The sequence below is a fragment of the Rhizobium laguerreae genome, from assembly GCF_002008165.1.
GTDB classification, from domain to species: domain Bacteria; phylum Pseudomonadota; class Alphaproteobacteria; order Rhizobiales; family Rhizobiaceae; genus Rhizobium; species Rhizobium laguerreae.
Map to the genome: position 1 here is coordinate 839,233 of NZ_MRDM01000014.1, position 655,739 is coordinate 1,494,971.

General features: G+C 60.7%; 604 protein-coding genes, 3 tRNA genes, 1 other RNA gene and 15 pseudogenes (1 of these 623 running past the window's edge). 286 read left to right on the forward strand and 337 right to left on the reverse strand.

Translation table 11 applies throughout. The annotated features are described in order from the left end of the window. Together BS630_RS19980 and BS630_RS19985 are read right to left on the reverse strand one after the other, a co-directional pair. Positions 1–1,599: the 5' portion of a PrkA family serine protein kinase gene (locus tag BS630_RS19980; RefSeq protein WP_027664285.1), read on the reverse strand. Its footprint begins 345 nt before the window's first position; only the first 1,599 of its 1,944 coding nucleotides appear in the window; its start codon is at positions 1,597–1,599; its stop codon lies off the left edge, out of view. 446 nt (positions 1,600–2,045) lie between these two features. Next, positions 2,046–2,522, reverse strand: a complete 477-nt coding sequence (locus BS630_RS19985; protein ID WP_077979243.1) for a VOC family protein — start codon at positions 2,520–2,522, stop codon at positions 2,046–2,048. A gap of 247 nt (positions 2,523–2,769) precedes the next feature. Between BS630_RS19985 and BS630_RS19990 the strand changes: the two genes are divergently transcribed. Continuing rightward, the gene (locus BS630_RS19990) at positions 2,770–5,250 is read left to right on the forward strand and encodes an ATP-dependent helicase (RefSeq protein WP_077978773.1); all 2,481 of its coding nucleotides are present in this window, start codon (positions 2,770–2,772) and stop codon (positions 5,248–5,250) included. A 126-nt stretch (positions 5,251–5,376) separates the two neighbouring features. Here BS630_RS19990 and BS630_RS19995 read toward each other — a convergent pair whose 3' ends face one another. Then, entirely contained in the window at positions 5,377–5,724 is a 348-nt protein-coding gene (locus BS630_RS19995) for a hypothetical protein (RefSeq protein WP_017961272.1), read from the reverse strand. 370 nt (positions 5,725–6,094) lie between these two features. Between BS630_RS19995 and pncA the strand changes: the two genes are divergently transcribed. Beyond that, entirely contained in the window at positions 6,095–6,721 is a 627-nt protein-coding gene (gene pncA, locus BS630_RS20000; protein WP_077978774.1) for a bifunctional nicotinamidase/pyrazinamidase, read from the forward strand. Between the two features lie 95 nt (positions 6,722–6,816). Continuing rightward, complete coding sequence (locus BS630_RS20005; protein WP_077978775.1) at positions 6,817–7,482, forward strand: dihydrofolate reductase family protein; 666 nt, start codon at positions 6,817–6,819, stop codon at positions 7,480–7,482. A gap of 17 nt (positions 7,483–7,499) precedes the next feature. Here the strand turns inward: BS630_RS20005 and BS630_RS20010 are convergent, their stop codons facing one another. Both BS630_RS20010 and BS630_RS20015 read right to left on the reverse strand, forming a co-directional pair. Beyond that, positions 7,500–9,086, reverse strand: coding sequence for a hypothetical protein (locus BS630_RS20010; RefSeq protein WP_077978776.1), 1,587 nt, complete (start codon positions 9,084–9,086; stop codon positions 7,500–7,502). Positions 9,087–9,171: 85 nt separating this feature from the next. Next, positions 9,172–9,426 (reverse strand): DUF2164 domain-containing protein, encoded by a 255-nt coding sequence (locus BS630_RS20015; protein ID WP_017961276.1) that lies wholly within the window; start codon positions 9,424–9,426, stop codon positions 9,172–9,174. Between the two features lie 131 nt (positions 9,427–9,557). Here BS630_RS20015 and BS630_RS20020 point away from each other — a divergent pair, with 131 nt between their 5' ends. Together BS630_RS20020 and BS630_RS20025 are read left to right on the forward strand one after the other, a co-directional pair. Continuing rightward, a complete protein-coding gene (locus BS630_RS20020; protein ID WP_077978777.1) occupies positions 9,558–10,289 on the forward strand; it encodes an AzlC family ABC transporter permease in 732 nt (243 codons plus the stop codon). Between the two features lie 3 nt (positions 10,290–10,292). Beyond that, positions 10,293–10,601, forward strand: a complete 309-nt coding sequence (locus BS630_RS20025) for an AzlD family protein (protein ID WP_017965080.1) — start codon at positions 10,293–10,295, stop codon at positions 10,599–10,601. Positions 10,602–10,647: 46 nt separating this feature from the next. Here BS630_RS20025 and BS630_RS20030 read toward each other — a convergent pair whose 3' ends face one another. After that, complete coding sequence (locus tag BS630_RS20030) at positions 10,648–12,483, reverse strand: aminopeptidase P family protein (protein WP_077979244.1); 1,836 nt, start codon at positions 12,481–12,483, stop codon at positions 10,648–10,650. A gap of 279 nt (positions 12,484–12,762) precedes the next feature. Here BS630_RS20030 and BS630_RS37425 point away from each other — a divergent pair, with 279 nt between their 5' ends. Continuing rightward, positions 12,763–12,936, forward strand: a complete 174-nt coding sequence (locus BS630_RS37425) for a hypothetical protein (protein ID WP_167383832.1) — start codon at positions 12,763–12,765, stop codon at positions 12,934–12,936. 412 nt (positions 12,937–13,348) lie between these two features. Here the strand turns inward: BS630_RS37425 and BS630_RS20035 are convergent, their stop codons facing one another. Then, entirely contained in the window at positions 13,349–14,227 is an 879-nt protein-coding gene (locus BS630_RS20035) for a 50S ribosomal protein L11 methyltransferase (protein WP_077978778.1), read from the reverse strand. Positions 14,228–14,295: 68 nt separating this feature from the next. Beyond that, positions 14,296–14,898, reverse strand: coding sequence for an SCO family protein (locus BS630_RS20040; protein WP_077978779.1), 603 nt, complete (start codon positions 14,896–14,898; stop codon positions 14,296–14,298). Positions 14,899–15,219: 321 nt separating this feature from the next. Between BS630_RS20040 and BS630_RS20045 the strand changes: the two genes are divergently transcribed. Continuing rightward, on the forward strand, positions 15,220–15,690 hold the full coding sequence (locus tag BS630_RS20045; protein WP_003541378.1) for a chemotaxis protein CheW: 471 nt from the start codon (positions 15,220–15,222) through the stop codon (positions 15,688–15,690). A 273-nt stretch (positions 15,691–15,963) separates the two neighbouring features. On the opposite strand, the gene BS630_RS20050 is transcribed toward BS630_RS20045, so the two are convergent. Next, entirely contained in the window at positions 15,964–16,458 is a 495-nt protein-coding gene (locus BS630_RS20050; protein ID WP_077978780.1) for a CreA family protein, read from the reverse strand. A gap of 78 nt (positions 16,459–16,536) precedes the next feature. Continuing rightward, on the reverse strand, positions 16,537–17,127 hold the full coding sequence (locus BS630_RS20055) for a 3'-5' exonuclease (protein ID WP_077978781.1): 591 nt from the start codon (positions 17,125–17,127) through the stop codon (positions 16,537–16,539). A 282-nt stretch (positions 17,128–17,409) separates the two neighbouring features. Between BS630_RS20055 and BS630_RS20060 the strand changes: the two genes are divergently transcribed. Further along, complete coding sequence (locus BS630_RS20060) at positions 17,410–17,946, forward strand: GNAT family N-acetyltransferase (RefSeq protein ID WP_077978782.1); 537 nt, start codon at positions 17,410–17,412, stop codon at positions 17,944–17,946. 32 nt (positions 17,947–17,978) lie between these two features. Here BS630_RS20060 and ligA read toward each other — a convergent pair whose 3' ends face one another. The 10 genes from ligA to aqpZ form a co-directional block, all read right to left on the reverse strand. Next, positions 17,979–20,135 (reverse strand): NAD-dependent DNA ligase LigA, encoded by a 2,157-nt coding sequence (gene ligA, locus BS630_RS20065; RefSeq protein ID WP_077978783.1) that lies wholly within the window; start codon positions 20,133–20,135, stop codon positions 17,979–17,981. Positions 20,136–20,247: 112 nt separating this feature from the next. Beyond that, complete coding sequence (locus BS630_RS20070) at positions 20,248–20,775, reverse strand: DUF6886 family protein (RefSeq protein WP_077978784.1); 528 nt, start codon at positions 20,773–20,775, stop codon at positions 20,248–20,250. A 99-nt stretch (positions 20,776–20,874) separates the two neighbouring features. After that, complete coding sequence (recN, locus tag BS630_RS20075) at positions 20,875–22,548, reverse strand: DNA repair protein RecN (protein WP_077978785.1); 1,674 nt, start codon at positions 22,546–22,548, stop codon at positions 20,875–20,877. Positions 22,549–22,553: 5 nt separating this feature from the next. Further along, the gene (locus tag BS630_RS20080) at positions 22,554–23,423 is read right to left on the reverse strand and encodes an outer membrane protein assembly factor BamD (RefSeq protein WP_020050822.1); all 870 of its coding nucleotides are present in this window, start codon (positions 23,421–23,423) and stop codon (positions 22,554–22,556) included. 258 nt (positions 23,424–23,681) lie between these two features. Continuing rightward, positions 23,682–24,638, reverse strand: coding sequence for a UDP-3-O-acyl-N-acetylglucosamine deacetylase (gene lpxC, locus BS630_RS20085; RefSeq protein WP_020050823.1), 957 nt, complete (start codon positions 24,636–24,638; stop codon positions 23,682–23,684). Between the two features lie 261 nt (positions 24,639–24,899). Further along, positions 24,900–26,627, reverse strand: coding sequence for a cell division protein FtsZ (ftsZ, locus tag BS630_RS20090; RefSeq protein ID WP_077978786.1), 1,728 nt, complete (start codon positions 26,625–26,627; stop codon positions 24,900–24,902). A gap of 55 nt (positions 26,628–26,682) precedes the next feature. Then, positions 26,683–28,014 (reverse strand): cell division protein FtsA, encoded by a 1,332-nt coding sequence (ftsA, locus tag BS630_RS20095; protein ID WP_003565034.1) that lies wholly within the window; start codon positions 28,012–28,014, stop codon positions 26,683–26,685. Further along, the gene (locus tag BS630_RS20100) at positions 28,011–28,943 is read right to left on the reverse strand and encodes a cell division protein FtsQ/DivIB (protein ID WP_077978787.1); all 933 of its coding nucleotides are present in this window, start codon (positions 28,941–28,943) and stop codon (positions 28,011–28,013) included. The genes ftsA and BS630_RS20100 overlap by 4 nt, the downstream gene beginning before the upstream one ends. After that, positions 28,931–29,857, reverse strand: coding sequence for a D-alanine--D-alanine ligase (locus BS630_RS20105; RefSeq protein WP_018242855.1), 927 nt, complete (start codon positions 29,855–29,857; stop codon positions 28,931–28,933). The genes BS630_RS20100 and BS630_RS20105 overlap by 13 nt, the downstream gene beginning before the upstream one ends. 274 nt (positions 29,858–30,131) lie before the next feature. Continuing rightward, entirely contained in the window at positions 30,132–30,818 is a 687-nt protein-coding gene (aqpZ, locus tag BS630_RS20110) for an aquaporin Z (protein ID WP_077978788.1), read from the reverse strand. Positions 30,819–31,087: 269 nt separating this feature from the next. Here aqpZ and BS630_RS20115 point away from each other — a divergent pair, with 269 nt between their 5' ends. Next, positions 31,088–32,401, forward strand: a complete 1,314-nt coding sequence (locus tag BS630_RS20115; protein ID WP_077978789.1) for an MFS transporter — start codon at positions 31,088–31,090, stop codon at positions 32,399–32,401. 154 nt (positions 32,402–32,555) lie between these two features. Further along, complete coding sequence (locus BS630_RS20120; RefSeq protein ID WP_077978790.1) at positions 32,556–33,485, forward strand: UDP-glucose 4-epimerase family protein; 930 nt, start codon at positions 32,556–32,558, stop codon at positions 33,483–33,485. A gap of 4 nt (positions 33,486–33,489) precedes the next feature. On the opposite strand, the gene murB is transcribed toward BS630_RS20120, so the two are convergent. The 17 genes from murB to BS630_RS20205 all read right to left on the reverse strand — a co-directional run bounded on the left by murB (position 33,490) and on the right by BS630_RS20205 (position 51,849). After that, positions 33,490–34,464 carry a UDP-N-acetylmuramate dehydrogenase gene (gene murB, locus BS630_RS20125; RefSeq protein ID WP_077978791.1) on the reverse strand — a complete coding sequence of 325 codons (975 nt, stop codon included), beginning with the start codon at positions 34,462–34,464 and terminating at the stop codon, positions 33,490–33,492. Continuing rightward, entirely contained in the window at positions 34,461–35,876 is a 1,416-nt protein-coding gene (murC, locus tag BS630_RS20130) for a UDP-N-acetylmuramate--L-alanine ligase (protein ID WP_077978792.1), read from the reverse strand. The genes murB and murC overlap by 4 nt, the downstream gene beginning before the upstream one ends. Beyond that, positions 35,873–36,997 (reverse strand): undecaprenyldiphospho-muramoylpentapeptide beta-N-acetylglucosaminyltransferase, encoded by a 1,125-nt coding sequence (murG, locus tag BS630_RS20135; protein WP_077978793.1) that lies wholly within the window; start codon positions 36,995–36,997, stop codon positions 35,873–35,875. The genes murC and murG overlap by 4 nt, the downstream gene beginning before the upstream one ends. 6 nt (positions 36,998–37,003) lie before the next feature. Next, a complete protein-coding gene (gene ftsW / locus BS630_RS20140; RefSeq protein WP_077978794.1) occupies positions 37,004–38,158 on the reverse strand; it encodes a putative lipid II flippase FtsW in 1,155 nt (384 codons plus the stop codon). Between the two features lies 1 nt (position 38,159). Next, positions 38,160–39,572, reverse strand: coding sequence for a UDP-N-acetylmuramoyl-L-alanine--D-glutamate ligase (gene murD / locus BS630_RS20145; protein WP_077978795.1), 1,413 nt, complete (start codon positions 39,570–39,572; stop codon positions 38,160–38,162). Between the two features lie 7 nt (positions 39,573–39,579). Next, positions 39,580–40,680 (reverse strand): phospho-N-acetylmuramoyl-pentapeptide-transferase, encoded by a 1,101-nt coding sequence (mraY, locus tag BS630_RS20150; RefSeq protein WP_003541415.1) that lies wholly within the window; start codon positions 40,678–40,680, stop codon positions 39,580–39,582. A 22-nt stretch (positions 40,681–40,702) separates the two neighbouring features. Further along, positions 40,703–42,136, reverse strand: coding sequence for a UDP-N-acetylmuramoylalanyl-D-glutamyl-2,6-diaminopimelate--D-alanyl-D-alanine ligase (locus BS630_RS20155; protein ID WP_077978796.1), 1,434 nt, complete (start codon positions 42,134–42,136; stop codon positions 40,703–40,705). Then, positions 42,133–43,653, reverse strand: a complete 1,521-nt coding sequence (locus BS630_RS20160) for a UDP-N-acetylmuramoyl-L-alanyl-D-glutamate--2,6-diaminopimelate ligase (RefSeq protein ID WP_077978797.1) — start codon at positions 43,651–43,653, stop codon at positions 42,133–42,135. The genes BS630_RS20155 and BS630_RS20160 overlap by 4 nt, the downstream gene beginning before the upstream one ends. Positions 43,654–43,659: 6 nt before the next feature. After that, positions 43,660–45,420, reverse strand: coding sequence for a peptidoglycan D,D-transpeptidase FtsI family protein (locus tag BS630_RS20165; protein ID WP_025395321.1), 1,761 nt, complete (start codon positions 45,418–45,420; stop codon positions 43,660–43,662). Continuing rightward, positions 45,420–45,896, reverse strand: coding sequence for a cell division protein FtsL (gene ftsL / locus BS630_RS20170; protein ID WP_077978798.1), 477 nt, complete (start codon positions 45,894–45,896; stop codon positions 45,420–45,422). Before ftsL ends, BS630_RS20165 begins: the two co-directional genes overlap by 1 nt. A 1-nt stretch (position 45,897) precedes the next feature. After that, the gene (gene rsmH / locus BS630_RS20175; protein ID WP_077978799.1) at positions 45,898–46,923 is read right to left on the reverse strand and encodes a 16S rRNA (cytosine(1402)-N(4))-methyltransferase RsmH; all 1,026 of its coding nucleotides are present in this window, start codon (positions 46,921–46,923) and stop codon (positions 45,898–45,900) included. A gap of 17 nt (positions 46,924–46,940) precedes the next feature. Then, complete coding sequence (gene mraZ / locus BS630_RS20180) at positions 46,941–47,378, reverse strand: division/cell wall cluster transcriptional repressor MraZ (RefSeq protein WP_026158771.1); 438 nt, start codon at positions 47,376–47,378, stop codon at positions 46,941–46,943. A gap of 414 nt (positions 47,379–47,792) precedes the next feature. Further along, positions 47,793–48,190: RNase P RNA component class A (gene rnpB, locus BS630_RS20185), an RNA gene on the reverse strand. 53 nt (positions 48,191–48,243) lie between these two features. After that, complete coding sequence (locus BS630_RS20190) at positions 48,244–49,419, reverse strand: NAD(P)/FAD-dependent oxidoreductase (protein WP_077978801.1); 1,176 nt, start codon at positions 49,417–49,419, stop codon at positions 48,244–48,246. 81 nt (positions 49,420–49,500) lie between these two features. Next, positions 49,501–50,121, reverse strand: a complete 621-nt coding sequence (locus tag BS630_RS20195; RefSeq protein WP_077978802.1) for a lytic transglycosylase domain-containing protein — start codon at positions 50,119–50,121, stop codon at positions 49,501–49,503. A 262-nt stretch (positions 50,122–50,383) separates the two neighbouring features. Beyond that, entirely contained in the window at positions 50,384–51,145 is a 762-nt protein-coding gene (locus BS630_RS20200) for an N-acetylmuramoyl-L-alanine amidase (RefSeq protein ID WP_077978803.1), read from the reverse strand. Further along, positions 51,142–51,849 carry a J domain-containing protein gene (locus BS630_RS20205; protein WP_017961314.1) on the reverse strand — a complete coding sequence of 236 codons (708 nt, stop codon included), beginning with the start codon at positions 51,847–51,849 and terminating at the stop codon, positions 51,142–51,144. The genes BS630_RS20200 and BS630_RS20205 overlap by 4 nt, the downstream gene beginning before the upstream one ends. A 411-nt stretch (positions 51,850–52,260) precedes the next feature. Here BS630_RS20205 and BS630_RS20210 point away from each other — a divergent pair, with 411 nt between their 5' ends. The 3 genes from BS630_RS20210 (at position 52,261) to BS630_RS20220 (ending at position 55,235) form a co-directional block, all read left to right on the forward strand. Beyond that, positions 52,261–53,472: a pyrophosphate--fructose-6-phosphate 1-phosphotransferase gene (locus tag BS630_RS20210; protein WP_077978804.1), complete on the forward strand. Its 1,212-nt coding sequence runs from the start codon at positions 52,261–52,263 to the stop codon at positions 53,470–53,472. Positions 53,473–53,529: 57 nt separating this feature from the next. Then, positions 53,530–54,165 (forward strand): LysE family translocator, encoded by a 636-nt coding sequence (locus BS630_RS20215; RefSeq protein WP_020050849.1) that lies wholly within the window; start codon positions 53,530–53,532, stop codon positions 54,163–54,165. A gap of 125 nt (positions 54,166–54,290) precedes the next feature. Beyond that, positions 54,291–55,235, forward strand: coding sequence for a lytic transglycosylase domain-containing protein (locus tag BS630_RS20220; RefSeq protein WP_077978805.1), 945 nt, complete (start codon positions 54,291–54,293; stop codon positions 55,233–55,235). A gap of 46 nt (positions 55,236–55,281) precedes the next feature. Here the strand turns inward: BS630_RS20220 and BS630_RS20225 are convergent, their stop codons facing one another. Beyond that, the gene (locus BS630_RS20225; protein WP_077978806.1) at positions 55,282–56,706 is read right to left on the reverse strand and encodes a serine hydrolase domain-containing protein; all 1,425 of its coding nucleotides are present in this window, start codon (positions 56,704–56,706) and stop codon (positions 55,282–55,284) included. Between the two features lie 193 nt (positions 56,707–56,899). Between BS630_RS20225 and BS630_RS20230 the strand changes: the two genes are divergently transcribed. The 5 genes from BS630_RS20230 (at position 56,900) to BS630_RS20250 (ending at position 62,065) form a co-directional block, all read left to right on the forward strand. After that, on the forward strand, positions 56,900–58,144 hold the full coding sequence (locus tag BS630_RS20230; protein WP_077978807.1) for a BtaA family protein: 1,245 nt from the start codon (positions 56,900–56,902) through the stop codon (positions 58,142–58,144). Further along, on the forward strand, positions 58,141–58,815 hold the full coding sequence (locus tag BS630_RS20235; protein WP_077978808.1) for a class I SAM-dependent methyltransferase: 675 nt from the start codon (positions 58,141–58,143) through the stop codon (positions 58,813–58,815). The genes BS630_RS20230 and BS630_RS20235 overlap by 4 nt, the downstream gene beginning before the upstream one ends. Before the next feature lie 125 nt (positions 58,816–58,940). After that, positions 58,941–59,738 (forward strand): glycoside hydrolase family 25 protein, encoded by a 798-nt coding sequence (locus BS630_RS20240; RefSeq protein WP_077978809.1) that lies wholly within the window; start codon positions 58,941–58,943, stop codon positions 59,736–59,738. A gap of 81 nt (positions 59,739–59,819) precedes the next feature. Beyond that, a complete protein-coding gene (locus tag BS630_RS20245) occupies positions 59,820–61,037 on the forward strand; it encodes a lytic murein transglycosylase (RefSeq protein ID WP_077979245.1) in 1,218 nt (405 codons plus the stop codon). A 122-nt stretch (positions 61,038–61,159) separates the two neighbouring features. Next, positions 61,160–62,065, forward strand: a complete 906-nt coding sequence (locus BS630_RS20250) for a DMT family transporter (RefSeq protein ID WP_077979246.1) — start codon at positions 61,160–61,162, stop codon at positions 62,063–62,065. 513 nt (positions 62,066–62,578) lie between these two features. Here the strand turns inward: BS630_RS20250 and metF are convergent. The 4 genes from metF to BS630_RS20270 form a co-directional block, all read right to left on the reverse strand. Further along, positions 62,579–63,484 (reverse strand): methylenetetrahydrofolate reductase [NAD(P)H], encoded by a 906-nt coding sequence (metF, locus tag BS630_RS20255; protein ID WP_077978810.1) that lies wholly within the window; start codon positions 63,482–63,484, stop codon positions 62,579–62,581. A gap of 1 nt (position 63,485) precedes the next feature. Further along, entirely contained in the window at positions 63,486–64,511 is a 1,026-nt protein-coding gene (locus BS630_RS20260; RefSeq protein ID WP_017961326.1) for an ArsR/SmtB family transcription factor, read from the reverse strand. A gap of 162 nt (positions 64,512–64,673) precedes the next feature. After that, the gene (gene ettA / locus BS630_RS20265; protein WP_011652822.1) at positions 64,674–66,323 is read right to left on the reverse strand and encodes an energy-dependent translational throttle protein EttA; all 1,650 of its coding nucleotides are present in this window, start codon (positions 66,321–66,323) and stop codon (positions 64,674–64,676) included. 98 nt (positions 66,324–66,421) lie between these two features. After that, positions 66,422–67,162, reverse strand: a complete 741-nt coding sequence (locus BS630_RS20270; RefSeq protein WP_077978811.1) for a ribonuclease T2 family protein — start codon at positions 67,160–67,162, stop codon at positions 66,422–66,424. A gap of 159 nt (positions 67,163–67,321) precedes the next feature. On the opposite strand from BS630_RS20270, the gene BS630_RS20275 reads away from it, so the two are divergent. The 4 genes from BS630_RS20275 to BS630_RS20290 are packed head-to-tail and all read left to right on the forward strand — an operon-like array spanning position 67,322 to position 72,148. Beyond that, entirely contained in the window at positions 67,322–68,251 is a 930-nt protein-coding gene (locus BS630_RS20275) for an alpha/beta fold hydrolase (protein ID WP_077978812.1), read from the forward strand. A 48-nt stretch (positions 68,252–68,299) separates the two neighbouring features. After that, positions 68,300–69,256, forward strand: a complete 957-nt coding sequence (locus BS630_RS20280; RefSeq protein ID WP_077978813.1) for a DMT family transporter — start codon at positions 68,300–68,302, stop codon at positions 69,254–69,256. Positions 69,257–69,273: 17 nt separating this feature from the next. Then, positions 69,274–70,476 carry a succinate--glutarate CoA-transferase gene (caiB, locus tag BS630_RS20285; protein ID WP_025395340.1) on the forward strand — a complete coding sequence of 401 codons (1,203 nt, stop codon included), beginning with the start codon at positions 69,274–69,276 and terminating at the stop codon, positions 70,474–70,476. Between the two features lie 13 nt (positions 70,477–70,489). Next, a complete protein-coding gene (locus tag BS630_RS20290; protein ID WP_077978814.1) occupies positions 70,490–72,148 on the forward strand; it encodes a thiamine pyrophosphate-binding protein in 1,659 nt (552 codons plus the stop codon). Between the two features lie 45 nt (positions 72,149–72,193). On the opposite strand, the gene BS630_RS20295 is transcribed toward BS630_RS20290, so the two are convergent. The 3 genes from BS630_RS20295 to BS630_RS20305 all read right to left on the reverse strand — a co-directional run bounded on the left by BS630_RS20295 (position 72,194) and on the right by BS630_RS20305 (position 73,861). Next, on the reverse strand, positions 72,194–72,538 hold the full coding sequence (locus BS630_RS20295) for a RidA family protein (RefSeq protein ID WP_025395342.1): 345 nt from the start codon (positions 72,536–72,538) through the stop codon (positions 72,194–72,196). A gap of 73 nt (positions 72,539–72,611) precedes the next feature. Next, positions 72,612–72,950: a protein tyrosine phosphatase family protein gene (locus BS630_RS20300; protein WP_077978815.1), complete on the reverse strand. Its 339-nt coding sequence runs from the start codon at positions 72,948–72,950 to the stop codon at positions 72,612–72,614. A gap of 71 nt (positions 72,951–73,021) precedes the next feature. After that, positions 73,022–73,861 carry an aldose 1-epimerase family protein gene (locus BS630_RS20305; protein ID WP_077978816.1) on the reverse strand — a complete coding sequence of 280 codons (840 nt, stop codon included), beginning with the start codon at positions 73,859–73,861 and terminating at the stop codon, positions 73,022–73,024. Positions 73,862–74,217: 356 nt separating this feature from the next. On the opposite strand from BS630_RS20305, the gene BS630_RS20310 reads away from it, so the two are divergent. Continuing rightward, positions 74,218–75,618, forward strand: coding sequence for a L,D-transpeptidase (locus tag BS630_RS20310; protein WP_077978817.1), 1,401 nt, complete (start codon positions 74,218–74,220; stop codon positions 75,616–75,618). A 71-nt stretch (positions 75,619–75,689) separates the two neighbouring features. On the opposite strand, the gene BS630_RS20315 is transcribed toward BS630_RS20310, so the two are convergent. The 6 genes from BS630_RS20315 to BS630_RS20340 all read right to left on the reverse strand — a co-directional run bounded on the left by BS630_RS20315 (position 75,690) and on the right by BS630_RS20340 (position 83,364). Further along, positions 75,690–76,403 carry a ParA family protein gene (locus tag BS630_RS20315; RefSeq protein ID WP_077978818.1) on the reverse strand — a complete coding sequence of 238 codons (714 nt, stop codon included), beginning with the start codon at positions 76,401–76,403 and terminating at the stop codon, positions 75,690–75,692. A gap of 229 nt (positions 76,404–76,632) precedes the next feature. Continuing rightward, the gene (locus BS630_RS20320) at positions 76,633–77,784 is read right to left on the reverse strand and encodes an iron-containing alcohol dehydrogenase (RefSeq protein ID WP_077978819.1); all 1,152 of its coding nucleotides are present in this window, start codon (positions 77,782–77,784) and stop codon (positions 76,633–76,635) included. Next, positions 77,781–79,166: an aldehyde dehydrogenase family protein gene (locus BS630_RS20325; RefSeq protein ID WP_077978820.1), complete on the reverse strand. Its 1,386-nt coding sequence runs from the start codon at positions 79,164–79,166 to the stop codon at positions 77,781–77,783. The genes BS630_RS20320 and BS630_RS20325 overlap by 4 nt, the downstream gene beginning before the upstream one ends. A 241-nt stretch (positions 79,167–79,407) precedes the next feature. Next, positions 79,408–80,772, reverse strand: coding sequence for a glutamine synthetase family protein (locus BS630_RS20330; protein WP_077978821.1), 1,365 nt, complete (start codon positions 80,770–80,772; stop codon positions 79,408–79,410). A gap of 146 nt (positions 80,773–80,918) precedes the next feature. Next, positions 80,919–82,475 carry an amino acid permease gene (locus tag BS630_RS20335; protein WP_170268462.1) on the reverse strand — a complete coding sequence of 519 codons (1,557 nt, stop codon included), beginning with the start codon at positions 82,473–82,475 and terminating at the stop codon, positions 80,919–80,921. Between the two features lie 118 nt (positions 82,476–82,593). Further along, positions 82,594–83,364: an N-formylglutamate amidohydrolase gene (locus tag BS630_RS20340; protein WP_077978823.1), complete on the reverse strand. Its 771-nt coding sequence runs from the start codon at positions 83,362–83,364 to the stop codon at positions 82,594–82,596. Between the two features lie 177 nt (positions 83,365–83,541). Between BS630_RS20340 and BS630_RS20345 the strand changes: the two genes are divergently transcribed. The 6 genes from BS630_RS20345 (at position 83,542) to BS630_RS20370 (ending at position 89,034) form a co-directional block, all read left to right on the forward strand. Next, positions 83,542–84,414, forward strand: coding sequence for a MurR/RpiR family transcriptional regulator (locus BS630_RS20345; protein WP_017961343.1), 873 nt, complete (start codon positions 83,542–83,544; stop codon positions 84,412–84,414). Positions 84,415–84,605: 191 nt separating this feature from the next. Next, a complete protein-coding gene (locus BS630_RS20350) occupies positions 84,606–85,709 on the forward strand; it encodes an ABC transporter substrate-binding protein (protein ID WP_077978824.1) in 1,104 nt (367 codons plus the stop codon). Between the two features lie 71 nt (positions 85,710–85,780). Next, entirely contained in the window at positions 85,781–86,674 is an 894-nt protein-coding gene (locus tag BS630_RS20355; protein WP_064652265.1) for an ABC transporter permease, read from the forward strand. After that, the gene (locus tag BS630_RS20360; protein WP_077978825.1) at positions 86,671–87,459 is read left to right on the forward strand and encodes an ABC transporter permease; all 789 of its coding nucleotides are present in this window, start codon (positions 86,671–86,673) and stop codon (positions 87,457–87,459) included. Before BS630_RS20355 ends, BS630_RS20360 begins: the two co-directional genes overlap by 4 nt. Before the next feature lie 12 nt (positions 87,460–87,471). Beyond that, entirely contained in the window at positions 87,472–88,533 is a 1,062-nt protein-coding gene (locus BS630_RS20365; RefSeq protein ID WP_025395358.1) for an ABC transporter ATP-binding protein, read from the forward strand. 195 nt (positions 88,534–88,728) lie between these two features. Continuing rightward, a complete protein-coding gene (locus BS630_RS20370; RefSeq protein ID WP_077978826.1) occupies positions 88,729–89,034 on the forward strand; it encodes an NIPSNAP family protein in 306 nt (101 codons plus the stop codon). Positions 89,035–89,102: 68 nt separating this feature from the next. Here the strand turns inward: BS630_RS20370 and BS630_RS20375 are convergent, their stop codons facing one another. The 5 genes from BS630_RS20375 to BS630_RS20400 form a co-directional block, all read right to left on the reverse strand. Then, entirely contained in the window at positions 89,103–90,104 is a 1,002-nt protein-coding gene (locus tag BS630_RS20375; protein WP_025395360.1) for an ABC transporter ATP-binding protein, read from the reverse strand. Positions 90,105–90,114: 10 nt separating this feature from the next. Further along, positions 90,115–91,173 (reverse strand): Gfo/Idh/MocA family protein, encoded by a 1,059-nt coding sequence (locus tag BS630_RS20380; RefSeq protein WP_077978827.1) that lies wholly within the window; start codon positions 91,171–91,173, stop codon positions 90,115–90,117. Further along, positions 91,170–92,009 (reverse strand): carbohydrate ABC transporter permease, encoded by an 840-nt coding sequence (locus BS630_RS20385; protein ID WP_017961350.1) that lies wholly within the window; start codon positions 92,007–92,009, stop codon positions 91,170–91,172. The genes BS630_RS20380 and BS630_RS20385 overlap by 4 nt, the downstream gene beginning before the upstream one ends. A 9-nt stretch (positions 92,010–92,018) precedes the next feature. After that, positions 92,019–92,966, reverse strand: a complete 948-nt coding sequence (locus BS630_RS20390) for a carbohydrate ABC transporter permease (protein ID WP_017961351.1) — start codon at positions 92,964–92,966, stop codon at positions 92,019–92,021. A 220-nt stretch (positions 92,967–93,186) separates the two neighbouring features. Then, positions 93,187–94,446, reverse strand: coding sequence for an ABC transporter substrate-binding protein (locus BS630_RS20400; RefSeq protein ID WP_017961352.1), 1,260 nt, complete (start codon positions 94,444–94,446; stop codon positions 93,187–93,189). Positions 94,447–94,973: 527 nt separating this feature from the next. Between BS630_RS20400 and BS630_RS20405 the strand changes: the two genes are divergently transcribed. The 4 genes from BS630_RS20405 to BS630_RS20420 all read left to right on the forward strand — a co-directional run bounded on the left by BS630_RS20405 (position 94,974) and on the right by BS630_RS20420 (position 97,370). Beyond that, positions 94,974–95,858, forward strand: a complete 885-nt coding sequence (locus BS630_RS20405) for a glucosamine kinase nucleotide-binding domain-containing protein (RefSeq protein ID WP_077978829.1) — start codon at positions 94,974–94,976, stop codon at positions 95,856–95,858. Further along, a complete protein-coding gene (locus BS630_RS20410) occupies positions 95,855–96,619 on the forward strand; it encodes a GntR family transcriptional regulator (RefSeq protein ID WP_020050885.1) in 765 nt (254 codons plus the stop codon). Before BS630_RS20405 ends, BS630_RS20410 begins: the two co-directional genes overlap by 4 nt. Positions 96,620–96,680: 61 nt before the next feature. After that, positions 96,681–96,935 carry a type II toxin-antitoxin system prevent-host-death family antitoxin gene (locus tag BS630_RS20415; protein WP_017961356.1) on the forward strand — a complete coding sequence of 85 codons (255 nt, stop codon included), beginning with the start codon at positions 96,681–96,683 and terminating at the stop codon, positions 96,933–96,935. A 6-nt stretch (positions 96,936–96,941) separates the two neighbouring features. Continuing rightward, entirely contained in the window at positions 96,942–97,370 is a 429-nt protein-coding gene (locus BS630_RS20420) for a hypothetical protein (RefSeq protein ID WP_027664204.1), read from the forward strand. Between the two features lie 224 nt (positions 97,371–97,594). Here the strand turns inward: BS630_RS20420 and metH are convergent, their stop codons facing one another. Next, the gene (metH, locus tag BS630_RS20430) at positions 97,595–101,368 is read right to left on the reverse strand and encodes a methionine synthase (protein ID WP_077978831.1); all 3,774 of its coding nucleotides are present in this window, start codon (positions 101,366–101,368) and stop codon (positions 97,595–97,597) included. A 169-nt stretch (positions 101,369–101,537) separates the two neighbouring features. Between metH and BS630_RS20435 the strand changes: the two genes are divergently transcribed. Beyond that, positions 101,538–102,797 carry an AGE family epimerase/isomerase gene (locus BS630_RS20435; RefSeq protein ID WP_077978832.1) on the forward strand — a complete coding sequence of 420 codons (1,260 nt, stop codon included), beginning with the start codon at positions 101,538–101,540 and terminating at the stop codon, positions 102,795–102,797. Positions 102,798–102,908: 111 nt separating this feature from the next. On the opposite strand, the gene BS630_RS20440 is transcribed toward BS630_RS20435, so the two are convergent. The 8 genes from BS630_RS20440 to BS630_RS20475 form a co-directional block, all read right to left on the reverse strand. Continuing rightward, the gene (locus BS630_RS20440) at positions 102,909–103,295 is read right to left on the reverse strand and encodes a hypothetical protein (protein ID WP_077978833.1); all 387 of its coding nucleotides are present in this window, start codon (positions 103,293–103,295) and stop codon (positions 102,909–102,911) included. A gap of 1 nt (position 103,296) precedes the next feature. Then, positions 103,297–103,785: a heme-degrading domain-containing protein gene (locus tag BS630_RS20445; RefSeq protein ID WP_077978834.1), complete on the reverse strand. Its 489-nt coding sequence runs from the start codon at positions 103,783–103,785 to the stop codon at positions 103,297–103,299. A gap of 191 nt (positions 103,786–103,976) precedes the next feature. Further along, positions 103,977–104,588 carry a flavin reductase family protein gene (locus BS630_RS20450; RefSeq protein ID WP_017961363.1) on the reverse strand — a complete coding sequence of 204 codons (612 nt, stop codon included), beginning with the start codon at positions 104,586–104,588 and terminating at the stop codon, positions 103,977–103,979. Between the two features lie 4 nt (positions 104,589–104,592). Beyond that, a complete protein-coding gene (locus BS630_RS20455; protein WP_017961364.1) occupies positions 104,593–105,336 on the reverse strand; it encodes an aspartate/glutamate racemase family protein in 744 nt (247 codons plus the stop codon). Position 105,337: 1 nt separating this feature from the next. Further along, positions 105,338–106,159: an ABC transporter permease gene (locus tag BS630_RS20460; protein WP_025395369.1), complete on the reverse strand. Its 822-nt coding sequence runs from the start codon at positions 106,157–106,159 to the stop codon at positions 105,338–105,340. Between the two features lies 1 nt (position 106,160). Beyond that, positions 106,161–107,075, reverse strand: coding sequence for an ABC transporter permease (locus BS630_RS20465; RefSeq protein WP_020050894.1), 915 nt, complete (start codon positions 107,073–107,075; stop codon positions 106,161–106,163). Positions 107,076–107,239: 164 nt separating this feature from the next. Beyond that, entirely contained in the window at positions 107,240–108,538 is a 1,299-nt protein-coding gene (locus BS630_RS20470; RefSeq protein WP_077978835.1) for an ABC transporter substrate-binding protein, read from the reverse strand. Between the two features lie 54 nt (positions 108,539–108,592). Beyond that, the gene (locus BS630_RS20475; protein ID WP_077978836.1) at positions 108,593–109,681 is read right to left on the reverse strand and encodes an ABC transporter ATP-binding protein; all 1,089 of its coding nucleotides are present in this window, start codon (positions 109,679–109,681) and stop codon (positions 108,593–108,595) included. Positions 109,682–109,948: 267 nt separating this feature from the next. Between BS630_RS20475 and BS630_RS20480 the strand changes: the two genes are divergently transcribed. After that, complete coding sequence (locus BS630_RS20480; RefSeq protein ID WP_077978837.1) at positions 109,949–110,659, forward strand: GntR family transcriptional regulator; 711 nt, start codon at positions 109,949–109,951, stop codon at positions 110,657–110,659. A gap of 65 nt (positions 110,660–110,724) precedes the next feature. Here the strand turns inward: BS630_RS20480 and BS630_RS20485 are convergent, their stop codons facing one another. Continuing rightward, positions 110,725–111,138 carry a DUF4174 domain-containing protein gene (locus BS630_RS20485; RefSeq protein ID WP_077978838.1) on the reverse strand — a complete coding sequence of 138 codons (414 nt, stop codon included), beginning with the start codon at positions 111,136–111,138 and terminating at the stop codon, positions 110,725–110,727. 220 nt (positions 111,139–111,358) lie between these two features. After that, positions 111,359–111,742 (reverse strand): BRA0787 family protein, encoded by a 384-nt coding sequence (locus tag BS630_RS20490; protein WP_025395374.1) that lies wholly within the window; start codon positions 111,740–111,742, stop codon positions 111,359–111,361. 359 nt (positions 111,743–112,101) lie between these two features. Between BS630_RS20490 and BS630_RS20495 the strand changes: the two genes are divergently transcribed. Both BS630_RS20495 and BS630_RS20500 read left to right on the forward strand, forming a co-directional pair. Next, entirely contained in the window at positions 112,102–112,308 is a 207-nt protein-coding gene (locus tag BS630_RS20495) for a hypothetical protein (protein ID WP_077978839.1), read from the forward strand. 24 nt (positions 112,309–112,332) lie between these two features. After that, complete coding sequence (locus BS630_RS20500; RefSeq protein ID WP_077978840.1) at positions 112,333–112,572, forward strand: DUF2934 domain-containing protein; 240 nt, start codon at positions 112,333–112,335, stop codon at positions 112,570–112,572. 18 nt (positions 112,573–112,590) lie between these two features. On the opposite strand, the gene BS630_RS20505 is transcribed toward BS630_RS20500, so the two are convergent. Together BS630_RS20505 and BS630_RS20510 are read right to left on the reverse strand one after the other, a co-directional pair. Continuing rightward, positions 112,591–114,516, reverse strand: coding sequence for a DUF5054 domain-containing protein (locus BS630_RS20505; RefSeq protein WP_077978841.1), 1,926 nt, complete (start codon positions 114,514–114,516; stop codon positions 112,591–112,593). A 336-nt stretch (positions 114,517–114,852) separates the two neighbouring features. Then, entirely contained in the window at positions 114,853–115,047 is a 195-nt protein-coding gene (locus BS630_RS20510; protein ID WP_017961375.1) for a hypothetical protein, read from the reverse strand. A 123-nt stretch (positions 115,048–115,170) separates the two neighbouring features. On the opposite strand from BS630_RS20510, the gene BS630_RS20515 reads away from it, so the two are divergent. The 3 genes from BS630_RS20515 to BS630_RS20525 all read left to right on the forward strand — a co-directional run bounded on the left by BS630_RS20515 (position 115,171) and on the right by BS630_RS20525 (position 116,907). After that, the gene (locus BS630_RS20515) at positions 115,171–115,896 is read left to right on the forward strand and encodes a LuxR family transcriptional regulator (RefSeq protein ID WP_077978842.1); all 726 of its coding nucleotides are present in this window, start codon (positions 115,171–115,173) and stop codon (positions 115,894–115,896) included. A gap of 145 nt (positions 115,897–116,041) precedes the next feature. Next, positions 116,042–116,707 (forward strand): acyl-homoserine-lactone synthase, encoded by a 666-nt coding sequence (locus tag BS630_RS20520; RefSeq protein ID WP_077978843.1) that lies wholly within the window; start codon positions 116,042–116,044, stop codon positions 116,705–116,707. Then, positions 116,704–116,907, forward strand: coding sequence for a hypothetical protein (locus tag BS630_RS20525; RefSeq protein ID WP_017961378.1), 204 nt, complete (start codon positions 116,704–116,706; stop codon positions 116,905–116,907). The genes BS630_RS20520 and BS630_RS20525 overlap by 4 nt, the downstream gene beginning before the upstream one ends. A 122-nt stretch (positions 116,908–117,029) precedes the next feature. Here the strand turns inward: BS630_RS20525 and BS630_RS20530 are convergent, their stop codons facing one another. After that, on the reverse strand, positions 117,030–117,398 hold the full coding sequence (locus BS630_RS20530) for a response regulator (RefSeq protein WP_025395379.1): 369 nt from the start codon (positions 117,396–117,398) through the stop codon (positions 117,030–117,032). A gap of 200 nt (positions 117,399–117,598) precedes the next feature. Between BS630_RS20530 and BS630_RS20535 the strand changes: the two genes are divergently transcribed. Then, positions 117,599–117,674 (forward strand) — tRNA-Ile (locus BS630_RS20535). A gap of 396 nt (positions 117,675–118,070) precedes the next feature. Continuing rightward, positions 118,071–118,280, forward strand: a complete 210-nt coding sequence (locus BS630_RS20540; RefSeq protein ID WP_012558428.1) for a hypothetical protein — start codon at positions 118,071–118,073, stop codon at positions 118,278–118,280. Positions 118,281–118,429: 149 nt separating this feature from the next. Here the strand turns inward: BS630_RS20540 and BS630_RS20545 are convergent, their stop codons facing one another. Beyond that, positions 118,430–118,621 carry a hypothetical protein gene (locus BS630_RS20545; protein WP_077978844.1) on the reverse strand — a complete coding sequence of 64 codons (192 nt, stop codon included), beginning with the start codon at positions 118,619–118,621 and terminating at the stop codon, positions 118,430–118,432. 253 nt (positions 118,622–118,874) lie between these two features. On the opposite strand from BS630_RS20545, the gene BS630_RS37430 reads away from it, so the two are divergent. Further along, positions 118,875–119,024, forward strand: a complete 150-nt coding sequence (locus tag BS630_RS37430) for a hypothetical protein (protein WP_165940268.1) — start codon at positions 118,875–118,877, stop codon at positions 119,022–119,024. Positions 119,025–119,136: 112 nt separating this feature from the next. Here the strand turns inward: BS630_RS37430 and BS630_RS20550 are convergent. Next, a pseudogene (locus tag BS630_RS20550) lies at positions 119,137–119,568 on the reverse strand (GNAT family N-acetyltransferase); the annotation flags it as partial. Between the two features lie 196 nt (positions 119,569–119,764). Here BS630_RS20550 and BS630_RS20555 point away from each other — a divergent pair. Beyond that, entirely contained in the window at positions 119,765–120,505 is a 741-nt protein-coding gene (locus BS630_RS20555) for an SIMPL domain-containing protein (protein ID WP_077978845.1), read from the forward strand. A 399-nt stretch (positions 120,506–120,904) separates the two neighbouring features. Here BS630_RS20555 and BS630_RS20560 read toward each other — a convergent pair whose 3' ends face one another. The 4 genes from BS630_RS20560 to BS630_RS20575 form a co-directional block, all read right to left on the reverse strand. Further along, complete coding sequence (locus BS630_RS20560) at positions 120,905–121,252, reverse strand: hypothetical protein (RefSeq protein ID WP_011652868.1); 348 nt, start codon at positions 121,250–121,252, stop codon at positions 120,905–120,907. A gap of 177 nt (positions 121,253–121,429) precedes the next feature. After that, the gene (locus BS630_RS20565; RefSeq protein ID WP_077978846.1) at positions 121,430–121,735 is read right to left on the reverse strand and encodes a hypothetical protein; all 306 of its coding nucleotides are present in this window, start codon (positions 121,733–121,735) and stop codon (positions 121,430–121,432) included. 124 nt (positions 121,736–121,859) lie between these two features. Then, positions 121,860–122,282, reverse strand: a complete 423-nt coding sequence (locus tag BS630_RS20570) for a secondary thiamine-phosphate synthase enzyme YjbQ (protein ID WP_077978847.1) — start codon at positions 122,280–122,282, stop codon at positions 121,860–121,862. A 97-nt stretch (positions 122,283–122,379) separates the two neighbouring features. Next, entirely contained in the window at positions 122,380–122,733 is a 354-nt protein-coding gene (locus tag BS630_RS20575) for a DUF1428 domain-containing protein (RefSeq protein ID WP_077978848.1), read from the reverse strand. A 211-nt stretch (positions 122,734–122,944) separates the two neighbouring features. Between BS630_RS20575 and BS630_RS20580 the strand changes: the two genes are divergently transcribed. After that, complete coding sequence (locus tag BS630_RS20580; RefSeq protein ID WP_077978849.1) at positions 122,945–123,661, forward strand: HAD family hydrolase; 717 nt, start codon at positions 122,945–122,947, stop codon at positions 123,659–123,661. A gap of 94 nt (positions 123,662–123,755) precedes the next feature. On the opposite strand, the gene BS630_RS20585 is transcribed toward BS630_RS20580, so the two are convergent. The 3 genes from BS630_RS20585 to BS630_RS20595 all read right to left on the reverse strand — a co-directional run bounded on the left by BS630_RS20585 (position 123,756) and on the right by BS630_RS20595 (position 126,506). Then, on the reverse strand, positions 123,756–124,427 hold the full coding sequence (locus tag BS630_RS20585; RefSeq protein ID WP_077978850.1) for a DUF922 domain-containing Zn-dependent protease: 672 nt from the start codon (positions 124,425–124,427) through the stop codon (positions 123,756–123,758). Positions 124,428–124,430: 3 nt separating this feature from the next. Beyond that, positions 124,431–125,651, reverse strand: coding sequence for an MFS transporter (locus BS630_RS20590; protein WP_077978851.1), 1,221 nt, complete (start codon positions 125,649–125,651; stop codon positions 124,431–124,433). A gap of 135 nt (positions 125,652–125,786) precedes the next feature. Next, positions 125,787–126,506 carry a Crp/Fnr family transcriptional regulator gene (locus BS630_RS20595; protein ID WP_077978852.1) on the reverse strand — a complete coding sequence of 240 codons (720 nt, stop codon included), beginning with the start codon at positions 126,504–126,506 and terminating at the stop codon, positions 125,787–125,789. A gap of 132 nt (positions 126,507–126,638) precedes the next feature. On the opposite strand from BS630_RS20595, the gene BS630_RS20600 reads away from it, so the two are divergent. Then, positions 126,639–126,884: a DUF6894 family protein gene (locus BS630_RS20600; protein WP_020050977.1), complete on the forward strand. Its 246-nt coding sequence runs from the start codon at positions 126,639–126,641 to the stop codon at positions 126,882–126,884. A gap of 170 nt (positions 126,885–127,054) precedes the next feature. Here BS630_RS20600 and BS630_RS20605 read toward each other — a convergent pair whose 3' ends face one another. The 15 genes and pseudogenes from BS630_RS20605 to dnaG all read right to left on the reverse strand — a co-directional run bounded on the left by BS630_RS20605 (position 127,055) and on the right by dnaG (position 142,987). Next, positions 127,055–127,288, reverse strand: a complete 234-nt coding sequence (locus BS630_RS20605; protein ID WP_025395393.1) for a DUF6894 family protein — start codon at positions 127,286–127,288, stop codon at positions 127,055–127,057. 73 nt (positions 127,289–127,361) lie between these two features. Continuing rightward, positions 127,362–127,760 carry a DUF427 domain-containing protein gene (locus BS630_RS20610; RefSeq protein WP_077978853.1) on the reverse strand — a complete coding sequence of 133 codons (399 nt, stop codon included), beginning with the start codon at positions 127,758–127,760 and terminating at the stop codon, positions 127,362–127,364. Positions 127,761–127,885: 125 nt separating this feature from the next. Then, positions 127,886–128,566 (reverse strand): annotated as a pseudogene (locus BS630_RS20615) (B3/B4 domain-containing protein); the annotation flags it as partial. A 3-nt stretch (positions 128,567–128,569) separates the two neighbouring features. Beyond that, on the reverse strand, positions 128,570–129,466 hold the full coding sequence (locus BS630_RS20620) for a DMT family transporter (protein WP_077978854.1): 897 nt from the start codon (positions 129,464–129,466) through the stop codon (positions 128,570–128,572). Positions 129,467–129,548: 82 nt separating this feature from the next. After that, positions 129,549–130,355 carry a helix-turn-helix transcriptional regulator gene (locus tag BS630_RS20625; protein ID WP_077979247.1) on the reverse strand — a complete coding sequence of 269 codons (807 nt, stop codon included), beginning with the start codon at positions 130,353–130,355 and terminating at the stop codon, positions 129,549–129,551. A gap of 79 nt (positions 130,356–130,434) precedes the next feature. Continuing rightward, on the reverse strand, positions 130,435–131,232 hold the full coding sequence (locus BS630_RS20630) for an APH(3') family aminoglycoside O-phosphotransferase (RefSeq protein ID WP_077978855.1): 798 nt from the start codon (positions 131,230–131,232) through the stop codon (positions 130,435–130,437). A 106-nt stretch (positions 131,233–131,338) separates the two neighbouring features. Then, on the reverse strand, positions 131,339–131,539 hold the full coding sequence (locus BS630_RS20635) for a hypothetical protein (protein WP_017961407.1): 201 nt from the start codon (positions 131,537–131,539) through the stop codon (positions 131,339–131,341). A gap of 65 nt (positions 131,540–131,604) precedes the next feature. Then, positions 131,605–132,729, reverse strand: coding sequence for a DUF930 domain-containing protein (locus BS630_RS20640; RefSeq protein WP_077978856.1), 1,125 nt, complete (start codon positions 132,727–132,729; stop codon positions 131,605–131,607). Positions 132,730–132,813: 84 nt separating this feature from the next. Then, positions 132,814–133,107: a GYD domain-containing protein gene (locus BS630_RS20645; RefSeq protein ID WP_017965212.1), complete on the reverse strand. Its 294-nt coding sequence runs from the start codon at positions 133,105–133,107 to the stop codon at positions 132,814–132,816. Between the two features lie 323 nt (positions 133,108–133,430). After that, on the reverse strand, positions 133,431–135,488 hold the full coding sequence (rpoD, locus tag BS630_RS20650) for an RNA polymerase sigma factor RpoD (protein ID WP_017961411.1): 2,058 nt from the start codon (positions 135,486–135,488) through the stop codon (positions 133,431–133,433). A 492-nt stretch (positions 135,489–135,980) separates the two neighbouring features. Then, on the reverse strand, positions 135,981–137,018 hold the full coding sequence (gene tdh, locus BS630_RS20655; protein ID WP_003541611.1) for an L-threonine 3-dehydrogenase: 1,038 nt from the start codon (positions 137,016–137,018) through the stop codon (positions 135,981–135,983). An 88-nt stretch (positions 137,019–137,106) separates the two neighbouring features. Continuing rightward, positions 137,107–138,294, reverse strand: a complete 1,188-nt coding sequence (locus BS630_RS20660) for a glycine C-acetyltransferase (protein WP_077978857.1) — start codon at positions 138,292–138,294, stop codon at positions 137,107–137,109. A 66-nt stretch (positions 138,295–138,360) separates the two neighbouring features. Continuing rightward, positions 138,361–139,089 (reverse strand): class I SAM-dependent methyltransferase, encoded by a 729-nt coding sequence (locus BS630_RS20665; protein ID WP_077978858.1) that lies wholly within the window; start codon positions 139,087–139,089, stop codon positions 138,361–138,363. 20 nt (positions 139,090–139,109) lie between these two features. After that, entirely contained in the window at positions 139,110–140,978 is a 1,869-nt protein-coding gene (recQ, locus tag BS630_RS20670; RefSeq protein ID WP_077978859.1) for a DNA helicase RecQ, read from the reverse strand. Next, positions 140,978–142,987 carry a DNA primase gene (gene dnaG, locus BS630_RS20675; RefSeq protein WP_077979248.1) on the reverse strand — a complete coding sequence of 670 codons (2,010 nt, stop codon included), beginning with the start codon at positions 142,985–142,987 and terminating at the stop codon, positions 140,978–140,980. Before dnaG ends, recQ begins: the two co-directional genes overlap by 1 nt. 669 nt (positions 142,988–143,656) lie before the next feature. Here dnaG and BS630_RS20685 point away from each other — a divergent pair. Beyond that, positions 143,657–144,547, forward strand: coding sequence for a hypothetical protein (locus BS630_RS20685; RefSeq protein WP_077978860.1), 891 nt, complete (start codon positions 143,657–143,659; stop codon positions 144,545–144,547). 2 nt (positions 144,548–144,549) lie between these two features. On the opposite strand, the gene BS630_RS20690 is transcribed toward BS630_RS20685, so the two are convergent. Beyond that, entirely contained in the window at positions 144,550–145,005 is a 456-nt protein-coding gene (locus BS630_RS20690; RefSeq protein ID WP_011652893.1) for a GatB/YqeY domain-containing protein, read from the reverse strand. 273 nt (positions 145,006–145,278) lie between these two features. Here BS630_RS20690 and carA point away from each other — a divergent pair, with 273 nt between their 5' ends. Both carA and BS630_RS20700 read left to right on the forward strand, forming a co-directional pair. Continuing rightward, complete coding sequence (gene carA / locus BS630_RS20695) at positions 145,279–146,484, forward strand: glutamine-hydrolyzing carbamoyl-phosphate synthase small subunit (protein WP_077979249.1); 1,206 nt, start codon at positions 145,279–145,281, stop codon at positions 146,482–146,484. A 280-nt stretch (positions 146,485–146,764) separates the two neighbouring features. Beyond that, the gene (locus BS630_RS20700; RefSeq protein ID WP_025395407.1) at positions 146,765–147,085 is read left to right on the forward strand and encodes a hypothetical protein; all 321 of its coding nucleotides are present in this window, start codon (positions 146,765–146,767) and stop codon (positions 147,083–147,085) included. Between the two features lie 17 nt (positions 147,086–147,102). On the opposite strand, the gene BS630_RS20705 is transcribed toward BS630_RS20700, so the two are convergent. Further along, a complete protein-coding gene (locus tag BS630_RS20705; RefSeq protein WP_025395408.1) occupies positions 147,103–148,506 on the reverse strand; it encodes an MATE family efflux transporter in 1,404 nt (467 codons plus the stop codon). Between the two features lie 142 nt (positions 148,507–148,648). Next, positions 148,649–149,893: a TCR/Tet family MFS transporter gene (locus BS630_RS20710; protein WP_077978861.1), complete on the reverse strand. Its 1,245-nt coding sequence runs from the start codon at positions 149,891–149,893 to the stop codon at positions 148,649–148,651. A gap of 414 nt (positions 149,894–150,307) precedes the next feature. Between BS630_RS20710 and BS630_RS20715 the strand changes: the two genes are divergently transcribed. After that, complete coding sequence (locus BS630_RS20715; RefSeq protein WP_077978862.1) at positions 150,308–151,303, forward strand: aldo/keto reductase; 996 nt, start codon at positions 150,308–150,310, stop codon at positions 151,301–151,303. A gap of 167 nt (positions 151,304–151,470) precedes the next feature. Here BS630_RS20715 and ypfJ read toward each other — a convergent pair whose 3' ends face one another. Together ypfJ and BS630_RS20725 are read right to left on the reverse strand one after the other, a co-directional pair. Further along, complete coding sequence (ypfJ, locus tag BS630_RS20720) at positions 151,471–152,391, reverse strand: KPN_02809 family neutral zinc metallopeptidase (protein WP_077978863.1); 921 nt, start codon at positions 152,389–152,391, stop codon at positions 151,471–151,473. A 76-nt stretch (positions 152,392–152,467) separates the two neighbouring features. Further along, positions 152,468–152,998 (reverse strand): DUF2306 domain-containing protein, encoded by a 531-nt coding sequence (locus tag BS630_RS20725; RefSeq protein WP_077978864.1) that lies wholly within the window; start codon positions 152,996–152,998, stop codon positions 152,468–152,470. Between the two features lie 47 nt (positions 152,999–153,045). On the opposite strand from BS630_RS20725, the pseudogene BS630_RS20730 reads away from it, so the two are divergent. Next, positions 153,046–153,821: pseudogene (locus tag BS630_RS20730) on the forward strand (LytTR family DNA-binding domain-containing protein). A 269-nt stretch (positions 153,822–154,090) separates the two neighbouring features. Then, positions 154,091–157,579 (forward strand): carbamoyl-phosphate synthase large subunit, encoded by a 3,489-nt coding sequence (carB, locus tag BS630_RS20735; RefSeq protein WP_077978865.1) that lies wholly within the window; start codon positions 154,091–154,093, stop codon positions 157,577–157,579. Between the two features lie 71 nt (positions 157,580–157,650). Here the strand turns inward: carB and BS630_RS20740 are convergent, their stop codons facing one another. Both BS630_RS20740 and BS630_RS20745 read right to left on the reverse strand, forming a co-directional pair. Continuing rightward, positions 157,651–159,105: a UdgX family uracil-DNA binding protein gene (locus BS630_RS20740; protein WP_077978866.1), complete on the reverse strand. Its 1,455-nt coding sequence runs from the start codon at positions 159,103–159,105 to the stop codon at positions 157,651–157,653. Beyond that, on the reverse strand, positions 159,105–160,337 hold the full coding sequence (locus BS630_RS20745) for a putative DNA modification/repair radical SAM protein (RefSeq protein ID WP_077978867.1): 1,233 nt from the start codon (positions 160,335–160,337) through the stop codon (positions 159,105–159,107). The genes BS630_RS20740 and BS630_RS20745 overlap by 1 nt, the downstream gene beginning before the upstream one ends. 253 nt (positions 160,338–160,590) lie before the next feature. Here BS630_RS20745 and greA point away from each other — a divergent pair, with 253 nt between their 5' ends. Both greA and BS630_RS20755 read left to right on the forward strand, forming a co-directional pair. After that, on the forward strand, positions 160,591–161,067 hold the full coding sequence (gene greA / locus BS630_RS20750; RefSeq protein WP_003541639.1) for a transcription elongation factor GreA: 477 nt from the start codon (positions 160,591–160,593) through the stop codon (positions 161,065–161,067). Positions 161,068–161,094: 27 nt separating this feature from the next. Next, on the forward strand, positions 161,095–162,153 hold the full coding sequence (locus BS630_RS20755) for a glycosyltransferase family 4 protein (RefSeq protein ID WP_077978868.1): 1,059 nt from the start codon (positions 161,095–161,097) through the stop codon (positions 162,151–162,153). A 74-nt stretch (positions 162,154–162,227) separates the two neighbouring features. On the opposite strand, the gene BS630_RS20760 is transcribed toward BS630_RS20755, so the two are convergent. Further along, the gene (locus BS630_RS20760; protein WP_077978869.1) at positions 162,228–163,562 is read right to left on the reverse strand and encodes a dicarboxylate/amino acid:cation symporter; all 1,335 of its coding nucleotides are present in this window, start codon (positions 163,560–163,562) and stop codon (positions 162,228–162,230) included. A 225-nt stretch (positions 163,563–163,787) separates the two neighbouring features. On the opposite strand from BS630_RS20760, the gene BS630_RS20765 reads away from it, so the two are divergent. Beyond that, positions 163,788–165,656, forward strand: coding sequence for an ATP-binding protein (locus BS630_RS20765; protein WP_077978870.1), 1,869 nt, complete (start codon positions 163,788–163,790; stop codon positions 165,654–165,656). A gap of 4 nt (positions 165,657–165,660) precedes the next feature. Beyond that, positions 165,661–167,007: a sigma-54-dependent transcriptional regulator gene (locus tag BS630_RS20770; RefSeq protein WP_077978871.1), complete on the forward strand. Its 1,347-nt coding sequence runs from the start codon at positions 165,661–165,663 to the stop codon at positions 167,005–167,007. A gap of 32 nt (positions 167,008–167,039) precedes the next feature. Here BS630_RS20770 and BS630_RS20775 read toward each other — a convergent pair whose 3' ends face one another. Then, positions 167,040–167,507, reverse strand: coding sequence for an Lrp/AsnC family transcriptional regulator (locus BS630_RS20775; protein WP_003541645.1), 468 nt, complete (start codon positions 167,505–167,507; stop codon positions 167,040–167,042). A 229-nt stretch (positions 167,508–167,736) separates the two neighbouring features. On the opposite strand from BS630_RS20775, the gene trxB reads away from it, so the two are divergent. The 6 genes from trxB to BS630_RS20805 all read left to right on the forward strand — a co-directional run bounded on the left by trxB (position 167,737) and on the right by BS630_RS20805 (position 173,671). After that, the gene (gene trxB / locus BS630_RS20780) at positions 167,737–168,711 is read left to right on the forward strand and encodes a thioredoxin-disulfide reductase (RefSeq protein ID WP_065280788.1); all 975 of its coding nucleotides are present in this window, start codon (positions 167,737–167,739) and stop codon (positions 168,709–168,711) included. A 22-nt stretch (positions 168,712–168,733) separates the two neighbouring features. Then, positions 168,734–169,630, forward strand: coding sequence for a LysR family transcriptional regulator VtlR (locus BS630_RS20785; RefSeq protein WP_077978872.1), 897 nt, complete (start codon positions 168,734–168,736; stop codon positions 169,628–169,630). 554 nt (positions 169,631–170,184) lie between these two features. Beyond that, the gene (locus BS630_RS20790) at positions 170,185–170,478 is read left to right on the forward strand and encodes an ArsR/SmtB family transcription factor (RefSeq protein ID WP_011652911.1); all 294 of its coding nucleotides are present in this window, start codon (positions 170,185–170,187) and stop codon (positions 170,476–170,478) included. 1 nt (position 170,479) lies between these two features. Further along, positions 170,480–171,646, forward strand: coding sequence for an MFS transporter (locus BS630_RS20795; RefSeq protein ID WP_077978873.1), 1,167 nt, complete (start codon positions 170,480–170,482; stop codon positions 171,644–171,646). 25 nt (positions 171,647–171,671) lie between these two features. Further along, complete coding sequence (locus BS630_RS20800) at positions 171,672–172,796, forward strand: alkene reductase (protein ID WP_077978874.1); 1,125 nt, start codon at positions 171,672–171,674, stop codon at positions 172,794–172,796. A gap of 74 nt (positions 172,797–172,870) precedes the next feature. Continuing rightward, entirely contained in the window at positions 172,871–173,671 is an 801-nt protein-coding gene (locus BS630_RS20805; protein ID WP_077978875.1) for an aminoglycoside phosphotransferase family protein, read from the forward strand. Here the strand turns inward: BS630_RS20805 and BS630_RS20810 are convergent. Continuing rightward, positions 173,668–174,690: an NAD(P)H-binding protein gene (locus BS630_RS20810; RefSeq protein ID WP_077978876.1), complete on the reverse strand. Its 1,023-nt coding sequence runs from the start codon at positions 174,688–174,690 to the stop codon at positions 173,668–173,670. The two genes, BS630_RS20805 and BS630_RS20810, sit on opposite strands and share 4 nt — an antisense overlap. 94 nt (positions 174,691–174,784) lie before the next feature. Here BS630_RS20810 and BS630_RS20815 point away from each other — a divergent pair, with 94 nt between their 5' ends. Together BS630_RS20815 and BS630_RS20820 are read left to right on the forward strand one after the other, a co-directional pair. After that, entirely contained in the window at positions 174,785–175,684 is a 900-nt protein-coding gene (locus BS630_RS20815) for a LysR family transcriptional regulator (RefSeq protein ID WP_077978877.1), read from the forward strand. A gap of 105 nt (positions 175,685–175,789) precedes the next feature. Then, the gene (locus tag BS630_RS20820) at positions 175,790–176,305 is read left to right on the forward strand and encodes a GrpB family protein (RefSeq protein WP_077978878.1); all 516 of its coding nucleotides are present in this window, start codon (positions 175,790–175,792) and stop codon (positions 176,303–176,305) included. On the opposite strand, the gene BS630_RS20825 is transcribed toward BS630_RS20820, so the two are convergent. After that, complete coding sequence (locus BS630_RS20825; protein ID WP_077978879.1) at positions 176,302–176,589, reverse strand: DUF2188 domain-containing protein; 288 nt, start codon at positions 176,587–176,589, stop codon at positions 176,302–176,304. The two genes, BS630_RS20820 and BS630_RS20825, sit on opposite strands and share 4 nt — an antisense overlap. A 231-nt stretch (positions 176,590–176,820) precedes the next feature. On the opposite strand from BS630_RS20825, the gene BS630_RS20830 reads away from it, so the two are divergent. After that, on the forward strand, positions 176,821–177,918 hold the full coding sequence (locus tag BS630_RS20830) for a calcium:cation antiporter (RefSeq protein ID WP_077978880.1): 1,098 nt from the start codon (positions 176,821–176,823) through the stop codon (positions 177,916–177,918). A gap of 106 nt (positions 177,919–178,024) precedes the next feature. Here BS630_RS20830 and BS630_RS20835 read toward each other — a convergent pair whose 3' ends face one another. The 5 genes from BS630_RS20835 to BS630_RS20855 all read right to left on the reverse strand — a co-directional run bounded on the left by BS630_RS20835 (position 178,025) and on the right by BS630_RS20855 (position 181,981). Further along, a complete protein-coding gene (locus tag BS630_RS20835; RefSeq protein WP_077978881.1) occupies positions 178,025–178,894 on the reverse strand; it encodes a 3-deoxy-manno-octulosonate cytidylyltransferase in 870 nt (289 codons plus the stop codon). Between the two features lie 46 nt (positions 178,895–178,940). Further along, a complete protein-coding gene (locus tag BS630_RS20840; protein ID WP_077979250.1) occupies positions 178,941–179,927 on the reverse strand; it encodes a glycosyltransferase family 8 protein in 987 nt (328 codons plus the stop codon). 100 nt (positions 179,928–180,027) lie between these two features. Beyond that, positions 180,028–180,414 carry a type II toxin-antitoxin system VapC family toxin gene (locus tag BS630_RS20845; protein ID WP_077978882.1) on the reverse strand — a complete coding sequence of 129 codons (387 nt, stop codon included), beginning with the start codon at positions 180,412–180,414 and terminating at the stop codon, positions 180,028–180,030. Between the two features lie 2 nt (positions 180,415–180,416). Then, a complete protein-coding gene (locus tag BS630_RS20850; RefSeq protein WP_011652922.1) occupies positions 180,417–180,677 on the reverse strand; it encodes a type II toxin-antitoxin system Phd/YefM family antitoxin in 261 nt (86 codons plus the stop codon). Between the two features lie 101 nt (positions 180,678–180,778). After that, on the reverse strand, positions 180,779–181,981 hold the full coding sequence (locus BS630_RS20855; protein ID WP_077978883.1) for a pyridoxal phosphate-dependent aminotransferase: 1,203 nt from the start codon (positions 181,979–181,981) through the stop codon (positions 180,779–180,781). 384 nt (positions 181,982–182,365) lie between these two features. On the opposite strand from BS630_RS20855, the gene BS630_RS20860 reads away from it, so the two are divergent. From BS630_RS20860 to BS630_RS20870, 3 genes are read left to right on the forward strand one after another with little or no spacing between them, the layout of a single operon-like run. Continuing rightward, positions 182,366–184,753 carry a marine proteobacterial sortase target protein gene (locus BS630_RS20860; RefSeq protein WP_077978884.1) on the forward strand — a complete coding sequence of 796 codons (2,388 nt, stop codon included), beginning with the start codon at positions 182,366–182,368 and terminating at the stop codon, positions 184,751–184,753. After that, positions 184,743–185,516: a class GN sortase gene (locus BS630_RS20865; protein WP_077978885.1), complete on the forward strand. Its 774-nt coding sequence runs from the start codon at positions 184,743–184,745 to the stop codon at positions 185,514–185,516. Before BS630_RS20860 ends, BS630_RS20865 begins: the two co-directional genes overlap by 11 nt. Positions 185,517–185,575: 59 nt before the next feature. Further along, positions 185,576–186,718, forward strand: a complete 1,143-nt coding sequence (locus tag BS630_RS20870; protein WP_077978886.1) for a PQQ-dependent sugar dehydrogenase — start codon at positions 185,576–185,578, stop codon at positions 186,716–186,718. Positions 186,719–186,722: 4 nt separating this feature from the next. Here the strand turns inward: BS630_RS20870 and BS630_RS20875 are convergent. Further along, positions 186,723–187,193, reverse strand: a pseudogene (locus BS630_RS20875) (DUF3052 domain-containing protein). Between the two features lie 98 nt (positions 187,194–187,291). Here BS630_RS20875 and BS630_RS20880 point away from each other — a divergent pair. The 3 genes from BS630_RS20880 to BS630_RS20890 all read left to right on the forward strand — a co-directional run bounded on the left by BS630_RS20880 (position 187,292) and on the right by BS630_RS20890 (position 189,479). Further along, positions 187,292–188,182, forward strand: a complete 891-nt coding sequence (locus tag BS630_RS20880) for a DMT family transporter (protein ID WP_077978887.1) — start codon at positions 187,292–187,294, stop codon at positions 188,180–188,182. 485 nt (positions 188,183–188,667) lie between these two features. Next, positions 188,668–188,883 carry a cold-shock protein gene (locus tag BS630_RS20885; protein WP_003561293.1) on the forward strand — a complete coding sequence of 72 codons (216 nt, stop codon included), beginning with the start codon at positions 188,668–188,670 and terminating at the stop codon, positions 188,881–188,883. Between the two features lie 140 nt (positions 188,884–189,023). After that, a complete protein-coding gene (locus BS630_RS20890) occupies positions 189,024–189,479 on the forward strand; it encodes a BA14K family protein (RefSeq protein WP_170268446.1) in 456 nt (151 codons plus the stop codon). A 60-nt stretch (positions 189,480–189,539) separates the two neighbouring features. On the opposite strand, the gene BS630_RS20895 is transcribed toward BS630_RS20890, so the two are convergent. Continuing rightward, positions 189,540–190,412 carry an oxidoreductase gene (locus BS630_RS20895; protein ID WP_077978889.1) on the reverse strand — a complete coding sequence of 291 codons (873 nt, stop codon included), beginning with the start codon at positions 190,410–190,412 and terminating at the stop codon, positions 189,540–189,542. Positions 190,413–190,446: 34 nt separating this feature from the next. Between BS630_RS20895 and BS630_RS20900 the strand changes: the two genes are divergently transcribed. Next, positions 190,447–190,905 carry a winged helix-turn-helix transcriptional regulator gene (locus BS630_RS20900; protein WP_170268445.1) on the forward strand — a complete coding sequence of 153 codons (459 nt, stop codon included), beginning with the start codon at positions 190,447–190,449 and terminating at the stop codon, positions 190,903–190,905. On the opposite strand, the gene BS630_RS20905 is transcribed toward BS630_RS20900, so the two are convergent. The 3 genes from BS630_RS20905 to BS630_RS20915 are packed head-to-tail and all read right to left on the reverse strand — an operon-like array spanning position 190,902 to position 193,496. Continuing rightward, on the reverse strand, positions 190,902–192,278 hold the full coding sequence (locus tag BS630_RS20905; RefSeq protein ID WP_077978890.1) for an ATP-binding protein: 1,377 nt from the start codon (positions 192,276–192,278) through the stop codon (positions 190,902–190,904). The two genes, BS630_RS20900 and BS630_RS20905, sit on opposite strands and share 4 nt — an antisense overlap. Before the next feature lie 24 nt (positions 192,279–192,302). Further along, on the reverse strand, positions 192,303–193,004 hold the full coding sequence (locus BS630_RS20910) for a response regulator (RefSeq protein WP_011652933.1): 702 nt from the start codon (positions 193,002–193,004) through the stop codon (positions 192,303–192,305). After that, on the reverse strand, positions 193,005–193,496 hold the full coding sequence (locus BS630_RS20915; protein WP_017989072.1) for a MarR family winged helix-turn-helix transcriptional regulator: 492 nt from the start codon (positions 193,494–193,496) through the stop codon (positions 193,005–193,007). A gap of 220 nt (positions 193,497–193,716) precedes the next feature. Here BS630_RS20915 and BS630_RS20920 point away from each other — a divergent pair. Next, a pseudogene (locus BS630_RS20920) lies at positions 193,717–194,000 on the forward strand (aminotransferase class IV); the annotation flags it as partial. A gap of 130 nt (positions 194,001–194,130) precedes the next feature. Here the strand turns inward: BS630_RS20920 and BS630_RS20925 are convergent. Next, positions 194,131–194,400 (reverse strand): hypothetical protein, encoded by a 270-nt coding sequence (locus BS630_RS20925; protein WP_077978891.1) that lies wholly within the window; start codon positions 194,398–194,400, stop codon positions 194,131–194,133. Between the two features lie 182 nt (positions 194,401–194,582). Continuing rightward, positions 194,583–195,200, reverse strand: coding sequence for a DUF1236 domain-containing protein (locus tag BS630_RS20930; RefSeq protein WP_077978892.1), 618 nt, complete (start codon positions 195,198–195,200; stop codon positions 194,583–194,585). Between the two features lie 287 nt (positions 195,201–195,487). On the opposite strand from BS630_RS20930, the gene BS630_RS20935 reads away from it, so the two are divergent. After that, positions 195,488–196,162: an MBL fold metallo-hydrolase gene (locus tag BS630_RS20935; RefSeq protein ID WP_077978893.1), complete on the forward strand. Its 675-nt coding sequence runs from the start codon at positions 195,488–195,490 to the stop codon at positions 196,160–196,162. Between the two features lie 30 nt (positions 196,163–196,192). Here BS630_RS20935 and BS630_RS20940 read toward each other — a convergent pair whose 3' ends face one another. The 4 genes from BS630_RS20940 to BS630_RS20955 form a co-directional block, all read right to left on the reverse strand. Beyond that, a complete protein-coding gene (locus BS630_RS20940) occupies positions 196,193–196,534 on the reverse strand; it encodes a tRNA-binding protein (RefSeq protein ID WP_077978894.1) in 342 nt (113 codons plus the stop codon). A 10-nt stretch (positions 196,535–196,544) separates the two neighbouring features. Next, complete coding sequence (gene proC, locus BS630_RS20945; RefSeq protein ID WP_077978895.1) at positions 196,545–197,372, reverse strand: pyrroline-5-carboxylate reductase; 828 nt, start codon at positions 197,370–197,372, stop codon at positions 196,545–196,547. Position 197,373: 1 nt separating this feature from the next. Next, positions 197,374–197,874, reverse strand: a complete 501-nt coding sequence (locus BS630_RS20950; protein ID WP_003541709.1) for a type III secretion system chaperone family protein — start codon at positions 197,872–197,874, stop codon at positions 197,374–197,376. 389 nt (positions 197,875–198,263) lie between these two features. Beyond that, complete coding sequence (locus tag BS630_RS20955) at positions 198,264–198,524, reverse strand: accessory factor UbiK family protein (RefSeq protein ID WP_003541711.1); 261 nt, start codon at positions 198,522–198,524, stop codon at positions 198,264–198,266. Positions 198,525–198,725: 201 nt separating this feature from the next. Between BS630_RS20955 and lgt the strand changes: the two genes are divergently transcribed. From lgt to BS630_RS20985, 6 genes are all read left to right on the forward strand, one after another. Next, complete coding sequence (gene lgt, locus BS630_RS20960; protein ID WP_077978896.1) at positions 198,726–199,574, forward strand: prolipoprotein diacylglyceryl transferase; 849 nt, start codon at positions 198,726–198,728, stop codon at positions 199,572–199,574. Between the two features lie 18 nt (positions 199,575–199,592). Next, positions 199,593–200,693, forward strand: coding sequence for a class I SAM-dependent methyltransferase (locus BS630_RS20965; protein ID WP_077978897.1), 1,101 nt, complete (start codon positions 199,593–199,595; stop codon positions 200,691–200,693). Positions 200,694–200,804: 111 nt separating this feature from the next. Continuing rightward, positions 200,805–201,599: a peptidoglycan editing factor PgeF gene (pgeF, locus tag BS630_RS20970; protein WP_077978898.1), complete on the forward strand. Its 795-nt coding sequence runs from the start codon at positions 200,805–200,807 to the stop codon at positions 201,597–201,599. Between the two features lie 5 nt (positions 201,600–201,604). Then, the gene (locus tag BS630_RS20975; protein ID WP_017961468.1) at positions 201,605–202,756 is read left to right on the forward strand and encodes a M24 family metallopeptidase; all 1,152 of its coding nucleotides are present in this window, start codon (positions 201,605–201,607) and stop codon (positions 202,754–202,756) included. Positions 202,757–202,847: 91 nt separating this feature from the next. Then, positions 202,848–203,669 carry a hypothetical protein gene (locus BS630_RS20980; RefSeq protein ID WP_077978899.1) on the forward strand — a complete coding sequence of 274 codons (822 nt, stop codon included), beginning with the start codon at positions 202,848–202,850 and terminating at the stop codon, positions 203,667–203,669. 105 nt (positions 203,670–203,774) lie between these two features. Beyond that, positions 203,775–204,707: a ribose-phosphate pyrophosphokinase gene (locus BS630_RS20985; protein WP_011652946.1), complete on the forward strand. Its 933-nt coding sequence runs from the start codon at positions 203,775–203,777 to the stop codon at positions 204,705–204,707. A gap of 217 nt (positions 204,708–204,924) precedes the next feature. Here the strand turns inward: BS630_RS20985 and BS630_RS20990 are convergent, their stop codons facing one another. Next, positions 204,925–206,463: a hypothetical protein gene (locus BS630_RS20990; RefSeq protein WP_077978900.1), complete on the reverse strand. Its 1,539-nt coding sequence runs from the start codon at positions 206,461–206,463 to the stop codon at positions 204,925–204,927. A 349-nt stretch (positions 206,464–206,812) separates the two neighbouring features. Here BS630_RS20990 and BS630_RS20995 point away from each other — a divergent pair, with 349 nt between their 5' ends. The 5 genes from BS630_RS20995 to BS630_RS21015 all read left to right on the forward strand — a co-directional run bounded on the left by BS630_RS20995 (position 206,813) and on the right by BS630_RS21015 (position 212,077). Continuing rightward, a complete protein-coding gene (locus BS630_RS20995) occupies positions 206,813–207,421 on the forward strand; it encodes a 50S ribosomal protein L25/general stress protein Ctc (RefSeq protein WP_077978901.1) in 609 nt (202 codons plus the stop codon). Between the two features lie 185 nt (positions 207,422–207,606). Further along, the gene (locus BS630_RS21000) at positions 207,607–209,958 is read left to right on the forward strand and encodes an EAL domain-containing protein (protein ID WP_077978902.1); all 2,352 of its coding nucleotides are present in this window, start codon (positions 207,607–207,609) and stop codon (positions 209,956–209,958) included. A 25-nt stretch (positions 209,959–209,983) separates the two neighbouring features. After that, a complete protein-coding gene (locus tag BS630_RS21005; RefSeq protein ID WP_077978903.1) occupies positions 209,984–210,697 on the forward strand; it encodes a substrate-binding periplasmic protein in 714 nt (237 codons plus the stop codon). 190 nt (positions 210,698–210,887) lie between these two features. After that, a complete protein-coding gene (pth, locus tag BS630_RS21010; protein WP_077978904.1) occupies positions 210,888–211,619 on the forward strand; it encodes an aminoacyl-tRNA hydrolase in 732 nt (243 codons plus the stop codon). Further along, positions 211,616–212,077 carry a GNAT family N-acetyltransferase gene (locus tag BS630_RS21015; protein WP_077978905.1) on the forward strand — a complete coding sequence of 154 codons (462 nt, stop codon included), beginning with the start codon at positions 211,616–211,618 and terminating at the stop codon, positions 212,075–212,077. The genes pth and BS630_RS21015 overlap by 4 nt, the downstream gene beginning before the upstream one ends. A gap of 31 nt (positions 212,078–212,108) precedes the next feature. On the opposite strand, the gene clpS is transcribed toward BS630_RS21015, so the two are convergent. Beyond that, entirely contained in the window at positions 212,109–212,420 is a 312-nt protein-coding gene (clpS, locus tag BS630_RS21020) for an ATP-dependent Clp protease adapter ClpS (protein ID WP_026265368.1), read from the reverse strand. A 342-nt stretch (positions 212,421–212,762) separates the two neighbouring features. Between clpS and ychF the strand changes: the two genes are divergently transcribed. Next, a complete protein-coding gene (gene ychF / locus BS630_RS21025; protein WP_077978906.1) occupies positions 212,763–213,866 on the forward strand; it encodes a redox-regulated ATPase YchF in 1,104 nt (367 codons plus the stop codon). Positions 213,867–213,938: 72 nt separating this feature from the next. On the opposite strand, the gene BS630_RS21030 is transcribed toward ychF, so the two are convergent. Next, the gene (locus tag BS630_RS21030) at positions 213,939–215,054 is read right to left on the reverse strand and encodes a hypothetical protein (protein ID WP_077978907.1); all 1,116 of its coding nucleotides are present in this window, start codon (positions 215,052–215,054) and stop codon (positions 213,939–213,941) included. Positions 215,055–215,135: 81 nt separating this feature from the next. On the opposite strand from BS630_RS21030, the gene BS630_RS21035 reads away from it, so the two are divergent. Continuing rightward, entirely contained in the window at positions 215,136–215,627 is a 492-nt protein-coding gene (locus BS630_RS21035) for a MaoC family dehydratase (RefSeq protein WP_077978908.1), read from the forward strand. Then, positions 215,624–216,091 carry a MaoC family dehydratase gene (locus tag BS630_RS21040; RefSeq protein WP_077978909.1) on the forward strand — a complete coding sequence of 156 codons (468 nt, stop codon included), beginning with the start codon at positions 215,624–215,626 and terminating at the stop codon, positions 216,089–216,091. Before BS630_RS21035 ends, BS630_RS21040 begins: the two co-directional genes overlap by 4 nt. 127 nt (positions 216,092–216,218) lie before the next feature. On the opposite strand, the gene BS630_RS21045 is transcribed toward BS630_RS21040, so the two are convergent. From BS630_RS21045 to petA, 4 genes are all read right to left on the reverse strand, one after another. Further along, positions 216,219–216,761, reverse strand: coding sequence for an adenine phosphoribosyltransferase (locus BS630_RS21045; protein WP_077978910.1), 543 nt, complete (start codon positions 216,759–216,761; stop codon positions 216,219–216,221). Between the two features lie 114 nt (positions 216,762–216,875). Beyond that, entirely contained in the window at positions 216,876–217,757 is an 882-nt protein-coding gene (locus BS630_RS21050) for a cytochrome c1 (protein ID WP_017961480.1), read from the reverse strand. Between the two features lie 25 nt (positions 217,758–217,782). Then, entirely contained in the window at positions 217,783–219,063 is a 1,281-nt protein-coding gene (locus tag BS630_RS21055) for a cytochrome b (protein ID WP_017961481.1), read from the reverse strand. A gap of 14 nt (positions 219,064–219,077) precedes the next feature. Continuing rightward, positions 219,078–219,656 carry a ubiquinol-cytochrome c reductase iron-sulfur subunit gene (gene petA, locus BS630_RS21060; RefSeq protein ID WP_026158794.1) on the reverse strand — a complete coding sequence of 193 codons (579 nt, stop codon included), beginning with the start codon at positions 219,654–219,656 and terminating at the stop codon, positions 219,078–219,080. Positions 219,657–219,940: 284 nt separating this feature from the next. Here petA and BS630_RS21065 point away from each other — a divergent pair, with 284 nt between their 5' ends. Next, positions 219,941–220,873 carry an endonuclease/exonuclease/phosphatase family protein gene (locus tag BS630_RS21065; RefSeq protein WP_077978911.1) on the forward strand — a complete coding sequence of 311 codons (933 nt, stop codon included), beginning with the start codon at positions 219,941–219,943 and terminating at the stop codon, positions 220,871–220,873. Here BS630_RS21065 and BS630_RS21070 read toward each other — a convergent pair. Then, on the reverse strand, positions 220,829–222,742 hold the full coding sequence (locus BS630_RS21070; RefSeq protein ID WP_077978912.1) for an ABC transporter ATP-binding protein: 1,914 nt from the start codon (positions 222,740–222,742) through the stop codon (positions 220,829–220,831). The genes BS630_RS21065 and BS630_RS21070 overlap by 45 nt on opposite strands. Positions 222,743–222,904: 162 nt before the next feature. On the opposite strand from BS630_RS21070, the gene BS630_RS21075 reads away from it, so the two are divergent. Continuing rightward, the gene (locus tag BS630_RS21075) at positions 222,905–223,135 is read left to right on the forward strand and encodes a CopG family ribbon-helix-helix protein (RefSeq protein ID WP_025395472.1); all 231 of its coding nucleotides are present in this window, start codon (positions 222,905–222,907) and stop codon (positions 223,133–223,135) included. Between the two features lie 97 nt (positions 223,136–223,232). On the opposite strand, the gene BS630_RS21080 is transcribed toward BS630_RS21075, so the two are convergent. Then, complete coding sequence (locus tag BS630_RS21080; RefSeq protein ID WP_077979252.1) at positions 223,233–225,089, reverse strand: ABC transporter ATP-binding protein; 1,857 nt, start codon at positions 225,087–225,089, stop codon at positions 223,233–223,235. 386 nt (positions 225,090–225,475) lie between these two features. Here BS630_RS21080 and BS630_RS21085 point away from each other — a divergent pair, with 386 nt between their 5' ends. Further along, on the forward strand, positions 225,476–225,937 hold the full coding sequence (locus tag BS630_RS21085) for a tRNA (cytidine(34)-2'-O)-methyltransferase (RefSeq protein WP_077978913.1): 462 nt from the start codon (positions 225,476–225,478) through the stop codon (positions 225,935–225,937). Between the two features lie 215 nt (positions 225,938–226,152). Next, complete coding sequence (locus BS630_RS21090) at positions 226,153–227,799, forward strand: Na/Pi cotransporter family protein (protein ID WP_077978914.1); 1,647 nt, start codon at positions 226,153–226,155, stop codon at positions 227,797–227,799. Positions 227,800–227,802: 3 nt separating this feature from the next. Here the strand turns inward: BS630_RS21090 and BS630_RS21095 are convergent, their stop codons facing one another. Beyond that, a complete protein-coding gene (locus tag BS630_RS21095) occupies positions 227,803–228,063 on the reverse strand; it encodes a hypothetical protein (protein WP_003541775.1) in 261 nt (86 codons plus the stop codon). Between the two features lie 175 nt (positions 228,064–228,238). On the opposite strand from BS630_RS21095, the gene hemF reads away from it, so the two are divergent. From hemF to BS630_RS21110, 3 genes are all read left to right on the forward strand, one after another. After that, a complete protein-coding gene (hemF, locus tag BS630_RS21100) occupies positions 228,239–229,150 on the forward strand; it encodes an oxygen-dependent coproporphyrinogen oxidase (RefSeq protein WP_027664105.1) in 912 nt (303 codons plus the stop codon). Positions 229,151–229,253: 103 nt separating this feature from the next. Then, positions 229,254–229,523 (forward strand): hypothetical protein, encoded by a 270-nt coding sequence (locus BS630_RS21105; protein ID WP_077978915.1) that lies wholly within the window; start codon positions 229,254–229,256, stop codon positions 229,521–229,523. A gap of 114 nt (positions 229,524–229,637) precedes the next feature. Beyond that, complete coding sequence (locus BS630_RS21110; RefSeq protein WP_003565542.1) at positions 229,638–229,823, forward strand: DUF1059 domain-containing protein; 186 nt, start codon at positions 229,638–229,640, stop codon at positions 229,821–229,823. Here BS630_RS21110 and BS630_RS21115 read toward each other — a convergent pair whose 3' ends face one another. From BS630_RS21115 to BS630_RS21125, 3 genes are read right to left on the reverse strand one after another with little or no spacing between them, the layout of a single operon-like run. Then, entirely contained in the window at positions 229,824–231,077 is a 1,254-nt protein-coding gene (locus BS630_RS21115; protein ID WP_077978916.1) for a CCA tRNA nucleotidyltransferase, read from the reverse strand. It abuts the gene before it with no gap. Next, positions 231,074–231,724 (reverse strand): CoA pyrophosphatase, encoded by a 651-nt coding sequence (locus tag BS630_RS21120; protein WP_077978917.1) that lies wholly within the window; start codon positions 231,722–231,724, stop codon positions 231,074–231,076. The genes BS630_RS21115 and BS630_RS21120 overlap by 4 nt, the downstream gene beginning before the upstream one ends. Then, positions 231,721–232,344: a DUF1285 domain-containing protein gene (locus tag BS630_RS21125; RefSeq protein ID WP_077978918.1), complete on the reverse strand. Its 624-nt coding sequence runs from the start codon at positions 232,342–232,344 to the stop codon at positions 231,721–231,723. Before BS630_RS21125 ends, BS630_RS21120 begins: the two co-directional genes overlap by 4 nt. A gap of 158 nt (positions 232,345–232,502) precedes the next feature. On the opposite strand from BS630_RS21125, the gene BS630_RS21130 reads away from it, so the two are divergent. From BS630_RS21130 to BS630_RS21150, 5 genes and pseudogenes are all read left to right on the forward strand, one after another. Continuing rightward, positions 232,503–233,513 carry an AAA family ATPase gene (locus tag BS630_RS21130; protein ID WP_017961495.1) on the forward strand — a complete coding sequence of 337 codons (1,011 nt, stop codon included), beginning with the start codon at positions 232,503–232,505 and terminating at the stop codon, positions 233,511–233,513. Positions 233,514–233,526: 13 nt separating this feature from the next. Beyond that, positions 233,527–234,447 (forward strand): DUF58 domain-containing protein, encoded by a 921-nt coding sequence (locus tag BS630_RS21135; RefSeq protein ID WP_077978919.1) that lies wholly within the window; start codon positions 233,527–233,529, stop codon positions 234,445–234,447. Further along, entirely contained in the window at positions 234,444–237,257 is a 2,814-nt protein-coding gene (locus BS630_RS21140) for a DUF4159 domain-containing protein (RefSeq protein WP_077978920.1), read from the forward strand. Before BS630_RS21135 ends, BS630_RS21140 begins: the two co-directional genes overlap by 4 nt. Before the next feature lies 1 nt (position 237,258). Continuing rightward, positions 237,259–239,328 (forward strand): hypothetical protein, encoded by a 2,070-nt coding sequence (locus BS630_RS21145; RefSeq protein WP_077978921.1) that lies wholly within the window; start codon positions 237,259–237,261, stop codon positions 239,326–239,328. Positions 239,329–239,332: 4 nt separating this feature from the next. Then, positions 239,333–239,476: pseudogene (locus tag BS630_RS21150) on the forward strand (GNAT family N-acetyltransferase); the annotation flags it as partial. A 60-nt stretch (positions 239,477–239,536) separates the two neighbouring features. Here BS630_RS21150 and BS630_RS21155 read toward each other — a convergent pair. After that, positions 239,537–240,100 (reverse strand): GNAT family N-acetyltransferase, encoded by a 564-nt coding sequence (locus tag BS630_RS21155; protein ID WP_003541792.1) that lies wholly within the window; start codon positions 240,098–240,100, stop codon positions 239,537–239,539. 266 nt (positions 240,101–240,366) lie between these two features. Here BS630_RS21155 and BS630_RS21160 point away from each other — a divergent pair, with 266 nt between their 5' ends. Continuing rightward, positions 240,367–241,377 carry a glutathione S-transferase family protein gene (locus BS630_RS21160; protein WP_077979253.1) on the forward strand — a complete coding sequence of 337 codons (1,011 nt, stop codon included), beginning with the start codon at positions 240,367–240,369 and terminating at the stop codon, positions 241,375–241,377. Between the two features lie 81 nt (positions 241,378–241,458). On the opposite strand, the gene BS630_RS21165 is transcribed toward BS630_RS21160, so the two are convergent. Beyond that, a complete protein-coding gene (locus BS630_RS21165) occupies positions 241,459–241,938 on the reverse strand; it encodes an NUDIX domain-containing protein (RefSeq protein ID WP_017961501.1) in 480 nt (159 codons plus the stop codon). A gap of 70 nt (positions 241,939–242,008) precedes the next feature. Here BS630_RS21165 and BS630_RS21170 point away from each other — a divergent pair, with 70 nt between their 5' ends. From BS630_RS21170 to BS630_RS21185, 4 genes are all read left to right on the forward strand, one after another. Beyond that, complete coding sequence (locus BS630_RS21170; RefSeq protein ID WP_077978922.1) at positions 242,009–242,917, forward strand: metallophosphoesterase family protein; 909 nt, start codon at positions 242,009–242,011, stop codon at positions 242,915–242,917. A 159-nt stretch (positions 242,918–243,076) separates the two neighbouring features. Next, positions 243,077–243,637 carry a tetratricopeptide repeat protein gene (locus tag BS630_RS21175; protein ID WP_077978923.1) on the forward strand — a complete coding sequence of 187 codons (561 nt, stop codon included), beginning with the start codon at positions 243,077–243,079 and terminating at the stop codon, positions 243,635–243,637. Between the two features lie 187 nt (positions 243,638–243,824). Further along, the gene (locus BS630_RS21180; protein ID WP_017961504.1) at positions 243,825–244,334 is read left to right on the forward strand and encodes an RNA polymerase sigma factor; all 510 of its coding nucleotides are present in this window, start codon (positions 243,825–243,827) and stop codon (positions 244,332–244,334) included. Positions 244,335–244,336: 2 nt separating this feature from the next. Then, positions 244,337–245,182 carry an anti-sigma factor family protein gene (locus BS630_RS21185; protein ID WP_077978924.1) on the forward strand — a complete coding sequence of 282 codons (846 nt, stop codon included), beginning with the start codon at positions 244,337–244,339 and terminating at the stop codon, positions 245,180–245,182. Positions 245,183–245,239: 57 nt separating this feature from the next. Here BS630_RS21185 and BS630_RS21190 read toward each other — a convergent pair whose 3' ends face one another. Beyond that, on the reverse strand, positions 245,240–246,220 hold the full coding sequence (locus tag BS630_RS21190; RefSeq protein ID WP_077978925.1) for a quinone oxidoreductase family protein: 981 nt from the start codon (positions 246,218–246,220) through the stop codon (positions 245,240–245,242). A gap of 5 nt (positions 246,221–246,225) precedes the next feature. Between BS630_RS21190 and BS630_RS21195 the strand changes: the two genes are divergently transcribed. Beyond that, positions 246,226–246,735 carry a winged helix-turn-helix transcriptional regulator gene (locus BS630_RS21195; protein ID WP_183594426.1) on the forward strand — a complete coding sequence of 170 codons (510 nt, stop codon included), beginning with the start codon at positions 246,226–246,228 and terminating at the stop codon, positions 246,733–246,735. Between the two features lie 61 nt (positions 246,736–246,796). Here the strand turns inward: BS630_RS21195 and leuA are convergent, their stop codons facing one another. The 3 genes from leuA to BS630_RS21210 all read right to left on the reverse strand — a co-directional run bounded on the left by leuA (position 246,797) and on the right by BS630_RS21210 (position 250,953). After that, on the reverse strand, positions 246,797–248,548 hold the full coding sequence (gene leuA, locus BS630_RS21200) for a 2-isopropylmalate synthase (protein ID WP_077978927.1): 1,752 nt from the start codon (positions 248,546–248,548) through the stop codon (positions 246,797–246,799). A gap of 429 nt (positions 248,549–248,977) precedes the next feature. Next, complete coding sequence (locus BS630_RS21205; RefSeq protein ID WP_077978928.1) at positions 248,978–250,207, reverse strand: benzoate/H(+) symporter BenE family transporter; 1,230 nt, start codon at positions 250,205–250,207, stop codon at positions 248,978–248,980. 161 nt (positions 250,208–250,368) lie between these two features. Then, positions 250,369–250,953: an ATP-dependent Clp protease proteolytic subunit gene (locus tag BS630_RS21210; RefSeq protein ID WP_077978929.1), complete on the reverse strand. Its 585-nt coding sequence runs from the start codon at positions 250,951–250,953 to the stop codon at positions 250,369–250,371. A 231-nt stretch (positions 250,954–251,184) separates the two neighbouring features. Here BS630_RS21210 and BS630_RS21215 point away from each other — a divergent pair, with 231 nt between their 5' ends. After that, positions 251,185–251,973 carry a DUF2076 domain-containing protein gene (locus tag BS630_RS21215; RefSeq protein WP_077978930.1) on the forward strand — a complete coding sequence of 263 codons (789 nt, stop codon included), beginning with the start codon at positions 251,185–251,187 and terminating at the stop codon, positions 251,971–251,973. 126 nt (positions 251,974–252,099) lie between these two features. Here the strand turns inward: BS630_RS21215 and queF are convergent, their stop codons facing one another. From queF to BS630_RS21245, 6 genes are all read right to left on the reverse strand, one after another. Further along, a complete protein-coding gene (queF, locus tag BS630_RS21220) occupies positions 252,100–252,564 on the reverse strand; it encodes a preQ(1) synthase (protein WP_077978931.1) in 465 nt (154 codons plus the stop codon). Next, complete coding sequence (gene emfA, locus BS630_RS21225; RefSeq protein ID WP_077978932.1) at positions 252,564–253,478, reverse strand: CDF family cation efflux transporter EmfA; 915 nt, start codon at positions 253,476–253,478, stop codon at positions 252,564–252,566. Before emfA ends, queF begins: the two co-directional genes overlap by 1 nt. A gap of 154 nt (positions 253,479–253,632) precedes the next feature. After that, entirely contained in the window at positions 253,633–254,304 is a 672-nt protein-coding gene (locus BS630_RS21230) for a DUF2161 domain-containing phosphodiesterase (RefSeq protein WP_077978933.1), read from the reverse strand. A gap of 15 nt (positions 254,305–254,319) precedes the next feature. Further along, a complete protein-coding gene (locus tag BS630_RS21235; RefSeq protein WP_017961519.1) occupies positions 254,320–254,559 on the reverse strand; it encodes a hypothetical protein in 240 nt (79 codons plus the stop codon). Between the two features lie 127 nt (positions 254,560–254,686). After that, positions 254,687–256,876, reverse strand: coding sequence for an anthranilate synthase (locus BS630_RS21240; RefSeq protein ID WP_077978934.1), 2,190 nt, complete (start codon positions 256,874–256,876; stop codon positions 254,687–254,689). A gap of 265 nt (positions 256,877–257,141) precedes the next feature. Next, entirely contained in the window at positions 257,142–259,400 is a 2,259-nt protein-coding gene (locus BS630_RS21245) for a TonB-dependent hemoglobin/transferrin/lactoferrin family receptor (protein WP_077978935.1), read from the reverse strand. A 209-nt stretch (positions 259,401–259,609) separates the two neighbouring features. Between BS630_RS21245 and BS630_RS21250 the strand changes: the two genes are divergently transcribed. Both BS630_RS21250 and BS630_RS21255 read left to right on the forward strand, forming a co-directional pair. Further along, on the forward strand, positions 259,610–260,623 hold the full coding sequence (locus BS630_RS21250; protein ID WP_077979255.1) for an extensin-like domain-containing protein: 1,014 nt from the start codon (positions 259,610–259,612) through the stop codon (positions 260,621–260,623). A gap of 286 nt (positions 260,624–260,909) precedes the next feature. Beyond that, positions 260,910–261,389, forward strand: coding sequence for a GNAT family N-acetyltransferase (locus tag BS630_RS21255; protein ID WP_077978936.1), 480 nt, complete (start codon positions 260,910–260,912; stop codon positions 261,387–261,389). A gap of 90 nt (positions 261,390–261,479) precedes the next feature. Here BS630_RS21255 and BS630_RS21260 read toward each other — a convergent pair whose 3' ends face one another. Further along, positions 261,480–263,159 (reverse strand): formate--tetrahydrofolate ligase, encoded by a 1,680-nt coding sequence (locus tag BS630_RS21260; RefSeq protein ID WP_077978937.1) that lies wholly within the window; start codon positions 263,157–263,159, stop codon positions 261,480–261,482. Positions 263,160–263,357: 198 nt separating this feature from the next. Between BS630_RS21260 and BS630_RS21265 the strand changes: the two genes are divergently transcribed. The 3 genes from BS630_RS21265 to BS630_RS21275 all read left to right on the forward strand — a co-directional run bounded on the left by BS630_RS21265 (position 263,358) and on the right by BS630_RS21275 (position 266,391). Continuing rightward, the gene (locus BS630_RS21265) at positions 263,358–264,905 is read left to right on the forward strand and encodes a DUF2235 domain-containing protein (protein ID WP_077978938.1); all 1,548 of its coding nucleotides are present in this window, start codon (positions 263,358–263,360) and stop codon (positions 264,903–264,905) included. A 252-nt stretch (positions 264,906–265,157) separates the two neighbouring features. Further along, a complete protein-coding gene (locus BS630_RS21270) occupies positions 265,158–265,883 on the forward strand; it encodes a helix-turn-helix transcriptional regulator (protein WP_077978939.1) in 726 nt (241 codons plus the stop codon). Between the two features lie 46 nt (positions 265,884–265,929). Continuing rightward, positions 265,930–266,391: a PAS domain-containing protein gene (locus BS630_RS21275; RefSeq protein WP_077978940.1), complete on the forward strand. Its 462-nt coding sequence runs from the start codon at positions 265,930–265,932 to the stop codon at positions 266,389–266,391. 11 nt (positions 266,392–266,402) lie between these two features. Here BS630_RS21275 and BS630_RS21280 read toward each other — a convergent pair whose 3' ends face one another. The 3 genes from BS630_RS21280 to BS630_RS21290 form a co-directional block, all read right to left on the reverse strand. Then, positions 266,403–267,533, reverse strand: coding sequence for a DUF2333 family protein (locus BS630_RS21280; RefSeq protein WP_077978941.1), 1,131 nt, complete (start codon positions 267,531–267,533; stop codon positions 266,403–266,405). 140 nt (positions 267,534–267,673) lie between these two features. After that, complete coding sequence (locus tag BS630_RS21285) at positions 267,674–268,747, reverse strand: hypothetical protein (protein ID WP_077978942.1); 1,074 nt, start codon at positions 268,745–268,747, stop codon at positions 267,674–267,676. Between the two features lie 76 nt (positions 268,748–268,823). Next, complete coding sequence (locus BS630_RS21290; RefSeq protein ID WP_020051152.1) at positions 268,824–269,426, reverse strand: thymidine kinase; 603 nt, start codon at positions 269,424–269,426, stop codon at positions 268,824–268,826. A gap of 236 nt (positions 269,427–269,662) precedes the next feature. Here BS630_RS21290 and BS630_RS21295 point away from each other — a divergent pair, with 236 nt between their 5' ends. The 5 genes from BS630_RS21295 to BS630_RS21315 all read left to right on the forward strand — a co-directional run bounded on the left by BS630_RS21295 (position 269,663) and on the right by BS630_RS21315 (position 273,800). Further along, entirely contained in the window at positions 269,663–270,619 is a 957-nt protein-coding gene (locus BS630_RS21295) for a choline ABC transporter substrate-binding protein (RefSeq protein ID WP_020051153.1), read from the forward strand. A 72-nt stretch (positions 270,620–270,691) separates the two neighbouring features. Continuing rightward, the gene (gene choW / locus BS630_RS21300; protein WP_017961531.1) at positions 270,692–271,537 is read left to right on the forward strand and encodes a choline ABC transporter permease subunit; all 846 of its coding nucleotides are present in this window, start codon (positions 270,692–270,694) and stop codon (positions 271,535–271,537) included. Continuing rightward, complete coding sequence (choV, locus tag BS630_RS21305) at positions 271,534–272,586, forward strand: choline ABC transporter ATP-binding protein (RefSeq protein WP_077978943.1); 1,053 nt, start codon at positions 271,534–271,536, stop codon at positions 272,584–272,586. The genes choW and choV overlap by 4 nt, the downstream gene beginning before the upstream one ends. 31 nt (positions 272,587–272,617) lie before the next feature. Beyond that, entirely contained in the window at positions 272,618–273,367 is a 750-nt protein-coding gene (locus BS630_RS21310) for a HugZ family pyridoxamine 5'-phosphate oxidase (protein WP_077979256.1), read from the forward strand. A 115-nt stretch (positions 273,368–273,482) separates the two neighbouring features. Next, on the forward strand, positions 273,483–273,800 hold the full coding sequence (locus tag BS630_RS21315) for an ArsR/SmtB family transcription factor (RefSeq protein WP_003561417.1): 318 nt from the start codon (positions 273,483–273,485) through the stop codon (positions 273,798–273,800). A 231-nt stretch (positions 273,801–274,031) separates the two neighbouring features. On the opposite strand, the gene BS630_RS21320 is transcribed toward BS630_RS21315, so the two are convergent. After that, on the reverse strand, positions 274,032–276,005 hold the full coding sequence (locus tag BS630_RS21320) for a PhoX family protein (protein WP_077978944.1): 1,974 nt from the start codon (positions 276,003–276,005) through the stop codon (positions 274,032–274,034). A gap of 288 nt (positions 276,006–276,293) precedes the next feature. Here BS630_RS21320 and aptA point away from each other — a divergent pair, with 288 nt between their 5' ends. Then, positions 276,294–277,619 (forward strand): omega-aminotransferase AptA, encoded by a 1,326-nt coding sequence (aptA, locus tag BS630_RS21325; protein WP_018243099.1) that lies wholly within the window; start codon positions 276,294–276,296, stop codon positions 277,617–277,619. 166 nt (positions 277,620–277,785) lie between these two features. On the opposite strand, the gene BS630_RS21330 is transcribed toward aptA, so the two are convergent. After that, entirely contained in the window at positions 277,786–278,700 is a 915-nt protein-coding gene (locus BS630_RS21330) for an HD-GYP domain-containing protein (protein ID WP_077978945.1), read from the reverse strand. A 481-nt stretch (positions 278,701–279,181) separates the two neighbouring features. Here BS630_RS21330 and BS630_RS21335 point away from each other — a divergent pair, with 481 nt between their 5' ends. The 4 genes from BS630_RS21335 to BS630_RS38060 all read left to right on the forward strand — a co-directional run bounded on the left by BS630_RS21335 (position 279,182) and on the right by BS630_RS38060 (position 282,613). Next, entirely contained in the window at positions 279,182–280,285 is a 1,104-nt protein-coding gene (locus BS630_RS21335) for a branched-chain amino acid ABC transporter substrate-binding protein (protein ID WP_025395513.1), read from the forward strand. A gap of 120 nt (positions 280,286–280,405) precedes the next feature. After that, positions 280,406–282,103, forward strand: a complete 1,698-nt coding sequence (gene ade / locus BS630_RS21340) for an adenine deaminase (protein WP_077978946.1) — start codon at positions 280,406–280,408, stop codon at positions 282,101–282,103. Between the two features lie 58 nt (positions 282,104–282,161). Beyond that, complete coding sequence (locus BS630_RS21345; protein WP_077978947.1) at positions 282,162–282,362, forward strand: hypothetical protein; 201 nt, start codon at positions 282,162–282,164, stop codon at positions 282,360–282,362. Continuing rightward, a complete protein-coding gene (locus BS630_RS38060) occupies positions 282,359–282,613 on the forward strand; it encodes a type II toxin-antitoxin system RelE family toxin (protein ID WP_077978948.1) in 255 nt (84 codons plus the stop codon). Before BS630_RS21345 ends, BS630_RS38060 begins: the two co-directional genes overlap by 4 nt. Before the next feature lie 3 nt (positions 282,614–282,616). Here the strand turns inward: BS630_RS38060 and bglA are convergent, their stop codons facing one another. Continuing rightward, positions 282,617–284,263: a beta-galactosidase BglA gene (gene bglA, locus BS630_RS21355; protein ID WP_077978949.1), complete on the reverse strand. Its 1,647-nt coding sequence runs from the start codon at positions 284,261–284,263 to the stop codon at positions 282,617–282,619. 286 nt (positions 284,264–284,549) lie between these two features. Between bglA and BS630_RS21360 the strand changes: the two genes are divergently transcribed. The 6 genes from BS630_RS21360 (at position 284,550) to BS630_RS21385 (ending at position 291,156) form a co-directional block, all read left to right on the forward strand. After that, the gene (locus BS630_RS21360; protein WP_077978950.1) at positions 284,550–286,130 is read left to right on the forward strand and encodes a peptide ABC transporter substrate-binding protein; all 1,581 of its coding nucleotides are present in this window, start codon (positions 284,550–284,552) and stop codon (positions 286,128–286,130) included. 48 nt (positions 286,131–286,178) lie between these two features. Beyond that, entirely contained in the window at positions 286,179–287,102 is a 924-nt protein-coding gene (locus tag BS630_RS21365) for an ABC transporter permease subunit (protein ID WP_017961542.1), read from the forward strand. Continuing rightward, positions 287,099–288,016: an ABC transporter permease gene (locus tag BS630_RS21370; protein WP_077978951.1), complete on the forward strand. Its 918-nt coding sequence runs from the start codon at positions 287,099–287,101 to the stop codon at positions 288,014–288,016. Before BS630_RS21365 ends, BS630_RS21370 begins: the two co-directional genes overlap by 4 nt. 2 nt (positions 288,017–288,018) lie before the next feature. Further along, positions 288,019–289,026, forward strand: a complete 1,008-nt coding sequence (locus BS630_RS21375) for an ABC transporter ATP-binding protein (RefSeq protein ID WP_017961544.1) — start codon at positions 288,019–288,021, stop codon at positions 289,024–289,026. Further along, entirely contained in the window at positions 289,019–290,005 is a 987-nt protein-coding gene (locus tag BS630_RS21380) for an ABC transporter ATP-binding protein (RefSeq protein ID WP_077978952.1), read from the forward strand. Before BS630_RS21375 ends, BS630_RS21380 begins: the two co-directional genes overlap by 8 nt. Before the next feature lie 230 nt (positions 290,006–290,235). Next, positions 290,236–291,156, forward strand: a complete 921-nt coding sequence (locus tag BS630_RS21385) for a sugar kinase (RefSeq protein WP_077978953.1) — start codon at positions 290,236–290,238, stop codon at positions 291,154–291,156. 124 nt (positions 291,157–291,280) lie between these two features. Here the strand turns inward: BS630_RS21385 and gstI are convergent, their stop codons facing one another. After that, complete coding sequence (gstI, locus tag BS630_RS21390; protein ID WP_077978954.1) at positions 291,281–291,472, reverse strand: glutamine synthetase translation inhibitor GstI; 192 nt, start codon at positions 291,470–291,472, stop codon at positions 291,281–291,283. A gap of 432 nt (positions 291,473–291,904) precedes the next feature. Here gstI and BS630_RS21395 point away from each other — a divergent pair, with 432 nt between their 5' ends. Both BS630_RS21395 and BS630_RS21400 read left to right on the forward strand, forming a co-directional pair. After that, a complete protein-coding gene (locus BS630_RS21395; RefSeq protein ID WP_077978955.1) occupies positions 291,905–292,945 on the forward strand; it encodes a glutamine synthetase beta-grasp domain-containing protein in 1,041 nt (346 codons plus the stop codon). 243 nt (positions 292,946–293,188) lie between these two features. Continuing rightward, entirely contained in the window at positions 293,189–294,373 is a 1,185-nt protein-coding gene (locus BS630_RS21400; protein ID WP_077978956.1) for a glycosyltransferase family 4 protein, read from the forward strand. Between the two features lie 6 nt (positions 294,374–294,379). Here the strand turns inward: BS630_RS21400 and BS630_RS21405 are convergent. Further along, positions 294,380–294,614 (reverse strand): annotated as a pseudogene (locus BS630_RS21405) (alpha/beta hydrolase fold domain-containing protein); the annotation flags it as partial. A gap of 47 nt (positions 294,615–294,661) precedes the next feature. Here BS630_RS21405 and BS630_RS21410 point away from each other — a divergent pair. Further along, a complete protein-coding gene (locus BS630_RS21410) occupies positions 294,662–295,099 on the forward strand; it encodes a MarR family winged helix-turn-helix transcriptional regulator (protein ID WP_077979257.1) in 438 nt (145 codons plus the stop codon). A 95-nt stretch (positions 295,100–295,194) separates the two neighbouring features. On the opposite strand, the gene der is transcribed toward BS630_RS21410, so the two are convergent. The 3 genes from der to BS630_RS21425 form a co-directional block, all read right to left on the reverse strand. Next, complete coding sequence (der, locus tag BS630_RS21415) at positions 295,195–296,616, reverse strand: ribosome biogenesis GTPase Der (RefSeq protein WP_077978957.1); 1,422 nt, start codon at positions 296,614–296,616, stop codon at positions 295,195–295,197. 18 nt (positions 296,617–296,634) lie between these two features. After that, positions 296,635–297,318 carry a tetratricopeptide repeat protein gene (locus BS630_RS21420; protein WP_077978958.1) on the reverse strand — a complete coding sequence of 228 codons (684 nt, stop codon included), beginning with the start codon at positions 297,316–297,318 and terminating at the stop codon, positions 296,635–296,637. 103 nt (positions 297,319–297,421) lie between these two features. After that, the gene (locus BS630_RS21425; protein WP_017961554.1) at positions 297,422–298,006 is read right to left on the reverse strand and encodes an NnrU family protein; all 585 of its coding nucleotides are present in this window, start codon (positions 298,004–298,006) and stop codon (positions 297,422–297,424) included. Positions 298,007–298,127: 121 nt separating this feature from the next. Here BS630_RS21425 and BS630_RS21430 point away from each other — a divergent pair, with 121 nt between their 5' ends. Continuing rightward, positions 298,128–299,114, forward strand: a complete 987-nt coding sequence (locus tag BS630_RS21430; RefSeq protein WP_077979258.1) for a polysaccharide deacetylase family protein — start codon at positions 298,128–298,130, stop codon at positions 299,112–299,114. A gap of 206 nt (positions 299,115–299,320) precedes the next feature. On the opposite strand, the gene sbmA is transcribed toward BS630_RS21430, so the two are convergent. After that, a complete protein-coding gene (sbmA, locus tag BS630_RS21435; RefSeq protein WP_077978959.1) occupies positions 299,321–300,586 on the reverse strand; it encodes a peptide antibiotic transporter SbmA in 1,266 nt (421 codons plus the stop codon). Between the two features lie 123 nt (positions 300,587–300,709). After that, on the reverse strand, positions 300,710–301,894 hold the full coding sequence (locus tag BS630_RS21440; RefSeq protein WP_077978960.1) for a YbfB/YjiJ family MFS transporter: 1,185 nt from the start codon (positions 301,892–301,894) through the stop codon (positions 300,710–300,712). 166 nt (positions 301,895–302,060) lie between these two features. Between BS630_RS21440 and BS630_RS21445 the strand changes: the two genes are divergently transcribed. Beyond that, on the forward strand, positions 302,061–302,636 hold the full coding sequence (locus BS630_RS21445; protein ID WP_077978961.1) for a PadR family transcriptional regulator: 576 nt from the start codon (positions 302,061–302,063) through the stop codon (positions 302,634–302,636). Positions 302,637–302,704: 68 nt separating this feature from the next. Here the strand turns inward: BS630_RS21445 and map are convergent, their stop codons facing one another. From map to glpK, 6 genes are all read right to left on the reverse strand, one after another. Further along, positions 302,705–303,463 carry a type I methionyl aminopeptidase gene (gene map, locus BS630_RS21450; protein ID WP_003541915.1) on the reverse strand — a complete coding sequence of 253 codons (759 nt, stop codon included), beginning with the start codon at positions 303,461–303,463 and terminating at the stop codon, positions 302,705–302,707. Positions 303,464–303,609: 146 nt separating this feature from the next. Further along, the gene (locus tag BS630_RS21455; RefSeq protein ID WP_077979259.1) at positions 303,610–304,671 is read right to left on the reverse strand and encodes an LLM class flavin-dependent oxidoreductase; all 1,062 of its coding nucleotides are present in this window, start codon (positions 304,669–304,671) and stop codon (positions 303,610–303,612) included. A gap of 242 nt (positions 304,672–304,913) precedes the next feature. Next, on the reverse strand, positions 304,914–305,381 hold the full coding sequence (locus BS630_RS21460; RefSeq protein WP_077978962.1) for an SRPBCC family protein: 468 nt from the start codon (positions 305,379–305,381) through the stop codon (positions 304,914–304,916). Between the two features lie 100 nt (positions 305,382–305,481). Beyond that, the gene (locus BS630_RS21465) at positions 305,482–306,741 is read right to left on the reverse strand and encodes an RNA polymerase sigma factor (RefSeq protein WP_077978963.1); all 1,260 of its coding nucleotides are present in this window, start codon (positions 306,739–306,741) and stop codon (positions 305,482–305,484) included. Then, positions 306,738–307,112: a YciI family protein gene (locus BS630_RS21470; RefSeq protein WP_077978964.1), complete on the reverse strand. Its 375-nt coding sequence runs from the start codon at positions 307,110–307,112 to the stop codon at positions 306,738–306,740. The genes BS630_RS21465 and BS630_RS21470 overlap by 4 nt, the downstream gene beginning before the upstream one ends. 173 nt (positions 307,113–307,285) lie before the next feature. Then, on the reverse strand, positions 307,286–308,779 hold the full coding sequence (gene glpK / locus BS630_RS21475; RefSeq protein ID WP_077978965.1) for a glycerol kinase GlpK: 1,494 nt from the start codon (positions 308,777–308,779) through the stop codon (positions 307,286–307,288). 158 nt (positions 308,780–308,937) lie between these two features. On the opposite strand from glpK, the gene BS630_RS21480 reads away from it, so the two are divergent. From BS630_RS21480 to xdhC, 4 genes are all read left to right on the forward strand, one after another. Then, on the forward strand, positions 308,938–309,714 hold the full coding sequence (locus BS630_RS21480; protein WP_077978966.1) for a 3-hydroxybutyrate dehydrogenase: 777 nt from the start codon (positions 308,938–308,940) through the stop codon (positions 309,712–309,714). 27 nt (positions 309,715–309,741) lie between these two features. Next, positions 309,742–311,208: a xanthine dehydrogenase small subunit gene (gene xdhA / locus BS630_RS21485; protein WP_077978967.1), complete on the forward strand. Its 1,467-nt coding sequence runs from the start codon at positions 309,742–309,744 to the stop codon at positions 311,206–311,208. A 181-nt stretch (positions 311,209–311,389) separates the two neighbouring features. Further along, positions 311,390–313,729, forward strand: coding sequence for a xanthine dehydrogenase molybdopterin binding subunit (gene xdhB / locus BS630_RS21490; protein WP_077978968.1), 2,340 nt, complete (start codon positions 311,390–311,392; stop codon positions 313,727–313,729). Positions 313,730–314,031: 302 nt separating this feature from the next. After that, positions 314,032–314,847, forward strand: coding sequence for a xanthine dehydrogenase accessory protein XdhC (gene xdhC / locus BS630_RS21495; protein WP_025395540.1), 816 nt, complete (start codon positions 314,032–314,034; stop codon positions 314,845–314,847). On the opposite strand, the gene BS630_RS21500 is transcribed toward xdhC, so the two are convergent. Further along, complete coding sequence (locus tag BS630_RS21500) at positions 314,823–315,014, reverse strand: hypothetical protein (RefSeq protein WP_077978969.1); 192 nt, start codon at positions 315,012–315,014, stop codon at positions 314,823–314,825. The genes xdhC and BS630_RS21500 overlap by 25 nt on opposite strands. 101 nt (positions 315,015–315,115) lie before the next feature. Between BS630_RS21500 and BS630_RS21505 the strand changes: the two genes are divergently transcribed. Then, on the forward strand, positions 315,116–316,012 hold the full coding sequence (locus BS630_RS21505; protein ID WP_077978970.1) for a LysR substrate-binding domain-containing protein: 897 nt from the start codon (positions 315,116–315,118) through the stop codon (positions 316,010–316,012). A 54-nt stretch (positions 316,013–316,066) separates the two neighbouring features. On the opposite strand, the gene BS630_RS21510 is transcribed toward BS630_RS21505, so the two are convergent. Together BS630_RS21510 and BS630_RS21515 are read right to left on the reverse strand one after the other, a co-directional pair. Continuing rightward, positions 316,067–316,399 (reverse strand): hypothetical protein, encoded by a 333-nt coding sequence (locus tag BS630_RS21510; RefSeq protein WP_077978971.1) that lies wholly within the window; start codon positions 316,397–316,399, stop codon positions 316,067–316,069. Between the two features lie 163 nt (positions 316,400–316,562). Continuing rightward, complete coding sequence (locus BS630_RS21515; protein ID WP_077978972.1) at positions 316,563–317,249, reverse strand: Type 1 glutamine amidotransferase-like domain-containing protein; 687 nt, start codon at positions 317,247–317,249, stop codon at positions 316,563–316,565. Between the two features lie 113 nt (positions 317,250–317,362). Here BS630_RS21515 and BS630_RS21520 point away from each other — a divergent pair, with 113 nt between their 5' ends. The 3 genes from BS630_RS21520 (at position 317,363) to BS630_RS21530 (ending at position 321,172) form a co-directional block, all read left to right on the forward strand. Beyond that, entirely contained in the window at positions 317,363–318,601 is a 1,239-nt protein-coding gene (locus BS630_RS21520) for a urate hydroxylase PuuD (RefSeq protein WP_077978973.1), read from the forward strand. Then, entirely contained in the window at positions 318,598–319,908 is a 1,311-nt protein-coding gene (gene guaD, locus BS630_RS21525) for a guanine deaminase (protein WP_077978974.1), read from the forward strand. The genes BS630_RS21520 and guaD overlap by 4 nt, the downstream gene beginning before the upstream one ends. Positions 319,909–320,029: 121 nt before the next feature. Beyond that, a complete protein-coding gene (locus tag BS630_RS21530; RefSeq protein ID WP_077978975.1) occupies positions 320,030–321,172 on the forward strand; it encodes an alpha-hydroxy acid oxidase in 1,143 nt (380 codons plus the stop codon). Between the two features lie 53 nt (positions 321,173–321,225). Here the strand turns inward: BS630_RS21530 and BS630_RS21535 are convergent, their stop codons facing one another. From BS630_RS21535 to BS630_RS21545, 3 genes are read right to left on the reverse strand one after another with little or no spacing between them, the layout of a single operon-like run. Beyond that, positions 321,226–321,666: a hypothetical protein gene (locus BS630_RS21535; protein WP_077978976.1), complete on the reverse strand. Its 441-nt coding sequence runs from the start codon at positions 321,664–321,666 to the stop codon at positions 321,226–321,228. Further along, positions 321,663–322,991 (reverse strand): phosphatase PAP2/dual specificity phosphatase family protein, encoded by a 1,329-nt coding sequence (locus tag BS630_RS21540; RefSeq protein ID WP_077978977.1) that lies wholly within the window; start codon positions 322,989–322,991, stop codon positions 321,663–321,665. The genes BS630_RS21535 and BS630_RS21540 overlap by 4 nt, the downstream gene beginning before the upstream one ends. Positions 322,992–323,000: 9 nt before the next feature. Further along, complete coding sequence (locus BS630_RS21545) at positions 323,001–324,785, reverse strand: bifunctional alpha/beta hydrolase/class I SAM-dependent methyltransferase (RefSeq protein ID WP_077978978.1); 1,785 nt, start codon at positions 324,783–324,785, stop codon at positions 323,001–323,003. Between the two features lie 200 nt (positions 324,786–324,985). On the opposite strand from BS630_RS21545, the gene BS630_RS21550 reads away from it, so the two are divergent. The 4 genes from BS630_RS21550 to BS630_RS21565 all read left to right on the forward strand — a co-directional run bounded on the left by BS630_RS21550 (position 324,986) and on the right by BS630_RS21565 (position 329,287). Next, positions 324,986–325,597, forward strand: coding sequence for a CDP-alcohol phosphatidyltransferase family protein (locus tag BS630_RS21550; protein ID WP_077978979.1), 612 nt, complete (start codon positions 324,986–324,988; stop codon positions 325,595–325,597). A gap of 132 nt (positions 325,598–325,729) precedes the next feature. Further along, entirely contained in the window at positions 325,730–326,887 is a 1,158-nt protein-coding gene (locus BS630_RS21555; RefSeq protein WP_077978980.1) for a PspA/IM30 family protein, read from the forward strand. Between the two features lie 4 nt (positions 326,888–326,891). Next, entirely contained in the window at positions 326,892–327,539 is a 648-nt protein-coding gene (locus tag BS630_RS21560; protein WP_062943620.1) for an OB-fold-containig protein, read from the forward strand. Then, complete coding sequence (locus BS630_RS21565; protein WP_077978981.1) at positions 327,536–329,287, forward strand: flotillin family protein; 1,752 nt, start codon at positions 327,536–327,538, stop codon at positions 329,285–329,287. Before BS630_RS21560 ends, BS630_RS21565 begins: the two co-directional genes overlap by 4 nt. A 135-nt stretch (positions 329,288–329,422) precedes the next feature. Here BS630_RS21565 and BS630_RS21570 read toward each other — a convergent pair whose 3' ends face one another. The 8 genes from BS630_RS21570 to BS630_RS21605 all read right to left on the reverse strand — a co-directional run bounded on the left by BS630_RS21570 (position 329,423) and on the right by BS630_RS21605 (position 334,918). Next, positions 329,423–330,163: a metallophosphoesterase family protein gene (locus BS630_RS21570; RefSeq protein WP_077978982.1), complete on the reverse strand. Its 741-nt coding sequence runs from the start codon at positions 330,161–330,163 to the stop codon at positions 329,423–329,425. Between the two features lie 2 nt (positions 330,164–330,165). Beyond that, a complete protein-coding gene (uraH, locus tag BS630_RS21575) occupies positions 330,166–330,522 on the reverse strand; it encodes a hydroxyisourate hydrolase (protein ID WP_025395554.1) in 357 nt (118 codons plus the stop codon). Further along, positions 330,519–331,040: an ureidoglycolate lyase gene (locus BS630_RS21580; protein ID WP_183594428.1), complete on the reverse strand. Its 522-nt coding sequence runs from the start codon at positions 331,038–331,040 to the stop codon at positions 330,519–330,521. The genes uraH and BS630_RS21580 overlap by 4 nt, the downstream gene beginning before the upstream one ends. Beyond that, entirely contained in the window at positions 331,024–331,386 is a 363-nt protein-coding gene (locus BS630_RS21585) for a HepT-like ribonuclease domain-containing protein (protein ID WP_003541963.1), read from the reverse strand. Before BS630_RS21585 ends, BS630_RS21580 begins: the two co-directional genes overlap by 17 nt. Then, positions 331,383–331,883 carry a 2-oxo-4-hydroxy-4-carboxy-5-ureidoimidazoline decarboxylase gene (uraD, locus tag BS630_RS21590; protein ID WP_077978983.1) on the reverse strand — a complete coding sequence of 167 codons (501 nt, stop codon included), beginning with the start codon at positions 331,881–331,883 and terminating at the stop codon, positions 331,383–331,385. The genes BS630_RS21585 and uraD overlap by 4 nt, the downstream gene beginning before the upstream one ends. Further along, positions 331,883–332,806, reverse strand: coding sequence for an allantoinase PuuE (gene puuE / locus BS630_RS21595; RefSeq protein ID WP_020051205.1), 924 nt, complete (start codon positions 332,804–332,806; stop codon positions 331,883–331,885). Before puuE ends, uraD begins: the two co-directional genes overlap by 1 nt. 111 nt (positions 332,807–332,917) lie before the next feature. Continuing rightward, positions 332,918–333,625, reverse strand: a complete 708-nt coding sequence (locus tag BS630_RS21600) for a DUF1045 domain-containing protein (RefSeq protein WP_077978984.1) — start codon at positions 333,623–333,625, stop codon at positions 332,918–332,920. A 114-nt stretch (positions 333,626–333,739) separates the two neighbouring features. Then, positions 333,740–334,918, reverse strand: a complete 1,179-nt coding sequence (locus tag BS630_RS21605; RefSeq protein WP_077978985.1) for an NAD(P)/FAD-dependent oxidoreductase — start codon at positions 334,916–334,918, stop codon at positions 333,740–333,742. Between BS630_RS21605 and mnmC2 the strand changes: the two genes are divergently transcribed. Then, positions 334,917–335,660 (forward strand): tRNA (5-methylaminomethyl-2-thiouridine)(34)-methyltransferase MnmC2, encoded by a 744-nt coding sequence (gene mnmC2, locus BS630_RS21610; protein ID WP_077978986.1) that lies wholly within the window; start codon positions 334,917–334,919, stop codon positions 335,658–335,660. The two genes, BS630_RS21605 and mnmC2, sit on opposite strands and share 2 nt — an antisense overlap. Here mnmC2 and BS630_RS21615 read toward each other — a convergent pair. After that, complete coding sequence (locus BS630_RS21615) at positions 335,654–339,031, reverse strand: PAS domain-containing hybrid sensor histidine kinase/response regulator (protein WP_077978987.1); 3,378 nt, start codon at positions 339,029–339,031, stop codon at positions 335,654–335,656. The two genes, mnmC2 and BS630_RS21615, sit on opposite strands and share 7 nt — an antisense overlap. Positions 339,032–339,350: 319 nt before the next feature. Here BS630_RS21615 and BS630_RS21620 point away from each other — a divergent pair, with 319 nt between their 5' ends. After that, entirely contained in the window at positions 339,351–339,650 is a 300-nt protein-coding gene (locus BS630_RS21620; RefSeq protein WP_077978988.1) for a hypothetical protein, read from the forward strand. Positions 339,651–339,776: 126 nt separating this feature from the next. On the opposite strand, the gene BS630_RS21625 is transcribed toward BS630_RS21620, so the two are convergent. Beyond that, on the reverse strand, positions 339,777–341,162 hold the full coding sequence (locus tag BS630_RS21625; RefSeq protein WP_077978989.1) for an MFS transporter: 1,386 nt from the start codon (positions 341,160–341,162) through the stop codon (positions 339,777–339,779). A 197-nt stretch (positions 341,163–341,359) separates the two neighbouring features. After that, a complete protein-coding gene (locus BS630_RS21630; protein WP_077978990.1) occupies positions 341,360–342,307 on the reverse strand; it encodes a dihydrodipicolinate synthase family protein in 948 nt (315 codons plus the stop codon). A gap of 161 nt (positions 342,308–342,468) precedes the next feature. Here BS630_RS21630 and BS630_RS21635 point away from each other — a divergent pair, with 161 nt between their 5' ends. The 3 genes from BS630_RS21635 (at position 342,469) to BS630_RS21645 (ending at position 346,744) form a co-directional block, all read left to right on the forward strand. Further along, positions 342,469–343,497, forward strand: coding sequence for a LacI family DNA-binding transcriptional regulator (locus BS630_RS21635; protein ID WP_077978991.1), 1,029 nt, complete (start codon positions 342,469–342,471; stop codon positions 343,495–343,497). Positions 343,498–343,648: 151 nt separating this feature from the next. Then, the gene (locus BS630_RS21640; RefSeq protein WP_077978992.1) at positions 343,649–344,764 is read left to right on the forward strand and encodes a DNA alkylation repair protein; all 1,116 of its coding nucleotides are present in this window, start codon (positions 343,649–343,651) and stop codon (positions 344,762–344,764) included. A 246-nt stretch (positions 344,765–345,010) separates the two neighbouring features. Next, positions 345,011–346,744 carry a DEAD/DEAH box helicase gene (locus BS630_RS21645; RefSeq protein ID WP_077978993.1) on the forward strand — a complete coding sequence of 578 codons (1,734 nt, stop codon included), beginning with the start codon at positions 345,011–345,013 and terminating at the stop codon, positions 346,742–346,744. A gap of 54 nt (positions 346,745–346,798) precedes the next feature. On the opposite strand, the gene BS630_RS21650 is transcribed toward BS630_RS21645, so the two are convergent. Continuing rightward, positions 346,799–347,698, reverse strand: a complete 900-nt coding sequence (locus BS630_RS21650) for a DMT family transporter (protein WP_077978994.1) — start codon at positions 347,696–347,698, stop codon at positions 346,799–346,801. Between the two features lie 354 nt (positions 347,699–348,052). On the opposite strand from BS630_RS21650, the gene BS630_RS21655 reads away from it, so the two are divergent. The 3 genes from BS630_RS21655 to BS630_RS21665 are packed head-to-tail and all read left to right on the forward strand — an operon-like array spanning position 348,053 to position 351,240. Beyond that, on the forward strand, positions 348,053–349,462 hold the full coding sequence (locus BS630_RS21655) for a circularly permuted type 2 ATP-grasp protein (protein WP_077978995.1): 1,410 nt from the start codon (positions 348,053–348,055) through the stop codon (positions 349,460–349,462). Continuing rightward, entirely contained in the window at positions 349,462–350,403 is a 942-nt protein-coding gene (locus tag BS630_RS21660) for an alpha-E domain-containing protein (protein ID WP_077978996.1), read from the forward strand. The genes BS630_RS21655 and BS630_RS21660 overlap by 1 nt, the downstream gene beginning before the upstream one ends. Positions 350,404–350,415: 12 nt before the next feature. Continuing rightward, a complete protein-coding gene (locus BS630_RS21665) occupies positions 350,416–351,240 on the forward strand; it encodes a transglutaminase family protein (RefSeq protein ID WP_020051220.1) in 825 nt (274 codons plus the stop codon). Between the two features lie 152 nt (positions 351,241–351,392). Here BS630_RS21665 and BS630_RS21670 read toward each other — a convergent pair. From BS630_RS21670 to chvE, 8 genes and pseudogenes are all read right to left on the reverse strand, one after another. Then, positions 351,393–351,765 (reverse strand): annotated as a pseudogene (locus tag BS630_RS21670) (type II toxin-antitoxin system VapC family toxin). Further along, on the reverse strand, positions 351,762–352,004 hold the full coding sequence (locus tag BS630_RS21675; protein ID WP_077978997.1) for a type II toxin-antitoxin system Phd/YefM family antitoxin: 243 nt from the start codon (positions 352,002–352,004) through the stop codon (positions 351,762–351,764). The pseudogene BS630_RS21670 and the gene BS630_RS21675 overlap by 4 nt, the downstream one beginning before the upstream one ends. Before the next feature lie 113 nt (positions 352,005–352,117). Continuing rightward, positions 352,118–353,857, reverse strand: coding sequence for an L-arabinonate dehydratase (araD, locus tag BS630_RS21680; RefSeq protein ID WP_020051223.1), 1,740 nt, complete (start codon positions 353,855–353,857; stop codon positions 352,118–352,120). Between the two features lie 61 nt (positions 353,858–353,918). After that, a complete protein-coding gene (locus tag BS630_RS21685) occupies positions 353,919–355,352 on the reverse strand; it encodes an aldehyde dehydrogenase family protein (RefSeq protein ID WP_077978998.1) in 1,434 nt (477 codons plus the stop codon). A gap of 69 nt (positions 355,353–355,421) precedes the next feature. Beyond that, positions 355,422–356,417: an AraD1 family protein gene (araD1, locus tag BS630_RS21690; RefSeq protein ID WP_077978999.1), complete on the reverse strand. Its 996-nt coding sequence runs from the start codon at positions 356,415–356,417 to the stop codon at positions 355,422–355,424. A gap of 119 nt (positions 356,418–356,536) precedes the next feature. After that, complete coding sequence (mmsB, locus tag BS630_RS21695) at positions 356,537–357,742, reverse strand: multiple monosaccharide ABC transporter permease (protein ID WP_077979000.1); 1,206 nt, start codon at positions 357,740–357,742, stop codon at positions 356,537–356,539. Further along, positions 357,739–359,277, reverse strand: coding sequence for a multiple monosaccharide ABC transporter ATP-binding protein (gene mmsA, locus BS630_RS21700; RefSeq protein WP_077979001.1), 1,539 nt, complete (start codon positions 359,275–359,277; stop codon positions 357,739–357,741). The genes mmsB and mmsA overlap by 4 nt, the downstream gene beginning before the upstream one ends. 92 nt (positions 359,278–359,369) lie before the next feature. Continuing rightward, positions 359,370–360,434, reverse strand: coding sequence for a multiple monosaccharide ABC transporter substrate-binding protein (chvE, locus tag BS630_RS21705; protein WP_020051228.1), 1,065 nt, complete (start codon positions 360,432–360,434; stop codon positions 359,370–359,372). A gap of 270 nt (positions 360,435–360,704) precedes the next feature. Here chvE and BS630_RS21710 point away from each other — a divergent pair, with 270 nt between their 5' ends. From BS630_RS21710 to BS630_RS21725, 4 genes are all read left to right on the forward strand, one after another. Further along, positions 360,705–361,709 (forward strand): LysR family transcriptional regulator, encoded by a 1,005-nt coding sequence (locus BS630_RS21710; RefSeq protein ID WP_077979002.1) that lies wholly within the window; start codon positions 360,705–360,707, stop codon positions 361,707–361,709. 61 nt (positions 361,710–361,770) lie between these two features. Further along, entirely contained in the window at positions 361,771–362,274 is a 504-nt protein-coding gene (locus BS630_RS21715; RefSeq protein WP_077979003.1) for a hypothetical protein, read from the forward strand. Between the two features lie 309 nt (positions 362,275–362,583). After that, on the forward strand, positions 362,584–363,459 hold the full coding sequence (locus BS630_RS21720) for a Hint domain-containing protein (RefSeq protein ID WP_077979004.1): 876 nt from the start codon (positions 362,584–362,586) through the stop codon (positions 363,457–363,459). Positions 363,460–363,544: 85 nt separating this feature from the next. After that, the gene (locus BS630_RS21725) at positions 363,545–363,757 is read left to right on the forward strand and encodes a hypothetical protein (RefSeq protein WP_077979005.1); all 213 of its coding nucleotides are present in this window, start codon (positions 363,545–363,547) and stop codon (positions 363,755–363,757) included. Here the strand turns inward: BS630_RS21725 and BS630_RS21730 are convergent, their stop codons facing one another. Beyond that, positions 363,758–364,039, reverse strand: coding sequence for a hypothetical protein (locus BS630_RS21730; RefSeq protein ID WP_065280928.1), 282 nt, complete (start codon positions 364,037–364,039; stop codon positions 363,758–363,760). A gap of 281 nt (positions 364,040–364,320) precedes the next feature. Here BS630_RS21730 and iolG point away from each other — a divergent pair, with 281 nt between their 5' ends. Further along, positions 364,321–365,313, forward strand: a complete 993-nt coding sequence (gene iolG / locus BS630_RS21735; RefSeq protein ID WP_077979006.1) for an inositol 2-dehydrogenase — start codon at positions 364,321–364,323, stop codon at positions 365,311–365,313. 351 nt (positions 365,314–365,664) lie between these two features. On the opposite strand, the gene BS630_RS21745 is transcribed toward iolG, so the two are convergent. Then, positions 365,665–366,915, reverse strand: coding sequence for an ROK family transcriptional regulator (locus BS630_RS21745; RefSeq protein WP_077979007.1), 1,251 nt, complete (start codon positions 366,913–366,915; stop codon positions 365,665–365,667). Between the two features lie 227 nt (positions 366,916–367,142). Between BS630_RS21745 and xylF the strand changes: the two genes are divergently transcribed. The 4 genes from xylF (at position 367,143) to BS630_RS21765 (ending at position 370,838) form a co-directional block, all read left to right on the forward strand. Beyond that, entirely contained in the window at positions 367,143–368,183 is a 1,041-nt protein-coding gene (xylF, locus tag BS630_RS21750) for a D-xylose ABC transporter substrate-binding protein (protein WP_077979008.1), read from the forward strand. 261 nt (positions 368,184–368,444) lie between these two features. Then, positions 368,445–369,758 (forward strand): sugar ABC transporter permease, encoded by a 1,314-nt coding sequence (locus BS630_RS21755; RefSeq protein ID WP_077979009.1) that lies wholly within the window; start codon positions 368,445–368,447, stop codon positions 369,756–369,758. A 14-nt stretch (positions 369,759–369,772) separates the two neighbouring features. Further along, positions 369,773–370,555 carry an ATP-binding cassette domain-containing protein gene (locus BS630_RS21760; RefSeq protein WP_003542059.1) on the forward strand — a complete coding sequence of 261 codons (783 nt, stop codon included), beginning with the start codon at positions 369,773–369,775 and terminating at the stop codon, positions 370,553–370,555. A gap of 206 nt (positions 370,556–370,761) precedes the next feature. Further along, positions 370,762–370,838, forward strand: a tRNA-Arg gene (locus BS630_RS21765). A 212-nt stretch (positions 370,839–371,050) separates the two neighbouring features. Here BS630_RS21765 and BS630_RS38065 read toward each other — a convergent pair. The 5 genes and pseudogenes from BS630_RS38065 to BS630_RS21790 all read right to left on the reverse strand — a co-directional run. Continuing rightward, positions 371,051–371,200 (reverse strand): annotated as a pseudogene (locus BS630_RS38065) (IS481 family transposase); the annotation flags it as partial. Positions 371,201–371,238: 38 nt separating this feature from the next. Continuing rightward, on the reverse strand, positions 371,239–371,964 hold the full coding sequence (locus BS630_RS21775; protein ID WP_077979011.1) for an LssY C-terminal domain-containing protein: 726 nt from the start codon (positions 371,962–371,964) through the stop codon (positions 371,239–371,241). 21 nt (positions 371,965–371,985) lie between these two features. Beyond that, a complete protein-coding gene (locus BS630_RS21780) occupies positions 371,986–372,627 on the reverse strand; it encodes a hypothetical protein (RefSeq protein WP_077979012.1) in 642 nt (213 codons plus the stop codon). 62 nt (positions 372,628–372,689) lie between these two features. Continuing rightward, complete coding sequence (locus BS630_RS21785; protein WP_077979261.1) at positions 372,690–373,259, reverse strand: OmpA family protein; 570 nt, start codon at positions 373,257–373,259, stop codon at positions 372,690–372,692. 25 nt (positions 373,260–373,284) lie between these two features. Further along, positions 373,285–373,707, reverse strand: a complete 423-nt coding sequence (locus BS630_RS21790) for a cysteine rich repeat-containing protein (protein ID WP_077979013.1) — start codon at positions 373,705–373,707, stop codon at positions 373,285–373,287. Positions 373,708–373,851: 144 nt separating this feature from the next. On the opposite strand from BS630_RS21790, the pseudogene BS630_RS21795 reads away from it, so the two are divergent. Next, positions 373,852–374,169, forward strand: a pseudogene (locus BS630_RS21795) (formylglycine-generating enzyme family protein); the annotation flags it as partial. On the opposite strand, the pseudogene BS630_RS21800 reads toward BS630_RS21795, so the two are convergent. From BS630_RS21800 to BS630_RS21810, 3 genes and pseudogenes are all read right to left on the reverse strand, one after another. Beyond that, positions 374,136–374,612 (reverse strand): annotated as a pseudogene (locus BS630_RS21800) (helix-turn-helix domain-containing protein); the annotation flags it as partial. The pseudogenes BS630_RS21795 and BS630_RS21800 sit on opposite strands and share 34 nt — an antisense overlap. Positions 374,613–374,718: 106 nt before the next feature. Continuing rightward, positions 374,719–375,132 carry a hypothetical protein gene (locus BS630_RS21805; protein ID WP_077979014.1) on the reverse strand — a complete coding sequence of 138 codons (414 nt, stop codon included), beginning with the start codon at positions 375,130–375,132 and terminating at the stop codon, positions 374,719–374,721. Continuing rightward, positions 375,129–375,638, reverse strand: a complete 510-nt coding sequence (locus BS630_RS21810) for a hypothetical protein (RefSeq protein ID WP_131639679.1) — start codon at positions 375,636–375,638, stop codon at positions 375,129–375,131. The genes BS630_RS21805 and BS630_RS21810 overlap by 4 nt, the downstream gene beginning before the upstream one ends. Positions 375,639–376,076: 438 nt before the next feature. Between BS630_RS21810 and BS630_RS21815 the strand changes: the two genes are divergently transcribed. Next, positions 376,077–377,447, forward strand: a complete 1,371-nt coding sequence (locus tag BS630_RS21815; protein ID WP_077979016.1) for a peptidoglycan L,D-endopeptidase MepK — start codon at positions 376,077–376,079, stop codon at positions 377,445–377,447. 8 nt (positions 377,448–377,455) lie between these two features. Here the strand turns inward: BS630_RS21815 and BS630_RS37075 are convergent, their stop codons facing one another. Then, positions 377,456–377,611 (reverse strand): hypothetical protein, encoded by a 156-nt coding sequence (locus BS630_RS37075; protein ID WP_158081422.1) that lies wholly within the window; start codon positions 377,609–377,611, stop codon positions 377,456–377,458. An 806-nt stretch (positions 377,612–378,417) separates the two neighbouring features. Between BS630_RS37075 and BS630_RS21820 the strand changes: the two genes are divergently transcribed. The 7 genes from BS630_RS21820 to BS630_RS21850 all read left to right on the forward strand — a co-directional run bounded on the left by BS630_RS21820 (position 378,418) and on the right by BS630_RS21850 (position 389,094). After that, entirely contained in the window at positions 378,418–379,371 is a 954-nt protein-coding gene (locus BS630_RS21820; RefSeq protein WP_077979017.1) for an NAD-dependent epimerase/dehydratase family protein, read from the forward strand. 69 nt (positions 379,372–379,440) lie between these two features. Further along, the gene (locus tag BS630_RS21825; RefSeq protein WP_077979018.1) at positions 379,441–380,622 is read left to right on the forward strand and encodes a glycosyltransferase family 2 protein; all 1,182 of its coding nucleotides are present in this window, start codon (positions 379,441–379,443) and stop codon (positions 380,620–380,622) included. After that, positions 380,616–383,618 (forward strand): trifunctional glycosyltransferase/class I SAM-dependent methyltransferase/polysaccharide deacetylase, encoded by a 3,003-nt coding sequence (locus BS630_RS21830; RefSeq protein ID WP_077979262.1) that lies wholly within the window; start codon positions 380,616–380,618, stop codon positions 383,616–383,618. Before BS630_RS21825 ends, BS630_RS21830 begins: the two co-directional genes overlap by 7 nt. Before the next feature lie 7 nt (positions 383,619–383,625). Further along, positions 383,626–384,702, forward strand: a complete 1,077-nt coding sequence (locus BS630_RS21835; RefSeq protein ID WP_077979019.1) for a glycosyltransferase family 2 protein — start codon at positions 383,626–383,628, stop codon at positions 384,700–384,702. Continuing rightward, on the forward strand, positions 384,695–386,449 hold the full coding sequence (locus tag BS630_RS21840; protein ID WP_077979020.1) for an ABC transporter ATP-binding protein: 1,755 nt from the start codon (positions 384,695–384,697) through the stop codon (positions 386,447–386,449). The genes BS630_RS21835 and BS630_RS21840 overlap by 8 nt, the downstream gene beginning before the upstream one ends. Beyond that, positions 386,446–387,570, forward strand: a complete 1,125-nt coding sequence (locus tag BS630_RS21845) for a glycosyltransferase family 2 protein (RefSeq protein ID WP_017961645.1) — start codon at positions 386,446–386,448, stop codon at positions 387,568–387,570. Before BS630_RS21840 ends, BS630_RS21845 begins: the two co-directional genes overlap by 4 nt. A gap of 1,317 nt (positions 387,571–388,887) precedes the next feature. After that, positions 388,888–389,094 (forward strand): hypothetical protein, encoded by a 207-nt coding sequence (locus BS630_RS21850; protein WP_003542083.1) that lies wholly within the window; start codon positions 388,888–388,890, stop codon positions 389,092–389,094. A gap of 270 nt (positions 389,095–389,364) precedes the next feature. Here BS630_RS21850 and BS630_RS21855 read toward each other — a convergent pair whose 3' ends face one another. From BS630_RS21855 to BS630_RS38565, 7 genes and pseudogenes are all read right to left on the reverse strand, one after another. Beyond that, on the reverse strand, positions 389,365–389,613 hold the full coding sequence (locus tag BS630_RS21855; protein ID WP_003542090.1) for a hypothetical protein: 249 nt from the start codon (positions 389,611–389,613) through the stop codon (positions 389,365–389,367). Positions 389,614–389,716: 103 nt separating this feature from the next. Next, positions 389,717–390,424: a TfuA-like protein gene (locus tag BS630_RS21860; protein WP_077979021.1), complete on the reverse strand. Its 708-nt coding sequence runs from the start codon at positions 390,422–390,424 to the stop codon at positions 389,717–389,719. Then, positions 390,421–391,614 (reverse strand): YcaO-like family protein, encoded by a 1,194-nt coding sequence (locus BS630_RS21865; RefSeq protein WP_077979022.1) that lies wholly within the window; start codon positions 391,612–391,614, stop codon positions 390,421–390,423. The genes BS630_RS21860 and BS630_RS21865 overlap by 4 nt, the downstream gene beginning before the upstream one ends. A 42-nt stretch (positions 391,615–391,656) precedes the next feature. Then, positions 391,657–391,869: a hypothetical protein gene (locus tag BS630_RS21870; protein WP_077979023.1), complete on the reverse strand. Its 213-nt coding sequence runs from the start codon at positions 391,867–391,869 to the stop codon at positions 391,657–391,659. A 20-nt stretch (positions 391,870–391,889) separates the two neighbouring features. Next, entirely contained in the window at positions 391,890–393,737 is a 1,848-nt protein-coding gene (locus tag BS630_RS21875; RefSeq protein ID WP_017961649.1) for a peptide antibiotic resistance protein, read from the reverse strand. Between the two features lie 9 nt (positions 393,738–393,746). Further along, complete coding sequence (locus BS630_RS21880) at positions 393,747–394,172, reverse strand: helix-turn-helix domain-containing protein (RefSeq protein ID WP_017961650.1); 426 nt, start codon at positions 394,170–394,172, stop codon at positions 393,747–393,749. 171 nt (positions 394,173–394,343) lie between these two features. After that, positions 394,344–394,543, reverse strand: a pseudogene (locus BS630_RS38565) (class I SAM-dependent methyltransferase); the annotation flags it as partial. A 124-nt stretch (positions 394,544–394,667) separates the two neighbouring features. Between BS630_RS38565 and BS630_RS21890 the strand changes: the two are divergent. Then, positions 394,668–395,558, forward strand: coding sequence for a DUF6030 family protein (locus BS630_RS21890; protein WP_077979024.1), 891 nt, complete (start codon positions 394,668–394,670; stop codon positions 395,556–395,558). Between the two features lie 30 nt (positions 395,559–395,588). Here BS630_RS21890 and BS630_RS21895 read toward each other — a convergent pair whose 3' ends face one another. Beyond that, positions 395,589–395,963 (reverse strand): hypothetical protein, encoded by a 375-nt coding sequence (locus BS630_RS21895; RefSeq protein WP_077979025.1) that lies wholly within the window; start codon positions 395,961–395,963, stop codon positions 395,589–395,591. 205 nt (positions 395,964–396,168) lie between these two features. On the opposite strand from BS630_RS21895, the gene BS630_RS21900 reads away from it, so the two are divergent. The 14 genes from BS630_RS21900 (at position 396,169) to BS630_RS21965 (ending at position 409,609) form a co-directional block, all read left to right on the forward strand. Beyond that, positions 396,169–397,242 carry an endo-1,4-beta-xylanase gene (locus tag BS630_RS21900; protein WP_077979026.1) on the forward strand — a complete coding sequence of 358 codons (1,074 nt, stop codon included), beginning with the start codon at positions 396,169–396,171 and terminating at the stop codon, positions 397,240–397,242. A gap of 31 nt (positions 397,243–397,273) precedes the next feature. Then, the gene (locus BS630_RS21905; RefSeq protein WP_003542111.1) at positions 397,274–398,425 is read left to right on the forward strand and encodes a glycosyltransferase; all 1,152 of its coding nucleotides are present in this window, start codon (positions 397,274–397,276) and stop codon (positions 398,423–398,425) included. Then, a complete protein-coding gene (locus BS630_RS21910; RefSeq protein WP_003542119.1) occupies positions 398,425–398,931 on the forward strand; it encodes an acyltransferase in 507 nt (168 codons plus the stop codon). The genes BS630_RS21905 and BS630_RS21910 overlap by 1 nt, the downstream gene beginning before the upstream one ends. Continuing rightward, positions 398,928–399,830: an exopolysaccharide glucosyl ketal-pyruvate-transferase gene (pssM, locus tag BS630_RS21915; RefSeq protein ID WP_077979027.1), complete on the forward strand. Its 903-nt coding sequence runs from the start codon at positions 398,928–398,930 to the stop codon at positions 399,828–399,830. The genes BS630_RS21910 and pssM overlap by 4 nt, the downstream gene beginning before the upstream one ends. 151 nt (positions 399,831–399,981) lie before the next feature. After that, the gene (locus BS630_RS21920; protein WP_077979028.1) at positions 399,982–401,484 is read left to right on the forward strand and encodes a lipopolysaccharide biosynthesis protein; all 1,503 of its coding nucleotides are present in this window, start codon (positions 399,982–399,984) and stop codon (positions 401,482–401,484) included. Between the two features lie 30 nt (positions 401,485–401,514). After that, the gene (locus BS630_RS21925; RefSeq protein ID WP_003561855.1) at positions 401,515–402,519 is read left to right on the forward strand and encodes a polysaccharide pyruvyl transferase family protein; all 1,005 of its coding nucleotides are present in this window, start codon (positions 401,515–401,517) and stop codon (positions 402,517–402,519) included. A gap of 39 nt (positions 402,520–402,558) precedes the next feature. Continuing rightward, positions 402,559–403,380, forward strand: coding sequence for a galactosyl transferase (locus tag BS630_RS21930; protein WP_077979029.1), 822 nt, complete (start codon positions 402,559–402,561; stop codon positions 403,378–403,380). An 83-nt stretch (positions 403,381–403,463) separates the two neighbouring features. Then, positions 403,464–404,408, forward strand: coding sequence for a glycosyltransferase family 2 protein (locus BS630_RS21935; RefSeq protein WP_077979030.1), 945 nt, complete (start codon positions 403,464–403,466; stop codon positions 404,406–404,408). Positions 404,409–404,575: 167 nt separating this feature from the next. Then, a complete protein-coding gene (locus BS630_RS21940) occupies positions 404,576–405,544 on the forward strand; it encodes a glycosyltransferase (protein WP_077979031.1) in 969 nt (322 codons plus the stop codon). A 91-nt stretch (positions 405,545–405,635) separates the two neighbouring features. Beyond that, complete coding sequence (locus BS630_RS21945; RefSeq protein WP_077979032.1) at positions 405,636–406,610, forward strand: glycosyltransferase family 2 protein; 975 nt, start codon at positions 405,636–405,638, stop codon at positions 406,608–406,610. Further along, the gene (locus BS630_RS21950; protein WP_025395608.1) at positions 406,607–407,491 is read left to right on the forward strand and encodes a glycosyltransferase family 2 protein; all 885 of its coding nucleotides are present in this window, start codon (positions 406,607–406,609) and stop codon (positions 407,489–407,491) included. Before BS630_RS21945 ends, BS630_RS21950 begins: the two co-directional genes overlap by 4 nt. After that, positions 407,488–408,468 carry a glycosyltransferase family A protein gene (locus BS630_RS21955; RefSeq protein ID WP_077979033.1) on the forward strand — a complete coding sequence of 327 codons (981 nt, stop codon included), beginning with the start codon at positions 407,488–407,490 and terminating at the stop codon, positions 408,466–408,468. The genes BS630_RS21950 and BS630_RS21955 overlap by 4 nt, the downstream gene beginning before the upstream one ends. Before the next feature lie 209 nt (positions 408,469–408,677). Further along, on the forward strand, positions 408,678–409,136 hold the full coding sequence (locus BS630_RS21960; RefSeq protein WP_011653119.1) for a glycosyltransferase family protein: 459 nt from the start codon (positions 408,678–408,680) through the stop codon (positions 409,134–409,136). Then, a complete protein-coding gene (locus tag BS630_RS21965; protein ID WP_017961662.1) occupies positions 409,133–409,609 on the forward strand; it encodes a glycosyltransferase in 477 nt (158 codons plus the stop codon). The genes BS630_RS21960 and BS630_RS21965 overlap by 4 nt, the downstream gene beginning before the upstream one ends. A gap of 42 nt (positions 409,610–409,651) precedes the next feature. Here the strand turns inward: BS630_RS21965 and BS630_RS21970 are convergent, their stop codons facing one another. The 4 genes from BS630_RS21970 to BS630_RS21985 all read right to left on the reverse strand — a co-directional run bounded on the left by BS630_RS21970 (position 409,652) and on the right by BS630_RS21985 (position 415,664). Further along, entirely contained in the window at positions 409,652–410,347 is a 696-nt protein-coding gene (locus BS630_RS21970; protein ID WP_077979034.1) for an SGNH/GDSL hydrolase family protein, read from the reverse strand. Between the two features lie 150 nt (positions 410,348–410,497). Beyond that, entirely contained in the window at positions 410,498–411,805 is a 1,308-nt protein-coding gene (locus BS630_RS21975) for an HlyD family type I secretion periplasmic adaptor subunit (protein WP_027663929.1), read from the reverse strand. A gap of 15 nt (positions 411,806–411,820) precedes the next feature. After that, the gene (locus tag BS630_RS21980; protein WP_077979035.1) at positions 411,821–413,587 is read right to left on the reverse strand and encodes a type I secretion system permease/ATPase; all 1,767 of its coding nucleotides are present in this window, start codon (positions 413,585–413,587) and stop codon (positions 411,821–411,823) included. 466 nt (positions 413,588–414,053) lie between these two features. Then, positions 414,054–415,664: a right-handed parallel beta-helix repeat-containing protein gene (locus tag BS630_RS21985; RefSeq protein ID WP_077979036.1), complete on the reverse strand. Its 1,611-nt coding sequence runs from the start codon at positions 415,662–415,664 to the stop codon at positions 414,054–414,056. 691 nt (positions 415,665–416,355) lie between these two features. Between BS630_RS21985 and rapA2 the strand changes: the two genes are divergently transcribed. Then, the gene (gene rapA2 / locus BS630_RS21990; protein WP_077979037.1) at positions 416,356–417,051 is read left to right on the forward strand and encodes a calcium-binding lectin RapA2; all 696 of its coding nucleotides are present in this window, start codon (positions 416,356–416,358) and stop codon (positions 417,049–417,051) included. Between the two features lie 148 nt (positions 417,052–417,199). On the opposite strand, the gene BS630_RS21995 is transcribed toward rapA2, so the two are convergent. The 5 genes from BS630_RS21995 to BS630_RS22015 form a co-directional block, all read right to left on the reverse strand. Then, positions 417,200–417,904 (reverse strand): hypothetical protein, encoded by a 705-nt coding sequence (locus BS630_RS21995; protein ID WP_077979038.1) that lies wholly within the window; start codon positions 417,902–417,904, stop codon positions 417,200–417,202. Then, positions 417,904–420,180, reverse strand: a complete 2,277-nt coding sequence (locus BS630_RS22000; protein ID WP_077979039.1) for a polysaccharide biosynthesis tyrosine autokinase — start codon at positions 420,178–420,180, stop codon at positions 417,904–417,906. The genes BS630_RS21995 and BS630_RS22000 overlap by 1 nt, the downstream gene beginning before the upstream one ends. Before the next feature lie 54 nt (positions 420,181–420,234). Then, positions 420,235–420,885, reverse strand: coding sequence for a sugar transporter (locus BS630_RS22005; protein WP_170268492.1), 651 nt, complete (start codon positions 420,883–420,885; stop codon positions 420,235–420,237). Between the two features lie 79 nt (positions 420,886–420,964). After that, the gene (locus BS630_RS22010) at positions 420,965–422,176 is read right to left on the reverse strand and encodes a polysaccharide biosynthesis/export family protein (RefSeq protein WP_077979040.1); all 1,212 of its coding nucleotides are present in this window, start codon (positions 422,174–422,176) and stop codon (positions 420,965–420,967) included. 287 nt (positions 422,177–422,463) lie between these two features. Beyond that, a complete protein-coding gene (locus tag BS630_RS22015) occupies positions 422,464–423,888 on the reverse strand; it encodes an O-antigen ligase family protein (protein ID WP_077979041.1) in 1,425 nt (474 codons plus the stop codon). Between the two features lie 307 nt (positions 423,889–424,195). Between BS630_RS22015 and BS630_RS22020 the strand changes: the two genes are divergently transcribed. Beyond that, positions 424,196–424,795: a transglutaminase-like cysteine peptidase gene (locus BS630_RS22020; protein ID WP_077979042.1), complete on the forward strand. Its 600-nt coding sequence runs from the start codon at positions 424,196–424,198 to the stop codon at positions 424,793–424,795. Between the two features lie 269 nt (positions 424,796–425,064). Beyond that, positions 425,065–426,393 (forward strand): UDP-glucose dehydrogenase family protein, encoded by a 1,329-nt coding sequence (locus BS630_RS22025; protein ID WP_077979043.1) that lies wholly within the window; start codon positions 425,065–425,067, stop codon positions 426,391–426,393. Positions 426,394–426,509: 116 nt separating this feature from the next. On the opposite strand, the gene BS630_RS22030 is transcribed toward BS630_RS22025, so the two are convergent. Together BS630_RS22030 and BS630_RS38070 are read right to left on the reverse strand one after the other, a co-directional pair. Beyond that, entirely contained in the window at positions 426,510–427,301 is a 792-nt protein-coding gene (locus tag BS630_RS22030; protein ID WP_077979044.1) for a metallophosphoesterase, read from the reverse strand. A gap of 125 nt (positions 427,302–427,426) precedes the next feature. Continuing rightward, a pseudogene (locus tag BS630_RS38070) lies at positions 427,427–427,614 on the reverse strand (TolC family protein); the annotation flags it as partial. Positions 427,615–427,972: 358 nt separating this feature from the next. Here BS630_RS38070 and BS630_RS22040 point away from each other — a divergent pair. Next, the gene (locus BS630_RS22040) at positions 427,973–428,215 is read left to right on the forward strand and encodes a KTSC domain-containing protein (protein WP_077979045.1); all 243 of its coding nucleotides are present in this window, start codon (positions 427,973–427,975) and stop codon (positions 428,213–428,215) included. Between the two features lie 104 nt (positions 428,216–428,319). Here BS630_RS22040 and BS630_RS22045 read toward each other — a convergent pair whose 3' ends face one another. The 3 genes from BS630_RS22045 to ung form a co-directional block, all read right to left on the reverse strand. Beyond that, on the reverse strand, positions 428,320–428,925 hold the full coding sequence (locus BS630_RS22045; protein WP_077979046.1) for an alpha/beta hydrolase: 606 nt from the start codon (positions 428,923–428,925) through the stop codon (positions 428,320–428,322). Positions 428,926–428,936: 11 nt separating this feature from the next. Next, positions 428,937–429,869: a VOC family protein gene (locus tag BS630_RS22050; protein WP_077979047.1), complete on the reverse strand. Its 933-nt coding sequence runs from the start codon at positions 429,867–429,869 to the stop codon at positions 428,937–428,939. A gap of 135 nt (positions 429,870–430,004) precedes the next feature. Further along, positions 430,005–430,706, reverse strand: a complete 702-nt coding sequence (ung, locus tag BS630_RS22055; protein WP_077979048.1) for a uracil-DNA glycosylase — start codon at positions 430,704–430,706, stop codon at positions 430,005–430,007. Positions 430,707–430,945: 239 nt separating this feature from the next. Between ung and BS630_RS22060 the strand changes: the two genes are divergently transcribed. The 3 genes from BS630_RS22060 to BS630_RS22070 all read left to right on the forward strand — a co-directional run bounded on the left by BS630_RS22060 (position 430,946) and on the right by BS630_RS22070 (position 434,262). After that, a complete protein-coding gene (locus BS630_RS22060) occupies positions 430,946–432,370 on the forward strand; it encodes a phosphomannomutase (RefSeq protein ID WP_077979049.1) in 1,425 nt (474 codons plus the stop codon). Positions 432,371–432,410: 40 nt separating this feature from the next. Next, a complete protein-coding gene (locus BS630_RS22065) occupies positions 432,411–433,838 on the forward strand; it encodes a mannose-1-phosphate guanylyltransferase/mannose-6-phosphate isomerase (RefSeq protein ID WP_017961681.1) in 1,428 nt (475 codons plus the stop codon). A 118-nt stretch (positions 433,839–433,956) separates the two neighbouring features. Next, positions 433,957–434,262: a hypothetical protein gene (locus tag BS630_RS22070; protein ID WP_026158824.1), complete on the forward strand. Its 306-nt coding sequence runs from the start codon at positions 433,957–433,959 to the stop codon at positions 434,260–434,262. 37 nt (positions 434,263–434,299) lie between these two features. On the opposite strand, the gene BS630_RS22075 is transcribed toward BS630_RS22070, so the two are convergent. Then, entirely contained in the window at positions 434,300–435,256 is a 957-nt protein-coding gene (locus BS630_RS22075; protein WP_077979050.1) for an endonuclease/exonuclease/phosphatase family protein, read from the reverse strand. A gap of 281 nt (positions 435,257–435,537) precedes the next feature. Here BS630_RS22075 and BS630_RS22080 point away from each other — a divergent pair, with 281 nt between their 5' ends. Beyond that, positions 435,538–436,554 (forward strand): NAD-dependent epimerase/dehydratase family protein, encoded by a 1,017-nt coding sequence (locus BS630_RS22080; protein WP_077979051.1) that lies wholly within the window; start codon positions 435,538–435,540, stop codon positions 436,552–436,554. A 45-nt stretch (positions 436,555–436,599) separates the two neighbouring features. On the opposite strand, the gene BS630_RS22085 is transcribed toward BS630_RS22080, so the two are convergent. Beyond that, entirely contained in the window at positions 436,600–436,914 is a 315-nt protein-coding gene (locus BS630_RS22085) for a hypothetical protein (protein ID WP_077979052.1), read from the reverse strand. A gap of 830 nt (positions 436,915–437,744) precedes the next feature. Here BS630_RS22085 and BS630_RS22090 point away from each other — a divergent pair. The 6 genes from BS630_RS22090 (at position 437,745) to BS630_RS22115 (ending at position 443,962) form a co-directional block, all read left to right on the forward strand. After that, a complete protein-coding gene (locus BS630_RS22090) occupies positions 437,745–438,446 on the forward strand; it encodes a CerR family C-terminal domain-containing protein (RefSeq protein ID WP_077979053.1) in 702 nt (233 codons plus the stop codon). Then, positions 438,443–439,456 carry a secretion protein HlyD gene (gene hlyD / locus BS630_RS22095; RefSeq protein WP_077979054.1) on the forward strand — a complete coding sequence of 338 codons (1,014 nt, stop codon included), beginning with the start codon at positions 438,443–438,445 and terminating at the stop codon, positions 439,454–439,456. The genes BS630_RS22090 and hlyD overlap by 4 nt, the downstream gene beginning before the upstream one ends. Further along, the gene (locus BS630_RS22100) at positions 439,453–441,198 is read left to right on the forward strand and encodes an ATP-binding cassette domain-containing protein (RefSeq protein ID WP_077979055.1); all 1,746 of its coding nucleotides are present in this window, start codon (positions 439,453–439,455) and stop codon (positions 441,196–441,198) included. The genes hlyD and BS630_RS22100 overlap by 4 nt, the downstream gene beginning before the upstream one ends. Then, positions 441,195–442,322 (forward strand): ABC transporter permease, encoded by a 1,128-nt coding sequence (locus BS630_RS22105; RefSeq protein ID WP_077979056.1) that lies wholly within the window; start codon positions 441,195–441,197, stop codon positions 442,320–442,322. The genes BS630_RS22100 and BS630_RS22105 overlap by 4 nt, the downstream gene beginning before the upstream one ends. A 1-nt stretch (position 442,323) precedes the next feature. Further along, positions 442,324–443,436 carry an ABC transporter permease gene (locus BS630_RS22110; RefSeq protein WP_077979057.1) on the forward strand — a complete coding sequence of 371 codons (1,113 nt, stop codon included), beginning with the start codon at positions 442,324–442,326 and terminating at the stop codon, positions 443,434–443,436. Positions 443,437–443,566: 130 nt separating this feature from the next. Next, entirely contained in the window at positions 443,567–443,962 is a 396-nt protein-coding gene (locus BS630_RS22115) for a DUF1236 domain-containing protein (protein ID WP_077979058.1), read from the forward strand. 93 nt (positions 443,963–444,055) lie between these two features. Here the strand turns inward: BS630_RS22115 and BS630_RS22120 are convergent, their stop codons facing one another. From BS630_RS22120 to BS630_RS22140, 5 genes and pseudogenes are all read right to left on the reverse strand, one after another. Continuing rightward, positions 444,056–445,099, reverse strand: a complete 1,044-nt coding sequence (locus tag BS630_RS22120) for a Gfo/Idh/MocA family protein (RefSeq protein ID WP_077979059.1) — start codon at positions 445,097–445,099, stop codon at positions 444,056–444,058. Between the two features lie 9 nt (positions 445,100–445,108). After that, the gene (locus tag BS630_RS22125) at positions 445,109–445,837 is read right to left on the reverse strand and encodes a ThuA domain-containing protein (protein ID WP_077979060.1); all 729 of its coding nucleotides are present in this window, start codon (positions 445,835–445,837) and stop codon (positions 445,109–445,111) included. An 81-nt stretch (positions 445,838–445,918) separates the two neighbouring features. After that, positions 445,919–446,040 (reverse strand): annotated as a pseudogene (locus BS630_RS38695) (ThuA domain-containing protein); the annotation flags it as partial. Between the two features lie 191 nt (positions 446,041–446,231). Then, positions 446,232–446,573 carry an SMR family transporter gene (locus BS630_RS22135; RefSeq protein ID WP_077979061.1) on the reverse strand — a complete coding sequence of 114 codons (342 nt, stop codon included), beginning with the start codon at positions 446,571–446,573 and terminating at the stop codon, positions 446,232–446,234. A gap of 18 nt (positions 446,574–446,591) precedes the next feature. Beyond that, the gene (locus BS630_RS22140) at positions 446,592–447,155 is read right to left on the reverse strand and encodes a TetR/AcrR family transcriptional regulator (protein WP_003542198.1); all 564 of its coding nucleotides are present in this window, start codon (positions 447,153–447,155) and stop codon (positions 446,592–446,594) included. A gap of 167 nt (positions 447,156–447,322) precedes the next feature. On the opposite strand from BS630_RS22140, the gene BS630_RS22145 reads away from it, so the two are divergent. Together BS630_RS22145 and BS630_RS22150 are read left to right on the forward strand one after the other, a co-directional pair. Continuing rightward, the gene (locus tag BS630_RS22145) at positions 447,323–447,733 is read left to right on the forward strand and encodes a group II truncated hemoglobin (protein WP_077979062.1); all 411 of its coding nucleotides are present in this window, start codon (positions 447,323–447,325) and stop codon (positions 447,731–447,733) included. Next, positions 447,730–448,101, forward strand: coding sequence for a DUF423 domain-containing protein (locus BS630_RS22150; protein WP_077979063.1), 372 nt, complete (start codon positions 447,730–447,732; stop codon positions 448,099–448,101). Before BS630_RS22145 ends, BS630_RS22150 begins: the two co-directional genes overlap by 4 nt. Positions 448,102–448,195: 94 nt before the next feature. On the opposite strand, the gene BS630_RS22155 is transcribed toward BS630_RS22150, so the two are convergent. The 6 genes from BS630_RS22155 to BS630_RS22180 all read right to left on the reverse strand — a co-directional run bounded on the left by BS630_RS22155 (position 448,196) and on the right by BS630_RS22180 (position 451,582). Continuing rightward, positions 448,196–448,567 (reverse strand): bleomycin resistance protein, encoded by a 372-nt coding sequence (locus tag BS630_RS22155; RefSeq protein WP_077979064.1) that lies wholly within the window; start codon positions 448,565–448,567, stop codon positions 448,196–448,198. Continuing rightward, the gene (gene hmuQ / locus BS630_RS22160) at positions 448,564–448,878 is read right to left on the reverse strand and encodes a heme-degrading protein HmuQ (RefSeq protein WP_077979065.1); all 315 of its coding nucleotides are present in this window, start codon (positions 448,876–448,878) and stop codon (positions 448,564–448,566) included. The genes BS630_RS22155 and hmuQ overlap by 4 nt, the downstream gene beginning before the upstream one ends. Positions 448,879–448,887: 9 nt before the next feature. Next, positions 448,888–449,160, reverse strand: a complete 273-nt coding sequence (locus BS630_RS22165; RefSeq protein WP_003542206.1) for a hypothetical protein — start codon at positions 449,158–449,160, stop codon at positions 448,888–448,890. Beyond that, on the reverse strand, positions 449,157–449,564 hold the full coding sequence (locus tag BS630_RS22170) for a DUF2325 domain-containing protein (RefSeq protein WP_077979066.1): 408 nt from the start codon (positions 449,562–449,564) through the stop codon (positions 449,157–449,159). The genes BS630_RS22165 and BS630_RS22170 overlap by 4 nt, the downstream gene beginning before the upstream one ends. A 109-nt stretch (positions 449,565–449,673) precedes the next feature. Next, positions 449,674–451,005, reverse strand: coding sequence for a TonB family protein (locus BS630_RS22175; protein ID WP_077979067.1), 1,332 nt, complete (start codon positions 451,003–451,005; stop codon positions 449,674–449,676). Positions 451,006–451,159: 154 nt separating this feature from the next. Continuing rightward, entirely contained in the window at positions 451,160–451,582 is a 423-nt protein-coding gene (locus BS630_RS22180) for a hypothetical protein (protein ID WP_077979264.1), read from the reverse strand. A gap of 177 nt (positions 451,583–451,759) precedes the next feature. Between BS630_RS22180 and hemP the strand changes: the two genes are divergently transcribed. The 7 genes from hemP (at position 451,760) to BS630_RS22215 (ending at position 456,779) form a co-directional block, all read left to right on the forward strand. Further along, positions 451,760–451,942: a hemin uptake protein HemP gene (gene hemP / locus BS630_RS22185; RefSeq protein WP_012758649.1), complete on the forward strand. Its 183-nt coding sequence runs from the start codon at positions 451,760–451,762 to the stop codon at positions 451,940–451,942. Positions 451,943–451,950: 8 nt separating this feature from the next. Next, complete coding sequence (locus BS630_RS22190; protein ID WP_077979068.1) at positions 451,951–453,000, forward strand: hemin-degrading factor; 1,050 nt, start codon at positions 451,951–451,953, stop codon at positions 452,998–453,000. A gap of 11 nt (positions 453,001–453,011) precedes the next feature. After that, complete coding sequence (locus BS630_RS22195; RefSeq protein ID WP_077979069.1) at positions 453,012–453,941, forward strand: heme/hemin ABC transporter substrate-binding protein; 930 nt, start codon at positions 453,012–453,014, stop codon at positions 453,939–453,941. 2 nt (positions 453,942–453,943) lie between these two features. Then, entirely contained in the window at positions 453,944–455,056 is a 1,113-nt protein-coding gene (locus tag BS630_RS22200) for a FecCD family ABC transporter permease (RefSeq protein ID WP_025395652.1), read from the forward strand. Between the two features lie 24 nt (positions 455,057–455,080). Continuing rightward, positions 455,081–455,875 carry a heme ABC transporter ATP-binding protein gene (locus tag BS630_RS22205; protein WP_077979070.1) on the forward strand — a complete coding sequence of 265 codons (795 nt, stop codon included), beginning with the start codon at positions 455,081–455,083 and terminating at the stop codon, positions 455,873–455,875. A gap of 148 nt (positions 455,876–456,023) precedes the next feature. Then, entirely contained in the window at positions 456,024–456,368 is a 345-nt protein-coding gene (locus BS630_RS22210) for an ElaB/YgaM/YqjD family protein (protein ID WP_077979071.1), read from the forward strand. Between the two features lie 9 nt (positions 456,369–456,377). Further along, the gene (locus tag BS630_RS22215; protein ID WP_027663891.1) at positions 456,378–456,779 is read left to right on the forward strand and encodes a hypothetical protein; all 402 of its coding nucleotides are present in this window, start codon (positions 456,378–456,380) and stop codon (positions 456,777–456,779) included. Positions 456,780–456,999: 220 nt separating this feature from the next. Here the strand turns inward: BS630_RS22215 and BS630_RS22220 are convergent, their stop codons facing one another. Then, positions 457,000–457,557 carry an RNA polymerase sigma factor gene (locus BS630_RS22220; RefSeq protein ID WP_003542247.1) on the reverse strand — a complete coding sequence of 186 codons (558 nt, stop codon included), beginning with the start codon at positions 457,555–457,557 and terminating at the stop codon, positions 457,000–457,002. Positions 457,558–457,566: 9 nt separating this feature from the next. After that, positions 457,567–457,773: a NepR family anti-sigma factor gene (locus tag BS630_RS22225; protein ID WP_077979072.1), complete on the reverse strand. Its 207-nt coding sequence runs from the start codon at positions 457,771–457,773 to the stop codon at positions 457,567–457,569. Between the two features lie 269 nt (positions 457,774–458,042). On the opposite strand from BS630_RS22225, the gene BS630_RS22230 reads away from it, so the two are divergent. The 5 genes from BS630_RS22230 to treZ all read left to right on the forward strand — a co-directional run bounded on the left by BS630_RS22230 (position 458,043) and on the right by treZ (position 465,269). Next, positions 458,043–458,837: a response regulator gene (locus BS630_RS22230; RefSeq protein ID WP_017961711.1), complete on the forward strand. Its 795-nt coding sequence runs from the start codon at positions 458,043–458,045 to the stop codon at positions 458,835–458,837. 192 nt (positions 458,838–459,029) lie between these two features. Beyond that, positions 459,030–460,025, forward strand: a complete 996-nt coding sequence (locus BS630_RS22235; protein ID WP_170268491.1) for a sensor histidine kinase — start codon at positions 459,030–459,032, stop codon at positions 460,023–460,025. Between the two features lie 408 nt (positions 460,026–460,433). Further along, positions 460,434–461,795 carry an NAD(P)-dependent oxidoreductase gene (locus BS630_RS22240; protein ID WP_077979073.1) on the forward strand — a complete coding sequence of 454 codons (1,362 nt, stop codon included), beginning with the start codon at positions 460,434–460,436 and terminating at the stop codon, positions 461,793–461,795. 15 nt (positions 461,796–461,810) lie between these two features. Then, complete coding sequence (gene preA, locus BS630_RS22245; RefSeq protein ID WP_025395657.1) at positions 461,811–463,124, forward strand: NAD-dependent dihydropyrimidine dehydrogenase subunit PreA; 1,314 nt, start codon at positions 461,811–461,813, stop codon at positions 463,122–463,124. Positions 463,125–463,280: 156 nt separating this feature from the next. Continuing rightward, positions 463,281–465,269, forward strand: coding sequence for a malto-oligosyltrehalose trehalohydrolase (treZ, locus tag BS630_RS22250; protein WP_077979074.1), 1,989 nt, complete (start codon positions 463,281–463,283; stop codon positions 465,267–465,269). On the opposite strand, the gene BS630_RS22255 is transcribed toward treZ, so the two are convergent. The 4 genes from BS630_RS22255 to BS630_RS22270 all read right to left on the reverse strand — a co-directional run bounded on the left by BS630_RS22255 (position 465,266) and on the right by BS630_RS22270 (position 469,613). Beyond that, positions 465,266–466,102, reverse strand: coding sequence for an SIR2 family protein (locus tag BS630_RS22255; RefSeq protein WP_143529463.1), 837 nt, complete (start codon positions 466,100–466,102; stop codon positions 465,266–465,268). The two genes, treZ and BS630_RS22255, sit on opposite strands and share 4 nt — an antisense overlap. Before the next feature lie 336 nt (positions 466,103–466,438). Beyond that, positions 466,439–466,873 (reverse strand): DUF6766 family protein, encoded by a 435-nt coding sequence (locus BS630_RS22260; protein WP_077979075.1) that lies wholly within the window; start codon positions 466,871–466,873, stop codon positions 466,439–466,441. Positions 466,874–466,965: 92 nt separating this feature from the next. Next, complete coding sequence (locus BS630_RS22265; protein ID WP_077979076.1) at positions 466,966–467,973, reverse strand: TIGR03885 family FMN-dependent LLM class oxidoreductase; 1,008 nt, start codon at positions 467,971–467,973, stop codon at positions 466,966–466,968. Continuing rightward, positions 467,970–469,613: an alpha-amylase family protein gene (locus BS630_RS22270; RefSeq protein WP_077979077.1), complete on the reverse strand. Its 1,644-nt coding sequence runs from the start codon at positions 469,611–469,613 to the stop codon at positions 467,970–467,972. Before BS630_RS22270 ends, BS630_RS22265 begins: the two co-directional genes overlap by 4 nt. Positions 469,614–469,793: 180 nt before the next feature. On the opposite strand from BS630_RS22270, the gene BS630_RS22275 reads away from it, so the two are divergent. After that, positions 469,794–471,479, forward strand: a complete 1,686-nt coding sequence (locus tag BS630_RS22275) for a glycoside hydrolase family 13 protein (protein WP_077979078.1) — start codon at positions 469,794–469,796, stop codon at positions 471,477–471,479. Positions 471,480–471,646: 167 nt separating this feature from the next. Here the strand turns inward: BS630_RS22275 and BS630_RS22280 are convergent, their stop codons facing one another. Further along, positions 471,647–472,657, reverse strand: coding sequence for an SDR family oxidoreductase (locus tag BS630_RS22280; RefSeq protein ID WP_077979079.1), 1,011 nt, complete (start codon positions 472,655–472,657; stop codon positions 471,647–471,649). A 470-nt stretch (positions 472,658–473,127) separates the two neighbouring features. After that, positions 473,128–474,129, reverse strand: a complete 1,002-nt coding sequence (gene ftrA, locus BS630_RS22295; protein WP_077979080.1) for a transcriptional regulator FtrA — start codon at positions 474,127–474,129, stop codon at positions 473,128–473,130. 67 nt (positions 474,130–474,196) lie between these two features. Between ftrA and BS630_RS22300 the strand changes: the two genes are divergently transcribed. Beyond that, positions 474,197–474,607: a rhodanese-like domain-containing protein gene (locus BS630_RS22300; protein WP_025395666.1), complete on the forward strand. Its 411-nt coding sequence runs from the start codon at positions 474,197–474,199 to the stop codon at positions 474,605–474,607. A gap of 56 nt (positions 474,608–474,663) precedes the next feature. On the opposite strand, the gene BS630_RS22305 is transcribed toward BS630_RS22300, so the two are convergent. Continuing rightward, positions 474,664–475,686 (reverse strand): zinc-dependent alcohol dehydrogenase family protein, encoded by a 1,023-nt coding sequence (locus BS630_RS22305; RefSeq protein WP_025395667.1) that lies wholly within the window; start codon positions 475,684–475,686, stop codon positions 474,664–474,666. A 102-nt stretch (positions 475,687–475,788) separates the two neighbouring features. Here BS630_RS22305 and BS630_RS22310 point away from each other — a divergent pair, with 102 nt between their 5' ends. The 3 genes from BS630_RS22310 to BS630_RS22320 all read left to right on the forward strand — a co-directional run bounded on the left by BS630_RS22310 (position 475,789) and on the right by BS630_RS22320 (position 479,930). Next, positions 475,789–476,688, forward strand: coding sequence for a LysR family transcriptional regulator (locus BS630_RS22310; RefSeq protein ID WP_077979081.1), 900 nt, complete (start codon positions 475,789–475,791; stop codon positions 476,686–476,688). A gap of 141 nt (positions 476,689–476,829) precedes the next feature. Next, complete coding sequence (locus tag BS630_RS22315; RefSeq protein WP_077979082.1) at positions 476,830–477,366, forward strand: biliverdin-producing heme oxygenase; 537 nt, start codon at positions 476,830–476,832, stop codon at positions 477,364–477,366. Further along, positions 477,363–479,930 (forward strand): HWE histidine kinase domain-containing protein, encoded by a 2,568-nt coding sequence (locus BS630_RS22320; RefSeq protein WP_077979083.1) that lies wholly within the window; start codon positions 477,363–477,365, stop codon positions 479,928–479,930. The genes BS630_RS22315 and BS630_RS22320 overlap by 4 nt, the downstream gene beginning before the upstream one ends. A 4-nt stretch (positions 479,931–479,934) precedes the next feature. Here BS630_RS22320 and BS630_RS22325 read toward each other — a convergent pair whose 3' ends face one another. Beyond that, positions 479,935–480,585 carry a TetR family transcriptional regulator C-terminal domain-containing protein gene (locus BS630_RS22325; RefSeq protein WP_077979084.1) on the reverse strand — a complete coding sequence of 217 codons (651 nt, stop codon included), beginning with the start codon at positions 480,583–480,585 and terminating at the stop codon, positions 479,935–479,937. A gap of 302 nt (positions 480,586–480,887) precedes the next feature. Here BS630_RS22325 and BS630_RS22330 point away from each other — a divergent pair, with 302 nt between their 5' ends. Genes BS630_RS22330 through hydA form a run of 3 tightly spaced genes read left to right on the forward strand, consistent with a single transcriptional unit; the run spans position 480,888 to position 484,182 of the window. Beyond that, positions 480,888–482,141: a Zn-dependent hydrolase gene (locus BS630_RS22330; RefSeq protein ID WP_077979085.1), complete on the forward strand. Its 1,254-nt coding sequence runs from the start codon at positions 480,888–480,890 to the stop codon at positions 482,139–482,141. Further along, entirely contained in the window at positions 482,141–482,725 is a 585-nt protein-coding gene (locus BS630_RS22335; RefSeq protein ID WP_077979086.1) for an endonuclease domain-containing protein, read from the forward strand. Before BS630_RS22330 ends, BS630_RS22335 begins: the two co-directional genes overlap by 1 nt. Before the next feature lie 2 nt (positions 482,726–482,727). Continuing rightward, a complete protein-coding gene (gene hydA / locus BS630_RS22340; protein ID WP_077979267.1) occupies positions 482,728–484,182 on the forward strand; it encodes a dihydropyrimidinase in 1,455 nt (484 codons plus the stop codon). A gap of 58 nt (positions 484,183–484,240) precedes the next feature. Here hydA and BS630_RS22345 read toward each other — a convergent pair whose 3' ends face one another. Further along, positions 484,241–484,654 carry a cupin domain-containing protein gene (locus BS630_RS22345; protein ID WP_003542280.1) on the reverse strand — a complete coding sequence of 138 codons (414 nt, stop codon included), beginning with the start codon at positions 484,652–484,654 and terminating at the stop codon, positions 484,241–484,243. A gap of 94 nt (positions 484,655–484,748) precedes the next feature. Here BS630_RS22345 and BS630_RS22350 point away from each other — a divergent pair, with 94 nt between their 5' ends. From BS630_RS22350 to BS630_RS22385, 7 genes are all read left to right on the forward strand, one after another. Further along, complete coding sequence (locus tag BS630_RS22350; protein WP_077979087.1) at positions 484,749–485,525, forward strand: ABC transporter ATP-binding protein; 777 nt, start codon at positions 484,749–484,751, stop codon at positions 485,523–485,525. A 241-nt stretch (positions 485,526–485,766) separates the two neighbouring features. Next, positions 485,767–486,696 (forward strand): ABC transporter permease, encoded by a 930-nt coding sequence (locus BS630_RS22360; protein WP_077979089.1) that lies wholly within the window; start codon positions 485,767–485,769, stop codon positions 486,694–486,696. Continuing rightward, complete coding sequence (locus BS630_RS22365; RefSeq protein ID WP_077979090.1) at positions 486,693–487,820, forward strand: ABC transporter permease; 1,128 nt, start codon at positions 486,693–486,695, stop codon at positions 487,818–487,820. The genes BS630_RS22360 and BS630_RS22365 overlap by 4 nt, the downstream gene beginning before the upstream one ends. Before the next feature lie 58 nt (positions 487,821–487,878). Further along, the gene (locus BS630_RS22370) at positions 487,879–488,850 is read left to right on the forward strand and encodes an ABC transporter substrate-binding protein (protein WP_077979091.1); all 972 of its coding nucleotides are present in this window, start codon (positions 487,879–487,881) and stop codon (positions 488,848–488,850) included. A 398-nt stretch (positions 488,851–489,248) separates the two neighbouring features. After that, positions 489,249–490,439: an efflux RND transporter periplasmic adaptor subunit gene (locus tag BS630_RS22375; RefSeq protein ID WP_077979092.1), complete on the forward strand. Its 1,191-nt coding sequence runs from the start codon at positions 489,249–489,251 to the stop codon at positions 490,437–490,439. Between the two features lie 12 nt (positions 490,440–490,451). Next, positions 490,452–493,778 carry an efflux RND transporter permease subunit gene (locus tag BS630_RS22380; RefSeq protein ID WP_077979093.1) on the forward strand — a complete coding sequence of 1,109 codons (3,327 nt, stop codon included), beginning with the start codon at positions 490,452–490,454 and terminating at the stop codon, positions 493,776–493,778. Between the two features lie 167 nt (positions 493,779–493,945). Beyond that, entirely contained in the window at positions 493,946–494,629 is a 684-nt protein-coding gene (locus BS630_RS22385) for a Crp/Fnr family transcriptional regulator (protein ID WP_077979094.1), read from the forward strand. 19 nt (positions 494,630–494,648) lie between these two features. On the opposite strand, the gene ureG is transcribed toward BS630_RS22385, so the two are convergent. The 20 genes from ureG to BS630_RS22485 all read right to left on the reverse strand — a co-directional run bounded on the left by ureG (position 494,649) and on the right by BS630_RS22485 (position 511,921). Continuing rightward, positions 494,649–495,260 carry an urease accessory protein UreG gene (gene ureG, locus BS630_RS22390; RefSeq protein WP_003542294.1) on the reverse strand — a complete coding sequence of 204 codons (612 nt, stop codon included), beginning with the start codon at positions 495,258–495,260 and terminating at the stop codon, positions 494,649–494,651. 90 nt (positions 495,261–495,350) lie between these two features. Beyond that, entirely contained in the window at positions 495,351–496,022 is a 672-nt protein-coding gene (locus BS630_RS22395) for an urease accessory protein UreF (protein ID WP_017961736.1), read from the reverse strand. Between the two features lie 6 nt (positions 496,023–496,028). Beyond that, positions 496,029–496,607: an urease accessory protein UreE gene (ureE, locus tag BS630_RS22400; protein ID WP_077979095.1), complete on the reverse strand. Its 579-nt coding sequence runs from the start codon at positions 496,605–496,607 to the stop codon at positions 496,029–496,031. Positions 496,608–496,693: 86 nt separating this feature from the next. Then, positions 496,694–497,557: a GGDEF domain-containing protein gene (locus BS630_RS22405; RefSeq protein WP_077979096.1), complete on the reverse strand. Its 864-nt coding sequence runs from the start codon at positions 497,555–497,557 to the stop codon at positions 496,694–496,696. 331 nt (positions 497,558–497,888) lie between these two features. Continuing rightward, positions 497,889–498,560: a TIGR02117 family protein gene (locus BS630_RS22410; RefSeq protein WP_077979097.1), complete on the reverse strand. Its 672-nt coding sequence runs from the start codon at positions 498,558–498,560 to the stop codon at positions 497,889–497,891. A 31-nt stretch (positions 498,561–498,591) separates the two neighbouring features. Beyond that, a complete protein-coding gene (gene ureC, locus BS630_RS22415) occupies positions 498,592–500,304 on the reverse strand; it encodes an urease subunit alpha (RefSeq protein ID WP_077979098.1) in 1,713 nt (570 codons plus the stop codon). A 9-nt stretch (positions 500,305–500,313) separates the two neighbouring features. After that, positions 500,314–500,724, reverse strand: a complete 411-nt coding sequence (locus BS630_RS22420) for a type II toxin-antitoxin system VapC family toxin (protein WP_077979099.1) — start codon at positions 500,722–500,724, stop codon at positions 500,314–500,316. Further along, positions 500,711–500,977 (reverse strand): AbrB/MazE/SpoVT family DNA-binding domain-containing protein, encoded by a 267-nt coding sequence (locus BS630_RS22425; protein ID WP_077979100.1) that lies wholly within the window; start codon positions 500,975–500,977, stop codon positions 500,711–500,713. Before BS630_RS22425 ends, BS630_RS22420 begins: the two co-directional genes overlap by 14 nt. Positions 500,978–500,988: 11 nt before the next feature. Beyond that, complete coding sequence (locus BS630_RS22430) at positions 500,989–501,627, reverse strand: Urease operon accessory protein (RefSeq protein ID WP_077979268.1); 639 nt, start codon at positions 501,625–501,627, stop codon at positions 500,989–500,991. A 16-nt stretch (positions 501,628–501,643) separates the two neighbouring features. Further along, complete coding sequence (locus tag BS630_RS22435) at positions 501,644–502,051, reverse strand: lysozyme inhibitor LprI family protein (RefSeq protein WP_077979101.1); 408 nt, start codon at positions 502,049–502,051, stop codon at positions 501,644–501,646. Between the two features lie 22 nt (positions 502,052–502,073). Continuing rightward, on the reverse strand, positions 502,074–502,379 hold the full coding sequence (locus BS630_RS22440) for an urease subunit beta (RefSeq protein ID WP_003542314.1): 306 nt from the start codon (positions 502,377–502,379) through the stop codon (positions 502,074–502,076). A 10-nt stretch (positions 502,380–502,389) separates the two neighbouring features. Further along, positions 502,390–502,641 carry a DUF1272 domain-containing protein gene (locus BS630_RS22445; RefSeq protein ID WP_077979102.1) on the reverse strand — a complete coding sequence of 84 codons (252 nt, stop codon included), beginning with the start codon at positions 502,639–502,641 and terminating at the stop codon, positions 502,390–502,392. 10 nt (positions 502,642–502,651) lie between these two features. Next, positions 502,652–502,954 carry an urease subunit gamma gene (locus tag BS630_RS22450; protein ID WP_003542318.1) on the reverse strand — a complete coding sequence of 101 codons (303 nt, stop codon included), beginning with the start codon at positions 502,952–502,954 and terminating at the stop codon, positions 502,652–502,654. A gap of 33 nt (positions 502,955–502,987) precedes the next feature. Then, positions 502,988–503,809, reverse strand: coding sequence for an urease accessory protein UreD (locus BS630_RS22455; protein ID WP_077979269.1), 822 nt, complete (start codon positions 503,807–503,809; stop codon positions 502,988–502,990). A gap of 151 nt (positions 503,810–503,960) precedes the next feature. Continuing rightward, positions 503,961–504,656, reverse strand: a complete 696-nt coding sequence (urtE, locus tag BS630_RS22460; protein WP_003542323.1) for an urea ABC transporter ATP-binding subunit UrtE — start codon at positions 504,654–504,656, stop codon at positions 503,961–503,963. A 197-nt stretch (positions 504,657–504,853) separates the two neighbouring features. Next, positions 504,854–505,609, reverse strand: coding sequence for an urea ABC transporter ATP-binding protein UrtD (gene urtD, locus BS630_RS22465; RefSeq protein ID WP_077979103.1), 756 nt, complete (start codon positions 505,607–505,609; stop codon positions 504,854–504,856). A gap of 5 nt (positions 505,610–505,614) precedes the next feature. After that, positions 505,615–506,778, reverse strand: coding sequence for an urea ABC transporter permease subunit UrtC (urtC, locus tag BS630_RS22470; RefSeq protein WP_027663861.1), 1,164 nt, complete (start codon positions 506,776–506,778; stop codon positions 505,615–505,617). Beyond that, a complete protein-coding gene (gene urtB, locus BS630_RS22475) occupies positions 506,775–508,412 on the reverse strand; it encodes an urea ABC transporter permease subunit UrtB (RefSeq protein WP_077979104.1) in 1,638 nt (545 codons plus the stop codon). The genes urtC and urtB overlap by 4 nt, the downstream gene beginning before the upstream one ends. 115 nt (positions 508,413–508,527) lie before the next feature. Next, positions 508,528–509,820: an urea ABC transporter substrate-binding protein gene (gene urtA / locus BS630_RS22480; protein ID WP_077979105.1), complete on the reverse strand. Its 1,293-nt coding sequence runs from the start codon at positions 509,818–509,820 to the stop codon at positions 508,528–508,530. Positions 509,821–510,016: 196 nt separating this feature from the next. Then, entirely contained in the window at positions 510,017–511,921 is a 1,905-nt protein-coding gene (locus BS630_RS22485; protein ID WP_077979106.1) for an acid phosphatase, read from the reverse strand. A gap of 179 nt (positions 511,922–512,100) precedes the next feature. Between BS630_RS22485 and BS630_RS22490 the strand changes: the two genes are divergently transcribed. Both BS630_RS22490 and BS630_RS22495 read left to right on the forward strand, forming a co-directional pair. After that, positions 512,101–515,487: a hybrid sensor histidine kinase/response regulator gene (locus BS630_RS22490; protein WP_077979107.1), complete on the forward strand. Its 3,387-nt coding sequence runs from the start codon at positions 512,101–512,103 to the stop codon at positions 515,485–515,487. Then, positions 515,480–516,397, forward strand: a complete 918-nt coding sequence (locus BS630_RS22495) for a response regulator transcription factor (protein WP_017961753.1) — start codon at positions 515,480–515,482, stop codon at positions 516,395–516,397. The genes BS630_RS22490 and BS630_RS22495 overlap by 8 nt, the downstream gene beginning before the upstream one ends. A gap of 272 nt (positions 516,398–516,669) precedes the next feature. On the opposite strand, the gene BS630_RS22500 is transcribed toward BS630_RS22495, so the two are convergent. The 6 genes from BS630_RS22500 to BS630_RS22525 form a co-directional block, all read right to left on the reverse strand. Then, complete coding sequence (locus BS630_RS22500; protein WP_077979108.1) at positions 516,670–517,791, reverse strand: branched-chain amino acid ABC transporter substrate-binding protein; 1,122 nt, start codon at positions 517,789–517,791, stop codon at positions 516,670–516,672. 120 nt (positions 517,792–517,911) lie between these two features. Continuing rightward, positions 517,912–518,265 carry a DUF6867 family protein gene (locus BS630_RS22505; protein ID WP_017961754.1) on the reverse strand — a complete coding sequence of 118 codons (354 nt, stop codon included), beginning with the start codon at positions 518,263–518,265 and terminating at the stop codon, positions 517,912–517,914. Positions 518,266–518,284: 19 nt separating this feature from the next. Continuing rightward, complete coding sequence (locus BS630_RS22510; RefSeq protein WP_003542336.1) at positions 518,285–519,028, reverse strand: ABC transporter ATP-binding protein; 744 nt, start codon at positions 519,026–519,028, stop codon at positions 518,285–518,287. Next, entirely contained in the window at positions 519,028–519,906 is an 879-nt protein-coding gene (locus BS630_RS22515) for an ABC transporter ATP-binding protein (RefSeq protein ID WP_003542337.1), read from the reverse strand. Before BS630_RS22515 ends, BS630_RS22510 begins: the two co-directional genes overlap by 1 nt. Then, complete coding sequence (gene livM / locus BS630_RS22520; protein WP_025395697.1) at positions 519,906–521,297, reverse strand: high-affinity branched-chain amino acid ABC transporter permease LivM; 1,392 nt, start codon at positions 521,295–521,297, stop codon at positions 519,906–519,908. Before livM ends, BS630_RS22515 begins: the two co-directional genes overlap by 1 nt. Positions 521,298–521,301: 4 nt before the next feature. Beyond that, on the reverse strand, positions 521,302–522,204 hold the full coding sequence (locus tag BS630_RS22525; protein ID WP_003542342.1) for a branched-chain amino acid ABC transporter permease: 903 nt from the start codon (positions 522,202–522,204) through the stop codon (positions 521,302–521,304). Between the two features lie 543 nt (positions 522,205–522,747). Here BS630_RS22525 and cysQ point away from each other — a divergent pair. Together cysQ and BS630_RS22540 are read left to right on the forward strand one after the other, a co-directional pair. Further along, positions 522,748–523,545, forward strand: a complete 798-nt coding sequence (gene cysQ / locus BS630_RS22535) for a 3'(2'),5'-bisphosphate nucleotidase CysQ (protein ID WP_025395698.1) — start codon at positions 522,748–522,750, stop codon at positions 523,543–523,545. 639 nt (positions 523,546–524,184) lie between these two features. After that, on the forward strand, positions 524,185–524,910 hold the full coding sequence (locus tag BS630_RS22540; protein WP_026265403.1) for a sugar transferase: 726 nt from the start codon (positions 524,185–524,187) through the stop codon (positions 524,908–524,910). 130 nt (positions 524,911–525,040) lie between these two features. On the opposite strand, the pseudogene BS630_RS22545 reads toward BS630_RS22540, so the two are convergent. After that, positions 525,041–525,193: pseudogene (locus BS630_RS22545) on the reverse strand (LuxR C-terminal-related transcriptional regulator); the annotation flags it as partial. A gap of 498 nt (positions 525,194–525,691) precedes the next feature. On the opposite strand from BS630_RS22545, the gene BS630_RS38075 reads away from it, so the two are divergent. Continuing rightward, positions 525,692–526,462, forward strand: coding sequence for a hypothetical protein (locus BS630_RS38075; protein WP_221969826.1), 771 nt, complete (start codon positions 525,692–525,694; stop codon positions 526,460–526,462). Between the two features lie 37 nt (positions 526,463–526,499). After that, entirely contained in the window at positions 526,500–526,775 is a 276-nt protein-coding gene (sciP, locus tag BS630_RS22565) for a CtrA inhibitor SciP (protein ID WP_007533628.1), read from the forward strand. A 23-nt stretch (positions 526,776–526,798) separates the two neighbouring features. Here sciP and BS630_RS22570 read toward each other — a convergent pair whose 3' ends face one another. Further along, the gene (locus BS630_RS22570; RefSeq protein WP_183594430.1) at positions 526,799–527,365 is read right to left on the reverse strand and encodes a paraquat-inducible protein A; all 567 of its coding nucleotides are present in this window, start codon (positions 527,363–527,365) and stop codon (positions 526,799–526,801) included. A 55-nt stretch (positions 527,366–527,420) separates the two neighbouring features. Here BS630_RS22570 and BS630_RS22575 point away from each other — a divergent pair, with 55 nt between their 5' ends. Continuing rightward, a complete protein-coding gene (locus BS630_RS22575; protein WP_077979110.1) occupies positions 527,421–527,699 on the forward strand; it encodes a GNAT family N-acetyltransferase in 279 nt (92 codons plus the stop codon). A gap of 205 nt (positions 527,700–527,904) precedes the next feature. Here BS630_RS22575 and BS630_RS22580 read toward each other — a convergent pair whose 3' ends face one another. Next, positions 527,905–528,255: a hypothetical protein gene (locus BS630_RS22580; RefSeq protein ID WP_003542353.1), complete on the reverse strand. Its 351-nt coding sequence runs from the start codon at positions 528,253–528,255 to the stop codon at positions 527,905–527,907. Between the two features lie 436 nt (positions 528,256–528,691). On the opposite strand from BS630_RS22580, the gene ctrA reads away from it, so the two are divergent. After that, positions 528,692–529,393 carry a response regulator transcription factor CtrA gene (ctrA, locus tag BS630_RS22585; RefSeq protein WP_003542362.1) on the forward strand — a complete coding sequence of 234 codons (702 nt, stop codon included), beginning with the start codon at positions 528,692–528,694 and terminating at the stop codon, positions 529,391–529,393. 218 nt (positions 529,394–529,611) lie between these two features. Here the strand turns inward: ctrA and BS630_RS22590 are convergent, their stop codons facing one another. After that, positions 529,612–529,974, reverse strand: coding sequence for a response regulator (locus tag BS630_RS22590; RefSeq protein WP_003542364.1), 363 nt, complete (start codon positions 529,972–529,974; stop codon positions 529,612–529,614). A gap of 121 nt (positions 529,975–530,095) precedes the next feature. Further along, positions 530,096–530,743: a histidine phosphotransferase ChpT gene (gene chpT, locus BS630_RS22595; protein ID WP_003542366.1), complete on the reverse strand. Its 648-nt coding sequence runs from the start codon at positions 530,741–530,743 to the stop codon at positions 530,096–530,098. Positions 530,744–530,937: 194 nt separating this feature from the next. Between chpT and BS630_RS22600 the strand changes: the two genes are divergently transcribed. After that, positions 530,938–531,525: a DUF1134 domain-containing protein gene (locus BS630_RS22600; protein WP_012758704.1), complete on the forward strand. Its 588-nt coding sequence runs from the start codon at positions 530,938–530,940 to the stop codon at positions 531,523–531,525. A gap of 116 nt (positions 531,526–531,641) precedes the next feature. Next, positions 531,642–532,808 carry a coiled-coil domain-containing protein gene (locus tag BS630_RS22605; RefSeq protein ID WP_077979111.1) on the forward strand — a complete coding sequence of 389 codons (1,167 nt, stop codon included), beginning with the start codon at positions 531,642–531,644 and terminating at the stop codon, positions 532,806–532,808. An 83-nt stretch (positions 532,809–532,891) separates the two neighbouring features. Here BS630_RS22605 and BS630_RS22610 read toward each other — a convergent pair whose 3' ends face one another. Then, positions 532,892–533,716 (reverse strand): TrmH family RNA methyltransferase, encoded by an 825-nt coding sequence (locus tag BS630_RS22610; RefSeq protein WP_077979112.1) that lies wholly within the window; start codon positions 533,714–533,716, stop codon positions 532,892–532,894. A gap of 7 nt (positions 533,717–533,723) precedes the next feature. Then, positions 533,724–534,110, reverse strand: a complete 387-nt coding sequence (locus tag BS630_RS22615; protein ID WP_003542374.1) for a hypothetical protein — start codon at positions 534,108–534,110, stop codon at positions 533,724–533,726. Between the two features lie 42 nt (positions 534,111–534,152). On the opposite strand from BS630_RS22615, the gene BS630_RS22620 reads away from it, so the two are divergent. Then, positions 534,153–535,178: an RluA family pseudouridine synthase gene (locus BS630_RS22620; RefSeq protein ID WP_077979113.1), complete on the forward strand. Its 1,026-nt coding sequence runs from the start codon at positions 534,153–534,155 to the stop codon at positions 535,176–535,178. A 190-nt stretch (positions 535,179–535,368) separates the two neighbouring features. Next, positions 535,369–536,277, forward strand: a complete 909-nt coding sequence (gene rpoH / locus BS630_RS22625) for an RNA polymerase sigma factor RpoH (RefSeq protein WP_003561986.1) — start codon at positions 535,369–535,371, stop codon at positions 536,275–536,277. Between the two features lie 106 nt (positions 536,278–536,383). Here rpoH and BS630_RS22630 read toward each other — a convergent pair whose 3' ends face one another. After that, positions 536,384–538,900, reverse strand: a complete 2,517-nt coding sequence (locus BS630_RS22630) for a hypothetical protein (RefSeq protein ID WP_077979114.1) — start codon at positions 538,898–538,900, stop codon at positions 536,384–536,386. 60 nt (positions 538,901–538,960) lie between these two features. Continuing rightward, entirely contained in the window at positions 538,961–540,259 is a 1,299-nt protein-coding gene (locus BS630_RS22635; protein ID WP_011653210.1) for an adenylosuccinate synthase, read from the reverse strand. A gap of 191 nt (positions 540,260–540,450) precedes the next feature. On the opposite strand from BS630_RS22635, the gene BS630_RS22640 reads away from it, so the two are divergent. Then, positions 540,451–541,368, forward strand: a complete 918-nt coding sequence (locus BS630_RS22640) for a DMT family transporter (RefSeq protein WP_077979115.1) — start codon at positions 540,451–540,453, stop codon at positions 541,366–541,368. A 25-nt stretch (positions 541,369–541,393) separates the two neighbouring features. Here BS630_RS22640 and BS630_RS22645 read toward each other — a convergent pair whose 3' ends face one another. The 7 genes from BS630_RS22645 to BS630_RS22675 form a co-directional block, all read right to left on the reverse strand. Then, positions 541,394–542,242: a GNAT family N-acetyltransferase gene (locus BS630_RS22645; RefSeq protein WP_077979116.1), complete on the reverse strand. Its 849-nt coding sequence runs from the start codon at positions 542,240–542,242 to the stop codon at positions 541,394–541,396. Between the two features lie 274 nt (positions 542,243–542,516). Continuing rightward, complete coding sequence (locus BS630_RS22650; protein WP_077979117.1) at positions 542,517–544,340, reverse strand: putative bifunctional diguanylate cyclase/phosphodiesterase; 1,824 nt, start codon at positions 544,338–544,340, stop codon at positions 542,517–542,519. Positions 544,341–544,471: 131 nt separating this feature from the next. Further along, the gene (locus BS630_RS22655) at positions 544,472–546,256 is read right to left on the reverse strand and encodes an IlvD/Edd family dehydratase (RefSeq protein WP_077979118.1); all 1,785 of its coding nucleotides are present in this window, start codon (positions 546,254–546,256) and stop codon (positions 544,472–544,474) included. After that, a complete protein-coding gene (locus tag BS630_RS22660; RefSeq protein ID WP_077979119.1) occupies positions 546,253–547,164 on the reverse strand; it encodes an NAD(P)-dependent oxidoreductase in 912 nt (303 codons plus the stop codon). The genes BS630_RS22655 and BS630_RS22660 overlap by 4 nt, the downstream gene beginning before the upstream one ends. 195 nt (positions 547,165–547,359) lie before the next feature. Next, positions 547,360–550,560, reverse strand: coding sequence for an efflux RND transporter permease subunit (locus BS630_RS22665; protein WP_077979120.1), 3,201 nt, complete (start codon positions 550,558–550,560; stop codon positions 547,360–547,362). Between the two features lie 118 nt (positions 550,561–550,678). Further along, complete coding sequence (locus BS630_RS22670) at positions 550,679–551,869, reverse strand: efflux RND transporter periplasmic adaptor subunit (RefSeq protein ID WP_077979121.1); 1,191 nt, start codon at positions 551,867–551,869, stop codon at positions 550,679–550,681. A 46-nt stretch (positions 551,870–551,915) separates the two neighbouring features. Then, on the reverse strand, positions 551,916–552,728 hold the full coding sequence (locus BS630_RS22675) for an alpha/beta hydrolase fold domain-containing protein (protein ID WP_077979122.1): 813 nt from the start codon (positions 552,726–552,728) through the stop codon (positions 551,916–551,918). Positions 552,729–552,892: 164 nt separating this feature from the next. Between BS630_RS22675 and BS630_RS22680 the strand changes: the two genes are divergently transcribed. Next, a complete protein-coding gene (locus tag BS630_RS22680) occupies positions 552,893–553,804 on the forward strand; it encodes a LysR family transcriptional regulator (protein WP_077979123.1) in 912 nt (303 codons plus the stop codon). Positions 553,805–554,085: 281 nt separating this feature from the next. Here the strand turns inward: BS630_RS22680 and BS630_RS22685 are convergent, their stop codons facing one another. After that, positions 554,086–554,988, reverse strand: coding sequence for an SDR family oxidoreductase (locus BS630_RS22685; RefSeq protein WP_077979124.1), 903 nt, complete (start codon positions 554,986–554,988; stop codon positions 554,086–554,088). A gap of 80 nt (positions 554,989–555,068) precedes the next feature. After that, positions 555,069–555,809, reverse strand: coding sequence for an SDR family oxidoreductase (locus BS630_RS22690; protein WP_077979125.1), 741 nt, complete (start codon positions 555,807–555,809; stop codon positions 555,069–555,071). 119 nt (positions 555,810–555,928) lie between these two features. On the opposite strand from BS630_RS22690, the gene BS630_RS22695 reads away from it, so the two are divergent. Genes BS630_RS22695 through BS630_RS22705 form a run of 3 tightly spaced genes read left to right on the forward strand, consistent with a single transcriptional unit; the run spans position 555,929 to position 557,877 of the window. Further along, positions 555,929–556,837, forward strand: coding sequence for a LysR family transcriptional regulator (locus BS630_RS22695; protein WP_077979270.1), 909 nt, complete (start codon positions 555,929–555,931; stop codon positions 556,835–556,837). A 54-nt stretch (positions 556,838–556,891) separates the two neighbouring features. Next, complete coding sequence (locus tag BS630_RS22700) at positions 556,892–557,206, forward strand: hypothetical protein (protein WP_077979126.1); 315 nt, start codon at positions 556,892–556,894, stop codon at positions 557,204–557,206. Positions 557,207–557,259: 53 nt separating this feature from the next. Further along, positions 557,260–557,877, forward strand: a complete 618-nt coding sequence (locus BS630_RS22705) for a DNA-3-methyladenine glycosylase (RefSeq protein WP_077979127.1) — start codon at positions 557,260–557,262, stop codon at positions 557,875–557,877. A gap of 59 nt (positions 557,878–557,936) precedes the next feature. On the opposite strand, the gene BS630_RS22710 is transcribed toward BS630_RS22705, so the two are convergent. The 3 genes from BS630_RS22710 to BS630_RS22720 are packed head-to-tail and all read right to left on the reverse strand — an operon-like array spanning position 557,937 to position 561,157. After that, on the reverse strand, positions 557,937–559,478 hold the full coding sequence (locus BS630_RS22710; RefSeq protein WP_077979128.1) for a DHA2 family efflux MFS transporter permease subunit: 1,542 nt from the start codon (positions 559,476–559,478) through the stop codon (positions 557,937–557,939). Next, complete coding sequence (locus BS630_RS22715) at positions 559,471–560,700, reverse strand: HlyD family secretion protein (RefSeq protein ID WP_077979129.1); 1,230 nt, start codon at positions 560,698–560,700, stop codon at positions 559,471–559,473. Before BS630_RS22715 ends, BS630_RS22710 begins: the two co-directional genes overlap by 8 nt. Then, positions 560,693–561,157, reverse strand: coding sequence for a MarR family winged helix-turn-helix transcriptional regulator (locus BS630_RS22720; protein WP_020051379.1), 465 nt, complete (start codon positions 561,155–561,157; stop codon positions 560,693–560,695). Before BS630_RS22720 ends, BS630_RS22715 begins: the two co-directional genes overlap by 8 nt. 244 nt (positions 561,158–561,401) lie before the next feature. On the opposite strand from BS630_RS22720, the gene BS630_RS22725 reads away from it, so the two are divergent. From BS630_RS22725 to BS630_RS22735, 3 genes are all read left to right on the forward strand, one after another. Continuing rightward, entirely contained in the window at positions 561,402–562,946 is a 1,545-nt protein-coding gene (locus tag BS630_RS22725) for a cation:proton antiporter (RefSeq protein WP_017961786.1), read from the forward strand. A 262-nt stretch (positions 562,947–563,208) separates the two neighbouring features. Beyond that, complete coding sequence (locus BS630_RS22730) at positions 563,209–564,384, forward strand: efflux RND transporter periplasmic adaptor subunit (protein ID WP_077979130.1); 1,176 nt, start codon at positions 563,209–563,211, stop codon at positions 564,382–564,384. Next, positions 564,381–567,569, forward strand: a complete 3,189-nt coding sequence (locus BS630_RS22735; protein WP_077979131.1) for an efflux RND transporter permease subunit — start codon at positions 564,381–564,383, stop codon at positions 567,567–567,569. Before BS630_RS22730 ends, BS630_RS22735 begins: the two co-directional genes overlap by 4 nt. Positions 567,570–567,761: 192 nt before the next feature. Here the strand turns inward: BS630_RS22735 and BS630_RS22740 are convergent, their stop codons facing one another. Then, positions 567,762–568,538, reverse strand: coding sequence for a metallophosphoesterase family protein (locus BS630_RS22740; RefSeq protein ID WP_183594433.1), 777 nt, complete (start codon positions 568,536–568,538; stop codon positions 567,762–567,764). Positions 568,539–568,695: 157 nt separating this feature from the next. Here BS630_RS22740 and BS630_RS22745 point away from each other — a divergent pair, with 157 nt between their 5' ends. Continuing rightward, on the forward strand, positions 568,696–569,823 hold the full coding sequence (locus tag BS630_RS22745) for a monooxygenase (RefSeq protein ID WP_077979132.1): 1,128 nt from the start codon (positions 568,696–568,698) through the stop codon (positions 569,821–569,823). Position 569,824: 1 nt separating this feature from the next. Here the strand turns inward: BS630_RS22745 and BS630_RS22750 are convergent, their stop codons facing one another. Then, positions 569,825–570,289 carry an RrF2 family transcriptional regulator gene (locus BS630_RS22750; protein ID WP_077979272.1) on the reverse strand — a complete coding sequence of 155 codons (465 nt, stop codon included), beginning with the start codon at positions 570,287–570,289 and terminating at the stop codon, positions 569,825–569,827. Between the two features lie 173 nt (positions 570,290–570,462). Then, positions 570,463–571,251, reverse strand: a complete 789-nt coding sequence (locus BS630_RS22755; RefSeq protein ID WP_077979133.1) for an SDR family NAD(P)-dependent oxidoreductase — start codon at positions 571,249–571,251, stop codon at positions 570,463–570,465. Between the two features lie 143 nt (positions 571,252–571,394). On the opposite strand from BS630_RS22755, the gene BS630_RS22760 reads away from it, so the two are divergent. Beyond that, entirely contained in the window at positions 571,395–572,165 is a 771-nt protein-coding gene (locus tag BS630_RS22760) for a TIM barrel protein (protein ID WP_077979134.1), read from the forward strand. Here the strand turns inward: BS630_RS22760 and BS630_RS22765 are convergent. Then, the gene (locus BS630_RS22765) at positions 572,162–573,181 is read right to left on the reverse strand and encodes a LacI family DNA-binding transcriptional regulator (RefSeq protein ID WP_077979135.1); all 1,020 of its coding nucleotides are present in this window, start codon (positions 573,179–573,181) and stop codon (positions 572,162–572,164) included. The genes BS630_RS22760 and BS630_RS22765 overlap by 4 nt on opposite strands. A 180-nt stretch (positions 573,182–573,361) precedes the next feature. Here BS630_RS22765 and BS630_RS22770 point away from each other — a divergent pair, with 180 nt between their 5' ends. The 8 genes from BS630_RS22770 to BS630_RS22805 all read left to right on the forward strand — a co-directional run bounded on the left by BS630_RS22770 (position 573,362) and on the right by BS630_RS22805 (position 585,397). Continuing rightward, positions 573,362–575,287, forward strand: coding sequence for an ABC transporter substrate-binding protein (locus BS630_RS22770; protein WP_077979136.1), 1,926 nt, complete (start codon positions 573,362–573,364; stop codon positions 575,285–575,287). Positions 575,288–575,372: 85 nt separating this feature from the next. Next, positions 575,373–577,481 carry a family 10 glycosylhydrolase gene (locus BS630_RS22775; protein ID WP_077979273.1) on the forward strand — a complete coding sequence of 703 codons (2,109 nt, stop codon included), beginning with the start codon at positions 575,373–575,375 and terminating at the stop codon, positions 577,479–577,481. A gap of 102 nt (positions 577,482–577,583) precedes the next feature. Beyond that, a complete protein-coding gene (locus tag BS630_RS22780; protein WP_011653237.1) occupies positions 577,584–578,570 on the forward strand; it encodes an ABC transporter permease in 987 nt (328 codons plus the stop codon). A 10-nt stretch (positions 578,571–578,580) separates the two neighbouring features. After that, positions 578,581–579,771 (forward strand): ABC transporter permease, encoded by a 1,191-nt coding sequence (locus BS630_RS22785; RefSeq protein ID WP_027663820.1) that lies wholly within the window; start codon positions 578,581–578,583, stop codon positions 579,769–579,771. A 10-nt stretch (positions 579,772–579,781) separates the two neighbouring features. Next, entirely contained in the window at positions 579,782–581,509 is a 1,728-nt protein-coding gene (locus BS630_RS22790; RefSeq protein ID WP_077979137.1) for an ABC transporter ATP-binding protein, read from the forward strand. Positions 581,510–581,519: 10 nt separating this feature from the next. Beyond that, positions 581,520–582,314 (forward strand): 2-oxo-tetronate isomerase, encoded by a 795-nt coding sequence (gene otnI / locus BS630_RS22795; protein ID WP_077979138.1) that lies wholly within the window; start codon positions 581,520–581,522, stop codon positions 582,312–582,314. Then, on the forward strand, positions 582,311–583,186 hold the full coding sequence (locus tag BS630_RS22800) for a 2-hydroxy-3-oxopropionate reductase (protein ID WP_077979139.1): 876 nt from the start codon (positions 582,311–582,313) through the stop codon (positions 583,184–583,186). Before otnI ends, BS630_RS22800 begins: the two co-directional genes overlap by 4 nt. 108 nt (positions 583,187–583,294) lie before the next feature. Then, positions 583,295–585,397, forward strand: a complete 2,103-nt coding sequence (locus BS630_RS22805) for a beta-galactosidase (RefSeq protein ID WP_077979140.1) — start codon at positions 583,295–583,297, stop codon at positions 585,395–585,397. Between the two features lie 4 nt (positions 585,398–585,401). Here BS630_RS22805 and BS630_RS22810 read toward each other — a convergent pair whose 3' ends face one another. Next, positions 585,402–585,944 (reverse strand): carboxymuconolactone decarboxylase family protein, encoded by a 543-nt coding sequence (locus BS630_RS22810; RefSeq protein WP_077979141.1) that lies wholly within the window; start codon positions 585,942–585,944, stop codon positions 585,402–585,404. Positions 585,945–586,073: 129 nt separating this feature from the next. Between BS630_RS22810 and BS630_RS22815 the strand changes: the two genes are divergently transcribed. Then, complete coding sequence (locus tag BS630_RS22815; protein WP_077979142.1) at positions 586,074–586,547, forward strand: cupin domain-containing protein; 474 nt, start codon at positions 586,074–586,076, stop codon at positions 586,545–586,547. A 73-nt stretch (positions 586,548–586,620) separates the two neighbouring features. Here BS630_RS22815 and BS630_RS22820 read toward each other — a convergent pair whose 3' ends face one another. The 5 genes from BS630_RS22820 to BS630_RS22840 form a co-directional block, all read right to left on the reverse strand. Further along, on the reverse strand, positions 586,621–587,730 hold the full coding sequence (locus BS630_RS22820) for a sn-glycerol-3-phosphate import ATP-binding protein UgpC (RefSeq protein WP_077979143.1): 1,110 nt from the start codon (positions 587,728–587,730) through the stop codon (positions 586,621–586,623). Positions 587,731–587,742: 12 nt separating this feature from the next. Next, positions 587,743–588,657, reverse strand: a complete 915-nt coding sequence (locus tag BS630_RS22825) for an ABC transporter permease subunit (RefSeq protein ID WP_077979144.1) — start codon at positions 588,655–588,657, stop codon at positions 587,743–587,745. Between the two features lie 10 nt (positions 588,658–588,667). Continuing rightward, positions 588,668–589,552: a carbohydrate ABC transporter permease gene (locus tag BS630_RS22830; RefSeq protein WP_003542466.1), complete on the reverse strand. Its 885-nt coding sequence runs from the start codon at positions 589,550–589,552 to the stop codon at positions 588,668–588,670. Positions 589,553–589,784: 232 nt separating this feature from the next. Continuing rightward, entirely contained in the window at positions 589,785–591,140 is a 1,356-nt protein-coding gene (locus BS630_RS22835; protein ID WP_077979145.1) for an extracellular solute-binding protein, read from the reverse strand. Positions 591,141–591,490: 350 nt separating this feature from the next. Further along, positions 591,491–592,708, reverse strand: coding sequence for an ROK family transcriptional regulator (locus tag BS630_RS22840; protein WP_077979146.1), 1,218 nt, complete (start codon positions 592,706–592,708; stop codon positions 591,491–591,493). A gap of 223 nt (positions 592,709–592,931) precedes the next feature. Between BS630_RS22840 and BS630_RS22845 the strand changes: the two genes are divergently transcribed. From BS630_RS22845 to BS630_RS22870, 6 genes are all read left to right on the forward strand, one after another. Further along, entirely contained in the window at positions 592,932–594,170 is a 1,239-nt protein-coding gene (locus tag BS630_RS22845) for an extracellular solute-binding protein (RefSeq protein ID WP_077979147.1), read from the forward strand. Between the two features lie 73 nt (positions 594,171–594,243). Then, positions 594,244–595,128, forward strand: a complete 885-nt coding sequence (locus tag BS630_RS22850) for a carbohydrate ABC transporter permease (protein WP_077979274.1) — start codon at positions 594,244–594,246, stop codon at positions 595,126–595,128. After that, a complete protein-coding gene (locus BS630_RS22855; protein WP_077979148.1) occupies positions 595,128–595,973 on the forward strand; it encodes a carbohydrate ABC transporter permease in 846 nt (281 codons plus the stop codon). Before BS630_RS22850 ends, BS630_RS22855 begins: the two co-directional genes overlap by 1 nt. Next, positions 595,970–596,992, forward strand: coding sequence for an SIS domain-containing protein (locus BS630_RS22860; protein WP_077979149.1), 1,023 nt, complete (start codon positions 595,970–595,972; stop codon positions 596,990–596,992). Before BS630_RS22855 ends, BS630_RS22860 begins: the two co-directional genes overlap by 4 nt. Then, positions 596,993–597,922, forward strand: coding sequence for a PfkB family carbohydrate kinase (locus BS630_RS22865; protein WP_077979150.1), 930 nt, complete (start codon positions 596,993–596,995; stop codon positions 597,920–597,922). After that, a complete protein-coding gene (locus BS630_RS22870) occupies positions 597,919–598,995 on the forward strand; it encodes an ABC transporter ATP-binding protein (RefSeq protein ID WP_077979151.1) in 1,077 nt (358 codons plus the stop codon). Before BS630_RS22865 ends, BS630_RS22870 begins: the two co-directional genes overlap by 4 nt. A gap of 21 nt (positions 598,996–599,016) precedes the next feature. Here the strand turns inward: BS630_RS22870 and BS630_RS22875 are convergent, their stop codons facing one another. The 5 genes from BS630_RS22875 to BS630_RS22895 all read right to left on the reverse strand — a co-directional run bounded on the left by BS630_RS22875 (position 599,017) and on the right by BS630_RS22895 (position 604,768). After that, positions 599,017–599,844 (reverse strand): glycoside hydrolase family 16 protein, encoded by an 828-nt coding sequence (locus BS630_RS22875; protein ID WP_025395754.1) that lies wholly within the window; start codon positions 599,842–599,844, stop codon positions 599,017–599,019. A 48-nt stretch (positions 599,845–599,892) separates the two neighbouring features. Further along, on the reverse strand, positions 599,893–601,374 hold the full coding sequence (locus tag BS630_RS22880) for a lipopolysaccharide biosynthesis protein (RefSeq protein WP_025395755.1): 1,482 nt from the start codon (positions 601,372–601,374) through the stop codon (positions 599,893–599,895). A gap of 69 nt (positions 601,375–601,443) precedes the next feature. Next, a complete protein-coding gene (locus tag BS630_RS22885; protein WP_077979152.1) occupies positions 601,444–602,688 on the reverse strand; it encodes a glycosyltransferase family 4 protein in 1,245 nt (414 codons plus the stop codon). After that, positions 602,685–604,034 (reverse strand): glycosyltransferase family 4 protein, encoded by a 1,350-nt coding sequence (locus BS630_RS22890; RefSeq protein WP_183594435.1) that lies wholly within the window; start codon positions 604,032–604,034, stop codon positions 602,685–602,687. Before BS630_RS22890 ends, BS630_RS22885 begins: the two co-directional genes overlap by 4 nt. Continuing rightward, positions 604,031–604,768, reverse strand: coding sequence for a Crp/Fnr family transcriptional regulator (locus tag BS630_RS22895; RefSeq protein ID WP_077979154.1), 738 nt, complete (start codon positions 604,766–604,768; stop codon positions 604,031–604,033). Before BS630_RS22895 ends, BS630_RS22890 begins: the two co-directional genes overlap by 4 nt. A 467-nt stretch (positions 604,769–605,235) precedes the next feature. Here BS630_RS22895 and BS630_RS22900 point away from each other — a divergent pair, with 467 nt between their 5' ends. From BS630_RS22900 to BS630_RS22920, 5 genes are all read left to right on the forward strand, one after another. Next, complete coding sequence (locus BS630_RS22900; protein WP_077979155.1) at positions 605,236–605,937, forward strand: sugar transferase; 702 nt, start codon at positions 605,236–605,238, stop codon at positions 605,935–605,937. A gap of 118 nt (positions 605,938–606,055) precedes the next feature. Next, positions 606,056–607,819 carry a GumC family protein gene (locus BS630_RS22905; protein ID WP_077979156.1) on the forward strand — a complete coding sequence of 588 codons (1,764 nt, stop codon included), beginning with the start codon at positions 606,056–606,058 and terminating at the stop codon, positions 607,817–607,819. After that, entirely contained in the window at positions 607,816–608,835 is a 1,020-nt protein-coding gene (locus BS630_RS22910; protein WP_170269710.1) for a glycosyltransferase family 2 protein, read from the forward strand. The genes BS630_RS22905 and BS630_RS22910 overlap by 4 nt, the downstream gene beginning before the upstream one ends. A gap of 6 nt (positions 608,836–608,841) precedes the next feature. After that, complete coding sequence (locus BS630_RS22915) at positions 608,842–610,227, forward strand: polysaccharide biosynthesis/export family protein (RefSeq protein ID WP_077979158.1); 1,386 nt, start codon at positions 608,842–608,844, stop codon at positions 610,225–610,227. A 114-nt stretch (positions 610,228–610,341) separates the two neighbouring features. After that, a complete protein-coding gene (locus BS630_RS22920) occupies positions 610,342–611,808 on the forward strand; it encodes a hypothetical protein (protein WP_077979159.1) in 1,467 nt (488 codons plus the stop codon). A 185-nt stretch (positions 611,809–611,993) separates the two neighbouring features. On the opposite strand, the gene BS630_RS22925 is transcribed toward BS630_RS22920, so the two are convergent. Continuing rightward, the gene (locus tag BS630_RS22925) at positions 611,994–612,293 is read right to left on the reverse strand and encodes a hypothetical protein (RefSeq protein ID WP_077979160.1); all 300 of its coding nucleotides are present in this window, start codon (positions 612,291–612,293) and stop codon (positions 611,994–611,996) included. 308 nt (positions 612,294–612,601) lie between these two features. Between BS630_RS22925 and BS630_RS22930 the strand changes: the two genes are divergently transcribed. Both BS630_RS22930 and BS630_RS22935 read left to right on the forward strand, forming a co-directional pair. Further along, a complete protein-coding gene (locus BS630_RS22930; protein ID WP_077979161.1) occupies positions 612,602–613,513 on the forward strand; it encodes a glycosyltransferase family 8 protein in 912 nt (303 codons plus the stop codon). A 133-nt stretch (positions 613,514–613,646) separates the two neighbouring features. Next, on the forward strand, positions 613,647–614,669 hold the full coding sequence (locus BS630_RS22935) for a glycosyltransferase family 2 protein (RefSeq protein WP_077979162.1): 1,023 nt from the start codon (positions 613,647–613,649) through the stop codon (positions 614,667–614,669). A 186-nt stretch (positions 614,670–614,855) separates the two neighbouring features. Here the strand turns inward: BS630_RS22935 and BS630_RS22940 are convergent, their stop codons facing one another. Further along, entirely contained in the window at positions 614,856–615,605 is a 750-nt protein-coding gene (locus BS630_RS22940; RefSeq protein WP_077979163.1) for a Crp/Fnr family transcriptional regulator, read from the reverse strand. A 452-nt stretch (positions 615,606–616,057) separates the two neighbouring features. Here BS630_RS22940 and BS630_RS22945 point away from each other — a divergent pair, with 452 nt between their 5' ends. Then, positions 616,058–616,714 (forward strand): sugar transferase, encoded by a 657-nt coding sequence (locus tag BS630_RS22945; protein ID WP_077979164.1) that lies wholly within the window; start codon positions 616,058–616,060, stop codon positions 616,712–616,714. A 152-nt stretch (positions 616,715–616,866) separates the two neighbouring features. Here BS630_RS22945 and BS630_RS22950 read toward each other — a convergent pair whose 3' ends face one another. Then, a complete protein-coding gene (locus BS630_RS22950; RefSeq protein WP_077979165.1) occupies positions 616,867–617,163 on the reverse strand; it encodes a hypothetical protein in 297 nt (98 codons plus the stop codon). 583 nt (positions 617,164–617,746) lie between these two features. Then, a complete protein-coding gene (locus tag BS630_RS22955; RefSeq protein ID WP_077979275.1) occupies positions 617,747–618,856 on the reverse strand; it encodes an acyltransferase family protein in 1,110 nt (369 codons plus the stop codon). 252 nt (positions 618,857–619,108) lie between these two features. On the opposite strand from BS630_RS22955, the gene BS630_RS22960 reads away from it, so the two are divergent. The 3 genes from BS630_RS22960 to BS630_RS22970 all read left to right on the forward strand — a co-directional run bounded on the left by BS630_RS22960 (position 619,109) and on the right by BS630_RS22970 (position 625,727). Continuing rightward, positions 619,109–621,427 (forward strand): membrane-bound PQQ-dependent dehydrogenase, glucose/quinate/shikimate family, encoded by a 2,319-nt coding sequence (locus tag BS630_RS22960; protein WP_077979166.1) that lies wholly within the window; start codon positions 619,109–619,111, stop codon positions 621,425–621,427. 146 nt (positions 621,428–621,573) lie between these two features. After that, a complete protein-coding gene (locus tag BS630_RS22965) occupies positions 621,574–623,361 on the forward strand; it encodes an adenylate/guanylate cyclase domain-containing protein (protein ID WP_077979167.1) in 1,788 nt (595 codons plus the stop codon). 194 nt (positions 623,362–623,555) lie between these two features. Then, positions 623,556–625,727, forward strand: coding sequence for an adenylate/guanylate cyclase domain-containing protein (locus tag BS630_RS22970; RefSeq protein WP_077979168.1), 2,172 nt, complete (start codon positions 623,556–623,558; stop codon positions 625,725–625,727). 14 nt (positions 625,728–625,741) lie between these two features. Here BS630_RS22970 and BS630_RS22975 read toward each other — a convergent pair whose 3' ends face one another. The 5 genes from BS630_RS22975 to BS630_RS22995 form a co-directional block, all read right to left on the reverse strand. Beyond that, complete coding sequence (locus tag BS630_RS22975) at positions 625,742–626,242, reverse strand: YHS domain-containing (seleno)protein (RefSeq protein WP_131642815.1); 501 nt, start codon at positions 626,240–626,242, stop codon at positions 625,742–625,744. Positions 626,243–626,255: 13 nt separating this feature from the next. Beyond that, complete coding sequence (locus BS630_RS22980; RefSeq protein ID WP_077979170.1) at positions 626,256–626,849, reverse strand: ankyrin repeat domain-containing protein; 594 nt, start codon at positions 626,847–626,849, stop codon at positions 626,256–626,258. A gap of 134 nt (positions 626,850–626,983) precedes the next feature. Continuing rightward, positions 626,984–627,766 carry a FadR/GntR family transcriptional regulator gene (locus BS630_RS22985; protein WP_077979171.1) on the reverse strand — a complete coding sequence of 261 codons (783 nt, stop codon included), beginning with the start codon at positions 627,764–627,766 and terminating at the stop codon, positions 626,984–626,986. 193 nt (positions 627,767–627,959) lie between these two features. Further along, positions 627,960–628,946 (reverse strand): substrate-binding domain-containing protein, encoded by a 987-nt coding sequence (locus BS630_RS22990; RefSeq protein ID WP_077979172.1) that lies wholly within the window; start codon positions 628,944–628,946, stop codon positions 627,960–627,962. Positions 628,947–628,994: 48 nt separating this feature from the next. Then, positions 628,995–629,975 carry an NAD-dependent epimerase/dehydratase family protein gene (locus BS630_RS22995; protein WP_077979173.1) on the reverse strand — a complete coding sequence of 327 codons (981 nt, stop codon included), beginning with the start codon at positions 629,973–629,975 and terminating at the stop codon, positions 628,995–628,997. A 259-nt stretch (positions 629,976–630,234) separates the two neighbouring features. Between BS630_RS22995 and BS630_RS23000 the strand changes: the two genes are divergently transcribed. Both BS630_RS23000 and BS630_RS23005 read left to right on the forward strand, forming a co-directional pair. Next, entirely contained in the window at positions 630,235–630,975 is a 741-nt protein-coding gene (locus tag BS630_RS23000) for an ATP-binding cassette domain-containing protein (protein WP_025395777.1), read from the forward strand. Between the two features lie 40 nt (positions 630,976–631,015). Beyond that, positions 631,016–632,014 (forward strand): ABC transporter permease, encoded by a 999-nt coding sequence (locus tag BS630_RS23005; RefSeq protein WP_029872506.1) that lies wholly within the window; start codon positions 631,016–631,018, stop codon positions 632,012–632,014. A gap of 60 nt (positions 632,015–632,074) precedes the next feature. Here the strand turns inward: BS630_RS23005 and BS630_RS23010 are convergent, their stop codons facing one another. From BS630_RS23010 to BS630_RS23035, 6 genes are all read right to left on the reverse strand, one after another. Further along, a complete protein-coding gene (locus tag BS630_RS23010) occupies positions 632,075–633,124 on the reverse strand; it encodes an ABC transporter ATP-binding protein (protein ID WP_077979174.1) in 1,050 nt (349 codons plus the stop codon). A gap of 13 nt (positions 633,125–633,137) precedes the next feature. Then, entirely contained in the window at positions 633,138–633,980 is an 843-nt protein-coding gene (locus BS630_RS23015) for a carbohydrate ABC transporter permease (RefSeq protein WP_077979175.1), read from the reverse strand. Next, complete coding sequence (locus tag BS630_RS23020; protein ID WP_077979276.1) at positions 633,977–634,900, reverse strand: carbohydrate ABC transporter permease; 924 nt, start codon at positions 634,898–634,900, stop codon at positions 633,977–633,979. The genes BS630_RS23015 and BS630_RS23020 overlap by 4 nt, the downstream gene beginning before the upstream one ends. 11 nt (positions 634,901–634,911) lie before the next feature. Continuing rightward, entirely contained in the window at positions 634,912–636,159 is a 1,248-nt protein-coding gene (locus BS630_RS23025) for an ABC transporter substrate-binding protein (RefSeq protein WP_077979176.1), read from the reverse strand. A 132-nt stretch (positions 636,160–636,291) separates the two neighbouring features. Then, on the reverse strand, positions 636,292–637,083 hold the full coding sequence (locus tag BS630_RS23030) for an SDR family NAD(P)-dependent oxidoreductase (RefSeq protein WP_077979177.1): 792 nt from the start codon (positions 637,081–637,083) through the stop codon (positions 636,292–636,294). Further along, a complete protein-coding gene (locus BS630_RS23035) occupies positions 637,080–637,838 on the reverse strand; it encodes a FadR/GntR family transcriptional regulator (RefSeq protein ID WP_077979277.1) in 759 nt (252 codons plus the stop codon). The genes BS630_RS23030 and BS630_RS23035 overlap by 4 nt, the downstream gene beginning before the upstream one ends. Before the next feature lie 160 nt (positions 637,839–637,998). On the opposite strand from BS630_RS23035, the gene BS630_RS23040 reads away from it, so the two are divergent. From BS630_RS23040 to BS630_RS23050, 3 genes are read left to right on the forward strand one after another with little or no spacing between them, the layout of a single operon-like run. Further along, the gene (locus BS630_RS23040) at positions 637,999–639,144 is read left to right on the forward strand and encodes a mandelate racemase/muconate lactonizing enzyme family protein (RefSeq protein WP_077979178.1); all 1,146 of its coding nucleotides are present in this window, start codon (positions 637,999–638,001) and stop codon (positions 639,142–639,144) included. Between the two features lie 58 nt (positions 639,145–639,202). Next, positions 639,203–640,069 (forward strand): DUF6772 family protein, encoded by an 867-nt coding sequence (locus BS630_RS23045; protein WP_026265415.1) that lies wholly within the window; start codon positions 639,203–639,205, stop codon positions 640,067–640,069. After that, positions 640,069–640,404 (forward strand): hypothetical protein, encoded by a 336-nt coding sequence (locus BS630_RS23050; protein WP_077979179.1) that lies wholly within the window; start codon positions 640,069–640,071, stop codon positions 640,402–640,404. Before BS630_RS23045 ends, BS630_RS23050 begins: the two co-directional genes overlap by 1 nt. Before the next feature lie 41 nt (positions 640,405–640,445). Here BS630_RS23050 and BS630_RS23055 read toward each other — a convergent pair whose 3' ends face one another. From BS630_RS23055 to BS630_RS23100, 10 genes are all read right to left on the reverse strand, one after another. Continuing rightward, on the reverse strand, positions 640,446–641,840 hold the full coding sequence (locus tag BS630_RS23055; protein WP_077979180.1) for an FAD-dependent oxidoreductase: 1,395 nt from the start codon (positions 641,838–641,840) through the stop codon (positions 640,446–640,448). Positions 641,841–641,859: 19 nt separating this feature from the next. Further along, on the reverse strand, positions 641,860–642,663 hold the full coding sequence (locus tag BS630_RS23060) for an SDR family NAD(P)-dependent oxidoreductase (RefSeq protein ID WP_077979181.1): 804 nt from the start codon (positions 642,661–642,663) through the stop codon (positions 641,860–641,862). Positions 642,664–642,979: 316 nt separating this feature from the next. Continuing rightward, on the reverse strand, positions 642,980–643,537 hold the full coding sequence (locus BS630_RS23065; RefSeq protein ID WP_077979182.1) for a c-type cytochrome: 558 nt from the start codon (positions 643,535–643,537) through the stop codon (positions 642,980–642,982). A 125-nt stretch (positions 643,538–643,662) separates the two neighbouring features. Beyond that, on the reverse strand, positions 643,663–644,064 hold the full coding sequence (locus tag BS630_RS23070) for a methyltransferase (protein WP_312875954.1): 402 nt from the start codon (positions 644,062–644,064) through the stop codon (positions 643,663–643,665). Positions 644,065–644,104: 40 nt separating this feature from the next. Beyond that, positions 644,105–644,854 carry a ribonuclease activity regulator RraA gene (locus tag BS630_RS23075; protein ID WP_077979183.1) on the reverse strand — a complete coding sequence of 250 codons (750 nt, stop codon included), beginning with the start codon at positions 644,852–644,854 and terminating at the stop codon, positions 644,105–644,107. Positions 644,855–644,875: 21 nt separating this feature from the next. Next, positions 644,876–646,039 (reverse strand): mandelate racemase/muconate lactonizing enzyme family protein, encoded by a 1,164-nt coding sequence (locus BS630_RS23080; protein WP_077979184.1) that lies wholly within the window; start codon positions 646,037–646,039, stop codon positions 644,876–644,878. Between the two features lie 32 nt (positions 646,040–646,071). Next, positions 646,072–647,169, reverse strand: a complete 1,098-nt coding sequence (locus BS630_RS23085; RefSeq protein ID WP_077979185.1) for an ABC transporter ATP-binding protein — start codon at positions 647,167–647,169, stop codon at positions 646,072–646,074. Positions 647,170–647,179: 10 nt separating this feature from the next. Next, entirely contained in the window at positions 647,180–648,067 is an 888-nt protein-coding gene (locus BS630_RS23090; protein ID WP_077979186.1) for a carbohydrate ABC transporter permease, read from the reverse strand. Then, positions 648,064–649,023 (reverse strand): carbohydrate ABC transporter permease, encoded by a 960-nt coding sequence (locus BS630_RS23095; RefSeq protein ID WP_027663776.1) that lies wholly within the window; start codon positions 649,021–649,023, stop codon positions 648,064–648,066. Before BS630_RS23095 ends, BS630_RS23090 begins: the two co-directional genes overlap by 4 nt. A 72-nt stretch (positions 649,024–649,095) precedes the next feature. Further along, a complete protein-coding gene (locus BS630_RS23100) occupies positions 649,096–650,574 on the reverse strand; it encodes an ABC transporter substrate-binding protein (protein WP_017961866.1) in 1,479 nt (492 codons plus the stop codon). Between the two features lie 208 nt (positions 650,575–650,782). Here BS630_RS23100 and BS630_RS23105 point away from each other — a divergent pair, with 208 nt between their 5' ends. From BS630_RS23105 to BS630_RS23120, 4 genes are all read left to right on the forward strand, one after another. Further along, on the forward strand, positions 650,783–651,493 hold the full coding sequence (locus BS630_RS23105) for a GntR family transcriptional regulator (protein ID WP_077979278.1): 711 nt from the start codon (positions 650,783–650,785) through the stop codon (positions 651,491–651,493). A gap of 32 nt (positions 651,494–651,525) precedes the next feature. Further along, positions 651,526–652,713 carry a mandelate racemase/muconate lactonizing enzyme family protein gene (locus tag BS630_RS23110; protein WP_342588088.1) on the forward strand — a complete coding sequence of 396 codons (1,188 nt, stop codon included), beginning with the start codon at positions 651,526–651,528 and terminating at the stop codon, positions 652,711–652,713. A 62-nt stretch (positions 652,714–652,775) separates the two neighbouring features. Continuing rightward, entirely contained in the window at positions 652,776–654,137 is a 1,362-nt protein-coding gene (locus BS630_RS23115) for a mandelate racemase/muconate lactonizing enzyme family protein (RefSeq protein ID WP_077979188.1), read from the forward strand. 17 nt (positions 654,138–654,154) lie between these two features. Then, entirely contained in the window at positions 654,155–655,354 is a 1,200-nt protein-coding gene (locus BS630_RS23120) for a mandelate racemase/muconate lactonizing enzyme family protein (protein ID WP_077979189.1), read from the forward strand. Positions 655,355–655,658: 304 nt separating this feature from the next. Here BS630_RS23120 and BS630_RS23125 read toward each other — a convergent pair. Beyond that, positions 655,659–655,735 (reverse strand) — tRNA-Met (locus BS630_RS23125). Positions 655,736–655,739: the final 4 nt, after the last annotated feature.

Below are 655,739 nucleotides of genomic sequence, written 5' to 3' on the forward strand. Positions count from 1 at the left end.
GCGATCGAGAAGCTGGCCGGTATCGGGATCCTTGAAGTCCACGTCTTCGATCCAAGCATCGGCATAATCCACGTAGCGGTCGAACAGATTCTGTCCGTAATCCGCATAGGACTCAAGATAGGCCTTCTGGATTTCATTTCCAATGAACTCTGCGTAACGCGGCGCAAGATCGGCCTTGATGAATTCCAGATATCGCTTCTCGACATCGTCGGAAAACTGCTCGCGGCGGATCGACTGCTCCAGCACATACATCAGATGAACCGGATCGGCGCCGATATCCGTGGTGTCGTGATTGAAAGTGGAGGCGAGCACCTTGAAGGCGAAGCGGGTCGATATGCCGTCCATGCCCTCGTCGATGCCGGCGGCATCCCGATATTCCTGGACACTGCGGGCACGCGGATCCGTCTCCTTCAGGCTTTCGCCGTCATAGGTGCGCATCTTCGAGAAGTATGTCGAATTCTCATGCTTGCGCAGGCGGGAAAGCACGGAGAAGCGGGCCAGCATTTCGAGCGTTGCCGGGGCGCATGGCGCATCGGCGAGTTCCGATCCCTCGATCAGCTTCTCGTAGATCTTCTGCTCTTCCGTCACGCGCAGGCAATAGGGCACCTTGATCACGCAAATACGGTCGATGAACGCTTCGTTGTTCTTGTTGGCCTTGAAGGTCTGCCATTCCGCCTCGTTCGAATGCGCAAGGACGATGCCGGAGAAGGGTATGGCGCCGATATTCTCGGAGCCGATATAGTTCCCTTCCTGCGTCGCCGTCAGCAGCGGATGCAGCATCTTGATCGGCGCCTTGAACATCTCGACGAATTCGAGCACGCCCTGATTGGCGCGGTTGAGGCCGCCCGAATAGCTGTAGGCATCCGGATCATTCTGGGAATAGGTCTCCAGCTTTCGGATATCGACCTTGCCGACTAAGGACGAGATATCCTGATTGTTCTCGTCTCCAGGCTCGGTCTTGGCGATGGCGATCTGGCGCAACCGCGAAGGCTGTACTCTGACGACGCGGAAGCGGGAAATATCGCCTCCGAAGTCGTCGAGCCGCTTCAGGCACCACGGGCTCATCAGTCCGCTCAGGCGCCGCAGGGGAATGCCGTATTGCTCCTGCAGGAGCGATCCCATCGTGTCCGGGTCGAAGAGGTTGAGCGGACTTTCGAAAACGGGGCTGATCTCGTCACCGGCCTTCAGCACGTAGATCGGATGAACCTCCATCAGCAGCTTCAGCCGCTCCGCCAGCGATGACTTGCCGCCGCCGACCGGGCCGAGCAGATAGAGGATCTGCTTGCGCTCCTCGAGCCCCTGCGCCGCGTGCCGGAAGAAGGAAACGATGCGTTCGATTGTCTCTTCCATGCCGTGGAAGCCGGCAAAGGCCGGATAGATCCGGATGGTCCGGTTCATGAATATCCGGCCGAGGCGGGTGTCCCTGGCGGTGTCGACCATCTGCGGCTCGCCTATCGCGGCGAGCAGACGCTCGGTCGCATTGGCATAGGCAAGCGGTTCCTTTTTGCAAAGATCGAGATACTCCGAGATCGACATATCGGTCTCGCGACGCGCATCATAACTGCGGGTGAACGCATCAAATACGGATTCGCTCAGCATGGGCCCTCCATTCAAGGTTAATGCCACAGGCTTCAGGTGTCCTTATAACCATCGAGATGGCCATGACGTTCCTGAGAATCAATAGTTTCGTCGGTTATTCCACGCTCACCGGCCATTTCTAGCAATGCACGAAATTGTGCATCCACCGGTTCTTTAATTACTGTACGAAACTGTTGGTCAGTATAGTTCAGAAAGACGCCATCGCGGTATCAGCACATTTCACGACGTGACAGAAAGATGAAAAAGGTGTGCAATACCGCCCGTGATTCGAGATCCCGAAAATCAGCGATCGGCAGGCGGCGAGCCCGTTCGATTGGTGAACATCGATGTGCGACGGGCCATATGACGCTGGAAAGTTCGGGATATTCTTAGAAACGGAATATTCTTAGAGAAATGGGCGCATGACGATCATGCGCCGGATATTGCGATCATGTCTCCGCAGGCCTTCAGCCGTTGAACGCATCCTCGAGCGCGGCGACGTCGATCTTGACCATGCCGAGCATCACTTCGGTTACCCGCCTCGCCCGCTCGCGATCGCTGTCGGCGACCATCTCGGAGAGCACGCGCGGGACGATCTGCCAGGAAAGGCCCCAGCGGTCCTTCAGCCAGCCGCACGCTTCCGGCGTGCCACCATTGGCGAGGAATGCCTCCCATATCCGATCGATCTCGGCCTGGCTTTCCACGAGAATCGCGATCGAGAAGGAATGGTTGAAACTATCGAGCGGGCCGGCCTTCATCGCCAGAAAGGCCTGGCCCGCAAGCGTGAACTCGATCAGCTCGACGCTGCCGGGAGGCCCGCTCGGCGTTTCCGCCGGCAATATGGTGGTGCGGCCGATCCGGGAATCCGGGATAACAGACACATAGAATTCGACGGCTTCGCGCGCTTCCTCGGCGAACCAGAGATTTGAAACGACCTTCGGCATGAAAACGGCCTCCTTGTTGACAGCTGGTGATTCGGACTGCTGTCCGATGATCCAAGGACGCCCCACCAGCGCCGGTTCCGACACGCCGCGATCGAAATTATAGCTCCGCCCGCCCGCATGGCGACCACAGCCGGGCTCGGCCGCGGCATTACCGCCCGCAACATACCGCTTGGAATAGCGCCGACTCGGGAATGAAAGCAGAACATCTTTTCTGGTCTTTCCTTCCCGAATCACTACATTACGCGCCATGAGCAATAGTTTCGACGATATGCCCTTCTTCGACGAAGAGCCGGGCGAGATGGCGCGCAAGCCGCAGCCGCCTGCCGCGCCCGCCGAAAGGGCGCCCACCGCCGGTGGCGGCATCGCGGCGCGCGCCATGGCGGCTCGCGACGGCGGCAAGCGGCCGGATTATCTCGCCGGGCTGAACCCCGAACAGACCGAAGCCGTCGAAACGCTGGAGGGCCCGGTCCTCGTGCTCGCCGGCGCCGGCACCGGCAAGACCCGCGTACTGACGACCCGCATAGCCCATATCCTCAATACCGGCCGCGCCTTCCCCTCGCAGATCCTCGCCGTCACCTTCACCAACAAGGCGGCCCGCGAGATGAAGGAGCGTATCGCGTTGCTGGTCGGTGGCGCCGTCGAAGGCATGCCCTGGCTCGGCACCTTCCATTCGATCGGCGTCAAACTTCTGCGCCGCCACGGCGAGCTTGTCGGCCTGCGCTCCGATTTCACCATTCTCGATACTGACGACGTCGTCCGCCTGATCAAGCAGATCATCCAGGCCGAAGGCCTCGACGATAAACGCTGGCCGGCCAAGCAGTTCGCCGGCATGATCGACACCTGGAAGAACAAGGGTCTCGGCCCTGCCGATATCCCCGAGGGCGACGCCCGCGCCTTTGCCAATGGCCGCGGCCGCGATCTCTATTTTGCCTATCAGAACCGCCTGACGACGCTGAACGCCTGCGACTTCGGCGACCTGCTGATGCATCCGATCGCGATCTTCCGCAAGAACCCGGATCTCTTGAAGGAATATCATGGTCGCTTCCGCTATATCCTCGTCGACGAGTACCAGGACACCAACACCGCCCAGTACATGTGGCTCAGGCTTCTCGCCCAGCGCCCCAAGGGCGAGCCGCAGAACGTCTGCTGCGTCGGCGACGACGATCAGTCGATCTATGGCTGGCGCGGCGCGGAGGTCGACAATATCCTGCGCTTCGAAAAGGATTTCCCTGGCGCCAAGGTGATCAAGCTCGAGCGCAACTACCGCTCGACCGAACATATCCTCGGGGCCGCCGCCCATCTGATCGCCCATAATGAAGGCCGCCTCGGCAAGACGCTGTTCACCGACCGCTCCGATCCGGACGACGTCAAGGTGCAGGTCCATGCCTCCTGGGATTCGGAGGAGGAAGCCCGCGCCATCGGCGAGGAGATCGAGCAGCTCCAGCGCGGCAAGCATCTCTTGAACGACATGGCGATCCTCGTGCGCGCCTCCTTCCAGATGCGCGAATTCGAAGACCGCTTCGTCACCCTCGGCCTCAACTATCGCGTCATCGGCGGCCCGCGCTTCTACGAGCGCCTCGAGATCCGCGACGCCATGGCCTATTTCCGCCTGGTTGCTCAAGCCTCCGACGACCTCGCTTTCGAACGCATCATCAACACCCCGAAGCGCGGCCTCGGCGATACGACGGTGCGGGCGCTGCACGACTATGCCCGTGCCCGGGATATCCCGATGCTTGCGGCAGCAGTCGACATCATCGAGACGGACGAGCTGAAGCCGAAGGCGCGAAAGGCGCTCTTCGACGTGATTCAATCTTTCCGCCGATGGCAGGAACTGCTTGAAAACACGCCGCATACCGAACTTGCCGAGCAGATCCTCGAAGAGTCCGGCTATACCGACATGTGGAAGAACGACAAGAGCGCTGAAGCCCCCGGCCGCCTCGAAAACCTCAAGGAACTGATCCGCTCGATGGAAAGCTTCGAGTCGATGCGCGGCTTCCTCGAACACGTCTCCCTGGTGATGGATGCCGAGACCAACGAGAACCTCGACGCCGTCTCGATCATGACGCTGCACTCGGCCAAGGGCCTGGAATTCGACACCGTCTTCCTGCCGGGCTGGGAGGAAGGCCTCTTCCCGCACCAGCGCTCGCTGGATGAGAGCGGCCGCGCCGGTCTGGAGGAGGAACGCCGCCTCGCCTATGTCGGCATCACCCGCGCCAAGCACCGCTGCCACATCTGGTTCGTCTCCAACCGCCGCATCCATGGCCTCTGGCAATCGACCCTGCCCTCGCGCTTCCTCGACGAACTGCCGGAAACCCATGTCGAGGTCGCCGCAATGGAGCAGAGCTACGGCGGGTATGGCCGCGGCGGCTACGGCCAGTCCCGCTTCGACAAGGCCGAACCCTTCGCCAACTCGTATTCCACTCCTGGCTGGAAACGCGCCCAGGCCAACAAGACCGACGCTACGCGCGACAACTGGGGCACCCGCTCCGGCCACGCCGTCGAACGCATCGGCTACGGCGAAAGCGGCCCGAAGGGGCGTACCATCGAAGGCGAGTTGGTGGCGAAATCGACCTCGTCGGAACCGTCGAGATTCACGCTTGGCGACCGCGTGTTCCACCTCAAATTCGGCAACGGCAACATCACTGGCATCGAAGGCAACAAGCTGACGATCGAGTTCGACCGGGCTGGACAGAAACGGGTGCTGGACGGATTTGTCGATCGCGTGTGACTCAGAGCAATTCCAGGAAAAGTGCGAAGCGGTTTTCCGCCCGGAATTGCGTAAAACAAAAGACTGGAGCGGTTCTGCGCCCCCATGAAAGCTGAACTGATCCAAGTCAGGACGACGCGAAAACGCTCACCCGAGCATCCGCATCCTTCCAAGTCCGAGAATATCGTTGACGAGCGCAATGCCCATGCCCGCGGCGACGATTCCCAACCCGATCAGAAAGAGCCGGCGCGACCGATCATAATTGGCGGCGAAGAGGGAGTCCCGCGCCAGCAGATCGGCAAAGACCTTCACCTGGACGGCGATGCCCACGGTCAGGAACAGCATCGGCAGAATATCGATGCGGCTCCAGTCATTGGGATTGGAAACCCAGACACTGATGAAATTGAGCGAGAAGCCAAGGATGATCCCAGCCGCCGTCAGCGACCCGTTGCGAAACGTCGCATCGATCTTTTCGTCGGGATCCGGCTCTGACATGGTTTCGCTTCCGGCTTGCTTCCAAGGGTAAGAAAGGCAGAAATCATGACCCGGAGCAAGGTCGGTTGACGTCGCCTCTCGCGGAAAGCAGACGAAATGTCGCAGCCGCGCAAACCCGGGCACTCCGCCCATAGCTCTTCCGCACTGCGTTACGGCATTTCGGGCCAACACCGGCATGGATTTAATCGCGCTCAGACACCGATCGCCCCGTCAACTCTCGCAATGATGGTATTAGAGCATTCTGTTTCGACGACTTACGACCGCTAGTGCCAGAATTAACACTTGCGCGTCCGCGCCTGGAAATCCACTAGTTGATCCATTCAGTGCGCTTGGCGTCTTGCACTGCAATAGAGCGAAGGAATTGGCCTTGATGAAAGCGCTGCTGCTCGTCGATATTCAGAACGGCTTCTGTCCGGGCGGCAATCTGCCGGTGCCGGAGGGCGACAAGGTCGTTCCCGTCGCAAACAGACTGATCGACAGCGGCAAATACGATCTGATCGTCGCTTCGCAGGACTGGCATCCGCCGGGCCACGGCAGCTTCGCCTCCGCCCATCCCGGTGCCGCCCCCTTCGACATGGGAGAACTGTCGGGCAAGCCGCAGATGATGTGGCCCGATCACTGCATTCAGGGTACGCTCGATGCCGAACTGCACCCCGAGCTCAAATCCGAAGAGATCGACCTGATCCAGCAGAAGGGCGAGGATCCTGCTATCGACAGCTATTCGGCCTTCCGCGACAATGACCGCGATGCCTTGACCGGCCTTTCCGATTTCCTCGAGGATCAGGGCGTCACCGACCTCGACGTCTGCGGGCTGGCGACCGATTATTGCGTCAAGTTCTCCGCGCTCGATGCACTGGAGATGATGCCTGACGTTCGCGTGCGCTTCATCGAGGATGCAAGCCGCGGCATCACGCCCGAAGGCGTCACCGCCGCCATCGAAGAAATGCGGACACATGGCATCGCGATCATCGACAGCGCCAAGGTCCTGGCCGGCTGATTGAGATCAGCGACAAAAGACAGTGTGGCGGATGTCGGATCGGCACCCGCCCATCCGTCCTTGGCTCTGAACGCACCAATCATGGGAGCTGAGAGATGAGAAAGCTTGTTACCGCAGCCTTCGTGAGCTTGGATGGCGTCATGCAGGCGCCGGGCGCGCCGCAGGAGGATCCGACCGGCGGCTTCACCCTTGGCGGCTGGACCGTCAATTACTGGGACGAGCCGATGGGCGGTTTCATGGACGGGATTTTTACCGAACCCTTCGCGCTACTGCTCGGCCGCAAGACCTACGAGATCTTTGCGGCGCACTGGCCCTTCGTCGGCAAAGACGATCCCATCGGAAAAGCCTTCAATGCCGCGACCAAATATGTCGCGACCACTTCCGCCGAGCCGCTCACCTGGGAAAATACCGTTGCGCTGCGCGGCGATGCCGCCGCCGAGATCGCCCGCTTGAAGCAGGAGGACGGTCCGGACCTCCTGACGCAGGGCAGCAGCGGCCTGCTGCAAACCCTGCTGGTGCACGACCTGATCGACGAACTCCGGCTCCTGACCTTCCCGCTCATCCTTGGCCCCGGGAAGCGCTTGTTCGGCAAGGGCGCCAGGCCGGAAGCGCTGAAGCTCACGGCCAACTCGGTATCGACAACCGGCGTCGTCATGAGCGTCTACGAGCGCGCCGGCGCGGTCGAAACCGGCAGCCTCGGAATGCCCGAGCCTTCGCAAGCCGAAATCGCACGCAGAGAACGGATGAAGCGCGAGGGCTGAGACGCGCCGGCGCGCTCCTATTTCAGAACGTAGGCGTCGAACGTCTCATCGCTTCCGGCAACCGGGCCGAAGCGCTTGACGAGGCTTGTCGCGATTTGGAAAGCAGAAATGTCTTCCGGCGTCAGAGACAACCGCCAAACGTAGCTTTCACGCAGGGAGACGGGCGCAGTAATCCGATCAAGCCGCTGCGAAAGAAGAATGACGACAGGCACATGTTCACTCTGCTGCAATCGACGTGCCGTTTGCAGAATATCGGCAAGGCTGAGCGAAAGCCGCGCGTTCCGGGTATATCGCACGATGGCGCCGAACCGCTCCTCCCGCAGGAGATAGGTACGATTGGAGACGTAATAGGGCAAGGCTTCCACGAGATAATCGGGATCCGCCATGATGACCGCGTCCCTGAGATCAGGGCGCGATTGCATGAACGCACCGAAATCCTTGCTTCGGCTCAGGGGTATTTCGGCTATGAAGGCCTGATTGACCTTTTCGATACCGGACACGACCTGTAGCGCCAGCAATATCAGGAAGCACAGACGCCCGAACTTTACGATGCCGCCAGCAGCCTCGATGCCGCCCGCTCCCTCGTGCTGAGTACGTCCGGTCAAAGCGGTGATCGCGATCATGAAAACCAGCCAGAGCGCCTGATGTCTGTATCCGCCCGGATAGACAAGCGTAAAAAGCAGCGAAAGCCCTAACAGAACCAGTCCGGCTGCGATCATCGCCGGCCGCCGGTTCGCCAGCGCCAACAGGCTGGCGTAGATGAGCACGGACATCAACGCTGCGAAAATATGGGAGGCCAACGGATATGCCACGACCAATTCAAGGACGCGGTTGGGATAGAATTCCATAAAATGAGAACTGGGCACGGCAAGCGCATCGAGGGCAAGCAAAGCGAAATTCTTGCCGCTGAGATCGTTCTGCCCCGTATCATTGAAGGTCGGATAGACCGTTACGAAACATAGAACGACTCCGACCGCGGCAATGACAGCGGCTGTCGCAAAGGCCCGATATTCGTTCAGAGGACGCTTTGGTCGCGCCAGAAGCAAAGTAAAAAACCAATAGGCGAGGAAGCCGCCGACGAGCACGACCGAATGGACGTTGGTATTTGCCAGCAAGGCAAACAACAGGCCGAGCAATAGCCCGTTGCGTGCTCCTCTCTCCCAACTCAGGACGATAAGGAAAATCACCAGCATGCTGATGCCGTAATTTCGCGACATCGCGGCATACTCGAAAATCGAAAAGCTGCTGAACAACGACAGCAGCATGATGGAAAGCGGCAATTTCAGCCTGAAAATGAGCAGATAGACCGCCGCCGCCGCAATCGTCAGGGCGACGACCTTCAGGACGACAGGTGAGCCGACCACGACATAGGCGGCGCGCAGTAGAATATACCAAAGAGCAGGATGACCCTCGCCATGCATCTGGCGAAGCATATCGATGAAATTATCCCCCTGGAGGGCGAGTGACAATGCACGAACCTCGTCACGCCAGACCGTTTCGGACCAGCAAAGCGCAGATGCCAGCGTAAGCCAGACCGTAAACATCAACGCCTTGCCGAGCTTGGCGGATCGAGGTTCATCGATAGCAGAAACAATCACGGCCAAAAAACACGCAACCCGGTGAACGAAAGCGTCACGACCATATCGGCGCAGAAATAATTTGGCGTTAAGTGAAGGCTCTGGTTTGATTCTAAGGCGCTAAAATTTTTTCCTCCCTCTCAAGCAGATGGATATCTTCGGCCATGTCTTCCATTCGCTTCAACAGGGCGGCTTGGGCATCTCTCAGCCCTCGATTGTAGACGTACGGGCCGATCTCCTCGACGAAGAAGTCAAGCAGGAATTCAGCCGGCAAAGCGCCGATGGGATCCAGCTCCCGATCGAAATAAGCGCGGATGCGCGAAACGATCTCAGCCTTTTCTTCCTTCGAAAATTCGATCTTCTTCATGGTTGCCTCTTTATCGAATGTGATCGGGAGTTTGATGGTTCAGCGAAATCGATTGGTCAATCAATGAAATTCAATTGCCGTTGCAAGCCGCAGACCATAAGGGAAACCTGAATTCCAACAGGAAAGATCCCATGAATCGCGCCGACTTTGTTGAAGGTTTGCGGGGCGGCTCCGCCGTTGCGCTGGCATCGGCGCCCTTTGGCGCCCTCTTCGGAGCGCTTGCGGTCGAAAACGGCATGTCGCTCTCCGAAGCCGCCTTCATGAGCGCCACCGTCTACGCCGGCGCCAGCCAGATGGTCGGCATCGAACTCTTCGGTCACAATGTCCATGCCTGGCTGATCGTGCTGTCGATCCTCGCCGTCAATTTCCGCCACGTGCTCTATTCGGCGGCGCTGGCGCGTTATATCGGCCATTTCACGCCGGTGCAGAAATTCTTCACCTTTTTCCTGCTTGTCGATCCGCAATTCGCCGAGGCGGTAAAGCGCGGCGAGGCCGGCCGACAACTCACCTTCGCCTGGTATTTCGGCTTCGCCATCATCATCTACATTCCCTGGGTGCTGATCAGCGTCGCCGGCGGCATGCTCGGCGGCTTCATTGGCGATCCCAAGGCCATCGGCCTCGACATCCTGCTGCCGGCCTACTTCCTCGGCATCGTCCTCGGCTTCCGCAAGCGAGACAATTTCCTGCCCGTGGCGCTCGTCAGCGCGGTGGCTTCCGTACTCGCCTACCGCTATGTCGGCTCGCCCTGGCATGTCAGCCTCGGTGCTGCCGTCGGCATCCTACTCGCCGCCGTGCTGCCTTTGCCGCCGCAAGAGGCTGATCTCGAGGCCGACGCCCTTAAATCCGAAGTGCACGAGGTCTAAGCCATGGAATTTGATCTTCACATGGCGCTCGTCATCCTCGCGGCAGCCGCCGCCACCTTCGCCACCCGCATCGGCGGCTATATCCTCATCACCCGAATGAAGAGCATTCCCCCGCGCATGGAGGCGGCGCTGAATGCCGTGCCGGCCGCCGTGCTGACGACGCTGGTCGCACCCGCATTCTTCATCGGCGGCTGGGAATCGAAGCTGGCGCTGATCGCCGCCCTCTTCATCGGCCTGCGCTTCACCCATACATGGATGCTGGTCGCCGCCTGGATCGTCGTCATGACCTGGCGCCACACGATCGGCGCCTGAGCACCGGCCCGACAGCCGGCGCAGAAATTCAAGGCATGCCGTTTTCTCAATATTCCAGCGGCAGCGTCGCGTTTTCGAGCCACGCCCTGACATCGTGATCATGGATGAGCGGCATCAGCGCCTCGCATGTGCGGCGATGATAGTCGTTGAACCAGTGCAACTCGTCATGGGTCAGAAGCTCCGGAATGACGAGGCTGCGGTCGATCGGGCAGAAAGTCAGCGTCTCGAATCCGAGCATCGGCGCATCGCCGCCCTCGATCTCTTCGGCCCCGCGCACATAGATCAGGTTCTCGATGCGGATGCCGAAGCTGCCGGGCCGGTAATAGCCAGGCTCGTTCGAAAGGATCATGCCGGGCAGCAGTTCCTGCGTCGACAGCCTGGAGATGCGCTGCGGCCCCTCATGCACCGAGAGATAGGAGCCGACGCCGTGGCCTGTGCCGTGAGCGAAATCGGCGCCGGCCCGCCACAGCGCGATGCGCGCCAGCGGATCGAGGTCGCAGCCGCGCGTGCCCTTCGGAAAACGCGCCGTGCTGATCCCGATCATCCCCTTCAGCACCAGCGTGAAGAAGCGCCGGTGCTCTTCTGAGACCGCGCCGATGCCGACGGTGCGGGTGATGTCGGTCGTGCCGTTGATATATTGCGCGCCCGAATCGATCAGGAAGAGTTCGCCGGCCTCGATCATCCGGTTCGTCTCGGTCGTCACGCGGTAATGCATGATCGCCGCATGTTCGCCGGCGCCCGAAATCGTGTCGAAGGAAATATCCTTCAGCGGGTTCTGCATACTCTGGCCGACGCGGGCGCGCGCCGCTTCAAGATGCTCGGCAGCAGCGATCTCGCTCACAGTGCCGGGCTTCGTCTGCGACAGCCAATAGAGAAATTCCACCATCGCCGCCCCGTCCTGCAGATGCGCGGCGGCCGAGCCGTTGATCTCGACGTCGTTCTTCACTGCGCGCGACAACTTGGCGGGATCGGCTCCCTCCACCACTTCGCCGCCCGCCTTGCGGATTATCTCCGCCAGCGCATAGGCGGCAATGTCAGGGTCGATCAGCACGCGGCCGCCATCCCTGGAGACCGCGGCGAGCTTTTCTTCCAGCGCCGATGGCGGCAGCTGCGTGCAAATCTGCGCGAGATAGGCCTCCGGCTCGATGCCGGTCTTGCGCTTGTCGAGGAAGATCTCGGCGCGGCCGTCGGCATGGATGATGGCGCGCGCCAGCGGATGCGGCGTGTGCGGCACGTCGGCGCCGCGGATATTGAAGGTCCAGGCGACCGAAGAGGGATCGGCGATCAGCACCGCCGCAAGGTTCATCTTCGAAAGATCGGCGGCGATCGTCGCGATCTTCTCCCTCGCCAGCACGCCGGCCTGCGCGACGTTCTGGATGCTGACCGCGCCAAGCGGCTCGGCCGGCCGGTCGGCCCAAAGCCTGTCGAGCGGATTGTGCGGCAGGAAGACCAGCGTGCCGCCGATCTCCGACAGCGCCCTTTCCAGACGGCGCACCTCGGCCCCGGCATGCAGCCAGGGGTCGATGCCGAGCCGCAGGCCCTTGGCTCCGTTTGCGGCGAGCCAGACATGCGGCGGCGCGTTGACGAGATCACCACCCGAAAAGACCGAACCGTCGACCTGTTCGGCAAGTTGCGTCACATAGCGCCCATCGACGAAGACGATCGCCTGCGTGCGCAGGATCAGCGCAATGCCGGCCGAGCCGGTAAAGCCCGTCAGCCATGCCAAGCGCTCCGAACATGCGGGAACATATTCGCCGTTGAATTCATCGGCGCGCGGCACGAGGAAGGCGTCGATGCCAAGCGAATCGAAACTGGCGCGCAGTGCGGAAACCCGATCCCTGCCGAATTGCGGCGTGGAAGTGACTTCGAAAGACTGGAACATGCTGGAAACCCGAATGATTGAGACGAATCCGGTTAATGGGATGCCGGCCATGTTAGCGAAATTTCAATCGATGGGGAGAAAAAGCGACAAAACGAGTCGAAACCCCTGGGACCGCTCAACAATTTGACAGAACTGTGACGCCAAAAGTTAATTTGGCACGCTTTATGCATTGGCCGCATGGCTCCCATGAGCAAAACCCTCTGCCTCCGCATTTCAGAATAGCTATATAGGCGTCATCGAACGGTTCGCGATGAACCTGCAAACAAAGGAATTCTTGAAATGACCGCCTCTCTCTCGCGCTTCGCATATAGCAGCCCGGTGCAGGCTGGCGAACGCAAGACCGTGCGTCACGTGATCGGCGCCCGCCGCCCGCAGAATGAGGACAGCCTCAAGCTGCTCGGCGCCGGCCAGCGGGCCACGCGCCACAAGGGCGCCCCCAGCTACGCGTTCTAAGCCTGAAAGCCAGTCCGTCTCCTCCCTCCCGGACCGGCCTATTGGAATGCAGTAGAGTCCGCTTGAGCGCTCCTCCCCTTGAGCTCGCGGGCATTGACCGGATAGACCGGTCGAAGGCGGTGCCATCGGCACCGCCTTTTTCTTATCTTCAACAAGGCTCAGAGCGGTTCCGTTTCGATAAGGCGGTGCGGCCCCGCCACCGCCCTCATCCCTGTGCTTGTCACAGGGATCCAGTGCGCCCAAGTCCTTGGGCGCGGAAAACTCTCTTCAAGCTCTTATGGAGTCATTCACCGCGCAGACGCGCGGTGGCTGGATTCCTGTGACAGGCACAGGAATGAGGTGAGGAGGAGACGCGTTGCCTCAAGCAAGGCCTGCGTTGCAGGACAAGTCACCTACTCACAACCTTGAAAAATCAAGGACGATCGAGGTGAATAGTCACCCAGCCGTTGCGCCAGATGGTTCTGACATGGCGAAGCCTCGCGCCACTATAGGCGGCAATCACCTTCCAGCGCTGGCCGGCCAGGATGCCCGAGAGAATGACCGATCCGCCAGGCGCAAGATGCGTCGCAAGCTTCGGCGCCATGCGGATCAGCGGCCGGGCCAGAATGTTGGCGATGATGAGATCGAAGGGACCATGTTCGGAAAAGGCCGTCGAATGAAAGCCCGGCGCGGTCCTGGTGACGATGCCCGCGGCGATGCCGTTACGGCGCACGTTCTCGGCCGCCACCTTCGTCGCGATCGGATCGATGTCGGTCGCCAGCACCGGTATGTTCCTGAGCTTGCGCACCGCAATCGCCAGTACGCCGCTGCCGGTGCCGAGATCGAGCGCGTTGCGGACCGGGCGCGAGCGCACCACGGCATCGATCACCTCGAGGCAACCGGCCGTCGTGCCGTGATGGCCGGTGCCGAAGGCCTGGCCTGCATCGATCTCGATGGCGATGTCGCCGGGGCGGATCTTGTCGCGGTCATGCGAGCCATGCACCAGGAAACGCCCTGCCCGGACAGGCTTCAGCCCCTCCAGCGATTTCACCACCCAGTCGATCTCTGGGATGACTTCCCGCTCCAGCCGGGCATCAGGGAAAGAGGCCTTCAATGCGTCCTCGACACGGGATTGCACCTCAGCCTCGTCCTCGGCCATCATGTAGATTGAGGCTTCCCAGATATCCTTCTTCTCATCGATCTCGGTGGTGCCGATGGCAAAGTCTTCTTCACCGAAGACTGCGCTCAGAAGGTCGAGGATCTCCTCGGCTTTGGCTTCGGTCGTCGTCACGTAAAGGCGGATTTCACTCACGATAGGCGGTCTTTCCCGTTTCCGTTGCCCGCCGCCGATCGAGCCAACGCCCCATCACGCTGAAGCTGTCACCCCTTGCTGACGAGATTCTCCAGCTTCTTTACCGCCGTGTCCGGGTTTTCGCCATAGGCGATCGTTCCGGAAAACCGCCCGGCCGAATCGAGCAGGAAGACCGAGGCGGTGTGATCCATCGTATAGTCGCCATTCGGATCCTTCTCGTCGACCGGCACTTTCTTGGCGTAGACGCGGAACCCCTTGACCACCTCGGCGATCTTGTCGGGCGCGCCTGAAATGCCGGTGATGCGCTTGGAAACATTGGAGACGTATTCGTTCATGATCTCGGGCGTGTCGCGCTCCGGATCGACGGTCACGAAATAGGCCTGCAGCTTATCGCCCTTCGGATCGACCTTCTCCATCCAGCCGTTCAGCTCGAAAAGCGTCGTCGGGCAGACTTCCGGGCAATGGGTGAAGCCGAAGAACAGCGCCGTCGGCTTGCCGCGCAGCGCCTCCTCGGTGATCGGCTGTCCGTTCTGGGAGACCAGGGTGAAGGGTACGCCGAAGGGAGGTTCCGCCACCACATCCTTCGACTTCGTCAGGTTGAGCGTGACCGCTCCGAGAAACCCGGCAAGTATCAGGACACCGACCCAGACGGCGATGCGGAATGTCTTCATTGGCATGATCCTCAATCCGGGCGGAGACGCGTGGCCCGCCCCTGCTGGCGTGATTATAGCCTCGAGCGGAGGCGCGCAATTCAAGAATATGTTTTCGAACCCGTGTTGAATTGTCTCACCGGTGGAAACTGCCACGGCAACGAAATCCGCCCTCAGGAATCTGCGCGGATCAAAATTGCATGTGGTTGAATAACTTACCTCTAGAGCGACGGCCAACCCGAAAATATATATCGTTAGGAAAGACTTAAGCCGTCACATCTATATTTAACGGCGGTTCTACATCGCCTCTCCCGCTGGGGACAACTGGGAAGATTTCTGACTATGAACAACAATAACGCCATCAAGCAGTCGGGCGCTTATCTCGAAATCGTTTCATTCCACCTGGGCGATCAGGAATTCTGCATCGACATCATGGCCATCCGCGAAATTCGCGGCTGGGCGCCGGTGACGCCGATGCCGCACACCCCGCCCTACGTCTTGGGTCTCATCAACCTGCGCGGTGCGGTGATCCCCGTCATCGACATGGCCTGCCGCCTCGGCATGAAGATGACCGAGCCCTCCGAGCGCTCGGCGATCATCGTCACCGACATCGCCGGCAAGCTGGTCGGCCTGCTGGTCGAGCAGGTTTCCGACATGATGACCATCAAGAGCGAAGACCTGCAGCCGCCGCCGGAAATCATCCCGGAGGCCCAACGCGCCTTCTGCCGCGGCATCGTCGCGCTCGAAAAGACCATGGTCTGCTTCTTGAACCTCGACACGGTCATTGCCGACGAGCTGACACAGGCCGCCTGAGGAATACTCATATCTGGAATTCGAAGGCCTGGCTCGTCCGGGCCTTTTTGATTTTGGGGTGGAGAGCAGAGCGGACATGGTTTCCAACTTGTAAAACCCCTCCCCAACCCCTCCCCACAAGGGGAGGGGCTATGCTCAGCCCTTGCCTCGCTCATCCCGAAACGTCGAAAATCAGGAAAGCGGGTGCGGCGAATTAAGCCCCTCCCCTTGTGGGGAGGGGTTTGGGGCGGGGTCTTTAATCTCGATACCGAAAGACGCGGGAATCTCCCAGACTTATTGCGGCTTCCCATTCTTCCAGACGACGTTCTGTCCGTAGAGCGGAATGGTCGAGATCGACATCTTCGCCGAACCGTCGGTCAGTTCGCGCGAATGGGCGAGATAGATCAGCGTGTCGTTGGTCTTGTCGTAGATACGGTTGACGACCAACGTCTTCCAGATTAGCGACATGCCCTGGCGGAACACCTCGCTGCCATCCTTGGACAAGTCGACATTGCCGATCTCGATCGGCCCCGTCTGCCGGCAGGCAATGGAATTGTTGGACGGATCCTCGAACCAGTTGCCGTTCTTGAACCGGTCGATCAGGCTGCGGTCGAAATAGGTGACGTGGCAGGTAACGCCCTTGACGTCAGGGTCGGAGACCGCCTCGACGATGATGTCGTTGCCGATCCAGTCGACCCCGACCTTGCCGACGACTTCGGCCGAGGCAGCACCTGTAGAAAGGGCGGCGAAAGAGAAGGCGGCGAGGAGAAGATTGCGCAGGCTGGACATGGCGGCTCCCTGAATAATCCGCATTCTAGATAAGCATGCACCCATGCTTTGCAAGAAAACGAAGTTTGCAGAAAGGGATCAGCCTTTTCGGCAGGTGCAGGGCTCGTATGCCCGCGCCGTCAGCCGGCCGGGTCTCATGCCGATCAATGCCGGTATGGCGTGGACGGCATGGGCCTTGACCGCCCTTGCCATCTCGATTGCGGCCGCTGCGCAGACGGCGGCATCTTCGGCGGCATTGTGGTGCACGAAACGCAGGCCGAGATGCTCGGCGATCAGGTTCAGCCGGTGCGAAAGGAAATGCGGCCAGATCCGCTGCGCCATCTTCAGGCTGCAGAGATAGGTAAGCTCCGGATAGGATTGCCGGTAGAGATCGAGGCTCGCCCGCCAGACGCTGAAATCGAAGGCGGCATTGTGCGCGATCATCGTCGCGCCGCGAAAATCCTCCTCGAACTCGTCCATTACCTCGGGAAACTCGGGCGCGTCCTCGACATGCTCCGGACGGATGCCGTGGATCGCGATGTTCATCCCGGAAAAGCGCATGTCCCGCGGCCGGATCAGCCGCTCCTCAACGCGCGTCACCCTGCCGTCCTCGATCCAGGCAAGGCCAACGGAACAGGCGCTGCCGCGCTGTTCGTTCGCCGTCTCGAAGTCAATCGCGATGGTTTTCAATGCCGCAGTCCGAATCGTTTCTTCGCGAACAGGAATACCGCCCCGCTTCCTGCCACGCAAATTCGACACGACGCCCGGTTGACTTTTTAACCCGCATATCGAAACTTGTTGGCATGATCGGTTCCGTAACCATGGCAGCACTTATCCATCACACCACGACCCTTGAAGGGTACGCGGGAGCGTTGGTGCGTTAGCAGCGATCCGATCATCCCGAAAACCCTGCCGAGGCGAGCAGGGTTTTCGTAAAGCCGGCTCTCCTCCTGAAACAAACGGAGAGCATGAATGTCCGAAAACAAAGAGAACGAACCTCGCGGCCGAGCGCGCCTGCCGGATGGCGTACTCGTGCGCGCCGTTCGCCTGTCAGATGCGGAGGAGATCACCGATCTCATAAATCTGCCCGGCTACCGGGCCGGCACCTTGCGGCCGCCATACCAGAGGGTCGAGGAAGTTCGCAAGTACATGGAAAACCCGTCGCCGGGCGCACTCAACCTCGTCGTCACCCAGGACGGCAAAATCGTTGGCAATGGCGGCCTCAACCGTCTTTCCGGCCGCAGGCAGCACGTCGCCAGCATCGGCATGGGCGTGCATGACGATTTCATCGGCCGCGGCTTCGGACGGATCCTGCTCGGAGCAATGGTCGATGCTGCCGACGACTGGCTCGATATCAAGCGGCTGGAACTGACTGTCTACACCGACAACGATGTTGCCATCGGCCTCTACCGGAAATTCGGCTTCGAGCAAGAAGGCCTGCTGAAGGCCTTCGGATATCGCGCCGGTCAATACGTCGATGCCTATACGATGGCGCGCCTCAGGCTATGAGAAAACGCGGCTGCCGACTTGCCGTCAGCCCCTCACCCGCTGATCAGTGCCAGCCATTCGTCCTCGTCCATCGTCTGCACACCGAGTTCGCGCGCCTTGTCGAGCTTGGAGCCGGCGCCGGGGCCGGCGACGACGATGTCGGTCTTCTTCGAGACCGATCCCGCCACCTTGGCGCCAAGACTTTCCGCCCTCGCCTTTGCCTCGTCGCGGGTAAACTTTTCCAGCGAGCCGGTGAAAACCACGGTCTTACCGGCAACCGGGCTGCCTGCCGTCTTCGGTTGTTCGGCCTCCTCGGGCGTCACTTCCTCAAGCAGTCGGGTGATCACCTCGACATTGCGCGGCTCCTTGTAGAATTCGACGATGGCCCGCGCCACAACTTCGCCGATACCCTCGATGGCGTTGAGATCGTTCCAGGCGTCGCCGGCAAGCGCCTCGGCCTCGCGCATTGCGGTTTCAAAGGCCGCATAGGTGCCGTAAGAACGCGCCAAGAGCTTCGCCGTGGTCTCGCCGACATGACGGATGCCGAGCGCGTAAATGAAGCGGTGGAGCGCAATGCTGCGCCGCTCGGTGATCGCCGCATAGAGCTTGCCGACGCTGACCTTGCCGAAGCCGTCAATATTCTCCAGCTTGGTCAGCGATTGCTGCTGACGCTTCTCCAGCGTGAAGATATCCGGCGCGGTGCGGATCTGCAGCGACGCGTCCTCGTTTTCGAAGAAGAAATCGATCTGCTTCGAACCGAGCCCTTCGATATCGAAGGCGTTTCGCGAAACGAAATGCTTCAGATGCTCCGTCGCCTGTGCCCTGCAAATGAAGCCGCCGGTGCAGCGGGTGACCGAATCGAGTTTGCCGGTCTTCTCATGTCTTTCACGCACGGCATGCGAACCGCAGACCGGGCAGGTCTTCGGAAATTCATAGGGCCTGGCCCCGGCCGGCCGCTTCTCCATGACAACGTCGAGCACCTGCGGGATCACATCACCTGCCCGCTGTACGATGACGGTATCGCCGATGCGGATATCGTGCTCGTCGTCGCGGATGCGCTCGCCGCTATTGCCGATGCCCCGGATGTAATCCGCGTTGTGCAGCGTCGCATTGGTGACGACCACGCCGCCGACGGTGATCGGCGTCAATCGCGCGACGGGTGTCAGGGCGCCGGTGCGGCCGACTTGAATGTCGATATTCTCGACGATCGTGAAAGCTTGCTCGGCAGGAAACTTGTGCGCCGTCGCCCAGCGTGGGCTGCGTGAGCGGAAGCCGAGCCGGGCCTGCAGCTCGAGACTGTCGACCTTGTAAACGACGCCGTCGATGTCGTAGTCGAGATCCGGACGTTTGAGGCCGATCTCATCATAATGCGATAGGATGTCGGCGACCGAGTTCAGCCGTTTCATCAGCGGATTGACGGGAAAACCCCAGTCCTTGAAGGTCTGCACCATCCCAAATTGCGTATCTTCAGGCATCTCCGACATCTCGCCCCAGGCATAGGCGAAGAATTTCAGCTTGCGGCTCGCCGTCACCTTGGCGTCGAGCTGGCGCAGCGACCCGGCAGCGGTGTTGCGCGGATTGACATAGGTCTGCTTGCCCTCCGCCTCCATCTGCCGGTTCAGCGCCAGGAAGTCGCTCTTGGCCATATAGACTTCACCGCGGATCTCAACGACCGCGGGAACACCTTTCGGCAGCTCGTTAGGGATTTCGGCGATGGTGCGGATATTGGCGGTGACATTCTCCCCAGTCGTGCCGTCGCCGCGCGTCGCAGCCGTCGTGAGCCTGCCGTTCTCGTAACGGACAGACATCGACAGGCCGTCGATCTTCGGTTCGGCGGTAAAGGCGATCGACTGGTCCGGCAGCCGGCCGAGGAAGCGATAGACGCCGGCGACGAAATCCTGCACGTCCTCCTGCGAGAAGGTGTTGTCGAGCGACAGCATCGGCCGGGCATGGACGACAGGCGAGAAGGTGACGGAAGGCGCTGCACCGACATGCCGCGACGGGCTGTCCTCGCGGATCAGCTCGGGAAACCGCACTTCCAGCGCATCGTTGCGGCGCTTCAGCGCGTCGTAATCGGCATCCGAAATCTCCGGTTGGTCCTTGCCGTGATAGAGCGCATCATGATGCGCGATCTCCTTTGCCAGCCGCTCGAGCTCGGCGGCAGCCTCTTCGATCGTCAACGTGTCGACGGTGAAACCTTCGGTGGACATGGAACATCACTCCAGAGAATCTGGCCAGAAAATCTGGATTGTTTTTAGAGCAAAATTTCCGGATGAAAAGAGAGGCTGGATATCCTGCATCGGGAAGATCGGTCTACCCCGCCTATTCCCAATCCCTGGCATTGCGCAGCCGGATGCCGCTGACATGCAGGCTGGTGTTCCAAAGGTTCTTCAACGGCCGCAGGCTATCGACTAGCCGAAGCTCCACCCTGCGCGGCGCAAACTCCTGGTCGAGCCGCGAGATGGCGGTCCTCTCCAGGGGAATGACGCGTCTGCGGGCCACCCACATGCCAGCATCCTGAAGATCTTCGAAGCCCCCGGCCGGCATCTCGTAACGGTGGATCGTCTCCGCTTCGAGCCTTTCCAGCCAATGGCGCTCGACGTAGGCGACGGCCCGCCAGTCGCCGAACCAGTGCCGCCGTTCGGCCTCCGGCGTATCGGCTGTCGCCCAGAGCAGGATGCGGGGGCAATCGCGCGGAAAGAGATACATGAAATCATGATCGGCATCGATTGCCCAGACGAGCGGACCGTTCAACCATTCTCGGCCGGGCGCACGGGCAGATGGGACGCGAACCGGGCGCGGCTCGAACGCCGCAATACCGGAATCGTCGCTGAAATGGAAAAGCCGCATGGCATGAGCTCGTCGCCGATCGGGAAGCTTCAGCCCATATCGCGCCGCAGGATGATTGTCATCCCGCCGGCCCGGGCGGGAAGAGCATCGCAAGAAAAATCAGCCGTTGCCGGCCAGCAGCCGCTTTGCCGCCGCCCTCGCCTCTTCGGTGACCGAAGCCCCAGCCAGCATACGGGCGATCTCCTCGGTGCGGTCCTTCTGCGCCATCGTCGCGACGCGCGTGGCGATCTTTTCCGAACCGTCGGCCGACGGTCCCTTGGAAATCAAGAGATGCGTCGCCGCCCGCGCCGCGACCTGCGGCGCATGCGTGACCGACAGCACCTGCACCCGCTCCGACAGCCGCTTCAGCCGCTGGCCGATCGCATCGGCCACCGCACCGCCGACGCCGGTATCGATTTCGTCGAAGACGAGCGTCGGGGCCGATCCGCGATCGGCGAGCGCCACTTTCAGCGCCAGCAGGAAACGCGACAGCTCGCCGCCCGAGGCGACCTTCATGATCGAGCCCGGTCGCGTGCCGGGATTGGTCTGGACATGGAACTCGACGACGTCGATGCCTTCGGCCAGCGCCTCGCCCGCATCCGTGGTGATCTCGACCATGAAACGGGCGCGTTCGAGTTTCAGCGCCGGCAGCTCGGCCATGACGGCCCCGGCCAGTGCGGTTCCGGCATGATGGCGCTTGTCTGACAGCGAGCGCGCCGCCGCATCGTAATTTTCCCGCGCCAGGCCGACCTCGGCATCAAGCCGCGCAAGCCGCTCCTCGCCCGCGTCGAGATCGGCAAGATCTGCGATCATACGGACGGCAAGCGCCGGCAGTTCGGTGACGGGAACGGAATATTTGCGCGAGGCGGCCCTGAGCGCGAAAAGCCGTTCCTCCACCCGCTCCAGCTCCCTGGGATCGTATTCGGTCTTGCGCAGTGCCGCCTCAACCTCCATCTGCGCGTTGGAAAGCTGGTCCAGCGCGGCATCGAGCAGCGTCACTGTGTCTTCGAGCAATCCCGGCGCCTCATGGCTCTTGCGCTCCAGCCGGCGCACCAGCGAGGCGATATGGGGCACCGGCGAGGCATTGCCGTTCAGGAATTCGGACGCCTCGGCGATATCGCCGGCGATTCGCTCGGCCTTCATCATCTTCTGCCTGTTATCGGCGAGCTCTTCCTCCTCGCCGTCCTGCGGCGAGAGCTTCTCGAGTTCTTCGACGGAAGAGCGCAGGTAGTCGGCTTCGCGCGCCGCACTTTCCACCTTCTCGCGGTGCTTCTTCAGCGTCCGCTCGCTGTCGCGCCACAGGCGATAGAGCCGGGCGACCTCCGAAACCTCGTCGGTGAGGCCCGCGAAGGCGTCGAGCAGGGTGCGGTGAGCGTTGGTGTCGACAAGGGCGCGATCGTCGTGCTGTCCGTGGATTTCGACCAGCAGCTGACCGGCCTGGCGCATCAGCTGCACGCTAACCGGCTGGTCGTTGACATAAGCCTTGGTGCGCCCGTCCGCCGATTGCTGGCGGCGGAAGATCAGATCGCCCTCGTCATCGATGCCGTTTTCACGCAGGAGGGTGCGGGCGCCGTGTTCCATGCCCACGTCGAACACCGCCGTCACCTGGCCCTTATCCTCGCCATGGCGCACCAGATCGCCGTCGCCGCGCCCACCGAGCGCCAGCGACAGGCTGTCGAGCAGGATGGATTTGCCCGCCCCGGTCTCGCCCGTCAGCACGGAGAGGCCTATCTCGAAGGCAAGATCCAGCCGCTCGATCAGGACGATATCGCGGATCGAAAGCTGGATCAGCATTGGCCTCAGGAACCGAGAAGAAGTTTCTTGCCCGCAGCCGCGATCCACGAGCCCTTGTTTTCACGCGGCTCGGCACCGCCGCTCTGCAGCAGCTTGTAGGAATCAGCATACCACTGGCTGTCGGGGTAATTGTGACCGAGAACGGCAGCGGCTGTCTGCGCCTCGTCGACGATGCCCATGGAGTAATAAGCTTCGACGAGACGCGCTAAGGCCTCTTCGATCTGGTTCGTATTCGGATATTTCTCGACAACGATGCGGAAGCGCGAGATCGCGGCGAGATATTCCTTCCGCTCCATGTAATACCGGCCGATCTGCATTTCCTTGCCGGCGAGCTGGTCGCGCGCAAAGCGGATCTTGGCCTGTGCGTCGTCGACGTATTCGGAGTTCGGATAATTGTCGACGACAGCCTGCATCGCCTCGATCGTCTTGGCCGAGGCGCGCTGGTCCTGCGTCACGTCGACGATCTGCTTGGAATAGGTGAGACCGATCAGATACTGCACATAGGCGGCATCCTGGGACTTCGGATATTGCGACATGTAGCGGTTGCCGGAAGCAAGCGCATCGTCCAAGCGGCCTTGGCGGTATTTGACGAAGGTGCTCATCACAAGCGCCTTGCGCGCCCATTCGGAGAACGGGTTCTCGCGGTCGATCGCGTCGAACTTGCGCCCCGCTTCCGCCATGTTGCCGGCCTTCATATTGGCAAGGCCCTGGGTGTAGAGCACGTCGGGCGGATCGGTTTCGAGGCCGAGCTTGGTGATGTCGATATCGGGGTCCGACTGGCAACCGGAGATCAAGGCGCCTGCGCTGAGCACCAGAAGCGATGCGAACAAAGCACGCGCTGTCTTCATCATACCTTCAGATCCTGCATAACCCATTCGAAAGAACCCCACTGCTGCCGCTCTCTCCACGGCAGCCACGCCTCGCTGGCGTTTCTAGCCACAAATGTGCATCAAGAGCAACGCAATGATAAGGCATTAACGCATTTTTGTGGCAGCAGCTGCAGAAATGACCGGCTTTTCAACTTCTTCCCGACCTGTGGCGGCCAAGCATCGGCCTATTGCCGCAGACGTGCCCGGACATAAAAAAACCGCCTCCGGGAAAGAGGCGGCCTGGTCTTGAGACTATGCTGGAGGTCATGCCGACCAGGGAGCGAATTCCGAAGCGCTGACTGCGATCAGTTCGCGGGCAGCGACACGCTGGCGCGGCGTCGACGTCTCCACAACCTCGTAGGCGGAGGGATCGGCGAGCAGCGCCTTCAGCGCATTGGCGTTCATCTTGTGACCACCGCGATAAGAACGGTAGCAGCCGATGAACTGGGCGCCGGCAAGCGACAGATCGCCGACGGCATCGAGCGTCTTGTGGCGGACGAATTCGTCCTTGGCGTAACGCAGTCCTTCGACGTTGATGACGGTGTTGTCGTCCGAAATGACGACGGAATTTTCGAGTGAAGAGCCGAGCGCGTGGCCCGACGCCCAGAGACGCTCGACATCGCGCATGAACCCGAAGGTGCGGGCGCGGGAAAGCTCGGCCTTGAAGACGGCGGCAGTCATGTCGCCGGCCCACTTCTGCCGGCCGATCAGCGGGCAATCGAAATCGATCTCGACTTCGAAGCGCGTGCCGTCATAGGGGCGGAATTCGCTCCAGGAGCCGCCATGCTCGATTCGCACCGGCTTGGTGATCCGGATATAGCGGCGCTTGACGCCGAGCGAAACGAGACCGACCTGCTCGATCGCTTCGACGAAGGGCAGCGAGCTGCCGTCCATGATCGGCATTTCGGAACCCTGCACCTCGATCACCACATTGTCGAGGCCGAGCGCATAGACGGCGGCCATGACATGCTCGATCGTCGCAACCGAATGGGCGGGCGAGAAGCCGAGCACGGTGCAGAGGTCGGTGTTGCCGACCTGCGAGGAAACGGCCTTGAGTTCGGTGATATCGCCATTGTCATGCAGGCGCTGGAAAACGACGCCGGTGCCCGATTCGGCCGGGTTCAGGGTGATCGAAACGTCGGCGCCCGAATGGACCCCGATGCCCGAAAGCGTCACGGGACGCGATACCGTCGTTTGAAAACCCAGCAAGCCAATCGCCATAAATTCTGCCTTTATTCTTCCGCACCGGCGGTCTGTCCGATCGGCGCGGTCATCGTTTATTCTGCAGCCGGAGCCTGTCAAAAGGTCTCCTGGGGCAGTTTCGTTGCACCATACTTACGTGCGCCGGCGCTCCAATCCAAATCACTGTTTCTTTCGCTTTGTTACGAAGTCACGCGATTGAAATCATTTGCGAATCACGGGCGAAAAAACAGCAATGCCCGGGACCTTGATCCCGGGCATGAGAGGTGCCGAAGCACGGCCTCAGTTCGACTGGCGACGCAGGAATGCCGGGATTTCCAGCTGGTCGTCTTCCTGCATCATCCGGGCCTGCGGAACCGCGCGACCCTGGTCGTCGAGGTTGCCGCGACGCGGTGCGTAGAGGCTTGCCTCCGGCGACAGCGGACGGCGCTGCTGCGAAGCGGCCGGCGGTGCTGCGGTCATATCGGCGGCAACGGCGTCGTCGTCGCGGCGGCCAAGCGAATTGGTGATTCGCTTGAGCAGACCCATCGGACCGCGCTCTTCGGCCGCATGCGCGGAAGCCGGCTGCGCACGGTGATCGAGTTCGGCCTGAACGACCGGCGGGAAATCCTCGACCTTCGGCATGCGCATCGGTTCGGGCGCCTGACGGATGGTCGGCTCCTGCCGGACGGGCTGCTGGTGCACCGGCTGCTGCTGGACGGGCTGCTGGATCGGCTGGCTCATCACCGGCGCCGGAGCCTGCTGCTGCACCTGAGGACGCATTGCCGGAGCTTCCGGTGCAGGCGCGAAGATCTTGCTCTGCGGACGGAAGGTTTCCTGCTGTGCCGCCGGCTGCTGCAGCGGTGCGGCAGCACGCGGGGCCGGAATTTCGAGCTCGCGTTCCATCTCGGCTTCGCGGATGGTCTGCGCGATCGGATCCATGGCCTTCGGTGCCTGCATCACGGGGGCAGGCTGAACTGCGGCCGCTGCCGGAGCAACAGCCGCCGAGGGACGGATAACCGGCCTTGCTGCCGGCTGGAGGTTCCGTTCGGCGGCTTCGTTCATCGCCCGGTCGATGCCGGTTGCGACGACCGAGACGCGAATGATGCCTTCGAGCGATTCATCGAAAGTGGCGCCGAGGATGATGTTGGCGTCCGGATCGACTTCCTCGCGGATGCGGGTCGCGGCTTCGTCGACTTCGAAGAGGGTGAGGTCGCGACCGCCGGTGATGGAGATCAGCAGACCCTGGGCGCCCTTCATCGAGGTTTCGTCGAGCAGCGGGTTGGCGATCGCAGCCTCTGCGGCCTGCAGCGCGCGGCCGGAGCCGGAAGCTTCGCCGGTGCCCATCATCGCGCGGCCCATCTCGCGCATCACCGAGCGGACGTCGGCGAAGTCGAGGTTGATGAGGCCTTCCTTGACCATCAGGTCGGTAATGCAGGCAACGCCCGAATAGAGAACCTGGTCAGCCATGGCGAAGGCATCGGCGAAGGTCGTCTTGTCGTTGGCAATGCGGAAGAGGTTCTGGTTCGGAATGACGATCAGCGTATCGACAGACTTCTGCAGTTCCTGGATGCCCATCTCGGCCAGGCGCATGCGGCGCCCGCCTTCGAAATGGAACGGCTTGGTGACGACGCCGACCGTCAGGATGCCCTTGTTGCGGGCCGCCTGTGCGACAACCGGGGCAGCACCTGTGCCGGTGCCGCCGCCCATGCCGGCGGTGACGAAGCACATATGCGTGCCGTTCAGGTGATCGACGATCTCGTCGATGCACTCCTCGGCGGCCGCGCGGCCGACTTCCGGCTGCGAGCCGGCACCGAGGCCTTCGGTGACGTTGACGCCGAGCTGAATGATGCGCTCAGCCTTCGTCATCGTCAGCGCCTGCGCATCCGTGTTGGCGACGACGAAGTCGACGCCCTGGAGGCCGGCGGTAATCATGTTGTTGACGGCATTGCCGCCACCGCCGCCAACGCCGAACACGGTGATGCGCGGCTTCAGCTCTGTGATGTCAGGCTTTTGCAGCTTGATGGTCATGGTACCTGTTCCTTCTCTCTCTGGCCGCATCGCCACGCCGGCCAATTACGCAATTTCAGAAGCTTTCCTTCAGCCACTGACCCATGCGGGCTATGCGGCTGTTATTTCCCCCAAGCGACATGAGCAGACCGCTCTGTGACGCATGTGTCTCCATGTCCGCGACCTGCGGATAGATCATCAGGCCGACGGCCGTCGAAAAGGCCGGGCCCTTGGCCGCCGTCGGCAGTCCCGAAACACCCATCGGACGGCCGATGCGGACGTTGCGGGCAAGAATGCGCCGCGCCACGTCGGCAAGGCCGGTCAGCTGGCTCGCTCCGCCGGTCAGCACAACACGCTTGCCGACAATCGGGCTGAACCCGGAGCGCTGGATGCGGTCGCGAATCAATTCCATCGTTTCCTCGATCCGGGCCGACACGATGCGCGAGACCAGCGCTCGCGGCACCTGTGACGGCTGGTCGCGATCGTCTTCGCCGATCGGCGGGATCGAGATCAGCTCGCGCTCATCGGAGGAATTCGAAAGTGCCGTGGCATGCACGACCTTCAGCCGCTCGGCATCCTCGATGCGGGTCGAAAGGCCGCGCGCCAGGTCTGTGGTGACGTGATGACCGCCGAGACCGACGGCATCCGTATGAACGAGCTTGCCTTCGGCAAAGACCGAGATCGTCGTCGTACCGCCGCCCATGTCGATCGCCGCGCAGCCGAGCTCGACCTCGTCGTCGACGAGAGCTGCAAGGCCCGATGCGTAAGGCGTCGCAACGATGCCCTCGACCGACAGATGCGCACGATTGACGCTAAGTTCGAGGTTCTTCAGCGCCGAGCGCTCCGCCGTGACGACATGCATGTCGACGCCGAGCGCATCGCCATACATCGCCAGCGGATCGCGAATGCCGCGCTCGCCGTCGAGCGAGAAGCCGGTCGCCAGCGAATGCAGCACTGAACGGTCCTGGCGCAGCGACTGCTGGCAAGCGGCCGACAGCACCTTCTTCAGATCGTTGAGCTCGACTTCCTGGCCGCCAAGATCGATCGTCGCGGTGTAGATATCGCTACCGAGACGGCCGGCCGTCAGGTTGACGATCAGGCTTTCGACGGTCAGCCCGGCCATGCGCTCGGCCGCGTCGACGGCAAGGCGGATGACGCCTTCCAGCGCGTCGAGATCGGCGATGACGCCGGTCTTGATGCCACGGGAACGCTGGTGGCCGATGCCGATGATCTCGATATTGTGCGTGCGGCCCGGCAGGATCTGGCTTTCCTCGCGCGGCGTCAACCGGCCGATCATGCAGACGACCTTGGTCGAACCGATGTCGAGCACCGAAACGACATGTGACCGCTTCGACGAAAGCGGCTTCAGGCGCGGCAATCCGAAATGGGATGAACCGAACAAGCTCATATATTCTGCCCCGCCTTCTTCAATTCTTTCGTACGCTCCGTCACTGCCGTCTGCCTGCGGATCGCCGCCTCCGGCGTCAGCTGGATCGCGGTTCTGTCGGCCAGCCTGAGATCGACTGCGGCAATGTCCCGCTCCAGGAGCTGATGCTCCTTGTCGAACTTCGAAAGCGTCGCTAGTGCCTGGTCGATATCGTCTTCCGGCAGCTTGACGACGACGCCGTTGTCCATGTGCAGGTCCCAGCGACGGCCTGATATCCAGACATAGGCCTTCACGCGGGCCTTCACGTCGGGCCACTTCGAGAAGGCTTCGTCGAGCGAAGCCGCCGCAGTTTCGGCATCGCGGCCGACGACGAGCGGCAGCGCCGAAAACTTGTTGTCGCGCAGCGGCGCAATGACGCTGCCGTTCTTCTCGATCAGGGAAAGCTCCTGCCCGTGCTGCCAGATCGCATAGGCCTGGCGCTCCTTGAGCTTCACTTCGATCGTCTTCGGATAAATCTTGCGGACCTCGACATTTTCGACCCAGGGAAGATGCGCGATCTTCCTGCGGGCGGCATCGACGTCGAGGGCGACCAGCGAGGTCGTGCCGTCAAGGCCGATCAACTGCAGTATCTCGATTTCGGAGGTCTCCGAATTGCCGGAGACCTTGACGTCCTCGATCGCAAAACCCGCCGCCGTCGTCGTCGCCTGCGCCACGGCTTCCGTGTGGCCGCCGAGCGACATGCCGTAAAGCCCCGTCGCACCTAGGAAAGCGAGCGCCGAGACCGTGCCCGTATGAACGGGAATGTAGATTCGGCCACTGCAGAGGCTGATCAGGAAACGCGTGACCCGGCGCAGCGGGCGCGGCAGCACGAACCGCTCTTCGGCTTCCACGATCGGAAGCACGGCATGATGGCTGGGGCGCCCAATCCTCTTGACCGTCAACGCAAACAAGACGCGTCCTCCACCATCCACCGGAGAAACTGACCAAATGAATAGCCGGCATGACCGGCCATTTCGGGCACGAGCGAGGTTGGAGTCATGCCTGGCTGGGTATTGACCTCCAGCCAGATGATTTCGCCGTCTTCGGAGAAACGATCGTCGTAACGAAAGTCGGACCGACTGACGCCGCGACAACCGATTGCCTGATGCGCCCTTAGGGACAATGTTTGTATTTTTTGGTAAATATTCGGTGAAATTTTCGCGGGGATGACGTGTTTTGAACCGCCCGCCGCATACTTGGAGTCGTAATCATAAAAATTGTGTCCCTGCGGCACCACTTCCGTGACGCCGAGCGGAGTTTCACCCATGACACCGCAGGTGAGTTCGCGACCGTAAACATAGCGCTCGACGATCACCTCCTCGCCGTAACGCCACTCGGGCGAGCTAACGATCTGCGGCGGATGCGCCTGATCTTCCGTGACGATGACGACGCCGAAGCTCGACCCCTCGCGGACGGGCTTCACCACATAGGGCGGCTTCATCGGATGCGTCGAGGGAAAGGCGAAACGGTTAACCACCTGGGATTCGGCGACCGGAATGCCGGCGGCGGCAGCGACACGCTTCGCCTTGGCCTTGTCCATCGCCAGCGCCGAGGCAAGCACTCCAGAATGGGTATATGGGATTTCGAGATATTCGAGGATGCCCTGAATAGTGCCGTCCTCGCCGAACGGGCCATGAAGCGCATTGAAGACGACATCGGGCTTCAGCGCGGCGAGTTTCTCGGAAACGTCGCGCGCAACGTCGATGCGCGTCACGTCGAAACCCTCCGCTTCGAGAGCTTCTGCGCAAGCCTTTCCCGAGGAAAGGCTGACCGGCCTTTCCGAGGAAAATCCGCCCATCAGGACAGCGACATGCTTGCGACTCATCAACACCCCCAAAAAATAACTTCCATTTTCGAAATCGACGCTTGCGCGAAGCTGTCTGCGCCGTTTCGGGCCTTTGTCCGACCTGGGTGCATTAGAGCATCATTATGGTTAATGAAGTGTTTACTTTCGTTAACTTCGTCTTGCCGCGCCCCGGATTTTTTAACCTTCTCTTCTTCGCGATTGCCAGATCGAAGATGTCACCGATCCGCGAAATAGAAAAACCCGCACGGAAAAAACCGCGCAGGCTCAATGGGATAGATTAGTTTTCTTGCGGTCAGTCGGCGTCGTCGACGAACTTCCACACGAGCCCGCCGAGCGCCCCACCCGCAAGCGGCGCAATCCAGAACAGCCAGAGCTGCTGCAGCGCCCAGCCGCCGACGAAAAGCGCCTGGCCGGTGGAACGCGCCGGATTGACCGAGGTATTCGTCACGGGGATAGAAACGAGATGGATCAGCGTCAGCCCGAGGCCGATCGCAAGCGGCGCGAAGCCCGCAGGCACCCGACTGCTGGTCGACCCCAAGATGATGATCAGGAAGAACATGGTCAGCAGCACTTCGATCAGCAGCGCCGAAAGCAGTGAATAACCGCCCGGAGAATGATCGCCATATCCGTTGGCGGCAAATCCGCCGAGTTCGAAACCCGCCTTGCCGCTGGCGATGAGATAAAGCAGCGCCGCCGCGGCGATGGCGCCGACAATCTGCACGACGATATAGGGAACGAGACGTGCCGCCGGAAACCGTCCTGCAACCGTAAGGCCAAGCGAGACGGCGGGGTTGAAATGACCGCCCGAAATGCCGCCCACGGCATAGGCCATGGTGAGCACGGTCAGACCGAACGCAAAGGCCACGCCAACAAAACCAATTCCAAGCTCGGGATAGGCCGCGGCCAGCACGGCACTGCCGCATCCGCCGAAGACCAGCCAGAACGTGCCGAGAAATTCGGCAACAAGACTCTTTTGCATGGATATCTCCTCTGCCCTCAACCAGAGGGTTAGCAATGAATCTGTTACAATTCGATTCCGGTCAAGCATGTGAGCAACGCCACGGCAAGCCTCGCGCAAGGAAGGAAAACCCAAGGATTTAAGATGACGTCGGGGGACGCGAGCCGGTAATGCATGCGGGCCACGTCCCCAGTACCGACTGCATGTTTTGACATTTTCTCGGATCTGAAATTGGGTTAAGACCCGCGAGCCTCCCAAGGCGCTCCATAAAAATACTGATTGGAATGAAAATGACTGACGCGATCTCCGCATCGCCGACCCCTGCCTCGAACAGCACGCAAGTTAATTCTCCGGCTCGCGTCCTTATCGCCAGCCTTGTCGGCACCACCATCGAATTCTTCGACTTCTACGTCTACGCGACGGCAGCCGTCCTCGTCTTCCCACACCTCTTCTTCCCGGCAAGCGATTCGAACGCCGCAACGCTGCAATCGCTGGTCACCTTCTCGATCGCCTTTTTCGCCCGCCCCATCGGCGCCGTGATTTTCGGTCATTTCGGCGACCGCATCGGCCGCAAGGCGACGCTCGTCGCCGCGCTGATGACGATGGGCCTTTCGACCGTGCTGATCGGCATGCTGCCCGGCTATGATGCGATCGGCATCGCAGCACCCTTGTTGCTGGCGCTTTGCCGTTTCGGCCAGGGCCTCGGCCTCGGCGGCGAATGGGGTGGCGCCGTTCTGCTTGCCACCGAAAACGCTCCTCCCGGCAAGCGCAGCTGGTACGCCATGTTCCCGCAGCTCGGCGCACCGATCGGCTTCATCCTCTCCTCCGGCTTCTTCCTCATCCTGACGGAAACGATGAGCAACGAGGATTTCCTCGACTACGGATGGCGCATTCCCTTCATCGCCAGCCTCGCCCTCGTCGCCGTCGGCCTCTATGTCCGCCTGAAGATTGCCGAGACGCCGGAATTCCGCAAAGCCGTCGAAAAGCACGAACGCGTCGCTGTGCCGATCGAGGTCGTCTTCCGTAATCATCTGCGCAGCCTGATCCTCGGCACCTTCATCGCCGTCGCGACCTTCGTGCTGTTCTACCTGATGACGGTCTTCACGCTCTCCTGGGGTACGACACCTCTGGAAAAGGGTGGGCTCGGTTATACGAGAGAGCAGTTCCTGGTAGTCCAGCTTGTCGGCGTCGTCTTCTTCGGCCTGACGATCCCGCTCTCCGGCTGGCTCTCCGATCTCTATTCGCGCCGCATCATCCTGACGCTGACGACGATTGCAATCACCATCTTCGGCTTCTTCTACGCGACGCTGTTGACCAGCGGTCTCACAGGCGCTTTCCTGTGCTCTATCATCGGCCTCGCCTTGATGGGCTTCACCTATGGTCCGATCGGCGCTGCCCTTGCCGCCCCCTTTCCGACCACGGTGCGCTATACCGGCGCCTCGATGACCTTCAACCTCGGCGGCATCTTCGGCGCTTCGCTCGCCCCTTATATCGCAACCTGGCTCGCCACCCATTATAGTCTGGACTATGTCGGCTACTACCTCGCCGCCTCGGCAGTGATCTCGCTGGTCTGCATCCAGCTGTCGGGCCGCGAGGAAGTCTGAGCCTCGAGCAGTACGTAAATGCGAGGATTGAAAGTGTTAGAGCGTCCTTTGTGCGTCCGGAAGGACGCGCGGCGCTCTAACGTCGCGGCTTTTTATTGATGCCGTGGGCACTTCCGGTTAACCGGAACACTGACGGCAAAACGGGGAACAGATCATGCGATGCCTCATTACCGGCGCAGCCGGCTTTGTCGGTGGGCCTCTCGTCGAAAGACTGCATGCAGAGCGGATATCCGAGCTTGCGGTGACGACGCGATCTGCAGCCGCCAGCTTCCCGACATCTGTGCGGCATTTCCCCATCGAGATAACAAGCGAAACCGATTGGACGGCAGTTCTCGAGGGTATCGATGTCATCGTCCATCTCGCCGCTCGTGTTCACATCATGAACGACCGCGCAGCCGATCCGCTTGCGGAATTTCGCCGGATCAACACCGCCGCCACGTTGAACCTCGCCGCACAGGCCGCCCGCGCAGGCGTAAAAAGGTTCGTCTTCATCAGCAGTATCAAGGTCAATGGCGAGGAGAACGATCGGCCCTTCCGGCATGACGATACGCCAATGCCGATCGATCCCTATGGCATCTCGAAGCTGGAAACTGAAACCGGGCTGCATGAAATCGCCGCCCGAACAGGCATGGAAGTCGTGGTCATTCGCCCGCCGCTCGTTTATGGACCCGGCGCGCGGGGCAATTTCGCCCTGCTCGTCGGACTTGTCCGGAAGAAAATGCCGCTCCCTTTCGCGTCGCTGAAGAACCGCCGGACACTGGTCGCGCTTCCAAATCTCGTCGATCTGATCATCGCCGGGATGAAGCATCCCAGCGCAGCCGGCCAGACCTTTCTCGCAGGCGATGGAGAAGATCTTTCGACTCCCGGGCTTATCGAAGGGATTGCCGCAGGGCTAGGTGTCAAACCGATGCTGCTCCCCTTCCCCCCAACGCTGTTGCAGATGGGCGCGAGAGTCACGGGAAAGAGCGCAGTCTACCAGCGTCTTTGCGGTTCCCTGCAGGTCGATATATCCCATGCCCGCGACGTGCTCGGCTGGTCGCCTCTCGTCACGCCGCGCGAAGGCCTGAAGCTTGCAGTGACGTAAACCGTTATTCGCTCGTCACACCGTGGAACGGACGCACCTCACGGCCGGGCATGAAGACGCCGAGGCGTTTGATTTCCCATTCGAGTTTAATGCCGTCTTTTTCGAAGACCTCGCGACGCACCTGTTCGCCGAGATATTCGAGATCATAGCCGGTTGCCTGCCCCATGTTGATCATGAAGTTGCAGTGAAGCGACGACATCTGCGCTCCGCCGATGACGAGACCGCGGCAGCCTGCCTCATCAATCAGTTTCCAGGCCGAATGACCAGCCGGGTTCTTGAAGGTCGAGCCGCCGGTCTTTTCGCGTACCGGCTGCACCGTCTCGCGATGGTTGCGCACGGCGTCCATCTCGGCGCGGATCTGCGCGCGCTCTTCCGGATAGCCATCGAACAGCACGGAGGTAAAGATTAGATCTGTGGATGCGGTCGAATGGCGATAGGAATAGCCCATCTCGGCATTGGAAAGCACATGCTTGTCGCCCTTGCGGTCGACCGCATGGACCTCGATCAGCCGCTCCCGCGTCTCCACACCGTTGGCGCCGGCATTCATGCGCGCCGCGCCACCGATGCCGCCGGGAATACCGTATAAGAAATGGAAGCCGCCGATGCCATTGTCCATCGCCATCGCCGCTACATGTTTATCAGGGCAGATGGCGCCGGCGAGAATCCGGTTTTCGCCGGCAAGCTCGACGAAGCCGAACCCCTTGGCCGACAGGCGCAGCACGACGCCGGGAATGCCGCCGTCGCGCACCAGGATGTTGGAGCCGACGCCGACCACCGTCAGCGGCACCTCTTCCGGCAATATCTTCAGGAAGGCGACGAGATCGTCGATGTCATGCGGCTGGAACATCAGCTCGGCCAGGCCACCGGCCCTGAACCAGGTGACGCGGTCCATCGGGGCATCCGGCGTGATACGGCCGCGGATATCCTTTACACCGTCTCCGAGAGACGCGAGAAGCTTTTCCCCATTCACCTGTTTCATACGGACTTTCCCGATAGGCCTTCCAGTTGCTTGGGCAGTGCCGCTGCCCAGGATGTAATGCTCCCAGCCCCCAACAGAACCACGAAATCGCCAGGCTTTGCAACCTCCGCAACCATCTGCGGCAGAAGCTCCGCCGAAGTTAGAAAGCGGGCGTCGCGATGGCCGCCGGATTTTATGCGCGAGACTAGCGATACGGAATCGATACCCTCGATCGGATCCTCCCCCGCCGCATAGACCGGTGCCAGGAAGATGCTGTCGGCATCGTTGAAGCAGGCGGCGAATTCCTCGAACAGGCTCGCAAGACGGCTAAAGCGGTGCGGCTGGTGGACCGCGATGACGCGGCCCTTGCAGGATTCTCGGGCGGCGCGCAGCACCGCCTTGATCTCGACCGGATGATGGCCGTAATCGTCGAAGATCTGCACGCCATTCCACTCGCCGGTCAGCGTGAAGCGGCGCTTGACGCCGCCGAAGGAAGCAAGCCCCTTGGCGATATCGGCGCTCGATATGCCGAGCCGGTTGGCAACAGCAATCGCCGCCGTCGCGTTGGAGATATTATGCCGTCCGGGCATCGGCATGACCAGCCCCTTGAGTTCGATCACCTGGCCGGTGCGGCGGCGGCGGATTTCGACGTCGAAGATCGAGCGCGTGCCGTCGATGCGCACATTCTTGAAGCGCACGTCGGCCTGCGGGTTCTCGCCATAGGTGATGATCTTGCGATCTTCGATGCGGCCGACCAGCGACTGCACCTCGGGATGGTCGAGGCACATGACGCCGAAGCCGTAGAACGGCACGTTCTCGACGAACTGCCGGAAGGCGGCGCGCACGGCGTCGAAATTGCCGTAATGGTCGAGATGTTCCGGGTCGATATTGGTGATGACGGCGACATCGGCCGGAAGCTTCAGGAATGTGCCGTCCGATTCGTCGGCCTCGACCACCATCCACTCGCCCTCGCCCATGCGGGCATTGGTGCCGTAGGCATTGATGATGCCGCCATTGATGACGGTCGGGTCGAGCCCACCGGCTTCGAGCAGCGCGGCGACCAGCGAGGTGGTCGTCGTTTTGCCATGCGTGCCGCCGATGGCGATCGCATTGCGGAAGCGCATCAGCTCGGCGAGCATTTCGGCGCGGCGCACCACCGGCAGCAGCTTTTCGCGCGCGGCGATGAGCTCCGGATTGCTCTTCTTGATCGCCGTCGAGACGACGACGACTTCGGCCTCACCCAGGTTTTCAGCTCGGTGACCGACGAACACCTCGATGCCCTTGTCACGCAGGCGTTGGACATTGGCGCTGTCGGCCTGGTCCGATCCCTGCACCTTGTGGCCGAGATTGTGCAGCACCTCGGCAATGCCGCTCATGCCGATGCCGCCGATGCCGATGAAATGGACGAGACCGATCGTCTTCGGCAGTTTCATGCGCGTGTCCTCTTGAATTCCGCTATTGTCCGTCTGGCGGCAATAGCCTCAACCATGTCGGCAAGCAAGTTCGCTGCATCGGGTTTCCCGGCGAGTTTCGCCGCCGCCGCCATATGCGCAAGCTTTTCCGGATCGTTCATAACAGCCGTCAGGATCGCCGCAAACTTCTCCGGCGAAAGCTCCGACTGGGCGATCACCTTCGCCCCACCGGCCGCAGCGAGTGCCGCCGCATTCGCCGCCTGGTCGTGATCGAGAGCGTGCGGGTAAGGCACAAGGATGGCAGGCCGGCCGATGACGGAGATTTCCGAAACCGTCGAGGCGCCCGAACGGCAGATAACGAGATGCGCCCTCGCCAACCTCTCGGCCATGTCGGTGAAGAAGGGGGCGATATCGGCATCCATCTCCAGCTTGGCGACGCAGCCGCTGACCATCTCCATGTCCTCGGGACGCACCTGCTGAGTGATGCGCAGACGCACGCGAAACGCGTCGTCGAGCAGACTGATCGCCGTCGGCAGCGCCTTGGAGAAATATTGCGCACCCTGGCTGCCGCCGAAGACGACGAGATTGAAAGCCTCGCCCGTATGCGGGGGCGTGTAAGGCACCTCGGCTGCGGCGATGATCGCCGGGCGGACTGGATTGCCTGTCGTCACCGTCTTGTCTGGAAAGGCACCGCCCCCCTCCGGCAGGAAACCGCCGGCAATGGCCTGCACGCGGGTTGCCAACGCCTTGTTGGCGCGCCCCATCACCGCATTCTGCTCGTGGATCATCGAGGGCACGCCGAGCCGGGTGGCGGCAAGCAGCGGCGGCACGGTGGGATAACCGCCGAAACCGACGACGATGACCGGTTGCAGCCGCTGGATCAGCTTCTTTGCCGCCCGCATGCCGCTCCAGAGCGTCCATAGCGAGCGGGCGACGGCGATCGGGTTCTTCGAGCCGATCGTCGCCGAGGGCACGACATGGATCTCCTCGGCCGGGAACTTGCCCGCATAACGCTCGGCCCGGCTGTCCGTGACGAGATGCACCGAATAGCCGCGCTCCTTCAGCTTGAAGGCCAGCGCCTCCGCCGGGAACACATGGCCGCCGGTTCCCCCGGCGGCAAGCAGCACGATGCCTTTGCTCATGGTCTTCTACTCCGCCGGCATCCCGTGCGGGACGCGGAAGAGGCTCCGGTCCTGCGCGCGTTTTTCCGGTCGATGGCGCGTCAGCGCCAGAATGAAGCCGGCGGTGACGCAGATCGCCACCATAGACGAGCCGCCATATGAAATCAGCGGCAGCGTCATGCCCTTTGCCGGTAGCAGTTCGAGATTGACGCCGATATTGATGATCGACTGGATGCCCATCTGCAACACCAGTCCGGCGACGGCGAAACGGTTAAAATCGTTCCGCTCGCGATAGGCATGCGAGAGGCCACGCAGTACCAGCACGGTAAACAGCGCGACGAGCGCCATGCAGAAGACGATGCCGAACTCCTCGGCCGCGACCGAGAAGATGAAGTCGGTATGCGCATCCGGGATGATGCGCTTGACGATGCCTTCGCCCGGTCCCTGGCCGAACCAGCTGCCGCGGATGATCGCCTCGCGCGCGGTATCGATCTGGAAAGTATCACCCTCGCCTGTCATGAATTTGTCTATTCGGCCGGCGACGTGCGGAAAGACGTAATAGGCGCTGAGCAGGCCGCCGGCGCCTCCGATACCGAGCAGCACGATCCAGATCCATGGCATGCCGGCCATGAAGAACATCCCGCCCCAGACGGCCGTGGTCAGGATGGTCTGGCCGAGGTCCGGTTGCGCGACGAGAAGGGCCGCGACGATGCCGAACAGAATGATGGCAAAGAGATTGCCCGGGATCTCCGGCTGGCGCGCATGTTCGGCGAAAAGCCAGGCACAAACCACGACGAAGGCAGGCTTCATGAATTCCGACGGCTGGACGGAAAGCCCGGCGATCCAGATCCAGCGTCTGCCACCCTTGACCTCCTGCCCGACGAACAGCACCAGCACCATCATCGCGATCGAGACGATCAGGATCAGGATCGCAGTGCGCCGAACCTGGCGCGGCGTCAGGAACGACAGCCCGAGCATGACAGCGATCGAGGGGATCATGAAGGCCGCATGGCGCTTGACGAAATGGAAGGGCTCGAGCCCGATGCGCTCGGCAACCGCAGGCGATGCCGCAAACGACAGCATGAAGCCGATGCCCATCAGGAAGATGAACATCGCCAGGAAGAAGCGGTCGATGGTCCAGAACCAATCGGCCAGAGGCCCACGTTCCGCGCGGCTTACCATGTCATTTCTCTCCTGTTGCCGGACCGATCAGCATCGCAATACCGTCAAGCGCTGCCACGTGGGCGACGAAGGCTTCGCCCCTGACTTCGAAGTTCTTATACTGGTCGAAGCTTGCGCAAGCCGGGGATAACATCACGGCCGAAGCAGCGCTCTCGTCGCGTTCGGCATCGGCGGCCGCATGCGCGACGGCGCGCTCCAGCGTGCCCGAGATCTCGTAAGGCACGGCCTCGCCGAGCGTCGCGGCGAATTCCGCCGCCGCCTCGCCGATCAGATAGGCCTTGGCGATGCGCGGAAAATAGGGAGCAAGAGTCGTGATCCCGCCAGCCTTCGGCAAGCCGCCGGCGATCCAATAGATGCGATCATAGCTCGAAAGAGCCGGCGCTGCGGCATCGGCATTGGTCGCCTTGGAATCGTTGACGAAAACGACGCGGCCACGCTGCCCGACCGGCTGCATACGGTGCTTCAGTCCGGGAAACGAGGCAAGACCGGTGCGGATGTCGTCGGCGGAAACCCCGACCGCGAGGCAGGAGGCGACGGCAGCGGCGGCGTTCTGCGCATTATGGCTGCCGCGCAGCGTCTGGATGCCGTCGAGATCGGCGAAGGGCAGCATGGCGCCGCCGGCGGCCTGGATGAGTTTGGTGCCCTCGGCATAGATGCCGTCGGCCAGCACGTTGCGGCGCGAAATACGGACCACCTTGACGCTTGCCCGCTCAACACGGTCGGCAATCAGCGCCGAATGGCTGTCGTCGACGCCGACGATCGCGACATCGCTGCCGGCGACCAGCCTTTCCTTGATATCGGCATAATGCTGCATGGTGCCGTGACGGTCGAGATGATCGGGCGTCAGGTTGAGCAGGATGCCGGCAGACGGGTCCAGTGTCGGCGCCAGATCGATCTGGTAGGAGGAGCATTCGACGACGTAATAACGCTCGGCCTTCGGCGGATCGAGCGTCAGCACCGCCGTGCCGATATTGCCGCCGAGCTGCGTGTCGTAGCCTGATGATTTCAGGATATGGGCGATCAGCGCCGTCGTGGTCGACTTGCCGTTGGTGCCGGTTATGGCGATGAAAGGGCAATCCGGCGCATGGGCGCGGCGCTCGCGCACGAAGAGTTCGACGTCGCCGACGATATCGACGCCGGCCGCGCGGGCAAGATCGACGGTCCAGTGCGGCTTCGGATGGGTGAGCGGCACGCCGGGCGACAGCACGAACAGCGCCTGCTGGCTCCAGTCGATGTTGTGCAGGTCTTCCGTCCTGATGCCTTCGGCAGCGGCCTTGGCGACACTGTCGGGATTGTCATCCCAGGCGGTCACATCGGCACCGCCTGATATCAGCGCCCGGGCGGTGGCAAAGCCGGAGCCGCCGAGCCCGAAGAGCGCGACCTTCCTGTCCTTGAGCGTCGTGACCGGGATCATCGCTGCCTCACCGGAGCTTCAGTGTCGAAAGGCCGAGCATCGCAAGGCCGACGGCGACGATCCAGAAGCGGATCACCACCTGGCTCTCGGTCCAGCCCTTCTTCTCGAAGTGATGATGGATCGGCGCCATCAGGAAGACGCGCCGGCCGGTCATCTTGAAGAAACCGACCTGGATGATGACCGACAGCGTCTCGATGACGAAGAGGCCGCCGATGATTGCCATGACGATCTCGTGCTTTGTGGCGACGGCGACGGTGCCGATCGTGCCGCCGAGTGCCAGCGACCCTGTGTCGCCCATGAAGATGGCGGCCGGCGGCGCGTTGAACCAGAGAAAGCCGAGGCCGGCGCCGATGACGGCGCCAAGCACGACGGCGAGTTCGCCGGTGCCGGGCACGAAATTGATCTGCAGGTAGTTCGCAAACACCACGTTGCCGGCGAGATAGGCGATGACCCCGAAGGAGGCGGCGGCGATCATCACCGGCACGATGGCAAGCCCGTCGAGACCGTCGGTCAGGTTGACGGCATTGCCGGCGCCGACGATGACGAAGCCGCCGAAGACGACGAACATGATGCCGATATTGATCATGAAGTCCTTGAAGAAGGGAAAGGCGATCGAGGAGCCGAAGGTCGAGCCGGCAATCCCCGAGGCAAGGGCGGTGCGCATCATGAAATAGACGGCGATGCCGGCGATGACGAATTCGATGCCGAGCCGCGCCTTGCCGGAAAAGCCCATGTGGCTCTGCTTCGTGACCTTGAGATAATCGTCATAGAAGCCGATCGCGCCGAAGCCCAGCGTCACTAACAGCGTCGCGACGACATAGACGTTGGAAAGATCGGCCCAAAGAAGCGACGCGCCGACGATGCCGGCGAGGATCATCAGCCCGCCCATGGTCGGCGTGCCGGCCTTCTTGAAATGCGTCTGCGGCCCGTCGGCGCGGATCGGCTGGCCCTTGCCCTGCCGGATGCGCAGCGAATTGATGATCGTCGGCCCGAACAGGAAGACGATCAGTGCTGAGGTGAAGAGAGCAGCCCCCGTGCGGAAGGTAATATATCTGAACAGGTTCAGAAATTTGAAATATTCCGACAGTTCGACAAGCCAGATCAGCATTCAGGGCCCCTTGTTTACCCGATCAAAATTCGCGTTGCGTGTCGGCAAATGGCGGGAACTTGTCAAGGAGCGCGGCGACGATCTTGCCGAAACCGATGCCCAGAGACGATTTCACCATCAACACGTCGCCTGGCGCGACCGAGTTCAATACATAATCCGTCAATTCGCTAGTGTTCTCGCGATATTCGACATGGACGCTTTCCGGCAACGATTCCTTGAGCACAGCCATCTCGGCTCCTGCCAGCCAGACATGCTCGATGCCGGCGGCAAGCAGCGGCACGGCAAGGTCGGTATGGACCTTCTGCGCATACTCGCCCATCTCCAGCATGTCGCCGAGCACGGCGATACGGCGTCCGCGGCCGGTCGGCAAGGAGGCCGCCAGCAGCGCGATTGCCGCGCGCATCGAGGCCGGATTGGCATTGTAGCTCTCGTCGATCAGCGTGAAGCTGCCGCCGCCGATGACAAGCCGGTGGCGCTTGCCCCTGCCCTTTTCCGGCCTCAGCGCCGCAAGCGCTTCGATCGCCTTCTGCATATCGGCGCCGACGATCCTGACGACTCCGAGCGCAGCGAGTGCATTCTCGGCGATATGGCGGCCTGGAGCGCCGAGCGCGACCTCCAGCGTCTCGCCGCCGATCGTCAGCCACAGCGTTGAATTCTCGTCGGAACCATTGAATTCTGCGAGCCGGAATTCGGCCTTGGCATGCTGGCCGAAGGAATGAATATGCTCGATGCCGTGCGACTGCGCCGTGCGGTCGAGGAAATTGAACTGGTCGTTGTCGCGGTTGAGCACGACATGGCCGCCGGGTTCGAGCCCCTCGAAGATCTCGGCCTTGGCGGCGGCGATTTCCTTGATGTTCTTGAAATTGCCGAGATGCGCCGGCGCGATCGTCGTGATGATGGCGACATCGGGACGGATCATCGCCACCAGCGGCCGAATCTCGCCGGGATGGTTCATTCCGACTTCGAAGACGCCGTAATCCGTATCCTCAGGCATGCGCGCCAGCGTCAGCGGCACGCCCCAATGATTGTTGAAGGAGGCGACGGAGGCGTGCACCTTGCCGGAGGGCGACAGCACATGCCGCAGCATTTCCTTGGTCGTCGTCTTTCCCACAGATCCCGTCACGGCGATGATCCGGGCCCGCGAGCGCTCGCGCGAGGCAAGGCCGAGCCGGCCAAGTGCAGCGAGCACGTCTTCCACGACGATCATCGGCACCGTCAGCCGACCCATGGCGGGAAGCCTCGCCTCGCTGACGACGAGAAGGGAGGCGCCGTTCGCCATCGCCATCGAGGCGTAGTCGTGGCCGTCGACGCGGTCGCCCTTGATCGCGAAGAAGGCTTCGCCCGGGGCAATCGAGCGGCTGTCGATGGAAATGCCGGTGATGCCTTCGGGCAGCGTGCCGAAAGGGCGCCCCGCCATCGCTGCGATCATGTCTTCCGTCGTCCAGAGCCAGCTCAAGATTTCAACTCCTCCAAGGCCTTGCGCACCTCTGCAAGATCGGAAAATGGCAGGGTGACGCTGCCGATTGTCTGCCCTTCCTCATGCCCCTTGCCGGCGACGATCAGCGTATCGCCGGATCTCAGCATGCCGACAGCCTCGCGGATCGCCATGGCGCGATCGGCGATTTCCGAGGCGCAAGGCGCGGCCGTCATGATCTCTGCCCGGATCGAGGCCGGTTCCTCAGAACGTGGATTATCGTCGGTGACGATAACGACGTCGGCAAGACGGCAGGCGATTTCGCCCATGATCGGCCGTTTGCCGCGGTCACGGTCGCCGCCGCAACCGAAGACGACGATGACGCGGCCGGTGGTGAAGGGTCTGACCGAGCCCAGAACGTTTTCCAGCGCATCCGGCTTGTGGGCGTAGTCGACATAGGCAAGAGCGCCGTCTCTCGCATGGCCGACGAGTTCGAGACGGCCGGACGCGCCAACGAGCTTCTCGAGCGCGGCCATCGCAACCTTCGCGTCAACGCTGGTCGACATGGCAAGCCCCGCGGCGACCAGCGCGTTGGCCACCTGAAAATCGCCGGCCAGCGGAATGTCCACCTCGAAGATCTCGCCGCCGATATGGATCTCGGCCATCTGCTTGTGGCGGAAGTGCTCGACGCGCTTCAACGAGAGATAATCGCCCCTCCGCCCGACGGTACGGATGTCGTGACCGGCATCGGTCGCGGCCTTGATCGCCTGCGCCGACCACGGATCGTCGGCAAAGATCACCGCCGGCGATCCCTTCGGCAGCAGCGTATCGAAAAGCCGCATCTTGGCGGCCATGTAGGCCTCGACGGTCGGATGATAATCCATGTGATCGCGGCCGAGATTGGTGAAGGCGGCAGCCGCAAGCCTGACGCCATCGAGCCGGCACTGGTCGAGACCGTGGCTGGAGGCCTCCATCGCGGCATGCGTCACGCCCTCTCCGGCGAGTTCGGCCAGCAGCTCATGAAGAGACACCGGATCGGGCGTCGTCAGCGAGCCATATTCGTTGCGCGTCGGCGAGACGACGCCCGTCGTGCCGATCATCGCGGCCGCGTGGCCCGCATGCGCCCAGATCTGCCGGGTGAAAGAAGCGACGGAGGTTTTGCCTGCGGTGCCGGTGACGGCGACCATGGTGTCGGGCTGCCTGCCGTGGAAACGCGCGGCGGCGATGGAAAGAAAACGGCGCGGCTCCTTGACCGCAAGCACGGGGATCGAAGCATCGACGGCTTGGGAGGCGATCGCGACGGCGGCGCCGCGGCCGGCGGCATCCACGATGAAGCCCGCGCCGTCCGCCTTGGAGCCGGCGACCGCGACGAAGAGATTGCCCGGCGCCACCTTGCGGCTATCCGAAGACAGGCCTGAAATATCAAGCAGGCCTGCCGGGCCTTCGAGCTGTGCTTCAAGTTCCGGAAACTGATCTCCGGCCAGGTCTCGCAATTTCATCGAATGCACTTTTCTCTCTTGAAGCCGGTTCACCCCTCGCGAATCGGCGTCGATATTCATTCACACTCAATAAGACACCAGCAAGGCCGATCCGCCCTCCCCGAATTTCGGTTCGATGCCGAGAATAGGGGCCGCACGCCTGATGATCTCCCGGGCGATCGGGCCGGCGGTACCGGCGGAGATCGTTCCGCCATAGGCTTTCTCGCCGGTCTTCGGCTCGTCGCAGAAAGTGATCACGGCATATTTGGGATCGTTCATGGGGAATGCGGCGATGAAGGAATTGAAATTCAGGGTTGACGAATAACGACCGTTCACCACCTTGTCGGCCGTGCCAGTCTTACTGCCGACGGAAAAGCCCGGCACGCGGGCGACACGCCCAGATCCCTTGTAGCCGTTGAAGTCAAGGAGATAGCGGATCTCGTCGCTGGTGGTCTTCTTGATGACCTGCGTGGCGATCTCATCGGCCTGTTCGCGTGTGCGCGGCAGGAATGTCGGCTCGATCAGTTTGCCGCCGTTGACGAGAGCGGCAGCCGCCACCCCTGTCTGCAGCGCCGTCGTCGAGACGCCATGGCCGAAGGAAATCGTGATCGAATTGATCTTCTTCCAGACGCGCGGCTGGCTCGGCATCTTCACTTCAGGCAACTCGGTCTGCATCTTCGTCAAGAGGCCGAACTTGGTGAGATAGTCCTTCTGCGCATCGATGCCGACCATATCGATGACCCGCGCCGTACCGATATTCGAAGAATACTGGAAAATCTCAGGCACGGTCAGCCAGCGGCGCTGCCCATGAAAATCGTGGATGGTGAAGCCGCCGATATAGATCGATTTGCTGGCATCGAAACTGTCGGTCATCTTCACCTTGCCGCTGTCGAGCGCCATGGCAAGCGAAAAGGTCTTGAAGGTCGAGCCCATTTCGAAGGTGCCGTTGGTCATCCGGTTGAGCCAACCCTCCTTGGCGCCTTCCTGCGGATCGTTCGGATCGAAATCCGGCGCCGATGCCATCGCCAGCACTTCCCCGGTATGCACGTCGATGACCGCAGCACCGGCGCCCTTGGCCTGGAAGTTGCTGACGGCGTTGACGACCGCGTCCCGGACGATGTTCTGCACGCGCAGGTCGATCGATAGCCGCACCGGCTCGAGCGGCTGGTCGCTGGTCATGCCGACGGAAGCGAGATCGGCAAGTCCCTGGTCGTCGATGAATTTCTCCATGCCGGCGACACCGCGGTTGTCGATGTTGACGTAACCGAGGATGTGCGCGGCGGTCGCCCCGCCCGGATAGAAGCGGCGCTTCTCCGGCCTGAAGCCGATGCCGGGAATGCCGAGCGCCAGGATCTGGCTCTGCTGCTTCGGCGTCAGTTGCCGGCGCAGCCAGGCGAAATGCGAGGTCTTGACCGAGAGCTTCTTATAAGTGTCCCTAACGTCGAGCTCGGGCAGCACCGTTGCAAGCTTCTCGACCGCCTCGTCGGCATCGACGATCTTGTTCGGTTCGGCAAACAGCGAGACGGTGCGGATGTCGGTGGCCAGCACCTCGCCGTTGCGGTCGAGAATGTCCGGGCGCGAGGCCATCAGCCGGTCGGGCGGCAGGATGCTGGAGACGACCTCCTGGTCCTTCATCGCATATTCGACGAGACGGCCGCCGATGACGGCGTAAACACCCATGAAGCCGAGGATCAGCAGGCCGACGCGGCTTTTTGCCTGCCCTGATTTCTTCTTGCGCGATCCCTCGATCGCCAGGCCGGCGGGGGAAGGACCGCCGAACCGGTTATAGACGCCGGCGGAGAAATGCGCCTGGCTCTTCAAAACCATGATGCGGGAAAGAAACGACATTATTCCTCCACCGATCCGGTTTCGATCTGGTCTGCATCCTCTGCCTCGCCGCGTGGCGCAGGCATCGGAATGGGCTGTGCCTTGGCGGTGGCTTGCGCGCCCTTGGTGTCTGGTGCGCCTTTGGCGCTGGCCACGGTCGCGCCCTTGGCGCTGACCTTTGCCTCCGTCACGTCAGGGACGGGAACCTCGGATTTCAGCATCGGCAATTCCTTGGCATGCACCAGCGCCGTCGATTCCGTCGGCTGCAGCTTCAATTCTTCATTATAGGCCTTGACCAGACGCTCCAGCCGGTTCGGCTGCGATTGCAGCGCCCAGTCGGCCTTGAGAAGGTCAATCGTGTCCTTCTCAAGCTTGATCTCTGCTTCGAGGCGATGAACCTCCTCGACCTTCAATTCGGCGCGGTGCTTGATCGTGTAGGTCACGGTGGCGGTGGCCGTCATGACGCCGATGAGCACGAGATCGAACGTTTTCAGCATATCAACCTCCAAGCTTTCCGAGACTGGCAAGATTGGGAAACCCGAAGAGCGACATATCCGCGGCTTCGGCGGCGGCGTCCGTCCTCAGGCCGGCGCGCAGCTTGGCGGAACGGGCGCGTGGATTGACCTCGGCCTCCGCCTCGCTTGCCGAAACCATTGGCTTGCCGATCGCCGCAAAGGTTGCCGCCCGCTCATGCGCGACCGGCAGATGCCGCGAACCCGAAGCCTTGCCGGCGCGATCGGAGAAGAACTTCTTGACGATGCGGTCTTCGAGCGAATGAAAGGTGACGACGACAAGCCGCCCGCCGGGCTTCAGTACCGTTTCCGCCGCGAACAGCGCCTGCGCCAGTTCGCCGAGCTCGTCGTTGACGAAGACACGCAAGGCCTGGAAGACGCGCGTTGCAGGATGGATCTTGTCTTTCATCTTGCGCGGCGTTACGAGCTCGATGAGACCGGCGAGATCGCGTGTCGTTTCGAACGGTTTTTCCTCGCGTCGCTTCTCGATCGCATGGGCGATGCGCGGCGCCTGGCTTTCCTCGCCGAGAAAATGGAAGATGCGGATGAGATCGGCGACTTTGGCGCGGTTGACGACATCGGCGGCCGAAACGCCTTCGGCCGACATGCGCATATCGAGCGGTCCGTTTTTCTGGAAGGAGAAGCCGCGTTCAGCTTCGTCGATCTGCATGGAGGAGACGCCGATATCGAGCACAACGCCGTCGAGCCCGCCTTGCGGCGCATGATCGGCAAGATGCGAGAATTGCGAATGAACGAGCCTGAGGCGACCGCCATGGGCGGCAACCATCGCTTGGCCGGCCGTAATCGCAGTCGGATCGCGATCGAGCGCGATCACCTCGGCGCCGGCAGCAAGGATGGCCGAGCTGTAACCGCCTGCACCGAACGTACCGTCGAGGATAAGTTTGCCGGGCGCGGGCGCCAATGCCGCAAGGACTTCATCGAGAAGAACCGGAATGTGACGAACCGGTCCGCCACCGGCATCAGTTGAACCTCCGCCAGGATTCGCCACCATTCCGTTCCCTCGTTCTTTCAGGAACGCTTGCCCGCCAGCTTGCGCTCCCCTCGTGCCTGCGCCTGCGCTGCCACAAAAGCCTGCGGCTGCCAGAGCTGAAAATGATCCGCCCGACCGACGAAGGTCACTTCGTCCGAGATGCCGGTGAAGCCACGAATGAAATCCGTGATCATCAGCCGCCCCTCGGCGTCGAGCTTCATGAAGACCCCGCCTCCATGAATGAGAAGCGACATCTCGTTCGCATCCGGCGAAAACGGATCCTCCGCAGCAATCTGCCGTTCGAATCTTTCGAGAAGATCCGGACCGCCGATGCTGATCGCCGGAAACACAAAGTCCTGGAAGCAGTAAAGCTCCTGGACGTTGCGCTGCGCCAGCACGGAACGGAAAGCCGAAGGCACGGAAACCCGGCCCTTGGCGTCGATCCTGTTGGTCGCATTCGAAAGGAAGCGGCTCATGACACGAAACATCCGTTCCCGCAGGGATCCGGACGATCAAAAGACGCCCGAAACTCCCGATATCAGGCACAGCTTCGCAAGCCGGATGAGCAAAAACCCCTCCGACGCTTCCGGAGAGGAAGACGCCTTTGCTTTGCGATAAATGGGCAGATAATTGCCCTGGTGCAGTGCGCATTTGGGATAGCATGGGACCATATGGGCGTCAATGGGATACGCCTATTTGCAATAGACGCATGATCAAAAATTTATAAGCCGTTAAGTTTAACAAAGGGTTAGCGGCGTCATCTTACACATGACACGCATTGGTATCGCTTCAGGAAAAATCCATCCAATGGATGCATAAACATCTGCTTGAAAACAGCCGGTTTCAGCGACTTACGCTGAAAATCCGGCTGCCGCGCCGTTAAGATGATAATCGCCAGTTGGCCTGTAAGCCGGGTTCTGTATGGCTCCGGCGTGAACCGGAACGTGGCAGCCATTCCTCTGGGACAGCGTTCGCACGCTGCCTCACGCAACCCACCCGGATGACTGGCCTGGAAACCAGCCGGAAGGCCTTTCGGCCTACCGCGTCATCCCTATTCGGTCTTGCTCCCGGTGGGGTTTACCGTGCCATTTCCGTTGCCGGAGATGCGGTGGGCTCTTACCCCACCCTTTCACCCTTACCTGTCATGACAGGCGGTTTGCTTTCTGTGGCACTTTCCCTGAGGTCGCCCTCGCCGGACGTTATCCGGCACCGTGTTTCCGTGGAGCCCGGACTTTCCTCACCCTACCGCCTTTCGGCATTGGTAAAGCGCGGCTGCCCAGCCAACTGGCAGGGCTCCCATAAACGAGAGAGATCGCAATTGCTATCGAAAACAAAATTTACTTACCGAAATTGCGGTGTGAAATCCGTGGAGTAGCCCTGTTCGCTGATTCCGCCTGACAAAAGCAGCTCGGCCCCAAGCCGACCGATTTCGTCCGAGCTCTTGGCCGACGTCCCGGCGCAGCCCGTCAACACCGCGATCTCGGGCGATGAGCTATAGCCAATCATCGGATAGCCGCTTTCCGTATGCGACACGACGCAGGCGGCCGTCGAAATCGAAAGCGGCACCATATCGGGCACAAGACCTTCAACGATGCGTTTGAGGTGCGCGCGCACCATATCGCGCCCCTCGGTCTTGAACCAAGCGCGCATTTCCGTGTCGTCGCGGAGCGCCAGATCGTCAGGATCGCCGCCGATCTTCAGGTAGAATTTGCCGTCAGGATAGCGGATCGGCGGCAGCAGGTAGATATCGATGCCGGGCGCCCGGAGAATGAGCGACGGCATCGCGGCCAGGCGCGCCGCGTCGGCATCGCTTACCTCGAAAAGCGTCACTGTCCGCGCATAAACAGTCATAGCAACAGGCTGCGGCAACAGATTCTCCGCAATGGAAAATCCGCCAGCTGCCAGCAGCACCTTTTCAGCACGATGGCTCAGGCCACCTGATGTCTCGACGACAGCCGACCCACCTTCGCTGCGGATCGAAACGACATGATCGCGGATGACCGTGGCGCCTGCCTTTTCCGCCAGCAACGATTGGGCTTTCACAAGCTTACGCGGACTGATGTGGCCGGCCCCTCTCGCTTCGAAGACGCCCGCGCCCCCATCGGGAAAGGCGAGGAAGGGAAAGGCAGCCTTCAGCCCTTCCTCGTCGAGCAGGCTGGTCTCGACGCCGAGCGAAACGGCGGCCTGTCGGGTTTTCTCGAGATAATCGCCCCCGGTCGGCGCGACGACGACACAACCGACCTCGCGATAGAAATCGATGCCGCTGTCGCCGGCGATCTCGCCATAGCGGTCGATCGAGCGGTTGGCGAGCAGTGCCCAATTGCGGTCGGGATCGATGGTGCGAGTGATGCGCCCCTCATCATAATGGCTGGCGAAGACACCCTGATGCGTCTTGCGGTCATCAGGCTCGTCCGGGCCGATGACGGCGACGCCATCCGTCTGGCGTGCCAGATATTTTGCGGCCGCGGCACCCATCATGCCGCGGCCGATAACGATGAACCTGAAATCGACCGCCATATCCCACCTCGCTAAATTCCAGCGATACCATAGCAATCATCTTGAATCATCCGCTCTTGTCAGGGATATGCGCTTCAGCGCTCAGAGCATTGCCAGAACCTTGCCGCAATAGGACTTGGACACCGGGTTCATGCGCGTGGCGCCATGGCCGGCATTGTATTTGAGGATGGTGTTGCAGGTCTCGCCACCACCGAGATCATGGGCGGCAGCCAGATATTTCATGCCGTACTTGATGTTGGTTTCCGGATCGAACAGGCCCTTGGCGCTGCCGGAATAGCCCATCATGCGGGCAGTTGCAGGCTTTATCTGCATCAGGCCGATTTCACCGTGGCTGCCGCGCGCATTCGGATTGAAATTGCTTTCGATGCGGATGACCGCGGTCGCAAGCGTAACCGGTACATCATATTGGTTCGCATATTTGCTGATCAGTACGGAATAGGAATTGCCGGAAACATTGGCGGCGGGATAACCGCTCTGGCGCTCTACCGTCTTCAGCGGGCGTTCCGCCGTCTTGAGCGGACGCTTCGCCGGTTTGACCGAACGCTCCGCTTTCTTCACCGGACGCTCTGCCTTCTTCGAAGGACGCTCGACTTTCTTCACCGGCGCATCGGCTCGCACGCCCCAATCATTCGCAAAGGCAAAGCTATTTCCCGCCAGCACCATGCCAACGCATGTTGCAGCAACAACAATCAGTTTTCTCATGTAGTCTTGAACACTCCGACCCAAAGAATTTCCGGACTGCGCGCCTCGCCGTCATAATGAATACCAGATCAAGGATCGATCGGGATTCACGGTAATTCTTATCGTTTCACATAACGCCCGTGGTTTAACTCGAAAACAACCCCGAGCACCGCTTGGCGGACGTTCTTAGACCATCGCAATGAGGAGATAATAGGGAAATGATGTGGCAGGCGGAATTTCGCGCTGCAGTGCGAAATTCGGCGTTTCAGTAATTGCCGAGGAATCAGGAATAATGCGGCAGTGCCGACAGCAGCCGGTGCAACGTGTCGATCGTCGAGAAATCGGCGATACCATCCACCCGTTCGGGCCGAAAATGGCGCTGGAAAGCTTCGACGTCGCCCGCCGTTTTTTCCGAGAATTCACCCGTAATTTCAGCGCTGTAACCATAGAGAGACAGCATCGACTGCAGCGCTTCCACAGGTTGACCGGTATCGCCGCGTTGGAAGAAGCGGCCACCGGTGATCGTTGCCGGCTCGACCCAGTGTCCAATGCCCGCTTGGTGGAGCGCGGCCCAGGGGAATTTCTCGCCCGGATCGACCTTGCGGATCGGAGCGACATCGGAATGCCCGAGGACCCGTTCAGGTGTGATCGACCAACGTTTGACACAGTCGCGACACAATTCGATCACCGCGGCGATCTGCTCTTTCGGATAATCAGGAAGCCCGCCGGGATGGCCGGCATTGGCGATCTCGATGCCGATCGACAGCGAATTGATATCGGTCTCGCCGTGCCAGCTGCTTTTTCCCGCATGCCAGGCACGCCGCATTTCCGGCACGAGCTGCACGACCTCGCCATTCTCATGCACGAAATAATGGCTGGAAACCTGGCTTTCGGCGCGACAGAGCCAGTCGAGCGCACCATCTGCCGTCGGCATGCCGGTATAGTGCAGCAGGATCATATCGGGACGGCGCCCGTCCGCCCGTTCGCCATGGTTCGGCGAAGGTTGCACGCGGGCGCTTCTGCAGTCGGCCTCGAAAGAGGTCATGCGGCGCGGCGTTCCTTCTCGATCGCCTCATAGGCCGCGTTCAGCGCCGCCATGCGCTCATTGGCGATCACATGGAATTCCTTCGGCACGCCCCGCGAAATCAGCCGGTCGGGATGATGTTCGCTGACGAGGCCGTGGTAACGGCGGCGGATGGTCGGGAAATCATCGGAAGGTGAGACGCCGAGCACCTTGTAGGGATCGCCGCCGGACGACACGTGGCGGGCGGCGATCTGCTCGAAGCGGATCTCGCTCATCTGGAAGATCTCGCCGATATGGCGCAGGAAATTCAGTTCCTTCTCATGGATCAGCCCGTCGGCCTTGGCGATGTGGAAGAGGCCGTCGAGCACGTCTTCCAGCACCGGGCAATTGGCCGCACAGGTTACGCAGAGCGTGGAGAGCCGTTCGGCATAGGCTTCGTAGCCGGCGACGTCCTGGCGCGCGAGATTGTAGAGCCTGGCGACATTCTTCGCCTGATCCTGCGGAAACTCGAAGATTTCGCGAAAGGCTTCGACCTCCTTCTCGCTGACGATGCCGTCGGCCTTGGCCATCTTGGCCGACAGCGCGATGATCGCCACCGAGAAAGCCACCTTACGCCGGGTCTCGGGATCGCCTTCAAAAACCGTGCGGATAGCCTCGACCACCGCAGACAGCGCATTGCCTGCAGTATTGCCAATGGCATTCAACAGTTTTTCCCAGAAGGACATCGAAAATCTCACACACGTGTCAACTTATAGAGAAACAGCTTGACCAAAGAATCGCAGCCTTTGCAAGGCGACTATTCGTCGTAGGGCCGAACACAGTTTTCACGATTTGGTAATTGTCGCACCGCAGCAAACGATTCATCACGCCCGCTTTCATCTCGCGTGAGGGCATGGACGACGGTCGCAGGCATTGCCCGGGCACGTGGATTCCGGAACGCGCGGCGGAAATTTCCACGGGCAGTTCTCGACAAGCAGACCGGGTTGAAACGATTATATCAGCACTTCGCGTCGCCTTTGCGGTCCAACACGGCAGAAACGCGCATTTTTCGTAAATTCTTTACTTTACAGGGCCCTTTCCCTGCCGCATCCATGCGCTAGCTAACGCTGCCGCACCGAAACACCGCAGGAGGGATTATGGCCAAACAGAAAGTCGCAATGCTGACCGCCGGAGGCCTGGCGCCCTGTCTTTCGTCCGCCGTCGGCGGCCTTATCGAACGCTATAGCGACGTCGCGCCCGAACTCGAAATCGTCGCTTACAAGTCGGGCTACCAGGGTGTGCTCCTCGGCGACAGCTTCGAGATCAGCCGCGCGATGCGCGAAAAGGCGCCGCTGCTGCACCGCTACGGTGGCTCGCCGATCGGCAACAGCCGCGTCAAGCTCACCAATGCCGCCGACTGCGTCAAGCGCGGCCTGGTCAAGGAAGGCGAGAATCCGCTGCGAGTCGCCGCCGAACGCCTCGCCAATGACGGCATCACCATTCTCCATACGATCGGCGGCGACGACACCAACACCACGGCCGCCGACCTTGCCGCCTACCTCGCCGCCAACGGCTACGATCTCACCGTCGTCGGCCTGCCGAAGACTGTCGACAACGACGTCGTGCCGATCCGCCAGTCGCTCGGCGCCTGGACGGCCGCTGACGTCGGCGCGCACTTCTTCGACAATGTCGGCAACGAGCAGACCGCCGCCCCCCGCACCCTCGTCATCCATGAAGTCATGGGCCGCCATTGCGGTTGGCTGACGGCCGCCACCGCCCGCGCCTATCTGCAGCGCACCAGCCGCAACCAGTATGTCGACGGCCTGATGATGGACGCGCACCTGAAGAGTATCGACGCCGTCTACCTGCCTGAGATGGCCTTCGACCTCGACGCCGAGGCCGCCCGGTTGAAGGAAAGCATGGACCGCAACGGCCACGCCACGGTTTTCGTCTCGGAAGGCGCCTGCCTCGACGCCATCGTCGCCGAGCGCGAAGCCGCCGGCGAAACCGTCAAGCGCGATGCTTTCGGCCATGTGAAAATCGACACGATCAATGTCGGCGCCTGGTTCCAGAAGCAGTTCGCCAATCTGCTCGACGCCGAGCGTTCCCTGGTGCAGAAATCAGGTTATTTCGCCCGCTCGGCGCCCGCCAACGGCGATGACCTCAGGCTGATCCAGAGCATGGTCGATCTCGCCGTCGAAAGCGCGCTCAATAAAGTCTCCGGCGTCACCGGCCATGATGAAGGCCAGAACGGTAAATTGCGCACTATAGAATTCCCGCGCATCAAGGGCGGCAAGGCTTTTGACCTTTCGACGGCATGGTTTGCCGAAGTCATGGACAATATAGGCCAGAAATACAAAGAAGCGTGATTGACGGATGGTTAATATGATGTCTTTGCTTGTTCCTGAGGAATAGGAGGAGACACCATGTCACTTGAAGCTTGGCTCGCCTTTGCGGCCGCATCCGCCATCATGCTGGCCATACCGGGGCCGACGATACTGCTCGTCGTTTCCTATGCGCTCGGTCATGGGCGCCGGACGGCGTTCGCGACGGTGGGCGGCGTGGCGCTTGGTGACTTCACGGCGATGACGGCCTCTCTCTTCGGTCTCGGCGCCGTCCTGGCCGCCTCCGCGACCCTCTTCACCGTCTTGAAGTGGATCGGCGGCGCCTACCTGATCTGGCTGGGAATCAAGCTCTGGCGGGCTCCCATCATCGGCGAACCGATTGCCGACAACGACAACCTGCCGGAGGAGAAGTCGCTCAAGATTTTCCTCCACGCCTATGTCGTCACAGCCCTCAATCCGAAGAGCATCATCTTCTTCGTCGCCTTCGTGCCGCAGTTCCTCAATCCGGCCCTGCCCTTCGTCGGGCAGATGGCGATCATGGAAGCCACCTTCCTCGTGCTGGCGATCCTCAACGCCTCCACCTATGCCTTTCTCGCCCATAGCGCACGCGGCCTGATTCGCAAGGCGAGCATCCAGCGCGCCGTAAACCGAACCGGAGGCACTCTGCTGATCGCTGCAGGCGCCGTAACGGCCGGGTATCGCCGTATTGCAGCGTAGAAATATTCCGAAATATTCCGTGGTTGCCGGAATGTCACGAATAGGTTAATGGGGTCACCAGGGCTTAAGGCTTTTGGTAACTTTTATACGCTGCCGGGGCGGCGCGATTTCACGAAAGTGGCGGAATGGTAGCGATCGGATTATCCGGCCTGAAACGCAGTCTTGTCGTCTCGACGATCCTCTGCGGCTTGATGACGGGATGTACGAGCGTCGAATACACGTCCCAGGCCGAATTGACAGCCGCCCAGACCGTCGTGCCGATGCCGAAACCCGGCGAAGATGCAACACTCGCCGCGATCCCGACAGCCGAAGGCGCAGCCGGTCAGACGATTGCAGGCGCCACCATTCCCCAGACATCATCCCCCTCCCTGACCGCAACGGCGATGCCGGCCGTGACAGCTTCCCAGCCTGGCGATCTTGCCATGCAGGCAGGTATGCAGCCGGCAGCCTATGCGCAGATCCCGCTGACGCCCGAGATGACGGCGATCCAGTCCGTCGTGCCGACGCCGCGTCCGGGAACGCCGGCACAGCCGACGACGCAGCTTGCCTTTGCCGCGACACCGCAAAACAGCGCGCTTGCAGCGCTTGCTGCAGTCGACACCACGCCACGTGCCAGCATGGATTACGGTTTCGACGAATCCGGGCCGATCGATCCGCCGACCGCACCCCCGATGTTCAGCGACGACGACAAAGACGATGCGCCGACCGTCGAGAAGAGCTTTGTCACCAAGCTCATCCAGAAATATTCGAAGGTTTACGAAATTCCCGAGACCCTGCTCCATCGCGTCGTCCATCGCGAGAGCCGCTATAATGCGAAGGCCTACAACAAGCGCGGCTATTTCGGCCTCATGCAGATCAAGTATAACACGGCCAAGTCCATGGGCTATGACGGTGCCCCGGGCGGCCTCTTCGATGCCGAAACCAACATCAAATATGCCGCGAAATATCTGCGCGGCGCTTGGCTCGTCTCCGACAGCAAGGAAGACGATGCCGTTCGCCTCTACGCCCGCGGTTATTATTACGACGCCAAGCGCAAGGGCATGACCGACATCGCCCATGGTAACTACTGAAACCCGGCAATTACTGAAAAGAGATGACTGGAGCGGCGCTCGAAGCCTATGGCTGCGGCTGGGCTTGCCGTTGCGATCCGGCCTGCTGTTCCTGCGCCCCCGATTGCGGCAGGGCCGCCAGGATCGCCTTCAGCATCGTCCGCGGCTGGTAGCCGAACCAACTCGGCGTCAGTCCGAGCCGGACGACGACCAGATTTGCAGACGGCACGATCGCCATGCTCTGCCCGTCATGCCCCGTCAGCCAGAACGTATCCTCCGGCAGCCCAAACGCGGCGCTCGAGCCGCCGCCGGGGGCGAGCCAGGCCTGGCCCTGCGTGTACCGGCCGTTCGAAGCAGCCGTCGGGGTGCGCATGGCGCCGACGAAACCCTCCGGCAGTAGCCGCCGACCGTTCCACACGCCATCCTGCAGCAGAAACTGCCCGAAGCGCGCCCAGTCACGCGCCGTCGCATAAAGATAGGAGCTTCCGGCGAACGTGCCGCGCGCATCGAGTTCGAACACGGCGCTCGTCATGCCGAGTGGCGAAAACAACGCGTCGTGCGGATAAGAAAAAGCCGCCTGAGCATTGCCGACCCTATCCATCCAGATGCGCGAGAGCAGTACGGCCGTGCCGCTCGAATAGCGGAATCGCTGACCGGGGGCCGCCTCCATCGGCGCATTGGCCGGCAGCGATACCATGTCGGGATCGAGATAGAGCATGCGCGTCACATCGGCGACGTCGCCGTAGTTCTCGTTGAAGGCAAGGCCGCTCTCCATGCCGAGCAGATCGGAAACCTTTATTTTGGCGCGAGCATCGTCCTTCCACTGCGCCAGCAGATGATTGTCGTCGAAGGAGATCTTGCCGTCGAGCATCAGGCGACCGAGGATCGCCGCATTCACGGTCTTCGTCATCGACCAGCCGATCAGCGGCGTCTTCGCCGAGAATCCGGGGGCATAGGCTTCCGCGACGATGCGACCATCCCGCACCACCACGACCGCTCGCATGGCCGGGCCGGCAAGCCCGGCATCGGCCAGCACAGCGGCAACCTTCGTGTCGGGATCGCCGACGCCCTCGCCCTGCGGCCATAACGCAGGGTTCGTTTCCATCTTGGCCGGCGCGTCGAAGGGGACGGCATTCGCCGCCGCCTCGAAATCGCCATCCGGCACACTCGTGCAGCCGAGCCCACCGCGATAGAGCGCATAACTCGATGCAAACAGCCCCATGAAGCGAGCCGTCACTCGACCATTGTCACGGTCGACACTCACGCGCACAAGCCGCAGCAGCGGGTTTCCCGGCGCCTGCACATCGTCCTCCAGCACGTCCTCGGCGTTGCGCCCGGCGATGAAGACGTTGGAACAGACAATCTTGGCGGCATAGCCGTCGCCGACACGCAGGAGCTCCGGCGGACTGACGAACAACCAGGCGGCGCCGGCAACGACGAAGAGAACGAGAAGGAGAGCAAGCGTCTTCAAGACACGCAGGACAAATCGCATGGCATTCCTCCGAATGCCCGGAGAGAAGCAGGAATTGCGTCTGCCGGAAAGGGGGCGGCGCGAAGAAGATCCGTCGCCTCGATCACTTTCCGAGGAGCTTGATGTTTTCGAACGGCGCGCGCCCACAGCCCACGTCATCAAACTGTAGCAGTGGCGCGCTACACGCCCTGAACGCTAAAAAGGTGACAGACTCATGTCAGAATTTGCACCGGATGCCGGCTTCCGCAAGAACCGGAAACTCAAGGACGCCCTTCTCCGCCATAAGGCTTTTTCGAAGGATGGCTTTTCCGAGCGTCTCTTCGGCCTTCTCTTCTCCGGCCTCGTCTATCCGCAGATCTGGGAGGATCCGGATCTCGACATGCAGGCGATGGAGCTGAAGCCAAACCATCGCATCGTTACCATTGGCTCCGGCGGCTGCAACATGCTCGCCTATCTCTCCAAAGCGCCGGCCTCGATCGACGTCGTCGATCTCAACCCGCACCACATCGCGCTGAACCGCCTGAAGCTTGCCGCCTTCAAGCACCTTCCCGGCCATGCCGATCTCGTCCGCTTCCTGGCAATGCCGAACGAGAAGTCGAACAGCCGCGCCTACGACCAGCATCTCGCCGCCCGTCTCGATGAGGCGACCCGCAGCTACTGGAACGGCCGTAAGTTCGGCCGTCGCCGCGTCACAGTCTTCGACCGCAACATTTACGAAACGGGCCTGCTCGGTCGCTTCATCGGCGCCGCCCACCTTCTTGCCCGCCTGCATGGCGTCAAGCTGCACGAGATGACCAAGACCCGCTCGATCCGCGAGCAACGCCAGTTCTTCGACGAGCAGATCGCGCCGCTCTTCGAAAAGCCGGTCGTGCGCTGGATCACCGGCCGCAAGAGCTCGCTCTTCGGCCTCGGCATTCCGCCGCAGCAATATGACGAACTTGCAAGCCTTGCCGCCGATCATTCGATCGCGCCAGTGCTGAAGCACCGCTTGGAAAAGCTCGCTTGTCATTTCCCGATGAGCGACAACTATTTTGCCTGGCAGGCCTTCGGCCGCCGCTACGGCACCGAAGAGGAAGGCCCGCTGCCGACCTATCTGAAGTCGGACCACTATCAGGTAATCCGCGCCAATGTCGATCGCGTCAACGTTCACCACGCAAGCTTCACCGAGCTTCTGGCCCGCGAGCCGGCCGCCTCACGCGACCGCTACATCTTGCTCGACGCGCAGGACTGGATGACGGACGAGCAGTTGAACGACGTCTGGACCGAAATCACCCGCACGGCGCGCGAAGGCGCCCGCGTGATCTTCCGCACCGCCGCCGAAAAAAGCATCATCGAAGGCCGCCTGGCTCCGGCGATCCGCGACCAATGGGATTATTTCGAAGAGAAGTCGCGTGAACTGACTGCGCTCGATCGCTCGGCAATCTACGGCGGCTTCCACATTTACGGGAAGAAGGCGTGAGTAAGGTCGGCACCGAGACGGCAGGACAGAGCGATGAACATGCCAGCCTCATGGATGGCATGTACCGCTATCAGCGCCATATCTACGACCTGACCCGCAAATATTATCTTCTCGGCCGCGACAGCACGATCCGCAATCTCGACGTGCCCGAAGGCGGCACGCTGCTTGAAGTCGGCTGCGGCACGGGGCGCAACATGGCTTTCGCCCACAGACATTTCCCGACCGCCAAGCTGTTCGGCCTCGACATTTCCCAGGAAATGCTGATTTCGGCGCGCAAGACCTTTGCCACCAAGGCGACGATCCCGGAGTTCCGCGTCGCCGACGCCACGGCGTTCACACCGCGCGAATTCGGCGTCAGCGGCTTCGATCGCATCCTGATTTCCTATGCCCTGTCGATGATCCCGGACTGGCAGCGCGCCGTTGATGCATCGATTGCCGCCCTCAATCCCGGCGGCCAGCTGCACATCGTCGATTTCGGCCAGCAGGAAGGCTTGCCGGGCTGGTTCCGGCGCATGCTGCAGTCCTGGCTTGCAAAATTCCACGTCACCCCGCGCCCCGATTTGCGCGAGGTCCTGGAAGCGCAAGCCCATGAAAACAACGCGACATTGTTGTTCGATACCGTCGGCGGCGGTTATGCCTGGCGGGCAGCTATTATCAGCAAGCGCTCATAATTCGCTTGAAACTAACCGATTTTTTACGTTGATATGGCGAATAGAGGGTTATCCTCGGCTGACTCGTCTTTTTCGAAGGTCAGGTTGTGGGGCAAAGAGATCATTCGAGCTACGACGGGACGCCCATGCGCCGGCTATTGTTATGCGTTTTGCCCTTGGCCGTCCTTTTGGCCGGCTGCAGTTCCTCGGGTTATGACTATCTCGAAACGGCGTCGATCAAGCCGAAGACGCGCTTCAAGGACACCGATCCCCAGGATTTCGGAGCAAAGCATCCGCAGCAGCATCCGGTGCACGGCATCGATATTTCCAAATGGCAGGGCGATATCGACTGGGGCACGGTGAAGAATTCCGGCGTCTCCTTCGCCTTTATCAAAGCCACCGAAGGCAAGGACAGGGTCGATCCGCGCTTCGACGAATACTGGCGAGAGGCTGGCGCCGCCGGCATCCCGCACGCTCCCTATCATTTCTACTATTTCTGCTCATCCGCCGATCAGCAGGCCGACTGGTTCATCCGCAACGTGCCGAAGGCGGCCATGCGGCTGCCGCCGGTGCTCGACGTCGAATGGAACGGCGAATCGAAGACCTGCCGCTACCGTCCCGACGCTGAAACGGTGCGCGCCGAAATGCAGCGTTTCATGGACCGGCTGGAGGCCTATTACGGCAAGCGCCCGATCATCTACACCTCGGTCGATTTCCACCGCGAAAATCTCGCCGGCTACTTCCAGGATTATCATTTCTGGGTCCGTTCGGTGGCAAAACACCCCGAGGTGACCTATTCCGACCGCCGCTGGGCCTTCTGGCAATATACCTCGACCGGTGTTATTCCCGGCATTAGTGGGCCGACCGACATCAATGTCTTTGGCGGCAGCACAAAGAACTGGAACAATTGGGTCGCCGCCGTTTCCAAGGATAGAAATTCTTAGTAACGTCTTGCGATGTTTCTTGCTTCCGTCACATTCGTCTGTGAAAGCGACGGAAATCTGTTTGATATAAGGACCGCATCCATGCACCGCTCGCTCGCAAGCCGCTCTGCACTCGCCCTTCTGTTTGGCTTCGCCCTCGCAGGCGGCGCGGCCGCCCAGCAGGCGCCGGGCGCAGCCCCGGCAGCGCCCTGTGGCGGCGATCTGTCCGCCTTCCTCGAAGGCGTCAAGAAAGATGCTGTCGCAGCCGGCGCCAGTGCGGCAGCCGCCGACGAGGCCTTCGCCGGCGCCGATATCGACCCCAAGGTCCTGAGCCGGGATCGCGCCCAAGGCGTCTTCAAGCAGACCTTCCTCGAATTCTCCCAACGCACCGTCAGCCAGGCCCGCCTCGATATCGGCCGCCAGAAGATGAAGCAATATGCCGACGTCTTTGCCCGCGCCGAGCAGGAATTCGGCGTGCCCCCGGGCGTCATCACCGCCTTCTGGGCGATGGAGACTGATTTCGGCGCCGTCCAGGGTGATTTCAACACCCGCAACGCCCTGGTGACGCTGTCGCATGATTGCCGCCGCCCGGAACTCTTCCGTCCGCAGCTGATCGCCCTCATCGAGATGGTCGAGCACGGCGACCTCGACCCCGCCACCAATACCGGCGCCTGGGCCGGAGAAATCGGCCAGGTACAGATGCTGCCGCGCGACATCATCGCCTATGGCATGGACGGCGACGGCGACGGTCATGTCCGCCTGAAACAGAGCAGCCCGGACGCCATCCTGACGGCGGCGAAATTCATCCAGCATCTCGGCTTCGAGCGCGGCCAACCCTGGCTGCAGGAGGTGACCCTGCCTGATAACCTGCCTTTTGAGAAATCCGGTCTTGGCGGCACGATGAAGGCCGCCGAATGGTTTGCACTCGGCGTCAAGCCGCGCGACGGCAATACCGCCTTCGGCAACCTAGAAGGAGACCTCGTGCTACCGCAGGGCCGCATGGGACCGGCCTTCATCGCCTATCCCAATTTCAAGATTTATCTCGAATGGAACAAGTCGTTCATCTACACGACCTCGGCCGCCTATTTCGGAACGCGCCTTTCGGGCGCCGAGCCGTACCTCAAGGGTGTGCCGGAACAGGGGCTTGCCAGCGACCAGATGAAGGCGCTGCAGACCAAGCTGCAGTCGCTCGGCCATGATGTCGGCGAGATCGACGGCATCCTCGGCTCCGGCACGCGAGTCGCGATCCAGAAGGAACAGAAGCGCCTCGGCATGCCGGCCGACGGTTGGGCAACGCCTGCCCTTCTTAACGCCCTTTGATCCCTGCTAACATTGCACCACCATCCGCTTCGCAAGAAACGGGTGGCGCGATCCGCCGCCTGCGCTAAAGCATGAAACCGAAAACCGTTTTCGGCAAAACGGCTTGCGGTGGAGGAATCGGCATGGACAGCAGAATGAATGCCTGGACCTGGGCTCTGCTGGTCCTGCTCGGCCTGATCTGGGGCGGCTCCTTCTTCTTTGCCCGCATTGCCGTCCAGCACGTGCCGCCGCTGACCCTGGTCTTCTTCAGGCTGCTGCTCGCGGCGCTGGCACTGCATATCTATATCGCCGGCCGTTTCGATTTCTATGCGATCTTCAAGGCCCGCTGGCGTGAGTTCCTGATCCTCGGCCTCATCAACAATGCCCTGCCGCATGCGCTGATCTTCTTCGGCCAGACCCGCATCGGCGCCGGTCTTGCGGCGATCCTGAATGCGACGACACCGATCTGGACCGTGCTGATCGCCAACTACTTCACCTCAGATGAAAAGCTGTCGCCGGCAAAGATCGCCGGCTGCCTCGTCGGCCTGGCCGGAACGATCGTGCTGATCGGCCCAGGTATTTCGGCCGGTCGCGAAGCCCCGCTCTGGGCGCTGCTTCTTCCCGTGCTTGCTGCCATCTCCTATGGTTTCGCCGCCACTTACGGAAAACGCTTCAAGAATGTTCCCGCCCCTGTTACCGCAGCCGGCCAGTTGACCGCCTCTTCGCTGATTGCACTGCCGCTGTCGCTGCTGGCCGATCGTCCTTGGGCGCTTGCCGCACCGCCGCTCGATGCCCTCCTCGCCATCCTGGCATTGGCGCTGCTGTCGACCGCCTTCGGCTACATCCTCTATTTCCGGATCATGGCGACGGCCGGCGCCACCAATGCCTCGCTCGTCACCCTGCTGGTGCCGCCGAGCGCCATCCTTCTCGGCGTGCTCTTCCTCGGAGAAAGGCTGGCACTGAGCGAGTTTGCCGGCATGGCGCTGATCGGTTTCGGCCTCGTCATTCTCGATGGCCGCGCCTATCGCCTGCTGGCCAAGGCCGCCTGAAACTGGTTGCGAATTCCACATGTTTTCAACCGGTTGCGATCCCGCCATGTTTTGGGCGCATAGGTAAATGCGCAATCGCCCGATTTAACGGCATGTTAAAATCTGTGAACAAAAATTTGTTGAAAATTAACAAATAATTTCAAACGCTTGCCGAAACGCTGTTCGACTTATCCACTGAACCCTTCTGCAGCGCAGCATAAGATCTGCTTCCCAACCGACATATTTCAGACATATTATTGGCCGGTTAACGCGAGGAGACAGACATGGGACTCACGCAATCCTTGAATGTTCTGTTGGTCAGTGCAGCGTTTGCTTTCGTCTTGTCCATGCTCTTCATCTGAGCTGGCCGACGAAAGTTTAATGACTGATAGTGCCTAAACTCCTGAATAGCTGATCAATCCGCCGACGAAAAAGCGCATGTCCCGCCCGACATGCGCTTTTCACTTTTGCAGCGCCGCGCGTCTTTTCGAGAGCCGCAAAGGGCGCTGTAGACGCGTTGATTGGCTGAAAGGATCAGGCGGCCGCGCCCGCACTTTTTGCCGCCCGGCGAGAGAAGCCGAGATTGTCGAGCACGGCGGAAACCAGCGGCGCACGGTTCATTGTATAGAGATGGAAGTCGTGGATACCGCGCCGGACGAGATCTTCGATCTGTTCGGCGGCGACTTCGGCGGCGACCTTCGCCCGCTCCTCGGGCTTGTCGTCGAAGCCTGCGAAGCGCTCATCGAGGAAGGCGGGGATAACAGTGCCGCAGGCCCCGGCGAAACGCTTCAGTTGCGTCAGGTTCTGGATCGGCATGATACCGGGCACGACGGGGATCGAGATGCCGGCGCCGCGCACCCGCTCCAGGTAGCGCTCGAAATTATCGTTGTCGAAGAAGAACTGCGTCAGTGCCCGGTCGGCGCCATTGTCGGCTTTGCGCTTCAGCATATCGATATCGGCCGCAGTATCGCGGCTTTCCGGGTGTTTTTCCGGATAGGCGGAAACCGAAATCTCGAAATCGCCGATTTCCTTCATGCCGGCCACCAGCTCCGCCGCATTGGCATAACCGCCGGGATGCGGCTGGTAGGGCGCGCCAGCGCCGCCGGGCGCATCGCCGCGCAGCGCAACGAAATGCGTCACGCCGGCCTTGCGGAAGGTGTCGACCACCTGATGCGTCTCTTCCTTCGTCGCGCCGACGCAGGTGAGATGCGAAGCGGTGGCAAGCGGCGTCTGCGAAAGGAAGCGCGTGACGGTGGAGAGTGTCGGCGCCCTGGTGGTGCCGCCGGCGCCATAGGTCACCGAGACGAAATCCGGATCCCAGTCCTGCAACTGGCTAACGGCGTGCCAAAGCTGGCCTTCCATTTCCTCCGATTTAGGCGGGAAGAATTCGAAAGAGACTCTAATGTCGTTGCGGCCGCGTGCTTCGTTTTTCAAAGCCATGTCATACCCTCCCGGCAAATGTAGGTTCGGCGCCTTCGCTTGTCTGCGAAGCCATGAGGCGCCTCGGATCGCGCGCGAGCCAGACGGTGACCGTCAATCCCTGCCCGCTTTGCTGACCCGGATGAAGATCGACGACCTGCTCGACGTCGAGCCCGGCCTTGCGCAACCAATCGGACATCGCCTGGTGCGAAAAGCCGAGGCGGACATGTGCATGCTCGTCGCGGAGATATTCGAGCGTGTGCGGCGCAAGGTCGATGACCACGAGCCGGCCGCCCGGCCGGAGCATGCGCGCCGCTTCCGCGATCGCAATCTCTGGCTGATCGAAGAAATGCAGCACCTGATGGATCGTCACCAGATCGAAATCCTGCCCCTCGAAAGGCAGGTTCAGGATATCGGCGTGGCGCACGGTGGCCTTGGTGATGCGGGACTTGTCGAGATTGGCGCGGGCCACGCTCAGCATGTCGCGGCTGGCATCGACGCCGGTCGCCCGGCGGTAGAGCCCGGACAAGAGTTCGAGGATGCGGCCGGTGCCGGTACCGAGGTCGAGCAGCGAATCGATCGGCTGGTTGCCGAGCAGCCGGATGACGGCGGCGTCGACTTCCTCGTCGGCGGCATGCAGGCGGCGAAGCTCGTCCCATTCAGCCGCATTGCGGCTGAAATAGGCCTGCGCCCGCTCGGCGCGCTGGCGCTTGACCTGCGAAAGCCGCTCGCCGTCGCGAAGGATGGTCGGATCGTTCTCGGAGACATGCTTCAGCAGCGCCCGCACCAGCAGGGCCGCCTTGCCGTCCTGCTTGAGGCGGAAATAGGCCCAGGCCCCTTCCTGGTAGCGTTCGATCAGTTCGGCCTCGCCAAGCAGCTTCAGGTGGCGGGAGATGCGCGGTTGGGATTGGCCGAGGATTTCGGTAAGATCGGTCACCGTCAGGTCGCCGCCGTCAAGAAGCGCCAGAAGACGCAGGCGCGTGGGCTCGCCGGCCGCCTTCAAGACGTCCACCAGCGCATCCAGTCCAAGCTTCAAGGGTTCGCTCATCTTCGATCCAATCAAGATATAAAGATATCTTTATGTGAATTGAAAAGCGGTGGCAAGCGAGAATTCGCACTCTCCGCGAAATTGGCTGCTCAGATTGCGACAAGGCGCGACATGAAAAAGCCCCGGCCGAACCGGGGCTTCCGCAAGCAAAAATGAGTGAAATCAGCGTGTCAGGCGCTTGTGAGCCTGGCTGCCCGGGTTGAGGGCGTCGGGGCCGAGACGGCGAACCTTGTCCTGTTCATAGTCCTCGAAGTTGCCTTCAAACCATTCGACGTGGCCGTCACCTTCGAAAGCGAGGATATGCGTCGCCAACCGGTCGAGGAACATGCGATCGTGGCTGATGATGATGGCGCAGCCGGCGAAGTTTTCCAGCGCGTTTTCCAGGGCACCCAGCGTTTCCGTATCGAGGTCGTTGGTCGGTTCGTCGAGCAGCAGAACGTTGCCGCCGGCCTTCAGCATCTTGGCAAGGTGAACACGGTTGCGCTGACCACCGGAGAGATTGCCGACCTTCTGCTGCTGGTCGCCGCCCTTGAAGTTGAAGGCGCCGCAATAGGCACGGGAGTTCATGTCGAACTTGCCGAGCTTGATGATTTCCGCACCGCCGGAGATTTCCTCCCAGACCGTCTTGTCGGCCGCAAGGGTGTCACGGCTCTGGTCGACATAACCGAGATGCACGGTCTCGCCGATGCGGATCGAACCGCCATCCGGCGTTTCCTGGCCGGTGATCATCCTGAATAGCGTCGTCTTGCCGGCGCCGTTCGGGCCGATGATGCCGACGATGCCGCCTGGCGGCAGCTTGATCGACAGGTCGTTGATCAGCGTGCGGCCCTCGAAACCCTTGGTGATGCCGTCCATCTCGATGACCACCTGGCCGAGGCGCTCGCTGACCGGAATGATGATCTGGGCGTCGCCGGGACGCTGCTTTTCGGCGGCATCCACCAGTTGCTCGTAGGACTTGATACGCGCCTTGGACTTGGCCTGACGAGCCTTCGGACTGGACGCGATCCATTCCTGTTCGCGGCTGATCGCCTTCTGGCGCGATGCGTCTTCGCGGCTTTCCTGCAGCATCCGCTTGGCTTTCGCCTGCAGGTAGGCCGAGTAGTTGCCTTCGTAGGGGATGCCACGGCCGCGGTCGAGTTCGAGGATCCATCCGGTGACGTTGTCCAGGAAGTAGCGATCGTGGGTAATCATCATCACGGCGCCCGGATAGTCGCGCAGATGTTTTTCGAGCCAGGCAATGGTTTCGGCGTCCAGGTGGTTGGTCGGTTCGTCGAGCAGCAGCAGATCCGGCTGCGAAAGCAGCAGGCGGCAGAGCGCGACACGGCGGCGCTCACCGCCGGAAAGGCTGGTGACTTCGGCGTCGCGCGGCGGGCAGCGCAGGGCTTCCATAGCCATCTCGACCTGGCTTTCCAGATCCCAAAGATTCTGGCTGTCGATGACATCCTGAAGCTTGGCGCCCTCTTCCGCCGTCTCGTCGGAATAGTTCATCATCAATTCATTGTAGCGATCGAGGACGGCCGTCTTCGAGGCAACGCCTTCCATGACATTCTCGAACACCGTCTTGTTGGGATCGAGATGCGGCTCCTGCTCCAGATAGCCGACCGTCGCACCTTCGGCGAGCCAGGCTTCGCCGGTATACTCCTTGTCCTGGCCTGCGATGATGCGCAGCACGGTGGATTTACCCGCGCCGTTCGGACCAAGGATACCGATCTTGGCATCCGGGTAGAACGAAAGGTGGATATTCTCCAGGATCTTCTTGTTGCCATAGGCCTTGTTGAGGCCGGACATATGATAGATGAACTGACGTGCCATGCTGCGCTGCTCCGGGCGGGAAACTTCGATTGTGCCGCTATGTAGGCGAAACAGCGCCTGCGGGCAACGCCGAAACCCGGTTTACTCAGGATTTCCGGTCAAAAGCCCGCAGCGTCGACGACGCCCTCGTCACAGCCGAACGATGTTTTTCCAGCGCCCTGGATCAGATCGGCGAGGCCGGCACTTTTCGCCGATGCCGCCCCCGCGGCTTCCGAAAGCCCGATAGTCAGTTCGCTGATCATCCTGACATTGCCGGCCCGCCGGCAGCTCATCTTGACGCGGTCGCCGGCACCCAGCCCGAAGCTCTTGTCGAAAGCCGCCTTGATCGCATCGGCCTTGACCGGCTTGCCGATATTGGCAGCGAAGAGATCGCGCACGGCCGACGCGTTGAGTGCGCCCACGAGATGCATGCCGACGCCGAAATAGTCGTCGGCGCTCATCTTCGTGCAGGTGCCATGCTTCACCCATTCATGCCGTTCCAGGCCGGATTGCGTGCCGGGCATCGCCTTTGCCAGCGCCGTCTTCGTCTCGGCCGCAAGCGTGACCTCCGGCAGCTTGTTCCAGTCGCCATCCTTGTCGGCGGCCTTCTGCTCGGCGCTCACGCCGCAATAATCCTGCCGCATCGGCCAAAGTCCGTGCAACGAAAAGTTCGTCGCGTCGGGGCGCTCGCCGGTCTGGCTCGCACACTCGGCCTTCTTCTGGTTCGTCTGACAAAAGGCCGGCTGCCAGCTTGCCGCAAGAATGAAGCGGGTGCGCCCGCCAGCCTCCTGCGCCACGGCGGCGCCGGCAACAATCATCGACACGGCAAACGTCAAGGTACGCAACTGCATGCTGCTCATTTCAACCCCCAAAAAAAGAACAATACAGGAACAAATAAGCATCAAAATCAAAAGGCCGCAACCCTGAATCGCAACAAGGCCGCAAATTGTTATCAGATAATCAAATGCCGATGTTGCAATTACCCGGCGATCTGGTCTGTTGTCGCCGGGAGGACCCACATGTTTTCTGAAACGCAAAGGCTGGCCGTGCCAGGGGCGTCGCTGGCCTATCACCATGCTGAGGCCATCACCCCTCCGCGCGGCATCCTGTTGATATCCCATGGCTTGGCCGAACATTCGAAACGATACCACTCCTTTGCCGAGTCCATGGCGGCGCGCGGCTATCATGTCTATGCTCATGATCACCGAGGCCACGGCGAGACGACGGCGCCCGATGCGCCGATCGGCCGCTTCGCCCGACGCAGTGGCGCCGAAAGGGTAATCGGCGACGTCGTCGCCATGCGCGGCCATGCGGCCTCCCGCCATCCCGGCCTGCCGGTGATCCTTTTCGGCCATTCGATGGGCGGCCTCATCGCTCTCAACGCTGCCGTCACGGCTCCGGCCGACTTCGACGCCGTCGCCGTCTGGAATTCGAATTTCGCCGTCGGCCTTGCCGGCCGCGCCGCCCAGGCGATCCTGCTTGCCGAGCGCATGTTGAAGGGCTCCGACGTGCCGAGCGGCTTGCTGCCGAAGCTCACCTTCGGCACCTGGGGCAAATCCATTTCCGGCCGCCGCACCGAGTTCGACTGGTTGACGCGCAGACCTGATGAAGTCGACAAATATGTCGCCGATCCGCTCTGCGGCTTTGCCGCCTCGGTCTCTCTCTGGCTCGATCTTTTCGAACTGACCTTCCGGGCGCCGCAGAAAACCCACCTCGACCGGCTGCCCCGGAACATGCCGATCCATCTCGTCGGCGGCGGAGAAGACCCGGCGACGGAGCGTGGAAAAGCCGTGCTCTGGCTGTCAAACCATTTGAAAGGCCGAGGCTTCTCCCGTATCAGCACTGAGATATATCAGGACGTGCGGCACGAAACACTGAATGAGATCGGCGCGGATGCGGCGATCGCAGCCTTTGCGGACTGGTGCGACAGGGCCGTCGCAAGATCCTGAGCGATCAATATCCTGAGTGACCAATATCCTGAGTACAGGGATTTCATCATGAACAGCACCTCCGCCCGCCCCGTTTCGTCCGCCTCCGACGTGACGATGGGGCTTGTGCTGATGTTTATCTCGGTGATGTTCTCGCCGCTCATCGATATTTTCGCCAAGCTTGCCATCGTCACCGTCCCATCCGCGGAGATCACCGCCGGCCGCTTCGCCGTACAGGCGCTCTGCATGCTGCCGATTGTGATATGGCGGCGCAGCTTTGCCGATTTTTCCTGGCACCAAAACATGTTCCATGCCATCCGCGGCGCGATCATCACGATCTCGATGATCTCCTTCGTCACCACGCTGAAATACATGGCGGTCGCCGACGCGATTGCGATCTTCTTCGTCGAACCGATCATGCTGACGATCCTCAGCGGTATCTTCCTGAAGGAGACGATCGGCTGGCGGCGTTACACTGCCTGCGGCGTCGGCTTCTTCGGAGCGATGCTGATCATCCAGCCGAGTTTCGAAGAGGTCGGCTACATCGCGCTCCTGCCTGTCGTCAGCGCACTCTGTATTGCGATCTTCGTGCTGATGACCCGCGTCCTCTCGCACAGAGAAGACCCCTGGGCGATGCAGTTCCAAATGGGCATGTGGGGCCTGCTCTTCTGTGCCGTCCTGCTTTTCCTGGGCCAGGGAACCGGCTCCGATCTCTTCGACCCCGTCATGCCGGAAGGCCGCGCCTGGTTCTTTGTCGCCGGCGTCGGCGCCATGGCCGCGATATCGGGCATCATCGGCGTCTATGCCTATCGCGCAGCGCCGGCATCGACGCTGGCACCGCTGCAATATTTCGAGATCGTCTCGGCGACGATCTTCGCCTGGCTGGTCTTCGGCGACTTTCCGGATGGCGTGAAATGGCTCGGCATTGCCATTATCGTGGCATCGGGCTTCTACATCCTCTGGCGCGAGCGCCGCTTTGCTTCAAAGCCTGTATCCGATACATCTGAGGTGACGCTGGCGCCGTAGATATTGCCGGGAGGAATATGACAGAGACCGTGACCAAAAAGCCGCCGCTTGCCGGCATCCGGGTGGTCGAGCTTGCCCGTGTGCTCGCCGGCCCTTGGGCGGGACAGATGCTCGCCGATCTCGGTGCCGACGTCATCAAGGTCGAAAATCCCGACGGCGGCGACGATACGCGCCAATGGGGGCCACCCTTCGTAGAGGGCGCCGACGGCGAGAATCTCTCGGCTGCCTATTATCACGCCGCCAATCGAGGCAAGCGCTCCGTCACCGCCGACCTGAAGAGTACCGAAGGCCAGGATCTCGTCCGCCGCCTCGTCTCCACCGCCGACGTGGTCATAGAGAATTTCAAGCTCGGCGGCCTCGTCAAATACGGGCTCGATTATGACAGCCTGCGCAAGATCAATCCGAAGCTCGTCTATTGCTCGATCACCGGCTTCGGCCAGAACGGCCCTTATGCCAGCCTCGCCGGCTACGATTATATCGTCCAGGGCATGTCCGGCTTCATGTCGATCACCGGTGAGCCGGACGGCCAGCCGATGAAGGCAGGCGTCGCCATCGCCGATATATTCACCGGCATCTATGCCGTCTCGGCGATCGAAGCCGCTCTGATCCATGCCCTGAAGACCGGTGAAGGCCAGTTGGTCGACATGGCTCTTCTTGACGTGCAATCGGCCGTGCTCGCCAATCAGAACATGAATTACCTGGTCTCCGGCGAGGCGCCGACCCGCCTCGGCAATGCCCATCCCAATATCTCGCCCTATGAGGTCGTGCCGACGGCGGACGGGTACCTCATTCTCGCAGTTGGAAACGACGGCCAGTTCCGTCGCCTCTGCACCCTCCTCGGCCTGGAGGCGATCGCCGGCGACGAGCGTTTCGCCACCAACAAGGCCCGCGTCGGCAATCGCGGCGAAGTGCGGCGCCTCGTCTCCACCGAAACGTTGAAATGGCAGAAGGCGGATCTGCTGAAGGCCTGTGAAGAAAACGCGGTTCCATCAGGCGCAATCAATACAATCGAGGAAATGTTCGCCCATCCGCAGGTACAGGCTCGCGGCCTGCGCATCGACCTTGCGGATGCCGCCGGCACCGTGATCCCCGGTGTCAGGACGCCTGTGGTGCTGTCGGAGACGCCGCTGCGTTATATCAGGCCGAGCCCGCGTCTCGGTGAACACCAGGCAGAAATTCTGGCGGAACTCGCCGAGCGCGAGAGGAAGGCATCGTCATGAAGAAGGCATCGTCATGAAGAAGACTGGCGGGGAACTGATCGTCGAGGCGCTGAAGGCGAACGGCGTCAAGCGTCTCTCCTGCGTGCCCGGCGAGAGCTTCCTTGCGGTGCTCGACGCGTTGCGCGACAGCGATATCGACGTCCTCGTCTGCCGCCAGGAGGGCGGAGCGGCGATGATGGCGGATTGTTGGGGCAGGCTGACCGGCGAACCCGGCATTTGCATGGTGACCCGTGGCCCCGGCGCCACCAACGCCTCCGCCGGCCTGCATATCGCCAAGCAGGACTCGATCCCGATGATCCTGTTCATCGGCCAGGTACAGCGGGAAGCGCGTGAGCGCGAGGCCTTCCAGGAGGTCGAGTTCCGCCGCGCCTTCACCGAATTCGCCAAATGGGTGGGCGAGATCGACGATGCCGCCCGTATTCCCGAGTTCGTCACCCGCGCCTTTGCGGTCGCAACCTCCGGCCGTCCCGGCCCTGTCGTGCTGACGCTGCCTGAGGACATGCTGCGCGATGAGGTCGAGGCCCCCCGCGCCAGGCACTATGCCAATGTCGAGGCCCATCCCGGCCGCCGCCAGATCGACGATTTCTATCTCCGCCTGCTGAAAGCCGAGCGGCCGATGGTAATCCTTGGCGGCACACGCTGGGATGCTGATGCCGTCGCCGATTTTCAGAGCTTCGCCGAGCGTTTCCAACTGCCCATCGGCTGCTCCTTCCGCCGGCAGATGCTGTTCGATCATCTCCATCCCTGCTATGCCGGCGATGTCGGCATCGGCATCAATCCGGTGCTGGCAAAGGAGATCAAGGAGAGCGACCTGCTGATCCTGCTTGGCAGCCGCATGTCGGAAATGCCGTCCTCGTCCTATACGCTGATCGACATCCCCTACCCCCAGCAATCGCTGGTGCATATCTATCCCGACCCTTCGGAGCTCGGCCGCATCTACCGTCCGGATCTTGCCATCTGCGCAGCACCTGCCGAATTCGTGGCCGCCCTCGCCGATCTGGAAGCGCCGGCCGAACCGCATTGGACCGAGCGCACCGCCCGCCTGCACCAGGCCTATCTCGCCTGGTCGACGCCACCATCGACAGGTCCGGGCGCCGTCCATATGGGGCCGATCATGGAATGGCTGGAGGCCAATACCGGACCGCAGACGATCTTCACCAATGGTGCGGGCAACTACGCCACCTGGGTGCACCGCTTCCATCGTTTCCGCCGCTTCAACACCCAAGCCGCCCCCACCTCAGGCTCGATGGGTTACGGCCTGCCGGCCGCCGTCGCCGCCAAGCGGCTCTTTCCCGAGCGCGAGGTCATCTGCTTTGCCGGCGACGGCTGCTTCCTGATGCACGGCCAGGAATTCGCCACCGCCATCCGCTACGGCCTGCCGATCATCGTAGTCGTCGTCAACAACGGCATCTACGGCACGATCCGCATGCATCAGGAGCGCGAGTATCCCGGCCGCGTCAGCAGCACCGATTTGACCAATCCCGACTTCGCAGCCCTTGCCCGCGCCTATGGCGGCCATGGCGAGACGGTGGAGACGACGGCGGATTTCGCCCCGGCCTTCGAGCGGGCGCGCGCCAGTGGTAAACCCGCGATTATCGAAATCAAGCTCGATCCCGAAGCGATCACGCCGACGCGCACGCTCTCCGAAATTGCGCAAACAAAAAGCCGGTGAGCACGCGCAGTGCTCACCGGCTTCAGGTAATCGGAATGGTGCGACTTAGTCGAGTGCGGCCGTGACGATGAACTCGACCTTGTATTTGGGCGCTGCGAGCTTGGCTTCGCTGGTGGCGCGGGCCGGCGGATTGGCCGGATCGATCCAGCCTTCCCAGACGGCGTTCATCTCGGCGAAATCGGCGATGTCGGCGAGGTAGATGATCGTCTGCAGGATCTTCGACTTGCTGCTGCCGGATGCAGCCAGCAGGCGGTCGACTTCGGCAAGCGAGGACTTGCACTGATCGGTGACGCTTTCGCCCTCGCCGACTTGGCCTGCGAGATAGACTGTATTGCCGTGGATGACGGCGCCGCTCATGCGCGCGCCGACGTCGATACGCTTGATGCTCATCATAGTCTCCTGAGTGAATGGAAGGTGGCGGCGCTGAGGTTTAGCGCCGGAAAATTTGCACCTGGAACGGGGCTCAATTGCGGATGTGGTGTGTCTTCTGGTAGATCGCCGTCGAGCGTGCGCCGGAACGGCAATAGCCAAGCATCGGCCGCGGAAATTCGTTGAGCGCGTCGACCATGCCCTGCACGGCTTCCTCGGTCACGCCCATCGGCCCAACAGGCACATGGGCAATTTCGAGACCTAGCTCCCTCGCGCGCGCCTCGATGACGGAGAACGACGTCTGGTCGGGACTTTCGTGGTCGGGACGGTGGCAGACGATCGATTTGAAGCCCAGCGCCTTGATCTCGTCGAGCTCCTCAAGCGTGATCTGGCCCGAAACCGAATATTCATCGTCGATCTGGCGAATATCCATCGTCTTGTCTCCTCAAAAATCTTGGGCTGAAGGTCTACGACGGAGGTCTGCCAGCGTCAACAACACTTCGCTCACAGGAAGGCAAAGGTCAGCGCATAGCGGCGGCTCTCGCCAGGCGCCAGCATTTTGAATTCACCGGCTGCCTCAAGCTCGTCACGCGATATCCAGCGATGCGAAACCGGCTCGATGCCGATGATATGGGCCGGCGCCTTCTGGTTCCGCCAGACCTGCAGATAGGGTAGCGTGTCGGCGCGGAAGCGCACGCGCAGCGTCCTGCCGCCGATTGCGGCGATCGGTCCGAGGCGGACCTCCGCGAAACCCGCCTCCGTCGCCGGCGCCGCGACGCAGAAGATGCCGCCAGGCTCTTCGCCGAAGGCCCAGGGGAAACCGCCATTTTCCAGCATCCGGCCTTCGAGCCGTGTGCCGTCGTCCAGCCATTTGCCGCCGGTGTTCATGTGATACATGAGGAAGGTCGGCACCGTCCGATCGCTCATATTGACGACCCGGTCCTCGAGCCGCACTTCGCCGGTCGCACCATCGATCCGCCACAGCCGCTCGAGGCGCTGCGGCAGTCCCTCGACGGTAGTGATGTCGATATCGGCCCGGCATTCGGCATTGCCGTTCTCGAACTTCGTCCACAGCACCTTTGCCGCATGACCGGAGGCCGATCCGTGCAGCGGATAGACGTTGCCGTCGTCCCGGCCGGGGATCGGCTGGCGGTGGCGGATATGGTCTGGCCCACAGGTGAACAGGAAACCCTCGAGCGAGTGATCGATTCGCGGGTCGCCGTCATCGGGAATGGCGCGTTTCGGGGCAATGTCAACGCCTTCGACGATGCATCCGCCGATATCCAGCACCGATGTTTCGTCCAGCATCAGGCGCGGCCCGCTTGCGGCGGCAAATTCTATCATCACGGTCTCCTCAGGGATTATCGACTCTTTAGCGCCGTGCGTCCTTCCGGACGCCACAAAGGACGCTCTAACTCTTTGAATCCTCCCATCGTCCTTTCCGAAATCGGTTCCGATTTCGGAAAGGACGATGCGCTAGCGTTAGGTTTCACGCCGCCATTCGTCAATCAGTGCGGCTCCTATCTTGTGTTTTTGCAGCAACCGTGAATTTTGCGGAACTGACACAAGGACGCAAACGTTTATGAGTAAAAGGAAATCTTAGTGATTTTCATATTTTGTTCAGCACGCTTTCATAAATTCCACACTAGCGTCAAAATTCGCAGGTGTGTGTCTGCCAGTCACTGATCGAGGTATGATACGTGGATCGCTTTTTGAAGTCGGCATTTTGTCTCGCGGCCGTCCTGGCTGCTCTTGCGGCTACAGCGCCGCAGGCAGGCGCGCAGCAGTTCCGCGATCGCCGCCAGAGCGATATCGTGCTTGTGACGCCGAGCGGCGAAATCCTCGACTATGTTCCAGCCGGCTATATCTACGCCCGCGACCGTAGCGGCAATCGCGTCTTGATCGACGACTATGGCAACGTCGTCGCCACCGAGATGCGCGCCCGCGGCTATTATCCGCCGCGGCCCGGCCCGCGCGAAGTCTATAACGACCAATACGGCAACGACCCCTATTATTCCGACAACAATCCCTATGGCGATACGCGTTATTCCGAGCGCGGCGCCGTCACCGGCGGCATACCGCGCGATGCCGCGATCGAGCGCCAGCCGCTCGGCGACCAGCCCTATCCCGAGGATAACAGCATCGGCAATCCGCAGCCCGGCGACGATTATGCCTCGATCGATCCCGACCAGCAGATCCCGCCCGCCGATCAGCCGATGGCCCCACCCGATGAACCTGTCATCACGCTGAACAACAAATCGAAGCCGGAGATCGTCGCATTGCAGGTCTTCCTCGACCGCGCCGGCGTCTCCCCCGGCGTCATCGACGGCCATATGGGTTCGAACGTCACCAAGGCGATCTTAGCCTACGATCAGATGACCGGCTCGAAGCTCGATCCGAACAACACCGACGCCATTCTGGAAGAGCTGCGCATGACCGGCGGGCTGCCCGTCGTCAGCTATACGATCACGCCGGCCGATGCGGCCGGCCCCTTCGTCGCCGCGATTCCGGAAGACTATTCGCATAAGGCGCTGCTGCCGTCGCTGGCTTACACCTCGACCACCGAGATGCTCGCCGAGCGTTTCCACATGGATGAGGCTTTCCTTAAGGAGATGAACCCCGGCGCCGACTTCACCGTTCCCGGCACCGTCATCAAGGTCGTCAATCCAGGCGAGCCGAAGAGCGGCGCGGTCGCCCGCATCATCGCCGACAAGGGCCGTAAGCAGGTCTTCGCTTATGACGGCGCCGGCAATCTGCTTGCCGCCTATCCGGCGTCGATCGGCTCCACCGATACCCCCTCTCCGTCAGGCACGGTCAACGTCGAGCGCGTCGCATTCAATCCCGGCTACACCTACAATCCGAAGATCAATTTCCAGCAGGGCGCCAATGACAAGATCCTCAATATTCCGCCCGGCCCGAACGGTCCCGTCGGCACCGTCTGGATGGCGCTTTCCAGGCCGACCTACGGCATCCATGGCACGCCCGAGCCCTCGAAGATCGGCCGCACCCAGAGCCACGGCTGCATCCGTCTGACCAACTGGGATGCCACCGAGCTTGCCAAGATGGTCAAGCCGGGAGTGACGGTCGAATTCGTCGACTGAAGTCATTCTCGCGATAACAACGACAAGGCCGCCGAATCGCTCCGGCGGCCTTGTCGTTTCATACGGAATATTCAGGCGGCGGAGCGGACCATCGGGCTTGTCACGCGGGCGGATGCCGTCAGCCTCACCGGCAGCTTGCGCATCATTTCCTCGGCAAAACAGGTAGCGTTTTCCCGGGCCTTGTCGAGATTGCTGACGCGTGTGGGATCGATCGTGTGCAGCGTACCGCCACAGTCGAAGATGTCGCGGAAGGCGGAGCGTTCGATAATAGCGGTATCGAGCACCGGCACATGCCGCTCGCTGAGTAGTGACTTGACGACTTGCAGCGCCCGCGTCGTTACCATCGAATTGACGCGGGTGAGCACCACCGAATGGCCGATCTTGATGCCAGCCTTCTCGTCCAGATACTGCAGCAGTTCGAGTACCTGCGCGCCGCCGCGCGCATCCATCGCGCAGCCCTGAATGGGAATCAGCACATGGTCGGAAAGGCCGACGGCGGTAGCAAGCAGCGGATTGCGCGCACCCGGCAGGTCGACGATGAAGTAGTCGGTATTGTGCTTGTTCTCGCTGATATGCAGCGGCAGAGACGCAGTCGTCACGAAATCGATCACCGAAACATTGGGCACATGACCTGATATTTCGTGCCAGCGCGAAATCCAGTGCTGCGGGTCGGCGTCGAGAATGGTGACGCGATAACCTTTGCGGGCAAGCTCGGTCGCGAGCAGCAGAACAGCGGTCGTTTTGCCGGCGCCGCCCTTGGTATTTGCGAATGTGATGACAGGCATGTTCGGTCCTCAGAAGGGATGGTGCGAGCTGGAATCGCTCTTTTACGCACCGTCGGAGCATCGTGCGGTTAATGCATCCTTTCTAATCATGGTTAACAAATTCGAAACACGCGCGGCGAAATTGCAGCCGGTATTTTTCACATCCCTAAAAATAGGGATGCCACCGAAACGTAAAAAGCCCGGAAAACCATGGTTTTCCGGGCCAGTCTGTAGGTCCGCTCTTATGTTGTCAGAAACAATCCCTGAACAGGGCCTTGGTATTTTCGAGTGTCATTGCAACCGGGTTGCCGCCGGCGCTCGGATCTTCGATCGCCATGGCCGACAATTCGTCGATGCGGTCGTCAGCGATTCCCATCGCCGACAGCGTCTCCGGCACGCCGAGTTCGGAGCGGAGCTTCAGCACATAATCGTAGAACCCGTCAAAACCGCCCGAAATGCCGAGATAGGCCGCGGCACGGCCGATCTTCTCCTCGATCGCCTTCCGGTTAAAACGCAGCACCGCCGGCATCACCACCGCATTGGTCATGCCGTGATGGGTGTTGTAGACCGCGCCGATCGGGTGCGACAGCGCGTGAATGGCGCCGAGCCCCTTCTGGAAGGCGACCGCGCCCATGGCAGCCGCCGCCATCATGTTGGCCCGGGCTTCGAGATCTGTGCCTTCCCGATAGGCGCGCGGCAGGAATTCCTTCACGAGCCGCATGCCTTCCAGCGCGATGCCGGCTGACATCGGGTGATAGAAGGGCGAGGAATAGGCCTCCAGGCAATGGGCGAAGGCATCCATGCCGGTGCCGGCGGTGATGATCTTCGGCATGCCGACCGTCAGTTCCGGATCTGAAATGACGACACCAGGCAGGAACCTCGGATGGAAGATGATCTTCTTCACATGCGTTTCGGAATTGGTGATGACGCTGGCGCGCCCGACTTCCGAACCGGTGCCTGCCGTTGTCGGCACCGCCACGATCGGGGCGATGCCCTCAAGGCTCGCACGTGTCCACCAGTCGCCGATATCTTCGAAGTCCCAGACCGGCCGCGTCTGGCCGGCCATGAAGGCGACGCACTTGCCGAGATCGAGGCCGGAGCCGCCGCCGAAGGCGACGACGCCGTCATGGCCGCCGTCCTTGAAGGCCCTGACGCCGGCTTCGAGGTTCTTCTCGTTCGGGTTCGGATCGACATCGGCAAAGATTGCGCGGCCGAGACCGGCATCTTCGAGGATATCGAGCGCAGTCTTGGTGATCGCCATCGAGGCAAGGCCACGGTCGGTGACGAGCAGCGGCTTCTTGATGCCGAGGCTTTTGCAGGCGTCGGCCACTTCCGCGATGCGGCCCCGACCGAGCTTGACCGATGTCGGATAGCTCCAGTTTGCGGTGATGTTGCTGCTCATGCTGTGACTTTCTTCAGATGGAAGGATTTCGGACGCGTCAGATTGTGGAAGCCGATGATCGACAGCGAGCCACCGCGGCCGGTTTCCTTGACACCGGTCCAGCACAGCGCCGGGTCGAGATAGTCGGCGCGGTTCATGAAAACGGTGCCGGTTTCGATCTCGCGGCCGAGCCGCCCTGCCCGCTCGGCATCCCTGGTCCATAGCGAGGCCGTCAGCCCGTACTGGCTGTCGTTCATCAAAGCGAGTGCCTCCTCGTCGCTCTTCACCTTCATGATGCCGACCGCCGGACCGAAAGTCTCTTCGCGCATGAAGGCCATGGAATGGTCGACATCGACAAGAATCTGCGGTGCGAGATAGGCGCCGCCGTCATCCTGGGGGAAAAGTTTGGGATCGACAAGCGCTTTGGCGCCCTTCGAAATCGCATCGGCGATCTGCTCGCGCACCACCTTCGCGAAGCGCTTATGCGCCATCGGCCCGAGCGAGGTTTCCGGATCGAGCGGATTGCCGAGCTTGTAGTTCGACACCCAGGCAACCGATTTTTCGACGAAGGCGTCATAGAGCGATTCATGCACGTAGATGCGCTCGATGCCGCAGCAGCACTGGCCGGAATTATAGGTCGCGCCGTCCATCAGCGTGTCGACGGCCGCCTCGAGATCGGCGTCCTCCATGACATAACCCGGATCCTTGCCGCCAAGTTCGAGGCCGAGGCCGGTGAAGGTGCCGGCAGCCGCCCGCTCCATCGAGCGCCCGCCCTCGACCGATCCGGTGAAGTTGACGAAATTGAAGCTGCCGGCGGCAATCAGCGCCGATGTCGTTTCATGATCGAGGAAGACGTTCTGGAACACATCCTCGGGAACGCCGGCCTCGGTGAAGGCCTGCACCAGCCGCTCGCCGACCAGCAGCGTCTGCGAGGCATGTTTCAGCACCACCGTATTGCCGGCCATCAGTGCCGGCGCGATCGTATTGATCGCCGTCATATACGGATAGTTCCACGGCGCGACGACGAAGACGACGCCATGCGCTTCGCGCTCGATGCGCCGCTCGAAACGATCGCTCTCCTCGACGACAACAGGCGCCAGCGCATCCGCCGCGATCGAAGCGACATAGTTGGAACGCTCGTTGAAGCCCTTGTATTCGCCGCCATACTTGACCGGCCGGCCCATCTGCCAGCCAAGCTCCGGCACGACGACGTCGGACATTTCGTTCAGCCGCGCAGCACCCTTCAGCACCAGCTGCACACGCTCTTCGAGCGGCCGTTTCGCCCAGGCCTTCTGCGCCTTGCGGGCGCGCGCCACGACATCCTTGGCGGCATCGAGAGAAAGGGCTGCGCGCTCGGCATAGACCGACCCGTCAACCGGTGAAATGCATTGGATCATTGCCATGATCTGTTCCTGTCCTCGTATCTTCAAAATTTGAGTGAGGCCGTGGCCCCTCATCCGCCTGCCGGCACCTTCTCCCCGTAAACGGGGCGAAGGGGATATGCCGCACCGGCTTTCCCAACATCGACGCTGCGTTTGGCACGTCCCCTCTCCCCGTTTTTACGGGGGTCCGTAGGACGGGTCGAGACCAGTGGCTCGACCCCGGCAAGGTTAGGGTGAGGGGCAAGCAAATCGCAAATGCCTATTAAGCTCTTTCGAAACCGCGCGCCACTTCCCAGTCGGTGATGCGGCGGTCGTATTCTTCCTGCTCCCATTCGGCAGCGCGGGTGTAATGGTCGATCACGTCGTCGCCGAAGGCTTTGCGCAGCATTGCCGATTCCGTCATTTCAGTAGAGGCCGCGCGCAGCGTGCGCGGGATCTCGCGGACGCCCTTGCCGCCATAGGCGTCGCCGACGAAGGGCGCTTCGAGTTCGAGCTTGTTCTCGATGCCGTCAATGCCGGCGGCAAGCAGCGCGGCGAAGGCGAGATAGGGATTGAGATCGGAGCCGCCGACGCGGCACTCGATACGGATTCCCTTGGTCTCCTCGCCGCAGAGCCGGTAGCCGGCAGTGCGGTTGTCCTTGCTCCAGATCGCCTTGGTCGGCGCAAACGTGCCGGCCATGAAGCGCTTGTAGGAGTTGATGTAGGGCGCCAGGAAATAGGTGATCTCGCTCGCATGGGCGAGAAGTCCGGCGACATAATTGTGCATCAGCGGCGACATGCCGTATTTGCCGGTATGGTCGAAGAACAGCGGCTTTTCCTCCAGGCTCCAGAGCGACTGGTGGATATGCGAGGAACTGCCGGCGGCATTGTAATTCCACTTGGCGAGGAATGTGATGGCCTTGCCCTTCGACCAGGCGATCTCCTTGCAGCCGTTCTTGATGATCGCATGCCGGTCGGCCATGGCGAGCGCATCGGCGTAGCGCACGTTGATCTCCTCCTGGCCGGCCGACGCCTCGCCCTTGGAGTTCTCGACCGGAATGCCGGCGCCCTGCAGCCCGGTGCGGATCGCCCGCATCACCTCTTCCTCCTTGGTGGTCTGGAAGATGTGGTAGTCCTCGTTATAGGCGCTGGCGAGCTTAAGATTGCGGTAGCCAGAAGCCTGCGCCGACTCGTAGGTCTGGTCGAACAGGAAGAATTCGAGCTCGGAGGCCATATAGGCCTTCATGCCCATATCCTCGAGGCGCTTCACCTGCTTCTTCAGGATCGCGCGTGGAGAATGGGCGACCTCCTCATGCGTGTGATGATCGAGCATGTCGCACAGCACCAGCGCCGTGCCTTCGAGCCAGGGAATGCGACGCAACGTTGCAAGATCCGGCTTCATCGTGTAGTCGCCGTAACCCTTCTCCCAGCTCGTCGCCTTATAGCCGGAAACGGTCTCCATTTCCATGTCGGTGGCGATCAGGTAGTTGCAGCTGTGCGTTTCCTTCCACGCACTCTCGACGAAATATTCCGCCTGGAAACGCTTGCCCATCAGCCGGCCCTGCATATCCACCTGGCAGGCCAGAACCGTGTCGATGCGCCCTTCGGCAACATCCTTTCTGAGATCGTCGATTGTGTAGCTGCTCATGATTGATCCGCCTGAACTGGGATTGAAAAATCGGGCCAACGAAATCGCATGCGCTCGGCCGGACTTTGCGGCCCGATGCCTTTTCGTTGAACCGGTGATGGGGCCGCAGGATGCGGCCCCGCCATTTGAGAGGGAAGCCTCGAGACTTACTTTTCGCCGCTCTCGCCGACTGCTGCTTCGGCGGCCGCGATCTCGGCTTGGCGCTTCGCCACTTCGGCGCCGATCGGCGGTCCCTTGAAGCGCCGGCTCTCGAAGCCGAACCAGACGATGCCGGTGACCACGAGGAAACCGACGGTGATATAGAGCGCCCATTCGTTCGGCGGCTGGATGCCGAGAATGAAGATCAGGATCATCGCCAGGATCGACAAGCCTGCAAACAGCTTGAACATGCCTTCACCGAGGTTCCACGGGCCCATCTTATCCCACTTCGACGTACCCCAGGCGAAGAGGCCGAGGGCGATCGGGATTGCGAAGGAGAAGAACAGGAAGATGACGGTGCACGAGACGACGATCGTATAGACCGGCGTGTCGCCGATCGAAACCAGCGACGAACCCCAGACGAACAGGACCGACAGGATCGAGCCGGTCCATATCGCAGCTACCGGCGTGCGGTACTGCGGGCTGACCTTCGACAGTGCTTTCGATGCCGGCAGACCACCGTCACGCGAGAAGGCGAAGATCATGCGCGAGACCGAGGTGACGGTCGCAAGGCCGCAGAGCCACTGGCAGACAAGGATGGCAAGATAGAGAATGTCCTTGACGATCGGGTTCACCTGGCTGTCCATCGCCCAGAAAAACACGTTCCAGCCCTGCTTCGCCGCATCGTCCATATTCGGCAGCATCAGGACGAAAGAGCACAGCATGATGTAGCCGAAAAGCGCCGACCAGAGCACCGAGGCGACCATGCCGCGCGGAACCGAATGGGCGGCCTTGACCGTCTCTTCCGACGTATGCGCCGAGGCATCATAGCCGGTGATGGTGTAGATCGGCAGCAGCAGGCCGAGAAGGAAGACCCAGGCGCCTGAGGTGGTCGGCCAGACATTGCCGCCGACTTCGCCGGAATAGTTGGCGAAGGTGAAGAGGCGGCCGATCTCGTAGGAGGGCGCCGCGGCGAGGCAGACGACTGCCAGCGCGATCGAGGTCGCGAAGATGAGATAACCCGAGAAATCGGTCAGCTTCGCGGTCAGTCCGATGCCCATGTGATTTACGAGCGCCTGCGCACCGGTGATGATTACGAGGAAGATGATGCGCACCGTCGTCGAGTCGGTCAGCCCCAGATAGGTCGTGCCCAACGAACCCATGAAGAAATAGTAGGTGCCGACATTGATGGCGCCAAGTACGGTGACGAGACCGAGCAGGTTGAACCAGGCGGTCAGCCAGCCGGTGAAGCGGTTGCCGAGGATCGAACCCCAGTGATAGAGACCGCCGGCCGTCGGGTAGGCCGAGCTAATCTGCGCCATGGCGACGGCGAAGACGAGCGAGATGAAGCAGCCGAGCGGCCAGCCGATGCCGATTGCCGCCCCGCCGGCGCCGGAGGTCGCTTGCGCCAGTGAATTGATGCCGCCGGAAAGGATGCAAATAATGGAGAATGAGACGGCGAAATTCGAGAATGAACTCATTCGCCGTTCGAGTTCCTGGGCGTAGCCCATGGAATGCAGGATGTGCACATCCTGCTTCTTGTCCAGTTCGGTATAGTCCGACATGACTTCCCCCTGTTCACGATCGGCCGCGGGATTGCGGGCCGATTCAGTGCCAATTGCCCGCGGCATTTGCGCCATGCAGACGTTCGCAGTTAGACTGCTCCCTCGGGTCTTCTTTTTATCAGGCGTCCAGACTTTGCTGGAGCAGCCCTTTTAGATAGTCAGCCATGACCCCTTGGCCGCTATCGTCTGCGATGAGGTCGTTGCGGACCTCGATCATCACATTGCGCAAGCCGTTCGAAAGCCCGTGCAGGATCAGCGTGTGGGTCACGCCGTCCTCGGGTCCGTAGGGCTCGTTGCGTTCCGTCCTGTAAAGCGGCGCCTCGGCCGCTGCCCTCAGCATAAGGTCGGCGAGCCGGCTATCCTCATCGTGCAATATGCCGAGTTCGACGGCGCGTTCGCGGCCGTGATAGACCGGCGTGAAGCTGTGCATCGTCACGATGATGCTGTCCTGCCCCCTAGCCCGGCGATCACGGATCAGCCCGCGGATGGCGTCGTGGAAAGGCACGTAAAGCGAGTCGGTGCGCGCAAGCCGTTCTTCCGGGCTCAACTCCCTGTTGCCGGGAATGGCGTAGATCTCGCTGGTCTCCGGCATCGCGCCGGGTGAACTGGGCGGCCGGTTGCAGTCATAGATAAGCCGCGAGAACCGCTGGTAAACGACCGTCGCGTCGAGCGCTTCCGATATGCTGCGGGCGACCGCAAGCGCGCCTGGATCCCAGGCAATGTGACTGGAGAGCGCTTCGCTGGGCAGGCCGAGATCGCCGTAAACGACTGGAAGCGCATTCGAAGCGTGCTCGCAGATCAGAAGCACCGGGCTCCGGCCGTGGATACGTTCGATCCCGACGCAGTCACCGTCCGCTTCACTGAGGATTTTCGGCCGGGCCAGCACCAAAGGCGCCACTCCTATCCCTTAACAAATTCTTGATGAAGAAAAGAATTCTTCAGGTTTCAGCCTGTGTCAAGCGTCGACTGAAAATTTCTTTTCATGACAGTGGTTGACATGGATTATGACAGCGTTGTTAACTTTGAGTGGGAAAGTGGCGCCAGACCATCCCGGGGAGCATATTAAGTGACAGTTGCGTCGAAGACGGTTTCGGACGTCATACACTCGCATTTGGGGGTGTTAACGCGTGCCGAGAAGCAGCTGGCTGAAAGCCTGCTCGACAATTATCCGGTCTCCGGCCTCGGCAGCATCACCACGATCGCCGAGAACGCCGGCGTCTCGACGCCGACCGTCGTGCGCATGGTGCAGAAGCTTGGCTTTAAGGGCTATCCGGACTTTCAGGCGCATCTGCATCAGGAAGTCGAGGCGACGATCTCGAACCCGATCGCCAAGCACGACCGCTGGGCGCAGAACGCACCAGGCACCCATATTCTCAACCGTTTCGCCGATGCCATCATGGGCAACCTGCGCCAGACGCTGACCGATCTCGACACCGCGACGTTCGACAGCGTCGCCGCGTTGCTCTCCGACCGCAAGCGCGGCCTTTATTTCGTCGGCGGCCGCATCACCGGCGCGCTTGCCGAGTATTTCTTCACCCATATGCAGGTGATCCGGCCGGCAACGACGCTGCTATCGTCGAATTCCAGCAGCTGGCCGCAATATGTCCTCAACATGAATGCCGGCGACATCCTGATCATCTTCGACATCCGCCGCTATGAGCAGGAGATGGTGAGCCTTGCGACCGCCGCCCGCAAACGCGGTGCCGAAATCATCGTCTTCACCGACCAGTGGGGTTCGCCGGCCGCCAAGCTCGCCAGGCATGCCTTCCGCGTCCGGATCGAGGCGCCGTCGGCCTGGGATTCCTCCGTCGTCACCCTTTTCATCGTCGAAGCGCTGATCGAGGCCGTTCAGAATTCGACCTGGGACGAGACGAAAGAGCGCATGAAGACACTGGAAGGCCTGTTCGAGCAGACCAGGCTTTTCCGTAAACCGGGTTAGGAGGACAAGACTAAAACAGAAGAAAAACAATGGCGGACTTTTCGCGGAAACAGACGGCGTTGTCGCAAATAAAACATTTGTCGCAACCCCCGCTATTCACAGCAGAATTAACGTCATCGAACCGTCACACAAGCTTCATGTAATCTCATTAACAGCATCGCCAGACACTGAAAACCCGAAGGAGAACAACAGTGATCTCTAACATTTCTCGACTTCTGTCGCTTTCTACTGCGATGATCGTGGCCTCGACCGCGATTGCCGCCGCCGAGCCGAGCGCTGAACTTATCGCCGCCGCCAAAAAAGAAGGAAGCCTGACGACGATCGCTCTGCCGCACAGCTGGTGCGGCTATGGCGACGTCATTGCCGGCTTCAAGGCCAAGTACGGCCTCGAGGTCAACGAACTGAACCCGGATGCAAGTTCGGGCGACGAAATCGAAGCCATCAAGGCCAACAAGGGCAACACCGGCCCGCAGGCTCCCGACGTCATCGACGTCGGCCTCTCTTTCGGCCCGTCTGCCAAGAAAGACGGCCTGATCCAGCCTTATAAGGTCTCCACCTGGGATTCCATTCCGGATACCGCCAAGGATGCTGAAGGCTACTGGTACGGCGACTATTACGGCGTTCTCGCGCTCCTGGTGAACAAGGATCTCGTCAAGGAATCGCCGACTGACTGGGCCGACCTGAAGAAGAGCGACTATGCAAACAGCGTCGCCCTCGCAGGCGATCCGCGCAGCGCCAACCAGGCTGTCCAGGGCGTCTACGCCGCTGGTCTTTCCGCATCCGGCGGCGACGCTGCCAAGGCAGCCGAGGAAGGCCTGAAGTACTTCGCCGAACTGAACAAGAGCGGCAATTTCGTGCCGGTCGTCGGCAAGGCTGCTCCCTTCGCGCAGGGCTCCACGCCGATCGTCATCGCGTGGGACTACAACGCCCTCTCGTGGGGAGAAGGCCTGAAGGGCAATCCTCCGTTCGAGGTCGTCGTTCCGAAGACCGGCGTCGTAGCCGGCGTCTACGTTCAGGCGATCTCCGCCTTCGCTCCGCATCCGAACGCTGCCAAGCTATGGATGGAATATCTCTATTCCGACGAAGGTCAGCTCGGCTGGCTGAAGGGCTATTGCCATCCGATCCGCTTCAACGATCTTGCCAAGAACAACAAGATCCCGAAGGAACTGCTCGACAAGCTGCCGCCGGCAGCAGCCTATGAAAAGGCTGTCTTCCCGACGCTGGAAGAGCAGGCCGCCGGCAAGGAAACAATCACCAAGAACTGGGATTCCGTCGTCGGCGCCAACGTTCAGTAAACTTTGATCCTGCCTCCCCGCCGCAAGGCGGGGAGGTTTTCTCACTCCGACGCCCCAGGATGAGCTTTTCCATGAGCACCGTTTCAACGCCGATGGCGAGCAGTGCCCCCTTGATCAACAAAGACCGCGTGATCGACTGGCTGGGCATCGCACCCTTCATTATTTTCTCGCTGCTATTCCTGATCATCCCCACGCTTTATCTCGTGGTGGGCGCGTTCCTGACGCCCGAGGGCGATTTCACGCTGAAGAATATCGGCGATCTTTTTACGCCATCGATCATGAGCGCTTACTGGATCAGTATCCGCGTCTCGGTCGCCTCCGCCCTCGGCGGCGCGCTGATCGGATTTTTCCTTGCCTGGGCCGTCGTGCTCGGTGGCCTGCCCGCCTCCGTGCGCTCGACACTGCTCACCTTCTCCGGCGTCGCCTCGAATTTTGCCGGCGTGCCGCTCGCCTTCGCCTTCCTCGCAACGCTGGGCCGCACCGGCCTTGTGACGATCTTCCTGCGCGAATGGTTCGGTTTCAATCTCTATGGCACCGGCTTCAACCTGCTGTCCTTCTTCGGCCTCACCATCACCTACATGTATTTTCAGATTCCGCTGATGGTGCTGATCCTGACGCCGGCCCTCGACGGCATGAAGAAGGAATGGCGCGAAGCATCCCAGATTCTCGGCGCCACCAACCGCCAATACTGGACGATGGTCGCGCTGCCGATCCTCTGGCCGAGCCTGCTCGGTACGACGCTGCTGCTTTTCGCCAATGCCTTCGGCGCCATCGCCACAGCCTTTGCGCTGACCGGCAGCTCGCTGAACATCGTGCCGATCCTGCTTTATGCGCAGATCCGCGGCGATGTTCTGCATAATGCCAACCTCGGTTACGCCATCGCGCTCGGCATGATCGTCATCACCGGCGTCTCCAACGTCCTTTACCTCCTGCTGCGCATGCGCGCCGAACGGTGGCAGAAATGAAAGCTCAACGTCTCGGAGCCTGGATCGCCATCATTCTCGGCGCGTCCTACTTCATCATCCCGCTGATCGGCACAATCGAGTTTTCGCTGCGCATGCGCCGCGGCGAATACAGCCTCGACGCCTATCAATCGGTCTTCTCGGACATTCAGTTCCGCGAGACCTTCGGCTATTCCATGCTGATGGCGCTGCTGACCATCGTCTTCGGCATGCTGCTCGTCGTGCCAACGGCCTATTGGGTGCGGCTGCGCCTGCCGCAGATGCGCCCCGTCGTCGAATTCATCACGCTGCTGCCGCTTGTGATTCCGGCGATCGTCATCGTCTTCGGTTACCTCAGGATGTACAATTCGTCGTCCTACCTGCCGCTGACGGGTTCAACGACGGGCACCAACATCCTGCTGGTCTTTTCCTATATCACCCTGTCCCTCCCCTACATGTACCGCGCCGTCGATACCGCCATGCGCGCCATCGACGTCCGCACGCTGACGGAGGCGGCCGAAAGCCTCGGCGCCCGCTGGACGACCATCATGTTCAAGTGCATTTTCCCGAACGTCATGAGCGGCGTGCTCTCAGGCGCCTTTATCACGCTCGCGATCGTCATGGGCGAATTCACCTTTGCCGCACTGCTCAACCGTCCGGCCTTCGGTCCCTACCTGCAGCTCGTCGGCGCCAACAAGGCCTATGAGCCTTCGGCGCTTGCCGTCATCGCCTTCTCGATCACCTGGCTCAGCATGGGCCTGCTCAACCTCGTTTCCCGCGTCGGCAAAGCCCGCCCGGCAAAGGCTTAAGGTATCTGGCTCATGTCCTTTCTCACACTGACCAACATTCAGAAATCCTTCGGCCCAGTGCAGGTCGTCAAGAACTTCAACATGACGATCGAAAAGGGTGAGTTCGTCTCCTTCCTCGGACCGTCGGGCTGCGGCAAGACGACCGTCCTGCGCATGATCGCCGGCTTCGAAACGCCGACCGGCGGCACGCTGACCATCAACGGCAAGGATCAGAGCTCGCTGAAGCCGAACCAGCGCAATATCGGCATGGTCTTCCAGGCCTACGCGCTGTTCCCCAATATGACCGTGCATGACAACGTCGCCTTCGGCCTCAAGGTCGCCGGCGCCCCGAAGCCTCAGATCGACGCCCGCGTCAAGGAAATGCTTGGCCTGATCAAGCTCGATCATCTGGCCGACCGCTTCCCCTATCAACTATCGGGCGGCCAGCAGCAGCGTGTCGCCCTTGCGCGCGCGCTTGCCGTCAAGCCGCAGGTGCTGTTGCTCGACGAGCCGCTCTCCGCGCTCGACGCCAAGATCCGCGTCTCGCTGCGCGAGGAAATTCGCCAGATCCAGCAGCAGCTCGGCATCACCACGGTCTTCGTCACCCATGATCAGGAAGAAGCCCTGTCGATCTCCGACCGCATCGTCGTCATGAATGCCGGCAAGGCCGACCAGATCGGTTCGCCCTTCGAGATCTACAACACGCCGGCGACGCGCTTCGTCGCCTCCTTCGTCGGCACGCTGAACCTCATCGAAGCCAAGGTCGTCGATCCCGACAGCAACCGCATCCAGATCGGTGATCAGGGCATAACGCTGAAGCAGTCGGTGGCCGCTCACAAGACTGGCGAAACCATCTCGCTGGCCCTGCGCCCGGAAGCCGGCTCGCTCTCCGACAGCGTCAAGAGCGACACGGCGCTCACCGGCCAGGTCGTTTCGGCCCACTTCCTGGGGTCGGTCATCCGCACGCGCATGAATGTCGGCGGCAACGTCATCTCCTTCGACATGTTCAACAGCCCGGGCACCACCCCGCCGAAGGCCGGCGAAACGGTGACGCTGCGCTTCATGGCGGCCGACCTGCTGATCATCCGCGACTGACTTCGCCAATCCCACTCATGCAAAAGGCGCCGCGAAAACGGCGCCCTTTTCATTTCAGCTCTTCCGACCCGTCAGTAATCGTGATGCAGCCATCACCTTAAGGCGCTTGAACTCTCCGAGGCGGTGCCGGAAGTTGAACAAACGAAATGGCCCGGGTAGGCCTCCGCCTGGCATTTTACGAAATGGAATATTTCAATGATTAGCTGCCACCTGCGCTATGTGATCGATCCGTGCAAGCTTGCCGAATTCGAGCAATATGCCCGGCTCTGGATTCCGATCGTCAACAGGATGGGCGGCACCCATCACGGTTATTTCCTGCCATCCGAAGGCGCCAACAACATTGCCGTTGCATTGTTTTCCTTTCCGAGCCTTGCCGCCTACGAGGACTATCGCACACGCATGGCAAGCGATCCGGAATGTCAGGCGGCTTTCGAACTCGACAAACGCAACCGCAGTATCGTCAGCTATGAACGCAGCTTCATGCGGCCTCTGCTCGGCTGATCAAACCCGCGCACGCCGACTGTAAATGAAAAGTCCTGCCGCTGGGGCTTTTCCGTTCTGTCATGCGCTTAACGGATCGCCTGGTCGTCGACATCGAAACGATGCACGTGCGCCTGGTCCGGCGTCGCATAGACGATCTCGTCCGGCTCGTACTGATGCTCGCCAAACAGACGTGCGGTCAGCAGGCCGCACTGGTCGGATTCCAGATAGATGATCGTGTCGGCGCCGAGATGCTCGACATGCACGACCTTCGCAGCCCAGGTCCCCTGGTCGCGCGACAACGTCAGGTGTTCGGGACGCACGCCGATCGTCTTGGCGCTGTGGTCGCCGACCTTCTCGGCCGCGATGAAATTCATCTGCGGAGAGCCGATGAAGCCGGCGACGAAGACATTGGCCGGTCGTTTGTAGAGTTCCATCGGCGAACCGATCTGCTCGATCGCGCCGGCATTCAGCACCACGATCTTGTCGGCAAGCGTCATCGCCTCGACCTGGTCATGGGTGACATAGATCATCGTTGCCTTCAGGCTGCGGTGCAGCCGGGCGATTTCGAGGCGGGTCTGGACGCGCAGCGCCGCATCGAGGTTCGACAGCGGCTCGTCGAACAGGAAGAGTTCCGGTTCGCGCACGATGGCGCGGCCGATGGCGACGCGCTGGCGCTGGCCGCCAGAGAGCTCGGCCGGCCGGCGCGCCAGATAGGGTTGCAGCGAAAGCATGCCGGATGCCTTGCCGACACGCTTGTCGATCTCATCCTTGGCGGTACCGGCCTGCTTGAGCCCGAGCCCCATATTGTCCTTGACCGTCAGATGCGGATAGAGCGCGTAGGACTGGAACACCATGGCGATGCCGCGCTTGGCCGGCGGCGTCAGAGTCTCATCGCGACCATTGATGACGACGGCGCCCGATGTGACGTCTTCGAGGCCTGCAATGCTGCGCAGCAGCGTCGATTTCCCGCAGCCCGACGGCCCGACGAAGATGACGAATTCGCCGTCCTTGACCTCAAGGTCGATGCCTTTCAGCACCTCATGCGTGCCATAGGTCTTGCGGATGGATTTGAGTTGAAGCGATCCCACGGCTCTTTCCTTATAATCTGACCGGCTGGCCGGTGCGCACGCTCTCGTCGGCGGCAAGGCAGATGCGCAGCGACGCCACCGCATCCGCCATATGGCGGTCGAGGTCCAGATCCTCGCGGATCGCCCTCAGCATGAAGGCCTGTTCCAGGTCGCAGAGCGCCTGATGACCGGGCTCGCCCGTCATCGTCATATCCTGGTCAGGCCGGATGAACTTGCCGTCAGGCCCAGTCTCGGCCGTGTGCAGGCGGATCACCGAGGTCTTGGTGTGCGTGTCGATATCGTCGGACCTCGCGTTCGGATCCTTGACGATCGACACCGCCCCCTTCGGCGACATCACATCTTTCACGAAGAAGGCTGTTTCCGAGATCATCGGGCCCCAGCCGGCCTCGTACCAGCCGACGGAACCGTCCTCGAACAGCACCTGCAGGTGACCGTAATTATACATGTCGGCAGCGATCTCGTCGGACATGCGCAGTCCCATGCCGCGTACCTCGACGGCCCTCGCATCGGTGATCTGGCACATGACGTCGACATAATGCACGCCGCAATCGACGATCGGCGAGGTCGTGCGCATCAGCGACTTGTGCGTCGCCCAGGTCGGGCCGCTGGACTGCTGGTTGAGGTTCATGCGGAAGACGTAAGGCGGGCCGAGCTTGCGCGCCTCCTCGATCAGCTTCATCCAGGAAGGATGATGGCGAAGGATATAACCGATCACCAGCTTGCGCCCCGCCTTCCTGGCTGCCGCGACGACGCGCTCGGCGTCGGCGACGGTGGTCGCCAGCGGCTTTTCCACGAAGACATCACAGCCCGCCTCGAAGGCGGCGACCGCATAATCGGCATGGCTGTCGGAATAGGTGTTGATCGAGCAGAGGTCCGGCTTCAGCTCGGCGAGCGCCGTCGTGAAGTCGGGATGGATCGTATAGCCCTGCAGCTCGGCGGCCAGCTCCGGCGTCGAGCGGTTGACGAGACCGACGATCTCGAAGCCTGGATTGTTATGATAGGCGAGCGCATGGCTGCGGCCCATATTGCCGAGGCCGGCAACGAGCACGCGGATCGGCTTTTCGGTCACTTGACGGCTCCTGACGTGATGCCGCGGATCAGCTGCCGCGAGAAGATGACATAGAGGACGAGGATCGGCAGGATCGCCAGCGACAGCGCCGCCAGCACCGCATTCCAGTTGGTGACGAACTGGCCGATGAAGATCTGCGAGCCGAGCGTCACCGTCTTGGTGGCCTCGGAAGGTGCGAGGATCAGTGGGAACCACAGATCGTTCCAGATCGGGATCATCGTGAACACCGCGACCGTCGCCATGGCCGGGCGCACCAGCGGCAGCACCAGCCGGAAGAAGATCGCATATTCGGACAGCCCATCGATGCGGCCGGCATTCTTCAGATCGTCCGAAACCGTGCGCATGAATTCCGACAGGATGAAGATCGCCAGCGGTATGCCCTGCGCGGTATAGACGAGGATCAGCGCCGTCAGCGTATTGACGAGGCCGGCCGCCACCATGCCCTGCAGGATCGCCACCGTGCCGAGACGGATCGGGATCATGATGCCGATCGCCATGTAGAGCCCGAGCAGCATATTGCCGCGGAAACGGTATTCGGAAAGCGCAAAGGCGGCCATGGCGCCGAAGAGCAGCACCAGCAGGATCGAGACGATCGTGACGATGAAGCTGTTCTGGAAATAGGTGGCGAAATCGCCCTGCCCCAGCACCGTCTGATAGCCGACCAGACTGAAGGTCGACGGCGTCGGGATCATCAGCGGCTCGCGGAAGATCGAAGCGCGATCCTTGAACGAGTTGACGATGGTCAGGAACACCGGAAACAACGCGACCAGCGTATAGGCGCTCAGCGCCAGATGTACGAGGCCGGTGCGGATGGGAGATGTGCGTGCCTTGGACATGCGCGCTCCTCAGAACTGGTAGCGACGCATGCGCCGCTGGATGACGAAGAGATAAAGCGAGACGCCGGCGAGGATGATGAGGAACATCACCGTGGCAATCGTCGCGCCCATCGAGCGGTCGCCGAGCTGAAGCTGGAAACCGAAGAAGGTGCGGTAGAGCAGCGTGCCGAGAATGTCGGTCGACATGTCAGGCCCGGCCAGCGCCCCCTGCACAGTATAGATCAGGTCGAAGGCGTTGAAATTGCCGACGAAGGTCAGGATCGAGATGATGCCGATCGCCGGCAGAATGAGCGGCAGCTTGATTTTCCAGAACTGGGCCCAACCGGTAATGCCGTCGCATTCGGCCGCCTCGATCACCTCTTCGGGGATGCTGAGCAGTGCGGCATAGATCAGCATCATCGGAATGCCGATATATTGCCAATTCGAGATCAGCGACACCGCGATCAGCGCCGAACCGGCCTTGCCGAGCCAGGGCGCGAACAGGAATTTCAAGCCGATGAGATCGAGCATCCAGGGCGCCACGCCCCAGATCGGCGAAAGGATGAGCTTCCAGATGAAGCCGACGATGACGAAGGAGAGTAGCGTCGGCAGGAACATCGCCGTGCGGTAGAAGGCGACGCCGCGGAGCTTCGGCACCGAAAGCAGGGCGGCAAGCGCCACACCGATCGGGTTCTGCACGCACATGTGGATGGCAAAGAAGATCAGGTTGTTGACCAGCGCATTCCAGAAATCGCGCGCCCAGCGCGCATCGCCGAACAGCACCTTGAAATTCGCCAGTCCGACGAAGGCCGGCTGCCCGTCGACCGTATTGTAGAGCGAAAGCCTGAGCGTTTCGATGAGCGGCAGCACCATGACGGCAGAATAGACGATCAGGGCTGGCAGCATGAAGACGAAGATATGCCAGCGCACCGGGCGCCTGATCGGGACGATATCGACCGTGTTGTCGGTTTCGCTCATGGCTTTTGCCTGTTCTTGTCGACTGGCCGCAAGGTGCAGCGCAGATGGAAACATTGCGCCTCACCCCTGACCGTCTCTCCGGCTGCCGGGAGAAGGAACGTGCCCTGCTTTGATGCCAAGTCGGGCTGGGAGGTCGCTGCGAGTCTCCTTCTCCTCTGAAGTGGGAGAAGATGGCCGGCAGGCCGGATGAGGGGCGGCAAACGCCGCCCTCCACACGCTATCACTTGGCCGGCTTGTACCAGCTGTCGAGGCCGTCCTGCAGCTTCTTGGCGGCAACCGCAGGCGTATCCGTGCCGTTGATCACGTTGGCCGATTCGACCCAGGTCTCGTTTTCGAGGTTCGGCGTGCCACGCGACAGGATCTGGTAGGTCGAGCGCACCGTCGACTTGTACGGGCCGCGCCAGGAAACGAATTCCTGAGCGAGCGGATCGGACATCTTGACCGGGGTGGAGTTCAGGCTGAAGAAGCCCGGCAACGAGTTGGCGTAGATATCAGCGAACTCCGGCGAAGCGACCCAGCTGAGGAACTTCTTGGCTTCCTCGGCATGGGTGCTCTTTGCGTTCAGGGCAACACCGATATCCGGATGGTCGGAGATGTAGCCCGTGTCGCCTGCCTTCGGAACCGGCGGCGGGAAGGCGCCCATCTTGAACTGGGCCTGGCTGTTGAACAGCGCGATTTCCCACGAACCGGCAGGATAGATCGCCGCGCGGCCGAGCGTGAACAGGTTCTGGCTGTCGGAGTAGGTCTGGGCCTCGAAGCCGTCGCCGAGATAGGGCTTCCACTTGGCAAGCTCTTCATAGGGCTTGACCCATTCGGCATCGGTCAGCTTCTGCTTGCCGGCGATCAGAGCGGCGCGGCCGTCCTCACCCTTCCAGTAGTTCGGGCCGATGTTCTGATAGCCCATGGTAGCGGCTTCCCAGAGGTCCTTCGTGCCCATGGCGAGCGGAATGTAGGTGCCGTCGGCCTTGATCTTGTCGAGCGCTGCGTAGAACTCGTCCTGCGTCTTCGGCACGGAAATGCCGAGCTTGTCGAAGGCATCCTTGTTGTAGATGAAGCCGTGAATGACCGAAGCCATCGGCACGCAGAAGGTGGACTTGCCGTCGTCGGTGCTCCAGGCGGCCTTGGCGACCGGCGAGAAGTTCTCCATGCCAGGCAGGCTGGTGATGTCGGCGAGCTGCTTCTTGTTGAAGAGTTCGAGCGAGGCATCGAACGGACGGCAGGTGATGATATCGCCTGCGGAGCCGGCATCAAGCTTGGCGTTCAGCGAGGCGTTGTATTCGGTCGGCGCGGTCGGCGAGAAGACGATCTTGATGCCCGGGTTCTTCGCTTCGAAGGCCGGGATGATCTTTTCCTGCCAGATCTGCAGATCGTCGTTACGCCAGCTTTCCACCGTCAGCGTGACGTCGGCGGCATGGACGAGGCCCGCTGAAGTCAGCAGACTGGAGGCAAGCAGCAAGCTTTTCAGAGCAGTGTTTTTCATTTCCCTCTCCTGTTTTAAAGCGCCGCTAGGCGCTGTCTTCGATCTGAAACAAGCAATTGGCGTGTTTGAGGTAACACCCAATGCCCCCTTGGAGGACCGCCAGCAATGCCGGTCCCGAAAGCTCAACGGACACGAAGGCGGACGCCTGCGGCCGAACTGCGCGCCTTCCCGGCGACTGCACCAGGTGGCGAAATGATGGGGAAAGCCGATGGATGCCTGACCTTCACCACCAGCTTGACGGGCCGGCGGGTTGTCATCTCGATCATCCTCGAAGCGGTTCCGGCTTGGTTTAACTGCCGGTTTTCGTGGGCTTCGAAGTGCTGTTCCCTTTTGCCGAATTAATGCCAAAAAAATACCAATTGTCCAGTCGAAATTAACTTTTCGGCCTGATAAAACTCATTAAAAAATTTAATCAAGCAAAATCAATATGATAAAAAGATCGATTTTCCGTGTCATTCCCACTTGGTAAATGGTATTTTTTTGGTATTGTACTAAAAACCATGGGGAACGCATATTCGGAGGGCCCGATGACGGAGCTTGCAATCGGCATAGACGGCGGCGGAACGAGCTGCCGGGCCGCAGTCGCGGACAGGAACGGCAATGTCATCGGCCGCGGCAAATCAGGCCCTGCCAATATCCTGTCGGATCTGGAAAACTCTCTTCTCAACATCGTCGAATCCGCCCGGCAGGCGCTAAGCGATGCCGGGCTTGCCGCTGAAACTCTTTCCTCTGTCGCAGCGGTCGTCGGCGTCGCCGGCGCCAATGTCGGCGATTACGGCAGGCGAATCGAAAAGGCCCTGCCCTTCGCCGAAGGCCGTGTCGTCACCGATGCGCTGATCGCCCTACAGGGTGCGCTCGGCGATGCCGACGGCATCGTTGGCGCCTTCGGCACAGGCTCGGTCTATAATGCCCGCAAGGATGGCCGGTTGAACGGCATCGGCGGCTGGGGTTTCGTTGTCGGCGACCAGGCAAGCGGTGCCCGCCTCGGCCGCGACCTACTGGAACGATCACTGCTTGCCCATGACGGGGTGCGCCCGGCATCGCCGATCACCGACGCGGTCATGACCGAATACGGCAATGATCCCGAGCGCATCGTCGAATTCGCCCATTCCGCAAGACCGAAGGATTTTGCCCGTTACGCCCCCACCGTCTTCCAACATGCCGCCAAGGACGATGCCGTCGCGGACGGCATCGTCACGGATGCGGCAACGGCGATCGGCGAAAGTCTCGAAGCGCTACTCTGGCCCGAATGCCCATCGATCTGCCTGCTCGGCGGTCTTGCCGAAGCTTATGAGCCGTGGCTTTCCGAACGCTACCGGTCGCTGCTTGCCAGCCCGAAGGGCGATGCCCTGCAGGGCGCGGTGGAACTTGCGGTCAAGCTCTTAAACGACAGGCAGAGAGGTGCGGCATGACCGACGACCTCGCTACCCTCCTTTCCCTGGAGCGCCTGCAGGCAGCCGGCACAGGTCCGCTCTACGTCAAGCTGCGCCGCACGCTCGAAGGAGCCGTGCGCACCGGCACGCTCGGGCACGGCGATGCGCTGCCGCCGGAACGCGACATCGCCGAATTCGCCGCCGTCAGTCGAGTCACCGTGCGCAAGGCGATCGACGAACTCGTCGCCGATGGCCTGTTGGTGCGCCGTCACGGTTCAGGCACCTTCGTCGCCAAGCCGGTCTCCAAGGTTGAGCAGCGCCTGTCGCAGCTCACTTCCTTCACCGAAGACATGGCGCGCCGCGGCATGTCCTCCCGCTCCGAATGGCTGCATAAAGGCGTCCACACCCCCTCGCCCGACGAGATGATGATCCTTGGCCTCGGTACCGACGTCAAGGTTTCGCGCCTTTCCCGCCTGCGCATCGCCGACGACCAGCCGCTGGCGATCGAGAATGCCAGTGTCTCCGGCGAATTCCTGCCCGATCCCTCGGCCGTCACCAATTCGCTCTATGCCGAACTCGAACGCCTTCAGGTCCGCCCGGTGCGCGCCGTGCAGCGCATCTCCGCGACCAATATGAAGGAAGCCGACGCCCAGCTTCTCGGCGTCTCCGCGGGTGCGGCCGGCCTGTCGATCGAGCGTATCTCTTATCTCGGCTCCGGCCGCGCCGTCGAATTCACCCGCTCGCTCTATCGCGGCGATGCCTATGACTTTGTCGCGGAGCTGACGATCGCGGTGACGTGAGAGGCTTGAATTTATCCGAATTATACGTATAATTCGGATATCGTAAGTTGGAACGGGTAAGATGGCTCAGACCACGGCTCTGGAATTTCAGCGTAAATTCGGCGAATTCCAGCATCAGGCGCAACGTGAACCTGTCGAGATCACCCGGCATGGCCGTCGTGAATTCATCCTCATGTCCGCGGAACACTATGATTGGCTGAAGGCCGCCGCGCAACGGACGCACAAAACCGCCGATGCCCTCTCTGTCGTCATCGATGCCATTGAGCGCGCAGAGATGGATCCTGTCCACGCTCCTCTCGATGAATTGCTGAAATAACATCGCATGGCGTCGCTTCCCGAACCGAGGCCGGGCTTGGTCGTGCGCTACGATTACCTCTGGTCGCGCGAAGCATTGGCGGGTCGCGACCAGGGCAAGGACAGACCAGCCTGTCTCGTCGCGGCAAGCGATAGCCTCGCCAATCCTCGCTACGTCGTCCTGTTGCCGATCACGCACACCCCGCCTTCAGGCGAAACGGTCGGAATCGAAATCCCGCCGAAGGTGAAGCAGGCAATCGGTCTGGATGATGAGCCGAGTTGGGTTATCATCTCGGAATACAATATCGATGAATGGCCGAATGGCGGACTTTCGCCAGTGCCCGGCAGCGGAGGAATACTCGCTTATGGCTTCATTCCGCCTGGACTTTTTGCAACGATTAAGGCGAGATTTCTTGACCTCGCCAAGGCAAAGAAAACTGAGCCCGTTCGCCGCTAAAGCGTGTCGCAACCCTTCAGATTCGCTCCTCGCCCTTTAGGTCTCTGTTTTTATGCATGTCGTTACCGCGAAACCGCAGCAATTTTTTGTGAGACCTGCTCCAGATTAAGTTCGGCGATATGATTTTCACATTCATTTTCAAAAACATGAAGCCGGAAAGTGAATCACTTTCCGGCTTCCTCATTTCTTGAATCACTTTGTCAGCGGACGATGCCAACGGCTGATTACGCCGCATCCTCGATCTCGGTTTCGGCCTTGCGCGGCACGTAGTTCAGCACCGGCCCGAGCCAGCGCTCGACTTCAGACACCGCCATCTGCTTGCGCGCCGCATAATCCTCGACTTGATCGCGCTCCACCTTGGCGACGCCGAAATAATAGGAGTCGGGGTGGCCGATATAGAGGCCGGAGACCGAGGAACCGGGCCACATCGCATAACTCTCCGTCAGCTTCACGCCGGCCGCTTTTTCAGCGTCGAGCAACTTGAACAGCGTTGCCTTTTCGGTGTGGTCGGGCTGGGCGGGATAACCGGGCGCAGGACGGATGCCGGCATAGGCTTCGGTAATGAGATCCTCTTTGCTGAGCGTCTCGTCCTTGGCATAGCCCCAGTATTCGCGTCGCACCTGCTCATGCATACGCTCGGCAAAAGCTTCGGCGAAGCGGTCGGCCAGCGCCTTGACGAGGATCGACGAATAATCGTCGTTCGCCCGCTCGAAACGCTCGGCGATGGCGATTTCCTCGATGCCGGCCGTCACCACGAAGCCGCCAACATAATCCTCAACGCCGCTTGAAACCGGCGCCACGAAATCGGAAAGTGCCACGTTCGGCCGCCCGTCCCGCTTCGAAAGCTGCTGACGCAACGTGTAGAAAGTAGCCAGTTCTTGGCTGCGGCCCTCGTCCGTGAACAGCCGGATATCGTCGCCGACCGCGCCGGCCGGCCAGAAGCCGATGACGGCGCGCGGGCGGAACCACTTCTCGTCGATGATCTTCTTCAGCATCGCCTGCGCATCGGCCCAGAGCGCGCGCGCCGCCTCGCCCTGCTTCTCGTCTTCGAGAATGGCAGGATAACGGCCGCGCAATTCCCAGGTCTGGAAGAACGGCGTCCAGTCGATATATTTGGCAAGCTCGGCCAGATCGTAATCCTCGAACACCCGCGTGCCGAAGAATTGCGGCTTCTTCGGCTGGTAGGCAGACCAGTCGACCTTGTGGGCATTCTCGCGGGCTCGCGGCAACGGCAGCCGCACCTTCTCTGCCTCGCTACGCGCATGGGCAGCCGCCACCTTGGCATATTCGGCGCGGATATCGTCGACATAGCCCTGGCGGCTATCCGGCGACAGCAGAGCCGAGACAACGCCGACGGCGCGGCTCGCATCGGTCACGTAAACCGTCTGCCCCTTGTTGTAGCCGGGATGGATCTTCACGGCCGTATGCACGCGGCTGGTCGTCGCCCCGCCGATCAATAGCGGGATCTCGAAGCCCTGCCGCTCCATCTCGGCAGCAACATGCACCATCTCGTCGAGCGACGGCGTGATCAGGCCGGAGAGGCCGATGACGTCGACCTTCTCGGCAATGGCCGTCTCGAGAATCTTCGTCGCCGGCACCATGACGCCGAGGTCGACGATCTCGTAATTGTTGCAGGCAAGCACGACGCCGACGATGTTCTTGCCGATATCGTGCACGTCGCCCTTGACCGTCGCCATCAGGATCTTGCCGGCCGACCGTCGCTGGTCGCCGCCGTTGAGGCGCTTTTCCTCTTCCATATAGGGCAGCAGCACGGCAACCGCCTGCTTCATCACGCGTGCCGACTTGACCACCTGCGGCAGGAACATTTTGCCCGAGCCGAAGAGGTCACCGACGACGTTCATGCCGGCCATCAGCGGCCCTTCGATGACGTGCAGTGGCCGGGCGGCCTGCAGGCGCGCCTCCTCGGTATCGGTCTCGATATATTCGGTGATGCCGTTGACCAGCGCATGCTCGAGACGCTTCTCGACGCTCCATTCGCGCCAGGAAAGATCCTGGACGCGGCCTTCGCGTGCCGCGCCGCCACGGAATTTCTCCGCCACTTCGAGCAGCCGCTCGGTACCATCAGGACGACGGTTCAGCACCACGTCCTCGCAGGCTTCGCGCAGCTCGGGATCGATATTGTCGTAGACGGCAAGCTGGCCGGCATTGACGATGCCCATGTCCATGCCCGCCTGGATGGCGTGGTAGAGGAACACGGCATGCATCGCCTCGCGCACCGGCTCGTTGCCGCGGAACGAGAAGGAAAGGTTCGACACGCCGCCCGAAATATGCACCAGCGGCATGCGCTCGCGGATCGTGCGCGTCGCCTCGATGAAGTCGACACCGTAATTATTGTGCTCTTCGATGCCGGTCGCGACCGCGAAGATGTTCGGGTCGAAGATGATATCCTCGGGCGGGTAGCCGATCTTCTCGGTCAGCAGCTTGTAGGCACGCGTGCAGATATCCACCTTGCGCTCGTAGCTGTCCGCCTGCCCCGTCTCGTCGAAGGCCATGACGACGACGGCGGCACCATAATTGTGCAGCAGCCGCGCCTGGGCGAGGAAATTCTCCTCGCCTTCCTTCAGCGAGATCGAGTTGACGATCGGCTTGCCCTGGACGCGCTTCAGGCCGGATTCGATGATCGAGAACTTCGACGAGTCGATCATCACGGGCACGCGGGCGATGTCAGGCTCGGCGGCGATGAGGTTGAGGAACTCGACCATCGCCTTTTCGGAATCGATTAGGCCTTCGTCCATGTTGATGTCAATCACCTGCGCGCCGTTCTCGACCTGGTCGCGGGCGACATCGAGCGCTGCGGTGAAATCGGCGTTGGTGATCAGTTTGCGGAAGCGGGCCGAGCCGGTGACGTTGGTGCGCTCGCCGACATTGACGAAGGGAATGTCCTTGGTCAGTTCGAAGGGTTCGAGACCCGACAGCGACATGAAGGGGCGATGCTCGGGAATCGGCCGTGGCTTGTACTTGGAAACGGTCTCGGCGATCGCCTTGATATGCTCGGGCGTCGACCCGCAGCAGCCGCCGACGATATTGACGAGGCCCTCGCGGGCGAAGCCGTCGATCTGCGCCGCCATCAGCTCCGGCGTTTCGTCATACTGGCCGAACTCGTTCGGCAGGCCGGCATTCGGATAGGCGCAGATGAAGGTGTCGGCAACACCCGAAAGCTCCTGCAGGTGCGGGCGCATCGCATTGGCACCGAGCGCGCAGTTGAGCCCGATCGTGAAGGGATTGGCATGGCGCACCGAGTTCCAGAAGGCCGACGGCGTCTGGCCGGACAGCGTGCGGCCTGAAAGATCGGTGATCGTGCCGGAGATCATCACCGGCAGGCGCACGCCCTTGGCCTCGAAGCGCTCCTCGCAGGCGAAGATCGCAGCCTTGGCGTTCAGCGTGTCGAAGATCGTCTCGATGAGGATGATGTCGGCACCGCCGTCGATCAGCCCGTCGATCTGCTCGCCATAGGCGGAACGCAGATCGTCGAAAGTCACGGCCCGGAAGCCAGGATTGTTGACGTCGGGCGAGATCGAGGCGGTACGGTTGGTCGGCCCGATGGCGCCGGCGACGAAGCGGCGGCGGCCATCCTCACGCTCGGCGCGCTGCGCCGCGCGGCGCACGATTTCGGCACCTTCCTTGTTGAGGTCATAGACCGCACTTTCCATCTCATAATCGGCCTGCGCGATGCGGGTCGAGGAGAAAGTATTGGTCTCCAGAATATCGGCGCCGGCCTTGGCGTATCTGTAATGGATCTCTTCGATCGCGTCCGGCTGGGTCAGGATCAGAAGGTCGTTATTGCCCTTCTGGTGACAGGCGCAGCCGAAGAAGCGCGTCCCGCGGAACTGGTCTTCATCATAGCCAAGCCCCTGGATCTGCGTGCCCATGGCGCCGTCCAGAACAAGGATGCGTTCGCTCGCGGCTTGTCTCAAAGCTGCGAAAACTTCACTGCCGTCACGTTTGCCCGTTTCCGGACCAAAGAGATTGTCAAACACGGGAGGGCTCCTTGACGTCGTAAGACCAGACTTCCAAATCACATAAAGATATCTTTATGTCAATATATGCCTGTCGATTTCGTGCTTTGCAAATCTCGCCGGATGACAGACTCGCACGACGCCTATATAGGCGTTTACCACGCTTTGTGCACGAAATCGGAGGAGCATCATGGCACCCGCAATCGGAAACGCCGTGCTTGGAAACTGGACGACCCGCGCCTATCACCGCGGCTGGCTGCTGACCCAGGCGAACGGTCTCTTCGATTTCTTCCAGCACAATTCGGTCAACCCAAAGGGCGGCTTCTACGATCTCGACGACGAAGGTAGGCCTCTCGACGCCGATGGCCAGGTCCGCGGCATCCATATCGCGGCGCGCGCGGTGCATTGCTTCTCGATCGGTGCTCTGCTCGGCCGCCCCGGAGCCTCCCACGTCGTCGACCACGGCATGGACTATATCTGGAACCATCATCGCGACCGGAAAAACGGCGGCTATTTCTGGTCGCTCAACAATGACGGTCCGGTCGATTCCAACAAGCAGGGCTATGGCCATGCTTTCGTGCTGCTCGCCGCCTCAGCGGCAAAGACGATCGGCCATCCGCTTGCCGACGGCATGCTCGCCGATATCACCGAGATCCTCAACACAAAATTCTGGGAAGCGAAGCACGGCGCGATCGCCGAGGAATTCACCGCCGACTGGCAGCCGCTCGACGGCGGCGCCTATCGCGGCCAGAACTCCAACATGCACCTGACCGAAGCGCTGATGGCGGCCTTCGAAGCCACCGGCGACAGGGAATACCTGACCAAGGCCGAAAGCATCGCCGATCTCGTTATCCGCCGCGCGGCGGGTTCGGTCGACTGGCGCGTCGCCGAGCATTTCGATGCCGAATGGAATCTCGACAAGGCTTACTATCATTCGAATGAAATGTTCCGCCCGGCCGGCACAACGCCCGGTCATTGGCTGGAATGGGCCCGCCTCATCCTGCAGCTCTGGGCGCTCGGCGGCAAACGGATCGAATGGATGCCGGATGCGGCGAAGGCCCTCTTTGCGCAATCCATGGCGCTCGGCTGGGACAACGACAAGGGCGGCTTCTTCTATACGCTCGATTGGGACGACAAGCCCGCCAAGCGCAACAAGCTCTGGTGGCCAGCCTGCGAAGGTGCGGCTGCCGCACATTTCCTCAACGAGCACCTGCCGAGCGATTTCCATGAAGAGAGCTACCGCAAGATCTGGAACGTGATCGAGCGCGCCTTCATCGACCACAAGAACGGCGGCTGGCATGAGGAGCTGACGGAGGATCTCGTTCCCTCTCACTCTCTCTTCCCCGGTAAGGGCGATATCTACCACGCGCTGCAGGCCTGTCTCATCCCGCTTTTCCCGGCGACGGGCAGCCTGACGAAGGGCATCACTGAGGCTGGCAGCAAGCTCTGAGGCGAACGGCCTCACCGGCAAGAGACGTCATTCTCAGCCTTGTGCCGAGGATCTACGGATAGCGCGGCAGATGCTCGGCACAAGGCCGAGCATGACGAGCGAAAAGCATTGTCAGCGCTCCTGCGCCAGATCCAGACGAATACAATGTTGCAAACGAATATTGTGCTGGCGGTTCACGGCCTCGATCATCCGCTCCACGTCGTCGATCGGCGAATGCAATATCTCCGACAAGAGCGCACGAAAATCGGCTTGCGATATCTCCACGGCCATGCCGGTGATCGTGCGCTGAAGCTTGGTGTGAAGAACCCAATGCAGGACCGCCCGGCGATAGGCGTCATCGAGCAGCACAGCCAGATCGCCGGCCTCGATCTCATATTCGAACGACAGGCTGACATGGCCGGAATCGACGGGAAGCGAATAGATCAGCCTTCCATCGATATCATCGACATGCGGCTCGTAGCCATCACCCATGCGGCGATTGCCGGAAATTGCAGCCATCTCAGGCGAGCCGCAGCGAATCCAGATCCTTGGCCAGCATCAGTGCCAGCGCCTCGACCGCGAGATTGTGGTCGTCGCGCTGCGGCAGGCCGGAGACGGTGACGGCGCCGATGCAGCCGGTGCCTTTGACGTTGATCGGGAAACTGCCGCCATGCGGCGCATAGTCGGCGCCGGAAAGCCCGTTATCCTCCACCGTCTTGCCGTCCCTCTGCAACTTCAGGCCGGAGGCATAGCTGCTGCGGAAATAACGCAGCACCATGTTGCGCTTGCGGCGGACCCAATTGACGTTATCGGGCGTCACACCCGGGAGGGCAGCATAGAAAACGGGCATCGAATGCAGGGTCACGTCGATCGCGATACCGAGGCCGCGTTCGGTGGCGAGTTCCTGCAGGAGTTTGCCGAGCTGCCATGCCGTCGTCAGGTCGAAGGCGTCGAAGCTCAGCACTTTCTCCTGCTCCACGATCCGGCTGAGATCGTCCTCGATTGTCATGATAAGCGTTCCTCTTGCGCGATGATCCGTGCAGACCATTCTCGCGGGGAGCAAAAAAGTAAAGCAAAAACTTGGGCCTACCGCTGGAGCAATTCCAGCAAAACTGCGCGGCGGTTTTGCGTCCGGAATTGCGCGAATACAAAGAGATAGGGAATTTTCGTCACTCGAAGAAAACGGAAATGCTCTCTATGTCAGTGCTTTGGCGTCAGCATCTCGAAGCGGTCGCGGATGGTGGCGCAGGTATCGCCGCCGAGCCGCGCGATGGCATCGACCGCGGCCGGATCGACATGCAGCCGTTCAGGATCGACGACCCCGTCGCGATAATGCGCGTAGACGATCTCGCCCATGACGATCTGCCGCGAGCGGCCGAGCTCCAGCGTCACATGCCGCTTGCATTCGAAGGCGGCCGGCGCCTCGGCGATAAAGGGCGAGGCCACCTTCTCGCCCGGCATCGCCGTGAGGCCCGCCTCCTTCAACTCGTCGACGCCGCGCGGATATCTGGCACCGCAGACATGCATCGCCTCGGCGATGGCGAAGGAGACGATATTGACCGTGAACACCTCGGTCATGCGGATATTGTGGCCGGTGTCCTTGAACGACATGTCGGCATTGTTCTCGACTCCGATCGCAAGGATCGGCGGATCGGCCGAAAGGCAGTTGAAGAAACTGAAGGGCGCCGCATTGATCCGGCCGTTCTCGTCGACCGTCGTCACCAACGCGATCGGCCGCGGAATGATCGTGCCGATCATCAGCTTGTAGCGTTCTCGCTCGCTGAGCTGCTTGAAATCGAAGGAAACGGACATCGATTCAGCCGACCTTCAGGATCGGCGAGAAGCCGCTCATCGCCCCGGTAAAAGGTTTCGGCAGTGGCGAGGCGTAGGAGCCGCGCTTGCTGGTGGAAAGTCCGAGCGACACCAGCGTTTCGGCCTGCTTGACGGCGGCCGCGACGCCATCGACGACCGGCACGCCGTAGATTTCCTGCAGTTCTCGCGCCAGATCGGTCATGCCGGCACAGCCGAGCACGATCGCCTCGGCGCCGTCTTCCAAAAGCGCCCGCTCGATCTCGGCTCTGAGCTTGCCGATCGCGCCCGAGCCTGCATCTTCCAGCTCCAGCACGGGGATGTCGGAAGCGCGCACCTTGGCACGGTCGCCCATGCCGTAGCGGCGCACCAGATTGTCGATCAGCACCCGCGAGCGCTCCAGCGTCGTCACCACGGTGAAGCGCTGCGCCAGGAAGCCCGCCGTCACCACGGCGGATTCGCAAAGCCCGAGGATCGGCACATCGGCAAAGGTTCGCGCCGCTTCGAGCCCGGTATCGTCGAAACAGGCGATAACAGCCGCGTCATAGCCCGCCGTCTGCCGCTCCTTGAGTTCGGCGAGCAGGCCGGGGATCGCTAAGGCCCCGTCGTAGTGTCCCTCGATGGAAACCGGCCCCATGCGCGAAGTGGCCGCGATGATCTCCGTGCCGGATGCCGCCACAGCACGCGCGGCGGTGGCGGCCTTCTCGGTCATGGAGGCCGTGGTGTTCGGATTGACGATGAGGATGCGCATGTCAGTTAATCTTTGCCTGCCGCCGGCTGAGCATCGTCATGATGCCGAGCGCTACGAGAATGATGGTGAAGGAAAACAGCGTCGTCACCGTGCCGAGCGCATAGAGCACCGGCGTCGTGACATTGGTCGTCATGCCGTAGATTTCGAGCGGCAGCGTATTGTAGGTGCCTGATGTCATCAGCGTGCGGGCGAATTCGTCATAGGAGAGCGTGAAGCCGAACAGGCCGACGCCGACCAGGCTCGGGGCGATCATCGGCAGCACGACGTGGCGGAACGTCTGCCAGGAGCTGGCGCCGAGGTCGCGCGCCGCCTCCTCATAGGCCGGCGAGAAACGGTTGAAGACGGCAAACATGATTAGCACGCCGAAGGGCAGCGTCCAGGTCAGATGGGCGCCGAAGGCCGAAGAATACCAGGCGGGTTTGAGCCCTCCTTCCTGGAAGACGACACCGATGCCGAGCGAGATGATGATCGACGGCACGACGAGACTTGCGACCGTGGCGTAGAAGAGCGCCGTCGAACCGCGGAAACGGCGGCGGAAGGCAAGGCCGGCGAGCAGCGAGACGACGACGGTCACCACCATCACCATTAGCCCGAGGGTGAAGGAGCGGCGGAACGAGGCGCCGAAATCGCCGACCGCCTGCTTCTCGAACAGGTTGAAGAACCAGTGCGTGGAAACGCCGTTCATCGGGAAGGTCAGACCGCCGTCCGGACCCTGGAAGGAGAGGATCAGAATCGCCGAAAGCGGCCCGTAGAGGAACAGCACGAAGATGATGAAGAAGAGCGCCAGCAGATAGAATTCCAGGCCGCGTTTTTCGTGGCTCATCTCAAAGCTCCTTGCGGATATCGACGACGCGCAGGATGGCCGCGACCATCAACAGCACGACGGCGAGCAGCACCACGGCATTGGCGGCAGCGGCCGGATATTGCAGCAGCGACATCTGGTTCTTCATCATCAGCGCCACCGACGCGCTCTGGCCGCCGGACATCACCTGCACTGTCGAAAAGTCAGCCATCACAAGCGTCACGACGAAGATCGTACCGATCGCCATGCCGGGTTTGGCGAGCGGGAAGACGACATTCCACAACACCTGCCAGCCCGACGCGCCGGCATCGCGCGCCGCCTCGAACAGCGACCGGTCGATGCGCATCAGCGTATTGAAGATCGGCGTCACCATGAACAGCGTATAGAGATGCACCATGGCGAGCACGACGGCGAAATCGGAATAGAGCAGCCATTCGATCGGCTGCGGGATGATGCCCATCTTGATCAGCGTCGAATTGACGAGGCCGTTGCGCCCGAGCACCGGGATCCACGAAATCATGCGGATGATGTTCGACGTCATGAACGGCACGGTGCAGACGAGGAAGAGGATCATCTGCGTCGAGGTCTTGCGGATGTGGAAGGCCAGGAAATAGGCGACCCAGAAACCGATGACGAGCGTCAGCGCCCAGACGATCGCAGTGAATTTCAGCGTGTTGAGATAGATCTTCCACGTCACCCACGAACCGAGCGTGTCGGTGTAGTTCATCGTCAGGAAATCGGGATAGAGACCGGCAAAGTCGTAGTCCCAGAAGCTGACGACCGCGATCATCGCGATCGGCAGCAGGAAGAACAAGCCGAGAATGACAAACAGCGGCGTCGCCTGGAGATAGGATATCGCCGATGGGGAAAGCTTCAGCCCGCGCCCGCCGCGCGCACCCTGGCCATCCTCCTCCGTTTCCGCTGCGATGGTCGCCATCCCTTACCCTTTCGGAAGCTCGTCATTCGTCCGGTCGTTAAAAGAGGGATCGAGAAGACCCCTCCCCAACCCTCCCCACAAGGGGGAGGGAGTATCTTTGCCGCGCCGCCTCCAGACTCCCTCCCCCTTGTGGGGAGGGTTGGGGAGGGGAAAACGACAATCGCTTAGGCAGCGATGAACTCGTTCCAGCGGCGGACCATGTAGCGGTCTTCGTCCATCACCGAGTTCCAGCAGGCGACAGCACCCATGCGGGCTTCGAAGGAGCCGCCGTCGCGAACGGCGCCGGCCTTCTCCATGACCTTGCCCTCAGGCGACATGATGTCGCCGGTTGCCGGCTTGCCCTCGATCCAGTAGCCCCACTCGTCCGCCGTCATGAAGTTCTTGGCGGTGTCCATGCAAGCGGAATAGTAACCCTGGCGGTTGAGATAGCCGCCGACCCAGCCCGATGTGTACCAGTTGATGTATTCATAGGCGGCGTCGAGCTGCGCGCCCTTGAGGTGCGAAGCAAGGCCGAGACCGCCGCCCCAGGCGCGATAGCCTTCCTTGAGCGGCTGATACTTGCAGGCGATGCCCTTGGAGCGGACGGCGGCAACGGCCGGCGACCACATGGACTGGATGACGACTTCGCCCGACGCCATCAGGTTCACCGACTCGTCGAAGCTCTTCCAGAAGGCGCGGAACTGGCCGTCGCCCTTGGCCTTGATCAGGAATTCGATCGTCTTGTCGATCTCTTCCTTGGTCATGTTGCCCTTGTCGGCATATTTGATGTTGCCCATGGCTTCCATGATCATCGCGGCATCCATGATGCCGATCGACGGAATGTTGAGGATCGAGGTCTTGCCCTTGAACTTCGGATCCATGATGTCGGCCCAGCTGGTGATGTCGCGGCCCACGAGATCGGGGCGAATACCGAGCGTGTCGGCATTGTAGATGGTCGGAACCATCGTCATCCACTGCGTCGCCTCCTTGGCGAACTTCTTGGAATCCTGCGCTTCGACGAAGCCGACCGTGTGCGGCGCCGTGCCTTGGGCGATGACGCTGTCCGCCTTCAGCTTGCCGTTGATGAACAGCGGTACGATCTTGTCGTAATATTTCAGCTTCTTGACATCCATCGGCTGCATGACGCCGGTCGGGAACACCTTCTTGGCGATCCAGTATTCGATGTCGGCAATGTCGTAGCTGTCAGGCTGGGTGACGGCGCGCTGAGCGGCGGCGTCGGAATCAGTCGCCGTCATCTCCAGCGTGATGCCGAGATCGGCCTTGCACTTCTCGGCGATGGCATTGATGTTCGAAACGCCGGTGCCGAACTGGCGAAGCGTGATGTTCGTCTGCGCCCAGATGGTGGGAAAGCCGGTGATGGCGCCGGAACCTGCGATGGCGCCGACGGCGGCAGCCCCCGTCTTCAGCAGCGCGCGGCGGGAAAGACCCTTCTCCGCCTTGGTCGATGTCGTTTCAGTCGTCATGTCAGTTCCCCTTTTCTTGGATATGGAAGGTTCAGTGTTCTTGATGGTGATGGCTCATGCGGAAGAGCGGCCGAGAAGCACGGCATCCTCGAGCGCCCAACTGAGCGAGACGGTGTCGCCAACGGCGACCGGCCGGGCGAAATATTCGCCGTCGTCGGCAATGACGGTGAAGTCGTCGCTGCCGGCGCCGATAACGGTGATCTTCACGGAAGAGCCGCGATATTCGATGTTGGAGACGATGCCGTCGAAGCCGAGCGTCCATTCGGTCGCCACCTGCAGCCGCACACGGTCGGTGCGGATACCGATATCGACAGGCTCGCCGACTTCCCTGCCCGTCCCGCGCACGGAAAAGCTCTGGCCTTCCGGCACGGTCATGACGAGCATGCCGTTCTCGCTCGAGGTCACCCGGCCGGACAGCACGTTGTGATCGCCCATGAACCGCGCGACGAAGGCCGTCGCCGGCCGCTCGAAGACCTCGCGCGGAGCTGCCGCCTGCTCGATCCGGCCGTCATTCATGATGACGATGACGTCGGCGAGCGCCATTGCCTCTTCCTGGCTATGGGTGACGTGCACGAAGGTGATGCCGAGCGACTTCTGAAGCTTCTTGAGTTCGGCGCGCATGCGGATCTTCAGGAACGGATCGAGCGCCGACAGCGGCTCGTCGAGCAGCAGCGCTTCCGGATCGGTGATCAGCGCGCGCGCTAGCGCCACGCGCTGTTGCTGGCCGCCGGAAAGCTGGGCCGGACGCCTGGTGGCATAGGCCTCCATCTGCATCAGCTTCAGCATCTCGAGCGCTTTGGCCCGCCGCTCTTGCTTGTCGACGCCCTTCATCTTCAGGCTGAAGGCGACATTGTCGATCAGGTCGAGATGCGGGAACAACGCGTAGGACTGGAACATCATCGCCGTGCCACGCCTGGCCGGCGGAAAATCGGTGACGACGGCATTGCCGAGCCTGATGTCGCCCGACGAGATGCTCTCGTGGCCGGCGATCATACGCAGCGTCGAAGTCTTGCCGCAGCCCGACGGGCCGAGGAAGCAGCAATAGGAGCCGGCTGGAATTTTCAGGCTGATCGCATGGACCGCAGTCGTCGCGCCATAGACCTTCGAAACGGATACTATATCGATCTCTGCCGCTTTCGACATCATGCCTTCCCCTGTTTGGAAAAGACGATGCATCTGCCGTGCCAGACTCCGTTGCTTGCAGGAAGCCATTGCGAAATAAGGATTTTATCAAAACCGCGATTGAGAGAGCAAATTAGAGGCGCAACGCTATCTGCACATGATTTAGGCTATCGTGCGCAATTTGTGCAAAACATCGTATACAATCTTGCCACCATTTCGGGCACAAATTTTGTTTAACTTTTGCCGCGGAGCCGGGTATGGTTTGCCGACCATCAGGAAATAAATTTCATGAAATCCGCCGCCAAGGCTCAGCAGGCCGAAGACTCCGCCGAAACAGGCGCGCAACAGATCCGCGATGCCATTCGCGAAGCGATCGTCGAGCGCAGGCTCTCGCCCGGCACCAAGCTTTCGGAAAGCGATGTCGGCAATCTCTTCAACGTTAGCCGCACGCTTGCCCGCGCCGCCCTGCAGGCGCTGTCCTATGAGGGTCTTGTCAGCGTCGAGAAGAACCGCGGCGCCTTCGTCGCCTACCCCTCGCCTGATGAGGCTCGCCAGATCTTTTCCGCCCGCCGCTTGGTCGAACCAGGCATTTTGCGCGAGGCAGCGGCGCGGATCACGCCTGATGACATTACCCATCTGCGACAGCTTCTGCTGGAAGAAGGCCGCCTGATGAGCGAGCGTGGCCAGACGGCGCGCCGCGCCGAAATCAAGGCATCGGGCGATTTTCATTTGATGCTGGCGGCCATATCGGGAAACTCAATCATGCAGCGTTTCATGGAAGAGCTTGTCGCCCGCTCGTCTCTGGTAATTGCGCTCTACGGGCAGTCGACCGCATCGAGCTGCGGCCATTCCGAACATGGTGACATCATCTCGGCGATCGAAGCCGACGAACTCGACCGCGCCTGCCAGCTGATGCTGGATCACATCGCCCATATCGAGGCAGATCTCGACCTGCGCGAACGCAAGAGCCTGGGCCTCAAGGAAGCCTTCGAACTCTGAACATGCAAAAGACACGGGGACGCAGATGATCCACCGCGCCCTGCTTCAAGCGAACTCTCGAAACGCTACCAAGGCGTCTTCTTCGGCAACATCTCAAAGGCAGCGAAGATATCCTCGGCGTTCATCGGCTCGCTGGAGCGCAGCTTAACGGTTCCGTCGCGTCCGATCAGGATCAGCCCGAACTCGCCGGACGGCGGTCCCTGCAGCCGATCGCGAATATCGTCGGCATCGAGTTCCCAGTCATCGTCGAACAGCGCAAACGCGCCGCCGCCGGCTATGCTGAACACCTCGACGTCTTCCTCGATCAAGCGCATATGCGCCTTGCGCAGCCATTCGTCCTGGATGAGCGCGCGGTCATCTTGCGCATCTGCAAAGATGATCAGCACCCGTTTCCTGTCGCGAAACTGCTCGAGCGATTGCGGAAGCTCAGGCTCACGCCTGGGTGTACCGATGATTTCATGAACAATAGATTTTAGCATGGTGCTTCATTCCTCGCTCGTCACCACTGCATAATTCTTAAATCGGAATCGATCTAAGGATAGATTATGCAGCAATTCGAAGTGCTACAGCGCCCTTTGCGACTCTCGAAAAGGGCGCTGCAGTGGCGGGCTGTGCCTGCCGAATTAAACGGCTGGGAATAAGCGAGGTTCCGCCAAAAGGCGGAAAAGGATCGCAGCCATGGCCGCGATCCTCACTTTGTCAGTCGCGACCCTGGTCTTCGGACGCGTGGGCCGAAACGGCGACGAGATCCGCAGCCCCAGTGACGTGAAGGCGCTTGCGCACCAAAACGCGCATGACACGCGCCGCCGTCGAGAAGGTCATCTGGTCGAGCGGGCCTTCGCCCTCCCACGGCTTGGTCAGCCGTTCGGTGACGGCGCCGACGATGTTCATCGGCACGATGTCGGTGCATTCGCGCATGGCTTCGAAAACGAAGCTGATGGGGATGACCCGTCCTTCGTGGGTCACGATCGGTTCGGTCAATTCGCTGTCCCATTCCTCGAAGGCATAGAGCGCTTCGCGAAACAGCTGCTGGAGGTTGAACGGCGCGTGGCCGTCATGAAGTGGCGGCAGTGCATTCATCATGTCTGTCTCCTCTTGATGGGTTGAAGCCAAAGTCCTCCGGTTTCGGTCGCGCTAACGCGGGGAACGGAACGTTTTGCTGCCCCTGCGAACCGAATAACACTATTGATTCTATAGAGTAACGCGCCGGGGTAAAGCCCATTTATCAGCGCGCCTGGAAGCGAATTCCATAACGCCATGATATTCTTGCATGTTTTAGTGGAAATTTTCTCGGCATGCGCCATTCGTCAAATATTTTTGCCTCCCGCCTGCCATCGGTCCGGAATGGCACAAAGGGCAGAAATCGCTGCGAAATCACGGAACTTTTGGCGCTGTAATCTGTTTTGTTCTCACATTCGCCAAACCGACTGGGGTTACCACCAATGACGCAAATCCGTGAACCGGAGCGCCGGAGCAGAATTCTGCGCGGCCGTGCCTATAGCCTTGATGAATTCGCCTCCAAATACGGCCTCCGAAACGAGCAGGCCGAAAGTCTGTTCAACCGTTTCGGGCCCTCCTCGATTGAGCTCGACCTGCTGATGGCAGCCAAGCGCCGGCTACCGGTTCTGCAGGACAGAATTGCCGAATAACACTTTGTCGAACGGAACGGATAGATGAGCGACAGACGCCACGAATGGATTAGCAAAAGAGCTTACGCGATCTGGGAGGAACAGGGCCGCCCTGATGGCCGCGACGCCGAGCACTGGCGCCAGGCAGTTGCCGAACGCGATGCGCTCGAACGCACGCAGGCCTCCGTCGATGGCCGCGAGGTGCTAGTGAAGTTTCGTCCGAAACCGCAGCGGCCCGAAATGCCGCGTCAGGACTGGGTCAATCCTTCGACAAAGGCTGGCTGACCCTTCCCTCTTGCCGGCTCAGCTCAGGCCGAGCCGGAAGCGCGCCTGAAAATCTCCCTGCCACCACATTGGGAAATTGGTTCCCCACTTATTGTTGTGCAGATTGAAGCGGATGCCGGCGGTAAAATCCGGCAGCGTCTTGCAAAATGTCATGAAATCCGAGCTTTGCGGCGCAACCAGCGGCGCATCGAAGGTTTCGATCGTCAGCGGGCCATCGGCAAGATCACCACGTGCTGATGTCACCGCCTGCAATTGCCCGCCGCCGCTTGTCGCAATATTCCCGGATCGGTGCCAGAGGCCCATCTTGCGGAAATTCCAGTCCCCGGCACCATCAGGCGTGAAGGAGAGGAAGCTTGCCTCCGGCATGCGGTTGGCCGGCTTGTCAAGCAACGTCAGGCTAAGGTCGAGGTGATCGCCCTCGGCGGTGAAATGCAGCATCACATGCGGCGGCGCGCCGTATTTCTGCACGGCCTCGGCCGGCATCGACAGAAGGATGCCCGCCTCTTGGGTCGCTTCCATCCTCGGAAGAAAAACCTTCGAAAGTGCTGCCCCCGACCGGGCAAGCCCCGGCTTGTCATGGTCGAGCACCGCCCATTCCTGGCGATGGGTCAGGTAGGTCTCCATGTGCCTGGTAACGTCGCCGGCATCGTAGCTCTCATATCGATAGGCGATCAGCGGGCCGTTGCGGCCGGAGATCGTCCGGCCGGAGGGCGAGGTGATTTCGGCCACATCGCCGCTCGCACCGTCGAGCGCGATCGACCAGCCACCGGTCTGCAGGCGGAGCTCCCGTCCACTACCCTCCATGACGGCGGGCGTGGCGAATTCGGCAAGCACCGCCTGGGCCGCCTTCCGGTCTGTCTCGTCGAGTTCCGAGACCGCCTGGTCGAGATAGGCGCGCTGCTCGTCCCATGAGGCTTCGGTATAGGCGAAGCGGTAATCGGATCGGCGTGCGGCCTCGAAATCGGCCCGCGACCATGCCTTGTCGTCGCGCAGATAGGATTTGATATCGACGCCGCAGGTATGTTCGGCCACCATCGCCAGTCCGCGCCCGAAGGCGAGGCGACGCGCGTCGAGCCCATCCGCTGCGAAACGGTCGTAGAGCCGCTGCAGCGCGAGGAACCGCGCCGTCTTCACCGGATCGCTGCCGCTGCCATGGATCCAGCTGTCGCCGAGTTCCAACTCAACAACAGGAAAACGCTCGCGCTCGCTCCAGAGAATGGCGCCGTAATCCTCGAGCGTCGCCGCACGGATGATCGCATCCGGCTCACGGGCGCGCAATTCGCGATAGGCCTCGGCCGTCTGCGGCACACTCTGCGGCCCCATATTGTCGTTGGTATGGGCAAAGCTCAGCCCGTCCTCGAAACCGTCGGGGAAACAGGTCTCGCCATAGGAGCGTTGGTACATGACGACCACCTCCTCGCCGCCGGGCGCCCGCCAGCGGAAGATGTCGGGCACATCGGGCGGTGATGAGGCCGTATTGACGCCGAGATGCAGGAAGCGGATGCCCGCTTCGGAAAGCAGCGGCACCATGCCGAGCGTATGGCCGGGCACATCGGTCATCTTCGCCGCGATCGTCGTCTTGCCGAAGCGCCGGTCGAGCTCCTGCGAATAGGAAAGCCCGGCCCGGAAAAGGTCGGGCGACATCAGCTCCGTATGGGTGGTGAACGGCAGGCCGTGCCAGCGGATCAGCCCGCGCTCGATCGCCTGTTCCAGCGCTGCCACCTCTCCCGCCGAGCGCGAATTCAGATGGTCCCAGATCAGCCAGGCGCCCGTCGTCCAGATGAATTTTGGCTCGTCGGGATTTTCGGCATGAAAATGCTTACCCGTTTCGATCGCCTGCGGAATGAAGCGCTCGTGATAGTGCCGGCGGACTTTCTCGGCATGGTCGGTAAAGCCGATATCGAGATGGGTCTTGAAGACCAGATGCACGCGCTTTTCAGTCATTCCATTCCACGCATCAGTGATGACAGTCTAAACATTCTGCAGCCAGTGGCGGCACAGGTGAGGAGTGTAACCGTTTCCACAAACACCATTGCTCCTGCCGCAAATTCTTCGTCAACCCATTTTGGCACAAATCGATGAAATAGTGCGGGTTTATTAACCATATATCCGAAAACGCTATCGTCCGACGCTTTCATCGTAGAATCGAATCGCGACAAGAATGAAGACGTGTTCATCGATAATTACATAGAAAGGCGGCGGGACTTCCTTGCTGCCGCGCCCGGGTGGTGCGCTGTTTAGCCAAGGAGAAAAGCCTGAGCCTTTCGGGAAAGCCGATTATCAGAAGGCGTTGGTTTCCTGGCAGAGCGCCCGGTGAACCTCGGTCCAGAACAGCGCCAGCGGCGTGTCGCCGTTGCGTTCGGCAACGAGGGCGCGGATCAGCGCTTCGGAGCCTGCCATGTCCTGCCAGCTGGATTTCAGGCCCTTGGCGGCCTGTTGGCATTCGGCAATCGCGAATGGTCTCTTGCTGTCCATATGAGGTCTCCTCATGAAAGGCGCTAGCAGATGGGGCCCGGATTGTCATTCCCCGCATATGTGGGGATGCCTTGTATTTATGACAGCGCTCGCGGTAGGATTGAGGGGATTGGGGCAGTGGAAATGATTGAGAATACCTACAGCGAAAAGTTCGAGTCCGCTTTCGAACAGATCAAGGCTGCGGCCAATGTGGATGCCGCCATCCGCATTCTCCAGGCGGAATATGGCCTCGATTTCGTCACCTACCATCTCGCCCAGACGATCGCGGCCAAGATCGATTCGCCCTTCGTGCGCACCACCTACCCGGATGCCTGGGTCTCCCGCTACCTCCTGAACAGCTATGTGAAGGTCGATCCGATCGTCAAGCAGGGCTTCGAACGCCAGCTGCCCTTCGATTGGAGCGAGGTCGAGCCGACGCCGGAGGCCTATGCCATGCTGGTCGATGCCCAGAAGCACGGTATCGGCGGCAACGGCTACTCCATTCCCGTTGCCGACAAGGCGCAGCGCCGCGCGCTCTTGTCGCTGAATGCCCGCAAACCGGCGGAAGAATGGGCCGAACTCGTCCGCCGCTGCCGCAACGAATGGATCGAGATCGCCCATCTCATCCACCGCAAGGCCGTCTACGAGCTGCATGGTGAAAACGATCCGGTGCCGGCATTGTCGCCGCGCGAGATCGAATGTCTGCACTGGACGGCGCTGGGCAAGGATTACAAGGATATTTCGGTGATCCTCGGCATATCGGAGCACACCACGCGCGATTATCTGAAGACCGCCCGCTTCAAACTCGGCTGCGCCACGATCTCGGCCGCCGCTTCGCGGGCCGTGCAATTGCGCATCATCAATCCCTAGCGCATGTCGTTGTCGCAAAACCGCTGCACACTTTTGCGCGATATGCGCCCCCCCCTCATCTGAGGGGGCCCATCTGAGGGAATTTCCGAACCGGCCCGCTTGAACCATTCTGCTTTCCACGAACTTGAAAACGCTGGAGGGCAAAATGTTCGTTATCATTCAGGCACATGAGTATCAGAAATACGCTGCCGTACTCGACCAAATGTTTCGCCTGCGCAAGAAGGTCTTCGCCGATACGCTCGGCTGGGACGTTCCCGTCATCGGCCCTTACGAACGCGACAGCTACGATTCGCTCGCCCCAGCTTACCTCGTCTGGTGCAACGATAGCCGCACCCGCCTCTATGGCGGCATGCGCCTGATGCCGACGACCGGCCCGACCCTTCTCTACGACGTCTTCCGCGAGACGTTTCCCGATGCCGCCAATCTGATTGCCCCCGGCATCTGGGAAGGCACGCGCATGTGCATCGACGAGGAGGCGATCGCCGAGGATTTCTCCAATGTCGATGCCGGCCGCGCCTTCTCCATGATGCTGCTTGCGCTTTGCGAATGCGCGCTCGATCACGGCATCCATACGATGATTTCCAACTACGAGCCCTACCTCAAGCGCGTCTACAAGCGCGCCGGCGCCGAAGTGGAAGAACTCGGCCGTGCAGACGGCTACGGCAAATACCCCGTCTGCTGCGGCGCCTTCGAAGTATCGGACCGGGTGCTGCGCAAGATGCGCGCCGCCCTCGGCCTCACCCTACCCCTTTATGTCAGGCACGTGCCGGCCCGCTCGGTCGTGACCCAATTCCTGGAGATGGCAGCATGAATCGCCTCGCTGAAACCACCACGCAGACCGCAATACAGAAGGATATCGGCGCTCTCGAGCGCCATGTTCTCGCATCCCGCGACATCGCCACGCAGATAGGGGATCCCTTCCTCTCCTATCTCCTTTCGATGGCGCTGTTCACGATCTACGAGAAGAAGGCCCATCACGAGAACGAGGCGCTGAAGAGCAGCTTCAGCTGAGGGTGTGGTTCCCCTCCGCCCCGCCTGAAGACGAGCATGTCTCCCGGCGCCTCGCGCGCAGCCGCAAAAACAGTCCCCGTTTTGCGGCTGCGCGCCCCTGTCCAGTCATCAGGGTATTGCCGTTACGTCATCAGGGAATCGATGGTCGAAATCAGCGTGTCGTGCATGTAGGGCTTCGGCAGGAAGGCGGTATTGGCGGGCAGCGCCATCGGATCGAGCCGCACCATGCCCGAGGTGATGATGATGCCGATGTTCGGCCGCATCGCCCTCACCCGATTGGCAAGCTGGAGACCGTCCATCGAACCCGCCATATTGACGTCGGTGAACAGGATATCGACATCCTGCCTGCCCTTCAGCACCACCAGAGCCTCGTCGGCATTCGCCGCCTCCAGCGCCACATGACCGACCTCTTCCAGCACATCGAGGATATTGAACCGGATCAGCGGCTCGTCCTCCACGATGAGCACCACGGCACTGTTCGAAGCCACCATCTGCGATCGCCCTCTTCATGCGGAATGTGACTTGGATAAGTGTAGCCCGCGCGAGAAGGTTCCAGTGGCTGCCCACGAAATATGCATCGTCCACAGATGCTTGCGCTCACCGCTTGTGGCTCCCCCGGATTTGCGTTAGAGCGGAAACCGTGCTGCGGGAACCATTGCCCCGGCACCCAAGCGCCGGACACCCGACGCCAGGGCCTGTAGCTCAATGGTTAGAGCCGGCGGCTCATAACCGCTTGGTTGGGGGTTCGAGTCCCTCCGGGCCCACCACTTTTTGCATTAGTGGTTTAAATCGAAGCTCCTGTAGCCGGACGCGAATTTCCGAAATTTTGACACGAGTTCCGGAGTTTTCGGAAATCTTTCGAAGATCCTTTAAGGCCGCTTCGAAGCACGCTCGATCTCTTTGCAAAGCAGGAGCGCTCGAGATCATCCTGATCGGGTCGACAGCAGATCGTCGGCTGAGACTCCGGCACGGAAGCATGCACCACGGTTGCCAACTATCGGCTGGTCGAGACTTACTGAGAATGATTGGAAACTTCGCGTTCGTGCAGCGCTTTGCGGATTGATACGCTTATGATCAGCCTGATCGTCGAGCCACCTGCCTTTCGATAGAAGTTATGGTACTTTATGGATGGACGTCGTTGTTCTCGGGAGGGGTAGCAATTCATGGTCGTGCACAGGGATATGACTAGCGACGAATGGAAGTGGCTTGTGCGCCTTTGCCAACACGAAGCGGATAGCATTCCTAAGGAAATTGAAGCGCGGTTTACCGAACTTGGTCTGCTCGGGCCGAATGGTCTTTCGGACAATGCCAGGAATTTGGTTCAAAATGAACTGCTGGCAGAGCGGCGAAACAGACTGCAAGGGCTTCACTGAATGATGACCTTGGACCCCAAGCAGGAGTTCAAGGTGGTGATGTTCACTGCGGCACGGCCCAAACGGGTAACAGACTATCTCGGCGGCGGGCGTTTCCTGATCGTCCGTGCAGCTATTAGCACGGCATCACGCCCGACCGGTGCACATTTCTAATAGCTACAAGAACGCCCGTCGCTAGGTCTAAACCCACCCCCACACGCGGGATTAAGCGGCTGACGCTCATAATAACCGCCGCCGATCGACGACGTCTGGTCGACGCTTCCGGACGAAGTGCAACCCGAAATGATCGTAGCAAGGCTGATCAGCGTTCCGGTCGCGACAAATGCGAAAAATCGGTTCATCTGAGCTTCTCCTTCGGAGGGGTATGGTTTTACCCAAGCGGGCAATCTACCACCCACGGCGAATACCGACGAGGATTTATAGCAGCCGACCGCCCTCGACGAGCGTTTCTAACGCCAATGTGATCACCTTTTAGGCCAGCCACCCTCAAGCCATGCACTGTCACATAACTGTCATGCAAAATTGCCCATTGTTATGGCAGCCTGGGCAAAATATATGCTGCCGGCTAACAAAAAAAAGAATGAGTGAACTACCATGAGTGCCATACATAAACTTTTCAACCGCAATCTCCTGACCCGCTTCGTCGCTGGTCTCGGTGCGGTTCCCCAGCGTATTCGCGACGCACGCCAAGAGCGCAAGCCCGCTATCCATCCATCCTTCATGGACGATTTCGGGGCCCAGTAGGACAATTGGCGAGTCAACAGACTCGTCTGCCCCCCGCCATTACGTCCTCCAATGTCATTTCAGTTGATATCAGATGGGAAGCCGCCATCGGCTTCTGATCAAGTTGCGGCGGAAATTCCTTCCGGAACCAGATCCGGTCGACGGGCCGGCCTCCCGCATGCCCGCTGACCCTGCCGAATTCGACATATCCGAGCTTCGGGTAAAAGTCCGGGGCCCGGGTCGAGAGTGTGTCGACACAGGCCGTGACGGCGGCGCGGCGTCGCCCTTCTTCTTCCGCCGCCGCCATCAGCTTCCGGCCGATGCCGCTCAGGCGCAGCGATTTTTCGACCCACAGATTGCCGATGAAAAGAACCGAGAAGGAAACGGACGCCGTTATTCCGGCGATAAGCCTTCCGTTTTCCCGCCAGACGATGGCGAAGGCCTCGCGTATGATCTCAGCGCTCTCGTTGAAGGCGTTCAGGCCATCGGAAATCGCGGTGGCGATCTCGGAGGGGACGGGATCGAGCGTTTCGAACATTGCTTCCTCGTCGTTGATGGTCGCCATATGATAGCGAGCCGTCGGTTCCGGTCCAGCCGTTTCGGCTTTTAACGGGCGGCGGACGCCCCCTGATTCAAGCTCCAATGCATGCACCCCGCAGATTTTTCTCTCGCTACGCATGCGCCTGTCTTTTCCGCCGTAATAGCTTCACAATCAACCGACAGAAAGCTCATCCGGGAAACGACAACCAAGGAATGAAAACATGGCGCCGATCTATACCAAAACTGTCCTGATGACCGCCCTTCTGGCGCTGCCGCTCGCCGCCGCAGCGCCCGCCTTCGCGCAGGAGGCAAAGCCGCGCGAACCGGTGATTTCGGTGACCGGCGATGGCGAATCGTCCGTCGCTCCCGATATGGCCGTCGTCAATCTCGCCGTCGTCAAGCAGGCGAAAACCGCCCGCGAAGCACTCGATGAGAACAACAAGGCGATGAACGACGTGCTTGCCGCGCTGAAGAGCGGCGGCATCGCCGAGCGCGATCTGCAGACCTCCGGCTTTTCCATCCAGCCGCAATACAACTATCCGCAGCCGGTCGACGGCCAGCAGCAGCAGCCGCAGCTAATCGGCTACCAGACCATCAATTCCGTCACCGTCAGGCTGCGCGATCTCGCCAAGCTCGGCCAGGTGATCGACCAGTCCGTCACCCTCGGCATCAACCAGGGCGGCGAAATCCAGTTCACCAACGACAAGCCGGACGCTGCGATCGAAGAGGCACGCAAGGCCGCGGTCGCCGATGCCGTCAAAAGGGCAAAGACGCTGAGCGAAGCCGCCGGCGTCAAGCTCGGCCGCATTCTCGAGATCAACGAGAATGTGCCGCGCGCAATGCCGCAGCCAGTCTATCGCGCCACGATGATGAAAGAGGCTTCCGACGCTGCCGTTCCAGTCCAGGGCGGCGAGAACAATTACAATGTCAGCGTCACCGTGACCTTCGCGATCGAGCAATAAACATTGTAGCGCCGCGCGTCTTTTCAGGCGCACAGCGCTCGTTTCAATGTCATCTTCTGCTCCTCGGCCCAAGAGAACGCCGATGCCAGCCCCTCATCCGGCTGCCGCCACCTTCTCCCCGTAAACGGGGCGAAGGGACAATGCCGCGCCCTCTCCGTTCCCCGCTCGCTCTCGCAGGGCACGTCCCCTCGCCCCGTTTTTACGGGGAGAGGGTTAGGGTGAGGGGCAGCCATTGGCGCCAACCGGACAGCCGTGGCACAGGACCCACAATGATGCCGGAGGAAAGAGCGCAGTCAAACTGAGCGCAAAAGAAAACCGCCCTTGCCGATCCGGGGAGACTGGCAAAGGCGGTTCTTAGCCGCCGCATCGGGGAGACGGGGCGGCGTTTTCTTCCATTGATTAGCGGCGGCGCAGGGCGGGGCAGCCGCGCACATTGCCGAAGCTCATTTCATCGGGACCGCGACGCGTCCAGCCCTGGACGATCACGCGGCGTGGCGTGATGTCGACGACCCGAGCGCGACGAAAGCCGTAATCCCGGGCGAGGTTTTCGGCGAGCTGCGGATTGCAGCCGCGCGACGGCCGGCCGTAGCCCGGGCCCGGAGGCGGACGGCGGTAATCCTGCGGCGGACCACGGTCCGGCTCGCCAATAATGATATTCAACTGGGCGGCGGCCGGGGCCACCGTACCGGCCAGGGTGCCGGCTGTCAGCATGACGGCAAGACCCGCCTTTGCCAGAAACTGCATCATCGAAAAACCTTTTCCTTTGAAAGTCGGTGCGGCGAGCCGCCCTCCCCATTAGTTCGCATTACGCCGAAGCGTCATTTGGGAATCACTCATACAGGTCAGAGAAGAGACGGCTGAAAGTGTCAGCGTCAAGGCAAAAGCGGGCCGGAAGCGCCACATCGGCGCCTCCGGCCGCAGTCCTCAGCGCCGGATCAGCGGGCAGCCGCGGACATTCGCGAAAGTCATCCTGTCCCAGCCGCGGCGGTCGCGCCCTGCGACAACGACGACCCGCGGCGACATGCGGGTGATATGGGCTCTCCGCAGGCCGAAATCACGCGCCTTGCGCACCGCATGCATCGGTGAGCAGCCGCGGATCGGACGATGATATTGCGCCTCGACGACGAAGTTCGTCTGCGGTCCGGCGGCGGCCGCCGTGGAAACAGTGGCCGGAATGGTGCAGAGGGCGAGCAGAGCGGCAAGCGAAGCCTTGGTCAGGAAATGCGTCATGGGATGTCTCCGTCGATTGGTATTATCTAAGCTCTCCCTTCAGGGATTGTCTCGACAGTAGACCCAGCAAACTGAATGGCGTTGGAACCGGGCATTCAGTTTGCATTCACAACGATTAACTCTTTCAATCGCTGAGATGCAGCACGATTTCGCGCCGGTGCGGCCGGTCTCGATGTTCAAAGAGATAGAGCCCCTGCCAGGTGCCGAGCATCAACCGCCCCCTGGCGACGGGAATGCCAATCGAGACCTGCGTCAGCGCCGCCTTGATATGCGCCGGCATGTCGTCCGGCCCCTCGGCCCTGTGCACGATCCAGCCCATGTCAGGATCGGAGGCCGGCGGCACGAGGCGGCGGAAGAAGGCGAGAAGATCGGTGCGCACATCGGGATCGGCATTTTCCTGGATCAACAGCGAACAGGAGGTGTGGCGCACGAAGACCGTAAGAAGCCCCTCCTCCCGCCCCGACGCGCTGACGAAGGCCTCCGCCTGGGGGGTGAACTCGTAAAGGCCCTGTCCGCGTGTGGACAGAGTGAGGATCGTCTGGGGCAAGGCGCTCTCCCGCTTCGAGATGACATCTCTCGCGAGTTGGCGCGCTGCTCGGCGCAAGTCAAGCTTGCCCGGGCAAAGTCAAGCTTGACTGGGGCGATCAAAGCCTGAGCAGCGTCTCGAAGCCGCCGTAGATCATCCGCTTGCCATCGAACGGCATCTGCCACTGGTCGCCCTTGAGCCTGGGATCGGCCATCACCTTGGCATTGATATCGTCGCGCTCCTCGCGCGAGCCATAGACGATCCAGGAAAACACCACCACCTCGTCCTCCTTCGCCTGCACGGCGCGGGGAAAGGAGGTCAACTCGCCATAGGGCACGTCGTCGCCGATACATTCGACATATTCGAGCGCGCCATATTCCTTCCAGATCGAGCCGGCGAAGGTCGAGAATCCCTTGTAGGTCTCGATATTCCCCTTCGGAACCGCCACGATGAAACCATCGACATAGGACATCTCGCTCCTCCTTTGCGTATCTGCGCATTATGGCGGAGGAGATAGGACGGCGGCCAGGCAGGTCCAGTGACGAAGCGTTCAACCGCCTTTTCATCTCTGATTTGCGCCGCTGTCGATCGTTCACTCGATTTATGAGGTTTGACCCCGATCCGGTTTTCCGCTTTACCGGCTTTGCAGAACAATCCTTCGAGTGAGCATCGGGCAGGACACCATGATTAGAGCGGTCCTTTTTGATCTTGACGAGACACTCATCGACAAGACCGCTGCCGTCCTCACCTTCCTGCCGCTCCAATACCAGCGATTTCGTCTTGGCGAGCACGGTGTCGAGGAACAGCGCTACATTGCTGAATTCCTGCAGCTGGAGAAGGCCGGCCTGGTTAAAAAGCGCGATCTTTATCCGCGCCTGACGGAGACATTCGGTCTTCCAGGCGACCTTGCTGCAGCCCTCTTCCATGACTTCGAGACAGTGTATCCCGGCATGGCTGTTCCCATGTCAGGGGCAAAACAGACCATTTCCACGCTGAAGCAATACGGCGTTCTAATCGGCGTCGTCAGCAATGGCGAAGCCAATGTTCAGCGACCGAAAATCGCGGCGGCGGGACTGAACGAAGTGCTCGACCTGGTGGTCATTTCAGGAGATATCGGCCTTCGTAAACCGGCACGGGAAATTTTCGAACTGGCTGCTGGCCGTCTCGACCTGCCCGTCGACAACTGTCTCTTCGTCGGTGACAATCCCGAGGCCGATATTCTTGGAGCAGACAACGCCGGCATGCATGCCGTCTATTTCGGCCCGAAAAACGCCTGGCCCGCTTCGCTGCCCTCGCCGCGGTATCGAATAGAGTTGCTGCCGCAGCTGATAGCCCTTGTCCGCGATCTGAACGCACTCACCGAGGGCTTGATGGCGACGAAGCGCCCGCGCCGAAGGTGACGCCCATGCATTTGGCTGCGGCCTGATAGCCGCACCCGAGGCTTACCAGGCCGCCCCGCCCCGAGAAGGTCGCCCGTTATCCGCTTCGGCCCCCTCAGGGGCCATTCACCAGCTTGAGGATGAGCTGCTGGATATTGCCGCCGTCACCCATTTCGATCTTGTCGAAGTCGCGGCCGCGCTGGCGCTGTCTTTGGGAGATCTCGCCGAGCCGGCGGGTCAGCTCGATCCTGATCTTCTTGCAATCGGGATCGTCGGCAACGGTGAGGCCGATGCTCATCGCCTCGATCTCCTTGACCATCTCCTTGATAGTCTCGCCATGCACCCGCTCATGCGCCTGCACCCCTGATATGAAGCCCTCCCAGCTGCTCTTCACGGCGGCTGGCAGCTCGGCAGATGGTTTCGGCAGCGTATAGGTGATGATGAGCTTCGGCCGGTTGGTCACGATAACGCAGGCATTTCCCTGCGGTTCGTATTTCCTGGTCCAGGTCAGCTTGAACGTCGTATGCGCGATCGCCCGGCCGAAGCCGCCCGCCTTCGGCCCAAGCTCGCCGATCGATGCATAGAGCCCGGCCCCCGACGTGCCTGATATCGAATAGGGCCGTACCTCTTCGACCGCCTGCCAATCGGCCAGGGCCACGGCCGGTACCGACGTGAAAACTGCCGCAATCATGTAGAACAGAAAATTTGTCGTCACGCGCGGCTCCGCCGAATGATGTGTCGGGCCGAACCTAACGGGAGCGGTCGCCGCTTTCAACGCGTCATGCATATGCTAGCCCTGCAGCGTCTTGACCTTGGTGAGATCGGGGAAGAGCCGCATCCACAGGAGCACGACGACGATCGTGCCGAAGCCGCCGACAACGCCGGTGGCGACGGGGCCGAGGGCTGCCGCCATCATGCCGGATTCGAATTCGCCGAGCTGGTTGGAGGTGCCGATGAACAGCGAGTTGACGGCGCTGACGCGGCCACGCATCTCGTCCGGCGTCAGAAGCTGCACCAGCGAGCTGCGCACGACGACGCTCACCGTATCGGACGCGCCGACCACGAACAGCGCGACCACGGAAAGCGCGATATTGGTCGAAAGCGAGAAGACGATGGTGGCGACGCCGAACACGGCGACGGCGGCAAGCATCTTGCGCCCGACATTGCTGCTCAGTGGCCGGCGGGCAAGCACGATCGACATGGCGAGCGCACCGACCGCCGGGGCCGCGCGCAGAAAACCGAGGCCCCAGGGACCGGCATGCAGGATATCGCTAGCGAATATCGGCAGCAGCGCCGTCGCGCCGCCTAGCAGCACCGCGAAGAGATCGAGCGAGATCGTCCCGAGCATCACCGGCCGGCTGCGGATGAAGGAGACGCCGGCAAAGACCGAGGCGAGCGTCACCGGCTCACGCTTGGCTGGGCTCCATTGCATGCGGATCGAGATGACGTTGAAGCTTGCGACGGCAAAGAGCAGCGCGGAGATAGCAAAAGGCGCGACGGGGTGGAGGCCATAAAGCAGGCCGCCGAGCGAGGGGCCGATGATCATCGCCGTCTGCATCATCGATGTGGAGGTTGCGACCGCCTTCTGCAGCATCGAGGCCGGCACGATGTTCGGCAGCAGGGCCGCCATGGTCGGGCGCTCGAAGGCGACGACGGCGCCGAGCACGGTGACGGCGGCAAGGATGCCGGCCGGTGTCAGCCATTGCTGCCAGGTGGCGACGGCCAGCACCAGCGCCGTCACCGCCTCGATCAACTGGCAGACAAGTCCGATGCGCCGCCGATCGAACCGGTCGGCGACATGGCCGACGACGAAGGTCAGCACCGCCATCGGGAGAAACTGGCACAAGCCGACGAGGCCGAGCGCAAAGGCGCTGTGCGTCTGATCGTAGATCATCCACCCCATGGCGATGCCAATGGACTGGAAGGAAAGCGAGGAAAAGACGCGGGAGGCGGCGAAGTTCAGATAGCCGGGGTGGCGAAGAACGCTCCCCGGGCCTTGGGATATGTCCATTGCGATGTCACCGGCCGGCAGCGCGGGTCCGCCAGCCTTTATAAGAGTTTTCAAGGTCGGAGCGGTGTTCTGCCCGAATGGACGAATTGTCAATCGCAATGAGCTGGTGTCACCGGATTGTGTGACGCCTCGGTTTTAGCGCGGTTCCCTGGAGATGCTGAGATAGCCGGGATCGAATTCGGCGATTTCCTGCAGGCGTTCCCAGTCGACGATGGTGATCGTCCGGTTCTCCCAGGTGAACACGCCCTCGCGCCTCAGCGCCTGCAGCGTCTTGTTGAGGTGGACGACGGAGACGCCGAGCACGTCGGCCATCTCGATCTGCGTCAACGGAAACTGGAAACTTGCGCCGCGCGTCCGCTTCACCACCTGCAGCCGCACGAAGAGTTCGCAGACGAGATGGGCGATATGGGCGCGCTTGGAGCGGCGGCCCATGGCGACAATCCACTCGCGGTGGATGGCGCCATCCACCAGCGTATCGAGCCAGAGCAGCCGGGTCAGATGCGGCATGCCCTCGGTGATCGCCTTGAGATCGGCGTGATCGGCGAACGCAACATGACAGGACGACAGCGCGACGATGCCGTGATCCATCTTCTTGATCGGGAAAGCATGCAGATCGACGAAATCGCCGGCGACATGTAGCGCGGTGATCTGGCGGCTGCCATCGGCCATCACCTTATAGCGCGCCGCAAAACCATCGAGCAGCAGCGTGCTGTAGCCCGGTCGGCTCCCTTCGGAGACAAGATCTTCTCCGGCGGCAAAATACCTGTCTTTGACGATGATCGCTCTGAGATGGGTTTCCTCCTCGGCCGATAGCACATCGCGGCTTCCAAGATTCAGGAGCAGAGATTCAATCACGGGTTTGTCCGCCGATAGCGCAAAAGTTCCTGACCATTTCGATGCGACCTGTATTTTCTATAAGAATCAATGCCTAGCCTCGGGAACAATTGTCTTCATCTGTGATTTCTCCTGTGACGCGCAGGAAAAAACATGGCTCGCTACTATTTCGATCTACACAACGGCGAAGGTCCCACGCGCGACGAGCACGGCACCGAGCTCAGATCTCGTGAAGACATTCCAAAAGAGGTGACCCGCATCCTGCTGGATGTGGCCCGTGACGAACTGCCTGCGGGTGATCGCATGACGATCGCCGTCACCGTTCGCAACGAGAAGGGCGATCCGGTCACAGTTGCCAGTCTCGTCTTCAGCAATGAATGGCTCGACGTCTTACGATAGCGGTCCCCGTTAACGGCTGCCGCCGGTCACACACATACGCATCAATCCGACTCGGTCGATCGTGACGCGACGCTAAGACCCGCCCTCATAGCCGGCAATTAAATTTGACATAGTCTTTCGATTGCTTCGCCTCGATCGACAGCTATTCAAGGCAGGCAAGCCGATCACGGCTATTTCGAAATTTCTTCGAGAATCAGCCGGATTTCTGCCAGCGGCCGCCGGCTTTCATCGAACAGTTCCACCGACAGCATATTCAAAGGTGCGGCCGGCAAGCCTTCGGCGGCCATTTCCGCGAGAACGCGCCGCGCCTCCGCTTTCGCAGCCTCGACAGAGTCGAAATCATATCCCGTCTCGGTCGCCCCGACGCCATCCCGATCGAAAAGCTGAAAGTAGAATTTCGGCACGACACATCCCCGACTAGATAACGCTAACGGTTCCGCGGCGAACATGTTCCGCCGGAACGGCTTCGATGCAGCGTCAGAAGGCGCCGGCTTCCGGAGAGGCCATTTCCTCGATGCCGTCGACACGGTCGGGATAGAAGGCAAGATGGTCCTTGATGCTGCTGACCGCCGCATTCGGCGCCTCGTAGGTCCAGACGGCATTCTTCGAGCGCTCGCCGCCCGGAATGATGCTGTAGTAGGAAGCGTCGCCCTTATAGGGGCAATGGGTGGCGTGGTCGGTGCGTTGAAGCAGCGACATGTCGACATCCTTGCGCGGAATATATTGCACCGGCGGATAGGAGGCCTCGCGCAGCGTCAGCGCATTGCGGGTATCGGCAATCGTCTTGCCGCCGAGCGTGACGACGACGCGGGAGGGATTGTGCTCGACGCTGATCGGATGATCCGGCCCCGGAATCTTGATCGACTTATCTGACATCTTTTCTGACATGGGGATTCGTCTCCAGGAGGTATCGATCCCACTGAGATAGGGCGGACATGTCGCCGGCCCAAGGCCTCGAACCTACTGATCTGACGACACCTGAGATCAACCTCAGAATTCGAACGCGGTGATACCGAACTGAATATCGCCGTTTTCGCCACCACCGGCCAGTGACGTGCAAGCGCATCCGCAGCTGTTTCGACCAGGCGGGCGATGTCGTCGCCGGCAGAGACGTGCAAGGCCTCGACAACGATCAGCACCGAGCGCGTCGTCTCCCGCACCGCCGAAAGCCCGCTCTGCCGGTTCGTCCAGCGCCGCGCATGAGTCCTGTGTTCATCGTCTGCGAAGATCACTTCGTTCGCCTCCGGATGCTCGATTTCGCCGGCGAAGGTCAGATAGGTCTCGTCACCCCTCGCCCGCCGGACCTGGAGATCGCCAGCGATCCTTTCGACGTCGAAGACGGCGATCGGAATGGCGAAGGCGAGCGAAATCGCGTTGCAGAGATCGATAAGCGGATGTAGGCGCGGCAGCGCATGCTCCTGGCGGAAGCGGCGCAGCAGCGCCTCGGACGCGCAGCGATATTGTGTCGGCTTCAGCCCCATGCGGGAAAAGCCGCGCCGCCAAGCCTGGATCTCGGGAAATTCGCCTTCCTGCGCTTTGGCTAGCCGGGCCTCGGCGAGCGCGTTGAAGCCCGCGATCGCCGCCTCGACATCGGCATCCCCATGGATCCCTCCCGCATGGAGCGCGCCGGCGCGAAGCTCCGGAAAGGCCTGCCATATGGCATCGGAATGGCTGAACTGCATGGTCTATCTTCCCCCGGCAAGTTTCATTCTACGACTCTCGGCAAAGGCAAGCCCGAGCACGGCCGCAAGCACGCAGGCGATACCCGCGATCTGGCTGAGCCCGACCGGCTCGCCAAGAATGATAAAGGCAAGCATGACGGCGGAAACCGGCGCCAGCGCCGTGAAGAGCGCGGCCTCCGTGCCACTCACCCTTTCTGCCCCCGCATACCACAGCAGAAATCCGCCGACGGTCGGCACCAGCGCATAATAGACGACGGCGGCGACAGCGCTTGCCGAAATACCATCTGCGAAAGGCACTTCGAAAACAGCCGGGATGGCGGCAACGATAAAGCCGATGCCGGCCATCAACGTCGACAGGGCAAGCGACGCAATCTCCGTCTTCAGTCTTTTGTTCAGCAGGATGAACAGCCCCTCGCAGACGACGGCGCAGAAGATCAACGCATTGCCGGCCAATGATCCGCCGGCCGCATCCGGCCTGAAGGCGATCGACAGCACGCCTGATGTCGCAAGCGCCACGGCAAGAAGCAGGGCACGCTGCGGCCGTTCGCGCAGCAGCAGGATGGAGATTGCGGCCGACACCACCGGTAGCGTGCCGATGATGACGCCGGCATCGGCCGCCGAGGTCAGGGTGAGGCCGGAGATCAGCAGCGTCGTATAACCGACGCTGCCGGCCCCGGCCTGAATGACAAGGATGAGCCGGTCATGCCGGGAAAATCTCGGCAGCCGCGCGCCGGTCGCCCACATCAGCAGCAGAAAGACGGGAAAGGCGATGGCGAAGCGCAACGCAGTGGCGCTGAACGGCGGCAGGCTTGAGGCGATGAGTTTGCTGGCGACGACCGTGCTTCCTACCGTCAGCATCGCAAGCGCCAGATAGACATAACCTTGAACCTGCCTCGACATTCAGCCTCTCCTGTTGAATGGCCGAGAAAACAGCAGGAGCCTCTCGAGGTCTTGAACAAAATTGCAGGTGCAAAGCAGTTGCTCAGAGAAAGGCGCCGGCATAGAGACGCGGCGACAGGCCGTATTTACGCACGAAGACGCGCGTCATGTGGCTCTGGTCGGCAAAGCCGCTGGCAAAAGCCGCCTCCGCAAGCGGCATGCCCTGAGCGATCAGCCGCCGGGCGATATGGATGCGCGCCTGGACGAGATAGGCATGCGGGGTCAATCCTGTCGCCTTGGCAAAACCGCGCAGCACCTGGAAGCGGCTGAGCCCGCTTTCCCTGGAGAGATCGGCGAGCGAGACGGCGGCAAGCGGATCGTCGTCGATCAGATCTCGGGCCGCGCGGATCGGCGCCGGCACCGGTGGCCGCTCTTCGGTATCACAGCGCTCCCGCATGACATCGGCGACGAGCTGCAGAAGCAGTTCCTCGCGGAGCAACTCCGGCGCCGCCCTAGCGCCGGTCACCGCGCCAAACAGCGTTTCGAAGCGGGCGGCGATCGCCGCATTGCGAATGACGGGATGCGGGATTTCCGACCGCGCCGCGCCGCTTTCGCTGATCTCTCGCGACAGACCGGTGACGATGGCGGGATCGAAATAGAGGATACGCCACGACCGCCCCTCTCCGATCGGCGCCCCGTCGTGCACCTCGTTTGGATTGACCGTGATGATGTCGCCGGCCTCAGCCTCCACCATGCCGCGGCCACTGAGCGACGACTGCGCCCCGGCGGACATCAAACCGATGCCGAACTGCTCATGCGTATGACGCGCAAAGCTGTGATGCGTTTCCGCCTCCACCGCTTCGACGCCTAATAGCGCCGAGCGCAGCATCCTGAACTGGTTTTTGGCCATCATCTACCCGCAGGTCTAATCGCCGGCCACTCTGCCAGCCACCTTGAGATGACGCAATCGTGGCGGCTAAGATGCCTGCCTAGAAGAATTCGTCGAGCAGCTGGTAATAGTCGAGTCTGGTCGGATCCGTGGCCGGCATGCCGTAGCGATCAAGGAAGGCCTGCACCAGCGCCTCGCCGAAATTGTGGGCGATGCTCCGGCAGGCGAGCGCGATATCCTGATAGCGGTCGGCGACGCCGAGACGACTGCAGTCGATATAACCCGAAAATCCCTCTTCCGACGCGATGAAATTCGGGAGGCAGGCGTCGCCGTGGGTGACGACGAGATCCTCGCGGCCAGGCCTCCCGCTTTCGAGTTCGGCAAACAGTGCCTCAGCACTCTTTCCAAGCCGCGTCTCATCGAAATCGGTCTCGTCGACGATGCCGGCCTGCATCCGCGCTTTTGCCGCCGCGATAGGCGCCTCCAGCCGATGGTCGAACGGGCAGGATGCGATCGGCAGGCGATGCAGGTCAAGAAGTGCCGCTGCCAGCAGTTCAACCGGCGCAAGCGGCGTCAGCACTGATGCACTGGCGAGATCACTCCCGAGCAGCGCGTTGATCAGCAACCGGTTGCGCACACCGTCGCTGTCCTCAGCAATGACATCGGGACAGGGCAGACCGGAAGCCTTGAGCCAGCGAAGCTTGGCCGCCTCGTTGGCGAGTTCGCCGAAAGGACCGACCTCTTCGATCTTCAGATAAAGCGTCGGCAATCCGCGAGCTTCCAGCCGGAAGACATTTGCGGCGGAGCGGCCGAGCGCATCGCGTTCGAACCGGTAACCGGCCAGACGGGCATCAAGCGCGCCCGCCGAGGGTGGTTGATCCTCTTGGGAAGTCGACATGATATCTGGGCCATTGATGCTGGCGCATTATCCCGACCGGTCGGGAGACCGCAAGCGGCGCGATCGGTCAGCACACATTGGCAGACAGAGCGAGCTCTCTGCAACCTCAATGAACGGTTTCGGCGGGCGCAGCTTCGAGAAGGATTTCGAAAGCCTCTTCCAGAGCAGCCACCAAAATATCGGTCAGCTCGTCGCCCTTGTTTTCCAGGAACAGCGCACTGACGGCTTCGTCCTGATGCTCAAAGAAACGCTCGATCTCGTTCGACATATCATCTGTCCTTTTCTTCACCGGAATCATCACGGCCATGAAAAGAGGCTAGGTGCGGTTCCTTGCGCGTGGCTTGTTGCAGTGGTCGAACTCTTTCCCGATCGTTAGTCTTCAGGAAAGCGACGGTTTTTCCATTCGCTGCGCGGAACCGAATTTCCGACATCATACTCGAAGGATATGACCTTCGTCGCATCATTATCCACTTCGCACCTGAATCTGACCTCAAACCATTCACTGCGGCTCTTGAAGGCCCCGCGCCGTGCATCAAGTACACTTCCGCTCAGAAGTGAATAGGAAGGTAGCCAACGCGGTTGATATTGCGCAGCCGAATGGATCAGTTGCTGCCTGAGTTCAGTCTGGCAAAGCTGGTTGATACGCTCACCTCGCGGCAGATTGCTGATCGCGGTCTTGATCATCGGACTGGCCATGGCCTTTTCGGAAAACAGCGTCTTCGCCTTGATCATTTCGTCCGCCTCCTTGGCCTCGGCTTTCGGCGGCGTCGAAGGCGCCGACATCGTTGTGTCCTCGGGTGGCTTCGCCTGCGCGAAATTCGTCTTTGCCTCATCCTGTCCTGTGGCAGCCGGCCCGTTCTTTTCCGGATTAGCCTCAACAGCCGCCACCTGTGGAAGCACAATATCCTGAGGCACCGGATTCGCCGCGGCCATTGTCTCCGAAACTCGAGGCTTTTCGGGCTGCGGCGGCTCGACCGGTGCCTCCTCCGGTTTTACATTAGCAATTGGTGGCTTTGGTGCTTCCGCCCGTTGCGGCTCTCCCTCTGCCTTTTCTTTCGGCGCTGAATCCTTGTCGGCAAATTCAAGCACCGGACGAAAAGTGCGCGACCTTGGAGGTTCTGCCTGAGGCTTTGCAGCTTCCGAAGGCGCCGGTGGTGGCGGAGGCGGCGGAGGCGGTGGAGGCGGTGGTGGTTCCTTCTTGGCCTCTTCCGGCGGCTTCGGCTCCGGTGGCTTTGGCTTGGGCTCCGGCTTCTTCTCCTCCGGCGGCGGGACGAGTTCCACTTTCACACTCTCGTCTTCGGCAGGTTTCGGCTCAATCTTCGGCAGCCCGAAAATGAGAACAGCAAGGATAGGAATATGGGCAACAACAGACGCGACGACGCCCCAGCGGATTTCAGGCCGCTGCTTTCCCGTTTCGTGCTGCGCTTCCGCCGGTTCTACGTCTTCTTCTGTCACAGCAGCGATGTGGCCTCTAAAGCCGGCAGCATCAAGCCACAAAAGAAAAAAACCGCGTGATCGAGCAGCACGAGAGTTATTAGCTAACGCTCCGCAACCTTCAAGATAGACGATCTCCGGCTCCGGCTAACCGAGCGAGCCGATGAGATCCCGATAGGCGGCTTCCGGAAATGCCTTCAGCGTCTCCGTGCGGACATTGCCGCCCATCGCCAGCGAGAGGGTAAAATGCGCCATGACGGCGTCATCGGGCGCCTCGCAGACGGCGACCATGTCGTGCCCGCCCATCGTCAGAAAGAACTGATTGAAGGAGCCGCCGACGCCGGCGAGCAATTTCTTCGCGGCGTCGAGCCGCTTTGCCGAGTCGCGGACATTGCGGATGCCCTGATCGGTCCAATTGATCAAAAGAATGTAAGTGGTCATGTCGCACCTCCCAGAACATGGTGCCGAAAAGTCTCAGCGGTTTTCGTACGGCGTCATGCTCTATTTCTTCGATGTGGAGCCGGATTCAGATTTCAGGCCCGTCAGGCGTTAAATTATCCGGATCTAGCGGAGGATTGGTTCACACAAGCGCACGTCTGCCCTCGCTCATGCGTCGCGATCGATGCCTTCCCCCGTGGCCGGATTATAGGCTTGTCACCATGGAGGGACAAGAAAGACACCGGGATCATTGGTATTAATCACAAAAGCAAAAGCCGGGCATGAAGCCCGGCTTTTCAAATAGTCAGAACGGCGTCGCCGAAACCCTAGCTGTCGAGGAAGCTTCTCAGCTTTCTGGAGCGGCTCGGATGCTTCAGCTTGCGCAGCGCCTTCGCCTCGATCTGGCGGATACGTTCGCGGGTGACCGAGAACTGCTGGCCGACTTCTTCAAGCGTGTGGTCGGTGTTCATGCCGATGCCAAAGCGCATGCGCAGAACACGTTCTTCGCGCGGCGTCAGCGAGGCGAGAACGCGGGTCGTCGTCTCGCGCAGGTTCGCCTGGATGGCGGCGTCGATCGGCAGCAGCGCGTTCTTGTCCTCGATGAAATCGCCGAGATGCGAATCCTCTTCGTCGCCCACCGGGGTTTCGAGCGAGATCGGCTCCTTGGCAATCTTCAGGACTTTGCGGACCTTTTCGAGCGGCATGGCGAGCTTTTCGGCCAGTTCTTCCGGCGTCGGCTCGCGACCGATCTCATGCAGCATCTGGCGCGACGTACGGACGATCTTGTTGATCGTCTCGATCATGTGCACCGGAATGCGGATCGTGCGGGCCTGGTCGGCGATCGAACGGGTGATCGCCTGACGGATCCACCATGTCGCATAGGTCGAGAACTTGTAACCGCGGCGGTATTCGAACTTGTCGACCGCTTTCATCAGGCCGATATTGCCTTCCTGAATGAGGTCGAGGAACTGCAGGCCGCGGTTCGTGTACTTTTTGGCGATGGAGATGACGAGGCGAAGGTTCGCTTCGACCATTTCCTTCTTGGCAATACGCGCTTCGCGCTCACCCTTCTGCACCATATGGACGATGCGGCGGAATTCCGAGATCGAGATGCCGGTCTCGGTCGCCAGATTCTGGATTTCCTGGCGAATGTCGCGGATCGTCGTGTTTTCGCCCCTGGCGAATTCCTTCCAGCCGCGGGCGGCCAGATTGCCGATCGACTTCATCCAGTTCGGATCGAGCTCGGCGCCCTGGTACTGTTCCAGGAAGGAGTCACGCTTGACGCCATAGGATTCGGCCAGGCGCAGCAGGCGACCCTCATTGGAAACGAGGCGCTTGTTGATGTCATAGAGCTGCTCGACGAGGGCGTCGATGCGGTTCTGGTTCAAGGACAGAGATTTGACGGCCTTGATGAGCTCATCTTTGAGTTCCTTGTAGCGGCGCTCCTGGGCAGTAGACAGCGTGCCGGAAGCCGACAGCCGCTGCTCGACCTGCTGGTCCTGCAGCTTGCGCAGCTTCTTGTAGGTCTCGGCGATCGTATCGAGCGTCTCCATCACCTGCGGGCGAAGCTCGGCTTCCATCGCCGCCAGCGAAAGGTTGGACTCGTCCTCGTCCTCTTCCTCCTCCTCGGGAGGCAGGCCTTCGCCGCCGACATCGGTGATGTCGTCGTCGCCGGAGCGGGCGCGACGGGTCTTTTCCTTCTCTTCTGCGAGCTTGCGATCAGCTTCGATCTTCTCCGGGCTCTGGAACTGCGGCGCAGCCTTGGCTTCAGGGCCGGAATAGGTCGTTTCGAGATCGATGATCTCGCGCAGCAGCGTCGTGCCTTCGTTGAGTTCGTCGCGCCAGATGATCAGCGCCTGGAAGGTCAGCGGGCTCTCGCAGAGACCCGCAATCATCGTCTCGCGGCCGGCCTCGATGCGCTTGGCGATCGCGATTTCACCCTCGCGTGACAGAAGCTCCACCGAGCCCATCTCACGCAGGTACATGCGAACCGGATCGTCGGTACGGTCCGTCGGTTCTTTTTTCTTGGCGGTCGCCAGCGCCGTGCCGCTCGAAGGCGCGAGTTCGCCGCCTTCGCTCTCCTCGTCGCCGCCGGCGTCGTCGTCATCGCTGCCGCCGGAAGCACCGGCTTCCTCGGCTTCCTCGTCCTCGATGACGTTGATGCCCATGTCCGACAGCATCGACATCGTGTCTTCGATCTGCTCGGACGTCACTTCTTCGGACGGCAGGACCGCGTTGAGCTCGTCCATGGTCACATAGCCGCGCTTCTTGGCGGCTTTGATCATCTTCTTGACCGCGTCGTCGGAAAGATCGAGAAGAGGGCCGTCGCTTGCGCTGTCGCGTTCGACTTCCGCGTCTTCGTTCTCTTTGACCTTGGTTGCCATTTATATCGTCGCCTTCCTGACGCTATCCAATCTCGCTACGGTGAACGGGCTGTCTCAGGGCCTGACGCGCCGCACGCGCCGCCCTCGAATCACCTTTGCCCACCTAACGGGATGACATTTAAAGCCTGATTAACCACGATTACCGGCACCGGACAGCAAAGCTTTCTTGCTTTTGGATTTCCGGCCATGGTTGCGCGATCCGCCTTGACCCAGTTCACCATTCAACAAGTCGAACGGTGATTCCCACATTTTTTGTTCTCGTCAAGCTTTTCCAGAAAAAAAGCCCACAAAAATTCGGAAAAAGCCTTATCCACAGGCTTTGAACCGCGGCAGCGATTGCGAACCCTTATTTAAGATGCTGCGAACAAAAGACAAGGGCAGTAAAGTTTTTGCACGCCACGCAGCCTTATACGCAGGATTTTCTACCGATTTTGCCGTCAAGCCGGCGGCATACCTGCCGGCCGGCACGACGGCGCAAAGCATTCACCCTTCTCACATCCAGTCCATGACCACTTTGCCCGAGTTACCCGACCGCATCGCCTCGAAGCCGTCGCGAAAATCGTCGATACCGATCCGGTGGGTGATGATGGGTGCGAGATCGAGGCCGCCCTGGACGAAAGCGATCATCTTGTACCAGGTCTCGAACATCTCGCGGCCGTAGATGCCCTTGAGATTGAGCATCTTGAAGATCACCTTGTTCCAGTCGATTTCGAAGCCGGCCGGCGCGATGCCGAGAATGGCAATCTTGCCGCCATTGTTCATCTTGTCGATCATGTCGCGGAAGGCAGGTGCGGCCCCCGACATTTCCAGCCCGACGTCGAATCCTTCCGTCATACCGATCGCCTTCATCACGTCGGCGAGGTTTTCCTTCGATGCGTCGACAACATGATCGATGCCGAGCTTGCGCGCCAACTCCAGCCGGTGCGGATTGATATCGGTGATGACGACCTTGCGGGCGCCGGATCGCTTGGCGACGAGCGCGCCCATGATGCCGATCGGCCCGGCACCGGTGACGAGCACGTCCTCGCCGACGAGATCGAAGGAGAGCGCCGTGTGCACGGCATTGCCGAACGGATCGAAGATGGCGGCGATCTCGTCGGAAATATCATCCGGGATCGGCACGACATTGCTTTCGGGAATGCAGACGAACTCGCCGAACGAACCCGGCCGGTTGACGCCGACGCCGAGCGTGTTGCGGCAGAGATGCCCCCTGCCCGCCCGGCAGTTGCGGCACTTGCCGCAGACGATATGCCCTTCGCCGGAGACCCGCTCGCCGATATGATAGCGGGTGACCGCCGAGCCGATCTCGGCGATCTCGCCGGAGAATTCATGGCCGACCACCATCGGCACCGGAATGGTCTTCTGCGCCCACTGATCCCAGTTCCAGATATGCACGTCGGTGCCGCAGATTGCCGATTTCTTCACCCGGATCAGCACATCGTTCGGCCCGACCTCGGGCACCGGCACATTCTCCATCCAGAGCCCGACCTCCGGTTTTGCTTTGACCAGCGCCTTCATCATGTTCGACATCAACGATATCCTGCCCTTGTTCTGGTGCCTGACTTTGCGACTCCCTCTCTCCCCACTTGGGAGAAGAGGGAGATGGCAACGCCTATTGTCAAATCACACCCAATTCCCGCCCTGCCTCGGCAAAGGCCGCGATTGCCCGCTCCACATCCGCCCGCGAATGCGCCGCCGACATTTGCGTGCGGATGCGGGCCTGGCCTTTTGGGACGACGGGGAAGGAGAAGCCGATCACATAGATCCCCTTCTTCAGCATCAGGCTTGCCATATCCTGGGCGAGTTTGGCGTCGCCCAGCATGACGGGAATGATCGGATGGCCTTCGCCAGCAAGCGTGAAGCCGAGCTTGGTCATTTCAGTGCGGAACAGATCGGCATTGTCGGAAAGGCGCTTGCGCAAGGCATCGCCGTTTTCGATGAGGTCGAACACTTTGAGCGAGGCGGCGGCGATAACGGGCGCCAGCGTGTTCGAAAACAGATAGGGCCGCGAGCGCTGCCGCAGCCATTCGACGACCTCTGCCTTGGCGGAGGTATAGCCGCCCGAGGCGCCGCCAAGCGCCTTTCCGAGCGTGCCGGTGATGATGTCGATCCGGCCCTCGACGCCGCAATATTCCGGCGAACCGCGGCCATTCTTACCGACGAAGCCGACGGCATGGCTGTCATCGACCATGACCATCGCGCCGTATTTCTCGGCGAGGTCGCAGACGCCGCCCAAATTGGCGATGATCCCGTCCATCGAGAAGACACCGTCGGTGGCGACCAGCTTGAAGCGGCTGCCTTCGGCCTTCTTCAGCTCCTCTTCGAGCGCTGTCATATCGTTGTTGGCGTAGCGGAAGCGCTTGGCCTTCGAGAGCCTGACGCCGTCGATGATCGAGGCGTGGTTCAATGCGTCGGAGATGATCGCGTCCTCTTCCGACAGCAGCGTTTCGAAGAGACCGCCATTGGCGTCGAAGCAGGAGGAATAGAGTATCGTGTCTTCCATGCCGAGGAAGGAGGAGATGCGCGCTTCGAGGTGTTTATGCTCTTCCTGTGTGCCGCAGATGAAGCGCACCGAGGCCATGCCGTAGCCGTATCGATCGAGCGCCTGCTTGCCGGCCTCGGCCAGTTCCTCGTTGTCGGCAAGGCCGAGATAGTTGTTGGCGCAGAAATTCAGCACCCGCTCGCCGGTGGAAATCGCGATCTCGCCCGCCTGCTTGGAGCTGATGACGCGCTCGGATTTGTAGAGGCCGGCATCCTTCAGCGCTGAGATCTCGTTGCTGAGATGGGAGAGAAATTGCGAGGTCATGGATGGCTTTTCCCAGAGATTTCCATTTGCCCGCCGGGTTAGCATATTGCCGCCGGCTTGTCTTCTTCAGCGCTGGACCGCAATCAGCAGGAACATCGGCCGGTCCATCTCCTCCGCCCAATCTGGATTGTCGTGGAGCTCATCTTCGTTCGGGCTCCACTCCTCGACATGGCGAATGGCAAAACCGGCCGCGATCAAGGTGTTGAGCGTGGTGCCGAGCTTGCGGTGCTGCTTGACCACACCCTTGGCGAGCCAGTCGGTGGTGCGCGGACCTTCGACGGAATAACGGTCGAGCGGCCAGATGCGCCGCCCCTCGGCATCCGCTGCCCAGGCGGGATTGGTCGGCGCCATGAAGATCGGATGCTCGATGGTGAAGACGAATTGCGATCCCGGCAAAAGCGCGCGATAGACCGTCGCGGCGAGACCGGCAAAATCCTCGATATAATGAAGCGCCAGCGAGCTATAGGCGAAATCGAAGGAAGCTTGAGCAAGCGTGAGATGCTCGAGATCGGCGATCTCGTAGGTGATCGCTGCTTCCGCCGTATCGGCCCTCGCTCTGGCGATCATCTTTTCCGAGATGTCGAGCGCAAGCACGCCTGCAGCACCCTGGCTCACGGCAAAACGCGAAAACCAGCCGAAGCCGCAGCCGAGATCGACAACATGCTTGCCGGCAAGATTGGGCAGCAGCGCGCGCACCGCCGGCCACTCGGATGCTCCGTCGAGCCCGTGCAAGGATCGTCTCATGCCGCTATATCCAGCGAAGAATTCCGGTCGGTCGTAAATATTCTGGGCCATCGGCGCTCCTCCCTTGCCGCTCAGCCGTTGTCCTGTGCCAGGATGATCTCCAGGAAGGCATCGCCGTAACGTTCGAGCTTCGCCTGCCCGACGCCTGATATGGCGAGCAATTCCTTGCGGCTGCGAGGCCGCTCCGTGGCGAAGGCGATCAGCGTCGTATCGGGAAAGACGACATAGGGCGGCACGCCGAGCGATTTGGCGATCGCCATGCGCTCGGCCCGCAGTGCTTCGAAGAGACTTCCGTCGGCGCCCGATAGTCCCGATTTGCGCTCGCTGCGCTCCGCCTTCTTCGTACGCCGTTCCGAGGCCGGCCGGTCCTTGCGAAAGAACACCTGCCGCTCGTGCTTGAAGACGGAGCGCGCCTCCGGCTCCAGCTTCAGCGCCCCGAAGGCCTCGTGGTCGACGCGGATCAATCCCATGGCGAGCAGCTGGCGGAAGACCGACTGCCAGACGCGTGCCGGAATATCCTTGCCGGCGCCGAAGACCGGCATTTCGGCATGGCCGAAACGTTCGGTCTTTTCGTTGACGTTGCCGAGGAGCACGTCGACGACATGGCCAGCGCCGAAACGTTCGCCGGTGCGATAGACGGCGGCCAGCGCCTTGATCGCCGCCTCCGTGCCCTCCCAGGTCTCGACCGGCTTCAGGCAGGTGTCGCAATTGCCGCATTGTCCGGCATGCGCCTCGCCGAAATGGGCAAGGATTGCCTGGCGGCGGCAGGAGGCGGTCTCGCAGATCGCGAGCAACGCATTGAGCTTGGCGCGTTCGACCCGTTTGATCTCCGCGGCAGCATTGCCCTCGTCGATCATCCGGCCGCGCTGGATCACGTCGGCCATGCCATAGGCCATCCAGACATCGGACGGCAGACCGTCGCGGCCGGCGCGCCCTGTCTCCTGATAATAGGCTTCCACCGAACCCGGCAGATCGAGATGGGCGACATAACGCACGTTCGGTTTGTCGATGCCCATGCCGAAGGCGACGGTGGCGACCAGGCAAAGGTTTTCTTCTTTCAGGAAGGCATCCTGATTGGCGTCACGAACCGCCCTGTCCATGCCGGCATGGTAGGCACGGGCGCGAATGCCCTGCCCGTTCAACCATTCGGCCGTATCTTCGACCTTGGCGCGCGACAGGCAATAGACGATTCCGCTGTCGCCCTTGTGGCCGGACAGGAACCGCAGCAGCTGCTGGCGTGGCTGATCACGCTCGACGATCTCGTAGGCGATGTTCGGGCGGTCGAAGCTGGTGGTGAAGATTTCGGCAGAATCCAAACCCAGCCGCTCGATCATGTCGTCGCGCGTATGCGGATCGGCAGTCGCCGTCAGCGCCACTCTGGGCACACCAGGATATTGCTCGCCGAGCCGCCCGAGTTCGCGATATTCCGGCCGGAAATCATGGCCCCACTGCGAGACGCAATGGGCCTCGTCAATCGCAAATAGCGCGATCTTCTCGTTGGCGATCAGCTCGCGGAAACCATCGGTCAAAATGCGCTCGGGCGTGACGTAGAGAAGGTCGAGCTGGCCCGCCGAAAGCGCGCGGCGAACCTCGACGAACTCCTCGCGCGACAGCGACGAGTTGAGTGCTGCGGCGCGGATGCCGAGCTGCTTCATCGCCTCCACCTGATCGCGCATCAGCGCAATCAGCGGCGAAACGACGATGCCGACGCCATCGCGGCAGAGCGCCGGGATCTGGAAGCACAGCGACTTGCCGGCGCCTGTGGGAAAGAGCACGACCGCGTCGCCGCCGGAAACCACATGCTCGACCACATGCTGCTGCTTGCCGCGGAAGGAGGAATAGCCGTAGACCTGCTTGAGGATATCGAGCGGCGAGCGGCCGGAAGAAAACAGCGCGCCGGAAGCGGAAAAGCCCGGTTCGTTTCGTTCGGTCAGCGACATCAGTGGTTCGCCGCCCCTTTGACGCGGCCGGAAAGCACGCCGAAGCCATCGATGATCGCCTCCTGGTTCTCAAGGCGCACCCCTTCGAAATGCACTTCCTGCTGCGCTCGCATCAGCTGAACGATCGCCTCGCCGTCGCCGGCTTCGGTCGCCAGCGCGATCTCGCGCTCGAGTTCGATCTTCTGCCGGCGCAGCGCCTTCGCCCGCTTGTGGGAGGCCAGCGCCTGGCGGTATCCCTCACGCGCATCCTCCATCGCCGCCTCCTCGGTCGCGATCCACAGCCGGGCATTGCGCACCTGCTGGTCGAGGCTCTTGATGAGCGGGCCGAAGCCTTCGAATTCCAGCCTTTCGGTCAGATATTCGCGCGTCAGATGCGGGCCGGCAACGGCCGCGGCTGCCCCCAGCATCGCCGACCAGAGCCGCTGCAGCTCGCGGCTGTCATATTCGATCGCGGCGATCTCGTCATAATCGTCGATCATCAGCGAGGGGTGATTGACGACGGTCAACGCCAGCACGCTTTCGCGCAGCGCCGTATTGTTCTGGTGACCGCGCACGGGACCCGAGCGGGCGAGCCTTTCGGAAATGACGCTGGGGCTTTTCGGCCCGGCCTTGCCCGCATTGTCGCGGCCCGTCCGGTAATTGCCGTTGCCGTTGAAGCCGCCGCGGCGATCGCCATTGTTGCGGTTCTGGAACTGCGGCTGGAAGAAGACGTTCAGCCGATCGCGAATATCCTGCTGGTAGTGACGGCGGACGTTCTCGTCGGCGATGACGGCGACCAGTTGCTTCAGCCGCGCCTCGAGTTCGGCGCGCGCCTCCGGCGTGTCGAACTTGCCGGTATTGATCTCCCGGCTCCAAAGCATCTCGGAGAGCGGCTTTGCCTGGCTCATCACCTTGTCGAAAGGCGGGCGCCCGTCATCGCGCACCAGATCGTCGGGATCCTTGCCATCGGGCAGAAGCGCGAAGCGAACGGAACGGCCGGGCTTCAGATGCGGCAGCGCCAGTTCGGCGGCGCGATTGGCGGCGCGGATGCCGGCGCTGTCGCCGTCGAAGCAGAGCACCGGCTGCGGCACCATCTTCCAGAGCAACTCGAGCTGGTTTTCGGTGAGCGCCGTGCCAAGCGGCGCAACGGCATTCTCGATGCCCGCCTGATGTAGCGCGATCACGTCCATATAGCCTTCAACGGCGATGATGGTGCCGGTCGCATTGTCGTCTTGAGGATCGCCGCGGCCCGGTCCCTGGATCGCCCGCCGCGCACGGGCAAAATTGTAAAGGACATTGCCCTTGTGGAAGAGCTCCGTCTCGTTGGAGTTCAGATATTTCGCCGGCGCATCGGCAGACATGGCACGGCCGCCGAAAGCGATCACCTTTTCCCGCGACGAAAGGATCGGGAACATGATGCGGTCGCGAAAACGATCGTAGGAAACCGGCACGTTTTCATGCACGACCAGACCGCAGGCCTCGATCTGCTCCTTGGAGACACCCTTGCCGGCGAGGAATTCCTTGAGCGCATTGCGGCTGTCGGGCGCATAGCCGAGGCGGAAGGTCTCGATGGTGCGTCCCGTCAATCCGCGGTCGCGCAGATAGGCGCGCGCCCTCGCCCCATTCGCCGTCTGCAGCTGATCCTGGAAAAACTGGGTCGCCATTTCCATGACGTCGATCAGCGAGCCGCGCTCCTTCTCGCGCTTCTCCATCACAGGATCGGCAAGCGGCATCGGCACGCCGGCCATATCGGCGATCTGCTGCACCGCCTCGGGGAAACTCAGACCTTCAAGTTCCGTCAGGAAGCGGAAATGGTCTCCGGTGACGCCGCAGCCGAAGCAATGATAACGGCCCTTGCGGTCCTCGCAGTGAAAGCTCGGCGATTTCTCGCCGTGGAACGGGCAGCAGGCCCAGTAATCGCCGCGCGACACATTGGTCTTGCGTTTGTCCCAGCTCACGCGGCGCGCAATCACGTTCGAAATCGGAACGCGGTCGCGAATATCATCGAGAAAGGTGTTGGAAAAGCGCATCGATACCTCTTGGCCAACCTCCATATAAGCTGCTTTGCCGCTCCATGCCACGAAACTTGTCACGAAAACCCGCTATTCACAGGCTATGTGGCGGTCATCAGCGGCGCCGGTTATCCAATCAACAACGCGTTATCGCCCCCTGCGACAGGGTGCGACATTATTGTCCTTTCAGAGCCGGAATTCCGCCGTCGGGAAAGCTTCGGCAAGAGCGGAGACCTCCAACAAAGATGATAAAAAATCTTTGTGCAACAATGGATTATTCATTCATGTGATTACGCCTCACTAAGCTGCCCGCCACCTCCCGACAGTCCGCCTCGAGGCATCTCAAACCGCCGATTCCGGCAATTATTATTTTTTTGTAATTTGAATAAGCCGCCGCACCGCAATAGGTTCGATCTCAACAAAGCGATCCCCGAGCGAAGCACCATCCCTACCCCCGGCGCCGCTTCGCAAGGGTGCCTTTGCAAATACCCTCCGGCTTGGGCTTCGGCCCTGCGTGCCGGTGGAAGCAAAGAGCAAGAAGGCAGGAGCGCCCCCAGCTCCTGCCTTCTTAAATTTTTGGCTCCTTGCGACAACTCTCCCTTTGAGATTAACCGCTTATTGACAAAACCGTTGACAGGCGGCGCCTGCATGAAAGATGTATGCGCCGAACTCCCTGGACCTCTCCAAATGGCTTTTACCGCGGATAATCTTGCAGCAGACGATCGCTTTCTCGCTGCGATCCTGCATTGCGCCGATCAGATGCTCGCCATCTATCGCGAGAGCCCGCGCATCGCCTCGATCTTCGCCGCGCAGCAGCGCTGGCTGATGGCCCATGCCGGCTTCGCGCTTCATTACGGTTATTCCGACGATGGGAAGAGCGGCGGCCTCTATTCTGGGCGCTTCATCGATTTTGCGGTCAGGAACGACATCGCCAGCCGCAACACAGCCGCGGCCTTCATGCAGGAAATGCTGGCCTATCGCTTCCTGCGACCGGTCCCCGGCCCCGACAAGCGCACACGTTACCTGGAGCCCACCGAAATCGCCGAGCAGCATTTCACCCGATGGCTCGTCGCCCATATGATGATCCTCGACAGCCTCGACGGCGGCGAGCGCGCCGATCAGATCACCGCCGACCCCTCGGCGATGATGGCAGCGATCCAGCCGCTGATCGCAAGGGCGATCATAGGAAGTGAAGCAGTCCGCAATCCGGGCGCCACCTTCAACCTCTTCAACTGGGCGAATTCCGGCGGGCTGGTGATGGACTACCTGATCTCGCGCCTTCCCGAATTTCCAAGAACGGCCGACCGCGTCGTGCTCGGCCCTCTATCGCTCAGGGAAATCCGCGAACAGTTCATGATCTCCAATACCCATCTGAAGCGGCTTCTGATGCAGGCAGCGACCATGGAGAGCATTGGCTGGACGGAACCCTCCCGCAAGGGCGACTTCTGGCTGTCGGGCCACTTCATCCGCGAATATTGGAATTATCAGGCGGCGAAATTCGCCATCATCGATGCCGCCGCCGAAGCGGTGCTCGGGCCTGCGGTCCGTGACGAACCGCAGGCAAGACGTGTTATCTGAGGTTATCCGTTCAACAGTTCCTTGACGGTCGCCGACGCCTTGGCGAAATCCATCTGGCCGGCATAACGCTCCTTGAGCGCCGCCATCACCTTGCCCATGTCCTTGGCGCCCGCGGCACCCGTTTCAGTGATGATCGCCGAGACGTTGGCGCGCACTTCACTGTCCGAAAGCTGCTTCGGCATGAAATCCTGGATGACGATGATTTCGGCGCGCTCCTTGGCGGCAAGCTCCGGGCGGGAATTCTCCTCGTAGATCTTGGCCGATTCGTCGCGCTGCTTCACCATCTTGGCGAGAATCTGCAGGATCTCGTCGTCGCTCGCCTGCTCCTTGCCGGTGCCGCGATTGGCGATATCGCGGTCCTTGACCGCGGCCTGAATCAGCCGGACGGTGGAAAGCCGCTCCGCATTCTTGGCCTTCATCGCCTCTTTCAGCTGGGTGGCGAGTTGATCGCGCAGCATGGTCTTCACTCCTGTTTTGATGCCGCTTCATAAACCACGCTGATGCGGGGGATCAAATAAATTGCGCTGTCAGTGCGATAAAGCGCAGGAAAACGGCAGCAATCTCGGCTACAAAGATTGACCGCAAGCGATTGCGTGGCTATTTACCGCCACCTGCACCAAAATTCGTGATCAGGCCTGAAGCGCGCGGCATTGCCGCGTCCACACGCCTGCGAGATCAAAAGGCGGCCAGCCGCGGCAACGCGCGCACCGATCGCCGGAAACGGGATGAAGATGACCGCGACAGCACCCTGGACAATCGAAAAGCCGACCGCCCTGCTCGTTCTTGCCGACGGCACGGTCATCGAAGGCAAGGGCATCGGCGCCACCGGCAAGGTGCCGGCCGAAGTGGTCTTCAACACAGCGCTCACTGGCTATGAGGAGATCCTGACGGACCCCTCCTATCTGGGCCAGATCGTCACCTTCACCTTCCCGCATATCGGCAATATCGGCACCAATGATGAAGACATCGAGGACCTGACGCCTGCCGCCCGCCATGGCGCTGTCGGCGTCATCTTCAAGGCCGACATCACTGAGCCCTCGAACTACCGCGCCGCCAAGCACCTCGACCAATGGCTGAAGGCCCGCGGCGTCATCGGTCTCTGCGGCATCGACACGCGCGCGCTGACCGCCTGGATCCGTGAGAACGGCGCTCCGAACGCGGTGATCGCCCACGATCCGAACGGCGTCTTCGACATCGAGACGCTGAAGGCCGAAGCCAAAGCCTGGAGCGGCCTCGAAGGTCTCGACCTTGCCAAGATCGCCTCGTCGGGCCAGTCCTCGCAATGGACCGAAACGCCGTGGGTCTGGAACGAAGGTTACGGTGAGCTCAAGGCGGCGGACGCGAAATACCACGTCGTCTGCCTCGATTACGGCGTCAAGCGCAATATCCTGCGCCTGTTTGCCGGCCTCGACTGCAAGGTGACCGTCGTGCCGGCCGCAACGAGCGCCGAAGACGTGCTCGCCATGCAGCCGGACGGCATCTTCCTGTCGAACGGCCCGGGCGATCCGGCGGCAACCGGCGAATATGCCGTCCCTGTGATCAAGACGCTTGTTAAGACCGATATCCCGGTCTTCGGCATCTGCCTCGGCCACCAGATGCTGGGCCTGGCACTTGGCGCGAAGACCGAGAAGATGCATCAGGGCCATCACGGCGCCAACCACCCCGTCAAGGACCACACGACCGGCAAGGTCGAGATCGTCTCGATGAACCACGGCTTCGCGGTCGACTCGAAGTCGCTGCCGGATGGCGTTGAAGAGACTCATATTTCGCTTTTCGACGGCACCAATTGCGGCCTGCGCGTCCTCGGCAAGCAGGTCTTCTCGGTCCAGCACCATCCGGAAGCCTCTCCCGGCCCGCAGGACAGCCACTATCTCTTCCGCCGCTTCATCAACATGGTGCGCGAGAAGAAGGGCGAACCGGCGCTCGCCGAACGCTGATTTCAAGCCATAGCGATTTCCGACCGCCAAGGTCGGCCATTAACTTGTTGACAAACCTCACTCTTCGTCATCCTCGGCCCCGTGCCGAGGATCTGCCACATATCGACCGAAGGCAGATGCTCGGGACAAGCCCGAGCATGACGAAAGAGGAGTTGGCCCGCTTTGTCGGTAGCCCAAAGGTTCGCTCAGGCGGGCCTTTTTCTTTATCCGCCTATTGACCTCAGCTTAACTTGAGGAATTACAGATCTGCCTGCAGACATCTGATGCAGGAGAAAACTGGATGAGCGGAGCTTTCTTTCGAGTCGACAAGTTCATCGTGCCGGCGGCGGCACGCGAGGAATTTCTCGTCAAAGTGATGATGACCCACAAGGTGTTGGAGGTGCAGGACGGTTTCATCGATCACAGGGTGCTGGAGCAGGTCGCTGGTCCAGGCGAATTCAATTTCGTCACCATTGCCGAATGGGAAAATACCGAGGTCGTCGAGCGCGCGCGGGCAGCCGTGGCGGCCGCCCATAAGGGTGCGAATTTCGATCCGCAGGAAATGTTTGCGCGTCTCGGTATTCGCGCCGACATCGCCGGCTACAAACCTGTCGCGGCCTGATCGCAGCGCCGGCCGGCTCAGGCGCCGGCCATTGCGCCCTCCCGGCGAAGGAGAAGATAGAACCGTCCGCAGAGCATGACGGCGGCGGCTGCCAGCCCGACGAGGAAGCCGAACCAGATGCCGATACCGCCGAAACCGAGCGGGAAAGCAAAGGCCCAGGCGAGGAAGAAGCCGATCGGCCAATAAGCGATCAGTGCCATGATCATCGGCACGCGCGCGTCCTTGAGACCGCGCAGCAATCCATTGGCAACCACCTGCAGCCCGTCGACCAGCTGGAAAAGCCCGGCAACGACGATCAGCGGCCCGGCATAGGCAAGCACTTCGGACGCCTCGGGCGAGTTGACGTCAAGGAACCAGCTGCCGAGGAATTGCGGCATGGTGGCAAAGAGCACCGAGCCGACTGCCGAGATGGCGCAAGCGATGATAACAACCATGATCGAAGCGCGCACCAGCCCCCGATGGTCGCCCTGCCCGTGCGCGACGCCGATGCGCACCGTCGCCGCCTGGCTGAGGCCGAGCGGGATCATGAAGGCGATCGAGGCCCATTGCAGGGCAATGCCGTGGGCGGCAAGCTCGATCGTACCGATATAGCCCATCAGCAGTGAGGCTACCGTGAACAGGCTGACCTCGGCAAGGAGGGTAACGCTGATCGGGAAACCGAGCCGGATGACCTCCAGCAGCGCGTGCCAGTCGGGTTTCCAGAACCGCACGAAGATCTCGTAGCGCCGCGTCTCTTCCCGCCGCTGCACGAAAGCAAGGATGAAGAGGAAGCCGGCCGTCTGCACGACGACCGAAACGATCGCCGCGCCCTCAAGCCCCATCGCCGGAAAACCGAAATGGCCGAGCACGAGCATATAGGCGAAGATCGCGTTCATCACCAGCGTGGCGATGGTGACGTTGAGGATGATGCCTGCCTTGCCGATGGCGCTGACGAGCGAGCGCATGACGTTGAAGAGCAGGCCCGGCAGCACGCCGAACTGGCCGATCATGATATAACCATGGGCGAGCTTGGCCACCTCGGGCTTCTGCTGCGCAAAGAGCAGGATCTGTTCCGCATTGAAGAAGGCCGGCTGCATGATGATCCAAAATCCGATCACCACCCAGAGACCCATGCGCAGCGATCGGCGCACCGAGACGACGTCGCCGCGGCCATAGGCCTGCGCCACCATCGGAATGACGGCGATGGCAAAGCCCGAACCGAAGATGAGGATCGTGAACAGGAACTGCGCCGACAGCACCATCGCCGCCAGCTGTTCGGCGCCGAGACGTCCGACGATCATCACATCGGTGGTGTGGATACCGAGCTGGGCAAGCTGCGCGCCGATCAGCGGAATGCCGAGCGCCAACGTCGCACGGAAATGTGCGCCCCAACGATTATCGTTTGTCGGCGCAAGCCTGCGCGCGTCGATCGGCGTGTCCATGACACCAGTCCTGTGATTGAAATATGCGTCGCCACAGCTTGCGGCGAAATATCATCCGGGCTTAGAGCAAAGCCCCGCAAAGAACTACCCCAGATAAGGCAGATGATGAAAAATTCATCATCGCATCACTATTTCTGATCAATCAGCCCGTGGCTTCCAGCGCCTCGGCCGGCTCCCTCACCGGAACCCTTGTGAGGAATACCCCGGCGGCCAGAAGGATGAGCACGGCGGCCGTGAGATACGGCGCGCCGGCAAAAGTGACAGGCGCCTCAGGCTGCGTGAAGTAGGAAAACATCTGCGTGAAGATCAGCGGCCCGACAATGGTGGTGATGCTGCTGAGGCTGGTAAGCGCGCCCTGCAGCTCGCCCTGCGCCGAAGGCGGAACCATGCCGGCGGCGATGCTGCGCAGCGGCGGGTCGGCGACGTTTTCGATGACGGTCGCGACGATGACGACGTAAACCACCCAGCCCTCCCAGGCGAAGGCATAGCCGGTCAGTCCTGCAGCTGAAAAGCAGAGGCCGAGAAGCGCCGTTTTCCATTCGCCGAGCAGAGGCACGACGCGCGGCAGGACCAGCCCCATGACGAGCGCAGCACCAATCCCGTAAATGCCGAGCGATAGGCCGATCTGTCCCTCGCTCCAACCGTATCGATAGGTCGAGACGAACGCCCAGACCGAGGGATAGACGGCATGCGCCAGGAAGAACAGGAACATGACGAGGCTGACCCAGCCGATGCCGGGATAATGGCGCATCTGGCGCAACGCGCCAAGTGGATTGGCGCGTTTCCACTCGAACCGGCGGCGGTTCTTCGCCTCCAGCGTTTCCGGCAGCAGGAAGCAGGCGGCGATGAAATTGACAAGCGACAGCGCAGCCGCGCCGAGGAACGGCACACGGGGGCCGAATTCGCCGAGGACACCGCCAACGACGGGGCCGATGGTGAAGCCGACGCCGAAGGCGATGCCTATCAGCCCGAAATTCTTCGCCCGGTTCTCCTCCGTGCTGATATCGGCGATATACGCCGAGCAGGTGGCAAAGCTGCCGCCGCTGATGCCGGCAAGCACGCGGCCGACGAACAGCATCCAGAAGCTGGTGGCGATGCCGCAAATGAAATTGTCGATCGCGAAGGTCAGCACCGAAAGCAACAGGATCGGCCGGCGGCCAAAGCGGTCGGACAGGTTTCCGAGCAGCGGCGCGAACAGGAATTGCATGCCGGCATAGACCAGCATCAGCCAGCCGCCGTCGATCGCCGCATCGCTGACGCTGCCGCCGGTCAGTTGCTCCAGATAGGCGGGCAGCACCGGCATGATGATGGCGATGCCGATAATGTCGAGGAAGAGGATGATGAAGACCAGGAAAAGGCCGCGGCGAACGAATTTCGGGTCAAGCATGAGGCATCTCTACAGCGGTTGGTTCTGAAAAGACGATCTCGTCGCCGAGAAAGTGACATAGCTCAGAAAAGAAACCGAAACAATCCGTGAACATCTCATAGTTTTTGATAATGCTCAACGGGAAATTTATAACAGGCCTCAACCGGTGGGCGCGCGTTGTAGTTCCAGTTTCAGATAATCGCCAGCCGCCCAGCGATCGCCGGGCGATGCGTTCCCTTGCAATCGCCGCGACGGCATCCAGATCACCGGAGAAGATCGGTCCAAAAACTGGTCATTGTGCATTTCCCCGCACAGCCTGTTCGATACCCTCCGATTATCGCCCGAATGCGAAAGCGGTAGAACGGCAGCATCGATGACGACGCCCGGCGCAAAAGCCCGATTGCGCCGCTTCGGCGCAGAAGGAAGGAGAAGACAATGCAGACCTATCGTTTGGGAAGGACCGGACCCGATGTCTCGGCCGTCGGCCTCGGCTGCATGGGCATGTCGGGCATGTACGGCCCCTCCGATCGCGCAGAAAGCATCGCGACGATCCATGGCGCGCTCGATGCCGGCGTCAATCTGCTCGACACCGGCGATTTCTACGGCATGGGCCATAATGAAATGCTGATCGGCGAGGCATTGAAGGGCCGCAAGCGCGAGGGCGCCGTCATCAGCGTCAAGTTCGGCGGCCTGCGCGATCCCGTCGGCGGCTGGAACGGCTTCGACGGCCGTCCGGTCGCGGTGAAGAACTTCCTCAGCTATACGCTGCAGCGCCTTGGCGTCGATTATATCGACATCTACCGCCCCGCCCGTCTCGATCCGAACGTACCGATCGAGGACACGGTCGGCGCCATCGCCGACATGGTCAAGGCGGGTTATGTCAGGCATATCGGCCTGTCGGAAGTCGGCGCCGACACGATCCGCCGCGCCGCCGCTGTGGCCCCGATCGTCGACCTGCAGATCGAATATTCGCTGATCTCGCGCGGCATCGAGGAAAAGATCCTGCCGACAACCCGCGAACTCGGCATCTCGATCACCGCCTACGGCGTGCTCTCGCGCGGCCTGATCAGCGGCCATTGGCAGAAGGGCCGGAGTGCGACGGCCGGCGATTTCCGCGCCTACAGCCCGCGCTTCCAGGAGGGCAATATCGAGCAGAACCTTGTTCTGGTGGAGAAACTGCGCGAGATCGCCGAGGCAAAGAGCGTCTCTGTCGCCCAGATCGCCATCGCCTGGGTCGCCGCCAAGGGCAAGGACATCGTCCCGATCATCGGCGCCCGCCGCCGCGACCGGCTGACCGAGGCGCTCGGCTCACGCGCGGTCAACCTGTCGCCGGAAGATTTCGAAGCTATCGAACGTGCCGTGCCGAAGGATGCGGCTGCAGGCGGGCGTTATCCCGAGCATATGCTGCAGCATATGGACAGTGAGAAGTAGGCACAGGGACAGATTACGCTTCGTCCTACGGCTCAGCTGGAGATGAGGAAGAACGCGGCGCGGCTACACGTCTCTTCTCCCCAGCGGGGAGAAGAGGGAGAAAGCCGCCCGCCCTCGTTTCCATCACAAGTGTTTCAGGAGAGCGCCGGGAAGAAAAGGCATACTCCTCAAATCGGCCCCGAAAACGTGTCACAAGCCGAGAGCTGGCCGCTATCAAAACCGCGCTTGAACCATCTGACCCGCTGCTCCGAGGTACCGTGGTTGAAGCTTTCCGGCACGACGTAACCCTGTGACCGCTTCTGCAGCGAATCGTCGCCGATCTGCTGGGCGGCGTTCAGCGCTTCCTCCAGATCGCCTGACTCGAGCAGGCCCTTCTGCTGGGTATATTTGCCCCAGATGCCGGCAAAGCAATCGGCCTGCAGCTCGACGCGCACCGACATCTTGTTGGCGTCGGCCTCGCTCATGCGCTGACGGGCCTGGTTGAACTTCGGCAGGATGCCCAGCAGGTTCTGCACGTGATGGCCGACCTCATGGGCAACGACATAGGCCTCGGCGAAATCGCCCGACGCACCGAACCGGTTGGAAAGCTCCTGAAAGAATTCGGTGTCGAGATAGAGCTTGTGGTCGCCGGGGCAGTAGAACGGGCCGGTGGCGGACGATGCCGAGCCGCAGGCCGATGCGGTCGAGCCCGAGAACAACACGAGGCGGGGCTCTTCGTAGTTCTGGCCCTGCGCCTGGAAGATGCCCTGCCAGGTATCCTCAGTTTCGGCAAGCACGGTGCGCATGAAGGCGGTCATCTCGTCATTGGCAGGCGCGCGTGTGCCTCCGGACTGGCTCTGCTCGTAGCCCGGCCCGCTCGACATGCCGCCGCCTTCGAGCACCTGCAGCAGATCGATGCCCATCATCTTGAAGATGAAATAGATGACGACAAGGAAAATGATCGTACCGATGCTCAAGCCCCCGCCGGCGCGGCGAACGCCGCCGCCGGAGGGAAAATTGAAGCCACCGCCGCGGCCGAAACCGCCGCCGGTCGGACCGCCGCGGCGATCTTCAACATTGTCGGACTGACGCCGGCCTCTCCATTCCATCTTCGCTCTCCCCGGCAATGCCTGTGCTTGCGCTCAAGGAGTTATATATCCGTCGGCGGCCGGAATTCCAGCGACTTCATCGGGCAATCAGGCGCCCGCGTCGGCGACGCAGCACGATTGCGACCAGGATCGAGCCGATCGCCGCCGCGGCAAGGACCGCCGGCCATTCCGCGCCGATGAAGATGACCGCGTGCATGATCCGGCCGGGTAGGAAAGTGAACAGGCCGGCAAGGACGATGGCGCCGAAATAGAGGCCGGCGACGATGCGCTGGTGCAGACGGACATCGCCGCGGCGAGCCGCCGCGATCGCATTCCAGCTGCCGAACAATGTTGCAATCGACAGAAGATGGATCGGGCTGAACCCGTAGAAGAGATCGAGCTCATGAATGAAGAAGCTCGATACCGCCGTGACAACCATCAGCGCCATCCAGATCCTGCCGAGCAGCCGGTGCAGCGGCGTGCCCTTGGGGCGCAGCAGGATATAGGCGCCGAGAAGTGCCGGCGGCGTAACAGCAGTGACATGGATATGAACGGCGAGCGGAGCGCCGAGGAGCGGTTCGAGGATCATGAGCGACATCCGATTGAATTCGATCCCTGTTTCCGCCAAGACTTCATCCGCCTCAATCCGAACCGCGCGAACGGCAGGAAAACTTCGTGAATCACCTCTTCTTGCAATCCACGCTTCGCGAATTGCAGGTCTTTCTCCACTCCCGGCGCTTCTGGGGAACCTTTGCCGCGATCGTCCTGCTCTTTGCCGTCACCGGTCCCTACGGCACGATGGAAAGCATGGCCTTCGGCGAACGCCTCGCCTACTGGCTGACCCTGCATGCCGTTGCCTGGACGATCGCCATTCTCTGCGCAGTCACGGCCGAAAGACTGCTGCAGGGGGTGATCGTTTCCATGTTCGCCCGCATGATGGCGGGCTCGCTCGTAGCCGCCCTGCCGATCGGTTTTGCCATCGGCCTCGTCGACTATGCCTTCGCCGGCGAAGCGACCACGCTCGACAGCGGCCTGCAACGCGCGCTTTTTGCGGCGCCGCTTGCGCCCTCTTCTGCCTTTTGACCTATATGGCGATGAGCCAGAAAATCGCCGAAGCCGCAGTTCCTCAGGAAACCAGCCCCGTAGCCTCGATCCTCGACCGGCTGAAGCCTGAGAATCGTGGCTCGCTGCTGCGCCTTTCCGTCCAGGACCACTATACCGAGGTGGTGACCAGCCGCGGGCGCGAACTGGTGCTCTTGCGTTTCGCCGATGCGCTGAAAGAAACCGCCGCGACGCCGGGCTTTCGCGTCCATCGCTCGCACTGGGTGGCCGACGCCCATGTCGAAAGCCTGAAACGCGGCAATGGCAGGCTGCTGATCCTCACCCGCGACGGCACGGAAATCCCGGTCAGCCACAGCTATGCCGAGGATGTGCGCCGGCGTTTCACGTAAAGAAGACGCGCCAAGCGCTTGATGTGACTCCCGCTTTCGCACTTCCGGAAGCAAGGCGGCGGCGAAATCCGGCTGGTGGTCGTGCCTGACGGGAAATAGTCTCTGGCGCCGTGTTGGATTCCTGTCGATTCCGCGATTTATGGGGTTCCGTTTGCAAATACATTTGCCTATAAGCCGCTTCTAGCCTGAAAAGACCCAGCATGCGCGACCCGACCCGGTGATCTCCCACCCTGGCCGGCTTTCTGCGCAGCCAGAAAACGGAAGCACTCATGCCGAAGCGCCAAGATATCAAATCGATCCTCATCATCGGCGCGGGACCGATCGTTATCGGCCAGGCTTGCGAATTCGACTATTCCGGCACCCAGGCCTGCAAGGCGCTGAAGGAGGAAGGCTACCGCGTCATCCTCGTCAACTCCAACCCTGCGACGATCATGACCGATCCGGGCCTTGCCGACGCCACCTATGTCGAGCCCATCACCCCCGAAGTCGTCGCCAAGATCATCGCCAAGGAACGCCCGGATGCGCTGCTGCCGACCATGGGCGGCCAGACGGCTTTGAATACCGCGCTTTCGCTGAAGCGCATGGGCGTGCTCGACCGCTACAATGTCGAGATGATCGGAGCCAAGCCCGCCGCCATCGACATGGCCGAGGACCGCGCGCTGTTCCGCGAAGCAATGGCCCGTATCGGGCTGGAAACTCCGCGCTCGATGCTGGCGAACGCCACCGACATCAAGGACCTCGACCGCAAGACGCACGAGGCCGAGCGCATCAAGCTGCGTGAAAGCCTCTCGGGATCCGACCTCGACAAGGCGCTGGATGAGCTGGAAAACCAGTGGAACCTCGGCGAGAGCGACCGCAAGCAGCGTTACATGAGCCATGCCATGGCGATTGCCGCCCAGGCGATCGACCATGTCGGCCTGCCCGCCATCATCCGCCCCTCCTTCACGCTCGGCGGCACCGGCGGCGGCATCGCCTACAACCGCTCGGAATTTTTCGAGATCGTCGGCGGCGGCCTCGACGCCTCGCCGACCACCGAAGTGCTGGTCGAAGAATCGGTGCTCGGCTGGAAGGAATATGAAATGGAGGTCGTCCGCGACAAGGCGGACAACTGCATCATCATCTGCTCGATCGAGAACATCGATCCGATGGGCGTCCACACCGGAGATTCGATCACCGTCGCGCCGGCGCTGACGCTGACCGACAAGGAATACCAGATCATGCGCAACGCCTCAATCGCGGTGCTGCGCGAGATCGGGGTCGAGACCGGCGGCTCGAACGTCCAGTTCGCCGTCAATCCGAAAGACGGCCGCCTCGTCGTCATCGAAATGAACCCGCGCGTCTCGAGATCGTCGGCCCTCGCCTCGAAGGCCACCGGCTTCCCGATCGCCAAGATCGCCGCCAAGCTCGCGATCGGCTATACGCTTGACGAACTGGATAACGACATCACCGGCGGCGCAACGCCTGCCTCCTTCGAACCGTCGATCGACTACGTCGTCACCAAGATCCCGCGTTTCGCCTTCGAGAAATTCCCCGGCGCCTCACCGGTGCTGACGACCGCCATGAAATCGGTCGGCGAAGTCATGGCGATCGGCCGCACCTTCGCCGAATCGCTGCAGAAGGCGCTGCGCGGCTTGGAAACCGGCCTGACCGGCCTCGACGAGATCGAGATCCCCGGCTTTGAAGAGGGCGAATCCAGCCAGAACGCCATCCGCGCTGCAATCGGCACACCGACGCCCGATCGCCTGCGCATGGTCGCCCAGGCGCTGCGCCAGGGCATGAGCGAGGCCGAAGTCCACGAAGGCTGCAAGATCGACCCCTGGTTCATCGCCGAACTGAAGGCGATCGTCGAGATGGAGGCCCGCATCCGCGAGCACGGCCTGCCGGATGATGCCGCCAATCTGCGCATGCTGAAGGCCATGGGCTTTTCCGACGCGCGCCTGGCGACGCTGACCGGCAAGCGCCCGAAGGAAGTCGCCGAATTCCGCAACAGCCTGAACGTCCGCCCCGTCTTCAAGCGCATCGATACCTGTGCGGCCGAATTCGCGTCGCCGACCGCCTATATGTATTCGACCTATGAGACGCCTTTTGTCGGCGCCGCCCGCTCGGAGGCTGAAGTGTCGGACCGCAAGAAGGTCGTCATCCTCGGCGGCGGCCCGAACCGCATCGGCCAGGGCATCGAGTTCGACTATTGCTGCTGCCACGCCGCCTTCGCGCTGAAGGATGCGGGTTATGAAGCGATCATGATCAACTGCAACCCTGAAACCGTCTCGACTGACTACGATACGTCGGACCGCCTATATTTCGAGCCGCTGACCGCCGAGGACGTGATCGAGATCCTGCGGGCAGAACAGGAAAAGGGCGAAGTCGTCGGCGTCATCGTCCAGTTCGGCGGCCAGACGCCGTTGAAGCTTGCCGAGGCGCTGGAAAAGAACGGCATCCCGATCCTCGGCACCGCGCCTGACATGATCGACCTTGCCGAGGACCGCGACCGCTTCCAGAAGCTGTTGATGAAGCTCGACCTCAACCAGCCGAACAACGGCATCGCCTATTCGGTCGAGCAAGCCCGCATGGTCGCAACCGAAATCGGCTTCCCGCTGGTCGTTCGCCCCTCTTACGTGCTTGGCGGCCGCGCCATGCAGATCCTGCATTCGGAAGGCCAGCTGCAGAGCTACCTGCTCGATACCGTGCCGGAACTGGTGCCGGAGGATATCAAGCAGCGTTATCCCAACGACAAGACCGGCCAGATCAACACCCTGCTCGGCAAGAACCCGCTGCTCTTCGACAGCTATCTTAGCCACGCCATCGAAGTCGACGTCGACTGCCTCTCGGACGGCACCGACGTCTATGTCGCCGGCATCATGGAGCATATCGAGGAAGCCGGCATCCATTCCGGCGATAGCGCCTGCTCGCTGCCGCCGCGCACGCTCTCCAACGAGATGCTCGACGAGCTGGAGCGCCAGGCCAAGGCCATGGCCAAGGCGCTCAATGTCGGCGGCTTGATGAACGTGCAGTTCGCCATCAAGGACGGCACCGTCTACGTTCTCGAAGTCAATCCGCGCGCCTCACGCACCGTGCCCTTCGTCGCAAAGACCATCGGCGCGCCGATCGCCAAGATCGCCGCCCGCGTCATGGCTGGCGAGAAGCTCGATGCGACCTTCGCCGCCTACGGCGAAAAGCCCGATCCGCGCAAGCTCAAGCACATCGCCGTCAAGGAAGCCGTCTTCCCCTTCGCCCGCTTCCCCGGCGTCGACACCCTGCTCGGCCCAGAAATGCGCTCGACGGGTGAAGTCATCGGCCTCGATACCGATTTTGCGCTGGCCTTCGCCAAGTCGCAGCTCGGCGCCGGCGTCGAGCTGCCGCGTGACGGGACGGTCTTCGTCTCCGTCCGCGACGCCGACAAGCTGCGCGTGCTGCCGGCGATCCGCATCCTCGTCGAACAGGGCTTCAAAGTGCTGGCAACCGGCGGCACCGCCCGCTTCCTCGCCGAAAACGGCATCATCGCCACCAAGATCAACAAGGTGCTCGAGGGCCGTCCGCATATCGAGGACGCAATCCGCAACCGCCAGGTCCAGCTCGTCATCAACACCACCGATGGCAACAAGGCGATCTCGGACTCCAAATCGCTGCGCCGTGCGACGCTGATGCAGAAGGTGCCTTATTACACGACGATGGCAGGCGCCGAAGCCGCCGCCCAGGCGATCAAGGCGCTGAAGGCCGGCAATCTGGAAGTGCGGCCGCTGCAAAGCTACTTCGCCTGAGATATAGCAACGCCGTCGCTCAATGAGCGGTGGCTCACCCCCTTTCGGTCATTCCTTACATCGGAATCAATTTATCCGGTCGCCGTCATAAGCCGCTGGATATTCAGCATATCTTCGCGAAATCGCGCCAGTTCTTCCGCTTTCAGTCGCTCGTCGGGAATACGCAGCAGATAGGATGGATGCACCGTCACGAAGAGCGTTCGCCTCTCGTCGATCGCGATCGCCTTCCCCCTGACATCCTGCAGCCGCTGTTTCGTATCGGTCAGCGCCGCGAGCGCCGTCGCCCCCATCGCAACGACCAGCTTCGGCTTGATCAGCGCCATCTCCAGATCGAGCCACCAGCGGCAATGCTTCACCTCGCCCATATTGGGCTTCTGATGGATGCGACGCTTGCCGCGCGGCTCATATTTGAAATGCTTGACGGCATTGGTGACGTAAAGCGTCGAGCGGTCGATGCCCGCTTCAGTGATCACTTGGTCCAGCAGCCTGCCGGCGGGACCGACGAAGGGGCGCCCTGATATATCCTCCTGGTCGCCCGGCTGCTCGCCGACGAACATCACCTCTGCATCGCGCGGCCCCTCCCCGAATACGGTTTGCGTCGCCTTCGCGTGAAGCGGACAGCGGGTGCAGCCGGCAGCTTCCGCGCGCAGTGCTTCCAGCGTGCCCGCCGGCGCTTCGGGTTCAGCTGGGATGCTGCGCGCGGCCTCCTGCAGGCGATCGTGAAAGGGCAATGACTGGGTCGCCTCCCGGGCGGCCATGGCCCGCACCTTGCTCTCCGCCGATGCGATCAGCCCAGGAATGAGATCGGCTTCCGGCAGGTTCTTCCAGTATTTTTTTGGCATCTCCGCCTGCATCGCCTTCAGCTTCAACCGCGCCGGATTGAAAATGCTGGCGTAGTAGGTGCGCCAGAGGTCATCGGTAGCATCGGTAAGATTGGGTTTTTCACACGGTTCGTCGCTCATCGTCAGCCGCTCGCCGTCCCAGGCGGCTGATCCCTTGGGTGTGGCGATCAGCCAGTCCATGTCGGTGAAGCGCCGTTGGAAGAAGGGCGCTGTACGCCTGACGATATGGTGATCCGGCTCGAACCAGGCGAGGAATTTTCGACGATCCGCCGATACCGCACCAACCTCCTTGAAGCGGACGAAGGCCGTCATCTTGTGCGCGTCGCGCCGAACGTTTTTCGCCATCAACCTGGCACGGGCGACGTCCTCGTCGGAGGCCACTTCAAGCAATTGCCGGTCCATCTGCAGCCGCCAGAGCAGACGGTAAAGCAGGGAAAAGCGCGTGGGATCGGAATGGCAGAGAACCGTTTCCGCAAGCTCGATAAAGGCGGGTGGCACCGTCATCGGCCTTCGTGCAGCAGCAGGTGCCGGCGGCATCGCGTCGTGTTGAAACGCAAACCCGGACTCAGCACGTTTTTCGCGCCACTCTATCCCCTCCGGCGATATGCCGGCGGCCGCGAAGGCGCGTGCGGCATCACGCCATTCGGCAAGCTCCCCGCGTCCTGCCAGCACGACCCGGCGCATCACAGCAACGACAATTGTTCAGGCTGCGGTTCGAACATGGCGCGAAGGTCTGGGCGCTCAATCAATCGGCGCGGCGACCAGCCTTCCGCCGAAATGAAGGACTGGACCTTCTTGATCGAAATGCCGAGCCGCTGGAGATCGTCGAGCCGCAGCCGGCGAAAACGGCGGGCCGAAACGATCGCTTTGACTGTCTTGGTGCCGAGGCCGGGCACGCGCAGCAACCGCTCGCGCTCGGCTCTGTTGATATCGACGGGAAATTCGGCCCGGTTGGCGAGCGCCCAGGCAAGCTTGGGATCGAGGGTGAGATCGAGCATGCCGCCCGCCTGGTTTGCGGTGATCTCGTCGATGCCGAAACCGTAGAATCGATAGAGCCAGTCGGCCTGATAGAGCCGGTGTTCGCGCATCAACGGCGGTTTGATCAGCGGCAGGTTTTTTGACGAGTCCGGGATCGAGCTGAAGGCGGAATAATAGACGCGCTTCAGCCCGTAGCTGCTGTAAAGCCGGCCGCTGGTCGCAAGGATCGTCGCATCGTTCGCGCCATCAGCGCCGACGATCATCTGCGTGCTCTGACCGGCCGGCACGAAACGCTGACGCTTCTTCGTCTGTAACGTCGGTTCGCCGGCGGCCTCGATCTTCAACCTCAGATCTCCCATCGATCGCCGGATATTGGCGGGCTTCTTTTCCGGCGCAAAGCGGGTGATGCCGTTATCCGTCGGCAACTCGATATTGAGCGACAGCCTGTCTGCATGAAGCCCCGCCTCTTCGATCAGACGCGGCGACGCCTCGGGGATCGACTTCAGATGGATATAGCCGCGGAAATTATGGGTCACGCGCAGTTCGCGAACGATGCGGACCATCTCTTCCATCGTGTAATCGGAGGAACGAATGATGCCGGAGGAAAGGAACAGGCCTTCGATATAGTTGCGGCGGTAAAATTCCAGCGTCAGCCAGATGACCTCCTCGGGCGTAAAACGCGCCCGTTCGACATTGCTCGACGAGCGATTGACGCAATAGGCGCAGTCGTAAATGCAGAAATTGGTCAGCAGTATTTTCAGAAGTGAAATGCACCGCCCGTCCGGGGCATAGGCATGACAGATGCCGGATCCCTCGGTCGAACCGAGCCCGCCGCTTGCCCGGGAATCACGTTTCACCGTGCCGCTGGAAGCGCAGGAAGCGTCATATTTCGCGGCATCGGAAAGGATGGCCAAGCGTTCTGTTAGCGACTTCTTCATTAGTATGTTCACTATATGTTCCTGCGCCTGAAGTCAATCGGAACGATCCGATTTCCGCCCATTTTCAAGCTGCATCACCGGATGTTGGAGCAGGCCGCGTTTCTTTCATGCGAATTTTCTGGAAATCGGGCTTGGCGATCTGCTATAAGCGTCCGACTAAGATTGTGGCACGGTTCCGAAGCTCCCCTTCGGGACCTGTTTTCTTTTGTGTTCGCCGCTGATTATGCGGATACAAGGATTGAAGGACAGAAAAATGGTTGAAAAGGTACCGATGACACCGGGCGGTTTCGTCAAGCTGCAGGAAGAACTGCGCTGGCGTCAGCAGGAGGAGCGTCCCCGAATCATCGAGGCGATCGCCGAAGCCCGTGCCCATGGCGACCTTTCCGAAAACGCCGAATACCACGCCGCCAAGGAAGCTCAGAGCCATAATGAAGGCCGCATCAGCGAGCTGGAAGACCTGACGGCGCGCGCCGAGGTCATCGACCTCACCAAGATGTCGGGCGACAAGATCAAGTTCGGCGCCAAGGTGAAGCTCATCGACGAGGACACCGAGGAAGAAAAGACCTACCAGATCGTCGGCGACCAGGAAGCCGACGTCAAGGCCGGCCGCATCTCCATCTCCTCGCCGATCGCCCGCGCGCTGATCGGCAAGGAAGTCGGCGATTCCATCGAGGTCAATGCGCCGGGCGGCTCCAAGGCCTACGAAATCCTCCAGGTTTCCTGGGGCTGATCGCCCGCCAGCCGCGAGACCCCTCCCTTGCCGGATATTCGTGACGTCGAGATCATCGCGCCCAATTTCAAGCGCCGGCTCTCCGGCGTCACGTCGACCATCGTCCAGCTCATCCCGTGCCAGATCCGGCTCGGCATGAAGATCGCGACACTCGGCCCCGGCCTGCCGGAGGACCTGCCGAAACTTAAGGGGCGGCAGCTCCTCGGCCTCTGGCGCCCGCCGGCGCGCCGGCGCCAGCGTGTCTGGCACGCTCGCCGCAACAACGAGATGGCCGTCGGCATCCTGCTGCGCCATCTGTTGCGCATGCCGCTGAAGCTTCTCTTCACCTCGGCCGCGCAACGCCGCCACACCGCCTATACGAAATGGCTGATCCGCCGCATGGACGCCGTCATCGCGACCAGCGATCGATCCGGCTCGTTCCTCGACGTGCCGCACACGGTGATCCAGCACGGCGTCGACCTTGCCCTCTTCCACCCACCGGAAGCCGCGGAGGACGGCATCGCCGCCACCGGCCTGCCGGGCCGCCATCTCATCGGCTGCTTCGGCCGCGTGCGCCATCAAAAGGGCACTGATCTTTTCGTCCAGGCGATGATCGAACTGCTGCCGCAGCACCCCGAGTGGACGGCGGTCGTCTCCGGCCGGGTGACGGCCGAGCACACGGCATTTGGCGACAAACTCAAGGCGGATGTCGCGACCGCCGGGCTCAGCGACCGTATCCTCTTCCTCGGCGAAGTGCCTGACATCAAGGTCTGGTATCGTCGCCTGACGCTTTACGTCGCCCCCTCCCGCAACGAGGGCTTCGGCCTGACGCCGCTCGAAGCCATGGCCTCGCGCACGGCGGTGGTGGCATCGGACGCCGGCGCCTATGCCGAGCTCATCGTGACGGGTGAGACGGGCTCGGTCGTCGCTGGCGGCGATGGCGAGGCGCTGACGCGGGCAATCGCGCCCTATATCGCAGATCCCGCTCTGGCGATCGCCCATGGCGAGAATGCGCTGCGACATGTAAGGGCGAATTTTGCGCTGGAGAAGGAAGCAAGTGCGATCGGCGCCGTTTACAACAGCCTTCTCGGCGGCAACCGCGGCTAAAGCGGAAAAGAAAAACGGCCCGCCGGATAGCGGGCCGTTTCAGGAATTTTAGGACTGCGGGACAGTGCGGTCAGTTATTCAGCCGGCTGAAGCCCGGCGGCGGGAGCACTCTCGCCGGTCTGGCCGCCCAGTGCGGCGGCGAGCTGCACCGTATCCAGCTCGTTTTCCCAACGTGCCACGACGATCGTCGCAACCGCATTGCCGACGAGGTTGGTCAGTGCCCGGCATTCCGACATGAAGCGGTCGATGCCGAGGATGAGCGCCATGCCGGCGACAGGCACGGATGGCACGACGGAGAGCGTCGCGGCAAGCGTGATGAAACCGGCGCCGGTGATGCCTGCGGCACCCTTGGAGCTCAGCATCGCCACCAGCAGCAGCAGGATCTGGTCACCCCAGGAAAGCTGAATGCCGGTTGCCTGGGCAATGAACAGCGCTGCCAGCGTCATGTAGATATTGGTGCCGTCAAGATTGAAGGAATAACCTGTGGGGATGACGAGGCCGACGACCGAGCGCTTGCAGCCGGCCTTTTCCATCTTGTTCATCAGTCCCGGAAGTGCTGCCTCCGAAGACGAGGTACCGAGGACCAGCAGCAGCTCTTCCTTGATGTAGCGCAGCAGCGCCACGATCGAGAAGCCGTTGTAGCGGGCGACTGCGCCGAGAACGATGAAGACGAAGAGCAGAGACGTGACGTAGAAGGTGCCGATCAGCATGGCGAGGTTGGCGATCGACCCGACGCCGTACTTGCCGATGGTGAATGCCATGGCGCCGAAGGCGCCGATCGGGGCAGCCTTCATGAGGATGGCGACGAGCTTGAACACGGGCGCCGTCAGGGCATTGAGGAAGTTGACGACCGGTTCGCTCTTTTCGCCGACCACGGCGAGTGCGATGCCGAAGAGCACCGAGAAGAACAACACCTGCAGAATGTCGCCATCGGCAAAAGCGCCGACAATCGTCGTCGGAATGATGTTGGTCAGGAAGCCAACGATGCTCTGCTCATGCGCTTTCGCGGCAAAAGTGGCAACGGCGGCCGGATCCAGCGAGGCCGGATCGATGTTCATGCCGGCGCCGGGCTGAACGACATTGGCGACGATCAGGCCAATGATGAGCGCCAATGTCGAGAATGTCAGGAAATAGAGCATTGCCTTGCCAGCGACGCGGCCAACCTTCTGCAGATCGCTCATGCCGGCAATGCCGGTCGCAACCGTGAGAAAGATGACCGGCGCGATGATCATCTTGACGAGCTTGATGAAGGCATCGCCGAGCGGCTTCAGCTGGGTGCCGAATTCGGGATAGAAATGCCCGAGCAGGATACCGGCGGCGATGGCGGCGAGAACCTGAACATATAGATGGGTATAAAAGGGCTTCTTGCCCTTGCTGCCTGCGACTGCGTCGAGTGATGCTGCGATCATGATGTCCTCCTAATGGCTCGTCCGGAACGAACTCCGGCCTCCCGAGCCGTTCGCTTAAAGTCCAACAGCTCAGCCGTTGTTGCCACGTTCTTCGCAATCGCCGTGCCAGTTTTGCACCGACAAAGTAACATATTGAATTCATTATAAAAAAAATTACGGAGCTTCTGATGCCTCATTAAGCAATGCGGAAATCCGCACAAATCCATTTGCGTTTCGTGCAGAAAAATGCACAAATCCGCCATGTCCGTGTCGCAGAAATTGTGGCCTTCCCTGCCCCTGAAGCACCGCATCCGGCGGATGTGGTGGGTCTATGCCGTGCTCGCCCTCCTCGCTGTCGTCGCAAGCCTTTGGGCCAGCGGCGAGATCGGTCGGCTCCGGGCGGAGGCTGCTCTCGAGGAACAGGCCCGCATGGATGCGAGGCTGAATGCTGCATTGCTGCGCACGGTTCTCGAAAAATATCGGGCGCTTCCCTTCGTGCTGTCGCAGGACGCGGCACTCGCCGCCGCACTAGCAGGAAACGATGCCGGCGCGTTCGAGCGGCTCAGTCAGAAGCTGGAAAATTTGGCGGCGGGCACGAAGGCCGCCGTCATCTATGTCATCGACAAGGACGGCATGGCGGTTTCGGCCAGCAACTGGCGCGAGCCGACGAGTTTCGTCGGCAACGACTATCGTTTCCGCGAGTATTTTCAGGGGGCGGTGGAACGAGGACAGGCCGAGCACTTCGCGCTCGGCACGGTCAGCAAGAAACCGGGCCTCTATATCTCCCAGCGGATTTCGGGCAGCAATGGCCTGCTGGGCGTCGTCGTGGTCAAGGTCGAATTCGACGACGTCGAGGCGGATTGGAATGCCTCCAACACCCCGTCCTACGTCGTTGACGAGCGCGGCATTGTCCTCATCACCAGTATTCCGTCATGGCGGTTCATGACGATCGGCCGGGTCGCCGAGGACCGGCTGACGGCGATCCGCGAAAGCCTTCAATTCGGCGATGCGCCGCTTCAACCCCTGCCGCTCGACATGGTTCGAGACCTCGGTGACGGGCTCGATGTCGTCGGGATCGTCATGCCCGGCGATGCCGGGAAAACCAGGTTTCTCGATGTCGCAACGTCGGTGCCGGCGACCGGTTGGCATTTGCAGCATCTCGTCGCACTCGGACCATCCGTCGATGCGGGGATTCGTGAAGCCCGCATGCTGGCATTGCTGATACTCCTGCCGCTGCTGGCCGGAGCAGCCTTCCTGTTGCGCCGTCGCCATGTGATCAGCCTGCGAATCTCCAGCGAACAGCGGGCTCGGGAGGAACTGGAACGGCGCGTCGCCGAGCGGACGCTGGATCTGAGCCAGGCGCGGGACCGGCTGCAGGCTGAAATCGTCGGCCACAAGAGCACTGAGCAGAAATTGCAGGCGGTGCAGCAGGATCTGGTGCAGGCCAACCGACTGGCCATCCTGGGTCAGGTGGCAGCCGGCGTCGCCCATGAGATCAACCAGCCGGTGGCAACCATTCGTGCCTATGCGGATAACGCCCGCACCTTCCTCAATCGCGGCCAGACGGCGCCCGCCGGCGAAAACCTCGAAAGCATCGCGGCGCTGACGGAGCGCATAGGTTCGATCACCGAGGAGCTGAAGACCTTTGCCCGCAAAGGCCGAGGCAGCGCCGAACCAACCGGATTGAAGGACGTCATCGAGGGCGCGGTGATGCTGTTGCGCAGCCGGTTTGCCGGCCGCATGGATACGCTCGACATCGACCTGCCGCCCGACGAACTGCAGGTGATGGGAAACCGGATTCGTCTCGAGCAGGTGCTCATCAACCTGCTTCAAAACGCCCTCGAGGCGGTGGCGCCGAAGGCCGGAGAGGGTCGCGTCGAGGTCAGAACATCCACCGATGCAGGGATGATAACGGTGACGGTCGCCGACAACGGTCCCGGCATCCCGCCGGAAATCCGCAAGGGCTTGTTCACGCCGTTCAACACCTCGAAGGAAAGCGGCCTCGGCCTCGGCCTGGTGATCTCCAAGGATATCATCGGCGACTATGGCGGCCGGATGGAGGTTTTAAGCGACAGCGGCGGTACCCGGTTCATCGTTCAGCTGAGGAAGGCTTGAGGTCATGAACACACTGATGCCTGTTGCGCTGATCGACGACGACAAGGACCTTCGCCGCGCCACCGCCCAGACGCTCGAACTCGCCGGATTTTCCGTTTCCGCCTATGACGGTGCAAAAGCCGCGCTGGCGGATCTGCCGGCGGACTTTGCCGGCCCCGTCGTCACCGATATCCGCATGCCGGAGATCGACGGACTGCAGCTCTTCGCCACGCTTCAGGGCATGGATGTCGACCTGCCGGTGATCTTGATGACCGGCCACGGCGACATTCCCATGGCCGTTCAGGCGATCCAGGACGGCGCCTATGATTTCATCGCCAAGCCCTTCGCAGCCGATCGGCTGGTCCAGAGCGTGCGTCGCGCAAGCGAGAAGCGGCGGCTTGTTCTGGAGAACCGCATGCTGCGGAAGGCAGCCGAAGATGCGCAGGAGAATTTGCCGCTGATCGGCCAGACGCCTGTCATGGAAAACCTCAGAAAGATTCTTCGCCATATCGCCGATACCGATGTGGACGTGCTCGTCGCCGGCGAAACGGGCAGCGGCAAGGAAGTGGTTGCCCAGCTCTTGCATCAGTGGAGCCACCGCAGGAAGGGCAATTTCGTGGCGCTAAACTGTGGCGCCCTGCCCGAAACGGTCATCGAAAGCGAACTGTTCGGCCACGAGGCCGGCGCCTTTACCGGCGCCCAGAAGCGCCGCACGGGCCGCATCGAACATGCAAGCGGCGGCACGCTTTTCCTCGACGAGATCGAAAGCATGCCGGCCGCCACCCAGGTCAAGATGCTGAGGGTGCTGGAGATGCGTGAGATCACGCCGCTTGGCACCAATGAGGTGCGTCCGGTCGATCTTCGCGTCGTCGCGGCGGCCAAGATCGACCTTGGGGATCCCGCGGTGCGCGGCGATTTTCGTGAGGATCTCTACTACAGGCTGAATGTCGTGACGATCTCCATTCCGCCGCTGAGAGAACGCCGCGACGATATTCCGCTGCTGTTTTCCCACTTCGCCGCTCGCGCCGCCGAGCGCTTCCGTCGCGATGTCCCGCCGCTTTCACCGGATGTGCGGCGGCATCTCGCCTCGCACCCATGGCCGGGCAATGTCCGCGAACTCTCGCATTATGCCGAACGCGTGGTGCTTGGCGTGGAAGGCGGAGGAACGGCAGCGGTCGCTCCGCAGCCGACGGATGCGACGCTTCCCGAACGGCTGGAGCGCTACGAGGCGGAGATCATTCGCGACGCGCTGTCGGCCAATGGCGGCGACGTCCGCCGCACCATCGAGGCGCTCGGCATTCCGAGAAAGACGTTTTACGACAAACTCCAGCGCCACGGAATAAATCGGGGAGGCTATATATCACGCAAGTAATTGGCGATGGCGTTTGCTCTACCGAGGTGGTGTTAGACCTCCACCAGTCCCAGCTTCTTCACCTGCCGGATCGTCAACATGGTGCGCACGGTATCGACATGTTCGTTCGCCGTCAGTACCTCAATGACGAAATCCTGGAAACGTGTGAGGTTCTCCGCCACGCAATGCAGCAGGAAATCGCTGTCGCCGGAGACCATCCAGGCTTGGCGCACCAGCGGCCATTCGGCGGTGGCGGCGGCGAAGGCCTTGAGATTGCCTTCCGACTGGTGCTTGAGGCCGACCATGCAGAAAGCGACGAGGTCGAAGCCGAGCTTCGGGCTGTTCAGCATCGCGTGATAGCCCTCGATGATGCCGGCTTCCTCGAGCTTGCGCACCCGGCGCAGGCAAGGCGGCGCCGAGATGCCGACCCGATCGGCAAGCTCCACATTGGTCATGCGGCCATCGGCCTGCAGCTCCCGGAGGATCTTTATATCGATGACGTCGAGTTCCGCACGACCCACATCATTGCCTTTCTTTAATTCTCCGCGGGGAGCTTCTATATAAAGCCGCGGAATACGCAAGAAAGTTTCACGCCGATGACGGATTCTTGCACATCGGGCGATTTGCCTTGTTGGTAACGCAAGGCTGCCCTTGAATAAAAGCATTGGACGTTCATAAATGGCGCAGGGACGCGAAACGGCCGCAATCGCTATCTAGCCGCCGCCCTCCTGCCAGTCGAAAGGAAATGACATGCCCGCCCGCCATACCAAGGTGCTCATCATCGGTTCCGGACCTGCAGGCTATACTGCCGCGGTCTATGCCGCGCGCGCCATGCTGAAACCGGTTTTGATCGCCGGTCTCGAACAGGGCGGCCAGTTGATGATCACCACCGATGTCGAGAACTATCCGGGCTTTGCCGATCCGATCCAGGGTCCCTGGTTGATGGAACAGATGCTGCAGCAGGCAAAACATGTCGGCGCTGAGATCGTCAACGACCTCGTGACCGAAGTCGACATGAACCAGCGCCCCTTCGTCGCCCGCACCGACAGCGGCCAGGTCTGGACCGCCGATACGCTGATCATTGCCACCGGCGCCAAGGCCAAATGGCTCGGCATCGAGAGCGAGCAGCATTTCCAGGGCTTCGGCGTTTCGGCCTGCGCCACTTGCGACGGTTTCTTCTATCGCAACAAGGATGTGATCGTGGTTGGCGGCGGCAACAGCGCCGTCGAGGAGGCGCTCTATCTCTCCAACATCGCCAAGTCGGTCACATTAGTGCACCGCCGCGACTTCTTCCGAGCCGAGAAGATCCTGCAGGAACGCCTGTTCTCCAAGGACAATATCAAGGTTCTATGGAATACCGAAGTGGCTGAGATTACCGGCACGCCGGCCAAGCCGCCGATGCCGCAATCCGTATCCGGGGCGCGCCTGCGCGACGTCAGAACCGGCACGATCACCGAGATGGTGATCGATGGCGTCTTCGTCGCTATCGGCCATGCGCCCGCCACCGAGCTCTTCAAGGACAAGCTGAAGCTGAAGGACAATGGTTATCTCTGGACCGCGCCGGATTCGACTGCGACCAGCCTGGACGGCGTCTATGCCGCGGGCGACGTGACGGATGATACGTTCCGCCAGGCGATCACTGCCGCCGGCCTGGGGTGCATGGCTGCACTTGAAGCCGAGCGATATCTGACGGGCCACATGCCCGTCGCCGTGGCCGCGGAGTAAGATCGGCATGAGGGGTGGGGGAATGCCATTGGATTGGGACAAGCTGCGTATTTTTCACGCAGCTGCCGAGGCGGGTTCGTTCACGCATGCGGCGGATAAACTGCATCTGTCCCAATCCGCCATCAGCCGCCAGGTCAGCGCGCTGGAGCAGGATGTCGGCACCAAGCTGTTTCACCGCCATGCGCGTGGCCTGATTCTGACGGAACAGGGCGAGCTGCTTTACCGCACCGCCCATGACGTGCTGCTGAAGCTCGAAACCGTGAAGATGCAGCTCACCGAAACGACCGAGACGCCATCCGGCAAGCTGCGCGTCACCACGACGGTCGGCCTCGGCCAGGGCTGGCTGACCGACAAGATCCAGGAATTCCTGCAGCTCTATCCCGATGTGCAGATCCAGCTGATCCTCGACAATGAGGAAGTGGATGTGAACATGCGTCATGCCGACTGCGCGATCCGCCTGCGCCAGCCGCAGCAATCCGACCTCATCCAGCGCAAGCTCTTCACCGTGCATATGCACGTCTATGCGGCTCCGTCCTACATCAACCGCCACGGCGAGCCGCAGAAGGTCGAGGATCTCGACAATCACCGCATCATCACCTTCGGCGAGCCGGCGCCAAGCTACCTGCTCGATGTCAACTGGCTTGAGGTCGCCGGCCGCTCGTCCGACAACAAGCGTGTTCCGCATCTCCAGATCAACAGCCAGACCTCGATCAAGCGCGCCGCCCTGCTCGGCATCGGCGTCGCCTGCCTGCCGGATTACATCGTCGGCCGCGACCCAGGCCTGATTCAGCTGGCAATCAATGCCGACGTCCCCTCCTTCGACACCTATTTCTGCTATCCCGACGAGATCAAGAACGCCGCCAAGCTGAAAGCCTTTCGCGATTTCATCGTCAGCAAAGCCAGAAACTGGAACTTTTGAGCCTGGTTTTATTGATAAATCGGCTACTATGCAGTACACGCATGACTGGCATGCGCAAATGAGGGTTGCCGTTTGCCCAATAAACCACCATATCGCTCATAGCTGATGCACATGGTGGCTTTTCCTCCCAGTTCCACCGCATTAGCTGTTCCCCTCTGGAGGTTTTTGACCTTCACACTTATAAGGGCCCTGGTTTTCCAGTGGCCCTCTTTTTTTGCCTTTCTTCCTCAGCGAAATGCCGCACCGCAAAAAATTTGTGCGGCGCATAGCAGACATGCACAAAAAAGCATTGAAACCTGCTCAAGGAAGCACCATATCCCTCTCAGCTGATGCATCTTGTGGTTTCTCTCCCAGTACCACCGCATTAGCTGTTCCCCTCTGGAGGTTTTTTGACCTTCACAATTATAAGGGCCCTGGTTTTCCGGTGGCCCTCTTTTTTTGCCCAAAATTTGCTCATTCAATAAAATCCATCGCCTCACGCCTCCGTGATTTGCATATCGAAGTCTGACGATCGATATATCGGCCAGACACGATTTACAGTTCGGCGAAAGACGATGGACAAAGACGAAATTATCAAGGCGCTCGCCCATCCCACCCGGATGGACATTCTGAACTGGCTGAAAAATCCCGAGGAGCATTTCCCCTCGCAGGAACATCCTTTCGAAATGGGCGTCTGCGCCAGCCAGTTCGAGCGCTGCGGCCTGTCGCAGTCGACGGTCTCGGCCCACCTCGGCACGCTGCATCGTGCAGGCCTGGTTACCACCAAACGCGTCGGCCAGTGGATCTTTTACAAGCGCAACGAAGAAACCATCGCCGCCTTCCTCAAGCAACTGACGCAGGACCTTTAGAATGCCCCTCGCCCTCGTCGTTCTAGCCTTGAGCTCGTTTGCGATAGGCACCACCGAATTCGTCATCATGGGTCTGTTGCCGGAGGTCGCCGCCGATCTCTCAGTCAGCATCCCGCAGGCCGGGTGGCTGGTGACCGGTTACGCCCTGGCGGTCGCCATCGGCGCCCCTGTGATGGCGATTTCGACTGCGAAGCTGAAGCGCCGCACCGCCCTGATTGCGCTGATGGCCTTCTTCATCGCCGGCAACCTGCTTTGCGCTCTGGCGAGCGACTACTGGGTGCTGATGATTGCTCGCGTCGTGACTGCACTTTGCCATGGCGCATTCTTCGGCATCGGCTCCGTGGTCGCCGCCGGCCTCGTTGCCGAAGACCGCAAGGCCCGCGCCGTCGCGTTGATGTTTACCGGCCTGACACTTGCCAATGTTCTCGGCGTGCCGATCGGCACTGCGATCGGCCAGGCCTATGGCTGGCGCGCCACCTTCGGCGTCGTCACCGTCATCGGTTTCGTCACCATTCTCGGCCTGATCGCCATCCTACCCAGGGACAAGCAGCAAGAAAACGGCAGCATCCTGCGCGAGATCGCAGCACTCAGGAATGGCGGCCTGTGGCTGGCACTCTCCACCACCGTCTTCTTCGCCGCCTCGATGTTCGCCCTCTTCACCTATATCGCGCCGCTGCTGCGCGACGTCACCGGCGTGTCACCGGAAGGCGTCACCTGGACGCTGTTCCTGATCGGCATCGGGCTGACCATCGGCAACCTCGTCGGCGGCAAGCTTGCCGACTGGCGGCTCGGCGCAACGCTTGCCGGCGTCTTCGCCGCGATCGCCATCACTTCGATCGCCTTCAGCTATACGAGCCGCTTCTTCATCCCGGCCGAAATCACCCTCTTCCTTTGGGCAATGGCAAGCTTTGCCGCCGTACCGGCGCTTCAGGTCGGCGTCGTCGGCTTCGGCAAGGACGCACCAAACCTGGTCTCGACGATCAACATTGGCGCCTTCAACACCGGCAATGCGCTCGGCGCCTGGGTGGGCGGCCTGGTCATCGACGCCGGCTTCGATCTCACCCGCGTTCCGCTCGCCGCGGCCTTGATGGCCCTGATCGGCCTCGGGGCCACTGCACTCACCTATCTCTCCGCCAGGGGCCGGGCCGCCCTCGCCCCTGCCGAGTGATCCTCCCGCAAAAGAAAGGACCATCATGGCCAAGCTTTTCCAACCCACGAAAGTCGGCGACATTTCAGTCAAGAACCGCATCGTCATGGCACCGCTCACCCGCAACCGCTCGCCGGGCGCAATCCCCAACGACCTCAACGTCGAATATTACCGTCAGCGCGCTACCGCTGGCCTGATCATCACCGAAGCAACCGCGATTACCCATCAGGGCCAGGGTTATGCCAACGTGCCGGGCCTGTATAGCAAAGAGGCTTTAGACGGCTGGAAGCGCGTCACCGACGCCGTTCACGCGGCCGGTGGCAAGATCGTCGTCCAGATGTGGCATGTCGGCCGTATCTCGCACACGACGCTACAGCCGAACGACGGCAAGCCGGTTTCCTCGACCAACCGCATCGCCAAGGCCAAGACCTATCTGGTCAATGCCGACGGCACCGGCAGCTTTGCCGACACCTCCGAGCCGCGCGCGCTCGAAACCGCCGAAATCCCCGGCATCATCGAGGATTACCGCAAGGCTGCCCGTGCGGCGATCGATGCCGGCTTCGACGGTGTCGAGATCCACGGCGCCAACGGCTACCTGCTCGACCAGTTCATCCGCGACGGTATCAACGACCGCACCGACCAATATGGCGGCTCGATCGAAAACCGCACCCGTCTGACCTTTGAAGTCGTCGATGCCGTGGTCAAGGAAATCGGCGCCGGCCGCACCGCGATCCGCATCTCGCCAGTGACGCCATCAGGCGAAAGCTACGATTCCAATCCGCAGGCGACCTTCAGCCATGTCGTCGAAGGACTGGCCAAATACGAGCTGGCCTATATCCATGTCATCGAAGGGCAGACTGGCGGCGACCGCGACTACAAGCAGGGCGACAATCCCTCCTTCGATTACAAGGCGCTGTGCCAGACTTATGAAAAGGCCGGCGGCAAGGCCGACTGGATGGTCAACAATGGTTACGATCGCGCTCTGGCGATCGACGCTGTCGAAAGCGGCCGCGCCGATCTCGTCGCCTTCGGCAAGCCCTTCATCGCCAATCCCGATCTCGTCGAGCGCCTGGAACACAACCTGCCACTCAACACGCCCGACCAGTCGACCTTCTATGGTGGCACCGGCAAGGGCTATATCGACTATCCCATTCTCGAAAAGGTCGCCTGACCTTTCACACGCGAATGCGAATCCCGCCGAAAGGCGGGATTTCCATCTTCGGCGGGTTTTTGTAGGATGCCGCCATGTTTGCTCCCTATCTTGATCGCTGGTCGCTCATAGCAGACGGCGAGCCCATCATCACCCACTCCAGTCGCCTGCTGCCGGTCCTCTGGCAGGATAGGCCTGCCATGCTGAAAGTGGCGGCCGATATCGACGAACGATACGGCGCGCTTCTGATGCAGTGGTGGGAGGGGGACGGGGCCGCCTATGTGTATGCCCATGAGGGCAATGCCGTGCTGCTCGAAAGGGCGACGGGAAAACGCTCGCTGCTTGCCATGGCCATGAACGGCGAGGACGATGAGGCAAGCCGCATCCTCTGCCGCACCGCGGCCCGGCTGCATGCGCCGCGCGATAAACCGCTTCCCGATCCCATCTCCCTTACCCGCTGGTTCCGTGATCTGGAGCCGGCGGCAGGCAAGCATGGCGGCACGCTTGCCGATTGCTCGGCGATCGCAAACGTTCTCCTTGCCGATCAGTGTGATCTCACCATCCTCCATGGCGACATCCACCACGACAATATCCTCGATTTCGAGGCGCGCGGCTGGCTGGCCATCGATCCGAAGCGGCTGTACGGCGAGCGCGGCTTCGATTTCGCCAACATCTTCGCCAACGAAGAACTGCCTGTCATCACCGATCCCGCCCGTTTCCGCCGCCAGTTGGCCATCGTCTCCGCGGAGGCGAAGCTGGAGCCGAAGCGGCTGCTGCAGTGGATCGTAGCCTATTCCGGTCTTTCCGCCGCCTGGTTCCTCGGCGATCCGAATATTCAGCAGGCAGAAACGGCCCTGACGGTCGCCCGGATCGCGCTGGCCGAACTCGAGAGCTAACCCCCGTTCCGCGACAAGTGCCCGATCAGGGCGTCCGCCGTGTCACGATGCGGTCCGGGCAGGCAGCCAAGCGCCACGAGCGAAGCCCTTACCGCCTCGTCGATCGGTGTCTGCGGCTCTTTGCCGAGTTCGGCCGTAAGCTTGTCGTTCCTCATCCGCACCGGCACCTTCCAGAGATAGCGCATCTCCTTGATCTCCCGCATCACGGGTACGAAGAGTGCAGCAAGCGGCAAGAACCACCAGGGGAAGTTGCCGATCTTTGCCTTACCGCCGGCAACGCGCTTGATCGCTTCGGCCATCTGCATGCCATCAGCATCCCAGAAGCCCTCCATGTGATAGACAGCGAAGTCCGGCAGCCGTTCGGCCCGCTCGATGAGTTGGGCGATGGTTTCCGCCATGTCTGGAAGGTAGGTCCATTGATGACCGACACCGCGTCGACCCGGGTTCCTGATCGTGCCGACCGGCTTGCCTGGGGTTACGAGACCAGACGAAAACCAGCTATTGGCAGTCGTGCCTGGGCCGAAGAAATCCCCCGCCCTGACGATGATGACGCCGGCGCCGGACTGCGACGCGGCCTTCAGCCGCCTCTCCATTTCGACCCGGATCGTCCCCTTCTTCGTCACCGGATGCTGCGGGCTTTCTTCCGTCGGCGCCCGTAGGGCGTCGGGTCCGAAATTATAAACGTTGCCCGGTAGCACGATGCGCACGCCGACAGCGCGAGCAGCGGCGATGGTATTGTCGAGCATCGGCAGCACCAGCGTTTCCCAGTCGCGATAGCCGGGCGGATTGACGGCATGGACGATCAGGCCGACCCCTTCGGCCGCCCTCAGGACGTCGCCCGCATTCATCGCATCGCCCTGCACCCATTCGAAAGCCGGCTCGCTCCTCGACGCCTTGGCGGCGTCACGGTTGAGTGCCCGGACACGCCAGCCGCGCGCAAGCAGCTTGCGGGCAACCGCGCCGCCGATACCGCCTGTCGCGCCGAGAATAAGGGCCGTCATCTTCATTTCGCTGCTCATGACAATCATCTCCTTCGATCGGATGAGAGGATCATGCCATCAGCGTGGCATAAACAAAATTGACGAAAGAAATACGTCTGTTATACAAAAATGCATGAGGACGGAGCCGAGCTGGGATTTCTACCGTAGTTTTCTTACCGTGCTTCAGCAGGGGTCGCTTTCGGCGGCCGCCCGCGAACTGGGGCTAACCCAGCCAACCATCGGCCGCCATGTCGACGCGCTGGAACTGGCAATCGGCGCCGAACTTTTCACCCGCTCGCCGAACGGCCTGCTGCCGACCGACGCCGCACTTGCGTTGAAGCCCTATGCCGAAACGCTGGCGGCAACCACCGCCGCCCTTTTGCGCACCGCATCCGGTGAGCGCGAGCGCGTGGCGGGAACGGTCAGGGTTAGCGCCAGCGAAGTCATCGCCGTCGAAGTGCTGCCGGGGATTCTCGGACCGCTGCAGGAGACCTATACCGAACTGCAGATCGAGCTCTCGGCTTCCGATGCGATCGAGGACCTCGTCAACCGCGAGGCCGATATCGCCGTGCGCATGGCCGAGCCGCAGCAGGCTGCACTCGTCGTGCGCCGCATCGGCGATATCCCCCTCGGCTTTCATGCCCATCGCCGCTATCTCGAACGGTACGGCATGCCGCAAACCCTGGCCGACCTCGCAGACCACCGCCTCATCGGCTTCGACCGGCAGACGGCCTATGTCCGCATGGTGATGAAACGCTATGCGGTGCCCGGCATCGAATTCTCCTACAGAACCGACAGCAATCTTGCCCAGCTTGCGGCAATCCGTGCCGGCGTTGGCATCGGCATCTGCCAGACAGGACTCGCGCGTGAAAATCCCGACCTTGTTCACATCCTGCCTGATGCTTTCAGCATACCGCTCGGCACATGGGTGGCGATGCATGAGAACTTGAAGTCTTCGCCGCGCTACCGCGCAACCTTTGACGTATTGGTCAAGGGGCTTCAGGACTATCACCGATATTCGACAAGCGCATAATCCAGAAAATCAGAATCGATTTTCGGGAGGAATCATGCGCAAATTTCGAACCGATAGAGCCTCCTTAACGCGTCCTTTCGGACGAGCATCCCAGCGGAACTGGAAATGAGAACGCACAGCCCGGTCGAACTCGTGCCCTGCGATCCGCAATGGCCGCAAGCCTTCCAGCGGATCCGCGGCAGGCTGCTGGCCTTGCTGCCGCAGGCGCTCTCCATCGATCACATCGGCAGCACGTCCATACCGGGCATGACAGCCAAGCCGCTTATCGATATCGACATCGTTCTTCCCGGCCTCGGGCATATCGAGGGCGCCACACGTGTGCTCCTGGCAGAAGGCTACGAGCCGCGCGGCAACCGCTATGACGACGATGTCTGGGCTTTTCTATCGAAAGGTTCGGTGCCGGCAGAACGGGTCTACCTTTGCCCTGAAGGTAACGGCACGCATCGAAACAGGCTGGCTTTCCGGGATTATCTCATCGCGCATCCGCAAGCATCGGCCGATTATGCCGCGCTCAAACGCAGGCTGGCTGCCGAATACAGGATGGACGGAGACCGCTATACTGCGCATAAGCGCGAATTCGTCGATGCGATCGTCGCGCGGGCATTGGCGGGAGATGGTTAGCTGCCGATGCCTCGCGAGGCCTCGGCCGTGCGATCCTTCCACTGGCCGTCCACCACCTCGGTTTCCGGCCGGTCGCCGCCCTCGGCATATTCCTCATGCCATTTGCCGTTCTCGTCCTGCCAACTGATCTCGGCGGAATCGCCGCCGACCTGCTGTTCGGCCGCGACGATGCGCGCAGCTTCGAGCGCCTCGGCATGGGTCGGGAATGCCTCGGAATAGACACCCCCCAGCCTGTAGGCCCAGCCGCCGTCATGCGGCACGACTTCGTAGACCACCTTGATCATGCATCCGTCTCCTCATCTTCTTGTTGCGCATTCGCACGCTTCCGGAAAAGATCCGGATCATCGCGGCCGCTTGACGAGAATTCGAGGACGCCGCGATCTGCTTTCCGGCCCCGATGACGTTCAGTATTCCATTAAACGCCGAAGACTGCAAATGGCACTCGACCGGAGCTTGCTTGATATACGAAATCAGTGACTTAGATAGAACGCATCAATCGGGGCAGGAGCTGAGGCTTGGGGATCGCGTCACGCTTTAAAGAGGAAAAGTTTCTGGTCGCCGCACTTGTCGTTGCAGCGATCGCTTATTTCTCGGAACATGCGGTGATCGAGATGGGGCGCGGCGTCGCGCTCATTGCCGCCGCTGCCCTGGTCGGCACCATCGTGCTCGCCTCGATCCGCGTTGCCCATCATGCCGAGCTGCTCGCCGTCAAGGTCGGCGATCCCTATGGCACGATGATCTTGACGCTCTCGGCCGTCGCCGTCGAAGTCATTATCCTCGCCATCATGATGAGCAGCGAGAGCTCGCCGACGCTGGTGCGCGATACGATCTATTCGGCGCTGATGCTGGATATCAATGGCATTCTCGGCCTCGCCGCCCTGCTCGGCGGCCTCAAGCACGGCGAACAGCCCTACAACGACAATTCCGGCAAGACCTACGGCGTGATGATCCTCACCGCCATGGGCATCTCGATGATCGTGCCGGAATTCGTGCCGAGCGACAAATGTCACTATTATTCCGCCTTCACCATCGTCGCGATGATCGCGCTTTATGGCCTCTTCCTGCGCATGCAGGTTGGCCAGCACAGCTATTTCTTCAGCTACAGCTATCCGCGCTCCGAACGGAAGAAAGAAAGTCCGCATGAGCATGACCACGACGCACCGGCCGCGATCTCGATTGCCACCATTCTCGCCGGCGTCGTCATTATCGGCCTGCTCGCGGAATTCATGGCGGCCTTCATGACCGAAGGCCTGCGCGACAGCGGCGCTCCGATCGCCGTAACCGCCGTCGTCGTCGCGGCGATTTCGGCCGCCCCCGAGATTCTGACCGCGTTGAGGGCAGCACTCAGGAACCGCATGCAGGCGACGGTCAACATCGCCATGGGCGCCTCGCTGTCGACGGTCATCCTGACGGTGCCCGTCATGGAGGCGATCGCGCTCTATACCGGCCAGCCCTTCATCATGGCGATGACCTCGGTACAGACGGTGATGGTGGCGATCACGCTGATTGCCGCCGCGATCAACCTCAACGACGGCGAGACCAACGCCATCGAGGGCATGACGCATTTCATCCTCTTCGCCACCTTCGTCATGCTGACGGCGCTGGGGCTTTGAAGGCTGCGTCTCCCCCGAAAGGGGGAACGGAGAGCAGTTATCCGCACGGTAACGTCAACTTACGGAGCGGCCTGACAGCCCGCCTTTTGAGGAGAGCTTTCGACAGTCATTCCTTCGACTTTTCGAGGAAACGCTGCTTGCGGGTTTTCGGCTTGAAGCGCCGGAAGAAACCCTCGATGGCGCGGATGGATTTGGTGACGGACATGAGCCTGTCGATCTGGCTATTTGCGTTGTGGAGCCGTTCCGACAGGACTTCGGCCGCCGTCATCGCGATCTCGATCGGCGGCACCTGTGGAAACCGTCTGGCAATTGCCGCATAGGGGCTGGCATCCACACCGCCCATCATTGAGATCGTTCCCATCCGTGCAAAGAGACGCAGGAAGATCTGCTCGAACGTCCAGTCGTGCACGTCGAAGACCTTCCACTTCTCGCTCCTCTTCGCCGAAAAACCGGCAAGCAGGACCTTGCCCGGCAGTTGCAGTTCGGCGAGCCACAGCGCCACCGCAAAACCACTCGTCGCGATCTTGCCCACCGGATAGAGGTCGACGAGCATTTTCGTCAGATCAAGGTGACGGGTTTCAGCGCCTTCGAAGCGGCCCTCCTCGCTGAAGTTTTCCTCCGGAGAGACTCGAATGTTGACGACGCCCAAAAAATCGTCGCCGGCAAAGAAGCGCAGGACACCCGCCGCCTCGCGCCGGTGGACGATATTGGCGCCCATCACGCCGCTGCGGGCAAACAGCACCGCATGGCCGGCGAAGGGTTCGTCGAGCACCTTGTAGACATTGTTGAAAAAGACGTAGAGCGCCGTCTCCGGCAATTCGCTTCGCAGCCGTTCGAAATCGACGGCTTCGCTGTTTGCCACCAGCACGACGTGGGAATAGCGCGACAACAGCGCCTTCCACGCCTCCGGCGTCAGGAAAGTGAAGCCACTATCCGGGGCGGGCATGGTCTGGGTGTCGCTAGGGATTGCTTCCATATCGGCTCACATGCACTTTCCAAGGACGATGCGCTCGGCCGTCCCACTAGCTGTTGCTGAAATAAGCGCGTGTCCGCGCCAGCCGCGCCAGCCCGCCGATCCGCTTTCCCAAATGCGAAAGGAACCCCGTAATCCGGCCCGTCATCGACGGCTGCCTGCAGAAGGAAGCCCATGGCGTATTGGCGAGGTCCTCGGCATAACGCTTGGCCATCCGGCGATGCACCCACGGCACAGTCGCCTGCCACGGCTTTTTCCGGCCGGTGAAATGGATGATCGCCGGCCGGCCAACGAAAGGCAGGAGGCCCGTCTGCGTGTTCCAGCGCGGATCGAGCACCAGCCAGTCGCCGTCGAAAGTGACGTTCAGCGCATCCTGGTCGTTATTCTCGAAAAGATGCGACCGCTCCTCGAAAATCTCCCGTGTCCTGGCAAAAAGCCCCCTCGCCTGGGAGGCCGACCAGTCGAACAGCAACACGCCGGCATTGAAATACCGGCCGCCCTCGCGCATGCCGATCTTCCGCTGCCGTGCGCCGGCCTTCTCGGGAAAGGCCATGACATAATCGTCTATGGCGGCAAGCGCCTTGCCTTGCAAATCCACGGCGAAGAGGTCGTCGACCGGCGCAACCGCAAGCACATCGGCATCGAGATAAAGCAGCCGCTCAACATGATCGGGAATGTGCAGATCCATGTAGAGCCGCGCCAGCGTCGCGCCCGACCAGCGACCCCGCGCCTGCAGCGCCGTATCCGGCGTATGGTAGGGCAACACCTTGATTGCCATGCCGTGCAGCCGCGCGAAATTTCCGACCTCGGCGATCTCGTTCGGCTTGAGGTCGATGCCGAGAAGCAGGAACTCCACAGTGGAATTTGAGAGATTGCGCTTGACGGAAAGCAGGGTGCAGCAGGCGGCCGGCAGCATGTTGACATCCGAACAGACGATCACGGCACTCTGCTGCAAAATCCCGGCCTCCCGAAGCGGCGACTTAAACTGATGCCGGATATCTAGTTGGTTTGATGCCAACCCGCAACCGCAGATCACCCGCCAGACCGTCACTCTGCGTCACGTTTTGAATCGGATTTCAACGACTTGCGAGGCGAAGCGGATTCAGATGAGGAGCATATTGAATCGGAACGTGAACTTAGAGCCGCAGCGCCAATGGATGATCAACGAGCAGCCGGTCGACTGTCGCAAGCTGCAGCCCCTCGACCTTGCATTGCGCAAGCAGCAAGCGATCGAAGGGATCGCGCGCCTCCGGCTCGGGGTCAGCGGCGGTGATGACGTGCGCGATATCGATGGGCAGGATCGTCAGCCCGATCTCCCCGAGATAAAAGGGAATGGTCTCGAGGGGCAATCCGGGCTGCAATTTTCCAAGCCTGGTCTTGATGGCAATTTCCCAGAGGCTGGCGACGCTGACGAAACCGATGGCGGCACCGTCCGAAAGCACCTGCTCGACACGCGGAAAACGCTCCGCCAGTTTCTTCTGAGCAATTGCAATCACCATGTGCGTGTCAAGCAGCAGACGCATGATCACGGCAGCGGCTTGAGAAGAAAATCTTCCGGCAAAGGATCGTCGAAGTCGTCGGCGATATACATCTCCGTGCGCGTGATACCCTTGGAACGAAGATAGGCTTCGCCGGCTTCCAGGTTCAAACCGCCGCGTTTTTGATGCGGCACGAGATCGAACACCGGCCGGCCGTTGCGTGTCACGACAATGGTTTCACCTTCCTCGACCTCACGGGCGAGTTCGGTCAGGCGGTTCTTCGCATCACGGATCGAAACGGTCTTCATGAGGGTAAATGTAGCTACATGCAGCTACATCGTCAACGTCGCCGCAAACAAAAAGGCCCGCCGTCGCCAGCAGGCCTTCGATTTGTGTTTTTGAGAACCGCTTACTTGCAGGCGCCGCAGAAGCGCTGGATGCGGCGGCAAGCTTCCTCGAGCAGCTCTTCCGAAGTCGCGTAGGAGATGCGGAAGTTCGGGCCGAGGCCGAAGGCCGAACCGTGAACGACGGCGACGCCTTCCGTTTCCAGAAGCTCGGAAACGAAATCCTCGTCCGTCTCGATCACCTTGCCCGACGGAGCCGTCTTGCCGATCAGGCCGGCGCAGGACGGATAGACATAGAAGGCGCCCTCCGGAACCGGGCAGACAATGCCCTTGGCCTGGTTCAGCATCGAAACGACGAGATCGCGACGACCTTCGAAGATCTTCTTGTTCGCAGGGATGAAGTCCTGCGTGCCGTTCAGCGCTTCGACGGCCGCCCACTGGGCGATCGAGGTCGCACCCGAGGTCTGCTGACCCTGGATCATGTCCATCGCCTTGATGAGCTGGATCGGACCGGCTGCATAGCCGATACGCCAGCCGGTCATCGCATAGGCCTTGGAGACGCCGTTCATCGTCAGCGTGCGGTCGTAGAGCTTCGGCTCGACTTCCACAGGCGTGACGAACTTGAAGTCGCCATAGGTCAGGTGCTCGTACATGTCGTCGGTCAGCACCCAGACCTGCGGATACTTCATCAGCACATCGGTCAGCGCCTTCAGCTCATCCTGCGTATAGGCCGCCCCTGTCGGATTAGACGGCGAGTTGAAGATGAACCACTTGGTCTTCGGCGTGATCGCCTTTTCGAGATCGGCCGCCTGGAGCTTGAAGTTATGCTCCTGGGTGGCCGAAACGAAAACTGGCGTGCCGCCGCACAGCGCCACCATCTCAGGATAGGAAACCCAGTAAGGCGCCGGGATGACGACTTCGTCGCCGGGGTTCAGCGTCGCCATGAAAGCGTTGAAAAGGATCTGCTTGCCGCCGGTGCCGACGATCGTCTGCTCCCAGGAATAGTCGAGGCCGTTCTCGCGCTTGAACTTGGCGGCGATCGCTTTGCGCAGTTCCGGGATACCGGAAACCGGCGTGTACTTCGTCTCGCCGCGGTTGATCGCGTCGATGGCGGCCGTCTTAATATTATCGGGCGTATCGAAATCCGGCTCACCCGCGCCAAGGCCGATGACGTCACGTCCTTTTGCTTTCAGCTCGCGCGCTTTCTGGGAGACGGCGATGGTGGCTGAAGGCTTCACACGGGAAAGAGCATCGGCAAGGAAAGCCATGATAACGGTCCTAATGGTTGAAACGGGCAGAAAGCCGGGACCGGAGTTCTGCGGTTAGCTCTATGTCCAATGTATGACGGCATTTCAAGCGGAAAGGCGTCATGGTGGCATGATTCTTATTGATCGGTTCGCCGCGCCACCAGCCCGGCATGCCATCCCCTTCGGAGAGGCTTGCGTCACGCGATCGAATCGCCATGCGAAGATCTTGAGTCAATCTCTGAAGTCACCCGGATTTATCCCCTAAAATCAGTAGCATCGTCGAATTCGGCCATTGCCACGAATAAGCCGCAACAAATGCCGCGCCACGCCGCAATTCCGTCGCGAGCGCGCCGAGATCGAAGCCGCATCATCCGGCATCCGAAATTGGTTATTGAGGGTATGCCAATGTTTCTGGAAGATGAGTTTGCCATAGGGCGCATTCGTGCGCGCCGAATATCCGTTTCAGTCCTTGTTGCCGTCACCGCCTTTGCCGCCTGCATCGCCGCGATACTGGGGCTTGCCTCTGCCGCCCGCGCTGCCGAGACGCCGCAGGCATCCGCCCAGCTCGCAGCGCTTGTCCGACCGAACGACGTCAATAGCGGCTCGCTGCTCTTTCCTTCGAAGGAGCCGGGCTTCTATGTCGAAGCGCCGCGGCTGAAAACCGATGTCGCCATCGATGTCTCCGGCCCGATCGCCGGGGTGAAGGTGACGCAGCGCTTCCAAAATCCGAGCCAGGGTTGGGTCGAAGGCACCTATGTCTTTCCGCTGCCGGACAATTCCGCCGTCGACGCGCTGAAAATGCAGATCGGCGAACGCTTCATCGAAGGCCAGATCAAGCCGCGCCAGGAAGCCCGCGAGATCTACGAGCAGGCCAAGGCCGAGGGCAAGAAGACGGCGTTGCTCGAACAGCAGCGGCCGAACATCTTCACCAACCAGGTCGCCAATATCGGTCCCGGCGAAACCATCGTCGTCCAGATCGAATACCAGCAAATCATCCACCAGTCGGGCGACGAGTTCTCGCTGCGCTTCCCGATGGTCGTCGCTCCGCGCTACAATCCGACGCCGATCGTACAGACTGTCGAGTTCAACAACGGTGCCGGTTTCGCCACGCCGCGCGACCCGGTGGAAAACCGCGACAAGATCGAAGCCCCTGTGCTCGATCCGCGTGAGAACGCCAGGATCAATCCGGTTTCGCTAACCGTCGACCTCAAGGCCGGTTTCCCGCTCGGCGACGTCAAATCGTCCTTCCACGCGGTCGATATCAGCCAGGATGGCGACCAGGCGAGGACAATTAGCCTGAAGGCGGACGCCGTTCCTGCCGACAAGGATTTCGAGCTCACCTGGAAGGCCGCTCCCGGAAAGATGCCGAGTGCCGGCCTCTTCCGCGAAGTGATTGATGGTAAGACCTATCTGCTCGCCTTCGTCACCCCGCCCACGACCCCGGATACGGCAACGCCGCCGGCAAAACGCGAGGTGGTCTTCGTCATCGACAATTCCGGCTCCATGTCCGGCCCGTCGATCGAGCAGGCGAGGCAGAGCCTGGCGCTTGCCATCTCCAAGCTGAACCCCGACGACCGCTTCAACGTCATCCGTTTCGACGATACGATGACTGACTATTTCAAGGGTCTCGTTGCTGCGACGCCTGACAATCGCGAAAAGGCGATCGCCTATGTCAGAGGCCTCACCGCTGACGGCGGCACGGAAATGCTGCCTGCCTTGCAGGCTGCGCTGCGCAACCAGGGACCGGTCGCAACCGGCGCGCTGCGTCAGGTCGTCTTCCTGACGGATGGCGCGATCGGCAACGAACGGCAGCTCTTCCAGGAAATCACCACAAATCGCGGCGATGCCCGTGTCTTGACCGTCGGCATCGGCTCGGCGCCGAACACCTATTTCATGACCAAGGCTGCCGAGATCGGCCGCGGCACCTTCACGGCGATCGGCTCGACCGACCAGGTGGCAAGCCGCATGGGCGAGCTTTTCGCCAAGCTGCAGAACCCAGCCATGACCGATATCGCCGCGACATTCGAAGGCATCGAAGCCGAAAATATCACGCCGAACCCGATGCCGGACCTCTACAGCGGCGAGCCCGTCGTGCTGACCGCGGAGCTGCCTGAGGCGAAGCCCGCCGGCAAGCTGCAGATCATCGGCAAGACAGGCGACCAGCCCTGGCGCGTCGAGATGGATATCGCCAATGCCGCCGACGGCAGCGGCATTTCCAAGCTCTGGGCACGCCGCAAGATCGACGATTTCGAGGCCCGTGCCTATGAGCGTCAGGATCCGGCCGCGCTCGACAAGGATATCGAGACCGTGGCGCTCGCCCACCATCTCGTCTCCCGCGTCACCAGCCTGGTTGCCGTCGATGTCACCCCGTCGCGCCCGGCCGATCAGCCACTCGGCTCGGCCAAGCTGCCGCTCAACCTGCCGGATGGTTGGGATTTCGATAAAGTCTTCGGGGAAAACGCTGCCCCTCTTGGCGGCGCAGAACGCCATGGCTCGGCTACGCCGGCAGAAAACGCCGGACCGGAGCAGGCTGCAGCCGAAACACAGGATCTCGCCGCATCCCCTGAGATCGCAAACATGATGGCCGCAGCCCCGACCGCCAAGGCGGCCACCATGATCGCGCAGAAGAGCTCGACCGTGAACCTGCCGCAGACGGCGACGCGTGCTGACGAGCAGATCATCCGCGGGCTGACCATGCTGCTCCTGGCGCTGACGGCGGCAAGCGGTTTGGCCGTCTGGCGGCGGCGCGTCAAGCGCATTATCGCGGTCGGAGCCAAGCGAAATGGTCTCTAGGCTCTCCGCAAGCCAGAACGAGGAAGCGGCCGAATTCGAGCCGCTTCCGACCTATCTGGAACTCGCCATGGCCGCGGCTACGGCCCACGACATGCCGAAGCCGCGCCAGCGGAAGGGTTTCTTCCTCTGGCGTCTTTCCTCGATCGAAAAGGCGATCGCCTTTGCCATTGCCGGCCTTGCCTTCTATGGCTTGGCGCTGATCGGCGACGGCTTCCTGCTCAAGGCGAAAGCGGAACTCTCCCAGATCCTGCTGAAACGCGCATTCGCCGCCGAATTGCGAGGCGAAGAGACAAAACCCTGGCCCTGGGCGGATTTCACCACGGAGGCCAAGGTGCGCGCCCCGCGCCTCGGCAAGGAGGCGATCGTGCTCTCCGGCGCCTCTGGCGAGGCTCTGGCCTTCGGTCCGGCCTGGCTCGCCAACACGCCGCAACCGGGCGAGGAAGGCACCTCCGTCATCGCCGCCCATCGAGACACGCATTTCCGCTGGCTGCAATATATAAGGCCCGGCGATACGATCGAGGTCACTCGCCGCGACGGCAAACTATTGACCTTCAAGGCCGGCGAGGGCCGCATCGCCCCGTGGGATGCCAACGGCATCGATCCCTCCTCCGATGGCCACCGCCTGGTGCTGACCACCTGCTGGCCCTTCAATGCAACCGAACGCGGGCCGCTGCGCTACATCCTTGAGGCAGAACTGGTCGACGACCAGGCAACGGGCTCGGTTCAGCCGCCGAACACAAAGCCGTTATTGCAGACCGAATAAGGTTGAAGCTCTCCCCTGCCCGCTCCACGTTCAGCCTGGATAGACGACGGGGATGCAAGATGAAGAGAATGTCCGCCTTCCATTTCGCCGCAGCGCTGGTCCTGCTCGGCACCGTATCGGCGGATGCAGCCGATACCATCAACACGCAGGATCTCGCCGTCCGTGTCGACAAGCTCGCCGACGGCCTCGAACATCCCTGGGCGGTCGAGGTGTTGCCCGATAGCGCCTATCTCGTCACCGAGCGGCCTGGCCGCATGCGCATCGTCCGCGACGGCAAAGTCTCCGAGCCGATCGGCGGCGTGCCCAAAGTCAGCGCCCGCGGCCAGGGCGGCCTGATGGACGTGGCGCTCGCTCCGGACTTTGCGACATCTCGCAAACTCTATTTCACCGCCGCCATCGCCAACAGCCAGGGCTCCGGCACCGAAGCCTTCAGCGCCACGCTTTCCACTGACGAGAAGACACTCGATGCCGTGACGCCTATCTTCAGCATGCGGCGTTTCACGTCAGGCAATATCCAGTACGGCTCGCGCATCGCGATATCAGGTGACGGAACGCTGTTCATCAGCGTCGGCGATCGCGGCAACCGCGACCGCTCGCAGAACTGGCAGGACGATGCTGGCTCGATCATCCACATCAATGCCGATGGCAGTATCCCTGCCGGCAATCTCTTCAAGGACGGCGGCAAGGCGCTGCCGGAAATCTGGTCGAAAGGCCACCGCAACCCGCAGGGCATCACCTTCGACGCAAAGGATGGCAAGCTCTATACCGTCGAACACGGCGCACGTGGCGGCGACGAGATCAACCAGCCCGAGGCCGGCAAGAATTACGGCTGGCCGATCATCAGTTATGGCCGCAATTATTCAGGCTCTGAGATCGGCGAAGGGACGGCCAAGAAAGGACTGGAACAGCCGCTGCATTATTGGGATCCGTCGATCGCGCCTGGCGCCCTCGTCGTCTATCGTGGCGCCATGTTCCCGGAATGGGACGGCAATTTCCTCGTCGCGGCGCTGAAGTTCCAGTTGCTCTCGCGCATGCAGCGTGACGAAACCGGCGCCTTCGTCGCCGAGGAGCGCCTGTTCAAAGGCGAATACGGCCGCATCCGCGACGTCGTCGTCGCCCCCGACGGCGCGCTGCTGATGGTGACGGACGAGAACAACGGCGCGCTGCTCAGGATCTCGAGAGCCCAAGCCCGTAACGGCTGAGACGTCACAACGCGCCGCGCAGTTCCTTGCGGATGACGAATTTCAACCCGCACCAGATCTCGCCGACGGCGCAGACCTTGACGTCGACCAGACCGGTTGGGAGCAGGACATCCCGCAGCACGTCCTCGGTGATATCGGTCGAAACCCGTGAACTCTTCTTCGGCCAGCAGATCCAGACCATACCGTCCGGTCTCAGGACACAAAAAAGCGCGGGCGCGATGGCCTCCAGCGCCGCACGTTCCGTCGTAAACAGATGCACATAGTCGAATGCACGCTGAGGCGTCTCGGGAAGCGTGTGGACGACCTAAGCAAAACCGTCGAAACCATTGATGTCGCCGATCGATTCGGGAATGCCGAGAAGAGCGGCTGCTTGCGCCTGTGCGAGGCCGAGTTTCCTGACGAGCGGCGTGCCGGAATAGCCTGCTGTCCCAGCTACCGCCGCATCGCCGGCCGGCTTCCGTTCCTCGCGTCGCATGTCTTCACCTCCGTCAACCGGCACGAAGTCTTCACCCTTGCCGAAAGCAAACGCAACTGCTAACCGCTCGGGCACATCTCCTTCCCATCGAGGATGACATGACGCGCGTTCAGGCGAACCTCCTCCTATTGCTTGCAGCTGCCATCTGGGGCGGCGGCTTCGTCGCACAGTCGACGGCGATGAAGGCGATCGGCCCCTTCTGGTTCATCGGCCTGCGTTTTGCCGTCGCCACCCTGGCCGTGCTGCCTTTTGTCCTTTTTGAAGCGCGCAAGGCAACGGAGAAGACCAGTGCACGCCATGCCAAGCTATTCATCCTGACCGGCCTTGCCCTTTTCGGCGGCGCAGCCACGCAGCAGGTCGGACTGCAGACGACGACGGTGACGAATTCCAGCTTCATCACCGGCCTCTACGTTGTTTTCGTGCCGCTGATCGCCGTGTTCTTTCTGCGCCGTGCCCCGCATTGGATCATCTGGCCGGGCGCGCTGATGGCGGTCACCGGCATCTATCTCCTCTCCGGCGGCCATCTCTCGGCGCTGACACCTGGCGATCTGCTGACCGTCGTCTGTGCCGTCTTCTGGGCGATTCAGATCACCCTTGCCGGCACGACCGTTTCCGAGACCGGAAGACCGCTCGCACTCTCCGCCACGCAATTTGCCGTCACCGCAGTCTGTGCGCTGGCCGTTGCCGCAGCCGTCGAACCAGTCAGCCTTTCGGCAATACAGGCCGCGGCGCCGGAGATCCTTTATGTCGGCATCTTCTCCTCGGGCGTGGCTTTTGTGCTGCAGGTGATCGGCCAGCGCTACACGACGCCCTCGCAGGCCGCGATCTTTCTTTCTTCCGAAGCGCTCTTCGGCGCCTCGCTTGCAGCCCTGCTGCTCGGCGAAACGATGCCGGTAACAGGTTATGCAGGTTGCGCGCTAATGTTTATCGCTATGCTTGTGGTCGAACTCGTGCCGGGATTGACCCGCCGACGCCTGCCAGCTACGTGAACACGCGTCCAAATATGGGTGAGTCACCCATCGGAAAAAAAATTATCAGATGCGGGAGACGCGTTCACGTTGCATTTTTGGGAAAATCTGCTCGGAACTTATATTGCAGACGATATAAAACGTTAATCATTCCCTATCGGCGAAGGGAATTTTGCGTTTTTGCGCAAATTGGAGATCGAGAGGAGTGTGCCCCGAACGACACGTTAGAAAACTTTTGCTTGCCAAAATCCTTTAATCGCAGCACTCTCAGCGCGTTCGGGCATTTTGCGAGCATGGGAAGTCCTTAAGTATTTGCGCGCCGGGAACGCTAATATTCCGGTCAGCCGGTTCCAAAAATGGCGGGCGAAAGTCCTGCCTGGAACAGGCCGAGGTAGAGGGGACCTTTTTCTCAAATTTCAAGAATTGCCTGCCAACACCTCCTGCAAGGAGGCAATGCTATGATGCTGCCCGTGTGGATGGCGGGCAGAGAGAAAAGGACCTGAGGCATGGCAGAGACTGGCACTGTAAAATTCTTCAATACCGACAAAGGCTTCGGCTTCATCAAGCCGGACCGGGGCGGCGCCGATATCTTCGTTCACATTTCTGCCGTTCAGGCCTCCGGCCTGGCCGGTCTGACGGAAAACCAGAAGGTAAGCTTCGACACGGAGCCGGATCGCCGCGGCAAGGGGCCGAAGGCCGTCAATCTGCAGATTGCGGGCTGAACCCTTAACAAGGCTGGAGAATTCGAGTTGAAGCCCGGCAGCAATGCCGGGTTTTGTCGTTCAGCCTTCGTTCAGCTACAGGTCTGTACGACTGTGACCATCGAGAAAGGGACCGGCGTTCGGTTCCCGGGATTAGGATTATGCTTATGAACAGGCTCGCCAAGACCCTTTTGCTGACGGCAACCGCTGCCGCACTCACGCTTTCCGCCATCGGTGAAGCGTCGGCCCGCGACCGCCACTGGCGCCATGGCAATCACGGCAACAACGATGCGTGGGTCGGCGGCGCCGTCGGCCTTGCGACCGGCTTGATCGTCGGCTCTGCCATCGCCAATGCCAATAACGGTCCGGTTTACGAAGAGCGGCGCTACATCGACCCGGCCTACGAGCCGGATTACTCCGAGCCCGCTCCGGTCTATCGCGCGCCCCGCCGCGTCTATGTCGACCAGCCGCAATATTACGCGCCGGTTCGCACGGCGGTTGAGCCCTGGTCGCCGCAATGGCAGCGCTACTGCTCCTACCGTTACCGCTCCTTCGATCCGCGCAGCGGCACCTACATCGGCTATGACGGCCGCAGCCACTTCTGCACCGCCGGCTGATTTCACAACAATCCCTGCTACAAAGCGCCGCTTCTCAGCGGCGCTTTTGTTTTTGCCTCGTCAACCGGCCTTCTTTTCCCAAGGCATCGGTCCTGCCTCGGCATCCGGCTCAAAATCGGTCGAGACGCTGACGGCGCGCCATTCACGATCGGCCTCGATACGCGCCGCATCCGCCTTTTCGACATTGCGTAGCGCATCGCTGCCGAGCAGCAGCCGGAACGGCGGCTCTTCGAGACCGGCGATGTGGATGACGACCGCAGCCGCTTTGGCAGGATCGCCAGGCTGGCGACCATCGTATTCACGCTGGAAGCGCACGGTGGCGCCGACCGTCTCCGCATAGTCCTGCCGCCCTTCGGCAAGAACCGTCGAGAGGCCGGCGAAATCGGTCCTGAAGCCGCCGGGCTCGATCACCGTCACCTTGATCCCGAATGGCGCGACCTCCTTCGCCAGCACCTCGGAAAAACCCTCGACACCGAATTTCGCCGCCGAATAGGCGCCGCGCCCGGCAGGTCCGATCCGGCCGCCGACGGATGAGAACTGGATGATGTGCCCCGCTCCCTGCCCGCGCATCAGGGCGATGACTGCCTTGGTCATGATGATCGTGCCGAAGAGGTTGGTCTCGATCTGGGCCCGGAAATCGGCAAGGCTGGTATCCTCGATCGAGCCGACATTGCCGTAGCCGGCATTGTTAACAAGCACGTCGATGCGCCCGAACCGCTTCACACCCGCCTCGACTGCCGCCGCTGCCGCCGCCTCGTCGGTCACGTCAAGCGCCAGCGTCAGCACCTGATCGCCATACCGCTCGGAAAGATCGGCAAGCCGGCCGGGATCGCGCGCTGTCGCCACCAGATTGTCGCCGGAGGCCAAAACCGCCTCCGCCAGCGCCCGGCCGAGACCGCGCGAACTCCCCGTTATCAACCAGACCCTGGACATCGGAAACCCTCCTTCTTTGGTTCCCTGCTCATGTATGGTCTATTGTATCCAATCGAAAGAAGGTACCCAGACGATCTATACACACCTTGAGGTAACTGACGTGAGCAGCGACATGTTCGATTTCTGCAGCAGCATGACGGACGAACAGGATGCGCGGGCCCGCGAACTGATCGAGCGGGCGGCAGCGAAATGGCCACTGCGCATCCTGCATGTGCTCTCTGATGCCGGCGCACCCCTGCGCTTCTCGCGCCTTATGGAGAGGGTCGAGGGCATCAGCCAGAAAGTGCTGACGCAGACGCTACGCACCCTCGAAGGAGATGGCCTCGTCATCCGCACACTCTATCCCGAAGTGCCGCCGCGCGTCGAATATGAGTTGACGCCGCTCGGACGCGACCTCCTCATGCAGGTCGCCGCGCTCTGGCGCTGGATCGTCGAACACCTGGACGATTTCGATGCACGCAAAGCCGTGAAGCTGACGGCCGCCCGTGCCTAAGCGGGGATGCGGATCGTGGCCCTCAGCCCGCCGAGCGGGCTGTCACTGAGCGTGACGTTGCCGCCGTGGCTGCGGGCGATGTCGCGGGCAATCGCCAGGCCGAGGCCGGTGCCTGATGCATCGAGGTTGCGCGCCGTATCCAGCCGGAAGAACGGCTTGAACACGTCCTCACGGTTCTTTTCGGGAATGCCAGGCCCGTCATCGTCGAAGATGACAGTAAGCCATTTGGCATTGTGCTTGGCCTCGATGTCGAGCCTATCGGCATATCGGCGCGCGTTCGAGGCAAGGTTGGTGACGAGACGCATGAAAGCGTTCGGCCTGACGGAGATATCGTCATCGCCTTCGATCGAATAGCTGAGTTTTTTGCCGTGCAGGGCGAAATCGGATTCCAGCTTGGCGAAGATCTCACTGAGTCTCAACTCGCCGACATCCTCTTCGACCTCGCCGCGTGCGAAGGCCATATAGGCCTCCAGCATAGTCTGCATGTCGTTGACGTCATCGTTGAGGCCATGCAGGTCGGGATTGTCGCCGGCCAGCGCCAGCTGCAGCTTGAAGCGGGTGAGGATGGTGCGCAGATCATGGCTGACGCCGGAGAGCATCGCGGTGCGCTGCTCGATCTGCCGTTCGATTCGTTCGCGCATCAAAATGAAGGCAAGGCCGGCGCGCCTCACCTCGTCGGCGCCCCGCGGATAGAAATTATCGGGCTTCTGCCCCTTGCCGAAGCTTTCGGCCGCGCGCGCCAAGGTCAGGATCGGCCGGATCTGGCCGCGCAGGAAGAGGATCGAGATGCCGATCAGCACCAGCGAGGTGCCGACCATCCAGACGATGAAGATGTGCGTGTTCGAGGCATAGGTCTGGCTGCGCTTGGTCAGCACCCGCAGGATCTTGTTGTCGAGTTTGATGCGGATCTCGACGAGGTTCGAGTTGCCGACCGTGTCGATCCAGAAAGGCCGATGGATCTCGTCGGTGATCTCGTCGCTGAGGATGCCGTCGAGGATCGAGAAGAACGGCTTGACGCGCGGTGGCGGCAGGTCGCCGTCCGGCTCGATCGAGATCTGCAGGCTGAGCTGGTCGCGGGCGATGCGGATGATTTCGCTATAGTCCGAATTTTGCGGATAGGTCTCGATGATCTCGATGATCGCGGCGATGTCGCGGGTAACCGCAAGCGACAGCCGCTCCGTTACCATTTGCCAGTGGCGCTCCATGAAAACGGCGGCGACGACGGATTGCAGGAGTACCATCGGAATGATGATGATCAGCAGCGAGCGCGCGTAAAGTCCGGTCGGCAGCCGCCGGCGCAGCCAGCGGACGATCGAGCGCCAGCCCGGCGCAGAAGTGCGGTCTTCCCGCCGCAAGCTGTCGATCGTCACCATCAGCGCCGGTCCCGAACCTTGAGTTTAGTCGATGCTCAGCCTGTATCCGATGCCGCGCACGGTCTGCAGCCAGACGGGATTGGCGGGATCGTCCTCGATCTTACGCCTCAGCCGGTTGATCTGCACGTCGATCGTCCGCTCGCCGACTTCGGTATCGTTGCCGATCAGCTCATGGCGGGGGATCGTGTCGCCGGCGCGCCGCGCAAAGAGCAGCATGATCTCCTGCTCGCGGTCGGTGAGCCGGATCACCTCGCTGGCTTTCTTCAGCTCTTTGCGGGTCAGCGAGAAAGTGTAGGGGCCGAACATCACCTGTTCGATCTTCGGTCCCTCGCCGCCGGCGTTGCGGCGCAGGATATTATTGATGCGCAGCACCAGTTCGCGCGGGTCGAAGGGCTTGGAAAGATAGTCGTCGGCGCCCGCCTCAAGGCCTTCGATGCGGTTGCCCGATTCTGCCAGCGCCGTCAGCATGATGATCGGGACGTTCTTGATGGCGCGAAGCCCGCGGGTAACCTCGATGCCGGATTCGCCGGGCATCATCACATCCATGATGATCAGGTCGAAGTCGAGACCCGCAAGCTTGCGCTGCGCCTCGGCGCCGTCGGCGGCGACGGTGACGCGGAAGCCGTTCTCGGCGAGATAACGATTGAGCAGCGCACGGATGCGGGAGTCGTCATCGACCACCAGCAAGTGCGCCGCATCATCGGAAATATCTGTCTTGACCGCCATTCAATCCGCCTTCTGTCTGTCCCGCATGCCGCTGAGGAAAGCTTTTACGCCCTCCCGCACCTCCGCAGAAGCCCCTTCGAATGCCCGCTCAATGCGGCGCGATTGCGGCTCGGCAAGGGCAAGCGCCAGCTCTCGTCCCGATTTCGTCGGATAGAGCTTGCGCTGCCGCCGGTCTTCAGGACCTGCCACCTGGCGAATATAGCCTGAGTCGATCAGCTGTTTCAGCACCCTTGCAAGGCTCTGCTTGGTGATCTTCAGCGTTTCGAGAAGATCGGCTACCGTCATGCCGGGATTGCGGTTGACGAAATGTACGACGCGGTGATGCGCCCGGCCGAAGCCGCTCTTTTCGAGGATAGCGTCAGGATCGGAAACGAAGTCGCGATAGGCGAAGAAGAACAGCTCGATGATCTCGAAATCGATGATATCAGTATCTTCCATCGGCGTGGCTAGCGGCTCCGGCTTGCCTGCTTTCGGGCCGGTCTGTCGTGACACTCGGCATTTCCTTTCTTTTCCGCGCGCTGCCGGAAGCTTTCGCGAAGATATGTCAGCCTTATTGACATAAATTTGCGTCGCTATCAGCTTCCACGAACTCTGCGGGAGCCCGCACGGCCTCTCATTTCCCTGGCATTTCCCCGGAAAACAAGGCCCGTCCGGCACTCCGACGCAATACGCGATTTCCCCTTGCGTCTGTGGATAAAACGTAATGGGGATAACAATCAACAGGCATGGGGCGTGAAGCGCCGGAGGAGTCTGGGGAGATGATGCTCGATTATCTCGGTCAGGTCACTGATGCGACCGGCGCCAACATCTTCTTCATCAAGGATGGCGTCATTCACACGCCGACCCCGGGTTGCTTTCTGAACGGTATCACCCGCCAGACGTCATCAACCCGGTTTCCGAAATCGGCCCGTATCGCTTCACGCCGTCGATGATCTCGAAACACGGATGAACGACCACATGAAGGAAGTCTATCCGGCGGCGGTCGCCGCCGAATAAGCCCCTCACGCAATCGGTCCGGCTACCGCATAATTCCTTAAATCGGAATCGATTTAAGGATGCAGCTACGGCGTCCTTTGCGGCTCTCGAAAAGACGTGCGGCGCTGTAGATACAGACCCGTCGGGCCTTTTATCTATGCGCCCGTGCCATGACCAGTCCGGCGAGCGTCGAGAGAATGCCGCCGCCGATCAAGCCGCCGATGCCGTCGGCGATCAGGCCGGTCATAGCCGCTTCCCCACCGACCATGCTGAGCAGCATACCGCCGGCAACGCCGCCGATCGCACCCGCGATCGTACGGGCGACGACATTGGTCGCCTGCTGCTTCAAAGCGGCGCTCGCGGCGTTGCCGCCGATTGCACCGGCAATCAACTGGGTGATGAGCGGAAGTAGCGCTTCCATGATTTCCTCCTCTGGCGATCTCCCCGACCGCCGATCCATGCCGAACCTTCGGCATATTAGTATATTATCATATTTCGGAGGAAAGCGTTAAGAAAAATCAACCGATGCGGGATTAAGGCAGGGAGAACCGCCCCGGAACGAGGCGGTCCGACGTCCGCCTCGCTTCGTTTCTGTCGATCACGTCACTGATAGACGTAGACGATCCGGCGTGTACCGGGATCGACCAGCACCGGCCGGTCGTTGATCCTGGTATAGCGATACTCGTAATCCGGGATCGACTGGAAGGTGACATCGGCAGGCACTTCCGCGCCGACGACGACGTCACCGCCGAGCTGCACCGTCTCACCCGGATTGGTCTCAATGTAGGTGCGGACTGTCTCCGGTGGGGTGATGGTCTCGACCGCACCGACGGGGCCGAGCAACTCGTCGCCCGGTGCCGGCTGCGGATCGGCCGGAACGACACTCGCGGTCGACTCGTAAGTCACGCTGGGAACGCCGATCTCGGCGCGGTGCTGTTCGACGATAACAGACGTGCCGCCATGATCGACCTGCAGATAATCAGCATAGACCCAGCCGCGCATGCCGTTGACGTCGACGCGGCACCAGCGGCTGCCTTCGATGCAGCCGTCGAGGACCGCGGTCGAGCCGCGGGTGGCAAGGCCGACCGAGGGATATTGCGGGCCCGGGCCGGCGCGAACGTTGAGATCATTGACCGTTGTCGCCATCATCTCCGCCTGCGCAAGACCGCCGCTCGCCAGGAGCGCGGCTCCAGCCAACAGAATGTTTCTCTTCAACGTCATGTGAGCGTCTCCTTGGTTTCGATGCGCTGACAACGCGCGGGGTTCCCCGATGTTCCCCGGCACTCCGCCCAGCGAAACGCCGCTTGTCGGAGATTTCATCCAAGTACCTTGAAGAATTAAACAAAATTCGATTTTTCCGCTCTACGGCAGTGGCGAAGAGAGGCATAAACTCTTGTTTCAGTCCGTCTTTTTGCCGTGAGGCAGGCCGCAATGGCGGAAGATTCCGGCTGTCCTTGCCGTGGTTTCGGACTATACCCGAAGCAATAGAGACACGAAGCGAGGCACATATGGGCATGCTCCAGGCCGGCATCATTCCGGTGACACCCTTCCAGCAGAACTGCACGATCTTCTTCGATCCCGATACCAAGGAAGGCGTCGTCGTCGATCCCGGCGGCGACGTGCCGCTCATCCTGCAGGCGATCGCCCAGAACGGCCTGACCATCAATGAAATCTGGCTGACACACGGCCATCTCGACCATGCGGGCGGCGCCAGTGAATTGAAGGAGGCCCTCGGCGTCGACGTGGTCGGCCCGCAGCAGGACGATCTGCCGCTGCTGCAACGGATCGAAACCCAGGCTGAAAAATACGGCATATCAGGATTGCGCGACGTCGTGCCCGACCGCTGGCTGAAGGACGGCGACAAGATCTCTTTCGGCGCCCATGAATTCGAAGTCTATCACACGCCCGGCCATGCCCCCGGCCACGTCATCTATTTCAACCGTGCGCAGAATTTCGCCCATCTCGGCGACGTGCTTTTCAACGGCTCGATCGGCCGCACCGACCTGCCGGGCGGCAATCATCAGCAGCTTCTCGATTCGATCCGCGACAAGGTATTGCCGCTCGGCGACGACGTCGGCTTCATCTGCGGCCACGGCCCCGGCAGCCGCATCGGCGACGAGCGGCGAAGCAATCCATTCCTGCAGGAGATCAAACCTCGTGGAGGATCCGATCCTGCCACGTGAAGCCCGGAACAAATAGCTGTAAGCTCGCGCTCACATCATTCTTCTGCCGTTCGGCACCGGCTGTTCGACCGCAGCAAGCACGATCGCGCCGTTCTCATCCTCGAATCCCAGCGTCAGCACTTCCGAGCGGAACGGCCCGATCTGGCGCGGCGGGAAGTTGACGACGCCGAGCACCTGCCGGCCGATCAGGCTTTCCGTCGTATAATGCACGGTGATCTGCGCTGAGGACTTTTTGATGCCGATGTCAGGACCAAAATCGATCAGGAGTTTGAACGCCGGCTTGCGCGCCTCCGGAAAGGGGCCGGCTTCGATGATCGTGCCGACGCGGATATCGACACGCTCGAAATCGGCGTAGGTGATCTCTTCTGCCATATGGTCTCCGTCAGCCAGCCAGTTCCTCGGCTCGCTTGCGCGCCGCCGCAAGGGCTGCGTCGAACAAGGGCTGCATGCCGTCTTCGGCCATCAGCACGGCGAGCGCCGCCGCCGTCGTGCCGCCGGGAGAGGTCACATTTTCCCGCAGCCGCGAAGCGTCGTCGGGGGACTGGTGCATGAGTTCACCAGCCCCCGCGACTGTTTCCCGCGCAAGACGCATGGCGAGGTCCGCCTGCAGGCCGAGTTTACGGCCTGCCTCCGCCATACATTCGACGAGATAGAATACATAAGCCGGACCGCTGCCCGAAAGCGCCGTCACGGCATCGATATCGGCTTCCGCCGGCACCCATTCGACCGGCCCCGAGACGTGCAGAAGGGCATGGACGCGTTCGCGCTGCGGATCGCTGACCCCTGAATTCGCAAAAGCACCGGTGACGCCGCGCCCGACCATGGCTGGCGTGTTCGGCATGGCCCGCACCATGGCGGCCTTGCCGAGATGTTTCTCGAGGAAACCGAGCGTCTTGCCGGCCGCGACCGAGACGACGACCGTGTCCGGCCCGATGGCACTCTTCACCGCCGGCAGCACCGTCTCCATCACCTGCGGCTTGACTGCCAGAAACAGCACGCTTGCCTTCAAATCCGTAGGAAGCGCAGTCAGATGGGTCGCGCCAGCCTCGCTGATCGTCGAAAGCATCGCCGGCGACGGGCCCGGATCGACAACGATGACGGCCGAGCCCGGAACGCCGCTTTTCAGCCAGCCGGAGAGCATCGCCCCGCCCATGTTTCCGGCACCGATCAGAACGACGGGATGTGTCGAGGAGAAAGCCTTCGTCGGCATCTTATGCCTCGCCGACCGTTTCAAACAGCACGGCTTCCATCGCCTTCGTCGCTTCCATGCCGGACCAGACGACGAACTGGAATGCCTGGAAATAGGCCTCGCAGGTGTCAAGCGCGCTGGAAAGCAGCACCTCCACCTGGCGATTGGTAGGCTCCGCACCGCCGGCAAGCAGCAGCGATTGGCGGAAAATGACGACATCTTCCTGGCGCCAGAGGTCGAAATGACCCATCAGCACCTGCCCGTTGATCGCCGAGAGCAGCTTGACCACCTCGTTGACCCTGATGTCGGGAACTTTGATATCGAAGGCGCAGCCAAGGTGCAGCGCCTCGAATTCCTCCATCCAGGAGAAGGAGACGTGGTAGTCCGTCCAGCGGCCCTCGACCGTCATCGCGATCTCGTCCTCGCCGGACCGTTCGAACGACCAGTCGTTGTTGGAGGCAACGTACTCGATCATATCGACCGGGTTCGACTGACGCTCGACTTCCAATTCCATCAGGTTCATGCAGCACCTTCTTGACCGGAACGAATGCGACCTAACTTGGTGTACGAACACAAGAAAGACACACGCAAAATACCGGAACCACCACTCGGATGATCGTTGAACCGCTGCCAGACTTAACGCAGATAACCTGCCCGGAGCTTACCACGTCGCTTCGAATCATCATTTAAAATCAGTGTATAGCGCCCCTGGTCCCCTGCCAGCCCCCCGAACCGAAAATAGGACCGACCACTGTGGAAAGGCTCTTCGAAATTCAATTCAGAAGGGAGAATAAGCGACTCTGCGAATTGGCTTTTTTGGCAGTGTCCACAGGTGGAAAACTCACCTGGTTTTTTTAAGGAAGATGCGGCGTGTGGCATGAAGGCAACGCCGCATCTGTGTCGTATCGGGACTTAAGCGCCCTCGCCGGCAAGCTTCGCCTCGAGTGCTGCGATGCGGGCGGCAAGCGCCTCGTTCTCGTCGCGTGCCTTGATCGCCATCTCGCGCACGGCCTCGAACTCCTCGCGCTTGACGATGTCCATGCTGTTCAGCCAACGCTCGGCTTGGGCGTTGAAGGCGGTTTCGATCTCCTTGCGGACGCCTTGGGCGGCACCGGCCGCATCGGTCATCAGCTTGGCGAATTCGTCCATGATGCGGTTCGTTCCGGTCGTCATGGCGTTTTTCTCCCTTCGCATGAGGTGAATTCAGCCCTTCAGGGCCTCGAGGATTGAGGTAGGGCTTCGCCATCGACGATGCAAGCGTTTTACACGGGATAAGCTTGCCGGAACCGGCCGGGAACGGGCCATCACGAACAATGGACTTGACCGTCCGGGATCGCAGCGGCATGTTCCGCGCAACTCAACAGGTGGAAAACCTTGCCGACAGCAGCCAATCTCCTTGCCATCATGCCTTTCCCGGATATCGATCCGATCGCCTTTTCGATCGGCCCGCTGGCGATTCATTGGTACGGTCTCGCCTATGTCGCCGGCATCCTGCTCGGCTGGGCCTATGCGCGTCGCATCGCCGCCAATGACAGTCTCTGGCCCGGCAACGTCTCGCCGATATCAAAGACGCAGCTCGATGATTTCATCGTCTGGGCAGCGCTTGGCGTCGTCCTCGGCGGTCGTCTCGGCTATATTTTCTTCTATGATCTCCCCGCCGTCCTGCGCACTCCCGTCCGTGCGCTCGAGATCTGGAACGGCGGCATGTCCTTCCATGGCGGTCTGACCGGCACGACGATCGCCATGATCCTCTTTGCCCGCCGTAACGCCATCCCGGTCTGGAGCCTGTTCGACATTGTCGCCGCCGTCGTTCCCTTCGGTCTGTTCTTCGGCCGCATCGCCAATTTCATCAATGGCGAGCTGTGGGGCCGGTTGACCGACGTGCCCTGGGCCGTTGTCTTCCCGACCGGCGGTCCCTTCGCCCGCCATCCGAGCCAGCTTTACGAAGCCGGTCTCGAAGGCATCGTTCTGCTCCTGGTGCTGGCCGCCTTCGTCTATGGCATGCGCGCGCTGAAAAGCCCCGGCTTCATTACAGGCGTCTTCGTCTGCGGTTATGCGCTGTCGCGCATCTTCGTCGAATTCTTCCGCGAGCCTGATGCCCAGCTCGGTTACCTGCTCGGCACGAACTGGCTGACCATGGGCATGGTGCTCTCCTTCCCGATGATCCTGCTTGGCCTCTGGGCGATGCTGCGGGCCCGCCGCCAGGCTGCGCTGCAGCTCTGAAACGGCAGGACGCGCGACATGACCACCGCTCTAGGCGAAAAGATCAAGGCGATTATCCAGGCCAACGGCCCGATCAGCGTCACCGATTATTTCTCGCTCTGCCTCGCAGACCCCGAACACGGCTATTACCGCACCCGCGAGCCCTTCGGCCGTTCCGGTGATTTCGTCACCGCGCCCGAAGTCAGCCAGATCTTCGGCGAGATGATCGGCGTCTTCATCGTCCATGCGTGGCAGCGCCATGGCACACCGACAGACGTCCGCCTCGTCGAGATCGGCCCCGGCCGCGGCACCATGATGGCCGACATGCTGCGCGTCATTTCCCGCATCGCTCCACCGCTTTTCGACGCGATGACCGTGCATCTCGTCGAAACCAGCGAGCGCCTGCGCGACGTTCAGAGCCAGACGCTCGAACCCCACGGCGACAAGATCACCTGGCACGATGGCTTCGACGAAGTACCGCCCGGCTTCACGCTGATTGCCGCCAACGAACTCTTCGACGCCATCCCGATCCGCCAGTTCGTCCGCATGCCAACGGGGTTCCGTGAGCGCATGGTCGGTATCGACGCCGATGGCGAGCTGACTTTCGCCGCCGGCGTCGCCGGCCTCGATCCCACCTTGCTGCCCGAACCGGTGCAGAACGTGCCGGTCGGCACGCTCTTCGAGATCTCGCCTGCTCGCCAGGCGGTGATGATGGCGATCTGCGAGCGGCTGCGCGCCTTCGGCGGCACGGCGCTTACGATCGACTACGGCCATCTCGTCACCGGTTTCGGAGATACGCTGCAGGCCGTGCGCATGCATGAATTCGACCCGCCGCTCGCCCATCCCGGCGAAGCCGATCTGACGAGCCATGTCGACTTCCAGCAGCTCGCCGAAACGGCACTTGCGGCCGGCCTCCATCTGAACGGCGCCCTGCATCAGGGTGATTTCCTGACCGGCCTCGGCATCATCGAGCGCGCAACCGCGCTCGGCCGCGATCGCGAACCGCAAACCCAGCAGGTCATCCAGGCGGCGGTCGAAAGGCTCGCCGGCGCCGGTGAAGGCCGGATGGGCGAACTGTTCAAGGTGATGGCGGTCTCCTATCCCCCCCTCGATCTCATGCCCTTTCGTCCGGTGGATTGACAGGGCGCACGCGGCTGGTTCAACATCGGCCCGAAACAAGAACTTAAAGCGCGCCGCATATGCGATGCGCTTGGAATAATAACAAACCCCTCGAAAACCCCGGAATCACAGATGCAGGACGCGGCCTCTCCCGCACCGATCGAAAGCGCGCTGCTGAACGAAGCGACGGGCGCCACGATCCGGCACGGATATTTCACTCGGGCCGGCGGCGTTTCGGAGGGGCTGTATCGTGGCCTTAACGTCGGCCTCGGCTCCAGCGACGAACGCGACAAGGTCCTGGAAAACCGCCGTCGCGTCGCCGCCTGGTTCGGCTTGCCGGTCGAGCGGCTGGCAACCACGCATCAGGTCCATTCCGCCGATGTCGTGACGATCGGCGCCGATTACGACGGCGCCCGCCCCGACGCGGATGCGATGGTGACCCGCACCCCTGGCATTGCGCTTGGCGTGCTCGCCGCCGATTGCGGACCCATCCTGTTTGCCGACCCCGACAATCGCGTCATCGGCGCCGCCCATGCCGGCTGGAAGGGCGCGCTGACGGGCGTGCTCGAAAATACCATCGCCGCCATGGAGGCGCTCGGTGCGGACCGCGCTCGCATCGTCGCTTGCCTCGGCCCCTCGATCAGCCAGGCGAGCTATGAGGTCGGCCCTGAGTTCGTCGAGCGTTTCGTCGCCGAAAACCCGGAGGACGAGCGCTATTTCGTGCCTTCCGCAACGCCCGGCCACGCTATGTTCGACCTGCCGGCGCTGACCGTCGACCGGCTGACGAAAGCCGGCGTGCGTGCCGAAAGCCTCGGCCTCTGCACCTATGTGGACAACGAGCGCTTCTTTTCCTACCGCAGGACGACACATCGCAAGGAGCCGGATTACGGCCGCCAGATTTCCGCGATATCAATTAGGGAGACTTGAGCAGAATGGCACTGCACTTCGAAAAGGCCGAATTCGCAAGCCGGCTTGCGCGCCTCACCGAGAAGATGAAGGAAGAAAAGCTCGACGCCTTGCTGCTCTTCGCCCAGGAAAGCATGTATTGGCTGACGGGCTACGACACCTTCGGCTACTGCTTCTTCCAGACGCTGGTCGTCAAGAGCGACGGCACCATGGCGCTGATCACCCGCTCAGCCGATCTTCGCCAGGCCAGGCATACCTCGATCCTCGAGGACATCCATATCTGGGTCGACCGGGTCAATGCCGACCCGACGCTCGACCTGAAGAACCTGCTGGTCGAGATGGACCTGCTCGGCGCCCGCATCGGCATCGAATATGATACGCACGGCATGACCGGCCGCGTCGCCCGGCTGCTCGACGCGCAATTGACCACCTTCGGCCAGATCGTCGACGCCTCCTACCTCGTCAGCCGCCTGCGCCTGATCAAGAGCCCGACGGAGGTCGCCTATGTCGAGCGTGCCGCCGTTCTCGCCGACGATGCGCTCGATGCCGCGATCCGGCTGACAAAACCCGGCGCCGACGAGGCCGATATCCTCGCCGCCATGCAGGGCGCGATCTTTTCCGGCGGCGGCGACTACCCCGCCAACGAGTTCATCATCGGCTCCGGCGCCGACGCCCTGCTTTGCCGCTACAAGGCCGGCCGCCGCAAGCTCGACGCCAACGACCAACTGACGCTCGAATGGGCCGGCGCCTATGCGCATTACCATGCCGCCATGATGCGCACGATCGTCATCGGCGAGCCGACGCATCGCCACCGCGAGCTTTACAACGCCTGCCGCGAAACAATCGAAGCGATCGAGACCGTGCTCAAGCCCGGCCAGACCTTCGGCGATGTCTTCGACATGCATGCCAGGATCATCGACGAGCGCGGCCTGGCCCGCCACCGGCTGAATGCCTGTGGTTATTCGCTCGGCGCCCGCTTCTCGCCCTCCTGGATGGAGCATCAGATGTTCCATGTCGGCAATCCGCAGCCGATCGAGCCGAACATGTCGCTCTTCGTGCACATGATCATCGCCGATTCCGATACGGGCACGGCGATGACGCTCGGCCAGACCTATCTGACGACTGCGGATGCGCCGCGCGCGCTATCCCGCCATCCGCTCGATTTCATCGGGCTCTGACCGGTGAGAATCCGGAATTGACAGACGACCGTCCCCACCCGCATAAATTCGGGTGGGGCTGATTGCGATTGCGGGAAGGACGGACCAAGGGATGACGCGAGCTGCGATTGTGCCCACGCTCCTGTTCGTCATGGCTCTACTGACAGCCTGCAACACGACCGATGCGCTGACGCCGCAGGTCGACATCGGCAATTCCTCCGGGGGCGCCCCGTCGAGCCCGGTGACGCAGAGCGAGGCCGAGCGCTTGGCAGGCACCCGCCAGCCGAGTTTCTCGGGAAGCTCGCAGCAGGGCGGCTACCATCCAGCCTATGATCAGTCGCAGCGGGCCTATCGACCCGGCACCGGCGCGGCGCCGACGACGATGCAGGAACAGGCAGACGCCCTGTCGAGAAGCGGCTCCTCACCGGCCGCCTCTGCCCCGATCGACAGACAATCGCTGCCCCCGCCGGCGGCCAGTGGTGAGCTTGCCGCACAGCCGGCTCCGCCGGCCGAGGCGCAACAGCCGCAGCAGAGCGCCGCCCTCCCCCCCAGTTCCTCCTCCGCCCGCGGCAATACCGTGCGCTTCCTACCGATCATCGGCGCGCCGGTGCAGGCCGTGACACCGCTCTCGCGCCAGCTCGGTGCCGAAGCGCGCGCGCACGGCCTTTCCATCAAGAGTTCGAACGACGCGAGCAGCGACTACATCCTCAAGGGCTACCTCTCCGCCTTCAGCGACGACGGCAAGGTCACCGTGGTCTATGTCTGGGACATTCTCGACAGCGGCGGGGGCCGCCTGCACCGCATCCAGGGACAAGAAAGCGTGCCGACGGCCGCGGCCGATCCATGGGCGGGCGTTCCGGCCTCGGTGATGCAGCAGATCGCCTCGAAAACCATCGCAGAATTCTCTTCCTGGCGGCAGGCTCAGGGCGGTTAGTCACAAACTTTTTGCAAATATGGAAGCCTGTGGCGCCTTTGCCCTTGCATTCACGGGGAAGCTGACTAAAAAGCGCGGCTATCAGCGCGTAACAGGCGGACCAAAATGAAGGTTTTCGCGGGCAATTCGAACCGGCAACTCGCCGAAGCGATCTGCAACTATCTCAATGTTCCCTTGGGGAAAGCCAGTGTTCGAAGGTTTGCCGATCAGGAAATCTTCGTGGAAATCCAGGAAAATGTGCGCGGCGAGGACGTTTTCCTCGTGCAGCCGACCGCTTTTCCCGCAAACGACCACCTGATGGAACTGCTGATCATGATCGACGCCATGCGTCGTTCGTCAGCCCGCCGCATCACCGCCGTCCTTCCCTATTTCGGCTATGCGCGTCAGGACCGCCGCGCCTCCGGCCGCACGCCGATCTCCGCCAAGCTGGTCGCGAACCTCATTACAGAAGCCGGCGCCGACCGTGTCATGACGCTCGATCTCCATGCCGGGCAGATCCAGGGCTTCTTCGATATTCCGACCGACAATCTCTTCGCCATGCCCGTGCTGACGCGCGACATCAAGAGCCATTATGACCTCAGCAACGTCGTGGTCGTCTCGCCTGACGTCGGTGGTGTGGTTCGCGCCCGCGCGCTTGCCAAGCGGCTGGACTGTCTTCTGGCCATCGTCGACAAGCGTCGCGAGCGGCCGGGTGAATCCGAAGTCATGAACATCATCGGCGACATCACCGGCAAGGACTGCCTGCTGATCGACGACATCGTTGATTCCGGCGGCACGCTCTGCAACGCGGCCGACGCGATGCTGGCCAAGGGCGCATCCAGCGTCACCGCCTATATCACCCACGGCGTTCTCTCGGGCGGCGCAGTCACCCGCGTCACTTCCTCGAAGCTTCGCGAGCTCGTCATCACGGATTCGATCCAGCCGACCACGGCGGTTCTCTCGGCGCACAATATCCGCATCGTGACCACGGCCCCTCTGATCGGCGAAGCCATCAGCCGAACAGCTCAGGAAGAGTCCGTCTCCAGCCTCTTCGATTAAAAAGAGCCGGCATTCGATCGGCTCTTTCAATTTCTACATCAGGTGGACCAAGCTATTACAGCTCTTCGGACCGCATGAATTGCTGACCGTTGATTGTCGCAGAGCCGCGTTCGTGACAGCCGTCCCGATCGTTGGTCTCGGCGAAGCTTGCGACGTAAGACGCAAAAAGCCGGCACAAGGCCGGCTTCTTTCACTTCTGATTCCCCATTGATAACGCTCAAGGCTGCTGCGGTGGCGCAGGTGCCGCATCCTGCCCCTGATCCGGTTCCTGCTCAGTCTGCAGCCCCTGATCCTGATCCAGACCATCCGGCCCCTTGATCTGCTGGCCGTTGACGGCGACTGCACCATCCCGGCTGACACTGATGTCCCAGCGCGAGCGGCCATCTGCATCGGTCTTGGCGAAACCTTTCACCATCATGATGCCGAAGGAGACCTGGTTGAGATCAGGATCCGTCTTGGCAAGCTCCTGAACCGCGGCAATCGTTTTGTCGAGATCGCGGGCAAGGATCGTCGCCTCCATCGAATAGTCCTTCTCGGTGTCGATCCGCCCCTCGATCTTGCCCGTCATGTCGAGGTCGTAGACCTCAGACTTGGCACTGACCTTCGGAAACTCCACCATAAGCAGGCCGTCGCGGAAGAGTTTCTTCGCCATCTCCTCGCCGGTCTTCTCGGGTGCCTTGTCATTGAAATCCACCGCCATGAGGGCGTCGCCGAAGCTTGCGAAATCCAGGTTCGGAACAGCGAGCTGAAAATCGAAATTGGTCGGCATGAATGGCGCATAATTTGCCGGCATTAGCGGCGTGTCGAGGCTGATCTCCTGGGCGTTCATGCCGAAGCCGAAACGCATGGCGTCGCTCGGCCCTTCGATGGCGAGGTTGTAGCCGAATGCCTTGGCACCGCCCTTGCCCATCTCGTTTATGACGGCCAGGTCGTTGATCCCGATCGTCTCGCTGAACGAGGTCAGAAGCGGAAAAGCTTCCTTCACTATTGCCTTTATCTTGTCGGTATTTTCCGCGCTCAATTCCTTCTCATCGAGATGCTCGAGCGCGAAGAAGACCATCTCGCGAATCTGCTTCGCCGGCAGGCCGTTCACCTTGGCATCGACATTGATTGAGCCGGCACGAAGTTCGATGGGCGGCATTTGCAGACTGGAAACCTGCTCGACAAAACCAGACATCGAGGCGCTGCCGACAAAATCGATACGTCCGTTGCCGCCTGAACTGTCCGTCGAACTCAGCTTGTGGTCCATGCTGGCGATTCTGGCGCTGACTTCTGCAATCTCAGACTTGCTGGCGACCTTGACGTCCTTGATCGCGAAGGTGCCTGAGCGCAGATAGCTGATTGCTGGGTCGAAAACACCGCTGTAGACGATCGAAGCGATGGAATAGGTGAAATTCGTTGTTTTCTGATCCGGGTCTTTAAAATGGCCAGAGACGTTGAGCTTGTTGTCACCCTCGATATTCCAGAGCCCGCTGTCGAGGGGCGTGGCGAACGTCGAGAACGGCGTCAGCCCACTGATCGCGAATTTCGCCGGATCGACCTTGGTCAGCAGCTTCGCCAGATCATAGATGATCTCGTAGCGCGTGCCGGCCGGATTGACGCTGATGAAGCCGCTCTTTGCCATATCCTCGGGAAGCAGCTTCGTCAGAGTGTCCTTGACCGCATTGGCGCCGTCCTGGTTGATCTCGGCGCTCTGGGCCGTGGTGACAAGGCAAAGTGCCAGCAAGCTCGTTGCCGTGACAAGTTTGAGACGCATAGTACGATTTCTCCTCAGCCGCTTTTTGAATGCGGCATCCAAAAAGGGGAAGCGCGCCGATGTCAACCTCGACCGGAGCGGGAATTGCTGAATCTTGTTGCTTGCGGAGCCGTGAGATAGAAGCGCCTCGATTCCGACTGCGCTTTCGGCTTGCCGGAGCGCTTGTATAGCCGGAAAACGGCCTGAATCCGCAACTTGCGTTTCCGATCGACTTATAATATAGGCCACCGGTCCGTGTAGACACCCTTGGAGGCAACGCGGATGAGGTCGGGTCATACCGCCTCCGGTTCGTCGGAACAAGGCTTTTGCCCGCCGCCGAACTCTCCAAATAACCTCGAAAGGAATAGCCATGAGCCAGGAAACTTACGAGCTCAAGGCCGAGGCGCGCGAACGGGTTGGTAAGGGGTCCGCCCGTGAACTTCGCCGCAACGGTTTGATTCCCGCTGTCATCTATGGTGACAAGCAGGCCCCCATTTCCATCGCTCTCAACACCAATGAGGTGACGAAGCGCATTCACGCCGGTAGTTTCATGACCACCGTGGCGACGATCGACGTCGACGGCAAGAAGCACAAGGTTCTGCCGAAGGACTACCAGCTCGATCCGGTCCGTGACTTCACCATGCATGTCGATTTCCTGCGCGTCTCCGGCAACACCCAGGTGACCGTCGAAATCCCCGTTCACTTCATCAACGAAGAGAAATCCCCGGGCCTCAAAGTCGGCGGCGTTCTGAACATCGTTCGCCATGAAGTCGAAGTTCATTGCCCGGCCGATGCGATCCCTGAGTTCTTCAACATTGACCTCAGCGGCAAGAAGATCGGCGACAGCATCCATATCGCGGAAGTCACCTTGCCGAAGGGCGTCACCCCGGTCATCGACCGCGACTTCACGATCGCGACGATTATCGCTCCGGCTGCCGGCATCGACGAGAGCGCCGCGGAAGGCGAAGCCGAAGCCTGATCGCTTCGACCAATTTGTAAAGCATATGGCCCGCTTTCCCCTGGAAAGCGGGCTTTTCATTGCCCGGAAACGCCCCCGTTTCAGCAACATTTAACAAATTCGTGAAAGCATGCTCCGTCAGCTGCGAAGAAGCCTGCCTCAACGCGCGACAGCAAATACGGCCGGCCCGGGGAGTAGACGGAACCATGAACAATTCCGTTGAGAACAGATTTTTTGCGATAGTTTGCGGAGCGCTGCTTGTTTTTGTCGCTCCCCTCTTTGTTCTCTTCCTTTTTCTTTCCTCGGAACGGGCCGACAAGGAAATACGCGACCATATCTCCGTTCTTCTTGTCGCCAATGCCCAGGCGCTGGCCAAACCCTTATGGGATCTTGATGAGGACAGCGTCACCCAGATCAGCGCGACGGTCGTTTCCCAGGGCGCCATCGTCAAGGTCGAAGTGCGTGACCAGTCGGGCCAGCTCGACGTCAGCCAATCCACCATTCCGCGCTCCTTCGACGGCAAGCTGGTGCAGGTGTCGCGCGCCATCATCTATAACACCATCGACGGTCCGAAGAATCTCGGTAGCATCAGCGTCTATTATCCTGCGCTCGGCCTGTTTTCCGGCCTGAAGCAGGAAGAGGTCGTCTTCATCTCGATCTTCATCTTCGCGGTGCTGACCGTTTTCGGCACAGCGCTGATCGGCAACCGCTTCTTCGTCATCCAGCCGCTGATGCGGCTGACGGCGGCAATCGAGGCCACCCGCCAGTTGGGCTCCCGCCATCATGTCGACTGGCAGTCGAACGACGAGATGGGACGGCTCGCCCATAGCTTCAACGAGATGCAGACCAAGCTCGAAAGCGAGGAAAAGGAGCTGAAGCTCGCCCACCGCCGCGCCACCGATATCTACAATCTGACCCCCGCCATGCTCTTCTCGCTCGATGAGGAAGACCGCATCACCGCCGTCAGCGATTATTGGCTGCTCGCCACAGGTTATAACCGCGCCGCCGTCATCGGCCGCAACTTCGCCAATCTCGTCACTCCCGCGACCCGCGACAAATTCGTCAAGCGCCGCCAAGCCGAAAGCGGCATGACCGTCACCGTCAAGTTCGTTTGCCTGGATGGCCGCACCATGGACGTCCTCATCATGGAATCGGAGGCGGGAGCTGGCGCTCAGGACCGCCTCTCGCTATCGGTCATGACCGATGTGACCGAACTCAAGGCCTCCGAGGACCGCAACCACCGCCAGGCAATCACCGATCACCTGACCGGGCTTCTCAACCGCCAGGGCTTCGAAGCCGTCCTCGACAACAAGATCGCCGCCGCCGATGCCGCCGGCCAGGAACTCGCCTGTCTCTTCGTCGATCTCGACCGTTTCAAGTGGATCAACGACAATATGGGCCATGCCGCCGGTGACACGGCGCTGGTCGAGCTCGTCGAGCGCCTGAAGATCCATCTTGCCCCCTCCGACGAGGCGGCCCGTCTCGGCGGCGACGAATTTGCCATCCTGCTGCCGGCCAAGGACGCCGAAACCCGCGCCAAGGTGATGTGCGAGCAGATCGCCTCGATCTTCGAAACGCCATTCGCCCCCGACATGCATCTGAGCGCTTCCGTCGGCATCGCCATCTATCCGCATCATGCTGCAACCGCGGCCGAGCTGCTGCAAAAATCCGACATGGCGATGTATGCCAAGAAACGCGACGGCAAGAACGGCGCGCAGCTCTTCGACAATGCCATGCTCGACCGTGCCCGCAGCCGGGCCGAAATCGAGGCCAATATCGAAGCCGGCCTCATCGACAACTGGTTCGAAGCCTTCCTGCAACCGATCGTCACCCTGAACGGCCGCGGCATATCAGGTTTCGAGGCGCTGATGCGCCTCAACCATCCGCAGAAAGGCTTGATGCCTCCGGCCGAGATCATCAGCGTCGCCGAGGAAACGGCAAAGATCGTCCGCGTCGGCAACGTCATCATGGAAAAGGCGGTCGCCAACCTCGCCAAGATTTCCCGCATACCAGGCATGCAGGATACCTATCTCGCCATCAACTTCTCGCCGTTGCAGTTCGAGCCGGCGCTGCCGGCCCGTCTTGCCGCCATCGTCGGTCGCCACGGCATCCGTCCCGAGCGCATCGTCGTCGAGATCACCGAAGCCGTGCTGATGCACGACAACCCACAGATCCGCTTGATCGTCACGGAACTTCGTCGCTTCGGCTGCCGCATCGCGCTTGACGATTTCGGCACGGGCTATTCGTCGCTGAGCTACCTCAACCGCTTCCCTGTCGACATCATCAAGATCGACCAGTCCTTCACCCGCGCGATCAACGACGGCGACGACGACGTGCGCCAGAAGAGCCGCATGCTGATCGAGGGCATCACCACACTTTCCCACAAGATGAACTGCACCGTCATTGCCGAGGGTATCGAGACCGAAGAGGAATGCCGCACGCTCCATCAGATGGGGCTTGACTATGGCCAGGGCTATCTCTTCCATCGTCCGCAGCACGCCACCACGCTGATCGAGGAACTGACGGCCTCGCAATCGGCCATCGCACGCGCCTCGTGAACGAAGAACCAAGGAGATGATACGGATGAAAAAGCTCCTGCTTCTCGCATGCCTGGCGCTGCCCTGCACCGCCCATGCGCAAACGGTGACGTTCACGACCGAGGACTATGCACCCTTCAACTATCGCGAAGGCAAGGAGATCAAGGGCGCCACCGTCGAGCAGGTCGAAAAGGTGATGGCCGCGATCGGCGTCGACTACACGATCGAGGTCATGCCCTGGGCGCGCGCCTATGGCCTTGCTCGCACGGCGCCGATGACCTGCGTCTTCGCGACTGCCCACAACAGCACGCGCGATCCATTGTTCAAATGGGTCGAACCGCTGCTCATCGACCGCAATATCCTGATCACGCGAAAGGGCTCGGGCGTCACCGCCGGCAATCTGGACGAAGCGAAGAAATATACGATCGGTACCCAGCGCGAGGATTACACCGAGACGATCCTGAAGGAGAAGGGCTTCACCAAGCTCGATGTCGCCAGCGACTTCAATGCGACGCTGCGCAAACTGCTTGGCGGGCGCATCGACATGATGCCGATCTCCGAACTCTATTTCGAAAAACTGAAGGCCGACCAGCCGGTGGAATTGGTGACCGTGCTCTCCGCCCAGCCAATGGGCATCGCCTGTGAGAAGAACTTTCCGGACGATCTGCTCGCCAGCATGCAGGCTGCTCTCGACAAGCTGATCGCCGATGGCGACCAGAAGCAGATCTTCCTGAAATACGGCATGAACCTGTCGGAATGACTCCGGAGACAGCTGCCCTTTCCGCTTGACTTTGCTTTCATTTCGCGGTGGTGAACGGCGGGAAGTTCTAAAGCGCGTCGCGATCTTTCAGATTTGCTCCTCGCGCTTTAGGTCTTTGTTTTTACGCATGTGATTGTCGCAAAACCGCTGCACACTTTGCGCGACATGCTTTAGCGAGGAAAGACAGGCCATGCTGATCATCGCGGGTCTCGGCAATCCCGGCAGCAAATACGCCGGCAACCGCCACAATATCGGCTTCATGGCCGTCGACGCCATCCATCGGCGCCACGGCTTTTCGCCCTGGTCGAAGAAGTTCAGGGCCGAGATCGCCGAGGGCGAGGTCGGCGGCGAGAAAGTGCTGCTGATGAAGCCGCAGACCTTCATGAACCTTTCCGGCGAGTCCGTCGGCGAAGCGATGCGTTTCTACAAGCTCCAGCCGGCCGATCTCGTGGCCATTTACGACGAACTCGACCTTCCCCAGGGCAAGGCGCGGCTGAAGACCGGCGGCGGCCACAACGGCCACAACGGCATCAGGTCGCTCGACGCCCATTGCGGCAGGGAATACCGGCGGCTACGCCTCGGTATCGGCCATCCCGGCATCAAGGAAATGGTGCAGAACCATGTGCTCGGCGATTTCGCCAAGGCCGACAAGGCCTGGCTGGAGCCGCTTCTCGACACGCTCGCCGACAATGCCGACATGCTGGTGCGAAACGAAGATTCGCAGCTGATGAACAAGATCGCGCTGGCGCTCGGCGGAAAGGCCGAGGAGGAGAAACCGGCGAAAGAAAAGAAGGATGTCGAGAAGAAGCCGGCCGGCCAGTCGCATATCCGTCAGGCCCGCAACCACAATCAGCCGAAGTTGCCGGCCACCGGCCCGATGGCCGACATGCTGAAAAAGATGTTCGGCAAAAAGGGCGATTGAGACCGATGCCGGATCAAGACGTCATCATCCGCCCGGCTGCCCGCGGCGATCTCGCCGGTCTCATGACGCTTTACCGTCACCTGAGCCCCACCGATCCGGTTCTTGACGAGGCCATTGCCGAAGAACGCTTTTCCGCCATCCTGGCCCAGCCAGGCATGACCGTCTTCATCGGTTTTGCGGGTGAGGTCGCCGTCGCCACCGTCACAAGCGTCGTCGTGCCGAACCTGACACGAAACGGCGCGCCCTATGCGCTCATCGAAAACGTCGTCACCCATGCCGATCATCGCAAGCGCGGTTATGCCCGCACCGTCATCGGCCACGCGGTCGCCGAGGCCTGGAACGACGGATGCTACAAGGTGATGCTGCTTACCGGCTCCAAGAATCCGGCAACGTTGCGCTTCTATGAGAATTGCGGTTTCGTGCAGGTAAAGACCGGCTATCAGATCCGCCGGCCCTGACTCCTTATTCGAGGCGGCCCTCGGAAAGCGCCTATTCCTCCGGTTCGGTGGTGAACATCAGCGGAAAGCCCATGCCCTTGGCAAGGTCGATGCCTTCCTTGGCCTTGGTCTCGGCGATGTCCCTGACGCAGACCACGACCACGCAGGAACCGAGCTTGTGCGCCGTCATCATCACCCGATAGCCGGTCTCCTCGCTCATGCGGAAGACGGCCTTCAGGATCATGATCACCAGTTCGCGCGGCGTATAATCGTCATTGACGAGAATGACCTTGTAGAGCTTCGGCTTGTCCAGCTTGAGCTTCACTTTGGTCTTCGGTTTCAGGGCAATGTCATTGTCACTCATCGGAAAAACCCACCCGTTGATGACATGGGGTCAGGAATCTTCAAAACCATCTAATCATTGTCGATGACGAGTTTTTGACAGTTAGCCGGTGGAGCCCCCGACCTCAAACGGGCAAGGGCTTGTCGCCGGCTTCGACACCGAGAAGGCCAACTGCGTCTATACGAGCCGCGACCGGCATTCTGGTGAAATCCGCAATACGTCGAAATCTCCGTCGCTTTCAAGAATAGGCCAGCACCGATCCATCGGCAAGTGAGCGACACTAAAAGCTCTCTAAGACTTGACCATATTGCTCCTTTATCCCATAGGCACCAGCAAGGAATTCAAGAACAGCAGGTTTTAGCCATGGGCTTCAAATGCGGTATCGTCGGGCTGCCGAATGTCGGCAAATCGACCCTCTTCAACGCCCTCACCAAGACGGCGGCGGCACAGGCGGCGAACTACCCCTTCTGCACCATCGAGCCGAACACCGGCGAAGTCGCCGTTCCCGATCCGCGCATGCGCAAGCTTGCCGACATCGCCAAATCGAAGGAACTGATCCCGACCCGCATCTCCTTCGTCGATATCGCCGGCCTGGTGCGCGGCGCCTCGAAGGGTGAAGGCCTCGGCAACCAGTTCCTCGCCAATATCCGCGAGGTCGATGCCATCGTCCATGTACTCCGCTGCTTCGAAGACAGCGACATCACTCATGTCGAGGGCCGCATCAACCCGGTCGCCGATGCCGAGACGATCGAGACCGAGCTGATGCTTGCCGACCTCGAAAGCCTGGAGCGCCGCACCGAGCAGACACGCAAGCGCGCCACCGGCAAGGACAAGGATTCGGTGGCGATGCTGCCGATCATGGAAGCCTCGCTGAAGCTGCTCAACGAAGGCAAGCCGGTGCGCGCGCTGCTGTCGACGCTCGATGCGGAAGAAATCGTCATCCTCAAGAGCCTCAACCTTCTGACCTCGCATCCGGTGCTCTACGTCTGCAACGTCGCCGAAGGCGATGCCTCGACCGGCAATGAATTCACCGAAACCGTTGCCGTCATGGCGAAGGAACAGGGTGCCGAAACCGTCGTCATCTCGGCGGCGATCGAGTCTGAGGTCGCCCAGCTTCCTGAGGAGGAAGCCAAGGAATTCCTCTCCGCCCTCGACCTTGACGAGGCAGGCCTCGACCGGCTGATCCGCGCCGGCTACAAGCTGCTCCACCTCATTACCTATTTTACCGTCGGCCCGAAGGAAACGCGCGCCTGGACGATCGAACGCGGCACCAAGGCGCCACAGGCCGCCGGCGTCATCCATTCGGATTTCGAGCGCGGCTTCATCCGCGCCAACACCATCGCCTATGAGGACTACATCAAATACAACGGCGAAGTCGGCGCCAAGGATGCCGGCAAGGCGCGCGACGAAGGCAAGGAATACGTCGTCCAGGACGGCGACGTCATCCACTTCCGCTTCAACACCTGAACGGAAATTGCCGCTATCCCGATCAATTCATTTCGCCCAAATCGCTCAGCGGTTTGGGCGAAATCGTAAGATTTACGGGGTTGCTCCTAAGACGGCCGGCGGCAGTCTTTGCGAAATGGCGGCAGGCAGCGCCCGCAGCACAATGCGGCGCAGCGGCATCCAGCCGGTACCGATGATGAGCACGATCGCTCCGACGACGATCAGCGTCGTGAAGATATAGGTGTCAACCGTCGCACTCCCCTGCCGGAAAATGCCGTAGATCGCAAAACCGAGCGACAGCAGGCCTGACGTGACGAAGGCGCGCCGATCGATGACAAGGCCGATCAGTATCAACACCACCACGCTGATAACGATGATCGGCGTCTTGATCGACACCGCCTGGGCAACATCGAGCAAATTGCCGTCGAACGACATCAGCAGCCTTATGCTGAAGAGCAGAGCCGGTGCCGCGCCGAGGTGAAGCCAGAAGGCGATATCGGAGCGTGTCGTCCGGCGCAACCGGTCGCCGAGGTCGAAATAGAGCGCCGTTGCAAACAGCCCGATCGCGCAAACGAGGAAGACCACCGCCAGCAGCAGGGGATGGGTTGCAAAGAATTGCGGATCGCCGCTCGCCCATTGCATGAGGCGCAATAGCAGGGTGAGCACCAGCGCAAGGGCCGAGGTGATGCAGAGCGCCAGCGACAGCGGCACGCGGTACCGGGCATAATAGAGGCCGAGAATGATCGGGAAGCCGGCGACGAACTGCGTCGCCTCCGCCCCGATATCATTGAAGACTGATGTTCCCGGCTTGAAGAAGAAGGACATCAGCAGGAATGTCCAGCAGAGCAGCGCAATCGTCAGGCTGACGGCCGGCAAAGCGAGCCGCTGGCGGCGCACCAGGATTTCCGAAAGCACGATGATCGCAGGCAGCACGGCATAAAGTGCGGCAAGCCCCCAGAGGCCGCCGAGCGCCACCACGACGCCAATGGTGATCAGCACGTCGTGGAAGCCGCGCACGAAGCGCGGCGTCTCGGTATCCGACCAGGAGGCCTGCCCCTCCGCTTCCATTGCCGGCTGTGCCTCAGCGACCCCACCCTCGATGACGGCGACCCCGCGCTCTGTCAGGAACGGCAGAAGACGCCCGCCCGCCTCCGGCGAAATCAGCTCCTGGCGCACGGCCTCGTCGAGTATCGACCTTAGTTCAGTCATGCCGGTTTATCTCCCCGGAATCATTGAGCCCGCGCGGATGCTATTGTAAGCATTGTGCGCTGCATATGGCGGGAGGAGCGAATGTCGGCAGAAAAGCTTTCCTTCGAGGATTTCCAGCCCGGCCGCCGCTTCGCGCTTGGCCCGAAGCCGGTGACCACCGAGGAAATCATTGAGTTCGCAAGCGAATTCGACCCGCAACCGATGCATCTCGATGAGGCTGCCGGCCGCGCCAGCATTCTCGGCGGCCTTGCCGCCTCCGGCTGGCATACCTCTTCGATGTTCATGCGCATGATGGCCGACAGTTATGTGCTGCATTCGCTCTGCGAGGGTGCGCCCGGCGTCGATCTGATGGAATGGCGAAAGCCGGTGCTTGCCGGCGACACGCTGTCCGGCCACTCGATCGTGCTTGAAGCCCGGCCGATGCGATCGCGCCCCGGCATCGGCATCGTCAAGTTTCGCCACGAGGTGGAAAACCAGCGCGGCGAACTCGTCTGCGTCTCGGAGAATTCGGTCATGTTCGGCATGCGCGCCCGGCCAGCCGATATCGGCATAAACCCGGAGACATCAGCATGAGGATGTCCGAGCTTTACGCGGTTGGCGAGAAGGCCGAGATCGGCAGCTATACTTTTACCGAGGAAAACGTCATACGTTTCGCGACACGCTTTGACCCACAGCGTTTCCACGTCGATAAGGAAGTCGCCAAGGACACCCTCTTCGGCGGTCTCTGCGCCTCGGGCTGGCACACCACCGCCGCCTGGATGCGAACCTTCCTTGCCTTTTGGGAAAGACAGAGCGCCGCACTCGCGCAAAACGGCCTGGCGTCGCCGAACCTCGGCCCCTCACCCGGTTTCCAGAAACTGCAATGGCTGCGGCCGGTCTTCGCAGGCGACGTCGTGACCTATTCCGTCGCCTTCCTCTCCAGCCGAGCGCTCGCGTCGCGGCCGGGATGGCACCTCAACACCATCCTCTGCGAGGGCGTCAATCAAAACGGAGATGCCGTCATCCGCTTCGAAAGCAGCGTGCTCGAATTCGACTGACGCCGCAGGCAGGAGGACTGGAGCAATTCCAGGAAAAGTGCGAAGCGGTTTTCCGTCCGGAATTGCGTAAAAAGCAAAAGCCTAGAGCGGTCCTGCACTTCCGTTAAAGGCTGAACCGCTCTAGGGCTCAGTGGCCGGAGAATTCGACCAGCGTATGCACGACGACGCCGAGCTCTTCCAGCTTCCTGCGGCCGCCAAGATCCGGCAGGTCGATGACGAAACAGGCGCCGACCACTTCCGCACCGATCTGGCGTAATAGCTTCGTCGCGCCGACCGCGGTACCGCCGGTGGCGATCAGGTCGTCGACCAGGATCACCTTCTCGCCGGGCTGGACAGCATCGCGATGCATCTCCATCTCGTCGACGCCATATTCCAGGCTGTAGGCGAGGCGCACGGTCTCGTGCGGCAGCTTGCCCTTCTTGCGGATCGGTACGAAGCCTGAGGAAAGCTGGTGCGCCACCGCGCCGCCGAGGATGAAGCCCCGCGCCTCCATGCCGGCGATCTTGTCGATCTTCGTGCCGGCATAGGGCTGCACGAGTTCGTCGACCGTCCGGCGGAAAGCCCGAGGGTTGCCGAGCAACGTTGTAATGTCGCGGAAGATTATGCCGGGCTTGGGATAGTCAGGAATGGAGCGGATGCTGGCTGCGAGCTCCGAAGTCGTATTGTTCATGGAAAATCCATATCTGCGAACGCATGAAACTGGCCGCACCCTAGCAATTGCCAGGGGCGGAACCAACAAAAAAGGCGGCCCGTAGGCCGCCTTTCGAAATCCGGCGGGAACCGCTCAATGTTCCTTATTAGCGTAGATCGAGCGCTTCGTCAGGTAGATCAGCACCGTGAAGATCGCCAGGAAGATCATGACCATGAAGCCCGTGCGCTTGCGCTCCTCGAGATGCGGCTCCGCTGCCCACATCAGGAAGGCGGTGACGTCCTTCGAATACTGGTCGACTGTCGCCGGCGCACCGTCGTCATAGGTCACCTGGCCGTCAGAGAGCGGCTTTGGCATGGCAAGGACGGCGGCAGCATTGAAGTAAGGGTTATAATGCCCCCCCTGCGGCACCTGGAAACCGGCCGGCGGCTCTTCATAGCCGGTCAGCAGTGCGTGGATATAGTCCGGGCCGCTTTCCTGATATTGCGTGAAAATGTCGAAAACGAACTGCGGAAAGCCGCGCTCGACTGAGCGGGCCTTGGCAATCAGCGAAAAATCGGGCGGAGCCGCGCCATTGTTGGAAGCAGCCGCGGCTTCAGCATTGGGGAAAGGCGACGGGAAATAATCGGAAGGAACCGCCTTGCGGGTAAACATCTCGCCGCTGGCGTCGGGACCATCCTGGACCTCGTAGTTCGCGGCGAAGGCCTTCACCTGCGCCTCGGAATAGCCGAGCTCGTGGAGCGTGCGGAAAGGCACGAGCTTCATCGAATGACAGGCTGCACAGACTTCCGTGTAGACCTTGAGGCCGCGCTGGAGCTGGCCCTTGTCGTAATGGCCGAACGGACCGGCGAAAGACCATTCCTCCTCCTTCGGATGCTTCAGCGGATAATGCGGCGTCTCACCTTCCGCGTGATGGGCCGGAGCCGCACCGTTGGCGGGCGCCTCCTCGGCCAGAGCCGCGCCGCTGAGACCGGCAACGACAGCGAGCGAGAGAATGCTTGCAACAAGCGTTTTCATGTTTCTGTTCCCTTCCGTCGCGCGCTTACGCATTGGCCGCTGCACTGGCGGCAGCTGTCTTGTTGCGCTTCTCGAGCACCGCTTCGGTGATCGAGTTCGGGATGCGGCGCGGTGTCTCGAGGAGGCCGAGCACCGGCATGGCAACCAGGAAGAATGCGAAGTAGAGGAGCGTGCAGACCTGAGAGATCCAGACGAAGTCACCTTCCGCCGGCTGCGATCCGAGCCAGCCGAGGATGATCGCGTTGATCACGAACAGCCAGTAGAACACCTTGTACCAGGGACGATAGACCGCGGAGCGAACCTTGGAAGTGTCGAGCCAGGGCAGGAAGAACAGCACGATGATCGCACCGAACATCACCAGCACGCCCCCGAGCTTGGAATCGATCGGGCCGACGTTGAAGGTGATCGAACGCAACATCGCGTAGAACGGCAGGAAGTACCATTCCGGAACGATGTGGGCCGGCGTCTTCAACGGGTCGGCCGGGATGTAGTTGTCGGCATGGCCGAGGAAGTTCGGCATGTAGAAGACGAAATAGGCATAGACCAGCAGGAAGACCGATACACCGAGAGCATCCTTCATCGTCGCATAGGGCGTGAAACGCACTGTGTCCGTCTTCGTCTTAACCTCGACGCCCGTCGGGTTCGTCTGGCCGACGACATGCAGCGCCCAGATGTGCAGGACGACGACGCCGGCGATCATGAAGGGCAGCAGGTAATGCAGCGAGAAGAAGCGGTTCAGCGTCGGCTGTTCGACGGCAAAGCCGCCGAGTAGGAACTGCTGCAACCATTCGCCAATCAGGGGAAAGGCCGAGAAGAAGCCGGTGATGACGGTCGCACCCCAGAAGGACATCTGGCCCCAGGGCAAAACGTAACCCATGAAGCCGGTCGCCATCATCAGGAGATAAATGACCACGCCGAGAATCCAGAGAATTTCTCGCGGCGCCTTGTAGGAGCCGTAGTAGAGGCCGCGGGCAATGTGCAGGTAGACCGCGACGAAGAAGAAAGACGCGCCGTTGGCATGCATGTAGCGCAGCAGCCAGCCATGATTGACGTCGCGCATGATCTTTTCAACGGAGTTGAAGGCAATCGTCGTCTCGGCGGCATAGTGCATGGCGAGAACCACACCAGTCAATATCTGCAGGATCAGCATGACGGAGAGCATTGCGCCAAAAGTATAGGCATAGTTCAGGTTACGCGGAACCGGATAGGCGACGAAACTATCATAGACCATGCGCGGCAGCGGAAGGCGCGCATCGACCCATTTCTCGAGGCCGGTTGATGGCTCGTAGCTGGAATGGCCACTCATATATCAGTCTCCCCTCAACCGATCTTGATTTTGGTATCGGACACAAATGAAAAGGTCGGGATCGCCAGGTTCTCGGACGCAGGACCTTTGCGAATGCGGCCGGCCGTGTCGTAGACCGAGCCATGGCAGGGACAGAACCAACCATTGTATTCGCCGGCCTGGCCGAGCGGTACGCAGCCGAGATGCGTGCAGGTGCCGATCATGACGATCCAGTTTTCCTTGTCCTTGCCGCCCGAACGGTCAACACCCGTTGCCTGAGCGTCGGCGGGAAGGTTTGCATTGCGCGCAATCGGGTCCTTGAGATCCGACAGCGGAACATCGGCTGCGGCCGTCACTTCTTCCGGGGTGCGATTGCGGATGAAGATCGGCTTGCCGCGCCATTTGACCGTCAGCGACATGCCGGGTTCCAGGCTGGCAACGTCAACTTCGATCGAGGCGAGAGCGAGCGTCGAAGCGTCAGGACGCATCTGATCGATGAACGGCCAAGCGACCGCGACGGCGCCAACGGCGCCCGCCATACCAGTGGTGAGATAAAGGAAATCACGGCGAGTGGGTTCGCCCGTGCCCTCGCTTGTCGTTTCGTGTTCGCTCACGGCTAACATCCTCTGCGCAATTTTCGCGGAATTCCGCCCTGCCCCCTCTACCGGCGAATCTCTCTAGACACAATTCGGCCATAGATTCCCCAGCAATCCGGCGCGTTCTATGCTTGATCGCAAATTATGTCCAGCCTTGGCAAGGGGATGAGGGCACAATGTCGCGGGAAATTTCGGATGAATTTTTTAAGGCAAACACGCGCTTGCCGTTATGTTGCATTGCAACAAAAATGCCCTCGTGATAGGCGCAGTCCAAGCCACGCCAGCGAGCCGGACCGGAGCGGATGAGAGACACGATTTTTTGCGTATTCAGCGTCCTTACGACGCTTGTTCTCGCCATCATCTCCCTGCGATACGTCACCGATTTTTATCTGCTGTCCTTTTTTTACAGCTTCCAGGTCCATCTGGCGGTTGCCGGCGCGGTGGCTTCGGTCGCAGCCCTTCTCGTCAAGCGACACTGGTATGGCCTGCTGACGCTCGCGGTATCGGCGGTCCTTGCAGTCCATGGCATTGCGATGATGCGCGAATTCGTCGAACCCTCAGTCGAAGAGAGCCGCCCGGCCCTCTTCAGGCTGATGTCCTTCAACATCGAGAACGATAATTTCGCAAACGGCCCTCACATCGCCGACATGGTCATCGCCTCAGGCGCCGACGTCGTCAACATCCTGGAGGCCGAACCGCTGCTGTCGGAACTGCCGCGGTTGTTGAAGACCTATCCCTATTATATCGGCTGCGGCATCGGCATGGAGCAATGCGATACGCTGGTGCTGTCGAAGCGTCCGCTGATCGAACCCCGCATCCGCAATCTCGGCCTGCTCTGGCGCAACCGGTTGACGATCTCGACGATCGATTTCGATGGCCAGAAGGTCAATTTCCTCGCCGCGCACCTGACCAAACCTTATTACGACGAGTTCCACGGCCTGGAAGTCTGGGATCTCGCGGAGGTCATCCCTACCCTTTCGGGACCGCTCGTTCTGGCCGGTGATTTCAATACGTCGATTCTCGCGCCCGACATGCAGTATCTCATGCGCACTCAAGGCTTGGGCACGGCATCGCTGGAGCCCGCGACATGGCCGATCCGCGCCGGCGCCTTCGGTATCCCGATCGATCATATCTTTACCCGCGCGCCGCTGCGGCTTAAATCGGTCCGCCGCATCGAGAACGGCTTCGGATCAAATCATTTTGGCCTCATGGCGGAATTCGTCGTCGACCCTTGAGCCTGCATTCTCATCCGTAGCAAGGAAGCCGCCGGACTGGCGCGCCCAAAGTTCGGCATAGAGCCCGCCGTGGCGAAGCAGTGCGTCATGGCTGCCTTCCTCGATGATCCGTCCGAGATCGACGACGATCAGCCGATCGAGCGCGGCGATCGTCGACAGCCGATGGGCGATCGCAAGCACCGTCTTGCCTTCCATGATCCGGTGGAGATTGGACTGGATCGCTTCCTCCACTTCCGAATCGAGCGCCGACGTCGCTTCGTCGAGAACGAGGATCGGCGCGTCCTTCAGCATGACGCGGGCAATGGCGATACGCTGCCGCTGCCCGCCGGACAGTTTGACCCCGCGTTCGCCGACATGCGCATCCAAACCTCTGCGGCCCTGCTGATCCTGCAGGCGTTCGATGAACTCGATGGCTTCGGCGCGCCTGGCCGCCTCGACCAGCCCCTCCTCGCCGGCATCCGGCCGTCCGAACAGGATATTGTCGCGCACCGAACGATGCAGCAGCGAGGTGTCCTGGCTGACGAGGCCGATCTGCATCCTGAGGGATTCCTGCGTCACGGCTGATATATTCTGACCGTCGACGAGAATGCGGCCGTCCTGAATATCGTAGAGGCGCAATAGCAGGTTCATCAGGGTCGATTTCCCGGCGCCCGAACGGCCGACGATCCCGACCTTTTCGCCCGGGCGGATGGTCAGCGAGAAATTCTCGACGACCGGCTGGTGGCCCTTGCCGTAGCGGAAGGAAACATTGTCGAAACGGATGCCGGGCTGCCGGATCACCAAGGTCTTCGCATCGGTCCGGTCGACGAGCCCCAGAGGTTGGGAGATCAGCTCGGCGGCGTTCTGGATGGTGCCGAGGTTGCGCATGATACCGTTGAATTGCGTCATCAACCGTCCGAGCAGGAAATTCAGCCTGAGCACCAGCGCCAGCGAAAACGCCACCGCACCCGAGCTGATGAGGCCGCGCAGCCAGAGATCGACGCTCAGGCCCGCCATCGTCACGATCATCAGGCCGGAAAGCAGCGCCATCGAGGCCCTGACGCCGGTGATGAACCGCGTGAAGCGCAGCACCGTATCCTGATAGATATCGAAACCCTGCCGCATGTAGCGGTCGCTCTCCTCGTCGCGTGCAAACAGCTTCAGCGTCTGCATGTTGCTGTAGGAGTCGACCATCCTGCCGTTTAACATCGATCCGGCTTCCGCCGTTTCGCGGGAATGATGGCGGATCCGCGGGACAAAGTGGCGCGCCAGCAGGCTGAAGGCGCCAAGCCAGAACAGCACGACGGCGGCAAGGGAAAAGTCCAACCGGGCGACGAGCACGAGCGTCGTTACGGCATAGATGCCGACGAACCAGACGCTTTCCATCAGCGAGGTGACGAGATCGCCGGTGGCCTGCCCGGCCGACCAAACCTTGGTGACAATGCGTCCGGAAAAATCGCTCTGGAAAAACGACAATGACTGCCTGGAGACGTGGAGATAGGATTGCCAGCGCGCGAGATTGTAGAAGCCCGGCGTGATCACCTGCTGGTCGACGAGCGCGATCAGGAAGGCGATGACGAAGCGCACGAGCCCGATGAGGGCGAGCATGCCGAACAGCTCACCGCCATGGGCAGCCAGAAGGCCGCTCCAGCCGGCCCCCGGCGTGATGCTGCCGAGGATATCGACGAGCCGCCCGACGAACCAGAAGAGCGCTGCCTCGATCGCCGCCGACGCGCCGCCGAGAACAAGCATGGCGATGAACGGCGTCCTCGCCTGGCCGATATAGAACCAGATGAATCCGAGCGTCGAGCGCGGCGGCTGGAGATTGGCGCGTGGGCGGAACGGATCGATCCAGGTTTCGAACCGGCGGAGGATGGGGCTTAAGAACATAGAAGCGATATAGGCGGAATAACCGGACCGGCAAAGGGAATGAAAAGCGACCGAAACCTTATATTTTGGTAATTAATGGTAACATCGGCGGCATACCCATTGAATGCCCCCGAACCGGTCACAATCTCACGTTACGATCGCGCTTTACCGGAGACCACTTCCATGGAAACGAAAATGCTCGATGTGCATGTTCCGCTTCCGCTTGCAGAAAGGCTGGATGCCCTGGCATTCGCCCTAGGGTTGCCGCGCGACGAGATCGTCGCCGAGGCCATTACCGCCTGGCTGGACCAGGAAGAGCAGCGTCGTCTCGTCGCACTGCGCACGATCGCAGCCGCCAACACCATGATCGTCGTCGAACATCACCGCGTGATCGATTGGGCCGACAGCCTTTGAGCGGATAGAACGCAAACGCGCTCAGCCCCAGCAGCTGGAAACCACCCTCAGTATTCAAGAGGCCCTCTCCGCTTTCGCCGAGAGGGCCTCATTTATGTTATTCCGCCGCCACTTCCGCTTCGTCGGCGTGATCGGAGAGGAAGCCGCCTGACTGGCGGTTCCAGAGGTCGGCATAGATACCGCCTGCTTCGATCAGTTCGCTGTGCGAGCCGGCCTCGATGATCCGGCCCTTGTCGAGCACGATCAGCCGGTCCATCTCCGTCAGCGTCGAAAGCCGGTGGGCGATGGCGATCACCGTCTTGCCCTCCATCAAGGCGAAGAGGTTTTCCTGGATCGCCGCCTCGACTTCCGAATCGAGCGCCGAGGTCGCCTCGTCGAGCACCAGGATCGGCGCGTCCTTCAGGAAGACGCGGGCGATCGCGACGCGCTGCCGCTGGCCGCCTGACAGTTTGACGCCGCGTTCGCCGACCTGCGCGTCGAGCCCCGCGCGGCCCTGCATGTCGACGAGGCCTTCGATGAACTCCCAGGCATTGGCGCGTTTGGCGGCCTCGATCACCTCGTCGTCCGTTGCTTCGGGACGACCATAGGCGATGTTGTCGCGGATCGAGCGATGCAACAGCGAGGTGTCCTGCGTCACCACGCCGATCAGCGAACGCAGGCTTTCCTGCGAGACGCCGGCGATATCCTGCCCGTCGATGGTGATGCGGCCGGTCTCCAGATCGTAAAAGCGCAGCAGCAGGTTCATCAGCGTCGTCTTGCCGGCACCGGAACGGCCGACCAGACCGACCTTCTCGCCTGCCTTGATGTCGAGCGACAGGTTGTCGATGACGCCCTTGCTCTTGCCGTAGTGGAAGCGGATGCGGTCGTAGTGGATCGCGCCCTTCTTCGCCGTCAGGGTGGGTGCGCCCGGCTTGTCGACGATATCGTGCTGTTTGCTCATCATCTCCATGCCGTCATAGACCGTACCGATATTCTCGAACAGCGCCGAGACTTCCCACATGATCCATTGCGACATGCCGTTGACGCGCATGGCAAGACCGATCGCGATGGCGATGGCACCGACTGAGATCGCCCCGTTCAGCCAGAACCAGATCGACAGGCCCGAGATGACGAAGAGCGCAACGCAGTTGTTCACATAGACGCTGATGTGGAAGAGCGTCACCTTGCGCATCTGCTTGTGCACGGTCTGCAGGAACTCGTCCATGCCCTCCTTGGCATAGACCTCCTCGCGGCCCGCATGCGAAAACAGCTTGACCGTCGCGATATTCGTATAGCTGTCGACCACGCGGCCCGTCATCATCGAACGCGCATCCGCCTGCGCCGCCGCGATCTTGCGAAGCCGCGGCACGAAATAGGCGACGATGCTGATATAGACCGCGAGCCAGACGAGGATCGGGATCATCAGCCGCCAGTCCGACGCCGCAATCACGATGATCATCGTCAGGAAATAGGTGACGACATAGACGAAGACGTCGAGGATCTTCATCACCGTTTCACGTACGGCAAGCGAGGTCTGCATCACCTTGGTGGCGACACGCCCGGCAAACTCGTTGGCAAAGAACGACATGCTGTGGCGCAGCAGGAAGCGGTGCATCTGCCAGCGTGCGATCATCGGATAATTGCCGAGCATCATCTGATGCATGATGAGCGAATCGAGCCCGGCTACCACAGGCAGGCCGATCAGCACCAGCGCCGCCATCCAGAAAAGCTTGTGGCCTTCTCTCTCCAGGAATGTGGCGCGGTCGGCATTGGTCAGCCAGTCGACGATATCGCCGAGGAACTGGAAGAGCGCCACTTCGCCGATAGCGATCAGCGCGGTCAGCACGGCCATCAGGCCGAGCCAGGGCGCAGCCGGCTTGCTGTAATGCCAGCAAAAGGCAAAGAGACCTTTCGGCGGGGCGACAGGGTCCTCGCTGGGAAAGGGATTGAGTCGCTGTTCGAACCAGCCAAACATGAAATTGCTCCGAAACGTCAGCGTTCCGGCTCCCGGCTTCGCGCCATCCCAGCGCCATGCAAGCACATATGGGAACCGAACGTTCAAGGGGCGAGGCTGAGACAGCCGCACAATGGATCAAAAAAGGAAATTCAGGGAAGAAACCCGCACTATCGGCGGAAAATCGCACCGCTTGGCATCACGGCCGGGAGGCGCACATACAGCAAAATATTCATTCTGGCGCTCCTTGCTGGCGATTGAAGATATGCACCGATAACGCGAAAACGAGGAATTTTCCAGCCCTGTTGTGCCAAAAATTTCATCTCTTCAGGTCAAAACGCGCCCTGTTGCGCCGAAATCACAGTTGCATTAGGCCTTGAGCGGCGAAAGCAGGAAAACGGCGCATCATGACTTCACTCAGACTGGCACTCTATCAGCCGGATATAGCAGGCAATACCGGCACCATCCTGCGTCTTGCCGCCTGCCTTGGCTTAGCGGTCGATCTGATCGAACCCGCCGGCTTCGACATCTCCGACCGCAACCTGAAACGGGCCGGCATGGACTATATCGCCGCCGCCGCCCTCACCCGCCATGTCAACTGGGACCGCTTCGAGGCGTGGCGTCTGAGCACCGGCCGCCGCCTGATCCTCGCCTCGACAAAGGCTGCGGAGCGCTACACCGATCTTGCTTTCCGCCCGGACGATGTCCTGCTCTTCGGTCGCGAAAGCGCCGGCGTGCCGGACCAGGTGCATGAGAGGGCCGACGCCCGCATCCTGATCCCGATGATCGAAGGCCAGCGGTCGATCAACGTCGCCGTCTCGGCCGCGATGATCGTCGGCGAGGCGATGCGCCAAACCGTCTGGGCCTGACGGACACCGGCGCTGGCGGAGAAAAGCCCGCGAATTGCCGATCCGCTCCTGAATATGTCGCAAAATAACGTTGTCTATCCGTTAAACCGGCGTATATTTATTAGCCGGGCAATCAAAAATTCAGTATTGGCCTCCATGATTCCAACAAGTTGGAATGGCCATGTCAGGAAAACCGCACTTCTCCAGATCCGTGAAAGAAGAATAAAAACAATAAAATGGACTCTACAATCATCATGATCAACCTGTTCGGCGCCGTGGCTCTGCTGCTGTTCGGCCTCGCGCAGGTAAAGGATGGCGTATCCAGAGCCTTCGGCGCCCGCCTGAGAACAGGTCTGGCGACCGGCACACGCGACAGTCTTCGTTCTTTCCTGTCAGGCCTCGTCGCGACCATCGCGCTGCAAAGCTCCACGGCGACGGCGCTGATGACGGCCTCCTTCGTCGAGCGGGACCTGATCAAGCCGCGCATGGCGCAGATCGTGTTGCTCGGCGCCAATGTCGGCACGGCAATCACCGCCTGGATCGTGGCAACGGGCATCGAATGGCTCTCTCCGCTTCTGATCCTTGCCGGGATCGTGCTTTGCCGCGGCCGGTCCAGCACCAGCCAGGGCGGCGGCACGGCGCTGATCGGCATCGGGCTGATGCTGTTGTCGCTGCACCTCCTCGGCCTTGCGACGGAACCGATGCGCGCCTCTCCCGCCCTTGCTGCCTTCATCGGCCTGCTGGACGGCGCCCTGCCCGTGGCAATGATCGTCTCGGCAGCACTTGCCTTCGCGTCCTCGTCGAGCCTTGCGGTGGTGGTGCTCATCCTGTCGCTCGCCTCGGCCGGCGTGGTCTCCGCCGAACTCGTCATCGTGCTCGTGCTCGGCGCCAATCTCGGCGGCGCAATACCGCCTGTCGTCGCGACATTGTCCGGCCCGGTTTCGGCTCGGCGCGTCACTCTCGGCAATCTCGCCGTCCGCACGCTCGGCTGCCTCATCGCCCTGCCCCTGGCGGGATATGGCGCGGAACTCATCCGAATGCTGCCCTTTGGTCCCGCCAAGCTACCGGTCGACGCGCATCTTGCCTTCAACCTTCTGCTGGCGGCGCTGGCCTGGCCATTCTCCCGCCCGCTTGCCGCCCTGATGGCCAGGCTGGTGCCGGATCAGGCCGAGCCCGACAGCGCCCCGAAATATCTGGATGCGCAGGAGCTTTCAACGCCGGTCGTTGCCCTTGCCAGCGCCACCCGCGAAGTGCTCGGCGTCGGCGACCTGATCGAGCGCATGCTGATCCGGGTCTCCGAAGCCTTCGAGCGTAACGACGCATCGAAGCTTGCCGAGATATCCGCCCTCGAAGAGCGCGTCGACCGGCTGCAGCAGGCGGTGAAGGTCTATCTCTCGAAGCTCGGCCGCGAGGGTCTCAGCGACGAGAACGCCCGCCGCTCGATCGTCGTCATCGATTACGCGATCAATCTCGAACATATGGGCGACATCATCGAAAAGGGCCTGGCGGAGCAGGTGGCGAAGAAAATCTCTCTCGGTTTAAAATTTTCCGAGGACGGTCATCAGGAACTGCGCAAGCTGTTCGATCTGACGATCGACAATCTGCGCGTCGCCCAGACGATCTTCGTCACCCGCGATTTCAATCTCGCGCGTCAGATGATGGAGGTAAAAGTCGAGGTGCGCCGGATGGAAAAACAATCGGCCGAGCGCCACCTCGAACGCCTGCGTGACGGCCGCGCCGACAGCCTTCAGACGAGTTCGCTGCATCTCGACATGTTGCGCGACCTGAAGCGCCTCAACGCCCACATCGTGTCCGTGGCGCATCCGATCATGGATGAAAGCGGCCTGCTGATCGAAAGCCGCGTGCGCACCACTGCGAAGTGACGGTCAATCGGCCGAAGGCAGGCGGCGCATGGTGAATTCGATCTGGTCGCCGTCGAGCTGGCGCCAGCTTTCCACTTCGGTCCAGTAAGCAGCTTTCGGATATTCGTCGAACCATTCGCGCGCCTTGGCGCGTGCGTCCATGAGGCCGAGGCAATATGTCTCACGCACGAAATGGTCCTTCTTGCTCGGGGGATTTTCCGCCCGATGTCTCGCTATCCTGCGCTTCAGGCCGTCGAAAGACGGAGGCCCTGGAACTTTTTTCATCACACCTACCTCCTCGGAAAAGGTAATATCGAAATTCTCGATTTGCGAGTCGAATCTTGGAAGCGCCCAGTGCCTGCCTTGGCTTGGCGAGATGCAGCACCAACTGCTAATCATGGCGGGCAATCAAGAATGAGCGAGTCGCCTCCGAAGGAGATGTCGACCGTCGGAGGCGTAAATGGAAAGACCGGAACTGCCGATCGGCTTGCCTGACGATATCGAACAGAAGAAGGCTGCAGCCCGCAATTGGTTCGAGGGGTTGCGCGATACGATCTGCGCCTCCTTCGAGGCCATCGAGGATGAGTTGGAAGGGCCGCTCTCCGATCAGGAGCCCGGTCGCTTCGTCGCCAAGGACTGGTCGCGCGAAAACGGCGCCGGCGGCGGTGGTCGGATGTCGATGATGGAAGGCCGCGTCTTCGAAAAGGTCGGCGTCCATACCTCCACCGTGTACGGCGAATTCGCCTCTGATTTCCGCGCCCAGATACCCGGCGCCAAGGATGATCCGCGTTTCTGGGCCTCCGGCATCTCGCTGATTGCCCATCCTGTCAACCCCAACGTTCCGGCGGTGCACATGAATACCCGCATGGTCGTCACCACCAGCCGCTGGTTCGGCGGCGGGGCCGACTTGACGCCGGTGTTGTCGCGCCGCCGCACGCAGGAGGACGAGGACAGTCAGCTCTTCCACAAGGCCATGGAGATCGCCTGCCGCAATCACGCCGTCGCCGATTATGATGCCTATAAGGCCTGGTGCGACGAATATTTCTTCCTGAAGCACCGCAACGAGGCTCGTGGCATCGGCGGCATCTTCTACGACTGGCTGCATTCAAGCGAGGAAGTTGGCGGCTGGGACGCCGATTTCGCCTTCACCCGTGATGTCGGCCGGGCCTTCGCCATGGTTTATCCGAAAATCGTCCGCTCCAACTTCGATAAATTGTGGACAGAGGCCGATCGCGACGAACAATTGATCCGCCGAGGCCGCTACGTCGAATTTAATCTGCTGTATGATCGCGGCACAATCTTCGGCTTGAAGACCGGCGGCAACGTTGAATCCATTCTCTCATCGCTGCCCCCCGTCGTCCGCTGGCCATGAAACTGTGATATCTCATCGATAAATTCGAGGTGATAGACCTTCACGAAAACTCAGTGCGTCCTAACTTTATATGTATGTGCGTAACAATCGGAGGAGGATTGTCATGACGATACAAGGTGGCTCGCCTGCGTCCACGGATGTCCAGGAAACATCCCGCACGATCGACACGCCTGAGTTTCTGACGCGCATCGCCGAGAAACTGCGGGCCAAGAGCGGCTCGGATCTGCCGCTGTCCTGCTTCATCGAGCAGGTCAAGCTACAACTGGCCGGCGGAAAGACGCCGGAACAGCTGCAGAATGAAGCGGCCGCCGCCAACAGCAACATGCCCGGCCACCTCTTGGATACCTACAAAGCCTGGGCGATGCCCGACTGACACGGCCTTTACCGGCCGGCATGTCGATGCCGGCCGGAACCTTCCCTCCCCCCGCACATTCATAAATCGCGTAAGATCGCGATCGTCGTTGTGTTTCGAACAGAGGAGAAGACCATGCGACTTTTCGAATGCGGCACTCTCGTTCCGGGCTGCGCCTGGCATACACGGGCAGATAGCGACGCCGAGGTGGTCCGCCGTGCCGTCGAGCACCTGAAAAATGCTCACGGCGAAACCACGATCCGCGAGAACATGGTGGATAATATCAAGGCTCGCATTCGCGACGAGGTGAACGCAGCCTGATTATTGCACGCGTTCCTGCAGCCGGGCGAGCAGCGCCGCCCGGTCGGCAACGAAATTTTCCTCCACCCATTGGCTTTCCAGACCGGCAAGCAGTTCGCCGACGCGCGGGCCGGAGGCGATTCCTGCCGAAATCACGTCGCCGCCGTTCAGCGGAAATTGTGGCTTCTTCCAGTGCATTGCCCTGTCCAGCAGCTTGATAAGCCGCGCCGACCGCGCCATTTCGTCGAAATCACCTTCAGCCTTGCCGCGCGCAACCGCAAGCGCCAGCTTCAGCCGCGTCGTGATGCCGTCGGCACCGTTGCGGTAAAGCAGCCGTTCGAAGGCGGCCGACGACATGTCGTCATTAACAGGCGCTGCCGTTGACCAGGCCTTGAGAGTGGCCGCTTCCGCATTCGAGAGCTTGAGCCGGGCTGCGAGCGCCTCCATGCGCGCCGCATCGGGCGGCACGATCGCCGCAAGGCGCAGCAACGGATCGGGCGTCCAGCGGAGCGCCTTTTCGGTGGCGATCAGCGAAGGGATCGCATCGATCCCCCATCGTTCCGATTCCGGCAGGATTTCCGTCAGCACCGCCACCTGCCGCATCCAGAGCAGCGCCCGGCCAGGATCGGCAGCACCTAGCAACTTTCGCAGTTCAGACCAGACGCGTTCTGCCGAAAGCGTCGTCAGTTTCGAACGCGCGACGGAACACGCCTTCAGCCCCTCGGCGTCCGGCCGCCCGGAACCGTAATAGGCAAAGAAGCGAAAGAAACGCAGGATGCGCAGATGGTCCTCGGCGATGCGCCTTGCAGGATCGCCGATAAAGCGGATGTTGCGCGTCTCGATATCGGCAAGCCCGCCGACGAGGTCAACGATCTCGCCCTCGGCATCGGCATAAAGCGCGTTGATCGTCAGATCCCGCCGCTCGGCATCTGCCGTCCAGTCGGTGCTGAAGGCAACCTTGGCATGGCGTCCGTCGGTCTCGACGTCGGTGCGAAGGGTCGTCACCTCGAAGGGCTTGCCGTCAATGACCAGCGTCACCGTGCCGTGCTCCAGGCCGGTTGGGACCGCTTTGATGCCGGCCGCCGCCGCGCGCTCCATCACAGCCTCCGGTCTAAGTGTGGTGGCTATGTCGACATCATTGACCGGCAGGCCCATCAGGCTGTTGCGCACCGCACCGCCGACCACTCGCCCTTCCCCGCCATCGGCGTTGAGAAGTGCCAAGATCCGGCCGAGGGCCGGGTCGCGAAACCATGCTTGGTCGGCGATGCCGGTCATGCATAAAGCCTTTCGTAAAGCGTGCGGACGATGCCGGCGGTGATGCCCCAGATCATTCTGCTTTCATAGGGCACGCGATAGAAATGCCGGTCGATGCCGTCGATGACACGTTTGTCGCGGGTGTGATTGGCAGGATCCATCAGGAAGGAAAGCGGCACCTCGAACACGTCGTCCACCTCGGTCGGGTTCAGCGTCAGCGCAAAGCCCGGCGAGACGACGCCGAGCACCGGCGTAATGCGGAAGCCCGTCGAGGCAAGGTAATTCGGCAGCCGCCCGACGGTTTCGACGAAGGAGCCGGCCAGGCCGATCTCCTCTTCCGTTTCTCGGATCGCCGCCATTTCGGGCGAAATATCGGCGGGATCGATCGAGCCGCCGGGAAAGGCGATCTGCCCGGAATGTTTGCGCAGCGTCGCCGTGCGCTTGGTGAAGATCACATGCGCTTCCTCGCCGTCGTCGACGACGGGCACTAGCACGGCGGCGTCGCGCAGCTCGAAGGTCTCGACCTCGGCGACGATATCGGGATTGAGGATGTGGTCCCCGTGATCGCGCCAGGCATGATCGACCGGCCCACCATTCTGGTTGAGCGCGCGGCGGCGGAATTCGGCTGCGGAAAACAGCGGATAACGTTGGGTAATCGCATCATTCATCGGGAAAGCGCATCCAGTTCATCGGCCGGCATCATCGCAAAGACTTCTCCGGCGGAGCGGACAGCGAACATCGCCTGTCCCTCGACCTCGAGCGGCTCGCCGAGCGCCACCAGTTCATACATCACCGCACGCGACACCAGCGCCTCCAGCCGCCCGCGCACATGCAGATAGGGTTTCAATTCGGCATTCTCGCCCGCAATGGCAAAGCGCAGTCGATGCTCTCCTCCCGCCTCCACGACATCGCCGACATTGGTGCGGAAGGTCAGTACCTGTTGGCCTTGCCGCTCCGTCACGCTCATCTCCACGGCGATGAAAGGCGCGTCGATGACCCTAATACCGACCTTTTCCACAGGAGTTACGAGATAGGTCTTCTGGTCGTCGTCTTTTCTTAAAACCGTCGAGAACAGCCGCACCAGCGCCGGTCGGCCAATCGGCGTGCCCATGTAGAACCAGGTACCGTCCGCCCGGATTTCCATGTCGATATCGCCGCAGAAAGGCGGATTCCACCGCTCGACCGGCGGTAATCCTCGTTTTTTGCCGGCATTTTCCTGAGACGCGCGCGAAATCAGTGCGGCAAGTCCCGCCGCATCCGCCTGTCCGCTGATTTCCTCGGCTGCCATTCTTCCGTCCCGGTTTGTCCTTAACGAAGTAAAGTCACGAGATAGTCATTCGCAACGAACTTGTCAGCCCGTCACATCTCCATAACTCTATCGGGCATGAGGCACATGTATAAGTCCGCCGATTCGCTGCCGAATGATTTCAGCCGTTGGAGATACGCATGGGTATGATGAAGACCGAAGCCAGCCTCGATGAAAAGGCGATCGTCGCCGCCGCCGAAAAGGCGCTCTCCGATATCGCCGCCATCCGCGGTGAAGTCTCGAAAGTAATCTTCGGCCAGGAAAGCGTCGTCGAGAACACCATTCTCGCCGTGCTGTCAGGCGGCCATGCCCTGCTCGTCGGCGTTCCCGGCCTTGCCAAGACCAGACTGGTGACGACGCTCGGCGAGGTGCTCGGCCTTGCCGCCAACCGCATCCAGTTCACACCTGATCTGATGCCCTCGGATATTCTCGGCTCCGAGGTGATGGACCAGGACGACAGTGGACGCCGCTCCTTCCGTTTCGTCAAGGGCCCGGTCTTCGCCCAGCTCCTGATGGCCGACGAGATCAACCGTGCCTCGCCGCGTACCCAGTCGGCCCTCCTGCAATCCATGCAGGAATACCATATCACGATCGCCGGCCAGCGTTATGACCTGCCGGCGCCCTTCCATGTGCTTGCCACCCAGAACCCGCTCGAGCAGGAAGGCACCTATCCCCTGCCCGAAGCCCAGCTCGACCGCTTCCTGCTGCAGGTCGACGTCAATTACCCTGAACTCGCCGCTGAGCGCCAGATCCTGCTTGAGACGACGGGCCTGGGCGAAACCCGGCCGGAAGCCATCATCGATGCACAGAGGCTGCTCGAGATCCAGACCCTGGTGCGCCAGATGCCGGTGAGCGACACGGTCGTCGATGCCATCCTGGCGCTGGTGCGTTCCGCCCGTCCAGGACAGGGCAATGCCTCGACCGACAAGAATGTCGCCTGGGGCCCCGGCCCGCGCGCCGGCCAGGCGATGATGCTCTGCGCGCGTGCCCGCGCGCTCTACGAAGGCCGTCTCGCCCCGTCTCTGGACGATATCTTCGCGCTCGCCGAACCCATTCTTCAGCACCGCATGGCGCTGACTTTCGCCGCCCGCGCCGAAGGCATGTCGGTGCGTGATGTCATCGCCGGACTGGTCAAGCAGGCAAAGGGATAAGGAAGCCGGACGCGTGGCATCTATCGGACAGATCGTCAATCCGACACCCGGCAGCGATGCCCTTTCCCGCGCCAGGCAGCGGGCCGCCCTGGTGCCGGACTGCCTGGTGGAAGCCAAGCGGATCGCCAACACGGTGATCGCCGGCTGGCATGGCCGCCGCAAGCGCGGCATCGGCGAGAATTTCTGGCAGTTCCGTCCCTATGCCGAGGGCGAGAGCCTGTCGCGCATCGATTGGCGCCGCTCCGCCCGCGACGACCATACCTATGTGCGCGAGCGCGAATGGGAGGCAGCGCACACGATCTGGCTCTGGTGCGACATGTCGCCCTCGATGATGTACAAGTCGAGCTATGGCAGCGTCTCCAAGGAAAGCCGCGCGCTGGTCATCATGCTGGCGCTTGCCGAAATCCTCGCCCGCTCCGGCGAGCGCATCGGCTGCCCCGGCATCATGGAGCCCGCCTCCTCCCGTAACGCCGCCGAACGCCTCGCAGCCGCTCTCACGCACACGCCGCTGACCGGCGGCCTGCCGGAAACGGCGATGATCCGCGGCTGGAGCGACCTCGTCCTTATCGGCGATTTCCTCGACGATGCGCCGGCTATCATGGAACGGCTCGGCCCGCTTGCCCGCCGCGGCCTACGCGGCCACGTGGTCGAGATATCAGATCCCGCCGAGGAGATATTCCCCTATAGCGGCCGCACCGAATTCACCGATCCGGAGAGCGGCGCCAAGCTTATCTCCGGCCGCGCCGAACATATCCGCGAGGCCTATCGCACCGCCTATCTCGCCCGCCGGGACAGCCTCGGCCAGTCGCTGCGCCATCTCGGCTGGACCTTCGCGAGCCACCGCACCGATCACCTTGCGTCGGAGGCGCTGGTCGCGGTGCACATGTACCTGTCCGGCATGCCGGCCAAGGCTACGCATGGAGGGCAGCTATGAACGCCCTTCCCTTCGCTTTCGCCTATCCCGCCATTCTGGGCGCGCTCCTTGCCTTGCCCGTCATCTGGTGGCTGCTGCGGCTGACGCCGCCACGTCCGAAGACCGAAGTCTTTCCGCCGCTGAAAATTCTAGCCTCGGTGCTGAAGCGCGAGGAGACGCCGGCGCAAAGCCCGTGGTGGCTGACGCTGCTGCGCATGCTGCTTGCTGCCGCCATCATCCTTGCGATCGCCGATCCGGTTTTCAATCCGCGCACCAGTTCACTCGCATCAGGTGGCCCACTCGTCCTCTTCGTCGACAATAGCTGGGCCGCCGCAACCGACTGGGAGCGCCGCATCCAGACCGCCGACGCGTTGATAGACGACGCCGAATCCGCCGGCACGCCTGTGTCGATCGCCTTTACCGCCGACCCGACCAACGACGCCGTGCCCGGCACCGCCGCTGCCGCCCGCGACAAGCTGCGCGCCGCCGAGCCACGACCGCTTGTGCCGGACCGCGAACGCGCCTTCCAGGCGCTGCGCGCCGCGCTGAACGGCATCAAGCCCGGTACCCTCGCCTTCTTGACCGACGGCGCCGCCGCCAAGCCCGACGACGCCACGGTGCGCAGGCTCGCCGAACTCCAACCCGCCGACCTGCGCCTGATCGAGGGCGATGCCGCGCGGACAGTCGCGATCACGGCGGCCAACAATGCGGCGGATGCCATGACCGTCAAGGTCACGCGGCTCAACAGTGCGCAGGCCGCATCGGTCGCGCTGAACGCCGTCGATACCCAGGGGCGCTCGATCGCCAATGGCAGGGCGGACTTCCGCCCCGGCCAGAGCGTCGCGACGAGTTCGATCACCGCCCCCTTCGAGATGCGCAACGATTTCGCGCGCGTCAGCGTCGACAATGGCGCGACGGCAGGCGCCGTCCACCTTCTCGACGACGCATTCAAGCGCCGCCGCGTCGTCTTGCTGTCAGGTGAAGGAGGGGACGAGTTCCAGCCATTGCTCTCACCGCTCTATTATATCCAGCGGGCGCTGCAACCCTATGCGGATCTGATCCAACCTGCCGATTCCGATCTTTCTGTCGCGATACCAAAACTTCTCGCCAGCAATCCCTCGATCATTATCATGGCCGATATCGGCCGGCTGCCGGAGGAGACCTACGAGCCTTTGACGCGCTGGATATCGAATGGCGGCATGCTCCTGCGTTTTGCCGGCCCGCGCATGGCGGCAGCCCCTGCGGACGATCCGCTGATCCCTGTCATCCTGCGTCAGGGAGAACGGGCGCTGGGCGGCACCTTGTCTTGGAGCGAGCCGCAGTCGCTGGCCGAATTTCCGAATATTGGGCCTTTCGCCGGCATAGCGCGTCCCGCCGATGTCGTCGTCAAGCGGCAGGTGCTTGCCGAACCGACGCCCGATCTTGCCGAACGCACCTGGGCAAGCCTGGCTGACGGCACGCCGCTCGTCACGATGAAGCAGCTCGCCTCCGGCCAGATCGTCCTGTTTCACGTCACCGCGGAAGCAACCTGGTCCGATCTGCCGATCTCAGGCACTTTCGTCGACATGCTGCGCCACCTCCTGCAGATATCGCGCTCGGGCGGCGTGACATCGGAGGCGCGCGGCAATGCGCGTGTCTCCGAAACTCTGCCGCCATTCCGCATGCTGACGGCCAAGGGCACGCTCGTCTCCGAGACGGGATCGGCGCGGCCGCTCATTCCACAGGCCGGAGTCGAACCGACGGCAAATTTCGACAACCCTCCGGGGCTCTACGGTTCGGAGGATGGTTTCACTTCGCTCAACGTACTGCCGGAGAACGCCGAACTGACGCCGCTCGACACAACAGGGACCAATGCCGTGCGCGAAGGCCTGATCGGCGGCGAAAGCTGGTCGGCAAAACCCGCGCTCTTTCTCGCAGCCTTCCTGTTGCTCTTGGCCGATAGCCTGATCGTCCTCTTCATGAATGGCGCGTTCTCGCGATTGCGCCCGACTGTCCGCACCGCCGCGATGATCGCGGTCGCCGTCGGCGCCGGCTTCCTCATGCAACCAGGCACGCTTCACGCCGACGACTCCAAGCCCGGCGACGACATCATCCTGCAGAGGCTTGACAACACCCATCTCGCCTATGTCGTCACCGGCGAACAGGATGTGGACAATATTTCCGAGCGTGGCCTCGAGGGCCTGACCCAGTTCCTGACCTTTCGCACGACGCTGGAGCCGGCGCCGCCCGTCGGCATCGACCTCACCAAAGACGAGCTCTCCTTCTATCCGATCATCTACTGGCCGGTTTCGGCAACGGCGCCCATGCCATCGTCGGCGGCAGTTAGCCGTATCGATGCCTATATGCGCAATGGGGGCACCGTGCTCTTCGATACGCGCGATCAGATCAGCGCATTGGACAATGGCGGCAATGTCAGCGCCAACGGTGAGAGGCTGCAGGCAATCCTCGCCAATCTGGACATTCCGGCGCTGGAGCCCGTACCGTCCGATCACGTGCTGACGAAATCCTTCTATCTCCTGTCGAGCTTTCCCGGTCGTTATGCCGGCAGCCCTCTCTGGATTGAGGCCCGGCAAGGCGGTCAGGGGCCGAGCGAAAAATCGGCGGCGACGGCCGACGGCGTTTCGCCGATCCTGATCACCGGCAATGATTTCGCCGGCGCCTGGGCGATCGACGAGAACGGCGTACCGATACTGCCGACCGTGCCGTCGGATGAATCGCAGCGCGAATATGCCTACCGTTCCGGCGTCAACATCATGATGTACATGCTGACCGGCAACTACAAGACCGATCAGGTCCATGTTCCCGACCTCCTCGAACGGTTAGGACAATGAGATGACATTCGACTTTTCGCCCTTCCTGCCCTGGTCGGTTCTGGCTGCATTGGCTGTCGTCAGCGCGATCATCGCCGTCCTCGCGATCTGGCGCGGCATTCGCGGCGCCTGGATCAGAACGCTGGCAGCACTCGCCATGCTGACCGCGCTTGCCAATCCTGTGCTGCTGCAGGAAGATCGGGATCAGTTGTCGACGATCGTTCCCGTTCTTGTCGATCGAAGCCAGAGTCAGCAGACGCCCGATCGCGTCAAGATGACCGACGATGCGCTTGCGGCCTTGAAGGGACAGCTCGCCCGTTTCCCCCAGATAGAGCCCCGCTTCGTCGATGTCGAAGGCGACGTTAATTCCGACGTGCCGTCCACGCGCTTGTTCGACGCGCTGTCGGCCAACATTGCCGATGTCCCGCCCGCCCGTATCGGCGGCGCCATCATGCTGACCGACGGTGAAGTCCATGATGTTCCGGGCGCCAATCAGGCGCTCGGCTTCGACGCGCCGATTCATGGCCTCGTCACCGGCAAGGCCAACGAATTCGATCGCCGCATCGAAGTCATCAAGGGACCGCGCTTTGGCATCGTCAACGAAGAACAGCAGGTGATCTTGCGCGTCTTCGACGACGGCCCAAGCCCCGGCGGCACGGCCGATGTCACGGTAAAGCTGAATGGTGACGAGATCGCCACCCTGCAGGCGACACCCGGGCAGGATACACCGTTTTCCTTCAAGGTGCCGGGCGGGGGCAGCAATGTGCTGGAATTCTCCGTCGCGGCACTTCCCGGCGAAGTCACCACCGCCAACAACCGCGCCGTCCACGTGATCGACGGCATCCGCCAGAATCTCCGCGTCCTGCTCGTCTCCGGCGAGCCGCATGCCGGCGAGCGCGCCTGGCGCAACCTGCTGAAATCCGATGCCTCGGTCGATCTCGTCCATTTCACCATCCTGCGTCCACCGGAAAAGCAGGATGGCACGCCGATCAACGAGCTGTCGCTGATCGCCTTCCCGACCCGCGAGCTCTTCGTCGACAAGATCAAGGATTTCGACCTGATCATCTTCGATCGCTACCAGCACCGCGGCGTGCTGCCGCTGCTCTATTACGATTACATCGCGCAATATGTCGACAATGGCGGCGCGCTGCTGATTGCCGCCGGTCCCGAGCATGCCGGCCCAGATTCGATTGCGCTGACGCCGCTTTCCACGGTCCTGCCGGCGACGCCCACCGGAGAGATGATCGAGAAGGCCTTTTATCCCCGCCTTTCCGAGGAAGGCCGCAAACACCCCGTCACGCGCGGTCTGGACGGTTCGGGCGAGGATCCGCCGCATTGGGGCCGCTGGTTCCGCAGCGTCGATGTCGACCGGCCGCAGGGCGAGACGATCATGCTCGGTGCCGACAATCATCCGCTGCTGGTGCTGAACCGTGCCGGCCAAGGCCGCGTCGCCATGCTGCTTTCCGATCAGGGCTGGCTCTGGGCGCGCGGCTTCGAAGGCGGCGGTCCGAACGTTTCGCTCTATCGCCGTATCGCCCATTGGCTGATGAAGGAGCCGGCGCTCGAGGAAGAAGCACTGACGGCGCGCGCCTCCGGCCGGACCCTTGAAGTCACCCGCCAGACGATCGGCGACAATCCCGGCAATGCCACGGTGCGCTATCCCTCCGGCAAGACCGAAACCCTGCCGCTCACCCAGTCCGAACCGGGGCTCTACAAGGCCGAGAAGAGGATGGACGAAATCGGCCTCTTCGAAATCCGCAACGGCAGGCTGTCGACGCTTGTCCATATCGGCGCTGTCGACGCGCCGGAATTCAAGGCGATGATCTCGACGACCGATGTACTGCAGCCGGTCGCCGACAGAAGCAAGGGTCTCGTCACCCGCGTCTCCAATGCTAATGGCGCGATCTCGGTGCCGCCGATCCTACCGGTGCGCGGCCAGGTCCGCGTCTCCGACAACGATCGCATGATGATCCGCATGACCAACGAGACGGTCTTGAAGGGCATTAACACGCTGCCGCTCTTTGCCGGTTTCGCCGGCGTCGGCATCCTGCTGCTCGCCTTCGGCGCCATGTGGTGGCGAGAAGGGCGCTAATCTCATGCCGGAATTCGAGCTCACCGCCTCGCCCTTGCCGGAGGAACTGGCGGTGATCATCGATGCGCTCTCGGCCTTCAATAACGCCGATGTCGGCCCATCGGATCGTCGGTCGCTCGCGGTCCTCATCCGCAATACGACGGCAAGGTGACCCGGAAAGCCGCACGCACAGCTTCCTCCGGAAAAGCCTGTAGCGGCTGTTGCAAGATCATTCGCGCCAGGCGATCGTACCCTTCAGCCGCGCGTGTACGCCCTCGGCGATCGGAACGACGAGCACACGGCCCGGATCGACCGGGCCTGGAAAAGACAGCGCGTTATAGGCAACCTTCTCGAAGCCGAGCGGGCCGTAATAGGGTGGATCGCCGACGAGGATGACGGCTTCCGAGCCTTTGCGTCTTGCCGCCTCCACCGCAATCCGCACCAGTTCCCGGCCGATGCCCTTGTTCTTGTGGGAGGGGCGGACGGCGAGCGGACCGAGCAGATGGCCCTTCACCGTGCCGGCCAGCACCGGCGTCATGCGCACGGAGGCGATCGTCTCACCATTATCGGTGCAGATGAAGGAAAGCGACAGATCATGAGGCCCCTGCTCACGGATGCGCGCGGCAGCGCGGGTGAAGCGGCCGGGACCGAAGGCTTCTTCGTTGATGTGTTCGATGGCGGCGTCATGAGACGCGTCTTCAGTGAGGTAGACGAGATCGTGCTTGTACATGATGACAGAAACCGGATGGACAGATTGATGGGTCTCGAACACGCCTTGGGCGTTCGGGAGCATCAGCGTCGTCGCGGGTTTCTGGAAATGAACATCAGGGCAGGGGTCCGAAAATCGTGAAAAGCCCGATAGCAGGAAAAATTTCCGTCGTCCAACGCAAAATGCACGACCACAGCGCCGCGCATCCTTTCGAGAGTTACAAAGGACGCTGCAACACTGCATTATGCGGTGCCCGAACGATGTGACGCACTGTTCAATCTTTGCCGCCTGTAAAGCCCTGCCATCTGCGATATCTTCCGTTCCAACACGCAATCAAGGGAATGAAGATCATGGGAATGTTGGTGGACGGCGTCTGGCACGACGCCTGGTACGACACGAAGGAGAGCAAGGGCCATTTCAAGCGGCAGCCCTCGCAGTTCCGCAACTGGGTGACACCGGACGGCGGGGCCGGCCCTTCCGGCAGCGGCGGCTTCAAGGCCGAGGCCGGGCGTTACCATCTCTATGTCTCGCTCGCCTGCCCCTGGGCGCACCGCACGCTGATCTTCCGCAAGCTGAAGAAGCTCGAAGAGCTGATCTCGGTTTCCGTCGTCGATCCACTGATGCTCGAGAACGGCTGGGAGTTCAAGGTCGGCGACGGCGCCACCGGCGACCACCTCTTCGGCGCGTCCGCGCTTTGGCAGGTTTATGTCAAGGCTGATCCGCACTATTCCGGCCGCGTCACCGTTCCTGTGCTCTGGGACAAGAAGACCGGCACGATCGTCAACAACGAATCCGGCGAGATCATTCGCATGTTCAACGGCGCCTTCGACGGGCTGACCGGCTCGACAGCCGATTTCTATCCCGAGGACCTTCGCGCCGAAATCGATGCGCTGAACACCACCGTCTACGACACCGTCAACAACGGCGTCTACAAGGCAGGCTTTGCCACCACCCAGGAAGCCTATGCCGAAAACGTCGTCACGCTGTTCGAAACACTCGACATACTCGACGAACGCCTCGGCAAGGGCCGCTACCTCTTCGGTAACCGTCAGACCGAGGCCGACTGGCGCCTGTTCACCACGCTGGTGCGCTTCGATGCCGTCTATGTCGGCCATTTCAAGTGCAACATCCGCCGCATCGCCGACTACCGCAACCTGCCTGACTATCTTCGCGACCTCTACCAGACGGCGGGCGTTGCCGAGACGGTGAACCTCAACCACATCAAGCAGCACTATTACCGTAGCCACAAGACGATCAATCCGACCGGCATCGTTCCCGTCGGCCCGGCGCTCGATCTCGACAGTCCGCACGGCCGTGCCACAGCGCCGCGCGTCTTTTCAGACGCACATCGGACTCTGTAACAATTTGAACGGCTGAATAATTTTATCCTTAAATCGATTCCGATTTAAGGAATCATGTAGCGGACTTGCCGGGGCATGAACTTACCAGCGATGGTCGGGCTCCTGCTCGCCCCGAAGCTCGGCAAGACGGCGATGGGTGGCATCGGTCGTGCCCTCGGGCAGGCTGTCGAGGGAGAAGAAGCCGCTGTCGGAGATCTCCCAGTCCGGCGGCCGCGGCGCGGTCTGCTCGACTGTCGCCCGGTAGAACACGACATGGTCACGCTTTGTGGTCGTGGTGTTGAAATAGACCTGAACCAACTCCGGTTTGCCGATGATCCTGAGGTTGCCCTCCTCGCGCAGCTCCTTGACCAGCGCTTCTTCGGCCGTCTCGTTGCGCTCCAGTCCGCCGCCGGGCATATGCCAGCCGCCGATATAGCTGTGGCGCACCAGGAAAATACGACCGTCAGCATCGAAGCAGGCGGCCCTGACACCCACGGTCATGCCGCGGGCAAAGGAGAAATAGACATGCAGGAGGCGCAACGCCAGCCTGATGTGAGGGGGCCGCTTCTCTTTATCCACCATCGTTCCGTTTCGGCTCTTCATCGCGCCGGATGTGTTTGATTTGTCAATAAGCTGGTCTATGTCTCGTAGAATGTTCAAGCTCGCGCATATTTCCGACATCCACCTCGGGCCGTTGCCCAGTCTTTCCATTCAAGAGCTGTTTTCAAAACGCATAACAGGCTTTGTGAACTGGCATCGAAATCGACGCAAGCACCTTTTCGGCAGCACGCTGGATCTGCTGCTCGACGACATCCGCGCCCATCAGGCCGATCACCTGGCCGTCACCGGGGACCTCGTCAATCTGGCGAGCGGCATCGAGATCCGCTCGGCCGCCGCCTGGCTGCGCGCGCTCGGCGATCCTGCAGACACGTCGGTCGTTCCCGGCAACCACGATGCCTATGTACCCGGCTCCTACGAGAAGTCGATGCGCGCCTGGTACGATTATGTCCGCGGCGATCTCGCTCCACCGCAATGGCAGGACGACCGCCATATCTTTCCTTATCTGCGCGTTCGCGGCAAAGTCGCGATTGTCGGCTGTTCGACGGCAGTCGCCACCCCTCCCTTCGCCGCCTCTGGCTTTTTCGGCGCGCGACAGGCCCGCGATACTGTCAACATACTGCGTGCGGCTGGCGAAGCCGGCCTCTTCCGCGTCGTCATGATCCATCACCCGCCGATCCGCGGCGCCACGGCCTTCTATAAACGGATGATCGGCATCCGCCGCTTCGCCGCCGTGATTTCGACGGGCGGCGCCGAACTCGTGCTGCACGGACATACGCACCTGAACACGCTAAATTGGCTGCGCGGCCAGATGCAGCCGGTGCCAGTTGTCGGTATCGCCTCTGCCTCGCAGGGACCGGGCAGCATCAAGCCGCCCGCAGCCTACAACCTCTTCTCCATCGATGGCTCTCCCGGTGCCTGGGAGCTCAGCGGCGAGCGCTTCAGCCTCAACAGGGCTGGCGACGCGGTGATGCCGGAAAGCGCCGATATTTTCGCGTCTTAGCTCCAGTTCCGGACTCTTTTTGTGCAGCACTTGAATCGATCTGCGAGGACGTCCTGCCGCCGCCGCAACATTTGCCGCAGAGGTTGCTTACCCTCTTGGTATTTTTAGTGGTAAGCGTACAATCCGAGCAACTGCATTGCCTGAGAACGGAGCGCGCCGATGACTTTTTCTTTCCGCCACCTGTCCAGACTTTCGCTCGCCGCCGGCTTTGCCTTCGGCATCGCCACGGCCGCTTTCGCGGCCGGCGACAGCAACGATGAGAACAATCCGCCGCCGAAGACCCAGACGACCAAGACCTGCACCGGCGGCAAGGTCTGGGACAAGGCCAAGAAGGAATGTGTCACCCCGAAGAAGAGCAGCTTCAACGACGACGATCTCTATCAGTTCGCCCGCGAGTTTGCCTATGCCGGCCAGTATGACAACGCCATCACCGTGCTCAATCTCGCTCGCAACCAGAACGACCCGCGCGTCCTGAACTATCTCGGCTACGCCAACCGCAAGGCCGGCCGCATGGAACTCGGCATGTCCTACTACCGCAAGGCGCTGCAGGCGGATGAGAATTATATCCTCGCCCGCTCCTATATGGGCATGGCGCTGGTGGAACAGGGAGACATCCAGGGTGCTCGCGTCCAGCTTGTCGAAATCCGTGATCGCGGCGGCGAAGGCACCTGGGCCTATCGCTCCCTGCTGCAAAGCTTGAACGGCTACAAGACATATTGACGCAAGCTTTGCAGGCCACAATACGAAAATCCCTTGGGAAAGAGGGATGAAGATGACCGGATGCTTGCGAAGTGCAGGAGACTTGTTTCATAAAGCGCATGCATCGACGGCGTCGATAAAGTCGGTTTCGCGCCCGACGGCGAACCCTTCGTCCGCGAAACCATTGTGAATGCTTCTTGGATAGACAATGCGTCAGCCCGCAACGACCATCGATCTCCGGCGTGATCTCGTCGGCCTCCTGCCCCGCCTTCGCCGCTTCGCGATCACGCTCGCGGGCGAGGTTGCCGTGGCCGATGAACTCGTTCAGGCCGTCTGTCAGCGCGCCGTCTCCAAAGGTCATCAATGGAGCGGCGAAGGCCGGCTGGAAAGCTGGATCTACACGCTTGCCCGCCAGCAATGGACCGACGACAACCGCAAGCGCAAGCCGAAGGCTTCCGTCCGCGGCAACGTCACCGATATTCGCGAGGCCGCGCGCGATCGCTCGGCCGCGGTCGATCCCGACACCATCCATCACATGATTTCCGATATGCCGGATGGCGTTTCCAGCATGTTCCTGCTGGTCGACGTCGAAGGCCACAGCTACCAGCAGGCAGCCGACATCATGGGCATTCCGGTGGCAAACGTCGTCTCGCAGCTCGCGACCGCGAGGCTGCATTTCGCCGGGCTTGCCGGCACCCACCCGATCCACAGGTTTTGAATTTGCTCGATCTTAGGAAATTGCCGCTCGAAGCCCAGCTCACCGCTCTTCTCGACGGCGAAGTCTCGCCCGAACAGCGGCAAGAACTGGAGCAGCGTCTGGCAAGCGACGAGAATGCACGCCGACTGCATGAGAAGCTGCGTCACGGGGCTGATTTCGGCCGCCGCCGCCTCGACGATATCCTGAAGGAGCCTGTGCCGCTCGCCCTCGTCCGCTCGATCAAGAGCACGCAGCCGCCGAAAACGCCGATCGCCCAGCGCGCCACGCGCCCGCAAGTGAAACTGGCGCCGAGCGGCCCGCAGGCACTGGCCGCCGCGCTCATCCTCTTTGTCGTCGGTTGCGGTATCGGCTATTTCGTCGGCACCGCGCCGGATGCCGACGAGATTGCCAGCACGGCTACCACCAATGCGGCACCGGCCAATACCAGCGACTGGCTGGGCGACGTCACCGCCTTTCAACGCCTGCTGATCCGCCAGCCCCGTCATCTCGTCGAAGTGCCCGCCTCGCAGGCCGAGGAAATCTCCAGCTGGCTGACGACGGCGATCGGCGTGCCCTTCCGCGTGCCGGATCTGAGCGCCGAAGCCTGGACCTTCCAGGGCGCACGCGTCATCCTTGGCGATAGCCGCCCTGTCGGACAGCTCGTCTATTCTAATTCCGATGGCGACATCATCTCCATTTGCTTCCGCAAGGACGCACAGCCGCCGGAGACCGACGACTTCAAGGAAACGATCAAGGACGAGATCGGCCTCGTGACCTGGCACAATGCCGGCACCTCCTATGTGCTTGCCGGCCCCTCCGCCGAAGCAACGCTCGGCCAGCTCGCCATGGAGATCGCCACCGCGATCTGATTGCCGGAGCATGATGCCGAGCGGTATCCCACGACATCGTGCGTCGCCTTCTTTGATTTAAGGCACCAGCACCACCTTGCCGACCGCCCGCCGTCCTTCGATGGCGCGATGCGCTTCCGCCGCTTGATGCAGTGGGAAACGACCGCCGTCGATAACCGTCAGGGCACCCGCCGCGGCAAGCTCGAAGAGCGCGGCAAGATCCTCCTGCACCCCCTGAGGCGTCAGCAGCGGCAATAGCGAAAATCCCTTGATTGACTGATTGTCATCAAGCATGTGCTCGACATCGGCCTCCTCAAGCCCGAACCGCCCCATCGCCGCCAGCACCAGCTCGCCGCAAGGCGCCAGCGCATCGAGTGCCGCCCTTGAAAACGCGCCGCCGACGGTTTCATAGATGATATCCGCGCCGAGCCCTCCGGTCAGCCTTCTGACGTCCTCCTGCCAGCCAGACGCCGTATAATCGACCGCATGATCGGCGCCGAGAGACAGGGAAAGCGCCCTCTTCTCGTCACTGCTCGCCGCCGCGATCACCATCCTCGCCCCGTCACGTCTCGCGAGCTGCACCAGCAGCGACCCGACACCGCCCGCTGCCGCACTCACGAGAACATTCTTGCCTTTCGCGGGACTGCGGCGCAGGAGATGCGACGCGGTCAGCCCTTGCACCATCAAACCGGCAGCCGCCGCGAAAGAAACCGCATCCGGCAGCTGCATCACCGCCCTGCCGTCGACCGCGACGAATTCGGCATAGCCGCCAGAACCGCGCCCGGTCGCAAAGAGAGGAACGGCAACCCGCATGCCAATGAGCGAGCGGTCGGCACCAGGCTCTGCTCGCTCGATCGTACCCGCGACCTCGACACCGGGAAACATCGGCAGATCGGGCGTTGCGGCATAACGGTCGGCCCGCATCAGCACCTCAAAGAAGTTGACACCCGCCGCATGGACGCGGATGAGAACCTCACCCGGCCCCAGCTCGGGAACCGGCAGTTCTACGACCTCGAGGACATCGGGAGGACCGAAGCGAGTGAATTGGACGGCTTTCATGACAGATGAACCTCACGTCTGATTGGCGTGGGGCAGGTTTAGCAATAGACTATCAGATAAAAATACACACTCTTTCGTGCCATACCCACCAGGAGGTGACCATGGCTGAGCCGATGAAAAGACTCCCCGAGCTGCCAGTCGAGCGTGCGCTGAAGGTGATCTCAGGACGCTGGAAACCCATCATCCTCTATTACGTCTTCTCCGGTCCGAAGCGTCTTTCGGAACTGAAGCGGATGATGCCCGCCATTACCCAGAAGGTGCTGATCCAGCAGCTGCGCGAGATGGAGGAGCACGGGCTGGTCGCCCGCCAAGTCTTTGCCGAGGTCCCCGCCCGTGTCAAATACAGCGCGACTGAACTCGGCCTTGGTCTCGAACCGGTGCTGCTGGCGCTCTGCCAATGGGGCAAGCGCCACGCAGAGGCGCGAAATGAAGCCGGCGAGATTGCCGACTGCATCGTCAGACCGCGCCGCGCTACAGCGCCGCGCGTCTTTTCAGACGCGCATAGGACGCTGTAACTCTTTGAATTTCTACATAATTTAATGCAGTATTGCGGCCGAGGCCTGAGGCTTTCCGAAATCAGGCCTTGCCGGCCTTCACGTCGAGCACGCGGTTTGCCGCCGAGACGATCGCTTCCAGCGATGCCGCGACGATGTTGGTATTGATGCCGGCGCCGAAGAGTTTGCCGCCGGGATAGGAGGTCTCGACATAGGAGATCGCCGCCGCGTTCGAGCCATGCTGGAGCGAATGCTCGGAATAGTCCTCGACCGACATCTCGATGCCGAGATAATGCGACAGCGCATTGATGAAGCCATCGATCGGACCGTTGCCGCGCCCTTCGATGCGCTTGATCTCCCCATTGTCGGTAATCTCGGCTGCGACGATCCGCTGACCCTTGTGCTCAGTGTCGGGATAGGTGTGATGGTCGACGAAGCGCAGGCGCCCTTCCGGCTGCGTCACGTAGCGCTCGATGAAGCGGTCGTAGATGCGCCGGGACGGAAGCTCCTTGCCCTCTACGTCGGTGATGCGCTGGATATCCTCGCGGAATTCCACCTGCAGGTTGCGCGGCAGGTTCAGCCCGTAATCCTGCTGCAGGATATAGGCGATGCCGCCCTTGCCAGACTGAGAGTTGATGCGGATGATCGCCTCGTAGGAACGACCGACATCGCGCGGATCAATCGGCAGGTACGGAACTTCCCACACGGGATGATTGGCGACCTGTGCTGCCTTCATACCCTTGTTGATCGCGTCCTGATGCGAGCCGGAGAAGGCCGTATAGACCAGCTCGCCGACGTAAGGATGACGCTCGCCGATCACCATCTGGTTCGAATATTCGAACACTTCCTTGATGCGCTCGATATTCGAGCAATCGATCTCGGGATCGACGCCTTGCGTGAACATGTTCAGCGCCATCGTCACCATGTCGACATTGCCGGTGCGCTCGCCATTGCCGAACAGCGTGCCTTCGACGCGGTCGGCACCTGCCAGCAGTGCCAGTTCGGCAGCGGCAATGCCGGTGCCGCGATCGTTATGCGGATGCAGCGAAACGATCAGATTCTCGCGATTGTCGAGGTTGCGGCACATCCATTCGATCTGGTCGGCATAGACGTTCGGCGTCGCCATCTCGACGGTGGACGGCAGGTTGATGATCAGCTTGTTATCGGGCGTCGGCTTGACGACCTCGATGACGGCATTGCAGATCTCCAGCGCCACATCGAGTTCGGTGCCGGTAAAGCTCTCCGGAGAATATTCAAAACGGTAACCGCCGCCGGCCTTCGTGGCCATATCGGTGATCATCTTGGCGGCATCGACGGCGATCTGCTTGATGCCCTGCACATCCTTGGCAAAGACGACGCGGCGCTGCAGCTCGCTGGTGGAGTTGTAGAAGTGCACGATCGGCCGGTTTGCGCCTTCAAGCGCCTCGAAGGTGCGTGTGATGAGTTCCGGGCGGCACTGCACCAACACCTGCAGGGAGACGTCGTCGGGCACATTGCCCTCCTCCACACACCAGCGGGCAAAGTCGAAATCGGTCTGCGAAGCCGAGGGGAAACCGATCTCGATTTCCTTGAAGCCCATCTCGATCAGCAAATGGAACATGCGCGCCTTGCGATCGTGGCCCATCGGGTCGACGAGCGCCTGGTTACCGTCGCGCAGGTCGACAGAGCACCAGACCGGTGCCTTGGTAATGGTCTTCGTCGGCCATGTGCGGTCGGGAATATTCACCTGCGGATAGGCCCGGTATTTCACCGCGGCGTCGGGCATGCCTTTAGCGGAGCTCATCTCGCACTTGGAGGCCATCTTATCTCGGGGGGATTGCGTCTTCGCATCCATCGTATCGTCTCCTCGTCCCGGCATTTGCCCGCTCTTAGCCGATCACGTAAGGCTTGGCGATAAACAAATGCGGACCTTGTCGGTCGTTAGGTCAATTTTGAAAGTGAGTCGCGAGGAGCGATGGCCGGGCGGGCTTTCGGCCGCCGGGCGCTCCTCAAAGGACCCGGCAACCGCGCGTAAGGCCGAGGAGAAGAAGCGAGGTCAGGGCGCGCGTATTGTCACGCAGGGCGATGCGGCCGCGTGCAATCGTGTCAGAAATTCTGGCGCCAGTGGTCTTCATGACCGCGCTTATAACCTCGGGCGGTGACGCTGGCAAGTCCTTGCCCGGCTTTTGGTCGTCGCCAACGGTCGACGAACTGCCCGCCTATTGCCGGCGGAGTTGCCTGAAAGCGCCAGGATCCGGCATTTGCAGAGCAGAACGACCTTCCGCTACCTCGACTGAGCTCGGTCTTTCCAAATCTTCACCAGCCGCGACAGCGCGAGCATCAGCCCACCGGCGATCAGGCCCCAGAAGGCGCCGGAAATACCGCCGAAGGAAACGCCGGATGCGGTGACGAGGAAGGTGATTGCCGCCGCCTCGCGCGAGTCCGGCGCCTGGAAGGCCGACATCGCCGAGGACGAGAAGGCGCCGACCAGCGCCAGCCCCGCCACCGCCTCGATCAGGATCGAAGGGGCGAGCGCGACGAAGGCCGTCACCGCGCCGGCGAGCAACCCGAGGATGATATAACCGACGCCGGCGATCAGTGACGCCCAATAGCGCCGCTTCGGATCGGCATGGGCATCCTGTCCGGCGCACATCGCCGCGGTGATGGCCGCCAGATTGACGGCGTGGCCGCCGAACGGCGCCGAGAGCAGCGAAAAGAAGCCGGTGACGGCAAAGAGCGGACCAGGCTTCGGATCGTAGTGGTTGACCTTCAGCACCGCAATACCCGGAATGTTCTGCGAGGCCATGGTGACGATGAAGAGCGGCAACGCGATCGAGATGAGGCCGGCAAGATTGAACACCGGCCGGACGATCTCCGCCGTCGGCACCAATGATCGTTCCAGCGAGACTAGCGCACCGTCAGCGATATCGACGCCGAAGGCGAGCACCAGCACGAAAGCCGCGAGTGCTGCCGGCACCGCCCAGAGCCGCTTGAAGGCGCCGACGACGATCCAGGCGACGACGATCGGCAGGCCGAACAGCGGATTGAAGCCGATCGCCTTAACCGGCGCGAAGCAGAGGCCGATCAGCACGCCGGCGAGCATCGCATTGGCGAGTGGTGCCGGAATGGCGGCAACCGCTCGCCCGAGCGGCTTGAACAGTCCCGCAACGATAATCAGCGCAGCACAGATCAGGAATGCCCCGACCGCCGCATTGAAGCCGCCCTCGATCGTCCCGGTGCTTGCCAGCAGCGCGGCGCCCGGCGTCGACCAGGCGATGCTGACCGGCAATCTGGTTACCGCACTCAGCACGATCGCGCAGACGCCCATGGAAATCGACAATGCCATCAGCCCGGAAGCCGCCTGTACATCCGTAGCGCCGACCGCCTGCAACCCGTGCAGCACAACGGCGAAGGAACTGGCGGAACCGACGAAGGCGGTCAGCAGCCCCATGAACAGGGCTTGGACGGAAAAATCTTTGAGCATGGCGGGACTCGAGCTGCGCGAATGGCGCATGGAGCATGATGGTTGTCCCAGGCGCAAGTCCGGATTCATTGCTTTCCGTTCGGACCTTGCCGCTGGAAGATCATCTCCGTTCAGCACTATCCGAAAACAGAACGCCCTCACTTGCGATCGGCAGGCAAGGGCGGGTTCTTGGCAGCTTTGGCTGAGAAAACTTAGATCTCGGCTTGCGACGTCACGATCCGTGAAACGAGGCCATACTCCTTCGCCTCTTCGGCCGAAAGCCAGTAGTCGCGATCCGTATCCTTGTCGATCTTGTCGAGCGGCTGGCCGGTGGCCTCCGCCATGATCCTGTTCAGGCGCTCGTTCATCTTGATGATCTCGCGCGCCTGGATTTCGATGTCGGATGCCATGCCACGCGTGCCGCCGGAGGGCTGATGCAGCAGGAAGCGCGTGTTCGGCAGGCACAGTCGCCGCTCCTTCGGAGTGGCGACATAGATCAGCGCGCCGGCCGAGGCAACCCAACCGGTACCGATCATCCAGACCTTCGGCTTGATGAACTTGATCATGTCATGGATGGAATCGCCGGATTCGACGTGGCCGCCGGGCGAATTGACATAGATACGGATGTCCTCGTCGCTGGCCGCGGCAAGCGCCACGAGCTGCGAGCAGACCTTCTGCGCCAATTCCTGATTGATCGGTCCGTAGATGAAGATCGAACGCGACTTGAAAAGATTCGCCTCCGTTTCCTTGCCGAGCGGCAGTTCCTTCGTCTTGTCGTCCTGGTCTTCGTCGTTCATTCGAACCTCTTGGAGATGAATTCGGGTTCCTCGCACATAGTGCGACTCAATGCCTAAAACAATGCGGGAAAAACACAAGGCACCGAAGCGATGGAGATATCCTTAAGAAGCCGCGCGCCGTTCTGCAAGCCTTACTGAATTGTAACGGCGAAAGGCTTTGAAAAGCCCAAATCGGTTCCTACCTCAGCCTCACGCGGCAAACGCCGCATCAGATCACTAGGAGGCAGGACAATGTCACCCGAAGAACGCCAATTGCTGACCGCCCTCTTCGACCGCGTACGCACCGCTGCGGCCACGCCGCGCGACCGCGATGCCGAAGCCCTGATCGACCAGGCGACGCGCGAACAGCCCTCCGCCACCTATTATCTCGCCCAGGCCGTCATCGTTCAGGAAAAGGGGCTGGAGGCGGCTGCCAACCACATCAAGCAACTCGAAGAGCATGTCCGCCAGCTGGAAGCCGGCGAGAGCGAACACCGCCAGGCCGAACAGGGCGGCGGCTTCTTGAGCTCGATCTTCGGCAACACCCAGACGCAGCAGCCGGCCCCAGTTCCCTCCAATCCCGGCCCCTCCAATCCTGGTCCCTGGGGCCAGCAATCCCGCGACTATGACGATCCCCGCGGCGACGGCAATGTCCGCCAGCCCCAGCCCCAGCAGCAGCCGACCGGCCCCTGGAGCCAGCAGGCCTCTGCGCCGTCGGCGGGCGGCAGCTTCCTGCACGGCGCGCTCGGCACGGCAGCGGGCGTGGCCGGCGGCATGCTGCTTGCCAATTCGCTGAGCGGCATCTTCGGCAACCACATGTCCTCGCTCGGCTTGGGTTCGCCGTTCGGCGCCAATCCCCTCGGCAATGCCAGCGCACCGACCGAGGAAACCGTCATCAACAACTATTACGGCAATGACGACACCCGTCAGGCCTCCGACAACACAGGCGATGATAACAATGCCAACCTGCAGCAGGCCGATTACGAAGGCGGCAGCGATTCCACCGACGACTCGTCCGGCGACGATGTTACGGATGTGTGAGATCTAGCGGGGTAGAGATGGGCAGCGGTTGCCGCACCGTTGCCCGGCCCTTCGCTCTAAGCTCAGGGCGTTCGCCGCTGCAATCGATTCACTGGATCGATTGCTCGGGCTGCGCCCGACCGCGGCTCACCCACGGCCGCGGTAGGTGGCAACGCCCTGTTCCGGCAGCCACACGCCTTCCGGCGGCTTGTCCGTTTGCCAGAAGACGTCGATCGGGATGCCGCCGCGTGGATACCAGTAGGCGCCGATCCTGAGCCACCTGGGATCGAGCAGCTCGACGATGCGCTTGGCGATGTAGATCGAGCAATCCTCGTGGAAAGCGCCGTGATTGCGGAAGGAATGCAGGAAGAGCTTCAGCGACTTCGATTCCACCAGCCATTCGCCCGGAATGTAGTCAATGACGATATGAGCGAAATCCGGCTGCCCGGTCATCGGGCAGAGCGAGGTGAATTCCGGCGCGGTGAAGCGCACGACGTAATCGGTGCCGGCATGATTGGACGGCACTTTTTCAAGCACCGCCTCCTCTGGCGATTGCGCGGTTTCGGTTTGCTGACCCAGCATCGACAGGCTGGAAACATCGGTACTCGGCATTATACCTCCTTCACGACTTTGACGCGGATGCCATGGGCCTTTTCGCCCTCCGGCTCCACATGAATGGCGATTGTGGCGCCCTCGTGCACCGCCCTGATGGCATCCTCAAGGCGGTCGCATATATCATGCGCCTGCCGCACCGACATCCCGCCGGGCACCACCATGTGGAAATCGATGAAGGTGACGGTGCCCGCCCGCCTCGTTTTCAGATCATGCACGCCGATCGAACCCTCCGCGTGGGTGGCAATCGCCTGTTTGATCGCTTCCTCCTCCTGCGGTTCGACCGCCTGGTCCATCAGCCCGCCAATCGATTGCGAGATTACCCTCCAGCCCTGATAGAGGATGTTGACGGCAACGAGAATGGCAAGCACCGGGTCGAAGATCGCATATCCCGTTGCCAGCGCCAGCAGCAGGCCGACGAGCACCCCAACGGAGGTCACGACATCGGACATGATATGCTGTCCATCCGCCGAGAGCGCTGCCGAGCGATGTCTGCGTCCAGTCCGGATCAGCAACCGCGCCCAGATCGCATTGATGACACCGGCCGCGAAGTTGATCGCAAGGCCGAGCACAGGTGCATCCAGCATGCGTGGCTCGGCGAGATAACCAACAGCTTCGTTGACGATTAGCAGGGCAGCGACGACGATCAGCACGCCCTCGGTGACGGCAGACAGATATTCCGCCTTGTGATGACCGAAGGGATGGTCGTGGTCAGCCGGCTTCTGCGCATAGCGGATGACAAAGAAGGCGATGAAGGCGGCAACGACGTTGACCGACGATTCGAGCCCGTCCGACAGCAGCGCCACCGACCCGGTGACCCACCACGCCACCATCTTCAGCCCCATGACGCCGAGCGACAGCGGAATCCCCCACATCGCCAGCTTCCGAACCGTAAGATCGCCGTTGTCACTCATATCGTTCCCCTGCGGTTGCGAATGAATTGCAGCTTTCAAGCCGTTGAAACGCAAAACCGCCCACGCGAATGTCGCGCAGGCGGTTCAGTTGAAGGTGATATGGGGGAAGACGGCGGATTTGTCAAAGGGCAATGAGGTTCCCCTGCCGCGTAGCTCAAGGAGCAGGCTCTGAGAGAATAGTCTGCGGCCAGCGCAAGAGCGCGGCCTGCCCTGCAGGCGTCAGGGCGTAGACGCCCTTGTCCTTGCGTTCGAACCATCCGTAGACGTTATCGAGCAGGATTCGGCCGGCATTGGGCACCTGAGCCTTCATATCCCGCGGCCGCCCGACCCCACGCTCGATTGCGGCGGCGCAGAGCAGCACCTGCTGACGATAGGCGGTCATGATTGGCGCCCGCGTGCTGCCGCCGACGGCGGGATCGCCGTGGCGGCGCTGATGCTCCTTGACGAGGCGCGTGCGCCGCTTGGGATTGGTTCGCGGCATCGGCGAGACGGAACTGACGATGATGCTGACCTCGCCGGCATCGGAGACGCCGAGCATGCCGATGCCAAGCCTGCGGCAGAGATCGCGATAGCGTTTGTCGGTCTCCCGCCCCCGACCCTTGGCGGAGACGCGGGCCGCGATCCAGACCTCATCGCTCATCGCCGCGCGGTCGACCGCCTGGAGAAGCAGTTCGAGGTTGAAGGAGAGCTTGAGTTCGCAGACCACCACAACCAGCGGCTCGGCATCGCTGAGGCCCACGAGATCGCACCCGCCGACCTCACCCTTTACGACATAACCCGCCGCCTCCAGGAAAGCTTTAACCGGCAAGTAGAGCGACGTCTCCATAGTGAAAACTGCGCCTCAGGCGGCGTTGAGATCGGCAATCTCACCGTATTTTGCAAGCAGCCGCGGCGAGGACATATCCCCGGTTTCCTCATCGACGATCACGGCATAAGCCGCCACGCCGACGAAACGCTCCGACATCGCCGAGGCGATTTTCTCCGCGCTGACGGAGTTCGATGCCTGGCGCATTTCACCGGGGACGAGATTGCCGCGGTTCTTGCGATAGGGAAGAACGATGAACTTTTCAGCATTGGCCACGTCGAATATCCCGATTGATCGTTCCTGAAATGTTCTGATTTGCCTGAAGAAGTCAACCGGCCTTTCGAAAACGGCCTGCCCCTCCCCGCAGTCGGGGAAAGGGCAGGCCAAATAACCGGCGAAATCCTTAGGCAGCCTTCGTCTTCACCTTGCGCGCCAGATGCGCCACGACATTTTCGATCATCCGCATCCCGGCATCGCCGCCGAGCGTCATGATCGACTCCGGATGGAACTGCACCGCGGCGATCGGTTCCTTGGCGTGTTCGATGCCCATGATCGTGCCGTCGTCGCTTTCCGCCGTGATGATGAACTCGCGCGGCAGCGTCGAGGGGTCGGCGAAGATCGAGTGGTAGCGGCCGACCGTCACCTCCTTGGCAAGGCCGGAGAAGACGATGCCCGGCTCCAGCACGCGGATGCGCGAGGGCTTGCCGTGCATCGGCAGCGCCAGATGGCGCAGTTCCCCGCCATAGGCTTCCGCCAGAGCCTGCAGACCGAGGCAGACGCCGAAGATCGGCAGGTTGCGCGCCCGCGCCTTCTTGATCGTCGCCTTGCAGTCGAAATCCTTGGGCGTTCCGGGTCCGGGCGACAGCACGACGAGGTCCGGGTTCAGCCGGTCGAAGATTTCCTCCGGCACCGGCGTACGCACGGTCGAAACCGTCGCGCCCGTCTGGCGGAAGTAATTGGCGAGCGTGTGGACGAAGCTGTCTTCGTGATCGACGAGCAGGATGCTGACGCCCTTGCCGACGCTCGCAACGTCGCGCTGGATCCTGCCGGAATTGCCCGTCTTGGCGTCTCGTATGGCGGAAAGCATGGCAGAGGCCTTCAGTTCTGTTTCGGCTTCTTCTTCGTCAGGAATGGAATCGTTGAGCAGCGTCGCACCGGCGCGCACTTCGGCGATACCATCCTTGATGCGCACGGTGCGCAGCGTCAGGCCGGTATTCATGTCGCCGTTGAAGCCGACCATGCCGATCGCCCCGCCATACCAGGCGCGCGGGCTTTTTTCATGGCTCTCGATGAAGCGCATCGCCCAGAGCTTGGGGGCGCCGGTGACGGTGACGGCCCAGGCGTGGCTGAGGAAACCGTCGAAAGCGTCCATGTCGTCGCGCAGCCGCCCTTCGATATGGTCGACCGTGTGGATAAGGCGCGAATACATCTCGATCTGCCGGCGGCCGATCACCTTGACCGAGCCCGGCTCGCAGACACGGCTTTTGTCGTTGCGGTCGACATCCGAGCACATGGTGAGCTCGGACTCGTCCTTCTTGGAATTCAGGAGCTTCAGGATCTGCTCGCTGTCGGCGATTGGGTCGTCGCCGCGCTTGATCGTGCCCGAAATCGGGCAGGTCTCGATGCGACGGCCGGAAACGCGCACGAACATTTCGGGCGAGGCGCCGACCAGATATTCCTGATGGCCGAGATTGATGAAGAAGGAATAAGGCGAGGGATTGATCGCCTTCAGCCGCTTTGAAATGTCGGACGGCTTGCTGTCGCAGCGCTCCATGAATTTCTGCCCGGGCACGACTTCGAAAAGGTCGCCCTTGCGGAAACTTTCCTTCGCCTTGGTGACGAGCTCGGCATATTCGCCCGGCCGGTGATCGCTCTTCGGCGGAATGGCATCCGTGTGTTTGAAGGGCTCCGCTGCGATATCTTGGGCCTTGCCCTCGGTCGTCACGCCGTCTTTTTCGAAGTCGTAACGGTCGACCCAGGCCTTGGCGGCGTAGTTGTCGACGACGAGGATCTCGTCCGGCAGGTAGAGCACCATGTCGCGCTGGTCGGAGGGTCGCGTCAGCTTCAGATCGATCGCGTCGAACTGGAAGGCGATGTCGTATCCGAAGGCGCCGTAGAACCCGAGGCTCGCATCCGCCTGCGAATAAAACAGGTCGGTGACGGCGCGCAGCACGGTGAAGACCGTCGGCATCTTCGAACGTTCTTCCTCGGTGAACACCCGGTCCGGCGTCTTGACGGTGAGGTCGAGGCGGCGGGCCGAGGAAGCGCCGAGCACGATGTCGGACACGGTCTTCAGCCGCTCGCTCACGAAGCCGAGGATCACCTCGCCGCGTTCATTATAGGCCTCGATCCAGACGTCGCGCCCGAAGGAAGAGATGCCGAGCGGCGGATCGACGACGGCGGTATCCCAGCGCGTATAGCGGCCGGGATATTCGTAGTTCGACGAAAACACCGCGCCGCGGCGCTCGTCGAGCTTGTCGACATAGGAAGAGACCGCATCGCCGTAGGGGATCGCCCGCCGCTGCCGCGTGACTGATATGCCGCCCTTGGTCTCGTAGATTTCCGCACCATCATCCCGCAGGATCGTTACCATTGTTCCACTCCGTTATCGGGGCCCGGACGACAGGCGGCCATAAACAAAAAAAGCCGCCTCGAAGTTTCGGGCGGCTCACTCGTCGTCTTTGGACACGATTGGTCGAGGCCGCCTTAGCGAACCCACCACCAAACAGCAATGTTCAAGGACTTGATCATGGGAAAATTGTTAGCTTGAGATCCGCCGTCGCGCAAGAGGCGATTGCAGGATTGAAATAGGGCGGCCCGAAAGCCGCCCCACCCCAGCCTTGAAGGTGTGATCGCGATCAGAAAGTCTTGGTGATCGAGACCTTGAACGTACGGCCCGGCTCCGAATACCACTCCCGCGGCTGGGACGCCGTCGCCGAGCTCAGATTGACCTCGCGCACGGCGAGCGCGTTGTAATGTTCCTGATCAAAGATGTTGTAGACGCCTGCCTGCACGCGCAGGCCCGGCACCTGTTCCGGCGTCCACCAGCCAGTCAGGTCGACGATTGCGTAACCGGGCGCATCGAAGGTCGTGTCGTTGGTGTTGCTGAGGGGCGTATCGAGATGGTCGGTGAGCATGCCGGCCGACAGCGTCGAAGAAAGATCGAAGCCGAAATTCTCGTTGCTCCAGCCGCCGCCGACGATCGCCTTGAACGGTGCCACCGAGCGTAGGCGCTGAGTGGTTTCATCATTTCTGCCATAGGCATAGGCAAGTGACGCATGCAGATTTATGCCGTTATTGAATGTCTTGGCGGCGCTGGCTTCAATACCGGAGATCGTGGCCGCAGACACGTTCGTGTAGTTGAATTCCGTAAAGCCGGTCGCGTCGACGCTTGGCACCGTCTCGATAAAGTTCTGGTAGCGGGTGTGGAAGGCCGCGACCCGGCCGGTGAAATCGCCCGTGTCAAAATTGGCGCCGATTTCGACGCCGCGGCCGATTTCGGGTTCCAGATCAGGATTGCCGAGCTGGGCGTAGCGGCCCGTCGGGTTGTAGAATCGGCTGTAGAGTTCGTCCACGGTGGGTGCGCGGAAGCCGACTGCCAGCTGCATGTAGAGCTGCACGTCAGGGGTCAGGTCGTATGTGGCAAGAATCTTCGGCGACAGACCGGCTTCAGTTCGGTCGTTCACGTCCCCGAAACGGGTAAGCCCGGTATTGCTTGCGAAACTCCCGCCGGTCGAGGGATTGTAGTTGAACCAGTCGAAGCGGAAGCCGGGTGTCAGCGCGAAGCCGGTATTGCCGACTTCGATCTTGTCTTCGACCACAAGCCCAAAATTCTGGCTGTCGACATTGGGCACTTCCGCCTGATTGTTCAGCGACGGGCAGGTCGTCGGTGTGGGGCAAAGGGCCCAGCTATACTGGCTCCAGCTGGAAACGCCGACGTCGAGGCCAATGCGAAGAGAGTGGCTGAGACCGGAATATTCGAAATCCTTCGTTGCCGTGCCACTGAAGCCCCAGGTTTCGTTTTCAATCTCGTTGTTACGTCCATAGGCCACATTGGCGGTCGTACGGCCCCTGCTGCCGGCTTCCTTCTTCAAATCCAGCCAATAGAGCGTGGCACGCGCACTGCTGAAGAACGCGTCGGAGGACTGGGCTTCATAATCATAATCGAGCGATACGCGATCGCGGTCACGCAGTTCGCGACCGTCATAATTGTCGATCATGAAGTTGCGAGGACTCGTGCCTCCCTGGAGTTGGCGTAGGTCGGTCTTAAGATCGCGGCGGAATCGTTCCGCCGTCAAGCCGATGCGATGGCCGCCTTCCAGCTCCTGGCGCAGTTTGAAGAGCAGGTTGTTCTGATCGAAATCAGCCGGATTCGCCTCGGTGCGAAGAGCACCGTAGCTGTCGTTGTCGCCCATATTGTCGCGTTCACGGCCCTTGCGGTAGCCGCCCTGAAAGAGGACCGACGTGTTGCCGATCTTCTTGGCAGCGGCGGCCGAGCCGGAAATGCTGCGGTCTTCGCTGTCATAGGTCGACTTGACGATCGCACCCCAATCGCGGCCTTCGGGAATAAGATCCTCCGGCTCCAGCGTATTGAGAACGATGGCGCCGCCGAGCATGCCGGAACCGCCCTTGCTCGAATCCGCGCCGCGCACGATATCGAGCGAGGACAGTGAATCGAAATCGAAGGTGTCGCCGCCGCCGTTGGCGTTGGCCGGCGCAAAGGCCCCCTGGCGCGAGCTGTTCGAAATATAAGGTATCGGAATGCCGTCGATGGTGGTCAGGATGCGAGCGCCGGAAAGGCCGCGCAGGTTGAAGCCTGCGTCACCACGCGAATAATTTACGCCTGCATCGACGCTGCGGCCGATATCGTCAAAATTGGTAACCTGCTTTTCTTCGAGCTGCTTGGCAGTGATCTCGGTCGCCAGCGGCGTGTCGGCGACGCTGCCAGGCGCCACACGTTTGCCCTTGACGACGATCTTCTCCAGGACGGTGCTGTCCTCCGTCGCGGCTTGCGGCGTGGCTGCCGTAGCGCTTTGCGCGAAAGACTGCGAAACAGGAAGAACAATTGTGGCTGCCGTGCAGACCAATAGAACCGAGCGCCAATGCCGGACGATCATAACCTACCCTCTCATGATGATTACCGGGCTGGCTGGTCGTGGCGTGTCGCACGCTCGAGGGGCTGGCTGGGCTTTTACGGATGGAGGCGGAGCAGAATTCCGCCTTCTTTTTGCCGCATAAAAAACATGAGGAGGATTGTCAACATAAGTCGTCGTTTTATGTTGAATATACCAATCAAGTTTTAGCGACGTTCAAGGACGTTGCACAATTGCAACGAAAGACGCCCTCATGCGTTGTCTTTGGCCACGGATACGAGGATTCGGACGCGTTGAGAAAACTTTCGACATTGGCGATCCTTCTCGCCGCTACCGCCTTTCTTGCCGGCGCCCGCCTGCCCCCGCAAGGCCCGATGCCCGAACCTCGGCCAGATGCCGGACAGGCGACCAACCCCGGCTCCCCGTCCTCGGAAAAGGCGGAACCGCCCGCGCCCGAAGAGGTCCCGGCCCCTCAGCCGAAACCCGATCCAAAAGATCCGGAGGCACCGGTACCGAGCCAGCCGCCAGTGCCGCAGGCCGCACCGTCAAAGCCCGGGCCGGCAGAGCCGATGCAAGGTCCGCCACGACCGCCGGGCAGCCCTGAAAGCTCGCAGCCGCCGACGGAAGAAGGTAAGCCGCCCGGCGAGCAGACACTGGAAGAGCAACACCTGACGATAGAACCCGAAAGCGATGCCGAGCATGCCGAATGCACGGCCGCACTCCAGTCCCTGGGCGTCGTCTTCAAAGAAGCGCCGCGCATCGACGATGGTAACGGCTGCGGCATCGACAAGCCGATCATCGTCTCCGAAGCCCTTCCCGGCATCAAGCTGAAACCGGAGGCGACGATCCGCTGCCCGGCGGCACTCGCCCTTGCCCGCTGGATGAAGGACAGCGTCATCCCGGCGGCTTCCGCCGCCCTGCCGGAGCAGGGCCGCATCACCACCGTCAACCAGGCAACGTCCTATATGTGCCGCCTGCGCAACGGCGCCGGAACCGGCAAGATCTCCGAACATGCCCGCGGCAACGCTATCGATGTTGCAAGCTTCCATTTCGAAAAGGGCAAGGATGTCGCCGTCCGTTCCCGTCGCGAGGATCCGACGCTGACCGGCGCCTTCCAGCGCACCGTCAGCGCCGCCGGCTGCCTCTACTTCACCACCGTCCTCGACCCCGAAAGCGACGCCGCCCACGAGACCCACTTCCACCTCGACGTGATCGAGAGGAAGGGCGGCTATCGCTACTGTCACTAATCATTTCAATGGTTTGCGATTCCCGCTTGAATCAGGCCATCCAACCACTAGACTTGAATGCGAAGAACCGGCGGAGCGCCCATCATGACTCGCTAACTCCGGATCTCCTTCTTCACATGGCTCGGCAATTGCTTGGGTCTAGATCAACGGAATCAAAAGATTCCGTCGCTCGCCGATCTCGCCGCCGCGCTTCCTGAGATTTGACACTGCTAGCAATTATCTCGATTGGGAAATCTCTTTTTACCTAGCATGCAGCTGGGACTTAGGCTCACAACCAGGAAGTACGATGATCTCATTCAGACCCATGCGTGATAGCGAATATCCGGCTTACCTCGATTATTTCATCACTGATTATGCGACCGAGATTTCGGCCAACTACGGTCTTTCAGGCCCTCAGGCCTTGGCACGGGCCAAACAGGAAATCGCGAACGACCTGCCACATGGCATCAATACTCCCGGCGAGGTCATGTTCTGTGTCGTAAACCAAACGCCGGAAGCTGAGAGCGTCGTGGGTTATCTTTGGTACCGACCGGATTTGGCAAGCCGCTCTGCATTCATCAAAGATTTCTATATCTTCGCTGCACATCAGGGAAAAGGGTTCGGTAAACAGGCATTGCATGCGTTGGAAACTGAACTGGCGCGGACGGGGTTCGAGCAGATAAGGTTGCGTGTTGCCGAGGATAACAAGCGCGCAAAACATGTCTACGAGGGAACCGGCTTTCGCGTCACCGGCGTCAACATGAGCAAGACAATCAAAACGGGATAATTCATTACGGCTCTTGCGACCTGCCGCCAATTTGCTCCGCGTACTAGATTAAGTTCCAAACACTCCCCACCTCGGCAAGCGCTCCCAAGATCAGAACAACCCCTCGATATAGCCTTGGTCGTTCAGGAAAATCCGCTCCGCCGACGGCGATTTCGGCAAGCCCGGCATCGTCATGATCTCGCCGGTGATGGCGACGACGAAGCCCGCCCCGGCCGAAAGCCTGACTTCGCGCACGGAGACGATATGCCCTTCCGGCGCGCCCCGCAGGTTCGGATCGGTCGAGAAGGAATATTGCGTCTTCGCCATGCAGACCGGCAGCTTGCCGTAGCCCTGCTCCTCCCATGTCTGCAGTTGGTCGCGCACCGCCTTGTCGGCCGTCACCTCGCCGGCATGGTAGATCTTCGAGGCGACGATCTCGATCTTCTCGAACAGTGAAATGTCGTCCCCATAGAGCGGCTGGAATTTCGCCTGCCCGGATTCGGCGAGTTCCACCACCTTGTGGGCCAGTTCCTCGATGCCGGCCGATCCTTTTGCCCAATGCCGGCAGAGGATCGCTTCTGCGCCGAGCCTCGAGACAAATTCCTTGACCGCCGCGATCTCGGCGTCGGTATCCGAGACGAAATGGTTGATCGCCACGACGACGGGCACCCCGAAACGGCGCACGTTGGCGACGTGCCGGCCAAGATTGGCGCAGCCCTTCTTCAGCGCCGCGACATCCTCCGTGCCGAGATCTTCCTTCTTCACCCCGCCATTCATCTTCAGCGCCCGGACGGTCGCGACGATCACCGCCGCATCCGGCTTCAGCCCCGCCTTGCGGCACTTGATGTCGAAGAATTTTTCCGCTCCGAGATCGGCGCCGAAGCCTGCTTCCGTCACCACATAGTCGCCGAGCTTCAGCGCCGTCTTCGTCGCCGTCACCGAATTGCAGCCATGGGCGATATTGGCGAAAGGCCCGCCATGCACGAAGGCCGGATTGCTCTCCAGTGTCTGCACCAGGTTCGGCTGCATCGCATCTTTCAACAGCACCGCCATGGCGCCGTCGGCCTTCAGGTCGCGCGCATGCACTGCTGTCCTGTCGAAACGATAGCCGATGATGATGTCGCCGAGCCGCTGCTCCAGATCCCTGAGGTCGGTGGCGAGGCAGAGGATCGCCATCACCTCGGAGGCGACGGTGATGTCGAACCCGCCCTGGCGCGGGAAACCGTTGGCGACCCCGCCGAGCGATGAGACCATGCTTCTGAGCGCCCGGTCGTTCATGTCCATGACCCGCCGCCAGGTGATGCGGCGGATGTCGATATTCTCTTCGTTGCCCCAGTAGATGTGGTTGTCGACCATCGCCGCCAGCAGATTGTGCGCCGATGTGATCGCATGGAAATCGCCGGTGAAATGCAGGTTGATGTCTTCCATCGGCACGACCTGCGCATAACCGCCGCCGGCCGCCCCGCCCTTGACACCGAAGCAGGGACCGAGCGAGGCCTCGCGGATGCAGACAATGGCCTTCTTGCCGATCCGGTTCAACCCGTCGCCGAGCCCGACGGTGGTGGTCGTCTTGCCCTCGCCCGCCGGTGTCGGATTGATCGCCGTGACGAGGATCAGCTTGCCGTCCTTCTTGCCCGCTTGTGCGGCGATGAACTCGGCGCTGACCTTCGCCTTGTCGTGACCATAGGGAACGAGCTGCTCGGCCGGAATGCCGAGCTTCGCCCCGATCTCGAAAATCGGCTTCTTGGTGGCGGCACGCGCGATTTCGATATCGGATTTGATGTCTGACATGGATGTTCCCCGAATACAGCCGGTATTTCGCCGAACCATGCCCTTATCTTTCCACAGCGGACAAGTCCAAAAGCCGGCTTCGTTCTTCATTCCACTACAATCCCGTCAATATCCACCATCGCATCTTAAAGGTGTATTTCATATTGACTTTCCCTTAACGATGCAGATCCTCCTTCCAGACAACCGGGAGGATGGAAAATGAACCTCGTCATATGCTGCGACGGCACCTGGAACACGCCGAACGAAACCGAAGGCGGCCTTCCGAGCCCCACCAATGTCGTCAAGCTTTACAACGCCCTGGCCCCAGCCGATCCATCCGGTACAGAACAGAAGGCCTACTATCATCCAGGTGTCGGCACCGATGGCACGTGGTGGGACAAGTTCCTGGGCGGCGGCACGGGCAAGGGCCTCGACCAGAACATCATGAGTGCCTACCGGTGGCTTGCCCTGAATTACACGCCTGGCGACCCCATCTGGCTCTTCGGCTTCAGCCGGGGCGCCTACACGGTTCGCAGCCTCGGCGGCATGATCTCGAAATGCGGCCTCGTCGACCTTGCCCGGTTCGCATCCAAAGATGATGCGCTGTGGAAAGTGGTCCAGAAGATCTTCGATGCCTATCGCGATCCGAAGCCGAGCCCGCTGCGCGCGACGAAAGCCATGCCCTTCTTCAACGCCGCGACCGGGGAAAACCCGTCAAGGCAGACGCCGATCCACTTCATCGGCGTCTGGGATACGGTCGGCTCCCTTGGCATTCCCGACGATATGGGCTTCCTCAACCTGCTCGACGATCCGGACGATCACCGCTTCCACGATACCACGCTCAGCCCCATCGTCGGCCACGCCCGCCATGCGGTCGGGCTGGACGAGAAGCGGCAGAGTTTCATCCCGACGCTTTGGACCTCGAGCGGGCCGCAGACCGACATGAAGCAACTCTGGTTTCCCGGTGTCCACGGCGACGTCGGCGGCGGCTACAGCCAGTCCGGCCTATCGGATGGCGCGCTTTACTGGATGATGAAGGAAGCCGCGGCAGAGGGACTGGCATTCCGTCAAGACGCCCTCCTGCAGCTTAAGCCCAATCCCCGCGGCCTGCTGCACGATTCCGTCCAGGGTCTATTCAAGGCCTTGAAGACACGGCCCCGCGCGGCACCCTTGGTTGCCGGCCAGTCGCTCCTGCTCCATGCCTCCGCGATCGATCGCCACGCCAATCCGCCGCTTGATCAGGGCGCCTATTGGCCGCTCAAGGCAAATCTGCCGGTAACCGTCGATATCTTCGCTCGCGATCGCTGGAACTACACCGGCGTCTACCTGAAAAAAGACCTTACCTATAAGCTGGCGGCGACCGGCCAGTGGCTGGATGCTTCGATCCGTTCCGGGCCGGAGGGCACCGACGACGGTTCCTTCCAGATCGGCGAAGTCGTCCAGATCGCCTCTTCGATTTTGGGAGGCCTCGAAACACTGACGCAAAAGCTGACCAAGAACGAGCAGATCGATTTCTGGTGGACCCGCCGCGAGGAGAAAATGCCCTGGTTCGCCCTTGTCGGTCTCCTCGCCAATGACATTCCGCCGCCGAAAAGGACGCAGGTAAACAAATCGGCTATCGAGAGATTACCGCACGAGGTCTTCCTGATCGGCGACGGCGCCCCCTTCACGCCGCAGGCCGACGGTTATCTCTACTGCTTCGCCAACGATGCCTGGCAGGCTTACGACAACAATAAGGGCAGTGTGCAACTAACGATCGCCTCGTAGAGGGCACATTGCCGTTGCAGTCTTCTCTTTCGCATCACGACATCAATTTACCGGGGCTCCTATGCCGCAGTGAAAGAACTCAGAGATACCGCAACGCTATTTTTGCAACTCGAAACTCAACCGGCGCGCGCACTACCGTGGCTAATTATTCACAATTCGAATGAATCGGCTTGCGTTACGTCAATTGGGGCTAGCATCCCGCCGATTTTCTGTATTTGATAGCGGTAACATCAGGCTGCCGGGGGCGTACAAATGTCTTACATGACTACCTCTGAAAGACAGTCATTGCTTTCGGCAGAACTTGCGACCGCACGAACGCGCGGCCTGTTTGCGCAGGCGCTTGGCAGGGTCTCCACAGCCTTCGGATTGTCGCATGCAATATTGATGCACGCCCCCTCCCCGGAAGACCTTCTCTTGAAACCCCTGCTGATCGAGAGCTCGCTTCCGGCTGCCTATGTCAGAGATTTCGACCGTGCCCACATGATGCGCGACTGCCCTTTCGGCGTAAGGCTGAGGAAGTCTGCCGTGCCGCCGGCCTGGCACCTCAACGACGCCTCCAATGGTCAGGCTTTCTCCGCCGAACTGCGTGCCCTGATGCTGCGCCATGCCATACCGGCAGGCGTTGCCATGCCGAACATTGCAGCCGACGGCCAGCGCCTGGTCTTCTGGTTCTGCGGCGAGCGCGCCGCACTCGGCCAGACCGAAATCAACGAGCTGGCAATGATCATTCTCCATGCACTGGATGCATACAATGCAGTCAAACGCAACGAGGAATGCGCGCATAACGCGCTGTCGACTCGCGAACTAGAAGTTGTGCGCTGGACTGCCCAAGGTAAGACCTCGATCGAAATCGGTCAGATCTTGACGCTCTCGGACCATACTGTGAACGCCTATATGACGAACGCGATCAAAAAACTCGATTGCGTCAACCGGACCCAGTTGGTAGCTAAGGCAATTCGATTGAAGCTGATCAACTGAGGCATCAGAAGAGAGTCGGCACGTCGTCCCGTGATCTGGGGGAATCGTGCCTCTTCACTTCGAACAGCCCGTTATTGACAAGACAGAACAATCCCGCGCCCACATCGGCATCACCGATGCGGAAGTCGTCCAGATGTTTGCTGCCTATCGTCTTTTCGGCTTCTGGCGCATCGACATCGAGACAGGACATTTCTTTGCAAGCGAGGATGTCCACGCAATCTTCGGCCTCTCCTACAGCGACGGCCCTGTCAACCTGACAGAGCTGATGTCGCGCATCCACGAGGAGGACCGCAGCCTGATCGCCCAAACCTTCGAAGAGGCGAGCCTTCACGGCGTCGGCTTCCATTTTGTTTATCGTGTCGACAACCGGCTTGGCGGCTACAAGCTGGTGCGCAGCGTCGGCCGCTTCCGCAACGATGAAAGCGGCGGCGGCATCGTCGGCATCACCTATGAATTCGTCGAGAAGCTGCGCGTCGTCGGCTTCGAGGACAACACGATACCCCGCTGACTCCAGATGTTTTAGCGGTCAAGCACCGCGCGGATCTCGACGAGGTTCGAGCGCACCCTCAGAATATAGAAGCCCATGGTGGCGAGATGGCTCGGCATGATCCAGCCGTCCTCGCGGCCGTTCGAGATGATCGCGGGCTGGATGCGCAGTGCGGCCTGGAACTGCCGCGTCGTGCTGCCCCAGATCGCGCCGAGATTGCGTTCCTGCACCACCTGCGAGAAATCCGCCTGCGCGGCGGCAAGGATGGCGTAGTAGGCATAGAGCTGGCCATAGGCGAACCAGAACCGGTCGTCGGCACGAGTATCGAACCAGCCGCGATTGTGGTTTTCCGAGCGCTCGGCGAGCATGTCGGAGGTGCCGCCGAGATCGTTGGCGATGCGGTCGATGAACTGCATCAGATTGTCGGCGCGGCCGTCGAAAACGACGTTGCAGAGGGCGAGATCGGTGTTGAATTTGCGCAGGCTGCCTATCGCCGAGCGGTAATAGGAGGGCGTCGGCGTCTTCGGCCCGAAGGGGTTGAGGCCGAAATACCAGCTGTTTTCGTCGAACTGCAGATTGCCGCGCGCGCTCTGCAGGTCGTTGTTAATGCCCGAGGTGCCGCGCACACGCCCGAGCGTATCGACAAGCTCCGCCGAAGTCCGCCGGACCGCCTGGTTGATACCGCGCTGGAAAGAGGCCTTGTTGTCGAGGAAGGGCGTATGATCCCAGTCGATGCCGAAAAAGCCCATCTTGTAGAGCAGCATGGAGGAGATCCATGCGTTCTGGTTGACATTGAAATCGGTCAGATCGGCCGCGACATCGACGATCGCCGAGCGCTGGCAGGTCTTCGGTGCCGTCGCAGCGGCGCCGTCGGCCGCCGGCACGTCCTGTCCGGCCGCAACCTTGCGCTCCGAAAGCCGGTACTGGTCGACGAATGCGGTGTTGAAATTCGACCAGACCTGCGTCTGCCAGAAGAAATAACCGTAGAGCACGGCCAACAGCGCCACGAAAGCGATGACCGGCAGCCGGATCATCCAGCTCCGGCGCTGATACCAGCCGTGCGCGGCAAGAAAGGGCCAAAAGGCCCAGGCGGAAAACAGGCGGGCCCAGCGGCCGATCGTCTGGCCGATCAGCCTGAAAAAACCGGCTATCCGGTCAAGCATCGTCGTCTCCTGTCAGGCGAGGCGAACATCGGGACATTGCCGCCCGCTGCATCCCACATATGCGCTCGATGGGCCGAGCACAACACGAGCCCTCCGATTTTTCGGAATGAAAGCATTGCGCAAGAGGGGTGCCCTGCTGGTCAAGAGCGCAAGAAAGGCAGGCTGAAACGGAAAGACCTGCGCGCCGTGTCGATCAGGGGCGCTCCCGATGTTTCCGGCGGCGATTCGGCATAGGTCGGAAACCTTCTGGCGAGTTCGAGATCGGCGCGGCTCTTGCGCCGCTCCAGATCCTGGGCGACCAGCATGCCCTTCTCAAACAGCCTGATCGGCGCGGCGATATCGGGAAAGAGTTCCGGCTTGATCCTCACCTTCATGCCCGGTCGGTCGGTATCGACCTGCGCCTGGTAGATGATCAGCCGTTCTTCCACGTCGATCAGCAGCTTGCGCAGCAGCACGTTGCCGGCGGCGATCCGGCCGTTCAGCGAATCGACAAAGGCCTGGAACAGGCCGATGAAGCGCTCACGCCTCTGGCTGTCGTCGCGCATCTCGTGCTCCCCGGCGGAAATCCGCTCGGCCTCCGCCTTCAGCGCCCGCCGCTCCGCCTCCATCTGCTCCCAATGCGCCCTGTTGCCATAGACGCCGATACGGCCCTGCGTCGTCAGCGCCTTGGCATTGAGCTCCTTCATCTTGAGGCGGGCGATATCGATGGAAACAACCAGCCGGCGCCGCTGCTCGACGATATCGACAAGGCTGAGCTCGGCGGCCTTGTGCCGTTCGGTGAGCGCGGCGCGCTGGCCGGCAATCAGTCCCGCGAGCGCATCCGATTTCGTCAAAAGGTCGAGCAGCCTCTCGATGACGGGCGCTTCGCGCACACGTTCGGTATACATGCGCCACATCCGTTGGCGCGACACCCAGCCGGCCATCTTCTCACGCAGCGTCAACCCCCGGAAACTGTCGAGATCGGCTGAAACCTCGGCCGTCAGCCGATCTAGGCAAAAGACCAGCTCGGCCAGTTGGGCGTCGAGCGCCGCAGCATCGGCGATATGGGCCTGGAAGTGGGTATTCTGCTCGAGGAAGACCTCGTCGGCCGATCGTGTTTCGTCGCCGCTGAAGGCGCCGATCGCGGCCACGCAACAGGCTCCCTCGGCCGCAATCCTTTCGGCAAGGCTGCCTGCGGCTTCATACTGGCTGTCGAATGGCGGGGGTTTGCGCACCAAGCCTCTCCAGGGAATCTCCTGCCCCCAAGCTAGCCGCTTGCGACGCCAAAGAAAACAGGCAGCGTCGCCGGCTTCAGACCGGCTCGGCGATCCAGGTACCGTTCATCGCGTCGTCCCAGTGCCTGCGGCAGAGCGAGACATATTTCTCGTTGCCGCCGACATCGATCTGGGCGCCTTCGTGCAATACCTTTCCTTCCGCGTCGAGCCGCACAACCATCGTCGCCTTGCGTCCGCAATGGCAGATCGTGCGCACCTCGCGCATTTCGTCGGCGATCGCCAGCAGTTCCTGCGAGGCCGGAAACAGCTTGCCCTGGAAATCGGTTCTTAGCCCGTAGACCATCACAGGGATGCCGAGCCTGTCGACGATGCGGGCAAGCTGCCAGACATGGACAGGCGTCATAAAATGCGCCTCGTCGACGAAGATGCAGGAAATCGGCGCCCCTTCGCCGCTCAGCGTCGCGACCAACCGGAACAGATCCTCCTGCGGCTCGAAGGGAATGGCGCTCGCCTCCAAGCCGATCCGCGAGCCGATGACGCCTCGGCCCGCGCGCTCATCGAAGGCGGCGATCAGCTGCACCGTGCGCATGCCGCGCTCCTGGTAATTATAGGAGGCCTGCAGCAGCATCGTCGACTTGCCGGCGTTCATCGTCGAGTAGTTGAAATAGAGTTTTGCCATCCGATTTCTCCTTGATCGGCTTATTGAAAGCTCGGAATGGCAAAGAAAAGCCCTGGGTGAGCGATAATCACAGGAATCCGGCTCGAAAGCCGCGGAAAGCCCCGAAAACAAGGCACTGCCAAAAAAACCGTGGACGTCGCAATCGCATGGGTCGATACGGCGCAAACGCACTGAGGTCGCTTGTCAAACTCGGTTAATGATGGTTGGCTTGGGAACTTAAAGACTGGGAGTCTAAAATGAAAACAACAAGCACGTTCAAACTCGTTACCGCAACTGCTGTCGCCGCCCTCTCCGTTGCGACCGCCGCCTTCGCTGCCGATCCCGACAGCTGCTCCACCGTTCGTTTCTCGGATGTCGGCTGGACGGATATCACCGCCACCACCGCCACCGCATCCGTCGTCCTGAAGAGCATCGGCTATCAGACCGACGTCAAGGTTCTCTCGGTGCCGGTCACCTATACCTCGCTGAAGAACAAGGACATCGATGTCTTCCTCGGCAACTGGATGGAGACGCAGGAGAAGGACGTCCGTCCCTATCTCGACGACAAGTCGGTCGAATCCTTCGGCCCAAACCTCGTCGGCGCCAAGTACACGCTCGCAACCAACGCCAAGGGTGCTGAACTCGGCATCAAGGACTTCAAGGATATCGCCGCTCACAAGGACGATCTCGACGGCAAGATCTACGGCATCGAGCCCGGCAATGACGGCAACCGCCTCGTCATGGACATGATCGAGAAGGACGAGTTCGGCCTGAAGGATATGGAAGTCGTCGAGTCCTCCGAACAGGGCATGCTCGCCCAGGTCGCCCGTGCCGACAAATCGGGCAAGCCCGTTGTCTTCCTCGGCTGGGCACCCCATCCGATGAACACCAACTTCAAGCTGACCTACCTCACGGGCGGCGACAACGTCTTCGGTCCTGACTTCGGCGGCGCCAAGGTCTTCACCAATGTCCGTGCCGGTTATCTCGAAGAATGCCCGAATGTCGGCATGATGTTGAAGAACCTGAAGTTCTCCCTCGACATGGAAAACCAGATCATGGGCAAGATCCTCAACGACGGCAAGGAGCCGGAAGCTGCGGCTTCTGAATGGCTGAAGGCGAACCCCGCAGCGCTCGAGCCCTGGCTTGCGGGCGTCAAGACTCGCGACGGCAGCGGCGAAGCCCTCGCGGCCGCCAAGACCGGCCTCGGCCTCTGATGATACGAACGGGGCGGCTCGCCGCCCCGTTTCATTTTTGTCCGATTGTTGTTTTTCTGGATAGGCGCGCCCTTGAATTGGATCACCGAATTTAAGATTCCCGTTGGCCCCTGGGCCAAATCCTTTGTGGATTGGCTGACCTCGAACGGCGAATGGTTCTTCAACCAGATCGCCTTCCTGCTGTCGAGCGCCATTGACGGCCTGCTCTTCGTGCTGCAGAAGCCTCATCCCCTGATCGTCATCGCTGCCATCACCGCCATCGCCTTTTGGCTGCGCCGGTCGATCGCGGTTGCCGTCTTCACCTGTCTCGGGCTGCTGCTGATCGTGAACCAGGACTATTGGAAGGAAACGACGGAGACGCTCGCTCTCGTGCTCGCCGCCACCTTCGTCTGTATGGTGATCGGTATTCCGCTCGGCATTGCCGCCGCCCGCCGCCCTTGGGTCTATGCTGCCATGCGCCCGGTACTCGATCTCATGCAGACCATACCGACTTTCGTCTATCTGATCCCGGCGCTCATCCTGTTCGGCCTCGGCATGGTGCCAGGCCTGATCGCGACCGTCATCTTCGCAATCCCCGCCCCGATCCGGCTGACGCGCCTCGGCATCATCTCAACGCCGCCGTCCCTCGTCGAAGCCGCCGTGGCTTTCGGCGCGACGCCGATACAGGTGCTGCGCAAGATCGAGCTTCCCTTCGCCACGCCGCAGATCATGGCGGGTCTCACCCAGACCATCATGCTGTCGCTGTCGATGGTCGTCATCGCCGCCCTTGTCGGCGCTCCAGGGCTTGGCGTGCCCGTCGTCCGCGCGCTGAACACCGTCAATATCGCCAAGGGCTTCGAGGCGGGCTTCTGCATCGTCATCCTGGCAATCATTCTCGACCGGATGTTCCGCACCGCGGGTGAAGGAGGCGCTGCATGACCGCGGTAAGCTTTAACAATGTCAGCATCGTCTTTGGCGATCGGCCGGAAACCGCGCTTGCCATGGTCGACCAGGGCAAAACGCGCGACGAGATCGGCGCCGCCACCGGTCTGGTGCTCGGCGTGGCCAACGCCTCGCTGACGATCGAGGAAGGCGAGATCCTGGTGCTGATGGGTCTTTCCGGCTCCGGCAAGTCGACGCTGCTGCGCGCCGTCAACGGGCTCGCTCCCGTGGTGCGTGGCGATGTCGCGGTCTCGGCGGCCACCGGCCCCGTCAACCCCTATAGATGCAATGCCAAGGCCTTGCGCGACCTGCGCACCCACACCGTCTCCATGGTGTTCCAGCAATTCGCCCTCCTGCCCTGGCGCACAGTCGCCGACAATGTCGGCTTCGGTCTCGAGCTCGCCGGCATGCCGGAAGCCGAACGCAAGCTCCGCGTCGGCGAACAGCTTGAACTCGTCAACCTGACGAAATGGGCCGATCGCAAGGTCAACGAGCTTTCCGGCGGCATGCAGCAGCGTGTCGGGCTCGCCCGCGCCTTTGCCACCGGCGCCCCGATTCTGCTCATGGACGAGCCGTTCTCGGCGCTCGACCCATTGATCCGCACCCGCCTGCAGGATGAACTCCTGGAGTTCCAGCGGCGGCTGAAGAAGACCATCCTCTTCGTCAGCCACGATCTCGACGAGGCCTTCCGCATCGGCAATCGCATTGCCATCATGGAGAGCGGCCGCATCATCCAGTGCGGGACGCCGCACGATATCGTCAAGAACCCCGCCGACCAGTATGTCGCTGATTTCGTGCAGAACCTCAATCCGATCAACATGCTGACGGCCGCCGACGTCATGCAGCCAGGCCTCGGCCAGACTGCCGCCGGCATGAGCGTCAGCGCCACGGCCCGCGCCGCGACCCCGCTTATCGATATTCTCGATGCCCTTGCCCGCCAGCCGGGCAGTATCGGCATCGTCGAGAACGGCGCGATCGTCGGCACCATCTCGGCTCAGGATATCGTTGCCGGCCTCACCCGCCATCGCCGCAAGGAGGAAGCTTGATGTTTTCCATCCGCTTTGCCACAAAGCGGATATGAAAGATCAGCCCTCCCCTTTACGCGAAACCGACGACGAAGCCCGCAAGCTCGCTCGCGTGTTGTTGCGCTCCGCCCGCTATGCTGCGATCGCCGTTCTCGACCCCGAGACCGGCTTTCCCTTCGCCAGCCGCGTGCTGGTTGCTACCGACATCGACGGAACGCCCGTGATCCTCGTTTCGAAGCTGTCGGCCCACACCAAAGCGCTCGCCAAGGACCCGCGCGCTTCGCTCCTGACCGGTGAACCCGGCAAGGGCGACCCCCTCGCCTATCCCCGTTTGACGACCCAATGCCTGGCAGAACCCGTCGAGCCTGGCAATGCAATCCATGAGCGTATCCGCACGCGTTTTCTCGATCGCCACAGCAAAGCAGCGCTTTATATCGACTTTCCTGATTTCCTGTTCTTCCGTCTCAAGCCGAAGCAGGCCAGCCTCAATGGCGGATTCGGCCGCGCCTACCTGCTTGATGGGAATGATCTCGTAATCGAGTCGGCCGCGAATGAGGCGATCGCCGCCGAGGCGGCAGAGACAGTGCGAGATTTAGTAGAACGCCATCCCGATATCGCCGATGCCCTCGCTATCAGGCTAAAGGCGCCAGAGTCAGGTCCTTGGCGCATTTGTGGTATCGATTCCTCAGGTTTCGACATGATTTCCGGCGACTTCCTTCTGCGATACGAATTCGAAACCCTCGCTGTGGATGCCGATCACATTTGTTCAAACATGTCTAAAGTAGCATACTCGATACCTTAAATTTAGGTATATACAATCTTCGAGCCTAGTTGGTAGCTTTTGGTGTCAGTCAAAATCCCCGCTGGCGCTCTGCGTCAACCCACTTGATGTACGTTTCGCATTAGGAAGATAACATATGGAAACCTCTGATTTGGCCGATCACACGAATGTGGCGGCAGCTTTATTGTCGGCCATGGCCAACCCGAAAAGATTGCTGATTCTGTGCAGCCTCGTGAAGGGCGAAGTGGCCGTCGGCGTGCTTGCGACGCAGGTCGGGCTCAGCCAGTCGGCTCTTTCTCAGCACCTTTCGAAACTGCGCGCTCAAAAGCTGGTCAAGACCCGCCGGGACGCACAAACCATCTACTATTCGAGCACCTCCGAGCCGGTCATGAAAATCCTGGCAACGCTCGAAGACATCTACCTCGTGCAGAACAGAAATAGATCCGCCGCCTGATGATAGCGCTGACATGATGTCGGCCGATGTCGTGCTGCAAGGGGATGTTCCCGGAGGCTTGGCAACGATATTTCAGCACCTGAACCTTATGGCACGACCGGCAAATTTGCGATTTGCCGGTCGTGCTTTTAGAGAGACAGTCGGTCGCGCAGGAGCACCCGTCTCGCTATCGGTTTTTTGTTTTGGTGCAATTCCAGACGTAAAACTGCCGCGCACTTTGCCGGAGTTGCTTTAACTGCCGACCACATCGTTGTTGACGCGGCTCAGCACCACCAGCGACGGACGGGCGGGCATGCCGGGTTTGAAATCCGGCCAGTCGGTGCCGGCATCCTCCATCGAGGTCGCATCCTCGTTGTCGGCCATCCGCAATTCGCCCGGATGCTGGATCGAAAGAAAGACGCTGCTGCCGTCCGGAGTGAAAGTCGGCGAACAAGTTTCCGAGCCGACGGGCGCAATATAGAACAGCTTCGGCAGCGCCCGGCCCGGGCCTTCGGTATCCATCACATAGACGGAATCGGCTATGCCTTCCGGCGGCGGGCCATCGGTAGTGACCCAGAGGCGTCCCGCCGGATCGACCGCGAGATTGTCGGGGTCTGTGAACCAGCCGGCCGAGGTCGTCGCCGGATGGAACATCGCCTGATCCTCGGCCTTGGCAGGGTCTCCGCAGAGAATGAAGACGTCCCACTTGAAGCTTTCCGCTGCATAATCCGGCTTTTCGGGACCGCCGGGTGCTGCGAGTTCCAGCAGATGGCCATGCGGATTGGGGCTGCGCGGATTAGCGATGTTGACCATCTCCTTCTCGTCATCGCCCTCCCCCTTCGGCAGCCGGTCTTCGTTCTCCGTCATGGCGACATAGAGTTTGCCAGTGCCGAGATGCGGGATGAAGCCTTCCGGCCCGTCCATCGGCGTAGCGCCGACGAGATCGGCGGCGGCGCGCGTCGCCAGCACGACGTCAGCCTGGCTCTCGAAGCCAGCTTCCGCGCTCAGTGGCCCCTCGCCGGCAATGAGCGGGATCCAGCGCATCGTGCCGTCGCTTTCGAACTTGGCGACATCAAGCGTGCCGTGGTCGAGCAGGTCCTTGTTGGCGGCGCGGTCGTTCGGGTTCCAGGGATCGCGGGTCACGAAGCGGTAGATATATTCGAAGTCGTCGTCGTCGCCCATGAAGACCACCACGCGGCCGTCAGGGGCGACGCAACACTGCGCGCCCTCATGCGTCATGCGGCCGAGCGAGGTGCGCTTGACCGGCTTTGCCGTCGGATCGAACGGATCGACCTCGACGACCCAATCGAAACGCATCCATTCGTTCGGCTCTTCCTCGAACTTGAAGCGCGGCTCGACGCGGCTGACGGAATAGATGTCGTTCTCGTCCTCGTCCCAGCCCTGGCGCTCGACCAGCTCCTGGTTCGGCAATTTCTTGTAGTCGCCGGCGAAGACGTCCATAGCGCCTTCCTCGCCCGAAAGCATCGTGCCCCAGGGAGTGATGCCGCCATTGCAGTTCGAGATCGTCCCAAAGACGATCGTGCCGGTCGGATCGGCCTTGGTCTTAAGACGGTCGTCGCCGGCAGCCGGACCGGAGATGCCGATCTCGGTGCTCATATGGATGCGGCGATTATATTTCCCGTCCTTGACGATCGCCCACTTGCCGTCCGTCTTCCTCACTTCGAAGATCGAGACGCCGAGGGCGGCCATGATGGCGCGGATCTGGTTATCCGTCAGCTTCTCGCGATAGTTTTCGTCGGTCAGACCGGGAAACATCAGGAAAGGCGTTGCATATTCATGGCTGACGACCATCAGCCCATGGTCGGAGCTCTTCTCGCCCCAGGGTAGCGGCAGAAACTGCGTGAAGTCGTTGTTGTAGCCGAATTGACGCTCGGCAGCCTTGCCGTCCAGTGTCGCAATGTCGAATTCCGGGCTGTCGGAGAAAAGCGCATCGCCCCAGCGCGCCAGGATCTGGCGCTCATAGCCCTCCGGCCAGTGATCGGCGGTATCGCGCACGCGTTTGAGTTCCGGAAATGTCAGGCTGGAGCCGGCAGCCTCGGCATGCGCGATTCCGAGCGCCGGCGAAAGTGCCGCAGCGCCCATCGCTGCGAGAAAGCCCTTGAGCACGCTGCGGCGGCGAACGCCCTCTTCGAGGATGACACCGTAACTTGGTGCGAATGCATGGCGCCGCGTGGGGCGCGCCCTTGTCTTCTGGCGGTCAGACATCAGTATCTCCGATCGAAATATCGTTTGATTTCAGTTAATTGATGAAATGCAATTGCGCCCTGCGAGCCATCGGTTTTCTAACAAGCCGAGGCAATGGATTGATGACGGGCAGCTTGCGGTGCCTGACCCTGCATATTTCCAGATGAGCGAAGCAAGTTGAGCCTCCTGTCAGGAGAGCTCTGGGGACTTTTCCCGTTGACGCCTTGGGAAGCCCTGATAATTTGACCGGGCAGTAAAAATATGGGCGTGAAGCCCCGGGAAAGGGCCGTCGGAGGCCAGGAGAACAGCATGTCCAATCGCCTCAATGCACCGAACGATCTTCGCGCCTTCTGGATGCCGTTTACGGCAAATCGCCAGTTCAAGAAGGAGCCGCGTTTGTTCGTCGGCGCCAAGGACATGTATTATACGACCCATGACGGCCGTCAGGTGCTGGACGGCACGGCTGGCCTCTGGTGCGTCAATGCCGGCCACTGCCGCCCGAAGATCACTGAGGCGATCCGCGAGCAGGCCGGCGAACTCGATTACGCGCCGGCCTTCCAGCTCGGCCATCCGAAGGCCTTCGAACTGGCGAACCGCCTGGTCGACATTGCCCCTGAAGGCCTGAACCACGTTCTCTACACCAACTCCGGTTCCGAATCCGTCGAGACCGCGCTCAAGGTGGCGCTCGCCTATCACCGTGTGAAGGGCAATGGATCACGCTTCCGCCTGATCGGCCGCGAGCGTGGCTATCACGGCGTCAATTTCGGCGGCATCTCCGTCGGCGGCATCGTCACCAACCGCAAGATGTTCGGCACGCTTCTGACCGGCGTCGATCACATGCCGCACACCCACCAGCCCGGCAAGAACAACTTTACCCGCGGCGAGCCCGAGCATGGCGGCGACATCGCCACCGAGCTCGAGCGTATCGTCACCCTGCATGACGCCTCCACCGTCGCCGCCGTCATCGTCGAGCCGGTGGCGGGCTCCACCGGCGTCTTGATCCCACCGAAGGGCTACCTGCAGAAGCTGCGCGAGATTTGCACCAAACACGGCATCCTTCTGATCTTCGACGAGGTCATCACCGGCTTCGGCCGCCTCGGCGCCCCCTTTGCCGCGCAATATTACGACGTCAAGCCCGACATGATCACCGCCGCCAAGGGACTGACCAACGGCGTCATTCCGATGGGCGCCGTCTTTGTCACCTCCGAGATTCATGATGCCTTCATGAACGGCCCGGAACACATGATCGAATTCTTCCACGGCTACACCTATTCCGGCAACCCGATCGCCTCCGCCGCCGCACTCGCCACGCTCGACACCTACAAGGAAGAGGGCCTGCTGACACGCGCCGCCGAGCTTTCCGACTACTGGGCCGACGCGCTGCATTCGCTGAAGGATTGCCCCAATGTCATCGACATCAGGAACACCGGCCTGATTGGCGCGATCGAACTCGACCCGATCGCCGGCGAGCCCACCAAGCGCGCCTTCACCGCTTTCCTGAAAGCCTATGAAAGCGGCCTGCTGATCCGCACCACCGGCGATATCATCGCACTCTCCCCGCCGCTGATCATCGAGAAGCACCACATCGACGAGCTCTTCGGCAAGCTGCGTACGATCCTCCAGAACAACATTTGAGAAATCTCTGAAGACTTCCGGCATCAGGGCCTGCGGCGGATGATTCCTTAAATCGGATTCGATTTAAGGATAGAATTATGCAGCAATTCAAAGTGTTACAGCGCCGCGCATCTGAATAGATGCGCGGCGCTGTAAATCCGCGCAGGCCTTTTTTGTTGGATAGGCCTCAGGTCACGGCGGCGACCGAAAGGCAGAGGGCGAACTTCTTCAGGAGCCGGCGATCGAATTGCCCCTCATTGCCAAGCATCCATTTCAGGGCTTGGCTCGCACTCCATGGCGCCTTATACGGCCGCACGGAGGTCATGGCGTCATAGACGTCGCAAATCGCAGCAAGACGCGCATGGAAGCTGACCTGCGCTTCGGAAAGCCTGCGGGGATATCCCTTGCCGTCGATACGCTCATGATGGTTGAGGCAGACGTCGAGAACGATCTCCGGCATGCCTTCCTGGCGTGACAGGATTGCGTGCCCCTTTTCCGGATGATCGCGGATCATCTTGATCTCGTCCTCGTCCAGGCGCCCTTCCTTGTTGAGTATCTTGAGTGGAATTTCGAGCTTGCCGACGTCGTGCAGCAATCCTGCCGTGCCAAGCATCTGCACGGTCGTCTCGTCAAGTCCGAGATGACGGCCGAAAAGGATCATCAGCGCACTCACCGAAAGCGAATGCAGAAACGTCACTTCGTCCTTGGATTTCAGACGCGTAACGCTCAAAAAGACAGTGGGATTGTCATCCATCGACTTGGAGACCGAGGAAATCACCGGCGCCACCTGATCGAAGCTGATGCCATCACCATGCTGGAGCCGGCCGAAAACGCTTTCCAGGACCTGCACGGATTTCTGGATGGTCTCGCGTGCCGCCTTGGTGTCGATCTCGATATTGCCGCCTGGCAGACCGTCGATGTCGAGGCCTCTGCTGGTGTTGATGATAACACCTTCAATGCCGCTCTTACGAAGCTTCAGGGCATCGACTTCACGGCGCAACAGAAATCTCCGCTTGGACAGAAGAGGGTCCTGCCATGCACCCTCGATCGCCTCCACAAACATTCCGTTGCGCACCTGTCTGGCTTCGATACGCTTGAGCATCCAGATCTCTGTTCCTGAAATATCTCTCTGTTTATTATCGACCGTTCTTTTGCATCGCAGCAATATATGCACGAACAATGATTCTACTCTAATTGGTACAATCAAGCGTTAATCTCGAAACCGAATTCGGCTATTCAGAAAGACGAAGAGTTTCGCGAAATTCGGCAGGTTCATCGGCACCGCGCAGATGCGGGTAAAACACCCTCCGGAGCTCTGCAGACGACGCCACGATCGACGATTTTGGTTATTTCGCGCCGGATCGGCTCGATTTTCGTTTCATTTTGTTATCAACTTGCGAAATCTCACCAAAATTCTTAGAAATCTTGCCGTTGCACCCATTTGAGCCAAATATGGCCGGAGGGCGCATCGATCGCGCCGATATCGATCGTCCTTGGCACGGCCTGGGGGCCGTTGAACGATCCGGAAAATCCGGCGCGGCACCTCATCGCGGGTCGAAAGACCCCATCCAAGGAGACAGACAATGACCCTCAAGACATTGACGGCGACCCTCGTCGCGTCGCTCGCCTTTGCGCCGCTTGCCCATGCCGATATCACCATCGGCCTGATCGCGCCGCTGACCGGCCCTGTCGCCGCCTACGGCGACCAAGTGAAGAACGGCGCTCAGACCGCCGTCGACGAGATCAACAAGAAGGGCGGAATTCTTGGCGAGAAGGTCGTCCTCGAACTGGCCGACGATGCCGGCGAACCGAAACAGGGCGTTTCCGCCGCCAACAAGGTCGTCGGCGACGGCATCCGCTTCGTCGTCGGCCCGGTGACATCGGGCGTCGCCATTCCCGTTTCGGACGTGCTTGCTGAAAACGGCGTGCTGATGGTTACTCCGACCGCGACGGCCCCCGACTTGACCAAGCGCGGCCTGACCAACGTGTTGCGCACCTGCGGCCGGGACGATCAGCAGGCCGAAGTCGCCGCCAAATATGTGCTGAAGAATTTCAAGGACAAGCGCGTCGCCATCGTCAACGACAAGGGCGCCTACGGTAAGGGCCTCGCCGATGCCTTCAAGGCGACGCTGAACGCCGGCGGCATCACCGAAGTCATCAACGACGCGATCACGCCTGGTGACAAGGATTTCAGCGCGCTCACCACCCGCATCAAGTCCGAGAAGGTCGACGTGGTCTATTTCGGCGGCTACCACCCGGAAGGCGGCCTGCTCGCGCGCCAGCTGCATGACCTCGCCGCCAACACGACGATCATCGGCGGCGACGGACTCTCCAACACCGAATTCTGGGCAATCGGCACGGATGCGGCAGGAGGCACGATCTTCACCAACGCTTCCGACGCCACCAAGAGCCCGGATTCCAAAGCCGCAGCCGACGCGCTCGCCGCCAAGAACATCCCCGCCGAAGCCTTCACGCTAAACGCCTATGCCGCCGTCGAGGTACTGAAAGCCGGCATCGAGAAGGCCGGCAGCGCCGAGGATGCGGAAGCCGTCGCGACCGCGTTGAAGGACGGCAAGGAGATCCCGACCGCCATCGGCAAGGTCACCTACGGCGAGACCGGCGACCTGACCTCGCAGAGCTTCTCGCTCTACAAGTGGGAAGCCGGCAAGATCGTCGCCGCCGAGTAAACCATCGCTGACCGTCACCGACCGGGCGCCCCTGTGGCGCCCGGTTTCGTTTTTGCGGCACTCGCTTGTCGCGGCAGATCGGCTATAAGTTTCGGAATCGGTTGTAATGTGAGCAATGCCATGACCAGCAGACTCGAACGTCTCATCGACCAGGGCGTCGGCCGCGTGCCGGCCGATATCGTGCTGAAGGGCGGCTGCTTCTTCGATCTCGTCACCGGCGAACTCGTCCAGTCGGACATCGCCATCGGCGCCGATCGCATCGTCGGCACCTCAGGCAATTATGAGGGCGAGACCGAGATCGACATCTCGGGCAGGATCGTCGTTCCCGGCTTCATCGACACGCATCTGCATATCGAATCTTCGCTGGTGACTCCGCATGAATTCGACCGCTGCGTTCTGCCCTATGGCGTCACCACCGTCATCTGCGATCCGCACGAGATCGCCAATGTCCTCGGAGCCGCCGGCATCGAATTCTTTCTTGAATCCGCGCTGGAGACGATCATGGACATCCGCGTCCAGCTCTCTTCCTGCGTTCCGGCCACGCATCTCGAAACCTCCGGCGCCGACCTGCCGATCGAAAGCCTCCTGCCCTACCGCCACCATCCGAAGGTCATCGGCCTTGCCGAATTCATGAATTTCCCCGGCGTGATCCACAAGGATCCCGTCTGCATGGCCAAGCTCGATGCCTTCCAGGGCGGCCATATCGACGGTCACGCGCCGCTGCTCTCAGGCAACGACCTCAACGGTTACCTCTCGTCCGGCGTCCGCACCGAGCACGAATGCACGACCTCCGCCGAAGCGCTGGAAAAGATCCGCAAGGGCATGCATATCCTCGTGCGCGAGGGTTCGGTATCCAAGGATCTCGTTGCGCTGATACCCATTATCACCGAGCGGCTTTCACCCTTCCTCGCGCTTTGCACCGACGACCGCAATCCGCTCGATATCGCCGAACAGGGCCATCTTGATCATATGATCCGCACAGCGATCGCGAGCGGCGTCGAGCCCCTGGCGATCTACCGCGCCGCCTCGATTTCGGCCGCCCGCGCCTTCGGTCTGAGGGACCGCGGCCTGGTCGCGCCCGGCTGGCGCGCCGATCTGGTGGTGCTCGACAGCCTGGAAAACTGCCGCGCCGACATGGTCTTTTCCGCCGGCCGCCGCGTCACCGATGCGCTCTTTTCCTCGCGCAGGCCGGTTGCCCCGATCGGCCTCGACAGCGTCAAGGCCCGTCCCGTCAACGCCGCCCATTTCGGCGTCCCGGTCGCCGAAGGCGAGACGCCTGTCATCGGCGTCATGCCGGGCAAGATCATCACCGAGCATCGCCGCTACCGCCTGCCCGTCAGGGGCAACGAGACGACCGTCGATCTTGCCAATGATATCATCAAGGTCGCCGTCATCGAGCGCCACGGCAAGAACGGCAACCATGCCAACGGCTTCGTCCAGGGTTTTGGCCTGAAGAAGGGTGCGATCGCCTCGACCGTCGGCCATGACAGCCACAATATCTGCGTGGTCGGTGTCAACGAGGACGACATGGCACGCGCCGCAAACCGCCTCGGCCAGATCAAGGGCGGCTTCGTCGTCGTCGAAGACGGCAAGGTCACCGGCGAAATCGCCCTGCCCATCGCCGGCTTGATGAGCCTCGAGCCCTATGAGACGGTCCGCGATACGCTCCACCAACTGCGCAAAGCCGCCTTGGCGCTGGGCGCCACGCTGGAGGAACCCTTTCTCCAACTCGCCTTCCTACCGCTGCCGGTCATCCCGCACCTGAAGATATCCGACCGCGGCATGGTGGATGTGGACAAGTTCGCGCTGATCGGGTGACGGAATCCTTGGCAAATTCCGCGGCAGCGCTTATTTTGCGGTAACGTTGGAGCCGATTATGACGAAGCTGGAACAGATTGAAAAGATCGTTACCGAACTCGATAAGTACGAGTTCGAAGCCTTTTCGGCGTGGTTTGAAGCCCTTCAAGCCGAACGCTGGGACAGGCAGATGGAAGCAGATGCTGCTAGTGGCAAACTCGATCATCTCGCCGAGAAGGCCTTTGCCGATTTTCGTGCCGGAAAGACAAGACGGCTTTGAAACACCACGCAACTCCCGCCTTCTGGGAGGCGTATGACCGCTTGCCTGAACAGATACGCAAGTTGGCTGACGGAAACTTCGATCTGCTCAAACAAGATCCCAGACATCCCTCCTTGCATTTCAAACGCGTCGGCCGGTTTTGGTCGGCGCGCGTCGGTGCATCCTGGAGAGCTTTAGCCGTCAGTGACGGAGATGACATCATCTGGTTTTGGATCGGCTCGCACGCAGATTACGATAAGCTTCTGAAATAACCGTCAAACCCGCGCACAAAACCCATCCAGCGCCGCAAGCTTCACTGACCCCGTGCCCGCTACCGCCTCGAAGCCCGGAATCTCAAGCGGTTCCCCGAGCACCATACCATCAGGCAGACGGAATTCCGTCGGTTTGCGCGTCAGGTTGAAGACGAAGAGCAGTTTTTCGCCGTCCTTTTCGCGGGTGAAGGCGAGCAGGTCCTGGTTGGTGCCGATGAAGATCATGTCGCCGTCGATCAGCGCCGGGTGGCTCTTCCGGAATGCGAGCGTCCTGCGGTAGTGATGCAGCACCGAGTTGTCGCCCGCCTCCTGCGTATCCACGGAAAGCGCTGCCTGCTCGTAAGGCACCGGCAGCCAACTCTTTTCCGCGGAGGTGAAGCCCGCATGCGCCTTGCCGGCTTCCCAGGGCATCGGCGTGCGGCATCCATCGCGGCCCTTGAAGGCCGGCCAGAAGCGGATGCCGTAGGGATCGCGAAGGTCTTCGAAGGCGAGCTCCGCCTCGGGCAGACCGAGCTCCTCGCCCTGATAGAGGCAGATCGAGCCGCGCAGCGCCGCAAGCACCGAGATCGCCAGCTTGGCGATGGCGGGGCGCTCTTCCTCCGTCAGCGCAAACCGGCTGACATGGCGCATGACGTCGTGGTTGGAAAAAGCCCAGCAGACCCAGCCGTCCGTGACCGCCTTCTGGAAAGCTTCGACGCAGCCGCGGATATGCTCGGCGGTGAAATCCGGTCCGAGCAGATCGAATGTGTAGCACATGTGCAGCTTGTCGCCGCCGCTCGTATAGGCGCCAACCGTCTTCAGCGAACGCGCTCCATCGCCGACCTCGCCGACAGTCGTGCGATCCTCGTACTGATCGAGCAGCACCCGGAAGCGTTTGAGGAAATCGACATTTTCCGGCTGCGTCTTGTCATAAAGATGGTTCTGCATGCCGTAGGGATTGGTATCGGGCGCATCGAGGCCTGCATCATCCTCGTCGGGCTCGTGCGGCGGATTGCTCCTGAGCAGCTTGTCGCAGAAATAATAGTTGACCGTGTCCAGGCGGAAGCCGTCGACGCCGCGGTCGAGCCAGAACTTCACTGTCTCCAGCACCGCATCCTGCACCGCCTTGCTGTGGAAGTTGAGGTCCGGCTGCGAGGTCAGGAAATTGTGCTGGTAATATTGCCGGCGCACGCCATCCCACTCCCAGCCCGGCCCGCCGAAGATCGACAGCCAGTTATTCGGCGCCGTGCCGTCAGGCTTCGGGTCGGCCCAGACATACCAGTCCGCCTTAGGATTGGTCCGGCTCGACCGGCTCTCGACGAACCAGGGATGCCGGTCGGAGGTATGCGAGATCACCTGGTCGATGACGACCTTGATGCCGAGCCGGTGGGCTTCGGCCATCATCTCGTCGAAATCGGCGAGCGTGCCGAAGATCGGATCGACGTCGCAATAATCGGAAACGTCGTAGCCCATGTCGGCCATCGGCGACTTGAAGAAGGGCGAGAGCCAGATCGCGTCGACGCCGAGGCTGGCAATATGCGGCAGCCGGCGGGTGATTCCCCTGAGATCGCCGAGACCATCGCTGTTGGTGTCCTGAAACGAGCGCGGATAGACCTGATAGATCACCGCACCGCGCCACCAGTCCGCACTCCCGCCTGCCTGCAATGCCATCGGCTACATCTCCTGCCTCGTTTGCGCTCGCCACACTAAAGCGGACGAAACAAAAGACAACCATGTGAAGCGGTTATGAAGGTGTTGCGAAACGCCGCGACGCATCGTCGCGAACCGACAAGGGGGAGACGTACATAGGCTTGTCCACAACCCGGTTCCACCCTCCGGATTTGGGGTTGCAACGCAAAGCCTTTGCGATAATGTGCGCGCTGACCTGCACGTAAGAGGTCAAACACCGGGAACAAATGTCTAATAAAGGCGAAAAGCCTAGAAAGGTGGACCCACCATGAACCATTTCGCGAAAAAATTTCTCGCCTCTGCAATGCTTGGCACATTGCTGGCGTTTTCGGCCCATGCGGCCACGCTCAACATTCACAATGGTGGCGACCCGCAGTCGCTCGATCCGCAGAAGCTTTCCGGCGACTGGGAGAACCGTATCGCCGGCGACATTTTCGAAGGCCTCGTCACCGAGGACGCCAAGGATAATCCGATCCCCGGCCAGGCTGAAAGCTGGACGATTTCGCCTGATGGCAAGGTCTACACCTTCAAGCTTCGCGACGGCATCAAGTGGTCCGATGGCCAGCCGGTCACGGCAGGAGACTTCGTCTTCGCCTTCCAGCGCCTCGTCGACCCGAAGAATGCCGCCGATTATGCCTATCTGCAATTCACCATCAAGAATGCGGAAAAGATCAACAAGGGTGAGATAACCGATCTCAACCAGCTCGGCGTCAAGGCGATCGACGACAAGACGCTGGAGATCACACTTGAAAACTCCACCCCCTATTTCATCAATGCGCTGATGCACTACACCGCCTACCCGCTGCCGAAGCATGTCGTCGAGGCGAAGGGTCAGGATTGGGTCAAGATCGGCAACATCGTCACCAACGGCCCCTACAAACCCGTCGAATGGGTTCCGGGCTCGCATGTCACCACGGTCAAGAACGACCAGTGGTACGACACCAAGGACCTGAAGATCGATGGCGCGAAGTTCTTCGTGCTCGAGGATCAGGAAGCCGCGCTGAAGCGCTACCGCGCAGGCGAGTTCGACATTCTCACCGACTTCCCGACCGACCAGTACGAGTGGATGAAGAAGAACCTGCCGGGCCAGGCGCATGTCGCCCCCTTCTCCGGCCTCTACTATTACGTCGTCAACTCGCAGAAGCCGCCCTTCAGCGACAAGCGCGTCCGCCAGGCTCTCTCCATGGCGATCAACCGTGAAGTGATCGGCCCACAGATCCTCGGCACCGGCGAACTGCCGGCCTATTCCTGGGTGCCGCCGGGCACGGCAAATTACGGCGAGCCGGCCTATGTCAGCTGGAAGGACCTGCCCTATAACGAGAAGGTCGCCGAAGCCAAGAAGCTTCTGACCGAAGCCGGCTTCGGCCCGGACAAGCCGCTGCACGCCGTGCTCAGCTACAACACCAACGACAACCATAAGCGCATCGCCGTCGCGATCGCCTCCATGTGGAAGCCGCTCGGCGTCAATGTCGAGCTTGTCAACGCCGAAACCAAGGTGCATTACGACCAGATGCAGCGTGGCCAGGTCGAAATCGGCCGCGCCGGCTGGCTCGCCGACTACAACGACCCGGACAACTTCCTGAACCTCCTGGTGACAGGCGTGCAGATGAACTACGGCCGCTGGTCCAATCCCGAGTACGACAAGATGATCAAGGAAGGCAACGCGGAGACGGATCTCGCCAAGCGTGCCGCGATCTTCAAAAAGGCCGAGCAGCTGGCGCTCGATGAATCCGCCGCCCTGCCGATCTATTACTACGTCTCGAAGAATGTCGTCTCGCCGAAGATCGAAGGCTTCGTCGACAATATCCAGGACATCCACCGCACCCGCTGGCTGTCGATGAAAGAGTAAGGGAAAACGGTCCTTTCCGCGCACTGCGGAAAGGACCGGCCCACGATCATGATCAAATACGCACTCCGTCGCCTCCTGTCGACGATCCCCGTTCTGTGGATCGCCGTCACAGCCTGCTTTTTTGTTTTGCGCCTTGCCCCCGGCGGCCCTTTCGATGGCGAAAGGCCATTGCCGCCGGTGATCCTGAAAAACCTTGCGGCTCACTACAACCTCGACAAGCCGCTCATCCAGCAATACCTGATCTATGTCGGTGACCTGCTCCGGGGCGATCTCGGCCCCTCCTTCGCCAGCGAAGATTTCACCGTCGCCCAGCAGATCATGATCGGTCTGCCCTACACTTTCACGATCGGCACCGCAGCCTTTCTGCTCGCCATCATCGTCGGCGTCGCCGTCGGCTGTTTTGGGGCGCTCTATCAGAACAAGACGCCGGATTACATTCTCGGCGCCCTCATCCTGATTGGCGTCGTCCTGCCGAACTTCCTGATCGCCCCCATACTGCAGCTCGTCTTCGGCATCCATCTCGCCTGGCTTCCGGTCGGCGGCTGGGGTGACGGATCGATCAAGTTCCTGATCCTGCCGATCGTCGTTCTGGCTCTGCCGCATGCAGGGCGCATTTCGCGCATCACCCGCGGCTCGATGATCGAGGTGATGAACCAGAACTTCATCCGCACCGCCAAGGCCAAGGGCATTGGCCCGCGGCTGACCGTGATGCGCCATGCGCTGAAACCCGCACTAATGCCTGTGGTCTCCTATCTCGGACCGGCGGCTAGTTACCTTCTCACCGGCTCGCTTGTTGTCGAGAGCATCTTCGGATTGCCCGGCATCGGCCGCTACTTCATCAACGCGGCGCTCAACCGCGATTACGGCATGGTTCTCGGCACGGTCATCTTCTACATGGTGCTGATCGTCGTTCTGAACCTTCTCGTCGATATCGCCTATGCGTGGCTCGATCCGAAAGTGAGAAACCGATGATCCTCAACCCCGCAAAACGCGAGCTGCTCGCCCAGGAACTTCTGGAGGCGGAGGGTCTTGCGCCCGAAAGCCGCTCGCTCACTAGGGATGCCTTGCGCCGCCTTGGGCGCAACAAGGCCGCGGTCCTGTCGATCGTCGTCCTGACGCTGCTGATCCTCGCCGCCTTCCTCGGCCCCTGGTTCATTCCCTTCAACTACGAGGATCCGGATTGGGCGGCCTTCCGCATACCGCCCTCGATCGAAACCGGCCACTATTTCGGCACCGACCCGAACGGCCGCGACCTTCTCGCTCGCGTCCTTTACGGCACCCGCGTCTCGCTTGCCGTGGCGTTGACGGCGACCGTCGTCTCCGTCTTCATCGGCGTGCTTTACGGCGCGGTCTCGGGCTATATCGGCGGCAGGCTGGATGCGATCATGATGCGCTTCGTCGATATCATGTACGCGCTTCCCTATATCCTCTTCGTCATCCTGCTGATGGTGATCTTCGGTCGCAACGTCTATCTGCTCTTTGCCGCCATCGGCGCGCTGGAATGGCTGACCATGGCCCGCATCGTGCGCGGCCAGACGCTGTCGATCAAGCATCGCGAATTCATCGAAGCGGCCCGCGCATCCGGGCAGCGGCCGTTCAAGATCATCATCAAACACATCATCCCGAACCTCGTCGGACCGGTGGTCATCTTCGCAGCCTTGACGGTGCCTGAAATCATCGCCACCGAAAGCTTCCTTTCCTATCTCGGCTTCGGCGTGCAGGAACCGCTGACCTCGCTCGGCACACTGATCGCCGAGGGAACCGATGCCATGGAAAGCATGCCGTGGCTGCTGGTCTCCCCGGCAAGCTTCCTCGTCGCCCTGCTGCTCAGCCTGCTCTTCATCGGCGACGGCCTGCGCGACGCGTTCGACCCGAAGGATCGCTAAGAATGTCCCAGGAAACACAAAAAGACACCCTTCTCGAACTCAAAGACTACTCGATCACCTTCAAGACACCGGATGGAGAGGTGAAGGCGGTCTCGAACATGAACCTGACGGTCAAGCGCGGCGAGCGCATCGCTATCGTCGGCGAGTCCGGTTCCGGCAAGAGCCAGACCTTCCTCGGCATCATGGGGCTGCTCGCCAAGAACGGCAAAACGACGGGACAGGCGCTGCTCGAAGGCAAGGACGTGCTGGCGCTGAAACCGCGCGAACTCGACCAGATCCGCGGCAAGGACATGGCCATGGTCTTCCAGGATCCGATGACAGCCCTCAATCCATCGCTGAAGATTTCCCGGCAGTTGACGGAACAGCTCGAGGTGCACGGCGGGCTGACGGCGCGCGCCGCATCCACTGCTGCCCTCGACATGCTGAAACGCGTCGGCATCCCCGACCCGACACGGCGCTTTCATCTCTATCCGCACGAGCTCTCCGGCGGCATGCGCCAGCGCATCGTCATCGCCATGGCGCTGCTCACCCGGCCGAAGCTGTTGATCGCCGACGAGCCGACGACGGCGCTCGACGTCACCATCCAGGCGCAGATCCTCGATCTTTTCAACGATCTGACGGCAGAGATGAACACAGCGCTTATCATGATCACCCACGATCTCGGCGTCGTCGCCGGCCTCGCCGATCGCGTCGCCGTCATGTATGCCGGCCGCATCGTCGAGGAAGCGCCCGTCGACGAGCTCTTCGACAATCCGGCGCATCCCTATACGGCGGCGCTGCATGCCTCGATCCCGCGCCCGGACCAGGATGTCGACGACCTCGTCGTCATTCCGGGCCGCCCGCCGAACCTGCAGCACCTGCCGAAGGGCTGCAATTTCTCGCCGCGCTGTTCCCAGGTCCAGGACGACTGCATCGACCGCCCGCCGCTGCTCGAAACGCTGGCGCCGCATCACTGCGCCGCCTGCTACCACCCCTTCCCGCGTCGCGAGGAGCTGCTGAACCATGGCTGAACGATCGCTTCTAAGGGTCGAGAACCTGACGACCCAATTCGAACTGCCGGCGAAAGGCCTCTTCAAGCCGCCGATTTTTCTCACCGCCGTCAACAATGTCAGCTTCGACCTCAGTGAAGGCCGCACGCTCGGCATTGTCGGTGAATCCGGCTGCGGCAAGTCCACACTTGGGCGTTCCATCCTACGGCTGTTGAAATCGCAGAAGGGCCGTATCCTCTGGCAGGGCCGCAACCTGCTCGACCTGTCGGACGAGGAAATGCGGGCCGCCCGCCGCGACATGCAGATCATCTTCCAGGATCCGATCGCCTCGCTCGACCCGCGCATGACGGTCGGCGACATCATCGCCGAGCCGCTCACCGTCTTCGAGCCGAAGCTATCAAGAGCCGAGCGCACCGAACGCGTCCGCGAGATCATGACCGCCGTCGGACTGGTGCCGGAGATGATCAACCGCTATCCGCACGAATTCTCCGGCGGCCAGGCGCAACGCATCGGCATCGCCCGCGCGGTCGTTACCAAACCGAAGCTCATCATCTGCGATGAGCCGGTTTCGGCCCTCGACGTCTCAATCCAGGGCCAGGTCATCACGCTTCTGCGCAAGCTCCGCAAGGAATTCGGCCTGACGCTGATCTTCATCAGCCACGACCTCTCCGTCGTGCGGCTGATCTCCGACGATGTGCTGGTGCTCTATCTCGGCAGGGTGGTGGAAGCAGGCAGTTGTGCCACCGTCTTCGATCATCCCGCTCATCCCTATACGCAGGCGCTCTTTTCCGCCGCGCCGATCCCGGATCCGAAGCTTGCGCGCCTGCGCACCCGCATCCGTCTGCAGGGTGACCCGCCTTCGCCGCTTAACCCGCCGAAAGGCTGCGTCTTCTCACCGCGCTGCTGGAAGGCGACTGACATCTGTCGCACCGAAATGCCGCCGACCGAGGAGGTCCGCCCCGGCCAGAAGGCCGCCTGTTATCACATGGACAGGCCATGAGCAGAACGAGGGCCGCGCAAGCGGCCTTCATCTCGCCCATGAAAGTGAGGGTTCCATCTTCCTTATTATCGGCGCTTGCCACCTTCATGCTCTCCGCGTATCAGCGAATGAGGACCAGCGCCTAACCCCGAAAATCGGAATCGATTTTCGGGGTTAGGCGCCAATTCAAAGTGATAGAGCGTCCTTAGCGCGTCCTTGGACGCGCGGCGCTCTAGTGCCGGGAGGACAAGGTGAGCAGACGGTTTCTATCGATTGGTGAATGCATGGTGGAACTCTCGCAGGCAGGCGATGGTCTGCTGCGCAAGGGCTTTGCCGGCGATACCTTCAACACCGCCTGGTACGCCCGTGCCTGCCTTGCCGCCGACTGGTCGGTCGACTACTTCACCGCCCTCGGTGACGACGCCATGTCGGATGAGATGCTAGCCTTCATCGACAAGGCGGGCATCGGCACCAGCCTCATCCGCCGCATCAGGGGCAGGACGCCCGGCCTCTACATGATCAACCTGAAGAATGGCGAACGCTCCTTCAGCTACTGGCGCGACAGCGCCGCCGCCCGCAGCCTGGCAGCCGATCCCGACCGCCTGCGCGAGGCGGTGGAGAGCGCTGACGTCGTCTATTTCTCCGGTATCACCCTTGCCATCCTGCCGCATGAGGATGCCGAGACCTTGCTTGCCGAAGTCCGTCGCGCCAAGGCCGCCGGCAAGCTCGTCGTCTTCGATCCGAACATCCGCCCGCGGCTCTGGTCCAGCTACGACGTCATGCACACGACGATCAGCGAAGGCGCTCGCTCCTCCGTGCTTGTCATGCCGAGCTTCGACGACGAGGCGGCCCATTTCGGCGATGATTCCATCGAGGCAACGATCCACCGCTATCGCGCACTCGGCGCCATTCATATCGTCGTCAAGAACGGCTCTGACGGTGTCACGCTGAATTTTGCCGGCGAGCAAACCTTCGTTCCGGCTGAAAAAGTGGAGAAGGTGATCGACACGACCAGCGCCGGCGACAGCTTTAATGGCGCCTTTCTCGCACGATATCTCGAAGCTGGCGATGCACCAGCCGCCGCCCGCTTCGCAACAAAGGTCGCTGCCCGCGTCGTCAGCGAACATGGTGCGTTGGTCCCAAGGGAAAAGCTTGGATTGGATGGCGGCTAGAGCGGCGCGATCTTTCAGATTCGCTTAGCGAGACATGCCTTTAGGCCGCACATGCTGACGCAGTATGAACGCCATGTGCGAGCGCTCCCCGCTTTCGGCATCGGTTGCCCGCTGCCAGGGGAAATCAGGACTTCGTCGGCCGATCGGAATCGCGAACTGCCTCGTCATGGTACCAGCAGCTGTCGAGCGCAGCATCGCAGACGTCTGCGGCCTCGCGCTCCATCAGCCTGGCGCGTTCGAACCGGTTGGCGTTTCGAATCGCCTTAACGGGAAACTGGTAGATCGTTGCGGATTCACGATGGAAATCGGTGGGCATGAGATCGCCTCCATTCAGTTCGGCGCATCAACATTTCAGGACCATCTACATAGCATAATGCACATAGTTTATGCAAATTGCATAAAATAAGGGCAATGTTGCAATTGTAATCGGTCGGCATGCTGTCTCGGCTAAAAGCTTCCGATAATTTGTTTAACACTTCATCATTTCAGCCTAACGCCGCAATTTTCATCCGGTTCCACATGGAAAAAGTGCGATTTGATGGGCGATACCGCCAGTGAGCGTTAAAAACAGCCCGATTTTCCAAAACGGAAAAAATCGGACGACACGCTGGTTCGCGATTTTTCTTTCGCGTGGCGCCAAAACTGGCACGCTACGTGCTTTTAAAGCGTCATCCCTGGCGGTCGGATGCGCTCGCGCGCCGAGATCACCTCCGGATTTGCTCACCTTCGTAGCATTGAGAGAGTCGCGATGACAAAATTTAAGCTCGAGTACATTTGGCTCGATGGGTACACACCAGTACCGAACCTGCGTGGCAAGACGCAGATCAAGGAATTCGATGAATTCCCGACGCTGGAACAGCTTCCGCTGTGGGGCTTCGACGGTTCGTCGACCATGCAGGCCGAGGGCCGCAGCTCTGACTGCGTGCTGAAGCCCGTCGCCATTTATCCCGATCCGGCCCGCACCAACGGCGCTCTCGTCATGTGCGAAGTCATGATGCCGGATGGCGTCACGCCGCATTCGAGCAACGCTCGTGCAACCATCCTCGACGACGAAGATGCCTGGTTCGGCTTCGAGCAGGAATATTTCTTCTACCAGAACGGCCGTCCGCTCGGCTTCCCTGAGCAGGGCTACCCCGCTCCGCAGGGCCCCTACTACACCGGCGTCGGCTATTCGAACGTCGGCGACGTTGCCCGCGAAATCGTCGAAGAGCATCTCGACCTTTGCCTCGCTGCCGGCATTAACCACGAAGGCATCAATGCCGAAGTGGCCAAGGGCCAGTGGGAGTTCCAGATTTTCGGCAAGGGCTCCAAGAAGGCCGCCGACCAGATCTGGATGGCACGCTACCTCCTGCAGCGCCTGACCGAAAAGTACGGCATCGACATCGAGTATCACTGCAAGCCGCTCGGCGACACCGACTGGAACGGCTCGGGCATGCATTGCAACTTCTCGACCAAGTACATGCGCGAAGTCGGCGGCAAGGCCTATTTCGAAGCGCTGATGGCGCAGTTCGAAAAGAACCTGATGGACCACATCAACGTCTACGGTCCTGACAACGACAAGCGCCTGACCGGCAAGCACGAGACGGCTCCGTGGAACAAGTTCTCCTACGGCGTTGCCGACCGTGGTGCCTCGATCCGCGTGCCGCACTCGTTCGTGAAAAACGACTACAAGGGCTATCTGGAAGATCGCCGCCCGAACTCGCAGGGCTGCCCCTACCAGATCGCTTCGCAGGTTCTGAAGACGATCTCGGAAGTTCCGACCGCAAGCTCGGCTTCCGCTGCAGCTTGACCTCCCAGGCGGCGCCGGTCCACGACCGGCGCCGTGACTTTCTTCTTTTCGAATGAACCGCCGCCAGCCGCCGACATAATCGGGGCGGTCAGGCCGGCGAAAGCCCTGCAATCCTTGCAATATGGGCTGTAATATTTCCATCATGGTCATGCCTCAAAATATAGAAGCGGGAATCGCCGTTCCGGAACCCCGCTGAGGGGTTGAGCGTTGGCATATCACTGCGACGCGGATGGAAATCGTGACATGCTGCAACGTCCGGCAAACACTTATAGCGGCGAGAGCTGGGCCAATGCCGCAGCCGCCGGAAACCTGCCTGAGAGGCTAGTGATCGTCACCGATGCCTGGCACCCGCAGGTCAACGGCGTCGTGCGCTCGATCGAGAACACCAACCGCGAACTGGCGAAGATGGGCGTCGAGGTTTCGATGGTGACGCCGGAGCGCTTCAACAGCATCCCCTGCCCGACCTATCCCGAGATCCGCCTGTCGATCGCCAATTACCGCCGCATCGCCCGCGAGATCGAAAAGCACAATCCCTCCTACGTGCATATCGCCACCGAAGGCCCGTTGGGGCTGACCGCCCGCCGCTGGTGCCTGCGCAAGCGCATGCCCTTCTCGACCAGCTATCACACCCGTTTTCCGGAGTATGTTTCCGCCCGCTTGCCCATCCCGCAGAGCTGGCTCTACGCCTTCGTGCGCTGGTTCCACAATGGCGGCGCCGGCTGTATGGTGGCGACACCGAGCCTTGCCCGCGAGCTATCGGCGCGCGGCATCAAGAATCTGATGCCCTGGACCCGCGGCATTGATGCCACGCAGTTCCACCCCATGCCGCTTGAAGACGAGCCCTTCGGCCTCCCTCGTCCGATCTTCATGACGGTCGGTCGCGTGGCGTTGGAAAAGAACTTGCCGGCCTTTCTCGATCTCGACCTACCCGGTTCGAAGGTCGTCGTCGGCGACGGCCCGGCGCGCGCCGAGCTTGAAAAGCAATATCCCGACGTCTTCTTCACCGGCGTGCAGTTCGGCGAGGATCTGGCGAAAACCTATGCTCAGGCCGACGTCTTCGTCTTTCCCTCGCTCACCGACACCTTCGGCAACACCATCCTCGAAGCGCTGGCATCAGGCGTGCCGGTCGCAGCCTATCCGGTCACCGGCCCGCTCGACATCATCGGCGAGGATAGCGAAGTCGGGGCGCTCGACCAGAATCTGCAGGCCGCATGCCTTGCCGCCCTTTCCGCCTCCCGAGACAAGGCGCGCGAGCTCGCCATGCAATATTCCTGGGAAGCGGCGACGCTGCAGTTCATCAACAATATTCGCGCCGCCAACGGCGTCATCACACCGAAATGGAAGAGGGCCTGGCAATTTGCCACCAAGTCGCTTCCAAGAAGCAGAAAGCCCGGCGAAACCGCCGGGCCTGTCCCATCCGCAGACTGATTGGTTTTACTTGTGAAGAGCGCTGCGAAGCGTCTCATTGGCGACCGCAATCGCGCTGCGCGTGGCAGGCGTTTCGGCAATGGCGTTCAGCAGCACGAAATCGTGGATCGTGCCATTGTAGCGCATTGACGTGACGCGGACACCGGCCTGGGCTGAGCTTGCGGGCATAGGCCTCGCCTTCGTCACGCAGCACGTCGTTCTCGTCGACGATGACCAGCGCCGGCGCCGACGGCGGAAGCTGCCAGGAGTGCTGCTGCGGAAACTGCGGTCTTGATGGTCGACATTGTCTTGCAGGACCAGCTGAAGCTCGACAATTTCATCTGCTTCGCCGTCTATACGGTAAGGCACGCGTTAAATCGCGTCTACAAGCCGCTTCTCGACACGCTCGGCCTCACTTATCCGCAATATCTCGCCATGGTCGCGCTGTGGGAGCGGGATGGCCAGACCGTCGGCGGCCTCGGCGAAAAGCTCTTCCTGGAATCGAGCACGCTGATCCCCTTGCTCAAACGCCTGGAAACCGCCGGTTATGTCAGCCGCGAACGCAGCAAGGACGACGAACGTGTCGTGGTGCTTCGGCTGACGGACGAAGGCAAGCGCCTCAAGGAAAAGGCGATCGGCATCCCCGGCTGCATCGCCGCCGCCAGTGGTCGCGACGCAGTCGACCTCACCCGCCTCCAGGCGGAAATAGTGGCGCTGCGTGAGGCGCTGAACCGAAGCGTGGCTTAGATTGCCGGATAGCTATCACAGTGCCAGTGATACTGCCGGGCAGAGGGGTGACCGCACGACGTGCGTCAGAACTCTCCAATCACAGTAAGCCCAACCTACGTCCGCCTCTTCTTGCCTTCGAACGGATTGTCAGGCGAGCGGAAATGGATGCGGATCGGCACGCTCGGCATGTCGAAATCCGCGCGCAAGCCATTGATCAGATAGCGCGTATAGGATTCCGGCAGCGCATCCGACCGGGTGCAGGAGATCATGAAGGCCGGCGGGCGGGCCTTGACCTGCGTCATGTATTTCAGCTTGATGCGGCGGCCGGAAACGGCCGGTGGCGGATGCTGGATCTGCTGCGTCTCCAGCCAGCGGTTGAGCCGCGCCGTCGAAATGCGCTTGTTCCAGACCTTGTCGGTATCGATGATCGCCTGCATCAGCTTGTCGAGCCCCCAGCCGGTCTGGCCGGAGATCGGCACGGCGCGGATGCCGCGCGCCTGCGGCAGCAGCCGGTCAGTCTTTTCGCGCAGATCCGCAAGCACCGCCTGCCGATCTTCGATCATGTCCCACTTGTTGAAGGCGAGCACGGCGGCGCGGCCCTCGCGCAGCACGAGGTCGACGATCTGCAGGTCCTGCTTCTCGAAGGGGATCGTGGCATCGAACACGATGACGACGGTTTCGGCGAAGCGGATGGCGCGCAATGCGTCGGCAACCGAAAGCTTCTCCAGCTTCTCGATCACCCGTGCCTTGCGGCGCATGCCGGCCGTGTCGAACATCTTGATGATGCGGCCGCGCCAGTCCCATTCGACCGAGATGGAATCGCGAGTGATACCCGCTTCCGGTCCCGTCAGCAGCCGATCCTCGCCGAGGAAGCGGTTAATCAGCGTCGACTTGCCGGCATTCGGCCGCCCGACGATCGCCACGCGCAACGGCTTCGTATCATCATAGGTCGGCTCTTCGTCCTCGTCGCCCTCGTCTGATGATTGCGGAATGTCGACGTCGGTAACCGCCACATCCTCTTTCTCGGGATAGGCACGGTCCTCGCCGATCGCCGCGACGATCGCATCGCGCAGGTCGAGCATGCCCTGCCCATGCTCTGCCGAAATCGGCGTCGGCTCGCCGAGCCCGAGCGTATAGGCGTCGTAGAAACCGCTGTCGGAACCGCGCGCTTCGGATTTGTTGGCGACGAGCACCACCGGCTTGCCACGCCGGCGCAGCATTTCGGCAAGGTCGGTATCGACGGGCGTCAATCCGCTCTTGGCGTCGACGACGAAAAGCGAAAGATCCGCCTCGTCGATCGCCGCTTCGGTCTGCGCCCGCATCCGGCCCTGCAGGCTTTCCGCGTCGGCCTCTTCCAGACCAGCCGTGTCGATGATCGTGAAGGTCAAGCCCATCAGCCGCGCATCGCCCGGCCGGCGGTCGCGGGTAACACCCGGCGTGTCATCGACAAGCGCCAGCTTCTTGCCTACCAGCCGGTTGAAAAGTGTCGACTTGCCGACATTCGGACGACCGACGATCGCGACCGTGAAACTCATATCTTGTCCTTAACGCGATCAGCCCTGAGCGGCGGGCGCCTTGCCGGATGCGGTAATCAGATCAAGCATCATATGGGCGCGATTGGCAACATTGCGTGGGCTGTCGGCATCGTCGACGATCGACTGGAACCACTGCCGCGCCTGCGCCATGTTGCCGGCTTTGTAAGCGGCAAGGCCGAGTGCCTCGCGCGCCGAATGACGGAAGGCGTTGCCCGGAACGGCCATTTCCTCGATCGCCGCCGAAACCTGTTCGTAAGTGCCGTTCTCGATGAGCAGCCAGCCGGCGCGCATCTTGGCGGCATCGCGCACGGCAGCCGGAATGGCATTGTCCTTGCCGATCTCGTTGAAGGCGGCGATTGCCGCGGCGGTATCACCCTTCTGCACCTGAACGGTCGCGGCCCGCATGCGCGCCAGCACCGGGTAGGCACCATGGCCTTCCTTCTCAAGCTTGTCGAGCGCGGCCAGCGCCTCGTCGTTCTTGTTCTCGTCGGCTAGCTTCATTGCCGCCAGAAACTGGTCGCCGGTGCCGGAGGAGCGGTTGTCGTCCCAATAGTCGTAGAGAACCTTGCCGGCGGTACCGACGACGATCAGGATGGCGACGACGACGATATAGCGGCCGAACCGGCGCCAGACGCCCTTCATCTGGTCAGACCGCAATTCCTCATTGACTTCACGGATGAAGCTGTCGTCGTTGAATGCCATTCTCGTCTCCGGCCGCGGAAATACCCATACACCATGCAAAACGCATATTGTCGGGCCTTCTACTCCATTTTGCAGCCGTTGTAAGGGGGATGTGAAAGATTCGTCAGATGACGAGCGGCGAAACGCCGATCAACCATTCGTGCAGCTTCCAGATGATCAGCGCCCAGACGACGATGCCGATGATGATGGCATAGAGGTCGTACTTGGCCGAGACGAACGGTCGGAGCGTGATCTCGCCCGCCCGCTGCCGCCGCTTCAAGGAAATGCGCAGGATAACGCCCCAGGCGAGAAAGGCGGCAAACAGCAGAACCGACGACGTCTCGCCATTGGCGAGCAGGTGCGCCAGTGCCCAGATCTTCACCGACAGCACCATCGGATGTTTTGTCTTGGTCGCGATATGCCCCGCCGGCAGCAGCGAGGCGACGAGACAGATCATCGCGATCAGCATCAGCGTGATTGCGATATGCGCCATCCAGACCGGTGGATTGTAAAGCGTTCCGGTCACCTGCCGCGCCTGCCCAAAGCCGTAGATCAATAGGATCAGTGTGGCTATGCTGGCAATCGAATAGGCCGCCCGCCAGCCCTTCTCGCCGAGGCTTGCGATCATCGAACGGCGAAAGTCCGGCACCAGCACCCGCACCAGATGCACCCCGAGGAAAAGTATGATGCCGACGATAAGCAATGTCATTGCGGATCCCTTCCGTGCCGTTTGTCATGGCTTACCGGCTGGCGCGAAAAAATGCCAGCGCGACCGCAGCTTCGCCGCAATTCTATCGGAGGGAAACCGCGAACAAATTGTCGCGGTGCCCATGTCTCGTTCCCTCCTCTCCGCCTGCCTTTCTGTTTCGCTCCTCGTTCCGGCAATTGCAGAGGCGGCCGACCGGCCGAAACAGCTCGTCATCATTTCCTTCGACGGCGCCCACGACAACGCGCTGTGGCTGAAGAGCCGCGAGATGGCAGCGAAAAACGGCGCCCATTTCACCTATTTCCTCTCCTGCACTTTCCTGATGAACGAGGCGGCGAAAAAGGCCTATCAGGCGCCGCACCAAAAACGCGGAAAATCCAATGTCGGCTTCGCCCAGAGCGACGACGAGATCCGCGAGCGCCTCGGCAATATCTGGCACGCCCATCTCGAAGGACATGACATATCGAGCCATGCCTGCGGCCACTTCGACGGCCGCCTCTGGAGCGAGGCCGACTGGTCGGCCGAGTACGCCACCTTTCATGCGACATTGAAAAACGCCTGGAAGAGCGTCGATCTCAAGGCACCGGCCGGCTGGCAGGATCTGGTCGATCACGGCATTAAGGGCTTTCGCGCGCCCTACCTCTCCGCGACGGCTGGCGCCGATATGATCACCGCCGAAAAGAAGGCGGGCTTCACCTATGATGCGAGCCTCGTCACCAAGGGACCGGCAATGCCTGTCGAGGAAGACGGCATCATCCGCTTCGGCCTGCCGCTGATCCCCGAAGGCCCGAATGACAAGCCGATCATCGGCATGGACTACAATCTCTTCGTCCGCCATTCCAAGGGTGAGGAGGATACGGCCGATTCCGCGGAATTCGAGGAGCGCGCCTATGCCGCCTTCAAGGAGGCTTTCGACAAGCAATATGCCGGCGCCCGCATCCCGCTGCAGCTCGGCTTCCACTTCGTCGAAATGAACGGCGGCGCCTACTGGCGCGCCCTCGACCGACTGGTCAGCGACGTCTGCAACCGGGTTGACGTCGCCTGCGTCAGCTATTCGGAAGCGATCCCGATGATCGAGGCGCGCGGGAAATTGCAGACGTCGGGTCTCTGAAGAGCCAATTATCTGGACGAACCGACGTGCCGTGCGGCCCCCTCATCCGCCTGCCGGCACCTTCTCCCCGCTGGGGAGAAGAGATTCGTTGCGACGCTGCGATTCCCCCTTCTACCCGGCGGGGAGAAGGTGCCCGATGGGGCGGATGAGGGGCCCCCCAAAGCGCAAACGTTCCGATTGCTCGCATATCCCCTACCCCTCAGCCATCAACCGTCAGCGTGCACGACGCCCGTCTCACGCTCCAGGTAGCGCTGGTCAATCTCCGGCAACGGCTCGTCGTCGATTGCCGCCTCGAAGGCCTTGAGGCGTTTGTGGATCGAGAGCAGTTCGATGATCGTCGTCCAGGAGTTGACGAGATATTGGAACGAATTGCTGACCTGTCCGAAGGCGGTCGAGATCTGCTGGAAGATACCATAGGTGATCGTGCCCGCCACGATCGTCGGCACCAGCATGAAGACCACGAAGAGCGCGTCGGCCTGGATATAGAAATAACGGGCGACATTGAAATACATGTAGTGGAAATACATGCGGTAATAGTTCCGGCGAACATTGCCGAAGAGCTCTCTGACGGTCAGCGGCTCAGCCCGTTCCGCATGGTCCTCGCCATAGACCAGCTCCTTGCGATATGCCGCTTCGACGCGCTGGTTGCGAAAATTCAGCCCCGGCAGCTTGACGCCGGCGATCGCCAGCAGGAGCGTCCCGAACGCCGACCAGAACAGCGCCAGCCAGAAGAGCGAATTCGCCACCGGCCCGATGAACGGCAGTTCGGTCACGTAATGCGACAGCGCCAGAAGGATTGGGAGGAATACCACGAGCGTCATCACCGAGTTGATGAGGCTGATACCAAGACCTTCGAGCGTGCTCGAAAAGCGCATCGTATCTTCCTGAACACGCTGGGAGGCACCTTCGATGTGACGAAGCTTTTCCCACTTCGACATATAGAAATTGTTCATCGCCGTTCGCCAGCGGAAGATGTAATGGCTGGTGAAGAAGTCAGTCATGATCGATACGAACATGCTGAGGAATGCGATCTGGCAGAAGACCCACATCAGGCTGTAAAAATTGTCGACGGAAATGCCTGGCTGTTTGGACAATGCGTTCTGCAGGAGGTCGCCAAAGGGCCGGCGCCAGTTGTTGATCACAACGCTGATCTGGACGCCGAAGTAGGTCACGAAGATGATCAGTGCCGAACCCCAGATCGACCAAATCTTCCAGGGGTGGTTCCGCGCCTTCAGATGCCATGCGCCGCAGAAGATCACCGCCGACAGAAGGAAATAGCCGTAGAACCAGACATTTTCGGGCAGCAGGAAGAAGGAGAGATCGATCGGCTGCTGCTCTTCAGGAACTGATGCAAAACCGAGAGAAGCACCAAGACCAGCGGCGAAGAAATACCAGCCAAAAATCGCAGCCAGCGTCCAGATTACGAGCGAAGTAAAGAACGCTTTTGGCTGAGGGAAGAAGGAATGAAACACGGGGAGCTTGCTTTCCTGAACTGTGAGTCTCGGGAGTTCGTCGAACACTGATTGTGCCGGAAACTAAGGCAGTTCGAAGGACGCAGCAATGGGTTCAGCCGATTGTTACGGAGTTGTAACCGGTTAAGCAATTTTCTTGATCACCGGCATCACCAGCGCTGCGCAGGCGACAAGTGCCACGGCGGCGATCATCGTGGGCACGGTGAAGCTGCCCGTGCGCTCAGCGATCCAGCCGGCAACAACAGGCCCGACGATCTGGCCGACACCGAAGGCGGCCGTCATCATCGCCAGGATCCGCCGCGGACTGTCAGGCGAAAGCTTGCGGCCGATCTGCAGCCCAAAAGCAGTAATCGCCAGGAACGTCGCCCCGAACAGCGCCCCGCCGATCAGCGGTGCGGCAGAAGGCGGTAGCGCCACCGTCGCAAGCACCCCGGCGGCCTCGACCAGAAGGGCTGCGACGTAGACGCCCCCAAGCCCGAGCGGCTTGACCAGCGGCTTCCAGGCAAACAGCGCCACCGCAGCCGTCAGGCCGGCGATGAACCAGCAGAGGAATTCGACGAAGGGTCCCGTTGCAGAAAGACGTGCGATGGTCACGAGGAAGGTCGCGGTGATGACGTAGCCGAAGCCGAACAGGCCGTAGGACAGCGTCAGCAGCACCATCGGCCGGTTCCAGACCAGCGCCGGCTCCTTGCCCGTCTGCGCCGATTGCGCCGGCGCCGACGGCAATAGCAGGAAGACGACGACGAGGCTTGCCGCGCAGTAGAGCGCCCCGCCAATCCAGTCGGCGCGCCAACCGCCCGGCCCGTCGTGAAAGGCAAGTCCGATCAGCAGCACCATGACCGAAGAAAGCGCAATACCTGCCCCCGGCCCGCCGAAATGTGCCGCCTGCACATGGTCGTTGCCGGCAGCAGCCCCGTGGCTGAGCACGATCGACGAGGTGAAGACCATCGCAAAAGCGCTGGCGATGCCGGCCAGGAAGCGAATGATGGCAAAGACGGCGACAGAATCGGTGGCGGCCATGGCGGCAAGCAGTATCGCGGTTGCCAGCAGCGACAGCAGCGCCACCAGCCGTTCACGTCCGGTCGCCCAGCCATAGGCGGCAAGCACAGCACCGACGAGATAACCGACAAAATTCGCCGATGCGATGAAGCCGGCATCTGCCGCCGAAAGCGGCACACCGGTGATCATACCGGGCAGGATCGGCGTGTAGGAGAAGCGCCCGAAGCCCATGGCAGCAGCCATGGCAACGGCACCGGCAGCGGCGGTGGAGACGAGGTTCGGTGGGGAGTTTCGGGTGCGGGCGAGCATGCCCGTGTTTATCGCGCTGCAGCACCGGCATCACAATCAAGTAATTCTGATCGATCGATCAATTTCCCGAAACGTCGGAAAATTTCTCCCCTCTTAAAAAGAATTATCTTACGATATATGTTTTACGACATAGTCAACGATACATCTAACGATGAAAGGAAAAGTCATGAGAGGTTTTAAAGGCGGCATGTTCGGCGGAGATTTCCGCATGGGCCGCAAATTTGCGGCTGGCGATCTCCAGCTCGTCATCCTGGCCCTGCTCGCTGAGCAGCCGCGCCACGGCTATGAATTGATAAAGTTGCTGGAGGAGCGGTCCGGCGGCTTCTACGTGCCGAGCCCCGGCGTCATCTATCCCGCCCTGACCTATCTCGAGGAAACTGGCCTTGCGGAGGTCGAGGTGGAGGGCGCCAAGAAGCTCTACCGTATCACCGAGGCCGGCCGCGGTCGCGTCGAGGAAAACCGCGACATGATCCTGCACACGCTCGCCAAGCTCGAGCGCATCGGTGAGAAGATGGCCCATGTGAAGCGTGTCTTCGAAACCGACCGTCACGGCGCCGACGAAGGCGATGACGGCGATTTCATGCAGGACGGTGGTGATATCCGCGCCGCCCGCATGCTGCTGCGCTCGGCCATGCGGATGCGCTATCCCTGGTCGAAACCCGAAGCCGCCCGCATCGCCGGCATCCTCGAACGCGCCGCCACCGAAATCCTGCAAGGCGGCAGGCCGGGAACGCGGGGCTGAGGCGAAGACTGTGTGGCGGGATGCGAAACGGAGTCAGCTCCCGCCATCTTCATTGTCCAGCGTCGGTCTTACGCCCGCTCATCCGGCAAGGTCAAAATCACCGGCCCGTTGCGCGTCGCGACCACCGTGTGTTCGTATTGCACGGTCGGCGCCTTCGGATCGGCATAGAGCGTCCAGGCATCGTCGCCGCCTTCGGCCCATGTCGCGCCGAGCGAGAGAAACGGCTCGACGGTGAAGACGAGACCTTCGGTCATCATCCGTTTTTCGGAAGGGTCCGGCCAGGTCGAGAGCTCGGCCGGCTCCTCATGCAGCGAGCGGCCGACGCCGTGGCTCGCCAGATTGGCGACCAGCGTATAGCGGTTCTTCTGCGCAAAGGCGCCGACGGCGGTGCCGATCTTTGCCAGCGGCTCGCCCGATTTGACCTGGTTGAGCCCGACCCAGAGCGCCCGCTTGCCGTCGCGGCAAAGCCGCTCGATCTTCGGCTTGACCGGCGGCATCGTGAAGGAGGCGCCGGTATCGGCGAAGAAGCCGTCCTTTTCCGCCGAGACGTCGATATTGATGAGATCGCCGGCGCGGATGACGCGCGGGCCGGGAATGCCGTGGGCGATTTCCTCATTGATGCTGATGCAAGTGGCGCCGGGAAACTGATAGCAGAACTCCGGCGCCGAACGCGCGCCCGAATCCTCGAGCACCTTGCGGCCGATCCGGTCGAGCTCCAGCGTCGTCATGCCGGGCTCCATCGCCGCCGCCATCACCTGAATGGCGTTGGCGCAGATGCGGCCGATCTCCTTGAGCTTTACCAGTTCGTCGTCGTTTGCGATAACCATTCGTCTGTTCCGGCCTTGCGCAGGGCGGCAGCGGCCGCCTTAGAGCGCCGCGCCTCCAACAGGAAGCCCTAAGGACGCTCTGTCACTTCGAATCTGCGCATACTCCGTTGCGAAAATCGATTCCGATTTTCGGCATTATGCGCTCGTCAAGCCGTGGCTTTCGCCTCTTCGCTGCTATCAGTCAACGCCTTTCTGACGATCGGCGCGACTTTCGTGCCGTAAAGCTCGATGCCACGCATGATCTCGGCATGCGGCATCAGGCCGATCGCCATCTGCAGCAGGAAGCGGTCGTTCTTGAAGAGTGCATGATGGGCGATGATCTTTTCGGCGACCACCTCGGGATCACCGACGAAGAGCGCACCGTTCGGCCCGCGCGACATGTCGAAATGCGCCCGGTTCGTGGGCCCCCAGCCACGCTCGCGGCCGATGCGGTTCATCACCTCGGCCTGAGGTCCGTAAAATTGGTCGGCGGCGGCGGCCGTCGTATCGGCGATGAAGCCGTGGACATTGATGCTGGTCTTCAGCTTCGACTGATCCTGCCCTGCCCGGCGCGCGGCCTCGCGGTAGAGATCGAAGAGCGGCGCAAAACGGCGCGGCTCGCCGCCGATGATCGCCAGCGCCACCGGCAGGCCCAGCGCGCCGGCGCGCGCCGCCGACTGCGGCGTACCGCCGACCGCGACCCAGAGCGGCAACGTATCCTGCAGCGGCCTGGGATAGACGCCGCGCCCGTTGATCGGCGCGCGAAGTTCACCCTTCCACTCCACAAGCTCGCTGTCGCGCAGCGCCAGCAGCAGATCGAGCTTCTCCTCGAAAAGCTGGTCGTAATCTTCGAGATTATAGCCGAACAGCGGGAAGGACTCGATGAAGGAGCCGCGCCCCGCCATGATTTCGGCGCGGCCGTTGGAGATCAGATCGAGCGTGGAAAACTGCTGGAAGACACGCACCGGATCATCGGAGGAGAGCACGGTGACCGCACTGGTCAGCCGGATATTCCTGGTCTTGACGGCAGCCGCCGCCAGCACGACCGCCGGAGCAGACGCCGCATAATCGGGTCGGTGATGCTCGCCGAGGCCGAAGACGTCGAGCCCCACCTGATCGGCAAGCTCGATCTCCTCGATAAGATGCTTCAGCCGTTCGGCCGCTTCCGCTCCTTTGCTGCGGGAGGGGTTCGGATTGGCGTCGGCGAATGTGTAAAGCCCCAGTTCCATCATCGGCATCCTGTTGAATTCTCGGCTGAGATAAGGATGCCGGGGATGCAGCGCAAATACAAATTCTGGAACGGAATGTTCGAGAATCTCGATAGCGGCATGATATCTCTGACGATCTGGAAGATCTATCGAAGACCAATTCGAATCTGAATTCAACGACTTCGAAGCACCGGCGGAATCATCTTTCGAACCGCCTCAAACCTTGCTTGAAGCGTCAGGACGACGCGGTCTCGCCGCGCCGCTCACATCTTCGCCAGCAGCTCCGCCAGCTGGTCCGCGGCCTTGCCCCACCCTTCGTGGAAGCCCATCTTCTCGTGTGCTTCCTTGTCCTCGGCGCGCCAGTGGAGCGCCTTGGCCGTATATTTCGTGCGACCTTTGCCGAGATCTTCGAGCAGGATGAGGCCCGTGAAGAAAGGTTTCTCGGAAGGCACCCAGGCGCTGGTATAGGCATCGGTGAAGACGATCTTCTCGTTCTCGACGATCTCGAGATAGACGCCACGGTTCGGGTATTGATTGCCCTCGGGATCCTGCATGACGACGACGCTGGAACCGCCGGGACGGACGTCGAGCGTTGCCTCCGTCACACCCCAGGGACGCGGCACGAACCACTGCTTCAGCAGATCGGGATCGGTCCATGCCTTGTAGATCTTCTCGCGCGGCGCGTCGAATTCGCGAACGAGGACGAGTTCATGTTGTGTGCTGGCGGTCATCTCGACATCTCTCCATTTGAATGAAACCTGTTCCCTGGCAGGTTGTTACAAGGACGTGTCAGAGTTCGCCGTTCCGACACCGCGCCGGCCTTTTCGCATTTTATTTTGCGATCGGCTGCGTGGCCTCTTCCTGCATCTTGTCGATCTGCCGGCGGATATGGGCTGCCTCAGCCGCCGAATGGGCGAGCGCAATGGCGCGGTCGAAGGCTTCGCGCGCCTGGCTGGTCAAGCCAAGCTGCTTCAGCAGTCCGCCTCGTAAGCCGTGATAGTAGAAATAGCCGCCGAGTTTTTCGCCAAGAGGATCGATGAGATCGAGCGCATCCTGCGCACCCTGGAGCTTGGAGACGACGACGGCCCGGTTCAGCGTTATGACAGGCGATGGCTGGAGACGCTCCAACGCGCGATAGAGCAGATCGATCTCCACCCAGTCGGTATCCTCGGCGCGCTTTGCGCGGGAGTGAACGGCGGCGATGGCTGCCTGAATCTGATAGGGAGCGGGCCGGCGATGGCGCAGCGCCTTGTCGAGCAGCGCCAAGGCCTCGTTGATGAAGGGCTGGTTCCATAGCGACCGGTCCTGATCTTCGAGCAGCACGATCTCGTCCTCGGCGCTGAAGCGCGCCGGCCGGCGCGAGATCTGCAGGAGCATGAGCGCAAGCAGCCCCATCAGCTCCGGTTCGGATGGGAAGATATGCAGCATCAATCGCGCCAGCCGGATCGCCTCGTCGCTGAAGGCGGCCGCCTCATGCCTGGGATCGGCCTGGCTGTAGCCCTCGTTGAAGATCAGGTAAATCATCGTGCTGACGATCGAGAGCCGCTCCGCTCTTTCCTGCGGGCTCGGCGTTTCGAAAGGTACCCCAGCCTTGGCGACGCGCGCCTTGGCCCGGGTGATGCGCTGTTCCATGGCGCTTTCGGAAACCAGGAAGGCACGCGCGATCTGCGACACCGAAAGGCCGGAGACGATGCGCAGCGCCAGCGCGATCTGCTGGGTTGCCGGCAGATCGGGATGGCAGCAGATGAACAGCAGCCGCAGAATATCGTCGCGATAATTGGAATCATCCAGCCGCTCGGCGATATCGCTTTCGGCATCCTCGGTATCGGAAATGACGTCTTCATCCGGCAGAGCCTGGATCTTCGCCCGCTTGCGCACCGCATCGATGCCGCTGTTGCGGCCGACGAAGATGAGCCAGGCTGTGGGATCACGCGGCGGCCCTTTCTCCGGCCATGTCCGGATCGCCCTCAGGCACGCCTCCTGAAACGCCTCTTCCGCTGTATCGAGATTGCGGAAATAGCGCAGCAGTGCGCCGAGCGCCTTCGGGCGGGCCGAGGCAAGTGCGTGGTCGATCCAGGCAATGTCTGTCATGATGAAGCATCTCCCGGCCTGAAGACGTAGAAAGGCCGAATTTCGTAAGAGGTGGAACCTGGATTGACGGATGAAAGCTGCTTCGAGAAGGCGATCGCCTCGTCGAGCGTTTCGAAGTCGACCACATAGAAGCCGAGAAGCGCCTCTTTCGTTTCCGCAAAAGGCCCATCGATGACCAAGGGCTCGTCCTTGCCCTTGCGCACGGTGGTCGCAGCCGTCGTCGGCATCAGCCGGCCGACAGGACCGAGCCTGCCGGATGCGGCAAGCGGCTCCTGTACGGCGTAGAGTTTCTCCATGACGGCAGCCTCCTCCTCCTTGCTCCAGGCGAAGACGGTTTCCTCATGGGCGTAACAAAGGATTGCATAAAGCATCGCTCACTCCTCTTTTTGAATGACGAAGGAGTAACCGCTTACCCGACAGGCCGCATCAAAAAATTATTGACCGGAAATTCGTGATCTTCTCGAGCAGGCAACGCCGTGGCTACAGAAATAGCCGAGTATCTCGTAGAAACGAGCGGAGTTATATCGCGGCTCCATCCGCCCCCTTACCCCTCACTCAGCGTCCGCTTGACCGCATTCTTCCAACCCTTGAGCTTTGCCGCCCGCACCTTCTCGTCCATCTCGGGCTCGAACCGCCGATCGCGTTTCCACGTCGCCGAAAAACCGTCCCGGTCCGGCCACACCCCTGCCCGGCTGCCGGCGAGCCAGGCAGCCCCCAGCGCCGTCGTCTCCAGGATCACCGGGCGGTCGACCGGGGCATCGAGCAAATCGGCAAGGCGCTGCATCGTCCAGTTAGAGGCGACCATGCCGCCGTCGACGCGCAGCACGGTGTCGTCGGTGCCGTTCTTCCAGTCCTTCTGCATGGCGTCGAGCAGGTCGCGGGTCTGGTAGCAGACGGCTTCCAGTGCCGCCCGGGAGAGTTCCGCCGGCCCGCTATTGCGCGTCAGCCCGAAGATCGCGCCGCGCGCCTTGGCATCCCAGTGCGGTGCGCCAAGCCCGGTAAAGGCGGGCACGAGATAGACCTCCTGGGTCGGATCGGCCCTTTCGGCAAGGGCATTGGTCTCGGCGGCGCTGCCGATGATGCCGAGCCCGTCCCGCAGCCATTGCACCGCGGCGCCGGCGATGAAGATCGAACCTTCCAACGCATAGGTCGTCTCGCCGTTCAGGCGGTAGGCGATGGTGGTCAACAGCCGGTTTTTGGACCGCACCATATCGGCGCCGGTATTGAGCAGCGCGAAACAGCCGGTGCCGTAGGTTGATTTCATCATGCCCGGCGCAAAACACGCCTGGCCAATGGTCGCTGCCTGCTGATCGCCGGCCACGCCGAGGATCGGGATAGCAGCACCGAAAATATCAGGATCGACCGTGCCGAAATCGGCGGCGCAATCCTTGACCTCCGGCAGCATGGCGGCGGGGACTCTCAGAATCTCAAGCAGATCCTCGTCCCACGTGTTTTCGGCAATGTTGTACATCAGCGTGCGCGAGGCGTTGGTGGCATCGGTGACGAAGCTCTTGCCACCCGTCAGCCGCCAGATCAGGAAGGTGTCGATCGTGCCGAAGCAGAGATCGCCCCTGGCGGCGCGCGCCCGCGCGCCCTTCACGTTAGCCAGCATCCATGAGAGCTTGGTGCCGGAAAAATAGGGATCGAGGATCAGCCCGGTCTTCTTCGTGAACAGCCGCTCGAGATCCTGCCGTTTCAGATTGTCGCAATAGCTTGCCGTACGCCGGTCCTGCCAGACGATGGCATTCTGGATCGGCCGGCCCGTCTCGCGCTCCCAGACGACGACGGTCTCGCGCTGGTTGGTGATGCCGAGCGCTGCAAGATCCCTAGCCTCGATCCCGGCATCGCGCAGCGCCATGTGGACGGTGGAGACGACCGAATCCCAGATCTCCTCGGGATCGTGCTCGACCCAGCCGGAGCGCGGATAGATCTGGGTAAATTCCTTCTGGCCCTTGCCGGCGACATGCATGTCGCCATCGAAGACGATCGCCCGCGTCGACGTCGTTCCCTGATCGATCGCCAGAACATATCCGCTCATGAAATTCCTCCCTTAACATGTGGATTATCGTGACAAATCAATAGGCCACGGATGCGGGCGAGAAAAGCGAATAAAGCGGAATTGCCAGCCCGCCGGCTTTAGGCATAACCTCGCAGTCAACGCTGCAACGCAGCATCGCGATTTTCAGGGAGAACAGCATGAGCAGAACAGTTGTCGTCACCGGTTCCACCAGCGGCATCGGCCTTGCGATCGCCACTGCCTTCGCCGAAACGGGCGACAACGTCGTCATCAATGGTTTCGGAAAGGCTGATGAAATCAATGCGATCGTCGAACGGCTTGAATCATTGTCCAAAGGCCGGGCGCTCTATCATCCGGCCGACATGACGAAGCCGGCCGAGATCGCCGACCTGATCGAAACGGCTGCCAAGACCTTCGGCGGCGTCGATGTCCTGGTCAACAATGCCGGCATCCAGCACGTCGAGAAGATCGAGGATTTCCCGATCGAGAAATGGGATCAGATCATCGCGATCAATCTGTCGAGTTCCTTTCATACCATGCGCGCCGCAATCCCGCTGATGAAGACGAAGAAGCATGGCCGCATTATCAACATTGCCTCGGCCCACGGCCTCGTCGCCTCTCCCTTCAAATCCGCCTATGTCGCGGCAAAACATGGTATATTAGGCCTGACGAAGACGGCAGCACTCGAGCTTGCCGAGTTCGGCGTAACCGTGAACGCCATTTGCCCCGGCTACGTGCTGACCCCGCTCGTCGAGAAGCAGATCCCGGACACCGCCAAGGCCCGCGGCATGACCGAGGAGCAGGTAAAGAGCGAAGTCATCCTCAAGGCGCAGCCGACGCACGAATTCGTCAAGGCCGAGGAGATCGGCGCACTGTCGCTCTACCTCGCCAGCGACGCCGCCCGCCAGGTGACCGGAACGCATATCTCGATTGACGGGGGCTGGACGGCGGCTTAACCATTTGGAAAAACAACCGGGAACATCATGAACGACAGCATCCGCTTCATCCTCAATGGCGAGGACATCACGCTTACCGATGTCGCGCCGACCGAGACGCTTCTCGATTTTCTGCGGTTGAAGCGACGGCTGACGGGCACCAAGGAAGGATGCGCCGAGGGCGATTGCGGCGCCTGCACCGTGCTCGTCGGCCGGCTGGCCGACGGCAAGCTCGCCTATGAATCCGTCAATGCCTGCATCCGTTTCATCGGCTCGCTGCACGCCACCCATGTGGTAACGGTCGAGCATCTGGCCGGCAGGGACGGCGCCCTGCATCCCGTCCAGCAGGCATTGGTCGATTGTCATGGCTCGCAATGCGGCTTCTGCACCCCAGGCTTCGTCATGTCGCTTTACGGTCTCTGGCTCGCCAAGGAAAAGCCGAGCCGCCAGGAAATCGAAAAGGCGCTGCAAGGCAATCTCTGTCGCTGCACGGGCTATGAGCCGATCGTCAAGGCCGCCGAGCAGGTGAGCCTGATGCGGCCGAGCACGCTCTTCGATCCGCTGGAACGGACGCGCTCTGAAATCGTCTCGCGGCTTTGGGCAATGCAGGCGAGCGGTACGATCAGGATTGCGAATGGCGAGGACCGGCTGATCGTGCCGGCTTCGGTCCAGGCGCTGGCCGAGGTCCTCTCGCAGGAACCCGACGCAATTATCGTCGCCGGCGCGACGGACGTCGGCCTCTGGGTGACGAAGCAGATGCGCAGGCTGAGCCCGGTTGTCTTCATCAATCATTTGAGCGAATTGCAATCGGTCACGGAAGGCGAGGACGGCGTTACCATCGGCGCCGGCGTCAGCTACACCAAGGCCTTCGAAGCAACCTCTCAGAAAATCCTGGCGCTCGGCCGGTTGATCGATCGCGTCGGCGGCGAGCAGGTGCGCAACATGGGCACGATTGGCGGCAACATCGCCAACGGCTCGCCGATCGGCGACAGCCCGCCGCCGCTGATCGCGCTCGGCGCGACGCTGACGCTGCGGTCCCTGGAAGGTCAGCGCAGAATGCCGCTCGAGGATTTCTTCATCGCCTATGGCAAGCAGGACCGAAAGCCCGGCGAATTCGTCGAGAGCATCTTTGTACCCTATCCGGCAGCAGCCAGCCGCTTTGCCGCCTACAAGATCACCAAGCGCCGCGACGAGGACATCACAGCCGTGCTCGGCGCCTTCCTGCTGACGCTCGACGAGGCCGAAATCGTTTCCGACATCCGCATCGCCTTCGGCGGCATGGCGGCAACGCCGAAACGCGCCCGCACGGTGGAGGCCGAGTTGATCGGCAAACCATGGACGGAAGTGACGATCGAGGCAGCCCGCCCCGCATTCGACGCCGACTACCAGCCGCTAACCGACTGGCGCGCCACGGCGGAATACCGACAACTGACGGCGAAGAACCTGTTGACGCGGTTCTATCTCGAGACCGTGGGCGCGCCGGCGGAGCTGAAGCGGTTCGAGGAGGTGGCGTAATGAAGATGATACATGTCAGCGCAAGCCACCCACCTCATCCGGCAGCCGCCACCTTCTCCCCGCTGGGGAGAAGGGACTGCCGCGCCGTCTCTTTTCCACCTTCTCCCCTCGGGGAGAAGGTGCCCGAAGGGCGGATGAGGGGGCCGCACGGCACCACACGTTCTCGCGAAGGAGGTATCTAATGGACAAATCCACCTTCGAAGACCGCAAAGCCATCATCAACGGCCCGATGCACGGCTCGCTGCGGCATGATTCAGCGCATAAGCATGTCACCGGAACCGCTGATTATATCGACGATATTCCCGAACCCGCAGATCTGCTGCATGGCGCCGTCGGCCTCTCAGATCGGGCGCATGCCGAAATCCTCAGCATCGACCTTTCCGCGGTCGCCGCGCATCCCGGCGTCGTCTGGGTTTTCACCGGCAAGGACGTGCCCGGTATCAACGACGTCAGCTCCAACGGCAGCCATGACGAGCCGCTGCTGGCCGAAACTCTAGTTCAGTTTCATGGCCAACCGATCTTTGCCGTCATCGCCGAGACGCGTGATGCCGCCCGCCGCGCCGCGCAGCTGGCAAAGATCGACTATCGCGACCTGCCGCACTGGAGCGATATCGACGGCGCGCTCGCCAATGGCAGCCCGCTCGTCATCACCCCGATGACGCTGCACCGCGGCGAGCCGGAAACGGAAATGACCAATGCTGCCATGCGTCTGAAAGGTCAGATGCGCATCGGCGGACAGGAGCATTTCTACCTCGAAGGCCATATCGCCGTGGCGATCCCCGGCGAGGACGACGAGGTCACCGTCTGGTCCTCGACGCAGCATCCAAGCGAGATCCAGCACATCGTCGGCCACGTACTCGACATCCCTTCGAACGCAGTGACAGTCAACGTGCGCCGCATGGGCGGCGGCTTCGGTGGCAAGGAAACGCAGGGCAATCAGTTCGCAGCACTTGCGGCGATCGCCGCCAAGAAGCTCGGCCGCGCAATCAAATTCCGCCCTGATCGCGACGAGGATATGAGCGCCACCGGCAAGCGCCACGATTTCCTCGTCGATTACGAACTCGGCTTCGACGCTGAAGGCCGCATCCATGCGGTCGACGCCACTTATGCGGCGCGCTGCGGTTTCTCCTCCGACCTCTCAGGGCCGGTGACCGACCGTGCCCTCTTCCATGCCGATTCCAGCTATTTTTATCCGCATGTGCATCTGACCTCGAAGCCGCTGAAGACGCACACCGTCTCTAACACCGCCTTCCGCGGTTTCGGCGGGCCGCAGGGCATGCTCGGCGCCGAACGCTTCATCGAGGAGATCGCCTATGCCGTCGGCAAAGACCCGCTTGATGTCCGCAAGCTGAATTTCTATGGTCAGCCGGGCTCCGGGCGTACGCTCACCCCCTACCATCAGGAGGTCGAGGACAACATCATCGCCCGCATCGTCGAGGAGTTGGAGGAAACGGCCGAATACCGGGCGCGGCGCAACGCCATCATCGCCTTCAACCGCGACAGCCGCTACATAAGAAAGGGCATCGCGCTGACGCCGGTGAAATTCGGCATTTCCTTCACCATGACCGCCTTCAACCAGGCAGGCGCCCTCGTCCACATCTACCAGGACGGCTCGATCCACCTGAACCATGGCGGCACCGAAATGGGCCAGGGCCTCTATACCAAGGTGGCGCAGGTGCTGGCCGACAGCTTCCAGGTCGATATCGACAGGGTAAAGATCACCGCGACGACGACGGCCAAGGTGCCGAACACCTCGGCCACCGCCGCCTCCTCCGGCTCGGACTTGAACGGCATGGCCGCCTATGACGCTGCCCGCCAGATCAAGGAACGGCTTGTCGCCTTTGCCGCCGAGAAATGGGATGTTGGTGCCGCCGACGTCGTCTTCCTGCCGAACCGCGTGCGCGTCGGCGAGATCGAGATCCCCTTCCCCGATTTCATCAAGCAGGCCTATCTCGCCCGCGTCCAGCTTTCCGCCGCCGGCTTCTACAAGACGCCGAAGATTCACTGGGACCGCAAGGCCGGCCGCGGCACGCCCTTCTATTATTTCGCCTACGGCGCCTCCTGCACCGAGGTGTCGATCGACACGCTGACCGGCGAATATCTGATCGATCGCACCGACATCCTCCACGATGTCGGCCGCTCGCTGAACCCGGCGATCGACATGGGCCAAGTCGAAGGCGCCTTCGTCCAGGGCCTGGGCTGGCTGACGACGGAAGAGCTCTGGTGGGACGACAAGGGCCGGCTGCGCACCCATGCTCCCTCGACCTACAAGATCCCGCTCGCCTCCGACCGCCCGAAGATCTTCAACGTGCGCCTTGCCGAATGGTCCGAGAACACTGAGGCCACCATCGGCCGCTCCAAGGCCGTCGGCGAACCACCCTTGATGCTGGCGATCTCGGTGCTGGAAGCGCTGTCGATGGCGGTAGCAAGTGTGGCCAACTACAAGGTCTGCCCGAGGCTCGACGCCCCGGCGACGCCGGAACGGGTGCTGATGGCGGTCGAGCGGATGAAGCGGGTATAGCAGATGGAAACGCGTCCGGCTGGTTTGTTGCCCCCGACGGTTGAGCAGGACGGGCAGAGAGCTTGGAGTGAGCGAGACCCCCCTCTGTCCTGCCGGACATCTCCCCCACAAGGGGGGAGATCAGCAAGAAGGAACGCTCTGCGCCTTACTACCTTGCCGCTACATCACCAAAGTCCGACTCTGCGCTACGACTTCTCTGTTCCGGGAAGCCGCTGCCTCATACCGATCTCCCCCCTTGTGGGGGAGATGTCCGGCAGGACAGAGGGGGGTGACACACCCGCGAACCCATCGGTCAGCCATCCATGACCGGCATCCACCCCTTCCTCGCCGCCCACCCAGACTGCATCCTCGTCGATATCACCAGCACGCAGGGCTCGACCCCGCGTGAGGCCGGCACCTTCATGCTCGTCTCGGCTGAGGCCCTGTGGGGCACGATCGGCGGCGGGCAGTTCGAATTCATGGCGATCGCGAATGCGCGGGACATGTTGGCGGGAACCGGCGGGATGGCGGAGATGGATATCCCGCTCGGGCCCGACATCGGTCAGTGCTGCGGTGGCCGCACGCAATTGCGGTTTCGCCGGGTGGCGCAGGCGGTTGCCGAAGAAATCGAGGCCAGGTTAACCAGCGAGATCAAGCGCCTGCCCGAGGTCTATCTCTTCGGCGCCGGCCATGTCGGCCGGGCGCTGGCAACGGCCCTTGCGCCGCTGCCGCTGTCGGTGACGGTTGTCGAGACGCGGCAGGAGGAACTCGCCAACCTGCCTCCCGAGACGAAGACGCGGCTCATGCCGATGCCGGAAGCGCTAGTGAAGGATATTCCGGCTGGCGGCGCGATCGTCATCCTGACGCACGACCACGCGCTGGATTTCCTCATCGCCCGCGAAGCGCTGGAAAGAACGGATCTCGCCTATGCCGGCATGATCGGCTCGGCCACCAAGCGCGCCACCTTCGCCAGCTGGCTTTCCCGGGAAGGCGGCGGTGAGCGTGGCTGGCTCGAGCGGTTGACGCTGCCGATCGGCGGCGCCGCGGTCAGGGACAAGCGCCCTGAGGTGATCGCCGCCTTGACCGCCGCCGAGATCCTGACGGCGCTCGCTGCCTACCGCATGCGCTCGTCCTCGTAATAGGGATCGCGCCCGTCGAGGAAACCGAGATCGCGCTTGACGCGATCCGGCACCGTCTCGAGATCGAGGCTGGGCATGCGCCAGATCCGCGCCAGCCGGCCGCCGATGCGCCGGAAAATTCCGATGGTCGGCTGCGGCGGGCTCTGTTCGATAGCATAGCAATCCATGACATCACCTCGATGGTTTGATGGTATGAGTTGCAGTTTGCGGCCAAAAATGCTGCAATTCCAATCGAACAACCGTCTGCCTGCATCAAGAGAATTTATCCATGAAGCTGTCGAAACAATTCCCGCTGAATGCGTTGCGCGTCTTCGAGGCCGCTGCCCGGCTCGGAAGTTTCACCAAGGCGGGCAACGAACTCGGCATGACGCAGACGGCCGTCAGCTATCAGATCAAGCTGCTGGAGGAGAATGTCGGCGAGCCGCTCTTCCTGCGCCGTCCTCGCCAGATCGCACTGACAGACACCGGTGAGCGGCTGGCGCCGAAGGTGACGGAAGCTTTCGCCATGCTGCACGACGCGATGGCGACGGCGCGCGACAGCGTCGAAGGCACGCTCGCCATCAGTTCGACCCATACCTTCGCCTCGAAGTGGCTGGCGCCGCGCCTCGGCTCCTTCCATTTGAAACATCCGGCCATCGCGGTGCGCTTTCAGGCGAGTTCGGATATCATCGACTTCGCCCGCGAGCAGATCGATGTCGGCATCCGCTGGGGCGACGGCAACTGGCCGGGGCTGGCGCTGCACCGGCTGATGGGCCTGGAGTTCACGCCGATGCTAAGCCCGAAGTTGGCGGAGGCGGCAGGCGGCATCAGGGAGCCGCGCGATCTCCTGAACTTCGATCTCTTCGACGCCGGTGACATCTGGTGGAAACAATGGTTCGAGGCTGCCGGCGTCACAGACACGGATCTCGATCGGCGCCCGCGCAACCAGCTCGGCTCTCAGGCAGTGGAAGCCGATGCCGCGATCGCCGGCCATGGCGTCGCCATTCTTCATCCTGCCTTCTATGCGGCCGAGATCGCGCTCGGCCGGCTCTATCAGCCCTTCGAACTGACCCGCAGCGACGGCAAGGCCTACTGGCTCGTCTACCCCGAAAACCGTCGTAACGTGCCCAAGATCAAGGCCTTCCGCAACTGGATTCTCGAGGAGATGAAGGCAGCCGGAAATTAGCCCATTTCACACCAAGTCCGGTTCGTGAGCCGGGTGCGATCCTGTGGTCCGGCTTCAAAATCCCATTTCCGGCGCATAGAAACAGCGCGGCGTATCCTCGTTCGGGAACAGGCAGAGATGATAGTCGTTATCGCCGGATTGCATCGCCTTCGTCATCGGCAGCAGGAAGACATGAGCATGCGTGACCATCCGGTGGTCACCCGGCATCAGCGTCACACGATATCCGCCTGGCGTCACCGCCACGCTTTTCGATGGGATCATCTGGCAATCGCCGCTATGACTGTCGCCGTTGCAACAATAGGGGTCATAACTCCACCCCGAGGGTGCGTCGTGAGCCATCGCCAACGACGCATACGCAATCATCACACACGTCAGAATGCTGCGCATGGGCATCTTCTCCGTCGATGAATGCGCCGCCGATGATCTAACGGTTCTTATTTTATTCCGGCGGCCTGCAAAATAACTGTAATCGAGTCGTCGTAGTTCAAGGTCTGCTGAATTAGCAGATCAAGCATAAGCCAGAGATAATGCACAGCCTTCTCGGCAGCTTTTAGGCACGCGACAGCAGATCGGCGATGCGGCCGCCATCGGAAGCTTCGGCAAAACCGTCGGAAATCGTCAGCGGAGCGCCGAAGATCTCGACGAGCCCGTTGCCGAGGATGAGACCTTCGCCGTCCCGGCATGCGAGAATGGGGGTTGCCGTCGTCTCGCTGTAGCGCAGCAGCGCGGAGAGATAACCGGGATCGTCGTTCAGATGCGGGAAGAATTCGAAGGGCAGGAGATCAAGAGCCGCGCCGTCCTGCACCGCATCAGGCGAACCGCCGGAAAAGAGCGCATCGACGGCGATTGTCGGCGTCATCAAAATCGCCCCGGCGCTGGTTCCGACGAGAATGCCGTCGTCCAATGCCCATGAGCGCAGCTTGTCCAGCATGCCGCTTTGGCGCAGCCGTCTCAGAAAATCGCCGGTGTGCCCACCGGAAAGATGGATGGCGTCGCAGGAGAACAGCCGGTTGATCTCCTCGTCACCGGAAAGCGCGTCGAGATCGACGAAGAGATCGAGAACAAGCCCGTATTTCGCATAGTAACGCTGTTTCTCATCGAAAAACCCGCGCTGCGTGTCCGGACCGGATGCAATATAGCCGATGCGGTTTCCGCGCGAGAGGACGAGCGCGGCAAGCCGGCGGTCCATCGGCGCGTTTTCGGCGATGACCTGATCGCTGTAGAGTGCGGTGATCATTCCATTGCTCCTTTGGCCGCGTCAGCGATTGAGCGTGTGGTCCTTCAATCTCCTCTTCCCTCCCCGCCAAAATTTCCGCAATGTCACGAGTCGGAGGAAGATAGGGGAACTCGATGTATGAATATGCCATAGCATGGGAATGGCTCGCCTTCGCGGCGCGTTGGTTCCATGTCATTACCGCGATCGCCTGGATCGGATCGTCGTTTTATTTCATCGCGCTCGATCTCGGACTGGTGAAACGCCCGCATCTGCCACCCGGCGCCTATGGCGAGGAATGGCAGGTCCATGGCGGCGGCTTCTATCATATCCAGAAATATCTGGTGGCGCCCGCCCAGATGCCGGAGCACCTGACCTGGTTCAAATATGAGAGCTATTTCACCTGGATATCCGGCTTCCTGATGCTATGCATCGTCTATTACGGCGGCGCCGATCTCTTCCTGATCGACCGGCATGTGCTGGATATCAGTCCGTCGGTCGCGATCCTGATCTCGCTAGGGTCGCTTGCCCTCGGCTGGGTCGTCTACGATCTGCTCTGCAAGTCGCCGCTCGGGCGGAACACCTGGGGACTGATGGCGGTGCTCTATATCGTGCTCGTCTTCATGGCCTGGGGCTATACGCAGCTTTTCACCGGCCGCGCCGCCTTCCTGCATCTCGGCGCCTTCACCGCGACGATCATGTCGGCCAACGTCTTCATGATCATCATTCCGAACCAGAAGATCGTCGTCGCCGACCTCATCGCCGGACGGGTTCCCGATCCTAAATATGGGCAGGTCGCCAAGCAGCGTTCGCTGCACAATAACTACCTGACGCTGCCCGTCATCTTCTTCATGCTGTCGAACCATTATCCGCTGTCTTTCGGTACGCAGTTCAGCTGGGTGATCGCGGCTCTGGTCTTCCTGATGGGCGTCACCATCCGCCACTGGTTCAACACGACGCATGCCAGGAAGGGCCGGCCGACCTGGACCTGGATCGTCACCGTCATTCTCTTCACCCTGATCATGTGGCTTTCGACCGTGCCGAAGCTGCTGACCGGCGAAACGGATGCGGCGGCGGTCGCGCCCGCCTTCCAGCAATTCGCCGGCGATCCGCATTTCCCCGCCGTCAAGCAACTGGTCTCGACGCGCTGTTCCATGTGCCACGCGGCCGAGCCGGTCTATGAGGGTATCGTGCGGCCACCCAATGGCGTGATGCTCGAAAACGACGCGGAAATCGCCGCCCATGCCCGCGAGATCTATATACAGGCGGGCCGCAGCCATGCCATGCCGCCCGGCAACATCACCGACATCACGCCGGACGAACGCAAGCTGCTGGTCGCCTGGTTCGAGAGCGCAGTCGAAGGCAAGAAACAATGACGACGACACTCCTGCGCGGCCGCCTGCTTTCCTTTCACCGCGCGCCGCTAAGCCTCGCCGACAGCCAAAGTTATCTCTACGAGGAGGACGGCGGCCTGCTGATCGAGAATGGGCTGATCACGGCAATCGGGCCCTATACCGACGTCAAGGCAAAAGCAGCCGCAGACACGGTAGAGATCGACCACCGCCCGTATCTGATCATGCCGGGCTTCATCGACATGCACCTGCATTTTCCGCAGATGCAGGTGATTGCCTCCTACGCCGCCAACCTGCTCGAATGGCTGAATACCTATACCTTTCCCGAGGAATGCCGTTTCGTCGAAAGCGCGCATGCCGAAAGGATCGCCACGCATTTCTACGACGAGTTGATCCGCCACGGCACGACGACGGCGGTCGCCTATTGCTCCGTGCATAAGACCTCGGCCGACGCCTTCTTCGCCGAGGCGATGAGGCGCAATATGCGCATGGTCGGCGGCAAGGTGATGATGGACCGCAATGCCCCGCAGGGCCTGCTCGACACGCCCGAGATGGGTTATGACGAGACCCGCCAGGTGATAGCGGACTGGCATGGCAAGGGCCGCAACCACGTTGCCATCACCCCGCGCTTCGCCATCACCTCGACACCGGCTCAGATGGAAGCGACATCAGTCCTTGCCCGCGAATTTCCCGATCTGCACATCCAGACGCATCTTTCGGAAAATCACGACGAAATCAGATTCACCTGCGAACTCTATCCCGACGCGATCGACTATACCGACATCTATGCCCGCTACGGCCTGCTCGGGCCGAAGAGCCTCTTCGGCCATTGCATACACCTGTCCGAGCGCGAGGCCGACGCGATGAGCGAGGCGGGTGCCGTCGCCGTCCACTGCCCGACCTCGAACCTCTTCCTCGGCTCCGGCCTGTTTCCGCTGAAGGCGCTGACGCGGCGGGAAAAGCCGGTTCGCATCGGCGTGGCGACCGATATCGGCGGCGGCTCCAGCTATTCGATGCTGCGGACGATGGACGAGGCCTACAAGATCCAGCAGTTGCTCGGCGAACGGCTGAACCCGCTGGAAAGCTACTATCTGATGACCCGTGGCAATGCCGAAGCCCTGTCGCTGGCGGACCGGATCGGCACGCTGGAACCCGGCACCGAGGCCGATCTCGTCGTTCTCGATGCAACGGCGACACCGGCCATGGCGCTGAAGATGGAAGTGGTGAAGACGCTGCCCGAGGAGCTTTTCCTGCTGCAGACGATGGGCGACGACCGCGCGATCGCCGAGACCTATGTGGCCGGCATTGCGTTGAAGAAGGAGCTTCAATGACACGCCCTGTTACGCTCGAATTCGGACCGTGAAAGCAGCCCGGCACGGCCAGTTTCCCGTAACGCTCCTGCCAAATTCATGTTATGGCCGATGGCCGCATTCAGATGTGAAGGTTCAATTCATGGCCACTCCGCTCACCATCGCCGACCTGAAAAAGCTGGCACGGCGACGTGTGCCGAAGATGTTTTTCGACTATGCGGATTCGGGCGCCTGGACGGAATCGACCTACGCGGCCAACGAGAGCGATTTCAGCCAGATCAAGCTGCGCCAGCGAGTGATGGTCGACATGACCGACCGCACACTGGCAACGACGATGATCGGCCAGAAAGTGTCGATGCCGGTGGCCCTGGCGCCGACCGGCCTGACCGGCATGCAGCATGCCGATGGCGAGATGCTGGCGGCACGCGCCGCCGAGGAGTTCGGCGTCCCCTTCACGCTTTCGACGATGAGCATCTGCTCGATCGAGGACGTGGCATCAGCGACGACGCGCCCCTTCTGGTTCCAGCTCTACGTGATGAGGGACAAGGATTTCGTCCTCAACCTCATCAACCGCGCCAAGGCCGCCGGATGCTCGGCGCTGGTGCTGACCGCCGATCTGCAGATCCTCGGCCAGCGGCATAAGGACCTGCGCAACGGCCTGTCGGCGCCGCCGAAATTCACCCCGAAACATGTCTGGCAGATGGCGACCCGGCCCTTCTGGTGCCTGGACATGCTGCAGACCAAGCGCCGCAACTTCGGCAATATCGTTGGCCATGCGAAAAATGTCACCAGTATCGCCTCGCTCTCCGCATGGACGCACGAGCAGTTCGACCCCCGGCTGTCCTGGGCCGATGTCGCCTGGATCAAGGAACAATGGGGCGGCCCGCTGATCATCAAGGGCATTCTCGATACGGAGGATGCCAAGGCGGCCGCCGATACCGGCGCCGATGCGATCGTCGTCTCCAATCATGGCGGGCGTCAGCTTGACGGCGCCCCCTCCTCGATCAGCATGCTGCCGAAGATCGTCGACGCCGTCGGCGACCGTATCGAGGTCCATCTCGATGGTGGCATCCGCTCCGGCCAAGACGTGCTGAAGGCCGTGGCGCTCGGCGCCAAGGGCACCTATATCGGCCGCCCCTTCCTCTACGGCCTCGGCGCCATGGGCAAGGAAGGCGTATCGCTGGCGCTCGGCATCATCCGCAAGGAGTTGGACATCACCATGGCGCTTTGCGGCAAGCGCGACATCAACGACGTGAGTTCGGCGATTATCGCCGGGCGGCAGTGACCTGCTTGAGAAGCCTAGAAGAGTCACGAGCCAGCCGATCGACGGCATGCGATTCAGCATAGCGGCAGGCTGTCGCTTGCATTGAGCAGAAGGATCGCGAAAATCACGAGACAGGTGGCGAGCGCAAAACGCTGCCGCCAGACGATACGGCGCGATCCGGCAATCCGCTTCTCCAGGCCAGTCGGCGTCTTCTCAGGCTTGCGAAGCTGCATCCTGGACAGCAGGTCGTCGACGGCGGCAAGACCGGCGGCCTCGGTCTCGTGGCTCGACGCGAGACGAAACAGCAGCGCATCGAAGAGAAGATGGACCGCCAGCGCAAGGACAATCACGCAGAAAACGAGTATCGAAATCCAGCCGAGCGATGGAACGAAGCCTCGATATCCCGCGATAATTGGGCCGACAATCAGTGGCAGCAGCGCTGTCAGCCCGCAGAAGATCGAATTGCGACCGAGATTTCGCGCTGCCGCCGAGGCCGCGGCATTCCACTGCGTCATTGCAAGCCCTCCGTCACGGCGTGGATACTTTCTGCGCGCAGATGAACACGCCGCCCCGCCCGTTCGATCAGCCGCACTGCTTCGGCTGGATCTTCGCAACGTCGGCTAATGAGCAGCCAACGCACGATGACGCAGGCGCTCCGCTGGAAGCCCAACGCACAGCAGACGAGAACCGGTCCCTGCTGGCGCGCAATCTCGATGAGGTTTGCCGCGGCGAGCGCCTGGATCTTGTCGATGGCTGTAAGATCAAGGGTCGGAAAGCTGCACCAGCGCGCGAGCGTCCCGCTCGGGCGCTGAAGTTCGCCGGTCATATCGATCACCGTGGCAAAACGGTTCGCCTCGTGGCGACGCGGAAAACGACCGAGATGGACGCCGTCGGCGATCGCCACAGAAGCCGGCATTCTCCGGGTCCAGAGCCGAATATTGATGAGAGCGCCGAGCCGGTAGGGTGCCAGCAGCCAGCGGCCGGCAAGCGTGGCCCGGCCATCGACGCGTTTCTGGAATATCTGCGGGCCGGCGCCGAAATATCCGAGCGCGACGATCGCCAGCGCAACAGCGGGCCAGAGCAACAACAGCGCTGCCGCCGATAGAGGAGTGAAGAGAGCTGCAAGGCCGAGAAATGCGACAGCACCACATAGATAATAGATGCCGAGACGGCGCGACTTTGGATCGCCGCTCATCGCAAAATTCGCAAGAGGCGAACCGGCATCGCGCGGAAAAAGCCAGGCGGCAAAAAAGCCGAGCAGCATGCCGGTCGGTATGTCAATGACTTGATGCTGCCACGTAGTCAGCACGGAGGCACCGATGAGGAAGCACCAGACGTGCCAGAGGAGCCGTGCCCTGCGCGGCAACCGGCCGCGCAGATGGTCCCAGATCACCACCAGGAGCGCGATATGCAGCGACGGCGCCTGGTTGAACGGCTTATCGAAGCCGCCGAGCACGGCAAACATGAAACCAGGCAGGCCGCTCGTTGCCGGCCGCACGAAGGTCGCTTCGAGCGGAAACGCGATAAAGCAGGCGACGGCTATTATCTGGATCGTCAGATAACGTCTCGCCAGCCTATCGACATCACGCGGCGTCGTGTTGATGAACAGGCTGAGTGCATAGAACAGATTGATCGACCAATAGGGAATGATCGTCCACCCGAGGAAAGGAATGGCGCTTTCCCATGCGAAGGCGACGTTCGGCACATCAGCGCGTTGCGATGCCAGCCAATTGGCGCCGCCATAGCTCAGATAGAAGAACGGCGCCAGGAAGACGAGCCAGAGCGCCGCCCGCTTCGGGACCGGTGCTCCCTGGGAAAAAGTAGAACGTGCCTTCTCCACGCTTTGCCCTCAGACTCTCTCGGCCAGCGAGACCGTGAAAATGCCCCACTGGTCAATGCGCTGTTCGATCTTGCGGAAACCGGCTGTCGCGACCAACTGGTCCATTTCCTCTTGCGTCCGCCGCCGCATCACCCATGCCTCGCCGCCGCGATGAGAGGTCAGGGCGCGGGCGATCATCTCCAGTTGTGGATGCCATGGCTGGTTGGTGTAGACCAGCAGGCCACCGGGTCGCATCGCGCGGGCGATCCCATCGAGCGAAGCGGCGATCAGCGCATTGTCGGAAAACAGCTCGTAAAGGCCGGAGACGATCGCGAGATCCGGAGCCGGCGTGATTGCAGCCAGCCCTTCGCCGTCAAAGGCATCCTGCTGGCGGAAACTGACGAAATCACCCAGTCCCCGCGCGGCGATGCTGTTGCGGCCGGCATCGACGTTGACGGGGGAATAGTCCTGCAACCGCACACTGTCGGGACGCGCGGCAGCGGTCTCGATCGCATCAAGGACATAGCGGCCGTGCCCGGCCGCTATGTCGAGCATATGAGTACTGCGGCCGGCTGCTTTCAGGCGCAGCAGCCCGCGGTCGATCAGTTCCTGCAAATGCAGCTTGCGCTGCCTGATGCCGCGCCAGCCGATCGCCTCGAGGAACATCTTGTCGATCAACCGCCCGCCGGGACCGAGCCCGCGCGGCCTGTTCTCGTAGACGTAATCGAGCGTCGAGCCGGAATCAAAACCGGTCTTGACCCCGGTCTTTATGCCTTCGGACACCAGCGCGCCGAGCCTGATGTTGAGACGGTTGAGCGCCCAGTAGATACTGCGTGGGGATGTGGCATCCAGAGGGCTCGCAAGCCGGTCGGCCTCATCCTTGGTATAGCCCCGGATATGGGCGGTGCGAAGGTCGGCAGGCGCTCGAGGCTCGGCGAAACGCGCATCGATAAAACGGCGGATCTCGGCGAGCGCAATTGCGCGGTCCTTTTCGCCAAGCGTGTCATGGTAGAAGCCGGCAAACACATGCCGTTCCTTGATTCGGCTGCCGAGGTTTTCGTAGAACCGGTGCTGCGGTGCGTGTCGCACCACCCAGTCGCTCCCCGAGATCAGTATTTGGGTTGGAACCGTAATGGCGCGGGCGTCGCCGACGACGCGGGCCGCCGCCTCATAGAGTTGCAATAGGATGTTGGAGGCAATCGGCCGGGTGATCAATGCGTCGGATTCGTACGAGGCGATCCGCTCGGGGTCATGCGTTAAGAACTTCGCCTTGACATAAGAATTGACGAAGAACGTTCCCTTGAGCTTTTCCCAGAACGCAATGCCCTCTTTGGCAAAAGGCACGTAGAGCTTGACGCTGAAGGCCGGTGAGGCCAGCACCAGCGCGCGGATCGGCGGCGCATAGTCGTGCACCCAGGTGGCGGCCAGCACTGCGCCGACGCTCTGCGCAATGACGGCGATGTCTTCGACGGCAATACCACTTGTCTCGCTGACATGGCGGACGAAGCAATCGAGATCACGCGCAGAGGCTGCAAAGGATGGCGAATAGCCGCGCTCTCCCGGCGAACGCCCGTGGCCGCGTGCGTCCCAGGCGTAGAAGGCAAAATCATCGAGGCCGAGCTCGGTGGCGAGATGGGCGACGCGGCCGCTATGCTCGTGGCCGCGATGGAGAAGAATGACTGCGCCCTTCGGGGAAGCACCGGTCGCGGGCCACATCCGGTAAAACAGTCGAGTGCCATCATGCGATGCGAATTCGGATTCACGCATTGGTCTGGCCGTCGAGGACGGCTGCTCGCTATCGGCAGTTTGCAGCACGGTCTTCTCCAATTCTGATCGGTGGATAGGTCGCATCCATTGGCGGCACAGTGAGTTGCTTTCATTGCAAAAGTCTAGTTGCAAATGTAAGTCCTTTGCATGAACCGATATGAAGTTCGGCCTTTCCCACAGGTACGACGATCTGTACTGCCCGAGCCGGGATAGACTGATCAAACGCCACGATATTCCACTGAGGTCGCATGTCTGTTTATCAATTGAAGTCCCGGTTTCAGAATATTCTTCGCCCTCTGGTGCGCGCACTCGCGGCACGGGGCGTCACCGCCAATCAGGTGACTTCAGTTGCTGCCGCCTTCTCGGTGGCACTTGGCCTTTTTCTGAGCGTCGCCCCGCTTCCGCATTGGTTCCTGCTGGTGCCTATATGGTTTCTCCTGCGCATGGGCCTCAACGCCATTGACGGCATGCTCGCGCGCGAACATGGGCAGAAGAGCATTTTAGGTGCGTATCTGAACGAGATCGGTGATGTCGTGTCGGATGTCGCCCTGTATTTGCCGTTTGCGCTCATCGATCCGAATGGCTTGATGCCGGCGATGGCCGTCATATTCCTCTCGGTATTAACGGAATTTACCGGCGTTCTGGGTCAAACGGTCGGGGCAAGCCGGCGTTACGACGGGCCGCTGGGCAAAAGCGACCGTGCGGTGCTTTTCGGTGCGCTCGGCATCTTTGTCGCGATCGGTGGGACGTTTGCAGCATGGACATCGTGGCTTTGGGCGCTGGTGGCTCTACTTCTCATATGGACGATCATCAACCGCATCAGCGCCGGTATTCGCGAGGCACACGCGGCCGCCCGATAGGAGCGACCGCCGATCCGCTGCCGGGTCTTCCATCGGCAAATGTGATCCGAAAACTGTGTCGATTCTCTCCTTCTAACCGAACGTTAAGCTTAGGTTGTATTTTTAGCGCAGCATCTTGAAAGCACGAAAGCGGTGCTTTATGTTTTGCCTATGGCTACCACAGGCAAGACACCGCATCCATCGCTGCTGCGCTACACGCTGGCGCCTGACGACAGTGCCCGGCAGGCGCTGGACGACACCATTGCCGCCTATCTCAGGATGATCGAAATCCTGACCGGCCTCGTCTCTGACAGGACGGGCGCCAATCTCGTCGTGTTGCATGACCTTGCCTATGAAACTGTCCGCGAGCAGACGGGCCTGCCGGCAAGGCTGGTCACGCTCGGCCTTCGCGATTTCGCTGCCAATCGCGGCGTCACCGCCGATCCGCCGCATCTGCCGCTCGACGATAAGCTCTTCGCCATCAAAGGCCCCTCGGACCTAACGATCGCCACGGTGCACGGACGCGTTGCCGTGCCCTTCGATGTCGCGGGTTATTCACGGGGATGGGAGAGTATTTTTCCGGCCTACCTCGTTGCGGGCCAGGACCGTTACGAGATTCACATCGGCGTTACGCCGAATTCCGCTCGGATGGAGGAAAACATGACGAACGAAGGCATTCTCTCACGCATGGGTCGCCTGATCGCGGGCATCGCGAATGCGGCCATCGACAAGGCGGAAGGCGTAAACAAGATCGCCGTCATTGAACAAGCGGTCCGCGAGATCGATGCGGCGGCTGATGAGGCACGCACCGATCTCGGCAAGGCGCGTGCGGAGGAATACCGCATCCAGAGTCGCAAAGACGAAATCGTCGAAGACATGAACGCGCTCGACCAGAAGATCCGCCTCGCCGTCTCCTCCGGGCGGGATGACCTGGCAAAGGCCGGCGTCGCCCGTCAGATCGATCTCGAATCCCAGATCGCAGCGCTCGATAAGGCACTGGCCGATGCCAGAGAGCAGGTTGACGAAGGGCAGAAAGCCTTGCAGGCCGTGCTCGCCACGCGCCGTGAGGCGGACGCTCGCCTTGCCGATTTCAAGCGCAGTATCGCCCGACATCCCGAACAAGCAGCGACCGGTCACAGCCAGCCCGCACCGGGTGCAGATGCTGCGCGCGCAGCTGCGGCAGTTTCGCGGCTGACCGGAGTTCCCGCTGGCGAGCATAGCCACAGTTCCGAATTGGACGAACTCGACCGACTGCACCGCGAGCAGGCAATCGAAGCCCGGCTCGCACGCTTCAAGGCGAATAATCGATAACACGATGGCACTCCTTTTCTCCCCTGAATGTGCGCCCTTTGCCATCGCCGCAGCGATCCTTGTCGGCCTGACCGCGATCGAGATGCTCGCGATGGTCATGGGTTTTTCGATGACGGAATTTCTGGGAAAGCCTGAGGTTCATGGCCATGACGGCATCCTGGCTTACCTTTCCTGGCTCAATCTCGGCGGTGTTCCGCTGCTGATTCTCATGATGCTGACGCTCGGCTTCTTCGCGATGACGGGCTTTGCGTTGCAGGCCGTCGCCAACGCCGTCTGGGCGCCGCTGCCAAGCTTGATAGCCGTCATACCTGCCGCGCTCGCAACCATCCCCATGGTCAGGGCATCGAGCAGAACCGTGGCGCGGATCGTACCGCACGACGAAACCTACGCGGTCGATCTCGACGCCTTGCTCGGCCGGACAGCCGAGGTGTCGATCGGCCCGCTCGATCAGGGACTGCCGGGCCGCGTCCGCGTCAAGGATCAGCATGGAAACTGGCACGTGCTTCGAGCCCGAGCTGCCAAGGGCGAAGGTCCGCTCGCGATCGGCGCTTCGGTTCTTCTCGTCGATCACAAGGCAAATGTGTTTATCGCCATTCCCGCGCCGGTCGACCCCGCCGATGCGGACAATCAATCTTTGAGGGAGCAGCAATGATATACGACGTTATTCTACCAGCTGGCATTGGGATTGTTCTGATCTTCGGCATCGGTTTTGTCCTCGCCTCTCTTTACACGCGCTCCAGCCGCGATGAGGCCTATGTGCGCACCGGTCTCGGCGGCCAGAAGGTCGTGCTCGACGGCGGTTCGGTCGTCCTGCCAATCTTCCATTCGACTGCCCGGGTGAACCTGAAGACGCTGCGCCTCGAGGTTCGCCGCGGCGAAGGCGATGCACTGATCACCAAGGACCGCATGCGCGTCGATATCGGCGCTGAATTCTATGTGCGCGTGAAACCCGATGCCTCCTCGATTGCGCTTGCAGCTCAGACACTCGGCAACCGCACCAACGATGCCGAGGCTCTCCGCATCCTGATCGAGGCGAAATTCGTCGACGGCCTTCGCTCGGTGGCCGCGACGATGAATCTCGACGCGCTGCAGGAACAGCGCATGGATTTCGTCAAGGCCGTGCAGGAAGCTGTCGGCGCCGATCTCCAGTCGAACGGCCTCGAACTCGAATCCGTGTCGCTGACACGCCTCGACCAGACCGATATCAAGCATTTCAACGCCAACAACTTCTTCGACGCGCAGGGCCTCGCGGCATTGACCCGCATCACCGAGGGACGCAAGAAAGAGCGAAACGAGATCGTCCGCGACACCGAGGTCGCCATTGCCCAGAAGGATCTCGAGGCCCGTCAGCAATCGCTGACCATCGAGCGAACCAAGCGGGAAGCCGAACTCAGCCAGGAACGGGACATCGCCAACAAATCTGCGGCGACACGCGCCGAAACCGCGCAGCAGGAGCAGGCCGCAAAACGCGCCGAGGAGGAAGCCCGCATCGCTTCCGAACAGGCGATCGCCGAACGTGAGGCATCTGCCAAACAGGCTCGCGAAAGCGCCAACATCGACGCCGCCCGCGCCGTCCAGCAACGCGAAACCGAAGCCAAGCGTGACCTCCAGATCGTGGCACAGGAAAGCGCCATCGCCGTTGCCAACAAGAGCCGTGAAGAATCCGAGGCGAAGGCGGCTGCGGAAACGGCCCGCGCGCTGGCGATAGCGGCAGAAGAAAAGGTCGGCACCGCCAAGGCGATCGAGATTGCCGAACGCGAAAAGCAGATTGCCGTCATCGACGCACGCAAGAAAGCCGAGACGGAAGCGACCGCCGTTACCGTCGGCGCCGAAGCCGAAAAACAGGCGGCAAGCGACCAGGCCGAGGCCATCAAGACGCTCGCCACCGCCGAGGCGGATGCGGCGATCATCAAGGCCAAGGGCATTCTCGAAACCGGCAAGGCCGCGGCCGAGAGCGAGGCATTGCTCAACGACGCCCGCAACAAGCTGAGCTCAGCCATCATCGAGTTCGAGATCACCCGCGAACGGATCCGCATCATTCCGCAGGCGCTCGCCGAAGCGGTCAAGCCGATCGAGAAGATCTCGGATATCAGGATATTCGACACCGGCGGCATGCTTGGCCGTGGAAACGGAGCGGGCGGCGGAAACGGCATCGGGCTCGGTGAAGGACTGGCTAGCCAGCTCCTCTCCTACCAGGCCAACAAACCGATCCTCGACAAATTGTTGAAGGAAGCCGGCTTCGAAGGCGACGATGCCATCTCATCCCTCCTTGGAAATCTCGATGGTGCAAAACCGGCAAGACCGGCGACGCACGCCGCGGCAAAGCCGGCAATACCGGCCGCAGTGCCGACACAAACGATCATCCCTCCGGCGCCGAAGCCGGCCCCAAAGAAGGACTGATCGCCGCGCAAGCGGGTCTGGACTAGCGCAGGATGATTTTACTCCGGTTCGGCCTAAAATCTGAATCCTGTTCTAAATTAAATAGTTAGAGCATGATGTCGCCCGAAAACCGCACACACTTTTCGGCATCATGCTCTATCTCACCCAGCCCGTTGCCAGCGCGTGGGCCCAGTCGGCACGGCCCCTTTTAGCGGCCAGTGCCGACATCGCCATATGGTCATAGGCGACGGTCCGGAACTGCCATGTCCATCCGCCCGCCGCCTTTTCCAGAATGGCATAACTCGCCAGCGGATGGCCGGCTTCCACCTTGTGATAATAAGGCAGTTCGTCGTCATAGGCCGGGCATCCGACGCTGCCGGGATTGACGATCAGGCGGCCATCGGAGAGGCGCACAGCACGGGGAATGTGGCTGTGGCCGCAGAGGATCAGCGGCAGGTCGATGCCTTCGGCCAATGCCTCGATCGCCTCGAACGGCTGCAGGAGGACGAAGCCCTCCGGCGAGACCGATTCCAGCCAGTAGAGATTGTCGTCCTTCGGCGTCGCGTGGCAGAGATAGACCTCGCCGCGATAGACGATATCGAATGGCAGGCCGCGCAGCCAGTCGAGATGGGATGGCGTCAATTGCCGATAGGCGGCGGCATCCGAAGCATGCATGGAGGCGGGATCCTGCTCGATCAGATAGCGGTCGTGATTGCCGCGGACCGACGTCAGGCTAAGCGGCTTCAGCAAGTCTGCCGTCTTGCCGGCATCGAGCGGGCCGCTGAAGAAATCGCCGAGATTGACGATCTCCTCGATCTCCTGCGCACGAATATCAGCAAGCACGGCCTCGAGCGCTAGATGGTTGCCGTGGATATCGGCAATTGCCGCAAAACGCATCTCTAGCTGCCTCGGTAGGTGGAATAGCCATAGGGCGATATCAGCAGCGGCACATGGTAATGCGCTGTGACGTCGGCAACGCCGAAGCGAATCGGCACGAGATCGAGGAAGGCGGGATGCGGCAGCGGCGTGCCGCTGGCCCTCAGATAATCGCCGGCGTGGAAGACCAGTTCATAGGTGCCGGCCCGAAAATTTTCGCCGATGAGGATGGGGCCGCCATCAACCCGGCCGTCGGCATTGGTCTCCACCGTCTTCAGATGCCTGCGGATCTCGCCGTCAAGCTGGAAAAGATCGATCCTCAAGCCCTCGGCAGGCTTGCCGAGAGCGGTGTCGAGAACATGTGTGGTCAGTCCGGTCATGGGGCTGGCTCTTTGATGATATAAGGGGTTTCGAAGAAGTATTCTTCCAGATTATTGCCCGGCCCGTCACGGTCGACGACCAGGAAATCTGCGGCTTGGCCGAGCGCCATCAGCGGATGGTGCCAGACGTTGCGGCGATAGTTCACGCCCTGGTCGCCGCGCGCCAGAAACACCTGCGGCCTGCCCGGGCGACCGTGCTCATCCTCGGAGACGACGACGAGAAAAGGACGGCCCGAGACCGGCGAGAAACTCTGGCTGCCGAAAGGATGGCGCTCCATCATGGTGACTTCATAGGGGAAGTTGCGCGGCTGGCCACGAAAGAGGTTGATGATGACGCGCGCACCCTCGCCCGTCGCCTCGGCGGCGGCGAGCGCATGGAAACGCTCCGTCGTACCGCCATTGATAAGCCGCATCGAGGCGGGATCGGCTTCGATCACCTCGCCGAAGGGAGCAAAGGCGGATCTCGTAAGCGGACGGATGTCGAGATGTGGGGGCAATCGTTCACTCACCTTCGGCATGCCAGTGACGGATGGCATCGATCGCGGAAAGAAGCTCCGGCAGCGTGCGATACGTCGCCTCCCAGATGTCGGAAGGATCGAGATCGAAGACGCCGTCGAGGATACGGTTGCCCGTGCCGCAGATTTTCGTCCACGGCAGATCGGGATGCTCGGTCGCAAATTCCGGATGAGTCACCAGCAAGCGGGATGCCGCGGCACCGATGGTGAAGTGGCAAAAGGTGACCGCCTTGAAAGTGAGCTTGTCCCCGGCGAACGCCGCCCCATCCATTCCGCCGACGAAAGACAGCGCTTCGGATGCCGCCTCATACATCTCATTGAGATAGTCGATCGCGCGCCGCTCGTTCATTCAGCCTCCGGCAGCATCGTCGTCAGGCGCAGCAGCGCGATCCGCTCGACTTGCGCCGTCGCGGTCGCAAATTCTTCGTCCCTGCTGTTGCCGATCCGTGTTTCGAAGGCCGACAGGATATCGTCCTTGCCGAGCCCTTTGACGGCGATGATGAAGGGAAAGCCGAATTTTTCGACATAGGCCGAATTGAGTTCGGTGAAGCGGGCATGTTCGGCCGGGCTCAGACGGTCCAGACCGGCGCCGGACTGCTCCTTCCGGCTGTCTTCGGTGAGTTCACCTGCTATCGCGAGGCGCCCGGCAAGGTCGGGATGGGCGCTGAGCACGCCGAAGCGCTCCTCCGGGCTTGCCGCCCGGAAGACAGCGGTTAGCGACGCATGCACGCCGGCCGCCGTCAGCGGCTCTCTCAAGTGGCCGCCGTCATAGGCGCGCTCGGCGATGAAAGGCGAATGTTCAAAGACGCCGCCGAAGCGGGAGACGAAATCCTCGCGCGACATCATCAGAGCGCTTCCGGCTGATGATGCTTGTGCCAGTGCTCGGCGATCTCGATGCGGCGAGGAATCCAGACCTTGTCGTGCTTCAGCACATATTCGATAAAGCGCTTCAGCGCCGCCGCCCGGCCGGGACGTCCGACGAGGCGGCAATGCAATCCGACCGACATCATCTTCGGGCTGCCCGCCTTGCCTTCCTCATAAAGCGTGTCGAAGGCGTCCTTCAGATAGGTGAAGAACTGATCGCCGGCATTGAATCCCTGCGGCGTCGCAAAACGCATGTCGTTGGTTTCGAGCGTATAGGGGATGATCAGGAAGGGTTTCCCGTCGACGCCCTTCACCCAATAGGGCAGGTCGTCGGCATAGGAATCGGAGGAATAGAGGAAACCGCCCTCCTCCTGCACCAGTCGAAGCGTATTGTCGGAAGGCTTGCCCTGGTACATGCCATAGGGCCGCTCGCCAGTGAGTTCGGTGTGCAGTCGCACGGCTTCGAGGATATGCTTGCGCTCCAGATCCTCGGGAAAATCCTTGTATTCCAACCAGCGGTAACCGTGGCTGGCGATCTCCCAACCGGCCTCCTTCATCGCGGCGACGGCCTCGGGATTGCGGGCCATCGCCAGTGTCACACCGTAGACGGTCGCCTGCACCTTGAGATCGGTGAACATTCGCCAGAGCCGCCAAAAGCCGGCACGCGAACCATATTCGTAGATCGATTCCATGTTGAGGTTGCGCTGCCCTGGCCAGGCGGCCGCACCGACGATCTCCGACAACAGGTTTTCCGAAGCCGGATCGCCGTCGAGGATCGAGCTTTCGCCGCCCTCCTCGTAGTTGATGACGAACTGCACGGCGACGCGTGCCTCGTCCGGCCATTTCGGATCGGGCGTCAGACGCCCATAACCGACGAGATTGCGCGGATAAGTCTCGGATACCATCAAATCACCTTCTGAAAAGACGGGGAACGGTAGCATCCGCAGCCGGAATGTCGAGACGGAAACTGCGCAACGGAATTTTACCGTTACGGAACAAATCCTTAGAGCGGATACTCAGGCGATCTTGCGCGCACTGACCTTGCCCATCGGATGCAGCGAATGAACGCGGAAAGGACCGCCAGTGCCCTCCTCGATCATCAGCGCCACGTTCGAAACCGTGACAGGTTCGCAGAGGACAGGTTCGAAGATCGTCCGCAATACCGGCTCGATGCGCGGCATGTCGATCGCGTTGACCGGGCCCGTCACAGGCATATGGAAGCGGAACTCCTCCATCACATAGGGATTGCCCCAGCGATGCAGATTGGAAAATTGCGTCGCCGACAGCCCGTCCGGATCGCTACGTTCGATCTCGGCCTCGCTGAGCGGTGCGCGAAAACGATCGAATTCCTGCACGATCGCCGAGGCGAGATACTGGATCTGCTCACAGGGCGTGCTCGGCAGCAGGCTGTAGAAATTGCCGAGCCGGGCGACTTCGATACGAGGAATCTGGAAGGGAACGAAGGTCCCGGAAAAACGCATGAGATCGCGCAGGAGTTGCGATTCGAGCATGTCGCGGGACAAGTGGAACGGCGCCTTCAAAACACCGTGAAAGCCGTAGCGCCGCGGCACGGCGGTATGGAAGGCGATCTCGTGAATACCGAGGCCACGAACTGCCGGAGGCTCCATCATATCGCCCGAAAACACGTTTCGGCCAAGCCAATTGGCGGCCACGAGCGACAATGGGTCGCTCGCCGGAGGTGTGAAGCAAATGGCATAGCGCATGCAATTTCCTCCATTAAGGAAGTGAGCGCCGTTCAGATCCGGCGCTGTCGATGCGCAAGCAGATAGGTGATTTGCATGACAGAATAACGAAAGGCAGCGGCGTCTAATTCACGTTTAACGTGAAGCCACCGCGATGTGGCTTGAAATTGCGAAGCTTTCCGGCAGCAAAAATCCGCAGTCTGTATCGCCTGCGATACATATCGCCGCCTCCGCCAGCCGGTGGGCGAGGCCGAAACTGACCTTAAAGCCGCCGGTCAGCGCGATCAGGCGCCGGTGGTCGGGATGGCGACCGATCATCGGATCCCGATCGATCGCCTTCGGGCGAAGTCCGGCCCAGCGCTCGACAATAGAGGCGTCGCGAAGCGTCGGTACGATGCCCCGCGCCGCCTCGATCAGCACGTCGAGCTGGACGTCGGTGGATGTAGGATCATCAAAACGGTTCTCACTGGTGCTGCCGATCGCCGCGTGCGCGCCCTCATGCGCGACGACATAGAGCCCGTCGAGGAAGATCGTCGGCAGCGCCGGGTCGATATCGGCTTTCAACAATGCCGCCTGCCCCTTCACTGGCTGGCCGAGCGGTTGTTTCAGCCCCGGCGTCAGGCCCTGCAACAACGGAAAGGACTGATGGCCAGCGGCCAGGATGCAGTGACTGAAAACGATGGTTTCGCCGTTGACTTCGGCCGTACCGCGATCGGGATCGAGGCCGGCAACCGTCGCATGCTCCAGGATGCGAACATGCTTTGCCCGCCGCAGGAAGGCGATGAGCGCTGCGACCAGCAAGCGAGGCGCAACGCGGGCGGCGAGCGTGTCATGCACGAAGCCGCTCTCGCCGGCAGACGCCTCGATCCAGCCGTTGACCGGCGGCCCGTCGAGCACATGCCAGTGAAAGCGGCGGCCGCCCGCCCGCCAATGGCGTTCGGCGTCCTCGGAGTGGCCACGCGCTATTGTATTGAGATGCGGTTTCGGCAGCGGGATAAGCCGTCCGGAACGGCGGTAACCGGCAGAAAGTTCGGTGTCGGCTTCGAGCGCGGCGATCTCGGTTTCGAGCGAGACCAGCGCATCGAACTGGAACTGCTTCTTCTCCGACCACCGGTCCGGCATATGCGGCATCAGCGCGCCGAGCAGGCCGCCGCTTGCACCTTCGCCCAATCGGCCGGCGTCACTGATAACAGTCCGGATGCCCCGGCGCTCGGCATGGACGGCCGCCCAGAGCCCCATGATGCCGCCGCCGACGATCAGCAATTCTGAGGACGATTGACGTGAGACCGGCGCAGGATTATCGGCTTTTTCCATGACAGACGTGAACCCCGATCAGATTGGCGCAGGCGCCCCGCAGCCGCTCGAATGGCGCGACGGCGATATGCCCTATTCCACCGCCTTTGGCGATCATTTTTATTGCCAGACCGACGGGCGGCTGGAATGCGGCCATGTTTTTCTCGCCGGCAACGGCCTGCCGGAGCGCTGGAACGAGCGGCAGACATTCCTGATCGGAGAACTCGGCTTCGGCACCGGGCTGAACTTCGCCGAGACCTGGCGGCAGTGGAAACTCCACCGTGCAGATGGCCAGCACCTGCATTTCATCTCCTTCGAACTCCACCCGATGCGCGGCGAAGAAATCGGCCGGGCGCTGTCGCACTGGCCGGAGATCGATGCAGAACGCGAGGCCCTGACGTCGGCGTGGCCGCAAGCGCCCGATGGCATCGTTGAGCTCGATCTCGATGCCCAGACGACGCTCAGCGTGGTCTGCGGCCATGCCTTGGAGGGCGTGGCCGCAGCCCCGCCCGGCTTCGACGCCTGGTATCTCGACGGCTTCGCCCCGTCGCGCAACAGCGATATGTGGTCGGAGCAACTGATGCGGCTCGTCTGCGAGAAAAGCGCAGCCGGTGGCACCTTCGCCACCTATGCGGCGGCTGGCTTCGTGCGCCGCAACCTCATCGCCGCAGGCTTTGCCGTCGAGCGCCGCAAGGGCTTTGCCGGCAAGCGCGAAATGCTCTGCGGCGCCAAGGCGTCACCCGATCAGCGTACAGATCAGTAGCTGGTGCGCTCCGGCTGCTGCTCGCTCGTTCCGAGCCACTGGCGGATTTTTTCCTCGAGCAGCTCGGGGCTGATCGGCTTCGACATGTAGTCGTCCATGCCGGCATCGAGGCAGAGTTCGCGGTCGCTTTCGAGCGCGTGAGCGGTAACGCCGATGATCGGCACCCGGTGGCCCGGCCCCTTTTCCCTTTCGCGGATCGCCCGGGTCGCCTGATGGCCGTTCATGACCGGCATCGAGACGTCCATCATGATGATGCGCGGGGTATGCCTCTCCCAGGCGGCGACCGCCTCCTCGCCATTCTCGACGACGAGAAAGGAAAGACCCGTGCCTTGCAGGATCTGTGTGAAGACGATCTGGTTGACCTCGTTGTCCTCGGCGACGAGCACGTCGACGAATTCAGCAGCCCGTTTCTGCGGCAGAGGCGCCGGCGCGAGCACGACCGCTTCCGTCTGCAGGCGGGCAAACTCAGCCTCGGATGCCTGCTTGACGCGGCTGGCGCGCACCACCTCGACCACGGTGTTGCGTAGCACGTTGGCGCGCGCCGGCTTCATCAGATGCGCGTGCCCGTTCAACGCCGCAAATTCTTTTTCCGTGCCCGAAATATCCATCGACGTCAGGAAGATGATCGGCAGTTCGACGAAGCGGGGATCGGCGCGCAGCCGGCGTGCGACATCGGCGCCGTTCATATCGGGCATGTGATAATCGAGCACGACGGCATCGACGGTAACGCCGAGACCGGCCGCCGCCTCCAGGATCGCAAGCCCGGTCCCGCCGCCCTCGGCGGCCACGCCGTCGAAGCCCCAGAGAGACAGCTGCTCGGTCAGGATTCGCCGATTCACTTCATTGTCGTCGACGACGAGGATGCGCGCACCCTGCACGTTGATCGGCAATGGCTTCGGCTCAAGGCGGGCGGCCGCCACCGCAAACGGCAGGTTGATGGTGAAGACGGAACCCTTGCCCCCTTCGCTTTCGACGTTGAGATAACCGCCGAAAAGGTCGACGAGCCCGGCGGTGATCGCAAGACCGAGGCCGGTTCCTTCATGCCGCCGGGTCGACGAGGCGTCCACCTGCGAGAATTTATCAAACACCGATTCGAGCTTCTCCGGCGGGATACCGATGCCGGTATCCTCGATGCGGATGCACGCCATGATCTCGCCGCCGGCAGCAGCCTCGAAGCCGACATCGACGAAGACATGTCCGCGCTCGGTGAACTTGACGGCGTTGCCGACGAGATTGGTGACGATCTGGCGGAAACGCCCGGCGTCGCCGATCACGGCGGCGGGCAGGTCGGGTGCGGCCCGCACCAGGAGTTCGATGTTCTTCTCGGCCGCATGCGAGGACAAGAGTGTCGCCACGTCCTCCACCGCTTCGGTGATATCGAAGGCGGCTTTACGCAGTTTCATCTGCCCGGCGTCGATCTTCGAGAAGTCGAGGATATCGTTGATGATCGTCAGCAGCGCATTGCCCGACTTGACGATGATATCGACGAAGGTCTTCTGGCGCGTATCGAGATTGGTCTTGGCGAGCAGCTCCGCCATGCCGAGCACGCCGTTCATCGGCGTGCGGATCTCATGGCTCATATTGGCAAGGAATTCGGATTTGGCGCGATCGGCGGCTTCGGCGCGCGACAGCAGCAGGCGCAGCTCCTCCTCGCGGCTCTTTAGGTCGGTGACGTCGGTAAAAAGCGCCACCCAGTACTGCCCCTTGCTGACCGTCGCATCCATGTTCACCCAGCGCTCGCCGCCGACATGGAAGGCCGTGGAGATCGGCAACCTCGCCGCGATATTGTCGCGCCAACCCTGTAGAATCTCGGCCGCGTCCTCGTGGAAATCGCCGCGCGCCGCGCAGAATTCGAACATGCCGAGCCAACCCTGCCCGGTCTCGATATAGGTGGCGGGAATCTCCAGGATATGAGCCAGCGCCTCATTAGACATCTTGATAATGCCATCCTGGACGATGGCGAGGCCCTGCGGCATGGCGTGTGTCGCGTCGCGCATCATCTCGCCGAGATGTTCCAGCGCGGCACGGGCCTCGTGGACTTCATTTTCCCGCTCACGCACGGCCGTAATGTCGGCATAGGTGAGCAGTATCCGGTCGTTCGAGATACGGCGGCTATCGAAGATGACGGATTTGCCGCCCGCCCAGCCGAGCTCGATCGGCTCGGGCTCCTCGGTCTCGAACAGGTGCTTGCGGAAATCGTAGATTTCCTCGGGCGTCTGCGTGCCATCGTAACGACCGAGCTCATAATTGCGGCGGATGACGTCGATGAAGGGGCGGCCGTCAAAGCGGTCGTCGAGCGGCAGCTCCCAGATGCTGTAGAATTCGTCGTTGACGTAGAGGATCTGGTGGTCGTTATCCAGGATCAGCACGCCGACCGGCAGCGAGCGCAGGATATTCTCGATATCCCGGTGCAGCACTTCTTCCTGCTTCCGCGCTTCGATCAGTGCCTTCTCCCGCTCCTTGAGCGGTGAAATGTCAGAAAAGGAGCCGACGACATAGGCTCGCCCGTCCGCCGTCACGACACGCTTGACTCGCGAGATCACGGGATGGATGCGGCCATCCTTGCTCGGCATTACGCCTTCCAGCTCCTGCGACAGGTCTTGTTCCAGCGACAGCCGGTTTTCCCGGTAGATCGCCTCGCCGCCCTCCGGGCCGAACATTTCATATTCGGTCATTCCCAGCACCCGCGAGCGCTCATGGCCGCTGAAAGTCTCATAATACTGGTTGGCATAGACGAGGCGATGTTTCTCGTCGCGCACGAAAACCGCGACCGGCAGATCCTCCATGATGGTGCGCAGCAGGTCGCGTTCGTCGACGCTCGCGTGCCAGCTCGAATCGCTAGGGGCTACCGTTTTCTCGCCGTTGCGATAGGCGGCGTTGACGACCAGAGGCCGGCCGTCTTCGGCGAAGATGCCGATCGGTTGGTCGAGCTTTTCCAGCGCCTCGCGCACGCGGGCGAAATCGCCGGCAAGGCCATGATCACCGGCGCCCTTCCCGTCTCCAAGGGCGCGGCGTGGCGTCTCGCGCACTTCGAAGATGCCGAGCACATAGGCTCGCTCCGGCGATGGCGAAAAGCTTTCGATCTGGATGCGTTCATGACTGAGGCCCGCCGCATCGAAGCAGATGGCATTTTCCTCTGTGCCGAACACCAGCGCGCGGCGTTCCTTGTCCTCGCGTTCCTCTTCCTCGGCACGGTCGAGGAGTTCGCGGCTGCGCCTGCCGATGAAATCGGAGATCTCGCGGCCTAGAAAGCGGGCATAGGCCTCGTTGACGGCGATATAACGCAGCTCGCTGTTCTTGACATAGGCCGGGGTATCCAGATCAGCGATCCGGCGGCAAGCCAACTCCAGAAGTTCCCCGGCTGATTTCAAAAAATATCGCTCCCGCAACAAATGAAATATCGACTACAAAAACTATAACGCCAAGGCTTTTAACAAGGTTTTAACCATAAATTTCGACAGCCGAATTTTACGAGCCGGCTTACCAAGCTGAAGACATTGCGGGATTACCAGCCCGGCTTGCACGAGACTGAAAGGTCGTCCGCGATAAATCATTTCGACATCGGGGATCCGTTGAAATCATGACGAAAATTTAATGCCGAAACTGCTTGCGCGGCCATTGCGCCGCCGCGATCCGGGCCGAGTCTGCGGCATGGCTTTATGGAAGCCATGCCCATGAAAGGAAAATACCATGTCCGCTCTTCATAAGACCATGGCGACGGGCCTGATTGCGCTGACCTTTGCCGGCGCCTCGCTCGCCACCGCCACCACCGCCGATGCCCGTCCACGCGATGCCTTCTGGGGCGGCCTTGCTGCCGGCGTCGTCGGCGGCGCCCTGCTGTCGGAGGCCGCCCGTCCCGCCTACCCGGCCTATCCCGCTTACCGCCCCTACCCCGTTTACCGGACCTATTACCGGCCGGACTATTGCCACTTCGAATGGTTGCACGACGATTGGGGCAATCCCTATCGCGTCAAAGTCTGCCAGCGATAACAGAAACCGCATCCGGCGCCGCTTGACCTCCCGGCGGCGCCGACCCAGTGCCCTCAGCGACGACCAAATGAAACTGGCGGATTTTCATCCGCCAGATCAAAGCCGATCAGACCGTATTTTCAACCGTTACGGAGAAAGTTCCTCCAGTACGCGGTCCTTGGTTTCTATCGCAAACAACATCGTGATGATTGCACCAACGATCAGAATGGCTGCGAAGCTCGCAAAGACATACTGGATGCCCATGGAAGACATCACCGTACCGACGAGGATCGGGCCGGCCGATGATCCCAGGCGAAGCCAGGCGCTGCCGGTTCCGGTTCCCAATGCCCTGAGGCGTGTCGGGTAGATCTCGGCAGAGTACAGGTAGAGGGAGAATGTGACGGTCTGGACGATCGCATAAGCGAGGCCGGCTAGAACCAAAACCTGGATGGGAGAGGTCGCGCCGAGCCATGCGAGAACCAGCAGCGGCAGGGGAGCGAGAAGCAGCGCCCCCGTGTACCAGCGCTTGCGTCCCACTTTGTCGATGAGCAGCGCGCAGATCACAGCGGCGATCACGCCGCCGACCGACGTCAGGAAACCATAGAAGATGCTGGTTTGAAGCGGCAGGTTAAAGACCTGTCGATACAGGGTCGGCAGCCAGGTGATCGTACCGTTGGCAACCGTATAGGCGGTAAACCACATGGCCCAGATGGAAAGCGTCCGCTTCAAGTAGACGCCCTGGAAGAGTTCGCGCCAGTCCGACTTGCGGTGGACCGGCGCCTGGATGAGCTTCGGTTCGGGCAATTCCTTGCCGGCCGCACGAGCACTTTCTTCCATGCGGGTGACGATAGCGTTTGCTTCGCCATAGCGGCCGTTGGCAGCCAACCAACGCGGTGATTCCTTCAGGAACCAGCGCAGAGGAACCATGATGATTGCGGGAACGAGACCGACGACGAACATCGCCTTCCAGCCGTAAACCGGTACCATGAAGTAGCCGATCAGCCCGGCGCCGACGAGGCCAAGCAGGAACATGACCTCATAGAGGAGGAAGAACTTGCCGCGCCCCTTCGACCCGATCAACTCATTGATATAGGCGCTGGCGACCGGAACCTCGCCGCCGGTGCCGATCCCCTGGACGAAACGGAAGGCCATCATCATGCCGGCCCCGGCAGCAAACAGGCATGCGACATCCATGCTGACGAAGAGCAGGATGGTGAATAGGAGAACTTTCAGCCGGCCGATCTTCTCGGCGAGCCAGCCAAACAGGATCGCACCGATCAACTGTCCCAGATAGCCCATCGACAGGATCATGCCGGTCTGTGAGGGCGTCAGGCCCCACTCGCGAACAAGGACGGGCATGGCATAAGCGATGGCGATGACCGTGTAGCCGTCGAAGAACGTTGCGGCGCCGACGATATTGCGAGCCCAGAATACCTCGCGGGTGATGGGAAGGCGCTCCAGACGAGCGCTGATTTCGGCCTGATGATCAGCGACATTCGCCGTCTCAGCCGGCATAGGCTGCATGACATTCATTGGTTCCTCCTACTCGCCCCGTGGCCTACCACTCTCCCGGCCAGGGGCGCTCCTGCTTGATGGTTGCTACTGCGCGTCAGTTCGTCCTGTCAGAGCAATGGCCTTCAAAGACGTTCAAGTCTGCCTCGGCGGGTTTCCATGGTTTCCTCCTCCCTTCGGAATGCGCCCCTGCAACATGCGCAGGGGCGTCAAAGAGGTCACTCGGCAGCCAAGAGCTGGTCAACGCGGCCAATACCGGCGGCGTCGAAGGCAGCAAAGATCTCTGCTTCGGCCTTTTCGCCAAGGTTCTTCAGCGGCTCGCGGATCGTGGCGTGATCAAGGATACCACGGTGGACAAGGCCGAGTTTCAGGGCCACGGTGCCTTCCATGTGAGAGCCGCGGTGATAGACGCCACGCGTCACCGGAAGAAGGCGTTCGAAGATCTTGCGCGCTTCCGGATAGTCCTGTGCCTTTCCGGCTTTGATCAGGTCGATCAGCAGCTCCGGCGCGATATTGCCATAACCGACGAGCAGACCGTCGACATCGAACATGGTTGGCAGCAGCCATTCATCGTGGCAGCTCAGAACCTGCAGCTTTGGATTGGCCTTCTTCAGCTCCGGAATTTCGACATACCAGCGCTTCATATTGCGCACGCCGTTCTTGGTAGCGACGACGCCTTCCTGGGTAGCAATCGCAAGCTGTGTATCCAGATCGTATGATGCCTTGGTGGCGTCGGGATACTGGAAAAGGATGCACTGCAGGCCAGATTCTTGCCAGATTGCCTTGTAGCGATCCTGAGGCGCTCCCTTCTGAAAGCCGAAACGCAGCCAGCCGTGGTTCGGATAGACGAGCGCGCCGGTGGCACCAGCGGCCTTGCATTTCCTGGCCTCTTCAGCGGCGACCCTCGTGCCTTCACCGGTAATCCCGGCAATGATCGGAACGGCACCGTCGACCGCTTCAACATAAGTGTGGATGAGAGCAAGGCGCTCATCTTCCGTGAGGAAGGTGCCTTCGCCGGCATGGCCGAGGATGACGAGGCTTTTGACGCCTTCCATCGAGACCAGCCATTTGGCGATTTTGGCGTTGGCTTTGTGATCAATTTCACCGTCGCGGGTGAAAGCGGTAACGGGGGCCGGGCTCAGCCCGCGCATATCCATCGGTTGCATATTGGTCTCCTCCTTCGTGCAATCGCGGTTCGCTCGCAACTGGCATAGGATCGTTTACGGGAACGTTCCCACTATCGTTCTCGAATTCTCTGGAGTCAATATCTTTTTTGAGGCATGCTGGAGAGCGGCGGCTCAATGCTGACTCGAATGGAAAAGACTCAATGAATTCAAAGACGGATGAAGTTCCGGGACAGACCCGCGTCACTATTCACGGCGTCGCTGCCGCAGCCGGTGTCTCCAAGTCCACCGTGTCCCGCATTCTCGACGAAAGGCTTCCGCGATCCGACAGCGAGACCGCGCGTCGCGTGCGCAAGGTTGCCGAAGAGCTGGGATACGTTCGGGACGTTTCCGCAGCGAGCCTTAGGCGCGGCAACACAATGGCAATCGGGGTGATCGTGCCCAGGCTGACGGATACGGTCATGGCCATGCTTTACGAAGCACTGGCCAAGGCCTGCAGCCGTAGTGGCCGCTTTGCGATTGTCGCAACGACCGACGACAAGCCAAAGGCAGACCGGCTTGCGGCCGAGTCTCTGCTGAAGCGCGGTGTCGATGGACTGATTCTTTCGACGGCGCGGGAAGACGATGACTTTCCGGACGAGCTGGCAAAACGCGGTATCCCTTATGTCCTGGCACTCCGGACGGATGGCCACAGCCTCTCGTCGGTCGGCGATGACAGGCTCGGTGGTTACCTCGCGGCCCGCCACCTCCTCGATCTCGGCCATCGCAAAATTGGTGTCATTGCCGGTCCATCCTATGCCTCCAGTTCGCGAGGCCGCGTGGAGGGTTTCCGCCACGCCCTGGAAGAGGCTGGATTGAATGCAGATCCCTCATACATCATTCCCTCGACATTCGGCATCGAGTCCGGTGCGGTAGCCGTCGAAACCCTAATGCATCTTAGTCCGCGCCCAACCGCTATTTTCGCGGTCAACGACAATACCGCCATCGGCGCCTTGTCGGGACTGACGAAACTTGGCCTTTCCGTGCCGCAGGACATCTCGATCGTAGGCTATAACGACATTCCGATTGTCAGCCACCTCCCCACGCCGCTGACGACGTTGCGGGTGCCGTTTGAGCAAATAGCATCAAACGCCCTTGATCTTCTTGCCGGTGACAACAGTCCTGCCGACGAGCGTATTCGGATCTCGGCCCCAACCCTCATCCCAAGGAAATCGACGGCACCGATACGCTAAAGCTCGCGCCACACGCACCTCACTATCAGCACACGATTGCTCGAGTGGGTGCGATCACTCTATTCTCCGATAGCAAATCGCCAGATGTTTCGCAGACCATGCTGCCCTTATGCGGCTGGCATGCGGTGGTCGCATAAGAGGAAGGACCAGCATGCCGGAACCGCTCAAGAACTTGCTGCATGAAATATTGGTCGGCGATATGGCCGATCGCATTGCCCGCAACACGCCGACTTTCGATAAAAGCCGCTTCATGATGCTGGCGACCGATGGCCTCGGAGCGCTGGAGCTGATGGAGCGCTCGGCCCTGATCCGCGACGCGCTGTTTGCAACACTCCCTGGCGATTTCCGAGAGGCCGCAGCCATTCTGACGGCAAGCCTGCCCACTGCCGGCAGGCCGGGGCTCTCCGGCTGGATGCTGCTGCCGGTCAATCAGTTCATCGCCGCACGCGGTCTTGATCATTTCGATCTCGGCCTCGATCTCTTGAAGGCGCTGACGCCGCATTTCACCGCCGAATTCGGCATCCGACCCTTTATCCACCGCGACCAGCAGCGCGCGCTGGCGATCATTTCCGGCTGGGTCGACGATCCCGACCAGCATGTGCGCCGGCTGGCGAGCGAGGGAACCCGGCCGCGCCTGCCCTGGGCGATGCGCCTGCCGCAGCTCGTCAAGGATCCGGCGCCAATCCTGCCCATCTTGATCGCACTGATGGATGATCCGGAGGATTATGTGCGCCGATCCGTGGCCAACAGCCTGAACGACGTCGCCAAGGATCACCCGGATCTGGTCGCCGCCTTCATCGCCGGCCATATCGACGGCGCCTCTCCCGAACGCCGTTGGCTGCTGAAACATGCCTCGCGCACGCTTCTGAAGAAAGGCCATGCGCAGGCACTCGCCAATTTCGGCTTCGCCGCGGCCGCTTCGCTCGAATGCGAACTGCGGCTCCGGAATGCTGAGGTGATGTTCGGCGAAGGGCTGGATTTCGAAATCCGGGTGACGAATGCCGGCGAGCTCACGCAGTCGCTGATGATCGACTACGCCATTCACCATGTGAAGGGCGACGGTTCGCTCTCACCCAAGGTCTTCAAATGCAAGGCGATAATGCTCGCTCCGGGGCAATGCCATACCATTGGGCGCCGCCACGCCATGCGGCCGATCACCACGCGACGCTATTATCCAGGCGAACATCGCATTGCCATCCTCGTCAACGGGGCGGAGACCGCATCGGAAAGTTTCGTCCTCGTCATGCCCTCGCCTGACCCAGCTTGAGGCTTTCTTGTGCACCGCACTTGACTTTCAGCACGAACTAGCCCAAATGCGGGTCAGCTTTCACCCTTCCGGCCGCCGCGTGAGCGTGCCCCTGCTGAAAAATACAGATGCAGGAAGAAGGGACAAAAGCGCATTTCGATAGAGCGCCGCACTCTCATGAGCGGCCAGAAGCGCTGGAAAGCTTTTTCCAACTCACAAGTTCCCACTTCACGCGGGGTTCTTGACGCCAGAATGAAACCGGATCGCATGGTGCGTTCCGTCGATAGTCATTGTGGCGCCCCGAAAGGTTATACCTTGACTAATTTTGAATCGCTTGGTGTCTCCAAGCCGATCGTCGCTACTTTGTTCCAGCTCGGCATCGAAACGCCGACGCCGATCCAGGAACATGCCATTCCTCTCCTCCTCGAAGGCCGCGACCTTATCGGCCTTGCCCAGACCGGCACCGGCAAGACGGCCGCTTTCGGTCTGCCGCTGATCGAAAAGCTGCTGGCCGACGAACGGCGCCCCGACAACCGCACGACGCGCACGCTGATCCTTGCGCCGACCCGCGAACTGGTGAACCAGATCGCCGAGAGCCTGAAGAAGTTCATCCGCAAGTCGTCGCTGCGCATCAATGTCGTGGTCGGCGGCGTCTCGATCAACAAGCAGCAGCTTCAGCTTGAAAAGGGCACCGACATTCTCGTCGCCACGCCCGGCCGACTGCTCGACCTCATCAATCGCCGCGCGATCACGCTGACTGCGGTTCGCTATCTCGTGCTCGACGAAGCCGATCAGATGCTTGACCTCGGTTTCGTGCATGATCTTCGCAAGATCGCCAAGATGGTGCCGAAAAAGCGCCAGACCATGCTCTTCTCGGCCACCATGCCGAAGGCGATTGCCGATCTCGCCGGCGAATATCTCGTCGATCCCGTCAAGGTCGAAGTCACGCCTCCAGGTAAGGCTGCAGACAAGGTCGAGCAGTACGTTCATTTCGTCGCCGGCAAGAACGACAAGACGGAGCTGCTCCGCAAGTCGCTGACCGAAAACCCCGATGGCCGCGCCATGGTCTTCCTGCGCACCAAGCACGGTGCCGAGAAGCTGATGAAGCATCTCGAAAACATCGGCTATTCCGTCGCCTCGATCCACGGCAACAAGAGCCAGGGTCAGCGCGAGCGGGCGCTGAAAGCCTTCCGCGACGGTAGCATCAAGACGCTGATCGCCACCGACGTCGCCGCCCGCGGCATCGACATTCCGGCCGTCAGCCACGTCTACAACTACGACCTGCCTGAAGTGCCTGACGCCTATGTCCATCGCATCGGCCGTACGGCGCGTGCCGGCCGCGACGGTATCGCCATCGCCTTCTGCGCCCCTGACGAAGCCAAACTGCTGCGTGATATCGAACGCCTGATGGGCATCGACATCACTGTCGCAAGCGGCGAAGCGCCGGCAATCGTCAGCGGCGGACCCCGTCGCGCCAACGGCAACGGCAACAACCGCAATCGCAATGGCGGCCAGGGTCGCGAAGGTCAGGGTCGTGGCGAAGGCCGTGGCGACCAGAACCGCTCCGAGCATCGCGGCAGCCGTCAGGAACGCCGCCCGCGTCGCGAAGGTGAAGGCAGCGAAGTCCGCGCCGGCGGCGAAGAGCGTCGTCCGCGTCCGGAGCGCCCGACCAGCCGCAACGAGGACTTCCGCGGTCAGCGCCGCGGTGAAACGACCCCGGCTCTCGGCCCCGACAATGATCTGGCCTCGACCTCCGATTTCCGCGCCTCTGCAAAGCCGCAGCGTCCGGCCCATCACGGCGCCCATGCCAATGGTGAGCCGAGCGGTCATCACCGCGGCAACAGCCGCCATGCCCACGGCCGCCCGGCCCGCAAGCATGGCGAGGACCGCGGCCCGCAGCAGGCCCAGGCCGGCGAACCGCGCCGGGACGGCAACAGTGGCAACCGTCGCGGTGGCTCCGGCTCCCGCAACGGCGGCGGGCAGCGCCGCGAACGCGCCTGATCGTCGAACGATTGAAAATCAGAAAGGCCGGGGATATCTCCGGCCTTTTTATTATCACGCCTCCGCGGACCTATGCTCGCTGAAGGCCTTGCGGTTCGTGAGATAGACGCCTGTCACGACCACCACGGTGCCGACGATCAGCGGCAGGGTCAGCGGTTCCCCGAAGGCGATGAAGGCTTCGAGAGCAACCGCTGGCGGCATCAGGTAGATCAGCGAGGCGGCGCGTGACACCTGACCCCGGCGGATCAGATAGAGCAGCAGTCCGACGCCGCCCATCGACAGGCCGAAGACCGACCAGGCCAGCGCGCCATAGGCCTGCGCGGCGCCGTCGAAATGCTGATGCTCGAAGATCAGCGAAAGCGGCAGGGTGAGGATCAGCGCGCCGATATATTGCAAAGTCGCGATGGTTCTGAGGTCGCCGGATTGCAGGTGTTTCTTCTGATAGAGCGTGCCGTAGGTGACGGACGCCATGGCGACGAGGTTGATCGCCAGCGGCAGGGCGGCATGCGTGAGATCGGCGGTCGCCGGATCGAGCAGCTTCGGCGAAATGGCGATGGCAATGCCGATGAATCCGAGGGCAAGGCCGAGCTTCTGCGCCTGCTGCAGCCGCTCGCCGATAAGGAAGGGAGCTGCCATTGCCGTCAGCAGCGGCTGCAGCGCCGCGATGATGCCCGATATGCCGGCCGGCACGCCATTGGCGATCGCCCACCAGAGACCGGCGAGATAGAAACCATGCAGGAAGAAGCCGGAATAGACGGCGCGCAGCGCCGCCGCCCGGCTCGGCCATTGCGCCCGCACCACAATGCAGAGCGCCAGGAATGCCGCCGCCGACAGCGCATAGCGTATCGAAAGAAAGGTGAAGGGCTCGGAATGCAGCGAGGCATATTTCGCCACCACCCAGCCCGTAGACCAGAGCAGGACGAAAACGGCGGGGGCAAGGCGATCGAGGGACATGGCGCGCGCGGCTCGACAGAGGAGGGTTCGCCGTGCTGATAGCCCCACCCGGCGGCTGTAGTCAAAAGCGAAGCTTTGATGCTTATTTGAAATTTCACTGATGCAGAGACCCGATGGCGGCCAGGGGCGGGCCTCGCACGCATGACCATATCGCCTTGGCAGAACGAAAAACGGTCACATGCTCAGATTTTGCGCAGACACCTCGGATGAATATCCGCCATGCCGCAGCGCATCACTTTAAATGCCCGATTTTCACCCGTTTCCCGCAGCGCAAAATCTTTTCCCCGAACTGCGCATGGTTCTTGCATTGCCATTTGCATTGTATTCAAATGAACAAAAAGGGGAGCCGCGCTTTTGGCATTTGATGAAATGATTACCGGGGACGAAAGCCCTCGCCCGCCTTACGACAAATACTTCGAGTGGTACAACAGCCAAGACCGGGCGCATCTGATTGCCAAATCCCGCGATGCGGAAAACATCTTCCGGAAGACCGGCATCACCTTCGCGGTCTACGGCCATGCCGACAGTTCCGAAAAGCTCATCCCCTTCGACATCATTCCCCGCATCATCTCCGCCCGCGAATGGCGCAAGCTCGCCCAAGGCATCGAGCAGCGGGTGATCGCGCTCAACGCCTTTCTCGACGATATCTACCATAAGCAGGAGATCATCCGCGCCGGCCGCATCCCGCGTGAGCTGATCGAGAACAACGTCACCTTCATCCCCGAAATGATCGGCTTCCGGCCACCCGGCGGCGTCTATACCCACATCGTCGGCACCGACATCGTGCGCACCGGCGAAGACCAGTTTTACGTGCTGGAGGATAATGCCCGCACGCCCTCCGGGGTCAGCTACATGCTGGAAAACCGGGAAACCATGATGCAGATGTTCCCTGAGCTCTTTCACGAGAACAAGGTGCAGCGTGTCGAGGATTATCCCTATCTGCTGCGCCAGAGCCTCGCCTCGCTGGCGCCTCCCGGCTGCAAGGGCAAGCCTCGTGTCGCTGTGCTGACGCCGGGCATTTACAATTCCGCCTATTACGAGCATTCCTTCCTCGCCGACATGATGGGCGTCGAGCTGGTCGAGGGCGCGGATCTGCGCGTCATCGACGGCAAGGTGAAAATGAGAACGACACGCGGTTACGAAGCGATCGACGTCCTCTACCGCCGCGTCGACGACGACTTCCTCGATCCGCTGACCTTCCGCTCCGATTCCGCGCTCGGCATTCCCGGCATCATGGATGTTTACCGCTCCGGCAACATCACCATCGCCAATGCACCGGGTACCGGCATTTGCGACGACAAGGCGATCTATTCCTATATGCCCGAGATCGTCGAATTCTATACCGGCCGTAAGGCGCTGCTCGAAAACGTGCCGACCTGGCGCTGTTCGGAAGCCGACAGCCTGAAATATGTGCTGGAACACCTGGAAGACCTCGTCGTCAAGGAGGTGCACGGCTCCGGCGGCTACGGCATGCTGGTCGGCCCGACTGCATCGAAGAAGGAGCGTGCCGATTTCGCTGAGAAGCTGAAAGCCAAGCCGAACAATTACATTGCCCAGCCGACGCTGTCGCTCTCCACCGTGCCGATCCTCGTCAACAAGGGCATCGCGCCGCGCCATGTCGACCTTCGCCCCTATGTGCTTGTATCCGACAAGGTACAGATCATTCCGGGCGGGCTCACCCGCGTGGCGCTGAAGCAGGGCTCGCTGGTGGTCAATTCCAGCCAGGGCGGCGGCACCAAAGACACTTGGGTATTGGAGGACTGATGCTCGGAAGAACAGCAAACGGCCTCTACTGGATGTTTCGCTACATCGAGCGCGCCGAAAATATAGCCCGCCTGATCGATGCCGGGCTGCGCATGTCGCTGACCCGCAGCAGCACCGGCGATGACAATTGGGATGGCGTGCTGCAAAGTGCGGGCGTGCGCGAGGCTTATGACGAAGGCCACAACAAGCTGACCAACGCCGACGCGATCGATTATCTCCTGCGCGATCGCACCAATCCGTCGAGCGTCATGTCTTGCATCGATTCCGGCCGCAACAATGCCCGCATGGTGCGCACGGCGCTGACGCGGGAGACCTGGGAAGCGACCAACGAATGCTGGATCGACTTGAAGTCGCTGCTCGAAAAGCGCGTCAAGGCGGCCGAAATGCCAGAGGTGATCGACGTCATCAAGCGCCGCGCCGGCCTCATCCGCGGCGCCTTCCATGGCTCGACACTGCGCAACGAGCTCTATAATTTTGCCCGCATCGGTACCTTCATCGAGCGGGCCGACAATACCAGCCGCATCCTCGACGTGAAATATTACGTGCTGCTGCCCTCGGTTTCATCAGTCGGCTCCTCCCTCGACAACGTGCAGTGGGAATCGATCCTGCGCTCGGTCTCCGCGCACCGCGCCTATAGCTGGGCCTATGACGGCGAATACCGGGCGATGAACATCGCCGACTTCCTGACCCTCAATGTCCAGATGCCGCGCTCGCTTGCCTATTGCTACGAGAAGATCGTCAGCAATCTCGGCTATCTCGCCCAGGATTACGAGGAGCGGCTCCCTGCCCACGATACCGCGGATTCAATCCGCACCACGCTGCAGACGAGGGCGATCCGGGATATCATGGATCAGGGCCTGCACGAGTTCCTGGAGGATTTCGTCTCGCGCAACAACAAGCTGGGCGCGGAAATTTCCGACGGCTACCGGTTCTATGCATAAGCGGATAACAATATGAGATTGAAGATCAGCCACCTCACCGAATACCGCTACGACGGACCGACGCAGTTCTCGCTGCAACGGCTGCGGCTGACGCCGCCGACCAGCCCCGCACAGAAAGTGCTCGGCTGGGCCTTGAACGTCGAGGGTGCCACGCCGGAAGTAGAATATGACGACCAGTACGGCAATCACGTCAACCTCGTCTCGCTGGAAGGCGAGCAGGAGGTGACGCGCATCCTGGCCGAAGGCGAAGTCGAGACCGAGGACAATAACGGCGTCACCGGCCCGCATACCGGTTTCTGCCCGCTTTGGCTCTTTCTGCGCGACACGCCGCTAACCAAGGGCGGCAAGCTGGTAAAGGAACTCATCAAGGGCGTCAGCGGTGACAATGAGCTTGCCCGCATGCATGCGCTGATGGCGGCGATCCACGAGACGGTCGATTATAAGCCCGGCACCAGCAACACCGAGACGACGGCCGAACAGGCGCTGGAGAGGAAGAGCGGCGTCTGCCAGGATCATGCGCACATCTTCATTGCCGCTGCCCGCGCCCTGCAGGTGCCGGCGCGTTACATCTCCGGTTATTTGATGATGGAAGAAAAGATCGAACAGGCTGCGACCCATGCATGGGCCGAGGCCCATATTCCCGGCCTCGGCTGGGTCGGCTTCGATCCCGCCAATGAGATCTGCCCGGATGCGCGCTACATTCGTGTCGCCTCCGGTCTCTGCTATCGCGACGCCGCGCCGATTTCAGGCATGCGCATCGGCACGCCGGGCGAAACGCTGTCGGTCACCGTGAAGGTCGAGGATGGCGGACAGATGCAAAGCCAGAGCCAGAGCTGAGCCTACAGACAGCTTTACCGCACCCTACGATGGTGCCGATAGAGTAGCTGCCGAGTTCGTCGCGACTTCTGGTGCGCGGGCCACGCTTGGTGTATTTCGGCCCCATCCAAACGCTATTCCGCCGCAAGAACCTGAAGGTGACCGCGCACACCCTAGCTGAGGATCGCCTGGTCGGCCGTCAGCAACGGTACGCGATGAAAACGGGCCGTAGCGGCGATGACGCGGTCCGCGGGGTCGGCATGAAACTCGCCGGGTAGCCGGACACTGTCTATCGTGATCGAGGGCTCAATCGGTGCAAGCTGGATTCCGGGCAGAGACAGCGCGCTGTCGATCCATCGCCCCACATCGTCGCCGAGCGCCAGGCGTCCCTTCTGTACAAGCATCGCGATTTCCCAAGGCGTAATCGCCGAAATCAGGATCCGGCTTCTCTCCGTCATCTCGTCGATAATGCGCCGGAGCCTGTGAACCGAGGTGTGCATCGTCCTGCATTGCCCAAACGAGGATATGCGTATCGATGACGATCAACGAACGGCGTCCCAATCCGAGGGTTCAACTGCCGGAGACAGCGGATCGTCATAGTGCAATACGCTGCCCTTCATCGCGCCGATGATACTTCTGCGTCTGCTGGGGCCAGGTGCCGGCGAAAGCACGGCAACTGGCCTGCCGCGTTTGGTGATGACGATAGATTCATCGTCCTTCCCTATCTGGTCGATAAGGTTCAGGCATTTCGCCTTGAACTCCGCCTTACCGACCGTCTTGGACATGACTGTATCTCCTGTACATCTGTACGGAATAGAGAGCCATTTCCACATTGAACAAGTGCAAAGAAAAAGACGGGGTCGTGCCCCGCCTTTTTCTCGTTATGGATTGAACCGCGCTAGTGGCTGTCCTTGCCGACAGCGTTTCCGCGACATCCCTTGAGGAAGTCGAGGTCGGCGCCGGTATCGGCCCCTTCGACATGCTGCTGATGCAGGAAGGCATAGCCGGATGTAGGCAGATCATGGTTCGGCTGCCATTCAGCCAGCCGCCTCGCCAGTTCTTCCTCGGAAATGTCGAGGTGCAGACGACGGTTCGGCACATCCAGCTCGATCATGTCGCCGTTTTTCACGACCGCCAGCGGCCCGCCGACCGCCGCTTCCGGAGAGGTGTGCAGCACGACGGTGCCATAGGCCGTTCCGGACATGCGGGCGTCGGAAATGCGCACCATATCGAGGATGCCCTTCTTCAGCACCTTCGGCGGCAGCCCCATATTGCCGACCTCGGCCATCCCGGGATAGCCCTTCGGCCCACAGTTTTTCATGACCATGATGCAGGTTTCGTCGATGTCGAGGTTGTCGTCGTTGATCTTGGCCTTGTAGTCGTCGATGTCTTCGAAGACAACAGCCCTGCCCTTGTGCACCAGCAGATGCGGCGAAGCCGCCGAAGGCTTCAACACCGCGCCCTTCGGCGCCAGGTTGCCGCGCAGCACGACGATGCCGCCCGAAGCTGTCAGCGCCTTTTCGGCCGGCAAGATAACGTCTTCATTCCAGTTGACAACGTCCTTGACCTCGTCCCAGACGGTTTCGCCGGATACCGTCAGCGCATCCTTGTGCAGGAGGCCCGCCTCGCCGAGGCGCTTCAGCACCACCGGCAGGCCGCCGGCATAGAAGAACTCCTCCATCAGGTATTTGCCCGACGGCATCAGGTTGACGATGGTCGGGACGTCGCGGCCGCAGCGGTCCCAGTCGTCAAGCGAAAGATCGATGCCGACACGGCCGGCGATGGCGAGCAGGTGGATGACGGCATTGGTCGATCCACCGATGGCCGCGTTGGTGCGGATGGCATTCTCGAAGGCCTGCTTCGTCATGATCTCGGAGGGCTTCAGGTCGTCCTTGACCATCTGCACGATACGCCGGCCGGTCAGCTGCGCCATGACCTTGCGACGGGAATCGACGCCCGGGATCGCGGCGTTGCCGGAGAGCGCCATGCCGAGCGCCTCGGCCATGGAAGCCATGGTGGAGGCGGTGCCCATGGTATTGCAGGTGCCCGACGAACGGCTCATCGAGGCTTCCGCCTCGAGGAATTCGGCCTGCGTCATCTCGCCGGCCTTCACCATTTCGGAAAACTTCCACAGATGCGTGCCCGAGCCGACGCGTTCACCGCGGAAATAGCCGTTCAGCATCGGTCCGCCTGTGACGACGATCGAGGGCAGGTCGCAGGAAGCCGCCCCCATGATCAGCGACGGCGTGGTCTTGTCGCAGCCGACCAGCAATACGCAGCCATCCATCGGCTGACCGCGGATCGCCTCTTCCACCGCGAGCGCGGCAAGGTTGCGGTACATCATCGCGGTCGGGCGGAAGGTGTTTTCGGATGCCGAGAACACCGGCACCTCAAGCGGGAAGCCGCCGGCCTCCCATACGCCCGCCTTCACCTTCTCGGCGAGTTCTCTGAGATGGCCGTTGCACGGGGTCATATCCGACCAGGTGTTGAGGATGCCGATCACCGGCCGGCCGTCGAACAGGTCGTGCGGATAACCCTGGTTCTTAAGCCAGCCGCGGTGATAAATCACGTCGCGGCTCGTACCGCCGTACCATTCCTGCGACCTCAGCCTGCGCGGCCATTCCGCTTTCTTTTTCATCGTCTCTATCCTTCAGGATATCGCCGGACCGCCCCGTACGGCCCAGGTTATCGCACTTGTCTCAAGCCAGGGTGTAGGCGGTCTTGACGGTTGTGTAGAATTCGGCGGCGTACTTGCCCTGCTCGCGCGGGCCGTAGGACGAGCCCTTGCGGCCGCCGAACGGCACATGGAAATCGACGCCTGCCGTCGGCAGGTTGACCATCACCATGCCGGCCTCGGAATTGCGCTTGAAGTGCGTGGCATGCTTCAGGCTGGTCGTAGCGATGCCGGCAGAAAGGCCGAACGGCGTATCGTTGGCGATGGCAAGCGCTTCGTCGTAATCCTTCGCCCGGATTACCGAGACCACAGGCCCGAAGATCTCCTCGCGCGAAATGCGCATCTGGTTGGTCGCTTCGGTAAACAAGGTCGGCTGCAGGTAGAAGCCGGGCGTGTCGCGCGAGATCACCTCGCCGCCGAAGGCGAGCTTGGCGCCTTCCGACTTGCCGATCTCGATATAGTCGGTATCGGTCTTCAACTGCCGCTCATCGACGACGGGGCCGATATGGGTGCCGGCCCTCAGCGCGTTGTCGACGACGAGCGTCTTCAGCTTATCGGTGAGTGCTGCGACGAACTTGTCGTGAATGCCTTCGGTGACGATCAGCCGCGACGACGCCGTGCAGCGCTGGCCTGTGGAGAAGAAGCCGGAATTGGCGGCGGCCTCGACGGCGACGTTGAGATCGGCATCGTCAAGCACGACCATCGGGTTCTTGCCCCCCATTTCCAGCTGGAACTTGCGGTTATGCTCGATCGAGGCGGCGGCGACACGCCTGCCGGTGCCGGTGGAACCGGTAAACGTGATGCCGTGAACGTCGGGGCTTTCGAGCATGGCCTGGCCGACGACCGAGCCTTTGCCCATGACGAGGTTCAGCACGCCCTTCGGCAGGCCGGCGCGGTTGAGAATATCGACGATCGCCCAGGAACAGCCAGGCACCAGTTCGGCCGGCTTGAAGACGATGGTGTTGCCGTAGCAGAGCGCCGGCGCGATCTTCCAGGCGGGAATGGCGATCGGGAAGTTCCACGGCGTGATGATGCCGATGACGCCGAGCGCCTCGCGGGTGATCTCGACGCCGATATTCGGGCGAACCGACGGGAGAACCTCACCGGCCAGCCGCAGTGCCTCGCCGGCGAAGAATTCGAATATCTGCGACGCGCGGATCACCTCACCAGTGGCTTCCGGCAGCGTCTTGCCCTCTTCGCGGGCAAGCAGCGCACCGAGTTCATCCTTGCGCGCCATGATCTCGTCGCCTGTCTTCTTCAGGATGACGTGGCGCTCCCAGATGCCGGAGCGCGACCAGGCTGGGAAGGCGGCCTTGGCGGCGGCAATGGCGTTTCTCGTGTCATCAGCGCTGCCGTCGGCATAAAGGCCGACGACTTCATTCGTATCCGACGGGTTGATGTTCTTCGTCGCGTTCGAGCCGACCCATTCGCCGGCGATCAGATTTTGATAAATGGTCATGGGCTTAACAAGCCTCCTTTACCGTTTACGAGCAAAGAGCCGGCCGCTGAATGCGGCCAGGTCTTGAATTCAGAGCTGCCTGACGGCGATCTCTTCCTCGGCGGCCACCTTCAGCGGGTTGCGGAGCGCCAGGCCGAATTCGGCAACTTCGATCTCGAAGATATCGCCCTCTTCAGTCTTGACGCCGTCGGCAAAGGAAAGGGTCGCCGTGCCGAACATATGGACATGCACATCGCCTGGAGCACGGAAGAGGCCATATTTGAAATGGTGATATTCCAGATTGGCAAAGGTGTGCGACATGTTCGCCTCACCAGACAGGAACGGCTTTTCGAAGATCACCTTGTCGCCGCGCTTGATGCGCGAGGTGCCGCGAATATCCTCTGGGGCCGCGCCGATGCGGATCTCCGGGCCGAAGCTGGCCGGGCGCAGCTTCGAATGGGCGAGATAGAGATAGTTGATCCGCTCGGTGACGTGATCGGAAAATTCGTTCGACAGCGCAAAACCGATACGGAAGGGCGAGCCGTCCTTGGCGATCACGTAGATGCCGGCCATCTCCGGTTCCTCGCCGCCGTCGAGCGCGAAGGAAGGCGAGATGAGCGGGGCGCCGGGGGCTGCGGCGCCATGGCCGTTGCCCTTGTAGAACCATTCGGGCTGGACGCCCTTTTCGCCGGCCTTCGGCTTGCCGTTCTCAAGGCCCATCTTGAACATCTTCATCGAGTCCGTGAGGGTTTCCTCGGCGGCTTCGGTGGTCTTCTTGTGCATGGAATCGCGCGTTGCCGCCGAGCCCAAATGCGTCAGGCCGGTGCCGGTCAGATGCAGATGCGCGGCATCTGGATGGGTGATCGGCGGAAGGAAGCGGCCTTCCGCATAGGCCTTTTCAAGATCGACGGCATCGCCGTAGCCATGGGCTTCGATGACCGAGGCAAGAGACTTGCCGCCGTCTGCGGCTTCCATCGCCAGTGCGTAGACGCTGACGGCGTTCTTGACCAACCTTGCAGCGCCGCCCTGCTCACGCACGGCGACGATGATCTCTCCGTTTGCACCCTTGATCTGTGAAATAAGCACGTCTTCGATCCTTCTCGTTTCGGCGAAGACAGGAAAAAGCTCCGCCTGTCCGGCTCCATCAGGAGCCGGAATCCATCATTCATAGGCTGCGAATGCCTGGCTGGCGCGCCTTGAGGCGCTCAGCCCTTGTTCTTGTTGTAAACGTCGAAGAACACTGCGGCGAGAAGCACGAGGCCCTTCACCATCTGCTGGAAGTCAATGCCGAGCCCGACGATCGACATACCGTTATTCATGACGCCCATGATGAACGCGCCGATGACCGCACCGGTGATCTTGCCGACGCCGCCGGACGCCGAGGCGCCGCCGATGAAGCAGGCCGCAATGACGTCGAGTTCGAAACCGACGCCGGCCTTCGGTGTTGCCGAGTTCAGGCGAAGCGCGATGATCATGCCGGCAAGGCCTGCTAGCACGCCCATATTGACGAAGGTGTAGAAGCTCAGCCGCTCGGTATTGATGCCTGAAAGCTTGGTCGCCTTCGAATTGCCGCCCATGGCATAGATGCGACGGCCGATCGTGGTCCGGCGGGTGATGAAGGCATAGATCGCAATCAGCACCAGCATGACGACGAGAACGTTCGGCAGGCCCTTATAGGTGGAGAGCAGATAGCCGATCCACAGGATGGCAAGCGAAACGACCATGTTCTGGACGATGAAGAAGCCCATCGGCTCGACGTCGATCCCGTGGTCTTCGTTCACCTTGCGGCGGCGCCAGGCGAGGTAAAAGAGGATGACAGGCAGGATCACGGTCAGGATCAGCGAGGTCGACTGCACGGGTGTGCCGGCAATATCGATCATGCCGCCCGGCAGGAAGCCGGTGCTGATAACCTGGAACTCCCTCGGGAACGGACCGATGTTCTTGCCGTTCAGAACCGTCAGCGTCAGGCCGCGGAAAACAAGCATGCCGGCAAGCGTCACGATGAACGATGGGATGCGGTGATAGGCGATGAAATAGCCCTGCGCCGCGCCGATGATGCCGCCCACGATCAGGCAGATCAGGCCGGCAAGCCAGAAGTTCATGCCCCATGACACGGTGAAGATCGCCGCGAGCGCGCCGACGAAGGCGACGATCGAGCCCACCGACAGGTCAATATGGCCGGCGACGATGACGAGCAGCATGCCGAGCGCCATGATGACGATGAAGGAGTTCTGCAGAACAAGGTTCGTCAGGTTTACCGGCTTGAAGAGAATGCCGCCGGTATAGAACTGGAAGAACACCATGATCGCGACTAGTGCGATGAGCATGCCGTATTCACGAATATTGCCGCGGATATAATCGGCAACGGAAACGACGTTGCTGTGCTCGGTTGTCGGGTTGACCGGAGTCATTGTCTCTTCTCCCCTGAGCGCATGATAGCGCGCATGATAGTTTCCTGGCTTGCTTCTCCCTTCGGCAATTCGGCGACGATGCGTCCTTCGTTCATCACGTAGATGCGGTCACATGTGCCAAGCAGTTCGGGCATTTCCGATGAGATCATCAGAACGCCCTTTCCATCGGCGGCAAGCTGGTTGATGATAGTATAGATTTCGTACTTTGCGCCAACGTCGATGCCGCGGGTCGGCTCGTCGAGGATCAAGATATCGGGGTCGGAAAACAGCCACTTCGACAGCACGACCTTCTGCTGGTTGCCGCCCGAAAGGTTGACCGTTTCCTGGAAGACGCCAGAGGAGCGGATGCGCAGCTTCGACCGGTAATCGGTCGCGACCCTCATCTCCTTGATGTCGTCGATGACGCTATTGCTCGAAATCCCATTGAGGTTGGCAAGCGTCGTATTGTGCAGGATGCTGTCGCTGAGCACGAGACCGAGTTGCTTGCGGTCCTCAGTGACATAGGCAAGACCGGCGTCGATCGCCTTGCGCACGGTGCTGACATCGACAGCCTTGCCATTGACGAAGACCTCGCCGCTGACTTTATGGCCATAGGATTTGCCGAAAACGCTCATGGCGAATTCGGTGCGGCCAGCCCCCATGAGACCGGCAATGCCGACAACCTCGCCCTTGCGGACATTGACGTTGATGTCGTGCAGCACCTGGCGGTCGCGGTGCTGCTGGTGATAGGCGTTCCAGTTCTTCACTTCGAAGATCGTCTCGCCGATCGGCACGGAACGCGGCGGATAACGGTCGGCCAGATCTCGGCCCACCATGTTCTTGATGATGATGTCTTCGCTGATCTCGTCCGTGTGACAGTCGAGCGTCTTGACTGTCATGCCGTCGCGCAGGACCGTGATCTGGTCGGCAACCTTACGGATCTCGTTCAGCTTGTGGGAAATGATGATCGAAGTGATGCCCTGATTGCGGAACTCGATCAGCAGATTGAGCAGCGCGTCCGAGTCCTTCTCGTTGAGCGAAGCGGTGGGCTCGTCGAGGATGAGCAGCTTGACGCTCTTCGACAGCGCCTTGGCGATCTCGACGAGCTGCTGCTTGCCGACGCCGATGTCGGTGACCAGCGTGTTCGGAGATTCCCGCAGGCCCACCTTGGTGAGCAGCTTCTTCGTTCGGTTGAACGTCTCTTCCCAGCTGATGACGCCGTTCTTGGCATTCTCGTTGCCGAGGAAGATGTTTTCGCCGATCGACAGCAGCGGCACGAGCGCCAGCTCCTGGTGGATGATGACGATGCCGATTTCTTCGGAGTCCTTCAGGACCTTGAAGTTGCGCGTCTCGCCTTCGTAGACGATCTCGCCTTCATAGCTTCCTGTCGGATAGACGCCCGATAGCACTTTCATCAGGGTCGATTTACCGGCCCCGTTTTCGCCTACCAACGCGTGGATCTCACCCTGGCGAACCTTGAGGTTCACATTCTCCAGCGCCTTGACGCCCGGGAACGTCTTGGTGATGCTCCGCATTTCGAGGATGGTATTGTCCATAGTCAAAGTTCCAGCGCCTCCGGCCGTCGAGCGGCCGGGCGATCATAAAATCGAAGACCGGAACCCGCAAGCGCGGGTTCCGGTCCCTCTCATTACTTCAGCTTGTCTTCGGTGTAGTAACCGCCGTCGACGAGGATCTGCTTGTAGTTGGTCTTGTCGACAGCAACCGGCTTCAGCAGATAGGACGGAACGATCTTGACGCCGTTGTCGTAGGTCTTCGTATCGTTGACCTCGGGCTCCTTGCCGGACATGACTGCATCGACCATGGCAACGGTGACCTTGGCGAGTTCGCGGGTGTCCTTGAAGACCGTCGAGTGCTGCTCGCCAGCAATGATCGACTTGACCGACGGAACTTCGGCGTCCTGACCGGAAACAACCGGGAGCGGCTGGTCCGGAGTGCCGTAGCCAACGCCCTTCAGCGACGAGATGATGCCGATCGACAGACCGTCATAGGGAGACAGGACCGCATCGACCTTGGCGTCGGTGTAGTTGGCCGAGAGCAGGTTGTCCATGCGGGCTTGGGCCGTTGCAGCGTCCCAACGCAGCGTGCCGACCTTGTCCATGCCGGTCTGGCCGGACTTCACGACGAGCTTGCCGCTGTCGATGTAGGGCTGCAGGACGGACATTGCGCCATCATAGAAGAAGAAGGCGTTGTTGTCGTCCGGCGAGCCGCCGAACAGTTCGATGTTGAACGGACCCTTGCCATCCTTGAGGCCGAGGGCGTCAACGATGGAACCAGCCTGCAGAACGCCGACCTGGAAATTGTCGAAGGTGGCGTAGTAGTCGACGTTGGCCGAGTCGCGGATCAGACGGTCATAGGCGATGACCTTGATGTTGGCGTCATGAGCCTTCTGGAGAACGTCGGAAAGCGTCGTTCCGTCGATCGAAGCGATGACGAGAACCTTGGCACCCTTGGTGACCATGTTTTCGATCTGCGAAAGCTGGTTCGGAATATCGTCGTCAGCATACTGCAGGTCGGTCTTGTAGCCGGCGGCCTCGAGCTGCTTGACGATGTTGTTGCCGTCGTCGATCCAGCGAGCCGAAGACTTCGTCGGCATTGCGATGCCCACGAGCCCCTTGTCCTGCGCCATGGCAGGCATAACGAACGAAGCGACGCCGAAGGCGGCCGCAGCCATCAATGAGATAATGGATTTCATTTCTCTCTCCCTTGTTAATAGACGGCGGACGAAAAATCGCCCGCCCCGAAACTGTGGCAGGTTCCGTATTGGATAGTTACTTCAGATGGTGAGAAACGAAGTAGGTCTCCTCCACGATCTCACACGTGTTGAGTGCCAACCAGCACACGGCGGCAAACTGGTATGGATTCCTATAACTGTCAAATAGAATAAGTGGTAATATGCATAACAATTTTGGTATATCGCTAAAAAGTATTACTTTTGATGGAGCGCAGTGAGGAGGCTGCAACCATGACGATTGTTTCCGAGCCATTTTCGATGGATCACATCGATATCCACAGCGATAATTTCGGCGATGACAGCCTTTTACGTGCAGGACTTAAGCTGAATCACCTGCGCATGATCGTCGCAATCGAAGATAGCGGACAGATTTCCGCCGCAGCCGACGTTCTGAACATTTCGCAGCCCGCCGCATCGCGGATGTTGTCCGAAATGGAATCGATTACCAAGACGTCGCTCTATGAGCGGGTGGCCCGCGGCGTGGTGCTGACAACCTTCGGCGCAGCGCTTGCCCGAAGGGCTCGCAAGATCCTCCTGGAGCTGCGCGAGGCGAGCCGCGAGATCGGTGAATTGAAAAGTGGCAAGGGCGGGTCGGTCTTCATCGGCGCGGTGACGGCGCCGGCCATGAGCCTCGTCGTTCCGGCAATCAACAAGGTGCGCAAGGCCTATCCGGGCATCGAGATCAACATCCAGGTGGAGACGAGCAACGTGCTTGCCCGCGAGCTGCTCGCCGCCCGCCATGACTTCATCATCGGCCGCATTCCCGATGATCTCAATCCGCGCCTGTTCGAGGTGACGGAGATCGGCATCGAGCGGGCTTGCCTGATCGTGCGCAGCAGCCACCCGCTTATGAAGCAGAAGACGAGCAGCCTTTCAGAGGTCAGGGATTACGACTGGGTGTTCCAGCCGCCGGGCACGCTGCTGCGCCGCACGATCGAGGACGTTTTCCTGTCGCGCGGCGTGGCGCTGCCCGAAAACATCGTCAACACCTCCTCGCTGTTGCTCACCTGCGCCATCGTCTGCGAAACCGATGCGATCGCTCCCGTTGCCGTCGACGTCGCCCAGTTCCTGGCCAGCCAGGGCTCGAATGCCTCCGATGTGCGCATGCTGCCGATCGATTTCGACATCAACGTCAAGCCCTACAGCATGATCACGGCGAGGGAACGGGCGCTGCCGCCGAGTGCAAGGCTGCTCTACGACATCATCCTCGAGGAGAGCCGCAAGCAGGCCGGCTGACGACACCCGCAAGCCCTGCGCCATCTTGCCCGCCTTTAATGCACGCGTCGAAAGGGAGCGCATGCTGTTCGGACAGTCGGTATTTCAATCAGTCCTCGAGCGGCTGAAGGCGGAGGGCGAGACGGACGAAGACGCCGGGGCGCCGGCCGTCCATCGCGTCTCCGGCCTCGGCACCGGGCTTGCCTTCGATGTCATGGCCTTCGATGTCATGGCCTTCGATGTCATGGAAGATGTCTCGACCGCCTCGCAACGGGTCGGCCAGGCCTATTTCGACAATCTGGATCTTGATGCTGCCGCCGCGATCGCGGAGGCACCGGCGGCTGCGCCTCCACCCGAGCCCGTCATGCCGGACCATCTCGCCCGCATCGCTCCGGAAGAGATTGCTGCGGAACTGGCGATCGCTGCCGCCGATACCCAACAGACGCTGAACGAGAAGCGGCGCGCCTTTGCCAAGGCCAATCATCCTGATGGAGTCCCAGAGCTTTTCCGCGACAATGCCAACAGGCGCATGATGATCGCCAACCTGCTGATCGACGAGGCGATGCGCCGCCTGCCGCACAGCTGAAGCTTTCTCGCGAACGCAGGCAAAGGTTCCGAGGCTTTGGAAGAGCCGCCGTTTCCGACTCGATTCGCGAACTCTATATGGGCTGTTTTTCCCGCGATTCAACAAGTGCCCATGGCACGCAGTTTGATTCTTTCGCGCTCGGGTAGCAGAGAAATGTGCCGCTTTTTGCGACCGGCAATAGCATATTTCGGGACCCCAGTAGACCATGCCTACTCCCTTTTCGGTAGGCCGTAGCTGTTTAGCGAAATTGAATGCGATACAACCTGTTGTAACATAGCGTGGTGCAAATGTTCTCAGGAGACCGCCAACATGTCATCTACGGGAGATCCGAAGCTGCCGCGCAACAATGCGCGCAGACATTTTCTAGGCGTAGCCGCAGCCGCTGGTGCTCGTCTTGCCGGCGTGGCAGCCTTGGCCACGGCAATTTCCACCTCTCCGGCCAACGCGCTGGGGCGGCTTTGGGGACGGGGCGGCTCCGGTGGACACGGAGGCTCTGGCGGGAGCGGTGGCTCAGGTGGAGGTGGTGGTGGTGGCGGCAGCGGGAGCGGCCCAAATTGCTTCCTGCGGGGAACGGCGATCCTCACGGATTGCGGTGAGAAGCCTGTCGAGAATCTCAGCATCGGCGATCGCGTTGCCCTTCCTGACGGCAGCACCCGCCCGGTAAAGTGGGTCGGCCGCCAAAGCTTCAAGAAGAGCGGCGCGCGCTGGCCCAACGACGTCGTGCCGATCCGGGTTTCCCGCCACGCACTGGACGGGCAAACACCCCACTCGGATCTCTATCTGTCGCCTGGCCATGCGCTGTACCTGAACGGCATTCTGATCCAGGTGAAGGACCTCGTGAACGGTAAAACGATTGCATCGGTCACTCCCGCCGCTGACGTATCGATCGAGTACTATGCCGTCATGCTCGATACGCACGAAGTTATCCTTGCCGAAGGTGCTGAGGCCGAGTCCTTCCATCTGAAGAACAGCAATCACGAGAACTTCTGCAATTTTCCAGAGTACGAGCGTCTCTATGGCAAGGAACGCATCGTGATGACATCCTTTGCGCCGTTGCTGGGAGGTGGCTGGTCACATTTGAAAGCGCTTCTCCTGCTCGGCGTTTCGCCGCTGGTACCGCTGCACGATCCATTCGGGAATGCCTGCGAAAAGATCGAGGCGCAAGCCAAGGAACTGTCACTCTGACAGGACGGGAATGCGCAGGGATCGTGCTGGCTGCACGTGAAGCCGTGCGTCGGTTTTGCGATCGTATCAAACAAAGACCTCAAGCGTGGCGCGCATCAGAAAGATCGCGGCACGCTTCGACTATTCGGCCTTCTTCTCAAAGGCGCCGGTAAGCTGCCGACACTCCCTGAGAAGGGCCGCGTCCTCACCCGCGCCATTATCCGACGGTGTTACCCTGCCCTTCCGCGACAATGCGACGAAGCGGATGATGCTCGCCAATATGCTGATCGACGAAGCGCTGCGGCGAATCGCCCGCTGATTATTCCGCCTGCCCGTCCTTGGAAGGCTTTTCAGCGGTCGCCGCAGGCCCTTCTTCTTCTTCGGCGTCAGGCTGCACGACCGGCTCGGTGGCTGGTGGCTGCGGCTTGAAGGTCCAGAACAATATGTAGAAGGAATAGGCGCCCGCCCCGCCCGCGAGCACGCCCCAGAACGGATCGCCGGTGACGAACTCGACCACGGCCCAGCCGAAGCAGACGGCAACGATGGCAACTCGCACCCAGAGGCGCCGGTATGCCGGATGGTTCGGATCGATCAGCTGCATCTTTACCCCGCGGTCGGATATGTCGCACTGCCCTCGGCCTGTGCCGCGCTTGTCTCTAAAGCCTTTCCTGGCCAGATTAAAGTATTCTGTTGGCTCAAACGGTATCGAATGTTCGACAAGCCGGCTCCAGCAGAACGCTTAAATCCGAGCCGGAAATGCTCCGGGTCGAATCTTGCAAATGTGAAAGATCCGAGGCCTTGACGCGACGCAGAGAAGGTGGAATGAAAATTCCAGAAATTTGACAATTCGGTTTATTTGTTCTGAATTCAAGGGAGGTTGGAATGACAGTAAGATTTGGTCTTCTTGGCGCCGGCCGCATCGGCAAGGTTCATGCGAAGGCTGTCAGCGGCGACGCCAATGCAAAGCTCGTCGCGGTCGCCGACGCCTTTCCGCAGGCAGCCGAAGCCATCGCCTCCGCCTATGGCTGCGAGGTCCGCACCATCGAGGCGATCGAGGCAGCCAAGGACATCGACGCCGTCGTCATCTGCACGCCGACGGATACCCATGCCGATCTGATCGAGCGCTTCGCCCGCGCCGGCAAGGCGATCTTCTGCGAAAAGCCGATCGACCTCGACGTCGCCCGCGTCAAGGCCTGCATCAAGGTGGTGGAAGAGACCGGCGCCAAGCTGATGGTCGGCTTCAACCGCCGCTTCGATCCGCATTTCATGGCTGTCCGCAAGGTCATCGACGAAGGCAAGATCGGCGATGTCGAGATGGTGACGATCACCTCGCGCGATCCCGGCGCCCCGCCGGTCGATTATATCAAGCGCTCGGGCGGCATCTTCCGCGACATGACGATCCACGATTTCGACATGGCTCGCTTCCTGCTCGGCGAAGAACCGGTGTCGGTTTTCGCGACCGCCGCCGTGCTCGTCGACAAGGCAATCGGCGAAGCCGGCGACTATGACAGCGTCTCGGTGATCCTGCAGACGAAATCCGGCAAGCAGACCGTCATCTCCAACTCCCGCCGCGCCACCTACGGCTATGACCAGCGCATCGAGGTGCATGGTTCCAAGGGCCTCGTCTCGGCCGAGAACCAGCGGCCGGTCTCCATCGAAGTCGCAAACGGCGAAGGCTACACCCGCCCGCCGCTGCATGACTTCTTCATGACCCGTTACACCGAAGCCTATGCCAACGAGATTGCCGGCTTCATCGCCGCGATCGAGAGGGGCACCAAGATCTCTCCATCGGGCGCCGATGGTCTCGCAGCGCTGGCACTCGCCGATGCCGCGGTCCTGTCCGTCAAGGAAGGCAAGCTCATCAAGATCGGCTGACGGCTCTCTCCCGACCGGAAGCCATGCATGAGATGGCCGGGCGCCCGCCCGGCCATTTCGCGTTTCAGAGATCTTTTGATGAACGGCGTGCCGCGGTCGCCCCCTCTGCCCTGCCGGGCATCTCCCCCACAGGTGGGGAGATTGGCTGGCTGCACTGGCTTCCCCAAGCGATGGACGTTCCAAGCAGCGTACCGTCAAAGAGGCAGGAAGGCCCAGTCACTTGTTATCTCCCCACCTGCGGGGGAGATGGCCGGCAGGCCAGAGGGGGGCTGGCACGGCAAACCCCTCAAAGTCGCATACTACCGACTGGCCGGTTGCTGCTGCAATCACCACACGTCGTGAAAGAAACCCTCAACCCGATTCCTGAATAGTCGCCGATGCCTGGATTCCCTGAACGCCCGAGAGAACAATATCCTCGTCGATGACGGATAGCGCCCGGTTCAGATGTCCTTCGAAGACGAGGATCTGCTCGTCGGCCACCACCCTAATCTCGGGCATGCCTTCCATGCGCACGATATGCGACTGCCCCAGACCCTCTTCGATCCCTTGCCGGAGAAGGTCGTAATAACGCGTGCCCGGGCCGGTGATGGCGATCGGCATGCGCTCCGTCAGGCTCAGCATGCGCGACAGCCCGTTGCCGAGCGCCAGCCCCGCCTGGCGGAAGGCGAAGGCGGGGACCCGGTGACCCTGTCGCGCCTTTGCGGCGATCTTGTCCAGTTCCGCCACCGGCACGAACTTTGCCGGGATCGTATCGAGCGGCACCTCGAAGGCGCTGCGCAGGATCGCATAGAAACCGGCATAGGCCTCGATGCAGCCACGCGTGCCGCAGCGACAGAGCCCGCCATTGGCCATGTGCAGCATGTGCCCGAAATTGGGCGCCGATATCTCCTGGCCTGCCTGGTTCCCACGCCTGACGATGCCGAGCCCGACGCTATGGCCGAGCGAAAGGGCGGCGAGCGAGCGGAAATCGGCGCCCTTCACCATCTCCTCACGCGCGCCGAGCGCGGCTGCGACCAGCAGCGTCTCGTTGTCGAGGATCACCTTGGCCTGCCATTCCGGCCGGAGTGCCGATTCGAAATCGATCTGATCGCTGCCGAAGATCGGCGACCAGACGAGAACCGGCTCGGTGGAATCGACCAGCCCCTTGCTGCTGATCGAGATCAGCAGCACCTTTTCTTGGCTGATCTTCGAGCGATCGAGAATGCGCGAAAGCCCGGCCCGCACCGCCGCAACGAAGCGGGCCGCACCTGCCGGATCGTGCGAACGTTCCTCGCTGAAGCGGTCGATCAGCTTGCCGGCATAATCGACCAGCGAATATTGCACCGCATCCGAGGAGATGATGACGACGATGAGATAACCGCAATCGCGCCGCTGGCGCAGCAGCACGCGCGGCCGGCCGCGGCCGCTTGCCGGCTGCTGTTCCGATTTTTCGATGATCTGGGCTTTTTCCAGCTCAGTGGTGATCGCCGAAATGGTGGCCGACGAAAGCCGGGTGAAATCGGATATTTCGGTATGCGCGAGCGCACCGTGGCGGCGCAGCACAGACAGCACGAGCACGCTGTTTCGCTGCCGGACCAGCTCCGTGCTCGACTTGGTCAGCATGAATGCCGCCCTCTCCCCTGCTTACTCCGCCCTCGGCTTTCCACTGCATCTCCAGCCGGTGTTTCGCAAGGAAATTAAGCCGGCAGTGCCGTGTTGACAGTTGAAAAAATCTCTGACACTAAATTTCTCGACTGTCGAGAAAAAAATCCAAACCTTTCTCGACAGCTTTTCGCGGTGGCCGGAGGAAGCATGGGCTGGGCCGGTCGCAATCCACTCGGGAGGACATTATGAAGTCTATTTTGAAATTGATGGCCGGTGCTGCCATCCTCGTTTCCGTGCATACCGCTGCCATGGCTGCCGATCTCGTCGTCGGTGTTTCCTGGTCGAATTTCCAGGAAGAGCGCTGGAAGACGGACGAAGCCGCCATCAAGAAGGCTCTCGAAGCCAAGGGTGCCAAATATATTTCCGCTGACGCGCAGTCTTCTGCCGCAAAGCAGCTTACCGACGTCGAATCGTTGATCTCGCAGGGCGCCAACGCGCTGATCATTCTCGCCCAGGACTCCGATGCGATCGGCCCGGCCATCGAAAAGGCCGCCGCTGAAGGTATCCCCGTCGTCGGCTATGACCGCCTGATCGAAAACCCGGCTGCTTTCTACATTACCTTCGATAACAAGGAAGTCGGCCGCCTGCAGGCTGAAGGCGTTTTCAAGGCCAAGCCGGAAGGCAACTACGTTTTCATCAAGGGCTCGTCTTCCGATCCGAACGCAGATTTCCTGTTTTCGGGCCAGCAGGAAGTCCTGAAGGCCGCCATCGATGCCGGCAAGATCAAGAATGTTGGCGAGGCCTATACCGACGGCTGGCTGCCGGAGAACGCTCAGCGCAACATGGAGCAGTTCCTGACCGCCAACAACAACAAGGTTGACGCCGTTGTTGCTTCGAACGACGGCACCGCCGGTGGCGCCATCGCTGCTCTCGACGCACAGGGCCTCGCCGGCTCCGTTCCGGTTTCCGGCCAGGACGGTGACAAGGCAGCGCTCAACCGCATCGCTCTCGGCACGCAGACGGTTTCCGTCTGGAAGGACAGCCGCGAACTCGGCCAACGCGCCGCTGAAATCGCTCTCGACCTCGCCGGCGGCAAGGACATGAGCAAGATCGACGGCGCCCAGGCTTTCAAGGGCGGCCCCAAGGGCGTCGAAATGCAGTCGGTCTTCCTGAAGCCGCTTGCGATCACCAAGGAAAACCTGAACGTCGTCATCGACGCTGGCTGGATTTCCAAGGCTGAAGCCTGCCAGGGCGTGAAGGCTGACACCGTCGCTGCCTGCAAGTAAGCAAGCTCTGCACTGAAATTGCCGGCGCCGCAGCGGAACACCGTTGCGGCGCCGGATGCGGATGAGAATTCGATCGACGAAGTTTCTCCGCCTCGCCGCACCATCGCGGGTTTTCATTCCCTGCCGGAAGGGTGTCGCAACGCCACGCGACCGGCTTCCGGAAGCATCGCGATGGTGAGTTGAAGTACAGACGCATGACGCCGATGGCAGCCTCTAGCACGACGGCGCATCCGTCCAAACAAGTGGGGGAACGGCAAACCCATGGCCGAAATGGTAAAATCCACAACATCAAGCGGACCGCGAGCGGCGGAAGCCAATCTGGTGACCCGCTTCTTCCGCGCCACCGAGATCGACACGCGTCTGCTCGGCATGATCGGCGCGCTGATCATCATCTGGATCGGTTTCCACATCATCACCGGCGGCCTCTTCCTGACCCCGCGCAATCTCTGGAACCTCTCGGTCCAGACGACCGACATCGCCGTCATGACGACGGGCATGGTGCTGATCATCGTCACCCGCAACATCGACCTGTCGGTCGGTTCCGTGCTCGGCCTCTGCGGCATGATCATGGGCGTGACGCAGGCCAAGATCCTGCCGGAATATATCGGCTTCGACAGCCCCTTCACCTGGGCGATCACGCTGCTGGTCGGATTGGCGGCAGGCTGCCTGATCGGCGCCTTCCAGGGCATCATCATCGCCTTCCTCAACGTTCCCTCCTTCATCGTCACGCTCGGCGGCCTGCTCGTCTGGCGCGGCGCCACCTGGCTCGTCACCAGCGGCCAGACGGTTGCCCCGATGGACCAGACCTTCCGCATCATGGGCGGTGGTGCTGAGGGCTCGATCGGCGCCACCTGGAGCTGGATCGTCGGCATTGCAGCCTGTCTCTTCGTCATCGTCAGCATCATCGGCTCGCGCAGCCAGCGCCGCCGCTTCGGCTTTCCGCGCCGGCCGATGTGGGCGGAATATTTCCTCGCCATCCTCAGCTGCGTCCTCATCCTCGGCGCGGTCTGGATCGCCAACAGCTATTACTGGCCGATCAACATCGCCAAGAAATATGCCGAGACCAACAATATTCCCTGGCCCGAAACCGGCCTGGATATCCCCTACGGCATCGCCGTGCCGGTGCTGATCGCGATCGTCGTCGGCATCATCATGACCTTCATCGCGACAAGGCTGCGCTTCGGCCGCTACGTCTTCGCGATTGGCGGCAACCCCGAAGCGGCCGAGCTCGCCGGCATCAAGACCCGCTGGGTCACCGTGCGCATTTTCGCGCTGATGGGCATTCTCGCAGCCATCGCGGCGGCGATCTCCACCGCCCGCCTCAACGCCGCAACGAACTCGCAGGGTACGCTCGACGAGCTCTACACCATCGCCGCCGCCGTCATCGGCGGAACGTCGCTGGCAGGCGGCACCGGCACCATCGCCGGCGCCATGCTCGGCGCGCTCGTCATGCAGTCGTTGCAATCGGGCATGGTGCTGGCGCATGTCGACACGCCGCTGCAGAGCGTCGTCGTCGGCACCGTCCTCGTCGTAGCGGTTTGGCTCGACACCGTCTATCGCTCCCGTGCCAAGTGAGAGGAGCCCAAAACATGGCTGATCAACGCACTCCCCTCGTGGAACTGAAAAACATCTCGATCTCCTTCGGCGGCATTCACGCCGTGGACAACGCCTCTGTGGATCTCTACCCCGGCGAAGTCGTGGCATTGCTCGGCCATAACGGCGCCGGCAAGTCGACGCTCATCAAGATCCTCTCCGGCGCCTACAAGCGCGATGGCGGCGAGATCCTGATCAACGGCGAGCCTGCCGACATCCGCAATCCGCGCGATGCCAAGAAATACGGCATCGAGACGATCTACCAGACGCTCGCCGTCGCCGACAATGTCGACGCCGCCGCCAACCTCTATCTCGGCCGCGAGCTGAAGACCCGCTGGGGTACGCTCGACGACGTCGCGATGGAAGCCTCGGCCCGCGAGGTGATGGGGCGGCTTAACCCCAACTTCAAGCGCTTCAAGGAGCCAGTGAAGGCGCTTTCGGGCGGCCAGCGGCAATCGGTGGCGATCGCGCGTGCGATCCTCTTCAACGCCCGCATCCTGATCATGGACGAGCCGACGGCGGCCCTCGGCCCCCAGGAGACGGCGCAGGTCGGCGAACTGATCAAGCAGCTGAAGAAGGAAGGCATCGGCATCTTCCTCATTAGCCACGACATCCACGACGTCTTCGACCTCGCCGACCGCGTCTCGGTGATGAAGAACGGCCAGGTCGTCGGCCACGCCCGCACCGAGGACGTGACCAAGGACGAAGTCCTCGGCATGATCATCCTCGGCAAGGTGCCGCCAAAGGCGATCCCCGGCCCCGGCGCCATGCAGATCTGACCGCCGCCAGACGATCCGACTCGCCAACCACGCTCCGCCGCCCGCAAGGCCGGCGGAGTTTTCATGCAACGTTCCTCGGGTCTGACGGATAAAAACACCCGCCAAACCGCAAGCACCCGTATTTCTGAGAATTTCGCGATTGAAGCCAGCCGCAAGCTAGGCTAAGAACCACCCATCGGACAGGCGATTCAGACCGCCTTAGGCATGCACCCGTAGCTCAGCTGGATAGAGTGTTGGATTCCGATTCCAAAGGTCACAGGTTCGAATCCTGTCGGGTGCGCCACTTCCCCTTTGGTCCGTGCTGGACACATAGGATACGGTTTATTCCTGAGACATAGGTAACACTTTTGAGCCGAAAGGGTTCGGCAGTGGTTCCAGTCTGCATGTCTCGTCATCGAAGTATCCCAGGTCGTAATCCATGAAGCTTGCGATCCATATGTGGTCTTCGACCTGTTTGATTCCAACGGACTGCCCGGTGACCGTCAATGGATATCAGTAGCGCTTGTCGGCGAGCATGAACTCGCTCTTGTAATCGGCGCACCACAGGTCGTTGGGTTGGCGAGGTTGGGAGAGTGGCGTTCCGACAGCTCTGTTGCGCCGTCGCTTGCGGTGCTGGACCAGCCCGTTGCGGTCGAGCACCGCATGCGGTCGCTCCCCTCGCCCTTGTCCCGCTGTCGCCAATCCTATCGCTTTTCGGCCGATCGCAGCACCCCTACAAGGATTCGACCATCGGTGAAGTACGGATCCCCACCGCCGTTCCGACCATCTCTTGTCGCACCGACGCCTGCGCGCTCGTAGGTCATGGAGATCTGCCCGGCGGCCTTGAGGTCGCCGATCACCAGTTCGCGCTCGGCGTCAAGATCGGGCCTGATATGGTGGGTGATCTGCCCGGTGTCGTGGCTGACGCCGACGCCGCGGTCGAAGCTCGCGGAGCCCAGCCACAGCGGCTGGCCGTCGGCGCCGACGGTCGCCGTTTGCCAGAGGCGTATGTGGTGGCGCTCGTCAGCGCTACGCCCGACAGACTTTTCGAAAGCCAGATCCTGCTTCCGGCCGTCGAAGAACAGCGGGCTGACGGGTGCATCGAGATCCGGACGATCAAGCGCCACGCTCAGGCCGATTTCAACCGAGGAGAGCAACGTTATCCTGTCGGCGGGATCCCAGCCCGAGGCGGCGAAGGCCTTGATCACCTGCTGCTTCGGGCCGACGACGCCGACGTTGATCGGGTCGCCCGGAATGTCGTCGCCGGTCGTGGTGACCATCCGGCTGAGATCGGCAACAGTGCTCCGGTCGCGGAAGATCCAAAGCTCCGGCATGACCAGGTAGCAGACGAGCAGATAGGCCACGAAGACGGCGGCAAGAACGCCCACAGCCGACTTCCATCTGCCTCGACTGCTTCTCCCCTGTTCCATTGCAATGTGCCGCTCCCGACTTCAGTAACAGGGCGGATACGGATAGTAGCCGCACGGGGGGTGATAGTAGTATGGCGCGGAGGCCGCCGCAGCACCGATGGCCGCGCCCGTCGCGACCGCGGCGCCGTAGCGGGCCGCCGGGTGCGCATACCAGCCGCCATGAAAGCCGACCGCACCCACGCCGACCACGCCGACGCGCCCCATTCCGGCGCGCGCCACGAACATGTCGATGAAAAGCGAAGCCGGGCCATTGACCTTTGCGAGTTCGCCCTCGAGAACCTGGACGTCAAAGGTCAGCGTGCCGCCATCCAGCTTTGGCTTGGTCAGGACCACGACCGCGTCTTCGACAGCGGTGCCATCACTGCTCATGACGGAGATCGTCGCGTTCGGCGGGTCGACCGCGAAGCTATCCTTGCCCTCGTCCCATTCCTTGATGAACTCGGTCGTGAGAACATGTCCGGCCGATCGTACCGGACGGTCGGCGAACACGATGGAGTTCGGGGTGACGCCCGTCATCGTCAGCTTGCCATCGACCAGCGTCGCCCCGCCGGAATTGAGGACGGCGAGCGACGGCACCATCTTCGTGGCCGTGGTCGCTCCAATGGTCTTGGCGGCGGGGGCCGTGATCGCGTCTTCGGCCTGCGCCGCTCCCGCGAACGACACGAGGCAGGCTACGCGAGAGTGCCAATCCGTATATGGCGTTTCATGGAGAATTCTCCTTTTTGCTACTTCACGAGACCAAGGTTCACGAGCTGGACGCGACGATTATCGGCGGCCTGCGGGTTCGACGGATCCACGAGCCACTCCTCGCCGACGCCGATCGCGAACAGACGGTCCGGGGCGATGGCGAAGGTCGTCGACAACGCCTCCGTGATTGCGTTCGCCCGCTTCTGGCTGAGGTCCAGATTGTGCTTGGCGTCACCCGTCGAGCTCGTGTGTCCGACGACAAGGAACTTGTAGCGCCGCAGGTTCGGATGATGCAGGGCGTCGGCGATCATGCCGACGGTGCGATAGGATTTAGGTTCGATGGCAATGGAGTCGTTCTCGAAGTCGATCTCGACGATGAGCTGCGACAGCTTCGAAAGTTTCTGCCAGTCGGGAAGCGCGGCGACGCCCTTGCCTGCACTCGCCGCCGCTTCTTCCATAAGCAACGCGAGGTCAATGGCCGGAGCCCCGCCCTGCAATCTGCCGAGCGTGCGCACCACCTGCGGGCCGCTCAGTTCCTGTGCGAACGGATGGCCGGGTGCCAGCAGCAGTCCGGCGGCAAGCATCGTTGCAAGTCGAAAGCCCTTCATGATCCTGTATCCCTTCAACATCGTTTCACCGCCAGCCGGCGTCGATGATGGCCTGGCCGCACTGGCCTTCGTTCACGCGCGTCGCCTTGTTCAGGCAGGAAAGAATGTTTCCCTCGCCCACTACGCCGCTGCAGAACTGCGCGACATAGTGCTTGCACATCGCGGTGAACGACGATTGGGCGGCAAGGCGCTGCTCGATCGAGGCGGTGACGCTCGCCAGTGTCGAGGTGCAAGTCGGCGAGACTTTTGCGGCATGGGCCTCGAGACAGTTCTGGATGCGGCCGCTTCCGAGGTTCAGGCCCTTGCAGAACTTCTTGATGTCGGATCCGCAGTCGTTGGCGAGCGTGCTCACCGCGTCGGCGAAGCTGATGGTATCGGCACGGGCCGCCCCGGTGAGCGCCAGGAACGCGACCAGCGCCCCTCCTAACAGTCTGGTTCTCGTCGACATGCTACCCCCATCGTGAACGATTGATCGTCGGAGAAACTCTCCGCACGCATTTGGTGCGCTTTCGGGGGTGAGAAGGGAAGTATGTTACGGTTACACGGACCGTAGGAGACGGCGTTCAACGCGTCGCCGCAGCGATGGATGTGGAACGGCTACGGCCTTTACGACATGATCGGCAACGTCTGGGAGTGGATGAGCGACTACTGGTCGATGCGTCATCCGGAACCGGCGAAGCACTCCTGCTGCATCCCTAGCAATTCGCGCGGCGGCGGTGTCGAAGCGAGCTACGACCCTAGCCAGCCTGCGATCCGCATCGCTAGGCGAGTGCTGAAGGGCGGATCGCATCTCTGCGCACCGAACTACTGCCGGCGCTATCGACCCGCTGTGCGCCATGCGGAAGGCGAGGACACCTCCACCAGCAATGTCGGCTTTCGCTTGTCGGCAAGCATGAACTCGCCTTTGTAATCAGCGCACCATAAGTCGTTGGGTTGGCGAGGTTGGGAGCGTGGCGTTCCCTGTGCCCTGTTGCGCCGTCGCTTGCGGTGCTGAACCAGCCCGTTGCGGTCGAGCACCGCATGCACGGTCGAGATCGCCGGCGTTTGCACGTCCGGGTAAAGCCGCGCCTGTCGTTCTCTGATCTTCGGTGCGCCCCAGTTCGGCTTCTCCTGCTTGGCACGCACAATCAGCTTCTCGTTTTGGAAAGGAAGCTGATTGGCGTGCCGGTAGGGACGCCGCGAGCGATCCGTCAGTCCTTCCAGCCCGCAGGCATTATAGCGGCTGATGATCTTGTGGCCGGTCTTGCGCGAGATGCCGAACTCGCGGCACAGCACCGCTATCTTCTCGCCATCACGAACCCGCGCAACGAATTTGAGACGCTCGTCCATACGGTTGCACTCCTGCCAAGGCACCTTCGCTCCCCTCGCAAAGGCAAAAGTGTAACCCATGTCTCCGGTATGAACTGTCACCCTTCTCTCGGGAAAGACACACTGTGGCTGCGATATCTACACCGTAGGATCAGAACCCGGTGGTAGCCGGGTCGCCAAGTTCGCTATCGCCCCCAATTTCGTTTTTCTTCTTCAACCACGCGTCGCGCTCATCGTGATATTTAATCGCCCTCTCGCCCTTCGCCGTTAGGCGCCATTTTATTTTGCGGAAAAGTTTGATGAAGCCATTTTCGCTCAACGTCTTGAGCGCCTGCTTGTCGAGCTTCTCCACTATACCGTTTGCTATCCGCCGGAGTGTCACGACCGCTCGGTCGGATAGCCTTTCAGGGTCGTACCAATCATAGCCATGCTCTTGTCGATATTTCCATGAGTCGTATTCTGCGCGCCGATAGGCTTCGAACTGGCCAATCATGCCATTGTTGAGATCTGAATCGCGGCGATCTGCGATCGTGCATTTAAGCTGTTCAATGACGGCATGCTTCATGCCACACTTGGCTGCCAACTTACCATTAGTACCGTCATGAGCCCATCGTTCAGGGTCTTCGGAAAAAATGACAGCTCGATGCGAGGCTTGGCGGATCGATCCTGTTCAAGGCGCGATCGAATTTGCGCGAGGTCTAAGGTTTGCCAATTGGAGAGTTGCGCAAAGGCCTTGCCTGGGTGGTCGCTTAGCCAGTCGATCAGGTCGGAAAGAACAGTCTCCCTGTTTGGCGGCCTGGAACGGCTCTCGATGTCATCGATATTCAGGCCGAGGCGTCCGAGTTCCATTAGCATATGGGAAACGTACTCACCGACGGATCTAGCGGTTATCCCGTCGTACCAGCTAATCGGGCGGAACAGTTTTATTCGAGGCGGCAGCTTGGATTGAGAAGCACGCTTTGAACCCCTGTGACCTAGTATTTTGGCCATCGCCTCGTCCCAAATACCCTTTCGTTCAAGAATATCCATTTGGATCATTGGCGCAACCACGAATTGTTTACGCAGCGCCAAGAGATTGGGTTACCGGAAATCCGCCTAAGGCCGATGTGGAATACAAGGCGAGCTTCAACATCCGAAGCTGACCTCAGAAATGCGTAGGCATAGTAATGACAAAGCAGTTCCTAGTTTCATTCCCTCCGGCGCGCCATTTTCTGAGCAGCCTTCATAGGAAGTTCGTCGTCAGAGGAGACCTTGCGCCTCAACCGTTCGTGACGAACGCCCATAAGACCCCCCCCGCACCATGCAAGGTACTCGATCTCCTTGGCGCGCCTTTTGCTAGACGGAAGAGACTGAAGGCCGGGTGCGATTGTGCCTCAAATGACCCACACCCTCAACTCACCGAGCCTCCACATCCGCTCGTTAGGAATTTATTGACCATAAGCTGGCTTTACTGAACGTGATGGATGCGGAGATTCCCGCACACCGTCGAGTGTTTGGTGTAGGACGGAATTGTTCGTGTTGAAGTATCCAGTGCAAGGATTATCGGGCAGAGCCTTGGGCGGAATTGCCACGCTCCTGTCGCGTGCAAAACGCTTCGCAGCGCAGACCATTCTCCCGGCTGTGTTTGCGCTGCCGGCACTTGTCGGCTCCGCATCATTTGCCTCGGCGGAAGATCGGGCCCTGAAGCTGTTCTTTACCCATACGGGCGAGAGGGCCACGATTACCTACAAGCGGGACGGAAAATTCGATCCAAAGGGCCTCGCCCAGATCAATCGCTTTCTGCGCGACTGGCGAAGGAACGAGCCGACCCGGATGGATCCCCGGCTGCTCGACCTGGTCTGGGAAGTATACAAGCGCAGCGGCGGCAAGGACTACATCCACATCGTCTCCGCCTATCGTTCGCCCACCACCAACAACATGCTCCGCAACCGCTCGCGCAGTACGGGCGTCGCCAAGAAGAGCCAGCACATGCTGGGCAAGGCGATGGATTTCTACGTTCCCGGCGTGAAGCTTTCGACGCTGCGGGCACTTGCAATGCAGATGCAGGTCGGCGGGGTTGGATATTATCCGACCTCGGGATCGCCCTTCGTGCATCTCGATGTCGGCAATGTCAGAGCCTGGCCCCGCATGTCCCGGCAAGAACTCGCTCGAATATTCCCGAATGGGCAAACGATGCATCTGCCGGCCGATGGCCGACCGCTGCCGGGATACAATCAGGCGGTTGCGAACCACAGGAAGCGCGGCAGCACTACCTCGATCCAGATTGCCAGCACCGCGGGAGAAGACGAAGACGTGAGCGCGTCGACCAGGTCGAACGACGATACCACAGACAATAAACTGGTGACGGCGCTTCTGCCCACGCCGAAAAGCCGAGCATTGAACGCGCTCGCGCTGCAGACCGGCGCAGCCCCGCGGGATGACAAACGGTCCGCTGGGGATGTTCCATCTTTCCCGATTCCGATACCGGCGATGCGCCCGCCCACCCTGGAGCACGACGCTGATATGGATGACAAACTGGAGACTGCGTCGATCGGCCCAATTGATGTCCTTCCGGATAGGCCGGCACCGGCGTTGCCAATCTACGCCCGCTTCGAACCCCGCCTTGTTGCACAGCAGGCCTCCAAGCAGGGCACGAACATGATCGCCTCCCTGCCCATGACCGCTTCCTGGGAAGAAGCAAGTTTCCTTGGATCGACGTCCGAAGCGGCGCTGATGAAATGGGCGCTGCATTCTCCTGGCGAGATGATGGGATTGAGCGCGCCTCGCATTTCCCCGCGCACGGTTCATCGTGAGGTCAATGTCGCGACGTCAGGTGAGGATATTATTCCGGTCGCCGCCCAGTTCGATGCCAACCGGCTTGTCTCGTCCCCGGAGGGCTGACCTCATCGTCAAGGCTTGATGCGCAGCACGAAGCCGTTCAGAAGCGCCAGAACGGCCATGGTGGAACCGGGCTGGCGGTCCCGAGAAACCAGGTGCCGCCGCCCAGTGCCAGAAGCCTGTGCGGTCACCAGCAACAGCCGAGCGGCACCACGAAGGCGTGACATTCCATGTATCTGCGTATGGCCGACTAGATTTTTTAGGATCTCCTAAACAATTGCCACACCTTATGGGCGATGCGCGCGTATCGGCCCGAAAATCGGAATCTATGCTCGGGAAAAATGAGGTAGATCCAATGTGTTAAAGCGTTGTCCAGGCGCTTGAAAAGACGACGACGATCGTTTCTGCGCGCGGAAAATTCAGACCAAAGTCCGATCCAACCCCGGACTTCGTGCCCATACCAAACGTTCAATCGCTGTAATAACAATAATATATCTTGAAGTAATGAGGCGCGTTGATGTGAGAAGCGTATCAATTTCTGGCAGAGCTGGCTTCATTGGATCGACTGTGACCGACTTCTACTTAGGAAGCGATGTCCGGAAACTGGTTGTTGTTGACGATGTTTACACTGGACCTTTCGAAAATATAGCACACATCAAGGATCCCCGTTGCCGCCGAGCGACATGCTTGTCGATGAGCAACCTCAGCTCTGGATCCGGAACGCGTCGGAGAGGTTCTCGAAACCATCCGGATTCCTTCGATCGTGCCCGCAGATGGGGCGGACTTCTCATGGCACGGATAGTCGAGATAGGGCAGGTCGTGATGATCGCGCAACGCTCATCTGTAGTATCCGGTCCGGCGCGGTCGCTCGTTATCGAGCGCGGTATCGGCAGCGACAATCACCTTAAAGTAGGTACATTTAACGATTAACATTAATGAGTGAGTATTTCTTAGAACTCCTCTAAATAATTGCCATGCATTACAGGCGATGCTAATAAACAGGCACATTTCTCAAGTCACGAGGCGCAATGCAATGAAAAGCGTATTGATTTCTGGCGGGGCTGGCTTCATCGGATCCCACTTGTGTGATCGACTTTTGCTGAGGACGGACATTCAGAAGCTGGTCGTTGTCGACAACCTCTGGACCGGGCTTTTCGAAAATATCGCGCACATCAGAGACCCCCGTTTCCACTTCGTGAAGTCCGACGTCGAGACGCTGCAGACGTCGGAGAAATTCGACGAAATCTATCACCTTGCATCCCCCGCATCGCCGCCGTGGTACATGAAGGAGCCGAAGAGGACGATCTCCGCCAATCTTCTCGGGGCGTTCCGGTTGCTCGACTTACTGAAGAAGGGTGGACGTTTCGGTTTCACCTCTTCTTCCGAAGTCTATGGCGATCCTCTGGTGTCGCCGCAGCCGGAATCCTATAAGGGCCAGGTCGACTGCACCGGACCTCGCTCATCCTACGACGAGAGCAAACGATGCACGGAGTCGCTGCTGTTCGAGATGCAGCGTACCCAGGGGCTCGACGTCAAGATCGTTCGCCCCTTCAACATCTATGGCCCGCGGACACGGTCCGACGATGGCCGCGCAGTCTCCAACTTCATCACCCAGGCGCTTTCGGGCCGGCCGATTACCGTGTTCGGCGACGGCCTTCAGTCTCGCAGCTGGGGCTATGTCGATGACGTTGTCGATGGTTTCGCGCGATATTTCTGGATGAATGAAACCGACTATAAGGGGCCTCTGAACGTCGGCAACGATCGCGAGATTTCGGTTCTCGAAGTCGCGCAATATGTCTCCAGACTTGTCGGCGGCGTGCCGATCGTCTTCGAACCGTCACCGCCGCAGGATCCCACGAACAGACGGCCGGACTTGACCAATGCCCACTATGTCATGCCCGAGTGGTCGTGCAAAATCACCTACGAACAGGGCGTGGCGATGACTCTCGACTGGTTCAGGGACCAAATGAGGCACGCCGCGGAATAAACCATGTCGGCTTTCGAGACTCGCGTCTTGGATGCGCGCGGCGTATGTTCACGGTGCGATTGAGAGAGTATGATGCGAGAACCAATTCCGTCCGATCTGAAGGATATGAGTTTTCCCGTACCGATTCACTATCTCGATCTCGCCTCCTCTCGTCTCGATGCCGTTTCGCCCCCGATCTCCGATGGGCTCGTGGTCTTTCTGTCGGATGGTCTTCCCGTCGGACAGACCTATATAGAAATGCCCGAGACAGCTACCGCCCTCGCCGAGCGTATCGTGCGGCCCGAGACCCTCGAGCATGCGCGTCATGTCGCGCAAACGCCGGTGCGCAACCGAGACGTCAGCATTCTGATTTGCACCAAGGACCGGCCGGAGGAGCTACGTCGGTGCTTGGCCTCGATCCCGAAACAGTCGCTCGGCCCCATCGAGATCATCGTGGTGGATAATGCCTCCGCCGGTGATGCGACACGTCGTGTGGTGGAGGAATCGGGCGCAACCTATGTCCGCGAAGACCGGGTCGGGCTGGATTATGCGCGCAACGCGGCGGTTCGTGCGGCGAGAACCGAATTCGTCGCGTTTACGGACGATGACGTCGTCCTCCACGAGCGCTGGCTGGAAAACCTGATGAAGGGGTTCGACCTGCCGGAGATCGCCTGCGTAACCGGGTTGGTTCTTCCCGGAGAACTTGCAACGCCCGCACAATTTATATTCGAAAAGCATTGGGGTTTTGGCAGGGGCTATCTGCGGCAGGATTTCAATCAGGACTTCTATCGTCGGGATACACGTTACGGCGCTCCGGTCTGGACGATCGGGGCCGGCGCAAGTCAGGCCTTCCGTCGCAAGGTCTTCGAGGAGATCGGCCTGTTCGATGTCCGCCTGGATATGGGCGCTGCCGGATGCTCGGGCGATTCCGAATACTGGAACCGGCTCCTCCATCATGGCCATGTCTGCCGCTACGAGCCGACGGCGGTAGCCTGGCACTTTCATCGCAAGGATATGAAGGGGCTCGCCAAACAGATTTACCAATATATGAGTGGCCATGTCGCAGCACTGCTGGTCCAGTATCAGAACACAGGCAATAACGCCAATCTGCGGCGCATCCTGCTCTCGTTTCCGAAATATTACGCGGGAAGGCTCCGAAGACGGCTTCGCAAAGGCACGACATCGCACGACTTCTTCCTGAAGCAGGAGATGCTCGGAAGCGTAAACGGCGCGCTATACGTTCTGCGGCGATGGAAGAGGCCCGCATGGTGATCGCTGCCGCGCCTGATATTTCATTCCTCATCCCCGCCTATAATGCAGCCGATACGCTTGCCGAATGTCTTGCCAGCCTGCAGCAGCAGACGCGATCGAACTGGCAAGCGGTCGTGGTCGATGACGGTTCGACCGACCGCACCTGGGAGGTGCTTGAGGGCATCGCAAGAACTGATAGCCGCATTCGCCTCGCCCGCCAGCCGAATGCCGGCGCAGCGGCGGCGCGAAACCACGCTGCAAGACTGGCATCCGCACCCCTGCTCTGTATGCTGGATGCCGACGACTGGCTGGATCCGACTTTCATCGAAAACATGCGGCCGGTGGCAGAGGATGCATCTCCACCCGTTCTCGCCTATTGCAATTATCGTCGCGTTGCTCCGGGCGGCCAGTTGCTGCGGGTAGAACAGGCTCCCATTCTGACGGGAGATGCCGCCAAGCGCGAATTCTCCTCCTTCTGCGCCCTTGCCATCCATACGGTCGTCTTTCCCAAAAGCCTTTTCGAGCTTTTGGAAGGCATGGATGAAACCTTGCAGACCGGCGAGGAATGGGATCTCTGGCTCCGCATGGCCTTTGCAGGCGCCGAATTTTGCCATGTGGACAAGTGCCTCGCATTCTATCGCATGAAGGCCGGCTCGCTGTCCGGCGATCCGGTCAAACTGGTGCGCGACGCGGTTCGCGTGACGACGAAAGCGCAGGCGCTGCAGATGCAGCAGGGCTTGTCGGCCGGGGGGCCGGAGACAGGTTGGATCACGCCCCCCGTCAGCCAACTGCGCATGCTTGCCTGGGTCGTCGCGGCCAAGCTCGATCCGACTTTGGATATTGCAGCTCTTGCAGCGCTTCTGCCTGACATGCCGGACGCCGCGGGCTACGAAAACCTTTTTGCCGGCGTCATCCTCCATGGCCTGCAGACAGGGCTCTTTATCGATCGGGCAGACGGTCTCATCGATGTTCTCGATAAATGGCGACCCACGTTCCTTTCGCTCATCCAGCTGATTCAGAATCATTCCATGCCTGGCGCTGGGCGCAAGATCATTGACGCCGTTTCCTGGCACATATCCGTCGCAAACCCTTTGCGGTCATTCACGCTTGGCAATGTCCAGGTGGTCAGTGTCTCGCTCGAAACGCTTTCGCGAATCCCCAAGGCCGAACCATCAGACACGCTCGTCATGCACGCCATGTCCGGCGGACAACATGTCGGCTCCTTTGTCGGGCCATTCTGGGGCGATCTTTCGATCCGGGCGCAGATCAGGCTGATCATGCATGAGATGCAGGCAGACGAGCATCTGCAAACGCCCCACGCACTCGCCTATGCCAGCTCCTGGACAATGGAGGCATTGCGCGGCTACAGGACCTTCGGCGGACTGATCATCAAAAGCGGCCGGCGGCGAGGGCGTCTCGAAAGGTTTTTGGTGCGTGTCGGACGCAATGCCCTCCTTGCCACAGCGCCCGGCGACAAACAGGACAATGACGCCCGGATTTCCGAAATCCTGCGGGATTTCGAACATCGACTGGCACCGCCGTTTCGAAATTCTCCCGGGCCAAGGTCGGAGAAAAGAAAAGAGACTGCTTCCACTCAATCGGAAGAGGAATACTGGGAGCATATGTTCGAACGCCCGGATCCGTGGAATTACATCTCGGTCTACGAGCAAGTCAAATATGCGCAGACGTTGAGCCTGATCCCGGAAGGGATCGAAAAGGCCCTCGAACTCGCCTGCGCCGAAGGAATCTTTACCGAGAAGCTGGCGCCAAGGGTCGGTCGGCTGACGGCCACCGATATTTCCCAGCGCGCGATCGACAGGGCGATCAAGCGGTGCCGCGACCATGGTAACGTCGAGCTTCGTGTTCTCGATTTCGTCAAAAGCGATGTTCCGCCCGAGCAGGATCTCGTTATCTGTTCCGAAGTCCTCTACTATATGAAGGATGAGGAGATGCTTGCGGCCGTCTGCCGGAAGATGGCCGCAGCAGTGAAGCCGGACGGCTACCTAATCACTGCCCACGCGCATATCCGCCAGGACGAACCCGGCCGAACCGGTTTCGATTGGGGCCATCCTTTCGGTGTCGAGACGATAAAACGGGTTTTTGCCGCGCAGGCCGGCCTCGCCCTGGAAGAGACGATCGACACCGAGCTTTACGCCATCCACCGATTCAGGAAAGGTGCCGTGGCCAATCCCGCCCTGCGGATCGAAGCGCACGGAGCCCCATTGGATACGGATGTGGCAAAGCACATTATCTGCGGACCGGCGGGCATCGCGCGCGAGGCGGCATGGAAGACGGAGGTGACCACCTCGGTTCCCATTCTGATGTATCACAGGATCGCAGAAGACGGCCCCGCTGCACTCCGGCGCTTCCGCACGCCGCCGGAGATTTTCCGCAAGCAGATGCAGTTCCTGAGGCGACAGGGCTATTACAGCGTGACCGCGCAGAACCTGGCAAATCTTCTGCGCAGCGGCAAGCCGATCCAGGGCCGGCCTGTGATGCTGAGTTTCGACGACGCCTATCTGGATTTCCAGACGAACGCCTACCCGATCCTTGCCGAGAATGATTTCAGCGCCGACGTGTTCGTCGTGACCGATAAGGTCGGCGGTCGGTCAGATTGGGATTCCGCCCATGGAGAACCTGCACCGCTGATGTCGTGGTCGCAAATTCAGGAATTGCACCAAAAGGGCATCAGCTTCGGCTCCCACCTCGCATCCCACACACCAGCCAGTGCGATTGATAACGAAGCCCTGCTGGCCGAAGCCATATTATCGCGCGACGCGCTGCAGAGCCGGCTGGGCGCCCCGGTGGAATCGATCGCACTTCCTTATGGCGGGACAGACTTCAGGGTCCCGGGCATTCTGGCGCTTGCCGGCTATAGCGTCGGCTTCACGACCCGGCCGGCAAAGGCTACCTTCTCCGATAATTTCTTCGCTCTGCCGCGCTTCGAAGTGCGCGGGGATCGCCCGCTTGAAGCCTTCCCTGAACTCATCGGCCTGCCCGGAGCCTTTATCGGATGACAAAGCCATGACTGCCGCAGCATCCCCCTTGGTCACCATCGTCATACCGGCTTACAATGCCGAGAAGACGCTTGTCGAAACATTGCGAAGCGTCTCTGCCCAGTCTTACGACAAGCTCGAAATCCTGGTGGTCGACGACGGGTCGCGGGACGGCACCTTCGATCTTGCGCGCGACTACAGCCTGACCGATCGCCGTGTCCGTGTTCTCCGCCAGGACAATGGTGGGGTTGCGCGGGCGCGCAACCACGGCATCAAAGAGGCGCGCGGCTTCTATATAGCCCCTGTCGATGCCGATGACGTGTGGCATCCCAGCAAGATCGAGCTCCAGCTTGAGGCGGTGCTGAAATTTCCCCACGGAAACGGAGTTGCCTACAATTGGTATGCGGCGATTGACGAAAACGGCATCATTTTCGGCCATTCGCGCCCGGTCCTGCATCAAGGAAACATCTTCGAACCGCTGTTGCGGGAAAATTTCATCGGCAATGGCAGCACGCCCTTGATGCCGCGGGCGGAGATTCTTCGCTGCGGCGGCTATGACGCCGGCCTGCGCGACAACGGCGCCGAGGGGTGTGAGGATCTGAAACTTTATCTGGCGCTCGCCGAAACGCTGCCCTTCGCGCTGGTACCCGATTTTCTGACCGGCTATCGTTTCACGAAGGGCAACATGTCCAGCAATGCCTATCGGATGCTGAAGTCCCACGCCTTGGTGATGGCGCCGATCATCGCCCGCTATCCACATTTTGAGCGTGATATCCGGACCGCCGAATTCAACACCGCCTCCTGGTATTTCAAAAAGGCGTTTCTCGACGACGATTATGCGCAGCTCAAAAAGCTGGCGCCGATGATGGTGAGCAAATACCCCTCACGCCTTGTCATCCATGGCATGCAGCAGGGATGGCGGCAGGTAAAACGCCACGGCATACGCATAGCGAGGCGCGCCCTGGGCAAGCCTCCGGCCCGACCCAAAACCCGCTTCGTCGCGGTCATCCCGCAAGCCGGAACAGCTTTCCGCGATCGATACGCCGGCATGCCGGCCAGGGAAGCGCCCAGCCCCATCGCCCAGCGGGTGGCCGACAATGAATAGGTTTCGAAAACCTGCATCCGCCAAGCCGGCCACCGCCTACAACCTGATCGTGGCAGCTCGGTTCCGCGAGCTTCGGCAACTCGTGCCGGCGCTGCGGTTCAAGATGACGGTGATGATCGTCCTCGGAATTCTCACCGGCCTTTCGGAAATGATCGGGATAACCCTTCTGGTCAGCCTGGTCTTTCTTCTCGGGCAGCAAGGCCCGGTTTCCGGCTCCGCCATTGCATGGCTCCCGGCGTTTTTCGGCAACATCGACCTCAGCCTTTCCAAGCCTGTCCTGATCGGCATTCTCATCGGCTCCATCCTCCTGCGGATTTTTCTGGGATGCGCCAACTCGCTCATCTCGAGCGCGATCAATCATCGGATTAGCGACAGGATGCGGGATCGCCTCTACGCTAAGGTCCTGGCCATTCCTTTCCAGCGATTTCAGGACTATGAGCGTAGCGACCTGATCAACGTCATCGCCACGGAATCCTATGCGGTCTCCTCGGCGCATGCCAGCCTGGTGCGGTTGGGGGTCAATTTCGGCACGATCGTGATCTTCGGCGTCGGCATGGTGGTGATGGCCTGGCCGATCGCTTTACTCGGGCTCATCTTCGGCGTCCTCCATAATTTCGCATTAGGCTTCTTTGCCGGCGCCTACCGGCGCGTGGGAGCCTCGGCGGTGGCGGCAGTGGAGGCATTGACGCAACTGAGCTGGACAACGCTCCAAACTGCCAAGGCCGTCAAAAGCTTCGGCCTCGAGAAGCGCCACCAGCAGCTCTTCGCGGCGCTTTCCAGGGAGGTCGGCCAGACTTGGCGCCGGTCGGACTGGATGGGCGCGACGACCTCGCTTGTGAGCGAAATCCTGACGTTCGGTGTCATCCTGACGATCATTCTATCCTCGGAATTCCTGCCGGTGGATTTCAAGGCGGCGCTCTCGGCCACGATCCTTCTCTACAGGCTGCAGCCGCATATCAAAGGATTCGATTCCCAGATTCTGAGTCTTTACGAGATGGAAGCGTCCCTGCAAAACGTCCTGGCGCTGCTTGCGGAGAAGGATGACATCAAACTGACCTCGCAAGGAGAGCCGGTCACCCGCCTGGCGGAGGCGATTGTCTTCCACAACGTCTCGTTCGCCTATGAGCGGTCGAACGCCCCGGCTGTTGACGATCTCAGCTTCTCCATCAGGGCAGGCGAAACGACGGCTCTGACGGGGCCGAGCGGCTCCGGCAAAACCACAATCCTCAACATGATTCTCGATCTCAACCCGCCGAGCCAAGGCGTGATCACCATTGACGGAAGGGACCTCGCAACCATTGACCGTTCCAGTTGGCTGGAGCTGCTCTCCGTGTCGGGTCAGGACGTTGAACTGATGGAGGGCACAGTCCTCGACAACATCCGGTTTCGTCGCGATATATCGGAGCAGGATATCCGCTGGGCGGCCGATGTGGCCTGCGCAACGGAGTTCATCAACGATCTGCCGTATGGCTTCGATGAATGGCTGGGCGACGAGGCGATCCGGCTTTCGGGCGGACAAAGGCAACGCATAGGCCTGGCGCGCGCGCTCGCCGGCCGGCCTCAGATCCTGCTGTTGGACGAAGCGACGAGCGCGCTCGACGAAGATACCGAGATGCGGGTGTTTTCGGCGATGAAAGAAGACGCCGGCAGAACGCTCATCGTCGTTAGCCATCGGCCCGCTGTGGCCAGGCTGATGAAGAATCGGATCAATCTCCGCCCCCCCGCTCCCACGTCGAAGCTCGGGTGACGGAGATGGATATGTCAACGATGTCCGGGATTTGGGTGGCCGTCGTGATCCCCGCCTATAACGCCAGAGACTACCTTGCCCAGACGCTCCAGTCCGTCATCGACCAGACCCACAAGGCGCTGGAGATCGTCATCGTCGACGACGGCTCGACGGACGACACAGCCTCGATCTGTCGCCATTTTGCCGCAAGTGATCCAAGGATCCGGATTGTCTCGACTGAAAACCGTGGCGTCGCCGCGGCCCGCAACGCTGGGATTGAAGCATCGAAATCCGACTACATCGCCTTCCTCGATGCCGACGATCTGTGGCATCCGACCTATATCGAAAGAATGCTTTCGGCTCTCCATCCCCTGCCGAACACCTGGGGCGCGGTCTATGCTCTTCACCGTCTCATCGATCCCGAGGGATATTGCATGAGATCCGGTTCGTCACTGAACGCCAGGGACACCATTTTCACCCGTCATCTCGTATTCCGCTTCGTCGGCAATGGCAGCGGCTTCATGGTTCGCCGCGCAGTCATTGAGAAGATCGGTGGCTACGATCCAAGTTATGCCAGGCAGGGTATCGGAGGATGCGAGGATTTCGACTTCGAACTTCGTACAGCTGAGCATTTCAAGATCGAGACGGTGCCGTTGGGTCTAGTGGGATATCGTGTTCATTCAGCAGCCATGTCTTCCGACAGGTCGCAAATGGCGCTATCGCTTCTGGCTGTGACGGAGCAATGTATCGCCCGCAATCCACAGCTTCCAACTTTTGTCGTCAATTGCGCCCGCGCCTCGGCGAATCTTTATGCATTTTCAAAATTTGCCGCATTGAAAGATTGGCGCCGCGCCGCGACCTCGCTCAAGCACATTTATCATCATAGCCCAATGCTTGCTTCCGGCATCCTGTTCAAATTGATCCTTTCAAAAGCCGACAGAGCCGCACGCAGGACATTGTCCAAAGCCTGGCCAGCCAAGGAACAAAAGGGAAAGAATTTCAGGAAATTCGAAGAGATAGACCCACTTGTCCCATTGGTTGGCGGTTGGACACGCTTCAGGACGAAGGCATTGTTAAGGCACTTGTCGGAGATCGATCGATCCGGCGAGTGCTCTGCGGCGGCCTCGTCGCAGGAGGCTTGATGCTTGCCGACTACACATCTGTTGGTGGCGCCAGCGCCGGCGGCAGTTTTTCGCCCGGCTGCTCAAAAATCTGAAGGTTTAACAACCCATCACTTCAATCGGCGTGGCGACTACCTCGCTACCTTCTATTACGAATTTGATAATTAATCAGAATAGTAAGAGCAAATAAGAGAACAAGATATAAAAAAAGCAATTACCCCAATAATGATCTGTGACAATACAGAGTTTTACTGTAATCATCCTTATGCACGTGCAAACATTCTTAGCAGAGGACCCGTCACCCACCCCGGCGGGTCCTCGACTTTGCCTTTTTGGCTGATTGCAACAAATGCGACAGCCGTTATCGCTGCATCGGCATAAATAGATTTCACCGCGGATGGCGATACTATCGCTGTTGAGTTCGGTTTGATCAGAAAATCCCCCGTCATCGGCAAGTGAAGAGCAAAATTCGGGTTCTATTCCGTCAATATTTCGACCATCGCCTCAATTCACCTCGGTGATGCTTCCGGATCTGCAATGAAATTGCGGAGACAGAAAGATCATCATCAATTCGAGACTACCATCCGATAGAATTTCATAAGCATCACTGCCGCAATTTAGAACAACAAATCAATTGATTACCATCATGTATAAACTTAATCGTCTTACAATTGATTTTTAAACACAACCATTGTCTGAAATTAACAATTTTACCTTTTGATAAATTTTATCCCGATGAACTCAATTATCAATTTCATATATTGTGCATACATTTTCAAGGAGCATCAGCATTACCCTCGACTTGGGAACAGAGGATCTACCGAAAGCTACTTCTCCCGCCGGGCTCTCAACGACCCCGGCAAATGCCTGCATCATCGGTGATGATTGGTCACCGCGGATGGCCCAACAATCCTGGGACGGTCGCGAGGAGAAAAGTTGCCGATGCAAAACACGACCGCTGGGCTGAAGTGTAATATATTGATAAATAAAGGGTATCTCTTATCTGCCTGCGACCTGCACCGAACAGGTCGGCCAACAGCATTCGGTCTGCCTTTTCAAAAGTCGGCATATAAGCCTGGACTCGCAATTGAAATACCGGCACAAAACTCAACGACCTAAGACATTCCTGTCCTCTTTGACGAGCCTCCCGATACGACACAAGCGATTGCTCGCGGCGCAGTTGACATGTCCTGATTCAACACGCGTGCGGCCTGTAAGATGGCTGACCTGTGTCGAAATGGTCGCACTTCCCAAACGAATTAACCCTTCATAAAGCATTTGCTTGCTCAACTTATAATCTGTGTCATGGTCACTGTAAGTAGTGAGGGAGCCGACCTGATGAGTGATATAGCATCGCAGATTCCGGAATTTGGTTACGATGAGCGCGTGATGATCTGCCGGAAGCAGATCGAGAAGGCGGTCTATCAGTTCATTGCAAATACGAAGGTCGAGGGATGCGATCCGGCGGAAGTCGCAATGGCCATCGCAGACATTGCCGACGATTACATTCTGTTGCTGGCCCAGAAGCGCAACCTGACCCATTGAGATGAAGGGTCGGTCGTTGATCGGCTTGTCGTGCAGAAGACATTGAGTGCGAAATCGCGCCGCCTCCCTGCCCGGAGGCAACGTCAGCGAAGCCGCTTACCCCTCGCTTGAAACCATCCGTGCTTGAAACAAACGGCCCCGTTCGATTGACGACTGCGCGGTTGCGCCCAACCACACGCAATAACCCCGAAGATCGAAGCTCACTTTCGGGGTTATGCGCGGGTTTGAAGTGATGAAGCGTTCTCGGCGCGCCCTATCGGACGCGTCGTACTAATGACTTCTCACACTCACTTGCGGAACCGGGGAGCTCAATTCGGCCAATTCCCTGGTCAAGCCCTCCCCGACTTCCTGCTTCACTGCCTCGAGCGCAAGGTCGAGGCAATTCGTCGCGAACGGGAGTTTGACATCCTGAGCGACCTGTCGCGCATAGGCGATCATCCGCGCCAACGCGACGAGCTCTTCCAGACCGTCTTCCGCCCCTTGGTCTGCATCTATCTTGACAACCGATGTCACGCCCATGCCCCATTCCTCCAATGAATTGAAGAAATGATACGCGTGTGGAGGTGATCCAGCCCGTGAAAAAAGCGTGACACAACCCTCGGTGACTATTGCCGATTTCAGTTCACAATGCAGGGCGCGTGGGGAATGAGGTGTTGTGCAGTTTCCAGGGCTGATCGGCAGTCGAGCGAATGTCGCGGACGTCCTGCACCACTTTCAATAATCCCAAGGCATCGATGCGTTTTTGATCGACGGCGTTCGACAGAAGTGTCGCCAGCAGTCGCTGACGATCCGGCTCGGCCAGCCCTGCACACTGCTCGACGACCGCCCGCCACGTTCGCTTCTTGAAGAATATCGCGCTTGCGGTATCGTCGAGCTGTTGGCGCAACCGACTTTCCAGCAGCCCGCGATCCTCCATCGCATCGAGCGTTGCGCTGACATTGACGAGCGGTACCGTCAGCGGCTTGCTGCCCAGCGCGCTCGGCGCGTGCGTGAGCGCGACGGCGGCATCGTCGACCAGCCGGCCGGTGCGATAGTCTTCGAAAATGCGGCCGATTCCGATCATGCCGAACGGATGACATTCGGCAGCGCGCAACGCGCCCATGCTTGCCGCCCCGAGAACCGCGACACCCAGCGACAGAGCATGGAGAATTTCCTTGTGCCAGACCGGTGCGGCATATTCGAAGCCGCCGTCGATCAGGCCGATGACATTGGCACCCTGCTCCACCGCGGCTAGGACATCGCCTTGCGTGGCAGGCGGCAAGACGCGTATCCCCTCGCCGGCAAGCGACGCCGCATCGGGAAGACTGGGACCTGCGAAAATGAGCTTCAAAACCCTATTGCCCTGGCAAGCGCCCTCGTTCCAAACCGCCGGGCGCGCTCCCCCTCCGGATTTTCGAGTTCGGGAATGACAATCTTGACAACACTGAACGGAAGCGTGTTCTCGCTGAGGCGCACGGCGATCACCGAAACGATCCGCCTGTTTCTGAGCGCGTCGAGCACATGCTGCAGCAACTGCGCCAGATCCTGCTGGTGATACCCTGCCGCCTCGTCACGGCCCATGGCAGCGGCGGGCGGTGCGGCAACCGCATCGAAGGCCTGTCGCATCAGCGGCGGCAGCCATCTTGAGAACGTTGCGGGAGAAATATCGTCCCTGGCTCCGCTGATATAGGTCAGCCGGGACTGCACGGCTTCCGTCACCGCCCGAATGGCCGCGCGGACGGGAGACGGATGGGCCCCGGTACCGCCGGTCACCTCGACGAGGCGAATGTCCCTATTGCCGTGAAAATCCCGGGGGCCCAGAAGGGAATCCCCAGGACCCAGCATGGCGGTGAAACAGGGGATCCCGATGTCGCTGGTGATATCGAAGAGCCTGAGCGCCAATCCCGAGGTTTCGATCTTGTCGATCAACCCGTCCAGGGCGCCGTCCTGAAAGCCGCGGGGATCGGTGCAGCCGGCATAACGATCCGCTTCCGCGCCCACCTGCCACAACACATGGGCATCACGCTCGATACGCTCCAGGACGCCGTGCAAGATCGCCTCCTCGACATTGTTTCCCGAGGCCAGGCCATCCGATGACATCCAGTATCGCGCGTCACGCGTGCGGTCGAGCACCACCGCTTCAAAGGGGATATAGACCGCCTCGCCGGTGAGAATATTGACGCCGGCAACCCATTCCGTCTCCTCGTCGGGTCCGAGATCGGGTTTATGGACAGCGGTCAGGCAGTTCAGCGCGTCGGTCTTGTGCCCCATTGCCTGCAGACGGGAAGAGGTGCCGCGGACGAGATCGACGGTGGGTTCGCCGGCGACCGCCCGTTCGAGGGCTTCCATGACGGTGGATACTTTGGCATCAAGATCGGTCAGACCCTTTCCCTGGGCAATCACGATCGAGCGGGAATTCGGAGTGTATGCGCACCAGACGGGGATTCCGATATCATCCAGTCCGGTATGTCGCGCAACCCTGGTGATGCCGAACCCGGCCAAAAGAGGTTCGACGCGGGAAAGGGTTTCCCGCGGCGACATAACCCTGTCGGAATATATGGACCGGTGTGTCAGAATACCGGCTCAGCCGTCGACGTGACCGGAAAGGGCAACCTGCGCCGAGGAAACCGCGACGGCGAGGTCGACGCTCTTCACGAACGTGCCGCCGGCCTTGCGCAGGCCGTTTGCAGTCGCCAATTCCCCCGTCGGATTGAGAGGCTTGACCGTACCCGCGTCGAGATCGGCAAGCCAGAGACCCGCCTCACCCGGTATACCTATAATGACAGCTTTCGCCATGTAATGCCCCTCAGCTATTGTTAAAAACCAGCCCTCAACAGGCCCTCACGATAAAGCTTTTTTTGCCAATCTTCCTTGAAGGGAACGATGGCGAGCCACTTCTCGACGTCGAAGACCGGGTTGATACTTTCGGCCCGTTGCCGATGGAAGAGCGCCCGTTTTCGATCGCCGATCATTGCGCAACTGGCCGCGGCGATGCGATGGGCCGGCGCTTTGTCTTTCATCGCCTCAACATAGGCGATGGCCTCCTCGTACTGTTCAAGGAAGAAGCTCGCTCCCGCAGCACACCAGAGATAGGCATCAGGCGCGATCGGATTGAGCGAAATCGCTCTTCTGATCTTGGCGAGCGCGTCGCCGGGGCGGGATGCATGCACGAGCGTGTCGGCATGGCTGTAGATGACATCGGCAAAATGCGGGCTGAGTTGTTCGGCCAGATCAAGTGCGGCGACACTGGCATCGACATCGCCGAGATAGAGTTTGGTGACACCAAGCTCGCGATGGCCCGCCGCCGATGCCGGATCCCGCTCGATGGCCCGAAGCGCGTTCTGCTCCGCCAGATGCAGCAGCTCATTGTTTCCCTGCGCCGTCACGAGCCACTCGCTGGTGAAGGTCCTCGCCAGCCCGGTAAATGACGGAGAGAAATCCGCCTTATGCGACAGCGACTGCTTGAAAGCTTTTCGGGCCCGGCGGATATGCGGCAATGTCAACTTGCTCATAAGGCTCGAGCCGACCAGATAGGCGTGATAGGCCTCAGGATTGGCTTCGAAGCGTAAGCGCTCTTCCTCGTTTTCAGCCAGCTCGCGGGCGACAGACATGGTCAACTGCTGCGCAATCAGTCGTCTCTGACGCGGCAATATATCGGGCGTCATCGTAAAGCGATTAGCCCAGATGATCTCGTCCGTGGGAAAATAAACCAGCTGGGCGAACAATCCCTCTTCGGAAAGCCGTGTATCCAGAAGATAGGCGATCGAGTGACGGGCGACCACGGCAGCCTTCTCGGAGTCGCGCCGGATCTGGCCGGCCGTATGGGGCGCTACGATGGAAATGTTTCTGAGCGCGCAGAGTTCGATCGTGACGTCTTCGATCAGGGCGTTGGCAAGCGCAAGCCCGGCATCGGCATGTTTCGATGTCGGGGGAAGCAGCACCAGCCGAGGTAGGATCAGCGGCGCCTGCGATACGCGTTCGATGTCGGCGGTTGTCTCACCGCCGGCCTCCGAACGCTTAACCTGCACCCTGGCATGGCCGTCGCCGTTCGGCAATCTCTCGCTGAGGGACGAACCGCCGGATAGCCGGTGCAGCAGGGCTCTGACCTGCTCGTCGTTCGGATCCCGTTCGAGGATCTGCAGGGCGGCGCCGGAAATGGAGCGCGCAGCGCCGGGCTTTTGCGCATCCGGCAACGCATCCAGCAGTGCCTGCCGCAATTGCAGCGCCTGAGCGTCCCGTTGCGCTCTGATCCAGGCGTCTATCAGCTTTGTCGCTGGTTTGATATTTCCGATGAACCCACGCTGGGTCAGTTCGGCGATCGCGTTCAGCCGCTCCAGCGGCGAACCGCCGGCGCGAAAAATATCCAGATCGCTGGAAACCGCCTGCGTGTTGAGACGAACCGTGGTGGCGGTGAAATCGAAGGGAATTTCGGCGCGTCCGCCGTCCGTCTCGCGGATGCGGGAAAGCAGTTTGCGCAGATTGAGCCGCGCCAGCTCGGATTCGACGTCATTCCATAGAAACTGAGCCAATTCATAACGGCTGAGTTCATGGCTCGCGCCGGCATAGAGATGGGCCATCATCAACAGGCCCTTGATCGGATAGCGAACCGGGTCGCCATTCGTCTCGATCAACCGCAGATCGCCGAATGTCTGCAGGTGGAGCACGATCCGTCCTTAGCTGTTCACAACCGAATCCTGCAGCTCACTGTCGCTGTCAGGCAATCCCGCGACTGCCAGGCTTTTGGCCAACGCCACCAGCTTTTGCCTGATATTCGGATCCTCGATGGCGATGAATGCCTTGTTGAGCGCCAGCCCCTCCTTCGAGGACAAAAATGTGTTCAATTCATTCGTCGCGCCGTCGACCGGTCCGGAGCCGCCGTTCTCGAAGAAAAAGCCGACGGGCACGCGAAGAATCTCGGATATGCGCTGAAGACGGCTAGCGCCTATTCTATTCGTTCCCTTTTCGTATTTCTGGATCTGCTGGAAGGTAATGCCCAGAAGTTCGGCCAAGCCGTTCTGGGTCATCCCGAGCGTCTTTCGCCGAACGCGCACGCGGTTGCCAACATAGACGTCAATCGAATTCGGCGATTTAGCCTTCATGTGAATAAGTCTCCCGCTTGATCAGCACGCCCGACTGTATAATGGAGAGTTTAAGCAAGAATGCAACTAAAAGTAAATATTTCGTGAGGATTTTTTTCAGCAGCGCACACAGTAAAAACAACCTGTGGATTATCGCAGCAGCACCATTTGGCGCGGGTGCACCCGCGCTCTCTATCGCGCACTTCGCAGCCGACGAATGCTATCCGAAATCACGGCCGCTCCAACACCTCTCTGAGAGGTTTTTGCGCAACGGCGATCATCGACTTGGCGAAAACGGGAATTCTTCCGACATACTCAAAACGAACATTGTCGAAGCCGGCATCCAGCAGCAGCGTGCTCAGCGTGTTTTTCGACCAGAACTTGATATGCCCAATGACGAGGCACAAAGGTGCCCAATTGCCGACAAGAAGCCAAAGATATTTAACGGATAAATGTATACTGCTGGATTTAGACAGCCCGATCGAAACCCCTTCTCGCGCGCCGGAGAAGACAAGCTTGCCCGATAATTCGCCGTCCGCATATGCAAAACAGCCGGTGGGGAAACCGCGGGTTCCCGTGGTCTTCTGGTTGCTGCTGACGATTTCCCTCTCGCTGGTCATGGGAACGGTCCTGCTTTCCAACAACATGAAACACTTAAAGACGGTTAGCCACTATTTTGGCTTCGATTTCTTTCCCCAGGAGGTCAGTCCGCCTCCCCCCAAAGCCCTTCCCCGCCCCATACCACCGGCCACCTTCATGCTTCCATTGCATGTCATCGAACCGCCGGTGGTACAGACCGCCTCGACTTTCCTGCGAACATGGCGGATATCCGGCGCCGCAATGTGTGCGGCGCTGCGCAATGCCGGCATCGAAACCAGCGATTGGGCGGCGGCGAGTTTCAACGCCGATACATTTGAATGCTTTTTCGAGCAGAGCGGCAAGCGGGAGAAGGATCAGCTCCCGAGCTCCATCTTCGTCATCGTTCGCGGCGACGCCACCGGCACGATCAACAATATGCGCGTGAAAATCATCAATCCGGAGACCGATGAAAATGGCCAGCTCGATCCCGCCATTCTGCGAATTTTCGAAATCATGCTGCGGCAACCGCAATGGCTCGATTTTCACGAGACCCTGAACGCGATCAAGAATCTGAAGGACATCAAGGAAGACGGCTTCGGAGCCAGTATCGGCTTCACCCGCGAGGTGCTCAATCCCGGGAATTACAACTTCACGCTCTCGCTGGATGCAACTTCAGGACCTCAGAAAAGTACAAGAAATTATTTTTCCGGCAGAAGATGGCTGCCGTTGCCGGACCCCGCAGTCGAGATCGACAGCGCGCAACCGCAGTCAGTCTCCGAGACTCCCCATACCGAAGCGCCGGCTGAAAGTCAGGAACATCGGCATTAGGTCCTCGGCTTCATCCCATGCACGGACTGATCACGCCATGTGACGTGCATCGTCGTGATGTCTGGCCATTATCTTGTAGAGCTCTTTCAAACTGTCCGCACTCGGCCGTTCGGTGCTGTCCCCACCCGCCAGACGCCAGACACGCTCGACATTGAGGTCCTGCGTGACTTGCGCAAGCTCTTCGTTCAGCGAGCGAATGACGATTTCCGATCGGCGCAACCGCCACGACATTCTGACCAGCGCTGCGAACGGGAGGGAAATGATGCCGATGATGCCGAGAACAAGGACCGCGAACTGCCAGTCATCGAGAGCAGAGAGACCGTTTCGAATGGTCGCCATAAAAAAAACGGCATTTTGAAATGCCATATGAAAATAGCTCATTAGATAGCTGGACCAATCTTCCATCGCGCGCGCCCTCCCCGAGCGGTTTATATCTTGGGTTATGCTGAAGAGTCTAGCAGACACCAATAATATCCCCTGCCGGGAAAGTATATTTGAGGTTGTATTACCCTGCTGAATTGAACGCGAATCTCGTGATGGATCGGTGCCGACGGGCCCGGCCTTTCAAATTCCACCACGGACATGAAAAAAGCTAACAGTGAGAGATAGAATGAATAGAAGACGTTTCCTCGCCTCGGTTCCGCTCGCTCTGTTGTATGTCCGTACGGGCCAGGCCCTGGCACAGGCGCCTGCCGCTGCAGGCCTGCGCGTCCTTGCCGACAGGAGGTCGTTCCGATTCGGATCGGCAATCGATTTGCAAAACATCAAAGATCCAATCGCTGCCGAGATCTACATCGACAACGTCAATTCAATAACGCCGCGAAACGAACTGAAGTGGAGTGCGACGGAAAAGAGACCGGGTGTTTTCAGCTTCGGCAGCGCCGACCGTATGGTTGCATTTGCGCGCAAAAACAACATGAGGGTTTATGGCCATACGCTGATCTGGTATCGCGTCCCGGGCTGGGTGTCTGATATCACCGACGCAAAGACCATTCAGGCGACGATGAACCGTCATATAAAACAGGTTGTCACTCGCTATAAGAACTCGATCGATGCTTGGGATGTGGTAAACGAACCGTTGGAGTATGATGCACCGGATCTGCGGGATTGTGTTTTCCGACGCCTTCTTGGCGACGATTATATCCGTATGAGTTTCGACATGGCGCACCAGGCCAATCCCGGCGCGACGCTGGTGCTCAACGAAACGCATCTGGAGAAAAAATCCGACGTGTTCGAACAGAAGCGCGCGCGCACCCTGAAAATCGTCGAGGATCTCGTCGCCAAAAAAACGCCGATCAATGCAGTGGGCCTGCAGGCGCATTTCCGCCCCGGCCTCGACCGGGTCGATCCGGAAGGAATGGGGCGCTTCTGCGCGGCGCTGAAGGACATGGGTGTCGGCGTTTTCATCACCGAGTTGGATGCGTCCTGTCACTTCCTGAACCGCGACAAAGCCTTCACGCCGGCATCCTACGCCGCTATTTTCAGCGAGGTGATCACTGTCGCCGCCGAACATGGTGACTTGAAAGGCGTGACGGTATGGGGCATGTCGGAAAAATACGGCGAGCCCGATGAGAAAGCGACCGATCCCGCTGCGGCTTGCACGAAGCGCGTTAATCTTTACGACGAAAACAATGCGCCGAGAAGTGCGGTTGATGGGATCCGGCGGGCAATAGAGGCGATGTGATGCGCAAGACAACGGAGACGCAAACAGATTCATGAAAAAAGCCGTTATTTATGTGGAAAAATTTTTGCCTGCCAGCCAGGCATTTGTTCTCAATCAGGCGGTAGCGTTTCGTTCTTTCGAAGCTGAAATTCTTGCTGGCTCGCGAATTTCTTCGGCCCATACAAAAAAATCCACTGTTCCGGTTCATGACATCCGTCGGTCGCCCGTTGCACGGGCCGGTGAACTGCTTCTGAAAATCCCGCAGATCGGTCTCCCCTTCCTCTTTCCCGCGATCGGAAAAGCCGATCTCGTTCATGCCCATTTTGGCAAGAACGGGTATGTCATCGGCCCATTGGCGCGCGCCGCCGGCAAGCCGCTGGTCACGACGTTCCACGGCTTCGATGCCACCTATCGCGGTGATCCGAAAAAGCCGGGCGGCTTCAATCAGGTGCGCTTCTTCGCCAAGGGCCGGAGCGAGATGGCCGGCTGGAACAGCTGGAACATCGCCGTTTCCGATTTCATCCGCGACCGGCTGCTGGCGCTCGGCTTTCGTGCCGAACGCGTCTATCGCCATCATATCGGCATCGATCTCGATCTCTTCAAAATGGAGCCTCGTCCGCGAAAAAAAGGGCTCGTGGTTTCAATTGCCCGCTTCGTCGACTATAAGGGCCATCGTTTCATGATCGATGCGCTTTCACGGGTGGCCGCCGCCGGCACCCCGGTCGAATTCGTCATGGTTGGCCAGGGCCCGTTGAAGGAGGAAATCGAAGCACTGGCGCGTCGTTCCTTGCCAAGCGTCACGATCCATGAAAATCTGTCGCAGACTGAGATAAGAGATCTGCTCGCCAGTGCGGAGCTTTATCTTCATGGAAGCGTGACCCTCGACAATGGTCACGCCGAAGCTTTCGGCCTCGCCAATCTAGAGGCGGAAGCCGTCGGTACTCCGGTCGTCGCATTTCGCTCGGGAGGCGTGGGCGAAGCGATCGAAGAGGGGAAAACTGGTTATCTCGTGGAGGAGCGGGATGTCGCGGGAATGGCGGAGGCGGTCGGAAGGCTGCTCAACGACCAGGCTCTGTGGACAGCCTTTAGCGCGCGGGCACCGCTTCTGGTGGCCGAGCGTTTCGACTTACGTCGCCAAACGGGTATGCTCGAGGACTATTACAGTTCCGTGCTAGACGAATTTTCCAGCCGGGGTCGGACTTGATGGTGCAGACAGGAAAAAAGCCGAAGTGGGGACTGAATGTATTTCGGCCGCTGCGGAACAGCATTGTGACGGCCAAATGGCTCTACTATACGAAATTCTGGGGAATGGACATCGATCCGACGGCAAGCTTTTCCTTGAGCGTTCGTTTCGACAAGACCAATCCGAAGGGATTGCATATCGGCGCGGAAACTTACGTCGCCTTTGAGGCTGCGATTCTCACCCACGATCTCACACGCGGGCTCTACCTCCACACGAGGATCGGCAAGCGCTGCTTCATCGGCGCCCGCAGCATCATTCTGCCCGGCGTCGAAATCGGCGACGAATGTGTCATCGGCTCGGGCTCGGTGGTGACCAAGAACGTGCCGCCGCGCTCGCTCGTGGCGGGCAATCCGGCAAAGATTATCCGCAGCGACATCAAGATCATTTCGCGTTACGGACGCATGGCACGCGAAGACGAGACGGTCTCGCAGATCGTGACGCACTTGCCGACTGGAGAAGCACGATGAAGATGTTTGCCTACCGGGGGAAACACGAGAATTTTGGCGACGAACTGAACCATTGGCTCTGGGAGCGTCTGCTGCCCAGCTTCTTCGATGAGGACGAAAGCCAGCTCTTTCTCGGCATCGGCTCGATCCTCTACGACAATTTCGACCCGAACATACAGAAGATCGTCTTCGGCTCGGGTTACGGCGGCTACACCAACCCGCCGAAAGTCGACGGCAACTGGACCTTCTATTTCGTGCGTGGAAAGAAGACCGCCGAGGTCCTCGGCATCGATCCGAGCTACGCCATCGGCGATTCGGGCATCCTCACGCGCAGCTGCTGGGATGCAAAAAGCATCGAAAAGAGTTACCCGGTCTCCTTCATGCCGCACTACGAAAGCGCCATGTACGGCAGCTGGGACAAGGTCTGCGATCTCGCCGGCATTCACTATATCGATCCCCGCTGGTCGGTGGAAAAGGTTCTGACCGAAATCAGCGCATCGCATAAGGTGGTCTCCGAAGCGATGCATGGCTGCATTATATCAGATGCGCTACGCGTTCCCTGGCGGGCGATCCGGCCGATTGCGCCGGGCAATCGCGCCAAGTGGTATGATTGGGCTAGTGCGCTCGATCTGGAGATCGATTTCGATCCGATCGGCCCGTCCAACCTCGTTGAAGCAGGCGCGTCGCTGGTGCGGAAAAACACATACCTGTTGAAGAACATAACGTTCCGTCACCGCCGCATCCGGCAGCTGACCGGCAACTATGTCTTCGGCTCGACGATCAAAACTTTGCAGCGGGTGGCTGAAAAGCCGGGACAGCTCAGCTCCGACGAGGCTATCGTAAGCGCGCACGAGAAAATGCTGGTCGAGCTGGATCGGCTGAAGCAAGATTTTTCCAAGAAGGCGGTAAGCGCCCTGTGATGTCGCAAACCGGGTTTCCGACGAGGCAAGAAGGCATGATGCTTTCCGACGCTACCAACGCTCTTTGCTTCCGCAAGGGTAAGAGGCACTCTGGAGGGGCCTGCGCGCCCCTCAAATCGTCAATATCCCAGACCTCAGGAGTCGTTCGCCCATGAGCAGCGTTACCGACCGATTGATTCGGGGTAGCATGTGGCTGAGTCTGTCTCGCGCCATCGTTAACGGGCTTTCGGCACTCAGCACCTTTGTGCTCGCCTGGTATCTCCTGCCGGCAGATTTTGGTCTCGTCGCCATTGCAACGACGATCCAGATCATCTTGAGTTCGGTGACCGAACTCTCGCTCAATCAGGCACTTATTCGCCACGAGTCGCCCAGCGAAACTCACTTCAGCGCGGTCTGGACCTTGAGCGTGACCAGAAGCGCGATATTGGCACTGTTGTTTGCCGCCGCGTCCTATCCGATCGCCGAATTCTATAACGAGCCTCGGCTGACGAGCGTCATGCTTGCCTTGAGTTTCAGCCTGCTCTTGAGCGGTCTGGCCAATCCGCGCCGTATCATGCTCCAGCGCGATCTGATCTTCTGGCAGGAGTTCGTACTCAACGTCTCGCAAAAGCTAGTCGGCTTCGTGGTGACGGTGGCAATTGCCGCGATCTACCAGAGCTATTGGGCTCTCGTTATCGGCACCCTCGCCTATCAAGTGACCAATATCATCGTTTCCTACACTGTTCTGCCGTTCTGGCCGCGCATAACCTTCCGGCATGCGCGGGAATTGTTTTCCTTCTCGCTCTGGCTGACGGCAGGGCAGATTGTCAACACGCTGAACTGGCGGATCGAATATCTGCTGATCGGCAAGATGCTGGGCGCTACGCAGCTTGGCCACTATACTGTCGGCAACACCCTTTCGACGCTGCCGACCCGTGAGGCCACAGCGCCGTTGAACCAGACGATTTATCCGGGCTTTTCCAAAGTCCGCAACGACCCGGTCCGGCTGATCGCGGCATATCAGCGCGCACAGGCGCTCCTGGCGGCGGTGGCGCTTCCGGCGGGAATCGGCATGGCTGTCGTGGCTGATCCGATGATGCGGCTTGCCTTGGGAGAGAAGTGGGTTCCTGCGATCTTCATCGTCCAGGCGCTCGCATCGGTCTTTGCCCTGCAGACGCTGGGTTCGCTTGTCCAGCCGCTGGGCATGGCAAAGGGTCATACCAAAATGCTGTTTATCCGCGACTCGCAGATGCTGGTGGTTCGCGTTCCCATCATCATCGCTGGTCTCATGATGGCCGGGCTCCCGGGCGTCGTTTATGCACGCGTGTTGACGGGCCTGATTTCCACCGTGGTCAACATGCTTCTCGTCAAGCGCTTGATCAACCTGCCATTCTTCCAGCAGCTCGCGGCCAACTTCCGTGCGCTTGCCAGCGTCGCCTTGATGGCCGCCGGCGTCTGGGGATTGTCCAATATTCTCAGCATGCCCACCGACAAGCTGCACTTAGCCCTTCATCTCGCCGTTCTGGTTATCACCGGCGGCATCATCTATGTCGGATCGAGCTTTGTTCTTTGGCTTGCGATGAAGAAGCCGGACGGCCCGGAAACTGAAGTTCACCGCATCATTGTCAAGTTCCTGTCAAAAGCAAAACGTATTGCCGTACCCAAGTCGGCCTGAAGCTAAACGAACATCAACAAGAGAGGCAGAATGACCAGCCAATCCAGAACGGAGCTGATCGCAAAACTTAATGGTATGATCCATGATTGCCTGAAAGACTATGTCTCACGCGATGAACCGCTTGCAATCCTTGATTTCCCCGACATCCGCAATTGCGGCGACTCCGCAATCTGGCTGGGCGAAATGGCCTATCTGAAGGATCGCTTCGGCAAACGCCCGGACTATGTTTCGAGAACGGCGGACTTCTCCGCAGATGAGCTGAAAAAGCGCGTGCCGACCGGTCCGATTTTCATTCATGGCGGCGGCAATTTCGGCGACATCTGGGTTTCCCATCAGGATTTCCGCGAAGCCATCATGGAGCGTTTCCCGGATCGGCAGATCGTCCAGTTCCCGCAGTCTATCCACTACAGTTCACCTGAGCGCATCGAGCAATCCGCACGCGCAATCGCGCGTCATAAGAATTTCGTCCTGCTCGTGCGCGATGAAGAATCGAAGGAATTTTCCGAGAAGCACTTCGACTGCACCGTCCGGCTATGCCCCGACATGGCCTTCGCCATCGGGCCGCTGCCGGACAGGGCTACGCAAATTTCTGTCCTCGCCATGCTGCGAGAGGATGCGGAACGGGTTGGCGGCACCGATCGCAAGATCCCTTCCGATATTCCCGTGGAAGATTGGATCACCGAGTCGAAACGCAAGGTTGATATCGCCAAGAAGTTGGGGGCAGCTTCGGCTTTCCTGGCACTGAAGCCGAGCGAAGTGGCATTGCGCAAGCTGGACGCCGCAGCGCACAACCGCTTCGAGCGCGGCATCAGCCAGATTTCACGCGCTCGCGCCATCGTTACTGATCGCCTGCATGTCCATATCTGCTCGCTGCTGCTTGGCCGGCCGCATGCCGTATTGGACAACAGCTACGGAAAGATCCGCCGCTTCATGAATGCCTTCTCCGGCGGGACCGACCTTTCATACAAGGCAACATCGCTTGAAGATGGAATCGAGTGGGCGCGTCACCAGGCCGGGCAAGGAGCGCGCGGATGACAGAGACGCTGCCCGCTTGCAGGATCAGGAGGTAATCCGATGACACTTGTCACCTTCATTATCCCGGTCCGACATCAGGACAATGCCCGCGACTGGAGCAGGCTGAAGGCAAATCTGACCCAGACCGTGGCTTCCATTTCCAACCAGACCAATGGGGACTGGCGCGGCATCATCGTGGCAAACGAAGGCGCCGATCTGCCTGACCTGCCGGAAAAATTCTCCGCCGTGCGTGTCACCTTTCCGCCGAACGACCTGCATGAGCTTGGAAGGGGCAGCAAGGAAGACTTCCTTGATGCCTTCCGGGCAGACAAAGGCCGTCGCGTTCTGAGCGGCATGTTGAACGCCATCGACAGTCGCTTCTTCATGATTGTCGATGACGACGATTTCGTCAGTTCGCGAATCGTTCAACACGTGTCCGATCATCGGGACGCCAACGGATGGACGATCGACCATGGTTATATCTGGGACGATGGCGGCAACTTCCTGTTTGGCCACGACGACTTCAGCCATCTCTGCGGTACCTCATTGATCATTCGTGCAGATCTCTACGAACTGCCGGAACGCTTTGAGGATGCTTCGCTCGATTGGATCAAGTCGATGCTGGGCAGCCATGTCCGAATAGCGGATATTCTTGCGCAACGGGGAGCGCCGCTCACGAAGCTTCCCTTTCGCGGGGCGGTCTATCGAGTCGCCCACGGCGGATCGCATAGTCAGGCACCGAGCCTGCTGCGACAGTATTTCCTGAACCGCGGCGTACTCACCAAACCGCGGCGGTGGTTGCGCAATCTTCGTAGGCTGAGGATACTCGGCGAGGGTCACAGGCGCGAGTTTTTCGGTAAAACGCGGTCGAACCCCGCGTAAGCGTCGATCCCTTTCGAACATCGCACAGGCGGTCAAAATATGAAGCTCTTCTCTTTCGACTTCACCAAGAGGGTTGTTAACTGATGTCGGATCTATTGGTCAGCGTGCTCTTTTCATCCTACAATGGCGCCAGCCGCCGGCTGCGCCATACTTTGGATTCCTTGGTGCGCCAAGAGCTTCCCCATGATCGGTGGGAACTGATAGCCGTCGACAACAATAGCAATGACGGCACGTTTGATCTTTTGGAAACCTATAGCGACAAGCTTCCCATCACCATCCTGCAGCAGCGCAAGCCGGGAAAGTCCGGCGCGCTGAATATGGCCCTGGATCGGGTGAAGGGGGATCTCGTCGTCTTTACGGACGACGATGTTCGTGCCGAACCGAACTGGCTGAAAGCGATCGTCGACTGCGCCGCAGCCCATCCGAGTTATGGCGTCTTCGGCGGCAGAATCATTCCTGAATGGGAGAAAGAGCCAAAAGACAGGTTTATCGAATGGATTCCGATGGGATCCACCTTTGCGATAGTCGATGACACCCAAAGCGGACCGTGTGACCCGACGAAAGTCTGGGGCCCGAATACGATCGTCCGGCGAGAGCTGCTCGGAACAAGCGTGCGCTACCGCGAAGATATCGGTCCTCTTCCCGGAAAGATTTTTGCCATGGGTGAAGATGCGGAAATCATCATTCGCCTGGCAGCCAGTGGCGCCAAGTCCTATCGATGCGCAGAAGCCGTGGTCCATCATTGGATCCCGGCATCGAGCGTGACGGAGGATTGGGTACAGAAAAGAGGCGAGCGGCTTGGCTACGGCATGCCGGCGCTCTTTCCCGACGAGGTGCCTGGAGGGGTGAGGTTAAGCGGAGTTCCGCTTCCGACTTGGATCGAAAGCGCACAATGGGCTTGCCGGGCAGCAATGCTTTATCTCATGCCGCGATCGAAGAAACGTTTTTGGGCGATCTGGAAATATTACTACATGCGCGGCTATCGCGCCGGAATTCGCCGATACGTTTCTCAGACGATGACACAGTAATTCATTGCCGAGGAGGCAGTAATTTAAAATCTACGGTGCCCATCGGCAATTTATGGCAGTATGCGGCCACGCAGCGACAGCGTTCTATGGCAGGCCAAGTCATCGGTAAGGCGTGACCCAATCCGCACTGGGGAGCGATCAGACCAAAATGAGGTCCGGAGCATCAAATGAGCAAAGTCAAGGTCACAATACTGTTCTCAACTTATAACGGCGAGAAAACCCTGCCAACGATGCTTGACGCACTATGCGCTTCGACCCTACCGAAGGAAGAATGGAAAATCGTCGCGGTCGACAACAACAGCAGCGACAACACTGCATCAGTCTTGAATTCCTTTAAGGCGCGGCTTCCACTGGAAGTTTATTGTGAGCTAAAACAAGGCAAACAACACGCATTGACTTCGGGCTTCCGCCATCTGGAGGGTGAACTCGTCATTTTAACCGATGACGACGTCATTCCCGCGCCGGATTGGATCGAGCAGTTTCTCACCTTGGCGGATCAGCAGCCACAGTTTGCCATATTCGGCGGCCTAATAACGCCCGAATGGGAGGAAAGGCCGGCATCGTGGCTCATCAAATACGGGCATCTGGGGATTCTTTATGCGCTAAATGACGGTTTACCCGAGGGGCCGATTTCAGCGGCATTGATATCTGGGCCGAATTCGGCCTTCCGTCGTTCCATTTTAGGATCCGGTTATATCGTTCACGACGGCCTCGGCCCGGATGCCACTGTCGCTCAGTTCCCCATGGGTGAGGATACTGCTTTCGCTCTCAGGTTGGAGAAGAATGGAGCCAAGGCTTTTCACTCGCGACGTCCCAGGGTTCGGCACATTGTCAGGAAGGGCTATGTGAACGAAGGCTGGGTTTTGCGGCGCGGCGAGCGTTATGGCATGGGCTTGGTTATCGTTCGGCCGGACCTCTTCGACAGCAAAACGAAAATTGGCGGTCTGCCCATCGCTAGCGCATTGAGATGGCTTCTGATGGTGCCGGCCAGCGTTGTCGTCAAGAGATTTCCGCCAAGCGGCGTTCGCTTCAAATTGCTCTGGGCGCAGTCGGTGAGACACGGGATCCTGCGCCAATTTCTCAAGCAGCGATCTACGATGAATAAAACGATCTACTCTCAGGTCGGTGCCAAATGACGAAAGTACTAAACCGCGGCATCGACAGGAAGTGCTCCAACTGCGGAGGCAGCGGGCAGGATTTTCGCGCGTTAGGAGGCGAGTGGGTTTGATGACGGATCCGAGAATTAGTGTCATCTTTTCGTCCTTCAACGGCGCCAGCAGACGGCTTCAACAGATGCTGGATTCGATGTTGGGGCAAACCCTTCCAGTCGAACAATGGGAACTGATTGCCGTCAACAACGCCAGTAAAGACGAAACACAGGAGCTTCTCGATCAATATGCAAAGAAGCTTCCAATTGTTGTTGTTAATCATACCCGCCCAGGCAAATCAGGCGCTATGAACGCAGCTCTGGCGATCGCTCGAGGAGCGCTGATCGTTTTTACGGACGACGACGTCGAGGCAGATGCGAACTGGTTGAGTTCGATCGCTGCATGCGCGGAGGCGAACCCGGATTTCGGCGTTATCGGCGGCCGAATTCTTCCAAATTGGGAGCATTATCCCCATGGGGATCCGCTGTTGGACTGGATTCCTATGGGATCAACCTTCGCCATAGCCGACCAGGAATCCAGTGGCCCATGCGACCCGACAAAAATTTGGGGTCCGAACACGACTGTGCGTCGCGAATTGCTTGGCAGCAATATTCGATTCCGCGAAGATATCGGGCCGCTTCCAGGAGGTCTTTTCGCAATGGGAGAGGATACGGAAATCGTCAGCCGCCTATCCCGAAGCGGCGTGAAAACCTGTCGGTGCGCTGAGGCCATTGTTCATCACTGGATTCCAGCCTCTAGCGTGACAGAGGCTTGGGTACAGAAGCGTGGGGAACGTCTTGGCTATGGAATGCCAGCGCTCTTCGCCGAGGATATTCCAAAAGGTATAAGGATCGGGGGAATCCCCTTAAGAACCTGGATCGAGAGCGCCAACTGGGCGGTTCGGGCAGCCCTCCTTTATCCGTTGCCGCGATCAAAGAAGCGGTTCTGGGCCATCTGGAAGTACTATTACATGCGTGGCTACCGCGCCGGACTTCGCCGATACGCACCGGCAGTAAATCATTCTGGTCGACTAGCGCAGGAGGTGGTGCATTGAAATTATCGGTGCTTATCAACAATTTCAATTACGGCCAGTATTTGCGCCCATGCATCGACAGTGTTCTGTCGCAGGTCTATCCCGATTTCGAAGTGATCGCGGTCGACGATGGCTCCACCGATGATTCCCATGAGATTCTTGCTTCCTATGGCGAGCGGATCCTGACCGTCTTGAAGGAAAATGGCGGCCAGGCCTCGAGCTTCAATGCGGGTTTTGCGGCCGCAAGCGGCGATATCCTCTTTCTCCTCGATGCCGATGATGCGTTTTTGCCGGGCAAACTCGCGCGCATCGCCGAGATCTACGATCGCAACGAGATCGACTGGTGCTTCGACCGCGTGACGACCAATGAAGACGACCAGCCTCCCGCGGAGCTGCAGGTGACGCTGTTCGACAAGCGGGACACGCTGCGCAAAGGCGGCTTTCCCTCGCTTCCGGTGCCGACCTCCGGCTTGAGCTTCCGCCGCGAGCTGCTGTCCCAGATCCTGCCAATGTCTGTCGCGAAAGACGTCGTCCTCAGCGACAATTACATCAAATTTGCAGCCGCCTATCTGGGTCGCGGCGCCATCGTCGAAACACCGCTGACCTTTCAACGCATTCATGCCTCGAACCGCTATACGGGCACAAGCAGGGCAAAAACACTGCGCCCGCGGATCATGATCGCGACAGGATTGGAACTGGCACGCCGCTATGACGGCCTCCAGGCACTCGGCAAGAGCCTCGTGGCCGGCGGAATTGCCGAAACGACATCGCTTCTGAAGCTCCCGAGCGAAGCTCGCAACACAGTGGCCGGCGGTCCGTTCGGCGATGCTGCCGCGACCGAAGTGGCCTTGATGGCGGCGCGCAAGCGTTTGGGAAATATGCTGCGGAGAGGACAGTCATGAATCAGCAAGAGACTTTTCCGCGTTCATCCGTCGGCGCAGAAGCAGGCGCCGCACCGCTGAAGATTGCCGTCGGTGTGCTGACCTATCGGCGCCTCGACGGGATCGCCAAGCTGCTTGACGTCATGACCCGCCAAATCCGGCATCCGGACCGTCCCTATCATCTCACCATGGTGATCGTGGATAATGACGCGGCCGGCAGCGCGAGGACCACGGTAGAGAGCTTTGGCCAAACAGGTGCCTACGACCTGATCTACGTCATTGAACAAAACCAAGGCATACCCTTTGCACGCAATCGTGCACTGGACTCGGCACCTCCAGGCACTGACCTCTTCTGCTTTCTCGACGATGACGAATGGCCCGTCGACAGCTGGCTGGATGCGATGCTGGAGACACGGGAGAAAAACCGCGCCGATTGCGTCTATGGCCCCGTCCAACCGGTCTATCCAGAAAACCCGCCGGAATATTTCATCAAGGCAAGGGTGTTCGAGCGTAAAAAGAACAAGGACGGTCAACGCATTTCTTATGCGGCATCGAACAACGTCATGTTCGACTATCCCCTGATCCGTTCATGGAATCTGCGTTTTGAAGAGAAGATGCGCTTCACCGGGGGCACGGATTACCTTTTCTTCAACCAAGCCATCCGCCGTGGCATGCAGGTCTTCTGGGCTGACAAGGCGCTTGTCCATGATATCGTTCCGGCCAGCCGGATGACCTGGAAATGGGTATTGCAAAGACAATACCGGCTCGGCAATACCTTCGCAGTCAGCGAGGTCCTGCACGGCAACCTGAAGCGCCGGATCTACCGAGCGGCCTATGGCGCCACGAGAGTCATGCTTGGGCTGGCCATGCTGCCGGCGATCCTGATTTCACCCTATTGGGGCATGCGTGCCCTCACCCATGTTCTGCGCGGCGCGGGCATGGTTAACGGGATTCTCGGACATGCATATCAGGAGTACAAACCCAATGCCGCTCACTGATCATTTGCGCGGGCGCGCTCGGATGAGATTTGGCCGTTATGCTGTTTCAGACGAAAACATCATGCATAATTGCCGGTTTATCAACTTCGTGGCTTCAACCAACCGGGCCAGAAATGGTACACTTCCACTGAACTATCGTGACGCAAACGCTGTTCGAACAGAACGGTTTTCGCCCTTATCCATCGGTCAAATATAGGAGATGCCTGTTTATGACTGAGAAAAAATTGAAGGTTCTCGCTGCCTCGTCAGGAGGCGGCCACTGGGAACAGCTGATGGCCATGCGCGGCGCATTCGAGGGCTGCGATATCGTCTTTGCAACGACCATCCCGGGACTGCTTGCAAAATACGACATTCGCGGCGGACTAGTCCTTCCCGATTGCAGCCGCGACTCGATTACCATGTCGATCCGGTGCTTTTTTACCGCCTTCTCCATCGTCATCAAGCACAGGCCCGACGTCATCATCTCGACCGGTGCCGCACCCGGGCTTTTTTGCCTGCTGGCCGGCAAATTGACGGGCAAGCGGACGATCTGGATCGACAGCGTCGCCAATGTCGAGAAGCTGTCCCTATCGGGTAAACTGGCCGGCCATATTGCTACGCTCTGGCTCACGCAATGGCAACATCTGTCGAGGCCGGATGGCCCCCATTACGCAGGAGCTGTCCTTTGATCCTTGTCACCGTCGGAACGCAACTGCCGTTTGATCGCCTCGTCAAGGCTGTCGACACCTTCGCAAACGAACTGTCGAAACCGGTTCTGGCGCAGATCGGCAAGGGCACCTACACGCCACAGAATATGAAATGGATCAAGAATATCGAGCCCAAAGACTTTGATAACGTCTTTCGCGATGCAAGTGTCATCGTTTCTCATGCGGGAATTGGCACCGTGCTTACGGCCAAGCGTTTTGGAAAGCCGATCATTCTCGTTCCCCGACAGGCGGCTCTCGGCGAGCACCGAAACGATCATCAGCTCGCCACGGTGAGCCAGCTCGTCGGCCGGCCGGGCATCTATGTCGCACACACCGATGACGATCTCCGGAACTATCTGCTCGAAGAGCTGGATAGCCCATCTCACGAAGATTCGTCGGAAGCCGGTCGGGCTTCACTGGTCACCTACCTGAAAAACTATATTACGGCAGTCTGACCCCGAGAGCCGTCATAGCCTCTGACGCTTACGAGCGAATTTTCATTCTCCGCAATTGTTACCGGCGATACGTTTGACAAGCTCAGGCGCAATGATTTTGGAGGCTATGTCGGGCAGAGGATGCACGCCATCAGGAATTGCCGTGGCCAGATCATCCGGCGTCAGGCGCTCCCAATTGGGCCGGTGGTCGACAAACTCCAGACCACGTTTTTGCGCCTCCGCCTCATGTGCGGAGACATAACTGTCGACAAAGGGACGGATCAGCCCACGCAATCCTGAAAACGGATTCATGGCCATGACGATGATCCGCGCTTGCGGCAGGCGCTGCTGGAGTTGGTCGAGGATGTCGCCAATATTCTTTCGGCTTTGCGCAAGCGACACGAACCGATGCAATGTCGCATCATTGGCGTAGAGCTCAATCAGGATGATATCCGGCTGCTCGGCAACGACGCGATCGATCTGGGTCAGAGCCCACAGTGACGTTTCACCGCTTTTTGCAACGCTCTCGATCTTCACCGGCTTCTGCAAGCAGGTTGCAAGCTCCGTCTCTAGGGCAGGCTGCCATCCCCCTCGCGCCGTCAAGGATGTTCCGAAGGCCACTATTTTCAGCGGCACAGGACGATCGGCATAACCGTTCCTGACCGCCGAAAGCATCAACAGACACGCCAGAAACAGAACCAGTCCATAGACCGGTCGCCTCTCAATCAGCACCGCTCGCCAAAACTCCAAACAAATCATGAGGAGACCTTGCAGCAGGCTTGAGACAATTTCGTGAAATGGCCGCGCATGCCTGTTCGAGCAATGCGAAACCGTCCAATCCCCCTCCTGGTAGATGACAACGGCAGCTTTGAAACGTCGGAGCTCTTAACGGCGTGAAACAGCCGCCAATCACTCCTGGCGAAATACGTGCTGCATCTGATCGGTCAGCGGCTTCGTCAGATAGGATATCACGGTCCGATCGCCGATCTTGATGAAGACCTCCGCCGGCATGCCGGGATAGAGTTTTATCGTCTTCAATTTGGCAATGCTTTCAGCTTTCGGCTTGACGCGCAGGGGATAGTAGCTGATGCCCGTGCGCTCATCCTTGACGATATCGGGCGCGATCGAGGTAATCTCACCGGCCACATCAGGCGTCGTGCGCTGATCGAAAGCGCTGAAACGCACATCGACTGACTGGCCGACATGAACCTGATCAATATCGCGGGTGGCGACTTTCGCCTGGACCGTAAGCTCGTTATTTTCGGGAACGACAAGCATCAACGTCTGACCGGGATCGATGACACCATTGACGGTGTGAACCGAAAGTTCGTGAACTCGCCCAGTCAACGGTGCGGTAATGTCGAGACGGTGCAGCTGATCGACTGCGGTTCCGCGGCGTTCTTCATATTCGGCGATCTGCGCCTCGACGTCGGTCAGGTCCTTTGCAATCTCCGAACGACGATCCTCATCCAGCTGGATCGACTGGCGATCGATCTCGATTGCCTTACCCTCGGCCTCCGCCTTAGCTGCGATTTCCTGGCCGCTGTTGCCCTGGAGATCGGCGCGGGCGCGCTTGAGCGTATTCAAACGCTGAAGCGTGACGAGGCCCTTCTTGTAGAGCGTGTCAATGCCCTCGAGCTCCTGTTCGATCAAGCCCAAGGCATCGTTGGTGGCATTGATCTGAACGACCAACCCCTTTACCTGCTCGCCCAGTTGGTCCTTGCGCGATGCCAACTGGCTCTTCATTCCGATAAGCGCCGTCCTGCGACTGTCGAACAACTTCTGCTCGCCATCGAGAAGCTTCTCTGCGGAGGTGCTGGATGTCAGATCCCTGATGTTTTCCTCGACCTCGAACGAATCGGCACCGATTCGTTCCGCCTTCAGACGGGCGCGGCGCGCATAAAGCTGAGCAAGCGTGCTTTCGACAATCGAGAGATTCGCTCTCGTCGTCGTCCCATCGAGCCGTATCAGCACCTGCCCTGCCGTCACATGGTCGTTTTCGGAAACCAGCAATTCCGACACGATACCACCTGTCAGGTGCTGGACCTTCTTGACATCGCCGTCGACGACGATCACGCCCTCGCCGATGACGGCGCTCGAAAGCTCTGTCGTCGCCGCCCAACCGCCAATGCCGCAAACGAGGGCTATCGACAGTACGCCGACAACGGCAACATGCCGATTGAGGGAGCGTTTCGATTCACTGATATCTTTATTCACAATCTTCCCTCTGGCCTATTCGGCCGCATTCATGCCGTCGACCACGACTTTAAGCTGGGCCACGCGCTCGGCAATCGGCGTGCGCGCCGCCTCCGGCCGGCTGACCCTTGCCAGAACTTCCTCTTTGGGACCGAAGGCGATCATGCGGCCGTCCTGCATCATCAGCACGAAGTCGCAGACCGCCAGAACGCCGGATCGATGTGCGATGACGACCACAATGCCGCCCCGCGCCCGCACGCTCATGATCGCGGCACTCAGCGCCCGCTCGCCTTCTTCATCGAGATTGGAGTTTGGCTCGTCGAGCACGACGAGGAATGGCTCGCCGTAAAGCGCTCTTGCAAGCGCGATACGCTGTCTCTGGCCAGCCGAAAGCGCAGCACCGCCTTCGCCGATTTCGGTTTCGTAGCCGTTCGGCAGACGAAGGATGAGATCGTGAACACGCGCCGCCCTCGCCGCGGCAACCACCCTCTCAGGCGACATTTCCTTCGCAAAACGGCAGATATTCTGGGCAACAGTTCCCGAGAAAAGCTCTACATCCTGCGGGAGATAACCGATATGCCGGCCAAGTGCGTCGCCGTCCCACTGGTCGAGTGCTGCGCCATCGAGGCGAATGGATCCTCTGACGGTCGGCCAGATACCCATCATCGCCCGCGCCAACGACGACTTACCCGAGGCACTGTACCCAATGACCCCAAGCGCGCTCCCTGCCCGTAAGCCGAAGCTGACATCCGAAATGACCAGGCGCTGACCCGCCGGTGGCCCGCTCGCCAGTCCTTCGACAGTGACTTGCTTGGTAGGAGCCGCGAGTGCAAGGGGGGCCGGAATGTCGGGAATGGTTTTCAGCAGGCTCGAAAGCCGCGCCCAGCTCTGCTGAGCAGAAACGAAACCACGCCAATTCCCGATCGCCGCTTCGACAGGCGCCAGGGCGCGAGAGGTCAATATCGAGCCGGCGATGATAATGCCCGAAGAAGCCTGCCCCTGAATGACCAGGATTGCGCCGGTCGCGAGCGTTCCCGATTGCAAAGCAATACGGAAAATTTTCGACAAGGTCGCATATCCATTGCCGATATCCGATGCCTGCCGGGTGATCGTCCGGTATTCACTGTTCTTGCGGTCCCAGATTTCGGCCATCGTGCCTGCCATGCCCATGGCGTGGATGACCTCGGAGTTGCGGATCGAGGTCTGCGCGAAGGCATTTCGCATATTGGCGGAGTCAGATTGTTTTTTTGAGAGCGTACGCGTTCCCTGATTGGTCATGAACGTCAGGATGGCGAGAACCAGCGATCCACCAATCGCGATATATCCGATCGCCGGATGAAAGAGGAAGCAGATCACGATATAGAACGGCAACCATGGCAGGTCGAACATCGCTGTCGGGCCTTGGCCGGACAGGAAGGTTCTGATCTGGTCGAAGTCGCGCAACGGCTGAAGCCCGTCGCCGCCGATTTTGACCTTCAACGGAGCCTTGATCAGCGCCCGGAACACGCGCCCGTTCACCATCTCGTCAAGCGCTCCGGCAACACGCACCAGCATCCTGCTTCGCAGAACCTCGAACGCTCCTTGAAACGTGTAAAGCATCAACGCAAGTATTGCCAGAACAGCCAGCGAAGGTATGCTTTTGCTGGGAATGACCCGGTCATACACCTCAAGCATAAAAAATGAACTTGTAAGGTATAGGACATTGATAAGCGCGCTTGCTATTCCAATGAAAACAAGCCCCCCTTTGCATTTCTTTAATGCTTTGGATGGCTCGCTGACATCAGCTGCTGAACTCTGAAACACGAAGTAATCCCTCTCTTACCGCATCGCACGAAAGCAAATATGCTAGCGCACACTCCAGCTCCGGGTCCATCACGCCCGATCAATGACACGACTGCCTTGGACCCCCGACACCGGCGCCGGACCCGCTTGCAAGCCCACGACCTATTACATGAATCCAACCAAAAAGTGACCAAAAATTCCAATTTATAACGAGTGGCTTCAGGGATTCTGACTTGACGCTACGCTAAATATACCAACCTAAGCAAGTGAAAATCGCAAATTGCCCAACAACGGCGCAGATAGATGAACGTACCGCGCGCATATTAGCGACGTTTACTGGGGAGTTAACTATAAATTCAATCTATAGTTCATTTTTCCTATGAACGGCGGAACTATTTTTTTATCCGCGCCTTCGACCGCCGACACCTCCTTCATCACAAGCTTTCAAGTGTTGAACACCGGGCCGGCGCTCTCTATTTTGGCGTGTTCAAACCAGCAGGTGCGACGCTTGGCTGCTATGGAACGCGTCCACATTGATATACACGCCGAGCGAGTCGGTATCGATGTGAGAAGCGCCGTCAGAAATCTTGTATTGGAAGGATTCGCTGACCTTTCCGCTGAGACCGGCGATTTTCACCGCATCGACCGTATAGGTGTAATCACCATCGCTCTCCACATGGATGACGCCGTATTTCCCGGTCAGCGTCAGGCCATACTTATCCACTGCACTGTCACCGAAGCGACGAAGCAGCACGGTTCCATTGAATGCGCTATCGTTTTCGAGGAGGTTGCCATGGTAGGCACCGCCCGTATCCGTGGAGATTTTCAGGCTGTCATGGGCTGCGACAATCCTGGGAACGGCGACGGTGGGTGCGGTCGGAACCTGCACTTCGTCCGCGGGCGGAGGAGTGCTTGTCTGCGTCGGAGTTGACGGTTCGACAGGCGGCTCCACAACCGGCGTGGTGGGCGTCTCACTGTTGGACGGGGTGTCGCCACTCGTGGCGTCGAGTTCGGCCTGCGCTTGCTCCAGGGTCTTATTGTCGTTGATCAAGAAGCTGCTCTGGAGGGCAATTGCGACGGGCATCGTCAACGTCGACACCGCGCTGTCGATGATATTTTCATGGAAAGAGCCTGATGCAGGCCTGTCCACCTTCAGCGCCGAGGACGACAGGTCGTCAAAGACATTACCATATATATCGATATCGGTGCGGGCATAACTTGGGTAACCTGCAGCGCTGATCGACACGCCCCAGACGCCGTCATGAATATAGTTTCCACTGATATCGTAATTTGTCGCATTGCCCTGATCGCCAAGACCGATACCGTAGGACCAGCTATAGCCGCCGTATCCCGAGATGTCGTTGTCGTGGATGGCGATATTCGTGCCCGCGTTGGCACCTATCCCGAAACCGCCGCCGATCACGGTGTTGTCCTCGACTGCTGCATTTACAGCCCGAACAAGCACCAGGACGCCCTTTGCGCTATTGGTCTCCGTCTGCTCTAGGTGGTTACCCTTGATCAGGATATTGCTGCTGTCGTTCAACTGAACGGCGTCTGCCGCAGCGCCCTGGCTGTTGATGACCAGATTATTAACGATGGTAACGCCAATCACTTTATCCATCCAGATGCCGTCTCCATTTACCCCGGAAATCTTGCTGTTCTCGATGGTAATGTTCTGGCTGCTCTGGAAATTGACGGAACCGGGCTTGCCGGCAAGGCCGGTATTTTCGACCTCGACGTTGCGGACGGTCCAGTTGGAGACATTTCCCGCATATATCGCCGCACCGCCGGTACCAGCAATCTTGATGTTCTCCACGATGATGTTTGAAGCCTTCGAGCCGTGGATGCCGTCATTGCTACTGTGAATAACCGGCGCATCGCCAATGCCGTAACTGCCAATTGTAATCGGAGAGCTGACAGTGCCGGAGTATTTCAGGTCGAATTGCTCGTTAAACACGCTTCCGGCGGCAAGCAGCACGCTGTCTCCCGGCTTTAGCCTCAAGGATTCGACAGCGGAAAGTGTCGCGAAAGCCGACTGCTCGCTCACTCCACTGTTCTGATTGGATCCTGTTGCGGAATTTACATAGTATACGGTCACGCCCGTGATCTCCCAAAGATACTGGAAAATCTTTTACCCGCGGACCTCTCTCTGCCTGCTAAAATGGAACACTAAAATGCGTTCTATCTCGCGATAATTCTTACGCTCCCACAAAACATCTTCGTTTCTCGAATATCTTGCATTGCAACAAAAATTGCGTCGCACAGTTATGTTCGATGTTACCCGATATCTCTAGTGTAAATAATATTATTCTCCACGCACCGCATATTATTTTACGCCGATTGCGCTTTGAGATAAACATTACTTGTCAAACAAATGTTACAAAATCAGGACATCAGTTACTTCGTCGAAAAGCAGACGCCGGCACGGGAACCGAAGCAAGATTGAGATTTCAAGCTGTAGCCCGTATTGATTATATCAACATCTCATCTGCGCATAAGCACCTCCGCGTATTCTTATAAATTGCACCTGAATAAACATTCTTCTCCTCCGAAGAAACAGAGATCCGAATCTGCCATTTCGTATTTTCACTTATTATTAACGTAATAATTACCATACGTTTCATCGCCTTATGCGTGTTACAGGTGTGTCATTATTGCACAATACACCCGAAAATGTTCACTTGCTGTTAATTGCACCCTTGACTCTCTGTATTAAGATATCCTTAATCGACCAGCTCGCTAAAGGTCAAAATTGACCTAGCAAAGAAACAATTCGAGGAGAGACAGTAATGGCTATCCATGCAACAGATGATAGTGCAACATTCCTGGAAACCGACGCTATTTCCGGAAATCTGCTGGCGAACGATACATCCGATGGGAATTTGTTCCTTCGTTTCTTCGATCAGCAGGGCGTTGGCTCCAAGCAAGGCAACAGCCAGGTCACCGAGATCCAGGGCGATTACGGCACCTTCTTCGTCAAGCCGGACGGCAGCTATACCTATGTTCTGAGCGACGCTGCTAAAGTCGGCTTCACCAATGGTGAATTGCTCCAGGAGAAGGTCTCGTACAAGATCTCTGATGGTGCCGGTCACACCGATGTCGGTCTATTCACCCTGAATATTCAGGGCGTAAGCCAGGTAAAGCCGATCGCTGTCGACGACAACTACAGCTTCACCGAAGGCGACGCCATCAGCGGCAACGCCCTGGACAACGACATTGCCGGCGACAATGGCCACCTCTTCCTCCGCCTATTCGGCACCACGACCGTAAACGGCGACCCGAGCGCAACAACCGACGTCGCCGGCACGTATGGTACGTTCCATGTAAAAGCGGATGGATCATTCACCTATGATCTGACAGCAGATATCGCTCCGGGGGACCAGGTCACAGAGACCATCCAGTTCTACAAGATCTCCGACGGCGAAGGCCACACCGACGCCGGTATTCTGACACTCAACATCACTGGCGCGGACGCAGAAGTCTGATCATCAATAGCCAATCAAAAAGCAACGCCCGCCGCGCAGACTGCGGGCGTTGTTTTATGGAAATTGAATTCGGCCAAGTGAAAGAGCCGTAGCCGCTCAGCCTGTCGGCCAAAAGCTTGGAACTTTCTATAAGAACCAGCCTCGATGATTACTTGCTGCAGCGCTGTCGGAACCGCGCCGTCGCGACCTCTCCGACGTTTGTCCAGCTGCGATCGAAGATCGGGCGGAGCTGTGGGCTGATCTCTCTTATCGTGGCATTGACCCTGCAACGATCGCCCCGTTTCAGCATGGTCATGAGATCGCTATCGAGCGCGCGCTCTGCCGCGGCGAGTGTTGCATCGGTGAGATCGTTCCAGAAATAAAATCGCGTCAGGATCATCACCTGGTCGTACGGCGCAAGCGCAACCGAACGCTTCATCATTGCTGCGATCGAGGACGGCTCTTCCGCAATGGTCGATTGCACCGCAGCAAGACGAAGCCAAAAATTGCTGTTCGTCGGCATGCACGAAAGCGCATGCCGCAGATACTGGCGCGCACTCGAGGCCGCAGCGGCCCAGCCGTCGTAATTGACATTGACATTCTGCCGATCGAGTTGCGCCAGAACGAGGGTTACGCCAGCAGCCACGATGTCGGATCGACAATAGTGTCCGTCAACGACCTCGACACTGCGCGACGCATATTTGGTCACGACATCATCCGCAACGGTCTCGCCACGCTCGATCCTTTCGGCGACGATCGAGATGCTGGCCGTTCTTATCGAAGCGTAGAGCTCTCGACCGGCCAGCACCACCAAGACGACGGTGACGATAACGAAGGCGATCCTGGTAATCGAAACGGACTGACTGCGGAACATCAGCTTTCGGTATAGTATCGCGAATAACGCTTATAATAATATTCGCTCGAACCGAATGTCCGGTAGAGTTTCATCTGCGACGGGTCGACCTTGGTCAAGATAGTACCGACGCATTTCGCATAGAGTTCCGGCTCGGACAGCAGGGTCGACTGCACGACCTTGCGCGATGTTTTTCCCCACTCGATAACGAAAACCACCGCATCGAGCTTCGAATTGATAGCGCGCGCATCCACAACCGGCGCTAGGGGTGGCAGGTCGACGATAATATAGTCGAAGCTTTGACGCGCCGTTTCAAGAAGCTGATCCATCCCGCGTGACGCGAGTAGCTCCGACGAATGCGGAACACGATATCTTGCCACCGTCGGCAAAAATGCGAGCTTTGTTTTTGGATCGAGAAGGATCAGATCCTTGAGCGGACGGCTGTCGACGATCGCCTCGAGCAAGCCGGCCTCGGCATGGCGGCCGATCGCCCGGGTGGCGCCGGGATTGCGCATATCGCCATCGATAAGCAGGCAACGCGCACCCTGCATTGCCAGGAGCTTGGCAAAATTGATGGATGTCGTCGACTTCCCCTCGCCGGGCAAGCTCGACACGACACCGATGACCTTACAGCGCTGATCGGCAGCACTGAGGTCGATGGCAATCTTGGCGCTTCGAAGCGTCTCGGCAAATGCCGAGAGCGGATGCTCCTCGACATAGGTCGTCGTCTTTCCACCCCTGGCGATGCTTCGCGGATTGCTGGGATCAACGAGCGTCGAATCGTCGACGTTGTTTTCAATCAGCGGCATGACACCGAGAGACTCGACATCGAGCACGTCCCGAACATCATCGCCGGTGCGGAAGAACCGATCCCGGAATTCGCGGAAGGCAGCTATACCACTTCCAAATGCACATCCCACGAACATAGCGAAAGCAACCACGAGAGCTCTCTTCGGAGCGCTCGGCTTCGTCGGCGTCTCCGCCGTCGTGATGATGCGCGCAGCGGTAATCGGAAAGCTCTGCTGCTGAATTGCTTCCTGGTAGCGCGTCAAGAAGCTCTGATAAAGATTCTTATAGGTATCGCGCGTACGCTCGAGCTCGCGAAGCTGCACCTGCGTTTCGCCAGCCGTTGCGGCAACGCCCGTCGCCTGCGTGACACTGTCGCGCAAAGAATTTTCCCGCGACTTTGCGACCTGCAGCTCGCTCTGGTAGCTCTCGGCGATGCGGTTCAACTCATCGAACATGAGCCTTTTATATTCTTCCATTTCCGCACGAAGCCGAACCGCCTGGACGTGATCGGGACCGAGCCGCGCCTCAATTTCGGTCTCGAGCTTGGAAGCCTCCAGATATTTCTTGCGCAGGTCGTTCGAAATGGAGCTATCGAGCACATCCGTGACGATCGCATCGGTCTGCTTGGCGTCGATGATCGACTTGACGCGCGCATATCTTGCCTCGGCCTTCGCCGTCTCGGCCTGCGCATTGATCAATTGGGTATTGATCTCGGAAAGCTGCTGCTCGCTGATCAGCGTACCGGATCCGGCCTCGACAAGCCCATGCTCGCCGCGGAATTTCTGAACCGCAAGGTCGGTGTCCAGCGCCTGCTGCCGGAGCTCTTCGATACGCTCCTGCAGCCACTGGCCGGCCCGGCGTGTCGCCTCGTATTTCGAATTGAGCTTGTCGACGAGATAGACGTCGGCGATCGCAGCCGCGATATCACGCGCCAGATCGGGCGACTGCGCGGTATAGCTGACATCGAGTACATAGGAGCGACCGACGCGTTCGACGTCGATGTTGCCCGCGACGGTCTCCGCAGCGCTTCGCCGTTTCCTTTCCGGATCGGGTGCGACGGCTGCGTCATCGGCAAACCATGACCGAAAATTCACGAAGGATTTCAACGTTGAAACAGAAAAAAGCGAGCTTTTCGGTGCCGTGAACACCGGATTGTCGACGAGTTTCAGTTTATCGACAACAGCATAGGCGATGGTGTCGGACTTCAAAAGCTCGACCTGACTGAGGACAGTACCTTCGTCATCGTCCATCTGGCCGAAAGCCGCCAGCTGATTGATCACCTGACTATCGCTGCGGTCGATCAGCACGCTGGTGTCGGCGGTGTAGACAGGCACCGAAGTCAACACATACACAATGCCGAGAATGGCAAAGGCGAAACCGCACGCCGCAACCATCCGCCACTGTCGGCGGGCGATTGCGATGAGCTTGTCGAAATCGATGAAATCAGCATCATTTCCGGTATCGCGGGAGGGGTCGATACGCGGCGTAAGTTTATCTGGCGATAGCAATTTCGATCTCCAACAAATGCGTCAAGCGCTAAGATCTAAGGGCAATTCCAGCTATTATATGACCGGGATACTAACACTAGTCGATTCCGCCGAGTCAGACGACTGCCCTGCCCCAGCATTCGAAACCTTCAGCGTACCGGCAGTTGTCTCGCTGCCGTCAAACGGCGTACCGTCGTCCGCTCCCGGCCCCGTCCGGCCAATCGATCCATTGTTGCCGATGCCGGATGCGGCGGCTGCAGAACTTCCACCCGGGCCGAGCGCCGCGGTTCCGCCTTCGGCGAGAACCTTCGCAAAGGCGGCAAGGAGCGGTGCAAGATTCGGATCGGCGCTCGCCGCCTCGGCGACGGCTTTTTCGATGGCCAGCTTGAATAGCGGATCCGTTACCTGGCAGCTGTTTGCGGCCCGTCCAAGACCGGAACCGATAGCAGCCATCTGTGCGGCATCGGCTTTCTTGGCCTGCTCGATTACCGGCGACAGCGCGTCATTGCTGCTCCCAACCAGCGCTCGGACGCTCGATGACAAAACCAGCGGATCGGAGATATCAAGCAGAACGGCTGGGTTGGCCGTAAATCCACTGATATCGACGGAAGTCAGATTTGAAAGCCTCACGCAAGCTGCCGCAAAAGCGCTTGAATTCATGCCGGTAAACATCGCGACGGCAATTCCGCTATATGCAAGCTTACGATAAACACCAGACCTTGCCATAACCACGCCCTTCATCAAATCCGCTATATAGGCCGCCGTCATTGATCACTCGCGATCGATGACAGCCCGCCTATTTCAATCAATTTCCAAGATCCTGTACCGCGTTACTGGTATCGTTCGCATCGTCGGCTACTCCGGAAACAGTGGATGATACCGAGTTCACGATGTCAAGGAACTTGACCAGTTCGACAGAGTCCGAATTGGAAATATAGATAATATCCTTGTCTTCCATCTTGAATTGCTGAACAGCAAACAGGGTTGCCGGGTCGCGCATATTCGCACGAATGATCACCGGAACCATTTCACCAGAAAATCTCGTCGTGTCCACATGCATCGCTTGAACCGTTTTCTTCGGGACAAGACGATAGAGCAGGACCTGAGCCGGGTCGGCGCGGTCGTCGCGTAGGCCGCCCGCCTTGGCGATTGCCTCTCCAAGGGTCAGGTTGGACTCTTCGAAATCGAAGCGACCGCTGACGCCTGCGGCACCGAGCGCAAGATAGGTGCGGCGCTCATGATCGATCGAGATCGTATCATCCGGCGCAACATAGATATTTTCGGCCGGGTTCTTCAACAGCGTAGTGTAGGCGACGGTTGCCGTCTTGCCGCGGCGCTGCAGCGTCACATTCGTTTCGATATTGTTGGTCGTCAAACCGCCCGCGGCGGAAATGATATCGAGAACACGCTCACCGGCCGGGCTGATCTCGACGCGCTGGGGATTGTTGACATCACCGAGCACAGCAACCTGACTGGAGCGGCTTGTCGTTGTCGTGATAACCACCTGCGGTTCGATCGCGCGGCTCGCCAGGCGATCCTCGACGTCCTGCTCCACGGTCTCCTTCAGGCGACCGGCAGCCGGAACCCGACCCGCATAGGGAATTGTGATCGTTCCGTTTCTATCGATGGTCTGCTCCGGCAGCGAAATGTAATTGCCGGGTCGGCTACCTGCATCGGACGGAATGAAGAGGCCGCCCGACTGAGCTTCGAAGATGGCGACCTGGACGACGTCGCCGTAACCGAGCGGAATTTCAGGCGCCCCGCCTCGACCTCCACCAAACCCTTTGAACGATGTCGGCTGGGGAGCGGTAAAATACGACAGGACGTTCTTGCTGAGATCAACCAGGGCGTAGTCAATACCGACGCGACGTTCCTTGGTTGTCACTTTGACCGCCGCATCTCGATCAACGTCTTTGTGATCGGGACCGGATCTTGGCAACGAGGTGCAGCTTGCCAATATAGTCGTTAGCGCTACAACAATGGCGACGCGTGTACTACCGATACGAGAACAACCCATAGAATACCCTGCGTTTACGCCCCTGAAGCTACTGCCCCGCAATCTGACAAAATACAAGACAATCCCCGATCAATAACACTTAAAGCCGATTAACATTCCCCTAACTGTGGCAGGCTGGCAACGCCGAGCCCCTTAGGAAGCGAAAAACGACTTCGGTCCGACTTTTTGCGTCGCAACAATCCGAAGGCTGCACCCGCTATAAAATTTCTGGGGTTTCAGAGTCAACCGTTCGCACCTGCACAATCGATCTTTTCCGAAAATCTTATTAAAATCCATCCATTTAAACTTTACGTGGTTAACGGCCGCTCATATGCCATGTCCGCCTCTCCGTTGCTGCGTCCCAGACATATCGCGACAACAGCACTCAGGAAGGCGGAGTAAAACACCGCAAAACCCGGTATCTGCAGCGAAAAATCGACCGCCGCATGAAGGGCGACCAAAACGGTCGCCGCCAGGCCAAGAAGCACATAGTGCCTGAGACGCCGTCTTTGGGCGAACCCGCGCAGGAACACTCTGGCAAGCACCGAGAAGGCAAAGACCGTCGCAATCGGGAACAATATTCCGAGGCCTAGAAATCCTTCGAGATAGAAATTATGCGCGCGGTCGAAGACTCCGAAAATTCCGCAGGCCGGATCGCGGTAGGCGGAAAACACGGTCCGGAAAGTTCCGAGCCCCGTTCCTGTCAACCAATGATCCGAAATGGCACGCCATATGCCAGGCAGAATGCAAAACCGATCATCATCCTCGAGTCGCCGCTCTTGCGCGCGCAATATCGCCTGGCCCGCAAACACCGTCAGCAGCAGTACGACGAAACCAATCGCCGAGAGGAGTATCAGCAACGAACGCCATCTTGGCGCCGGTCTCAGATGACGCCTCGAGCCGTTCCAATTGAGGACAAGCCATGGAAAATAGATGAGAGCGGCAACAAAGGTCGCAAATATCCCGGCGCGCGAGCGGCTTAGCATCAGCGCGGTGAAGCATGCGCACAAGAGCAGGATATAGATCCACGATCTCAAGAGAAGCGCGTTTCGGCCCGGTTCGCCCGGCGGATAGTTTGAATAGGAACGAGCTATGTCCCTGACCAGGGTCAGCATCAGCAGCGTTCCAAGCCCGAGGAAGGTCGCGGCGGTATTGCGGTTGACGAAGACCGCAGTCAGGCTGTCGAGGTAGGCGCGTTTCTCCACGACAATCAGGATGTTGGGAAACAGCAAAAACTGCAGAAGGCCGAAAACAGCGACAATGCCCGCCGTAAGCCCGAGCCCCGTCAGCACTTTCCGCGCGCGCTGATCGGTATCGCATAAGAGCAGCCCGGTCAGAAATGTGACGAAAGGCAGGGCGATCCACAGGATCGACGCAAGCGTGTCGGCCGGTTCGACCGAGATCGCTGCGTACTGGACACCTGCCAGATCACGCGCAGCACTCCAGGCAGGATTGGCCAACCAATTGGAAGGCAGTTCGATGGTCTGGATGAACGTCCAGCCTGTCAGCACGACGAGTAGAAACAAAGCGATGCTGAAAACCGATCTGGTCTGCCTCGGCTCCCCGAACAACAGCGCGGAAATAATCGCCAGCACAAACATTCCGATTGCAGCGAAGGCGAAGGGAAAGGGCGTGACGCTTCCGAACGGAATAAAAGTCAATATCACCAGGCAAATGAAGACAACGAGGATCACCTCCCGCATGATCTGCCTGTTGATGAGGTTGGATAACATTTGAATTCGCTCACCGGCAGCAGCGGGAATGAGGGGCCTACAACCAGTACGGTCAATATTCCCGTACTAACATAAGTTGCATATCAAGCGCCTGCGTGTTAAAGTGCAACAGAATTCCACATCATTTAAAATTGTCGCGAAACGTTTAAATCAATCGAGACAAGCCCTGGCTATGCTCCTTGAAGCAGCAGGAACGGGACAGACGTTCTGCAGCCAATACTTGGCAGATCACTAAGTCGCCATGCCATTGACTGAGACAAAAGGCAAGCCTGATCTCAATCGGTTGCCCGTAACGGGGATTTAAGAGATGAAGAAAACAGTCGTTACACTTCTGGCACTGGCCTTTACAGCAGGCAATGCATGCTCGGCATTTGCCGCCGGTCCCGCAAGTTTTGCCCGCGGTCTGACCGGTAGTTCGGCGGTCAGTTATATCTCTGAAAAAGGCACGATCATTCCACCTTTCGCCCAGGTGCTGTTCTGCGCCCAGAACCCGACTGAATGCCGCGATAACAATGGTTTGGCGGTCGTTGCGATGACTGACAAGCAAATGCTGCAACTGAAGGACGTCAACACCGCCGTCAATCGTACGATGATCGGCCGGAACGACCCCCGCAACGAACTGAATGGCGACGTCTGGAAGGTGAATGTGCGCAGCGGCGACTGCGAAGATTTCGCATTGACCAAACGCAGCCGGCTGATCGCGATGGGCTGGTCGTCGCGCGCTTTGCGGATCGCGACGGCATATACGCCCTCCGGTGAAGGACACGCGGTCCTCGTCGTCAGAACCGACAAGGGCGATCTCGTGCTCGACAACAGGAAAAGCAGCATCAAGAACTGGCGCGATACCGATCTGCGCTGGGACAAGATCCAATCGGGAACAGACCCCTATGTCTGGTACCGGCTATAACAGCCGAGACAGCGACATAGACTGATTGATCCTGTTTCCGGATTGAAGTCGAGCCTGCTCTGACGAGCCGCTCGACTTGTCATATCGCCCACACAAACCTATGTTTGGGCTGTCGACGGGGCAGCGCGCGGCAAGTTGCGGTGCCCGGAGTTCGATTTCCGATGTGGGTTTCAGGCGATCTTCGGTATTGTCTTTTCGTCCAGATTAACTATGACGAACGTCATGCTGCGACGCAGCATGACGTTCTACTCTAATGATTTGAGGGAAATATGCGCATCACGATGATTGGATCAGGCTATGTCGGCCTCGTTTCAGGCGTTTGCTTTGCGGATTTCGGCCACGACGTCATCTGCGTGGACAAGGATCTGAGTAAGATCGAAGCCCTTCGCGAAGGCCGCATTCCGATCTACGAGCCGGGCCTGGAGCAATTGGTCGCGGAAAATACCAGCACCGGCCGGCTATCGTTTTCGACGGATGTCGGCGAAAGCGTCCGCAGCGCCGATGTCGTGTTCATCGCAGTCGGCACGCCGTCCAGGCGCGGCGACGGCCACGCAGACCTTTCCTATGTCTACGCCGCGGCACGCGAGATTGCCACCTATGTGGAAGGCTTCACCGTTATCGTCACCAAGTCGACGGTGCCGGTCGGCACCGGAGACGAGGTCGAGCGCATCATGCGCGAAACCAATCCTGCGGCGGATGTCGCCGTCGTTTCCAATCCGGAATTCCTGCGTGAAGGTGCGGCGATCGAAGACTTCAAGCGTCCCGACCGTATCGTCGTCGGCCTGAACGACGACCGGGCTCGCGAAACCATGACCGAGGTCTACCGCCCGCTCTATCTCAACCAGGCCCCCTTGGTCTTCACCACCCGCCGCACCTCGGAACTGATCAAATATGCGGCCAATGCCTTTCTCGCGATGAAGATCACCTTCATCAACGAGATTGCCGATCTCTGCGAACGGGTCGACGCTAACGTCCAGGACGTTTCGCGCGGAATCGGTCTCGACGGCCGTATCGGCTCCAAGTTCCTGCATGCCGGCCCGGGTTACGGCGGTTCGTGCTTCCCCAAGGATACGCTTGCCCTTGCCAAGACGGCGCAGGATTACGACGCGCCGATGCGTCTCATCGAGACGACGATCTCGATCAATGACAACCGCAAGCGGGCGATGGGACGCAAAGTCATTTCGGCCGTCGGTGGAGACATTCGCGGCAAGAAGATCGCGATCCTCGGCCTGACCTTCAAGCCGAACACCGACGATATGCGCGACAGCCCGGCGATCGCAGTCATCCAGACCCTGCAGGACAACGGCGCGCAAGTGGTCGGCTACGATCCCGAGGGCATGGAAAACGCCCGCAAGGTGATCGAGAACATCGAATATGCGAGCGGTCCCTATGAAGCGGCCGCTGGTGCGGATGCGCTTGTCATCGTCACCGAATGGAACCAGTTCCGCGCGCTCGATTTCAATCGCCTGAAGCAGTCGATGCGCGCTCCGATCCTGGTCGATCTGCGCAATATCTACCGCAGCGACGAGGTTCGCAAACACGGCTTTACCTATACCGGCATCGGCACCAACTTTTATCAGGAAGCGACCGGCGCCTGAGATAGCCTCCTGAACATCTGATCGTCCTGACGCCGCGGAGCATAATCCGCGGCGTTTGGTTTTGAGCATGACGCCGAAAATTGTAGGCGTTTTCGGACGACACCATGCTCGCCGATTTAAAGAATTCCGACCCGCGTCCCCTTTATCGTCAGCACGGTCAGCCGGCCCGTCGCCGAAACTGCGGTGTCGATACCGATGCGCTGCGGACCGAATGTCGGGATTCGCGCCGGGGTGTGCCCATGAATCACCAGGACAGGAAGCTGCGGCCCTTCATCCAGAAAGGGCTGACGGATCCACATAAGGTCGCTGTCTTTCTGCCTCTTGAGCTCGACGCCCGGCTGGATGCCCGCATGAACAAAGAGGATCCTTCCCATCCGCAGCATGACCGGCAGCGATTCCAGAAATTGGATATGCCGCTCGGGTATCATGTTGCGAATGACGCGGGCGATTGTTTCGCTTCCAGCCGCCGACTGCAGCAGATGCTCGATATCGATACCGTAAGAGTGCAGCGTCTCCGTTCCGGCAAAGCCGAGCCATTCGAGAATGCGCGCCGGTTTGCGATAGAGCTTCACCAGCTCCGCGTCATGATTGCCGCACAGGACGAAACGTTGAAACCCCGGCGGCGGGGTCTTGCTCAGGAACTCCAACACCGCGCTCGAATCCGGCCCGCGATCGACATAATCGCCGAGCATGACGATGAGTTTCGGCCCCGGAATGCGGGCGGCATCCTCCTCGATGCGGCGATGTGCCTCGACGAGTTCTTTATAACATCCGTGAACATCGCTCATCGCGTAGACCGCAGCGAATTCGCCTTCGGCAAATGTCAGCCGAGCGCGTCTTTTACGGTTGCCAGCCAGTATCGGTATCTGTTGTCGCCACGGCGCTAGATAGTTAAACATGGAACCCATTTATGAGACCCGACCGAATGGCGGTTTGCGGAAATAATCCATCTCTTATCCATCGCTGAAACGGCATGAGGCTCAGTGTTCATAAGAATTTGGCCTGATCGCGGCCCCACCGAAGTTGTAACCGAACCAATTGCCACATTCAGAGTGACATAGTCCTTCGCCATTTGCTGCACCGCCTGCGCCAGGTTGGCCTGACTGGTCGCGGCCGAACGCTCGCATCCAGCACATCAAGCAAGGATGATTGTCCATCCTTGTAGCTCCCGATTGAAAGCGCAAGAGTCTCCTGCGTGGTCTTCACCTGAGCACGCAGCGCCTGCGACTCGGCAACGCCGATATCGGCCGTTGCAGCGGCGAGGTCACGCTCCGCCTTGCGGATGTAATCATTCATACTTCGGAGGGTGCTGCGGTTAATAATACGCTATAGTTTGCGATATGATGGTTAATCCGGCGTTAAGCCGGCGATTATTGTGTTTCTCGCGACATTCTCGGCTAATATTCCCCAAATGGAGAAGCCACAGGTATCGGATTTCCACAGGCCACACCTTCGAAAAAGCTGCAAAAATCAACTATAACGAGAGCCATCAGGAAAAAATGAACGTTAAAGAAGATGACGCTTGACGCCCCCGCAGCGCAGCATAATGATGGCACGTTGCGAGTGTGAATGACATTTCTTGATCAGGAATCTCAGATCCAAAATTGCGGGGTGCAAAGTGGAAACTGCGGTTGATTCGAAACTTATCGAGGCGATTGCCTACGACGAAGACAGCCGGCATCTACGGGTCTATCTGACCAACGGTCAAAGGCGAGAATATGAAGGCGTCCCCAAGGGCGTCGTCGTCGGGTTGACGATGGCGGAATCACCGGGAAATTTCTACATGAAGGCAATCAGGGGCAAATATCCTCCTCGCCCCTAATGTCCTATCGATCACGACGATAGGCTCCTTGTTTCAGCAAAGATGCGGGACCGGCATTCGCCGGTCCCGCAAACCAGTCTCCCGCCGACCGATGGTGCGCGCCGTCAATAACCGCCGAGAAAATCGCGGACCGCATTGATCTCGAGCGGCGCAATCTCGTGACCGCCGGGATGCCAGACCACCCTGATCTCCGCCCCTCGGTTTTTCAGATGTTCGGACAGCGCCTCGGTCATGGAGATGGGCGCGATAGGATCCCGTTGCCCGGCCGTCATCAGCACCTTTCTTCCCGCCAGCGTCGACTGGGCTTCGGGTTGAAACGGAATGAGCGGGTGCATCAGAACCGCGGCATCGAAGATACCCTTCTCGATCAGGACATTGGCAAGAATATTTGCGCCGTTCGAAAAACCCAGGCCGAGAATATGGGAAGCCCGGTACTCGTCAGCGAATGCCTTGATGTAGGCGGCCATCTTCTCCGTCGCGCGTGAGAGATCGGGCATGTCGTAGACCCCCTCCCCGGTGCGGCGAAAGAACCGCGCCGCGCCAAGTTCGGAAACATCGCCGCGCGGCGAGAGAATCGTTGCTTCAGGCAGCAGGCGCCGACCGAAGTCGAAGAACTGGTTCTCGTCGCCGCCGGTGCCGTGCAGCACCAGCAGGATGGGTTTATCAGGTGCACCGGCATGCAGCCGGTGCACATATCCGGTTTCGGTCATATCGCCTCTCCTCACACTTCGAGCGGCTGCAGATGCTGCTCGAGCAGCGCGCGAAGATGGGCGTGCTGCTGCGGCAGTTTCAGGGCTTCGCCAAGATGAGCCGTGTCCTCGTCGCGGTCGAAGCCGGGCTCATTGGTCGCGACCTCGAACAGCACGCCCCCCGGCGTGCGGAAATAGATCGCCGAGAAATAATCGCGGTCGATCACCGGCGTGACCTGATAGCCGGTGTCCATCAGCGCCTTGCGCACTTCGAGTTGCTTCTCGCGGTTTTCGACGGCGAAGGCGACATGGTGGACGGAGCCGGCACCCGGAAGGGCACGGGCAATGTTCGGCATGGTCTCGAGATCGATGAGATGCGCGCCATTGCCGGAGGGCTTGATCAGCCGCTTGACGCCGTCCCTTTCCTCGGCGACCTCGTAACCCATGAACTTCAAGAGTTCGGCCGTAGCGCCTTCGTCCCTCAGCCGCATGGCGACGGAGTGGAAGCCGTAAATGGCATGGTCTTCGCTGACGCCGCCATGTGTCCAGGCCTGGCGGGCGTCATCCTTGACCTCGACGAGCGCGAAGCCATCGCCATCCGGGCCGGAGAAGTTCAGCCGTTTTTCGCCGAAACTTTCCTCGGCCTTCAGGCCACCGACACCAAGCGCGGCAAAGCGATCGCTCCAGAAGCCGAGCGAGCCCTGTGGAACGGAAAATACCGTCGTGCCGACTTCGCCGGTACCGGGACGGCCCTGCGCCATCTTCGGGAACGGGAAATAGGTCATGACCGTGCCGGGCGCACCAGTCTCGTCACCATAATAGAGGTGATAGACATCGGGCGCGTCGAAATTCACCGTCTTCTTGACGCGTCGCAGGCCGAGCGCAGTAGTGAAAAACTGGTTGTTGGTGCGGGCATCCTGCGCCATCGACGTGACGTGGTGCAGACCCTTGATCTGATCGAGCATGTCAAACCCCTTTCATGCCCGCCGTTGCGGGCTTTCGATGAGGCTAAGATGCGCGCTGAAACTCCCGTAGAACAGACCCGTAGACCAAAACGCATTGTCTTCTTTTAGTGAACGAACGCCAAAGTCCGTTCACATCTACGCCCCATGGGGATCGGCCGGCAATTGCCAGTCGATCGGCGCACGTCCGCGCGACTGCAGGAACGTATTCGCCTTCGAAAAATGCCCGCAGCCAAAAAAACCGTTATGGGCCGAAAGCGGCGAGGGATGCGGCGCCCGGAGCACGAGATGCCGCGTCGTATCGACAAAGGCGGCCTTGCGTTGGGCATAGGAACCCCACAGCATGAAGACCACGGATTCGCATTCATCGTTGACCTTGCGGATGACGGCGTCGGTGAAGCGTTCCCACCCCTTGCCCTGATGAGCAGCCGCCTGCCCTTCCTCGACGGTCAGCACGCTGTTTAGTAGGAGTACGCCCTGCTTTGCCCAATGTTCGAGAAAACCGTGACGTGCCGGCGCGATGCCAAGATCCGTCTCCATCTCCTTGTAGATATTGACCAGGGAGGGCGGTATGCGCACGCCGGGCCGGACACTGAAACACAGTCCATGGGCTTGCCCGAGTCCATGATACGGGTCCTGGCCGAGGATGACGGCCTTGACGTTGGAGATCGGCGTCAGATCGAGGGCGCGGAAATATTCGCTGCCCTTGGGGAAAATCCGCTTGCCGACCTGCTTCTGCGCGACGAGGAAGGATTTGAGCTGTTGCATATAGGGGCTTGAAAACTCCCCCTCCAGCGCGGCTTTCCAGCTCTCCTCGAGACTGACGGATGTATCGCTCATCTAGGAAAATCCTTCGCATATGACGAAACAACGGACACACGGTTCTAACAAGATCGATCTACGCTGCAATGCCTGCCGGCGCGGCAATGGGTCTACACCTCCAGAATTCGGTGAGATAAGATTGCAAGAGGCTATCCGAGGCACCGTCGTCCGTATTTAACTATATGATGGCTTTGGTATTTACGCCGGCAGGCGGCCTGAGTAGAACTTTGATCGTGAAATCGGAGCCATGTCTTCCCATGAAATTCGGCACGAGCGGCCTTCGCGGACTTTCAGTCGACCTCAAGGGACGCGCCTCCGCCCTCTACGCCACCGCATTCGGCAAATATCTGCTGCAGACCGGCAAGGCGCGGGCCGGCGACGTCATTCTAATCGGCCGCGATTTTCGCGATTCAAGCCCTGAAATCTCCGGGAATTGTGCCGGTGCGCTTGCCGCGCTCGGCTTCCGGATATTCGACTGCGGCACCGTCCCCACACCCGCCCTTGCCCTCTATGGCCTCGAGAGCAACGCCGCCTGCCTGATGGTTACCGGCTCGCATATTCCGGCGGACCGCAACGGCATCAAATTCTATCGCCCGGATGGTGAGATCGACAAATCGGACGAGGCTGCTATCACCGCATTGGCGGCCGAGATCGAGCGAACCGGTGAAGCGGTGACGCAGGCGCCAGCCGGGACGGAGGAGCATGAAGCGATCTGCCGGCAGCTCTTTTTCGAACGCAATGCAGCCCTGCTTCCGCAGGGCGCGCTGTCCGGCATGAAGATCGGTGTCTACCAGCACAGCAGCGTCGCCCGCGATCTGTTGGTTGATGTTCTCGCCCATTACGGCGCCGAGATCACCGCTCTTGGACGTTCGGAGAGTTTCATTCCCGTCGACACCGAAGCCGTTTCCGACGAGACGATCACGCTGATGAAGCGCTGGGTGTCCGAGCACAAGTTCGATGCGATCGTCTCGACCGATGGCGACGGCGACCGCCCGCTGGTCGCAGACGAAACCGGCACGCCGTTGCGCGGTGACCTTCTCGGCCTTGTGGCAGCCAATTTCCTCGGTGCCGGCACGGTGGTGACACCGGTTACCTCCAATTCCGGCATCGAGGCCGCGGGCTCTTTCGCCGTCCGGCGCACCCGCGTCGGCTCACCCTTCGTCATTTCAGGCATGGAAGAGGCCGTGGCGGCCGGCGAAGATCATGTCATGGGCTTTGAAGCCAATGGCGGCCTGCTGACTGCAACCCCTTTCAATATCAACGACAGAGCCGTGCGCGCCTTGCCGACGCGCGATTGTTTTATCCCGATGCTCGCGATCCTGTCGCTCGCCGCCACCCGCAAGCAGCCGCTTTCGGCCGTAGCCGCCTCCTATCGCCTGCCCTTTGCCGCCGCCGACCGCCTGGAGAATTTTCCACTGGAGACGAGTGCCGCGCTGATGGAGCATCTGCGCGCTTCGGACGAAAATCTCTCGGCTTTCCTGCAGCCGATCGGCGAGGTAGCGACGAAATCCGACATCGACGGACTTCGGGTGACGCTGAGGGATGGCGGCATCATTCATTTCCGCCCGTCCGGCAATGCGCCGGAAATGCGTTGCTACACGGAGGCCGGCAGCGAAGCTGCAGCCCTGGAGCTGCTGAATACAGGGCTCAATCGAATAACAGACTGGGCAGGCGCCCGCTAACATGCGACGAACAAGCCGTTTATTTTCAAGGAACCCGCCTATGACGCAGAAAATCGTTCCCGTGATCATGGCCGGCGGCAAAGGCACGCGGCTCTGGCCGCTTTCCCGTGCCACCGCACCGAAACAATTCATCCAATTCGTCGGCGACAAGACGCTGTTTCAGGAAACCCTCGAACGCGTTTCCAATCCGGAGCTCTATGAAGCCCCGATCGTTGTCACCAATGAGGAATTCCGCTTCCTGGTCGCCGAGCAGGCCCGTGCGCTCGCCGTCCCACTCGCTGCCGTGCTGCTCGAACCGGTCGCCCGCAACACTGCCGCGGCAGTGGCCGCCGCTGCAACGCTCGCTGGCGAGCTGTTCGGCAAGGGCACTATTATCCAGATGCTCGCCTCGGATCACGAGATCCTTGCCGATGAGAGCTATTTCGATTGCATCCGCATCGCCCGCGATGCCGCTGCCGAAGGCAGCCTCGTCACTTTCGGCATCAACCCCACGGAGCCGGCGACAGGCTACGGCTATATCGAGATCGGCGACGCGCTCAAAAACGGTGCGCACAAGGTCAAGCGCTTTATCGAAAAGCCGGCACTCGAGAAGGCCGAGCAGATGCTCGCCGACGGCGGCTTCTACTGGAACTCGGGCATCTTCATGTTCCCGGTGACGGAACTCATCGCCGAACTGCAGGAATATGCGCCCGATGTGCTGAAGGCGGCCAGCAAGGCCGTTTCGAAGGCAAGCCGCGACCTTGATTTTACCCGCCTCGACGCCGACCATTTCGCCAAGAGCCCCGATATCTCCATCGACTATGCGATCATGGAAAAGACCTCCAAGGCCGCCGTCGTCCCCTCGCCGTTCAAATGGTCGGACATGGGAAGCTGGGATGCCGTCTGGAAATCAGGCGCACGCGACAACAACGGCAATGTCGCCGCTGCAAACACCACCGTCGTCAATACCCGCAACTCGCTCGTCATGACCCATGGCGTGCATCTTGCCGTCCAGGGCATGGAGGATGTCGCCGTCATCGCCAGCGAGGACGCCGTCTATGTCGGGCCGCTTAAAGACAGCCAGAATGTTGGACAATTGGTTAAAATGCTGGCCTCGTCTTCCACTACTGCGAAATTCGCCGAAACCCATCCGACATCCTATCGCCCGTGGGGCGGCTATACCTCCATCTTCAACGGCGATCGCTTCCAGGTGAAGCGCATCTTCGTCACGCCGGGCAAGAAGCTTTCGCTGCAAAAACACCACCATCGCTCCGAACACTGGATCGTCGTCAAGGGAACGGCTGAGGTGACGGTCGGCGAGAACGTGCGTATGCTGCGCGAGAACGAAAGCGTCTACATTCCGCTGGGCGAAGTCCACCGCCTCGCCAACCCCGGCAAGATTCTTCTCGAGCTCATCGAGGTTCAGACGGGCTCCTACCTCGGCGAGGACGACATCATTCGTATCGTCGATGAGTTTGGAAGGACGTAAAATCGCAGCCGGAGCGATGGTCGGGCCTTTTCGGCGCGACCATCCTCGCTGTTGAATTTCCTCTTGGGGTTCTCGTAGAATGGATGTACCGACAGACATGACCGGAGATATCCCCCTGATGCGTACCTTGCCCGTCCTCGCCGGATTTCTTGCAATTATGGTGCCAGGAATGGCGTTTGCCGAAACGGCAAGCATGCGAACCGCAAGCGAGTCGGAAATTCGCCAGCACCTGCCCGGTACGTCCGAACTGAAAGAAAGCAAGAACGGCTACGAATATCGCGACGGCAATAAGAATGGCTACAAGATAACCAATGGCCAGGTGTGCGTCCTGTTTCCCAGCAAGAAGACCGATTGCGTCAACGTGAAGACCGACGGCAAGAGGTTTCAAATGATCGACAAAAAAGGCGGCCGAACCAGATTCTGATCTGTAGCCCCGGCAGGATTTTCTTGCGCAGGTAAAGTCATTTTGCCGTTGAAGTTCCGCCGTCCTTGTCGAGAGCGAAGTCGGCGATCAAGCCCGAATGGTTCGAGCCGAGATTGTCGTCGAGACGTTTCAGCGATGTCAGATGAAGCGGCGCGCGTGCAAATACGTGGTCGATGGCGATCCCCAGCGCGCCGGCGCCGATCGGCCATGTTGCCGGTTCTGGCGTGATCGTTTTCAGCTTCTGCTCGCGCAGGAAAGCTTGGATGCTCGGGGCGATCGCCGAGGAGTTGAAATCGCCTGACAGCACCAGCGGGCCGTCGATCGAGCCAAGCGCGTTGCCGAGATCTTCCAATTCAGCCATCTGGAAATCGTCGAAATATGGTTTGGTCAGGTGCGCCGAAACGAGATTGATAGTTTCGCCGCCGAAGTCGACGCTTGCTACGACCAGCCTGTTTTTTCGAAGACTGCCCATGCTCGCGACCTGCCGGCTGACAAAGGGGCGTTTGGACAGCACCAGCGTATCGCATGTATCCTTCCCGGCATCGCAGCCGATATGGTAGGGATAGGTCTTGAACAATTGCTGCAGGTGAAACGTCAGCGGCTTGGCTTCGAGCAGATTAACGACGTCGGCATTCGACGCGATCACCATGTCGGTGATTTCAGTCGAGTTTTTCCAGTTGTCGATCGCGATGTTGAACGACATCAGACGAAAAAGCGGCGGCCTGTCGGCGCCTCTGTCGTCCTGCGAGAACTCGCGCAGCATGATGACGCCGTGAGCGATGAGAAGAAGCGAGGCAAGCAGAAGGATAAAGCCGTAAATCTGCCTTTTGATAGTCAGAACGACGAGACTGGCGGCGACGAACACGACGCCGAGGTGAAATTGAAAGCTGTAGACGAAGGACAGAAGCCAGAAGTTCGTGACATAGCGTAACGACACGATGGCGATGGCAACGGTCAGAAACGCGCAGAGAATCCAATAAATTATATCTCTCATCGATCCTGACCTGCTTGCAGACGACCGGCCGGCCATAACATGCAAGCCACCATGTTGCAATGCAGCATAACGGCCGGGGAGTTGCGGCTGACCGACAGACGATATCGATGGTCCCGCCCTCATCCGGCAAGGCAACAGCGGACAGTCCGCCGCGGTAGAGACGGTGCTGTGGCCTTCTCGTTCAAAGACCTATCGACTCGGCCTATTTTTATCTTGTAAGTGGGGTCACTTGATACGGAATCGGCTCTTTGCCGTCGGCAGGAAGTCGAGAAAAGGTGGGAATGCGCTACTTCATTACAGGGACTGCCGGCTTTATCGGTTTTCATCTGGCCAGGCGCCTGCTGCAAGAGGGGCATGACGTCACAGGCTTCGACGGCCTGACTCCCTATTACAACGTCAAGCTCAAGGAGATGCGCCATGCGGCACTCTCCCAGTTTCCGGCCTTCAAACCCGTCATATCAATGCTCGAGGACCGGCCGGCGCTGGAAGCGGCTGTTCTGGCGGCCAAGCCCGACATCCTGATTCACCTCGCCGCACAGGCCGGCGTGCGCTACAGCCTGGAAAATCCCGAAGCCTATCTTCGTTCGAACGTCGAAGGCTCGTGGAACATCATGGAAATCGCGCGGCGCGTCGAAATCCGCCATCTGATGCTGGCCTCGACATCATCGATCTATGGCGCCAATGCGACCGTCCCTTTTCGCGAGACCGATCGCGCCGACGAGCCGCTGACCATCTATGCGGCGACGAAGAAATCGATGGAACTGATGGCGCACAGCTATGCCCATCTTCACAAAATTCCGACCACGGCTTTTCGTTTTTTCACCGTTTATGGCCCGTGGGGCCGGCCCGACATGGCGCTGTTCAAATTTACCAAGAACATGCTTGAAGGCCAGCCGATAGAAATCTATGGCGAAGGCAATATGAGCCGTGACTTCACGTATATAGACGATCTCATCGAGGCGATCGTCAGGCTATCGGCGGTCGTCCCGTCCGAGGAAAATCGCCTCGAAAACACGGCTGTCGAAACGCTCTCGCGCCAAGCGCCCTTCCGTGTGGTCAATATTGGCGGAGGCCAGCCGGTCAGCCTGATGGATTTCGTCGAAACGGTGGAAAAGGCGCTCGGCCGTCCTGCCATTCGCAAGATGCTGGCAATGCAGAAGGGTGACGTGCCGCGCACCTTCGCAGCTCCCGATCTGTTGGTCGCGCTGACCGGATACAAGCCGGATACGACCCTGGATGTCGGCGTCAAGGCCTTCGTCGACTGGTATCTCGACGTACGCAGCGAACTCGGCGCATAGATCAGCATAATTCTAGGTCGGATCGACCTAGAATCTAGTCAGGTGTCAGCGCAGAAACGCAACCGCTTGTACGGCATCGACCGCCGTCGAAAACACATAGTCGACGACAACGGTGAGGCTCCGCGAATAGGTCTTGAGCCGGTAGCCCTCGCCCTCGATCGCAGCGGGGCTGCGCAGGACGAACGGAACGCCAGGGCGCACGAAACCGGCGCGGGTCGTCAACGGAACCTCGGGCGAATGGCCGATGGCGGAGGTGTACATCAGGTCGCGGGCAAGGCTGGCGGGGCCGACGGCGAATGCCGGGTCGGCAGCGGCAGTGATGGTCAGGGTCAAGGCGATGGCGGCAAGAGGTCTGTGCATGTTGAAGTCCCCGTTTGCGGATCAGCGGGCGTTCGGTTTGCCCGGCTCCAAACGATCGACGCGTCTGTCCACGCTTCGGTCGCTTTCATGAGACCACTCTACACATCAGTATTTTCAGGGCTTTTAAGCAGATCGGTCAAATTTTACGAAATTTGACTTTCTGTCCGGAAGGCTCGCGAGCGCATAAGGAAATACGTCCCGGCCGCGGGCGGGAATGCAACATCGGCAATGACCTGGACGCTGTATCGCAGTCTACAAAATACGATCCAGCTTCTTGTTGATATGCAGGTTCGGCATCACTCCCGCGCTTTGCGCGGCATGATAGGATTCGCGGGCCGCATCGAACGAGATCGACCACATGATGGCGCTAAGCAGCAGCGCGATAATATAAATCTGAATACGCATCGAACCGGAGATACGGAAAGAGCAAGGCAGTTTTGTGTCAAAACAGTGCCGCAAGGATCACGAAAAAGTGGCGGGCTTTTTGTTTCGCAGCCGGTCGGCACAAGACATATTAGTGCCGTGAAAATTAGCGATATTGTATCGCTACCTGTTGGCAGCCGACCCCGAGGCTTGGTACCCTGAGAGACCCGTTCCCACGGGTCTCTTTGCCTTGTTTCCGAACGTTTTCCAGAACAGCTGAGATCGCCCTGATCCGAATTGACGCTGAACCGCTGAACGGCATATCTCATCCCTAATCAGATCACGCGTCAAGCCATGAGCGATGCCACGTTCTTGCCTTTGCCTCAGCAAAGGCATCGGCCGATAACATCGCTTCCAAAATATATCATTCGATTGACTTATTTTTGTATCGGCGTTATAAAACTGGCATGACCCAAGAACACGACAACCAGTCACCGGCTTCCGCCCGTGCCGAGATCGCGCGTCAGAAGATGCTGTCCGCCGCCCTCGACGTCTTCGGCCGTTATGGCTTCGACGGCGCTTCGACGCGCCAGCTCACGGAAGCGGCCGGCGTCAACCTGCAGGCAATCCCCTATTATTTCGGCAGTAAGGAAGGTCTCTACATCGCCACCGCCGAATATCTGATGATGCGGATCAATACGCATGTCGGTGACATGAGGGCGCGCGTCGGCGCGCATCTGCTGGCGCTCGATGCTGCAGGCAAACCGCTTGGTGAAGCGGAGGCTCGCCATTTCCTGACCGAGATTTTGCAGACCATGGTGACGCTGTTCGTCGGCAAGGAGTCCGAATCCTGGGCGCGCTTCCTCATCCGCGAGCAGATGGAGCCGACAGAAGCCTTCACACGGGTCTATCAGGGACTCATGCGGCCGATGATCGAGATGGGCCGACGGCTGATCGGCGCCATCCTTCATGAGGATCCCGCTTCGGAACATGTGCGCCTTCGCACCTTCGCCCTTCTCGGCAGCATTCTCGTCTTTCGCGTCGCCCATGCAGCCGTGCTCGCCCAGATGGAGTGGGACGGCGTCGGCCCGGAACAGGTGGAAACCGTGCGCGGCCTCGCCGCAGAGCTGGTCGATGCCATCGGTGCATCGAAAGGAAGTGCAGCATGAAACGCATCCTTCCCATCGCCATCCTTCTCCTCGTTGCGGCGGGTGCCGCCGCCTGGTGGTACGCCCTGCCCCAAAAGCTCGGCTGGTTGCCTGAGCCCAGCCGCGAATTCGTCCTTTACGGCAATGTCGATATCCGCCAGGTCTCGCTCGGGTTCCGTGTCAGCGGCCGTCTCGCCGAACTCCACGCCGACGAAGGTGACGTCGTCAAAACGGGAACGGTTCTGGCAAAGCTCGATGCAGCACCCTATGAATTCGCGGTCCGCTCGGGCGAAGCCAATGTCGCAGCCCTCCAGGCAACGCTCGACAAGCTGAAGGCCGGTCCGCGGCCGACAGAGATCGCCCAGGCGCGCGCCGCCTATGACGAAAGTATCGCCGATCTCCGCAATGCCAATCTCGCCTATGACCGCGCCCGCCAGTTGCGCCCGCAGGGCACGATCTCCGAGGCCAGCCTTGATCAGGCGACCGCTGCAAGGGCCATGGCCGCCGCACGCTCCGACTCCGCCAACGAGGCGTTGAAACTCCTGCTGGAAGGCTCCCGTGTCGAGGATATCACCGCCGCCGACGCCCAGTTGAAGGCGGCGCAGGCAACGCTTGCCTCGGCCCGCACCTCGCTTGATGATACCGAACTGCGCGCGCCGAACGACGGCGTCATGCTCTCCCGCGTCCGGGAAAATGGCGCGATCGTTTCCCCCGCCGACACCGTCTTCGTGTTGTCGCTGACAGAACCCGTCTGGGTACGCACCTATGTCGCCGAGCCCGATCTCGGCCGCATCCATCCCGGCATGAAGGTTGCGGTCACCTCCGATACGGCGCCCGACAAACCCTATGAAGGCACGATAGGCTTCATCTCGCCGGTTGCCGAATTCACCCCGAAATCGGTGGAAACGCCGGAACTTAGGACCGACCTCGTCTATCGCCTGCGTGTTGTCATCGACAAGCCCGGCCCGGATCTGCGCCAGGGCATGCCGGTCACCGTGCGTTTTCCCACGCCGACGGCGGGCGGACAATGACCGCCGCCGAGACCGGCCGGGGCGACAAGCCGCTCGTCCGGATCGACGGTGTCACCAAGCGCTTCGGCGATGCGCCAGCCGCTCTTGACGCCGTCTCCGGCATGATCGGCGGCGGCGCAATCACCGGTCTCGTCGGCCCTGACGGCGCCGGCAAAACGACGCTGATCCGCCTGATGACTGGCCTGATGCTGCCCGACACGGGAACGATGGAGGTTCTCGGCTTCGACACGCGCAAGAACCCCGCCGGCATCCAGGCGGCGATCGGCTACATGCCGCAGCGCTTCGGTCTCTATGAGGACCTTTCGGTGCAGGAAAACCTCGATCTCTATGCCGATCTGCGGGGCCTGCCGAAGAGCGAACGCGCAAGCGCCTTCGACGAGCTGCTCACTTTTACCGACCTCAAGCGTTTCACCGGTAGGCTCGCCGGAAAGCTCTCCGGCGGCATGAAGCAGAAGCTCGGCCTTGCCTGCGCGCTTCTGAAGAAGCCGCGCCTGCTGCTGCTCGACGAGCCGGGCGTCGGCGTCGACCCGATCTCGCGCCGCGACCTCTGGAAGATGGTCGAGAACCTGACGAAGGAAGGCATCGGCGTCCTTTGGTCGACCGCCTATCTCGACGAAGCTGAAGCCTGCGACCATGTGCTGCTCTTGAACCAGGGAAAGCTGCTCTTTTCGGGAAAACCTGATGACATGACCGGTCGCGTCAACGACCGGGTTTTCCGCGTCTCGGGCATGACAGGGCGCCGCCGGCAGGTGCTCGCCGGGCTTCTGCAGGCCGATGGCGTCATCGACGGCGTGATCCAGGGCGAAGCGATCCGCCTCGTCGCCGCCAGGGACAAGAAACCGGATATCGGCTCGGCCGGCGATGGCGCAACGCTCACCCCTGCCCCGCCGCGCTTCGAGGATGCTTTCATCGACATGCTGGGCGGTGGTCCTGGCGGCCGTTCGAGGCTGGCCGAGGCGCAAGAGCCGACGAAGGGCGATGACGACCGGCCGGTGATCGAGGCCAAGGGGCTGACCAAGCGCTTCGGCGATTTCACCGCTGCCGACAATATCAGCTTCGATATCCGCCGCGGCGAAATCTTCGGCCTGCTCGGCCCGAACGGCGCCGGCAAATCCACCACCTTCAAGATGCTCTGCGGCCTGTTGAAGCCGACCGGCGGAGAAGGCCGCGTTGCCGGTTTCGACCTTCGCCGCGATGCCGCCGAGGCCCGCAACCAGCTTGGCTATATGGCGCAGAAATTCTCGCTCTACGGCGATCTGACCGTCATGCAGAACCTCGAATTCTTCTCCGGCGTCTATGGCCTTCGCGGAAGACACCGGCGCGAGCGCATCGAGCTGATGGCCGGCATCTTCGATTTCGGGCGCCATGTCAGCCAGCCGGCCAAGGACCTGCCGCTTGGCCTGAAACAGCGGTTGGCGCTTGCCTGCGCCGTCATGCACGAGCCACGCGCCCTCTTCCTCGACGAACCGACCTCCGGCGTCGATCCGATCACCCGGCGCGAATTCTGGACGCATATCAACGCCCTGGTCGAAAAGGGCGTCACGGTGCTCGTCACCACCCATTTCATGGACGAGGCCGAATATTGCGACCGCATCTCGCTGATCTATCGCGGCCGCTCGATCGCGCTCGGCTCGCCCGATGAATTGAAGGCCCGCGTCGCGACCAAGGAGCTGCCCGACCCGACAATGGAGGATGCCTTCATCGCCCTGGTACAGCAATCCGAGAAGGAGAATGCAGCATGAGCACCTCTTCCGGCTGGATGCGGCGTCTCTTGGCCCTCGTGCGCAAGGAAAGCTTTCAGGCGATCCGCGATCCGAGCAGCATCCTCATCGCTTTCGTGCTGCCGCTGATTCTGCTTTTTCTTTTCGGCTACGGCGTCTCGCTCGATACCACCCGCACCCGCATCGGCCTCGTGACCGAGGAGATGACGCCGCTGACGCAGGATCTGTCGGCCAGTTTCCAGGCCTCCCGCTATTTCGATGTGGCCATCAGCCGCGACCGGCGTCTGTTCGAGGAAGATCTCGTGCTCGGCAAGCTGCGCGGCATCGTCGTCATCCCCGCCGATTTCACCACGCGCTACACCGCCGGCAACCGGCCGGATATCCAGGTGATCGTCGATGGCTCCGAACCGAACACGGCGAATTTCGTGCAGAATTATGCCCAAGGCACTGTTGCCAACTGGGAGCGGCAGAGGCAGGCGGACGTCGCCTCCCACAGTCCCGCCATTTCGGTCGAGCAGCGCTTCTGGTTCAATCCTGAACTGACCAGCCGCAATTTCCTCGTGCCCGGCTCGATCGCCATCGTCATGACGCTGGTCGGCACGCTTCTGACCTCGCTCGTCGTCGCCCGCGAATGGGAGCGGGGCACGATGGAGGCGATGATGGCGACACCAGTGACGGCGGTCGAACTGCTCGCCGGCAAGATCCTGCCCTATTTCCTGCTCGGCCTCACCTCGATGACGCTCTGCGTGCTGCTTGCGGTCTTTCTCTTCGGCGTGCCGTTCCGCGGCTCCGTCGCTGCTCTTTATGCGCTGTCGGCCGCTTTCCTGATCCCGGCGCTTGGCCAGGGCCTATTGATATCGACGGCCACGAAGAACCAGTTCCTTGCCTCGCAGCTGGCGTTGATCTCTGCCTTTCTCCCTGCTTTCCTGCTGTCTGGCTTCCTCTTCGAGATCAATTCCATGCCGACCGTGATCCAGTGGATCACCTTCATCGTGCCGGCGCGCTACCTGATCCCCAGCCTGCAGACGGTGTTCCTGGCCGGCGACATCTGGCCGATGTTTCTGCAGGCGATCGGCGTGATGCTGACGATCGGCGCCATCATGTTCGTGCTGGCGGCCCGCAGCACCAGAAAGAGGATCGGCTGAGATGGGTTGGACAAGGCTCTACGCCCTGATCGTCAAGGAACTGCTCGCCGTGCTGCGCGATCCCAAGGGCCGCGCCATTCTGATCGGCCCGCCGATCGTCCAGCTTCTCGTCTTCTCCTATGCGGCGACGCTCGAAGTCCGCAATGTCGACGTGATGATCCTCAACCGCGACAGCGGTCACTGGGGCCAGGAACTGATCGAGCGCATCGATGGCTCGCCGACCTTCCGGAAGATCGAGATTGCAGGAAGCCAACCAGATGTCCGGGTGGCGATCGACAACCAAACTGCCATTGCCGTCGTTCAGATCGGGCCGGACTTTTCGCGCAATATTGAGGCGGGAGCGCCGGCCGACCTGCAGGTGGTGCTCGACGGCCGCCGCTCCAACGCCTCGCAGATCGTCGCGGGCTATCTCTCGCAGATCGGCGCCGCCCTCGCCGCCGAGACGCCGGCCGGCAAACGTGCCGGCGCCGACATCGTCTCGACAGTGCCGCGCAACTGGTTCAACCCGAACCTCACCTATCAATGGTTCATGGTGCCGAACCTGATCGCCAGCATCGCGCTGCTGATCGGCCTCATCGTCACGGCGCTGTCGATCGCCCGCGAGCGCGAGCTCGGCACCTTCGACCAGTTGATGGTCTCGCCGCTGCGCATCCACGAGATCCTGATCGGCAAACTGATCCCGCCTATGATGATCGGCCTCTTCCACATCACCGTCTATATCCTGGCCGCCGTCTTCCTCTTCGAGGTGCCGCTGCGCGGCTCGCTCTTCCTGCTTTACGGCAGCGCAATCTTCTATCTCGGTTCGGTCGCCGGCCTCGGCCTGTTCATTTCGGCGCTGTCGATGACACAGCAGCAGGCGATCCTCGGCGCTTTCCTGTTCATGGTCCCCGCCATGCTCCTCTCCGGCTTCGCGACGCCGATCGAGAACATGCCGGGGTGGCTGCAGCCGGTGACACTGATCAATCCGCTGCGCTATTTCCTGGTGATCGTCAAAGGCGTCTTCCTCAAGGATATTCCGCTGAGCGAGGTGGTGAACCAGACAATCCCACTAGCGCTGATCGCCACTGTTACGCTCAGCGCCGCCGCCTGGCTTTTCCGCCGGCGGCTGGAATAATGCCTTCGGACCCATGCTTCAGCTGCCTCACATTATGTGAACCGGCCGCCCAAAGCGTGACTCTCTCCTGCCGGAACCTCGGATTGGCGCGGTCGTTACCCAAGCGCAACCCCAGCAAAGGAGAAGCAAAATGTACAAGATCCTACTTGTCTCCAGCGCCCTTGCGCTGTCGTCGCTCGCCACCAATGCGCTCGCTGACGGAGCCGTCACCGGTGCAGCCGGCGGCGCCATCACCGGCGCAATCGTCGGCGGCCCTGTGGGTGCTGCCGTTGGCGGCGTGGCCGGCGGTGTCGCCGGCGCAGTGATCGATCCGCCGCCGCGCGAGGTCGTCACCTATGTCCAGCAGCAGCCGACCCCAACCGCTTCTGTGGTCGTCCAGGAACCCATTGTCGTCGGCAAGCCGCTTCCGGCGGATGTCGTCGTGACGCCGGTGCCTGACAATCCGAAATATGCTTACACGGTCATCAACGATCGCCGTGTGATCGTCGAACCCCGCACCCACCGCGTGGTGCAGGTGATTGAATAAATAGGAAGAAAGGGTACGGCTCCCACGGACCCTTTCTTCTAGCGAAAACCGCCGCCCCGAAAGGACGGCGGTCGTGCTTTTTGATCGAGCGGATCAAACCTTCAGCTCGCGCCGCTCGCGCTCGGTCACCATCGCAAGGTCGAGCACCTTCTGCAGGTTGGCGGCGTGGCGGAAGTTCGGATCCGGCTGGATGCCGCTTGCCACGGCCTCGGCAAAACGCTGGTAGTTGGTCGCCACCGGTTCAACCTCGATCTTCGTCCAGGTGGCGGTTTCGACATCCTCGCCGAGGCAGCCATGCAGCTCGGAACCGCTGGGACGATGGATGACCTCGAGACTGCCCCTCTCGCCATAAATGCGCAGCTTCAACTCGTTCAGATGCCCTGTCGCCCAACGGCTGGCATGGATGACGCCGAGCGCGCCGTTGGCGAAATCGACAGACATGGTGAAGCTGTCATTGGCATCGAGCAGATATTCGCCGATCTGGCCGCCCGGCGCCTTGTTGAAGGTCTTCAGCCGGGCGAAGACGTGGTCGATGTCGGTCGCCGCGCCATAGGCGGCGAAATCGAGAATATGGATGCCGACGTCGCCGAGCACGCCGTTCGAACCGTGGCCGGTGGAAAGCCGCCACAGCCAGGTCGATTCCGTGCGCCAGTCGCCCCAGGCACGCGACACCAGCCAGCTCTGGAGATAGGATGCTTCCACGTGTCTGATCGTGCCGAGCTCGCCGGCGAGCACCATCTCGCGGGCGCGCTGCAGCGGAGCGACGTTGCGATAGGTGAGATTGACCATGTTGATGACGCCGGCCTTTTCGGCCGCTTCCGTCATCTCCAGCGCCTTCGCATAGTTCTCCGCCAGCGGCTTTTCGCAGAAGACGTGCTTGCCCGCGGCAATCAGCGCCATCGTCGTCGGGTGATGGATGCGGTCGGGCGTGACATTTGTCGCCGCGTCGAATTCACCCCAGGCGATCGCCTCATCCAGCGAAAGAAACCGTTTTTCGATGTTGAACTTGTCGGCGAAGGCCGAAAGCCGCTCGGGATCGGTGTCGACGGCGCCGACCACCGTCACGCCGTCGATGAGGGGGAAGCGGGCGAGCTGGTTTTTCGCCATCACCCCCGTGCCAAGAACGAGTAGTCGCATGGATGCTCCTCAGCGGTAACCGGCTTCGCCGGCCTGGTGCAGTCTCGGGCCGCGTTCGACGATCGGCTCCAGTGCTGTTTCTACCGGCACATTTGGGGCATCGGTAATGCTCTTCAATGCACCCTCGGGGTTATAGGCCCACTTCACGCCGTTGATCAGCACCTTCTGGACATTGACGTCGTGATAGGTTGGATAGGTCTCGTGGCCCGGGCGGAAATAGAAGATGTTGCCGGCGCCGCGGCGCCAGGTCAGGCCCGAGCGGAACACTTCGCCGCCCTGGAACCAGGAGATGAACACCGTTTCGAGCGGTTCCGGCACCGAAAACTGCTCACCGTACATTTCCTCGTTCTCAAGCTCGAAATGTTCGCCGATGCCGGCGGCGATCGGATGGCGCTGGTTGATCGTCCACAGACGCTCGCGTTCACCCGCCTCGCGCCATTTCAGCGCGCAGGGCGTGCCCATCAGCCGCTTGAAGATCTTGGAGAAATGGCCGGAATGCAGCACCAGCAGGCCCATGCCTTCCCAGACGCGCTTGGCGACACGCTCGACAACGACGTCGGAAACCGCGCCGTGATCCTTGTGGCCCCACCAGGTCAAGACGTCGGTCTCGGTAAGGCGGGCTTCGCTGAGGCCGTGTTCCGGCTCCTGCAGCGTCGCCGTCGTCGCCGAGATACTTGGATCGGTGTTCAGCGCATTGGCGNGTCGGAAACCGCGCCGTGATCCTTGTGGCCCCACCAGGTCAAGACGTCGGTCTCGGTAAGGCGGGCTTCGCTGAGGCCGTGTTCCGGCTCCTGCAGCGTCGCCGTCGTCGCCGAGATACTTGGATCGGTGTTCAGCGCATTGGCGATCGTCGTGTGCATGCCTTCGGGATAGATCCCCCGGACGATCTCATTGGTATTCTCGTGGATGTTCTCTCCCCAGACGACGGTGCGAATGGCCATGATGTGCTCCTGTAGAACCTGGCAGTATCGATAGGCGGGAAGGCAGGATTCAAAGCGCTTTGGAAAACGGCGCCGGCTGCGCCTCGTCTCCTCCACGTCCAAGGAACACATAGACCTTTGTCAGTATTTTGACAAAGGGGAAAATTTACCGGCCGAAGACGGAAAAACTGTCTGGTAATATCACAGCAATATCAATGTGAAACCGATTTCGAAAATAGATTGACGACCAAAACGCCGGCTATGATCAGCCCGAGCCCGACGATTGCCGGCAGGTCGAGGCGCTGCTTGAAGAACACCAGGCCGACCGAGGAAATCAGCACGATTCCCAAAGCGCTCCAAATCGCATAGGCGATACCGACGGGGATGCTTTTCAGCGTCAACGACAGGCAATAGAAGGCAGCCGCATAACAGGCGACGACGAGTGCCGTCGGCCCGATGCGGGTGAACTGCTGCGACAGTTGCAGCGCGGTCGTGCCGATGACCTCGAGCACGATGGCTGCAAACAGCAGCCCGTAGACGGCGGCCTGGCTCATGGCGGGTTCCTTTTCGAATTACCTGCCGGTCAGTTCGACAAGGCGATCGATGAGATCCCGCCTCAGAACGCCGTTGATATCATGGCTTTCCAACGTATCTGCGAACCAAAGTCCATCGGCGGCGAAACGCACGACTTGTGCGTCGAGGGAGGAATCGGTGCCGATATATTCCTCGGCCCGCGCCTGCACCCATTGGCGCCAGCGAAGACGTAGCCGGGGTTCGGCAAGAAGCGCGATCGTCACCTGCGTCCAACTCCTGGAATCGTCGGGACGCTCCTTGAGACCGGATACCGCCCTGAGATAGGCGCGGGTGAAGCGCCCCTGTGGCAGCGGATCGCCGCGCATCAGTTCCTCTATATCGGCGTCGAACTTTTCGAGCAGGCTCTCGAACAGGGCATCGAGCAGCGCATTTTTCGTCGGGAAGTGATGCAGCAGCCCGCCCTTGCTGACGCTGGACGCGGCGGAAACCGCATCGAGCGTGACTGCCGCCATGCCGTCGCTGGCAGCAAGGCGCGCGGCGACCTCCAGCAACTGCTGGCGCACAAGCACGGGCTGCTTCTTGCGATGATGAGCGTTCGACATGCAGATAAAAGATACCGTCCGGACGGTTTTGTCAAGGAGAATCGGCCGCCACGCTGCCGTCCCGGCATTATGCGCGAAATGCCGCGGCACCTTGATGACAGTTGCGATCATTTTCCGCCCGGTGCATGAAGAGGCCGGGGAATGGTTGAGGCAATTGGGATGGTTTCGTGACGGAGAAGGTCATCACCTTATATCAGGCGATCGGCGGCGATCCTGTCGTGCGGGCGCTGACGCACCGTTTCTACGAACTGATGGACAGCTTGCCGGAGGCGAGAAACGTGCGCGCCGTACACCCGTCGAGCCTTGTGGGCAGCGAAGAGAAATTTTACGAATATATGACCGGTTATCTCGGCGGCCCGCCGCTTTATACCGATAAGCGCGGCCATCCGCGTCTGCGCAGCCGCCATTTCGTCGCCGAGATCGGCCCTGTGGAGCGAGACGAATGGCTGCTCTGCTTCCGCCGCGCCCTGGACGAGACGATATCAAGCCAGGCGCTGCGCGATCTCATCTGGGCGCCGGTGGAGCGGCTCGCCTATCACATGCAAAACAAGGCTACCGACAACAAGGAACAATCATGAGCTTGAACGCGTGTCTGGAGCCGGTGCTTTATCTCTTTGCCGGCCTGTTTGGCGTAGCCGGCGTGGCGCTTGCCGCCCTTGCTGCCCATGGCGGCGGCGAGGCCAATCTTGCGGCATCCGCATCTGCCATGTGCCTTGCCCACGCCCCTGCGCTGCTGGCATTGGCTCTCGGCAACGTCAGGCTCAGAACCGCCTGGCTGGCCGGTTTGCTGATGATTGTCGGAACGCTGCTTTTTGCGGGCGATCTCGTCACGCTGCGCTTTACCGGCTCCGGCCTCTTCCCCTATGCCGCGCCGACCGGCGGCTGGGCAATGATGCTTGGCTGGCTTGCCGTTGCGGCAGGCGCTGTCTTCCGCGTCAGGGCATAGAGCACTTCGTTTTCTCCGAGTCCCGGAATTGCTCAATGTTTTGTTTTGGCGCAATTCCGGATGCAAAACCGCTGAGCACTTTGCCGGAGTTGCTCTAATCACGCGGCTGCGGCACACGGCCGAAGCGCAGGAGATTGCCGTGAGGATCATGGATGTAGAATTCCTCCATGTTCCACGGCCGCACCTCCATATCGCTCAGGCGCTCGACGCCTCTTTCGCGATATTCCGCATGAAGAGCGCCGATGCCCCCGCCACGGAGATAGACGGAACTGTTTTGGCAAAGCGTGGCATCTTGCGTCCGCCAGAAATGCAGCTCCATGTCGTCGCGCCGCAGGATGAGATAATCCGCCGCCTGATAGACGATCTCGGTAAAACCGAGCGCATCGCGGTAGAAGGCAAGCGTCTTATCGATATCGAGCGACGGCAGGACCGGCAGAACCTCGATGCGGTCATGTCCTTCGTTCATATGCCATCAACCACGTTGAAGCCCTCGAAGATCGGCGGTCCCTTGTAGATCGCCTTGTGATCGCCGGCATTGCGGTGCGCCGCACGAAAGCTCTCGGACTTCGTCCAGTTCTGAAAATCCGCTTCGCTTTTCCAGACCGTGTGTGAGGAATAGAGCGTATAGCCCTCCTCTTCGTTGACCTTGCCGCGCAGCAGGCGGAATTCGACGAAACCGGGCACCTCGGGCAGGCTGGAATCGCGATTGCGCCAGACCGTCTCGAAATCGCCTTCGCTCCCGGTTGCAACCTTGAAGCGGTTCATTGCGATATACATGGAATCTCCCTACGCCTTCCTCTTGCCCGCCCTTGCAGAACGCAAGGGAAAGGCGAGAACATTATCGCCGTTTGCCGCTGCTGGGCCAAGCGGTCTTGTTGTCGCTTCCCCGGGCATGCGCGCTTCCCAGGTCGGGAACAGCGTCACATTCTGGTAGATCTGCTGGCGTTCAGCATGCTGCTGGAAAAGTTCGTAAAGTTCGGGCACGAGGCCCTCGCCTGTCTGCGCGGCGAGCTTATGCAGGCCGATCATGGTGAAGCCGTCGGGGCGCTGGTCGTTCATCGGGAATTGTCTCGTTCGTTCATCGTCTGCAGCGCACGCTCCAGGCTGGACTTGCTGCCGTTGCGAAGCGGGATGAAGGTCTTGCTGAACTTCTTGCAGCCGGTCTTCACACGCAGGCAGGCATCGTGGCTGATACAGTCGATCGGGCAGAAGACGCAGTCGACCGAGGGAAGCAGAGTATCGATGCGGGAAACCGCTTCGCGCAGACCGCCATCATGGTGGATGAGCTCAGCGCCGAAATTGCTGCAGATCTGGCGAAGATGCGCCACCTGGCAGTCGCGGCCACCGACATAGAGGAAACTGCGGCCATCCAGTTTGGATCGCCCGGAGGGCGCCTGACCAGCGTCCTCGCCCGCGCTGTCGCGGACCTCCCGGTTCGAACCCTTCTTGCCCTTGCGAGCCATATGCCACCCGTTCGTTCGTTGATCGTCACACGATTCCTGCGTGTGCGGGCGGACCTTATTAAACTTGATTTTTAGAGTAAAGTATAAAGTTGATTGTTTTTATCATATTTTATCGAGCGGTGACTTGGACAGGAAAGCTGTACGAGCGCGAGGATCTGGACCAGTCATCCGGCATAGCAGGAAGATTACAGGAAGCGATCCGGGACAAAACGGCGCTATCCACCTCGGCCAAGCCCGAACCTCGGACAAGGCCTGATGCGGTGACATCTCCGTTGCGATTGATCGTAATGCGGACATTCAAGGATGCAGAATTGCGACGATATCGCGATTCAATTCGGTCAACGCAACGGAACAGTCGCGAGACGATCTTGCCCTTGTAATTGGCTTCGGATGCACCGCCCGATCCACTCCGTCCGCCCGACGTGCGTGAATTATTGTCTGAATTGGCGTCTACCTGCCCGTCCGCGGCGCCCCTGCGTGACTCCTGTTTGGCCTCTCCCTCAGAACCCTGTGCCTTCTTCGGGGGCTGCTTTCTTTCAACCGGCTTCTTTTCTGCCGGCTTTTCCAACTTCGGTTTCGGCTGTGGCGTGACGATCTCTGCCGGCGGTTCCGGCTCGGGAGAAATCGCGGCCGTTTCGACAGGCTTGATCTCTTCCGGCTCGGATTGCAACGCGGTTGCGACGGGTGGTTCGGCGGATGTTGCCGGTATCTCTGGAGACTGCTCCGGCACCACTGTCGACATTGGCTGCGCAACTGAAGTTTCCGCAGGGGTTTCCGACACGAGCACCTCTGGTTCCGCAGTCGTCACCGTCTCCGCTGACTGGCGCGTCACCTCCTGCGTGGGCTGGACGGCCTCGACCGGCTCTGCATCAGTAGGCTGGACAGTTTCCGGTTGGACGGTCTCCGGCTGCATTTCCGCTGTTTCTACTGGCTTGACCGTGTCGGGCTCGACAGCTTCCGGAACAATTTCTTGCTGGATGGTCACCTCGGTCTCGCCAGCGGCGCTCTGATCGGCGTCAGAACTGCCGAGCATGACGACGCTGATCGCTTCGCCCGCCTCCATCAGCGTTTCTTCTGAAGGCTTAGGTATGACTAGGAGCAGCGTGACGGCTAGCGCAGTATGAAAAAAAAGAGACCCGACACAAGTCAGCGCCACCCGTCGCCGCACCGGTGCCTTCTCGTCTTTCTGCTTTTCCACCGCCGCATCCATCGGCGGCGCGGCGGCGACAACATCCGACGCGGCTTCCGGATGATCGGGAAAGGAGGGTATCTGCGCGAAACGCGCATAGTGGACCACCGCCTCGCCGGCCGCCGGCCGCTGCACATTGCGCAGGTCGGAAAGCTCGTGGCCGGGGTGAATGTGGTTGTCGTTCAGACTGCCGTCAGCGTCCGGCTCCCCGATGAGCACCTGTCTCGATCTGGTCTTCGCTGAAATTGCCATCTTATGCCTCGGACAGTCTGACCATGCCCGCCGGGATTCATTCCCGGCGTATTCTCAAAGCAATTCCAGGAAAAGTGCGAAGCGGTTTTCCGTCCGGAACTGCGTAAACAAAAGGTTAGAGCGGTTCTGCGCTTTCGTGAAAAGCTGAACCGCTCTAGCCCTCGAAGGGAACCGAAATCTGAGAGCGGGTGACGAGACCCTTCATGCATTCGCCGGCGGCCGGACCGTCGCAGACCGGCGTGTCGTTGATGATGATGCGGGTGACCGTCTCGCACTTCACATTCGGCATATCGAACTGGCGCACGCGCTTCTTGCCCTGCGGCAGATCGCGGAAGTCGAGCACGGTGATGCGGTCGACGGCATTCTTGTCGTTGAAAAAGGCGAGTTCGAAGGAGATCTTGTTGATCGGGTTCTGGAGATTGTTCTCGGCAACGAAAGTCATCATGCAGCCCTTTTGCGATGGCGCCAGAGCGTTGAGTTCGACATCCAGTTTGGCGGTTGCCGCGTCCTGCGCCTGGCATATGCTTGAAACCGCCATCACCATGCCGGCTGCAACAGCCGCAAACCTAACCGTCATCATCTTCTCCGCCATTGTCGCGAACCGCCGCCAGGCGGCCTCATATCAGCAATCTCAAAAACTTGACTGCAATAGTCTCCTATTGCGTCTTTAAAAAACTATGAGTATGAAAGTCAAGATAATTGTCATCACAACCGGGGATCCCTGATCACCGGCCTCATGGAATTGCCAACCGAAATGATGGTTGAAAAGCCAGATAACTTTAAGCATGTGCCGCTGCAGAGCGAGCCTGCGGCGCAGCACCGGATCGTCGAAAGCGCGGATCTTTTCCGCGGCACGAACGAGATCATGATAAGACATGACGGCCTGGTCTATCGCCTGAAGATCACCCGTCAGGGCAAGCTCATTCTCAATAAGTAGGGTAGGACATGACCGAACAGACAAGACCGGCGCCAGCCGAAATCCGTGCGTTTCGCGCCGAGAATCCGAAAATGCGCGAGCGTGATATCGCCGCCCAGCTGAAGATTTCCGAGGCAGCCCTCGTCGCCGCCGAAACCGGCATCAGCGTGACGCGAATCGATGGCAGTGCGCTGAAGCTTCTTGAGCACGTGGCCGGCCTCGGCGAAGTAATGGCGCTGTCGCGCAACGAAAGTGCCGTTCACGAGAAGATCGGTGTCTTCGAAAACATCAAGAGCGGCGCGCAGGCCGCGATCGTTCTCGGCGAGAATATCGATCTGCGCATCTTCCCGAGCCGCTGGGAGCATGGTTTCGCCGTATCCAAGAAGGATGGCGATCAAGAGCGCCTCAGCCTGCAATATTTCGACAAGGCCGGCAACGCCGTGCACAAGGTGCACCTGCGCCCGAGCTCGAATGTCGAGGCCTATCACGCGATCGTCGCCGAGTTGAAGCTGGAAGACCAGTCGCAGGAATTTGTCGAGGCTGAGACCTCAAATGCCGTCGATGAGACCGCCGACGTCAACCGCGACGAGCTGCGCGACAACTGGAGCAAGCTCACCGATACGCATGAGTTCTTCGGCATGCTGAAGCGCCTGAAGATCGGCCGCCAGGCGGCCGTGCGCACCGTCGGCGACGACTATGCCTGGAAGCTCGACAACAGCGCGACGGCAGACATGATGCATGCCTCGGTGAAATCCGGCCTGCCGATCATGTGCTTCGTCGCCAATAACGGCATCGTCCAGATCCATTCCGGCCCGATCTTCAACGTGCAGCCGATGGGGCCGTGGATCAATATCATGGACCCGACCTTTCACCTGCATCTGCGCCAGGATCACATCGCCGAGACGTGGGCCGTACGCAAGCCGACCACGGACGGCCACGTCACCTCGCTGGAGGCTTACAATGCCGAAGGCGAGATGATCATCCAGTTCTTCGGCAAGCGGAAGGAAGGTTCCGACGAACGGGCCGAGTGGCGCGAGATCATGGAAAACCTGCCGCGGGCAGCAAGTGTGGCCGCATAAGGATCGCTACGATGACGATGCGTAACAATCTGCGCCGGATCCGTCCTTGGGAACTGGCCCTGACGGCGGCCATCATGGCGCTGCCGCTGATCCCGACGGCGCCGACGGTCGAAGGCTTCGCCTTCATCCGCGCCGCCCACGCCGAGGAAAAGAAGCTCGACACGTCGCGCCTGGTTTCGGTCGGCGGCGACATCACCGAGATCGTCTATGCGCTCGGCGAGGAAAGCCGGCTCATCGCCCGGGACACGACGAGCATCTATCCGGAGGCGGCGCTGAAGCTGCCGAACGTCGGTTACATGCGCGCGCTCTCACCGGAAGGCATCCTCGCCATGAACCCGACGGCGATCATCGCCGTCGAAGGTTCAGGCCCGCAGGAAGCGCTGGCTGTGCTGAAGAATGCCAGCGTGCCCTTCGAGACCGTGCCGAGCGCCTTTACCCGCGACGGCATCATCGCCAAGATCGACCGTGTCGGCACGCTGCTGGGCGTGCCCGACAAGGCGAAGGCGCTTGAAGAAAAGGTCGCGGCTGACCTCGACGCGGCGATCGCCGATGCCGAGAAGCGCCCGGAGGCCGAGCGCAAGCGCGTTCTCTTCATCCTCAGCGCCCAGAACGGCCGGATCATGGCATCGGGCACCGGCACGGCCGCCGATGGCATCGTCAAGCTCGCCGGCGCCATCAACGCCGTCGGCGCATTCCCCGGCTACAAGCCGTTGACGGACGAGGCGATCATCGAAGCCAAGCCCGACATCATCCTGATGATGAATCGCGGCGACGGCGCCGGCACCAAGAACGAGGACCTGCTGGCTCAGCCGGCGATCGCACTGACGCCGGCAGGCGAGAAAAAAGCGATCATCCGAATGGATGGCATCTACCTGCTCGGCTTCGGCCCGCGCACCGCAGCCGCCGCGCGTGAGCTCAACACGGCGATCTACGGGGGCTGATCATGGCCCTGCCGCAAGCCATGGTGGAACGAAGGCGACGATTCCCGATGGCGGACATCCGCGAAATCAGGCAGGCGGGCGACAGGACGCGGCTCGCCTTGCTGGCGATCGCGCTGCTCGTCGTCGGCTCGGTCTTTTCGATGCTGTTTTCGGTGACAACAGGCGCCTCGGATGCCTCGATCCTCGACGTCATCAGCAACATGGCCGGCTCCGAGGCGGCGCTCAGCACGCGTGACCGGATCATCATCTTCGATATCCGCCTGCCCAGGGCGATCCTCGGTTTCCTGATCGGCGCTTCACTGGCCGTTTCCGGCACGGTGATGCAGGGCCTGTTCCGCAATCCGCTGGCCGATCCCGGCCTCGTCGGCGTCTCCTCCGGCGCAAGCCTCGGCGCGGTCGCGATGATCGTGCTCGGCGGCGGCCTCGCAGCTCCGCTCGAGGCGCTTCTCGGTATCTACGCTCTGCCGACGGCGGCCTTCGGCGGTGGCCTCGTCACGACGCTGCTGCTCTACAGGATCGCCACCCGTCACGGACAGACCTCGGTGGCGACGATGCTGCTTGCCGGCATCGCGCTTGGCGCGCTCGCCCTCGCCATCACGGGACTGCTGATCTACATGGCCAACGACCAGCAGTTGCGCGACCTGACCTTCTGGAGCATGGGCTCGCTTGCCGGCGCCACATGGACGAAGATCGCCGCCGCCAGCCCGATCATCCTCTTGTCCTTCACCGCTCTGCCCTTCATGGCCCGCGGCCTCAATGCCATCACGCTCGGCGAGGCGGCCGCCTTTCATATGGGCGTTCCGGTGCAGCGGCTGAAGAATGTCGCGATCGTCGGCGTCGCTGCGGCGACCGGCGCGTCCGTCGCGGTCAGCGGCGGCATCGGTTTCGTCGGGATCGTCGTGCCGCATATCCTGCGCATGGCGATCGGCCCCGACCATCGTTTCCTGCTGCCGGCCGCAGCTCTTCTCGGCGGCTCTCTGCTGATCTTCGCGGATGTCCTGGCCCGCACCCTGGTTGCCCCGGCCGAGCTGCCGATCGGCATCATCACCGCGGCGGTCGGCGGGCCGTTCTTCCTGTGGATCCTGCTGCGGCAGCGTTCGCGCCTTGCCCTGTGAGTGACCCCTGTGAGTGATATTGCGATGATCGAAGTTTCCGGCGTCTCCGTGCGCCTTTCCGGCAAAACCATCATCAGCGACGTCTCCTTCACAGCAAGAGCCGGCGAGCTGACGGCGATTGCCGGGCCGAACGGCTCCGGCAAGACGACGACGATGAAAGCCATCTCCGGCGAACTTGCCTATGGCGGCTCGGTGCGCATCGGCGGCGACGAGGTGAAGGGGCTGAAACCCTGGCAGCTTGCCGCCATTCGTGGCGTGCTGCCGCAGGCAAGCACGATCTCCTTTCCCTTTACCGTGCGCGAGATCGTCCGCATGGGCCTGACGTCAGGTCTCAACCTGCATCCCGACAAGGCCGAGCAGACGGCGGCGGCAGCGCTTGCCTCCGTCGACTTGACCGGCTTCGAAGGCCGTTTCTATCAGGAACTCTCCGGCGGCGAGCAGCAGCGTGTGCAGCTTGCCCGCGTGCTTTGCCAGATCGCCGAGCCCGTCGTCGACGGCAAGCCCTGCTGGCTGCTGCTCGACGAGCCGGTCTCGAGCCTCGACATCAGCCACCAGCTGACCATCATGACGCTCGCCCGCGATTTCTGCGAACGCGGCGGCGGCGTCATCGCCGTCATGCACGATCTCAACCTGACGGCGCTCTTTGCCGACCGCATCATGCTGATGAAATCCGGCCGGCTCGCGGCCGCCGGCAGCATCGCTGAAGTGCTGACGAACGAAACGATGCTCTCGGTGTTCGGTTGCGCGCTGCGCATCAACCAGGTACCATCAGACGGCACGCCCTTCGTGCTCGCCCATAGCGCCGTTTCCCGCCCCTGAGCGCTGCGCGAGCGGAACTTTTGATCGCCCGGCACGTTGTCGGCAGTGATCTGGGTCAATGCCGGGCGATATCATTCATGCAACGGACGGTGGTGACCCTCGTGCGAAACAGGCGGGCTTGCGCGCGCCCCAGCCAATGGAGACAGCCATGAGCTATTCTATCTTCCAGTCCGGCCGCAGCCGCCGCAACGGCACCTTCCACAATTTGGAATCCGGCATCGAGGAGCAGATCGAGGCGCTGCGCAACGAACTCGCGGAACTGACGCGCCTCGTCGGCAAGAGCTCACGCCATCAGGGCGAAAAAATCCGCAGCCAGGCCGGTGCCGGTTATGAGGAACTGCTCGGCCGCAGCGAGGATCTGCTGCGCGAATTGCAGCACGGCTATGAGCGTGGAACGACGGAAATGCGCGAGACCGTGCGCAAGCATCCCTTAGCGACCATCGGCGCCGCGGCCGGTTTCGGCCTTGCCATCGCCTTCCTAGCCCGGCGCTGAGGAAGCGCGATGCTCTTACCGATCCTCAGCCTGCTGACGGGCGCAAGCGTGCACCGGACCGTTGCGCGCGCCAAGCGCAATGGCATCTTCATTGCGCTTGCCGTGCTCTTCCTTCTCACCGCCTACGCGCTGGCTGTCACCGCCGGCGCCATCTGGCTCGCCGGCATCTACGGCCCGGTCGGCGCTGCCCTCTTCCTGGCCGCCTGCGCGCTGCTGATCGCCATCATCGCCCTGGTGGCCATGTCGATCATTAACGCCCGGGAAGCACGCCGCACCCGCGAACGCCGTGCGGCGCTCGAATCTCTGGCAACGGTCGGGCTTGGTCTTATCCGCGCCCAGCCGCTCCTGACCGCCGGTGTTCTGGCAGCAATCGTCGCGGCCAATCTGGTAGGGTCAAAGCGCGAGGATTGAAGTGGCATTGGCTCTCCTGATCGTTCTGAGAACGACGAGGAGAAGCGGATTTGCGTATCAGCAGGATTGGGGTAGACGCCGACCCCTCCCTCATTCCTGTGCCCGTCACAGGAATCCAGCCACGGCGCGTCCGCGCCGTGAAGGACTCTCATACGAGAAAGGAAGTCTCCCGCGCCCCGCCCCGAGGGGCGGCCGGCTTTCCTCCCAAATCCAACTCCTGTCAGAACGCGAAAGCCTTCGATGTCAGCGGCGCCGAGGTGGCGTCGGGGCCGAAATCAGCCTCGCCTGAGATCTGCAGCAACTCCTGCAGCCGCTGGCGGGCCCGGTTGACGCGGCTCTTGATGGTGCCCACGGCGCAGCCGCAGATTTCGGCCGCCTCCTCGTAGGAAAAACCCGAGGCGCCGACGAGGATGATCGCCTCGCGTTGATCCGGCGGCAGCTGGTCGAGGGCCTTCTTGAAGTCCTGCAGATCGAGCGCGCCATATTGCGAGGGGTGCATCGCCATCGATTCGGTGAACAGCCCGTCGCTGTCCTGCACTTCGCGGCCGCTCTTGCGCATCTGGCTGTAGAGTTCGTTGCGCAGGATCGTAAAGAGCCAGGCCTTCATATTGGTGCCCATCTCGAAATGATCCTGTTTGGCCCAGGCTTTCATGATGGTGTCCTGGACGAGATCGTCGGCACGATCGTGCCGCCCGATGAGCGAGATCGCGAAGGCGCGAAGACTTGGGAGTGCCGCCAGCAGTTCCCGCTTGAAGCTGGGTTGCGATTTGTCTTCCATGCGAAGATCCTATTCGGCCATCTTGGCAGAAGCCATCATTTCAGCATGGTCGAGCTTTTCGAGAAGGTCGAGAAAACGATCGGGAATCGCCTCATCCTGTGCAGCCGCATAGAGCGACCGCAGCCTGACGCCTATCTGATTGTTCGGGTCCAGGATGTCGCTTGCCCGCAGCTCCAGCTTTCGCTGATCGGCTGCTTCTTTCTTGCGTGGAGTCATCAATTCGTCTTCTCGCCGGTTGTCTGTTCGAGGGGCGTGTCGAGGGGCGTGGATGGGTTCAAAAACGATTTCAACCATCGACATCGAACGTTTGATTGTCGATGTCGCTGGCATTTGCTGTTGCATGGGTCAAAACGCTACGCCCTTTCTTCGTCGGCTGGAATAATGCGGCGCAACGAAAAAAGTTCCTGCCGTTCCGGAACTTTTTTATCAAGGCGGCGTTAACCGCTCATTGAAGCCAATGCCGGCCTGTATGCAGGAGCCCATTAATGACACTTTCTACTCGGATTGCGCCGCACCTTCCTTATCTGCGTCGCTATTCCCGCGCCCTTACCGGCACTCAGACTTCGGGCGACGCCTATGTCGCCGCCGTTCTCGAAGCCATTATCGCCGATCTGTCGATTTTCCCGGATACGGCGAATGACCGGGTCGCACTCTACAAACTGTTCACGCAACTGTTTGGTTCCACCGCCGTCCAGATTCCAGAGCCGACCTCGCCCTATGCCTGGGAGCAACGCGCCACGCTGAACCTTTCCAAGGTTTCCCCACGCGCCCGGCAGGCCTTCCTGCTCGCCTCCGTGGAGAATTTCCGCGTCGCAGAAATCGCCGAAATCCTGGAAACTGAAGAACAGGATGTCATGAAGCTGCTCGACGTCGCGTCGCAGGAGATTTCCCGTCAGGTCGCAACCGATATCATGATCATCGAGGACGAACCGCTGATCGCCATGGATATCGAGCAGATGGTCGAGAGCCTCGGCCATCGCGTCACCGGCATTGCCCGTACGCATGCCGAGGCCGTGGCGCTCTACAATAAGACCAAGCCGAGCATGGTGTTGGCCGACATCCAGCTTGCCGACGGCAGCTCCGGTATCGACGCAGTCAACGACATCCTCAAGACGTCGAGCGTGCCGGTGATCTTCATCACCGCCTTCCCGGAACGGCTTCTGACCGGCGAGCGCCCGGAACCGACTTTCCTTGTCACCAAGCCGTTCAATCCCGACATGGTCAAGGCATTGATCAGCCAAGCTCTTTTTTTCAATGAATCGACCAGAGTAGCCGCCTGAGACGCAATTTTCCGGCCTTCGGAACCAAATCGCCAAAGCAGGCGTTCCGGTGCTACCGGGACGCTCCGGTGGCTTTAACGGTTTTTGCAGCGCTTTGTTCTAGAGTTGGCAGGCGGTGTCTGGAAGGGCGCTCCCTTCAGCGACGTTCAAGATGTCACAAGGAAAGGCGGCCGAGTGAATACGACTGAACCATTGTCCGGCATGCCTTTTACCTTCGAAGGCAAAGCCGCAATGATGGAACGCGCGCTCGGCAGCGCCGGGATTTCGATCCTCTGCCAGGACGCCCGACTTTCGATTTTCTACGCCGAAAATCTGCCTCCGCATTTTGCAGCACTCTTTGCGCCCGGCAGCAGCGATGCTGTCCTCTTTGGCGATGCGCACGGCCGATATCTGACGGCGCTGAAGCAGAAGGTGCTGGAAACCGGCATCCCCAACAATGCCGAAGTCGAGGTCGACGTCGACGGCGAACGGCGCACTTATGAACTGAAGATCCAGCGCACCGGCGGACGCGGCGAACATGGACTTCTGTCCGTCATGGCTGAAGTCACCGAAAGCCGGCATCGCGAAAAAGTTCTGAAATCGCTGCTCCGCGAACTCTCACACCGCTCGAAGAACCTTCTCGCCATAATTCAGGGCATTGCCACCCAGACGGCCCGCAACACGCTCTCTCTCGACAGCTTCCTCCTCAAATTCCGCGGACGGCTGCAATCGCTTTCCAACTCGCAGGACCTGATTACGGATTCGAGCTGGCGCGGCGCCTATCTCTTTGAACTCGCCGAAAAGCAGTTTGCTCCTTATTGGCCGGAGACGGCCGGCTCCATGCCGATCTATGGCATCAACGCTCACCTGACGCCGAATGCCGCCGTGCATCTCGGGCTTGCCCTCCACGAACTCATCGTCAACTCTGCCTCCTTCGGCGCGATATCAGGCGGCGCCGCCTCCATCACGCTGAATTGCCGCGAAGCCATGATCAACGACCGGAAGGCGATCGAAGTCGCCTGGGCGGAAGTTCTGCATGATCAGGCAGAAGTCCACGAATTCAGCGACAACAGCTTCGGCCGCACAGTGCTGGAGCGTGTCGTGCCTTCGTCGGTCAACGGCAAGGCGGAGTTGAACCTCGTTCCCGGCCGCATCGAGTACCGTCTGACCATTCCGGAAACCGAATTCGAGATCTTCAAGCGAGTGTGAAAGCCCTGGAGACGGCCTTAAACGGAAAAACAGCCGGTGCGAGGGCGGCGCACCGGCTGTCTTCACTCACCGGGAGGGGACCGTGAGTACGTCCGGATAGTGGGTTGGGGGCGCGCATGTTGGGTCGATGCGATCACCATCCGGATATCGCAATAACGGCGACATCAAACTTTGGTTCCCTGCCATCCAAAAAAAATTCGGCTTTTTTGAATCTTTTTTCGGATGCCCTTCCCTCGTCGCGCGCTCGGCCGTTTCACCGATGCAGACGGATTAAATTCTTCCAGCAAAAACAGTGGATTGCTTGCGGGATTACACGCAAAAATCGTCAAAATTTTACCGTTTGATAAATTTTTAAACCTGAGTTACGCTTTCCCTCACAGGCCGTTTACCAATAATGAGGGAACTTCAATGGAACGACTGGAAACCGGGATTCATCCCGGCCGGCTTTCGCCCGCCGAGTATGAGGCTAATTTTTCCGATCTTCATCCGCGCCTCGATAATCATGAGGCGCTGGTCGCCGCTGACCGCTGTTATTTCTGTTATGACGCGCCATGCATGACGGCCTGTCCCACCTCGATCGACATTCCGCTGTTCATCCGCCAGATTTCGACCGGCAATCCAATCGGCTCGGCAAAGACGATCTTCGACCAGAACATCCTCGGCGGCATGTGCGCCCGCGTCTGTCCCACCGAAGAACTCTGTGAACAGGCCTGTGTGCGCAACACAGCTGAAGAGCGGCCGGTCGAAATCGGCCGCCTGCAGCGTTATGCGACCGATGCCGCCATGCAGGCGGGCCGGCAGTTCTATGCCAGAGCCGAACCGAGCGGAAAGACGATCGCCGTCGTCGGCGCAGGCCCGGCCGGCCTTGCCGCCGCCCATCGCCTGGCAGTGAACGGCCATTCCGTCGTCATCTATGATGCCAGGGAAAAATCCGGCGGTCTCAACGAATACGGGATCGCCACTTACAAGACCGTCGACGACTTCGCCCAGAAGGAAGTCGATTACGTCCTTTCGATCGGCGGCATCGAGGTTCGGCATGCGCAGCGTATCGGCCGCGATTTCTCGCTTTCCGATCTGCAGGCGCAATATGACGGCGTCTTCCTCGGTATCGGGCTTGCCGGCGTCAACGCGCTGCGCATCGAGGGCGAAAACCTTGCAGGCGTCGACGACGCCGTCGATTTCATCGCCGCACTCCGCCAGGCCGAAGACAGAAGCGACATCGCCATCGGCCGCCGCGTCGTCGTCCTTGGCGGCGGCATGACAGCGATCGACGCTGCCGTGCAGGCAAAGCTGCTCGGCGCCGAGGAGGTGACGATCTGTTACCGTCGTGGCAAGGAGCACATGAACGCCTCCGAATTCGAACAGGATCTGGCAAGCTCCAAGGGCGTCATCATCCGCCACTGGCTGGCGCCGAAATCGATCCTGTCGCAGGACGGCAAAGTCGCCGCGATCGAAGTGGAATATACCAAAATCCTCGATGGCCGCCTCGTCGGCACCGGCGAAACCGGTGTGATTGCCGCCGACCAGATCTTCAAGGCGATCGGCCAGAGCTTTGACGCCTCCGGTCTCGGTTCGCTGCGCATGGAATCCGGCCGCATCGCTGTCGATGGCGAAGGCCATACCTCGCTCGACGGCGTCTGGGCAGGCGGCGACTGCGTCTTCGGCGGTGACGATCTCACGGTTTCGGCGGTCGCCCACGGTCGCGACGCGGCTGAATCCATCCATCGTGCCCTCACTGCAGCAGCCGCTCCGGCTGTCGCCGTCGCTTGAAGGGGAGAATGAACAATGGCTGATCTCCGTAATAATTTCGTCGGCATCAAATCCCCGAACCCCTTCTGGCTGGCGTCTGCGCCACCGACCGATAAGGCCTACAATGTCGAGCGCGCCTTCAAGGCCGGCTGGGGCGGTGTGGTCTGGAAAACGCTGGGCGAGGAAGGCCCGCCCGTCGTCAACGTCAACGGCCCACGCTACGGTGCGATCTGGGGCGCCGACCGCCGCCTGCTCGGTTTGAACAATATCGAACTCATCACCGACCGCGACCTCTATACCAACCTGCGGGAAATGAAGCAGGTGAAGATGAACTGGCCGGACCGGGCGCTGATCGCCTCGATCATGGTGCCCTGTGAGGAAGAGGCCTGGAAGGCAATCCTGCCCTTGGTTGAAGAGACCGGCGCCGACGGCATCGAGCTCAATTTCGGCTGTCCCCACGGCATGTCCGAACGTGGCATGGGTTCGGCGGTCGGCCAGGTGCCTGAGTATATCGAGATGGTCGTGCGCTGGTGCAAGCAGTACACCCGCATGCCGGTCATCACCAAGCTGACGCCCAACATTAGCGATATTCGCCGCCCGGCCCGCGCCGCCAAGGCCGGCGGCACCGATGCCGTGTCGCTGATCAACACGATCAATTCGATCGTCTCCGTCGATCTCGATAACTTCGCCCCCAACCCGACGGTCGGCGGCAAGGGCAGCCATGGTGGTTATTGCGGCCCGGCGGTAAAGCCGATCGCGCTCAACATGGTGGCCGAGATCGCCCGCGATCCGGAAACCTACGGCCTGCCCATCTCGGGCATCGGCGGCATCACCACCTGGCGGGACGCTGCCGAATTCCTCGTGCTCGGCGCCGGCAACGTCCAGGTCTGCACGGCGGCGATGACCTACGGTTTCAAGATCGTCCAGGAGATGATCACTGGCCTCTCCGACTGGATGGACGAGAAGGGCCACCGCGACCTCGACGACATTACCGGCCGCGCCGTCCCAAATGTCACCGACTGGCAGTATCTAAATCTCAACTACATCGCCAAGGCGAAGATCGATCAGGACGCCTGCATCAAATGCGGCCGTTGCTACATCGCCTGCGAGGACACCTCGCACCAGGCGATCACCAACTTCGTCGATGGCGCTCGCCATTTCGAGGTGATGGACGAGGAATGCGTCGGCTGCAATCTCTGTGTCAGCGTCTGCCCGGTCGAGAACTGCATCACCATGGAACAGCTTCCCGCCGGCACCCTCGACAAACGCACCGGCCGGGTCGTCGACCCGAACTATGCCAACTGGACTACGCACCCGAACAACCCGATGGCGCGTCAGGCGGCGGAGTGAGGACTTGCAATGCCGCGGACAAGCTCGGTTCGCGGTATTGCCCTGTACCGCAATGCAAGTTTCGGGCTTGATGGGCGGCTCCAAAGGTGGCGAAAGGCGATTACGGGAACATCATAAGGCTGCCGAAGTTAGCGCAGGCGATTCCACGAGAGAGCCATGCACGACCACTCAAGCAGCGAAAAGTCGGAAACGATGCGTCCCCGTTCGCGCCGACGCCTCCCGATCGGAGCGGAGGTTGATGCCGGCGGCGTTTCGTTCAGGCTATGGGCCCCTGCCAGAGAACGCTGTTTCCTCGTGATCGAGGGAAATTCCCAACATCAGATGACGGCGGAGGACGGCGGCTACTTCTGCCTCCATCTGCCCGGCCTGGATGCAGGGACGCGATATCAATTTCACTTTGGAGATGCGGATGATCTTCTTGCCGATCCTGCCTCGCGTTTTCAGCCGGATGGCCCATCGGGGCCATCAGTCGTCGTGGACCCGGCGCGGTACCAGTGGAGTGATCACGATTGGCAAGGAATGCCCGCCTTCGGAGCTGCTCTCTATGAGATGCACATCGGCACCTTCACAAGGGAAGGTACCTTTGCGGCAGCCCGGGAAAAGCTGGAAAGACTTCGCGCTATCGGCATCAACTGCCTCGAAGTAATGCCGATAAATGAGTTTGAAGGCGAATTCGGCTGGGGTTACGACGGCACCTTGCTCTACGCTCCGACCCGGCTCTATGGAACACCGGATGATGTGCGCGGTTTCGTCGACGAAGCCCACCGGATCGGCATTGGGGTGATCCTGGACGTCGTCTACAATCACTTCGGTAAGGGTGAGCGTTTTTGCGAATTCACGCCAGACTATTTCACAGAGCGTTACTCGAACGAATGGGGCAAGTCGATCAACTTCGACGGTCCGAACAGCCGTGGCGTTCGCGAATATGTCGCGAAGAATGCGGCCTACTGGATCGATGAATTCCACTTTGATGGACTGCGTATCGACGCCACGCAGGCCTTGTTCGATTCGAGCCACGAACACATCATCACCGTCATTGCGAGGGAGGCTCGGGCAGCAGCGGGACAGCGGCAGATCTACCTCGTGAGCGAAAATGAGCCGCAACAAACCAACATGGTGCGGCCGGCTGATGTGGGAGGGCATGGGCTGGACGCCTTATGGAATGACGATTTCCACCGCTCCGCGACGGTGGCGCTAACCGGCCGCAGCGAAGCCTATTATCATGATCACCGCGGTACGGCCCAGGAGCTCGTTTCTGCCGCCAAATATGGCTGCCTGTTTCAGGGGCAGCGATATGATTGGCAGGATAAACCGCGTGGAACGGCTGGGCTCGACCTCAAGCCGTGGAATTTCGTACACTTCCTCCAGAATCACGACCAGGTCGCCAATTCCGGCACAGGCGCCAGGATCGGCCAGATAACATCGCCAGCCCGCCTTCGGGCTCTGACGGCGCTCCAACTGCTGGGGCCGCAAACGCCCATGCTTTTTCAGGGGCAAGAATTTGGTTCCTCTTCTCCGTTCTATTATTTCGCAGATCACCAAGGGGAAATCGCCGACATCGTCCGGCAGGGGCGGCGCAGTTTCATCAGCCAATTCCCGAACCTGAGGGATGAAGAGCTCATTAGACAGTTGGCGGATCCGTGTGCTCGCACGACGTTTGAGAAGGTGAAGCTCGATTGGGCTGAATGGGAGAGGAACGCGGCGCTCGTGCTGCTTCATCGCGACCTGCTGAATCTACGTCAGACAAACAAGGCATTTTCTCGCCAAGCCTGCGCTCGTGACGGCCAAATGGACGGTAATATTTTGTCCAGCTCCGCCTTCCTCCTGAGGTTCTTCGCGGGGAAACCGTCGGACGAAAGAATATTGTTGATCAACTTCGGCAATGACCTCGTGATCGATAGTCTGCCGGATCCGCTTTTCGCTCCACCAGAAGCTCACCAATGGCATCTCTCTTGGTCGAGTGAAGATGCCGCCTACGGTGGCAGCGGACGCCGCCCGTGTGATTTTCGGAAGCGTTGGGTATTGAACGGGGATATTGCCCTGGTCCTCGCCCCACTAAAACTCCAGAATCGGCAAAACGCCTCAGCAATGCCTATAGAGGACTGGCAAGCCGGCATCTTGCGAGCCGGGGACCCCGGCACCTAACTGCGGGCCTTTGCGTTTCGTCGTTGAAGCAGACGTTCGAGAAAATGAGAGAGGGAGTCGCCTGTACTCTCGCCATCGCCGCTGAGGACAGTAACGCCCCACCTCTTCAGAACATGCACCTGAACTTCGGTCGGCTCGTGCATGAAGAGAAACAGCGGCGGCCGGTGTCGGTCTAGTCCGGTTCGCCGCCATGTCGACCACAGGTGATGGAGCAAAAAGCGAATGTTCAGATCGGACATGCTGTAGCCGATAAACAGCAATGTCGAGGCGAAGGCATCGCTCCTGAATTTAATGTCCAAAGGAGCATCAAAGGACAGGCGATCGAAGTAATCCGACTCTGTCAGCACCAGTGTGTCCGGATCGGAGAAATCGCCGTGGTATTTGACGATTTGAGTTTTGCCGACCGGCGCGGTCGCCATGTCTTTCGCGCTTGTGATCCGCGTGAATGGCCGCCCGAACGTCTCATAGGACATTTCGAGATTTGCATCGTAATTAGTGGTGTAAACGAGAGGAAAATCCAATTCGACGATGAGCCGATGCAACTCCGATGTCCTCAGTTGCTCCGGCAAAATCTGCCACTCGCATTTCATCCATTCGACCAATAGAGACAATGAACCGTGCTTCAACCGGTAATATTCGGCAATTTCCTGGTAGGTCGTGCCGTGGGCGGCGGCGAACGAGGAAGGCAGGCCGAGGTCCGTCAACATGTGGTCGATGAGGCAGGTCCATGACGGCAAACCGACGCTCATCGATATTCCTGCCCCAACGAACAAAATGGCCTGCCGGCGTTCAAGCGCGCTGGCGATCGCCAATATCTGTTCATCGTGTGGCACGAATCCTCCTGACTGCCGTAGATCGAACGTGGTCCGGAGAGAGTTGTTTCCGTGCGCTAGCGTACCTCCGTGAGGTGCTTTAAAGACTTTGCGCAGGAAGAGCCGTGGCCGCTTTCGTTTCCTTGGGGCGCATGACTGCTGTCCTCCGCAATCCGTCACCACGCAGCACGCTTCGCGCCTTTCTCGGCGGGTCCGGCTGCAAGGATGCGGCAGCTTCGTGGTCCGCCTGAGCCTGCCCAGAGCAATTCCAGGAAAAGTGCGAAGCGGTTTTCTGTCCGGAATTGCGCGAAAACAAAAGGTTAGAGCGGTCCTGCGCTTCCATGAAAAGCTGAACCGCTAAGTGGCGTCGCCGATCCTCTGTGGGCCTCTGCGCGTTTCCAAGTCGTGGGCGTACGGTCCCGCATGTCCGCCGGTTCTCATGAAGTGCTTGTCGATTTCGGCAATGATCGCATCAGCCTTCTCTCCGGCATTTAATCTGATCAGAGCGTCCAGCTTCGCTTCGGTACGGTCATCGTTTTCCTTCGAAGACGGAGATCCGATATAGAGAAAGTAGGCAAGACCGACGACCTGCCAGAGCAATTGCAGGAATTCGGACTGCCAATTTTCAAAGGTGTCTCTGCCCATCTCCATGAGATAGGCATTAACATCAGGCACCTGACCGTGGTTCTGCTGCTCGCCGACAAAAGCAAACCAACCAAATAACCAATGGCCGGTGAGCGAAAATAGAAAGAAGCCGACGGTGATCCAGGCGTAGGCGTATTTCTTGAACATGATACCTCCTTTGGACAACTGGGGCGGCGAGTGCGAAATCAGCCGCATTTGTTGAGATCCTCATCAGCTAATCCCCTGGCCGGCCCTTCAAGTTATTCCCCTAGGGAGCTCGATGCCGCAACCGGTGTGCCAGTCCTGAAGGCGGGCAGGACCTCGCGTCCGAAGGCTTCGATGAACTCGCGCTGATTGCGCCCCACATTGTGAATGTAGATTTCTTCAAATCCCATCTCGACATCGGCTTTTAGCCACTCGACATGCTGTTGCGGATCGGCCGAGATGCGCACATGCTCATCCATATCTTCCGGCCGCACCTTCAGACACGCCTCATCGAACTCCTCCGGCAAACGAAGGGTTTCCGAGATCGCAGCAGAAATTGCGTTGCTTCGCCACTGCTCGAAAGCGCTTGCTCTGGCTTCCTCTTCGGAGCCGGCATAGGAAATATGCGTTTGTAAGTAGAGCGGCTTTTGCTGCCCGCCGCCACGCCGGAAGGCGTCGACGACTTTGCCGAGCTTGTCGGGCGGCTGATTGATGGTGATAAGCGCATCCGCCCAGCCTCCCGCCCACTCGGCCGTTTCTGGCGAAAGAGCGCCGGCAACAATGCGCGGGACCTCATCAGGGAGAGTATGGACGCGGGCTTGATCGACTTTGATGGGCTCTGCCCGACTGACAAGCTTCCCCAACCACAAGTCCCGCATGATCTCTACCGCCGCCTGCAGCCGTTCATTTCTTTCGGCCTTGGAAGGCCAGCGTTCACCGATGACGTGTTCATTCATGGCCTGCCCGCTGCCCACCGCTATCCACGGCAACCGTCCCGAAAACATTTCCGCGATCGTCGCGCCGGCCTGTGCGGTAATCGCTGGATGATAACGCCAGCCCATAGGGACTGTTATGATACCGAAGGGAATAGATCGCGTGGCCTGGAGCGCCGCCCCTAACCAAGCCCAAGCGAAGCCCGACTGACCCTGCCTCTCACTCCACGGCGTCAGGTGATCGGACGACATCACGGCACCGAAACCCGCAGCTTCCGCAGCCTGCGCATATCCGAGAAGCTCGCTTGGCGAAAATTGTTCATGGGACGCGTGATAACCGATGAGCGTCATGATCCGTTACCCTCGGAAATAAACCAGTGATAGGCATAGGGCTCGAGTTCCAGGCGTGGCTGGATGGCGCCAGCGTACTCCACCTCGCCGATCAGATCTCGAAACTTCCCAGGCTGCATTCCGCCAAAATTGATTTCCGTCTTAATACGCCGGCCAGCAAGGTTGTGAACGAGCAACAGAAGCGACCCGGCGTCTTCAAAGCCGTGGACTAAAACAGCCGGATCCTCGGCGCTCAATCTCACCAGCCGCCCCTTCGTGAAGATCGGTTGGTTCCTGCGAAGAGAAATAAAGCGCCTGATCCCGTTCAACAGGGAATTTGGATCGTTGGATTGGTCGGCAACATTGACTTTTTTGTAGGAAAACGGCCCCTCCGCGACGATCGGCTGACACAGTTTTCCGGCGTTGGCACCGGAGAAACCGGCATTCCTTTCCGCCGACCATTGCATCGGTACCCTCACTGCATTGCGTCCGGGCTGGGAAAGGTCCTCGCCGATACCGATCTCGTCGCCGTAGACGATAAGCGGCGGCCCGCTCAGCGAAAAGATGATGCTGAAGGCGAGTTCGGTTCGTCGTTGGTCGCCGTTCAACATGGGCGCAACGCGACGGCGGATGCCGCGGCCGAATGCCTGCATCTCTTCCTTCGGCGCGAAGGCGTCGAAGACGTTCTTCTTCAAATCCGCAGGAACCCGGGAAAAATCGAGCTCGTCGAGATTGCGCAGGAAATTGACCCACGCGCAACCGGGCGGTGGCTCCGGAAGCAGGCTCAGTCCCTGATTGATCGAGGCCGCGTCTTCCCCAGCAAAGCCTGCGAAGAGATAGCAGGCGAGCATGAAGTTGAGCAGAAGCTGGAGTTGGTCTCCTTCCCCAAAATAGGCATCGGAAGCCTCCGGCGGAAGATTGACTTCACCAAGGAGCACACCACCCGGCCGCCTGCTTTGTAGATAGCTGCCGATCTCCCTTAGGATACCATGTGGATCACGAGGATTGGCATGCTCAAGTCCTTTATCGGCAATGATAAGCGGCGCGGCGTCAAGTCTGAACCCGCTGACCCCGAACGCGATCCAGTAGTCGACGATGCGCAAGATCTCTTCGCGAACCCGCGGATTAGCAGCGTTCAGTTCAGGCTGAAACTCATAGAAACTATGGAAATAATAGGCCCTCGCCACTTCGTCATAGGTCCAGAGGCTGTCCACTTCGCCCGGAAAAATCGACTTGGCCCCGGAAGCGACAGGCGGAGGATCGGCGCTCCAGACATAATAACTGCGGTAGCGCGTCTCGTCGTCCCGCCTGGCGGCCTGGAACCAGGGATGCTGATCGGATGTATGATTGACGACAAGATCGATGATCACCCGAATCCCATGCTCACCGGCGCAGTGCAGAAATGTCAGGAAGTCGTCAAGCGTTCCGACCTTTGGGTTGATCGAATAGAAATCGCTGACGTCATAACCATTATCGCGATCCGGACTGCGATAAAACGGCAGGAGCCAGATGCATGTGATTCCGAGTTCTGAAAGGTAGCTCAGCTTTTCAGTCAGGCCCACGAAGTCGCCAATGCCGTCGCCATTTCCATCGGCGAATTTCTCGACATCGATGCTGTAGATCACTGCCTCCTCATACCAGCTGCTGCTTCGGTTCGGCACCGCGACGGTCTCCCGATAATCTCTGTTGCCACCCCTTCTAACGGTTCCGGAACGAGGGGGTTCCTCGGATTGCGCCAAGTCCACGGGTGCCGGGGGAAGCGGAAGGAAGGTCTGCGCCGGTGGAACCTGCAGACATCACCGGTGTTTTCACAATATCCCGAACAGATAGGAAAGCCTCCGATGGATCACTCCACGACACCGCTGGCAAGTCCCGAGCGATCACCTCTCCAACCGAAATGGTGGCATACCGCAACTGTCTACCAGGTCTATCCGCGCAGCTTCTGCGACTCGAACGGCGATGGCATCGGCGATCTCCCCGGCATCACCTCAAAGCTCGATTATCTCAAAAAGCTCGGGATCGACATCATCTGGCTGTCGCCGATCTACAAGTCGCCGATGGACGACAATGGTTACGACATATCCGACTATCGGGACATCGCCTCCGAGTTTGGCACGCTCGCAGATTTCGACCAGTTGGTGGCGGAGGCAAAAGATCGAGGAATCGGCATCATGCTCGACCTCGTCGTGAACCACACCTCCGATGAGCATCCGTGGTTTCTTCAATCCCGTCAGGGTTCGGACAATCCATTCCGCGACTTCTACATCTGGCGAAAGCCTGCGCCGGGCGGAGGACCGCCGAACGGCTTGAAATCCTCCTTCGGCGGGCCGGCGTGGACGCTGGACCCCGCAACAGGCGAATATTACCTGCATATGTTTTCCCGCCGTCAGCCGGACCTCAATTGGGAGAACGAGAGGGTACGGGCGGAAATCTATGACATGATGAACTGGTGGCTCGAGCGCGGCATTGCCGGCTTCCGTATGGATGTCATTGATTACATCGGCAAGCAGGTGGACCGGGAGCTCATCAAGGACGGACCGCATCTGCACGACTATTTGCAGGAGATGAATGCCAGGACGTTTGGCAGCCGCGACATTCTTACGGTTGGTGAAGCCTGGAGCGCCACTCCCGGCGCGGCCCTCCTCTATTCCGGGCGTGACCGCCAAGAACTGTCGATGGTCTTCCAGTTCGAGCACGTCACCCAGCAATGGGACACGGTCTATGGGAAATGGCGCCCGAAACCGCTCGACCTTGTCAATCTCAAGACGGTCCTCAGCAAGTGGCAGCTTGCCTTGTCCGAAGATGGGTGGAATTCGCTCTTCTGGGGCAATCACGATCTGCCACGCGCCGTCTCGCGCTACGGCGATGTCACCGGCTATCACGTGGAGTCCGCCAAGATGCTGGCGACCGTGCTGCATCTCCTGAAAGGCACGCCTTTCATCTATCAGGGTGAGGAGATCGGCATGACGAACGTCCCGTTCACCTCCATCGAACAGTACCGGGACATCGAAACCCTCAACATGCACAGGCTGCACGTGGAGGCCGGCCTTTCCCCAGAAGAGTTTATTCGCGGAGCAAACGAGAACGGCCGCGATAACGCCCGCACACCGATGCAATGGAGCGCGGCCCCTTATGGCGGTTTCTCGACCGGCGTGCCCTGGATCGAAGTCAATCCCAATTATCCGAAGGTCAACGCTGAAGCGGCCATTAGGGACGAGAGCTCGATCTGGAACCACTATCGCAAATTGATCGCTCTCCGGAAGACGTGCCCTGTCATCGTATACGGGGAATACCGATCCTGGCTCGACCAACACCCTGATGTCTTCGTCTATACCCGTACATTCGACAGGACTCGGATGATCGTCGTCGCCAACTTCACCCCACGGCACATTGCGCTGAGTTTGCCATCGGAGCTCGGCATGAACGGAGAATGTCTCATCTACAATTATGAACCGGTGAACATGATCAACGAGACCATTGAACTCAGCCCATACGAGGCCTTCGCCATAGCGTCTAGAACAGGATGACTTTAGGCCGGGTCGGCCTAAAATCTGAATCCTGTTCTCAATTCAAGAGTTAGAGCATGATGTCGCCCGAAAACCGCTCATAGTTTTCGGCATCATGCTCTAGGTGAAGCTGGTATCCGATCACAGTTGCTTGGCTTTTGCTGTGCTCGAGGCTGGGATCTTCTCGGCTATCGCAAGCGCCGGGGCAGAGAAAGAGGCTGGCGCCGGCTGCCCCTCGATGCTATGGCCGCGCCGATCGCGAAGGAAGCAAGGGCTGCAAGGCCCAGCATCAGAGGCGCCGGCAGCGATGACCGCGAGCGCGAACGTAAACCGCCATCGATATGTGCCGTGTCCTGGGAAGGCCGATAGAGATTACCGTCACTTTTCGCGACAGGTGATGCGCGGTTGAAATAGGCCGCCATGAAGCGGCCGAGCAAACGCGCCGCCAGGTTTGGCGCCAGCAAGTGAGCGAGACGTGTTGCGTTAGTTACGGCGCCAACGGTGGTCGTTGCTCGCGGATGTTTTGCCACCTGGACTATGGCTTCGGCAACGCGCCGAGCATCGATCAGCGGCGGCGGCGCGGAGACCTTCCGGCCGACATAGTTGGCGCCATGCATCAGGCCGGGCGTATCGACGAAGGCGGGGTAAATATCACAGATATGAATGCGAGGCTTATCCGCCACCTCCGCCCGTAAGGCCTCGGAAAATCCGCGAAGCCCGAACTTGCTGGCGCTGTAGGCTGTGGCGAACGGCGCCGCTGCAAAACCGCCGAGCGAAATCATATTGATGAAGACGCCTCTCCCCTGGCGCAGAAACACCGGCAGAACCGCGTGTGCGTCGTTGATATGTCCCAGCAAGTTCGCGCGGATGACCTGCTCATGCGCTTCAATGGGCGTCTCCTCGAACCGACCAACCGCGCCGACTCCGACATTGCTGACCCAGACATCTATCTTGCCGAACGAGGCAGCTTTCGAGGCAAGAGCCTTGACGGCATCGGGGTCGGTGACATCCGCAACAACTGAAGTGGCCTCGCCGCCAAGGAGGCGGCAGCCCTCTGCCACTTTTTCCAGCGCGGCACCGTTGCGCGACGCGAGCACCAGCCTGCTCCCCTGCCTGGCGAATGCCTCGGCTGCGGCTTGGCCGATACCACTCGATGCGCCGGTAATGACGACGACAGCATCCTTGAGATTGGTTGTCATAGTCGAAGCGTCCTTCCGATTTACCACTTTCTGCGCAAACAACCCGGCGCCATTGAAGTTCCCGGCCAGCGAACATCGCGCCTTTTCAGGCAACTCTTGCTGTCTCGGAGCGTGCTGAGATGTCGCTCATCACCACGCGCCCTCTCGAGATGCGATCGAGAGCGGCCATTTAGAGCCTTTCCGGGTTAGATTGCAGCATTCTGCCGGAGCAGGTTTTCGTCAGGGCAGAGACGATTGGCGAAGGGCATACCCCTAGGTACGTCCGAGCCGATCGCCTTTGCCCTGGCGGAAAGATGCCCGGCCCTTCGGGTTGGCTGAAACGGGCCGGCTGATCGATCGGCCGGCTTGGCCGTAGAACTTGGCTACGACGCGCGCCGGCCGGTCGACCATCCGACTCCGTTTGAGCCAACAGAATGCTTCAATCTAACCCGGAAAGGCTCTAGCTAGGTTAAATGCAGGCAAAGGATGCCTTAGCCACCGAATGATTTTCGATAGGCATGAGGGCTTGTCCCGAGCCGCCTGCGAAAATGATGCCGCATGGTTGCCAGTGTTCCAAAGCCGCTGGCAGCGGCGATGTCATCGAGCGAAACGGCAAGTTCCTTCTCCATCAGATCGCGGGCATGACGCAGCCGCTCCTTCAGCAGCCATTCGCCGACGCTGAGGCCCGTCGTCGCTTCGAAGCGCCGCTGGAAGGTGCGCATGCTCATGCCCGCTCTTTTCGCAAGCAGGCTGATTGGCTGGTCCTCGGAAAGGCTTTCGCGCATCCATTCGATCAGCGGCCCCAAGCGGATACCCTCGCGTTCCTCGGGAACTGGCGCGTGAATGAACTGCGCCTGTCCGCCTTCGCGGTGTGGCGGCACGACCAGACGGCGGGCGACGCTGTTTGCGGCCTCCGAACCGAAATCGCCGCGCACCACATGCAGGCAGAGATCGATGCCGGCAGCACTGCCCGCCGCCGTCAGCAGGCTGCCTTCGTCCATGTAGAGAACGTCGGCGTCGAGTGCGATGTCGGGATAACGCGCGGCGATCGAGGCGACATAACGCCAATGCGTCGTCGCCCTGCGGTTCGTTAGCAGACCCGACCCGGCAAGAACGGCAACACCTGAGCAAAGTGACATGATCCTTGCGCCGCGTTCATGCGCGGCCTTGAGCGCTGAAACCAGCGGCTCAGGAACGGCGGCATCGATCGACCGCCAACCCGGCACGACGATCAGGTCCGCTTCGTCAAGCACTTCCAGTCCCTTGTCGACTGCCACCGTCAGCCCTCCCGCAGCGCGAAGCGGACCCGGTTCGATGCCGCAAACCGAGAAGCGATACCAGCCTTCGCCCATTTCCGGCCGTGGCAGGCCGAAGACCTCGTAGGCGATGCCGAATTCGAAGGTGCAGAGCCCGTCATAGGCAAGTGCGGCGACCAGCGGTCCTTTCGTCTGCGGCGGCAATGAATTTGGCATGATCTTTACGCTGTCGGTCATGATGGCCAATTTCGCAAAGCTTTAGCATCGGCAATACCAGGCGGCAACTTCAGAAAAAGGAAAACCGATGCCAAGCCCCATTTCCCAAATACCTGCTGCAGCTCCGCATGCCGCCGTCGCTCACTTTGCCGCCAAGCTCGCTTTCGAAACCGATTGCTCCGACGTGCATGCCGCCTTTGCGGCCGGCAAAGTCGATTTCGTTCTCCTCGACGTGCGCTCGCCGCAGCTCTTCGCAGAGTCCCACATTCCCGGAGCCATCAACCTGCCGCACGGCAAGATGACGGCGCACCGCATGTCGACATGGGCAAGCGATACACTCTTCGTCGTCTATTGCGCCGGCCCGCACTGCAACGGCGCCGACAAGGCTGCCTTCCGCCTCGCCAATCTCGGGCTTCAGACCAAGCTGATGATCGGCGGAATGACCGGCTGGGCCGATGAAGGCTTCGCCTTCGAACAGGGCGTCCCTGCTGCCGCATGAGGGCCTCCCGTCTCCCCTGCAATTATTGCAGCGGGGAGACGGGAAAATCGCGGCCGTCAGAACTCGACGACCACCTTGCCGAAAGGCCCGCGATAGAGGTGATCGAGCGCCTCAGGGAATTCGTCGAAGGCATAACGCTTGTCGATCACAGGCTTCAGCCCGGTCTGGTCGATTGCCCGCACCAGATTTTCAAGCGCACGGCGATGGCCGACCGAAATGCCCTGCACGACTGGCGCCTTGAGCAGGAATGGGCCGGCCGGGCCGGAAACCTCGAATCCCTCGAACACGCCGATAACGGAAATGCGGCCATTGATCGCCACCGCCTTCAGCGCCTGGCCGAGATGTGGGCCGCCGACGATCTCAAGCACGTGATCGGCGCCATAGCCGCCGGTCAACTGATAAAGTTGTTCCACCCAGTCGCCCTCATGGCGGTTGATCGTATGATCGGCGCCGAGAGCAACGGCGCGCTCGAGCTTCTCGGCGCTGCCTGATGTGATGAAGACCTCCGCGCCATGCGCCTTGGCGATCTGCAGACCGAAGAGCGCCACCCCGCCGGTGCCTTGTACTAGCACCTTGTCGCCGGCTTTCAGACCGCCGCGTTCGATCAGGGCGAACCAGGCAGTCAGTCCGGCGCAGGGCAAGGTGCTCGCCTGCGCCGCATCGAGCGTATCAGGCGCGCGTGAATACCATTCCTCCGATAGCACGGTGTATTGCGAGAGGACGCCGGGATAGAAGCCGCCGCGCGTCTTGTAAGGTGGCGTGCGCGCATCGCCCAAGCCGCGTCCGTCAATCCAGTCGGGCGAAAACGTCGAGATGACCCGATCGCCCGGCTTGAAACGGCTGACATCGGGTCCGACTGCCTCGACGACCCCTGCCATGTCCGAAGCTGGCACGAAGGGAAATTGCAGCGGCAACCCCATGCCGCTCTCCATCAGCAACCGATCGCGGAAATTGAGCGAGACGGCTTCCGTCCGGACCAGAACCCTGTTTCCCGAAACCGGTTCGAGCCTCCGCTCCCCGATCGTCAGCTGGCGCTCCGGCCCTACCGCGTCGATCTGCCATTGCCGTGTTGTCTGCATTGTCTTGCTCCTTGTCCATTGCAGGGAGCGCAAAACATATCGTTGAATATTTCGCACCAGTTGCGATATTTATTCTCCAGAATGGTTCCAAAGAGGAAACAAATGGAACAGCTGAAGGGTATCTCGATCTTTGTCGAAGCCGTCGAGGCAGGTGGCTTTTCGGCCGCCGCCGAGCGGCTTCACCTCACGCGTTCGGCGGTCGGCAAGACGATCGCACGTCTGGAACAGCGTCTCGGCGTGCGGCTTTTCAACCGTACGACACGCATGCAGAGCCTCACCGAGGAAGGCCGCTTCTTCTACGAGCGCTGCCTGCGGGCGGTCGAGGAAATCCGCCTCAGGGAAGCGATGCTGGAATCCGGCCGGCGTGATGTGCGCGGCCGCCTGCGCATCTCGATGCCGGTGCTTTTCGGCCGCCATTGCATCGCGCCGGTCCTCGCACGCCTGCTCGATGAACATCCGAACCTCGAACTCGACCTTTCCTTCAACGACCGTATCGTCGACCTGCTCGAGGACGGCTTCGATCTTGTCATCCGCAACGGGCCGCTGAAGGACAATCCGGATCTGATGGCCCGGGCGATCGCCCGCCAGCGCATGACCGTCTGCGCATCGCCCGCCTATCTGGAAAAACATGGTTCGCCGCAGACCGTCTTCGATATTCCCCGGCATGAGGGCATCGTCTATAGGCGGGGCGATGATGACAAGGGCTGGATCTTTCCGACTGCAGCCGATCCCGGGCGGCGGATGCCGCCAAAGGCGCGGCTGCGGCTCGACGACCTTGCTTCGATTTCCGATGCGGCCGTCGCCGGGCGCGGACTTGCCTGGCTCCCCTGCTGGCTGGTCCGCGAGGAGGTGCTGGCAGGCCGGCTCATTCAGGTGTTGAAGCAGGAACCGGCCAATGTCTTCGATGCCCATGCCGTTTGGCTGCGCTCTCCGGTCATGCTGCCGAAGGTGCGGCTCGCGATCGATACGCTCGCCGCAGGACTGCCGGCAATGATGGGCTGAAGCGCTCGCCACGCGTCTGCGAGCGACGAGAAACCCATGTAATTCCTATACGTTTCCCTGGAAATCACCCGATGCAGCAGTATATCCGATAGTTCACCGTCCGTTGTGGACGACCGCCATATCACTCGGAACACGGTCAGCATGTCACTTCGCAGCGCTCTCCGCGCACAAACTGCAGATTGCCACGCCGCGGTCGACGCTCTCTTCGGCAGTTTCAATCTCTCACGCACCCAGGATTACAAGGCATTCCTGCGCGCGCATGCCCAGGTCGTACCATCAGTCGAACATGCGCTTGAGGAAGCCGGGATCGCTCGCCTGCTGCCCAACTGGTCGGAACGAAGGCGCGCTCACCTGCTCGCTGCCGACATTAGGGAACTCGGCGATCGATTGCCCGCGCCCCTTCCTCAACCCGCCTTGCATTGCGAAGCAGCGGTCTGGGGTGCTGCCTATGTCCTGGAAGGCTCCAAGCTCGGCGGCGCGCTGCTCGCCAAGGCCGTGCCTGATCATTTGCCCAGCAGCTACCTGACCCCCCAAGGCCCGAAGGGCGCCATGCGGCTCTTCATGGATCGTCTTGACGCGAGCAAGGTGGACGATCCCGGCGCTGCCGTCACGGCCGCTCGCAATGTCTTCGATCTCTTCCTAAAAGCGGGGCAACTCACGCTGGAAACCGTGCCATGAGCGGCACGCACGAACCTGTCGATCTCACCAACTGCGACCGTGAACCGATCCACCAGCTTGGATCGGTTCAACCTTTCGGCTTTCTCCTGGCGATATCCTCAGACTGGATTGTCACCCGCGCCTCCGCAAATCTGGTGGAGTTTCTCGATGTTGCGCAGGCCGACGCGATCGGCCGTCCCGTTGTTTCGCTGATCACACCCGAAGCACTCCACGCCGTCCGCAACAAGCTTACCACGCTGCGCGGTCCCGACGTCGCCGAGCGCATTTTCGGCATTGCCCTGATGCCCGATCAAAACAGGTTCGACATTGCCCTGCACCTGAACGGAGGTGAGGTCATCATCGAAGGCGAGCGCTGCCAGGATGACCGGCGCGACGCCGCTTCGCTCTCCATGCGCAGCATGATGTCCCGCCTCGACCACACGGAAACACTGGAGGCTTTCTTCCGCGAAGGTGCAAGACAGGCGCGCGCCTTGACTGGCTTCGATCGGGTCATGGTTTATCGTTTCGACGAAGGCGGTTCCGGCGAAGTGGTGGCGGAAGCCGCCCGGGCCGGCATCGGCTCGTTTCTCGGGCTGCACTATCCGGCTTCCGACATTCCGGTGCAGGCGCGCGCGCTTTATCTGCGCAACCTGTTCCGCATCATTGCCGATGTCGACGCCGTCCCGGTCCCGATCCTGCCGCAACGCGACGAGCACGGCCAGCCGCTCGACCTCTCCATGTCGGTATTGCGTTCTGTTTCGCCGATCCACATCGAATATCTGAAAAACATGGGCGTCGGCGCTTCGCTCTCCATATCGATCGTCGTGGACGGTAAGCTCTGGGGCCTATTTGCCTGCCATCATTACGGCCCGCGTCTGCCTTCGGCCCAAAGCCGCTCCACTGCCGAACTCTTCGGTCAGATGTTTGCGTCGCGTCTTGAAAGCCGCGAACGGCGGCTGGCTCTCGACTACGAGACCAAGGCGCGCCGCATCGCCGACCGGCTTCTCACCTCCGTGGCAGACAATGCGAGCCTGCTCGACGATCCGGCCTGGCTGATTGAGGCGCTCGCCGATGCCATTCCTGCTGACGGGATCGGCGTCTGGATCAACGGCCGGCTGGCACTCGCCGGCATCGGGCCGAATGAGAGAAGTTTCGCAGCCCTCGTCCGCCACCTCAACCGTAGCGCTGCCGGCCGAATCTATGCCGTGGACAGGCTCTCAGAAACCTATCCGGACCTTGAGGTCGACGATGCGGTGGCAGGCATGCTCGCCATCCCGATCTCGCGGTCGCCGCGCGATTATGTCGTGCTTTTCCGTCAGGAATTGGTGCGCACCGTCCGCTGGGGCGGCGACCCACACAAGCCGGTGGAATACGGGCCGAACGGCCCGAGGCTGACGCCGCGCAAGAGTTTCGAAGCCTGGTCGGAACTGGTGCGCGGCCGCTCCCTTCCTTTCACGGACGCCGAGCGCCGTGTCGCCGAAACCATCCGCGTCACACTGATCGAAGTGGTGTTGCGCCTCACCGACGAGGTCAGCATGGCGCGCCAGACGGCAAACGAGCGCCAGGAACTGCTGATTGCCGAGCTGAACCACCGCGTCCGCAACATATTGAGCCTCATCACCGGCATTATCCGGCAGTCGCAGGCAACGTCGGTCGGCCTTGGCGACTACATTCGCCAGCTCGAGGGCCGCATCCAGTCACTCGCCCGCGCCCATGACCAGATCACCCGCGATCACTGGGCGCCCGCTTCGCTTCGGCAATTGCTGCTCGCAGAGACCGCCGCCTATCTCGGGAAAAACGCGCAACGCATCCAGATGAGCGGCGAGGATGTGCTGCTGGAACCGCAGGCCTTTTCCACCGCCGCCCTTGTTTTCCATGAGCTGATGACCAATAGCGCCAAATATGGCAGCCTTTCCGGAATTGGCAGCGGCACCGTCCAACTCGGCTGGCATCGCGACGACGAGGGCAATCTGCGCATTAGCTGGCGCGAAAAGAATGGTCCACCCGTCGTCGAACCCAAACGCCATGGCTTCGGTTCGACGATCATCCGCCGCTCGATCCCCTATGACCTTGGCGGCAAAGCCGAGGTCCGCTACGCCAAGGATGGGCTCGAGGCCGATTTCTCCATCCCCGCGCGACATGTCGTCGGCCCCACGAGCGAACGATCAAATCCGGCTCCGCTCGGAACGACCGAACCCAAGACCAATCCCGACGATCAGCCGCTTTTCGGCCTGAACGTACTGCTGGTGGAAAACAATCTGATCATCGCCATGGATGGCGAGGACATCCTGCGCCGCCTGGGCGCCGACGTGGCTACGGCGCCAAGTGTCACTGAGGCGATGGAAATTCTGGCAGGCCAGTCCTTCGATCTGGCGCTTCTCGATGTCAATCTTGGCGATGAGACGAGTTTCGGAATTGCCGACCGGCTGGCTGCCGAAGGCGTGCCCTTCGTTTTTGCCACGGGCTATGGGGAGGGCATCGCCCAGGCCAACAGCCACTCGGACGCGCCCGTGCTACAGAAGCCTTATACGATGGAAGGCATGACGGATATTCTTGCTCGGGTGCCGCTTCCAAGAAGAGGGTAAACCCTCACGCCTCCAGGGGATCCGGTCGCAGGCCGCCGATGAAGAGCTGTTCCAGAAACCGCGCCGCATCCTCGAAGCGCCCTTCGCCCGAATGTTCCTGCCCCAGCACGGCACGCACCTGAACGTCGAAATCCGCGTAATGCTGCGTTGTCGACCAGATGGAGAAGATCAGGTGATAGGGATCGCATTTGACGATCTTGCCTGATTTCGCCCAGGCGCGGATGACCTCCGCCTTCTCGTCGACCAATTCCTTCAGCGGTCCCTTCAGCTCGTCCTCGATATGCGGCGCGCCCTGCAGCACCTCGTTGGCGAAAAGCCGGCTCTCGCGCGGAAAATCGCGGGCCATCTCCAGCTTGCGGCGGATGTAGCTGCGGATTTCCGCCTCCGGATTGCCTTCGGCGTCGAAGGCCCGCAACGGCTCCAGCCAGGTGTAGAGCACCCGGTCGATCAGCGCCCGGTGCATGGCTTCCTTGGTGCGGAAATAATAGAGCAGGTTGGGTTTCGACATGCCCGCCACTTCGGCGATCTGGTCAATGGTCGAGCCGCGAAAGCCGCTTGCCGAAAACACGTCGAGGGCCGCTTCCAGGATCTGCTCTTCCTTCTCCTCCTGGATTCGCGTCCGCCTCAGGGTTTTCGCTGCTCTCGGTATGGTCACAGGCTGTTATTTCCCCTTGAAATTCAACTTCTTCGCTCAAGTTTAGACCGGAAACGTTCCCCGCCGCTTTCTTGAGCAACTGCCCGTATTTTTATCGGTAATTTTCGTGATTTTCGTCTTGAGCCCGGCGGTGGAAGTTGTAATGTTTACCAATCGGTCAAATTATCCGCCAGATGCAAAGCAAAGGCAACTGACGATTTTCCGGCGCTCGACAAAACCAATAAGGGAGCGCAGGAAAGGACCACGGGAACAGGCGGGCATGACCTTTGCATGACTGCCGCAAACAGGTGAGGGCATACAAAATGGTGGCAGCACCAGGCGAGAACATGCGCGTCAATGGCGACCGTCTCTGGGACAGTCTCATGGACATGGCAAAAATCGGCCCCGGCATAGCCGGCGGCAACAACCGCCAGACACTGACGGATGCCGATGCGCAAGGCCGCAGCCTTTTCAAAAAATGGTGCGACGATGCCGGTTTGACGATGGGTGTCGACCGGATGGGCACGATGTTCGCCACCCGCCCCGGTACCGATCCCGATGCCTTGCCGGTCTATGTCGGCTCGCATCTCGACACCCAGCCGACCGGCGGCAAATATGACGGTGTGCTCGGCGTGCTCGCAGCCCTCGAAGTCGTGCGCACCATGAACGATCTCGGCATCAAGACCAAACATCCGATCGTCGTCACCAACTGGACCAACGAGGAAGGCGCGCGTTTTGCCCCTGCGATGCTGGCGTCAGGCGTCTTCGCCGGCGTGCACAGCCTGGATTTTGCCTATAATCGCAGGGATCCCGAGGGCAATCTGTTCGGCGACGAACTGAAGCGCATCGGCTGGGTTGGCGACGAAGAGGTCGGCGCCCGCAAGATGCACGCCTATTTCGAATATCACATCGAGCAGGGACCGATCCTCGAAGCCGAGGAAAAGCAGATCGGCGTCGTCACCCATTGCCAGGGCCTCTGGTGGCTGGAATTCACGCTGACCGGCAAGGAAGCCCATACCGGCTCGACGCCGATGAACCTGCGCGTCAATGCCGGTCTCGCCATGGCCCGCATTCTGGAAATGGTCCAGGACGTGGCGATGGGTGAACAGCCAGGCGCCGTCGGCGGTGTCGGCCAAGTCTTCTTCTCTCCGAATTCCCGTAACGTACTACCCGGCAAGGTCGTCTTCACCGTCGACATCCGCTCTCCCGACAAGGAGAAGCTCGACCGCATGCGGGCAAAGATCGAGGCGAAGGCGCCTGAGATCACCGACGCACTCGGTGTCGGCTGTTCCATCGAGGCGATCGGCCATTTCGAGCCGATCACCTTCGATCCGAAACTGGTCACGTCGGTGCGCGACGCCGCCGAGCGGCTCGGCTACAGCCACATGAACATCATCTCCGGCGCCGGCCACGACGCCTGCTGGGCCGCCAAGGTCGCGCCGGCAACGATGGTCATGTGCCCATGCGTCGGCGGCCTCTCGCACAATGAGGCGGAAGAGATCTCAAAGGAATGGGCGATGGCGGGAGCCGATGTGCTGTTCCATGCGGTGGTCGAGACGGCGGAGATCGTGGTGTGATGACTAATGTCGCGCCCGGAGCCCCCTCATCCGACCCTTCGGGCCACCTTCTCCCCGCTGGGGAGAAGGGATCGGTAGACGTCGCGGTCTTCCCCTTCTCCCCTCGGGGAGAAGGTGCCCGAAAGGCGGATGAGGGGGCTCCGGGCGCGACGAAAATTATCAAGCAGGATATCCGGAAGCATCGCACCAACAAGACCGACCAGGCGAGAACGCTTCGCCGCAACGAAACTGAAGAGGAATACCACCTCTGGAGCGACCTGCGCGCCCGCCGCTTGAACGGCTATAAGTTTGCAAGGCAAGTTCCCCTCGGCCCATTCATCGTCGATTTCCTCTGTCGTGAACAACGACTGATCGTCGAAGTCGACGGCTTCCAGCATGCCGATAGCGCGTCCGATCAGCGCCGAACTGAATGGCGCAATGTGAATGGCTATTCCATCCTGCGCTTCTGGAATCGGGAAATCTCGCGCGAACGCCGCTCAGTTCTCGAAACGATTCTGGCGGCTTTGCAGGGCCGGATCGAGGCCAGCTCAGACCTGCTCGGCTTCTATTCGCCAGCCAAATCTACAGACAAGAACGGGGAATGATCATGACCACAGTCATCAAGAACGGCACCATCGTCACCGCCGACCTGACCTATAAGGCTGACGTGAAAATCGACGGCGGCAAGATCGTCGAGATTGGCCCGAACCTCTCGGGCGACGAGACGCTGGATGCGACCGGCTGTTATGTCATGCCCGGCGGCATCGATCCGCACACCCACCTCGAAATGCCCTTCATGGGCACCTATTCCTCCGACGATTTCGAGAGCGGCACGCGCGCCGCCCTGTCCGGCGGCACAACGATGGTAGTCGATTTCGCCCTGCCCGCCCCCGGCCAGTCGCTGCTCGAGGCGCTGACCATGTGGGACAACAAATCGACCCGCGCCAACTGCGATTATTCCTTTCATATGGCAGTCACCTGGTGGAGCGAGCAGGTCTTCAAGGAGATGGAGGCCATCGTCCGCGACAAGGGCATCAACACCTTCAAGCACTTCATGGCCTATAAGGGCGCGCTGATGGTCGACGATGATGAGATGTTCGCCTCCTTCCAGCGCTGCGCCGAACTCGGCGCCCTGCCGCTGGTGCACGCCGAAAACGGCGACGTCGTCGCCTCGATGTCGGCAAAGCTGCTCGCCGAGGGCAATAACGGCCCCGAGGCGCATGCTTATTCCCGGCCCGCCGAAGTGGAAGGTGAGGCCACCAACCGCGCCATCATGATCGCCGACATGGCCGGCTGCCCGGTCTATATCGTCCACACCTCCTGCGAACAGGCGCACGAGGCGATCCGCCGCGCCCGTGCCAAAGGCATGCGCGTCTATGGCGAACCGCTGATCCAGCACCTGACGCTCGACGAGAGCGAATATTCCAATCCCGACTGGGATCACGCGGCCCGCCGGGTGATGTCGCCGCCATTCCGCAACAAGCAGCATCAGGACTCGCTTTGGGCAGGGCTTGCCTCCGGTTCGCTGCAGGTGGTCGCCACCGACCATTGCGCCTTCACCACGGCGCAGAAGCGCTTCGGGCTCGGCGACTTCACCAAGATCCCGAACGGCACGGGCGGCCTCGAAGACCGCATGCCGATGCTCTGGACCCATGGCGTCAACACTGGCCGGCTGACGATGAACGAATTCGTCGCCGTCACCTCGACCAACATAGCCAAGATCCTCAACATCTATCCGAAGAAGGGCGCGATCCTTGTCGGCGCCGATGCCGACATCGTCGTGTGGGACGCGCAACGTTCCAAGACCATCTCGTCCAAGGCCCAGCAGTCGGCGATCGACTACAACGTCTTCGAAGGCAAGGAAGTGACCGGCCTGCCGCGCTATACGCTGACGCGCGGCGTTGTCGCAATCGAGGAAAACACCATCAAGACCCGCGAGGGCCACGGCGAATTCGTCAGGCGCGAGCCGGTCACGGCTGTCAGCAAGGCGCTTTCACAGTGGAAGGACATCACCGCGCCGCGCAAGGTGACGCGTAGCGGCATTCCGGCAAGCGGCGTATGACGATGGCGCATGACGATACGGCCATCAACCGGGGACCGCTGCCTCTATGCCAATGACCTCACGCCGGCACCAAAGCGTCCAACTCCGGCAGAAGCACGACGCTTTCCTGCTCGTTCGGATCGGTGCGGGCGATGATCGCCGTGCACGGCGTGCTGCTGAGGTTTGCCGGCAGGTGCGGCACGCCGGCCGGGATATAGAAAAGTTCGCCGGCATGGACGATGACGTGATGCTCGAGCCGGTCTCCGTACCATGTATGGGCCTCGCCGGAGAGCATGTAGATCGCCGTCTCGTGCGCCTCGTGCAGATGCGCCTTAGCGCGTACGCCCGGCGGGATCGTCAGGAGGTGCATACAGATGCCCTTGGCGCCGACCGTCTCGGCCGCGACCCCTTGGAAATAGCTGAGCCCCTGCTTGCCGTCATAGGCATGATTGGGGCGAACGATGTGGCAGGTGGGCTTTGATGTCACGTCCATCCTCATCCTCCATGGAGTGTGTCGTCGATAAAACCGGCGGTAATGATAGCACGCAAACCGCGTTCCCGCGGCGAAAACAAGACTGGTCGCATTGATGCAAGCACCCTCCGTCGTATCCGCCAAGGATCTCTGTCTCACCTACCAGGCGAATGACGGCCCGGTGAGTGCACTGAGCAATGTCAATCTCGATGTCCGCAAGGGCGATTTCGTCTCTTTCATCGGCCCGTCGGGCTGCGGCAAGACCACTTTCCTGCGTGTCATCGCCGATCTCGAGAAGAGCACCTCAGGCGAGATCGCGATCAATGGCATGACACCGGAAGAGGCTCGCAAGGCCCGCGCCTACGGCTATGTCTTCCAGGCGCCGGCGCTCTATCCCTGGCGCACCATCGAAAACAACATCGCCCTGCCCTTGGAGATCATGGGCTATTCCGGTGCCGAGCGGACGCGGCGCATCGCCGAAGCGCTCGATCTGGTCAGTCTTTCGGGCTTCGAGAAGAAATTCCCCTGGCAGCTTTCCGGCGGCATGCAGCAGCGCGCCTCGATCGCCCGTGCGCTCGCCTTCGACGCCGACCTGCTGCTGATGGATGAGCCCTTCGGCGCCCTGGACGAGATCGTCCGCGACCATCTGAACGAAGAGCTGCTGAAACTCTGGACCCGCACCAACAAGACGATCTGCTTCGTCACCCACTCCATCCCCGAGGCGGTCTACCTCTCGACCAAGATCGTGGTGATGTCTCCGCGCCCGGGCCGAGTGACCGATGTGATCGACTCGACCCTGCCGGCCGAACGCCCGCTCGACATCCGCGAAACCCCCGAGTTCCTGGAAATCGCTCATCGCGTCCGCGAAGGGCTGAGGACGGGGCACGCATGAGGAGCGGGAGCGTGCACCCTGGGGCCACCCCCCTCTGCCCTGCCGGGCATCTCCCCCACAAGGGGGGAGATCGATATGCCGCGCCGGCTTCCCCAAACAAAGATCGCCGTTCCGTTCGCTATAGAGCCGACTGGGAGCGACGCGCTATCCTCCTGCCGATCTCCCCCCTTGTGGGGGAGATGTCCGGCAGGACAGAGGGGGGTGGCAGCACACTCCATGCCAATACATGGGGGCGCCTCTTTTGAAACCCGACACCTTCAAGGACAAGATCGTCCCCGTCACCACAATCCTGCTCGCCCTCGTCGTCATCTGGTATGTCGCCGCCATCCTGATGAACGCGCCGTTCCAGCGCGACATGGACGGCCGCGCCGGCGCCACGCCTTCGACCCTCGAATTCATCGGCAAGACGCTGGCGCAGCCAAAGCCGATCCTGCCGGCGCCGCATCAGGTGGCGCAGAACGTCTACGAGAACACCTTTCTGCGCAGCCTTTCGAGCAACCGCAGCCTCGTCTATCACAGCTGGGTAACTCTCTCCTCCACCCTGCTCGGCTTCGGCTTCGGCATGCTGCTCGGCATCCTTCTCGCCGTGCTGATCGTCCACAACCGCGCCATGGACCGCTCGCTAATGCCCTGGCTGGTGGCGAGCCAGACCATACCGATCCTCGCCATCGCGCCGATGATCGTTATCATCTCCTACAATGTACTGACCGGCGACAATGCCGTTGCGCATCTGTTGAACCTCGATTCCGACGCCTCCCGCCTCGTCTCGAAAGCGCTGATCTCCACCTACCTCTCCTTCTTTCCGGTCGCCGTCGGCATGGTGAAGGGATTACGTTCGCCTGAGATCATGCATCTCGACCTGATGCGCACCTACTATGCCAGCCCGATGCAGACTTTCTGGAAGCTGCGCGTTCCAGCCTCGATCCCATTCCTCTTCACCTCGATGAAGGTGGCGATCGCCGCCAGCCTCGTCGGCGCCATCGTCGGAGAGCTACCGACGGGTGCCGTCGCCGGCATCGGTTCGAAGCTGCTGGCCGGCTCCTATTACAGCCAGACCATCGATATCTGGGCTGCCCTCGTCGCCGGATCGCTGCTGGCGGGCATCCTGGTTGCGATTGTCGGCGTTGCAGCGAAGGTCGTCGACCGCGCCATGGGCGGGAGGCCGGCATGAGACATATGACCTTCTCCTGGCAGGCCGTGGTCGCGCTCCTCCTCTGCGTCGGGGCGCTGACGGCCCTGCCGCTCCTGGCCGAGGGCGCAGCGCGATCCCTTACCGACGGCACGGCAAGCCTCATTTTCACCATCGTCATCGCGGCTGCCCTGCTGTCATTCGCGCCGCAGCCGCCGGCCTATCGGGCCACCGTGCTGTTTATCGGCGCGCATGGCGCCGCCTGGATGCTGCTTTCGGCTCTTTCCGGCAACGAGGGAACGGCGACGCGGGCTTTCTTCCTGCTGCTCTTTGCCTGCTGGCTGCTTGCCTGGCGATGCGTCACCGAACTGTCGAAACTGCAGCCCGTCACCACTTTCGGCAAGTCGGCGCTCCAGCTCCTGATCCCGGCGATCTTCGGCGCCTGGATCCTCATTCTCTGGGAAGCGGTCACGCGTGGCGCTGGCGTCCCCTTCATCCTGCTGCCGCCGCCGAGCGCCATCGGCGCGCGCTTCATGGCGTCGCTGCCCATCCTCGGCGCCGACGTCAGGCAGACGATCTTCAAGGCGGTGCTGATCGGTTATATCGTCGGCTGCCTCAGTGGCTTCGTCGTCGCGGTGCTCGCCGACCGCATCGCCTTCCTGCGCCGCGGCCTTCTGCCGATCGGCAACATGGTTTCGGCCCTGCCGATCATCGGTGTCGCCCCTGTCATGGTCATGTGGTTCGGCTTCGACTGGCCGTCGAAAGCCGCGGTCGTCATCATCATGACCTTCTTCCCGATGCTGGTGAATACCGTCGCCGGCCTTGCCGCCTCCGGCAGCATGGAGCGCGAGCTGATGCGCACCTATGCCTCCGGATATTGGCAGACGCTGCTGAAACTCAGGCTTCCGGCAGCAATGCCCTTCATTTTCAACGCACTGAAGATCAACTCGACGCTGGCGCTGATTGGTGCCATCGTTGCGGAATTCTTCGGGACGCCGATCGTCGGCATGGGCTTCCGCATCTCCACCGAGATCGGCCGCATGAATGTCGACATGGTCTGGGCGGAAATCGCCGTCGCGGCGCTGGCCGGCTCGATCTTCTATGGCATCATCGCCCTGACCGAACGGGCGGTGACGTTCTGGCATCCGTCTATCCGTGGTGGCTAGGCGCGCGCGGACTCCAGAAACGGGTCCGGGCATAACTTCAGAGGGTAAGGATAAGAAAATGAGAAAGTTGATGGTTGCAATGATGGCGAGCGCGATGTCGCTTGCAGCAGCCCATGCGATGGCCGCCGACAAGGTGGTGCTGCAGCTGAAATGGGTCACGCAGAGCCAGTTCGGCGGCTATTACGTCGCTAAGGACAAGGGCTTCTACAAGGAAGAAGGCCTCGACGTCGACATTAAGCCGGGCGGCCCCGATATCGCCCCCGAGCAGGTGATCGCCGGCGGCGGGGCCGATGTTATCGTCGACTGGATGGGCGGCGCTCTGGTTGCCCGCGAAAAGGGTGTTCCGCTCGTCAACATCGCCCAGCCCTTTCAGAAGTCGGGTCTGGAAATGGTCTGCCGCAAGGACGGCCCGGTCAAGACCGAAGCCGACTTCAAGGGCCACACGCTCGGCGTCTGGTTCTTCGGCAACGAGTATCCCTTCTTCGCCTGGATGAACAAGCTCGGCCTGTCGACCGAAGGCGGGCCGAACGGCGTCACAGTGCTGAAGCAGAGCTTCGATGTGCAGCCGCTCGTCCAGAAGCAGGCCGACTGCATCTCCGTCATGACCTATAACGAATACTGGCAGGCGATCGATGCCGGCTTCAAGCCGGAAGAACTGACGGTCTTCAACTACACTGAAATGGGCAACGACCTTCTCGAAGACGGCCTCTATGCGATGGAAGACAAGCTGAAAGACCCGGCCTTCAAGGAGAAGATGGTCAAGTTCGTCCGCGCTTCGATGAAGGGCTGGAAATATGCCACCGAGAATCCCGACGAAGCCGCCGAGATCGTCACGGACAATGGCGGCCAGGACGAGAACCATCAGAAGCGCATGATGGGCGAAGTCGCCAAGCTGGTCGGCGACAGCTCCGGCAAGCTGGACGAGGCGCTCTATGCCCGCACGGCAAAGGCGCTGCTCGATCAGAAGATCATCAGCAAGGAGCCGTCGGGCGCCTGGACGCACGACATCACCGACGCCGCTTCCAAATAATTCGGCGAGATTGCGAAGCAAAACGCGCGGGAGATTTCCCGCGCGTTTTGTCTATTTCGGCCCAACCGAGAAAAATGCCTTGCAACTGTCGCATTTATCGGGCGTCAAACGTCTTAGAGATAAGACGCGATCAATCTTCGTAATGTTGACATAACCTTGCGGTGATTGATTGACGTCGGAATGGTAATTATTATCGCCAAATGGGGAATTGTTTTCTGCCGGACTTGTAGATCGAGCAAATCGATACCACCTACAAGCCGAATTTGCCGGCGAGGGATGAAGACGGCAAAGGATCGGCGGATACCTCTGAGAATGCAGGAAGGGCAGTGGCCTGATCGCGCGCTGAGTGGCAGACGCTCGAGTTCGGCCAACCTTATCATAAGATTGGACGAAGACGCATGGCACGCAAGCCAATTGGAATTCTAGGCGCCTCTACTCTTTTTGCAGCGGCACTTGCTGCATCCACCGCTTTTTCGCAGGAAACGCCGGTCGCAAAGCCGCAGCAGAACCTGCCGGCGATCGTCGTCACCACGGCGGTGAACCGCACCCTCGTCGACCGTGTCATCGGCACAGGAACGGTCAAGCCCGTCGAGGAAGTCTATATCCAGCCGCAGGTCGAAGGCCTCTCGATCCGAACATTGAAAGCCGATGTCGGCGACAAGGTTCAGGCCGAAAGCACGCTGGCGACGCTCAACGATGACGCGCTGGTGCTGGAGAAGAGCCAGATGATGGCGACGAGGGCCAAAGGCGAGGCAAGCCTCGCCCAACTGCGCGCCCAACTCATTGAGGCACAGGCCAATGCCGAACAGGCGAGGCAGCAGCAGGCTCGCGCTCAGGAAATGGTCAAGAAGGGTACCGTTTCCACCGCCCAGGTCGAACAGGCCGATGCGACTGCCGCCGCCGCCAACGCCCGTGTCGTCTCTGCCGAACAGGCGATCGAGGTCGCCGAAGCCGATCTCAAGGTCTTCGACAGCCAGATCGCAGATGCGGATTTGAAGCTGGCGCGCACCGATGTGAAGACGCCGGTCGCCGGCACGATCTCGGCAAAGAACGCCAAGGTCGGCGCCATTGCTGCCGGCACCAGCGACCCGATGTTCACGCTTATCCGCAACGGCGATATCGAGCTTGTCGCCGAAATCGCCGAAAGCGATATCGTCAGGGTGATGGCTGGCCAGAAGGCGACGATTTCGCTTTCCGGTAGCCGCGAGAGACTTTCCGGCGCCGTGCGTCTGGTTTCGCCGACCGTCGATCCCGTCACCCGCCTCGGCCTCGTTCATATCTCCATCGACGATGACAGCAAGGCGCGTTCCGGCATGTACGGCAGCGCCGAGATCATCGTCCGCGAGACTGAAGGCGTAGCGCTTCCTTTGACCGCAGTGCTCACCGGCAATGAAGGCTCCTCCGCCCGCAAGGTCGAGGATGGTGTGGTGAAATTCGCCAAGGTCGAGACCGGCATCCAGGACGGTGCTTATGTCGAGATCGTCGAAGGATTGAAGACCGGCGACGAGGTCGTGGCCAAGGCGGGCGCCTACGTCCGCGACGGCGACCACATCACACCGGTGCGTGAACAGCCCCCGACTTCCAACTAAAGAGACCATCCGATGAATTTTTCAGCCTGGTCCATTCGAAATCCGATCGCGCCGCTCCTGACGTTCTGCCTGTTGATGTTCATCGGCATGCAGTCCTTCAATACGCTGCCGATCACGCGCTTTCCAAACATCGACGTGCCCCTCGTTTCGATCAGCGTGACGCAGAGCGGCGCTTCGCCGGCTGAGCTCGAAATGCAGGTTACAAAGGAGATCGAAGACGCGGTCGCCTCCATCACCGGCATCGACGAAATCCAGTCGACGGTGACCGACGGCAGCTCGCAGACCAACGTCATGTTCCGGATGGAAGTGCCGACGGAGCAGGCTGTCCAGGACACCAAGGATGCGATCGACCGCATTCGCAGCGATCTGCCGGCAACGGCCGAAGCACCGATCGTCTCCAAGGTCGATGTCGAGGGACAGGCGATCCAGACCTTCGCCGTTTCCTCGCCTGCCATGTCGCTGGAAGAACTTTCCTGGTTCGTCGACGACACGATCAAGCGTTCGCTGCAAGGACAGGCCGGCATCGGCCGTGTCGACCGTTACGGCGGCGCAGATCGCGAAGTGCGTATCGAACTCACCCCTGACAAGCTCAATGCATACGGCATCACTGCCGCGAGCGTGAACCAGCAGCTGCGCGGCACCAACATCGACCTCGGTTCGGGCCGCGGCCAGGTGGCGGGCAGCGAACAGGCGATCCGTGTTCTCGGCGACGCCCGCAACGTCGCTGACCTCGCCAATACGACCATTGGCCTGCCGAACGGCCGCTTCGTCAAACTATCCGATCTCGGCGTTATCAAGGACACCTATGAGGAGCCGAAATCCTTCTCGAGATTCAACGCTACGCCGGTCGTTACCTTCGGCGTTTTCCGCTCGAAGGGCGCCAGCGAAGTCAGCGTCGCCGAAACCGTGGCGCAGAATCTCGACAAGGTGCGAGCCGAAAATCCGAATGTGAAGATCGAACTGATCGATGATTCGGTCTATTTCACCTACGGCAACTACGAAGCCGCCATTCATACGCTGCTCGAAGGTGCGCTGCTCGCCGTCATCGTCGTCTTCCTGTTCCTCAGGAACTGGCGTGCGACGCTGATTTCGGCAATCGCCCTACCCTTGTCTGCGATCCCGACCTTCTGGGTCATGGACATGATGGGCTTCTCGCTGAACCTCGTCAGCTTCCTCGCGCTGACGCTTGCGACCGGCATTCTTGTCGACGATGCGATCGTCGAAATCGAAAACATCGCCCGCCACATCAAGATGGGCAAGACGCCCTATCGGGCGGCGATCGAAGCGGCCGATGAAATCGGCCTTGCCGTCATCGCCACCACCTTCACGATCATCGCCGTCTTCGTGCCCGTTTCCTTCATGCCGGGTATTCCGGGCCAATACTTCATCCAGTTCGGCCTGACCGTCGCCTTCTCGGTCTTCTTCTCGCTGATGGTCGCGCGCCTCATCACCCCGATGATGGCCGCCTATCTGATGCGCGCCGAAGACGGCATGGAAGACCATCACGACAATGATGGCCTGCTGATGCGGGGATACACGCGTCTCATACGTGGCACGACCGGCCGCTGGTACACGCGTTATGCCACGCTGATTGTCGCGTTCGCTTTCCTGGTCGGCTCTGTTCTGCTGCTGATGCAGGTTCCCGGCAGCTTCCTGCCGCCGGAAGATGCCTCACGCATCGTTCTCTCCGTCGAGCTGCCGCCCAATGCACGGCTCGACGATACCGAGAAGACGACGGATGCGATCTATGACAGGGTCAAGGACATCAACGGCGTCGAAAGCGTCTTCGTCCTCGGCGGCGCGTCGCCGAAGGGCGATCTCGAACTGCGCCGTGCGACCATCACGCTCGCGCTTCACAAGCTCGATCAATCGCTCGTCAAGAAGGTGGTCAACGACGTGCTCGGCGACATACCGGTCGTCGGCCCAATGCTGCCGAAAGTGGAAGTCCACGGCCGTGAACGCCCGCAATGGGATATTGAAAAGGAAGTCTTCGCCAAGCTGCGCGACATTCCCGACGTCCGTATCCTGAAGCTCAATGACCGCGGCGAACGCGACCTCTCCTTCAACTTCCTCTCCAAGAACGACAAGGACCTGAACGACGCCGTCGGCATTCTGGAATCCAAGCTCCGCGCCGATCCGCTGCTTGCCAATGTCAGCGCCGACGGCTCGCTGCCCCGTCCGGAACTGCAGGTTCATCCGCGCATGGATGAGGCCGCCCGCCTCGGAATCACGCCGCAGCAGATCTCCGAGACGATCCGCGTCGCCACCATCGGCGATGTCGATGCCGCCCTTGCCAAGATCTCGCTCGACGATCGGCAGATCCCGATCCGGGTCCAGGCCGCAGTCGACATGCGTCGCGATCTCGCGGCCATCCGGACGTTGAAGATCCAGACCGCCAGCGGCGGCACAGTTCCGCTCGCGAGCGTCGCCAATATCGACTATTCGGAAGGCGTAAGCTCGATCAAGCGCAACAACCGCTACCGCGTCGTCTCGATCGGTTCGGATCTGCCCCAGGGCGTCGCACTCGACACAGCCTCCGCCCGCTTCCGCGAGATAGTCAATGGGGCCAATATTCCGGCTTCCGTGCGTCTTGCAGAAAGCGGCGACACCAAGGTGCAGACCGAGATGCAGCAGAGTTTTGTCAACGCCATGTTGATGGGCCTGCTGCTGGTGCTGACGGTGCTGATCCTGCTCTTCAAGGACGTGATCCAGCCCTTCACCATCCTGTTCTCGCTGCCGCTCGCCATCGGCGGTGTCGCGGCCGGCCTGATCCTCACCAGCAATCCGCTGTCGATGCCCGTGATGATCGGCATCCTGATGCTGATGGGTATCGTTACCAAGAACGCCATCCTGCTCGTCGATTTCGCAATCGAGATGCGCCACCAGGGCATGTCGCGCGTCGAGGCCATGGTAGAAGCCGGCCGCAAACGCGCCCGGCCGATCATCATGACCTCGATCGCCATGTCGGCAGGCATGCTGCCTTCCGCTCTCGGTGTCGGCGAAGGCGGCTCATTCCGCGCGCCGATGGCGATCGCGGTGATCGGCGGCATCATCGTTTCGACAGTGCTCTCGCTCGTCGTCGTGCCCTCCTTCTTCCTGATCATGGACGACCTCTCCCGCCTGCTCGGCTGGGCTTTCGGCCGCCTGGTCGGCAGGAAGGACGACGAGGAACTGCCGCTGTCGCGCGAGGATCTCACCCGCGTCACCCGGGAGAACCGCGGCGACATCGACTCGCTGGAGGAGCGCCTGACCGCGATCGAAAAGCCGGAAAGCAAACGCAAGACCGCCAATGGCAACGACACCAACGTGCTGCGCCTGCCGCCCTTCGCGGCTGAATAAGCAAAGCCGAGGAATTGAACGGGCCGGGAGCGATCTCCCGGCCCGTTTCGCTTTTTTTCATTCATCTCTGACGGTTGACCAAAATCAATTCCATCGCCGTCTCCTTCCCGTATTTTGCCCGGCAGGCATAAGGAATTGAAAAGACCGCCATATCAGGGGACCGGGAGATGAACAGAACGCCGACATTCGACGGCCATGAGGCCGCTGTGCTCGCCAAGGCTGACTTCATGGCCGGGCTCGACCACGACGAGGCTGAAGCCCTGCGCGCCTGCGCCACCGTTCTCCTCTGCGACCCGCACGCCGTTCTCTTCGAGGAGGGCGACAAGGCGGCCTATTTCTATTGCATGCTCAGCGGTTATGTCAGGCTCTATCGTCACAAGGGCGACGGCAGGCAGGCCGATATCCGCATCTGCGAGCCCGGCGACAGTTTCGCCGAATGCCTGATCCACGCCGACGAAACCTATCGTTACGGCGCGCAGGCGATGGATCATGCCGTGCTGGCGTGCTTTCATATCGCCAAGGTCCGGCTGTTGCTCGATGAGCAGCCGCGGATCGGCAAGGCGATCATGCGCAGCCTGTCGCTGCATCTGATCTCGACGATGGAATGCCTGGCAAGCGACCGCATGCAGACCGCGCCGCAGCGCGTGGCTAACTATCTGCTGACCCATTGCATCGAGAACGGTGCGACCGCTTCGCTGCGGCTGCCCTTTCCGAAAAATCTGCTTGCCCGCAAACTCGGCCTCGCACCGGAGGCGCTTTCGCGCGCCTTCTCGGCGCTGAAGACGAAGGGTGTCACGGTGCGCGGCCGGGCAATCGCCGTCCGCGACGTCACAGTGCTGCGGCAGATCTGATCGCCAAAACCATCCCGCTTTAAAGCCCGCCCTGCTCCCTGAGGAAGCTGACGATCGAGCTGACGCCGTCGCCGCGCTTCATGTCGGAGAAGACGAAGGGGCGGCTCGCACGCATGCGGGTTGCATCCCGGTCCATGACCTCGAGATCGGCGCCGACATAAGGCGCCAGATCCTTCTTGTTGATGACGAGCAGGTCCGACCGGGTGATGCCGGGGCCTCCCTTGCGCGGGATTTCCTCGCCTTGGCAGACGGAGATGACATAGATGGTGATATCGGCAAGATCGGGCGAAAAGGTCGCAGCCAGATTGTCGCCGCCGGATTCGATGAAGACGACGTCCAGATCGGGGATCCGCTGGTTGAGGCCGGCGATCGCCTGCAAATTGATTGTCGCATCCTCGCGGATGGCGGTATGCGGGCAGCCGCCCGTCTCGACACCGACGATGCGGTCCGAAGTCAATGCCTGCATCCGCACCAGCGCCTCGGCATCCTCGGTCGTGTAGATATCGTTGGTGACGACGGCGACGGAATAATCGTCGCGCATCGCCTTGCAGAGCTTTTCGGTCAGCGCCGTCTTGCCCGAGCCGACCGGCCCGCCAATGCCGACACGCAAAGGACCGTTTCTCGATTTCATGTGCCTTACTCCAATCGAACCCCGATGATAACGAAGCCGCCCGCCCGCGCCACCGTCAAATGACGCAGCCGCAGCGATAATTTCGGACAATCACGAACGGAACAGCCGTGTCGCCTGCGTCTCGTGGCGCAGGCTGGCAATATCGGCCTGCACTGTCGCCGAACCCAGATCGTCGAGCGTCGAGGCTGCCGCCCGCCGGGCGACCTCCGCGATACGGTCTTCCAGACCGGCAAGAACGGCGAGGCCATCCCGTTGCCCGGCGACACCGAGGCGGATACCTGATGAAACCGCTTGTGAGACATAGGCATGCAGGAAGGCGGCGAGCGCCTTCTCGGGCCCTATGCCATGGGCGCCCGTCACCGCCCCGACCGCAATGGGATACGCGACCCTGTCAGGTAGCCGCTCGAACACCCCGTCGGGCCAGGCCCGCGCCGCTGCGAGGAAAGCCTCACCGAGCAACATCGTTTCCTGATGCCGCTCGCGTGATCCGGCCAGCGCCTCGGCGAGTGCAGCGACTTCGGCAAGGCGTGCGGGTTCTGCCTGTTGCCTGTGGCTTTCGGCCAGAAGCACCGCATCGTTCCAGGCCGACCCATTCCCGACCAGCGTGCCGATCCAGGCCGCAAGCGAGGTCGCATCCGTAACGAGCCCGTCGGCCACCGCCCGCTCCAGCCCGCCCGAATAGGCAAAGCTGCCGATCGGAAAGGCCGGCGAGAGCCATGCCGTCAGGCGCAGCAATGCCTGCAGCTCGCGATCCCTGGTCATCAAGACTCAGTCGTGCTTGTGGTCATGATCATGACCGCGATCGTGGCGGTGCTCATGCTCATGCTCGTAGCCATGTTCGTGATCGTGGTCATGGCCGTGATCATGCCCGTGGTCATGATTGTGATCGTGGTCATGCCCATGCGAATGCCCGCCTTGGGAATGATAGGCGCCGCGCGCCGGCTGGAACGGCTCGTCGATCTCGAGGACGACGGCGCCGAGGCCCTGCAGCATGGCGCGGATGACATGATCGCGGAGGATGACGATGCGGTCCTCCTCGATCTGCGCGGCAAGATGCCGGTTGCCGAGATGCCAGGCGAGCTCGACCAGATGGGTGCGGTCGCGACCGCGGATTTCGAAGAGTTTCTGGTCGGCGGCGAGGATCTCGATCAGTTCGCCGTCGTCGCGCACCAGCAGGTCGCCATTGGCGAAAAGCACCGGATCCTTGAGATCGAGCATGACCATCTCACCATTTTCCAGATGCAGCAGCTTGCGGCGCAGATGGCGCAGATCATGCGGCAGCTTGACCTGGGCGATTGGGTGGGAGGAAGGGGTTCCGGCGGGAAGATAGGAGATGACGCGCTGCATGACATGTCCGTTTTTCTGAGAGGACGACCATGCAAAATAGCTCTTCCCGATGCAAGCACCAATGGCCTTTCGTCCGTCTTCGGCTTTTATATTCCGTAAGCCTGCATCACATTGTCGCTCTCCGGGCCTCTGTTCTCGCCGTCGACGCCGTTCTCGACGAGCCCGTGCCAGGCGTGATGAAGACCTTCCCGTTCATGTACGACGCGATTGCGCCCGAGCGCCTTGGCGAGATAGAGCGCCCGGTCGGCGGAGGCATAAACCGCCTGCTTGTTGCGCCCGGCGACGAGATCGGCAATGCCGCCGGAAACGGTGATGCGGATATCGTGCCCCTCGGCCTTGATGGCGCCGCCGGCGATCCGGGCCCGGACACCTTCAATACGCTCCATCCGTGCCTCCAGCGGCTCGCCGGATAGGATCACACCAAACTCCTCCCCACCCAGCCGTGCGACGACGGACACCTCATCGAAGGCGGATGTGAGCATGCCCGAAACGGCGACGATAACGGCATCGCCGCAGCCATGGCCGAAGCGGTCATTGATCGTCTTGAAACGATCGACGTCAAAAATCACTAGGGACGCGTTGCCATCGATATTCTCAAGCGCCTCGGCAAAGGCGCGCCGGTTGAGCAGTCCGGAAAGCGTATCCGTGCGGCTGAGCTTTTCGAATTCCGCCCGCGAGAGCGCGAGATCGCGCATGGCAAAGCCGGCAAACAGCGACAGCATGCCGGAAACAGTACCGCCGATCAGCCAGGAAAAGATCGCGCTGAAGCCGATTGCATGGGCGAGCGTCACCGGTAGAAGCCCGAGAAGATCGAGCGACGGCATCGTCAATGCGATAATGATTCCTGAGAGAATAACGGCAAGAAAAGCCATCTTCAGGGCGAAGACATAGACGTTCCTGCGGTATTGAAGATCGCCGAAATCGGCCTGCAGCGAAATCCAGTTTCTCATGAGAATCAACCTTCCTGCTCGGCGTTTCCAGGCATTGATAAGAGCCCAATTGCTGCGGGTGTCTTAATTGACTCGTTAAAATTCGAACGGTTTTGGACGTTTTGGTGGACAGAATTTTTCTAGCAAAGGATGCAGCTTTCCAATCCCTGAATCGAACAGCGCAGAGAGACAGTTAAATAATTGATATAAAAGGGATTTATAGAGCTTCCAGACGCGGTTGCTCCAGAATGGTTTAGCTGAAGAAAATACCGGTTTTTTCACCGATTTTTACAACCAGATGGAGAGCGCTATTCACAATTCACTTTAAGAGCGGACCGGCTCGACGGCTGCTTCAATTGTAGACAGAAACAGACAATCGCAATGCTTGTGGAAGCGGGTTCCATATGCCTGTTCGAAGCCCAGCCGAGCGCAGGGCAGCGGCAGTCCAGGTGTTGCAGCCGAAGAGGGCGTTGAAGTATCCCCTGGCCTCGAAGAACCGGTCGATCTCGCCGTAACCCACACCCGGAATCGGCACCACCGCGCCCGCGTCGCGGACGAAGCTCTCGGAGATAAAGTCGCGCAGCTGCGCTAATTGATCCTCACTGACATTGAATGCCGTAACGGTGGGCTGCGGCTCGGTGATAGGGCCAGCAAGGTCCACATGCAGCACTGAACGGTCGATCGTCAGCGCGCGCAACACCGGCAGCGGCTTCAGCTCCGCCCATGTGGGCGTTTCCAGATAGAAGGCACGACCGCCCCAGCCGATAATGAGCCACTCCGCGCTCGGATGGCCGAGCGGAAAATCGGTATCGTCGAGGAAGGAAAAGGCAGCCCGCGTTTCCGCGTCGAGCGGAATGGCAATATCGGTATGGATCGGGCCTGACAGCAGCAGAACCCGATGCGTCACTGCGGCAGATGACGCCTTGACCGGCGCAATCAGCGGCCGGGGAATAAGGGTCCCGCAGACCGCCGAAAGGACGAGCAGGAATACGATCCGCAACAACCAGCGGATACCTGTCCTCATCGCAGCCGTCCATCACACATCGGACGTGGGCCTAGAACAGGAAATAGCGCTGCGCCATCGGCAGCACCGTCGCCGGCTCGCAAGTCAGCAGCTCACCGTTCGCCCTGACCTCGTAGGTCTCCGGATCGACCTCGATCTCGGGTGTCAGGTCGTTGTGGATCATCGATGCCTTGGAGATGCCGCCGCGCGTATTCTTCACCGCGACCAGTTCCTTGGCGACGCCGAGCCGGCCTTTCAGGCCGCCGTCGAGCGCGGCCTGGCTGACGAAGGTGACGGAGGAATTGGTGAGGCTCTTGCCATAGGAGGCAAACATCGGCCGGTAATGTACTGGCTGCGGCGTCGGGATCGAGGCGTTCGGATCGCCCATCGGGGCGGCCGCGATCGAGCCTCCGAGCAGCACCATATCGGGCTTCACGCCGAAGAAGGCCGGATTCCACAGCACGAGGTCGGCGCGCTTGCCGACTTCGACCGAGCCGATCTCACGGCTGAGACCATGGGCAATCGCCGGGTTGATCGTATATTTGGCGATATAGCGGCGGACGCGGAAATTGTCGTTGTCGCCTTTTTCCTCCTTCAGCCGGCCGCGCTGGCGCTTCATCTTGTCGGCCGTCTGCCAGGTGCGGATCGCCACCTCGCCGACGCGGCCCATGGCCTGGCTATCGGACGAGATGATCGAGAAGGCGCCGATATCGTGCAGGATGTCTTCGGCGGCGATCGTCTCCTTGCGGATCCGGCTTTCGGCAAAGGCGATATCTTCGGGGATCGACGGCGACAGATGGTGGCAGACCATCAGCATGTCGAGATGCTCGGCGATGGTATTGACCGTATAGGGACGCGTCGGATTGGTCGACGACGGGATGACGTTCGGCTGGCCGCAGATCTTGATGATATCAGGCGCATGCCCGCCGCCTGCTCCTTCCGTGTGGAAGGCATGGATGGTGCGGCCCTTGATGGCGCCGATCGTATCCTCGACGAAGCCGCTTTCGTTCAGCGTATCGGTGTGGATCATCACCTGCACGTCGTATTCGTCGGCAACCGACAGGCAGCAGTCGATGGCGCCTGGTGTCGTGCCCCAATCCTCGTGCAGCTTCAGCGAGGTGGCGCCCGCCAGCACCATCTCGGTCAGCGCCCCCGGCAGCGAGGCATTGCCCTTGCCGGCAAAGGCGAGGTTCATCGGGAAGGCGTCGGCCGCTTCGATCATGCGCGCGAGATGCCAGGGACCGGGCGTGCAGGTGGTGGCGAGCGTGCCGTGTGCCGGACCGGTGCCGCCGCCAAGCATGCAGGTCATGCCGCTCATCAGCGCTTCCTCGATCTGCTGCGGTGCGATGAAATGGATATGGCTGTCCATGCCGCCAGCGGTGACGATCTTGCCTTCGGCGGCGATCGCCTCCGTGCCCGGGCCGACGATGATGTTGACACCCGGCTGCATGTCGGGATTACCCGCCTTGCCGATCGCGACGATGCGCCCATCCTTGAGGCCGATATCGGCTTTGTAGATGCCCGAATGATCGACGATCACCGCATTGGTGATGACCGTATCGACCGCGCCATCCGCCCGCGTCACCTGGCTCTGTCCCATGCCGTCGCGGATCACCTTGCCGCCGCCGAACTTCACCTCCTCGCCATAGATGGTGAAATCCTTCTCGATCTCGATGAAAAGCTCCGTATCGGCAAGGCGTACCTTGTCGCCGGTGGTCGGTCCGAACATGCCGGCATAGGCGGCGCGCGAGATCTTGTAGGGCATATTCTGGTTCTACCTCTGGAGTTCCGAAAAATTGGGAGATTTCGATGCGGCCCGGTCGAAAGTCAGGGTCGTGCGGCAGCCGTTTCGCTTGTTGATTTCGCCGATGAGATGGTCGGAAAAATCGCCCGGAAATGCGATGAAGCTGCTCAACGATGCCTCTACGGTCGCAGCGTCCTGGACCATTACATTTGACATGTGCAGCAGCCTTGTCATGACCCCGGCAATGACCTCCTTGCTGTATTTCAGCTTCTGCCGAAGCACCCAGATCGTCTCGACAACGACCACATGGTTGACGAAGAACGGTTCGCGGCTCCCCACAACGGCAGCGCGAACCAGGGCGAACTGGTCCGGCGTGTGGTCCCCCTCGGAAAGATCGGTGAGAAAGATCCTGAGCAGGATATTCGTATCAATCCCCAGCATTCCATGATCCCGTCGCCATTGCACCGCGCGCCTCGGCGATCCATTTTTCAATGTCATCGCCCGAAACCGGTTCGTCGCTCTTCAGAACTCCTATCAAGTCGGCAAGACTTTCTCTCAGCACACGAACTTCGAAAACGCCGTAGGAATTCGCGACGAAATCGATCCGGTCGCCGGCATGAATGTCCAACGACTTGCGCAACCCTGCAGGCAGCGTGATCTGATTTTTCGATGTGACCTTTGCCGATGTCGCCATAACAAGTCTCCTTACCTTTTGTTCAAAATGTAAGGCGTTTTGCCGGATGCCGCAATGTTTGTCCCAAGCCGCCGAAGCCGCCCCTCGTCGACATACCGGTCCACCAGCCGCCGCTCGGCGGCGAACGGATGCCATTCCCAGCCGACATGGCCGAAGCCAGCGAGCGTCACCTCGGCCTCGTCACGTCTCTCCAGCACCTCGCCGATCACGATCATGCCGCTGCTCGGCACCACGTATGGCTGAGGATCAAAAGCCGAAATCGCTGCATCGACGGCATCGTGAATCGACTTGTCGATGATGACGTGCGTCTTGCCGGTGTCTGCGCAGAAGGCGCTGAACTCAGCGGTATAGTCGTCGCAGAAATCGTCGAGTTCCGGATGCGAGACGGCAAGCGGCGCCCGCATCGCGGCGAATTTTTCCGGGTCGCGCACGCTCCAGATTTCGCCGGCCGACACGACGCCCGGATGGGCGCGCCACTCACGCGAACCAAGCATCGCCTTTGCCGGCCTGCCGGTGTTGCAGACCGCAACGGCATCCGTGCGGCTGCCGCCGGCCCCATAGGAGCGGCAGTCATTGAAGCGGATGACGAAATCGGCGGCATCGATGACACCAGCCTCTGCCTCTCCGATGTCGCCATTGCCGACGATCATGATCTTCCTGATCACCCTAGTTGCTCATCATATCTTCGAGCTCTTTCAGCTCTTTCGTGCGTTTATCCGTAATGTTGGCGAGGCATCCGGCAACCAGCATCGGCTCCATCGTGCCGCCGCGGGCCTGAAAGCCGAAGGCGTCGCATTCGGCATCGCGATAATCGATCCAGGCGCGCTGCGCCTTGACCAGCACCTGCTCCGCGCCCTTCATGTCGCCATCCAGGTCCTTGTCGATCGCTGCCAAGACGGCGCGGGTCTTCTTGTATTGCGCATTCAAAGCCTTGTCGGCGGCCTCATGACGCGCCGCCTCGCAAGACGTCATGTCCGATTGCGTCTTGGGACTGTTGCATTCGATATCCTCAGCAGAGGCAGCACCTGCCGTCAGCAGCATCGCCGCCCCGACGAGGCAGATATTCAAGCGCATGCATTCCTCCAGATTATTGTTCTTAAAGCTTGCCCATCACCAGCTGCCGGAAGCCGTAAACCTCGCGCTTGCCGGAAAGCGGGATCAGCGTCACCGAGCGCGTCTGCCCCGGCTCGAAGCGCACCGCCGTCCCTGCCGGAATATCGAGCCGCTTGCCATGCGCCGCCGCGCGATCGAAGGAAAGTCCCGCATTGGTCTCGGCGAAATGATAGTGGCTGCCGACCTGCACCGGCCGATCGCCTGTATTGGAAACCTCCAGCGTCACCGTCGGCGCGCCGGCATTCAGTTCGATGTCGCCGCTTGCGGCAATGATTTCGCCTGGAATCATCTCGTCCTCCTTAAGCCGCCTTGGGCGCGCAACCCTCGGCTTTCAGCACACGCTTCGTCGACGCTGGATTTTTGACAAGCATCGCCGCCGGCCGAATAGGCCTCGCGACGAGATTGCCGCCGCAGTTCGGGCAGACACCCTTCAACACGCCGTCCACGCAATCGGCACAGAAGGTACATTCATAGGTGCAGATCCGTGCCTCAGTGCTATCAGGCGGCAGATCCTTGTCGCAGCATTCGCAATTGGGCCTGAGCTCGAGCATCCCTATCTCCTCACCGGATCGGCTCGTGCACGGTGACGAGCTTGGTTCCATCCGGGAACGTTGCCTCCACCTGCACGTCGTGGATCATCTCGGCAATGCCCTCCATCACCTGGGAGCGGCCGATCACATGGGCGCCAGCTTCCATCAGCTCGGCAACCGGGCGGCCATCGCGGGCGCCTTCGACGACGAAGTCGCTGATCAGCGCGATCGCTTCGGGGTAATTCAACTTGACGCCACGCTCCAGTCGCCGCCGCGCCACCATCGCCGCCATCGAAATCAACAGCTTGTCTTTTTCTCTCGGAGTGAGGTTCATCGCTTGTCCATCTGCTTGACCGAATGCTTACGTTCATAGATTCCAGACTTTCGGCACAGGCGCACCATTGCGCAAGGCGGAAATGACCGGGATCAGGATTTTTCTGAGCGAGAAGCCGTCGGCCGCTGCTAGGCGAACGACGAGCTTGCCATTCCAAGCGCTCGCACCGCCCATCGATCCTTCGACCAGCGGCCGGACTTTGCTAAGATAGGCTTCTGAAAGCGGCCCGGCATAAAGCAACGTCGCAAAGGCCACCTGTCCGCCGAGCACGGCCTGCCGCGCCGCCAGTGCCGCCACACCTTCGGAAAGCCTGAGTTCTTCGGCGTGGATCAGTTGACCCGAGCGGCGGATCCGCCAGCGATCGCGGAACAGCCCCGATACCACCGCCTCACCCATCGCCTTGCGGCCGAGCAGCACGGCTTCGACGGCCAGAAATTCGGCGCTCTCGTCAAGATCGACATCCAGCCGGCGGAAAAGTGCGGCCCGGTCGAAGAGGATCGTTTCCTGCGGCAGCCAGTCGACGCGGGCTTGGGCTCCGACCTTGATGCTGGTCGCCACCTCGGCGATGCCGGCCGATGCCTTGTAGATCTTCTCGCAAGCCTGAGTGGTGACGTCGATGCGCGTGCCGGGGCCGGCATCCACGCTCCAATCCATCCGATCGCCGCCCGTCAAACCGCCAGCAGTATTGATGATGACGGCTTCCATGGAGGCGTCGAAGGTATCGGGCAGGCGGATTTTCGCCGCCCCCTCCTGATAGAGTTCACGGATGCGCGTGCGGCCATCGAACAGCTTTGCCGCCAGATGCCCGCGCCCTTCCGCTCTTTGCGGTCTCGTGCCTGCCGCCGCGATCGTCATATCGTCCCTTTCGGCCGCGCCCCTGGTTTTCATTCAAGCGCGCGGATAGCAGAAAGCAAGCAATTCCTATGCCGCCCCGAGCAGACCTTTGCCGGCGGCGGAAGGTTTCCCAGGCGCCGCGCCCTCTGCTGCAAAATGCGGCATCTGCCGGTCAGACAGTCAGGTGGCGGCGGGCCTCCGGCGTATCCAACGTCTCGGCAAGCCCTTCATGCACGATTTCGCCGCGATCCATGATGTAGACATAGTCGGCAAGCTCGCGGCAGAAATCGAGATATTGCTCGACGAGCAGGATCGCCATGCCTGTAGAGTCGCGCAGATAGCGGATCGCCCGGCCGATATCCTTGATGATCGATGGCTGAATGCCCTCGGTCGGCTCGTCGAGCACGAGAATCCTCGGCCGTGTCACCATGGCGCGCCCGATCGCCAGCTGCTGCTGCTGCCCGCCAGAAAGATCGCCGCCGCGACGTGACAACATCGACTTCAGCACCGGGAAGAGACTGAAGATGTCATCGGGGATGTTGCGGTCGCGGCGGCCAAGCGGAGCAAAGCCGGTTTCGAGATTTTCCTTGACGGTGAGCAGCGGGAAGATTTCGCGCCCCTGCGGCACATAGCCGATGCCCTGCTTGGCGCGGGCAAAGGGCGGCAAGCCGTTGAGCTTGGTATCGTTGAAGGTGACGGTACCGGCCGACAGCGGATGCTGGCCGGTAACGGCGCGCAGAAGAGAACTCTTCCCCACGCCGTTACGCCCCAGCACGCAGGTGATCTTGCCCATCTCCGCTTTGATCGAGATGCCGCGCAGCGCCTGAGCGGCGCCGTAGTGGAGGTTTGCGTTTTCGACTGTCAGCATCGGTTTCCCTTTAAATCAAACTGCTGTCGGAGCAGGCCGCTGCCCCTCATCCGGCTGCCGCCACCTTCTCCCCGCTTGCGGGGAGAAGGGAATATGCCGCGACCTGTCCGTCCCTCGTCCACCTCTCGCATGGCACGTCCCCTCGCCCCGTTTACGGGGAAAGGGTGAGGGTGAGGGGCATCCGGCAAACGCGACGCTCACCGCCCCAAATAGTTCTCGATGACCTTCGGATCCGAACTCACAAAATCGATCGACCCTTCGGCCAGCACCGATCCCTCAGCAAGGCAGGTCACCTTGACGCCGAGGTCTCGGATGAAGCCCATGTCATGTTCGACGACGACGACAGACCGGGTTTTGGCGATATCCTTGAGCAGGATCGCAGTTTCCGCCGTCTCCGCATCCGTCATGCCGGCCACCGGCTCGTCGACGAGCAGGAGCTTCGGCTCCTGCGCCAGCAGCATGCCGATCTCCAGCCATTGCTTCTGCCCGTGCGAGAGATTGGCGGCGAATTCGTCGCGGCGATGCGTCAGCCGCACCGTTTCGAGGATCTCGTCGATGCGCGTCTTGTCCTCGCCCGAAAGCCGGTAGAACAGTGTCGAGAACACGCTACGACGGCGGTTCAGCGCCAGCTCCAGATTGTCCCACACCGTATGGCTTTCGAAGACTGTCGGCTTCTGGAACTTGCGGCCGATGCCGAGCTGGGCGATATCGGCCTCGTCCTTCTTGGTAAGATCGATCGTGCCGTTGAAGAACACCTCACCCTCATCGGGCCTGGTCTTGCCGGTGATGATATCCATCATCGTCGTCTTGCCGGCGCCGTTCGGGCCGATGATGGCGCGAAGCTCGCCGGGTTCGATGACGATCGACAGCGAATTCAGCGCCTTGAAGCCGTCGAAGGAAACCGAGACGCCGTTGAGATAAAGCACGCTGGTGGGTTTGACGTCGGGGATCATGGCGCTCACTCCGCTGCCTGGATTTTCGGCTCGATACCGTCTTCCTCAGCCGCCGGTGGTGCCGCCTTGGAGACGACCTTCCGCTTGCCGAGATATTGCGCAATCGTGCCGACGACACCCTTGGGCAGAAACAGCGTGACGGCAACGAAGAGGCCACCGAGCGCAAACAGCCAGAACTCCGGGAAGAGGCCGGTGAAGATCGTCTTGCCGCCGTTGACGAGGATCGCGCCGATGATCGGTCCGATCAGCGTCGCCCGCCCGCCCACCGCCGTCCAGATGACGACTTCAATCGAATTGGCAGGCGCGAATTCGCCGGGATTGATAATGCCGACCTGCGGCACGTAGAGCGCACCGGCAATACCAGCCATCATCGCCGAGACGACGAAGGTGAAGAGCTTGAAGTGCTCGACGCGGTAACCGAGGAAGCGCGTGCGGCTTTCGGCATCGCGCACGCCGACCAGCACCTTGCCGAACTTCGAGCGCACGATCGCCGAGGCGAGCAGCAGCGACAGCGCCAGGAAGATCGCAGTTGCGGCAAAAAGGACTGCACGCGTGCCGTCCGCCTGGACGTTGAAACCGATAATGTCCTTGAAATCGGTAAGGCCGTTATTGCCGCCGAAGCCCATGTCGTTGCGGAAGAAGGCCAGCAGCAGCGCGTAGGTCATCGCCTGGGTGATGATCGAGAGATAGACGCCGTTGACGCGTGAGCGGAAGGCAAACCAGCCGAAGACGAAGGCGAGCAGCCCGGGCACGACGAGCACCATCAGCGCCGCAAACCAGAACTGGTTGAAGCCGTACCAGAACCAGGGCAGATCCTTCCAGTTCAGGAACACCATGAAGTCGGGCAGAACAGGGTCTCCATAGCTGCCGCGCGTGCCGATCTGGCGCATCAGATACATGCCCATCGCATAGCCGCCGAGCGCAAAGAAAGCACCGTGGCCGAGCGAGAGGATGCCGCAGAAGCCCCAGACGAGATCAAGCGCCAGCGCCAGCAGCGCGTAGGTCAGATACTTGCCGAACAGCGACATGATATAAGTCGGCACGTGCAGCGGATTGCTCGGCCCGGTCATCAGGTTCAGGACCGGCACAAGGACGGCGACCAGAAGCAGGAGGGCGATGGCAATGACGATCTTGCGATCGAGTGATCGGAGAAGGAAGGCCGTTATCATGCTTCCACCGCCCTTCCTTTGAGTGCGAAGAGCCCGCGGGGACGCTTCTGGATGAAGAGAATGATGAGGACGAGCACCAGGATCTTGCCGAGCACGGCGCCGGCGAAGGGCTCGAGGAACTTGTTGACGACGCCGAGCGAGAGTGCACCGACCAGCGTGCCCCAGAGATTGCCGACACCGCCGAAGACGACGACCATGAAGCTGTCGATGATGTAGGATTGACCGAGGTTCGGCGAGACATTGTCGATCTGGCTGAGCGCCACGCCGGCAATGCCGGCAATGCCCGAGCCGAGCGCGAAGGTGAAGGCATCGACCCAGCCGGTGCGGATGCCCATCGACGACGCCATGCGCCGGTTCTGCGTAACGGCACGCATCTGCAGGCCGAAGGCGGACCGTTTGAGCAGCAGGAGCAGCGCCACAAAGACCACCATCGAAAAGACGATGATCCACAGTCGGTTCCAGGTGATGGAGAGCCCGCCGAGATCGAAGACGCCGGACATCCAGGTCGGATTGCGGACCTCGCGGTTGGTCGGGCCGAAGCTGCTGCGCACCGCCTGCTGCAGGATGAGCGACACGCCCCAGGTGGCGAGCAGCGTTTCGAGCGGCCGGCCATAGAGATAGCGGATGACGGCGCGCTCGATCACCAGACCGACGAAGCCGGTAAAGACGAAGGCCGCAGGCACGGCAAAGGCCAGCGAATAATCGGCAAGTTCAGGAAAGGCGGAGGTAATGTATTCCTGCACCACATAGGTGGTGTAGGCGCCGATCATCACCATTTCGCCATGCGCCATGTTGATGACGCCCATGACGCCGAAGGTGATGGCAAGGCCGATCGCGGCAAGCAGCAGTACCGAGCCGAGAGACAATCCGTACCAGATGTTCTGGACGATATCCCACAGCGCCAGGCTGCGATTGATGGAGCTGATATCAGCCTGGATCGCCGGCTTCAGGTCGTCAGGCGCGGTTTGGAGTGTGGTGGTGAGGATGGTCAGAGCATCACGATTGCCGCGCGCCGCGATCGTATCGATCGCAGCCTTCTTGTCTTCCACGCTCGCATCCGTCTTGAGCAGCAGCACTGCGCGCGCCGCTTCCATCGTATTCCTGATCTCAGCGTCTTTTTCGGCCGCAAGCGCCGTGTTCAGCAGGTCGAGATTGGCGGGATCGGCATCTTTCAGGAGGCCCTGCGCCGCGGCAAGCCGCGCGGAACGATCCGGGCTCATCAGCGTCAACTGGCTGGTGGCGGCGCCGATGACGCCGCGAAGCGCGTTGTTGATCTTGACCTTCGTCATCAGGTCCGGATCGACATCGGCAGCGGCTTCGCCGGTGATCGGATCGGAATAGGTCGGTTCGTCATCGGTACCGCCCTGGAGGAGAACCGGGCCGCCATCGGAATTGACGTAGAGAAGACCGTCGCTCAACTGCTGCAGGATCTGGCTGACATGCGGATTCTTGGAAGCAACCAGCGCCTTGATGGCCACTTCGCGTTCCGGGAAATCGCCGATGCCGAGCGCGTCGATGAGCACGTGGATATCGTCCTGAGCCTGGACTTCGCTCGAGATCATCACGCCCGAAAATGTCAGGCCCGAAAATGCCAGGCAAACCGTGATGAGGAAAATCTTTATGGCGCGATACATCGGCTTTCTCGCCCTTGATAGTGTTGGCCTCGCGGCGCAATCGCTGGGACGGAGCTTCCGCCCGGGATCAACCCCGGACGGAATCCTTCAGGCAATCATCGGATCGGAGTCGTACTCAGGAGCCCTTGCCACCGCACTTGCCCGTAGCGACGTTGAAGTTGCCGCAGGACATCGGCTTGCGCCAATCGGAGATCAGATCCTTGGAGTCAGGCAGGAAATCTGACCATTCGTCGCCGACGACGGCAGGTGTCTGCTGGACGATTTCGAACTGGCCGTCGGCCTGGATTTCACCGATCAGCACCGGCTTGGTGATGTGGTGGTTCGGCATGACGGTCGCATAGCCGCCCGAGAGGTTCGGAACGCTGACGCCGATAATGGTGTCGAGAACCTTGTCGGTATCGGTCGTGCCGGCAGCCTGGACGGCCTTAACCCATGCGTTGAAGCCGATATACGCAGCTTCCATCGGGTCGTTCGTCACGCGCTTGTCGTTCTTGGTGAAAGCGTGCCAGTCCTTGATGAACTTCTTGTTGGCCGAGCTTTCGACCGATTCGAAGTAGTTCCAGGCAGCGAGATGGCCGACGAGCGGCTTGGTGTCGAGGCCGGCAAGCTCTTCTTCGCCGACCGAGAAGGCGACGACGGGGATGTCGGTTGCCTTGATGCCCTTGTTGCCCAGTTCCTTGTAGAACGGAACGTTGGCATCGCCGTTGATCGTAGAGACGACGGCGGTCTTCTTGCCGGCCGAACCGAATTCCTTGATCTTGGAAACTTCGGTCTGCCAGTCGGAGAAGCCGAACGGCGTGTAGTTGGTCATGATGTCTTCTTTCGGAATACCCTTCGAAATCAGGTATGCCTCGAGAATCTTGTTGGTCGTGCGCGGATAGACGTAGTCCGTACCTTCGAGAACGAAGCGCTTGACGCCTTCTTTTTCCATCAGGTAGTCGACAGCAGGAATGGCCTGCTGGTTCGGAGCAGCGCCGGTGTAGAAGATGTTGCGCGAGGACTCTTCGCCTTCATACTGGACCGGGTAGAAGAGGATCGAGTTGGTCTCTTCGAAAACCGGCAGAACGGACTTGCGCGACGAGGACGTCCAGCAACCGAAGACGGCGGCAACCTTGTCCTTCTGGATCAGCTCACGTGCCTTTTCGGCAAACAGCGGCCAGTCGGAAGCCGGGTCGACGACGACGGCCTCAAGCTTCTTGCCGAGAAGGCCGCCCTTCTTGTTCTGCTGGTCGATGAGCATCAGCATGGCGTCCTTGAGCGTGGTCTCGGAGATGGCCATGGTGCCGGAGAGCGAGTGCAGAATGCCGACCTTGATCGTGTCATCGGCGGCAACTGCACCGCCGAAGGCGGCCGACGCCGCCATGACGGCGCCGAGCGCTGCGCCCGTAATAGTGGATTTGAGCTTCATCTGGTTGAACTCCCCTCTTCTTGTTCCGCAACAGACCGGAAACGGAGATTAACTGTTGCTTAAAGAACTATCGGGTGCTGCAGCGCGAAAACACATACGTCGATTGACGTAGGCGCGGGGGTCAAACAGGCAGCAGACCGGAAGAGAGGTGGCATCCCCTACCGCGGGAGATGCCCTGTCGATTCTCTCGGAGGAATTATCCGTCGATCGTCAAGGTGACTGATGTCGGGCCGTAGGAGAGGCTCGCCTTGTGGCCGGAGACGGTGAACTTGCCGAAGGTGCCGGTCACGGCGCTCGCCCTCAGGATTTCGATCTTGGTTCCGGGCGTCAGGACATAGCCATCGACAACCGTCACGTTAAGGTCGCCGGCCAGCGCCGCCTTGCCCTCGACCACCAGCGTGCCTCCGCCGTTCGCGCCGAGCGCCGGCTTCGCCGCGGCATTGGCGAGCTGCTGATAATCGCCGCTCACGGTCAGCGGCCTGTCGGTCGCCAGAACGAGCGAACCACCGTTAACCGTCAGCCCGCCAAGACCGAAGGCCGACGGCGACAGGGCCACCAGCGCGCCCTCTTCCAGCACGGTGCCGCCGGCATAGCTGTTCGCGCCCGATAGCCCGAGGATGCCTTCGCCGCGCTTTACCAGCCCGCCCTTGCCGGTGATGTCGTTCCGCCAGGTATCGATCGCATTGAAACCGCCCTTTGCCGCATCCATCGTCACGGTCACGTCCTGGTCGAATGCGCCGTAGCCATCGGCGGCGGCAAACAGGTTGAGACGGCCGTAACCTTCCACGTCGTCAAGCAGCGGATAGCCGGAGGCGATCTCCGTCGTCTTCAGCACGTCGCGGCGCTGCTCGCCGTCCAGATAGGGCAGACGCGTTTCGAGAAGCGCTTCGGCGCCCTGCGGCACACGCGCCGGCTGATCGGTCGCATGGATCGTCGGCAGGCCATAGCTCAGGCGCTGCAGCACGTAAGCGCGATTGGCGTCATGATCGGCGAAACGATCTGCAGCCAGCGGTGCCGCATGGGCGGCAACGTCGAGCGCGCCCGCATCCGCAACGCCTGATTTGGCGATAAGCCATGCCTGCGCTTGGGCGTAAGCATCGCTCTTCAGCGCCGCATTCTCGGCCTTGTTCAGGTTGTAGACGACCGTAGCCGTGCCGAGCATGCGGCCAGCCATCACGTCCAGAGGAGAATGCATACCGGCGAGGATGCGGTCTTCACCCAGCTCGCTGGCGCGCGTGATCATTTCCTGAAAGCGCTGCGGCACGAGATAGGCCATGGCGAGCCCATCCCGCCAGGCTTCCGCCGTATGTCCGCTCGGGAAACCGCCGTCCTCGACCGGCTTGCCGCTCTTGGCCGGCTCCAGCGTCGGGACGACCGATACGTCCTGGCTCCAGCGGTAGGGACGGGCATATTTGAAGTAGCGCTTGGCAGGCTCCGTCGAGCCGTCACCGCTTACAGCAATGATGAAGTCGATTGCAAAGCCCATGTCGGGGTTGGCATCGGTCTTGTTTTCCGTATCCGGCTTGCTGCCGGCACCGCGATTGTTGCCCTTGTCGTCGTATTTGACCGTCGTCGCGTCGGCCGCCACCTCGGTGATCGTGGTGGTCTGCTTCGAGCCGGCCTTCCAGGCATCCGTCAGCGGACCGAGGCCATCGACGATGCTGGCATTCTTGCCGCGCCGATCATCGAGATAGGCGGCCACCGCCTGATCGGCCGTCCGCGCCCGCGTCGCATTGACGACATAGGCAATGTTGGCGTCATGGACGGCCTGGTTGACGATATGGCCGTCGGTCTTGCTGGCGGGAATACCATCCCAATCCGTCCTGGCGACCGCCGGGCAATTGTCCTTGGCCGGGGCTTCGACACCCGCATCGACGAAAGGCGTGCGCGGGGTCCAGATTTCGAGGAAGCCGGAGAGAAGGTGAACGGCCGCGTTGGTGTCCGCCGTCGAGAAGCAGGCGTCACCGCGTTTGTTGGTGTTTCCGGCCTGCGCATAAGGCGCTTTCGCCGCCGTGGACTGCTCGGCGCTGGCAAGCGATGGCACGATCGAAAGGAGGCAGACGAGGGCGGTGCCCAGGCGGCAAAGGCTTAAAACAGACATGGTGATACCCGAAATGGTTGAACGAACGCCGGGAGAGTTAGAGCTCTCATGTGACAGATCAATTGCAAAAATATTGCCATTCTGTGAACCAGTCGGTGCCTGCCTCTTGCCTTTCCCAACCATCCCGCCAAAACTGCCGGAGAGACGATGAGCCCAACCGGAATGCCGGAAAGGAAGACATGGCAGCGCGCCAACGCATCATTCCGGTAAGACGCGAATACAATCGCTGGGTCGCCAACCAGACGCTGGAAGATTACGCGCTGCGCTTCACTGCCAAGAGCGCTCGCCATTTCTCCTCGCAGCGCATCTCACAGACGGCGATCGGCGCAATCTCCTTCCTGGCGCTGGAGGCGATCGGCGGCGCAATCACCCTCTCCTACGGCACCACCAACGCCTTTTACGCCATTATCGTCGCCTCGATCGCCATGCTGGCGATCGGCCTGCCGATCAGCCGCTACGCCATTCGCCACGGCGTCGACATCGATCTGCTGACGCGCGGCGCGGGCTTCGGCTATATCGGCTCGACCATCACCTCGCTGATTTATGCGAGCTTCACCTTCATGCTGTTTGCCATCGAGGCTTCGATCATGTCCGGGGCGCTGGAGCTCACCCTCGGCATCCCGCTCTGGATTGGCTACATCATCAGCGCCGTCATGGTGATCCCCCTGGTAACGCACGGCGTACGGCTGATCAGCAAGTTCCAGCTGATAACCCAGCCCTTCTGGATCGTGCTGAATATCCTGCCCTTCATCTTCATCGCCCTGCTGGACTGGGAAAAATTCGATCTCTGGCGCGCTTTTGCCGGCATCCGCCATGCCTCCGGCCCGCCCGGCACCATCGCCGAATTCGATTTGATGGAGTTCGGCGCGGCCTCCGCCGTCATCCTGGCGCTGATGTCGCAGATCGGCGAACAGGCCGACTTCCTGCGCTTCCTGCCGCCGGACCCGCAGCGCAAGTGGCGCCACCGCCTGGCAATCTTTCTCGCCGGGCCCGGCTGGGTCATCATCGGCGCGCCGAAGTTGCTTGCTGGTTCATTTCTGGTCGTGCTGACCTTCACCTCGGGCGTCCCCCTCGATCGCGCCGCCGACCCGGCGCAGATGTATCTGACCGCCTTCGGCTACATGGTCCCCTGGCATAATGGCGCGTTGCTGTTGATGGCCGCCTTCGTCGTCGTCTCGCAGCTGAAGATCAACGTGATGAACGCCTATGCCGGTTCGCTCGCCTGGTCGAACTTCTTCTCGCGGCTGACCCACAGCCATCCCGGCCGCGTCATCTGGCTGGTGTTCAACGTGGCGATCGCCCTGCTTTTGATGGAACTCGGCATCTACCGGCTGCTGGAGGAGACGCTCGGCATCTTCTCGATCATCGCCATGGCCTGGCTCTGCACGATCTCCGCCGATCTCTTCATCAACAAGCCGCTGGGGCTGGCTCCCCCCGGCATCGAGTTCAAGCGCGCCCACCTCTACGACATCAACCCGGTCGGCCTTGGCGCCATGACGCTGTCGGCGACGGTGTCGCTGATTGCCCATTTCGGCGCCTTTGGCGAGATCGCCGCCTCGCTCGCGCCCTATATCACCCTCGTCATCGCGCTGGTCGCCTCGCCTGTCATCGCCTGGGCAACGAAAGGCAAGTTCTATCTCGCCCGCAAGCCGCGCCAGAGCTGGAAGAACCTGACGAACATCACCTGCTCGGTCTGCGAGCATCCCTTCGAGCCGGAGGATATGGCCTGGTGCCCGGCCTACGCCGCGCCGATCTGCTCGCTCTGCTGCTCGCTCGACAGCCGCTGCCACGACATGTGCAAGCCGGCCGCCCGTTTCAACGCGCAGGTCGGCACCGTCGCCAAGGCGCTGCTGCCGGAAGCCATTCTGGGGAAGCTGACGACGCGCCTTGGCCGCTACGGCATCGCCGTCGTGCTGGCATTGACCGCCATCGGTGCAATCCTGGCGATGATCGCCCATCAGGTCGCCTCTGCCTCGCCCGAGACGGGTGAGGTCGTCAATCGCACCATCCTCATCGTCTTCTTCGTCTTCTCGGTGATCTCAGGCGTCGTCTGCTGGTTCTATGTGCTCGCCCATGACAGCCGCGTCGTTGCCGAGGAGGAATCATCACGCCAGAACACGCTGCTGCTCAAGGAAATCGCCGCCCACAAAAAGACCGACGCCGCCTTGCAGAACGCCAAGGAAACAGCCGAGGCCGCCAACCGCGCCAAGAGCCGCTACGTCGTCGGGCTCAGCCATGAATTACGCACGCCGCTGAACGCCGTGCTCGGCTACGCCCAGATCCTCGAACGCGACGAGACCATCCCGGCGCCGCGCCAATCCTCGATCAAGGTCATCCGCCGCAGCGCCGAACACCTCTCCGGGCTGATCGACGGCCTGCTCGATATTTCCAAGATCGAGGCCGGCCGCCTGCAGGTCTATTCCAACGAGATCAACATCCAGGATTTCCTCGACCAGATCGTCGATATGTTCCGCCCGCAGGCGCAGGCAAAGGGGCTTGCCTTCATCCATGAGCGCGCGCCGGCCTTGCCGCAATTCGTCCGCACCGACGAAAAGCGCCTGCGCCAGATCCTGGTCAACCTGCTCTCCAATGCCATCAAGTTCACCGACGAAGGCAGCGTCACCTTCGACGTCGGCTATCGCAGCCAGGTCGCGACCTTCGCCGTTGCCGATACCGGCCGCGGCATCACGGAGAAAGACCTGCCCCGTATTTACGAACCCTTCCAGCGCGGCGAGGCCGAAAGCGTGCGGCCGATGCCGGGGCTCGGCCTCGGCCTCACCATCACCCGGCTTCTGACCAATACGCTTGGAGGCGAGATCTCGGTTGCAAGCGTGAAGGACGAAGGCTCGACCTTCCGCGTCCGGCTGATGCTGTCCGCCGTCATGCGCGCCGTGGCCACAGCGCCGCAGGAGAAGCGCATTGTCGGTTATGACGGCCCGCGCCGCACGGTCGTCGTCGTCGACGATAACGAGGACCACCGCGAGATGATGCGCGAGATCCTGGCGCCGCTCGATTTCATCGTGCTGACGGCGGCAGGCGGCGGCGAATGCCTGACGCTGATCGAGGGCATCATGCCGGACCTCTTCCTCGTCGATATCCTGATGCCCGGCATGAACGGCTGGCAGCTCGTCTCGCGTCTGCGTGAGGCCGGCCAGACGGCGCCGGTGCTGATGCTGTCGGCCAATATCGGTGATGCGGCCGTTCTCAGCGACAGCGACGACAGCCACAATGATGCGATCGGCAAGCCGGTCGACATCCGCCAACTGCGCGACAAGCTCGCCCTGCATCTCGGCCTGACATGGATCTATGCCGATGCCACGCCAGCCGTTCCTGTCAAGATCGAAGCGCCGATGCTGAGCCCAGGTGCTGCCCATGTGCAGGAATTGCTGCGGCTCGGCGAGATCGGCTATATCAGAGGCATTGAAGCCAAGCTTTCAGACCTTGCCAAGGTGGAGGCAAATCAGCCATTCACGGAGGAACTTCGCGCCTATGTCGCCGCCTTCGATCTCGCCGGCTTCATGACCTTCCTGCACGACTTCGACGAAAAGGTGGAATCCATTGGCTGAGCCGGCCCTCCCCCGCGACATCGTTCTGCTCGTCGACGACTCCGCCGAAGCCCTCGGCTTCATGACCGACGCGCTCGAACAATCCGGCTTCTCCGTGCTGATCGCCACATCAGGCACGGCGGCACTTGGTATCGTCGAGCGCATCACGCCCGATCTTATCCTGCTCGACGCGGTGATGCCGGGTATGGATGGCTTCGAGACCTGCCGCCGGCTGAAGGCGAATGCTGCTGTAGCGCAGGTGCCTGTCGTCTTCATGACCGGCCTGACCGAGACCGAGCATGTCGTGCACGCGCTGGAATCCGGCGGCGTCGATTATCTCAGCAAACCGATCAACATCGATGAACTGCGCGCCCGCATCCGCGTCCATCTGCGCAACGCTCGCTCGGCCCAAAGCGCCCGCATCGCCCTGGACGCAGCCGGCCGTCATCTGCTGGCAGTCAAGGGCGACGGCGCCATCCACTGGTCAACGCCGCAAGCGACACGGCTGGTCAATGCCGCCATGGGCAGCGACGACGGCATGGAAATCGTCGTCCGCCATATCGCCGGCTGGATGCGCGACCGCGTCGCCGCAGTGCGCGACGGCATCATCTCGATCGCCCATGCCGGCCAGGCAGCGTTGCAGCTCGCCTTCCTCGGCGCAATCGGCCCTGACGAATATCTCTTCCGCCTCACCGCCGCCAGTCAGCGCAGCGACGACGAGGTGCTGCGCCAGCGCTTCTCGCTCACCCAGCGCGAATCCGAAGTGCTGCTCTGGATCGCCAAGGGCAAGGCCAACCGCGACATCGGCGAAATATTGGGACTGTCGGCGCGGACGGTGAACAAACACCTCGAACAGATTTACGTGAAGCTCGGCGTCGAGAACCGCGCCTCGGCCGCCGTGAAAGCCACGCACGTGCTGTACGAGATGTAAGAGGGTGATGGAGGCTAGCTCCGTGGCGCTGCCGAGATGCCGCGGGACCATGACGGTCTCCATTCGCCGAAGCGCCGGATCGTACCATTTTTCGCCGTCAGCATCCCCTTCACCGAAGCGAGCTGCCGGGCGCCGTAACGCGCCGTCTTCGTGGATCGATCGATGAGCGACTGCGGCACGGTAGCCAAGCCGGAATTGAAACACCCGCAAAAAGAAAGAAGCCCGGTCGGAACCGGGCTTCGATAATCATGTCCCAAAATGGGAAGCGAGGCTTACATGCCCTGCGGGAAGTAGCTGTACTTGCCGTCCGGACCCTTCTTCCATTCATACATGATGTAGCCAGGAATCTTCGGGTCGCCCTTTTCGTCGAACGAAATGTCGCCGAGAACGGTCGGGAACGGGCCCTTCTCCTTCATGGCCTTGGCAACGGCCTCAGGATCCAGCGAACCGGCAGCCTTGGCGGCCCCGGCGATCGCCTGCATCGCAGCGTAGGAATAGAGCGTGTAGGCTTCCGGATTGAAACCAGCGGCCTTGAACTTCTCGACGAGTTCCTTGTTCGCAGGGTTCGCCGTCGGATCGGGGCCGAAGGTGTTCAGCGTACCGGCGACGGCGTCACCAGCGATCGAGGCCAGTTCGTTCGAAACGATACCGTCGCCCGAAACCAGCGTGGCCTTCAGGCCCTGGTCGGCCGCCTGGCGGATGATGAGACCGGCTTCGGTGTGCAGGCCACCCCAATAGATGATCGAGACGCCGGCTTCCTTCATCTTGGCGATGAGGGCCGAAAAGTCCTTGTCGCCGACGTTGATGCCTTCGTATATGACTTCCGTGACGCCAGCGGCATTCATAGCCTTCTTGGTTTCGTCGGCAAGGCCCTGACCGTAGGGGGTCTTGTCGTGAACGACAGCGATCTTGGCGTCCTTGAAGTGATCTGCAAGATATTTGCCGGCGATGGCACCCTGCTGGTCGTCACGGCCGCAGGTGCGGAACGTGTTCCAGAGGCCCCGCTCCGTGAAGGTCGGGTTCGTCGCGGCCGGGGTGATTTCGAGGATGCCGTTTTCGGCATAGACTTCCGAAGCCGGGATCGAAACGCCCGAGTTGAAGTGGCCGATGACAAACTTGACGCCGTCAGCAGCGAACTTGTTGGCGACCGAAATGCCCTGCTTCGGGTCGGAGACGTCGTCGCCGAGCTCGATCTTGATCTGCTCGCCGTTGATGCCGCCAGCCGCATTGATGTCGGCGGCTGCCTGTTCAGCACCCTTCTGGAGCTGAGCGCCGAACGCGGCGTTCGGGCCAGTCAGCGGACCAGCGACAGCGATGAGAACGTCGGCCCACGCGTTGCCGCTGAAGGCGACCATCGCCGTCAGAGCCACCGCCGACAGAAGAGACTTTTTCATATTATTACTCCCAATTTTTGGGCGGGTTCCGGTCTAAGGCCCAGCGCACTACCCACCATTGACTGCGCCAGGAAAGCTGTTCCACTCGGAAGGCAATTCATGCCTAGTTTCAACGGACTGTCAATGTTTGTCCTTCCACGAAAACGCGGAAGTTTTCTCGTACAGCCAGTAATAGTTGTTAACCATCTGATTGGTGCGGCGGTAGCGGAAGCCGGCCGTCGAGAACACCAGCAGCGTCACGAAGTCGAGGATATAGTAGAAGGCGTTGAGCATCGGCCCATTGAACAGGGCATGATGCAGGAACTGCATCGCCCAGGCGAGCAGAAATGTATAGACGATGACCAGCGGATAGTCGCTCCAGCCCTCGGCAACCGCTTTGCCGGCGCGCCAGGCCGTCCAGAAGCCTAAGAGCAAGACGATGACACGGATCGCCACAAGGGGGCCGGCATCCGCTTCGAAGAAAAGTCCCTGCATGTCAAACTCTCCTTTCGAGCTAGTGTCTTCCGCCTTCGAGATAGGCGGCGCGGACCTCGGGATTGGCAAGAAGCTCCTTGCCGGAGCCGCTCATCGTCACCTTGCCGTTCACCATCACGTAGGCGCGGTGAGAAAGCCTGAGGGCGGCGAACGCGTTCTGCTCGACGAGGAAAACGGTCAGCCCCTCCGCCTCGTTGAGCTTCCTGATCGCCTCGAAGATGCCCTTGACGATCAGCGGCGCAAGACCGAGCGAGGGTTCGTCGAGAAGCAGCAGTTTCGGGCGCGCCATCAGCGCGCGGCCGATCGACAGCATCTGCTGCTCGCCGCCCGAAAGTGTTCCACCCCGCTGGGCGTGACGTTCCTTGAGACGCGGGAAGAGCGTGAAGATCTTCTCGACGTCTTCGGCGAAGTGTTTCAGATTATCGAGGCCAGCGCCCATCTGAAGATTTTCCAGAACCGTCATGCGCGGGAAGATGCGGCGGCCTTCCGGCGACTGTGCAATGCGCAGACGGGCGATTTCATGCGTCGGCATGCGGGTGATGTCGCGGCCCTCAAAGACCACCGAACCGGTGCGGGCCTGCGGGCTGCCGCAGATCGTCATCATCAGTGTCGACTTGCCGGCGCCGTTGGCGCCGATCAGGCTGACGATCTCGCCCTTGTTGACGTGGACATCGACGCCGGCCAGCGCCCGGATATTGCCGTAATAGGTTTCGACGCCATTCACCTGAAGGAGCGGTTGACCCGTCATTACTTCATCGCCCATCAGTTTGCGCCTCCTTCGAGCTGCTCGACGGCTGCGATCACCTCTTCCACTTCCTCATCCTCGACACCGAGATAGGCCGCGATGACCCGCGGATCGTTCTTCACGTGATCCGGTGTGCCATCGGAAATCTTCTGACCATATTCGAGGACGACGACGTGGTCGGAGATTTCCATGACCACAGACATGTCGTGCTCGATCAGCAGGATCGACGTCCCGGTTTCGGCGCGAATGCTCTTCAGCAGAGCGTTGAGCGTTGCCGATTCCCGTGGGTTGAGGCCGGCAGCCGGTTCATCCAGGCAAAGCAGCTCCGGGCCGGTGCACATGGCGCGGGCGATTTCGAGACGCCGCTGGGCGCCGTAGGGCAAATCGCCGGCGGGGTCGTCGGCGCGGTCGATAAGGTCGGCCTTCTCAAGCCAGAAACGGGCAAGCTCGATCGCCTCGGCCGCTTCCCGCCTATAGGGGCCGACACCGATAAGGCCGAGGATTGTATAACCCGATGCCTTCATCAGCTTGTTGTGCTGGGCAACCAGCAGGTTTTCCAGAACGGTCAGGCCGGAGAACAGCCGGATGTTCTGGAAGGTACGCGCGACCTTGGCTTCCCTGGTGATGCGAAAGTCCGGCAGGCGCTCCAGCAGGTATTGCTTGCCGCTCTTCTGGTTGAACGTGATCATGCCCATCGTCGGCTTGTAGAAGCCGGTGATGCAGTTGAAGACGGTGGTCTTGCCGGCGCCGTTCGGCCCGATCAGCGCGGTGATATCGCCACGCTTGGCTTCGAAGGAGAAGTCGTTGATGGCCATCAGGCCGCCGAACTTCATCGACAGGTGTTCGACCTTGAGAAGAGTGTCGTCAGACATCGTATTCGTCGTCACGGGGCTCATCAACCATGGCCCTCCTTGATGAAGCTTCCGGATATCGCCTTGCGCTCTCTGAGGAAGGCTGTCGGCTCACGCGAGCCGACGAAGCCGCGCGGCTTGAACAGCATGACGACGACCATGGCGAGGCCGAAGATCAACATGCGGTAAAGTTCCGGCGTAAAATCTGGTCCGAAGATGAGTTTTAGGAAGCTCATCTCGCGCAGCAACTCGGTGCCGCCGACCATGACGATGGCGGCGATCGCGATGCCGGTCAACGACCCCATGCCGCCAAGGACAACAATGGCGAGAATGACGGCCGATTCCAGGAAGACGAAGGATTCCGGCGAGACGAAGCCCTGGCGGGCGGCGAAGAACGAGCCGGCGAAACCGGCAAACATCGCGCCCGTCGCAAAGGCGGTGAGCTTGGTCGTCACCGTGTTGATGCCGAGCGAACGGCAGGCGATCTCGTCTTCACGCAAAGCTTCCCAGGCGCGTCCGATCGGCATGCGGCGCAGCCGGATGGTGACATAGGCCGTCAGCATGCAGAGCGCCAGGATCAAATAGAACAGGAAGATTTTGTAATAGGCCGAGGAGATCGGCAGGTTAAAGAGTTTGGCAAAGCCGCCGGCCGTCGCATCGAAGGGAATGCCGAAGAGTGTTGCCTTCGGGATACTTGAGATACCGAAGGTGCCCTTCGTCACTTCAGTCCAGTTGATGAGGACGAGACGAATGATTTCACCGAAGGCAAGCGTCACGATGGCAAGGTAATCGCCGCGCAGGCGCAGCACCGGGAAGCCGAGAATGACGCCCCAGAGTGCGGCGAAAATGCCCGAAAGCGGCAGCAGCACCCAGAAGGACAGGCCGAAATAGCTCGAAAGCAGTGCGTAGGAATAGGCGCCGACGGCATAGAAGGCGACATAGCCAAGGTCGAGCAGGCCGGCAAGGCCGACGACGATGTTCAGCCCCCAGGCGAGCATCACATAGATCAGGATCTGAATGCCGAAATTGTCGACATATGTCAGCGAGCCCTGAGGGCCTTTGATCGCCACCACCACCATGGGATAAAGCAGCAGCGCGATCAGCGCGATCTTCAGGAAATGCCGGTGGAAGAAGCTCTTCTCTGTCGAGATATCGAGTTCGCCCTCGCGCGCCTTGCTGAGCTTGCGGCGGTCGATATTCGGCCTGATGAAAACGACCATGGCGAAGCGGCCGATGGCAGCGACCGCGACGAAGATCGCAAGCAGGCCCCAGCGCTGGACGATGATCAACTCATTGCTGATGTTCTGGTCGGTCTTGAGGCCGACATAGAGAACGAACATGCCGAACGACAGGACGGCGGCGAAAAGAGCTTCGGTAAGGCCTTTGCGGACAAGTCCGGCATCGGGCTTGCCTGCAGAATTTTCGGTGTTTGCCATGACGTTATACCTTCTCGACTTCCGGCCGCCCGAGGATGCCGGTCGGCTTGAAGATCAACACGAAAGCCAGGATCGCAAAGGTCGCGACGTCCTTGTAGGCGATGGTGAAGTATGCCGACCACAGCGACTCGATAAGGCCGATAAGGAGGCCGCCGAAGACGGCGCCGGGCAACGAACCGATACCGCCGAGAACGGCTGCCGTGAAGGCCTTCACACCAGGCGTGAAGCCGTCGTTAAACGAGGCAACGCCATAATACATCAGGTACATCGTGCCGGCGACCGCTGCGAGTGCCGCACCCATAACGAAAGTGATGGAGATCGTCTGGTCGACGTTGACGCCGAGCAGCGCGGCCATCTTGCGATCCTGCTCAGTGGCGCGCTGGGCACGGCCGAGTGCCGTACGATTGACGATGTACCAGAAGATCGTCAGCAGCACTGCGGTGATCACGATGATGATGATCTGCTTCAGCGACACCGAGATGTTGCCGAACTGGTAGACCGAGCTCACCATCGGCGGGATCGGCTTGTTGCGTGGACCCTGCGTCACCTGGATGAAGTTGGACAGCGTGATCGACATGCCGATCGCAGTAATCAGCGGCGCCAGGCGGAAGGACCCGCGCAGGGGCCGGTATGCCACGCGCTCGATCGTCCAATTCCACAAACTCGTCATCAGCATCGCAACGACAAGCATCACCAGCAGCAGAACGGCCACCGGGAGACCTGCGAAGATGGATGTGAGGACGAGGAAGACGATAAGAGCGGCGAAGCCACCGAGCATGAAGATGTCGCCATGGGCGAAATTGATCATGCCGATAATGCCGTAAACCATCGTATAGCCAATAGCCACAAGGCCATAGATGGATCCGAGCGTCAGCCCGTTTAAGAGCTGCTGGACGAAATACTCCATATGTCGTTTTCCCCTGGATGCGAGCGAAACATGCTGCATCTCTTTTTGGTTCTTTGGTTCCCCGTTTCAGGGAACCTCATAGGCCGAATGCATAGCGGTTTCGTTGGAAATGTGAAGACAAAAAGGATTTACTCCGACAGATTCTTGTCAGAACAGGCCTAAATGGCGCGTTTTGAACCAAAATTCACAGAAAAACGGCAGAGCGGGGCCTATTTTTAGCCAGAAACTACAACTGGGTTAACCATCCGGAGATATCGCCGTCGATTTCCTGCACTGCTTGCTGCGTAAGCTATTCCACAGAATTGGAAGATGGAGCAAATTCAGACCCCAAGGCAGCCCCTTTGACGAATGCCATTTCACCAGCGATGCCGCATCTTCGTCTGACAAGGCTGAAAACTTATGGTAGCATCATCAGGCTGCGTATTGAGGGATGCGGAGCACGACGGGGAACACCATATTAACTTGCGTATCTGGTTGTGACAGGGATGGTTTGCGGACGAGCGACAGCGGGGTGCTCGCCGCGTGGCGAACGGCAAAAGGACAATGCTGAGGACATTTGAAAAGGCGGCGCTCGAAGCCGGCAAGGCCATCATCACGGTCTTGCGCGAAGGCTTCCCTGTCGCCATGAAGGCGGATGCAAGTCCGGTCACGGTCGCCGACGAGGAGGCCGAACGCATCATCCTCGCTCATCTCGCCAGAGATTATCCCGAAATACCAGTCGTGGCGGAAGAATCGGTCGCCGCCGGAAAAGTGCCTGACATTGCCGGGCGAGGCTTCTTCTTGGTCGACCCTCTCGACGGCACCCGTGAATTCGTCGACGGACGGCAGGAATTCACCGTCAACATCGCCTATATCGAGAACGGCGCCCCGGTGGCCGGCATCGTCTATGCGCCGGCGCTGGGGCTTGCTTTCTCTGGAGAACGCGGCCACGCCGAAAGGCTCGTCGTCATGGACGATTTCACGGTTGGCGCACGCAGCGCAATCACGGTGCGCGAACAGCCGGACGACAGGCTGGCGCTTGCAAGCCTTCGCCACAACAGCCCGGAGACCGGGAGCTTCCTCGCCGACCACGCGATCTTCAAATGCACCAATATCGGTTCCTCTCTGAAGTTCTGCCTGCTCGCCGAAGGCAAGGCCGACGTCTATCCGCGTTTCACCCGCACGATGGAATGGGACACCGCGGCCGGTGATGCGGTGCTGCGTGCCGCCGGCGGTTCGACAGTGACGCTGGACGGAATGCCGCTGACCTACGGCAAGACGGGAACGGCGGCCGATTTCGACTTCGCCAACCCGAACTTCATCTCCTGGGGTGGCAGGAAACGCGTCCTCGAACCGGCGTGATCACCCGCGGATATCGCTGAATACCGGCAGGCCGCGCAATCCTTTGCCTCGCCGCCAATCCGCGATCTCCGACAAACGCCCCCCTGAGCGGGCCGTCTCTTTGCCCGCCAAATAACCTCCCCCCCTGCGTGTCTGGAAGCATGTCCATTTCGAGCTGTGGAGTGATTCGCGCGATCGGGTCTCACCAACTGATTCTGGCCGTAAACTCGTCGTCTGCATCTTTTCCAGACGCTATCGCTTCACCAAGCCTGCCTTGATTCTGTCACATTTTGACACGGCTTCTAGGATGATCGATATCTTCATCAGAGAAATTTCGCCTCGTGTTCCCTTAAGAAATACAGTTAAGAGACCTGGGTCACGTGCCGAAACGGCGCGTCGCCAGCCCGCGCAAACCCTCGCCAAAGTCCTAAAAACCTTGACGAAATTCCAATTATTAACGAAATATCATGAGTTTGCCTCAACTTAACGCAGATGCGAAAGATTTGTTGCGATGCGATATTTCTCTGGACACCATTACACAATTGTCGCATTTTTCCGTTTTAGTAGGGTTACCAAGACCTAAGTGCAGCCCTGGTGACAGGGTTAACCATTGATCGCCTATTGCCGCCGCGCCCCCTCGAAGACAACAGAGTACGATCCTTGAGCATCACGGAATTAAACAACAGCATTTCGACAGAGTCCTTCCGGCCGAGCCGCCGCCAGCAGCCGAGCCTGAAGATTCAGACCCCTGTTATCCACAGCGATGCGCCGCAGGCGCCGTTGGTGGATTTGGTCCTGAAGCGGGCGTTCGACATTGTTTCGTCGTTGAGCGCCCTCCTCGTCCTCGCCCCTTTCCTTCTGTTCGTCGCCCTGCTGATCAAGATCGACAGCCCAGGGCCGGTGCTCTTCAAGCAGACCCGCTGGGGCAAGAACTGCAAGGCCATCAAGGTCTACAAGTTCCGTTCCATGCGCACCGACCTCTGCGACGTCTCCGGCGTTGCCCAGACGGTGATGAACGATCCGCGCGTCACTCGCGTCGGTGCCATTCTGCGCCGCACGAATGTCGATGAGTTGCCGCAACTGCTGAACGTACTGCTGGGCCACATGTCGGTCGTCGGCCCGCGCTGCCATGCGATCGGCATGCGCGCCGGCGGCGTGCTCTACGAAGAGCTCGTACCGGAATACCATCAGCGCCATGCGATGCGCCCCGGCATGACGGGTCTTGCCCAGATGCGCGGCCTGCGCGGTCCGACCGATCGTCCGGCCAAGGCGCGCGCCCGTATCGCCAGCGATCTCTACTACGTCGGGAATTTTTCGATCTTGATGGACATGCGCATCATTTTCGGAACCATCGTGTCGGAGCTGACCCGCGGAAAAGGCTTCTAAAGCGCGTCGCGATCTTTCAGATTCGCTGCTCGCGCTTTAGTCTTTGTTTTTGCGCATGTCGCACAAAAAACGATGCACATTTTGCGCTACATGCTTCCCAGCTTTAGCTTTGTGAGAAGGGCCGGCTGCCTCAGAGCAGCCGGTACCGGAATGCTCCGGCGACCGCCTGCATGCGGCTGACCGAATCGAGCTTGCGCATCGCGCCCTTCAGATAACCCACCACCGTATGTGCCGAGAGATCGAGAATGATCGCGATCTCGTCGCTGCTCTTGCCGGCCGCCGACTACAGCGCTGCGCGTCTTTTTAGACGCGCAAAGGACGCTGTAGCACCTTGAATTGCTGCCTGATTCCTTAGAGCCTTTCCGGGTTAGATTGAAGCATTCTGCCGGAGCAGGTTTTCGTCAGGGCAAAGGCGATTGGCGAAGGGCATACCTCTTGGTACGTCCGAGCCGATCGCCTTTGTCCTGGCGGAAAGATGCCCGGCCCTTCGGGTTGGCTGAAACGGGCCGGCTGATCGACCGGCCGGCTTGGCCGTAGAGCTTGGCTACGACGCGCGCCGGCCGGTCGACCATCCGACTCCGTTTGAGCCAACAGAATGCTTCAAGCTGACCAGGAAAGGCTCTAAATCGATTCCGATTTAAGGAATCAGGCAGCGTCGCAGGCATTCGATTTCGCGCCGGGTGAGCGTCTCTAACGGGCCATCCTCCATGGAGCCGTAGAGCAGCGCCATCGCCTGCTCTCGCGTGGGCATAGGACAGCCGCCTGAGAAGGCGAAGATGTATTGTTTCAGGTCAGCGTCGTGCAGCGTGAAGGCGAAGGTATTCTTCAGCCCATGCATCTGAAAGAGCACAATGAGTTTGCGGTTTTCCTGATTGGCGGCGCTGCCCGCAAACGACCCCTCCTCGCAGAAGATCGGCACGATTATCCGCTTCATCGCGGTCACCAGTCTGCTGCAATAGAAGAGATCGGCAGCCTCGTAAAAGCCGACAAGGCTTCGCGGCCAATTGCTGATCAACCGGTTTTCGGTGAAAGCTGTGCGATCGCCCCGCGGGAAAGCCGAGAGCAGACAGAAACGAAGCCCACAAGCTTCGCCATCGCGTCGAGCCGTTCCTTGCCGTCGTCGGCCGAAACCCCGGCGCGATCGGCCTGCGAAGGCGAAAATGCAGCATCCTCAGCGCAGTCGCCGACTGCGCGTTCACGTCTTTTCAACTTCATATCCTCGAATGGCCAGCTTCGGCTCGGCCTTGCTGTCACCGGGACATCAGCAAAGACGGTTTCTGCCCGCATCCCGAGGATACGAAGCATCAAAAACGCGAACTGGACTGATACAGCGGGAAGAACGGAGACGAAGTCTTGCGCTCATCCTTATGTTGCCGCCCTTATAAGATCGTCCCGGGAAATCAGCAAATATTTATTCCGCATGGCTCCCATGCAGGCGCTACAAATTGATGTGGCGGCAGACAGCGGCCCCATCGCCGGCCAGGGCGGGCGTCTAAATTTGTTATCAAAGTCTTACGATGGGTTTAGGCAATTTTTAAATGTGGCAGGCTAGAGTGGGGCTCGTGGTCTTGCGTTGTGTAGAGAGTCCAATGACCGAAATGATACGTCCCCGAGTAAAATATGTCATCGGCCCCGATGGCAGCCCCCTGACGATCGCGGATCTTCCGCCGCCCAATACGCGGCGCTGGGTGATTCGCCGGAAGGCAGAGGTTGTCGCGGCTGTCCGCGGTGGCTTGTTGAGCTTGGAAGAGGCCTGCGAGCGTTACACGCTCACGGTCGAAGAATTCCTGTCCTGGCAGTCGTCGATCAACAGCCACGGTCTTGCCGGCCTGCGCACCACGCGCATTCAGCAATATCGTCACTGATCACACCCCAGTATCGACGACATTTATTTCGGGCCGGACGCATCTCCCATGAGGGAATGAAGAAGGCCCGAAATCACTGACGAGGCCGCGTAGCACCAGAGGCCGGGCTGCGTGAAGGCATCCGCCAGCCCCGTCGTCTTCGCCGCCGCAATGACGATCGCGACGAGCAGCACATCCATCATCGACCACTTGGACAGATGCGGTACGACGCGACGATAGAACAGGCTGCCGGCCCCACCCCCGGAGGCCGTCGCTTCTGCGGTGATCCCCATCGCCTCCACGGTGATGCCGATCATCTTCAGAAACGGGAGCAGGATCGAAACCAGGGCGACGATTGCCGCCAGCAGCTCGTCCCCGCCTTGCCAGAGCGAGACGATGATTTCGATGAGCGACGGCGTTTCGTCGAAGAAATACAGCGTCTCGAAACGGACCAGCGGCAAGACGAGGCCCAGCGCCAGGAAGAACGGCGCAGCCACGAGAAGCACGGGGCGAGCCATCGAAAGCGCACTCATTGCCCTGAACCTCTCATCGATCCGACATTTTGCATGAACACTCTGTCTCCTGCCTGTATTGCCTCCACGGCTTGGCACGACCGCGCCGCCATGTCACGGTCCGCTACGACAATATCGGTTATGAGGAAAGACAATGGACATTCGAAGTGAGGAAGGCGTCTCCGGCGGCCGCTATGCGGCCGAGGTCGAAGGGCACGAGGCGGAGATGACCTATTCACGCACATCGCCTAAGCTGGTCATCATCGATCACACGGGCGTTCCCGATTCGCTGCGCGGTAAAGGTGTCGGCCAGGCGCTGGCGCTCCACGCCGTGGAGGCAGCCCGCAGCGGCGGCTGGAAGATCATCCCGCTCTGCCCATTCTTCAAGGCGCAGGCGCAACGCCATCCGGAATGGAAGGATGTCGTGAATTAATGCATGTCGCCCAAAAACGCACAGCGGGTTTGGGACAAGGACACGCATAAAATAAATCGTCCCTGCGGGGGACGAATCTCGTTTCCGGTGGGAGCGACGCCATAAGGCAAACACCAAAAGCCATGTATAACGGACAGCGCGCCCATCATACATGGCTTCTCAGTGGCGATCCCAGGGCGCCGAAGCCGGCACCCAGCCGTTTCTCTTACGCCCTTGCTCTGGCGCCGCCGTCACGCTCTTCCAGCGCTGTGGCCCTTGCATATTCCGCTTGCATCTCCTCGAGCGCCATTTCCAGCGTCTCTTCCTGCATCTTCAGTTCCTTGATCGAAACCTGCAGGTTGTCGGCCCGCTGACGCGCGGCCTTGGCGAAGGTCGGATAAGCAAAGTGATTCGGGTCGGAAATACCGGACTTCTTTTCCTCGACGACGATCTGGCTCTCCAGATCCTTCGTCATCCGTTCGAATTCGGACATCATCATCTGCAACTGCTGCAACTGACGTCGTTTTTCGTTCACCTGAAATTCCTTCAGGCGAACGAGACTTTCTCGCGACTTCATACGCATTACTCCCGTGATGCGAGACCCCGGCTCAACTTGAAACCGCCCTGCGCGCCGCTTTGACACGGTTTGCTAAAAAATTTCCCGCGATATTAACAAATACCTACCGCTGGTAACCTTTCGTTTACGGGCATCGTTAATGATAGGCCCGATGATTTAAGGGTCGGTAAATGCCGAGGCATGAAATTCGAACCTTTTCATTGGCGAGTCGGATGAATCACTTAGCGTCGTTTCCTAATGTTAAAGTTGAGGAGCACCTTTTTGAGATTCCTATTGGAAAACAGAGAAATGGAAAAATTGCTTAATAAATTCGATACTCCTTGCCAGAGTGAATTAGAATTTGTTAACCATTTCGTGGCAGCTTTCAAATCACGTAGCGTGTTCGGTATCGTGTAGGGGGCCAGACCACCTTTCGGCGGCGGTAAAGGGGATAATTATGCGGGTACTTCTAATCGAGGATGACAGCGCGACAGCGCAGAGCATCGAGTTGATGCTTAAATCAGAGAGTTTTAATGTTTATACCACCGATCTCGGTGAAGAAGGCGTCGATCTGGGCAAGCTGTATGATTATGATATCATCCTTCTCGATCTGAACCTGCCCGACATGTCCGGATATGAAGTGCTTCGCACTCTCCGGCTGTCCAAGGTCAAGACGCCCATCCTTATTCTGTCGGGCATGGCCGGCATCGAAGACAAGGTTCGCGGCCTCGGTTTCGGCGCTGACGACTACATGACCAAGCCGTTCCACAAGGACGAGCTCGTCGCCCGCATCCACGCCATCGTCCGTCGCTCCAAGGGCCACGCCCAGTCGGTCATCATGACGGGCGAGCTGATCGTCAACCTCGATGCCAAGACGGTCGAAGTCGGCGGCCAGCGCGTCCACCTGACGGGCAAGGAATATCAGATGCTGGAGCTGCTTTCGCTCCGCAAGGGCACCACCCTCACCAAGGAAATGTTCCTGAACCACCTCTACGGCGGCATGGACGAGCCGGAACTGAAGATCATCGACGTCTTCATCTGCAAGCTCCGCAAGAAACTTGCCAACGCCGCCGGCGGCGCCAACTACATCGAGACTGTCTGGGGCCGTGGTTACGTTCTTCGCGAGCCGGATGGTGCCGAATACGCCGAAACCGCCTGATATTTTTTCCGATCCCCCTTATCGGATAAACGAAGATCCCGCCTTTTCGGCGGGATTTTCGTTTCTGCCTGCGCAATAAGAATCCGCCCTCACCTCAGGCCGGATCGGCCTGAAATCCTCTGTTCTTTCGATCTAGGAAATAACCTGGGGCGGCCGAGACCGCTTGCACGCGGCATCATGCTCCGGTGGTGCCGATATCGGCGGAAGAGATCTGCCCGTCAGGCGGCGATCGCGCGGTTTCCGAAAACGGCGGTCAGGATCTTGCGATCGAACGGCTTCAGCAGGAAGTCGGTGGCTCCGGCCCGTTTGCCCGCCATGAGTTTCTTCAGATCCGCCTCGACGACGCAGTAATAGATCTTGACCTCTTTGCCGCCCTCCATGGCACGGATGGCGGCGATGAGGTCGAGGGCGCCTTCCATGCCGGAATCGACGATCAGATATTCCGGCAGCTCCGCCTGGCAGCGCTGCAGCGCCTCGCCGGCGTTGGAGGCCTCGCTGACCAGAAAGTCGAGTTCGGAGAGAATGCGCTTGCCGACCTTGCGGACGATGTCCGAATTATCGGTGATCATGAACCTTTGCATGGCCGCTCCTTTGCCCCCGCATTCGTCGCAGCAAGAGGCCTCTTACAACCCTGGAGAATAGGTCCATCAGGCTAACGAATCGTTACCGGACGGGGCGCCGACACGGGTCCGCGCCCCGAAATCAGGCTGCCGCAGCCACTGCCGTGAACACCAGTTCGTCGGCGCTGGCGCTGTGATCAAGCGTCATTCCGCACTCCTGCGCCAGAAGCACGGTGTAATAGGGCTGGATCGAATGGGCATCGATCGCTTCCTCGATAGTGCCGGTCGATATCTCGACGAACTTCGGCGGCAGGCGCATCAGTTTGCCTTTGGACGTGAGCTTGAACTTCGCATCGAACTCGGGATTTTCGAGCGTTACCTCGAGCACGCCGCCGCGCGGAATGGCGGAATAGGCAACGAGGAAGAGGTTGAGCAGCAGCTTGACACGGTTCTTGGCGACGATGGCGCGCGGTCCGTTCCAGATCACCTCGGTCTTCTTCTCGGCGACGGCGAAATCCTTGGCTGCACGCTCGGCCTCGCCGGTGTCGATCGAGGCGCCGACGGAGCCCGACGCGCCGAAGGCGAGACGTGCGAATTTCAGGCGGACGGAAGCATTGAGCGCGCTGGTGCGGATCAGGTCCATCGCATCGGCATCGGCGCCGCCTTCATCCAGGAGCTCCAGCCCGTTATTGATCGCGCCGACCGGCGAGATGACATCGTGGCAAACGCGGCTGCAAAGAAGCGCGGCCAGATCCGGGCCGGACAGGGTGAGATTGGGGTTCTTGGACATCATTGTCTCCTGATGGGCGGCAATTTCATTGCGCCCGGAATATGCTTCATCAAAATTGCGCGAAGTTTGCGATCGTACTCGATGCCATAATGACACCATATTTGGTAAACCGATTGTTAAGATCATCGGCGCAAAATGCACCAATCGCCGCGAGCGGTTGCCCGCTCTCAGCCAAACGACGAACGGATGACACCATGCGCCCTCGATTTCCGCACAGATTCATCGGCTTCTGCAGGTTACTTTCGGCCCTCATCTTCTCCTCGCTGATGGTTGCCGGGCCGGCCGCCGCCCAAGACAACGGTCAGTACACGATGCAGGAAATCGTCGACGCCGGCCACTCCTTCTTCGGTTCCGCCAGCGGCGGGCTTGCCAAGGTCGTCGAGAGTGCCTTCCAGAAATACGGCCTGCCGAACGGCTATATCCTCGGACAGGAAGGCGGCGGCGCCTTCATCGCCGGCCTTACCTATGGCGAAGGCCAGCTGAACACCAAGAACGCCGGCGAACATAATCTCTACTGGCAAGGCCCCTCGCTCGGCCTCGATTACGGCGGCCAGGGCTCACGCGTAATGATGCTGGTCTACGACCTGCCCTCCGTCAACGGCATCTATGCCCGCTTCGGCGGCGTCAGCGGCTCGGCCTATGTGATCGCCGGCTTCGGCATGACGCTGCTCAAGAACAACGACGTGCTGGTCGTGCCGATCCGCACCGGCGTCGGTGCTCGCCTCGGCGTCAATGTCGGCTATCTCAAGATCACCCAGGCGCCGACCTGGAACCCCTTCTGAGGCCTCAAAGCCGCTGGAATCTGCCGCCGTCCCCACCGGCGGCCTTGCCATGCGCGTCACGCGTGCTTAATCATCGCGGCTGACCTCGTATCAACCTTCTTACCGATGGCCGCGCCGTGATCGAATATGCTCTCTTGTTCGGATTGGGCTTCCTGACCGCGGCCTTCCTCGTCTTTCTGGTCTCGCCCGCCGTTCACCGCCGCATCGTCTGGTATACGGAGAACAGGCTGAAAGCGACGATGCCGCTGAGCCCGCAGGAGGTCCGCGCCCAGAAAGACATGGTGCGCGCGCTCTATGCCGCCGAAAACGCCCGCACCACCCAGGACCTTCTGCGTGAGCGCGAGAAATCCCTGTCGTTCCAGCTTCGCCACGACGCCCTCGCCGTCGATGCCGGCAGGCTTGCCGCCGAGATCGGCGAATTGCAGGCCCAGATCGGCGAGATGCATGTCGAGGCGGCCGACCAGCGCTCGCATCTGCGCAAGGACGAGAACTATATCAGTCAGTTGAAGACCAATCTGCATATTGCCGAGCAGTCCGCTGCCAACAAGGAGAGCGAACTGGCGACGATGAGGACGCGGCTGAGCAAACTCGGTGAACAGGCCGATGGGCTGCGAATAGACCTGGCCGCGCGCGAGACCGAGGCGGAGAGCCTGAAATTCCGCGTCAACGCGCTGCGTGACGAACGGGACACGCTGCGCCAGGACGTCAGCTTGCTGCAAAAGCGCGCCAAGGATGCCGAACAGAAACTGACGCAGCAGCAGCATATGGTGATCCGCCTGGAGGATAAGGCCGCGCGCGAGAGCGCTTCCGCCATCGAAAAGGAAACCCTGGTCGCTCGCCGCCAGCAGGAGATCGCCAGGTTGAAGGAGCAGTTGAAGACCGCCAACGCCGAGATCCGCAAGGTCAACCGGGTGCTGCGCGACGCCGGCCTTGCCGGGATGGTCGCGGAGCTGCCGGCGGAAATGACGACCGAAGACACGACCACATCGACGCTCGACACCGCTGTCGTCACGGCTGAGATGGGCGAGGATGTCCGTAAACGCAGCGCCGCCCTGGCCGAGCGCCTGCAAAAGGCAAAGGCCGTAGCCGGACGCGATGGTGCGATCCGCGAGGAGATCGCCTCGATCGCCGCCAATATGGTGGCGTTGACTGCCCTGAACGAGGGTCCCTCCTCGCCGATCCGCGCGCTGCTCGTCGAAGGTGCGGAAAAGAGTCCCAACGATCGTGTCAATCTTGCCGACAGGGCAGCCGCGATCCTCGCCGATCTCCCGAGCGTCCGATAGGACGCGCGGCGCGCATGTTTGACCATCATGTTTGAATTGACGCAGAACCCTGAAAATCGATTCCGATTTGAGAGGGATATGCGTTAGACCCGGCCCATCGCCGAGGCCATCGAAAACAACGCAATCCCCGTCGCCGTCGCGGCATTGAGGCTGTCGAGTTCCTCCGACTGTGGAATGCGCGCGCTCTGGAACCGCGCAAGCAGCGCCTCCGGCAACCCCTCGCCCTCGGTGCCGACGACGAGCGCCATGCGCGTCGAGGCCGGAATGGCGCGGATATCGGTCTTGCCGTGCGGTGAAAGCGTCCAGATGGCAAAGCCCTGTTCGGCAAGCGCCACGAGTACATCCAGCGCCTTGCCGCCGCGGCGGTGTGGAACGCTCAGCACCGAACCGACCGAGACACGCAGCGCCTTGCGGTAGAGTGGATCACAGGAGGTTTCGTCGAGCAGCACCGCATCCGCCCGGAAGGCCGCCGCATTGCGGAACATCGAGCCGGCATTGTCGTGATTGGAAATACCGCAGCCGACGAGCACCAGCGCCCGTTCCGGCAGCGCGTCGAGAATTGCCGCCTCGCCGCGGTCCTGTCGCCGGCCGAGCGCGAGAACGCCGCGATGCAGATGGAAACCGACGACGCCGTCGAGCACATCCGCCCCGGCGACATAGACCGGCACATCGACCGGAAACCGCTCCAGGATGGGCAGCACGCCCTCGACGCGGTTGCGCAGCAGCAGGATCTTCTCGGCGAAAAAGCCGCGGCCTGCCGCATGCGCCTCGGCGAGCATGCGCAGCACGACCGTGCCTTCGGCGATGAAGCGGTTCTCTCGGCCCGTCAGGTCACGCTCGCGGATCTCGCGGAATTCAGCGACGTGCGGATCGTCGGCGCTGTCGATGTCGATCGGGACGGCGGCCATGCCGGCCTCAATTGCCCGTAACTGTGACGTCGGCGACGGTGCGGCCGGTCCTGAGATCGTAGACCAGCGCCTTGTTCTTGCCCTCGACCGTTTCGCCGTAGAACAGAAGCTGCCCTGCCGAAAACGAGGTGGACTGCACCTTGAAGCCGAGTGGCAGGGAAACGGTTGCCGCAAGCGGCGCATCCGAGGGCACGCCGGAGGCGGTAACAGCCGACGCCGTCTCCTTCGGCTCGCTGTGCATCACCTTGTAGACAACCGCGCCGAAGACCGCCATAAGGCTCACGAACATGATGGCGCCGGAAACGATCTGCAGGCGGACCATCTTGCGCCGGACACTTTCCATCGCCGGATCAAGGGGCTTCTCTTCCTGGTCGTCTGGCTCGATTGCTGTCATCTGTGCGTCCCGTTCTAAAAAATACGTCGGAGAAGAAGCGTCTTGAGCGACCCCTTTAAACAAGCAGCCGGCAATAGAAAAGTCCTGACCGCCGATGAAACTGCCGAAGGCCGGTTGGACGCCTGGCTGACGGCGCAGGTCGGCGAGGAATTTTCGCGCAGCCGCATCAAGGCGCTGATCAAGGACGGCCAGGTTTTTCTGCGCGGCGAACCCGTCACCGACCCGCAGCGCAAGGTGCGCACCGGCGACAGTTTCGAACTCACGCTGCCCGAGCCGGAAGACCCGACGCCGCAGGGCGAGGACATCCCGCTCGATATCCTCCATGAGGACGACGACGTCATCGTCATCTCCAAACCTTCCGGTCTCGTCGTCCATCCCGGCGCCGGCAACTGGACGGGGACGCTGGTCAACGCGCTGATCCACCATTGCAGCGATACGCTCTCCGGCATCGGCGGCGTGCGCCGCCCCGGCATCGTCCACCGTCTCGACAAGGATACGACAGGCGTCATGGTCGTCGCCAAGAACGACATTGCCCATCGCCACCTGTCGCTGCAATTTGCCGACCATGGCCGCACCATGCCGCTGGAGCGAGCCTATCAGGCAATCGTCTGGGGCAGGCCCCGCTCACTGTCGGGCACGGTCGACGCGCCGCTCGGGCGCGCCACCGGCGACCGCACGCGCCGCGCCGTCAAACGCCCCGACAGTCAGGACGCCGACGAGGCGATCACGCATTACCAAGTGATCGAGCGCTTCCATGAGAAGCCGGACGCGACCGCGTTCGCCTCGCTGGTCGAGTGCCACCTCGAAACCGGGCGCACCCACCAGATCCGTGTCCACATGGCCCATGTCGGCCATCCGCTGCTCGGCGACACGGTTTACGGTGCCGGCTTCAAGACCAAGGCCAATCTCCTGCCCGAAGAGATCCGCAAGGTCGTCAACGGCTTCGGCCGCCAGGCGCTGCATGCCTTCATGCTGCAGTTCGAGCATCCCCGCACCGGTGAAATCATGCATTTCGAGGTGCCGCTGCCGGATGATATGGTCGAACTGGTCGACGCGCTGCGGCGATAAAGCCGGGCTCCGAATGCCGCCTGCCCAACTCACACCTGCGTGAGCGGCACCTTGAACCGCCGTTTCGCCACACTTATCTGTATATTGACTTAGTGCGGGCTCGCAGTAGAGCCGCACGTCCCGGTTTGCCTTTTTTAACGCGAGGATGCGTTTCCATCGGGAACCGGAATTCACTTTAGGAGGGTGCACTATGGCCCGAAATACCTTGCCGTCCATTACCGCCGGTGAAGCCGGTCTCAATCGTTACCTCGACGAAATCCGCAAGTTCCCGATGCTGGAGCCGCAGCAGGAATACATGCTCGCCAAGCGTTATGCCGAGCATGGTGACCGCGATGCCGCCCACAAGCTCGTCACCAGCCACCTGCGCCTCGTTGCGAAGATCGCGATGGGTTATCGCGGTTACGGCCTGCCGATCGGCGAAGTCGTCTCCGAAGGCAATGTCGGCCTGATGCAGGCCGTCAAGAAGTTCGATGCCGAGCGCGGCTTCCGCCTCGCCACCTATGCTATGTGGTGGATCAAGGCCTCGATCCAGGAATATATCCTGCGTTCGTGGTCGCTGGTGAAGATGGGCACGACCGCCAACCAGAAGCGCCTGTTCTTCAACCTGCGCCGGCTGAAAGGCCGCATCCAGGCAATCGATGACGGCGACCTGAAGCCGGAGCACGTCTCGGAGATCGCCACCAAGCTGAAGGTCTCGGAGGAGGAGGTCATTTCGATGAACCGCCGCCTCTCCGGCGACGCCTCGCTGAACGCGCCGATCAAGGCAGCCGAAGGTGACGGCGGCCAATGGCAGGATTGGCTGGTGGATGACCACGACAGCCAGGAAGACGTGCTGATCGAACAGGATGAGCTCGACACGCGCCGGCGCATGCTGGCGAAAGCGATGAGCGTGCTGAACGAGCGCGAACGCCGCATCTTCGAGGCTCGCCGCCTCGCCGAGGATCCAGTGACCCTGGAAGACCTTTCGACTGAATTCGATATCAGTCGCGAGCGCGTTCGCCAGATCGAGGTCCGCGCCTTCGAAAAGGTGCAGGACGCCGTCCGAAAGGAAGCCCTGGAACGCGCCAAGGCCGTCCGGGTTGTCGAAGCCACGGCATAAACCTGTCGCGTGATACAATTGAAGAAGGCGGGTCCTTGCGGCCCGCCTTTTCTTTTTCATTCATCCTTGTCCGCAGCCTCGGCACCGCGCCAAGATCGGGAAACCGTCACTGGCTCGTCGACACATCTCCGAGCGCAGTCCACTCCTTGATCGCGGTGTTGAAGGCGTCCGTTCCCGTACCGCCCTTTTCCATCGTCAGCAGCGCGCGGCGGCCATTGCGGTAGGTGATCGGTATATCGATCCAGTTGCGGGTCGACATCAGGTCGAGATTGGCCTTGCGCGCATCAGGGTAGTCGTTGAGCGCGATCATGTGGAAATCGTCGGTGATCTTGGCCGGAACCGCGATCAGCGCGTCACCGCGGTCCTGCTCCGTGCGCTTCATCGAGATGCGCTGGACGCTGTCGATGCTGCCACCTTCGAAATTCGGCGGCACCGAGAAGACGATCTCGACGAGATGGCTTGCCGGCAGCGACGGATCGGAATTGCGCTTGAAGGTGACGAGAGCCGAGAGATTGCGCTCCGGAACCGTGACATTGCCCTGCACCGTCGCCTCCTGCCGGCCATCCTGGCCGGCCTCGTGCTGCACGCTCCAGACGACCGATCCCTCGATCGCCGTCGGCGAGCTCTGGCCGATGCGCTCCTCATAGAGGAACATCTTTTGCGACGAACCGACGGGCGCGGTCTGCGGCGGCGATGTCACCGGGCCATTCGGCGTCCGCGTGTCGGCGGGTGCCGCATCGCCCTGCGCGCTGGCAGGCGGCGTATCGGCTGCCGCGACATTCTGTTCGGCGACCGACTTTCCTTCCGCGGTCGGCGTTCCCGGCACCGTCGCCGGGCCACTGTCGACCTCGGTTCCATCGGTCAGCAGCCGCTGGGTGAATTTCGAATTGGCCGCAGCGCCGTCATTGTTCACTGACGCTACCTGCGGGTTCGGCAGCGCCGGCGCCGCTGGAGTATTTTGCGCTCCTGGTGTGGTTGGCTGGGCTGGCGTCACCGCGCTCGGCTGGGCAGGTGTCGTTGAGCTATCCGGCGGCGTTGCCGCATCGTTCCTAGTCGCCTGCGACGGTGCCGAGCTGACGAGCCCGTCGACCATCGCCACCAGCGCCTCTCTGTTCGTCCAGCCGGCATAGGCGCCGCCACCGATCAGGATGAGTGCGAAGATGAGCGTGATCACGGTGCCGATGCCGAAGCGGCGGCGCTTCGGCTCCATACGGAAGCTCTTGCCCTGCAGCTTGGAGGCAACAATCTGATCGATATCCATCGACGGATTGGCGTCATCGTCATCAGCGGCGACAGAGCCGCGGCGGTCGTAGCCGCGCAGCGCCTTCGCCTCTCGCCAGTCCTCGCTCGGCGCGCCGCTAGCAGGCGCCGGCTTGCCGTTGTGCACTTCGGCGAAGATATCGACATCGTCGAAATGAGAGGCAACCGGCGTCTTCTTATTATTGCCGGCCTCGATCGGCGGCAGATCGTCGAAGGCGGCCGTCTCCCAGGAAAAACTTTCCTTGGCGGCCGGCATGACGGCGGCGGGTGCCACTTTTTCGAGGCTCGATATCACCTCCTCGAAGGCGCGCGCCGAGGCATCGGCGGTAATCGGCGCCGGCGCCGTCTCCGAATATTGCCGCAGTTCCTCTTCCGCCCATTCGGTCTCTGCATCCTTGGGCGCCGGAGCCGGCGTTTCGGCAACGGGCTCGGTCCAGACGGGGTCGAAATGCGCCGCAGCTTCGGCCTGTAATGGTTCCTCGCGGCTATGCTCGACGAATTCCTGCGGACGATCGAAATCGGCGACCGGCTCCACCAGGCGGTTGGATGCGTGGTCTATGCCGCGAGTGATCGGCTGCAGCGGCTCGTCGGGCTCGTAAGCCTCCTCGGCCTCCGGCTCCTCGCTTTCCACCGCCGCAGGTTCGTCCGCGATCTCGTCGGCTTCCAGGGGATGCTGCTCGTCGGCACGGTCTTCGCCGGCTTGCTCGTCGCGATGCTCGGAGGCTGGCGCTTCCCAGCCATCATGTTCGGCCGGCACGTCTTCAGAAGCGACGTCGCGCGCCTCGCTGGCATGCCATTCCTCGGCCGGCGCTTCCTCCTCCTGAGAGGGATGCCAGTATGTTTCGGCCGGACCGGATGTTTCCGGCGAAACCGGTGTTTCCGCGGGAACGGATGTTTCAGGGGAAACGAGCGTTTCCTGGGAAAGAGGCCCCTCGGCAGCGACCTCTTCCTCAGCCTCCTCCGGTGCGCCGGCCTCCACGTGATCGGGCTCGTCTACGGCCTCGGCCGCCTGCGGTTCCACATAGGCTTCGTAGACCGGTTCCTCGGCAGCCGTCTCCGGCGCCGACGCCGGTTCGCTTTCGTCGGGAACCGCTTGTTCTTCGAAGGATTCCGCCGCGGTGACGGCCGCAACCGGCTCATTGAGCGGCATCGCCTCGGAGTGTTCGCCTTCCACTTCGCGGATGGCAGCCTCGAGCTTTTCGAGCTGGCGTTGCAGCATGGCTTCCGGCGGACGCGGCTTCATGTTCTCGAGCTGCCGCTGCACTGCGCCGCGGGCACGTTCGTAGACTTTCACCCGCATCTCGGGGGTATTTTCAGCCAGGCCGTCGACGGCCCGCCGAATGACTGCAATAAAATCCGCCATCAGTACTTTCTCAAGAAGTCCGGCACTCTACCGAACCATCCTCCACAGTGACCCGTGAGCTTAATCCTCAAACGGATCGGTCACAAGTATCGTGTCATCCCGCTCCGGGCTGGTGGAAAGGAGCGCAACGGGTGCCCCGATCAGCTCTTCGACCTGGCGAACATATTTGATCGCCTGTGCCGGCAGATCCGCCCAACTGCGGGCGCCGACGGTCGATTCCTTCCATCCCTCCAGGGTGATGTAGATCGGTTCGACTCTAGCTTGCGCTCCCTGGCTTGCGGGAAGATGATCAATCTGTTCGCCGTCGAGCATATAGCCGACGCAGATTTTCAATTCCTCAAGCCCGTCGAGCACGTCGAGCTTGGTGAGCGCGATGCCCGTGATGCCGTTGGTGGCGATCGATTGGCGCACGAGTGCGGCGTCGAACCAGCCGCAGCGCCGCTTGCGTCCGGTCACCACGCCGAACTCATGACCTTTTTCGCCAAGGAACTCACCGATCGCGTCCTTCAGCTCGGTCGGGAACGGGCCTTCGCCGACGCGCGTCGTATAGGCCTTGGTGATACCGAGGATATAGCCGAGCGAGCCGGGTCCCATGCCGGAACCGGCAGCGGCCTGACCGGCCACCGTGTTCGACGAGGTCACGAAAGGATAGGTGCCGTGATCGATGTCGAGCAGAGTGCCTTGCGCGCCTTCGAACAGGATACGGGAGCCCTTGCGACGCTCCTTGTCGAGGAAGAGCCAGACCGTATCACGGAAGGGCAGCACCCGATCGGCGACCGAGGTCAGTTCGTCCATGATCGCCTGGTGGCTGACTTCGGCAACGCCGAGGCCGCGGCGAAGCGCATTGTGATGCGTCAGAATACGGTCGACCTTGCCGGAAAGACTATCGAGATCGGCAAGATCCATGACGCGGATGGCGCGGCGGCCGACCTTGTCTTCATAGGCCGGGCCGATGCCGCGACGGGTCGTTCCGATCTTGGTGCCGCTGTTCGACGCCGCATCCTCGCGCATGGCGTCGAGCTCGCGATGCAGCGAAAGAATGAGCGTCGCATTGTCTGCAATGCGCAGATTGTCAGGCGTGACCGTCACGCCCTGTGCCTCCAGCCGGCCGATCTCGGCGATCAGCGCATGCGGATCGACGACGACGCCGTTGCCGATGACGGCCATCTTGCCCGGGCGCACGACGCCGGACGGCAGCAGCGAGAGCTTATAGCTGGTGCCGTCGATGACGAGCGTATGGCCGGCATTGTGTCCGCCCTGATAGCGCACAACGATATCCGCACGCTCCGAAAGCCAGTCGACAATCTTGCCCTTGCCTTCGTCACCCCATTGCGAACCGACCACGACTACGTTCGTCATCCAACTCTTCCTGTTACCGGCGCGGAACCGCGCACCTGCTCAAACCCGCGCATCTATAAAGCTTTGTTTTTTGGAAAGCGACCCTGTTGTCACAGTAGATTGGGCTTTTTACGTGACAAATCAGCAGCCGACAGGCTATTTCCCGTCACAAAACGCCGCTCGGCGATCGCGGAAAGACGGGAAGAACGCTCTTGCAAGCCACGGCCTATATCTGTCTCGTTATCGCCACCCTCTGCTGGGGCGGCAACTCCGTCGCCGGCAAACTCGCGCTCGGGCATATCAGCCCGATGATGCTGACCTTCCTGCGCTGGTTCCTCGCCGTCGCAATGATCGCCGCAATTTCAGTACCGCAACTGCGGAAGGACTGGCCGGTGGTGAGGAAGAACCTGCCGCTGCTCCTCTTCTACGGCGTCATCGGCTACACCCTTTTCAACGCTATGCTTTATTCGGCCGTGCAATATACGACGGCGATCAACGTCGCCATCGAGCAGGCCGGCATCCCGATGCTGATCTTCCTGCTGAATTTCATGTTCTTCCGTACCGGCATCTCGCTGGCGCAATGTCTCGGTTTCGGCATGACGCTGATCGGCGTCGCTCTGACCGCCGCGCATGGCGACCTCGCAACGCTGCTGCAACTCAGCCTCAACCGCGGCGACGGGCTCATGCTGATCGCCATTGCCGCCTATTCGGTCTACACGATCTTCCTGCGCTGGAAGCCGCCGCTCGACTGGCGCACGCTGATGGCGGTCCCGGCGCTCGGCGCCATGCTGACCTCGCTGCCGCTACTCCTCTGGGAGGCCGGCCGGGGTGCCGCCCAGTGGCCGGACCAGGCCGGCTGGGTCATCACTCTCTACACGGCGATCTTCCCCTCGCTGGTGGCGCAGATCCTCTATATCAAGGGCGTCGTGGCAATCGGCGCCAACCGCGCCGGCCTCTTCATCAATCTCGTGCCGGTGTTCGGAACGCTGCTCTCCGTCGCCCTGATCGGCGAGCAGCTGCAGTCCTTCCATGTGATCGCACTGGTGCTGACCTTGGGCGGCATCGCGATCGCCGAAAAGGGCCGTCCGAAAGCTTCGTCGCCGACCGTGCCCGCCTCACCCTTGGATTAAAACCTTTTTCTGGTCAGGAAAGGCTTTAACCAAGCTCCAGCGTCGTCACGCCGAAGACGTGCTTCAGCGGGATGGTCGGTGCCGGTCCGCGATACATGCGTGTCGCCTCGAATACCGGTTGAAGGCCGATGCCTTCGGCAAGCGCGACCGCCTCGCGGTTCTCTGCGGGAATGTCGATGAAGACCGCGGCTCCCTTCGCCTCGGGGATCAATTCGGCAAGCAGCGCCGCGGCGCTGTCGGCATCGTTGGCAAAGAGCGGGCCGATCTTGTAGCCCTCGTAGCAGCGGCGGATCGTGCCGTAACCGCGGATTTTGTGGCTCTTGCGCACCACCGCCGAACGACGGCCCTTGCGGGCGGTGCACCAGGCAGCGAGAAAGGCATCCCGCGGCTGCGGAAAGATCGCCGAATCATACCGCTGCAGGCCTTCGAGGCGTGAATCCAGCACCGGCTGCGCGACAAGCGTCGATACCGGCAAGGAAGTAGCGACACCGCCGTAACGAATGGTGGAATAGGCGGGTTCGAAGCCGGCCTTGCGGTAGTTGTCCTGCTGTGCGGCGACGCCATCGAGACCAATCGTGCGATCTCCCGCGCTGGCGATGCCCGCCGCCCAGATCGCCTTGCCGTAACCCTTGCCGCGAAAATCGGGATGGACGATGTAGAGGCCCAGGAAGGCGAAGCTATCGCCATATTTGACGACCGAGATCGAGCCGACGGGGACTTCACCGATGGCGCCGACGAAAAATCCCGACGGATCGGCCTCGTTGAATGCAAGCGAATCGTCGAGGCCAGGGTTCCAGCCTTCCTGACGCGCCCATTCGAGCACGAGTTCCAGTTCGCCGGGCCGCATCGAACGAACGGCAAATTCCGAATTCATGCAACTTTCCCAGATTGAATGTCCCGCAAGTCCATCCCGGCAACGGCAAAGCAATTGTCAGGCCCCAGCCCCCGATTGCACCTGCGAACGATGGAGAGCCGCGCTCATGGACTTGACGACGCGTATAATCATTTTTCGATGCAATACAGAAAGCTTCGTTTCCGCATTACCATGAAACAATGCCGTTGCAAGCTCAAGAAAATTACTTGCGCGCCAATTATCTTCCTAACGATGCGAATAAAACGCCGCGCCCGAAAAGTCGCCCGCGGACAGATCACCGGCCGTTTAGCACTGCGGTCTTCTGCTTTTCGATCCCGCTCGTGGTCGATGAGAAAAGACGCTCTGTCTCGGTCGCCGGTGCGGGATAACCGAACGCATAACCCTGCAGGCCGTCGCAGCCGAGCTGCGCCAGCACGACGGCATGCGCCTCGGTCTCGATGCCCTCGGCGATCACCTCGACATCGAGTGCCTTGGCGATTTCCACGATAGAACCCACCACGCGCCGCTGCTCGGCGGAGCTGACGACCTCGGTGACGAGCTGCCGGTCGATCTTCAGCCGCTTCGGCCGCAGCTTGACGAGACCGATGAGCGAAGCATGGCCCGATCCAAAGTCGTCGATCTCGATGTCGATGCCCATCTGTTTGATATCGCCGATATGAGCGAGCAGTTTTTCGTCGCTGTCGTCGAGGAAAATCGTCTCGACAAGTTCGAAGACGATCACGCCGGGCGGGATATCGAGTTTCCTCAGCTTGTCGAGCAACGCCGGATCGGCAAGGCGCGACGCCGAGATATTGACGGCGATGCGCGGAACTGCAAGGCCGCGCAACAGCCAGAACAGCCGGTCTTCGAGAACGCTTTTGAGGATCGCCGCGTCGATCTCCGCCGCAAGCCCGTGCTCGTCGGCGATCTTCAGGAATACCCCCGGGGCGAGCACGCCCTTTTCGGGATGTTTCCAGCGCGCCAGCGCCTCGAAGCCGATGACCTCCCGCGTCCGGGCGTCGAGCTGCACCTGATAATAGGGAAGGATCTCGCCGCGCTCCAGCCCGCGCTTCAGCTCTTCAGCGAGGCGACGCTTGGAGCGCAGATCCTCCTGCAATTGCCGTGTGAAGAATTCGACGCGGTTGCGCCCGAGCTTCTTGGCCTGGTAGAGCGCCAGGTCGGATTCGGCAAGCAGGTTGCGCGCCCGCCGATCGCCGCTCCAGGAAACGCCGATCGAGGCGCCGGATTGCAGCATCTCCTGGCCCCAGCGGATCTTCTTCCGCAGCCGACGCTGGACGTCTTCAGTGATCAGCTTCAGCTCGGTGAGATCGGTGAAATTGACCAGCACGATGACGAATTCATCGCCGCCGACACGGGCGACCATGCCATTCGCAGGAATGGCAGCGGTGATGCGAAGAGCCGCGGCCCTGAGCACAGCGTCGCCTGCCGCATGACCGTGGCTGTCGTTGATCTGCTTGAACTGGTCGAGGTCGAGATGCAGCACGCCAAGCGTCGTGATGCTCTTGTCGGCCGGCAGCTCCGCCAGCCGCTTGTCGAGAAGGCGCCGGTTCGGCAGGCCGGTGAGATAGTCGTGATCGGCGACATGCTCGATGCGGGCATTGCTTTCTTCCAGCGCCAGCGCCCTCGCTTCGGCCACCACCTTCTGCCGCGCGAGTTCCGCGTTGAGCATTACGTCGGCCGTCACATCCCATTCGGCGCCGATGAAGGAGGGAAGACCTTCCGCATCGACATAGAAATGCGCGCGCGAACGCAGATGGCGGATTTCGCCGCTCGGCAGCACGATCCGGAATTGTGAGTTATAGGCGCCGCGCGTCGCGATCGCCTGCTCGAAGTCGCGTTCGGCCCGCTCTCGATCATCGGGATGGATGGCATTCGACCAAAGCGATGCCGTCACCAGCCGGCAGGTCTCGCCGGTCTCGTAGAGACGATGCATCTGCGCATCCCACAAGATCCCGTCCTGCTCGATGCTGTGCTCCCAGACACCGATCCTGGATGCATCGAGAGCGAGTTCGAGCCGACGCAGAAGATCCTGAAACTCGTGTTCGGATCGTGTGGCTTTTTTCTCTGGCAACGCGGTCCCAGCCTTAGAAGCTTGCATAACGGCAATATGGTCTCAATCCGGCATTAATGAAGCCTTGTCCTGATGACCGAACTAGTGACTAGGTGAACTGTTCGTTACGACTTTCCCCTTTTGGATCAAAGGACTTGCAGTCTGCGGCACCATCAAGATCAGTGGTTGTGCCGCGGCGGGTTTTTTGCGATCTGGCGGAATTCGGTCGCTCCCTCCAGCACCGCGCCGTCCGACAACTGCGTAACCGAGCGGCGGTAGATCTGCTGCCATGGCGTCGCATCCGCCGGCACTGGCGGGATGCCATCGCCCTTGCGTCGGTCGATCTCGGCGTCCTCGACCAACATGTCGCAGCGCCCGTTGTTGAAGTCGATGCGGATGATATCGCCGGTACGAAGCCAGGCAAGGCCGCCGCCGGCGGCGCTTTCCGGCGAGGCGTTGAGGATCGAGGGACTGTCCGCCGTGCCCGATTGGCGGCCGTCGCCGATCGTCGGCAGGCTTCGGATGCCGCGCTTCAGGAGATGATCCGGCGGCTGCATGTTGACGACCTCAGCCGAACCCGGCCAGCCGATCGGCCCGGCGCCGCGGATGACGAGGATGGTATTTTCGTCAATGCCGAGTTCGGGATCGTTGATGCGCTTATGATAGTCCTCGGAACCGTCGAAGACCACCGCCTTGCCCTCGAAGACGCCTTCTCGCCCGGGTTCCTCAAGATAGCGCCGGCGGAAGTCCTCCGAGACCACGCTCATCTTCATGATCGCGAAATCGAAGAGATTGCCCTTGAGAACGAGGAAGCCCGCCCGCTCCTTCAGCGGCTCAGCGAACGGCGTGATGACCTCGCGGTCGCGCGCTTCCTTGCCCTCCAGGTTCTCGGCCATCGTCCTGCCCGTCACCGTGCGACAGTTGCCATCGAGCTTTCCGGCCTGCAACAGCTCCCACATGATCGCCGGCGTACCGCCGGCACGATGAAAGCGCTCGCCGAGATAGGCGCCCGCCGGCTGGACATTGGCCAGCAGCGGGATATCGAAGCCATGCACCTGCCAGTCGTCGGGATAGAGTTCGACGCCGGCGTGCTTCGCCATCGCGGCCAGATGCGGCTGCGCGTTGGTCGAACCGCCGATCGCCGAATTGGTGCGGATCGCATTCAGGAAAGCCTCGCGCGTCAGGATATCCGACGGCTTCAGGTCCTCGAACACGATTTCGACGGCGCGTCGCCCGGTGCGGTAGGCCATCTGGCCGCGTTCGCGGTAAGCGGCCGGAATGGCGCCACAGCCGGTCAGCGACAAGCCGAGCGCCTCGGCCAGCGCATTCATCGTCGAAGCGGTGCCCATCGTATTGCAGTGGCCGACGGAAGGCGCAGAATCGAGCGCCGCCTGAAGAAATTCTTCCCGATCGATCTCGCCTGCCGCATATTTCCGCCGCATCCGCCAGATCACCGTGCCGGAGCCCGCCAGCTCCCCCTCGTGCCAGCCGTCGAGCATCGGGCCGCCGGAGAGCACGATCGCCGGGATATCGACCGTCGAAGCCGCCATGATCGCCGAAGGCGTGGTCTTGTCGCAGCCGGTGGTCAGCACGACACCGTCGAGCGGATAGCCGTAGAGGATTTCGACGAGGCCGAGATAGGCGAGATTGCGGTCGAGTGCGGCTGTCGGGCGCTTGCAATTCTCGAAGATCGGATGTGTCGGAAACTCGATCGGAATGCCGCCGGCATCGCGAATGCCGTCGCGCACGCGTTTGGCAAGCTCGACATGCACCCTGTTGCAGGGCGTAAGATCACTGCCGCTCTGGGCAATCCCGATGACCGGTTTGCCGGAGCGCAGTTCTTCCGGCGTGATGCCGTAATTCATGAAGCGCTCGAGATAGAGCGCTGCCATGTCGATATGATCGGGATTATCGAACCAGTCCTGCGAACGTAGGCGCCGCTTCGGCGAATGGCTGTCCGTCACTTCTTTCCTCCCGGCCGGGCATTCTTCTCTTCGAGATGGAGGAGCAGGCCGCTGTGATCCTTTTCGCCATTGCCATTGGCGACGAATTCGCTGAATTCGGCATATACCGCCGCAGTCAGCGGCAGCGTCAACGACAGGGACTTGGCCGTCTCCATGGCGGCGTTCAGATCCTTCAGCTGGTTGCTGGACGAACCGCCTGGCGTAAACTGCCGCTCGACCATGCGCTTGCCGTGCAGTTCCAGGATACGGCTCTCGGCAAAGCCGCCGCGAATGGCGTCCCGGAAGGCCGCCTGCGAGCCGCCGCCCGCTTCGATCAGCATCATCGCTTCGGCGACGGCGCCGATCGTCACCGCGACGATCTGCTGGTTGGCAAGCTTGGCAAGCTGACCCGCCCCGCTTGGACCGACGCGGGTCACCCGCCCCATCGGCGCAAAGACATCCGCAAGCCCGTCGACCACGTCCTTGTCGCCGCCCGCCATGATCGCAAGCGTACCCGCTTCTGCGCCGACGACACCGCCTGATACCGGCGCATCGACATGATGGATGTCGCGGTCGGCAAGCCTCGCCGAATGGTCGCGGGCGAAATGCGGGGCAATCGAACTCATGTCGATGACGGTTGTGCCAGGCGTCATCGCATCGGCCGCTCCGCGGTCGAACAACACGTCCTTCACCGCCTCGGCGTTGGTGAGCATGGTGATGACGACGTCGGCGCCCGAGACGGCATCATCAGGTGTTTTCGCGCAGATCGCGCCGTCTCCCGCAAGCGGCTCGGCCTTGCCGGGATCACGATTCCAGACGGTGACGGCAAAGCCCGCGCCAAGCAGCCGGCGAGCCATCGGCGCGCCCATCAGGCCGGTGCCGAGAAAGGCGATCCGCCTGCCGTCATGACCTTCTCTCGAACTCGTCATTCAGTCCTCCCAACTGTTGTCCGTCTTTGATAGTCCCCTCGCCCATCGTTGCAAACCGTTTTGACGGACGTAACGCATTTTTGTCACATGCCCTGGAGGGCGTTGTCGGAAGGCCGCGCGCACTCCCTGAAAACGATACGGGCGAGAACCGAAGTTCCCGCCCGATTTACTCGACAAAGGAAGGTTGAATTCCGTTTATTCCGCCGCGAGCCGGATGACCTCCGCCTCTTCTTCCTTGTGTTCGTCCGGCTTGTGCTGGATGAGCGGACGGTTGCCCGTCAGCCGCCGCAGCAGCACATAGAACACCGGCGTCATGAAGATGCCGAAGAAGGTCACGCCGATCATGCCCGAGAAGACCGCGACACCCATGGCGGCGCGCATTTCCGCGCCGGCGCCTGTAGAGACGACGAGCGGCACGACACCCATGATGAAGGCGAGCGAGGTCATGAGGATCGGGCGAAGGCGAAGGCGGCTGGCCTCGATCGCGGCCTCCCGCGGTGTCCTTCCCTCGAATTCCAGTTCGCGGGCGAATTCCACGATCAGGATCGCGTTCTTCGCCGATAGACCGACAAGCACGACAAGACCGATCTGGGTGAAGATGTTGTTGTCTCCACCGGTGAGCCAGACGCCGGTCAGCGCAGCCAGCACGCCCATCGGCACGATCATGATGATCGCAAGCGGCAGCGTCAGGCTTTCATACTGGGCGGCCAGCACCAGGAAGACGAGCAACAGTGCCAAGGGGAAGACGACGATGCTCGAATTGCCGGCCAGGATCTGCTGATAGGTCAGATCCGTCCATTCGAAGTCGATGCCCGCAGGCAGGGTCTCGTGAAGAATCTTCTCGATTGCCGCCTGCGCCTGCCCCGACGAGAAGCCCGGTGCCGGACCGCCGTTGATATCGGCGGCAAGGAAGCCGTTGTAGCGGTTTGCACGCTCAGGACCGGTGCTTGGCTCCACCTTCAAGAGGGCCGAAAGCGGGATCATCTCACCCGATGCCGACCGGACCTTCAACTGGCCGATATCTTCCGGCTGGGCGCGGAATTTCGCATCGGCCTGCACACGGACGCTGTAGGTGCGGCCGAAGGCGTTGAAGTCGTTCACATAGAGCGAACCGAGATAGATCTGCAGCGTCTGGAAGACGTCGGTGACGGAAACCCCGAGCTGCTCGGCCTTGGCACGGTCGAGATCGGCATAGAGCTGCGGCACGTTGATCTGGAAGCTGGAGAACAGCCCGGCGAGCTCAGGCGTCTGGTAGGCTTTTGCAAGCACGGCCTTGGTCGCTTCGTCGAGCGCCTGGTTGCCGAGGCCGGCACGATCCTCGATCTGCAGCTTGAAACCGCCCGTCGTGCCGAGACCGTTGACCGGCGGCGGCGGGAACATGGCGATGAAGGCATCCTGGATGACGCCGAACTTCTGGTTCAGCGCCATGGCGATTGCGCCGCCCGAGAGATCAGGCGTCTTGCGCTCTTCGAAGTCCTTCAGCGTCACGAAGACGATGCCGGCATTCGAGGAGTTGGTGAAGCCGTTGATCGACAGGCCCGGGAAGGCAATTGCATTGGCAACGCCCGGCTGCGCCAGCGCGATGTCGGTCATGCGCTTGATGACGTCTTCCGTGCGGTCGAGGCTTGCGGCATCCGGCAACTGGGCAAAGCCGATCAGATACTGTTTGTCCTGCGATGGCACGAAGCCGCCGGGGACCGTGCTGAACAGGCTGTAGGTCGCACCGACCAGCGCCAGATAGATCACCATGACGATGCTCTTGCGCGACAACAGCCCGCCAACGCCCTTGCCGTAGGCATTCGAGCCCGCGCCGAAGACACGATTGAAGCCGCGGAAGAACCAGCCGAAGATAGCGTCCATGAACCGCGTCAGCCAGTCCTTCGGCTGATCATGGCTCTTCAGGAGAAGGGCTGCCAGCGCCGGAGACAGGGTGAGCGAGTTGAAGGCCGAGATGACGGTCGAAATCGCGATCGTCAGTGCGAACTGGCGGTAGAACTGACCCGACAGACCGGAGATGAAAGCAAGCGGCACGAAGACCGCGACGAGCACCAGCGCGATTGCGACGATCGGACCGGAGACTTCCCTCATCGCCTTGTAGGTGGCAGCCCGCGGCGACAGGCCTTCCTCGATATTGCGCTCAACGTTTTCGACCACCACGATCGCGTCGTCGACGACGATGCCGATCGCAAGCACCAGCCCGAACAGACTGAGCGCGTTGATCGAGAAGCCGAAGACATACATGACCGCGAAAGTGCCGACGATCGAGACAGGAACGGCGATCAGCGGGATGATCGAGGCGCGCCACGTCTGCAGGAACAGGATGACGACGAGGACGACGAGCGCGATGGCTTCGAGCAGCGTGTCGATGACCTTCTCGATCGAGGCCCGCACGAATTTCGTCGTATCGTAGACGATCTCGTATTTGACGCCCTCAGGCATGGCGAGCTGCAGCTGATCCATGGTCGCGTTCACATTGTCCGCGATCTCGATCGCATTCGAACCCGGCGCCTGAAGAACGGCGACGGCGACGGCCGGCTTGCCGTCGAGCAGCGAACGCAGCGTGTAGTCCGCAGCACCGAGCTCGATGCGGGCGACATCGCGAAGGCGGGTGATCTCGCCATTGGCGCCTGTCTTGACGATGATGTTGCCGAACTCCTCGGGCGTGCGCAGGCGGCCCTGGGCATTGACGTTGAGCTGCAGGTCCACACCGGGCTGGCTCGGCGATGCGCCGATGATACCGGCGGCGGCCTGGATGTTCTGGGAACTGATCGCGCTGCTGATGTCGCTGGCGGCAAGATTGTGCTCGGCGGCCTTCTGCGGGTCAATCCAGACACGCATGGAATAGTCGCCGGCGCCGAAGACCTGCACCTGACCGACGCCTGCGATGCGGGCGAGCCGATCCTTGACGTTCAGGGTCGCGTAATTGCGAAGATAGGTGATGTCGTGATTGTTCCCGTCGGAGACGAGGTTGACGACCATGATGAAGTTGGGTGAGCTCTTGACTGTCGTGATGCCGAGCGAACGGACTTCCGCCGGCAGGCGCGGTTCGGCCTGTGAAACGCGGTTCTGTACGAGCTGCTGCGCCTTGTCGGGGTCGGTGCCGAGCTTGAAGGTAACGGTGACGTTGAGCACGCCGTCCGATGTCGCCTGGCTGGCCATATAGAGCATGCCTTCGACGCCGTTGATCTGCTCTTCGAGCGGCGTCGCCACCGTTTCGGCGATGACGCTTGGGTTGGCGCCGGGATAGGTAGCGCGCACGACGATCGACGGCGGCACGACCTCCGGATATTCGGAAATCGGCAGCGCGCGCAGGCCGATCAGGCCGGCAACCAGGATGAGGACCGAAAGAACGCCGGCAAAGACCGGGCGGTCGACAAAGAATCTGGAGATGTTCATATCAAAGCCCTCTCCGGGGTGAACATGGATGCAAAGTCCCTCTCCGGCGGTTTGGGAGCCGCCGGCGGGTCGTATCATTTCGAGTATTGGCCCTCCCCCTCAGGGAAGGCGAAAGTCTTTACTGCGCGGTCGCGACCTTCTCTTCCATCTGAGGCGCGACGACTGCGCCCGGACGGATGCGCTGCAGACCGTTGACGACGATCTTCTCGCCGACGTTCAGGCCGCCTTCGACCACCCGCTGACCGTCAGCCACTGTGCCGAGCTGGACCTGCCGATAGGCGACCTTGTTCTCGCCATCGACGACGAAGACGAACTTCTTGTCCTGGTCCGTGCCGACGGCGCGGTCACTGATGACGATCTTGTTCTCGGCCTTCGGCTGGCCCATGCGCACCCGCACGAACTGGCCGGGGATGAGACGCCCGCCCGGATTATCGAAGACGGCGCGAACGCCGATCGTGCCGCTTGATGCATCGACCTCGTTGTCGATTAGTTGCAGCTTGCCCTTGATCGGCGTGCCGCTGTCGGTCAGCGTGCCGACTTCGACCGGGATCTGCTCGACGGGAGGCAGGGCGCTTTCCGTCTGCGGAAGCTGGGCAAGCGCGCGCGTCACCATCTCTTCGCTGGCATTGAAGCTTGCATAGATCGGATCGACCGAAACGAGCGTCGTCAGCGCCGGCGAGGTCGAACCGGCCGCGACGAGGTTACCGGCAGTCACCTCGATCTTGCCGATGCGGCCGGAAACCGGAGCCCGCACTTGAGTGTAATCGAGATCGAGCTGAGCTGACTGCAGGGCAGCCTGCGCCGAACGCAGCCCCGCCTGAGCCTCAGCCAGCGAACTCTGGCGCTGATCGAGATCGCTCTGGGAGATGGTGCGGTTGTCGGAAAGCCTGCGGCCGCGATCGAGTTCGGTCTGCGCCAGGCTGACCTTGGCCTCGGCCGAAGCGACCTGGCCCTGCGCCTGCGCCACGCTCGCCTGGTAGGGAGCCGGGTCGATGGTGAAGAGCAGGTCGCCCTGCTTGACCAGCGCCCCTTCGCGGAAGGCCACCGAAAGGATGGCGCCGGCGACACGGGAACGCACCTGCACCCGGTCGACCGCTTCGAGACGGCCGGAGAAACTTTCCCAGGCCGTCACGTCGCGCGCCGCGACGACGGCAACCGTCACCGGCACAGCGGGAGCCTGCGCGGGGGCGGAAGCGGCCGTGGCGGTCGTGCTCATCGGCAATTCGAAAAACAATGCAGCGCCGGAAATGGACGCAATAAGGGCTATGCCGGCGCCCATCAGGGCCCAGCGCTTACTTCTGGACGTCATTAGTACTCTCCTTGCGGCTCTAAGCCGCCGAAATATCAGGTCTTCTTCAATGCAATTGCGGTTGGACGCTTACCTCCCGAAGGAAGCTTCCGAAATGGCGGCTGACGTTTTCCTGCCAGTCCGGCACTCCCTCGGATTTCCCACCATAAATCGAGGGCCAGCCCGTCCCGGCGGGAAGGACATGCTGGCGCACACCGACGCCAGCCTGTTTCAGGCGGACACCGTAACCAATCGTTTCGTCGTGCAGAGGATCATCCTCGGCGGTAAATATCAGCGCCGGCGCGACGCCTGAAATACGCGAACAGAGGCAAGGCGCCGCATAAGGGTGGCAACCGCCGCCGCTCAGATAGTGGCTCCAACCTTCCGTCCAGCGCTGGCGCATGCCGATGGCTTCAGCCTTGCGGATCGAGGACGTACCCATGAAAGGATCGAGCAGCGGCGAAATCAGAACCTGGCCGTCGAGCGCGTCCGGCATCTGGTCGCGCGCCTTCAGCGCCACGCCGGCGGCAACATTGCCGCCCGCCTCCTCGCCGGCGACGAAGAGCAGCGACTTGCGGTCGCCGAGACCGGCGCGTTTGTTGGCGAGATAGGTGAAAACGGAGAAAGAGACTTCCAGCGCCTTTGGAAACAGATTGCCGGAAAGGCTGCTGTAATCGGCGGCAACGACGATGGCACCGGCCATGGCAAGGCTCATCGCCACCGGCCGGTCGACGTGTTTGTCGCTATCCAGAAAGGCGCCGCCATGCAGGTAAAGCACGATCGGCGGACCCTTGCCGTAATCGGCGCCCTGGTAGATGCGTGCGGAAACGGGGCCGATGGCCACCTTATCCAGCATCATATCTTTCCATTCCACCGTCATACTTCCGGTCTCTTCTGTATCGGCGACAAGCAGACAACGTCCGCCGCTTGCATTTTGCACAAAAAAGATATTGTTATTCCAACCAAGGAATAAGAAGCTATAACGCGATAACACTGTTCCAGATCTCGAACAATGGTGCAACGCAAACTGCGGATTTGAAACCGATGGATCAGCTCTCGGCAATGCGCGTCTTCATTCGTGTTGTGGAGACGGGCAATTTCACCCGCGCCGCCGACATGCTCGCCATGCCCAAGGCGACGGTGACCAATCTCATCCAGGGCCTGGAAGCGCATCTGCGTACCAAGCTTTTGAATCGGACCACGCGCCGGGTCATGGTGACCACAGACGGCGCGCTTTATTACGAACGCGCCGCCCAGATCATTTCGGAACTGGAGGAGCTTGACGGCAGCCTCTCCAATTCGCAGAGCTTGCCGAGCGGACGGCTGCGTGTCGAGATGGCCGGCGCTTTCGCCGATTGGATCGTCGTTCCGGCACTTTGCGATTTCTATCAGCGTTATCCGGACATCCGCATCGACCTCGGCGTCGGCGACCGCACGGTCGATTACCTTGCAGAAAATGTCGATTGCGCGCTACGCGCCGGCACGCCGACCGACCAGTCGCTGATTGCGCGGCGCGTCTCCGAAGTCGAGATGATCACCTGCGCTTCTCCGGACTACATCCAGAAATTCGGCATGCCCGAGCGGCCCGAGGATCTGGAGGCGGATCATTACACCGTCAACTATTTTCGCGCCCAGAACAACCGGACGCTGCCTTTCGAATTCCGCCGGCACAACGAGGTGATCGAGACCAGTCCGCGTTACATCGCCTCGGTCAACGATAGCCGCACCTATCTAACGGCGGCGCTGACCGGCCTCGGCATCGCGCAGGTGCCGATCTTCATGGCACGCGAGCCGATGGCAAGGGGCGAACTCATTCGCGTGCTGCCGGATTGGCGTCGCGATCCGCTGCCGCTCTATGTCGTCTATCCGCCGAACCGCCACCTCAGCAACAAGGTCCGCGTCTTCGTCGACTGGCTGGTGAAACTTCTGGTCGAGGCGAAACTGAACGACGTCTGAGCGCCAAGACAAATACGGCCCGGAAGGCGGGGGAAACCTTCGACGGGCCGCAATCTGCAACTTTGAACATCAAGCCTGTCGCACCGTAGCAAGGGCGCGGCAGGCGCTGGAGGTTCGCAAAGAGAGCGGCAGGGAATTCCGCTCTCTCGCGATAGAGCAGATATACGCACTCTCCGCAGGATTATAAGGGAAAATTCCGCAATCGCGTTCACATATTTGCGATGACGGCTCGGCTCCCATGTTCCCGCGCGGTCGCCCCGCGCGCGGTGGCGGACCGGATTTCAATTCCCGACAGCCGGCTTCAGCAAGTCCTCAAGGCCGATGCGGCGGAACAATTCCGCGCGGACACGGTCGGCGACGCCGTTGACGATCTCGGCGCCGTCCTCGGACGGATCAATATGGACGCGGAATGGCCGGGTGCCAAACGGCTTGCCGACGACATTGACGATGGCCGCGGCAACCGCGCCGGCATCGGCGTCCGCAGGTTCGAGCGCTGCCAGGCCTTGCAGCGCCTGTTCCGGCACGCCCTTGTAGGGTCCTTCATTGTATTCGGCGGCGCGGGCCGTATCATCAGGCGAGCCGGAATGGGCGAAATGGTTGGTGCCCTTGGTGAAGGCGCCGGGCACGATGATCGAGGTCTCGATGCCCCAGCGGGTAAGCTCGCCCGCATAGGAGACGGCAAGTGAATCCATCGCCGCCTTGGCGGCAAAGTAGGGCGAGAGATAGGGAGGCGTGCCACCGCGGCTGCTCGACGACGATACCCAGACCACCAGGCCCCTGCCCTGCTTGCGGAGATGCGGAAGTGCTGCTCGGTTCACGCGCTGGGTGGAGAGCACGTTGATGTCGAAAAGCTCGGCGAACTGTTCCGGCGTGAAGGCTTCGGCCGGGCCGAAGGACATATGGCCGGCATTGTGAATGATGACATCGAGGCGGCCTGCCTCGACGATGATCTTGGCGATGCCTGATACAACCGACGCGTCGGAGGCGACGTCGAGTTCGACCGAGTGCAGATCGACGCTGTTGTCCCTGGCGAATTCAGCCGCATCGGCGACGGCGTGAGCGTTGCGGCCTTCGGTGGCACGCATGCCGGCATAGACGGTGTGGCCGGCCTTGGCGAGCGCGCGGGCGGTGAGAGCGCCGAAACCGCTGGAAGCGCCGGTGATGACGATGACTTGCTTGCTCATGATCCTATTCCTTCTGGATTCGGTTGGCTGATTGAGGAATTAAAATTCGGATGAGCGGCGGCCGGAAGCCGCCGGTCTCGTCAGATCACGCCGCCATTGGCGCGCAGCGTCTGACCGTTGATCCAGCCGCCGTCCGGGCCGGCGAGGAAGGCAACCGCAGAAGCGATATCTTCCGGTGTGCCGAGGCGCTCCAGCGGGTTCATTTTCGCCGTGCGGGCGATGAGTTCGTCCGACTTGCCGTTGAGAAAAAGCTCGGTGGCCACCGGCCCAGGCGCGATGGCGTTGACCGTGATGTTGCGGCCACGCATCTCCTTGGCCATGATCGCCGTCAGCGTTTCCACGGCAGCCTTGGTAGCGGCATAGACGCCGTAGGTTTCGAGTTTCAGGCCGACGACCGATGTCGAGAAGTTGATGACCCGGCCGCCATCGCGCAGACGCTTGGCGGCCTCGCGCAGCGTATTGAACGTGCCCTTGAGGTTGACGCCGATCTGGCGGTCGAAATTGGCGTCATCGGCCTCGGCAAGCGCAGAAAGCATCATGATGCCGGCATTGTTGACGAGCACATCGACGCCGCCGAAAGCCGTTTCCGCGGCATCGAACATGCGGCGGACGGCTTCGGCATCGCTGACATCGGCTTTCGCCGTCAGCGCCTTGCCGTCGGCCTGCTCGATCTTCTTTGCCAGTTCCTCGGCCGGAGCGGCATTGCCGGAGTAATTGATGACGATGGTGAAACCGTCCTTGGCGAGACGCTCGGCGACCGCTGCGCCGATGCTGCGGGACGAGCCGGTCACCAATGCAACCTTGTTTTCGTTGGAAGCCATTGTCCTTCTCCTTCATTCTGCGCCGCAGCGCGTTTTCGATGAGGAGAAGATGCGCCTTTTCCTTTTGCGGATAATCGGGCATTATTCCGCATCACTATCCGGGAATGACGAACAACCAGATGGACAGATTTGACGCCATGCGCGTGTTTTGCCGTGTCGTGGAACGCCGCAGCTTCACGCTTGCCGCCGAGGACACCGGCCTGCCGCGCTCGACCGTCACCGATGCGGTCAAGCGGCTGGAAGCCCGTCTCGGCGTGCGCCTGCTCCAGCGTACGACGCGCCACGTCAGTCCGACGCTTGATGGCGAAGCCTATTACCAACGCTGCCTGTCGATCCTTGCCGATATCGAGGAAGCCGAAGGCGCCTTCGCCGGCGCCAAGCCGAAGGGCATGTTGCGTGTCGACGTGCACGGCACGCTCGCCCGCCATTTCGTGCTGCCGAGCCTGTCGTCCTTCCTGGAGACCTATCCGGAGATCGAACTCTACATGAGCGAGGGCGATCGGCTGGTCGATCTCGTGCGTGAAGGCATTGATTGCGTGCTGCGCGTCGGCACGCCTGGAGATAGCGACATGGTCGCCCGGCACGTCGCCATGCTCGATGAGGTGACGCTCGCCTCACCTGCCTACATTGCCCACCACGGCCTGCCGCAGCATCCCGACCGGCTTGCCGGCCATCGCATGGTCGGCTTCCACTCCAGCGGAACCGGCAGCCTGCTGCCGCTCGAATTCACCGTCCGCGGCACGGTGCGTGACATCACCATTCCCGCCACCGTCGCCGTCAACGCCGCCGAAAGCTATATTTCAGCGGCGAGGATGGGCCTCGGCATGATCCAGATCCCGCGCTATCACGCCGAAGAAGACCTTGCCGCGGGAACGCTGGTCCAGATACTGCAGGATTTTCCGCTGACCCCGACACCGGTTTCCCTGCTCTACCCCCGCAACCGCCAGCTTTCGCCCCGCGTGCGCGTCTTCATCGACTGGCTGGTGAAGGTCTTCGCTCGACAAAATTCCGAAAACGCGCTTCACTAAAATGCATCTCACTAAAATGCATATTGCTAATGTGAGCGCCCTCGGAGAACGGTCATGGCACTCAGTGATATCACCGTCTACCAGACGGAAGACGGCTTCGTCGTCGAATTCGGCGGCGAAGGCGAAGATAGCATTGCCGTGACGCTGCGGAGCACGCCTGAGTTGACCTCGGAAAATGCCGTCTTGCGGGCCAAAGCCCTGCTTGCCGCCGCAATCGAACCTGCCCATAGCGACGGCGCGCGCCGCAAGGATCCCGCTTTGCTCGAAGAAGAGTTGGAGGAGGGGCTGGAAGATTCCTTCCCGGCGAGCGACCCGGTCTCGGTCACATCACCCTCCATCCCGATGCGCGATCCGAATGCCGGCCGCTGATGTCCGTGGCCGAAAAACATGAAGCGGTTTCGGGATGACGGCGAGCGCGCTGAATGTTATCTGCGTCGGCCATGACCGATGGTGGAACGATATCAGGTGCGATCGGCACCGGCACGCTCACCGGCGAAAGCCTCAGGACGTTTTTTGAGCGCGATGCGATCGTCGTCTCACGCGACCTGCTCGGCTGCCATCTGACCGTGGACGGCGTCGGCGGACGCATCACCGAGACCGAAGCCTATTTCCCCGATGACGAGGCCTCGCACAGCTACCGCGGCCCGACCAAGCGCAACGGCGCCATGTACGGCAAACCGGGCAACGTCTATATCTACCGCATCTACGGCATGTACTGGTGCCTGAATTTCGTCTGCCATCCGGGCTCGGCTGTACTCATCCGCGCCCTGGAGCCGGAAACGGGAATCCCTCAGATGATGGAGCGGCGCGGCACCGATACGCTGACGTCGCTCTGCAGCGGTCCCGGCAAGCTCTGCCAGGCGCTCGGCATCGACATCGCGATCAATGACAGGCTGCTCGATCACCCGCCCTATGCGATCGCGCCATCAGCATCCGTGCCGATCGTCTCGGGAAAACGCATCGGCATCACGAAAAATGCCGAAGCACCGTGGCGCTTCGGCATTCAGGGATCGCGTTATCTCAGCAAGCCGTTCCGCTAGCGCATGATGCCGAAAAGTGTGAGCGGTTTTTCGTCCGGAATTGCGGCAACGCCTAAAGTTCATTCCATTACCGCGCTGTGGTCGACGGCGGGTGCTGCCTTCGGCTTGCGCAGCAGCAGCACCAGCGGGATGACCGCAAGCGACATCAGCATCAGCAGCTTGAAATCGTCCATATAGGCGATGATCGTCGCTTGCAGCGTGATGATCTCATTGAGCGAGGCGCGGCCGGCCGCCGTCACCGGGCTGAGCCCCTGCGCAGCCACCGCATTGAAGGCGTGGTTGAACGGCGTCACATAGGCCGCGATCGATTCATGATTGCTCTGCGTGTTCTCGACGATCAGCGCCGAGACGATCGAGATGCCGACCGCCGAGCCGATGTTTCGCGAGAGGTTATAGAGACCGGTACCGTCGCCGCGCATATGGGCGGGCAGTGTGGAAAAGGCGATCGTCGTCAGCGGCACGAACAGAAAGCCGAGACCGGCGCCCTGGATGAAGCCGACCGAGACGATCGTCCATTGCGAGACGTCGGGTGTCCAGCCGGTCATGTCGTACATCGCCCATGCAGTGAGCCCCAAGCCGAGCGCCAGCAGCGCGCGCGTATCGACCTTGCCGACAAGCCGCCCGACGATGAACATGCAGAGCATGGTGCCGAGCCCACGCGGCCCCATGACGATGCCCGCTGTGATGACGGGATAGCCCATCAGCGTCTGCAGATAGGGCGTCATCAGCGCCAGTGAGGCGAGATAGGTAATGCCGACCACGAAGATGAAGATCATGCTGATCGAGAAGTTCTGGTCGAGGAACAACTTCGGGTTCACGAAGGATTTCTCGGCCGTCAGCGTATGCACGATCAGCAGATAAAAGGCTGAGGCGCAGATCAACGCCTCGAGCATGATCTCACCGGAAGAGAACCAGTCGAGCTGCTCGCCGCGGTCGAGGAACAGCTGCAGCGCGGCGATGCCGAGGCTCATCATCCCGAAACCGAACCAGTCCAGTTTGGCCAGCAGATCCCTCTTGGTCTCGGTGACGAAGACGACGATGCCCATGAAGGCCAGCGCGCCGATCGGCACGTTGATATAAAACACCCAGCGCCAGCTGATATTGTCGGTCAGCCAGCCGCCGATGACAGGCCCAAGCACCGGCCCGACCATGACCGAGACGCCGAAAAGGGCCATGGCCGAGCCGCGCTCCTCGACCGTATAGATGTCGAGGAGGATGCCCTGGGAAAGCGGCACCAGCGATGCCCCGAACAGGCCTTGCAGCAGACGGAAGGCGACGATCTGGTTCAGCGATTGCGCCAGGCCGCAGAGAACGGAGGCCGCCACGAAGCCGGCAATGGCGACGAGCAGCACGCGTTTGCGGCCGAACTTGGCGGCGAGAAAGCCCGACGGCGGCGTCATGATTGCCGCCGCGACGATATAGGAGGTCAGCACCCAGTTGATCTGGTCGGCAGAGGCCGACACGCTGCCCTGGATATAGGGCAGCGCCACATTAGCGATCGTCGTGTCCAGCGCCTGCATGATAACGGCAAGAATGACGCAGGCCGTGATCGCACCGCGATTGGCAATCGGCGTCGCCAGAGAAGCGGGAGCGTTACTCATGATCCTTGCCCTGAGGCCGCCCCAGAAGCTTGTTGACGAAATCAGGCAGGCCGCGGGCATGACCGGTCTCGACATCGACCACCGTGCTCATGCCGACGCGCAGCGGCGGCTTGCCGTCGGCGTCCTCGATGCTGACGCGCATCGGAATGCGCTGCACGACCTTCACCCAGTTGCCCGTGGTGTTCTGCGCCGGCAGCAGCGAGAAGCTGGAACCGGAGGCCGGGCTGATGCTCTCGATCTTGCCCTTCCATGTCACGCCGGGATAGGTGTCGACATAGATCTCGGCCGTCTGGCCGGGCTTGACGTAGGTAAGCTCGGTTTCCTTCGGACTGGCGGCGATCCAGAGAGGGTTGGTGGCAACAAGCGAGAAGGCCTGCTGCGAAGCCTGCAGGTAGGAGCCCACCTGCAGCGCGTTGACATTGGTGACGATGCCGTCGAACGGCGCCTTGACGACGCTGTGGTCGAGTTCGCGCTGAGCATTGTCGACCTGCGACTTGGCCTGCAGGTAGAGCGGGTTTTCCTCGATCGGCTGATCGGCATTGCCGCCGAGCTGCGCGAGCGTCGTTGCGGCTTCCGCCTTGGCGACGGCAACCTTCTGCTGCGCGGCTTCAAGATTGTGCTTGGCTTCGTCATAGGCCGACTGCGTCGCGCTGCCGTTGTTGACGAGGTTCTGCTGCCGGTCAAACTGATCCTGATAATAGGGCAGATCGGCTTGCGCCTGGGTGATCTCGGCAAGCGACTGCTGATAGCTGGCCTTGAGATTCATGATCTGGTTGCGCTGCGCGCCGAGCTGCGCCTTGGCGCCATCAAGCGCGATCTTGAAAGAATCCGACCGCAGGCTGAAGAGCACCTGTCCCGCCTTGACCGCCTCGTTCTCTTGGACGTTGATCTGGTCGACGATACCCGAAACATCGGTGGTGAGCCCTACCATGTCGGCCTGGATATAAGCATTGTCGGTCGACATCACCTGGCCGCCATTGACGTAATAATAACCGCCGACGACGAGCGCCACCGGCAGCAGGGCAAACAGGATCGGCCGCGTGAGACTGCGCCGGCGGCGGACCTTGTTGCCGCCAGGCGCAGCCACGGCGGCAGCCGGCGCTGAATTGGATGAAGGCGCTTCGGCTACCGTTTCCTGCTGTTTCGCTTCGTTTTCTTCGACAGGGGTCTCGGTCTTGGCATTGGCGTCGGCAACGACGCGGAGGGGAGATTGATCAGCCATCGTTCGTCTCATTCTCGTCAACCGGGCTCCGGCATGCCTGAACCAGGTTCGTCTTCATTACGGATAGGATGTGGAAAAGCTGCTCGCGCTGTTCGGCCGGAACACCTTGCAGCGCTTCCGCGCGGGTGGTGTCGCCGAGCTCGCGCATTTCGGCAAGCAGCGGGTGCGCTTCGTCGCGCATATAAAGCATCCAGATACGCCGGTCGGTCGGGTGCTGGCGGCGCTCGATCAGCCCGCGCTCGGCGAGCTTGTCGAGAATGCGCACCAGCGTGATCGGCTCGACTTCGAGGATTTCGGCAAGGCCACCCTGATGGATACCTTCGTTATTCGAGAGATAGGCAAGCGTCTGCCATTGCGACCGGGTCAGCCCAAGGCACTTCGCGCGCTGCTCGAACCGCTTGCGCAGCAGCCGTGCGACGTCGTGGAGAAGGAAACCGAGGGTCGGAGTGGCGTTCATGAAAACCTGTGACCGTTATTTATAAGCACCCTTATAATATCGGTAGATATATTGAGCATGTACACTGCACAAGGGCATGGACGGCGGATTCAGCAATGGCGGCTAAAATGCCGCAGACCGGGTCAAGCATATCCGCAGTTTCTCCTTTCGCCGTTTACGAGCACCAGTCGGTAGCCGCAGCCCAGCTCCGCCCTAATTCTGTGGCAGGAACAGCCTCCGCCGGAGGCGCGCATTGGGGAGCTCGATGGCGTTCTTCGAAAGCATGCTGACGCTGCTGCTGGTGGCGATCGTCTTTCTGCAATTCTCCAGGAAGTTCCGGATTCCCTATCCGACAATGCTGGCGATCGCTGGCGTCATCGTTGCGGCCGTGCCCTGGGCGCCCGAAGTCGCGATCGATCCCGAACTTGCGCTGGCGCTGCTGATCGCGCCCGTGCTCTTCGACGCCGCCTATGATTTGCCGCCGAGGACATTGAGACGCAACTGGCTGCCGCTGTTCTCGCTCGCCGCCATCGCCGTGATCGTGACGGCCGCAGCCGTCGCTACCGTCAGCGTGACGATGGCCGGCCTGCCGCTTGCCGCAGCCGTCGCACTCGGCGCCATCGTCGCGCCGCCGGATGCGGCGGCCGCCACCGCCATGCTCGACCGCTTCACCCTGCCGCGCCAGACCTATGTGATCCTGAAGGGTGAAAGCCTCCTGAACGACGCCGTCGCGCTGCTGATCTTCAGCGCCGCGGTGGCAGCCGCCGCAAGCCCCACCTTCTTCGCCGGCGCCCTGGCGGAGCTGGCGCTCGCCGTGCCTGGCGGCCTCATCCTCGGTTATCTCCTGGGCCGTCTCTACATGGTCGTCGGCCTGAGGCTCGCCGGCACGCTCGGCGGCACTTTGCTCGAATTCGTCGCCACTTTCGGCACGTGGATCATCGCCGAGCGGCTGCATCTTTCGGCAATTCTGGCGATCGTCGTCTATGCGATGGTGATCGCCCGTTACATGCCCGAGCGGCAGACGGCCCGCCACCGCATTCATTCCTATTCGGTCTGGGAAGCCGCGGTCTTTCTGCTCAACGTCCTCGCTTTCCTGCTGATGGGCCTGCAGGCCCGCCAGATCGTCCTCGACCTCGATCCCGGCCGCCTGAATTTCGCGATCACCTTCGCCGCCATGGTCTTCGTCACCGTCATCGTCGTCCGCCTGGCCTGGGTGCTCTTCTATAACCGCGTCATCAACTTTCTCGCCGCGCGCGGACGCACGACACAAGCCGTTCCGACCTTCGCCACCAGCCTGCTTGCCGGCTGGTGCGGCATGCGCGGCCTCGTCACGCTGGCAACTGCGCTCGCTTTGCCGATCGATTTTCCCGATCGCGATATCATCCTGCTCAGCGCGCTCGCCGTCGTTCTCGGCACGCTCATCGTCCAGGGCCTGACGCTCGGGCCACTGATCCGTTACCTGAAATTCGACCCGGACACCTCCCTGGACCGCGACCTCGCCAGAGCCCGCGTCACGTTGATCGATGCGGCCCTTGCCGAACTCGCCGGCGGCGAGGACAAATCCACCCGCATCCTGCGCGACGTCTACACCTCCGAGCGCCAAATCGCCGCTGACGGAAAACACCCGCGCGAGGTCAGCAGGCTCGACAAGCAGCGCCGCAACGTCATCGTCGCGAAACGCCGAAGATTGGCAGCGATGCGCCGCGCCGACGAGATTGACGATGATGTCTTTCACATGCTGGAACAGGAACTCGACTGGGCCGAACTCGCCGCTCTGCAACCCGGCAGAGACGAGATCGTCGAGAGCTGATGCCCTCTGTGACGTTTTGATGGATTCCGGAATCGTTACCAATTGGCATTTGCAATTTTTCGCCGCTGCCGTTTATAGTCCAATTCCATAGGGTTACGATTTTTCTGATGTGCATTGCGTGCCGGCCTTCCTTTTCCAAGGGATTGAACGCCGGGGAAATCACGGGGGCAGAGACCCTCGGTCAAAGCAGCAGGACATGAATAACATCACTTCATCTTGAGGTTGGCGGCAGTGAATCGGCCGTCGAGATTGGAGGACCGGTATGACTTACGCGCTTCGACAGATGGTGGTGCTTGGCTGTATCGCCGCATTCATGCCCCTCCCCGCGCTGGCCCAGAGCGCCCCGCCGCCCCCACCCGTCACCGTCGCCAAGCCGGTCGTTCGCGATGTCATCGATAGCGACGAGTTCATCGGCCGGTTCGAGCCGGTCGACGAAGTCTCCGTTCGTTCGCGCGTCGGTGGTTACCTGCAGGAAATCCATTTTCAGGACGGCGCATTGGTCAAGCAGGGCGACCTGCTCTTCGTCATCGATCAGCGGCCGTTCGTAACCGCGCTCAATCAGGCAAAGGCGACACTCGAATCGGCGCAATCCACCCTGGTCTTTGCCGATGCGCAGTATAAGCGCACGCAATCTCTTGCTTCGAGCGGCAGCCAGTCGGCGCAGACGCTGGATGATCGCCGCCGCGAATTCGATTCGGCTGAGGCCAATGTCCGCGGCGCACAGGCCGCAGCCGATCGCGCGTCTCTCGACATGGAATATACCGAGATCAAGGCGCCACTCAGCGGCCGCATCGACCGCCGGCTGATCTCGGCCGGCAACCTGGTGCAGACCGATCAGACTGTGCTGACGACTATTGTTTCGCTCGACCCGATCGATTTCTATTTCGACGTCGATGAGCGCCGCCTGCTGAATTTCGCCGACACGGCGCGCAAACTGGGCAAGGATCTTCAGCAGGGTGGCGGCGGCCTGGATGTATCCGTCACGATCTCGGATCCCACTGCCAAACCATTCAAGGGAAGGCTCGATTTCGCTGAGAACCGGGTCGACAATGAGAGCGGCACCATTCGTCTGCGTGCCCGCTTCCCCAACCCCGATCTCGTCCTTCAGCCCGGCCTCTTCGGTCGCATACAGGTCGAAGCCTCCAACACCTACCAGGCCATTCTCGTCCCCGACGAGGCCATCGGCTCGGACCAGAATGAGCGCGTCGTCTATGTCGTCGCCGAAGACGGCACGGTGTCGACCAAGCCCGTAAGGCCCGGACCGCGGCTCTATGGCTACCGCGTCATACGCGAGGGCCTCGACGGCACCGAGACGATCATCGTCAACGGCCTGATGCGCGCCCGGCCGGGTGCAAAGATCACGCCTCAGATGACCGAACTGCCGCCGGAACGGCAGGACACTGCGCCCGAAACCGCCGGCGCGGAGAACGGACAATGAGATTTGCTCATTTTTTCGTAGACCGGCCGATCTTTGCGGCGGTCATCTCGATCCTTTTTCTCGTCGTCGGCAGCATTGCCTATACGCAATTGCCGGTATCGCAGTATCCCGAGATCGCACCCCCGACCATCGTCGTGCGCACCTCTTATCCGGGTGCCGACCCGCAGACGATCGCCGATACCGTTTCGACGCCGCTTGAACAACAGATCAACGGCGTCGAAGACATGCTTTACATGTCATCCTACTCCAGCGCCGACGGCGCCATGTCGCTGACGATCACCTTCAAGCTCGGCACCGATCTCGACAAGGTCCAGGTGCTTGTCCAGAACCGCGTTTCCATCGCCCTTCCCCGTCTTCCCGAGGAAGTCCAGCGGCTTGGCGTCACCACCGACAAAAGCTCGCCTGATCTGATGATGGTGGTGCACCTGCTGTCGCCGTCGCATCGCTATGACCAGCTTTACGTCTCGAACTATGCCCGCAACCGCATTCGCGACGTTCTCGTTCGCCTTGACGGCGTCGGCGACGTGCAGCTCTTCGGCGAGCGCCAGTATTCGATGCGAATCTGGCTGGACCCGGAAAAGCTCTCCGCCTACGGGATGACATCCGACGACGTCGTCGCTGCGCTGAGAGATCAGAATGTCCAGGTTTCAGGCGGCAAGATCGGGGCCCCACCCGTCACCGGCAAGAATGCGTTCGAATATACGGTGCGAACGGACGGACGCTTCTCCGACGTGCGCGAATTCCGATATGTCATTGTGAAATCGACGACATCGGGCCGGCTCGTGCAATTGCAGGATGTCGCCCGCATCGAGCTCGGTGCACAGGATTACGTCACCAACAGCTATCTCAACAACGATCCCGCGGTTGCTCTCGGCATCTTCGCCCGGCCGGGAACCAACGCCCTGGACACCGCCCATCAGGTCCAGACGATCATGAAGGACATATCCCAGAATTTCCCGCAGGGCCTGGAATATCGCATCGTCTATGACACGACCGAATTCATCTCGGATTCGATCACCGAGGTCTACAGAACCATCGCCGAAGCCGCAATCCTCGTGGCGATTGTCGTTCTCGTTTTCCTGCAATCCTGGCGAACCGCGATCATTCCCATCATTGCCATCCCGGTATCGCTGATCGGCACCTTCGCCGTTCTGCTGGCCTTCGGCTTCTCGCTCAACATGCTCACCCTGTTCGGCCTCGTGCTGGCAATCGGTATCGTCGTCGACGACGCGATCGTGGTGGTCGAAAACGTCGAGCGCAATCTGGCGCGCGGGATGACGCCGAAGCAGGCGTCCCATGTCACGATGGACGAAGTCGGAACCGCCGTCGTCGCCATCTCGCTGGTGCTGATCGCCGTGTTCGTGCCGACAGCCTTCATTCCAGGCATCTCAGGACAGTTCTACAGGCAGTTCGCGGTCACGATCTCCGTCACCACTGCAATTTCCGCATTGAATTCGCTCACCTTGTCGCCCGCGCTTGCAGGCATATTGCTGAAAACCCATGACCATGAAACCAAGCGCACGAATGTCGCATCCCGTCTGGGAAGAGGGCTGGCAGACGGCTTCAATCATGGATTCGATCGGCTGAGTTCCGGCTATTCATGGACCGTTCGGCATCTGGTCAGCAGCTGGATTGGGTTGACAGCCGCGATGGTCACGTTCGTCTGCCTGCTCGGAGCAACCTGGTATATGGGCACGAAAGTTCCCGCGGGCTTTATCCCGACCATGGACCAGGGTTACGCCATCATCGTCATACAGCTGCCTGATGGAGCCTCGCTTGCGCGTACCGACGCCGTCGTCAAACAGGTGGGCGATATCGCCCGCACTGTCCCCGGCGTCGGCAATGCCGTGCAATTTGCCGGCTTCAGCGGGGCGACATTCACCAATGCCTCAAATGCCGGCGTCGTCTTCGTCCCGTTCAAATCCTTTGCCGAACGTGAAGAAGGCGGAGAGAACGCCAACAAGATCATCGGCGAGCTTTACGGCAAACTGCAAAGCATCCAGGAAGCCTTCATCATCGCCATCCCACCGCCATCCGTGCGCGGCGTCGGCAATTCCGGCGGCTTCAAGATGCAGATTTCCGATCTCGAAAACGCCGACATGACGCGCGTCCTCGGCCTCGCCCGGCAGATGATGGGTGCGGCGGCAACGACCGAGGGGCTGACCGGCGTCTTTACGACATTTTCGGATGCCAGCCCGCAATACTTCCTGGCGATCGACCGCGACAAGGCGCGCTTCCTGAATGTGCCGATCCCCAACATCTTCAACGCCCTTTCCATCAATCTCGGCGTCGCTTACGTTAACGATTTCAATGCTTTCGGCCGCGTCTACCAGGTTCGCGCCCAGGCCGACCGGCAATATCGCATGGACCGGGAAGACATCCTTGCCCTGAAGGTCCGCTCGGCGACCGGCGCGTTGGTTCCGCTTGGAACCTTGATGGACATCCAGGATGCCAGCGGCCCGGCGCTTGTCCAGCGCTACAACATGTACGTCTCGGTGCCGCTTCAGGGCAATCCGACGCCGGGCACGTCGACGGGCGATGCCATCGCCAAGATGGAGGCGCTGGCGACCAAGATCCTGCCGCAGGGGACGACCTTCGAATGGACGGAACTCGCCTATCAGGAAACCCACACCGGCAACACCGCCATCTACATCTTCGCCCTGTCCGTCGTCTTCGTCTTCCTGGCGCTGGCGGCACAATATGAAAGCTGGGTTCTGCCGCTCGCGATCATTCTCATCGTCCCGCTTGCGGTGCTTGCGGCGCTGATCGGGGTCTCGCTGAGGGGAATGGACAACAACGTCCTGACCCAGATCGGCCTGATCGTCCTGATCGGCCTTGCGGCCAAGAACGCCATTCTGATCGTCGAGTTCGCCAGGCAGGCGGAAGACGAGGGCAAGTCACCGGTGGAGGCGGCCATCGAGGCCAGCCATCTTCGCCTGCGCCCGATCCTGATGACGGCATTCGCCTTCATCTTCGGTGTTCTGCCGCTTGCCATCGCCACCGGCCCCGGCGCCGAAATGCGCCAGTCGCTTGGCACCGCCGTCTTCTCGGGCATGCTCGGCGTGACGATCTTCGGCCTGTTCCTGACGCCGGTCTTCTACGTCGTGCTACGCGGCTGGCGCCGTAACCGGCCGGCCACTGTAGAACCAGCGAAGACAGAACCGGTCGAGGAAGGGGTCGTCTGAGACGATCCTAGAGCCTTTCCGGGTTAGATTGCAGCATTCTGCCGGAGCAGGTTTTCGTCAGGGCAGAGGCGATTGGCGACGGGCATACCCCTAGGTACGTCCGAGCCGATCGCCTTTGATCCTGGCGCAAAGATGCCCGGCAGAATGCTGCAATCTAACCCGGAAAGGCTCTAGCGGCTGAGGAAACGGAAGTCAGGTCGAAAACAGATGCACTCGGCCTTGCCACAAGCGGGCGACGGTGAGTTTGCCGCTGCGATAGGCGCGCGTATCGATGTTGAGCCGCCTCGGCCGTATGTCGGGTTCATCATTCGGCGTATGACCGTGAACGACGAGTTTGGGCAACGGCACCCGGCTTTCGAGAAACCGCTGGCGGATGAGGACCAGATCCTCGTCCGTCTGCTTGCCGAGCGGCAACTTCGGATTGATGCCGGCATGCACGAAAATCACGCTAGGCGTCTCCAGCATGACCGGCATTGCCCGCATGAAATCGATATGCGTCCGCGGCAACGAATGACGAATGAAGGCATCGAGCTTCGCGCCGGAGGGGAAGATCAGTGGCAGATGCTCCGGATCGAGGCCATAGGATTTGAGCAGCTCCGCCGACCCCATCTGCATCCAATCATCATAGGAGGCCCAGCCGTCGATATAGTCGAGCATGGCGATTTCGTGATTGCCGGCAAGGCAGATGCGATCGAATCCGTCCGGCGGCGGCTCCATCAGATGGGCAATGACCTGTGCCGATTCCGGGCCGCGGTCGATATAGTCGCCGAGCGTGACGAGCAGCTTTCGCCCGGGCAGCCGCGCGCCGTCACGCAGGATCGCCTCCTCGGCTTTCACAAGCAGGTCGTACCGGCCGTGAATATCGCCGATCGCATAGGTTGGGATAGCGGCAATATCCAGCGTCAGACGCGGTCTCGGCTGGCGTGCCATTTTCGAAACCTCGCTGTTGCGAGCACGAGAGTCGCTCATCATATTTCCCAAGGAAGCCCCACACCCTAAGTAGAGTAAAGGACAAGGCAATCAAGCTGGTAAGAAAATCCAAACCATTCGGGTTTTGTAGAAAAACCGGCCTTATCATTCGAGGGGCAATCCCTCACTCCTGTATCCGTCGAGAAAAGAGTGACCGATGGGAACGGTATCGCAGTTTCATCAGAGCCTCAGGCCTCCCGCGCATCGCATCGAAAGCGAAGAGGAGGCGATATCCACGGCCCGCGACCTCGCCGCCGCATTCCGGCATCAGGCGAGCGAGCGTGATATCAACCGCATCCTGCCCTTTGCCGAGCTTGATGCGCTGTCTGTATCGGGGCTGACGGCAATCACTGTTCCGCCAGACCATGAAGGGCTCGACGTGTCGAACGCCCTGCTCGCCGAAATCGTTGCGATCATCGCCGAGGGCGATGCCTCGATCGGCGAGGCGCTGGAAAGTCATTTTTCTGCGCTGGAAACGCTCCGCATTCAAGCTTCCGAGGATTTGAAGGCATCGCTGTTTGCCCGTGTGCTGCTCGGCGACAGCTTCGCGGGCGCCGCCTTCACCGACGGGACCGAACTGACTGCCGAAGGTCCAGGCTACCGCCTGAGCGGGCGCACGTGGCAGGCGCCCGGTATTCTATTCGCCGACTGGATCGCCGCTGCCGCCACCGCTCCTCCCAGCCGCCCGGTGACGCTCTACCTCGCACGCGGTGAAGAAGGCGTGCAGGTGGTCGATGATTGGGACGGCTTCGGCCAGCGCACCAATGGATCGGCGACGGCGATCGTCGGAACGCTTAATGTCAATGCCGATGCGATTGCGCCTGCTTCCTCCTCCGGACATTCGACCGGCATCTCGCTCGGCCTGCTGCTCAAGGCGGGCGTCAGCCTGGGCATCGCCCGGGCCGCATGGAGCGACCTGATGACCGCAATTGGCGATCGCAGCACGACCGTCCTTCCCCAGATCGGCGAACGCGCCATCCGCATCGAAATGGCGGCGGCAGCCTTGGAACGGGCTGGCCGCAAACTCGACATTGCCCAGGTCAATCCTGTGGAGGCCGCGATGGCGGACGCACATTTCTCCGCCTCGGCGGCCGTAATTCTTGCCGGGGAAACGGTGCTCGACACCGCAAATGCGCTGTTCGAACTTGCAGGGGAAACATCCGCGGGCATCGGCCTCAATCTCGACCGCCATTGGCGCAATGCCCGCATTCACGCGCTATCGCTGGCGCGGGATAAGTTGCTGCACATCGCAGGCGAATATATGTCAGAGCCTGGGAGGACCTAATTCAACTGGCGGCGGAGATCGGGAATTGTTCCTTGGTGCCGTCGATGCGGCCGCCGTCGGCGACGAACTGCTCGAGGGTCATATTGTCGAGAATGGCGGCGATCGCGTCCCGAACCTCGGTCATCGAGCGCCGCACCTGACAGGTCTCCGGATCGGCACAGTCATCGCAGGCCTCGTAAGCCGTACGGCTGGCGCAGCGGATCGGCGCTAAGGGCCCGTCGAGCGTGCGGATGACATGGCCGATGCGGATTTCGGTTGCCGGCCGCGACAGGGAATAGCCGCCGCCCGGTCCCTTCTTCGAGCGCAGGATGCCGACATTGCGCAGTTCGAGCAGGATCGTGTCGAGAAACTTCTTCGGGATATTGTTGCGGGCCGCGATGTCGTTGATGAAGGCGGTCTCACCCGGCGCCAGCCGCGCCAGGTCGACCAGCGCCTTCAGCCCATATTTTCCCTTTTTCGTCAGCATCGTCGTCGCCTTGTAGAAATCGCAGTATTTATCCTGCCAATAGCAGGCAAATAGCGTCAAAAGCGTGAACATACAATAAAATAGCTATTATTTATAGCTTGTATCGGCAACGTCACGGGCCGGCCCGGCAGTCTTGAGAAGGACTGTTTGCCGAGCCTCGTCAGCCGCCTCGATTAGATCGTCTTCAGCATGCCGCCATCGACGAAATAGGTCGAGCCGATGCAATAGCTCGCACGCCCCGAACTCAGGAAGACGAAGACGTTGGCCAGTTCCTCCGGCGTGCCGAAGCGTTTGGAGGCGGCGTGCTCGTTGGCGACGCTCTGCAGATAGCCTTCCCAGTTGCCGCCGGTTTCCGCCGTCAATTGCTTGGCGGTCTTGATCCAGTCGGGCGTCAGGATCAGGCCGGCATTGACGCAGTTGACGCGGATATTGTCCTTGATGAGCTCGGTCGAAAGCGTCTTCGAAAACATCATCAGCGCCGACTTGCTGACATTGTAGATCGGCTCGTACCAGAGTGGCTGGACGGCGCAGATCGAGGCATTGTGCAGGATCACTCCGCCGCCGCGTTGCTTCATCTGCGGCGCGATGCCGCGCGCCAGCCGCACGGCGGCCATCACATGCAGGTCCCAATAGTCCTGCCACTTCTCGTCGGGCGCCTCCATCACCGTCTCGTTCGATCCGGTGCCGGCATTGTTGATGAGGATATCGGCGCCACCTTTTTCGGCCGCCGCCGCGATGATCGCCTCGGTTCCCGCAACCGTCGCCACATCGGCCGCGACAGCGGCGGCGCTGACGCCGTACTTCTCGGCGATACGGGCGGCTTCCGCCTCGATCCGTTCGGCGCCACGGGCTGCCAGCACGAGGTCGACGCCCTCAGCCGCCAGCCCCTCGGCGATCGCCAGCCCGATGCCGACCGACGCACCTGTTATGACGGCAGTCTTTCCCTTCAATCCGAGATCCATGTCTTCCTCCGCAAACGGCCGGAGATCCCGGCCTGATGTGCTGAGTGTTCCGCCAATGAACACCGGGCGTCAAGCGCCTGCACTCCTCTTGCGGCAGGCGCCGATCTGTCGCATGCCTGCATCAACAGATGGGAGGAGTTTTCATGCGACGTTATTCAGCCTGCATAGAGTGGCTGTTTGCCGAAGAGGGCGACAGCTTTCCCGATCGCATCCGCCGCGCCCATGCGGCCGGCCTGACGGCGATCGAATTCTGGCGCTGGACCGACAAGGATCTGGATGCGATCGAGGCGGCGCTGAAGGAAACCAGCCTTGCCGTCTCCAGCCTCGTCGCCGAACCGATGATCGCGCTGACCGACGCCGCCAACCGGCAGGCCTGGCTGAAAGGCCTTGCCGAATCCGTCGCTGTCGCCAAGCGTCTCGGCGCGCCGGTGCTGATTGCCCAAGCGGGCGACGATCTCTCAGGCTTGACCCGCGAAGAACAGCGCCGGGCGCTCACCGAAACGCTGAGCGCCGGCGCCGATATCCTCAAAGGCAGCGGTGTCCGTCTCGGCGTCGAGCCGCTCAACATCCGCATCGACCATGTCGGCTATTTCCTCGATTCGACTCGCGAAGGTCTCGACATCATCGATGACGTCGCCCGCCCCGAGATCGGGATCGTTTACGACATCTACCATTCCGCCGTGATGGACGAGCGCACCGAGGAGGTGCTGAACGGCCGTCTCGACCGTATCATACACGTCCATGTCGCCGATCACCCTGGCCGCAACGAACCGGGCTCCGGCAATATTGACCTTGCTCGACGCCTCGGCTGGATCTTTGCCAACGGTTACGACGGCGCCGTCGGTCTGGAATACCGGCCGACCAGGCCCGGCGCGGACGCAGTCAAGGCTGCGATTGTTTCGCTCGGCGGTTAAACCTCGGCGGCATCGACGCTCGCCGCCGCCTTGCAGGGTCCGGCCGAGCGGCGCTCGATAATGCGCGAGGCAATCATGATACGCCGCGCCGGCATGCCCGGCAGGCGTGGATTCTCGATGCGCTCGAGCAAAAGCCGCAGCCCGACCGCCCCGCATTCCTGCCCCTCCATCCTCACCGTCGTCAGCGCCGGCGAGATCTGCGTTGCCGGCGAGTAGTCGCCGAAGCCGACGACCGAAATATCGTCGGGAATGCGATATCCTTGACCGAGCAGCTCGGAAACCACGGTCAGTGCCAGCCCGTCATGGGCGCAGAAAAAAGCCGTCGGCCGGATGCCTTTTTCCACGAGCGCTCGGAAGGCCGCGCTGAAGCCATTCTCTTCGTCGAACTGCATAACATGAAGCGCAACGTCAGGATAACGTTCGGCGATTTCGCGGGCACCGTAGTGCCGCTCTTGGCGCCCCCGCAGGCCTGGCATGCCATAGACGTAAACAATGGACCGATGGCCGAGCCCGACCAGATACTCCACCACCGCCTGCCCTGCCTCATGGTCGGTGCCGCCGACATGGTCGATCTGTTCGAGCGCATCGACCCAGCCGAAACGCACGACCGGAACGCCGGTGGCACTTGCCGCCGCCACGGCCTCACGGGCATGCGGACCGACGAGCATCAGCCCATCGCAAGTGCGCGCCAGCTCCTCCAACTGGCCGGAATCATGGGTCCAGCGTACGCGCAACGTCATGCCAAGCCGATGAGCCTCGCGCTGCACACCGTTCTGCACCTGCATATAGAGCTCACTGTTGACGGCATCGAGATCGTGAAAGACAACCGCGACCTCGCCGGTAGAGCCCTGCCCGGCGGGCTTGGTATAGCCGAGGCGCTGCGCCGTCTCGCGGATCAGCGCGCGCGTTTCCTCGCTGACGCCGCTCTTGCCGGCAAGCGAGCGCGAGACCGCATATTTCGACAGGCCGACCTCCCGCGCGATCGTCTGCAATGTAACCCGGCCCCTGCTTCCCACGTGGCACCTCAGCGTTCGATTGATGCGCGCTGGCTATAGCAATCGCGCCGGTAAAGCAAATTTATACACTAACGTAAACATAACGCTTTACCTAACAATATCCAAATGTAATCTTTTCCCCATCCAAACCCCACAGCAAAAAAAATGATAAGGGCACGGATTTTTTGGAGGAGATCCCCTATGATCAAGTTGAAACGACGTGCGTTTCTGGCCGGGACATCGGCCGCCCTGATATTGCCGGCCTTGCCGGTTTTCGCCGCTGACTTCAGGGAAGCGGATATCCTGAAAACGAAGGTGTCGAGCGGCGCCCTGCCGGGCCTGAAGGACCGGCTTCCTGAAAATCCGCTCGTCGTCAAACCGGTCGAAAGCGTCGGCAAGTACGGTGGCGACTGGAACATGGCGCTGGTCGGCGGCGGGTCGTTGTCGATGCTGTTTCGCTACCAGGCTTATGAACCGCTGTTGCGCTACACACCCGACTGGTCAGGCGTGACGCTGAATGTCGCCGAGTTCTTTGAGGGCGACGCCGACTCCAAGGTCTATACGATCCGCCTGCGCAAGGGCATGAAATGGTCGGACGGCCATCCCTACACTACCGCCGACATCAAGTTCTGGTACGACACCGTTTTCACCGACAAGCGCGTCGCCTTTGTCGGTCAGGATCACTGGAAATCCGGCGGCAAGCCGGCCAAGCTGGAGATCGTCGACGAACAGACCTTCAAGGTCACCTTCGACAAGCCGAACGGCCTGTTCCCGCTACAAGTCGCCTGGGCAAACAACGACCAGACGACGCGCACGCCGAAACATTATCTCGAGCAGTTCCACATCGACTATAATCCGAAGGCCGATGAACTCGCCAAGCAACGCGGCTTTGAAAGCTGGATCGCCTCCTTCCAGGCGGCCGCCGGTTTCCAGGACGACAACGCCTTTTTCCTGAACTCCTCGAAGAAGCCCTGCGTGCATGCCTGGATGTTCACGATAGCGCCCGGCGAAAACACCGAACGCGCCGTTGCCGAACGCAATCCCTACTATTGGAAGGTCGACACCGAGGGCAACCAGCTGCCCTATATGGACCGCATCGTCTACCAGATGGTCGCCGACCCACAGGTTCTGCTGCTGAAGGCCATGCAGGGCGAAGTCGACCTGATGGACCAGTATATCGCCACGCCGAACAACAAGTCGGTTCTCTACGATGCGCGTGAACAGGGCGGCTATGATTTCTACACGCTGACTTCGACTGAAGCCAATGTGATGAATTTCATCTTCAACCTGAACCACAATGACGAGACCAAGCGGAAGCTCTTCCGGAACAAGGATTTCCGTGCGGCACTCTCGATCGCCCTCGACCGGCAGTCGCTGATCGATGCGGTGCTCGTCGGCCAGGGGGCACCTGCCCAGGCATCGATCAAGAAGGAAGACCCGCTTTACAACGAGCAGCTCGCCACGCAGTTCACGGCCTATGACGTCGACAAGGCGAATGCCATGCTCGACCAGCTCGTGCCGAAGCGCGACGACCAGAACTTCCGCCTCGACGAAAAGGGCCGCCGCCTGACGATCATCTTCGAGATCGACCAGGCGCGCGCTGTCTTCCTCGATCTCTTCCAGCTGGTGATCCCGATGTTCCAGGCGGTCGGCATCGATGCGCAGATGCGCTCGATGGACCGTTCGCTCTGGGAGACGCGCGTCCGCCAGGGTCGCGATTTCGATGCGACCGCCCACCAGTTCGGCGCAAATGGCGGCGTCGCCGCCATGCTCGACCCGCGCTATTACGTGCCCACCGATGCCAACGCCATGTATGCCCCGGCCTGGCAACTCTGGTATCGCGACCGCGCCAATGCCAATGCCGAGGAACCGCCGGAAAGCACGAAGAACCAGCTTGCGCTCTACGACAAGCTGAAGGCGACTTCCGACGCATCAGGCCAGCGCGAGGTCATGAAGCAGATCCTGCAAGGCGCCGCCGACAATTTCTATGTCTTCGGCATCTCGCTGCCGCCCGACGGCTACGGCATCGTCAAGAACACCATGAAGAACATCACGAAGATCATGCCGAACTCCTTCGGCTGGCCGACGCCCGCTCCGACCATGCCGGAGCAGTTCTACAAGGCCTGATGGCCATTTCTCCATGATGCATGCCAGGTGCCGGCCCTCCGGTTGGCGCCGAGGCTCTTCTTTTGCCACTGATTGGATGAAGACGATGCTCGATGCCAGAAAACAGAACACCAATACGCTGAGGACGCCGGATTGGTTCAAGACGGCGACCCGCTGGACCCAGCTGACCTTCGTGGAAGACGATCCGGAGAAATACGACCCGGCCTTCTGGATAGATGTCTTCAAACGCACGAAATCGAACGCGATCTGCCTCAGTGCCGGCGGCTATATCGCCTATTATCCGAGCGAAGTCCCTTACCACTATGTGAGCAAGTATCTCGGCGACAAGGATATCTTCGGCGCGCTCGTCGATGCCGCCCGCAAGCTCGACATGCATGTCATGGCCCGCGTCGACCCGCATGCGATCCATGACGATGCCGCAAAAGCCCATCCCGAATGGGTGATGATCAATGCCGACGGCACGCCGCGCCGCCACTGGGCCTATCCCGATGTCTGGGTGACCAATGCCTATGGCGACTACAACACCGCCTTCATGCCTGAGGTGGTCAAGGAGATCGTCCGCAAATACGATATCGACGCAGTCTTCGCCAATCGCTGGCAGGGCCACGGCGTCGATTATAGCGAAGACAGCGCCCGCCGCTTCAAGGATATTGCCGGCCACGCCCTGCCTGTAAAACCCGATGCCGAGGATCCGGCCTGGCAGGCCTGGGTGCAGTGGCGCCGCCGCGTGCTCACCGACATGATCGCGCAATGGGACGATGCTGTAAAAGCGATCCGCCCACATGCGAGCTTCATTCCGAACATGGGCGGCGCGTCGCTGATGGAATTCGACCTCTCGGTCATCGCCAGGCATTGCCCCTTCCTCGTCGTCGACCATCAGGGCCGCAAGGGGCTCGAGCTCGGCTGGTCGGCTGGCCGCAACGGCAAGCGCATCCGCGCCACCTTCCCCGACCGCCCGGTCGTGCTGATCACCTCGATCGGCCCGGAGGAGGAATATCGCTGGAAGGATGCAGTCACCTCGGGCGAGGAGATGCAGCTCTGGATCAACGACGGCACTGCCCACGGCCTCTATGCCTGGTTCACCAAATTCAACGGTGTCGTGCCCGACAAACGCTGGGTCGAGCCGGTGGCCGACGCATTCGGCCTGCAGGCAGCCGTCGAGCCGGTGCTGGAAAGCATGAAGCCGACCGCCGAAATCGCCGTGGTCGATCCCTCGACGACACTGCGCCACTGGGCGCCGGAAGAGCGGCATTCCGCCGAGAAACACGATCTCGGTCTCTATCACGCCCTCGTCGAAGCCCGGCTGCCCTTCGAGCTGCTCTCGGACCAGGTGCTGACCGAGGAAAACCTCAACCGCTTCAAACTGATCATTCTCGCCAACGCTTCCTGCCTTTCGGATGCGCAGAACGCGGCGATCCGCGCCTATGTCGATCGCGGCGGCAGCGTCATCGCCTCTTACGAGACGTCGCTGCGTGACGAATTCGGCAAGAAGCGTGACGAATTCGGTCTGGCCGACGTGCTCGGCGCCAGATACGTCTCTGGCCCGCGCGGCATCGTCAAGAACACCTATGTCGCCCTTTCCGGCGATCACCCGATCAATCGGGGCTTCGACGGCGCCGAACGCATCATGGGCGGCACCCGCCTGATCCACGCCGAACCGGCGGCCGATGCGAAGACGCCCTTCCTCTATGTCCCCGATTTTCCCGATCTGCCGATGGAAGAGGTCTATCCGCGCGAGGCCCCGAAAGATGCTGCCGTAATCGCCCGCGAGACCGGCAAGGGCGGACGCACGATTTACATCCCCTGGAACATCGGCGAGATCTTCTGGGAGGTCTTTGCCGTCGACCACGCCCGTCTCATCGCCAACGCCGTCCATTGGGCACTCGGCAAGACGCCGCGCGTCACCGTCAAGGGCAAGGGCGTCGTCGATCTGGCGCTGCGCGAAAACGATGAGGGTCTGGCGCTCAGCCTATTCAACCTCACCAACCCGATGATGATGAAAGGCCCGATCCGCGACAATTACCCTTTGGCAGCGCAGACCGTTTCGGTGGAGATTCCGGAGGGCCGATCGGTGGCGAAGGCTTGGCTCGTCGTTGCCGACCGCGCCGCAAGCTTCAGTGTGAAGGATGGACGCGCGCAGGTGGAGGTGCCTGGCATCGATCGGCTGGAGGTCCTGCATCTCACCTGGAAATGAGGTGACGCGCGACGGAGGAGCGCTTTCGGCCTAGGGCCGAAAGCGGGTGGATATCCGGGGGAAGCGCGTCACAGCGTTCCCGACGGGAGGAGAAACATTCCGATGCTTGGCTATATCTTCAAGCGCGTGCTCTACATGATCCCGACCTTGTTCGGCATGTCGCTGATCTCGTTCCTGATCATCCAGCTGCCGCCGGGTGACTATCTGACGTCGATGATCGCCACGATGAGCGACAGCGGCCAGACCGTCGATCCCGCGCAGATCGAGCGGCTGAAGGAAATTTACGGCTTCGACGACCCCTTCTACGTCCAATATCTGAAATGGATCTGGGGCATCGTCAGCCGCGGCGACTTCGGCTACTCCTTCGAGTGGGGCCAGCCCGTCTCCGGGCTGATATGGGCGCGTATGGGCTCGACGCTGGTAATCTCGCTCTTGAGCTTGCTCTTCGTCTGGATCGTGGCTTTGCCGATCGGCATCTATTCCGCCGTCCGCCGCCACTCCATCGGCGATCACGTTTTCACCTTTCTCGGCTTCATCGGCCTTGCGGTGCCGAACTTCATCCTGGCGCTGACGCTGATGTACGTCGCCTATAAATATCTCGGCCAGAGCGTCGGCGGGTTGATCTCGCCTGAGTATGCCGAGGCGCCCTGGAGCCTCGCCAAGGTCGGCGATTTCCTCGCCCATCTCTGGATCCCGATCATCATCATCGGCGCATCCGGAACGGCAGCGATGATCCGCATCCTGCGCGCCAACCTGACCGACGAACTGCACAAGCCCTATGTCGTCACCGCCCGCGCCAAGGGACTGCCGGAATACAAGGTGATCCTCAAATATCCGGTCAGAATCGCGCTCAATCCCTTCGTCTCGGCGATCGGCTGGGTGCTGCCGCATCTCGTCTCCGGCGTGACCATCACCGCCATCGTGCTGAATCTTCCGACCGCAGGTCCCCTGCTTTTCCGCGCGCTGATCTCGCAGGACATGTACCTCGCCGGCAGTTTCATCCTGCTTTTGAGCGCGCTGACCCTTGTCGGCATGCTGCTGTCGGATCTGCTGCTGGCGCTGCTCGATCCGCGCATCCGGTTCAATTGAGGGGAATGCGATGAGCACGCACGAAACCTTCGGAGCCCATGCTGGTCCGCTTCACACTGTTGCCGATGGTCCCTCGATCAGCCCGCTGAAACAGGGCAAGACCGTCTCGACCGCTGCCATCGGCCCCTGGCGGCTGGTCGCCGGCAAATTGATCCGCCAGAAGGTGGCGATGGTGGCCGGCGCCATCATCCTCTTCCTCTATCTGGTCGGCCTCTTCGCCGAATTCCTGGCGCCGGCTTTGCCGATGACCTCGCGGCCGCAATATACCTATGCCCCGCCGCAGGGCTTCAGCTTCTTCGTCGAAAAACCGGACGGCAGCTCGGAGTTCAATTTCCACGTGAAGGGCTACAAGGTCGAGATCGACAAGGTGGCGCTGCGCCGCACCTTCGTCGTCGACGACACCAAGGTCGTCCCGATCGGCTTCTTCGTCAAAGGCGCGGCCTACGATCTCTGGGGCCTGATCCCGATGAACCGCCACCTGATCGGCCCCCTCAACCAGAACGATCCGATGTACCTGCTCGGCGCCGACCGGCTCGGCCGCGACGTCTTCTCGCGCCTCGTCTACGGCACCCGCGTATCCATGTCGATCGGCCTCGTCGGCGTCGCCATGTCGCTGATCCTGGGCGTCGTGCTCGGCTCGATCTCCGGCTTCTACGGCGGCTGGGTCGATACGCTGATCCAGCGCGTCATTGAGGTCGTCAGCGCCATGCCGACCATTCCGCTATGGCTCGGCCTGGCGGCGGCGATCCCGCTGACATGGTCGCCGGTCAATGTCTATTTCGTCATAACAATCATTGTCTCGCTGCTCGGTTGGACCAGCCTCGCGCGTGAGGTGCGCGGCCGCTTCCTGGCGCTGCGCAGCGAGGATTTCGTCGTTGCCGCCAGGCTCGACGGATCAAGCGAGGCCCGGCTGATCTTCCGCCACATCCTGCCGTCGCTGACGAGCCACATCCTTGCGGTCGTTACACTGGCCGTCCCGACCATGATCGTCGCCGAGACCTCGCTTTCCTTCCTTGGCATCGGCCTCAAGCCGCCGGTCGTCAGTTGGGGCGTGCTGCTGCAGGACGCCCAGAACATCCGCACCGTCGCCACCGCGCCGTGGCTCTTGATCTGGCCGTCACTCGCCGTCGTCGTCGCAGTCCTGTCCTTCAATTTCTTCGGCGACGGCCTGCGCGATGCCGCCGACCCTTATGACAATTGAGGAGGAAGCCATGACCGATCTTTCAGACGACGTCGTTCTCTCCGTCGAAAATCTCTCGATCGATTTCCGGCTGCGCACCCACATCCTGCACGCCGTCGAAAATGTCAGCTTCGAGCTGAAACGCGGCCAGACGCTGTGCCTCGTCGGCGAAAGCGGCTCCGGTAAAAGCGTTACCGCCCGCTCGCTGCTGCAGATCGTCGACAGCCCCGGCAGCATCGTTTCCGGCCGCATCCTGCTCAGCAATGGCGACGGGGTCACCGGAGGTAACGGGGTCATCGACATTGCCGCCTTGAAGCCGTCCGACCGGGCGATGCGCGCCATCCGCGGCCGCCGCATCGGCCTGATCTTCCAGGAGCCGATGAGTTCACTGTCACCGGTCCACACCATCGGCTCGCAGATCATCGAAGCAGTGCGCCTGCACAGCAATCTCGATCATCGCGCCGCCCGCGAAAGGACCGTCGAACTGCTGCGCCAGGTCGAGATCCCGAACCCGGACAAGATGGCCGACCGCTACACCTTCGAGTTCTCCGGCGGCATGCGCCAGCGCGCCATGATCGCCATGGCGCTTGCCGGCAACCCCGATATTCTCATCGCCGACGAACCAACGACGGCGCTCGACGTCACCACCCAGGCCGAAATCCTCGACCTGATCAAGCGGCTCCAGGTCGAGCGCGGCATGGCCATGCTGCTCATCACCCATGACATGGGGATCGTCGCGGAAGTGGCCGATGATGTCGCCGTCATGCGCTTCGGCCGCATCGTCGAACGCGGCCCGGTGGATGCGATCTATCACGCCGCCGAGCATCCCTATACGCGCCAGCTGCTCGCCTCGACGGTCAAGCTCACCCACCATGTTGAAGGCAGGCTGCCGGCCGTGGCCCTATCGCCGGAGGCGCCGCAGCCGATCCTGTCCGTCCGCAATCTCGGCAAGATCTACGGCTGGCACGGCAAATCAAACACGCTGCGCGCCGTCGACGACGCCAGCTTCGATCTTTATCCCGGCGAAAACCTCGGCATCGTCGGCGAAAGCGGCTCCGGCAAGACGACGCTCGGCCGGCTCATCCTGCGCACCGTCGAGCCGACATCGGGCAGCATCAGCTATCGCGGCAGGGACGGTAGCGAGATCGACGTCACGAAACTCACCAAGCGCGAACTGCGCACTTTTCACCGCGAAGTCCGCCTGGTTTTCCAGGATCCTTTCGCCTCGCTCAATCCGCGCATGACCGTCAAGGAGGTGATCGGCGATCCGCTTGTTGTCAACGGGCTGGCCAAGGGCAAGGCGCTGGAGGACCGCGTCGCCGAATTGATGCGCCTGGTCGGCCTCGACCCGATGGGCATGGAGCGTTATCCGCATGCCTTCTCCGGCGGCCAGCGCCAGCGCATCGGCATCGCCCGCGCCCTTGCGCTCGATCCGCGCATCATCATCGCCGACGAGGCAACGTCCGCACTCGACGTCTCGATCCGCAGCCAGATCCTCGACCTGCTGCTCGATATCCGCCAGCGGTTGAACCTGAGCTTCATCTTCATCTCCCACGACATTTCGGTCGTGCGCTATTTCTGCGATCGCGTCGCTGTCATGCATCGCGGCAAAATCGTCGAACTCGGCGCGGCCGAGCAAATCTGCACCGCTCCCGAGGAGGCCTATACGAAGAGCCTCATCTCCGCCGTTCCCAATCCCGACCCTCGCGACAAGCGCATGCTGCACCGGCATCGTTTCGTCGCGCCTGCCAATATCTAAGGACGATCCCGTGCCGAAATTTTCCGCCAATCTTTCCTTCCTTTATCAGGACCTGCCCTTTCTCGACCGCTTCACGGCAGCCGCAAAAGACGGCTTCGGCGCCCTCGAATATCTCGGCCCCTATGCCGAACCCAAGGAGAAAGTCGCCGAGGCGCTGAAGGCGAGCGGCCTGAAACAGGCGCTCTTCGACGTGCCATCAGGCGACTGGGCCGGCGGCGAACGCGGCATCGCCTGCCTGCCGGACCGCGTAGAGGAATTCCGCAACGGGGTCGCGCAGGCGCTCGATTATGCCGCAGCGCTCGATTGCCCACAGGTGAATGTCATTTCCGGCCTGGTGCCGAAGGGTGCGGACCTTCAAACGCTGGAAACGGTGCTGGTCGACAATCTGAAATATGCAGCAAAGCGTTGTGCCGACGTCGGCGTCAAGCTGCTGGTCGAGCCGATCAACCTGCGCGATATTCCCTGCTTCTTCCTGTCGACCACTGCTGATGCCGAACGCATTCTCGACCGGGTCGGCTCGGACAATCTCTACATCCAGTATGATTTCTACCACATGCAGATCATGCAGGGCGACCTGATCCCCACCTTCATCCGGCTGAAGGAGAAGATCGCCCATGTGCAGATTGCCGACAATCCCGGCCGCAACGAACCCGGCACCGGCGAGATCAATTACGGCTTCATCCTCTCCGAACTCGATCGCCTCGGCTACGACGGCTGGGTGGGCTGCGAGTACAAGCCGAAATCCGGCACCAGCGAAGGCCTCGGCTGGATGAAACCCTATCTGACGTCAGCGAGGACAGCATGAACATCGGATTTATCGGACTGGGCGTCATGGGCCGCCCGATGGCGGAACACCTGATCGACGCCGGCCACACGCTGCATCTGAGCCGGGTGAAGGAAATCTCGCAACATCTTGTCGACAAGGGCGGCAAAGCCGTAGCCAGCGCCAGGGCGGTAGCGCACGCTTCCGACATCGTCATCCTGATGCTGCCGGATACACCAGATGTCGAGGCGGTGCTGTTCGGCGAAGATGGCGTCGCCGCCGGCCTTTCCCGGGGCAAGCTTGTTATCGACATGAGTTCGATCTCGCCGGTCGTCACCAAGACTTTCGCCAAACGCATCGAGGCGCTCGGCTGCGATTATCTCGATGCCCCGGTTTCCGGCGGTGAGGTCGGCGCCAAGGCCGCCTCGCTGACGATCATGGTCGGCGGCAAGGAGCAAGCCTTCGAACGCGCCAAGGCGCTTTTCGAGAAGATGGGCAAGAACATCACTCATGTCGGCGGCAGCGGCGACGGCCAGACGGCCAAGGTCGCCAACCAGATCATCGTCGGCCTGACGATCGAGGCGGTTGCCGAAGCGCTGCTCTTTGCCAGGAAGGCCGGCGCCGATCCGGAAAAGGTCCGCTCCGCGCTGATGGGCGGCTTTGCCTCCTCGCGCATCCTCGAAGTGCATGGCGAGCGCATGGTCAAGGAGACCTTCGAGCCCGGCTTCCGCATCCGCTTGCACCGCAAGGACATGACGCTTGCCGTCGATGCCGCCCGCGCACTCGATCTGTCGCTGCCGAACACGGCCGCCACGCAGCAGTTGATGAATGCCGCGATCGCCAATGGCGACGGCGAACGCGACCATTCCGCCCTCATCCGCACCCTGGAACTCCTCGCCGGAGGGCCGCGCTAGATCAACGCTTTTTAGAACAACCGGACGACATCTTCGATTGCCGACTGCCGGAGCCTTCTTTCCGGACGGCGAAGCCATGTCCGGTCATCGATAGAGAAGGATAGGAAAATGCTCAACAAAGATATCCAGCTGCCCTACGGCGCCGTCTATTTCCGCAAGTCCAACCCGCCCCGCGAAGATTGGGAACGCGACTACGCCACCGCCGGGCAAGACGGCCTCAACATCTTCCGCCACTGGTTCATGTGGAGCGCGATCGAAACCGCCCCCGGCGTCTACGATTGGGAGGACTACGACCGTCAGATGGACCTTGCCGCTGCAAACGGCATCAAGACCGTCATCGCCGAATTGATCCATGCCGTGCCGGACTGGGCAGTGCGCAAATATGCTCATGCGCTGCAGGTCAATGCCGACGGCACCAAACTCGGTTCCTATATGGGCGTCTCGTCGGCGACCGGCGGCTTCTCCAACAACGGTGGCGGCGCCGGCGCCCTGACGCTGAACTGCCCCGAAGTGAAGGAAGCCGCCGGCAAGTTTCTGACCGCGCTCGCCACCCGCTACAAGGATCATCCGGCGATCTATGGCTACGACGTCTGGAACGAGTGCAACTATTCCGCCGATGTCGATTACAGCCCCTATGCCAAATCAGCCTTTCGCAAATGGCTGGAGACGAAGTACGGCAGCCTGAAGATCCTGGCGAAAGCCTGGTACCGCCACAGCTATGCCGGATGGGACGATATCGAGCCGCCGGTGCACATGGCGCCCTACCCCGAATGCATCGACTGGCTGCAGTTCAAGCGCGACAATTTCTACGACCAGATGCAATGGCGCATCGACACGATCCGCGCCGTCGACGGCAAGAACGTGATCGCCGCCCATGGTATCTCCGGCGCGATTCCCAACATGGCCGCCAACGGCTGCGACGACTGGCTCGCCGCCTCCAAGGTCGAGGTCTACGGCTTCACCTGGATCCAGGCCCGCAAGGGGTCGGAAGCCTGGAAGAACTGGTACGGCGTCGACATCAACCGCGCCGCCGCCCGCGGCAAGCCGTTCTGGCATGCCGAACGCCAGGGCGGGCCGCTCTGGCTGCAGCCGCAGGTGATCGGCCGCGACAAGGCGGATGGCCGCGTCGCCGAGCCCGAGGATATCCGCCTCTGGAGCATGACCTCGCTTGCCGGCGGCGCTCGCGGCGTGATCAATCTGCGCTGGCGCCCGCTGCTCGACGGTCCGCTCTTCGGCGCTTTCGGCTCCTATGGCATGGACGGCTCGCGCACGCCGCGCTCCGACATGGCAAGCGCCATGGCGAAATGGGCCAACGACACGGCACAGGCTCCCCTCTGGGAGGCAAAGCCGGTGCGCGGCGAAGTCGGCATCCTCGTCGTTCGCGAAACACAGGAATTCGATTACCTCCTGAACCACGACCGCAAGGAGAAACCCTATCCCGAAGCCATGTGGGGCGCCTATCGCGCCTTTCTCGAAAACGGCGTGCAGCCGGACTGGGTGCATATCGACGACATCGCGGCCTATGATTTCCTCTATTTCCCCTATCCGATCATGTTCACCGCTGAACAGGCGAAACGCCTGAAAGCCTGGGTCGAAAATGGCGGCATGCTGATTGCCGAAGCATGCCCCGGCTATTTCGGCGATCGTGGTCATGTCGGCACCGTGCAGCCGAACATGGGCCTCGACGAGGTCTTCGGCGCGCGCGAGGAGGAAGTCGAATTCATGCCCGATATCGGCGACCGCATCCGTTTCGATCTCAACGGCGCGGCGGTCGATGGTGGCGGCTTCCTGCAGTCTTATCGGTTGACCGGCGGAACGGGACGCGGCCACTTCACCGACGGCCGTCTTGCCGTCGTCGAAAATGCCTATGGCAGGGGCCGCACGCTGCTGATCGGCACCAATCCTTCCGTGGCCTATTACCGCACGCAGGGGAAGGCAAACGGCGCTTTCTTCGCTGAGCTATTGAGATGGAGCGGGAAGAAGCGCCACGTGACGTTGTCGAATGCCGCACTCTTCGCCCGTATCCACGAGGGAGAAAAGGGCAGCTTCCTCTGGCTCGTCAATCCGACGAGAACGGCGCAGAAGACCGAGGTGACGCTAGCCGAAGGAGCGCTTGCGCAAAGCCAGGCAGTCTGGCCGATCGACCATATCGGCAATAGTGGCATCGAGGTGCCGCCGCGCGATGTGCTGATCCTGCCGCTCGATAGCTGAAACTTCAGGATGCGGATGAACTGGCGCCTTCGGCAAAGGCTTCAAGCTCGGGATCGAAATCGACCTCGACGACATTGTTGAAGACGGCGGTCGCCAGCATGATGCCGGCAAAGGCGACGAGATCGACGAGCACCTTGGTCTCGTAGCGCTGTTTCAGCTTCGCCCAGAGTTCGGCGGGAACAGCGTTGGAATCGGCGACGATCGCCTTGCCGAAAGCGTCGAGCAGCGCTTCCTCGTCGGAAAGCTCCAGAGAATCGGGATTGAAACCCTTGTTGATCAGTGCCCGGCGAAAGAAGGTGACGGCAATCTTCGATCTGGCCGCCTTCGATATCGCATGCGAGAAAATCCAGATCGCCCGGTCGTTGATCGCAGGATCGAGTTCGGCGCGTAGCGTGAACCACTCGGCATAGATGCGGTGGGCGGCCGGCGAATGCAGCAGCGTCCGCTTCATGTTGGTCATGCGTCCGCGCAGCCTGACTTCTTCATCATGCGCCGCACGAACCTCTTGCGAAGCGGTGTCGTAGTCGATCTGCGGGAGATGGCTCATCGGGTTCGTTCTTTCGTTGCTGCGCAGAAGCCGCCGGGCGCGAGAAATTGTGGGCTGCGCAGCGGCAAATCTGCTTGGCCGCTGCCGACCTGACGCCTAGACTGACCAAATCGAAGCTGGAGGCAAGGCATGAGCGACGATCACGAGCATCATCATGTCGACTGGCGTGAACATGGCGTCAAGGTCATTCCCGGCAATTCGCTCGATCCGAACACCGCACAGACGCCGGGCATGAACCGTGCGACCGCGATCAACAATGCACGCGCCGGCGCCGAAAAGATCTGGGCCGGCACGGTGACGATCCATGCCAACGCCAAGACTGGCGCCCATCATCACGGCGAGCTCGAAAGCATCATCTACGTGGTCAAGGGCAAAGCCCGCATGCGCTGGGGCGAGCAGCTGGAATATACCGCCGAGGCCGGCCCCGGCGACTTCATCTATGTTCCGCCCTATGTGCCGCACCAGGAGATCAACGCCAGCCGTGATGAGACGCTGGAATGCGTTCTGGTCCGCTCAGGCCAGGAACCGGTCGTCGTCAACCTCGACATCGAGCCGGTCGAAAAGCCGGAAGACGTCGCGTGGATCGACCCGATCCACCGTTAGAGCAATTCGCCTTCGAGCAAGCGGCTGACACCCTCAGCCGCCGAACGCTCTGCAAGGCCCATCGAAGACTGCTTTAGGCGTGAACGGCACCTGCACCTGCTATAACCGGGTTCTCGATGATCCGGCCGGTATCGGCGGCATAGAGGTGGATCTGGTTGTAATCGATCGCGATGCCGATCGGATCGCCCGACTTAACCTTCACCGCTTCGGTCAGCGCCACGGCAAAGGGCAGCCCGTCGAAATCGGCGTGGACGACGCGGCTTGCGCCAAGCTCTTCGATGAAATCGGCCGTTGCGGTGAGGGCTCCGGGCGCATCAGGGGCCACCAGCCGGGCAGCCTCGGCGCGCATGCCGAGCACGACGCGTTTGCCTTTCAGCGATGCGGCGCGCTCGCGCGGCAGCGCAACCTTGCGGCTTTGATCGTAGACGAAGACGCCCTCGTCATTGATCGTGCCCTCGAGCAGGTTCATCGCCGGCGTGCCGACGAAGCCCGCGACGAAGCGCGAGACCGGATGATGATAGACCTCCTCCGGCGTGCCGACCTGCTCCACCCTGCCGCCGTTCATCACCACCAGCCGGTCGGCCAGCGTCATCGCCTCGGTCTGGTCATGCGTGACGAAGATCGACGTGGCGCCGAGGCGGCGGTGCAGGCGGCGGATTTCGGCGCGCATGGCGATGCGCAGCTTGGCGTCGAGGTTCGACAGCGGCTCATCGAAGAGAAACACCTTCGGTTCGCGGATCATCGCGCGGCCCATGGCGACGCGCTGCCGCTGACCGCCGGAAAGAGCGGCGGGCCGACGGTCGAGGAAGGGTTCGAGGCTGAGCGCCTTGGCGACCTCGCCGATGCGCCGCTGACGCTCCGCCTTCGAGACGCCGGCCACCTTCAATGCATAGCCGATATTCTCGGCAACACTCATATGCGGATAAAGCGCATAGTTCTGGAACACCATGGCGCAACCGCGCTCGCGCGGCTCCAACTGGTTGACGACGCGGCCGTCAATAGCGATTTCACCGCCGGTGATTTCCTCGAGGCCGGCGATCATGCGCAGCAGCGTGGACTTGCCGCAGCCGGACGGGCCGAGGATGACGATGAACTCGCCCGACTGGATGTCGAGATCAACGCCGTGAACGACGGGGGTCTTGCCGTAGTTTTTCTTCACGCCACGAATGGAGATCGGTGCCAAGGGAGTACTCCTTCACTTCTCGGTGGAGATAAGGCCGCGTACGAACCAGCGCTGCATCAGAATGACGAGGATCAATGGCGGCGACATGATGATCAGGGTTCCGGCCATGGCGACATTCCAGTCGGGCAGGCCGAATTCGGACGGGATGAGGGTCTTGAGCTGCGTCACGGCGATGCCGAAATTCGGATCGGTGGTGATCAGCAGCGGCCAGAGATACTGGTTCCAGGCCCAGACGAACATGATGGTGAAGAGCGCGATCATATTTGGGCGGGAGAGCGGCAGCAGAATGTCCCAGAAGAACCGGACCGGGCCTGATCCGTCCATCTTCGAGGCCTCGGCAAGTTCGTCCGGAACCGTCAGGTAGAACTGCCGGTAGAGGAAGGTACCGGTCGCGGTTGCGACCAGCGGCAGAACGAGACCGGGATAGGAATTCAGCAGACCCCATTCGAGCTTGATCTGGATGCCGGTGATCTGCGCAACGAGCCAGCTTATGCCGGTGACGTCGAGGATCGTCTGGAAAGGCTGCAGCGCGTTGGCCGCAATCGAATAGGTCGGCACGATGCGGACTTCCAGCGGCAGCATCAGGGTGATGAAGATGATCCAGAAAATCACATACCGGCCGCGGAAGCGGAAGTAGACGATCGAGAAGGCTGCCATGGAAGACAGCATGACCTTACCGGCGCCGACGGTTGCGGCGAAGATGATGCTGTGGAACAGCTTGTTGCCGAGATCGGCGCGAACCCAGGCGGTCTCAGCGTTTTCCCGGAAATGCGAGCCCGGCATCAGCGGCAGCGGCACACGATTGACCGTCTCCAGATCAAGCGTCGAGGCGATGATGACGATGGCGAAAGGCAGAAGCGCGATCACCATGCCGAGCGCGAGAAGCGTATAACAGATGAAGTTGAATATCGGCGTGCGTTCGATCATGTCCGCGACCTCACTTGTAGTGCACGCGCCGCTCGATGAAGCGGAACTGGAAGATGGTGAGCAGGACAACGAGCACCATCAGGATGATGGACTGCGCTGCAGCGCCCGAATAGTCGAGACCTCTGAAGCCGTCGAAATAGATCTTGTAGACCATGAGCTCGGTGGCACGCGCCGGGCCGCCCTGCGTCATGACGTCGACGATACCGAAGGAATCCTGGAAACTCTCGGTGATGTTGATGACGAGCAGGAAGAACAGCGTCGGCGTCAGCAGGGGCAGCTGGATATCCCAGATCCGGCGCATCGGCCCCGAACCGTCCATTGCGGCGGCCTCGATCAGCGAGCGCGGAATGCCTTGCAGCGCCGAGAGGAAGAAGATGAAGTTGTAGCCGATATACTTCCAGGAGAAGGCCACGACGACCGCGATCATCGCGTCCTTGCCGTCGAGCGCGGGGTTCCAGAGGCCGGGCCAGACGTGGTTGATAACAGACAGAAGGCCGGCCTCCGGCGCCAGGATGAAGCGGAAGGCGAGGCCGAGAGCGGGAGCGGCAATTGCATAAGGCCAGATGAAGACTGACCGGTAGACTTTGTGGCCGCGCAGTTCACGATCCGTCAAAAGCGCCAGGATCAGCGCCAGCCCCATAGCGATGGCCGTCGAACTGAAGCCGAAGATCATGCTGCGGGTGATCGAGTCCCAATAAACAGGATCGGTGAGCAACTGTCTGAAATTGTCGAAACCGACCCAGGCATTACCGCCGCCCCATGGCTGCTCGAGCGTGAACGCCCAATACAGCGCCTGCGCGCTCGGCCAGTAGAAGAAGACGAAGATCAGCAACAGCATCGGAAATGCGAAGAGCAGTCCGATCGTCGTCGAGGAGAAAGTGACGCGCTTTTCCATGAGTGGCCGTTTTCGTCCTGGTTTGGTTTAAAGCATGTCGCGCAAAACTGTGCAGCAGTTTTGCTGTAGCGACATGCGTAAAAATATAGATCTAAAGCGCCAGGAGCGAACCTGAAAGATTGCGGCGCGCTTCAGGCGCGGGCGGCGAGCTCGCATCCGCGGCCGACTAAAGAACTTACAAAGACGCACCCGGCGCGCAAAACGCGGGCCGGGTGCGGCTCATATCAGCCGATCAGGGGAGCTGAACGTTCTTGTAGGTCTGCTGGAAGCGACGCAGGAGCGTATTGCCGCGTTCGGCAGCACTGTCGAGCGAAGCCTGGACGTCGGCATTGTTGACGAAGATTGCCTGCAGACCATTGGCGATTTCGGTGCGGACCTGCAGCAGGCCACCGAGGCGGATGCCCTGCGGAGCCGCATCGTCAGCAGGTGATGCGGTCAAGCTCTGAATGGCGAGTTCGCGGCCGGCATAAGGAGCCTTGTCGTAGAAGCCCTGCTTCTTCAGATATTCGAAACCGGAGTTACGAACCGGGATGTAGCCGGTAACGGTCGACCAGGTAAGGGCTTCTTCCGGCTTTGCGATGAAGTTGAAGAAGGCAGCGGCAGCCTTGTATTCAGCGTCGGAATGGCCCTTCAGAACCCAGAGCGAAGCGCCGCCAACATAAGAGCTGTGCCGGCTTGCGTCGCCGTAGGTCGGGAGCATGGCAACGTCCCAGTTCATGCCTTGCTTGGCGGTGCGGCCGACGTTGCCGTGGTCGCCGACCGACGTTAGGATGACCTGGCAATCACCGGCGGCAAAGGCTTCGACGAAGGTCTGGCCGACAGCCTTGTTCTTGATGACGGCAAGCTTGTTGTCGTACCAGGACTTGAGGTCATTGACATAGCTGACGAGAAGCGGGTTCTTGTTGAACACCAGCTCTGCGTCGAGACCTTCAAAACCGTTCTTCTTCGTGGCGATCGCTTCGCCGTTGACGGCTTCGAACTGCTCGATGTACTGCCAGACTTCGTTGTTGGAAATGTCAAAGCCGAGCGGGCAAGCATAGCCTGCATCCTTCAGAGCCTTGAGGTCCTCGCCTGCTTCCTTCCAGGTCGCCGGAGCATGATCCTTGCCGATCTTGGCGAAGGCGTCCTTGTTCCAGTAGAGAAGAGCGGTCGAGGAGTTGAAGGGGAAGGAGTACATCTCGCCCTTCGATGTCGCGTAGTAGCCGGAGATACCGGAGAAGTAGTCCTTCCAATCGACGGTATAGCCCATGTCGCTCATCAGCTTGTTGGCCGGGTAGTAGGCGCCGGAGAGCATGATGTCGAGGGTGCCGGCGTCGGAGACCTGGGCGATGGTCGGCTGCTTGCCGGCGCGGAAGGCAGCGATAGTGTTCTGCAGGGACGCGTCGTAGCTGCCCTGGCTGGTGCAGACGAGTTCGTAGTCGGCCTGCGACTGGTTGAAGCGATCGCACTGCTCCTGGACACGCTTTGCGATGTCACCGGAATTGCCGAACCAGAAGTCAATCTTGGTCTTATCGGCGGCGGCAGCGGGACCAGCAAGAAACGCTGTAGCGAGAAGGGCGCCAACGGCGCCGAGAAGCTTGGCTTGCATGAGAACCTCGAACGTAAAAGGGACGCGCACTTTCAGCGCACGCCCTATTAGCTGGTTCAAATTGCGCCTACCAATGAAGATTACATGACATGAAATGATCGAAACCAAGTTGTCATAAAACCTTCATACAATTGTATTCGCCAATCTCGGGGAAATATTTATAAAGATTTCGCCTATTGCTTCAGCATGCCGTCAATAGATTAGGTTTATATTCGAAACAATGGATTCTTTTGGGATATTTAATATTTATTTATATTACGACGGGGTGCGGTTATTCGCCTACTCCGCTGCAACGAAACTTGCAAAACCACTGACATTTTTGCCGTTGCACTGGTGTGCAACCTGAGGATCTAAGCCTCAGAATTGAAGGAATCCTTCAGGATCGCCGCAAAACGCGGATCGAATGCACGGCTGATCGGTCCGGCGGCAGCACCAAGCGCCACCGACCAGGGATCGGCCATGCCGGGCTGCAGGCGCGGCAGCGTCCGGCCGCGACGTTCGGCGATCGAGGGCAGCAACGGGCCGATTGCCGCAATCAACCTGTTCACCAGCGCCTCCGGCGCGCTGCCGCAGAGGATCACCGTCTGCGGATCGAACAGCGTCTCAAGGAGATGGATGCTCCAGCGCAGATCCACTGCGGCCGCCTCGACCCAGGCGTGGATGCTTTGATCGCCCCTCAAGGCAAGATCGTTGATCCTTGCATAAAGGCCGGGATCGGCGGGATCGATCGACAGATGCTGGTAGAGCGAGGCGAGCGAAGCACGATGCTCGAGCGGCGTCGATTTGCCGTCGGCAAACAGCAGCGCCATGCCGATCTCGCCGGCATTGCCGTTGGTGCCGCGGTAGAGCTCGCCATTCAGAATGAGGCCGGCGCCGATGCCATAACCGACGAAGAGGCAGACGGCATGGTCGATGCCGTGGGCAGCTCCCACCATGCGCTCGGCGGTCGCCGCCGCCGCCGCATCGTTCTGCAAACCGACATCGAGCCCGGTGCCGGCGGTCAGCGTTTCCAACAACGGAAATTTTTGCCAGGCCTCCATCATCCACGGATCATCGCCGCTGCCGGCGACTCCGAAAGGCCCGGGCATGGCGGCGCCGAGGCCGACCAGCCGCTTTTCCGACTGCTGGACGATCCCGGCAAGCTTTGAGCGTATGCCGGCGACGAGATCGAGGATGACCTTCGTCCCGTTCGACGGACCTCCGGGTGGTAGTCCTGCCTCATCACGCACGAGAACGCTGCCGACAAGATCGACGGCGACCGCCCGCGTCACATGCCGATCGATCTGCAGGCCGATTGCAAAGGCGCCTTCGGGCACGAGACGATAGGGTGTCGACGGCTGCCCTCTGCCCCCCCTCACCGCCTCTTGCGAACTGACGAGACCGTCGCGCTCGAGCTCCTCGATGATATTCGACACCGTCTGCTTGGTCAGCCGCGTCGCCCGTGCCAGATCGGCGCGTGAAAGCGCGCCGTTGATCCTCAGGGCATCGATCATCACGCGCCGGTTATGCGCGCTGGTGCCTTCGTGATTGGTGCCGCTCTTGGCCCGGATCGGGCGGCTGTCATTCATGTGCAATTCCCTCTTGACTCCAATAGAATGTTAAAGAAGTAATAAGTCAAGACACTTGACTTAATGAGGAACCGGAGAGTTCCAGGGAACGCAGGAGCCGGGCAACGGCTCCGACGACGCTCCGAGGCGACGAACCGGCACGCTTTCCGCGCGTGCCTTCTCGAACACCGATGGCGGAGGACCGCCCTCGGCAATGCGTAAATGTCAAAAACTGGAGGCTGCAATGCTGAAATCCTTTAACAAGACGCTTCTGGGTGCGGCCTTGATCGGCGCATCCCTTGCGCCGCATGCTTTCGCCGAAACGACGCTGAACGCGCTTTTCATGGCGCAGGCCGCCTATAGCGAGGCCGATGTGCGCGCCATGACCGACGCCTTCGCCAAGGCGAACCCCGATATCAAGGTCAATCTCGAATTCGTTCCCTATGAAGGCCTGCACGACAAGACGGTGCTGGCGCAGGGTTCCGGCGGCGGCTACGACGTCGTCCTCTTCGATGTCATCTGGCCGGCCGAATACGCCACCAACAAGGTGCTGGTCGACGTCTCCTCGCGCCTCACCGACGAGATGAAGAAGGGTGTGCTGCCGGGCGCCTGGACCACCGTGCAATATGACGGCAAATATTACGGCATGCCGTGGATCCTCGACACCAAATACCTGTTCTACAACAAGGAAATCCTCGAAAAGGCCGGCATCAAGGCGCCGCCGAAAACCTGGGACGAACTGACCGAGCAGGCAAAGACGATCAAGGACAAGGGCCTGCTCGCCACGCCGATCGCCTGGAGCTGGCCGCAGGCAGAAGCCGCGATCTGCGACTACACCACGCTCGTCAGCGCCTATGGCGGCGATTTCCTTAAGGACGGCAAGCCGGCCTTCCAGACCGGCGGCGGCCTCGATGCGCTGAAATACATGGTTTCCAGCTATTCCTCGGGCCTCACCAATCCGAACTCCAAGGAATTCCTCGAAGAGGACGTCCGCAAGGTCTTCGAAAACGGCGATGCCGCCTTCGCGCTGAACTGGACCTACATGTACAACATGGCCAACAACCCGAAGGACAGCAAGGTCGCGGGCAAGGTTGGCGTCGTGCCGGCGCCGGGTATTGCCGGCAAGAGCGAGGCTTCGGCCGTCAACGGCTCGATGGGTCTCGGCATCACCTCAGCCAGCCAGCATCCTGAAGAGGCCTGGAAATACATTACCTTCATGACCTCGCAGGCAACGCAGAATGCCTATGCCAAGCTCAGCCTGCCGATCTGGGCCTCCTCCTATGAGGATCCTGATGTCACCAAGGGCCAGGAAGAGTTGATCTCCGCCGCCAAGATCGGCCTTGCCGCAATGTATCCGCGTCCGACGACGCCGAAATATCAGGAGCTCTCGACCGCGCTGCAGCAGGCGATCCAGGAAGCGCTGCTTGGCCAGTCCTCGCCCGAGGACGCGCTGAAGTCGGCCGCCGACAATAGCGGCCTCTGATCAAGCATGAAATCCCGGGCGGCGCCTGCCGTCGCCCGGTCTCCAGAACCTATGAAGAATAAGGGTGGCCTCGATGTCGAGCACTTGGCTGACAACGCGCGCGTGGCTTTTGATGCTACCGCTTCTCGTGGTCATGATTTCAGTCATCGGCTGGCCTCTGATCGATACCGTCGGCCTTTCCTTCACCGACGCCAGGCTGGTCGGCACGGAAGGCAGCTTCGTCGGCATCGACAATTACGTGAAGATGATCTCCGGTTCGAATTTCCAGCGCACGCTCGTCACGACCGCATGGTTCGCAATCGTCTCGGTCGCCGCCGAAATGGTGATCGGCGTGCTCGCCGCCCTGCTGCTGAACCAGCAATTCCGCGGCCGGACCGCGCTTCGTGCCCTGATGATCCTACCCTGGGCGCTGCCGACCGTCGTCAACGCCACGCTCTGGCGGCTGATCTACAATCCGGAATATGGCGCGCTGAATGCCGCCTTGACACAGCTCGGCCTGTTAGAAGCCTACCGCTCCTGGCTCGGCGAGCCGGGCACGGCGCTGGCGGCCCTGATCGTCGCCGACTGCTGGAAGAATTTCCCGCTGGTGGCGCTGATCGCGCTGGCTGCACTCCAGGCCGTGCCGCGCGACATCACCGCCGCCTCGCTGGTCGACGGCGCCGGCGCTTTCGCCCGCTTCCGTTTCGTCATCCTGCCCTATCTCGCCGGCCCGCTGATGGTGGCCCTGGTGTTGCGCACGATTGAAGCCTTCAAGGTCTTCGACATCATCTGGGTCATGACCCGCGGCGGCCCGGCCAACAGCACCCGCACGCTGTCGATCCTCGTCTATCAGGAAGCCTTCTCTTTCCAACGGGCAGGCTCCGGCGCCTCCTTGGCGTTGATCGTCACGCTGCTGGTGACGCTGCTTGCTGCCGGCTACGCCGCCCTGGTGCGCAAGACCGCGGGGAGTGCAGCCTGATGGAACGCCAGAGCCCACTTTTTTCCGCCTTCATTCACCTCTGCGCGCTGCTGCTTGCCGCCGTCATCCTGGCGCCGATCCTATGGCTGTTCATCATGAGCATCTCGCCGGCCGCCGACCTTGCGGCAAAGCCGCTGCGCTGGTGGCCGCAGACGGCGGATTTCTCTCGCTACGGCGTGCTGCTCTCGACGCTCGAAAACAGCGCCGGCGCCGCCTTCACCTCGTCGCTGCGCAACAGCATAGAGGTGGCGGGCATGGCGACGATCGCCGCCATCGCGCTCGCCATACCGGCCGGATGGGCCGTGTCGCGTACGCCTGCTGTGGGATGGTCGCTGTCGATGGTCATCGCCACCTATATGCTGCCGCCGGTGGCGCTCGCCGTGCCGCTTTACATGGGCCTTTCCCATCTCGGCATGCTGAACAACGTCTTCGGCCTCGCCCTCGTCTATCTCACCATCCTTGCGCCCTTCACCACTTGGCTGATGAAGTCGGGTTTCGATTCCATCCCGCGCGAGATCGAATCCGCCGCGATGATCGACGGCGCCGGCCTGTTTCAGACGCTGCGCATCATCACGCTGCCGCTCGCCGCCCCCGTGGTGGCGACGTCAAGCCTCTTTGCCTTCCTACTTGCCTGGGATGAATTCTTCTATGCGCTGCTCTTCACTTCCGACCAGCGCGCCAAGACGCTGACCGTCGCCATTGCCGATCTCGCCGGCGGCCGCGTTTCCGATTACGGACTGATCGCGACGGCAGGTGTGCTCGCCGCCCTGCCCCCGGTGCTGATTGGTCTTCTCATGCAACGCGCCCTGATTTCGGGGCTCACCAGCGGCGGCGTCAAGGGATGAACATGACAGAAGAAAGAACCCGGCCGGCCGGACTTGCGGCGATCGATCGCGAAATGGCGCGCCCGCATGCCGATGCGATCACCTCCTATGAAGCGGCCCAGCCGATGGCGGCAAGGGCTGCGGCTTCGCTGAAAAAGACCGGCAGGCTGCTGCTCATCGGCATGGGCGGCTCGCATGCCGTCAACCGCGCCGTCGAACCGCTCTACCGGGCGCTCGGCATCGATGCCGTCGCCTTGCCCCTGTCTGAACAGCTCGGCCAGCCGTTGCCGATCGCCGGCAGGACGATCTTTGTCACCTCGCAGTCCGGCGAAAGCGCCGAGGTCGTGCGTTGGTTCAGCGAGACCGGCGGCACGGAGGAGACTTTCGGCCTGACACTCGAAGGTAATTCCTTCCTCGCAAGAACCGCTCCGTCGCTGGTGGGCAGCGGCGGCACCGAGCTTGCCTTCGCCGCGACCCGCAGCCTAACGGTGACTTTCGCCCTGCATCTGGCAATCCTTTCCGCCCTCGGCGAAGATCCTGACACCGCCCTTGCCGCCCTCAGGGCGCCGGAAGATCATGACATCGCCGCCGCACTCTCGGCGCTGGAAAACGTCGCGACCATTGTCACGTCAGGCCGCCGGTTGCAGGGTATCGCCGAGGCGCTCGCACTCGGCTTGACCGAGCTGTCGCGCCGTCCCTGCTTCTCGCTCGAAGGCGGCCAGCTGCGCCACGGGCCGATGGAGATGCTGGGGCCGGAAATCGGCGTCGTGCTGTTCCGCGGCTTGGACGAGACGGCTGGCCTGGTGACGGCAATGGCGACATCCGCCGTCGAGACCGGCGCCCCGGTCATCCTGTTCGACGCCTCGGGCGAAGCGCCGGTCGCCGGTGCGGTGACGATCCGCTTTGCCCCGGCCACCGGTCTTGCCGCGATTTTCGCCATGCTGCCGGTCGCCCAGCGGCTGATGATCGCCTTTGCCGACGCCCGCGTGGATAATGCGGGAACGCCGGTTCGATCGACCAAAATCACCCGGAGCGAATGAATGCGGCCGCTTGCAGTCATCGGCAATGTCAACGTCGACCTGATCCTTGGACCGACTGCCCCTTGGCCGAAGGCCGGGACGGAAATCATCGTCGATCATGACGAGTTGCGCGTCGGCGGGGCCGCCGGCAACAGCGCGCTCGCCTGGCAAGCGCTCGGCGTCGAATTCGAGATCGCCGCCAATATCGGCAGTGATCAGTTCGGCCGCTGGCTGAGCGAAGCCTTCGGCCACCGTTCCGACAAGTGGCCCGTACGTCCTGAGAAAACGACGCTCTCCGTCGGCATCACCCATCCTGACGGCGAGCGCACCTTCTTCACGACGAGGGGCCACCTGCCGCGTTTCAGCCTGGCAGACGTTTTCGCCGTCATCGAGGGCGCAAGACTGCAGGGCGGCTACGCGCTTCTCTGCGGCTCGTTCCTGACCGACGATCTGACAGAAGAATACGGCAAGTTCTTCGATTGGGCCGACAGCCATGGCATCACCGTTGCGCTCGATACCGGCTGGCCACTCGACGGCTGGACAGACGAGAATTGCGCAGCGACACGCGCCTGGCTTTCGCGCAGCGGTGTCGCGCTGCTGAACGAGGTCGAATCGACGACACTTGCCGGCATCGCCGATCCGATCGAGGCCGCGCGTCAGATCAAATCGCATATGCCGGCGGGTGCGATCGTCGTCGTCAAACGCGGCCCGGACGGGGCTCTCACGATCGGGCCTGACGGCAGCTTGGTTTCGGTGGCAGCACCCGTTGTCGATGTCGTCGATACGATCGGCGCCGGCGATGTCTTCAACGCCGCCTTTCTCGCCGCGCTCGCAAGCGGTGAGCCGCTGGTTTCCTGCCTGATGGCGGGAACCGAGGTTGCCTCGCGCGCCATCTCCACTCTTCCCCGCAACTATGGCCGCCCGACATCTCTTCAGGAGCCCTTGCGATGAGCGCGCTCGACATTCAGAACATCCGCAAGGCCTACGGCGACATCGAGACGCTGAAAGGCATCGACATCTCGCTGGAAAGCGGCGAATTCCTGGTGCTGCTCGGCTCCTCCGGCTGCGGCAAATCCACCCTGCTGAACATCATCGCCGGCCTTGCCGAGGCAACGAGCGGCGATGTCAGGATCGGCGGCCGCTCGTTGCTCGGCGTGCATCCGAAGGACCGTGACATCGCCATGGTCTTTCAATCCTACGCGCTCTATCCCAATCTGACGGTGCACCGGAACATCGGTTTCGGCCTGGAAATGCGCAAGGTGGCAGCACCCGAGCGCGACAGAGCCGTGCGTGATGCCGCCAAGCTCCTGCAGATCGAAAACCTCCTCGAGCGCAAGCCGAGCCAGCTTTCCGGCGGCCAGCGCCAGCGGGTCGCGATCGGTCGCGCGCTGGTGCGCAAACCTGAGGTATTCCTCTTCGACGAGCCGCTCTCTAATCTTGACGCCAAGCTGCGCATGGAGATGCGCACCGAGATCAAGCGGCTGCATCAGATGCTGAAGACCACGGTCGTCTACGTCACCCATGACCAGATCGAGGCTATGACCCTTGCAAGCCGCATCGCCGTCATGCGCGACGGCCGCATCGAGCAGCTGGGTACGCCGGAGGAGATCTACAACCATCCGGCAACGCTCTATGTCGCGACCTTCGTCGGCGCGCCGCCGATGAACCTGCTGAAGGCGACGGCGGCGCGCGACGGTGGCCTGGCGCTTTCAGGCACCGATGCGATCCTGCCCCTGCCCACCCGTTTCCGCGAGGCGGTCGGCAATGGCCGCGACCTTATCCTCGGCATCCGTCCCGAGGCGCTTCGCACGGACGGCGCCGGCCCGTCGATCGAGGCAACCCTTGAGGTCGCAGAGCTGACCGGCCCGGAACTCGTCGTCACCGCCCTTGCCGGAAATCAGCGCCTGATGGCCTGCCTGCCGCCACGCACGCCGATCCGCAACAACGAAAAGCTCACCCTCTTTTTCGACGAGGAGGCGATGCATCTCTTCGATCCGCAAACCGGCCTCAGCTGCAGCCGTTAGCGACGGCTGTCCGTCAGCTGTTCAATTCGCTGCGTCAGTAGGCTTCCGCTGGTACACGTGAATATAGTCGACGAGTAGAATGGAAGGATTCGGCGTTTCATCGATCGGCCAGCCCGAGCCGAGTGCCAGGTTCACCAGCGGATAGAACGGCATGTGGAATTCCTTCGGCGTGTCGAAGCTCCAGATGAACTTACGGTCGAAGTAGAAGCTCGTCTTGTCGGCTTGGATATCGACGCCGTAGGTGTGATAGTCGCTGTTCAAAATTCCGTCCTGGACCTTTTGCCAATAGCCGCCGGTGCTGTTCTGACCGCCCTGGCTCTGACGCCAGATATGAAAGCCCATGCTGAATTCGTAGGGCGCGCGTCCATAATATTCCAGGACGTCAATCTCGGCGGTGTATTTCGACCGGTCGAGCCCGATCAGCCAGAATGCCGGCCAGACGCCCTTGCCAGGCGGCAGCTTCATCCTTGCTTCGAAATAGCCGAACTGCTGCGAGAACCCTTCGCCTTTCGGGTTCACCGACGACAGCAGGCCTGAGCGCCAGGTTCCATCGGCCTCCTTGCGCGCTTCGATCTTTAGAATTCCCTGATCGGTGGTAAACGGAAAGCCGGGGGCCGGATCTGTGAAACGGGCGTCGCCGAAATCGCCGTTCCAGGGCGTATGGGCGATCCAACGGGAACTTCTCTCCCCCCAGGCCGAGACGTCGAGACTGTCGAAACTCTCCTCGAACGTCAGCTGGTACGCAGCGATGTTGAGCGGTTCCTGGGCCACGCTGGGCTGGCCGGGCAACGCCCCCAGACCGAGAACGATAAGCAAACCCAGAGCCTTAGAAGATATTCCGTAACGCATTCTGTTCCTCCGAAAACACCAAACATCGTTGGACTGCACTTGTCTCGATCATGAAGTGAGGACCCTGTTTCGTCGCGGCATGAGCCTGTGGACGACGATGGTCTCGATGCCGTCGGGCTTCCCGGCGATCTGCCACACGAGCAGCGCGAAGATCCAGAAGATTGCCGCGGACACCCCGCCGCAAAGCGCCAGGCCGACGATAAGGTGAAAGCCGACAGGCATGGCAACAAGCATCGGCTCTGCCCAGAGCAGGAAAGCCATCATCGGCACGCTCGCGACCAGAGGCCGTAAAAAAGCGTTCAACTGCGCGGCAAATGTCGCGCCGATCAGCTGCCGCGTGATGACGAGCGATGCTGCATAGGCGACAAGCACCGCCACGATCCGCGCGCCCAGTGCTCCCGCCACTTGAAAATAGACAATGCCCAGGATGGTGACCGGAACCCTGACGGCGAACTCGGCAAACATCCGGAGAGCGAGATAACGGGTTTTGTTGAGCACCATAGCCAATGGCGGCATCATGTTCGTCGGAAGACCGAGCAGACTGCCGATGCACAGCCACTGCAGAATCGGCGCGGCGGATGCCCATTTCTCACCGACGATGATCCGCACGGCCGGCTCGGCAAGCAAGGCGAGCGCGATGAGGATGGGCGCTGCCACGAAGGTGATCGCGTTCGTCGCCTTCAGATAGGCAGCGATCAGGTTACGACGGTCATCGACGGTCGAGAATGCCGCCATCAGCGGACGCAACAATGGCCCGACGAAGGTCTGGTATGGAATAGCGGCGATATTGTCGGCGACGCTGAAGGCGCCGAAAGTCGACAGGCCCGTGAAGCGCGGCAAAAGTAGCCGGTCCAGTTGCCAGTTGATCGAACTCAGCACCTGCGAGACGGTGTTCCAGCTGATCATGTCCTGAAAGTGCTTCCACTCGGAAAGGCTGAATCTCGGTCGCATCGGCGCGAAGATATAGGAGGTGATCACCGCGGCGGTCGGGCCCGCAACCGCGCCGATCGCCAGTCCCCAATAGCTGCCGGTCGCGACCGCCACCCCGACACCGAACAGCAGTGTCGACCCCTTGGTAATAAGATCGAGTGCGAATTCGCGTTTGAAATCGAACTGCTGCATGAACAGAACCATGCGCGGGCTGATCACGCTGCGCATGGCAGGCGCAATCGAGAGCACGGCGACAAGGGAGAAAAGCCGGGGATCGTCATAGATCAGAGCCATCGGCCAGGAGATGGTCATCATCAGCACGCTGATGGCCACGCCTCGAAGAAGGCTGAGGGTAAGGGCGGTAGCAAACATATCGTCCGAAGGCGACGGCTGGCGCATCAGGGCCTGCGTCAGCGGCAGATCCAGGATTGTCTCGACGATGACCAGAACCGATGTCGCGATGGCGACAAGGCCGAAATCCGCCGGGCTCAAAAGCCTAGCGAGGATCAGGAGGCTGACGAAATCGAGCAGTCGCGCCAGGAACTTTCCGCTGATAGTCCAGATGCTTGCCGTCGCCGTCCTCTGAGATACGCTTGACATGATCTATTTTCTATTCCTCGTCGACGGTTTCGGTCGCAGCGGCAAGACAGGCAGCTCCGTTCCTTGCCCTCAGCCCGCCCGTCTTCTGAAAACCTCGGCGGATCGGTCGCCATCGTCGGCCAGTTGCTGCTCGATCAGGCGGGAGAGGCGGTCGCGGAACACGGCGGAAGAAAATTTCAGCGAGTGCGCGCGGATGGCATGCGGATCGATATCGTCCTCCACCTCTTCGAACGCCGCCATTGTTTCCAATAGAGCTTCCGTGGTCTGCTCAGCGAAGCGAAAGCCGACCTGCGGCGAGCAAACGGTTTCCCTGGCGCCGCCGGCATCGAAAGCTAGGACCGGCCGCCCGGATGCCATGGCTTCCACCGGCAGGATGCCGAAATCCTCCGTGCCCGGAAACAAGAGGGCGCGGCATCGCGACAGATGGTCGCGCAGAACGTTGAAGGGCTGATGGCCGAGAAACTGCACGGTCGGTCCGGCAATCGACTTCAGATAGGCCAGTTGTTCTCCCTCGCCGATCACAACCAGCTTTCGGCCGGCCTCGGTACAGGCGCGAACGGCGATGTCCGGCCGCTTGTACGTGGTCAGCTGTCCCGCATAGAGATAGAATTCGCCTTTCCCCTTCCCCACCGCAAAATCGTCGGTCGCAACCGGCGGATGGATGACGATGGATTCCCGGTCGTAGAAGCGGCGGATACGGCTTGCGACATAATCGGAATTGGCAACGAACACATCGACCCGCGAGGAGGTCGTCACGTCCCAGGCGCGCAGCATGGGTGCGGTGATCGACATCAAGGCGCGACCCACCCAGGGCAGACCATGGCGGTAGACATGGAACTGATCCCAGATGTAGCGCATCGGCGAATGGCAGTAGCAGACATGCAGGGCGTCGGCGCGCGTGATGATGCCCTTGGCGGGTCCGGATTCGCTCGACAGCACCAGATCGTAATCCTGCAGATCGAACTGCTCGAGCGCGAAAGGCATCAGCGGCAACATCTTGGTATAATGCCGCTTTGCACCGGGGATCTTCTGCAGGAAGGATGTGCGGATGTTCCGCGTCTTCAGAAAATCGCTGATGCGATCCCGGTTGCAGACGAGGGTGAAGATGTCGGCCTGCGGAAACATGCGGCACAACTCTTCGACGACCTTCTCGCCGCCGCGCATCGAAACGAGCCAATAATGCACGATGGCGACACGAAGCTGCTTGGTATCGCTCGCGCTTCCGGCATCAGTGACACGTCTTTTCGCCATGACAGGCGCATCGCCGAGAAATGCCCTCGCGTCGGGAAGAGAGGTTGTTGCCTTAAGGGTCAACTCAATACTCCTTGTATCGCCACACCGTCTGTCAGGTCGGGAACCGCATTCGTCGAAATCAGGCTGTGGTATTCGCAAAGAAGCGCGTCGCGCCATTCCTCGTGAGTCGACGCAAGATCCGGCGACATCAGGAAAGCCCGCTCGCTCATGGCGCGGACCTCGTGCCTCGGCATTTGGCTAAATCGCGTCAAAGTATCGGCAAAGGCGCTTTCGTCAGCCGTATCGCAGGCGATCGCCATGCCGGCTCTTTGCATTTCCTCGGCAAGAAAGGCGCTACGCGACATGATGACCGGTAGCCCGCTCCTGGCCGCTTCGATAGCGACGAGGCCGAATGGCTCGGGATAGCGAGACGGCATCAACAGTGCACGCGCCTTGCGGATGGTCGGGCCGATCTCCGCATGCGACTGCCAGCCGACGGCCCTGACGTGATCTCCTGAAGCCGCAACCAGCGGCATCAGCGGCCCGTCCCCGATCACGCAGAGCCTGACGCCGGCTTTGCGTGTGGCGGCCACGGCGTCCTCTATGCCCTTCTCCTCGTCCAGCCGCCCGATAAAGACGAACTCCTCGTTGGCCTCCGCCTCGATGCGTTTGATGGAGAGCGGAGCGACGGGATTGCGGATTGTCGTCAGTCGTTCGGACCGATATCCGGCGCCGACGAGGAAGCTTGCCATCTTCTCGTGCAGCAGGATGATCCGGCCGAAATCGGCCTGATCCTTCAGCCGCCGGAGGATATTGGAGCCGCGGGCAACCCGCCACAATTTGTGCGAATAACTTCTCTTGTCGCAGGCCGTCGCAATGCAGCTTCCGCCGAGCGGGCGTCGAAGGCAGACTTCCTGAGCCTGATAGTCGAAGAAGGCGCCGTTGGGGCAGGCCGTGAAGAAATCATGCGCGTGCACCACGCATCGTCTGGCGACCGGCATCAACGCCCTGAAAATCGCCGGAGACAGGATCTGGTGCCAGCCATGCACATGGTAGACGGTATTGGCGGTGTCGTTTGCGGCAACCCAGTTCCCGACCATACGGACGGCGGCGCCATTGTGAATGCCGGTCACGAAAGCCTTCGCACGCTCGGCACTGAGCAGATCGCGGCTATTCAGCCCGACCATCAAGACCCCGAGTGCGACGAGTTCCGCATTGGCGGCGTCATCTCCGCAAATATAGGTCACAGGGATGTCGAGGCCCCGAAAAAGCTTGGCGGACAGCACCGCCAGCGCCGTCGCACCGCCTCTGGCCACCGAATAATCGTCGATGATGACCACGCGATCGATCTTTGTCGTGCTGGGGCCGGGAAACCGGCCAGCGTTTGCGGCGGATCGGAGGACATCGGGAAGCGACGGGCGCATCACTTCACCGAAACTGCGCCGTTGGCACAGGCCTCCAGCGCCTTGCGGTTGAGGATACGGATCTTGCCCTGGCCCCCGTCGATGATCTTGGCTTCCCGCAGGCGCCGCAGGCATTGATTGACCTTCTCGCGGGACGCCGGCAGCGTCGCGGCCAGATCATTTTGCGAGATGATCAGTTCGTCGCCGCTGTTTGCCGGATCTTTTCCATAAACAGTGGAGAGCCGCAGCAGCGTGCTGGCCAGCCTCGATTGCAGGCTCGACGCCGCATTCGCAATGATCCGGAGTTCGAGCTCCGAAATACGCGCCAGCGCCCTGGAGAAGACTTTTTCGCGAAAGGAGGGATCGCTGGCGTACATGTCGCGCAGCAGCCGGCCTTCGAAGAAATGCAGTTCGCAGGCGGAACCGGCACGGTATTCGAGGTTCAACGTCTGCCTGCGCAGAACCTCGAGCTCGCCGATGAGGCCGGATTTCGGAATGATCTCGACGATGAATTCCCGGCCGTCGGGCAGCATCGTGCTGGCGCTGACCACCCCCGAATGAACGCGCGCGAACGTATCGACGAGGACGGCGGCCCCGGCGATGATCTCGCCGCGCCGGAAACGCCGGACGCTCGACCGGCAGGAAAGGAATTCGTCGTCGATGACGATGCGGCTGTTCAGATGAATGCCGCTGTTAGCCGATATCGCCGCCTTGCCGATGCCGGCCCTGCGATCTGATGCGTGTGTCGCCCCATCCATGCGCATAACTCCACTCGATAACCATAGGCAATGCTGCACTGCATCATTTATATTGCCTTAATATGAGAGTCAAATAACATCACGGCGATATGACGTAAAGATAAAGTATATATTTAACTTCAAAGCAAATATACACCGAAAAATGGACAAAAAATCTCAAAGAAGTCAAAAACCCGCCACGAGATCGAAGCTCACTGCCTATTAAAATGGCTTACTGAATAAAAAACGGCAATAATCAAAGTGATGACATCAAAACTGATAAATAAGCGTCAGTGGATAATCACCACGAATTAGATTAGATTGTCGTTTTAAATGAAAACAAGGCCATCAAGGTGTAATCCGAATTCTCGATTGCCCGTTAGTAGCATAAAGAATTTGTTAAGGATTATGACCTTGGTAACAGACAACCAGAGTGCGGCGCAGCAAACTTTGAACGGTTCTTAATCGGAATGTTTTGGAGACCACCGATGACATGGGAAGCACATAGTTTCGAGGCTTGGTCGCGCGTCGGACGGACCGCGAAAGGCGGCGATCTCCATTCGTCCCGGCCTCGTGCGGCAGGCAGATCGTCGAAGCGCGCGCTAGACCTTGTCATCGCAGTTACGGCGCTGATCCTGCTTTCCCCACTTCTGTTGATCGTCGCAATGATCGTGAAGATGAGCGACCGCGGCCCGGTCTTCTATTCCCATACGCGCATCGGCGTCGGCGGAGCGCCGTTCGGATGCCTCAAGTTTCGCACGATGAAGACCGATGCGAGTGCTCAGCTTGCCGAATTGCTGCAAAACAACCCGGCTGCGCGAAGCGAATGGGAAGAGACACGCAAGCTGAAGGACGATCCGAGGATCACGGCCGTCGGTGATATCCTCAGGCGGTCGAGCATCGACGAGCTTCCCCAACTGATCAATATCGTGCGTGGCGACATGAGCCTGGTCGGCCCCCGGCCGATCACGGCCGAGGAATTGCCGCGCTACGGCGAGCATGTATGGGCCTACATGGCCGTCCGCCCGGGCCTGACCGGTCACTGGCAGACCAGCGGGCGCAATGATGTCAGCTACGAGTACCGGGTTTCCCTCGACGTTCATTATCTCAACAACTGGTCGCTCGGCCGGGACTTCATCATCATTGCCAAGACCATTCCCGCTCTGTTTTCGCAGCGCGGCTCGTATTGAGCATTCATGGGAAGAGCCGCCGATCATGCCTGGAGTCGGAAGACACGCTACTTCCCCGTCCCTCCAAGCTGCCATTACCTGGTTACTTCGTGAGCTCGCCATTTTGGATTAGGACGACATGACCTCAAGCACGATCTTCAGCGGTGTTTCTCCGATATCTCTGCCTGCCGCAGCCACCGGTGGGAATTCGCCGCTCACCTTGCGGGATATGCTCTTCTTTCTCAGAATGCGCTGGCTGTGGATTGCGGCGACGACTTTCGCTTTCCTCGTAATGGCAGGGAGCTACGTGCTGACCGCCGAACCGACGTTCGTTGCCAACACGCAACTTGTGATCGTCCCCCAGGTCAGCGGCTCCGAAGCACAGAGGGCTTTCGCGGAAGACGCGTTCATCGAGGGACAGTTGGAGATCGCCAAATCCAGCGATGTCGTCGGTGGAACGGTAACGGCACTTGGTCTCGATACCGACCCTGACTTTGTCGATCAGACGCCTTCGCTGCAGGATCGGGCAAAGAACTGGTTGATGGGCGCTTCTTCCGAACCGGATACGGCATCGCAGGAAGCGGCGGGCGCAGGGCCGCGTGACAGACAGCCGCAACAGCAGATCGAGGACGGGCGGATCCATGATCGGGCGGTCGCCACGCTGCTGAACATGATGGGAGTACGCCGGATCGGGAGTTCGACGATCATCGAGATATCGGCTGCAGCGTCGACCCCGCAGCAGGCCGTCGACATCGCCGACACGCTGGCCAGGCAGTATATCCAGAAGAATATCGCAATGAAGGCCAATGCGTCCCGGCAATACAGCGAGTGGCTGACCAGATTCGTAAGCGAGCAGCAGCGCGGACTGGCCGAAGCTGCCAGTGCCCTGGCCAGCTTCACGAGCAATCCGCGCGATCAGTTCAAGCTTGCGGAGCTGCAGAGCGCGACTGACGCCCGCCGCACCCTTTATGAAAATACCTTGAATCAGCTGACCGAAGCCAGGCAGCGCATCACCTACCCGGTGTCGGATGCCACGATCGTCTCTCGGGCCACCCTGCCTCTTTCGAAAGCCAGACCACGCAGCACGCTCATCATCGCCTTTGCTGCGGCGGTTGGTCTTGGCGTCGGCTTCGCACTCGCCATGATAAGGCACGCTGGCGATCGCCGGATCGTCCGGCCCCATCAGATCTCGGAAGCCGGTGGGCTGCCCTTTGTCACTTTGCTGGCGACATCGAGGACCCGCAATGGTCACTCTGCGCGTTTCCCCGCCGGTACCGGCAGCAGCGGCACCGGAGCCGCCTATCCTGCTATTCCAGGCATGGCGGAGCTGAGCGCGACGGTCGTTGGTCTTCGGCGCAAACGTCGGGTCGTCATTGGAATCGTCGCCGTTAATCCCGGCAGCGGGGCATCGACCATCGCATGCGAACTTGCGGTGCTCTCGTCGATATCAGGAGCGCAGACGCTGCTGATAGATGCGGCTGCGCAGAAATCGTCGCTCAGCAAATCGATCGCGCCCCATAGTTCCACAGGCCTCGTCGACGTTCTCGACAATGGCGAACTGATCCGGACGGCGGCATTGCCCCTCACCCCGACGCTGAAATTCCTACCCCTCGGCAAAGTCGAAGCGGTAACGCCGGCCATTCGCCTCAGTTCCCGCCGCACGCAGTTGAGCTTCGCCGACTTGAAAAAGGAGTTCGACGCCATATTCGTCGACATTTCCGCATTCTCTGCTTCGTCGGATGTCAATGCGATCGCGCCGGAACTGGACGGTGTCCTCGTGGTCACCTCGCACGGGCACACCTCCATCGACGACACCATGCACGTCATCGAGACCCTGCGGAATGTCGGCGCGGAGATCCTCGGCGCGATCATCAACCATGCACCGAAAAGAATAGAGTCATGACTTCACCTTCGGCAGAAGCAACAAGGCAGGACAGCCCGATCGGACCGGCGCCTGTTCCTTGCGGCGCTAAAGCCATGGCGGGCCGCGCGCGCCGCCCATTGCGACTGGCTGTGGGGATTGCTTCGGCAGGCCGCCCCTCGATACTCAAGGAGACCGTCGATTATCTCACGGCCCTGCCGGACCAGGCCGAGCGGCTGATCGTCTGCGTGCCCGTGATCGACGACGCCGCCGGCCTCGCAGACCGCCTCGATGTGGAAGTCATCGTCGGCAGCCGTGGCCTGACCTCCCAGCGCAACAGGATCATCCAGGCCGCCGCCGACACGGATATTCTGATCTTCCTGGATGACGACTTCATTCCCGCCGCGACCTTCCTGTCGCGGATGGCGGCTGTCTTTGCAGCAAACCCCGACGTGACGATCGCCACTGGCGAAGTCCTGGCCGACGGCATCCTCGATGGCGGCCTCAGCATGCCAAAGGCCCTGCAGGTTCTTGAAACAGCCGGTGAAGGGGCCGAGCAGGTGACGGAGGTCTATAACGCCTACGGATGCAACATGGCGGTTCGCCTTTCACCCGTTCTCCAGCACGCGCTGGCCTTCGATGAACAGCTACCGCTCTACGGCTGGCTCGAAGATGTCGATTTCAGCCGGTCCATCGCCCGCTACGGCAGGTCCGTGCGTGTCGAAGGCGCTCGCGGCGTGCATCTCGGCGTCAGATCCGGGCGCCAGCCCGGCCGAAGGCTCGGCTATTCGCAGGTTGCCAATCCTGTCTACCTGATCCGGAAGGGCACGATGTCGAAGGGCCGTGCTGTCGCACAGATCGGCCGCAACATCCTGGCGAATACGCGGGGTCTATTATTCAATGACCGCCTGATCGACCGATGGGGACGCTTGAACGGCAATTTGCTGGCGCTTTCCGACCTTCTTGTCGGCCGCCTCTCTCCGTCCCGCATCCTGGAATTCGGCAATCCCGCGCCGCGCGAAATGCCTTCGCCGTCGATCGCAACGAAACGGAGATAGCAGACAATGCAGCGCACATCCTTGTCCGGTCGCCTCATCTCCATCGCCCTTGCCTTGCTGGTACTCTCCGGCGTGACCGGCTGGAGTGTCGCGCATGCGGAAAACTATACCCTCGTGCCGGAAGATCAGGTGAGACTGCGTGTCGTCGAATGGCGATCGTCGGATTCCCGGTATGCCAGCTGGGAGGCCCTCGGCGGAACATATACAGTCGACGATGCCGGTAATCTGGCGATTCCGATCGCCGGCCAGGTGCAGGCGATCGGCAAGACGACGGAGCAGGTTTCCGATGCGATCGCCACCGCGCTCTCCGAAAAGGCGGAACTGCCGGGAAAGCCGTTCATCGCCGTGGAAATTGCCCAGCATGCGCCGATCTTCGTAACCGGGACCGTGCAGACCCCCGGGCGCTATGCTTTTGAGGCCGATATGACGGTCATGAAGGCCGTCAGCATCGCCGGCGGCTTCCTTCGGGAGCGCGAAGAGAATACCGTCTTCGAGCGCGACCGGATCGAGGCTGCCGGCGCCTACCGAACGGCCATTCTCAACCGGCGTGATCTTCTGATGCGCCAGGCGCGGTTGCGCGCCGAGATCGCCGGCGAACAGAGTTTCGAGATCCCTGCAGAACTCGCCGGAACACCCGATGTGGACAAGCTGAAGGCGCAGGAATTGAACCTGATGCGGCTGCGACGCGTCGATATCGAAAGCCAGATCGAAGCGGCGAGCGACCTCGCCCGTCTCTACGGCCAGCAGGTCCAATCACTCGAGGCCAAGATCAATTCGCAAAAGCGGCAGATCGACCTTGCGCAAAAGGAACTGGATAATGTCAACAGCCTGGTGAGCAAGGGTCTGGTCAGCAATTCCCGGCAGGTCACGGTCGACCGCGGCGTTGCGGACGCACAAGGCACCCTGATCGATCTCGAGGTCGCCCTGACTACGGCTCGCCAGGGGCTCAGCGAAGCCGATCGCTCGAAGATTAATATCGTCAACCGGCAGAACAGCGAAAACCAGGAGCTGCTCAACCAGGTCAATCTCGCGATCGGCAGGGCTGCGATCGACATCCAGGTGGCCCAGCTTCTGGGCGAACAGGCTGGCTACAGCGCGCAACTCGCCCAGATGAATACGGACGTGCCGGGTCTTGGCAGAGCGCAAAAGAACTACAGGATCGTGCGTCGCAACGACGATGGCACCTATCGCAACATCGAGGCGGACGAGACGACCAGCTTGCGGCCGCATGATGTCGTCGAAATCGGCATCGACACGGATCTCCAGACGCCGTCGCCTCCGCTGCAGCTGCAGTCCGCGCCACAGCAGCAAAGCTCGGCAGTCCCGCTGTCTGATGTAGCAGGCGACAATCACGCGGCTCCCGGCTGGGTATCCCAGACGGGATCGAATTAGGGGGCGGTCGTGACCATGAACGACAGCTGGCGGCTTTCGCCTCGGGCATTGCGCCGGAAGGCGGATCGACAAACCCGATGCCTCCGCCGCTCCGTCCGGATCGGGATCTGAAGCATGTCGATAGAACCGATCGGCTTCATCGTTCTGCTGCTTGGCCTGCTCAGCATGGTCAACGGCGCGCGTTTTGCGATCACGACCCTTTGCCTGTCGACGCTGCTCGGAGCGGCCGCGGCTCTGCAATTGCCCGCGCTCGGCGGCAGCAGCATCCAGCCAAGCCATCTTCTCGTGCTTTTTCTCGTGGTAGCCGCCCTGCTGCGCCCGGCTCAAACACAGGCGACGCTCGCCAGCATGGCCTATCCGGGTCCCGGTTTCTGGTTTGCCGCCTACATCTTGTTTTCCGTGGCATCATCTTTCTTTTTGCCGCGCATCTTTGCAGGCGCGACCCTCGTCTACTCCTCTGCACGAGACACCACGGGCATGATGTCGACGGTGGCCGCTCCCCTGTCGCCGGGTTCGTCCAATCTCAGCCAGTCTGTCTATCTGCTCGGCGACCTCGCCTGCTTTGCCGTCGTCTCGGGGCTTGCCAGGCTCGGCTATGCCCGTTTCATCGCACTGCAGTTAATCGTCGCCTCGATCGCATGTTTTACCCTGGCATTGATTGATATCGGAACATTCCTGACCGACCAGTCCTACCTGCTCGATGTCATCAGAAACGCGAACTATACGATGCATACGGCCGAGACGATCAGCGGCTTCAAACGCATCGTCGGCCCGTTCCCCGAAGCAAGCACTTATGGCGCAGTCGCATTAGCCTATTTTTCCTTCACGCTTCTGCTCTGGCTGGAGCGCGTCCAAAGCCGTATGGCAGGACTTGCAACGCTTTTCATCGGCCCGACGATCGTCCTCTGCACATCGACAACCGCTTATATTGCCGGCATTTTCGTTGTCTGCATGTTCGTTCTGTTTTGCCTGAAACGACTGATTGGCGGCCCCGCCAAGACCCCGCATGTGACTTTCCTGGTGATCACGCTGTTTTTGATTCCCTGCGCCATCGTCGCACTCAGCCTTGTCCCCGATGCGTGGAATTCCATCGCCGGCCTGATGAGCACCACCTTGTCGGACAAGCTCCAATCGCAATCCGGTGAAGAGCGCACCGCCTGGAATACACTGGCATTGATCGCATTCGTCGATACCGCCACCTTCGGCGCCGGGCTCGGCACGGTTCGGGCCTCGAGTTTTATCGCTGCGTTGCTCTCCAATGTCGGATTGACCGGCACTCTTCTCTTCGCCGCCTTCCTGTACAGCCTTGCAAGGGCCTCCGGCCGGCACATGTCAGGCGATCGGGAGACGCAAGCGATCGGAAACGCTGCGGTTATGGCATCCATCGCGCAGGTCGCCTCCGCGGCGATCTCGGGGAGCGGCACGGATCTCGGCTTGCTGTTCAGCACCACGGCAGGTCTGGCGGCCGGCTGCCTGGCAACCAATACCTCTCCCCGGCGCGCGACCCGATCGCTCGCTAATCGAACCCCGCTGGAGGCATCGACATCTCTGATGAGAGCGCCGATGTTTTCAACACGATGACGCCGGCTTTGGAACTCCGCCAGGGCGCGGGATGGCAATCTCGTCGAGCCATCGGCGTGCCCGCATTGGGCCGAAGCCGGCCGGCCGCACCGCATCTTTCAAGGATCGCCTGTAAAAGCAGTCCATCGAATAAACGCCGTCGGAGGTCAGTCGCGGAAGGCCATGCTGCAGGCTTTATGTCGACGTCAGCCTTGCGGGTGTTCGCTGGTGGTCGCGACGCTATCTGCAACGGAATTGTTTTCGCGCAGCTTGGCACTGCGCCGCAAAAGCCCCGACAGGAACACGCCTGCCAGATAGCCGATTTCCATGAGCACGAGGATGGCGATACCGGAGAGCATGGCCGCGATCACGGAAGACCCGCCGGCAAAAGCCACGCCGCCGAAGCCGATTGCCACCAGGATTGCAAAAATCGCGAAAGCCCAGGCGCGGATGGAAGCCCCGGCAGCGATCGAAATCACCGCTGCCCCGAGTGTGGTGATCAACATGACAATCCCCCTTCCCTCCGCATTCCGACAAGGGTCCCGGCACCAATCGCCGTACCGCGAAACAACATGTCGAAACATAGCCTTATGACAGGCAAGGCACTCTTCATGGTGAATATCTCAACAATGAAACATACAAAAACCGCCGACAGCCAGACACCGATTCAGCACCAGCGCACTGGATGCTGGCCTATATATACCGAACAGGGCCTTCATATGACAGACCCGTCGGCTCAATTCACAAATGGTCCCTCGCCTCGCAAAGACAATACCGATTCACTTGTATTGCGCCCAATCGGAAAGGTGATGACATGAACAACCAGTGCGTCGTCTACGTCACGGATGTCGAGTATTCATTTCCGACCATTCTCTCGGCGCTTCAAGCTCGCAAATTCGCAACCCCTGCGACCGACGTCTGCGTTCTGATGTCGGAACATCTCGACAATTTCGAAGAGCTGAAAGCCCTGCTCGCAAGGAGTGGGGTCATATTGACCGATGCGACCGAAGCGCTGCAGGACTCGCTCGGCAAGCTCGACAATTCGCATTTCCAAGGACGCATCAGCGTCAGCACAATGGCCAAGCTGGTCCTTTGCGAGATCCTGCCTTCCAACTATACCCAGATCATCTACCTCGATGGGGATACCCAGATCGTTAGCGATCTCGGCGCGTTCGAAAGTGCCACTGTGCCCGAGGGCAGGTTTTTCGCGGCGCGCGATTACACGGCGATCCATGACTTCCTCGACACCGGAAGGGACAGCCACTATTTCAACGCAGGCGTCCTGAAATTCCATCGAAACGGCTGGATCGGGCAGGAGGCGCTCGAGCTTTTCGCTAGAAATCCCGAGGCCTGCGAGGGCAAACATGATCAGGGTGCATTGAATTACGTCTGCGGTTCATCGCTGATCCTGGTATCGAACCGCTGGAACTTTCCCAAACAATTCCTTCATCTGGTGAACATCTCCTCCTTGTCGATCGTCCACTATATGGCGCATCCGAAGCCATGGCATGGAACTTTCTTTCCGTGGACCGATAAGGAAAGCCAAGTATACGTCGACCTGCGCAAAGCACATCCGATTTACAACTCGCTGTATCGCGGGATAACCTTCGATCGGAAGATGCTGTATAAATACCGGTCTATACGGGCGCGCATCGAGAACGCAATTGAGAAACAAGGACCCAACCCCAGGGTCCAGAGCCTGCTGGTTGGCGACTACGCCGTATGATGATGTATTGTTGGTCCGACTTGAATGTCCGCGTGATTGAACTCAGCGTCGCCGGTCGAGCCGTGGATTTGCAGACGGAAGCGCAAAGTATTCATCCATTCATTCCAGGAATGGATAATCTTCAGGACAGAATATGAGTTATCGGGCTTCCGCCGTCAGTATCTCGCATTACGTGAAAGCCCGTCTGCGCCGGTCGCTCAAGGCTCGGCAGGTTCGCTATGACCTGCTGCGCAACGGGCTCAAGCAGGCGCGCCACGTCGTCATCTGCGTCATCCGTGACGAGGGGCACCGGTTGGCCTTCTTCCTTCAGTATTATCGCGATCTCGGCTTCGAGCACTTCATCTGTATCGACAACGGCTCGACCGACGGCACGGCCGAGTTGCTGTCCGGCTTCGACGATGTCTCCCTTCTTTCGGCCCATGGTTCCTACAAGGCGGCGAGGTTCGGAAACGACTGGATCAACGAAGTCATTAACCGCCACTGCCGGGAGAAGTGGGTCCTGTATGTCGATGCAGACGAGTTCCTGGTCTATCCGCATTGCGACACACGGCCGATCGATCAATTGACTTCCTATATCGCTTCCATGGGCGGCCATTCCCTCCGCTCGGTGATGATCGACATGTACAGCCCGCATCCCGTTCTCGAAAACATATGCGAACCCGGTCGCAACCCGCTCGAGGTCTGCAATCTCTTCGACCGCTCCGGCTATGTGGCGCATTTCGACAAACGCAACTGGACAATATGGATCAAGGGCGGCGTTCGCGGGCGCGTCTATTTCCACGACCGGCTCTGGGACGGCCCCGCGCTCAACAAGATACCCCTCGTCTATGTGGCGGGTGAACGTCTGTTTCTCAAATCATCGCACCAGGTCTGGCCGCTCTCCCTGAATTTGGGCGACATGCGCGGAGCACTCAGCGTATCCGGCGCCCTTCTGCATTTCAAGTTCCTGTCGACCTTCGTGCACAAGGTCGCCGATGCGGCACACCGGTCCCAACATACGGAAGAATATACCGTATACTCCTCAGGCAAGGACATGGATGACTTCGTCTACGACGATACAGGCACCTACAGAAGCTGGAAGGACCTGTCCGATCACGGGCTCATCCAAGGTGAAGGCTGGAAATACTGGAGGAATGCTTCCGAGAGCGAAGTCTAAGTATGCACGTCGTCCCAAAATGCGCAGCGATTTTGGGACGACGTGCATGAAGACAAGTGCTAACACGCCAACCTGATCTTTCCGCCTGCTTCGTCTGACTATCAACTCGCACTGTCATTACAAAACCCGCCGGCGGCGGGTTCTGTCGAGGCTTTCTGCCGTTCCGTTTTTTATCGCGGCAACGCCTCAGGCGAGACCCGCCCCCTCGGCATAAGCCTCCAGCGCCTTCCGATTGAGAATGCGGATTTTGCCCTGTGTCCCGTCGACCACTTTGCTCTCGCGCAGGCGCCGCAGGCATTGGTTGACCTTTTCACGCGACGCCGGAAGTGTCGCGGCCAGCTCATGCTGGGAGATGATCAGCTCGTCGCCGCTATTTTGCGCATCCATTCTGTACAGGGCAGAAAGACGCAGCAGCGTCCGGGCCAGTCTCTGTCTTAGGCTCGATCCGGCATTGGAAATGATCCGCAGTTCCAGTTCGGAAACACGCGCCAGCGCCTTCGACAGGATCTTCACCTGAAATTGCGGATCGTTCGCACACAGGTCCCGCAGCAACCGACCGTCGAAGTAATGCAGTTCGCAATCCGACGAGGCCCGATATTCCAGGCTGAGAGACTGCTTGCGGAGCACCTCCAATTCGCCGATCAAGCCGCCTTTCGGAACGATTTCCACGATGAACTCTCGTCCATCGGCAAGCGGGGTGCTTGCGCTTACCATTCCGCGCTGTACGCGGGCGAACACGTCGAGGACGACGCCGGCGCCGGCAATAATCTCACCGCGGCGAAACTTTCGAACACTCGAGCGGCAAAACGGGAACTCGTGATCCAAATCCGCCCGGCCACCGTAAACAATAGCTGCAGACCCGCAAGTAACCGCTTCGCTTATTCGCACCGCGTTTCCTCTAGCTCTGTTGTCCCTGGTACTGATCACCCCGTCCATACGCACAACTCCACACAGACTAAACAACTTATTATCTGGAGCGACATTCCTAATAGATTAAATTAGAAAGTCAAACAATAATAAAATAAAAAATTCGTGCTCAAACTATACATTATTATGAATAATCCTCATATTTATATAGCATAAAATTCATATTGAATTCTATCGCAGACAAGTCTTAGGGGCGGCATGACGATTTTTATACAATTTATGACAATTGTCCGCCTGCAGAATACATCTGGCAAATATAATAACAACGCCGAATTTTAAAATAAATCTAAATAGATCTCTGCTATACAGTCAAAAGAAAAGGTAATGCTTTTAATATTCGCAAGAATTTCTTAAGAGAATAAAGAATTTATTCATGATTATGACCTCGGTCACAGACATCAAACTTGCATTAAAACAAAGCTTTGGATGTGATTTCTGGAATTCGTCTAACGGAGACGCGGGTGGCGGGAAAAAATCAGGGCATCAACCCAACCGGACCTTGGCGGGATTTCGCCAGGGCTCGACAGGAAAGGCGTCCATTCAATTCCTCACAACCCCGTCTGATCAGCAGAATTCTGAAGCGCGCATTGGACATCATCATTGCGGCAAGTTTCTTATTCTTTCTGTCACCGCTCCTTCTGTCGGCGGCAGTCATCGTCACGCTAAGTGATTGGGGCCCTGTTTTCAATTCTCATCGCAGGATCGGTTATAAGGGAAAAGAGTTTGGTTGCCTCAGGTTTCGGACGACAGGATCCGACGCAACGACCGACGCGCACGTTACGGTCGTCGGCGATATTTTGAGGCGATCGAGCCTCGACAAGCTGCCGCAATTGATCAACGTGTTGCTGGGTCAAATGAGCCTCGTCGGGCCTCGCGCCATTACCAAAGAAGAGCTGCCGCATTACGGTGAACATGCCTATGCCTACATGGCCGTCCGTCCCGGCCTCACTGGCCATTGGCAAGCCAGCGGGCACAACGACGTCAGCTATCGGAACGGAATTTCCCTCGACGTCGAATATTTATCCAAATGGACGCTCAGGCTGGATTTCCTGATCATGGCAAAAACGCTGTCGGCGCTGCTTTCCCGGCACGCGTTGCTGCCCAAAGTCGATTCCTAAAGCATGTCGCGTAAAACTGTGTTGCAGTTTTGCGATAGAGACATGCGCAAAACCAGAGACTAAAGCGCGGGCCAAGCGAACCTAAAAGATCGCGCCGCGCTTTAGCACCCTGACATAGCGCAGCCGAGCATTCTGCCGCCTCGGTCATATCATTACCCGTGAGGACGCTTGCCGGTAACATGGGAGCGCTCAGTAATGGAGTTCTTTTTGCGGCGCTTTTGAATATGCCACAAGGAGAAAGCGAATAGACCCACCAGATAGCATATCTCCATCAATACAAGCACTTCGACGCAAGAAACGACCGCCTCCGTCAAGGAGGAACCTTTGAGCAGGATCACGCCGCCCAAGGCCGTGACCACCAGAAATGCAAAGATTGCAAAGGCCGAGGCCCGAATGGTCGCTCCGGCGGCGATAGAGACGGCAACCACGACGAGCGTGCTCTTCATCATTATTCTGATCCTTTCTTCACACCTCCTTCAAGTCACCGTCAGCCCTCGATGACATGACAAAACCCAAAGTCGAAACGAAGTCCGATCAAAGTATTTTACCTATTGTGGTTAAAATATTGCTAACAGCAGCCTAGCAAATCGACGGAACAACGCCGGAGAATATTCGACTATTCATCCAGCGGGGCCGCTCTACCGATTAAACCCAAGAAATCCTTGAATATTGCGGTCAGATAGATTTAGGTATCTGAGGCTTATACAGGAGCCGATAATGCAGCTGCGGCGTTCTCTCGAACTGAACGCTAAATTGATATCCCTGAAAAGATGAATTTGGCCATAGGCTTACGCTCGAGCGCATATGCGCTGGCAACGAACAGCTCGTCCGGCAAGCGTGACATCGACCGCATCAAGGTTTGCGCAGCAGCCTAGGGAAAACTCGGCCCCTACGATGGACCCGGATATTTATCTGAGGCGATCGGTCAGGCAACAACGAAACAGGGCCGCCGCTATGGCGAGCCCTGCTGATGTTCTTGCCGGTTGAGCACCTGCGATGGAATTGCCAGCCTCGAGGCCGATATCGACAAACCTATTTCGAGACCGCGCCGGCCAGTTGCCGTTTTACGCTGCGTTGGAGACTGAGGTTTTCGAGCCAGGTGACTTGTTTCCGCAATTTCAACGCCGGCTTTTCGATGAATCTCCACGAGAAGGCGGCAAAGCAAGCGGCAACAATGCTGCAGACGATGCCGTTCAACCACCAGTTATGCGCCCAGGGGCCGAGCGCTACGAACGCCTGTTGGATCGGATAGCCATAGAGGAAGACGCCGTAGGAGTAGTCGGCCCCACGCAGGACGCCGAGCTTGCGGGGCGAGGTGAGACCAAGGAAGACCGTGACGTATCCCATGGCCGGAATGGCAATGAAGTCCCCAAAGGAGGTAAACCAGTAGGCCCACAAAATCATTGCCACAGAGGCGAGGAAAATTCGGATATCCCAAAGAACCTTGTCCTTGTAGAGATAGAAGGTCACCCCCACAAGAAAAGCACAAATGAGCAGATTGCCGGACGCGGTCGTCGGCATAGTTGCCCAATCGCTTCCATGTTTCCAATATCTTGCAATACCGAAGGCCATGATCAACGCCGGCGTGGCGATAAGAGCAATCACCCGCCGCCTGACTACGCCGAGCAGGAAGAGCGCGGCGATCACGGCATAGCACTCAAGCTCGAAGGGCACCGTCCAGAGCTGCCCGTTCACCATTGCGGCGTCAGGATTATCAAGGAATACCCCGGGTAGATTGAAGTGAATGTGCCCTGTGACATTCATCAGATATGTAAAGAATTGAGGATCGGTGAAATAGTCACGCAGGTCATACTCTGTATAGATCGCTCCGAGTATAAAGGCAGCCAGCAACACCTCTACCGCGAGAGCGGGATAGATCCGGATAAATCGATTGCCGAGAAAAGAGACCAATGTCTTCGATCGTTCGAGACTGCCGGCCACCAGAAACCCGCTCAGGACAAAGAACATGGGCAGAACTGACTTGATGACAGGGCGGAAGGGCGACTCCCAGAGAAACAGGTCGTCGCCATAGGTGACACGGGCCGTGTGTATCCAAAGCACTGAAAAGGCTAACAGTAATCGCATATAGTCGAATCCTGTCGGTCGCCCGTTCGCTAGATCAAGCTTTTCGCCGAGAACCATCTGTGCCCCTTTCAGAAGTATTGACTCGATTTGGAATGGCAAGCCGTTGCCGCAGAGCGGCAGCGGCATCATTGCCGGGTCGGGGCCGCGTGTCAGTGACCACAGGTACATCAGGTAAAATTGAACGAGAGAGCAGCCCTCTCCCGAAGACGCGTCTCTGACCATCAACCCATGGCCCTGTGCTTCCCGAGGGCCATGCGACGGTCGGAGTTGGAATCCAGGTGATCGGGCGGCGGATTGGATGAGGAGACTATGAAATTTCTGGCCACCCTGTTCTGTATTGTTCTTGCCCTTATCGGACTGGCACTGATCGGAGGCGGCGCCTGGCTGCTGCGCCTTGGCGGCTCGCCCTATTACGCAATCGTCGGGCTGGCCTATCTGGTTGCCGCCCTTCTGCTGTGGCGCCGGAAGACGCCAGGCGGGCTCATCGTCCTGCTCGTCGCCGTTTTCACCCTTCCCTGGGCGCTATGGGAGTCGGGTCTCAATTTCTGGGCGCTGTTTGCCCGCTTGATGTCCCCCATCGCGCTGGCGGGCTTTGCCCTTCTCTTTGCACCGTCGCTTTCCCCGGCCGCCAACCGGAAGCTCTTTTATGGCGGCGCCTTGGTGACCGCTCTCATCTTTGTCGCGGGTTTCGGTCTCAGCTTCGTGCCGCATGGGATCATCCAGCCCTCCGCCGACATTACCGCCTATAAGGTCGTCAAGGGCGACAACTCTCCCTCCGACTGGACATCCTATGGCCGCACCACGGCAGGAGATCGTTATTCCCCATTCGATCAGATCAACCGCGGAAATGTTTCCAAGCTCGATCTCGCCTGGACATATCGCACCGGAAAAGGCGATGGCGCCGATCAGAACACGCCTCTGCAGATCGGCGATACCGTCTACACCTGCACGCCGACAGATGTGATCGCAGCGCTCGATGCAGATACCGGCAAACCCCGCTGGACCTTCGATCCCAAGGCGACGGCGCCTTACTGGCAGCGCTGCCGCGGCCTCGGTTACTACAAGATGCCGACGGAAACCCAGTCCGCCGATGGTCTTTGCAATGAGCGCCTTGTGCAGACGACGATCGATGCCCGTCTCCTGGCGATCGACAGCAAGACCGGCGCGCCCTGCAAGGACTTCGGAGACAATGGCACCGTGCAGCTTTCCCAGGGCATGGGCGAAGTCAAGACGGGCTATTATTTCCAGACATCGGCGCCACTGATTGCCCGCAACCTGATCGTCGTCGGAGGCTGGGTCACGGACAATCAGGAGGTCGGCGAACCCTCTGGCGTCATCCGTGCGTTCAACGTCGTCACCGGCGAGCTCGAATGGGCATGGGATCTCGGCAACCCGCAGATCACCAAACTCCCGCCGGAGGGCCAGACTTATACGCGGGCCACGCCCAACATGTGGACGACGGCCGCATTCGACGACAAGCTCGGCCTCATCTATGCACCGCTCGGCAATACCACGCCGGATTATTACGGCGTCAATCGCCCTGCCTTCGCCGATCAATACAACGCGACATTGGTGGCACTCGATGTGACGACGGGTCGAGAGAAATGGAAGTTCCAGACCGTCCATCACGATATCTGGGACTATGATCTGCCGGCTCAACCGGTCCTGGTCGATCTGCCTGACGGCAATGGCGCCACCGTGCCTGCTCTGCTGCAGACCACCAAACGCGGGCAGCTTTTTCTCCTCGACCGCCGAACCGGCACACCGCTTGCCGAAGTTCAGGAGAAGCCGGTGCCGCAGCAAGGCGGCGTGCCCGAAGAGAAACTCTCCCCGACGCAGCCCTACTCCGTCGGCATGCCGACAATCGGTGCGGAGCGCGTGACGGAGCAGACGGCCTGGGGCCTGACGATGTTCGATCAGTTGGCATGCCGCATCGCTTTCCGTAAAATGCGCTATGACGGCGATTTCACCCCGATCGGCACGCAATATGCAATCCAGCAGCCGGGAAATCTGGGTGGTCTCAACTGGGGAAGCGTATCGGTCGATCTGCCCAACAACAGGGTCTTCATGAACGATATCCGCGTGCCCAGTCTCTTCGCACTCATCCCACGCGAGGAGTATGTCGACTTTGCCCTCACCACGACCGCCCACGGCCCCTCCGCCCCGCAGCGCGGTACGCCTTACGCCATGGCCACCGAGATGTGGACATCGAGGCTCCGCGTTCCCTGCACCCAACCGCCCTTCGGCACCGTCACTGCAGTCGATCTGAAGACGCGCAAGATCGCGTGGCAGGTTCCGGCCGGCACAGCCGAAGAACTTGGGCCGTTCAAGATCAAAACCAAGCTGCCTATGCCGATGGGCCTGCCGAGCTATGCCGGCACCTCGGCGACCGCCGGCGGCGTCGTCTTCTTCGCCGGCTTCCAGGACTATTATATCCGTGCCTATGACGCCGAGAACGGTACCGAGCTCTGGAAATACCCACTGCCGGTCGGCTCGAGCGCGACGCCCATGACCTACGTCTCGCCGAAAACAGGCAAGCAATATGTCCTGATATCGGTTGGCGGCGCACCCTATTCGAAGGATGTCGGCGACTACGTCCTTGCCTTCTCTCTGAAAGACGGAGCTTAGCCGCGGATATCGCTTAGGCTTCACCGACCATCTTCAAGTCCAAGCAACCCGCCACGGACCGCTTCTTAGCGAACGCAATCGGATTTGGCGGCGTTGCCGATCACACTGTGTTATTTTGATCCGACGAGGAATTGGGACTTACGAGCGTGACGCGAAAACTGGCGGCGATCCTGGTCGCGGATGTGGTCGGCTACAGCCGCCTCGCCGGTGCGGACGAGGATCGCATCCTGGCGCGGCTGAGAACGTTGCGCAGCGACCTGGTCGATCCGACCATTGCCGTGCACAATGGCCGGGTCGTCAAGCGTACCGGTGACGGAAGCCTCATCGAGTTTCGCAGCGTCGTGGACGCCGTGCGCTGCGCGATCGAAGTGCAGACTGCCATGGTTGAGCGCAATATCGGCGTGTCGCCTGAACATCGCATCGAGTTCCGGGTCGGAATCCATCTGGGAGATGTGGTCGAGGAGAACGACGGCGACTTGATGGGCGACGGCGTCAATATCGCTGCGCGGTTGGAGGGAATTGCCAAGCCCGGTGCCATCTGTCTTTCCGAAGACGCCTACCGCCAGGTGAAATCGCGGCTCGATCTTGCCGTGACCGATCTCGGCAAAATTGAGCTCAAGAATATTGCTGAACCGATGCAGGTCTATTCGCTTCAGATCGGAACTCCGCAGCCGACCGCGGCACGACAGGTGCGGCCCGCAATCGAAATGCCGTCAGTTCCGGCCGTTCCCGACAAGCCGTCCATCGCCGTATTGGCGTTCAACAACATGAGCGGCGACGCCGAACAGGAATACTTCTCCGACGGTATCAGCGAGGACATCATCACCGACCTCTCGAAGCTGTCCGAGTTGCACGTGATCGCCCGCAACTCATCCTTCGTCTACAAGAATGTAATAGCCTCAGTGCCTGAGATGGCCAAGGCGCTCGGCGTCCGCTATGTCCTCGAGGGCAGCGTGCGCAAGGCCGGCAACCGCGTGCGTGTCACCGCCCAATTGATCGACGCCAGCAATGGCGGACATATCTGGGCCAGCCGGTTTGATCGCGACCTCACCGACATTTTCGCGGTTCAGGATGAGCTCACGCAGGAGATCGTGGCCGCGCTCAGACTGAACCTCACGCATGGCGACCAGGATCGATTGGCCAAAGGACGCGCACTCGACGTCGACGCTTACGAGTTGTTATTGCGTGGCCGCGAGCAGGCGTCGGCTCATACCCGAACCGGAAACAGAGCGGCCCGCAGCCTGGCGGCCGACGCCCTCGCAATCGATCCGCAATATGCGGCCGCCCAAGCACTCATCTCCTTCACCCACGTACTCGACTACGTCAACGCCTGGAGCAACGATCCGGAAGGCTCGCTGCGGATCGGGATGGATCTCGCGCAGCAGGCCGTGGAGATTGCCGAGGAACAGCCCAACGGCCACTTTGCACTGGGCATGGCTTGCATGTGGAACCGGGAACTGGACCGGGCGCGGGCAGAAGTGCAGCAGGGCCTCGCGCTGCAGCCCAACTCCGCCGAGCTTCTGCTACTGCTGGCCCATACCCAGATATTCTCCGGCGATCCCGCCGGCTCCCTGGAAACACTCGATGCATCGATGCGGCTCGACCCGCACCATCCGGAAATTCTCTTCCAATTTCGCGCCGATGCGTACTTTTCTCTCGGCGAGTATGAACAAGCGATTGCAGCCATCGAGCAGCGGCTCCAGCAAAACTCCCAATCGGAGACCGCCTACGCCCTGCTTGCCTCATGTTACGGCCACCTCGGTCGGTCGGAGGAGAGCCGTCAGGCCTGGGAGAAGGCACTCCGGATCAATCCTGATTTTTCTGTCGAGCGCCGCCGGCGGATCCTTCCATTTCGAAACCCCGAGGACTTTAACCGCCGTGTAGAAGGACTCCGTAAGGCAGGACTTACAGGTCCGAATCTTGGTCAATGCTGAAGGAAACTGCTGTCGACCCGATATCGCGGGCTGCTCGTTCTATGGGCGGACGTGCGAGCAGCCTTCCAGATTGCGCCCTCTCCACGGAGCATTTGGCCGGCGAACGTGATGCCAGTTCGGGCGACTCTGATAGCAACGGCACGGCACCTGCTGTAAGATAACGGCAAGGGATCGGACACCCGGAAAGAGCTGGTATGGAGCGCCGCCTTGCAGCAGTCCTGATTGCGGATGTGGTCGGTTACAGCCGCCTGAGCGAGATCGACGAAGAGGGAACGCGTATCCGCTTCCACACCGACCTTCACGAACTCTTCGAACCGAAGATCGCCACGCATCACGGCCGCCTGATCAAGACGATGGGTGACGGGATCCTCGTTGAGTTCCATAGCGTGGTGGATGCCTTGCGATGCGCCGTCAAAATCCAGCAACAGAAGGCTGAACGCAATGCGGCGCTGCGGCCCGAGCAGCGGATGTTTTTCCGCATCGGCGTCAATCTCGGCGATGTCATCGTCGAAGGAGAGGACATTCATGGAGACGGCGTCAACATAGCGGCGCGGCTGGAGAGCCTTGCCCAACCCGGCGGGATTTGCATATCCGGCACCGCTTTCGATCACACGGTACACAGGGCTGAGGTCGGTTTTTCCTCTCTCGGTGAGCAGCAACTGAAGAACATAGCCGATCCGGTTCGCGTCTATCGTGTTCTGTTAGACCCCTCCGAGGCAGGCAAGGTCGTCGCCTACCGTCGGCCGCGCCGCCGGGCGATCATCGTGGCCACACTTGCAGCGCTGTTGATTGCGGCCGCTGCGATTGTCTTCGCATGGCAATGGCCGTTTGTGCCCCAACGTCCATCGGTAGCGGTGCTTCCCTTCGCCAATTTGAGCAGCGACGCCGGCCAGGATTATTTCACGGATGGCATTACCGACAGCCTGATTGCCGATCTGACCATGCTTTCGGACCTTGACGTCATCGGCCGTAATTCGGTGTTTGCGTACAAAGGCAAGCCTCTCATTTTGGCCGACATCGGACGCGATCTCGGCGTGCGTTTTGTCGTTGCGGGCAGCGTGCAACGGATAGGCGATCAGATCCGCGTCAATGCGCAATTGAGCGATGCCGCAAGCGGCGACCACCTGTGGGCCAACAGATTTAACCGCGCCGCGGCGGATGTCATGGCTGTGCAGGATGAGCTCAGTCGGCAGATCGCCGAAGCGCTCGGCCTGAAACTCACTCAATCTGAGACGGAACGGATTACCCATCCGCCGACCGCCAATCTCGAGGCATACGACTACTACCTTCGTGCCGAGCAGGCGACGCGTACCGGCCGCCGTTCTCGGCTGCTCGAGGCACTGGCGCTCTTTGACAAGGCGGAGGCGCTCGACCCCAGTTTTGCAGAGGCCTTCGCGGCCGACGCGCACGCGACCGCCTATGTCTGGCGAAGCGCGTACGACGACGTTCTCCAGAGCGCGCTGGCGCGGAAAAGGGCCTACGAGAAGGCAAGTCGCGCGCTGGCGCTCGACTCGGCTCTTTCATCGCCATACGCCGTTCTTGCCGTCATGCAAGTCGTGGACCGCCGCTACGAGCAGGCGGTCACCTCGGCGCAGCAGGCAGTTTCGCTCGGGTCTGCCGATGCCGAAGCTCATATGGCGTTGGCATACGTTCAATTGTTCTCCGGCAATCATGCCGAGGCCGGCGCGGCCGTGGACACGGCGCTCAGGCACGATCCGAACCTCTCCGCCATCAACCGATATACTGCTGGCCTGGTATTTTATTTGCAGCGCGACTACACGAAGGCCATCGACAGCTTCGAACGCGCGCGCGATGGTTCTCCGGGAAATGGCGATTTCGTTACCCCACTCGCTATGGCCTATGTCCGTGCCGGTCGCCTCGACGACGCCCGTGCGACTGTCGCCGAAGGACTCCGCTTACTGGCTGGGCGCGATTCTCTGGCGGACTGGCGTCTCAGCAATGCCCATTTCCGCAACGAGCAGGATTTGGCGTTTATCCTCGATGCTCTGCGCGAGGCCGGCCTGCCGGAGTGGCCGTTCGGTTTCAAGGGCAACGAGCACGAACGCCTGCACGGTGAAGAAATCGCAAGTATCGTCATGGGCAAACTCCTCCGGGGCAAGACCGAGCCCTCAGGAAGCGCTGCACTCATGCAAATCGAACGCGACGGCAAGGCGGCCTTCCGCTCGACGACGCAGATGGTCACCGGAACGGTTTTCGTCAATGGCGACATGCTTTGCGAGCAGAGTGAAAACGCATTTGGACGAGCCGATTGCGGCCCGATCTACAGACCTGCAAACTCGCCCGCTGAAACCAGCTATGCTTACGTGAACTCCACGAAGGTCTTCTATTTTTCGCCAGTCAAATAGCCGCGCTCCACCGGTCAGTGATACTGATCCCGTTCGAGATCGGCTGCGACCTTCGGCCAGTTTCTATCGGCTTTCGGCGCTGCTTCGGCCACATGAGCGGCAAACCCTTCTGCCGATCCCTTGTCGTAGATCAGGTAAAGCTTGCCCTCGATGATCTTGAATGCTTCCGGATCGACGTTGATCGTCACCGATCCGAGAGCCACCTCGCCCGCGCAGTAGCCGCCATATTGAGGCGCATATTTGATCGGCTCGCTGATGAACATTTCACGGTGTTTGGCATTGGCAAAAAGCCACGGCGTCCCCAGCCATTCGTGGGAGAATTCCTCGGAGCCTTTCACCGCTTTGCCTTCGGTGAAATAGGCTACGGGGTCGTATCCCATGATCGCCACGCCGCCGAAGTAGCCCGTGTTTACCGCGTCGTCGGCAAAAGCCCGCGATCCACCGACAGCTGCCAAAGCCAGAAGGAACACCGCCATAGCAATTCCTCGCACACCGCTTCTGGTCCCCGCATACATCTGTGCCTCCTATTCAATCATGGATTTCCATGCACTTCGCGTATTCTTCTTCGCCGATGCGGCTGGCCGGAGGGCAAGGCGCACCATGCCGCTTGAAAAGCCGCACGATGTCCGAGTTGCCCTTCCAGATTGCTCGCGTAATTGGCGTGTAGCCGTGAACCTCCGCATGACCGACGTCAGCCCCCTCAGCGAGAAGAAACGTGGCGAGAGCGACGTGGTTTTCCTCACCGGCGACCATCAGCGGTGTCACACCTGCTTTATTGACCGCATCGTCGAGCGTCGCGCCATGGTGGAGAAGCAGTTTGCTGATCGGCACGCTGCCGGAAAAGGCCGCGGCATGAAGCGGCGTAAAGCCGCCCGAGTTCCGAGCCATGACGTCGGCCCCTTTGCCGATCAGCAATTCGGCTATGGCAAGCTGGGCTCCGAGCGCAGCGTTGATAAGAGGTGTTGCCTGATCGCGTGCCCGGCTGTCGACATCGGCACCGGTAGCCAGAACCTGCTCGACGACGGCGGTGTTCCCAGTGGCAACGGCATCGAACAAAGGGCTCTCCGCAGCGGCCACCGTCGCTGTGAAAATCAACGCCACCGATGCAAGCAGCCCACGCATGGCTCAGCCCCCGAAGGTTGCCAAGGAAAGTAGCACAAGCCGCGGGTTTTGGGTAGGCATCGAGGACTGTAGGAGGTTGAATTCCCCTGCATCAAGCTATCGGCAACGCGCCGGTCGGACACGATGCAAAAAATCTATCGTGACCACCGTGCGATGATGTCGTCGGTATTTGCCAACGCCTTGCGGACTGCGTTGCGCGCCATGTTCGGCCGCTGCAGTCGAATGTTTTTCTCAATATTTTCATGAAGTTTCAGCGCATATCGCAAATTGTCTTCCTCCCGCGTCACATGGGCGAAGAGGTGGTTTAGCGCCGATTCGATCAAGACGCCGAGCGGCACCAGCAGATCATTTCCGGAGGCGCGCAAGATCGCGATGTGAAATCGCGTATCGGATTCTGTTCGCTGCTGGAGCGATGTCGCCTGATCCATGTCATGCAAGGCCTGGCTGATCGCGGTCATTTGCTCGTCAGTTCGGCGCTCCGCAGCAAGCGCAGTCGCTTCCGGCTCGATCATATGCCTGAGTTCTTGCACGGCCCTCAGAAAGGATTCGCGATCAGGAGATGCCGCATACCAGCCCAAGACATCTCGATCCAGCAGGTTCCAACGTTCCTTGGGTTCGACCCAGCTGCCGATTTTCGGGCGGGAAGAAAGCAGGCCCTTGGCCATCAACATCTTGATCGCTTCGCGCACCGCCGATCGGCTGACTTCAAAGACTTCCGACCATTTTGCTTCATTTGGCAGGATCGTGCCCGGCGGATAGTCGCCGCGCACGATTCGCAGACCGATCTCGCCTGCCAAGGACACATGAACACTCGCCCCAGTCATGCGGGGAGAATTTGGGCGCCTTGTGGTGGCCGAGCGGTCAACCATCACCACCTCGAGCGCAGCCGTTGGCTTTCCCGATTTTTTGTCAGGCATTTATTTCTACTGCCTCAGCATTCTTCGACTGTCTGCACGTGTGATCAAAACAATCGTAATAACGAGGAAGTCGCCTGCGATTGACGCCAGCACAAAGCGTGGAATTCAGGGCGCGTCAAGCCCAGCGGATCTCTCGATCCGTCTCGTAACGACAGATGGCGCACCCTTTGAACCGGGTGCGCCAACCGTGAACCTACTTTTGAATGCAGGTGTCGACTGTATCCTTCGTGCACTCATCGAGCCCGGTGAAGACCGGATCTTCAACCGGCTTGCCGGCAATCAGATCCATCATCACCGACGGTGCCTTGTAGCCCATCTCGAACGGCCGTTGGCCGACGAGCGCTGTCACCAGCCCTTCCTTCGCAATGGCGACCTCGTCGCCGATCGTGTCGGCGGCACCAATGACGAAATCGTTGCTGGCGATCTTGTCGGCCAGCGGCTTGAACAGGTCGCGATAGGGTTGCGGTGCGCCGAACAATGGCCAGCCACCCATAATGCCGAATGCGTCCAAGTCGGGATTGGCCGCGAGGATATCGGTCATTGCCTGAACGCCCTTGGCACCGTCGTCATTGGTGAACACCGGGCAACCGGCGACCTCGGTCCAGCCACCCTCGCCTTTCAGCTCGGTCAAGCCTTTCTGGCCAGTAAGTGTGTCGCGCATCCCTTGTGCGCGGCGTAGAATATTGTCTGCTCCCGGATTGCCTTCGATCGTGCAGATCTTGCCGCCCTTCGGCTTGCCCTTCTTGATGTATTCGCCGATGCGTGCGCCCATCAGATAGTTGTCGGTGCCGAGATAGGTCTTGCGCAAGGCTGCGTCCTCGGCGGCAAGATCGGCATCAAGCGTCATCACCGGAACCGTCGGATTGGCGGTCTTCAGGGTCTGGGCAATGAGCTTTGCATTTGACGGCGAGATTGCGATTGCCGCCGTGTCTGCCTTGCCCAACATATCCTGAACGATCTGCGCTTCGCCGGCTTCATCGGATGTCGATGCCGGACCGGTGTAGAAGCATTCGTATTCCGAAGTGGGGTTCTCCTTGTTCCATTTCTGGCAACCTTGATTGATTGCTTCGAAGAACGGATTGTCGAGGCCCTTGACGACGATGACGAGTTGCTTCTTGGCCAAGGCCTGCCCGGCGGTCAGTGCTAAAACTGCGGCTGTAAGTAGTAATGCCTTCCTCATAGTTTCCTCCCTTGAAACAGACGGACACCGCGTGCCCGCCACACCAAATCAACCCGGATACCAGACGATGCGAGGCTCCTCCTTTGAACGCTCGTATTGCCAGGCCGAGTTGATAAGCATTTCGAGATCGTAGTTTGGCTGCCAATCCAGCAGGTATTTGGCCTTGCTGTTGTCCATCCAATTGGAATGGAAGCGGCTCGGTATGTCGACAGAGCCGAGATTGCGCGTGCGCAAGAGATAGGCGGCGACTTCAGCATAGTCGACGGGGCGATCCATGCAGATATTGAAGAGCTGCCGCTCCGCCCGCGGGTTGTCGATCGCTGCCAGTATTGCCGAAACAAGGTCGTCGACATGAACGAAGTTGCGTTTCAGCGGACGACCGTCAGCATCGAGCAGCAGCGGCACCGTACCCATCGCCGCATAACGCCGCGCCGCGTCTTCCGGAACGAGCGTCTTCCAGTCCGGACCGCCAAAGACGTCATCTCCAAAAGACAGCGAATACTTGAAATCGTCCTTTTCCATGATCCAGGGCGCGCGCAGACAACAGCCATTGAGGCCATACTGAATGCCAAACTGCTCCAGCATGACCTCTTCCAGGACTTTGGAGAGCGCATAGCTTCCCGGATAGGCACAATGGCGGGCGTTCTCGGTGATCGGGCCGTCGTGGCGATAGTGGAAATGTCCCACACCCGCATCACCACCGATCAGGATGAACTGGCGTGCGGTGACGCTCGTACGGAACTCCTCGAGCAGCCAAAAGAGACCTTTGACCGTGACATCCATGATGTCTTCAGGCGTTTCCTTGCATGTGGCGAGATGCACGACATGGGTAACATCATCCAGCGCCTTTGCCACGACATCGCGATCGGCGATCGAGCCTTGGAAGACATCGACACGGTCGGTCGCCTCGTACAAACGATTATGACAAAGCGCACGAATACGGGCTTTGGAAAATCTCGGATCGTCAAGCAGCCCAGCAATGAAGCGCCGCCCGACCTTGCCCGTCGCACCGGTCACAAGGATCAGCATGCTTTTTCTCCCCCATTGATAGCTAATATCCGGGCGCCACTTTCGTCAAATGATATTTGTCTGACAAAACAGATTTTTGCGACAATAAGGTCAATGGCCGGGACAATGAGTTGACGCTGTCGCAGGGTTTTGCGTAAATGCTCCCAATCGCTTTTCCTGGGAGGGTATTGGAAAAGCGAATTCGCCGGAGCCTTGCATCGAAGACATGCAGGGTTCGGTGCGATGGATAGCCCGCAGGTTTTGGGAGGCGAGGAGGCTGGTGGCGGTTCTTGAGCTCAGCAATATTTCCAAACATTTCGGTGCCATCCAGGCAGTCAACGATGTTTCGTTTTCGCTCGAAGCCGGGCAGGTTGTCGGCCTGATGGGCGATAACGGCGCTGGCAAGTCCACATTGGTGAAGATGATCGCCGGCAACTTTCGGCCGAGCCATGGAACCATGCGGCTCGACGGCGCCGATCTCGTGCTTCATCGGCCGAAGGAAGCACGCCAGCATGGCATCGAGATCGTTCACCAGGATTTGGCGCTCTGCAACAATCTGACGGCGGCAGCGAACGTGTTCCTCGGTCGGGAATTGCGCCGCGGCGTATGGCCTCTTCGCATCCTCGACCACAAGGCCATGTACAAGCGCGCCGGCGAGATATTTCGCGAGCTCAAATCCGAGACGCGGGCGCGCGATCTCGTCAAGCAAATGTCAGGTGGCCAGCGCCAAGCGGTCGCGATCGGCCGCACGATGCTGTCGGAAGCGAAAATCGTATTGATGGACGAGCCGACCGCAGCCATTTCCGTGCGCCAGGTGGCTGAGGTTCTGAATCTGATCCGCCAATTGCGGGATCAGGGCATTGTCGTTGTCCTGATCAGCCACCGCATGCCCGACGTCTTCTCGGTCGCCGACCGTGTGATCGTGATGCGGCGAGGCAGAAAGGTAGCCGACAAGCAGATTGCGGCAAGTTCGCCGGAGGAAGTGACGGGACTGATTACCGGCGCCATCGAACAGGTGTGATCGATGCTATCCGTTGCAACAAGAAGGAAGAAGGTCGACGATGGCGATTACACTTGACCAAACGATCGGACAGAAGCAACGGAGCTGGCTTGCAACGATCATGAGCGGCCAGACATTCTGGGTGCTGATTGCAGTCATTCTAGCCTGCATTTTTCTGTCGATGGCAACGGACTCCTTTGCGACGGCGAAGAACATCTACAACATCACCCGCAACGTCACCTTCGTCGCCATTATCGCGCTGGGCATGACGCTGGTCATCATCACCGGCGGCATCGATTTGTCCGTTGGCTCCGTACTTTGTCTGTGCAGCATGGTGCTGGCTGTGGTTATGCACGCGGGCTATAGTATTGAAGTCGGCATCGCCGCCTCGATCGGTACGGCTCTTCTGGTCGGAGCTTTCAACGGCGTCTTGATTGCCTATCTCGGCTTCCCGCCTTTCGTCGTCACGCTCGGCATGCTGTCGATTGCGCGCAGCCTTGCGATGGTTGCATCCAACAACACTGTGGTTTTTGAATTCGGACCTGATCACGACAAACTATTGGCTCTCGGTGGCGGCGCCTGGTTTTTCGGCATCGCCAATCCAGTGCTTTACATGGTCGTGCTGGCACTCATTACCGGTTTCGTGCTGCGCTGGACCAAGTTCGGCCGCTATGTATTTGCCATCGGCGGCAATGAGCACGCCGCGACACTGACAGGCGTTCCGGTGCCGAGGATCAAGGTCATCGTCTATATGATTTCTGCCCTGTCGGCGGGGGTTGCCGGCATCATTCAGACCGGCTGGCTCGGCGCCGTCACCACAAACATCGGCGCCGGGATGGAACTTCAGGTCATTGCCGCCGCGGTTATCGGCGGCGCCAATCTGGCGGGCGGCGTCGGCACCGCCTTTGGAGCCTTGGTCGGCGCCGCACTCATCGAGGTCATCCGTAACAGTCTTGGTTTGCTCGGTATCAACGCGTTCTGGCAGGGTTGCTTTATCGGTGGCGCAATCGTGCTCGCCGTCCTTTTCGACCGACTTCGCAACTTGCGACAGGGCGAGTAGACGAACCCCGCTCTTCAGAGATTTCTGCGGCTCGCGCCCGCGCCAGGAGCTGCCATACGTTCAAGCAGTCCAGCCTTGTTCAGTCCGCTTTATTGTCTGCCCGTTGCCATTGAAAAAGTGCACCTTCGAGACATCGGCGGTGAGCCCTAGTTGGTTTCCCGCCTTCATATCACCACCGTCGTGCAGGACGAGGCAATCATGCCCGTCCGGCAGCTTGACGTGAAGCAGTGTTACCGCCCCGGTATATTCACAAAGCCCGACGGTTCCGCGCAGCGTCCCGTCTCGAGGTTCCACGACCGTCAGATGTTCCGGCCTTATCCCGATGGTCTCGGCCGTGGTATCCGCTGCCCTTGCACCTGTCAGCAAAGGCGCGATATCTGCCGGGAGCAGGTTCATTTTTGGGCTTCCGATGAATTGCGCCACGAAGATATTTGCCGGCCGCTCATATAATTCCCGGGGGGAACCGACCTGCTCGACACGGCCGTCGCGCAGAACGACGATCTTGTCGGCGAGCGTCATCGCTTCGATTTGGTCGTGCGTTACATAGATCATCGTCGTGGAGAGCCGCTTGTGTAGTGCGGCGATTTCAGAGCGCATGTGCACGCGCAACTCTGCATCGAGGTTCGACAGCGGTTCGTCGAACAGGAAGACATCAGGATTTCCGACGATGGCCCGGCCGATCGCGACGCGCTGCCGCTGACCGCCGGAAAGCTCACGGGGGTAGCGATCGAGCAATGCTTCGAGCTTCAGCGTGGCGCTTGCTTCATCGACACGCTTCTGACGCTCCTGTGCCGGAACTTTGCGAACCTTCAGCCCGAAACCCATATTGTCCCGGACGGTCAGATGTGGATAGAGGGCATAGGATTGGAAGACCATGGCAACACCGCGTTTCGAAGCCGGCACTTCGTTGACCACCCGGCCGCCAATCGCAAGTTCACCGCCGCTGAGATATTCCAGTCCCGAAATCAGCCGCAGCAAGGTGGACTTGCCGCAGCCTGACGGACCGACGAATACGACGAACTCGCCCGGATCGATCCTGAGATCGACGCCGCGGATGACCTCGACGGCGCCGAAGCGTTTTTCGATGCCTTTAAGCGATACACTGCTCATGAACGAAAAATCCTCATCCCTTCACGCCTGATAGCGCAAAACTTTCGATGATCTGCCGCTGGGCGATCAGATAGACGATCAGGATCGGCACCACAGCAAGACTGGTAGCGGCAAGTTGCAGGTTCCACAGCGGTAAGCCGTAGCTGTCGTTGAAGTTGGACAAGGCCAAGGGCAGCGTGAACATGTCGAGCGAGCTCAGAAAGATCAACGGCTCCAGGAACAGGTTCCACGAGAACAGAAACGTGATGATGGAAACCGCAGCCAGGGCCGGACGCGCCGTCGGCAGCGCTATCTTCCACCAAACGCCGAAGCGTGAAAGGCCGTCCATTTTGCCGGCTTCTTCCAGTTCCTTGGGCAAGGCCAGGAAATACTGGCGCATCAGGAACGTTGCCATCACTCCATGGGGGCCGAAAGTCGGCAGCAGGATTAGCGGCCAGTGAGTATCCACCAGGCCCAGCCAACGCATCAGGAAGAAGTTCGGAATGATCGTCACTTCCTCCGGCACCATGAGCGCCGAGATCAGAAAAAGCATCAGCAGCCCGGCACCGGCAAACCGCATGCGCGCCAGCGCATAGCCGGCCAGGGACGAGATGGCGAGGGTGAGCGCCGTCACCACGATCGCGATGTAAAGCGAGTTGAAATACTGCCGCGCGAACGGCTGGTAGGTGAACACTTCGACGAAATTCTGCCAGCGCCAGACGCGGGGAATAAGCGTCGGCGCACCGAATATCTCGGTCACGCTCTTGAAGCCGGCAGACACCATCCAAACGAATGGGAAAACAAAAGGTATGGCGGCGATCAGGAGCGCGATCGTCCAGCAGGTGCGGTAGAGGATCTGGATTTGGCGCTGGGTCATTCCGATCCCTTTCTCCGCAGCATCACCTGTACCAGGGTCAGCGCCATGATCATCACGAACATGATCATCGCGAGCGCCGAGGCATAGCCGACATTGAAGAACTTGAAGCCCTGCTGGTAGATGTAGAAGGCAAGCACCAGCGTGCCGTTTTCCGGGCCGCCACCGGTCATCTGATATATGTGATCGAAGACCTTGAAAGAACCGATCGTCGTGATGACCATGATGACGAGCGTGGTCGGCGCCAGCAACGGCCAGGTGATCATGCTGAAGATCTGCCGGCGCGAGGCGCCTTCCAGGCGCGCTGCCTCTTCATAGTCCCGCGGGATCGCCTGCAGCGCCGCAATGTAGAGGATCATGTTGAGGCCGACCATCTTGATGACGCGGGTGACGATGACCGCCGCCATGGCCCAGTTCGGTTCACGCAGCCAGTTTGGACCAGTGATCCCGACCAGCGCCAGTACCTGGTTGATGAAACCACCTTCTCCCTGCAGCAGAAATTTCCAGACGATCGCCCAGGCGATGGCCGAGGTGATGACGGGAGCGAAAAACACCGTGCGAAAGAACACGACCCCGAAGAACGGCCGGGAAAGGGAGAGCGCCAAGGCGAGCGCGAGCGCCATGTTGAGCGGCACGAGACCGATCGCGAAAATAACCGAATTGCGTACCACAAGCCAAAAGTCAGGGTTTTCGAGGAGCGCATTCTGAAAATTGGCAAGGCCTACGAAGGTGGCCTGCTGGCTGAGCAGGTTCCATTCGGTCATTGAATAATAGACTACTGCGCAGAGCGGACCGAGGAAGAAGATGAGGAAGCCGATGAAGGTGGGGCTGACAAACAGCCACGCCTCCATCATCTCTCTCATCTTCAACGTCAGCCAGGTCTTTTGGCCGGTTCGAATGGAGTTATGAACGGTATCGGCCATCTTCGTTCTGATCAAAGCAGCGGCTGGATTGCCGCGCAGATGCCCTTGATGGCGGCATCGACATCGGCATCCGGCTTCCACAGGGCATCGACGCGAGGCGCCATGGCGGCAAGGATCTGGGGCGCTTTTTCGTTAGCCGAGACCACCCGGCCCTTTTCTATCGCGGCAGCCACATTCTTCATCATCTCGGGCGGCACGAGCTTGTTGCCGTTGATGAATGCATCGGCCTGCAGAACGCTCTTGCGGGCCGGCGGGAAGAACTGCGCCATCGTGGCGACGTTCTCCTTATTGGTCATATGCGCCACGAATTCTGCGGCGATTTCGGTATTCTTGCCTTGGGCGAACACAACAAGACCGGCCTGGCCAATAACGGGTGACTCACCACCTGGGCCGGTGGGCAACGGTGCGATGCCCCACTTGAAGCCGGCTTCCGCCATCTTCGAAGCACGGGAAATCTGGTTGACCGTCATCGCCGAATTGCCGGAGAAGTAATCACCCTGTTCGCCCGGCGGAACGATGGACTTGTCCTTGAAGACCATGTCATGCAGCTGCTTGACCGCCTTGACGGCTTCTGGCTTATCGAAGCCGCATTCCTTGTTCGACCAGATGTCGCCGCCATAGGCGCGGATTGGCGGCAGAAGGGCGTGGGTCATGCGAGAGGCATAGCCTTCGCCATCCTTGAACTCGAAGCCCCATTTGCCGGGATTGGTTTGCGCGAGCTTCTTGGAGACTTCCTGGAACTTGTCCATGTTCCATTCGCCCTTGGCGGCGAGCGTCAGCGGATCTTCGAGCCCGGCTTTGTCGAACATGTCCTTGTTGTAGTAGATCATGAAAGGCGAGGTGGAGAACGGAATGCCGTAGACCGTTTCATCCTTCTGCCAGAGGCCCATGGCCGGCTTCGAAAAATCGTCGAAATCATAGCCTTCCGCCGCCTTGAGCGTCGGGCCGATATCCATCAGAAGATTGGCGTTTTCGAAAGCCGGAGCGGCATCCTCCATCATCCAGGCTATGTCGGGAGCATTGCCGCCGGCGATCTGGAAGGTCAGTTTCTGGGTGTAGTCGCTGACCGGCACGGTCTCGAACTTCACGTTCACGTCGGGATGCGTGGCTTTGAAGCTCTCCGCAATGCCATTCAGCATCTTCAGATGAGCCTCGCTCCCGGTCCAGACCGTCATGCGGAGATCCGTCGCGAAGACGGCGGACGTCGATATGCACAATGTCAACGCGGATGCTGCGATACCTGCTATTGCGGCCTTCATGGTTTCCTCCCTTTTTAGTCGTCGGCGATCAGCCTTCACCGAATGAATGCAAACGGCATTCGTCCGGCGTTTGGCTGCAAGCTGCGGCGGGTGGTGCCGCCGCGTGATCTCGAAAACCTTGCCACACGCCGCTCACCCGGCGGCGTGCGGAAGGCTCCCGGGCGCGTCTCCGATCGACCATCCTCCGTCGACCGGGATATTTGCACCCGTAATGTAGCTGGCAGCATCGCTGCACAAAAAAACAAACGCCCCAACCAGGTCCTGCGGCTGGCCCGGCCTGCCCACAGGGATCTTGGCGGCAACCGCTTTGCGGAACGCCGGGTCGCCGTAGCGCGCGGCACTGGCTTCGATCTCGATCGCACCCGGCGAAACCACATTCAGCGTGACGCCGCGATGGCCGGTTTCGCGCGCAATCGACCTGATCGCAGTCAACTGCGCCGCCTTGAGCGACGCATAAACAACCGTTTCCGCCCGCGGCCGCACCGCCATGATACTGCCTGTGGCGACGACCCTGCCCCAGCCCCGCTCGGCCATCGGCGGAACCAGCTTTGCCGTCAGCGTCAGCAGCGCCGAGAAATTCGATGCCACATGGGCGTTGACATGCGCCTCATCCAACTCCTGCCAGGGCCGCCGATGTTCGATGGCGGCATTGGCAATGAGGATATCGATCGGGCCGTGTGTTTTGAGCACCTCATCGGCAAAAGCCTGCGTCGCACGCCCGTCGGTGAAGTCTGCTTCCAGTACCGGCGCTGTGCCGCCGGTCGCCCGGGCCACCTCACGCGCGCCCGTCTCATTACCGAAATGATGCAGGATCAGTTCCGCTCCATGCTCCGCAAGGCCAAGCGCAACAGCCCGGCCGATGCCGGAACTGGCACCGGTTACCAGCACGCGTCGGCCTTTCAGTGAAAAGCGCGCGGCGCTCATCGCTCGGCATCTTTCAACTTGTCGGCCACCTCGAGCGAGGCAATGTCGGCAGCTTCGAAATGCTCCCGGATTTTTTGCTCGGCGAGGTCGGCATCACCAACTGCAATTGCGTCGTAGATTGCCTGATGCCGGCCAATCGTTGCCCGCCAGTCAGCGTCGCTGCGATTGGCGCGACGTGAAAACAATTCCGACACCTCGCGCTGCACGGAACGCATGCTCTCCATGTGCACGCGGATCATGTAATTACCCGTCGTCACGGCGAGGCCGAGGTGAAACAGGATGTCGGCGGCGGTAAAGCCGGAGGGCTCCTGGACGGAAGCCAGCATGCCCGCCAGGCCCTGCCGCATAATATCCAGACCTTCCGGATCGCGACGTTCGGCGGCGAGTCGGGCAATTCCGGTCTCGACGACGCGGCGCATTTCATTGGCTTCGCGCAGCCGCTTGAGACTGGAGCGGACCGCGTAGCCGTAGATTTTGTCCATCGATTCGCCGCTCAGCGCCTTGGCCCGGGCAACCTTGCCTTGTTGGGTGAAGATCAGCCCGGCTGCCGTCAGCTGGCGAAGCGCCTCGCGGGCGATAGGCTTCGAGACGCCGAACTCCCTGGCGATCTCCCCTTCGGGCGGCAACGGCTCGCCAGGCGAGATGCGCCCATCAAAGAGCGCGGCGGCAATCGCATCGGAAACCCCATCCGCCAACCGCGAAGGGTTGGGCGGCTTGGCGGTGAAAACGGGTTTCCTTTCGGGAATTTCACTCATCTCGATCCTCATATTCACAAAGCTAACACGCAGTTTCCAACTTAGCAACTAGGTTTATCAGTTGCCAAGTCACCAACATCTAGCTAGGAATAACAGACACGCCCCAAAGCAGCGAGCAAAACCAAGAGCAACGAGCAAAACATTGGGAACGAAAGAGCCGATGGATTCTGTGCAACCTTCGACCGGACCGGCGATCATTATTTCAGATGTCATCGCCCATCCGCTCAGCCAGACGCTGCCCAAACCGACCGTCACGTCCTGGGGTACCTATCACAAAGTCTCGATGGTTCTTGTCGAGTTGCGCACAGATGCCGGCATCGTCGGCGTCGGTGAGGTTCTGGCCCGGTTTTCGCCTAAGGCCTATGCGGAACTGATCGAAACCTCGTTAAAGCCACGGCTGATCGGACAGGACGCGCGTAACATCGGCGCGCTCTGGCAATCCATGCGGCGCTCGCTGTCAGGCCGCGCCGGCGGCATGCTGATCGAGGCGATCGCAGGCGCCGACATTGCGCTGTGGGACATCATGGGCAAGGCCGCGGGCATGCCGATCGCCAAGCTGCTTGGCGGCATCGGCCGGGAAACGATCGAGGTCTATGCCGCCGCCGTAAACTGGGTCGACGATGCTGAGGCGGATCGGGAACTGGAGCGCTATATCGGCGAGCGATTCCCGCGCATCAAAGTCAAGATGGCCAATCCGGTCAGAGAAGCCTGCCGGCGCATCGAACGGCTGCGCAAGCGCGCCGGCGACGATATCGAACTCTGTGTCGACGCCAACTGGGCCTATGATCTGGACCAGGCGATCGAGGTCGGCAGGGCACTTTCGACCAATGGCTACTTCTGGTTCGAGGAGCCGCTGGCGCCGGAAAACGAGCAAGGCTACGAGGAACTGCGCAAGCGCTGCGACGTGCCGCTCGCAGCCGGAGAGAGCAACTTTACCGCCGATCAGGCGCAGCGTCTCGTCGCCAACCGCACCCTTTCAATCCTGCAGCCGGATGTCGCCCGTGCCGGCGGCATATCCGAAACACGGCGCATGGCAGACTATGCCGCCCTGCACGATGTGGGCTACGCCCCGCATATCGGCATGTCCGGCATTATCTGCGAGACGGCCAGCACGCATCTGGCAGCCGCCCTTCCGAATTTCCGGGTGATGGAATGCGAATGCGATCTTAGCCCCTTCAAGCGCGACCTGGCCGATCTGGCGCCCGGCTGCCTGCGCCAGAAGAATGGCCGGCTCGACGTGCCGACACGGCCGGGTCTCGGCATCGAAATCGATTGGGACGCCGTCAAACGGCTCCGCGTACAGTGAGGTCAACACCATAATGACGACATCAGCGCCCTCTTCTACAGCCGACATGATGGAAGCCATGAGGCTCGCAATGCTTCGCGCAGATCCGGCGCTCAGTCGTTTCGATCCTCTGCCGCGCATCCTGTCGTTTGACGATTTTTCGCGCGGGCATTGCGGCTGGTCGCAGTTGGTCGGCAATTACGAGGACAGCCTCGACGTCATGCTGCCGGGCTTTGCCCAGCACTCGAGCGCCATGCTCTCAACTCTCGGGCATTGGGATGCAGGATCCCACGGCGGCATGGATTCGTCCTATGCGCTAAAGATCGCCACAAAGGCAAAACCGGGCGCCCAGAACGTTGCAATCAAGCGCCATACCTTCCGCAAGCGCGGCCCGATCCGCTTCGAGATTTTCTTCACGTTCAAGCCGGAGGCGACGGAGCTGAAACTATCGGAAACCGACGTGCGATCGATCGGCTTCCTGTTCGATCTGCAATGCGGCGATCGGGACGGAGACGGCGAGCGGGTTATGCCGCATCTGCGCTTTCTCAATGCACTTGACGGCAAGCACTTGCAGAAATGGCAGTACAAACGCGAGACCACGCCCTTCACCGCCATCGGCCGGGAAGACAAGACCGTAAGCCACTATCACCTGGCGCCCGAAGGCTGGCTGGACTTGCCGGATGGTGAACAACGGCTCTGCTACAACGAGATCCCGACGAAGGTGAACTGGAGCTATATGCGCTTCGATTTCGACCTCGCCTCCATGAAGGCGACCGGCTTGCAATGCAACGACCGGAATTTCGATGTATCCGGCTTCGAGTCGATCCGGATTCCGGCGATGAAAAACCTCTGGTGCATGCTGAACTTCTGCCTGTTCGCCGAGACGGATGTCGCCAAGCGTGCCTTTCTCTATGTCGATTCCATTTGCATTTCAGGGGATTTTTGATGCTTCCCGAAAACATCACGGCGGTGATAACCCGCAATGAGCGCTGGAGCGGTGACGCCGCGAGCGAACCCTATGAGGCCGGTTGGGCGCATGAAGCCGTATTCTTCATTCGGGCATTGAAGCCTCCCGTCGGCACTGCACCCAAGGGCTGGGTGGAAATCTCGCCTGACGGCATGCACTGGGTCCGGGAAGGAACGGAATTCGCCATGCCGGCCGAACAGGACGGCGTTGCCGTGGCCCGGCTCAACGCCTTCGGCAATTGGCTGCGCGTTGCAACCCGATTTGCCGATGGCGCTGAATGCACCGTGCTGGTGACCCTTCATCTGAAGGCCTGACTTGAGAAACCGCGGGTATCGCTCCCCGCTTTCTCCTTCCGTCAGCCAAGATAGGCGCCCTGGGCCAGAAGTTCCCTGCGCAAGTCCGCGTAGTCGACATGCCGGGGACTGGCCCTGTTGCCGACCGAAAGTGCCGCGGCAACACCGGCCGCCTGGCCGAGCGCAAAACAGGGCGGCATGACGCGAATGGCGCTGAGCGCCTCATGCGTCGCCGAGACCGCGCGGCCGGACACCAGCAGGCCCTCATGAACGCGCGGCAGCATGACCCGGTAAGGTATCTGGTAGATATTCGCCGCATCAAGCCCCTCGCCACCGGTCCCACCGCCCGAGCCTGTGGGGTCGTGAATATCGAGCGGATAGCCGCACAACGCCACGACATCGTCGAAGGCGCGGCCGGAATGCAAATCTTGCAGCGTCAGTTCGTAGGCTCCATCGATCCGTCGGGTTTCCCGTACGCCGATCTGGGTTGCCGTGTCCCGCAGTTCCACCTGTTCGAAGCCGGGCAGATTGTTGCGGAAGAAATCGAGCAGCGCCACGGTCTGCTCCCGGCCTTCGACCTCGGCAAGCGAGAGCTCAAGGGCATCAGCCCCATTGCGGCGCAACACGCGGCCGGTATTGATGCGCCAGACGCCCGGTTCCATGGTTTTGTAAAGGCCGATGCCGCGGCGAGGCGCGGGAAAGCGGCCCTCGGCCGTCGCCTTGGCGACGATCGAGGCGAAAGGCCGAAAATCCTGCGGATGCGCGCGGATGTAATCCTCCACAGCTTGGTCATCGACGTTCTGCACGCGGAAGAACAATGTTTGCGGCTGGGAAAGGCCGTCGCTTTCCCGCCCCTGACGGGTATGGACACCGGCATAATGGGCGACATCGCCGTCGGCCGAGCAATCGACGACGACCTTGGCACGAACGCTCCTCAACCCGCCTTTGCCGGCGCAAACGACCCCGAGCACCCGGGGATTGTCCGCGTCATGGTCATCGACAATGGCATCGACGACCATGGTGTGCAGCAACAATTCCACTCCCGCCTCGACGCACATGCGCTGCGCCGCGACCTTCGCCGCCTCAGGCTGGAAAGGTGTCACCTTGTCGTGGCCGTAGACGATGAAGCCGCAATAGGCCGAACCTGCCGGGATCGTACTCGGATGCAGCGCGCCGCCGAGCGCCATCATCCGCAGAACGAATTCTTCGTAGATGCCCCGGATCAGTTGCTGGCTGCCGTCGAGCGAATAGGAGGTCATGCAGGGGCCGACGAGGCCCGCCGTAAGGTTGCCGCCGAGGAAGCCGTAGCGCTCCACAAGGCGTACCCGCACGCCAAGACGTGCCGCCGCGACCGCGGCCGATAATCCCGATGGTCCGCCCCCGATGACGAGCACATCGACACCATCGAGTTCGGGAATATCGGCCGAATAGGCGTAACGGCGGGCTGTCTGCTGCATACTTCTATCCCCTCCCCATCTAGCGGAACATCGATCCGCCATCGACATCGAGCGCGGCGCCGTAGGTAAAGCTGGCTGCATCCGAGCACAGGAACATGATTGCCGCCGCCATGTCCTCGGGCCGTCCCATGCGCCGCATCGGCAGATTGCCGGCGATGCGGTCCTTCAGCGACTGGTCGATATGGGAGTGCATCGGGGAATCCGTCGGCCCGGGGTTCAGCGCGTTGATGCGGATCTTCTTGCTCGCAAGTTCCCGCGCCACCGATTTGACCATCGACAAGATCCCGGCTTTCGATGCCGCATAAGCGGTATCGGCGATCAGCCCGCCGCCGCCATGCACGCCGGCATCCGAGGCGATACAGACGATGTTGCCGCCATCGGCGTTGTCGAGCATGCGTTTGACCGCCGCCTGCACGACGAAGAAGCTGCCGAGCAGATTGACATCGAGCACGCGATGCCAATGCGCCCGATCCTGCTCGAATATACGCTTGGCTGTGATGATCGCTGCACATGTCACGACGTTATCGAGACGCGCCAGATTTGCGTCACAAAAATCGAAGGCCTTGTCGATGCTTTCCTGATCGCTGACATCCACCGTCACGGTGTGAATAGCCGCGCCGCCATTGCGCAGTTCCGCACCGTAGCGCTTCAGCCCCGCCTCGTCACGATCCGCCATGACGACTTCCGCGCCCTTGCTGGCGAAGGCCCTTGCCGTTTCAAGACCCATTCCGCTCGCTGCGCCCGTGATAAGGACGCTTCGGCCCGCAAAACTATCGTCGGAAAAGGTAGCATAGGTCCCAGACATCGTCGCAGCGTCCTTCATCAAGGGCAGCCCAACACCAGTCAGCAGGCTCGCCTCACCATTGCTAGTAACGTAGCAACTATGTTATATAGTTGTAAAGCGCAATGTGGAGGCGATACGCAGACTGGAAACAGAGTTTCGCGTGGGCAAAATACTCAGGACGGAGGGGCAACTGTTGGTCGCGCTGATCTCAAAAAGCGCGGCAGGCGGCGAAAATACGGGCTCGGGAAGGGCGATGTTCTCTTCCCGAACTGAACTCCGGCGCGATCATCCGGGGCGACTCCGCGCGAGTCGTGAGCCGGAAATGGGATGGGCGCCGCCCTGCAATGCGCCGCCCCTATTTCTCCGCCGGCGCCACGATCTTCATCACGAACGAAGTTGGCGCCTCGCCCGGCCCGAACGGTCCGGGCACCTTGTTGCTCACCGGCGGCAGGCTCTTGAGATAGGCCGCAATCGCCGCGGCGTCAGAGTCGGTGAGCTTCGCCAATGCGGGCCACGGCATGACCGGAGCGAGTATGCGTCCGTCGGGGCGCCTGCCTGTCCGGATCGCAGTGACGATATCACGCTCGCTCCAACGCCCGAGACCCGTCTCCTCATCGGGCGTGAGGTTGGGGCCGTAGAACACCCCGACATCAGGGATCTCGAAACCGACCTCGGAGCCGCCGAGGTGACGCGTCATGTCCGGCTTGCCGAGGAAATGTCCCGGCGTGTGGCAATCGGTGCAGCTCGTGATGGTCACCAGGTATTTCCCCCATTCGACCAGCTCGCTGTCGGCCGCGCCGGCAGGCGACGATCCAATCGCCGCCGCCAGCGCTGCGAATGCTGCGGGCAACACCCGCCTGGCCGCCCGCGACGCCACGCGCGTGACAGCAGTTCCGAAATCGTGAATGCTCATGCTTCCCTCCGTCCCGTTGCTCTGGAGCATGATGCCGAAAAGTGTGCGCGGTTTTCAGACGACATCATGCTCTGATTTAGATCAGGTTTCATATTTTAGGCCGATTGGGCCCAAATCATCCTGATCTAGGGCTTGCGGCCGATCACCGCGCCGTTCGCGGCGGGTGCGTCGAACCAGACCGTCTCGATGTGCCGGAAGCCGGCTTCCTCGAGCCACGCCGAATATTCGGCCGGCGTGTAGTTTCGCCCTTCCGTCTCGATCAGCATGTTGAGGCTCATCAGCGCGGCCGGCGCCGGCCCGGTCTTTTCGTCATTGACGAGAAGCTCGCTGATGATCACTGCGCCGCCGCTCGGCAAAGCCTCGAAGGACCGGCGCAGCAGGGCGCGGTTCTTGGCCTCGTCCCAATCGTGCGGGATCATCGACAGGAGATGCACCTCGTGATCCCCGGGAAGCTGTTCGGAGAAGTTGCCGCCGGCGGTCTCGCACGGCGAAATTCGACTCCCTATTTTTGCATAGACGTCGGCGATACCTCAGAAGGTTCGCGGCCCGCCGAGGGTAATCAATAGGCTAACTTCGGTTCTCCAAGCGGTTTGTTTTGCGCCACTCTTCGTACTCTCCGCGGGCATCGTCATGCAGCGGATAGTAGCGCTGCAACGACCCGCCCTCCATAAGCTTCACTCGCGAGAACTCCTCCCAATCGTGATGCTTTTGCGACTCTTCGATTACCTTCGCGGCCATTGCGACTGGAAGCACCACCACCCCGTCGTCATCGGCGACGATGATGTCGCCGGGGATCACCGTGACACCGCCGCAGGCAATCGGAACATTGACGGCATTGGGATAGATGCTGGTCTGCACATGGTAGTTGGGAGTCCAGCCACGCAGCCATAAAGGGAGATCCAGCTTCTCGACATTGGGCCGATCGCGCATGCACCCGTCGATTACGATGCCAGCGCCGCCTCTGCCTTTGAAATAGGTCGACATCATATCGCCAAAGACGCCCGAGCTCATGTCGCCGCGCGCGTCGACCACGACCACATCGCCCTCCTGCGCGTGATAGAGCACGTGCCGGTGCAACTGCGTCTCCGGATCGGCATATTCTCCCTCGGTGAAGAGGTCCGGCCGCTGCGGCATGAACTGGAGCGTCAGCGCCGGCCCGACGATCGACTTCCCGCGGTTCTGCGGCACGGGACCGACCATGTGCGGATTGCGGAAACCCATGTGGCCAAGCGTGCCGGAAACCGTCGCGGCGCCGATTTGCTTCAGTGCGTCGATCAGCTCTTTGGTGGGTCGCGTTATGTCGGGTGCATGCGTCATTTTAGGCTCCGGTGGATGAAACTACCAGTTCGTGACAGAACCGTCGCGGCGCTTCAGGTGAGGCGCTTCCCAGAAACGAAAGCTCTCCGCCTTGACCGCCTCTTCGTTGACCTCGACGCCGAGCCCCGGCAGATCGCTGACCGGATAGTCGGGTCCGTCGAGCCGTGGTTGCACGGGGAAGAAGTCGGAATTATCGAAGCCCAGCTTTGCTTCGGGAGCCCTGGTCTCGAGCCAAGCGAAATTCGGCACCGCGGCGGCGAGATGGATGGTCGCGGCCGTGCAGACCGGGCCGAGGGGATTGTGCGGCATCAGGTCCACATAGTGCGCCTCGCTCCAACCGGCGACCTTCATCGCTTCGGTGAGCCCGCCAACATTGCAAACATCGAGCCGGTTGAACTGATGGATGCCACGCTCGATGTAGGGCAGGAATTGCCACTTGCTGGCAAATTCCTCGCCGATGGCGAACGGGATGTCGGTCATCGTGCGCAGAGATTCGTAGGCCTCGGGTGTCTCGTCCCGTATCGGCTCCTCGAGGAAATCAATCACGCCACGGCCGAGCTTGTTACAGAAGCTCGCTGCCTCTGCCACCGACAGCCGATGATGATAGTCTATGCCGAGGACGACGTCGTCGCCCAGCGCCTCGCGCGCCTTGTTCAGCATAGTTGCGGTAGCGCCGATCGACTCCCGCGGTTCAAAGATGTCCTTGCTGTTTTGCCCGACGGGGAAGAAGCGGATCGCCTTCCATCCTTGTGCGCGTAGTTCGCGGGCTCGTTCGATGGCAACATCGCCCTCGGCCTCGTCGCCGGTCGAGGCGAAGGTAGGAATGCGGTCGCGCTGCTTACCGCCCAGCAGTTCGTAGGCCGGCACGCCCAGCGCCTTGCCCTTGATGTCGTGAAGCGCAATGTCGATGGCGGAAATCGCCGCCTGCAGAACGCGCCCGCCCTCGAAGTATTGGCTGCGATAAACTTCTTGCCAGATCCGACTAATCTGCATCGGATCGCGGCCGATGAGAAACTCGCGATAGTGCTCGATCGCGCCGGCAACGGCCTTCTCGCGACCGCTCAAGCCGCTCTCGCCCCAGCCGAAGATGCCGTTGTCGGTCTCGACCTTGACCAGCATCTGGTTGCGCGTTCCCACCCATACTGGATAGGGCTTGATTGCCGTGATTTTAAGCTTCGTAGTCATTCACGCCCTCGTTCGCACGCATCGGCTCTGTCTCAGTGGGCCTTGAGGGCCATTTCTGTTTCGCCGTCGAACAGATGCATCCGCTCCTGATCGAACTCGAGCCAAATCTGTTCGTCGGGCGCGACGGCAATGGTCGGCGGCACGCTGACGTTGACGATGGCGCCAGACAGAAACGCCTGAACGAAGGTGACGTCTCCGGTCGGCTCCACCGTGTAGGCCTTGGCAGGAATGCTGCCTGGCACCGCACTCTTGTGCAGCTTGATCGTCGAGTGACGTGCGCCGAGCACGACTTTCTTGGTTGTTGCCCTTGAGACCTTCTGAGCGTTTTCTGGCGAAAGCTGGAGGCGCCAGCCCTCCGCGCTGGTCAACACGGTGTTGCCGCTTGCCGTTGATGCCTCCAGCGGAACAAGGCTCATTGCCGGGCTGCCGACGAAGCTGGCGACGAACATGTTCACCGGATGGGCAAAGACCTGCGCCGGTGAATCGTATTGCTGCAGGTAGCCGCCGTTCATCACCGCCATCCTGTCGGCCATGGTTACCGCTTCGAGCTGGTCGTGCGTCACGTAGATGATCGTCGCCTTGAGGTCCTGGTGGAAACGCTTGATCTCCGACCGCATCTGCACGCGCAGCTTTGCATCGAGGTTGGAGAGTGGTTCATCCATCAGGAATACCGCCGGATCGCGAACGAGGGCACGGCCGAGCGCCACGCGCTGCTGTTGACCGCCGGAAAGTTCGCGCGGCTTGCGCTCGAGCAACTGCGTCATGTCGAGCACGCGCGCTGCTTCCTTGACCTTCTTGTCGATCTCGTCCCTTGGCAGTTTGCGCATCTGCAGCGGGAAAGCCAGATTTTTATAGACAGATTTCTGCGGATAGAGCGCGTAGTTCTGGAACACCATTGCGATGTCGCGGTCCTTGGGGTCGAGGTCGTTGACCACCCGGTCGCCGATGACGATGTCGCCAGATGTGATGGGGATGAGCCCCGCCACAAGATTGAGCGTGGTTGTCTTGCCGCAGCCTGAAGGACCGACGAGCGCAACAAATTCGCCGTCGTTGACCGTCAGCGAAACATCGTTGACAGCTTTGAAGCTGCCATAGGTCTTGACAAGATCTTTGAGGACCACGTGGGCCACCGGCAACTCCCTAGTGCTTGACTGCGCCCTCTGTGAGGGCGCGTACGAAGTATCGTTGCAGGACGAGGAACAGGACCACGACAGGCACGCTCATCATAAAGCTGGCCGCCATCAGGCCGGGAAAGTCCGTCGTATTTTCTGAGAAGAAGCGCTGAATGCCGACCGGCAGTGTCAGCTGCTCGTTCTTGGAGAGGAAGGTGTAGGCGTAGATGTACTCGTTCCACGCGCCGATGAAGGAATAGATCGCCGTGGCAATGATTCCTGGCGCCGAGAGCGGCATCACGATCAGGACAAAGGCCTGGAACCGCGTTGCCCCATCGATGCGCGCCGCCTGCTCGAGTTGCACCGGGATGTTGTCGTAGAAGCCCTTGAGGAGCCAGATTGCCAGCGGCAGTCCGAATGTGAGGTAAGTGAGGATGAGCGAGCTATGCGTGTTCACCAGCCCGATTGCGCGCATCAGGATGAAGAGCGGCACGAGAAAGATCACCGCCGGGAACATGTTGCGAAGCAAGACGGCGAAGAACAGAAAGTTCCGGCCTGGGAAGGTGAAGCGCGAAAACGCGTAGGCCGCAGGAACCGCCACGATCACCGAAAGGATGGTCGTGGCAGTGGAGACGAAAAGGCTGTTCCAGAAGAAACGAAGGAAGTCCTGACCGACGCTGTTTTGCGGATCGAGCAGCTTCTGGTAGCTGGCAAGAGTAGGTTGGTCCGGCCACCATTGCGGCGGGAATTGCATGGCCGCGAAGCCGGACTTGATCGAGGTGATCAGCATCCAAATCATCGGTAATGCGGTGTAAAGCAGCATGAACACAAGGAAGATGCGTCCGCCCCACCGCCATCCATCGACGCGCATACGGCGACGCGCCTGGCCTTGAGCAGTCTCGACAATCGTGCTCATTCGCTCCCGTCTTTCTGGTCGTTGCCGCTCAGCGCACGAACGTAGAAGTAGCCGAGCGACATCAGGATCAGGAACAGCAGCACCGAATAGGCCGATGCCACCCCCCAGCGCTGGCGGCCGAAGGCGAGTTCGTAAATGTGAGTGATCCAGATATGCGATGCATTCGACGGCCCGCCGCCGGTCATGATCCAGGGGATGATGAAAGAATTGAAGTTGGCTACTGCCAGCAGAAGGATCGTCACCGTCGAGACGTTTCTCAAGTGCGGAAAGGTGACGTGCCAGAACCGCTGCCATGCATTGGCTCCGTCGACTTTTGCGGCGCGCAGCAATTGGTCGGGAACCGTTTGCAGGCCAGCCATCATCATGATCATGGCGAACGGAAATTCTCGCCAGATATTCACGACGATCAGCGAGGGTAACACCGTACTGACGCTGTCGATGAAATTCGGCGGCCGGTCGCTCAATCCCAGGCCAACCAGCACTGAGCCAATGATCCCAAAGTCCGAATGGTAGATCCATTTCCAGATATATGACGCGGCAACCGCGCTGATGACCCAGGGAATGATCAGGATGGCGCGCAGGATGGCGCGGCCGGCGAAGTCACGATGAAGTGCGAGGGCGCAAGCGAACCCCAGGACAAATGCGATGAAAGTCGATCCCGCTGTCCAGATAAGAGTGTTCGAGGTAACCGTCCAGAACACCGGGCTTTTGAGGATGGCGGTGTAGTTGTCGAGGCCAACGAAAATCTTGTCCCGAAGCTGCAGACCAGGCGGTGTGTTGAAGAACGACAGCTCGATCGTGTAATAGATGGGGTAGGCTATGACGATGAGCATCACGGCGATCGCAGGAAGCACGTACGCGTAGTCAGCGCGATGCTCCCAGACCTTTCGCAGCACTCCGGACCTATGAGGTCGTAGTCGTCGGGAAACCTCGGCCTTCCCAGTCAAGATCGTCACCGTGCAGAGCCCTCATCCTTGGGAACAAAACCGGCTGCGACCGATGTGCAGCCGGTCAACGTTGGACTTGGACTAGAGCCCACCGTCCATCAGGTCTTTGACCTTCTTGGCTGCGTCATCTGCTGCCTGGTCGACGGTCATGGCCCCAGTCAGAGCATTCTGGAGCATGTCCGGGACGATGATGTTCATGATCTCGGGGGACTGTGGCAGTGCCGGGAACGGGATGCCGTAAGGCAGCATCGAGGTCGTGACATCAAGAAACTTGATGCTGTCCAGGCGTTCCTTCATCCATTTTGTCTTGAAGCCGTTGAGGTTTCCCGGGTTCGAGCCGGCATAAGCCATCTTCAGTGACCATTCGGGGCTTGTCCACATGCAGATGATAGCTTTTGCCGCCGGCTCGTCTACCTTGCCGCCTTCGACATATTCGGGCTTCAGGATGTGAATGTTGGAGCCGCCAAACACGACGGCACGCTTGCCGTCGGGGCCAGTCGGAATTAGGCCATAGCGCATGTTGTCGATCACGGTCTGCGCCTTGTCCTTGTCGGTGGCCGTCGCCTTTTTCTGCAGGTCGAGCATGACGTTGTAGTCGGACGGGTGCGAGATCATCATGCCGAGCTGGCCAGCGAGGAAGAGGGGCTGGTTGTCGGCCTGCTGGTTGGTGAGCGCCGAAACCGGAACCGACTTGTCGCGAACATACATATCGTAGGAGGCTTGCAATGCCGCTTTGCTCTGCGGGCTATCGAGCTCGACCTTCTTATAGGTCGGGTCGGCGGTGGCCTCGTCGAAGACGCCGCCGCCATAGGCCCACAGCTGCGGCATGAAGCGGTACGGCGTATTGCCGGCATTCTTGCGAGCCACGAGCCCGTAACCGGCAATGCCGAGCTTGTCGTGGATCTGCTTGGAATACTTGACGACGTCGTCCCAGGTTGCGGGAGCCTTGTCCGGATCGAGGCCTGCACGCTTGAAGATGTCGGCGTTCCAGATGAACGCCATCGTCTCGTTGTTGGTTGGAATGCCGTAGGTGACGTCCTCCCAGGTTACAGCCTTCATTGCGCCGGGCCAGAAATCCTCGGTCGAATACCCTACATCCTCAGGTTTGAGCGGCTCCAAATATCCCTTTGAGGCGAACTCGGTGCCGCCCAGGATTTGCAGGCGGACCGCCATGGGCGCTGCATTGCCCAAGAGCGCGGTCCGGAACTTGTCCAAGAGGTCGTTATAGGTGAGGGCTTGTTCCTCAAGCTGGATGTTTGGATAGGTTTTGCGGAAGGTCTCGAAGAACTCCTTGTAATACTGGCGCAGGAGGTCGGGGTCGCCCTCGAACACGCCCTGATACCAGAAAGTCAGCCGCCCCTTGTAGTCGAGAGGGGTGACCTTGCCGCAATCAGCTGCCGTGTCAAAATTCTGTGTGCCGGCAATGGAGCGCACATATTGCGGCGACCACTTGCTCAAGTCGACCGGCGCGCCGAGCGCCGACGCCGACATCAGTGATACCATCAAAGCAGTCGAGACAGTGCCGCGCAGGACGGCGCCGCCGAGTGAAATCCTCGTCATAGGGTATCCTCCAGGTTCTCCTATGCCGCTCTGCGTCGAAGCGAGCGGTCTTTGTTCCCCGGCCGCGGGACTCTCCACCCAATGTATCCCTTTGGCCTAATCATACGTTTTCAGATTGTAGATTGTCTGTCAATTGAATAAATCGTACATTGTTTACAGAAGGCTGGCGTGATATCCGAGCAATGTGTGTATTGATTTGGGGACAGCCTTGGCCGAAACAAGCGATTTTAAAGCAAAGCCACCCGAAGGCATCGACGCTATCGGGGCCTCCAGCGAGGGCGCCTCGCTTTATCAACTGATCAGGGACGACATCATCGAAGGGCGGCTCGCTGCCAACGAGCGGCTTGTAGTCACCGATCTCGCCCGGCGCCACGGCACCTCGACCAACCCCGTGCGCGAGGCTTTGCAACTGTTGCGCGGGGAGGGCTTTGTCACCCTCATTCCCAACCGCGGAGCGCGCGTCCGGCCCATAGATCAGGATTTTGTTCGGGACATCTACGAGATAGGAGTCTTGATCGAGCCGGCACTAACGCGATGGTTCGTGAACATGGCCACCGTCGAGGACATTGCTGAACTCGAACGCATCCAAGGCCTCATTGAAGAGAACAACTTCGCCGACACGTTAAGGCACAGCGAGCTGGACACCGCCTTTCACACCGTAATGTACCAAAAGCACTACAACCGCCATGCCGCCGAGCTTTGGTGGAAGCATCGCGAAGTGCTTCGAGCCGTGAGCCGGCGTTTCAACTTCACGCTCGCCCGGCGTGCCGCGATCCTTAGCGAGCATCGCGAGCTCATCGCGCACGTAAAAGCGGGAAATGCGAACGAGGCAGGCGAACTCATTGCACGCCATGTCGAGGGCTCCGGCCGGCACATCCTCGAACACATGCGCGCGCGTAACGCCGCTCGGGCAGGATAGAATACATAGCCTGGATTATCGCTATCCCGAACATTTCAGTAAAGGCAGTTGAGATGAAAATCACCAGCGTTCGGCCGTGGCTCATCAAGTCCGATGCTTCTTATTGGGGAGAGTTTCTGTTCGTCGAAGTAACGACCGATGAGGGGGTGAGCGGCTGGGGAGAGATCACCACCACGACGAGGCTCGCCAATCGCGCCCTCTGCACGATCCTGAGGCAGATCGGTGCCGCTGTGACAGGCGAGGACCCGGCGCGTATCGAATATCTGTGGCACAAGATATTCCGCAGCTTCACCTACATGGGCAGTCGCGGCGCCGCGGTCGAATGCGTGAGCGCCATTGACATAGCTCTCTGGGATATCCAAGGCAAAGTCTTGGGTAAGCCGATTTACGAGCTGTTGGGCGGGCCGGTACGCGATGAAATTGCTCTCTACACCCACCCCAACCAGGCTAAATTTACCAGCAATGAGGCTGTTGTCCGCGAAATTCGAGACATCGTCGAGTCCGGCCACACTGCGCTCAAGTTCGATCCTTTCCCCCAACAAGGCCGCACCGCCGACGGACAGCCTCGCGAACAGCGGGACGGCTACCTCGATGGCAGCATGACCCGCAAGGATGAGCGCGAAGCCGCCGAACTCACGGCTCTGATCCGCGAAACGGCGGGCTCTGATGTCGACATCCTCATCGATGCGCATGGCCGCTTCGACGTTCCCACCGCCATTCGCCTTTGTCGGAGCCTTGAGGAAGCCGGTCAGATCGACTGGTTCGAGGAGCCCTGCCCACCGGAGAGCCTCAATGCGCTTAGACAGGTCCGTGAGAAGGTCAGCGCCGCTATCTCGTGGGGCGAGCGCGGCCATACGAAATGGGATTTCGTGGCGGTGCTCGAAAACAGACTGGCTGATTACATTATGCCTGATGTCACATGGACCGGCGGCATTACCGAACTCAAGAAGATTTCTGCCCTATGCGAAGCCTACTACATTCCCGTCTCGCCGCATGACGCGGCAGGGCCGATCAACGTGGTTGCGGGAGCGCAGGTGATGATGACCGTTCCCAATTTCTACAAACTCGAAACGTCGGAGTGGAACCTGGGCAAATACGATCACCTCATCGACAGGCCACTCGATGTCTCGAACGGCAGCCTCAAGCTTACGCCCAAGCCTGGTCTCGGCGTTGAAATGAACCGCGACTACCTTCAAAGCCACGAGATAGAGCTGGACTAGCAACCCCTACACCGCCCCAGCGTGGGCGGCGGCAGCCCCGCGGACTAAAACGAGGATAAACCATGCTAGAGGCAGATGGAGCCGACGAGGCGCTCAATCGTGTGAACACGCATTCCAAGCCGTCCGACCTTCGCATCACCGACTTGCGGGTAGCCGAAATCACCGGCGCTCCGTTCGCCTCAGTGCTGCTTAAGATTTACACCAATCAGGGCATCGTCGGGCTTGGCGAGGTGCGCGACGGTGCCAGCGCCACCTACGCGCTGATGCTGAAGAGCCGGCTACTTGGCGAGAACCCTTGCAATATCGATCGACTGTTTCGCCGGATCAAGCAATTCGGCGGGCACGGCCGGCAAGGCGGCGGCGTATCGGCGGTGGAAATCGCGTTGTGGGATCTTGCCGGCAAGGCCTATGGCGTCCCCGTCTACCAGATGCTCGGCGGCCGTTTTCGGGAGAAAGTGCGGGTCTATTGCGATACCGACGCCACCGTGCCGAGTGGCACCGAAACCGGCAAGCGCCTCAAGCAGCGCATGGAGCTCGGCTTCACCTTCCTCAAGATGGATCTGGGGCTGATGCAGATCGCGGATGTGCCCGGGGCGGTCGTGTCTCCTGCCGGCTCACTTGAAGGCTACCGGGACCACCCCGGCCGCGGTCCGCTGAAGACCATTGAAGAGCGGCGCGTGTGCAACGCTGCATACGATTTGCATAACGTCCCACACCCATTTACCGGCCTCCACTTTTCCGACAAGGGCCTCGACTTCCTTGAGCAATACATTGCCGAGGTTCGCGAGGTCATCGGCATGGATGTGCCGCTCGCAATCGACCATATCGGCCATATCTCGATGCAGAGCGGCATCCGCCTTGCCAGGCGAATTGAAAAATACGTGCCAGCCTGGCTCGAGGATGTGATCCCGTGGCAGTATACCGATCAATACCGACAACTGCAGGACGCCACCACAGTGCCGATCTGCACTGGCGAGGACATATACCTCAAGGAAGGCTTCGAGCCTCTGCTCAAGAGCGGCGGCGTCTCCGTTATCCACCCGGACCTGCTCACCAGCGGGGGCATCCTCGAGACCAAGAAGATCGGCGACATGGCACAGGACCGGGGTGTCGCCATGGTCATCCACATGGCAGAAAGTCCGATCGCAGCAATGGCCGCGGCACATGTCGCGACCGCGACTGAAAACTTCATGGCGCTCGAATACCACTCTGTCGATGTCGACTGGTGGGACGATATCGTCACCGGCCTTCCCAAGCCACTGGTGAAGAACGGCTTTGTCACTGTTCCAGACAAGCCGGGCCTGGGGATTGATGACGTCGTCGACGAGGTGATCTCGCAGCATCTGCAGCCGGGTGTCACCGGCATCTGGCTGCCTACGGATCACTGGGACGATGAGTATTCCTGGGACCGCACCTGGAGCTGAGGCGAAAAGGAACAAAGATGAAGATCACCGATCTCCGCTGCGCCGTCATCGGCAGACATCCAATCGTCCGCATCGTCACGGACGAGGGCTTCTATGGCTTGGGCGAAGTCGAATTCACCAAGACCTACCTCAAGCCCTGGGTACTGCATTTCCGCGAGGCGCTGATCGGCGAGGACCCGACCGATGTCGAAAGAGTAATGTTGAAGATCCGTCAACGCGGCTCTTTCAAGCCGTACGGCGCGGCGGTAAGCGCTATTGAGCATGCCCTGTGGGACATTGCCGGCAAGGCCGCGGGCGTGCCCGTCTATAAACTGCTCGGCGGCAAGGTGCGGGACAAGGTGCGCGTCTACAATGGTTCGATTCGCCAGGAACGCAGGGGCGACCGGCCGGAGGATTACGCCGCCGACGTCAAATGGATGATGGAGCAGCCGCAGAACTTCTTCATGGTCAAGCAAGGAATCTCCTTCCACTCCAACATGAAGGACACTTTCGAGTACTTCCACTACGGCGTGACGCAGAAGAAGGCAGGCTATCACGGTGCCATGGATCAGGGCATGATCAGCGAGCGCGGCTTCAATCACATGCTCGACTGCGTGATCGCGATGAAGGAAGTGCTGGGCGACAAAGTCAGCCTAGCGCTCGACTGCGGCCCGGGCTGGATGCTGCCTGATGCGATTAAGTTCGCTCGCGCGGTCGAGAAGTACAATTTGATGTGGCTCGAGGACATGCTGACTGGCGACTACGTGCCGTGGGTCAATCCGCAGGCCTATCGGGAACTGACAACCTCCACCTCGACGCCAATCCACACTGGTGAGCAGATCTACCTGCGGCACAATTTCAAGGAACTGATTGAGACGCAGGCGGTACGCGTCATCGGCCCCGATCCAGCCGATGTTGGCGGCATTGCCGAGCTCAAATGGGTCGCCGAGCACGCCTACATGCACTCGATCCTGATGGCACCGCACGGCATCGCTAACGGCCTGCTTGGCCTCGGCGCGTTGATCAATGTCTGCGCCACCTTGCCGGCAAATTACATCGCCTTCGAATATCCGACCGCCTCCGATCCCTGGTGGCAGGATCTGGTAATCGGCTTGCCGCCGCAGATCGTTAAGGACAGCATGGTGGACCTACTGGAAGCGCCGGGGCTTGGCCTTGATATCGACGCCGAAGCGGCCAGGAGATATCTTAGCGAAGAGGATGCGGGCTTCTTCGACTGAACCTCCCTCCCCTCTATATCGTCGGCGATCGCAGCCGCTGGGAAACCTTGCCTTACTTCAGGGAGGCAGCGAGTGAAAGATCCGGATTACCGCATCCTGGATGCCTGCCTTGACTCACTTTTGGAACGCAAAAAGCCCGCACGGGGCGGGCTTTTGAGTATGTGTATGTTGGAATTTGGTTGCGGGGGCAGGATTTGAACCTGCGGCCTTCAGGTTATGGTCCGCAGGACGACGAGCTACCATCGCCAGCGAAGATGAAGTCTTCGCGCCAGCGATATTGCTCATGAGTGTATCTGGTAGGATTTGGTTGCGGGGGCAGGATTTGAACCTGCGGCCTTCAGGTTATGAGCCTGACGAGCTACCGGGCTGCTCCACCCCGCGCCTA

What these genes read in the sequence shown, in the direction of transcription:
- BS630_RS19985 (WP_077979243.1), bottom strand. Translation starts at nt 2,522, where the DNA reads ATGCCGAAGGTCGTTTCAAATCTCTGGTTCGCCGAGGAAGCGCGCGAA.
- BS630_RS19990 (WP_077978773.1), top strand. Translation starts at nt 2,770, where the DNA reads ATGAGCAATAGTTTCGACGATATGCCCTTCTTCGACGAAGAGCCGGGC.
- BS630_RS19995 (WP_017961272.1), bottom strand. Translation starts at nt 5,724, where the DNA reads ATGTCAGAGCCGGATCCCGACGAAAAGATCGATGCGACGTTTCGCAAC.
- pncA (WP_077978774.1), top strand. Translation starts at nt 6,095, where the DNA reads ATGAAAGCGCTGCTGCTCGTCGATATTCAGAACGGCTTCTGTCCGGGC.
- BS630_RS20005 (WP_077978775.1), top strand. Translation starts at nt 6,817, where the DNA reads ATGAGAAAGCTTGTTACCGCAGCCTTCGTGAGCTTGGATGGCGTCATG.
- BS630_RS20015 (WP_017961276.1), bottom strand. Translation starts at nt 9,426, where the DNA reads ATGAAGAAGATCGAATTTTCGAAGGAAGAAAAGGCTGAGATCGTTTCG.
- BS630_RS20020 (WP_077978777.1), top strand. Translation starts at nt 9,558, where the DNA reads ATGAATCGCGCCGACTTTGTTGAAGGTTTGCGGGGCGGCTCCGCCGTT.
- BS630_RS20025 (WP_017965080.1), top strand. Translation starts at nt 10,293, where the DNA reads ATGGAATTTGATCTTCACATGGCGCTCGTCATCCTCGCGGCAGCCGCC.
- BS630_RS20030 (WP_077979244.1), bottom strand. Translation starts at nt 12,483, where the DNA reads ATGTTCCAGTCTTTCGAAGTCACTTCCACGCCGCAATTCGGCAGGGAT.
- BS630_RS37425 (WP_167383832.1), top strand. Translation starts at nt 12,763, where the DNA reads ATGACCGCCTCTCTCTCGCGCTTCGCATATAGCAGCCCGGTGCAGGCT.
- BS630_RS20040 (WP_077978779.1), bottom strand. Translation starts at nt 14,898, where the DNA reads ATGAAGACATTCCGCATCGCCGTCTGGGTCGGTGTCCTGATACTTGCC.
- BS630_RS20045 (WP_003541378.1), top strand. Translation starts at nt 15,220, where the DNA reads ATGAACAACAATAACGCCATCAAGCAGTCGGGCGCTTATCTCGAAATC.
- BS630_RS20050 (WP_077978780.1), bottom strand. Translation starts at nt 16,458, where the DNA reads ATGTCCAGCCTGCGCAATCTTCTCCTCGCCGCCTTCTCTTTCGCCGCC.
- BS630_RS20060 (WP_077978782.1), top strand. Translation starts at nt 17,410, where the DNA reads ATGTCCGAAAACAAAGAGAACGAACCTCGCGGCCGAGCGCGCCTGCCG.
- ligA (WP_077978783.1), bottom strand. Translation starts at nt 20,135, where the DNA reads ATGTCCACCGAAGGTTTCACCGTCGACACGTTGACGATCGAAGAGGCT.
- BS630_RS20070 (WP_077978784.1), bottom strand. Translation starts at nt 20,775, where the DNA reads ATGCGGCTTTTCCATTTCAGCGACGATTCCGGTATTGCGGCGTTCGAG.
- recN (WP_077978785.1), bottom strand. Translation starts at nt 22,548, where the DNA reads ATGCTGATCCAGCTTTCGATCCGCGATATCGTCCTGATCGAGCGGCTG.
- BS630_RS20080 (WP_020050822.1), bottom strand. Translation starts at nt 23,423, where the DNA reads ATGGGTTATGCAGGATCTGAAGGTATGATGAAGACAGCGCGTGCTTTG.
- lpxC (WP_020050823.1), bottom strand. Translation starts at nt 24,638, where the DNA reads ATGGCGATTGGCTTGCTGGGTTTTCAAACGACGGTATCGCGTCCCGTG.
- ftsZ (WP_077978786.1), bottom strand. Translation starts at nt 26,627, where the DNA reads ATGACCATCAAGCTGCAAAAGCCTGACATCACAGAGCTGAAGCCGCGC.
- ftsA (WP_003565034.1), bottom strand. Translation starts at nt 28,014, where the DNA reads ATGAGCTTGTTCGGTTCATCCCATTTCGGATTGCCGCGCCTGAAGCCG.
- BS630_RS20105 (WP_018242855.1), bottom strand. Translation starts at nt 29,857, where the DNA reads ATGAGTCGCAAGCATGTCGCTGTCCTGATGGGCGGATTTTCCTCGGAA.
- aqpZ (WP_077978788.1), bottom strand. Translation starts at nt 30,818, where the DNA reads ATGCAAAAGAGTCTTGTTGCCGAATTTCTCGGCACGTTCTGGCTGGTC.
- BS630_RS20115 (WP_077978789.1), top strand. Translation starts at nt 31,088, where the DNA reads ATGACTGACGCGATCTCCGCATCGCCGACCCCTGCCTCGAACAGCACG.
- BS630_RS20120 (WP_077978790.1), top strand. Translation starts at nt 32,556, where the DNA reads ATGCGATGCCTCATTACCGGCGCAGCCGGCTTTGTCGGTGGGCCTCTC.
- murB (WP_077978791.1), bottom strand. Translation starts at nt 34,464, where the DNA reads ATGAAACAGGTGAATGGGGAAAAGCTTCTCGCGTCTCTCGGAGACGGT.
- murC (WP_077978792.1), bottom strand. Translation starts at nt 35,876, where the DNA reads ATGAAACTGCCGAAGACGATCGGTCTCGTCCATTTCATCGGCATCGGC.
- murG (WP_077978793.1), bottom strand. Translation starts at nt 36,997, where the DNA reads ATGAGCAAAGGCATCGTGCTGCTTGCCGCCGGGGGAACCGGCGGCCAT.
- ftsW (WP_077978794.1), bottom strand. Translation starts at nt 38,158, where the DNA reads ATGGTAAGCCGCGCGGAACGTGGGCCTCTGGCCGATTGGTTCTGGACC.
- murD (WP_077978795.1), bottom strand. Translation starts at nt 39,572, where the DNA reads ATGATCCCGGTCACGACGCTCAAGGACAGGAAGGTCGCGCTCTTCGGG.
- mraY (WP_003541415.1), bottom strand. Translation starts at nt 40,680, where the DNA reads ATGCTGATCTGGCTTGTCGAACTGTCGGAATATTTCAAATTTCTGAAC.
- BS630_RS20160 (WP_077978797.1), bottom strand. Translation starts at nt 43,653, where the DNA reads ATGAATATCGACGCCGATTCGCGAGGGGTGAACCGGCTTCAAGAGAGA.
- BS630_RS20165 (WP_025395321.1), bottom strand. Translation starts at nt 45,420, where the DNA reads ATGTCGTTTCTTTCCCGCATCATGGTTTTGAAGAGCCAGGCGCATTTC.
- ftsL (WP_077978798.1), bottom strand. Translation starts at nt 45,896, where the DNA reads ATGCTGAAAACGTTCGATCTCGTGCTCATCGGCGTCATGACGGCCACC.
- rsmH (WP_077978799.1), bottom strand. Translation starts at nt 46,923, where the DNA reads ATGGTGGCGAATCCTGGCGGAGGTTCAACTGATGCCGGTGGCGGACCG.
- mraZ (WP_026158771.1), bottom strand. Translation starts at nt 47,378, where the DNA reads ATGAGCCGCTTCCTTTCGAATGCGACCAACAGGATCGACGCCAAGGGC.
- BS630_RS20190 (WP_077978801.1), bottom strand. Translation starts at nt 49,419, where the DNA reads ATGGCGGTCGATTTCAGGTTCATCGTTATCGGCCGCGGCATGATGGGT.
- BS630_RS20195 (WP_077978802.1), bottom strand. Translation starts at nt 50,121, where the DNA reads ATGAGAAAACTGATTGTTGTTGCTGCAACATGCGTTGGCATGGTGCTG.
- BS630_RS20200 (WP_077978803.1), bottom strand. Translation starts at nt 51,145, where the DNA reads ATGACCTCTTTCGAGGCCGACTGCAGAAGCGCCCGCGTGCAACCTTCG.
- BS630_RS20205 (WP_017961314.1), bottom strand. Translation starts at nt 51,849, where the DNA reads ATGTCCTTCTGGGAAAAACTGTTGAATGCCATTGGCAATACTGCAGGC.
- BS630_RS20210 (WP_077978804.1), top strand. Translation starts at nt 52,261, where the DNA reads ATGGCCAAACAGAAAGTCGCAATGCTGACCGCCGGAGGCCTGGCGCCC.
- BS630_RS20215 (WP_020050849.1), top strand. Translation starts at nt 53,530, where the DNA reads ATGTCACTTGAAGCTTGGCTCGCCTTTGCGGCCGCATCCGCCATCATG.
- BS630_RS20220 (WP_077978805.1), top strand. Translation starts at nt 54,291, where the DNA reads ATGGTAGCGATCGGATTATCCGGCCTGAAACGCAGTCTTGTCGTCTCG.
- BS630_RS20225 (WP_077978806.1), bottom strand. Translation starts at nt 56,706, where the DNA reads ATGCGATTTGTCCTGCGTGTCTTGAAGACGCTTGCTCTCCTTCTCGTT.
- BS630_RS20230 (WP_077978807.1), top strand. Translation starts at nt 56,900, where the DNA reads ATGTCAGAATTTGCACCGGATGCCGGCTTCCGCAAGAACCGGAAACTC.
- BS630_RS20240 (WP_077978809.1), top strand. Translation starts at nt 58,941, where the DNA reads ATGCGCCGGCTATTGTTATGCGTTTTGCCCTTGGCCGTCCTTTTGGCC.
- BS630_RS20245 (WP_077979245.1), top strand. Translation starts at nt 59,820, where the DNA reads ATGCACCGCTCGCTCGCAAGCCGCTCTGCACTCGCCCTTCTGTTTGGC.
- BS630_RS20250 (WP_077979246.1), top strand. Translation starts at nt 61,160, where the DNA reads ATGGACAGCAGAATGAATGCCTGGACCTGGGCTCTGCTGGTCCTGCTC.
- metF (WP_077978810.1), bottom strand. Translation starts at nt 63,484, where the DNA reads ATGGCTTTGAAAAACGAAGCACGCGGCCGCAACGACATTAGAGTCTCT.
- BS630_RS20260 (WP_017961326.1), bottom strand. Translation starts at nt 64,511, where the DNA reads ATGAGCGAACCCTTGAAGCTTGGACTGGATGCGCTGGTGGACGTCTTG.
- ettA (WP_011652822.1), bottom strand. Translation starts at nt 66,323, where the DNA reads ATGGCACGTCAGTTCATCTATCATATGTCCGGCCTCAACAAGGCCTAT.
- BS630_RS20270 (WP_077978811.1), bottom strand. Translation starts at nt 67,162, where the DNA reads ATGAGCAGCATGCAGTTGCGTACCTTGACGTTTGCCGTGTCGATGATT.
- BS630_RS20275 (WP_077978812.1), top strand. Translation starts at nt 67,322, where the DNA reads ATGTTTTCTGAAACGCAAAGGCTGGCCGTGCCAGGGGCGTCGCTGGCC.
- BS630_RS20280 (WP_077978813.1), top strand. Translation starts at nt 68,300, where the DNA reads ATGAACAGCACCTCCGCCCGCCCCGTTTCGTCCGCCTCCGACGTGACG.
- caiB (WP_025395340.1), top strand. Translation starts at nt 69,274, where the DNA reads ATGACAGAGACCGTGACCAAAAAGCCGCCGCTTGCCGGCATCCGGGTG.
- BS630_RS20290 (WP_077978814.1), top strand. Translation starts at nt 70,490, where the DNA reads ATGAAGAAGACTGGCGGGGAACTGATCGTCGAGGCGCTGAAGGCGAAC.
- BS630_RS20295 (WP_025395342.1), bottom strand. Translation starts at nt 72,538, where the DNA reads ATGAGCATCAAGCGTATCGACGTCGGCGCGCGCATGAGCGGCGCCGTC.
- BS630_RS20300 (WP_077978815.1), bottom strand. Translation starts at nt 72,950, where the DNA reads ATGGATATTCGCCAGATCGACGATGAATATTCGGTTTCGGGCCAGATC.
- BS630_RS20305 (WP_077978816.1), bottom strand. Translation starts at nt 73,861, where the DNA reads ATGATAGAATTTGCCGCCGCAAGCGGGCCGCGCCTGATGCTGGACGAA.
- BS630_RS20315 (WP_077978818.1), bottom strand. Translation starts at nt 76,403, where the DNA reads ATGCCTGTCATCACATTCGCAAATACCAAGGGCGGCGCCGGCAAAACG.
- BS630_RS20320 (WP_077978819.1), bottom strand. Translation starts at nt 77,784, where the DNA reads ATGAGCAGCAACATCACCGCAAACTGGAGCTATCCGACATCGGTCAAG.
- BS630_RS20325 (WP_077978820.1), bottom strand. Translation starts at nt 79,166, where the DNA reads ATGGCAATGATCCAATGCATTTCACCGGTTGACGGGTCGGTCTATGCC.
- BS630_RS20330 (WP_077978821.1), bottom strand. Translation starts at nt 80,772, where the DNA reads ATGAGCAGCTACACAATCGACGATCTCAGAAAGGATGTTGCCGAAGGG.
- BS630_RS20335 (WP_170268462.1), bottom strand. Translation starts at nt 82,475, where the DNA reads ATGTCGGACTATACCGAACTGGACAAGAAGCAGGATGTGCACATCCTG.
- BS630_RS20355 (WP_064652265.1), top strand. Translation starts at nt 85,781, where the DNA reads ATGAGCACCGTTTCAACGCCGATGGCGAGCAGTGCCCCCTTGATCAAC.
- BS630_RS20360 (WP_077978825.1), top strand. Translation starts at nt 86,671, where the DNA reads ATGAAAGCTCAACGTCTCGGAGCCTGGATCGCCATCATTCTCGGCGCG.
- BS630_RS20365 (WP_025395358.1), top strand. Translation starts at nt 87,472, where the DNA reads ATGTCCTTTCTCACACTGACCAACATTCAGAAATCCTTCGGCCCAGTG.
- BS630_RS20370 (WP_077978826.1), top strand. Translation starts at nt 88,729, where the DNA reads ATGATTAGCTGCCACCTGCGCTATGTGATCGATCCGTGCAAGCTTGCC.
- BS630_RS20385 (WP_017961350.1), bottom strand. Translation starts at nt 92,009, where the DNA reads ATGTCCAAGGCACGCACATCTCCCATCCGCACCGGCCTCGTACATCTG.
- BS630_RS20390 (WP_017961351.1), bottom strand. Translation starts at nt 92,966, where the DNA reads ATGAGCGAAACCGACAACACGGTCGATATCGTCCCGATCAGGCGCCCG.
- BS630_RS20400 (WP_017961352.1), bottom strand. Translation starts at nt 94,446, where the DNA reads ATGAAAAACACTGCTCTGAAAAGCTTGCTGCTTGCCTCCAGTCTGCTG.
- BS630_RS20405 (WP_077978829.1), top strand. Translation starts at nt 94,974, where the DNA reads ATGACGGAGCTTGCAATCGGCATAGACGGCGGCGGAACGAGCTGCCGG.
- BS630_RS20410 (WP_020050885.1), top strand. Translation starts at nt 95,855, where the DNA reads ATGACCGACGACCTCGCTACCCTCCTTTCCCTGGAGCGCCTGCAGGCA.
- BS630_RS20415 (WP_017961356.1), top strand. Translation starts at nt 96,681, where the DNA reads ATGGCTCAGACCACGGCTCTGGAATTTCAGCGTAAATTCGGCGAATTC.
- BS630_RS20420 (WP_027664204.1), top strand. Translation starts at nt 96,942, where the DNA reads ATGGCGTCGCTTCCCGAACCGAGGCCGGGCTTGGTCGTGCGCTACGAT.
- BS630_RS20435 (WP_077978832.1), top strand. Translation starts at nt 101,538, where the DNA reads ATGGCACCCGCAATCGGAAACGCCGTGCTTGGAAACTGGACGACCCGC.
- BS630_RS20440 (WP_077978833.1), bottom strand. Translation starts at nt 103,295, where the DNA reads ATGGCTGCAATTTCCGGCAATCGCCGCATGGGTGATGGCTACGAGCCG.
- BS630_RS20445 (WP_077978834.1), bottom strand. Translation starts at nt 103,785, where the DNA reads ATGACAATCGAGGACGATCTCAGCCGGATCGTGGAGCAGGAGAAAGTG.
- BS630_RS20450 (WP_017961363.1), bottom strand. Translation starts at nt 104,588, where the DNA reads ATGTCCGTTTCCTTCGATTTCAAGCAGCTCAGCGAGCGAGAACGCTAC.
- BS630_RS20455 (WP_017961364.1), bottom strand. Translation starts at nt 105,336, where the DNA reads ATGCGCATCCTCATCGTCAATCCGAACACCACGGCCTCCATGACCGAG.
- BS630_RS20460 (WP_025395369.1), bottom strand. Translation starts at nt 106,159, where the DNA reads ATGAGCCACGAAAAACGCGGCCTGGAATTCTATCTGCTGGCGCTCTTC.
- BS630_RS20465 (WP_020050894.1), bottom strand. Translation starts at nt 107,075, where the DNA reads ATGGCGACCATCGCAGCGGAAACGGAGGAGGATGGCCAGGGTGCGCGC.
- BS630_RS20470 (WP_077978835.1), bottom strand. Translation starts at nt 108,538, where the DNA reads ATGACGACTGAAACGACATCGACCAAGGCGGAGAAGGGTCTTTCCCGC.
- BS630_RS20475 (WP_077978836.1), bottom strand. Translation starts at nt 109,681, where the DNA reads ATGTCGAAAGCGGCAGAGATCGATATAGTATCCGTTTCGAAGGTCTAT.
- BS630_RS20480 (WP_077978837.1), top strand. Translation starts at nt 109,949, where the DNA reads ATGAAATCCGCCGCCAAGGCTCAGCAGGCCGAAGACTCCGCCGAAACA.
- BS630_RS20485 (WP_077978838.1), bottom strand. Translation starts at nt 111,138, where the DNA reads ATGCTAAAATCTATTGTTCATGAAATCATCGGTACACCCAGGCGTGAG.
- BS630_RS20490 (WP_025395374.1), bottom strand. Translation starts at nt 111,742, where the DNA reads ATGATGAATGCACTGCCGCCACTTCATGACGGCCACGCGCCGTTCAAC.
- BS630_RS20495 (WP_077978839.1), top strand. Translation starts at nt 112,102, where the DNA reads ATGACGCAAATCCGTGAACCGGAGCGCCGGAGCAGAATTCTGCGCGGC.
- BS630_RS20500 (WP_077978840.1), top strand. Translation starts at nt 112,333, where the DNA reads ATGAGCGACAGACGCCACGAATGGATTAGCAAAAGAGCTTACGCGATC.
- BS630_RS20505 (WP_077978841.1), bottom strand. Translation starts at nt 114,516, where the DNA reads ATGACTGAAAAGCGCGTGCATCTGGTCTTCAAGACCCATCTCGATATC.
- BS630_RS20510 (WP_017961375.1), bottom strand. Translation starts at nt 115,047, where the DNA reads ATGGACAGCAAGAGACCATTCGCGATTGCCGAATGCCAACAGGCCGCC.
- BS630_RS20515 (WP_077978842.1), top strand. Translation starts at nt 115,171, where the DNA reads ATGATTGAGAATACCTACAGCGAAAAGTTCGAGTCCGCTTTCGAACAG.
- BS630_RS20520 (WP_077978843.1), top strand. Translation starts at nt 116,042, where the DNA reads ATGTTCGTTATCATTCAGGCACATGAGTATCAGAAATACGCTGCCGTA.
- BS630_RS20525 (WP_017961378.1), top strand. Translation starts at nt 116,704, where the DNA reads ATGAATCGCCTCGCTGAAACCACCACGCAGACCGCAATACAGAAGGAT.
- BS630_RS20530 (WP_025395379.1), bottom strand. Translation starts at nt 117,398, where the DNA reads ATGGTGGCTTCGAACAGTGCCGTGGTGCTCATCGTGGAGGACGAGCCG.
- BS630_RS20540 (WP_012558428.1), top strand. Translation starts at nt 118,071, where the DNA reads ATGGTCGTGCACAGGGATATGACTAGCGACGAATGGAAGTGGCTTGTG.
- BS630_RS20545 (WP_077978844.1), bottom strand. Translation starts at nt 118,621, where the DNA reads ATGAACCGATTTTTCGCATTTGTCGCGACCGGAACGCTGATCAGCCTT.
- BS630_RS37430 (WP_165940268.1), top strand. Translation starts at nt 118,875, where the DNA reads ATGAGTGCCATACATAAACTTTTCAACCGCAATCTCCTGACCCGCTTC.
- BS630_RS20555 (WP_077978845.1), top strand. Translation starts at nt 119,765, where the DNA reads ATGGCGCCGATCTATACCAAAACTGTCCTGATGACCGCCCTTCTGGCG.
- BS630_RS20560 (WP_011652868.1), bottom strand. Translation starts at nt 121,252, where the DNA reads ATGATGCAGTTTCTGGCAAAGGCGGGTCTTGCCGTCATGCTGACAGCC.
- BS630_RS20565 (WP_077978846.1), bottom strand. Translation starts at nt 121,735, where the DNA reads ATGACGCATTTCCTGACCAAGGCTTCGCTTGCCGCTCTGCTCGCCCTC.
- BS630_RS20575 (WP_077978848.1), bottom strand. Translation starts at nt 122,733, where the DNA reads ATGTCCTATGTCGATGGTTTCATCGTGGCGGTTCCGAAGGGGAATATC.
- BS630_RS20580 (WP_077978849.1), top strand. Translation starts at nt 122,945, where the DNA reads ATGATTAGAGCGGTCCTTTTTGATCTTGACGAGACACTCATCGACAAG.
- BS630_RS20585 (WP_077978850.1), bottom strand. Translation starts at nt 124,427, where the DNA reads ATGCATGACGCGTTGAAAGCGGCGACCGCTCCCGTTAGGTTCGGCCCG.
- BS630_RS20590 (WP_077978851.1), bottom strand. Translation starts at nt 125,651, where the DNA reads ATGGACATATCCCAAGGCCCGGGGAGCGTTCTTCGCCACCCCGGCTAT.
- BS630_RS20600 (WP_020050977.1), top strand. Translation starts at nt 126,639, where the DNA reads ATGGCTCGCTACTATTTCGATCTACACAACGGCGAAGGTCCCACGCGC.
- BS630_RS20610 (WP_077978853.1), bottom strand. Translation starts at nt 127,760, where the DNA reads ATGTCAGATAAGTCGATCAAGATTCCGGGGCCGGATCATCCGATCAGC.
- BS630_RS20620 (WP_077978854.1), bottom strand. Translation starts at nt 129,466, where the DNA reads ATGTCGAGGCAGGTTCAAGGTTATGTCTATCTGGCGCTTGCGATGCTG.
- BS630_RS20625 (WP_077979247.1), bottom strand. Translation starts at nt 130,355, where the DNA reads ATGGCCAAAAACCAGTTCAGGATGCTGCGCTCGGCGCTATTAGGCGTC.
- BS630_RS20630 (WP_077978855.1), bottom strand. Translation starts at nt 131,232, where the DNA reads ATGTCGACTTCCCAAGAGGATCAACCACCCTCGGCGGGCGCGCTTGAT.
- BS630_RS20635 (WP_017961407.1), bottom strand. Translation starts at nt 131,539, where the DNA reads ATGGCCGTGATGATTCCGGTGAAGAAAAGGACAGATGATATGTCGAAC.
- BS630_RS20645 (WP_017965212.1), bottom strand. Translation starts at nt 133,107, where the DNA reads ATGACCACTTACATTCTTTTGATCAATTGGACCGATCAGGGCATCCGC.
- rpoD (WP_017961411.1), bottom strand. Translation starts at nt 135,488, where the DNA reads ATGGCAACCAAGGTCAAAGAGAACGAAGACGCGGAAGTCGAACGCGAC.
- tdh (WP_003541611.1), bottom strand. Translation starts at nt 137,018, where the DNA reads ATGTCGAACATGATGAAGGCGCTGGTCAAAGCAAAACCGGAGGTCGGG.
- BS630_RS20660 (WP_077978857.1), bottom strand. Translation starts at nt 138,294, where the DNA reads ATGACCTCGCAATTTCTCTCCCATCTCAGCAACGAGATCTCAGCGCTG.
- BS630_RS20665 (WP_077978858.1), bottom strand. Translation starts at nt 139,089, where the DNA reads ATGGCCCAGAATATTTACGACCGACCGGAATTCTTCGCTGGATATAGC.
- recQ (WP_077978859.1), bottom strand. Translation starts at nt 140,978, where the DNA reads ATGTCGCTGACCGAACGAAACGAACCGGGCTTTTCCGCTTCCGGCGCG.
- dnaG (WP_077979248.1), bottom strand. Translation starts at nt 142,987, where the DNA reads ATGCGCTTTTCCAACACCTTTCTCGATGATATTCGCGACCGCGTTCCG.
- BS630_RS20685 (WP_077978860.1), top strand. Translation starts at nt 143,657, where the DNA reads ATGGCTTTTACCGCGGATAATCTTGCAGCAGACGATCGCTTTCTCGCT.
- BS630_RS20690 (WP_011652893.1), bottom strand. Translation starts at nt 145,005, where the DNA reads ATGCTGCGCGATCAACTCGCCACCCAGCTGAAAGAGGCGATGAAGGCC.
- carA (WP_077979249.1), top strand. Translation starts at nt 145,279, where the DNA reads ATGACCGCGACAGCACCCTGGACAATCGAAAAGCCGACCGCCCTGCTC.
- BS630_RS20700 (WP_025395407.1), top strand. Translation starts at nt 146,765, where the DNA reads ATGAGCGGAGCTTTCTTTCGAGTCGACAAGTTCATCGTGCCGGCGGCG.
- BS630_RS20705 (WP_025395408.1), bottom strand. Translation starts at nt 148,506, where the DNA reads ATGGACACGCCGATCGACGCGCGCAGGCTTGCGCCGACAAACGATAAT.
- BS630_RS20710 (WP_077978861.1), bottom strand. Translation starts at nt 149,893, where the DNA reads ATGCTTGACCCGAAATTCGTTCGCCGCGGCCTTTTCCTGGTCTTCATC.
- BS630_RS20715 (WP_077978862.1), top strand. Translation starts at nt 150,308, where the DNA reads ATGCAGACCTATCGTTTGGGAAGGACCGGACCCGATGTCTCGGCCGTC.
- ypfJ (WP_077978863.1), bottom strand. Translation starts at nt 152,391, where the DNA reads ATGGAATGGAGAGGCCGGCGTCAGTCCGACAATGTTGAAGATCGCCGC.
- carB (WP_077978865.1), top strand. Translation starts at nt 154,091, where the DNA reads ATGCCGAAGCGCCAAGATATCAAATCGATCCTCATCATCGGCGCGGGA.
- BS630_RS20740 (WP_077978866.1), bottom strand. Translation starts at nt 159,105, where the DNA reads ATGCGCCGGGTCGTGCTGGCAGGACGCGGGGAGCTTGCCGAATGGCGT.
- BS630_RS20745 (WP_077978867.1), bottom strand. Translation starts at nt 160,337, where the DNA reads ATGAAGAAGTCGCTAACAGAACGCTTGGCCATCCTTTCCGATGCCGCG.
- greA (WP_003541639.1), top strand. Translation starts at nt 160,591, where the DNA reads ATGGTTGAAAAGGTACCGATGACACCGGGCGGTTTCGTCAAGCTGCAG.
- BS630_RS20760 (WP_077978869.1), bottom strand. Translation starts at nt 163,562, where the DNA reads ATGATCGCAGCATCACTCGACGCAGTCGCAGGCAGCAAGGGCAAGAAG.
- BS630_RS20765 (WP_077978870.1), top strand. Translation starts at nt 163,788, where the DNA reads ATGCACAAATCCGCCATGTCCGTGTCGCAGAAATTGTGGCCTTCCCTG.
- BS630_RS20770 (WP_077978871.1), top strand. Translation starts at nt 165,661, where the DNA reads ATGAACACACTGATGCCTGTTGCGCTGATCGACGACGACAAGGACCTT.
- trxB (WP_065280788.1), top strand. Translation starts at nt 167,737, where the DNA reads ATGCCCGCCCGCCATACCAAGGTGCTCATCATCGGTTCCGGACCTGCA.
- BS630_RS20785 (WP_077978872.1), top strand. Translation starts at nt 168,734, where the DNA reads ATGCCATTGGATTGGGACAAGCTGCGTATTTTTCACGCAGCTGCCGAG.
- BS630_RS20790 (WP_011652911.1), top strand. Translation starts at nt 170,185, where the DNA reads ATGGACAAAGACGAAATTATCAAGGCGCTCGCCCATCCCACCCGGATG.
- BS630_RS20795 (WP_077978873.1), top strand. Translation starts at nt 170,480, where the DNA reads ATGCCCCTCGCCCTCGTCGTTCTAGCCTTGAGCTCGTTTGCGATAGGC.
- BS630_RS20800 (WP_077978874.1), top strand. Translation starts at nt 171,672, where the DNA reads ATGGCCAAGCTTTTCCAACCCACGAAAGTCGGCGACATTTCAGTCAAG.
- BS630_RS20805 (WP_077978875.1), top strand. Translation starts at nt 172,871, where the DNA reads ATGTTTGCTCCCTATCTTGATCGCTGGTCGCTCATAGCAGACGGCGAG.
- BS630_RS20810 (WP_077978876.1), bottom strand. Translation starts at nt 174,690, where the DNA reads ATGAGCAGCGAAATGAAGATGACGGCCCTTATTCTCGGCGCGACAGGC.
- BS630_RS20815 (WP_077978877.1), top strand. Translation starts at nt 174,785, where the DNA reads ATGAGGACGGAGCCGAGCTGGGATTTCTACCGTAGTTTTCTTACCGTG.
- BS630_RS20820 (WP_077978878.1), top strand. Translation starts at nt 175,790, where the DNA reads ATGAGAACGCACAGCCCGGTCGAACTCGTGCCCTGCGATCCGCAATGG.
- BS630_RS20825 (WP_077978879.1), bottom strand. Translation starts at nt 176,589, where the DNA reads ATGATCAAGGTGGTCTACGAAGTCGTGCCGCATGACGGCGGCTGGGCC.
- BS630_RS20835 (WP_077978881.1), bottom strand. Translation starts at nt 178,894, where the DNA reads ATGGAAGCAATCCCTAGCGACACCCAGACCATGCCCGCCCCGGATAGT.
- BS630_RS20845 (WP_077978882.1), bottom strand. Translation starts at nt 180,414, where the DNA reads ATGCGTCTGCTGCTTGACACGCACATGGTGATTGCAATTGCTCAGAAG.
- BS630_RS20850 (WP_011652922.1), bottom strand. Translation starts at nt 180,677, where the DNA reads ATGAAGACCGTTTCGATCCGTGATGCGAAGAACCGCCTGACCGAACTC.
- BS630_RS20855 (WP_077978883.1), bottom strand. Translation starts at nt 181,981, where the DNA reads ATGGCTTTCCTTGCCGATGCTCTTTCCCGTGTGAAGCCTTCAGCCACC.
- BS630_RS20860 (WP_077978884.1), top strand. Translation starts at nt 182,366, where the DNA reads ATGTTTCTGGAAGATGAGTTTGCCATAGGGCGCATTCGTGCGCGCCGA.
- BS630_RS20865 (WP_077978885.1), top strand. Translation starts at nt 184,743, where the DNA reads ATGGTCTCTAGGCTCTCCGCAAGCCAGAACGAGGAAGCGGCCGAATTC.
- BS630_RS20870 (WP_077978886.1), top strand. Translation starts at nt 185,576, where the DNA reads ATGAAGAGAATGTCCGCCTTCCATTTCGCCGCAGCGCTGGTCCTGCTC.
- BS630_RS20880 (WP_077978887.1), top strand. Translation starts at nt 187,292, where the DNA reads ATGACGCGCGTTCAGGCGAACCTCCTCCTATTGCTTGCAGCTGCCATC.
- BS630_RS20885 (WP_003561293.1), top strand. Translation starts at nt 188,668, where the DNA reads ATGGCAGAGACTGGCACTGTAAAATTCTTCAATACCGACAAAGGCTTC.
- BS630_RS20890 (WP_170268446.1), top strand. Translation starts at nt 189,024, where the DNA reads ATGCTTATGAACAGGCTCGCCAAGACCCTTTTGCTGACGGCAACCGCT.
- BS630_RS20895 (WP_077978889.1), bottom strand. Translation starts at nt 190,412, where the DNA reads ATGTCCAGGGTCTGGTTGATAACGGGGAGTTCGCGCGGTCTCGGCCGG.
- BS630_RS20900 (WP_170268445.1), top strand. Translation starts at nt 190,447, where the DNA reads ATGGTCTATTGTATCCAATCGAAAGAAGGTACCCAGACGATCTATACA.
- BS630_RS20905 (WP_077978890.1), bottom strand. Translation starts at nt 192,278, where the DNA reads ATGGTGACGATCGACAGCTTGCGGCGGGAAGACCGCACTTCTGCGCCG.
- BS630_RS20910 (WP_011652933.1), bottom strand. Translation starts at nt 193,004, where the DNA reads ATGGCGGTCAAGACAGATATTTCCGATGATGCGGCGCACTTGCTGGTG.
- BS630_RS20925 (WP_077978891.1), bottom strand. Translation starts at nt 194,400, where the DNA reads ATGGAAGCGCTACTTCCGCTCATCACCCAGTTGATTGCCGGTGCAATC.
- BS630_RS20930 (WP_077978892.1), bottom strand. Translation starts at nt 195,200, where the DNA reads ATGACGTTGAAGAGAAACATTCTGTTGGCTGGAGCCGCGCTCCTGGCG.
- BS630_RS20935 (WP_077978893.1), top strand. Translation starts at nt 195,488, where the DNA reads ATGGGCATGCTCCAGGCCGGCATCATTCCGGTGACACCCTTCCAGCAG.
- BS630_RS20940 (WP_077978894.1), bottom strand. Translation starts at nt 196,534, where the DNA reads ATGGCAGAAGAGATCACCTACGCCGATTTCGAGCGTGTCGATATCCGC.
- proC (WP_077978895.1), bottom strand. Translation starts at nt 197,372, where the DNA reads ATGCCGACGAAGGCTTTCTCCTCGACACATCCCGTCGTTCTGATCGGT.
- BS630_RS20950 (WP_003541709.1), bottom strand. Translation starts at nt 197,874, where the DNA reads ATGAACCTGATGGAATTGGAAGTCGAGCGTCAGTCGAACCCGGTCGAT.
- BS630_RS20955 (WP_003541711.1), bottom strand. Translation starts at nt 198,524, where the DNA reads ATGACGACCGGAACGAACCGCATCATGGACGAATTCGCCAAGCTGATG.
- BS630_RS20965 (WP_077978897.1), top strand. Translation starts at nt 199,593, where the DNA reads ATGACCACCGCTCTAGGCGAAAAGATCAAGGCGATTATCCAGGCCAAC.
- pgeF (WP_077978898.1), top strand. Translation starts at nt 200,805, where the DNA reads ATGCAGGACGCGGCCTCTCCCGCACCGATCGAAAGCGCGCTGCTGAAC.
- BS630_RS20975 (WP_017961468.1), top strand. Translation starts at nt 201,605, where the DNA reads ATGGCACTGCACTTCGAAAAGGCCGAATTCGCAAGCCGGCTTGCGCGC.
- BS630_RS20980 (WP_077978899.1), top strand. Translation starts at nt 202,848, where the DNA reads ATGACGCGAGCTGCGATTGTGCCCACGCTCCTGTTCGTCATGGCTCTA.
- BS630_RS20985 (WP_011652946.1), top strand. Translation starts at nt 203,775, where the DNA reads ATGAAGGTTTTCGCGGGCAATTCGAACCGGCAACTCGCCGAAGCGATC.
- BS630_RS20990 (WP_077978900.1), bottom strand. Translation starts at nt 206,463, where the DNA reads ATGCGTCTCAAACTTGTCACGGCAACGAGCTTGCTGGCACTTTGCCTT.
- BS630_RS20995 (WP_077978901.1), top strand. Translation starts at nt 206,813, where the DNA reads ATGAGCCAGGAAACTTACGAGCTCAAGGCCGAGGCGCGCGAACGGGTT.
- BS630_RS21000 (WP_077978902.1), top strand. Translation starts at nt 207,607, where the DNA reads ATGAACAATTCCGTTGAGAACAGATTTTTTGCGATAGTTTGCGGAGCG.
- BS630_RS21005 (WP_077978903.1), top strand. Translation starts at nt 209,984, where the DNA reads ATGAAAAAGCTCCTGCTTCTCGCATGCCTGGCGCTGCCCTGCACCGCC.
- pth (WP_077978904.1), top strand. Translation starts at nt 210,888, where the DNA reads ATGCTGATCATCGCGGGTCTCGGCAATCCCGGCAGCAAATACGCCGGC.
- clpS (WP_026265368.1), bottom strand. Translation starts at nt 212,420, where the DNA reads ATGAGTGACAATGACATTGCCCTGAAACCGAAGACCAAAGTGAAGCTC.
- ychF (WP_077978906.1), top strand. Translation starts at nt 212,763, where the DNA reads ATGGGCTTCAAATGCGGTATCGTCGGGCTGCCGAATGTCGGCAAATCG.
- BS630_RS21030 (WP_077978907.1), bottom strand. Translation starts at nt 215,054, where the DNA reads ATGACTGAACTAAGGTCGATACTCGACGAGGCCGTGCGCCAGGAGCTG.
- BS630_RS21035 (WP_077978908.1), top strand. Translation starts at nt 215,136, where the DNA reads ATGTCGGCAGAAAAGCTTTCCTTCGAGGATTTCCAGCCCGGCCGCCGC.
- BS630_RS21040 (WP_077978909.1), top strand. Translation starts at nt 215,624, where the DNA reads ATGAGGATGTCCGAGCTTTACGCGGTTGGCGAGAAGGCCGAGATCGGC.
- BS630_RS21045 (WP_077978910.1), bottom strand. Translation starts at nt 216,761, where the DNA reads ATGAACAATACGACTTCGGAGCTCGCAGCCAGCATCCGCTCCATTCCT.
- BS630_RS21050 (WP_017961480.1), bottom strand. Translation starts at nt 217,757, where the DNA reads ATGAAAACGCTTGTTGCAAGCATTCTCTCGCTCGCTGTCGTTGCCGGT.
- BS630_RS21055 (WP_017961481.1), bottom strand. Translation starts at nt 219,063, where the DNA reads ATGAGTGGCCATTCCAGCTACGAGCCATCAACCGGCCTCGAGAAATGG.
- BS630_RS21065 (WP_077978911.1), top strand. Translation starts at nt 219,941, where the DNA reads ATGAGAGACACGATTTTTTGCGTATTCAGCGTCCTTACGACGCTTGTT.
- BS630_RS21070 (WP_077978912.1), bottom strand. Translation starts at nt 222,742, where the DNA reads ATGTTCTTAAGCCCCATCCTCCGCCGGTTCGAAACCTGGATCGATCCG.
- BS630_RS21075 (WP_025395472.1), top strand. Translation starts at nt 222,905, where the DNA reads ATGGAAACGAAAATGCTCGATGTGCATGTTCCGCTTCCGCTTGCAGAA.
- BS630_RS21080 (WP_077979252.1), bottom strand. Translation starts at nt 225,089, where the DNA reads ATGTTTGGCTGGTTCGAACAGCGACTCAATCCCTTTCCCAGCGAGGAC.
- BS630_RS21085 (WP_077978913.1), top strand. Translation starts at nt 225,476, where the DNA reads ATGACTTCACTCAGACTGGCACTCTATCAGCCGGATATAGCAGGCAAT.
- BS630_RS21090 (WP_077978914.1), top strand. Translation starts at nt 226,153, where the DNA reads ATGGACTCTACAATCATCATGATCAACCTGTTCGGCGCCGTGGCTCTG.
- BS630_RS21095 (WP_003541775.1), bottom strand. Translation starts at nt 228,063, where the DNA reads ATGAAAAAAGTTCCAGGGCCTCCGTCTTTCGACGGCCTGAAGCGCAGG.
- hemF (WP_027664105.1), top strand. Translation starts at nt 228,239, where the DNA reads ATGGAAAGACCGGAACTGCCGATCGGCTTGCCTGACGATATCGAACAG.
- BS630_RS21105 (WP_077978915.1), top strand. Translation starts at nt 229,254, where the DNA reads ATGACGATACAAGGTGGCTCGCCTGCGTCCACGGATGTCCAGGAAACA.
- BS630_RS21110 (WP_003565542.1), top strand. Translation starts at nt 229,638, where the DNA reads ATGCGACTTTTCGAATGCGGCACTCTCGTTCCGGGCTGCGCCTGGCAT.
- BS630_RS21115 (WP_077978916.1), bottom strand. Translation starts at nt 231,077, where the DNA reads ATGACCGGCATCGCCGACCAAGCATGGTTTCGCGACCCGGCCCTCGGC.
- BS630_RS21120 (WP_077978917.1), bottom strand. Translation starts at nt 231,724, where the DNA reads ATGAATGATGCGATTACCCAACGTTATCCGCTGTTTTCCGCAGCCGAA.
- BS630_RS21125 (WP_077978918.1), bottom strand. Translation starts at nt 232,344, where the DNA reads ATGGCAGCCGAGGAAATCAGCGGACAGGCGGATGCGGCGGGACTTGCC.
- BS630_RS21130 (WP_017961495.1), top strand. Translation starts at nt 232,503, where the DNA reads ATGGGTATGATGAAGACCGAAGCCAGCCTCGATGAAAAGGCGATCGTC.
- BS630_RS21140 (WP_077978920.1), top strand. Translation starts at nt 234,444, where the DNA reads ATGAACGCCCTTCCCTTCGCTTTCGCCTATCCCGCCATTCTGGGCGCG.
- BS630_RS21145 (WP_077978921.1), top strand. Translation starts at nt 237,259, where the DNA reads ATGACATTCGACTTTTCGCCCTTCCTGCCCTGGTCGGTTCTGGCTGCA.
- BS630_RS21155 (WP_003541792.1), bottom strand. Translation starts at nt 240,100, where the DNA reads ATGCTCCCGAACGCCCAAGGCGTGTTCGAGACCCATCAATCTGTCCAT.
- BS630_RS21160 (WP_077979253.1), top strand. Translation starts at nt 240,367, where the DNA reads ATGGGAATGTTGGTGGACGGCGTCTGGCACGACGCCTGGTACGACACG.
- BS630_RS21165 (WP_017961501.1), bottom strand. Translation starts at nt 241,938, where the DNA reads ATGGTGGATAAAGAGAAGCGGCCCCCTCACATCAGGCTGGCGTTGCGC.
- BS630_RS21170 (WP_077978922.1), top strand. Translation starts at nt 242,009, where the DNA reads ATGTTCAAGCTCGCGCATATTTCCGACATCCACCTCGGGCCGTTGCCC.
- BS630_RS21175 (WP_077978923.1), top strand. Translation starts at nt 243,077, where the DNA reads ATGACTTTTTCTTTCCGCCACCTGTCCAGACTTTCGCTCGCCGCCGGC.
- BS630_RS21180 (WP_017961504.1), top strand. Translation starts at nt 243,825, where the DNA reads ATGCGTCAGCCCGCAACGACCATCGATCTCCGGCGTGATCTCGTCGGC.
- BS630_RS21190 (WP_077978925.1), bottom strand. Translation starts at nt 246,220, where the DNA reads ATGAAAGCCGTCCAATTCACTCGCTTCGGTCCTCCCGATGTCCTCGAG.
- BS630_RS21195 (WP_183594426.1), top strand. Translation starts at nt 246,226, where the DNA reads ATGAACCTCACGTCTGATTGGCGTGGGGCAGGTTTAGCAATAGACTAT.
- leuA (WP_077978927.1), bottom strand. Translation starts at nt 248,548, where the DNA reads ATGGATGCGAAGACGCAATCCCCCCGAGATAAGATGGCCTCCAAGTGC.
- BS630_RS21205 (WP_077978928.1), bottom strand. Translation starts at nt 250,207, where the DNA reads ATGCGCCATTCGCGCAGCTCGAGTCCCGCCATGCTCAAAGATTTTTCC.
- BS630_RS21210 (WP_077978929.1), bottom strand. Translation starts at nt 250,953, where the DNA reads ATGAACGACGAAGACCAGGACGACAAGACGAAGGAACTGCCGCTCGGC.
- BS630_RS21215 (WP_077978930.1), top strand. Translation starts at nt 251,185, where the DNA reads ATGTCACCCGAAGAACGCCAATTGCTGACCGCCCTCTTCGACCGCGTA.
- queF (WP_077978931.1), bottom strand. Translation starts at nt 252,564, where the DNA reads ATGCCGAGTACCGATGTTTCCAGCCTGTCGATGCTGGGTCAGCAAACC.
- emfA (WP_077978932.1), bottom strand. Translation starts at nt 253,478, where the DNA reads ATGAGTGACAACGGCGATCTTACGGTTCGGAAGCTGGCGATGTGGGGG.
- BS630_RS21230 (WP_077978933.1), bottom strand. Translation starts at nt 254,304, where the DNA reads ATGGAGACGTCGCTCTACTTGCCGGTTAAAGCTTTCCTGGAGGCGGCG.
- BS630_RS21240 (WP_077978934.1), bottom strand. Translation starts at nt 256,876, where the DNA reads ATGGTAACGATCCTGCGGGATGATGGTGCGGAAATCTACGAGACCAAG.
- BS630_RS21245 (WP_077978935.1), bottom strand. Translation starts at nt 259,400, where the DNA reads ATGATCGTCCGGCATTGGCGCTCGGTTCTATTGGTCTGCACGGCAGCC.
- BS630_RS21255 (WP_077978936.1), top strand. Translation starts at nt 260,910, where the DNA reads ATGATCTCATTCAGACCCATGCGTGATAGCGAATATCCGGCTTACCTC.
- BS630_RS21260 (WP_077978937.1), bottom strand. Translation starts at nt 263,159, where the DNA reads ATGTCAGACATCAAATCCGATATCGAAATCGCGCGTGCCGCCACCAAG.
- BS630_RS21265 (WP_077978938.1), top strand. Translation starts at nt 263,358, where the DNA reads ATGAACCTCGTCATATGCTGCGACGGCACCTGGAACACGCCGAACGAA.
- BS630_RS21270 (WP_077978939.1), top strand. Translation starts at nt 265,158, where the DNA reads ATGTCTTACATGACTACCTCTGAAAGACAGTCATTGCTTTCGGCAGAA.
- BS630_RS21280 (WP_077978941.1), bottom strand. Translation starts at nt 267,533, where the DNA reads ATGCTTGACCGGATAGCCGGTTTTTTCAGGCTGATCGGCCAGACGATC.
- BS630_RS21290 (WP_020051152.1), bottom strand. Translation starts at nt 269,426, where the DNA reads ATGGCAAAACTCTATTTCAACTACTCGACGATGAACGCCGGCAAGTCG.
- BS630_RS21295 (WP_020051153.1), top strand. Translation starts at nt 269,663, where the DNA reads ATGAAAACAACAAGCACGTTCAAACTCGTTACCGCAACTGCTGTCGCC.
- choV (WP_077978943.1), top strand. Translation starts at nt 271,534, where the DNA reads ATGACCGCGGTAAGCTTTAACAATGTCAGCATCGTCTTTGGCGATCGG.
- BS630_RS21310 (WP_077979256.1), top strand. Translation starts at nt 272,618, where the DNA reads ATGAAAGATCAGCCCTCCCCTTTACGCGAAACCGACGACGAAGCCCGC.
- BS630_RS21315 (WP_003561417.1), top strand. Translation starts at nt 273,483, where the DNA reads ATGGAAACCTCTGATTTGGCCGATCACACGAATGTGGCGGCAGCTTTA.
- BS630_RS21320 (WP_077978944.1), bottom strand. Translation starts at nt 276,005, where the DNA reads ATGTCTGACCGCCAGAAGACAAGGGCGCGCCCCACGCGGCGCCATGCA.
- aptA (WP_018243099.1), top strand. Translation starts at nt 276,294, where the DNA reads ATGTCCAATCGCCTCAATGCACCGAACGATCTTCGCGCCTTCTGGATG.
- BS630_RS21330 (WP_077978945.1), bottom strand. Translation starts at nt 278,700, where the DNA reads ATGCTCAAGCGTATCGAAGCCAGACAGGTGCGCAACGGAATGTTTGTG.
- BS630_RS21335 (WP_025395513.1), top strand. Translation starts at nt 279,182, where the DNA reads ATGACCCTCAAGACATTGACGGCGACCCTCGTCGCGTCGCTCGCCTTT.
- ade (WP_077978946.1), top strand. Translation starts at nt 280,406, where the DNA reads ATGACCAGCAGACTCGAACGTCTCATCGACCAGGGCGTCGGCCGCGTG.
- BS630_RS21345 (WP_077978947.1), top strand. Translation starts at nt 282,162, where the DNA reads ATGACGAAGCTGGAACAGATTGAAAAGATCGTTACCGAACTCGATAAG.
- bglA (WP_077978949.1), bottom strand. Translation starts at nt 284,263, where the DNA reads ATGGCATTGCAGGCAGGCGGGAGTGCGGACTGGTGGCGCGGTGCGGTG.
- BS630_RS21360 (WP_077978950.1), top strand. Translation starts at nt 284,550, where the DNA reads ATGAACCATTTCGCGAAAAAATTTCTCGCCTCTGCAATGCTTGGCACA.
- BS630_RS21365 (WP_017961542.1), top strand. Translation starts at nt 286,179, where the DNA reads ATGATCAAATACGCACTCCGTCGCCTCCTGTCGACGATCCCCGTTCTG.
- BS630_RS21370 (WP_077978951.1), top strand. Translation starts at nt 287,099, where the DNA reads ATGATCCTCAACCCCGCAAAACGCGAGCTGCTCGCCCAGGAACTTCTG.
- BS630_RS21375 (WP_017961544.1), top strand. Translation starts at nt 288,019, where the DNA reads ATGTCCCAGGAAACACAAAAAGACACCCTTCTCGAACTCAAAGACTAC.
- BS630_RS21380 (WP_077978952.1), top strand. Translation starts at nt 289,019, where the DNA reads ATGGCTGAACGATCGCTTCTAAGGGTCGAGAACCTGACGACCCAATTC.
- gstI (WP_077978954.1), bottom strand. Translation starts at nt 291,472, where the DNA reads ATGCCCACCGATTTCCATCGTGAATCCGCAACGATCTACCAGTTTCCC.
- BS630_RS21395 (WP_077978955.1), top strand. Translation starts at nt 291,905, where the DNA reads ATGACAAAATTTAAGCTCGAGTACATTTGGCTCGATGGGTACACACCA.
- BS630_RS21400 (WP_077978956.1), top strand. Translation starts at nt 293,189, where the DNA reads ATGCTGCAACGTCCGGCAAACACTTATAGCGGCGAGAGCTGGGCCAAT.
- der (WP_077978957.1), bottom strand. Translation starts at nt 296,616, where the DNA reads ATGAGTTTCACGGTCGCGATCGTCGGTCGTCCGAATGTCGGCAAGTCG.
- BS630_RS21420 (WP_077978958.1), bottom strand. Translation starts at nt 297,318, where the DNA reads ATGGCATTCAACGACGACAGCTTCATCCGTGAAGTCAATGAGGAATTG.
- BS630_RS21425 (WP_017961554.1), bottom strand. Translation starts at nt 298,006, where the DNA reads ATGACATTGCTTATCGTCGGCATCATACTTTTCCTCGGGGTGCATCTG.
- BS630_RS21430 (WP_077979258.1), top strand. Translation starts at nt 298,128, where the DNA reads ATGTCTCGTTCCCTCCTCTCCGCCTGCCTTTCTGTTTCGCTCCTCGTT.
- BS630_RS21440 (WP_077978960.1), bottom strand. Translation starts at nt 301,894, where the DNA reads ATGCTCGCCCGCACCCGAAACTCCCCACCGAACCTCGTCTCCACCGCC.
- BS630_RS21445 (WP_077978961.1), top strand. Translation starts at nt 302,061, where the DNA reads ATGAGAGGTTTTAAAGGCGGCATGTTCGGCGGAGATTTCCGCATGGGC.
- map (WP_003541915.1), bottom strand. Translation starts at nt 303,463, where the DNA reads ATGGTTATCGCAAACGACGACGAACTGGTAAAGCTCAAGGAGATCGGC.
- BS630_RS21455 (WP_077979259.1), bottom strand. Translation starts at nt 304,671, where the DNA reads ATGGAACTGGGGCTTTACACATTCGCCGACGCCAATCCGAACCCCTCC.
- BS630_RS21460 (WP_077978962.1), bottom strand. Translation starts at nt 305,381, where the DNA reads ATGACCGCCAGCACACAACATGAACTCGTCCTCGTTCGCGAATTCGAC.
- BS630_RS21465 (WP_077978963.1), bottom strand. Translation starts at nt 306,741, where the DNA reads ATGACAGACATTGCCTGGATCGACCACGCACTTGCCTCGGCCCGCCCG.
- BS630_RS21470 (WP_077978964.1), bottom strand. Translation starts at nt 307,112, where the DNA reads ATGCTTTATGCAATCCTTTGTTACGCCCATGAGGAAACCGTCTTCGCC.
- glpK (WP_077978965.1), bottom strand. Translation starts at nt 308,779, where the DNA reads ATGAGCGGATATGTTCTGGCGATCGATCAGGGAACGACGTCGACGCGG.
- BS630_RS21480 (WP_077978966.1), top strand. Translation starts at nt 308,938, where the DNA reads ATGAGCAGAACAGTTGTCGTCACCGGTTCCACCAGCGGCATCGGCCTT.
- xdhA (WP_077978967.1), top strand. Translation starts at nt 309,742, where the DNA reads ATGAACGACAGCATCCGCTTCATCCTCAATGGCGAGGACATCACGCTT.
- xdhB (WP_077978968.1), top strand. Translation starts at nt 311,390, where the DNA reads ATGGACAAATCCACCTTCGAAGACCGCAAAGCCATCATCAACGGCCCG.
- xdhC (WP_025395540.1), top strand. Translation starts at nt 314,032, where the DNA reads ATGACCGGCATCCACCCCTTCCTCGCCGCCCACCCAGACTGCATCCTC.
- BS630_RS21500 (WP_077978969.1), bottom strand. Translation starts at nt 315,014, where the DNA reads ATGGATTGCTATGCTATCGAACAGAGCCCGCCGCAGCCGACCATCGGA.
- BS630_RS21505 (WP_077978970.1), top strand. Translation starts at nt 315,116, where the DNA reads ATGAAGCTGTCGAAACAATTCCCGCTGAATGCGTTGCGCGTCTTCGAG.
- BS630_RS21510 (WP_077978971.1), bottom strand. Translation starts at nt 316,399, where the DNA reads ATGCGCAGCATTCTGACGTGTGTGATGATTGCGTATGCGTCGTTGGCG.
- BS630_RS21515 (WP_077978972.1), bottom strand. Translation starts at nt 317,249, where the DNA reads ATGATCACCGCACTCTACAGCGATCAGGTCATCGCCGAAAACGCGCCG.
- BS630_RS21520 (WP_077978973.1), top strand. Translation starts at nt 317,363, where the DNA reads ATGTATGAATATGCCATAGCATGGGAATGGCTCGCCTTCGCGGCGCGT.
- guaD (WP_077978974.1), top strand. Translation starts at nt 318,598, where the DNA reads ATGACGACGACACTCCTGCGCGGCCGCCTGCTTTCCTTTCACCGCGCG.
- BS630_RS21530 (WP_077978975.1), top strand. Translation starts at nt 320,030, where the DNA reads ATGGCCACTCCGCTCACCATCGCCGACCTGAAAAAGCTGGCACGGCGA.
- BS630_RS21535 (WP_077978976.1), bottom strand. Translation starts at nt 321,666, where the DNA reads ATGACGCAGTGGAATGCCGCGGCCTCGGCGGCAGCGCGAAATCTCGGT.
- BS630_RS21550 (WP_077978979.1), top strand. Translation starts at nt 324,986, where the DNA reads ATGTCTGTTTATCAATTGAAGTCCCGGTTTCAGAATATTCTTCGCCCT.
- BS630_RS21560 (WP_062943620.1), top strand. Translation starts at nt 326,892, where the DNA reads ATGGCACTCCTTTTCTCCCCTGAATGTGCGCCCTTTGCCATCGCCGCA.
- BS630_RS21565 (WP_077978981.1), top strand. Translation starts at nt 327,536, where the DNA reads ATGATATACGACGTTATTCTACCAGCTGGCATTGGGATTGTTCTGATC.
- BS630_RS21570 (WP_077978982.1), bottom strand. Translation starts at nt 330,163, where the DNA reads ATGCGTTTTGCGGCAATTGCCGATATCCACGGCAACCATCTAGCGCTC.
- uraH (WP_025395554.1), bottom strand. Translation starts at nt 330,522, where the DNA reads ATGACCGGACTGACCACACATGTTCTCGACACCGCTCTCGGCAAGCCT.
- BS630_RS21580 (WP_183594428.1), bottom strand. Translation starts at nt 331,040, where the DNA reads ATGCCGAAGGTGAGTGAACGATTGCCCCCACATCTCGACATCCGTCCG.
- BS630_RS21585 (WP_003541963.1), bottom strand. Translation starts at nt 331,386, where the DNA reads ATGAACGAGCGGCGCGCGATCGACTATCTCAATGAGATGTATGAGGCG.
- uraD (WP_077978983.1), bottom strand. Translation starts at nt 331,883, where the DNA reads ATGATGTCGCGCGAGGATTTCGTCTCCCGCTTCGGCGGCGTCTTTGAA.
- puuE (WP_020051205.1), bottom strand. Translation starts at nt 332,806, where the DNA reads ATGGTATCCGAGACTTATCCGCGCAATCTCGTCGGTTATGGGCGTCTG.
- BS630_RS21600 (WP_077978984.1), bottom strand. Translation starts at nt 333,625, where the DNA reads ATGCGCTATGCCATTTGCTTCACACCTCCGGCGAGCGACCCATTGTCG.
- mnmC2 (WP_077978986.1), top strand. Translation starts at nt 334,917, where the DNA reads ATGACAGACGTGAACCCCGATCAGATTGGCGCAGGCGCCCCGCAGCCG.
- BS630_RS21605 (WP_077978985.1), bottom strand. Translation starts at nt 334,918, where the DNA reads ATGGAAAAAGCCGATAATCCTGCGCCGGTCTCACGTCAATCGTCCTCA.
- BS630_RS21620 (WP_077978988.1), top strand. Translation starts at nt 339,351, where the DNA reads ATGTCCGCTCTTCATAAGACCATGGCGACGGGCCTGATTGCGCTGACC.
- BS630_RS21625 (WP_077978989.1), bottom strand. Translation starts at nt 341,162, where the DNA reads ATGAATGTCATGCAGCCTATGCCGGCTGAGACGGCGAATGTCGCTGAT.
- BS630_RS21630 (WP_077978990.1), bottom strand. Translation starts at nt 342,307, where the DNA reads ATGCAACCGATGGATATGCGCGGGCTGAGCCCGGCCCCCGTTACCGCT.
- BS630_RS21635 (WP_077978991.1), top strand. Translation starts at nt 342,469, where the DNA reads ATGAATTCAAAGACGGATGAAGTTCCGGGACAGACCCGCGTCACTATT.
- BS630_RS21640 (WP_077978992.1), top strand. Translation starts at nt 343,649, where the DNA reads ATGCCGGAACCGCTCAAGAACTTGCTGCATGAAATATTGGTCGGCGAT.
- BS630_RS21645 (WP_077978993.1), top strand. Translation starts at nt 345,011, where the DNA reads ATGGTGCGTTCCGTCGATAGTCATTGTGGCGCCCCGAAAGGTTATACC.
- BS630_RS21650 (WP_077978994.1), bottom strand. Translation starts at nt 347,698, where the DNA reads ATGTCCCTCGATCGCCTTGCCCCCGCCGTTTTCGTCCTGCTCTGGTCT.
- BS630_RS21660 (WP_077978996.1), top strand. Translation starts at nt 349,462, where the DNA reads ATGCTCGGAAGAACAGCAAACGGCCTCTACTGGATGTTTCGCTACATC.
- BS630_RS21665 (WP_020051220.1), top strand. Translation starts at nt 350,416, where the DNA reads ATGAGATTGAAGATCAGCCACCTCACCGAATACCGCTACGACGGACCG.
- BS630_RS21675 (WP_077978997.1), bottom strand. Translation starts at nt 352,004, where the DNA reads ATGTCCAAGACGGTCGGTAAGGCGGAGTTCAAGGCGAAATGCCTGAAC.
- araD (WP_020051223.1), bottom strand. Translation starts at nt 353,857, where the DNA reads ATGAAAAAGAAAGCGGAATGGCCGCGCAGGCTGAGGTCGCAGGAATGG.
- BS630_RS21685 (WP_077978998.1), bottom strand. Translation starts at nt 355,352, where the DNA reads ATGACCATTTATCAAAATCTGATCGCCGGCGAATGGGTCGGCTCGAAC.
- mmsB (WP_077979000.1), bottom strand. Translation starts at nt 357,742, where the DNA reads ATGACTCCGGTCAACCCGACAACCGAGCACAGCAACGTCGTTTCCGTT.
- mmsA (WP_077979001.1), bottom strand. Translation starts at nt 359,277, where the DNA reads ATGGACAATACCATCCTCGAAATGCGGAGCATCACCAAGACGTTCCCG.
- chvE (WP_020051228.1), bottom strand. Translation starts at nt 360,434, where the DNA reads ATGAAATCCATTATCTCATTGATGGCTGCGGCCGCCTTCGGCGTCGCT.
- BS630_RS21710 (WP_077979002.1), top strand. Translation starts at nt 360,705, where the DNA reads ATGACGATTGTTTCCGAGCCATTTTCGATGGATCACATCGATATCCAC.
- BS630_RS21715 (WP_077979003.1), top strand. Translation starts at nt 361,771, where the DNA reads ATGCTGTTCGGACAGTCGGTATTTCAATCAGTCCTCGAGCGGCTGAAG.
- BS630_RS21720 (WP_077979004.1), top strand. Translation starts at nt 362,584, where the DNA reads ATGTCATCTACGGGAGATCCGAAGCTGCCGCGCAACAATGCGCGCAGA.
- BS630_RS21730 (WP_065280928.1), bottom strand. Translation starts at nt 364,039, where the DNA reads ATGCAGCTGATCGATCCGAACCATCCGGCATACCGGCGCCTCTGGGTG.
- iolG (WP_077979006.1), top strand. Translation starts at nt 364,321, where the DNA reads ATGACAGTAAGATTTGGTCTTCTTGGCGCCGGCCGCATCGGCAAGGTT.
- BS630_RS21745 (WP_077979007.1), bottom strand. Translation starts at nt 366,915, where the DNA reads ATGCTGACCAAGTCGAGCACGGAGCTGGTCCGGCAGCGAAACAGCGTG.
- xylF (WP_077979008.1), top strand. Translation starts at nt 367,143, where the DNA reads ATGAAGTCTATTTTGAAATTGATGGCCGGTGCTGCCATCCTCGTTTCC.
- BS630_RS21755 (WP_077979009.1), top strand. Translation starts at nt 368,445, where the DNA reads ATGGCCGAAATGGTAAAATCCACAACATCAAGCGGACCGCGAGCGGCG.
- BS630_RS21760 (WP_003542059.1), top strand. Translation starts at nt 369,773, where the DNA reads ATGGCTGATCAACGCACTCCCCTCGTGGAACTGAAAAACATCTCGATC.
- BS630_RS21775 (WP_077979011.1), bottom strand. Translation starts at nt 371,964, where the DNA reads ATGGAACAGGGGAGAAGCAGTCGAGGCAGATGGAAGTCGGCTGTGGGC.
- BS630_RS21785 (WP_077979261.1), bottom strand. Translation starts at nt 373,259, where the DNA reads ATGAAGGGCTTTCGACTTGCAACGATGCTTGCCGCCGGACTGCTGCTG.
- BS630_RS21790 (WP_077979013.1), bottom strand. Translation starts at nt 373,707, where the DNA reads ATGTCGACGAGAACCAGACTGTTAGGAGGGGCGCTGGTCGCGTTCCTG.
- BS630_RS21805 (WP_077979014.1), bottom strand. Translation starts at nt 375,132, where the DNA reads ATGAAGCATGCCGTCATTGAACAGCTTAAATGCACGATCGCAGATCGC.
- BS630_RS37075 (WP_158081422.1), bottom strand. Translation starts at nt 377,611, where the DNA reads ATGTCACGCCTTCGTGGTGCCGCTCGGCTGTTGCTGGTGACCGCACAG.
- BS630_RS21820 (WP_077979017.1), top strand. Translation starts at nt 378,418, where the DNA reads ATGAAAAGCGTATTGATTTCTGGCGGGGCTGGCTTCATCGGATCCCAC.
- BS630_RS21825 (WP_077979018.1), top strand. Translation starts at nt 379,441, where the DNA reads ATGATGCGAGAACCAATTCCGTCCGATCTGAAGGATATGAGTTTTCCC.
- BS630_RS21830 (WP_077979262.1), top strand. Translation starts at nt 380,616, where the DNA reads ATGGTGATCGCTGCCGCGCCTGATATTTCATTCCTCATCCCCGCCTAT.
- BS630_RS21835 (WP_077979019.1), top strand. Translation starts at nt 383,626, where the DNA reads ATGACTGCCGCAGCATCCCCCTTGGTCACCATCGTCATACCGGCTTAC.
- BS630_RS21840 (WP_077979020.1), top strand. Translation starts at nt 384,695, where the DNA reads ATGAATAGGTTTCGAAAACCTGCATCCGCCAAGCCGGCCACCGCCTAC.
- BS630_RS21850 (WP_003542083.1), top strand. Translation starts at nt 388,888, where the DNA reads ATGAGTGATATAGCATCGCAGATTCCGGAATTTGGTTACGATGAGCGC.
- BS630_RS21855 (WP_003542090.1), bottom strand. Translation starts at nt 389,613, where the DNA reads ATGGGCGTGACATCGGTTGTCAAGATAGATGCAGACCAAGGGGCGGAA.
- BS630_RS21865 (WP_077979022.1), bottom strand. Translation starts at nt 391,614, where the DNA reads ATGTCGCCGCGGGAAACCCTTTCCCGCGTCGAACCTCTTTTGGCCGGG.
- BS630_RS21870 (WP_077979023.1), bottom strand. Translation starts at nt 391,869, where the DNA reads ATGGCGAAAGCTGTCATTATAGGTATACCGGGTGAGGCGGGTCTCTGG.
- BS630_RS21880 (WP_017961650.1), bottom strand. Translation starts at nt 394,172, where the DNA reads ATGAAGGCTAAATCGCCGAATTCGATTGACGTCTATGTTGGCAACCGC.
- BS630_RS21895 (WP_077979025.1), bottom strand. Translation starts at nt 395,963, where the DNA reads ATGGAAGATTGGTCCAGCTATCTAATGAGCTATTTTCATATGGCATTT.
- BS630_RS21900 (WP_077979026.1), top strand. Translation starts at nt 396,169, where the DNA reads ATGAATAGAAGACGTTTCCTCGCCTCGGTTCCGCTCGCTCTGTTGTAT.
- BS630_RS21905 (WP_003542111.1), top strand. Translation starts at nt 397,274, where the DNA reads ATGAAAAAAGCCGTTATTTATGTGGAAAAATTTTTGCCTGCCAGCCAG.
- BS630_RS21910 (WP_003542119.1), top strand. Translation starts at nt 398,425, where the DNA reads ATGGTGCAGACAGGAAAAAAGCCGAAGTGGGGACTGAATGTATTTCGG.
- pssM (WP_077979027.1), top strand. Translation starts at nt 398,928, where the DNA reads ATGAAGATGTTTGCCTACCGGGGGAAACACGAGAATTTTGGCGACGAA.
- BS630_RS21920 (WP_077979028.1), top strand. Translation starts at nt 399,982, where the DNA reads ATGAGCAGCGTTACCGACCGATTGATTCGGGGTAGCATGTGGCTGAGT.
- BS630_RS21925 (WP_003561855.1), top strand. Translation starts at nt 401,515, where the DNA reads ATGACCAGCCAATCCAGAACGGAGCTGATCGCAAAACTTAATGGTATG.
- BS630_RS21930 (WP_077979029.1), top strand. Translation starts at nt 402,559, where the DNA reads ATGACACTTGTCACCTTCATTATCCCGGTCCGACATCAGGACAATGCC.
- BS630_RS21935 (WP_077979030.1), top strand. Translation starts at nt 403,464, where the DNA reads ATGTCGGATCTATTGGTCAGCGTGCTCTTTTCATCCTACAATGGCGCC.
- BS630_RS21940 (WP_077979031.1), top strand. Translation starts at nt 404,576, where the DNA reads ATGAGCAAAGTCAAGGTCACAATACTGTTCTCAACTTATAACGGCGAG.
- BS630_RS21945 (WP_077979032.1), top strand. Translation starts at nt 405,636, where the DNA reads ATGACGGATCCGAGAATTAGTGTCATCTTTTCGTCCTTCAACGGCGCC.
- BS630_RS21955 (WP_077979033.1), top strand. Translation starts at nt 407,488, where the DNA reads ATGAATCAGCAAGAGACTTTTCCGCGTTCATCCGTCGGCGCAGAAGCA.
- BS630_RS21960 (WP_011653119.1), top strand. Translation starts at nt 408,678, where the DNA reads ATGACTGAGAAAAAATTGAAGGTTCTCGCTGCCTCGTCAGGAGGCGGC.
- BS630_RS21970 (WP_077979034.1), bottom strand. Translation starts at nt 410,347, where the DNA reads ATGATTTGTTTGGAGTTTTGGCGAGCGGTGCTGATTGAGAGGCGACCG.
- rapA2 (WP_077979037.1), top strand. Translation starts at nt 416,356, where the DNA reads ATGGCTATCCATGCAACAGATGATAGTGCAACATTCCTGGAAACCGAC.
- BS630_RS21995 (WP_077979038.1), bottom strand. Translation starts at nt 417,904, where the DNA reads ATGTTCCGCAGTCAGTCCGTTTCGATTACCAGGATCGCCTTCGTTATC.
- BS630_RS22005 (WP_170268492.1), bottom strand. Translation starts at nt 420,885, where the DNA reads ATGGCAAGGTCTGGTGTTTATCGTAAGCTTGCATATAGCGGAATTGCC.
- BS630_RS22010 (WP_077979040.1), bottom strand. Translation starts at nt 422,176, where the DNA reads ATGGGTTGTTCTCGTATCGGTAGTACACGCGTCGCCATTGTTGTAGCG.
- BS630_RS22015 (WP_077979041.1), bottom strand. Translation starts at nt 423,888, where the DNA reads ATGTTATCCAACCTCATCAACAGGCAGATCATGCGGGAGGTGATCCTC.
- BS630_RS22020 (WP_077979042.1), top strand. Translation starts at nt 424,196, where the DNA reads ATGAAGAAAACAGTCGTTACACTTCTGGCACTGGCCTTTACAGCAGGC.
- BS630_RS22025 (WP_077979043.1), top strand. Translation starts at nt 425,065, where the DNA reads ATGCGCATCACGATGATTGGATCAGGCTATGTCGGCCTCGTTTCAGGC.
- BS630_RS22030 (WP_077979044.1), bottom strand. Translation starts at nt 427,301, where the DNA reads ATGGGTTCCATGTTTAACTATCTAGCGCCGTGGCGACAACAGATACCG.
- BS630_RS22045 (WP_077979046.1), bottom strand. Translation starts at nt 428,925, where the DNA reads ATGACCGAAACCGGATATGTGCACCGGCTGCATGCCGGTGCACCTGAT.
- BS630_RS22050 (WP_077979047.1), bottom strand. Translation starts at nt 429,869, where the DNA reads ATGCTCGATCAGATCAAGGGTCTGCACCACGTCACGTCGATGGCGCAG.
- ung (WP_077979048.1), bottom strand. Translation starts at nt 430,706, where the DNA reads ATGAGCGATACATCCGTCAGTCTCGAGGAGAGCTGGAAAGCCGCGCTG.
- BS630_RS22060 (WP_077979049.1), top strand. Translation starts at nt 430,946, where the DNA reads ATGAAATTCGGCACGAGCGGCCTTCGCGGACTTTCAGTCGACCTCAAG.
- BS630_RS22065 (WP_017961681.1), top strand. Translation starts at nt 432,411, where the DNA reads ATGACGCAGAAAATCGTTCCCGTGATCATGGCCGGCGGCAAAGGCACG.
- BS630_RS22070 (WP_026158824.1), top strand. Translation starts at nt 433,957, where the DNA reads ATGCGTACCTTGCCCGTCCTCGCCGGATTTCTTGCAATTATGGTGCCA.
- BS630_RS22075 (WP_077979050.1), bottom strand. Translation starts at nt 435,256, where the DNA reads ATGAGAGATATAATTTATTGGATTCTCTGCGCGTTTCTGACCGTTGCC.
- BS630_RS22080 (WP_077979051.1), top strand. Translation starts at nt 435,538, where the DNA reads ATGCGCTACTTCATTACAGGGACTGCCGGCTTTATCGGTTTTCATCTG.
- BS630_RS22085 (WP_077979052.1), bottom strand. Translation starts at nt 436,914, where the DNA reads ATGCACAGACCTCTTGCCGCCATCGCCTTGACCCTGACCATCACTGCC.
- BS630_RS22090 (WP_077979053.1), top strand. Translation starts at nt 437,745, where the DNA reads ATGACCCAAGAACACGACAACCAGTCACCGGCTTCCGCCCGTGCCGAG.
- hlyD (WP_077979054.1), top strand. Translation starts at nt 438,443, where the DNA reads ATGAAACGCATCCTTCCCATCGCCATCCTTCTCCTCGTTGCGGCGGGT.
- BS630_RS22100 (WP_077979055.1), top strand. Translation starts at nt 439,453, where the DNA reads ATGACCGCCGCCGAGACCGGCCGGGGCGACAAGCCGCTCGTCCGGATC.
- BS630_RS22105 (WP_077979056.1), top strand. Translation starts at nt 441,195, where the DNA reads ATGAGCACCTCTTCCGGCTGGATGCGGCGTCTCTTGGCCCTCGTGCGC.
- BS630_RS22110 (WP_077979057.1), top strand. Translation starts at nt 442,324, where the DNA reads ATGGGTTGGACAAGGCTCTACGCCCTGATCGTCAAGGAACTGCTCGCC.
- BS630_RS22115 (WP_077979058.1), top strand. Translation starts at nt 443,567, where the DNA reads ATGTACAAGATCCTACTTGTCTCCAGCGCCCTTGCGCTGTCGTCGCTC.
- BS630_RS22120 (WP_077979059.1), bottom strand. Translation starts at nt 445,099, where the DNA reads ATGCGACTACTCGTTCTTGGCACGGGGGTGATGGCGAAAAACCAGCTC.
- BS630_RS22135 (WP_077979061.1), bottom strand. Translation starts at nt 446,573, where the DNA reads ATGAGCCAGGCCGCCGTCTACGGGCTGCTGTTTGCAGCCATCGTGCTC.
- BS630_RS22140 (WP_003542198.1), bottom strand. Translation starts at nt 447,155, where the DNA reads ATGTCGAACGCTCATCATCGCAAGAAGCAGCCCGTGCTTGTGCGCCAG.
- BS630_RS22150 (WP_077979063.1), top strand. Translation starts at nt 447,730, where the DNA reads ATGAGCTTGAACGCGTGTCTGGAGCCGGTGCTTTATCTCTTTGCCGGC.
- BS630_RS22155 (WP_077979064.1), bottom strand. Translation starts at nt 448,567, where the DNA reads ATGAACGAAGGACATGACCGCATCGAGGTTCTGCCGGTCCTGCCGTCG.
- hmuQ (WP_077979065.1), bottom strand. Translation starts at nt 448,878, where the DNA reads ATGTATATCGCAATGAACCGCTTCAAGGTTGCAACCGGGAGCGAAGGC.
- BS630_RS22165 (WP_003542206.1), bottom strand. Translation starts at nt 449,160, where the DNA reads ATGAACGACCAGCGCCCCGACGGCTTCACCATGATCGGCCTGCATAAG.
- BS630_RS22170 (WP_077979066.1), bottom strand. Translation starts at nt 449,564, where the DNA reads ATGGCTCGCAAGGGCAAGAAGGGTTCGAACCGGGAGGTCCGCGACAGC.
- BS630_RS22175 (WP_077979067.1), bottom strand. Translation starts at nt 451,005, where the DNA reads ATGGCAATTTCAGCGAAGACCAGATCGAGACAGGTGCTCATCGGGGAG.
- BS630_RS22180 (WP_077979264.1), bottom strand. Translation starts at nt 451,582, where the DNA reads ATGACGGTTAGGTTTGCGGCTGTTGCAGCCGGCATGGTGATGGCGGTT.
- hemP (WP_012758649.1), top strand. Translation starts at nt 451,760, where the DNA reads ATGATGGTTGAAAAGCCAGATAACTTTAAGCATGTGCCGCTGCAGAGC.
- BS630_RS22190 (WP_077979068.1), top strand. Translation starts at nt 451,951, where the DNA reads ATGACCGAACAGACAAGACCGGCGCCAGCCGAAATCCGTGCGTTTCGC.
- BS630_RS22195 (WP_077979069.1), top strand. Translation starts at nt 453,012, where the DNA reads ATGACGATGCGTAACAATCTGCGCCGGATCCGTCCTTGGGAACTGGCC.
- BS630_RS22200 (WP_025395652.1), top strand. Translation starts at nt 453,944, where the DNA reads ATGGCCCTGCCGCAAGCCATGGTGGAACGAAGGCGACGATTCCCGATG.
- BS630_RS22205 (WP_077979070.1), top strand. Translation starts at nt 455,081, where the DNA reads ATGATCGAAGTTTCCGGCGTCTCCGTGCGCCTTTCCGGCAAAACCATC.
- BS630_RS22210 (WP_077979071.1), top strand. Translation starts at nt 456,024, where the DNA reads ATGAGCTATTCTATCTTCCAGTCCGGCCGCAGCCGCCGCAACGGCACC.
- BS630_RS22215 (WP_027663891.1), top strand. Translation starts at nt 456,378, where the DNA reads ATGCTCTTACCGATCCTCAGCCTGCTGACGGGCGCAAGCGTGCACCGG.
- BS630_RS22220 (WP_003542247.1), bottom strand. Translation starts at nt 457,557, where the DNA reads ATGGAAGACAAATCGCAACCCAGCTTCAAGCGGGAACTGCTGGCGGCA.
- BS630_RS22225 (WP_077979072.1), bottom strand. Translation starts at nt 457,773, where the DNA reads ATGACTCCACGCAAGAAAGAAGCAGCCGATCAGCGAAAGCTGGAGCTG.
- BS630_RS22230 (WP_017961711.1), top strand. Translation starts at nt 458,043, where the DNA reads ATGACACTTTCTACTCGGATTGCGCCGCACCTTCCTTATCTGCGTCGC.
- BS630_RS22240 (WP_077979073.1), top strand. Translation starts at nt 460,434, where the DNA reads ATGGAACGACTGGAAACCGGGATTCATCCCGGCCGGCTTTCGCCCGCC.
- preA (WP_025395657.1), top strand. Translation starts at nt 461,811, where the DNA reads ATGGCTGATCTCCGTAATAATTTCGTCGGCATCAAATCCCCGAACCCC.
- treZ (WP_077979074.1), top strand. Translation starts at nt 463,281, where the DNA reads ATGCACGACCACTCAAGCAGCGAAAAGTCGGAAACGATGCGTCCCCGT.
- BS630_RS22260 (WP_077979075.1), bottom strand. Translation starts at nt 466,873, where the DNA reads ATGTTCAAGAAATACGCCTACGCCTGGATCACCGTCGGCTTCTTTCTA.
- BS630_RS22265 (WP_077979076.1), bottom strand. Translation starts at nt 467,973, where the DNA reads ATGACGCTCATCGGTTATCACGCGTCCCATGAACAATTTTCGCCAAGC.
- BS630_RS22275 (WP_077979078.1), top strand. Translation starts at nt 469,794, where the DNA reads ATGGATCACTCCACGACACCGCTGGCAAGTCCCGAGCGATCACCTCTC.
- BS630_RS22280 (WP_077979079.1), bottom strand. Translation starts at nt 472,657, where the DNA reads ATGACAACCAATCTCAAGGATGCTGTCGTCGTCATTACCGGCGCATCG.
- ftrA (WP_077979080.1), bottom strand. Translation starts at nt 474,129, where the DNA reads ATGACCGACAGCGTAAAGATCATGCCAAATTCATTGCCGCCGCAGACG.
- BS630_RS22300 (WP_025395666.1), top strand. Translation starts at nt 474,197, where the DNA reads ATGCCAAGCCCCATTTCCCAAATACCTGCTGCAGCTCCGCATGCCGCC.
- BS630_RS22305 (WP_025395667.1), bottom strand. Translation starts at nt 475,686, where the DNA reads ATGCAGACAACACGGCAATGGCAGATCGACGCGGTAGGGCCGGAGCGC.
- BS630_RS22310 (WP_077979081.1), top strand. Translation starts at nt 475,789, where the DNA reads ATGGAACAGCTGAAGGGTATCTCGATCTTTGTCGAAGCCGTCGAGGCA.
- BS630_RS22315 (WP_077979082.1), top strand. Translation starts at nt 476,830, where the DNA reads ATGTCACTTCGCAGCGCTCTCCGCGCACAAACTGCAGATTGCCACGCC.
- BS630_RS22320 (WP_077979083.1), top strand. Translation starts at nt 477,363, where the DNA reads ATGAGCGGCACGCACGAACCTGTCGATCTCACCAACTGCGACCGTGAA.
- BS630_RS22330 (WP_077979085.1), top strand. Translation starts at nt 480,888, where the DNA reads ATGGTGGCAGCACCAGGCGAGAACATGCGCGTCAATGGCGACCGTCTC.
- BS630_RS22335 (WP_077979086.1), top strand. Translation starts at nt 482,141, where the DNA reads ATGACTAATGTCGCGCCCGGAGCCCCCTCATCCGACCCTTCGGGCCAC.
- hydA (WP_077979267.1), top strand. Translation starts at nt 482,728, where the DNA reads ATGACCACAGTCATCAAGAACGGCACCATCGTCACCGCCGACCTGACC.
- BS630_RS22345 (WP_003542280.1), bottom strand. Translation starts at nt 484,654, where the DNA reads ATGGACGTGACATCAAAGCCCACCTGCCACATCGTTCGCCCCAATCAT.
- BS630_RS22350 (WP_077979087.1), top strand. Translation starts at nt 484,749, where the DNA reads ATGCAAGCACCCTCCGTCGTATCCGCCAAGGATCTCTGTCTCACCTAC.
- BS630_RS22365 (WP_077979090.1), top strand. Translation starts at nt 486,693, where the DNA reads ATGAGACATATGACCTTCTCCTGGCAGGCCGTGGTCGCGCTCCTCCTC.
- BS630_RS22370 (WP_077979091.1), top strand. Translation starts at nt 487,879, where the DNA reads ATGAGAAAGTTGATGGTTGCAATGATGGCGAGCGCGATGTCGCTTGCA.
- BS630_RS22375 (WP_077979092.1), top strand. Translation starts at nt 489,249, where the DNA reads ATGGCACGCAAGCCAATTGGAATTCTAGGCGCCTCTACTCTTTTTGCA.
- BS630_RS22380 (WP_077979093.1), top strand. Translation starts at nt 490,452, where the DNA reads ATGAATTTTTCAGCCTGGTCCATTCGAAATCCGATCGCGCCGCTCCTG.
- BS630_RS22385 (WP_077979094.1), top strand. Translation starts at nt 493,946, where the DNA reads ATGAACAGAACGCCGACATTCGACGGCCATGAGGCCGCTGTGCTCGCC.
- ureG (WP_003542294.1), bottom strand. Translation starts at nt 495,260, where the DNA reads ATGAAATCGAGAAACGGTCCTTTGCGTGTCGGCATTGGCGGGCCGGTC.
- BS630_RS22395 (WP_017961736.1), bottom strand. Translation starts at nt 496,022, where the DNA reads ATGACCAGGGATCGCGAGCTGCAGGCATTGCTGCGCCTGACGGCATGG.
- ureE (WP_077979095.1), bottom strand. Translation starts at nt 496,607, where the DNA reads ATGCAGCGCGTCATCTCCTATCTTCCCGCCGGAACCCCTTCCTCCCAC.
- BS630_RS22405 (WP_077979096.1), bottom strand. Translation starts at nt 497,557, where the DNA reads ATGAGAAACTGGATTTCGCTGCAGGCCGATTTCGGCGATCTTCAATAC.
- BS630_RS22410 (WP_077979097.1), bottom strand. Translation starts at nt 498,560, where the DNA reads ATGAGGACAGGTATCCGCTGGTTGTTGCGGATCGTATTCCTGCTCGTC.
- ureC (WP_077979098.1), bottom strand. Translation starts at nt 500,304, where the DNA reads ATGCCCTACAAGATCTCGCGCGCCGCCTATGCCGGCATGTTCGGACCG.
- BS630_RS22420 (WP_077979099.1), bottom strand. Translation starts at nt 500,724, where the DNA reads ATGCTGGGGATTGATACGAATATCCTGCTCAGGATCTTTCTCACCGAT.
- BS630_RS22425 (WP_077979100.1), bottom strand. Translation starts at nt 500,977, where the DNA reads ATGGCGACATCGGCAAAGGTCACATCGAAAAATCAGATCACGCTGCCT.
- BS630_RS22430 (WP_077979268.1), bottom strand. Translation starts at nt 501,627, where the DNA reads ATGATCGTCGGCAATGGCGACATCGGAGAGGCAGAGGCTGGTGTCATC.
- BS630_RS22435 (WP_077979101.1), bottom strand. Translation starts at nt 502,051, where the DNA reads ATGCGCTTGAATATCTGCCTCGTCGGGGCGGCGATGCTGCTGACGGCA.
- BS630_RS22440 (WP_003542314.1), bottom strand. Translation starts at nt 502,379, where the DNA reads ATGATTCCAGGCGAAATCATTGCCGCAAGCGGCGACATCGAACTGAAT.
- BS630_RS22445 (WP_077979102.1), bottom strand. Translation starts at nt 502,641, where the DNA reads ATGCTCGAGCTCAGGCCCAATTGCGAATGCTGCGACAAGGATCTGCCG.
- BS630_RS22450 (WP_003542318.1), bottom strand. Translation starts at nt 502,954, where the DNA reads ATGAACCTCACTCCGAGAGAAAAAGACAAGCTGTTGATTTCGATGGCG.
- BS630_RS22455 (WP_077979269.1), bottom strand. Translation starts at nt 503,809, where the DNA reads ATGACGATCGCGGCGGCAGGCACGAGACCGCAAAGAGCGGAAGGGCGC.
- urtE (WP_003542323.1), bottom strand. Translation starts at nt 504,656, where the DNA reads ATGCTGACAGTCGAAAACGCAAACCTCCACTACGGCGCCGCTCAGGCG.
- urtD (WP_077979103.1), bottom strand. Translation starts at nt 505,609, where the DNA reads ATGATCCCCGACGTCAAACCCACCAGCGTGCTTTATCTCAACGGCGTC.
- urtC (WP_027663861.1), bottom strand. Translation starts at nt 506,778, where the DNA reads ATGATAACGGCCTTCCTTCTCCGATCACTCGATCGCAAGATCGTCATT.
- urtB (WP_077979104.1), bottom strand. Translation starts at nt 508,412, where the DNA reads ATGTATCGCGCCATAAAGATTTTCCTCATCACGGTTTGCCTGGCATTT.
- urtA (WP_077979105.1), bottom strand. Translation starts at nt 509,820, where the DNA reads ATGAAGCTCAAATCCACTATTACGGGCGCAGCGCTCGGCGCCGTCATG.
- BS630_RS22485 (WP_077979106.1), bottom strand. Translation starts at nt 511,921, where the DNA reads ATGTCTGTTTTAAGCCTTTGCCGCCTGGGCACCGCCCTCGTCTGCCTC.
- BS630_RS22490 (WP_077979107.1), top strand. Translation starts at nt 512,101, where the DNA reads ATGGCAGCGCGCCAACGCATCATTCCGGTAAGACGCGAATACAATCGC.
- BS630_RS22500 (WP_077979108.1), bottom strand. Translation starts at nt 517,791, where the DNA reads ATGAAAAAGTCTCTTCTGTCGGCGGTGGCTCTGACGGCGATGGTCGCC.
- BS630_RS22505 (WP_017961754.1), bottom strand. Translation starts at nt 518,265, where the DNA reads ATGCAGGGACTTTTCTTCGAAGCGGATGCCGGCCCCCTTGTGGCGATC.
- BS630_RS22510 (WP_003542336.1), bottom strand. Translation starts at nt 519,028, where the DNA reads ATGGGCGATGAAGTAATGACGGGTCAACCGCTCCTTCAGGTGAATGGC.
- BS630_RS22515 (WP_003542337.1), bottom strand. Translation starts at nt 519,906, where the DNA reads ATGAGCCCCGTGACGACGAATACGATGTCTGACGACACTCTTCTCAAG.
- livM (WP_025395697.1), bottom strand. Translation starts at nt 521,297, where the DNA reads ATGGCAAACACCGAAAATTCTGCAGGCAAGCCCGATGCCGGACTTGTC.
- BS630_RS22525 (WP_003542342.1), bottom strand. Translation starts at nt 522,204, where the DNA reads ATGGAGTATTTCGTCCAGCAGCTCTTAAACGGGCTGACGCTCGGATCC.
- cysQ (WP_025395698.1), top strand. Translation starts at nt 522,748, where the DNA reads ATGCTGAGGACATTTGAAAAGGCGGCGCTCGAAGCCGGCAAGGCCATC.
- sciP (WP_007533628.1), top strand. Translation starts at nt 526,500, where the DNA reads ATGACCGAAATGATACGTCCCCGAGTAAAATATGTCATCGGCCCCGAT.
- BS630_RS22575 (WP_077979110.1), top strand. Translation starts at nt 527,421, where the DNA reads ATGGACATTCGAAGTGAGGAAGGCGTCTCCGGCGGCCGCTATGCGGCC.
- BS630_RS22580 (WP_003542353.1), bottom strand. Translation starts at nt 528,255, where the DNA reads ATGAAGTCGCGAGAAAGTCTCGTTCGCCTGAAGGAATTTCAGGTGAAC.
- ctrA (WP_003542362.1), top strand. Translation starts at nt 528,692, where the DNA reads ATGCGGGTACTTCTAATCGAGGATGACAGCGCGACAGCGCAGAGCATC.
- BS630_RS22590 (WP_003542364.1), bottom strand. Translation starts at nt 529,974, where the DNA reads ATGCAAAGGTTCATGATCACCGATAATTCGGACATCGTCCGCAAGGTC.
- chpT (WP_003542366.1), bottom strand. Translation starts at nt 530,743, where the DNA reads ATGTCCAAGAACCCCAATCTCACCCTGTCCGGCCCGGATCTGGCCGCG.
- BS630_RS22600 (WP_012758704.1), top strand. Translation starts at nt 530,938, where the DNA reads ATGCGCCCTCGATTTCCGCACAGATTCATCGGCTTCTGCAGGTTACTT.
- BS630_RS22610 (WP_077979112.1), bottom strand. Translation starts at nt 533,716, where the DNA reads ATGGCCGCCGTCCCGATCGACATCGACAGCGCCGACGATCCGCACGTC.
- BS630_RS22615 (WP_003542374.1), bottom strand. Translation starts at nt 534,110, where the DNA reads ATGACAGCAATCGAGCCAGACGACCAGGAAGAGAAGCCCCTTGATCCG.
- rpoH (WP_003561986.1), top strand. Translation starts at nt 535,369, where the DNA reads ATGGCCCGAAATACCTTGCCGTCCATTACCGCCGGTGAAGCCGGTCTC.
- BS630_RS22630 (WP_077979114.1), bottom strand. Translation starts at nt 538,900, where the DNA reads ATGGCGGATTTTATTGCAGTCATTCGGCGGGCCGTCGACGGCCTGGCT.
- BS630_RS22635 (WP_011653210.1), bottom strand. Translation starts at nt 540,259, where the DNA reads ATGACGAACGTAGTCGTGGTCGGTTCGCAATGGGGTGACGAAGGCAAG.
- BS630_RS22645 (WP_077979116.1), bottom strand. Translation starts at nt 542,242, where the DNA reads ATGAATTCGGAATTTGCCGTTCGTTCGATGCGGCCCGGCGAACTGGAA.
- BS630_RS22650 (WP_077979117.1), bottom strand. Translation starts at nt 544,340, where the DNA reads ATGCAAGCTTCTAAGGCTGGGACCGCGTTGCCAGAGAAAAAAGCCACA.
- BS630_RS22660 (WP_077979119.1), bottom strand. Translation starts at nt 547,164, where the DNA reads ATGACGAGTTCGAGAGAAGGTCATGACGGCAGGCGGATCGCCTTTCTC.
- BS630_RS22665 (WP_077979120.1), bottom strand. Translation starts at nt 550,560, where the DNA reads ATGAACATCTCCAGATTCTTTGTCGACCGCCCGGTCTTTGCCGGCGTT.
- BS630_RS22670 (WP_077979121.1), bottom strand. Translation starts at nt 551,869, where the DNA reads ATGACGTCCAGAAGTAAGCGCTGGGCCCTGATGGGCGCCGGCATAGCC.
- BS630_RS22675 (WP_077979122.1), bottom strand. Translation starts at nt 552,728, where the DNA reads ATGACGGTGGAATGGAAAGATATGATGCTGGATAAGGTGGCCATCGGC.
- BS630_RS22680 (WP_077979123.1), top strand. Translation starts at nt 552,893, where the DNA reads ATGGATCAGCTCTCGGCAATGCGCGTCTTCATTCGTGTTGTGGAGACG.
- BS630_RS22685 (WP_077979124.1), bottom strand. Translation starts at nt 554,988, where the DNA reads ATGAGCAAGCAAGTCATCGTCATCACCGGCGCTTCCAGCGGTTTCGGC.
- BS630_RS22690 (WP_077979125.1), bottom strand. Translation starts at nt 555,809, where the DNA reads ATGGCTTCCAACGAAAACAAGGTTGCATTGGTGACCGGCTCGTCCCGC.
- BS630_RS22695 (WP_077979270.1), top strand. Translation starts at nt 555,929, where the DNA reads ATGGACAGATTTGACGCCATGCGCGTGTTTTGCCGTGTCGTGGAACGC.
- BS630_RS22700 (WP_077979126.1), top strand. Translation starts at nt 556,892, where the DNA reads ATGGCACTCAGTGATATCACCGTCTACCAGACGGAAGACGGCTTCGTC.
- BS630_RS22705 (WP_077979127.1), top strand. Translation starts at nt 557,260, where the DNA reads ATGTTATCTGCGTCGGCCATGACCGATGGTGGAACGATATCAGGTGCG.
- BS630_RS22710 (WP_077979128.1), bottom strand. Translation starts at nt 559,478, where the DNA reads ATGAGTAACGCTCCCGCTTCTCTGGCGACGCCGATTGCCAATCGCGGT.
- BS630_RS22715 (WP_077979129.1), bottom strand. Translation starts at nt 560,700, where the DNA reads ATGGCTGATCAATCTCCCCTCCGCGTCGTTGCCGACGCCAATGCCAAG.
- BS630_RS22720 (WP_020051379.1), bottom strand. Translation starts at nt 561,157, where the DNA reads ATGAACGCCACTCCGACCCTCGGTTTCCTTCTCCACGACGTCGCACGG.
- BS630_RS22725 (WP_017961786.1), top strand. Translation starts at nt 561,402, where the DNA reads ATGGCGTTCTTCGAAAGCATGCTGACGCTGCTGCTGGTGGCGATCGTC.
- BS630_RS22730 (WP_077979130.1), top strand. Translation starts at nt 563,209, where the DNA reads ATGACTTACGCGCTTCGACAGATGGTGGTGCTTGGCTGTATCGCCGCA.
- BS630_RS22735 (WP_077979131.1), top strand. Translation starts at nt 564,381, where the DNA reads ATGAGATTTGCTCATTTTTTCGTAGACCGGCCGATCTTTGCGGCGGTC.
- BS630_RS22740 (WP_183594433.1), bottom strand. Translation starts at nt 568,538, where the DNA reads ATGAGCGACTCTCGTGCTCGCAACAGCGAGGTTTCGAAAATGGCACGC.
- BS630_RS22745 (WP_077979132.1), top strand. Translation starts at nt 568,696, where the DNA reads ATGGGAACGGTATCGCAGTTTCATCAGAGCCTCAGGCCTCCCGCGCAT.
- BS630_RS22750 (WP_077979272.1), bottom strand. Translation starts at nt 570,289, where the DNA reads ATGCTGACGAAAAAGGGAAAATATGGGCTGAAGGCGCTGGTCGACCTG.
- BS630_RS22755 (WP_077979133.1), bottom strand. Translation starts at nt 571,251, where the DNA reads ATGGATCTCGGATTGAAGGGAAAGACTGCCGTCATAACAGGTGCGTCG.
- BS630_RS22760 (WP_077979134.1), top strand. Translation starts at nt 571,395, where the DNA reads ATGCGACGTTATTCAGCCTGCATAGAGTGGCTGTTTGCCGAAGAGGGC.
- BS630_RS22770 (WP_077979136.1), top strand. Translation starts at nt 573,362, where the DNA reads ATGATCAAGTTGAAACGACGTGCGTTTCTGGCCGGGACATCGGCCGCC.
- BS630_RS22775 (WP_077979273.1), top strand. Translation starts at nt 575,373, where the DNA reads ATGCTCGATGCCAGAAAACAGAACACCAATACGCTGAGGACGCCGGAT.
- BS630_RS22780 (WP_011653237.1), top strand. Translation starts at nt 577,584, where the DNA reads ATGCTTGGCTATATCTTCAAGCGCGTGCTCTACATGATCCCGACCTTG.
- BS630_RS22785 (WP_027663820.1), top strand. Translation starts at nt 578,581, where the DNA reads ATGAGCACGCACGAAACCTTCGGAGCCCATGCTGGTCCGCTTCACACT.
- BS630_RS22790 (WP_077979137.1), top strand. Translation starts at nt 579,782, where the DNA reads ATGACCGATCTTTCAGACGACGTCGTTCTCTCCGTCGAAAATCTCTCG.
- BS630_RS22800 (WP_077979139.1), top strand. Translation starts at nt 582,311, where the DNA reads ATGAACATCGGATTTATCGGACTGGGCGTCATGGGCCGCCCGATGGCG.
- BS630_RS22805 (WP_077979140.1), top strand. Translation starts at nt 583,295, where the DNA reads ATGCTCAACAAAGATATCCAGCTGCCCTACGGCGCCGTCTATTTCCGC.
- BS630_RS22810 (WP_077979141.1), bottom strand. Translation starts at nt 585,944, where the DNA reads ATGAGCCATCTCCCGCAGATCGACTACGACACCGCTTCGCAAGAGGTT.
- BS630_RS22815 (WP_077979142.1), top strand. Translation starts at nt 586,074, where the DNA reads ATGAGCGACGATCACGAGCATCATCATGTCGACTGGCGTGAACATGGC.
- BS630_RS22825 (WP_077979144.1), bottom strand. Translation starts at nt 588,657, where the DNA reads ATGATCGAACGCACGCCGATATTCAACTTCATCTGTTATACGCTTCTC.
- BS630_RS22830 (WP_003542466.1), bottom strand. Translation starts at nt 589,552, where the DNA reads ATGGAAAAGCGCGTCACTTTCTCCTCGACGACGATCGGACTGCTCTTC.
- BS630_RS22835 (WP_077979145.1), bottom strand. Translation starts at nt 591,140, where the DNA reads ATGCAAGCCAAGCTTCTCGGCGCCGTTGGCGCCCTTCTCGCTACAGCG.
- BS630_RS22840 (WP_077979146.1), bottom strand. Translation starts at nt 592,708, where the DNA reads ATGAATGACAGCCGCCCGATCCGGGCCAAGAGCGGCACCAATCACGAA.
- BS630_RS22845 (WP_077979147.1), top strand. Translation starts at nt 592,932, where the DNA reads ATGCTGAAATCCTTTAACAAGACGCTTCTGGGTGCGGCCTTGATCGGC.
- BS630_RS22850 (WP_077979274.1), top strand. Translation starts at nt 594,244, where the DNA reads ATGTCGAGCACTTGGCTGACAACGCGCGCGTGGCTTTTGATGCTACCG.
- BS630_RS22855 (WP_077979148.1), top strand. Translation starts at nt 595,128, where the DNA reads ATGGAACGCCAGAGCCCACTTTTTTCCGCCTTCATTCACCTCTGCGCG.
- BS630_RS22860 (WP_077979149.1), top strand. Translation starts at nt 595,970, where the DNA reads ATGAACATGACAGAAGAAAGAACCCGGCCGGCCGGACTTGCGGCGATC.
- BS630_RS22865 (WP_077979150.1), top strand. Translation starts at nt 596,993, where the DNA reads ATGCGGCCGCTTGCAGTCATCGGCAATGTCAACGTCGACCTGATCCTT.
- BS630_RS22870 (WP_077979151.1), top strand. Translation starts at nt 597,919, where the DNA reads ATGAGCGCGCTCGACATTCAGAACATCCGCAAGGCCTACGGCGACATC.
- BS630_RS22875 (WP_025395754.1), bottom strand. Translation starts at nt 599,844, where the DNA reads ATGCGTTACGGAATATCTTCTAAGGCTCTGGGTTTGCTTATCGTTCTC.
- BS630_RS22880 (WP_025395755.1), bottom strand. Translation starts at nt 601,374, where the DNA reads ATGTCAAGCGTATCTCAGAGGACGGCGACGGCAAGCATCTGGACTATC.
- BS630_RS22895 (WP_077979154.1), bottom strand. Translation starts at nt 604,768, where the DNA reads ATGGATGGGGCGACACACGCATCAGATCGCAGGGCCGGCATCGGCAAG.
- BS630_RS22900 (WP_077979155.1), top strand. Translation starts at nt 605,236, where the DNA reads ATGACATGGGAAGCACATAGTTTCGAGGCTTGGTCGCGCGTCGGACGG.
- BS630_RS22905 (WP_077979156.1), top strand. Translation starts at nt 606,056, where the DNA reads ATGACCTCAAGCACGATCTTCAGCGGTGTTTCTCCGATATCTCTGCCT.
- BS630_RS22910 (WP_170269710.1), top strand. Translation starts at nt 607,816, where the DNA reads ATGACTTCACCTTCGGCAGAAGCAACAAGGCAGGACAGCCCGATCGGA.
- BS630_RS22915 (WP_077979158.1), top strand. Translation starts at nt 608,842, where the DNA reads ATGCAGCGCACATCCTTGTCCGGTCGCCTCATCTCCATCGCCCTTGCC.
- BS630_RS22920 (WP_077979159.1), top strand. Translation starts at nt 610,342, where the DNA reads ATGTCGATAGAACCGATCGGCTTCATCGTTCTGCTGCTTGGCCTGCTC.
- BS630_RS22925 (WP_077979160.1), bottom strand. Translation starts at nt 612,293, where the DNA reads ATGTTGATCACCACACTCGGGGCAGCGGTGATTTCGATCGCTGCCGGG.
- BS630_RS22930 (WP_077979161.1), top strand. Translation starts at nt 612,602, where the DNA reads ATGAACAACCAGTGCGTCGTCTACGTCACGGATGTCGAGTATTCATTT.
- BS630_RS22935 (WP_077979162.1), top strand. Translation starts at nt 613,647, where the DNA reads ATGAGTTATCGGGCTTCCGCCGTCAGTATCTCGCATTACGTGAAAGCC.
- BS630_RS22940 (WP_077979163.1), bottom strand. Translation starts at nt 615,605, where the DNA reads ATGGACGGGGTGATCAGTACCAGGGACAACAGAGCTAGAGGAAACGCG.
- BS630_RS22950 (WP_077979165.1), bottom strand. Translation starts at nt 617,163, where the DNA reads ATGATGAAGAGCACGCTCGTCGTGGTTGCCGTCTCTATCGCCGCCGGA.
- BS630_RS22955 (WP_077979275.1), bottom strand. Translation starts at nt 618,856, where the DNA reads ATGGTTCTCGGCGAAAAGCTTGATCTAGCGAACGGGCGACCGACAGGA.
- BS630_RS22960 (WP_077979166.1), top strand. Translation starts at nt 619,109, where the DNA reads ATGAAATTTCTGGCCACCCTGTTCTGTATTGTTCTTGCCCTTATCGGA.
- BS630_RS22970 (WP_077979168.1), top strand. Translation starts at nt 623,556, where the DNA reads ATGGAGCGCCGCCTTGCAGCAGTCCTGATTGCGGATGTGGTCGGTTAC.
- BS630_RS22975 (WP_131642815.1), bottom strand. Translation starts at nt 626,242, where the DNA reads ATGTATGCGGGGACCAGAAGCGGTGTGCGAGGAATTGCTATGGCGGTG.
- BS630_RS22980 (WP_077979170.1), bottom strand. Translation starts at nt 626,849, where the DNA reads ATGCGTGGGCTGCTTGCATCGGTGGCGTTGATTTTCACAGCGACGGTG.
- BS630_RS22985 (WP_077979171.1), bottom strand. Translation starts at nt 627,766, where the DNA reads ATGCCTGACAAAAAATCGGGAAAGCCAACGGCTGCGCTCGAGGTGGTG.
- BS630_RS22990 (WP_077979172.1), bottom strand. Translation starts at nt 628,946, where the DNA reads ATGAGGAAGGCATTACTACTTACAGCCGCAGTTTTAGCACTGACCGCC.
- BS630_RS22995 (WP_077979173.1), bottom strand. Translation starts at nt 629,975, where the DNA reads ATGCTGATCCTTGTGACCGGTGCGACGGGCAAGGTCGGGCGGCGCTTC.
- BS630_RS23005 (WP_029872506.1), top strand. Translation starts at nt 631,016, where the DNA reads ATGGCGATTACACTTGACCAAACGATCGGACAGAAGCAACGGAGCTGG.
- BS630_RS23010 (WP_077979174.1), bottom strand. Translation starts at nt 633,124, where the DNA reads ATGAGCAGTGTATCGCTTAAAGGCATCGAAAAACGCTTCGGCGCCGTC.
- BS630_RS23015 (WP_077979175.1), bottom strand. Translation starts at nt 633,980, where the DNA reads ATGACCCAGCGCCAAATCCAGATCCTCTACCGCACCTGCTGGACGATC.
- BS630_RS23020 (WP_077979276.1), bottom strand. Translation starts at nt 634,900, where the DNA reads ATGGCCGATACCGTTCATAACTCCATTCGAACCGGCCAAAAGACCTGG.
- BS630_RS23025 (WP_077979176.1), bottom strand. Translation starts at nt 636,159, where the DNA reads ATGAAGGCCGCAATAGCAGGTATCGCAGCATCCGCGTTGACATTGTGC.
- BS630_RS23030 (WP_077979177.1), bottom strand. Translation starts at nt 637,083, where the DNA reads ATGAGCGCCGCGCGCTTTTCACTGAAAGGCCGACGCGTGCTGGTAACC.
- BS630_RS23035 (WP_077979277.1), bottom strand. Translation starts at nt 637,838, where the DNA reads ATGAGTGAAATTCCCGAAAGGAAACCCGTTTTCACCGCCAAGCCGCCC.
- BS630_RS23040 (WP_077979178.1), top strand. Translation starts at nt 637,999, where the DNA reads ATGGATTCTGTGCAACCTTCGACCGGACCGGCGATCATTATTTCAGAT.
- BS630_RS23045 (WP_026265415.1), top strand. Translation starts at nt 639,203, where the DNA reads ATGAGGCTCGCAATGCTTCGCGCAGATCCGGCGCTCAGTCGTTTCGAT.
- BS630_RS23050 (WP_077979179.1), top strand. Translation starts at nt 640,069, where the DNA reads ATGCTTCCCGAAAACATCACGGCGGTGATAACCCGCAATGAGCGCTGG.
- BS630_RS23055 (WP_077979180.1), bottom strand. Translation starts at nt 641,840, where the DNA reads ATGCAGCAGACAGCCCGCCGTTACGCCTATTCGGCCGATATTCCCGAA.
- BS630_RS23060 (WP_077979181.1), bottom strand. Translation starts at nt 642,663, where the DNA reads ATGAAGGACGCTGCGACGATGTCTGGGACCTATGCTACCTTTTCCGAC.
- BS630_RS23065 (WP_077979182.1), bottom strand. Translation starts at nt 643,537, where the DNA reads ATGAGCATTCACGATTTCGGAACTGCTGTCACGCGCGTGGCGTCGCGG.
- BS630_RS23075 (WP_077979183.1), bottom strand. Translation starts at nt 644,854, where the DNA reads ATGACGCATGCACCCGACATAACGCGACCCACCAAAGAGCTGATCGAC.
- BS630_RS23080 (WP_077979184.1), bottom strand. Translation starts at nt 646,039, where the DNA reads ATGACTACGAAGCTTAAAATCACGGCAATCAAGCCCTATCCAGTATGG.
- BS630_RS23090 (WP_077979186.1), bottom strand. Translation starts at nt 648,067, where the DNA reads ATGAGCACGATTGTCGAGACTGCTCAAGGCCAGGCGCGTCGCCGTATG.
- BS630_RS23100 (WP_017961866.1), bottom strand. Translation starts at nt 650,574, where the DNA reads ATGACGAGGATTTCACTCGGCGGCGCCGTCCTGCGCGGCACTGTCTCG.
- BS630_RS23115 (WP_077979188.1), top strand. Translation starts at nt 652,776, where the DNA reads ATGCTAGAGGCAGATGGAGCCGACGAGGCGCTCAATCGTGTGAACACG.
- BS630_RS23120 (WP_077979189.1), top strand. Translation starts at nt 654,155, where the DNA reads ATGAAGATCACCGATCTCCGCTGCGCCGTCATCGGCAGACATCCAATC.